The 914,480-nt window shown below is 71.3% G+C and carries 836 protein-coding genes, 14 tRNA genes, 3 rRNA genes, 3 pseudogenes and 3 riboswitches (1 of these 859 running past the window's edge); of the genes and pseudogenes, 361 read left to right on the top strand and 495 right to left on the bottom strand.

The window, feature by feature from the left end:
* Positions 1-60: 60 nt before the first annotated feature.
* Both AC1MBW_RS13445 and AC1MBW_RS13440 read right to left on the bottom strand, forming a co-directional pair.
* Positions 61-1,008 (bottom strand): DnaJ domain-containing protein, encoded by a 948-nt coding sequence (locus AC1MBW_RS13445; RefSeq protein ID WP_480024805.1) that lies wholly within the window; start codon positions 1,006-1,008, stop codon positions 61-63.
* 70 nt (positions 1,009-1,078) lie between these two features.
* Complete coding sequence (locus AC1MBW_RS13440) at positions 1,079-1,486, bottom strand: TIGR02611 family protein (protein ID WP_480024804.1); 408 nt, start codon at positions 1,484-1,486, stop codon at positions 1,079-1,081.
* 62 nt (positions 1,487-1,548) lie between these two features.
* Between AC1MBW_RS13440 and AC1MBW_RS13435 the strand changes: the two genes are divergently transcribed.
* From AC1MBW_RS13435 to AC1MBW_RS13425, 3 genes are all read left to right on the top strand, one after another.
* On the top strand, positions 1,549-2,520 hold the full coding sequence (locus AC1MBW_RS13435) for an aldo/keto reductase (protein WP_480024803.1): 972 nt from the start codon (positions 1,549-1,551) through the stop codon (positions 2,518-2,520).
* Positions 2,521-2,533: 13 nt separating this feature from the next.
* The gene (locus AC1MBW_RS13430) at positions 2,534-3,397 is read left to right on the top strand and encodes an aldo/keto reductase (RefSeq protein ID WP_480024802.1); all 864 of its coding nucleotides are present in this window, start codon (positions 2,534-2,536) and stop codon (positions 3,395-3,397) included.
* 73 nt (positions 3,398-3,470) lie between these two features.
* On the top strand, positions 3,471-4,019 hold the full coding sequence (locus AC1MBW_RS13425) for a YbhB/YbcL family Raf kinase inhibitor-like protein (RefSeq protein ID WP_480024801.1): 549 nt from the start codon (positions 3,471-3,473) through the stop codon (positions 4,017-4,019).
* Positions 4,020-4,097: 78 nt separating this feature from the next.
* On the opposite strand, the gene AC1MBW_RS13420 is transcribed toward AC1MBW_RS13425, so the two are convergent.
* From AC1MBW_RS13420 to AC1MBW_RS13410, 3 genes are read right to left on the bottom strand one after another with little or no spacing between them, the layout of a single operon-like run.
* Entirely contained in the window at positions 4,098-5,102 is a 1,005-nt protein-coding gene (locus AC1MBW_RS13420; protein ID WP_055973087.1) for an aldo/keto reductase family protein, read from the bottom strand.
* A gap of 48 nt (positions 5,103-5,150) precedes the next feature.
* Positions 5,151-5,630, bottom strand: coding sequence for a hypothetical protein (locus AC1MBW_RS13415; protein ID WP_480024800.1), 480 nt, complete (start codon positions 5,628-5,630; stop codon positions 5,151-5,153).
* 3 nt (positions 5,631-5,633) lie between these two features.
* Positions 5,634-6,053: a hypothetical protein gene (locus tag AC1MBW_RS13410; protein ID WP_054146765.1), complete on the bottom strand. Its 420-nt coding sequence runs from the start codon at positions 6,051-6,053 to the stop codon at positions 5,634-5,636.
* Positions 6,054-6,218: 165 nt separating this feature from the next.
* Here AC1MBW_RS13410 and AC1MBW_RS13405 point away from each other — a divergent pair, with 165 nt between their 5' ends.
* The 3 genes from AC1MBW_RS13405 (at position 6,219) to manD (ending at position 9,258) form a co-directional block, all read left to right on the top strand.
* Positions 6,219-7,058, top strand: coding sequence for an EI24 domain-containing protein (locus AC1MBW_RS13405; protein ID WP_480024799.1), 840 nt, complete (start codon positions 6,219-6,221; stop codon positions 7,056-7,058).
* Positions 7,055-7,915, top strand: coding sequence for an aldo/keto reductase (locus tag AC1MBW_RS13400; protein ID WP_480024798.1), 861 nt, complete (start codon positions 7,055-7,057; stop codon positions 7,913-7,915). Before AC1MBW_RS13405 ends, AC1MBW_RS13400 begins: the two co-directional genes overlap by 4 nt.
* A 104-nt stretch (positions 7,916-8,019) precedes the next feature.
* Entirely contained in the window at positions 8,020-9,258 is a 1,239-nt protein-coding gene (gene manD / locus AC1MBW_RS13395; RefSeq protein WP_054146763.1) for a D-mannonate dehydratase ManD, read from the top strand.
* A 37-nt stretch (positions 9,259-9,295) separates the two neighbouring features.
* On the opposite strand, the gene AC1MBW_RS13390 is transcribed toward manD, so the two are convergent.
* The 4 genes from AC1MBW_RS13390 to AC1MBW_RS13375 form a co-directional block, all read right to left on the bottom strand.
* Positions 9,296-9,778 (bottom strand): VOC family protein, encoded by a 483-nt coding sequence (locus AC1MBW_RS13390; RefSeq protein WP_054146762.1) that lies wholly within the window; start codon positions 9,776-9,778, stop codon positions 9,296-9,298.
* Between the two features lie 151 nt (positions 9,779-9,929).
* A complete protein-coding gene (locus tag AC1MBW_RS13385) occupies positions 9,930-11,399 on the bottom strand; it encodes an NCS2 family permease (protein WP_480024797.1) in 1,470 nt (489 codons plus the stop codon).
* 116 nt (positions 11,400-11,515) lie between these two features.
* Positions 11,516-11,920 (bottom strand): DoxX family protein, encoded by a 405-nt coding sequence (locus tag AC1MBW_RS13380; protein WP_480024796.1) that lies wholly within the window; start codon positions 11,918-11,920, stop codon positions 11,516-11,518.
* 82 nt (positions 11,921-12,002) lie between these two features.
* A complete protein-coding gene (locus tag AC1MBW_RS13375) occupies positions 12,003-12,860 on the bottom strand; it encodes a LysR substrate-binding domain-containing protein (RefSeq protein ID WP_043594893.1) in 858 nt (285 codons plus the stop codon).
* Between the two features lie 142 nt (positions 12,861-13,002).
* Here AC1MBW_RS13375 and AC1MBW_RS13370 point away from each other — a divergent pair, with 142 nt between their 5' ends.
* Complete coding sequence (locus AC1MBW_RS13370; protein ID WP_480024795.1) at positions 13,003-14,325, top strand: MFS transporter; 1,323 nt, start codon at positions 13,003-13,005, stop codon at positions 14,323-14,325.
* A 12-nt stretch (positions 14,326-14,337) separates the two neighbouring features.
* Here AC1MBW_RS13370 and AC1MBW_RS13365 read toward each other — a convergent pair whose 3' ends face one another.
* Both AC1MBW_RS13365 and AC1MBW_RS13360 read right to left on the bottom strand, forming a co-directional pair.
* Complete coding sequence (locus tag AC1MBW_RS13365) at positions 14,338-14,955, bottom strand: TetR/AcrR family transcriptional regulator (RefSeq protein ID WP_054144827.1); 618 nt, start codon at positions 14,953-14,955, stop codon at positions 14,338-14,340.
* Positions 14,956-15,211: 256 nt separating this feature from the next.
* Entirely contained in the window at positions 15,212-15,613 is a 402-nt protein-coding gene (locus AC1MBW_RS13360) for a hypothetical protein (RefSeq protein WP_054144826.1), read from the bottom strand.
* A 66-nt stretch (positions 15,614-15,679) separates the two neighbouring features.
* Here AC1MBW_RS13360 and AC1MBW_RS13355 point away from each other — a divergent pair, with 66 nt between their 5' ends.
* From AC1MBW_RS13355 to AC1MBW_RS13320, 8 genes are all read left to right on the top strand, one after another.
* Positions 15,680-16,723, top strand: coding sequence for an LLM class flavin-dependent oxidoreductase (locus tag AC1MBW_RS13355; protein ID WP_480024794.1), 1,044 nt, complete (start codon positions 15,680-15,682; stop codon positions 16,721-16,723).
* 47 nt (positions 16,724-16,770) lie between these two features.
* Positions 16,771-17,733 (top strand): acetylxylan esterase, encoded by a 963-nt coding sequence (locus AC1MBW_RS13350; RefSeq protein WP_480024793.1) that lies wholly within the window; start codon positions 16,771-16,773, stop codon positions 17,731-17,733.
* 124 nt (positions 17,734-17,857) lie between these two features.
* A complete protein-coding gene (locus AC1MBW_RS13345; RefSeq protein WP_480024792.1) occupies positions 17,858-18,889 on the top strand; it encodes an NADPH:quinone reductase in 1,032 nt (343 codons plus the stop codon).
* Positions 18,890-18,984: 95 nt separating this feature from the next.
* A complete protein-coding gene (locus AC1MBW_RS13340) occupies positions 18,985-20,034 on the top strand; it encodes an MBL fold metallo-hydrolase (protein WP_480024791.1) in 1,050 nt (349 codons plus the stop codon).
* A 104-nt stretch (positions 20,035-20,138) separates the two neighbouring features.
* Positions 20,139-21,014, top strand: coding sequence for a patatin-like phospholipase family protein (locus AC1MBW_RS13335; protein WP_480024790.1), 876 nt, complete (start codon positions 20,139-20,141; stop codon positions 21,012-21,014).
* 47 nt (positions 21,015-21,061) lie between these two features.
* Positions 21,062-22,285: a glycosyltransferase gene (locus tag AC1MBW_RS13330; RefSeq protein ID WP_480024789.1), complete on the top strand. Its 1,224-nt coding sequence runs from the start codon at positions 21,062-21,064 to the stop codon at positions 22,283-22,285.
* Positions 22,286-22,416: 131 nt separating this feature from the next.
* Positions 22,417-22,896, top strand: a complete 480-nt coding sequence (locus tag AC1MBW_RS13325) for a heme-degrading domain-containing protein (protein ID WP_071255469.1) — start codon at positions 22,417-22,419, stop codon at positions 22,894-22,896.
* Between the two features lie 20 nt (positions 22,897-22,916).
* A complete protein-coding gene (locus tag AC1MBW_RS13320; RefSeq protein WP_480024788.1) occupies positions 22,917-23,459 on the top strand; it encodes a hypothetical protein in 543 nt (180 codons plus the stop codon).
* Here the strand turns inward: AC1MBW_RS13320 and AC1MBW_RS13315 are convergent.
* Positions 23,456-25,027 (bottom strand): MFS transporter, encoded by a 1,572-nt coding sequence (locus tag AC1MBW_RS13315; RefSeq protein WP_480024787.1) that lies wholly within the window; start codon positions 25,025-25,027, stop codon positions 23,456-23,458. The genes AC1MBW_RS13320 and AC1MBW_RS13315 overlap by 4 nt on opposite strands.
* A 308-nt stretch (positions 25,028-25,335) precedes the next feature.
* Here AC1MBW_RS13315 and AC1MBW_RS13310 point away from each other — a divergent pair, with 308 nt between their 5' ends.
* Positions 25,336-25,926 carry a hypothetical protein gene (locus AC1MBW_RS13310; RefSeq protein WP_480024786.1) on the top strand — a complete coding sequence of 197 codons (591 nt, stop codon included), beginning with the start codon at positions 25,336-25,338 and terminating at the stop codon, positions 25,924-25,926.
* 32 nt (positions 25,927-25,958) lie between these two features.
* Here the strand turns inward: AC1MBW_RS13310 and AC1MBW_RS13305 are convergent, their stop codons facing one another.
* Positions 25,959-26,399, bottom strand: a complete 441-nt coding sequence (locus AC1MBW_RS13305) for a DoxX family protein (protein WP_054146529.1) — start codon at positions 26,397-26,399, stop codon at positions 25,959-25,961.
* Positions 26,400-26,432: 33 nt separating this feature from the next.
* Positions 26,433-26,957 (bottom strand): DUF427 domain-containing protein, encoded by a 525-nt coding sequence (locus AC1MBW_RS13300; RefSeq protein ID WP_480024785.1) that lies wholly within the window; start codon positions 26,955-26,957, stop codon positions 26,433-26,435.
* A 51-nt stretch (positions 26,958-27,008) separates the two neighbouring features.
* On the opposite strand from AC1MBW_RS13300, the gene AC1MBW_RS13295 reads away from it, so the two are divergent.
* Together AC1MBW_RS13295 and tmk are read left to right on the top strand one after the other, a co-directional pair.
* The gene (locus tag AC1MBW_RS13295) at positions 27,009-27,473 is read left to right on the top strand and encodes a DIP1984 family protein (protein WP_480024784.1); all 465 of its coding nucleotides are present in this window, start codon (positions 27,009-27,011) and stop codon (positions 27,471-27,473) included.
* 315 nt (positions 27,474-27,788) lie between these two features.
* Entirely contained in the window at positions 27,789-28,445 is a 657-nt protein-coding gene (gene tmk / locus AC1MBW_RS13290; RefSeq protein ID WP_480024783.1) for a dTMP kinase, read from the top strand.
* Positions 28,446-28,530: 85 nt separating this feature from the next.
* On the opposite strand, the gene AC1MBW_RS13285 is transcribed toward tmk, so the two are convergent.
* A complete protein-coding gene (locus AC1MBW_RS13285) occupies positions 28,531-28,830 on the bottom strand; it encodes a helix-turn-helix transcriptional regulator (protein WP_480024782.1) in 300 nt (99 codons plus the stop codon).
* 80 nt (positions 28,831-28,910) lie between these two features.
* Between AC1MBW_RS13285 and map the strand changes: the two genes are divergently transcribed.
* Entirely contained in the window at positions 28,911-29,687 is a 777-nt protein-coding gene (map, locus tag AC1MBW_RS13280; protein WP_480024781.1) for a type I methionyl aminopeptidase, read from the top strand.
* Between the two features lie 19 nt (positions 29,688-29,706).
* On the opposite strand, the gene AC1MBW_RS13275 is transcribed toward map, so the two are convergent.
* A complete protein-coding gene (locus tag AC1MBW_RS13275) occupies positions 29,707-33,222 on the bottom strand; it encodes a TM0106 family RecB-like putative nuclease (protein WP_480024780.1) in 3,516 nt (1,171 codons plus the stop codon).
* Between the two features lie 233 nt (positions 33,223-33,455).
* The gene (locus AC1MBW_RS13270; protein ID WP_480024779.1) at positions 33,456-34,085 is read right to left on the bottom strand and encodes a helix-turn-helix domain-containing protein; all 630 of its coding nucleotides are present in this window, start codon (positions 34,083-34,085) and stop codon (positions 33,456-33,458) included.
* A gap of 80 nt (positions 34,086-34,165) precedes the next feature.
* Here AC1MBW_RS13270 and AC1MBW_RS13265 point away from each other — a divergent pair, with 80 nt between their 5' ends.
* Positions 34,166-35,173 (top strand): NAD(P)/FAD-dependent oxidoreductase, encoded by a 1,008-nt coding sequence (locus AC1MBW_RS13265; RefSeq protein WP_480024778.1) that lies wholly within the window; start codon positions 34,166-34,168, stop codon positions 35,171-35,173.
* The gene (locus tag AC1MBW_RS13260) at positions 35,170-35,844 is read left to right on the top strand and encodes a class I SAM-dependent methyltransferase (RefSeq protein ID WP_480024777.1); all 675 of its coding nucleotides are present in this window, start codon (positions 35,170-35,172) and stop codon (positions 35,842-35,844) included. Before AC1MBW_RS13265 ends, AC1MBW_RS13260 begins: the two co-directional genes overlap by 4 nt.
* Before the next feature lie 76 nt (positions 35,845-35,920).
* Here the strand turns inward: AC1MBW_RS13260 and AC1MBW_RS13255 are convergent, their stop codons facing one another.
* The 4 genes from AC1MBW_RS13255 to AC1MBW_RS13240 are packed head-to-tail and all read right to left on the bottom strand — an operon-like array spanning position 35,921 to position 42,349.
* Positions 35,921-39,088: a glycoside hydrolase family 2 TIM barrel-domain containing protein gene (locus AC1MBW_RS13255; RefSeq protein ID WP_480024776.1), complete on the bottom strand. Its 3,168-nt coding sequence runs from the start codon at positions 39,086-39,088 to the stop codon at positions 35,921-35,923.
* Complete coding sequence (locus AC1MBW_RS13250) at positions 39,085-40,056, bottom strand: carbohydrate ABC transporter permease (protein ID WP_082383434.1); 972 nt, start codon at positions 40,054-40,056, stop codon at positions 39,085-39,087. Before AC1MBW_RS13250 ends, AC1MBW_RS13255 begins: the two co-directional genes overlap by 4 nt.
* Entirely contained in the window at positions 40,053-41,015 is a 963-nt protein-coding gene (locus AC1MBW_RS13245; protein ID WP_054146539.1) for a carbohydrate ABC transporter permease, read from the bottom strand. The genes AC1MBW_RS13250 and AC1MBW_RS13245 overlap by 4 nt, the downstream gene beginning before the upstream one ends.
* Positions 41,012-42,349 carry an ABC transporter substrate-binding protein gene (locus tag AC1MBW_RS13240; RefSeq protein WP_480024775.1) on the bottom strand — a complete coding sequence of 446 codons (1,338 nt, stop codon included), beginning with the start codon at positions 42,347-42,349 and terminating at the stop codon, positions 41,012-41,014. The genes AC1MBW_RS13245 and AC1MBW_RS13240 overlap by 4 nt, the downstream gene beginning before the upstream one ends.
* A 110-nt stretch (positions 42,350-42,459) precedes the next feature.
* On the opposite strand from AC1MBW_RS13240, the gene AC1MBW_RS13235 reads away from it, so the two are divergent.
* Together AC1MBW_RS13235 and AC1MBW_RS13230 are read left to right on the top strand one after the other, a co-directional pair.
* A complete protein-coding gene (locus AC1MBW_RS13235; RefSeq protein ID WP_480024774.1) occupies positions 42,460-43,131 on the top strand; it encodes a TetR family transcriptional regulator in 672 nt (223 codons plus the stop codon).
* Positions 43,128-43,937, top strand: coding sequence for an alpha/beta hydrolase (locus AC1MBW_RS13230; protein WP_054146540.1), 810 nt, complete (start codon positions 43,128-43,130; stop codon positions 43,935-43,937). The genes AC1MBW_RS13235 and AC1MBW_RS13230 overlap by 4 nt, the downstream gene beginning before the upstream one ends.
* 387 nt (positions 43,938-44,324) lie before the next feature.
* Here the strand turns inward: AC1MBW_RS13230 and AC1MBW_RS13225 are convergent, their stop codons facing one another.
* Both AC1MBW_RS13225 and AC1MBW_RS13220 read right to left on the bottom strand, forming a co-directional pair.
* Positions 44,325-44,708, bottom strand: a complete 384-nt coding sequence (locus tag AC1MBW_RS13225) for a cupin domain-containing protein (protein WP_480024773.1) — start codon at positions 44,706-44,708, stop codon at positions 44,325-44,327.
* A gap of 105 nt (positions 44,709-44,813) precedes the next feature.
* Positions 44,814-45,845, bottom strand: a complete 1,032-nt coding sequence (locus tag AC1MBW_RS13220; RefSeq protein WP_480024772.1) for an alcohol dehydrogenase catalytic domain-containing protein — start codon at positions 45,843-45,845, stop codon at positions 44,814-44,816.
* Positions 45,846-45,924: 79 nt separating this feature from the next.
* On the opposite strand from AC1MBW_RS13220, the gene AC1MBW_RS13215 reads away from it, so the two are divergent.
* Both AC1MBW_RS13215 and AC1MBW_RS13210 read left to right on the top strand, forming a co-directional pair.
* Positions 45,925-46,446: a DoxX family protein gene (locus AC1MBW_RS13215; protein ID WP_480024771.1), complete on the top strand. Its 522-nt coding sequence runs from the start codon at positions 45,925-45,927 to the stop codon at positions 46,444-46,446.
* Positions 46,447-46,548: 102 nt separating this feature from the next.
* Positions 46,549-48,672, top strand: a complete 2,124-nt coding sequence (locus AC1MBW_RS13210; RefSeq protein ID WP_480024770.1) for a RecQ family ATP-dependent DNA helicase — start codon at positions 46,549-46,551, stop codon at positions 48,670-48,672.
* Positions 48,673-48,753: 81 nt separating this feature from the next.
* On the opposite strand, the gene AC1MBW_RS13205 is transcribed toward AC1MBW_RS13210, so the two are convergent.
* From AC1MBW_RS13205 to AC1MBW_RS13195, 3 genes are all read right to left on the bottom strand, one after another.
* Positions 48,754-50,343, bottom strand: coding sequence for a flavin-containing monooxygenase (locus tag AC1MBW_RS13205; RefSeq protein WP_480024769.1), 1,590 nt, complete (start codon positions 50,341-50,343; stop codon positions 48,754-48,756).
* Complete coding sequence (locus AC1MBW_RS13200; RefSeq protein WP_480024768.1) at positions 50,340-51,341, bottom strand: zinc-binding dehydrogenase; 1,002 nt, start codon at positions 51,339-51,341, stop codon at positions 50,340-50,342. Before AC1MBW_RS13200 ends, AC1MBW_RS13205 begins: the two co-directional genes overlap by 4 nt.
* 205 nt (positions 51,342-51,546) lie before the next feature.
* Positions 51,547-53,124, bottom strand: a complete 1,578-nt coding sequence (locus AC1MBW_RS13195) for a cation:dicarboxylate symporter family transporter (RefSeq protein ID WP_480024767.1) — start codon at positions 53,122-53,124, stop codon at positions 51,547-51,549.
* Between the two features lie 173 nt (positions 53,125-53,297).
* On the opposite strand from AC1MBW_RS13195, the gene AC1MBW_RS13190 reads away from it, so the two are divergent.
* Positions 53,298-55,058 carry an ATP-binding protein gene (locus AC1MBW_RS13190; RefSeq protein ID WP_480024766.1) on the top strand — a complete coding sequence of 587 codons (1,761 nt, stop codon included), beginning with the start codon at positions 53,298-53,300 and terminating at the stop codon, positions 55,056-55,058.
* Positions 55,055-55,768, top strand: a complete 714-nt coding sequence (locus AC1MBW_RS13185; protein WP_480024765.1) for a response regulator — start codon at positions 55,055-55,057, stop codon at positions 55,766-55,768. The genes AC1MBW_RS13190 and AC1MBW_RS13185 overlap by 4 nt, the downstream gene beginning before the upstream one ends.
* Before the next feature lie 42 nt (positions 55,769-55,810).
* Here the strand turns inward: AC1MBW_RS13185 and AC1MBW_RS13180 are convergent, their stop codons facing one another.
* Together AC1MBW_RS13180 and AC1MBW_RS13175 are read right to left on the bottom strand one after the other, a co-directional pair.
* Complete coding sequence (locus tag AC1MBW_RS13180) at positions 55,811-56,578, bottom strand: hypothetical protein (RefSeq protein WP_480024764.1); 768 nt, start codon at positions 56,576-56,578, stop codon at positions 55,811-55,813.
* Positions 56,579-56,670: 92 nt separating this feature from the next.
* Entirely contained in the window at positions 56,671-57,930 is a 1,260-nt protein-coding gene (locus tag AC1MBW_RS13175) for a hypothetical protein (RefSeq protein WP_480024763.1), read from the bottom strand.
* Positions 57,931-58,029: 99 nt separating this feature from the next.
* On the opposite strand from AC1MBW_RS13175, the gene AC1MBW_RS13170 reads away from it, so the two are divergent.
* The gene (locus tag AC1MBW_RS13170) at positions 58,030-58,386 is read left to right on the top strand and encodes a hypothetical protein (protein ID WP_054147568.1); all 357 of its coding nucleotides are present in this window, start codon (positions 58,030-58,032) and stop codon (positions 58,384-58,386) included.
* A gap of 52 nt (positions 58,387-58,438) precedes the next feature.
* On the opposite strand, the gene AC1MBW_RS13165 is transcribed toward AC1MBW_RS13170, so the two are convergent.
* Both AC1MBW_RS13165 and AC1MBW_RS13160 read right to left on the bottom strand, forming a co-directional pair.
* Positions 58,439-60,973 (bottom strand): glutamate--cysteine ligase, encoded by a 2,535-nt coding sequence (locus tag AC1MBW_RS13165; protein ID WP_480024762.1) that lies wholly within the window; start codon positions 60,971-60,973, stop codon positions 58,439-58,441.
* A 110-nt stretch (positions 60,974-61,083) separates the two neighbouring features.
* On the bottom strand, positions 61,084-61,740 hold the full coding sequence (locus tag AC1MBW_RS13160; protein WP_054147566.1) for a TetR/AcrR family transcriptional regulator: 657 nt from the start codon (positions 61,738-61,740) through the stop codon (positions 61,084-61,086).
* Positions 61,741-61,814: 74 nt separating this feature from the next.
* Here AC1MBW_RS13160 and AC1MBW_RS13155 point away from each other — a divergent pair, with 74 nt between their 5' ends.
* Positions 61,815-63,347: an MFS transporter gene (locus AC1MBW_RS13155; protein ID WP_480024761.1), complete on the top strand. Its 1,533-nt coding sequence runs from the start codon at positions 61,815-61,817 to the stop codon at positions 63,345-63,347.
* Positions 63,348-63,435: 88 nt separating this feature from the next.
* On the opposite strand, the gene AC1MBW_RS13150 is transcribed toward AC1MBW_RS13155, so the two are convergent.
* Together AC1MBW_RS13150 and AC1MBW_RS13145 are read right to left on the bottom strand one after the other, a co-directional pair.
* A complete protein-coding gene (locus tag AC1MBW_RS13150) occupies positions 63,436-65,943 on the bottom strand; it encodes a glycoside hydrolase family 65 protein (RefSeq protein WP_480024760.1) in 2,508 nt (835 codons plus the stop codon).
* Entirely contained in the window at positions 65,940-66,776 is an 837-nt protein-coding gene (locus AC1MBW_RS13145) for an HAD family hydrolase (RefSeq protein ID WP_480024759.1), read from the bottom strand. The genes AC1MBW_RS13150 and AC1MBW_RS13145 overlap by 4 nt, the downstream gene beginning before the upstream one ends.
* 330 nt (positions 66,777-67,106) lie before the next feature.
* Between AC1MBW_RS13145 and AC1MBW_RS13140 the strand changes: the two genes are divergently transcribed.
* Positions 67,107-70,529 (top strand): DEAD/DEAH box helicase, encoded by a 3,423-nt coding sequence (locus AC1MBW_RS13140; RefSeq protein ID WP_480024758.1) that lies wholly within the window; start codon positions 67,107-67,109, stop codon positions 70,527-70,529.
* A gap of 38 nt (positions 70,530-70,567) precedes the next feature.
* Here AC1MBW_RS13140 and AC1MBW_RS13135 read toward each other — a convergent pair whose 3' ends face one another.
* Both AC1MBW_RS13135 and AC1MBW_RS13130 read right to left on the bottom strand, forming a co-directional pair.
* Complete coding sequence (locus tag AC1MBW_RS13135) at positions 70,568-70,867, bottom strand: putative quinol monooxygenase (RefSeq protein ID WP_480024757.1); 300 nt, start codon at positions 70,865-70,867, stop codon at positions 70,568-70,570.
* A gap of 98 nt (positions 70,868-70,965) precedes the next feature.
* Complete coding sequence (locus AC1MBW_RS13130) at positions 70,966-72,621, bottom strand: molybdopterin-dependent oxidoreductase (RefSeq protein ID WP_480024756.1); 1,656 nt, start codon at positions 72,619-72,621, stop codon at positions 70,966-70,968.
* A 211-nt stretch (positions 72,622-72,832) separates the two neighbouring features.
* Here AC1MBW_RS13130 and AC1MBW_RS13125 point away from each other — a divergent pair, with 211 nt between their 5' ends.
* Positions 72,833-74,290, top strand: coding sequence for an APC family permease (locus AC1MBW_RS13125; protein WP_480024755.1), 1,458 nt, complete (start codon positions 72,833-72,835; stop codon positions 74,288-74,290).
* Between the two features lie 104 nt (positions 74,291-74,394).
* Here the strand turns inward: AC1MBW_RS13125 and AC1MBW_RS13120 are convergent, their stop codons facing one another.
* Complete coding sequence (locus AC1MBW_RS13120; RefSeq protein ID WP_054147052.1) at positions 74,395-75,519, bottom strand: SDR family oxidoreductase; 1,125 nt, start codon at positions 75,517-75,519, stop codon at positions 74,395-74,397.
* Positions 75,520-75,631: 112 nt separating this feature from the next.
* Here AC1MBW_RS13120 and AC1MBW_RS13115 point away from each other — a divergent pair, with 112 nt between their 5' ends.
* Positions 75,632-76,180, top strand: a complete 549-nt coding sequence (locus tag AC1MBW_RS13115; RefSeq protein WP_054147053.1) for a hypothetical protein — start codon at positions 75,632-75,634, stop codon at positions 76,178-76,180.
* Between the two features lie 189 nt (positions 76,181-76,369).
* Positions 76,370-78,088, top strand: a complete 1,719-nt coding sequence (locus tag AC1MBW_RS13110; RefSeq protein WP_480024754.1) for a threonine/serine exporter family protein — start codon at positions 76,370-76,372, stop codon at positions 78,086-78,088.
* Here AC1MBW_RS13110 and AC1MBW_RS13105 read toward each other — a convergent pair.
* A complete protein-coding gene (locus AC1MBW_RS13105) occupies positions 78,085-78,909 on the bottom strand; it encodes a DNA-methyltransferase (RefSeq protein ID WP_480024753.1) in 825 nt (274 codons plus the stop codon). The two genes, AC1MBW_RS13110 and AC1MBW_RS13105, sit on opposite strands and share 4 nt — an antisense overlap.
* Positions 78,910-79,016: 107 nt before the next feature.
* Between AC1MBW_RS13105 and AC1MBW_RS13100 the strand changes: the two genes are divergently transcribed.
* From AC1MBW_RS13100 to AC1MBW_RS13080, 5 genes are all read left to right on the top strand, one after another.
* Entirely contained in the window at positions 79,017-79,520 is a 504-nt protein-coding gene (locus tag AC1MBW_RS13100; RefSeq protein ID WP_480024752.1) for a hypothetical protein, read from the top strand.
* Between the two features lie 60 nt (positions 79,521-79,580).
* Complete coding sequence (locus AC1MBW_RS13095) at positions 79,581-81,374, top strand: DEAD/DEAH box helicase (RefSeq protein ID WP_054147055.1); 1,794 nt, start codon at positions 79,581-79,583, stop codon at positions 81,372-81,374.
* A 191-nt stretch (positions 81,375-81,565) separates the two neighbouring features.
* Positions 81,566-81,979, top strand: a complete 414-nt coding sequence (locus AC1MBW_RS13090; protein WP_480024751.1) for a hypothetical protein — start codon at positions 81,566-81,568, stop codon at positions 81,977-81,979.
* A gap of 210 nt (positions 81,980-82,189) precedes the next feature.
* Entirely contained in the window at positions 82,190-82,735 is a 546-nt protein-coding gene (locus AC1MBW_RS13085; protein ID WP_480024750.1) for a hypothetical protein, read from the top strand.
* A gap of 6 nt (positions 82,736-82,741) precedes the next feature.
* Positions 82,742-83,335: a very short patch repair endonuclease gene (locus AC1MBW_RS13080; protein ID WP_480024749.1), complete on the top strand. Its 594-nt coding sequence runs from the start codon at positions 82,742-82,744 to the stop codon at positions 83,333-83,335.
* Here AC1MBW_RS13080 and AC1MBW_RS13075 read toward each other — a convergent pair.
* The 3 genes from AC1MBW_RS13075 to AC1MBW_RS13065 form a co-directional block, all read right to left on the bottom strand.
* Complete coding sequence (locus AC1MBW_RS13075) at positions 83,230-84,204, bottom strand: ATP-grasp domain-containing protein (RefSeq protein WP_480024748.1); 975 nt, start codon at positions 84,202-84,204, stop codon at positions 83,230-83,232. The two genes, AC1MBW_RS13080 and AC1MBW_RS13075, sit on opposite strands and share 106 nt — an antisense overlap.
* A 64-nt stretch (positions 84,205-84,268) precedes the next feature.
* Complete coding sequence (locus tag AC1MBW_RS13070; RefSeq protein ID WP_480024747.1) at positions 84,269-84,934, bottom strand: alpha/beta hydrolase; 666 nt, start codon at positions 84,932-84,934, stop codon at positions 84,269-84,271.
* A gap of 229 nt (positions 84,935-85,163) precedes the next feature.
* The gene (locus AC1MBW_RS13065; protein WP_480024746.1) at positions 85,164-86,609 is read right to left on the bottom strand and encodes a hypothetical protein; all 1,446 of its coding nucleotides are present in this window, start codon (positions 86,607-86,609) and stop codon (positions 85,164-85,166) included.
* A gap of 123 nt (positions 86,610-86,732) precedes the next feature.
* On the opposite strand from AC1MBW_RS13065, the gene AC1MBW_RS13060 reads away from it, so the two are divergent.
* The 3 genes from AC1MBW_RS13060 to AC1MBW_RS13050 are packed head-to-tail and all read left to right on the top strand — an operon-like array spanning position 86,733 to position 92,817.
* A complete protein-coding gene (locus tag AC1MBW_RS13060) occupies positions 86,733-88,385 on the top strand; it encodes a DUF3375 family protein (protein ID WP_480024745.1) in 1,653 nt (550 codons plus the stop codon).
* Positions 88,382-89,356 carry a DUF4194 domain-containing protein gene (locus AC1MBW_RS13055; protein WP_480024744.1) on the top strand — a complete coding sequence of 325 codons (975 nt, stop codon included), beginning with the start codon at positions 88,382-88,384 and terminating at the stop codon, positions 89,354-89,356. Before AC1MBW_RS13060 ends, AC1MBW_RS13055 begins: the two co-directional genes overlap by 4 nt.
* Entirely contained in the window at positions 89,353-92,817 is a 3,465-nt protein-coding gene (locus AC1MBW_RS13050; RefSeq protein ID WP_480024743.1) for an ATP-binding protein, read from the top strand. The genes AC1MBW_RS13055 and AC1MBW_RS13050 overlap by 4 nt, the downstream gene beginning before the upstream one ends.
* 151 nt (positions 92,818-92,968) lie before the next feature.
* Here the strand turns inward: AC1MBW_RS13050 and AC1MBW_RS13045 are convergent, their stop codons facing one another.
* From AC1MBW_RS13045 to AC1MBW_RS13025, 5 genes are read right to left on the bottom strand one after another with little or no spacing between them, the layout of a single operon-like run.
* On the bottom strand, positions 92,969-93,838 hold the full coding sequence (locus AC1MBW_RS13045; RefSeq protein WP_235451091.1) for a citryl-CoA lyase: 870 nt from the start codon (positions 93,836-93,838) through the stop codon (positions 92,969-92,971).
* Positions 93,835-95,115, bottom strand: a complete 1,281-nt coding sequence (locus AC1MBW_RS13040; protein WP_480024742.1) for a CaiB/BaiF CoA transferase family protein — start codon at positions 95,113-95,115, stop codon at positions 93,835-93,837. Before AC1MBW_RS13040 ends, AC1MBW_RS13045 begins: the two co-directional genes overlap by 4 nt.
* Entirely contained in the window at positions 95,112-96,647 is a 1,536-nt protein-coding gene (locus AC1MBW_RS13035) for a tripartite tricarboxylate transporter permease (RefSeq protein WP_480024741.1), read from the bottom strand. The genes AC1MBW_RS13040 and AC1MBW_RS13035 overlap by 4 nt, the downstream gene beginning before the upstream one ends.
* Positions 96,647-97,237, bottom strand: a complete 591-nt coding sequence (locus AC1MBW_RS13030; protein ID WP_200908317.1) for a tripartite tricarboxylate transporter TctB family protein — start codon at positions 97,235-97,237, stop codon at positions 96,647-96,649. The genes AC1MBW_RS13035 and AC1MBW_RS13030 overlap by 1 nt, the downstream gene beginning before the upstream one ends.
* Entirely contained in the window at positions 97,234-98,238 is a 1,005-nt protein-coding gene (locus tag AC1MBW_RS13025; RefSeq protein ID WP_480024740.1) for a Bug family tripartite tricarboxylate transporter substrate binding protein, read from the bottom strand. The genes AC1MBW_RS13030 and AC1MBW_RS13025 overlap by 4 nt, the downstream gene beginning before the upstream one ends.
* 166 nt (positions 98,239-98,404) lie before the next feature.
* Between AC1MBW_RS13025 and AC1MBW_RS13020 the strand changes: the two genes are divergently transcribed.
* The 3 genes from AC1MBW_RS13020 to AC1MBW_RS13010 all read left to right on the top strand — a co-directional run bounded on the left by AC1MBW_RS13020 (position 98,405) and on the right by AC1MBW_RS13010 (position 101,058).
* On the top strand, positions 98,405-99,274 hold the full coding sequence (locus tag AC1MBW_RS13020; protein WP_480024739.1) for an IclR family transcriptional regulator: 870 nt from the start codon (positions 98,405-98,407) through the stop codon (positions 99,272-99,274).
* Between the two features lie 91 nt (positions 99,275-99,365).
* Positions 99,366-99,986, top strand: coding sequence for an RraA family protein (locus AC1MBW_RS13015; RefSeq protein WP_480024738.1), 621 nt, complete (start codon positions 99,366-99,368; stop codon positions 99,984-99,986).
* A gap of 70 nt (positions 99,987-100,056) precedes the next feature.
* Positions 100,057-101,058, top strand: a complete 1,002-nt coding sequence (locus AC1MBW_RS13010; protein ID WP_480024737.1) for an NAD(P)-dependent oxidoreductase — start codon at positions 100,057-100,059, stop codon at positions 101,056-101,058.
* On the opposite strand, the gene AC1MBW_RS13005 is transcribed toward AC1MBW_RS13010, so the two are convergent.
* Both AC1MBW_RS13005 and AC1MBW_RS13000 read right to left on the bottom strand, forming a co-directional pair.
* Positions 101,025-101,762, bottom strand: coding sequence for a response regulator (locus AC1MBW_RS13005; protein WP_480024736.1), 738 nt, complete (start codon positions 101,760-101,762; stop codon positions 101,025-101,027). The two genes, AC1MBW_RS13010 and AC1MBW_RS13005, sit on opposite strands and share 34 nt — an antisense overlap.
* Positions 101,759-102,994, bottom strand: coding sequence for a sensor histidine kinase (locus tag AC1MBW_RS13000; RefSeq protein WP_480024735.1), 1,236 nt, complete (start codon positions 102,992-102,994; stop codon positions 101,759-101,761). Before AC1MBW_RS13000 ends, AC1MBW_RS13005 begins: the two co-directional genes overlap by 4 nt.
* Before the next feature lie 179 nt (positions 102,995-103,173).
* On the opposite strand from AC1MBW_RS13000, the gene AC1MBW_RS12995 reads away from it, so the two are divergent.
* Positions 103,174-103,869 (top strand): ABC transporter ATP-binding protein, encoded by a 696-nt coding sequence (locus tag AC1MBW_RS12995; RefSeq protein WP_480024734.1) that lies wholly within the window; start codon positions 103,174-103,176, stop codon positions 103,867-103,869.
* Positions 103,866-105,176, top strand: a complete 1,311-nt coding sequence (locus tag AC1MBW_RS12990; protein ID WP_480024733.1) for an ABC transporter permease — start codon at positions 103,866-103,868, stop codon at positions 105,174-105,176. Before AC1MBW_RS12995 ends, AC1MBW_RS12990 begins: the two co-directional genes overlap by 4 nt.
* 17 nt (positions 105,177-105,193) lie before the next feature.
* On the opposite strand, the gene AC1MBW_RS12985 is transcribed toward AC1MBW_RS12990, so the two are convergent.
* The 6 genes from AC1MBW_RS12985 to AC1MBW_RS12960 all read right to left on the bottom strand — a co-directional run bounded on the left by AC1MBW_RS12985 (position 105,194) and on the right by AC1MBW_RS12960 (position 113,801).
* Complete coding sequence (locus AC1MBW_RS12985; protein ID WP_480024732.1) at positions 105,194-105,826, bottom strand: TetR/AcrR family transcriptional regulator; 633 nt, start codon at positions 105,824-105,826, stop codon at positions 105,194-105,196.
* A 23-nt stretch (positions 105,827-105,849) separates the two neighbouring features.
* The gene (locus AC1MBW_RS12980; protein ID WP_480026118.1) at positions 105,850-107,868 is read right to left on the bottom strand and encodes a CocE/NonD family hydrolase; all 2,019 of its coding nucleotides are present in this window, start codon (positions 107,866-107,868) and stop codon (positions 105,850-105,852) included.
* A 203-nt stretch (positions 107,869-108,071) separates the two neighbouring features.
* Positions 108,072-109,922, bottom strand: a complete 1,851-nt coding sequence (locus AC1MBW_RS12975; protein ID WP_480024731.1) for a dipeptide ABC transporter ATP-binding protein — start codon at positions 109,920-109,922, stop codon at positions 108,072-108,074.
* Positions 109,919-110,950 (bottom strand): ABC transporter permease, encoded by a 1,032-nt coding sequence (locus AC1MBW_RS12970; RefSeq protein ID WP_480024730.1) that lies wholly within the window; start codon positions 110,948-110,950, stop codon positions 109,919-109,921. Before AC1MBW_RS12970 ends, AC1MBW_RS12975 begins: the two co-directional genes overlap by 4 nt.
* A complete protein-coding gene (locus AC1MBW_RS12965) occupies positions 110,947-112,122 on the bottom strand; it encodes an ABC transporter permease (RefSeq protein WP_480024729.1) in 1,176 nt (391 codons plus the stop codon). The genes AC1MBW_RS12970 and AC1MBW_RS12965 overlap by 4 nt, the downstream gene beginning before the upstream one ends.
* Positions 112,119-113,801, bottom strand: a complete 1,683-nt coding sequence (locus tag AC1MBW_RS12960; protein WP_480024728.1) for an ABC transporter substrate-binding protein — start codon at positions 113,799-113,801, stop codon at positions 112,119-112,121. The genes AC1MBW_RS12965 and AC1MBW_RS12960 overlap by 4 nt, the downstream gene beginning before the upstream one ends.
* A 548-nt stretch (positions 113,802-114,349) precedes the next feature.
* On the opposite strand from AC1MBW_RS12960, the gene AC1MBW_RS12955 reads away from it, so the two are divergent.
* Both AC1MBW_RS12955 and AC1MBW_RS12950 read left to right on the top strand, forming a co-directional pair.
* Positions 114,350-114,634, top strand: coding sequence for a hypothetical protein (locus tag AC1MBW_RS12955; RefSeq protein WP_480024727.1), 285 nt, complete (start codon positions 114,350-114,352; stop codon positions 114,632-114,634).
* A 9-nt stretch (positions 114,635-114,643) separates the two neighbouring features.
* A complete protein-coding gene (locus AC1MBW_RS12950) occupies positions 114,644-114,925 on the top strand; it encodes a hypothetical protein (RefSeq protein WP_480024726.1) in 282 nt (93 codons plus the stop codon).
* 90 nt (positions 114,926-115,015) lie between these two features.
* Here the strand turns inward: AC1MBW_RS12950 and AC1MBW_RS12945 are convergent, their stop codons facing one another.
* Positions 115,016-115,858 (bottom strand): nuclease-related domain-containing protein, encoded by an 843-nt coding sequence (locus AC1MBW_RS12945; protein ID WP_480024725.1) that lies wholly within the window; start codon positions 115,856-115,858, stop codon positions 115,016-115,018.
* 179 nt (positions 115,859-116,037) lie between these two features.
* A complete protein-coding gene (locus AC1MBW_RS12940; protein WP_480024724.1) occupies positions 116,038-116,658 on the bottom strand; it encodes a G5 domain-containing protein in 621 nt (206 codons plus the stop codon).
* Between the two features lie 361 nt (positions 116,659-117,019).
* On the opposite strand from AC1MBW_RS12940, the gene AC1MBW_RS12935 reads away from it, so the two are divergent.
* Positions 117,020-117,568 carry a hypothetical protein gene (locus AC1MBW_RS12935; protein ID WP_480024723.1) on the top strand — a complete coding sequence of 183 codons (549 nt, stop codon included), beginning with the start codon at positions 117,020-117,022 and terminating at the stop codon, positions 117,566-117,568.
* A gap of 61 nt (positions 117,569-117,629) precedes the next feature.
* Here the strand turns inward: AC1MBW_RS12935 and AC1MBW_RS12930 are convergent, their stop codons facing one another.
* Complete coding sequence (locus tag AC1MBW_RS12930) at positions 117,630-117,977, bottom strand: hypothetical protein (protein ID WP_480026132.1); 348 nt, start codon at positions 117,975-117,977, stop codon at positions 117,630-117,632.
* Here AC1MBW_RS12930 and AC1MBW_RS12925 point away from each other — a divergent pair.
* The gene (locus AC1MBW_RS12925) at positions 117,858-118,373 is read left to right on the top strand and encodes a GNAT family N-acetyltransferase (RefSeq protein ID WP_480024722.1); all 516 of its coding nucleotides are present in this window, start codon (positions 117,858-117,860) and stop codon (positions 118,371-118,373) included. The two genes, AC1MBW_RS12930 and AC1MBW_RS12925, sit on opposite strands and share 120 nt — an antisense overlap.
* 153 nt (positions 118,374-118,526) lie before the next feature.
* Here the strand turns inward: AC1MBW_RS12925 and AC1MBW_RS12920 are convergent, their stop codons facing one another.
* The 3 genes from AC1MBW_RS12920 to AC1MBW_RS12910 all read right to left on the bottom strand — a co-directional run bounded on the left by AC1MBW_RS12920 (position 118,527) and on the right by AC1MBW_RS12910 (position 122,032).
* Entirely contained in the window at positions 118,527-119,264 is a 738-nt protein-coding gene (locus tag AC1MBW_RS12920; RefSeq protein WP_480024721.1) for a hypothetical protein, read from the bottom strand.
* 87 nt (positions 119,265-119,351) lie between these two features.
* Positions 119,352-120,089 (bottom strand): hypothetical protein, encoded by a 738-nt coding sequence (locus AC1MBW_RS12915; RefSeq protein ID WP_480024720.1) that lies wholly within the window; start codon positions 120,087-120,089, stop codon positions 119,352-119,354.
* Entirely contained in the window at positions 120,080-122,032 is a 1,953-nt protein-coding gene (locus AC1MBW_RS12910) for a hypothetical protein (protein WP_480024719.1), read from the bottom strand. Before AC1MBW_RS12910 ends, AC1MBW_RS12915 begins: the two co-directional genes overlap by 10 nt.
* Before the next feature lie 16 nt (positions 122,033-122,048).
* Here AC1MBW_RS12910 and AC1MBW_RS12905 point away from each other — a divergent pair, with 16 nt between their 5' ends.
* Together AC1MBW_RS12905 and AC1MBW_RS12900 are read left to right on the top strand one after the other, a co-directional pair.
* Positions 122,049-122,708, top strand: coding sequence for a dihydrofolate reductase family protein (locus AC1MBW_RS12905; RefSeq protein ID WP_480024718.1), 660 nt, complete (start codon positions 122,049-122,051; stop codon positions 122,706-122,708).
* A gap of 829 nt (positions 122,709-123,537) precedes the next feature.
* Entirely contained in the window at positions 123,538-123,918 is a 381-nt protein-coding gene (locus AC1MBW_RS12900) for a DUF4839 domain-containing protein (protein WP_480024717.1), read from the top strand.
* Between the two features lie 385 nt (positions 123,919-124,303).
* Here the strand turns inward: AC1MBW_RS12900 and AC1MBW_RS12895 are convergent, their stop codons facing one another.
* The 6 genes from AC1MBW_RS12895 to AC1MBW_RS12870 form a co-directional block, all read right to left on the bottom strand.
* The gene (locus tag AC1MBW_RS12895; RefSeq protein ID WP_480024716.1) at positions 124,304-125,224 is read right to left on the bottom strand and encodes a hypothetical protein; all 921 of its coding nucleotides are present in this window, start codon (positions 125,222-125,224) and stop codon (positions 124,304-124,306) included.
* Positions 125,221-126,315: a hypothetical protein gene (locus tag AC1MBW_RS12890; protein ID WP_480024715.1), complete on the bottom strand. Its 1,095-nt coding sequence runs from the start codon at positions 126,313-126,315 to the stop codon at positions 125,221-125,223. Before AC1MBW_RS12890 ends, AC1MBW_RS12895 begins: the two co-directional genes overlap by 4 nt.
* 218 nt (positions 126,316-126,533) lie before the next feature.
* Positions 126,534-127,544 carry an HNH endonuclease gene (locus tag AC1MBW_RS12885; RefSeq protein ID WP_480024714.1) on the bottom strand — a complete coding sequence of 337 codons (1,011 nt, stop codon included), beginning with the start codon at positions 127,542-127,544 and terminating at the stop codon, positions 126,534-126,536.
* A gap of 4 nt (positions 127,545-127,548) precedes the next feature.
* Positions 127,549-128,643, bottom strand: a complete 1,095-nt coding sequence (locus tag AC1MBW_RS12880; RefSeq protein ID WP_480024713.1) for a DNA cytosine methyltransferase — start codon at positions 128,641-128,643, stop codon at positions 127,549-127,551.
* Positions 128,640-129,761, bottom strand: a complete 1,122-nt coding sequence (locus AC1MBW_RS12875; RefSeq protein WP_480024712.1) for a DNA cytosine methyltransferase — start codon at positions 129,759-129,761, stop codon at positions 128,640-128,642. The genes AC1MBW_RS12880 and AC1MBW_RS12875 overlap by 4 nt, the downstream gene beginning before the upstream one ends.
* Positions 129,762-130,387: 626 nt before the next feature.
* Positions 130,388-130,464, bottom strand: a tRNA-Pro gene (locus tag AC1MBW_RS12870).
* A gap of 179 nt (positions 130,465-130,643) precedes the next feature.
* Between AC1MBW_RS12870 and AC1MBW_RS12865 the strand changes: the two genes are divergently transcribed.
* From AC1MBW_RS12865 to AC1MBW_RS12855, 3 genes are all read left to right on the top strand, one after another.
* Complete coding sequence (locus tag AC1MBW_RS12865) at positions 130,644-131,648, top strand: ABC transporter ATP-binding protein (RefSeq protein WP_480024711.1); 1,005 nt, start codon at positions 130,644-130,646, stop codon at positions 131,646-131,648.
* A complete protein-coding gene (locus tag AC1MBW_RS12860) occupies positions 131,645-132,706 on the top strand; it encodes an aliphatic sulfonate ABC transporter substrate-binding protein (RefSeq protein ID WP_480024710.1) in 1,062 nt (353 codons plus the stop codon). Before AC1MBW_RS12865 ends, AC1MBW_RS12860 begins: the two co-directional genes overlap by 4 nt.
* 113 nt (positions 132,707-132,819) lie before the next feature.
* Positions 132,820-133,725, top strand: a complete 906-nt coding sequence (locus AC1MBW_RS12855) for an ABC transporter permease (protein WP_480026117.1) — start codon at positions 132,820-132,822, stop codon at positions 133,723-133,725.
* A 301-nt stretch (positions 133,726-134,026) separates the two neighbouring features.
* Here AC1MBW_RS12855 and AC1MBW_RS12850 read toward each other — a convergent pair whose 3' ends face one another.
* From AC1MBW_RS12850 to nirB, 3 genes are read right to left on the bottom strand one after another with little or no spacing between them, the layout of a single operon-like run.
* On the bottom strand, positions 134,027-135,166 hold the full coding sequence (locus AC1MBW_RS12850) for a uroporphyrinogen-III synthase (RefSeq protein WP_480024709.1): 1,140 nt from the start codon (positions 135,164-135,166) through the stop codon (positions 134,027-134,029).
* The gene (gene cobA, locus AC1MBW_RS12845; RefSeq protein WP_480024708.1) at positions 135,163-136,296 is read right to left on the bottom strand and encodes a uroporphyrinogen-III C-methyltransferase; all 1,134 of its coding nucleotides are present in this window, start codon (positions 136,294-136,296) and stop codon (positions 135,163-135,165) included. The genes AC1MBW_RS12850 and cobA overlap by 4 nt, the downstream gene beginning before the upstream one ends.
* A gap of 2 nt (positions 136,297-136,298) precedes the next feature.
* Positions 136,299-138,920: a nitrite reductase large subunit NirB gene (gene nirB / locus AC1MBW_RS12840; RefSeq protein WP_480024707.1), complete on the bottom strand. Its 2,622-nt coding sequence runs from the start codon at positions 138,918-138,920 to the stop codon at positions 136,299-136,301.
* Between the two features lie 262 nt (positions 138,921-139,182).
* Here nirB and nirD point away from each other — a divergent pair, with 262 nt between their 5' ends.
* Both nirD and AC1MBW_RS12830 read left to right on the top strand, forming a co-directional pair.
* Positions 139,183-140,328, top strand: coding sequence for a nitrite reductase small subunit NirD (gene nirD / locus AC1MBW_RS12835; protein ID WP_480024706.1), 1,146 nt, complete (start codon positions 139,183-139,185; stop codon positions 140,326-140,328).
* 185 nt (positions 140,329-140,513) lie between these two features.
* Positions 140,514-141,803, top strand: a complete 1,290-nt coding sequence (locus AC1MBW_RS12830) for an NADH:flavin oxidoreductase/NADH oxidase (protein WP_480024705.1) — start codon at positions 140,514-140,516, stop codon at positions 141,801-141,803.
* Positions 141,804-141,919: 116 nt separating this feature from the next.
* On the opposite strand, the gene AC1MBW_RS12825 is transcribed toward AC1MBW_RS12830, so the two are convergent.
* The 48 genes and pseudogenes from AC1MBW_RS12825 to infC all read right to left on the bottom strand — a co-directional run bounded on the left by AC1MBW_RS12825 (position 141,920) and on the right by infC (position 192,967).
* Positions 141,920-142,546 carry an MATE family efflux transporter gene (locus AC1MBW_RS12825; protein WP_480024704.1) on the bottom strand — a complete coding sequence of 209 codons (627 nt, stop codon included), beginning with the start codon at positions 142,544-142,546 and terminating at the stop codon, positions 141,920-141,922.
* Between the two features lie 20 nt (positions 142,547-142,566).
* A complete protein-coding gene (locus tag AC1MBW_RS12820; RefSeq protein WP_480024703.1) occupies positions 142,567-143,382 on the bottom strand; it encodes an MATE family efflux transporter in 816 nt (271 codons plus the stop codon).
* A gap of 312 nt (positions 143,383-143,694) precedes the next feature.
* Entirely contained in the window at positions 143,695-144,138 is a 444-nt protein-coding gene (locus tag AC1MBW_RS12815; protein WP_480024702.1) for a MarR family winged helix-turn-helix transcriptional regulator, read from the bottom strand.
* Between the two features lie 75 nt (positions 144,139-144,213).
* Positions 144,214-144,780, bottom strand: a complete 567-nt coding sequence (locus AC1MBW_RS12810; protein ID WP_480024701.1) for a hypothetical protein — start codon at positions 144,778-144,780, stop codon at positions 144,214-144,216.
* A gap of 53 nt (positions 144,781-144,833) precedes the next feature.
* Entirely contained in the window at positions 144,834-145,271 is a 438-nt protein-coding gene (locus tag AC1MBW_RS12805; protein WP_480024700.1) for a hypothetical protein, read from the bottom strand.
* Positions 145,272-145,368: 97 nt separating this feature from the next.
* Positions 145,369-145,638, bottom strand: a complete 270-nt coding sequence (locus AC1MBW_RS12800) for a hypothetical protein (protein ID WP_480024699.1) — start codon at positions 145,636-145,638, stop codon at positions 145,369-145,371.
* Positions 145,639-146,475: 837 nt separating this feature from the next.
* Positions 146,476-146,904: a hypothetical protein gene (locus AC1MBW_RS12795; RefSeq protein WP_480024698.1), complete on the bottom strand. Its 429-nt coding sequence runs from the start codon at positions 146,902-146,904 to the stop codon at positions 146,476-146,478.
* Positions 146,905-147,008: 104 nt separating this feature from the next.
* The gene (locus AC1MBW_RS12790; protein ID WP_480024697.1) at positions 147,009-148,805 is read right to left on the bottom strand and encodes a hypothetical protein; all 1,797 of its coding nucleotides are present in this window, start codon (positions 148,803-148,805) and stop codon (positions 147,009-147,011) included.
* A complete protein-coding gene (locus AC1MBW_RS12785) occupies positions 148,802-149,110 on the bottom strand; it encodes a hypothetical protein (protein ID WP_054147510.1) in 309 nt (102 codons plus the stop codon). The genes AC1MBW_RS12790 and AC1MBW_RS12785 overlap by 4 nt, the downstream gene beginning before the upstream one ends.
* Before the next feature lie 165 nt (positions 149,111-149,275).
* On the bottom strand, positions 149,276-150,724 hold the full coding sequence (gene der / locus AC1MBW_RS12780) for a ribosome biogenesis GTPase Der (protein WP_369813673.1): 1,449 nt from the start codon (positions 150,722-150,724) through the stop codon (positions 149,276-149,278).
* Between the two features lie 70 nt (positions 150,725-150,794).
* The gene (gene cmk, locus AC1MBW_RS12775) at positions 150,795-151,610 is read right to left on the bottom strand and encodes a (d)CMP kinase (protein WP_480024696.1); all 816 of its coding nucleotides are present in this window, start codon (positions 151,608-151,610) and stop codon (positions 150,795-150,797) included.
* On the bottom strand, positions 151,607-152,719 hold the full coding sequence (locus AC1MBW_RS12770) for a prephenate dehydrogenase (protein ID WP_480026116.1): 1,113 nt from the start codon (positions 152,717-152,719) through the stop codon (positions 151,607-151,609). The genes cmk and AC1MBW_RS12770 overlap by 4 nt, the downstream gene beginning before the upstream one ends.
* A 1,526-nt stretch (positions 152,720-154,245) precedes the next feature.
* A pseudogene (locus AC1MBW_RS12765) lies at positions 154,246-155,043 on the bottom strand (pseudouridine synthase); the annotation flags it as partial.
* Positions 155,033-155,671 (bottom strand): SMC-Scp complex subunit ScpB, encoded by a 639-nt coding sequence (scpB, locus tag AC1MBW_RS12760; protein ID WP_054147508.1) that lies wholly within the window; start codon positions 155,669-155,671, stop codon positions 155,033-155,035. The pseudogene AC1MBW_RS12765 and the gene scpB, both read right to left, overlap by 11 nt.
* Entirely contained in the window at positions 155,661-156,515 is an 855-nt protein-coding gene (locus tag AC1MBW_RS12755; RefSeq protein WP_054147507.1) for a segregation and condensation protein A, read from the bottom strand. Before AC1MBW_RS12755 ends, scpB begins: the two co-directional genes overlap by 11 nt.
* Positions 156,499-157,398 (bottom strand): ParA family protein, encoded by a 900-nt coding sequence (locus tag AC1MBW_RS12750; RefSeq protein ID WP_056044876.1) that lies wholly within the window; start codon positions 157,396-157,398, stop codon positions 156,499-156,501. The genes AC1MBW_RS12755 and AC1MBW_RS12750 overlap by 17 nt, the downstream gene beginning before the upstream one ends.
* A 184-nt stretch (positions 157,399-157,582) precedes the next feature.
* A complete protein-coding gene (xerD, locus tag AC1MBW_RS12745; protein ID WP_480024695.1) occupies positions 157,583-158,497 on the bottom strand; it encodes a site-specific tyrosine recombinase XerD in 915 nt (304 codons plus the stop codon).
* 49 nt (positions 158,498-158,546) lie between these two features.
* On the bottom strand, positions 158,547-159,158 hold the full coding sequence (locus AC1MBW_RS12740) for an NUDIX domain-containing protein (RefSeq protein ID WP_480024694.1): 612 nt from the start codon (positions 159,156-159,158) through the stop codon (positions 158,547-158,549).
* Positions 159,155-160,864, bottom strand: a complete 1,710-nt coding sequence (locus AC1MBW_RS12735) for a CTP synthase (RefSeq protein WP_480026115.1) — start codon at positions 160,862-160,864, stop codon at positions 159,155-159,157. The genes AC1MBW_RS12740 and AC1MBW_RS12735 overlap by 4 nt, the downstream gene beginning before the upstream one ends.
* Positions 160,865-160,915: 51 nt before the next feature.
* A complete protein-coding gene (gene recN / locus AC1MBW_RS12730; protein WP_480024693.1) occupies positions 160,916-162,637 on the bottom strand; it encodes a DNA repair protein RecN in 1,722 nt (573 codons plus the stop codon).
* The gene (locus tag AC1MBW_RS12725) at positions 162,634-163,617 is read right to left on the bottom strand and encodes an NAD kinase (protein WP_480026114.1); all 984 of its coding nucleotides are present in this window, start codon (positions 163,615-163,617) and stop codon (positions 162,634-162,636) included. The genes recN and AC1MBW_RS12725 overlap by 4 nt, the downstream gene beginning before the upstream one ends.
* A 5-nt stretch (positions 163,618-163,622) precedes the next feature.
* A complete protein-coding gene (locus AC1MBW_RS12720) occupies positions 163,623-164,438 on the bottom strand; it encodes a TlyA family RNA methyltransferase (protein ID WP_480024692.1) in 816 nt (271 codons plus the stop codon).
* Positions 164,435-164,653, bottom strand: coding sequence for a hypothetical protein (locus AC1MBW_RS12715; protein WP_480024691.1), 219 nt, complete (start codon positions 164,651-164,653; stop codon positions 164,435-164,437). The genes AC1MBW_RS12720 and AC1MBW_RS12715 overlap by 4 nt, the downstream gene beginning before the upstream one ends.
* Before the next feature lie 48 nt (positions 164,654-164,701).
* Positions 164,702-165,706 carry an HAD-IIA family hydrolase gene (locus tag AC1MBW_RS12710; RefSeq protein WP_480024690.1) on the bottom strand — a complete coding sequence of 335 codons (1,005 nt, stop codon included), beginning with the start codon at positions 165,704-165,706 and terminating at the stop codon, positions 164,702-164,704.
* Positions 165,699-166,631, bottom strand: a complete 933-nt coding sequence (locus tag AC1MBW_RS12705) for a hypothetical protein (protein WP_480024689.1) — start codon at positions 166,629-166,631, stop codon at positions 165,699-165,701. The genes AC1MBW_RS12710 and AC1MBW_RS12705 overlap by 8 nt, the downstream gene beginning before the upstream one ends.
* A gap of 671 nt (positions 166,632-167,302) precedes the next feature.
* A 5S ribosomal RNA gene (rrf, locus tag AC1MBW_RS12700) occupies positions 167,303-167,419 on the bottom strand.
* 162 nt (positions 167,420-167,581) lie between these two features.
* A 23S ribosomal RNA gene (locus tag AC1MBW_RS12695) occupies positions 167,582-170,704 on the bottom strand.
* A gap of 470 nt (positions 170,705-171,174) precedes the next feature.
* A 16S ribosomal RNA gene (locus tag AC1MBW_RS12690) occupies positions 171,175-172,694 on the bottom strand.
* The 16S, 23S and 5S rRNA genes sit together here, the layout of an rRNA operon.
* Before the next feature lie 663 nt (positions 172,695-173,357).
* Positions 173,358-174,596 carry a tyrosine--tRNA ligase gene (tyrS, locus tag AC1MBW_RS12685; RefSeq protein WP_082383601.1) on the bottom strand — a complete coding sequence of 413 codons (1,239 nt, stop codon included), beginning with the start codon at positions 174,594-174,596 and terminating at the stop codon, positions 173,358-173,360.
* Between the two features lie 110 nt (positions 174,597-174,706).
* Positions 174,707-175,351 carry a DNA-3-methyladenine glycosylase gene (locus AC1MBW_RS12680; protein ID WP_054147265.1) on the bottom strand — a complete coding sequence of 215 codons (645 nt, stop codon included), beginning with the start codon at positions 175,349-175,351 and terminating at the stop codon, positions 174,707-174,709.
* Between the two features lie 31 nt (positions 175,352-175,382).
* Positions 175,383-175,520, bottom strand: a complete 138-nt coding sequence (locus tag AC1MBW_RS12675) for a hypothetical protein (RefSeq protein WP_480024688.1) — start codon at positions 175,518-175,520, stop codon at positions 175,383-175,385.
* Positions 175,517-176,983, bottom strand: a complete 1,467-nt coding sequence (gene argH, locus AC1MBW_RS12670; protein ID WP_480024687.1) for an argininosuccinate lyase — start codon at positions 176,981-176,983, stop codon at positions 175,517-175,519. The genes AC1MBW_RS12675 and argH overlap by 4 nt, the downstream gene beginning before the upstream one ends.
* Positions 176,980-178,182 carry an argininosuccinate synthase gene (locus tag AC1MBW_RS12665; protein ID WP_054147263.1) on the bottom strand — a complete coding sequence of 401 codons (1,203 nt, stop codon included), beginning with the start codon at positions 178,180-178,182 and terminating at the stop codon, positions 176,980-176,982. Before AC1MBW_RS12665 ends, argH begins: the two co-directional genes overlap by 4 nt.
* A 53-nt stretch (positions 178,183-178,235) precedes the next feature.
* The gene (gene argF / locus AC1MBW_RS12660; RefSeq protein ID WP_054147262.1) at positions 178,236-179,156 is read right to left on the bottom strand and encodes an ornithine carbamoyltransferase; all 921 of its coding nucleotides are present in this window, start codon (positions 179,154-179,156) and stop codon (positions 178,236-178,238) included.
* Positions 179,153-180,349 carry an acetylornithine transaminase gene (locus AC1MBW_RS12655; protein WP_480024686.1) on the bottom strand — a complete coding sequence of 399 codons (1,197 nt, stop codon included), beginning with the start codon at positions 180,347-180,349 and terminating at the stop codon, positions 179,153-179,155. Before AC1MBW_RS12655 ends, argF begins: the two co-directional genes overlap by 4 nt.
* Before the next feature lie 2 nt (positions 180,350-180,351).
* The gene (gene argB / locus AC1MBW_RS12650; protein WP_082383599.1) at positions 180,352-181,398 is read right to left on the bottom strand and encodes an acetylglutamate kinase; all 1,047 of its coding nucleotides are present in this window, start codon (positions 181,396-181,398) and stop codon (positions 180,352-180,354) included.
* Positions 181,398-182,555: a bifunctional glutamate N-acetyltransferase/amino-acid acetyltransferase ArgJ gene (argJ, locus tag AC1MBW_RS12645; RefSeq protein WP_480024685.1), complete on the bottom strand. Its 1,158-nt coding sequence runs from the start codon at positions 182,553-182,555 to the stop codon at positions 181,398-181,400. Before argJ ends, argB begins: the two co-directional genes overlap by 1 nt.
* Entirely contained in the window at positions 182,552-183,601 is a 1,050-nt protein-coding gene (argC, locus tag AC1MBW_RS12640; protein WP_480024684.1) for an N-acetyl-gamma-glutamyl-phosphate reductase, read from the bottom strand. The genes argJ and argC overlap by 4 nt, the downstream gene beginning before the upstream one ends.
* Positions 183,602-183,660: 59 nt before the next feature.
* A complete protein-coding gene (gene pheT, locus AC1MBW_RS12635) occupies positions 183,661-186,171 on the bottom strand; it encodes a phenylalanine--tRNA ligase subunit beta (protein ID WP_480024683.1) in 2,511 nt (836 codons plus the stop codon).
* Positions 186,171-187,211: a phenylalanine--tRNA ligase subunit alpha gene (gene pheS, locus AC1MBW_RS12630; RefSeq protein ID WP_480024682.1), complete on the bottom strand. Its 1,041-nt coding sequence runs from the start codon at positions 187,209-187,211 to the stop codon at positions 186,171-186,173. The genes pheT and pheS overlap by 1 nt, the downstream gene beginning before the upstream one ends.
* Positions 187,212-187,305: 94 nt before the next feature.
* Positions 187,306-188,223 carry an amino acid ABC transporter permease gene (locus tag AC1MBW_RS12625; RefSeq protein WP_054147256.1) on the bottom strand — a complete coding sequence of 306 codons (918 nt, stop codon included), beginning with the start codon at positions 188,221-188,223 and terminating at the stop codon, positions 187,306-187,308.
* The gene (locus AC1MBW_RS12620) at positions 188,220-188,888 is read right to left on the bottom strand and encodes an amino acid ABC transporter permease (protein ID WP_071257339.1); all 669 of its coding nucleotides are present in this window, start codon (positions 188,886-188,888) and stop codon (positions 188,220-188,222) included. The genes AC1MBW_RS12625 and AC1MBW_RS12620 overlap by 4 nt, the downstream gene beginning before the upstream one ends.
* 75 nt (positions 188,889-188,963) lie before the next feature.
* Positions 188,964-189,827: a glutamate ABC transporter substrate-binding protein gene (locus AC1MBW_RS12615; protein ID WP_480024681.1), complete on the bottom strand. Its 864-nt coding sequence runs from the start codon at positions 189,825-189,827 to the stop codon at positions 188,964-188,966.
* 102 nt (positions 189,828-189,929) lie between these two features.
* Positions 189,930-190,667: an amino acid ABC transporter ATP-binding protein gene (locus tag AC1MBW_RS12610; protein ID WP_054147253.1), complete on the bottom strand. Its 738-nt coding sequence runs from the start codon at positions 190,665-190,667 to the stop codon at positions 189,930-189,932.
* Positions 190,668-190,796: 129 nt separating this feature from the next.
* Positions 190,797-191,597, bottom strand: coding sequence for a TrmH family RNA methyltransferase (locus AC1MBW_RS12605; protein ID WP_054147272.1), 801 nt, complete (start codon positions 191,595-191,597; stop codon positions 190,797-190,799).
* Positions 191,598-191,722: 125 nt separating this feature from the next.
* Positions 191,723-192,109, bottom strand: coding sequence for a 50S ribosomal protein L20 (gene rplT / locus AC1MBW_RS12600; protein WP_043596706.1), 387 nt, complete (start codon positions 192,107-192,109; stop codon positions 191,723-191,725).
* 30 nt (positions 192,110-192,139) lie between these two features.
* Positions 192,140-192,334, bottom strand: a complete 195-nt coding sequence (gene rpmI, locus AC1MBW_RS12595) for a 50S ribosomal protein L35 (protein ID WP_043596704.1) — start codon at positions 192,332-192,334, stop codon at positions 192,140-192,142.
* Positions 192,335-192,337: 3 nt separating this feature from the next.
* Complete coding sequence (infC, locus tag AC1MBW_RS12590; protein ID WP_082383600.1) at positions 192,338-192,967, bottom strand: translation initiation factor IF-3; 630 nt, start codon at positions 192,965-192,967, stop codon at positions 192,338-192,340.
* A 399-nt stretch (positions 192,968-193,366) separates the two neighbouring features.
* On the opposite strand from infC, the gene AC1MBW_RS12585 reads away from it, so the two are divergent.
* Complete coding sequence (locus AC1MBW_RS12585; RefSeq protein WP_054147271.1) at positions 193,367-193,699, top strand: DUF1844 domain-containing protein; 333 nt, start codon at positions 193,367-193,369, stop codon at positions 193,697-193,699.
* Between the two features lie 96 nt (positions 193,700-193,795).
* Here the strand turns inward: AC1MBW_RS12585 and AC1MBW_RS12580 are convergent, their stop codons facing one another.
* The 6 genes from AC1MBW_RS12580 to AC1MBW_RS12555 form a co-directional block, all read right to left on the bottom strand.
* Entirely contained in the window at positions 193,796-194,599 is an 804-nt protein-coding gene (locus AC1MBW_RS12580) for an SseB family protein (RefSeq protein WP_054147251.1), read from the bottom strand.
* Positions 194,599-195,345 carry a bifunctional 1-(5-phosphoribosyl)-5-((5-phosphoribosylamino)methylideneamino)imidazole-4-carboxamide isomerase/phosphoribosylanthranilate isomerase PriA gene (gene priA / locus AC1MBW_RS12575; RefSeq protein ID WP_480024680.1) on the bottom strand — a complete coding sequence of 249 codons (747 nt, stop codon included), beginning with the start codon at positions 195,343-195,345 and terminating at the stop codon, positions 194,599-194,601. The genes AC1MBW_RS12580 and priA overlap by 1 nt, the downstream gene beginning before the upstream one ends.
* A 67-nt stretch (positions 195,346-195,412) precedes the next feature.
* Positions 195,413-196,051 carry an imidazole glycerol phosphate synthase subunit HisH gene (gene hisH, locus AC1MBW_RS12570; protein ID WP_480024679.1) on the bottom strand — a complete coding sequence of 213 codons (639 nt, stop codon included), beginning with the start codon at positions 196,049-196,051 and terminating at the stop codon, positions 195,413-195,415.
* On the bottom strand, positions 196,048-196,665 hold the full coding sequence (gene hisB / locus AC1MBW_RS12565) for an imidazoleglycerol-phosphate dehydratase HisB (protein WP_054147270.1): 618 nt from the start codon (positions 196,663-196,665) through the stop codon (positions 196,048-196,050). Before hisB ends, hisH begins: the two co-directional genes overlap by 4 nt.
* A 5-nt stretch (positions 196,666-196,670) precedes the next feature.
* A complete protein-coding gene (locus AC1MBW_RS12560) occupies positions 196,671-197,756 on the bottom strand; it encodes a histidinol-phosphate transaminase (protein ID WP_480024678.1) in 1,086 nt (361 codons plus the stop codon).
* A gap of 107 nt (positions 197,757-197,863) precedes the next feature.
* Positions 197,864-198,232, bottom strand: a complete 369-nt coding sequence (locus tag AC1MBW_RS12555) for a LysM peptidoglycan-binding domain-containing protein (RefSeq protein ID WP_055973419.1) — start codon at positions 198,230-198,232, stop codon at positions 197,864-197,866.
* Between the two features lie 272 nt (positions 198,233-198,504).
* Between AC1MBW_RS12555 and lexA the strand changes: the two genes are divergently transcribed.
* Complete coding sequence (gene lexA / locus AC1MBW_RS12550) at positions 198,505-199,218, top strand: transcriptional repressor LexA (protein WP_054147246.1); 714 nt, start codon at positions 198,505-198,507, stop codon at positions 199,216-199,218.
* 99 nt (positions 199,219-199,317) lie between these two features.
* On the opposite strand, the gene hflX is transcribed toward lexA, so the two are convergent.
* Positions 199,318-200,865: a GTPase HflX gene (hflX, locus tag AC1MBW_RS12545; RefSeq protein ID WP_480024677.1), complete on the bottom strand. Its 1,548-nt coding sequence runs from the start codon at positions 200,863-200,865 to the stop codon at positions 199,318-199,320.
* Positions 200,866-200,941: 76 nt separating this feature from the next.
* Here hflX and AC1MBW_RS12540 point away from each other — a divergent pair, with 76 nt between their 5' ends.
* Positions 200,942-201,562 (top strand): class I SAM-dependent methyltransferase, encoded by a 621-nt coding sequence (locus AC1MBW_RS12540; protein WP_480024676.1) that lies wholly within the window; start codon positions 200,942-200,944, stop codon positions 201,560-201,562.
* A gap of 41 nt (positions 201,563-201,603) precedes the next feature.
* On the opposite strand, the gene dapF is transcribed toward AC1MBW_RS12540, so the two are convergent.
* From dapF to thyX, 16 genes are all read right to left on the bottom strand, one after another.
* Positions 201,604-202,482: a diaminopimelate epimerase gene (dapF, locus tag AC1MBW_RS12535; protein ID WP_480024675.1), complete on the bottom strand. Its 879-nt coding sequence runs from the start codon at positions 202,480-202,482 to the stop codon at positions 201,604-201,606.
* Positions 202,479-203,390, bottom strand: coding sequence for a tRNA (adenosine(37)-N6)-dimethylallyltransferase MiaA (gene miaA / locus AC1MBW_RS12530; RefSeq protein ID WP_480024674.1), 912 nt, complete (start codon positions 203,388-203,390; stop codon positions 202,479-202,481). Before miaA ends, dapF begins: the two co-directional genes overlap by 4 nt.
* A gap of 1 nt (position 203,391) precedes the next feature.
* Complete coding sequence (gene miaB, locus AC1MBW_RS12525) at positions 203,392-204,969, bottom strand: tRNA (N6-isopentenyl adenosine(37)-C2)-methylthiotransferase MiaB (protein ID WP_480024673.1); 1,578 nt, start codon at positions 204,967-204,969, stop codon at positions 203,392-203,394.
* A 37-nt stretch (positions 204,970-205,006) separates the two neighbouring features.
* On the bottom strand, positions 205,007-205,828 hold the full coding sequence (locus AC1MBW_RS12520) for a regulatory protein RecX (protein WP_480024672.1): 822 nt from the start codon (positions 205,826-205,828) through the stop codon (positions 205,007-205,009).
* Complete coding sequence (recA, locus tag AC1MBW_RS12515; protein ID WP_043596683.1) at positions 205,825-206,886, bottom strand: recombinase RecA; 1,062 nt, start codon at positions 206,884-206,886, stop codon at positions 205,825-205,827. Before recA ends, AC1MBW_RS12520 begins: the two co-directional genes overlap by 4 nt.
* Before the next feature lie 294 nt (positions 206,887-207,180).
* Positions 207,181-207,405, bottom strand: coding sequence for a DUF3046 domain-containing protein (locus AC1MBW_RS12510; protein WP_480024671.1), 225 nt, complete (start codon positions 207,403-207,405; stop codon positions 207,181-207,183).
* 70 nt (positions 207,406-207,475) lie between these two features.
* Entirely contained in the window at positions 207,476-207,784 is a 309-nt protein-coding gene (locus AC1MBW_RS12505; RefSeq protein ID WP_043596680.1) for a helix-turn-helix domain-containing protein, read from the bottom strand.
* 150 nt (positions 207,785-207,934) lie between these two features.
* Complete coding sequence (locus tag AC1MBW_RS12500; RefSeq protein WP_054147238.1) at positions 207,935-208,426, bottom strand: CinA family protein; 492 nt, start codon at positions 208,424-208,426, stop codon at positions 207,935-207,937.
* The gene (pgsA, locus tag AC1MBW_RS12495) at positions 208,423-209,070 is read right to left on the bottom strand and encodes a CDP-diacylglycerol--glycerol-3-phosphate 3-phosphatidyltransferase (RefSeq protein WP_054147237.1); all 648 of its coding nucleotides are present in this window, start codon (positions 209,068-209,070) and stop codon (positions 208,423-208,425) included. Before pgsA ends, AC1MBW_RS12500 begins: the two co-directional genes overlap by 4 nt.
* A 3-nt stretch (positions 209,071-209,073) precedes the next feature.
* Entirely contained in the window at positions 209,074-211,929 is a 2,856-nt protein-coding gene (locus tag AC1MBW_RS12490; protein WP_480024670.1) for an FtsK/SpoIIIE family DNA translocase, read from the bottom strand.
* 54 nt (positions 211,930-211,983) lie between these two features.
* Complete coding sequence (locus AC1MBW_RS12485) at positions 211,984-213,201, bottom strand: ABC transporter permease (RefSeq protein ID WP_480024669.1); 1,218 nt, start codon at positions 213,199-213,201, stop codon at positions 211,984-211,986.
* Positions 213,198-213,959, bottom strand: a complete 762-nt coding sequence (locus AC1MBW_RS12480; protein WP_480024668.1) for an ABC transporter ATP-binding protein — start codon at positions 213,957-213,959, stop codon at positions 213,198-213,200. Before AC1MBW_RS12480 ends, AC1MBW_RS12485 begins: the two co-directional genes overlap by 4 nt.
* Positions 213,959-214,981, bottom strand: coding sequence for a permuted SH3 domain-containing protein (locus AC1MBW_RS12475; RefSeq protein WP_480024667.1), 1,023 nt, complete (start codon positions 214,979-214,981; stop codon positions 213,959-213,961). The genes AC1MBW_RS12480 and AC1MBW_RS12475 overlap by 1 nt, the downstream gene beginning before the upstream one ends.
* Before the next feature lie 191 nt (positions 214,982-215,172).
* Complete coding sequence (locus tag AC1MBW_RS12470; protein WP_054147232.1) at positions 215,173-216,849, bottom strand: ribonuclease J; 1,677 nt, start codon at positions 216,847-216,849, stop codon at positions 215,173-215,175.
* Positions 216,850-216,932: 83 nt separating this feature from the next.
* On the bottom strand, positions 216,933-217,910 hold the full coding sequence (dapA, locus tag AC1MBW_RS12465; protein ID WP_043596672.1) for a 4-hydroxy-tetrahydrodipicolinate synthase: 978 nt from the start codon (positions 217,908-217,910) through the stop codon (positions 216,933-216,935).
* Positions 217,911-218,005: 95 nt separating this feature from the next.
* On the bottom strand, positions 218,006-218,773 hold the full coding sequence (thyX, locus tag AC1MBW_RS12460; protein WP_231567172.1) for an FAD-dependent thymidylate synthase: 768 nt from the start codon (positions 218,771-218,773) through the stop codon (positions 218,006-218,008).
* Positions 218,774-218,864: 91 nt separating this feature from the next.
* Between thyX and AC1MBW_RS12455 the strand changes: the two genes are divergently transcribed.
* Positions 218,865-219,770 (top strand): TIGR01777 family oxidoreductase, encoded by a 906-nt coding sequence (locus AC1MBW_RS12455; protein ID WP_054147230.1) that lies wholly within the window; start codon positions 218,865-218,867, stop codon positions 219,768-219,770.
* A 27-nt stretch (positions 219,771-219,797) separates the two neighbouring features.
* Here the strand turns inward: AC1MBW_RS12455 and AC1MBW_RS12450 are convergent, their stop codons facing one another.
* Positions 219,798-220,244, bottom strand: coding sequence for a tetratricopeptide repeat protein (locus tag AC1MBW_RS12450; protein ID WP_480024666.1), 447 nt, complete (start codon positions 220,242-220,244; stop codon positions 219,798-219,800).
* On the bottom strand, positions 220,241-220,975 hold the full coding sequence (gene dapB, locus AC1MBW_RS12445) for a 4-hydroxy-tetrahydrodipicolinate reductase (RefSeq protein WP_054147228.1): 735 nt from the start codon (positions 220,973-220,975) through the stop codon (positions 220,241-220,243). Before dapB ends, AC1MBW_RS12450 begins: the two co-directional genes overlap by 4 nt.
* Before the next feature lie 64 nt (positions 220,976-221,039).
* Between dapB and AC1MBW_RS12440 the strand changes: the two genes are divergently transcribed.
* Positions 221,040-221,567 (top strand): GNAT family N-acetyltransferase, encoded by a 528-nt coding sequence (locus AC1MBW_RS12440; RefSeq protein WP_480024665.1) that lies wholly within the window; start codon positions 221,040-221,042, stop codon positions 221,565-221,567.
* Positions 221,568-221,594: 27 nt separating this feature from the next.
* Here AC1MBW_RS12440 and AC1MBW_RS12435 read toward each other — a convergent pair whose 3' ends face one another.
* The gene (locus AC1MBW_RS12435; RefSeq protein WP_054147267.1) at positions 221,595-222,197 is read right to left on the bottom strand and encodes a histidine phosphatase family protein; all 603 of its coding nucleotides are present in this window, start codon (positions 222,195-222,197) and stop codon (positions 221,595-221,597) included.
* A gap of 14 nt (positions 222,198-222,211) precedes the next feature.
* A complete protein-coding gene (locus tag AC1MBW_RS12430; RefSeq protein WP_480024664.1) occupies positions 222,212-223,570 on the bottom strand; it encodes a M16 family metallopeptidase in 1,359 nt (452 codons plus the stop codon).
* 252 nt (positions 223,571-223,822) lie between these two features.
* Here AC1MBW_RS12430 and AC1MBW_RS12425 point away from each other — a divergent pair, with 252 nt between their 5' ends.
* Positions 223,823-224,437, top strand: coding sequence for a TetR/AcrR family transcriptional regulator (locus tag AC1MBW_RS12425; RefSeq protein WP_054147226.1), 615 nt, complete (start codon positions 223,823-223,825; stop codon positions 224,435-224,437).
* A gap of 91 nt (positions 224,438-224,528) precedes the next feature.
* Here the strand turns inward: AC1MBW_RS12425 and AC1MBW_RS12420 are convergent, their stop codons facing one another.
* Together AC1MBW_RS12420 and AC1MBW_RS12415 are read right to left on the bottom strand one after the other, a co-directional pair.
* Positions 224,529-225,578 (bottom strand): aldo/keto reductase, encoded by a 1,050-nt coding sequence (locus AC1MBW_RS12420; protein WP_480024663.1) that lies wholly within the window; start codon positions 225,576-225,578, stop codon positions 224,529-224,531.
* A 249-nt stretch (positions 225,579-225,827) separates the two neighbouring features.
* Entirely contained in the window at positions 225,828-228,101 is a 2,274-nt protein-coding gene (locus tag AC1MBW_RS12415; protein WP_043596663.1) for a polyribonucleotide nucleotidyltransferase, read from the bottom strand.
* A gap of 339 nt (positions 228,102-228,440) precedes the next feature.
* Here AC1MBW_RS12415 and AC1MBW_RS12410 point away from each other — a divergent pair, with 339 nt between their 5' ends.
* Positions 228,441-229,682 (top strand): coiled-coil domain-containing protein, encoded by a 1,242-nt coding sequence (locus AC1MBW_RS12410; protein ID WP_480024662.1) that lies wholly within the window; start codon positions 228,441-228,443, stop codon positions 229,680-229,682.
* Between the two features lie 124 nt (positions 229,683-229,806).
* Here AC1MBW_RS12410 and rpsO read toward each other — a convergent pair whose 3' ends face one another.
* A complete protein-coding gene (rpsO, locus tag AC1MBW_RS12405; protein WP_043596660.1) occupies positions 229,807-230,076 on the bottom strand; it encodes a 30S ribosomal protein S15 in 270 nt (89 codons plus the stop codon).
* Between the two features lie 93 nt (positions 230,077-230,169).
* Entirely contained in the window at positions 230,170-230,625 is a 456-nt protein-coding gene (locus tag AC1MBW_RS12400; protein ID WP_480024661.1) for a VanZ family protein, read from the bottom strand.
* Between the two features lie 146 nt (positions 230,626-230,771).
* Between AC1MBW_RS12400 and AC1MBW_RS12395 the strand changes: the two genes are divergently transcribed.
* Positions 230,772-231,506, top strand: coding sequence for a M50 family metallopeptidase (locus AC1MBW_RS12395; RefSeq protein ID WP_480024660.1), 735 nt, complete (start codon positions 230,772-230,774; stop codon positions 231,504-231,506).
* A 75-nt stretch (positions 231,507-231,581) separates the two neighbouring features.
* Here AC1MBW_RS12395 and AC1MBW_RS12390 read toward each other — a convergent pair whose 3' ends face one another.
* Positions 231,582-232,121, bottom strand: a complete 540-nt coding sequence (locus tag AC1MBW_RS12390; RefSeq protein WP_054147222.1) for an adenine phosphoribosyltransferase — start codon at positions 232,119-232,121, stop codon at positions 231,582-231,584.
* Positions 232,122-232,261: 140 nt separating this feature from the next.
* On the opposite strand from AC1MBW_RS12390, the gene AC1MBW_RS12385 reads away from it, so the two are divergent.
* The 3 genes from AC1MBW_RS12385 to AC1MBW_RS12375 are packed head-to-tail and all read left to right on the top strand — an operon-like array spanning position 232,262 to position 234,287.
* The gene (locus tag AC1MBW_RS12385) at positions 232,262-233,299 is read left to right on the top strand and encodes a M4 family metallopeptidase (RefSeq protein WP_480024659.1); all 1,038 of its coding nucleotides are present in this window, start codon (positions 232,262-232,264) and stop codon (positions 233,297-233,299) included.
* Between the two features lie 56 nt (positions 233,300-233,355).
* Entirely contained in the window at positions 233,356-233,661 is a 306-nt protein-coding gene (locus AC1MBW_RS12380; RefSeq protein WP_054147220.1) for a protealysin inhibitor emfourin, read from the top strand.
* Positions 233,658-234,287: a hypothetical protein gene (locus tag AC1MBW_RS12375; protein ID WP_480024658.1), complete on the top strand. Its 630-nt coding sequence runs from the start codon at positions 233,658-233,660 to the stop codon at positions 234,285-234,287. Before AC1MBW_RS12380 ends, AC1MBW_RS12375 begins: the two co-directional genes overlap by 4 nt.
* Positions 234,288-234,333: 46 nt before the next feature.
* On the opposite strand, the gene AC1MBW_RS12370 is transcribed toward AC1MBW_RS12375, so the two are convergent.
* Positions 234,334-235,302: a LacI family DNA-binding transcriptional regulator gene (locus tag AC1MBW_RS12370; protein ID WP_480024657.1), complete on the bottom strand. Its 969-nt coding sequence runs from the start codon at positions 235,300-235,302 to the stop codon at positions 234,334-234,336.
* Positions 235,303-235,478: 176 nt separating this feature from the next.
* Here AC1MBW_RS12370 and AC1MBW_RS12365 point away from each other — a divergent pair, with 176 nt between their 5' ends.
* The 5 genes from AC1MBW_RS12365 (at position 235,479) to AC1MBW_RS12345 (ending at position 240,407) form a co-directional block, all read left to right on the top strand.
* On the top strand, positions 235,479-236,303 hold the full coding sequence (locus AC1MBW_RS12365) for an ABC transporter permease (protein WP_480024656.1): 825 nt from the start codon (positions 235,479-235,481) through the stop codon (positions 236,301-236,303).
* Positions 236,300-237,097: an ABC transporter permease gene (locus AC1MBW_RS12360; protein ID WP_480024655.1), complete on the top strand. Its 798-nt coding sequence runs from the start codon at positions 236,300-236,302 to the stop codon at positions 237,095-237,097. Before AC1MBW_RS12365 ends, AC1MBW_RS12360 begins: the two co-directional genes overlap by 4 nt.
* Positions 237,094-238,104 carry an ABC transporter ATP-binding protein gene (locus AC1MBW_RS12355; protein WP_480024654.1) on the top strand — a complete coding sequence of 337 codons (1,011 nt, stop codon included), beginning with the start codon at positions 237,094-237,096 and terminating at the stop codon, positions 238,102-238,104. The genes AC1MBW_RS12360 and AC1MBW_RS12355 overlap by 4 nt, the downstream gene beginning before the upstream one ends.
* A 114-nt stretch (positions 238,105-238,218) precedes the next feature.
* Positions 238,219-239,289: an extracellular solute-binding protein gene (locus AC1MBW_RS12350; RefSeq protein ID WP_480024653.1), complete on the top strand. Its 1,071-nt coding sequence runs from the start codon at positions 238,219-238,221 to the stop codon at positions 239,287-239,289.
* Positions 239,289-240,407 (top strand): adenosine deaminase family protein, encoded by a 1,119-nt coding sequence (locus tag AC1MBW_RS12345; RefSeq protein ID WP_235450928.1) that lies wholly within the window; start codon positions 239,289-239,291, stop codon positions 240,405-240,407. The genes AC1MBW_RS12350 and AC1MBW_RS12345 overlap by 1 nt, the downstream gene beginning before the upstream one ends.
* A gap of 108 nt (positions 240,408-240,515) precedes the next feature.
* Here AC1MBW_RS12345 and AC1MBW_RS12340 read toward each other — a convergent pair whose 3' ends face one another.
* From AC1MBW_RS12340 to AC1MBW_RS12330, 3 genes are all read right to left on the bottom strand, one after another.
* On the bottom strand, positions 240,516-242,807 hold the full coding sequence (locus AC1MBW_RS12340; protein WP_480026113.1) for a HelD family protein: 2,292 nt from the start codon (positions 242,805-242,807) through the stop codon (positions 240,516-240,518).
* Between the two features lie 148 nt (positions 242,808-242,955).
* The gene (locus AC1MBW_RS12335) at positions 242,956-243,789 is read right to left on the bottom strand and encodes an aldo/keto reductase (RefSeq protein ID WP_480024652.1); all 834 of its coding nucleotides are present in this window, start codon (positions 243,787-243,789) and stop codon (positions 242,956-242,958) included.
* Positions 243,789-244,163, bottom strand: a complete 375-nt coding sequence (locus AC1MBW_RS12330) for an FKBP-type peptidyl-prolyl cis-trans isomerase (protein ID WP_054144963.1) — start codon at positions 244,161-244,163, stop codon at positions 243,789-243,791. Before AC1MBW_RS12330 ends, AC1MBW_RS12335 begins: the two co-directional genes overlap by 1 nt.
* A 251-nt stretch (positions 244,164-244,414) precedes the next feature.
* Between AC1MBW_RS12330 and AC1MBW_RS12325 the strand changes: the two genes are divergently transcribed.
* Positions 244,415-245,758, top strand: a complete 1,344-nt coding sequence (locus AC1MBW_RS12325; RefSeq protein ID WP_480024651.1) for an MFS transporter — start codon at positions 244,415-244,417, stop codon at positions 245,756-245,758.
* A 67-nt stretch (positions 245,759-245,825) separates the two neighbouring features.
* Here AC1MBW_RS12325 and AC1MBW_RS12320 read toward each other — a convergent pair whose 3' ends face one another.
* Complete coding sequence (locus AC1MBW_RS12320; RefSeq protein ID WP_480024650.1) at positions 245,826-247,202, bottom strand: PrsW family intramembrane metalloprotease; 1,377 nt, start codon at positions 247,200-247,202, stop codon at positions 245,826-245,828.
* 85 nt (positions 247,203-247,287) lie between these two features.
* Between AC1MBW_RS12320 and AC1MBW_RS12315 the strand changes: the two genes are divergently transcribed.
* Positions 247,288-248,421 (top strand): YihY/virulence factor BrkB family protein, encoded by a 1,134-nt coding sequence (locus AC1MBW_RS12315; protein WP_054144948.1) that lies wholly within the window; start codon positions 247,288-247,290, stop codon positions 248,419-248,421.
* Between the two features lie 65 nt (positions 248,422-248,486).
* Here the strand turns inward: AC1MBW_RS12315 and AC1MBW_RS12310 are convergent, their stop codons facing one another.
* The 4 genes from AC1MBW_RS12310 to AC1MBW_RS12295 form a co-directional block, all read right to left on the bottom strand.
* Positions 248,487-250,004, bottom strand: coding sequence for an aspartate ammonia-lyase (locus AC1MBW_RS12310; protein ID WP_056048158.1), 1,518 nt, complete (start codon positions 250,002-250,004; stop codon positions 248,487-248,489).
* A 162-nt stretch (positions 250,005-250,166) separates the two neighbouring features.
* Positions 250,167-250,376: a hypothetical protein gene (locus tag AC1MBW_RS12305; RefSeq protein WP_043596441.1), complete on the bottom strand. Its 210-nt coding sequence runs from the start codon at positions 250,374-250,376 to the stop codon at positions 250,167-250,169.
* Complete coding sequence (locus AC1MBW_RS12300) at positions 250,376-251,656, bottom strand: inorganic phosphate transporter (protein ID WP_480024649.1); 1,281 nt, start codon at positions 251,654-251,656, stop codon at positions 250,376-250,378. The genes AC1MBW_RS12305 and AC1MBW_RS12300 overlap by 1 nt, the downstream gene beginning before the upstream one ends.
* A gap of 108 nt (positions 251,657-251,764) precedes the next feature.
* Positions 251,765-253,324, bottom strand: coding sequence for a carboxylesterase/lipase family protein (locus AC1MBW_RS12295; RefSeq protein WP_480024648.1), 1,560 nt, complete (start codon positions 253,322-253,324; stop codon positions 251,765-251,767).
* Positions 253,325-253,468: 144 nt separating this feature from the next.
* On the opposite strand from AC1MBW_RS12295, the gene AC1MBW_RS12290 reads away from it, so the two are divergent.
* From AC1MBW_RS12290 to AC1MBW_RS12280, 3 genes are all read left to right on the top strand, one after another.
* Positions 253,469-255,217 (top strand): cation:proton antiporter, encoded by a 1,749-nt coding sequence (locus AC1MBW_RS12290; RefSeq protein ID WP_480024647.1) that lies wholly within the window; start codon positions 253,469-253,471, stop codon positions 255,215-255,217.
* A 74-nt stretch (positions 255,218-255,291) separates the two neighbouring features.
* Complete coding sequence (locus AC1MBW_RS12285; RefSeq protein ID WP_480024646.1) at positions 255,292-256,641, top strand: ABC transporter permease; 1,350 nt, start codon at positions 255,292-255,294, stop codon at positions 256,639-256,641.
* 19 nt (positions 256,642-256,660) lie between these two features.
* Positions 256,661-256,894, top strand: coding sequence for a hypothetical protein (locus AC1MBW_RS12280; RefSeq protein ID WP_054144953.1), 234 nt, complete (start codon positions 256,661-256,663; stop codon positions 256,892-256,894).
* Positions 256,895-256,918: 24 nt separating this feature from the next.
* Here the strand turns inward: AC1MBW_RS12280 and AC1MBW_RS12275 are convergent, their stop codons facing one another.
* Complete coding sequence (locus tag AC1MBW_RS12275) at positions 256,919-257,218, bottom strand: hypothetical protein (RefSeq protein ID WP_480024645.1); 300 nt, start codon at positions 257,216-257,218, stop codon at positions 256,919-256,921.
* A 128-nt stretch (positions 257,219-257,346) separates the two neighbouring features.
* Positions 257,347-257,844, bottom strand: a complete 498-nt coding sequence (locus AC1MBW_RS12270; protein WP_054144955.1) for an 8-oxo-dGTP diphosphatase — start codon at positions 257,842-257,844, stop codon at positions 257,347-257,349.
* 103 nt (positions 257,845-257,947) lie between these two features.
* On the opposite strand from AC1MBW_RS12270, the gene AC1MBW_RS12265 reads away from it, so the two are divergent.
* The 6 genes from AC1MBW_RS12265 to AC1MBW_RS12240 all read left to right on the top strand — a co-directional run bounded on the left by AC1MBW_RS12265 (position 257,948) and on the right by AC1MBW_RS12240 (position 261,971).
* A complete protein-coding gene (locus AC1MBW_RS12265) occupies positions 257,948-258,301 on the top strand; it encodes a hypothetical protein (RefSeq protein ID WP_043596433.1) in 354 nt (117 codons plus the stop codon).
* 49 nt (positions 258,302-258,350) lie between these two features.
* A complete protein-coding gene (locus tag AC1MBW_RS12260) occupies positions 258,351-258,881 on the top strand; it encodes a hypothetical protein (RefSeq protein WP_043596432.1) in 531 nt (176 codons plus the stop codon).
* A gap of 118 nt (positions 258,882-258,999) precedes the next feature.
* The gene (locus AC1MBW_RS12255) at positions 259,000-259,278 is read left to right on the top strand and encodes a hypothetical protein (protein WP_054144958.1); all 279 of its coding nucleotides are present in this window, start codon (positions 259,000-259,002) and stop codon (positions 259,276-259,278) included.
* Positions 259,279-259,298: 20 nt separating this feature from the next.
* Positions 259,299-261,407 carry a S9 family peptidase gene (locus tag AC1MBW_RS12250; RefSeq protein ID WP_480024644.1) on the top strand — a complete coding sequence of 703 codons (2,109 nt, stop codon included), beginning with the start codon at positions 259,299-259,301 and terminating at the stop codon, positions 261,405-261,407.
* Positions 261,408-261,412: 5 nt separating this feature from the next.
* Positions 261,413-261,787, top strand: coding sequence for a DUF1697 domain-containing protein (locus AC1MBW_RS12245; protein ID WP_480024643.1), 375 nt, complete (start codon positions 261,413-261,415; stop codon positions 261,785-261,787).
* Complete coding sequence (locus tag AC1MBW_RS12240) at positions 261,738-261,971, top strand: hypothetical protein (protein WP_480024642.1); 234 nt, start codon at positions 261,738-261,740, stop codon at positions 261,969-261,971. The genes AC1MBW_RS12245 and AC1MBW_RS12240 overlap by 50 nt, the downstream gene beginning before the upstream one ends.
* Before the next feature lie 179 nt (positions 261,972-262,150).
* On the opposite strand, the gene AC1MBW_RS12235 is transcribed toward AC1MBW_RS12240, so the two are convergent.
* Positions 262,151-263,758, bottom strand: a complete 1,608-nt coding sequence (locus AC1MBW_RS12235) for a CYTH and CHAD domain-containing protein (RefSeq protein ID WP_480024641.1) — start codon at positions 263,756-263,758, stop codon at positions 262,151-262,153.
* A gap of 74 nt (positions 263,759-263,832) precedes the next feature.
* Here AC1MBW_RS12235 and AC1MBW_RS12230 point away from each other — a divergent pair, with 74 nt between their 5' ends.
* Positions 263,833-265,188 (top strand): maltokinase N-terminal cap-like domain-containing protein, encoded by a 1,356-nt coding sequence (locus AC1MBW_RS12230; protein WP_054144939.1) that lies wholly within the window; start codon positions 263,833-263,835, stop codon positions 265,186-265,188.
* Positions 265,189-265,281: 93 nt separating this feature from the next.
* Here the strand turns inward: AC1MBW_RS12230 and AC1MBW_RS12225 are convergent, their stop codons facing one another.
* A complete protein-coding gene (locus AC1MBW_RS12225; protein WP_480024640.1) occupies positions 265,282-267,039 on the bottom strand; it encodes a pyruvate dehydrogenase in 1,758 nt (585 codons plus the stop codon).
* A gap of 83 nt (positions 267,040-267,122) precedes the next feature.
* Between AC1MBW_RS12225 and AC1MBW_RS12220 the strand changes: the two genes are divergently transcribed.
* On the top strand, positions 267,123-267,395 hold the full coding sequence (locus tag AC1MBW_RS12220) for a mycoredoxin (RefSeq protein ID WP_043596421.1): 273 nt from the start codon (positions 267,123-267,125) through the stop codon (positions 267,393-267,395).
* A 10-nt stretch (positions 267,396-267,405) separates the two neighbouring features.
* Complete coding sequence (locus AC1MBW_RS12215) at positions 267,406-268,455, top strand: NAD-dependent epimerase/dehydratase family protein (RefSeq protein ID WP_480024639.1); 1,050 nt, start codon at positions 267,406-267,408, stop codon at positions 268,453-268,455.
* Between the two features lie 135 nt (positions 268,456-268,590).
* Here the strand turns inward: AC1MBW_RS12215 and AC1MBW_RS12210 are convergent, their stop codons facing one another.
* The 4 genes from AC1MBW_RS12210 to AC1MBW_RS12195 all read right to left on the bottom strand — a co-directional run bounded on the left by AC1MBW_RS12210 (position 268,591) and on the right by AC1MBW_RS12195 (position 274,673).
* Positions 268,591-268,986, bottom strand: a complete 396-nt coding sequence (locus AC1MBW_RS12210) for a VOC family protein (RefSeq protein ID WP_480024638.1) — start codon at positions 268,984-268,986, stop codon at positions 268,591-268,593.
* 118 nt (positions 268,987-269,104) lie between these two features.
* Positions 269,105-271,237, bottom strand: a complete 2,133-nt coding sequence (locus AC1MBW_RS12205) for a DEAD/DEAH box helicase (RefSeq protein ID WP_480024637.1) — start codon at positions 271,235-271,237, stop codon at positions 269,105-269,107.
* Positions 271,238-271,711: 474 nt separating this feature from the next.
* The gene (locus tag AC1MBW_RS12200; RefSeq protein WP_480024636.1) at positions 271,712-273,184 is read right to left on the bottom strand and encodes an FAD-dependent oxidoreductase; all 1,473 of its coding nucleotides are present in this window, start codon (positions 273,182-273,184) and stop codon (positions 271,712-271,714) included.
* Between the two features lie 292 nt (positions 273,185-273,476).
* Complete coding sequence (locus AC1MBW_RS12195; protein WP_480024635.1) at positions 273,477-274,673, bottom strand: phosphotransferase family protein; 1,197 nt, start codon at positions 274,671-274,673, stop codon at positions 273,477-273,479.
* Between the two features lie 119 nt (positions 274,674-274,792).
* Here AC1MBW_RS12195 and AC1MBW_RS12190 point away from each other — a divergent pair, with 119 nt between their 5' ends.
* The gene (locus AC1MBW_RS12190; protein ID WP_480024634.1) at positions 274,793-275,869 is read left to right on the top strand and encodes an FUSC family protein; all 1,077 of its coding nucleotides are present in this window, start codon (positions 274,793-274,795) and stop codon (positions 275,867-275,869) included.
* 9 nt (positions 275,870-275,878) lie between these two features.
* Entirely contained in the window at positions 275,879-276,835 is a 957-nt protein-coding gene (locus tag AC1MBW_RS12185) for an alpha/beta fold hydrolase (protein WP_480024633.1), read from the top strand.
* On the opposite strand, the gene AC1MBW_RS12180 is transcribed toward AC1MBW_RS12185, so the two are convergent.
* The gene (locus AC1MBW_RS12180; RefSeq protein WP_480024632.1) at positions 276,832-277,572 is read right to left on the bottom strand and encodes an esterase/lipase family protein; all 741 of its coding nucleotides are present in this window, start codon (positions 277,570-277,572) and stop codon (positions 276,832-276,834) included. The genes AC1MBW_RS12185 and AC1MBW_RS12180 overlap by 4 nt on opposite strands.
* Positions 277,573-277,591: 19 nt before the next feature.
* A complete protein-coding gene (locus AC1MBW_RS12175) occupies positions 277,592-277,966 on the bottom strand; it encodes a hypothetical protein (protein WP_054145146.1) in 375 nt (124 codons plus the stop codon).
* Positions 277,967-278,270: 304 nt separating this feature from the next.
* On the opposite strand from AC1MBW_RS12175, the gene AC1MBW_RS12170 reads away from it, so the two are divergent.
* On the top strand, positions 278,271-278,810 hold the full coding sequence (locus tag AC1MBW_RS12170; protein ID WP_480024631.1) for a Dps family protein: 540 nt from the start codon (positions 278,271-278,273) through the stop codon (positions 278,808-278,810).
* 85 nt (positions 278,811-278,895) lie between these two features.
* Complete coding sequence (locus AC1MBW_RS12165; RefSeq protein ID WP_480024630.1) at positions 278,896-280,077, top strand: NAD(P)/FAD-dependent oxidoreductase; 1,182 nt, start codon at positions 278,896-278,898, stop codon at positions 280,075-280,077.
* Between the two features lie 83 nt (positions 280,078-280,160).
* On the opposite strand, the gene AC1MBW_RS12160 is transcribed toward AC1MBW_RS12165, so the two are convergent.
* A complete protein-coding gene (locus AC1MBW_RS12160) occupies positions 280,161-281,033 on the bottom strand; it encodes an SMP-30/gluconolactonase/LRE family protein (RefSeq protein WP_480024629.1) in 873 nt (290 codons plus the stop codon).
* Between the two features lie 239 nt (positions 281,034-281,272).
* Here AC1MBW_RS12160 and AC1MBW_RS12155 point away from each other — a divergent pair, with 239 nt between their 5' ends.
* From AC1MBW_RS12155 to AC1MBW_RS12145, 3 genes are read left to right on the top strand one after another with little or no spacing between them, the layout of a single operon-like run.
* The gene (locus AC1MBW_RS12155; RefSeq protein WP_480026112.1) at positions 281,273-283,093 is read left to right on the top strand and encodes a glycoside hydrolase family 15 protein; all 1,821 of its coding nucleotides are present in this window, start codon (positions 281,273-281,275) and stop codon (positions 283,091-283,093) included.
* 20 nt (positions 283,094-283,113) lie between these two features.
* Positions 283,114-285,489 carry a phosphoketolase family protein gene (locus tag AC1MBW_RS12150; RefSeq protein ID WP_480026111.1) on the top strand — a complete coding sequence of 792 codons (2,376 nt, stop codon included), beginning with the start codon at positions 283,114-283,116 and terminating at the stop codon, positions 285,487-285,489.
* 41 nt (positions 285,490-285,530) lie between these two features.
* Positions 285,531-285,809 (top strand): DUF7218 family protein, encoded by a 279-nt coding sequence (locus AC1MBW_RS12145; protein ID WP_480024628.1) that lies wholly within the window; start codon positions 285,531-285,533, stop codon positions 285,807-285,809.
* Positions 285,810-285,818: 9 nt separating this feature from the next.
* Here the strand turns inward: AC1MBW_RS12145 and ku are convergent, their stop codons facing one another.
* Entirely contained in the window at positions 285,819-286,820 is a 1,002-nt protein-coding gene (ku, locus tag AC1MBW_RS12140; protein ID WP_480024627.1) for a non-homologous end joining protein Ku, read from the bottom strand.
* A 91-nt stretch (positions 286,821-286,911) separates the two neighbouring features.
* On the opposite strand from ku, the gene AC1MBW_RS12135 reads away from it, so the two are divergent.
* The 5 genes from AC1MBW_RS12135 (at position 286,912) to AC1MBW_RS12115 (ending at position 298,319) form a co-directional block, all read left to right on the top strand.
* The gene (locus tag AC1MBW_RS12135; RefSeq protein ID WP_055973592.1) at positions 286,912-287,799 is read left to right on the top strand and encodes an SDR family oxidoreductase; all 888 of its coding nucleotides are present in this window, start codon (positions 286,912-286,914) and stop codon (positions 287,797-287,799) included.
* Positions 287,800-287,980: 181 nt separating this feature from the next.
* Entirely contained in the window at positions 287,981-290,599 is a 2,619-nt protein-coding gene (locus AC1MBW_RS12130; RefSeq protein WP_480024626.1) for an ATP-dependent DNA ligase, read from the top strand.
* Between the two features lie 180 nt (positions 290,600-290,779).
* The gene (locus AC1MBW_RS12125; RefSeq protein ID WP_480024625.1) at positions 290,780-292,216 is read left to right on the top strand and encodes an MFS transporter; all 1,437 of its coding nucleotides are present in this window, start codon (positions 290,780-290,782) and stop codon (positions 292,214-292,216) included.
* Positions 292,217-292,501: 285 nt separating this feature from the next.
* Complete coding sequence (locus AC1MBW_RS12120) at positions 292,502-297,607, top strand: glycoside hydrolase family 3 N-terminal domain-containing protein (RefSeq protein ID WP_480024624.1); 5,106 nt, start codon at positions 292,502-292,504, stop codon at positions 297,605-297,607.
* A 172-nt stretch (positions 297,608-297,779) separates the two neighbouring features.
* Positions 297,780-298,319, top strand: a complete 540-nt coding sequence (locus AC1MBW_RS12115) for a GNAT family N-acetyltransferase (protein ID WP_480024623.1) — start codon at positions 297,780-297,782, stop codon at positions 298,317-298,319.
* Positions 298,320-298,386: 67 nt separating this feature from the next.
* Here AC1MBW_RS12115 and AC1MBW_RS12110 read toward each other — a convergent pair whose 3' ends face one another.
* From AC1MBW_RS12110 to AC1MBW_RS12100, 3 genes are all read right to left on the bottom strand, one after another.
* On the bottom strand, positions 298,387-299,589 hold the full coding sequence (locus AC1MBW_RS12110; protein ID WP_480024622.1) for an alcohol dehydrogenase catalytic domain-containing protein: 1,203 nt from the start codon (positions 299,587-299,589) through the stop codon (positions 298,387-298,389).
* Positions 299,590-299,714: 125 nt separating this feature from the next.
* Positions 299,715-300,200 (bottom strand): gluconokinase, encoded by a 486-nt coding sequence (locus AC1MBW_RS12105; protein ID WP_480026110.1) that lies wholly within the window; start codon positions 300,198-300,200, stop codon positions 299,715-299,717.
* 107 nt (positions 300,201-300,307) lie between these two features.
* Positions 300,308-301,699, bottom strand: a complete 1,392-nt coding sequence (locus tag AC1MBW_RS12100; RefSeq protein WP_480024621.1) for a GntP family permease — start codon at positions 301,697-301,699, stop codon at positions 300,308-300,310.
* A gap of 214 nt (positions 301,700-301,913) precedes the next feature.
* Here AC1MBW_RS12100 and AC1MBW_RS12095 point away from each other — a divergent pair, with 214 nt between their 5' ends.
* A complete protein-coding gene (locus AC1MBW_RS12095) occupies positions 301,914-302,648 on the top strand; it encodes a FadR/GntR family transcriptional regulator (RefSeq protein ID WP_082383680.1) in 735 nt (244 codons plus the stop codon).
* A gap of 337 nt (positions 302,649-302,985) precedes the next feature.
* Entirely contained in the window at positions 302,986-303,297 is a 312-nt protein-coding gene (locus AC1MBW_RS12090; protein ID WP_043596011.1) for a hypothetical protein, read from the top strand.
* A gap of 22 nt (positions 303,298-303,319) precedes the next feature.
* On the opposite strand, the gene AC1MBW_RS12085 is transcribed toward AC1MBW_RS12090, so the two are convergent.
* The 3 genes from AC1MBW_RS12085 to AC1MBW_RS12075 form a co-directional block, all read right to left on the bottom strand.
* On the bottom strand, positions 303,320-303,772 hold the full coding sequence (locus AC1MBW_RS12085; protein ID WP_054145993.1) for a MarR family winged helix-turn-helix transcriptional regulator: 453 nt from the start codon (positions 303,770-303,772) through the stop codon (positions 303,320-303,322).
* A gap of 68 nt (positions 303,773-303,840) precedes the next feature.
* A complete protein-coding gene (locus AC1MBW_RS12080) occupies positions 303,841-304,080 on the bottom strand; it encodes a hypothetical protein (protein ID WP_054145992.1) in 240 nt (79 codons plus the stop codon).
* Positions 304,081-304,208: 128 nt separating this feature from the next.
* Entirely contained in the window at positions 304,209-304,925 is a 717-nt protein-coding gene (locus tag AC1MBW_RS12075; RefSeq protein WP_235451007.1) for a YflT domain-containing protein, read from the bottom strand.
* Between the two features lie 163 nt (positions 304,926-305,088).
* Between AC1MBW_RS12075 and AC1MBW_RS12070 the strand changes: the two genes are divergently transcribed.
* Positions 305,089-305,826 carry an HAD family hydrolase gene (locus tag AC1MBW_RS12070; RefSeq protein WP_480024620.1) on the top strand — a complete coding sequence of 246 codons (738 nt, stop codon included), beginning with the start codon at positions 305,089-305,091 and terminating at the stop codon, positions 305,824-305,826.
* 13 nt (positions 305,827-305,839) lie between these two features.
* Here AC1MBW_RS12070 and AC1MBW_RS12065 read toward each other — a convergent pair whose 3' ends face one another.
* The gene (locus tag AC1MBW_RS12065) at positions 305,840-307,240 is read right to left on the bottom strand and encodes an NtaA/DmoA family FMN-dependent monooxygenase (RefSeq protein WP_052505346.1); all 1,401 of its coding nucleotides are present in this window, start codon (positions 307,238-307,240) and stop codon (positions 305,840-305,842) included.
* Between the two features lie 68 nt (positions 307,241-307,308).
* Entirely contained in the window at positions 307,309-307,908 is a 600-nt protein-coding gene (locus AC1MBW_RS12060; protein ID WP_054145990.1) for a TetR/AcrR family transcriptional regulator, read from the bottom strand.
* A 118-nt stretch (positions 307,909-308,026) separates the two neighbouring features.
* Here AC1MBW_RS12060 and AC1MBW_RS12055 point away from each other — a divergent pair, with 118 nt between their 5' ends.
* From AC1MBW_RS12055 to AC1MBW_RS12025, 7 genes are read left to right on the top strand one after another with little or no spacing between them, the layout of a single operon-like run.
* Complete coding sequence (locus tag AC1MBW_RS12055) at positions 308,027-309,157, top strand: ABC transporter substrate-binding protein (protein WP_054145989.1); 1,131 nt, start codon at positions 308,027-308,029, stop codon at positions 309,155-309,157.
* Entirely contained in the window at positions 309,154-310,002 is an 849-nt protein-coding gene (locus AC1MBW_RS12050) for an ABC transporter ATP-binding protein (RefSeq protein ID WP_054145988.1), read from the top strand. Before AC1MBW_RS12055 ends, AC1MBW_RS12050 begins: the two co-directional genes overlap by 4 nt.
* The gene (locus tag AC1MBW_RS12045) at positions 309,995-310,909 is read left to right on the top strand and encodes an ABC transporter permease (RefSeq protein WP_054145987.1); all 915 of its coding nucleotides are present in this window, start codon (positions 309,995-309,997) and stop codon (positions 310,907-310,909) included. Before AC1MBW_RS12050 ends, AC1MBW_RS12045 begins: the two co-directional genes overlap by 8 nt.
* Entirely contained in the window at positions 310,909-311,805 is an 897-nt protein-coding gene (locus AC1MBW_RS12040; protein ID WP_054145986.1) for an ABC transporter permease, read from the top strand. The genes AC1MBW_RS12045 and AC1MBW_RS12040 overlap by 1 nt, the downstream gene beginning before the upstream one ends.
* Positions 311,802-312,836, top strand: a complete 1,035-nt coding sequence (locus AC1MBW_RS12035) for a nucleoside hydrolase (RefSeq protein ID WP_161805504.1) — start codon at positions 311,802-311,804, stop codon at positions 312,834-312,836. The genes AC1MBW_RS12040 and AC1MBW_RS12035 overlap by 4 nt, the downstream gene beginning before the upstream one ends.
* The gene (add, locus tag AC1MBW_RS12030) at positions 312,833-313,882 is read left to right on the top strand and encodes an adenosine deaminase (protein WP_480024619.1); all 1,050 of its coding nucleotides are present in this window, start codon (positions 312,833-312,835) and stop codon (positions 313,880-313,882) included. Before AC1MBW_RS12035 ends, add begins: the two co-directional genes overlap by 4 nt.
* A complete protein-coding gene (locus tag AC1MBW_RS12025) occupies positions 313,879-315,333 on the top strand; it encodes an 8-oxoguanine deaminase (RefSeq protein WP_480024618.1) in 1,455 nt (484 codons plus the stop codon). Before add ends, AC1MBW_RS12025 begins: the two co-directional genes overlap by 4 nt.
* A gap of 195 nt (positions 315,334-315,528) precedes the next feature.
* Here AC1MBW_RS12025 and AC1MBW_RS12020 read toward each other — a convergent pair.
* From AC1MBW_RS12020 to rplU, 10 genes are all read right to left on the bottom strand, one after another.
* Positions 315,529-315,604: transfer RNA gene (locus tag AC1MBW_RS12020), tRNA-Ala, on the bottom strand.
* Positions 315,605-315,976: 372 nt separating this feature from the next.
* Positions 315,977-316,390, bottom strand: a complete 414-nt coding sequence (gene rsfS / locus AC1MBW_RS12015; RefSeq protein ID WP_480024617.1) for a ribosome silencing factor — start codon at positions 316,388-316,390, stop codon at positions 315,977-315,979.
* A gap of 62 nt (positions 316,391-316,452) precedes the next feature.
* Complete coding sequence (locus AC1MBW_RS12010; RefSeq protein WP_480024616.1) at positions 316,453-317,667, bottom strand: hypothetical protein; 1,215 nt, start codon at positions 317,665-317,667, stop codon at positions 316,453-316,455.
* On the bottom strand, positions 317,664-318,290 hold the full coding sequence (gene nadD / locus AC1MBW_RS12005; RefSeq protein ID WP_082383319.1) for a nicotinate-nucleotide adenylyltransferase: 627 nt from the start codon (positions 318,288-318,290) through the stop codon (positions 317,664-317,666). The genes AC1MBW_RS12010 and nadD overlap by 4 nt, the downstream gene beginning before the upstream one ends.
* Positions 318,291-318,307: 17 nt before the next feature.
* Positions 318,308-318,529 carry a hypothetical protein gene (locus AC1MBW_RS12000; protein WP_043597092.1) on the bottom strand — a complete coding sequence of 74 codons (222 nt, stop codon included), beginning with the start codon at positions 318,527-318,529 and terminating at the stop codon, positions 318,308-318,310.
* Positions 318,530-318,567: 38 nt separating this feature from the next.
* Positions 318,568-319,836 carry a glutamate-5-semialdehyde dehydrogenase gene (locus tag AC1MBW_RS11995; RefSeq protein WP_480024615.1) on the bottom strand — a complete coding sequence of 423 codons (1,269 nt, stop codon included), beginning with the start codon at positions 319,834-319,836 and terminating at the stop codon, positions 318,568-318,570.
* Between the two features lie 86 nt (positions 319,837-319,922).
* Positions 319,923-320,768 (bottom strand): glutamate 5-kinase, encoded by an 846-nt coding sequence (gene proB / locus AC1MBW_RS11990; RefSeq protein ID WP_480024614.1) that lies wholly within the window; start codon positions 320,766-320,768, stop codon positions 319,923-319,925.
* A complete protein-coding gene (obgE, locus tag AC1MBW_RS11985) occupies positions 320,765-322,315 on the bottom strand; it encodes a GTPase ObgE (RefSeq protein ID WP_480024613.1) in 1,551 nt (516 codons plus the stop codon). The genes proB and obgE overlap by 4 nt, the downstream gene beginning before the upstream one ends.
* A gap of 144 nt (positions 322,316-322,459) precedes the next feature.
* Positions 322,460-322,726, bottom strand: a complete 267-nt coding sequence (rpmA, locus tag AC1MBW_RS11980; RefSeq protein WP_055973660.1) for a 50S ribosomal protein L27 — start codon at positions 322,724-322,726, stop codon at positions 322,460-322,462.
* Positions 322,727-322,744: 18 nt separating this feature from the next.
* Complete coding sequence (gene rplU, locus AC1MBW_RS11975; protein WP_054145978.1) at positions 322,745-323,053, bottom strand: 50S ribosomal protein L21; 309 nt, start codon at positions 323,051-323,053, stop codon at positions 322,745-322,747.
* Positions 323,054-323,230: 177 nt separating this feature from the next.
* Here rplU and AC1MBW_RS11970 point away from each other — a divergent pair, with 177 nt between their 5' ends.
* Positions 323,231-323,506, top strand: coding sequence for a DUF4031 domain-containing protein (locus tag AC1MBW_RS11970; protein WP_369813603.1), 276 nt, complete (start codon positions 323,231-323,233; stop codon positions 323,504-323,506).
* Between the two features lie 36 nt (positions 323,507-323,542).
* Here AC1MBW_RS11970 and AC1MBW_RS11965 read toward each other — a convergent pair whose 3' ends face one another.
* The 5 genes from AC1MBW_RS11965 to AC1MBW_RS11945 are packed head-to-tail and all read right to left on the bottom strand — an operon-like array spanning position 323,543 to position 330,626.
* The gene (locus AC1MBW_RS11965; protein ID WP_480024612.1) at positions 323,543-325,003 is read right to left on the bottom strand and encodes a hypothetical protein; all 1,461 of its coding nucleotides are present in this window, start codon (positions 325,001-325,003) and stop codon (positions 323,543-323,545) included.
* The gene (locus tag AC1MBW_RS11960; protein WP_480024611.1) at positions 324,984-325,862 is read right to left on the bottom strand and encodes a TIGR03943 family putative permease subunit; all 879 of its coding nucleotides are present in this window, start codon (positions 325,860-325,862) and stop codon (positions 324,984-324,986) included. Before AC1MBW_RS11960 ends, AC1MBW_RS11965 begins: the two co-directional genes overlap by 20 nt.
* Positions 325,852-326,904, bottom strand: coding sequence for a permease (locus AC1MBW_RS11955; protein ID WP_054145975.1), 1,053 nt, complete (start codon positions 326,902-326,904; stop codon positions 325,852-325,854). Before AC1MBW_RS11955 ends, AC1MBW_RS11960 begins: the two co-directional genes overlap by 11 nt.
* The gene (locus tag AC1MBW_RS11950) at positions 326,901-327,707 is read right to left on the bottom strand and encodes a hypothetical protein (RefSeq protein WP_054145974.1); all 807 of its coding nucleotides are present in this window, start codon (positions 327,705-327,707) and stop codon (positions 326,901-326,903) included. Before AC1MBW_RS11950 ends, AC1MBW_RS11955 begins: the two co-directional genes overlap by 4 nt.
* Positions 327,708-327,725: 18 nt before the next feature.
* A complete protein-coding gene (locus AC1MBW_RS11945; protein ID WP_480024610.1) occupies positions 327,726-330,626 on the bottom strand; it encodes an Rne/Rng family ribonuclease in 2,901 nt (966 codons plus the stop codon).
* A gap of 434 nt (positions 330,627-331,060) precedes the next feature.
* Between AC1MBW_RS11945 and AC1MBW_RS11940 the strand changes: the two genes are divergently transcribed.
* Positions 331,061-331,690: a vitamin K epoxide reductase family protein gene (locus tag AC1MBW_RS11940; RefSeq protein ID WP_235451006.1), complete on the top strand. Its 630-nt coding sequence runs from the start codon at positions 331,061-331,063 to the stop codon at positions 331,688-331,690.
* Between the two features lie 127 nt (positions 331,691-331,817).
* Positions 331,818-332,741, top strand: a complete 924-nt coding sequence (locus AC1MBW_RS11935) for a DsbA family protein (RefSeq protein WP_054145971.1) — start codon at positions 331,818-331,820, stop codon at positions 332,739-332,741.
* Between the two features lie 93 nt (positions 332,742-332,834).
* Here the strand turns inward: AC1MBW_RS11935 and ndk are convergent, their stop codons facing one another.
* From ndk to ileS, 4 genes are all read right to left on the bottom strand, one after another.
* Complete coding sequence (gene ndk, locus AC1MBW_RS11930; RefSeq protein ID WP_054145970.1) at positions 332,835-333,251, bottom strand: nucleoside-diphosphate kinase; 417 nt, start codon at positions 333,249-333,251, stop codon at positions 332,835-332,837.
* Positions 333,252-333,321: 70 nt separating this feature from the next.
* Entirely contained in the window at positions 333,322-333,750 is a 429-nt protein-coding gene (locus AC1MBW_RS11925) for a DUF4233 domain-containing protein (RefSeq protein ID WP_054145969.1), read from the bottom strand.
* On the bottom strand, positions 333,747-335,153 hold the full coding sequence (locus tag AC1MBW_RS11920) for a bifunctional folylpolyglutamate synthase/dihydrofolate synthase (protein ID WP_480024609.1): 1,407 nt from the start codon (positions 335,151-335,153) through the stop codon (positions 333,747-333,749). The genes AC1MBW_RS11925 and AC1MBW_RS11920 overlap by 4 nt, the downstream gene beginning before the upstream one ends.
* The gene (gene ileS, locus AC1MBW_RS11915; RefSeq protein WP_480024608.1) at positions 335,150-338,443 is read right to left on the bottom strand and encodes an isoleucine--tRNA ligase; all 3,294 of its coding nucleotides are present in this window, start codon (positions 338,441-338,443) and stop codon (positions 335,150-335,152) included. The genes AC1MBW_RS11920 and ileS overlap by 4 nt, the downstream gene beginning before the upstream one ends.
* 326 nt (positions 338,444-338,769) lie before the next feature.
* On the opposite strand from ileS, the gene AC1MBW_RS11910 reads away from it, so the two are divergent.
* On the top strand, positions 338,770-339,750 hold the full coding sequence (locus tag AC1MBW_RS11910; protein ID WP_054145967.1) for a cation diffusion facilitator family transporter: 981 nt from the start codon (positions 338,770-338,772) through the stop codon (positions 339,748-339,750).
* A gap of 15 nt (positions 339,751-339,765) precedes the next feature.
* Here AC1MBW_RS11910 and AC1MBW_RS11905 read toward each other — a convergent pair whose 3' ends face one another.
* Positions 339,766-340,971, bottom strand: a complete 1,206-nt coding sequence (locus AC1MBW_RS11905; protein ID WP_480024607.1) for a hypothetical protein — start codon at positions 340,969-340,971, stop codon at positions 339,766-339,768.
* Positions 340,972-341,256: 285 nt separating this feature from the next.
* Here AC1MBW_RS11905 and AC1MBW_RS11900 point away from each other — a divergent pair, with 285 nt between their 5' ends.
* The gene (locus AC1MBW_RS11900; protein ID WP_054145965.1) at positions 341,257-341,766 is read left to right on the top strand and encodes a GtrA family protein; all 510 of its coding nucleotides are present in this window, start codon (positions 341,257-341,259) and stop codon (positions 341,764-341,766) included.
* Here the strand turns inward: AC1MBW_RS11900 and AC1MBW_RS11895 are convergent.
* Positions 341,763-342,395, bottom strand: coding sequence for a TetR/AcrR family transcriptional regulator (locus AC1MBW_RS11895; RefSeq protein ID WP_480024606.1), 633 nt, complete (start codon positions 342,393-342,395; stop codon positions 341,763-341,765). The genes AC1MBW_RS11900 and AC1MBW_RS11895 overlap by 4 nt on opposite strands.
* Positions 342,396-342,518: 123 nt before the next feature.
* Between AC1MBW_RS11895 and AC1MBW_RS11890 the strand changes: the two genes are divergently transcribed.
* The 4 genes from AC1MBW_RS11890 to AC1MBW_RS11875 are packed head-to-tail and all read left to right on the top strand — an operon-like array spanning position 342,519 to position 347,731.
* On the top strand, positions 342,519-344,156 hold the full coding sequence (locus tag AC1MBW_RS11890) for an ABC transporter substrate-binding protein (protein WP_480024605.1): 1,638 nt from the start codon (positions 342,519-342,521) through the stop codon (positions 344,154-344,156).
* Between the two features lie 4 nt (positions 344,157-344,160).
* Entirely contained in the window at positions 344,161-345,111 is a 951-nt protein-coding gene (locus tag AC1MBW_RS11885) for an ABC transporter permease (RefSeq protein WP_480024604.1), read from the top strand.
* Positions 345,108-346,004 (top strand): ABC transporter permease, encoded by an 897-nt coding sequence (locus AC1MBW_RS11880; RefSeq protein WP_480024603.1) that lies wholly within the window; start codon positions 345,108-345,110, stop codon positions 346,002-346,004. Before AC1MBW_RS11885 ends, AC1MBW_RS11880 begins: the two co-directional genes overlap by 4 nt.
* A complete protein-coding gene (locus AC1MBW_RS11875; RefSeq protein WP_480024602.1) occupies positions 346,001-347,731 on the top strand; it encodes a dipeptide ABC transporter ATP-binding protein in 1,731 nt (576 codons plus the stop codon). Before AC1MBW_RS11880 ends, AC1MBW_RS11875 begins: the two co-directional genes overlap by 4 nt.
* Positions 347,732-347,834: 103 nt before the next feature.
* On the opposite strand, the gene proP is transcribed toward AC1MBW_RS11875, so the two are convergent.
* Positions 347,835-349,376: a glycine betaine/L-proline transporter ProP gene (gene proP / locus AC1MBW_RS11870; protein ID WP_480024601.1), complete on the bottom strand. Its 1,542-nt coding sequence runs from the start codon at positions 349,374-349,376 to the stop codon at positions 347,835-347,837.
* A gap of 245 nt (positions 349,377-349,621) precedes the next feature.
* Here proP and valS point away from each other — a divergent pair, with 245 nt between their 5' ends.
* Together valS and AC1MBW_RS11860 are read left to right on the top strand one after the other, a co-directional pair.
* Positions 349,622-352,252 carry a valine--tRNA ligase gene (gene valS, locus AC1MBW_RS11865; RefSeq protein WP_480024600.1) on the top strand — a complete coding sequence of 877 codons (2,631 nt, stop codon included), beginning with the start codon at positions 349,622-349,624 and terminating at the stop codon, positions 352,250-352,252.
* Positions 352,252-352,509: a hypothetical protein gene (locus AC1MBW_RS11860; RefSeq protein ID WP_480024599.1), complete on the top strand. Its 258-nt coding sequence runs from the start codon at positions 352,252-352,254 to the stop codon at positions 352,507-352,509. Before valS ends, AC1MBW_RS11860 begins: the two co-directional genes overlap by 1 nt.
* Positions 352,510-352,618: 109 nt before the next feature.
* Here AC1MBW_RS11860 and AC1MBW_RS11855 read toward each other — a convergent pair whose 3' ends face one another.
* Complete coding sequence (locus AC1MBW_RS11855; RefSeq protein ID WP_480024598.1) at positions 352,619-353,437, bottom strand: methyltransferase domain-containing protein; 819 nt, start codon at positions 353,435-353,437, stop codon at positions 352,619-352,621.
* A 34-nt stretch (positions 353,438-353,471) separates the two neighbouring features.
* Between AC1MBW_RS11855 and AC1MBW_RS11850 the strand changes: the two genes are divergently transcribed.
* Complete coding sequence (locus AC1MBW_RS11850) at positions 353,472-355,499, top strand: M3 family metallopeptidase (protein ID WP_480024597.1); 2,028 nt, start codon at positions 353,472-353,474, stop codon at positions 355,497-355,499.
* 239 nt (positions 355,500-355,738) lie between these two features.
* Here the strand turns inward: AC1MBW_RS11850 and clpX are convergent, their stop codons facing one another.
* The 5 genes from clpX to AC1MBW_RS11825 all read right to left on the bottom strand — a co-directional run bounded on the left by clpX (position 355,739) and on the right by AC1MBW_RS11825 (position 360,185).
* A complete protein-coding gene (gene clpX, locus AC1MBW_RS11845; RefSeq protein ID WP_480024596.1) occupies positions 355,739-357,019 on the bottom strand; it encodes an ATP-dependent Clp protease ATP-binding subunit ClpX in 1,281 nt (426 codons plus the stop codon).
* 198 nt (positions 357,020-357,217) lie between these two features.
* Complete coding sequence (locus tag AC1MBW_RS11840) at positions 357,218-357,883, bottom strand: ATP-dependent Clp protease proteolytic subunit (RefSeq protein WP_043597037.1); 666 nt, start codon at positions 357,881-357,883, stop codon at positions 357,218-357,220.
* Positions 357,884-357,923: 40 nt separating this feature from the next.
* On the bottom strand, positions 357,924-358,511 hold the full coding sequence (locus tag AC1MBW_RS11835; protein ID WP_043597035.1) for an ATP-dependent Clp protease proteolytic subunit: 588 nt from the start codon (positions 358,509-358,511) through the stop codon (positions 357,924-357,926).
* Between the two features lie 216 nt (positions 358,512-358,727).
* Entirely contained in the window at positions 358,728-360,050 is a 1,323-nt protein-coding gene (gene tig / locus AC1MBW_RS11830) for a trigger factor (protein WP_043597032.1), read from the bottom strand.
* A gap of 62 nt (positions 360,051-360,112) precedes the next feature.
* Positions 360,113-360,185: transfer RNA gene (locus AC1MBW_RS11825), tRNA-Pro, on the bottom strand.
* Positions 360,186-360,337: 152 nt separating this feature from the next.
* On the opposite strand from AC1MBW_RS11825, the gene AC1MBW_RS11820 reads away from it, so the two are divergent.
* A tRNA-Gly gene (locus tag AC1MBW_RS11820) sits at positions 360,338-360,408 on the top strand.
* A gap of 225 nt (positions 360,409-360,633) precedes the next feature.
* Positions 360,634-361,404 (top strand): SGNH/GDSL hydrolase family protein, encoded by a 771-nt coding sequence (locus AC1MBW_RS11815; RefSeq protein WP_480024595.1) that lies wholly within the window; start codon positions 360,634-360,636, stop codon positions 361,402-361,404.
* A 64-nt stretch (positions 361,405-361,468) separates the two neighbouring features.
* Here AC1MBW_RS11815 and AC1MBW_RS11810 read toward each other — a convergent pair whose 3' ends face one another.
* Both AC1MBW_RS11810 and AC1MBW_RS11805 read right to left on the bottom strand, forming a co-directional pair.
* A complete protein-coding gene (locus AC1MBW_RS11810; RefSeq protein WP_054145450.1) occupies positions 361,469-362,137 on the bottom strand; it encodes a response regulator transcription factor in 669 nt (222 codons plus the stop codon).
* A 29-nt stretch (positions 362,138-362,166) separates the two neighbouring features.
* Positions 362,167-363,705, bottom strand: coding sequence for a sensor histidine kinase (locus tag AC1MBW_RS11805; RefSeq protein ID WP_480024594.1), 1,539 nt, complete (start codon positions 363,703-363,705; stop codon positions 362,167-362,169).
* Between the two features lie 185 nt (positions 363,706-363,890).
* On the opposite strand from AC1MBW_RS11805, the gene AC1MBW_RS11800 reads away from it, so the two are divergent.
* On the top strand, positions 363,891-364,379 hold the full coding sequence (locus AC1MBW_RS11800) for a Dps family protein (protein WP_043597026.1): 489 nt from the start codon (positions 363,891-363,893) through the stop codon (positions 364,377-364,379).
* 121 nt (positions 364,380-364,500) lie between these two features.
* Here AC1MBW_RS11800 and AC1MBW_RS11795 read toward each other — a convergent pair whose 3' ends face one another.
* The 12 genes from AC1MBW_RS11795 to AC1MBW_RS11740 form a co-directional block, all read right to left on the bottom strand.
* Positions 364,501-366,168 carry a dipeptide ABC transporter ATP-binding protein gene (locus AC1MBW_RS11795; RefSeq protein ID WP_480024593.1) on the bottom strand — a complete coding sequence of 556 codons (1,668 nt, stop codon included), beginning with the start codon at positions 366,166-366,168 and terminating at the stop codon, positions 364,501-364,503.
* Positions 366,165-366,737 (bottom strand): GbsR/MarR family transcriptional regulator, encoded by a 573-nt coding sequence (locus AC1MBW_RS11790; RefSeq protein ID WP_480024592.1) that lies wholly within the window; start codon positions 366,735-366,737, stop codon positions 366,165-366,167. Before AC1MBW_RS11790 ends, AC1MBW_RS11795 begins: the two co-directional genes overlap by 4 nt.
* A gap of 80 nt (positions 366,738-366,817) precedes the next feature.
* Positions 366,818-368,239: a serine hydrolase domain-containing protein gene (locus tag AC1MBW_RS11785; protein WP_480024591.1), complete on the bottom strand. Its 1,422-nt coding sequence runs from the start codon at positions 368,237-368,239 to the stop codon at positions 366,818-366,820.
* Positions 368,240-368,259: 20 nt separating this feature from the next.
* Positions 368,260-369,153 carry an ABC transporter permease gene (locus AC1MBW_RS11780; protein WP_480024590.1) on the bottom strand — a complete coding sequence of 298 codons (894 nt, stop codon included), beginning with the start codon at positions 369,151-369,153 and terminating at the stop codon, positions 368,260-368,262.
* A complete protein-coding gene (locus tag AC1MBW_RS11775; RefSeq protein ID WP_055973755.1) occupies positions 369,150-370,079 on the bottom strand; it encodes an ABC transporter permease in 930 nt (309 codons plus the stop codon). Before AC1MBW_RS11775 ends, AC1MBW_RS11780 begins: the two co-directional genes overlap by 4 nt.
* Positions 370,076-371,518, bottom strand: a complete 1,443-nt coding sequence (locus tag AC1MBW_RS11770; protein WP_480024589.1) for a M14 family zinc carboxypeptidase — start codon at positions 371,516-371,518, stop codon at positions 370,076-370,078. Before AC1MBW_RS11770 ends, AC1MBW_RS11775 begins: the two co-directional genes overlap by 4 nt.
* Complete coding sequence (locus AC1MBW_RS11765) at positions 371,515-373,110, bottom strand: peptide ABC transporter substrate-binding protein (RefSeq protein WP_480024588.1); 1,596 nt, start codon at positions 373,108-373,110, stop codon at positions 371,515-371,517. The genes AC1MBW_RS11770 and AC1MBW_RS11765 overlap by 4 nt, the downstream gene beginning before the upstream one ends.
* Positions 373,111-373,290: 180 nt before the next feature.
* Positions 373,291-374,799, bottom strand: coding sequence for an amidohydrolase (locus tag AC1MBW_RS11760; RefSeq protein ID WP_480024587.1), 1,509 nt, complete (start codon positions 374,797-374,799; stop codon positions 373,291-373,293).
* Entirely contained in the window at positions 374,796-375,419 is a 624-nt protein-coding gene (locus tag AC1MBW_RS11755) for an FMN-binding negative transcriptional regulator (RefSeq protein WP_480024586.1), read from the bottom strand. Before AC1MBW_RS11755 ends, AC1MBW_RS11760 begins: the two co-directional genes overlap by 4 nt.
* Before the next feature lie 68 nt (positions 375,420-375,487).
* A complete protein-coding gene (locus AC1MBW_RS11750) occupies positions 375,488-376,462 on the bottom strand; it encodes an Fpg/Nei family DNA glycosylase (protein ID WP_480024585.1) in 975 nt (324 codons plus the stop codon).
* Positions 376,463-376,569: 107 nt separating this feature from the next.
* Positions 376,570-377,055 carry a ribose-5-phosphate isomerase gene (locus tag AC1MBW_RS11745; RefSeq protein ID WP_480024584.1) on the bottom strand — a complete coding sequence of 162 codons (486 nt, stop codon included), beginning with the start codon at positions 377,053-377,055 and terminating at the stop codon, positions 376,570-376,572.
* 90 nt (positions 377,056-377,145) lie between these two features.
* A complete protein-coding gene (locus AC1MBW_RS11740) occupies positions 377,146-377,772 on the bottom strand; it encodes a mycothiol-dependent nitroreductase Rv2466c family protein (RefSeq protein ID WP_480024583.1) in 627 nt (208 codons plus the stop codon).
* Between the two features lie 91 nt (positions 377,773-377,863).
* Between AC1MBW_RS11740 and pepN the strand changes: the two genes are divergently transcribed.
* The 3 genes from pepN (at position 377,864) to AC1MBW_RS11725 (ending at position 382,016) form a co-directional block, all read left to right on the top strand.
* Entirely contained in the window at positions 377,864-380,404 is a 2,541-nt protein-coding gene (gene pepN, locus AC1MBW_RS11735) for an aminopeptidase N (RefSeq protein ID WP_480024582.1), read from the top strand.
* Positions 380,405-380,532: 128 nt separating this feature from the next.
* On the top strand, positions 380,533-381,534 hold the full coding sequence (locus AC1MBW_RS11730; protein WP_480024581.1) for a mechanosensitive ion channel family protein: 1,002 nt from the start codon (positions 380,533-380,535) through the stop codon (positions 381,532-381,534).
* 62 nt (positions 381,535-381,596) lie between these two features.
* Positions 381,597-382,016 (top strand): globin, encoded by a 420-nt coding sequence (locus AC1MBW_RS11725; protein ID WP_054145218.1) that lies wholly within the window; start codon positions 381,597-381,599, stop codon positions 382,014-382,016.
* 51 nt (positions 382,017-382,067) lie between these two features.
* Here the strand turns inward: AC1MBW_RS11725 and AC1MBW_RS11720 are convergent, their stop codons facing one another.
* Positions 382,068-382,739 (bottom strand): DUF8185 domain-containing protein, encoded by a 672-nt coding sequence (locus tag AC1MBW_RS11720; RefSeq protein ID WP_480024580.1) that lies wholly within the window; start codon positions 382,737-382,739, stop codon positions 382,068-382,070.
* A gap of 21 nt (positions 382,740-382,760) precedes the next feature.
* Here AC1MBW_RS11720 and AC1MBW_RS11715 point away from each other — a divergent pair, with 21 nt between their 5' ends.
* Complete coding sequence (locus AC1MBW_RS11715; protein ID WP_055973780.1) at positions 382,761-383,630, top strand: acyl-CoA thioesterase; 870 nt, start codon at positions 382,761-382,763, stop codon at positions 383,628-383,630.
* A 27-nt stretch (positions 383,631-383,657) separates the two neighbouring features.
* Here the strand turns inward: AC1MBW_RS11715 and AC1MBW_RS11710 are convergent, their stop codons facing one another.
* The 6 genes from AC1MBW_RS11710 to msrA form a co-directional block, all read right to left on the bottom strand.
* Positions 383,658-384,131: an acyl-CoA thioesterase gene (locus AC1MBW_RS11710; protein ID WP_480024579.1), complete on the bottom strand. Its 474-nt coding sequence runs from the start codon at positions 384,129-384,131 to the stop codon at positions 383,658-383,660.
* A gap of 16 nt (positions 384,132-384,147) precedes the next feature.
* Positions 384,148-385,833 carry an energy-dependent translational throttle protein EttA gene (gene ettA / locus AC1MBW_RS11705; RefSeq protein WP_480024578.1) on the bottom strand — a complete coding sequence of 562 codons (1,686 nt, stop codon included), beginning with the start codon at positions 385,831-385,833 and terminating at the stop codon, positions 384,148-384,150.
* Positions 385,834-385,870: 37 nt separating this feature from the next.
* The gene (locus tag AC1MBW_RS11700; RefSeq protein WP_480024577.1) at positions 385,871-386,332 is read right to left on the bottom strand and encodes a DUF6993 domain-containing protein; all 462 of its coding nucleotides are present in this window, start codon (positions 386,330-386,332) and stop codon (positions 385,871-385,873) included.
* Between the two features lie 99 nt (positions 386,333-386,431).
* Positions 386,432-387,037, bottom strand: coding sequence for a single-stranded DNA-binding protein (locus AC1MBW_RS11695; RefSeq protein ID WP_480024576.1), 606 nt, complete (start codon positions 387,035-387,037; stop codon positions 386,432-386,434).
* A gap of 121 nt (positions 387,038-387,158) precedes the next feature.
* Complete coding sequence (locus AC1MBW_RS11690; protein WP_480024575.1) at positions 387,159-387,374, bottom strand: methyltransferase; 216 nt, start codon at positions 387,372-387,374, stop codon at positions 387,159-387,161.
* A gap of 56 nt (positions 387,375-387,430) precedes the next feature.
* Positions 387,431-387,958 carry a peptide-methionine (S)-S-oxide reductase MsrA gene (msrA, locus tag AC1MBW_RS11685; protein ID WP_054145262.1) on the bottom strand — a complete coding sequence of 176 codons (528 nt, stop codon included), beginning with the start codon at positions 387,956-387,958 and terminating at the stop codon, positions 387,431-387,433.
* 47 nt (positions 387,959-388,005) lie between these two features.
* On the opposite strand from msrA, the gene AC1MBW_RS11680 reads away from it, so the two are divergent.
* The 3 genes from AC1MBW_RS11680 to AC1MBW_RS11670 all read left to right on the top strand — a co-directional run bounded on the left by AC1MBW_RS11680 (position 388,006) and on the right by AC1MBW_RS11670 (position 390,414).
* Complete coding sequence (locus tag AC1MBW_RS11680) at positions 388,006-389,025, top strand: aldo/keto reductase (protein WP_054145263.1); 1,020 nt, start codon at positions 388,006-388,008, stop codon at positions 389,023-389,025.
* A gap of 123 nt (positions 389,026-389,148) precedes the next feature.
* Positions 389,149-389,445 (top strand): hypothetical protein, encoded by a 297-nt coding sequence (locus AC1MBW_RS11675; RefSeq protein WP_235450949.1) that lies wholly within the window; start codon positions 389,149-389,151, stop codon positions 389,443-389,445.
* A gap of 102 nt (positions 389,446-389,547) precedes the next feature.
* Positions 389,548-390,414, top strand: coding sequence for a hypothetical protein (locus AC1MBW_RS11670; protein ID WP_480024574.1), 867 nt, complete (start codon positions 389,548-389,550; stop codon positions 390,412-390,414).
* Between the two features lie 229 nt (positions 390,415-390,643).
* On the opposite strand, the gene AC1MBW_RS11665 is transcribed toward AC1MBW_RS11670, so the two are convergent.
* From AC1MBW_RS11665 to AC1MBW_RS11645, 5 genes are all read right to left on the bottom strand, one after another.
* Positions 390,644-390,719 (bottom strand) — tRNA-Arg (locus tag AC1MBW_RS11665).
* Between the two features lie 56 nt (positions 390,720-390,775).
* Positions 390,776-392,881, bottom strand: coding sequence for a glycosyltransferase family 39 protein (locus AC1MBW_RS11660; protein WP_480024573.1), 2,106 nt, complete (start codon positions 392,879-392,881; stop codon positions 390,776-390,778).
* A complete protein-coding gene (locus AC1MBW_RS11655) occupies positions 392,878-394,176 on the bottom strand; it encodes a bifunctional glycosyltransferase family 2/GtrA family protein (protein WP_480024572.1) in 1,299 nt (432 codons plus the stop codon). The genes AC1MBW_RS11660 and AC1MBW_RS11655 overlap by 4 nt, the downstream gene beginning before the upstream one ends.
* A gap of 97 nt (positions 394,177-394,273) precedes the next feature.
* Complete coding sequence (locus tag AC1MBW_RS11650; protein ID WP_480024571.1) at positions 394,274-394,534, bottom strand: glutaredoxin family protein; 261 nt, start codon at positions 394,532-394,534, stop codon at positions 394,274-394,276.
* 84 nt (positions 394,535-394,618) lie between these two features.
* A complete protein-coding gene (locus AC1MBW_RS11645) occupies positions 394,619-394,903 on the bottom strand; it encodes a hypothetical protein (protein ID WP_043597121.1) in 285 nt (94 codons plus the stop codon).
* Between the two features lie 96 nt (positions 394,904-394,999).
* Here AC1MBW_RS11645 and AC1MBW_RS11640 point away from each other — a divergent pair, with 96 nt between their 5' ends.
* From AC1MBW_RS11640 to AC1MBW_RS11620, 5 genes are all read left to right on the top strand, one after another.
* Positions 395,000-395,461: a MarR family winged helix-turn-helix transcriptional regulator gene (locus AC1MBW_RS11640; RefSeq protein ID WP_480024570.1), complete on the top strand. Its 462-nt coding sequence runs from the start codon at positions 395,000-395,002 to the stop codon at positions 395,459-395,461.
* Positions 395,458-396,717, top strand: coding sequence for an MFS transporter (locus AC1MBW_RS11635; RefSeq protein WP_480024569.1), 1,260 nt, complete (start codon positions 395,458-395,460; stop codon positions 396,715-396,717). The genes AC1MBW_RS11640 and AC1MBW_RS11635 overlap by 4 nt, the downstream gene beginning before the upstream one ends.
* Positions 396,718-396,796: 79 nt before the next feature.
* Positions 396,797-397,417, top strand: a complete 621-nt coding sequence (gene orn / locus AC1MBW_RS11630; RefSeq protein WP_480024568.1) for an oligoribonuclease — start codon at positions 396,797-396,799, stop codon at positions 397,415-397,417.
* Between the two features lie 40 nt (positions 397,418-397,457).
* A tRNA-His gene (locus AC1MBW_RS11625) sits at positions 397,458-397,530 on the top strand.
* Positions 397,531-397,826: 296 nt separating this feature from the next.
* Positions 397,827-398,144: a metallopeptidase family protein gene (locus AC1MBW_RS11620; protein WP_480026109.1), complete on the top strand. Its 318-nt coding sequence runs from the start codon at positions 397,827-397,829 to the stop codon at positions 398,142-398,144.
* On the opposite strand, the gene AC1MBW_RS11615 is transcribed toward AC1MBW_RS11620, so the two are convergent.
* From AC1MBW_RS11615 to AC1MBW_RS11600, 4 genes are all read right to left on the bottom strand, one after another.
* The gene (locus AC1MBW_RS11615) at positions 398,099-398,701 is read right to left on the bottom strand and encodes a nucleoside/nucleotide kinase family protein (RefSeq protein ID WP_480024567.1); all 603 of its coding nucleotides are present in this window, start codon (positions 398,699-398,701) and stop codon (positions 398,099-398,101) included. The genes AC1MBW_RS11620 and AC1MBW_RS11615 overlap by 46 nt on opposite strands.
* Positions 398,694-399,488, bottom strand: a complete 795-nt coding sequence (locus AC1MBW_RS11610) for an energy-coupling factor transporter transmembrane component T family protein (protein WP_480024566.1) — start codon at positions 399,486-399,488, stop codon at positions 398,694-398,696. Before AC1MBW_RS11610 ends, AC1MBW_RS11615 begins: the two co-directional genes overlap by 8 nt.
* Entirely contained in the window at positions 399,485-400,996 is a 1,512-nt protein-coding gene (locus tag AC1MBW_RS11605) for an ABC transporter ATP-binding protein (RefSeq protein WP_480024565.1), read from the bottom strand. Before AC1MBW_RS11605 ends, AC1MBW_RS11610 begins: the two co-directional genes overlap by 4 nt.
* A 24-nt stretch (positions 400,997-401,020) precedes the next feature.
* Positions 401,021-401,683, bottom strand: a complete 663-nt coding sequence (locus AC1MBW_RS11600) for an ECF transporter S component (protein WP_480024564.1) — start codon at positions 401,681-401,683, stop codon at positions 401,021-401,023.
* Positions 401,679-401,787: riboswitch (TPP riboswitch) on the bottom strand. Its footprint overlaps the gene before it by 5 nt.
* A 74-nt stretch (positions 401,788-401,861) precedes the next feature.
* Between AC1MBW_RS11600 and AC1MBW_RS11595 the strand changes: the two genes are divergently transcribed.
* Complete coding sequence (locus AC1MBW_RS11595; protein WP_480024563.1) at positions 401,862-402,260, top strand: hypothetical protein; 399 nt, start codon at positions 401,862-401,864, stop codon at positions 402,258-402,260.
* A 4-nt stretch (positions 402,261-402,264) separates the two neighbouring features.
* Here AC1MBW_RS11595 and AC1MBW_RS11590 read toward each other — a convergent pair whose 3' ends face one another.
* Positions 402,265-402,705: a hypothetical protein gene (locus AC1MBW_RS11590; protein WP_480026108.1), complete on the bottom strand. Its 441-nt coding sequence runs from the start codon at positions 402,703-402,705 to the stop codon at positions 402,265-402,267.
* A gap of 80 nt (positions 402,706-402,785) precedes the next feature.
* Here AC1MBW_RS11590 and AC1MBW_RS11585 point away from each other — a divergent pair, with 80 nt between their 5' ends.
* Entirely contained in the window at positions 402,786-403,517 is a 732-nt protein-coding gene (locus AC1MBW_RS11585) for an alpha/beta fold hydrolase (protein WP_480024562.1), read from the top strand.
* 13 nt (positions 403,518-403,530) lie between these two features.
* On the opposite strand, the gene AC1MBW_RS11580 is transcribed toward AC1MBW_RS11585, so the two are convergent.
* Positions 403,531-404,418 carry an NAD-dependent epimerase/dehydratase family protein gene (locus AC1MBW_RS11580; protein ID WP_480024561.1) on the bottom strand — a complete coding sequence of 296 codons (888 nt, stop codon included), beginning with the start codon at positions 404,416-404,418 and terminating at the stop codon, positions 403,531-403,533.
* 275 nt (positions 404,419-404,693) lie between these two features.
* Between AC1MBW_RS11580 and AC1MBW_RS11575 the strand changes: the two genes are divergently transcribed.
* The 4 genes from AC1MBW_RS11575 (at position 404,694) to AC1MBW_RS11560 (ending at position 407,803) form a co-directional block, all read left to right on the top strand.
* Positions 404,694-405,626 carry an alpha/beta fold hydrolase gene (locus AC1MBW_RS11575; RefSeq protein ID WP_480024560.1) on the top strand — a complete coding sequence of 311 codons (933 nt, stop codon included), beginning with the start codon at positions 404,694-404,696 and terminating at the stop codon, positions 405,624-405,626.
* 121 nt (positions 405,627-405,747) lie between these two features.
* Complete coding sequence (locus AC1MBW_RS11570) at positions 405,748-406,452, top strand: hypothetical protein (protein ID WP_480024559.1); 705 nt, start codon at positions 405,748-405,750, stop codon at positions 406,450-406,452.
* A 239-nt stretch (positions 406,453-406,691) separates the two neighbouring features.
* On the top strand, positions 406,692-406,952 hold the full coding sequence (locus tag AC1MBW_RS11565) for a hypothetical protein (protein ID WP_480024558.1): 261 nt from the start codon (positions 406,692-406,694) through the stop codon (positions 406,950-406,952).
* A gap of 158 nt (positions 406,953-407,110) precedes the next feature.
* Positions 407,111-407,803 (top strand): hypothetical protein, encoded by a 693-nt coding sequence (locus tag AC1MBW_RS11560; protein ID WP_480024557.1) that lies wholly within the window; start codon positions 407,111-407,113, stop codon positions 407,801-407,803.
* A gap of 62 nt (positions 407,804-407,865) precedes the next feature.
* Here AC1MBW_RS11560 and AC1MBW_RS11555 read toward each other — a convergent pair whose 3' ends face one another.
* Complete coding sequence (locus AC1MBW_RS11555; protein WP_480024556.1) at positions 407,866-408,825, bottom strand: NAD-dependent epimerase/dehydratase family protein; 960 nt, start codon at positions 408,823-408,825, stop codon at positions 407,866-407,868.
* Positions 408,826-409,119: 294 nt separating this feature from the next.
* On the opposite strand from AC1MBW_RS11555, the gene AC1MBW_RS11550 reads away from it, so the two are divergent.
* The 4 genes from AC1MBW_RS11550 (at position 409,120) to treZ (ending at position 417,350) form a co-directional block, all read left to right on the top strand.
* A complete protein-coding gene (locus tag AC1MBW_RS11550) occupies positions 409,120-410,724 on the top strand; it encodes a S8 family serine peptidase (RefSeq protein WP_480024555.1) in 1,605 nt (534 codons plus the stop codon).
* Between the two features lie 117 nt (positions 410,725-410,841).
* On the top strand, positions 410,842-413,040 hold the full coding sequence (gene glgX / locus AC1MBW_RS11545) for a glycogen debranching protein GlgX (RefSeq protein WP_480024554.1): 2,199 nt from the start codon (positions 410,842-410,844) through the stop codon (positions 413,038-413,040).
* Positions 413,041-413,057: 17 nt separating this feature from the next.
* Positions 413,058-415,433 (top strand): malto-oligosyltrehalose synthase, encoded by a 2,376-nt coding sequence (treY, locus tag AC1MBW_RS11540; protein WP_480026107.1) that lies wholly within the window; start codon positions 413,058-413,060, stop codon positions 415,431-415,433.
* 144 nt (positions 415,434-415,577) lie between these two features.
* Positions 415,578-417,350: a malto-oligosyltrehalose trehalohydrolase gene (gene treZ, locus AC1MBW_RS11535; protein ID WP_054145002.1), complete on the top strand. Its 1,773-nt coding sequence runs from the start codon at positions 415,578-415,580 to the stop codon at positions 417,348-417,350.
* A 78-nt stretch (positions 417,351-417,428) separates the two neighbouring features.
* Here treZ and AC1MBW_RS11530 read toward each other — a convergent pair whose 3' ends face one another.
* The 8 genes from AC1MBW_RS11530 to AC1MBW_RS11495 form a co-directional block, all read right to left on the bottom strand.
* Complete coding sequence (locus tag AC1MBW_RS11530; protein ID WP_054145001.1) at positions 417,429-418,235, bottom strand: polyprenol monophosphomannose synthase; 807 nt, start codon at positions 418,233-418,235, stop codon at positions 417,429-417,431.
* Positions 418,236-418,356: 121 nt separating this feature from the next.
* Complete coding sequence (locus AC1MBW_RS11525; RefSeq protein WP_480024553.1) at positions 418,357-419,034, bottom strand: class F sortase; 678 nt, start codon at positions 419,032-419,034, stop codon at positions 418,357-418,359.
* The gene (locus AC1MBW_RS11520) at positions 419,031-420,206 is read right to left on the bottom strand and encodes a family 8 glycosyl hydrolase (protein ID WP_480024552.1); all 1,176 of its coding nucleotides are present in this window, start codon (positions 420,204-420,206) and stop codon (positions 419,031-419,033) included. The genes AC1MBW_RS11525 and AC1MBW_RS11520 overlap by 4 nt, the downstream gene beginning before the upstream one ends.
* A gap of 142 nt (positions 420,207-420,348) precedes the next feature.
* On the bottom strand, positions 420,349-421,215 hold the full coding sequence (locus AC1MBW_RS11515) for a DUF4397 domain-containing protein (RefSeq protein ID WP_480024551.1): 867 nt from the start codon (positions 421,213-421,215) through the stop codon (positions 420,349-420,351).
* Between the two features lie 98 nt (positions 421,216-421,313).
* On the bottom strand, positions 421,314-423,320 hold the full coding sequence (locus AC1MBW_RS11510; RefSeq protein ID WP_480024550.1) for an ArnT family glycosyltransferase: 2,007 nt from the start codon (positions 423,318-423,320) through the stop codon (positions 421,314-421,316).
* Positions 423,317-424,807: a glycosyltransferase gene (locus AC1MBW_RS11505; protein WP_235450933.1), complete on the bottom strand. Its 1,491-nt coding sequence runs from the start codon at positions 424,805-424,807 to the stop codon at positions 423,317-423,319. Before AC1MBW_RS11505 ends, AC1MBW_RS11510 begins: the two co-directional genes overlap by 4 nt.
* A gap of 15 nt (positions 424,808-424,822) precedes the next feature.
* Positions 424,823-425,434: a GtrA family protein gene (locus tag AC1MBW_RS11500; RefSeq protein ID WP_480024549.1), complete on the bottom strand. Its 612-nt coding sequence runs from the start codon at positions 425,432-425,434 to the stop codon at positions 424,823-424,825.
* 85 nt (positions 425,435-425,519) lie between these two features.
* Positions 425,520-426,962 (bottom strand): glycosyltransferase, encoded by a 1,443-nt coding sequence (locus AC1MBW_RS11495; RefSeq protein WP_480024548.1) that lies wholly within the window; start codon positions 426,960-426,962, stop codon positions 425,520-425,522.
* 183 nt (positions 426,963-427,145) lie between these two features.
* On the opposite strand from AC1MBW_RS11495, the gene AC1MBW_RS11490 reads away from it, so the two are divergent.
* Together AC1MBW_RS11490 and AC1MBW_RS11485 are read left to right on the top strand one after the other, a co-directional pair.
* Positions 427,146-428,150, top strand: a complete 1,005-nt coding sequence (locus tag AC1MBW_RS11490; RefSeq protein WP_054144995.1) for an aldo/keto reductase family protein — start codon at positions 427,146-427,148, stop codon at positions 428,148-428,150.
* Between the two features lie 157 nt (positions 428,151-428,307).
* Complete coding sequence (locus AC1MBW_RS11485; RefSeq protein ID WP_054144994.1) at positions 428,308-428,859, top strand: YceI family protein; 552 nt, start codon at positions 428,308-428,310, stop codon at positions 428,857-428,859.
* 54 nt (positions 428,860-428,913) lie between these two features.
* Here the strand turns inward: AC1MBW_RS11485 and yidC are convergent, their stop codons facing one another.
* The gene (gene yidC / locus AC1MBW_RS11480) at positions 428,914-429,669 is read right to left on the bottom strand and encodes a membrane protein insertase YidC (protein ID WP_480024547.1); all 756 of its coding nucleotides are present in this window, start codon (positions 429,667-429,669) and stop codon (positions 428,914-428,916) included.
* Positions 429,670-429,763: 94 nt separating this feature from the next.
* Positions 429,764-430,060 (bottom strand): DUF6412 domain-containing protein, encoded by a 297-nt coding sequence (locus AC1MBW_RS11475; RefSeq protein WP_054144992.1) that lies wholly within the window; start codon positions 430,058-430,060, stop codon positions 429,764-429,766.
* Positions 430,061-430,171: 111 nt separating this feature from the next.
* On the opposite strand from AC1MBW_RS11475, the gene AC1MBW_RS11470 reads away from it, so the two are divergent.
* Complete coding sequence (locus AC1MBW_RS11470; RefSeq protein WP_043594186.1) at positions 430,172-430,729, top strand: TIGR03086 family metal-binding protein; 558 nt, start codon at positions 430,172-430,174, stop codon at positions 430,727-430,729.
* Between the two features lie 106 nt (positions 430,730-430,835).
* Entirely contained in the window at positions 430,836-432,530 is a 1,695-nt protein-coding gene (locus AC1MBW_RS11465) for a long-chain-fatty-acid--CoA ligase (RefSeq protein ID WP_480024546.1), read from the top strand.
* 27 nt (positions 432,531-432,557) lie between these two features.
* On the opposite strand, the gene lepB is transcribed toward AC1MBW_RS11465, so the two are convergent.
* The gene (gene lepB, locus AC1MBW_RS11460; RefSeq protein WP_480024545.1) at positions 432,558-433,214 is read right to left on the bottom strand and encodes a signal peptidase I; all 657 of its coding nucleotides are present in this window, start codon (positions 433,212-433,214) and stop codon (positions 432,558-432,560) included.
* Between the two features lie 86 nt (positions 433,215-433,300).
* Positions 433,301-434,218: an oxygenase MpaB family protein gene (locus AC1MBW_RS11455; protein ID WP_055973901.1), complete on the bottom strand. Its 918-nt coding sequence runs from the start codon at positions 434,216-434,218 to the stop codon at positions 433,301-433,303.
* Positions 434,219-434,369: 151 nt separating this feature from the next.
* Between AC1MBW_RS11455 and AC1MBW_RS11450 the strand changes: the two genes are divergently transcribed.
* The 5 genes from AC1MBW_RS11450 (at position 434,370) to AC1MBW_RS11430 (ending at position 438,126) form a co-directional block, all read left to right on the top strand.
* Complete coding sequence (locus AC1MBW_RS11450) at positions 434,370-434,657, top strand: hypothetical protein (protein ID WP_480024544.1); 288 nt, start codon at positions 434,370-434,372, stop codon at positions 434,655-434,657.
* Positions 434,658-434,728: 71 nt separating this feature from the next.
* Positions 434,729-435,358, top strand: a complete 630-nt coding sequence (locus AC1MBW_RS11445; protein ID WP_480024543.1) for a hypothetical protein — start codon at positions 434,729-434,731, stop codon at positions 435,356-435,358.
* Positions 435,355-436,392: a peptidoglycan-binding domain-containing protein gene (locus AC1MBW_RS11440; protein WP_480024542.1), complete on the top strand. Its 1,038-nt coding sequence runs from the start codon at positions 435,355-435,357 to the stop codon at positions 436,390-436,392. The genes AC1MBW_RS11445 and AC1MBW_RS11440 overlap by 4 nt, the downstream gene beginning before the upstream one ends.
* The gene (locus AC1MBW_RS11435; RefSeq protein ID WP_480024541.1) at positions 436,361-437,068 is read left to right on the top strand and encodes an ATP-binding cassette domain-containing protein; all 708 of its coding nucleotides are present in this window, start codon (positions 436,361-436,363) and stop codon (positions 437,066-437,068) included. Before AC1MBW_RS11440 ends, AC1MBW_RS11435 begins: the two co-directional genes overlap by 32 nt.
* Positions 437,065-438,126: a hypothetical protein gene (locus AC1MBW_RS11430; protein ID WP_480024540.1), complete on the top strand. Its 1,062-nt coding sequence runs from the start codon at positions 437,065-437,067 to the stop codon at positions 438,124-438,126. Before AC1MBW_RS11435 ends, AC1MBW_RS11430 begins: the two co-directional genes overlap by 4 nt.
* A 101-nt stretch (positions 438,127-438,227) precedes the next feature.
* Here the strand turns inward: AC1MBW_RS11430 and AC1MBW_RS11425 are convergent, their stop codons facing one another.
* Positions 438,228-439,046: an SDR family oxidoreductase gene (locus tag AC1MBW_RS11425; RefSeq protein WP_200908300.1), complete on the bottom strand. Its 819-nt coding sequence runs from the start codon at positions 439,044-439,046 to the stop codon at positions 438,228-438,230.
* 122 nt (positions 439,047-439,168) lie between these two features.
* Between AC1MBW_RS11425 and AC1MBW_RS11420 the strand changes: the two genes are divergently transcribed.
* Entirely contained in the window at positions 439,169-440,851 is a 1,683-nt protein-coding gene (locus AC1MBW_RS11420) for a long-chain-fatty-acid--CoA ligase (protein WP_054144985.1), read from the top strand.
* 85 nt (positions 440,852-440,936) lie between these two features.
* On the opposite strand, the gene AC1MBW_RS11415 is transcribed toward AC1MBW_RS11420, so the two are convergent.
* From AC1MBW_RS11415 to AC1MBW_RS11395, 5 genes are all read right to left on the bottom strand, one after another.
* A complete protein-coding gene (locus AC1MBW_RS11415) occupies positions 440,937-441,392 on the bottom strand; it encodes an SRPBCC family protein (protein WP_480024539.1) in 456 nt (151 codons plus the stop codon).
* A gap of 52 nt (positions 441,393-441,444) precedes the next feature.
* Positions 441,445-442,908, bottom strand: coding sequence for a phytoene desaturase family protein (locus tag AC1MBW_RS11410; RefSeq protein ID WP_480024538.1), 1,464 nt, complete (start codon positions 442,906-442,908; stop codon positions 441,445-441,447).
* A complete protein-coding gene (locus tag AC1MBW_RS11405) occupies positions 442,905-443,915 on the bottom strand; it encodes an SDR family oxidoreductase (protein WP_054144982.1) in 1,011 nt (336 codons plus the stop codon). Before AC1MBW_RS11405 ends, AC1MBW_RS11410 begins: the two co-directional genes overlap by 4 nt.
* A gap of 88 nt (positions 443,916-444,003) precedes the next feature.
* A complete protein-coding gene (locus AC1MBW_RS11400; RefSeq protein ID WP_480024537.1) occupies positions 444,004-444,837 on the bottom strand; it encodes a hypothetical protein in 834 nt (277 codons plus the stop codon).
* A gap of 109 nt (positions 444,838-444,946) precedes the next feature.
* Positions 444,947-445,663, bottom strand: coding sequence for a DedA family protein (locus tag AC1MBW_RS11395; RefSeq protein ID WP_480024536.1), 717 nt, complete (start codon positions 445,661-445,663; stop codon positions 444,947-444,949).
* A gap of 190 nt (positions 445,664-445,853) precedes the next feature.
* Here AC1MBW_RS11395 and AC1MBW_RS11390 point away from each other — a divergent pair, with 190 nt between their 5' ends.
* Complete coding sequence (locus AC1MBW_RS11390; RefSeq protein WP_054147332.1) at positions 445,854-446,180, top strand: DUF7882 family protein; 327 nt, start codon at positions 445,854-445,856, stop codon at positions 446,178-446,180.
* 24 nt (positions 446,181-446,204) lie between these two features.
* On the opposite strand, the gene AC1MBW_RS11385 is transcribed toward AC1MBW_RS11390, so the two are convergent.
* From AC1MBW_RS11385 to mnmA, 10 genes are all read right to left on the bottom strand, one after another.
* The gene (locus tag AC1MBW_RS11385; RefSeq protein WP_054147331.1) at positions 446,205-446,621 is read right to left on the bottom strand and encodes a DUF3054 domain-containing protein; all 417 of its coding nucleotides are present in this window, start codon (positions 446,619-446,621) and stop codon (positions 446,205-446,207) included.
* Positions 446,622-446,673: 52 nt separating this feature from the next.
* Positions 446,674-447,516 carry a spermidine/putrescine ABC transporter substrate-binding protein gene (locus AC1MBW_RS11380; RefSeq protein WP_480024535.1) on the bottom strand — a complete coding sequence of 281 codons (843 nt, stop codon included), beginning with the start codon at positions 447,514-447,516 and terminating at the stop codon, positions 446,674-446,676.
* A 101-nt stretch (positions 447,517-447,617) separates the two neighbouring features.
* Positions 447,618-448,454 carry a DUF3097 domain-containing protein gene (locus AC1MBW_RS11375; protein WP_054147329.1) on the bottom strand — a complete coding sequence of 279 codons (837 nt, stop codon included), beginning with the start codon at positions 448,452-448,454 and terminating at the stop codon, positions 447,618-447,620.
* Positions 448,447-449,244: a hypothetical protein gene (locus AC1MBW_RS11370; protein WP_480024534.1), complete on the bottom strand. Its 798-nt coding sequence runs from the start codon at positions 449,242-449,244 to the stop codon at positions 448,447-448,449. Before AC1MBW_RS11370 ends, AC1MBW_RS11375 begins: the two co-directional genes overlap by 8 nt.
* Before the next feature lie 37 nt (positions 449,245-449,281).
* Positions 449,282-450,781 (bottom strand): Asp-tRNA(Asn)/Glu-tRNA(Gln) amidotransferase subunit GatB, encoded by a 1,500-nt coding sequence (gene gatB, locus AC1MBW_RS11365; protein WP_480024533.1) that lies wholly within the window; start codon positions 450,779-450,781, stop codon positions 449,282-449,284.
* Entirely contained in the window at positions 450,781-452,331 is a 1,551-nt protein-coding gene (gene gatA / locus AC1MBW_RS11360; protein WP_480024532.1) for an Asp-tRNA(Asn)/Glu-tRNA(Gln) amidotransferase subunit GatA, read from the bottom strand. Before gatA ends, gatB begins: the two co-directional genes overlap by 1 nt.
* Before the next feature lie 2 nt (positions 452,332-452,333).
* Entirely contained in the window at positions 452,334-452,633 is a 300-nt protein-coding gene (gatC, locus tag AC1MBW_RS11355) for an Asp-tRNA(Asn)/Glu-tRNA(Gln) amidotransferase subunit GatC (protein ID WP_043594160.1), read from the bottom strand.
* A gap of 90 nt (positions 452,634-452,723) precedes the next feature.
* Positions 452,724-454,112: an alpha/beta hydrolase gene (locus AC1MBW_RS11350; RefSeq protein ID WP_480024531.1), complete on the bottom strand. Its 1,389-nt coding sequence runs from the start codon at positions 454,110-454,112 to the stop codon at positions 452,724-452,726.
* A 173-nt stretch (positions 454,113-454,285) separates the two neighbouring features.
* Positions 454,286-456,628, bottom strand: coding sequence for an NAD-dependent DNA ligase LigA (gene ligA, locus AC1MBW_RS11345; RefSeq protein WP_480024530.1), 2,343 nt, complete (start codon positions 456,626-456,628; stop codon positions 454,286-454,288).
* An 11-nt stretch (positions 456,629-456,639) separates the two neighbouring features.
* A complete protein-coding gene (mnmA, locus tag AC1MBW_RS11340; protein WP_082383186.1) occupies positions 456,640-457,770 on the bottom strand; it encodes a tRNA 2-thiouridine(34) synthase MnmA in 1,131 nt (376 codons plus the stop codon).
* A 39-nt stretch (positions 457,771-457,809) separates the two neighbouring features.
* On the opposite strand from mnmA, the gene AC1MBW_RS11335 reads away from it, so the two are divergent.
* The 3 genes from AC1MBW_RS11335 (at position 457,810) to AC1MBW_RS11325 (ending at position 459,957) form a co-directional block, all read left to right on the top strand.
* On the top strand, positions 457,810-459,060 hold the full coding sequence (locus AC1MBW_RS11335; protein WP_480024529.1) for an MFS transporter: 1,251 nt from the start codon (positions 457,810-457,812) through the stop codon (positions 459,058-459,060).
* Between the two features lie 55 nt (positions 459,061-459,115).
* Positions 459,116-459,197 (top strand) — tRNA-Leu (locus AC1MBW_RS11330).
* A 52-nt stretch (positions 459,198-459,249) separates the two neighbouring features.
* Entirely contained in the window at positions 459,250-459,957 is a 708-nt protein-coding gene (locus AC1MBW_RS11325) for a DedA family protein (protein ID WP_480024528.1), read from the top strand.
* Between the two features lie 57 nt (positions 459,958-460,014).
* On the opposite strand, the gene AC1MBW_RS11320 is transcribed toward AC1MBW_RS11325, so the two are convergent.
* The 3 genes from AC1MBW_RS11320 to murI form a co-directional block, all read right to left on the bottom strand.
* Complete coding sequence (locus tag AC1MBW_RS11320) at positions 460,015-460,641, bottom strand: non-canonical purine NTP pyrophosphatase (RefSeq protein ID WP_054145300.1); 627 nt, start codon at positions 460,639-460,641, stop codon at positions 460,015-460,017.
* Positions 460,638-461,384 carry a ribonuclease PH gene (rph, locus tag AC1MBW_RS11315; RefSeq protein WP_043595412.1) on the bottom strand — a complete coding sequence of 249 codons (747 nt, stop codon included), beginning with the start codon at positions 461,382-461,384 and terminating at the stop codon, positions 460,638-460,640. Before rph ends, AC1MBW_RS11320 begins: the two co-directional genes overlap by 4 nt.
* Positions 461,385-461,458: 74 nt before the next feature.
* Entirely contained in the window at positions 461,459-462,313 is an 855-nt protein-coding gene (gene murI / locus AC1MBW_RS11310; RefSeq protein WP_480024527.1) for a glutamate racemase, read from the bottom strand.
* Positions 462,314-462,418: 105 nt separating this feature from the next.
* Here murI and AC1MBW_RS11305 point away from each other — a divergent pair, with 105 nt between their 5' ends.
* The gene (locus AC1MBW_RS11305; protein ID WP_480026106.1) at positions 462,419-463,669 is read left to right on the top strand and encodes a nicotinate phosphoribosyltransferase; all 1,251 of its coding nucleotides are present in this window, start codon (positions 462,419-462,421) and stop codon (positions 463,667-463,669) included.
* A 13-nt stretch (positions 463,670-463,682) separates the two neighbouring features.
* Here AC1MBW_RS11305 and AC1MBW_RS11300 read toward each other — a convergent pair whose 3' ends face one another.
* Genes AC1MBW_RS11300 through AC1MBW_RS11290 form a run of 3 tightly spaced genes read right to left on the bottom strand, consistent with a single transcriptional unit; the run spans position 463,683 to position 466,943 of the window.
* Positions 463,683-463,943, bottom strand: coding sequence for a DUF3039 domain-containing protein (locus AC1MBW_RS11300; protein ID WP_043595414.1), 261 nt, complete (start codon positions 463,941-463,943; stop codon positions 463,683-463,685).
* A gap of 25 nt (positions 463,944-463,968) precedes the next feature.
* A complete protein-coding gene (locus tag AC1MBW_RS11295) occupies positions 463,969-465,534 on the bottom strand; it encodes an ABC transporter permease (RefSeq protein ID WP_480024526.1) in 1,566 nt (521 codons plus the stop codon).
* Positions 465,510-466,943: an ABC transporter ATP-binding protein gene (locus AC1MBW_RS11290; protein ID WP_480024525.1), complete on the bottom strand. Its 1,434-nt coding sequence runs from the start codon at positions 466,941-466,943 to the stop codon at positions 465,510-465,512. The genes AC1MBW_RS11295 and AC1MBW_RS11290 overlap by 25 nt, the downstream gene beginning before the upstream one ends.
* A gap of 264 nt (positions 466,944-467,207) precedes the next feature.
* Here AC1MBW_RS11290 and AC1MBW_RS11285 point away from each other — a divergent pair, with 264 nt between their 5' ends.
* The 5 genes from AC1MBW_RS11285 to AC1MBW_RS11265 all read left to right on the top strand — a co-directional run bounded on the left by AC1MBW_RS11285 (position 467,208) and on the right by AC1MBW_RS11265 (position 470,768).
* Entirely contained in the window at positions 467,208-467,921 is a 714-nt protein-coding gene (locus tag AC1MBW_RS11285) for a phosphocholine cytidylyltransferase family protein (protein ID WP_054145302.1), read from the top strand.
* Positions 467,922-467,982: 61 nt separating this feature from the next.
* Positions 467,983-468,780, top strand: coding sequence for an ABC transporter permease (locus AC1MBW_RS11280; protein ID WP_480024524.1), 798 nt, complete (start codon positions 467,983-467,985; stop codon positions 468,778-468,780).
* Positions 468,780-469,541: an ABC transporter ATP-binding protein gene (locus AC1MBW_RS11275; protein WP_054145303.1), complete on the top strand. Its 762-nt coding sequence runs from the start codon at positions 468,780-468,782 to the stop codon at positions 469,539-469,541. Before AC1MBW_RS11280 ends, AC1MBW_RS11275 begins: the two co-directional genes overlap by 1 nt.
* Before the next feature lie 9 nt (positions 469,542-469,550).
* Positions 469,551-470,354, top strand: a complete 804-nt coding sequence (locus AC1MBW_RS11270; protein ID WP_480024523.1) for a hypothetical protein — start codon at positions 469,551-469,553, stop codon at positions 470,352-470,354.
* Positions 470,355-470,486: 132 nt separating this feature from the next.
* Positions 470,487-470,768 carry a PilZ domain-containing protein gene (locus AC1MBW_RS11265; RefSeq protein ID WP_054145304.1) on the top strand — a complete coding sequence of 94 codons (282 nt, stop codon included), beginning with the start codon at positions 470,487-470,489 and terminating at the stop codon, positions 470,766-470,768.
* Between the two features lie 34 nt (positions 470,769-470,802).
* Here AC1MBW_RS11265 and AC1MBW_RS11260 read toward each other — a convergent pair whose 3' ends face one another.
* From AC1MBW_RS11260 to AC1MBW_RS11235, 6 genes are all read right to left on the bottom strand, one after another.
* Complete coding sequence (locus AC1MBW_RS11260) at positions 470,803-471,108, bottom strand: helix-turn-helix domain-containing protein (protein WP_054145305.1); 306 nt, start codon at positions 471,106-471,108, stop codon at positions 470,803-470,805.
* A gap of 100 nt (positions 471,109-471,208) precedes the next feature.
* Positions 471,209-472,513 carry a CDP-glycerol glycerophosphotransferase family protein gene (locus AC1MBW_RS11255; RefSeq protein WP_480024522.1) on the bottom strand — a complete coding sequence of 435 codons (1,305 nt, stop codon included), beginning with the start codon at positions 472,511-472,513 and terminating at the stop codon, positions 471,209-471,211.
* Positions 472,514-472,566: 53 nt separating this feature from the next.
* Positions 472,567-473,454 (bottom strand): glycosyltransferase family 2 protein, encoded by an 888-nt coding sequence (locus AC1MBW_RS11250; protein ID WP_054145306.1) that lies wholly within the window; start codon positions 473,452-473,454, stop codon positions 472,567-472,569.
* Entirely contained in the window at positions 473,451-474,257 is an 807-nt protein-coding gene (locus tag AC1MBW_RS11245; RefSeq protein WP_043595425.1) for a CDP-alcohol phosphatidyltransferase family protein, read from the bottom strand. The genes AC1MBW_RS11250 and AC1MBW_RS11245 overlap by 4 nt, the downstream gene beginning before the upstream one ends.
* A gap of 6 nt (positions 474,258-474,263) precedes the next feature.
* Positions 474,264-475,307, bottom strand: a complete 1,044-nt coding sequence (locus AC1MBW_RS11240) for a glycosyltransferase family 2 protein (protein WP_480024521.1) — start codon at positions 475,305-475,307, stop codon at positions 474,264-474,266.
* 149 nt (positions 475,308-475,456) lie between these two features.
* Positions 475,457-477,217 (bottom strand): S1C family serine protease, encoded by a 1,761-nt coding sequence (locus AC1MBW_RS11235; protein ID WP_054145308.1) that lies wholly within the window; start codon positions 477,215-477,217, stop codon positions 475,457-475,459.
* Positions 477,218-477,361: 144 nt separating this feature from the next.
* Here AC1MBW_RS11235 and AC1MBW_RS11230 point away from each other — a divergent pair, with 144 nt between their 5' ends.
* Positions 477,362-478,561 (top strand): aminotransferase class I/II-fold pyridoxal phosphate-dependent enzyme, encoded by a 1,200-nt coding sequence (locus AC1MBW_RS11230; protein ID WP_480024520.1) that lies wholly within the window; start codon positions 477,362-477,364, stop codon positions 478,559-478,561.
* On the opposite strand, the gene AC1MBW_RS11225 is transcribed toward AC1MBW_RS11230, so the two are convergent.
* From AC1MBW_RS11225 to AC1MBW_RS11205, 5 genes are all read right to left on the bottom strand, one after another.
* On the bottom strand, positions 478,547-479,422 hold the full coding sequence (locus AC1MBW_RS11225; RefSeq protein ID WP_054145338.1) for a carbon-nitrogen hydrolase family protein: 876 nt from the start codon (positions 479,420-479,422) through the stop codon (positions 478,547-478,549). The genes AC1MBW_RS11230 and AC1MBW_RS11225 overlap by 15 nt on opposite strands.
* Positions 479,419-480,513 (bottom strand): glycerate kinase, encoded by a 1,095-nt coding sequence (locus AC1MBW_RS11220; protein ID WP_480024519.1) that lies wholly within the window; start codon positions 480,511-480,513, stop codon positions 479,419-479,421. Before AC1MBW_RS11220 ends, AC1MBW_RS11225 begins: the two co-directional genes overlap by 4 nt.
* 103 nt (positions 480,514-480,616) lie before the next feature.
* Positions 480,617-480,690: transfer RNA gene (locus tag AC1MBW_RS11215), tRNA-Met, on the bottom strand.
* Positions 480,691-480,829: 139 nt separating this feature from the next.
* Complete coding sequence (locus tag AC1MBW_RS11210) at positions 480,830-483,775, bottom strand: UPF0182 family membrane protein (RefSeq protein WP_480024518.1); 2,946 nt, start codon at positions 483,773-483,775, stop codon at positions 480,830-480,832.
* 100 nt (positions 483,776-483,875) lie between these two features.
* A complete protein-coding gene (locus AC1MBW_RS11205) occupies positions 483,876-484,988 on the bottom strand; it encodes a YlbL family protein (RefSeq protein WP_054145311.1) in 1,113 nt (370 codons plus the stop codon).
* Positions 484,989-485,110: 122 nt separating this feature from the next.
* Here AC1MBW_RS11205 and AC1MBW_RS11200 point away from each other — a divergent pair, with 122 nt between their 5' ends.
* Positions 485,111-486,505 carry a zinc-dependent metalloprotease gene (locus AC1MBW_RS11200; RefSeq protein ID WP_054145312.1) on the top strand — a complete coding sequence of 465 codons (1,395 nt, stop codon included), beginning with the start codon at positions 485,111-485,113 and terminating at the stop codon, positions 486,503-486,505.
* An 812-nt stretch (positions 486,506-487,317) separates the two neighbouring features.
* Here the strand turns inward: AC1MBW_RS11200 and AC1MBW_RS11195 are convergent.
* Positions 487,318-489,030 carry an ATP-dependent helicase gene (locus tag AC1MBW_RS11195; RefSeq protein ID WP_480024517.1) on the bottom strand — a complete coding sequence of 571 codons (1,713 nt, stop codon included), beginning with the start codon at positions 489,028-489,030 and terminating at the stop codon, positions 487,318-487,320.
* Positions 489,027-489,959: an NAD(+) diphosphatase gene (gene nudC / locus AC1MBW_RS11190; protein WP_480024516.1), complete on the bottom strand. Its 933-nt coding sequence runs from the start codon at positions 489,957-489,959 to the stop codon at positions 489,027-489,029. Before nudC ends, AC1MBW_RS11195 begins: the two co-directional genes overlap by 4 nt.
* Positions 489,960-490,033: 74 nt before the next feature.
* On the opposite strand from nudC, the gene AC1MBW_RS11185 reads away from it, so the two are divergent.
* Positions 490,034-491,035: a phosphotransferase gene (locus AC1MBW_RS11185; protein WP_480024515.1), complete on the top strand. Its 1,002-nt coding sequence runs from the start codon at positions 490,034-490,036 to the stop codon at positions 491,033-491,035.
* On the opposite strand, the gene AC1MBW_RS11180 is transcribed toward AC1MBW_RS11185, so the two are convergent.
* Together AC1MBW_RS11180 and AC1MBW_RS11175 are read right to left on the bottom strand one after the other, a co-directional pair.
* Complete coding sequence (locus tag AC1MBW_RS11180) at positions 491,026-494,376, bottom strand: UvrD-helicase domain-containing protein (protein WP_480024514.1); 3,351 nt, start codon at positions 494,374-494,376, stop codon at positions 491,026-491,028. The genes AC1MBW_RS11185 and AC1MBW_RS11180 overlap by 10 nt on opposite strands.
* Complete coding sequence (locus AC1MBW_RS11175; protein ID WP_480024513.1) at positions 494,373-497,564, bottom strand: PD-(D/E)XK nuclease family protein; 3,192 nt, start codon at positions 497,562-497,564, stop codon at positions 494,373-494,375. The genes AC1MBW_RS11180 and AC1MBW_RS11175 overlap by 4 nt, the downstream gene beginning before the upstream one ends.
* A 131-nt stretch (positions 497,565-497,695) precedes the next feature.
* Between AC1MBW_RS11175 and AC1MBW_RS11170 the strand changes: the two genes are divergently transcribed.
* Both AC1MBW_RS11170 and AC1MBW_RS11165 read left to right on the top strand, forming a co-directional pair.
* Positions 497,696-497,920 (top strand): DUF3107 domain-containing protein, encoded by a 225-nt coding sequence (locus AC1MBW_RS11170; protein ID WP_043595511.1) that lies wholly within the window; start codon positions 497,696-497,698, stop codon positions 497,918-497,920.
* A gap of 2 nt (positions 497,921-497,922) precedes the next feature.
* Positions 497,923-498,219, top strand: a complete 297-nt coding sequence (locus AC1MBW_RS11165; protein WP_054145316.1) for a hypothetical protein — start codon at positions 497,923-497,925, stop codon at positions 498,217-498,219.
* Positions 498,220-498,307: 88 nt separating this feature from the next.
* On the opposite strand, the gene AC1MBW_RS11160 is transcribed toward AC1MBW_RS11165, so the two are convergent.
* Positions 498,308-499,027 carry a ferritin-like fold-containing protein gene (locus tag AC1MBW_RS11160; RefSeq protein ID WP_082383193.1) on the bottom strand — a complete coding sequence of 240 codons (720 nt, stop codon included), beginning with the start codon at positions 499,025-499,027 and terminating at the stop codon, positions 498,308-498,310.
* An 84-nt stretch (positions 499,028-499,111) separates the two neighbouring features.
* Here AC1MBW_RS11160 and AC1MBW_RS11155 point away from each other — a divergent pair, with 84 nt between their 5' ends.
* A complete protein-coding gene (locus tag AC1MBW_RS11155) occupies positions 499,112-500,563 on the top strand; it encodes a DEAD/DEAH box helicase (protein ID WP_480024512.1) in 1,452 nt (483 codons plus the stop codon).
* Positions 500,564-500,674: 111 nt separating this feature from the next.
* On the opposite strand, the gene AC1MBW_RS11150 is transcribed toward AC1MBW_RS11155, so the two are convergent.
* Positions 500,675-501,529 carry a PHP domain-containing protein gene (locus AC1MBW_RS11150; RefSeq protein WP_480024511.1) on the bottom strand — a complete coding sequence of 285 codons (855 nt, stop codon included), beginning with the start codon at positions 501,527-501,529 and terminating at the stop codon, positions 500,675-500,677.
* An 83-nt stretch (positions 501,530-501,612) separates the two neighbouring features.
* Here AC1MBW_RS11150 and AC1MBW_RS11145 point away from each other — a divergent pair, with 83 nt between their 5' ends.
* Both AC1MBW_RS11145 and AC1MBW_RS11140 read left to right on the top strand, forming a co-directional pair.
* Positions 501,613-502,644, top strand: a complete 1,032-nt coding sequence (locus tag AC1MBW_RS11145) for an endonuclease/exonuclease/phosphatase family protein (RefSeq protein ID WP_480024510.1) — start codon at positions 501,613-501,615, stop codon at positions 502,642-502,644.
* 46 nt (positions 502,645-502,690) lie between these two features.
* On the top strand, positions 502,691-504,208 hold the full coding sequence (locus AC1MBW_RS11140) for an aminopeptidase P family protein (RefSeq protein ID WP_480024509.1): 1,518 nt from the start codon (positions 502,691-502,693) through the stop codon (positions 504,206-504,208).
* Between the two features lie 77 nt (positions 504,209-504,285).
* Here the strand turns inward: AC1MBW_RS11140 and AC1MBW_RS11135 are convergent, their stop codons facing one another.
* From AC1MBW_RS11135 to AC1MBW_RS11120, 4 genes are all read right to left on the bottom strand, one after another.
* On the bottom strand, positions 504,286-505,071 hold the full coding sequence (locus AC1MBW_RS11135; protein WP_480024508.1) for a copper resistance CopC family protein: 786 nt from the start codon (positions 505,069-505,071) through the stop codon (positions 504,286-504,288).
* On the bottom strand, positions 505,068-505,895 hold the full coding sequence (locus AC1MBW_RS11130) for a YcnI family copper-binding membrane protein (RefSeq protein WP_480024507.1): 828 nt from the start codon (positions 505,893-505,895) through the stop codon (positions 505,068-505,070). Before AC1MBW_RS11130 ends, AC1MBW_RS11135 begins: the two co-directional genes overlap by 4 nt.
* 118 nt (positions 505,896-506,013) lie before the next feature.
* On the bottom strand, positions 506,014-506,652 hold the full coding sequence (locus AC1MBW_RS11125) for a hypothetical protein (RefSeq protein WP_480024506.1): 639 nt from the start codon (positions 506,650-506,652) through the stop codon (positions 506,014-506,016).
* A gap of 17 nt (positions 506,653-506,669) precedes the next feature.
* Positions 506,670-507,170 (bottom strand): YflT domain-containing protein, encoded by a 501-nt coding sequence (locus AC1MBW_RS11120; protein WP_056048662.1) that lies wholly within the window; start codon positions 507,168-507,170, stop codon positions 506,670-506,672.
* Positions 507,171-507,241: 71 nt separating this feature from the next.
* Here AC1MBW_RS11120 and AC1MBW_RS11115 point away from each other — a divergent pair, with 71 nt between their 5' ends.
* From AC1MBW_RS11115 to AC1MBW_RS11105, 3 genes are read left to right on the top strand one after another with little or no spacing between them, the layout of a single operon-like run.
* Entirely contained in the window at positions 507,242-508,564 is a 1,323-nt protein-coding gene (locus AC1MBW_RS11115) for a magnesium transporter MgtE N-terminal domain-containing protein (protein ID WP_480024505.1), read from the top strand.
* A complete protein-coding gene (locus tag AC1MBW_RS11110) occupies positions 508,551-509,132 on the top strand; it encodes a DUF1003 domain-containing protein (protein WP_054145323.1) in 582 nt (193 codons plus the stop codon). The genes AC1MBW_RS11115 and AC1MBW_RS11110 overlap by 14 nt, the downstream gene beginning before the upstream one ends.
* The gene (locus AC1MBW_RS11105; protein ID WP_480024504.1) at positions 509,125-510,297 is read left to right on the top strand and encodes an Mrp/NBP35 family ATP-binding protein; all 1,173 of its coding nucleotides are present in this window, start codon (positions 509,125-509,127) and stop codon (positions 510,295-510,297) included. Before AC1MBW_RS11110 ends, AC1MBW_RS11105 begins: the two co-directional genes overlap by 8 nt.
* 173 nt (positions 510,298-510,470) lie before the next feature.
* On the opposite strand, the gene AC1MBW_RS11100 is transcribed toward AC1MBW_RS11105, so the two are convergent.
* A complete protein-coding gene (locus AC1MBW_RS11100; RefSeq protein ID WP_255349746.1) occupies positions 510,471-510,593 on the bottom strand; it encodes a hypothetical protein in 123 nt (40 codons plus the stop codon).
* Between the two features lie 188 nt (positions 510,594-510,781).
* On the opposite strand from AC1MBW_RS11100, the gene AC1MBW_RS11095 reads away from it, so the two are divergent.
* On the top strand, positions 510,782-511,696 hold the full coding sequence (locus tag AC1MBW_RS11095) for a LysR family transcriptional regulator (RefSeq protein ID WP_054145325.1): 915 nt from the start codon (positions 510,782-510,784) through the stop codon (positions 511,694-511,696).
* A gap of 91 nt (positions 511,697-511,787) precedes the next feature.
* Here AC1MBW_RS11095 and AC1MBW_RS11090 read toward each other — a convergent pair whose 3' ends face one another.
* Positions 511,788-512,192 carry a twin-arginine translocase TatA/TatE family subunit gene (locus AC1MBW_RS11090; RefSeq protein ID WP_054145326.1) on the bottom strand — a complete coding sequence of 135 codons (405 nt, stop codon included), beginning with the start codon at positions 512,190-512,192 and terminating at the stop codon, positions 511,788-511,790.
* 69 nt (positions 512,193-512,261) lie between these two features.
* On the opposite strand from AC1MBW_RS11090, the gene AC1MBW_RS11085 reads away from it, so the two are divergent.
* On the top strand, positions 512,262-512,888 hold the full coding sequence (locus AC1MBW_RS11085) for an O-methyltransferase (protein ID WP_054145342.1): 627 nt from the start codon (positions 512,262-512,264) through the stop codon (positions 512,886-512,888).
* A gap of 142 nt (positions 512,889-513,030) precedes the next feature.
* Here the strand turns inward: AC1MBW_RS11085 and AC1MBW_RS11080 are convergent, their stop codons facing one another.
* From AC1MBW_RS11080 to dapE, 3 genes are all read right to left on the bottom strand, one after another.
* The gene (locus tag AC1MBW_RS11080; RefSeq protein WP_071256769.1) at positions 513,031-513,201 is read right to left on the bottom strand and encodes a DUF3117 domain-containing protein; all 171 of its coding nucleotides are present in this window, start codon (positions 513,199-513,201) and stop codon (positions 513,031-513,033) included.
* 83 nt (positions 513,202-513,284) lie between these two features.
* A complete protein-coding gene (locus AC1MBW_RS11075) occupies positions 513,285-514,556 on the bottom strand; it encodes a hypothetical protein (protein ID WP_480024503.1) in 1,272 nt (423 codons plus the stop codon).
* Positions 514,541-515,614 carry a succinyl-diaminopimelate desuccinylase gene (dapE, locus tag AC1MBW_RS11070; RefSeq protein ID WP_054145327.1) on the bottom strand — a complete coding sequence of 358 codons (1,074 nt, stop codon included), beginning with the start codon at positions 515,612-515,614 and terminating at the stop codon, positions 514,541-514,543. Before dapE ends, AC1MBW_RS11075 begins: the two co-directional genes overlap by 16 nt.
* Positions 515,615-515,690: 76 nt before the next feature.
* Here dapE and dapD point away from each other — a divergent pair, with 76 nt between their 5' ends.
* Entirely contained in the window at positions 515,691-516,665 is a 975-nt protein-coding gene (dapD, locus tag AC1MBW_RS11065; protein WP_480024502.1) for a 2,3,4,5-tetrahydropyridine-2,6-dicarboxylate N-succinyltransferase, read from the top strand.
* Positions 516,666-516,769: 104 nt separating this feature from the next.
* Here the strand turns inward: dapD and AC1MBW_RS11060 are convergent, their stop codons facing one another.
* The 4 genes from AC1MBW_RS11060 to AC1MBW_RS11045 are packed head-to-tail and all read right to left on the bottom strand — an operon-like array spanning position 516,770 to position 520,862.
* The gene (locus AC1MBW_RS11060) at positions 516,770-518,065 is read right to left on the bottom strand and encodes a citrate synthase (RefSeq protein WP_480024501.1); all 1,296 of its coding nucleotides are present in this window, start codon (positions 518,063-518,065) and stop codon (positions 516,770-516,772) included.
* 16 nt (positions 518,066-518,081) lie between these two features.
* Positions 518,082-519,182: a succinyldiaminopimelate transaminase gene (gene dapC / locus AC1MBW_RS11055; protein WP_054145329.1), complete on the bottom strand. Its 1,101-nt coding sequence runs from the start codon at positions 519,180-519,182 to the stop codon at positions 518,082-518,084.
* A gap of 10 nt (positions 519,183-519,192) precedes the next feature.
* Positions 519,193-519,519 (bottom strand): ferredoxin, encoded by a 327-nt coding sequence (fdxA, locus tag AC1MBW_RS11050; RefSeq protein WP_043595461.1) that lies wholly within the window; start codon positions 519,517-519,519, stop codon positions 519,193-519,195.
* Positions 519,516-520,862 carry a PIG-L family deacetylase gene (locus AC1MBW_RS11045; protein WP_480024500.1) on the bottom strand — a complete coding sequence of 449 codons (1,347 nt, stop codon included), beginning with the start codon at positions 520,860-520,862 and terminating at the stop codon, positions 519,516-519,518. The genes fdxA and AC1MBW_RS11045 overlap by 4 nt, the downstream gene beginning before the upstream one ends.
* 183 nt (positions 520,863-521,045) lie before the next feature.
* Between AC1MBW_RS11045 and efeU the strand changes: the two genes are divergently transcribed.
* From efeU to efeB, 3 genes are read left to right on the top strand one after another with little or no spacing between them, the layout of a single operon-like run.
* Positions 521,046-521,945 carry an iron uptake transporter permease EfeU gene (efeU, locus tag AC1MBW_RS11040; RefSeq protein ID WP_480024499.1) on the top strand — a complete coding sequence of 300 codons (900 nt, stop codon included), beginning with the start codon at positions 521,046-521,048 and terminating at the stop codon, positions 521,943-521,945.
* A complete protein-coding gene (efeO, locus tag AC1MBW_RS11035) occupies positions 521,942-523,138 on the top strand; it encodes an iron uptake system protein EfeO (RefSeq protein ID WP_480024498.1) in 1,197 nt (398 codons plus the stop codon). The genes efeU and efeO overlap by 4 nt, the downstream gene beginning before the upstream one ends.
* Positions 523,135-524,424 carry an iron uptake transporter deferrochelatase/peroxidase subunit gene (efeB, locus tag AC1MBW_RS11030; protein WP_480026105.1) on the top strand — a complete coding sequence of 430 codons (1,290 nt, stop codon included), beginning with the start codon at positions 523,135-523,137 and terminating at the stop codon, positions 524,422-524,424. Before efeO ends, efeB begins: the two co-directional genes overlap by 4 nt.
* Positions 524,425-524,478: 54 nt before the next feature.
* Here efeB and AC1MBW_RS11025 read toward each other — a convergent pair whose 3' ends face one another.
* Together AC1MBW_RS11025 and typA are read right to left on the bottom strand one after the other, a co-directional pair.
* Complete coding sequence (locus tag AC1MBW_RS11025) at positions 524,479-524,994, bottom strand: hypothetical protein (RefSeq protein ID WP_152970428.1); 516 nt, start codon at positions 524,992-524,994, stop codon at positions 524,479-524,481.
* 121 nt (positions 524,995-525,115) lie between these two features.
* Positions 525,116-527,026, bottom strand: a complete 1,911-nt coding sequence (gene typA, locus AC1MBW_RS11020) for a translational GTPase TypA (protein ID WP_480024497.1) — start codon at positions 527,024-527,026, stop codon at positions 525,116-525,118.
* Between the two features lie 212 nt (positions 527,027-527,238).
* Here typA and AC1MBW_RS11015 point away from each other — a divergent pair, with 212 nt between their 5' ends.
* A complete protein-coding gene (locus tag AC1MBW_RS11015) occupies positions 527,239-527,466 on the top strand; it encodes a hypothetical protein (RefSeq protein WP_480024496.1) in 228 nt (75 codons plus the stop codon).
* Positions 527,467-527,536: 70 nt separating this feature from the next.
* Here the strand turns inward: AC1MBW_RS11015 and AC1MBW_RS11010 are convergent, their stop codons facing one another.
* The 4 genes from AC1MBW_RS11010 to AC1MBW_RS10995 form a co-directional block, all read right to left on the bottom strand.
* Entirely contained in the window at positions 527,537-529,294 is a 1,758-nt protein-coding gene (locus tag AC1MBW_RS11010) for a dipeptide ABC transporter ATP-binding protein (RefSeq protein ID WP_054147594.1), read from the bottom strand.
* Positions 529,291-530,244 carry an ABC transporter permease gene (locus AC1MBW_RS11005; protein ID WP_043595470.1) on the bottom strand — a complete coding sequence of 318 codons (954 nt, stop codon included), beginning with the start codon at positions 530,242-530,244 and terminating at the stop codon, positions 529,291-529,293. Before AC1MBW_RS11005 ends, AC1MBW_RS11010 begins: the two co-directional genes overlap by 4 nt.
* The gene (locus tag AC1MBW_RS11000) at positions 530,234-531,163 is read right to left on the bottom strand and encodes an ABC transporter permease (protein ID WP_043595472.1); all 930 of its coding nucleotides are present in this window, start codon (positions 531,161-531,163) and stop codon (positions 530,234-530,236) included. The genes AC1MBW_RS11005 and AC1MBW_RS11000 overlap by 11 nt, the downstream gene beginning before the upstream one ends.
* A 149-nt stretch (positions 531,164-531,312) precedes the next feature.
* A complete protein-coding gene (locus tag AC1MBW_RS10995; protein ID WP_054147595.1) occupies positions 531,313-532,935 on the bottom strand; it encodes a peptide ABC transporter substrate-binding protein in 1,623 nt (540 codons plus the stop codon).
* Positions 532,936-533,292: 357 nt separating this feature from the next.
* On the opposite strand from AC1MBW_RS10995, the gene AC1MBW_RS10990 reads away from it, so the two are divergent.
* Entirely contained in the window at positions 533,293-534,051 is a 759-nt protein-coding gene (locus AC1MBW_RS10990) for a CPBP family intramembrane glutamic endopeptidase (RefSeq protein WP_054144918.1), read from the top strand.
* A gap of 267 nt (positions 534,052-534,318) precedes the next feature.
* On the opposite strand, the gene gcvP is transcribed toward AC1MBW_RS10990, so the two are convergent.
* The 4 genes from gcvP to AC1MBW_RS10970 form a co-directional block, all read right to left on the bottom strand.
* A complete protein-coding gene (gcvP, locus tag AC1MBW_RS10985) occupies positions 534,319-537,246 on the bottom strand; it encodes an aminomethyl-transferring glycine dehydrogenase (RefSeq protein WP_480024495.1) in 2,928 nt (975 codons plus the stop codon).
* The gene (gene gcvH / locus AC1MBW_RS10980) at positions 537,243-537,620 is read right to left on the bottom strand and encodes a glycine cleavage system protein GcvH (protein WP_043595477.1); all 378 of its coding nucleotides are present in this window, start codon (positions 537,618-537,620) and stop codon (positions 537,243-537,245) included. The genes gcvP and gcvH overlap by 4 nt, the downstream gene beginning before the upstream one ends.
* A 27-nt stretch (positions 537,621-537,647) precedes the next feature.
* The gene (gcvT, locus tag AC1MBW_RS10975; protein WP_480026104.1) at positions 537,648-538,778 is read right to left on the bottom strand and encodes a glycine cleavage system aminomethyltransferase GcvT; all 1,131 of its coding nucleotides are present in this window, start codon (positions 538,776-538,778) and stop codon (positions 537,648-537,650) included.
* A 375-nt stretch (positions 538,779-539,153) separates the two neighbouring features.
* Positions 539,154-539,257, bottom strand: a riboswitch (glycine riboswitch).
* A gap of 146 nt (positions 539,258-539,403) precedes the next feature.
* Positions 539,404-539,856, bottom strand: a complete 453-nt coding sequence (locus AC1MBW_RS10970; RefSeq protein WP_054144917.1) for an SseB family protein — start codon at positions 539,854-539,856, stop codon at positions 539,404-539,406.
* 118 nt (positions 539,857-539,974) lie between these two features.
* On the opposite strand from AC1MBW_RS10970, the gene AC1MBW_RS10965 reads away from it, so the two are divergent.
* Positions 539,975-540,463 carry a hypothetical protein gene (locus AC1MBW_RS10965; RefSeq protein WP_480024494.1) on the top strand — a complete coding sequence of 163 codons (489 nt, stop codon included), beginning with the start codon at positions 539,975-539,977 and terminating at the stop codon, positions 540,461-540,463.
* A 25-nt stretch (positions 540,464-540,488) separates the two neighbouring features.
* Here AC1MBW_RS10965 and AC1MBW_RS10960 read toward each other — a convergent pair whose 3' ends face one another.
* A complete protein-coding gene (locus tag AC1MBW_RS10960) occupies positions 540,489-541,331 on the bottom strand; it encodes a putative protein N(5)-glutamine methyltransferase (RefSeq protein WP_480024493.1) in 843 nt (280 codons plus the stop codon).
* A 56-nt stretch (positions 541,332-541,387) separates the two neighbouring features.
* On the opposite strand from AC1MBW_RS10960, the gene AC1MBW_RS10955 reads away from it, so the two are divergent.
* The 7 genes from AC1MBW_RS10955 to AC1MBW_RS10925 all read left to right on the top strand — a co-directional run bounded on the left by AC1MBW_RS10955 (position 541,388) and on the right by AC1MBW_RS10925 (position 547,606).
* Positions 541,388-541,870 (top strand): FBP domain-containing protein, encoded by a 483-nt coding sequence (locus tag AC1MBW_RS10955; protein ID WP_480024492.1) that lies wholly within the window; start codon positions 541,388-541,390, stop codon positions 541,868-541,870.
* Positions 541,871-541,950: 80 nt separating this feature from the next.
* The gene (locus AC1MBW_RS10950; protein WP_054147586.1) at positions 541,951-542,262 is read left to right on the top strand and encodes an antibiotic biosynthesis monooxygenase family protein; all 312 of its coding nucleotides are present in this window, start codon (positions 541,951-541,953) and stop codon (positions 542,260-542,262) included.
* A gap of 158 nt (positions 542,263-542,420) precedes the next feature.
* Positions 542,421-543,515, top strand: coding sequence for a LolA family protein (locus AC1MBW_RS10945; RefSeq protein WP_480024491.1), 1,095 nt, complete (start codon positions 542,421-542,423; stop codon positions 543,513-543,515).
* A gap of 91 nt (positions 543,516-543,606) precedes the next feature.
* Positions 543,607-544,548 carry an ABC transporter ATP-binding protein gene (locus tag AC1MBW_RS10940; protein ID WP_480026103.1) on the top strand — a complete coding sequence of 314 codons (942 nt, stop codon included), beginning with the start codon at positions 543,607-543,609 and terminating at the stop codon, positions 544,546-544,548.
* Positions 544,535-545,419 carry an ABC transporter permease gene (locus AC1MBW_RS10935; protein ID WP_480024490.1) on the top strand — a complete coding sequence of 295 codons (885 nt, stop codon included), beginning with the start codon at positions 544,535-544,537 and terminating at the stop codon, positions 545,417-545,419. The genes AC1MBW_RS10940 and AC1MBW_RS10935 overlap by 14 nt, the downstream gene beginning before the upstream one ends.
* 44 nt (positions 545,420-545,463) lie before the next feature.
* Entirely contained in the window at positions 545,464-547,017 is a 1,554-nt protein-coding gene (locus tag AC1MBW_RS10930; RefSeq protein ID WP_480024489.1) for a hypothetical protein, read from the top strand.
* A 97-nt stretch (positions 547,018-547,114) separates the two neighbouring features.
* Entirely contained in the window at positions 547,115-547,606 is a 492-nt protein-coding gene (locus AC1MBW_RS10925) for a MarR family winged helix-turn-helix transcriptional regulator (RefSeq protein WP_054147589.1), read from the top strand.
* 22 nt (positions 547,607-547,628) lie between these two features.
* On the opposite strand, the gene AC1MBW_RS10920 is transcribed toward AC1MBW_RS10925, so the two are convergent.
* From AC1MBW_RS10920 to AC1MBW_RS10900, 5 genes are all read right to left on the bottom strand, one after another.
* A complete protein-coding gene (locus AC1MBW_RS10920; protein WP_480024488.1) occupies positions 547,629-548,315 on the bottom strand; it encodes an SDR family NAD(P)-dependent oxidoreductase in 687 nt (228 codons plus the stop codon).
* 83 nt (positions 548,316-548,398) lie between these two features.
* A complete protein-coding gene (locus AC1MBW_RS10915) occupies positions 548,399-549,412 on the bottom strand; it encodes a LacI family DNA-binding transcriptional regulator (RefSeq protein ID WP_480024487.1) in 1,014 nt (337 codons plus the stop codon).
* Positions 549,413-549,453: 41 nt separating this feature from the next.
* Entirely contained in the window at positions 549,454-550,410 is a 957-nt protein-coding gene (locus AC1MBW_RS10910; protein ID WP_082383682.1) for a carbohydrate ABC transporter permease, read from the bottom strand.
* 2 nt (positions 550,411-550,412) lie between these two features.
* Entirely contained in the window at positions 550,413-551,282 is an 870-nt protein-coding gene (locus AC1MBW_RS10905) for a carbohydrate ABC transporter permease (protein WP_480026102.1), read from the bottom strand.
* A gap of 248 nt (positions 551,283-551,530) precedes the next feature.
* A complete protein-coding gene (locus AC1MBW_RS10900) occupies positions 551,531-552,838 on the bottom strand; it encodes an ABC transporter substrate-binding protein (protein WP_480024486.1) in 1,308 nt (435 codons plus the stop codon).
* Positions 552,839-553,032: 194 nt separating this feature from the next.
* Here AC1MBW_RS10900 and AC1MBW_RS10895 point away from each other — a divergent pair, with 194 nt between their 5' ends.
* The 3 genes from AC1MBW_RS10895 (at position 553,033) to AC1MBW_RS10885 (ending at position 557,868) form a co-directional block, all read left to right on the top strand.
* Positions 553,033-555,072 carry a beta-galactosidase gene (locus tag AC1MBW_RS10895; protein ID WP_480024485.1) on the top strand — a complete coding sequence of 680 codons (2,040 nt, stop codon included), beginning with the start codon at positions 553,033-553,035 and terminating at the stop codon, positions 555,070-555,072.
* Positions 555,073-555,208: 136 nt separating this feature from the next.
* Positions 555,209-556,870, top strand: a complete 1,662-nt coding sequence (locus tag AC1MBW_RS10890) for a glycoside hydrolase family 53 protein (RefSeq protein WP_480024484.1) — start codon at positions 555,209-555,211, stop codon at positions 556,868-556,870.
* 71 nt (positions 556,871-556,941) lie between these two features.
* A complete protein-coding gene (locus AC1MBW_RS10885; protein ID WP_480024483.1) occupies positions 556,942-557,868 on the top strand; it encodes a glycerophosphodiester phosphodiesterase in 927 nt (308 codons plus the stop codon).
* Positions 557,869-557,926: 58 nt separating this feature from the next.
* Here the strand turns inward: AC1MBW_RS10885 and AC1MBW_RS10880 are convergent, their stop codons facing one another.
* On the bottom strand, positions 557,927-559,543 hold the full coding sequence (locus tag AC1MBW_RS10880; RefSeq protein WP_480024482.1) for an ABC-F family ATP-binding cassette domain-containing protein: 1,617 nt from the start codon (positions 559,541-559,543) through the stop codon (positions 557,927-557,929).
* A 124-nt stretch (positions 559,544-559,667) separates the two neighbouring features.
* Between AC1MBW_RS10880 and AC1MBW_RS10875 the strand changes: the two genes are divergently transcribed.
* Entirely contained in the window at positions 559,668-560,648 is a 981-nt protein-coding gene (locus AC1MBW_RS10875; protein ID WP_480024481.1) for a bifunctional methionine sulfoxide reductase B/A protein, read from the top strand.
* A 99-nt stretch (positions 560,649-560,747) separates the two neighbouring features.
* On the opposite strand, the gene AC1MBW_RS10870 is transcribed toward AC1MBW_RS10875, so the two are convergent.
* Positions 560,748-561,284 (bottom strand): GNAT family N-acetyltransferase, encoded by a 537-nt coding sequence (locus tag AC1MBW_RS10870; RefSeq protein ID WP_480024480.1) that lies wholly within the window; start codon positions 561,282-561,284, stop codon positions 560,748-560,750.
* The gene (locus tag AC1MBW_RS10865) at positions 561,281-561,550 is read right to left on the bottom strand and encodes a type II toxin-antitoxin system TacA family antitoxin (protein WP_055974103.1); all 270 of its coding nucleotides are present in this window, start codon (positions 561,548-561,550) and stop codon (positions 561,281-561,283) included. The genes AC1MBW_RS10870 and AC1MBW_RS10865 overlap by 4 nt, the downstream gene beginning before the upstream one ends.
* Positions 561,551-561,642: 92 nt before the next feature.
* Here AC1MBW_RS10865 and AC1MBW_RS10860 point away from each other — a divergent pair, with 92 nt between their 5' ends.
* From AC1MBW_RS10860 to AC1MBW_RS10835, 6 genes are read left to right on the top strand one after another with little or no spacing between them, the layout of a single operon-like run.
* Positions 561,643-562,017, top strand: a complete 375-nt coding sequence (locus AC1MBW_RS10860) for a DUF4180 domain-containing protein (protein ID WP_480024479.1) — start codon at positions 561,643-561,645, stop codon at positions 562,015-562,017.
* Between the two features lie 2 nt (positions 562,018-562,019).
* Positions 562,020-562,631 (top strand): molybdenum cofactor guanylyltransferase, encoded by a 612-nt coding sequence (gene mobA / locus AC1MBW_RS10855; protein WP_480024478.1) that lies wholly within the window; start codon positions 562,020-562,022, stop codon positions 562,629-562,631.
* Between the two features lie 9 nt (positions 562,632-562,640).
* Positions 562,641-562,898: a DUF6457 domain-containing protein gene (locus AC1MBW_RS10850; RefSeq protein ID WP_054145574.1), complete on the top strand. Its 258-nt coding sequence runs from the start codon at positions 562,641-562,643 to the stop codon at positions 562,896-562,898.
* Positions 562,895-564,067, top strand: coding sequence for a molybdopterin molybdotransferase MoeA (locus AC1MBW_RS10845; protein WP_480024477.1), 1,173 nt, complete (start codon positions 562,895-562,897; stop codon positions 564,065-564,067). Before AC1MBW_RS10850 ends, AC1MBW_RS10845 begins: the two co-directional genes overlap by 4 nt.
* Positions 564,068-564,120: 53 nt before the next feature.
* Positions 564,121-565,098: a formate dehydrogenase accessory sulfurtransferase FdhD gene (gene fdhD, locus AC1MBW_RS10840; RefSeq protein WP_480024476.1), complete on the top strand. Its 978-nt coding sequence runs from the start codon at positions 564,121-564,123 to the stop codon at positions 565,096-565,098.
* Positions 565,095-567,407 (top strand): FdhF/YdeP family oxidoreductase, encoded by a 2,313-nt coding sequence (locus tag AC1MBW_RS10835; protein WP_054145560.1) that lies wholly within the window; start codon positions 565,095-565,097, stop codon positions 567,405-567,407. Before fdhD ends, AC1MBW_RS10835 begins: the two co-directional genes overlap by 4 nt.
* Positions 567,408-567,422: 15 nt before the next feature.
* Here AC1MBW_RS10835 and AC1MBW_RS10830 read toward each other — a convergent pair whose 3' ends face one another.
* On the bottom strand, positions 567,423-568,136 hold the full coding sequence (locus AC1MBW_RS10830; RefSeq protein ID WP_480024475.1) for an MBL fold metallo-hydrolase: 714 nt from the start codon (positions 568,134-568,136) through the stop codon (positions 567,423-567,425).
* Positions 568,137-568,189: 53 nt separating this feature from the next.
* Between AC1MBW_RS10830 and AC1MBW_RS10825 the strand changes: the two genes are divergently transcribed.
* Positions 568,190-568,738 (top strand): TetR/AcrR family transcriptional regulator, encoded by a 549-nt coding sequence (locus AC1MBW_RS10825; protein ID WP_480024474.1) that lies wholly within the window; start codon positions 568,190-568,192, stop codon positions 568,736-568,738.
* Positions 568,739-568,769: 31 nt separating this feature from the next.
* On the opposite strand, the gene AC1MBW_RS10820 is transcribed toward AC1MBW_RS10825, so the two are convergent.
* Together AC1MBW_RS10820 and ychF are read right to left on the bottom strand one after the other, a co-directional pair.
* On the bottom strand, positions 568,770-569,957 hold the full coding sequence (locus tag AC1MBW_RS10820; RefSeq protein ID WP_480024473.1) for a N(5)-(carboxyethyl)ornithine synthase: 1,188 nt from the start codon (positions 569,955-569,957) through the stop codon (positions 568,770-568,772).
* Between the two features lie 42 nt (positions 569,958-569,999).
* The gene (gene ychF / locus AC1MBW_RS10815; RefSeq protein WP_054145575.1) at positions 570,000-571,073 is read right to left on the bottom strand and encodes a redox-regulated ATPase YchF; all 1,074 of its coding nucleotides are present in this window, start codon (positions 571,071-571,073) and stop codon (positions 570,000-570,002) included.
* A gap of 119 nt (positions 571,074-571,192) precedes the next feature.
* Here ychF and AC1MBW_RS10810 point away from each other — a divergent pair, with 119 nt between their 5' ends.
* A complete protein-coding gene (locus tag AC1MBW_RS10810) occupies positions 571,193-571,822 on the top strand; it encodes an exonuclease domain-containing protein (protein ID WP_054145562.1) in 630 nt (209 codons plus the stop codon).
* Between the two features lie 105 nt (positions 571,823-571,927).
* The gene (locus AC1MBW_RS10805; RefSeq protein ID WP_480024472.1) at positions 571,928-573,196 is read left to right on the top strand and encodes a DNA recombination protein RmuC; all 1,269 of its coding nucleotides are present in this window, start codon (positions 571,928-571,930) and stop codon (positions 573,194-573,196) included.
* A gap of 81 nt (positions 573,197-573,277) precedes the next feature.
* Here AC1MBW_RS10805 and glpX read toward each other — a convergent pair whose 3' ends face one another.
* A complete protein-coding gene (gene glpX / locus AC1MBW_RS10800; RefSeq protein WP_480024471.1) occupies positions 573,278-574,276 on the bottom strand; it encodes a class II fructose-bisphosphatase in 999 nt (332 codons plus the stop codon).
* 121 nt (positions 574,277-574,397) lie between these two features.
* Between glpX and AC1MBW_RS10795 the strand changes: the two genes are divergently transcribed.
* Together AC1MBW_RS10795 and fbaA are read left to right on the top strand one after the other, a co-directional pair.
* Positions 574,398-577,727, top strand: a complete 3,330-nt coding sequence (locus AC1MBW_RS10795) for an SdrD B-like domain-containing protein (RefSeq protein ID WP_480024470.1) — start codon at positions 574,398-574,400, stop codon at positions 577,725-577,727.
* Positions 577,728-577,898: 171 nt separating this feature from the next.
* Entirely contained in the window at positions 577,899-578,927 is a 1,029-nt protein-coding gene (fbaA, locus tag AC1MBW_RS10790; protein WP_480024469.1) for a class II fructose-bisphosphate aldolase, read from the top strand.
* Positions 578,928-579,003: 76 nt separating this feature from the next.
* Here the strand turns inward: fbaA and AC1MBW_RS10785 are convergent, their stop codons facing one another.
* Both AC1MBW_RS10785 and AC1MBW_RS10780 read right to left on the bottom strand, forming a co-directional pair.
* Positions 579,004-579,585 carry a DUF6264 family protein gene (locus tag AC1MBW_RS10785; protein ID WP_480024468.1) on the bottom strand — a complete coding sequence of 194 codons (582 nt, stop codon included), beginning with the start codon at positions 579,583-579,585 and terminating at the stop codon, positions 579,004-579,006.
* Positions 579,582-580,655, bottom strand: coding sequence for a 4-hydroxy-3-methylbut-2-enyl diphosphate reductase (locus tag AC1MBW_RS10780; protein WP_082383244.1), 1,074 nt, complete (start codon positions 580,653-580,655; stop codon positions 579,582-579,584). The genes AC1MBW_RS10785 and AC1MBW_RS10780 overlap by 4 nt, the downstream gene beginning before the upstream one ends.
* Positions 580,656-580,771: 116 nt before the next feature.
* Here AC1MBW_RS10780 and xseA point away from each other — a divergent pair, with 116 nt between their 5' ends.
* The 5 genes from xseA to AC1MBW_RS10755 all read left to right on the top strand — a co-directional run bounded on the left by xseA (position 580,772) and on the right by AC1MBW_RS10755 (position 585,206).
* Positions 580,772-582,061 carry an exodeoxyribonuclease VII large subunit gene (gene xseA / locus AC1MBW_RS10775; protein ID WP_480024467.1) on the top strand — a complete coding sequence of 430 codons (1,290 nt, stop codon included), beginning with the start codon at positions 580,772-580,774 and terminating at the stop codon, positions 582,059-582,061.
* 9 nt (positions 582,062-582,070) lie between these two features.
* A complete protein-coding gene (locus AC1MBW_RS10770) occupies positions 582,071-582,301 on the top strand; it encodes an exodeoxyribonuclease VII small subunit (RefSeq protein WP_480024466.1) in 231 nt (76 codons plus the stop codon).
* The gene (locus tag AC1MBW_RS10765) at positions 582,298-582,981 is read left to right on the top strand and encodes a DUF4245 domain-containing protein (protein ID WP_480024465.1); all 684 of its coding nucleotides are present in this window, start codon (positions 582,298-582,300) and stop codon (positions 582,979-582,981) included. The genes AC1MBW_RS10770 and AC1MBW_RS10765 overlap by 4 nt, the downstream gene beginning before the upstream one ends.
* A gap of 148 nt (positions 582,982-583,129) precedes the next feature.
* Positions 583,130-583,720, top strand: coding sequence for a carbonic anhydrase (locus AC1MBW_RS10760; RefSeq protein ID WP_480026101.1), 591 nt, complete (start codon positions 583,130-583,132; stop codon positions 583,718-583,720).
* 85 nt (positions 583,721-583,805) lie between these two features.
* On the top strand, positions 583,806-585,206 hold the full coding sequence (locus AC1MBW_RS10755; RefSeq protein WP_255349751.1) for a class II fumarate hydratase: 1,401 nt from the start codon (positions 583,806-583,808) through the stop codon (positions 585,204-585,206).
* A gap of 310 nt (positions 585,207-585,516) precedes the next feature.
* Here AC1MBW_RS10755 and AC1MBW_RS10750 read toward each other — a convergent pair whose 3' ends face one another.
* Entirely contained in the window at positions 585,517-586,113 is a 597-nt protein-coding gene (locus tag AC1MBW_RS10750; protein WP_480024464.1) for a prepilin peptidase, read from the bottom strand.
* 311 nt (positions 586,114-586,424) lie between these two features.
* On the opposite strand from AC1MBW_RS10750, the gene AC1MBW_RS10745 reads away from it, so the two are divergent.
* Positions 586,425-586,952, top strand: coding sequence for a hypothetical protein (locus AC1MBW_RS10745; protein WP_480024463.1), 528 nt, complete (start codon positions 586,425-586,427; stop codon positions 586,950-586,952).
* A gap of 1,050 nt (positions 586,953-588,002) precedes the next feature.
* Here the strand turns inward: AC1MBW_RS10745 and AC1MBW_RS10740 are convergent.
* From AC1MBW_RS10740 to AC1MBW_RS10730, 3 genes are all read right to left on the bottom strand, one after another.
* Positions 588,003-589,346: a PhoH family protein gene (locus AC1MBW_RS10740; protein ID WP_480026100.1), complete on the bottom strand. Its 1,344-nt coding sequence runs from the start codon at positions 589,344-589,346 to the stop codon at positions 588,003-588,005.
* 272 nt (positions 589,347-589,618) lie between these two features.
* A complete protein-coding gene (locus tag AC1MBW_RS10735; protein ID WP_480024462.1) occupies positions 589,619-590,746 on the bottom strand; it encodes an aminotransferase class V-fold PLP-dependent enzyme in 1,128 nt (375 codons plus the stop codon).
* Between the two features lie 225 nt (positions 590,747-590,971).
* On the bottom strand, positions 590,972-591,760 hold the full coding sequence (locus AC1MBW_RS10730; protein ID WP_480024461.1) for an isoprenyl transferase: 789 nt from the start codon (positions 591,758-591,760) through the stop codon (positions 590,972-590,974).
* An 85-nt stretch (positions 591,761-591,845) separates the two neighbouring features.
* Here AC1MBW_RS10730 and trhA point away from each other — a divergent pair, with 85 nt between their 5' ends.
* A complete protein-coding gene (trhA, locus tag AC1MBW_RS10725; protein ID WP_480024460.1) occupies positions 591,846-592,586 on the top strand; it encodes a PAQR family membrane homeostasis protein TrhA in 741 nt (246 codons plus the stop codon).
* A 57-nt stretch (positions 592,587-592,643) separates the two neighbouring features.
* Here the strand turns inward: trhA and AC1MBW_RS10720 are convergent, their stop codons facing one another.
* Both AC1MBW_RS10720 and mca read right to left on the bottom strand, forming a co-directional pair.
* A complete protein-coding gene (locus tag AC1MBW_RS10720) occupies positions 592,644-593,015 on the bottom strand; it encodes a hypothetical protein (protein WP_480024459.1) in 372 nt (123 codons plus the stop codon).
* A complete protein-coding gene (gene mca, locus AC1MBW_RS10715) occupies positions 593,012-593,902 on the bottom strand; it encodes a mycothiol conjugate amidase Mca (RefSeq protein WP_480024458.1) in 891 nt (296 codons plus the stop codon). Before mca ends, AC1MBW_RS10720 begins: the two co-directional genes overlap by 4 nt.
* 69 nt (positions 593,903-593,971) lie before the next feature.
* Here mca and AC1MBW_RS10710 point away from each other — a divergent pair, with 69 nt between their 5' ends.
* A complete protein-coding gene (locus AC1MBW_RS10710; RefSeq protein WP_054145156.1) occupies positions 593,972-594,394 on the top strand; it encodes a DUF4307 domain-containing protein in 423 nt (140 codons plus the stop codon).
* 142 nt (positions 594,395-594,536) lie between these two features.
* On the top strand, positions 594,537-595,028 hold the full coding sequence (gene greA, locus AC1MBW_RS10705; protein WP_043597822.1) for a transcription elongation factor GreA: 492 nt from the start codon (positions 594,537-594,539) through the stop codon (positions 595,026-595,028).
* Between the two features lie 244 nt (positions 595,029-595,272).
* Here greA and ilvA read toward each other — a convergent pair whose 3' ends face one another.
* A complete protein-coding gene (gene ilvA / locus AC1MBW_RS10700; protein ID WP_054145158.1) occupies positions 595,273-596,511 on the bottom strand; it encodes a threonine ammonia-lyase in 1,239 nt (412 codons plus the stop codon).
* Positions 596,504-597,685, bottom strand: coding sequence for an AI-2E family transporter (locus tag AC1MBW_RS10695; RefSeq protein WP_480024457.1), 1,182 nt, complete (start codon positions 597,683-597,685; stop codon positions 596,504-596,506). The genes ilvA and AC1MBW_RS10695 overlap by 8 nt, the downstream gene beginning before the upstream one ends.
* Before the next feature lie 130 nt (positions 597,686-597,815).
* Here AC1MBW_RS10695 and AC1MBW_RS10690 point away from each other — a divergent pair, with 130 nt between their 5' ends.
* Positions 597,816-599,072: a winged helix-turn-helix domain-containing protein gene (locus tag AC1MBW_RS10690; RefSeq protein WP_480024456.1), complete on the top strand. Its 1,257-nt coding sequence runs from the start codon at positions 597,816-597,818 to the stop codon at positions 599,070-599,072.
* Here the strand turns inward: AC1MBW_RS10690 and AC1MBW_RS10685 are convergent.
* On the bottom strand, positions 599,069-599,974 hold the full coding sequence (locus AC1MBW_RS10685) for a M48 family metalloprotease (RefSeq protein WP_480024455.1): 906 nt from the start codon (positions 599,972-599,974) through the stop codon (positions 599,069-599,071). The genes AC1MBW_RS10690 and AC1MBW_RS10685 overlap by 4 nt on opposite strands.
* 25 nt (positions 599,975-599,999) lie before the next feature.
* A complete protein-coding gene (locus tag AC1MBW_RS10680) occupies positions 600,000-600,581 on the bottom strand; it encodes a LemA family protein (RefSeq protein ID WP_043597810.1) in 582 nt (193 codons plus the stop codon).
* A gap of 217 nt (positions 600,582-600,798) precedes the next feature.
* Here AC1MBW_RS10680 and AC1MBW_RS10675 point away from each other — a divergent pair, with 217 nt between their 5' ends.
* Complete coding sequence (locus AC1MBW_RS10675; RefSeq protein WP_480024454.1) at positions 600,799-603,042, top strand: hypothetical protein; 2,244 nt, start codon at positions 600,799-600,801, stop codon at positions 603,040-603,042.
* Between the two features lie 644 nt (positions 603,043-603,686).
* Here the strand turns inward: AC1MBW_RS10675 and AC1MBW_RS10670 are convergent.
* The 13 genes from AC1MBW_RS10670 to AC1MBW_RS10610 form a co-directional block, all read right to left on the bottom strand.
* Positions 603,687-603,760, bottom strand: a tRNA-Leu gene (locus tag AC1MBW_RS10670).
* A 77-nt stretch (positions 603,761-603,837) separates the two neighbouring features.
* On the bottom strand, positions 603,838-605,397 hold the full coding sequence (locus AC1MBW_RS10665) for an NAD(P)/FAD-dependent oxidoreductase (protein WP_480024453.1): 1,560 nt from the start codon (positions 605,395-605,397) through the stop codon (positions 603,838-603,840).
* 39 nt (positions 605,398-605,436) lie between these two features.
* Positions 605,437-606,684 (bottom strand): S8 family serine peptidase, encoded by a 1,248-nt coding sequence (locus AC1MBW_RS10660; protein ID WP_480024452.1) that lies wholly within the window; start codon positions 606,682-606,684, stop codon positions 605,437-605,439.
* A 5-nt stretch (positions 606,685-606,689) separates the two neighbouring features.
* Positions 606,690-607,247 carry a DUF501 domain-containing protein gene (locus AC1MBW_RS10655; RefSeq protein WP_480024451.1) on the bottom strand — a complete coding sequence of 186 codons (558 nt, stop codon included), beginning with the start codon at positions 607,245-607,247 and terminating at the stop codon, positions 606,690-606,692.
* Complete coding sequence (locus AC1MBW_RS10650) at positions 607,244-607,801, bottom strand: FtsB family cell division protein (protein WP_054147180.1); 558 nt, start codon at positions 607,799-607,801, stop codon at positions 607,244-607,246. Before AC1MBW_RS10650 ends, AC1MBW_RS10655 begins: the two co-directional genes overlap by 4 nt.
* 85 nt (positions 607,802-607,886) lie before the next feature.
* Positions 607,887-609,167 (bottom strand): phosphopyruvate hydratase, encoded by a 1,281-nt coding sequence (gene eno, locus AC1MBW_RS10645; RefSeq protein ID WP_480024450.1) that lies wholly within the window; start codon positions 609,165-609,167, stop codon positions 607,887-607,889.
* Between the two features lie 103 nt (positions 609,168-609,270).
* A complete protein-coding gene (gene hisS / locus AC1MBW_RS10640) occupies positions 609,271-610,512 on the bottom strand; it encodes a histidine--tRNA ligase (RefSeq protein WP_480024449.1) in 1,242 nt (413 codons plus the stop codon).
* A gap of 254 nt (positions 610,513-610,766) precedes the next feature.
* Positions 610,767-611,348, bottom strand: a complete 582-nt coding sequence (locus AC1MBW_RS10635) for a TetR/AcrR family transcriptional regulator (RefSeq protein WP_054147183.1) — start codon at positions 611,346-611,348, stop codon at positions 610,767-610,769.
* A 307-nt stretch (positions 611,349-611,655) separates the two neighbouring features.
* Positions 611,656-612,426 carry a MazG nucleotide pyrophosphohydrolase domain-containing protein gene (locus AC1MBW_RS10630; RefSeq protein ID WP_480024448.1) on the bottom strand — a complete coding sequence of 257 codons (771 nt, stop codon included), beginning with the start codon at positions 612,424-612,426 and terminating at the stop codon, positions 611,656-611,658.
* Between the two features lie 95 nt (positions 612,427-612,521).
* A complete protein-coding gene (gene mfd / locus AC1MBW_RS10625; RefSeq protein ID WP_480024447.1) occupies positions 612,522-616,133 on the bottom strand; it encodes a transcription-repair coupling factor in 3,612 nt (1,203 codons plus the stop codon).
* Positions 616,134-616,230: 97 nt separating this feature from the next.
* Positions 616,231-616,821, bottom strand: a complete 591-nt coding sequence (pth, locus tag AC1MBW_RS10620) for an aminoacyl-tRNA hydrolase (RefSeq protein ID WP_480024446.1) — start codon at positions 616,819-616,821, stop codon at positions 616,231-616,233.
* A 60-nt stretch (positions 616,822-616,881) separates the two neighbouring features.
* Positions 616,882-617,517, bottom strand: a complete 636-nt coding sequence (locus AC1MBW_RS10615; protein ID WP_480024445.1) for a 50S ribosomal protein L25/general stress protein Ctc — start codon at positions 617,515-617,517, stop codon at positions 616,882-616,884.
* 298 nt (positions 617,518-617,815) lie between these two features.
* Positions 617,816-618,358 carry a gluconokinase gene (locus tag AC1MBW_RS10610; RefSeq protein ID WP_235451099.1) on the bottom strand — a complete coding sequence of 181 codons (543 nt, stop codon included), beginning with the start codon at positions 618,356-618,358 and terminating at the stop codon, positions 617,816-617,818.
* 201 nt (positions 618,359-618,559) lie between these two features.
* Between AC1MBW_RS10610 and gndA the strand changes: the two genes are divergently transcribed.
* A complete protein-coding gene (gene gndA / locus AC1MBW_RS10605; RefSeq protein WP_480026099.1) occupies positions 618,560-619,963 on the top strand; it encodes an NADP-dependent phosphogluconate dehydrogenase in 1,404 nt (467 codons plus the stop codon).
* Between the two features lie 317 nt (positions 619,964-620,280).
* Here the strand turns inward: gndA and AC1MBW_RS10600 are convergent, their stop codons facing one another.
* The 4 genes from AC1MBW_RS10600 to AC1MBW_RS10585 form a co-directional block, all read right to left on the bottom strand.
* On the bottom strand, positions 620,281-621,258 hold the full coding sequence (locus AC1MBW_RS10600) for a ribose-phosphate diphosphokinase (protein WP_054147187.1): 978 nt from the start codon (positions 621,256-621,258) through the stop codon (positions 620,281-620,283).
* A 41-nt stretch (positions 621,259-621,299) separates the two neighbouring features.
* Entirely contained in the window at positions 621,300-622,733 is a 1,434-nt protein-coding gene (gene glmU, locus AC1MBW_RS10595) for a bifunctional UDP-N-acetylglucosamine diphosphorylase/glucosamine-1-phosphate N-acetyltransferase GlmU (RefSeq protein WP_480024444.1), read from the bottom strand.
* A gap of 126 nt (positions 622,734-622,859) precedes the next feature.
* Positions 622,860-623,348 carry a DUF4126 family protein gene (locus AC1MBW_RS10590; protein WP_480024443.1) on the bottom strand — a complete coding sequence of 163 codons (489 nt, stop codon included), beginning with the start codon at positions 623,346-623,348 and terminating at the stop codon, positions 622,860-622,862.
* A gap of 94 nt (positions 623,349-623,442) precedes the next feature.
* Positions 623,443-623,514, bottom strand: a tRNA-Gln gene (locus AC1MBW_RS10585).
* A 126-nt stretch (positions 623,515-623,640) separates the two neighbouring features.
* Here AC1MBW_RS10585 and AC1MBW_RS10580 point away from each other — a divergent pair.
* Positions 623,641-624,135 carry a MarR family winged helix-turn-helix transcriptional regulator gene (locus tag AC1MBW_RS10580; protein ID WP_055974208.1) on the top strand — a complete coding sequence of 165 codons (495 nt, stop codon included), beginning with the start codon at positions 623,641-623,643 and terminating at the stop codon, positions 624,133-624,135.
* 19 nt (positions 624,136-624,154) lie between these two features.
* Here the strand turns inward: AC1MBW_RS10580 and AC1MBW_RS10575 are convergent, their stop codons facing one another.
* The 6 genes and pseudogenes from AC1MBW_RS10575 to AC1MBW_RS10550 all read right to left on the bottom strand — a co-directional run bounded on the left by AC1MBW_RS10575 (position 624,155) and on the right by AC1MBW_RS10550 (position 628,863).
* The gene (locus AC1MBW_RS10575; RefSeq protein ID WP_480026098.1) at positions 624,155-625,489 is read right to left on the bottom strand and encodes an ABC-F family ATP-binding cassette domain-containing protein; all 1,335 of its coding nucleotides are present in this window, start codon (positions 625,487-625,489) and stop codon (positions 624,155-624,157) included.
* A gap of 11 nt (positions 625,490-625,500) precedes the next feature.
* A pseudogene (locus tag AC1MBW_RS10570) lies at positions 625,501-625,903 on the bottom strand (ATP-binding cassette domain-containing protein); the annotation flags it as partial.
* A 122-nt stretch (positions 625,904-626,025) separates the two neighbouring features.
* Entirely contained in the window at positions 626,026-626,544 is a 519-nt protein-coding gene (locus AC1MBW_RS10565) for a molybdenum cofactor biosynthesis protein MoaE (protein ID WP_480024442.1), read from the bottom strand.
* A complete protein-coding gene (locus tag AC1MBW_RS10560) occupies positions 626,541-627,074 on the bottom strand; it encodes a MogA/MoaB family molybdenum cofactor biosynthesis protein (RefSeq protein ID WP_200908375.1) in 534 nt (177 codons plus the stop codon). The genes AC1MBW_RS10565 and AC1MBW_RS10560 overlap by 4 nt, the downstream gene beginning before the upstream one ends.
* Positions 627,071-627,589, bottom strand: a complete 519-nt coding sequence (moaC, locus tag AC1MBW_RS10555) for a cyclic pyranopterin monophosphate synthase MoaC (RefSeq protein WP_480024441.1) — start codon at positions 627,587-627,589, stop codon at positions 627,071-627,073. Before moaC ends, AC1MBW_RS10560 begins: the two co-directional genes overlap by 4 nt.
* Positions 627,586-628,863 (bottom strand): molybdopterin molybdotransferase MoeA, encoded by a 1,278-nt coding sequence (locus AC1MBW_RS10550; RefSeq protein WP_480024440.1) that lies wholly within the window; start codon positions 628,861-628,863, stop codon positions 627,586-627,588. Before AC1MBW_RS10550 ends, moaC begins: the two co-directional genes overlap by 4 nt.
* A 38-nt stretch (positions 628,864-628,901) precedes the next feature.
* On the opposite strand from AC1MBW_RS10550, the gene AC1MBW_RS10545 reads away from it, so the two are divergent.
* Both AC1MBW_RS10545 and AC1MBW_RS10540 read left to right on the top strand, forming a co-directional pair.
* The gene (locus AC1MBW_RS10545) at positions 628,902-629,816 is read left to right on the top strand and encodes an MTAP family purine nucleoside phosphorylase (protein ID WP_480024439.1); all 915 of its coding nucleotides are present in this window, start codon (positions 628,902-628,904) and stop codon (positions 629,814-629,816) included.
* 62 nt (positions 629,817-629,878) lie between these two features.
* A complete protein-coding gene (locus AC1MBW_RS10540) occupies positions 629,879-630,934 on the top strand; it encodes an NAD-dependent epimerase/dehydratase family protein (RefSeq protein WP_480026097.1) in 1,056 nt (351 codons plus the stop codon).
* Between the two features lie 21 nt (positions 630,935-630,955).
* On the opposite strand, the gene AC1MBW_RS10535 is transcribed toward AC1MBW_RS10540, so the two are convergent.
* A complete protein-coding gene (locus AC1MBW_RS10535; RefSeq protein WP_480024438.1) occupies positions 630,956-631,375 on the bottom strand; it encodes a PIN domain-containing protein in 420 nt (139 codons plus the stop codon).
* A complete protein-coding gene (locus AC1MBW_RS10530; RefSeq protein WP_480024437.1) occupies positions 631,372-631,683 on the bottom strand; it encodes a FitA-like ribbon-helix-helix domain-containing protein in 312 nt (103 codons plus the stop codon). Before AC1MBW_RS10530 ends, AC1MBW_RS10535 begins: the two co-directional genes overlap by 4 nt.
* Before the next feature lie 111 nt (positions 631,684-631,794).
* Here AC1MBW_RS10530 and AC1MBW_RS10525 point away from each other — a divergent pair, with 111 nt between their 5' ends.
* From AC1MBW_RS10525 to AC1MBW_RS10515, 3 genes are read left to right on the top strand one after another with little or no spacing between them, the layout of a single operon-like run.
* Positions 631,795-632,463: a glycosyltransferase family 2 protein gene (locus tag AC1MBW_RS10525; RefSeq protein WP_480024436.1), complete on the top strand. Its 669-nt coding sequence runs from the start codon at positions 631,795-631,797 to the stop codon at positions 632,461-632,463.
* Entirely contained in the window at positions 632,460-633,140 is a 681-nt protein-coding gene (locus tag AC1MBW_RS10520; RefSeq protein ID WP_480024435.1) for a TIGR04282 family arsenosugar biosynthesis glycosyltransferase, read from the top strand. The genes AC1MBW_RS10525 and AC1MBW_RS10520 overlap by 4 nt, the downstream gene beginning before the upstream one ends.
* Positions 633,137-633,841 (top strand): class I SAM-dependent methyltransferase, encoded by a 705-nt coding sequence (locus AC1MBW_RS10515; protein WP_480024434.1) that lies wholly within the window; start codon positions 633,137-633,139, stop codon positions 633,839-633,841. Before AC1MBW_RS10520 ends, AC1MBW_RS10515 begins: the two co-directional genes overlap by 4 nt.
* Here AC1MBW_RS10515 and AC1MBW_RS10510 read toward each other — a convergent pair.
* Together AC1MBW_RS10510 and AC1MBW_RS10505 are read right to left on the bottom strand one after the other, a co-directional pair.
* A complete protein-coding gene (locus AC1MBW_RS10510) occupies positions 633,790-634,296 on the bottom strand; it encodes a hypothetical protein (protein WP_054146899.1) in 507 nt (168 codons plus the stop codon). The genes AC1MBW_RS10515 and AC1MBW_RS10510 overlap by 52 nt on opposite strands.
* On the bottom strand, positions 634,293-635,651 hold the full coding sequence (locus tag AC1MBW_RS10505) for a molybdopterin-dependent oxidoreductase (RefSeq protein ID WP_480024433.1): 1,359 nt from the start codon (positions 635,649-635,651) through the stop codon (positions 634,293-634,295). Before AC1MBW_RS10505 ends, AC1MBW_RS10510 begins: the two co-directional genes overlap by 4 nt.
* An 85-nt stretch (positions 635,652-635,736) precedes the next feature.
* On the opposite strand from AC1MBW_RS10505, the gene AC1MBW_RS10500 reads away from it, so the two are divergent.
* A complete protein-coding gene (locus AC1MBW_RS10500; protein WP_480024432.1) occupies positions 635,737-637,200 on the top strand; it encodes a glycosyltransferase 87 family protein in 1,464 nt (487 codons plus the stop codon).
* Here the strand turns inward: AC1MBW_RS10500 and AC1MBW_RS10495 are convergent.
* From AC1MBW_RS10495 to AC1MBW_RS10480, 4 genes are read right to left on the bottom strand one after another with little or no spacing between them, the layout of a single operon-like run.
* Entirely contained in the window at positions 637,188-638,246 is a 1,059-nt protein-coding gene (locus AC1MBW_RS10495; RefSeq protein WP_480024431.1) for a sulfate/molybdate ABC transporter ATP-binding protein, read from the bottom strand. The two genes, AC1MBW_RS10500 and AC1MBW_RS10495, sit on opposite strands and share 13 nt — an antisense overlap.
* Positions 638,243-639,127 (bottom strand): ABC transporter permease, encoded by an 885-nt coding sequence (locus AC1MBW_RS10490; RefSeq protein WP_480024430.1) that lies wholly within the window; start codon positions 639,125-639,127, stop codon positions 638,243-638,245. The genes AC1MBW_RS10495 and AC1MBW_RS10490 overlap by 4 nt, the downstream gene beginning before the upstream one ends.
* A gap of 10 nt (positions 639,128-639,137) precedes the next feature.
* The gene (gene modA, locus AC1MBW_RS10485) at positions 639,138-639,953 is read right to left on the bottom strand and encodes a molybdate ABC transporter substrate-binding protein (protein ID WP_480024429.1); all 816 of its coding nucleotides are present in this window, start codon (positions 639,951-639,953) and stop codon (positions 639,138-639,140) included.
* 3 nt (positions 639,954-639,956) lie between these two features.
* The gene (locus AC1MBW_RS10480; RefSeq protein WP_480024428.1) at positions 639,957-640,361 is read right to left on the bottom strand and encodes a TOBE domain-containing protein; all 405 of its coding nucleotides are present in this window, start codon (positions 640,359-640,361) and stop codon (positions 639,957-639,959) included.
* A 158-nt stretch (positions 640,362-640,519) separates the two neighbouring features.
* Here AC1MBW_RS10480 and moaA point away from each other — a divergent pair, with 158 nt between their 5' ends.
* Positions 640,520-641,614: a GTP 3',8-cyclase MoaA gene (gene moaA, locus AC1MBW_RS10475; RefSeq protein ID WP_480024427.1), complete on the top strand. Its 1,095-nt coding sequence runs from the start codon at positions 640,520-640,522 to the stop codon at positions 641,612-641,614.
* A gap of 1 nt (position 641,615) precedes the next feature.
* Positions 641,616-641,933: a MoaD/ThiS family protein gene (locus AC1MBW_RS10470; RefSeq protein WP_480024426.1), complete on the top strand. Its 318-nt coding sequence runs from the start codon at positions 641,616-641,618 to the stop codon at positions 641,931-641,933.
* Positions 641,934-641,944: 11 nt separating this feature from the next.
* Here the strand turns inward: AC1MBW_RS10470 and AC1MBW_RS10465 are convergent, their stop codons facing one another.
* Positions 641,945-643,228: a ThiF family adenylyltransferase gene (locus AC1MBW_RS10465; RefSeq protein ID WP_480024425.1), complete on the bottom strand. Its 1,284-nt coding sequence runs from the start codon at positions 643,226-643,228 to the stop codon at positions 641,945-641,947.
* Here AC1MBW_RS10465 and AC1MBW_RS10460 point away from each other — a divergent pair.
* Positions 643,227-644,894 (top strand): glycosyltransferase family 39 protein, encoded by a 1,668-nt coding sequence (locus tag AC1MBW_RS10460; RefSeq protein WP_480024424.1) that lies wholly within the window; start codon positions 643,227-643,229, stop codon positions 644,892-644,894. The genes AC1MBW_RS10465 and AC1MBW_RS10460 overlap by 2 nt on opposite strands.
* A 100-nt stretch (positions 644,895-644,994) precedes the next feature.
* On the opposite strand, the gene AC1MBW_RS10455 is transcribed toward AC1MBW_RS10460, so the two are convergent.
* The 7 genes from AC1MBW_RS10455 to rsmI all read right to left on the bottom strand — a co-directional run bounded on the left by AC1MBW_RS10455 (position 644,995) and on the right by rsmI (position 652,016).
* Positions 644,995-645,933, bottom strand: a complete 939-nt coding sequence (locus tag AC1MBW_RS10455; protein ID WP_054146905.1) for a 4-(cytidine 5'-diphospho)-2-C-methyl-D-erythritol kinase — start codon at positions 645,931-645,933, stop codon at positions 644,995-644,997.
* Positions 645,934-645,946: 13 nt separating this feature from the next.
* Positions 645,947-646,513, bottom strand: a complete 567-nt coding sequence (locus AC1MBW_RS10450) for a hypothetical protein (RefSeq protein ID WP_480024423.1) — start codon at positions 646,511-646,513, stop codon at positions 645,947-645,949.
* Between the two features lie 33 nt (positions 646,514-646,546).
* Entirely contained in the window at positions 646,547-647,449 is a 903-nt protein-coding gene (gene rsmA, locus AC1MBW_RS10445; protein WP_480024422.1) for a 16S rRNA (adenine(1518)-N(6)/adenine(1519)-N(6))-dimethyltransferase RsmA, read from the bottom strand.
* Complete coding sequence (locus AC1MBW_RS10440; protein ID WP_480024421.1) at positions 647,449-648,441, bottom strand: TatD family hydrolase; 993 nt, start codon at positions 648,439-648,441, stop codon at positions 647,449-647,451. Before AC1MBW_RS10440 ends, rsmA begins: the two co-directional genes overlap by 1 nt.
* The gene (gene metG, locus AC1MBW_RS10435; RefSeq protein WP_480024420.1) at positions 648,438-650,006 is read right to left on the bottom strand and encodes a methionine--tRNA ligase; all 1,569 of its coding nucleotides are present in this window, start codon (positions 650,004-650,006) and stop codon (positions 648,438-648,440) included. Before metG ends, AC1MBW_RS10440 begins: the two co-directional genes overlap by 4 nt.
* Before the next feature lie 96 nt (positions 650,007-650,102).
* Complete coding sequence (locus AC1MBW_RS10430) at positions 650,103-651,095, bottom strand: NADP-dependent oxidoreductase (protein ID WP_480024419.1); 993 nt, start codon at positions 651,093-651,095, stop codon at positions 650,103-650,105.
* A 93-nt stretch (positions 651,096-651,188) separates the two neighbouring features.
* Positions 651,189-652,016 (bottom strand): 16S rRNA (cytidine(1402)-2'-O)-methyltransferase, encoded by an 828-nt coding sequence (rsmI, locus tag AC1MBW_RS10425; RefSeq protein ID WP_480024418.1) that lies wholly within the window; start codon positions 652,014-652,016, stop codon positions 651,189-651,191.
* A gap of 46 nt (positions 652,017-652,062) precedes the next feature.
* Between rsmI and AC1MBW_RS10420 the strand changes: the two genes are divergently transcribed.
* The 4 genes from AC1MBW_RS10420 to AC1MBW_RS10405 all read left to right on the top strand — a co-directional run bounded on the left by AC1MBW_RS10420 (position 652,063) and on the right by AC1MBW_RS10405 (position 656,793).
* Positions 652,063-653,802, top strand: a complete 1,740-nt coding sequence (locus AC1MBW_RS10420; protein WP_480024417.1) for a dolichyl-phosphate-mannose--protein mannosyltransferase — start codon at positions 652,063-652,065, stop codon at positions 653,800-653,802.
* A gap of 129 nt (positions 653,803-653,931) precedes the next feature.
* Entirely contained in the window at positions 653,932-655,224 is a 1,293-nt protein-coding gene (locus AC1MBW_RS10415) for an O-acetylhomoserine aminocarboxypropyltransferase/cysteine synthase family protein (protein WP_056261918.1), read from the top strand.
* Positions 655,225-655,266: 42 nt separating this feature from the next.
* On the top strand, positions 655,267-655,797 hold the full coding sequence (locus AC1MBW_RS10410) for a CoA-binding protein (RefSeq protein WP_369813653.1): 531 nt from the start codon (positions 655,267-655,269) through the stop codon (positions 655,795-655,797).
* A 111-nt stretch (positions 655,798-655,908) separates the two neighbouring features.
* Positions 655,909-656,793: a sulfurtransferase gene (locus AC1MBW_RS10405; RefSeq protein ID WP_480024416.1), complete on the top strand. Its 885-nt coding sequence runs from the start codon at positions 655,909-655,911 to the stop codon at positions 656,791-656,793.
* Between the two features lie 73 nt (positions 656,794-656,866).
* On the opposite strand, the gene AC1MBW_RS10400 is transcribed toward AC1MBW_RS10405, so the two are convergent.
* The 3 genes from AC1MBW_RS10400 to AC1MBW_RS10390 form a co-directional block, all read right to left on the bottom strand.
* Positions 656,867-658,864 carry a thioredoxin domain-containing protein gene (locus tag AC1MBW_RS10400; protein ID WP_480024415.1) on the bottom strand — a complete coding sequence of 666 codons (1,998 nt, stop codon included), beginning with the start codon at positions 658,862-658,864 and terminating at the stop codon, positions 656,867-656,869.
* Positions 658,865-658,881: 17 nt separating this feature from the next.
* Positions 658,882-660,066 (bottom strand): bifunctional 2-methylcitrate synthase/citrate synthase, encoded by a 1,185-nt coding sequence (locus tag AC1MBW_RS10395; RefSeq protein WP_480024414.1) that lies wholly within the window; start codon positions 660,064-660,066, stop codon positions 658,882-658,884.
* 140 nt (positions 660,067-660,206) lie between these two features.
* Positions 660,207-661,799: a long-chain-fatty-acid--CoA ligase gene (locus AC1MBW_RS10390; RefSeq protein WP_480024413.1), complete on the bottom strand. Its 1,593-nt coding sequence runs from the start codon at positions 661,797-661,799 to the stop codon at positions 660,207-660,209.
* Positions 661,800-661,903: 104 nt separating this feature from the next.
* On the opposite strand from AC1MBW_RS10390, the gene hrpA reads away from it, so the two are divergent.
* From hrpA to arfA, 6 genes are all read left to right on the top strand, one after another.
* Complete coding sequence (hrpA, locus tag AC1MBW_RS10385; RefSeq protein ID WP_480024412.1) at positions 661,904-665,797, top strand: ATP-dependent RNA helicase HrpA; 3,894 nt, start codon at positions 661,904-661,906, stop codon at positions 665,795-665,797.
* A gap of 40 nt (positions 665,798-665,837) precedes the next feature.
* Positions 665,838-666,878: a LacI family DNA-binding transcriptional regulator gene (locus AC1MBW_RS10380; protein ID WP_480024411.1), complete on the top strand. Its 1,041-nt coding sequence runs from the start codon at positions 665,838-665,840 to the stop codon at positions 666,876-666,878.
* A 134-nt stretch (positions 666,879-667,012) separates the two neighbouring features.
* Positions 667,013-668,398, top strand: a complete 1,386-nt coding sequence (locus AC1MBW_RS10375; RefSeq protein ID WP_082383504.1) for an extracellular solute-binding protein — start codon at positions 667,013-667,015, stop codon at positions 668,396-668,398.
* A 229-nt stretch (positions 668,399-668,627) separates the two neighbouring features.
* Positions 668,628-669,485: a carbohydrate ABC transporter permease gene (locus tag AC1MBW_RS10370; protein ID WP_054146994.1), complete on the top strand. Its 858-nt coding sequence runs from the start codon at positions 668,628-668,630 to the stop codon at positions 669,483-669,485.
* On the top strand, positions 669,482-670,393 hold the full coding sequence (locus AC1MBW_RS10365; protein ID WP_480024410.1) for a carbohydrate ABC transporter permease: 912 nt from the start codon (positions 669,482-669,484) through the stop codon (positions 670,391-670,393). Before AC1MBW_RS10370 ends, AC1MBW_RS10365 begins: the two co-directional genes overlap by 4 nt.
* An 87-nt stretch (positions 670,394-670,480) precedes the next feature.
* Positions 670,481-672,016 carry an arabinosylfuranosidase ArfA gene (gene arfA, locus AC1MBW_RS10360; RefSeq protein ID WP_480024409.1) on the top strand — a complete coding sequence of 512 codons (1,536 nt, stop codon included), beginning with the start codon at positions 670,481-670,483 and terminating at the stop codon, positions 672,014-672,016.
* A gap of 158 nt (positions 672,017-672,174) precedes the next feature.
* Here the strand turns inward: arfA and AC1MBW_RS10355 are convergent, their stop codons facing one another.
* Both AC1MBW_RS10355 and msuE read right to left on the bottom strand, forming a co-directional pair.
* Positions 672,175-672,579 carry a hypothetical protein gene (locus AC1MBW_RS10355; RefSeq protein WP_480024408.1) on the bottom strand — a complete coding sequence of 135 codons (405 nt, stop codon included), beginning with the start codon at positions 672,577-672,579 and terminating at the stop codon, positions 672,175-672,177.
* Between the two features lie 57 nt (positions 672,580-672,636).
* The gene (gene msuE, locus AC1MBW_RS10350; protein WP_480024407.1) at positions 672,637-673,353 is read right to left on the bottom strand and encodes an FMN reductase; all 717 of its coding nucleotides are present in this window, start codon (positions 673,351-673,353) and stop codon (positions 672,637-672,639) included.
* Between the two features lie 72 nt (positions 673,354-673,425).
* Between msuE and AC1MBW_RS10345 the strand changes: the two genes are divergently transcribed.
* From AC1MBW_RS10345 to AC1MBW_RS10335, 3 genes are all read left to right on the top strand, one after another.
* Complete coding sequence (locus tag AC1MBW_RS10345) at positions 673,426-674,220, top strand: class I SAM-dependent methyltransferase (RefSeq protein WP_480024406.1); 795 nt, start codon at positions 673,426-673,428, stop codon at positions 674,218-674,220.
* Between the two features lie 104 nt (positions 674,221-674,324).
* Entirely contained in the window at positions 674,325-675,431 is a 1,107-nt protein-coding gene (locus AC1MBW_RS10340) for an amidohydrolase family protein (protein ID WP_480024405.1), read from the top strand.
* A complete protein-coding gene (locus tag AC1MBW_RS10335) occupies positions 675,428-676,690 on the top strand; it encodes a kynureninase (protein WP_480024404.1) in 1,263 nt (420 codons plus the stop codon). Before AC1MBW_RS10340 ends, AC1MBW_RS10335 begins: the two co-directional genes overlap by 4 nt.
* Positions 676,691-676,975: 285 nt before the next feature.
* Here AC1MBW_RS10335 and nrdF read toward each other — a convergent pair whose 3' ends face one another.
* The 4 genes from nrdF to nrdH all read right to left on the bottom strand — a co-directional run bounded on the left by nrdF (position 676,976) and on the right by nrdH (position 680,949).
* Positions 676,976-677,977 (bottom strand): class 1b ribonucleoside-diphosphate reductase subunit beta, encoded by a 1,002-nt coding sequence (gene nrdF, locus AC1MBW_RS10330; protein ID WP_480024403.1) that lies wholly within the window; start codon positions 677,975-677,977, stop codon positions 676,976-676,978.
* Positions 677,978-678,076: 99 nt separating this feature from the next.
* Positions 678,077-680,182: a class 1b ribonucleoside-diphosphate reductase subunit alpha gene (gene nrdE / locus AC1MBW_RS10325; RefSeq protein WP_480026096.1), complete on the bottom strand. Its 2,106-nt coding sequence runs from the start codon at positions 680,180-680,182 to the stop codon at positions 678,077-678,079.
* A 32-nt stretch (positions 680,183-680,214) separates the two neighbouring features.
* Positions 680,215-680,634 (bottom strand): class Ib ribonucleoside-diphosphate reductase assembly flavoprotein NrdI, encoded by a 420-nt coding sequence (nrdI, locus tag AC1MBW_RS10320; RefSeq protein WP_054146925.1) that lies wholly within the window; start codon positions 680,632-680,634, stop codon positions 680,215-680,217.
* Between the two features lie 81 nt (positions 680,635-680,715).
* Positions 680,716-680,949 carry a glutaredoxin-like protein NrdH gene (gene nrdH, locus AC1MBW_RS10315; RefSeq protein ID WP_043596549.1) on the bottom strand — a complete coding sequence of 78 codons (234 nt, stop codon included), beginning with the start codon at positions 680,947-680,949 and terminating at the stop codon, positions 680,716-680,718.
* A 328-nt stretch (positions 680,950-681,277) separates the two neighbouring features.
* Between nrdH and AC1MBW_RS10310 the strand changes: the two genes are divergently transcribed.
* The 3 genes from AC1MBW_RS10310 to AC1MBW_RS10300 all read left to right on the top strand — a co-directional run bounded on the left by AC1MBW_RS10310 (position 681,278) and on the right by AC1MBW_RS10300 (position 684,078).
* Positions 681,278-682,486, top strand: a complete 1,209-nt coding sequence (locus AC1MBW_RS10310) for an MFS transporter (RefSeq protein ID WP_054146926.1) — start codon at positions 681,278-681,280, stop codon at positions 682,484-682,486.
* 107 nt (positions 682,487-682,593) lie between these two features.
* Positions 682,594-683,424 carry an aldo/keto reductase gene (locus tag AC1MBW_RS10305; RefSeq protein ID WP_480024402.1) on the top strand — a complete coding sequence of 277 codons (831 nt, stop codon included), beginning with the start codon at positions 682,594-682,596 and terminating at the stop codon, positions 683,422-683,424.
* 120 nt (positions 683,425-683,544) lie between these two features.
* Complete coding sequence (locus AC1MBW_RS10300) at positions 683,545-684,078, top strand: ribonuclease H family protein (RefSeq protein WP_054146928.1); 534 nt, start codon at positions 683,545-683,547, stop codon at positions 684,076-684,078.
* 145 nt (positions 684,079-684,223) lie between these two features.
* Here AC1MBW_RS10300 and AC1MBW_RS10295 read toward each other — a convergent pair whose 3' ends face one another.
* Together AC1MBW_RS10295 and AC1MBW_RS10290 are read right to left on the bottom strand one after the other, a co-directional pair.
* Positions 684,224-684,985, bottom strand: coding sequence for an SDR family NAD(P)-dependent oxidoreductase (locus AC1MBW_RS10295; protein WP_043596555.1), 762 nt, complete (start codon positions 684,983-684,985; stop codon positions 684,224-684,226).
* 69 nt (positions 684,986-685,054) lie between these two features.
* Positions 685,055-687,625 carry a DEAD/DEAH box helicase gene (locus AC1MBW_RS10290; protein ID WP_480024401.1) on the bottom strand — a complete coding sequence of 857 codons (2,571 nt, stop codon included), beginning with the start codon at positions 687,623-687,625 and terminating at the stop codon, positions 685,055-685,057.
* 520 nt (positions 687,626-688,145) lie between these two features.
* Here AC1MBW_RS10290 and AC1MBW_RS10285 point away from each other — a divergent pair.
* Positions 688,146-688,643: a flavin reductase family protein gene (locus AC1MBW_RS10285; RefSeq protein ID WP_480024400.1), complete on the top strand. Its 498-nt coding sequence runs from the start codon at positions 688,146-688,148 to the stop codon at positions 688,641-688,643.
* Between the two features lie 52 nt (positions 688,644-688,695).
* Here the strand turns inward: AC1MBW_RS10285 and AC1MBW_RS10280 are convergent, their stop codons facing one another.
* Positions 688,696-688,887: a hypothetical protein gene (locus AC1MBW_RS10280; RefSeq protein ID WP_480024399.1), complete on the bottom strand. Its 192-nt coding sequence runs from the start codon at positions 688,885-688,887 to the stop codon at positions 688,696-688,698.
* Between the two features lie 236 nt (positions 688,888-689,123).
* Between AC1MBW_RS10280 and AC1MBW_RS10275 the strand changes: the two genes are divergently transcribed.
* Positions 689,124-690,026 carry an NAD-dependent epimerase/dehydratase family protein gene (locus tag AC1MBW_RS10275; RefSeq protein ID WP_054146931.1) on the top strand — a complete coding sequence of 301 codons (903 nt, stop codon included), beginning with the start codon at positions 689,124-689,126 and terminating at the stop codon, positions 690,024-690,026.
* Positions 690,027-690,104: 78 nt separating this feature from the next.
* Here AC1MBW_RS10275 and AC1MBW_RS10270 read toward each other — a convergent pair whose 3' ends face one another.
* The gene (locus AC1MBW_RS10270; RefSeq protein WP_480024398.1) at positions 690,105-692,588 is read right to left on the bottom strand and encodes a beta-glucosidase family protein; all 2,484 of its coding nucleotides are present in this window, start codon (positions 692,586-692,588) and stop codon (positions 690,105-690,107) included.
* 77 nt (positions 692,589-692,665) lie between these two features.
* On the opposite strand from AC1MBW_RS10270, the gene AC1MBW_RS10265 reads away from it, so the two are divergent.
* Positions 692,666-693,256 (top strand): TetR/AcrR family transcriptional regulator, encoded by a 591-nt coding sequence (locus AC1MBW_RS10265; protein ID WP_480024397.1) that lies wholly within the window; start codon positions 692,666-692,668, stop codon positions 693,254-693,256.
* 35 nt (positions 693,257-693,291) lie between these two features.
* Here AC1MBW_RS10265 and AC1MBW_RS10260 read toward each other — a convergent pair whose 3' ends face one another.
* From AC1MBW_RS10260 to galU, 7 genes are all read right to left on the bottom strand, one after another.
* Positions 693,292-694,890 carry a DUF7059 domain-containing protein gene (locus AC1MBW_RS10260; RefSeq protein WP_480024396.1) on the bottom strand — a complete coding sequence of 533 codons (1,599 nt, stop codon included), beginning with the start codon at positions 694,888-694,890 and terminating at the stop codon, positions 693,292-693,294.
* Positions 694,891-695,001: 111 nt separating this feature from the next.
* Positions 695,002-695,967, bottom strand: a complete 966-nt coding sequence (locus tag AC1MBW_RS10255) for a DUF4190 domain-containing protein (protein WP_054146935.1) — start codon at positions 695,965-695,967, stop codon at positions 695,002-695,004.
* Positions 695,968-696,097: 130 nt separating this feature from the next.
* The gene (locus AC1MBW_RS10250; protein ID WP_054146936.1) at positions 696,098-696,301 is read right to left on the bottom strand and encodes a hypothetical protein; all 204 of its coding nucleotides are present in this window, start codon (positions 696,299-696,301) and stop codon (positions 696,098-696,100) included.
* Between the two features lie 199 nt (positions 696,302-696,500).
* Positions 696,501-696,576, bottom strand: a tRNA-Ala gene (locus AC1MBW_RS10245).
* Between the two features lie 66 nt (positions 696,577-696,642).
* Positions 696,643-697,680 (bottom strand): hypothetical protein, encoded by a 1,038-nt coding sequence (locus AC1MBW_RS10240; protein WP_480024395.1) that lies wholly within the window; start codon positions 697,678-697,680, stop codon positions 696,643-696,645.
* A gap of 115 nt (positions 697,681-697,795) precedes the next feature.
* A complete protein-coding gene (locus AC1MBW_RS10235) occupies positions 697,796-698,443 on the bottom strand; it encodes a GNAT family N-acetyltransferase (protein ID WP_054146938.1) in 648 nt (215 codons plus the stop codon).
* Positions 698,444-698,459: 16 nt separating this feature from the next.
* Complete coding sequence (gene galU / locus AC1MBW_RS10230) at positions 698,460-699,356, bottom strand: UTP--glucose-1-phosphate uridylyltransferase GalU (protein ID WP_480026095.1); 897 nt, start codon at positions 699,354-699,356, stop codon at positions 698,460-698,462.
* Positions 699,357-699,422: 66 nt separating this feature from the next.
* Between galU and AC1MBW_RS10225 the strand changes: the two genes are divergently transcribed.
* The 3 genes from AC1MBW_RS10225 to mscL all read left to right on the top strand — a co-directional run bounded on the left by AC1MBW_RS10225 (position 699,423) and on the right by mscL (position 701,027).
* Entirely contained in the window at positions 699,423-700,001 is a 579-nt protein-coding gene (locus AC1MBW_RS10225; protein ID WP_480024394.1) for a 5-formyltetrahydrofolate cyclo-ligase, read from the top strand.
* 26 nt (positions 700,002-700,027) lie between these two features.
* The gene (locus AC1MBW_RS10220; RefSeq protein WP_480024393.1) at positions 700,028-700,438 is read left to right on the top strand and encodes an FmdB family zinc ribbon protein; all 411 of its coding nucleotides are present in this window, start codon (positions 700,028-700,030) and stop codon (positions 700,436-700,438) included.
* 94 nt (positions 700,439-700,532) lie between these two features.
* Entirely contained in the window at positions 700,533-701,027 is a 495-nt protein-coding gene (mscL, locus tag AC1MBW_RS10215) for a large conductance mechanosensitive channel protein MscL (RefSeq protein WP_480024392.1), read from the top strand.
* A 292-nt stretch (positions 701,028-701,319) separates the two neighbouring features.
* Here the strand turns inward: mscL and AC1MBW_RS10210 are convergent, their stop codons facing one another.
* A complete protein-coding gene (locus tag AC1MBW_RS10210) occupies positions 701,320-705,087 on the bottom strand; it encodes an ATP-binding protein (protein ID WP_054146942.1) in 3,768 nt (1,255 codons plus the stop codon).
* 274 nt (positions 705,088-705,361) lie between these two features.
* On the opposite strand from AC1MBW_RS10210, the gene AC1MBW_RS10205 reads away from it, so the two are divergent.
* Positions 705,362-705,763: a hypothetical protein gene (locus AC1MBW_RS10205; RefSeq protein ID WP_054146943.1), complete on the top strand. Its 402-nt coding sequence runs from the start codon at positions 705,362-705,364 to the stop codon at positions 705,761-705,763.
* Positions 705,764-706,096: 333 nt separating this feature from the next.
* Positions 706,097-706,303: a YegP family protein gene (locus AC1MBW_RS10200; RefSeq protein WP_480024391.1), complete on the top strand. Its 207-nt coding sequence runs from the start codon at positions 706,097-706,099 to the stop codon at positions 706,301-706,303.
* 19 nt (positions 706,304-706,322) lie between these two features.
* Here the strand turns inward: AC1MBW_RS10200 and AC1MBW_RS10195 are convergent, their stop codons facing one another.
* On the bottom strand, positions 706,323-707,165 hold the full coding sequence (locus AC1MBW_RS10195; RefSeq protein WP_480024390.1) for a sulfurtransferase: 843 nt from the start codon (positions 707,163-707,165) through the stop codon (positions 706,323-706,325).
* A 93-nt stretch (positions 707,166-707,258) separates the two neighbouring features.
* On the opposite strand from AC1MBW_RS10195, the gene AC1MBW_RS10190 reads away from it, so the two are divergent.
* Positions 707,259-708,227, top strand: a complete 969-nt coding sequence (locus AC1MBW_RS10190; protein WP_480024389.1) for an epimerase — start codon at positions 707,259-707,261, stop codon at positions 708,225-708,227.
* A 137-nt stretch (positions 708,228-708,364) separates the two neighbouring features.
* Here the strand turns inward: AC1MBW_RS10190 and AC1MBW_RS10185 are convergent, their stop codons facing one another.
* Positions 708,365-709,666: a DUF418 domain-containing protein gene (locus tag AC1MBW_RS10185; RefSeq protein ID WP_480024388.1), complete on the bottom strand. Its 1,302-nt coding sequence runs from the start codon at positions 709,664-709,666 to the stop codon at positions 708,365-708,367.
* Between the two features lie 94 nt (positions 709,667-709,760).
* The gene (locus AC1MBW_RS10180; RefSeq protein ID WP_054146944.1) at positions 709,761-710,192 is read right to left on the bottom strand and encodes an Lrp/AsnC family transcriptional regulator; all 432 of its coding nucleotides are present in this window, start codon (positions 710,190-710,192) and stop codon (positions 709,761-709,763) included.
* A gap of 149 nt (positions 710,193-710,341) precedes the next feature.
* On the opposite strand from AC1MBW_RS10180, the gene AC1MBW_RS10175 reads away from it, so the two are divergent.
* The 3 genes from AC1MBW_RS10175 to AC1MBW_RS10165 all read left to right on the top strand — a co-directional run bounded on the left by AC1MBW_RS10175 (position 710,342) and on the right by AC1MBW_RS10165 (position 713,712).
* The gene (locus AC1MBW_RS10175) at positions 710,342-711,373 is read left to right on the top strand and encodes an ornithine cyclodeaminase (protein ID WP_480024387.1); all 1,032 of its coding nucleotides are present in this window, start codon (positions 710,342-710,344) and stop codon (positions 711,371-711,373) included.
* Between the two features lie 53 nt (positions 711,374-711,426).
* Positions 711,427-712,497: a citrulline utilization hydrolase CtlX gene (ctlX, locus tag AC1MBW_RS10170; protein WP_480024386.1), complete on the top strand. Its 1,071-nt coding sequence runs from the start codon at positions 711,427-711,429 to the stop codon at positions 712,495-712,497.
* Positions 712,498-712,671: 174 nt separating this feature from the next.
* On the top strand, positions 712,672-713,712 hold the full coding sequence (locus tag AC1MBW_RS10165) for a TerC family protein (protein ID WP_480024385.1): 1,041 nt from the start codon (positions 712,672-712,674) through the stop codon (positions 713,710-713,712).
* 231 nt (positions 713,713-713,943) lie between these two features.
* Here the strand turns inward: AC1MBW_RS10165 and AC1MBW_RS10160 are convergent, their stop codons facing one another.
* A complete protein-coding gene (locus AC1MBW_RS10160; RefSeq protein ID WP_480024384.1) occupies positions 713,944-715,875 on the bottom strand; it encodes a phosphoenolpyruvate carboxykinase (GTP) in 1,932 nt (643 codons plus the stop codon).
* The gene (locus tag AC1MBW_RS10155) at positions 715,872-717,611 is read right to left on the bottom strand and encodes a glyceraldehyde-3-phosphate dehydrogenase (protein WP_480024383.1); all 1,740 of its coding nucleotides are present in this window, start codon (positions 717,609-717,611) and stop codon (positions 715,872-715,874) included. The genes AC1MBW_RS10160 and AC1MBW_RS10155 overlap by 4 nt, the downstream gene beginning before the upstream one ends.
* 125 nt (positions 717,612-717,736) lie before the next feature.
* On the opposite strand from AC1MBW_RS10155, the gene AC1MBW_RS10150 reads away from it, so the two are divergent.
* Together AC1MBW_RS10150 and AC1MBW_RS10145 are read left to right on the top strand one after the other, a co-directional pair.
* Positions 717,737-719,176, top strand: a complete 1,440-nt coding sequence (locus tag AC1MBW_RS10150) for a helix-turn-helix domain-containing protein (RefSeq protein ID WP_480024382.1) — start codon at positions 717,737-717,739, stop codon at positions 719,174-719,176.
* The gene (locus AC1MBW_RS10145) at positions 719,166-719,603 is read left to right on the top strand and encodes a DUF6314 family protein (RefSeq protein ID WP_480024381.1); all 438 of its coding nucleotides are present in this window, start codon (positions 719,166-719,168) and stop codon (positions 719,601-719,603) included. Before AC1MBW_RS10150 ends, AC1MBW_RS10145 begins: the two co-directional genes overlap by 11 nt.
* Here the strand turns inward: AC1MBW_RS10145 and AC1MBW_RS10140 are convergent.
* Positions 719,600-719,848 carry a glutaredoxin family protein gene (locus AC1MBW_RS10140; RefSeq protein ID WP_054146949.1) on the bottom strand — a complete coding sequence of 83 codons (249 nt, stop codon included), beginning with the start codon at positions 719,846-719,848 and terminating at the stop codon, positions 719,600-719,602. The two genes, AC1MBW_RS10145 and AC1MBW_RS10140, sit on opposite strands and share 4 nt — an antisense overlap.
* Positions 719,849-720,116: 268 nt before the next feature.
* Here AC1MBW_RS10140 and AC1MBW_RS10135 point away from each other — a divergent pair, with 268 nt between their 5' ends.
* Positions 720,117-721,616 (top strand): MFS transporter, encoded by a 1,500-nt coding sequence (locus tag AC1MBW_RS10135; RefSeq protein WP_480024380.1) that lies wholly within the window; start codon positions 720,117-720,119, stop codon positions 721,614-721,616.
* A 278-nt stretch (positions 721,617-721,894) separates the two neighbouring features.
* Entirely contained in the window at positions 721,895-727,327 is a 5,433-nt protein-coding gene (locus AC1MBW_RS10130) for a beta strand repeat-containing protein (protein ID WP_480024379.1), read from the top strand.
* Between the two features lie 175 nt (positions 727,328-727,502).
* On the opposite strand, the pseudogene AC1MBW_RS10125 reads toward AC1MBW_RS10130, so the two are convergent.
* Positions 727,503-727,718, bottom strand: a pseudogene (locus tag AC1MBW_RS10125) (GNAT family N-acetyltransferase); the annotation flags it as partial.
* Between AC1MBW_RS10125 and AC1MBW_RS10120 the strand changes: the two are divergent.
* Positions 727,717-728,292, top strand: coding sequence for a VanZ family protein (locus tag AC1MBW_RS10120; RefSeq protein WP_480024378.1), 576 nt, complete (start codon positions 727,717-727,719; stop codon positions 728,290-728,292). The pseudogene AC1MBW_RS10125 and the gene AC1MBW_RS10120 overlap by 2 nt on opposite strands.
* A gap of 204 nt (positions 728,293-728,496) precedes the next feature.
* Here AC1MBW_RS10120 and AC1MBW_RS10115 read toward each other — a convergent pair whose 3' ends face one another.
* Together AC1MBW_RS10115 and AC1MBW_RS10110 are read right to left on the bottom strand one after the other, a co-directional pair.
* Complete coding sequence (locus AC1MBW_RS10115) at positions 728,497-729,318, bottom strand: ornithine carbamoyltransferase (protein WP_480024377.1); 822 nt, start codon at positions 729,316-729,318, stop codon at positions 728,497-728,499.
* 153 nt (positions 729,319-729,471) lie between these two features.
* The gene (locus AC1MBW_RS10110) at positions 729,472-730,020 is read right to left on the bottom strand and encodes a GNAT family N-acetyltransferase (RefSeq protein WP_054146954.1); all 549 of its coding nucleotides are present in this window, start codon (positions 730,018-730,020) and stop codon (positions 729,472-729,474) included.
* Positions 730,021-730,119: 99 nt separating this feature from the next.
* Between AC1MBW_RS10110 and AC1MBW_RS10105 the strand changes: the two genes are divergently transcribed.
* From AC1MBW_RS10105 to AC1MBW_RS10095, 3 genes are all read left to right on the top strand, one after another.
* On the top strand, positions 730,120-730,815 hold the full coding sequence (locus AC1MBW_RS10105; RefSeq protein ID WP_054146955.1) for a helix-turn-helix transcriptional regulator: 696 nt from the start codon (positions 730,120-730,122) through the stop codon (positions 730,813-730,815).
* A gap of 97 nt (positions 730,816-730,912) precedes the next feature.
* Positions 730,913-731,287 carry a VOC family protein gene (locus AC1MBW_RS10100; RefSeq protein ID WP_054146956.1) on the top strand — a complete coding sequence of 125 codons (375 nt, stop codon included), beginning with the start codon at positions 730,913-730,915 and terminating at the stop codon, positions 731,285-731,287.
* 244 nt (positions 731,288-731,531) lie between these two features.
* Positions 731,532-732,119 (top strand): hypothetical protein, encoded by a 588-nt coding sequence (locus AC1MBW_RS10095; protein WP_054146957.1) that lies wholly within the window; start codon positions 731,532-731,534, stop codon positions 732,117-732,119.
* 321 nt (positions 732,120-732,440) lie between these two features.
* Here AC1MBW_RS10095 and AC1MBW_RS10090 read toward each other — a convergent pair whose 3' ends face one another.
* Complete coding sequence (locus AC1MBW_RS10090; RefSeq protein WP_480024376.1) at positions 732,441-733,136, bottom strand: SDR family NAD(P)-dependent oxidoreductase; 696 nt, start codon at positions 733,134-733,136, stop codon at positions 732,441-732,443.
* Positions 733,137-733,291: 155 nt separating this feature from the next.
* On the opposite strand from AC1MBW_RS10090, the gene AC1MBW_RS10085 reads away from it, so the two are divergent.
* Both AC1MBW_RS10085 and AC1MBW_RS10080 read left to right on the top strand, forming a co-directional pair.
* Positions 733,292-733,885, top strand: coding sequence for a TetR family transcriptional regulator (locus AC1MBW_RS10085; protein WP_480024375.1), 594 nt, complete (start codon positions 733,292-733,294; stop codon positions 733,883-733,885).
* Positions 733,886-734,416: 531 nt separating this feature from the next.
* Positions 734,417-734,926, top strand: a complete 510-nt coding sequence (locus tag AC1MBW_RS10080; RefSeq protein WP_480024374.1) for a hypothetical protein — start codon at positions 734,417-734,419, stop codon at positions 734,924-734,926.
* A 166-nt stretch (positions 734,927-735,092) separates the two neighbouring features.
* Here AC1MBW_RS10080 and AC1MBW_RS10075 read toward each other — a convergent pair whose 3' ends face one another.
* The gene (locus tag AC1MBW_RS10075; protein ID WP_480024373.1) at positions 735,093-735,671 is read right to left on the bottom strand and encodes a TetR/AcrR family transcriptional regulator; all 579 of its coding nucleotides are present in this window, start codon (positions 735,669-735,671) and stop codon (positions 735,093-735,095) included.
* Between the two features lie 35 nt (positions 735,672-735,706).
* Here AC1MBW_RS10075 and AC1MBW_RS10070 point away from each other — a divergent pair, with 35 nt between their 5' ends.
* Positions 735,707-736,921 (top strand): MFS transporter, encoded by a 1,215-nt coding sequence (locus AC1MBW_RS10070; RefSeq protein ID WP_480024372.1) that lies wholly within the window; start codon positions 735,707-735,709, stop codon positions 736,919-736,921.
* Positions 736,918-737,538 carry a DUF1349 domain-containing protein gene (locus AC1MBW_RS10065; RefSeq protein ID WP_480024371.1) on the top strand — a complete coding sequence of 207 codons (621 nt, stop codon included), beginning with the start codon at positions 736,918-736,920 and terminating at the stop codon, positions 737,536-737,538. Before AC1MBW_RS10070 ends, AC1MBW_RS10065 begins: the two co-directional genes overlap by 4 nt.
* A 20-nt stretch (positions 737,539-737,558) precedes the next feature.
* On the opposite strand, the gene AC1MBW_RS10060 is transcribed toward AC1MBW_RS10065, so the two are convergent.
* Complete coding sequence (locus AC1MBW_RS10060) at positions 737,559-738,182, bottom strand: TetR/AcrR family transcriptional regulator (RefSeq protein ID WP_480024370.1); 624 nt, start codon at positions 738,180-738,182, stop codon at positions 737,559-737,561.
* A 153-nt stretch (positions 738,183-738,335) separates the two neighbouring features.
* On the opposite strand from AC1MBW_RS10060, the gene AC1MBW_RS10055 reads away from it, so the two are divergent.
* Positions 738,336-739,133 (top strand): oxidoreductase, encoded by a 798-nt coding sequence (locus tag AC1MBW_RS10055; protein ID WP_480024369.1) that lies wholly within the window; start codon positions 738,336-738,338, stop codon positions 739,131-739,133.
* A 46-nt stretch (positions 739,134-739,179) separates the two neighbouring features.
* Here the strand turns inward: AC1MBW_RS10055 and AC1MBW_RS10050 are convergent, their stop codons facing one another.
* Positions 739,180-739,902 carry a nitroreductase gene (locus tag AC1MBW_RS10050; RefSeq protein WP_480024368.1) on the bottom strand — a complete coding sequence of 241 codons (723 nt, stop codon included), beginning with the start codon at positions 739,900-739,902 and terminating at the stop codon, positions 739,180-739,182.
* Between the two features lie 35 nt (positions 739,903-739,937).
* Here AC1MBW_RS10050 and AC1MBW_RS10045 point away from each other — a divergent pair, with 35 nt between their 5' ends.
* Complete coding sequence (locus AC1MBW_RS10045) at positions 739,938-740,513, top strand: TetR/AcrR family transcriptional regulator (RefSeq protein ID WP_480024367.1); 576 nt, start codon at positions 739,938-739,940, stop codon at positions 740,511-740,513.
* Between the two features lie 11 nt (positions 740,514-740,524).
* Here AC1MBW_RS10045 and AC1MBW_RS10040 read toward each other — a convergent pair whose 3' ends face one another.
* The 4 genes from AC1MBW_RS10040 to AC1MBW_RS10025 form a co-directional block, all read right to left on the bottom strand.
* Positions 740,525-741,925, bottom strand: a complete 1,401-nt coding sequence (locus AC1MBW_RS10040) for a UDP-glucose dehydrogenase family protein (protein WP_480024366.1) — start codon at positions 741,923-741,925, stop codon at positions 740,525-740,527.
* A 173-nt stretch (positions 741,926-742,098) separates the two neighbouring features.
* A complete protein-coding gene (locus tag AC1MBW_RS10035) occupies positions 742,099-742,551 on the bottom strand; it encodes a flavin reductase family protein (RefSeq protein WP_480024365.1) in 453 nt (150 codons plus the stop codon).
* 134 nt (positions 742,552-742,685) lie between these two features.
* The gene (locus AC1MBW_RS10030) at positions 742,686-744,020 is read right to left on the bottom strand and encodes an NtaA/DmoA family FMN-dependent monooxygenase (protein ID WP_480024364.1); all 1,335 of its coding nucleotides are present in this window, start codon (positions 744,018-744,020) and stop codon (positions 742,686-742,688) included.
* Between the two features lie 369 nt (positions 744,021-744,389).
* Entirely contained in the window at positions 744,390-744,800 is a 411-nt protein-coding gene (locus tag AC1MBW_RS10025; protein ID WP_480024363.1) for a hypothetical protein, read from the bottom strand.
* 205 nt (positions 744,801-745,005) lie between these two features.
* Here AC1MBW_RS10025 and AC1MBW_RS10020 point away from each other — a divergent pair, with 205 nt between their 5' ends.
* Positions 745,006-745,809 (top strand): MerR family transcriptional regulator, encoded by an 804-nt coding sequence (locus tag AC1MBW_RS10020; protein WP_480024362.1) that lies wholly within the window; start codon positions 745,006-745,008, stop codon positions 745,807-745,809.
* Positions 745,810-745,839: 30 nt separating this feature from the next.
* On the opposite strand, the gene AC1MBW_RS10015 is transcribed toward AC1MBW_RS10020, so the two are convergent.
* Positions 745,840-746,727, bottom strand: coding sequence for a DUF2268 domain-containing putative Zn-dependent protease (locus AC1MBW_RS10015; RefSeq protein ID WP_480024361.1), 888 nt, complete (start codon positions 746,725-746,727; stop codon positions 745,840-745,842).
* Positions 746,728-746,958: 231 nt separating this feature from the next.
* Here AC1MBW_RS10015 and AC1MBW_RS10010 point away from each other — a divergent pair, with 231 nt between their 5' ends.
* Positions 746,959-747,402 carry a nucleoside/nucleotide kinase family protein gene (locus tag AC1MBW_RS10010; protein ID WP_054145818.1) on the top strand — a complete coding sequence of 148 codons (444 nt, stop codon included), beginning with the start codon at positions 746,959-746,961 and terminating at the stop codon, positions 747,400-747,402.
* Between the two features lie 32 nt (positions 747,403-747,434).
* On the opposite strand, the gene AC1MBW_RS10005 is transcribed toward AC1MBW_RS10010, so the two are convergent.
* Positions 747,435-748,583: a TDT family transporter gene (locus AC1MBW_RS10005; protein WP_043594582.1), complete on the bottom strand. Its 1,149-nt coding sequence runs from the start codon at positions 748,581-748,583 to the stop codon at positions 747,435-747,437.
* Between AC1MBW_RS10005 and AC1MBW_RS10000 the strand changes: the two genes are divergently transcribed.
* On the top strand, positions 748,515-749,561 hold the full coding sequence (locus AC1MBW_RS10000) for a LysR family transcriptional regulator (protein WP_480024360.1): 1,047 nt from the start codon (positions 748,515-748,517) through the stop codon (positions 749,559-749,561). The genes AC1MBW_RS10005 and AC1MBW_RS10000 overlap by 69 nt on opposite strands.
* On the opposite strand, the gene AC1MBW_RS09995 is transcribed toward AC1MBW_RS10000, so the two are convergent.
* The 4 genes from AC1MBW_RS09995 to AC1MBW_RS09980 all read right to left on the bottom strand — a co-directional run bounded on the left by AC1MBW_RS09995 (position 749,562) and on the right by AC1MBW_RS09980 (position 752,549).
* Positions 749,562-750,107, bottom strand: a complete 546-nt coding sequence (locus tag AC1MBW_RS09995; RefSeq protein ID WP_043594580.1) for a uracil-DNA glycosylase family protein — start codon at positions 750,105-750,107, stop codon at positions 749,562-749,564.
* 121 nt (positions 750,108-750,228) lie between these two features.
* Positions 750,229-750,804 (bottom strand): uridine kinase family protein, encoded by a 576-nt coding sequence (locus AC1MBW_RS09990; RefSeq protein ID WP_185233098.1) that lies wholly within the window; start codon positions 750,802-750,804, stop codon positions 750,229-750,231.
* 290 nt (positions 750,805-751,094) lie between these two features.
* Positions 751,095-751,664 (bottom strand): recombinase family protein, encoded by a 570-nt coding sequence (locus tag AC1MBW_RS09985; protein ID WP_185233100.1) that lies wholly within the window; start codon positions 751,662-751,664, stop codon positions 751,095-751,097.
* 363 nt (positions 751,665-752,027) lie between these two features.
* A complete protein-coding gene (locus tag AC1MBW_RS09980) occupies positions 752,028-752,549 on the bottom strand; it encodes a MarR family winged helix-turn-helix transcriptional regulator (RefSeq protein WP_054146969.1) in 522 nt (173 codons plus the stop codon).
* Positions 752,550-752,617: 68 nt separating this feature from the next.
* On the opposite strand from AC1MBW_RS09980, the gene AC1MBW_RS09975 reads away from it, so the two are divergent.
* The 4 genes from AC1MBW_RS09975 (at position 752,618) to AC1MBW_RS09960 (ending at position 755,488) form a co-directional block, all read left to right on the top strand.
* On the top strand, positions 752,618-753,145 hold the full coding sequence (locus AC1MBW_RS09975; protein WP_054146970.1) for a phenolic acid decarboxylase: 528 nt from the start codon (positions 752,618-752,620) through the stop codon (positions 753,143-753,145).
* A 1-nt stretch (position 753,146) separates the two neighbouring features.
* Entirely contained in the window at positions 753,147-753,923 is a 777-nt protein-coding gene (locus AC1MBW_RS09970; protein ID WP_480024359.1) for an alpha/beta hydrolase, read from the top strand.
* Between the two features lie 181 nt (positions 753,924-754,104).
* Entirely contained in the window at positions 754,105-754,404 is a 300-nt protein-coding gene (locus tag AC1MBW_RS09965) for a hypothetical protein (protein WP_054146972.1), read from the top strand.
* Between the two features lie 184 nt (positions 754,405-754,588).
* Positions 754,589-755,488, top strand: coding sequence for an SDR family oxidoreductase (locus AC1MBW_RS09960; RefSeq protein ID WP_071256477.1), 900 nt, complete (start codon positions 754,589-754,591; stop codon positions 755,486-755,488).
* Positions 755,489-755,570: 82 nt separating this feature from the next.
* Here the strand turns inward: AC1MBW_RS09960 and AC1MBW_RS09955 are convergent, their stop codons facing one another.
* Positions 755,571-758,048, bottom strand: coding sequence for an ATP-binding cassette domain-containing protein (locus tag AC1MBW_RS09955; protein ID WP_480024358.1), 2,478 nt, complete (start codon positions 758,046-758,048; stop codon positions 755,571-755,573).
* An 88-nt stretch (positions 758,049-758,136) separates the two neighbouring features.
* On the opposite strand from AC1MBW_RS09955, the gene AC1MBW_RS09950 reads away from it, so the two are divergent.
* Positions 758,137-759,144, top strand: coding sequence for a zinc-ribbon domain-containing protein (locus AC1MBW_RS09950; protein WP_480024357.1), 1,008 nt, complete (start codon positions 758,137-758,139; stop codon positions 759,142-759,144).
* 218 nt (positions 759,145-759,362) lie between these two features.
* Here the strand turns inward: AC1MBW_RS09950 and AC1MBW_RS09945 are convergent, their stop codons facing one another.
* From AC1MBW_RS09945 to AC1MBW_RS09935, 3 genes are all read right to left on the bottom strand, one after another.
* Positions 759,363-759,962, bottom strand: a complete 600-nt coding sequence (locus tag AC1MBW_RS09945) for a GIY-YIG nuclease family protein (protein ID WP_480024356.1) — start codon at positions 759,960-759,962, stop codon at positions 759,363-759,365.
* A 127-nt stretch (positions 759,963-760,089) separates the two neighbouring features.
* A complete protein-coding gene (locus tag AC1MBW_RS09940) occupies positions 760,090-760,323 on the bottom strand; it encodes a PLDc N-terminal domain-containing protein (RefSeq protein WP_152970353.1) in 234 nt (77 codons plus the stop codon).
* Positions 760,324-760,357: 34 nt separating this feature from the next.
* Entirely contained in the window at positions 760,358-761,101 is a 744-nt protein-coding gene (locus AC1MBW_RS09935) for an SDR family oxidoreductase (protein WP_480024355.1), read from the bottom strand.
* Positions 761,102-761,274: 173 nt separating this feature from the next.
* Between AC1MBW_RS09935 and AC1MBW_RS09930 the strand changes: the two genes are divergently transcribed.
* On the top strand, positions 761,275-762,120 hold the full coding sequence (locus tag AC1MBW_RS09930; RefSeq protein WP_480024354.1) for a helix-turn-helix transcriptional regulator: 846 nt from the start codon (positions 761,275-761,277) through the stop codon (positions 762,118-762,120).
* Between the two features lie 77 nt (positions 762,121-762,197).
* Positions 762,198-763,244 carry a Gfo/Idh/MocA family protein gene (locus tag AC1MBW_RS09925; RefSeq protein WP_480024353.1) on the top strand — a complete coding sequence of 349 codons (1,047 nt, stop codon included), beginning with the start codon at positions 762,198-762,200 and terminating at the stop codon, positions 763,242-763,244.
* Between the two features lie 20 nt (positions 763,245-763,264).
* Here the strand turns inward: AC1MBW_RS09925 and AC1MBW_RS09920 are convergent, their stop codons facing one another.
* Entirely contained in the window at positions 763,265-764,104 is an 840-nt protein-coding gene (locus AC1MBW_RS09920) for a hypothetical protein (protein WP_480024352.1), read from the bottom strand.
* Positions 764,097-764,606, bottom strand: coding sequence for an RNA polymerase sigma factor (locus tag AC1MBW_RS09915; RefSeq protein WP_480024351.1), 510 nt, complete (start codon positions 764,604-764,606; stop codon positions 764,097-764,099). Before AC1MBW_RS09915 ends, AC1MBW_RS09920 begins: the two co-directional genes overlap by 8 nt.
* A gap of 248 nt (positions 764,607-764,854) precedes the next feature.
* Between AC1MBW_RS09915 and AC1MBW_RS09910 the strand changes: the two genes are divergently transcribed.
* Entirely contained in the window at positions 764,855-765,598 is a 744-nt protein-coding gene (locus AC1MBW_RS09910; RefSeq protein ID WP_480024350.1) for a CHRD domain-containing protein, read from the top strand.
* 1 nt (position 765,599) lies between these two features.
* The gene (locus tag AC1MBW_RS09905) at positions 765,600-766,238 is read left to right on the top strand and encodes a class F sortase (RefSeq protein ID WP_480024349.1); all 639 of its coding nucleotides are present in this window, start codon (positions 765,600-765,602) and stop codon (positions 766,236-766,238) included.
* A 15-nt stretch (positions 766,239-766,253) separates the two neighbouring features.
* Here AC1MBW_RS09905 and AC1MBW_RS09900 read toward each other — a convergent pair whose 3' ends face one another.
* From AC1MBW_RS09900 to AC1MBW_RS09865, 8 genes are all read right to left on the bottom strand, one after another.
* Positions 766,254-767,447: a M28 family metallopeptidase gene (locus AC1MBW_RS09900; protein WP_054146979.1), complete on the bottom strand. Its 1,194-nt coding sequence runs from the start codon at positions 767,445-767,447 to the stop codon at positions 766,254-766,256.
* Positions 767,444-768,685, bottom strand: a complete 1,242-nt coding sequence (locus tag AC1MBW_RS09895) for a hypothetical protein (protein ID WP_480024348.1) — start codon at positions 768,683-768,685, stop codon at positions 767,444-767,446. The genes AC1MBW_RS09900 and AC1MBW_RS09895 overlap by 4 nt, the downstream gene beginning before the upstream one ends.
* Positions 768,682-769,380 carry a TenA family protein gene (locus tag AC1MBW_RS09890; RefSeq protein ID WP_480024347.1) on the bottom strand — a complete coding sequence of 233 codons (699 nt, stop codon included), beginning with the start codon at positions 769,378-769,380 and terminating at the stop codon, positions 768,682-768,684. The genes AC1MBW_RS09895 and AC1MBW_RS09890 overlap by 4 nt, the downstream gene beginning before the upstream one ends.
* Positions 769,362-770,111: a glutamine amidotransferase gene (locus AC1MBW_RS09885; RefSeq protein ID WP_480024346.1), complete on the bottom strand. Its 750-nt coding sequence runs from the start codon at positions 770,109-770,111 to the stop codon at positions 769,362-769,364. Before AC1MBW_RS09885 ends, AC1MBW_RS09890 begins: the two co-directional genes overlap by 19 nt.
* A gap of 75 nt (positions 770,112-770,186) precedes the next feature.
* Entirely contained in the window at positions 770,187-771,275 is a 1,089-nt protein-coding gene (locus AC1MBW_RS09880; RefSeq protein WP_480024345.1) for a phosphotriesterase family protein, read from the bottom strand.
* Positions 771,272-772,327 (bottom strand): ABC transporter permease, encoded by a 1,056-nt coding sequence (locus tag AC1MBW_RS09875; protein ID WP_480024344.1) that lies wholly within the window; start codon positions 772,325-772,327, stop codon positions 771,272-771,274. The genes AC1MBW_RS09880 and AC1MBW_RS09875 overlap by 4 nt, the downstream gene beginning before the upstream one ends.
* The gene (locus tag AC1MBW_RS09870) at positions 772,324-773,088 is read right to left on the bottom strand and encodes an ATP-binding cassette domain-containing protein (protein WP_054146985.1); all 765 of its coding nucleotides are present in this window, start codon (positions 773,086-773,088) and stop codon (positions 772,324-772,326) included. The genes AC1MBW_RS09875 and AC1MBW_RS09870 overlap by 4 nt, the downstream gene beginning before the upstream one ends.
* On the bottom strand, positions 773,088-774,119 hold the full coding sequence (locus AC1MBW_RS09865; protein WP_071256462.1) for a substrate-binding domain-containing protein: 1,032 nt from the start codon (positions 774,117-774,119) through the stop codon (positions 773,088-773,090). The genes AC1MBW_RS09870 and AC1MBW_RS09865 overlap by 1 nt, the downstream gene beginning before the upstream one ends.
* 255 nt (positions 774,120-774,374) lie before the next feature.
* Here AC1MBW_RS09865 and AC1MBW_RS09860 point away from each other — a divergent pair, with 255 nt between their 5' ends.
* The gene (locus AC1MBW_RS09860; protein ID WP_480024343.1) at positions 774,375-775,400 is read left to right on the top strand and encodes a LacI family DNA-binding transcriptional regulator; all 1,026 of its coding nucleotides are present in this window, start codon (positions 774,375-774,377) and stop codon (positions 775,398-775,400) included.
* A gap of 27 nt (positions 775,401-775,427) precedes the next feature.
* Here the strand turns inward: AC1MBW_RS09860 and AC1MBW_RS09855 are convergent, their stop codons facing one another.
* Positions 775,428-776,534 carry a M20 family metallopeptidase gene (locus tag AC1MBW_RS09855; protein ID WP_480024342.1) on the bottom strand — a complete coding sequence of 369 codons (1,107 nt, stop codon included), beginning with the start codon at positions 776,532-776,534 and terminating at the stop codon, positions 775,428-775,430.
* A gap of 106 nt (positions 776,535-776,640) precedes the next feature.
* Here AC1MBW_RS09855 and AC1MBW_RS09850 point away from each other — a divergent pair, with 106 nt between their 5' ends.
* Positions 776,641-777,102 (top strand): hypothetical protein, encoded by a 462-nt coding sequence (locus tag AC1MBW_RS09850; protein ID WP_480024341.1) that lies wholly within the window; start codon positions 776,641-776,643, stop codon positions 777,100-777,102.
* 81 nt (positions 777,103-777,183) lie between these two features.
* A complete protein-coding gene (locus AC1MBW_RS09845) occupies positions 777,184-777,816 on the top strand; it encodes a Pr6Pr family membrane protein (RefSeq protein WP_480024340.1) in 633 nt (210 codons plus the stop codon).
* A 176-nt stretch (positions 777,817-777,992) separates the two neighbouring features.
* Here AC1MBW_RS09845 and AC1MBW_RS09840 read toward each other — a convergent pair whose 3' ends face one another.
* Entirely contained in the window at positions 777,993-778,565 is a 573-nt protein-coding gene (locus AC1MBW_RS09840) for a YdeI/OmpD-associated family protein (protein ID WP_480024339.1), read from the bottom strand.
* 69 nt (positions 778,566-778,634) lie between these two features.
* Between AC1MBW_RS09840 and AC1MBW_RS09835 the strand changes: the two genes are divergently transcribed.
* Positions 778,635-780,083 carry a CDP-alcohol phosphatidyltransferase family protein gene (locus AC1MBW_RS09835; protein ID WP_480024338.1) on the top strand — a complete coding sequence of 483 codons (1,449 nt, stop codon included), beginning with the start codon at positions 778,635-778,637 and terminating at the stop codon, positions 780,081-780,083.
* 46 nt (positions 780,084-780,129) lie between these two features.
* Here the strand turns inward: AC1MBW_RS09835 and AC1MBW_RS09830 are convergent, their stop codons facing one another.
* On the bottom strand, positions 780,130-780,861 hold the full coding sequence (locus AC1MBW_RS09830; RefSeq protein ID WP_480024337.1) for a LysE/ArgO family amino acid transporter: 732 nt from the start codon (positions 780,859-780,861) through the stop codon (positions 780,130-780,132).
* A 69-nt stretch (positions 780,862-780,930) separates the two neighbouring features.
* Here AC1MBW_RS09830 and AC1MBW_RS09825 point away from each other — a divergent pair, with 69 nt between their 5' ends.
* Complete coding sequence (locus tag AC1MBW_RS09825; protein WP_480024336.1) at positions 780,931-781,938, top strand: LysR family transcriptional regulator ArgP; 1,008 nt, start codon at positions 780,931-780,933, stop codon at positions 781,936-781,938.
* Positions 781,939-782,108: 170 nt separating this feature from the next.
* On the opposite strand, the gene AC1MBW_RS09820 is transcribed toward AC1MBW_RS09825, so the two are convergent.
* Both AC1MBW_RS09820 and AC1MBW_RS09815 read right to left on the bottom strand, forming a co-directional pair.
* Positions 782,109-784,319, bottom strand: coding sequence for an NADP-dependent isocitrate dehydrogenase (locus AC1MBW_RS09820; RefSeq protein ID WP_480024335.1), 2,211 nt, complete (start codon positions 784,317-784,319; stop codon positions 782,109-782,111).
* 121 nt (positions 784,320-784,440) lie between these two features.
* Positions 784,441-785,130, bottom strand: coding sequence for a GNAT family N-acetyltransferase (locus AC1MBW_RS09815; protein ID WP_480024334.1), 690 nt, complete (start codon positions 785,128-785,130; stop codon positions 784,441-784,443).
* A 45-nt stretch (positions 785,131-785,175) separates the two neighbouring features.
* On the opposite strand from AC1MBW_RS09815, the gene AC1MBW_RS09810 reads away from it, so the two are divergent.
* A complete protein-coding gene (locus AC1MBW_RS09810) occupies positions 785,176-785,838 on the top strand; it encodes a TetR/AcrR family transcriptional regulator (protein WP_480024333.1) in 663 nt (220 codons plus the stop codon).
* A 106-nt stretch (positions 785,839-785,944) separates the two neighbouring features.
* The gene (locus tag AC1MBW_RS09805; RefSeq protein WP_480024332.1) at positions 785,945-786,421 is read left to right on the top strand and encodes a GNAT family N-acetyltransferase; all 477 of its coding nucleotides are present in this window, start codon (positions 785,945-785,947) and stop codon (positions 786,419-786,421) included.
* 1 nt (position 786,422) lies between these two features.
* Here the strand turns inward: AC1MBW_RS09805 and AC1MBW_RS09800 are convergent, their stop codons facing one another.
* Complete coding sequence (locus AC1MBW_RS09800) at positions 786,423-786,863, bottom strand: MarR family winged helix-turn-helix transcriptional regulator (protein WP_480024331.1); 441 nt, start codon at positions 786,861-786,863, stop codon at positions 786,423-786,425.
* A gap of 72 nt (positions 786,864-786,935) precedes the next feature.
* Here AC1MBW_RS09800 and AC1MBW_RS09795 point away from each other — a divergent pair, with 72 nt between their 5' ends.
* Positions 786,936-787,298, top strand: a complete 363-nt coding sequence (locus tag AC1MBW_RS09795) for a VOC family protein (protein WP_480024330.1) — start codon at positions 786,936-786,938, stop codon at positions 787,296-787,298.
* A gap of 81 nt (positions 787,299-787,379) precedes the next feature.
* Here AC1MBW_RS09795 and AC1MBW_RS09790 read toward each other — a convergent pair whose 3' ends face one another.
* Positions 787,380-788,186 carry a phosphatase PAP2 family protein gene (locus tag AC1MBW_RS09790; protein ID WP_480024329.1) on the bottom strand — a complete coding sequence of 269 codons (807 nt, stop codon included), beginning with the start codon at positions 788,184-788,186 and terminating at the stop codon, positions 787,380-787,382.
* 157 nt (positions 788,187-788,343) lie between these two features.
* Here AC1MBW_RS09790 and AC1MBW_RS09785 point away from each other — a divergent pair, with 157 nt between their 5' ends.
* Complete coding sequence (locus AC1MBW_RS09785) at positions 788,344-788,520, top strand: hypothetical protein (RefSeq protein ID WP_480024328.1); 177 nt, start codon at positions 788,344-788,346, stop codon at positions 788,518-788,520.
* 268 nt (positions 788,521-788,788) lie between these two features.
* On the opposite strand, the gene AC1MBW_RS09780 is transcribed toward AC1MBW_RS09785, so the two are convergent.
* The 4 genes from AC1MBW_RS09780 to AC1MBW_RS09765 all read right to left on the bottom strand — a co-directional run bounded on the left by AC1MBW_RS09780 (position 788,789) and on the right by AC1MBW_RS09765 (position 791,669).
* Positions 788,789-788,860, bottom strand: a tRNA-Arg gene (locus tag AC1MBW_RS09780).
* A gap of 157 nt (positions 788,861-789,017) precedes the next feature.
* Positions 789,018-789,512: an HNH endonuclease gene (locus AC1MBW_RS09775; RefSeq protein ID WP_480024327.1), complete on the bottom strand. Its 495-nt coding sequence runs from the start codon at positions 789,510-789,512 to the stop codon at positions 789,018-789,020.
* Between the two features lie 304 nt (positions 789,513-789,816).
* The gene (locus tag AC1MBW_RS09770; RefSeq protein WP_480024326.1) at positions 789,817-790,641 is read right to left on the bottom strand and encodes a C40 family peptidase; all 825 of its coding nucleotides are present in this window, start codon (positions 790,639-790,641) and stop codon (positions 789,817-789,819) included.
* A gap of 335 nt (positions 790,642-790,976) precedes the next feature.
* On the bottom strand, positions 790,977-791,669 hold the full coding sequence (locus tag AC1MBW_RS09765) for an iron-dependent transcriptional repressor DtxR (RefSeq protein WP_043593511.1): 693 nt from the start codon (positions 791,667-791,669) through the stop codon (positions 790,977-790,979).
* A gap of 88 nt (positions 791,670-791,757) precedes the next feature.
* Between AC1MBW_RS09765 and serC the strand changes: the two genes are divergently transcribed.
* Positions 791,758-792,870, top strand: coding sequence for a phosphoserine transaminase (serC, locus tag AC1MBW_RS09760; protein ID WP_480024325.1), 1,113 nt, complete (start codon positions 791,758-791,760; stop codon positions 792,868-792,870).
* A 96-nt stretch (positions 792,871-792,966) separates the two neighbouring features.
* Here serC and AC1MBW_RS09755 read toward each other — a convergent pair whose 3' ends face one another.
* Entirely contained in the window at positions 792,967-793,596 is a 630-nt protein-coding gene (locus tag AC1MBW_RS09755; RefSeq protein WP_480024324.1) for a DUF3027 domain-containing protein, read from the bottom strand.
* Positions 793,589-793,966 carry a cold-shock protein gene (locus tag AC1MBW_RS09750; protein ID WP_043593516.1) on the bottom strand — a complete coding sequence of 126 codons (378 nt, stop codon included), beginning with the start codon at positions 793,964-793,966 and terminating at the stop codon, positions 793,589-793,591. Before AC1MBW_RS09750 ends, AC1MBW_RS09755 begins: the two co-directional genes overlap by 8 nt.
* A 91-nt stretch (positions 793,967-794,057) precedes the next feature.
* On the opposite strand from AC1MBW_RS09750, the gene AC1MBW_RS09745 reads away from it, so the two are divergent.
* The 6 genes from AC1MBW_RS09745 to AC1MBW_RS09720 all read left to right on the top strand — a co-directional run bounded on the left by AC1MBW_RS09745 (position 794,058) and on the right by AC1MBW_RS09720 (position 801,206).
* Positions 794,058-794,336: a hypothetical protein gene (locus AC1MBW_RS09745; RefSeq protein ID WP_054146822.1), complete on the top strand. Its 279-nt coding sequence runs from the start codon at positions 794,058-794,060 to the stop codon at positions 794,334-794,336.
* Between the two features lie 39 nt (positions 794,337-794,375).
* Entirely contained in the window at positions 794,376-796,235 is a 1,860-nt protein-coding gene (locus tag AC1MBW_RS09740; protein ID WP_480024323.1) for a helicase-associated domain-containing protein, read from the top strand.
* A gap of 99 nt (positions 796,236-796,334) precedes the next feature.
* Entirely contained in the window at positions 796,335-797,969 is a 1,635-nt protein-coding gene (locus AC1MBW_RS09735; protein ID WP_480024322.1) for a DNA repair helicase XPB, read from the top strand.
* Positions 797,966-798,529, top strand: coding sequence for a hypothetical protein (locus tag AC1MBW_RS09730; RefSeq protein ID WP_054146825.1), 564 nt, complete (start codon positions 797,966-797,968; stop codon positions 798,527-798,529). Before AC1MBW_RS09735 ends, AC1MBW_RS09730 begins: the two co-directional genes overlap by 4 nt.
* Before the next feature lie 106 nt (positions 798,530-798,635).
* Entirely contained in the window at positions 798,636-799,328 is a 693-nt protein-coding gene (locus AC1MBW_RS09725; protein ID WP_054146826.1) for a response regulator transcription factor, read from the top strand.
* A 117-nt stretch (positions 799,329-799,445) separates the two neighbouring features.
* On the top strand, positions 799,446-801,206 hold the full coding sequence (locus AC1MBW_RS09720) for a sensor histidine kinase (RefSeq protein WP_480024321.1): 1,761 nt from the start codon (positions 799,446-799,448) through the stop codon (positions 801,204-801,206).
* A 307-nt stretch (positions 801,207-801,513) separates the two neighbouring features.
* Here the strand turns inward: AC1MBW_RS09720 and groL are convergent, their stop codons facing one another.
* From groL to AC1MBW_RS09695, 5 genes are all read right to left on the bottom strand, one after another.
* Positions 801,514-803,133: a chaperonin GroEL gene (gene groL, locus AC1MBW_RS09715; RefSeq protein ID WP_043593524.1), complete on the bottom strand. Its 1,620-nt coding sequence runs from the start codon at positions 803,131-803,133 to the stop codon at positions 801,514-801,516.
* 199 nt (positions 803,134-803,332) lie between these two features.
* A complete protein-coding gene (locus AC1MBW_RS09710; protein WP_054146828.1) occupies positions 803,333-803,536 on the bottom strand; it encodes a cold-shock protein in 204 nt (67 codons plus the stop codon).
* 306 nt (positions 803,537-803,842) lie between these two features.
* Positions 803,843-804,415 carry a LytR C-terminal domain-containing protein gene (locus AC1MBW_RS09705; RefSeq protein ID WP_071256424.1) on the bottom strand — a complete coding sequence of 191 codons (573 nt, stop codon included), beginning with the start codon at positions 804,413-804,415 and terminating at the stop codon, positions 803,843-803,845.
* 17 nt (positions 804,416-804,432) lie between these two features.
* Positions 804,433-804,720, bottom strand: a complete 288-nt coding sequence (locus AC1MBW_RS09700; protein WP_054146830.1) for a DUF3263 domain-containing protein — start codon at positions 804,718-804,720, stop codon at positions 804,433-804,435.
* Positions 804,721-804,859: 139 nt separating this feature from the next.
* A complete protein-coding gene (locus tag AC1MBW_RS09695) occupies positions 804,860-805,834 on the bottom strand; it encodes a DUF2332 family protein (RefSeq protein ID WP_480024320.1) in 975 nt (324 codons plus the stop codon).
* A 91-nt stretch (positions 805,835-805,925) separates the two neighbouring features.
* Here AC1MBW_RS09695 and msrB point away from each other — a divergent pair, with 91 nt between their 5' ends.
* Entirely contained in the window at positions 805,926-806,327 is a 402-nt protein-coding gene (gene msrB, locus AC1MBW_RS09690; protein WP_480024319.1) for a peptide-methionine (R)-S-oxide reductase MsrB, read from the top strand.
* The gene (locus tag AC1MBW_RS09685) at positions 806,327-806,872 is read left to right on the top strand and encodes a nitroreductase family protein (protein ID WP_480024318.1); all 546 of its coding nucleotides are present in this window, start codon (positions 806,327-806,329) and stop codon (positions 806,870-806,872) included. Before msrB ends, AC1MBW_RS09685 begins: the two co-directional genes overlap by 1 nt.
* Positions 806,873-806,903: 31 nt before the next feature.
* Here AC1MBW_RS09685 and AC1MBW_RS09680 read toward each other — a convergent pair whose 3' ends face one another.
* A complete protein-coding gene (locus AC1MBW_RS09680) occupies positions 806,904-807,086 on the bottom strand; it encodes a hypothetical protein (protein ID WP_054146833.1) in 183 nt (60 codons plus the stop codon).
* A gap of 146 nt (positions 807,087-807,232) precedes the next feature.
* On the opposite strand from AC1MBW_RS09680, the gene AC1MBW_RS09675 reads away from it, so the two are divergent.
* Positions 807,233-807,305: transfer RNA gene (locus AC1MBW_RS09675), tRNA-Thr, on the top strand.
* A gap of 35 nt (positions 807,306-807,340) precedes the next feature.
* Here the strand turns inward: AC1MBW_RS09675 and AC1MBW_RS09670 are convergent.
* On the bottom strand, positions 807,341-807,838 hold the full coding sequence (locus tag AC1MBW_RS09670) for a MarR family winged helix-turn-helix transcriptional regulator (protein WP_480024317.1): 498 nt from the start codon (positions 807,836-807,838) through the stop codon (positions 807,341-807,343).
* Between the two features lie 215 nt (positions 807,839-808,053).
* Here AC1MBW_RS09670 and AC1MBW_RS09665 point away from each other — a divergent pair, with 215 nt between their 5' ends.
* The gene (locus AC1MBW_RS09665; RefSeq protein WP_480024316.1) at positions 808,054-809,019 is read left to right on the top strand and encodes an FUSC family protein; all 966 of its coding nucleotides are present in this window, start codon (positions 808,054-808,056) and stop codon (positions 809,017-809,019) included.
* 31 nt (positions 809,020-809,050) lie between these two features.
* Here AC1MBW_RS09665 and AC1MBW_RS09660 read toward each other — a convergent pair whose 3' ends face one another.
* The gene (locus tag AC1MBW_RS09660) at positions 809,051-809,296 is read right to left on the bottom strand and encodes a hypothetical protein (RefSeq protein ID WP_054146836.1); all 246 of its coding nucleotides are present in this window, start codon (positions 809,294-809,296) and stop codon (positions 809,051-809,053) included.
* Between the two features lie 64 nt (positions 809,297-809,360).
* On the opposite strand from AC1MBW_RS09660, the gene AC1MBW_RS09655 reads away from it, so the two are divergent.
* The 5 genes from AC1MBW_RS09655 (at position 809,361) to AC1MBW_RS09635 (ending at position 816,073) form a co-directional block, all read left to right on the top strand.
* Positions 809,361-809,642, top strand: a complete 282-nt coding sequence (locus AC1MBW_RS09655) for a hypothetical protein (protein ID WP_054146837.1) — start codon at positions 809,361-809,363, stop codon at positions 809,640-809,642.
* Positions 809,643-809,825: 183 nt separating this feature from the next.
* On the top strand, positions 809,826-810,848 hold the full coding sequence (locus AC1MBW_RS09650) for a 3-oxoacyl-ACP synthase III (protein ID WP_054146838.1): 1,023 nt from the start codon (positions 809,826-809,828) through the stop codon (positions 810,846-810,848).
* A complete protein-coding gene (locus AC1MBW_RS09645; RefSeq protein WP_480024315.1) occupies positions 810,845-813,610 on the top strand; it encodes an alpha/beta fold hydrolase in 2,766 nt (921 codons plus the stop codon). The genes AC1MBW_RS09650 and AC1MBW_RS09645 overlap by 4 nt, the downstream gene beginning before the upstream one ends.
* Positions 813,607-814,590: an NAD-dependent epimerase/dehydratase family protein gene (locus AC1MBW_RS09640; protein ID WP_480024314.1), complete on the top strand. Its 984-nt coding sequence runs from the start codon at positions 813,607-813,609 to the stop codon at positions 814,588-814,590. Before AC1MBW_RS09645 ends, AC1MBW_RS09640 begins: the two co-directional genes overlap by 4 nt.
* Positions 814,591-814,864: 274 nt before the next feature.
* Positions 814,865-816,073, top strand: coding sequence for an alcohol dehydrogenase catalytic domain-containing protein (locus AC1MBW_RS09635; protein WP_054146840.1), 1,209 nt, complete (start codon positions 814,865-814,867; stop codon positions 816,071-816,073).
* Positions 816,074-816,168: 95 nt separating this feature from the next.
* Here AC1MBW_RS09635 and AC1MBW_RS09630 read toward each other — a convergent pair whose 3' ends face one another.
* Positions 816,169-819,669: a bifunctional proline dehydrogenase/L-glutamate gamma-semialdehyde dehydrogenase gene (locus AC1MBW_RS09630; protein ID WP_480024313.1), complete on the bottom strand. Its 3,501-nt coding sequence runs from the start codon at positions 819,667-819,669 to the stop codon at positions 816,169-816,171.
* 205 nt (positions 819,670-819,874) lie between these two features.
* Between AC1MBW_RS09630 and AC1MBW_RS09625 the strand changes: the two genes are divergently transcribed.
* Complete coding sequence (locus AC1MBW_RS09625) at positions 819,875-820,924, top strand: ATP-binding cassette domain-containing protein (protein ID WP_054146842.1); 1,050 nt, start codon at positions 819,875-819,877, stop codon at positions 820,922-820,924.
* The gene (locus AC1MBW_RS09620; protein ID WP_480024312.1) at positions 820,921-821,775 is read left to right on the top strand and encodes an ABC transporter permease; all 855 of its coding nucleotides are present in this window, start codon (positions 820,921-820,923) and stop codon (positions 821,773-821,775) included. Before AC1MBW_RS09625 ends, AC1MBW_RS09620 begins: the two co-directional genes overlap by 4 nt.
* Positions 821,776-821,821: 46 nt before the next feature.
* Here AC1MBW_RS09620 and AC1MBW_RS09615 read toward each other — a convergent pair whose 3' ends face one another.
* On the bottom strand, positions 821,822-822,520 hold the full coding sequence (locus AC1MBW_RS09615) for a TetR/AcrR family transcriptional regulator (RefSeq protein WP_480024311.1): 699 nt from the start codon (positions 822,518-822,520) through the stop codon (positions 821,822-821,824).
* Positions 822,521-822,607: 87 nt separating this feature from the next.
* Between AC1MBW_RS09615 and AC1MBW_RS09610 the strand changes: the two genes are divergently transcribed.
* On the top strand, positions 822,608-823,855 hold the full coding sequence (locus tag AC1MBW_RS09610; RefSeq protein WP_480024310.1) for an MFS transporter: 1,248 nt from the start codon (positions 822,608-822,610) through the stop codon (positions 823,853-823,855).
* Here the strand turns inward: AC1MBW_RS09610 and AC1MBW_RS09605 are convergent.
* The 4 genes from AC1MBW_RS09605 to AC1MBW_RS09590 all read right to left on the bottom strand — a co-directional run bounded on the left by AC1MBW_RS09605 (position 823,848) and on the right by AC1MBW_RS09590 (position 826,048).
* Positions 823,848-824,084 (bottom strand): hypothetical protein, encoded by a 237-nt coding sequence (locus AC1MBW_RS09605; RefSeq protein ID WP_043597179.1) that lies wholly within the window; start codon positions 824,082-824,084, stop codon positions 823,848-823,850. The genes AC1MBW_RS09610 and AC1MBW_RS09605 overlap by 8 nt on opposite strands.
* A gap of 47 nt (positions 824,085-824,131) precedes the next feature.
* Positions 824,132-824,341, bottom strand: coding sequence for a hypervirulence associated TUDOR domain-containing protein (locus tag AC1MBW_RS09600; RefSeq protein ID WP_054146846.1), 210 nt, complete (start codon positions 824,339-824,341; stop codon positions 824,132-824,134).
* A 147-nt stretch (positions 824,342-824,488) separates the two neighbouring features.
* Positions 824,489-825,253 (bottom strand): SDR family oxidoreductase, encoded by a 765-nt coding sequence (locus AC1MBW_RS09595; protein WP_480024309.1) that lies wholly within the window; start codon positions 825,251-825,253, stop codon positions 824,489-824,491.
* Between the two features lie 69 nt (positions 825,254-825,322).
* On the bottom strand, positions 825,323-826,048 hold the full coding sequence (locus tag AC1MBW_RS09590) for a LysR substrate-binding domain-containing protein (RefSeq protein WP_480024308.1): 726 nt from the start codon (positions 826,046-826,048) through the stop codon (positions 825,323-825,325).
* A gap of 33 nt (positions 826,049-826,081) precedes the next feature.
* Between AC1MBW_RS09590 and AC1MBW_RS09585 the strand changes: the two genes are divergently transcribed.
* The 3 genes from AC1MBW_RS09585 to AC1MBW_RS09575 all read left to right on the top strand — a co-directional run bounded on the left by AC1MBW_RS09585 (position 826,082) and on the right by AC1MBW_RS09575 (position 828,639).
* Positions 826,082-826,519, top strand: a complete 438-nt coding sequence (locus AC1MBW_RS09585; RefSeq protein ID WP_043597192.1) for a DUF5997 family protein — start codon at positions 826,082-826,084, stop codon at positions 826,517-826,519.
* 27 nt (positions 826,520-826,546) lie between these two features.
* Positions 826,547-827,449: a KPN_02809 family neutral zinc metallopeptidase gene (gene ypfJ / locus AC1MBW_RS09580; RefSeq protein WP_480024307.1), complete on the top strand. Its 903-nt coding sequence runs from the start codon at positions 826,547-826,549 to the stop codon at positions 827,447-827,449.
* A 182-nt stretch (positions 827,450-827,631) separates the two neighbouring features.
* On the top strand, positions 827,632-828,639 hold the full coding sequence (locus tag AC1MBW_RS09575) for an NADP-dependent oxidoreductase (RefSeq protein ID WP_054146851.1): 1,008 nt from the start codon (positions 827,632-827,634) through the stop codon (positions 828,637-828,639).
* Between the two features lie 50 nt (positions 828,640-828,689).
* Here the strand turns inward: AC1MBW_RS09575 and AC1MBW_RS09570 are convergent, their stop codons facing one another.
* Positions 828,690-829,613 carry a carbohydrate kinase family protein gene (locus AC1MBW_RS09570; protein WP_480024306.1) on the bottom strand — a complete coding sequence of 308 codons (924 nt, stop codon included), beginning with the start codon at positions 829,611-829,613 and terminating at the stop codon, positions 828,690-828,692.
* An 82-nt stretch (positions 829,614-829,695) separates the two neighbouring features.
* On the opposite strand from AC1MBW_RS09570, the gene AC1MBW_RS09565 reads away from it, so the two are divergent.
* Both AC1MBW_RS09565 and AC1MBW_RS09560 read left to right on the top strand, forming a co-directional pair.
* Positions 829,696-830,637, top strand: coding sequence for an ROK family protein (locus AC1MBW_RS09565; RefSeq protein WP_480024305.1), 942 nt, complete (start codon positions 829,696-829,698; stop codon positions 830,635-830,637).
* A gap of 171 nt (positions 830,638-830,808) precedes the next feature.
* Entirely contained in the window at positions 830,809-831,852 is a 1,044-nt protein-coding gene (locus AC1MBW_RS09560) for an NAD(P)-dependent alcohol dehydrogenase (protein WP_054146853.1), read from the top strand.
* Positions 831,853-831,940: 88 nt separating this feature from the next.
* On the opposite strand, the gene AC1MBW_RS09555 is transcribed toward AC1MBW_RS09560, so the two are convergent.
* The 3 genes from AC1MBW_RS09555 to AC1MBW_RS09545 form a co-directional block, all read right to left on the bottom strand.
* On the bottom strand, positions 831,941-832,528 hold the full coding sequence (locus tag AC1MBW_RS09555; RefSeq protein ID WP_054146854.1) for a MarR family winged helix-turn-helix transcriptional regulator: 588 nt from the start codon (positions 832,526-832,528) through the stop codon (positions 831,941-831,943).
* Entirely contained in the window at positions 832,509-834,446 is a 1,938-nt protein-coding gene (locus AC1MBW_RS09550) for an MDR family MFS transporter (RefSeq protein ID WP_480024304.1), read from the bottom strand. Before AC1MBW_RS09550 ends, AC1MBW_RS09555 begins: the two co-directional genes overlap by 20 nt.
* 301 nt (positions 834,447-834,747) lie before the next feature.
* Positions 834,748-835,881 (bottom strand): AI-2E family transporter, encoded by a 1,134-nt coding sequence (locus tag AC1MBW_RS09545; RefSeq protein WP_054146855.1) that lies wholly within the window; start codon positions 835,879-835,881, stop codon positions 834,748-834,750.
* A gap of 192 nt (positions 835,882-836,073) precedes the next feature.
* Here AC1MBW_RS09545 and AC1MBW_RS09540 point away from each other — a divergent pair, with 192 nt between their 5' ends.
* Positions 836,074-836,625 carry a metallophosphoesterase family protein gene (locus AC1MBW_RS09540; RefSeq protein ID WP_480024303.1) on the top strand — a complete coding sequence of 184 codons (552 nt, stop codon included), beginning with the start codon at positions 836,074-836,076 and terminating at the stop codon, positions 836,623-836,625.
* Here AC1MBW_RS09540 and AC1MBW_RS09535 read toward each other — a convergent pair.
* Positions 836,622-837,569, bottom strand: a complete 948-nt coding sequence (locus tag AC1MBW_RS09535) for a DsbA family protein (protein WP_480024302.1) — start codon at positions 837,567-837,569, stop codon at positions 836,622-836,624. The genes AC1MBW_RS09540 and AC1MBW_RS09535 overlap by 4 nt on opposite strands.
* A 273-nt stretch (positions 837,570-837,842) precedes the next feature.
* On the opposite strand from AC1MBW_RS09535, the gene AC1MBW_RS09530 reads away from it, so the two are divergent.
* Both AC1MBW_RS09530 and AC1MBW_RS09525 read left to right on the top strand, forming a co-directional pair.
* Positions 837,843-838,943, top strand: a complete 1,101-nt coding sequence (locus AC1MBW_RS09530) for an ABC transporter ATP-binding protein (RefSeq protein ID WP_043597318.1) — start codon at positions 837,843-837,845, stop codon at positions 838,941-838,943.
* Positions 838,944-839,085: 142 nt separating this feature from the next.
* The gene (locus AC1MBW_RS09525; protein WP_480024301.1) at positions 839,086-840,372 is read left to right on the top strand and encodes a DUF4032 domain-containing protein; all 1,287 of its coding nucleotides are present in this window, start codon (positions 839,086-839,088) and stop codon (positions 840,370-840,372) included.
* Positions 840,373-840,447: 75 nt separating this feature from the next.
* Here the strand turns inward: AC1MBW_RS09525 and rlmB are convergent, their stop codons facing one another.
* Genes rlmB through AC1MBW_RS09505 form a run of 4 tightly spaced genes read right to left on the bottom strand, consistent with a single transcriptional unit; the run spans position 840,448 to position 844,688 of the window.
* A complete protein-coding gene (gene rlmB / locus AC1MBW_RS09520; protein ID WP_480024300.1) occupies positions 840,448-841,494 on the bottom strand; it encodes a 23S rRNA (guanosine(2251)-2'-O)-methyltransferase RlmB in 1,047 nt (348 codons plus the stop codon).
* A complete protein-coding gene (gene cysS / locus AC1MBW_RS09515) occupies positions 841,491-842,909 on the bottom strand; it encodes a cysteine--tRNA ligase (protein ID WP_480024299.1) in 1,419 nt (472 codons plus the stop codon). Before cysS ends, rlmB begins: the two co-directional genes overlap by 4 nt.
* Positions 842,906-844,216, bottom strand: coding sequence for a 2-C-methyl-D-erythritol 4-phosphate cytidylyltransferase (gene ispD, locus AC1MBW_RS09510; protein ID WP_480024298.1), 1,311 nt, complete (start codon positions 844,214-844,216; stop codon positions 842,906-842,908). The genes cysS and ispD overlap by 4 nt, the downstream gene beginning before the upstream one ends.
* The gene (locus AC1MBW_RS09505) at positions 844,206-844,688 is read right to left on the bottom strand and encodes a CarD family transcriptional regulator (protein WP_043597211.1); all 483 of its coding nucleotides are present in this window, start codon (positions 844,686-844,688) and stop codon (positions 844,206-844,208) included. Before AC1MBW_RS09505 ends, ispD begins: the two co-directional genes overlap by 11 nt.
* Before the next feature lie 166 nt (positions 844,689-844,854).
* Between AC1MBW_RS09505 and AC1MBW_RS09500 the strand changes: the two genes are divergently transcribed.
* Positions 844,855-845,421 carry a hypothetical protein gene (locus AC1MBW_RS09500; RefSeq protein WP_054146861.1) on the top strand — a complete coding sequence of 189 codons (567 nt, stop codon included), beginning with the start codon at positions 844,855-844,857 and terminating at the stop codon, positions 845,419-845,421.
* A gap of 127 nt (positions 845,422-845,548) precedes the next feature.
* Here the strand turns inward: AC1MBW_RS09500 and AC1MBW_RS09495 are convergent, their stop codons facing one another.
* Together AC1MBW_RS09495 and AC1MBW_RS09490 are read right to left on the bottom strand one after the other, a co-directional pair.
* Positions 845,549-846,229 carry a response regulator transcription factor gene (locus AC1MBW_RS09495; RefSeq protein ID WP_043597216.1) on the bottom strand — a complete coding sequence of 227 codons (681 nt, stop codon included), beginning with the start codon at positions 846,227-846,229 and terminating at the stop codon, positions 845,549-845,551.
* Positions 846,230-846,242: 13 nt separating this feature from the next.
* Positions 846,243-847,436: a sensor histidine kinase gene (locus AC1MBW_RS09490; RefSeq protein WP_054146889.1), complete on the bottom strand. Its 1,194-nt coding sequence runs from the start codon at positions 847,434-847,436 to the stop codon at positions 846,243-846,245.
* A 239-nt stretch (positions 847,437-847,675) separates the two neighbouring features.
* Between AC1MBW_RS09490 and phoU the strand changes: the two genes are divergently transcribed.
* Together phoU and AC1MBW_RS09480 are read left to right on the top strand one after the other, a co-directional pair.
* Positions 847,676-848,329 (top strand): phosphate signaling complex protein PhoU, encoded by a 654-nt coding sequence (gene phoU / locus AC1MBW_RS09485; protein ID WP_043597221.1) that lies wholly within the window; start codon positions 847,676-847,678, stop codon positions 848,327-848,329.
* A 94-nt stretch (positions 848,330-848,423) separates the two neighbouring features.
* Positions 848,424-848,957 carry a P-loop nucleotide/nucleoside kinase family protein gene (locus AC1MBW_RS09480; RefSeq protein ID WP_480024297.1) on the top strand — a complete coding sequence of 178 codons (534 nt, stop codon included), beginning with the start codon at positions 848,424-848,426 and terminating at the stop codon, positions 848,955-848,957.
* Between the two features lie 96 nt (positions 848,958-849,053).
* On the opposite strand, the gene AC1MBW_RS09475 is transcribed toward AC1MBW_RS09480, so the two are convergent.
* Positions 849,054-849,797 carry a phosphoglyceromutase gene (locus AC1MBW_RS09475; protein WP_043597224.1) on the bottom strand — a complete coding sequence of 248 codons (744 nt, stop codon included), beginning with the start codon at positions 849,795-849,797 and terminating at the stop codon, positions 849,054-849,056.
* A gap of 41 nt (positions 849,798-849,838) precedes the next feature.
* On the opposite strand from AC1MBW_RS09475, the gene AC1MBW_RS09470 reads away from it, so the two are divergent.
* Positions 849,839-850,615, top strand: a complete 777-nt coding sequence (locus AC1MBW_RS09470; RefSeq protein WP_480024296.1) for a class I SAM-dependent methyltransferase — start codon at positions 849,839-849,841, stop codon at positions 850,613-850,615.
* A 16-nt stretch (positions 850,616-850,631) separates the two neighbouring features.
* Here AC1MBW_RS09470 and AC1MBW_RS09465 read toward each other — a convergent pair whose 3' ends face one another.
* From AC1MBW_RS09465 to AC1MBW_RS09450, 4 genes are all read right to left on the bottom strand, one after another.
* The gene (locus tag AC1MBW_RS09465) at positions 850,632-851,747 is read right to left on the bottom strand and encodes an FUSC family protein (RefSeq protein ID WP_161805536.1); all 1,116 of its coding nucleotides are present in this window, start codon (positions 851,745-851,747) and stop codon (positions 850,632-850,634) included.
* A gap of 33 nt (positions 851,748-851,780) precedes the next feature.
* Complete coding sequence (gene ygfZ / locus AC1MBW_RS09460) at positions 851,781-853,016, bottom strand: CAF17-like 4Fe-4S cluster assembly/insertion protein YgfZ (protein WP_480024295.1); 1,236 nt, start codon at positions 853,014-853,016, stop codon at positions 851,781-851,783.
* A complete protein-coding gene (locus AC1MBW_RS09455) occupies positions 853,009-853,632 on the bottom strand; it encodes a heme-binding beta-barrel domain-containing protein (RefSeq protein WP_043597230.1) in 624 nt (207 codons plus the stop codon). Before AC1MBW_RS09455 ends, ygfZ begins: the two co-directional genes overlap by 8 nt.
* 202 nt (positions 853,633-853,834) lie before the next feature.
* Entirely contained in the window at positions 853,835-854,125 is a 291-nt protein-coding gene (locus tag AC1MBW_RS09450; protein WP_054146868.1) for a hypothetical protein, read from the bottom strand.
* Between the two features lie 113 nt (positions 854,126-854,238).
* On the opposite strand from AC1MBW_RS09450, the gene AC1MBW_RS09445 reads away from it, so the two are divergent.
* The 4 genes from AC1MBW_RS09445 to AC1MBW_RS09430 all read left to right on the top strand — a co-directional run bounded on the left by AC1MBW_RS09445 (position 854,239) and on the right by AC1MBW_RS09430 (position 857,718).
* Positions 854,239-854,919, top strand: coding sequence for a winged helix-turn-helix domain-containing protein (locus AC1MBW_RS09445; RefSeq protein ID WP_043597237.1), 681 nt, complete (start codon positions 854,239-854,241; stop codon positions 854,917-854,919).
* Positions 854,920-854,932: 13 nt separating this feature from the next.
* The gene (gene mshD, locus AC1MBW_RS09440) at positions 854,933-855,763 is read left to right on the top strand and encodes a mycothiol synthase (RefSeq protein WP_480024294.1); all 831 of its coding nucleotides are present in this window, start codon (positions 854,933-854,935) and stop codon (positions 855,761-855,763) included.
* A 97-nt stretch (positions 855,764-855,860) separates the two neighbouring features.
* The gene (locus AC1MBW_RS09435; RefSeq protein WP_480024293.1) at positions 855,861-857,357 is read left to right on the top strand and encodes a hypothetical protein; all 1,497 of its coding nucleotides are present in this window, start codon (positions 855,861-855,863) and stop codon (positions 857,355-857,357) included.
* A gap of 142 nt (positions 857,358-857,499) precedes the next feature.
* Positions 857,500-857,718: a hypothetical protein gene (locus tag AC1MBW_RS09430; protein ID WP_054146872.1), complete on the top strand. Its 219-nt coding sequence runs from the start codon at positions 857,500-857,502 to the stop codon at positions 857,716-857,718.
* An 89-nt stretch (positions 857,719-857,807) separates the two neighbouring features.
* Here the strand turns inward: AC1MBW_RS09430 and AC1MBW_RS09425 are convergent, their stop codons facing one another.
* On the bottom strand, positions 857,808-858,557 hold the full coding sequence (locus AC1MBW_RS09425; protein ID WP_480024292.1) for an aspartate/glutamate racemase family protein: 750 nt from the start codon (positions 858,555-858,557) through the stop codon (positions 857,808-857,810).
* Positions 858,554-860,164, bottom strand: coding sequence for an NCS1 family nucleobase:cation symporter-1 (locus AC1MBW_RS09420; protein WP_054146874.1), 1,611 nt, complete (start codon positions 860,162-860,164; stop codon positions 858,554-858,556). Before AC1MBW_RS09420 ends, AC1MBW_RS09425 begins: the two co-directional genes overlap by 4 nt.
* 171 nt (positions 860,165-860,335) lie before the next feature.
* Here AC1MBW_RS09420 and AC1MBW_RS09415 point away from each other — a divergent pair, with 171 nt between their 5' ends.
* From AC1MBW_RS09415 to pstB, 7 genes are all read left to right on the top strand, one after another.
* Positions 860,336-861,214, top strand: coding sequence for a helix-turn-helix domain-containing protein (locus AC1MBW_RS09415; protein ID WP_480024291.1), 879 nt, complete (start codon positions 860,336-860,338; stop codon positions 861,212-861,214).
* Positions 861,157-863,259, top strand: coding sequence for an RNA degradosome polyphosphate kinase (locus tag AC1MBW_RS09410; RefSeq protein WP_480026094.1), 2,103 nt, complete (start codon positions 861,157-861,159; stop codon positions 863,257-863,259). Before AC1MBW_RS09415 ends, AC1MBW_RS09410 begins: the two co-directional genes overlap by 58 nt.
* A complete protein-coding gene (locus tag AC1MBW_RS09405) occupies positions 863,256-864,197 on the top strand; it encodes an NUDIX hydrolase (RefSeq protein ID WP_480024290.1) in 942 nt (313 codons plus the stop codon). Before AC1MBW_RS09410 ends, AC1MBW_RS09405 begins: the two co-directional genes overlap by 4 nt.
* A 226-nt stretch (positions 864,198-864,423) precedes the next feature.
* Complete coding sequence (locus tag AC1MBW_RS09400) at positions 864,424-865,524, top strand: phosphate ABC transporter substrate-binding protein PstS (RefSeq protein WP_480024289.1); 1,101 nt, start codon at positions 864,424-864,426, stop codon at positions 865,522-865,524.
* Positions 865,525-865,646: 122 nt separating this feature from the next.
* A complete protein-coding gene (gene pstC, locus AC1MBW_RS09395; protein WP_043597255.1) occupies positions 865,647-866,609 on the top strand; it encodes a phosphate ABC transporter permease subunit PstC in 963 nt (320 codons plus the stop codon).
* The gene (pstA, locus tag AC1MBW_RS09390; RefSeq protein ID WP_054146879.1) at positions 866,609-867,703 is read left to right on the top strand and encodes a phosphate ABC transporter permease PstA; all 1,095 of its coding nucleotides are present in this window, start codon (positions 866,609-866,611) and stop codon (positions 867,701-867,703) included. The genes pstC and pstA overlap by 1 nt, the downstream gene beginning before the upstream one ends.
* Before the next feature lie 64 nt (positions 867,704-867,767).
* Positions 867,768-868,547, top strand: coding sequence for a phosphate ABC transporter ATP-binding protein PstB (pstB, locus tag AC1MBW_RS09385; RefSeq protein ID WP_054146880.1), 780 nt, complete (start codon positions 867,768-867,770; stop codon positions 868,545-868,547).
* Between the two features lie 142 nt (positions 868,548-868,689).
* On the opposite strand, the gene AC1MBW_RS09380 is transcribed toward pstB, so the two are convergent.
* The 3 genes from AC1MBW_RS09380 to AC1MBW_RS09370 form a co-directional block, all read right to left on the bottom strand.
* Positions 868,690-869,622, bottom strand: a complete 933-nt coding sequence (locus AC1MBW_RS09380) for an anti-sigma factor (protein ID WP_480024288.1) — start codon at positions 869,620-869,622, stop codon at positions 868,690-868,692.
* Complete coding sequence (locus tag AC1MBW_RS09375; RefSeq protein WP_480024287.1) at positions 869,619-870,215, bottom strand: sigma-70 family RNA polymerase sigma factor; 597 nt, start codon at positions 870,213-870,215, stop codon at positions 869,619-869,621. Before AC1MBW_RS09375 ends, AC1MBW_RS09380 begins: the two co-directional genes overlap by 4 nt.
* Positions 870,216-871,019: 804 nt before the next feature.
* A complete protein-coding gene (locus AC1MBW_RS09370) occupies positions 871,020-871,649 on the bottom strand; it encodes a DNA-directed RNA polymerase subunit beta (protein ID WP_192122901.1) in 630 nt (209 codons plus the stop codon).
* A gap of 160 nt (positions 871,650-871,809) precedes the next feature.
* On the opposite strand from AC1MBW_RS09370, the gene AC1MBW_RS09365 reads away from it, so the two are divergent.
* Positions 871,810-871,882, top strand: a tRNA-Lys gene (locus AC1MBW_RS09365).
* Positions 871,883-872,373: 491 nt separating this feature from the next.
* Here AC1MBW_RS09365 and AC1MBW_RS09360 read toward each other — a convergent pair.
* The gene (locus AC1MBW_RS09360; RefSeq protein ID WP_480024286.1) at positions 872,374-873,315 is read right to left on the bottom strand and encodes an aldose 1-epimerase family protein; all 942 of its coding nucleotides are present in this window, start codon (positions 873,313-873,315) and stop codon (positions 872,374-872,376) included.
* Positions 873,316-873,389: 74 nt separating this feature from the next.
* Positions 873,390-874,256, bottom strand: a complete 867-nt coding sequence (locus AC1MBW_RS09355) for a DeoR/GlpR family DNA-binding transcription regulator (protein WP_235451074.1) — start codon at positions 874,254-874,256, stop codon at positions 873,390-873,392.
* A gap of 79 nt (positions 874,257-874,335) precedes the next feature.
* On the opposite strand from AC1MBW_RS09355, the gene galT reads away from it, so the two are divergent.
* Together galT and galK are read left to right on the top strand one after the other, a co-directional pair.
* Positions 874,336-875,439: a galactose-1-phosphate uridylyltransferase gene (galT, locus tag AC1MBW_RS09350; protein ID WP_054146884.1), complete on the top strand. Its 1,104-nt coding sequence runs from the start codon at positions 874,336-874,338 to the stop codon at positions 875,437-875,439.
* Positions 875,436-876,641: a galactokinase gene (galK, locus tag AC1MBW_RS09345; RefSeq protein ID WP_480024285.1), complete on the top strand. Its 1,206-nt coding sequence runs from the start codon at positions 875,436-875,438 to the stop codon at positions 876,639-876,641. Before galT ends, galK begins: the two co-directional genes overlap by 4 nt.
* A 309-nt stretch (positions 876,642-876,950) precedes the next feature.
* Here galK and AC1MBW_RS09340 read toward each other — a convergent pair whose 3' ends face one another.
* Together AC1MBW_RS09340 and glyA are read right to left on the bottom strand one after the other, a co-directional pair.
* Positions 876,951-877,820, bottom strand: a complete 870-nt coding sequence (locus AC1MBW_RS09340; protein ID WP_480026093.1) for a bifunctional methylenetetrahydrofolate dehydrogenase/methenyltetrahydrofolate cyclohydrolase — start codon at positions 877,818-877,820, stop codon at positions 876,951-876,953.
* A 119-nt stretch (positions 877,821-877,939) separates the two neighbouring features.
* Positions 877,940-879,256, bottom strand: a complete 1,317-nt coding sequence (glyA, locus tag AC1MBW_RS09335) for a serine hydroxymethyltransferase (protein ID WP_480026092.1) — start codon at positions 879,254-879,256, stop codon at positions 877,940-877,942.
* 44 nt (positions 879,257-879,300) lie between these two features.
* Positions 879,301-879,384, bottom strand: a riboswitch (ZMP/ZTP riboswitch).
* Positions 879,385-879,444: 60 nt separating this feature from the next.
* Between glyA and clpS the strand changes: the two genes are divergently transcribed.
* On the top strand, positions 879,445-879,750 hold the full coding sequence (gene clpS, locus AC1MBW_RS09330) for an ATP-dependent Clp protease adapter ClpS (RefSeq protein WP_082060201.1): 306 nt from the start codon (positions 879,445-879,447) through the stop codon (positions 879,748-879,750).
* Positions 879,747-880,223 carry a DUF2017 domain-containing protein gene (locus tag AC1MBW_RS09325; RefSeq protein ID WP_480024284.1) on the top strand — a complete coding sequence of 159 codons (477 nt, stop codon included), beginning with the start codon at positions 879,747-879,749 and terminating at the stop codon, positions 880,221-880,223. Before clpS ends, AC1MBW_RS09325 begins: the two co-directional genes overlap by 4 nt.
* A gap of 60 nt (positions 880,224-880,283) precedes the next feature.
* On the opposite strand, the gene AC1MBW_RS09320 is transcribed toward AC1MBW_RS09325, so the two are convergent.
* On the bottom strand, positions 880,284-880,469 hold the full coding sequence (locus AC1MBW_RS09320) for a PspC domain-containing protein (RefSeq protein WP_480024283.1): 186 nt from the start codon (positions 880,467-880,469) through the stop codon (positions 880,284-880,286).
* A gap of 131 nt (positions 880,470-880,600) precedes the next feature.
* Here AC1MBW_RS09320 and AC1MBW_RS09315 point away from each other — a divergent pair, with 131 nt between their 5' ends.
* Entirely contained in the window at positions 880,601-882,655 is a 2,055-nt protein-coding gene (locus AC1MBW_RS09315; RefSeq protein ID WP_480024282.1) for a serine/threonine-protein kinase, read from the top strand.
* Between the two features lie 63 nt (positions 882,656-882,718).
* Here the strand turns inward: AC1MBW_RS09315 and AC1MBW_RS09310 are convergent, their stop codons facing one another.
* From AC1MBW_RS09310 to AC1MBW_RS09300, 3 genes are all read right to left on the bottom strand, one after another.
* Positions 882,719-887,113 carry an FtsK/SpoIIIE domain-containing protein gene (locus AC1MBW_RS09310; protein ID WP_480024281.1) on the bottom strand — a complete coding sequence of 1,465 codons (4,395 nt, stop codon included), beginning with the start codon at positions 887,111-887,113 and terminating at the stop codon, positions 882,719-882,721.
* A 76-nt stretch (positions 887,114-887,189) separates the two neighbouring features.
* Positions 887,190-888,587, bottom strand: a complete 1,398-nt coding sequence (locus tag AC1MBW_RS09305) for an ABC transporter substrate-binding protein (protein ID WP_480024280.1) — start codon at positions 888,585-888,587, stop codon at positions 887,190-887,192.
* Complete coding sequence (locus AC1MBW_RS09300; protein ID WP_480024279.1) at positions 888,584-891,409, bottom strand: hypothetical protein; 2,826 nt, start codon at positions 891,407-891,409, stop codon at positions 888,584-888,586. The genes AC1MBW_RS09305 and AC1MBW_RS09300 overlap by 4 nt, the downstream gene beginning before the upstream one ends.
* Positions 891,410-891,570: 161 nt before the next feature.
* Here AC1MBW_RS09300 and AC1MBW_RS09295 point away from each other — a divergent pair, with 161 nt between their 5' ends.
* The 14 genes from AC1MBW_RS09295 (at position 891,571) to AC1MBW_RS09230 (ending at position 903,698) form a co-directional block, all read left to right on the top strand.
* Entirely contained in the window at positions 891,571-891,852 is a 282-nt protein-coding gene (locus AC1MBW_RS09295; RefSeq protein WP_054147110.1) for a hypothetical protein, read from the top strand.
* Between the two features lie 137 nt (positions 891,853-891,989).
* The gene (locus tag AC1MBW_RS09290; RefSeq protein ID WP_480024278.1) at positions 891,990-892,430 is read left to right on the top strand and encodes a hypothetical protein; all 441 of its coding nucleotides are present in this window, start codon (positions 891,990-891,992) and stop codon (positions 892,428-892,430) included.
* 294 nt (positions 892,431-892,724) lie between these two features.
* Positions 892,725-893,228 carry a hypothetical protein gene (locus tag AC1MBW_RS09285; protein ID WP_480024277.1) on the top strand — a complete coding sequence of 168 codons (504 nt, stop codon included), beginning with the start codon at positions 892,725-892,727 and terminating at the stop codon, positions 893,226-893,228.
* 302 nt (positions 893,229-893,530) lie between these two features.
* On the top strand, positions 893,531-893,767 hold the full coding sequence (locus AC1MBW_RS09280; protein WP_480024276.1) for a hypothetical protein: 237 nt from the start codon (positions 893,531-893,533) through the stop codon (positions 893,765-893,767).
* 30 nt (positions 893,768-893,797) lie between these two features.
* Positions 893,798-894,358, top strand: coding sequence for an Imm26 family immunity protein (locus AC1MBW_RS09275; RefSeq protein WP_480024275.1), 561 nt, complete (start codon positions 893,798-893,800; stop codon positions 894,356-894,358).
* A 174-nt stretch (positions 894,359-894,532) separates the two neighbouring features.
* The gene (locus AC1MBW_RS09270) at positions 894,533-895,333 is read left to right on the top strand and encodes a hypothetical protein (RefSeq protein WP_480024274.1); all 801 of its coding nucleotides are present in this window, start codon (positions 894,533-894,535) and stop codon (positions 895,331-895,333) included.
* A gap of 108 nt (positions 895,334-895,441) precedes the next feature.
* The gene (locus tag AC1MBW_RS09265) at positions 895,442-895,723 is read left to right on the top strand and encodes a hypothetical protein (protein ID WP_054147104.1); all 282 of its coding nucleotides are present in this window, start codon (positions 895,442-895,444) and stop codon (positions 895,721-895,723) included.
* A gap of 111 nt (positions 895,724-895,834) precedes the next feature.
* The gene (locus AC1MBW_RS09260) at positions 895,835-901,279 is read left to right on the top strand and encodes a DUF6531 domain-containing protein (RefSeq protein ID WP_480024273.1); all 5,445 of its coding nucleotides are present in this window, start codon (positions 895,835-895,837) and stop codon (positions 901,277-901,279) included.
* 47 nt (positions 901,280-901,326) lie between these two features.
* Complete coding sequence (locus AC1MBW_RS09255) at positions 901,327-901,692, top strand: hypothetical protein (RefSeq protein WP_480024272.1); 366 nt, start codon at positions 901,327-901,329, stop codon at positions 901,690-901,692.
* A 182-nt stretch (positions 901,693-901,874) separates the two neighbouring features.
* Positions 901,875-902,108, top strand: coding sequence for a hypothetical protein (locus AC1MBW_RS09250; RefSeq protein ID WP_152970373.1), 234 nt, complete (start codon positions 901,875-901,877; stop codon positions 902,106-902,108).
* 26 nt (positions 902,109-902,134) lie between these two features.
* Positions 902,135-902,512, top strand: coding sequence for a hypothetical protein (locus tag AC1MBW_RS09245; protein ID WP_054147100.1), 378 nt, complete (start codon positions 902,135-902,137; stop codon positions 902,510-902,512).
* On the top strand, positions 902,509-902,868 hold the full coding sequence (locus AC1MBW_RS09240; RefSeq protein WP_480024271.1) for a hypothetical protein: 360 nt from the start codon (positions 902,509-902,511) through the stop codon (positions 902,866-902,868). Before AC1MBW_RS09245 ends, AC1MBW_RS09240 begins: the two co-directional genes overlap by 4 nt.
* A 127-nt stretch (positions 902,869-902,995) precedes the next feature.
* A complete protein-coding gene (locus AC1MBW_RS09235) occupies positions 902,996-903,448 on the top strand; it encodes a hypothetical protein (RefSeq protein ID WP_480024270.1) in 453 nt (150 codons plus the stop codon).
* A 25-nt stretch (positions 903,449-903,473) separates the two neighbouring features.
* A complete protein-coding gene (locus tag AC1MBW_RS09230) occupies positions 903,474-903,698 on the top strand; it encodes a hypothetical protein (protein ID WP_480024269.1) in 225 nt (74 codons plus the stop codon).
* A gap of 36 nt (positions 903,699-903,734) precedes the next feature.
* On the opposite strand, the gene AC1MBW_RS09225 is transcribed toward AC1MBW_RS09230, so the two are convergent.
* Both AC1MBW_RS09225 and AC1MBW_RS09220 read right to left on the bottom strand, forming a co-directional pair.
* On the bottom strand, positions 903,735-904,313 hold the full coding sequence (locus tag AC1MBW_RS09225) for a hypothetical protein (protein ID WP_480024268.1): 579 nt from the start codon (positions 904,311-904,313) through the stop codon (positions 903,735-903,737).
* 103 nt (positions 904,314-904,416) lie between these two features.
* The gene (locus tag AC1MBW_RS09220; RefSeq protein WP_480024267.1) at positions 904,417-904,854 is read right to left on the bottom strand and encodes a hypothetical protein; all 438 of its coding nucleotides are present in this window, start codon (positions 904,852-904,854) and stop codon (positions 904,417-904,419) included.
* Positions 904,855-904,970: 116 nt separating this feature from the next.
* On the opposite strand from AC1MBW_RS09220, the gene AC1MBW_RS09215 reads away from it, so the two are divergent.
* Together AC1MBW_RS09215 and AC1MBW_RS09210 are read left to right on the top strand one after the other, a co-directional pair.
* Positions 904,971-906,662 carry an ABC-F family ATP-binding cassette domain-containing protein gene (locus AC1MBW_RS09215; RefSeq protein WP_480024266.1) on the top strand — a complete coding sequence of 564 codons (1,692 nt, stop codon included), beginning with the start codon at positions 904,971-904,973 and terminating at the stop codon, positions 906,660-906,662.
* Positions 906,663-906,720: 58 nt separating this feature from the next.
* Positions 906,721-907,890 carry an SGNH/GDSL hydrolase family protein gene (locus tag AC1MBW_RS09210; RefSeq protein ID WP_480024265.1) on the top strand — a complete coding sequence of 390 codons (1,170 nt, stop codon included), beginning with the start codon at positions 906,721-906,723 and terminating at the stop codon, positions 907,888-907,890.
* A gap of 152 nt (positions 907,891-908,042) precedes the next feature.
* On the opposite strand, the gene AC1MBW_RS09205 is transcribed toward AC1MBW_RS09210, so the two are convergent.
* Together AC1MBW_RS09205 and AC1MBW_RS09200 are read right to left on the bottom strand one after the other, a co-directional pair.
* Entirely contained in the window at positions 908,043-908,663 is a 621-nt protein-coding gene (locus AC1MBW_RS09205) for a hypothetical protein (protein ID WP_480024264.1), read from the bottom strand.
* A 293-nt stretch (positions 908,664-908,956) separates the two neighbouring features.
* Positions 908,957-910,525, bottom strand: a complete 1,569-nt coding sequence (locus AC1MBW_RS09200) for a cryptochrome/photolyase family protein (RefSeq protein ID WP_480024263.1) — start codon at positions 910,523-910,525, stop codon at positions 908,957-908,959.
* A gap of 165 nt (positions 910,526-910,690) precedes the next feature.
* On the opposite strand from AC1MBW_RS09200, the gene AC1MBW_RS09195 reads away from it, so the two are divergent.
* Complete coding sequence (locus tag AC1MBW_RS09195) at positions 910,691-911,173, top strand: Asp23/Gls24 family envelope stress response protein (RefSeq protein WP_480024262.1); 483 nt, start codon at positions 910,691-910,693, stop codon at positions 911,171-911,173.
* A 130-nt stretch (positions 911,174-911,303) separates the two neighbouring features.
* Positions 911,304-911,429 (top strand): hypothetical protein, encoded by a 126-nt coding sequence (locus AC1MBW_RS09190; protein ID WP_255351264.1) that lies wholly within the window; start codon positions 911,304-911,306, stop codon positions 911,427-911,429.
* A 91-nt stretch (positions 911,430-911,520) separates the two neighbouring features.
* Here the strand turns inward: AC1MBW_RS09190 and AC1MBW_RS09185 are convergent, their stop codons facing one another.
* Both AC1MBW_RS09185 and AC1MBW_RS09180 read right to left on the bottom strand, forming a co-directional pair.
* Entirely contained in the window at positions 911,521-912,819 is a 1,299-nt protein-coding gene (locus AC1MBW_RS09185; RefSeq protein ID WP_480024261.1) for an MFS transporter, read from the bottom strand.
* A 313-nt stretch (positions 912,820-913,132) separates the two neighbouring features.
* Positions 913,133-913,801: a DUF805 domain-containing protein gene (locus AC1MBW_RS09180; protein ID WP_480024260.1), complete on the bottom strand. Its 669-nt coding sequence runs from the start codon at positions 913,799-913,801 to the stop codon at positions 913,133-913,135.
* 118 nt (positions 913,802-913,919) lie between these two features.
* Here AC1MBW_RS09180 and AC1MBW_RS09175 point away from each other — a divergent pair, with 118 nt between their 5' ends.
* Positions 913,920-914,309 carry a DUF2256 and DUF3253 domain-containing protein gene (locus tag AC1MBW_RS09175; protein ID WP_054147090.1) on the top strand — a complete coding sequence of 130 codons (390 nt, stop codon included), beginning with the start codon at positions 913,920-913,922 and terminating at the stop codon, positions 914,307-914,309.
* Positions 914,306-914,480, top strand: partial view of an MFS transporter gene (locus AC1MBW_RS09170; RefSeq protein ID WP_480024259.1) — the 5' portion only. Its footprint extends 1,265 nt past the window's final position; the window shows 175 of its 1,440 coding nt (coding positions 1-175); its start codon is at positions 914,306-914,308; its stop codon lies off the right edge, out of view. The genes AC1MBW_RS09175 and AC1MBW_RS09170 overlap by 4 nt, the downstream gene beginning before the upstream one ends.

Here is a 914,480-nt window from a genome sequence, read left to right as displayed (position 1 = left end):
GGACGGACGCCGGCTTCCCGCCCAGCGTGGACGCTGTCGGACGCGGGGCACCAGCCCCCGTCAGACGAACCGGATGGCCTGCTGCAACCGCGCCCGCACCTCGAAGACGTCCGAGATGCTCGTGCGGTCGCCGAGCTCGGGCCCGTGCCGCAGGACCTGCGGCAGCAGCGACCGGCGCACGACCCAGGTGCCGCCCGCGCGGCGCCCGACCTTCTCGAGGGCGGGAGCGAAGTCGTCGTCGGGCACGACGATCAACTGGGCCGTGAACGACACGCGGGTCTCTCGTCGGACGGCCCGGGCCTGACGCGTGAGGTCGCGGACGGGCTCTTCGTCGGCGGGGATGCCCCGACCGACGAGCTCGCCCCGGGACACCTGCACCTCGCTGCCCCAGTCGGAGGACTGGATCGCGAAGAGGCCCGACGGTCCGAGCACGACGTGGTCGAGCTTGCCCTCGGCACCCGCGTCGACGTCGCTCCAGATGGTGAAGCCGATGCCGAGCTCGGTGACTGCGGCCACGGTGGCCTCTTCGGCCATGGCGTCGGCCAGGACGTGACGGATCTCGGGAGGCGCGCTCCGGACGAGGCGCTCGTCGTACGGGTCGTCGAGCGGGACTCCCCGACCGACCCACTCGCGCATCAGGCCGAGGTACCGCTCGCGGTTCGCACCCCCGGGGTGACCGTGGACGCGGGCCTTGGGCTTGGAATCGGTGCGAGCCGGCTCGCGGGGCGGCGGTGACCAGCCGGGGGCACTCGACCCCGCGGACCGCGCGCTGCCCGTGGGAGCGGTGCTTCGTGAGCCCGACCCCCGGTCGTAGGCGGCGCGGGCCTCGGGTGTGCCCACCTGTTGCCAGGCGTGCTGCAGGTCGCGGAAGGCCTGAGCGGTGCCCCCGAGGTCGGGATGGGTCCGGCGGGCCAGCCGTCTGTAGGCGCGGCGCAGGTCGTCGGTCGACGCCGTCGACCGCACGCCGAGCACCTCGTAGGGCGTGGCGGAGGCGGGACTGGGCGTCACGACGGCGACATTACCGAACGTCCGCTGGACGTCCGATCGACGGCATCCGGGACGCGGTCGGCCCTGCGGTTCACCGCGACGGGGCGGCCGAGGAGTCCACGGTCGACGATCGGCGCACCGACCGGGCGACCCGCCAGGCGCGCCACCGGAGACGAGCGCGCCGGGCGAGTCGACGCACCCACTGGGTGATGCGGTGGGCGGCCGGGAACTCGGTGCCGAGCACGGCGACGCCGACGAAGACGATGAGCCAACCGGGCCCGGGCAGCGGGACGAGGACCAAGCCGACGACGACGATCAGAGCGCCGAGCAGCCCGACGCCGATCTTGTAGAGCAATCGGAGGCGCGGATGCCCGTCGAGCCGGAGTCGCATCCTCGCGTGACCGTCGCGCAGGGCACGGCGCCGCCTGCCGCGGTGCGGGCCGACCCCGCGGTTCTCGACCGGGGGCGCGCCGTCCGGGGTCTCGGGCTGCTCGTCCATGACGGCGACGTTAGGGGGCCTTCCTGTGAGCACCACGCCCCGCGAGGGGGTAGCCAGGGAACATGGATTACACACACCTCGGACGCACAGGGTTGTCCGTCTCCCGGGCCGTGCTCGGCACGATGAACTTCGGGCCGCAGACGACGGAGGACGACTCCCACGCGATCATGGACCGGGCGCACGAGCTCGGCGTCAACTTCTTCGACACGGCGAACGTCTACGGCTGGGAGAAGGGCGAAGGCATCACCGAACAGATCATCGGTCGGTGGTTCGCCCGCGGGGGTGGGCGACGGGAGAAGACCGTCCTCGCCACCAAGCTGTACGGCGACATGGGCGACTGGCCGAACGACGGGAAGCTCAGTGCGCTGAACATCCGACGTGCGCTCGACGCGAGCCTCAAGCGACTCCAGACGGACCACATCGACCTTTACCAGTTCCACCACGTGGACCGTGAGACCCCGTGGGACGAGATCTGGCAGGCGATGGAGGTCGCGGTCCAGCAGGGCAAGGTCCTCTACGTCGGCAGCAGCAACTTCGCCGGCTGGCACATCGCTCAGGCCCAGGAGGCCGCGAAGGCCCGGCACTTCACCGGTCTCGTGAGCGAGCAGTCGATCTACAACCTGATCGTTCGGGACGTCGAGCGCGAGACCCTTCCGGCCGCCCGGCACTACGGCCTCGGCATGATCCCGTGGTCGCCGCTCAACGGTGGCCTGCTCGGTGGCGTGATCGAGAAGACCGAAGAGGGGTCGCGTCGACTCGAGGGACGGAGCGCCGACTACGTCGCCGAGCACCGCGACCAGCTGGAGGCCTACGAGGCCTTCGCGCGGGAGATCGGGCACGCCCCGGGCGAGGTCGCCCTCGCGTGGCTGCTGCACCAGCCGGGCGTCACGGGACCGATCACGGGCCCGCGGACCATGGCACAACTGGAGTCGGCGGTCGCTGCCGTCGACGTGACGCTGGACGAGGCCGCGCTGGCGCGGCTGGACGAGATCTTCCCCGGGCACGAGACGTCGCCCGAGGACTACGCGTGGTGAACCGGAGGACGACATGAAGACCAGGACAATCGGAGACATGACGGTCAGCGCGATCGGCCTGGGCGGCATGCCCTTGTCGATCGAGGGCCGACCCGACGAGAAGCAAGGCATCGCCACCATCCACGCCGCACTCGAGCAGGGCATCACCCTGATCGACACGGCCGACGCCTACCACCAGGCAGGCAAGGACGAGGTCGGACACAACGAGCTGCTCATCGCCAAGGCGCTCAAGAGCTACCACGCCGACACCGACCAGGTGCTCGTCGCGACGAAGGGCGGGCACCTCCGTCCCGAGGCGGGAGCCTGGGCGCAGAACGGCGACCCGGCCTACCTGAAGGAGGCCGCCAAGGCCTCCGCGAAGCGGCTCGGCGTCGAGACGATCGGGTTGTACCAGTTCCACCGCCCGGACCCGGCGGTGCCCTACGCCGACTCGATCGGCGCCCTGGCGGAGCTGCTCGACGAGGGCGTCATCCGCATGGCAGGCATCTCGAACGCCACCCCCGACCAGATCCGCGAGGCGAACGACGTCCTCGACGAGCGCCTCGTCTCCGTCCAGAACCAGTACTCGCCCGCGTTCCGCTCGAGTGAGGCGGAGCTCGTGCTGTGCGACGAGATGGGCATCGCGTTCCTGCCGTGGAGCCCTCTCGGCGGGATCACGAACGCAGGTGAGCTCGGAGCGAAGCACGCCGTGTTCGCCGAGATCGCCAACGCCCGGCGGGTCACCCCCCAGGTGCTGACGCTCGCCTGGGAGCTCGCCAAGTCCGAACTCGTCGTCCCGATCCCGGGGTCGACCCGACCGCAGACGATCATGAACTCGGCCACGGCGACGTCGATCAAGCTCTCGGCCGACGAGATCCAGCGGCTCGACGCGGCCTGATCCCACCACAGGTGCGCCCGCCCCTCGGGGCGGGCGCACCGTCACGACCACCCCGAACGAACAGGAGACAGCCATGGCCGACGCCAACCTGACCCGCCCGTACGACATCATCGGCATCGTGCCCGAGTTCGAGCTCTCGAGCACGGACCTCACCGACGGGGGCGAGCTGCAACGAGCCCAGGTGAGCGGCATCATGGGCCCCGGCGGAGACGACGCCAGCCCCCAGCTGAGCTGGTCCGGCGCCCCCGAGGGCACCAAGAGCTACGCCGTCACCATCTACGACCCCTACGCCCCCACGGGCTCGGGCTTCTGGCACTGGGCCGTGGCCGACCTTCCCGCCACCACGACGTCGCTGCCCTCCGGTGCCGGTGACGACCAGGGCTCGGGTCTGCCCGAGGGTGCGATCCAGCTGCAGAACGACGGCGGGCTCGCCCGCTACGTCGGTGCCGCTCCGCCCGAGGGTCACGGACCGCACACCTACTTCGTCGCGGTGCACGCCCTCGACGTCGAGAAGATCGGGGTCGACGAGACCGCCAGCCCGGCGTACCTCGGTTTCAACCTGCACTTCCACACGCTGGCCCGCGCCGTGATCTCGGCGACCTTCGAGGTCCCGGCGGCCTGATCCGACACGCTCGACGTCGACACGACGACGCCCCGCCACGATCTCGTGGCGGGGCGTCGTCGTGTCGTGTCGTGTCGGTCAGGCTTCGCGGCCGCTCGGCATCTGCGTCTTGCGCGGGTCCGTCTCGGCGAGGCCGTCGAAGATCGACTCGATGCGCGACAGGACGTCGGCCTCGAGGGTCACTCCCGAGGCCTTCGCGTTCGACTCGACCTGCTCGGGACGCGAGGCCCCGATGATCGCCGAGGCGACGTTCTCGTTCGACAGCACCCAGGCCAACGAGAGCTGGGCCTGCGTGAGGCCCAGGTCGGCCGCGATCGGTTCGAGCTGGGCCACGGCGTCGAGGACGTCGTCGCGCAGCCAGCGCTCGATCATGCCCGCTCCGCCCTTCTGGTCGGTCGCCCGGCTACCCGCCGGCAACTCGGCACCGACGGTGTACTTGCCGGTCAGGACGCCTTGCGCGACGGGCGACCAGACGATCTGCGAGATGCCGAGCTCGGCCGAGGCCGGGACGACCTCGCCCTCGATGACCCGCCAGAGCAGCGAGTACTCGGGCTGGTTCGAGACGAGCTGGATCTTCAGCTCGCGGGCCAGGGCGTGCGCCTCGCGCAGCTGCTCGGCGTTCCACTCCGAGACGCCGATGTAGAGCACCTTGCCCTGGCGGACGAGGTCGGCGAAGGTCTCCATCGTCTCGTCGAGGGGCGTCTCGACGTCGTACCGGTGTGCCTGGTAGAGGTCGACGTAATCGGTCTGAAGGCGTGTGAGCGACCCGTTGATCGACTCGGTGATGTGTTTCCGGCTGAGCCCGGTGTCGTTGTGCCCCTTCGGTCCGGTGGGACCGTAGACCTTGGTGAAGATCTCGAGCGACTCGCGACGCTCACCCTTCAGCGCCTCGCCGAGGACCGTCTCGGCCTGGGTGTTGGCGTAGACGTCGGCCGTGTCGAACGAGCTGATGCCCACGTCGAGGGCCGCGCGGACGCAGCGCGTCGCCGTGTCGTTCTCGACCTGGGACCCGTGGGTGAGCCAGTTGCCGTAGGTGAGCTCGCTGACCTTGAGCCCGCTGTTGCCGAGGTATCTGAACTTCATGGACGACCCTTCTCGGTGGTGCCGCGTCGGTGCGACACCCCGTCGACGCTAGTCACCGGCTGCCCAGCCCGCCCGGTCGCCGAACCGTCCGGGCACGGTGAACCCCGACGGCGTGCGATGCCAGAACGCCCGCAACCGGAGGGGCCCGGCTCCGAGCGACCGGGTCAAACCGGTGGCCCAGGCGTCGACCGCGACCCGGTCGAGCTCGTCGTCGTCGACCGTCTGCCAGACGCACACCACCTGCCGCGCTCTCACCCGGAGTCCTTGATGCCGGAACAGGTCGACCAGTTCGTCGACGTCACGTCGCCGCGGCAGTCGCGGCACGTTGTGCAGACGACCGGCGGGGGCGACCTGCCGACCGTCGCCGTCGAGGAAGGCCAAGTGCACGACCTCGCGATCGCACCTCTCGGCGCACAACTCGGTCGCGTGGTCGAGCAACGCCCGGTCGTCGGCGTCGGGCCCGAGGACGGGGAGTCGGAGGAGGTCGGGATCGGGGTCGAAGGGTCGGGAGCCTCCGCGGACGCGCATGCCTCAGTCCACCGGGAGGAGGGGGCGGACGTCGGACGGGGTGCGACGCATCGGCGGATGGACCGTGAGGTCGCCGGGTTCGATCACCGCCAGGATCGCCGCGGCCCACCGCTGGTCGTCGCACGACGCCGTCAGCGACTCGTCGGTGCTCTGCCACACCAGCAGGACGGACGTGGCGTCGACCCAGGCCGCCACCTCGACGATGCGCAGGGCCAGGGTCTCGACCCCGTCACGGGTGGGCTCGACCGGAGAGCCGCCGAGCGCGATGGGCGGCGCGACGGGGACGCCGTCCGGCCCGAGGTAGATCCACAGCAGCGCGCGGTCGTCGCAGGGCTCGAGGCAGAACTCGTCGACGAAGTCCTCGAGCTGCTCGTCGGTGGGGTCGGGGGCGAGTACGGGTGGGTAGGCGTCGATGATCGTCATGGTCCGAGGCTGGCGGACCGCGCCGCGGTGAGGACCTGCCCGCACCCAGCCTGTGGAGGGGTCCGCTCCTCGTGGGACTGGGGAGGAGCCGACCGGGCGGGGACCGACGGACGCGACGTCCCCTGCGACCGCGCCCGCGCCTCCTGCACCGGATACGCTCGCCCGGTGGCGGTGATCGGGGAGTTCTTCGGTGGGGTGGGCCTGCTCGGGCGAGGGCTGCGACTGTGGGCGACGTCCCCACGGCTGATGCTGCTAGGTGCGGTGCCCGCCCTCGTCGTGAGCGCGGTCTTCGTGGCCGCCCTCGTCGTCGTCGGTCTCGCGGCAGACGACATCGCCCGCGCCGTGACGCCGTTCGCCGACGAGTGGCCCGAGTGGTCGCGCACCCTCGTGCGCCTCGGCGGAGGTGTCGCCGTGGCGGCCCTGGCCGTGTTGCTCGCGGTCGTCGCGTTCACCGCGGTGACCCTGCTCGTCGGCGACCCCTTCTACGAGCGCATCTGGCGCCGCGCCGAAGAGCGAGAGGGCGACCCGCCGGCCGACGTCGATCGCGGCTTCTGGCGCGGGCTCGCCCGGAGTGCCGGCGACTCGCTCCGACTGCTGCTGGCCACGGCCGGGGTGGGCGTCCTCCTGTTCGTCGGAGGATTCGTGCCGGTCGTCGGCCAGACCGTCGTGCCGGTCGTCGGTGCGCTGGTCGGTGGATGGTTCCTCGCGGTCGAGCTCACCGGCTACGCCTTCGACGCCCGGGGCCGCTCGCTCACCGAGCGCCGCCGCGAGCTCGCCGTCAACCGGGCGCGCACCCTGGGGCTGGGCACCGCGACCTACCTGCTGTTCTTCGTCCCGCTCGGGGCGGTGCTCGTCATGCCGGCGGCCGTCGCCGCGGCCACCCTCCTGGCCCGCGAGGTGACCGCCGGGCCGACCGGACCGACCACGTCGACGGCCGGGGCACCGCCCGCGACACCGACCGCCGGACCGACCCCACCGGCCGACGACTACCATCCCCCGGCATGACCACCCCCGCCACACCGACCAACCCTGCCGTCACCCTGCCCGACGGCCGAGTCGTCCCGGCCCTCGGCCAAGGCACCTGGAACATCGGCGACGACCCGCGCCGCCGCGACGACGAGATCGCCGCCCTGCGAGCCGGCCTCGACGCCGGCCTGACGATGGTCGACACCGCCGAGATGTACGGCGGCGGGCGGTCCGAGTCACTGGTCGGCGAGGCGATCGTGGGTCGCCGCGACGAGGTGTTCCTGGTCGGCAAGGTGTTGCCGAGCAACGCCTCGCGGCAGGGCACCGTCGACGCCTGCCACGCCAGCCTCCGGCGGCTGGGCACCGACCGCCTCGACCTCTACCTGCTGCACTGGCGCGGACGCCATCCCCTCGCCGAGACGGTCGACGCCCTGGAGGCGCTGGTCGCCGAGGGCGCGATCGGCGGCTGGGGCGTCAGCAACTTCGACGTCGACGACCTGCAGGAGTTGCTCTCGGTGCCCGGTGGCGAGAACGTCCAGACGAACCAGGTCCTCTACAACCTGGCCCGTCGCGGACCCGAGTTCGACCTGCTGCCCTGGGCACGCGAGCACGGCGTGCCGCTCACCTCCTACTCCCCCGTCGACGGCGGCGAGCTGCTCGGCCACCCCGTGCTCGAGCAGGTGGCGACCGACCTCGGCATCTCGTCGGCCCAGCTCGCCCTGGCCTGGGTGCTGCGCCTCGTGCCCGACCTGATGGTCGCCGTCAAGGCGGGCACGGCCGAGCACACGCTCGAGAACGCGGCGGCGCTGGCGGTCGACCTCGACGACCAGGCCTTCGTCCAGCTCGAGCGGGCGTTCCCCGCGCCGACGACCAAGGTGTCGCTCGAGATGCGCTGACCCGCGCCTCCCGGGCTCGCCTCCCGCTCACGCATGCGCCAGAGTGGAGGGACCAGCCCGGGTGACATCGACGTCGCCTGGACGCGAGCTCCAGAGGACACCGCATGATCATCGACAGAGCCGACGTGATCGTCACCAGCCCCGACCGCAACTTCGTGACGCTGAAGATCACGACGTCCGACGGCGTCACCGGCCTCGGCGACGCGACCCTGAACGGGCGCGAACTCGCCGTCGTCGCCTATCTGACCGAACACGTCGTACCCCTGCTGATCGGGCGGGACCCGGCCCGCATCGAGGACACCTGGCAGTTCCTCTACCGCAGTGCCTACTGGCGGCGCGGGCCGGTCACGATGGCCGCCATCGCCGCCGTCGACGTCGCCCTGTGGGACATCAAGGCCAAGGTCGCCGGCCTGCCCCTCTACCAACTGCTCGGGGGCGCCTCGCGCACCGGGTTGCTGACCTACGGCCACGCCTCGGGGAAGGACCTCGAGGAACTGTTCGACAGCGTCCGCGACCACCAGGAGCAGGGCTACAAGGCGATCCGCGTCCAGACCGGCGTGCCCGGCCTGAAGTCCATCTACGGGATCGCCTCGAACGCCACGTTCGACGCCAACAACGGCGTGCGCTACGACCACGAACCCGCCCAGCGTGGAGCCCTGCCGAACGAGGAGGACTGGGACACCCGCTCGTACCTGCGGCACGTGCCCACCGTGTTCGAGGCGGTGCGGGCCGAGTTCGGCCCCGAGATCCCCCTGCTGCACGACGGCCACCACCGCATGACCCCGATCCAGGCGGCGCGGCTCGGCAAGAGCCTCGAGCCCTACGACTTGTTCTGGCTCGAGGACGTCACCCCGGCCGAGAACCCCGAGGCCCTGCGGCTCGTCCGCCAGCACACGACGACCCCGCTGGCCATCGGTGAGATCTTCAACACCGTCTGGGACTACCAGCAGATCATCCGCGAGCAGCTGATCGACTACGTGCGCAGCGCCGTGACGCACACGGGCGGCATCACCCACCTGAAGAAGGTGCTCGAGTACGCCTCGCAGTACCAGATCAAGTCGGGCATGCACGGTCCGACCGACATCTCGCCCGTGGGCATGGCGGCCGCGATGCACCTCGGGCTCGCGATCCACAACTTCGGCATCCAGGAGTACATGAAGCACGGCGCGAAGACCGACGAGGTCTTCGAGCAGAGCTTCACCTTCGAGGACGGCATGCTGCACCCGGGCGAGCAGCCCGGCATCGGCGTCGAGCTGAACGAGCAGGCCGCCGCGGCGTACCCGTACGCACAGGCCTACCTGCCGTACAACCGTCTGGCCGACGGCACCGTCCACGACTGGTGACCGGGACGAGGAGGCGCGGCGCGGGCGAGCGCGTCGCTCACCCCTCGTAGGCCGCAGCCAGTTCGGCGATGACCAGCCGGTTCATGCCCATCATCGCGGCCATGGCCCGGGCGGCGCCCTCGGGGTCGGGTCCGCCGAGGTAGCGGTCCATCACCGACGGGACGACCTGCCAGGAGAAGCCCCAACGGTCCGTCACCCAGCCGCACCGCCCCTCCTGCCCGCCGTCCGCGGCGAAGGCGTCCCAGTAGTGGTCGAGCTCGTCCTGTGTCTCGACCGAGATCGAGAACGACGTGGCCTCGGTGGGCTTCGGACCGCCGTCGCCGCCGTTCAGCAGGCGGTACGGCTGGCCGTCGAGCTCGAGGTCGACGACGAGCGCCTGGCCCGCCATCGACGCGTCGGGGAAATCGTCGGGGTAGCGCGACACGTCGGTGACGCGCGACGACGGAAACAGGGCGACGTAGAAGTCCGCCGCGGTCTCGATGTCACGACCGAACCAGAGCGCGGGGGTGATGCGGGGCATGTCGCGCCTCCTCGAGGTGACCGGCGGCACCGTCCCCGCCTGGCGCTCAGGGTAGCCGCGCCGGGCGTCGAGGTCGAGAATTCACGACATGCCGCTCACCTACGGAGGTGAGCGGCATGTCGTGACATCTCGGGGAGGCGAGCCGGTGGGGTCAGCCCAGCAGGGCCTCGATCGGGCCGCGCACGAAGTAGACCAGGAAGCCCGCGGCCACGATCCACAGCAGCGGGCTGATCGTGCGGGTCTTCCCGGCGAACGCCCGCACGACCACCCAGCTGACGAAACCGACGCCGATGCCGTTCGCGATCGAGTACGTCAGCGGCATGGTGATGATCGTCAGGAACACCGGCAGTGCGACCGAGAAGTCGGTCCAGTCGATCTGGCTGATCTGCGACACCATCAGCGCGCCGACGATCACGAGGGCCGAGGCCGCGACCTCGAGCGGCACGACCTGGGTCAGCGGGGTGAAGAACATGGCGAGCAGGAACAGCGCGCCGGTGACGACCGAGGCGAATCCGGTCCGGGCGCCCTCGCCGATGCCCGAGGCGGACTCGACGAACACGGTGTTCGACGACGAGCTCGTCGCGCCACCGGCGACCGCGCCGACGCCCTCGACGATCAGGGCCGAGCGAAGGCGCGGGAAGGTGCCGTTCGCGTCCGCGACGTCGCCGGCCTTGGCGAGGCCGGTCATCGTGCCCATGGCGTCGAAGAAGTTGGTGAAGACGAGGGTGAAGACCAGCATGACGGCCGACAGCACGCCGATGCGGGCGAAGGCGCCGAAGCTGAACTGGCCGACGAGCGACAGGTCCGGCAGGGCCACGATCTGGGTGGGCAGCACCGGGGCGTTGAGGTTCCAGTCGTCGAGGTTCTGGCCGTTCGACGGCGGCACCTGGAAGATCGCCTGCAGGGCGATGGCGATGACGGTGGTGGCGACGATGCCGATGAAGATCGCCCCGCGCACCTTGCGGGCCATCAGCACCCCGATGACGAGCAGGCCGATGACGAAGGTGATCGTCGGCAGGGTCGCCACCGAGCCGGCGTCGCCGAGCTGCAGGGGCGGCGACGACGTGCCGCTGGTGCGGACGAAGCCCGAGTCGACCAGGCCGATGAACGCGATGAACAAGCCGATGCCGACCGTGATCGCCGTCTTGAGGGCGGCCGGAACGGCGGTGAAGATCATGCTGCGCAGGCCGGTCACGGCGAGGATCGTGATGACGAGCCCGTTGATCACCACGAGGCCCATGGCCTCGGGCCAGGTGACGTCCTGCACCACGTTGACGGCCAGGAACGAGTTGATGCCGAGGCCGGCGGCGAACGCGAACGGGAGGCGCGCGACGGTGCCGAAGAGGATCGTCATGACCCCGGCGGTGAGGGCGGTGACCGCGCCCACCTGACCGTTCTGCAGCCAGTTGCCGGCCACGTCCTTCGCCGCCTGGTCGGCGCTGAAGCCACCGAGGATCAGCGGGTTGAGGATGACGATGTAGGCCATCGTGACGAACGTGACGACGCCACCGCGGATCTCGCGCGCCCAGCTCGAGCCGCGCTGCGTGATCTCGAAGAACCGGTCGAGGGTGCCCCCGACTCCGGGTCTCGGCGGCGTGGTGGCGGGGGCGTTCGTGGCCATGGCGATGCGTCTCCGGTGAGATCGGATGTCGAGGGGGAAGAGAACAGGATAGGGCGTGCCGGGGTGCACGCTGCAACGCCGCCCACCGCCTCTCGACCGCCGAGGCGCTCGGGAGACTAGGAGGCGCGGTGCACGCCGAGCGCCCGTGTCACCAGGGGCACCTGCAACGGCAGCCGGACGAGGGTGACGGCCGTGCGCCCCGTCGTGGCCCGCTCGCTCTTCACGGCGCGCAGGGCCATCGAGACGTTCGCCGGGAAGACGGCCACGAACAGCGCGGCGGCGGCGAGCCCGCCGACCGGACGCGTCCTCGGAGCGAGGAGGGCGGCGGCGATGCCGACCTCGGCGAGACCCGAGCTGATCGTCCAGAACCGGGCCGGTCCGGGGACGCTCCTCGGGACGACCGCGTCGTAGACCGCGGGCTTGGCGAGGTGCAGGAGGCCGGAACCGCCCAGGATCGCGGCGAGTACGCGGGCGTCCCGACGGGCGGCGGACTTCTGGCGGCGTGTGGGGCGGTGACTCATGCGACCATCTTGCGCGCGCCTCCCGGGGTGGGGTGTGGGCGGCGCGCCGGGACGGCCGGGCGGCTCGAGCGCACGGCCCGGGTCAGACGGCGCGGCTGACGCCCCGGCTGGTGATGGCCGACATGAGGGCGTCGACGGGCTCGCGGGCGGCGCCCGGGTTGGCGACGAGCACGTAGTCGACGTCACCGAGGGTGGGCAGCGAGAACCGGTCGCTGACCTTGACGAGGTCGGTGGGGATGAGCGAGAACGGGAACACGGCGACCCCCATGCCGGCGCGCACGGCGGCGAGGACGCCGTTGACGTCGCGCGTGTTGCAGGTGATCCGCCAGGTTCGGCCGGCGCGCTCGAGGGCGTCGATGGCCATCTGCCGGCTGAGGCTCGGGGCCTGGTACGCGATGAGCGGCACGGGCTGGCCGGGCTCGACGACGAGCTTCTCCTGGCCGATCCAGACCATGGCGTCGCCGGCGACGCGCGTGCCCTCGTCGGACTCGCCCGCGGTCTGCTTGACGAAGATCAGGTCGAGGTGGCCGGCGGCCAGTCGGCGGCGCAGGGGTGCGGACTGGTTGACGGTGAGCTCGAGGTTGATCTGCGGGTAGAGCTGGCGGAAGTGGCGCAGGATGCGGGGCAGCTGGGTGATGGCGAGGTCGTCGGCCGCACCGAAACGCAGGCGGCCCCGCATGGCCGAACCGCTGAAGTAGCTCTCGGCGGCGGCGTGCGCGGCGAGGATGGTCCGCGCGAAGCCGGCCATGGCGTCGCCGTTGTCGGTCAGGCGCACGTCGCGGGTGTCGCGGGCGACGAGCGTTCGGCCGGCGGCCTTCTCGAGCCGGCCGACCTGCTGGCTGACCGTCGGCTGGCTGATGCCGAGGCGCTGCGCGGCCCGGGTGAAGCTGCGTGTCTCGGCCACGACGAGGAACGTCGCGAGCAGCGTGGGGTCGTACACCGCGCCTCCTTCGTCGTGCCGGCTCGAGACCTCGTCATTCACGAAGCCAATGCGATTGATCATCCCCCACCGGGGTCCGAATGACCAGGCCGACCCTACCGTTGATGCAGACCGTGAACCGAACCACCAGCGCAGGAACGTGATGTCCGCCCCGCCCCGCACCGACTTCCCCCCGACCGCCCCCCTTCCGATCAGCACCGCCCGCCCGCCGTGGCGGCACACCTTCATCGCCCTCAGCGTGCCGAACTTCCGCCTCTGGACGGCGGGCAACGTCGTGGCGATGACCGCCGGGTGGATGCAGCGCATCGCCCAGGACTGGCTCGTGCTCGAGCTGACCGGCAGTGCCACGGCCGTCGGCATCACGGTGGCGATGCAGTTCGCCCCGATGCTCTTCTTCGGCCTGCTCGGCGGAGTGATCGTCGACCGCTTCTCGAAGCGCGCCCTCATGCTCGTCACCCAGAGCGTCTTCGCCGTGCTCAGCCTGGGGCTCGCCGCCCTGACCCTCGCGGGCGTGGTCGAGGCCTGGCACGTCTTCGCCATCGCCTTCGCCACGGGTCTAGTGACCGTCGTCGACAACCCGGCCCGCCAGGTGATCGTCACCGAGCTCGTCGGCCACACGCACCTCCGCAACGCGATCAGCGTCAACTCGAGCGTGTTCCAGCTCGGCGGCATGGTCGGCCCCGCGATCGCCGGCGTGCTGCTGTTGGCGGTCGGCGCGGGCTGGGCCTTCGTCGTCAACGGCGTCGCCTGCCTGGTGGTCGTCGTGATGCTGACGATGCTGCGGACGGCACAGATGACCCGCGTCGCCTCGTCCGCGCGAGGCCGCGGTCAACTGCGGCAGGGTCTCGCCTACGCCCGCTCGAAGCCCACGATCGTCGTGCCCGTGCTGCTCGTCGGCGTCTACGCCGTCTTCGGTCTCACGATGCCCGTGCTGCTGGCGTCGTTCGCGGCGGACGTCTACGACGTCGGGCCGGGTGGCTACGGCCTGTTCAACTCGATGATCGCCGTCGGGGCGCTGACCGGCGCCCTGCTGTCGACGCGGCGTGCGACGATCCGGCTGCGCACCATCGTGCTGGGCGTGCTCGTCACAGGCGTGCTGCAGGCCGTCGCCGGGTCGATGCCGTCGCTCGTGCCGTTCGCCGTCGTGCTCGTCGGGGTCGGGCTCGCCTCGCTGCTGTTCTTGACGGCCGCGAACCAGTTGGTGCAGATGTCGAGCAACATCGCGATCCGGGGGCGCGTCATGTCGCTGTACATCCTCGTGCTGCTCGGCGGGCAGGCGATCGGCGGGCCGCTCATGGGCGTGATCGTCGAGACGTTCGGCACGCACGTCAGCATGATCGTCTCGGGCGGCGTGCCGGCCGTCGCCGCCGCCGTGACGGCGCTGGTGCTCGCCCGCCGGGGGCAGCTGACGCTGCAGGTGCGCACCCGCTGGCACGTTCCCGTAGTCACGATCGAGCAGCGCTAGGCGGGGCCGGCGTCAGGGCCGCGTGCCGCGGGTGAGAGCCGCGACGACGTCGCCCATGAGATCGCCGGCGGCCTGCTCGCCCGTGGCCGGCCAGTCGAAGGCGACGCCGAGGGTGATGCAGATGAGCACCCGGGCCAGCGTGCGCGGTTCGAGCCCGGTCACCTGGACGGCCTGCCCCTGGAAGACCTCCTCGACGAGACCGTGCAGGGCGTCGAGCACCTCACGGCGCTGACGGACGAAGTCGGCCATCACCTCGGGGTGCGCGAGGGCGTGGGCCCGGAACTCGCTCATCAAGGCGAAGTCCTCGACCTGTCCGGGGCCGTAGGGCGCGAACGCCGTGCCGATCTTCTCGGGCAACTGGTCGAGCGAGGTGCCCGGGAAGAACATGCCCTGCAGGGCGTCGAGGGCACCGTCGGTCTCGCGACGCATGAGGCTGCGGACGAGATCGTCCTTCGAGGAGAAGTTCGAGTAGACCGCGCCCTTGCTGAACCCGGCGGCCCGCGCGACGTCGTCGAGGGTGGTCGCGTGGACCCCGCGTCGCGAGAACAGGTCACCCGCCGCGTCGAGCAGTCGTTGCTTGACCTCGGCTCGTGGGATGCGGGGAACCGGAGCCCCGGCGCTGGTGGCCATGCAGCGACCCTAACGGGTGCGGGTGATCCTCAGAAGTCACCCGCACCGCCCCCGGAGAAGCCCCATACCGGCGGGTATCGAAGCGCTACCATCGTGATCGCCTGGTGAACCCGAAGCATCAGGAGACCGCGCGGGTGCGCGACCGTCCGACCCTCACCACGTCGTCAGGTCGGGCGCGCACCCCGCACCCCACCCGTCGTCCGGGGTCGTCCCCGAGGGCGCGACCCGCGCCTCCTGGTGTCGACCGCGACCAGCGTCAGATCGCGGTGCGTCGCGCCGAGCCCCCGAAGCCGATCGAGACGTCGAGGCGCCAGGCCTTCGGCTCACCCGACACGTGGGTCGTGCCCACGAAGCGCAGCCGGTCGCCGGCGCCGAGGCTCAGCACCCCGTGCACGTCGAGGTTCTCGCCGAGCCGGAAGACGATCTCGTGCTCGTCGAGCAGCTCGTCGTCGACCGTGGCGCCGAAGGTGGCGCCGTCGAACTTCACCGGCACGTCACGGAACACCAGTGACGGCGGCTCGTCGGACCAGTCCGCGACCTCGGGCACCCGCCCCGCGACGATGCGGGCGTCCACGACGCCGTCGTCTCCGAGCGTGACCGAGGAGGCGCGCAGGTCGATGCCGAGGTCGTCACCGTCGATGCGAAAGCGGTTCTCCACGGTCCCACGCTACCCAGCACGGGCCCCGGGTGGAATGGCCGGGCCGGGTCCGGGGTTCGCCCGGTCATGAAGAAGCGCATCGGGTTCCTGTCGTTCGGTCATTACCAGGACGTGCGCGGCTCGGCGACGCCGACCGCCCGGGAGGCGCTGGTCCAGTCGATCGAGCTGGCCGAGGCCGCGGAGGAGATCGGCGTCGACGTGGCCGCCGTGCGCGTGCACCACTTCGTGCGCCAAGCCGCCAACCCGTTCCCGCTGCTCGCGGCGATGGCCGCACGCACGAGCCGCATCGAACTCGGCACCGGCGTCATCGACATGCGCTACGAGAACCCGCTCTCGATGGCGGAACAGGCCGCGGCCGCCGACCTGATCAGCGCGGGTCGCCTGCAGCTCGGCGTCAGCCGTGGATCACCCGAGCCCTCCCTGCGGGGCTATAAGGCGTTCGGCCACGTCCCCCTCGAGGGTGAGAGCGACGCCGACCTCGCCCGCCGACACACCGAGCTGTTCCGCGCGGCGATCGACGGCGCCGACGTCGCCGAATCCGACCCGAAGATGACCGGCTGGTCGCACGGCCTCTCGGTCGAGCCGCACTCCCCCGGCCTCGGCGAGCGCATCTGGTGGGGGTCGGGCAGCCGCTCGACGGCCGTCTGGACGGGCGAGCAGGGCATGAACCTGATGAGCAGCACCCTGTTGACCGAGGACACCGGGGTGCCGTTCGACGAACTGCAGGCCGAGCAGATCGCGCTGTACCGCGAGGCCTACCGCGCCGCCGGTCACACGCGTGAGCCTCGGGTGTCGGTCAGCCGCAGCGTCATCCCGATCACCACCGACGAGGACCGTCGCTACTTCGGTGTCCGCGCCCAGGCCGACTCGCAGGACCAGGTCGGGCTGCTGGACGGCGTCCAGTCGCGGTTCGGCAAGAGCTACGTGGGCGAACCCGACGTCATCGCCGAGCAGTTGGCGGCCGACGCCGCGGTGCGGGACGCCGACACGATCCTGCTCACCGTGCCGAACCAGCTCGGGGTGGCCTACAACGCCCGCCTGCTGCAGACGGTGGCCGACCACGTCGCCCCGGCGTTCGGCTGGGAGCCGAACCTGGCCCGCGCGAGCTGAGCCGCGCCTCCTCGGCTGCCGTCGCGGGCTGCGGTAGACAAGGGGTCATGTTCACCGACCTGCCCGAGCCCGCCCTGCGGGAGTACCGCAGCACCCAGACCGACCCCGACGACTTCGACGAGTTCTGGGCGACGACGCTCGCCGAGACCCGGGCGCACCCCCTCGACCTGCGGGTCGAACCGGTCGACACGGGGCTGACGACGGTCGACGTGTACGACGTGACCTTCGCCGGGTGGGCGGGTCAGCCCGTTCGGGCCTGGCTGCGCGTGCCCGCCGGAGCGGAGGGACCGTTGCCGACGGTCGTCCAGTTCGTCGGCTACGGCGGCGGACGCGGCGCCGCCGTCGAGAACCTGTTCTGGTCGTCCGCCGGGTTCGCCCACCTGCAGATGGACACCCGGGGTCAGGGCTCGGGGTGGAGCCTCGGCGCCACCCCCGACCCCGACGGTTCGGGCCCGGCCCACCCCGGCGTCATGACGCGGGGCATCGACTCGCGGGAGACGTACTACTACCGGCGGGTGTTCGCCGACGCCGTCCGGGCCGTCGAGGCCGCGCGCGAGCTCGACGTCGTCGACGCGTCCCGGGTGTCCGTCGTCGGCGGCAGCCAGGGCGGCGGCATCGCCCTCGCCGTGGCCGGACTCGTCCCCGACCTCGCCGCCGTCGCGGCGTACGTGCCGTTCCTCTGCGACTTCCGGCGGGCGACCGTCATCACCGACGCCGACCCGTACAAGGAGATCGGACGCTACCTGGCGGTCCACCGACACCGCGCCTCCTCGGTGCACGACGTGCTCGCCTACTTCGACGGGGTCAACTTCGCGAAGCGGGCCACGGCCCCGGCCCTGTTCACGACGGCGCTGATGGACCCGACCTGCCCGCCGTCGACGGTGTTCGGCGCCTTCCACGCGTACGCCGGGGCGGCCGACATCACGGTCTGGCCGTACAACGGGCACGAGGGCGGCGGGTTCGAGGACGACCTGTCGGCGCTCGCCCTGTTCCGCCGCGCCGGGGCCTGAGTCCGCCTGCGCACCACAGGACGCCGTCGAGTGGACACGACACCGCGACGTGCAGCGGTGCCGTGTCCACTCGGTGGCGTCCCGGGCGGGAACACGGCGGGGCCGGGTCTGGTTGGCTCCGGGCATGAAGTCGATCGTGTACTCCGAGACCGGACCCGCCCCCATCGTGCTGCAGCTCGTCGACCGCGACCTGCCCGAACCCGCCGCCGGCGAGGTGCGGGTACGCGTCGTGTTCTCGGGCGTGAACCCCACCGACTGGAAGTCCCGCGCGGGCGGCGGCCCCGGCGAGTCGCTGCCGTTCCCCGAGGTCACGCCGAACCAGGACGGCTCGGGCGTCGTCGACGCCGTCGGCGAGGGCGTCACCGGCCTGTCGGTCGGCGACCGCGTCTGGACCTACCTCTCGGCCCACCAGCGCCCCACCGGCACCGCGCAGGAGTTCACCGTCCTGCCCGCCTCGCGCGTCGTCCCGTTGCCCGACGGCGTCGGCCTCGACGTCGGCGCGAGCCTCGGCGTCCCCGCCATGACCGCCCACCGCGCGCTCACCGTGTGGGAGGACGGCCCGAGCCGCCTGACCCCCGGCAGCCTCGACGGCGCCGTCGTCCTCGTCGCCGGCGGCGCGGGTGCGGTCGGTCACGCCGCCATCCAGCTCGCCGGCTGGGCGGGGGCCACGGTGATCACGACGATCAGCAACGACGAGAAGGCCGCGCTGGCCACCGCCGCCGGCGCCCACCACGTCGTGAACTACCGCACGGGCGACGCCGCCGCCGAGATCCGTGAGCTTGCCCCCGACGGGGTCGACGTCGTCGTCGAGGTCGCGATCTCGCAGAACGCGGACCTGCTGTCCGAGGTCGTCGCGCACCGCGCCTCCGTGGCGATCTACGCCGACAACGGCGGCGACACGACGACCATCCCGATCCGCGCGAACATGATCACCAACACCCGGTTCCAGTTCGTCCTGCTCTACACCGTGGGCGAGGAGGCGCTGCAGGCGGCCGTCGAGGACGTCACCGCGGCCCTGCGCGACGGCGTCCTGCCGGTCGGTGACGCCGCCGGCCTGCCGCTGCACACCTTCCCGCTCGCCGAGACCGCGGCAGCGCACGAGGCCGTCGAGGGCGACGTGGTCGGCAAGGTGCTGATCGAGGTCTCCGCCGAGTAGTCCAAGCGGCGCGGCGTCGAAGCGGCGCGGCGTCGAAGGGCGCGGCGTCGAAGGGCGCGGCGCGGGTGGCGGGCGGTGCTGGTTAGGCTCGCGGGGTGACCGACGCCACCCGCCGACCCGCGCCTCCTGCCCCTCCCGTCCCGCTCAGCCCGGTGCAGGCCGACGCCGTCCGTCGGGGGATCCTGCCACCCGTCGAGGAGATCCGACACGGCGTCTGGTCGGTCGCGTTCGAGTTCGGCGGCGGCATCGACGACCACTCGCTGGGCTACGTCGTCGAGGGCTCGGAGGGCGCCCTGACGGTCATCGACCCCGGGTGGGGCACCGACGGCAACCTCGACCGCCTCGAGAGCGCCCTCGCCGAGGTCGATCACTCGCTCGCCGACGTCGACCTGATCGCCGTGACGCACCTGCACGCCGACCACCTGGGCGGCGCCGAGGCGTTGCGCCGGGCCTCCGGCGCCCGGATCGCCCTGCACGCCGCCGAGCAGCGCGCGCTGGCCGAACGCACGTCCGACGCCGTGGCCGCCGACGCCGACATCGCGCGCTGGGGCGCGCCGGGAGACGACCAGGAGGCGCTGGTCGCCTCCTGGGGATCGGGTCGCCACCTGCCCGCGGTCACCGCCGACCTGCTGCTCGGCGACGGCGACGTGCTGCCGATCGCGGGTCGGCTGCTGCGTGCCGTGCACACCCCGGGTCACACCGCGGGCCACCTCTGCTTCGTCGAACCCGAGCAGCGGCTCGTCTTCACGGGCGACCACGTGTTGCCGCGCATCAACCCCGGGATCGGCCTCGGCGGACGCACCGGGACGAACCCTCTGACGGACTACCTCACGTCACTCGACCGCATGGTGGCGCTCGACGTCGCCGGACCCGACGCCTTCGAGGTCTGCCCCGGGCACGAGTACCGCTTCGTCGGCCTCCGCGGGAGGGCCGAGGCCCTGATCGCGCACCGGGCCGACCGCAGCCGTGACGCCGCCGCCGCCCTGGACGCGCTCGACCGGCCGACGGTCTGGCAGGTCGCCGAGCGCATGTCGTGGAGCGGCGGCATCGCCTCACTGCACGGCTACCGGTTGGGCTCGGCGCTCGCCCAGACCGAGTGGCACGTGCAGGACCTCGGCCGCGCCGACGAGCTCCGGCCCGCCTGACACCTGCCCGAGGACGTCGCGAGGCGACCGGCCTACTGTCGAGCGCGGCCCCGAGGGACGCACCGCGCCTCCTGCCCGGACCGCCACCACGACCGAGGAGAGACATGAGCACGACCACGACCCCCACCCGCACCGCCCTCGTCCTGGGCGGCGGCGGCATCACCGGCATCGCGTGGGAGCTCGGCGTGCTGTCGCGGCTGCTCGAGGCGGGGGTGCCCGTGGACGACGCCGACCTCGTCGTGGGCACCTCGGCCGGGTCGGTCGTCGGCACGATGGTGCGGCTCGGCCGCGTCGACGAAGGGTTGCGCGAGCAGTTCGAGGCCGTCACGGAACTGCCGTCGGGCTCGATCGACCCCGACGTGTTCCAGCAGACGCTCGGTCAGGCCCTCGCCGGGGCGACCGGCCAGCAGGAGGCGCGGGCCCGGATCGGCGCGTTGGCGCGCGAGACGCCCGTGGTCGCGGACGAACCCGAGCTCGTCACGACGATGCGGGACCGCTTCGGAGGCGCCGCCTGGCCGGACGCGGCCCTGACCGTCTGCACCGTGGACGCCACCGACGGCACGTTCCGCCCGCTGGACGCCGATTCAGGTGTCGACCTGTACCGCGCCGTGGCCGCGAGTTGCTCGGTGCCCGTCGTGTGGCCGACCGTCGAGGTCGACGGCCGCCCGACCATGGACGGCGGCGTCCGCTCGGGCACCAACGCCGACCTGGCCGACGCCTACGACCGGGTGCTGGTGCTGTCGTGCGGCCCCGAGCTCGACGTGTCGCCGCTCGGCCCGACCCTGCCGCAGGTCGTCGCCGCCCGACGCGCCGCCGGTCGGGACGTGCTGGTCGTCGAGGCCGACGCCGAATCCCTGCAGGCGTTCGGCACCGACGTCCTCGCCACGAGCACCCGGCGTCCGGCCGCCGAAGCCGGTCGCCGGCAGGCCGAGGCCGTCCTCGACGACGTCCGCGCCTTCTGGACGGGTGGCGTCGCCTGACCTCCGACGGGCAGACCGCGGGGACGGCGGGCCGGTACCCTCGGGAAGTGACCACCGCCTCTCCCACGCTCCGCATCGCCCTCGTGTCGCTGCACACGTCCCCCGGTGCCGAGCCCGGGTCGGGTGACGTCGGCGGCATGAACGTCGTCGTGCGCAACCAGGCCGAGGCGCTCGGGGCCGCGGGGCACGAGGTCGAGATCCTGACCCGTCGCTCCTCGCCCGACGAACCCGCGAGCCTGGCCTTGTCGCCCGGGGTGACCCTCCGGTTCCTCGACGCCGGCCCGGCCGAGCCCGTCACCAAGGGGCGCAACGAGCTCTTCGTCGACGAGTTCCGCGACCGGCTCGCCGAGCTCGGGCCGTGGGACGTCGTCCACTCGCACCACTGGTTCTCGGGCATGGCCGCCCTGCCCGTGGCCCGCGCCCTCGGCGTGCCCCACCTGCAGAGCTTCCACTCGATCGCCGCCCACGACTCGACCCCCCTCTCGCACGGCGAACGCGCCGAGTCCCCGGGGCGTCTCGCCGGCGAGGAGATGCTCGCCCGTGAGTCGGACGCGGTCGTCGCCATCAGCCACGCCGAGGCCGAGACCGTCACGTCCCGGCTCGGCGGCCGGGCCGACCGGGTCCACGTCGTCCTGCCGGGCGTCGACGCCGAGCTGTTCCACCCCGCGGCGGCCGACCACCCCGCGCCGGCCCGCCCCTACGTCGTCGTGGCCGGTCGGCTCGAACCCCTCAAGGCTCCCGACCTCGCCATGCGGGCCGTGGCGGCCGTGCCCGCCGAGGTCCGCCCCGAGCTCGTCATCGCCGGGGGCGCCTCGACCGAGTTCGCCGGCTACGAGTCCGAGCTGGGCGCCTTGAGCGACGAACTCGACCTCACGGTGCACTTCCTCGGCCCACGCTCGCGGCCGGGCCTCGCCGCGCTGCTGCGCGACGCGTCGCTGGTGCTCGTGCCCTCGCACTCCGAGACCTACGGGCTCATCGCCCTCGAGGCCGCGGCCAGCGGCGTCCCCGTCATCGCCGCGGCCTCGGGCGGGCTCCGCGAGTCGGTGGTCGACGGCGTGACGGGCATCGTGCTCACGCTGCGTGATCCGCAGACCTGGGCCCGGGCCCTGACGCAGGTGCTCGCGGACGCGGGGCTGCGCGAACGACTCTCGCGCGCCTCCCGGTCCCACGCGCTCGACCACCCGTGGTCGCGCTCGGCCGACGACCTCGTCGGCGTCTACTGCGGCTTGTCGGCCCGCCAGGGGTCGCCCTGCGTCGCGGCCTCGGCCTGACCACTCCGCCGCTCGGGCGCACGCCCCGGCACCAGCCCGTCGACAGGGGCCGGGCCTAGGCTCTGACCGTGCCGCGCCGAGGCGTCGGCACATCCCCGAGCAGACCGCCCGACCACCACAGGAGGCCACCGATGACCGACGACACCTTGCTGCAGACCCTCATCGAGCAAGAAGAGCGTCTCGTCTTCCGGCGGTTCACCCTCGACGTCGCCCTCGACCTGGGCGCCCACCTGCTGGCCGAGGCCCGGCGCCGTGACCTCGCCGTCGCCGTCACCGTGCGGCACGGTCGGCAGCGGGCCTTCCACGCGGCCCTGCCCGGCAGCAGCCTCGACAACGACGAGTGGCTCGACCGCAAGGCCCGCGTCGTCGAGCGGTACGGGCAGAGCTCGTACCGGGTGGGCGAGTCGTTCCGTGTGCAGGGCGGCAGTTTCGACGAGAAGTCGCGCCTCGACACCGGCCTCTACGCCGCGCACGGCGGGCTGTTCCCCGTCCGCGTCGTGGGCGTCGGCGTCGTCGGCTCGGCCGGCGTCTCGGGCCTGCCCCAGGCCGACGACCACGCGTTCGTCGTCGACGTGATCGAGGACTTCCTCGACCACGGCTACGACGCCTGATCCCACCGCTCGAGCACCACGTGGACGACCCGACCGCAGGAGGCGCGGTGCCGGCCCCCGACTCCCCCTCCGACGACGAGGTGGCCGCCTCGCTCCGCGCCCTCGTCGAGCACGCGGCCGCCGACCTGGCCGCCCGCGAGGCGCGCACCGAGGCCCTCGCCCGGTACAAGCCCGCCCGGCGCATCGTCGTGGTGAAGACGGCGGAGTCGCTCGAGCCCGCCGGACGCGCCTGGCGCCTCGGGGTGCTGTTGCTCGGCACCGACGGCCGCGTCTTCGAGACCGGTCGGATCACGCGGGCCGTGACGCCGACCCGCTCGCAGCACCTCTCCGCCCAGGTGGAACAGCGCAAGGCCGAACGGCGCGCGGCGGTCCGGGGCCACTTCGCCGAGGGCGAGGTCGTGAACTACGCGTACGAGCCGGTGGACCTGTCGACCGGGGCGTTGCAGGCGGGCGAGCAGCGCCTCCTCGTCCGCGACGGGCGTGCGCTCGTGCGGTGGGGCACGGCGGCCGACGAGGTCCGCGACCTCGCCGCGTACCTCGCCGACCGCGCCGAGCTGCTCTAGCGGGCCGTCTTCTGCGCGGCCGTCTCCCGCGCGGTCGGCGCGGGTGCGGGCTCGGCGGGCTCGACGTCGAGGAAGGGCAGGTCACCGAGGTCGATGTTCGGGTTGGCGTCCTGCGAATCGACCAGCTCGTGCGCCTCGGCCTCTGTGGCCACGCTCGGCATCGAGCCGGGCAGCGGGCGCTGCGACGACTCCTTCATGAACCAGACCGCCACGGCTCCGACCAGCGAGGTCGCCATGAGGAAGAACGCCGGCACGAGCTCGTTGCCCGTCGCCTGCAGCAGCGCCTGGATGATCAGCGGCGTCGTCCCGCCGAACACGGCGATCGCGACGTTGTACGACACACCCATCGCGCCGTAGCGGCTGGCGGTCGGGAACAGCGCGGGCAGCGACGACGCCTGGCTCGACACCCAGAGCGCCACGCTGACGGCCAGCAGCGAGAGTCCGGCGAGCGTCGTCGCGATGCTGCCGAGGCCGATCAGCAGGAACGCCGGCAGGGCGAGAAGCAGCACCGACGCGGCGCCGAGCCACATGACGGGTCGACGACCGATGCGGTCGCTGAGCCGGCCGGCCACCGGCAGGAGCAGGGCGAGCAGCACGAGCACCGGGATGGTCAGCAACGTGCCGTGCAGCGGGTCGTAGCCGAGCGAGTCGGTCAGATAGGTCGGCATGTAGCTGGTCAGCGCGTAGCCGACGGTGTTGGACGCGGCGACGAGGCCGATCGCGATGACGATCGGGCGCCAGTGCTGTCGGATCAGCGCGAGGGTGTTGCGCGGACGGCCCTGGGCGTCGGCGATCTCGCCGACCTTGCTCTCTTGCGCGTCCTGGGTCGCCTGGAACGCGGGCGACTCCTCGATCTTCAGGCGGAAGTAGATCGCGACGACCCCGAGCACGCCGGCCAGCAGGAACGGCAGGCGCCAGGCCCAGTCGAGCATCTGCTGCTCGGTGGTCAGCAGCTGGAGCACCGACACGACGGCGGCGCCGAGCGCGAAGCCGAGGTAGCTGCCGAGGTCGAGGATGCTCGCGAAGAAGCCGCGTCGCTTGTCGGGGGCGTACTCGCTGACGAAGGTCGTCGCCCCGGCGTATTCGCCGCCGGTCGAGAAGCCCTGCAACAGCTTGAGCACGACGAGGGCGATCGGGGCGAGGGCGCCGATCGCGGCGAAGTCGGGCAGGACGCCGATCAGGAAGGTGGCGCCCGCCATCAGGATGAGCGTGGTCGCCAGCACCTTCTGGCGTCCGACCCGGTCGCCGAGGCGCCCGAAGACGACCCCGCCGAGCGGGCGGGCGACGTAGGTCGAGGCGAAGACGCCGAGGCTGAAGAGGATCTGCAGCGACGGGTCGGCCTCGGGCAGGAAGACCCGGCCCATCGTGACGGCGAGGTAGCCGTAGACGCCGACGTCGTACCACTCCATGGTGTTGCCGACGACGGTGCCGCCGATGGCGCGCTTCATCATCGCCGGGTCGACGACGGTGACGTCGTCGACGCGTAGACGCCTCGGACTCCGCCGTCCGGAGGCGCGGGTCGGGCGGTCGGGACGGGTCTCGCGGGCAGGGGTGGGTGGGGTTCCCATGAACGACGTTCCTCTGGATCTCGGGCGCCGGTCGGTCGGACGGGCGCCTCGGCGATCGAGCTGCGGAGGGGCGGTGCCCGGCTGCCGCGGCCCGAGTGGTCGGGTCGACGGGCGGCAACGTTACCGGCATCCCGACGGCGCATTGCCAGCGCATTCGGAGGGAGGCTCACCGACCGCCCAGCCCACGGGCATCGTTCGTGCACCGAGATCGCCTAGTGTCGAGGTCGACTTTCGTGCCGGGGGTGCGTCGGTGCCGTGCCGCTGGCCGACCCCTCCGCCGTCCGACCCGACCCCGCTGGAGGACCCCCGTGCGCCGCGTGCTGATCGCCGTCTCCGTCGTCTTCGGCGTGGGGCTCGTCGCGTTCGTCGTCGCGATCGCCATGGTCGTCTCGGCCCTCACCGCGCCCCGCGACGACGACGTCACGGCGATCACGTCGACGCCGGCCCCGGTCTGTCCCGAGGTCGACCCGGTGATGGTCGGCGACATCGAGGTGCCGGCGGGGCCCGTCGCCGGCTACTGCCAGGACCGTCTGGTGAACGCCGCCTACATCATGCTGGCGGCGCGGGCCCAGGGCATCGGCGAACACACCCAGGCCATCGGCGTCATGACCGCGATGGGCGAGTCGAGCCTGCGGAACATCGACTACGGCGACGCCGTCGGGCCCGACAGCAGGGGGCTCTTCCAGCAGCGCGACAACGGCCAGTGGGGCACCTACGAACAGCGCATGGACCCGTACACGGCGGCGACCAGCTTCTTCACGAAGCTCGTGTCGATCCCGGGCTGGAAGGACCTGACGCCGACCCAGGCGGCGCACGCCGTGCAGGTCAACGCCGACCCCGACCACTACACGAGGTGGTTCCCCGACGCCGAGGTGGTCGTGGCGGAGCTGTCGAGCTGAGCCGCGCCTCCTCGGGTCGGGGCCGGTCGTGACTACTTCGCGCGGCGGCCGATGCTGCGACGGTCGCGCCAGGCTCCCGTCGACCAGAGCGACAGCAGGACGAGCAGCGGCTGGAAGATCAGGCGGAAGGCGCGCTTGCCGTCGGTGTCGAGGCCGAACGCGTCGGTGTGCGTGACGAGCTGCGAGATGTTGCCGGGGAAGATCGCGGTGAAGAACGCCGCGGCGACCCAACCGACCGTCACACGGTGCTTGGGGGCGACGACGAGGGCTGCGCCGATCCCGATCTCGACGACGCCGGAGGCGAGCACGACGAAGTCGTCGTCGAGCGGCAGCCACTCGGGCACCTGGGCCTGGAACGGCTCACGGGCGAACGTGAGATGGCTCGTGCCGGCGAAGACCAGGGCGCCACCGAGGGCGATGCGCCCCAGGGTGCGGGCGACGGACGTGGGACGGGGGCGGGGACGTTTCGACATCCGACCAGTCTCCTCCTGTCGGAGACCGGGTCCTCACCAGCCCATCGTGCCGGGCGCCCCCTTGAACGGACCGACCAGGTTCGCCGTGATCCAGCCGCCGTAGAAGTCGCCCTCCTGCGCCTGGACGACCTCGCCGTCGATCTCGCACGAGTCCATCGCCCCCGGGTAGATCGCGACGTGGTCGACGAGCGACCCGTAACCGGGCCAGGGCTCGGCGTAGAACCAGCCGGACCGGCGGGCCACGATTCCCCCGCCCGTGACGTCCACGTAGCCGGCTTGGCCCTTGAACTCGCAGAGGCTGCGGCCTTCGGCCCTGGACAGGGCGCCCGGCGCGAAGGCGGAGCGGGGCAGGTAGTACACGGGCGGGTGGCTCGTCTCGAGCACGCGGATCGCGGCCGTCGTGTCGGCCACCACGACGCCGCCGAGACGGACGACGACGCGCTCGTTCCGGGGCTCGACGCGCGGCGGGCGGGGGTAGTCCCAGACGGACTCCTGCCCGGGGCCGGGCTCGACACGGACGGGGTGGGCGGGACGCGACGGGCGACGGAAGGCGGGCATGAGCCCATGATGCGCCGCGGGGCTGGGACGACCTGCGTAGGATCGCTCACCATGAAGCTCGCCGAAGCCCTCCTGCAACGATCCGACGCCCAGCGCCGGGTCGACCAGCTGCGTGATCGAGTCACCGCGAACGCCCGCTATCAGGAGGGCGAAGAGCCCACCGAGGACGCCGCCGACCTGCTGCGGCAGGCGGTCGACACCCTCGCCGTCCTCGAGTCGCTCGTCGTGCGCATCAACCTCACCAACGCTCGCACGACCCTCGCCGACGGCAGCACGATGACCGCTGCCCTGGCCCGCCGCGAGACGCTGCGCGCCACCCACGCCCTACTCGTCACGGCGTCGGACGCGGCGCGCGGCGCCTCCGGCGGCTACCGACAGCTGCGCAGCGAGCTGCGGATGTTCTCGGCCCTGCCGGTCGCCGAGTTGCGCGACCGGGCCGACGTCGTCGCCCGCGAGTTGCGCGAACTCGACGTCGAGATCCAGAAGACCAACTGGGAGGCCGAGCTGCAGAACTGACCTGCGCGGTGAGTCGGTAGACGTCACCGGGGCGAGCACGAACCGCGACCGGCGGTCATCCCGGTCTCTGCAGGCGCGGAGGGCAGCGTCACGACTCACGTCGTCACCACTCAGCCCCGCACCGATCACCGGTGACCGCGCACCCTGCATTGATCACCACCGTGTGCTGACCGGAGACGTCGAGGGCGGGATCGGGGACCTCACCGCGCCTCCTCGGGTGTCGCGCGGCGGCGCGGACCCTGGGCGCCTCATCACGACCTCGTCGCATGACGCGACCGTCGCCTCGACGGGCCCGGCGCTCGGTAGGCTCGTCGGGTGACGTATCAGGCAGCCCGCGGGGCGTTCATCGTGTTCGAGGGCATCGACGGATCGGGCAAGTCGACGCAGGCACGCCTGCTCGCGGCCCGCCTCCGGGACGTGGGTGTACCCGTGCACCAGACGGCCGAGCCGACCAACGGCCCCGTCGGCACGCTGATCCGCAACGGCTTCAACCGCCGCGTCGACCTCGACGACCGCGTCATCGCGTCGCTCTTCGTCGCCGACCGCCTCGACCACATCACCAACGCCCACGACGGCATGCTCGGCATCGTCGAGCGCGGCACGACCGTCCTCTGCGACCGGTACCACCTGTCGTCGCAGGCCTACCAGGCGTCCGACGTGGGCAGCGACTGGATCGCCTCGTCGAACTCGATCAGCACCGACCTGATGCTGCCCGACCTGACGATCTACCTCGACGTCCCGCCCGAGGTCGCCCTCGAGCGGCTCGCCAGCGGACGCACGACGACGGACCGCTTCGAAGTCGACGAACGACTGCGGGCCGCCCGCGAACGCTACGCCGAGGCGATCGCCGCCGCCGCCGAGGTCGTCGTCACGGTCGACGCCGACCGTTCGACCAGCGAGCTCGCCGACGCCGTCTGGCACGAGGTGTCGACCCGGCTCGACCTCGGGTCGCTGGCGCGTCCGCAGGGCTGACACCGCGCCTCCTCGGGCCCGCGAGTCGTCCGGATGTGCCGTTCACCTCAGGACGTGAACGGCACGCGGTGACGAGACGACGGGGTCAGGAGGCGCGGGCCGCGTCGACCACGGACGGCACGTCGGCTGCTCCCCCGGCCGCGTCGCCCGTGATCTCGGCCCAGATGTCGTCGAGCGAGACGCCGACCACGGCGGCGATCGCGGCGATGGTCGAGAAGGCCGGCGTCGCGACTCGACCGGTCTCGATCTTGCGTAGGGTCTCGGGCGACAGCCCGGCGTCGAGGGCGACCTGCAGCATCGGCCGGGAGCCGCGGGCCCGCCTCAACAACGCCCCGAGGCGGCGACCGCGCTCGAGCTCGGCGGGGGTGAGCGGCAGACGGACCATGCCCCGAGCGTAGTGCGCAGGAGCGCCCGGTGGGATACCTTTACCGGGATGATCTTCGGCACGAGAACGGCAGGACACCCATGATCGAGATCTTGAACCCCTCCGAGATCGAGCGGGCCCGGGCGACGGGCGCGCTCGTCGGCACCATCTTGCAGACGCTGCGCGACCGCGTGACGGTCGGCACGAACCTGCTCGACGTCGACTCGTGGACGAAGACGATGATCGACGAGGCCGGTGCGGTCTCGTGCTACGTCGACTACGCGCCCTCGTTCGGCCGGGGCCCGTTCGGCCACTACGTCTGCACGGCCGTGAACGACGCCGTGCTGCACGGGCTGCCGCACGACCGGCGTCTCGTCGACGGCGATCTGCTGACGCTCGACCTCGCCGTCGTGCTCGACGGCGTGGCGGCCGACTCGGCGGTGAGCTTCGTCGTCGGCGAATCGCGTCCCGCCGAGAGTGTGCGCCTGATCGAGACGACCGAGCGGGCACTCGAAGCCGGCATCGCGGCGGCCGGGCCCGGGGCACGCATCGGCGACCTGTCGCACACGATCGGCTCGGTGCTGTCGGACGCGGGGTACCCGATCAACGTCGAGTTCGGCGGCCACGGCATCGGGTCGACCATGCACCAGGACCCGCACGTCTCGAACACCGGGCGCCCGGGGCGGGGCTACCGGCTGCGGCCGGGGCTGTTGCTCGCCCTCGAGCCGTGGGTGATGACCGACACCGACGAGCTCGTCACGGACGCCGACGGCTGGACGCTGCGCAGCGTGACCGGCTGCCGAACCGCGCACAGCGAGCACACGATCGCCATCACCGAGGACGGCGCCGAGGTGCTGACTCGACGACCGACCCGCTGACCCGTCGTCGAGCCGCCGCTCAGCTGGTGGCGGCCGGCTGCCCCTGGCCGGTCAACCTCAGGAACCCGCTGAGCAGCCCGAGCCCCGCGATCGAGGTGGGCAACCCCGTCGCGAGCAGCGGGGAGTGCACCAGGAACGCCGCCCACTTCGCCCGCGACAGGGCCACGTTCAACCGGTTCGGCATCAGCAGGAAGTCCAGCCCGCGCGGGATGTCGGCCGCACTCGACGCCGCCAGCGACACGACGGCCACGACCGCCTCTTGCCCCTGGAAGAGGTCGACCGTGCCGACGGGGGTCTCGTCGAACCCGGCTGCGTCGAGGTGCTCGCGCAGCACGGCGCCGTGGGCGTTGTACGGCGCGACGACGATGACGTCGGCCGCGGTCAGCGGTCGGGTGCCGTCGGCGTCCGACCAGTCGAGACCGACGACCGAGCGCACGATCTCGACGACCGCTCGGGCCTCCTCGACCGACGAGGTCGTGTTCCCGACGTGCGTCACGGGTTCGACGTGCAGGCCGGGCGTCACGCCGTCGAGCCGGCGATCGGACTCGTGGGCGGTCAGAGCCCCGCCGTAGGACAGCTCGCTGACCGGGGCGCACAACGCCGGATGCATCCGCCAGGTGGTGGCGAGGAAGTAGCCGTACTCGGCCGGCAGCACGTCGTGGCCGTCGGCCAGCCAGCCGAGGGCCGACTCGTCGACCGGCTCGGGGTGGCTGCCCTGGCTGACCTGCGGCAGCTGCTGCGGGTCGCCGAGCAGCAGCAACCGCGTCGCGGCGACCGAGGCCGCCACGGTCGAGGCGAGCGAGAACTGCCCGGCCTCGTCGACGACCAGCAGGTCGAGGGAGGCGCGGGCCACCTTGTCGGCGTTCGCGAACCCCCAGGCGGTCGCCCCGAACACGGCCCCCACGGCCTGCCCGCCGCCGGCGGCCCCGGCACCGCCCGCCCCACCGTCGGCCTCGGCGAGGAACGCGGCCTCGCCGCCCGACTTCAGGGCACGCCACGGCTGCTCGTCGGCCTGTTCGGCGGTCGTGCCCGACTTCGGCACCTTGCCCACCCGCTCGGGGTCGACCCCGGCCGTGATCGCCGCACGCAGCACGTTCTCGACCACGGCGTGCGACTGCCCCACGACGCCGACGCGCCAGCCGTGCTCCCGCACCAGCCGGGCGATGACCCGCGAGCCGACGTAGGTCTTGCCCGTACCGGGCGGGCCCTGCACGGCCAGGTAGGACCGGTCGAGGTCGAGCAGGGTCTCGACGACGGCCGAGACGGTGTCGTGCCCGACCACGGGCGCGGGCCCGCCGCCCGACCGCAGACGCGGGGGCTGACGCCGCAGCAGGTCGAACGCCGGATCGGGGAGCATCTCGGGCAGGGCGTCGAGCACGTGCCCGCCCCATTCGGCGATCGCCTCGGGCTGGGGGGTGGCCCGGGGAGGCGCGGCGGGCGTGAGCGCGACCGGGAACGCGTCGTGCCGGTCGTCGTCGCCCGAGACGCGTTCGAGCAGGACGACCTCGTGCCGGTCGCCGTTCGGGCCGGCCTCGACGACGGTCGACCCGACGGCGCCGCGCAGCCCCGGGCCGAGCGAGGCGACCCCCGGCGGGACGGGGGCGTCGTAGACGGCGTAGGGCGCGCCTCCTTCGGTGAGGCGGCTGCCCGGCGCGAGGCGGCCACGCAAGCGCACCTCGCGGCTGAGCTTGCGGGCCCGGGGCAGCTTCTGCCACTCGCGCTCGACCGAGGCCGTCTCGACGACGAACACGTCGCGGGTGTCGGCCCAGTCGTCGACCGGGTTGCGCAGGCGGTCGAAGTGCTCTTGCCAGAACGTCTTGGCCTCGCGGCGGTGGTAGTCGATGGCCGAGGCCGCGAGGGCGATGGCGGTCTGGTCGGGGGTGCGCTCGAGCGGGTCGACGTCGGCCACGTGGGCCGCGAGGCCGACGGCGACCGGATTCGGTTCGCGCGGCACCCGGGCGAATTCGAGCGGGTCGGGCGCGGTCGGGCCGTCGGGGTCGTCGGCCCGGGTGCCGTGCCAGTCGGCGAGCTCGAGCAACCAGTCGCGAAGCCGGAGGGTCGACCGGCAGTCGTACTCGTTGTAGTCGCGGACCTCGTCGAGCATGCGGTCGCCGCGCTCGGGGTCGCCCGCGGTGCGTTCGGCGATCGCGTCGACGTACATCGTGATGCTGGCGGTGGCCGTCTTGACGTCGCTCTGCCGCAGGTCGTCGCCCATGTAGAGCGGCTCGAGCTTCTTGAGCGAGTAGCTGTGCGACCCGATGAGCAACGCCTGCCGCACGATCGGGTACAGGTCGACGAGCACGCCGTCGCGCAGCAGGTCGTCGACCGCGTCCTCGCCGACGCCGTGACGGGCCGCGAGCGAGAGCAGGTGGCTGCGCTCGTACGAGGCGTAGTGGTACACGTGCAGGTCGGGGAAGTGTCGGCGGCGCTCGGCGAGGTAGTCGAGGAAGTCGACGAGTGCCTGCCGCTCGCCCGCGAAGTCGTGCGCCCAGAAGGCCCGGAAGGTGCCGTCGGCCTCGATCAGCCCGAAGAGGTAGTCGAGGCCCCAGGCCCGCCCGTCGCCCTCGGTGTAGAGCGGGTCGCCCTCGAAGTCGAAGAACACGTCGCCGGCGTCGGGCCGCGGGATCGTCCGCAGGGCGTCGGCGTCCACGACCTCGATCGCGGGGGCACCGGTGTGGTCGTGCTCGGTGGCGAGCTGCACCCGGGCCTGCCCCCGCAGCCGGGCGAGGGCCGTCGCCCCGATGCCGGCGACGGGCCCGCTCGAGTCGGCGAGGTCGTCGATCGTGGCGACCCCGGCCAGGTGCAGCCGCTGACGTTGTTCGCCGCGCAGCCCGGCGACGAGCACGAGGTCGCGGTGCTCGTCGACCTGCGCCTGGCAGGCCGTGCAGCGCCCGCAGGCGGTGACGCCCGGGTCGCCCCAGGCGAGCGGCCCGTCGGCGGTGAGCCGCTCGGCGAGTGCGGCACGCAACCGGTCGCGCTGGACGCGGTAGACCGGCAGGACGTCGGCGACGTCGTGCACGCTCTCGCTGCCGTCGCCGAGCACGAGACGCACGGTGTCCGCCGACGGCAGGTCGAGGGCGCGGATCTGGTCGGTGTAGGCCGCCACCTGCAGCAGGGCGGGGATCTTGGCGTGGCGGGCGAGCTTGGTGTCGTAGACCTCGTAGGCGCCGCTCTCGGTGCGCACCACGAAGTCGCTGAAGCCGATGAACGAGCCGTCGAAGAACGTCGCCTGGAAGAGCACGTCGGCCCCGGAGGCCATGGCGAGCCGCGCCTCCTCTGCGGCCGCCGCGTAGCCCGACGGCGCCGGCCGCTCGAACTCGACCACGTCACGGGTCGCCCGCAGGGCCTCGAGGTACCGCAGTTCGTGCGCGTCGCCGAGCCGGGCCGTGCGGTCGAGCATGTCGTCGGAGGCGTCGGCGACGGCCTCGACCCGGCCGAGCTTCGCGTCGAGCCGACGGAGGAACGACCATTCGCACGCGGCCCAGGTCGTCAGGTCGGACGGGCTGGTGACCACCCGGTCGTCGTCGAGGTACACGCGGACTCCTTCTGTCGGGACGCGGCCTGGACGCCCGCCCCGAGCCTAGGAGGCGCCACCGACACCCCGGGACGACTCACCCGGGCGAGGTCGCCAGCCCTGCCCCTGGGTGTGCAATTCGCGACACCCGACGGCCGACACGCCGCTCATCTCGGGTCGGAAGCCCTTTCGGCGCCGCCCGTCGTCGGGTTCGGTACACCCGGCGGCGGCTCGGGAGTCGGGTTCGGTACGCGTCATGAGCCGGGCGACCCGGGCGAGCCGGGCGCGGTGCGCAGGTGCAGCCGCTCGCCCTGGCGGCCGAACAGGCTGAGCACCTCGACCGCGTGCTCGTCGGCGCGGCCGAACCAGTGCGGCGTGCGTGTGTCGAACTCGGCCGCCTCGCCCGCCGGCAGCACGAGGTCGAGGTCGCCGAGCACGAGCCGGATGCGTCCGCGCAACACGTACAGCCAGTCGTAGCCCTCGTGGGTGCGGAGCACGGGCTCGGTGCGGGGCGAGTCGGCCGGGATGACCATCTTGAAGGCCTGGATCGCGCCACCGCCGCGCGAGAGCGGCACGACGGTCATGCCGTGCTGCTGCCGCGGCTTGAGGTGCACCCGCGGGTCACCGGTCTCGGGCGCCCCGACGAGGTCGTCGAGCGGCACCCCGTGCTCACGGGCGAGCGGCAGCAACTGCTCGAGGGTCGGCCGCCGGAGCCCCGACTCGAGCCGGGACAGGGTGCTGACCGAGATGCCGGTGCGCTCCCCCAGCTCGGCGAGGGTCACGCCTCGCCGCAAGCGCAGAGCGCGGAGGCGCGGGCCGACCGCGGCGAGGACGACGTCGGTGCTCGAGGCGTCGGCACCGGCGGTGTTCGGGGGCTGGGTCATGCCCGCCATCTTGCCACTTCGGCAATGGAGATTGCCAGAGTGACGCTCGAGGTCGCAGGATCGGGTCAGGAGGTCACACCATGAACCAGAACACCCACCCGGTCCACACCGTCCACGACGTCGTCGTGATCGGCGGAGGCGCCGCCGGGCTCAGCGGCGCACTCTCGCTGGTCCGCGCCCGCCGCGACGTGCTCGTCGTCGACGACGACCGGCCCCGCAACGCCCCCGCCGAGGGCGTCCACGCGTTCCTCACCCGCGACGGGGTCGCCCCCCGCGAGCTCACCCGCCTCGGCCGGGCCGAGGTCGAAGCGTACGGAGGCGCGATCACCTCGGGCACCGTGACCGGCGTCCGCCGCGACGACGACCCCGACGCACCCTTCGTCGTGACCGTCACGAGCCCGGGCGGTGACGCGTCCGAGGTGCGTGCCCGGCGCCTCCTCGTCACCTCCGGGCTCGTCGACGAGCTGCCCGCCGTCGACGGCCTCGCCGAGCGCTGGGGCCGCGACGCCGTGCACTGCCCGTACTGCCACGGCTGGGAGGTGCAGGACCGCGTGATCGGCGTGCTGGCCACGAGCCCGTTCGCGATGCACCAGGCCCTGCTCTTCGGGCAGTGGAGCCGCGACATCGTGCTCTTCACGAACGACTCCTTCACCCCCGACGACGCGCAGGCCGAGCAGCTGCGGGCCCGCGGGGTCACGCTGGTCGACGGCCCGGTCGCGCGGGTGCGGGTCGAGGACGACGCCCTGACCGGTGTGACGCTCGTCGACGGTCGCACGGTCGCCGTCGGTGCGCTGGCCGTCATGGCCCGGGTGCGCTCCCGGGCGGACTTCGTGGCCGCCCTCGGACTCGAGGCGACCGAGCACCCCGCCGGCGTCGGCACGCACCTCGCCACCGTCGAGCCGTTCACCGGCCGGTCGGCCGTTCCGGGCGTCTGGCTGGCGGGCAACGTCACCGAACCCATGGCGCAGGTCGTCGCGGCGGCCGCGGCGGGCACGATGGCCGGCGCCGCGATCAACATGGACCTGGTCACGGCAGAGGTCGCGGCGGCCGTCGCCGCCCTCCGCGCCGGAGAGAGGATCGACGCATGAGCGAGTCGGAGCAGCAGCACCAACACGACGGTCACCGCCACCCCGTCTACGACCGCGACTACTGGGAGGACCGCTACGGGCAGCCCGGTCGTGCCTGGAGCGGCCGCCCCAACGCCGCCCTCGTGGCCGAGGCCACACCCCTGACCCGCGGTCGTGCACTCGACGTCGGCAGTGGAGAGGGCGGCGACGCCCTCTGGCTCGCCTCCCGGGGCTGGCAGGTCACCGGCGTCGACATCTCGCAGAACGCCCTCGACAAGGCGGCTGCCCTCGCCCGCGAGCGGGAGGACGTCGACCCCGCACGGGTCACCTGGCAGCAGGCGGACCTCACGGGGTGGAGCCCGACCCGCGCCTCCTTCGATCTCGTCACGGCGCACTTCATGCACCTGCCGCCCGCCGACCGCGAGCGGTTGTTCCCCGCGCTGGCCGACGGCGTGGCACCGGGGGGCACCCTGCTGATCGTCGGGCACGACGCCGCCGCCCTGCCGCTCGGCGCCGAGAAGCACGGCGACCCGGGCATGCTCTTCACCGTCGACGAGGTGGTCGGCAGGCTCTCCCCCGACGCGTGGCAGGTCGAGGTCGCCGAGGTGCGACCGCGCGACATGACGGGCCCCGACGGGGACGTCTGGCACGTCGCCGACGTGGTCGTCCGCGCCACGCGCCGCGACGGCTGACACCGGTCGGGAGGCGGCAGCACGCAGGACGGGCGGGTCCGACACGGACCCGCCCGTCCTCCGCAGCCGCAGCCCGCTACAGCGCGCTGAACTTCAGGCGCAGCTGGTGTGCCCCCGGCCGCAGCACGTGCCGCGAGGCGACGTCCGGCCCGCACGCCCGCGACCCGACGCCGTGCTGGGCGGCGTCGAGGTACAGGTAGGTGCGGTCGCTCGCGGGCAGCTCGTGCGGGTGCTCGGCCACGCCGATCTGCTGGGCCGTGTGGCGGCTCAGCGTGAAGCCCGGTCGCCCGCCCGTGGCGCTGGGCACGGCCTCGACCCGCAGCCACGGCTGACCGGCCGGCCCGAGGTCGAGCGTGCGGAGGTCGCTGCGGTGCCCCGTCTCTTGCGGGCGGGCGTACCCGGCCGACAGGTCGTCGACGCCCGACTCGTAGCGCCCGACGAACGCCGAGTGGCGGCTGTCCGGGTACGACTCGCGCGGCCCGGTGCCGAACCACGAGGCGTGGTCGACGTCGCCCGGCAGGTCGAAGCGCACGCCGACGCGGGGCCAGACCATGTCCCACCAGCCGGTGGGCACGATGTCGACCGACAGCCAGAGGTCGTCACCGACCAGCTGCCACTGCTCGTCGGTCGTCACGGCGTTGCGCGTGTCGGCGGCGGCGTAGCGGGTGCGCACCCGGACCGAGCCCGGGGCGACGCTCACCGACTCGACGCGCGCGGTCAGCCGGTCGAGCCCGGCGAGCAACCAGGTGTCCTGCGAACTCGGCAGCACGCCGACCTCGTACAGGTCGACGCGGTGGCGGTTGCGCATCACGTCGCGGTCGCGGTCCTTCGGCGTCATCCACTCGCCGCGGTCGTTGTCGGTCGGTGCGCGCCACAGCTCGAGGCGGGCGCCGTCGACGGGACGTCCGGCCAGCGACACCAGTCGTCCGTCGCCGAACACGGCCGGGCCGAGCACGACCCGCCCCGAGGAAGCAGAGCCCGAGGAGGCGCGGGCCGCGCGGTCGCGCCCGTCGCCCACGACCGCGGGGCGGGGTGTCGCGACCTGCGCCCGTGTCGGCGTGAGGTCGAGCTGCTGGGTCGAGAGCACGTGACCCGCGTCCGCCCACACGGTGGCGTCGGCCAGCTCGGCCGTGACCGTGAGCCAGGTCTCGCCGGTGCCCGACACGGGCACCTCGGGCAGCGAGACGAACACCGTCTCGTGGGCGGCCAGCGCGCCGCCCTCGAGGCCGACCACGTCGAGGGTGCCCGAGCGCGCCTCCTCGCCGTCGTGCGAGGCGACCCAGCGGAAGACGACGTCGGAGGCGTCGGCCGAGTGCCGCAGGTTCGACACGACGAGCACCGACGCGCCGTCGACCGTGGGCGACTCGAAGCGCAGGCGGATCGGGGCGACGACCTGGGCCCACTCGTACAGGCCGGGCGACGGGGTGTCGTCGCTCAGCACCATGCCGTCCATGACGAAGTTGCCGTCGTGGACGACCTCGCCGAAGTCGCCGCCGTAGCCGAAGTACTCGACACCGTCGGCCGTGTGCGTGCGCAGGCCGTGGTCGCGCCACTCCCAGACGAAGCCGCCGTGCAGGCGCGGGTAGGCGTCGACCAGGTCCTCGTACTCGTCGATCGCCCCGGGGCCGTTGCCCATCGCGTGGACGTACTCGCAGAGCAGGAACGGCTTGGAGCGCTGCCGCGCAGCCTCGGCCGGCGTGCAGCCCAGCAGCGGGACGGACTCGTCGCCCGCGCCGATGGCGCGCGTCTCGTCGATCCACGAGTACATGCGTGAGTAGACGTCGGTGTAGGCACCCGTGTAGTCGCCCTCGTAGTGCACGGGACGGCCGCCGTCACGGGCGTGCGTCCAGGCCGCCATCGCCGCGAGGTTGTGCCCCGTGCCCGCCTCGTTGCCGAGGGACCACAGGACGATGCTCGGGTGGTTCTTGTCGCGCTCGACGGTGCGGACCATGCGGTCGACGTAGGCGTCGTGCCAGGCCGAGTCGTCGCTGGGGTTGCCGATCCACTCCTGGCGTTCGAAGGCGTGGGTCTCGAGGTCGCACTCGAGGACGACCCAGAAGCCCAGCTCGTCGGCGAGGTCGAGGAGGCGCGGGTGCGGCGGGTAGTGCGAGGTGCGGATCGCGTTCACGTTGAACCGCTTCATCTGGGCGAGGTCGCGGCGCGACCACTCCTCGTCGAAGACGCGGCCGCGGTCGGGGTGGGTCTCGTGGCGGTTGACGCCGTGGAAGACGACGCGGCGGCCGTTGACCTCGAACTGGTCGCCGACGATGCGGACGGTGCGGAAGCCGAGGCGCAGCGAGATCGTCTCGGCGCCGCCCGTGCTCGAGACGGTCGCGTCGTAGAGGCGCGGGGTCTCGGCGCTCCACGGCTCGACCGCGTCCAGCTCGACCGGCGCGACGTCGGCCGCGGTCGCCCAGGTGACCTCGACGCCGAGTTCGGGCACCGAGAGCGTGACCGGGTACGCGGCCTCGCTGGCGGTGATCTCGGGGACGATCACCGCGCCTCCTCGGTTCTGACCGGCCGTGCCGTGGAAGGGAGTCTGCAGCCAGACGTCGTCGAGGCCGCCGACCGGGCGGGCCTGCAGCGTGACGCTGCGGAAGATGCCGGGCAGCCACCACTGGTCCTGGTCCTCGACGTAGCTCGACGCCGACCACTGGTGCACGCGCACCGCGATGACGTTCTCGCCCGCGTGCAGGGCGTCGGTGACGTCGAACTCCTGGGCGAGGCGGCTGCCGACGCCCATGCCGATCTCGACGCCGTTCAGCCACACGACGTAGCGCGACTCGACGCCGTCGAAGCGCAGCAGCAGGCGCTCGGCTCCGTCGAACGACGACGGCAGCTCGAAGGTGCGGCGGTGGTCGCCGGTCGGGTTCGCGTCGGGCACGAAGGGCGGCTCGGTCGGGAACGGGAACTGCACGTTGGTGTAGATCGGGGCGCCGCGCGAGCCGTCGCCGCCGAGCACCCAGTGCGACGGCACGTCGATCTCGCCCCAGGACGAGTCGTCGAGGTCGACCGCGCCGACTCCGTCGACGGGCTCACCGTCGGGCAGCGCGCCGCGCCCGCCGAGCGTGCCGGGGGCACCGGGCAGCAGGCGGAACGACCAGGTGCCGTCGAGCGAGAGGGTCGGGGCGTCGGTGTGCAGCCAGGAGCGCGCCGGGGTGCGGGCGCCCTGTCCGGGGCCCGTGTCGGTGAGGTAGTCGGCGGAGACGGTGGGAGTGGTGCCGGTGGTGGTGCTGGGGGTCACTTGACGCTTCCTTCGGTGAGGCCGCCGCGCCAGAAGCGCTGGAGGACGACCATGGCGATGACCAGCGGGATGATCGACAGCAGCACGCCGCCGGTCGTCAGCTGGTAGAACTCGGGCAGGCGGTCGGTCTGGCTGAGCCAGTTGTTGAGGCCGAGCGTGACGGGGAACTTGTCGACGTCGCTCAGCATGACCAGGGGCAGGAAGTAGTTGTTCCAGATGCCCACGAGCTGGAACAGGAACACCGTGACGAGCGCCGGGGTGAGGATGCGCAGTCCCAGCGTGTGGAAGATGCGCAGCTCGCCGGCGCCGTCGAGGCGGGCGGCCTCCATCAGCGACGTGTCGACCGTGGCCTGCGCGTAGATGCGGCAGAGGAACAGGCCGAACGGCGACACGAGCGACGGCAGCAGCACGCTCCAGTACGTGTTGGCGATGCCCATCTGGCTGAACAGCAGGAAGAGGGGCAGGGCCGTGGCGGTGCCGGGCACCAACACGCCTCCGAGGATCGTGCCGAAGACGACGTTGCGGCCCCGGAACTCGTACTTGGCGAGGGCGTAGCCGCCGGCCGCGGCGAAGTACGTCGCGATGAGGGCGCCGACGCCGGCGTAGAGCACCGAGTTGAGCACCCAGCGCACGAAGATGCCGTCGCCGTAGGTCAGCACCTGGCCGAGGTTGTCCCAGAGCGAGAACGTCGGCGCGAACCAGAAGCCGAACGTGCCGAACAGGTCGGGCGTGGTCTTGGTCGCCGCGACGACGACCCAGTAGACCGGCACGAGGAAGTACAGCGCGACGACGACCAGGATCGCCGTGACGATGATGGTGGACGCCTTCGAGCGACCGGCCGTGCGGTCGGGGCCGGCGCTGCGGGCACGGCGGCGGGCGGGCTTCTCGGCACCCCGCCCGCGTCCCTGGGCCGTGACGATGGACTCGGTCTCTGTGGCGTGCTCGGCGCCCTTCGTCGAGAGGCTCATTTCTGCTTCCTGTTCGTGATGCTGAGGAACGTGATCGACAGCGCGAACGCGACGAGGGCGATCAGGACCGACTGGGCGGCCGCGACGTTGTAGTCGTTGTAGGCGAAGGCCGTCGTGTACGCGCTGAGGTTCGGCGTGTACTGGCTGTCGATCGCCGGCGAGACGCGTTGCAGCACCTGGGCCTCGGCGAACAACTGGAGGGTGCCGATGATCGAGAAGACGGCGGTGAGCAGCAAGGCCGGGCGGATCAGCGGCAGCTGGATGCTGAACGCGACGCGCAGCGAGGAGGCGCCGTCGACCTTGGCGGCCTCGTACAGCTCGACCGGGATCGACTTCAGCTGGGCGATGATGATCAGCATGTTGTAGCCGGTGTAGCTCCAGGTCACGATGTTCGCGATCGACCAGAGGACGGTGTTCGCCCCGAGGAAGTCGGGCGTGACGCCGAAGACCTCGCCGATGTCGATGATCGGGCTGAGACCGGGCACGTAGAGGAACGACCAGAGGATCGTCGCGATGACGCCGGGCACGCCGTACGGCAGGAAGTACGCGGCACGGAACACGCCCGGCCACTTCGCCGACGCCGACTCGAGCAGCAGCGCGAGCACGGTGCAGAGGATCAACATGACCGGCACCTGAACGATGCCGAAGAGGAACATGCGGCCGATCGAGGCGACGAAGTTGGGGTCGCCGAGCACCTGCGCGTAGTTGTCGAAGCCGGCGAACCCGCTGGTCACGCCGCCCTCGCCGAACAGGCCGCTGCGGGTGACCTTGGTGAAGCTCGAGAACACGGCGATCACGATCGGGATCACGAAGGTCAGCGCGAACAGCGCCAGGAACGGCGCGAGCAACACCCAGGGCGCCCGCTTGACGGCGCCCTTCGAGCTGCTGCGGCGAGGACCCGAGGAGGCGCGGGTCGAGTCGGTCACGGCCTCGGGCCGCGTGTCGGTCGCGGCGCTCATGCGTTCGCCTTCCGGATGGTGAGGCCCTTGTTCTGGAAGACGGCCATGATGTCCTTCTCGGCCTGCGCCACGGCGTCGACGAGCGTGCCGCCCGACGCCTTGCCACGGAAGCCGTCGCTCAATATGTTGAAGGACTGCTGGGTGATGGGCCACCAGCTCCAGTCCTGGTTCTGGGCGGACTCCTTCGTGGCGGGCACGAAGACCTCCTGGTTGTAGTTCTGACCGCTGAAGAACGGGCTGGGCTGCTCGCGCAGCGAGCCGACGACGTCGCGCGCCGGCGACCAACCGATGCCGCAGAACTCGATGAGGGCGTTGATGCCCTCGGGGGTCGTGGTCATCCAGACGGCGAAGTCGAGCGCCTCTTGGGGGTGCTTGCTGTTCGCCAGGATGGCGGCGGTCGAACCACCGAGGAAGCTCGAGGCGTAGCCGGTCTGCCAGGTGGGCAGCGGAGCGCACTTCCACTTGCCCTCGGCGCCGCTGACGCCCTCGATCAGGGCGTCACCCCACGAGCCGGTCGCGACCGACGCGATGGTGCCCGCGCTGGCGGCCGAGAACCAGGCCGGCGTGTAGGCGCCGTAAGCGGTCGTGACGATGCCGTCGTCGATCGCCTTGTCGAAGAAGCGGGCGACGGTGAGGGTCGCCTCGTCGGTCATGTCGATGACCCAGCCGTCGTCCTCGGCGCGCAGCCACGAGGCACCGGCCTGGGTGGCATACGCGGCGAAGAGCGAGGCGTCGGCGAGCGGGAACGAGTCCATCAGCACACCGGCCCCCTTCAGCTCGGCACCGACCGCGGCCCACTCGTCCCACGTGGTGGGGACGGCGGCGCCGACCGTGTCGAAGACGGCGGGCTGGTAGAACATGCCCATAGGGCCGCTGTCCTGCGGGATCGCGTAGATGCCGTCGGTGTAGCTGACCTGGTTCCAGAGCGTGGGGTCGTAGAGGTCCGCGTACTGCTCGGCGCCGTAGCGCTTGAGGTCGACGACGCCGTTGGCGAGCAGGAACTCGGGCAGCGAGCGCAGCTCGACCTGGGCGATGTCGGGGCCGGCCCCCGCGGCGAGCGCCGAGTACAGCTTCTGGTAGCCGCCCGCGTTGCCGCCGGGGATGAAGACCGTCTCGACCTGGACGCGTGACTGGCTCTTGTTGTAGAGGGCGGTGACCTGGTCGAGGCCCTTGAGCCAGGCCCAGTACTGCAGCTTGACGGGGCCGTCGGCCGGCGGGATGGTCGGCAGGGAGTTCACGGAGGTCGTCCCGGGTGTGGCGCAGCCGGCGAGCATGGCAGTGGCGCCGGCGGTCACCCCCAGGCCGAGCAACTGCCGTCGGGAAATCGGGCTCATGTTCATCTCACTTCGTCGTGGGGCCGTGGCGTGAGTGACGCTAACACAAATTCGAGTGGTCGTTCGATTTTCACCTGCGGGGTGCCTGGGAGGTCGTAGAGTGGCCGATCATGACGACCATCGGCCCCCCCGCGAGTGCCTCAGGGGCCGGAGGCCCGGGCCCGTCCGGTTCCGCTCGTCCCGCGCGCCGCGGGCCGTACGCGAAGTCGGCCGAGCGGCGGGCCTCGATCGTCGACGCGGCCTTCGAGGTGTTCTCGACGAAGGGTTACGTCGGCGGCTCCCTCCGTGACGTGGCCGAGGTGGTCGGCATGAGCCAGACGAGCCTGCTGCACTACTTCCCGTCGAAGAGCGCCCTGCTGCTCGCCGTGCTCGAGCGACGTGACGCGGTCTCGGACCGCTCGGCCGCGCCTCCGGACTGTGGGGGTCTGGTCGAGACCGTCCTCGGGCAGGCTCGGCACAACAGGACGGTGCCCGGGCTCATCGCGTTGTACGCGGTGCTGGCGGGCGAGGCGGTCACGACCGACAACCCCGGCAGCGGCTACGTCCGCGAACGCTTCGAGCGTCTGCGTGCCGAGTACGGCGACGCCCTGCGAGCCCTGGAGGCGCGGGGCCGGTTGCGCCCCGGGGTCGACCCCGACCGGGCGGCGTCCGGACTCGTGGCCCTGTGGGACGGCATCCAGCTGCAGTGGCTGCTCGACCCGGGACGCATCGACGTGGTGCAGCAGCTGCAGGACCACCTCGACCTGCTGATCCTGCCCGGCGACGCGGTCGACCCCGCGTGAGCGGCATCGTCCCCGTCGGGTCCGCCGTGCCCGTCCGCTGGTACGAGCCGTGGCCGGGGTCGACGGGGTCGCCCGGGCCGACGCTGCTGTGGCTGCACGGCGGCGGGTTCTTCCGCGGGGGGCTCGACCAGCCGGAGGCGCACGACGTCGCTCGGTCGCTCGCCGCACGCGGGGTGAGGGTCGCGACGGTGGACTACCGTCTCGCGCCTCCCCCGGGGCTCGGCCTCGTGGCCGGTCGGTCGATGCCGTCCCGGGTGCGGTACCCGGGGGCACTCGAGGACGTCCTGTCGGCCTATCGCGAGGTGGGCGACCGGTCGCCCGGGGGTGTGATCGTAGGAGGCGCGAGTGCGGGGGCGTGTCTGGCCGCGGCGGCCACCCTCCGCACGATCGACGACGGTCGTCCTCCGAACGGCGCCGTCTTCGCCTACGGCTTCTTCCACGCCGCACACCCCCGGGTGGCGGAGGTGCACCACCGGTCCCGTGGTCACCGTGGCCTGAGCCACGCGAGGTGGGCCCTCGATGCGATGAACCGCAACTACACCGGGTCGCGCAGTGCACTGGCCGACCGTCTCGCCTTCCCGGGCGGTCACACCCTCTCGGGTTTCCCCCGGACACTGGTGGTGAACGCCGAGCGCGACAACATGCGCGCTTCGGGCGACCTCTTCGCCGTCGAGCTCGCCGACGCGGGGGTCGACGTGCGGCACCACGTCCTGCCGGGCACCCGCCACGCGTTCTTGAACCGGCCCGGGCTGGCCGAGTACGCCCAGGCCGTCGCGCTCGTCGCGGAGTGGACCCGCGGCGGCTAGCCTGCCCTGCCCTGCCGACGGGTCTCCAGGGGGTCCGGCTTGACTGGTCGCCGTGAACACGCTCATCGTCGCCGCCCACCCCGACCACGACTCCCTGACCGTCGGCATCGCCCGGCTACTCGAGGAGGCCCTGCCCCCGGGCTCGGTCGAGGTGGCCGAACTGGCGGCGGAGGGTTTCGACCCGCGCTTCGGCACCGCGGACCGTGAGGCCTACCGTGGCCACGGCGACGCTCCCGCCGACGTCGTGCGCGAGCACGGGATCGTCGACTACGTGGGTGCCCGCCGCGGGACGACGCCGCCGCCCGGGACGCCCTCGTCCTCGACACCGTCGACAGGGTCGCTCGCGCCGTCCTCGAGGACGCGCCCCGCGCCTCCTCGGGGGCGTAGTCAGCGGAAGTCGCCGACCTGGCGGTCGACGGGCACGGTGCGGTCGACGACGACGTCACCGGTGTGGGCCGTCGTGGTGGTCTCGACGAGGACGATCTCGACCTCCTCGTCGGCGACGGGGTTGTGCCGCACGCCCCGCGGGACGACGTAGAACTGGCCCGGGGTGAGCACCACCTCGTGGTCGTCGGGGAGCTGGATGCGCAGGGTGCCCGAGACGACGAAGAACATCTCGTCCTCGGCGTCATGGGCGTGCCAGACGAGTTCGCCCAGCAGTTTCGCCACCTTCACGTACTGGTCGTTGACCTGCCCGACGACCCGAGGCGTCCAATGGTCGGTCACCTGTCGGAGTTCGGCCGCGACGTCGATTCCCTGGAGAGCAGTCATGGGGCCATTCTCCCCGGACAGGCGGACTCGTACTTCACGCCGATCGGCATGCTCTGCCTGATCCGGCTGAGCATCGCCGACCTGCGGCGGCTGAGGTGGGTCGGGTCAGAACACGGCTACCGTCATGCCGGCCGTGACCGCCGGCCGGTCCATGGCGGCCAGGGCGTCGGGCAGGTCGTCGAAGGTGATCGTGCGGCCGATGGACTCCTGCGGTCGCAGTCGACCCGCGACGACGTCGTCGATCATCGCGGCGTACTCGCCCACCGAGATGCCGTGGCTGCCCAGCAGTTCGAGCTCGTCGGCGATGACGCGGCCCATCGGGATCACCGGGGCGGCCTCGTCGTCGAGCAGCAGGCCCACCTGGACGTGCCGACCCCTCGGTCGGAGGGACGCCACGGACGCCGCGGACGTCACCCGGCTGCCGAACGCGTCGAGCGCCACGTCTGCCCCTCCGCCGGTGAGGGCTCGCACCCGGTCGACGGCGAGATCGTCCATCGGGACGACCTCGGCGCCCAGCGCCGCGGCCCGCTCGAGCGCTGCCGGGGAGATGTCCGACGCCACGACACGGGCACCGGCGGCGACCGCCACGGCGACCGCGGAGAGACCCACTCCACCGCAGCCGAAGACGGCCACCCATTCCCCCGCCTCGACCCGCGCCCGGGCGTGCAGCGCGTGGTACGCCGTGCCGAATCGGCAGCCGAGCGCCGCCGCCTCGACGAATCCGACCTCGTCCGGCAGGGCGATGACGTTCACGTCGGCGTGCGGGACGACCAGGGACTCGGCGTACGACCCGGGAAGCGTGAAGCCGGGCTGCTGCTGACGGGAACACACCTGGGTGGCTCCGGCACGGCACTGGTCGCACGTGCCGCACGCGAAGACGAAGGGGGCCGTCACGCGGGTCCCGACGACGACCCGGGCGACGTCGGCGCCGACGGCCGTCACCACGCCCGCGAACTCGTGACCCGGCACGTGCGGAAGGCGCACCGAGTCGTCGTGGCCCTTCCAGGCGTGCCAGTCGCTCCGGCACACCCCCGTGGCCGCGACGCGGACCACGACACCGTGAGCCGGCGGCACGGGTGCCGGGAGGTCGACGATGGTCGGAACCGACCCGAACTGGTCGTACTGAACGGCGCGCATCCCCCGATCCTGACACGAGCGGGCGGACCGGACACCCCCACCGCGGACGATGAGGGCCCACACCGGGTAGGAACGGTGCATGAGCCTCGCATCCACCCTCCTCCGCCTGACCGTCGGCGGCTTCTTCGTCGGCCACGGACTCCAGAAGCTGACCGGCGCCTTCGACGGGCCGGGTCTCGCCGGCACCGAGCAGATGATGGCGGGCACGGGAATGCACCCCGCAGCCCGCAACGCCCGCCTCGTCGCCGTCACCGAGACCGCCGGCGGCGCCGCCCTCGCCCTCGGCGCGGCGACCCCGCTCGCCGCCGCCGGCATCGTCGGCACGATGGTCACCGCCGTCCGCAAGGTGCACCTCGCCAAGGGTCCGTGGGTGACCGAGGGCGGCTACGAGTACAACGCCGTCCTGATCGCCGCCGCCGCCGCCCTGGCCTCCGGCCCCGGCGGGCCGTCGGTCGACCAGCTCTTCGGCAAGAAGTCGTGGGGCGCCGGCGGAACGGTCTTCGCCCTCGTCGCCGGAGTCGCCGCCTCGTTCGTCGCGGTCGAGCTGGGCAAGCGTGCGACTCCCCCGGCGGAGCCGGGCTCGGACTCCTCGGAGGGCTGACCCGCCTCCTCGCCTCGTCCCCAGGGCGCGACCACCCGGCGACGGGCGGTCGCGCCCTCCGTCCGTCAGGCGGGTGACGGTGGGCTCTGCGACCATGGGCGCATGACACCGACGAGCACCGCGACCGACATCGACGCCGAGGCCCTCGAGCTGTTGCGCGCGCTCACCGGGCGCGACGACGCCGTCTTCCACGACGGGCAGCTCGAGGCCATCCGGGCCCTCGTCGCCGATCGTCGCCGGGCCCTCGTCGTGCAGCGCACCGGGTGGGGCAAGTCCGCGGTGTACTTCATCGCCACCCTGCTGCTGCGCCGACGCGGCACCGGCCCGACCCTGCTCGTGTCGCCCCTGCTGGCCCTGATGCGCGACCAGGTGGCCGCCGCCGCCCGGGCCGGGGTGCGGGCCGTCGCCGTCAACTCGGCGAACGCCCACGAGTGGTCCGACGTCCAGCAGCAGCTCGTCGACGACGAGATCGACGTGCTGCTCGTCTCCCCCGAGCGACTCAACAACCCGCGGTTCCGCGACGAGCAGCTGCCCGTCCTCATCGACCGGCTCGGCATGCTCGTCGTCGACGAGGCGCACTGCATCTCGGACTGGGGCCACGACTTCCGACCCGACTACCGTCGCCTCGCCGACCTCATCCGCACCCTGCCCACGGGCGTGCCCGTCCTCGCCACGACCGCCACGGCCAACGCCCGCGTCGTGGCCGACGTCGCCGAGCAACTCGCCGTGGGGCCGGGCGACGAGGTGCTGACGATCCGTGGGTCGCTGGCCCGCGCCTCCCTGCGTCTCGGGGTGTTGCAGCTGCCGACCTCGCGAGACCGTCTGGGGTGGCTGCTGAGCCACCTCGCCGACCTGCCCGGCAGCGGCATCATCTACACGCTCACCATCTCGGCGGCCGACGACACCGCCCGACTGCTGCGCGAGGCCGGGCACGACGTGCGGTCGTACTCCGGCCGCACCGACCCCGAAGAACGCGAACAGCTCGAACAGCGCCTCAAGGGCAACGACCTCAAGGCCCTGGTCGCGACGAGCGCCCTCGGCATGGGCTTCGACAAGCCCGACCTCGGCTTCGTGATCCACCTCGGCGCGCCGTCGTCGCCCGTCGCGTACTACCAACAGATCGGCCGGGCGGGTCGTGCCACCGACAACGCCGACGTGCTGCTGCTGCCCGGCACCGAGGACGCCGAGATCTGGCAGTACTTCGCCACGGCGTCGATGCCGTCCGAGGCACGGGCGGCGGCCGTGCTGGCCGAGCTGGGCGAGACGCCCCTGTCGACGCCCGCCCTCGAGGCGCGGGTCGACGTCAAGCGCACCCCGCTCGAACTCATGCTCAAGGTGCTGGACGTCGACGGCGCCGTCCGCCGGGTGCAGGGCGGCTGGGTGAGCACGGGCGAGCCCTGGGTCTACGACGCGGAACGCTACGACCGCATCGCCGGCGCCCGGGTGGACGAGCAAGAGTCCATGCTCGCGTTCGAACGCGGTGAGACCTGCCGCATGCAGATGCTGCAGGTCGACCTCGACGACCCGGCCGCCGAGCCCTGCGGGCGGTGCGACGTCTGCGCCGGCGCCTGGTACCCGACCGACATCGCCGGCGAGGCGGCGACGTCGGCCGCGAACACGCTCGACCGGGTCGGCGTCGAGATCGACCCCCGGGCCCAGTGGCCCACGGGTGCCGACCGGGCCGGAGTGGCCGTCAAGGGCAAGATCCCCGACGGCGAGCGGGTCGAGCCGGGTCGTGCGCTCGCCCGACTGACCGACCTCGGGTGGGGCAACACCCTGCGCGAGGTCTTCGCGGCGAACGCCCCCGACGCTCCGCTGTCGAAGCACCTGCTCGACGGAGTCGTGCGGGTCCTGAAGGAGTGGCCGTGGGCCGAGCGGCCCGTGGGCGTCGTGGCGATGCCGTCGACGTCACGGCCGCAGCTCGTCGGGTCCCTCGCCGAGGCGATCAGCACTGTCGGGCGGCTGCCGCTGCTCGGCACGCTCGGCAGCGCCCGCCCCTCGGCCGGTCGCGGCCAGGGCGGCAACAGCGTCTACCGACTGGCCGACGTCTGGCAGTCGTTCGAGGTCGGCCCCGAGCTGGCCGCAGCCCTCGCCGAGGTGACCGGCCCGGTGCTGCTCGTCGACGACCTGGTCGACAGCCGCTGGACGGTCACGGTGGCCGGGCGGGAGCTGCGCCGCGCCGGCGCCCCCGCCGTCCTTCCCTTCGCCCTCGCGGTGGTCGGCTGAGTCCCATGACCTCGTCCGGGGCTCCCGGGTCGCAGGCGACGAGTGGCGCGACGCCGCAGGCCGCTCAGCCGTCGACGAGCATCAACGACCGAACTGCATGCCGTCCCGGGTCAGGGTGCTGTGTCGCATCAGCCAGACGTCGCGCGGATAGTTCTGGTGCATCCGCCAGGGCGACCGCGAACCCTGCCGGGGCATCAGGTGCACCCCACGCGAGACGTAGCCGCTCGTCAGGTCGATCAGAGGGCTCGTCGGCCCCGGCCGCGCCGGCGCGACCGGCACGGCCGATCGGAACCCGTGGCGATCGGCGTGACGGAGCAGCCGGGCGACGTAGTGCACGACGAGGTCGATCTTCAACGTCCACGACGCGTTCGTGTAGCCGATCGCGAACGCCAGGTTCGGCACCCCCGAGAGCATGAATCCCTTGTAGGTCAGCCGCGTCGCCGGGTCGACCTCGACCCCGTCGACGGACAACCGCATGCCGCCGAACAACAGCAGGTTGAGCCCGGTGGCCGTGACGACGACGTCCGCGGGCACCTCGTGAGCCCGCTGGCCGTCGCGACCCGCGACCCGGACGCCGCCGGGGGTGAACGAATCGATGTCATCGGTCACGATCGATGCCGACCCCGAGCGCAGCGCCCGGAACAGGGCCCCGTCCGGGGTGATGCAGAGGCGCTGGTCCCACGGGTCGTAGCTCGGCTGGAAGTGCCGGTCGACGTCGAAGTCGTCCGGCAGGCGCCGAGCCACCTGGGCCCGGAGGAACGCCTTCATCTTCTCGGGCGACCGTCGACTCGTCTGGAAACTGAGCAGCGCCATGCCGATGCTGCGCCACCGGATCAGCCGGTCGTCGACGGCCTGCGGCAGCAGCCGACGCCAGGCCCGGGGCTCCTTCCGACGCGAGGGCAGCGAGAGCACGTAGGTCGGCGACCGCTGCAGCATCGTCACCTGCTCGGCACTCTCGGCGAGGGCGGGCACCAGCGTCACCGCCGTCGCCCCCGACCCGATGACCACGACGCGCTTCCCCGCGACGTCGAGGTCCTCCGGCCAGTGCTGGGGGTGCACGACGCGGCCGGCGAACGACTCCTGCCCCGGGAACGCGGGCGACCAGCCCTCGTCGTAGCGGTAATAGCCCGAGCAGACGAACAAGAACGAGCACGTGACCGTGACGCGACGGGACGCCGGGGCGGGGCCCGCGCCTCCTACGCTCGACGCCTCGCGGGCGGCGGCGGACGAGCCGTCCGCCCCCGCCGCGCTCGCCACCTCGATCGTGACGGTCCACCGGGCCTCGGCCGACGACCAGTCGGCCGCGACCACGCAATGCCCGAAGCGGATGAGCCCGGCGACGCCCGTCTCGTCGGCCGTGTCGCGGACGTAGTCGCGGATGGCTGCTCCCGGGGCGATCGCCCGCCGGTCGCGCCAGGGGCGGAACCCGTAACCGAGGGTGAACATGTCGCTGTCCGAGCGGACACCCGGGTAGCGGAACAAGTCCCAGGTGCCGCCGACCGCGTCGCGCGCCTCGACGACGGCCAGGCTGCGCCCGGGGAAGTCACGGCGCAACTGGGCCGCCACCCCGACACCGGACAGGCCCGCCCCGACGACGAGCAGGTCGACGTGTTCGGCGAGGCGATCGTTGCCCTCGTTCGGAGCCGAGGAGGCGCGGGGCGCGTCGTTCACGGGACCAGCACGATCCGGATCGGGTCGCCTTCCTTGCGCTCGAGCATCTGGACCGCCCGCTCGGCCTCGGCCAACGGCACGGTCGCGCTGACCGACTTCGAGAAGTCGAGCCTCCCCCGGGCCGTCAAGGCGACGAGCGTCGTGACGTCGGCAGGCTCGGAGCCGTAGTGGCCGAGGACCTGCTGCTGCAGGAAGCTGAACCTCGTGCCGTCGGTGATCGTGATCGGCTTGTCCGACAGGCCGACCAGGGTCAGGCGTCCGCGGTAGCCGAGGCAGGCGATGGCCTGCTCACGCACGACGGGCACGCCGGCGAAGTCGAAGGCCCGGGCGAGGCCCCGGCCACCGGTCGCGCGGCCGAGCGCCGTGGCGAAGTCCGGGTCGGCGGGGTCGAGTGCGAGGTCGGCGCCGAAGTCGAGGGCCCGGTCCCGCGCACCCGGCAGGGGGTCGACGGCGATGATCGGCGCGGCCCCGAGCAGGGCGAGTAGTTGTACGGCGTGGGCGCCGAGGCCGCCGATGCCCCACACCCCGACCGCCGTGCCGGGCCGGGTGTCGGCCGTCGTGGTGAGCGCCGCCCACGGTGTCGACACCGCGTCGGGGATGAAGCAGGCCTGCTCGAACGGCAGGGAGTCGGGGATCGGCACGACCGTGTCGGCGCGGGCCACGGCGAACTCGGCCCAGCCGCCGTCGTAGTCGACACCGCGGGTGTGGACCTGACCGTCGCGCTCCTCGCCGGCCTGCAGCAGGACGCGGTCCCCGACGGCGACGTGCGTGACGCCCTCGCCCACCTGGTCGACGGTGCCGGCGACCTCGTGGCCGAGGGTGACGGTGTCGCCGGGCAGGTGCAGCGGCGTGAGCGAACCCTGGATCAGGTGCACGTCGCTGAGACACACGCCGGCGGCGGCGACGGCGATGCGCACCTGCCCCGGGCCGGCGTCGGGGGTGGGCACCTCGGTGACCGAGAAGTGGCGGGTGCTGACGTCGAGGCGTCCGGCGAGCATGGTGGCTCCGTCCTGCGGGGCCCGGTCGGTCGGCTCTGACCGCGGGGCGTGACCGCACATCGGGTGCGACGGTACGCCGTCCCCGCCGATGTTGCACACTGCACCCGCGGCGGTCCGGTGGGCGGACGGCGAGACCCCGGGAACGCGCCGAGACCCCCGCACGCGCACGGGGGTCTCGGTGACTTCCTGGGGTCCGAGCCGCGCCCTACCCGCGGCGGGGCTCGTCGTCGGCGGGGGCGTCGGCGAGGTGCTCCTCGGCCCGGCGGCCGTCGGTGCCGACCATGGCGTGCAGCGAGCCGGTCGAGATGCGGTCGGGCGAGGTGCCCTCGAGCGAGCCCAGCCCACCCGTGCGTCCGTCGAGCAGGCGCGCTCCGGCCCGGTCGGCCGAGTCGGCCGGGTCGGCCGGGTCGGAGACCGAGGCCGAGGAGGCGCCGTGCCCGTCCGCGTTCATGGTCGCCTCGTCGAAGGGCGCACGACCCGACAGCACGGTCTCGACGCGGTCCTTGTCGATCTGCTTGGTCCACGTTCCGACGAGGATCGTCGCGACGGCGTTGCCGGTGAAGTTGGTCAGCGCTCGCGCCTCGGACATGAACCGGTCGATGCCGACGATCACGCCGACGCCGTCCACCAGGTCGGGGCGGTGTGCCTGCAGGCCTCCCGCCAGGGTGGCGATGCCGGCCCCCGTGACGCCCGCGGCCCCCTTCGAGGCGATCATCATGAACAGCAGCAGCGAGACCTGCTCGCCGACGTTGAGCGGCGTCCCCATGGCGTTGGCGATGAACAGCGACGCCATGGTGAGGTAGATCGCCGTGCCGTCGAGGTTGAACGAGTAGCCGGTGGGCACGGTGATGCCGACGACCGGCTTCGAGACGCCGAGGTGCTCCATCTTGGCGATGAGGCGGGGTAGAGCGACCTCGCTCGACGACGTCGAGACGATCAGCAGGTACTCGCGTCCGAGGTACTTCATCACCCGGAAGATGTTGACGCCCGTGGCGAGCTTGAGGATCGTCCCGAGCACGACGGCGACGAACAGGATGCAGGTGATGTAGAACGCGACCATCAGGGTGCCGAGCGCCACGATGGCGGCGACCCCTGTCTCGCCGACGACCGCGGCGATGGCGCCGAAGGCACCGATCGGGGCGACCCACATGATCATCGCGAGGATGCGGAACACCAGCACCTGCAGGTTGCGGACGCCCTCGAGGATCGTCGTGCCGCGATCGCCCATGCGCTGCAGCGCGAAGCCGACGAGCAGCGCCACGAACAGCGTCTGCAGGATGGAGCCGCTGGTCAGCGACGACACGAGCGTCTCGGGGATGATGCCGAGCAGGAACCCTGCCGTGCCACCGGCCTCGTCGGTGGCGGGCGCCTCGTACCCGGTCGAGCCGATCATCAGGCCCTCGCCCGGGTGGATCAGGTTGCCGACCACGAGGCCGATCGCCAGGGCGAAGGTCGACATCGCGATGAAGTAGCCGAGCGCGAGCCCGCCGACCTTGCCGACCGTCGCCGCCTTGGCGATCGAGCCGACGCCGAGCACGATGGTGCAGAAGATCACCGGCGCGATCATCATCGAGATCAGCGAGACGAAGGCGGTGCCGATCGGCTTGAGCTGCACGGCGACCTCGGGGGCCGTGAGGCCGACGACGATGCCGGCCGCGACGGCCACGATCACCGCGATGTAGAGCCAGTGCGAGCGGTCGATCCGACGTCGGGCGCGGACGCCGCCCGCCGTCGTCGTTCCGCCGGGGGTGGGGGTCTGCGGGCCCTTGTGCGTCTTTGCCATGGGGGTCTTCCTCGAGCTCGTGACCGGCGGCGTCGTCGTCGACGGTCGTGCGGGGTTCGTTGCCGCGACTCTGGTCGGTCGCCGGGTGGGCGTCGACGTTGTGGTCATACTGGTCGCGCCGGTCGTGCGTCATGATGGAGCCCGGCCGCAGCGCAGCGAGGAGCCCGCCCGAGATGACCGTCGATCCCACCCGGTGGAGCATCGCCACCCGGCTGTTCGCGCTGCTCGTGGTCTTCGTCGTCGCCGTGACCGTGCTCGCGACGGCCTGGACGGTCCGTTCGGCCCGCGACGACGCCGACCGCTCCGCCGCGCGGGCCTGCCTGGCCCTGGCCACCTCGATCGCCGACAACCCGTACGTCGTCGACGCCCTCGGGACGTCCGACCCGAGCGCCCGTCTGCAGCCCTACGCCGTGGCCCTGATGAGCGACACGTCGACCGACTTCGTCACGATCATGCGGCCCGATCGCACCCGTCTGACGCACCCCGATCCCGACGAGATCGGCCGCCCGTTCGTCGGCACGATCGCGCCGGCCCTGCGCGGGGAGTCGTTCACCGAGACGTACGCCGGCACCCTCGGTCCGTCGGTGCGCGCGGTGGTGCCGATCGAGAGCGACGGCGAGGTCGTCGCCCTCGTCTCGGCCGGGGTCACGGTCGACACCATCACGCAGTCGGTCGGCGAGCGGCTGCCGCTCGTGTTCGCCGCCGCCGGGGCGACCGTGCTGCTCGGCGGCGTCGTCTCGTGGTTGCTCAGCCGGTACCTGCGGCGGGTCACCTGGGGTCGCGGCCCCGAGGAGCTCGCGCGGATGTTCTCCTACTACGAGGGGGTGCTGCACTCGGTGCGTGAGGGGCTCGTGCTCGTCGACGACCGCGGCCGGCTGACGCTCTACAACGACCAGGCGGCCGAACTGCTCGACCTGCCACCCGGGGGCATCGACGCTCCCGTCCCGCTCGCCGAGCTGCAGCTGCCCGCCTCGCTGCGCGAGCTGCTCGCCTCCGGACGCCGCGCCTCCGACGAGGTGCACGTGACCGACGACCGCGTGCTCGTCGTCAACCAGGAGCTCACCGAGCCCACCGACGGCCCGCCCCGCCCGGCGCCCGCGACCGGTCGAGGAGGCGCGGCACCGGCAGGAGGCGCGGCGTCGGTGACCGGCGCGGCCCGCCCGCGCTCCCGGCGCACGCTCGGGACGGTGACGACCCTGCGCGACCACACCGAGCTGACCCACCTCACGGGCGAGGTCGAGACGATGCGCACCCTTTCGGACGCGCTCCGCTCGCAGACCCACGAGTTCTCGAACCGGTTGCACACGATCGTGTCGCTGATCGAACTCGGGCGCGGTGACGAAGCCCTCCGGTTCGCGGCCGACGAGCTCGACCTCGGCCAGCGACTCGCCGACCGGGTCGTGGCCTCGATCGACGAGCCGACGCTCGCCGCCCTGCTGCTCGGCAAGGCGGCGCAGGCCCGTGAACGGTCGATCGAGCTGCGCGTCGACGTCGAGCCCGACCTCGGGACGATCGACGTCGAGCCCGGCGACCTCGTCACGATCCTGGGCAACCTCGTCGACAACGCCTTCGACGCGGTCGCCCCGACGCTCGACGGCGCCCCTCTCGATCCCGCCGCTCCCCCGGCCCGATCGCCGCGGGTCGAGGTGACCGTCGCCCGGGTCGAGGGCGGCGTCCAGCTCGACGTCGAGGACGACGGTCCGGGACTGGGCGACGTCGAGCTCGCCTTCCGCCGCGGGTTCAGCACGAAGCCGGCGGCGCCGGGCGGGCGCGGCATCGGCCTCGCGCTCGTGCGTCAGGCCGTGGGTCGGGTCGGGGGTCGCCTCGACGTCGCCACGGGACCCGACGGGACCACCTTCTCGGTGCTGCTGCCCGACCGACGGCCGGACGACGCCGACGCCACCGCCCGACGTCGGGGTGGGGTGCGGTCGTGACCCGCGCCTCCTCGTCCGGCGACCGGGTGCGCGTGCTCGTCGTCGAGGACGAGCCCCTGACCGCGGAGGCGCACGTCGCCTACCTCGAGCGGCTGGACGGTTTCGAGGTGGTCGGCCGGGCCCGCGACGGACGCGAGACCCTCGACGCGGTCCGCGCGGCCGGCGGGCCGGGCGGAGCCGGCCTCGACCTCGTGCTGCTCGACATGAACCTGCCCGACACACACGGCCTGCAGCTCTGCCGGGCGCTGCGCTCCGCGGGTTCGACCGTCGACGTCATCGCGATCACGGCGGTGCGCGACGCCGCCGTCGTGCGCACGGCGGTGTCGCTCGGCATCGTCCAGTACCTGATCAAGCCGTTCACCTTCGCGACCTTCGCCGACCGGCTCGGTGCCTACCGGTCGTTCCGCGACTCGCTCGCCGCCGGGCAGGGGCAGGTGACCCAGTCGGACGTCGACTCCGGATTCGCCACCCTGCGCCGGGCACCGGCACCGGCGTTGGCCAAGGGCCTCGCCCCGGCCACGCTCGAGCAGGTGGTCGCGGTGCTGCGTCGAGGCGGGTCGCCGTCCGCCGGTGAGGTGGCCGATGCCGCGGGGGTGTCGCGGGTGACGGCGCGCCGGTACCTCGAGCACCTCGCCGACACGGGGGCGGCGACCCGTGAACCCCGCTACGGCAGCCCCGGGCGACCCGAGCACGGCTACCGCTGGAACTGACGGGCCAGGAATGCCCGACGGTGCTCGGCGGACGCCCGGAGCTCAGCGCCGGACGAGTCGTGCGATCTCGGGCAGCACCGCGAGGGTGCCGGACGCCCCGTGCTGGTCGGGGTCGAGGGCAAGACGCCTCAGTCCGGCACGGGTGTACGTGCCGACGTCCGCCACGAAGTCGGCGGGCGCACGCCAGACCAGGCGGTCGGCCGACGACGCGTCGAGGCCGCGGGCGAGGGCGGCGTCCCGGGCGCGTTCGGGCGAGGTGAACGCGAGCAGGGTCGGGGTGCCCTCGTCGACGACGGCGAAGGGCTTCGAGGCCCCGGCCGTGCCGCGGTCGACGAACCACCAGGCCTCGAGCCGGAACGCCGAGCGCCAGAGGGCGACCGGATCGTCGACCACGACGGCCGTGGTCCGCACCGGTGTCGCATCGACCGCAGGGGGCGGCACGACGACCGGTGCCGCGCCGCCGGGAGCGACCCGAGGAGGCGCGGGGCGCGTCGACGGCGTCGGTCCCGCTGGCGGGGCGGCCCGGTCGACGACCTTCTCGAGCCGGGCTCGACGGCGCTGACCCAGCCCGATTCTCACGAGCACGACGCCGCCGGCGACCAGGACGGTGACCACCGCGAGGGCGACCACGACGTCGACGGACGACTGCCGACCGGGTGCCACGAGTCCGACGAGCAGCACCGACGCGCCGATCGGCGACCCGATCACGGCGATCGCGAGCAGCACGACGCCCCAGGTGAGCGCGGCGGTGCCGGACGAGCCGCGAGGACTCGACGGGTGGCGGGGGTCGGACGGGTCGGAACTCGGCATCGCCCCAGCGTAGGGCGGCCCGCCGGGTGAGGCCCGGGTGCGCAGGCGGTGCCCGACGCGACCCCGCGCCCGGCTCCTCGGTCGTCTGCGGCCTACTCGGCCGCGCGAGACCAGCCGAGCCCGCGGGCCTCGACCAGGCGCTGCAGCACCACGGTCATCGCGGCGAAGTCCTTCGACCCGAGGGCGTCGGTGAGGACGACGTAGGCGTGCGCGGCGTCCGCCGGCAGCGACGGCGTTGCACGGGTCGGATCGACCAGGCGGGTCGTCCCCTCGCTGCCGGCGTGACGGCTCACCTCGTCGTGGTCACGCAGGTGGAAGTTCACGAGCCGCTTGCCGTCGCCGATGGCGAACAGGCGAGCGACGATCGAGAGTCGTCGCATCCGTCGCCCCCCGGCGCCGGCGAGGGTGCCGGCCGGTCCGTCGACCCAGCTCACCCGGGTGACCGAGTCCCAGGGCACGACGACGCTGCCGTCGATGACGACCGCGGACGCGTGGACCGACAGGGACGACCGGCCCCGGTGACGCACGGCCCCGACGTACTCGGAGAACGTCGCGATCGGCAGCAGCGTCGGCAGGAGCCAGAGGGCGACCACGATCCAGAGCAGCGCCGTGCTGGCGACCGCCCACGTCACGAGGGCGGCCAGCAGGGCGAGGGCGAGGAGGACGCCGATCCCGGAACCGACGAGCTGCCGTCGGAGCCGCCGACCGTCGTGGGCGACCACGAGCACCGGCGCGTCGGTCGGCAGGGCGAAACGGTCCGGGCCGGCCGAGGCACCGGATGCCGGAGGCGCGGCAGATGCTGTGGACGCCGACGGGGCTGCGGGCGCCGCGGGCGCCGAGGTGTCGGCACCCGGCGACCGTCGCGCCTGCCGGTCGAGGCCGAAGCGGCGCATGGCGTCGAGTGCGCCGAGGGGTGCGTAGGGCCCCTTCCCCTCGACGTCGAAGAGGACGCCGAACACGCCGGTGCGCTCCCGCGCGACGGCATCGTCGACGAAGCCGCTCGACGGCAGGGCGAGGAGCCGGCCCGCCTCCTCCTCCGACAGTCCTCGCGCGAGGCCGTGCTGCCGCGCCCGCTCGGGCGAGGTGAAGGCCAGGACCATGAGACGTCCGTCGACGTCGACCACGAGCGGCTGCACGTCGGGCAGCTCACCACGGGCGATGAACCACCAGCGGTCGAGGGCGAAGAGCGCGTCCCAGAGGTCGGCCTGGGCGTCGGTGTCGTCGATGCCCCGCCGTTCGGCCGTCCGGGCCAGCTCGTCGATGCGCTCGCTCGTCGCCCGCATCTCGTCGGGTGAGGGAGGCGGGGGCAGCCGGACACCACCCGAAGCAGGCAGAGGGGTCGGTTCAGTCATGGAGTCAGCGTAGGGGAAGCACCCCCACCGACGAGTGATCCTCACGGAACGCCGTGCGAGAGGATCGACGGCGCCGTCCGTCGGCACTACGCTCCGATCATGGCCGACGCACAGGGACCCCAGATCGTCCGAGGAGACCCCGAGGTGACCCGGGCGTCGCTCGACCTCAAGCTGCCGGTGGCCATGCTGCCCGGGCTCGTGCGCCGGGCACTGCAGGCGAGCCCGACGTTCTCGCTGGGCGACGCCGACGAGACGGGGGCCACGCTGCTCCGCCGGTCGGCCTCGGCAGGTGGTACGGACACCGTCCGCCTCGACTTCACCCCGTCCGAGAAGGGCAGCCGGGTCTCGGCCGAGGTCCACTCCCCCGGCGGCACGATCGGCACGTCGGTCAAACGCCGCGACGACGACACCACCGCCCTCTTCGAGGCCGTCGCGAAGGCCGCCGGACCCTTCTGACCGGTGCCGGGGCACGGGCCCACACCGCGCCTCCCGACGTCTTCACGGCGACTCAGCCGCCGACGATCCAGGTGTCCTTCGCGCCCCCGCCCTGCGACGAGTTGACGATCATGCTGCCCTCGGGCGCCACGCGGGTGAGCCCCAGGTCGGCGAGCACGCTCTCGCCCGCCCCGGTGCCGGTGAGGTAGACGAAGCAGCGCAGGTCGACGTGCCGGGGCTGCAGCCCGGTCGCCGTCAGGGTCGGGTGCGAGGACAGCCTCACCACCTCCTGCGCGACCCAGCCGGACGGATCGCGGGCGATCTCGGCCCGACGCTCGGCCACGACCGCCGCGCTCGCCGAGGGCCCGATCAGGACGCCCCGGCCGCCCTCGCCGTCGACCGGCTTCGTGACGAGCTCGCCCACCCGGTCGAGCACCGCGAGCCGCTCGGCCGGGTCGCCCGTCCGGTAGGTCGGGACCGACTCGAGCAGCGGACGCTCGCCCAGGTAGTACCAGATGAGGTCCGGCACGGCACAGTACATCGCCTTGTCGTCGGCGAGCCCGTTGCCGGGGGCGTTGGCCAGCAGGACGCCGCCCGCCGCCGCCACGTCCATCAGGTGTTCGCCGAGCAACGGGTCGTGCGGCGCGTGCACGTCGACGAGCTCGCGGTCGAGACGCAGGTAGAGCGCGTCGACGACGGTGCCGGTCCTGCGCTCGACGACCCGCGCCTCCTCCACCTCGACGTCGTCGGCCTGCAGCAGCAGCAGCCCCGCGCCCTCGGCGAGGGTGCGGTGCTCGTACCAGGCCGGGCTCGTCGGACCCTCGCTGAGGACCGCGCCGACCGGGTCGCCTCCGCCCCGAGGAGGCGCGGCGTGCGCCAGCAGCGTCGCCCGCAGCACCGCGAACACGCTCGTCGGGTCGAGCAACCCCGCCGGCCGCGGAGCGTCCGGCACCACCTCGTCGAGCAGCCGCCGCACCGCGAGGGAGAACGCGGCCCCGCTCGGCGCCCGGACGTTGTCCTCGAGCACCCGCCAGCCACCCAGTTCGTCGCGCACCAGGTCGAAGCCCTGCACCGCCGCCCGCACGGCGTCGGCGGGCAGCCGGGTGGCCTCGTCGCGCCAGCCCGCCGCCCCGACGACCTGCTCGTGCGACAGCACGCCGTCCGCCACGACCCGACGCTCGCCGTAGGCGTCGCGCAGGAACGCCTCGATCGCCCGGGCCCGCTGCGTCAGACCGGCCTCGAGCCGGCTCCACTCGTGCCGCGTGACGATGCGGGGCACGAGGTCGCAGTGGAACGCCCGGTGGTCGCCGCCCACGCCGAATCCGAGGCCGGCCCGCTCGCACCAGGCGTCTCGCGCGACGGACCGGGCGTGCGCCTCGGTCGCGCCGAGCTCCTGGAAGAACCCGGCCACGTCACGGTAGGCCGGGCGCGGGTGCAGCCCCGGGCCGATCGCCTCGTCGCCGGCGCGGAACCGGTACCCGACGAGGGTCGGCGCCGGGGCGTCGAGCCCGGCGGCGGGGCCGTGCGTCTCGCGGACGACCAGGTCGACCACGTCGTCGAGCCGTCCCCGTTCGGCGAAGGCGGCGCGCTGTCGGTCGGCCGAGTTGCCGCGGGCGAGCGTGGCCTCGGCGAGATCGCTCACGGTCTGCCAGTCGCCGAACTCCTCGAGCTGCGGGCGCAACCGGGCCACGAGCTGCCGGACGGCCTCGGCCGCGGGCAGCCGTGACGGGTGCTGCTCGAGGTCGAGCAGTTCGCCGCCGAGCCCGCTGCGCGCCGCCTGCCACATCGCGGCGCGGTGCAGCGGAGCCGCCCGGTGCTCGGCGGGTCGACCGGCCTCGACGTCCGTCTCGGCCCGGCGCACCGCGGCACGGTAGAGGCCGGCGATCAACACGGCGTCGTCGACCAGAGGGCAGGCGTCGCAGGTGCGCAGCTCGAGGGTGGGCGCGTGGCTCGAGGGTCGGACGTCGAAGTAGGCCATCCCGCTGTCGGCGATGACGCCCGATGCGATCAGGTCGGCGAGCAGCCGGTCGTACTCGGCGGCGTCGGCCATCGGCCCGGTCGCTCCGGCGCTCGGCCACCGCTGCCAGATGAGCGAGCGGATGCTCGCGTAGCCGGTGTCCTGCCCGTTCCAGTAGGGCGAGCTGGCACTCAGGGCGAGCAGGGCCGGCAGCACGGGGGCGATCCGTCCGGCGATCTGCACGGCGAGGTCGCGGTCGGCCACCCCCACGTGGATCTGCAGTCCGCAGATCAGCTGCTCGTCGACGAGCAGGCGGTACTGCTCGTGCATGCGTCCGTAGCGTCCGGAGGTCGTCAGTTCGAAGTCCGCGAACTCGCTGCGCGGGGCCGTGCCGACGGCGCCGATGGCGAGTCCCTCGGCGGTGGTCACCTCGACCAGGTCGCGGCGGAGGGTCAGGATCTCGCGCCGCAGGTCGTCGAGCGTGGTCACGACCGGCACGTTGGTCTCGATCGTGGTGCGCTGCAACTCGGCCCCGTACCGGTCGGCGGGCAGCCGCGTCAGGAGGTGCGGTGCACGGGCCGACAGACGCCCCGTCTCGAGGTCGATCAGGTGCAGCTCTTCTTCGGCCCCCAGCGTCAGCTCTGCGCTCATGCCTGCACAGTACGGGCGTGACCCGGTTCTGCCCGCCTCTTCATGAGGATTTCACATGAACGGAACCCCACGGGAGCAGCGAGGAGGCGCGGGCCCGGTCGGCCGCGGAGTCAGACCCGAGCGGTCTGGCGCACCCCTGCGGCGGGCAGGAGCACGCCGTCGATGAGCCCCACGAGGTAGTCGCGGTCGACGGGCTTCCGCAGGACGAGCACGCGGTACGACACCATCGACGGGGTGACGAGGGCGAGCGCCTCGATGTCGGTGTCGGCCGCGATCTCGCCTCGCTCGAGGGCCCGGCGCAGCAGCAGCCGGTTGGCCTCGGCGCGGGGCTGGACGATCGCGGCGTCGACGGCCTCGGCGAGCTCGGGCGTGGTCGAGAGCATCGTGACGACGCCCGCCATGACGCGCATCTTCTTCTCGGCGTCGTCGATGCTGTGCGGCTTGATCATGGCCACGAGGTCACCGCGCAGCGTGCCCGTGTCGGGCAGGCCGTCGAGGTCGACGGCACCCTGCTTGAGGCAGGCCACCGCGTCGACGACGAGCTCGCCCTTGGACGCCCAGCGTCGGTAGAGCGTGGCCTTGCCGGCCTTGGCGCGGGCAGCCACCATCTCGATGGTCATGCCCTCGAAGCCGGTCTCGGCGAGCACGTCGATGGTGCAGCGGAGGATCTCGGGGTCGCGACTGTGGTCGCGCTTGCGACCCGGTCGCGAGGGTGTCGCGGGGTCGGTCTCGGCGGGCGTCGTCGCCGCGCCTTCCCTGTCGGTCATGGGGTGACTCTACATCGGATGTTTACGAAACTGCCTGTATCCGAAACTGGCGGGACTCGTATATGCTCGCGCTCATGTCTCAGGCCTCCACCTCCCCTGACGGCGCGACCCGCGCCTCCTCGTCCTCCCCCACCCCTCCCTCGTCACGGCGCTGGTGGACCCTCACCACCGTCGCCCTCGCCCAGCTGATGGTCGTGCTCGACTCCACGGTCGTGAACATCGCCCTGCCCGCCGCCCAGACCGACCTCGGCTTCTCGGACGGCGACCGGCAGTGGATCATCACCGCCTACTCGCTCGCCTTCGGCAGCCTGCTGCTCGTCGGCGGCCGCGTCAGCGACCTGATCGGCCGCAAGCGCACGTTCATCATCGGCCTGATCGGCTTCGCCCTGGCCTCGGCCCTCGGCGGCGCCGCCGGCACCTTCGGGTTGCTCGTCTTCGCCCGCGCCCTGCAGGGTGCGTTCGGCGCGCTGCTCGCCCCGACCGCCCTGGCCGTGCTGACCACGACCTTCATCATCCCCAAGGAGCGCGCTCGCGCGTTCGGCGTCTTCGGCGCGATCGCCGGTGCCGGCGGGGCCATCGGCCTGCTGCTCGGCGGGTTCCTGACCCAGTACGCCTCGTGGCGCTGGAACCTCTACATCAACGTCGTCATCGCCGCCGTCGCGATCGTCGGGGCCGCGATCTTCGTGTCGCACGTGACCCGCACCGGCCCGCGCCCGAAGCTCGACGTGCCCGGCACGCTGCTCGTCTCGGGTGCGCTCTTCTCGCTGGTCTACGGCTTCTCGAACGCCGAGACCCAGGGCTGGGACTCGCCCTTGACCTGGGGTTTCCTGGCGGCGGCCGTCATGCTGCTGACCTCGTTCGTCGCGTGGCAGCGCCGTGCCGAGCACCCCCTGCTGCCCTTGTCCATCGTGCTCGACCGCAACCGCGGGGCCGCCTACGCGTCCGTGACCATCGCGGGCGCCGGCATGTTCGGCATCTTCCTGTTCGTGACGTACTACCTGCAGACCTCGCTCGGCTACACGCCGACGAAGACCGGCCTGGCCTTCCTGCCGATGATCGCGATGCTCGTGCTCGCGGCCCAGCTGTCGACGAACGTCTTCGTGCCGCGCTTCGGGCCCAAGATCATGGTGCCGTTCGGCATGACCCTCGGCGTGGTCGGCATGCTGCTGCTCACCCGGCTCGACCTCGAGAGCCTGTACGCCGCCAACGTGCTGCCGGCCTTGATGGTGCTCGGTTTCGGCATGGGCTCGATCATGCCCGCGTCGATCCAGACCGCCACGCTCGGCGTCGACCGCGGCCACGCGGGCGTCGCCTCGGCCATGGTCAACACGAGCCAGCAGGTCGGCGGGTCGATCGGCACGGCACTGCTCAACACCCTGGCGGCGACCGCCGCGGCGAACTACGTCGCCGACCACCTGCCGGCGACCGGGGCCGTCGCGGCCGAGGCCGCCGTCGCCGGCTACGCCACGGCGTACTGGTGGGGAGCCGGGTTCTTCGCCGTCGGCGCGGTCGTCGCGGCCCTGCTGTTCCGTCGCCGCGTCCCGCAGTCGGACGACGTCGACGCCTCGGCCTCGCCCGCCGTCGACGCGCCGGTCCCCGTGCACTGACGCGACCCCCTCGCGCAGACGACCCGCGCCTCCTCAGCCCTCGGGGCCGGGGAGGCGCGGGTCGTCTGCGCGACGGACGCCGCGTCGGTCAGGACGCGGCTTCGTCCTCGTCGTAGCGGTCGACGCTGATCGTCGGGATCGACGCCGTGATGACCGAGCCGTCGGCCCGCATCAGGCCACGCAGGTCGCTCGTCGTGGGGACGCGCGTCGTGATGCGCGGGCCCTGACCGTCGAGGGCGACCCGCACCGGGGCGTCGGGGGTCACCTGGAACTCGTCACCGCGGACGGACACCGTCACCGTGTCGCCCGTCTCGATCGTGAAGACGATCTCGTGCTGGGCGAGGTCGACCCGCAGGCGGCTGCCCTTGACCGAGACGCGGAACGAGAGCTCGTCCCAGTCGGCCGGCAGGCGCGGGTCGAAGGTGATGGAACCGAGCCAGTCGCGCATGCCGCCGTAGCCGTTGACGAGCGCGCTCCAGATGCCACCGGTCGACGCGACGTGCACGCCGTCGGAGGTGTTCTTGTGCAGGTCGGCCAGATCGACGTACAGCGACGACAGGAAGTACTGCTGCGACAGCTGGTGGTGGCCCACCTCGGCCGCGATGATCGACTGCACGACGCCGGACAGGGTGGAGTCGCCCGTGGTCAGCGCGTCGTAGTACTCGAAGTTGCGCAGCTTCTGCTCGGGCGTGAACTCGTCGCCCTGCAGGTACAGCGCGAGCACGACGTCGGCCTGCTTCAGCACCTGGAAGCGGTAGATGACCAGCGGGTGGTAGTGCAACAGCAGCGGACGCTTGTTCGCGGGGGTGGCCTCGAGGTCCCAGAGCTCTTTGTCGAGGAACTGGGCGTCCTGCGGGTGGATGCCCCGATGGTCGTCGTAGGGGATGTGCATGGCCTCGGCGGCGAGCTGCCAGCCCGTGATCTCGTGTTCTTCGAGGCCGAGGCGGGCGACCATGCGGTCGAAGGCCACGGGGGCCTCGTCCTTGAGGCGGGTGACCACCCGGACCGCCGCGCGCAGGTTCGCCCGTGCCATGACGTTCGTGTAGAGGTTGTCGTCGACGACGGTGGTGTACTCGTCGGGCCCGGTGACGCCGTCGATGTGGAACCGCTGGTCGCCGTTCGACCGCCAGAAGCCGAGGTCGGCCCAGAGACGGGCGGTCTCGACGAGGATGTCGACGGCACCCCGCTGCAGGAAGTCCTCGTCACCCGTCGCCTGGACGTACTGGCTGAGCGCGTGGCTGATGTCGGCGTCGATGTGGTACTGCGCCGTGCCGGCCGCGTAGTAGGCGCTCGACTCGAGCCCGTTGATCGTGCGCCACGGGAAGAGGGCACCTCGCTGGTTCAACTCGACGGCCCGGTCGCGGGCGGCGTCGAGCATGCCGAGGCGGAAGCGCAGGGCGTTGCGGGCGACGTTCGGCGACGTGTAGGTGAGGAACGGCAGGACGTAGATCTCGGTGTCCCAGAAATAGTGACCGCCGTAACCGGACCCGGTCACGCCCTTGGCCGCGACACCCTGACCGTCGGTGCGGGCCGTGGCCTGGGCGAGCTGGAAGAGGTTCCAGCGGACGGCCTGCTGGATCTCGGGCTGACCGGCCACCTGCACGTCGCTGCGCTGCCAGAAGTCGTCGAGCCAGGCGCGCTGGTGGGCGAAGATCTCGGACGTGGGCGTCTCGCCGGCCCGGTCGAGCGTGCGGTCGCAGCGGTCGGCCAGCTCGCGCGGGGGCACGCCACGGCTCGTGTGGTAGCTGATCGTCTTGACGAGGCGGACCTTCTGCCCGGCCTGGGCCTTGACCCGGTAGACGTGCTTGGCGATGTCGTCGTCGATCTGCGACGACTGGTCCCACTCGGCGTCGGTCTCGATGCGGTGGTCGGCGCCGACCGCGATCGTCATGCCCGAGTTCGTCGTGCGGTAGCCGAGGACGGCCCGCGTGCCGCCGTTGCGCTTGAGCACCGGCTGCAGCACGCGGTCGTCGAACGACTCGGCCTTGCGCGGGTCGAAGGCCTCGGCCGCGGCCCGCATGCCGGCGTGGTACTGGTCTCCCAGGTCTTGGCGGTTCAGGATCTGGCTCGAGATGAGCAGCGACGCCGACGAGTCGAGCATCGTGACCTCGTACTCGATGACGACGAGGTGGCGGTCCTCGAAGCTGACCAGGCGACGACTCGTCACCAGGACGCGCTTGCCCGAGGGGGTGCGCCAGTCGATCTCGCGGACGAGCACGCCGTCGCGGAAGTCGAGTCGCCGGGTGTGGCGGAGGATGTCGGCCTCGAACAGCACGAAGGGCTCGTCGTCGACGTAGAGCCGGATCACCTTCGCGTCGGGCACGTTGACGATCGTCTGGCCGACCCGGGCGAACCCGAAGGCCTCTTCGGCGTGCCGGATGGGCCACGTCTCGTGGAACCCGTTGACGAAGGTGCCGAACGAGTGGCCGCCACGACCCTCGTCGGGGTTGCCGCGCAGGCCGAGGTAACCGTTGCCCACCGCGAACACGGTCTCGGTGAGGCCCTCGTCGCCCTGGATGTACTCGTCCTCGACGAAGGCCCATTCGTCGACGGGGAACCGCGAGCGGTCGAGCGGGTCGGACGTGATGTGGTTCACGACTGTGCCTCCGTGGTGCTGCTGATGCTGGTCGAGGGGGTGCCCGGTGTCGCCTGGTCGGGGTTCGGAGCCGAGGAGGCGCGGGTTCGGTCGAGCGCCTCGACCAACGTTCCGAGGTCGTCCACCACGAGGTCGGCGCCGAAGTCGAGCAGGGTCTGCGCGCCCGTGCCGCGGTCGACCCCGAGGACGAGGCCGAAGGCACCACGGCGACCGGCTTCGACACCGGACTGGGCGTCTTCGACGACCACGCAGTCGTCAGCGGTGAGACCGAGGCGGCGCGCGCCCTCGAGGTACGTGTCGGGGGCCGGTTTGCCGGTGATGCCCTCGGCCGCCGCCACGACACCGTCGACGATCACGTCGAACCGGTCGCGGAGACCCGCGGCCTCGAGCACGGGCACGGCGTTGCGCGAGCTGGAGACCACGGCGACGCGGACGCCCTCGGCGATGGCCCGGTCGAGGAAGGCCACCGACCCCGGGTACGGCGTCACGCCGTTCTCGGCGAGCTCGGCGGCGAAGGCCGCGTTCTTGCGGTTGCCGAGTCCGCAGACGGTCTCGGTGTCGGGGCCGTCGTCGGGCGAACCCTCGGGGAGGACCACGTCGCGGGCGGCGAGCATGGCGCGGACGCCGTCGTACCGCGGGCGACCGTCGACGTGCTCGAAGTAGTCGGCCTCGGTGTAGGGCGAGAGGTCGTGCGCGGCGAAGTACTCGCCGAAGAGGCGGGACCACGCGCGCATGTGGACCTCGGCGGTCGGCGTGAGGACGCCGTCGAGGTCGAACAGCAGGGCGTCGAGGTGGGCGAGTCGCGAGGCGTCGCGGGGCGTGGCGGAAGACACGGGGTGCCGATCCCTTCGAGCGTGCGGGCAGGGTGAGCGGCACCGGGGCGACGACGGCCCGGTGCCGGTGAGGCGGGAACGATGCGGGGGTGGCACGACAGGGGTGAGCGGGGATGGTGCGCACCGCCTGCTGCGCCGTCGGGGGTGCGGCGTGGACCGCACGGGTCAAGTGTGGCACCGCTCCGGCCGCACACCTAGCCACCCGACCGGGGTGTGGAGCACCCGGGCCCTGGGGACGGGACGACGGACCGGACCACCAGGCCCTGTGGACGGCCCCGGCGCCTGTGGACGGAGCCCGAGGTGTCGGCGGCGGCTGACATCATGGGCGACATGGACCTGGGCGACGAGTTCGACGTGCACGGCGGCTTCGTCGCCGGCGACGGTGCCGCGACTCGTGACGCCGTCGACGCCGACGACCCCGTCCACTCGACGGCCGTGCCGCTGGTCGACGCCGTCGACGTCATCCGGCTGGTCGGGCCCCGCGCCTTCAACCGGGCGAAAGAGTACGTCCGCGACTCGGCCGTGCTCAGCACGGAATGGCACGCGGCCGACGAGCGCCTCGAGGGCATCGTCCAGGGCGCCGAGTCGACGCCGTACCAGGTCGTCGTCGACCTGCGGGCGACCCGCGGCGAGTACAGCCGACCGGTCCGCAGCCGGTGCACCTGCCCGATCGGCGGCGACTGCAAGCACGTCGCGGCGACTCTGCTGCAGAGCAACTCCCGGGCCGTGGCCGATCGCAGCGCTCCGACACCCACCGTCGACGACCTGACGACCGGGGGCGTGACCGCGCTGGGCGCTGCACGGACCGGCACGGGCGGGAGCGACTGGCGGTCCACGGTGGGGGCGATCGGGCAGCCGACCCGCGCCTCCTCGGCCCGGACGACCCGCATGGGTCTGCTGTTCGAACTGCGCGACCGAGCGCATTCGACCCGGGGGCGCGCGGTCGCGCCCTCCGCCCGCCGTCAGGGCGGACCGACGGTGCAGCGACTCGGCGTGCGGCCGGTCACCCTGAGCGGCACGGGCAACTGGGTGCGGGGCAACCTCACCTGGTCGTCGTTGCCGTACCAATTGAACCGGCTCGCCATCGAGCCCGAGCACCACGCCTGGTTCGGCCAGTTCGCGGCGCTGCACCGGTCGGCCGTCTCGACCTACACGCCGGGCGACGCCGACTGGCTGTTCGTCGACGACTTCGGCAGCCCCCTGCTCTGGCCGCTGCTGGCCGAGGCCGAGCGCCTCGGCATCTCGCTCGTGACGGGCAAGCGGGCGACCGACGTCGTCGTCGGCGACGAGGCCCGGGTCACGGTCGACGCGGTGCGCGGCGACGACGGCTCGATGCTGCTGACCGCCGGGGTCACCGTCGACGGCGTGGCCCGTCGCGCGGAGTCGACCGGCGTGATCGCCGACCACGGGGTGTGGTGCGTCGCGCACGAACCCGCGCTGACCTTCACCCTCGCGCCGACCGCGGCCCCGCTCGACGACGAGCAACGCCGACTCTTGACGGTCACGCCCGAGGTGGTCGTGCCCGCCGCCGACTCCGACGAGTTCTTGCGCGACTACTACCCCACCCTTCGCCGGCGCGTCGACGTCGTCAGCTCGGACGCCTCGATCGAGTTCCCGACGATCGTGCCGCCCGTGCTGACCCTCACGGTCACCTTCGAGAAGGGGCAGGCGATCCGCCTGACGTGGGGGTGGACGATCGACGGCTCGCTGCGGCCGCTGACGGCGCACTCCCCCGTCCCCGACCTGGGCGAGCTCGACGTCGTCCCCCGCGACCAGGTGCTTGAGGGGGTGACCGCAGCCGAGTTCGCGACCGGCACCCTGCCCGCCCTCGAGGCGCGGACCGACCTGCAGGTCGACCTCGTCGGCACGCGGCCCGACTATCGCGAGCTGACCGACGAGCCACGTCTGACCATCACAACCATGCCGACCGACAAGCGCGACTGGTTCGACCTCGGCGTGCTGGTGACCGTCGAGGGACGGACCGTGCCCTTCACGCCGCTCATCACCGCCCTCGCGAAGGGGCGCAAGAAGCTGCTGCTCGTCGACCACTCCTACCTGTCCCTCGACCACCCGGCCTTCGACGAGCTGAAGAGACTGATCGACGAGGCGTCGGCACTCGACGAGTGGCAGGTCGCCCCGCGCATCAACCGCTACCAGGCGAGCCTCTGGTCCGAGCTCGACGACCTCGCCGACGAGACCGTCCCCGCCGCCGAGTGGCAGCAGGCGGTCGGCGGGCTCCTGGCCCTCGCCGACGCCGGCGGCCTCGAGGCCGCCACGGCGATCCCCGTGCCGGCCGCGGTGGATGCGACCCTGCGCCCGTACCAGCACGAGGGGTTCGCCTGGCTCGCCTTCCTCCACGACCAGGGACTCGGTGGCGTCCTGGCCGACGACATGGGGCTGGGCAAGACGCTGCAGACGCTCGCGCTCGTCGCGCACGTGCGCGAGACCGAGCGGGCCCGGGCCGGTGACGCCGCAGCCGCAGCCGTGTCGGACGCTCCGAGCATCCCGTCCGCACCCTTCCTGGTCGTCGCTCCGACCTCGGTGGTGTCGAACTGGGTGGCCGAGGCCGCACGGTTCACCCCGGGGCTGACCGTCCGGGCCGTGACCGCCACCCAGGCGAAGGGCGGGCGGGGGTCGGTGCACGGCCTCGCGCAGGGTGCCGACGTCGTCGTGACCTCCTACGCGCTGTTCCGCCTCGACTTCGCCGCGTACCAGGCCGAGGGCTGGGCGGGGTTGATCCTCGACGAGGCGCAGTTCGTCAAGAACCGCGCCTCGCAGGCGCACCGTTGCGCGGTCGACCTCGACGTGCCGTTCAAGCTCGCGATCACCGGCACGCCCCTCGAGAACAGCCTCACCGACCTGTGGTCGCTGCTGCACGTGGTGGCGCCCGGGCTGCTCGGCAGCAGCGTCCGGTTCGCCGACGACTACGTCAAGCCGATCGCGACGGGTGAGGCACCCGACCTGCTGCAGAAGCTGCGCAAGCGCATCCGACCGTTGATGATGCGCCGCACGAAAGAGCAGGTCGCCTCCGACCTGCCGGCCAAGCAAGAGCAGGTGTTGCGAGTCGACCTCGACCCCGCGCACCGCGACCTCTACGACGCCTTCCTGCAGCGTGAACGGCAGAAGCTGCTCGGCCTGATGGACGACCTCGACCGCAACCGGTTCATCGTCTTCCGGTCGCTCACCCTTCTACGACTGCTGTCGCTCGACGCGTCGCTCGTCGACGAGGCCTACGCCGACATCCCCTCGGCGAAGCTCGACCAGCTGCTCGACGAACTCGAGGACGTCGTCGCCGAGGGGCACCGTGCCCTGATCTTCAGCCAGTTCACGACCTTCCTGCACAAGGTCGCGGCGCGACTCGAACAGCGCGGCGTCGCCTACGAGTACCTCGACGGGTCGACCCGGCGTCGGGGCGAGGTGATCGACCGGTTCAAGACGGGCGACGCCCCCGCGTTCCTGATCAGCCTCAAGGCCGGCGGATTCGGGCTCAACCTCACCGAGGCCGACTACGTCTTCATCCTCGACCCGTGGTGGAACCCGGCGACCGAGGCCCAGGCTGTCGACCGCACGCACCGCATCGGCCAGACGGACAACGTCATGGTCTACCGGATGATCGCGAACGACACCATCGAAGAGAAGGTACTGGCCCTGCAGGCGCAGAAGTCGCAGCTCTTCGACGCGGTCATGGACGACGACGCCGTGTTCAGCGCGGCGCTCACCGCCGACGACATCCGCGGCCTGCTCGACGCCTGAGCCGGGCCGGGCGGGGCCGGTCCCGGTCGGGCAGGGCGTCAGCCCAGCGACACCGTCTCGGCGAAGGTGCGGGTGGTCGGCGGGGCGAGCAGCACCTCGGGCAGACGGTTCGCCCCCTCGGGAGTGGCCCGCCAGGCGACGTAGGCGTCGTGGTCGGCCGACGAGGCCCAGGTCTCGACGACGATCATCACCGACGGGTCGGCGTCGTCGATCAGCACCTCGAGCCCCTCGCAGCCGGGCCAGGCGCGCGTGGCGACGAGGGTCTCGCGGGCGATCTCGTGGGCGAGGTCGAGCCGGGCGGAGTCGACGTGGAGTTCGAGGTGGACGATGGTGGGCATGGTGGTTCCTTCGATCGGGCGGCGACCCCGGGAGCGGGCCGCGCGGCGGACGGGCCGCGACCTCCCACCCTGGCACCCGCGCCTCCTCGTCCGCCGGGTCAGGCGACGTCGACGGTCACGCGGTGCCACCCCTCGGCCCCGTTCGGAGCCGGCTGCACGTACGCCTCGGGTTGCCACGTGCCGTCCGCGCCCTGCGCCCGCACGTCGATGGTGTGCGACCCCGACCCGGCCGACCCGGCGTCCCACCGGTAGACCCATTGACGCCAGGTGTCGGCCGACACCGAGTCGGCCAGCGTCGCGTCGAGCCACGAGCCGCCGTCGATCCGCACCTGGACCGCCTCGACCCCGGTGTGCGGCTGCCAGGCCACGCCCGCGATCGACACCGTCCCCGCGTCCACCGATCCCCCGTCGCGGGGCACGTCGATGCGCGATTCGAGCTTGACCGGCCCGAGGGCGTCCCAGCCTCGCGGCGTCCAGTAGCCCTCGGCGTCGGCGAAGCGGGTGACCTCCATCTCGACGACCCACTTGGTCGCCGAGACGTAGCCGAACAGGCCGGGCACGACCATCCGCACCGGGAAGCCGTGCTCGATCGGCAACGGCTGGCCGTTCATGCCGACCGCGAGCAGCGCGTCGGTGCCCTCGTCCTGCAGCACGTCGAGCGGGGTGCCGGCCGAGAAGCCGTCGATGCTGCGGGACAGCACCATGTCGGCGCCGCCGTTCGGGCCCGCCCGCTCGAGCAGCGAGCGGATCGGGTAGCCGAGCCAGAGCGCGTTGCCGATGAGGTCGCCGCCGACGTCGTTCGAGACGCAGCTGAGGGTCGCCATGTGCTCCTCGAGCGGCAGGGCGAGCAGCTCGTCGAACGAGATCGACACCTCGCGGTCGACCAGGCCGTGGATGCGCAGGCTCCAGTCGGCCGGGTCGATCGACGGCACCTGCAGGGCCGTGTCGATGCGGTAGAAGTCGGCATTGGGGGTCACGTACGGCGTGATGCCCTCGACGTCCAGGGAGGCGCCGGCCGGCACCGCGGCCTCGGTCACGCTCGCGCGCGGCAGCGTCAGGGCACGCCGCAGCGCCGCCGCGTTCGCGCGGCCCGCGTTGACCACGCGTGCCCCCGTGCCGACGACGACCGCGGCCACGCCGGCCACCACCGTGTAGGTCAGGAACGACCGGCGCTCGAGCCCGGGCCCGCGCAGCGGCGGGACGGGCTGCGTCTGCTCGGCCCACCCGGGCGACGTCGAACGGACCCACCGACGGAGGCGCGAGGCGAGCTTGTCGACGAGCAGCACGGCCGCGAAGGTGCCGACGAGGCTCGGGATGGCGTCCACCTGGCCGGCGTCCGCGCGGGTCAGGACCGCGATCACGGCGAGCGCCCCGCCCGCCACTAAGGCGATCTTGCCGATCGGCTGGCGGCGGTACTCGCCGTAGCCGGCCGCGCCGGTGATGACGACGAGCAGCACGCCCATCAGGACGAAGAGGGCGACCTTGTCGCCGGTGCCGAACAGCGACACCATGGTGTCCTTCACGCCGGCGGGGGCGAGGTCGACGACGGCGGAGCCGACGGCGAAGAGCGGGCTGCCGGTGGGTCCGGTGACGAGGGCGACGACCTCGGCGGCGGCGAGGAACGCGGCCATCGACACGACGCCGGCGAGCGCGGCCCACGGGCCGGCGGCGCGGGGGGTCATCGGGTCGGGGCACCCGGGCGTCGGGGCGGGGCCGGGCGGCGCCGACTCGGGTGGGGACAGGCGGACCGACATGGGCTCAGGGTACGACGCGTGGCTCGGGAACCGCCTGCGTCCCCGGGTGCCGACCCGCACCTCCTCGCCGTGGCGCCGTGGGGCCGCGGGGCGGACGCCCTCCCACGTTTCGGGGCCGTGACGATGTGCGGCCGCCTCTTCCGTCGCCGCGACGACCGGAGCAGGATGACCGGAACGCCCGAGACACACCGATGCGCCCCCGGAGGTCAGCATGTCGACGACGAACCAGCAGCCCGCGAACCAGGCCCAGCCGCCCACGACCGACACGGGTGAGAGTCCCACCGAGCTGAAGCGGGCCATCGGCCCGAAGCTGTTGTTGCTCTTCATCGTCGGCGACATCCTGGGCACGGGCGTCTACGCCTTGACCGGGCAGGTCGCGGCCGAGGTCGGCGGTGCGGCCTGGCTGCCGTTCCTGATCGCGTTCGCCGTGGCGCTGGTGACGGCGTTCTCGTATCTCGAGCTCGTGACGAAGTACCCGCAGACCGCGGGCGCGGCCCTCTACGTGCACAAGGCGTTCGGCATCCACTTCGTGACGTTCATCGTCTGCTTCGTGGTGATGTGTTCGGGCATCACGAGCGCGTCGACGGCGTCACGGGCGTTCGCGGCCAACCTGGCGGCGGGCATCGGCGTCGAGCTGTCGAACTCGGCCGTGATGCTGATCGCGATGGCGTTCATGCTGCTCGTGATGGCCGTGAACTTCCGCGGCGTGAGCGAGAGCGTCAAGGCGAACGTCGTGCTCACCCTGATCGAGCTCTCCGGCCTCGTCATGGTGATCCTGATCGGCTTCTGGTTCATCGCCGGCGGCAACGCCGACTGGGGCCAGGTCGTGCTGTTCGAGACGCCCGGCGACAAGTCGCTGCTGTTGAGCGTCAGCACGGCGACGTCGCTCGCGTTCTTCGCCATGGTCGGCTTCGAGGACTCGGTCAACATGGCGGAGGAGACGAAGGACCCGAGCCGCATCTTCCCCAAGGTCATGCTGACCGGCCTCGGCATCACCGCGGTGATCTACGTGCTCGTCTCGATCTGCGCCGTGGCGATCGTGCCGATCGGCGAGCTGGCCGACAACGAGACGCCACTGGTCACGGTGGTGAACACCGCTGCCCCGGACTTCCCGATCGGCGGGCTGCTGCCGTTCATCTCGATGTTCGCCGTCGCGAACAGCGCGCTGATCAACATGATGATGGCCAGCCGACTGCTCTACGGCATGAGCAAGCAGGGCGTGCTGCCGGGCTTCCTGGGCAAGGTCCACGCCACACGGCAGACCCCGTGGGCGTCGATCGTGTTCACGACGGCGCTCAGCCTGGTGCTGATCGGCTACGTCTCGCTGTCGCCCGAGTCCCCGATCGTGGCCGTGCTCGGCGGCACGACGTCCCTGCTGCTGCTGTCGGTGTTCGCCCTGGTCAACGTCGTCGTCCTCGTGTTGCGGCGCGACACGGTGACGCACGAGCACTTCCGGGCGGGCACGGTGCTGCCGATCGTCGGCGTCGTGGCATGCCTGTGGCTCGTGCTGCCGGTGTCCTCCGGTCGGGGCGCCGAGCAGTACACGATCGCCGGCGGCCTGCTCGCGATCGGCGTCGTCCTCTGGCTCGTCACGTTCGTGTCCCGCCGGGGCAAGCCGGTGCCGAGCGACGCGATCGCCGACGCCGAGCACGCCGACCCGAGGGCGTAGAGGGCCGGAGGCGCGGGTCCAGGACGCCGGAGGCGCGGCGACGGTCTCGTCTCCGACACCGCACCTGCCCTGCCGCCGACCCGCGCCTCCTCGGCCGATCGCGCCTACGGGATGAGGCGGGCGGCGCGGTACCGCTCGAACAGGTCGACGAACGCCTGCTCGGTGCGGCGGTACCGGGTGAAGCCGGCGTCGCGGGCCTTGCCCATGTCGGTGACGACCTCGATGTCGCGGCCGAGGTCACCGTCGGTGTGCCACCACGAGGCGACTCGCGACAGCTCGGGCTCGGCGAGGTCGTGCTCGGCGACGAGGTCGCGCCACTCCTGCTCAAGGCCGACCATCTGCTGCTCGAGCGGCCTCGGCTCGCCCTCGAAGCCCTCGACGAGGGCGGGGTCGATGCCGAGGTGGCCGGCGAGGCGCGGCCACAGCCAGCGCCAGCGGAAGACGTCGCCGTTGACCACGTTGAACGGCTCGTCGGCACCGGCCGGGTCGGTCGCGGCCCAGATCATCTGCTCGGCGAGCACGCCCGCGTCGGTGACGTCGACGAGCGAGTTCCACTGCGTCTCGCTGCCGGGGAAGACGAACGGGCGGCCGAGGCGCTTGCTCAGCGCCGCCTGCACGGCGATGGTCAGCCCCATGTTCATGGCGTTGCCGACGGCGAACCCGATGACGGTGTGCGAGCGGTGCACCGACCACGTGAACCCCTGGCGCTCGGCGGCCGCGAAGAGCTCGTCCTCCTGCGCGTAGTAGAAGTTCGGGTAGGGCAGGCGCTCCTCGTCCTCGTGGAAAGGCGTGTCGGGCATGTTCCCCGTGCCGTAGGCCTCGAACGGGCCGAGGTAGTGCTTCAGCCCGGTGACGAGCGACACGTGCCGCACCGGTGCGTGGTCTAGCGCGGCCAGCAGGTCGCGGACCATGGCGCCGTTGACGGCGATGTTCTCGGCCTCGGTGTCGCGCTTCTGCCACGCGGCGAAGAAGACGTGCGTCGGCTTCGCGTCGGCCAGCGCGGTGCGCAGGCTCTCGGCGCTCGTCAGGTCGGCGGCGATGCCCGTCACCCCCGCGGACGAGGAGGCGCGGCGGGAGAGGGCGAGGACGTCCCACCCCTCGCGCGTCAGCTGCTCGACGAGGGCGGTGCCCGTGATGCCGCTGGCGCCGACGACGAGCGCGGTGCCGGGGACGCTTCCGCCCGTGGCGGGCTGGGTGCTGTCGGTCTGGGGTGTCTCGGTGGTGCTCATCCGTGGTCCAAGTCGCGCGCGCCTCCCCGCATTCCCCCGAGAGCGGATCGCCCCGTACCCCGGGCGCCGCCCCCTGACAGGCCGCCGGACGCGCCGAGCGTACGGTCGGCCCATGGATCACGACACGAACGAGCCCACGAACCGGACGCCCGAAGAAGAGGCGGCCGCGCTCGCGCTGGCCGTCGTGTCGCAGGCCGCGGCCATCACCCAGGGTGACCCCGCGGCCGTCGAGGCCAGCGACGAGAACCTGCGCGAGGTCGTCGCCGAACTGACCGACCAGCCCTTGACCCCTCGCCAGGAGGACGTCGTGGCGACCCTCGGCGTCGCCGGCGGCAGCCTCGCGGCCGGCTTGACGGCTGCCCTCGCCCACGAGAAGGGCGTCGACCCCGGCGTCATCCTCGGCTCGACCTCTCAGGCCATCGTGGCCCAGACGCAGTCGCCGTTCGTCGGCGCGGACGACGACGGGGACGACGACCCCGATCTCGTCGCGCAGGCCGAGCGCGACGCCCGGGCCCACGCGGCCGAGCGGGACGGCGACCACTCGGTCCCGTGGGCCGACCACGGCCACCGCGACATGGCCGATGCCGGGCGCGAACGGGGCGACGCCGGCGAGTCGCGGGCCGACCGTGGCGAGGACGACGACGCCGACCACGCGTCCTAGGGCCGCCGGCCTGCACGACGTGACGGGCCCGGACGTCCGGCGCCGCGCCTCCTAGACTCGACGGACGGGTCCGCGCGGGACCGCCTCGGCGGTGCGCCGGCCCGGCCGGTCGTCAGTGAGGAAGAGGTCAGCGTGTCAGACGCGAGGCGCCCCGAGCGGCCCACCCCGGCGAGGCCCCGCCCGCCACGGGTGCCCAAGGCACCGAAGAGCAAGCCGCGGGGTCCGGCCCAGTCGCGACTGGTCAACCAGCACGAGCTGCGTGACGTCCGGGCTCGGCTGCGCGGCACCATCTACGAGGGCACGACACCCGAGCACGGCATCGGCGGCGACCTCTACTCGCCGCGGCAGATCGTCGACTTCTGCCTCGACCTGGGCGACGTCATGTTGTCGTCGGGTGCCGACGTCCGCAGCACCGAGGTCGCGATCGTGGCCGTCAGCACCAAGTGGAACCTCGCCCCGCTCGAGCTCGACATCACGGGCACGGCGATCACCATCCAGTACGCCCCGGCCGGCCACAACCCGCTGGTCAAGACCCGGGTCATCTACGCCGAGGGGTCGAACCTGCACCGGCTGTCGCGGGTCTACCAGATCGTCGACGACCTGCTGCACGACGACCGCGACATGACCGAGGCGGTGGCCGGCCTCGTCGAGGTGCTGCGGTCCCCACCCAGCTGGCCGTCGTGGCTGACCGATCTCGCGATGGGCCTGCTCGGCGTCTCCGTGACGCTGCAGGCCGGCGGCACGTGGCAGGCCGCCGTCGGCGCGTTCGTGGTGATGATCGGCATCATGGCGTCGGGTCGCGGGCTGACCACCCGGGGCATCCCCCAGTTCTTCGTCATCGGCCTGCAGGCCGCGTCCACCGCCGCACTCGGCACGTTGGGCATCTGGGCGGGGCTGCTGACACCAGGAGGCGCGGCGGCGTTGGTCGCGGCCGTGGTCGTCCTCGTCCTGCCGCACCCCACGATCGTCACCTGGGCCCAGGACGCGATCTCGGGCTTCCGGTCGATGGCCGTCGGCCGCGCCCTGGTGATCGGGCTCATCGTCGCGGGGGTGGTCTGCGGCATCCCGGCCGGTCTCGCCGTGACCGCACGTTTCGCGGACATCGAGGTCGACCCGACGAACATCACCCTGCAGGCGTTGCCGCTCTGGCTCTCGCTCATCTCGAGCTTCGCCGCGGCGTCGGCCAACTCGATCGCCCAGGGGTCGACCGCCCGCATGATCCCGATCACGATCGGCGTCGCCCTGGTCGGCAACCTCTCGCTGTTCACCCTGCGCCACCTCGGGCTGCCGCTGATGGGGGCGACGTTCGTCGCGGCGACCTTGTTGGGTGCGCTCTCGACCGTGGCCGCGGCCCGTCTGCGGACGGCGGCCACGGTCATCGCCGTGCCGGCGTTCTGCGGGTCGTTGCTGCCGTCGCTCGCCGTCGCGTCGTCGCTGCTGAACTTCATGGCCGGCAACGACGGCGCCGAGGTCGACTTCGTGTTCTCGATGCTCACGACGCTGGCGATCGGTGCCGGACTCGTGCTCGGCAGCCTGCTCGCGACCCCGGGAGCCCGACGGTGGCTGCGCCGGGCCAAGCGCGTGCGGGTGCAGTCGGTGCACACGGACACGACGCCGATCAGCGTCATCGTGCCGACGGTCGTCGCAGAACCGTCGGTTGCGACGGAGCCGGTCTCGGCGGAGCCGCCGGTCGCGCCGGAGCCGCGGGTCGCGCCGTCTGTGCCCGTGGTCCGGACCGCGCCGATTCCCGTGGCCCCGTCCGCCCTTGAGAGCGCTTCGGAACCGACGCCCGCCCCGGAGCGGCCGCGCCTCGCGGACCCCACCGCACCGCGTCTGCCCGGGGTCGCTCTCTCGACCCCTGTCCGAAGCGTCTCACCCCCGGCGCAGCACGCGACCTCGAGCGACTAGCGCTCGGCCCCGGCGGCCACCCCGCGCCCGGTGTCTCCGCGTCCCGGCAGCTCGACCTGCGCGTCCTCGCCTTCGAGGCGGCGGATGATCGGTCGGACGTCGCCGATCTCGGCACCGATCCAGTGGCGGTGCATCTTCTCGGCCACGGCGTAGGTGGTGCCCGACCCGCCGAAGGGGTCGAGGACGAGGTCACCGGGCTCGGAGCTGATGGTCAGCACGCGCTCGAGCAGTTTCTCGCTGAGCTCGTTCGCCCCTCGGGTCTTCGTCGCCCGGTGTCGAACCGGGGGGATGTCGAGCCAGACGTCGGTCAGGTTGATGCCGTCGGGGTGCAGCTTGCTGCGGTGGCCGCCGTAGTCCTTGATGTCTCGGCCGCAGTGGCGGCAGACCTGGATCGGCAGGCGGGGTCGGACGAAGCGCGACGGCTTGCCCTTGCTGTAGTAGAGCAGCGAGTAGTGCGAGGGGTAGAGCTTGTTGGGGATCGGCAGACCGTACTTGATGTCGACGGCGACCCAATGGCGGAAGGTCATGCCCTCGCCGTTGAGCACGTGGCCCAGCTCGATGTTCCAGCGGGGGAGGTTGAAGAGGTAGAAGGAGCCACCCGGCCGCAGCACCCGGACGCACTCGGCGATCCATCGGCGGCACCAGGCCAGGTAGGCGTCCTCGTCGAGCGAGTCGTCGATGCCCGCCCCGTAGACCTTGCCCAGGTTGAACGGCGGATCGGCGAACACGAGGTCGACCGACTCGTCGTCCAGCTCGGCGAGGACCTCGAGGCAATCGGCCTGGAAGAGCCGACCGCTGGCGGTGCGGTACGTCGGTTGCACGTCGTCCTTCGGGGTGTCGCGGGGTGGGATCGGTCGTCGAGAAGACTACTTCGGGCCGCCGACATCGAGGCCCGCGCGTTGCCCGGACGACCGATAGGCTAACGACCGTGTCGTCCCCTGCGAAGAAGCAGATGCCGTACTCGAGGCGCCCTCGTCCGGTCGACGAGGTGATCGTGCTCCACCGCCAGGGTCGGCTCCCGCTCGACGGCACGCTCGACCCCGACGACCCGATCCTGCAGCCCCGGCGTCACCCTCGGCGAGTTCGCCCGACGGTCTACGTCCATCGCGAGCCGATCCCCCACCGGCCGGCCCTCGCGCTCGCCCTGTCGGCCGTCGCGGCCGCCGGGTACGTCGCGTGGGGCTGGGCCGAACTGCACGAGGGAGCCGTCGAGTTCCCGCTCGACCTCGCTCGAGGCCGGCGAGCCTCGGCGCCCGTGGTCGGCCTGACCTCGGCCGCCTTCGCCGGGGCGGCCCTGCTGTCGGCCACCGTCGGGCGGCGGCCGGGCCGGTCGCGGGCCCTGCGACGGCTCGCCGTCACGACCTCGGCACTGGCCACGGTGATCGTCGTGACCACGCTCGTCGTGGCGCTGCTGCCCCCCGCACCGACGTGACTCGACCCGCCTCGCGGACGGGAGCAACGGCGGAGGCCCGGGACGAGATACCGTTGCACCATGAGTGACACCACCGAGCAAGCCCCGAGCGACGCCACAGAGCAAGCCGACACGACGCCGACGTTCGCCGATCTGGGCTTGAGCGACCAGGTCCTGAAGGCCATCCGTGAGATCGGCTACGAGACCCCTTCGGCCATCCAGGCCGCCACGATCCCCACCCTGCTCGACGGCCGCGACGTCGTCGGCCTCGCGCAGACCGGCACCGGCAAGACCGCCGCCTTCGCCCTCCCCATCCTGTCCCGCCTCGACGTCTCGGCCAAGAAGCCGCAGGCCCTCGTGCTGTCGCCGACGCGCGAGCTCGCGTTGCAGGTCTGCGAGGCGTTCGAGCAGTTCGCCTCCGGCATGCGCGGCGTCCACGTCCTGCCCGTCTACGGCGGCCAGGCCTACGGCGTGCAGCTGAGCGCCTTGCGCCGCGGCGTCCACGTCGTCGTCGGCACGCCCGGTCGCATCATGGACCACCTCGCCAAGGGCACCCTCGACCTCAGCGAGCTCAAGTACCTCGTGCTCGACGAGGCCGACGAGATGCTGAAGATGGGCTTCGCCGAGGACGTCGAGACGATCCTCGCCGACACCCCCGACGACAAGCAGGTGGCGCTGTTCTCGGCCACGATGCCGCCGCAGATCCGTCGCATCTCGAAGCAGTACCTGAACGACGCCGAAGAGATCACGGTCAAGGCGAAGACCACCACCTCGGTGAACACGACCCAGCGCTACCTGATGGTGTCGTACCCGCAGAAGGTCGACGCTCTGACGCGCATCCTCGAGGTCGAGAACTTCGAGGGCATGATCATCTTCGTCCGCACCAAGAGCGAGACCGAGGCCCTCGCCGAGAAGCTGCGCGCCCGGGGCTACTCGGCCGCGGCCATCAGCGGTGACGTCGCCCAGGCCCAGCGCGAGCGCACGGTCAACCAGCTGAAGAGCGGCAAGCTCGACATCCTCGTGGCGACCGACGTCGCGGCGCGTGGTCTCGACGTCGACCGCATCAGCCACGTCGTCAACTACGACATCCCGATCGACACCGAGTCGTACGTGCACCGCATCGGCCGCACCGGCCGTGCCGGCCGAAGCGGTGCCGCGATCAGCTTCGTCACGCCGCGCGAGCGTCGTCTGCTGGGTGCGATCGAGAAGGCCACCCGCCAGCCGCTCACGCAGATGCAGCTGCCGACCGTCGAGGACGTCAACAGCACCCGGCTCACCCGGTTCGACGACGCGATCACCGAGGCCCTGTCGCAGGACGGTCGCATCTCGGCGTTCCGCGACATCATCAGCCACTACGTCGAGCACCACGACGTGCCCGAAGCCGACGTCGCCGCCGCCCTCGCCGTGGTCGCCCAGGGAGAGACGCCCCTGCTGCTCGACCCGAAGGACGAACGACCGCAGCGCGACGAGCGTCCGCTGCGCGAGCGCGACGACCGCGCCCCGCGCGGCGGTCGCGACGACGACCGTGGCGAGCGCCGCGAGCGCGGACCGCGCACGTCGAAGCCGATGACGGCGTACCGCATCGAGGTCGGTCGTCGTCACCGTGTCGAGCCGCGTCAGATCGTGGGCGCCCTGGCGAACGAGGGTGGCCTGAGCCGCGACGACTTCGGGGCGATCCAGATCCGCCCGGACTTCTCGGTCGTCGAGCTCGCCTCGGACGTCTCGAGCGACATGCTCGACCGCCTGAGCGACACCCGCATCAGCGGCAAGCTCATCGAGATCAAACCCGACCGCCGAGGAGGCGCGCCCCGCCGCGACGACCGCCCCGACCGGTCCCAGGGTGGCGAACGGCCCGCCCGCAAGCCCCGCTACTAGACAACCGGCCGCACGGCCCACGACGCCGACCTCGCCTCCCGCCTGGTCGGCGTCGTCGTGTCCGGTCCGCTTGTCGGCCGGTCGGCCCGGGACGGTCGCGGACGGGCGAGTTCGTGGTCCCCGGGCCGTCGGAGGCGCCCGTCTGCGACGAACCCGCCCGTGAACCCACCATCCCGCTCGAACGGAGTCCGATGAGCACCCCGCCCTCCCCCGGTGGCACCGACGCCCTGTTCGGCGTCGTGCAGACCGCCCTCACGATCGGCAGTGCGATCCCCCTGCTGCTGTCGGCCGTCGCGTTCGTGTTCTTCGTGCGGATGCGACACCGGCTCGCGGTCGGCCTCCCGGGAACGCCGGCCACGCGTCGCCTCGCCGACGACGCCCGACGACTGCACGACCTGGCCCGGGTCTGCCTCCTCGGCTCCGGCTTCGGCCTCGTGCTCCTGGTGATCGGCCAGCTCGTCGTCGGCCTCGGCACATCCGTCGGCCTCGCCGGGGCGTTCGCCGGGCCGCTCGCACCCGTGACGATCGGTGCGGTCGTGCTGACCGGCCTCGCGGCCGTGGCGTTCGCGACCTCGCCGGCGCCACCCGCGCCTCCGCGTCGCTAGCCCGTCCCGGCGTCCGCCAGCAACGCTGCCGTCGAGTGGGCAGAAGGATATGTTCCCTGCCCTGTGAAAGACCATCGCGGCCCTTTCGTGCGACGCGCACGTCGGGCAGCCATCAGGACGCCTCGGCCACAGGCCGCTCGTCCCGGGCCGTCGTCCACACGGCGACGAGGCACCGTCTTGTGGCAGCGAGCCCGTCCGTACCGTCGACGCATGATCATCGAAGCGGGATACGACCTCCACGAACTGCTCTACCCGAGACTCATCCGCGACCACGAGGCGAACGGCGCCGAAGGCGCACCGCTCTGGGTCGTCGCGCTGGACGACAGACTTCGGTACCTCTACACGCGACCGGCCCTGACGCCCGTCCGCCTGCCCCTGTCCGATCACGCAGCCGACATCGCAGCGTGCCTCGACGACGGCCTCTGGAACGTCCGCTACTACGTCCTCGCCTACTACCTGAAGTCTCGTCCGGACGACGAGGGCTTCTGGCTCGACGACGCCGACCGTTCCGTCGAGGATTGCCCCGAGCTCGCTGCCTTCGATCTCCTGGGGCAGATCGCGTTCGACGAGGACGGCTACTACTCGACCCTGCCGCGGTATTCGTTCCGGGACTACGCAGGCCACCAGGACTTGCCTCGAGCCGCCGTCATCGCCGGCCCTCACGACTACGGGTGCTCGTGCCTCGCGTGCGAGCAGTACGCCGACGACATCGCCGAGCTCAGGCGCCGCGCCCGAGAGCGCGAGGGGGAGGCGTGACAGGCGATGAGCACCAGCTCGACGACGACCTCACTCCGCTCAGGGACGATTGACGCGTTCGAGTGCGACGACACCACCCGCGAACGGATGAGCAGGATCGCCCGCCGAGACACCGCGCCGGAACTCGCCTTGAGGAGGGCGCTCCACGCCAGGGGTTGGCGATTCTTCGTCGACCGGACCGTCGAGGGAACCCGGTGCCGACCCGATCTGGCCTTCCCTCGACTCCGGGTGGCGGTGTTCGTCGACGGCTGTTTCTGGCACTATTGCGAGGCGCACGCGCACCTTCCCCGGCGCAACGGGGACTACTGGCTCGACAAACTCCTCGGGAACCGACGACGAGACCAAGCCGCGACCTCTCGGTTGGAGAGGGACGGCTGGACCGTGGTCCGCATCTGGGAGCACGACACGCTCGACGACGCGGTGCGGAGGGTCGAGTCCGAATTGCTCGCAGCGCGTCGCCGACGAGGCGTCGAGCACGGCCCGGATCGAGACACTCAGGCGGGCGTCGCGGCGTACTCGGCCGCCAGCACCTCGCCCAGCCACGCGGCGAGCGTCGCAGCGGCCGACACCGACGACGACCGCTCCACGTCGGGGTTGTAGTTGGTGTTCGTGTTGACGTCGTACGGGACGAACCGACCGTCGACGGTCTCGATGAACTCGATGCCGGCGACCTCGATGCCGTGCTCGGCGACGAAGGCCTCGAGCCGTCGGACGAGCGGGTGCTCGGCGGTCACCGACGGGCGGACCGCGAACGGGGCGAACATGGCCGGGTCGGCGCCGTCGGGCACGACGCACGCGTCGGCGGGGCACAGTTCGAAGCTGCCGGCCGAGGTGTCGACCCGCACCGCGTAGACGAACCGACCGCCGACGAACTCGACGCGGGTGGTGAAGGGCTCCTCGGCCTGCAGGAACTCCTGCAGCAGGGTGATCCCGTCGACCGGCACCTCGAAGTCGGGCCCGTCGACGTACGCGTCGAACGAGTCGAGGTCGTCGAAGCGGCGCACCCCGAGGCCCTTGCCGCCCTGGTTGTGCTTCGTGATGAACGGCAGCGTCTGCTCGCGGGCCCGGGCCTTGAGGTCGGCGGTGCCGAACACGGCGGTCGTCGCGGGCACGTCGAAGCCGGCGGATGCCAGCGCCAGGTACTGCGCCACCTTGCTCACCTCGAGTTCGACGACACCGCTGCCGTTGACGGTCCGGCGCCCGTGCCGTTCCGCCCAGCGCAGGGTCGCCCGGGCGACCTCCTTGGCGGTCCCCCGGCCGCGTGTGTGAGCCGAGCCGCTCAGCCGCGACCAGAACACCCCCTCAGGAGGCGCGGACGCGAGGTCGAAGGACGTCCCGTCGAGCAGGTGCTCGCGGTGGGGCACCCCCGCGGCGTCGAGCGCGGTGACGAGCGGCGGTAGCCACTCGGCGTTGTCGTGCAGCACGTGCACGACGGGTGTCGGGTCGGCGTGGTCGCTCGGCGAGGTCATCGTCCGATCGTGCACCGTTCGGGCCCGGGGTGCCAGCCCGGCCGACACACGCGGACACGTCGGGTCACGTCGGCCGGGGCGTACGCGCCGCGAACGCGTCGACGAGCACGGGGTCGTCACTGCGCTGCCGTTCCAGGAAGAGCACGATCGAGGCCGTCACCGTGCGGTGGCCGGGGCCCCGCAGCACGTCGTGCCCACCCTGACCGACGAGGCGGACCGAACCCCGCGGCAGCTGGGCCGCCCAGGCGACGGCGTCCGCGACCTCGGTGACCCGGTCCCCGTCGCCGTGGAAGACCAGGGTGGGCTGCACCACCGACCGTGCCGCAGGCAGGGACAACCCCGTCGGCAGCGCCCTCCGGGTCCGGTCGTCCCGTCGGCCGGGCCCGAGCCCTCGTCGCGAGGCCGGGGTGAGCACGCCGGTCAGCACGACCGCGTCCACGGCCGCGACCGAGTCGGCCGCGACGGACGCCGCGAGGGTCGCCCCGACGTCGGAGCCCAGCAGCACGACGGGTCTCGGCAGGGCCCGGTCGCGCACGAGCCGCTCGACGCCCGCCCGCACGGCGCGGACGTCGGTGGAGACGTCGTCGAACAGCTCGACCCGGTACCCGTCGAAGACGAGACGGTCGGTGAGCCTCGCGAAGTCGTCCGCTCGCTCGCCCGCCCCGAGCAGGACGACCACGGTGCCGCGCACGTCGACGGTCGGGGTCGGAGGGGTGTTCCTGCTGGTCACGACGACTCCCCTGCGCTCGACGACGGATCGGTGCGGAGCGTCGGCGAGCGGCGACCCCGCGTCCCGTCATCTTCTGCCCGGGGGCTCGGGCCATGCGAACGACGTGACGTTTCGTGACGGATGGTGACGCCGTGTCTCGCGACGGACGTGGTGAGGGCGATCTCAGGATCAGCGCTCGACGGCCCTCTCGACAGGGCGTGACGAGGTGAGGACCCTCGTCGTCCGGTGATCACCCGCCCCAGGCGGAGGCGACGATCTCGCACAGAAGTCGATCGTCGGTGTCGAGCGCCGAGCAGTCGCTCGTCGCCCCCTGGCCGACCGTCTCGGTGGCGAGGTCGGCCGCCCCTCGGACGTCCCGCCGGAACGTCACGACGGTCCCGGCCGGTGCCGTCCGAACCGCGCCGACGACGTCCGCCAGGGCGGCGTCGGTGACGGTGTCGCCGAGCTCGATGCCGACTCGGCCCTCCGTGACTGTCACGGCCATGCCCTCGATACGGGGCGCGGCCACGATCGCGCCCGTGACGGACGCGAGCACCGCTAGAGCCTCGGGCCGACCCGAGAACGAGAGACCGCGGCGGTCGGTGCCGTCCGACGAGACGTGGATCTCGTCCATCCCGGACACGGCCGCGGAGCCACCGATGGCCTGCATCGCGGGCACGACGCCCTCGAGCCCCGACGTCCGTACCTCGACCGACCGGGCACTGATCGCCGAGTAGGTGACCGTGCCGGGCGCCACGACGTCGACCAACGACTCCGCGGCGGACAGGTCGCCGTCGAGCTCCCGCCGTTCGTCCGGGGAGTCGACGAAGCCGATCGACGTGCCGGGCACCTCCGACATCGCGACGAGGACGCCGGCGATCCGGGCGGCTCGCGGGGACGCCTCCGCCACCTCGTCCGGCGAGTGGTACCCCGTGACGGTCGGTGTGTCGAGATCGACCCTGATGCCTTCCGGCAGGACGTCGACCCGCCCGGGCCCGAGGTCGGTGGCCCCGACGGCATCGAGCAGACGCCCCTGGTCGGCGGCGTCGAGGACGACGTCGGACGTCGCGGGGTCGTCGAGGACCGAGGGGAACCCACTGACGTTCTCGGTGACGAACCGGCGGGAGTCCGGGCTCCAGGCCGTCACGTCGACGTCGGTCAGCTGAGCCGCGGCGTCCCGCAGGGAGCGTGCCCGCTGCCAGGCCGAGACGACGTCCGACGAATCCGAGGGGACCACCGTGATCCCGAATCCCTGCCGAGGCGAGTCGGTTCCGATCGCCCGGCCCTCGCCGAACGCGTGCGTGGTGAGGGACACCTCGGCGAAGACCGGGTCGTCCGCGACGCGACGGGCGAGATCGAGCTGTGCCGCCGTGTCGCCCTCGTCGGCGAGCACCTCGAACGAGACGGCACCTCGCCGGACGTCCACGAACCGCCAGCCGGAGGAGTCGCCGACGTTGCGGGCCACGAACGGCCTGATGTGCTCGGCGACGGCCGCGAGGTCGTCGTCGCCGAGATCGTCCTCGACCACGACCGTCGCCTGGGCGACCGCGCTGCCGAAAGGGTAGTCGGTCCCTGCGGTCTCGATCTCGACGACGCCGTCGACACCCTCCATGCGGGACTCGAACCGGGCGAGCAGGTCCTGGGAGCTCGCGCACCCGGCGCCGAGCGCCAGGACGGCCACGACGACGGTCGCCACGACGCCCCGCCTCGACCTGATCCCCATCCCCCCATCGTGGCCGCTGCGGGCGACGAGCGACACCGTCGCCGGGCGGACCCTCGCCAGTTGGTATCGTCGTCCGACGATTGCCGGAGGTCTTGCTTGGAGAACCACCCGTCGGGGCACGACGACGCCCTGAGCCGCGACGACGTGCGCGCGGCGTACGAAGACGACCCCACCTGGGCCCTGCTCCGCGGCTACAACGCCCGGTGGATGCTGCCGCTGTTCTCCCGCCACCTCGAGCACGCCGAGGGTCCGGTGTCGGCCGACTGGTTCCACCGGCAGGTCGCCGACGCCCTCGAGCAGAACGCCGCCGAGCAGGCGGCATCCGAGCAGGCGGCATCCGAGCCGGGGGCACCCGAGCAGGCCGCCACCGACCCGAAGACCACCCCGGCCGAGTACTGCCGCAGCTGGGTCGAGAGCCGCTGGCTCGTCCGCACCCGCGCCTCCGGACCGGACGCCCGCGCCGAGTACCGCCTGTCGCCGCACGCGCTCAAGGCGCTGCGTCTCGTGCGCGACCTCGTCGAGCGCGACAACGCCGTCAGCGAAGCCCGCCTCGGCAGCATCGCCCACGCCGTCGGACAGCTCGCCGGCCTCGCCGACCCCAGTCGCGAGTCGCAGCTCGCGCGCCTCGACGAGCAGATCGCCGAGCTCGAGCGCCGCAAGGCCGAGATCGAGCGGCACGGCACCGAACCCACCGCTCCCGACGTGCTGCGCCGACAGGTCCGCGAAGTGGTCCGTCTGACCGCGTCGCTGCCCGAGGACTTCCGGCAGCTCGGCGCCATGGTCGAGCAGCGACACCGCGAGGTCGCGCGCCGGGCGTCGTCCGAAGACGTCGGCAAGGGCGCCCTCGTCGACCAGTACCTGCGCGACAACGACCTGCTCGAGCAGACCCCCGAGGGGCGCGCCTACCGCGGCTTCGCCCAGATGCTGTCGTCGCGCGGGATCGACGTGATGCGGGCCGACATCGAGAAGGTCCTCGCGCAACCCGACGCCGCGGCACAGCTCACCGAGCGGCAGCGTGCGCAGCTCGAGTCGCTCATCTCGTCGCTGCTCGCCGAAGAGCAGAGCGTGCAAGAGACCTACGGGCGCTGGACGTCCTCGCTGCGGCGCTTCCTCAGCCGGTCGGGCTCCGACCAGCAGCAGCGCCTGCTCACCCTCGCCGACCGGGCACTGCACGCGGGCGGCGTCTGGGCCGAGCGCCGGCCGGGCCACGCCATGCTGCCGATCGAGCACGGCGACGGACTGGGCCTCGGGGCGCTCGACGTCCGCGACGTCAGCCAGGTGCAGCTGCACACCGACCGCGCACGCCCGACGGTCGACGTGCAGGTGACGATCGGCGACGCGACCCTGCCCGAGGCCGACCGGGCCGCACTCCGCCTCACCTCGGGCACGAGCACGGTGGCCGTCTCGGCGACGATCGACCGGCTGCTCGCCGACCACGACGAGGTCACGAGCGCCGACGTCTACCGCGCCACCGAGCCCGAGTTCCGCCGTCTCGGGCTCGTCCTCAGCATGCTCGACCTGGCGCTCGAGCGCGGCGTCGTCGGCGACGACACCGAGACCGTCGAGCTCGCCGGCGATCCCACCGGCCCCGGCGCGTCGTCGGACGCGGACCCAGGAGGCCCGGGCCGGCAGGTCACGCTGCCCCGCCTCGTCTTCCGACGCGACCCCGCGGGGCCGCCCGACGCCGCACCCGCCGCCGCCGCCACCGACCTCACGACCAGCACGACCTCCACGAAGGACCCCGCATGAGCCCCGCAGCCCCCTCGGACGAGACCGGCGTCGACGAGGCGACCCGCGCCTCCTTCGCCGAGGCGACCGCTCCCTCCGTCGACGAGTCGGCGCGCGCCTCCCGCGATGCCTTCGACGACGGCGACGCCGACGACGACGGGGCGGCCGGCGTTCCGGACGCGCTGCCGCTGGCCGGACGCAAGGCCCTGGTCACGCTGCTGACCCACCGGTTCGTGTCGCGCGCCCGGCAGCAGGAGGCCTGGGCCGGCCTGCTCGCCCACGAGCCCGAGATCCGGGCGCGGCTCGAGGAGTTGTTCCTGGTGCTCGTCGTCGACCACGACCACGAGGTCGCCTTCAAGCGGCAGAACGGCGAGGACGACGTGCCCGTGCTGCTGCGCCGCGAGAAGCCCCTGTCGCGGGACGCCTCGCTGCTGATGGTCTTCGCCCGCCGCGAGCACGCCTTCACCGATGGCCTCGACGAGGCGGTCGTCATCTCGAAGGACGCCGTCGCGGAGTTCCTCGGGCGGTACCACGACGACTCGGGCTCCGACGAGGTGCGGGCCCGTCGCCGGGTCGACGCCGCGATCGCCGCGCTCGTCGCCCGCGACCTGCTCACGGCCGAGCCCGACGACCCCGAGCTGTTCGTCGTCTCGCCCGCGATCGTGCCGCTGATGACCGCCGACCGGCTGGCGCACCTCGAGCGGGTGTACCTCGAGGCGGCGGGGGTCGAGGGCGACGCGACCGGCGAGGGCGAGGCCGACAGTCCGGCCGACACCGACACCGACACCGAGACCGACGACACGGTCGAACCGGAGGTCGAAGCCGACCCCGTCGACGACGACGACTCCGCCGTCCCGGCCGACGACGACGCTCCCGAGACCGTCCCCGATCCGACCGCCGTCCCGCTCGACCTCGACCTCGAGCCCCCGCACGACGACGACACGCACACAGACACCGACACCGACACCGACCCGGAAGCACCCCAGGCATGAGCATCGCCGACACCTCGCCCGACCTCGGCATGTTCCACTCGGGCCAGTACCGCATCGAGCAGGTGCAGCTGCTCAACTGGGGCAGCTACGCCGGCCTGCACCGCATGCCCGTGGGGCGCGGCGGCATCGCCATCCTCGGTCCCACCGGCCGCGGCAAGTCGACCGTGCTCGACGCGATGGCCGCGGTCATCATGCCCAACCCGCAAGAGTTCAACCGGGCCGCCCGCGACGACAGCCGCCAGCGGTCCGAGCGCACGGTCTACAGCTACGCACGCGGCAAGACCGACGAGGTCCGCGACGCCGCCTCCGACCGGACGACGACGCGGTTCCTGCGACCGCTCGGACAGGCGTTCCCGAGCGGTGCCGCGATCACGTGGTCGACCGAGCTCGGTCAGACCGTCACGGCCGTCCGTGTCGCCTGGATCGGCGAGGACACCGCGAGCCAGGACGACGTCACCCAGGCGAGCGTCTACCTGCTCGTGCAGGGCCGCTTCGACCTCAGCCGCCTGTCCGAGGTGACCCGCGAGGGCACGAGCCAGAACCCGCTGACCCGCGGCTCGCTCGCCCGGCTGCTCGACCCCGCCCACGATCTCGCGACCTCGTCGCAGCCCGAGCTGCGGGTGCAGCTCTGCGGTCAGCTCGGCATCGGCGGCAGCGACGAGTCGCAGCTCAAGGCCCTGACCCTGCTGCGGCGGGCGCAGGCGTCCAAGGGCGTGTTCTCGATCGACGACCTCTTCAAGCAGTTCGTGCTCGTCCAGCCGCAGGCGCTCAGCCGGTGGGAGACCACGCTCGCCACCTACCGCGAGGCGTCCGCCCTCTACGACGTGTTCGAGACGACCCGCAAGAAGCTCGACGTGCTCGAGGGCGTGCCGACGCTCGCCGACCGCTACGAGCTCGCCGGCCGCGACGGATCGGCCAAGCGCCGCCTCCTCGCGGACGCCGACGGGCCCAGCCGCCTGCGCGTCTGGCTGGCCGAACGCGTCGGCAGCTGGGTCAGCGGCGAGGTCGACCGCGTCACGACCGAGAAGCGCGAGCAGGGCGAACGCCGGAGGCGCGCGCAGGCGGACGAGCAGCTCGCGTTCCGGTCCCGCGAACAGGCCCTGGCGCGGATCAGCGAGCTCGGGGGCGATCCCACGCAGTCGCTCCGCGAGCACGTGGCCGCCGCCGAGGCCGAGCTCGCCGCCGTCGAGCGCACCCGCGGCCGGCTCGCCGCCGCCCTGGAGGGGACCGGCGAGTCCCTCCCCCGGAACGACGAGCAACTCGTCGCCCTCGGTCAGCGCGCCGACCGCCTCGCGGCCGACGACGTCGCGGCCCGCGCCGCGACCGCCGACGCCCGCAGCGACCTCGCCGCCCGCATCGGCGAGACGAAGCGCGCCCTCGCCGCCCTCGAGAAGCAGAAGCGGTCGTTCGAGCAACGCCGCAGCAACGTGCCCGACGACGCGATCGAGCGACGTCGCCGCATCGCCGAGGGGGCGGGCGTGCCGGTGTCGAGCCTGCCCTACGCCGGCGAGCTGTTCGAGGTCGCGCCCGAGCACACCGGGTGGGCCGTCGCGATCGAGCGGGTGCTCGGCGATCTCGCCACGCACCTCCTCGTCGACCGCTCGCACTTCGACGCCGTGCGCCGCTGGGTGGACGAGAACGACGTGCGCGGACGCGTCACGCTCGTGCCGGCGACCGCCGGGGCCGAGCCGACGCTCTCGCCCGTCGACCACACCGTGCCCGCGATGGTGCGCCTCGACCCCGCCAGCCCCTTCCGCGGCTGGCTGCACGACGAACTCGTCGCCGACCGCAGCGTGCTCTGCGTCGAGGGTCCCGACGACCTCGACGACCCGCGTCCGGCCGGCACCCGCGGTGCCGTCACCCGACGGGGCCTCCGCACCGGGTCGCGCGACCGCGTGATCAAGGACGACCGGTCGACCCGCTCGTGGATCGGCCTCGACAACGCCGCGCGCATCGCCGAGCTCGGCGACGAGATCGTCGACCTCGAGGCCGTGCTGGCCCGGGTCCGCGGCGAGTACGACGCGATCGAGGCCGAGGCGGCCGACCGCCGTCGTGTCGCCGACGCCGTCGCCCGGGCGAAGGAGTTCACCTGGGACGAGCTCGACACCGCCCCCGCGCAGACGCGACTCGACGACCTGCGCGCCCAACTCGACCGCATCGCGGTCGAGCGTCCCGAGCTCGCGACTTTGCAGGCCGAGGCGACGCAGCACGACGACGACCGCTCCGCCGCGACGCGCCGCCTGGCCGAGATCGATCAGGTGCTCGCGCAGCTGGACGAGAAGCACGCGACACTCGTCGACATCGAGGACGAGTTCGCGGACGCCGCCGACGCCGAGCCGCTGACCGACGACGAGCGGGCGCTGCTCGCCCCGCTGCCGTTCGCCGCACCGCGCGAGGCGACCGACGTCGCCCGGCTCCACCGGGATGCCGCGTCGCAGCTGCGGGCCCAGGTCGACGCGCACGACCGCGACCGGGCGAACGCCGAGTCGACGCTCGTCGTCGTCTTCGAGCGCTACCTCGAGCTCGACCGCACCGCGGGCATCGACGCGACGATCGAGAGCCTGCCGTCGGTCAGGGCGATCCACCGGCAGCTCGTCGAGGACGACCTGCCGCACGCGAAGCAGCGGTGGCTCGAGAAGGCCGGCAGCGACGTGGGCGACAGCCTCCGGGCGCTCCTCGTCCAGATCGAGGAGGACGGCCACGTCATCCGCCGCGGCGTCCGTCCGATCTCGCAGGCGTTGCGGTCGATCGAGTTCCGCCAGGGCTCGACGCTCGACATCGAGCCGCGGCCGGTGTCGAACGGCGACCTGCTCGAGTTCAAGCGCACCCTGCGCGAGCACACCGGCGGGGCCGACGGCACGTCCGAGGCACGGTCATCGGACGGACGGTCCTCGCAGGCGCAGTCCCCGGAGGCGCGGGACGCGTCCGAGGTCGAGCGCCGGTTCCTGAGGCTCCGCCGCGACCTCGCCCACCTCGAGGAGAAGTCGAAGGTCGGCGACGCCTGGCGCCGTCGGGTGCTGGACGCCCGCGAGCACTACCAGTTCCGCGCGATCGAGACCCGGGCCGACGGGACGCAGATCGTGCACGAGGGCGTCGCCGGCAAGTCGGGCGGCGAGGGGCAGGAACTCATTGCGTTCGTGCTCGGGGCGGCCCTGCGGTTCCGGCTGGGCGACGGCACCGACCGGGTGCCGACCTACGCGCCGATCGTGCTGGACGAGGGTTTCGTCAAGGCCGACGCCGAGTACACCGGCCGGGCCCTGGCGGCGCTGACCTCGCTGGGCTTCCAGCTCGTGGTGGGCGCGCCGCGCGACAAGGTCAACGCGTTCGAGCAGCACGTCGAGAGCGTGGCGTACATCTCGAGCGACCCGTCGAACCCCGAGCTGTCGCGCATCTACCCGCTGACGATCCGCCAGGCGATCCAGGTCGAGCAGCACGGCCTCGACCCGGCCGCGCTCGCCTGACCCGCGGTCGACTCACCCGGGCTTCCGGGCGGGTTCGACCTTCCGGACCAGTTCGGCGGACACGGGCGTCCGAGACGGCCCGTGTCCGACGAACTCGCCCGGTTCCCGGAGCGGGCCTCACCGGCGCGGCCGATCGAACGGCGGCCGGGACTCAGAGGTCGCGGGTGGCCGGGCCCGTGTAGTCGGCCAGGAAGCCCTTGGGCAGCGGACCCTTGATGCGCTGGCCCGAGCCGCGCTCCTCCCAGGCGTGGGCGAGGATGCCCACCGACCGCGAGAGCACGAACAGCCCTCGTGCCAGTTCGGGTTCGATGCCGAGCTCGCCGTAGACCACGGCCGACACCCCGTCGATGTTCATCGGCACGTTGCGGGACGCCAGCACGCCCTCGACGGCGAGGGCCGCGTCGAGGTGACGCCCCTCGACCACGCCCTCGTCGCGTGCGCGCTCGACGAGCGCCAGCAGCGGGTCGCGGCGCGGGTCGCGCGGGTGGAAGCGGTGTCCGAACCCGGGCACGAACTCGCCCCGGGCCTTGTGGGCCGCGACCTCGGCGGCGGCCAGGGCGTCGAGCGGTGCACCGGTGTCGCGGTGCGAGGCGACCAGACGGTTCAGCAGCTGGACGCACTGCTGACCCGCGCCTCCGTGGGTGTCGCCCAGCACGTTGACGCCGTTCGCGACGGCCGAGTTGAGGCCGACCCCGCAGGTGATCGCCATGCGCGCGCTGGCGATCGACGGCGCCTGCGGGCCGTGGTCGACGCTCGCGACGAGAGCGGCCTCGAGCAGCGCGGCCTGCGCCGGCTCGGGCCGTTCGCCACGCGTCATCAGCCAGACGGTCTCGACGAAGCCGAGGTTGCCGATCAGCTGCTGTACGGGGTAGCCGCGTAGCTCGATGACGCCGGGCTCGATCTTGGTGATGCCGGTCGACCACCAGGCGGTGGTCGAGGCGGTCTTCGCCTCGAGCCGGGCGATCTCGGCCTGGGCCGCGGCGAGGCGGGCCTCGAGGTCGGCTCTGTCGTCGGCGCTCACACCGCGCCTCCTTCCCTGAGGTCGTGGATCTCGTCGGCGTCGAAGCCGAGCTCGGCGAGGATCTCGTCGGTGTGCTGCCCGAGCAACGGCGGCGGCAGGGTCGGCGCCCCGGGCACGCCGTCGACACGGATGCCGTGCCCCATCACCCGCAACGGGTCGTCGCCCTCCGCACCGCCCGGGAAGGGCAGCTCGTGCACGAGTTCGCGGTCGCGCACCTGCGGGCTGTCGAGCATCTCGGCCACGGTCAGCACCGCCGCGGCGGGCACGCCGGCGTCGCTGAGCAGCGCCTCCCACTCGGCGGCACCGCGCGTGGCCAGCGCCGCCTCGATCTCGTGGGTGAGCGCGGCGCGGTGGGTCTTGCGGTCCTCGCGGGCGGCGAACCGGGCGTCGACGGCGAGGTCGGCACGACCGATCAGGGCGCAGAGCGACTCGAACTGCTCCTGCTTGTTGGCCGCGATGTTGAGGGCTCCGTCACCGGTCGCGAACGTGCCCGAGGGGGCCGCCGTGCCGTTGTCGTTGCCGAGCGGCCGCGGCTCGGTGCCGGCGACGAGGTGGTTCGAGACGACCCAGCCCATGGCGGTCGCCGCGGTCTCGAGCATGGACACGTCGACGACCGAGCCCACCCCGGTCCGCTCGCGACCGAGCAGCGCCGACGAGATCGCGAACGCCGCCGCCAGCCCACCGAGCGTGTCGGCGATCGGGTAACCGGCCCGCAGCGGAGCCGTCTCGGGCGTGCCGGTGACGCTCATCATGCCCGAGCTGCCCTGGATGATCTGGTCGTACGCGGGCTTGCCGCGCAGCGGGCCGGTCTGCCCGAACCCCGAGATCGCCGCGTAGACGAGCCGCGGGTTGATCCCCCGGAGCACGTCCCAGCCGAAGCCGAGCCGTTCGAGCACCCCGGGCCGGAAGTTCTCGAGCAGCACGTCGGCCTCGGCCACCGCCCGCCGCAGCACCTCGACCCCGCCCGGCTTCTTCAGGTCGACCGTCAGCGACCGCTTCTGCGCGTTCTGCGCCAGGAACGAGATGCCGAGGAGGCGCTGGTTCAGTTCTGCGGACGCCCCCAGTTGGCGGGCGAGGTCGCCCCCGTGCGGCGTCTCGACCTTGATCACGTCGGCGCCGAGCAGGGCGAGCTGGTACGCCGCGTAGGGGCCGGCGAGGACGTTGGTCATGTCGAGGACGCGGACGCCGTCGAGCGGTCGGGGCCGGTCGTGGGCCTCGGCCGGCTCGTGGGGCGGGCCGGGGTCATGGGCCGGGGTGGGGTGGTGGGGCTGGGTCACACGGTCTCTCTCTGGCGGTCGGCGATCGCCTGGGCGACGGTCCTCCGGCTGCGGATCTTCTGGAAGGCGGCGCCGGCGACGGCGAGCAGGAGCACGACGTAGAGGGTCACAGAGATCGGGCTCGACACGAGGATGGCCGGGTCGCTCTCGCTGACGGCCATCGCCCGCCGGAACTCGGTCTCGGCGAGCGGGCCGAGGATGATCGCGATGAGCATCGGTGCGACCGGCAGTCCGTAGCGGCGCATGAGGAACCCGATCAGCCCGATCACCGTGACGAGCACGAGGTCGAGGATCTTCGCGCTCGTCGCGTAGACGCCGAGCATCGCGAAGACCGAGATGCCCGCGTAGAGGTAGTGGCGCGGCACCTTGAGCAGCTTGGCCCAGAGCGGGGCGAACGGCAGGTTGAGGATCAGCAGCACGACCATGCCGACGAAGAAGCTGGCGAGCAGTGCCCAGACGAGGTCGGGGGCACGCTCGAACAGCAGGGGCCCGGGCTGCAGGCCGTACTGGCGGAACGCGGCGAGCAGGATCGCCGCCGTGGCGGAGGTCGGCAGTCCGAGCGCGAGCAGCGCGCCCATCGCCGTGCCGGCCGTGGCGTTGCCGGCGGCCTCGGGGCCGGCGACGCCCTGGATGGCACCGCGGCCGAACATCGAGTCCTCGCGGCGGGCGTCGAGTCGGCGCTCGGTGCCGTACGCGAGGAAGGTCGGCACCTCGGCGCCGCCCACCGGGATGATGCCGAAGGGGATGCCGATCGCCGTGCCGCGCAGCCAGGCGGGCGCCGCCAGGCGGAACTCACGGCGGGACAGCCAGAGTCGACCGCGGGAGGGCACGAGGGCCGTCTCGTCGGGGGTGCCGCGCTTCGCCGCGACGCTGAAGACCTCGCCGAGCGCCAGCAGGCCGACGGTGATCACGACGATGTCGATGCCGTCGAACAGCTCGGGCACGCCGGCCGTGAAGCGCGAGGCGCCCGAGATGCCGTCGATGCCGACGACCGAGATCGCCAGGCCGATGCCGAGGGCGGCGAGGCCGCGCAGCACCGACTCGGTGACGACGGCCGAGATCGCCACGAAGGCGAACACCGCCAGGGCGAGGTACTCGGCCGGGCCGAACAGCGTCGCGAGCTCGGCGAGCCGTGGGGCGAAGAACACGACCAGCACCGACGCGATGATGCCGCCGATGAAGGCACCGATCGCCGAGGTCGCGAGGGCCTGGGCGGCCCGGCCGCTCGTGGCCATCTTGTGGCCCTCGATCGTGCCGGCGATGGCCGTGCTGTTGCCCGGCGTGTTCATCAGGATGCCCGAGATCGAGTCACCGAACAGCCCGCCGAAGAGCACGCCGGCGAACATGATGAAGGCGCCGATCGGGTCGAGCGAGAAGGTCACGGGCAGCAGGAGGGCGACGGCCATGGCCGAGCCGAGGCCGGGCAGGACGCCGACGGCCGTGCCGAGCACGGCCCCGATCAGCACCCAGAGCATGTTGATCGGGGTCAGGACGGTGAGGAACCCTTCCCCGAGGTTGGCGAGCGATTCCATCAGAAGATCCCCTCGAGGATGCCGGGAGGCAGGTTGAGGCCGAGTCCGGCCGAGAAGGCGAGCTGAACGATCGACGAGATCGCCAGTGCCAGGAAGATGTCGAAGACCGGACGCCGACTGCCGAGCGACCTGGCGATGCCCCAGAACAGCACGGCTCCCGCGAGCAACCAGCCGAGCGGCGTGAGGGCGGCGATGAACACCACCACCGTGCCGAGGGCACCGAGCAGGGCCCGGTGGTTGCTGGTCGGGCGTCGCTCGACGGGTTCGCCGTCGAGGTCGAGGTCGTCCACGTCGCCGGGGGCGGCGGGCTGGGCGATCTCGACCGTGGCGGCCTCGGGCTTGCGCAGCACGTCGATCGCGAGCAACACGGCCACGATCAGCACGAGGGCCGCCACGATCGCCGGGAAGACCTGGGGCCCGGGCGAGGTGGCGGTGTCGGGCACGCGCATCGTCACCGTGCCGACCACGAGGGCCAGCCCGATGACCAGCATGAGCCCGGGCACGATCAGGCCCGTGCGTCGGCGCCAGAACCCGTCCGCGACGACGACGGCCCGGCGCGTGACCGAGACGGTCCGGATGACGCCGCTCACAGGCCCAACTCCTCGATGATCGTGTTCACGCGGGCCTGGTCCTCGGCGATGAAGTCGGCGAAGTCCTCTCCGGTGACCACCGCCGGGGCCCAGGAGTTGCGCCTCAGGGTGTCCTGCCACTCGTCGGAGGTGACCATCTCGTCGATGATCGCGACGAGTTCGTCGCGCTCGGCGTCGGTGATGTCCTTCGGGGCCACGAGACCGCGCCAGTTCGGCAGGTGCACGTCGATGCCCTGCTCGATGAAGGTCGGGGCGTCGATGCCGTCGACGGGTTCCTCGGCCGAGAGCGCGAGGGCCCGCAGGTTGCCGGCCTCGATCTGGTCGCTGAACTCGTTGTAGCCGCTGACGCCGATCTCGACCGTGCCCGAGAGCAGGGCGGTCAGCACCTCGCCACCACCCGCGTACGAGACGTAGTTGATCTCACCGGGGTCGACGCCGACCTCGCGGGCGAACAGTCCGGCGAGCAGGTGGTCGGTCCCGCCGAGCCCGCCGCCGCCGATCGGGTGGCTCTGCGGGGCCTCGCTCCACGCCGCGACGAAGTCGTCGATCGTCTCGTAGGGCGAGTCCGCGGGGACGATGAAGACCTCGTAGTCCTCGGCCAGCTTGGCGATGGGCGTCGTGTCCGAGAGGTCGACGTCCGACCCGTTGACCGTGATCGCCCCCTCCATGACCGTGCCGGTCATCATGAGGTTCGTGGGGTCGGCGCCCAGGCCGACGAACTGGCTCAGGCCGATGGTGCCGCCGGCGCCGGGCACGTTGACCACCTGCACGTTGTTGACGATCGACGCCGCGCGGAGAGCCTGCTGCGCCTCGCGGGCCGCGAGGTCCCACCCGCCGCCGGGCGCCGCGGGCGCCATCATCGTCAACTTGGCCCGGGGGTCGGCACCCGCCGTGCCGTCGCCGGCGTCGACGGCCGCGAAGCCGACGAGCACCGCGGTCGCGACGATGCCGACGGCCCCCGTGACGACCTTGCGCCTGTTCCTGACGATCAGATTGCCCACACGATCACTCCCTTGTGATGGTTGCAGCGGTTGACACCGGCGTTCCACCCCTCAGGGTGTCCACGTGGTGGATGTCTGCGTCCGCCTGATGGTAGCTTCGCCGTGGAAGTCCCCGCAAGGGCGGCCCCACCCGGGCCCCGCGCTTCCCCGGCGAGAGGTCGACCCGATGACACCAGCTGAGGCGACACCGCCCCCCGCGACACCGACCCCTGCGGTCGCGGGCCGCGGCGACGCGAGTGGCGTCCGCGCCGTCAGCAGGGCCCTGGCCGTCCTGCAGGCGTTCACCCCCGAACGCAGCACGCAGACCCTCTCCGAACTCGTGCGCGCCTCGGGCCTGCCCCGCACGACCGTCCTGCGCCTGGTGGACACCCTCGTCGCCGAGGGCATGTTGCAGCACGGGCCCGACGGGCGGGTCGGCGTGGGAACGCGGATGATCCACTGGGGGGCCTTCGCGGCCCGTGCCTGGGCCGTGCCCGCGGCCACCGCCGACCGCATGGCCGCTCTCGCGGAGGCGACGGGCGAGACCGTCAGCCTCTACGTCCGCAGCGGCGTGGCCCGCGTCGTCGTGGCGCAGTCGCCCAGCCCGCACAGCCTCCGTCACGTCGTCCAGGTGGGCGACGAGCTGCCGTTGTGGATCGGCGCCGCGGGGGCCGTGCTGCTGAGCGGCGAGCCCGCCGAGGCGCTCGACGCCACCCTCGACGACGTCGACGCCACGGCGGGCCCGGCCACGGGCGGCTCGAGCCCGACCACGCCGTTCTCCCCGGCGCCGGTGCTGCCCGTCGACCGCGACGCCGTGCGGGCACGGGTCGAGCAGGCCCGCCGCGACGGCTGGTCGGTGTCGCACGGCACGCGCGAGCCGGGCAACTCGGGCGTCGCCGTCCTCGTCCCGGGACGCCCGCCGGGCCGACCCGTCGCCCTCGCCCTGGGCGGGCCGACGAGTCGCTTCACCGACGAGGCGGTCCCGCGGTTCACGGACGAGCTGCGCCGCGCCTCCTCGGACCTCGCGCGCACCGGGCTGCCGCCCGCGCTCGACTGACCGATCGCACCCGCACCCGCACCGCCACCGCCACCGCCACCGCCACCGCCACCGACCGAGAGACCACGCACCCCCGAACGACAGGAGCACCATGAGCACCACCTCGACCTCCCCGGCCTCGCGGCCCCTCCGACCGGTGCTGCCCGCCCCCGGCGAGCTGCCCGTCGCCACCGTCTCGGACGCCATGGAACGCTTCGGGGTCGCGGACGGCATCCGCCCGCTCTGGCGTGGTGCCGCCCTGTCGGGCCCGGCGTTCACCGTGTGGACCCGGCCGGGAGACAACGCCGGCCTGCACGCCGCGTTCGAGCTCATCCGTCGGGGCGAGATCCTCGTGGTGAACGGTGGCGGTGACGAGACCCGCGCCCTGATCGGCGAGCTGGTGGCCGAGAAGGCCAGGGCGCTCGGCGTCGGTGGCATCGTGCTCGACGCCGCCGCCCGCGACGTGGTCGAGCTGGAGCGCGTCGGCGTGCCGGTGTTCGCGCGGTCCGTGACGCCGGCGGGGCCCTGGAAGACCGGGCCGTTCCGCACCGGCGAGACGATCGCGGTCGGCGGCGTGCCGGTGTCGCCGGGTGACTGGGTGCTCGGGGACGACGACGGGGTGGCGGTCGTGCCGTCCGCCCGGGTCGACGAGGTCGTGGCCGCGACGCACGAACTGCTACGCGGAGAAGGCGACCGTCGGGCGGCGAACCGGAAGCTGGTGCCGCGTGACTGACGCGGGGTCGACGGGCTCAGGGGGCCCGAGAAGGTCGACGGACCCGGCGGGCCGCGCGCCCGTCGTCTGGGTGCCGCGGCCGATCGACGACGACGTGGTCGCGTCGCTGCGCGCCTGGGCCGACGTGCGGCTCGGCTGGGGTGACCGTGCCGCGGGCTGGTCCGACGTCGCGGCCGAGGTCGAGGGGGTGCTGCTGCGCACGGCCCGGGTCGACGGGGCGAGGATGCGCGAGGCACCGCGGCTCCGCATCGTCGCCCGGCACGGCGTCGGCCTCGACACGGTCGACGTCGACAGCGCGGCCGAGCTCGGCATCACCGTCACCACGACCCCCGCCGCGAACAGCCGGTCGGTCGCCGAGCTCGCCGTGACGTTGCTGATGGTGACCAGGCGCGGACTCGGGGCGGCGTGGTCGGGCGGCGGAGGCGCCGGGGCCGGTGACTCGCACGCCAGGGGCTCGGAGGCCGGGGACCCGGGTGCCGACGGCTCCGGGACCGTGCCGACCCGCGCCTCCTTCGTGGGTCGCGAACTGCACGGCGCGACGCTCGGGCTGCTCGGCTTCGGGCGGATCGCGCGGCTCGTGGCCGACGCGGCCCGCGACGGCCTCGGCATGCGCGTCGTCGCCCACGACCCGCACCTCTCGGACGACGCCGTCCGAGCGGCCGGAGCCGAGCCCGCCGACCTCGACGCCCTGCTCGCGGCGTCGGACGCACTGAGCGTCCACGTGCCCCTGACGCCCACCACCGTCGGCCTGATCGGTGCGCGCGAGCTCGCCCTGTTGCGCCCGGGCGCGGTGGTCGTCAACACCTCGCGCGGCGGCGTCGTGGACGAGGAGGCGCTGGTCGCCTCGCTCGACGCCGGTCACCTCGCAGGGGCCGGTCTCGACGTCACCACGGTCGAGCCGTTGCCCGCCGACCACCCCCTGCGCGGCCGATCCGACGTCGTGCTCACCCCGCACGTCGGAGGCCAGACCCGCGAGGCCATGGCCCGCGTCGGGCACGAGGCCGCCGAGCACCTCCGCCACGTGCTGTGCGCCCCCGGTCAGGATCCCGGCGCGAGCAACCCCGTCTCGTAGGCGAGGATGACCAGCTGCGCCCGGTCGTGGGCGTCGAGCTTGGTCATGATGCGGTTGACGTGGGTCTTCGCGGTGTGCGGTGAGATGACCAGGTCGGTGGCGATCTCGGCGTTCGCGCGACCCCGCGCGACGAGCACCAACACCTCGCGCTCGCGGTCGGTCAGGTGCGCGAGCTCGGGTGGCACGGCCTGCGACGGTGCAGCCCCCGACGACGACTCCCCCGAGGCCGAACCCGATCCGCCGCCACCACCCGTGCCGGCACCGTCGCGGCCACCACCCGGCAGCACGTACTTCTCGATCAGACTGCGCGTCGCGACCGGCGACAGCAGCGACTCCCCCGCGTGCACGGCGCGGACCGCCCGGACGATCTCGTCGGGCTCCGCTCCCTTGCCGATGAAGCCGCTCGCCCCGGCGCGCAGGGCGGCGACGAGGTACTCGTCCTCTTCGAACGTCGTGAGGATCAACACTTTCGTCCCGGCGAGCGACGGGTCGGCGCAGATCGCGGCCGTCGCGCCGATGCCGTCGAGCTCGGGCATGCGGATGTCCATCACGACCACGTCCGGCCGCAGGGCCGAGGCGCGCAGGACCGCCTCCCGGCCGTTCACGGCGTCGCCCACGACCTCGACCCCGGCCTCGCCGTCGAGGATGTCGGCCACGGCCTGACGGATCAACGGCTGGTCGTCGACGACGAGCACGGTGGTCACGAGACGGTCCCGTCCCCGCCGGGAGAGCCGGACGAGCCGGTCGAGTTGGCCGCACGCGACACCGGCAACACGGCCGCCAGCCGGAATCCGCCCGGCGTGGGCCCGGTCTCGACCACCCCGCGCACCGAGGCGACGCGTTCGCGCAGCCCGAGCAGGCCGTGCCCACCCCGCACGTCGTCCGGGTCGGGCTCGGCCCGCACCACCGGCACGGGGTTCGTCACGACGACCGACACCTCGTGCTCGTCGACCACGATCAACACGTGCGCGCGGTGCTCGGCGCCGTGCTTGCTGGCATTGGTCAGCCCCTCTTGCACGACCCGGTACGCGACGAGGTCGGCCGCGCCCGTGACCGAGGCGAGCGGCCCCTCGACCCGGGTGCCCACGACGAGGCCGGCGTCCGCGAACCCGGCGACGAGCTCGTCGAGTCGCGCGAGTCCCGGCTGGGGCGACGGGGCGCGGTCCGAGTCCCCGGCGCGCAGCACCTCGAGCAGGTCGCCGATCTCGCCGAGGACGGTCCGGGAGGCGCGGCGGATGGTCGCGAGGGCCGTCACGGCCTTCTCGGGTCGCGTCTCGATCGCCGACGACGCGACCCCGGCGTTGAGGCTGATCACCGAGATCTGGTGGGCGACGGCGTCGTGCAGGTCGCGGGCGATGCGCAGCCGCTCCTCGGCCACCCGGCGCGAGGCCTCGGCCTCGCGGGTGCGCTCGGCCCGTTCGGCGCGCTCGGTGACGGCCTCGATGTACTCGCGCCGCGAGCGGCTGGCGTCGCCCGCGGCGGCCGCGAAGGCGATGAGCAGGGTGAACTGGACCACGGGCAGGTCGACGACGCGTCCGCCCACCGCCAGGAGACCGAGCAGCAGGACGGCCAGGGCGGTGCCGACCGTCACGACGATGGTGCGGCGCCGCGGGGTGCGTGCGGCGACGGCGAAGACGGCGATTCCGGTGGCGAGCACGACGCCGGGTGCGAGCGTGCCGAGCAGGGTGCCGAGGCCGAAGAGCCCGACGACGGCGGCGAGCACCGGGATCGGACGGCGGCGCCGCAACGGCAGCAGGACGACGGGGGCGAGGACGACGGCGACGGCCAGTCCGCCGGTCGGTCGGAACTCCGCGACGGGGAAGGGGGCGAAGGCCGCACCGACGACGAGCACCCCGGCGAGCGTGTCGCCCAGCCACCAGGGGACGCGAGGTCGCGGGTAGGCCGGCTCGCGCCTCCTGCCGTCCGTCGTCGTCATGACCCCATCGTGCCCTGGAACGCCGGCGGCCGAGTCCCCCTGTGGCCCGACGTCGCGTACCGCGGTCGCGGTACGGGCGGTCGGGCAGGTGTCCGCGGTGGGGGGACGCCCCGGGCGGCGCGGCCCGCGAGTGTGGGTCTCGGCCCCGGAGACACCGGGCCGTCAGCGACAGGAGCACCATGGCGCCGATCATCTCGGTCCGAGACGTCCACCGTTCGTACGGGCGCGGCCCGAACCGGTTCGAGGCCCTCAAGGGGGTGAGCTTCGACATCGCCGAGGGCGAGAGCGTGGCGATCGTCGGCAAGAGCGGCTCGGGCAAGTCGACCTTGATGCACGTGCTCGCCCTGCTCGACGCCCCGACGACCGGCACCGTCGAGCTCGAGGGCGTCGACACGAGCACGCTCAAGGGCGGGCGCCTGAACCGGACGCGCAACAAGACGTTCGGCTTCGTGTTCCAGCAGTTCTTCCTCACGGCGAGCTCGTCGGTGCTCGAGAACGTCGTGCTGCCGATGAAGATCGCGGGCGTGCCCCGCGGCGAGCGCCGTCGCCGCGGCCTGGCGGCCCTCGAGCAGCTCGAGCTCGCCGACAAGGCGAAGAACAAGGCCCTGAACCTGTCGGGTGGCCAGAAGCAGCGCACGGTGATCGCGCGGGCGTTGGTGAACGATCCGCGCATCATCTTCGCCGACGAGCCGACGGGCAACCTCGACACGGCGACCGGGGCGGTCGTCGAGGACATCCTGTTCTCCTTGAACCGGGAGAACGGCATCACGCTGATCGTGGTGACCCACGACGAGGAGCTCGCTGCGCGCTGCGACCGGCGCATCGTGATCCGCGACGGGCTCATCGTCGACGACGAGGCCGAGGTGGCCGCATGAAGACCACCGACCTGCTGTCGACCGCCGTCTCGAACACGTTCCGGTCGAAGACGCGCACGATCCTGACCATCCTGGCGATCTTCGTCGGCGCGTTCACGCTGACGCTGACGAGCGGGCTGGGCACCGGCATCAACGCCTACATCGACGACACGGTCTCGGCCGTCGGCTCGTCCGACACCATGACGGTCACGAAGGCCTCCGACGACGCGCAGGGTCTCAGCGTGGGCGGCTCGGGGCCGACCGAGTACGACCCCGACACCGTCGCCGCGGGCGGGTTCGGTGCCCCCGGGTCGACCGTCGTCGCCCTGACCCCGGACGACGTGACGACCCTCGAGGGCATCGATGGCGCGCTGGACGTGCAGCCGACCCGGTCGCTCTCGACCGACTACGTCGAGGGCGGGAGCGGCACGAAGTACGTCGTGTCGGCGAGCGCGCTCGTCCCCGGGCAGCAGCTCACCCTGACGGCGGGTGCCCAGCCCGACGACGACGCCGCCGACCTGCAGGTGGCGATCCCCACGTCCTACGTCGAGCCGCTGGGGTACCGCGACGACGAGGCGGCCGTCGGTCAGCCCGTCACGCTCGCCGTGACCGACGCCATGCGCACGCAGCACACGGTCACCGCGACCGTCGTCGGCGTCGCGGAGGAGAGCATCGCGTCGCCCGCCGGCGCGTCGGTCACCCCGAACGCGGCGCTCGGCACGGCCCTGTTCGACGCGCAGAACGTCGGACTGCCCGCCGACCAGGTCGACCGATACGCGCAGGCCACGGTGCGGTTCGCCGCGGACGCGTCCGACCAGCAGGTCACCGACCTCAAGGACCGTCTGACGGCCGCCGGCTACACCGGCACCACCGTCGCCGACCAGCTGGGCACCTTCACGACGGTGATCGACGGCATCGTGCTGGTGCTCAACGCCTTCGCGATCATCGCCCTGCTCGCGGCGAGCTTCGGCATCGTCAACACGTTGCTCATGTCGGTGCAGGAGCGCACCCGCGAGATCGGCCTGATGAAGGCCATGGGCATGGGCAGCGGCAAGGTGTTCGGACTGTTCAGCCTCGAGGCGGCGTTCATCGGGTTCCTCGGCAGCGCGATCGGCGTCGGGGTCGCGATGATCGCGGGCAGCGTGGTCAGTGCCGCCCTGGCCGGATCGTTGCTGTCGAACCTGCCCGGGCTGACGCTGATCGCGTTCGACCCGGTGTCGATCGCGCTGATCATCGTCGTGGTGATGGTGATCGCGTTCCTGGCCGGCACGCTGCCCGCCGCGCGCGCCGCCAAGGCCGACCCGGTGGAGTCGCTCCGCTACGAGTGAGGACGAGGAGGCGCGGGTCAGCCCCGGAAGGACGCCCCGGTCTCGTGCTCCAGCAGCGTCCACATCCAGTCGAGCGCGAGGGCGGGCGTGAGGCCGGGGGCCTTCTGGGCGAGCTGGGTCGCGAGGCCGTCGCTGTAGGCCGCGAGCTTGAGGGCGAGCGCGGACGGGTCGGCCGTCGAGAAGCGCCCCTGCTCGACCCCGCGCCGCAGGGTGCGGGTGAGGCAGGCCTCCCACACGCGGATGCGCTCGACGTACTCGGCGGCCACCGCGGGCTTGCGTGCCACGGCGGTCCAGTAGTCCGACCAGAGCCGCCAGTGCTCGTCGGTCGCGTCGGTGTCGGCGAACAGGGGCTCGACGAGCATCCGCACCCCGACGACCGGATCGGACTCGACGTCCACCGCCTCGATGATCGACGAGTAGAACCGTGCCGTCTCGAGGACGACGACCTCATTCAGGATCTCGGCGACACCGTCGAAGTGGTACGTCACGGTGCCGACCGAGACCCCGGCCGCGGCGGCGATGTCGCGCAGGCGGGTCGCGCCCATGCCCTCGCGGACGATCACCTCGCGGGCCGCCTCGACGATCGACGCGCGTCGGACGACCGGCTTCTGCCGCACGCCCGCGCCGGTCGCGCCGCCCGCGCTGCTCACACCGCCAGCGCCGCCCCCGCAGGTCATGCGGACGTCCGCGGCACGAGCTCGTCGAAGGTCCGGGCGGCGACGAGCACCGTCTCGGCGTCGGGTCCACCGTCCCGGGCCCAGGCGCGCACGGTGTTCTCGACGCGGAACGCCTCCGCCGACGCCGTCACACGGGACGTCGTCTCGAGCCACGCCTTCCAGGTCGGCTTCTCGAGCCCGATCGCCCAGCGCGACTCGGCCGACGCCGACAGGGGGTCGCCGTCGACGATGCGGTAGGTCTCGCGGCTGTCCTCGGTGAAGACCAGCCCGTCGGGGTACTCACGCCCGCCGCCGTAGCCGGGGTCGACGTCGAGCACCCACTCGCCGGTGCCGACGTCGTGCGACACGCTGCGCTGCGGCAGGTCCGACGCCGAGGGCAGGGCACGGATCGCCAGGGGCTCGGCCCGCTCGGGCGCCTCGAACACGACGCCGTCGTCGACCGGGTGCTCCGCCGACCCGTCGCCGGGCCCGCGCGTCCACACCGGCAGCGTGACGCTGCTGCGAGCCGGGTCGACCGTGAGGGTCGCCTCGACCGGGTGCGGCCAGACCCACGGCCAGTAGGCGCTCGACAGGGCGATCCGGAGGCGGTGGCCGGCCGGGAAGGAGTGCCCGGTCGAGACCAGGGCGACGCGCACGACCTGCTCGACCCGCGCCTCCATGGGGTCGTCGGCGCGGTCGCGTCCGTTCCGCTTGTTGAGGTTGAGCACGCCGCGGGTCACGAGCGTCGACGCACCGTCGGGGGCGACGTCGCACAGGCGCACGATCACGGTGCCGTCGGGCACGTCGCTCGTCACGGCGAGGTCGGCCACGACGCCGCCCAGCACGTCGAGCGTGGAGTCGACGGGCAGGTCGAAGCAGACCGAGCGGCCGTCCTCGGCGCGCTGGTCGGGCGGCAGGTCGGTCGCGTTGCCGAACGGGAAGAACCGCCCGGCGTCGAGCCCGGTGCTCTGCGGCGAGCGCACGACGACCGGGCCGTCCGCCCCGCCGCGCAGCGAGTCCAGCGGCACGGTGCGCGCCTCGGTCTCGTGAGCCGGCCACGAGGACGCCGCGACCCACCGCCCGGTCCGCTCGGCGTAGTACGTCGCGGGCGGCTCGGAGTCGTTGATCCAAGCCCGGAGCGCGGGCTCGGCGTCGGCGCCGTTCGGGCAGTCGAGCAGCCAGCGGTCCCACCAGCGCAGGGTCTCCTGCAAGAAGCCGATGCCCGGGCCGGGGGCGAAGCCGCGGTCGGGGTACTGGTGCGACCACGGCCCGATGATGCCTTTGACCGGCGCGTCGACGTTCTCGACCAGTCGCAGCACGGCGTCGCGGTACGGGTCGGCCCAGCCGCCCACGGCGAGGACGGCGGCCGTGATCGACGAGTAGTCCTCGCAGACGCTGCCGTGCCGCCAGTAGTCGTCGCGTTCCTGGTGCGAGAGCCACGTCGTCGTCATGGGACGGTTGTGCTCGAGGCGCTCCCGCCAGCGGGACACCCAGTCGGCGCCCACGACCTCGGGCCGCGGCGGCCGCGAGTTGAAGGCGAACATCGTGCCGCCCCACGACGCCATGTCGATGCCGAGCACGGCGCCGCCCGTGTAGTGCACGTCGTTGTCGTACCGGTCGTCGGTCGAGCAGACGGTGACGATCGCCTTGAGCGCGGCCGGAGCCCGCCCGGCCAGCTGCAGCGCGTTGAACCCGCCCCACGAGATGCCGAAGGCGCCGACCGCACCGGTCGACCAGGGTTGCGCGGCGAGCCACTCGATCAGCGCGATGCCGTCGTCGAGCTCCTGCTCGGAGTACTCGTCGTCGAACAGGCCGTCGCTCGACCCCGTGCCGCGGATGTCGACCCGCACCGATGCGTAGCCGTGCGCGGCGTACCAGGGGTGGCGCTCGCTGTCGCGCGGGGCCGTCCAGTCGTCGAGCCGGTAGGGCAGGTACTCGAGCAGCACCGGCACGGGCTCGTCGACCATGGGAGCCCAGATGCGGGCGTGGAGCCGCGTCCCGTCGGGCAGCGGCACCCACTCGTCCCGCACCTGCACCTCGAGCGGGCCGCTGCCCCGGGGACGGTCGGACGCCGGCGGTCGGGTCTCGGCGAGGTCGGGCCGCGGGGCACCCAGGGTGCGGCCCGCGCCAGCCCAGGCCGGCTCCTGCAGGAGGCGCGGGTCGCCGAGGAGGCGCGGGTCGCGCTCGCCGTCCCCCCGCTCGTCTCCCCCGGGTGCGGTGCCGGTCGTGCCGCTCGTGCTCACATCGCCTCCCAGCGCTTCACGTGGTGTCCGTCGCCGTGGTCGTCCCAGCCGTCGGCGTCCCGCCAGCGCGGGCGCGCGTCGCCGACGTCGGGCAGCTCGGTCGTGCCCGGGTCGAGCGTGGCGTCGAGCAGGGTGCGCGTGTACGGGTGGTTCGGCCCCCGGAAGACGCGTTCGGTCGGGCCGACCTCGACGATGCGGCCGCCGGTCATGACGGCGACCCGGTCGGCGACGCCGCGGACGACCGCGAGGTCGTGGCTGATGAAGAGGCAGCTGAGGCCCTTCTCGTCACGCAGTCCGGCGAGCAGGTCGAGCACGCCGGCCTGCACGCGGACGTCGAGAGCCGTCGTGATCTCGTCGGCGATGATCAGCTCGGGTCCGGCGGCGAGCGCCCGGGCGATGCCGACGCGCTGGCGTTGACCGCCCGAGAGCTGGGCGGGCAGGCGCGAGGCGAACTCGGGCGGCAGGCCGACCTCGACGAGCAGTTCGGCGACGCGCTCGGGACTCGACTCGCCGGTGAAGAGCTTGAGCGGTCGGGCGATCGCGGCGCCGACGGTACGGCGGGGGTTGAGCGAGGTGTCGGCGTTCTGGAAGATCAGCTGGATCGACCGGCGCAGCGTCGCCGTGCGCCCGGCGACGGGTCGGGTGAGGTCGCTCTCGACCCCGTCGGCCCCGTGGAAGGCGAACCGACCCGACTCGGCGGGGATCAGCCCGGCGAGGGCCGTGGCGAGCGTCGACTTGCCGCTGCCGGACTCCCCCACGACGGCGAGGGTCTCGCGACGGCCGATGGTGAACGAGACGCCGTCGACCGCGGCGGGCAGGCCGCGCCCGTACCGGACGACGAGGACGCTCGCCGTGACGACCGGCCCCGGGGCGGGTGCGGTCCCCGGGTCCTGCGCCGCGCCTCCTGCGAGTGCAGCGGGTGTGACGTCCGCGTCGCGCCGCGTTTCGTGATGCACACCCCGACTGGTCGCGGTGCCGTGCACGGAACGCGGTGCGGTGGCGGCCGCGTGCACGCGCGGGATGCTCGCGAGCAGCTCACGGGTGTACTCGTGCTGCGGGTCCGCGAAGAGCGAGGCGGTCGGCGCGTGCTCGACGATCCGGCCCTCGTGCATGACGGCGATCTCGTCGGCCATGGTCGACACGACGCCGAGGTCGTGGCTGACCAGCACGATCGCCATGCCGAGTTCGACCGCCAGGTCGCGGATGAGTTCGAGCACGGCCGACTGCGTCACGACGTCGAGGGCGGTGGTCGGCTCGTCGAGCACGAGCAGCTTCGGTCGAGCAGCGATGGCCATGGCGATCGCGACGCGCTGCTGCTGTCCGCCCGAGAGTTGGTGCGGGTAGCGCCGCACGATTGTCTCGGGGTCGGGCAGGCGCACGTGTCGCACGAGTTCGAGCACGCGGTCGTCGCCGCCGGGCAGGCCGTGGCTCTCGAGCGCCTCGCGCAGCTGGCGTCCGACGCGCATCGACGGGGTGAGCGCCTGGCCGGCGTTCTGGGCGACGAGGGCCGCCGTGCCGCCGCGCAGGGCCCGGCGCGCCCGCTCGTCGAGGGCGAACACGTCGTCCCCGGCCACGCGGACGCTGCCCGACACGACCCGTGAGCCACGCCGCAGGTGCGCGAGCAGGGTCCGCGCGACGGTCGACTTGCCGCTGCCGCTCTCGCCGACGAGGCCGAGGGCGCGTCCGGCGCCGACCTCGAAGCTCACGCCCCGCACGACCGGCACCTCGCGGCGACCGGCGGCGTACGAGATGGAGAGGTCGTCGACGCGGACGACGGGGGCGTCTTCGACGAGGCGACCCGCGCCTCCTGCGGTGGTGGCGGTGCTGCTGCTGAGGGACTCGGTCACGAGACCGCCCCTTTCTGCGCGCGGTCGACGCCCAGCGACTTGCTGAGCCCGTCCGCGCTGAGGTTGAGCCCGATGACGAGCGTGGCGAGGGCGACGACGGGGGCGAGCGTGCCCCAGGGGACGACGGTGAGGGCGGTGCGGTTCTCCTGCACCATGAGCCCCCAGTCGGGCGTCGGCGGGTTGGCGCCGAACCCGAGGAACGACAAGGTCGAGATCAACAGGACGATCCAGGAGGCGCGCATCGCGTACTCGACGAGCACCACGTCGGTGACGTTGGGCACGATCTCGCGGAACACGATGCTCAACGGCTTCTCGCCACGGGCGCGGGCGGCGGTCACGTAGTCCTGCGTGATGACGGTGCGGGCGGCGCCGCGGACGACGCGGGTCACGGCCGGCGCGTAGATCACGGTGACCGCGAGCACGATCACCCAGAGGCCCGAGTCGAACACCGTGACGACGACGAGCAGCGCCAGGATAGACGGCACGCTCAGCAGGGCGTCGACGATGCGCATGACGACCTCGTCGAACCAGTTGTCGGCGTAGGCGGTGACGCAGCCGAGCACCGTGCCGATGCCGACCGCGATCGTCGTCGCGAGGAAGGTGACGACGAGGGCGTAGCGGCCGCCGTTGAGGGTGCGCGACAGGATGTCGCGACCGTACTGGTCGGTGCCGAGCCAGTGCGCCCAGCTCGTGCCGGTCAGGGCGGCTCCCGAGTCGGTGGCGACCGGGTCGTGGCCGGTCAGCACCGGGGCGAGCAGCGCCAGCAGCACGTGTAGTGCGATCAGGCCGAGCCCGATGCTCAGGGCCGAGGAGGCGCTGAGGCTGCTGGTCAGGGACGTCGCGCTGGTGCGCAGTCGCCTCGGCCACCCGCCCGCGGCCTGCGGGCCCGCCGATGCCGGTCCGCCGACCTGCGCGCCCGGGGTGGCGACGTCCGGGGTCGTGGCGACCCGCGCCTCCTCGGCGGTGCTGTGCCCAGTGCCGCCGTGGCCGCTGTCGGCGTGCGAGGTGCTGTCGCGTGCGGGGCTCATGAGCGGGCCTTCCGTCGGGTGCGCAACCTCGGGTCGAGGGCGAGCGCGATGAGGTCGGCGGCGAGGTTGCACACCACGTAGACGAGGGCGCTGACCACCGCGATCGCCTGGATCGTCGGCAGGTCGCGGTTGAACACGGACTCGAGCATGAGCTTGCCCATGCCCGGGTAGTTGAAGACGTTCTCGACCACGACGACGCCGCCGAGCAGCCAGGCGACGTTCAGCGCGACGACGTTGAGCGTCGGCAGCAGGGCGCTCGGCACGGCGTGACGCCAGACGACCTGGCGCGTCGACAGGCCCTTGAGCTCGGCCGTCGTGACGAACTCGCTCGCCATCACGTCGATCGTGGACGAGCGGGCCGTCCGGACGATGTAGGCGGCCATGGCGAGGGTCAGCACGATGACGGGCAGCCAGATGCTCGGCAGCAGCTCGGCGATGGTCGCATCCTGGCCGCGCAGCACGACCGCCGGGAAGATCGGCAGGGCGATGGCGAACAGCAGCACGAGCACCGTGGCGACCATGAACTCGGGCACGCTCATGACGACGAGGCTGATCAGCGAGATCGCGTGGTCGCTCGGGCGGCCGCGGCGCACGCCGGCGATGACGCCGAGGGTCAGCGACAGGGTGACGCCGACGATCATGGCGGGCAGCGCGATCAGCATGCTGTTGCGGAAGGCGATCAGCAGGTCGGGGCCGACCGGTAGGCCGCTGACCAGCGAGACGCCGAAGTCGCCGTGCGCGGCGCCGGCCAGCCACTGGCCGTAGCGCACCCACACGTTCTGGTCGAGGCCGAGCGTCTCGCGGAGGGCGGCCACGGCGTCGGGGGTGGCGTCCTGTCCGAGCAGCTGCTGTGCGACGTCGCCGGGCAGGGCCTGCACTGCGAAGAAGACGAAGAACGAGGCGAGCAGCACGGTGAGCAGCGCGGTGCCGACGCGGCGGGCGACGACGACCAGGGTCGCGGCGACCGGGTTGGTCGCGCCCGCGTTCGCGGCGCCCGGGCCGCCGGACGAGGAGGCGCGGGTCGGGTCGCCGTCGGAGAGTTCCTTCTCGAGGGCGCGCGTGGCCGCCCGTCCGCGGGCTTCGGCGGAGGTGGCGCTCGGCGGGGTGGGCCGGGTGACGCCGGAGTCGTTCATGGCGCGGTCGTTCATGCCGCCGGTCGGTGAGGGGCTCATGCGCGGAGTCCGATCTGCAGGTAGTCGAACTCGAAGCCGAACTCGCGGTAGTTGAGGACGTCGCGCGACAGGCCGACGAGGCGGTCGCCGAACATGGGGGTCATGTCGGCGGCGTCCTCGACGACGATGCGTTGGGCGTCCTGGTAGAGCGTCATGCGGCGGGTGTCGTCCATCTCGGCGCGGGCGTCGTCGAGCAGCCCGTCGAAGGTCGGGTTCGACCAGGCGCTCTCGTTGTACGACGAGCCGGTGCGGAAGATCTGGTTGAGCAGCTGGTCGATCGGGCGGCCGGTGAACCAGTAGCTGACCATGAGGGGCTTCTGCATCCAGATCTGCGTGTAGTACGAGTCCGACGAGGCGTTGCGGACGGTCAGGTCGATGCCCGCGTCGCGGACGGCGTCGCGGTAGGCGACCGCCATCGGGGTGAAGACCGATTCGTAGCTGGACGTGTAGATCTCGGTCTTCAGCCCCTCGCGGCCGGCCTGTTTGAGCAGGGCGCGGGCCCGGTCGGGGTCGTAGGCGCGCTGGTCGTCGAGCCAGACGGCCTGCGACGGAGGCACGGGGTTGTCCCAGCCGGGTGAGCCGGTGCCCTGCAGTGCGGTGGCGACGATGGCCTGGGGGTCGTAGGCGAGCTTCATGGCCTGGCGCACGAGCGGGTCGCGGAACTCGGCGCTCGTGGCGAGCATCGGGATCGTGTACCACTGGGCGTCGGGCGCGCGGGCGACGGTGGCACCGGCCGAGGCGCTGACGACCTGGGCGGTGGCGAAGTCGAGGTTGGTCTGGCTGATCAGGTCGATCTGGCCGGCGAGGAGGGCGTTGACGCGGGCGGTGGTGTCCTGGATCGAGAAGAAGTCGATGCCGTCGAGCACCGGGCGGCCGGCGAAGTGGTCCTCGAACGCCTCGACGCTGCCGGTGCCGGCGGGCTCGAAGCTCGACAGGCGGAACGGGCCGGTGCCGATGCCGGTGCGGCCGATGCCGCCGCCCTGGCCGGGGTCGGCGCTGCCCTCGGGCACGATGTAGCACTGGTACGCGGTGAGCAGCGAGGGGAACTCGGCGTTCGGCGTGAGCAGGTCGAAGCGCAGGGTGAGCGGGTCGACGGCGGTCATGCCGCCGGGGCCGATCATCGCGGCGAGGACCTCGCCCTGGGGTGAGGCGGTGTCGGGGTCGAGGATGTGCTCGATCGAGTAGATGGCGTCGGCGGCGGTGAACCGGCGGCCGTCGTGGAAGCGGACGCCTTCGCGCAGGCGGAAGGTCCAGCTGGTGCCGTCGGCGTTCGCGGACCAGTCGTCGGCGAGGTCGGGCACGGTGACGCCGGCGTCGTCGAGCTTCACGAGCCGGTTGTAGAGGGCGCCGAGGTACTCGTAGGCCGAGAGCGAGCTGGCGGAGTCGAGGGTCTCGGCGGCGGAGGCGGCCGGGCGCGCGATGCGCAGGCGCCCGCCGCGGCGCGGGGTGCCGGTGGCGGCGGCCTCGGGGATGGTCGGGGTGCTGCGGGCGGGGGTGCAGCCGGCGAGGGTGAGCAGGCCAAGACCCGCGAGTCCTGCAGCGCCGGCGAGGACGGTGCGGCGGCTCGGGCCTGCGCCGCTCGGGCCGGCGCCGCGGTCGGCGCGGCTCGGGCCTGCGCTGCCGTCGGCGGCTCGCGCCGGGCGGAGCGCGTGTCGGTGTTCGGGGACGATCGGTGTCATGCGGGGATGGCCTTCCGTTTATCGTTCGGGTGAACGATAAGGGAGGTTCGCGGCCGCGGCCAGTTCACGGGAGCCCAGGAGGCGCGGGCCGGCGGGTCCTCGAACCCCACGTTCTCCGCGCCCCGCCGCGGAAGCGGGCGTGCCCGTGCCGCACCCTGCACGGGCTGCAGTCTTCACCCACTCGTTACACGAGGACGCCTCGCCGACGCGACCCGCGCCTCCCCGGGTTCGCCCTCCGATCTCGGTCGAGTGGTCCCAAAACGTCCTTCCCCGCCCCACGAAGGACGTTTTGTGACCACTCGATCCACCCGCCTGTTCGGCATCGAGGTCTGAGAAGGAGGCGCGAGCAGGCCAGCCCGCGCCCGTCACCCCGGTGCTCGCTCGAGTGGGCAGAAGGTGCTCGTCCCGAGCCACCGAGCAGCATCTTCTGCCCACTCGGTGTCCTCGCTCGGGCCGGACGACCGGCGAGACAGGGGTAGCCGGGGTGACCAGGGGGACCCTCGGAGCGGGACTCCGTCCGGCTCCGAGCCGCGCTCTAGTCTTTGGGCATGGCCATCACGACCACTCTCCGCCTCGGCCGCCTGGCCGTCGTCGCCGCGATCGTCGGTGCCGTGGCCTACGGCGTGGCCGTGCTGCTCGTCTGGACGTCGTTCGGCTCGACGGGCAGCGTCCGGTACTCGACGGAGCCACCCGTCGACTGGCTGACCATCCGTCGAACCGCGGCCGCCGTGCTCGGGACCTTCAGACTCGTCGCCCTGGCGACGGCCCTCGTGCTCGCACTGGTCGTGCTGGTGCGGTGGGCCGTCGCGAGGCGACCGACCCGCGCCTTCTGATCGGCCCCCGTGATCAACCTCGTCGCCTTCGTGCCGGCCCTGCTCACCGCGGCTGCACTCCTCGCGGCCCGCCGGGCATCGGGGGGAACGACGACCCGGGCGCGCCGGTGGAGTGCCCGCGCACTGGCGGTCTGGGCAGCCGTCGCCGTGGTCGCGCTCGCCGCGTTCCTCGTCGGCCTGCACCTGCAGCACGCCGACCTCGCCGTCTGGTCGGCGTTCGCGCTGATCGCTGCAGCTCTTGCCGCCGTGACCGCGGCGGCCACCCGCGTGGTGTCATCGCTCGTGCGGTGATCCGGTACGTGCCGGATCACCACGGGCGGCCTTGCGGTCGCAGGGCCGAGGGCTCAGGGCCCACGGCGCAGGACCCACGGCGCAGGGCACCTACCCGAAGGCCGAGACGACCGTGCTCGTGACCGTCGCCACCACCGCGATGGCGACTCCCCCGCTCGCCCCGAGAATGCCGAGCGCCGTGCCCATACGCCACCGGCGCCGACGTCGGGCCGCGTCGTCGATGTCGCGGCGCAGGCGCTCGAAGCGGTGTTCGTGACGGAGCGTGTCCGTCAGCACCAGCGCCTCCGTGTGCCAGGTGCCGCGCTCTTCGGCGACCATGGTCAGGTAGGCCAGCGCCTCGGGCGAATGGACCCGCGGCCCGTTCATGAGCCACTTCCGCAGGCGGGCGGCCACGACCACCGGCACCGTGGGCGCCTTCTTGCCGACGGTCAGCGACGCCGTCCCGACGAGGACGATGACGGGCGTCACGGCGACCTCGAGGTCCGCCGCCGCCGACAACAGCCGGGAGGCGCGGGTCGCCTCGTAGGCCGAGTTGCGCGAGTGCGTGGTCCGGTGCCCGTCGACCATGAACGTGCCGCCGCCGACCCAGACCTTCTTGCCGGCGTGGTGCTTGGTGTTGACGGAGAAGACGCCCGTCGGTCCGATGACGACGTGGTCGATGTCGGACTCGCCCGAGCCGACCGGGACGGAGTGCAGGACGGTCCACTCGGGCCCGAGCTCGGCGAGCACGTGCGCGACCTCGATCTCACCGAGAGCACCCTGGTACCAGCTGCGGGCGTCGACCGACAGCGGATCGCTGCCGAAGAACCGTTGCCGCCGGGTGAGGGCGGGTGCGGCGGCCTGGACGCGGAGGCACTCCTGCATCACCGAGTAGGCCGGTCGTCGGGCCTTAAACGTCATCGCCACGCTTCCGCGCGCCACGGTCTCGCTCATGTGATTCCCCCTGCCCACACGGTAGGGCGACACGTGACGGGTAGACGAGCCCCCGTTGTGAGGTCAGCTCGCGCTAAGCCTCGGCGGGCTTGATCGAGTGGTCCCAAAACGTCCTCCCACGGACGCGGGAAGGACACTTCGGGACCACTCGACCCTCAGCCAGGGGGGCAGGGGACTTCCTACCGGTCGCACGCGATCCCGTCGCCGTCACGGTCGAGGTCGTAGACGTCCGAGCCGACGACGGTGACCGGCCCCTGGACGTAGGCGGGGCCGTTGCCGCTGCCTCCGGCGCAGTCGACGTCAGACGCGACAGGGACGCACGCCCCGGAGTAGTTCGAGTCGCACCCACCCGCAGCCGGAGCCGGCGCGGGCGCCGGGGCAGCGACGGGTGCCGGGGCGACGTAGGGCACGCGGGTCCCGACGCTCGTGACCTGCGACACCGGGGCCACCGTGACGGTCTCGCCGACGAGGGTGCGGGCGGTCTCGACTCCGTCGGTGGTCGTCACCTCGTAGGTGTGGACCTTCGTGCCGGGTTGCCCGGCCGTCGTCACGGCGCTGGTGCCGACGTCGCGGTTCGGGTCGTCGACCGAGACCGACTCGAACGGGACGCTCTCGCTCTCGTCGACGCGGGTGACGCTGACGACGGGGGTGGGAGTCGGAGTGGGGGTCGGGCTCTTGGTGGCGTCGACGGCGACGAAGGGCTGCGCCGCACCGTCCGGGCCGGCAGCCTCGCCTGCCCCGGAGAAAGCGCCGACGGCGGCCGCGTTCGCCGCACCTCCGACGACCAGCAAGAAGGCCATGAAGCCACACGCGATCAACACCCGGCCCGTGTTCGTGAGCCTGTTCCACCACAACGTCATCGTCGTTCCCCTCGCGTTCCGGCCGGAATCGACCTCGCACAGTGTCATCGTCGACACCAGCGTGAGGCAGCCCCCATCCGGGGGTAGAACGATGACTTTCACCTCCTGGTGATGAATCGACGGAGGTCCGCCACCTCATGGTCACCTCTCGGCTGAACCCGGATCACTCGCGAGGTGAAAAGAACGGGCGTCGCCGAAAACGGGTCTTCCAGGTCGATGGCCAGCCATAGGGTCCTGAGGATTGCTCTGCACCCGAATGCAGGGCATCCCCTCGCTCAGCACCCGTAGAAAGAGACGCACGATGTCCCGCGCCACGAAGATCACCACCGCCCTTGCCACTGCCTCCATCATCGGCCTGACCCTCGCCGGCTGTTCAGGCAGCCCGGCAACGGGAACAAGCGGCGAAGCCGCACCCAACATGACCGAGGTCGCGGCCGCTGCCGGCAACTCCGCTCCCGCGACCGAGGCCGCCAAGACCACCTTCACCTTCGGCGAGACGGCGACCTTCGACGGCCTCACCCTCGGCATCAGCGCCCCGGAAGCGTTCACGCCGAGCCAGTACGCCTACACCGGCTCGCAGCCGAACAACGTCAAGTTCACGATCACCATCACCAACACGGCGACCGAGGGCTACGACCCGACGCTGACCTTCATTTCCGCGTCGTCGGGAAGCCAGGAGGCAGAGCAGATCTTCGACACCGAAGGTGGGCTCACCCTTGCCCCCACGACGACCATCCTGCCGGGTGCGTCTGTCAGCTACCCCGTCGGCTTCAACGTCGCCGACCCGGCCCAGATCGTCATGGACGTCACGGGCGGCTTCGACTACGAGAAGACCACCTGGACCAACTGATCGTCGACATCGTCGCCCTCCCACCCGTGGGAGGGCGACGACGTCGTTTCGAAGACGTGGCTCACTTCTCGAGCACGTCCGTCGCCGCCTGATCCGCCTGCAACGCCCCGACGAGCGTCCCGAACAACAGCACGATCATGCTCCCCGCTGCCCAGAACGCGATCGCCTCCTCCGACGGGCCGACGACGAGCGGCACCACGATCGACCCCACGGCGAGCGCGCACCCGACCGTGACCGGAACGAGTGCGGCCCGGTGCCCGGCCTGCCACGTCTCGGGCGAAGCCATCACATGCCGGAACGGGATGCCGGCGAGGTGGTTCACGCCGAGCCAGCCGCGAGCGGCGGCGAGCGTCGTGCCGAAGACGACGGCGCACCCGGCGAAAACGATGAGCGGGACGACGAACAGCATCCCTCGATGCTAGATCGGTGCCGCTCGCGCGACTCCCCCGGAGGAATGGCGAGCATGCCCCTCGTCCCCGTCGCCCCGACCGATGCCGACGGCGCCCACGCCCTGATCCGCAGCGTCGCCGTCGCTCCCCCCGGCCGCACGCGCGGCGCGGGCTCCCGTCTCGCCCGCCACGCCCTGGCCGACGCCGCCGCGCACGGAGCCCGCCACGCCTGGCTCTTCTCCCGCCGCTCCGGTCCGTTCTGGCAGAAGCTCGGCTTCACCCCCGCCAACCGCGACGCCCTCGCCGCGGCCCTCCCCGACTCGCACCAGGTGCAGCTCTTCCGCGCCACCGGCCAGCTCGCCCGCGAGGTCGCCTGGTCGCGTCCCCTCGCCGACCTCCACCCGACGACCCCCTAGGAGGCGCGGGTCGGTCCACGTCCGCCCCTCCCGTCATCGAGTGGTCCCGGATCGTCCTTGACCATTGCCCGAACGACGATTCGCGACCACTCAACCCCCCGGCTGCAGAGGCGAGTCGCGGGGCTCGCCGGGTGACGGGCAACGGGCAACGGATCACGGGATCGGGACGACGTCCCAGTTCGCGTAGTACTCGAGCAGGAACACCGTGATGTCCTGGTCCGGCCGGAATCGCGTCCCGACTCCGAACTGCATCCCCTGCTCGCGTGGGAGGGAGGCGCTGACGGCGATCCGCTCGGGGGCGTCGCCCGGCCTGCCGGTCGGACCGGCCGCGATCTTCTGTTCGAGTTCGCGGACGGTGTCCGAGGGCAGTCCGAGCGCGTCGAGCGCCTCCTGGTAGCCGGCCACGCCGGCGTCGGCTCCCTCCACGGCGGGCGTGTCCACCCGCAAGCCGAACGACCGCCCGGCGGGCACGAGCACCTCGCCGGTCGTCGGATCGTCGACACCCTCCGGCGAGTCGTCGAGCTGGAAGGTGACCTCGTTCGCACGGACGTCGACGGACGTGCCCCCGGGCAGCACGAAGCGCACCGGGCGCCCCCCGCCGCCCGACGAGCTGTACGCACCCACCTGCACCCCCGACGTCGAACCGTCGCTCGTGTCGATGCCGAACGCCTCGGCGCTCGGCGGCACGGTCAGGTCCCAGACCTCGACCCCGTCTTCGGTCGTCATGGCTGTGGGCTGCGGACCATGGTGGCTCACGCTCAGCTCGCGTCCGTCGGATCGACTCGATGTGCCAGGGGCAGGCTCGGCCGTGGGCGTGCAGCCGGCGAGCAGTCCGACCGTGGTCGCGACCACCAGGGTGGCGGCCAGGCGGCGGCTGCGGGTCGATGCCATGCGAGCTCCGTGTCGTGCAGGTCTTCGAGCAGTCGGAATGGTCCTGAGATCGTGAAGACGACGAAATCGAAGCAACCGGAGGTCACGTCACGGGATCGGGACGACGTCCCAGTCCGCGTCGTACTCGAGCAAGAACACCAGGTCGTCCGTGTCCGGCTGGAACATCGTGCTCACCCCGAACCCGACGCCCTGCTGACGGGGCAGGTCCGCATTGACGCCCATCGACTGCGGGGCATCACCCGGCCGGCCGGTCGGACCGCCGTCGATCTTCTGTCGCAGCTCGTCCACGGTGTCGGCAGGCAGTCCCACCGCAGCCAGCGCCTCCTGGTAGGCGGCCACGCCGGCTTCGGCCCCTTCGGCGGCGGGCGCGTCGACGCGCAGCGAGAACTTGCGCCCCGCGGGCACCAGCACCTCGCCGGACGTGGGATCGGTGACCCCCTCGGGCGAGTCGTTGAGCTGGAAGATCACCTCGTTGGCGCGCACGTCGACCGTCTTGCCCCCCGGCAGGAGGAACCGCACCGGGCGTCCCCCGCCGCCCGACGAGCTGTACGCACCCACCTCAACCCCGGACGTCGAACCGTCGCTCGTGTCGATGCCGAACGCCTCGGCGCTGGGCGGCACGGTGAGGTCCCAGACCTCGACGCCGTCCTCGGTGGTCATGGCTGTGGGCTGCGGACCGTTGTGGGTCACGGCGGGCTCGCTTCCGTCGGGTCGGCTGGAGGTGCTGGGGGTCGGCTCGGCTGCGGGTGTGCAGCCGGCGAGCAGGCCGACCGTGGTCGCGACCACCAGGGTCACGGCCAGTCGGCGGGTGCGGCTCACTGCCATACGAACTCCGTGTCGTGCAGGTCGTCGAGCAGGCCACCGAGGCGGTGGTCGAGACGTCGGTCGTCGATGCGGTCGGGAACGGAGCCGCCCACGAGCTCGCGGGCCCGCTCGGGGTCGCCGTGTGCAAGCTCCTGCCACGCGGGCAGGGTGTCGTTCTCGATGTAGTCCCAGCGCACGTCGAATTCCGAGATGTTCGTCGTCGGGATGTTGAAGGTCTCGATCTGGCCTTGGACCCCCGGGAGGCTCGGCACGTAGTCGAGGGGAACCGAGAAGCCTCCTTCGTACTGGCCGAGCGTCTTGGTGTCGGGGATGGACGCGTCACCGACGATTCCGAGCATGGTCGTCAGTGCCTCCCCGGTCGGCTCGTGGTCGCGCATCTGGTCGTAGCTACGCTGGATCGTGTCGTGCTGTTCACGATAGAGCAGCGCCTCGTTGCCCGAGTCGACGAGGTCGGTGTTGCCGGTGCGGATGCCGGTGTCGATGTCCTGCCAGGCCTGCAAGGTGGTCTGCGACGAGACGGCGGCCTGCTGCTCGCTCTGGTTCGGCCCCTTGAGCAACCCCGCGGCCTGCAGTTCGGTGATGCCCGCCATGCCGTCGGCGAGGTACGCCTCGTGCATCGTCGAGGCGTCGTAGAAGATGTTCTTCTGCATGTCGAGGAAGGTCTTCTCGTAGAAGGCGAGCTCGTCGTCACCCATCTGGGCCACCTGGTCGGTGAGCGGCCGCATCGACGGCGGCAGGAGCGGGGCGATCGTCGCGATGTGGTCGCGGAACGAGTGCAGGTCGAGGAACCCGGCGGCGAAGTCCGGCCCCACGAGGTTGGCCATGCCGGCCCAGGTGAAGTCGGGGTTGTCGAGGTACAGCGAGGCGTAGTACTCGTACGATCCGGCCACCTGGCCCATCAAGGCCGGGGCACCGCGCGAGGTGTCCCAGGTCGCCAGGTCGATGCCGGTCTTCTCGGCGGCCCGTGTGACGTAGAGCTGCTGCAGCACCGAGGCGTAGTGCAGGGGGTCGGCCCCGATGGCGCGCTCGGCGGCGACGATCGCCTGCATGATGGTGGAGGGCGTTCCCCATGCGGGCGGTGACGTCACGAGCCCCTCGAGGACGCTCGGGTTCGCGGCGAGCCACGCGGCCGCGACCTCGGGGTCCATGTGCGAGAGCAGGTCGACCGGGTCGTTGCCCTGGGCCTCGAGGAAGGCGGCGACGGCCAGGTCGAGGGAGCGGTTGGTGAGCGTGCCGCTGCCGGCCTGCTCGAAAGCGGTCGCGATGTGCTCGACCCAGGCGACGTCCTCGTCGTTCTCGTCGGCCAGTCGTGACCCGCCGTCGACGAACGACACGGTCCCGAGCGGAACCCACGAGCTGCCGCCGACGAAGCGTGCCCAGGCGTCGGACACGAGGCCGAGCTGCTGACGCAGGACGACGTTGCACGCCTTCGCCTGGACGACGAACGTCCGCAGGTTCTCGGTCGTGGCGCTGCTGGTGCCGGACCCGTTGCCGCTGCTCGTCCGGGTGCGCTGGGTGCTCGAGAACGCGACCGAGATCGGCGTGGGCGAGACGGGAGGCGTGGTGGGTCGGGGGTCGAAGAACTCCTCGACGTCGCCCACGAGATCCCCCAAGAAGGAGGCGCGGTTCCGGTCGTCGCGCTCGGTGTCGCGCGCCTGCCACGAGGCCAGTTCGTCGCGGCGGGCGTTCTCGGCGGTGGCTTGTTGCCCGGCCTTCTCGACCTGTTGGGCGAGGTCGTCCATGGCGTGGGCGAGCCGGCCGCGCTCCTCGGACTCGGTCGCGCACGCGACGCGGAAGAGGTCGGCGTAGCCCCCGCTGAAGCCGTCCATGGCCGTCTCGGCGGCGCTGCGCCGAGTCGTCCCCTGCCCTGTGAATGCGTCGTCTGCGGCCCGCGCGACCCTGATCAGCGCGGACGCGGCAGCGTCGTCGAAATGAACCCCCATGCCCCTGATGATAGGCGTGGATACCTCAATTCTGCACGACCCGCAGGCTCGACTGCCCGCCGGCGCCCCGGTTGGGGGGCACCTCTGGGGGCGACACCACGACGAGGCTGGCCTCCCCGGCACGAGGACGCTCACGTACTCCATCGACGTCACGCTCGACGGATGCATCGACCACCGTGAGGGTCGACCGGATGCCGAGGTCCACCGGCTCGCCGCGGAGGCTCTCGCGCAGGCCGACGGTCTGCTGCTGGGGCGGGTCACCTACGAGCTGATGGAGCAGTCCCGGCGCCCGCCCGCCTCCGACGCGTTCCCCGAATGGATGCAGCCCTTCGCGCGGACCATCCACGAGATCCCGAAGTACGTGGCGTCGACGACGCCCGAGAATGTCGACTGGAATGCCGAGCTGCTTGGCAGAGACCTGCGCGAGGCGGTGCGCGAGCTGAAGAGCCGTCCCGGGGGTCCGCTCCGCCTCGGAGGTTCCACCTTCGCCACCGACGTCGTCGGCTGGGGCCTGGTCGACGAGTACGAGTTCACCGTCCACCCCTGGGTCGCCGGCCACGGCCCCTACCTGCTCGCCGGCCTCCCCCATCCCCTCGACCTCATCCCGACCGCCCGCCACGACCTCGCCTCCGGCGCCGTCGCGACGACGTACCAGAAGCGGTACGAGAGCACCTAGAACCGACGACACCAAGGAGGCGCGGGCTGACTTCGAACCCGACTCTCACCTTTGTCCCATTGCTAAAACTGGGCCCCTCCGTCGGTGCGTGTCGGTGGTGCCACGTAGCTTGATGCCAGCAGCATGTTGCTGCCGATCTGAAGACGAAGGAGTCATTCATGCGCGTTTCTCCCTACCACTCGACCGTTCAGACAGACCCAGACGTGCACCACGTCTTCGACAACTGTCCGAACGGGCAGCAGATTCCGCAGGCCAACAAGAGACAGGGCACGAACAACTGGCCCCTGTGCGGTAACTGCAAGCGGATGTAGCTCCGTCGCGGGAAGCGACTTCGGTCGCTTCCCGCCTCAGGCCGGTCCCCTCTCGATACCGCGCGACCGCATACCGGTGGTCCAGAGGAACCGCTGTCAGCCAATAGATTCGAGGCCTAGTCGGGTGTTGCAGTGAAGGGGGAGCAAGTATGGCCATGGAAGACGGTGTGCGCTACGAGTCCAAGGCAGTCCGCTGCGTCCGAGGGATGGAAGGGCGTACTCGTTCGAAGTGGCAGCAAGAGGGCTGGGAGATCGTCGCTGAGTCGCGCGGCCGTTTACGGACCGAGTTCGTCTTCAGACGCCAAATACGGACTCGTCCGATTCGTTTTTATGTCCTAGGCGTTAGCGTCGTCGCTCTCGCAGTCGTAGGCATCGTGATCGGGGGTGTGATCACAGAAGCCAGAGAGGGTACCCAAACCATTGAGCCGAGTGCCGATGCCGCTTCGGATGTAACGGTTTTAGAGTCGCCATCACCAGACGCAACTTTGAGGCCGAGCGCACTCAGTGACGAGTCCCCCGTGACCATCGAAAACAGTGCTGCGTTCGCTGCACTCCTGCAGAACACTGATTATTGTGATGCCTCGATTGCTACCTTCGCGTCGATCCACCGAGATCACATGCTGACCTTCGACGGATATATAGCTGCACTCAACCTGCATGACGGAGCAAAAACCCGCTACGACCTCTTGCTGGGCGCCGGCGACTTCAGCGAGACATCGGCCGCCGGACCCGCCTTCCAATTCCGGGACGTGAACACGACGTCAGACCTCCACTACTCGGGCGCTGTTCCCGACTCGGTTGGCGTCGGAACAATGCTGCGCTTCACCGCACGGGTCGTCGATTACGAGCCCAAAACATGCTTATTCCAACTAGATCCCGTCACCACGCTGACTCGCTGAAGTTGTGGTTGCGTTCAAATCATCAAAGATCGGCAAGGATGCCCCTCGACATTAGAATGTCATCCTTGGACAGCCGATTCTTCTAGAAAATAGCAATGATCAGTATGCATGGCAAGTGTCGACAGGCTAAGAAAGTCGCGACACCATAGCGGCCAGCCGCACCGACGAGCGATTGTCTTACGACGCTTTCAGGACAACTACCATTATGGATATACGCGCAGACATCTCGGGGTCACCTAGCCACTCAAGCAAACCCCCCAATGGAACGCAGCAGCCTAAGGCCTCACCAGCCGCCCGTGCGCCTTCCTGTTGGCGGCACCTTTAGGTGCCTTACTCCCGGAGAAAGTACGGTGACCCAAGAAGCCGAAGGCCCGATGGCGACAAATTAGCGAACTTTTCGCCTCGTAACTATTGACGCGTCCCCGTCTTGTAGCGATTCAAAAGCAGTTCGCTCGTCAGACACAAAGCTTGTTATTAGAGGCCAAATGTCCCAGGACTCTGGGTTCTGGTCCGACAATGAGAATAAGATTCTCCCTCGATCGAGAACTATGTGCACGTCGGTCTGCACAGTGTGCCACCAAGGGTCGCTATTCGGCATTGAGAATGGAATCGCAAACCCCACGGTTGGTGCCGTGCCGAGTCGCAGCCACTCACGCCAATGTGCCGGGGTAACGTCTCTGGGCTTCTTCCTATAGTCAAACTGAACCGTATTTTGAGCCGCCACGACCATGAAACCCGAACGTCCATCCGGGAACGGATTCCAGACAAAAATGTCTACTCCATCGTCCAGGTAGTTGCTCGGAATGTCATCATCGCGAACCTCGATGCCAATTCGCTCTGCAAGCCATGCCACCGCTTCGGGAAAGATGCCTGGACGGCCACCACGCGGAGGCCATCCAAATTGAACACTCCTGGCCCCATCTCCCATATAAGACAAAAAGGCTTGCTCTGCTATGCCGTCGAATATTGGATCTGATCGCGGGAAGCCATGTGAACGTCTAAGATACGTTCCTTTCAGTGACAGAATGACGAGGGAAGCGTACAAATCCGAGATAGAGGATCGCTCGAACGAGATACCTCTTTCCTCAACCGCAAATGGGTACAGCATTCCGAAAGCACTAACCCGGCGGCTAATCTCCATCAACAAGTCGTCAACTTGCGCTTCCGTAGGTTGGTTCCCTGCGGGAAAGCACCGAAGAAGTTCCACTGCACTCAAGTAATCATCCTCGCCAAGAATGAGGCTTGCTTCGGCAAACTCGGCCAGTGAGTGGGAGTCGTAATCCACAGGAGTGGCGAGATGAGTCATTCTTCGAGCTCGTCTCGTTTGACAGCGATGGCTTCCATCTGCTCCTCGACCGTGGACTTGAAGTCTGACCAGAGCGACCCAGGCACCTCATGGTGATTCATCAAGAGAATTCGATCCATATCTCGCTTGATACGACCCACCGAGGTAGTGAATTGATCCGTAACATCGTCCATGGCTTCCAGCGCATCAGCGAGAATTCCCGAACCTTCTAGCACTTCTGTTGCGTGCGGATCACCGAGGACCTTCGCGAGGTCGCCGAGCTGTCGACTATCGGCAATAACCTTCCCGCCCCCACGATTATCCCCGAATATCCACACCAGCAGATAACCAAGGTGCTTCTTACTAGCATCTGGGAGCGGTAAATAATCTGGATTAGTGTACCTAGGCGCTTTTGCACCTAGGTAATTCTGGACACCACGTCTAGCCATAGCGTTTGTGAAAACACCAAACGCATCGCGAGCCTTGGACGTATCCAGTCCAAATTCCTTTTCACCCTGCTCAAGTATGTCGTAGTCCCGATACATGGCCTTGACCTCAGTAGGAGGACGACCCACCAAGTTTGCTACGTAATCAAGACTGTGATTCTCATTACTTACAAGACGAGCTATATACCGCGCCTGGGCGTGTGGATCCCAAGGCTCGATGCCTGAGATGTGCCTGAACCCTAGGAGAGGCGCGACGATAGCCTCATTTTTGACCACAAGTACAGGAATCGATGATGGAAGTTTGGCCGGCGGCAGTCGATTCCAGGCTTTGTTTTCCGATGCGAATCGCGCACGGAGAGCCGAACTGGCGAGTCCCTTGAGAGCAGTTAGGCGACGATTGCCTTCGATTACTCTAAAAAACTTGCCCTCGGGCACAGCGATCAACGGTTCACTCAAGAAGTACTCGTGCCTAGCGACGCTGTCCGCGATGCTCAAAGGATCGTAGTGCTTATTTATGTACCACGCTAGATCGTCCTGAGAAATGTCTGCCTTCTGCATATCTTGGGGCAAGCGAGGATTGTCCCAGTCAAGTAGAAGTTCAGACAGCTTTAAGTTCTTTAGTTCGCCAGAGCTTGATATTGAGGCCACAATCTGAGAGTAGATCACTTTTCGAGTTATGCCTAACGCAACACACTCTCTGCCCGAGATCTCAGGATAAATTGCTCATTCAGTCGGGGAGGTGGTGCGGCTGACAGGCATAGACAGGCTCGCCCACTTGTCAAGGCATGGCCCGTGCCCTACGTCTACGGACGTTAACGCGAGACCCAAGCCACAACTGAAAGCGCAAGGTAACGCTTCGAAGAGGAAGCGCCAGGGGCGAGCCTCTACCACGCTCTCACCTGCCTACCGAGCGCGATATTTCGAGCATCAGGTCGATCCTCCGGTGTGCTTGGCAGGTTCGACAAAGTACGACCCGCCAGCGAACGAAATTCCCCGCTACCTCCATCCATTCCTGTCTTCCCGAAACGGCTTAGCACGTCTTCAGAAACAAGAATTCGAAGATCATCTGAGATATTTATGACGCCCGAATCGTATGCCTTGTGGTGATTTCTACACAGAGCTACACCATTTGAGGTGGCGTCTGTACTTCCCGGCCAGGCAACTGGAACAAGGTGAGCAGCTTCAACTAAGCCGAGTTGCAACCCGCAGAACGCACAAGAATTTGAATACGCAGCTTTAACGCGAACACCAAAGTCCCACGCACGATAGTTACGTCGAACCGTACTCAGCACTTGAGCGCGAGGGTCCTCCACGGGGTTGGTTATCAGAGAGTCAACGGGCTGAGACGGCGATTCGAGGGGAATAGCGTTAATAGCATCCACGAAAGATTGCGATGCGTGACCGTGAAGTACTGAAGAATTCCAGAAATATGTGGACAAGAAAGCAGGGTCAATGGCGACGACGACGTCACCGCTATTGCGAAGTGAAGCGGCCAGCCCACGGTCGCGGGCGGATTCGATAGTCGCCTGCCGGACTTGAAGCGAGGGAGAACTGGCGTGGCGGTCTTGATGCGCCTCAGCATCCCAGCTAATGAAGACCTGGAACTTCTCACTCCACCCGATGACGACAGTGGTCTGGCCAGCCACAATCTGCGGGAAATCACCCGTGAATTGGACTCGATACTCGTCAGGCGCCCGCTTGCGTCCGCCTCCGTGCGTGGCGTTCCAGGCATACACCCGAAATGTTTTACTGGCGCCTCCCCCTGGAGGAGTCAGGGCGAAGAGGTAAGGCTTTGCACCCGCGCCGGAGATCTGAACGATGTCATTACCGCCCGCCGCGAGAGACTGCCGCACTTTCAGCTGAAGTTCACGGGGGGATAAAATCGGGTCTGACATCTCGTCAATGTATTGAAGTCTGCTCTCCAGCTGGAACCCCCCATTCGGGAGACTCCAACAGCTGCAGAATATTTTCAGCCAGAACTTTGGCAAGCCTGGGAGGTACAGCGTTTCCAACTTGTCGCCACTGCCGCTCCACATTGCCCGCCAAATACCACTCATCTGGGAACGTCTGGAGGCGCTTAACTTCCTCAATTCGCAGGATACGGTTTCTCCAGTGCAGGGGACCCATGTTATTTGACCGTCGTGCCTGAATAGTCCACGATGGCATATCAGGACTCAGCTTGAGCAGGAATGACCAATACCTGCTTCGCCATTCAAACTTCGGGTCTTTATACCCTCGCTTCTCGGTCAGGTACAAGTAGTTCTCGCCAGGGGGAATCAACTCAAGAAGATCTCGGTGTTTCCCACCGGCCATGTGTCCGGCGTCTTCAGCATTCTCGTCAGTATCTAGGTCGCCAATAACGCTGCCCGCACTACGCCAAGGCTCTATGTCCAAGCCCAGTCCCTTAGAGGGGTCCGCGTGCGACGGCTGCGGCCAGTCATAGGTGCCTCTCAATGTGCCAATGATGAAGAACCGCTGACGAATCTGAGGCACGCCAAAATCGGCCGCGTTCAGAACTCGAAAGTCGCACGTATAGCCAAGGCCTTCGGCCGTCTTAAGTATGTGATCCAAAGTTTCTTTGTGGACCTTGAAAGACATTCCTGCCACGTTCTCGAGCAAGAAAACCTTCGGACGTAGCCACGCAAGAGTTTCTAGGTAACCGCCGATCGTCACTTCACCGACTGGATCTTCCATCGCACGAGGCATCTCCGTACGGTAAAAGCGACTTTTCGAGAACGGCGGGCACGGAGGCCCACCTATCAATATCTCTATATCGTCCAATACCTCGCCTCCGAGGAGCGACCTCGCTTCACCTTCGGAAAATTGGGCGATGCTCCCAGCAAAAAATTTTGCATCAGGAAAGTTTGCCGAATGGCTTTGCGCGGAGAAAGGATCGTTATCGACCCCAAGGACGACATCAAATCCAGCTTGGACAAACCCCAAATCGAGCCCGCCGCACCCTGAGAACAGACTAAGAACCTTGGTTCGCCTCACCTGTTTTCTTCTTTCTTAGTAAGCGTCGAGAGCGCAGATTCGACCATGGCTGCAGCCATCACTGAGGGAACTGCATTCCCAATCTGCCGCACTTGTTCACGCCTCGGTCCTACAAACTTGTAGCCATCAGGGAATGATTGGAGTGCCGCCAACTCAGAAATTCGCAGTCTTCTACCGTCCCAGTGGAAAGGACCTGTCCAGGGGCCCGGGCTCGCAGGAATTGTCCAGGAAGGACGTTCAGGGTCTAACTTCAAAAGAAAGTTCCAATATCTCGTTTCCGTTTCGAATGTCGGATTTGGATGACCGGCCCAAGCGGTGTGAAACTTGTAATTCATTCCAGGAGGCACATCTCTGAGATGGTCTGCCCATCGACCCGTAATGACCTCCTCCGGGCGAGTAGTACCGTCATCCGCCAAGGCCTGCAATGCCTGCCCTGAAGTCAGCCACGGCGTAAGACCATCCTGGCCGCTCCTCGAATGCGTCGGGATAGGCGACTGGGGTTGTGCGGCTCGTGACCCGATAAGGAAGACGCGCTGGCGAGCTTGAGGCGCTCCGTAGTCTGTTGCCGTCGCTACGACAGTCTGCGTCATGTAGCCAGCGTCTATTGCGTCCTCGTTCAGTGCCTCGAAGATGTTTTTGTTTCGAGGGTGCAGGATGCTGGGTACATTCTCGAAAACAAACGCTGAGGCATCCGCTTCAAGAGTGAGTCGGAGAAATTCACTGACCAGGGTTCTCCTATTGTCGGGACGAGCTTCAAGGGGCTCGGACACCCTTTTGACGGCTTCGCCTTTGGTGCGCGCTCGTCTATAGGCTGCTTCGTCGCCCTTGTCGACCCAGTAGGCGGCCTTACTAAAAGGTTGGCACGGGGCTCCCCCAATGACGACAAGAGCTGCTTCGGCTTCCACACCAGCCAAATTTCTGAGCTTGTTGCCGTGGAGGGTAGTCACGTCCGCTTGCAGAACGTGCCCGCCGTGTAATTCTGGATTTGCGCGCATCGTCTCACAGGAGTACGCGTCACTGTCGACCGAAAGACGCAAGTCGCCACCTGCGAGACGCGCTCCGAGCCCGAGCCCCCCGGCGCCAGAAAACAAGTCGATAATCGGCACACCATTACTCACAAGGGTTCCCTTACTGCTAATCCAGACATGCTCGGCAACGTAGGCAAGACCACCGACATTCCTGCAGACATCCGACAGACAACCTAAGCAGGTTTCGAGTCGGCATAAGGGATGCGCGCCGCGCCTCGACGGGCAGACGCTCGACAATGCCCACGCCGAAGGCCGCGTCAAGAAAGAGCCCTCATCCGCACGCCCGTACTCGATACCCACTCGACCGCAGGATTTGGGGAGAGCGATCGATTTTCCTATGCTCACTCACCGGGGGGGGCTGACCGTTCCATACGCTTGCCAAGCGCCAATGCCCAACGCCGTTTCATTGGATTACCCCACCCAAAATCTGTTGAAGAAATTGATGAATGAGATTCGCCGAATCTGGTAGGTGGGCCAGGACACTCAGCCCCGGAGTCCTGACACCAGGATGTGGCGAGGGGAGGGAAACACTTATCCCACCGCCCATCTGTGTAAGACGATGGCACAACGTGAAACCAGCACGAAAGCTGCGAAGAAGAAGTAAGTCTTGATGCCCGACGCCGGGCCTAGCGGCAAGAGATAGCGAGGCAGGACCACTTAGGAGCGACTCCAAGTAAGTGGGATGCGGCCGGTTGAGACCGCCGCCACTCACAATTTGGTCGGGCTGACAGGATTTGAACCTGCGACCCCTTGACCCCCAGTCAAGTGCGCTACCAAGCTGCGCCACAGCCCGAGATCCGGGTTCGAAAAGCAACCCAGGTCTTGGTGTTGCCCCGACCGAGGCAACCCCACAACTATAGCCGATGAATGGGTGTGCCTGAGACCGATCCACGGCCGGGCGGACCGAACGGAGTGTTTCGCCCCGTTACAACGCACGGGACGGCAGGCACCCCGCCCACCTACCGTCGTGACATGCCTACCTCGACGACCCGCGCCTCCTCGGCTCTGCCGATCCGTCTGCGCGGGGTCGGGAGGCTATTCGGTGAGCGCACCGTCCTCCACGCCCTCGACCTGGACGTGACGGCCGGCGAGATTATCGCCATCGTCGGCCCCTCCGGCTGCGGCAAGTCGACGCTGCTGCGCCAGGTGGGCGGGCTCGACCACCCCGACTCCGGCACCGTCGACATCGACGACTCCCCCACCCGGCCCACCGACCAACGCTGCGCCATCGCGTTCCAGGAGCCGCGCCTCCTGCCCTGGCGCACCCTCCGCCAGAACGTCGAGCTCGGCCTGCCGAAGGGCGAGCGAGGCAGCAAACCAGACAAGGCCGCCGGCCGGGCCCGCATCACCGAACTGCTCGACCTCGTCGGACTCGGCAGCTCGGCCGGCCTCCGCCCCCGCCAGGTGTCCGGAGGCATGGCCCAACGCACCTCCCTCGCCCGCGCCCTCGCCCGGGCACCCAAGGTGCTGCTGCTCGACGAACCGTTCGGAGCCCTCGACGCCCTCACCCGCCTCCGCATGCACGACCTGCTGCTCGACATCCACCGGGCCGAACCCACCACCGTCCTCCTCGTCACCCACGACGTCGACGAAGCCCTCTACCTCGCGGACCGCATCGTCGTCCTCGCCGACCTCTCACAGCACCAGCAGTCCGCCGGCGCCCCGGGCGCCGCCGACACCACCGCAGGAGGCGCGGCGCACGCCGACACCGCAGGAGGCGCTCCCAGCATCCAGCGCATCGTCACCGTGCCCGGCGACCGACCCCGAGACCGCGACGACCCCGCCCTGGCCGAGCTGCGCCTCCGGCTGCTCGCCGACCTCGGCGTCCACCGCGTCCACGCCGGCAACTCGACCACCAGCACGCTGACCGCGACAGCCACCGCCGGCCACACCGGCACCGCGACCGCGACCGCGACCGCACCCGCACCCGCACCCGACCACCGCACCGCCCCCGACAGCACGGAGACGAACCGATGACCTTCCGCACCTCCCCCACCACCCGCACCCGCGCCTCCTGGGCCGGCGGTCTCGCCCTCGCCGCGGCGAGCGCCCTCCTCCTCACCGGCTGCGTCGCGGGTGAGGACGCCGGCACCGGCTCGGCCGACGCGGCAGGCACCGGCGCGAGCGACGGCGGATGGTCGACCGACACCCTCGACATCGACTTCGCGACCTACAACCCGCTCAGCCTCGTCGTGAAGGACCAGGGCTACCTCGAGGACGCCCTCGGCGACGGCGTCACCGTCAACTGGACCCAGTCGGCCGGCTCGAACAAGGCCAACGAACTGCTGCGCGCCGGAGCCGTCGACGTCGGCTCGACCGCCGGTTCGGCCGCGCTGCTCGCCCGCTCGAACGGCTCCCCCATCAAGACGATCGACGTGTACTCGCAGCCCGAGTGGTCGGCGCTCGTCGTCCCCGGCGACTCGACCATCACCGACGTGGCGGACCTGCGCGGCAAGACCATCGCGGCGACCACCGGCACCGACCCCTACTTCTTCCTGCTGCAGGCGCTCGACCAGGCCGGGCTCAGCGCCTCGGACGTGACGATCCAGAACCTGCAGCACGCCGACGGACGCGCCGCCCTCGAGAACGGCAGCGTCGACGCCTGGTCCGGGCTCGACCCGATCATGGCCGCCAGCGAGGCCGAGTCGGGCACCAAGCTGCTCTACCGCAACGTGGACTTCCTCAGCTACGGGTTCCTCAACGCCACCGAGTCGTTCCTCGAGGCGTCGCCCGACGTCGCGCAGGTCGTCGTCGACTCGTACGAGAAGGCCCGCGCCTGGGCGCTCGAGAACCCGGACGAGACCGCCGCCATCCTGGCCGAGGCCGCCGCCATCGACCCCGCCGTCGCCACCACGGTGATCGACCGCACCCACCTCGACATCGACCCCGCCCCCGGAGCCGACCAGCAGGCCGTGCTCTCGACCGTCGGCCCGATCCTCGTCGAGTCGGGCGACGTCCCCTCGCAGGACGACGTCGACGCCGCCCTCGACTCGCTCTTCGACGACAGCTACGCCAAGGCCGCGTCCACCTCGTGAGCGACAATCTCAGCGGCCGCGAGGCGGACGCCCGCCAGGTCGTCCGTTCTGAGGCGACGCGCGGCTCGGGCACCGTCGTCGCCGGAGCCCGGCGCGGCGACGTCAGCCACGCCGTGACCGGCACCTCCCTCGAGGAGGCGCGGGTCGCGTCCGACGCGCACCGCGCCTCCTCGTCCGGACCGCAGGAGGCGCGGGTCGCCGAGAACGGACGCCGCGCCTCCTCGTCCGGGTCGCCCGTCCCGCGACGCCCGGGCACCCCGGGTGCGACCCCTCCCCGCCGCCTGGCACTGCTCGGGGTGCTCGTGCCGGCCACCGTGCTCGCCGCCTGGGTGCTCGCCACCACCGTCGGCGGAGTGCCCTCGTACCGCCTCCCGTCCCCCGCGGACGTGGTGCGGGCAGGAGTCGACCTCGCCGCCACGGGTCAGCTCGGCCTCTACGTCGCCATCTCGGTGCAGCGGGTGCTGATCGGGTTCGTGGTCGGGTCGGTGATCGGGCTGGTCGTCGGCGCGGTCGTCGGGCTGTCGCGGGTGGGCGAGGCGCTGCTCGCACCGTCGATCGCGGCCGTGCGCGCGGTGCCGTCGCTGGCCTGGGTGCCGTTGCTGATCCTGTACCTCGGCATCGGCGAGGACTCCAAGGTGACGTTGATCGCGATCGGTGCGGCGTTCCCGGTGTTCACCACGGTCGCGGGGTCCCTGCGGCACGTCGACCCGCAGCTCGTCGAGGCCGGACGCGCCTACGGCCTGCGGCGGGTGTCGCTCTTCACCCGGGTGCAGCTGCCGGCCGTGCTGCCGTCGCTCGTGTCCGGGCTGCGGCTGGCGCTGGCGCAGGCGTGGCTGTTCCTGGTCGCGGCCGAATTGATCGCGTCGTCGATGGGCCTCGGCTTCCTGCTGACCGAGTCGCAGTCGAACGGACGCGTCGACCGCATCTTCCTCGCCATCGTGCTGCTGGCGCTGCTCGGGACGCTGAGCGACACCGTGCTGAACGTGGTGCAGCGCGTCGCGCTGCGCCGCTGGCGGTAGGCGTCGGGCGGCGACCGGCGTGACCTCGCCATGATGTGAACACGCCGCCACGCGATCTCGTGGCGGCGTGTTCACATCATGGCGGGATGCGCGCCGACGTCCGCACGCCACATCTACGTCCGCCGCCGTACCTCCGCCGACGCAGGACGCCAGGCGGTGGACACAGCGCCACGTCTAGTTGTGGCGCTGTGTCCATCTCGTGGCGCCGTAGCCCGATGAAACCCGCGCCCCGGCTGATCGGCCCGCCCGCCCGGCTGCTCGCCAGCCCGAGCCGCACAGTCGCGCCCAGCAGCGCCCCGCGCTACCGCACCACCGTCAGCCGGTAACCGCGCTTGATCACCGTCTGGACCAACCCGGGCTCGGGCAGCGCCCGACGCAGGCGACTCACCGCGACGTCGACCCCGTGGTCGTCGAGCTGCTCGGGGGCCGCGAGCGCCAACTCGTCCCGCGACACCGTCGCGCCTCGGGCGGTGACCAGTGCCCGGAACAGCGCCAAGGCGACCGGGCTGAGCGTCGACCGCCGTCCGGCGAGGCGCACCTGGTGCCCCCGCAGTTCGACGTCGCCGTAGTCGGTGCTCAGCCGGTGGGCCGCGTTCTGCTCGAGATGCTGGCAGAGCAGCCGGATCAGCGCTCCCATCCGGAATCTGTCGGGCACGATCGGCAGCACCCCGGCCTCGACCAGTGGTGCCGCGGTCACCGGGCCGACCGCGGCGACCACGACCTGGTCGCGCAGGGCGTTCTGCAGTTCGTCGAGCCGGCCGGCCCCGTCCGCGATCGAGAAGAGCGCGTCGACGGCGGGTGCGCTCGTGAAGGTGACGGCGTCGACGCTGCCGCCGCAGATCGCCGAGATCAGCCGTCGGACGCGAGTGACGTCCTCGTGGACGGTCCAGCGGTAGGGCGACACCGTCAGCACGGTCGCCCCCGCGTCCCGGAGCCGGTCGAGCTGCGCCGGATCGGTCAGTCCGTGCAGCTGGACGGCGATGGTCAGGCCGGCCACGTCGCTGCGCAGCACGAGGTCGACGAGGGAGGTCGTCGTCTCGCGCTCGCTCATGCCCTGGTCATCGAGCCCGGCCGCGCGGATCGCCCCGCGCGCCTTGGGACCCCGCACCACGATCCGGGCGCCGGCGAGCGCCGTCACCAGGTCGTCGCCGATGCCGGCCGCGTCAGCGGCGTCGAACCACCGCCTCATGCCGTACGAGGTGGTGGCCAGCAGCACGTCGGGTCGGGCCGAGATGATGCCGAGCGTCTCGTCGACCAGCGTCTCGTCGTCCTGCACCCCGGTCATCCGGATCGTGGGCGCGTGCACCACGTCGGCCCCCCGACGCTCGAACGCGGCGATCAGTTCCTCGGACCGTCGGTCCGAGGTCACCGCCACGCGGAACCCCTCGAGTTGGTCCGGCTGGAACGCCGCGACGCTCGCGGCGCCGTCGACGTCGGTCACGCCGTCACCCGGGCGTCGGCGGTCGACGCGGCACGGGACGCGGCACGAGACCCGACGGTGGAGGCGACACGAGACCCCTCCGCCCCGACGGGACGCGGCGCCGCGAAGGCCACGAGGTCGGCGACCTCGTCGAGGCCGGCGTCGGCCACCCGCACGACCTCGCCGATCACGATGACGGCCGGTGAGCGGAACGTCCCGACCAGCGCGTCGACCTCACCCAGCGTCGTGACCGTGCGTCGGCTGCGGTCCGTGAAACCGCTCTCGAGCACCGCCATGGGCGTCTCGACGCCCAGGCCGTGACGCCGGAGCCCGGCGGCGGTCTGCGGCAGGTTGGCGACGCCCATCAACACGACGATCGTGCCGCCGAGTCCCACCAGGTGGCGCAGCTCGTCGTCGGAGAACGGCACGTGACCCGACAGCACGGTGAAGGCCCGGCTGACCTCCCGGTGGGTCACGGGGATGCCGGCTTCCTCCGGCACGGCGATCGCGCTCGTGACGCCGGGCACCACGGTCACCGGCACGCCGGCCCGTCGACAGGCGGCGACCTCCTCGCCCCCGCGCCCGAAGACGAACGAGTCGCCGCCCTTCAGTCGCACGACCCGCCGACCCCGCACCGCGTGGTCGACGAGCAGCGCCTCGATCTCGTGCTGCGGGACGGCGTGGTGACCGGGGGTCTTGCCGACGTCGACCAGCTCGGCGCCCGGCGCCAGCTCGGCGACCCGGTCGCCCGGCCCGAGCCGGTCGTGCAGCACGACGTCCGCAGCAGCGAGCGCGGCCCGGCCCGCCAGGGTCAGCAGCTCGGGCGCGCCCGGTCCCCCACCGACGAGCGTCACGTGCCCGTGCGGCGACGGGTCGGTGGCGGGTGCGGTGGCCAGGGGCACCTCGAGGGCGGCGGCCGACGCGGTGATCGCGAGCCGCGCCTCCTCGGGTCCCTCGACCCAGACGACGAGGTGCAGGAGGCGCGGTCCGGCACCTGCGAGCATCTCGCCGAGGTGCCGCGTGGCATCGTCCGCCGGCCGCGACTCGACGACGGCCCCGTCGGCCCGCACGGCGGCGACGGCGTGGCGTGCCCGGTCGGGTCGGCCGACGACGAGCACGTGTCGACCGATGAGGTCGAGGGTCAGCTGCATGGTCAGGCCTCTCGCACGGGGATGCGGTCGCCCGCGAGCAGGACGCTCGAGGAGCGGCGTTCGTCGGGCGTCGCGGGTCGTGGCTGGTCGCGTTCGGTGACGCGCGCGATCGACGGGTCGGGGGTGTCGGGGGCGTTGACGAACGACCGGAACCGCTTCAGACGTTCGGGGTCGTCGAGGGTGAGTGCCCACTCGTCGACGTAGTCGCCGACGTGCTGCACCATGGCCGCCTCGAGCTCGGCCGCGATGCCGAGCGAGTCGTCGCAGACGACGGCCCGCACGTGGTCGAGGCCGCCGTCGAGCTCCTCCTGCCAGCGGGCGGTGCGTTGCAACCGGTCGGCCGTGCGCACGTAGTACATGAGGTAGCGGTCGATGTAGGCGATGAGCGTCTCGTCGTCGACGTCCTTGGCGAGCAGCTGGCCGTGCACGGGCTGGAACCCGCCGTTGCCGCCGACATAGAGGTTCCAGCCGTTCTCGGTGGCGATGACGCCGACGTCCTTCGCCCGGGCCTCGGCGCACTCGCGGGCACAGCCCGAGACGCCCATCTTGAACTTGTGCGGCGAGCGCAGGCCCCGGTAGCGCTCCTCGAGGTAGATGGCCATGGCCACGCTGTCCTGCACCCCGAAGCGACACCAGGTCGAGCCGACGCACGACTTCACGTTGCGCAGGCTCTTGCCGTAGGCCTGGCCCGACTCGAAGCCGGCGTCGACGAGCAGTCGCCAGATGTCGGGCAGCTGCTCGAGCCGGGCCCCGAACATGTCGATGCGCAGGCCGCCCGTGATCTTCGTGTAGAGCCCGAAGCGTTCGGCGACCTCGGCGATGACCTTGAGCTTCGCCGGACTGATCTCGCCGGCCGGGATGCGCGGCACCACCGAGTAGGTGCCGTCCTTCTGCATGTTGGCGAGGGCCCGGTCGTTGGTGTCCTGCATCGGGCCGGTGTCGCCGTCGAGGATGTACGCGTGCGTCTGCGTCGCCAGCACCGAGGCGACGACGGGCTTGCAGACGTCGCAACCGAGCCCCCCGCGGCCGAAGCGCTCGAAGACCGCCGCCGCCGAGCTCAGGCCGAGCACGCGGACGGCCTCGAAGAGCTCGGCCCGCCCCATGGCGAAGTGCTCGCAGAGCGCGGTCGACACGGCCACGCCCGCCTTCGTCAGCTCGGCGTCGAGGGTCTTCTTCACCAGGGGCACGCACGAGCCGCACTGCGTGCCCGCGCGCGAGCAGGTCTTGAGCGTCGCGAGGTCGGTGCAGGCCTCGCCGTGGGCACCCGTGATCCAGCCCCGGACGTCGCCGACCGAGACGTCGTTGCAGGCGCAGATCTGCGCGTCGTCGGGCAGCTCGACGTCGACCGCGCCCTCGGCGCCGGACGCCGCCAGGAACGCGGCGGGCTCGGCGGGCAGTTCGCGACCCAGCAGGGGGCGCAGGGTCGTGTAGGGCGTCGCGTCGCCGACGAACATGCCCCCGAGCAGCGTCTTGGCGTCGGCGCTGACGACGAGCTTCTGGTACAGGCCGCGGGCCGGGTCGGCGTAGACCACCTCGAGCGCCCCCTCGGTGCGGGCGGTCGCGTCGCCGAACGAGGCCACGTCGACGCCCGCGAGCTTCAGCTTCGTGGCGTCGTCGATGCCGCCGAACACCGCGGCACCCCCGGCGAGGCGGTCGGCGACGACCTCGGCCATGGCGTTCGTGGGGGCCACGAGCCCGGTGCAGACGCCGTCGACGCTCGCGACCTCGCCGATCGCGAACACGCCCGGAGCCGAGGTCGAACAGTCCTCACCGACGACGACGCCGCCGCGCGGGGCGACCTCGATGCCCGCCGCGCGGGCGAGTTCGTCCCGCGGGGTGATGCCGATCGAGAAGACGACCACGTCGGCCCCGACGGTGCGGCCGTCCTCGAGCACCACGCCGAGCACGGCTCCCGAGGGTGCGGTGAGCACCTCGGCGGGGCGGGTGCCGAGGTGCAGGCCGATCCCTCCGGCCGTGACGATGCGACCGAGCGCCCGCCCGGCGCCCTCGTCGAGCTGGGCCGACATGAGCCAGCGGCCACTGTGCACGACGCTGGCCGTCGCGCCCAAGGCGGCCGCGCCTCCTGCCGCCTCGAGTCCGAGCAGCCCACCACCCACTACGACGACCCGCGCCGGGCGTCCGTGGCGCTCGGCGAAGGTGGTGACCTCGTCCCGGAGGGCGTCGACGTCGTCGATCGTGCGGTACACGCGACCGGCCCCGGCCCCGGGGATCGGCGGAACCGTCGCGGACGACCCGGTGGCGAGCACGAGGGCGTCGTAGCCGAGCTCGTGACCGTCGCTCGTGGAGGCCGTCCGGCGGTCCACGTCCAGGGCCTCGACCCGCACGCCGCCCAGGTACGAGACGCCGCCTGAGCTCCACACCGACCCGGCACCCAACGTCAGGTCGACGGCACCGGCGAGCCGGGTCGAGAGCGCGACGCGGTCGTAGGGCAGGTGGACCTCTTCACCGACGACCGTGACCTGCGCCACCGGCCCGTCCGCGGTGGCACGGGCGGCGAGCGCCTCGGCCAGGCGGTGGGCGGCCGGGCCGCCGCCGACGACGAGCACCCGCGGGACCGGGCGCGCGGACGGAATGCTGACGGATGCAGTGGCGATGTCGTCCACGGGGTCCTCCTCGGGCGGGGGCTGGTCGGGTCGACCCGGTCGCGGGCCGGGCGGGTCGGCCCGAGCCCGACGCTACGACGCCGGCGTCACCGGCACATTGCGCGCGTGTGACGCACTGTGTCGCGAGTCTCACCGTTCGCTCGGAGAACGGTGAGGTCTTCGTTACCTGGCCGTCACGCCGCCGGGCCGTCCCCGAAACACGCGACTCGTAGCGTCACCGGTGCCCGGACACCACCTGCCGCACCCTGCCGAGAGGGACCCCGTGACGACGACAGACATGACGACGACCGACGTGCTGACGACGACCACCCGCCACTCGTGCACCACCCCCTGCACGCTCGTGAGCGCGTGCGCCTGCGCGGCCGCCGAGGCGAGCACGACCTCGGCCGCGGTCTGGACGGCCGTCTGCCGACTCGACGACCTCGCCCCGATGTGGGCGGAGGCCGCGCTCGTCGGCAGCTCGCAGGTGGCGGTCGTCCGGTTGCCCGACGACTCGATCCGCGCCTTCGGTCACCTCGACCCGCTGACCGGATCGGCCGTGATGGCCCGAGGAATCGTGGGCTCGCGCGCGGGACGACCGACCGTCGCCTCACCCCTCCACAAGGACGTCTACGACCTCGAGACCGGCGCCTGCCTCACGAAGCCCGACCTGCGCCTCCCGATCTGGCGGTCGCGGGTGGTCGAGGGCACGGTCGAGGTCTCGCCGGCCCGGGCCCTGGTGGGTGCGTCGCACGGCACGTCCGACCCGGTAGGCCGGCGGGCGGTGGCCGCCCTCCTGGCCGGGGTGCGTGAGGCCGCGCCCGAACTGACGGTCGTCGACTCCTTCGTCGACGTGCAGCAGCCCGACGTGCCCACCACGGTCGACCGTCTCGACGACGATCGTGGAGCCGCTCTCGTGCCCCTGCTGCTCTCGGCCGGGTACCACGTGCACGTGGACCTCGCCGAGGCCGCCGCCGACGCCGCCCCGCGACCCGTCGTCGTCACGGGCGCCCTCGGCCCGGACGACCGACTCGCCGCCGTGCTCCATCGGCGTTTGCTCGAGGCCGGCTGGCGCGAGGGCGACCTCGTCGTGCTGGCGGCGGCCGGGTCGAGCGACGCGCGGGCGGTCGCCGACTGCGTGACGACGGCACGAGCCCTGGAAGCGCGGCTCGGCAACCCGGTCACCGCGGCCTTCATCTCCGCCGCCGAGCCGCGCGTCCCCGCGGCGGTCGCCTCCGCCCGTGCGTCCGCCCCGAGCGGGACGCGGGTCGTGGTGGCGACCTACCTGCTCGCCCCCGGCTACTTCGCCGACCTCGCCCGCGCCTCCGGAGGCGACCTCACCAGTGCCCCGCTGCTCGTCGACGACGGGGAGACTCCCCCGCCCGAACTCGTCGAGATCGTGCTCGAGCGCTGGCGGGCCGGTGCCTGAGCGAGGTCGCCGGGTCGCCCGTCGACCGCGCCGCGCGACCGTCGCGTCCGCGATCTCTCACCGCCGTCCGGTCGACGAGAGCAGAACGTTACGGTCGCGCAACCCGAGCGAAACCGTTGCACGTAGCTCCTGATGATCGACTGACGTCAGCCCCCCACACCCCGCCCCCGAACCGAAGGAACCCGATGCCGAACCTCTTCTCCCCGTTCACGCTCAAGGGTGTCACCCTGCGCAATCGCATCGGCATGTCGCCGATGACCATGTACCGGTCGACCGACGGCAAGATGGACGACTTCCACGTCATGTACCTGGGCGCTCGTGCCGCCGGCGGGTTCGGTCTGGTCTTCCCCGAGCAGATCGCCATCACCCCCGACGGTCGCACCACGACGCACTGCGCCGGCCTCTACGACGACGACCAGATCGAAGGTCACAAACGCGTCACCGACATGATCAAGTCGATGGGTGGCGTCCCGGCCATCCAGCTCGGCCACACCGGCCGCAAGGGCAGCCTCGTCACGCCCTGGGAGGGCGGTCACATGCTGCCCCCCGAGCACGAGGCGGGATGGCAGACCCGCGCCCCTTCCGCCATCGCCTACGGAGGCACCCTGCCGTACACCCCGCGCGAGCTCACCGTCGACGAGATCGCCCAGCTGATGAAGGACTACGCCGCGACGACCGAACGCGCCCTCGCCGCCGGCTACGAATGGGTCGAGATGCACTTCGCCCACGGCTACCTCGGCAGCGAGTTCTTCTCCCCGCTGGCGAACCAGCGGACCGACCAGTACGGCGGTTCGCTCGAGAACCGGTCGCGGTTCCACCTCGAGGCCCTCGACGCCGTGCGGGCCGTGTTGCCCGACCGCATCCCCCTGACGATGCGCCTCGGCATCGACGACCTCCACCCCGGCGGCATCGAGGTCGACGAGTCGATCACCGCCATCGGCTGGATGAAGGAGCACGGCCTCGACCTGGCCGACCTCAGCATCGGCTTCAACACCGACGACATGCGCGGCGACGTCCCCATCGGCAAGCTCGGCGGCATGCTCGGTCACGCGAAGCGCGTCCGCGACGAGGTCGACATCCCGGTCGCGACCAGCTGGAACCTCGGCGTTCCCGAACTCGCGAACCAGGTCATCGCCGACGAGGGCATCGATCTGATCTACCTCGGCCGCTCGGCCCTGGCCAACCCGCACTGGCCGGTCTACGCCGCCCGTCAGCTCGGCTTCGACGACCCGTTCAGCCTCGTGCCCGAGGACTGGGCCTGGTGGCTGCGCAACCTGCGCGGCGCCCCCGAAGCGATCGGCTGGCCCCTGCCGCCCGAGTCGGCTGCGGCCGGGCTCGCCGGTGCGGCGGGTGTCTCGGCCTCGGCACCGATCGTGGACGAGCTCGCGGCCTCGGAACCCGCCCCGACGTCGCCGCCCGTCGGGGAAGCCGTCCCCGACACCGCCGGCGGCTCCGCCGAGCTCGTCGACGCGTAGGCGCCCAGGGCGGGGCCCCAGCCCGTCACCGACGAGGACACGTCGTCACGGAATCCCGTGGCGGCGTGTCCTCGTCGTCGCCGGGTCCCCAGGCGGGGCCGACCACCCGAGGTCACTCACGCCGCGCCTCCGTCGAGCACCGCTTCGGCCCGCGCCTCGGTGCCCTCGGCCAACCCACGCTCGATCGCCGCCCGCGACGCGAACCACATCCCGAGCCCGACGACGAACACGAGCACCTCGGTCACGGTCAGCGCCCAGACGACTCCCCCGAGCCCGAACCAGGCGTCGCCGGCGAGCACGATGGGCACGAACAGCACGCCCTGCGCCAGGGACAGCACGATGGCCGGCAGCGCCTTGCCGGTCGCCTGGAAGACCGACGTGATGAGCCCGGTGAAGCCGTTGACGACGGTCGCCACGAGCTGCGCCGTCAGGATGGTGACGCCGATCGCCAGCACCGACCCGTCACCCGAGAAGGCGGAGAACACCTGGTCACGGAAGACGAACACCGTCGTCGAGAAGATCAGGACGATGCCGCCGACCGTCACTGCCGACGCCCGCAGGGCCGACCCGAACCGGGCGCGGTCGCCCTTGCCGAACGAGTAGGCGAGCAGGGGCAGCACGCCGATGGTGACGCCCATCACGAGGAACTCCGGCACCTGGGCGATGCGGACCGCGACACCCATGGCGGCGAGCGCGCTGTCACCGTAGGCCGAGGCGAGGTTGTTGAGCACGAGGGTGGTCACGATGAGGAACGCCGACTGGATCAGCTCTCCCGACCCGACCCGACCCCGAACACGGGCTCGAGCACCGCCGGCGAGAGGGTGGCCCATCGCGGTGACAGGCTGACGTGTTCGCTGTTCCGCTGCAGCCAGGTGACGAAGTAGGCGATGGTGACGACGTTGGCGAGTCCGGTGCCGAGGGCGGCGCCGGCTACTCCCCAGTGCAGCACGAGGATGAACACGACGTCGAAGACCACGTTGGCGACGGTGGACAGGACGAGTCCGATCATCGCCTGGCGGGCGGCTCCCTCGGCGCGCACGATCTGCTCGAGGCAGAAGGCGGCGGCCAGCACCGGGACGAACGCGAACGTCACCCCGACGTAGGCGCTCGTGGCGGGCGCGGCTGTCGAGTCGGCGCCGAGCAGCCCCACGACCTGCGGCAGCAGCATCAGGCCCGCGGCTCCGATGAGCGCGCCCGTTCCGACGGCGCCCCACAGCGCGAACGACGAGACGTGCTTGATGCGGGCCGCCTCGGCCGGGTCGTGCTCGGCCGCGCCGAGGTGCCTCGAGATGAGCGCGCCACCCCCGACGCCGAACACGCCGCCGACGGCCATCACGACACCGAGCAGCGGAGTCCCGAGGGTGATCGCCGCCAGCAGCGACGTGTCGTGCTGCGAACCGACGAAGCCCGCGTTGATGACGTTGTAGAGCGCGCCGACGATCATCGCTGCGGCCATCGGCACGCAAAGGTGCACGAGGGCACGGACGATCGGCGCCGACGACAGGTACCAACGGTTGCTGCGGACGACCGCGGCCGACGGGGTGTCGGTCGCCGACTCGGCGGATGTGTTCTTGGTCATGTGGGGTCCTTCCGGGCAGGCTCGAGCGCGCGCCGACGGACGCCGGCGCGGCGAGGTGGGGTGAGAGATCAGGAGGCGCGGGTCGCCCACGCAGGACGGCACGCCACACGGCGCAACGACCGGCGCCGTGGGGCGACCTCCTCGCAGGACGAGGCGGGTCGTGTCCGTCGGGGTCGAGGCGTCAGGCAGCGGGCGTCACGCGACGGTGTCGTGCGTGATGGCGGCGGGGCATCGAGATCTGAAGAGGGTGTCCGCGGTCGGTCGGCCGTTCGGTCGTGGGGCCGTCCGAGCAGGACCGGGGACTCGCGAGCCCTAGCGGCTCGGGCGGGGCAGTGCGGTGGTGATCGTGGTCAGCAGGGCGTGGAGGGTCTCGCGTTCGTCCTGGTCGAGCGGGGCGAGGATGCTCTCGTCCGCGGCGAGCATGGCGTCGTCGAATCCGGAGATGAGGTCGGCGGCCGCGGGCGTAGCGTAGACGCGCTTGCGTCGTTCGTCACCGTCCTGGGTGCGGCGGTCGACGAGGCCTCGACGTTCGAGCCCCTGCAGGAGGCTCGAGACGCTGGCGGCACTCGTGCGGGTCAGGGCGGCGAGATCTCGTTGGATCGCACCGGGAGCCTTGACCAGGTACCCGAGGACGAAGGCCTGCTCGGGGCTGAGTTCACGGGTCGTGACCCAGTCTTCGCCAGCCTTGCGCTGGGCCCAGGCGACCCAGCGCAGCAGACCGAGTGTGGTGGTCTGCGTGTATTCCTCGTTGTCCATGATCAGGAATCTAACTGTTAGACATCGAACTGTCAACTCTCAAATCGAGCAGATGCGCCACGATGGGTCGGAGCGTCAGTCTGCCGGCCTGATCGAACGCTTCTTGACCGGCCGCGGGAAGGCCGCGCGCATGTGGTCGCTGGTGAGGAGGTCGCCGATGCCGATCATGAGCAGCGAGAAGACGATCTGTTCGACGACCATCCACCCGGGGTAGAGCCCGGGGATGGTGGCGACGATCAGCGTCACGATCGGGAAGATGCGGCTGAACAGGCGCAGGCGTGAGTAGGCCCAGTAGTAGCCGAGCTGTGCCCGCCAGGCGAAGACGTAGAGCGAGGCGGTGATGAACAGGACGACGGTGGAGCGGAACCACACGGCCCACGGCACGTGTTCTCCGCGGCTGGTGAGGACGGCGGCGATGAAGATGGCGGTGAGCCCGACGACGGTCTCGCCGAACAGCAGCCACCGGATGCCGACGAAACTGCGGACGGTTCGCAGGTGCCGCTGCATGTCTTCGTGGATGACGTATCCCGAGTGCCGCCCGCCGGCGAGCCGGTCGAGCTGCAGCCGCTGCCACACCCGGTCGGCCGCGGCCGACAACCCCAGCCCCGAGGAGGCGCGGTGCCACCACCCAGCGCCCGTCACCCTCGCACCCCGTCCGCTCGTCTCACGAACACCAATGGTGCCCTATCCCACCCTCAGAACAGGCCACCCTCCGTCTGCCCGGGCTGCAGCGTGAAGCACCACGAACTCGATGAGACTTGAACTTTCGCCATCTTCGTATAGACCGTGATGGAGTACCTCGTTCCATCTTCACTCCAGACGACGAGCCACTCGTCTCTGCCGTCAGGCGTGAACACCCGTTCGGTACGGAAGTCCGTGGAGTCAGCCAGTTGCGATTCCACCAAGGAGAAGTAGGCCTCTTGTTCCGGGGCTTCGGCGTACTCGATCGTCGTCGACCCCGTCCACTGGTGTCGCCCCCCGGAACACGACATCAGGACTCCGTCAGCTGGTTCCAGGATGCCCACGATGCCGTCCGCATCCCCCATGGATGCCAGTTCTCGTTGAGTCACCATGATGTCGCGTTTCAGGGCCGAGAGATCCACTCGATCGGTCTTCTCGTCTAGGTACTTCATCTGCTCAAGCCCCTCTGGCGTCTCTTTTGCACAACCTGCGACTAGCCAGGACAACGCTGCCACCACGACTGCACACCGCGCTGCAATGCGCACCACCTCACTTCTGACCATCGGGGGAGATCTCCCTTCCCGGAACATCGCGTACCTGGGCGTTGTCATCGTCTGCCTGCGCGACGAGCGCATGGTTGTCATCGCGCTTCCGGACCGGGGTGTAGCTGGCCCCGGTTACTTCCAGCTCGACGTCGTGCGGGCTCACGAAGTAACCGCGCGACTCGAAGCCATCAGACTGGTTCGGGTTTCGCCCGCCCCAGACACCACCAGTCGACTGAGCCCCCATCAGGAAATCCCAGCAGATCTGGAACGCCAACGGCGGACCACTCCCCCTCAGAACCGACCACCATTCGTCTGCCCGGGCTGAACTGTGAAGCACCACGAACTCGCCGACACTTGCACCTTCGAGATACCCGCCCAGAGGGTGATCGAGTAGCGAGTACCGTCTTCACCTCGAACTATGAGCCATTCGTCTTCGCCATATGGTGAGAACTGTCGAAACGTCGTCAGCTCATCGGACCCCTCAAGCTCTGCCTCGACCAGGCGGTAGTACTCCTCTTGGCTTGGCATGGCCGAGTACTCGGCAGTCGTCGATCCCGTCCATTGGTGCTGGCCACCCGAACAGGACATGAGAACGCCATTCGATGACTCCTCGACACTCCCGTCGACAAGTTCAGACCCCATGGAAACGAGGCGGCGCTGAACGACACGGATGTCTTGGCGCAACTGTCCGAGATCGACTCGGTCAGATCCCTCTTCCAAGTACCTCGCTCTCTTCCTGTCTTCGCTGCTCGGACTCGAACAGGCAACGAGGTTTGCTACAGCAAGGGAAATAGTGGCTGCCACCAGCCAAGATCTGCGGGACGTCTTCCTAATGAACATGCGAATGGACTTCCTTCGTGAGGGCATCTCTCACGGCGGCGTTCGCCTCACTGGACTCGGCAACGAGCCAATGACTGTCACTCACCTTCGTATGAGGCGTCGGAGTGGCAATGTCTCCGAACCTGTGGTCATCAGGCACCAGTTTGTAACCCTTCGAGTCGAACTCATCCGACCGGTTCGGCCTAGACAAGCGCCAGACACCACCGGACGGCTGCGCCTCAATCAGGAGACCCCAGTAGATGTAGAACGCCAATGACGGCCCACTCCACCCTCAGAACTGACCACCCTCTGTCTGCCCGGGCTGCAGCGTGAAGCACCACGAACTCGACGTCACCTGGACCTTCGAGATCCCCGTCCACACCTTGACCGAGTAACGAGTGCCGTCCTCACTCATGACAATCAGCCGCTCACTCTCACCATCTGGAGAAAACTGGCGCTTGGTCGTAAACGCCACGTCGTCAACAAGCTCTTCCTCCAGCCTCTCGAAGTAGCCCTGTTCGTCCGGAACAGTCGAGTACTCGACGGAGGTCGACCCAGTCCACTGGAATTGCCCACCCGAACACGACATCAAGACACCATCCGGCGGTTCGAGAATCCCGACGATCTGATCCTCGGGACCCATCGACGCGAATCGTCGCTGGACAGCCATGATGTCCCGTCTCAGGGCGGGCAGGTCAACTCGATCTGTTGCTTCGTCCACGTATTGCATCCTTTTTGCTTCGTCGTAGGTCGCGCTGGTGCAGCCGGAGAGTCCCACAACGACCGCGACGATGGCGGTCGATAGACTCGCTCCTCCCGAACTAGTCATGACTCCCCCGGGTAGATCTCGTCGGCAAGCGCATCTCGCACGACCGCGTTGTCGTCACTAGATTGAGCGACAAGAGCGTGGTTGTCATCCAGCTTCCAAACGGGGGTGTAGCTGGCCCCAGTCTGTTCCAGCTCAACGTCATGCGGACTTACGAAGTATCCACGCGAGTCGAAGTCGTCGGAGCGGTTCGGATTCCGCCCGCCCCAGACACCACCGGTCGACTGCGCCTCCATCAGGAAATCCCAGTAGCTGTAGTCGGTGTAAGTCGTGCCCGCTCGCGGCTGCCACTCCGGCGGCATCCCCGCGCCCGCGAGGGAGATCACTTTGTTGTAAGTGGCCCCATGGACCTCGGCGGACGCGATGTTCGCCAAGCCCCAACTGTGCCCGATGGCCACGTCGCGGTATCCGGGTTCCGACCTGATCGGATCGACGGATAGCCCTCGCTGGAAGTCGTAGAGTGCCTTGCTCGTTCGGCGCGCGAACTCTGGGTCGTTCGCTTGCGCGAAAGCCCCGACGAATTCGGCGGGGTTCTTGCTGCCCTCTGCACCGCCCGGAAAGATTCCATCCTTGAAGACGAACGCCACGGACGTCCCCTTGGGGTCGTTCCTTTCAAGCCACTGTGCCATCTGTTGCAGACTTCCGTTCTTCTCATAGAACGAGTCCATGTTCGTCAGCGTCCCCGGCACGTAGGTCAGCACCGTCCTGGTCTTGTCGTTCCACTCGCCGATCATCTCGATGATGCGACTCTTCGACGGATCGAAGAGGTACAGCTGCACCGTCGGCGGCTCCGCCACCGCTCGCCCGAGGTAGGCGCGCTCGCGTGCCAAGGCGGCGAGCGTCTCGTCATCGCCGGGTAGCGCCCGCCGCCTGATCGGCCCCACCATCGCGTCGATCTCGGCCATCCGACGCTTGGCGTTGAACACGTTCGCCGCGACCCGCACCGACGGAGGCAGACCGTCGAGCGCTCCGATGATCGCCGGCGCCCCTCGCACCAGCGCCACTTGCACCGCAGTGAGCCCGTCGGGGTTCCGCGCACCCTGCTGCCCGAGCTCGTCCCACCAGGCCCGCACCCGCTCGGGATCGGCCAGGAACGCCTTGTCGACGAGTTCGGGGCACTGCTCGAGCATCATCGTCAGCTCGGTGGCCGAGAGCCCTGCCAGCAACGCCAGCAATTCCTCGGACGACCCCGCAGCCAGGACCTCCCCGGTCACCTGAGGCAACACCCCCATCGCCTCGGGGCTCTGCAGCGCGGCGATGCACCGGCGATCAGCCGCAGCCCGCTCTTCGACCAGGTCGGCCCACAAGCCCGCCACGACCTCGAGCTCTCGTTGCTCGTCGTCGATGCGACGCTGCAAGGTCGACCGTTCACCCGAGCGGTACTCGGACTCCACGACGATGCCGATCAGGTCGTCCCGCGCCGCGTCCTGCGCGTCACGCATGATCGTCTTCAGGGCGACCCCCGTCGAGAGGATGTTCTGCTCGGCCATCGCACGCCGCGCCTCCAGGGTCTGCTGCGACCCCTGGATCAACGACACGTCGACCGCGTACGCCTCGAGTGCCGCCGCATGATGTTCGAGGCCCCGAGCGACGGCAGTCACCTCGGTGGACACGTCGGTCATCGACGCGACGAATTGCTCGCCCGACCGACCCCGCCAGCACTCGGCACCCCAGCTCGCCACCTCGGCCAACCGGTAGGCAGCCACCTCGAGATCGTCGACCTCGGTTCGCCTCGTCTTGGCGAGCTGTCTGATGCCCTCGACCGAACCGACGCCCGGGTCGTCCTCGGTGCTCACTTCGAACCCACCCCCGCCGCGGCGTCCGCCGGCAGTCCGGCAGCGAGCCGGGACTCGACCTGCTCGAACTCGCGCACGAAGGTCGTCGTGAAGTCTCCCACCGCCTGGATCGCCTCGACGGCCAACCCCGCCCGCCTCACCAACTGCCCCGTCGCGTCGTCGAGGACCCCCGCCACGCTCGGCGAGCCGACGTCGGCCGCCGTCCCGAGTGTCAGCGTCGCCGACACCTCGGTGTCGACGGCCGCCGTCGACACCCGCCACGCAACGGACGTCAACGTCTTCTCGTCCACCACCAGGTCTGCCATGCACCCTCGCTCTCCGTCATGCGACATTCACATATCGCGATCAACGAGAGCCACCCTAGCAATGCAGAACGCCCGGTGTGGAAACGATCCACAACCGGGCGTTCAGTCCACAGGCGAGCCTGCGGGCGGTGCCGATCCGTCGACGGGACAGGCACGGGAGAAGGGCTACGGGCGCTTGCGCTTCTCGCGCACGCGCATGTTCACCGTGATGGGCGTGCCCTCGAAACCGAAGATCTCGCGCAGGCGCCGCGTGATGAACCGGCGGTACTGGGGGTCGAGGAACCCGGTCGTGAAGAGCACGAAGGTCGGCGGGCGGTTCGCGGCCTGGGTGCCGAACAGGATGCGCGGCTGCTTGCCGGACCGCAGCGGGTGCGGGTGCTCGGCGACGAGCTCGGCGAGCAGGGCGTTGAACTTGCCGGTCGGGATGCGGGTGTCCCACGACTCGAGTGCGAGCTCGAGGGCGGGGACGAGCTTCTCGAGGTGACGACCCGTGCGGGCCGAGATGTTGACCCGCGGGGCCCACGACACGTGGTCGAGGTCCTGCTCGATCTCGCGCTCGAGGTAGCGGCGACGGTCGTCGTCCAAGAGGTCCCACTTGTTGAACGCGAGCACGAGCGCGCGGCCCGACTCGAGCACCAGGTCGATGATGCGGAGGTCTTGCGTCGAGATCTGCTCGGTGACGTCGATCACGACGACCGCGACCTCGGCCTTCTCGAGCGCTGCGGAAGTGCGCAGAGACGCGTAGAAGTCGGCGCCCTGCTGCAGGTGGACGCGCTTGCGGATGCCGGCGGTGTCGACGAAGGTCCACACGCGACCGGCGATCTCGACCTGCTCGTCGACGGGGTCGCGGGTCGTGCCGGCCAGCTCGTTGACGACCACGCGCTCTTCGCCCGCGGCCTTGTTGAGCAGCGAGCTCTTGCCGACGTTCGGTCGACCGAGGATCGCGACGCGACGCGGGCCGCCGATCTCTTGCTTGGCCACGGTCGACACCGCGGGCAGCTTGGTCATGCAGAGGTCGAGCAGGTCGGCGACGTTGCGGCCGTGCAGGGCCGACGCGGGGAACGGCTCACCCAGGCCGAGCGACCACAGCGAGGCGGCCTCGAGGTCTTTGCGGGCGTCGTCGCTCTTGTTGGCGACGAGGATGACGGGCTTGTGCGAGGCCCGCAGCATGCGGACGACGGCCTCGTCGGTGGCGGTCGCGCCGACGTTGACGTCGACGACGAACAGCACGGCGTCGGCCAGGTCGACCGCGATCTCGGCCTGCATGGCGACCGAGCGGTCGATGCCGATCGCGTCGGGTTCCCACCCGCCGGTGTCGACGAGGGTGAAGCGGCGTCCGCCCCACTCGGCCTTGTACGAGACGCGGTCGCGCGTGACACCGGGCTTGTCCTCGACGACGGCCTCGCGCCTCCCGAGGATGCGGTTGACCATCGCGCTCTTGCCGACGTTCGGTCGGCCGACGATCGCCAGCACCGGCAGCGCCGGGGCGTAGGTGAGTGCGTCGGGGTCCCACTCGGCGCCCTCGAGGACGTCGATGTCGCCCTCGTCGAGGTCGTAGTCGGTCAGGCCGGCACGCAGGGCCCGGGCGCGCTGGTCGGCGTCCTCGTCGGGCATCGTCTGGATGCGGTCGACCATCTGCTCGTCGAGCTCGGGGTACTTGTCGTCGTCTGCCATGGGGACTTCCTTAAGAAATGGGGGTGCTCGCTCGCACGAGCTCGACCACGGCCTGCACGGTCTGGTCGAAGTCGAGTTGGGTGGAGTCGACGGTGGACACGCCGGGTGCGGCGGTCATGAAGTCGACGACCTTGCTGTCGAGCCGGTCACGGGTCGAGAGCTGCCGAGCTGTCTCTTCGGCACTCTGCCCGGTCACCTCGGCCGAACGCCTGGCCATTCTAGCGGCTTCGCTGGCGGTCAACAGGATTCTGACCTGGGCATCCGGTGCGACGACGGTCGTGATGTCGCGCCCCTCGGTGACGATGCCCGGCTTGTCGGTCGACGCGATGATGCGGCGGAAGAGGTCGACCATGAACCGGCGGACCTCGGGCACCTTGGCCACGTGGCTGACGGCGGTCGTCACGCGCGGCGTGCGGATCTCGCCCGTCACGTCGCGACCGCCGATGGTCACCGAGGAGGCGCGGGCCGGGTCGATCGCGATCGCGTAGTGGAACGTCGGCAAGGCCGCGATGACGGCCTCGGCGTCGTCGAGGTCGACGCCGCTCTCGAGGGCGTGCAGGGCGAAAGCCCGGTAGGCCGCCCCCGTGTCCTGGTAGTCGAAGCCGAGGGAAGCAGCGGAGGCGCGGCTGACGCTGGACTTGCCACTCCCGGCCGGTCCGTCGACAGCCACCACGACGTGGCGGTGCACGGCTTCGGCGGTCTCGGCGCGCAACTCTTCGACGTGGGCCTCGCCGGCGGGACCGCCGACGCCGTGCTCCCCCGGCGAGCGCTCGGGGTCGACGTCGGCGGACCCGTCGGGGCCGGTGGCGCGCAGGTCGGCGCTCATGCGAACGCCCCCGCGACGGTCCAGCCCCGGGCTTCGAGCTCGGTCACGAGTCGGTCTTCTTGTTCGGGCACGATCGATACCTCCGCGAGTCCTACCTGCGCGCCCGGCGAGTGCTCGAGCCGCAGATCTTCCAGGTTGACGCCGATCTCACCGATCTCGGTGAGCAGGCGGCCCAGCTGCCCGGGGGTGTCGTCGACCATGACGATCACCGAGCTGAACTGGGTCTGTTGCCCGTGCTTGCCGGGCAGACGGGCGACGCCGGTGTTGCCGGCCCCGATGCTCTCGGCGACGGTACGACGACTGCCCGGGGCGTCGGGCGCCTCGAGGGCGTCGACGACACGGTCGAGGTCGGCACGGAGCTCACTCAGCACGACGGAGACCCGCGACGCGTTCGCCCCGAGGATCTGCGTCCAGAGCACCGGGTCGCTGCTCGCGATGCGCGTGACGTCACGGACGCCCTGACCGGCGAGGCCGAGCGAGGCGTCGGACGCATCACGCAGGCGGGTCGCCATCAGCGAGGCGACGACCTGCGGAGCGTGGCTGACGAGGGCCACGCCGGCGTCGTGCTCTTCCGGCGTCATCTCGATCGGCGTCGCCCCGAGGTCGAGCGCCAGGTCTTCGACCGCGGCCGCCCGTCGGTACGTGATGTCGTCGTGCCCCGCGATGACCCAAGGACGGCCGACGAAGAGGTCGGCGCGAGCCGAGACGGCTCCCCCGCGTTCACGCCCGGCCATGGGGTGCGAGCCGATGTAGCGCGAGACGTCGGCTCCACGGGCCCGCAGTTCGGCGAGCGGGGCGACCTTGACCGACGCGACGTCGGTGACGAGCGCCTCGGGCCAGGCGTCGAGTTCGCGGGCGACGATGTCGCTGGTCACGTCGGGCGGCACGGCGACGACGACGAGCACGGGATCGTCACCTTCGGCAGGTGCCCGCCCGGCGCCGTAGTCGACGGCGAGGCTGCGCGCGGCCGGCGACACGTCGTCGAGGATCACGTCGACCCCGTGCTGACGCAGTCGCAGGCCGATGCTCGCACCGAGCAGACCCGACCCGACGATGCGCACCTGGCCCGCCAGCCGGCGACTGCCGGCGGTCGACGGGTCGCCCGTCAGCTCGTCAGCGACCGGCACGTGAGGCGTGGCGGCGTCGTCGGACGAGGAGGCGCGGTGCGCGTCGGTCACGACCGGCCGCCCCCTCGAGGACCACGACCCCCGGCGTCGGGTCGGCCACGGTAGGGACGGTCGCCGCCACGGTCGTCACGTCCGCCACGGTCGTCACGTCCACCGCGGTCGTCGCGCGGGCCGCGGGCGGGCCCGCCCCGCGAACCACCGCGGTCGTCGCGCTGCTCACGACCCTGGTAGCCGCCGCTGCGCGATCCGTCGCGCCCGGAGCGATCGTCACGGCCCTGGTAGCCGGCGCCACGCGAGCCACCTCGGTCGTCGCGACCTTGGTAGCCGCCGCGAGAGTCGCCACGCTCTCCACGGTCGTCGCGCTGCTCACGACCCTGGTAGCCGCCCCGCGACGCACCACGGTCGTCACGACCGCCGCGCTCGTCACGGCCCTGGTACCCACCGCGCGAACCACCGCGGTCGTCACGACCGCCACGGTCGTCACGGCCCTGGTACCCACCGCGGTCGTCACGACCGCCACGGTCGTCACGGCCCTGGTACCCACCGCGCGAACCACCACGGTCGTCGCGCGCGTCGCGGCCGCCCTGGTAGCCGCCGGAACCGGCACGGCGGTCGTCGCGACCGCCTCGTTCGTCCTCGCCACGCTCTGCTGCACCGCGGTCGACCCACCCGCGGTTGGTCGCCTTGCCGCCGGCGCGGATGCCCGAGGGGCGTCCGGTGCGCGGGTCTCGGTTGGCGTCGCGGTTCGGGTAGCCCGCCGCGCGCTCTTCACCCGGGCTCAGCGGACGGTCGCCGCCACCCCGCGGGGCACGGTCGTCGCGCGAGACGAACCCGCCGCGCGAGCCCCGGTCGTCACGCGACACGAAGCCACCACGATCGTCGCGTCCGCGGCCGTCGTCGTTGCGTCCCTGGTAGCCGGGGCGCGATCCGCCCCGGTCGTCACGACCCTGGTAGCCGCCACGGGCCGGACGCTCGTCGCGTCCCCGCCCGTCGTCGTTGCGGCCCTGGTAGCCACCGCGCGACTCCCTGCGACCGTCGTCGTTGCGACCCCGGTACCCACCGCGCGACTCACCACGGTCGTCACGACCCTGGTAACCCCCACGTGCCGGACGTTCGTCGCTCCCGTGGTAACCGGTGCGAGCCGGACGCCCCTCGCGTCCCCTGCCGTCGTCGTTGTTGCCCTGGTACCCGCGCACCGGGCGCTCGTCGCCGGAGCGTCCGTCGTGCCGGTTGCCCTGGTACCCGCCCCGGGTCGGACGCTCGTCGCGTTGGCCGCGCCGCACCTCCTGCTCTCGGCGGACCTGCGCACGGCGCGAAGTCGACTCGGCCTGGTCGCGGGCCGCCGCGCGGCGGCGCTCGGCACGGGCGTCGGTGGCGGGGTCGTACTCTTCGTCGTCCTCGTCGTAGTAGTCCTTCTCGACCTCGTCGTCGGCGAGGGCCAGCTCGACGACGTCGGCCTCGTCGACGGGGGCGTCGGGGCTCTCGGTGATCGGGGCGGCGTCGACGGACGAGTCCGCCGTGGCGTCGCGCGAGATCGTGAGGATCGCGCCGAGCTCGACCTTGGTCAGCGACCGCATGTGGCCGACCTTGAGCGTGCCGAGGTGCAGCGGGCCGAACGAGCGGCGGACGAGGTCGATGACCGGGTGGCCGACGGCCTCGAGCATGCGACGGACGATGCGGTTGCGCCCCGAGTGCAGCGTGATCTCGATCAGCGACGAGTCGGACGAGCGCGAGAGACCCGCGCCACCGGCGACGAGCGTCGCCTTGTCGGCCGCGATCGGGCCGTCGTCGAGCTCGACGCCGGTCATGAGCTCGTTGAGCACCGAGGGTGTGACGACACCCTTGACCTTGGCGATGTAGGTCTTGGTCACACCGAACGACGGGTGCGCGAGCACGTGCGCGAGCTCGCCGTCGTTGGTCAGGACGAGCAGGCCGCTCGTCTCGACGTCGAGGCGACCGACGTTGAACAGGCGCTCTTCGTACTGCTCGGTGAACTGGCGCAGGTCGGGACGACCGTTCTCGTCGCTCAGGGTGCTGACGATGCCGACCGGCTTGTTGAGCATGACGTAGCGACGCGTGGCGTCGAGCTGCACGGCGCTGCCGTCGACGACGATCTTGTCTTTCGCCGGGTCGATGCGACGGCCGGGCTCGGTGACGATCTTGCCGTTCACCGTCACACGACCGGCGGCGATCATGTCTTCGCTGACGCGGCGCGAGGCCACACCCGCGGCCGCCATGACCTTCTGCAGGCGCTCGCCCGAGGCCAACTCGGAGTCGTCGGAGGAGGAGGGCTGACTACGCGACATCGTCGAAACCCCCCTGGCCGTCCGAGAGGAGGGGCGAGATGAGCGGGAGCTCATCGAGCGAGTTGATGCCGAGATGGGTCAAGAGGAGGCCTGTCGTTTCGTAGTTGATGGCGCCTGTCTCGGGGTCGGTGGACGACTCCGTGATCAGGCCGCGACCCAGCAGCGTACGGACGACCGAGTCGACGTTGACCGCCCGGATCTGGGCGATGCTGCTGCGGGTGATGGGTTGCTTGTAGGCGATGACCGCCAGCGTCTCGAGAGCCGCTGAGGACAGTTTCGTCGGGTTCTGCGTCAGCACGAAATCGCGCACGACCGGATCGTGCTCGTCACGCACGTAGAATCGCCAGCCGCCACCGACCTCACGCAGCTCGAAACCACGCCGGACGGTGCCGTCGACCCCGTCGAAATCGGCCACGAGCGCCGCGATCGCCTGCCGCACCGCGGCGACCGGCGCGCCGACGGCGGTCGCCAGGTCGACGAGCGGTTGCGGCTCGTCGGCGACCATCAGCAGCGCCTCGAGCTGGCGTGCGATCGCGGTGGTCGGATCGGCCTCACGGTTCTGGGTCCCCTCGGCCTGGACCTCGGGCGTCTCGAGGGACGAGGAGGCGCGGGTCGCGTCAGCCCTCATAGTCGGCCCCCAGCGCCGCCAGGTTCTCTTCGGTCCAGGTCTCGGCCACCCAGCGGACGCTGAGCTCGCCGAGCGGCTCGACCTGCTCGAACGAGATGGACGCGTGACGGTACAGCTCGAGCAGGGCCAGGAACCGGGCGACGACGACGCCCTTCTCGTCGATGCCGGCGACGAGTTCGCGGAAGGTGAGGACCGCCCCGCGACGCAGCAACGACACGACGACGGCCGCCTGCTCACGGATGCTGACCAGGGGGGCGTGCAGGTGGTCGAGGCCGACCGTGGGGATCTCGCGTGGCGTCAGCGCCAGGGTGGCGAGGGCGGCGAAGTCGTCGGGCGAGAGCGTCCAGACGAGCTCGGGGGTCGTGACGCGGTACTTCTGCTCGAGTCGCACGGAGCGGGCGTGGCGCTCGGCCTCGGCGGCACCGTGCTGCGCGAACCATTCGGCGGCCTGTTTGAAGGCCCGGTACTGCAGCAGCCGGGCGAAGAGCAGGTCGCGTGCCTCGAGCAGGGCCACGTCCTCGGCGTCGACGAGCTCGCCCTGCGGCAGCAGCCCCGCCACCTTGAGGTCGAGCAGTGTGGCCGCGACGACGATGAATTCGCTGGCCTGGTCGAGGTTCTCGTCGGTGTCGATGCGGCGGAGGAACGACAGGAACTCGTCGGTCACGGCGCTGAGCGCGACCTCGGTGATGTCCATCTCGCGCTTGGTGATCAACGAGAGCAACAGGTCGAAGGGCCCGCTGAAGTTCTCGAGCCGCACCTCGAAGCCGGGTGAGACCTCGGGACCCGCGAGGGCGGTCTCGTCGGCGCCGACCTCGGCGGTCGCCGACTCAGGCCGCGGCACCACGCGCGATCAGCTCTCGGGCCAGCTGGCGGTAGGCCTGCGCCGCCGGGTGCTCGGGGGCGAACTTGGTGATCGGTGTGCCGGCGACCGACGCGTCGGGGAACTTCACGGTGCGACCGATGACGGTCTCGAGCACCTGGTCGTCGAACGCCTCGACGACGCGCTCGAGCACCTCGCGGCTGTGCAGGGTGCGCGAGTCGAACATGGTCGGCAGGATGCCGTCGAGCGTGATCGCGGGGTTAAGCCGGTCGCGCACCTTCTCGATGGTCTCGACGAGCAGGGCGACGCCGCGGAGCGCGAAGAACTCGCACTCGAGCGGGATCAGCACGCCGTGCGCCGCGGTGAGGGCGTTGACGGTCAGGAGGCCGAGCGAGGGCTGGCAGTCGATCAGGACGACGTCGTACTCGTCGCTGACCTGGCGCAGGATGCGCGCGAGGATCTGCTCGCGAGCGACCTCGTTGACGAGGTGGACCTCGGCGGCGGAGAGGTCGATGTTGGCCGGCATGACGTCGAGGTTGTCGACACGCGTGGGCACGATGACGTCGTGGGCGTCCTTCACCGCGCCGATCATGAGGTCGTAGATCGTGGCCTGGTCGTGCGACTGCACGCCGAGGCCGGCGGTCAGCGCGCCCTGCGGATCGAAGTCGATGGCCAGCACGCGGCGGCCGTACTCGGCGAACGCGGCGCCGAGGTTGATCGTCGTGGTGGTCTTGCCGACGCCGCCCTTCTGGTTGCAGAGGGTGATGATGCGGGCCGGGCCGTGGCTCGACAGGGGCGCAGGAGTCGGGAACTCGGTACGCGGGCGCCCGGTGGGGCCGTTCGCGGGGACGGTCGCCGGAGCGCTCTCGAAGAGGGCGGGGGTGCTCGAGGTCGGCTTGGTGCTCACGGGTACGAGAGTACCGGCGACCCCCGACGCCCACGGGCTGCCGCGCCCGGCCCGTCACCAGGAAGCCTCATGCCTTGCTTGAGGGTTTTGCCTGGTCAGCGCGGGGTCAGCGCTCGGTCGGCGCTGGGTCGGCGCTGGGTCCGGGCCCGGTCGGCGCCTTGTCGTCGCCCGAGTCGTCGCCCGGTCACGACGCCCATCGTGCCCGCGGGTGCGCCGTCGAGTAGACGTCCCGCAGCGCGTCCGCCGTCACCAGCGTGTAGATCTGCGTCGTCGCCACGGACGAGTGCCCGAGCAATTCCTGGACGACCCGGACGTCGGCCCCTCCCTCGAGCAGATGCGTCGCGAAGGAGTGCCGCAGCGTGTGCGGCGACACCTCGAGTCCGAGCTGGGCCCGCTCGGCCGCCGCCTGGATGATGAGCCACGCGTTCTGCCGCGACACCCTGGCCCCGCGCGTGCCGAGGAACAACGCGGGCGTCGGTTCTCCCCGCGGCGAGAACACCGGTCGGGCACGCACGAGGTACGCGTCCAGCGCCCGCCGCGCGTAGCTGCCGAGCGGCACGATGCGCTGCTTGTTCCCCTTGCCGAACAGACGCACGACGTCACCCTCGATCACGTCGTCGACGTTGAGCGACACGGCCTCGCTCACCCGCGCACCCGTCGCGTAGAGCAGCTCGAGCAGGGCCTTGTCGCGCAGTCGGGTCGGCTCGTCGCCGTCGGTGGCGGCGAGCAACGCCTCGACCTGGCCGATCGAGATGGCCTTCGGGAGGCGGCTCGGCAGCTTGGGAGGCCGGGTGGTGGCGGCCACGTCCACCGCGACCAGCCCCTCCTCGAGGGCGAAGCGGTGGAAGCCCCGCACCGACGACAGCACCCTGGCCACCGAGGAGGCGCCCAGCGGCTTCTCGGCGCGGGTCGCCAGCGCCGCCGGGAACGTCGCGACGTCCCCGGGCTCGACCTCGTCCAGGGTGAGACGACCGGCCTCCGCCAGGTGAGCCCGCCAGAGGACGAGGTCACGGCGGTACGCCGCGGTCGTGTTCGGGCTGAGGCCGCGCTCGACCGAGACGTGTCTCAGGTACCGGTCCAGCGCCTCCTCGATCGTCACCAGGCCAGGCTACGGCCGGGGCCCCTGCACCGACGGGGCGACGCGCGCCTCAGCGCGACGCGACCGCGGCGAGCGCCGCGATGCTGAGGATCGAGTTGTGCAAGCGTCCGGCCAGCACACCGTCGACGATCTCGTCGAGTGAGACCCAGCGCTTCTCGATGTCGGCCTCTTCGTCGCTGCGCTCGAACGCCCCCTCCGTCGCGCTGACGCCGGTGGCACGGTAGACCGTGACCATCTCGTCGTTGCCGCCGGGCGTGGTGTGGAACGAGACGAGTTCGTCCCAGGTCGTCGCCCGCAGGTCCGCCTCTTCGGCGAGCTCGCGCTTGGCGGCGTCGAGCTTGCTCTCACCCTCGGCGTCGAGCAGACCCGCGGGCAGCTCCCAGTCGCGGGTGCGGATCGGGTGTCGGTACTGCTTGATGACGAGGACACGCTGCTCGTCGTCGACGGCCAGGACGGCGACGGCACCGGTGTGCGCGACGTACTCGCGCACCATCGGCGAGCCGTTGTAGTCGACGGTGTCGCGCTTGACGTTCCAGACGGCGCCTTCGAAGACGACCTCGGTCTTCGTGACCGTCGGCGACGCCGGCTCGTCGGCGAGCGGGCCGCCGTCGGCGGCCCCCACCCCCGCGGCGGTCGTGCTGGCACCCGAGGCGTCGGTCACGCGACGACCCCGGCGGCGTCGGCCTCGTCGGCGAACAGCTTGCTCGCGTCGTGGCGCTCGAGGGATGCGGCGACGAGCCCGGCGAACAGCGGGTGGGCGTCGTTGGGGCGCGACCGCAGCTCGGGGTGGGCTTGCGTGCCGATGTAGAACGGGTGGACGTCGCGGTCGAGCTCGACGTACTCGACGAGCGTGCCGTCGGGCGAGGTGCCCGAGAAGCGGAGGCCGGCGTCGGCGATCTGCTGGCGGTACTGGTTCGAGACCTCGTAGCGGTGGCGGTGACGCTCGGAGACCAGCTCGGAGCCGTACAGGTCGGCGGCGAGCGAGCCCGGCGTGAGGGCGGCCGGGTAGAGGCCGAGACGCATGGTGCCGCCGAGGTCGCCGTCCGCGATGATGTCGACCTGCTCGGCCATGGTCGCGACGACCGCGTACTCGGTGTCGGGGTCGAACTCGGACGAGGAGGCGCCGGTCAGGCCGGCCTCGTTGCGTGCGTACTCGATGACCATGCACTGCAGGCCCAGGCAGAGACCGAGCGCCGGCAGGCCGTTCTCGCGGGCGTAGCGGAGCGCCCCGAGCTTGCCCTCGATGCCGCGGATGCCGAAGCCGCCGGGCACGCAGATGCCGTCGACGCCGCGGAGCGCCTTGGCCGCCCCCTCGGGGGTCTCGCAGTCGTCGGAGGGGATCCAGGTCAGCGACACCTTGGTCTGGTGCGCGAACCCGCCGGCCTTGAGCGCCTCGGTGACCGAGAGGTAGGCGTCGGGCAGGTCGATGTACTTGCCGACCAGGCCGATCGTGACCTCGTGCTTCGGCTCGTGCACCGCCGTCAGCACGGGCTGCCAGCCCGACCAGTCGACCTCGCCCGCCTTCTCGCCGAGACCCAGGTGGTCGATGATGTACGCGTCGAGCCCCTGGTCGTTCAGCATGGCCGGGATGTCGTAGATGCTCGCGACGTCCTTCGCGTTGACGACCGCGTCTTCGTCGACGTCGCACATCAGGGCGATCTTCTTCTTGTTGCTCTCGCTGACGGGGCGGTCGCTGCGCAGCACGAGGGCGTCCGGCTGGATGCCGATCGACCGCAGGGCGGCGACGCTGTGCTGCGTCGGCTTGGTCTTCTGTTCGCCGGACGCACCCATGTAGGGCACGAGCGAGACGTGCACGAAGAACACGTTCTTGCGACCGAGCTCGTGGCGAACCTGACGGGCGGCCTCGATGAACGGCTGGCTCTCGATGTCGCCGACCGTGCCGCCCACCTCGGTGATGATCACGTCGGGCTTCGGATCGTCGTCGGCCTGCTGACGCATGCGCCGCTTGATCTCGTCGGTGATGTGCGGGATGACCTGCACGGTGTCACCGAGGTACTCGCCGCGTCGCTCTTTCGCGATGACGGTCGAGTAGATCTGGCCGGTCGTGACGTTCGCCGACTGACCGAGGTCGATGTCGAGGAAGCGCTCGTAGTGCCCGATGTCGAGGTCGGTCTCGGCACCGTCGTCGGTGACGAAGACCTCACCGTGCTGGAACGGGTTCATCGTGCCCGGATCGACGTTCAGGTACGGATCGAGCTTCTGCATGACCACGCGCAGCCCGCGGGCCGTGAGCAGATTGCCCAGGCTGGCGGCCGTCAGGCCTTTTCCGAGGGAGGAGACGACGCCTCCGGTGACGAAGATGTGCTTCGTCGTGCTGGCATCTGGACCCGAGTTCTCAACGTTCACCACGGGATTCCATCCTATGTCACACCGAGCCGTTCCGACAGACCACGCTTGTTACGAACGTGTGTCGGCCGTGGCCGGTCGTCGGGCCGACGAGGCGAGCTCGAGGAGCTCGCGAGCGTGTTCGAGGCCACTGGAGCTGTCGGGCAACCCCGAGAGGAGACGAGCCATCTCGGCGACCCGCTCGTCGCCGTCGAGCTGGTGCACGCTGCTGGCGGTCACCTCGCCCGAAGCGTCCTTCACGACGCGGAGGTGGTTCGTGGCGAACGCGGCGACCTGGGCCAGGTGCGTCACCACGATGACCTGCGCCCGTTCGGCGAGCGCCGCCAGACGTCGACCGATCTCGATCGCTGCCGAGCCGCCGACGCCCGCGTCGACCTCGTCGAACACGAACGTGGGCACGTCGCTCGATCCGGCCATGACGACCTCGAGCGCGAGCATCACGCGGGACAGCTCGCCGCCGGATGCGCCCCTGCCGAGCGGCCGGGGCTCGCTGCCGGGGTGCGGCCTCAGCAGCAGCGACACGACGTCCCCGCCGCTCGTCCCGAGCTCGTCGCGCGGTGAGACCTCGACGACGATCTCGGCTCCGGTCATGGCCAGGGCGCTCAACTCGGCGCTGACGCGCGTCGAGAGGTCGGCCCCGGAGGCGCGGCGCAGCTCGCCCAGGACGCCCGCCCGCCGCTCGGCCTCGGCCCGCAGCTCGGCCACGTCGTCGTCGAGGTGCGCGAGTCGGTCGTCGTCGCCGTCGAGCTCGACCAGGCGTCGGCTGCCGTCGTCGAGCAGCCGGATGACGTCGTCGAGGGTGGGGCCGTACTTGCGGACGAGCCCGGCCAGGTCGGCGCGACGCGTCTGCACGGACTCGAGTTCGACGGCGACGTCGGCGTCGAGGGTGCCGAGGTAGCTCGACAGGCGTGAGGCGGATTCACCGACCTGGACGCTGACCTCGGCCAGCAGGTCGGCGATCGGCTCGAGTGCCGGATCGTGAGGCGCGACGCGTTCGATCTGACGCCGGGCCTCTTCGACGAGGGAGACGACGTCGCGGGTGCCGTCGACCGCGTCGGTCGAGAGCACCTCGTGGGCGAGCCCGGCCGCCAGCCGCAGGTCTTCGGCGTTGCTCAGCCGCTCGGCCGTGGCGTCGAGTTCGTCGAGTTCGCCGGCCACGGGAGCGAGCCCCTCGATCTCGTCGATCGCGGCCCGGAGGCTCTCCGCCTCGTCACGCCGGGCGTCGCGGTCGCGGGTGATCTCGTCGAGTTCGGCGCGGGCGGCCAGCCAGGCGTCGTAGGCCCCGCGGTAGTGTGCGGCGGCCTGGGCCAGAGCGGCCCCGCCGTGCGCGTCGACGGCCGCACGCTGGGCCGCGGCGGACTTGAGGCGGATCTGCTCGGACTGGCCGTGCACCACCACGAGATGGTCGGCGAGGTCACCGAGCACGCCGATGGGAGCCGTACGCCCGCCGACGACCGCACGACTGCGCCCCTCGGCCGAGACGACACGACTGAGGAAGAGTTCGCCGTCGTCGACGTCGCCGCCCGCGTCACGGACCCGCTCGACGATGGCCCCCTCGGCAGGGACCAGCCAGCGGCCGTCCACCACGGCCTGGGGGCTGCCCGAGCGGACGACCCCGCTCTCGGCACGCTGGCCGAGCAGCAGGCCGAGCGCCGACACGACCATGGTCTTGCCCGCACCGGTCTCGCCCGTGACGGCCGTGAAGCCGGGACCGAGAGGCAGCGTGGCACGACCGATCACACCGAGGTCGCGGATCGAGATCTCTTCGATCATCGGTCGCCCTCGGGTGCTGCGACGGTCGGCGACGTCGAGGTGCCCGACTCGGCGGGGGCGTCCTCGACGGGGGCCGGACCGCGCCAGCCGGTGACCGGCAGCTGGAACTTGGCCACGAGACGGTCGGTGAACGGGCCCGTCCGCAGGCGGGCGAGTCTCACGGGCTGGTCGGAGCGGCTGCACTCGACCCGGGCCCCCGGGGGCAGGTCGTGCTCGCGACGACCGTCGCACCACAGGATGCCGCGGGCGTCGGTGCGGCTCAGCACCTCGACGGCGAGCACCGAGTCGGGCCCGACGACGAGCGGGCGGGCGAAGAGGGCGTGGGCGCTGAGCGGCACGAGCAGGAGCGCCTGCACGGCGGGCCACACCACCGGCCCGCCGGCCGAGAACGAGTAGGCCGTCGAGCCGGTCGGCGTCGACATGACCACGCCGTCGCAGCCGAACGACGACAGGGGCCGACCGTCGACCTCGATGACGACCTCGAGCATGCGTTCGCGCGAGGCCTTCTCGACCGTCGCCTCGTTCATGGCCCAGGTCTCGTAGACGACCTCGTCACCGTTGGTGACCTTGACGTCGAGCGCGAAACGCTCTTCGACCTCGTAGTCGGCGGCGAGCACGCGAGCGACGGTGTCGGCCATCTCGTCGCGCTCGCTCTCGGCCAGGAACCCGACGTGCCCGAGGTTGACGCCGACGATGGGCGCCCGGGTGCCGCGGATCAATTCGGCGGCACGCAGGATCGTGCCGTCACCGCCGAGCACGATGACGCATTCGAGGTCGTCGCAGGCCACGCCGTCGAACAGGATCTCGACGTCGTCGATGGCGGCCGTGGGCTGGGCCCGACGGATGTCGTCCCACTCGTCACGGGGCAGCACGGGAACCACGCCGGCGTCGCCCAGCAGCCCGCAGACCTCGAGGGCGGCGTCGATCGAGTCGGGGCGCCCCGTGTGCGAGACGACCAGGATGTGTCGTGTCGAAGAGATGTCGTTCACCCTCTCGTCAAGCTGTCGGCCGTGCTGAGCCATTCTGTCGGATTCGTCCCGGCCGAGGCCGAGAAGTGCACACAGTACTCGCGGTTGCCCGAGCCACCGACGATCGGGGACGAGATGAGCCCGGCCGTGCCGAGCCCCAGGTCGTGGGCGGCCCACAACACGGCCGTGACGGCCTCGTTCCGCAACACGGGGTCGAGCACGAGGCCTTCGCGGACCCCCTGCCGACCCACCTCGAACTGCGGCTTGATCAGCAGGACGAAGTCGTTGTCCACACCCACGCTCGCCACGAGCGCGGGCAGCACCATCGTCAGCGAGATGAAGGACACGTCGGCCACGACGAGCGACACCGAGGAGGCGCGGGGCGTCAACGCCGCGAACCGCTCGGCCGTCAGGTATCTCGCGTTCTCGCCCTCGACGATCGTGACCCGCGGGTCGAAGCGCACCGGGTTGGCCAGCTGACCGTGGCCGACGTCGAGGGCGACGACGTGGTCGGCACCGCGCTCGAGGAGGACCTGAGTGAACCCGCCCGTTGACGCGCCGACGTCGAGGGCCGTGCGGCCCGTCGGGTCGACACCGAACGCGTCGAGGGCGCCCAGCAGCTTGTGGGCCGCGCGACTCACGTAGTGATCGAGCCCGGCGACGGCGACCTCGTCCGACTCGGCCACCCGGGCAGAGGCCTTCACGACCCCGACTCCGTTGACCGTCACCAGCCCGTCCGACAGCAACCGGGCGGCATGCGTACGTGACCGGGCGAGACCGCGCCGGGCGAGCACCGAGTCGAGTCGGTCCCCCGGCGCCTCGGAGGCCGTCACCGACCGCCCTGACCGATGTCGTCCGTCGTTCCCTCGAGCACCGCTCGGAGTTCGTCGTGGACCTCTCCGAAGGCCTGGGCCCGGGAAGCCAAGGGCTGGGACTCGATGTCGGCCAAGCGGGTGGCGGACGCGACCCGCGCCTCCTGACGGTCTGCGGCATCGGCGACGTCGAGGTCGGTGTCGCCGCGGACGGTGGCGTCGGGATGGTCGCTCATGGTGCCGTCCAGACTAGCCGCCGACCCTGACGGTCGGGGCGGGCGCGATCAGCCGTCGGCGTGCAGCTTGGGGTCGACGTCGAGCCCGTAGATCGCCTTGCCGGTCCCCCACACGGCGGTGGCCCCGGCGCGCAGCAGGTCGACGGGGTCGTCCCCCTCGGACAACACGCGCACGACGTGACCGCGGACGGCGACGCTCGCACCGCGGACGGTGACGACGTGCACGTCCTCTTCGTCGTGCTCGACGGTCTCGGGATACGGCTGGTCCAGCTCGCGGAGGTCGCCGACGATGAAGTCGGGCCGCGACTTGGTGTCGGCGGCGAGCACCTGCTTCGCACCGTCGATGCCGGTCAGCACGAGGATCGAGACGAGCCCCGCCGCGTTCGCACCCACGATGTCGGTGTCGAGCCGGTCGCCGATGAACGCGGCCTTCGTCGCCCCGAACCGCTCGACGGCGGCGGTGAAGATCGGGGTCTCGGGCTTGCCGGCGGTCACGGGCAGGCGCCCGACGGCCGTGTGCACCGCGGACACGAGCGTGCCGTTGCCCGGTGCGACACCTCGCTCTTGCGGGATCGTCCAGTCCGTGTTCGTCGCGATCCACGGGATGCCCGTGTGCAGCGCGAAGGAGGCCTCGGCGAGCTGCGCCCACCCGACGTCGGGGCTGAAGCCCTGGACGACCGCGGCGGGGGCGTCGTCTGCCGAGCGGGTCACGACGAACCCCTCCGCCTCGAGCACCGACGTCAACCCCTCTCCGCCGACCACCAGGACCGTCGAGCCGGCGGGCACGGCATCGACGAGGAGGCGCACCGCGGCCTGCGGGGACGTCACCACGTCGTCGGCACCCACCTCGAGCCCGTAGCCGGCCAATTGACCGGCCACCGTCTCGGCCGTCCGGGACGCGTTGTTCGTGATGTACCCGACGCGACGGGTGCGAGCCACGTCCGTCAAGCTGTCGACCGCGTGGTCGATGGCGTGTCGCCCCCGGTACACCACCCCGTCGAGATCGGCGAGGACGGTGTCGACGCCGTCGAGCGGCGTCGCGGCATCAGCCACGGTGGTCGTCGAGGTCGTCCGTGACCGGCGGAGTCGTGTCGGGATCGGCAGTCTCATCGTGCTGTCCGTGCTCCTCGTCGTGCTTCTCTTCCGACCCGTCGTCGGGCTCGGTCTCGGGGTCGACCGCGACGACGGCGTCGCCGCCGGGGGCCCCCGCGTCCACGTCCTCGTCCACGTCGGCTTCATCGGACGCGTCGGCTGCATCTGACGCGTCGTCGGATTCGTCGAGCGTGACGGGCAGGTCGTCGACGACGTCGACGTCCTCCTCGACGATCTCCACGGTCTCACCGTCGGCGCCACCACTCTCGAGGGCCGCGAGTGCGTCCTCGGCGCGGTCGGCGAGTTCGAGCCATTTCTCCCCCTCGTCGGGACGGCCGAGATCTTCCAGGACCGTGCCGTACGCCGCGAAGAGGGCGGGGCTGTAGCTGAAAGCCTTCGTGCGGTCCAGCTGGGGGATCTCGAGCTCACCCAGGGCCGCCTGGGGTTGGCCGAGGTCCAGTCGCGCACCCGACATCGCGATGGCCAGCGAGACGCGCACCTGCGCGTCGAGGGTCGACACGTCGACGGACCGCCCGAGCTCGAGTGCCCGCTCAGGGCGTCCGAGACCGCGTTCACTGTCGACCATCAGGGGCAACTGGTCGTCGCGGCCCGAGATGCGACGGTAGGTGCGAAGCTCCCGCAACGTCAGTGCGTAGTCCCCCACCTGGTAGGCGGTGATGGCGATCGTCTCGCGGACGACCGAGATGCGCCCGGCGCGACGACCTGCCGACAGGGCGTGCTTGTGGGCTTCCTCCGGATCCTCGTCGATCAGTCGACCGGCCATGACCAAGTGCTTGGCGACCCAGTCCGCGTTCTCCTTGCTGAGCGTCTTCAGTTCACCCCGCGCCACCTTGTCGAGGTCACGGGGCTCGACGTCGTCGGGCACGTGCGCGACCTCTTGCGCCGGACGGACCGACTTGATGCCGAACGGATCGCGGTCCTCCGGGGTCTCACGAGGCTTCCAGGCCTCCCGGCGATCACCACGCCCGGTCGAGCCGGCACGAGGGCCCGCTCCGCGACGATCATCGCCGCCGGGGCGACCACCGCGCTGAGGCCTGTCGCCGTAAGACGGACGATCCCCGCGCTGGGGGCGGTCACCGTAAGAGGGACGGTCCCCACGCTGGGGGCGTTCACCCGATGACGGGCGTTCCCCGCGCTGGGGGCGGTCGTTCGACGGGCGCCCTCCGGTCGGTCGTCCGCCCGACGGACGGCCCTCGGCCGGACGGCCACCCTGCTGAGGGCGACCACCGGTAGGACGATCCCCTGGAGGACGCCCTCGATCACCGGAAGACGGGCGGCCACTTCCACCACCGCGGTGAGGCCCACCGCTGCCAGAGCCCGAGGAGGGGCGGCGCGGGCCGTCCTTGCGGTCGTCGTCGTCGCGATCAGTCACCGAAGTGCTCCTCTGTTGTTCTCTGCCAGCTGTCGAGTTGTGAAGGGACGACTCTACCAAAGTGACCGCAAGCGCAGGAGGCGCGGTGCGAGTACTCGACGATCGTCCCGTAACGCAGAAAAGCCGCCCCATCTGGGGCGGCTCTTCTGGTGTTTCTAAAAGGAGTCCGGCGGTGTCCTACTCTCCCACAAGGTCCCCCTTGCAGTACCATCGGCGCTGAGAGTCTTAGCTTCCGGGTTCGGAATGTGACCGGGCGTTTCCCTCTCGCTATGGCCGCCGAAACATTTACCACACACCATTACTGGTGGTGAAGTCTGTCTCAGACCATGCACCGCATCCGTGATAGATGTGGCGACTTGTCTGTTCAATTATGTTCCCGACCGTATTTCGGGAACCACATAGTGGACGCAAGCAGCTTTCCCCCACCTCTACAGGGAGGGAGTGTTGTCAAGTTATCGGCTTATTAGTACCGGTCAGCTCCATGGGTCGTTAGTCCCCACTTCCACATCCGGCCTATCAACCCAGTAGTCTAGCTGGGAGCCTCTCACCCCGAAGGGTATGGAAATCTCATCTCGAAGCCGGCTTCCCGCTTAGATGCTTTCAGCGGTTATCCGTTCCGAACGTAGCTAATCAGCGGTGCCCTTGGCAGGACAACTGACACACCAGAGGTTCGTCCATCCCGGTCCTCTCGTACTAGGGATAGATCTTCTCAAATTTCCTACGCGCGCAGCGGATAGGGACCGAACTGTCTCACGACGTTCTAAACCCAGCTCGCGTACCGCTTTAATGGGCGAACAGCCCAACCCTTGGGACCTACTCCAGCCCCAGGATGCGACGAGCCGACATCGAGGTGCCAAACCATGCCGTCGATATGGACTCTTGGGCAAGATCAGCCTGTTATCCCCGAGGTACCTTTTATCCGTTGAGCGACAGCGCTTCCACAAGCCACTGCCGGATCACTAGTCCCGACTTTCGTCCCTGCTCGACTTGTCAGTCTCACAGTCAAGCTCCCTTGTGCACTTACACTCGACACCTGATTGCCAACCAGGTTGAGGGAACCTTTGGGCGCCTCCGTTACTTTTTGGGAGGCAACCGCCCCAGTTAAACTACCCACCAGGCACTGTCCCAGAACCGGATCACGGTTCGTAGTTAGATATCCAAAGTGACCAGAGTGGTATTTCAACAATGACTCCACCTGAACTAGCGTCCAAGCTTCACAGTCTCCCACCTATCCTACACAAGCCACTCCGAACACCAATACCAAGCTGTAGTAAAGGTCACGGGGTCTTTCCGTCCTGCTGCGCGTAACGAGCATCTTTACTCGTAGTGCAATTTCGCCGAGTTCGCGGTTGAGACAGCTGGGAAGTCGTTACGCCATTCGTGCAGGTCGGAACTTACCCGACAAGGAATTTCGCTACCTTAGGATGGTTATAGTTACCACCGCCGTTTACTGGGGCTTAAATTCTCAGCTTCGCTTGCGCTAACCGTTCCTCTTAACCTTCCAGCACCGGGCAGGCGTCAGTCCGTATACATCGTCTTGCGACTTGGCACGGACCTGTGTTTTTAGTAAACAGTCGCTTCCCACTGGTCTCTGCGGCCTTTCCCGCTCCGGGAGTAAATCCCATCACGGTTCCGGCCCCCCTTCTCCCGAAGTTACGGGGGCATTTTGCCGAGTTCCTTAACCACGATTCTCTCGATCTCCTTGGTATTCTCTACCTGACCACCTGAGTCGGTTTGGGGTACGGGCGGCTTGAACCTCACGTCGATGCTTTTCTCGGCAGCATAGGATCACTGATTTCCCCCAATCGGGGTACGCATCGGATCTCAGGCGCATTGACGACGGATTTGCCTATCGTCAGCCCTACATCCTTACACCAGGTTCACCTTACGGATACCATCGCCTGGCTCAGCTACCTTCCTGCGTCACACCTGTTAATACGTTAACCGCACCAGCATGGGGTCGAGCGTTAGACCGGCCGGCATCACCCCGAAGGGATCCACTCAGCCGGGTTAGGACTCTTAGCACCACTGGATTAGCTTGGGCGGTTCTTCGCCGGTACGGGAATATCAACCCGTTGTCCATCGACTACGCCTGTCGGCCTCGCCTTAGGTCCCGACTTACCCAGGGCGGATTAACCTGGCCCTGGAACCCTTGGTCTTTCGGAGGACGGGTTTCTCACCCGTCTTTCGCTACTCATGCCTGCATTCTCACTCGTGTGGCCTCCACGGCTGGTTTACACCGCCGCTTCACTGGCCACACGACGCTCTCCTACCACTCCGTACGACTGAACCACGAAGGCTTGTCTATAATACGAAATCTACAACTTCGGTGGTGTGCTTGAGCCCCGTTACATTGTCGGCGCGGAATCACTTGACCAGTGAGCTATTACGCACTCTTTCAAGGGTGGCTGCTTCTAAGCCAACCTCCTGGTTGTCTATGCAACTCCACATCCTTTCCCACTTAGCACACGCTTAGGGACCTTAGTTGGTAGTCTGGGTTGTTTCCCTCTCGACGATGAAGCTTATCCCCCACCGTCTCACTGCTGCGCTCTCACTTACCGGCATTCGGAGTTTGGCTGACGTCAGTAAGCTTTTGGGCCCCATCGGCCATCCAGTAGCTCTACCTCCGGCAAGAAACACGCAACGCTGCACCTAAATGCATTTCGGAGAGAACCAGCTATCACGAAGTTTGATTGGCCTTTCACCCCTATCCACAGCTCATCCCCTCAGTTTTCAACCTAAGTGGGTTCGGTCCTCCACGACGTCTTACCGTCGCTTCAACCTGGCCATGGATAGATCACTTCGCTTCGGGTCTAGGACATGCGACTGGATCGCCCTATTAAGACTCGCTTTCGCTACGGCTACCCCACACGGGTTAACCTCGCCACATATCGCTAACTCGCAGGCTCATTCTTCAAAAGGCACGCTGTCACCCCTACAAGGAGGCTCCAACGGTTTGTAAGCAAACGGTTTCAGGTACTATTTCACTCCCCTCCCGGGGTACTTTTCACCTTTCCCTCACGGTACTTGTCCGCTATCGGTCATCTGGGAGTATTTAGGCTTATCAGGTGGTCCTGACAGATTCACACGGGATTTCTCGGGCCCCGAGCTACTTGGGATCCCCATTCAGCCAGCGCCAGCATTTCGGCTACGGGGTTCGCACCCTCTATGACCAGCCATTCAAAGCTGTTCGCCTATACTGCGCTGTAACTGTCCCTGTCCGGCAGAACAGGACAACGGGTCCCACAACCCCGACCATGCAACGACCGCCGTCTATCACACATGACCGGTTTAGCCTCTTCCGATTTCGCTCGCCACTACTGACGGAATCACTGTTGTTTTCTCTTCCTGTGGGTACTGAGATGTTTCACTTCCCCACGTTCCCTCTACCCGCCCTATATATTCAGGCGGGAGTCACCAGACATAACGCCTGGCGGGGTTTCCCCATTCGGAAATCCTCGGATCAGGGCTCGATTATCAGCTCCCCGAGGCTTATCGCAGATTTCTACGTCCTTCTTCGGCTCCAGATGCCAAGGCATCCACCGTTTGCTCTTAGAAACTTGACCACAAAGTTGCTGCCAGCCAAAGACTGACAGCTCAGTGTTATCTCATTCGCCAACCACACCCCAAAGGGCGGATTGGTCTAAGAAATTGCACTTAGTATCACAAACAACAACCAACCCGAAGGCCAGCCCTGCTTGCGACTAAGATGCTCGCGTCCACTGTGTAGTTCTCAAAATACGGGCGGCACCATGAACACCCTGCAAGTGATGCAGAACCTTCATGGCCCAGAGGAAAAACAACCACACCAAAGCGTGGATGTTTGGTCCCTCAGGACCCAACAGCGTGCAAGCCCCCCACCCCAGAACACCCTCACCTTCCAGACACCCAAAAGGTGCCGTACTAGCGCTGATGCTCTTCGTGAAGAGCCATTGTCAATGTTCCACCCATGAGCGCCGGCCGAAGACATTCGCTTCGAAACCGACTTGACCCGTTGACCCCCGTGTATACCGCGGGGCGAGTACATGCTCCTTAGAAAGGAGGTGATCCAGCCGCACCTTCCGGTACGGCTACCTTGTTACGACTTAGTCCTAATCACCGATCCCACCTTCGACAGCTCCATCCACAAGGGTTAGGCCACTGGCTTCGGGTGTTACCGACTTTCATGACTTGACGGGCGGTGTGTACAAGGCCCGGGAACGTATTCACCGCAGCGTTGCTGATCTGCGATTACTAGCGACTCCGACTTCATGAGGTCGAGTTGCAGACCTCAATCCGAACTGAGACCGGCTTTTTGGGATTCGCTCCACCTTACGGTATCGCAGCCCTTTGTACCGGCCATTGTAGCATGCGTGAAGCCCAAGACATAAGGGGCATGATGATTTGACGTCATCCCCACCTTCCTCCGAGTTGACCCCGGCAGTCTCCTATGAGTTCCCACCATAACGTGCTGGCAACATAGAACGAGGGTTGCGCTCGTTGCGGGACTTAACCCAACATCTCACGACACGAGCTGACGACAACCATGCACCACCTGTATACCGACCTTGCGGGGCGACCATCTCTGGACGTTTCCGGTATATGTCAAGCCTTGGTAAGGTTCTTCGCGTTGCATCGAATTAATCCGCATGCTCCGCCGCTTGTGCGGGCCCCCGTCAATTCCTTTGAGTTTTAGCCTTGCGGCCGTACTCCCCAGGCGGGGAACTTAATGCGTTAGCTGCGACACGGAGACCGTGGAATGGCCCCCACATCTAGTTCCCAACGTTTACGGCATGGACTACCAGGGTATCTAATCCTGTTCGCTCCCCATGCTTTCGCTCCTCAGCGTCAGTTACGGCCCAGAGATCTGCCTTCGCCATCGGTGTTCCTCCTGATATCTGCGCATTCCACCGCTACACCAGGAATTCCAATCTCCCCTACCGCACTCTAGTCTGCCCGTACCCACTGCAGGCTGGGGGTTGAGCCCCCAGATTTCACAGCAGACGCGACAAACCGCCTACGAGCTCTTTACGCCCAATAATTCCGGACAACGCTTGCACCCTACGTATTACCGCGGCTGCTGGCACGTAGTTAGCCGGTGCTTTTTCTGCAGGTACCGTCACTTTCGCTTCTTCCCTACTAAAAGAGGTTTACAACCCGAAGGCCGTCATCCCTCACGCGGCGTTGCTGCATCAGGCTTTCGCCCATTGTGCAATATTCCCCACTGCTGCCTCCCGTAGGAGTCTGGGCCGTGTCTCAGTCCCAGTGTGGCCGGTCACCCTCTCAGGCCGGCTACCCGTCGTCGCCTTGGTGAGCCATTACCTCACCAACTAGCTGATAGGCCGCGAGTCCATCCTTGACCAAAATTCTTTCCAACTCCTAGCCATGCGGCTGAAGCTCGTATCCGGTATTAGACGCCATTTCTAGCGCTTATCCCAGAGTCAAGGGCAGGTTACTCACGTGTTACTCACCCGTTCGCCACTAATCCCTGGAGCAAGCTCCAGTTCATCGTTCGACTTGCATGTGTTAAGCACGCCGCCAGCGTTCGTCCTGAGCCAGGATCAAACTCTCCGTAAAAGAAAAAACAGCACAACCGGAATAGGCCATGACTGCTGAATTTGATGCTGACTAAAGAACAAAACAATCTGACGATTGTTGTTGTCCATCAATCTCAAAGAAACCTAAACACCACTCACAACCCCACCAAAGATGAGGCCACAAGCAATGCCAGGGTATAATTTGGCATTTGACAATGTGCACGCTGTTGAGTTCTCAAGGACCAAACGCACCCGAGTCCCGGCCGGAAAGACCTTCGCTCGAAGCAGCTGTGGAACCATACCATCCCGATGGACCAAGTCGAAACGACTCGATTTCCGATCCCCACCACGTGAAGACCAGCACCTGGTGTGAACCAGAGGATGGATTTGAAACCCTACCACACGAACCACGAGTCGCAAGCGACCCGTTCTCGGGGAGGATGCCACCACTTGAGGCCGGGAAGCTCCGGATCGGGACCATCTCTGATCACTGTCCTAGCCGCTCCGCCGCACCTTTGGGCTGACTTGGATTACTCTACACAGCCCCCGGCCCCCACCCCCAAACTCCCGTGCATCCCGGGCGTGTCGCCGGGGACAGGCCCAGAAACACGGGGATCGGAGCTCTGAGCCCGTGCCGGGACGACAGAAGCCCGCTTCCTCGAAGAGGAAGCGGGCTTTTCTGACGCAGCATGCCGGCTCGGGATCAGACCTTCACGGTCACACCGGCCAGGGTCTTCTTGCCGCGCCGGAGTACGACGACTCCCCCGTCGAGTCGAGAATCAGCCACGAGGGCTTCACCGTTCTCGACCCGGGCGTTGTTCACGTAGACCCCGCCCTCGGCCGTGGCCCGGCGAGCCGCACCCAACGAGGCGACGAGTCCGGTGTCGACCAACGCCTGCGCGATGGTGGTCGATTCGTCGGCCGTCGCTGCCGGCAATTCCGCGATCGCACTGGCGAGCGTCTGCTGATCGAGGACGGCGAGATCGCCCTGGCCGAAGAGGGCCGCGGCGGCGTCGATGGCCGACTGGGTGGCCGCGGTGCCGTGGACCAGGGACGTGACGTTCCAGGCCAACGCCCGCTGCGCCTCCCGACGGAAGGGTTCGTCGGCGACGGCCTTCTCGAGCCGCTCGATCTCGGTACGCGAGAGGAACGTGAACACCTTGAGCCGTGGGACGACGTCGGCGTCGTCGGTGTTGAGCCAGAACTGGTACATCGCGTACGGGCTGGTCAGTTCGGGGTCGAGCCAGACCGCGTTGCCCTCGCTCTTGCCGAACTTGGTGCCGTCGGTGTTGGTGATCAGCGGCGTGCCGATCGCGTGCACCGAGACGCCCTCGGTACGGCGGATCAGCTCGGTGCCGCTGGTCAGGTTGCCCCACTGGTCGCTGCCACCCGTCTGCAGGACGCAGTCGTAGCTGCGGTAGAGCTCACGGAAGTCGAGCCCCTGGAGGATCTGGTAGCTGAACTCGGTGTAGCTGATGCCGGCGTCGGAGTTCAGACGCGCGGCCACGGCGTCTTTCTTGAGCATCGTGTTGACGCGGAAGTTCTTGCCGATGTCACGCAAGAACTCGATGGCGCTGAGCGGGGACGTCCAGTCGAGGTTGTTCACCACCCGGAGACCGTTGTCACCGTCGGGCGAGAGGAACTTCTCGACGTGCACGCGGATGCGGTCGACCCACTCGGCCGTCTGCTCGGGTGTCTTGAGCACCCGTTCGGCCGTCGGACGCGGATCGCCGATGAGACCGGTGGACCCACCCACGAGACCCAGGGGCCGGTGACCGGCGAGCTGGAGCCGACGCATGGTGAGCAACTGCACGAGATTGCCGAGGTGCAGGCTGGGGGCGGTCGGGTCGAAGCCGCAGTAGTACGTGATCGGCGGGCCGGCGAGCAGGGTCTTCAGGGCGTCGGCGTCGGTCGAGACGTGCACCAGGCCGCGCCACTGCATCTCGTCCCACACGTCGTCGAACGAGGGATCGTTGCTCTGGGCGGCCAGGACGTCTGCGGTCGTTTCACTGGTCACCCGCGAAACGCTACCAGCGGCCACCGTCTCGGCCGTCACGCCCCACCGCGCCCTCTCGAGACGGCGGCGCGGTACGGCGAGACCGTCCGATCACCCTCCAGTGAGAACCGCCAAGGGAAAGCGTCACCACCGGCGTGACCCGACACACCGACACGCGGGCCGGCGGCGATCGGGCCGACCGGTGCGGACGGGAGGCGCAACCGGAACCGCGCCTCCTGACCGGGGGTGTCGGCGACGAGGCGCGAGCCGTCGTCGTCGAGCTCGATGCCGAGCGCGGAACCGAGTCGGCCGGGACCGCGAGCCAGGTCCGCCGGGGTCCGCGACGTCGACCGGCGGGCTCGCGCCTCGTCGACGCCGGCCACCACCTCACCCGAGCGCAACAGGACACCGGACGCGTAGCCCTCGGGACCGCACACGATGTTGACGCAGCGGTGGATGCCGTACGACAGGTAGACGTAGAGCGTCCCGCCGCCTTCGAACATGCTGCCGTTGCGGGCCGACGGACCCCGGTGCGCGTGCGAACCGGGGTCCTGCCCCTGGCCGTGGTACGCCTCGACCTCGGTCAGGCGCACCCCCACACCACCCGACCAGAAGACCGAGCCGAGGAGGCGCGGCGCGACGGCCAGCGCCGGCTCGGCCAGCAATGCCGCCAAGACGTCGTCGGCCGGTGTCGTCGTCACCGCTCCCCCGCGTCCACCGCGATCATCGCGGTCAGAAGAAGCGCTGGCCGCTGGCGACCGCGATCACCGCGACGGCGACGAGCACAGCCACGGCGATCGCGACGACGACCGGCACGACCCAGGTACGGACCGGCTGGTCGTCTCGAGACCCCGGTCGTCGACGACTCACGCCGCCGCCGGGGCGAGGGCCTGGACGAGGTGTCGCATCTGCTCGGTGAGCTGCGCGAGCTGCTCGGCGACCCGCTCGGGGGCCGTGCCGCCGGCACCGCGACGGCTGGCGATGGAGCCCTCGACAGTCAGGACCGGACGGATCTCGGGCGTGAGGTGCGTCGAGATCGACCGGTACTGCTCGTCGGAGGGCTCGTGCAGCTCGAGGTCGTGCTGCTCGCAGAACCGGACCAGTTCGCCGCTGATCTCGTGCGCGTCACGGAACGGGACCCCCTGACGGACGAGCCACTCGGCGACGTCGGTCGCGAGCGAGAACCCCTGCGGGGCGAGCTCGGCCATGCGTTGCTCGTCGAAGTCGAGGGTCGCGACCATGCCCGTGAACGCCGGGAGCAGGACTTCGAGCTGGCCGACCGAGTCGAACACCGGTTCTTTGTCTTCTTGCAGATCCCGGTTGTACGCCAGCGGCAACCCCTTGAGCGTCGCGAGCAGACCGGTCAGGTTGCCGATGAGTCGGCCCGACTTGCCGCGCGCGAGCTCGGCGATGTCGGGGTTCTTCTTCTGCGGCATGATGCTCGACCCGGTCGAGAACGCGTCGTGCAGTCGGACGAAGCCGAACTCGCGCGTGTTCCAGAGGATGATCTCTTCGGCGAGCCGGGAGAGGTCGATGCCGATGGACGCCGTGACGAACGCGAACTCGGACACCACGTCGCGACTGGCCGTCGCGTCGATCGAGTTCTCAGTCGTGCGGTCGAACCCGAGATCGGTCGCCACCAGCAGTGGGTCGAGCCCCAGCGAGCTGCCGGCGAGGGCGCCCGCCCCGTAGGGCGAGGCACCGGCCCGACGCGACCAGTCGCGCAGGCGCTCGAGGTCGCGGACCAGGGGCCAGGCGTGCGCGAGCAGGTGGTGCGCCAGCAGGACCGGCTGGGCGTGCTGGAGATGCGTGCGGCCGGGCATGACAGCAGTCGGGTGAGCCGTCGCCTGACCCGCGATGGCGTCGACCAGGTCGACGACCTGCCGACCGATGACACGGGCGTGGTCGCGCAGGTACAAGCGAACGAGCGTCGCGATCTGGTCGTTCCGGCTGCGCCCCGCCCGGAGCTTGCCGCCGAGCTCGACACCGGCGATGCCGATGAGCCCTCGCTCGAGGGCGGAGTGGACGTCCTCGTCGGACTCGGCGGCGGTGAACGTCCCGTCGAGCACGTCCGACTCGAGCCGGTCCAGAGCCGACAGCATGGCGTCGAGCTCGGACGCGTCGAGGTAACCCGCCGACGCCAGGGCACGGGCATGAGCCCGGGACCCGGCGATGTCGTACGAGGCCAGCTGCCAGTCGAATTGCGTGGACTTGCTCAGCGCCGCGAGCTCGGCGGACGGCCCGGAGGCGAAGCGGCCGCCCCAGAGGGCACCCGCCTCGCCGGCGCGCTCGTTCTTGCCGGGCCCGTCGCCGAACCCGATGGCGTCGGTCACGCCCCGTGGGCCAGGTCGCGACGAGCCGAGATCTTGCTGGGCAGCGACCAGATCTCGATGAAGCCCTTCGACAGGGACTGGTCGAAGGTGTCGCCCGTGTCGTAGGTCGCGAGGTCGAAGTCGTAGAGGCTCGCGTCGCTCTTCTGCCCGGTGACGACCGCGCGTCCGCCCTGCAGCTTGAGACGGATCTCGCCCGACACGTACTTCTGCGTGTCGTCGATGAAGACGTCGAGCGAGCGCTTGAGACCCGAGAACCACAGGCCGTCGTAGACCAGGTTCGACCATTCGGCCTCGACCCCGCGCTTGTAGCGACCGAGGTCGCGCTCGATGGTCAGGGCCTCGAGCGCCTCGTGCGCGGCGATGAGGGCCATCGCGCCGGGTGCCTCGTAGACCTCGCGGCTCTTGATGCCGACGAGACGGTCCTCGACGACGTCGATGCGGCCGACGCCGTGCTTGCCGGCGAGCTCGTTCATGCGCTCGACGATGCCCAGCGGGGTGAACGCCACGCCGTCGATCGCGGTCGGGACGCCGGCCTCGAACGTGATGACGACCTCGTCGGCGTCCTTGACGATCGCCGGGTCTTGCGTGTACTCGTACAGGTCTTCGATCGGGGCGTTCCAGGGGTCCTCGAGGAATCCGGTCTCGACCGCGCGGCCCCAGACGTTCTTGTCGATCGAGTAGGGGTTCTTGGCGCTCTGGCGGATGGGCAGGTTGTGCTCTTCCGCGTACACGATCGCCTTGTCCCGGGTGAGGGCCAGGTCGCGGACCGGGGCGATGCTCGTCAGGTCGGGAGCGAGGGCCGCGACGGCCGCCTCGAAGCGGACCTGGTCGTTGCCCTTGCCGGTGCAGCCGTGGGCGACGCTGTTCGCGCCCAGCTCTTTCGCGACCGACGCCAGGTGGCGGGCGATCAACGGGCGGCTGAGGGCGGAGACCAACGGGTAGGTCTTCTGGTACAGCGCGTTGGCCTTGAGGGCCGGCATCAGGTAGTCGGTGCCGAATTCCTCTTTGGCGTCCACGACGACCGACTCGACCGCTCCGCAGTCGAGGGCGCGCTGCCGGATGTCTTCCATGTCCTCGCCGCCCTGTCCGACGTCGACGGCGAGGGCGACCACCTCTTTTCCGGTGGCATCGGCCAACCAGCCGATGCCGACCGAGGTGTCGAGGCCTCCTGAGTATGCGAGGACGACGCGTTCCGCCATGGTTCTCCTTGTGTTGTGTGGGTGTGGCTACGTGTGTGCGGTGGTGGGGGTGCTCAGCGGGCCAGCAGCCAGGTGAGCAGCGCCTTCTGAGCGTGCAGCCGGTTCTCGGCCTCGTCCCAGATGACACTGGTCGGGCCGTCGATGACGTCGGCCGTGACCTCGTACCCGCGGTCGGCAGGGAGGCAGTGCAGGAAGATCGCGTCGTCGTCGGCCTGGGCCATCAACGCCTGGTCGACCTTGAACGATCCGAAGACGGCGACTCGTTCGTCTTTCTCGTCTTCCTTGCCCATCGAGACCCAGGTGTCGGTCACGACGACGTCGACTCCTGCGACGGCCTCGGTCGCGTCGGTGGTGACCAGGACGGAGCCGCCTGTCCGCGCGGCGATCGCCTCGGCGTCGGTGACGACGGTCGGGTCGGGCAGGAAGCCCTCGGGGGCGCCGATGCGGACGTGCATGCCCGCGGTCGCGCAGGCCAGCAGGTACGACTGGCCCATGTTGCAGCGTCCGTCACCGACGAACGCCACCGAGAGCCCGGCGAGCGTGCCCTTCTTCTCGCGGATGGTCTGCAGGTCGGCGAGCAGCTGGCACGGGTGGAAGTCGTCACTCAGGGCGTTGACGACGGGCACGGTCGTGCCGGCCGCCATCTCTTCGAGGCCGGACTGCGCGTAGGTGCGCCAGACGATGGCGGACACCATGCGCTCGAGGACGCGCGCCGTGTCGGACGGGGTCTCCTTGCCGCCCAGCTGGCTGTTCGCCGTGGCGATGATCAACGGGCTGCCGCCGAGGTCGGCGATGCCGACCGCGAACGACACCCGGGTACGCGTCGACGACTTGTCGAAGATGACGGCGACGGTCTGCGGACCGGCCAGCGGCCGCTGCGACCAGCGGTCGCGCTTGAGCTCGTCGGCGAGGTCGAGCACCTCGAGCTGCTCGGCCGTGGTCAGGTCGTCGTCCCGGAGGAAGTGGCGGGTCATTCGAGGCCTTTCAGGACGGTGGTCATGATCTGGGTGAACTCGGCGATCTCGTCGTCGCCGACGATCAGAGGAGGCGCGAGGCGGATGCTCGAGTCGTTCGGCGCGTTGACGATGAGGCCGGCTTCGAGGGCGTCGGCGGCGACCCGGGCCGCGACGGGCTGCGCCAGCCCCAGGCCGATGAGGAGGCCGTTGCCCCGGACCTCGCGGACGAGGGGCGAACCGATGGATGCGATAGCCGCACGCAGCTGGTCGCCGCGGACGATCGCGTTGAGCACGAGCTGGCTGGCCTCGATCTCGCCGAGCACGGCGTTGGCCGCGGCGGTGGCGAGCGGGTTGCCGCCGAAGGTGCTGCCGTGCTGCCCGGCCTCGAACAGGTCGGACGTGTCGCCGAAGGTGATGAGCGCACCGATCGGGACTCCCCCGGCGATGCCCTTGGCGACGGTGATGGCGTCGGGGACGATGTCGTGCTGCTGGAAGGCGAACCACGAGCCGGTCCGACCGATGCCGGTCTGGATCTCGTCGAGGATCAGAAGGGCCCCGTGCTTCGTGGTGAGTTCGCGGGCGCGCTCGAGGTAGCCGTCGGGCAGGTCGACGACGCCGGCCTCACCCTTGATCGGCTCGACGAACAGGGCGGCCACCGTACCGTCGAGGGCCGCCTCGAGGGCCTCGACGGTCGTGTCGATGTGCTCGACCCCGGGCATCATCGGCTCGAACGGCTCACGCAGCGCCGGCTTGCCGGTCAGCGCGAGCGAGCCCATGGTGCGGCCGTGGAACGAGTTCTGCAGGGCGAGGATGCGGGTGCGTGAGCCGTCACCCCGGTTGAGTCGAGCCAGTTTGACCGCGGCCTCGTTGGCCTCGGCTCCGCTGTTGCCGAAGTAGACGCGCCCACGCTCGCCGGCGCCGCTGATGCGGGTCAGCCTTTCGGCGAGCTCGACCTGCGGGGCCGTCGCGAAGTAGTTGGAGACGTGGATCAGCTTGCTCGCCTGCTCGGTGAGCGCCTCGACGAGCACCGGGTGGGCGTGCCCGAGGGCGTTCACGGCGATGCCCGCCAGGAAGTCGAGGTAGCGCTTGCCGTCGACGTCCCAGACCTGGCAGCCCTCGCCGCGGTCGAGCATCACCTTCGGAGTGGACAGCGAGCGCATCATCGAGTCGCCGAATCGGCGCTGCCAGGTACCGCCTTGGGTCTGGATCATGGTCACGACTGTCCTTTCGTGTCGGTGCCGCTCGCGGCAGGGCCACCCGGGGCGGTGCCCCCGGTGGTGACGATCTCGCCGGCGGGGGTGCCGAACGAGGTGACGACGGGGGCGCCGGTCGACGCCGCCCGGTCGTCGGGGACCACCTCGGTGCCCGACCCGCGCTGGGTGAACACCTCGAGGAGGATCGAGTGCGGGATGCGACCGTCGATGATGGTCGCCCCGCCCACGCCGCCCACGACCGAGTCGAGGCAGGCGCGCATCTTGGGGATCATGCCCGACTCGAGGGTCGGGAGCATGTCGGTGAGGGCCGAGACCGTGATGGCCTCGACGAGCGAGTCGCGGTTCGGCCAGTCGGCGTAGAGCCCCGCCACGTCGGTCAGGACGACGAGCTTGGCCGCCCCGAGGGCGATCGCCAGCGCACCCGCGGCGGCGTCGGCGTTGACGTTGAGGGCGTGCTCGGGGTCGATGGTGTTCGTCGCGATGGACGACACCACGGGGATGCGCCCCGCCTCGATCTCGGCCAGCACCGACGACGGGTCGACGCCGGTCACGTCGCCCACGTGGCCCAGGTCGAAGGTCTCGCCGTCGACCACCACACCGCGCTTGCGCCCCTCGAACAAGGTCGAGCCCTCGCCCGAGACACCGCGGGCCAGGTCGCCGTGCTCGTTGATCAGCTCGACGATCTCGCGGTTGACCTCGCCGGCCAGGACGTCGCGCACGACCGAGATCGCCTCGGTCGACGTGTAGCGGTAGCCGCCCCGGAACTCACTCTCGATGCCGGCCGCGTCGAGGGCGGCCGAGATCTGCGGCCCCCCGCCGTGGACGACCACTGGGTGCAAACCGGCGTAGCGCAGGTAGACCATGTCCTCGGCGAACGCCTGCTTGAGAGCGTCGTCGACCATGGCGTTGCCGCCGAACTTGACGACGACGACCTTGCCCGAGAAGCGTTTCAGCCAGGGCAGCGACTCGATCAGCGTCGAGGCCTTGACCGCGGCCAGCTCTTGCTCGTCGGCCGCCGTGGCGCCGGTGCTCGTGTGGACGCCCATCAGCTGGAGTACGCGCTGTTCTCGTGCACGTAGTCGTGCGTGAGGTCGTTCGTCAAGATGGTCGCCTCGGCCGGGCCCGTCTTCAGGTCGACGAGCACGTGGACCGCTCGCGGGGTCAGGTCGACCTCGTCGCTCGGCCGATCGGGTGCCCCGGCGTGGCAGACGCGGACGCCGTTGATGGTCACGTCGACGTCGTACGGGTCGAACTCGGCCGACGTGGTGCCGATGGCCGCGAGCACGCGACCCCAGTTGGGATCGTTGCCGAAGACGGCCGCTTTGAACAGGTTGTTGCGCGCGATCGAACGACCCACCTCGACGGCGTCGCCGTCGGACGCCGCCCCCACGATCTCGATGCGGATGTCGTGCGAGGCGCCCTCGGCATCGGCCTGCAGCTGCTCGGCGAGGTCGGCGCAGAGCGCCGTGACCGTCGCCGCGAAGACGTCGGCAGGAGGCGCGACACCGGACTCGGCGCTGGCCAGCAACACGACGGTGTCGTTGGTCGACATGCAGCCGTCCGAGTCGAGACGGTCGAAGGTGACCCTGGTCGCCTCGCGGAGCGCGGAGTCGAGACCCGACGCGTCGACGTCGGCGTCCGTCGTGAGCACCACGAGCATCGTGGCGAGGCCGGGAGCGAGCATGCCGGCGCCCTTCGCCATGCCGCCGACCACCCAGCCGTCACCCGCCACCACGGCCTGCTTGGGTCTGGTGTCGGTCGTCATGATGGCCGTGGCGGCGTCGAGGCCGCCGTCGGCCGACAGGGCAGAGGCCGCCGCGGTGGAGCCACTGAGCACCTTGTCACGGAAGATCTGGTCGCCGACTCCGATGAGGCCCGTGGAGCACACGAGGACGTCCGTCGCCGACAGCTCGAGGGCGGCGGCCACGGTCTCGGCCGTGGAGTGGGTCGTCTGGAAGCCGAAGGCTCCTGTGAAGCAGTTCGCGCCTCCGGAATTGAGGACGACGGCGTCCACGCGACCGTCGGCGACCACCTGCTGCGACCACAGGACGGGGTTCGCCTTGGCCCGGTTGCTGGTGAAGACGGCGGCCGCGGCCGTGCTGCGACCCCGGTTGACGACCAGGGCGACGTCGGGCGCACCCGAACTCTTGAGGCCGGCGACGACGCCGGAGGCCTCGAAACCGGCTGCTGCGGTGACGCTCACGGGGCGACTCCGTTCTGGCCGAGGCCGGTGGTCTCGGGCAGGCCGAGGGCGATGTTGGCGGACTGGACGGCGGCCCCGGCCGTGCCCTTGACGAGGTTGTCGAGGGCCGTGACCACGACGACGCGGTCTGCGGCCTCGTCGACGGCGAGTCCGATCAGGACGGTGTTGGCCCCGATCGTGTCGGCCGTGCGGGGGAACTCGCCGTCGGGCAGGAGGTGCACGAAAGGCTCGTTCGCATAGGCCTGCTGCCAGGCCGATCGCACGTCGTGGGCGGTGACGCCCGGCGCGAGACGAGCGGTCGTCGTGGCGAGGATGCCGCGCGCCATCGGGACGAGCACCGGGGTGAACGAGACGTTCACCTCGGTGGCACCGGCCACGCGGAGGTTCTGCCGGATCTCGGGGATGTGTCGGTGACTACCGCCCACGCCGTAGGCCGACGCCGACCCCATGAGCTCGCTCGCCAGCAGATGCGTCTTCAGCGCCTTGCCCGCCCCGGACGGGCCCACGGCCAGGACGGTCACGATGTCGGCGGTCTCGACGACACCCGCCTGCACGCCGGGTGCCAGGCCCAGGGTGACCGCGGTGACGTTGCAGCCGGGAACCGCGATGCGCTTGGCACCTGCCAGGACGTCGCGCTGGCGGCCCGGGGTGTCGCCGAGGACGAGCTCGGGCAGTCCGTACGACCACGCTCCGTAGAACTCGCCACCGTAGAACGCCTGCCAGGCGGACTCGTCGGTCAATCGGTGGTCGGCACCGCAGTCGACGACGAGCGTGTCGTCGGGCAGCTGGGCGGTGATCGCCCCCGACTTGCCGTGGGGCAGCGCGAGGAACACGACGTCGTGGCCCGCGAGGGCCTCGGGCGTGGTCTCGACCAGGGTCAGGTGCGCCAGGGAGCGCAGGTGCGGCTGCACCGATAGGAGTCGCTGACCGGCGTTCTGGAACGCGGTGACGGTCTGCACCTCGAAGTCGGGATGCTCGGCCAGCAAGCGCAGGAGCTCACCACCGGCGTAACCACTCGCGCCGGCCACGGCAACGGAGAAAGGCATGCGTCCACCCTAATGTTCGAATTCGGCCTGGGATCAGGGGCGGCGGCGCCGGGCGAGTGTCAGTCGCGGAGCGCCGCCCCGAATCGCTCGCCGGCCAGGCGGACGGAGCCGGACTTGGCCTCGGAGGCCTCGGCCGCGGTGAGGGTGCGGTCGTCGGCCCGGAAGCGAAGGGCGAAGGTGAGCGACTTCGACGCGTCGGGCAGCCCGGCACCTCGGTAGTCGTCGACCAGCCGGGCCGTCTCGAGCAGGGCGCCCGCGCCCTCGCGCACGGTGGCGAGCACGTCGCCCGCGGGGACGTCGACGCCCACCACGAGGGACAGGTCTTGTGTGGCCGCGGGGTAGGACGACAGGGCCGAGGTGCCCGGTTCGACGACGGCGAGGGCGATCAGACGGTCGAGATCGAGTTCGGCCACGGCGACCACCCGGGGCAGGTCGAGCTCGGCTGCCACGCTCGGCAGCAGTTCGCCCGCGACGCCCACGACCTCGTCACCGACGAGCACCTCGGCCGTGCGGCCGGGGTGCAGCGACACGTGACGGGCCTGACGGAAGGTGACTTCGGCGGCGACGGCGGACGCGGCGACGCGCACGGCGTCGAGCACGTCGGCGAGGGACGCCGGCACGGCGGATTGCCCCGGGGCGCGGTCGACGACCGTGCCGACGGAGAGCAGACCCAGGTGTCGTGGCTGGGGCGGCAGGGCCTCGGCGAGGGCGGCCAGGGTCGCGTCGTCGGGGCGGGCGGCCCCGAAGGGGACGTCGTCACTGCCGTAGGTGACGCCTTCGGCAGGCAGGAAGACCGTGCCCACCTCGAAGACCGAGAGGTCGACGAGACCACGACCGAGGTTGCGGCGGGCGACCTCGAGCAGGCCCGGCACCAATGACCGGCGCAACTCGGGCGCTGCCGAGTCGAGGGGGTTCGCGAGTCGGACGGCGGGCAACGAGGTGCCGTCGGCCGAGCCGAAGGCGGCGTTCTGGGCCGACGAGACGAACGGATACGCGGCGACCTCGGTGGAGCCGGCCGCGGCGAGCCCGTTCGACACCTGCCGGCGCAGCTGCTGCTCACGCGACAGCCCGCGACCGGCCGGGGCGACGGGTAGCACCGAGGGGATGCGGTCGTAACCCGTGATGCGGGCGACCTCTTCGACGAGCGACGCGGAGTCGACCAGATCGCTGCGCCAGGTCGGCGGGGTCACGAGCCAGTCGTGACCGGACCGCTCGACGCTCGCCCCGATGGCCGTGAGAGCACCGGAGACCTCGTCGTCGGTGTAGTCGACGCCCATGAGGCGCGCAGCGCGGTCGGCCGGCAAGGTGATCGTGTCGGGAGGGGTGGACGCGTCCCACCGTGACCCGAACGTGTCGGCCGTGCCACCGGCGAGCTCGACGAGCAGGTCGACCACGCGCTGGGCGGCCGCTTCGGCCACCTGCGGGTCGACACCGCGCTCGAAGCGCTTGGACGCCTCGCTCGGCAGCTTGTGACGGCGGGCGGTCCGCGCGATCGACGTGGGGTCGAAGGTCGCGGCCTCGACGAGGACGTCGGTCGTGGTCGCACCGATCTCGGTCGAGGCGCCGCCCATGACGCCGGCCAGGCCGACGGCACCCGACTCGTCGGCGATCACGAGGTCCTCGGCGTGCAGGTCGCGGACCTGGCCGTCGAGGGTCTCGAGGCGCTCACCCGGAGCCGCCCGGCGGACCGAGAGACCGCCGCTGACCTTGTCGAGGTCGTAGCCGTGGATCGGTTGACCGAGCTCGAACATGACGTAGTTGGTGACGTCGACCGGCAGCGAGATGCTGCGGACCCCCGCCAGCCGCAAACGGGACGCGAGCCACGGAGGGGTGGGACGGGTCGCGTCGATGCCGCGGACCACCTTCGTGGTGAAGGTCTGGACGCCGACGCGGCCGCGCACGGGCGCCTGATCGTCCACGACGACCGAGAAACCCGAGCACGGCGTCGGAGAGACGAGCGACGCGGGGTCGCGGAAGGATGCCCCCGTGGCGTGCGAATATTCGCGGGCCACCCCCCGGATGCTGAAGGCGTAGCCCCGGTCGGGCGTGACGTTGATCTCGACCGCCGCCTCGTCGAGACCCAACAGCGCGATCGCGTCGGTGCCGACCTCGGGGTCGAGACCCAGGGACGAGAGGACGAGGATGCCGTCGTGCTCGTCGCCGAGGCCGAGCTCGCGTGTCGAGGCGATCATGCCGTCGGAGACGTGCCCGTAGGTCTTACGCGCAGCGATCGGGAACGGCCCGGGCAGCACCGCACCGGGTAGGGACACGACGACCTTGTCGCCGACGGCGAAGTTGTGGGCGCCGCAGACGATGCCGCGGACGTCGTCCGGGTCGGTGGCCGCGTTCGGACCTACGGCGACCTGGCACCAGTTGATCGTCTTGCCGTTCTTCTGCGGCTCGGGCGTGAAGTCGAGCACCTGACCGACCACGAGGGGCCCGGTCACGTCACCGACATGCACGTCTTCTTCTTCGAAACCGACCGACACGAGGGCGGCGTGGACGCTCTCGAGCGACACGTCGCCCGGCAACTCGACGAACTCGCCGAGCCAACTCAGCGGAACCCGCATCAGACCACCATCCCGAACTGCTCGCTGAACCTGACGTCGCCCTCGACCATGTCGCGCATGTCGTTGAGGTCGTTGCGGAACTGCAGGGTTCGCTCGATGCCCATGCCGAAGGCGAAACCCTGGTAGCGCTCGGGGTCGATGCCCGCCGCGCGCAACACATTGGGGTTGACCATGCCGCAGCCGCCCCACTCGACCCACCGCGCGCCTCCCTTGGCGTTCGGCTGCCAGACGTCCATCTCGGCACTGGGCTCGGTGAAGGGGAAGTAGTTGGGGCGCAGGCGGATCTGCGCCTCGGCGCCGAACATCGAGCGCGCGAGGTGCTCGAGCGTGCCGCGCAGGTGCGCCATCGTCAGGCCCTCGTCGACGGCGATGCCCTCGAGCTGGGTGAACACGGGCGTGTGCGTGGCGTCGAGCTCGTCGGTGCGGAACACGCGGCCGACAGCGACGTTGTAGACCGGGAGCTCTTTCGACAGCAGCGTGCGGATCTGCACGGGCGACGTGTGCGTGCGGAGAACCAGGTGGCGGTCGACGGGGTCGACGAAGAACGTGTCCTGCATGGCGCGCGCCGGGTGGTCGGCGTCGAAGTTCAGGGCGTCGAAGTTGAACCACTCGTGCTCGAGCTCGGGGCCCTCGTTGACCTCCCACCCCATGCCGACGAACAGGTCGGCCATCCGCTCTTGCAGCAGCGTCAGGGGGTGGCGGGCCCCGGCGCGACGACGCGACGGCAGGGCCGTGACGTCGACGGTCTCGGCCTCGAGCCGGGCGGCCTCTTCGAGCACGGCCAGCTCTGCCTCGCGCGTGGCGACGGCTTGGCCGACGCGACCCCGGGCCTGGCCGACGAGCTTGCCCGCCGCGGCCTTCTGGTCGTTCGGCAGGTCGCGCAGACCGGCGTTCAGGCGGGCCAGCACCGACGCCTCGCCGACGTGCTGCGCACGGGCGGTCTTGAGCTCGGCGACGGTGGCGGCCGTGGCGATCGCCGCGAGAGCGGCGTCGACCGCCGACGCGACGGCGTCTTCGGAGAGGGGGACGGAGTCTGACACGAGAACCAAGCTTAGCGATCGTTGGGAGGCGACCCGCGCCTCCTGGTCGAGGTCGACGAGGAGGCGCGGGCCGGGGACGAGAGGACGGACCGGGTCAGGTCGCGCGGCCCGACACGTGGTCGGACTCGAAGCGACCGCCGCGACCGGCCATGCCCGGGTCCTTCGGGGTACCACGGCGCTTGGCGACGACCGCTCGCCGACCCGTGCGTCGGTCGACGACGCGGACGACCCACGAGAGCAGGAGGTTCGTCGCGAGGTAGACGACGAGCACGACGGCGAAGAGGGTGAAGGTGTAGCGGCTTCCGTAGTACGACCCGAGCTGGTTGAGACCCACTCGGGTGAGTTCGAGGTAGCCCACGATGTAGCCGAGTGACGTGTCCTTCAGCAGGACGACGAGCTGCGCCAGGATGATCGGCAGCATCTGACGGAACGCCTGCGGGAACTCGATGGCGAACCGCGTGCGGATCGGCGTGAGCCCGATCGCCAGCCCTGCCTCGCGCTGTCCCTTGGGCAACGAGGCGATGCCCGCCCTCAGGGCCTCGCCGATGAGCGCACCGTTGTAGACCGCCAGGGCGGCGACGACGGCCCAGAACGCGCCGGTCGAGAAGACCAGCAGGATGAACAGCATCATCAGCAGGACGGGCATGCCCCGGAAGAACTCGAGGACGATCGTCGTGGGCACGCGGACGAACGCCGAGCGAGCCGTGCGGAGGAACGAGAACAGGATGCCGATCACGACCGCGAGGACCGACGCGAGCGCTGCGGCCTGGACGGTCCCGAGCCAGCCGCGGCCGATGGCGCGCCACAGGGCCAGGTCTTGCAGGATGTCCCAGCGGGAAGAGTCGAAGACGCCAGGTGTCTCGGCACCGTTCGCGCTGATGCGAGGCCGACCGAGGAGGTACACGAGGTAGGCGATCAGGGCCAGGACGAGCACGACGCCGACCACCGAGATGATCCGCGACGTGCGGCGGGCCTTCGGCCCCGGGGCGTCGTAGAGGACGGAGGTGCTCATCGGAGGACTGCGACCTTCTTCTCGACCACGGCCGCGAGACGGCCGAGCGTGATGGTGACGACCAGGTAGAAGAACGCCACGGCGAGCAGCGTCGTGATGACGGCGTCACCTCGGTCGTTGGCGATGTACCGGCCGGCGGCGAAGAGCTCGGCGACGAAGAAGCCGCCCGCCACCGAGGTGTTCTTGGTGAGGGCGATGAAGACGTTGATCAGCGGTGGCACGACCATGCGCATGGCCTGCGGGAGGATCACGTGGCCGAGCGTCTGGCCGAAGCCGAGCCCGATGCTCCGTGCCGCCTCGGCCTGCCCGACCGGGACGCCGTTGATGCCCGACCGGATGGCCTCGGCCACGAACGGCGAGGTGTAGGCCGTCAGCCCGATGACGGCCAACGGGAAGTACGTGCCGAAGTCGACACCGAGGTACGGCAGGACGAAGGCGCAGAAGAAGAGCACGAGTGTGAGCGGGATGTTGCGCAGCGCCTCGGTGTAGACCGTCGCGAACGTGCGGAACGAGGCCACAGGCGAGATGCGCAGGGCGGCCACGAAGAAGCCGATCACGAGGGCCCCGAGGCCCGAGAGAACGAGCAGCTGCAGCGTCGTGACGAAGCCGCCCCAGAAGCGGGGCCAGTTGTCGGTCACGGCGTCGAAGCCGGGGATGACGTCCAAGGGGTTCAACGGGGTCCTTCGGTCGGGGCAGGACACGGGCACCCGGGGCTGGCCGCCCCGGGTGCCCGCGCGGTGTCAGTAGCGGTCGATCGTGGGGGGCGTCGGGGTGTCGAGCACCTTGCCCGCGGTCTTCTCCCACAGCTCGTCCCAGGTGCCGTCGTCCTCGGCCTCCTGCAACGTGTCGTTGACGAACATCCGGAAGTCGGTGTCGTCGAGGGCCAGGCCGATGCCGTAGGGCTCTTCGGTGAAGGGCTCGCCCACGACCTCGAACTCGCCCTCGTTCTGGTCGGCGAGCCCGGCCAGGATGACGTTGTCGGTCGTCACGGCCGAGACCGCACCGGTGCGGAGGGGCTCGAGGCAGTTCGAGTACGTGTCGGTGGCGAGGATGTCGGTCGTGTACTCGGCCACGTTCTTCTCGCTGGTCGAGCCGCTGACGGTGCAGACCTTCTTGCCGGCCAGGTCGTCGGCGGACTCGATGCCCTCGGGGTTGCCGTCGAGCACGAGCAGGTCTTGACCTGCCGTGTAGTACGGACCGGCGAACGAGACGACCTTCTTGCGATCGTCGTTGATCGTGTAGGTCGCGATGACGAGGTCGACCTGGCCGTTCTGGATGAACGGCTCGCGGTTGGCCGAGACGGTCTCGACCCACGTGATCTTGTCGGCCTCGATGCCGAGCTTCGCGGCGACGAGCTTGCCGATCTCGGCGTCGAAGCCCTCGGGCACGCCGTCGGGGTTGGCCAGGCCGAACAACGGCTGGTCGAACTTGGTGCCGATGGTGATCTCACCGGCGTCGGCGAGGCGGGCCATGGTGCTGCCTTCGGCGAAGTCGGCGGGCGTCTCGACGTCGACGGCCGGGGCCGACGAGTCGGTGCAGGCCGAGAGGCCGAGGACCACGGCGGCTGCTGCGGCTACGGCGACGAATCCCTTGCTGAGTCGCATTCTGATCTCCTTGCTGGGTGACCCGGACGCCGGGCGGCGATCGGGTGTCGTGGGCCGGCGGTCAGGGTGCCGGGCGCGGGTCGCGGACTCGGCCGCGCCCGCTCAGTGCGTCAGGATCTTGGCGAGGAAGTCCTGGGCGCGGGTCGACTGCGGGTTCGTGAAGAACTGCTCGGGCGTCGCTTCTTCGACGATCTGACCGTCGGCCATGAAGACGACACGGTCGGCGGCCTTGCGGGCGAACCCCATCTCGTGGGTGACGACGATCATCGTCATGCCGTCCTTCGCGAGCTGCACCATGACGTCGAGGACCTCGGTGATCATCTCGGGGTCGAGCGCGCTGGTGGGCTCGTCGAGGAGCATCACCTTGGGGTCCATCGCCAGCGCCCGGGCGATCGCGACGCGCTGCTGCTGCCCACCCGAGAGCTGCGACGGCATCTTGTCGGCCTGGTTCGCGACGCCGACGCGCTCGAGCAGCTGCATCGCCCGCTCCCGCGCCTCGGCCTTGCTGCGCTTGCGCACCTTGAGCTGACCCAGCATGACGTTCTCGAGGATCGTCTTGTGCGAGAACAGGTTGAAGCTCTGGAACACCATGCCGACGTCGGCACGCAGACGGGCGAGCGCCGCACCCTCTTCGGGCAGACGCGTGCCGTCGATCGTGATGACGCCGTCGTCGATGGTCTCGAGGCGGTTGATCGCCCGGCAGAGGGTCGACTTGCCCGAACCGCTCGGGCCGATCACGACGACCACCTCGCCCTTGCCCACCGTCGTCGTGATGTCCTTGAGGACGTGCAGGTCACCGAAGTGCTTGTTGACGTGGTCGACCACGACGAGGGGTTCCATGCGCCCACACAAACAGACCCCCAGGTCGGGGTCAAATTCACAGTCGATTCTTAATGAAAACGAAACGACGTGTTCGGACGCGACGTACCCGTGGGAGCCGACCCGCGCCTCCTGCTGGACGAGGAGGCGCTAGCTGCGGTGGGCGAAGGCACTCTCGTAGAGGCACACCGAGGCCGCCGTCGCGAGGTTCATCGATTCGGCGTGACCGTAGATGGGCACCACCAGAGCGCGGTCGGCACGCGCGAGGTCCACGTCGGTGAGGCCCCGGGCCTCGTTGCCGAACAGCCAGGCCGTCGGCTCGGCGAGCAGGCCCTCGGTGCGGGCGGCGAGCAGGTCGTCGCCCTTGACGTCTGCGGCGAGCACCTGCAGGCCGACCTCACGGCACCGGTCGACGATCGCCGGCAACTCGACGCCCACGGCGACCGGCACGTGGAACAGCGAACCCGTCGTGGACCGCACGACCTTGGGGTTGTAGAGGTCCACGCTGCGGCCGGTCATGATGACCGCGTCGGCGCCCGCGGCGTCCGCGGCCCGGATGATGGTGCCCGCGTTGCCGGGGTCGCGGACCTCTTCGAGGATCACGATGAGCTTCGGCTCGGCAGCGAAAACGTCCTTCACCGACGTGGGGAACTGCCGACAGACGGCGACGATGCCCTGCGGCGTGACCGTGTCGGCCATGGCCTCGAGCACTGGTTCGGTGACGAACTGGACGTCGATGCCCTCGGCGTCGGCGGCGGCCGCCACCTCGGGGTAGCGCTCGAGCGCGGTCGGGGTGCCGAAGAGTTCGACGATCAGCTCGGGCCGGAAGGCCAGCGCCTCACCGACCGACTGCGGCCCCTCGAGCAGGAACGTGCGGGTCTCGGTGCGGGCGTCGCGCTTCGAGAGCTTGGCCACCGCCCGGACTCGGGGTGAACGAGGATTGTCGAGCAGGGAGTCGTGGGGCACCCGTCCATGATGCCGCACGAGGACGGGCGCCTGCCGCAGACGCACGAGACCCGACGGCGACACCGGTGTGGATGTCGGGCCGTCGGGCCTCGAGGGTGGTGCGGATGCGACTACGCGGCGACCTTGGGGGCCGAGGTGTCGGCGGGCAGCGCGGCCTTGGCGGTGGCGACGAGCGACGCGAACGTGGCGGGCTCGTTGACGGCCAGCTCGGCCAGGATGCGACGGTCGACCTCGACGCCGGCCAAGGACAGACCCTGGATGAGGCGGTTGTAGGTCAGGCCGTTCGCACGCGACGCGGCGTTGATGCGCTGGATCCACAGGCGGCGGAACTCGCCCTTGCGGGCACGACGGTCACGGTACGAGTAGACGAGCGAGTGCGTGACCTGCTCTTTGGCCTTGCGGTACAGGCGCGAACGCTGACCGCGGTAACCCTCGGCGCGCTCGAGGATGACGCGACGCTTCTTGGCGGCGTTGACCGCTCTCTTGACTCTTGCCATTTTCTTGTTCCTCTACGTTCGTGTCAGCGGTCAGTGACCGAGAAGCTTCTTGGCGACCTTGGCGTCAGCGGGCGCGAGCACCTGGTCCTGGTTCAGGCGAGCCTTGCGCTTGGCGCTCTTCACCTCGAGGTTGTGGCGCATGCCGGCCTGCTGCTTCATGATCTTGCCGGAACCGGTGACCTTGAAGCGCTTCTTGGCGCCGGAGTGGGTCTTCTGCTTGGGCATGTCTTACTTACTTTCTTCTGTCGGTCGGTCGGCCGGTGCATCGGCCGGGACCTCGTCGGACGTCGGGTGCTTCGGCGGCTTGTTGGCCGCCTTGCGAGCTTCTGCCTCGGCCTTGGCCTCGGACTTGTTCTTGTGCGGGCCGATGACCATGACCATGTTGCGGCCGTCGATGGTGGGCGTCGACTCGACGCTGCCCCATTCGGAGACGTCTTCGGCGAAGCGCTGGAGGAGGCGGACACCCTGGTCGGGACGCGACTGCTCGCGGCCACGGAACAGGATCATGGCCTTGACCTTATCGCCGCCCTGGAGGAAGCCCTCGGCGCGCTTGCGCTTGGTCTCGTAGTCGTGCTTGTCGATCTTCAGGCGGAAACGGACCTCTTTGAGAATCGTGTTCGCCTGGTTGCGACGGGCTTCTTTCGCCTTCTGCGCAGCCTCGTACTTGAACTTTCCGTGATCCATGATCTTGGCCACGGGAGGCTTCGAGTTGGGGGCCACCTCGACCAGGTCGAGCTCGGCCTCTGCGGCGAGACGCAGGGCCATGGCGATGGGAACGACGCCGATCTGCTCACCTGCGGGCCCGACGAGGCGGACCTCGGGGACGCGGATACGGTCGTTCGTACGGGGATCGCTGATGCGGAACTCCTCTGTCGTTTCTTCTGCATCTGGCGGGACCGGACGGCCTCGCCAGAGAAAGAGGAGTTTCGTGTGGGCGTCCTCTAGGAACACGTCACACTGCACCCTGGCTGCTCGATCGCTGTCTGCTGAGCTCCTCTGACGAGGAGCGAGGCGGAACGGTGGTGCTGATCGAACGGGGTGCCAACAACCCGGTAACCTTGTCTAACGGTCAAGCGCGGGTGGGAGAATCTCCACTTTCGCACGGAGCAGACGCTCCGAGCCTGGACGAGTTTAGCAGAGGATCAGTTCGTGAGCCACTCCCCCGACGACGCACCCATTCCCGACGCCCGCTTCGGCGATCCGGCACCGGCCACGTCGCCCGACACCTCCCCCGCGACGGCGCGGTTCGAGGACGACCTGCGGTTCGGTGACGACGCCGCGCGCGACATCGCCGACGTCAACGCGGTCGAGGTGATCAACACGGTCTGCGTCCACCTGATGAGCGCAGCCGCGGTGAAGGTGGGCCTGGCCGACGACCCGCAGCGACAGACCGACCTCGACGAGGCCCGCAAGCTCATCACCTCGCTCGCCGGGCTCGTGACCGCCAGTGCACCCGAGATCGGCGACCAGCATGCCCGCGCGCTGCGCGACGGTCTGCGGTCGCTGCAACTCGCCTTCCGCGAGGCGTCGGCCATCCCCGACGCCATCGGTCAGGGCCCCGGCGAGAAGTACACCGGCCCCGTCAACTGACGGGTACGTCGCCTTCCACCGGCCCCGTCGACCCATCAGCGTGTCGAGTGCCGGCGGCACCTCGAGCAGGACGTGGCCTCTCGAGCGGCGGGCACCTCAGCCCGGGACGACCTTGACCGACATGCTGTCGACCCGGTCGACGATCACCGGGTCGGCCGCCCAGGCGGCCTGTAGTCGCTGCAGCAGAGACTGCAGGGCGTCCCGGTCGAGGCCGGGCACCACGCCCAGCTGGACGACGATCTCGGGGGCACCGAGCCGGGCGTCTCGATAACCGGGCGCGACGACCAGGCTGACCAGCGCCTCCTCGTCGCGTGACGCGTCGAGGAACGCACGCAGGACGCCGTCGTCGTGGTGGCTGGGCACCCACGGGAGGTCTTGTGCGACTGCCCAGACGGCCGGACGACGCAGACCGAACTCGGTGATCGATCCGGGGTCGATCACGATGCGGTCGGTCGACTCGGAGGCGGCCGCGAGGGCCACGCGCCGGGCCTCCACCGGCACCGGTCGGGCCGCAGGCCGCCAGCGCGTCAGGGTCTCGACCGAGGTGAAGGCCGGCAACACGTCGCGGCCGTCCGGACCCGAGACCGTGACGATCGAGAGCTCCTGCGTCTTGTCGACGCGGCGGCCGCGGTCGTCGAGACCCTCGTCACCCGCCACCGCGACCAGCGGCACGAGCAGGCGGGCCGGTCGCAGGGCGTCGACGACCTCGCTCTCGCCGAGCCGCCCCTCGCGGAATCCGAGGAGGGCGTCGAGCAGCCTCGGGTCGGCGGACCCGTCGTCGCCCGCGTGCGCCGTGTCGTGATGGTCGAAGGTGCGCCCCGCCCAGGGCCGTCCGGCACTGTCGGCGCCGTGACCGGGATCGTCGGGTGCGCGCCCCGGTCCGTCCGGCGCGGTCGTCATCAGTTCGACGCGACGTCGAGGGCAGCCGCGAGCGTGAACGCCCCCGAGTAGAGCGCCTTGCCGACGATGGCGCCCTCGAGCCCCTGGGGCACGAGCTCGCGCAAGGCCGCGAGGTCGTCGAGGCTCGAGATGCCGCCCGACGCGATCACCGGACGGTCGGTGTGTTCCATCACCTGACTCAGCAGGTCGACGTTGGGCCCCTGGAGCGTGCCGTCCTTCGTCACGTCGGTGACGACGTACCGCGCGCAGCCGGCCTCTTCGAGCCGCGCGAGGACCGTCCAGAGGTCGCCGCCCTCTTCGGTCCAGCCGCGCGCCGCCAGCGTCGTCCCGCGGACGTCGAGCCCGACGGCCACCGCCTCGCCGTACTCGGCGATGACGTGGGCAGCCCACTCGGGGTTCTCGAGGGCCGCCGTGCCCAGGTTGATGCGCTTCACGCCGGTGCTCAGCGCGTCCTCGAGGGACTTGTCGTCGCGGATGCCACCGCTGAGCTCGACGTTGACGCCCTTGACCTGCTTGATGACCTTCTTGATCACGGCACGGTTGTCACCTCGCCCGAAGGCGGCGTCGAGGTCGACCAGGTGCAGCCATTCGGCGCCCTGGCTCGCCCAGTCGTCGGCAGCCGAGACCGGGTCGCCGTAGTTCGTCTCGCTGCCGGCCTCACCCTGGGTCAGGCGCACGGCCTGACCGCCCGCCACGTCGACGGCGGGGAACAGGGTCAAGGCGGGGGTGGTGCAGAACTCGCTCATGTCGTCTCTCTCACGGCGCCGGGGCGCCGCAGGGTCAGGAGGCGCGATCGGGTCGGTCGCGTCGGGGTCAGAGGGTGCCGAGCCAGTTCGAGAGCAACCGGATGCCCGGCTGCCCCGACTTCTCGGGGTGGAACTGCGTCGCCCAGAGCGGGCCGTTCTCGACGGCGGCCACGAAGCGGCCACCGTGGTCGGCCCAGGTCACGTGCGGCTCGGTGAAGGGACGGATCACGTCGAGCGACCACTCTTGCGCGGCGTACGAGTGGACGAAGTAGAACCGCTCGTCGGCCACGCCGTCGAACAGCACGCTGCCCTCGGGCACGTCGACGGTGTTCCAGCCCATGTGCGGCAGGACGTCGGCCTTCAGCTCGTCGACCACGCCGGGCCACGCCCCGAGGCCACCGGTGCTGTTACCGCGTTCGACGCCGCCCTCGAAGAAGACCTGCATGCCGACGCAGATGCCCATGACCGGACGCCCACCGGCCAGCCGCCGGTCGATGAGCTCGCCACCACGCACGGACTCGAGCTGGCTCATGACGGCCGCGAACGCGCCGACACCGGGGACGAAGAGGCCGTCGGCCGCCTGCACCCGGGCACGGTCGGCGGTCAGCTCGACGTCGGCGCCGGCGAGCTCGAGTGCCTTGACAGCCGAGTGGACGTTGCCGCTGCCGTAGTCGAGGACGACGACGGAGGGACGGGCGCCCGTCACAGGGCACCCTTCGTCGACGGGATGCCACTGACACGCGGGTCGGGCTGGACGGCCTGACGGAGCGCCCGGGCGAACGCCTTGAACTCGGCCTCGGCGATGTGGTGCGGATCGCGCCCGCCCAGCACGCGGACGTGCACGGTGATGCCGGCGTGGAAGGTGATGGCCTCGAAGACGTGACGGACCATGGAGCCGGTGAAGTGCCCGCCGATGAGGTGGTACTCGAAGCCCTCGGGCTCACCCGTGTGCACGAGGTACGGACGCCCCGACACGTCGACGACCGCCTGCACGAGGGCCTCGTCGAGCGGGACGAGCGCGTCGCCGTAGCGCGAGATGCCGGACTTGTCGCCCAGCGCCTGCTTGAGCGCGGTGCCGAAGGTGATGCCGATGTCTTCGACCGTGTGGTGCACGTCGATGTGGGTGTCGCCCGTCGCCGCGACGTCGAGGTCGATCAACGAGTGCTTCGAGAGCGCCGTCAGCAGGTGATCGAAGAACGGCACCGACGAGTTGATCGTCGATCGGCCCGAACCGTCGAGGTCGAGGGCGAGCGTGATGCTCGACTCGCTCGTCTCACGCGACAGGGAGGCGGTACGGGCGGCACTGGTCGTCTCGGTCACGTCGGTCACGAAGAGAGCCTAATGTCGCGGAGCGCCTCGAGGAACGCGGTGGTCTCGGCCTCGGTGCCCGCGCTGACCCTCAAGTGGTTGGGGATGCCGAGGTTGCGGACGATGACACCCCGCTCGAGCAGGCGCTCGAAGACGTCGGTCGGGTCGTCGACCCCGCCGAAGAGGACGAAGTTCGACCAGGTGGGCCACGGCTCGTACCCGAGCTCGGTCAGCTCGTGCACGATGCGGTCACGCTGGGCCTTGATGTCGTCGACCATGGCGAGCATCTCGCTCGCGTGCGAGAGCGCTGCGATGGCCGCCGCCTGCGTCAGGGACGAGAGGTGGTACGGGAGGCGCACGAGACGCAGTGCGTCGGCCACGGCCGGGTGCGCGGCCAGGTAGCCGACCCGGGCACCGGCGAACGCGAACGCCTTGCTCATCGTGCGGGACACGACCAGCCGTTCACGGCCCGCCAGCAGGGTCAGTGCCGTCGGCTGATCGGCGGGCATGAACTCGGCGTAGGCCTCGTCGACGAAGACGATGCCGTCCGTGGCGTCGTAGGCAGCCTCGATCGTGGCGAGATCGAGGGGGGTGCCCGTGGGGTTGTTCGGTCCGCAGAAGAAGACGATGTCGGGACGGGTGCGTTCGATCTCGGAGACCGCGGTCTCGGGTGAGATGCGGAACCCCTCGTCACGGCGACCCTCGACCCACCGACTGCCGGTGCCCGTGGCGATGATCGAGTGCATCGAGTAGGTGGGAGGAAACCCCAGGACGGAGCGGCCCGGGCCACCGAAGGCCTGGAGGAGCTGCTGGATGACCTCGTTGGAGCCGTTGGCCGCCCAGATGTTGTCTCGGGTGAGACCGTGCCCGAGGTAAGCCGCCAGCGAGTCACGCAACGTCGTGAACTCGCGGTCGGGGTAGCGGTTGACGTCGAGGACCGCACGGGCCACCGCCTCGACGATGTCGCGAGCGACGTCTTCGGGAATGGGATGCGTGTTCTCGTTGACGTTGAGAGCGACCCGGACCTTCTTCTGGGGAGCACCGTACGGCGTCAGCCCTCGGAGATCGTCACGGATGGGCAGGTCGTCGAGACTGAAGGACACCCCACCATCGTACGGGTGGGCCGACCGGGTGTCGGCTCGGTCGCCATCGTGGAGACAGGATGCCTGAGGGCAGGACCGCCCACCTCGTCGACGACGACGACGACGCTTCAGCGAGCGTACTGAGCGGGAACCGCGAGGCTCTGACCGGCGGAGACCTCGGCGCTCGGGAGGTTGTTGAGCGAGACGAGGTCGGCGATGACGTCGCGGGGATCGGCGTCGGGGTCGATCTCTGACGCGACCTGCCAGAGCGTCTCGCCACCGTCGACGGTCACGTGCTGGAACTCGGTGCGACCAGTCGTGTCAGACGCGACCGCGCCGCCTCCGTTGAGGACGAGCGCGCCTGCCACGACGACGAGCGGGACCGCCACGAGCGCGGCGACGACCGCGCGGCCCCGCCGGGTGATGCGCAGACGCGTGCGCACGACTCGGGTCGAGTCGACGGGGGACGCAACTGCTGATGCTGAGGTGACGCTCATGAGGTGGTCCTTTCACCGTGGAAGACAGGGGACGAGTTCGTGCCCGGCACTCGGCCGGGAATGCCGGACACGAAGACGTGTTCCGAACATACATTCGATCACTGACGCTTTCAACCCCTGTCGTGGGTAATCCAGGTCGGAATCGTTCCGGATCGGAGTGCGAAAACGCGACACACTCGAACATGTGTTTTGTCGACACCGCCTGATCGGATACGGTTTCGATCGGTGGTAGGAGTCAAACAGGGACCACCGACATCGACGGCAGGAGACCCATGAGCGACCCGAAGCGCACCCCGCAGGCGGCCCCCGACGCCCCCCGTCAGCTCGATCCCGGCGTCCTCCCCCGCAAGGAGTTGACCGCGAAGCAAGCGTCGATCCTCGCCGCGATCACCGAGAGCATCGGTCACCGCGGGTACCCGCCGAGCATGCGCGAGATCGGCGACGCCGTCGGCCTCAAGTCCCTGTCGAGCGTCACGCACCAGCTCAACCAGCTCGAACTCGCCGGCAAGATCCGCCGTGACCCGAACCGACCCCGAGCCCTCGAGGTCCTCGTGGACGCGACGGCGCCGGCGGCTCCCCCGGCCACCGTCTTCACGACGAGTGACGACGGCGACACGGCTCACGTCCCCATGGTCGGGCGGATCGCCGCCGGCATCCCCATCACGGCCGAGCAGCAGATCGAGGACGTGATGCCCCTGCCGCGTCAACTCGTCGGCAAGGGCGAACTGTTCATGTTGCGGGTGGTCGGCGACTCGATGATCGACGCGGCCATCTGCGACGGGGACTGGGTCGTCGTACGGCAGCAGCAGGACGCCGAGAACGGTGACATCGTCGCGGCGATGCTCGACGACGAGGCGACCGTCAAGGTGTTCCGCCAGCGAGACGGCCACACCTGGCTGCTCCCCCGCAACAGCGCATTCGAGCCCATCGTCGGCGACCACGCACAGATCGTCGGCAAGGTCGTCGCCGTCCTGCGGTCGGTCTGACGGGCGCGCCAGCGGCTCCCGCGCCTCCCGGCACACGACGAAGCGCCGATCACCTCGAGGTGGTCGGCGCTTCGCCGTGTGTCGATCCGGGGCTCGGCGTCAGCGGCCGACACCCACGGGTGCGACATAGGGCGTGAGGCCGGCGACGTCACTGGGGTAGACCCGGGCGTGGACCCGGGTTCCCTCTTCTTCGTAGTCGGTGCTGACGATGCGCCCGGAATCGTGCAGATGCGAGACCACGTCGCCACGGTCGTACGGCACCAGCAGGTCGAGCTCGATCTCGGGTTCGGGCAACACGGCCGCGATGCGGTCGAGCAGTTCGTCGATGCCTTCACCCGTCCGAGCCGAGACGAAGACCGCCGTCGGTTCGAGCCCGAGCAGGACGAGACGCTGGTCGTCGTCGACGAGGTCGCTCTTGTTGAAGACGACGATCTCGGCGATGTCACGACCGTCGACCTCGGCGATGACGTCACGTACGGTGGCGAGCTGGGCGGCAGGGTCGGGGTGCGATCCGTCGACGACGTGCACGATCACGTCGGACGCCTCGACCTCTTCGAGCGTCGACCGGAACGCCTCGACCAGCTGGTGAGGCAGGTTGCGCACGAAACCGACGGTGTCCGCGTACGTGAAGGGACGACCATCCGCCGTCACGCTCTTGCGGACCGTCGCGTCGAGGGTGGCGAACAGCGCGTTCTCGACGAGGACGCCCGCGCTGGTGAGCCGGTTGAGCAGGCTGGACTTGCCCGCGTTGGTGTAGCCCGCGATGGCGACCGTGGGTACTTCGTTGCGGTCGCGGTTGGCCCGCTTGGCATCGCGTGCGGGCTTCATCTCTTTGATCTGCTTGCGAAGCCGGGCCATGCGGGTGTGGATGCGACGCCGGTCGAGCTCGATCTTGGTCTCACCGGGCCCGCGGCTGCCCATCCCGGCACCCGCGCCTCCGACTTGACCACCGGCCTGGCGCGACATCGACTCGCCCCATCCGCGGAGGCGCGGCAGGAGGTACTCGAGCTGGGCCAGTTCGACCTGCGCCTTGCCCTCGCGGCTCTTGGCGTGCTGACTGAAGATGTCGAGGATCACGGCGGTGCGGTCGATGACCTTCACCTTGACCACGTCTTCGAGGGCGCGCCGCTGGCTGGGGGCCAGTTCGGTGTCGGCGATGACGGTGTCGGCACCGAGCGCTGCGACCGTTCCCCGCAGCTCTTCGGCTTTGCCCTTGCCCAGGTAGGTGCTCGGGTCGGGATTCGGTCGTCGCTGCAGCAGCCCGTCGAGGACGACGGCGCCCGCCGTCTCGGCCAGGGCGGCGAGCTCACGCAGGGAGTTCTCTGCGTCGGACATCGACCCCTGCGAGTACACGCCGATGAGGACCACGTTCTCGAGGCGCAGTTGGCGGTACTCGACCTCGGTGACGTCCTGCAGTTCGGTCGAGAGGCCCGCGACGCGGCGGAGGGCCTGCCGGTCGTCGCGCTCCGACTGGTCACCGTCGGAGCCGCCGTCGTCGTGGAGCGAGCGGGTCTGGATGGCCTGGGCCGGCGAGAAGACGGTGTAGCCGGAGGCCCTCTGGGCCGCACGATCGAGGACGCGCGCGACGACGTCGTCGGGCTGGTCGTTCCGCTCGGAGTCGAACGGTGTCGTGGTGTGGTCTGTCATCGGGGTGATACTAACCCTTTCGGTGTACGGAGAGCAGGGAACGATGCCCCTGCGGATGTTCGGTAGGTTGGCGAGCATGGCCAGCGAGCACTACTTCTCACCCCAGCCCGGCAGCGCGGCCAAGCCCAGGACGATCGACGTCGTCCTGGCGGGCCGTGAATTGACGGTGACCACGGCCGCGGGAGTGTTCAGCCCGGGCCGCGTCGACCCGGGCACCTCTGTCCTGCTGGCGGGCACGCCGACGCCGCCGAGGGCGGGCCATCTGCTGGACGTCGGGTGCGGATGGGGGCCCATCACACTGAGCCTCGCGTTGTCGTCACCCGACGCGACGGTCTGGGCCGTCGACGTGAACGAGAGAGTGCTCGACCTCGTGCGCGCGAACGCACGGTCGATCGGCCTCGAGAACGTCAACGCCGTGACCCCCGACGATGTTCCCGCCGACCTGCGCTTCGCGACCATCTGGTCGAATCCGCCGATCCGGGTCGGCAAAGCCGAGCTGCACTCCTTGCTCGAACGGTGGCTCCCCCGACTCGACGTGGGATCGGACGCCTGGCTGGTCGTGCAGAAGAACCTGGGGGCCGACTCCCTGCAGCGCTGGATGAACGAGACCATGGCCGACGTCGTGGACGTGACCCGCGCCTCCACCAGCAAGGGATACCGGATCTTGCGCGCCGCGCGCCTCGCCGACGCCGACTGAGCGGACGCCCTCCGCAGGCCTCGACGTCGGCCCGGTCGGCCTCAGAGGTCGAGTGCGCCGGTGAAGACGAGTTCGGCCGGCCCGCTGAGCGAGACGTGCTCGCCGTCGTCGTGGTGGCTGATCGAGACGCCCACGACCCCGCCGGGAACCTCGACCAACCAGCCCTCGGGCGCCGAGGCGCCTGCCCAGTACCGCGTGGCCAGGGCCGCCGCTGCCGCGCCGGTGCCACAGGAGAGCGTCTCGCCGCTACCGCGTTCGTGGACCCGCATGCGGATGCGCCCCAGCCCGTCGACCACGAGCGGATCGGCGGGAACCACGAACTCGACGTTCGCCCCGCCGACCGGGGCCGGGTCGATGATCGGCACGTACGTCAGGTCGAGGCCGTCCAGTTCGTCGTCACCGGCGAGGGCCACCACCACGTGGGGGTTGCCGACCGAGATCGGAAGGCCCGGACGGGCGGCGTGCAGCTCGCGCGCCCGCACGACCGGGTCGTCGTCGCCGAGTCGCCAGGGGCCCAGGTCGACGCGGAAACCCGTGCCGTCGCGACGGACCTCACGTGCGCCGGCCCGCGTGCCGACGACGAGCACGTCGTCCTCGCCCAGCTGGACCAGCCCCCGCTCGAGGAGGTAGCGCGCGAAGACGCGGATGCCGTTGCCACACATCTCGGCCGGACTGCCGTCGGCGTTGTGGTAGTCCATGAACCATTCGGCGCGTGGCTCGGCCTCGAGCAGGTCCGCCTCGGTGGAGAGCGCCGCCGTACGGACTGCACGGATGACACCGTCGCCGCCCACCCCGAACCGCCGGTCGGCCAGGGCCCGGATCATGGCGGGCGTCAGGTCGGTGCCTGCGTCGGGATCGGTGAACAGGACGAAGTCGTTGCCGGTGCCCTGCCCCTTGGTGAACTGCAGCGTGGTGGTCACCCGAGGAGTCTAGCCACGGCCCGGTCGACGGCCTGGGCGTCGCCCGAGCGAGACCACTCGACGTCGTCGTACCGCCGGAACCAGCTCGCCTGACGGCGGGCGTACCGACGGGTGAGGGCCGCCGTGGCCTCGATCGCCTCGGCCTCGGCGAGTTCCCCCCGGATCTGGGCGACGGCCTGCGCGTAGCCGATCGCCCGGCCCGCCGTGACCCCCCGCTCGAGCCCCAGAGGAAGCAGACCCCGCACCTCGTCGACGAGACCGTCCCGCCACATCTGGTCGACGCGTCGGTCGAGACGTTCGACGAGCACGGGGCGTTCTTCCGCGACACCGAAGACGCTCGACGGGCGCCACGGCGACGACTTCTCGGGCAGGGTTCCCGAGAGCGGGCGCCCGGTGAGGTCGCCGACCTCGAGCGCCCGGACGAGACGCCGGGAGTTGGAACGACCGATCGAGGCGGCCGACGCCGGATCGCGCTCGTTCAACAGGTCGTACAGGGCCCCGGGTCCCCGCTCGTCGGCGATCATCTCGTACCGTCGACGGATCTGGGGGTCGGTGCCGGGGAACCGGAAGTCGAACAACACGCTCGAGACGTAGAGGCCTGACCCGCCGACGAGGACCGCCACCGCCCCGCGGGCCACGATGCCGTCGATCAGGGCCCGAGCCTCGCGCTGGTACCACTCGACGCTCGCCTCGTCGGTGACGTCGAGGACGTCGAGGAGATGGTGCGGGATGCCTCGTCGTTCGGCGGCCGGCAGTTTCGCCGTACCGACGTCCATTCCGCGGTAGAGCTGCATGGCGTCCGCGTTGACGATCTCGACGGCTTCGCCCCGGGCGGCCAGGGCCTCGGCGAGGTCGAGCGAGAACGCCGACTTGCCCGTGCCGGTCGCCCCGACGATCGCGACCAACACGTCAGCGGAGGTCGTCGGTCGTGCTGTAGATCGGTGTGGTCGCCACCCGCAGCGTGGGCAGCCCGAGGCTGACCCTCGCAGGCCGAGCCGAGGAGGCGCGGGTCGCGTCACCGGCGGACGGCACCCCGCACGAGGCGGCCTGCGCGGCGTCCCAGGCATCGCCCGCGCGGGTGCGACGGACCTCGTAGAGAGACCCGGGCCCGTGGACGGCATCGGCCAACAGGTAGAACGGTGCGGCGTCGGTGACGCGCACGCTGACGACGTCGCCGGGGCGCGGAACCGCGCCACCCGGCGGCACTTCGAAGTGGACGAGACGGCTGTCTTCCGCACGCCCCGAGAGACGGTGGGTCGAGGCGTCTTTTCGCCCCTCGTCGGTGGCCACGAGGACGTCGACGGCCCTTCCGACCTGTCGACGGTTCTCTTCGGCCGAGATGCGGTCCTGCAGGGCGGTCAGCCGCTCGAACCGTTCTTGCACGACGGCCTTCGGGATCTGGTCGGCCATCTCGCCCGCCGGAGTCCCGGGGCGCACGGAGTACTGGAAGGTGAACGCCGACGCGAACCGGGACCGCTCGACGACCCGGAGGGTCTCGGCGAAGTCCTCCTCGGTCTCACCCGGGAATCCGACGATGATGTCGGTGCTGATCGCGGCGTCGGGCATGGCCACGCGCACACGGTCGATGATGCCGAGGAACTTCTCGCTGCGGTAGCTGCGCCGCATGGCCCTCAGCACCCGGTCGGAACCCGACTGGAGGGGCATGTGCAGCTGGGGCATGACGGCAGGCGTCTCGGCCATCGCAGCGATCACGTCGTCGGTGAAGGACGCCGGGTGCGGGCTGGTGAACCGCACACGCTCGAGCCCGGGGATCGCACCGACGGCACGCAACAGCTTGCCGAAGGCGAGCCGATCGCCGAATTCGACACCGTACGAGTTGACGTTCTGCCCGAGCAGCGTCACCTCGACGGCACCGTCGTCGACCAGCGCCTGCACCTCGGCGAGGACGTCACCAGGGCGGCGGTCTTTCTCCTTGCCGCGGAGCGACGGCACGATGCAGAAGGTGCAGGTGTTGTTGCAACCCACCGAGATCGAGACCCAGCCGCTGTGGGTGGAGTCGCGCTTGGTCGGCAGCGTCGAAGGGAACACGTCGAGTGCCTCGAGGATCTCGAGCTGGGCCTCGTCGTTGTGACGCGCGCGCTCGAGGAGCGTGGGCAGGGCGCCCATGTTGTGCGTACCGAAGACCACGTCGACCCACGGCGCCTTGTCGAGGATGACGTCCTTGTCTTTCTGGGCGAGACACCCGCCGACGGCGATCTGCATGCCCTCGTGCTTCTTCTTCTGGCCGGCGAGCGTCCCCAGCGTCCCGTAGAGCTTCTTGTCGGCGTTCTCGCGCACCGCACAGGTGTTGATGACGACGATGTCGGCCTCGGCTCCGTCGGCCGGTACGTAACCGGCCGCCTCGAGCGAGCCGCTGAGACGCTCGGAGTCGTGGACGTTCATCTGGCACCCGAAGGTGCGGACCTCGTACGTACGGGCCGGGCCGTCGACGGTCGAGGGGATGGGGGTGGTGGCGACCGTCGTCATGGTGACTCAGTGTAGATCGCCGCCACCCCCGGGACGGTCACTCGAAGCGGACACCGCCGCGGCCGCTGCCACCACGGGGCAGGGCCTTCTCGATCGCACGACGGACGATCTCGGAGCGGTACCCCCGGCGCATCAGGTAGCCGTTGAGACGACGTTCGGCCGTCTCGCGGTCGAGGCCGCGCAACGACCCTGCACGTTTGCGGGCCCACTCGTCGGCACGCTCTTGCTCTTCGTCGTCGTCCGTGTCGGACAGCGCCTCGTCGATGATGGACGGGTCGATGCCCCGGGCGCGGAGTTCGGACGTGACAGCGCCCCGGCCGAGACCCTTGCGCTCTTGCTTGGACCTGATCAGGGTGGCGGCCAGTTCGGTGTCGTCGAGGAGACCGACCCGCTCGAGACGGGCGATCTCGTCCGCCACGACCGATTCGTCGAGGTCACGGGAGAGGAGCAGCTTCTCCATCTCGTGAGACGACACTCCCCGGCGCGAAAGGGCGTGCAAGCTGACGTTCTCGGCGCGTCGCTGCTGCGCTTCGAGGTCTTCGGGCCCGTCGGCGGATTGGTCGTCGAAGCCGGTCGCCTTGGGCCGGCCGGCAGCCCCCGCCCGAGAACCTCGGGCGGACGGATGGTCGCCCTCCGAGGCCACGGATGTCACACCGCCGGCCCAATGAGAGCTGATGGCCGTCAGGACGGCCTCGGAACCGCTCGTCGTCTGATCGGTGGCCTCGCTATCGGTCGTCGCCTCGGGAACCGATGCACCGCTCATCGCGCCGAAGAGAGGCGTGACGGGGGCGAGCCGCCCGGTGTCGACACCGTCGTCAGACGGACCCGACACCGGGGCGTCGTCGTCGCGCGAGGTCATGCGCCCTTTCGAGCGGCGATCTTCGCCTCGATCGATTCGACGGGTGCCTCGACGGGCTTGGCACCGCCGACTCCGAGCTTGGCGAGGATCTTCTGCTCGATCTCTTGCGCGATGGCGGCGTTCTTGATGAGGAAGTTGCGCGAGTTCTCTTTGCCCTGGCCGAGTTGGTCGCCGTCGTAGGTGTACCATGCACCCGACTTGCGGACGATGCCGTGCTCGACACCGAAGTCGATCAGGCTGCCCTCGCGCGAGATGCCCACACCGTAGAGGATGTCGAACTCGGCCTGCTTGAAGGGCGGCGCCATCTTGTTCTTGACGACCTTGACGCGGGTGCGGTTGCCGACCGCGTCGGTACCGTCTTTCAGCGTCTCGATGCGCCGGATGTCGAGGCGGACGGACGCGTAGAACTTGAGCGCCTTACCACCGGCCGTCGTCTCGGGGCTACCGAAGAAGACACCGATCTTCTCCCGCAGCTGGTTGATGAAGATCATGGTCGTGCCGGTCTGGCTGAGCCCACCGGTCAACTTGCGCAACGCCTGAGACATGAGTCGGGCCTGCAGGCCGACGTGCGAGTCACCCATCTCGCCCTCGATCTCGGCACGCGGCACGAGGGCGGCGACCGAGTCGATGACGACGAGGTCGATCGACCCCGAGCGGACGAGCATGTCGGCGATCTCGAGCGCCTGCTCACCGGTGTCGGGCTGCGACACCAGCAGGGCGTCGATGTCGACGCCGAGCTTCTTGGCGTACTCGGGGTCGAGAGCGTGCTCGGCGTCGATGAAGGCGGCGATGCCGCCGTTGCGCTGCGCGTTGGCGATGGCGTGCAGGGTCAGGGTCGTCTTACCCGACGACTCGGGACCGTAGATCTCGACGATGCGGCCGCGGGGGATGCCACCGATGCCGAGAGCGACGTCGAGGGCGATCGAGCCGGTCGGGATCACCGCCACGGGAGCACGCTCGTCGCTGCCGAGGCGCATGACGGCGCCCTTGCCGAACTGTCGGTCGATCTGGGCGAGAGCCGTCTCGAGGGCCTTCTCGCGGTTTTCGGCTGAGGGCATGTCGTTCTCCTTCGTGGTGGTCGTCCGTGCGCCTGTAGGCTGTCGCGTCGACGTCGACCGGTGGTGCAAGGTCGTCGTCGCTACGACAAGGCTGGTGTCGCCGGCATGTGCCGGTGACGCGGGACGTCGATGCGAGAAACGCTACGGGCCACCCCCGACATCGCGGTGGCGGTGACGGCCCGACGTGCAGAACTCGTTCGTCGACGTCCTTGTGGAGGACGCTACCACCCGTCCGAACACGTGTTCGACCCATCGCTCCCGGCGTGTCGAACACACGCGCGAGCGAGCGGCACCTCAGCTCGTCGGTTCGGGCAACCCGACACCGTAGCGACGGGACACCGGGACGCCCTCGGCCTCGCAGAGAGCGAGCCACACATCGCGGGGCGGTTCTCCCTGGGCGATCGCCTGGTCGGCGGTCCGGTCACCGAGGGACTGGATGACGAGATCCCGGGTGATCACTCGGCCGTAGGCGTCACCGAACTCGTCCTCGACGGCTCGGGCGAACTCGCTCTTGCGCATCAGACGAGCGTACCCCGGACGACGAACGCCCCCGGCGTGAGCCGGGGGCGTTCGGAAGGACGTCGGACGGTCAGCGGACCGCGAGGTCGGAGTCGAACTCGGCGACGAGGTCGTCCGGCAGGGTGTCGGGGATCGGGTTGAGCCCCTCTATGACGGCCATGCGGTCGCCGACCTCGCGCATGATCACCGAGATGGGGGTCTCGAGGGCGTCGGCGACGGACGCGAGGATCTCCGAGCTCGCCTCTTTCTGACCCCGCTCCACCTCGCTGAGGTACCCGAGGGCGACGCTGGCCTTGCTCGCGACCTGGCGGAGCGTGCGGCCCTTCTGCAGGCGGAAGTCACGAAGGACGTCGCCGATTTCTTGACGTACCAGGACCATGGGGACCCTCCTTCGGGGACGACCCATCTGACGGGATGGTTGCAGATGGGGGACGACTTGTGGTGCTCGGACCGACTGACCACGACTGTAGCCATCGGGGACTGTGCACCTGTTGTGAACTCTGGAGATGTAACGAGACCGAAACGCCCGCTATTCCCTCGTCTCGACCAGCCATCGGTCGAGTACTGCCAGGGATTCGGAGACCGTGGCGTTTCGGATGGCCTGTCGGTCGCCCGTGAGCGAGAGCGAGACGACGAGGACGTCGCCGGGTACGGCCAGACCGACGAAGACCGTACCGGGTTCGTGTCCCCCCTGCGGGTCGGGGCCGGCGACGCCGGTCGTCGCGAGGCCGATGTCGGCCGACCCCCCGTCGATCGCCAGCCGGTCACGGACTCCGGTGGCCATCGACGCTGCCACATCCGGGTGGACCGGCCCGTGGCGCGCCAACAGCCCTGCATCGACGCCCAGCAGCGTGTGCTTGAGCTCGGTCTGATAGGCGACCACCCCACCACGGACGACGGCCGAGGCACCGGGCACGGACACGAGTTCGGAGACCAGGGCACCGCCGGTGAGGGACTCGGCGACGGCGACCGTCAGACGCCTGCGCGTCAGCGCGGCGACGAGGTCGAAGGCCAGCGTCACGCGCCGGCCTTGCCGTGCTTCAGCGCCACGCGCATGTAGTCGGCCCCGGAGACGAGGGTGGCGACCGTGGCCGCGGTCATGAGCACACCGTTGACCCAGTGCATCCCCTCGCCGACGACGTTCCAGAGGGGAAAGAGTGCCAGGGTCACCGCGACCGCTTGCAGCACCGTCTTGATCTTGCCGCCGCGGGACGCCGGGATCACCCGATCACGCAGGACGGCGAAGCGGTAGACGGTGATGCCGATCTCACGGACGAGGATGAGCGCGGTGACCCACCATGGCAGCTCGCCGAGGATGGTGAGCGAGACGAGCGCTCCGCCGATCAACACCTTGTCGGCGATCGGATCGACGATCTTGCCGAAGTCGGTCACGAGGTCGAGGCCACGGGCCAGCATGCCGTCGAGGCTGTCGGTCAGGATCGCCACGACGAACAACGCAGCGGCCCAGACACGGAGCGAACCGTCCGCCCCGTCGTCGATCAGCAACCATGCGATGAACAACGGGGCCATGAGGATGCGGACGACCGTGATGACGTTCGCGATGTTGCCGGTGCTGGCCGGCCCGGGCCCCTTCGACGCCACGCGTCCGCGGAACGAGAAGGCCGAGCGCGGGGAGGTCGAGGCGGAGGCGTCGTCGTGGCTCATGGTCTACTCCCTGCCCGTCAGGTGCCAGGCGTCTTCGCTTCCGGCGTCGTCGTCTTCCGCGTACCCGCGGGTCATGGCCTCGACGGGGTCGCCGTCGTAGTCGCCGGCGTCGGCCCGCGTGGCGGAGGCAGAACCCGAGGAGGTGCGACCGACGCCGGTCTCGGTGGCAGCGTCACCGCCGCGCAGCTTCGCAAGCACGCCCGGGAGCTGCTCGGTCGTGACGAGCACGTCGCGAGCCTTCGACCCTTCGGACGGCCCGACGATGTCGCGCGATTCCATGAGGTCCATGAGGCGGCCGGCCTTGGCGAAGCCGACCCGGAGCTTGCGCTGGAGCATCGAAGTCGAACCGAACTGCGTGCTGACGACGAGTTCGGCGGCCGCGAGGAGCAACTCGAGGTCGTCACCGATGTCGCCGTCGATGTCGCGCTTCTCGACCACCGCGGCGACGTCGGGGCGGTAGTCGGGACGAGCCTGGCGGGTGACGTGGGCGACGACCTGGGCGATCTCGTTCTCCTGCACCCAGGCCCCCTGCACGCGCATGGCCTTGGAGGCACCCATGGGCAGGAACAGCCCGTCGCCCTGTCCGATGAGCTTGTCGGCCCCGGGCTGGTCGAGGATGACCCGGGAGTCGGTGACGCTCGAGACGGCGAAGGCGAACCGCGAGGGGACGTTGGCCTTGATCAGACCGGTCACGACGTCGACCGAAGGACGTTGTGTCGCGAGGACCAGGTGGATTCCCGAGGCACGCGCGAGCTGGGTGATGCGGACGATGCTGTCCTCGACGTCGCGCGGAGCGACCATCATGAGGTCGGCCAACTCGTCGACCACCACGAGGAGGTAGGGATAGGGCTTGAGCTTGCGTTGGCTACCGGCCGGGAGGACGATCTCGCCGCCGACGACGGCACGGTTGAAGTCGTCGATGTGACGGAAGCCGAAGCTGGCGAGGTCGTCGTACCTCATGTCCATCTCTTTGACCACCCACTGCAGGGCCTCGGCGGCCTTCTTGGGGTTCGTGATGATGGGCGTGATCAGATGCGGTACGCCCGCGTAGATCGAGAGTTCGACCCGCTTCGGGTCGATCAGCACCATGCGCACGTCGGTCGGCTTGGCCCGCATCAGCAACGAGGTGATCATCGAGTTGATGAAGCTCGACTTGCCCGAACCTGTGGCCCCGGCGACGAGGAGGTGGGGCATCTTGGCCAGGTTGGCCACGACGTAGCCGCCCTCGACGTCCTTGCCGACGCCGATGGTGAGCGGGTGCACGCTCTTGCTCGCCGCCGAGGACCGCAGGACGTCGCCGAGGGCGACGATCTCTTTGTCGGTGTTGGGGATCTCGACACCGATGGCGCTCTTGCCGGGGATCGGCGACAGGATGCGGACCTCGTTGGAGGCCACCGCGTAGGCCAGGTTCTTGGTCAGGGCGGTGACCCGCTCGACCTTGACGCCGGGGCCGAGTTCGATCTCGTAGCGCGTGACGGTCGGACCGCGCTTGAGGCCGGTCACCTTGGCGTCGACGTTGAACTGGTCGAGCACCTGGCTGATGGCGGCCACGATCGCGTCGTTGGCCTCGCTGCGCGCCTTGGCGGGCTCACCGACCGACAGGCTCGAGGCGGCGGGGAGACGGTAGGGGGCGCTCTCGGCACCGTCGTCCACCTCGTCGAGCGAGGGCGGGGCTGCCTCGTCGGGATCGACCGCGAGGAAGTCGGCGGCGGCGTCGCTCTCGCCGACGGGTTCGGTCGGCACCACCGGGAGGACCGTCGTCGACGCGGTCGCCTGGATGGGCGGGACGTCGAACCCCTGGGCGCGGACGGCGTCCTCGGCTCGATCGAGGTCACCGAGGAGGTCAGCCGAGAAGACGTCGGTCGGAGCCGTGGGTGGGACGGCGGCCCCGGCGGCACCGGCCGCCGCAGCTCCGGCCGCCGCAGCACCACCCGCCTCGTCGGGGCTCGGTTCGAACGCCGGCTTCTTGCGACGACGCCGCCCGAGCGTCTCGGTGGCGGAGGTCTCTTCCGCTTTCACGAGCGGGGTGTCGTACGCCGGGTCGTCTTCGCGTTGGTCTTTGTTGCGCCGCCACCAGGGCAGCGACTCGGACTCGGCCAGGTCGACGAGGTCGGCATCACCGTCGGCCCCGGCCGCCCCCGAGGTCGTCTCGCCGAAGAGGTAGGAGTACAGCTCGCCGAGCCGTCGGTGGATGCGGTTCGGCGGGGTCTTGGTGATGATGAGCAGCGAGAACGCCAGCAGGATGACGACCAGAGGAACCGCGACCCATTCGGTGGCGAGGGCGACGAGCCAGGACGCGACGACCCAGCCCAGCACGCCGCCACCCGTGGCGAGGGCACGGAGCCCTGCTGCGGCTTCGGGTTGCCCGCCGAAGATGTGACACAGGGCGCTGATCGAGACGATCGAGAGGCCGAGCCCGATGCCGATGCGGGTGTTGTCGTGTACGGACGCCGGGTGCCGGAAGAGCCAGCCCGCGAAGAGGATCATGATGACCGGAAGGGCGTAGGCGACGCGTCCCACGAGCCCGCCGAACGTGTACGCGTCGAATCCGATCGCGACGGGACTGGTCGGGTTCAGCCACTCGACGACCGCCCCGGCGATCGCGAGCAGGACGAGCAGGAACGGCACGCCGTCTCGTCGCTCGTCTTTCGCCAAGGACTCCTTGCCGAGGAGCCGGAACGCGCCGCCGGTCAGGTGTGCGAGCCCCGTCCACGCCGCCACGAGCGGCCCGGGCCCCTCGCGGACCGGGTCGGGTTGGCGGGGTGCGGGCAGCTTCTTGGTCGCCTTCGTGGCGCCGGAGGTCTGCGACGCTCGCGACGACGAACGCGCGCGCGCAGTCGACTTGGTGGGCGTGGCCATGGGCTCCAAGGTACCTCTCAGCACCGACAGCGGCTGGAGGTGCTCCGGTGTGTGTCAGTAGCGGATGGCGTCGATCACCTTCACACGGATCGCCACGAGAGCCGGGAGCAGGCCGGCCACCGCCCCGATCGCCGTGGCCGACGCCAGACCGACCAGAGCTGCCTCGACGGGGAACGGGGGGAGGTCGCTGACGGCGCCCTGGGCGATGAAGCCCTGCACCGTCGGGTTCTCGACGACGAGGACGGCCACCATCACGCCCACGGCTCCCGCCACGACCGTGCCGACGACGCTCTCGAGCATGACCGAGAAGAAGACCCGGGGAGCCGTGGCCCCGAAGGACCGACGCACGCCGATCTCGCGGATGCGCTGGCGGACGGTCACGAGCGCGATGTTGACGAGGCCGAGACCGCCGAGCAGCAACACCAGCACGCCGACCCCCGTGATGATCAACTTGATCGGACCGAACGGGTCGGCGTCCCCGCCCGCGGCGTAGTCCTGCCGCGAGACGTCGACCTGCACGTCGTCGCCGAGGGTGGCCCCCATGTCGGACGCCACCTGGGCGCTCAGCGCGTCGCTGGTCTCGGGCGGCAGCCACATCTCGTACTGCGGGGTCTCGACGCCGTAGCTCGCCAGGGCGAGGTCGTAGTCGGGTATCGGCAGCAGGTACATCTGCGGGCCGTCGAACTCGGACGAGGCCGAGACTCCCGTCACGACGAGCGTGACGGAGTCGGCCCCCCGGACGAGCAGGGTCGGATGGGACGACAACGGCGGGGAGCCCAGCTGCCGCCAGAGCACCTCGTTGACGATGACGGGCGGCGCGAGACGGGACGCGTCGGCGTCGGTGAACCACGAACCGTCGGTCATGACGACCCGGTGCATCTCTCCGTAGGGGACGTCGACCGTGACGTCCGCCACCTCCGTGACCCCCTCCGGCAACTGCACGGCGCGGTTGCCGTAGACGACGCGACTGGTCTGCTCGATCCCGTAGCGTGCCGTCGTCGTGGCGAACGCGTCCTCGATCGCCTCGGTGCTCGGTGAGGTGGTTCCGTTCGAATACGCATTGACGTAGTAGTTCGCGGGGCGCCCGCCGAACCGCTCGGCGCTCTCGCGCGACGACTGCTCGGCGAGCCCACCGAGGGCGACCACGCCGGTCAAGGCCGCGACGGCGACGGCCACCCCGATCAGGCTGAGCAGCACGCGCAGCTTGTTGACGCGGAGTTCGGCCCAGGCCTCGGCGAAGGCCCCCACCACGTCGGCAACCGCGCGCTTCACGCGTCGACCTCGTCCCGGAGGGGAGACGTCGACGCGGCAGGTGACGATCTCGGTGTCGGCGCCCCGAGGGCCGCGTCGACAGACGTCGAGAGGACGCCGGCGTCGAGCTGGTAGTGCCTCGACGCGCGGGCGGCGACCGCGAGATCGTGGGTGATCGTCACCAGGGCGGCCTCGTTCTCGGTCGCGATGCCGTCGAGCAGCGTCATCACCCCGGCGCCGGTCTCGACGTCGAGCGCACCGGTGGGTTCGTCGGCGAGGATGACGCGCGGCCGGCGGACGAGCGACCGGGCGATCGCCACCCGCTGCTGTTCGCCGCCCGACAGGCGATGGGGCATGGAGTCGGCCCGGTGACCGAGACCCACGCGCTCCAGCATCTCGCCCGCGATGGACCGGCGACGCCAGAACTCGGAACCCGAGGAGTAGAGCAGCGGGGTCATGACGTTCTCGAGAGCCGAGCGCCCCTGCAGCAGGTTGAACTGCTGGAAGATGAATCCGACCTGGGCTCCCCTCAGCCGATCGCGCCGACCGCGCCGGATCGAGCGCACGTCGACGTCGTCGAACCAGTGCGTCCCCGTCGTGGGCTCGTCGAGGAGCCCGAGGATGTTGAGCAACGTCGACTTGCCCGACCCCGAGCGCCCCACGATGCTGACGTGCTCGCCCGCATCCACCTCGAGGTCGACGCCCGTGAGGATGTCGAGGGTCTGGTCGTCGGCGAGGGGCACCGTCTTGGTGACCGCCTCGAGCCTGATCAGGGCCATCAGCTGCAGAGGTCCGCGCCCGTGGCGGGGTCGACGCAGTCACCCTGCGGCGCCGCGGCGGCGCCCGGGACGAACTCGAGCACCAGGTCGCCCTCTACCAGGCCGCCGGTGACCTCGACGATCGTGCCGTCGTTGATGCCGAGCGTGACGTCCCGCTTCTCGGTGGAGCCGTCCGCCCCGACGACCGAGACGACGCCTTTCCCGGCCGCGCCCTCGACGGCGGTGAGGGGCACGGTGAGGACGTCGGTGGCGACGCCGGCCGGGATGGTCAGCTCGGCGGCGAGTCCGCTGAAGACGGTGACGTCCCCCGGGACGACGCAGGAGACGCTCTGGCCCGACGAGTCCCCCGTCGACGTGGAGGCGTCACCGCCGGCGTCCGGCCCGGTGGACGACGAGGTGCTCCCCCCGACGGTGAGCGCCGTGCACGGGAACGGCGCCGGCCCCCCGGTGATGGCGACGGACCCCTCGGCCGGCCGACTGACGAGACGGTACAGCTGGTCCGCAGCGAGGGACCCCGTCACGTGGAACGTGGGAGGCGCGACCTGCGCGACCGCGTCACCCACGACGACCGTCTGGTCCTTGATCACGGCGACCGAGGTGATCGTTCCGGCCACGGGGGCCGTGATGACGGCCGTCTTCACGATCGGCTTGCGCTCGGTCACTGTGCCGTCGTCGGCCACGAGGGGCTCTTGCGGCGTCTCGGACCGGAGCGTCGCGAGCCGGTCGCCCGCGGCGACCACCTGCCCCTTGACGACGTCGACGCCGGTGACCGTACCCGCGAGCGTCGCGGGCACCGGAGCCGCCGGGTCGGCGACCACGGTCGCGTCGACCACCACGTCGTTGGTGATGGTGCCGACGGCCACCTCGATCTGCGGTTCGACGAGCTCTCCAGTGGGGAAGGCGACGGTGTCGTCACCGGCCGCCGGGGCCGCGAAGAACGCGAGTTTGACGAGTGCCACCGCGATGGCGACGAAGATCAAGATGCGCAGGATCGGGAAGACCCAGACTTTGGCGATGCGCACGGTTACCCCCGGTCGATGTACTGACGTGTCAGACGTCACCGTAGCGAGGCCCAGGGCGTCACCGCCTCACCCCGGAGGATGATCGGGAGCATGAGATCTCCTCCCCGGGGATCAGGAGGCCCGCGACCGGCCCGCGGGACGACGACGGCCCGCGGGGTCTCCCCCGCGGGCCGTCGTCGTGAACTCGTGGCTCAGGCGCTGATGACCACCGGCACGATCATCGGACGACGACGGTGCTGCGTGTTCACCCACCGGCCGACCGTGCGACGCACGACCTGGCTGAAGGCGTGCGTGTCGCGGGTGCCGTTCTCCGCGGCCTCGGTGAGGGCGGCGATGATCTTGGGCTTGACGTCGTCGAACACCCGCTCGTCTTCGGCGAAGCCCCGCGACTGGATCTCGGGACCGACCACGACCCGGCCCGTCGACGCGTCCATGGCGATGAAGACCGAGATGAAGCCTTCTTCGCTGAGGATGCGGCGGTCTTTCAGATCGGCGTCGGTGATCTCGCCGACGGTCGAGCCGTCGACGTAGACGTAGCCGATGTCGAGCTGGCCGACGACCTCGGCGACGCCGTCGCGCAGGTCGACGACGATGCCGTCCTCGCCGAGGATGGTGTTCTTCTGCGGCACACCGGTCCGCACCGCCAACGCCGCGTTGGCGTAGAGGTGGCGGTGCTCGCCGTGGACCGGCATCACGTTCTTCGGCCGCAGGATGTTGTAGCAGTACAGCAACTCGCCGGCCGAGGCGTGCCCCGAGACGTGCACCTTGGCGTTTCCCTTGTGGACGACCTTGGCCCCGAGCTTCGTGAGGCCGTCGATGACGCGGTAGACCGCGTTCTCGTTGCCCGGGATAAGGCTCGACGCGAGGATGATCGTGTCGTCCGCGCCGATCTCGATCTGGTGCTCGAGGTTCGCCATGCGGGCGAGGACGGCCATCGGCTCGCCCTGCGACCCGGTGCTCATGTAGACGATGCGGTCGTCGGGGAGGTCTTTGGCCTTCTTGGCGTCGATCAGGACGCCGTCCGGCACCTTCAGGTACCCCAGGTCGGCCGCGATGCCCATGTTGCGCACCATCGAGCGCCCCATGAAGGCGACGCGGCGGCCGTTGGCGTGGGCCGCGTCGAGCACCTGCTGGACGCGGTGCACGTGGCTCGAGAAGCTCGCGACGACCACGCGGCGGGGAGCCCGGCGGATCACGTCGTCGAGCACGGGCCCGATGTCCCGCTCGAGCGCGGTGAACCCGGGCACGTCGGCGTTCGTCGAGTCGGGCAGGAACAGGTCGACGCCCTCTTCACCGAGGCGGGCGAACGCCCGCAGGTCGGTGATGCGGTCGTCGAGCGGCAGCTGGTCCATCTTGAAGTCGCCGGTGTGGAGCACGGTGCCCGCCGAGGTGCGGATGGCGACGGCGAGGGCGTCCGGGATCGAGTGGTTGACCGCGATGAACTCGAGGTCGTACGGCCCGAGCGACTCACGCCCGCCCTCTTTGACGGCGAGGGTGTAGGGCGTGATGCGGTGCTCTTTGAGCTTCGCCTCGATCAGCGCGAGCGTCAGCTGCGAGCCGATGAGCGGGATGTCCTTGCGGAGGCGCAGCAGGTAGGGCACGGCACCGATGTGGTCCTCGTGCCCGTGCGTGAGCACGACGGCCAGGATGTCGTCGAGGCGATCGCGGATGGGCGAGAAGTCGGGCAGGATCAGGTCGACCCCGGGCTGGTGCTCTTCGGGGAAGAGCACGCCGCAGTCGACGATCAGCAGCTTGCCGTCGATCTCGTAGACCGTCATGTTGCGGCCGATCTCGCCGAGACCGCCGACGGGGATCACGCGGAGCGTCCCCGGGGCGAGGTCTCGGGGAGCGTGGATTGTCGTGGGCATCTGTTCCTTCGGTTGGTGTGGGGCTCGTGCCCCGGTGTGCGGGAGGTCTGGGTCCGACGTCGTCGTCGGCGGGGATCAGGAGGTCAGCGTGTGGTGCCGTGCACCTTGGGCAGCGCACCGCCGGCGGCCGCGTTGCGGTCGGGCCGGAAACGGCTGAGGTCGAGGCCGGGGATGGACCCGACGTGCGACAGCTCGTCTTCGATGAGAGCGGCCTCGCTGTCTTCCGGGCCGACCAGGGGCAGGCGCACCCGGGGGCTCGAGATGCGACCGAGGCCGTGCAGGATGTACTTCGCGGCGACGGTGCCCGGCACGTGGGTCATGACGGCGCGGACGAGGGGCTCGAGCATCTGGTGCGCCTCGGTCGCCGTGTGCAGGTCGCCGGCGTTCACGGCGTCGACGATGGTGCGGTACGGGGCTGCGGCGATGTTCGCGGTGACGCCGATGAGGCCCGAGGCGCCGATGGCGAGGTGCGGCAGGACGTTCGCGTCATCGCCCGAGAAGTACAGCAGGTCGGTCTGGTTCAGGACACGGCTGACCTCGGCGAAGTCGCCCTTGGCGTCCTTCACCGCGACGATGTTGGGGTGCTTGGCGGCCCGGAGCAGGGTCTCGTACTTGATCGGGATGCCGGTGCGCCCGGGGATGTCGTACAGGATGACCGGCAGGTCGGTCGCGTCGGCGATCATGCGGAAATGCGTCAGCACACCGGCCTGCGTGGGCTTGTTGTAGTAAGGGGTGACGATCATGACGCCGTCGGCGCCGGCCTTCTCGCTGGCCTTGTAGAGCTGGATGGCGTGCGCGGTCTCGTTGGACCCGCCACCCGTGATGATCTTGGCCCGCCCGGCGGCCACCGACTTGCCCACCTCGACGAGACGGAGCTTCTCGGGGTCGGTCAGGGTGCTGGTCTCGCCCGTGGTGCCGGTGACGACGATGCCGTCGGCGCCGGCGGTGATGCAGTCGTCGATGTGCTTCTCGACGGCCGGCCAGTCGACCTCGCCGTCAGCGGTGAACGGCGTCACGAGGGCGACGAGGACCTGACCGAAGGGGTTGCTGATGTTCGACACGCCCTCCAGCGTACTGTCTCGCGTCGGGACCGACCTCCCGCGCCGCGTCCGACGCCCCGGTCAGGAGGCGCGGGTCGCGTCGGCGAGGACGGCCGTCAGGGGGCGACGCGCCCGTTCGCCCCGAACGCCGCGTAGGTGAGGGGCATGAGCTCGGCCCAGAGGTCTTCCATCTTCTCGGCGCACATCTCGATCTCACGCTGCGGGAAGGACGGGAAATGGGTGCCCTCGCGCTTGGTCCGGAGGCTGAGGAAGTTCATCAGGGACCGGGCGTTCACGGTCACGTACATCGACGAGTAGATGTTCAACGGCAGCACGATGCGCGCGACCTCGCGGGCGATGCCGGCGTCGAGCATGCGCTGGTAGGCCTCGAACGCCTGCACCGACGCGGCGCGGGTGGCCTCGTCGACCAGGGCGGACTGCTCGGGCGTGCCGGGCAGGAAGTCGTAGGCGCCGGGCTTGCCCACCTGCTGCAGGTTGCGGGTGGGGGCGGGCACGTAGAAGACGGGGTTGAGCTCGCGGTAACGACCGCTCTCTTCGTTGTAGCTCGCCATGCGGTGACGCATGAACTCGCGGAAGACGAAGATCGGCGCCTGCACGTAGAAGGTCATCGAGTTGTGCTCGAACGGCGAGCCGTGGCGGTCGCGCATCAGGTAGTTGATGAGACCGGCGCCCTTGGTCGCCTGGGCACCGTCGGCCGACGCCTGGGCGCCGTCGAGGGTCAACTCGCCCATGGTGGAGACCCGGGCGGCGAACAGCACGTCGGAGTCGTGGGCGCTCGAGCGGACCAGCTCGACGGTGACGTCGGAGCGGAACTCGGGGGTCTTGGCGGAGGGCACGGCGGGGGTGGCTTCGGTCTCGGGCACGGCGTCGACTCTACCTCGCAGGACCCTCCCGACGGGAAGCACCTCGGGCACCGGCGGACGCTCCCCCAGCGGGCCGGATTACGGTGGCCCCATGACCGACGCACTCACCGTCCTGATCTCCGGCGCCAGCGGCATGATCGGCACCGAACTGACCCGCCAGCTGCGCGAGGCAGGCCACCGTCCGCTCTCGTTGGTGCGTCATGAACCCCGAGCGGAGGACGAGTACACCTGGGTGCCGAGTGCCGGCATCGTCGACCACGACCTGATCGCCCGCGCGGACGCCGTCGTGAACCTGGCCGGCGCCTCCTTGGGTCGTCTGCCCTGGACGGCCGGCTACAAGCGCGACATCCTCGAGTCGCGCCTGGCCGCGACGTCGACGCTCGTCGACGGCATGGCGGCGGCCTCGACACCACCCGCGACGTTCCTCAGCGGCTCGGCCGTCGGCGTCTACGGCGACCGTCCGGGCGAACGATTGACCGAGTCGAGCGGCCGGGGTGAGGGATTCCTCAGCGACGTCGTCGTCGCCTGGGAGGCCGCCGCCGAGAAGGCCCCCGAGGCCACACGCGTCGTGACGTTGCGGACCGGCATCGTGATCGGACCCGGAGGAGGCGCGCTCAAGCCCCTGCTGCCGCTCACCAAGCTGGGCCTCGGCTCGCGACTGGGCACCGGCGACCAGTTCTGGCCGTGGATCAGCCTGCACGACGAGGCCGCCGCGATCGTGCACCTGCTCACGTCGGCCGTGTCGGGTCCCGTGAACCTGGTCGGGCCCACGCCGGCGACGAGTGACCTGATCACGCGGACCCTGGCGTCCGACCTGCACCGTCCCTACCTGCTGGGCGTGCCCGAGGTCGTCATCTCGACCGCCATGCAGGAGGCCGGGCGCGAGATGCTGCTGCCCAGCCAGCAGGTCGTCCCCGAAGCGCTCGAGCGCGACGGATTCGTGTTCGAGCACCGCACGGTCGAGGACGCACTGTCGGCGTTCGTCGACGCGCTCTGACCATTCGCTCGACCCGGACCGGCGAGATCAGCCGGCCGTCTCGCGCCGGAGCTTGATGGCCCAGCGCAGGGCTTGGCGTGCCCGTCGGCGGTCGCCGCAGGCGTCGTAGGCCAGGCCGAGCCGGAACCACGACCGCCAGTCGTCGGGGGCCGCCTCGACGGCTGCCTTGTAGGCCGGGAACGCGGCGTCCGCCGCCTCCCGCTCGTACCGACCGGAGGTGCGGCGCGGCAGGTCGTCGACCGGCAGCTCGCCCTCGTCCGCGAGTTGTCGGACGATCTGCTGCGTGCGGAGACCGAAGCGCAGTTCAGCCACGAGGGCGAAGAGCCCCAGGAGGGGAAGGACGAGCAGGGCGACGCCGAGCGCGATCGCCACCGGCTCGCCGGTCGACAGGAACAGCACGGCTCGTTGACCGACCAGCACGACGTAGAGCAGCAGGAGCAGCGCCATGAGGAGCGCTGCGGTACGCCCCTTCACGACTCGAGGGGCAGGACGGCGTCCAGGCCCACCACGACTCCGGTGACGCCGGGGGCGGCCTCGATGGCGACGCGGAGCCCCTGCTCGTAGGCGCGTTGCGAGAGCGTGTCGTGCGTGAGCGTGAGGGTCTCGCCCTCTCCGCCGAAGACGACCTCCTGCTTCGCGACGATGCCGCGCAGGCGCATGCTGTGCACCGGCACGCTCGCCACCTGCTGCCCCCTGGCCCGCTGGTCGGCGTGCGGCGCCGACACCGGGCCGAGGTCACGACGGGCCTCGGCGATGAGTTCGGCCGTACGGACGGCCGTGCCCGAGGGCGAGTCGACCTTGCCCTGGTGGTGCGCCTCGACGATCTCGACGGACTCGTAGAAACGCGCCGCGAGGGTGGCGAACCGTGTCGCGAGGACCGAACCGATCGAGAAGTTCGGCACCACCAGGACGCCAGGACCACCCGCGTCGGCGACGACCGTCGTGAGACGGGCCAACCGTTCGGCGTTGTAGCCCGAGGTGCCGACGAGCACCGGGATGCCCGCCCGGACGACGTGCTCGACGATCCCCGGGCTGACGGCCGGGTGCGTGACGTCGACGACGAGGTCGGCGCCGAGGACGTCGTCGAGGTCGTCACGGGACGAGAGACCGGCGTGGAGCTCGAGGCCCGGGGTGCGCTCGACGAGGTCGACGATGAACGAGCCGAGGGTGCCGGTGGCTCCCACCACGGCGATGCGCGAAGTCATGCCGTCCAATCTACCGGGGGCACCCGGACCGACGAGGGCGGTACCCCGACCTAACATGGAGGGCATGCCCCGGTTCCGCGAGACGAGCGTCTCCTCCCCCGATGCCGCCTCCCTCCTGACCGAGTACTTCACCGAGCGCGAGACCACGTTCCCCTCGGCACAGGGCAGCTACACGACGACCCTGCCCGACGCCACGGCCTTCGTGCCCCCGGGCGGCGCGTTCGTCGTCGTCGACGGCGAACCGGCGGGCTCGGACCCCGGCCGGGCCGCCGAGCCGGCCGCGTGCGGCGGCATCCGACTCATCGCGCCCTCGGCCTCGGGGGCCGTGCGGTACGAGGTCAAGCACCTCTACGTGCGTCCCGCCGGTCGGGGGCAGGGCCTCGGTCGGGCGCTGCTCGACGAGCTCGAACGTCGGGCCTCCGCGTTCGGTGCCGACGAGATCGTCCTCGACACCAACGACAGCCTGGCAGCTGCCGGAGGGTTGTACCGCAGCGCGGGGTACGTGACGATCGAGCCCTACAACGCGAACCCGAACGCGACGACCTGGTACGGCAAGACCGTCCGGGCAGAGACCCCGCACGGCACCGCCTGACGAAGGGCGGCCCCGGCGGACGACGGGTCAGAAAGGCTGTTCGACCGGCAGACCGGTGCGCAGCTCCACCGGAAGGTGGCCGAGGTCGTTGTGCGTCACGAGCTCGGGCGGCTTCGCCGACCGCACCCGGATGATCGTCAACCCCGCGTTGGCCTGGTTGACGCCCATCCACCGCCAGTCGGGCGCCCCGAACACCTCGCGGACGAACCATCCGATCACGAAGTTGTGCGTGATGAGCAGGTCGTGGCGGTCCTCTCGGGCCGGCGTGAGCCACTCGGCGACGGCGTCGGCCATCTGGGCCTGCCCGGCCTCGATCTGCTCGTCCGTGACCCCGCCGAAGAACGGCTTGTAGGACGACGGCATGTCGGACGTCGGGCCGGACGGCACACAGTCGAAGAGGAGGGTCGAGGGCTGCGATTCGAGCGCGGGCATGCGCTCGGTCATGATGGCGGCCGTCTCTTCGGCGCGCTCGAGCGGCGAGTGCCACGCCGCGTCGAAGGGGACGCCGCCGAGGCGTTCGGCGAGCAGGCGCACCTGGCGCTTGCCCCGTTCACTGAGGGGCCCGTCGGGCAGCCCGTGCTCGGCGTCCTGCTGTTCGCCGTGCCGGACGAGGTAGAGGTAGTGGGACACCGTCGTCTCCTGGTTCATCGAGGGGTCGATCCCGACGTCGTCGTCGGGACGGGGAAGGACGTCTCGTCCACCTCGCCGACCACGACGGTCGACAAGGGGCCCGAGAGGAGCCGGGCCGCCAACGACCGGACGTCGTCGGAGGTCACGGCCTCGACGCGGGCGAGGGACGTGTCGAGGTCGACGAACTCACCCGTCGAGATCTCGGCTCGACCGAGGCGGTTCATGCGGGTGTCGCTGTCCTCGAGGGCGAGGGCTGCAGCCCCTCCCAACTGGCCGAGGGCCCGACGACGCTCGTCGTCGGTGATGCCGTCGACGGCGAGTCCGGCGAGCTCGTCGAGCATGAGGCGGGCGACGTCTCCGGCGTTGGCGGGGGTGCACCCGGCGTAGAGCCCGAAGAGACCGGCGTCCGAATAGCTCGGGGCGAACGAGTAGACCGAGTAGGCGAGTCCACGGCGCTCACGGATCTCTTGGAACAGGCGGGACGACATGCCCCCGCCCAGCACCGAATTCAGCACGGCCAACGTGGGTCGGCGGTCGTCCCCGACGGAGATGCCCGGCAGGCCCAGCAGGACGGTGGCCTGCTCGAGGGGACGACGGATCACCTGCAGCGGTTCGCCGGCGACGAGTCCGACGGGCGCATCGTCGCGACGCGGTACGGGCGACGCCGCGTCGGTGGGCCACCCTGCCCGGTCGAGCGCCGCCGTCAACCGGTCGAGGGCGCGGTCGTGGTCGACAGCACCGGCGATGGACACGACGAGGTCTCGGGGACGGTAGTTCTCGCGGTAGTGCCGGTCGACGTCGTCGCGTACCGCGGCACGGATGCTCTCGGGTGAGCCTCCGATCGGACGCCCGAGCGGATGGTCGCCGAAGACCGACTCGAAGAGCCGTTCACCGGCCATGTCGGCGGGATCGTCGTCCGCCATCGCGAGCTCTTCGAGGATCACCCCGCGCTCGGTCTCGAACTCGGCCGGGTCGAGGGTCGAGGAGGTCACCATGTCGCTCAGCACGTCGATCGCGTCGTCGAGGTCGACGTCGCGCACCCGGGCGTAGTAGCAGGTGTACTCCTTGGCGGTCGCGGCGTTGTGCTCACCGCCGACCGACTCGAACGACACCGCGATGTCGAGGGCCGACCGGGTCGGCGTGCCCTTGAAGAGGAGGTGCTCGAGGAAGTGCGTCGACCCCCGTTCGGCATCGGACTCGTCGCGGGAACCGACCGCCACCCACAGGCCGATGGTGGTGCTGCGAGCACCCGGCATGCGCTCGCTGAGCACGCGGACGCCGGAGGGCAGCACGGTACGCCTCACGAGCGCGTCGCCCGTGGCGCGGAAGGAGATCTCGACCTCGTCGAGTGGGAAGGAGACAGGGCCGTTCATCAGGTCGAGCCTAGGCGACCTCCCCTGCAGTCGTCCGTGAGCGGCTCGGTACGGCTGGCACCCGGATTGGGGGACGATCTTGGGGACAAACAGACAACTCTGTTTGTCCTCATCGGTGTTAGAGTCGATACACCGACGTCGACCCCATCCCCCCTGATGGTCGCCGTCGGCGGCTGGTCGGACGTCGTCAGAAGGTCCGGAGCGCGCGTCCCCCACGCGGCTTCAAGCCGAGACGTCCCAAGGAGCCACGCTGTGACGGTCGATTCCCCCCAACCGGCCGTCCAGCGTCTCCCTGGTCGCCCTCGCGCCGACTCCCCCGTCCCCGGCGCTCGGGTCCGGGTCCTCACGACCGCAGACCGCCTCTTCTACGACGAGGGCGTCCGCGTCGTGGGCGTCGACCGTCTCATCGCCGAGTCCTCGGTGACCAAGGCCACGTTCTACAAGCACTTCGGCGCGAAGGACACGCTCGTCCTCGAGTACCTCGCCGGCCGGCACGACCTCGAGGCCGCCGAGCTGGCGGCCCTCGTCGAGGCCCACGACGGTGGTCGCGCGACCCTCGAGGCCTACCTCGACGTCGTCGTCGCCCGGGTCCAGACCGTGTCGTTCCGAGGCTCGGCCTTCGCGAACGCGGCGTCCGAGTTCAGCGACCCGACCCACCCCGTGCGCGTCGCCATCGCCGAGCACCGCGAGTGGCTGACGGGCGAGATGGTCTCGCTCTTCAAAGCGGCCGACCACCCTTTGCCGGGCGACGCCGCCGACGATCTCGTCCTCGCCCTGGACGGTGCCCAGGTGGGCGCCTATGCGGGCGACGCCATCGCGGCGGCAGCGTCGCTCCGCCGCACGGCGGAACGACTCCTCGCCGCCTAGGTCACCGGCCGACCACATCGGACGCCCGCGTGGCCGGGGGCGTTGTCGTCAGGCACCCCGCGGGGCACCGGTCGACCACGTCACCTGACGGTCAAGCGGAGGCGCGGTCGAGGTCGAGCACCTGGTTGCGCGTGAGCTGGACCCGCGCGGCCTGTGCGAGTTCGTAGACCTGTTTGGCGTTCGTCGCACTCGCGACCGGCGCCACGACGTTCGGCTTGGCGAGCAGCCAGGCGAGCGCGATGGCGGCACTCGAGACCTCGTGGACGGACGCGATGCGGTCGAGCTCGTGCACGACCTTGAGCCCTCTCTTGGAGAGGTACTTCGCCAGGACGCGACGACGGGGGCTGTGCGCGATGTCGGAGCGTGAGCGGTACTTGCCCGCGAGGAAGCCGCTCGCGAGGGCGAAGCGCGGCATCACGGCGAGACGCTGCTGTGTGGCGACGTGAGCCAGGCCCTTCTCGTACTCGGCCCGGTCGAGGAGGTTGTACTGGTTCTGCAGGGCCACCATCGGGGCGATGCCGAGCATCCCCGCCGCGATGCGGGCCTCGTAGAGGCGGTTGCCCGAGTGGTGGGAGCCCCCGAACCATCGGACCTTGCCGACCCGGATGAGGTGGTCGACGGCCAACAGCGTGCGCTCGAACGCCACCTCGGTGTCGTCCACGTGCAGGTAGAGGAGGTCGATGCGATCGGTGCCGAGCCGCTCGAGGGAGGCCTCGACGGCTCGCTCGATCGCCCGCGGAGTCAACCCGGGGTTGTCCGCGCTCTTGCCCACCTTGGTGGAGACGACCATGTCGTCTCGGGATCGGCGAGAGCGCATCCACGACCCGATCATGATCTCGCTGCGGCCGCCTGCGTAGGAGTCGGCCGTGTCGACGAAGTTGCCGCCGAGGTCGAAGTAGGAGTCGAGCACGGAGGTCGTCTCGGCCTGGTCGGCCGTCCAGCCGAAGACGTTGCCGCCGAGGGCCAGGGGGAAGACCTTGAGGTCGGAGAGTCCGAGGCGTCGGCGCGGCTGGATGATGCCGAGGTCGACCGGAACGGTGGGCTGGGCGGCCGAGGCCCGGGCCGCGGCGGCCGCGACGGCGGCAGCGGCAGCGAAGTCGGACGTGGCGGAACGGGCGAGCTCGGCCGTCGTCTCGGTCACGCCGCCCCCTTCTCGTCGCGAACCCCCGATGCGACTCTGTGCGATCGCATGGGGTATGGTTCGCCCTCCGCCGTCAAGAATACGACCACGCGCCCGGTTTCCGTCGCCACCGCACCCAATCGTTACGCCGTGTCGCCGCCCCGATCCGGGGGACGCGCCTCCTGGTCCGGTCGCGAGCCGAGAGCGGGGCGCCGATGGCGAAGGGCCCGCCCCGACCGAGGTCGGAACGGGCCCTTCGTGGCGTGCTGACTACGCGTCGACGGACTCGTCGGTCGACTGCTCGGTCGCTCCGCTCGAGTCGGTGTCGGCCTCGTCGGCCACGACCGGGGCCAGCGAGAGCTTGCCGCGGTCGTCGATCTTGGTGATCTCGACGAGGATCTTCTGGCCGACGCCGAGGACGTCCTCGACGTTCTCGACGCGCTTGCCGCCGGCGAGCTTGCGGACCTCGCTGATGTGCAGCAGGCCGTCCTTGCCGGGGAGGAGCGAGACGAACGCACCGAACGACGCGATCTTGACGACCGTTCCGAGGAACTGCTCGCCGATCTCGGGGTTGGTCGGGTTCGCGATCGCGTTGACCTGGGCACGGGCGGCCTCGGCCGACGGACCGTCGACGGCACCGATGTAGACGGTGCCGTCTTCTTCGATGCTGATGTCGGCGCCGGTCTCGTCCTGGATGGCGTTGATCGTCTTGCCCTTGGGGCCGATCAGCTCGCCGATCTTGTCCTGCGGGATCTGGACCGAGATCACGCGGGGCGCGGTCGGGGCCATCTCGTCGGGGGCGTCGATCGCCGAGTTCAGCACACCGAGGATCGCGGTGCGCGCCTCTTTCGCCTGCTTGAGGGCGGCGTCGAGCACGGCGGTCGGCAGACCGTCGAGCTTGGTGTCAAGCTGGATCGCCGTGACGAACTCGCTCGTGCCGGCCACCTTGAAGTCCATGTCGCCCAGGGCGTCTTCGGCTCCGAGGATGTCGGTCAGGGCCGCGTAGCGGGTCTGACCGTCGACCGTGTCGGAGACGAGGCCCATGGCGATGCCGGCGACCGGGGCCTTGAGGGGCACACCGGCGTTGAGCAGCGACAGGGTCGACGCGCAGACCGAGCCCATCGACGTCGAACCGTTGGAGCCGAGAGCCTCGGACACCTGACGGATGGCGTAGGGGAACTCTTCGCGGCTGGGCAGCACCGGGACGAGGGCGCGCTCGGCCAGGAAGCCGTGCCCGATCTCGCGACGCTTCGGCGAACCCACGCGGCCGGTCTCACCGGTCGAGTAGGGCGGGAAGTTGTAGTGGTGCAGGTAGCGCTTCTTGGTGACCGGGCTCAGCGAGTCGATCTGCTGCTCCATCTTGAGCATGTTCAGCGTGGTGACGCCCATGATCTGGGTCTCGCCGCGCTGGAAGATGGCGGAGCCGTGGACGCGCGGGATGACCTGGACCTCGGCGTCGAGCGGACGGATGTCGGCGAGGCCGCGGCCGTCCATGCGGATCTGCTCGGTGAGGATGCGGTCGCGGACGACCTTCTTCGTGGCCGACTTGTAGGCGGCACCGACCTGACCGAGGGCCGTGTCGGGCAGCTCACCCGCGTCGACCTTGGCGGCGATGACGTCCTTCACGCGCGACTTGAGGGCGTCGTCGGCGTCCTGTCGCTCGATCTTGCCGGCGATCTTGTAGACCTCGGCGAGTTCGGTGCCGGCGGCGGCCGTGACGGCCTCGAGCACCTCGTCGGTGTAGGGGAGGAAGACCGGGTAGTCGGCGATCTCCTTCGCGGCCTGGGCGGCCATCGTCGCCTGGGCGTCGACGAGCTGCTTGAGGAAGGGCTTGGCGGCCTCGAGGCCCTGGGCCACGATCGCCTCGTCGGGCTTCGTGGCGCCGCCCTGGATGAGACCCCAGGCGTGCTCGGTGGCCTCGGCCTCGACCATCATGATCGCGACGTCCTCGTTGCCGGCGGCGTCGGTGACGACACGGCCCGCGACGGTCAGGTCGAAGACCGCGTCGGCGAGCTGGCTGGCCTTGGGGAAGGCGACCCACTGGTCGCCGATGAGGGCGAGACGCACACCGGCGATCGGCCCGGAGAACGGCAGACCCGAGATCTGGGTGGAGGCGCTGGCCGCGTTGATCGCGAGGGCGTCGTAGAACTCGTCGGGAGCGATGCTCAGCACAGTGATGACGACCTGGACCTCGTTGCGCAGACCCTCGACGAACGAAGGACGCAGCGGCCGGTCGATGAGGCGGCAGACCAGGATGGCCTCGGTCGAGGGGCGACCCTCGCGACGGAAGAACGAGCCGGGGATCTTGCCCGCGGCGTACGAACGCTCTTCGACGTCGATGGTGAGCGGGAAGAAGTCGAAGTTGTCCTTCGGCTTCTTGCTGGCGCTCGTGGCCGACAGAAGCATGGTGTCTTCGTCGAGGTAGGCAGCGACGGCTCCCTGAGCCTGCTGCGCGAGACGACCGGTCTCGAATCGGATGGTGCGCTTGCCGAACTTGCCGTTGTCGAGGACGGCTTCGCCGAACTTGATCTCTGGACCCTCCATGTGGGGGCTACTCCTCTTTGTTTTGCATCGAGGCCCCGTGTGGGCATCGATGTGTACCGGGAGCGGGCGGCGTGGACGGCATGGCGACATGCACGTGCGACAACGCGACGGAGGCGGTGGCACGTCTGGCCAACAGTAGAAACGGTCGGACCCCGCACCCGACCCGGACGCTCGGCGCCGGTCGGGGCATTCCGCCTGTCACCACCGGTGACCAGCAGCCGTACCGGCCTGCTCCGAGCGCGACTCTAGCACTCGCGCCCGCCAGGCCGGGGTGCGCACGGCGGGTGTCGCCCGGACGGGGAGGCGCGGGGCCGGGGGGACGGCGTTAGGGTCGAGATCATGCGTGCTCACGACAGGTCCGGCCGGGATCGTCGCGCGAGCCGTCTCGCGGTGGCGACCGGCGCCTCCTCGGCTCTCGTCCTGGCGATGCTCGTGGCGCCGTCCGCCGCGTCCGCCGCGGGGTACCCGACCTGGGCTCAGGTGGAGGCCGCGAAGGGGAACGCCGCGGCGACCCAGGCGCAGGTCGACCTGATCGACGCGTCGCTGGACAGCCTCGAGAAGGCCGCGTCCGACCGCAGCGACGAGGCCGTCCTCGCCGACCAGGCGAACGCGACGGCGCAGGCGGACCTCGCGGCCGCCTCACGACGGGCGGACGAACTCGCCGCGGACGCCCAGCGTGCGCGGACGACCGCCGACACCGCGAAGCAGGAGGCCGGCCAGCTGGCCGGCAGCCTGTTCCGCACCGGCGGCACGCAGACCATGGGCACCGACCTCTTCACGTCGCCCGACCCCGGGGCCGCCCTCTACCAGCTGGGCTCGTTGACGCAGCTCGGCGACCGGTGGCAGACGGTGCTGACCGATGCGACCACCGCGAGCAACACGGTGTCCTCGCTCAGCGAGCAGGCCACCATTGCGGCCGATCGGCGCGACGCCCTCGCCCGCGACGCGCAGGCCGCGGCCGACCAGGCCACCGCGGCGCAGGCGACCGCGGACACCGAGGTCGCCGACGCCACCCAGCGGTCCGCCGACCTCTATGCCCAGCTCGCCGCACTCAAGGACTCGACGGCCGAGCTCGAACAGCAGTACCGGAGCGGAGAGGCGGCGCAGCAGGCGTTCGCGGCGCAGCAGGCCGCGGCGAAGGCCCAAGCCGCGTCGAAGGCGCCGGCGGGCTCGTCGGGAGGCGGCGGCACATCGTCGGGAGGCGGCGCCTCGTCCGGAGGCTCGGCACCCGGAACGGGTGGCGGCGGTTCGGGCGGCGGCACGGCTCCCCCGGTCGGTGCCGTGAACGATCCGGCCGGCGCGAAGGCCTACGCCGCCACGAAGGTCGGCGGCGGGGCCGAGTACACCTGCCTCGTGCAGTTGTGGAACAAGGAGTCCGGCTGGCGCACGAACGCGTCCAACCCGTCCAGCGGGGCCTACGGCATCCCCCAGTCGTTGCCGGGCAACAAGATGGCCTCGTTCGGGCTGGACTGGCAGACGAACTACCGCACCCAGGTGAACTGGGGCATCTCGTACATCCAGAGCAGCTACGGCACGATGTGCGCCGCATGGGCGCACTCGGTCGCGAACAACTGGTACTGAGGCGTCGTATCCGGCCGCCGGGCGCGACGTCCATGTGGCCCGGGGACGAGAGAACGGCCCCCTCGGCGTGCAGCCGGAGCTGCGTGCCGAGGGGGCCGTCGTCGAGACGTCCGGAGCGCGAAGACTAGCGGCGCAGGCCGAGACGACCGATGAGCGTACGGTAGCGCTCGATGTCGACCTTGGACAGGTAGCCCAGGAGGCGACGGCGCTGGCCGACGAGCAGCAGCAGGCCACGACGCGAGTGGTGGTCGTGCTTGTGCTCTTTGAGGTGCTCGGTCAGGTCGAGGATGCGCTGCGTCATCACGGCGACCTGGACCTCGGGGGATCCGGTGTCGCCGGGGTGGGTCGCGTATTCTTCGATGATCCGGGTCTTGACGTCAGGTGCGAGTGCCATTGATGGATCCCCTTTCAGTTCGTTGCGCGGTGCTCGTCACCGGATGTGCGAGCTCTCTTTCTCCGCGGCCGTTCAGACGGCAACCTGAGGAGCCTACCAGACGGGCGACGCCGATCCCTGACGCGGTCGGCTCCGACCGCGACGCCGCCGGGGCAGGACGAGTCCGACGAACGCCGCACCGATCGCCGCACCGAGGGTGTTCATCACGAGGTCCTGCGGGTCGGAGAACCGCGTCGCCGACAGGTACGTCGCCTGGAGGGTCTCGATGCCCACCGTCGCGGCGAAACCCACCACGATGCCGACCCACCAGAACCGCTTGGGCAGCAGCAGAGCCGGGAACATGCCCATCGGGACGAACATCGCCACGTTCGCGGCGGCCTCGACCCGGGCGAAGGTGATCCACGAGGTCTCGTCGTGCCGGGCGAAGACGTCGAGCGCCCGCCAGAGGAGCGCCCCGGTGTTCGCGTCGTAGACGCTCGGGCGCAGGGTCATCCAGGCGACCCCGGCGAGGTAGACGAGGGTGAGCAGGAGGAGGACGGCGCGACGCATCCGTCCATCGTGCGGCACCGGTCGGTGGGAGGACGCCCGGAACGGCCGAAGATCAGCCTGGAGGACGACCCGCCCCGGGGGCGACGCGGCAGGGCCGAGGAGGCGCGGTGTCCGACCGCGCGCACCGCGCCTCCTAGGCTCGTCGGGTGGACGCACTCACCGACCTCTGGGCCCGGATCAGCCAGCTCGCCGCCCCGCTGCCCGGCTCGTGGCTGCTCGGCAGCGTGGCCGCCGGCCTGCTGCTGGTGCTGCTGCCGGGCACCTGGCACACGGTCCGGCACGCCGTCACCGTCGTGCACGAGGGCGGGCACGGGCTCGCCGCGGTGCTGACCGGGCGGCGACTGACGGGCATCCGGCTGCACTCGGACACCTCGGGCCTCACCGTGTCGAAGGGGCCGCGGACCGGGCCGGGCATGATCATCACGCTCCTCGCCGGCTACACCGCTCCCGCGATCGCCGCCCTGGGCGCCGCCTGGCTGCTGTCGGCGGGCTACGCGGCCGGGCTGCTCTGGGCGCTGCTGCTGTTGCTCGCGCTGATGCTCGTGCAGATCCGCAACTGGTTCGGGCTCTGGGTGGTGCTGCTGGGCGCCGCCCTCGTCGTCGTCGTGACGTTCTTCGCGTCACCGACCTGGCAGGCCGTGTTCGGGCTGGTCGTCACGTCGGTGCTGGGCTCCGGGGCGCTGCGCGCGTCGCTCGAGCTGCAGCGCAGCCGGCGTCGCTCACGCTCGACCGCGTCGGACGCCGACCAGCTCGCCGGGTTGACCCGGGTGCCGGGCGTCGTGTGGGTCGGCGTGTTCGTGCTCGTCGCCCTCGCCTGCCTGCTCGGCGGGGCGGGGCTGCTCTTCCCCGGGGCGCTCGAGGCCGCGCGCTCGTTCGCCTGAGGCCGGTCGGCGCCCGTCGCCTGATGCGAGGCGTCAGGCGCGAGACGTCAGGCGCGAGGTGTCAGGCGTGAGGTGTCAGGCGGGGGCGGACGAGAGGGCGTGCACGGGGACGTGGCCCTCGAGCCGGGCCCGGCCGCCGAGACCGTCGAGCTCGAGCAGCACGGCGACGCCGGCCACGACGTAGCCCGCGCGCTCGAGCAGGGTGACGGTCGCCTCGACCGTGCCGCCGGTCGCGAGCACGTCGTCGACGATCAGGACGCTCGACCCCGCGGGGATCTGGTTCGGACGCAGTTCGAGCGTGGCCTCGCCGTACTCGAGGGCGTAGCTCTCGCTGAGGACCTCGCCGGGCAGCTTGCCCGCCTTGCGCACGGTGAGCACCCCGACGCCCTGCTCGATCGCGATGGCGCCGGCGAGCGCGAAGCCCCTCGCCTCGATGCCGGCGACGGCGACGAACCCGCCGTCGAAGGGCTCGGAGAGCGCCGTGGTCACCGTGGCGAACGCGTCGGCGTCGGAGAAGAGCGGCGTGACGTCGCGGAAGAGGATGCCGGGCTTCGGGAAGTCGGGGACGACGGCGATCTTGCTGTCGACGAACGAGGAGGCATCGGTGACGGTCATGCCGTCAACGGTAGCCGGAAGGACGGACGCCTCCGCCCTCGCGGCCGCGGTCGTCCGTCCGGCGACGGGCGACCGACCGGTACGTCACGATCATGTGAACAGTCCGGCCCGATGTCGGGGGCCCGTGCGAGAGTGCACGCATGTCGCGGTTCATCGTCCCCCCGTACCTGCTCGCCCACCTCGCCGAGGCCGACTCGCCCCGCCTGCACCGGGCGCCGCAGGCCGCGCGCAACGGCCTGCTCGCGATGGAAGCCGTCGACCGCAACGCGACTCCCCCGGTGGTGCAGGGGGCACTCGGTGGCGAGGCCGTGCTCGAGCGCACGGTCTTCGACGCGCAGGGCACCGAAGAGTTGCCCGGCGTGCGCGTGCGCGGTGAAGGGGAACCGGCCACCGACGACGTCGCCGCCACCGAGGCGTACGACGCCCTCGGCGCCACCTACGCCCTGTTCCGCGAGGTGTACGGGCGGTCGTCGATCGACGGCGCGGGCCTGCCCCTCGATGCGACCGTCCACTACAGCCAGGACTACGACAACGCCTTCTGGAACGGCGAGCGCATGGTGTTCGGCGACGGAGACGGAGAGGTGTTCGAGCGCTTCACGGCATCGGTCAGCGTCATCGGGCACGAACTCACCCACGGCGTCACGCAGTACACCGCGAACCTCACCTACCAGGGGCAGTCGGGTGCGCTCAACGAGTCGGTCAGCGACGTGTTCGGGGCGCTCGTCGAGCAGCACCTGTTCGGCCAGACCGCCGACGAGGCGACCTGGCTGATCGGCGAGGGACTCTTCACCCCCGAGGTGCAGGGTCGGGCGCTGCGGTCGATGAAGGCTCCGGGCACCGCCTACGACGACGACGTCCTCGGCAAGGACCCCCAACCCGGCCACCTGGACGACTACGTCGAGACCACCGACGACAACGGCGGGGTCCACCTCAACTCGGGCATCCCCAACCGCGCCTTCTACCTGGTCGCCGAGGCCCTCGGGGGCGAGGCCTGGTTGCGCGCCGGTCAGGTCTGGTACGACACGCTCACCGGCGGCACCCTGTCGACCGAGGCCACCTTCGCCCAGTTCGCGGCGGCGACGGTCGAGGCCGCCACGGCACGGTACGGAGCGGACTCCGACGAGACCCGGGCGACCTCGGCCGGGTGGGAGGGCGTCGGGGTCACCCCTGCGGCCTGAGACCGGTCGGCGCCGGACCCCGCGGCCGCGGACACCGCCGGGGTAACATCGCGCCCATGAAGGTCACCGTGTCGCGCTCCGGTGGTTTCGCCGGCCTCACCCGCAGCTGGTCGGTGGACGTCGACGCCGAGCCCGACACCGAGTCGTGGCTCGTCCTCATCGACCAGGTGCCGTGGTCGCAGGCCCCGGCGTCCGCCCAGGCGGTGCAACCCGACCGCTTCATGTGGGTCATCACGGCCGAGACCCGCCCGACCCGCAAGGCCAAGCTGCCCGAGCAGCAGGTCACGGGGCCGTGGCGCGAGCTCGTGGACCGCGTCCGCAGCACCTCCGAGGCCGATGCGAAGGCCGGTCCGACGCGATGAGCGACCGCGCGCGCCGACCTCGCCGACGACTCTCGGGCGAGGTGCTGGCCGGGCTGCTCGCACTCGTCGTCCTCGTGACGGGCGGGGTCGGTGTGGCCGTGGTGCAGAGCGGCAACCCGATGAACGTCCGCGGGGCCGTGACCGCGCCTCCGTGGGGTCGCCCGGCGACCGACCAGCTCGAGACCCGGGCGGCCGCCGCCGGCCTCGAGAACGTCTGGGGCCAGGACCTCGCCATGCACGTGCACACGCACCTCTCGATCACCGTCGACGGGCAGGCGGTCACCGTGCCCGGTGACATCGGACACGACTCCGACGCCAAGTTCGCCGCCGAGATCCACACGCACGACACGAGCGGCATCGTGCACGTCGAGTCGCCCACGCGCGAGACCTTCGTCCTGGGGCAGCTCTTCAGCGAGTGGGACGTCGCACTCGACGGACAGGGCGTGGGGTCGCTCGGGCACGACGACGGACTCGAGCTGCACACCTTCGTCGGGGGCAGCCCCTACACGGCCGATCCGGCCGGCATCCCGCTGCGGGACTTCGAGCGCATCGACCTCGTGCTCGCGCCGATCGGCGAGACGGTCACCGCGCCTCCGGCCTTCGCCTGGCCTGCCGACTACCGCTGAGCCGCGCCGGACGCCTAGCGCAGGTCGTCGGAGCCCGCCGACGAGGTCAGGGCCAGCGGACCGGGACCGGGAGGCGCGTGGTCGTCGGCTCGGACGGCCCGCCCGGTGCCAACAACTCGAGCAGTCGACCGGCCGCGACCCGCCCCAGGTGCTCGCCGTCGACGTCGATCGCCGGGACCCCCACCAGCCCGAGGGCGTCGACGACCATGCGTTCCGAGCTGACCGTGACGGAACGGTCGCGGTGCTCGTCGGCCCGGAGGACGAACATCAGGCCGAGCCCGATCGCCGTGGCGTAGGGAACGACGGCCGTCGCCCCGGAGGCGAGGACGTCGTCGCTCGCCCGGACCCCGGCCTCGAAGGTGGACGGGTAGGGCCCCAGCACGGTGAGTTCGGCCCGGCCGGCGGCGGCCTCGACCACCGCCGCCGTGCGCTGGACGTTCTGCCACGAGCCGTCGGGCCCGCCCAGGTAGGCGACGCGCTCGTGCCCTTCGGCGACGAAGCGCGCCACGAGCGAACCGAACGCGGCCGCCGTGTCGGCCACGACCGACGACGCCCCGGCCACCTCGCGGTCGACGAGCACGGTCGGCTTGTGGCCCGTCGCGGCCCGCACGACGTCGTCGGCACCGCGCGGGGCCACGACGATGAACCCGTCGACCTGGTGTGACAGCCGCTCGAACGCGGCCAGCTCGCCCGCCTCGGCCAACGGGTGGACCGCGACCGTCAGCTGCAGGTCGGCCTCGCCCGCCGCGGCCTGGGCCCCGGCGATGATCGGCGTGAAGAACGCGTTGTCGAGGGTCGGCACCACGAGGGCCACGACGCCCGTCCGCCCACGGGCCAACTGGCGAGCCGCACGGTTGGGCACGAAGCCGAGCTTCGCGGCGGCGGCGAGCACACGACCGGCCGTGTCGGGCGACACCAGCTCGGGGCGGCTCAGAACCCGCGAGGCGGTCGCCTTCGAGACACCCGCGAGCGTCGCCACGTCCGCCAGCGTCGCGAGCCGCCCTGCCCCAGTCATGCCCCCCACCCTAGAGCCTTGCTGAAACCGGTCCCGCACGACGTCCTGACGCTTGTAACAAGCTGTTTACACGGCAGGACCGGTGCGAGCGATCCACGGCCTTAGGGTCGATGTAACCGGTTTCACCCGACGTGGAGCCGACATCCCCCAGAGGCAGAACCCATCGGAGGACACCCGTGACGTCCCGCAAACCCGCGCTGCTGTTGCTGCTGCCGGGCCTCGCCTTCCTGCTGATCGGTTTCGCGGTGCCGTCGCTCGCGATGCTCTTCGCCCCGCCCGGCGTGACCGCCGGCGAGATCGTCGGCCGCCTCGGCCAGATGCTCACCGACCCCTTCGACCTGCGCATCATCGGACGCACCGTCGGGCTCGGCCTCCTCGTGACCGTGATCTGCGTGGCCCTCGGCTTCCCCGTCGCCTACCTGCTCGCCCGCTCGACCTCGCGCTGGTCGGGAGTCCTGCTCGCCCTGGCGATCTTCCCGCTGCTGCTCAGCAACGTCGTCCGCACCTTCGGGTGGCTCGTGGTGCTCGGCAAGAACGGCGCCATCGGCCAACTGCTCACGACGCTCGGCCTGGTCGACGAGGCCCCGCAACTGCTCTACACCGAGCTGGCGATCGTCCTGGGCCTGACCCAGTTGTTCCTGCCGCTCGCGATCATCTCGTGCTACTCGGCGGTGGCCCAGGTCGACCCGGGCCTCGACGACGCCGCCCGCGGGCTCGGCGCGAGCCGAACCCGCACCTTCTGGAGCATCGTCGTCCCCCTCTCGCTGCCCGGCGTCGTCGTCGCCGCGACCCTCGTCTTCGCCGGCTCGGTCACCGCCTACACGACCCCGTACCTCCTCGGCGGCTCGGGCCAGCGCATGCTCGCCACGCAGCTCTTCTCGTACTCGAGCGTGACGATCGACTGGGCCGGGGCCTCGGCCACCGCCCTGATCATGACCGTGCTGGTCTTCGTCGTGTCGGGTCTGTCGTCCCTCGTCGCCCGGAAGGGAGCCACATCGTGACCACCCGCCGCCCCATCGCCGGCACGCTCGCCGTCGCCGGCTACGTCGTGATGATCGTCCCGATCCTGTTCGTCGTCGCCACCGCGTTCACGAGCGAACGCACCCTGCGCTTCCCGCCCCAGGGGTTCTCGCTGCGCTGGTTCGAGGCCGCGCTCGGCTACGACCCGTTCACCCAGGCCCTCGTCTCGAGCCTCCAGCTCGCCCTGATCGCCACGGTGCTCGCCCTGCTCGTCGGAATCCCCGCCACGCTGGCGATCCATCGAGGCAGGTTGCCGGGCAAGGGGCTCGTCGAGGCGCTGTTCCTGTCGCCGCTGATCGTCCCCGAGCTCGTGGTGGGGCTCGCGCTCTACCAGCAGCTCGTCATCGGGTTCCGGCTCGACGCCTTCCCCGTGCTGTTGATCGGGCACACCGTCTTGATGCTGCCCTACGCGGTCCGGGTGACCGGCGCCTCCCTGGCCCTGGCCGACCCCGCCCTCGAGGAGGCCGCCCGCGGGCTCGGCGCCTCGCCCCTCCGGGCCTTCTTCACGGTGACCCTGCCCCTGCTGCGCCCCGGCATCTTCTCGGCGGCGCTGCTCAGCTTCGTCACCTCGTTCAACAACGTCCCCCTGTCGCTGCTGCTGCAGAGCCGCGACTTCCGCACCCTGCCCGTCACGATGCTCGACTACGTGCAGCAGAGCTACGACCCCATGGTCGCGGCGATGGCCACGCTCATCCTCGCGGGCACCGTCGTCATCGCCGTCATCGCCGAACGCACCGTCGGCTTCGCCAAGATCTTCGGAGGCATCAACAGATGAGCACCGCAGCAGAATTCGTCGCCGTCAGCCAGGTGTTCGGGGACTTCACCGCCGTCGACTCGATCGACCTGTCCATCGCCGAGGGCAAGCTCACCACGCTGCTCGGCCCGAGCGGCTGCGGCAAGACGACGAGCCTGCGCATGCTCGCCGGCTACGCCGCCCCGACGTCGGGCACGATCCGCATCGCCGGCGTCGACAGCACGCGCACGCCGCCCGAGAAGCGCGACCTGGGCATGGTGTTCCAGTCGTACGCGCTCTTCCCGCACCTCAGCGTCGCCGACAACGTCGGCTACGGCCTGAAGCTGCGCGGCGTCGACACCGCCGAGCGCCGCCGTCGCGTGATGGAGACCCTCGACCTGGTCGGTCTGGCCCACCTCGCCGGCAGCAAGCCCAAGAAGCTCTCGGGCGGCCAGCAACAGCGCGTCGCCCTGGCCCGCGCCATCGCGATCCGCCCGAAGCTGCTGCTGCTCGACGAGCCGCTGTCGAACCTCGACGCGCGCCTGCGCGTGCAGATGCGCGCCGAGATCCGCCGCATCCAGGCCGAGACGGGCCTCACCGTCGTGCTCGTCACCCACGACCAGGACGAAGCGCTCGAGATGAGCGACGACATGGTGCTCATGCGCGCCGGCCGGATCATGCAGCAGGGTTCACCGCAGCACGTGTTCCCCAACCCGGCCAACCGCTTCGTCGCCGACTTCCTCGGCTACGAGAACTTCGTCACGGCGGCCGACGGCACCCTGCTCGCGATCCGCCCCGAGCACCTCGGGGTCACGCCCGAGACCCTCGCAGGACGCGCGGCGCACGACGGTCTGCACCTCGCCGGGGTCGTCAGCGACGTCGCGTACCGCGGGGTCGACCTGCTCGTCACCGTGCATGCCGTCGACGCCGCCGGTGCGGAGGTGCGTCTGCTGTCGGACGTCCGCAGCACGGGCTCCGAGACGGTCGCGATCGGCGACCGGGTGACCGTCACGGCGCCGGCCTCGCGGCTCGTGCCCCTCGCCGACTGATCCACCCGGTGCGCGGAGCCGCGCGCGCCTCCTCGTGACCCGCCCCCACCGGACCCACCCACCCGCGTTCCACACCGCCCGGTCTCGCCGAGACCGCCCCGAAAGGACACGATCATGACCCCCACCCTCCGCACCCGCCTGGCGATCGTCGCCGGCGTCACCGCGACGACCCTCGTGCTCGCCGGCTGCTCGGCCGACGGCGGCGGCGAGTCCGACGCCGACACGATCACCGTGAGCACGTTCCCGTTCGGCGTCGAGGAGTTCCAGGAAGCCGTCATCGACCCGTTCACCGAGAAGACCGGCATCGAGGTCGTCGTCGACACCGGCTCGAACTCGGACCGCCTGTCGCAGCTGCAGGTCGCGGGCGGGCAGCCCGACGTCGACGTCATGCTGATCTCGGACTACTACGCGGCCCTCGGCCAGGAGGACGACCTCTTCCAGCAGGTGGACGCCTCGGCCGTGCCGTCGCTCGACGAGATCGCCGACTTCGCGAAAGAGGACTCCTACCTCGGCCCGGCCTACAGCTACCAGCTCAACGGGACGATGTACTCCACCGACGAGCTGACCGCCGACGAGGCCGCGCAGTGGAGCCTCTACGGCGAGGAGGGTGTCTCGGGCAAGGTCGCCCTGCCGGACATCTCGGTGACGGCCGGCCAGCTGATGGTCTCGGGCGTCGCCGACGAGTACGGCGACGGCCCCTACGACATCGACGCGGCCCTCGACCAGCTCGGCGAGTGGGCCCCGGGCGTGCTGCAGTTCTACAGCTCGTCCACCGAGGTCACCAACCTGCTGACGCAGGGCGAGATCGTCGCCGCGGACTCGCTGAGCGGATTCGCGACCGACCTCGTCGAGTCGGGCGAACCGATCGCCTGGACGGCGCCGGCCACCGGCCGCTACATGGCCACCAACCGGGCGATGATCCCGACCGGCGCCGAGAACGTCGACGGTGCGAACCAGTTCGTCGACTACCTGCTCTCGGTCGAGGCGCAGACCTCGTCCGCCGAGATCGTCGGCGACCTGCCGGTCAACCCGGGCGCCACGGTGCCCGACACGATCGAGGCCGTCGTGGGCGACATCGCCGCCGACCCGGTCGCCGCGGGCTACTCGACCCTCGACCCGACCGAACTCGTCCCCACCCGCTCGGACTGGGTCGACCGCTTCGCCCGTGAGGTGACCTCGCGCTGATGAGCACCACCCTGCCCCCGGCCTACCTGGACCGCATGCCCAAGGTCGACCTGCACTGCCACCTGATCGGCACCGTCCGGGCGAGCACCTTCGCCGAGCTCGCCCGCCGAGAGGGGCTCGAGCTGCCCGACGAGCCCGAGCGCATCTTCGCCGACATCAACTCGCTGCCGCCCGACCCGGCGCTCTACCGCGACACGCGCATCCCCGTGCCGCAGGGGCGCAGCGACGACGAGCCCGAGGTGTCGTACTCGTTGTTCCAGGCGTCGAACTGGGTCGTCGAGGTGCTGCGCGACGCGGACGACCTCACGCGGATCGTCTACGAGGCCTTCGAGGAGGCGCACCGCGCCAGCGGGACCCGTCACCTCGAGCTGTTCTTCGACGCCGTGCCGCCGCACCTCGAGTCGCTCGGCTACGCCGGGTCCGTGGAGGCGTACGCCGAGGGCATCCGGATGGCCGAGCGCGACTTCGGCATGACCGGACGCATGATCCAGGGCATCGACCGCAGCAAGTCGGGCGAGCACGCCCTCGAGCTCGTCCGTCAGGTGGTGGACCACCCGCACGAGTACGTGGCCGGCATCGGCCTCGACAACCTCGAGACGAGTGGGCCGCCCGAGCGCTTCGTCGAGGCGTACCGGCTGGCGGGCGAGGCCGGGCTGGGCCGGACGGCGCACTCGTCCGAGCACTCCCCCACGGCGGTCAACACGATCACCTGCCTCGACCAGCTGGGCTGCGACCGCATCGACCACGGGTACTACGTGCTCGAGGACGACGAGGTCGTCGCGCGCGTGCGCGACGAGCAGGTGGCGTTCACCGTCGTGTCGACGACCTCGCGACGGTCGTGGCGTCCCTGGCGCCGCGCCTCCATCGAGGCCATGCTCGACGCGGGCCTGAACGTCGTGCCGGCGTCCGACGACCCGGGCATGTTCCCGACGAGCCTCGCCGCCGAGTACCGCATCGTGCACGAGCAGATCGGGGCGACCACCGACCAGGTGCGCTCGATGGCCTACGCCGGCGTCGACGCCAGCTGGCTGCCCGGTGCCGAGAAGGAGGCCCTGCGGGCGCGGTTCGACCGCGAACTGGCCGCCCTCGACCACGAGTTCGCGGTGGCCGGGGTCTGACCCGGTCCGGGGCCTGGCCGGCACGGGGCCTGGCGGGTACGGGGCAGAACCGTGCCAGGGCGAGCCGGCGCGGGGCCGAGCCGGCCGGCCCGGCCCCTCCGACCCGGCCTACGAGACGACCGTGAGGCGTTGCGTGGGCCGGGTCATCGCCACGTAGAGGCTGGCGTTGCCGCGTCGGCTGGCCTGCCGCACCCGCTCGGGGTCGACCACGACGACCGAGTCGAACTCGAGCCCCTTCGACGTCGTCGGGCTCAGCACCGAGATCGGCTTGGTCAACGACGCCGTGCCGGCCGCCACCAGACCGTCGAACTCGGCCGACAGCACCTCGACCAGCGCCTGGACGGCCTGCTCGGGCGCGATCACCGCGAGCGTGCCCTCGGAGTCGATCGCCCGGTCGGCCCGGACGGCTTCGACGGTGGCGCGCACGAAGTCGTCCTTCGAGGAGGCGCCGGTCACCTCGCGCACCGGCCACTCGCTCGAGCGCACCGATCGGCTCGGGGTGATCCGCAGCCCGGTCGCCGTCGCGACGTCCTCGGCGTAGGTCACGATCTGCGCCGGCGTCCGGTAGTTGACGGTCAGCTCTTCGAGCCGCCACGGAGCCGAGGTGCCCTGGGCGCCGCCGCCTCGACGACGGCCCAGCAGGGCCTGGAGGGCGCGGTCCCACGAGGTCGCCGACGCCGGGCTCGACGCCTGGGCGATGTCGCCGACGACGGTGAACGACCGCAGCGGGCAGCGCCGCGAGAGCAACCGCCACTGCATGGGCGACAGTTCTTGCGCCTCGTCGACCACCACGTGGCCGAACGCCCAGGTACGGTCCCCCGCGGCCCGCTCGGCGGTGGTCATCGACGCCGCGCGCTCGGCGAAGCCCCCGGCGATCTGCTCGGCGCTGACCATGCCCTCGACGCCCATGTTCTCGATGGCGCGCTCGGCGTTCTCGATGTCGCGCTTGCGCTGGGCCTTGCGGGCCAGGCGCTCGGGGTCGACGCCGGTCTGGAACTCGCCGAGCAGCTCGGCGGCCTCGTCGAGCAGCGGCACGTCGGAGACCGTGAAGCCCGCCCCGCGGTCGCGCCGCAGCAGGGCGCGCTGCTCGGGCGTCCAGCGCGGGGTGATCGAGGCGAGCCAGTTCGGCCGGGCGTACAGGTCCTCGACGAGCTTCTCGGCGCTGAGCGGGAGCCAGGCCGTGTTGAGCAGCACGCGCACGTCGTACGACTGCCGGATGTCTTCTCGGAGGACGGCCTCGTCGGACTCGTCGACCGTCGTGCCGTGCTCGCGCATCTGGTCGACCAGCTGACGCGTCAGGGCCGAGAGGGCCGCCTTGTTGAAGGTGACCCGGGCCACGTTGTGGGGCTTGCCGCGCTCTTGGGCCTTGCGCATGGCCTCGCCGACGAGTTCGGGGCGCACCACGAGGCGTTCGCCGTTGATGTCGATGGTCGTCGGCTCGGCCGGGCGGATCTGCCGCGACCGGACGGCGCGGCGCATCAGCTCGGCCATCTCGGCGGACCCCTTGAGGGCGGCGACGTCGGGCGCGTCGTCGGTCTGGGCCTCGACCCCCGGGTACAGGCTGCCGAGGCTCGACAGGACGACGCCGCTCTCGCCGAGTGACGGCAGCACCTGCTCGATGTATCGCAGGAACGAGCGCGACGGCCCGACGACGAGCACGCCCGAGCCCTTGAGCCGGTCGCGGTGCGAGTAGAGCAGGTACGCGGCCCGGTGCAGAGCGACGGCCGTCTTGCCCGTGCCGGGACCGCCCTGGACGACGAGCACGCCGTCGAGCTGCGAGCGGATGATCCGGTCTTGCTCGCCCTGGATCGTGGCGACGATGTCGGTCATGCGGCCGGTGCGCTGCGCGGTCAGCGCGGCCATGAGCGCCCCCTCGCCCTGCAGCTGCACGTCGTCGCGGTCGAGCAGGTCGGGGTCGAACACCTCGTCCTCGAGACGGGTGACGGTGCGCCCCTCGAGGGTCAGGTGGCGACGGGCGCGGGCCCCCATGGGCGTCGCGGCGGTCGCCTGGTAAAAGGCGCTGGCCCCGGGCACGCGCCAGTCGAGCAGGATCGGGTGGTGCGCCTCGTCGCGCAGGCCGATGCGGCCGATGTAGCGGTAGCGCCCGCCCTCGCCGGGCTCGGCCGGACGGTCGACGTCGCCGGTCTGACCGAGCAGGTCGGGCGTCTCGAGTTCGAGGCGACCGAACGCGAGCCGCTCGTCGACCGAGCCCAGCTGCACGATGGTGTCTTCGTACAGCCGCGCGTAGGCGTCGCGCTCGCTGCGGCTCTGGTGGTTGCCGCCGACGGTCTCGCGGCGGGTCCGCTCGAGGCGGACGCGGGCGTCGGCCTTCAGCTCGTCGAGGCGCTCGTAGAGGGTGCCCACATAGGCGCGTTCGCGGTCGATCTCGGATGACAACAGGTGTTCGTACCCTTCGGGAAAAGTCGGCACGCCAGTCTAGCTTCCGGCCACCGACGGCGAGGCCCGGAATCGGTCCGAGGACGCAGGAGGCGCGCCCGTCCTCGAGGGGACGAGCGCGCCTCCTGGGGTGGTCGCGTCGGAGCCGGGTCTAGAACTCCTCGTGGGTCAGCGGGTCGCCGTCCCACAGCCGACCACGCTCGAGGCCGCTGAGCGACTCGACCTCGTCGGGCGTGAGCTCGAAGTCGAAGACGTCGAGGTTCTCCCGCTGACGACCGGCATCGGCAGACTTCGGCACGGGGACCGCGCCGAGCTGGACATGCCAGCGGAGGACGACCTGGGTGGGCGTCTTGCCGTGGGCCTGCGCGATCTCGGTGACGCGTGCCTCGCTCAGGAGTTCGCTCTGCTTCGCGAGCGGGCTCCAGCTCTCGGTGACGATGCCCATGCTCTCGTGCACGGCGCGCAGCTCGGCCTGCGGGAAGTACGGGTGCAGCTCGATCTGGTTGACCGCGGGCACCACGCCCGTCTCGTCGGCGACGCGCTGCAGGTGCTCGGCCGTGAAGTTCGAGACGCCGATCGAGCCGACGAGCCCGTCTTCCTGAAGCCGGACGAAGGCCTTGAACGTCTCGACGTACTTGTCGATCCGCGGCAGCGGCCAGTGGATCAGGTAGAGGTCGACGAAGTCGAGGCCGAGGTTCGCCCGGCTCTCGTCGAAGCTCGCCAGGGTCTCGTCGTACCCGTGGTGCCGACCGGGCAGCTTCGTCGTGACGACCAGGTCGTCGCGGGGCACGTCGCTCCGACGGATCGCCGCCCCGACGGCCGCCTCGTTGCCGTAGTTCAGCGCCGTGTCGAGCAGACGGTAGCCCGACGAGATCGCCGTGACGACCTGCGCCGTGCCCTCGTCGCCGTTCAGTCCGTAGGTGCCGAGGCCGAGCTGGGGCAGCGTGCGCCCGTCGTTGAGGCCGACCGAAGGGGCGACCGTCATCAGCTGACGCCGAGCAGGTCGATGACGAAGATGAGCGTCTTGCCCGAGAGCGGGTGTCCGCCGCCGGCGGGACCGTAGGCCAGGTGGGGCGGCACGACGAGCTCGCGACGTCCGCCGACCTTCATGCCGGGGATGCCCTCCTGCCAGCCGCGGACCAGGGCCTGCAGCGGGAAGTTGATGGCCTCGCCGCGGCTCCACGACGAGTCGAACTCTTCGCCGGAGTCGTGCTCGACGCCGAGGTAGTGGACGTTGACGGTCGAGCCGGACTGCGCCTCGGCACCGTCACCGACGGTGACGTCGGTGATCTTCAGCTCGGTGGGGGCGGGGCCGGTGGGGGCGTCGATCTCGGGCTTGGTCTGGGGGTCGTGAGTCATGCCGACCATCCAACCACCCCGCCGAGGGGAGGGTCGGCCGCTCGCGTCCTCCCTGCGAGGCTCGAGAAGCCGACCCACGTTCGCACCGAGAACACGTCATCGATGCGAACACATGGACGCTACTCCCGTGGTGTCGCGCCGCCAAATCGGCCGGGAGCACCCGGACCGGGGCGCGCGGGTCGCGCCACCCGGGGCTGCGGGTCGCGCCACCCCGGCCTGCGGGAATCTGCACGATCGGCAAGAATGGCAGCTTGTCCGCCAACCCGCCTCCGTCACCGCCGTCGCCCCGCCCTGCGCCGCCCGCCCGTCGCCCGCTGTTCGTCGACGTCACCCCGCTCCGCACCAGCCCCGCCTTCGCCCGGCTGTTCGCGGGCAGCGCGATCAGCGGCATCGGGACGCAGCTCACGCTCGTCGCCGTCGGCCTCGAGATCTTCGAGATCACCCGCTCGACCTTCGCCGTCGCCCTGGTCGGAGTCGTCTCGCTCGTGCCGATGATCCTGGCCGGCCTCTACGGCGGCATGCTCGCCGACGCCTTCGACCGGCGGAAGGTCGCGCTGGTCGCCGCCGTCTTCGCCTGGTTCTCGACCGCGGCCATCGCGCTGCACGCCTACCTCGGGCTGCACGAGGTGTGGCTGCTCTACCTGTTGACCACGGTCAACGCCGTGGCGGGCACGATGATCGCGACCTCCCGCGCCTCGATCGTGCCGCGCCTCCTGCCCCGCGACCTGCTGCCGGCCGCCTCCGCTCTGAGCGGCATCAGCATGGGCCTGATGCTGACCGTCGGGCCCGCCCTGGCCGGCGTGCTGGTCGCGAGCGTGGGGTTCCCGCTGACCTACACGGTCGACGTCGTGCTGTTCTCGACGGCGTTCCTCGGGATCGTCACGCTGCCCCCGATCCGACCCGAGGGCGAGACCCAGCGTCCGAAACTCGAGTCGTTGCGCTTCGGCCTGGCGTTCCTGAAGCGGTCGCCGAACATCCGCACCACCTTCGTCATGGACATCGTGGCGATGACGTTCGGCATGCCCCGCGTGCTCTACCCGGTGGTCGGCACGCTCGTCATCGGAGGAGGCGCGGTGACGGTCGGCGTCCTCTCCGCCTCCTTCGCGGTGGGGGCGCTGCTGAGCAGCGTCTTCTCCGGACGCCTCGGCCACGTGCGCCGTCAGGGCGTGGCCGTGCGGTGGGCGATCACCGCCTACGGGCTCTGCATCGCCGCGTTCGGCGTCGTGCTCCTCGTGACGCCGGCCCACGGCGGCGCCGTCACGGCGGGACTCGACCAGGCGAACCTGGTCGCCCTCGGCGGGGCGGCGATCGCGCTGGCCGGAGCGGGTGCGAGCGACAACGTCAGCTCGATCTTCCGGTCGACCATCCTGCAGTCGGCCGCGCCCGACGCCATGCGGGGTCGCCTGCAGGGGATCTTCATCGTGGTGGTCACGGGAGGGCCCCGGGTCGGCGACCTCTTCGTCGGACTCGTCGCGGGCATCGCGGTCTTCTGGCCGCCCCTGCTCGGCGGGCTGCTCGTCGTCGCGCTCGTCGCGCTCGTGGCCCGGCTCACGCCCGCGTTCGGACGCTACGACGCCGAGGCGCCGACGCCCTGACGCGAGTCGGCAGTGGCGGTCGTCGCGGCGACCGCACCCGGGACGGGAGGAATCGCGGCGGCGCGCGTCACCAGCCGGGGCCGGACTGCGGCGACCCGGGATGCTGCGGCACCTGCGGCGGCCAACCCGGGTGCTGCGGGTATCCGAGGAAGGCCGTGGGCGGAGCCTGCAGGGCGACACGGCTCGCGGTGAGGGCGGAGAGCAGTTCGGCCTCGTCGCGCTGCACCGCCTCGTCGAGCGCGCGGCGGCCCTTCACCAGCCGCTGGCGGGTGAAGGCCAGACGCGTCGCGTTCGAGATGAAGACCTTCATGGCGGGTCGGATGCCCCGGGACGCGGCCCACGACCTCGCGCGGCGACGACCGGCGCTCGACGAGAGCATGCCGACCTCGTCGGCGCTGAACCAACCCACCGCGGCGTACTCGGCGAGCCGGTCGTGGGTGACCCTCCGCTCGTTGCGGCGCAGGAACACCACGAGCAGCACCATGGCCACGAAGATCGGCACCTGCACGAGCAGGTAGTAGACGAAGAAGCCGTCGCCGACCACGAAGAGGGCACCGTTCCAGAGCGCGTGCAGTCCCGCCGCGGGGACGAGGCCGACGAAGAACCAGCCGATCGCGCCGTAGGGGCCCGTCCGTCGGGCGGCGAGACCGAGGGCGAAGCCGGTGCAGGCCGTGTACATGACGTGCGCGAACGGTGACATCAGTGCGCGGACGAAGAAGACGTAGGCGAGCCCCTGACTGCCCGTCGCGAGGTCCTCTCCGACCTGCAGGGCGAAGTACTGGATGTTCTCGACGAACGCGAACCCCGCCGCCACCGTGGCGGCGTAGACGATGCCGTCGACCGGGCCGTCGAAGTGCCGTCGGAAGATCCACAGGACGAGCAGCACGCCGAGCCCCTTGGCCCCCTCTTCGACGAGCGGCGCCTGGACCACCGCCCCGAGCACGTCCTCGAGCCCGCTCGAGCGGACCCCGAGCACCGACCGTGCCGTCGTGAGGGCGATGTCGACGATCAGTGCGGTGCCGACCGCGACCGCCGCACCCCAGAGGAAGGCGAAGAGCAGCGCCACGCGCGGCTCGGGCTCCCACCGGTCGACCAACCAGATGCCGACCAGGACGATGGCCAACGGGACGAAGGCGAGCAGGCTCCCGGCCAGCAGGACGGCGGGCTGGACGAAGATCAGGAAGTACAAGCCGACGGCCAGGGCGAAGGTGCCGATCACGGTGAAGCCGGCGGCGAGCGCCACGGCACTCGCGACCCGGCGGCGCGGGGTCGGTTGGACGAAGACCGGCTGCACGGGGTACCAGACCGGCTCGGGATTGACCGCCGGACCGTGGCCCGGCCACCCGGCACCCGCTGTCGAGGGGACCGACGTGGGATCGGCGTAGGGCGTCAGGGGGCGTCCGTACGCGTCGTGTCCGACGCCGCGGGGATCGGACCAGGTCATCCCCCGACCCTACGGGCTGACGCCGGGGTCGGCGCGGGGTCCGGGACGGGCCGCGACGCCCCGGACGGCCCGGTAATCTCGCAGGATGGCCCCGACGCGTTCCCTGCCCGAGGACCCGTCGCTGTTCCGGTACGTGATCATGCGGGTCTGGCACGATTTCCTGCGCCATCGCACGATCGACGCCGCCGGGTCGCTCACCTTCTTCTCCATGCTCGCCCTGGTGCCCGGTGCGCTCGCGCTCGTCTCGGGGGTCGCCCTGTTCGTCGACGACGGCGACGCCGTGGACGAGATCCTCTCGGTGGCCCGGTACGTCCTGAGCCCCGACGCGATCGAGACCCTGCGCTGGCCGCTCGAGCAGATGCTCAGCCTGTCGAACCCCGGCGTCGCGTTCGGCATCGGCCTCTGGCTCACCCTGTGGTCGTTGTCGGCCTACACGACGGCGTTCGGTCGGGCGATGAACACCGCCTACGAGGTCGAGGAGGGGCGCCGCATCTGGAAGTTCCGCGGACACATGATGATCGTCACGCTCGTGCTGATGGTGTCGTTCGCCGTCATCGCCGTCATCCTGCTCGTGACGCCGACGCTCAGCGACGCGGTCGCCGCCCGCTTCGGCATCGGTCGACCGTGGACCGACCTCTACAACGTCGTCAAGTGGCCGGTGCTCGTGGTCCTGGCCGTCCTCTCGGTCGCGATGCTCTACTTCTTCACGCCCAACGTGCGACCACCGCGCCTGCGCTGGGTCTCGTACGGAGCCATGGTCGCCCTCGGCGGGTGGGCGATCGCGACGGTGGGCTTCGCGGTCTACGTCGCGACGGTGTCGAACTACGACCGCTTCTACGGCTGGGTGGGCGGTGTCGTGGTCGTGCTGCTCTACGCGTACATCAGCAACTTCGTGCTCGTGATCGGCGGCGAGCTCGACAGCGAGATCCTGCGCATGCGTCAGTTGCGTCGAGGGGTGCAGGCCGAGGAGGTCATCCCCCTGCCGCTCCGTGACACCGCGCGCAACCACATCCTGGCGCGGAACCTCGCCTGGGACGTCCGGGTGGGCCGGTCGATCCGCGAGCGGGCCCTGCGCGAGAACGGCGGCGTGCTCGAGCCTGACGAACTGCGGCGCGTCCACCTCCGGGGCGATCGCGACCGGCCCGCCGACGAGCGGCCTCAGGCCGCACAGCGAGCCGACCAGGTCGACCCGAGCACCCACGCCCCGTCGACGCCTTAGAGGCGCGGACCCTCAGGAGGCGCGGTGCCGGTCGACCGACACCGCGCCTCCTGCCCGTGGTCGCGTCAGCCGGCGGTCTCGTCGCCCGGGTTGCGGGCGCCCGTCGTGTTGGCCGCCCGGGCCACCGCCGCGGCGGGGTCCTCGACGTCGATGACGGTGATCGCGCTGGTGATCGGCGCGAGCCCCGAGAGGCGAGCGGGCGAGAGCACCTTGCGCACCTGCTCGTCCGTCATGAGGCCGGCCGCGACGACGAGCGGCGCGATCGCCGCGTTCGTCGTCAGCGCGGTGTGCGCGATCGCCGCAGCCGCCGTGTAGCCGATGTAGGGCGTGAGCGCCGTGACGCTGCCGACGTTCGTCTCGACCTGCTGGGTCAGGCGGGCGCGGTTCGCCTCGATGCCGTCGACGCAGTTGATCCGCAGCGTCTGGCAGGCGTAGGTCATCCACTGCAGGCTCTGCATGACGGAGTGGGTGATGACGGGCTCGAACGCGTTGAGCTGCAGCTGCCCGGCCTCGGCGGCCATCGTGACCGTCACGTCGGCCCCCGCCACCGAGAACGCGACCTGGTTGACCACCTCGGGGATCACCGGGTTCACCTTGCCCGGCATGATCGACGACCCGGCCTGGCGCGGCGGCAGCGTGATCTCGCTGATGCCGGCCTGCGGGCCCGACGACAGCAGTCGCAGGTCGTTGCAGATCTTGGACAGCTTGATCGCACTGCGCTTCAGGGCGCCGCTGAGCGTCATGAAGACACCCGTGTCGCTCGTCGCCTCGATGAGGTCGGGGGCCGTGACGAGGTCCATGCCCGAGAGCGTGCTGAGGTGGCGGCGGACGGCGTCGGCGTAGAGCGGGTCGGCCGTGATGCCCGTGCCGATGGCCGTGGCACCGAGGTTGATCTCGCCGAGCAGCGGCACCACGTCGCGCAGTCGCTGGACGTCTTCGGCCAGGGTGTGGGCGAAGCCCGTGAACTCTTGGCCGAGGGTCATCGGCACGGCGTCCTGCAGCTGGGTGCGGCCGACCTTGAGCACGTCGTGGAACTCGGCTCCCTTGGCGGCGAACGAGTCGGCGAGCAGGTCGAGTTCGACCAAGAGGCGGCGCAACGTGAGCACCATCGCGATCTTGATCGAGGTGGGGTAGGTGTCGTTGGTGCTCTGGCTGCGGTTGACGTCGTCGATCGGGTGCAGGTGGCGGTATTCGCCCTTGGCGTGGCCGAGCAGCTCGAGGGCGCGGTTGGCGATGACCTCGTTGCTGTTCATGTTCGTCGACGTGCCGGCGCCGCCCTGGATGACCCCGACGGCGAACTGGTCGTGCAGCGCGCCCCCGCGGATCTCTTCACAGGCGCGTTCGATGGCCTCGGCCTTGACCGGGTCGAGCACGCCGATCTCGACGTTGGCACGGGCCGCCGCCTGCTTCACGAGCGCCAGGGCCGTGACGAGGTCGGGGTAGACCGAGATGGGCCGCTGCGAGATGGGGAAGTTCTCGAGCGCCCGGGCGGTGTGGATGCCCCAGTACACGTCGGCGGGGACCTCTCGGCTGCCCAGCGAATCGGTCTCGGTGCGGGTCGGTGCTGCTGTCTCGGTCGTCACGTGTGGTGAGCCTCCGTCGTCAGTCGGGGCCCGGTCGTCGTCGACCGGACGCGTCCGTCGAGCCTACCGGCGGGACGACGGACGGGTCCCTCCCGAGGAGGCGCGGCTCGACCGTCCGGGACGCTCCCGCCCCGGGGGACGAGACGACCCCGGGATGCCGGGTCAGCGGTGGAAGCCGGGGACGATCAGGTAGATGCCGTACAGCACGCCGAGGGCGCAGACCACGAAGCAGGCGTAGCCGGCGGCGGTGCGGACGGGCGTCCGGCCCTCCACGGTCAGGAGGCGGAGGCCGAACGAGTAGAGCGACACGAGGGCGGCGGCGGAGAACAGCGCGACGAGCGCCACCACGACGAAGGCGGACCAGTCGATCATCAGCGCACCTCGTCGTCGGTCGGCACCGTGCTGCGCGGGGCGGCGACGGGCTCGGGTGGGTCGTCCATGCGGACGAACGGGGCCTCGACGCCGGACGCCGGGGTGTCGACGCGGCCCTTGCGGACGGCCCGCCGGGCACGACGACGTGAGAGGACCGACGTGGCCGCGACGTCGACCTCGATGGCCGAGCCCTGGTCGTGCGGCCGACGGCGGGAGAGGACGAAGATGCCGGCGATGACGGCGGCACCGACGGCGGCGTCGATCACGAGTCCCGTGACGCCGAGCGTGGCGATGAGGGCCGCGACGGCACCGACGGCCGCCGAGGCGGGGAGCGTGATGAACCAGGCGACGACGATCTTGCCGGCCGTGCCCCACTGGATCTTCGAGCCGCGGCGTCCGAGGCCGGCGCCGATGATCGATCCACTCGCGACCTGCGTCGTCGACAGCGCGAAGCCCAGGTGGCTCGAGGCCAGGACGGTCGCGGTCGTCGACGCCTCGGCCGAGAAGCCCTGCGTGGGCTTGACCTCGGTCAGGCCGCCGCCCATGGTCTGGATGATGCGCCAGCCGCCCGTGTACGTGCCCAGCGCGATGGCGAAGGCGCAGACCACGACGACCCAGAAGGGCGGGCCGGAGTCGGGCGTGAGCAGCCCGCCCGCGATGAGGGTGAGCGTGATGACGCCCATGGTCTTCTGCGCGTCGTTCGTGCCGTGCGCGAGGGCGACGAGCGACGACGTGAAGATCTGGCCGTAGCGGAAGCCACCGCGCTCGCTCTTGTCGTCGCGGCGCCGGGTGATCGTGTAGGCGAGACGCGTGGCGGTGTACCCGACGACGCCGGCGATCAACGGGGCGAGCAGGGCGGGCAGCACGACCTTCGACAGCACGACGCCGAAGTCCACCGACCCCATGCCGGCACCGACGATCGCGGCACCGATCAACCCGCCGAACAGGGCGTGCGACGAGCTCGAGGGCAACCCGCGCAGCCACGTGAACATGTTCCAGACGACCGCGCCGATGAGGCCGGCGAAGATCATCTCGGGGGTGATCTGCACCCCGCCGTCACCCTCGCGGATGATGCCGCCCGAGACGGTCTTGGCGACCTCGGTGCTGAGGAAGGCTCCGACCAGGTTGAGGATCGCAGCGACCGTGACGGCGACCCTGGGCTTCATCGCGCCTGTCGCGATCGGCGTCGCCATGGCGTTGGCCGTGTCGTGGAACCCGTTCGTGAAGTCGAAGAAGAGAGCCAGCGCGATGACCAGGACGACGATGAGTGTGATGTCCACCGGCCTGAGTGTCACAGGTGGGTGGACGCGGGTCAACTCGGCGGTGACCTGCGGGGTACATCTCGGTGAACGGTGGGTGACGCGGACCGTCGTGCGGCCGGAGGCGCCTCACACGTGGGGCACGAAGTCCTGCCAGGCCCGTCGCCGTTCGCCCCGGGGGTCGTGCTCGACACGGTCGCGGACGTCGATGACGAGGGTGCGTCGGCGGTGGGGGTCGTAGGTCGGCCAGTCGGCGACCGCCCCCGTGCGGACGAACTCGAGCCAGCGCGAGCGCGTCCGCGCGGCCGTGCGCAGGAAGGCCCGACGGCCACCCAGCAGGCTCATCGCCCACCCGAAGGCGGAGCCCATGCGGTCGTAGATGGCCCAGAGCTCGAGGCCGTGGAACGCGTCGACCCCGGCCGCGCGCAGGATGCGCGTCGTCGCGTCGAAGCGGTAGAACCGGACCGGCTGGTGCAGCGCGTGCCGCTCGGCCACCTTGACGCTCGGGAACCAGAACGCGTAGTCGCCGCCGAAGTCGAGGGCGGCCGGGCGGGCGGGAAGACCCGGGTAGTGCTTCTTGATCGCCTTGCGCGCCTTCTTCTCGGTCGCGGCGAAGATGGCCCGGATGCGCGGCTTGGTCGTGGCGAGGATGTCCCGGCGCCCGGTGAACACCGACCCCTCACGGTCGTTCGTGCCGATGATCAGCGGCACCGGGTGGGCCCGTCCCGCCTTGAAGGCGTCGAGCGGGCGTTCGGGCAGGAAGTCCCCGTCGATGACCGGGCTGAAGCAGATCGTGCCCGGGTCCTCGTCGGGGATGCGCAGCTGCAGTCGGCTGGCCGCCCGGACGATTGCGGTCGTCGGCGCCTCGGCGAGCATCGTCGCCGCGTCGTCGACGCTCGTGGCCTCGAGGTCGTCGTCGTCCAGGTCGTGCGCCAGCAGCTCGAGGAACTCCCCCGCCCAGCGCTGCGTCACGTCCGGCGGGTAGATCGCGTTCGGCGGTGCGCTCTGGGCGACGACCCCGCGGAAGAGGCCGCGAGCGCGCGGCACCGTCATGAGGGTCGTCACGGCGTTGCCGCCCGAGCTCTCACCCGACACGGTGACGCGGTCGGGGTCGCCGCCGAACGCGGCGACGTTGTCGCGGACCCATTCGAGGGCGGCGACCTGGTCGCGGAGCCCGAGGTTGGAGTCGAACGGGCGCTCCGGGGTCGCCCAGTGGCTGAAGTCGAGGTAGCCGAAGGCGCCGAGCCGGTAGTTGAGGCTGACGTAGACGATGCCGCCCTCGCGGACGAGCGTCTCGCCCTGTCTCGGGAACTCTCGCGACGACCCCACGCTGTACGCGCCTCCGTGGACGAACACGAGCACGGGTAGCCCGTCACCCGGCGCGGTGCCGTCCGGCGTGATCACGTTGATCGTCAGGCAGTCCTCGCTCAGCGGCGTGGTGGCGTCGACGCCGACGAACTGCACGCGGTCCTGCGGGGCGGCGGGGCCGAACCGGCCGGCGTCGCGGACGCCCGTCCACGCCGCGGGCGGCTCGGGGGCCCGGAACCGGAGGCGCCCCACGGGTGGTGCTGCGAAGGGGATGCCGCGCCAGGCGAGCACGCCACGCTCCCGCACGCCGCGGACCTCGCCCGAGCGGGTGGTGCGGACGAGGTCGGGGGCCGGGACGGTCGCCCGGGGCTGTGCGGTCACGGAGCGATGTTACGGGCCGTCGGACGGCCGACCGGGGCCGTTCACCCGACGTTCTCCTAGGGGGTGCCTGGGAGGATGGATCGGACTTTGCAGTCGGTGCACATCGCATGGCTGCCCTCGACGACTGGACGGAGCCCGGCTCACATGGAACTCGGCGAGCTGCTGATCATCTTGACCGGGTCGCTCGTCGTGACCGCCTTCGCCCGCTGGCGCGGTCTGCCCGCGCCGCTCCTCACCGTGGGCATCGCCCTGCTCGTGTCGCTGATCCCCGGCGTGCCCGACATCGAGATCGACTCCGAGGTCATCCTGACCGTGGTCCTGCCGCCGCTGCTCTACTCGGCCGCGCTCGACGTCAGCCTGCTGAACTTCCGCGAGAGCCGGGTGCAGATCGCGCGACTGGGCGTGGGCGCCGTGATCGTGACGGCGTTCGCCGTCGGGGGCGTCGCCTACGTGATGATCCCCGACATGACCCTGCCCGCCGCACTCCTCGTCGGGGCCGTGGTCGCGCCTCCCGACGCCGTGTCGGCGGCCGCCATCGGTCGCAAGCTCGGGCTGCCCCGCAAGGTGATGACCGTGCTGTCGGGCGAGAGCCTGATCAACGACGCCGCGTCGCTCACCCTGGTGAAGGTGTTCCTGGCGATCGTGGGCGGTGCGAGCCTCACGCTGTGGGACGACCTCGGCATCTTCGGCCTCGCCATCGGCGTGGGCGTGGCGGTGGGCCTCGCGCTCGGCTTCGTCGCCCACCGGGTGCGGATGCGCATCGACGACCCCGTGGTCGAGAACGTCATCGGCCTCCTACTGCCGTTCGTCGCCTACATCGCTGCGGAAGAGCTGAGCGGCTCGGGCGTGCTCGCGGTCGTGGCCGCGGGGCTCTACGTGGGCTTCAACTCACCCCGCACGGGCTACGCGACCCGTCTGCAGGAGCGCCCGTTCTGGTCGGCCGCCGACGTCGTGCTCGAGGGCTTCGTCTTCGCGCTGATCGGCCTCCAGCTGCGGGCCGTCGTGATCGACGTCAGTGAGAGCGAGCGTGGCCTCGGACAGAGCGTCGGCGTCGCGCTCGCCGTCCTGGCCGTGGTCGTCCTCGTGCGACCGGTCTTCGTGTTCGGCACCTACCACGCAGCCCGCGCCGGCCGGTACCTCTTCCTCTCGACGGTGCTGCGGAAGCTCCGCCGGGTGCCCGCGCTCCGCCGGCTGCGGCGAGCGCCGGCGCTGCGGACGGTGCGATACCACCCGCAACCCCGCATGGACTGGCGACAGCTGAGCGTCATCTCGTGGACCGGCATGCGGGGCGTGGTCACCCTCGCCGCGGCCGTCTCGATCCCGGCGGTCACCGAGTCGACCATCCCCGTGCCGGCGCGCGACACGATGTTCCTCATCGCGTTCATCGTCACGGTCGGCACCCTGCTGCTGCAGGGGCTCACGCTGCCGGTCGTCATCCGGGCGCTCGGCGTCCGCGACGACACGCAACGCGACCGCGACCTCGCCGCCGAGCTGGCGGTCTTCGCGACCAGCACCGACGAGACCATGGCCTACGTCGCCGAGCGTCGTGCCGAGTGGGAGAAGCGGTGGGGGCCCGAGCTCACGGAGCGCGCCGTGCAGCTCTCGACGACCCGACTGCTGCGGCAGAACGAGGCGCTGCAACGCACGGCCCTCGACGACGCCGACGAACGGGACGTCTCGGGGGCGACCGCCGCCCAGCGCGCCCGCCGTCGTGCGGCACCCCAGGCGCTCGGCTCGATCCGGCGTGAACTGCTCGCCAAACGACGCGAGGTGGTGCTGCGCGAGCGGGACGCCGGAGCGCTCGACGAGGAGGTCATGAGGCGGGTGCTGCTCGGGCTCGACGCGGAAGAGCTCGCCATGGACACCTCGGCCTTCACGAGCACGAGGTCGTGACGCCCGCGCGGCGTATCGTGAGCGGCACCGGCGGCGAGACGACGAGACGACGGAGACCAGGAGGGCGCGGCACCGTGGCGACCACGACGAAGCAGACGACCACGGACGCCGTGGGCGGCCCGCCGAAGCCCGAGCCCGGTCGTTACCGCCGCTGGTACTCGACCCTCCACCCGTCGTTGCAGCTGATCGGCCTGCAGCTCTGGTTGCCCCTCTTCTTCATCGTCGGCTTCTGCCTCTGTTACATCGCGGCCTTCCATGCGCCCCACCCGCACGACGTCCCCGTGGCCGTCGTCGGATCGTCGTCGGCCGCCGCCGAGCTGCAGGCGGGCCTCGACGAGGCCCGTCCCGGCGTGATCGACGTCCGCGCCTACGGCTCTGCCGACGAGGCCGAGCAGGCCGTGCTCGCCGGTCACGTCGCGGTTGCCTACGACCCGGCCGACACCACGATCTACACGGCGAGCGCCCACCAGTACCAGGTCGCCGCCCTCATCCCGGCGACGATCACCCCGGTGCTCGAGGCCCAGGGGGTCACGCCCACCGTCACCGACCTGGCCCCCCTGCCCGCGAACGACGAGTACGGCACCGTGTCGATGTACCTGATGCTCTCGTGGTGCATCGGCGGCTACATGGTCGCGATGTTCATCGGGCTGATGGGTGCCCCGCTGCGCCACCGCACCCGGATGACCGTGATCGGCGTCGGGGGCGGCGTGATCTCGCTCGTGACGAACGTCCTCGCGGGGCCGGTGATCGGGGCCGTCGACGGGCACTTCGTGCCGCTCTTCCTCATCGCCTGGGCCTGGATCATCGCGATCGGCCTCGCGGTCAACGGCATCAGCTACTTCGTCGGACGGTTCGTCGCCCTGCCCGCCATGATCGTGTTCGTCTTCCTGTCCATGCCGTCCTCGGGCGCCGCCTACCCCGCGTGGTTCATGCCCCAACCGTTCGCGTGGCTCAACGCCGTCGTGGTCGGCAGCGGCATCACCGAGATGCTGAAGCGCGTGCTCTACGGCGTGGGCCCCGGGTACGGCCGCGGCGTGACGATGATGCTCTGCTACGCCGCCCTCGGCGTCGTGCTGATGATCGTCGGCAAGCGCTGGTGGGAGAACCGCCGCATCGCCCGCATCGTGTCGGGGCGCACCACGATGTTCGCCGACGCCCAGAACGCGAACCGCGAGTTCCTGATCGCCGAGCGCGACGAGGTGCTCGCCCGCCACGGCCTCGTGGCGACGGACACGGGCACGATCAACACGATCCCCGAGGACGAGCGCGGCGATCTCGGCGATGCCGGCGAGCGGGGCGACATGTTCCTCGGCGCACCCGGGGGGCTCGAGAACGACGAACTCTCGACGCGACCCGTGCGGGTCGTGCCGAGCGACCGGGCCGGGTCGGCGCACCCCGGGCGTGACGACGGTGCGGCGCGCTGAGGCGGTACCCTCGAGGCTCGTGACCACGAACACCCTGCACCGTCTGCTCGTCGCCCTCGTCGTCCTGCTGCTCGTCGCGGCCGGGACGCTCTACGTGCTCTCGGTCACGCTGGCGCCACAGGGTGGTCCCGACGTCGCGGCGCGCTTCGTCGGCTACGCCTGGATCGCGGTCGTCGGGGCCGTGCTCACGGGTGTCGTCGACTTCTTCGTGCGGGCGGGACTGTCCCGTACCAGGACTCGACGCGGGCGCTGACCCCGGGCCGATGAGGTGCCGGTCTCAGACGAGGCGGGCCTCGGCGGCCGACGCACGTCGCTCGGCCAGCTCGTTCGCGGCGAGGCGTTCGATGCGGTGCCACCGCGCGGCCGTGGCGGCCATGCCCGCGACGAGGGCGACCATACCGAGGCTCGAGAGCGCCAGCAGGAGGCCGCCGAACGCCGCTCCGACCACGACGGCGACGAGGCCGAGGGCCCAGGCGACCGCGGGCAGCCACAGCGGCAGCGACAGGTGGCGGGGCGCCATGGCGGTGCCGGCCGCGCTCCGGACCGTGGTCGTGGTCAGGCCGTCGTAGCTGGTCATGTCGCTCCCCGTGAGATCCGTCCGACGGCGGGGGTGTCCCCCGAGATCCGTCTCGGGTCCGACCCTAAACGGGGCGAGCCGCCGCCGCGCCCCCCTCTGCGAGGGCCACGCGTCCGAGCCGGGACGCCTCAGGGACCGGCGTGTCCGGCGGGGAGAGGGGCGTCGGAGGCCACCGTGGCGAGGTCGGCCGCGAACACGAACGTGCGGGCGACCTGTCCCCCGGCCAGCACCCCGGGCAGCCAGCGCGACGCGTCGTCCCACATCTCGTCCAGGGGCAGGTCGTCGAGGTCGAACCACCGCGGCACCAGCTCGTCGCTCTCGGCCGGTTCGCCGCGCCACGTGGTGACGACGAAGACCGTCGACCGCTGGCTCCAGCTCTCGCGGTGCGGGAAGAGGTAGAGCAGGTCGCCCCGCCGGTCGAGGTCGGACGCGACCACCTCGACGCCGCTCTCTTCCGCGATCTCGCGGACCACCGCCTCCTCGACCCCCTCGCCCGGCTCGAGCTTGCCGCCGAGGCCGACCCAGTGCCCCGTGCCGAGTCCGCGCTTCTTGCGCCCCAGCAGCACCTGCGGGCGGCCCTCGTGTTCACGCAACAGGTAGGCGACGCAGACGCGGTAGACCGGCATGACGGCAGGCTAGCGGCTGCCGTCATGCCCCGAGGACGGACGACAGGAGGCGCGGGGCGCGTCCCCGGGAACGGCTCGGCGGCTCGCGCGTAGGCTCGTCGGCATGTCCGAAGCACGATCGAGCGGGAGGCGACGGCCCGGGCCGGAGTTCCGCGGTGCCGGTCGCAGCCTCGAGGTGCTGCGAGCCGAGGCCCACGACGAGCTCTCCGCCCTCATCGAACTGCGCTGCCGCAACGGCGAGGACCCTTGGGACGTCATCCCCGGTCTGCCCACCGTCGACGAACAGGTCGTCATCTCGCTGCGGGCCGACGCCCTCGGCACCGACGGCGTGCCGACCGCGACGGGGCTCGGGCTCGCCGACGAACTCGGCTACCTGCGCACCATAGCCCTGTGGCACCCGGAGCTGTCGCGGGCCGTCTGGTCGCTCATGGGCCGGCTCGACGACGCCTCTCGCTGACGGTCGCTGCCCTGCCCCGTCTGTCGGTGGTGCGCCGTAGCGTGTGCGCATGAGCTGGTGGGACGTCGTGACGGTGACCGTGGGTGCGTTCGTGGGTGCCGGGGCGGCGTTCGCGTCGAACCTGCTCGTGCGACTGATCGAGTCGCGACGGCGCGAGGCGTCGGCCCTCAACGAGCTGATCACCGAGATCCACTTCCGGCGCGTGCTGCGCCGGGTGGCGCCGAGGCTCAGCCCCAACCCCCGCGCCCTCGACCCCGTCTACGAGCAGGCGCGTCATTCGATCTCGGCCCTGCGGGGCGAGATCCGGCGGGCCCGGCGAGCGCTTCGTCCCCGCTCGTCGGCCCTGCCCGTGCTGAACGAGATGACGCTCGCCTGCAACACCTTCCTCGACGACAGCGACGACGCCCCCGAGCGCTACCGCCTGCACCTCATGCAGCTGCACGCCCGGCTCAACGCCTCGGTCCGGCGGCTGAGGTCCGACCGCCGCTCGATCTCCGACCTCGAACCCGGCGAGGCGCACCTCGGCGCCACCGTCCAGGGGTTGACCGCGCCGACCACGGCCTTGCCGGTCGACGACTGACCCGCCGGGTCGGACGGCGACCCACGGCAGGGCCGACCCACGGCAGGGCCGACCCACGGCAGGGCCGACCCACGGCAGGGCCGGTCGTCGTCGAGGAGGCGCGGGTACCGTCCCCGACATGAGCGACCGCGACGAGACCACGACTCCCGACACCTCGGCACCCCGCGACGGCGCGTCGGCTGCGCCCGACCCCGCCGGGCACGACGTCGACGCGACGTACACCGTCCCCGGAACGCACTCCGAGTCGGCGGCCGAGAAGGCCGGCACCCCCGAGCAGGCGATCGACGAGGCCCGCGAAGGCGAGGCCCCCGACCCGGCCGACGTCCACGTCGCCTCGGACGAGTACCCCGAGGTCCCGGCCTTCGGCGGCATCACGGCGAGCGACCGCTCGATCTGAGCCGCCGTTAGGCTCGGGTGATGGCCTCCGTTCCTGCTCCCCGCGCCCCCCAGAAGCCCGTCACCCGCTCGCACCACGGTCACGACTTCGTCGACGACTACGAGTGGCTCCGTGCGAAGGACGACCCCGAGGTCGTCGCGCACCTCGAGGCCGAGAACGCGCACACCGAGGCCGAGACGGCCCACCTCGCCGACCTGCGACAGACGGTCTTCGACGAGATCAAGGGCCGGGTGCAAGAGACCGACCTGGGCGTCCCCGTCCGTGAGGGCTCGTGGTGGTACTACTCGCGCACGGCCGAAGGGCAGCAGTACGGCATCCATTGCCGTGCGCCGATCGCCGGGCCCGACGACTGGACTCCCCCGTCGATCGAGGCGGGCGAGGCCGCCGAGGGCGAGCAGGTGCTGCTCGACGGCAACGTCGAGGCCGAGGGGCACGACTTCTTCTCGATCGGCAGCTTCGACGTCTCCCCCGACGGCGCGCTGCTCGCCTACGCGGTCGACGTCGAGGGCGACGAGCGCTACACGCTGCGCATCCGCGACCTGGCGACCGGTCGCGACCTCGACGACGTCGTCACCGGCACGGCCGCCGGTGCCCTGTTCGACGCCACCGGCCGCTACGTCTTCTACCCCACCGTCGACGAGTCCTGGCGTCCCGACACCATCTGGCGACACGAGGTCGGACAGCCCGGCGACGACGTCACGGTGTTCACCGAGACCGACGACCGCTACTGGATCGGGGTGGGCCTCACCCGCAGCCGCCAGTACCTCGTCGTCGACGTCGGCTCGAAGATCACCAGCGAGACCTGGCTGCTCGACGCGTCCGACCCGACCGGCGAGTTCCGGGTCGTCTGGCCACGTCGCGAGGGCGTCGAGTACGACGTCGAGCACGCGATCGTCGCGGGCAGCGACCGCCTGCTGATCGTCCACAACGACGGCGCCGAGAACTTCGAGCTCGTCGACGTGCCGGCCGACGATCCCACCTCGACGACCGACCGCCGCGTGATCGTCGAGCACCGCGCCTCCGTCCGGCTCGAGTCGGTCGACGCGTTCGCCGGGCACCTAGTGGTCGAGTACCGGCGCGACGCGCTGCCGCGCTTCGCCGTCGTGCCGCTCGGCCCCGACGGCTACGGCGAGGTCGCCGAGGTCGGCTTCGACGAGCCGCTGTTCGCCGCCGGTGCGGGCGGCAACCCCGAGTTCGACCAGCCGACCGTCCGCTTCGGCTACACCTCGTTCGTCACCCCGTCGACGGTCTACGACCTCGACGTCCGCACCGGCGAGCGTCACCTGCTCAAGCGCCAGAACGTCCTGGGCGGCTACGACCCGGCCGACTACGACCAGGCCCGCGAGTGGGCCACGGCGGCCGACGGCACCCGCGTGCCCGTGTCGCTCGTCTGGCGCCGTGACGCCGTCCCCGCCGAGGGGCCCTCGCCGGTGCACCTCTACGGCTACGGCTCGTACGAGCACAGCATCGACCCGGGCTTCAGCGTCGCCCGCCTGTCGTTGCTCGACCGCGGCGTCGTGTTCGCCGTCGCGCACGTCCGCGGCGGCGGCGAGCTGGGACGCTCGTGGTACGAGGACGGCAAGACCCTGACCAAGAAGAACACCTTCACCGACTTCGTCGCCGTCGCCGACCACCTGATCGCCGCGGGTCGCACGACCCCCGAGCTGATGGTGGCCGAGGGCGGCAGCGCGGGCGGCCTGCTGATGGGCGCGGTGGCGAACATCGCCCCCGACCGGTTCGCCGGCATCGTCGCGGCCGTGCCGTTCGTCGACGCGCTGACGAGCATCCTCGACCCCGACCTGCCGCTCACCGTGATCGAGTGGGACGAGTGGGGCGACCCGCTGCACGACCCCGAGGTCTACGAGTACATGCGCGGCTACAGCCCCTACGAGAACGTGCGGGACGACGTCACGTATCCGCGCATCCTCGCGGTTACCTCGATCAACGACACCCGGGTGCTCTACGTCGAACCCGCCAAGTGGGTGGCCAAGCTGCGTGAGGTCGACGCACCGGTGCTGCTGAAGACCGAGATGTCGGCCGGGCACGGCGGCGTCAGCGGCCGGTACGAGTCGTGGCGCGAGCGGGCGTTCGAGATCGCGTGGATCCTCGACGTGCTCGGGCGCGCCTGACCGTCGTGGACCACGTCGCCCTGCTGCGGGGCGTCAACGTCGGCACGGCCAAGCGGGTGGCCATGGCCGACCTGCGCCGCGTGGCCGCCGGCCTCGGCTTCGAGCACCCCGAGACACTGCTGAACAGTGGCAACCTCGTGTTCGGGGCGCCGGCGGTGCTCGGGCCGGAGGACGCGGCCGGGCTGCGGGGCGCGATCGCCGGAGCCACCGGTGTCGACGCCGACCTCGTGCTGCTCGACGCCGACCGGTTCGGGCGGCTGACCGCGGCGAACCCGCTGCGCGACGAGGCGCACGAGGGCCGCGAGGGGGCGCGAGCCGAAGCTGCTGTCGGTGGCGTTCGCCGAGGTTCCGGGCGCGCTCGACGGGGTCGCGCCTCCTGACGTCGACCTGGGCGACGAAGAACTGGTCGTCTCGCCCGACGCCGTCTACCAGTGGCTGCCGGCGGGCGTCCTCGCCTCGCGGGTCCCCGCCGCCTGGTGGCGCGGGCTGCCGACCCCGGTCACGGCCCGCAACGACGCCACCGTCCGCAAACTCGAGGCCCTGCTGGCCCGCCGCACCGCCTGACCCCGTCCCGGCCCGGCCCCGCCCCGCCTGCCTGCCTGCCCTGTGCACATCGCGACCACCGGGCGACGACACGCCGCTCATGTCTCCTTGGGTGCGGCGTGTCAGGCGGCCGATGTCGGGTTCGGCCCGCCGCCGGAGGGACGCACGGTCGGGTTCGGCCCGCCGCCCGGCCTCCGCGGTCAGAGTCGTCGGGCAGCCCGGCGGAAGCGGCGCAGGGCGTCCTCGGCCCGGGCGACCTCGAGGGTCGCCAGCACGCCGTAGCCGAACGTGTCCTCGCCCGACCGGTGGGCGAACGCCGCGGCCTCGCGCACCGTCCGCACGGCGGCCAGGGCGTCCCGGTGCTCGCCGAGGGTGTCCTGCACGGCCTCGGCCCGGCGGGCACGGCCTCGACCCGATCCGCTGCGGGTCCGGTCGACCTCGAGCGCGTACCGCAGCCGTCGGGCGGCCTTCCGGGCGTCGTGCAGGGCGGGAATCGCCTCCGCTCCGGTCTCGCCCTCCGCCGCGTCCAGCGCGGCGAGCCCCGCCCGGACGGCCCGCTTCGTCCGCTTCCGCTCGGACCGCAGGCGCGCGGCCGAGAGCTCGGCCGCCGGGTCCGTGGCGTGCTCCCCCGTCGCGGGGGCCGCCACGAGCGCGTCGACCGCGTCCAGCAGGTCGAACCAGGCGCCCGAGTCGAGCAGGCGTCGCACGTCACCGACGGCCTCGCCGAGTCGTTCGCCGAGCCGGGCGTCGAGCCGCCCCGTGGCCTGGGCGGCCACGAACCCCGCCGGAGCCGAGGAGGCGCGGGTCGCCACCCGGCCCCGGGCCACCTCGACGTCGCGCGCGGCCCCCGTCACGTGGCCGACGTGGGCCGCACCCGCCACGGCGGTCGCGGCCGGCCCCGGGTCGAGGACGCCGTCCCACACCGTCAGGAGGGCGCGCAGCCGCCGTGTCGTCGTCCGGAGCCGGTGGACCGCGTCCGGCTCGTCGTCGCGCACGGCGGCGTCGACCGCGAGCAACTCGTCGCGCAGGCCCGCCGCGGCGGACGCGACGAAGGCCGCGGCCGACTTCTTCTTCGGGGCCGCGGCAGGGACGACCGTCGAGGCGGCCTCGCCCGCGCCGGTTCGCGACGCCGACGGCCCTGCCGACACGGCCGGCTCGGAGCCCAGCCCGCGGGCGAGCTTGGACTTCGACGACGACACCGACGCCCCGGCCGACTCGAGCCGTTCGGCGACGGCGTCGAGCAGCCGCTCGCCCTCGGCACCGTCGACGCCCGGCGCCAGCTCGACCTCCCACTCGCGCCAGGTGCGCAGCAGTCCCGTGTCGGGGTTCGACGCCCGCACGACGTCGTCGGCGAGCTCGCCCAGCTCGCGACCCGACGCGTCGAGCAGGCGGGTCACGGTACGCGTCGTCTCGAGTCGCAGCACGGGGTGCACGGGCCGGCCCCGCAGCCGTGCCTCGACGAGCCGCCGCAGGGCGGCCGGGACGGGCTCGTCGGGGTCGCCGAGCGGCCAGTGCACCTCGCGGCGCCCGGACGTGCCGGCCGACGGCGGCAGCTTGAGGTGCCAGCCGGCGTCGTCACCGCCCTCGCGCCTCCTGAGGGTGGTCCGGGCCCCGAGCAGCGTGTGGTCGACGGTGTCCCAGTAGGTCGCGACGAGCTCGACGGGGTGGTCGTGCCCGACGCCGTCGACGAGCAGCGCCTCGGCGCCTCCCCCCACCCCGGCCAGGTCGGGCACCCCGGCGCTCTCGTGGACGTCGTACTTGCGCTCGATCTCGGTCTGTTCGGTGCGGCGCGGGGATGCGGTGCTCATCACTCCGTTGTAGTCGAGGGGGCTGGTCGACCGCCTCCCGGACCCCGCGGGGCGCCCCGGCGTAGGGTCGTCGCATGAGCGATGTGGCCCCGAGCCTTGCCGGATGGATGGCGCGACAGCGCTGGTACGCGACGAAGGGACGGACGCCCGCCTTGCGGGTGATCGGCTCGTTCGAGGTCGAGGTGGACGACGCGCTCGCCATGACGCTGCTGATCATCGACGAGGCGGCCGACGTCCCCGTCCTGTACCAGGTGCCCCTCGTCAGCCGCGCGACTCCCCTGCCCGGCGGCGACGCGGCCTTCATCGGCTCCGCCGACGGACGCTACCTCTACGACGGGCCGCACGACCCGGCCTACGCCCGTGAGTTGCTGCGCTCGATGTCGGCCGAGGCGCACGTCGTCGGGGCGGACGTCACGGTGGACGGCACGCGCATCGTCGACCCCGGGCAGGTTCGTCGCTCGCGCGTCCTCTCGGGTGAGCAGTCGAACACGTCGATCGTCTACGACGTCGAGGGCGGCCCCGTCGACCAGGTCATCGCGAAGGTCTTCCGCGTGCTGCACCACGGCGACAACCCCGACGTCACCACCCAGGCCGCGCTGACCCGGGGCGGCTCGACGCACGTCCCCTCGTCGTTCGGCTCGCTGCGGGCGACCTGGCCCGACGTGGGACGCGAGGGCGGCACGGCCACCGGCCACCTCGCCTTCTCGCAAGAGTTCCTGCCCGGCCTCGAGGACGCCTGGCGCGTGGCCCTGACCGCCGCGGCCGACGGCACCGACTTCACGGCCGAGGCCCACGCGCTCGGCGTGGCCGTGGCCGAGGTGCACGCGACGCTCGCCGCCGACCTCGGCACGGTTCCCGCCGGTGACGACGAGATCGCCGGGGCCCTGACGAGCATGCGTCGGCGCATCACGACCGCCGCGCGCGAGGTGCCGCAGATCGCCGAGCACGCCGACGCGATCGGCGCCGTCTACGACGCGGCCGAGCACCTGCACTGGCCCGACCTGCAGCGCATCCACGGCGACCTGCACCTCGGCCAGGCCCTGCTCTCGCCCGAGCGCGGCTGGATGCTGATCGACTTCGAGGGCGAGCCCCTGCGGCCGATGCCCGAGCGCTCGCGCCCCGACCTGCCGATCCGCGACATCGCGGGCATGCTGCGGTCCTTCGACTACGTCGCGGGCTCGCTCGCGCAAGAGGACGTGCCGGTCGATGCCAAGGCCTGGGCCCACGACGCCCGCCGCGCGTTCGTCGACGGGTACATCGCCTCGTCCGGTGTCGACGTCCGGGCCGCCCGTGCCCTGCTCGACGCGTTCGAGATCGACAAGGCCGTGTACGAGGCGATCTACGAGAGCCGCAACCGGCCCGACTGGATCGACATCCCGCTCACGGCCGTCGCCCGTCTCGCGGCACGCAGCGCCCCCGCCGCCGGCTGAGCCGGGCGGGCAGGGTCGCGAGGCGTCCCGCTCACGGTGCACCGCGCCTCCTGACCCCTCGAGAGCGAGGACGCAGGAGGCGCGGTGACGGCCTCAGGGACGGGGCACGTTGCGCAGGTTCGAGCGGGCCATGGCCACGGCCTCGCCGGCCCCGCCGTTCATGACGATCTTCGACATGGCGAGGGAGAAGCCCTTGACCTGGGCGCCCGTGATCATCGGCGGAAGCGACAGCGCCTTGGGGTCGGTCGCGATGTCGACCAGCGCCGGACCGTCGTGCTCGAACGCGGCCTCGTAGGCGGCCCGGAGGTCGCGCGGGTCGTCGACGTGGACGGCGTGGATGCCGATCGCCCGCGCCACCGCGGCGTAGTCCGTGTAGGGCACGTCGACGCCGAAGTCGGGGAACCCGTCGACGAGCATCTCGAGCTTCACGAGACCCAGCGTCGAGTTGTTGAACACCACGATCTTGACCGGCAGCTGGTACATCTGCGCCGTGAGCAGCTCGCCCATCAGCATCGACAGGCCGCCGTCGCCCGAGATCGAGACCACCTGGCGGTCGGGGTAGGCCATCTGCGCGCCGAGCGCGTGCGGCAGGGCATTGGCCATCGAGCCGTGCAGGTAGGAGCCGAAGATCCGGCGGCGCGGGGTCGGCGTGACGTACCGGGCGGCCCAGACGTTGCCCATGCCCGTGTCGGCGGTGAAGATCGCGTTGTCGGCGGCGACCTCGTCGAGCAGCGAGGCGGCGTACTCGGGGTGGATCGGCCGCATCTTCTCGACGTTCTTCGTGTAGGCCCCGACCGCACCGGTCATCAACTTGTCGTGCTTCTTGAGCGTCTTGTCGAGGAACTTCCGGTTCTTCTTGCGGGTCACCAGCGGCATGAGCGCCCGGAGTGTCGGCGCGATCGCACCGTGCACGGGCACCTGCACGTCGGCGCGACGGCCGATCACGGCGGCGTCGACGTCGACCTGCGCGATGGTCACTTTCGAGGCGTCGGGCAGGAACTGCGGATACGGGAAGTCGGTGCCGAGCAGCACGAGCAGGTCGGCGTCGTGGATGCCCGCGTGCGCGGCCCCGTAGCCCAGCAGCCCGGTCATGCCGACGTCGAACGGGTTGTCGTACTGGATGACGTCTTTGCCGCGCAGGCTGTGCCCGATCGGGGCGGCCACCAGGTCGGCCAACGCGATGATCTCGTCGTGCGACCCGCGGCCGCCCTCGCCGACGAAGAACGCGACGGTGTCGGCCTGGTTGATGGCGTCGGCCAGGGCCTGCACGTCGTGCCGGTCGGGGACGAGCTCGGGCGGGCGGACGCTGACGTACGCGGGCACCGTGCCGCCCGCGTCGAGCTCGGCGATGTCGCCCGGCAGCGTGATGACGCTGACGCCCTCGCCCGCCAGGGTGTGCCGTATCGCGCTGGCGACGACCACCGGCGACTGTTCTGCCGTCGAGATCATCTCGCTGTAGCCCGAGCACTCGACGAAGAGGCGGTCGGGATGGGTCTCCTGGAAGTAGTCCGAGCCGATCATCGTGCTCGGGATGTGGCTCGCGATGGCCAGGACCTTGGCGCGGCTGCGGTTGGCGTCGTACAGGCCGTTGATCAGGTGGAGGTTGCCCGGCCCGCACGATCCGGCGCAGACCGCGAGCCCGCCGCTCATCTGGGCGTCGCCCGAGGCCATGAAGGCCGCGGCCTCCTCGTTGCGGACGTGGATCCAGTCGATCCCGCCCTTCGCCGACCCACCGGTGCGACGCACGGCGTCGACGATCGGGTTCAGGCTGTCGCCGACGATGCCGTAGATGCGCCGGACCCCGGCGGTGACGAGCTGGGCGATGATCTGGTCGGCGACCGTGTCTGCCATGGTGTTCCCTTCGTGGTGCGTGCTGGTACGCCTCCCAGCCAACTCCCCCGGCGCTCACCGCCGACCGGGCTTAGCCTGGGGCCATGAGCGACATCGCGAGCACGTACGTCCCCGAGTCCGGCAGCATCACCATGTTCAGCACCTCGTGGTGCGGCTACTGCGCCCGACTCAAGCAGCAGCTCGGCAAGCAGGGCATCGCCTTCACCGAGGTCAACATCGAAGAGGTGCCGGGCACGGCCGAGATCGTCGAGAAGGCGAACGGCGGCAACCAGACCGTGCCGACGATCATCTACCCCGACGGCTCGACGGCCACGAACCCGTCGCTCGCCGACGTGCAGGCCAAGCTCGGTCTCTGACATCGCGACCGTGGGTTCGACCGGCGCGGGCTCGGCCCCGGCGCCGGCGTCGGCGCGCCCGCTCCGCCTGCTGGTGCTCGGTGGCACCGCCTGGCTCGGCCGGACGATCGTCGACGCGGCCCTCGCCCGCGGTCACGAGGTCACGTGCCTCGCCCGCGGTGCGTCGGGCGACGTTCCCGAAGGGGCGACGTTCGTCCGGGCCGACCGCGGCACGTCCGGGGCGTACGACCCCGTGGTCGGGGGCGGGCAGCGCTGGGACGCGGTCGTCGACCTGGCTCGCGACGCGTCGCACGTCCGGGACGCCGTGGCGGTGCTCGAGCCGGCCAGCGGCTCCTTCGTCTTCGTGTCGAGCGTCAGCGTCTACGCCGACACCGCGACCACCGGGGCGGATGAGTCGGCAGCCCTCGTCGACGCCGACGAGGCGGACTACGGCGGGGCGAAGGTCTCGGGTGAGCGAGCCGTCGTCGACGCGTTCGGCGCCGCCCGGGCGCTGATCGTCCGGGCGGGGCTCATCGGCGGACCGGGTGACCACACCGGTCGCACGGGGTGGTGGCCGCTCCGCTTCGCCCGGGCTGCCGCGTCGAGCGAGCCCGACCCGGTGCTCGTGCCCGACGTCCCCGGTCTCGACGTGCAGCCCGTCGACGTGCGCGACCTCGCGAGCTGGATCGTCCTGGCCGCCGAGCGCGGCCTCTCGGGGACGGTCGACGCGGTGGGCGAGCGGCACCCGCTGGCCGACCACCTCGCGGCGGCCCGGCGCGTCGCCGGACACACGGGCGAGGTCGTCGCGGTCGACGAGGCCTGGCTCGAGGCGCACGAGGTCGGGCCCTGGGCCGGTCCGCGGTCGATGCCGCTGTGGGTGCCCGTCGCCACGCACGCGGGCTTCGGTGCCCGGTCAGGAGGCGCGGGTCGGGCCGCGGGCCTCGTGCCGCGCCCCGTGGACGAGACGCTGCGCGACGTCCTCGCCTGGGAACTCTCGCGGCCCGGCCCGACCGGCCCCCATGGCGCGGGGCTCGAGCCCGACGACGAACGCGACCTGCTCGCCGCCGCCCAGGACCGCTGAGGTCGCACGCCGCACACACGCGCGCGACGCCGGTTGCCGCACCCGCCCTCCACTACACCGCGTTTCGTGCAGCACGCACCATCTGGTCGCGGCGCGGTGCACGAAACGCGGTGCGATCCCGGCAGGTGGCCCGAGTCAGTTCTGGGCCGGCGGGGCGAAGAACTCGATCTGGTTGCCGTCGGGGTCCTTGATCATCAGGGCGTGGCCGAAGTCGACGTCCTGCAGGTCGGACTCGATGCCGACCGACGTCGCGTGCTGCTGCCAGGCGACGACGCCGTCACGATCGGACACCGCCAGGCCGATGTGGTCGAGGCCGGGAACGGTCGGATCGGAGGCTGCGGACGACCCGTCGGTGTAGGCCGTGACGCCGAGGATCTGCCCGTTGCCGACGGAGAAGATGCGGCGGTCGAGGCCGTCGAGTTCGATGCGACCGACCGGGCCGGCACCGAGCAGCTTCTCGTAGAAGGCGAGGCTCGCGTCGAGGTCGGAGACGGTGATGGCGACGTGGGCGTAGCCGGAGAGATCGGGCATGGGGTGCTCCTTCGGTGGTCGGGTGGTCTGTGACCACCGAACCCCTGCCCGCTGGGAGGGCACGGAACGGGGTACCGATCGGGGGTCGCGTCCGTCGTCGACGCGACCCCCGGCCGGGTCAGGCCTCGAGGGCGTCGGTGAGCAGGGCGACCAGGGCCGAGAGCTGCACGTCGACGGAGTCGACGACCTCGGAGTCGTCGCCGTCGAGGGCGCGGGCGGCGAGGCCGGCCTTGCTGTCGATCAGTTCGGCGATCTTCGTGTCGATCGTCTGCGCCGCGATGACGCGCCAGGCCGTGACCGGCTCGGCCTGGCCGATGCGGTGCACGCGGTCGATGGCCTGCGTCTGCTCGGCGTCCGTCCACGACAACTCGGCCAGCACGACGTTCGAGGCGACCTGCAGGTTGAGCCCGACGCCGGCCGCGGTCAGCGAACAGACGACGACCTCGACCTCGGGGTCGTTCACGAAGGCGTCGATCTGCCGCTGACGGACGGCCGGGGTCTGGTCGCCGCGGATCGACGAGTACTTGATGCCGCGCTTGGCGAAGGTGGCCTCGGCGACGTCCATGACGTCGATGTGCTTGGCGAAGAACACCACCTTGCCGACGTTGCGGGCGAGTTGGGCCGTGTAGTCGGCCGCGAGGCCGGCCTTGGCCTGACCGATGCGGCGCACCATGCTGAAGACGTTCTCGCCGGTGCTCGACGCGCTGGCGTCCTCGAGCTCCCACTTGGCGACCTGGCGGACGAGGTCGTGGTCGATGCCCTCGACGCGGACGCCCGACGTGCGGGTGGTGAGCGCGGTGCGGTACTTCTGCACCATGCGGCGGGCCAGCTCGCGCTCGGCGTCGCGGATGGAACGGCCCACCTCGTCGTCGAGCTCGACCGGCAGGTCGGCGATGCGACGGGCGGGGATGTCGGAGGCGACGTCGACCTTCTTGCGGCGGACGATGCCGAGTTCGATCACGATCTCGCGTGCCGACGAGAAGAACCCGGGATCGGCAGGGGTCAGGCCGACCTCTTCGAGGCGTTCCATCAACTCGGCGGCGGGCTTCTTGTCGCCGATCCAGCCCAGGAACTCCCAGATGGCGCGGAAGTCCTCGATGTCGTTGATCAACGGTGTGCCGGTCAGCGCCATGAGCAGGGGGTGCGCGGTGCGCGACCGGATGCGCTGGGCGAGCTGCAGCACGTGGCGCGACCGCTGTGATTCTTTGTTCTTGATGAAGTGGGCCTCGTCGACGATCATGCCCTTGAAGCCGAGGTCGCCGAGCCAGCCGACGTGACGGTCGAGCACCTCGTAGTTCACGATGACCACGTCGGCGAAGGCGTCGAGCTTCTCGCCGTCGCCGTGGATGACGGTCGCCGTGCGCGTCGGCGTCCACAGCTGGACCTCGCGGGCCCAGTTCGTCTTGACGACGTTCGGCACGACGACGAGCAGGGGGTACGCGGCGGCCGCCTGGGCGGCGAGCAGGGCCTGGGCGGTCTTGCCGAGGCCCGGTTCGTCGGCGAGCAGGTAGGTGCGGTGGCCCTGGCGGGCGGACTCGACGAGCTGAGCCTGGTGGTGCATCAGGGTCGCACCCGCGGGGGCGTCGACCGTGGTGGGCTCGGGCAGCGGCATGCAGGCCGAGCCGCCGCCGGCACCGTACTCGAACGACTTGAACAGGGGGCCGAAGAGCTCCCAGTTGGCGAGGCGACGCGGGTGCGCCTCGCGGGCGACCTCGGCGAGGGCGAAGTCGGGCGCCAGGAACGGGTTCGCCAGCTGTCGCGAGACGACCGACTGCGGGACGACCTGTCGCTCCGACGTCGGCGCCACCGGCGCGGCCTCGGTGACGATGATCTGCTGCTCGGGCTCGAGCTCGAGCCCGGCCGACATCTGCATGTCGCGCTTGAGGGTCTTGGCCGCCTCGCTGACCGTCGCCGCATCACCCAGCAGGGTGATCAGCGACGTGTCGCGGGCGGCGGTCTTGGCGAGGATCTGGGCCACGCCGTCGAGTCGCTTCATCTGCTCGGCGCGCTCGGACTCGCTGATGGCCTTGTCGACCTTGACCCGCGCGCGCTCCTCGCGCATGAGCAGGGCGATGACCTGGAACTTGGTGCGGCTCGAGGGCTTGACCTGACCGCGTTGCGCGGCGGCCTCGACCTCGCGCACCGCGCGGGCGAGGACGGGGATCAGCCCGTCGTTGTCGACCTCGCGGCGACGGTTCGGACGCTGGGCGGTGCGGGTTCCACCCGATTGACGCTGGCCTGGTCGAGCCAAGGCTCCTCCTCGTGGTCGACGCGGGGCGTCGACGGTGCTGTGCCGCCATGTCGGCGGTGGGTGCTGCGCGGGGCGCCGAGAGGCTCGGCGACCCGGACGGACGGCGACCGAGACGGTCGCGCCGGATGCGTGCGGGGCGGGGTGCCGCGCGGTGGACAGCTGTACCGGCTTCGCGACGGGCGACCTTCGTGGCGGGCAGTCCGACGACGGCGCGTACCCCGAAGCCCCGTCACGCCGAGATGTCGACTCGCGCCGGAGGAGGCGCGGACCGGAGAACACCCGGGCGGTGAAGCTGGGGACAGTTTACGCGTACGACGCGCCGGTACGCCACCAGCGCCTCCCCGTGTCTCGTGGGCAGGTCACCGCGGTCGGTCGCGGCGGACCGGTTGTCGCGGTCGGTCGCCGCGGGCCGGTTGTCGCGGTCGGTCGCCGCGGGCCGGTTGTCGCGGTCGGTCGCGGCGGGCCGGCGACCCGTCAGCCGCGGCGACGCAGGCCACGGGTCGCCGGCCCCTCGAGCACGGAGCCGTCGGCGGCGAACCGCGATCCGTGCAGCGGGCAGTCCCACGACCGTTCCGAGTCGTTCCAGGTGACGATGCCGACGAGGTGCGGGCAGATCGCCGAGACGGTGCACACCTCGCCGTCCACGGTCGAGCGCGCCACGGGGGCGAAGCCGCCCGACCTGCCCACCTCGCCCTGGCCCTCGGCGGGTGCGACGGCGACCAGGCGCCGGGTCATCGCGCCGGCCCAGCCCTTGGCCGCCCACCAGGCGTCCGCCGCGTTGATCCCGATGCCCGAGGCGATCGCGATCGGCGTGGTGACCCGCTTGTGCAGCGTGGTCATCCACGGCTGCGGATCGCCGAGCACGTCCGACACGAGGGTCATCGCCGCCTGGACCGCGTTCGTCAGCCCCCAGTGCTCGTACCCGGTCGCGAGGTAGATGCGCCCGCGACCGCGCGGCAGCCAGCCGACGAACGGCACGTGGTGCGGCGTGCCGTAGTCCTGGCCGCTCCACGAATGGGTCAGCCGGGCACCGGGCCACTGACGCGTCGTCCAGTCGGCGAGGTCGTCGACCAGCGCTGTCGTCGAGGAGGCGCGGCCCACCGGGTGCCGGTTGCCCCCGGTCACGAGGCGATCACCCACCGCGGAGAACGACCGCGTGGGACCGTCGACCGCCTGGTACATGCCGTCGGGCAGGTCGTCGGCGCCGTCGAAGGCGAGGCCGTAGGAGCGTTCGCTACGGAGTTTCGCGAAGTACAGGCCGCGGTCGAGCACGGGGCTGCCGGTCGTGACGTGGACCCGGTGGCTGCGGACGTCGGGGCCGTCGCTGTGGGTCACCGCGGGGGTGGACGCGTCGACCCCGGTGACGCGCACCCCCTCGACGACGATGCCGCCGAGCGCCCGGACGTCGGCCACGAGCGCGGCGATCGCCTGCATCGGGTCGAACTGCGCCTGGTCCGGCAGCCGGAGACCGCCCGTGGTGCCGAACGGCAGGTCGAGGCCGAACTCCTTGACGACGGGTAGACCGGCTTTGCGGGCGACGAGGTACTCGTCGTCGACCGTCGCGATGCCGCCCCGGGTCGTCGAATAGCTGAACGCGTCCCGGCGCTCGACCTCGACCCCGGCGTCGTCCAGGTAGTCGACCATCCAGTCGAAGCCCGCCCGGTTGCCTGCGACGTAAGCGTCGACGACGCTCTGGTAGGTGTTGGTGCGGATGCGTTGGAGCTGCTTGCCCTGCAGCAGCGACATCGACGCCGTACCGCTGCCACTCGCGACGCTGCCCACCGAGCGCGCCTCCAGGACGGCGACGCGGTGCCCCCGCCGCGCGAAGAGCAGGGCGGTGACCAGGCCCGTCAGGCCGCCGCCGACGATCACGTCGTCGTAGACGGTCTCGGGGTCGATCCTGTCGGTCGTGACGTCGGGCGCGGCGTCGAGCCAGGGTGACGGCATGGGGGCCTCCAGGTGCGCGGGTGGGTGCTGCGCGCCACGGTAGGCCCGTCGGCCCGTCCGTGTGTGTCCGACGGGCGACCGGGCGACTCACGGCACGACCCGCCGCCGCTGTCTCCGGCGTCGGTGTCGGCGTCGGCGAGCCGAACCCGACCGCGGTGGGCCCGGGTCGCGTGCACAACCCGACACCGGGCTCGCGACACGCCGCCGCGTGACGGACGTGAGCGGCGTGTGGCGACGCGGTGGTCGCGAATTGCACACCGGGGGGGGCGGCGGGGCAGGCGGGCGGGGCGGGTCAGGAGGGGCGGGCGAGGGTGCCGGCGGCGGCGCCGATCAGCTGGACGGCCTTGCGGCGGCCGGTGTCGGTGCCGAGCGTGGCTTGTCCGCCGGCGTGGGCGAGCAGCTGCGAGGCGACGCCGGGCGCGAGCCGGTCCGCGAGGCCGGGCATGCGGTCGACCCAGGTGCGCGTCACGTCGTCGGCGAGGCCCTCGCAGGCCCGTGCCTCGGCCTCGTCGCCGTTGCCCCGGTGCCACTGCCCGGTCACGACCAGGTGGGCGACGAGGGCCGCGGCGTCACGGGCCGGGTGCCCGAGCCCCGCGGTGTCGACGTCGAGCAGACCGGTGACCCGCCATGGCTCGGACGGGTGCACGAACAGCTGCTCGAGGTGCAGGTCGCCGTGGATCACGACCAGGGCGTCGGAGGCGGAGGAGGCGCGGCGCCGGTCGATCTCGTCGTAGAGGCCGTCGATCTCGGTCGCCCGGTCGGGCAGCGCGGCGCGCAGCGTCGACCGGTGCCAGGCCCCGTGGTCGAGAGCGTCGGACTGTGCCCGGGCGGTCACCTCGACCCGGGCGATGCGCGTCCCCAGGTCGACCATCTGCTCGACGAACCGGGGGTCGTCGGCGAGCTCGACGACGCGCTGCCCGGCCGGCACCCCGGGGACGCGCTCGAGGACGAGCAGGCCGTCCGGTCGCGACGCGAGCACGGCGGGCACCGGCAGCCCCTGCGCCCGGAACGCCTCGTGCAGGGCGACGATCGGCCCCACACGGTCGGGCCGGACCACCTTGAGGAAGACGGTCGTCTCGGCGGCGTCGAGGCGGATCACGGCCCGCTTGCCGGGTCGGTACGCCGCGACGCTCAACCGGGGGTCGGTGACGACGACGCCGAGGGCCGCGAGGGCGTCGGCGACCCGGTCGGGGTAGGTGGCCCCGGCGAGCGCCGGCAGCAGGGGGTCGGCCGGGTAGGCCCAGACGGCGAGCGGCTGACCGGTGGTCGGGTCGCGGGTGAGGACCGACGACGCGTCGGCGGCCCGGGTGTCGGTGTCGATGAAGGTCAGCACGGTCGACGTCGCGCCGGCGGGGTCGACCGTGTCGACCTCGTAGCCGTAGAGGAACCCGGCGCCCGAGGGCTCGACCGAGTGGGGTCGGAAGGCGACGACGGTCAGCCCCGAGTTCGCGAACGCGGCGGGGAGCACCTCGGCGGAGTTGGGCCACACGGGGACGCAGTCAACCAGCACCCGACCCGATCGGCGGGGAGGCGCGGGCGGGGTGACCGTTTCGTGACCTGACGCGGCGTCGCGACGCGGGCCGCGCCTCCCCGTCTACCCTGGGGGTCGTGAAGATCGTCTCGCGCATCCGCCAGACGAAGCGCACGCCCCTGTTGCAGGTGGTGAAGACCAGCGTCGCGGTGATGGCGGCGTGGTTCGCGTCGGTGGCCCTGTTGCAGCAGCCGTTGCCGATCTTCGCGGCGATCGCGGCCCTGCTCGTGGTGCTGCCGAGCGTCAACCAGTCGTTCGTCCGAGGGCTCGAGCGCAGCGTGGGCGTCATCGCCGGCGTGCTCATCGCGTTCGCGGCCGGGCAGCTGTTCGGTGACGCGACCTGGATCGTGCTGGCGATCGTCGTGGTGAGCCTGCTCGTCGCCTGGGCGTTCCGCCTGACGCCGAGTTCGGCGAACCAGGTGCCGATCTCGGCGATGCTCGTCCTCGCGATCGGCGCCCAGACGCCCGACTACGCGCTCGACCGGGTGCTCGAGACGATCATCGGCGCGGCCATCGCGCTGGCGATCAACGCGTTGATCGTGCCTCCCGTCGCGCTCGCGCCGGCGCACCTCGCCGTCGGCCGCCTGGCGCGCGACATCGCATCCGTGCTCGACGAGACCGCCGCCGTGCTCGACGAGCCGGTCGACGGGCCGCGACTCGCCACCGGCTTGACCAAGGCGCGCGAGCTGCGGGTTGTCCAGGCCCGGGCGGTCGACGCGGTCACCGCGGGCGAGGAGAGCCTGCAGCTCAACCCCCGCGCGAGCCGCAACCGCAGCGTGCTCGAGGCCGACGCGGCGCTGCTCCGGCGGCTGACCGTGCTCGTCAACCGCGTCGTGGGCATGGTGCGGTCGGTCCACGACAACTACGACCCGGGGTTGGCCGACGACCCCGTGGTGCAGAGCATCGCCGAGGACCTGCGACGGGCCGCCCACGACGTGCGCCTGTTGGCGCGGACCACCGAGGAGGCGCTCCCGGGTGCGCGCGCCTCCCGCGTCCCCGACACCACCGGCGGGCACGCGACGGGCCCCGGGCACGACGACGGCCCGGCTCTCACCTCGCCGGTCAGCGTGCTGCGACCCGACCCGGACAACTGGGTGCTGGTCGGGTCGCTGCTCGAGGACCTGCGACGCGTGCGGGAAGAGATCATCGGGTAGCATCCGACGATGCGACGGGGCCGGGCGACAGAGGTGCTCGATCCGAGCCTCGACCGGTACGCCCCTTTCGACCTGGTGACCGATCCGCGGGCCGTCGGCATCGACCGCGAGACCGTCGAGACGGCGCAGGGCCGGACCGTCGTGCACCACGCACCGGCGCCGGCCGACCGGTCCGCGCGACGCCGGGCCACGGTCATGCTGCACGGGGCGGCCGGCTCGTGGACGACCTGGACTCCTCTGCTGCAGGCCCTCCGCGAGGTGGACGCGGTCGTCTCGCGACCCGTCCTGATCGACCTGCCCGGGTGGGGGGCCTCGCCGGAACCCGCCCGGGGTCTCGACGTGGAGTCGGCCGCCGCCGTGGTGGTCGAGGTCACCGAGGCGTTGGGGATCACCGAGTTCGACCTCGTCGGCCACTCGATGGGGGCGTTCGTCGCCCTGCACCTGGCCGCCGTCCGACCCGACCTCGTGCTCAGCGTCTCGGTCGTGTCGGCCACGTCGTTCTCGGCGATCGACGCCGTGACGCACCCGCTGCGCGGCCTCCTCCGACTGCCCGCGTTCACCCTGCTGCGCGCGGTGTTCGCGGTGCTGCCCCGCGCCTCCGTGTCCTTGCTGCAGGGTGCCGCACGTCTCGGCCTGCTGCGCGCCCTGTCGTCGCCGGTGTTCCGCCACGTCGACCGAGTCCCCCGCTCGGTGCTCGAGGCGTTCGTCGCCGAGTTGCGGCCCCGGGGGTTCCTCGCCGCGTCCCGCTCGGGGCAGGGCTACGACACCGCGCGGTGGCGCGGGATCGAGTGCGACGTGGCCGCCGTCAGCGGTGCCGACGACGTCTTCGCCCGGTCGTCGGACCTCGACCGCCTCGGCGAGGTCGTCCGTCACGCCCGGACGACCCTGCTCGCCGACTGCGGGCACTTCGCCCACGTCGAATGGCCGGTCGAGACGCTGCGGGCCCTCGGCTGGGTCGAGGGCTAGGACGCCTCGGCCGTCGGCCCCGCGCCCGCCCCGTGCTCGACTTCGCGCACGATCATCGCGACGCACCGCGCGTGGCCCAGCGGCCGGAAGTGCCCGTCGACCGGGAACTCGAGGTTGACCGCCCCCGGCAGCACGCTGCCCTCGGTGACGTGGGCGTCGAACCGGGACGCCATCGACGTGATGGTGCGGTTCGCCTCACGCTGCTCGGCGAGCCGCAGCAGGTCGGCATCACGGGGCGAGAAGGGCCGCAGCGCCCTGACGGGCAGCACCGTCGCCCAGCGCGACCCCGAGAACGGACTGTTCACCGTCACCATGCGGGCGATGCGGCGATCGGTGTCGGTCGAGACCATCATCGTCTTGCCGATCAGTCCGCCTTTGCTGTGTGCCAGCACCACGACGTCCCGCAGGTCGTGGGCGTCGAGGATGCGCTGGGCGACCTCGGCGGTCGCCGCGATCGGACGACGATTGTGCCCCATCCCCGGCACGACGACGATCGGGTGCCCCAGGTCGTTCAGCCGGTCGGCCACCGGACGGAGGAAGCGCCAGGTCTCGTAGACGCCCGGCAGCAGCAGCACCGGCTCGCGGTCGCCGTCGCGGTAGCGCCTCGGCACCACCCGGCCGGACCGCGGCACGAGATGCACCCACCAGACGTACCGGTAGTCGAGCACGACGGTGCGGAGGAACCGCCGGAGGCCGACGCGACGGCGTCCGTGACCGCGCGACGGTGTGGAGCTCATGCCGCCACGCTAGGCGACGTCAGGCGGCCGTGCCCACCAGCGGCAGCTCGCCCCAGGGCTCGCCCTCGGGCCAGGCGATCGACTCGACCGCGGCCCGGGCCATCTCGAGCGTGAGGTCCCAGCGGCCGCAGATCGACGCCCACGGGGGCGGGAAGGACGCCGCGTCGTCGAGCAGGGCGAGGGCGAGACCGCCGAGCCCGGCTCGGGCCGCCGCGCTCGCCGCGTCGGGCAGGGCGTCCGCGAGGCCGTGGACGACCCGCACGCGATGGGCGAAGTCCATCTGCTCGATGTCATCGAACGCGCCCCACGCGCTCTCGATCTCGCGTCGCAACCTGGTGATCTCGACCGCGTCGAAGCCTGGTCGGTCGGCGCGTCCGGGTACCGCTCGTGCCATGTCAGCCCCCCTCAGAGCATGGGCCGAGGATCGGGTACCCGCGGCCGGGCGTCGGCTTCGGTGCCGATGCAGGCGAACATACCATCCAGTACGGTCCGGTCTCCATGGTCCCCGGATCACGAGTCGGTCACGGCGACGAGGACCGTCCCGCCTCGGCCCCCGACACGCTCGGGCCGCCCGATGCCGCGCCCTGGTCGAGCTGTCCCCCGAAGGCTGAGCCGCCGCCCGGGCCCACGGTCTACCGTCCACCTCGCACCCACCGGTGCGACGACTCCGCACGAACCCACGACGAACGGGAGACATCATGTTCCAGGGATCCGACCAACTCCGCGACAACATGCAGAAGGTCCTCGTCGACCTCATCGAACTGCACGTCCAGGGCAAGCAGGCGCATTGGAACCTGCTCGGCTCGAACTTCCGTGACCTCCACCTGCAGCTCGACGAGATCGTCGACGCCGCCCGCGAGTTCAGCGACGAGGTGGCCGAGCGCATGCGCGCCGTCTACCTGATCCCCGACGGCCGCACCTCGACCGTCACCCGCGGCACCAGCCTGCCCGAGTTCCCCGCCGGCCCCGTCGAGACCACCGCGGTGGTCGACCTGATCGTCGACCGCATGTACGCCGTCACCGGCACGATGCGCGCGGTCCACGACGACGTCGACGACGAGGACCCCACGACGGCCGACGTGCTGCACAGCATCCTCGAGCGCCTCGAGCAGCTCGCCTGGATGACCGGCGCCGAGAACCGTCACCCCGAGAAGGACGCCCGCCAGGACGACACCCGTCAGCGTGACGAGGACGCCGCGGCCGAGGGCCTCGACCGCGTCGGCGCCATCGCCAACTGACCCGACCACCTCACGAGGGCACCGTCCGGGAGCGCGCGACCCGCGCCTCCCGGGCGGTGCCCTCTCTCGTCGAGAGGACGACCCCATGACCGAATCGTTCGACCACGTCATCGTGGGCGGCGGCATGACCGCCGACGCCGCCGCCAAGGCCATCCACGAGGCCACCCCCGACGCGTCGGTGCTGATCGTCAGCGCCGACGTCGACGCGCCCTACACGCGTCCGGCGCTGTCCAAGAAGCTCTGGACCGACCCCGACTACACCGAGGCCGACAACGACCTCGGCACCGTCGCCGACTCGGGTGCCGAGATCCGGCTGCGCACGCTCGTCGAGTCGATCGACCGCGACGCCCGTACCGTGACCACCAGCGCCGGCGACGTCGTCGGCTACGGCGCCCTGCTGCTCGCCACGGGCGGCAGTCCCACCGCACTCGACCTGCCGGACGACGACCGCGTCGTGTACTTCCGGACCGCCGAGGACTACCGCCGACTGCGCTCCCTCTCGGGCGGCGGCCGCCACGTCGTCGTCGTGGGCGGCAGCTACATCGGCACCGAGCTCGCCGCGGCCCTCGTGCAGAACGACACCCGCGTGACGCTGGTCTTCCCGGACGACGTGCTCGGCGGATCGGTCTTCCCCGCGTCGATCGCCTCGGCGTTCGAGGGAGCATTCGAGGAGGCGCGGGTCGAGCTGGCCCGCGGACGTCGCGTCGAGAGCGGCACGGCCGACGACGCCGGCGTCCACCTGCGGCTCGACGACGGCACGACCCTCGACGCCGACGCGGTCGTCGTCGGGCTCGGCATCTCGGTCGACGACCAGCTCGCGGCCGACGCGGGTCTGACCGTCGACGACGGCATCGTGGTCGACGAGCACCTGCGGACGAGCGATCCGAACGTGTTCGCCGCCGGCGACGTGGCCTCGTACCCGGACGCGATCCTCGGGCGCCGCCGCGTCGAGCACGTCGACAACGCCAAGTCGCAGGGCCCCGTCGTCGGTCGCAACATGACCGGCGCCGACGAGGTCTACGACCACACGCCGTACTACTACTCGAAGGTCTTCGACATCTCGTACGAGGCCGTCGGCACGCTCGACGCGTCGCTCGAGACGGTCGTCGACGACAAGGGCGACGGGCGTGCGGTCGCCTACTACCTCGGCGACGAGGGATCGGTCGAGGGCGTGCTGCTCTGGAACGTCGAGGAGGCCCGTGACGCGGCCAGGGCCGTCATCGCGGCAGGCGCCGTCCCCCGCGAGGAGCTCGTCGGGCGCATCTGACGCCCACCCGCCGACGGCATGACGACGCCCGCCCGATCACACGATCGGGCGGGCGTCGTCGTCCGCGGCGGGGCCGCGTCGCGTCAGCCGAACAGGAACGGCGGGCGGGCGGCCCGGTCGAGCTCGAGGGCGAAGATGCCCCCGCTCAGCGGGAACTCGTCGAGCTGGTTGGCGCTCAGCCCCTCGCGGGCCGACAGCACGAACAGCGTGCGCAGGTCGTCACCGCCGAAGCCGATGCCGGTGAGGTTCGGCACCGGGAAGGTGATCTCGTCGACGAGCCCGCCGTCGGCGTCGAGGTGCACCACCTTGCCCTCGCCGTAGATGGCCCCCCAGAACTCGCCGTGCTCGTCGCGGGCCAGGCCGTCGTGGGCGCCCTGCGACGAGAACGGGACGAGCTCGCCGAGGGTGCCGTCGGCATCCCACGACGCCCGGTAGATCGTGTCGTCGCCGGTGTCGGTCAGGTAGATCTCGCTGCCGTCGTCGTTCCACTCGAAGCCGTTGGTCGTGGCGAAGTCGTCACGCAGCTGGGTGAGCGTGCCGTCCGGGGCGACGCGGTAGAGACCGGCCACGGGGCTGCCCTCGGGGTCGGTGGCGCCGACGACGAAGGCGCCGAACGGGTCGCACTTGCCCTCGTTCAGCCGGAGGCGCTCGTCGGCGTGGTCGACCGTCGCGATGGTCCGCTGCTCGGTCCCGTCGTCGCGCATGACGATCACCGTGTCGTCCAGTGCGGCGATCAGGCCGCCCCCGCGACGACGCTGGAAGCTCGGCAGGGGCGGGTCGACGACGACCGTCCTGTCGCGTGTGCCGTCCGCCGAGGTGCGGTGCAGGAGGCCGTTCGTGATGTCGGTCCAGACCAGCCCGTGGGCGTCGACGTCCCAGACGGGACTCTCGCCGAGGGTGGCCCTCGCGTCGAAGAACAGGCGGGGTTCGGACGTGGTTCCGGTCGGAAGGGACATCCGACCGGTCTACCCGCCCGACATGTCCACCGGCTCCGTTTCTCGCCCCCAGGGGTACGGAGGCCGTCCCTTGCACACAGAACACTGCGAGGGACGGGCACGAGGAGGCGCGCTGGGCCACCGTAGGAGGGGTGACGGACACCCTCGAGACCACCGACGACACCCAGGCCGAGCACTTCGGCGCGACGACGGCCGCCGCCGGCGAATGGCACCGCCCCGATCCCCGCGACGACGGCTACGTGCCGCTGCGGTCGTACGGAGCGATCGGCGACGGTCGGACCGTCGCCCTCATCGCCCGCGATGGCCAGATCGACTGGCTCCCGATGCCCGACATGGACAGCGACCCGGTGTTCTCCGGCATCGTCGACGCGGGCAAGGGCGGGCGCATCGAACTGCGCCCCGTCGACGACGACTTCGAGGTGCAGCGCGAGTACGTCGAGAACACGAACGTCCTCGTGACCCGCTTCCGCACCTCCACGGGTGTCGTCCAGGTCACCGACGCGCTGGTCACCGGCATCGCGGGGCGTCTGCCCTGGGCAGAACTCGCCCGTCGCATCGACGGCGTCACCGGGTCGGTCGACATGCGCTGGGCGGTGATTCCGGGCAACACGTTCGGCACGCACCCGATCCGCCGCGTCGACACGTTGCACGGGCCGGTCCTGCGGGCCGCCGACGTCAACCTGGCCCTGGTCGGCTTCGAGCACGGCCGCCTCGACTCGGTCGAGCCCGGCGACGGTGAGGCCCACGGCGGCCCCCACCGGTTCTGGGGCGAGTTCACCACCCACGAGGGGTCGCGCTCGCTGATCTGCCTCTGCGGCGTCGAGGACGAACCCCTGCACCTGCCCGACCCGCACGTGGTCGACCAGGGCATCGACCGCACGGTGCGCAACTGGCAGACCTGGTCGGACGAGTTCAACTGGGACGGCCCGTGGTCCGACGCCGTGCAGCGCAGCGCCCTGGCGCTCAAGCTGCTGATCTTCAGCCCCACCGGTGCGATCGCCGCCGCCGCCACGGCGGCACTGCCCGAGAACTTCACCGGCGACAAGAACTGGGACTACCGCTTCGCCTGGGTGCGCGACCTGGCGTACACGGTCAACGCGCTCGTCCGCTTCGGCCTGCGCGAAGAGACCCAGGCGGCCGTCTCGTGGCTGCTCTCGGCGCTCAAGGCCAACGGCCGCACGATGCACATCTTCCTCAACCTCGACGGCTCGGTGCCCGACGGCACCCACGAGACCGGCTCCGAGGGCTGGCGCGGCATCGGCCCGGTCTACAAGGGCAATCCGGCGGGCGAGCAGCTGCAGCTCGGCACCTACGCGGACATCCTTGCGATCATGAGCCAGTACGCGGCCGACGGCAACATCCTCGACGAGTCCACCGGCGACCTGCTCGCCGGTTTCGCCGACGACGCCTGCCGCCGCTGGCAGGAGAAGGACTCGGGCATGTGGGAGCTGCCGGACGAGCAGCACTACGTCAGCAGCAAGATGGGCTGTTGGCAGGCAATCGACGCCGCCCTGCACCTCACCGAGGTCGGCCAGATGCACCCCGACCCCGAGGACGTCGTCTTCTGGCGGAAGAACCGCGACCTGATCAAGGACTGGGTCGCCGAGCACGGCTGGAACGAGAAGATCGGCTCGTACGTCATGTACCCGGGCAGCGAGAAGCTCGACGCCTCGGTGCTGCTGCACGCCCCCAGCGGTTTCGACCGCGGCGAGCGCATGTCCCGCACGATCGACGCGATGCAGCGTGAGCTCTCCGCGGGTCCCCTGGTGTTCCGCTACAGCGAGGTCGACGAAGAGGAAGGCACGTTCGTGGCCTGTGCCTTCTGGCTCGCGAGCGCCCTGGCGTGCGTGGGCCGTCAGGACGAAGCGGTCGAGCTGATGGACCAGCTCGTGCAGCAGCCGAACGACGTCGGCCTGCTGACCGAGATGATCAGCGCCGACGACGGGCAGTTCCTCGGCAACGTGCCCCAGGGCCTCAGCCACCTCGCCCTCGTCAACGCTGCGATCACCATCGACGAGATGAGCCGTGTAGGCACCACCGACGACATGGAGGGCCAGTGACGAACGACGACTCGACGCCGATGCCGTCGGCGACCCCCGACGAGCTCGTGCTCGTCGACGCCTGGTGGCGGGCGGCGAACTACCTGACCGTCGGGCAGATCTACCTGATGGACAACGCACTGCTCACGCGGCCGATCGCGCGCGACGACATCAAGCCGCGCCTCCTCGGGCACTGGGGCACGTCACCGGCGCTGAGCTTCGTCTACGCGCACCTCAACCGCGTGATCCGCCGCGACGACCGCGACCTCTTGTACGTCTGCGGCCCGGGGCACGGCGGACCGGCCATGGTCGCCAACACGTACCTCGAGGGCACCTACAGCGAGTTGTTCCCCGAGGTGCCACAGGACGCCACGGGGCTGCAGAAGCTGTTCAAGCAGTTCTCGTTCCCGGGGGGCATCCCGTCGCACGCGGCCCCCGAGACCCCGGGGTCGATCAACGAGGGCGGCGAGCTCGGGTACTCGCTGAGCCACGCCTACGGCGCGGTGCTCGACGACCCCGACCTGGTGGCCGTCTGCGTCATCGGCGACGGTGAGGCCGAGACCGGGCCACTCGCGACGAGCTGGCACGCGAACAAGCTGCTCGACGCCCGGCACGACGGGGCCGTCCTGCCGATCCTGAACCTCAACGGCTACAAGATCGCGAACCCGACGGTGCTGTCGCGCATCCCCGAGGGCGAGCTGCTCGAGCTGATGCGGGGTTACGGGTACGAGCCGCTCGTCGTCGCCGGCGGTTTCGACGGCGAGGACCCGATGCGGGTGCACGAGCGCATGGCCGCCGCCCTGGACCACGCCTTCGCCCGCATCGACGAGCTGCAGCGCGAGGCCCGCGACGGCGACGGCACCGAACGCCCGCGGTGGCCCATGATCGTGCTGCGCACCCCGAAGGGCTGGACCGGCCCGAAGGTCGTCGACGGCGAGCGCATCGAGGGCACCTGGCGCGCACACCAGGTGCCGCTCAGCGGGGTCCGAGAGGACGACGGGCACCGGGCGCAGCTCGACGACTGGATGCGGTCGTACGGTGCCGACGAGCTCTTCGACGAGACGGGTCGGCCGGTGGCCTGGCTCGACGGGCTCCGGCCCCGGGGCGCGAAGCGCATGAGCGCCATCCCGGCGTCCAACGGCGGTCTCGTGCGTCGCGACCTCACCCTCACCGACTACCGCACGCACGCGGTCGAGACCTCGGACGACCGGCGCACCCAAGCCGAGGCGACCCGGGTGCTCGGTCGGTGGCTCGCCGAGATCGTCCGCGACAACCCGACGACGTTCCGTCTCTTCGGACCCGACGAGACCGTCTCGAACCGACTCGATCCGGTGTTCGACGTGACCGAGCGGGTGTGGGCCGCCGACATTTGGCCCGAGGACGAGCACGTGGCCCGCAGCGGGCGCGTGATGGAGGTGCTGAGCGAGCACCTGCTGCAGGGCCTCATGGAGGGCTACCTGCTGACCGGGCGCCACGGGCTGCTCAACACCTACGAGGCCTTCGTGCACATCGTCGACTCGATGTTCAACCAGCACGCCAAATGGCTCGAGAGCGCCGACGAGATCGATTGGCGCGCGCCCATCTCGTCCTTCACGTACCTGCTGTCGTCGCACGTCTGGCGGCAGGACCACAACGGGTTCTCGCACCAGGACCCCGGGTTCCTCGACGTCGTCGTCAACAAGCAGGCGCACCTCGTGCGCATCTACCTGGCGCCCGACGCCAACACCCTGCTGGCCGTGGCCGACCACGCGTTCCGGACGACCGACACGGTCAACGTGATCGTCGCCGGCAAGCAGGAGTCCCCCGCCTGGCTGTCGCTGTCCGAGGCCGAGGAGCACGTCCGGCGTGGCGTGGGCGTCTGGGAGTGGGCCGGCACCGAGGGTGCCCCCGTCGACGGCGTCGACCCCGACGTGGTGCTGGCCTGTGCCGGCGACGTGCCGACACTCGAGACCGTGGCGGCCGCCGACCTGCTGCGTCAGGTACTGCCGTCGCTGAGCACGCGCGTGGTCAACGTGGTCGACCTCATGCGACTGCAGGACGCGACGGAGCACTCGCACGGCCTCACGAACGACGACTTCGATGCCCTCTTCACGACGTCGAAACCGGTCGTGTTCGACTTCCACGGCTATCCGTCGCTCGTGCACCGGCTGACCTACCGACGGACGAACCACGAGAACCTGCACGTGCGCGGCTTCCAGGAGAAGGGCACGACCACCACGCCCTTCGACATGGCGATGCTCAACAACATCGACCGATACCGGTTGGTGCTCGACGTGCTGCACCGGGTGCCGGGGCTGGCCGACGAGCACCCCGAGGTGATCGCGGACTTCGAGTCACGACGCGAGGCCGCCCGGGCCTACGCCTACGAACACGGCGAGGACCACCCCGACGTGACCGGCTGGCAGTTCGGCGCCTGAGGCGTGCGACGGGCCGCCGCGCCGAGTGTACGGTCGGGCGCATGACGCCGAAGGACGAAACTCCCCCGCAGCTGAAGAAGCCCGGCATGTACGAGGCGCTCCGCGACGAGGGCGCCTCGAAGGAGAAAGCCGCGCGCATCTCGAACGCTGCCGCCCAGAAGGGCAACAGTGAGAAGAAGGTGGCCGCGAAGGGCGGGAAGTCGGGTTCGTACGACGACTGGACGGTGGACGAACTCAGAGGCCGCGCGAAAGAGCTCGGCGTGACCGGCTACTCCGACCTGAAGAAGGCCGACCTGATCGAGGCGCTCCGCGAGCACTGACCGCTACGGTCAGCTGGCCTGCTTCTCGGGGGCCGCCTTCTTCTCGGGAGCCGGCTTCTTCTCGGAGGCGGACGAGGCGGGCTTCTTCTTCGCTGCCGGCTTCTTCGCTGCCGGCTTCTTCGCGGCAGACTTCTTCGTGGCCGGCTTCCTCGCGGCGGGCTCGTCGGCGGCGGGCTTCTCGGCGGCGGCCGGCTTCTTGGTCGGCTTGCGGTGTCCGCCCGACCGGTTCGTCTCGACCGACCGGCGCAACGCCTCCATCAGGTCGATGACCTCGCCACCCTCACCGTCGTCGTCCTCAGGCTTCTCACCGAAGGTGGCGTCGGTGTCGAGCGACTCCCCCTCCTCGAGCTTCGCGTCGATCAGCTGTCGCAACTCTTCCTGGTAGTCGTCGCTGAAATCGGCGGGCTCGAAGTCGTCGCTCAGCGAGTCGACGAGCGACGACGACATGTCGAGCTCCTTGTCGCTGATGCGCGTCTGCTTCTCGAGTGCCGGGAACCGCGCCTCGCGCACCTCGTCGTCCCAGAGCAGGGTCTGCAGCATGAGCACGTCGCCCCGCACGCGCAGGGCGGCGAGCCGCGTCTTCTGTCGCAGCGAGAAGTGCACGATCGCGGTGCGGTCGGTCTCCTCCAGGGTGCGGCGCAGCAACACGTAGGCCTTGGGCGAGGTGCCGTCCGGCTCGAGGAAGTAGCTGCGGTCGAGCATGATCGGGTCGACCTGGTCGCTCGGCACGAACTCGAGCACGTCGATCTCGCGTGAGCGCTCCTCGGGCAACGACTTGAGGTCGTCACCCGTGATCACCACGGTGCGGTCGCCGTCGTCGTACGCCTTGTCGATGTGCTCGTAGTCGACGACCTTGCCGCAGATCTCGCACTTCCGCTGGTACCGGATGCGCCCACCGTCCGCGTCGTGCACCTGGTGCAGGGACACGTCGTGGTCCTCGGTGGCGCTGTACAGCTTGACGGGCACGTTGACGAGCCCGAACGTGATCGCGCCCTTCCAGATCGATCGCATGACGCTCATCTTTCTCCGCGTGCGCTCCGAATGACCGCCCACGGGGTACACGCCCCGACCGCAGGAGGCGCGGTGCGAGCAGCGTGGACGCATGAGCCAATACGACAAGAAGAACCCGGTCGACCTCTACCCCGCCCCGCCGTTCCCGAAGCAGGAGCAGTCGTTGCCGGGCGAGGCCTGGAAGATGGACCCGAAGCCCGACCACGGCGAGACCAGCTACGTCGGCAAGGAGCGCCTCACCGGCTTCCGCGGCATCGTCACCGGCGGCGACTCGGGCATCGGTCGCGCCGCCGCGATCGCGCTCAGCCGCGAGGGTGCCGACCTCGTGCTCAGCTACCTGCCCAGCGAGCAGAAGGACGCCGAAGAGGTGCGCGACCTGCTCGAGGGCGAGGGTCGCAAGGCCGTCCTCGTCCCCGGTGACATCTCGGACGAGCAGTACTGCAAGGACCTCGTGCAGAAGGCGGTCGACGAGCTCGGCGGGCTCGACACCCTCGTCATGGTGGCCGGCCGCATGAAGAGCAACGACGACATCCTCACGCTCACCACCGAGGACATCGACTCGACCATCAAGACCAACGTCTACTCGCTGTTCTGGCTGACCCAGGCCGCGATCCCCCACCTCGAGCCCGGCTCGTCGATCGTGACGACCGGTTCGGTGCAGGGCACGCAGCCCAGCCCCGACAAGATCGACTACGCCCTGACCAAGGGTGCGATCGGCGTCTTCACCTCGGGCCTCGCGCAGCAGCTCGCCCCCAAGGGCATCCGCGTCAACCAGGTCTCGCCCGGCCCGGTGTGGACTCCCCTGCAGCCCGGCTCCGACGACGCCGAGACGGTGTCGGAATTCGGCGGCCAGGCGCCGTTCGGCCGTCCCGGTCAGCCCGCCGAGCTCGCCGCCGCCTACGTGCACCTGGTGAGCCCCGAGTCGAGCTACACCTCGGGCGCGACCATCACGATCGCCGGAGCGATGCCCGCGGTCTGACCCGCGCCTCCTCGGCTCCGTCGTCCCGACGACACCGCGGCCCGTCGTCCCGCTCGCGCGGGGCGCCGGGCCGCGGTCGATGCGGCGGGTTCCCGTCGGTGGCGGCGGGCCGGCGCCGACGACGACACGGACCCGCCGCAGCCGGGTAGAACGAGAAGCAGACGACACGAGGAGGCGCGCGATGGCGGGCAAGGGACGCGGCGAGACCGTCGAGGTCGGCGGGCACCGGCTGCAACTGACAAACCTCGACAAGGTGCTCTACCCCGACGCGGGCACGACCAAGGCCGACGTGCTGGGCTACTACGCCGCCGTCGCCGGGTGGATGCTGCCGCACGTCGAGGGCCGCCCGGCGACCCGCAAGCGCTGGGTGAACGGCGTCGACGGTGAGGTGTTCTTCGAGAAGAACCTGCCCGACTCGGCACCCGACTGGGTCTCCCGACACAGCATCGAACACAAGGACCACGCGAACGTCTACCCGATGGTGAACGACGTCGCGACGCTCACCTGGCTGGCGCAGGTCGCCGCGCTCGAGGTGCACGTCCCGCAGTGGCGGTTCGGTCCGAAGGGCGCGCAGCGCAACCCCGACCGGCTCGTGCTCGACCTCGACCCGGGTGAGGGCGTCGGCCTCGCCGAGTGCGTCGCGGTGGCGCAGCTGCTGAAGCCCATCGTCGAGGGCATGGGCCTCGAGTTGATGCCCGTGACGAGCGGCAGCAAGGGCGTGCACCTGTACGCCCGGCTCGACGGGGGGCAGACCAGCGCGCAGGTCGGTGAGGTCGCCCACGAGCTGGCCCGCGCGATGGAGGCCGACCACCCCGACCTCGTGCTCAGCACCATGGGCAAGGCCGACCGCCGGGGCAAGGTGCTGCTCGACTGGTCGCAGAACAACGGGAACAAGACGACGGTCGCGCCGTATTCTCTGCGCGGCCGGACCCGACCGACCGTGGCGATGCCCCGCACCTGGCGCGAGCTCGCCTCGAAGTCGCTGGTGCAGCTGGAGTACACCGACGTGCTCTCACGCCTGAAGCGACGCGGCGACCCCCTGGCCGACGTCTCAGCGCACGTTCCGGTCCCGTCGGGCGAGCTGGGCGAGAACTTCCGCAACACCGAGGCCCCCGACCACGACCCGTCCGAGAAGGTACGTGACCGCCTCGAGGTCTACCGCTCCAAACGCGACGCGTCGAAGACCGCCGAGCCGGTGCCCGCCGACGCGCCCGCCTCGACCGACGGCACGAGCTTCGTCATCCAGGAGCACCACGCCAGCTCGCTGCACTGGGACTTCCGGCTCGAGCACGACGGCGTGCTCGTGAGCTGGGCGCTGCCGAAGGGCGAGCCCGACGACCCGGGCACGAACCACCTCGCCGTGCAGACCGAGGACCACCCGCTCGAGTACGGCACCTTCGAGGGCACGATCGCCAAGGGCGAGTACGGGGCCGGCGAGGTCACGATCTGGGACTCGGGCGAGTACGACCTCGAGAAGTGGCGCGACGGCAAGGAGGTCATCGTCGTGCTGCACGGCGAGCAGCGCGGCACCCGACGCGTCGCGCTGATCCACACCGGGCACGGCGGCGGGCGGGCCGAGTCGAACTGGCTCATCCACCGCATGAAGGACGACGCCGACGGCTCGCACGACGGCGCTTCCGCCGGCAATTCAGGAAAACGACCGCATCACGCCCGGAAGACGACCGAAGACGCGCGTTCTCCGGAGTCGCCGTCCTCTGCGCAGGCGAGCCGGGGAGGCCCTGTCGGCAACTCCTCACGCACGTCGTCTGCGGCCGGCGGCTCCCCCGAGAAGTCGGGCCGCGCCTCCTCGGCTCGCGACGGGAAGCAGGAGTTCCCCGCACCCGACCCGGTCGCGCCGATGCTGGCGACGACGGGCGATGCGCACGACGTGTCCGAGGGCGGGTGGGCGTTCGAGATGAAGTGGGACGGCATCCGCGCCGTGGCGGTCGTCCACGACGGCGCCGTCACGCTGACCAGCCGCAACGGCAACGACCTGACCCCGGCCTACCCCGAGCTGCAGGTGCTGGCCGAGCGGGTCGACGGCGAAGGAGGCGCGGTGCTCGACGGCGAGATCGTCGCCGTCGACGAGAAGGGTCGCCCCGACTTCGGGCTGCTCCAGACGCGCATGGGGCTGACGCGGCCCCGCGACGTGGCCCGGGTCGCGAAGGGAGCGCCGGTGAAGCTGCTGCTGTTCGACGTCATGCGGGCCGAGGGGCGCTCGCTCGTGAAGGACGAGTACGACGACCGTCGCGAGGTGCTCGAACGGATCGTCGAGAGCGGCGGTCCGATCGACGTGCCCCCGGCGTTCGACGGGGACCTGGAGGCGGCGGTCGCCACCTCGAAGCGCCTCCGGCTCGAGGGCGTCGTCGCCAAGCGACGCGACGCGACCTACAGCGCCGGCCGCCGCTCCCGGGCCTGGATCAAGATGAAGCACCACCAGACGCAGGAGGTCGTGATCGCGGGCTGGCGCCCCGGTGCCGGCCGGCGGGCGGACGGCGTCGGCTCGCTGCTGATGGGCGTGCCGGGCGACGACGGCCTGCACTACGTCGGCCGGGTCGGCACGGGGTTCACCGACCGCGAGCTCGACGAGCTGCTGCCGTCGTTGCGGGCGGCCGAGCGGAAGACCAGCCCGCTGGTGGGCGTACCCGCCGTCGACGCACGGGACGCGCACTGGGTCACTCCCTCGCGGGTGGGTGAGGTGTCGATCGCCGAGTGGACCTCGACCGGCCGGCTGCGGCAGCCGAGCTGGCGCGGGTGGCGGCCCGACAAGTCGCCGGACGACGTCGTCCGCGAGGGGTGAGGGCGCGCCGTCGGACGGCGGGCGGCCGGCGGGACCCGGCCCGCGCCTCCCGCCGCCACACCGCCACACCGCCACGAAGTGAACACGCCGCCACCCGATTGCGTGGCGGCGTGTTCACCTCGTGGCGGGACATGGGGACAGCGGGGTATCGGTCTGCTCCCGTCGTGTGTTGAGTGCAGCATGAGCACACCTCCCCCGGCCCCGAGCGACGCGGCGACCCTGCGCGGGCGGCGGGTCGTGCTCGTCGTCGCCGTGCTGGCCTCGTTCGTGGCGTTCCTCGACGGGTCCATCGTCACGGTCGCCCTGCCCGCGATCGCCCGTGAGCTCGGCAGCGGCACGGCCGGCGGCGCCGCGACGGCCGACGACGGCGCCGGCCTCGCCCTGCAACAGTGGGTGGTCGACGCCTACCTGCTGACGCTGGGGTCGCTCATGCTCGTGGCGGGCTCGCTCAGCGACACGTTCGGCCGTGTGCGGGTGCTGCGCGCGGGGCTGATCGGGTTCGCCGTGACCAGCGTGCTCGCCGCCCTCGCGCCCGACCCGGGCCTGCTGATCGCCGCCCGGGCCCTGCAGGGCGTCACCGCGGCCCTCCTCGTGCCGAGCAGCCTCGCCCTGATCACCTCGACCTTCAGCGGACCGGCGCAGGGCAAGGCCATCGGCAGCTGGACGGCCTGGACCGGGGTCGCGTTCCTGATCGGCCCGCTGACCGGCGGCGCGCTCGTCGACACGCTCGGCTGGCGCTGGGTGTTCGCCGTCGTGGTCGTGCCGGTCGTCCTCACCCTGGTGCTGATGACCCGCCTGCCCGGCGACGCCCACCGGGGGCGCGACGGCGCTCCCCCGCGCGTCGACGTCGTGGGCGCCGTGCTCGCGGCGGTCGGCCTCGCCGGACCGGTCTTCGCGCTGATCGAGGGGCAGCGGGTCGGGTTCGGCGCCTGGTTCGTCATCACACCGCTCGTGCTCGGCCTCGCCGCGCTCGCCGCCTTCGTCTGGTGGGAGCGCCGCACGCCCGCCCCGATGATGCCGCTCACGCTGTTCCGCACGCGCACCTTCACGGTCGGCAACCTGGCCACGGTCGGCATCTACGCGGCCCTCAGCCTCGGCACCCTGACCATCCCACTGGTGGTGCAGGAGCTGGCGGGTCTGACGGCGACCCTGGCCGGGCTCGTCACCCTGCCGACGACGATCGTGTCGCTGCTGTTCTCGACCCTGTTCGGCACGCTCGCCGCCACCCACGGCCCGCGTCTCTTCATGACCGTCGGGCCGCTGATCACCGCGAGCGGGTTCCTCTGGATGCTGCTCGTCCGCGACCCGATCGACGTCTGGTGGCAGGTCGTGCCCGGAGTGGTCCTCTTCGGCTTCGGCCTGTCGGTGACCGTGGCTCCGCTCACCTCGACGGTGCTGTCGCAGATCCCGGCGGCGCAGTCGGGCATCGCCTCCGCGGTCAACAACGCGATCTCGCGCGTCGCCGGGCTCGTCGCCGTCGCGTTCCTCGGCGTCATCGCCGGAGGCGCGCTCTCGGTGGGCGGGTTCCACCGCGTCGTGATCGTGGTCGCCGTGCTGCTCGGGGTGAGCGCGCTCGTGTCGTTCGTCGGTCTGCGCGACCGCACCCACGCCTCCTGAGCTCGCCACCGCGAGGCGACCGGCAGGCGCGCAAGGCCCCCGGCGCCGGGTCGGTTTGACGCCGCGCACCGCACCGCGTCTCGTGCTCCGCACCCGGTCTAGACGAGGTGCCGTGCACGAAACGCGGTGCGCTGTCGTCTGAGAGGGAACCTCCGCAGCACCGGGACCCGGCACCCATTGCCCTTGAGCCGCCTGTGACCCTACGATGAGCCAGACGTGAGCCGCCCTCGTTCGGGGGTGGCTCCAGCTCTGTCGTGAGACAGCCGTGATTACAAGGGAGTAATCGTGTCCGCTGCCCCTGCCCGCTCTTCCTCGACCCCTCGGTCGCGAGCCGTCCGGCCCGCGCGCCGTCCGCGCCGCGGCCTCGCGCTCGCCGCCGGGACCGCCGCCGCGGCCCTGCTGCTCAGCGGCCTGCCCGCGATCGCCGCGCAGGCCGCCCCGGTCGACCTCGCCCGCTTCGGCACGGTCACCGCCTCGGCGAGCCAGGCCGACGGCGACGGCACGTTCCCCGCCGACGCCCTGATCGACGGCGACCCAACGACCCGCTGGGCCAGCGGCAACGGCCCCGACGAGGACGTCGAGTTCACCGCGTCGGTGATCGTCGACCTCGGCGGCACCGCGCGCGTCGACGCGATCGGCCTCGACTGGGAGGCCTCGTACGCGACCGACTACACGGTCGACCTCACGTCGGGCGACCCGACCCTGGCCGAGAGCTGGACCACCGCGCAGATCGTCACGAGCGACGGCGGGCGCGACGACGTCACCTTGTCGACTCCCACCGACGCCCGCTACGTCCGGGTCAGCATGCTGCAGCGCTCGGCGGCGACCTGGGACCCGGCCCGCCCCCACTTCTACGGCTACTCGGCCTACGGCCTGCAGATCTACGGCGAGGCGCAGACGCGGTCGGTCACCTTCGACCGGTCGACCGCGACCGTCGCGGCCGGCCAGACCCTGACCGCGGGACTCAGCCTCACCGGTCCGAGCGACGAACCGGTCACCGTCCGTGTGCGCTCGACCGGCGGCACGGCCACGGCGGGCACCGACTACGCGGCCCTCGACGAGACCGTGACCTTCGCGCCCGGCGAGACCAGCGCCTCCGTCGCCCTCGTCACGACCTCGACGGGCGCCCTCAGCCCGCGCAGGACCGTCGAACTGACCGCGTCCGAGCCGAGCGACCCGACCGTCGTCGGAACGCGCGCCACCCTCACCGTGACGCTCACGCCGACGGGCGCCCTGCCGAACGTCCGCGCGACGACCGTGCTCGACGACTTCGAGGGCGGCGTGCCGACCGGCTACTTCGGCTGGGGCCAGAGCCCCGCCGTCACCCCGGTGCTCGACACCGTGGAGGCGCAGCGCGAGGGAGCGGCGGGCGACCAGGCCCTGCGTGCCACCGTCGCCGGTCCGACCACCGCCGAGAGCTGGTTCGGGTTCTCGCACGACGTCCCCGCCACCGACTGGAGCGACCACGACGGCTTCTCGTTCTGGTTCCGGGGCACCGCCTCGGGCCTGACCCTGCGCTACGAGCTGAAGAACGGCGACGGCGCCCTGTTCGAGCAGACCGTCGTGGACGACAGCACCGACTGGAAGCAGGTCAGCGTCCTGTTCGCCGACCTGCGACAGAAAGGCCAGCCGTCGAGCGACCTCCGCTTCGACCCGTCGGCCTCGACCGGCTTCGCGGTCACGCTGACCCCCCTCGGCGCCGGCACCTGGCAGTTCGACGACGTCGCCCTGTTCGAGCGCGCGACGATGATCGAGGACTTCGAGGGCGACGTCCCGCTCGGCACGACCGCCGACCCGCTCGGCTTCTTCACCTGGGGCTCCCCCGCCCCGCTCGAGCCCACGATCAGCCGGGACGTCACCGTGCAGGAGCGCGACGGCCGCGCCGACAACCACGTGCTGAGCGGCACCTCGTCGATCCCCGCCGGCGGCTACGGGGGCCTGAGCCACAACCTGGCCGACAGCCAGGACTGGTCGAGCTACCAGGGGCTGCGCTTCTGGTGGTACGCCTCCCAGTCGAACAACCCGGCCTCGCCGACGGCGGGTGCCGACATCAAGGTCGAGATCAAGGACGGCGACCCGGCCGGCGGCGACACCGCCGAGACCAGCGAGCTGTGGGCGACGACCTTCAAGGACAACTGGGGCAGCAGCACCAGCCGCTGGAAGCTCGTCGAACTGCCCTTCTCGGCGTTCACCCCGTCGGGGTACCAGCCCGGCGACGCGGCGACGACGAACGGCACGCTCGACCTGACGAGCGCGTTCGGCTACTCGTTCACCTTCACGCCGGGCACGCCCGCCCCGGTCGGGTACGCGATCGACGACACGCAGCTCTACGGCACCCCGGCGAGCGCCGCGTCCGTCACGGTGGACCCGTCGCAGGACGTCTACCTGGTCGACGCGGGCGGCTCGGTCGAGATCCCGCTGACGGTGACGACGGCCGGTGACGAGCCCCTGGCGACGGACGTGTCGGTCGACTGGTCGACCGCGGACGGCACGGCCGTCGAGGGCACCGACTACGACGCGGCGTCGGGCACGGTGACGTTCGCGGCGGGGACCGCCTCGGGGACGGCGCAGTCCGTGACCGTGTCGACCCGCGCCTCCTCGGGGGCCGCGGAGTCGAAGGAGTTCGCGGTGTCGCTGGCGTCGACCACGGCGAAGGTCGGTGACGGTCCGCGCGTCGTGATCGGCGCGCACGACCTGCCGTACCTCGACCCGTCGCTGCCGACGGCCGACCGTGTGGCCGACCTGCTCGGCCGCATGACCCTGGACGAGAAGGTGGGTCAGATGGCGCAGGCCGAACGGCTCGGCCTGTCGTCGCCGCAGGACGTCAGCGGTCGTGCGCTCGGCTCGCTGTTGAGCGGTGGCGGCTCGGTGCCCGAGGGCAACACCGCGGTGGCGTGGGCCGACATGGTCGACGCGTACCAACGCGAGGCGCTCTCGACGCGACTGCAGATCCCCATGGTCTACGGCGTGGACGCCGTGCACGGCCACAGCAACGTGGTGGGTGCGACGATCTTCCCGCACAACACCGGCCTCGGCGCGACCCGCGACCCGGCCCTGGTCGAGCGCATCGCCGAGGTCACCGCGACCGAGGTGCGGGCGACCGGCGTGCCGTGGACCTTCGCCCCCTGCCTCTGCGTCTCGCGGGACGAGCGATGGGGCCGCAGCTACGAGTCGTTCGGCGAGGACCCCGACCTGGTGCGCACCTTCGCGGCCCCGTCGGTGATCGGCCTGCAAGGCGACGACCCGACCGACATCGGCGGCGCCGACGAGGTGCTCGCCACGGCGAAGCACTGGGCCGGCGACGGCGGCACGAGCTACGACGAGTCCGTGGCCGGCACGGGTGCGTACCCGATCGACCAGGGCATCACGAACGCCGACTCGCTCGAGGACTTCACCCGGTTGCACGTCGACCCGTACCTGCCGGCGCTCGAGGCGGGCGTGGGCACGATCATGCCGTCGTACTCGGCGGTCGACCTGGGCGACGGGCCCGTGCGCATGCACGAGAACGCCGCACTGAACAACGACCTGCTGAAGGGCGACCTGGGGTTCCAGGGCTTCCTCATCAGCGACTGGGAGGGCATCGACAAGCTGCCCGGCGGCAGCTACGCCGACAAGGCCGTGCGCTCGGTGAACGCCGGGCTCGACATGGCGATGGCGCCGTACAACTACGGGGCGTTCATCGACGCGATCGTGGCGGCCGTCCGGTCCGGTGACGTCGCCGAGTCGCGGGTCGACGACGCCGTGCGGCGCATCCTCACCCAGAAGTTCGACCTCAACCTGTTCGAGCAGCCCTTCGCCGACCGGACCAACGTCGACGGCGTCGGCTCGGCCGAGAACCGCGCCGTGGCCCGCCAGGCCGCCGGTGAGTCGCAGGTGCTGCTGAAGAACGCCGGAGACGCGCTGCCGTTGGCCGCGGACGCCGACCTGTACGTCGCCGGCTCGAGCGCAGACGACCTCGGCCGCCAGATGGGCGGCTGGACGATCAGCTGGCAGGGCGGATCGGGCGACACGACGACCGGCACGAGCATCGCCGAGGGCATCCGCGAGGTCGCGCCCGGTGCGTCGGTCACGCTGAGCCCCGACGCCTCGGCCCCCATCGGTGCCGGTCAGACCGGCGTCGTGGTGGTCGGCGAGCGCCCGTACGCCGAAGGTCAGGGCGACGTGCCCAACAACGGCTCCAGCCTGTCGCTGACGGCCTCGGACCAGGCGATCGTGGACAAGGTCTGCGCGGCCACCGCGTCGTGCGTGGTGCTGGTCGTCTCGGGCCGCCCGCAGCTGCTGGGCGACGTCGTGAGCGTGGCCGACGCGGTCGTGGCGTCGTCGCTGCCCGGCTCCGAGGGCGCCGGCGTCGCCGACGTGCTGTTCGGCGACCGGCCCTTCACCGGGCGCCTGCCCGTGACCTGGGCGGCGAGCGCCGACCAGGTGCCGATCAACGTGGGCGACGCCGACTACGAGCCGCTCTACCCGTACGGCTGGGGTCTGCGCACCGACGGTGCCCGCGAGCGGCTGGAGGCGCTGGTCGCCTCCCTGCCCGAGGGTGCGTCCCGTGCCGCGGTGCAGGCTGTGCTCGACGCCGACGTCTGGGACGGTGACGGCGCGGTGACCGACGCTGCCGCCGCGCTGCGCCTCCTGCTCGCCGCGGTCACCCCGTTCGGCGGGACCGACCTCGGCGCGATGGCCACGGCGGACGACCTCGTGTCGGTCGCCCGCGACCTAGCCCAGCAGGCGATGGTCGACGGCACGGCGGCCGACGGGTCGTCGGCCCTGACGGCCGACGCCGAGAACGCGCTACAGCGCGGGCTGCCCGACGTGGCGCTCGCGCGGTTCGCCTCGGTGCTCGGCATCGACCTCGGCGTCGTCGAGCCGACCAAGGACGTCGTGCCCGGCACGCTCGCTCCCTCAACCGCCCGCCCGGGCGACACGGTGTCGATCACGGCGACCGGCTTCGCCGCCGGGGAGGACCTCGCGGGCACCGTGTTCTCGGAGCCGCAGTCCATCGGCGGGACCACGGCCACGGCGGCCGGGGTCGGCGTGCTGCGGTTCGTCGTGCCGGCCGACCTCGAGCCGGGCTCGCACGTCGTCGAGCTCGAGGGGTCGGGGCAGATCGCCCGCGCCACGCTCACGGTGCTCGCCGCGGCGGTGCCGGGCGACCCGGGGACGCCGGGTGGCGAGACGCCCGGCGCGGGCACGCCCGGCACGCCGGGTGGTGGCGGGCCGGGCAGCGGCTCGGGCTCGGGCTCGGGCTCGGGCTCGGGTGGCACCGTCGTGGCGTCGCCGGTCGGGCTCGCCTGGACCGGCTCGGGCGAATGGATCGGCATCGCCGTCGCGGCGTTCCTGATCGTGGCGCTCGGGGTCGCCCTCCGGCTGCGTCGCCCGCGCGACCGCGGCTGACGCGCCCGTCCGCACCGCGCCTCCCCCGGTCGCGCCTCCCCCGGTCGTTACTCCCCCAGGAACCCCGTTCCGGACGATCAACCCCGATCCTTCGGGGTGCATCGTCCGGAACGGGGTTCTTCGTCGCGTCGACGCTGCGGCTCCTGCGTGCACCCGCTGCTAGCGTCGCGGGGTGCTCACCACCGACCGCCTGCTGCTGCGCCGCTGGCGCGAGTCCGACCGCGAGCCGTTCGCGGCCCTCAACGCCGACCCCGAGGTGATGCGATATTTCCCCGCGACCCGTACGCGTCCCGAAAGCGACGCCATGGTCGATCGGCTCGACGCGGCGATCGAGGCCGACGGCTTCGGGCTGTGGGCCGTCGAGTGTCGCGACTCGGCGGCCTTCGTCGGCTTCGTCGGGCTGTCCCGCCCGACCTTCGATCCGGCGCTCGTCGGGCAGGTCGAGATCGGCTGGCGCCTCGCCCGCGAGGCCTGGGGTCAGGGCTTCGCCACCGAGGCCGCCCGGGAGGCCGTCCGTTTCGCGTTCGACCCGACCGGTGCCGACCTGCCCGGCCTGATCAGCTTCACGGCGGCGGTCAACGAACCGTCCCGCCGCGTGATGCGCCGCCTCGGCATGACGCACGACCCCGCCGACGACTTCGAGCACCCCGCGCTGCCGCCCGGCCACGCGCTGCGGCCGCACGTCCTGTACCGGTTGAGCCGCGCCTCCTGACACCACCGGGAACCCCGTTCCGAGCCATGAACCACGAAGGAACGGGGTGCGCCGTGCGGAACGGGGTTCATCGCGTGGTGGACACGCCGCCGACCCCGATCAGCCCGTCGTCCGCGCCCGCCGCGGCGAACGCCTCGCCCACCTCGGCCAGCGGGATCGTCCGGCCGACGAGCGACTCGAGCGGCCACCGCCGCCACGCCTCGGACGCCCACGCCACGCCCTCATCCAAGCGCTCGGGCTCGGCGTCGCGCACGCCGGTGACCGTGACGAGCCCCTCGACCAGCCGGGCGCCGCTCACGCTCACCTCCCGACCGCCGACCGCCACCCCCGCCAGCACCACGACTCCCCCGACGGCCACCTGTCCGACCAGGGCCGACACCCCGGCGACCCCGTCCAACGCGAGCCCGACCGTGCGGTGACGTCCCGACCGGTCGACCGAGGCGAGCACCCGCGAGAGGGCGTGCGACCCGGTCGACGCCACGGGGTCGGCCACGGCGACGGCGCCGAACGCGCGCGACCGCTCGCGCCGCGCCTCCTCGGGGTCGGCGACCACGACGCGCGCCCCGGCGTCGGCGGCCATCGCCGTCGCGACCAGTCCGACGGCGCCCGCGCCGGACACGACGACGACCTGACCCGCGAGCGACGGCACCCCCGAGAGCCCGAGCACCGAGGAGGCGCGGTGCAGCACCTCCGCGGCCGTCGCGGTCACTCCAGCCACCGGGGCGAGCACGGCGGCAGGCACGTCGTCGGCGACGACCACCACGGCGGTCCCCCGGCGCAGGTGCACGTGGCTCGCGACCGCGCCCGACAGCTGCCAGCTGCGCCGCGTGCGCTCCTCCCCGTACCGCTCGCCCGAGACGCACGCCGAGGTCAGACCCCGATGACACGGGACGCACCGCCCGCACGCCACCGTGCCGGACCAGACGACGCGCATGCCGGGCCGCAGCCGTCGGCCGTCGCGGGCCCGGGCGTGCTCGTCGGCCTCGACGACCCGCCCGACCGCCGAGCCGCCCGGCACCACGGGCAGGGACGCCGCACCACGGCCGACGAGGGTGAGCACCTCGTCCGGGCCGGAGGCGGCGAGCTCGACGGTGACGAGGGCGTCCCCGCGCGCCAGGCGCACCCCGGGCACCGCGATCTCGCTGAAGCCGAGCCCGGTGCCGAGCCAGACCTGTGCCGTCGCCGGCGGGTCCAGGCACACGTCGCGGCCGTCGAGCACGGGGCGCATCGGGTCGACCCGCAGCCGCCCCGCCTGCGTCGCCCTCGACATCGTCCCCCACCCCTCGCACCCGGCCTCCGGTGCACGCCACGAGCCTAGGCAGGGCGGGTGGCGGCTCGGCGAACCCCCGGCGTCCACCGGGTGAACGCGCCGAGCGGCCGGAGGCGCGGGTCGGGTCAGGCGACCGGCGTCAGTCCCAGCGCCCGGATCACGTCGTCGGCCTCGTCCTCGGGCGATCGACCGACGTCGACCACGACGTGGCGTTCGTCGGCCTCGGGCGGTTCGAGCGTCGCGACCTGCGAGTCGAGCAGCGTGGTCGGCATGAAATGGCCCTCACGGGCGGCCATGCGGTCGCCGAGCAGGTCGCGGCTGCCGCGCAGGTAGACGAAGACGACGTTGTGCTCGCGCAGCACGTCGCGGTACTTGCGCTTCAGCGCCGAGCAGGTGATCACGCCCGGCACGCCCGCCATGGCGTGTTCGACGATCCAGGACGAGACGGTGTCGAGCCAGGGTGCCCGGTCGTCGTCGTCGAGCGGGGTGCCGGCCGCCATCTTCGCGACGTTCTCGTCGGGGTGCAGGTCGTCGCCCTCGTACGAGTCCCAGCCGAGCCGCTCGGCGAGCAGGGCCGCGACCGTCGACTTGCCCGAACCCGACACGCCCATGACGACGAGCACGGGATCGGCGGCGTAGGGCCCGCCCGCCGGCACCGCGCCTCCTGCAGTCGTCGCGGAGCCCGAGGAGGCGCGGTCCGCGTTCTCGAGGACGGGCATCAGATGAACACGCTCGCGAGCATGACCCCGGCGAGGGCCGTGAGGCTGAGGACGCACTCCATCAGGCTCCAGGTCTTGAAGTTCTGCCCGACCGTGGTGCCGAGGTACTCCTTGATGAGCCAGAAGCCGGCGTCGTTCACGTGCGACAGGAAGACCGAGCCGGCACCGATGGCGAGCACCAGCAGCGAGGCCTCGGGGGTGGACATGTCGGCGGCGAGGGGCGCCATGATGCCGGCGGCCGTGACCGTGGCGACGGTGGCGGAACCCGTGGCGACGCGCACGAGGGCCGCGACGACCCAGGCGACGAGCAGGACGCTGACGCCCGACTCCGAGACGGCGTCGCCGATGACGGTGCCGATGCCGGTGTCGATCAACACCTGCTTGAACCCGCCGCCGGCGCCGACGATCAGCAGGATGCCGGCGACGTCGGGCAGCGACGAGCCGAGCGTCTTCGACACGGCGGCCTTGTCCATGCCCCCGGCGCGGGCGTAGAAGACCATCGCGTAGAGGACGGCGACGGTCAGCGCGACCATGGGCGTCCCGAGGAACTCGAGCAGGTCGACCCAGGTGCCCGTGGCCGTCGGCAGTGCCGCCTCGCGGATCGATCGGGCGAGCATGAGCACGACGGGCAGCAGGATGCCGACCAGGGCGTTCGCGAAGCTGGGGCGTGTGCGCGCCGAGCCCTCGCCGCCGTCCTCCTCTTTCGAGACGAAGAGGTCGGGCACCGGCACGGGCGCCCACTTCGCGGCGAGCTTCGAGAAGAGCGGCCCGGCCACCATCACGGTGGGGATGGCCACGAGCACGCCGAGGCCGAGGGTGAGACCGAGGTCGGCACCGACGGTCGACACGGCGAGCAGCGGACCGGGGTGCGGGGGCACGAGGGCGTGCATCGCCGAGAGGCCGGCGAGCGCCGGGATCGCGATGCGCATGAGCGGCAGACCCGAGCGGCGGGCGACGAGCACGATCACCGGGATCAGCAGCACGAGGCCGACCTCGAAGAACATCGGCAGGCCGATCAGCGCGCCGATCAGGGCCATCACCCAGGGCAGTGCCTTCTGGGACGAGCGCGAGATCAGGGTGTCGACGATGCGGTCGGCTCCGCCCGAGTCGCTGAGCAGCTTGCCGAACATCGCGCCGAGTCCGATGAGGATGCCGACGCTCGTCATGGTCGAGCCGAAGCCGGTGCCGAAGCTCGTGACGGCGTCGCCCGGGGCGAGGCCCGCGCCGATGCCGACCCCGACGGCGCCGAGCAGCAGCGCGAGGAAGGGGTGGACCTTCAGCCAGGTGATGAGGCCGACGATCACGACGATGCCCACGAGGGCCGCGATGATCAACTGCGCGTCGGTGCCCGAGGGCGTGGGGGCGGCGGTCGCCGCAGCGAGGAGGTGCATTCCGTCGCGTCCTTCCGAGGACGCTTCACTGCGACCTCTTCGTCGTGGGCCGGAGCCCGGGGGGTTGTCGTCCGGTTGCGCCCGACGGATGTCTGGCAGTCTTGTCTCGCGGACGAGTCTGATTAGTGTGAATAATCAGACTTATGGAGTGTGCCACAGTCACCACGACCGCGCCACCCCGCCTTTCCGCACCTCTCTCCCCTAGGAGTCGACGATGACACCCGGTCTCTCCGCATCACGAGAACGCGGCCTGCACGCCCGCGTGGTGGACGTCCTCGGCACCGAGATCGTCGACGGCCGGCTCGCCGTGGGCTCCACCCTGAACCTCGACGACCTCGCGGCCCGGTTCACCGTCTCGCGATCGGTGCTGCGCGAGGCCCTGCGGGTGCTGCAGTCGCTCGGGATGGTCGAACCGCGCCAGCGCATCGGCACGCAGGTGCTCCCCCGCACCTCGTGGGACCTCATGAACCCGCAGATCATCCTCTGGAGGGGTCGCAGCCCCGAGTACTTCGTCCAGATGCGCGAGCTGCTCGAGCTACGACTCGGCCTCGAGCCGGTCGCGGCCCGCTTGAGCGCCCTGGCCTTCACGCCCGACCAGGCCTCGGCCGTCGAGGACGCGGCGCGCACCATGGTGGCGGCCGCCGAGTCCGGGGACGGCCGCGCCTACCTCGAGGCCGACGTCGCGTTCCACACCGCCGTGCTGCGCGGCTCGGGCAACGACGTGATCGGGCACTTCGCCTCGACCGTCGAGGCCCTGCTGCGCACCCGCACCGAAGAGCGCCGGTTCACCATCACCGGGTACACGCCCGCGGCGGCCGAGCTGCACCTCGACCTGGCCCTGGCGATCCGGTCCGGCGACGCGGACGCCGCCTTCTCCCGCTCGTGGCAGCTGATCGACACGACCGTCGACGAGTTCGTCGCCGAGTCCGGCGGCTCCCCCGCCCCCTGACCCGCACCTCCTGCCCCGCCCCTGGCTCGGCACTCCTTCACCCCTCTCCCCCCACCCCGGGACCCCGGCCCGCCCGTGCATTTCGCGACAGCCGAGTGACGACACGCGGCCCGAGGCCCCTCCCGGACGGCGTGTCGAGCAGTTCGTGTCGGGTTCGGCACGCCTCGCGCGCTGCGACCGGTCGGGATCGGCACAGCTCGACCGGGCCCCGGGTGCGACGCGGCCCTCACGCCCGCCCGCCGCGCACGGCCGACGCACCGAGGAGGCGCGGCGAACGCACAGGCGCCCGTCACGTCCCGTTCACGCCCCGGTCGCCCCCGGGGTGCAGCATCGACGCATGATCTCGCTCAGCGCCCTCGTGAAGCCGAAGGACGGAATCCACTCGGTCCGCCTGCTCGAGAAGAGCCTCCGCGACCACTACGAGAACGTGCCCGTGAAGGACCACCAGTACCTCGTGCGCTTCGCCGACGGCCCGGCTCTGGTGACCGACGAGCTCGCGGGCCTCCGGGTCGACGTCGTCGTCTCGGACGAGCGGGCCGCGACGCACTTCCGCGAGGCGCTGGCCGGCGAGATCGCGACCCGCGTCCTGGGACGGACCGTCGACGTCGTGTGGTCGCGCTCGGCGACCGTGCCCGCGCCGCTGCGCTGAGGCGCGCCGGAGACCGACGGGGTCAGTCGCCCTCGGCGTCGGCCGCGACGATCAACTTCGTCATCGTGCGGTGCAGCACGACGAGCTCGTCGTGCGTCAGCCCGAGCCGCGCCATCATGCGCCCGGGGATGCTCTCGGCCTCGCGCCTCAACGCGGCACCCGCCGGGGTCAGCTCGATCGACAACGCCCGCTCGTCGTCGGCCCGTCGCCCTCGGGTCAACAGCCCCTGGGCCTCGAGCCGCTTCAGCAGCGGACTGAGCGTGCCCGGGTCGAGCCGCAGCAGACGGCTGAGCTCACGACCCGAGAGCGGTGCGTGCTGCCACAGGGCCAGCATGACGAGGTACTGCGGGTGCGTCAGCCTGAGAGGCTCGAGCACCGGACGGTAGGCCGCCACGACCCCCCGCGACGCGACCGAGAGTGCGAAGCAGATCTGGCTCTCGAGCTCGAGCGGGTCCGCGACCTCGGCGGCACCCACGCACGGGGCACCAGCGGCACTCACGCCCGGGGCACCGGCGGCACTCACGCCTGGGGCACCGGCGGCGCTCATGCCCGCGGCGCCGGGCAGTGCACCATGGTGCGGACGCCCGTCCTGTCGACGACGTGCTCGTCCATCGGCGCACCGCAGAGCGGGCAGACCCCACCGTGCTGCGGCGCGACCACCGGAGCCTCGTTCTTCAACCCCAGCTGAGCGCCGCCGATGTAGGGCCGCAGCCGGGCGTTCATGCGCTCGACCAGGTCGCCGAACCTGCTGCCGTGATCGTGATGCCGCTCAGGTCTCGTCATGATCGTCAGCCTACCAACGATTGGCGCACCAACGACAGGGTGACCACCCGACCACGCACGTCCGCGCCCGCCTCGACGAACGGAGCGGGCGCGGAACGGCGGAACCGAGGAGGCGCGGGTGGCGCCGGTCAGGCGATCTTGCGACCCTGCGCCAACGTCTGGTGCGCCCGGGCGGCGAGTTCGCCGCGGACCAGCACCTCGTACCGGCCGGCCTCCATGGTGCGGACCGACGAGAAGTCGCGACGGCCGCGCAGCATCTTGTGGCCGACGAAGCCCCAGAGGGCACCCCACAGCGCACCGAGGCCGACGGCCACGAGCAGCACGCCGATCCACGCAGCGCTCGGGGCGAAGATGCCGAACAGCAGTCCGAGCAGCAGACCGAACCAGGCACCGCCACCGGCACCGCGTCCGGCGGCCTTGCCCGAGGTCAGCCGACCCGAGACGTTCTCGACCGTGCGGATGTCGTGCCCGACGATCGAGACGCTCTCGACGGGGAACCCCTCGTCGGACAACAGGTCGACGGCCGACTGGGCGTCCTCGTACTTGGTGAACGAGGCCAGCACCTGGGGGTAGCCCGCGCCGGCGAAAGCACCGATGCCACCGGGGCCGGGCGTGCCCGTCGTCGGGGTCGCCTGCGGCCCGGCCTGACCGTGACCGGACTGGCCGTAGCCGGGCTGGCCGTACGGCGCACCCTGCTGACCGGGCACCTGCCCCGGCTGCTGCCCCTGGTCGGGCGAGGCCGGCTGACCGGCGGGCTGCTGCCCGGTGCCCTGCGGCGCGTACTCGCCGTACGCGGGCCGCGGGCGGTCGTCGGGGGTGGGCGTGGTGTCCTGCTCGTTGCTCATGCTCCCGTTCTATCGCGCCCGCGTCGACGCGGAGGGAATGCACAGTCGGCCCACAGCATTCCTTGGCGTGCTCCCAGTCGCGCCGTCCGCACCACGGCCCCTCCGCACGCTCCGGTCGCGGCGACGACCCGCCGACCCACGTCTCGTGGGGCAGGATCGGGGGATGACCACCTCCCACGTCCTCGTGCTCGACTTCGACGGGACCGTCTGCCTGGGCGACGGTCCCGTGCTGACCTACGCGCGCCTCCTCGACGAGGCCCTCACGGCGACCGACGAACAGCACCCGCTCCGGTTGGTCGAGGCGGTGCTGGCCCGGTTCGTGGGCAGCCCCGTCGACGACGAGCCGGCCGGGGTCGACGAGGCGATCGCGCATGCCGACGGCTCCCCCGACGGGTACGTCGTCGCTGAACGGGTCTCGCGGGCACTGGGCGTCGACGACGCGGCCCGCTCGGCCGCCTACGCCGGGGCCCGTGCGGCCCTGGCCGACGGCCGTCTCGAGACCACGGCACCCGAGGGACTCGCCGAGCTGCTCGACTCGCTGCCCGACACCGTGCACGTGGTGCTCGTCACGAACTCCCCCGAGCACGGCGTCGTGCAACCGCTCGAGCGGCTGGGGCTCGCCGACCGCGTCGACGAGATCGTCACCGACGCGCGCAAGCCGACCGGGCTGCCCGCCGTGCTCGACCGGCTCCGGGCTGACGCGGGCCTCGAGGACCGGCCCGACCGTCTGCTCAGCGTGGGCGACATCTGGCCGAACGACCTCGAGCCGGCCGCGGCCCAGGGATCGCCGACCGCCCTCGTCGAGCGGTTCCCCGCCCCGGACGCCCGGCCGACGCACCGCGCGACGACGCTGCCCGAGCTGTACCCGGCGATCCGCGCCTGGGCGACCCGCGCCTCCTGAGCCGAGGACGACCTCAGACCGTCGCCGGCACCACCGCGAAGCGTGCGCCGGGGTGGTCGGCCGAGAGGTGCGGCCCGGGACGGCCGAGCATCTGCTCGCGCAGAGTGCCCGTCGCGGGCTCGGCCGGCATGCGGCCACGGCGGCGCAGCTCGGGCACGACGAGGTCGGCGAAGTCGGCCAGGTCGGCCGTGCCGAAGATCGGCTCGAGCAGGAAGCCGTCGAGGTCGGTCTCGTCGACCAGGCGCTCGAGCTCGTCCGCGACCTCGACGGGGTCGCCGACCAGCTGGAGCCCGCGGGTTCCCTTGCCGCGCAGGTCGTCGAGGATCTCGCGCACGGTCGGCGCCGGCGAGCCGTCCTTCGGCAGGAAGCGGTCGATGTTGCTCTGCCCCATCTGCCCGACGGGCCCGCCGTCGTCCTGCAGTTGGGTCAGGTCGCGTGACGGGTCGAGCGAGAGCAGGTCGATGCCGGTGTTGCCCGCGTAGAGGACGGCGACGACCTCGTCGGTCTGCAGGTCGTCGAACTCCTTCCTCAGGGCGACGGCCTCGTCGTGGGTCGGGGCGACCGTGACGGTCAGCCCGACCATGATCTTGACCGACTCGGGGTCACGGCCGAGGGCGGCGGCCTTGGCCCGGATGTCGGCGACGTTCGCCGCGGTCTTCGGCACCGTCGTCCCCTGGACGAAGACGCACTCGGCGTTGCGCGCGGCGTAGGCGCGGCCCCGGTCGGACGTGCCGGCCTGGAACAGGACGGGCGTCCGCTGCGGCGAGGGGGCGACCGTGAAGTAGCCCGACGAGCGGAAGTGCTCGCCGGCGAACTCGACCCGGTGGATGCGGTCGCGGTCGGCGAGGACGCCGGCCTCGGCGTCACCGCGGAAGGCGCCGTCCTCCCAGCAGCCCTCCCAGAGCGTCATGGCCAGGTCGACGTACTCGTCGGCCTGGTCGTAGCGGGCGTCGTGGCCGCGCATCTCGTCGTGGCCGAACAGTTCGGCGACGGTGTTCTGCGAGGCGCCCGTGACGATGTTCCAGCCGATGCGGCCGCCCGTCAGGTGGTCGAGCGTGGCGAATCGGCGAGCCGACTGCACGGGGTGGTCGAGGCCGGTCGACGAGGTGACGACGAAACCGAGACGCTCGGTCTCGCGGGCCAGGGTCGGGATCAGCAGGGCGGGGTCCATGCCGGGGAAGTTGATGCCCCCGCGGGCCGCGGTCTCGGGGAGGTCGCCGTCGATCGACGGGTAGCCGAACCCGTCGGCGAAGAACAGGAAGTCGAAGCCCGCACGGTCGAGCAGCTTCGCCATGCCGATCCACAGGTCGAGCCCGTGGTAGCCGAGCGAGTCGCTGCGCGGGTGGGACCAGCTGAGGGTGCCGCCGACCTGGGGGCCGGCGACTTCGAACACACCGAGACGGATCTGCTTCATGCCGTCAGTGAACCGGATGGTTCACCGAGAGTCCAGCCCCGAAACAAGCTCTTAACACGGGTGGCCCGTCAGCGGGCGACGGCGGCGGCGCGGACGCGCGCGACGAGCGCCTCGGTGGCGTCGACGGCCGCGCGGTCGACGGCGGCGCTCGACCCGGCGCTGAGCAACGTGGCCTGGAAGCCGCGCCAGAGCGCGACCGTCTCGTGCGCGAGCGACTCGGCCCGCGCCTCCTCGACGCCCTCGACGCGGTACGCCGCCGCGACCTGGCCCACCCACTCGGTGCCGATGTCGCCGAGCAGCGAGGCGTAGCGCTCGCGGTCGAAGCTCGCGAGGCCGAACACCTCGAAGAACAGCCGGTTGAAGGGCTGGTTGACCGGGTCGGACACCGTCCGCCAGACGGCGAGGAGGCGCTGGTCGAGCGGCAGGTCCGGCCCGGCCAGGTGGTCCACGACCCCGACGATGCCCGGGAACCGCCGTTCGGCGCCGTGCAGCGCCGCCACGACCAGTTCTTCGCGGCTGCCGAAGTAGTACAGCAGCATGCGGTTGTTCGAGCCGACCGCCGTCGCGAGGGCGCGCAGGGTGAGCTGGCCGACCCCGTTCTCGAGCACGTGGTCGACGACGCGCTCGAGCAGTTCGGCCCTCTTCTCGGACGACTCCCGGGTGGCCATGCCCCGAAACTAACGTCCCGCGAGGTCGACGACGACGGCAACACGACCGAAACGACGATGAAACAGTCCGGGTCTAGCTTTTCGACACCTCACCCGAACGAACCTCAGGAGTTCCCCCATGAGCCCTCTCTCCGTTCCTCCCGCGTTCCGCGACTCCTCCCTCGACCGCCGCGGGTTCCTGCGCCTGGGCGGTTCGGCCGCCCTCGTCGTGGGCACGACCGCCCTGCTCGCCGCCTGCACCGACTCGTCGGCCGGCACGGGCGCGGCGTCCGGCGGGGCCGCGTCCGGCGGCTCGTTCGGCACCATCGCCGTGCAGCTCTCGTGGATCAAGAACATCGAGTTCGCGGGTGAGTACTTCGCCACCGAGAAGGGCTACTACACCGACGCGGGCTTCAGCGAGGTCACGCTGCTGGCCGGTGGCGGACAGACCGGAGCCGAGGAGGCGCTGCTCGCCGGACAGGCCAAGGTCGGGTTGTCGTCGGCCTCGCTCACCGGCCCCTCGGTCGCGCAGGGCGCGGCGCTCAAGATCATCGGCACGACGTTCCAGAAGAACCCGTTCTGCCTGCTCTCCCTCGAGGAGGGCAAGCCGATCCGCACCCTGGCCGACCTCAAGGGCAAGAAGATCGGCGTGCAGTCGGGCGGCAACCAGACGATCTTCGAGGGCTTCCTCAAGGCCAACGACATGACGCTCGACGACGTCGAGCTCGTCGCCACGCAGTACGACATCGCCCCGCTCGAGACCAACGCGTACGACGCGCACATGTCGTACATCACGAACGAGCCGATCCTCGCCGAGATGGACGGCTTCACCCCCGTCGTGCTGGGCTTCGCCGACAACGGGCTGCCGTTCGTCGCCGAGACCTTCACCGTCACGCAGGAGACCATCGACAACGAGCGCGACATGCTCAAGGCCTTCCTGGTCGCCGAGATCAAGGGCTGGACCGACGCGGTCAAGGACCCGGAGCAGAGCGCGAAGTACGCCGCCGAGAAGTACGGCAAGGACCAGGACCTCGACGTCGAGGAGCAGACCGCCGAGGCCGAGGCGCAGAACACCCTGATCCTCACCGAGGACGTCAACGCCAACGGCCTGTTCACCATGACCGACGAGCTGGTCGCCGAGAACATCGCCTCGCTGAAGGCCATGGGCACCGACGTGTCGGCCGACGACCTCTTCGACCTCAGCATCATCAAGGAGGTCTACGAAGAGAACCCCGACCTCATCACGACCTTCACGATCCCCACCGCATGACCATGACCGACGGCACCACGACCGCACTCACGACGGCGACGGGCGACCCCGCCGGACGACCCGAACTCGCCACCGGCATCAACATCCAGGGGCTGACCAAGTCGTTCCAGCTCGGCCGGAAGAGCGTGCAGGCCCTGACGCAGATCGACCTGGGCACCAAGAAGGACTCGTTCCTCAGCCTGCTCGGACCCTCGGGCTGCGGCAAATCGACCATCCTGCGCATCCTGGCCGGGCTCGAGACGCCCACGTCGGGCAGCGTCGTCATCAACGGCAAGACCGCGGCCGAGGTGCAACGCGGCCACGAGACGGGCATCGCGTTCCAGGACTCGGCCCTGCTGCCCTGGCGCAGCGTCGAGAACAACATCCGGTTGCCGCTCGAGGTCTCCGGGCTCACTCCCCCGGCCGGCCTGATCGACGACCTGATCGACCTCGTCGGCCTGAAGGGCTTCGAGAAGGCCAAGCCTGCGCAGCTCTCGGGCGGCATGCGGCAGCGCGTCTCGATCGCCCGCTGCCTCGCCGTGCAGCCGACCATCATGCTGCTCGACGAGCCGTTCGGCGCGCTCGACGACATGACCCGGCAGCGCATGAACGTCGAGCTGCTGCGCATCTGGGGTGAGAAGCCCGCCACCACGCTGATGGTGACGCACGGCATCGCCGAGGCCGTGTTCCTGTCCGACGTCGTCGCCGTGATGAGCGCCCGGCCCGGCCGCATCGCCGAGGTGGTCGAGATCGACCTGCCCCGACCGCGCCTGCCCGAGCTGACCCGCACCCCGGAGTTCCACGCGTACGTCGACCGCATCTCGGAGATCCTGTTCGGCTCGCACGGGACGGTGGCCGATGACTGACCTGCACACGTCGCCGCGCGAGACCGCCGAGCGCGAGGTCGAGGCGGAGCTGGGCCAGAGCGTGGCGCTCCAGGCCGAGACCGCCCGGGGGCGTGAGCGACGGTCGGTGCTCGGCTCGATGGCGGCGGCCCCGCCGTGGGTCGGCGCCCTCGTCGGCATCGTGCTGATCGTCGCGATCTGGCAGGTCGTGGCCGTCACCCTCTTCTCGGTGACCGGGTCGGTGCCCCCGCCCGGCCAGGTGCTCGTCCAACTCGTCACGGACCTCAGCGACCTCGTCTACTGGCGCGCCATCGGCGCGACCGGCGGCAGCGCGGCCTGGGGCTTCCTCTGGGGCAACCTGATCGCGTTCGCACTGGCCTTCGCCGTGCTGCTCGTGCCGTGGTTCGAGGGGCTCTCGACCCAGCTCGCCGTCGTCTGCTCGTGCATCCCGCTGACCGCGATCGCGCCGATCGTCACGCTCATGTCGCCCGCCGGCGGCCGGACGACGTCGATCTTCCTGGCCGCGCTCAGCGTGATCTTCACCACCGTGATCGGCACGCTGCTCGGCCTGCGGGCCGCGAGCGAGACCCAGCTCGACGTGATCACGGCCTACGGCGGCTCGCGCTGGACGCAGCTGGTCAAGGTCCGTCTGATCGCCGCCCTGCCCAGCATCCTCGCGGCGCTGAAGCTGGCGGCACCCGCCGCGTTCCTCGGCGCGGTGCTCGGCGAGTACTTCCTCATCGGCGTCGACCAGGGCCTCGGCATCCTGCTGCTCGCGGCGCAGGCCACGGCGGCGTCGGTCAAGCTCTGGGCCCTGGCCCTGATCTCGGGCGGCATCGCGGGGATCGCCTACTTCGTCATCGGGCGGATCAGCCGACTGGTCACGCCCTGGTCGGCCGGCGACAGCCGCGCCGGAGAGGGGTTCTGATGGCCACGACCCTGCCCACGGGCACCGGCACCCGCGTCGCCGCCCCCGCGGACTCGACCAGCGCCTCCTCGACGGCCCGGTTCGTCCTGCGGCGCATCGGCCGCACCGTGCTGACGATCGCGATCTCGGCGATCATCCTCGGCATCCTGTGGAACCTCGCCATCGTCGTGCTGCAGGCCAACGCGTTCATCGCGAAGACCCCGGCCGACGTGTTCCGCTGGTTCTTCGTCGACTCCGAGCTCAGCCAGACCACGGCGGCCGAGAACCGGGTGCACATCGCCGGCCTGCTCGGCGTGACCCTCTGGCACGCCGCGATCGGCTTCGTGTTCGGCGTCGGCGGCTCGCTGGTCGTGGCGATCGTCTTCACGCTGATCAGGCCCGTCGAGTTCATGTTCATGCCGATCGCCATGCTGCTGCGCACCGTGCCGCTGCTCGCGATGGCCCCCGTCATCTACCTCGTGCTGGGCAACGGGATCGTCACCGCCGGTTTCATCGGCGGCGTGGTCGTGTTCTTCCCGTTGCTGGTCAACCTGAGCCTCGGCTTCCGCTCGGTCAGCGCGCAGTCGGTCGACCTCATCCGGGTCTACGGCGGCAGCCGGTGGACGATCATGCGCAAGGTCGCGTTCCCCACGGCCCTGCCGTACTTCTTCGCCTCGATGCGCATCGCCGTGCCGGGAGCCATCACCGGCGCGATGCTCTACGAGTGGCTCTTCACCTACGAGGGCCTCGGCGCGGCCATCACGGCCGCCAAGTCGCAGTCGCAGTACGGCGAGATCTGGGCGATCGTCGTACTCATCACGCTCGTCTCGATCGTGCTCTACACGATCACGACGTTCGTCGAGACGGCGGTGCTCGCGAAGTGGGGCCCCAACGCCGGCAAGGCGACCGCGTCGTGACCGGCCCCAGCGTGACCTGCCGCAGCGTGACCCGCCGCGTGCTGGTCGACACCGACACGGGCATCGACGACGCCCTGGCCCTGCTCTGGCTCGCCGCGCAGCCCGACGTCGAGATCGTGGGCATCACGGCCGTCTACGGCAACTGCGTCGTCGACGACGCCCTGCGCAACGTCGGACACGTGCTCGGGCTCGTCGGACTCGACGAGGTGCCGGTCGCCCGCGGTGCCGAGGGCCCCCTGGACGCGGAGGCGCACATCGCCCACTACGTGCACGGTCACGACGGTCTCGGTGACGTCGTCGCCGACCGGCCGCTCCCCCGCGTGCTCCTCGACACCCCGGCGGCGGAGCGACTCGTCGAGGTCGCCCGGGCGTCCCCGGGCGAGATCGACCTGCTCACGCTGGGGCCGCTCACGAACGTGGCCCTGGCGCTGAGGGCCGAACCGCGCCTCCTGACGCTGTTCCGGTCGGTGACGATCATGGGTGGCAGCGGGCCCTTCCCGGCCCTCGGCCGCACCGACATGGTCGACGCGAACGTGCAGAACGACGGCGTGGCCGCCCGCGAGGTCTTCGCCGCCCCGGCGACCTCGCGCCTCATGGTCGGCGTGAACGCGACCTCCCAGGTCATCACCGACGAGTCGCACGTCGCGGCGCTGCGCGACTCGGGCACGCCGACCGGCACCTTCGCCGCCGAGGTCCTGGCGACCTACCTCGACTTCTACCGGAACGCCTGGGGCCGCCGGGTCAGCCCCGTGCACGACGGCCTCGCCGCGGCGCTGATGGTGCACCCCGAGTGGATCGCCGACAGCGTCACCGGCCCCGTCGGCATCACCCACGACGGCTTCGCGACGCGGGGCCGGGTGATGCGCACAGCCGACGGCGACGAGGTCGACTGGCACCCGGACGGCCCCGTACCGACCGGCGAGCCGTCGACGCACGACCCGGCCACCGACACGACGGCGGTCACCGCCGTCCACACCGACCTCTTCCTGCCGTCGTTCGTCGACGCCCTGATCCACGGAGCCCGCTCGTGACCACCACCTCCCCCGCCGACGCCACCCGCGCCTCCTCGGCGTCCGCCCCCTCGCCCGCCGACGCCGTCGTGCGCGACCTGCGCGCTCTCCCCAAGGGACACCTGCACCTGCACATGGAGGCGGCGATCCGACCGGACTCGCTGGCCGACATGGCGGCAGCGTCGGGCGTCATCGTGCCGATGCCGACCAGCTTCGGCGACTTCAGCGAGTTCAGCGCGACGTACCAGGGCATGCTCGTGGTCCTCGCCGAGAGCGAGAACCTCTTCCGCCTGATCGACGAGGCGATCGAGGACTGCGCCGACGAGGGCGTCGCCTACGTCGAGTTCGGGGCGAGCCCGCAGTTCTACGTCGCCACCTTCGGGTCGCTCGACGCCTCGCTGCGGGCGATGCTCGCGGCCTGCGCCGAGAGCGGTGAGCGGTGGGGCGTCGAGGTCGGCCTGATGATCACGGTCGACCGCACCGAGAGCGTCGAGGCCGCGAACGAGCTGGCCCACCTGGCCGCCGCGTACGCCGACCGCGGCGTCGTGTCGCTCGGCCTCGCCAACGACGAGCGCGGCAACCCGGCGGCCCGCTACGAGGAGGCGTTCCGCATCGCCAAGCACGCGGGCCTGCTCTCGACGCCGCACGCGGGTGAGCTCGCCGGGCCGGACCAGATCGAGGAGGCACTGGACGTCCTGGGTGCCGACCGCGTCCTGCACGGCGTGACGGCCGTGCAGAGCGAGCCGTTGATGGCACGCCTGGCCGCCGAGGGCGTCTGCCTCGACGTGTGCCTCACCTCGAACGTGCTGCTCTCGGTCATCCCGACGATCGAGGACCACCCGCTGAAGCGCCTCGTCGAGGCCGGCGTGCGGTGCTCGATCAACGCCGACGACCCGATCCTGTTCGGGCCCGGCGTGCTCGCCGAGTACGAGCTGGCCCGCACGACCCTCGGCCTGTCCGACGAGCAGCTCGCCGCGTGCGCGCTGAGCTCGATCGAGTGCTCGGGGGCGTCGGCGGAGCTGAAGGCGCGGGCCGCGGCCGAGATCGCGGCGTGGCTGGCGGCGTGACGGCACCCGCCTCCGCCTCCGCCTCGGCGGCGCCGACCCGGCGGCTCGTCGTCGAGAACGCCCACGTCGCGACGGTCGACGACCACGACACCGAGCACGCCGGCGGGCACGTCGTCGTCGACGGGTCACGCATCGTCGCGGTCGGGCCCGGGCCCGCCCCCGCGTGGTGCACGGCCGGGCTCGCCGCACCCGGGTCGGTCCTCGGTTCGGCAGCGCCGGCTGCAGCGCCGATCCCGGTCGAGCGCGTCGACGGCCGGGGTCACCTGCTGACCCCCGGCCTGGTGAACACGCACCACCACCTCTACCAGTGGCTGACCCGCGGCATCGCGCAGGACTCGATCCTGTTCGACTGGCTCGTCGCGCTCTACCCGACCTGGGCGCGCATCGACGAGCCGCTCGTCGAGGCCGGGGCCGCCGCCGCGATCGCCGTGCTGGCGCGGTCGGGCTGCACGACCGTCGGCGACCACCACTACGTCTTCCCGGCCGGTGCCGGCGACCTCCTGGGCGGCATCGTCCGGGCGGCCGCCACGGTCGGCGTCCGCCTGCACGCCACGCGCGGCTCGATGGACCTCGGTCGGTCGCAGGGCGGCCTGCCCCCGGACTTCGCCGTCGAGACGACGGACGCCGCGCTGCGTGCCAGTCAGGAGGCGGTGGCCCGGTTCCACGATCCGTCCGGTGACGCGCGGGTCCAGATCGCGATCGCGCCCTGCTCGCCGTTCTCGGTCACCCCCGACCTGCTGCGCGAGGCCGCCGTGCTCGGACGACAGCTCGGCGTCCGGCTGCACACCCACGGCTCGGAGACCGTCGAGGAGGACGCCTTCTGCCTCGAGCGCTTCGGCCGCACGCCCACCCAGTACCTCGAGGACCTCGGCTGGCTCGGCGACGACGTCTGGATGGCCCACTGCGTCCACCTCGACGACCACGCGATCGGACGGTTCGCCGCGACGGGGACGGGTGTGGCGCACTGCCCCTCGTCGAACGGTCGTCTCGCCGCGGGCATCGCCCCGATCGCCTCCCTGCTGCGCGCGGGGGCCCCCGTGGGGCTCGGGGTCGACGGTGCCGCGTCGAACGAGTCCGGGCAGCTCGGCACCGAGATCCGGCAGGCGGTGCTGTTCGGGCGCCTGCGCTCGGGCGCGGACGCGTTCTCGGTCCGGCAGGGCCTTCGCCTGGCGACGATGGGCGGCGCCCGCGTGCTCGGTCGGGACGCCGACCTCGGCTCGATCGAGGTCGGCAAGCTCGCCGACCTCGCCCTCTGGCGCGTCGACGGCGTGGAGTTCGCGGGCATCGCCGATCCGGTGGCCGCCCTCGGGCTGGCCTCGATGCCGCCGCTGGCCCGCCTCTGGGTCGGGGGCGACCCGGTCGTGAGGGACGGCGAGCTCGTGCACGCGGACCAGGGTCTGCTCGCCGAGGGCGCGGCCCGGGCGTCGGCGGACCTGCGCGCCCGCGTCTGACGCGACCCGCGCCTCCTGCGCCCGTCGTCACGGGTGCCGGGCCTGCCCCGCCCGCTTTCGCGCCACGAAATGAACACCCCGCCACGCAATGTCGTGGCGGGGTGTTCACTTCGTGGCGGCGTCGGCACCGTCGCCCTCGAAGAGACGGCCCGACAACGACGAAAGCCCCTCGCGAGGAGGGGCTTTCGGTGGTTCTGGTGGATCTGAGGGGACTCGAACCCCTGACCCCCTGCATGCCATGCAGGTGCGCTACCAGCTGCGCCACAGACCCAGAACTGTCGCTCTTGTGAGGTTTTCACCCCGTCGGAAGCAACTCGTCTACATTACTACACTTTTCGGGGCCGCAAGTTCACCCCCTCCCGAGTCGACCGGTATGCGTCCTGGCTTGACCGACGCGCATCCCTCCGGCGCTGGTCGACCCGCCACACGACGTCGTGGTGGCGCGTGGACGGACTCGGACCGGTCACGACGCCAGGATGTGGTCACGGCACCAGGCGAAAACCTGGCGCAGTGTTCGTCTCCTGGCGTGGTGCCCACCACCTGGCGGATGCCCCGGGCGATGACAGATGCCGCTCACCTCGAGAGGTGAGCGGCATGTCGTGACGTCTCGCCGACGCGGCGAAACGGAGGAGGCGCGGGCCGACTAAGCCTCGGCCGGTGCGTCGACGGCGACCTCAGTCGGCGTCGTGGCTGACTCGGTCAGCACGTCGAGCGGGATCGTCGGGCAGTCGCTCCAGAGGCGCTCGAGCGCGTAGTACTGACGGTCCTCGTCGTGGAAGACGTGCGCGACGACGTCACCGAAGTCGAGCAGGACCCAACGGCCCTCGGCACGACCCTCGCGGCGGAGCGTCTTGACGCCGGCCTCGAGCATCTTGTCCTCGATCTCGCCGGCGATGGCGACCACGTTGCGTTCGCTGCGGCCCGTGGCCAGCAGGAACACGTCGGTCAGGGGCAGGGGGCCGGACACGTCGAGGGCGACGAGGTCGTCGGCCTGCTTGTCGTCGGCCGCGCGTGCGGCGATCTGCAGCAGCTCGATGGCACGAGGGGTGGCTGTCACGTGTTCCTTAGGGGGTAGGTGGTGATGCGGGCCGACCGGGGTCGGTTCGGGTGGGTCGGGCCTCAGCCCAGCACCCCGGTGGCGAAGCCACCGATGATCAAGCCGATGATACCGAGGCCCACGACGCCGCCCGAGATGCCGAGGATCAGCGGCAGGTGGTTGCCCTTGGGCTGCGACGCGGCCAGCACGACGGCCCGCGTGGACGTGTGCGTGCTGATGGCCCGGCTGGCACGCACGGGTTCGGCGTCGCTAGACGCCTGCTCGGCGTCGCCCTGCTCGAGGATGCGGTCCATGTCGGAGTTGTCGATCCGGGCCTGCGAACCGGTCGACGCCAGGCTGCGCGGCAAGTCGATCGAGCCGGTGATGATGATCTCGCCGGTCGCGTTGAGGGCCCCGGTCACGTCGGCGACCTGCGCGTCGGTGAGGATCAGGGCGTTCTGCTGACCCGTGCTGGTGCCGAGCTGACGGCCGGGGACGGACTGCGCGTCGGGTTCGTCGGACTGGGTCGACCAGTGACCGAGCGGCACGACCGGCGCCGCGTCGGACGGCTCGTCCCGCAGCTCGGGCGCCGAAGCGGCACCGGACGGGCGCGGCGTCGTCGACGCCCCGGAGCGGGACGGGGCAGGAGGCGCGCTCGGCGAGCCCTGTCCGCTGCGGCCCTGCTCGTCGGACAACGCGAACGGGAAGACCGTGGGCGTCGACGTCGGCGTGGGGGTCGAGGACACCGGAGGGACCGTGGGGGCGGCACCCGTGCGGCGGGGCCCGGGGGCGGCGGCCGACGAGTCGTCGTCATCGTCCGACGCAGCGGACGGCACGGGCGCCGAGGCCGGGCGGACCGCTGCCGGAGCCGGAACGGCCGCGCCGGGCGAGGAGACCGGACGGTCGGCGGCGGGAGCGATCTCGTCGACCGTGTTGAGCGCGTCGGCCAGCGGACGACGGGGTTCGGGGGCCGGGGCCTGCAGAGGCACGGGAGAGGCGTCGCGGGTCTGGCTGGCGTCGCGCAGGGCACGCATCTGTCGGCGGGTCAGACCGGTGCCGGGGTCGACGACCGAACCCGGTGCGGGGGGCGGGACGTCGCGCAGCGCAGCGGACGAGGGCACCGGCGTCGGCAGCGGCACGTCGCCCGTCGAGCCTGCGGCAGCGCGCGGGGCGGGCGTGGAGGTCGAAGCGGGCACCACGGGCACAGCGCCGGTGATGGCTTGACCGCCCTCGCGGGCTCGCTCGAGGTCGCGGATCTGTCGCCGGGTGAGGGGCGGCTGACCGTCGGACGTGCTCATGAAACGCTCCGATACAGATGGTGCTTGGAGATGTACTGGACGACGCCGTCGGGGACCAAGTACCACACCGGAAAGTCTCGACCCACCCGGGCGCGGCAATCGGTCGACGAGATGGCCAGTGCGGGGACTTCGAGCAAGCTTACGTCGCTCTCGGGCAAACCGCTAACGCTGAGGTCGTGCCCCGGACGCGAGACGGCGACGAAGTGGGCGAGGTCCCAGAGCTCTTGGACGTCTTTCCAGTCGAGGATCTGGGCCACGGCGTCGGCACCGGTGATGAAGAAGAGCTCGGCCGTCGGACGCAGGCGACGGATGTCGCGCAGGGTGTCGATCGTGTAGGTCGGCCCTTCACGGTCGACGTCCACGCGGCTGACCGTGAAGGTCGGGTTCGACGCCGTGGCGATGACCGTCATCAGGTAGCGGTGCTCGGCCTCGCTGACCTCGGGTTTCATCCACGGTTGGCCGGTCGGCACGAAGACGACCTCGTCGAGGTGGAACGACTGCGCGACCTCGCTGGCCGCGACCAGGTGCCCGTGGTGGATCGGGTCGAACGTGCCGCCCATGATGCCGACGCGGGGTCGCCTGACGCCCTCGCCGTCGGGCACGGTGGCGCCCGTCACGACCATCTCGGTGGCCTCGGCGGTCAGTGCTTCTCGGGGTGACCGAACTCGTCGATCGGACCGTCGTGGTGGTCGAGCTTGTTCGCCTTGCGCAGCGAACGGTTGGCGACGTCGCGGTAGCTGAAGACCACGTAGCCGAGGACGAGGAACGCGATGGCGAAGACGCCGGCGATGACCGGGGCCGGAGCGATCAGCGGTGCGAGTTCTTCGTGGGCTTCGGCGAGCAGCAGCGAGGCGTCGAGCATGGGTTCTCCCGTTCAGGCGGTGACGATCGTCGGTCAGTCTACCCGCGCACCTGGCCCTGGCCCCGCACGACCCATTTGGTGCTCGTGAGTTCGGTGAGCCCCATCGGTCCGCGGGCGTGGAGCTTCTGGGTCGAGATGCCGACCTCGGCCCCGAAGCCGAACTCGCCTCCGTCGGTGAAGCGGGTCGAGGCGTTGACCATGACGACCGCGCTGTCGACCTCGGCGAGGAACCGCTCGGCGGTCGCCAGGTCGGCGGTCACGATCGACTCGGTGTGGTGGGTCGACCACCGGGCGATGTGGGCCATGGCCTCGTCGACGTCGTCCACGACCCGGACCGCGAGGTCGAGGCCCATGTACTCGGACGCCCAGTCGTCGTCGGTCGCCGGGACCCCGTCGGGGAAGACCTCGAGCGTCCGCTCGTCGCCGTGGATCGTCACCCCGGAGGCGCGCAGGGCACCCAGCACCGGGGGCAGCAGGCGGTCCGCCGCCTCGCGGTGGACGAGCAGCGTCTCGAGCGCGTTGCACACGCTCGGCCGCTGCACCTTGGCGTTCTGCACGATGTCGACGGCCCAGCCCTCGTCGGCGCTGGCGTCGAGGAAGACGTGGACGACCCCGGCGCCGGTCTCGATGACCGGCACCGTCGACTCGCGGACGACGGTGTCGATCAGTTCGGCACTGCCCCGGGGGATCAGCACGTCGACCAGCCCGCGCGCCCGCATCAGCTCGGCGGCCCCGTCGCGGCCGAACTCGTCGATGGTGACGACGGCGTCGGCGGGCAGTCCCACCTCGGCCAGGGCTTCGCGCATGACCTCGACCAGCACGCGGTTGGACTGCTGCGCCGCACTGCCGCCGCGCAGGACGGCCGCGTTGCCGCTCTTCAGGGCGAGCGCCGCGATGTCCACCGTCACGTTGGGCCGGGCCTCGTAGATCGCGCCCACCACGCCGAACGGCACGCGGACCTGGTCGAGGCGCAGCCCGTTCGGCAGCACCTTGCCCCGCACCGACTCGCCGACCGGGTCGACGAGCGAGGCCACCAGCTCGGTGGCCGACGCGAGCCCGGCCAGTCGACCGGAGTCGAGCCGCAGGCGGTCCTGGAGCGACGCACCGACGCCGTTCTCGCGCGCGTTCGCCAGGTCGAGCTCGTTGGCCGCGACGATGCGGTCGACGTTCGCGACCAGGGCGGCGGCGACGGCCCGCAGCCCCGCGTCCTTGCGGTCGGCCGTCGCGGTGGCGAGCACGCGCGAGGCGGCCTTGGCGGCGGTCAGCTTGTCGGTGAGCGACGGGGCCGGGGCATCGATGAGCGACATGCACGAAGCCTATGCGCCGCTCCCCCGTCCCGCGAGGCCGCCGACGGTCGCCGCCGGTCGCCCCGACGACACCCGGGAGGCGCGGGTCAGGCCGGTCGCTCGCCGATGGACCCGGCGTCCCCCGCCGCAGGTCCCGACCCCGCGGCTCCCGCCGCCTCGAAGAAGGTGCCGACCTGCTCGCCCGCGAGGGCCCGGGCGACGTTGCCGGTGCTCGTCACGAGGACGGGTGTGCCGGCCTCGGCCGCGAACCGGGCGGCCGCGACCTTCGTGCCCGCGCCTCCGGTCCCGACGCCGGCCGCGCCGGCCTCGCCGAAGGTGACCCCGGCGAGCTCGTCCCCGAACGGCACGTCGACGATCGCGACGGCGCCGGGTTCGTGCGGCGGCCGGGTGTACAGGGCGTCGACGTCGCTGAGCAGCACGAGCGCGTCTGCACCGATCAGCTGCGACACCAGCGCCGCGAGCCGATCGTTGTCGCCGAAGCGGATCTCGTGGGTGGCGACGGTGTCGTTCTCGTTGACGATCGGTAGGATACGCAGCTCCAGCAGGCGCTCCATGGCGCGCTGGGCGTTGCTGCGGTGCGTCGGGTTCTGCATGTCGCCGGCGGTCAACAGCACCTGCCCGGCCACGATGCCGTAGCGGCGCAGACTCTGCTGGTACCGGTAGATGAGGACGTTCTGCCCCACGGCGGCGGCCGCCTGCTGGGTCGCGAGGTCGGTCGGACGGGAGTCGACCCGCAGGTGCGGCAGGCCTGTGGCGATGGCCCCGGACGAGACGAGCACGACCTGGGCACCTCGACCGTACGTCGCGGCGAGGGCGTCGACCAGCGGCTCGATCTGGCCCGCGTTCTCACCGCTGATCGACGACGAGCCGACCTTGACCACGATGCGACGGGCCGTGCCGAGGCCGGCGCGGTCGACGACGCCCCCGGTCACGCCCGCTCGTCGCCGTCGACGTCGTCGCCCTCTTTCACGAGGAACCCCTCGTCGTCGGTCCACAGGCCGGCGGCACGTTCACGCTGCAGCTCGGCGCGGGCCTCGGCCTTGGCGTCCATGCGCTCGAAGTACTCTTCGCGACGCTGGTTGCGGGTCGGGCGGTCGTTCTGGATCAGGCGCGGGTCGGTGCCGCGGGCGCTCGTCATCAGCTCGGCCGTCGAGGTGAGGGTGGGCTCCCAGTCGAAGACGATGCCGCCCTCGGGGCCGATGACGACCGTCGAACCGGCCTGCGCCCCGGCCTTGAACAGGGCGTCCTCGACGCCGATGGCGTTGAGCCGGTCGGCGAGATAGCCCACCGCCTCTTCGTTGTTGAAGTCGGTCTGCACGACCCAGCGCTCGGGCTTCTGGCCCAGGATGCGGTACACGTTGCCGTAGGTGCCGCCCTCGACCCTGATGACGAAGGGCTTCTCGTTGACGGCGCGGGGACGCATGACGATGCGAGGAGGCGCGGGGCGCGCCGCGATCTCGGCCCGGCTGGCCTCGACGACCTCGGCCAGGGCGAAGGACAGGTTGCGCAAGCCCTCGTGGCTCACGGCGGAGATCTCGAAGACGCGGTAGCCGCGGGCCTCGAGCTCGGGCGTGACGAAGTCCGCCAACTCGCGACCGTCGGGCACGTCGACCTTGTTGAGCGCGATCAGCTGCGGGCGGTCGAGCAGCGGTTTCTGGCCGTCGGGGACGGGATAGGCGTCGAGTTCGCGCAGGATGACGTCGAGGTCGGTCAGCGGGTCGCGGCCCGGGTCGAGGGTCGCGCAGTCGAGGACGTGCAGCAGCGCCGAGCAGCGCTCGACGTGGCGCAGGAACTCGAGCCCGAGCCCCTTGCCCTCGCTGGCACCCTCGATCAGCCCGGGGACGTCGGCGACCGTGTAGCGCGTGTCACCCGACTCGACGACGCCGAGGTTGGGGTGCAGCGTCGTGAAGGGGTAGTCGGCGATCTTCGGCTTCGCGGCCGACAGGGCGGCGACGAGGCTCGACTTGCCGGCCGACGGGTAGCCCACCAGGGCGATGTCGGCGACGACCTTCAGTTCGAGCAGCACGTCCCCGGCCCAGCCGGGGGTGCCCAGCAGGGCGAAGCCGGGGGCCTTGCGCTTGGTCGACGAGAGGGCCGCGTTGCCCAGCCCGCCGATGCCGCCCTCGGCGGCGACGTAGCGCATGCCGGGCTCGACCATGTCGATCAGCTCGGTGCCGTCGGCGGACTTGACGACCGTGCCCACGGGGACGACGAGCTCGAGGGTCTCGCCGTTCGTGCCGGCGCGGTGGTCACCCATGCCGAAGCCGCCGTTGTCGCTGGACCGGTGCGGGGCCCGGTGGAACCCGAGCAGCGTCGTGACGCCGCTGTCGCTGACGATGACGACGTCGCCGCCGTGACCGCCGTTGCCCCCGTCGGGGCCTGCCAGCGGCTTGAACTTCTCGCGCTTGACGGACACGCAGCCGTTGCCGCCGTTGCCGGCGCGGAGGTGGAGGGTCACTTGGTCGACGAATGTGGCCATGAGGTGCTTGATCTCTTTGTCTGTGCGTGCCGGTGCGAGCTGCCCGGGTCAAACACGTCTGGGGCGAGCAGGATGCTCGCCCCAGACGGTGCGACCCGCGAAGGGCCGCCGATGCGGGTCGTGTGCCGACGCCGCGTGGTGGTGCTAGACCGTCGCCGTCGTGGAGGCGACGATGTTGACGACCTTGCGGCCGCCCTTGGCGCCGAACTCGACCGAACCGGGAGCGAGGGCGAAGAGGGTGTCGTCGCCGCCGCGGCCGACGTTGACGCCGGGGTGGAAGTGGGTGCCGCGCTGGCGGACGATGATCTCGCCGGCGAGGACGACCTGGCCGCCGAAGCGCTTCACGCCGAGGCGCTGTGCGTTCGAGTCACGACCGTTGCGGGTGGACGATGCGCCCTTTTTGTGTGCCATGTGTTCTCAGCCCCTGGTTCAGTTGATCGAGGTGATCTTGACGCGGGTCAGGTCGGCACGGAAGCCCATGCGACGCTTGTAACCGGTCTTGTTCTTGTAGTTCTGGATGACGATCTTCGGACCGCGCAGGTCGTTCAGCACCTCGGCGGTCACGGTGATGTTCGCCAGGGCGTCGGCGGCCGAGGTGACCGTGTCACCGTCGACGTGCAGCACGGCGGGAAGGGTGATGGCGTCGCCTTCGGCGGCCTTGAGGCGGTCGAGGGTGACGATCGTGCCGACCTCGACCTTCTCCTGCCGACCACCGGCGCGCACGACTGCGTAGACCATGTCTGTTCCTTAAGAGTTGGGGGTGTCCGGCACGACGCGGCCTCGAGCCTGCGCGCACCAACCGCCCATCGTACAGGGGGCCGCTGGGGCCGTCAACGCGCCCTCCGGCCGGACCCGCGCCTCCTCCGCTCGGGGACTCGCGCGCCCGTGCGCGGGTCGACGACTAGCATCCAGGGCGTGATCCTGATCGACGAGGCCGTGTGGCCCGCCCACGACACCCTGTGGGCACACCTGGTGAGCGACGCCTCGTACGACGAGTTGCACGCCTTCGCCGCCCGTCACGGGATTCCCCGCCGCGGGTTCGACCACGACCACTACGACGTGCCCGAGTCCCGCCGGGCCGAGTTGATCGCCGGGGGCGCCGTCGCCGTGACGGGCCTCGACCTCGCCCGCCGTCTCGAGCGCAGCGGGCTGCGGGTGTCCCAGCGGGTCAAGCGCGGTCTCACGGCCTGAGTCCCCGTCCACCCGGGCGACCGCGCCCCTGCGCGGTCACCACGTCGTGTCGAAGCCCTCGTAGCTGGCCACGACCGTGCCCGAGGCGATGTCGACGATGGTGGTCGTCACGCCGTCGGCGACGGGGTCGATCGTGTACGAGTAGTCCGTCGGTGTCGTCGCGTCCCCGACCGACTGGACCGCCAGGTACTGCCCGTTCGGAGAGACGTCGAAGCCCTCGATCACACCGGACGCGCTCGGGGGCTGCCAGAGCGTCCGCGACGTGGTGCCGTCGTCGGCGACGACGAGCGTGCGGTACGTGAGCCCGTCGTCGGACGGCACCGACACCTGCTGCACGACGTGGTCGGAGTCGAGGGCCACCAGGGGTCCTGCGAACGGGAGGACCCCGTCGACCGGCGCGGGCGCGCGCGGGCGCTCGTCCCCCGTGGCGAGGTCGACGACCATGGACGCGATGGCCGACGCGGCGATCAGCGTCGTGCCGTCGAGCGAGACGCCCTGCAACAGCGAGTACGTGCCGACCGGGCGGACCGGGTCGACTCCCGAGAGGTCGATCACGCTCACCGAGTCGTCGACGGCCTGGACGACGACGTCGTCCTCGCCCGGGACGAAGGCCCAGTCGGTCGGTTCGACCGGCTGCCCGGACAGGCCGAGGACCGGGGTCACCGCCCGCTCCCCCTGCAGCGGCAGCGTGTAGAGGGTCTCGACGTCCGAACCCGTCGGACGGAACGAGAACGCCAGCGTCGTCGTGGCGCGATCGGCCGCGAAACGCGTGATCAGGCCCGGCTGGCCGGGCACGGGAAGGGTCTCGACCGCGGCCCCGTCGAGCGACACGAGGCTGAGACTGCTCTGCGTCCCGTCGTCCGTGACGACGGCCATCGCGGAGTCGAACACCTCGTAGGCCTGGATGCGCGGTGCCGACCAGACGGTCGTGCGATCGGAGCCCCGCAGCCCGGCTCGTTCTATGCGGTCGTCGGCCCCACCCGTGCCTCGCACGAGCCGGTACAGCGTCGCCGGGGGCGTGCTGAACCGCGCCTCCAGGGTCGAGGTCTGTCGCTGGTAGACGCTCGAGACCCCGCCGATGCGGACGTGGTAGTCGGTGGCGTAGGCGAGCCGATCGGTGAAGGTCACCGCGACCACGTCGCCCGACGTCTGCACCGTGAACGCGGTCGCGGGCGTCACGACCACCTGCGAGGGGTCGACGTGGGCGAGCGCCTGGTTGGCGAACACCCGCAGTTGTTGGCCCGGGCGTTCGACGACAGCCGTCGTGTCGACCTGCGTCTCGCCCGCCTTCGGACCCTGGAAGTAGGTCAGCCCGACGAACGCGGAACAGACGACCGCGAGCACGGCGACGACGGCGATCCAGCGCGTGCGCCAGCGGGAGGCGGCCTCACGGGCGTCCTGCTCGGTGAGGAACACGGGGTCGGAGGCGAACGGGTCGGGCGTGGCCCCTCCCGTCGCGCCCTTGCCCCGCCCGCCCTCAGTAGAGGTACGGGTCACTGGGCTGTCCCACGGTCGTGACCTCGTCGGGCACGAGGGCGACGGGGTCCTGGCTCGAGCTGCTGCGGTTGGTGTCGAAGCCACCCGTGACCTCGACCCAGTCGTCGGCGGCGACCTGGTCCTGCCACCCGGGCAGGTAGACCGGCACGCCGATGGGCTGGGCGTCGACCGCGCAGCACGTGATGACGAAGCGCGAGACGTAGAACACGTCGTCGGGGTCGGTGTCGGACGGCGTGACGAAGCCGACGACGTCGGCGGTCTTGCCCTCGTAGAAGGCGAGGTCGGTCGTCTGCCTCAGCAGGCCGGCCCAGTCGAGGACGCTGAACGACCGGTAGGCGTCCGAGGAGGCGCCGGTCGCGTCGGCCACGGTCGTGCGGTCGAGCGACGCGGTCGACGAGTTCACGTCGCGCTGGCCGGCCGTGGCGCTGGTGAGGGTGGCCGGGGGCAGGGCGACGACAGCGATCGCGATGGCGGCGGTGACGGCGACGCCCGCCGAGAAGGCGAGGCGGCGGGCACCCGTGGCGACCGGCCGGCGTCGGCGCGGGCGGAGGCCGTCCTCGACCGCGGGCGCCTCGGCCGCGTCGAGACGCCCGTCGTGGTCGTGGCCGGGACCGTGGTCGTGGTCGTGGTGCGAGTCGTCGCCACGGACGGGCGAGAACGCCAGCGTGGCCAGTGACAACGCCATGCCGATGAGGATCATCACGACCGTGAAGACGTCGTACCGCGGGTGGATGTACAGCACGAGCTGGCCGGTCGCGGCGAGCCAGAGGGTCGCGACGCCGACGACGAGCGTCAGCAGCACCCCCTGCCACCGGTCGAGCAGTCGGCGCCAGGGGCGGGGAGCAGGGCTAGGCGACATAGTTGACCACCAGTCCGATCGCGGCGCTGGTCAGGGCCACCACGAGGGTGACCTGCCCGAGCACCTTGGGTGTGTAGGTCGTCCGCAGCAGGGCCAGCATCTTGACGTCGATGATGGGGCCGAAGACGAGGAAGGCGGCGATGCCGCCGGGCATGAAGGTCGAGGCGAACGGCAGCACGAAGAACGCGTCGACGTTCGAGCAGATCGAGATGACGAAGGCCAGCACCATCATCGCCAGCACCGACCAGACCGGGTTGCTGCCGAGCGTCACGAGCACCGACCGCGGCACGATCGTCTGGATCGCGCCGGCGATGGCCGCCCCGATGAAGAGCGCCGGCATCATCGTCGACATCTCGCGGCGGAACAGGTCGACGCTCTTCGCCGTGCGACCCCGCCCGTGCGCGTGGCCGTCGTCGACCCGGCACTCGGCCGCGAACGAGGAGGTGAGCAGGCTCTGCTGGTTGGGGTGCTTGCTGAACAGCCAGCCGATCAGGTTCGCGATGACGAACCCGCCGATCAACCGGGCCACGAGGATGCCGTTGTCCCACCCGAACGCCTGGTGCGTGGTGATGATCGTGATCGGGTTGAGGATCGGCGCCGCGAGCAGGAAGGTCATGGACTCCGAGACCGTGAAGCCCTTGAGCACGAGCCCGCGCGCCAACGGCACGTTGCCGCATTCGCAGACCGGCAGGAACATGCCGAGGAACGAGATGACCGCCCGACGGGGCAACCCCCTCTTCGGCAGCCAGGACGAGAAGAACGCCTGCGGCAGCCACTCTTGCACGATGATCGACAGGACGATGCCGAGCAGGACGAACGGCATGGACTCGACGATGACGCTGATGGTCAGCGTGACGAAGTCCTGCAGCGCGTTGGGCAGCAGACCGGGGCCGAGCAGGGGCGAGGCGACGCGGACCGCCACGAGCACGGCGAGCACGAGCCCACCGGCCACGAGCAGGGGGACGCGAGACGGCGCCCGGCGCGCACGACGACCCGTGCCGTGCCCGGCGTGCTCGGTGCGCTCCTGGACGGGTGCGCTCACCGGTCGTCCTCGCCCGGACCGGCGGGGGGCGCGAAGCGCGACCAGTCGTCCGGTGCGGGGGCCGGGTGCGCCGGGACGACGGGACGCTCGGGCGGGACCACGGGGGCCGACGGCCCCGCCGCGACGACGGTCGGGACACGGGTGAGCCGATCGTCCGCCACGGCAGGAGGCGCGGTGTCGTCGTCGGCGTCGGTCGCGTCGTCGTCCGCCTCGGCCTCGACGACCCGGGGCGCGGGCTCGACCGCCCAGACCTCGTCACCGTCGCCGCCGCCCAGCCACAGTCGGGCGAGCACGGCGCCGGCGACGAGCAGGGCCGTGTCGACGATGCCGGCCGACAGCGGGATGGTCGTCAGGTAGAGGGCGAGGTTCACCCAGGTGCCGCCGTCGATCGAGAGCACGATGCCCGGGACGATTCCGAGGACCGCCAGCGCGATCGTCCCGACGCCGCCCGCGACGACCGCGTGGCGGACCACCGTCCGGAGGTCGGACCGCGGCGTCAGCGGCCGGACGGCGACGAGCACGACGAACGAGGCGACGTAGAACGGGAACGGGTAGAGCACGAAGCTGCCGAGGAACTGCCCGACCGGTGTCGCGACGAACCCGCTGGGGAACGCCGTCACCGAGAAGCCGACCGCCGACCCGACGAGTGCGACGAGCCCGAGGGCGAAGCGGGCCACCAGGACGACGACGAGGGCCGTGCCCGCCACGAGCAGACGTTCGCGCCCCTCGGGCCCCGAGGCCGAGACGGACGCAGCCCGGAACCTCGACCTGACGGTCGGGGTTCCGGGCTGGGTCAGAGGCACGAAGTCACCCTAGACGACTCACAGATCGTCGGAGCTGACCCCCACGCCCAGGATGAACGGACCGGACTCGCCGGACGTCGTCGGCTCGGCCGGAGCCGCCGCGGTCGTGCCCTGGCTGGAGGCGCGGCGCGAGCGCGAACGCCCCTGTCCGGGCTGCTTCGGCTCGGGCAACGCACCCAGCACCGAGTCGAGCAGCTGCTCGGCGTCCTGGCTGCTGATGCGACGCGGCTCGCGGCGCGTGGTCGCCACGGGGATGTCGAGGATCGCGACCGTGGCGTCCGGGGTCGAGACCGTGGCCGACGAGCGGCGACGCTCCGTGGCCTTCGCGACCGGCGCCTCCGTGGGTTCGTCGAGGGGGGCGGCCTCGGCGGCGACCGGGGCCGACCGCTCGGCCGGAGCCGCCGCGGGGACCTCGATGACGCCGGCGCTCGAGCCGGTGGTCGTCGACTCGGCGGGTGCCGACTCGGCGCGTGCCGACTCGTCGGTGGCCTCGCCCGCCTCGCGGGCGGCTCGGGACGAACCCCGGCGACCCTTGCGTCCCGAACGACCGCGTCGGCCGTCGTCCGCGCTGTCACCGGCGGCCTCGGCTGCCGGCTCGGCCTTCGTGGCACCCGCTGCGGCGGCGTCGATGGCAGCCTCGACGGCCGCCGCGGCCTGGCTGGCTGCGTCGTCGTCCTTGATCCCGCCTTCTTCGGCGTGGGCGATGGTGCTCGCGGCGATGCGCGAGAGGGCGTTCTTCACGTCGTCGGTGATGGCGTGGGTGCCGGTCGGGGGGTTCGAGCCGCCGTTCGGCGACGCGGGGCCGCCGCGACCGGACTGCGGCCCGGTGCCGGCGCCCGCACCCGTGTTGTGGCCGTTGCCGCCCGACTTGCCGGAGCCACCGGCCTGGCCGCCCCGTCGGCGATCGCCCTGCTGGCCGCCCTTGCGGGGCTGTTGCTCCTGGACGCGCGCGGCGCTGCCGGCCTCGGAGAACGACTCCGCCAGGCCGAGGCCCAGCTTCTTGCGCGTCATCTGGACGAGCCCGAGCGACGTGACCTCAGCGACCTGGTGCTTGGTGCGGTCGCGGCTGAGGCACTCGACCAGGCGACGCAGCACGAGGTCGCGGTTGGACTCGAGCACCATGTCGATGAAGTCGACGACGATGATGCCGCCGATGTCGCGCAGGCGCAGCTGACGGACGATCTCTTCGGCGGCTTCGAGGTTGTTCTTGGTGACCGTCTCTTCGAGGTTGCCGCCCGAGCCGACGAACTTGCCGGTGTTGACGTCGACGACGGTCATCGCCTCGGTGCGGTCGATGACGAGCGAACCGCCCGAGGGCAGCCAGACCTTGCGGTCGAGCGCCTTCTCGATCTGCTCGTTGAGGCGGTACTCGTCGAAGGCGTCCTTGTCGCCCTCGTACCGCTTGACGCGGTCCATGAGGTCGGGGGCCACGGCCGACAGGTAGGACTGCAGCGTCTCGAACGCCTCGTCGCCGTCGATGACCATCTCGTGGAAGTCCTCGTTGAAGACGTCGCGCACGATCTTGATCAGCAGGTCGGGCTCGGAGTGCAGCTGGTTCGGGGCGTTGCCCGCCGCGACCTTCTCCTCGATGTCGGCCCACTGGTTCGTGAGGCGCTTGACGTCGAGGGTCAGCTGCTCTTCGGTCGCGCCCTCGGCCGCCGTGCGCACGATGACGCCCGTGTTCTCGGGCAGGGCCTCTTTGAGGATCTTCTTGAGACGCGCACGCTCGGTGTCGGGCAGCTTGCGGCTGATGCCGTTCATCGAGCCGTTGGGCACGTAGACGAGGTAGCGGCCCGGCAGCGAGATCTGGCTCGTGAGACGAGCGCCCTTGTGGCCGACGGGGTCCTTCGTGACCTGGACGAGCACGCGGTCGCCGGGCTTCAGGGCCAGCTCGATCCGACGGGGCTGGTTGCCCGTCGACAGGGAGTCCCAGTCGACCTCGCCCGAGTAGAGGACGGCGTTGCGCCCACGTCCGATGTCGACGAAGGCGGCTTCCATGCTGGGCAGCACGTTCTGCACGCGACCGAGGTAGACGTTCCCGATGAGCGAGACGTTCTGCGCCTTGGCGACGTAGTGCTCGGCCAGGGTGCCGTCTTCCATCACGCCGATCTCGATGCGGTCGCCCGACGAGCGGACGATCATCTTGCGGTCGACGCTCTCGCGACGGGCGAGGAACTCGGCCTCGGTGATGACGGTGCGGCGGCGCCCGGCGTCGCGTCCGTCGCGGCGACGCTGCTTCTTCGCCTCGAGACGCGTCGAGCCCTTGATGCGCTGCGGCTCGGTGATGAGCTCCGCCTGGCGGGGGGCACGGTCGCGGTCGCGACCACGGGTCTCGGAGTCGCGCTCTTCGCGGTCCTGCGAGCGGCCCCGCTGACGGCGGCGCGAGGCGGGCTGCTGCTCGCGGTCGTCGCGGTCGTCGCGCTCGTCACGGTCGTCCTCGCCTTCGCGGTCGTCGTCCCACGAGTCGTCGCGGTCGTACCGGTCGTCGCGGTCGTCGCGCTGTCGTCGCCCGGGGCGTGCCGGCAGGACGGTGATCTCGGGTGCGTGGAAGATCAGCGACGTGGTCGTCAGGTTCGCCGGGATCGGCGAGGCCGATGCCCCGTCGGTCGACGCGTCGTCGGCTTGGGCCGGCTGCGTCGCCGCGGCGACGAACGCCTCGGCGACGGCGTCGGTGGTGATCTGCTCGGAGGTCGGGGCCTGGGCCGCGACCTGCTCGTCGGTGGTCTCGGTCTCGTGGGTCACGGGTGATGCCTCCTGGGCGTCGTCTGTCGTCCGGACGGGTGAAGGGAGTGCTGGCTGCTGCGCGGCCGGGGTCGGCGCCGAGGCGGCGTCGACCGCCGCCTGGCGAGCCCTGAGGCCTGCGAACAATCCCCTTCTCTTCTTCGGACGTCCGTCGTTGTCTGTGTTGTCGTTCACCACTTGCGGTGCGCTCCTCGCCCCGCCGAGGCCATGCCGTCGGCAGGAATTCTCGTGTCGTGGTCGGACGGTGACGTCGCACCTGCCCCTGACCACCGCGCCCTCTCACGGCGCGCCTTGTCGGACACGTCACGTTCGGTCACCCGGGGTGTCGACCGACCTGCGGTCGTCGCCCTCGATGTCGTTCGTCGACGTGCTGTTCTTCGTGTCGCCTTGCTGGTTCGGAACTGGCCATCCGACGATGAGCGCCTGCGCTCTGGCCCGGTTTCGGGTCGGCCTGGTCGAGAACGCGATCTCTCGCGCCACGACGACGGCCGGCAGTGCCCGGTAAGCCTGGATCTCGGGACCTGGGCCCCACGACTGGCTCGATTATCGCACGCCCACGCCGGTGCGGGGTCAAAGCGGGCGCCCCGACGGCCCGTGCGATACTGCTGGGCGTGACCGTCGAGACGCCTCGGGCCGTGACCCTGCCCACCGGCCGCACCCCGTTCGTGGCCGCCGCGCTGCTGATCGTCGCCGGCCTCGGCGGCCTGGTGGGGGCCTTCGCCCTCACCCTCGACAAGTTCCGGCTGCTCGAGAACCCGGGCGCGGCGCTCGGCTGCGACGTCAACCCGTTCGTGGGCTGCTCGCCGGTCATCAACAGCTGGCAAGCCTCGCTCTTCGGGTTCCCCAACCCGATCCTCGGCCTGATCGGCTTCGCCGCCCCCGTGGCGGTGGGCCTCGGCCTCCTCGCCGGCGCCCGCTTCGCCCGCTGGTTCTGGCTCGCGTTCAACCTCGGGCTGCTGCTCGCCTGGGTCTTCGTCACCTGGCTCTTCACGCAGACGGTGTTCGTCATCGGCGCGCTCTGCCCGTGGTGCATGCTCGTCTGGCTCTTCACCATCCCGCTGTTCTGGGTGTTCACGGTGTGGGGCGCGGCTCGGGGCGTCACCGTCCCCGAGGGGCCGCTCCAGCGGGCGGCGGCACGGTTCCTCCCCTACTCGTGGGTGCTGCCGGTGCTCAACTACATCGTCGTCGCCACGACCATCGTCGTCGTGTTCCCGCTGCTGCTGCCGACGCTGTTCGGGTGACCCGCGCCTCCTCTCGTCCCCGGCGCGGTCGCGCCGACACCGTGCGTCGCACTCAGGGTGCTCCCAGCAGAATCCAGGACGGCCTCGCCAGTCTGGTCCGACGACCCCCGAGCCACGACGAGGACTGATGACGCCACCCACCGACTCCCCCGCCAGCAAGAAGGAACGCCGAGAGGCGGCCCGCGAGAAGGCCCGCATCACCCGTGAGGCCGAGGCCCGACGGCGCCGACGCAACAAGTGGCTCCTGCAGGGCGGCCTGGTCGTCGGCGTGGTGGCCGTCCTCGCGATCGTCGCCCTCGTCATCACACAGTCGATCAAGCCCGCCGGTCCCGGCCCCGCGAACATGGCGAGCGACGGCCTCGTGCTCGAAGGCTCGAACGGGGCGGTCACCGCCGTCCCGAGCGGCGCCCTCGCGGCCGACGCGACACCGACCCCGGCCCCGAGCGCCTCCGGTGACGTGCCGTCGATCGTGGTCTACCTCGACTACATGTGCCCGTTCTGCGGCCAGTTCGACACGACGAACGCCCAGCAGCTCGACGAGGCCGTGTCGAGCGGAGCCGCGACGCTGGCGATCCACCCCATCGGGTTCCTCGACAACGCCTCGCAGGGCAGCCGGTACTCGACCCGGGCCGCCAACGCCTTCGCCTGCGTCGCCAACTACGAGCCCGACAAGGCGCTCGACGTCAACACGGCCCTGTTCGCGCAGCAGCCCGAGGAGAACACCCGGGGCCTGACGAACGACGAGCTCGTCACCCTGGTGCAGGGCGCCGGGGCGACCGACGACCAGATCCCCTCGTGCATCAAGGGCGGTGACTTCGAGGACTGGGTCGCCTCGGCCACCCAGCGGGCGCTGAACGACCCGATCCCGAACTCGTCGCTCGACAAGCTCGCGAGCACCCCGCTCGTCCTGGTCAACGGCCAGCAGTACCAGGGCTCGCTGACCGATGCCAGCACCTTCGCCCAGTTCGTCGCCGAGGTGCAGAACGGCGCCTCGACCGACGACACCAGCACGGGTGAGACCGAGGGCTCGACGGCGACGCCGACCCCCTGACGACGCGAGCCGTCGACACGACCGAGCCCGCGCCTCCTGAGTCGATCAGGAGGCGCGGGCTCGGTGGTCTCCGGCGTCACGCCGGCGGGTGGCTCAGAACCAGAGGGCCAGCTCGCGCGCGGCGCTCTCGGGGCTGTCGCTGCCGTGCACCAGGTTCTGCTGCACCTTCAGGCCCCAGTCGCGGCCGAGGTCACCCCGGATCGTGCCGGGAGCCGCGGTCGTGGGGTCGGTCGTGCCGGCCAGCGAGCGGAAGCCCGTGATGACGGCGTTGCCCGCGATCCGCAGCGCGACCGTCGGGCCGCTCTGCATGAACTCGACGAGGGGCTCGTAGAAGGGTTTGCCCACGTGCTCCTCGTAGTGCTTCGCGAGCAGGTCGCGGTCGGCCTGCACGAGGCGGACGTCGACGAGCGAGTACCCCTTGGCCTCGATGCGGCGCAGGATCTCGCCGGTCAGGCCACGGGCGACGCCGTCGGGCTTGACGAGGACGAGGGTTTCTTCGAGATCGGACATTGCTCCTCTTTCGGTGGGTGGCGGGTGGCTCGCGGGCGGACGCCCGGCGAACGGGTCGGTGGGTGCCGGCTCAGGCCCCGTCGCCGGGGGCGTCGCGCAGCCGGGCGGCGTTCATGCGGTCGAGCTGCGTGCCCTTGACGAGGCAGTAGGTCCAGATCGCGACGAAGAGGGCGGCCACGACGAACATGACCGGGTCGAGGAACCCGCAGGCCACCAGGCCGAGCTGGACGAGCCAGCCGAGGCCGACCCCCCAGCGCCAGCGCAGGGTCTGCGAGATGAGCAGCGTCAGCACGATCGCGCCGAGGCCACCGCCCCAGGCGACGCCGGCCGGCAGCAGCTGCCGACCGAACACCACGAGGGTGACGAAGAACAGGGTCATGGCCTCGAGCACGAGGACGATCGAGAGCAGGCTCTCGGCCGCCCCGCGACGTCGGCGCGGGTGACGCGATCGCCCACCCGGGCCGGGGCCGGCTGCGGCGGGGGGCGGCGCGGTCGTCACGAGAGCCCCTCGGGCTGCTGCGAGAGGGCGATGACGTCGCCGACCAGCGTGATCGAGCCCGTCACGACGACCCCGCCGGGCTCGTCGCCCTCGACCTCGTCGGCCAGGTCGCGCGCCGTGCGCAGCGCCGCCACGAGGTCGGTCTCGACGACGACGCGGTCCGCACCCACGACGCCCACCGCGATGGCGGCGAGCTCGTCGGCGTCGATCGCCCGGTCGGACTGCGAACTGGTCACGACGAACTGGGTGACCGTGGGCGCCAAGGCTCGGACGATGCCTGCGGCGTCCTTGTCGGCGAGCACGCTGAGCACCGCGACGACCCCGCCGAACTGGAAGTAGTCGTCGAGCGCCTTGGCCAGGGCGCGGGCGCCGTGCGGGTTGTGCGCGGCGTCGACCAGGATCGTCGGCTCGTTGGCCACGATCTGCAGGCGACCGGGCGAGGTCGCGCTCGCGAGGCCCTCGGCCAGGACCTCGTGGTCGAGCGGCTGCGACCCGCCGCCGAGGAAGGACTCGACGGCCGCGACCGCGACGGCCGCGTTCTGGGCCTGGTGGTCACCGAACTGCGGCAACAGGAGGTCGTCGTAGCGGCCGGCGAGCCCGCGGATGGTGACGACCTGGCCGCCGACCGCGACGGTGGTCGACTCGACGCCGAAGGCGCTTCCCTCGACCGCGAGCGACCCTTCGCTCAGCTCGACGGCTCGTTCCAGCTCGGCCAGGGCCTCGGGGGTCTGCGACGCCGAGACGACGGCGGCGGTGGGCTTGACGATGCCGGCCTTGGTGCGGGCGATCTCGGCCACGGTCGAGCCGAGTCGGTTCTGGTGGTCGAGCGCGATCGGGGTGAAGACGGCGACCTGGCCGTCGGCCACGTTCGTGCTGTCCCACTCGCCTCCCATGCCGACCTCGAGCACGACCACGTCGGCGGGGGCGTCGGCGAAGCAGGCGAAGGCGAGCACCGTCAGGGCCTCGAAGAAGGTCAGGGCGGGTTCGCCCGAGGCCTCGAGGTCGGTGTCGACCATGGTCAGGTAGGGCTGGATGTCGTCCCAGTTGGCGACCAGGCGCTCGTCGCTGATCGGTTCGCCGTCGACGACGATGCGCTCGTTGAGGCGGACGAGGTGCGGGCTCGTCATCAAGCCGGTGCGCAGGCCGTGCGCCCGCAGGATGCTCTCGATCATGCGGCTGGTCGACGTCTTGCCGTTGGTGCCCGTGAGGTGGATCACCGGGTACGCCCGTTGCGGGTCGCCGAGCAGCTCGACGGCGCGCCGGGTCGGTTCGAGCCGGGGCTGCGGGGCCTGTTCGCCGATGCGCGCCGTCAGCTCGTCGGAGACACGCTGCGCCCCGACCGCGAACTCGCCCCCGCGGTCGTCAGCGGGTTCGCCGGCACGGTCGTTCTTCTCGGGGGTCATGCGCGTCGTACCTCCACGACGACGGCCGAGCCGGGGCCCGATCCGACGACGGTCTTCTCGGGCCTCTCGTCGACGCCCTCGTGGACGTCGACGATCAGCTCGGTGGTCAGGGTCTCGCGAGAGATCAGTTCGCGGTGTGCCTCGACGGCGGCGGCCGCGACGGCGTCGGTCGTGAGCGTCGTCGTGATGCGGTCGGACACGTCGAGGTCGGCGACCTTGCGGGCCTGCTGGACGGCGCGGACGAGGTCACGAGCCAGGCCCTCGGCCTCGAGCTCGGGCGTGGTCGCGGTGTCGAGCAGCACGAAGCCGCCGTCGCCGACGAAGGCGAGGGCGCTCGACGCGTCCGCGACCGCCAGCTCGAGGGTGAACTCCCCCGGCAGCAGCTCGACACCGCCGACGACGACGTTCTCGCCCGCGGGCTGCCAGTCGCCCTTCTTCGCCGCGGGGATGACCTGCTGCACCTGCTTGCCGATGCGGGGGCCGGCGACCCGGGCGTTGACGGTGAGCTTCCGGGTGACGCCGTACTCGCCGAGGCTCTCCTCGGTCAGGCGGGTCACGACGACCTGCTTGACGTTGAGTTCGTCGCGGAGGATGTCGGCGAACGCCTCGAGGCCGGCCGGATCGGGCGTGACGACCGTCAGGCGGGCCAGCGGCAGCCGGACGCGCAGCCCCTGGGCCTTGCGCAGGGCCAGACCGCTCGAGGCGACGGCCCGGACGGCGTCCATCGCGGCCACGAGGGCGTCGTCGGCCGGGAACGCCGAGGCGTCGGGCCAGTCGGTCAGGTGCACCGAGCGGTCCCCGGTGAGGCCCTTGTAGACCTCGTCGGCGACGAGCGGGGCCAGCGGGGCCGCGACCCGGGTGAGGGTCACGAGCACCGTGAAGAGGGTGTCGAACGCGTCGACGTCGTCGCCCGACCAGAACCGGTCGCGCGAGCGACGGACGTACCAGTTGGTCAGCACGTCGGCGAAATCGCGCAGCGTCGCGGTGGCCCGCGGCGTGTCGAGGGCGTCGAGCGCGGCCTCGACGTCGGAGACCAGGAGGCGCGTCTTCGCCAGCAGGTAGCGGTCGAGGACGTCGCTCGAGTCGGTTCGCCACTGCGCGTCGTAACCGGGGGCGGCGTGGCGACCCGCGCCTCCGGACGCGGCGTTGGCGTAGAGCGAGAAGAAGTACCAGGTGCTCCAGAGCGGCAGCAGGAACTGTCGGACACCCTCGCGGATGCCCTCTTCGGTGACGACGAGGTTGCCGCCGCGGATCACCGAGCTCGACATGAGGAACCAGCGCATGGCGTCGGCCCCGTCGCGGTCGAACACCTCGCTGACGTCCGGGTAGTTGCGCAGGCTCTTCGACATCTTCTGGCCGTCGGAGCCGAGCACGATGCCGTGGCTGATGACGTTCGAGAAGGCCGGGCGGTCGAACAGCGCGGTGGACAGCGTGTGCAGCGTGTAGAACCAGCCGCGGGTCTGACCGATGTACTCGACGATGAAGTCGGCGGGGCTGTGCTCGTCGAACCACTGCTGGTTCTCGAACGGGTAGTGCACCTGGGCGAACGGCATCGAGCCGCTGTCGAACCAGACGTCGAGGACGTCCTCGATGCGGCGCATGGTGCTCTGCCCGGTCGGGTCGTCGGGGTTCGGGCGGGTGAGCTCGTCGATGAAGGGGCGGTGCAGGTCGGGCTCGCCGTCGGCGTTCGTCGGGAGTCGACCGAAGTCGGCCTCCATCTCGGCCAGCGAGCCGTATACGTCGACGCGCGGGTAGGCGGGGTCGTCGCTCTTCCACACCGGGATCGGTGAACCCCAGTAGCGGTTGCGCGAGATCGACCAGTCGCGGGCGTTGCCGACCCACTTGCCGAACTGGCCGTCCTTGACGTTGTCGGGCACCCAGGTGATCTGCTGGTTCAGCTCGCCCATGCGGTCGCGGAACTCGGTGACGCGGACGAACCAGCTCGACACCGCCTTGTAGATCAGGGGGTTGCGGCAGCGCCAGCAGTGCGGGTAGCTGTGCTCGTAGCTGGCGAGGCGCAGCAGGCGGCCGTCGGCGCGGAGGCGCTGCACCAACGGCTTGTTGGCCTCGAAGACCTGCAGGCCGGCGACGCCCAGCTCGTCGAACATCGGCAGGAAGCGCCCCCCGTCGTCGACCGAGACGATGACGGGGATGCCGGCGGCGGCGCAGACCAGCTGGTCGTCCTCGCCGTAGGCCGGGGCCTGGTGCACGATGCCGGTGCCCTCGCCGGTGGCGACGTAGTCCGCGGCCAGGATGCGCCAGGCGTTCTCGGTGCCCCACTCCTCGGTGTCGGCGTAGACGTCCCAGATGCGGTCGTACTCGACGCCCTCGAGCTCGGCGCCGGTGAAGGTCGCGGTGACGGCGGACTGGGCGGCCTCGGCGGACTCGTAGCCCAGGTCACGCGCGTAGGCGCCGAGCGTGTCGGCGGCGAGCAGGAACACGCTGCCGGTCAGCAGCTCTTGGTCACCGGTGCGCTCGCCCGGCAACAGGGCGTGGGGCACGGCCACGTAGTCGATGGCCGGCCCCACGGCGAGCGCCATGTTGGTCGGGAGGGTCCACGGGGTGGTCGTCCAGGCCAGCGCCTCGACGCCGGTCAGGCCGAGCGCCTCGGCCTTGGCGCCCACGAGCGGGAACGCGACGGTGACCGTCTGGTCCTGTCGGTTCTTGTAGACGTCGTCGTCCATGCGCAGCTCGTGGTTCGACAGGGGGGTCTGGTCGTGCCAGCAGTAGGGCAGCACACGGAAGCCCTCGTACGCGAGGCCCTTGTCGTGCAGCTGCTTGAAGGCCCAGACGACGCTCTCCATGTAGTCGACGTCGAGGGTCTTGTAGTCGTGGTCGAAGTCGACCCAGCGCGCCTGACGGGTGACGTACTGCTGCCACTCGTCGGTGTACTGCAGCACCGACTTGCGGGCGGCGGCGTTGAACACGTCGATGCCCATGTCGTCGATCTCGTGCTTCTCGGTCAGACCGAGCTGGCGCATCGCCTCGAGCTCGGCGGGCAGCCCGTGGGTGTCCCAACCGAAGCGTCGGTGCACCTGCTTGCCGCGCATGGTCTGGTACCGCGGGAACACGTCTTTGGCGTAGCCCGTCAGGAGGTGTCCGTAGTGCGGCAGGCCGTTGGCGAACGGCGGGCCGTCGTAGAAGACCCACTCGTCGCAGCCCTCGCGCGCCCGGATCGACTCGGCGAAGGTGTCGTCGCGCTTCCAGAAGCCGAGGACGCCGGTCTCGATCTCGGGGAATCGCGGCGAGGCGGGGACGCCGGTGGCGTCGGAACCCTTGGGGTAGGTCATCGGTTCTCCAGGTCGTGCGGTGGGTCGCCCCCGCTGCACTGGCCGAGGGACCTTCTGACCACGAGGACGCCGTCCGGGTGCCTGACCCGGGTGACGCGGTACCACCCCGCTTGCCGCCGTCGTCGCCCTCTCGGACGGCGACCGCGACCGCTCTGCTGCGGCTGTGACGGGCCTGCCCCGCCCGGTTCTACCGACGACCACCGGGCCGTGGCCCGCCGGTCGCTTTCTTCCGGGTGCTCCCCGGTGATGGCCGGATCGATGCGTGGTCGATCCTACCGTCAGAGCCGGGGAGGCGCGAGGCCGTCCCGAGGAGCAGGATCGAGGCCATGTCCTCCACCCCGTCCGGATCGCCGGCCAAGCCCGAGAGCACGGTCACCGTGATCGTGGCGTTCCTCGCCAACCTGCTGATCGCCGTCGCGAAGACGGTCGCCGCGTTCCTGACGGGGTCGGCCTCGATGGTCGCCGAGTCGGCGCACTCGTGGGCGGACACGGGCAACGAGGTCTTCCTCTTCATCGCCGACAAGCGCGGCATCAAGCGCCGGGACGACGCGCACCCTCTCGGTTACGGCAAGGAGACGTACGTCTGGTCGATGTTCGCCGCCTTCGGCCTGTTCACCGTGGGCGCCGTCGTGTCGATCCAGCACGGCATCTCGCAGTTGACCGCCGACGAGGAGGCGGAGAACTACCTGATCAACTACGTCGTCCTCGCGATCGCATTCGCGCTCGAGGGAACGTCGTTCCTGCAGGCCTTCCGCCAGGCCAGGGGTTCGGCCCGCGAGCGGGGCGCGCCGACCCTGCGCTTCGTCCTGCGCAGCTCGAACTCGACCCTGCGGGCCGTCTTCGCCGAGGACGCGGCCGCGCTGGTCGGACTCCTCATCGCGTTCCTCGGGATCTTCCTGCACCAGATCACCGGGTCGGCGGTGTTCGACGCGATCGGGTCGATCGCCGTCGGCGTGCTGCTCGGCGTGGTGGCTCTCGTGCTGGTCGACCGCAACCGGCGGTTCCTCGTCGGCGAGAGCCCGTCGGACGAACTCGAGTCGACCGTCCTCGAGCGCCTCCTGGCCCGCCCCGAGATCGCTCGCGTGACGTATCTGCACACCGAGTTCGTGGGCCCCGGCCGGCTCTACCTGGTCGCAGCGGTCGACATGACCGGCAACGACCGTGAAGAGCACGTCGCGGTGGCACTCCGCAGGGTCGAGCGAGAGCTCGAGGACCACGACGCGGTCGAAGAAGCCGTGCTCACCCTCTCCACGCCGGACGAGCCGAGCCTGACGCCCCGGAGGGCATCCGACCCGGCTCGTCGCTGACGGCCGCGCGGCGGCTCAGCCCCGGGAGGCGCGGCGCCGGGCGACGAAGACGGTCGCCACCCCGAGACCCACGAGCACCATGCCGGTGAGACCCGCCCACGGCGCCGTCTCGGACGGGCCGGTGAAGGCGAGGTCGGAGCGGTGCGCGGCGGCGACGACGCGGGTGCTGCCCACCACCGCCGGTCGCACGGTGACCGGCACGGCAGCGGGTTCGGTCGGAGCAGCCGTGACCACGGGCGCGGCCAGCGTGAACTCGACGGTCACCGGTGCCGACAGGCGACTCAGTGAGGGCTGCGCCTCGCCCCCGAGGGCGGGGTCCCCGACTCCGACGTATTGCTGCACCGTGGCCCGCCACGAGCCGTAGGGCAGGCCGTCGGCGATGGCCCAGGTACCGTCGGATCGAACGACCGGGGCGTCGTAGTCGCTTCCCCATCCGGTCTGCGCCGACAGCGCTTCGTACGAGTAGTGGAGCCACGAGCCCGCCACCGCGGTGCCCTCGAGGACGAACGAGCCGCCACCCGGCCACGTCGTGGACGGCGTCCGGAGGACCTCACCCTGACGAGGGGAGCTGATGGCGACGGCGGGCGAGGTCGGGACCTCCACCCGGAACGACCGGATCTCGGACCCGATCACGACACCGCGCTCGTCCTGCACGACCACGGTCACCGACTGGTCGGCCGGCGCGTCGTCGTCGAGGTGGACGTACCGCGAGACACGCGGACCCTGCGCCTCGAACTCGCCACCGAGCGATTCTCCGGCCGAGTCGAACAGCTCGTACGAGACGAGCGCCTCGGTCGTGTCGATGACGAGCTCGTAGCCGAGGGCCGGGTACACGGCACCTTGCTGCGGACTCGCGACGGAGAAGGCCGCGGCCCGGGCGACGACGCCGGCGGTGGCGGGAGGGACGACCGTGGTCGCGTCGATCGTCTCGGGCAGCTCGTCGTCCGTCGGATCGAGACCGACCACCGGCTCGACCGTGGGCTCCACGGCAGGCTCCACGAGCTGATCGGCGCCGGGGACGGGCTGCTCGGCGGGTCCGACGATGCCCGGGGGCTCCTCCACCGCCTCGACCACCGGCGCGGTGACCGACGGGGTGACCGCCGCCTCCTGCTCGATCGGAAGCGACTCCGCAGAGGCCGCCTGTCCGCTCAGTGCGATGCCCCCCAGGGCGATGACGATGGCCGTCGACAGCGCGGTGGCGGTCGACACGGTCTTCTTCATGAGTGGTGTCCTCTTCCGTGAGTCAGGGTGGACCGGTCGCCCTGACCCACCCCGGGGCGACCGGTCGTCGTCCCGGTGACCCGGTCCGACGAGCACGACGTTAGCCAGGACTGACGACGATTCCTCACGCCGTGACCAGGCCGTGACCAGATGTCATCCGCGAGTGTGAGACCGCCTCACTCCTCCGGCGTCGCGCGGGCTCACCCTCTCGTTCGGGGGATGATTTGTGACGCATCCCGTGGTCGCTTCCAGCCACTTCATGACGCTCTCGGCTACCGTGATGCAGTGCAAGCAGTCATCAAGCTCATCAGAGAGCACCCCTCCGCGGCGCGGTTCCTCGTCGTCGGGGGCATCGGCTTCGTGATCACCATGGTGATCAACTACGGGCTCAAGCTGTTCGTCATCCCCCAGCACCCGGTCACCGCCCTCGCGCTGGGCATCATCGTCGCGACGGTCTTCTCGTACTGGATGAACAAGAAGTGGTCGTTCGACGACCGGAGCGAGCGTCACACCGCCCACGAGATGCTGCTGTTCGTGATCGTCAGCCTCGTCGGCGTCGCCATCAACTCGGCCCCCGCCTACCTGTCCCGATACGGCCTCGGCCTCGAGGTGCCGAACGTGTCGCTGGCCACACAAGAGATCGCCGACTTCGTCAGCGGCCCGATCATAGGCACCATGCTCGCCATGGTCTTCCGCTACTGGGCCATGAACAAGTGGGTCTTCCCGAAGCGCGCCGAGCTCGTCGACGTTCTCTCGCCCACGTCCCCCTCGACGTCGCCGACACCCACCGTCTAGGCCGAGCGCGCCTCCCGGGCGTCGAGCCCGTCCGCGACGGGCCCGACGGCCGCCGCGACGACCGGCCCGAGGGGGCCCCGCGACACCCCGGCACGAGCCCAGGTGGCGATCGCAGCCGCCGCGGCGGCGATCAGGGCCGATCCGACGACCTGGGACGAGAGATCCGACCGATCGCGGTCCGAGCGCTCGGCGACGTACGACGCGACGACCCCCTGCTGGCGCACGAACCGGACGGCGGCCGACGCGACGAGGTCGTCGCCGAGGGCCATCGCCTCGGACTGGGTCAGTGCCCAGGGCACGCGCTCGGGGTCGTGGCCCTCGGCGAGCGCGACGAGCGCCGCCTCGACGGCCCGGACCGGCGAGAGCCCCGAGGAGGCGCGCAGCAGGTCCCCGAGATCGGCGAGGCTCCGGTCGAGGTCGAGCCAGAAGAGGTCGGACTTGGCCTCGAAGTAGTTGAAGAAGGTGCCGCGGCTGACGCCGGCCCGGCGGGCGATGTCGTCGACGGTCGTCCCGGCGTATCCGTTCTCGAGGAACAGCTCGGCGGCCGCGTCGGCCAGCATCTCGGCGGACGAGCGGCGAGGTCGGCCGACCGGCCGCCGGGTGCGGGTCGGGCCTGGTCCATCTGACATGGCCACCATCATGCCGCTAGACTCGACGGCGCACTTGTTGCACCCGGTCCACGAATGTCGTCCTCTTCCTCGGCGTCGTCGGATCACACCCGACGTCCCGTCACTCCCCACGCCCGGAGCCCCATGCGCAGCCGCCTGCCCGTCCTGATCGCCGCCACCGCCGTCGCGAGCCTCGTGCTCGCCGGCTGCACGAGCGGGGGCGACCCCGACGTCTCCTCCACCCCGGTCTCCGGGGGCACGCTCACCTACGCCTCGGGCGACGCCGAGCCGACCTGCCTCGACCCCCACGTGGGCGGCAACTACCCGCAGGCGCTCGTGTCGACGCAGTACCTCGAGTCGCTCGTCTCGAAGGACGCGAACGGTGACATCGTGCCGTGGCTGGCCGACTCCTGGCAAGAGGCCTCCGACGGCCTCAGCTGGACCTTCACGCTGAAGGACGGCGTGACCTTCACCGACGGCACGCCGTTCGACGCCGCCGCCGTGGCGGCCAACGTCGCCCACCTCCAAGACCCCACGACGCTGTCGTCGACCGGGTACCTCGCCCTCGGCAAGGTCACGGGCGTCGAGGCGGTCGACGCCCGCACGGCACGCTTCAACCTGAGCGAGCCCGACAGCGCCCTCCTCGAGTCCCTCTCGCAGCCCTGGCTCGCGATGGAGTCGCCCGAGGCCCTGACCCGCAGCCAGGAGGTCAACTGCGAGTCGCCGGTCGGCACCGGCCCGTTCGTGGTCGACTCGTGGACCAAACAGCAGCAGGTCGTCCTCACCCGCAACGACGACTACGCCTCGCCCCCGGCCGACGCCGGGCACCAGGGGCCCGCGTACCTCGACGAGATCGTCTGGCGGTTCATCCCCGACTCGGCGTCCCGCTACGCCGCGCTGCAGGCCGGCCAGGTCGACGTGATCGACAACGCGCAGCCCGACACCCTCGTCGCCGCGGCGAAGGACGACTCGCTCGACGAGATCGACGCCCCGCGCCCGGGCGCCTCCAACCGCATCGAGCTCAACGCCGGCAAGGCGCCCTTCGACGACCCGAGCGTCCGCGAGGCGTTCATCCGCGGGGTCGACGTCGACTCGGGCATCGACTCGTTGTTCTTCGGCACGGCGACGCGGTCCTACAGCCCGTTGTCGAGCGTCGAGCCGCTGGCGTTCTCCGACGAGTCGCTCTTCGACGTCGACACCGACGCGGCGAACGACCTGCTCGACCGGGCCGGGTGGACCACCCGCGACGCGGACGGGTACCGGACGAAGGACGGCGTGCGCCTCGCCGCGACGTTCCCGGTGAGCACGAACCAGTCGATCCCGGCCGAGCAGTCGCTGTTCGAGCAGGTCCAGGCCGGCGCGAAGGATCTCGGCTTCGACGTCACCCTCGAGCCCCTCGACCTCTCGAGCTGGTACGGCGCCCTCGCCGCGAACGAGTACGACCTGGTGAGCGCGCCGTACACGAAGGTCGGCCCCGACGTGTTGCGCATCCTCTACGACAGCGACGGCATCACCCCGGCCCCGAGCGGCTACTTCGCCAACCTGTCGCAGACGAGCGAACCGGCCCTCGACGACCTCCTGACCCGCGCCTCCGAGACGAGCGACGCCGACGAGCGCGCCGACCTCTACCAGCAGGCGCAGCAGATGATCCTCGAGGGGTGGCACGTCCTGCCGCTGTACGACCAGCAGAACCACTACCTGGTGCGCTCGGCCGTCCAGGGCGTCCGTGCCCTGCCGACGGTCCAGGCTCCGACGATGTACGACGCGTACAAGGCGAGCTGACCGGGTGCGTCCGGGGCGGTGGCGACGGGCGGGTCGGTGGCTCGTCGGCCGCCTGCTCGGTGCGGTCTTCGTGCTCTGGGCCGTCGCGACGCTGATCTTCTTCGCCATCCGGCTCGTACCCGGCGACCCGGCCGAGGCGATCCTCGGCGGTCCGGGGTCGCAGGCGTCGGCCGAGGCCCTCGACACGGTCCGCCGGCAGTACGGCCTCGACCAGCCGCTGCTCGTCCAGTACCTCGCGCAGCTCGGTCGACTCGCGAGGGGTGACCTCGGCACCTCGTACTCGCTGCGCACCGACGTCGGCCGGTTGCTGCTCGACCAGTTGCCGGGCACGATCGGCCTCGCCCTGCTGGCCCTGGTCGTGGCCTGGCTGCTGGCGATCGCGACGGCCTGGTGGGCGTCCCTCAGCGGCCGGGTCGCCTCGGCGGTGTCGTCCGGGCTCGAGGTCGTCGCCTCGGCCGTGCCGCACTTCTGGCTGGCCAGCCTGCTGATCCTGGTCCTCAGCACCGAGCTCGGGCTGCTGCCCCCGGTGAGCACGGGCACCCCCGCGGGGCTCGTCCTGCCGGTCGTCACGCTCGCGATCCCCGTCGCGGGGTTCCTCGGCCAGGTCACCCGCGACTCGCTCCTCGACGCCGCGGCCACCCCGTTCGCCCTCTCGGCTCGTGCCCGGGGCGAGAGCCCGTCGGGGCTCTTCGTCCGCCACCTGCTCCGACACGCGGCCCTGCCCGGGCTCGCCCTGTCGGGCTGGGCGTTCGGCTCGCTGCTCAGCGGCGCCGTCGTGGTCGAGTCGGTCTTCGCGCGCCCGGGCCTCGGCCGCACCCTGCTCGGGGCGGTCACGTTGCGCGACATCCCGCTCGTGACCGGTGTCGCCCTCGTCTCGGCTCTCGCCTACGTCGTCGTGGTCGCCCTCGGCGACCTGGCCGAGCGCGCCGTCGACCCGAGAGGGCGCGCGGCATGACCGCGCTGCCCGACCTGCCCCGGGGCGCCGACCCGGCCCGCGCCTTCTCGTCCCGGGTCGCCCGGCGGCGCCTGCCGCTCGGCCCGGCGGAACTCGTCGCGGCCGCTCTGCTGCTGCTCGTGGTCGCGATGGCGGTCGCACCGCACCTGCTGGCCCCCGCCGACCCGCTCGCCGTGTCGCCGACCGACGCGTTCACCGGCCCGTTGCCCGCGCACCCGTTCGGCACGGACGAGTCCGGGCGAGGCGTGTGGACCCGCGTCGTCCACGGGGCCGGTGCCTCGCTGACGATCGGGCTCGTCGCCACGCTGATCGGCACGGGGCTGGGTGTGGCGCTCGGCGTCCTGGCGGGCCTCGGCGGTCGCGGCCTCGTCGGCCGGGCGACCGACGCGGGCGTGAGTCGCGTGCTCGAGGTCCTCTTCGCCCTGCCCGGCCTGCTGCTGGCGCTCGTCGTCATCGCGTTCACCGGGCCCGGGGCCGTGCCGGCGACGATCGCCGTCGGCCTCGCGACCGCCCCCGGGTACGCCCGCATCGTCCGCAGCCAGGTGGCGTCCGTCCGCCGGTCGCCGATGGTCGAGGCCGCGACCGTGCTCGGGCGCCGTCCCGGCGTCGTGCTGCTGCGCCACGTGCTGCCGAACGCCCTCGCCCCCGTCGTCGTACTCGCCACGCTGGGCCTCGGCCAGGCCGTGGTCTGGGCCTCGTCGCTGAGCTACCTGGGACTCGGGTCGCCACCCCCGGCGCCCGAGTGGGGTGCGATGCTCTCGGCCGGGCGCACGTACCTCGCGGTCGCCTGGTGGATGACCGTCTTCCCGGGGCTGGCCGTCGTGGTGACGGCCGCGTCGGCCACGGTGCTGGGGCGCGGTCTGGCGCGACGGGGACGAGGAGGACGGCGATGACCACGGAACCGCCGCCGACCGGCGCCGCTCTCGGCGACCCCCACCGCGCCTCCTCGGACGACCTCGTCGTCGACCGTCTGCACGTCGCGTTCGACGGGGTGACCGCCGTCGACGACGTGTCCTTCTCGCTGCGGCCCGGCGAGTGCGTGGCCCTGGTCGGCGAGTCCGGCTCGGGCAAGAGCGTGACCGCCCGGGCCGTGCTCGGGCTGACCGGCGGCACCGTGAAGGCCGGCGCCCTGCGACTCGGGGACGACGACCTGCTCACGCTGACCGAGCGCCGCTGGCGCCGGCTGCGTGGCCCGCGCATCGGGCTCGTGTTGCAGGACGCCCTGGTCTCGCTCGACCCCCTGCGACCCGTCGGCCGCGAGATCGACGACGCCCTGCGCCTGCACACGCGACTCTCGCCGACCGCCCGTCGGGCCCGGGTGCTCGAGGTCCTCACCGAGGTCGGCATGCCCGACCCCGAGGTGCGCCGCGGCCTGCGGTCGGGCGAGCTCTCGGGCGGGCTGCGGCAGCGGGCGCTCATCGCCGCGGCCCTCGCCCTGCGGCCCGGCGTGATCGTCGCCGACGAACCGACCACCGCCCTCGACGCCGAGGTGCAGCGCCTCGTCGTCGACCGGCTCGCCGCCCTGCGTGACGGGGGCACGGCCGTCCTCGCGATCAGCCACGACCTCGGGGTCGTGCGCCGCCTGGCCGACCGCGTCGTCGTGATGCGCGACGGGCGCGTCGTCGAGCAGGGCCCCACGGAGACCGTGCTCGACTCGCCGCAGGCCGACTACACGCGCATGCTCCTGGCCGCCCTGCCGGGTGGTGCCCCGCGGGGTCGGCGCCTGTCCGCCCCCGTGACGCTCGACGGCCCGAACGCAGGAGGCGCGCGAGCGTCGACGACGCCGGTCGCCTCCGACGCACCCCCACCAGGAGGCGCGCGCGGCTCGTCGACGCCGGCCGCGTCGACGATTCCCCCCGACGGCCCCGTCCTCGTGGCGACGGGCCTGCGCCGTGTCTTCGCGGGGCGCCGGGGGCCGGACCGGGTCGCCGTGGACGACGTCTCGCTCTCGCTGCGGGCCGGCGAGACGCTCGGCCTCGTCGGAGCGTCGGGCTCGGGCAAGACGACGACGGCTCGTCTGCTGCTCGGACTCGACGACCCCGACGCAGGGACGGTCGACCTGCTCGGCACGACCTGGGCCCCGGCGCGCGAGCGCGATCGCCGTCCCCGCCGTGGCGACCTCGGGGCCGTCTACCAGGACCCCTCGAGCTCGTTCGACCCGCGCTTCACCGTCGGTCGCCTGCTGGCCGACGCGCTGACGGCCGGCCGCAGCACGCGCCTCCGGCCGGTCGCGACCGAGGTCGTCGCCCTGCTGGCGCGCGTCGGTCTCGACGCCGACACGGCCGCGCGACGACCCGACACGCTGTCGGGAGGCCAGCGTCAGCGCGTCGCCATCGCCCGGGCCCTCGCACCGCGGCCCCGCGTGATCGTCTGCGACGAGCCGGTCTCGGCGCTCGACGTCTCGGTGCAGGCCCAGGTGCTCGACCTGCTCGACGAGCTGCAGCGGCAGGACGGGCTCGCCTACGTCTTCATCTCGCACGACCTGGACGTCGTCGAGCACATGTCCGACCGGGTCGCCGTGATGCACGAGGGCCGGATCGTCGAGCAGGGCCGCACGGCGGACGTGTTCGGCGCCCCGCAGCACGCCCACACCCGCGCTCTGCTCGCCGCTCGCCCCTAGCCCCGCCCGACCGGCCCGGCCCGGCCCGGCCAGATGACACGACGTGCCGCTCACCTCCGAGGGTGAACGGCACGTCGTGATGTCTCGAACGCGGCGGGTGAGATCAGGGACGGGCGCGGCGGGCGGCGTCGGCCTCGGCGGCCTTCGGGTCGACCACGTCGATCAGCCCGGACTGCGCCCACTCGAGCGCCCAGTCCGACTTCGCGACCTCGCTCGACTCGTCGGCGTAGGCCTCGACCAATTCGCGCGCCTCGTCGTCGGTCGCGACCGACGGGCCCGAGCCGAGCAGCGGCTCGTTGGCCGTCTCCTTCGTGAACCACACGGCGACGAGGCCGATCACGGCCGCGGCCATCAGGTAGAAGGCGGGGATGTCGTGGGCCCAGGAGAAGTCCTTCCCCTCGGCCCAGACGACCAGCGCCTCGGTGGCCAGGGGCGTGGTGCCGCCGAACAGCGAGACCGACACGTTGAACGCTATGGCCAGGGCGCCGTAGCGGATGATCGTCGGGAACAACGCGGGCAGCGTCGACGGCATGGTCGACGTGAAGGTGACGAGGACCAGGCCGAGCACCAGCAGGCCGACGAACACGAGGGGCGTGCTCTCGGACTGCACGAGCTTGAGGGCCGGCCACGACAGCACCAGGAATCCGATGCAGCCGGCGAACAGAACCGGGCGCCGCCCGAACCGGTCGCTCAGTCGCCCGCTGAACGTGATGACGATCATCATCAGGACCATCACGACGATCACGAGCAGCAGCCCCGAGGTCGCGCTGCGGCCGAGCGTGTTGGTGAGGTAGGTCGGCATGTACGACAGCAGCATGTAGTCGGTCACGTTGAAGACCAGCACGAGGCCGATGCAGACGATCAGCGCACGCCAGTTCTCGGCGAAGAGCTTCACGAACGGCACCTTGACGTGCTCGCGCCCGGCCGCTTCTTCCTGCTGCTTCTGGAACGCCGGCGTCTCCTCGAGCTTGAGGCGCAGGTAGAGCCCGATCAGTCCGAGCGGCCCGGCGATCAGGAACGGGATGCGCCAGCCCCAGGCGAGCAGCGCCTCCTCGCTCATGCCGAGCTGCAGGCCGGTGACCAGCGAGGCACCCAGCACGTAGCCGGCGAGCGTGCCGAACTCGAGCCACGAGCCCATGAAGCCGCGGCGCTTGTCGGGCGAGTACTCGGCGATGAACGTGGCCGCGCCTCCGTACTCGCCACCGGTGGAGAATCCCTGCAGGAGGCGTGCCAGCAGCAGCAGGACGGGCGCCCAGAGGCCGATGGTCGCGTACGACGGGATCAGGCCGATGGCGAGCGTCCCGGCCGCCATGAGGATCATCGTCAGGGCGAGCACCTTCTGGCGGCCGATGCGGTCACCGAGCGGGCCGAAGAACGCGCCGCCGATCGGGCGCACGATGAAGGCGGCGGTGAAGGTGCCGAAGGTGAAGAGGATGTTCAACGCGTCGTTGCCCGGCGGGAAGAACACCTGGGCGATCGTCGTCGTGATGTAGGCGTAGACGCCGAAGTCGAACCACTCCATGGCGTTGCCGAGGGCGGCGGCACTGACCGCGCGCTTGAGCAGCCCCTCTTCGACGACGGTCACGTCGTCGGTGGTGAGCTTCCGGCGGGCGGGTTTCTTGCTGTCGTTCTTCTTGGCTGACATCGGATGAGGCCTCCAGGTCGTCGGGCGGTGGCAGTCGACCCCAGCGTCGGCAAAACCCCGCGAGCCTAGCAGAACCGCCATGTCAGTACCAGTGCAGCGTGCGCAGGCGTGCAGTGACCGCAGCCCTGCAGGAGGCGCGGTGGCGGCTCCCGAGGAGCCCTCGCGAGGGTGCGTACACTGGTCGGAGTCCCACAACCAGGCACCTCCCCACCGACACGGTGCCGTCCACAGAACCGGAGAAGACCATGACGTCAGCGATGCCCGAGAAGCCCGCCCTCGAAGGACTCGAGGCCCGTTGGGGTCAGGTCTGGGAAGCCGACGGCACCTACCGCTTCGACCGCACCGACGCGACCCGCGCCTCCGTGTTCTCGGTCGACACCCCGCCGCCGACCGCCTCGGGCAGCCTCCACATCGGCCACGTGTTCAGCTACACGCACACCGACGTCAAGGCCCGCTTCGAGCGCATGCGCGGCAAGCGCGTGTTCTACCCGATGGGCTGGGACGACAACGGCCTGCCGACCGAGCGTCGCGTGCAGAACTTCTACGGCGTGCGCTGCGACCCGTCGCTGCCCTACGACGCCGACTTCACCCCGCCCTTCGAGGGTGGCGACAACAAGTCGTCGAAGGCCGCCGACCAGGTGCCGATCTCGCGTCGCAACTTCATCGAGCTGTGCGAGCGCCTCACGGTGGAGGACGAGAAGCAGTTCGAGGACGTCTGGCGGAAGCTCGGCCTCTCGGTCGACTGGACCCAGAGCTACCGCACCATCGACGACGACTCGCAGGCCATCGCGCAGAAGGCCTTCCTCCGCAACCTGGCCCGCGGCGAGGCCTACCAGGCCGACGCGCCCACGCTCTGGGACGTCACGTTCCGCACGGCCGTGGCCCAGGCCGAGCTCGAGGACAAAGAGATGCCCGGGGCTTACCACAAGCTCGCCTTCCACCGCACCGACGGCCAGGGCGACGTGCTGATCGACACCACGCGGCCCGAGCTGCTGCCGGCCTGCGTGGCCCTCGTCGCACACCCCGACGACGAGCGCTACCAGGCGTTGTTCGGCACGACCGTCCGCTCGCCGCTGTTCGACGTCGAGGTGCCCGTGGTGGCCCACCACCTCGCCCAGCCCGACAAGGGCTCCGGCATCGCCATGGTCTGCACCTTCGGCGACACCAACGACGTGGTCTGGTGGCGCGAGCTGCAGCTGCCGAACCGCGCCGTGATCGGCTTCGACGGTCGTTTCGTCAGCGAGGCCCCCGAGGCGATCACGTCCGAGGCGGGGCGCGCCTCCTATGCCCAGCTGGCCGGCAAGACGGTGTTCAGCGCCAAGCAGTCCGTGGTCGAGCAGTTGACCGCGTCGGGCGAGCTCGTGGGTGAGATCCGCAAGATCTCGCACCCCGTGAAGTTCTTCGAGAAGGGCGACAAGCCGCTCGAGATCGTCTCGACCCGCCAGTGGTACATCGTCAACGGTGCCCGCGACGAGCAGCTCAAGGGTTCGCTGCTCGAGCGCGGCGGCGAGGTGGCCTTCCACCCCGACTTCATGCGCGTCCGCTACGACAACTGGGTCAACGGCCTCAACGGCGACTGGCTGATCTCGCGCCAGCGGTTCTTCGGCGTGCCGATCCCGGTCTGGTACCCGCTCGACGGCGACGGCAACCCGGTCTTCGACCAGGTGATCGTGCCCACCGAGGCACAGCTGCCCATCGACCCGGCGTCCCAGGCGGCACCCGGCTACGACGAGTCGCAGCGGGGCGTGCCCGGCGGCTTCGTCGGCGAGGTCGACGTGATGGACACGTGGGCGACCTCGTCGCTCACCCCGCAGCTGGCCGGCGGGTGGGAGCGCGATCCCGAGCTGTTCGACCTCGTGTTCCCGTACGACGTGCGCCCCCAGGGTCAGGACATCATCCGCACCTGGCTGTTCTCGACGATGCTCCGGTCACAGCTCGAGTCGGGCACCGTGCCGTGGAAGAACGCGTCGATCTCGGGCTTCATCGTCGACCCCGACCGCAAGAAGATGTCGAAGTCGAAGGGCAACGTGGTCACCCCGGCCGCCATGCTCGACGACCACGGTTCGGACTCGGTGCGCTACTGGGCGGCGTCGAGCCGACTGGGCACCGACGCGGCGTTCGACCCGCAGAACCCCAAGCAGATCAAGATCGGCCGCCGTCTGGCGATCAAGGTGCTCAACGCGGCGAAGTTCGTCTACTCGTTCGAGCTGCCCTCGGGCGAGTTCGAGATCACGCAGCCGCTCGACCGCGACCTGCTCGCGTCGTTCGCCGCCGTGATCGAGACCGCGACCGAGGCGCTCGAGGGCTACGACCACGCCCGGGCGCTCGAGACGACCGAGAAGTTCTTCTGGACGTTCTGCGACGACTACCTCGAGCTCGTGAAGGAGCGCGCCTACGGTGCCACCACGCCGGCCGAGCAGGCCTCGGCCGTGCTCGCGCTGCGCACGGTGCTCGAGGGCCTGCTGCGTCTGCTCGCGCCCTACCTGCCGTTCGCCACCGAAGAGGTCTGGTCCTGGACGCACGACGACTCGGTGCACCGGGCCGCGTGGCCGACCGTCGACGAGCTCGGCCTCACCGAGGGCGAGACCTCGTCCGGTCTCGTGGGGCTCGTCGGGCAGGCACTGATCTTCGTCCGGCGGGCGAAGTCCGACGCCAAGGCCTCGCAGAAGACCCCGGTGGCCTCGGCCGTCATCACGGGCCCCTCGGCCCAGCTCGAGCTCGTGAAGCTCGCGGCAGGTGACCTCGCGGCGGTCGGCAAGATCGCCGAGCTGTCGTTCGCCGAGGGCGACGAGCTGGCGGTCGGTGACATCGTCTTCGCCGAGGTGCCGGCCGACGCCGGTGCCGGCGCCGCTCCGGCCCCGACGGCGGGTGCCTGATGCAGCTCGGCACGCGGTGGAGCGTGGGAGGCGCGGCTCCGGCCGAGCTGCCCGCTCCCGTCCTCGGTGCGGTCGCCCAGGTCGAGCGTGAGCTCGCCGACCAGCGAGTCGACGCGACCTCGTGGCGCTGGACGCTGACCTGGCTCGAGCACCGTCCCGTCGTCGAGCTCGACGACGGCACGGTCATCCGGGTCGACGCCGTCACCGGCGAGGCCCGCATCCACGAGCCCGTCGACGCCGAGGGCGACGACGACTAGCGCCACGTCGGCCGAGATGTCACGACGTGCCGCTCACCTCTGGGGGTGAGCGGCATGTCGTGTCTTCTCGATCACTCGCCGACCGCTGGTCGCCGGCTGCTGGTCGCGGTCAGGCGCGGGCGAGCAGCTCGCCGTGCGGCATGATCAACCAGCCGTCGGGGGCGTCGCGCCAGGTGCGCCAGGCGTCGGCGATCGCGTACAGCTCGTCGTGCGTGGCCGCACCCTTCTCGATCGCGTCGGCGTAGAACGCCGACTCCGTCGCCCGGGCCGCCCAGCTGTCACCCCACCAGGTGCGGTCCTCGTCCGAGGCGAAGCACCACACGGAGGCGCTGCTCGCCACCTCGACGAAGCCCGCCTCGAGCGCCCAGCCCTTGAGGCGCGTCCCGGCGTCGGGTTCGCCGCCGTTGCCGCGGTGCACGGCCTGGTAGACGTCCATCCACCGGTCCAGACCGGGGTTCTCGGGAGCCCAGACACAGCCGTGGTAGTCGACGTCACGGACGGCCACGACTCCCCCGGGGCGGGTCACCCGACGCATCTCGCGCAGGGCGGCCACCGGGTCGCCCACGTGTTGGAGCACCTGGTGCGCGTGGACGACGTCGAACGCGTCGTCGTCGAACGGCAGGGCGAACAGGTCGGCGGTCTCGAACTGCACGTTGTGCAGGCCGGCCTCGACCGCGAGGAACGTCGCCTGCTCGACGATGCCGGCCGCGGCGTCGATGCCGATCACCCGACCGGGCGCGACGCGTCCGGCGATGTCGACGGTGATGGTCCCCGGCCCCGACCCGACGTCGAGGACGCTGACCCCGGGCACGAGGTGCGGCTCGAGGTACGCGGCCGAGTTCTCGACCGTCCGCCACGAGTGGCTGCGCAGCACGCTCTCGTGGTGGCCGTGGGTGTACCGGGCGGGCGTCTCCGGGCGTTCGCTCATGCGGCGACCCTAGCGCGCCTCCTAGTGTGGGCTGATGACGAACCCGTTCCTCTCCCCCAGCACGCTGCCGTACTCGCTGCCGCCGTTCGCGGGCATCACCGACGACGACTACGGCCCCGCGTTCGAGGCCGGATTCGCCGAGCAGTTGGCCGAGGTGGAGGTCATCGCGACCGACCCGGCCGAGCCGACCTTCGAGAACACGGTCGCCGCCCTCGAACGCAGCGGCGCCACGCTCACCCGCGTCGAGCACGTCTTCTTCAACAAGACCTCGTCGGACTCGACCGAGGCCACCGACGCCCTCGAACTCGAGCTGGCCCCACGGCTCGCGGCACACGCCGACGCCATCCGCCTCGACCCGCGTCTCTTCGCCCGGCTCCGCAGCGTGCACGAGCGTCGGGACGCCCTCGACCTCACCGCCGAGCAGCGTTACCTCGTCGAGCGACTCGTCGCCGAGGCCACGCGCTCGGGGGCTGCCCTCGGCGACGACGACAAGGACCGCCTGCGCGACCTCAACGGCCGGCTCTCGACCCTGACGACGCGGTTCGAGAAGAACCTGCTGGCCGACACGAACGACCTCGCCGTCGTGGTCGACGACGTCGCCAAACTCGACGGACTCGACCCGGGGGCGATCGCCGCCGCCGCCGAGGCAGCCCGAGAGCGTGGACTCGAGGGGCGCTACGTCATCACCCTCGTGTTGTTCAGCGGCCACCCCTACCTGGCGAGCCTGACCGATGAGGCGCTGCGCGAGCGGATCATGCAGGCGTCGCTCTCGCGCGGACGCTGCGGCGGCGACCACGACAACCGCGAGCTCGTGCTCGAGATCGCCCGCCTGCGCGCCGAGCGGGCCGAGCTGCTCGGGTTCCGGTCGCACGCCGCCTACGTCACGGCGGGCGAGACCGCGGGCACCCCCGAGGCGGTAGCCGACCTGCTCGGGCGACTCGCGCCTCCTGCCGCCCGCAACGCGCGCGCCGAACAGGCCGAGCTCGAGCGCGTCGCCGGGCGGCCGGTCCGAGCCTCGGACTGGGCCTTGTACGCCGAACGGGTGCGCACCGAGAAGCACGACGTCGACACGGCCGCCATGCGCCCGTACTTCGAGGCCGAGCGCGTTCTGCACGACGGCGTCTTCTTCGCCGCGGGGCTGCTCTACGGCCTGCGGTTCGCCGAGCGCCCCGACCTGGTCGCGTACCACCCCGAGGCGCGGGTCTTCGAGGTGACCGACGCCGACGGCGCCGAGGTCGGCCTCTACGTGCTCGACCTGTACACGCGCGACAGCAAGCGCGGCGGCGCCTGGATGAACCCGCTCGTCTCGCAGTCCGCCCTGACCGGACTGCCGACGGTGGTGGTCAACAACCTCAACGTGCCGAAACCGCCGGCCGGCCAGCCGACCCTGCTGACGCTCGACGAGGTGACGACGTTCTTCCACGAGTTCGGGCACGCCCTGCACGGTCTCGTCGCCCGGGTGACCTACCCGAGCTTCTCGGGCACGAACGTCTTCCGCGACTTCGTCGAGTTCCCCAGCCAGGTGAACGAGATGTGGATGCTCTGGCCCGAGGTGCTCGCGAACTACGCCGTGCACCACGAGACCGGCGAACGCCTCCCCCAGCCGCTGGTCGACGCGCTCATCGCCTCGCAGGGGTTCAACCAGGGCTTCGAGACGAGCGAGTACCTCGCCGCGGCGCTGCTCGACCAGGCGTGGCACGCGTTGTCGTCGGCCGAGGCGGCGGCGGTCACCGACGTCGAGGCGTTCGAGCAGGAGGCGCTGGCGGCGGTGGGCCTCGACCTCGCGTCGGTCCCCACCCGCTACTCGAGCACGTACTTCGCCCACACTTTCTCGGGCGGATACGACGCCGGCTACTACTCGTACATCTGGAGCGAGGTGCTCGACGCCGACACGGTCGAGTGGTTCGAGCAGAACGGCGGGCTCACCCGCGAGAACGGTGACCGGTTCCGCTCCCGGCTGCTGGGCGTCGGCGGCTCGAAGGACCCGCTCGAGGCCTACCGCGACTTCCGCGGTCGGGACGCCCGGGTCGAGCCCCTGCTCGCGCGCCGCGGCCTCGCCTGACGGCGGGCTGGCCGCGAACTGCTGCTCGGGCTCGGCGCGCACCGCACTGCACCGCACCCCCGTTTCGTGCATGGCACCCGGACTAGTCGGGGTGCCATGCACGAAACACGGTGTCGTGGCGCCCGGCCCGCCGCTGCGGTCATCCAGGCCCCGCACACCAGGGCGCGCGCTCGGGACGACGAACGCCCCCACTCGTGGAGCGGGGGCGTTCGTCGTACCGTGCGGCCTGCGAGCCGGTCTCAGGCAGACTTCTCGGTGCGCTGTTCGACGAGGCGCGGCACGATCGTGGGCGCGGCGTTCTCGAGCACCGAGGCCCGTGTGATGACGACTCGTCCGACGGTGTCGTCCGACGGGACGTCGAACATGATCGGACCGAGGACCTCTTCGAGGATGGCACGGAGCCCGCGGGCGCCGGTCTGACGCAGGACGGCCAGGTCGGCGATGGCTTCCAGGGCGCCGCGGTCGAAGTCGAGCTCGACCCCGTCGATCTCGAACATGCGCTGGTACTGCCGCACGAGCGCGTTCTTCGGCTCGGTGAGGATCTGCATCAAGGCGGGCTGGTCGAGCTGCGTGACCGTGGTGACCACGGGCAGACGACCGATGAACTCGGGGATGAGGCCGAACTTGTGCAGGTCTTCGGGAAGGACCTCGCTGAAGAGGGCTGCCTCGTCTTCTTTGCTGTGCAGCGGGGCACCGAAACCGATGCCGCGCTTGCCGGCGCGGTTCGAGATGATGTCCTCGAGCCCGGCGAAGGCCCCGGCGACGATGAAGAGCACGTTGGTCGTGTCGACCTGGATGAACTCTTGGTGGGGGTGCTTGCGACCACCCTGCGGCGGCACCGAGGCGACGGTGCCCTCGAGGATCTTGAGCAGCGCCTGTTGCACGCCCTCGCCCGAGACGTCGCGCGTGATCGACGGGTTCTCGGCCTTGCGGGCGATCTTGTCGATCTCGTCGATGTAGATGATGCCGGTCTCGGCCCGCTTGACGTCGTAGTCGGCGGCCTGGATCAGCTTGAGCAGGATGTTCTCGACGTCTTCGCCGACGTAACCGGCCTCGGTGAGGGCCGTGGCGTCGGCCACGGCGAAGGGCACGTTGAGCCGTTTGGCGAGGGTCTGGGCCAGATAGGTCTTGCCGCACCCGGTCGGACCGATCAGCAGGATGTTCGACTTCGAGATCTCGACCTCGTCGGCGAGGGACTCGGCGGCCGTGAGGGTCGAGGCGGCACGGATGCGCTTGTAGTGGTTGTAGACGGCCACCGAGAGCGCACGCTTCGCCGCGTCCTGCCCGATCACGTACTCTTCGAGGAACGAGTAGATCTCGCGGGGTTTGGGCAGGTCGAACTCGCTCGCGGGTTCGTCACCGGCCTCGGCGAGGCGCTCTTCGATGATCTCGTTGCAGAGCTCGACGCACTCGTCGCAGATGTACACGCCAGGACCGGCGATCAACTGCTGGACCTGCTTCTGGCTCTTGCCGCAGAACGAGCATTTGAGCAGATCGGCACTCTCACCTATGCGTGCCATGCTCGGCCTCCCTGATTGGCTGAGGTCATCGACCGGGACCGGTCGTCGTGTGCAACGAGCCTAACCCGATCCGCCGACACTCACGGACCGACCCGGGTGGTTCGAGCACATCCGACGGGGATGGTCGGAGGAGGACGTGCCGATCGCCACGACGAAGGCCCCGGACAGGTGCCCGGGGCCTTCGTCGTCGTGCCGAGATCAGCGCGTCAGCGCCGCCGGCTGGTTCTTGCGCGAACCGAGGACCTGGTCGACGAGACCGTACTCGAGCGCCTCTTGAGCGCCCAGGATGTTGTCGCGCTCGATGTCGCGGTTCACCTGCTCGGGCGTCTTGTTCGAGTGCTTCGACAGGGTCTCTTCGAGCCAGGTGCGCATGCGCAACACCTCGGCGGCCTGGATCTCGATGTCGGAAGCCTGACCGCCGCTGCTGCCACCGGTCGCGGGCTGGTGGATCAGCACGCGGGCGTTGGGCAGTGCGAGACGCTTGCCGGGCTGGCCGGCGGCGAGCAGGACGGCCGCAGCCGACGCCGCCTGACCGAGGCAGACCGTCTGGATCTCGGGACGGATGTACTGCATCGTGTCGTAGATGGCCGTCATGGCCGTGAACGAGCCGCCGGGCGAGTTGATGTAGAGCGTGATGTCGCGGTCGGGGTCCATGCTCTCGAGCACGAGCAGCTGGGCCATGATGTCGTCGGCCGAGGCGTCGTCGACCTGGACGCCGAGGAAGACGATGCGGTCTTCGAACAGCTTGGCGTAGGGGTCCTGACGCTTGTAGCCGTAGGCCGTGCGCTCTTCGAAGCTGGGCAGGATGTACCGGGAGCTGGGGGTCTGCACTCGACCCGCGCCACCCATCATCGGGAGTTCCATGAGTTCTTCTCTTTCTCGTTCTGACGAAGGGGCGGAGGGCCTAGGCCTGGTCGGTGCCGGCGCCGCCGACGACGTCGGTGGCCGAGCCGCGGATGTGGTCGACGAAGCCGTACTCGAGGGCCTCTTCGGCGGTGAACCAGCGGTCGCGGTCGCCGTCTTCGTTGATCTGCTCGACGGTCTTGCCCGTCTGCGCGGCCGTGATCTCGGCCAGTCGGCGCTTCATCGAGAGGATGAGCTGCGCCTGCGTCTGGATGTCGGACGAGGTACCGCCGAACCCGCCGTGCGGCTGGTGCAACAGGACACGCGCGTTCGGCGTGATGTAACGCTTGCCCTTGGTGCCGGCCGTCAAGAGCAGCTGGCCCATCGACGCGGCCATGCCGATGCCGACGGTGACGATGTCGTTCGGCACGAACTCCATGGCGTCGTAGATCGCCATGCCCGCCGTGATCGACCCGCCGGGCGAGTTGATGTAGAGGTAGATGTCCTTCTCGCTGTCTTCCGCAGCGAGCAGCAGCAGTTTCGCGGCGATCTCGTTGGCGTTCTCGTCGCGGACCTCAGAGCCGAGCCAGATGATCCGGTCTTTGAGCAGTCGGTCAAAAACACTGTTGGGCAGTGTCACGTCGGCCATGGTGGAGCTCCCATTCGTTGTCGCTTGTCGTCGAATCTATCGGAGCCAACGCACGGGTTCCGGGCTGTTCGCCCACGGCAGATACCGCGCCTCCACGGCCTCGTGGGGGCGCGTCCGAGAGCCCGGGAGGCGCGGCGCCGGAAACGACGGAGGGCCGGGTGCGATCTCGCACCCGGCCCTCTCGACGTGACGGGTCAGTCGTCCCGCCCCTGCTGCTTACGCGTGGTCGTGACCCGCGTGGTCGTCGTCGCCGCCGACGCCCGCGGTCGCGGTGAAGGCGGACAGGTCGACGGAGTCGCCCTTGCCGTCGACGACCTTGGCCTTGCTGAGCACGACCGCGAGGGCCTTGCTGCGAGCGACCTCGCCGACCATGGCGGGGATCTGGCCGTTCTGGTCGAGGACCTTGATGAACTCGCCGGGCTCCATGCCGTACTGGGCCGCACCCTGGATGAGGTACTGCGTCAGTTCGTCCTGCTCGACCTTGACGGCCTCTTTCTCGGCGATGGCGTCGAGGAGGATCTGGTTGCGGAAGGCCTTCTCGCTGCTCTCTTTCACCTCGGCGCGGTGCTCGTCGTCCTCGAGGCGGTTCTCCTGCTCGAGGTGACGGTGCACCTCGTCCTCGACGAGCTTCTCGGGAACGGGGATCTCGACGGCCTCGAGCAGCTTCTCGACGACCTGGTCGCGTGCCTGGGCACCCTGACCGAAGGTCTTCGACTTGGCCAGCTGCTCTTTCAGGTCACCCTTGAGCTCGTCGATCGTGTCGAACTGGCTGGCGATCTGGGCGAAGTCGTCGTCGGCCTCGGGCAGCTCGCGCTCTTTGACGGCCGTGACGTCGACGGCGATGAGGGCGGTCTCGCCCTCGCGGTCGCCGCCGAGCAGCTTCGACTCGAAGGTGGTGCTCTCGCCGGCGGTGAGCGACTCGAGGGCCTCGTCGATGCCCTCGATCAGTTCACCCGAGCCGAGCTCGTAGGAGATGCCCTTGGCGGTGTCGACGACGTCGTCGCCGATGGTCGCCGTGAGGTCGATCTGCGCGAAGTCCCCCGTGGTGGCTGGGCGGTCGACGGTGACCAGCGTGCCGAAACGGGTACGCAGGTTCGTGAGCTCTTCGGCGATCTCGTCGTCGGTGATGTCGACCGTGTCGACCGTCAGCTCGAGGCCGTCGTACTCGGGCAGGTCGAAGTCGGGGCGCACGTCGACCTCGACGGCGATCTTCAGGTCGCCCGAGAAGTCCTTGACGTTCGGCCACTCGACGACGTCGGCCTCGGGACGACCGAGGACGCGGATCTCGGTCTCGGTCACGGCCTCGCGGTAGAACTTGTCGAGGCTCTCGCTGACAGCGTGGTTGAGGACCTCTTCACGACCGACACGCTGGTCGATGATGGGCGGCGGCACCTTGCCCTTGCGGAACCCGGGGATGTTGACCGACTCGGCGATGTGACCGTAGGCGTGCGTGACGCTGGGCTTGAGTTCGTCGGGGGTGACGACGATGTTGAGCTTGACGCGCGTGGGGCTGAGCTTCTCAACCGTGGTCTGGACCAATGTGGGGCTTCTCCTGTGTTGGTGGCGCTGAACTCACATCCGAGACAGCAGGTAGACGATCGTCGGGGCGACAGGACTCGAACCTGCGATCTTCCGCCCCCAAAACGGACGCGCTAGCCACTACGCTACGCCCCGTGTATCAGCCTGGAACCGGCCGGCACGCGTGAGCCCCGTTGAGGTCGGGTACGTGAAGGCCGCGTCGAGTCTAGCCGACACCGAGGGCCCGTGACTGAGCGACCTCGTCGGATGCCTTATGCTGGTCTCACCCGTGCGGCTCGGCCGCTCACGGGGATGTAGCTCAATGGTAGAGCCTCAGTCTTCCAAACTGATCACGCGGGTTCGATTCCCGTCATCCCCTCTCGAATCATTCGACGCCTCCGGCGTCGGCGCCTGTAGGCGCCCTCAATGAAATCTTCTCCGCGCCCTGCACGCAGGTGTCGGCGCCGGTAGGCGCCTTCGATGCAATTTTCTCCGCACCTTGCACGCAGGCGTCGGCGCCTTTCAGGGGTCTCTGGGGTGGCTCGGGGGGGAAGTCGTGCTGGCGGATGATTTTTCCTGGCGCGACGTGACCCAAGATGGCCACATGAGACGCGCGACGTTCGCACGGGTCGCGCTGGTCGGCGCGGTCGTGGCCACCCTCGCGGCCGGGTGCGCCGCTCCTCCGACCCACGCGACCAGCGCCTCCGGGTCCGGCACGATGGCTCAGGCCGCCGCCGCACCCGGCGTGGCCGTCGCACCGAGCTCGGGCGGCGTGCGGGTCGCCGTCGTCGGCGACTCGTTGACCGCCGGAGGTGGCCGCCTGCTCAGCGAGGGGCTCACCGCCGACACCTGGATGACCTACGCCCAGGGTGACGGCATCGACTACGTGGGCGGCTACGCCAAGGGCGGCTCGACGGTGCAACAGCAGGCCGCGGCGGTGCGCCCGATCGACGACGTCGACGTCCTCGTGTTGATGTCCGGCACGAACGACGTGCGCCTCGGACTGACCTTCGCCGAGTCCGCGGCGTCCTACGACGCGATCGTCGACACGATCCGGCCGAGGCACGTCGTCGTGGCCGCGATCCCGCCCTACGACCGTGCACCCCGGGCCGCGGCGCGGTACGAGGCGCAACTCGAGAGCTACGTCGCCGACGCGGGCTGGACCTTCACCGACCCCTGGGGGTTCGCGCGGGCGGGCGACGTCTTCGCCGCCGGCACGACCCTCGACGGCATCCACCCCACGACGGCCGGTTACGAAGCCCTCGGCCACGCGTTGCGCGACACCGTCCTCGACGTGGCTGGCCCGCGGGCCGTCGCCCCGCAGGCGGACTCCCCCGCCGACCCGGCCGACGCCGCTCCGGGCACGACCAGCTGACGACACCCGTCCGACGCTCCGGCAGCCGGTCGCGGGAACTCCGGCGAACCGGAGACGAGCCGACTCAGTGCTGCAGGAAGGCGAGCACGGCCAGCACCCGACGGTGGTCGGTGCCGCTGTCCTCGAGCAGGAGCTTCTGGAAGATCGAGGTGACGTTCTTCTCCACCGCACCCGTGCCGATGACCAGCTCGGCCGCGATGGCGGCGTTCGTGCGCCCCTCGGCCATCAGCGTCAACACCTCTCGCTCACGCGGCGTGAGCGCGGCGAGCGGATCGCTGCGACGGCCCAGCAGCTGCGAGACCACCTGCGGGTCGAGGACCGTCCCGCCGTCGGACACCCGGCCGAGCGCGTCACGGAACTCGTCGAACGAGGCGATGCGGTCCTTGAGCAGGTAGCCGACCCCGCCCGAGCCTGCTTCGAGCAGGTCGCGGGCGTAGGCCACCTCGACGTACTGCGACAAGAGGAGGATGCCGAGGTCGGGCCGACGGCGTCGCGCCTCGATGGCGGCCCGGACGCCCTCGTCGGTGTGGGTGGGCGGCATGCGGACGTCGAGCACGGCGATGTCGGGACGGACCTCGTCGAGGTCGGCCAGCAACGAGTCGGCGTCACCGTACGCCCCGACGACCTCGACCCCGATCTCGTCGAGCAGTCGGACGAGCCCCTCCCGCAGCAACACCGAGTCGTCGGCGACGACGACGCGGAGGGGCTGACGGGAGGGGCTCTCGAGACTCACGCGTCCAGACTACGGGCGCAGCCCACCGACTACGGTCGCGCGGGCGGCCCGGCCGGCGGGTCGAGCGGCGCGTCGGGCAGTGCCGTGTCGGGCAGTGCCGTGTCGGGCAGTGCCGTGTCGGGCAACGGCTCGGTGGCGGGCGTCGACGAGAACGGCGGCAGCGGCTCGGTCGGCAGGGGCAGCGTCGGGTTGCTCGGCACCTCGACCGCCATGGGGATGCTCACCGTGACGATGGTCGGCCCGCCCTGCGGGCTGCTGATGTCGAGGAAGCCGCCGAGGCCCACGAGGCGTTCCTGCACGCCGGCGAGACCGTGACCGTCGCGCAGGCCGGCGCCGCCGCGTCCGTCGTCCGTCACGACGAGCTCGAGCAGCGTGCCGATGCCGTCCGGAGCCTGACGCGTGCGCAGCACGAGGTCGGCGCTGGCCGCCTCGGCGTGCTTGCCCGTGTTCGTCACCAGTTCGGACGCGATGAAGTACGCGTTGCGCTCGATGTCACTCGGGATGACGATGTGCGCGGGCACCCGGTTGAGCATCGTGGTCGGCACCACCGAGCGGTCGACGAGCGACTCGAGGGCCGCGACGAGGCCGCGGTCCAACAGCAGAGGAGGCGCGAAACCGCGGGACAGGGCGCGCAGCTCCTCGAGGGCCTCGCGGGACTGCACCCGCGCCTCCTCGATGAGGGTCTTGCTCTTCTCGGGATCGGTGTCGACGGCACGGGAGGCCGCCGCGAGGTCCATCTGCAGGCGGACGAGCCGCTGTTGCGGGCCGTCGTGGATGTCGCGTTCGAGCCGTCGGAGGGCCGTGCCCTCGGCGGACAGCGCGGCCGTGCGCGAGATCTCGCGGTCGGCGAGCTCGACCTCGAGTTGCTCGCTGCGGAACCCACCGAGCATGACGGCGGCGATCGCCTGGTGCATGACCACGAACCCGTGCACGACGTAGGGGTAGACCAGCACCACGCCGGCGAAGAGGGCGAGTGCGAGGACGACGAGCACCGCGCCTCCGCCGTTGCCGATCGCGGACGCCCAGTTGAAGGTGTCGAACGGAGGCAGGGCCTGGAAGACGAGCACGACCCCCAGGACCGCGAGCACCGGGCCTGCCACGAGGCCCACGAGGACGAAGGTCGAGAAGCCCGCCACGATCGGGAAGACCACGACGCCGTAGAGCAGGTAGAGCCAGTAGTGGGGGTTGGCGAAGACCGAGACGGCCCGCACGAAGCGGTTCGTGGACCGGCCCCACTCGGTGTTGGGCGTCCAGTCGACGGGTCGGATCGGACGGTCGCTGGCCCAGCCCAGGCGGAGCACCTCGAAGGTGCCGACCCATCGGGCGATCCAGAGGGCGCCGAAGACGACGACCGCCAGGAAGACGAGGGTGAAGAGCGAGTCGCTCGACCCGCTGACCGTGTGCAGGAACAACGAGGCGGCCACCGTCACGATGACGACGAGGACGGCCGAGAGGGCGACGTAGCCGAGTTCGCGCGGCAGCTCTCGCCAGCGTCGTCGGTAGCCGCCGGGGCGGGACGGGGGCGAGAGGTAGGGGTTCGCGGCGGTGATGGTGGTCTCCTGGATCATGCCTTCGAGCCTGGTCTGGGCGGGGCGTCCACCCCATGGTGCCAGCGCCCGGAACGCCGGTGGGGTTATCCCCCCTCACGAGCCGGGTCAGGTGAGGCTGTCCTAGGTGAGCCGAGCCTCAGCTTGCTTGCGGAATCCTCCCAGACGTCTAGCGTTGCCTCCATCGTCTAGGAAAGGACCACGTCATGACCGACATCACCCGCACCGTCCCCCAGGGTTCCGTCGACCCCGACGTCGCCGCCGGCGTCGCCCAGTTCCTCAGCCAGATCGTCACCGACATGACGGCCCTGTCGGTCAACGGCAAGCAGGCCCACTGGCACGTGCGCGGCATCGCGTTCGTCGCCGTCCACGAACTCATCGACGTGGTCGTCGACCACGCCCGCGAATGGGCAGACCTCGCCGCCGAGCGCGTCGTCGCCCTCGGCCTGCCGGTCGACGGACGCATCGAGACCGTCGCCGCCAAGACGGTCATCCCCCCGACCTCCCCCGGCTTCAACCAGATCGACGTCACCATCGCCGAGCTGGTCGCCCAGATCGACGCCTCGCTCGTCGCCGTCCGCGAGGCCATCGACGAGCTCGGCGAGCTCGATGCCTCGAGCCAGGACGTCGCCATCGAGATCTCGCGCGGCCTCGAGAAGGACCGCTGGTTCCTCGCCGCGCACGTCGCCGGCTGACCCACTCCGCCAGACGGACGAAGGCCGCCGCCCCGCCCGGGGGTGGCGGCCTTCGCCGTGCGGCGCCCTTTCAGCGACGCGCGGCGGGGTCGCGGCGACGATGCGTCAGGCGCTCAGGCGCTCAGGCGCTCACGCGCTCCTCACGACGTCGGCGCTGCTCGACCGGGTCGGGCACCGGTGCCGAGGCGATCAGGCGGCGGGTGTAGTCGTCCGAGGGTGAGGTCAAGATCTCGCTGCGGTCGCCGATCTCGACGAGGCGGCCGGAGCGCAGCACGGCGATCCGGTCGCAGAGCGAGTCGACGACGGCGAGGTCGTGACTGATGAACAGGCAGGCGAAGCCCAGCCGGCTCTGCAGCGAGCGGAAGACGTCCAGCACCCGGGCCTGCACCGACACGTCGAGAGCGCTCGTGGGCTCGTCGGCGATGAGCAGCTCGGGGTCGAGCGCCACCGCCCGGGCGATCGCCACGCGCTGACGTTGACCGCCGGACAGCTCGTGCGGGTACCTCTCACGCCACGCCCCGCCCAGCCCGACGTCGGCCAGCAGGGCGTCGACCCGGTCGGTCAGTTCGGAGCCACGCAGGCGCCGCCGCACCTGCAAGGGCTCGGCGACGGTCTGGGCGATGCTGTACCTCGGGTTGAGCGACGTCGTCGGGTTCTGGAAGACGACGGCGACCCGCTCCCGCGTGACGGCGATCTCGCGCCGGCGGGCCGTGCTCAGGTCGACCCCCGTCGCCTGCACGCTCCCCGCCGATATCGGGGCCAGGCCGATCGCCGCCCGTCCGATCGTCGTCTTGCCACTGCCCGACTCGCCGACCAGGCCCACGATCTCACCGCGGGCGACCTCGAAGCTCACCCCGTCGACGGCACGGAACCGGCCCACGAGGCGGTTGCCGTACTCGACGACGAGGTCGTGCACGGCGAGCGCCGGGGTCGCCTCGCCCGTCACCCCCGCGTCGGGCGCGGCCGGGTCGGTCGGACGCGGCTCGACCGCGACCCGGTCGCCCACCCGGGGCACGGCATCGAGCAGGTCTCGCGTGTAGTCGGCCGCCGGGGCCGCGAACAGGGGTCCGACGTCGTTCGTCTCGACGACCTCGCCCGAGCGCATCACGACCACGCGGTCGGCGAGGTCGGCCACCACCCCCATGTCGTGCGTGATGAGCAGGATGCTGGTGCCCGACCCGCGCTGGAGGCGGCGGAGAACGTCGAGCACCTCGGCCTGCACCGTCACGTCGAGCGCGGTCGTGGGCTCGTCCGCGATCAGCAGGGCCGGGTCGGAGGCCAGGGCCATCGCGATCATGATCCGCTGGCACTGGCCCCCCGAGAGCTGGTGAGGGAAGGACTTGAGCCGTGCCTCGGGCTCGGGGATCTCGACGCTCGCCAGCAGCTCGACCGCGCGGGCCCGCACGGCCGCCCGACTCGCGGTGGGTTCGTGCCGCCGCACGGCTTCCTCGATCTGGAACCCGACCGTGAAGACGGGGTTGAGGGCTGCCGAGGGGTCCTGGAAGATCATGGCGATCCGCTCGCCCCGCAGATGGCGCACGGCGCTCTCGGGCCGCCCGACCAGTTCGTCGCCGTCGAACACGATCGACCCGCCGACGGTGGCGTTGGCGGGCAGCAGACCCAGGACCGACATCGCGCTGACGCTCTTCCCCGAGCCGGACTCGCCGACCACCGCGAGCACCTCCCCCCGGCGCACGTCGAACGAGGCGCCCTGGACGGCGACCTGGTCGACCCCGTCGACGTCGAAGCGGATGGTGAGGTCGCGGACGCTCAGCAGCGGGTCGGTCATCGGGGCTCCTGGCTCGGGTCGGGTTGCGTGGGCTCGGCCTCCGGGGCCGTCTCGTCGCGATCGGCTTTGAAGGCCTCCCAATCGGCGAGCATCTTGCGGTGGTACTGCGAGACCCAGGCCATGTAGTCGCGGCCGTTGACCAACCGGCGCCGCACCTCCTCGTCCTGTCCGTTCGCGGGGTCGAGCACCGAGAGTCCCTGCTCGATCGTGATGCGCTGCCGGTCGAGGTAGCGGCGCTCGCCCGCGAGCCAGCTGCCCCAGATGTCGTCCTCGGCCCGGAAGTAGTGGCTGCGGTCACCGGGCACGACGTGCCTCTTGATGAACCCCGAGTCGACCAGGCGTCGCGTCGACATCGAGACGGAGCCGGCGCTGGCGCTGAGGGCCGAGCCCAGGTCGGCCGACGAGACGTAGGGCTCGCGCATCATCATCAGGTAGCCGAGGATGCGCCCGTCCATCAGGGCCGAGCCGGCCATCTCCCACATGACGGCGAACTGCTCGACGAACTCGCGGCGGGCGGCGTCGCCGACGGGGGTGACGGTCGTGGCGGTCGTGGCGTCGTCGCTCGGCATGCGTTCTCTCGATCCGTGGGGTCCCGTCTCGGCAGGGCGGGCGCTTCGCCGCCAGCCTAGATCGACGGTCGCGGACGTCGTCATCCGTCGAGCTCCGTCACCGGGCGCATGCTCATGCCTCCGGAGCCGCGGAGCAGCGTGACCCGGCCGTCGTCGTCGAACTCGTAGCGCATGGTCTCACCCACCGACCCGAAGCCGTTGCCCTGCGCGATGAGCACCTCGCGGGGCCCGGTCACCCGCAGGCGGTCGAGCCCCTCGACGGGATCGGGGGCACCGGGGTGCAGCGCGACCAGGTTCTCGCCCAGCAGGGCGACGTCGACGATGCCGAACTCGCCCGCGAACCGGCCGGTGAACCGGGCCGGGTCGACACCGGACGAGGAGGCGCGGGTCGCCAACCCGGCGGGGGCCGCCTCCCGCGCCAGGTCGAGCAGGCGCAGCACGCCCGACGAGAGGGAGGTGGCGGGTCCGTCGACGGCGTTGGTGAGGACCGAGACAGCCAGCCCGATCGAGGGATCGAAGAGCGTGCGGGTGATGTGTCCGGGGTACCCGCCGGAGTGCCCGACCACGCGGTGCCCGCCGACGCGGTCGATCACGAACCCGAGGCCGTAGTGCGCCGAGGCCGGCTGCGACGCGTCGGACTGCCAGGCCTCCCGTTGGGCGAGCCGTTTGCTGTGCTCGCTCAGCAGGCGCTCGTCGCCGTCGAAGTGCGCCGAAGCGTAGCGGACCAGGTCGGAGGCCGTGCCGTAGAAACCCGTCGCGGCCGCCATGGCCCGGGTGTCGACGTGGTCGAGCCTCACCCGGGTCTGCGACACGTGGCGGCCGCTGTGGCCCGCCGCGTACTCGGGGGCGCGTGCGTCGTCCCACTCGGGCCCCGTGTGGGTGAGGCCGAGGCGGTCGACGATCGACTCGGTCACGAACTCGCCGTACGACCGGCCGGATGCCGCGGCCACGACCAGGCCGAGCAGCGAGTACCCGAGGTTGCTGTAGTTGAAGGCGGACCCCGCGGGCGCCTTGTCGCCGTGGTCGACCAGCATGTCGAGCAGCTCGTCCTCGTCGGGGAACGGACGGCCGTGCTGCCAGTAGTCGCCGTCGAGGCCGTCCCGGATGACCCCGGCGCCGTGCTCGAGCAATTCGCGGACGGTGGCGTCGGCCAGCGGCGACCCCGCCTCGGCCAGCCGCGGCACGAACGTCCCCACGGGGTCGTCGAGTCGGAGGGCTCCCCGCTCGACGAGCTGCAGGACGGCCGTGGCGGTGAAGGTCTTCGAGTGCGAGGCGATGCGGAACAGGTGCTCCGTGGTCAGCGGGACCCGCGCCTCCTCGTCCGCCAGGCCGTGGGCGGACGACAGCTGCAGGCCTCCGTCGAACCAGACCGCGGTCTGCACCCCGGGGACCCGCTCGCGCCAGCGGCGGTAGGCCAGCCACCCGTCGACGTAGGGCAGGGCGGACCGCAGGTCGGCGACCTGCTGCACGGTGAGGGCGGGGGTGGCGGTCGAGGGGGTCACGGGTCCTCCGGTGGGGGGCGTCATTGCTGGCGGCGGGGGTCGAGGGCGGCACGCAGGGTGTCACCGAGGCTGATGATGCTGAGCACGGTCACGGCCAGGAACAGCGCCGGGAAGACGAGCAGGTGCGGCGCGTTCTGGAACTGGCTCGACGCGCTCGAGAGCTGCAGCCCCCACGAGATGGCGGGCGCCTCGAGACCGATGCCCAGATAGGTCAGCGAGCTCTCGGCGACGATCACGCCGCCGACCGTGATGGTCGCGACGACGAAGACCGGCGAGAGCGAGCTCGGCAGCACGTAGCGCGTCACGATGCGCCAGGTCGAGAGACCCATGGTGCGCGCGGCGAGGACGAAGTCCGCCTGCCGCACCGAGCACACGGAGCCCCGGACGAGGCGCGCCATCGTCGGCCAGCCGAACAGCGCCAGCACCAGCGAGACCGTCAGCACGGACCGCTCGCCGGCGCTGTTGAGCACCACGACGGCGCCCAGCAGCAGGGGGAAGCCGAGGAAGACGTCGGTCAGGCGCGACAGGGCCGCGTCGACGATGCCGCCGTACAGGCCGGCGATCGTGCCCACGACGATCGCCACGACCATCGAGAGCACCGTGGTCAGCAGACCGACGGACAAGGAGGCGCGGGTGCCGTGGATCACGTTGGCGTAGACGTCGCAGCCCTGCAGGTCGAACCCGAAGGGGTGCCCGCCCGTCGGGTCGGCGCCGCTGAGGTTGAGGTCGCAGGCGCGCGGGTCGCCGTGGCCGAACAGGCCGGCGAAGGGACCGGGGAAGATCGCGATCAGGGCCAGCAGGGCGATCACGGCGGCCGGCACTAAGAACCCCGGACGCCGGACGGCACGCCTCAAGGGGTGACGACGACCGTCGGCGAGGGACGGGGCGACGGGGGTGGTGAAGCTCTCGGTCATCGGCGCACTCTCGGGTCGAGCAGGGCATGGATCGCGTCGACCAGGAGGCTGGTGACGAGGAAGACGAGGATCAGCGCGGTCGAGATGCCGACCACCGTGGCGCCCTCGTGGCTTCGGATGGCCCCGAAGAGCAGGTTGCCGACGCCCGGCAGGTTGAAGATGCCCTCGATGATGACCGTGCCGCCGAGCAGGTAGCCGAGGTCGGTCGCGAGGAAGGTCGCGGTCGGGATCAACGAGTTGCGCATCACGTGCACCCCGATGACCCGACGCGGCGTGAGCCCCTTGGCCCGAGCCGTCCGGACGTAGTCCGAGCTCAGGTTCTCGAGCACGGAGGCGCGGGTCAGGCGTGACACCGAGGCCAGGCCGAACAGCGCGATGACGATCGCGGGCAACACGTAGGCCGTCGGCCACCCGGTCGTCACGCCGGCGACGGGGAACCAGTCGAGCCGGACCGCGAAGACGAGCTGCAGCGTCACGCCCACCACGAAGACCGGGATCGCGCTGGCGACGATGGTGCCGCCGAGGATGGTCCGGTCCACCAGCGTGCCGCGCTTCAGCGCGGACACCACCCCGAGGCCGATGCCGACGACGATCTCGAGCAGCCAGGCCGACAGGGCGAGCGTGACGGTGACCGGCCACCGGCTGGCCATCTGGTCGGCGACCGACTGCCCGGTGAAGGTCGTGCCGAAGTCGCCCCGGAAGAGCCCGCCGATGTAGCGGGTGTACTGCTGCCAGAGCGGCTCGTCGAGGTGGTACTCGGCGCGCAGGGCGCGGACGACCGCGTCGCTGAGCGGACGGTCCCCGCCGAGCGCCCTGATCGGGTCGCCGGGCAGGGCGAAGACCATGACGTAGATCACGAAGGTCACGCCGACGAAGACGACGGCGAGGCCGCCGACGCGCTCGACCACGGCGAGGACGGTCTTCATCGCGGGGCCGACCCGGTTTCGTCCCCCGCGGCGCCCCCGGCCGCGAGGTGGGCCGCGGCCGCCAGCACGGCGCCGTACTGGACACCTACCAGGCTCGAGATCGGGATGACCTCGGCCCGGTCGACGGCCGCGGCCTCGGCCTGCCAGGCGGCGTAGAGCACCGCGGTCTCGTCGACCAGGCGACGCAGGGCCGCCGTCGCCGTGCCGGCGACCGCCTCGGCCTCGACCGCACGCAGGAGCATGCCGCCGTAGCGCAGCCGGAAGCAGTGCACGAGGTCCTCGCAGGAGAAGCGCTCGGCGACGGTGGCGGGACGGGCGGACTCCGGGCTCGCGGCCCGTGCACGGTCGACGGCCCCCATGCGGACGAGCATCGGGACGAAGGCGCGTGAGGCCCGCAGGAAGGGCGACTCGAACGTGAGGAGGGGCTCCGCCCGCGAGAGGAGGTCGACGAGCGCCTCCCCCGTGGCGGACATCTCACCGCCCGTCCGCCGCAGGAGGTCGGCGTACGACTCGTCGGTCGGAGACCCGTCGTCGGCGTCGGGGTGCTTCCAGTACGGCAGCTCGGCCACGACCCCGAGGGTGCCGTGTCGGCTCGCGTACTCGCTCGACGACGAGCCGGCGATCTCGGGGGTGGGGTCCACCCCGAGCGACTCGAGGTAGTCGTAGGCGTCGGCGATCGTGCCGGTGCCGAACACCGCCGGCGCGTACCGCTCGAGGAACGGCGACTCGGGCTCGCCCGTGTCGAGCGGCAGCCCGAGCGACGCGGGCACCGCGTGCAGCACCTCGGTCAACTCGGGCACGGGGCGGCTCAGGTAGTAGTAGACGCCGCCCATCTCGCCGTTGTGGAGGCTCACGTAGAGATCGGGCCGCAGCTCGTCGATCAGGCGCATCAACCCGAGCGTCTCGGGCATCACGCGGTCGAAGTAGGCGTCCTTGTACGAGGTCGGGAAGGTCCACTCGACCTGCTCGTCGGGTGCCGGCCGGTAGAAACGCCGTGCGTAGTGGCCCCGGTCGCCCGGGTCGGCGAACCAGCCCTCGTTGAGGCGGCCGCCGTCGGGGTCGATGCTGGGCACGATGTGCCAGGTGGCGTCGAGCGCCGTCCGCAGCTCGTCGTCGGCGCAGAGCGTCTCGGCGAGGTGGATCGCCGTCCACGACCCGATGGGCTCGTTGGGGTGGACACCGCCGACGATGAGGTGGTCGCGCGAGCCCGAGCCGACGGAGTACATCAGGATCGGCTCGCCCAGGCGGCTCGTCGCCACCCGCCGGCTCGAGACGAGACCGGGGTTCTCGCGCCCGAGGCGGGCGAAGTGCCGCCCCAGGTCGTCGAGGGTGGGGAAGCCGTCGAGCGGGGGTACCGCCCCGGCCCGACGGACGATGTCGTCCGTCGAGCCGAGGACGGCGGAGGAGGAGGCGCGGGTGACGCGGTCGTGGATCGTCACTTCAGGGTGATCCCCTGCACGATCGGGCTGCCCGCGGCCTGCGGCAGCGTCGCGATCTTCTCGCTGGTCACGTACGAGTACTTGTCGGAGAAGGTGGGCGCGACCGGGAAGTCCTCGAGCACCCGCTCCTGCACGGCCCGGTACGCGTCGGTCGCGGCCTCGGGCGTCGCGGCCTGGTCGGCCGCGTCGAGCAGGGCGTCGACGTCGGGCGAGCTGTACCAGGTGCAGTCGTGGCAGCCGCCGGCCTCGGTGAACAGCGACCGCAGCGTGTTCTGCTGGCTGACGTAGAGGGCGCCCCAGTGGCCGAAGTGCGGGCCGGCCGTGGTGCGGTCGACGAGCCCCTGGTAGTACTCGGCCCAGTCGGTGCTCGGCTTGGCCACGACGTCGTCGATGCCGAGGTTCTGGCGGATCTGGTTCGCGTATGCCTCGAAGAGCGAGTCGACGCCGCTGCCGCCGGGGTAGACGATCTCCATGGTGCCGTCGAAGCCCCCGGCCTCGGCCAACAGGGCCTTCGCCGCATCGGGGTCGAACTCGCAGTACTCGCCGCAGAGGCCGTCCGGCGTGCCCGTCATGGCGGACGGGGTGAAGGCCGTGGCCGGCTCGTAGAGGCCGCCGTAGATGGCGGTGTTCACGGCGTCGCGGTCGATCGACATCGAGATGGCCTGTCGCACGCGGACGTCCGAGTAGCGCTCGTCGGTCAGCGGGAAGCCGAGGTAGTCGATGCCCGGGGCGTCGAACGAGTACAGCCGGTCGCCGAAGTCGGCCTCGGCCGAGGTCATCTTGGATGCAGGGAGGAACAGCACGTCGGCGTTGCCCGCGAGCACGTCGGTGTACGCGGTGTTCTGGTCGCTGTAGCTGCGGTAGGTGATGCTGTCGACCTGGGCGGCGTCGTCGCCCTGGTAGTCGGCGTACTTCTCGACCGTGAACTCGGCGTCGTCCACCCAGGGCTCGGTCATCTCGAACGGGCCGTTGCCGACGGGCTCGCGGTCGTACGCGTCCATGTCGTCGTACGCCGACTCGGGCATCGGGTAGAAGCCGGTCTGGGCCTGGCTGATCTGCAGGGGGAACTGGCTGTCGGCGTGCGTCAGCTCGACCGTGAAGGTCGTGTCGTCGACGACGGTGAGGCCGCTCATGGTGCTCGCGGTGGGCTCGCCCTCGGCGGGGTTGAGGTCGGTGTAGCCGACGATGCCGGCGAGCTGGCCGCTGTTCTCGAAGGCGTTGGCGGCGTCGGCCGTGTAGTTCCACGCGTCGACGTAGCTCGTGGCGGTGACGGGGCTGCCGTCCTGGAAGGTCCAGCCGTCGCGCAGGGTGATGGTCCAGGTCACGTTGTCGTCGGACTCGACCGATTCGGCCTGGACGTAGGTGATCGCGTTGTCCGCGTCGACCGAGACGAGCGGGGCGAACAGGCTCATGACCTGGGTGAAGGCGACGGTCTGACGCCCGGGGGTCAGGTGGTCCGGCTCTCCCGTCGCGTAGACGAAGGTGCCGCCCGCGTCGGCGGACGAGCTGTCGCCTCCGGCGGCACAGCCCCCGAGGGTGAGGGCCACGACGGTGGCGGCGGCGGTGACGAGGGTCGTACGGGTGACTCTCATGTGTCCTCCAGCGCCCGGGGCGGGGCGGGTCGGGTGGTGCACTCCGATGCCGTGACGAGACGGTGTGACGCCACGCTAGGGAGGGGTGGCCGCCCGGCGGAAGACTTGGGCGTCAAAAGTTTCACTACTTTTTGAAACCTTCATGGCCACGAAACATCGGGGAAACACCCGGGCCGATGGTCAGGGGGTCCGGTGGGTCCACCGCCCGGCCAGCAGCGTGCCCGCGACGGGGAGGGCGCGCAGGACGTCGTCGGTCGCGGTGAGCGGGTCGGCCTCGGTGACGACGAGATCGGCGACGGAGTCGACCTCCACCCTCGCCCGGCCGCCCGTGGAGGCCGCGAGCGCCGCCGAGGCGACCACGCGTTGCTCGGGGTGCCACGGCTCGCGTCCGTCGCGCGACCGCGAGATCGCCGCCGCCATCGCCACCCAGGGGTCGAGCGGGGCCACCGGCGCATCCGACCCGAGCCTGAGGGTCACCCCCGCGGCGACGAGGCTCTCGAACGGGTACGCGCGGTCGGTCCGGCCGGCCCAGAGCCGGTCGGCCACGTCACGGTCGTCCATGGCGTGCTCGGGCTGCACGCTGGCCACGATGCCGAGGCGCGCGAACCGGTCGACGTCGCGCGCGTCGAGCAACTGCGCGTGCTCGATGCTGCCGCCGCAGCCGACCTTCTCGAGGGCGTCGAGCGCCTGGGCGTTCGCGGCGTCGCCGATCGCGTGCACGGCCGGCACGAACCCCGCCGAGGAGGCGCGGCGCAGCCACCCGACGAGCTCCTCGGTCTCGTAGATGCGCACCCCCCGGGCCGCGGGGTCGCCCTCGAGCCCGGGGTACGGGTCGTGGCACCACGCGGTGCGGGTGCCGAGGGAGCCGTCGGTGATGATCTTGAACGGCCCCATGGTGACGAGGCCGTCGGTGCCCGGGATCTCGTCGCCGGTGCGCAGCCCGCGGGCGACGACGGCGTCGAGGTCGCGCGGGTAGACCCCGGGTCGGATGCGCAGTCCGCGGGTCCCGCCGGCCACGCGGCGGCTCCAGCGGTCGAGCGACAGCGTCATCTCGAGGTCGACGACGCCGACGACCCCCCGCGCGGCAGCCGCGTCGACGGCCTCGGCCACCCACCGGTCGAGCTGCTCGTCCGGGACGACGCTCACGGCGGCGCTGACGTCGAAGGCCGGCTGCTCGCGCAGCAGACCGGTCGGGTGGTCGGCGTGACCGTGACGGGCCAGGGCGGACGAGTCGAGCCAGACGGAGTGGAGGTCGTTGCTGACCAGGACGACCGCCACGTCGCCCGCCACCGAGTCGAGCAGCGCACGGCTCGGGGCGTCGGGCCAGAGCGCGTCCTGGAAGCCGTAGCCGACGAGGGTGCCACCCGCCTCGACCGGCTCGTCGCGCAAGCGCTCCCCCACGATCGAGGCCGCCTCGGCGGCGGACCGCGCCCGCGACAGGTCGAGCCGACGGCGCACCAGCGCCCACTGGTCCATGTGGACGTGGGAGTCCCAGAGGCCCGGGGCGAGCCAGCGGCCGTCGAGGTCGACCACCTCGGCGCCGTCGGGGGCGAGACCGGACGCGAGGGCGACGACACGGCCGCCGTCGAGCAGGACGTCCACGGGGGCGGGCCCGCCGCCGACGAGGCGGACGTCCCTCAGGAGCGTGCGCCGCGCCTCATCGGCCGGGGTGCCGACGCCGACCGTCATCGGTCGCGCACCCGGCGCATCTCGGCGGCCAGCGCGGGCTGCGCGTAGTGCTCGCCGTGCTCGAGCTCGTCGACGATGCGGTCCACGACCTCGGGCGCCTTGTTCTGGCTGAGCTTGGCGCGGGCGTCGAACCGGGTGACGCGCAGGCGGATGCCGACGGTGCCCTTCGCGACCCGCCGAGAGCCCTCGTCGTCGAGGGTGAGGGTCGAGGGCTCGGGCATGACGCGCTCGAAGTGGTCGACGAGCTCGCCGAGCACCCGGAAGTTCTCGTCGTCGGAGAGGATCTCGGGGGTGCCCCACAGATGCGCGGTGACGTGGTTCCAGGTGGGGATGATCTGCTCGGCCGGGTACCAGCCCGGTGAGACGTAGCCGTGCGGGCCCTGGACGATCACCATGACCTCGTGCTCACCGAGCTCGTGCGACCGCTCGTCGGGACGGCCGACGTGGCTGACGATCACGATGGCATCGGGGTCGGCGTCGTCTTGCTCGAGCACGACCGGGTAGTGCGACGCCACGAGTCCCGCGGCCGTGTGGGACACGATCGTGGCCCAGGGGTTCTCTCGGATCAACCGCTTGACCTCGTCGACGTCGGACAAGACGAACGTGGGGGTGTGCCGCATGATGTCACCCTGGCACAGCTTTCAGCCGCGCTTGAAAGCTGTGACACGGACGTAACACGGCGGGCCGGTCAGACCTGGTCGGTCGGGCACCAGTACAGCTTGCGACCCGCGGCCATCTCCATCACGACGTTCGTCCCGCAGACCCGGCAGGGCAGGCCCTCGCGGTGGTAGACCCAGTGCCGGTCGGCCCTGCTGCGCAACGCCTTGGCGTGCTGGGCCTTGGTGAGGCCGTCCATGGTCATCATCTGGCCGAGCTCGACGCCGCTCTTCAACAACTTCGTCCAGTCCTCGTAGAGGGCGCGCAGCACGTCTTCGGGCACCTGGTTGCCGGGCGTGTGCGGGTCGAGCCGGGCGCGGAACAGCAGCTCGGCGCGGTAGATGTTGCCGATGCCGCTGACGACGCTCTGGTCCATCAGCAGCAGACCGATCGGGGTGCGCTTCTTGCGGACGGTCGTGACGAAGCGGTCGCTGCCCTTCTTGGGCGCGTCGACCAGGGGGTCGGGGCCGAGCTTCGAGATCGCCAGGTCGACCCCGGCCGCGTCGAGGACCTCGCACTTCGTCGGGCCACGGAGGTCGCCGACGGCGGTGTCGGTCAGCAGACGCACGCGGACCTGACCGACGGGCTCGGGCGGGAACGACTCGATGTCGTCCTCGGTCTTCTCCTGCTCGGCCATGCGCACGCGCGTCCTGCGAGGGGCACCGATGCTGGCCATCGAGTCCTCGCCGTCGTCGTCGGGAGCGTTCTCGGCCTTGCGGGTCGCTGCCCGGCGCGTGCGCGACTCGGCCATCGAGTGGCCCGTGGCGATGTCACCGGCGAAGTCCCAGGCGCCGTAGAGCCCGAGGTGCACGTGCAGCCAGAGCCCGTTGTCGAACTCGAGGAACATCTGCTTGCCGACGGCCTTCGCGTCGACCATCGTGGCGCCGTCGAGCCGGGTCGCCCCGTCGGCGAACCGCCCCTGGGGCGAGCTCAGCTCGACGCGGTGGCCGACGAAGCTCTGCTCGAACTGGTTGGCGATGCGGTGGACGGAATGGCCCTCGGGCACGGCGGCACCTCTCTCGGTGGTCGGTGGTGACGGTCTCACGCGTGACGGCGGAGACGACGGAGCGGCGAGGCCCCCAACGGGGTCTCGCCGCTCTCGACGTTACGTCGTCAGTCGACCGGGTGACCGGCGATGGCGCCCGTGGTCTCGTACTCGCCGACCTGCGCGATGCGGCGCACGTGGCGTTCGTCGTGGCTGAACGGCTCGGCGACGAACGCGTCGATGAAGGCGAGCGCCTCGGCCTCGGTGTGCTGACGCGCACCGATGGCGATGACGTTCGCGTCGTTGTGCTGACGGGCGAGCTTCGCGGTCGAGTCGTTCCAGACCAGGGCCGCCCGGACCCCCTCGACCTTGTTCGCGGCGATCTGCTCGCCGTTGCCCGAACCGCCGAAGACGACGCCGAGCGCCGCGTGGCCGGCACGCTGGTCACGCACGGTCGCCCGCGCCGCCGCGATGCAGAACGACGGGTAGTCGTCGAGAGGCTCGTAACTCGTCGGACCGTGGTCGGTCACGTCGTGGCCCGCGTCGGTGAGGTGCTGGATGACGGTCGTGCTGAAGTCGAGGCCGGCGTGATCGGTCGCCACGTGGATGCGCATGGTGACCATCTTAGAACCGGGCCACGACGGGGCCGACCGGCACCGCGCCTCCTCGTGGTCCGCCGTCGGGGCCCGAGGAGGCGCGGGTCCTCAGTCGAAGATCGGCCCGACCGTGCGGGAGCGCTTGATCTCGAAGAACCCGGGGTACGACGCCACGGCGACCACGCCGTCCCAGAGGCGGACGGCCTCGTCGCCTTTCGGTGCGGGCGAGATGACGGGGCCGAAGAAGGCCACGCCGTCGACCGCGATGACGGGGGTGCCGACGTCCTGGCCGACGCGGCCGATGCCGTCGAAGTGGCTGGCGCGCATCTGCTCGTCGTACTCGTCGCCGTCGGCGTACCGCGCGAAGTCGGCGGGCAGCCCGACCTCGGCCACGGCCCCGGCGATCACGACGTCGCCGTCCTTCTCGCCCTCGTGGTGGATGCGGGTGCCGAGGGCGTCGTACAGCGGCTTGACGATCTGCTGACCGTGGAGCTCGCCCGCGGCCGTGACGAGACGCGTGTAGCGCAGCATGCGGGCGAAGTTCGCCCTGTACTCGTCGCTGACGTCGGCGTCCTCGTTCAGCACCGCGAGGCTCATGACGTGGAAGGTGACGTCGAGGTCGCGGTGCCGCGCGACCTCGTCGACCCAGCGACTGGTCATCCAGGCCCAGGGACACGAGGGGTCGAACCAGAAGTCGACGACGGTGTGGGGCGCGGGGACGGGGGTGTCGGTCATGCCTCCAGTCAACACCCCGGTGTCGTACAGCCGGTCTAGGCTTTCAGCGGACCACGAGTCCCCCCTCACCCCCCAGACGGATGGAGCCAGCGTGCCCGGAGAGAACCTCACCCGCGTCGAGGCGCAAGAGCGCAAGAACGTCGTCGACGTGCAGTCGTACGAGATCGCCCTCGACCTGACCCGCGGCGACGAGGTGTTCGGCAGCTCGACCACCGTGCGCTTCACCGCCACCCCCGGCGCGTCGACCTTCATCGACGCGCTCACCCGCACCGTGCACTCGGTGACCCTCAACGGTGCCGCGCTCGACGTCGACGCGGTCTCCGACGGCGTCCGCATCCAGCTCGCCGAGCTGGCCGCCGACAACGTGCTCGAGGTCGTCGCCGACGCCGAGTACACCAACACCGGCGAGGGCCTTCACCGCTTCGTCGACCCGGTCGACGGCGAGGTCTACCTCTACTCGCAGTTCGAGGTGCCCGACAGCCGCCGCGTCTTCGCGGTCTTCGAGCAGCCCGACCTCAAGGCGACGTTCCAGTTCACGGTCACCGCGCCCGCACGCTGGCAGGTCGTCAGCAACCAGACCACCCCTGAACCCGTCGTCGACGGCGAGACCGGCACCTGGACGTTCTCGCCCACGCCCGTGCTCTCGAGCTACGTCACGGCGATCATCGCCGGCCCGTACGACGTCGTCCGCAGCGACCTCACCAGCTCCGACGGCCGCACGATCCCGCTGGGCATCTTCACGCGTCGCTCGCTCACGGAGTACCTCGACGCCGACTACATCTTCGAGAAGACCCGTCAGGGCTTCGCCTACTACGAGGACAAGTTCGACTACGCGTACCCCTTCGAGAAGTACGACCAGCTCTTCGTGCCGGAGTTCAACGCCGGCGCCATGGAGAACGCGGGTGCCGTCACCTTCGTCGAGACCTACGTCTTCCGCAGCAAGGTGACCGACGCCATCAAGGAACGCCGCGTCGTCACGATCCTGCACGAGCTCGCCCACATGTGGTTCGGCGACCTCGTCACGATGAAGTGGTGGAACGACCTCTGGCTGAACGAGTCGTTCGCCGAGTGGGCCTCGACCATCTCGACCGCCGAGGCGACCGAGTGGACCGAGGCCTGGACCACCTTCCAGGCGATGGAGAAGAGCTGGGCCTACCGCCAGGACCAGCTGCCGTCGACCCACCCCGTCGTCGCCACGATCACCGACCTCGAGGACGTCCAGGTCAACTTCGACGGCATCACCTACGCCAAGGGCGGGTCGGTCCTCAAGCAGCTCGTCGCCTGGGTCGGCATCGACGCCTTCTACGCCGGCGTCGCCGCGTACTTCAAGAAGCACCACCACTCGAACACCGAGCTGAGCGACCTGCTCGTCGAGCTCGAGGCGACCTCGGGCCGCGAGCTGACCAGCTGGTCGAAGCTCTGGCTCGAGACCGCGGGTGTCAACACGTTGCGTCCCGAGCTCGAGGTGGACGAGGACGGCGTGATCACCTCGTTCGCCGTGCTGCAAGAGGCGCCCGCCGACCACCCCACCATCCGGCCGCACCGCCTCGCCATCGGCCTCTACGCCCTGCAGGGCGACGCGCTGGTGCGCACCGACCGCGTCGAGATCGACGTCGACGGCACCCGCACCGAGGTGCCCGAACTGGTCGGCCTGAACCGCGGCGACCTCGTGCTGATCAACGACGACGACCTCGCCTACGCGAAGATCCGCCTCGACGAGGTGTCGCTCGCCACCGCGATCGCGCACCTGTCGAAGATCTCGAACCCTCTGGCCCGCGCCCTCGTCTGGGGCTCGGTCTGGGACGCGACGCGCGACGCCGAGACCTCGGCCTCCGACTACGTGCGGCTCGTGCTCGACAACATCGCGACCGAGACCGAGTCGACGACGATCCGCACCACGCTCTCGCAGCTGCTGCAGACCGCCCGCAGCTACGTCGCCCCCGCACGCCGCGCCTCCACGATCACCGAGGTCGGCGACGGTCTCTGGGCCCTGGCCCAGGGCGCCGAGGCCGGGTCGGACGCCCAGTTCCAGTTCGTCACCTTCTTCGCCGCGATCGCGTCGACCGATGAGCACGAGGAGGCGCTGGCCGGTCTGCTCGACGGGTCTCGCGCCCTCGAGGGCCTCACGGTCGACACCGACCTGCGCTGGCAGCTGCTCGAGGGCCTCGTGCTCGTCGGCGGCGCCGGCGAGGCCGAGATCGACGCCGCCCTCGCCGAGGACAACACGGCGAACGGCGCCCAGGCGGCCGCACGGGCCCGTGCGACGATCGCGACCACCGAGGGCAAGCTCGCCGCCTTCGCGTCGGTCGTCGACAGCGCCGAGCAGCCCAACGCCATCGTCCGCGCGACGACCCTCGGGTTCCAGCACACGAACGACCCGGCGATCCTGCAGCCGCTCGTCGAGCGCTACTTCTCGTCGCTCACCGGCATCTGGGAGTCGCGCAGCTACCACATCGCCGACACCCTCGTCTCGGGGCTCTACCCGGCCGGCCTCGCCGATCAGGCGCTCGTCGACGCGTCGTACGCGTGGCTCGAGGCGAACCCCGAGACGCCGGCCCTGCGCCGCATCGTGAGCGAGAGCGTCGCGGGCGTCGAGCGGGCCCTGCGGGTGCAGGCGGTCGACCAGCAGTAGTCACGACCCGGGCCGCCCGACGGCCCGATGATCGACCCGGACGGCGGGCCCTCTCACAGGGCCCGCCGTTCCGGCGTCCAGGCGCCTCTCGGGTGGGGTTGCGGCGGCGTGCTTGACTTGTCGCTCATATGGACCTCCTCCTCGCAGCTGCCACCGACCCCGCCGCCCCGATCGCCTTCGACTGGGACGCGTTCTGGACGACGTGGCGCGTCCCCATCCGGATCGTCGCGATCCTGCTCGTCGCGGTGTTGTTGCGCGTCGCCCTGCACTTCACCATCCGTCGGGTCGTGGACCAGGTCGTGAACGGCATCAAGCGAAAGCAGAACGTCGACGACACGCAGGCCCTCATGGCTTCGCCGCTCCAGGCGGTCCGGGTCGTGCAGCGCACTCGCACCCTCGGCAGCGTGCTGAACAACGTGGTCACGGTCGTCGTCGCAGGCATCGCGCTCGTCTTGATCCTCGGCGAACTCAACTTCAACGCCGTCGCCATCGTCAGCGCGGCCGGGGTCGTGGGGGCGGGTCTCGCCTTCGGCGCCCAGAACATCGTCAAGGACATGCTGAACGGCATCTTCATGGTCGCCGAGGACCAGCTCGGCGTGGGCGACGTCGTGGACGTCGGACCCGCCGCCGGCGTGGTCGAGGCGGTGGGCATCAGGGTCACCCAGGTGCGTGACGTCAACGGCGTGCTGTGGTTCGTGCGCAACGGCGAGATCCTGCGGGTGGGCAACATGTCCCAGGGCTGGACGCGCGTGGTCATCGACCTCGCCGTGCCGTACTCGGCCGACGTCGACCAGGTGCAGGACGCCATGCTCAACACGGCCAACGAGCTCGCCGCGATCCCGAAGTGGCGACGCGCCATCATCGACCAACCCGAGGTCTGGGGCATCCAGTCGATCGCCGAGGAGCACGTGGTGATCCGCATCGTCGCCAAGACCCGGTCCTCCGATCGCGACAACGTCGACCGCGAACTGCGCTCACGTCTCAAGAAGACCCTGGACGCCATGGACATCGTGCTGCCCTCGTTGACGAGCGTCGTCCTGACCGGTTTCGACAGCGCCTCCTCGGTCCAGGGCGCCCGGGCGCCGCGTACGGTGCCCACGCCCCATGTGCCGCGGAGCAAGCGCAAGTGAGCGACCTCCCGCTGACGCCGCGCCCGTCCACCGACCAGCCCGCGGCTCCCCCGCCGTCGGCCGTGCCGGTCACCGTCCGGCGGGGTCTCGGTGACGACGCCGCCCAGGGCAACTTCTGGCAGCAGATCGGCGGGCGGCCGACCTTCGAGAAGCTGGTCCGCCGCTTCTACGAGGGCGTCCGGACCGACGACGTGCTCTGGCCGATGTACCCCGAGTCGGATCTCGAAGGGGCGATCCAGCGCTTGACGGGGTTCCTCGAGCAGTACTGGGGCGGACCCACCACCTACAGCCAGGAGCGTGGGCATCCCCGCCTGCGCATGCGGCACATGCCGTTCCGGGTGACGCCCGAGGCACGCGACCACTGGCTGCAGCACATGCGGGTGGCCGTCGACGACCTGGAACTCGCGCCCCTCGACGACGCGATGCTCTGGGGCTACCTCGACCGCGCCGCCCAGGCCATGGTCAACACGTTCGAGCGCTGACCGCTCGCCGACGGACCGCTCGTCTCGGACGGTTCGGCATCGGACCGCTCGTCAGAGCAGGGACGACCGCCGTTTCACGAGGACGTGGCCCTTGGGAGTCGTGAGGCGCGTCCAGGTGCCGGTCTCGAAGACGGCGACCTCGTCCTCGCCGTCGAGGAAGCCCAGGCTGAGCGCACCGAAGCCGGCGCCGGCCGGGACCCCCTCGGCGCCTTCGACGGGGGCCGACCACACGTCGGCCCGCACCCGGTGGACGATCTGCTCGCCGGTGCCCGTGGGGATCGCCTCGGCGACACGGGCGATTCCTGCCTCGGCCGTCGAGCGGAGGCGATCGGCCTCGATCGGGCCGAGCCGTGCCCAGCCGCCGCGAGGCGGCGAGATGGCTGCCCAGGTCACCGTGTTCACCGTGGCCGGCACGGACACGGTGACCGGCGCGGTCGGGTCGACGACGTCGTTCTGCAGGCGCAGGAGGCGCTCTTTCAGCGACCGGACCGGCACCACGGCGTCGAACTCGGGACGGTCGTCGAGTTGGAAGGTGCGGAGCCCCAGCACGGTGGGGCTCGAGTCGAGCAGCCCCATCGGGTAGAAGACGGCGACGTAGACGGCGAGGACACCCGAGCCGGCGATGAGCCGGACCGAACCGTCCTCCACCCGGCCGGCACGCCCGAGATAGGTCGCGAGATCGCTGAGGGACAGGGAGTCGGGGAGGGTGAATGCGTCGTTCATCGGCCCCCTAAACTACATCGGGTGACCGTCGATCCGCTGCAGAGCCTGCTGTCCACCCTCGACCTCTCGCCGGCGGGCAACGTCGGCGGGCAGGACGTCTTCACCGGGGGGTCACAGCCCGAGCCGCTCGGTCGCGTGTTCGGCGGGCAGGTCGCCGCCCAGGCCCTCGTCGCCGCCCAGCGCACCGTCGGGGGCGGACGCGACGTCCATTCGCTGCACTCGTACTTCCTGCGGCCCGGCGACCTCACGATCCCCATCACCTTCACGGTCGACCGCATCCACGACGGTCGCTCGTTCGCGACCCGCCGCACCCAGGCCTCGCAGGACGGCGTGCCGATCTTCTCGATGATCGCGTCCTTCCAGACCCCCGACGAGGGGCTCGACCACCAGGTCGCCATGCCCACCGGGCTGCCCGACCCCGAGGACGTCCCGAGCGACGCCGAGCTGCTGTCGGCCGTCGACAACCCCGTCGCCCAGTCGTGGGCGCGGCGTCCGTTCGACATGCGTCACGTGCCCTCGCCCGTGTTCTTCAGCGTCGAGGGCGACCACGTCGCTCACCAGGCCGTCTGGCTCAAGGCGACGGGCCCGCTGCCCGACGACGCCGACCTGCACCGCGCCGCCCTGCTGTACGCCAGCGACTACACCCTGCTCGAACCGATCTACCGGCGTCACGGCGTCGCGTTCGTCACCCCCGGACTCAAGGTCGCGAGCCTCGACCACGCCATGTGGTGGCACCGCCCCGCCCGAGTCGACGAGTGGCTGCTCTACGTGCAAGAGAGCCCCAACGCGGTCGGTGGCCGCGGGCTCTCGCTCGGGCGCATCTACGACCGCGAGGGCACGCTCGTGGCGAGCGTCGCGCAAGAGGGCATGGTGCGGGTGCCGCGAGGCTGATCCGACTCGCGCCGGTTCAGCGCCGGGTCAGCGCCGACGGAAGGCCAGGGGCTCTTCGACGAACGGCGACCAGGCGTCGCGCTCGACGTCGGAGATGCGTCGTGGCTGGTTGCTCGCCGAGTCGACGAGCACGATCGTGGTGGCGGCCTTCGTGAACAGCTGCCGGGGTTCGACGCCCTCGGGCGACCAGACCTCGTAGCAGACCTCGAGGCTCGCTCCGCCGAGACGTCCGACCCAGATCTGGACGTCGAGCGGGGCCCGCAGGTACGGGATGGGGATCAGGTACTCGAGCTCTTGCCGGGCGATGAGCGTCATGGTGGTGGCGTTCGGACTGCCGTCGAGTACGGCGGCCGACGACCGCTCGTCGATCGCCCCGTCGGCCGACCAGAACGCGTCGATGCGCGCCTCCTCGAGGAGGCGCAGCATCGACGCGTTGTTCACGTGTCGGTACCCGTCGAGATCGCTCCAGCGGACTCGGGTCGGCACGTGCAGGCGGGTCATGACGGTGCGGTGCCGGTCAGTCGCGCGTGAGCTTGCGGTACGTGGCCGAACTCGGCTTCGCCGCGTCGGCACCGAGGCGCTCGATCTTGTTCTCCTCGTACGCCTCGAAATTGCCCTCGAACCAGTACCAGTTGGGGGTGCCGTCCTCGTTCAGGCCCTCCCACGAGAGGATGTGCGTCGCGATGCGGTCGAGGAACCACCGGTCGTGTGTGATGACGACGGCACAACCGGGGAACTCGAGCAGCGCGTTCTCGAGGCTGCCCAGGGTCTCGACGTCGAGGTCGTTGGTGGGCTCGTCGAGCAGCAGCAGGTTGCCGCCCTGCTTGAGGGTCAGCGCCAGGTTGAGGCGGTTGCGCTCACCACCGGACAGCACGCCGGCCTTCTTCTGCTGGTCGGGGCCCTTGAAGCCGAACTGCGACACGTAGGCGCGCGACGGGATCTCGGTCTTGCCGACCTGGATGTAGTCGTGCCCCTCGGACACGACCTCCCACAGGTTCTTGTTCGGGTCGATGCCGCCACGGCTCTGGTCGACGTACGAGATGTCGACCGTCTCGCCGACCTTCAGCTCGCCGCCGTCGAGCGGCTCGAGGCCGACGACGGTCTTGAAGAGGGTCGTCTTGCCGACGCCGTTCGGGCCGATGACGCCGACGATGCCGTTGCGAGGCAGGGTGAACGACAGGTCGTCGATGAGCACCCGCTCACCGAACGCCTTGTGCAGCTTCTTGGCGTCGATGACCTGCGAGCCGAGGCGCGGGCCCACGGGGATCACGATCTCTTCGAAGTCCAAGGTGCGCGTGCGCTCGGCCTCGTTCGCCATCTCTTCGTAGCGCGCCAGACGTGCCTTCGACTTGGCCTGGCGGCCCTTGGCGTTGCTGCGGACCCATTCGAGCTCGGAGGCGAGGCGCTTGGCGAGCTTGGCGTCCTTCTTGCCCTGGACCTGGAGGCGCTCGCCCTTCTTCTCGAGGTAGGTCGAGTAGTTGCCCTCGTAGGGGTAGAGGCGGCCGCGGTCGACCTCGGCGATCCACTCGGCGACGTGGTCGAGGAAGTACCGGTCGTGGGTCACGGCGAGCACGGCGCCGGGGTACTTGCTCAGGTGCTGCTCGAGCCAGAGCACGCTCTCGGCGTCGAGGTGGTTGGTGGGCTCGTCGAGCAGCAGGAGGTCGGGCTTCTGCAGCAGGAGCTTGCACAGCGCCACGCGGCGCTTCTCACCACCGGAGAGGTTCGCGACCTCGAGGTCGCCCGGAGGCGTGCGCAGGGCCGACATGGCCTGCTCGAGCTGGGAGTCGAGGTCCCACGCGTCGGCGGCGTCGATCTCTTCTTGCAGGATGCCCATCTCGGCGAGCAACGCGTCGAAGTCGGCGTCGGGCTCGGCCATGGCGGCCGAGACCTCGTTGAAGCGGTCGAGCTTCTGCTTGATCGGCCCCACGCCCTCTTGGACGTTCTCGAGGACGGTCTTGGTCTCGTCGAGTTCGGGCTCTTGCATCAGGATGCCGACCGAGTAGCCGGGGCTGAGCTTCGCCTCGCCGTTGCTGGGGGTGTCGAGGCCCGCCATGATCTTGAGGATCGTCGACTTGCCGGCGCCGTTCGGCCCCACGACACCGATCTTCGCCCCCGGGATGAACGACATGGTGACGTCGTCGAGGATCAGCTTGTCGCCGACCGCCTTGCGGGCGCGCACCATCGAGTAAATGTATTCGGCCATGGCAGCGAGTCTATCGGGCGGGGCCCCGCCCCCGACGTCACCAGTCGATGGCTCGGGTCGACCCCACGAGGCAGGCGCCCGTGCCGAGCACCGGCGCCGTCTGGCTCGAGTACCCCGCACCGGAGACCTGCCCGATCAGGCAGTCCTGGCCCCAGAGCACCGAGAACTGCACACCGTCGGCGTCGCGGCCGATCGAGGTCGTGTCGGCGGTGACCTGCATCGTCGACTTGTCGAAGCCCGCGGCCACCAGCGCGTCGACGACCGCACGCCCGCCCGGGCGGGCGTTCGCCGCGACGGTCGCGGCGTTCACCTCGTCGAAGTGGGCCAGCGCCTCGGCCGCCGTGGACTCGGACGAGAACGCCGGAGCGCCCGTCGACGTCGCCGTGGGCGGCGTCGTCGGCGCCGGCTCGGGTGACGACGTGCAGCCCGCGAGGGGGACCACCACGGCCAGCAGGATCGCGGCGAGCGCCAGGCCGCGTGGGGGTCTCGAACCGGTCACGGGTGCCCTTCGTCGCGGGTGGCGGCCGCGGGTCGGCGAGCCGTGTCGAGTCTACGGCGTGCCGACCCGCGGGCCGGGAGCACGGGAGCGCCCGGGTGGTCAGAACGGCGCCAGCACCTCGTCGGCGCCGACGGTCGGTGGGGCACCCCAGTCGGCACCGTCGTCCGGGACCGCCGCCCGGTCGGGGTCCGACGAGGACGCATCCGACGCGGAAGCGTCCGAGGGGCCTCCGTGACCGGCCCCGCCGTCGCCCTCCGTCTCGGGTGCAGACCCGCCCTGGTCGGGGGTCGCGGCCGGATCGTCGCCACCCACGGACGACGGCACCACCGGCGCGGCGGTCGGGGCGGACGCGACCCGCCGTTCGAAGGTCGACCTGCCCCAGACGAGGTCGTGCCCGATCGCGTCGGCGTCGACCTCGACCGTCATGCCGCTGCGCTCGCCGGACTCCCACGAGCGGATGCGGACGCGCCCGGTGACGACGACCCGCTGCCCCTTGCGGAGGCTGGCCAGGACGTTGTCGGCGAGCTGGCGGAAGGCCGTGACGGTGTACCAGTTCGTCTCGCCGTCGACCCACTCGCCCTTGACACGGTCGTAGCGCCGCTGCGACGAGGCGAGCCGGAAGCTCGAGATGGAGAGGCCGGTCTGCGTGACGAGGGCCCGGGGGTCGGTCGCGATGATCCCTGTGAGGGTGATGGTGTCTGTCATGACGGGAGTCTCGCGAAGGCGGGACGCCCCCGGGACGGCACCCGCGCCTCCTTGTGGAGAAGAACCGCTGGGGCCGCCCGGGGGACGACGCGACAGAAGGTCGTCCGTCGACGACCGAGCCTCAGTGTTCGCGGAACTCGGGGTAGTCGGCGCCCGGCCCCAACGCCGCGAACAGGGCGCTCTTGGCCACGGCCAGGGTCGGATAGACGCCGCCGTCGGCCCCCTTCGCGGACACGCGCACGGCGAAGCCGTCGTCGGTCCGCAGGATGGTGCCGACCGCGCCTGCCGGGCCCACGGCCACCCAGGTCTGTCGGTGCAAGGTGTTCTGGTCACTCATCGTCGAGCGCCCCTTTCCTCTTCTCTCGGTCGGTCGCGCCGGTCGGCGCGGCCCGTCTACGAGGCGAGCACGTACTTCGCGTACGACTTGCGGATCTTCGTGACCTTCGGCAGAGCGACGGCCGTGCAGTAGCCCTGGCCGGGGTTCTTGGCGAAGAAGTCCTGGTGGTGCTCCTCGGCGTCGTACCAGGTGGGCAGCGGCTCGATCGTCGTGACGACACCGCCGTCCCAGGCCTCGGAGGCACGATCGCGGGCCGCCTCGAAGAGCGCCTCCTGCTCGTCGTCGGCGGGGAACATCGCCGAACGGTACTGGGTGCCGACGTCCGCGCCCTGCCGGTTCAGCTGACGCGGGTCGTGCAGGGTGAAGAAGACGTCGAGGACGACGTCGGCGGGGAGCTTCTCGGGGTCGAAGGTGACCGCGACGGCCTCGGCGTGCCCCGTGCGGCCGGTGCACACGTCGTCGTAGCTCGGCTGCACGGTGTCTCCGCCGGTGTAGCCCGAGACCACCTCGGTGACGCCGTCGAGGGTGCGGTAGACCGCGTCGAGGCACCAGAAGCAACCGCCGGCGAGAACGAATGTCGTCATGCCCGTGAACCTACTCCCGTGTCCGGGCCCCGCCCTAGGCTGACCGCATGAGATCACCCTTCACGCCCTACGTCGCCGACGACGCACGGTACTCACGACTCGACTACGTCCGCACGGGCCGCAGCGGGCTCAAGCTGCCCCGCATCTCGCTGGGCTTCTGGAACAACTTCGGTTCGGACCGCGGACTCGAGACCCAGCGCGACATCGTGCTCCGCGCCTTCGACCGCGGGGTCACCCACTTCGACCTGGCGAACAACTACGGCCCGCCCTACGGTTCGGCGGAAGAGCAGTTCGGCCGCATCGCCGCGGCGAACCTGCGCCCCTACCGTGACGAGATCGTGGTCTCGTCCAAGGCGGGCTACGACATGACCCCCGGGCCGTACGGCGACGGGGGGTCGCGCAAGTACCTGCTGAACTCGCTCGAGGCCAGCCTCGGGCGGCTCGGCATGGACCACGTCGACATCTTCTACTCGCACCGCCCCGACCCCGAGACCCCGATCGACGAGACGATGGGGGCGCTCGCGACGGCCGTCCGGCAGGGCAAAGCGCTCTACGCCGGCATCTCGAACTACGACCCGGCGCAGACCGAGGCCGCGATCGACGCCCTGGCGGCCGAGGGCGTGCCGTTGCTGATCCACCAGCCGCGGTACAACATGTTCGACCGCCGGCCCGAGCGAGGGCTCTTCGACACCCTGCTGACCCGGGGCGTCGGCTCGATCGTGTTCTCGCCGCTGGCCGGGGGCCTCCTGACGAACCGCTACCTCTCGGGCAGCGCTCCTGCGGGCTCGCGCGCGGCCGAGGGCCGCTGGTTCTCCGAGGACGCCTTCGACGAGACCTACCTCTCGCGCGTCCGCGGCCTGAACGAGATCGCGGAGGCGCGGGGCCAGTCGCTCGCGCAGCTCTCGCTCACCTGGGTGCTGCGCCAACCCGCCGTGACCAGCGCCCTCATCGGCGCCTCGTCGGTGGCCCAGCTGGACGACAGCCTGGACGCGCTCCACGGTGCGGAGCTCACCGAGGACGAGCTCGCGGCGATCGAGCCGCTGGCGGTCGACGGAACCGGTCGCTGACGGGACGGCGCGGTGCCGGTCGGGCACCGCGCCCTCCGAGGCGTCCGACCTCGATGTCGGTGGTCACCCCTACCGTCAGGGGTGTTCTCGACAGCATCGGCCGGATGACCTCAGGAGCACCTCATGACCAGCAGCACCCTCGACCACGCGATCGTCCCACCTGCCCCGCACGCTCACGCAGGCGTTCCCCTCCCCGCCTTGCGCTCGACCCGGGGCGGCCTGCAGCTCGTCCAGGTGCACGACGACCTCGCACGGGTGACCCGACCCGGTGGCGAGATCGTGGGCTACGTCGAGCGCTTCGACGACCCTCAGGGTGATCGGTACCGAGCCAAACGGTTCCTCCCCCGTCAGCGTCGATTCGTCGAGATCGGCGAGTTCTGGAGTCGAGACGACGCCACCGACTGCTTCCGGTTCGCCTGATCCCGATGACGCCCCCCAGGGGCCGTGACGGCCTGCCCGACGGTGGGCTCGCCAGCATGTCGCAGCCGCGCAACCTTCGACCTCGGCTGTAGTGTTCGCCCCATGCAGTGGTGGAACGGTTTCGTCGAATGGCTCTCTTCCGACAACGGGTGGCGCGTCGTCACCGACGCGGTGATCCCCTTCGTCGCCATCGTCGTGGCCGGCGTCGTCGCAGCTCTCATCGGCCGCGCGAGCACGCGACGGGTCGTGTCGTTGCACGAGGACGAGGCGAAAGCGGCGGCGGTCGCGGCCCTCGTCTCGGCGGCCCGCAAGGGTGCCGTCTACAGCTCGCTCGGGGTCGAGGAGCGCACCTACGCCGATCACCTCGGCCACGAAGCCGACGTCCGCCTGCGGCTGCTGCCCGCGACCGGCAGCACCCTCGCCGCCGACTGGGCCGCGCACGAACTGGCCGAGATCAAGCGCAACTCGGCGTCCTTCAGCTTCCAGTCCGAGCAGACGCTGGGTGAACTCCGCGACCGCCTCGTCGAGTGGCAGGACCGCCCCGGGCGGGCAAAGAAGCTGTTCCGCGACGATCTCGCCCGCTGGAAGTACGAAGAAGCCGACGTCGACCGCGACACGGCCGCGAAGCAGAAGGCCTGGGAGGCCGAGCAGCGCGCCGCGGCGGTGACCGAGAAGCGACGCACCGAGGCCTCCGCACCCTCGGGTGCCGCACCCTCGGCAGCGCTCCGCCCCGCGGCCCTCGACGATGCCCCGGTCCGGGGTGGCGACGAGGCCTACCGAGCACCCACGGCTCCCGCCCCGCTGGCCGGACCGTCGCCGGTGTCCGCGCCCGAGGCACCGGCCGTCACGTCGGGTGATGCGTCCCACGACGACACCCGCGACGACCCGATGGACGACGAGCGCTACGAGCAGCCGGTCAGTGCGAGCCAGGTCCGCCGCCGCACGGCACCCGAACCCGCGGACGACTGACCACGTGGACGACGACGCGCCCCCGACCGAGGTCGGGGGCGCGTCGTCGTTGAGGGGGTGTGGCGTGGTGCCCCCGGCAGCCAGCGTCATCAACACAGTGAACCTGCGACCAAGAGCTGAGAAGCACCGCGTGGATCATCGGTGGCGTGGTGCCCCCGGCAGCCAGCGTCATCAACACAGTGAACCTGCGACCAAGAGATGAGAAGCACCGCGTGGATCATCGGTGGTGTGGTGCCCCCGGCAGGAATCGAACCTGCGACCAAGAGATTAGAAGGCTCCTGCTCTATCCGCTGAGCTACGGGGGCGGACCCGTCCACGATACCGTGCCCGGCCCGGCGAGCCGGGTCGGGCACGGCGTCGGTCAACCCAGCGGGCTGGTCAGGTCGTACAGCGTGACCCCGTCGACCTCGGTCGGGCTGAAGTTCGCCTCGACCCACGCCGCGATCTCGCTGGAGGACGAGCTGCCGCCGTTCGACTGCCCGACGGTCCCCCCGACGAACCAGTGGATCTGTCCGTCGGTGACGTACTGCTCGAACTGTTCCAGGGTCGGTGACGGGTCGCTGCCGTTGAACCCGCCGGCCGCCATGACCGGGTCGCCGGTCGCGAGCTGGTAGCCCGCCGCGGTGTTCGACCCGACGGCCGCGGCGACCCAGGTGTACCGGTCCGCGTCCGCGCCGACCAGGGCGGCGAGCTCGTCGCTGACCGAGCCCGAGCCGAGCAGCGAGCCGGCTCCGCCCCCGCCACCGGGGAATCCTCGCGTGGCCGTACCCGCGCCTCCTGCGGTTCCCGCTCCGGTGCCGGTGCCCGCTCCCCTGCCGGTGCCGCCCGGCAGCTGCGGGGGCGTGCCGCCAGCCGTACCGCCGGGCCCGCCACCCGCGGCACCGCCGCCACCGCCGAACCCGCCTGCGCCGCCACCGCCGAACCCGCCCGTGCCACCCGAGACGGTCGGCCCGGCCGTGACGATCGAGCCGGTGTGGGCGGTCGACACGGTCTCGACCGAGTAGGCCGCCGGAGCCAGCAGGCCGCCCGTGACCAGCACGGCGAGCGTCGCCGCCGTGAGCGCCCGACCCCTTCGCGGCAGCAGCACGAGCACGGCGCCCACCACGGCGAGCGCGACGACGACGTACCGGAGCCACGGGTGCCAGTCCTCAGCCCGTCCGAGCAGCACCCAGGCCCAGACCCCCGTGAGCAGAGCCGACACCGCCAGCACGATCCGCACCCACAGCCGGGCCCGTCGCCGCCACAGCACGTCGGCCGCGGCCCCGAGGGTGACCGCCACGGCCGGGGCGAGGGCCACCGTGTAGTACGCGTGGAAGATGCCGGACATGAAGCTGAAGACGAGGGCTGTCAGCACCGTCCAGCCACCGAACAGCAGCAGGGTCGCCCGACGGGCCGAGGTCCGGTGTCGCCTGCCGAGCAGCACGAGTGCCGAGACGCCGATCACGAGGGCGGCGGGAAGCAGCCAGGTGATCTGGCCTCCGAACTCGCCCGTGAAGAGCCGGGTGATGCCGGTCTCGCCCCACATGCCTGTCGTGGCCGCGCCGGTGCCACCGCCCCCGCCCGTCACGCTGCCCGTCTCGTCGCCCGTGAGCCGTCCGAGGCCGTTGTAGCCGAAGGTCAACTCGAGGAACGAGTTCGTCTGCGAGCCACCGACGTACGGCCGCATGCTCGCGGGCACCAGCTCGACGAGGGCGACCCACCAGCCGGCCGACACCACGACCGCACCGAGCGCGGCCAGCAGGTGCAGCACCCGCTTGCGCAGCAGGACGGGCGCCGCGACGAGGTACACCCCGGCCAGCACGGGCAGGATGACGAACGCCTGCAGCTGCTTGGTCAGGAAGCCGAAGCCGATCGCCACGCCGGCCCAGACGACCCAGCGGATGCGGCCCGTCTCGACGCCGCGCAGGGTCAGGTACGTGGCGAGGGTCAGCAGCAACACGAGCAGCGCGTCGGGGTTGTTGAAGCGGAACATCAACACGGCGACCGGGGTCAGCGCGAGGACTCCGCCGGCGACGAACGCGGCGACGGCCGAGAAGTGCCGCCGCACCGTGGCCCAGACGAGGCCGACGGTCGCGACGCCCATCAGGGCCTCGGGCAGCAGGATGCTGAACGACGACAGCCCGAACACCCGGACCGACAGCGCCATGACCCACAGGCTCGCGGGCGGCTTGTCGACCGTGATCGAGTTCGCAGCGTCGGAGGAGCCGTAGAGGAAGGCCTCCCAGTTCTGCGAACCGGCCTGCACCGCGGCCGAGTAGAACGAGTTCGCCCAGCCGTTCGCCGACAGGTTCACCAGGTAGAACGCACCCGTGGCGACCAGCAGCGCGAGGAACGCCGGACGCTCCCACCGTGCCGCGTCCTCGCGCCCGCGCACCAGACGGCGAGCGAGCGAACGGAGGCGCGGGCCGGCCGAGCCGGACGGCGAGCGTCGGTCGCTCAGCAGCACCGGCGTCGTCCCGGCGCTCATCGACGGACCGCCGTGACGTCGTCGTCGCCGGCCACGGCGGCGAAGCGGGTGGTGAGGTCGGACACGGGGTCGGTGGCACCGACCCGCTCGTCGGCCGGTCCCAGCGTGACGTGCGTCGCCTCCGACCGGAACACCCAGACGCGCAACAGCACGAAGCGCAGCACGGTCGCGGCGAGGTTCGCGGCCGTCAACACGAGCAGCTCGGCCTGGGCTCCTGCCGCGGGCGCCGCGGCGTGCAGCACGACGAGGGACCCCGAGGTCAGCACCCAGGCGAGCGCGAAGACCATCAGCCCTTGCAGCTGGTGTCGCGCCACGCCCGACGCTCCCCTCACCCCGAACGTGAACCGCCGGTTGGCGGCCGTGTTGACCACGGCCGTCACGAGCAACGACACGGAGTTCGCCGCCTGGGCCGGCACCACCTGCTGCGCGACGAGGTAGAGCAGCGCGTACGCGGCGGTCGAGGCGACCCCGACGACGCCGAACCGCACGACCTGCGCGAAGAACGTCGGAGGCGCGGGCGGCTCGAACGGACGCCTCCCGATCGCGTCGTACACGGCCTGGACGGGGATCGTGCCCCGGGCGATGCCCGAGCCCACCCGCAGCATCCCCCGGAGGTCGGCGGCGGCCGTGGAGACGATGTCGACCGAGCTGTCGGGGTCGTCGATCCAGTCGACGGGGACCTCGTGGATGCGCAGACCCGAGCGCTCGGCGAGGATCAGCAGTTCGGTGTCGAAGAACCACCCGGTGTCCTCGACGAGGGGCAGCAGTCGCGCGGCGGCCTCGCGCCGGATCGCCTTGAAGCCGCACTGGGCGTCGCTGAACCCGACCCCCATCGTGCGACGCAGCAGGAAGTTGTAGCTGCGCGAGACGAACTCCCGCTTGCCGCCGCGCACGACCCGCGACGACCGGCTCAGCCGCGTGCCGATCGCGAGGTCGGAGTGGCCGGAGAGCAACGGTGCGACGAGCGGGCCGAGCGCCGAGAGGTCGGTGGAGAGGTCCTCGTCGAGGTAGACCAGCACGTCGGCGGGCGAGGCCGCCCAGACCTGCTTGAGGGCACGGCCTCGGCCCTTCTCGGCGAGGTGGACGGCGGTCACGCCCGGCAGGCGTCGGGCGAGGTCGTCGGCGAGGGCCGACGTGCCGTCGGTGCTGGCGTTGTCGGCCACGGTGATGCGCCAGGTCTCGGTGACGTGGCGGTTCAGATGGTCATGGAGGCTCGTGATGCTGGCCTCGAGGGTGGCGACCTCGTCGAAGACGGGCACCACGATGTCGAGACGCAGGATGTCGGTGTCAGGCATGGGACCACGATCGGTCGCCACCCCATCAGCGGCCTCGCACCAGTCGATGGCGACGCCGCAGAGATCCTATGAGCCTTCGATGACGGGTGCGCCGCGATCAGATCGCGAGGGACAGGGCCCCGAGCAGGCGGTCCAGCGTCGGCACTCCCGGCGAGCGGAACACGACCTCGCCGTCGTCCCGTGTGATCACGATGGTCGGCGTGCTGCGGACGTCACGCCGTTCGGCAGCCTCCGGCCGGGCCGCGACGTCGGCCTCGTCGACGACGAGGGAGGGCACGAGCGCGCCCGCCTCGGCCACGACCGCCCTGGCCGCGTGGCAGGGACCGCAGAAGGCGGACGTGTACAGCTCGAGCATCATGCCGGGGACAACGAGGAGGCGCGGGGGAAACTTCCCCCGCGCCTCCTGCGGTCTCGTGCGTGGTCGCGGCCGGAGCCGCGGACGTCAGTTGTCGCGGTCGTCGTTGCGGTCTTCCGGGTCGTCGACCGGGTCGCTGTCCTTCGCGTCGAGGGAGTAGTGCACCTGCAGCTGCTCGCCGACCATCTTCGCCTCGGTGGCGGTGTAGACGATGCCGGTCTCCATGCCGTCGATCAACACGAAGTCGGTGATCTGCTCGTCGTACGAACCGTCGGTGCTGATGCGGGTGTCGGTGGAGCCGTCGCTCGGACCACCGTCGAAGAAGACGACGTACTCGGAACCCTCGGCCACGGTGGGCTTGCTGTCTGTCATGCCCACAGGTCTACCAGGAGGCGCGGAGTCGGCGCCCAGCTTCCCTTCGCCGGAAACAGATAGCCGAGCTATATAGCTGGGCTATACACTTGGCGGATGACTTCCCAGCCGTCCGACATCCTGGAATCACTCCTGACGTCGACCCATCGCCTGACGCGCATCGCCGCGCAGGAGACCGGCCGCACCACCTCACCCGCCGTCTGGCGGACGCTCTCGATCCTGACGACCGACGGCGAGCTGCGCGTCGGCGACCTCGCCCGGGCAAGCCGCGTCTCACAGCCGACCATGACCAAGCTCGTGCGAGGGCTCACCGACGACGAGCTGGTGAAGCGCATCGCCGACACCGACGACTCCCGGGCCTGGCTGATCGCCATCACCGACAAGGGCACGGCGGCCCTCACCGAATGGCGGGGGCAACTCGCCGACTCGCTCGGCGGCCTGTTCGCCGACCTCGACGACGACGAGTGGGCCGTGCTCGAGCACGCGACCCGCCTGCTGGCCTCGCGGGTCGGCACCCGTGCCGACGTCCGCGCCGACACCGAGGCGGTGTTCGCGTGAGCGCGCCCGCCTCCGCCTCCGCCCGCACCACGCCCGAACCGAAGCCGAGCATCCTGAAGCAGCCGACCGCCGTGTGGGCCATCGCCTTCGCCTGCGTCGTCGCCTTCATGGGCATCGGCCTCGTCGACCCGATCCTCCCCGCCATCGCGGAGTCGCTGAAGGCCAGCCCGACGCAGACCGAGCTGCTCTTCACCAGCTACCTCGCCGTCACGGGCGTCGCGATGTTCTTCACCAGCTGGGTGTCGAGCCGACTCGGCGCCAAGCGCACCCTGCTGATCGGGCTGGCCCTGATCGTCGTCTTCGCCCTGCTCGCCGCCACCAGCGGCGACGTCTGGTCGATCATCGGCTTCCGTGCCGGCTGGGGGCTCGGCAACGCCCTGTTCATCTCGACCGCGCTCGCGACCATCGTCGGGGCGGCGTCCGGCGGAACGGCCTCGGCGATCATCCTCTACGAGGCGGCACTCGGCCTCGGCATCGCCATCGGCCCGCTGATCGGCGGCCTGCTCGGCTCGGTCAGCTGGCGCGGCCCGTTCTTCGGTGTCACCACGTTGATGGCGATCGCCTTCATCGCGATCGCGCTCTTCCTGAAGGGCGACGCCATGGCGAAACCCACGCCGACAGCGCTCTCTGCACCGTTCCGCGCCCTGGGCAACCCGGCGCTCGGCGCCCTCGCCGCGACCGCCCTCTTCTACAACATCGGCTTCTTCGTCCTGCTCGCCTACACGCCCTACCCGCTCGGCTTCGGCGCGCTCGGCATCGGCTTCACCTTCTTCGGCTGGGGAGTCGGCCTCGCGATCACCTCCGTCTGGGTCGCCCCGCTGCTGACCGCACGCCTGCGCCGGACGACCGTGCTGCGCATCGCCCTCCCCCTGCTCGCGCTCGACCTCGTCGCCGCCGCGGTCGTCGTCGGGACGCCGGCCGCGCTCGTGGTCTGCGTCGTCGTCGGCGGCCTCGTGCTCGGCGTGCTCAACACCGTGCTGACCGAGTCCGTCATGGAGGCCACCGACCTGCCCCGCTCGGTCGCGTCCAGCGCCTACTCGGGCGTGCGCTTCCTCGGCGGCGCCGTCGCCCCGCCCGTCGCCACCCTGCTCGCCGACACGATCGCCCCGAGCGCCGCCTACGTCTTCGCCGCCGCGAGCGTCGCCGTCGCCTTCGTCGTCGTGGTGGCCGCGCGCGGCGCCCTGCGCCGGGTCGACGACGGCCCCGAACCGGCTCGCGTCGAGGCCGAGGCCATCGGAGCCGGCGAGGCGATCTGACCGACCCGGACCGCGCCTCCTACACGGGTCCGGGGGCAGGAGGCGCGGTGCCGGAAGGGCACCGGACTAGACTCGCGGAATGGCTACGAGCAACGACCGACTGGTCTGGATCGACTGCGAGATGACCGGGCTCGACCTCTCGGTCGACGAACTGGTCGAAGTGGCCGTGGTCGTGACCGACTTCGACCTGACGCCCGTCCACCCTGGCTTCACGATCGTCATCAGACCCGACCAGTCCGCCCTCGACAACATGGGCGAGTTCGTCACCGAGATGCACCGCTCGTCGGGCCTCATCGACGAGATCCCGAACGGCGTCAGCCTCGCCGAAGCCGAGTTCGAGGTGCTGGAGTACATCCTCAAGTACGTCCCCACCGAGCAGCACGCCCCCCTCGCCGGCAACACCATCGGCACCGACCGGGCCTTCCTCGCGAAATACATGCCCCGCGTCGACGGCCACCTGCACTACCGCAGCGTCGACGTGTCGTCCATCAAAGAACTGGCCCGCCGCTGGTTCCCCCGCGTGTACTTCAACGCCCCCCAGAAGCACGGCGGCCACCGCGCCCTCGCCGACATCCTCGAGTCCATCCGCGAACTCGAGTACTACCGTCGTGCCGGCTTCGTCGCCGACCCCGGCCCCACCACCGACGACGTCCAAGCGATCTCGAAGGCCGTCGTGGACGAATGGGCCCCCAGGCTGTAGTAGAGTCTTCTCGTTGCGATCGCTTCGGCGGTCGCGCATGGTGGGTATAGCTCAGCTGGTAGAGCGCCTGGTTGTGGTCTAGGAGGCCGCGGGTTCAAGCCCCGTTACTCACCCGAATGGAATCCCCTGCCCTCCGATGGGCAGGGGATTTTTCGGGCTCTGGCGCCTTCTGGTCGTGGATGCGCGAGCGCATCCCCGACGTCGCAGGTCAAGACATCGCTTGGCTCGTCACGGTCGCGGGTCAGGACATCGCTTCGCTCGTCACGGTCGAGACATCGCGAGGGAGAAGTCGCTTCGCTCGTCGACTCTGGGGGCCGGGGCGTCGGCGTGGGAGGGTGGTGACGTGGACGACGAACGGCAGGCAGCGGGCATCGACCCGTCGGAGGTGAGCGCGGAGGCGTTCGACGCGATGGTGGTCGACCAGCTCGATCTGCTGCCCGACGACATGGTCGACGGGCTCGACAACGTCGTCTTCGTCACGGAAGACCGCCCCGAAGACGGCACGCTCGACCTGCTCGGCCTCTACGACGGCGTCGCCCTCACCGAACGTGGCCAGTACGGCTTCGGCGAGCTACCCGACCGCGTCATCCTCTACCGCGAACCGCACCTCGCCGCCGTCGACGACCTCGACCAGCTCGCGGACGAGATCCACGTCACGCTCGTCCACGAGATCGCCCACTTCTACGGCATCGACGACGAGCAACTACACGAGCTCGGCTGGGCCTGACCCTCCACCACCACGTCCGCCAGCGAGGCCGGGTCCTCCGAGACCAGGTGGGCGTCCTCCTGTTCGGCCCACACGTCCCACCACGGCTCGTACGTCGTCCCGTCGCGGGCCATGGCACGAGCACGCCGGGCCACGGCGTCGAGCTCCAGCCACACGCGGACGTCCACGAGCGACGAGGAGGCGCGGGTCAACGCCCCGGCCCCTTCGACGATCAGCGAGACGGTCGGGTCGAGCACCTCCCACGCCGCCGCGCGGTCGTGCTCCCAGTCCCACCGCCGCCATCCCGGGGCGACCGGCGACAAGATGGACGTCTCGACCACGCGGGACGCCGCCTCGAGGCCGTGCCACCCCGGGTAGACGTCGTCGAGGTGCACCAGGCGCACGGGTCCGAGCCGGTCGACGGGCCACGCGGCGGCCACCGCACGGCCGAGCGTGGTCTTGCCCGAACCCGAGCGGCCGTCGATCACCACGACCACGCGACGCGACCCGACCCGCGCCTCCTCGGCTCGGCGCAGCAGGGCCCCGACGGCGTCGTCGACGGCGACCCGCTCAGGCAAGGACGAACTCCCACGTGCCGGCCAGGACGGCCGCGGTCACCGACGTGGCGGCGATGACGACGCCGAGGGCGACGAGCACGCCGTCGCGCAGCCCGAACGACGACGGACGCGCCCAGGTGCGCGGGGTGTCGCTGCCGAAACCCTTGGCCTCCATGGCGGTGGCGAGCTTGCTGCCGCGCCGGACCGACAGCACCAGCAACGAGAACGCCTGTTGCCCGAAACGCCTGAGGGCCCCGACCGGACCACCCGAGTCCGCGACGCCCCGGGCGCGACGGGCCAGGGCGAGCTGCCGCCAGTCGTCCATGAACAGCCCGACCAGACGCAACCCGGCGAGGCCCCCCAGCACGAAGCGTGCCGGCAGTCGCAGCACCTGACCGAGACCGTCGGCGAGGTCGGTCGGGTCGGTCGTCGCGAACAGCACGATGCCGGGCACCCCGACGGCGAGGATGCGCAGGCCGATCGCCCCGGCGAGGGCCAGCGACCCCTCGGTCACCGAGAGGAACCCCCACTCGACCACCGACGCGCCTCCGTCGCGCCCGTAGAGGGCGATGGCGACGACCGACGTCGGGGCGGCGATCCAGAGCGGTGCCGTGCGGGCGAGCAGCTGCCGGGCGGACAGACCGGCGAAGGGCAGCAGCAGGGCCTCGAGCAGCAGCGCGGTGCCGGCCGAGACCCAGTCGATCGACAGCAGCAGGGCGATCGCGAGCACGACGGCGGCGAGGAGCTTGGCGACCGGGTTGACGCGCCCGACCACGCCGGTCGCCACGACCGGGGTGAGGACGCTCATCGGCGCACCTCGGCGGGGTCGGTGCGGCGGGCGTGTGCGCTCAGGTCGAGCACGTCGTCGGCGAGGGTCGACGCGAACTCGGCGTCGTGGGTGACGGCGACGACCGCCCGGCCCTCGTCGAGCAGCTCGGCGAGCAGGGTCACGAGTTCTCGCCAGGTGCGGGCGTCCTGCCCGAAGGTCGGTTCGTCGAGAACGAGCATCGAGGGGCGTGACGCGAGGACGGTCGCGACCGAGAGCCGTCGCTTCTCACCGCCCGAGAGCGTGAACGGGTTCGCGCCGGCGAGGTGGTCGAGCCGCAGCCGGTCGAGGAGGAGGTCGACGCGCGACGCGACCTCTCTCGGGGACGCGCCCAGCGCCTCCGGACCCACCGCCAGCTCGCGACGGACGGTCGCCGTCAGGAACTGGTGCTCGGGGTCCTGGAAGACCGTGCCGACGCGGGTGAGCAGCTGTCGGGGCTTCCAGCGGATCGGGGACGGGCCGGCCCCGTCGGCGAACGACGGCGTGGCCTCGAGGGCACCCGCGACGGGGGCGAGCAGCCCCGCGACGGTGAGGGCGAGCGTCGACTTGCCCGAGCCGTTCGTGCCGGTCACCGCGAGCGCGCGCCCCGCGGTGACGGTGAGGTCGATGCCCGCCGCGACCGCGCGACCCTCGGGCCCCTTGTGCCCCACGTCGAGTCCGCTCGCCGTGAGCAGCAGGTCACCGGTGGTACGCGACCGGACGGGCGCAGGAGGCGCGGCGCCGGGGACCCACACCCCCGCGTCGACGAGGCGGTCACGTTCGGCGCGCAACACGTCGTCGGGTCGACCGTCGGCCAGGACTCCCCCACCGGCGTCGAGCACGACGACGCGGTCGACGACGGGCAGCCAGACCGACACCCGGTGCTCGACGACGACGAGCGTCGCCCCGGAGTCGGCGACGACGCGGGCCACGGCGTCACGCACCTCGACGACGCCTTCGGGGTCGAGGTTGGCCGTCGGCTCGTCGAGGAGCAGCAGGCCCGGCTGCATGGCGAGGGCCCCGGCGAGTGCGAGCCGCTGCTTCTGGCCGCCGCTCAGCTCGGAGGTCGACGCGGACAGCGGCAAGTCGAGTCCCACGGCGGCGAGGGCGTGCCCGACGCGGCGCCAGATCTCGTCGCGGGGCACGCCCAGGTTCTCGCAGCCGAAGGCGACGTCGTCGCCCACCCGCGCGAGGACGACCTGCGAGTCGGGGTCCTGGAGCACGAGGCCGACCCGGCCGCGCTGCTCGGCGGGGGTTCGGCCGTCCACCAGCAGGTCGCCGGCCTCGTCGCCCTCGTCGTCGCCGCCCAGCACCCCGGCGAGACCGGCGAGCAAGGTCGACTTGCCCGCGCCGGACGCACCGAGCAGCAGGACGCGCTCGCCGGGGGCGACGTCGAGGTCGAGCTGCGAGACGGCGGGCAGTCGTCGGCCGGCGTGTCGCCAGCCCCAGCCACGGGCGGTGACGCGGGCACCGTCCTCGGGTGCCCGACGTCCGCCGCTCGCTCCGCTCACGGGAAGGACCACGAGGAGGCGCGCCTAGACCCGGGCGTCCGCCGAGCGTCCCGAGGCGAACCGCGACAGCGCACCCGTCCGGGCGAGGCCGCGGGCGGCGAGCCACGAGATCAGGCCGGCGAGGACGGTGCCCGAGACGACCGAGGTGACGACGTAGATCGTCTTCGACCCGGCGGCGTAGGCGGCCGCCGAGGCGAAGCTCGTGTCCATCAGGCCGACGGCGAGGCCGGCGACGGCACCGGCGAGCAGCACCGTGCCGATCCGCCACGACTTGTAGAGGAAGACCGCGAGCACGATCTCGGCGCCCAGGCCCTGGACGATGCCCCAGATGAGCACCGAGAAGCCCCACTGGGTGCCGATCAGCATCGAGACGACCGCCGCGACGACCTCGGTGTAGACGGCGGCACCGGGCTTGCGGATCACGATGCCGCCGAGCACCCCGGCGAAGAGCCAGCCGCCGTTGAGGATGCCCTCGAAGCCGCCCGAGAAGCTCAGGACGCTGTCGATGGGTGTGTAGGCCAGGCCCCAGGCCCAGAAGACGACGCCGGCGGCGACCCCGATGACGCTGGCGACCACGATGTCGACGACGCGCCAGCGCCGGGTGGGGGTGGTGCGGGCCTTCGGCGTGAAGCCGGTCGAGCTGTCGCGAGCCGCCGTGGAACGGTTTTCGGGCGTGGACGTGGACATCTGTTCTTCTCCTCCCTGCGCTGGCATGACCCAGATCAGGTTCGACGGTCGAAGCGTGGTTCGCTTCCTCTCAGCCCGGCTCACCGGACTCCCGTGTGTTGTGGGGTCGATCATAGCGCCGACCCCGGCCGGCGTGGCCGCGCCTCCGACGACCTGTCGAGGCGCCTATCGTGGCGGGATGAGTCGACCTCCCGTCGCACCGCCCGCGCCTCCGGCTCCCCCGCCGGCCCCGACTCCGGCGCGACGACACCACCCCGCCCGGCTCGTCCTGCCGATCACCTCGGTGGCGCTCGTCGTCGTCACCGGGGTCGTTCCCTTCGTGGTCCTCCAGCCGATGATCCACTCCTACCGCGGTGACGCGGCGGCCTACGGCATCCAGGCCTTCGGCGTCGCGACGGTGGCGTCGGTCCTGTGCTGGGTCCTCGCGGTCGTGACCGTCGTCGTCGGCGTGGTGTCCCTCGCCCTGCGCCAGCGCCTGAAGGGTCTGCCCATCACCGCCGTCACCCTGGCGGTGCTCATCGCCGTCGCCGCTCCGTTCGCCTACCTGCTGATCGCCCTGTCGGCCGACGCGTACTGACGCGTCAGAGCCCGGCGGCCTTCCGGACGAGCGCGGCCACGGAGGCGCGGGTCGCGTCGTCGTCGCTGGTCACGGCATACGAGGTGGGCCAGAGGGTGCCGTCGTCCAGCTGGGCGCCGTCTTGGAAGCCGAGCGTCGAGTAGCGCGTGCCGAACTTGGCGCCCGGTTGGAAGAAGACGACGGCCTTGCCGTCCTCCTTCGCGTAGGCGGGGAAGCCGTACCAGGTCTTGGGGGCGAGGTTCGGGGCGTGCTCGGCGACGACCTCGTGCACCATCCGGGCGATCGGCCGCTCGACGTCGGTCATGGCCGCGATGGCGTCCGCGGCGTCCTGCGCCTCGGCGGCCGACTTGTCGGCGAGCTTCTGGCGCTTCGCCTCGGCCCGCAGCTCGGCGGCGCGCTGCTTCATGGCGGCCTTCTCTTCTTTGCTGAACCCGGCGTCGGCCATGATCATGCCCTTCTCGTGCGTGCGTGCGTCGGCTCGGTCGGGCCGGCGTACGCCCCATGGTGACAGGCAGGATGGTCGTCATGCACCTGAACCTCACGACCACCGGCGACGGCGCCCGCCACGTCGCCCTCGTCCACGGGCTCGGCGCCGACGGCGCGACCTGGAAGCCGATCGTCGACCGGTTCGTCGCGACCGGTTCGTACACGGTCACCACCCTCGACCTGCGGGGTCACGGCGAGAGCGACCGGGCGTCGTCGTACCGGCTCGACGAGTTCGCGGACGACGTCGCCTCGGCCCTGCCCCGGGGCCTGCACGGTGTCGTCGGGCACTCGCTCGGTGGCTCGGTGCTCGTCCGCGCCGTCGAGCGGCTGCAGCCTCGGACGGCCGTCTACCTCGACCCGGGGTTCTCACTGGCCCTGCCGACGACGGGCCTCGCCGGACGGTTGTTCTGGGCCGTGCCGACCGTGACGATGGGCGTCGCGGCCCTCGCCCAGGCGCGGAAGGGCGCGCGACTGCGCGCGGGGTACGACGACGCGACCCGCGCCTCCTCGGATCAGGCCCGTGCCCGGTTCGACTCGGGCATGGCAACGGGCGTGTTCCGCGACGTGGCCTTCCACCCGGTCGCGACGACGGCGCCCGCGGTGCCCTCGGTCATCGTGCTGTCCGACGACTCCCCCGCCGTCCTGCCGGAACGGCTCGTGTCGGGCTACCAGCAGGCCGGCTGGCAGATCCGCCGCCTGCCGGGCGTGCACCACGACATGCAGCTCGAGGCACCGGACCGCACCTTCGCCCTGCTGGCCGAGCTGCTCTGAGTTCCGCGGTCGGTCAGGCCTTGGGCAGGGCGTGACCGTCGGCGTCGAGGTGGTCTCGCCACGATCGCCTCGCCGTCCAGCCGAGCAAGCGGCCGGCCTTGGCGGTCGAGATGCCCGATGCGTCGACCCGGTCGAGCTCGCGCAGCTCGATGCGGTCGCCGTGGTGTTCGCGCAGGGTGGCGGCGAAGTCGTGGCCGCCGGCGTTGTCAGCTGCGGCGATGTAGAAGACCTCGTGACCCGGCAGGTCGGACTCGGCGGCCAGCAGGAGCGCGTCGGCGAGGTCGTCGGCGTCGATGTAGCTGCCGAAGTTCGCACTCTCGGGGTCGGCCTCGCGCACCTGGGGGCCGAGGTTGGCCTCGTAGTTGCTCTCGTCGTGCACCGTGCTCGGACGGATCGAGATCGCGCGCAGGTCGGAGCGGCGGACGGCGGCGTCCATCAGCTGTTCGCCGAACGTCTTCGAGAGCGCGTAGGGGTCCTGCGGGTGCAGGGGGTGTTCCTCGTCGACCGGCACGTAGTCGGGCAGGAAGGGCCGTTCGGGGAAGAAGTTGCCCACGATGCTCTCGCTCGACACGTTGACGAAGCGGGGCACGCCGAACCGCACGGCCGCCTCGACCAGGTTGAACGTGGACATCAGGTTGGTCTGGAAGACGACATGGGCCGGATGCGCGGTGGGCTGAGGGATGGCCGCGACGTGGACGACGACGTCGGCCCCCGCGACGACCGAGAAGGCGGTCCCCGCGTCGGTCAGGTCACCCATCACGTACCGGCCCGGCTCGTCGACGCCCGTGTCGAAGACGGGCCGGACGAGGTCGACGCCGAGGACGTCGTGCCCGGCCTCGACGAACCGGCGGACGGCGGCACGTCCGACCTTGCCGCGTGATCCCGTGATGACGACCTTCATGACGCGCTCCCTCGATCGAGGGATGCGCCGAGGGCCGGAGCATCCACCCGGACGACGCTACGCCTCGCAGCCCCCAGGAGGCGCGCTCGGCCCCCTGAGGAGACGCGCGACGGCGCTCAGGACGAGACGTCGACGGCCGGCGAGGGCGGGGACGGCCGGTGATGACATCCGTCACACGATGTGGTGACGCCTCGGCACTTCTCGAGGCCGTCGCCCTCTGGTGTGCTTCCGGAGGAGCGTTCGGACCCGACTGGAACGCCCGGAGAGAGGACCTCGTGCGGACATCCCTGAAGGCGACCCTGTGGACCGTCGGTGCCCTGGTGGCCCTGCCCGTCCTGACGCTGGCGACCACGTCGATCGTCAACGTCGTCGCCACGAGGTCGGAGCTGGCCGCCATCACCTCGTACGGCGAGCTCGTCCCCGTCGACGGGAAAGAGATGAACGTCGTCGTCAGCGGGTCCGGACCGGACACGATCGTCCTGCTGCCGGGCCTCGGGACGGCTGCACCGGGCCTGGACTTCCGGCCGCTGATCTCCGAGCTCGACGACACCCACCGCGTCGTCGCCGTCGAACCGTTCGGCACCGGGCTCAGCGACCAGACCGACTCCCCCCGCACGGCGGAGAACATCGCGGGCGAGGTCCACGAGGCACTGCGCCAGCTCGGCATCGACCGCTACGCGCTCATGGGGCACTCGATCTCGGGTGTCTACGCCCTCGAGTACAGCCGGCTCTACGCGAACGAGCTCACGGCGTTCATCGGGATCGACAGCAGCGTCCCCGACCAACCCGGCGCGGACGACCCCACGCCGACCGACGGGCTCGTCGCCCTGCGAGACCTCGGTCTGCTCCGCGTGGCGGCCGCCGTCGCCGGCGACACCTACGCGGGGCTGCCGTACGACGAGGCCACGAAAGAGCAGATGCGCCTCCTGACGACGAAGAACTCGAACGCACCGACCCTGCTCGACGAGATGGACCACACCGCGAGCAACTTCGCGTCGGTCAGCGGGCGGACGTTCCCGGCGGACCTGCCGGTCCTCCTCTTCGTGGTGCAGGACGGCACCGACGACGACGGCTGGCTCGAGCTGCACGAGAGCCAGGCCGCGAGTGTCGACCGCGGCCAGGTCGTCGCGCTCGACGGAGACCACTACCTGCACCACACGCAGTCGACACGGATCGCCGACGACACCGACGAGTTCCTCGCCGGCTGAGGCAGCACGGGAGGGGTGAAGGTCACGGCGGGGTAACGAAGTCGATGCGTTCCAATCCATTTCGGTGACGGTGGCGAACCCTGTACATCCCCACCGGGACCAACAGACAAGGAGCTTCACCATGAACGCCTTCACTCGCAAGAACATCACCAAGACCACGCTCGGCCTCGTGGCCTCGGGTGCCCTCGTCTTCTCGCTCGCCGCCTGCTCGATGGACTCCGGTTCGTCCTCCGACACGTCGTCCTCGAGCTCGTCCTCGTCCGAGCCGTCGGCCGCCTCGACGCCCGCCGCGTCGATCGCCGACCTCAGCAACGGTGTCGACACCCAGGTCGCCGTCGACCAGTCCTTCGTCGACGCGATCACCTCGCTCGGCCTGACCCCCGGCGTCGTCGGCACCGCGACCTTCACCGACGGAACCTTCTCGTTCCCGATCACCGGCGGCAACGTCGACTACTACGGCCCCGACAGCGACGTCCGCCCCTACGTCCAGGGCGAGATCGACCACGACGGCTCCGGCCTGTCGCTGACCTCGGCCGACGGCACCGTCGTCGAACTCACCGACTTCCGCATCGACCCGGGCGAGTCGAAGCTCTACGGCACCGTCACCGCCAACGGCACCGTCGCCGCCGAGGACGCCTACCTCTTCAACCTCTGGGGTGGCACCCTGAAGCCCATCCAGATGGAAGGCGCCAACGCCGTCCTCGAGGGCACCACCGTCCACATCAGCCCCGACGCCGCCGCGCTGCTGAACGAGACCTTCAAGACCGACGCCGTCCAGGACGAGATGCTCGTCGGCGTCGCGAAGATCACCGCCGCCACGGAGTAGTACCCGTCGGGCCGGCTGCCGCCGGCCCGACCCCCGGGTCGCACTGCGCCTGGCGTGGTGTCACCCGGAACCCGGGTCGTCTCCGTGACGACGCACCGGCCCTCGCTCCTCGAGGGCCGGTCATCCCGGTGGTCCCCCCTTCCGCCTTCGTGCGGGAGGGGGTTTCCTCTGCCCTGGCCCAACCGCCGACCGACGAACGGAACTCCGTGGTCCACCCCGCCTCAGCTCTGACTCCCCCGATGCTCCTCGGGCGCCTCCCGACCCATGCCGAAGCAGCCCCGGTCGAGGTGCACCTGCCGCGTTCACGGTTCCCCGTGGCGATCAGCTTCGAGTCGTCGGACACGTGGTCGATCGCCGAGCGCTTCGGCGAGCAGCTCGTCAGCCACGGACGACTCACCTACCGGGCCGGGGCGTTCGTCGTCCGCATCGCGGCCGGCACGACCCGCTACGGCCACTCGTGGCAGGCCGCCGTCACGGCTCACCTCCTCCACCGCGGCTGACGGCGGACCCTCGGATCGCCTCGCCCCACCGGACCGTTGTCACTTCTCACCACGGACGGTCGCATCGTGGTGCTTCCGGTGGAAGTGCACGAGCTGTCGAGGATCACCGGTCACCCGACCCAGTCGGCCCCACGGCCGTGACGCGGGAGGATGGCTCGGTGCCGCTCTCCTCCGACCGCCCCGACTGCTTCCATCTGCCGGCCGTCGACGCCGCGGCGATCCGGACGGGCCCGGATCGACTGCACCTCGTACCGCCGGACAGCGTGGCCGACGCGTCGACGATCGTCGCGAGCCATGCGCGGGCGCGCGCCGCCCGTGGCCGGAAGGAGGCGACCGGGTGCCTCGTCCCGATCGCCGGTGGACTCGTCCTGGCCGTCGTAGCCGAGACGCTGGTCCGGCTCGCGTCGATCCACCTCTCGTCCGGAGCAGCAGCCGCAGCCGTCGCGCTGTCTTTCGTCATCGGCGCGTCGGTGACCGCGGTCATCGTCTCGCGGACGACATCGGCCACACCCGTCCCGACTCCACTGCCGTCCGTGCTGGTCCATCCCGTTGTCGCCGCCGGGGCCGCGGCGGACCTGCCCGCGCGGGACGTGGTTCTCGCGTCACGAGCCTTCGACGAGCGCGATCGCGCCGCGGCCGACCTCGAGAAGGCCCGCGCCGACGCGCAACTCACCGACCGGGAACGAGAGGTGCCCCCCGGCGACCGATCGACCTGGTTCTTCCGCCCGGAGGACCTGCCCGGAATCGAGCGCACGGCAGAGGACGCAGAGAGGCGAGCACGGGAGGTCGCCGACAGGCTCGACATCGTCCTCGAGGAAGAAGGCGGCTCGGACACGACCCCGGACGACTGACCTCGCCGGACGGCGAGCAGGCGACCCGAAGGACGACCACCCCCCATCGGCACACGCCCGGGTCAGCCCAGCGTCAGTTGCCCGTCGGCCTCGAGCCACTCGAGGCCCTCGACGACCGCCTGCACCGAGGTGTAGCGCGGGGCGTAGCCGAGCAGGCGGCGGGCCTTCTCGATGCTCATCGAGTGGCTGCGCGAGGCGTGTTGCCACGACGCGTCGCCGTGCTCGTCGGACGTCTGGTCTCGGAACTCGGCCCACGAGACGAACCGCAGCCGCGCCTCCTGACCGAAGTGCCGCGCGATCGCCTCGGCGAGCCCGCGCAGCGTGACCGCTCGCTCGCTGACGACGTGGAACGCCTCGCCGACCACCTGCGAGTGCCGCTCGGCGGCGAGCTGGAAGGCCTGCGCGACGTCGTCGGCGTGCACGTGGTGGACGGTCTCGAGCCCGAGGCCGGGCATCGCGATCTCGCGGCCGGCGGCGAGGGCCTCCCAGACGGAGAGGTCGAGGTTGCCGACCGCGTTGATCATCGGCCAGCCCGGACCGGTGATGTGCCCCGGGTGCAACACGATGCTCTGCACTCCGCCCGGGCGCCGCGACTCGCGGAGCAGCAGCTCTTCGATGGCGGCCTTCTGCGTGCCGTACTCGCCGAACGGGGTGCGCTCGGCTTCTTCGGTGATCGGCACCTCACGGGACGGGCCGTGCACCCAGACCGTGCCGCAGTGCACCAACACGGTGCCCGTGCCCTGCAGGGCGTCGACCATCTGGCGTGCCGACGCGACCGTGAAGCAGATCATGTCGATCACGACGTCGGCCCCGAGCCCGGCGATCTCGCCCGCGAAGGTGCCGTCGGCGTCGCCCGCCTCGCGGTCGAGCAGGAGGCGCGTCACGCGTGACCACGCCGCATGCTGCCGGTACGGCTCGGAGGCCCCGCGGCTGACGGCGACCACCTCGTGGCCGGCCTCGACGAGTCTCGGGACGAGGAAGCCACCGACGTGGCCGGTGGACCCGATGACGACGACCTTCACGACGCGACCCCCGACACGATCGAGAGGGCCTGGAGCGGACGGCGGGGAGGAAGAGTGGCAGCGCTGCGCACGGCATCGGAGGACATGGCCCGACGCTACCCCGCACCCCGGACACCGGTGTACCCCGCATGGGGGTCGCCCGGCGTCCCCCCAAGTGCCCACTGTGCCCGGGCCCCGTTTTCTTCACACTTCCTATGAGGAGCACAGCGGCTCGTCGGATCGCCGGGCACGGCGCTCCACGAGTCACCCCCTCCGCGCGTCCCGCCCGGTACGCGCGACCCGACGAGGAGAACCATGACCTTCACCGACCCCCGCGCCCGTGGCACCCGCCGCCGCGTGACGACCGTCTGCCTCGCGGCGTCCCTGACCCTGGGACTCGTCGCCGTGGGCTCCGGCGCCGCCGTCGCCGCGCCTCCTGCGTCCGCACCGGCCGCACCGGCCGCACCCGGCAAGCCGGGCCCCGCGCCGACACTGCCGGTCGTCGAGGGACCGGTGATGAACTACGTCGTCAACGCGACGAAGGCGAACCCGGGCGCGACCAAGCAGGTCGAGCGTGCGGTCGCCGCCTCCGGCGGCAGCGTCATCGCCGCGTACACCGATCTCGGCGTGGTCGTGGCGCAGTCGAGCAACACGAACTTCTCCGCCTCGGTGCGCGGCGACAAGGCCGTCTCGTCGGCCGGAGCCACCCGCACCGCCGCGGTCGCCGAGAGCGACCCGACCTACGGCGTCGGCACGACCGCCCCCGGCCCGGGCAAGCCCGTCAGGCCCGGCCACCCGGGCGGTCCCGGCAAGCCCGGTGGCCCCGGCGAGCCCGGTGGCCCCGGACACCCCGGCAAGCCGAAGGCCGCGACCTCGCCCGAGCAGCGACTCGAAGAGGCCACGACCGTCGTCGCCGACCCCCTCGAGGCCCAGCAGTGGGACCTCACGGCGATCAAGGCCGACCAGGCGCACCAGGTCACCGACGGCAGCCGCGACGTGCTCGTGGCCGTGCTCGACTCGGGCATCGAGGGCGACCACCCCGACCTGCAGCCGAACATCGACGTGGCCGCCTCGGCGAGCTGCCTGACCGGGACGCCTGACTCGAGCTACGCCGCTTGGCAGCCCACGACGAGCGACCACGGCACCCACGTGGCCGGCACCATCGCCGCCGCCCGCAACGGCGTCGGCATCGTCGGCGTGGCCCCCGGCGTGACGATGTCGGCCGTCAAGGTCGTCAGCGACGACGGCTTCATCTACCCCGAGGCCGCGATCTGCGGCTTCATGCAGGCCGCCGCGACCGGCGCCGACATCACGAACAACAGCTACTACGTCGACCCGTGGCAGTTCTGGTGCGGCTCGGACGTCGACCAGGCGGCCGTGCTGACCGCCGTGGACCGCGCCGTGCAGTTCACGCAGAAGAAGGGCATCGTGAACGTGGCGGCGGCCGGCAACTCGTCGATCGACCTCGCGAACAAGACGGTCGACACCGCCAGCCCGAACGACACCACGCCGGTGTCCCGGCCGATCGACTCGCGCTGCCTCGACATCCCGACCGAGCTCGACGGCGTCGTCACCGTGTCGTCGACCACCTCGGCCGGGGCGAAGTCGAGCTTCTCGAACTACGGCGAGGGCGTCATCGACGTCGCGGCTCCCGGTTCGGCGATCCTGTCGACCGTGACCGGCGGCGGCTACGGCACGAAATCGGGCACCTCGATGGCCTCGCCGCACGTCGCCGGCGTGCTGGCCCTGCTGAAGTCCACCCACCCGCGTCTCAGCGGCACGGCCCTCACCGGGTTGCTCGAGCAGCAGGCGACGGACACCCCGTGCCCCACCGGCACGACGACCTGCACGGGTACCCCGGCCGACAACGGCTGGTTCGGTGAGGGGATCGTCGACGCTCTGGCGGCCGTCACGAAGTAGCGAGCGCCACCCCGACGGGGCGTCCGACCGGCCCGAGCGGCCCGGCGGGCGTCCCGTCCTCGCGCGGACGGGGCGCCCGTTCGCCTCTAGGCTGAGCGAGTCCCAATCGGAGGTTCGATGCACACCTGGCCCGGCAACCCCTACCCCCTCGGCGCGACCTACGACGGCAGCGGCACCAACTTCGCGATCTTCAGCGAAGCCGCCAGCAAGGTCGAGTTGTGTCTGTTCGACGACGACGGCACCGAGACGAGGGTCGAGTTCACCGAGGTCGACGCCTACGTCTGGCACGCCTACCTGCCCACCGTGCAACCCGGCCAGCGCTACGGCTACCGCGTGCACGGCGAGTACGACCCCGCGAACGGCTCTCGCGCCAACCCGAACAAGCTGTTGCTCGACCCGTACGCCAAGGCCACCTGCGGCGAGATCGACTGGGACGAGGCACTGTTCGCCTACACGTTCGGCGACCCCGACTCGCGCAACGACAAGGACAGCGGCCCGCACATGATGCTGGGCGTCGTCATCAACCCGTTCTTCGACTGGCAGGGCGACCGCGCCCCCAAATACAGCTACGACGAGACCGTCATCTACGAGGCGCACGTCAAGGGCCTCACCGAGACGCACCCCGACATCCCCGAGGAAGAACGCGGCACGTACGCCGGCGTCGCGAACCCGGCGATCATCGACCACCTCAAGAAGCTCGGCATCACGACCCTCGAGCTGATGCCCGTGCACCAGTTCGTGCAGGACAACACGCTGCTCGAGAAGGGCCTCAGCAACTACTGGGGCTACAACACCATCGGGTTCTTCGCCCCGCACGCCGCCTACTCGGCCACCGGCGACATCGGCCAGCAGGTGCAGGAGTTCAAGACGATGGTGCGGGTGCTGCACGAAGCCGGCATCGAGGTCATCATCGACGTCGTCTACAACCACACGGCCGAGGGCAACCACCTGGGCCCGACCCTGTCGTTCAAGGGCATCGACAACGCCGCGTACTACCGGCTGATGGACGGCGACCAGCAGCACTACATGGACTACACGGGCACCGGCAACAGCCTCAACGTCCGTCACCCGCACTCGCTCCAGCTGATCATGGACAGCCTGCGCTACTGGGTCACCGAGATGCACGTCGACGGCTTCCGGTTCGACCTCGCCGCGTCGCTCGCCCGCGAGTTCTACGAGGTCGACCGCCTCTCGACCTTCTTCGAGCTCGTGCAGCAGGACCCGATCGTCTCGCAGGTCAAGCTGATCGCCGAGCCGTGGGACGTCGGCCCCGGTGGCTACCAGGTGGGCAACTTCCCGCCGCAGTGGACCGAGTGGAACGGAAAGTACCGCGACACCGTCCGCGACTTCTGGCGCGGCGAGCCCTCGACCCTGGGCGAGTTCGCCAGCCGCATCACGGGCTCGGCCGACCTGTACGAGCGTGACGGCCGTCGGCCGGTCGCGAGCATCAACTTCGTCACCGCCCACGACGGCTTCACGATGCGCGACCTGGTCAGCTACAACGAGAAGCGCAACGACGCCAACGGCGAGGACGGCAACGACGGCGAGAGCCACAACCGTTCGTGGAACTCGGGCGTCGAGGGCGAGACCGAGGACGGCGAGATCCGCGCCCTCCGCGAGCAGCGTCAGCGCAGCTTCCTGGCGACGCTGCTGCTCAGCCAGGGCGTGCCGATGCTGCTGCACGGTGACGAGCTCGGTCGCACCCAGGGCGGCAACAACAACACCTACGCGCAGGACAACCCGATCAGCTGGATCGACTGGCCGAACGCCGACCGCGACCTGATCGAGTTCGTCGCCGAGGTCATCAAGCTGCGGCACGACCACCCCACGTTCCGGCGTCAGCGCTACTTCAACGGCCGACCCGTGACGCGCGGCGAGGGCGAGCCCCTGCCCGACATCGTCTGGTTGACGACCGAGGGCGACGCCATGCAAGAGGGCGAGTGGAACGAGTCCTACGCCAAGGCGGTCGGCATGTTCCTCAACGGCAACGGCATCCGTGGCCGTGACGCCCGCGGCGGCCGCATCACCGACGTCAACTTCGTCCTGTACTTCAACGCCAGCGCCGAGACCGTCACGTTCGTCCTGCCGCCGGACGAGTACGCCCAGGGCTGGGAGGTCGTCGTCGACAGCACCGTGACCGCTCCCCCGCCGCCCGCGAGCGCCGCTCCCCGCACCCCGACGGCCACCCGCGCCGCCACCACCCCCCAACCGCCCTCGACCCCGCAGGCCCCCGCGGCCCTGCGGGCCGGCGACCGACTCCCCGTGGTGGGTCGCTCGCTCGTCGTCCTGCGTGCCACGGCCGAGGAAGAACTGTGACCCGACACGAACCGACCATGCACCCGCGTTCGACGTACCGACTCCAGGTGCGCGCCTCCTTCGATCTGGACGCGGCCGCCGACCTGGTGCCGTACCTGCGTGACCTCGGCGCCGACTGGGTCTACCTGTCGCCGATCCTCGCCGCCGAGCCGGGCAGCGACCACGGCTACGACGTCGTCGACCACAGTCGGGTCGACCCCGAGCGCGGCGGTGCCGAGGGCCTCGACGAGCTCTCGACGCGCGCCCACGCCGAGGGCCTCGGCGTACTGGTCGACATCGTGCCGAACCACGTCGGCGTCGCGACCCCGAAGGCGAGCGTCTGGTGGTGGGACCTCCTGACCCACGGCCGCGCGTCCCGCTACGCCGACGCGTTCGACGTCGACTGGGCCGCGGGTGCCGACAAGGTGTTGCTGCCGGTGCTCGGCGAGCCCGCCGCGACGGACGGGTCGATCGAGGGCCTCACGGTCGACGGCGACGAGTTGCACTACTACGACAACGTCTACCCGATCGCCCCGGGCACGAGCTCGCCCGGCGACGACGCCGCCACGGTGCACTCGCGCCAGCACTACGAGTTGGTTCACTGGAAGCGGGCCGACACCGACCTCAACTACCGTCGCTTCTTCGCGGTCAACACCCTCGCGGGCATCCGCGTCGAAGACAGAGGGGTCTTCGCCGAGTCGCACGCCGAGATCGGCCGTTGGTTCTCGGAGGGCCTCGTCGACGGTCTGCGGGTCGACCACCCGGACGGCCTCGCCGACCCCAAGGGCTACCTCGACCTGCTCGCCGCCCTGACCGGCGACGCGCACGTGCTCGTCGAGAAGATCCTCGAGGGCGACGAGCGCCTGCCCGAGGACTGGGCGACGGCCGGCACGACGGGTTACGACGCCCTGGCCGACCTCGACCGCCTCTTCGTCGACCCGAACGGGGCACCCGCCCTCGACGCCCTCGACGCGCGCCTGCGCCGGGCCCGCGGGGTCGACGCCGACGAGCACGCCGCCGGGGCCGACGAGACGACCGGCGACGAGCCCGTCGACTGGCACGAGATGATCCTCGGCACGAAGCGCGGCATCGCCGACGGCATCCTGGGCAGCGAGATCAACCGCCTCGCCCGGCTGATCGCCGAGGGCGGCACCGTCGACCCGTCGGTGGTGGACACGCTGGCCGAGCTGGCCGCGGCCTTCCCGGTGTACCGCAGCTACCTGCCGCAGGGTGCCGACCGGCTGACCGAGGCCGCCGCGGTCGCCACGACCCACCGCCCCGACCTCGCCGACGCCGTCGCGCGCGTCGTCGCCGTGCTGCGCGACGAGTCGCACCCCGCCTCGGTGCGCTTCCAGCAGACGAGCGGCATGGTCATGGCCAAGGGCGTCGAAGACACGGCCTTCTACCGCTACAGCCGCCTGGCGACGCTGACCGAGGTGGGTGCCGACCCGAGCGAGTTCTCGCTGACGTCCGACGAGTTCCACGCGCGTCAGCAGGTCCGCCTGGCCGAGCGCCCGTTCGGCATGACGACCCTGTCCACGCACGACACGAAGCGCAGCGCCGACGTCCGTGCCCGCGTCTCGGTGCTGGCCGAGGTCGCCACCGAGTGGGCGGCGACCCTCGAGCGTCTGCGCGAGCTCGCCCCGGTCGGCGACGGCCCGTTCGAGAACATCCTCTGGCAGACGATCGTCGGCTCGTGGCCCGCGTCGCGCGAGCGCCTGCACGCCTACGCCGAGAAGGCGTCCCGCGAGGCGAGCACGTCGACCACGTGGACCGACCGCACCGACGAGGCCGAGGCCTTCGAAGGGCGGATGCACGCCGCGGTCGACGCCGCCTTCGACGACGACGAGGTGCGTCACGAGGTCGAGCGCATCGTCGACGTCCTCCGCGCACCCGGCTACAGCAACTCGCTCGGCGTGGCGCTGATGCAGCTCACCGGCCCCGGCAGCCCCGACGTCTACCAGGGCGGCGAGCTGTGGGACTTCTCGCTCGTCGACCCCGACAACCGACGCGAGGTCGACTTCGGGCTGCGCCGGCGCCTCCTGGACGAGGTCCGCGGCGGTGCGACGCCGGCGATCGACGACACCGGAGCCGCCAAGCTCGTCGTGACGCACCACGCCCTGACGCTGCGCCGCGACCGCCCCGACCTGTTCACGCGGTACGCCGCGCTGCCGGTCTTCGGCGAGCAGGCCGCGTCGGCCGTCGCCGTCGACCGTGGCGGGGCGCTCGCGATCGCGACCCGCCTGCCCGTCGCCCTCGAGCAGGCCGGCGGCTGGGACGACACCGTCGTCCTGACCGCAGGAGGCGCGTACCGCGACGTGCTCACCGGCCGCCGGCACGAGGGCGGTCGCCTCCGCCTGGCCGACGTGCTCGACACGTACCCCGTCGCCCTGCTGATCCCCGCAGAGGACTGACCCCGTCGGGTCGCGCCGCGTCGCGCCCGACTACCGTCGCCCCCGGCGACACGTCACGACATGCCGCTCACCTCCTGATGTGAGCGGCATGTCGTGCCTTCTCGCCCCTCCCCTCCCCCGCCCCTTCCGAACCCGAGGAGACCGATGAGCGTCTACGACGTCTGGGCCCCGAACGCGACCACCGTGCACCTGCACCTCGACGGCGAGCTGCTGCCACTGGCGGCCGAGCCCGACACCGGCTGGTGGCGCGCCCCCGCCGACCTCGACCGCGGCCCGGGTCACCGCTACGGCTTCGTGCTCGACGGCGGCGACTCCCCCGAAGGCGAGACGCCGCTGCCCGACCCCCGCTCACGTCGCCAGCCCGACGGCGTGCACGGGCTCAGCGAGACCTACGACCCGAGCGCCTTCGCCTGGACGGACGACGCATGGACCGGCCGCCAGCTGGCCGGCTCGGTCGTCTACGAGCTGCACGTCGGCACCTTCACGCCCGAGGGGACGCTCGACTCCGCGATCGAGAAGCTGCCGTACCTCGTCGACCTCGGCGTCGACCTGGTCGAGCTGCTGCCGGTCAACGGCGTCAACGGCCGCTGGAACTGGGGCTACGACGGCGTCGACTGGTTCACGGTCACCGACAACTACGGCGGCCCCGAGGCCTACCAGCGCTTCGTCGACGCCGCGCACGCGGCCGGGCTCGGCGTCGTGCAGGACGTCGTCTACAACCACCTCGGCCCGTCGGGCAACTACCTGCCGCTCTTCGGCCCCTACCTGTCGAGCAAGCACGCCAACACCTGGGGCGACAACGTCAACCTCGACGACGACGGCGCCCAGGAGGTGCGCGAGTTCATCCTCGACAACACGGCCATGTGGCTCGACGACTACCACGTCGACGGTCTGCGCCTCGACGCCGTCCACGCCCTCAAGGACGACAGCGAGGTCCACCTGCTGCAAGAACTGGCCGAGCGCACCGCGGCCCTCAGCAGCCACCTGCGCCGCCCGCTCTCGCTGATCGCCGAGAGCGACCTCAACGACCCGCGTCTGATCACCCCGCGCGACGGCGGTGGCTTCGGCCCCGACCACCGCCAGGGCTACGGCCTCGACGCGCAGTGGAGCGATGACTTCCACCACGCGGTGCACGTCGCGCTGACCGGCGAGACGACGGGCTACTACGCCGACTTCGAGCCCCTCGGCGCCCTCGCCAAGGTGCTGACCAAGGGCTTCTTCCACGACGGCACCTGGTCGTCGTTCCGCGAGGCGACGCACGGGCACCCGGTCGACACCGAGCACATGCCGACCTGGCGACTGGTGGTGGCCAACCAGAACCACGACCAGATCGGCAACCGGGCGATCGGTGACCGCCTGGCGGCGACGCTCGACGACGGGCAGCTGATCATCGCCGCGACGCTCACCCTGGCCGGCCCGTACACGCCGATGCTCTTCATGGGCGAGGAGTGGGGCGCCTCGACCCCCTGGCAGTTCTTCACCTCGCACCCCGAGCACGATCTGGGCGAGGCGACGGCGAAGGGCCGCATCGAGGAGTTCGCGAAGATGGGCTGGGACGAGTCGTCCGTGCCCGACCCGCAGGAGCCCTCGACCTTCGAGAACAGCAAGCTCGACTGGTCCGAGCTCGAGACCGGCCGTCACGCGGTGCTGCTCGACGCGTACCGCCGCCTGGGCGCCCTGCGCCGCAGCGAGCCCGCGCTCACCGACCCCCGCTTCGGCGAGACCGGCGTCGAGTACGACGGCGACGCCCGCTGGCTGGTTCTGACGCGTGGCGACCTGCGGATCGCGATCAACCTCGCCGACCAGGAGGCGCGGGTCGCGGTGAGCGCCGAGACCGTCCTGTTCGCCAGCGACGAGTCGATCGTCCCGGGTGCGAGCCTGCTGCTCCCGGCGCACTCGGTCGCGATCGTCCGCTGACGCGGGCACGGACGACGCGGGCGTGGACGATGCGCGCCCGGGGCTGACCACCCCGGGCGCGCGCGTGCCGCCTCCCGGCTAGCGCGTCGACACGTCGCCGCGCACGGGACCGACCCGGTGCGAGGTGGCGCGGACGCTCGGCAGGCGACGGTGTCGCACGACCAGTTCGACGACGGCGCGGGCCCGTCGTCGCAGACCCCACAGGGTCACCTTGGTCAGCGACTCCCGGACGATCGAGCCGCTCATCTTCGAGGCGCCGTGGATGCGCTCGGTGAACGTGATCGGGGTCTCGACGACCCGCAGGCCCGCCTGGAGCGCGCGCCAGAGAAGGTCGACCTGGAAGCAGTAACCGCGTGACTCGACCCGGTCGAGGTCGATGCGGCGCAGCGCCGACGACCGGAACACCCGGAACCCGCCGGTCGTGTCGGCCACCCGGATGCCCAGGGCGCCGCGCGTGTACCAGCTTCCGCCGCGGCTGAGCAGCTTCCGACGCAGCGGCCAGTTCTCGACGGCACCGCCGGGTACCCACCGCGAGCCGAGCACGAGGTCGTTCTCGCGCAGCAGCTCGAGCATGCCGGGCAGGTACTCGGGGTGGTGCGAGCCGTCGGCGTCCATCTCGACGAGGGCGTCGTAGCCGCGCTCGAGTCCCCAGGCGAAGCCGGCCAGGTAGGCCGCGCCGAGGCCGGCCTTCGCGGTGCGGTGCATCACGTGCACACGGGGGTCGCGGTCGGCGTAGGCGTCGGCCAGCTCGCCGGTGCCGTCGGGCGAGCCGTCGTCGACGACGAGCACGTCGACCGAGGCACCGGAGGCGAGGGTGCGCCCCACGATCCAGTCGAGGTTCTCGCGCTCGTTGAAGGTCGGGATGATGACGAGGGCGTCGTTCATGGTGGGGTCCTTTCCCGTCGGGTGGGAGTCGGAGGTGTCGGGTGTCGGGTGTCGGTGTTCGGGTTGGGTCGGGTGCCGGGAGGTCAGGAGGCGCGGCGCGGCGCCCGGAGGCGGCCGCCGGTCACGAGGTCACGAGGTCCGCGAACACGATCAGGTTGTCGACGTAGTGCCCGGTGGACCGGTCGAATGTCCCGTCGCAGGTGATCAGCCGCAGGCCGGGGGTCGGGCTGGCACCGTAGACGTCGCTGGTCGGGAACGTCGCCTTCGGGGTGCGCTCGCTGCCGGTGACGCGGAAGGTCTCGACCGAGCCGGTGGACAGCGTGACCTGCACCTCGTCGCCGGGCACGAGCTTCGCCAGGTCGACGAAGACCGCAGGGCCCGAGCCCGAGTCGACGTGCCCGGCGATGACGGCCGGTCCCACCGCTCCGGGGACGACTCCGTCCTGGTACCAGCCCGCCGACTGCCACTCCTTCGGCGGGTCGAGCTCGCCCTGCGCCCCGAGCCCGAGGTCCTCGAGGCCGGAGTCGACGCCGATCGACGGGATCTGGACGCGGACGGGCGTGGCGTCCGCCGGGGGTGCGGTGTACGACGGTGCCGCCGGGTCCTGGAAGGCACCGGCCGACCCGCTGGCTGGGTCCGGCGTCGCGGTGGCCGACGACGTGGCCGCGGTCGAGGTGCCCGTGTCATCGGGCCGGTCGGCGACGGCGGCCGCGGTCACCCCGCCGGCGACGAGCACCAGGGCGGCACCGACGGCGAGGGCGGCGGCGCGATGGCCGGTCACGAAGGTCGCGAGGCTCATCCGGCCACCGCCAGGGGCGAGCACGCGCCGAGGCTCGTGCCCTCGAGCTGCAGGGCGGCCAGCGCCGCCCAGGCGGTGCCGTAGTACGTCGGGGTCGACTGCGACAGGGCGTCGGCGGTGCGCAGGTCGGCGGCGGCCCGGTCGTGCTGGCCGTCGCTGGCCTCGGCCGCCGCGCGGGCGGCGTAGGCGAGCGGGCTCTGGTCCGAGCCGACCGACTGACCGCCGAGGTCGAGCTGCATGGGCAGCTCGTCGTAACGCTGCAGCACGGAGGCCATCGACGCGGCGAGGGCCACGTCGTCCGGCTGGCACGACTCGGCGTAGCGCAGGGCGAGCCGGCCGGCGTCGTAGCTGTACTGCACGGTGCCCGACGAGCCGTCGGCGCTCGGCAGCGGGACGGTCGTGCCGTCCTGCCGCACCTGGGCCCAGTCGCTCGGCAGGGCCGTCGACGAGAGGATGTTCGTGGTCACGGCCCTCGAACCGGCCTCGAGCTCGGCCCACCGAGGGTCGCCGCTGACGGCGCCGAGCTGCGCGAAGGTGGCGGGCGAGGCATACGAGGGGTTGTACGACCACGGGCCGGGGCCCGCCGCCCACGGGCCGGGCAGCAGGATGCGGCCGACGTCGGTCGAGACCGTCATCTCGTCGAGCACGTCCGTGCCGAGGTCGACGCCCGCGGTGGTGAGGTCGGGTCGGTCGAACGTCGAGCCGGCGAGCACGAGGGCCCGGGCCGCGTCGACGTCGGCGTCGCTGGCGGGCATGTCGTCGACCACCGCGCCGTCCTTCCACTGCCAGGCGAGCAGTCCGTCGGGACGGACGAGCTCGTCCTCCGTCCAACGCCAGATGGCGTCGAACCGCTTCTCGTCGCCCACGGCGACCGCGACGAGCAGCCCGTAGGCCTGCCCTTCGCTCACGGTGTCGTCGCCCTGGTCGCGCCGGACGACGCGGCCGTCGTCGTCGACGTAGTCCGCCAGGAAGTCCTCACCGATCTCGGTGGCCGTCCGGGCCTGCGGGGTCGCGGTGCCCGCGCCGGGGGTGCCGGTCGCGTCCGCACCGCCGCCTGCCTGGTCCGTCGACGGGCCGCCGGGCCCTCCGACGACGAGGGAGGCGATGCCGGCCGTGACGGCGAGAGCCACCACGACGGCCGCTGCGAGCAGCGCCTTCGTCTTCTTCGTCATGTCGTCCTCTTCTCCTGCCCGATGGTGCCGGGCGTCGGTCGTGCGGTGGGGCGGGGAACCGAGGAGGCGCGGTGCGGTGTGGCGCTCACCGCGCCTCCTCGTCCGGCCGGGGCGTGCTCGTCGTGCCGGGTCGTGCGGGTCGTCAGACCCCGAACCAGCCGAGCACGGTGGCCCAGAGGCCCTTGGGCTCGCTCTTCTGCGGGTGCTCGGCGAGGTAGCCGCCACCCGTCTGGACGCCGCCGACGGGTGCCTGGGCGGTGGCCGCGCTGTCGACCACGGGCACGACGGTCAGGCCGCCGGTCGAGTTGTCGAGCACGAACAGGGTGTTGGTGCTGCCGGCCGTGAGGTCGACGTCGCTCGTGCCGGTGACCTTCTGACCGGTCAGGTCGAGGGTCCACGGGCCGGCCGCGACCTGGGCGTAGCCGCTCGCGCTGCCGAAGGGCGCCTTCTCGGCGATGGTGGTGCCCGTGCTGGTCGCGACGGTGACGGTCTTGCTCACGTTCGCGGCCTGCACGAGACGGACCTTGGCCTGGCCGTCGGCGGGCGGCGTCAGGTCGTCCTTGAAGACCCGCGTCTCGAGGTCGTCGTTCGGGCCGTACGCGACGGCCGTGATCGGCTGGCCGCTCGCCACCGTGACGTTGGCCGTGATGACGGGCTTCGCGCTGGCGGGAGCGTCGGCCGCGGTCATCGCGACCACGTAGGTGCCGGCGGCCAGCGCCTGGTAGGGGCTGACCTGACCGTAGGTGACGTCGTCGAGGTCCATGACGACCTGCCCGCCCTTGAGCGAGGTCAGGGTCACGTCGACGGCCTTCGTGTCGGGCGAGAGGTGGCCGACGCGCACCCAGCCGTCGCCGTCGGCGGCGTGCGCGGGTGACGTGCCCACGAGGGCGCCGGCGAGGGCGACCCCGGTGGCGGCGGTGAGGGCGAGCACCGTCGCGAGACGGCGGCGCCGGGTCGGGACGGCGGTGACGGCGGCGGGGGCGCCGGTGGTGCGTGAGAGGGAAGCCACGGAGGCTGGTCCTTTCCGGTCGGGTGTCCCACCCGGGACGGGTGGGACGCGGTGAGGAGGTGCCGGTGCCCGCCCGAGGATGGGCACCGGCGTGGCGATCAGTTCGAGAGGACGCCGGTCGGGGCGACGGCCGAGAAGGTGACGCGGAGGCCGTCACCCGAGGGGACGACCGACTCGGGGACGTAGACGCTGCCCAGACCCTCGAGCGTCGCCTGCAGCTCGTCGACGGACTGACCGCCCTGCGGGGTGACGTCGAACTGCCGGAACAGGGCGTCCTGCTCGCCCGGCAGGGCCTCGGGATCGGCGACCGAGATCGGCCCCAGGGCGGCGAGCTGGCCGAGCACGATGATCGCGCGCGGATCGACCCGGCCGTCCGAGAGCGCCGACGACAGGGTGGACGAGATCTGCAGGTTCGGGTTCTGGGCGAGTTCGGCCCCGGCCTGCGCGCGGGCCGACGCGGCGTCGTCCGCTTCGGTCTGCGCCTGGGCGGCGCCCTGGCTGTCGATCTGCCGGACGTTGACCTGCTGGTCGCCGTCGCCGAACGAGGCGATGACGGTCGAGTTCGCGAGGGCCTCGCGGATCTCGGGCGAGGTGGGCCCCGAGGTGCGGACCGACTCGGTCTCGAACAGGTAGTCCGAGTCACGCCAGCCGTTCGGCGACTGCGCCTGGACGGCACCGTCGGTGTCGATCTTGTAGAACCAGATCACGTTGTCGCGGGAGAAGCCGGCCTTGACCAGGTCGACCCACACGGCGTCGTCCACCAGCAGGCGGCTGTCCTTCGGCACGTTCGTCTCGACCCAGCTCTCGGCGTTGCGCATGGGCGCGTCGAGGTCGGCGTCGAGGAAGCCGCGCAACTGCACGGCCCAGAGCGGGACGATCGCGACGACGGCCGCGAGGGTGAGGGCGAGCCAGGCGACCGAGCCGGTGCGGGTGGCCGCGGTCGAGAGCGCGCCGGCCCGGCGGGCACGGAACGCCTTGACGGCGTGGTCCGTGACGGCCGCGACGAGCAGCGCCGCGAACGGCAGCAGCATGATCACGTAGGGCACCGGCAGGTAGCCGCCGGGGCGGAACATGAACGCGATCAGGAAGACCATCATCACGCCCAGCGGACGCACCTTCTTGATGAAGACCGCGACGATCGAGGCGAGCGTGCCGAGCACGATGAGCACCTGGTCGAGCTGCCACCACTGCGACACCGTGGCGAAGAACAGGCTGCCGGTGTCGAAGACCGAGCCGCTGGCCTCGCGGGTCGCGAGCTGGAACTGGATGCCCTCGAGCAGGCTCACCCGGCCGGCGCCGGGCAGCAGTTCGCCCTTCACCGCGGCGAGCGCGACGTAGCCGAGGCCGACGAGCACGAGCAGGCTGCCCGCGATCGACAAGGTGTACCGACGGGTCGAGGTGTCGGCCCCGCGCCACATCATCCAGGCCAGGAAGGGCAGCGCGAGCAGGTAGGTCTCCTTCGAGAGCACCGCGATGCCGAACGACAGCGAGGCCGCAGCGAATCCGGCGAGCTGGTACCGCTTGCTCAGGGCGAAGACGAACGCGGCGAGCAACCACGGGGTGGCGACGTTGTCGAGGTAGACCGTGCGGTGGAACTGCAGGGCCAGTGGCGACACGGCGAACACGAGACCGGCCACGGCGGCCGCGGGACGACTGAGCCCGAGCTTGCGGCCGAGCAGCCAGACGAGCGCGACCGAGACGGCCGTGAAGAAGAGCATCGCTTCACGAGCCGCGAGCACGGCGACGTCGTAGCGGGAGAAGGCACCGGTCAAGGCAGTGTAGGCCGAGATCTGCAGCCAGCCGACGGGTGGGTGGTCGTACCAGTAGGTGTAGTGGGTGATCTCGCCGAGGTTCTGGATCGCCCAGGCCTGGGCGGCGTAGGTCCCTTCGTCGTCGATGCGCTGAGGCGAGCCGTCCATGTTGAACGCCATGACGACGGCGGCGATCGCGAGCACGGGCAGCAGCCACGCGAGGCTCGCGCCGTGCCGACGCAACCACGACGCGGGTTCGGAGCGCCGCGGGTCCTTGGTGGGGACCACGGGGGTGCCCGGGCCGTTCGACACGGTGGTGTCGGCCGCGCGGGGGCGGTTCAGCGTGCTGGTCATCGGTCACCTCCGGTCATGGCCAGGGCGGGCTCCTGCTGGGAGGCGCGGGGCGCCTCCTGCGGTTCGGTCGCGACCTCGTCGCGGTGCGCTCCCGTGTGCTCGGTCTTCTCCCACGCGTTGAGGCCCTTCAGCTGGCGGAAGACCGCCCGGACCGCGGCCAGCGCGAGGAAGATCTGGTACGGCAGCAGGCCCCAGACGAGACGGAAGTAGTCCCGGGCCCGGACCTTCTGCCCGTAGACCCGGCCGAACTCGCGCAGACCGGTGAACTCGACGGCCAGCAGCACGAGCGTCGGAGCCAGGGGCACGAACGAGACGAGTGCGATGGCGGTCGGCACCTTGGTGGTCAGGATCAGGATGATCGAGACGGGGATCAGCAGACCGGTGGCGGCCTGGATGAACGGCATGGTCAGCAGGTAGCGGGCCATGAGGCGCTGGCGCAGACGGGGCAGCTTCTTCCACTCGCCCTTGCCGTACACCTGCATGAAGCCCTGGTTCCAGCGGGTGCGCTGCTTGAGCAGCGAGACGAAGGTGCCGGGGGTCTCCTCGCGGGTGACGACCTCGGGGCTGTAGGCCACGACGACCTTGGCGCCGGCGCTCGAGAGGCGGACCCCGAGCTCGCAGTCCTCGGCGAGGCACTCGGCGTCCCAGCCCTCGGACCAGTCGAGCCAGTCCTTGCGCACGAAGACGGTGTTGCCGCCGAGCGGGATGAACTTCTCCTTGGCGTGGAAGTGCAGGCGGGACCGGAACCAGAAGTAGTACTCGAGCACGTTGCGGAGGCTCCACCAGCTGCTCTGGAAGTTCATCAGCTGGACGCCGCCCTGCACCACGTCGGCGTCGGTCTCGGTGAACCGCGAGTCGACGAGCGTCAGCAGGCGCGGGTGGACCTCGTCCTCGGCGTCGAACACGCCGACGATCTCCCCGCGCGACGACTGCAGCGCCAGGTTCAGCGCCTTGGGCTTGTTCTTCGGCACGCTCGAGTCGACGACCACGCGGATGAGCTCGGGGTGACGGGCCGCGGCCTCGCGGGCGACCCGCTCGGTGCCGGGGTCGTCGTGGCCCACGATGGCGATGATCTCGAAGTCCGGGTGGTCCTGCTGGGCGAGACGGTCGAGGGTCTGGCCCATGACCTCCTCCTCGTGTCGGCCGGGGACGAGCAGGGTGAACGAATGGGCGGCGTCGAGCGGGTTCTCGCTGAACTGGCTGTCGTCGAGGTTGTCCTTCGACCGCCAGGCGTGGAGCATCCACCAGAGGGTCGACACGGCGACGGCGGTCAGCAGGATCGTCACGACGATCAGGGACGAGTAGCCGATCCATTCGAGGGGCGACCAGTCGGGCAACTGGAAGCCGATCATGGACTCGGCGGCACCGGTCGAGCCACGGTTCGGGACGAACTGGGACGGGTCGGCGGGTGCTTGCGGGGTGAGCAGCGGCGCGGGTTCGCCTGCCGCGAGATGTGATGTCGGGATCTGGGTCGGGTCAGTCGACACAGGATCACTCTCCAGTCAGTGGGTCGGGTGCAGGTGGGTCTGCGTGGTGTTCTGTCGGGTGGTTTCGTCGGTCGGCCGGGAGCCGGTGACGGTGGCGAACGCGGCCGACGCGTCGGGGGTGTCGGCCGGGGTGGTGACCGCGGACGAGCCGCGGAAGACGAGGTGGCGGTAGGCCACGTACCGGAAGGCCGTCCCGAGCACGAGGCCGACGCCGTTGGCCGCGACGTTGTCGGCGAGCTGGCTGGTGAAGCCGAGCAGGTAGTGCGAGACGAACAGGCAGGCCGAGGCGATCAGCAGGCCGCCCACGTTCACGAGGCCGAAGGTGACGGCCTCGCGGACGACGGCCTGGTTGCGGCCCTCACGGAAGGTGAGGTAGCGGTTGCCGAGCCAGGCGACCGCCGTCGCGACGATCACCGAGACGACCTTGGCGCCGATGGGCTTGTCGTCGAGCAGGGTGGCGCGCAGCAGGTTGTACACGCCGACGTCGACGACGAAGGCGATCCCGCCCACGGCGCCGAAGGTCGCGAGCTCCTTCACCCGGGCGACGAGGCGCAGGGATGGTGTCGGGTTCGTCGAGGCGGCACGGGCGGGACGTGCCCCCTGAACGGGGTACTCGGGTTCGGGCATGACACCGGTTCGGGGGGGATCACGGAATCGGTTTGGTCGGGGTACGCACATCAGGGCCAACTGCCAGAGAGCCGACATCTGCCGTTCATCCGAGGGCGGGTCCGTCGACCCCGACGGGTCGACCGCCGCGGATCGGGTCGCCCGACGCGGACGGACCCTCGACCCTCGGCCGCACGGTCGCGAGCTCCGCCCCGACCGCCGCCGCGACGGCGACGAGGGTGACCAGCCGGTCGGGCACCGAACCGACGACGACCAGGAGGCGCTCCCGCCCCGTCGCCCGCCGCCCCTGTTCCGCGGCCGCCTCCGTCGTGCCCCCGACGTCCAGGAGCTGCGAGAGCATCCAGGGCAGCACCGGCACCGCCGCGAGCGCGATCACGGGGGCGGGCGCGCCGACCAGGACCGTCGACACGAGTGCCGAGGCCGTCACGATCGTCACGCCGGCGTCCAGCAGCGGCTCGGTGAGCACACCGAGGGCACGGCGACGCACCCTCGGCCTGAGCCGACGCCAGTCCCCGTGGCCGAGCACCTGCAGGCAACCCCGGACCCACGACGACCGGGCACGGGCCAGGTCGCGCAGCCCGCCCGGCGAACGCTCGACGGTGGTCGTCTCGGGTGAGGTCGCGACGACGACGCGGGCCCCGGCCACCGTCATGCGGACGCCGAGGTCCAGGCCCGCCTCGACACAGGTCGCATCCCAGCCCCCCGACCACGCGAGCCAGGAGTGACGCACGAAGAGCGTGCTGTCCGACAGCGGCACGAAGCCGGCCCGACCGTGGGAGCGGACCACCGACCGGGACCACCACCACCGGTCGACGGCCGACCGGGGCGCCCACCAGGGCGCCGCCTCGAGTGCCGGCCGACTGGCGTGCTGGACCGCGTCGGCGTCGGTGCGGGTCAGGACCGAGTCGACGAGGGCGAAGAGCCGTGGGTGGGGGCGGTCGCCCGCCGCGAAGACCCCGACCACGCCGTCGCCGACCTCGGCGAGCGCCTCGACGAGCGACGAGGCGACCCCGGGCGGACGTCCGGCGCGCGGCCCCGCTCGGACGACCTGGACACGCCCGGGGTGCCGCCGCACGGCGGAGGACGCGACGTCGAGCGTCAGCGTGTCGTCCGGATCGACGGCGACGAGGACGCGCACGTGGGGGTGCTGCTGCCTCGCCAGCAGGTCGAGGGTGACGGCCAGACCGGCCGGGCCACGCGCCGGCACCAGCGCGGTGAAGGCGTGCGCCGGGGGCAGCACCGGGCCGTCGAGGTCGCGGTGGCCGAGTTCCTCCTGCTCGCGGACGAGGTGGAGCCTGTGCACGATGCGACGGATCGAGACCAGCAGGACCAGGGCGACGAGCACGGCGAGCAGCAGGAAACCGGCCCACTGCAGGCTCGACCAGTCGGCCCACGGCAGGGCGGCCGAGGCGTCCTCCACCGGGCCGGAGGGCAGGCCGCCTCGGTTGGGCACGAACGGCGTGGGCGTCGCGGGCAGCGTCGGCGTGAGGACGGGGCCGGGCGCCGCGAGGGGCGGGGCGGAGGTCACGGTGGTGCTCCAGTCGGGTCGGGTCAGCGGGAGCTCCGGACGCCCGCCCCCGGGTGGGACCGCGGCGTCCGACGGATCGTGTCCCCCAGCCGGGGGACACGATCTGATGAATCGTCACTGTACGCCTTTCGAGTCGACCGCACCCCCCTTCGCTGCGCCCGCCGCGACGCGTAGCGTGGGGTCATGGAATTCAGACACCTCGGCGACAGCGGACTCAAGATCTCGGAGATCACCTACGGCAACTGGCTGACGCACGCGTCCCAGGTCGAGAACGACGTGGCGACGCAGTGCGTCCGCGCGGCCCTCGACGCCGGCATCTCCACCTTCGACACAGCCGACGCCTACGCGAACACGGCGGCCGAACAGGTGCTCGGCGACGCCCTCAAGGGCGAGCGTCGCGAAAGCCTCGAGATCTTCACGAAGGTCTACTGGCCCACCGGCCCCCGCGGACACAACGACGTCGGCCTCAGCCGCAAGCACGTGCTCGAGTCGATCGACGGGTCGCTCCGTCGCCTCGGCACCGACTACGTCGACCTCTACCAGGCCCACCGCTACGACCACGAGACCCCGCTCGAAGAGACCATGCAGGCCTTCGCCGACGTGGTCCGTGCCGGCAAGGCGCTCTACATCGGCGTCAGCGAGTGGACGGCCGAGCAGATCCGCGCCGGCCACGAGCTCGCGGTCGAGCACGGTGTGCAGCTGATCTCGAACCAGCCGCAGTACTCGATGCTCTGGCGCGTCATCGAGTCCGACGTCGTGCCGGCGAGCAAGCAGCACGGCCTCGGCCAGATCGTCTGGTCGCCCGTCGCCCAGGGTGTCCTGACCGGCAAGTACAAGCCGGGTGCCGAGCTGCCCGCGGGCAGCCGCGCGACCGACGACAAGGGAGGCGCGGACACCATCAAGCGCTTCCTCACCGACGAGGTGCTCACCGGCGTCGCGAAGCTCGAGCCGATCGCCGCCGACCTCGGCCTCTCGATGGCCCAGCTGGCCATCGCGTGGGTGCTCCAGAACGACAACGTGGCGTCCGCGATCATCGGGGCCTCGCGCCCCGAGCAGGTGGCCGACAACGTCAAGGCGGCGGGTGTGGTGCTGCCGGCCGACGTCATGTCCCGCATCGACGAGGCGCTCGGCGACCTCGCGGAGAAGGACCCCGGCAAGACGGTCTCGCCCGAGCGTCGCCCGGCGTGACCCCGCGGCCGGCCCGACCTCGGACGGGCCGGCCGACACCCCCTCGACATCTTCCGGACACCCCGGGAATGTTGTCCGGCTGGATGCGCTTGCATATACTCGTACCAGCTTCGATGACACGTCATCGACCTCGACCTCACAGATTCAGGAGAACACCATGACCATCACCGCAGAGAAGATCCCCGCCGGCACCTGGAACCTCGACCCCACGCACAGCGAGGTATCGTTCAGCGTCCGCCACCTGGCCATCAGCAAGGTCAAGGGCTCGTTCGAGTCCTTCGACGCCTCGCTCGTCACGGCCGAGGACCACACCGCCTCGAAGGTCACCGCCTCGATCGACGTGGCCTCGGTCAACACCAACCAGAAGGACCGCGACGGTCACCTGCAGACCGGCGACTTCTTCCTCGCCGAAGAGCACCCCAAGATGACCTTCGTGTCGACCAGCATCGAGGAGAAGGGCGACGACGCGTTCCTCGTGCACGGCGACCTGACCCTGCGCGGCGTCACCAAGCCCGTCACCCTGAAGAGCGAGTTCGGCGGCCTCGTCGTCGACGGCTACGGCCAGACCAAGCTCGGCTTCTCGGCGACCACCAAGATCGACCGCACCGAGTTCGGCGTCACCTGGAACGCGGCCCTCGAGGCCGGCGGCTTCACCCTCGGCAACGACGTCACCGTCACGCTCGAGATCCAGTTCACGCTCGCCGCGTAGGCAGCAGCGTCCCGAAGGGCCCGCTCTCGCATCGCGAGGGCGGGCCCTTCCGCGTCACCGCGCGAGCACTCGACGCAGCACCGCGCGCTCCCCCAGCGTCCAGGCCGCGCTCGTCACGAGGTAGAGAGCGGCGGCGAGCGGCGCGAACGCCGCGAACAGCACGCTGACGAACGGCAACCACCGCAGCACGCCCGCCATGCCGGGGAGCGCCTCCTGCCCCTGCCCCTGCCCCTGCCCCGCCGTCGGGCCGGCCGCCGATCCGGTGAAGCGCACCGTGGCGCGCCGGCTCAGCTCGACGACGATCGCGAGCAGGACGAGCAGCACCAGGTACGGCCAGACCGCCGCGAGCCCCGTCCCGAGCGTGACGAACAGGTTCGCCCCGAGCGCCGCACCGCCGAGCGTGTGCGTCAGCAAGGTGTTGGCGTGACCGGCGATCTCGGAGTGCGTGAACAGCGAGTAGACCGCGGTGAGCACGGGGGCCTGCGCGAGCGTCGGCAGGCAGCCGGCCAGCGGCGACACCTTCTCCGAGGCGTAGAGCGCCATGAGCGCCTTGCTCCGGGCCTCGGGGTCGGTGATCCGGCGCTGGAGGTCGGCGATCGCCGGGGCGAGTCGACGGCGGGCGATCTCGGCGCGCACCTGCGAGACGCCCACCGGCACGAGCACGAGGCGGACGAGCAGGGTGAGCAGCACGATGCCGACGGCGGAGGCCGACGCCCCGACCACGGGTTCGACGAGCACGCCGAGGGTGGTGACGAGCGACTGCAGACCGCCGAGGACGACGGCGATCGGGGGGAAGGTGGACAGGTCCATGAGGGCTCCTCGGTCAGAGAGACGGTGGGTGTCTTCTGGCCGCCGGGTGCGTCGGATCGACGCGGATCTCGGATCGACGCGGGCGCGGGTGCGCTCAGGCGGCCGGGACGGCCCGCCCGGGAGCCCGGGACCGCACGTGCCCACGGGCGTCGGGGTCGCGTCGCCAGACGAGGAGGCGCGTGCCGGCTTCTTCGCGGAGCGTCACCTCGGGCACCGCCCCGGCCAGCCCGCAGAGCGTGAGCACGACACGGGCGACGCCGAGCGCGACCGCCGCGGTGGCGGCGCCGAGCAGGCCGACGAGCACGACCGCCGACAGCGGCGCCCCGCCGGACGAGAGCACGGCCTCCACGAACGCCGCGAGGGGCGCCAGCATCGAGAGGCCGAGGGTCATGCCGACGACCCTAGCCGACGGTCCTACCATCGGGGCAGTGCTCTCGGGAACACCGTGCCGTCCCGCGCGGTTGACGCCGAGAGCCACCGCCCCACCCCGAGAGGACTCCCGATGACCGTCGACTGGATCACCCTGCAGAAGACCGCCCACGACGAGTTCGCCCGCCGCGTCGAGGCCGTGGCCGACTGGGACGCGCCGACGCCCGACACCGAGTGGAAGGTGCGCGACCTCGTACGGCACGTGACGCGCGAGCAGCAGTGGGTGCCGCTGCTGCTCGAGGGCGGCGACCCCGCCGAGGCCGAGAACTCGATCGAGCCGCTCGGCGACGACCTCGTCGAGGCCTGGCACCGGTGGTCGAGTGCGGCCACCGCCGCCTGGAGCGAGGCCGACCCCCATGCCGAGGTACGGCTGAGCGCCGACGTGGTGCCCGTGCACGAGTACCTCGCCGAGCAGGTCGCCGACGTCACGATCCACACCTGGGACCTCGCCCGTGCCGTGGGCACCGACGAAGAACTCGACGACGCGCTGGTCGAGGCCGTCTGGGGTGTGTTCGCGCCGCAGAAGGACGCGCTCGAGGCCTCCGGCCTGTTCGCCTCGCCCGTCCCGGTCGACGACGACGCCCCGCTGCGCATCCGCCTGCTCGCCCTCACCGGGCGCGACGCCCGCTGAGGTGGCGCGGGCCCACCGTCCCGGCGCGGGCCCGACCGGGGGCGTCTCCGGGGACGCGACCCGCGCCTCCCGGGGGTTCATCACCCGGCCCTGCCAAGGTGGTGGCATGACCGCCCCGATCGATCGCCCGTGGCTGCACAGCTACGCCCCCGACGTCCCCGCCGACATCGAGCCCGTGACGGGCAGCCTCGTCGACCTCATCGACGACGCCGTGTCGACGTACCGGCAGAAGCCCGCCCTCGAGTTCTTCGGCCGCGAGACCAGCTACCGCGACCTGGGCGACCAGGTCGCGCGCGCGGCCGAGGGCCTCAGGAGGCTCGGCGTGGGTCGCGGCGACCGGGTCGCCTTGATCCTGCCCAACAGCCCGCAGCACGTGGTGGCGTTCTACGCCGTGCTGCGCCTGGGCGCCGTCGTGGTCGAGCACAACCCGCTCTACACCGACCGCGAGCTGCGCCACCTCTTCGAGGACCACGGCGCCACGATCGCCATCGCGTGGGACAAGCTGGTCGACCGGTTGCGAGCCCTCCCCGCCGACATCGGCTTCTCGACCGTCGTCTCGGTCGACGTGACGAAGGGCATGCCACTCGGCACGCGCCTCGCCCTCAAGCTGCCGGTGCCCGCCGCCAAGAAGAGCCGGGCGGCCCTGACCGACGGCGCCGAGGGCGACGTCACCTGGCAGGGCCTGCTGTCGAACCGTCCGCTGCGCAAGAAGCACCCGCGCCCCGACGTCGACGACATCGCCCTGCTGCAGTACACCAGCGGCACCACGGGGTCGCCGAAGGGCGCGATCCTGACGCACCGCAACCTCCGCAGCAACGCCGCGCAGGGCCGCGCCTGGGTGCCCGGCCTGGTCGACGGCGACGAGACGGTCTACGGCGTGCTGCCGTTCTTCCACGCCTACGGCCTCACGCTCTGCCTCACCTTCGCGATGAGCATCGGAGCACGTCTCGTCCTCTTCCCGAAGTTCGACGTCGACCTCGTGCTCAAGGCCGCGAAGAAGCACCCGCCGACCTTCCTGCCGGCCGTGCCCCCGATCTACCAGCGCCTGGCCGACGCGGCCCGCGAGCGCGGGGTCGACCTGTCGTCGGCTCGCTTCGCCATCTCGGGCGCGATGAACCTGCCCACGGCGGTCGTCCAGGCCTGGGAGGGCGTCACGGGCGGCATGCTCGTCGAGGGCTTCGGCCTGACCGAGACCTCGCCGGTGGCCCTGGGAAACCCGATCGGCCCGACCCGCCGCGTGGGCACCGTCGGCGTGCCGTTCCCGTCGACCGAGGCGATGGTCGTCGACCGCGACGACCCCGACCCGAGCCGCCCGGTGGTCGCCGGGGCCGCGGGTGAACTGCTGCTTCGGGGGCCGCAGGTCTTCCGCGGGTACTGGAACCGCCCCGACGAGACCGCCGAGGCCTTCCTCGAGGGCGGCTGGTTCCGCACCGGCGACATCGTCACCATGAGTGCCGACGGCTACGTCACGATCGTCGACCGCATCAAAGAGCTCATCGTGACGGGCGGCTTCAACGTCGCCCCCTCCGAGGTCGAGGAGGCCGTGCGGAACGCCCCCGGCGTGGCCGAGGTGGCCGTCGTCGGCCTGCCGCGGTCGGGCGGTGGCGAGGACGTCGTGGCGGCGGTGGTGCTCGAACCGGGCGCCTCGTTCGACGCCGAGGCCATCCGCGACGCGTCACGCGGCCAACTGGCGGCCTACAAGGTGCCGCGTCGGGTCGTGCAGCTCGACGAGTTGCCGAAGTCGCTGATCGGCAAGGTGCTGCGGCGCGAGGTGCGCGACCGGCTCATCGCCGCGGGCTGAGCCCCGGGGCAGGTCCTGCCGGCGGGGTCAGAGCCGCTGCCACCGCTCGATCGGCCAGCTGATCACGAAGGCCCGCCCGATCACGTCGTCCACGGGCACGAAGCCCGCGTAGGGCCCGCTCTGGTGGGCGCGCGAATCCGCCGAATGGTCACGGTTGTCGCCGAGCACCCAGAGCGCCCCCTCGGGCACGGCCACGTCGAAGTCGGTCGCCGAGGCCCGGTGGCCGCCCTCGGTGAGGGTCAGGTACGGCTCGTCCAGCGGTTCGCCGTTCACGAGCACGTGCCCGTCCGCGTCGCAGCAGCTGACGTGGTCGCCCGGCAGCCCGATGACGCGCTTGACCAGGTCCTGCCCGGCGTCGTCGCCGTAGCCGAGCCACCCGCCCGGGTCCTCGAAGACGACGATGTCGCCGCGGTGCAGCGGCATCGGGCCGGGGGCGAGCTCGTTGACGATGATGCGGTCGCCGATCATGAGCGTCTGCTCCATCGACCCCGACGGGATCGAGAAGCTGCGCACGAGGAAGGTGCGGACGCCCCACGACAACAACAGCCCGACCAGCACGATGGCCAGCAGCTCGAGCAGCCACCGCGCCGTCGAGTGCCGTCCCGTCGAACCCCGACGAGCCGAGGAGGCGCGGGTCGCCTCGCCCTCGTCGGTCGCGTCGGCGAGGGGGCTGGTGTCGGTCACCGGCTCATCCTGCCAGCGGGCGCCCGGCCCCGCCCTCCCCGGTCAGGGGGCCGTACGGTCGCGGCCGCCCGGAGTCGAGCCACGCGTCAGGCGGCCGTCCACCCGATGCGGTCGAGCCGTGCCAGGGCGTGTTCCTCGGCGACGGGTCGCTTGCCGAGGACTCCCCCGACGCCGGCGAGCATGGCCTGGGCCGGCGCCCGGGTCGGCAGGTCGATCGGCCCGACGTGCGGCGCGCGCAGCCCGAGCAGCTCGCGGAAGCGCGGCTGCAGCGTGCCGACCGCGCCGTTGAAGAGGACGGGGTAGCCGACCTTGAGCGCGGGGAAGAGGGGCGGACGTTTGATGAACTTCACGACGTCGTCGGTCCGGGCCGTGCGTTCGAGCACGCCTCGACGGTCGAAGTCCATGAGCTGCTGCTGCATCTCGGCGACGCTGCGCGGCGGGTTCGGCACGCCCATCAGCTCGCCGGCCGTCGCCCACTCGCGGACGTAGGCGTCGGGCCCACCCGGGATCGGCTCGCGGCCCCACTCCAGGTAGGCGGCGAGGAACGAGTCGGCGAAGGCCATGTGCACCCAGCTGAGCAGTTCCGGGTCGTTGGCGGCGTAGTCGTGGCTCACGCCGTTCCGGTCGTCGTACGTGCCGACGACCTTGGTGTGCAGACGCGACACCCAGTTCGACGCGTGGGTGGCGGCCTCGCGGCTGCCGTACGAGACGGTGTAGATCCAGCGGATGGTGCCGGCCAGGCGACCGAGCGGGTCCTCGCGGAAGCGCGAGTGGTCGTGCACGCCGGCGAGCGCCCCCGGGTGCAGAGCCTGGACGAGCAGGGCCCGCACGCCGGCGGGGATGGTCGACATGGCACCGTGCACGGCCCACACCGCCGAGCCCGGCAGGAAGAACCCCTCGTCGTCGCCCTTCTCGAGGTCGGTGACCCACTCGGGCGTGCCGGTGTACTGCCCGTTGAAGGTGTACTGCAGGCGGGCGCGGAGCGGTTCGGTCAGAGCGGGCATGCCTCGATCATGCGCCGCGGTGGCTGGGTGATCCCGACGCCTTCTCGCGTCGGCGAATCCCGAGTCGTTCCGACACTTGACATGTTTGTCGAACACGAGAAGTATCGGTCACGTCGTCCAGCCGGGCGACGATCGAGTCGAAGGAGATTCCATGAAGATCACGCGACGCCGCTCTCTCGGCACCGTCGTCCTCGCCACCGCGCTCGCCTTCGGCGGTGCCGTCGCCACGAGCGTCCCGGCCCAGGCCGCCGGGTCCGGCACAGCGTCCGTGTCCCTCGTCGAGGCCAGCGCCTCCACGACGACATCCGGCGGAACTCAGGGTCGCTCGTACGCGCAGCACGGATGCGCGTCGTTCTTGTCGGGCTGGGCCTCGTCGAGCACGTGGGCGAAAGCGAGCTGCGGCCTGAGTTCCGGTGAGGCCTGGTACCAGTTCCGCTGATCCACTCCGGGAGGGCGGGTCCGGACGCCCGCCCTCCCCTCACCCACCTGTCATCCGGATCGAGAGGTCTCATGTCGCGCACACGAACGCTCAGCGCCATCTTCATCGCCACCCTGCTCCTCGCCGGTTGTTCGACGACGTCGAGCACCTACGACGACGGAAAGGGCGACGAGAAGATGGCGGGAAGTCTGATCGAGATGTTCGAACGCCAACTCCAGCAAGAACAGGACCCGTTCGTCATCGAGGTCCTGGAACGTGCCGTCACGACGGGCAGCATCCCTCAAGCTGACTACGACGCCGCCTTCGACCTCTACACACGGTGCATGAAGGACGTCGGCTATGCCGACGAAGAGCATGCCCGCAACAAGAACGGCACGATGAAGATCACCCCACCCGACGGTCTCTCGACTCGAGACGACGTCGAGGAGTACATGGAGGCGGGCAAGGAGTGTTCGGCACAGCTGGCACCCATCGAGTCGCTGTTCTCCGTCCAGCAGAGCAACCCGGACCTCATCGCGGATCCCCTCACCGTGGCCACGCGCTGTCTGGCCGAGCTCGGTGTCACGGAAGAGGGCTATGACGAGGCAGCACTGAAGTCCGACCTCGAGAGCGACGAGCCGTTCCCGTTCGACGCGGACTCACCCGAGGCCCAGGACTGCTTCACCCGGGTCGGTTTCGCCGTCGGGTCCGGGCAGAGGTGAAGGCACACGTCGTCGCCGTCGCGGCGGTGTGCGGGGTCGCGCTCGTCGCGGCGGGGGCCTGCCTCGCGGTCGGGCTGGCCCCCGTCGAACCGCCGTCGGTGCTCGCCACCGCGACGCCCGGCGACACGGCGCCGGCGACACACAGCTCGTTCGACGACGGTCGCAAGGTGCAGGTCTCGTTCGTGAGCGGCGATCCCGTCGGCGTGACGAGCCCGGTCGGCGGGGTCCTCACCCGACGCCCCTGCACACCGGGCGGCAGCCTCGACTCGGGCACGGTCGTGGCCCATGTCGACGAACGGCCGCTGCTCGGCCTGAACACGAGCGTGCCGCTCTACCGCGACCTGCAGCTCGGCGACCGCGGCGCCGACGTCCGCGCCCTCCAAGACGAACTGACGAGGCTCGGACACCCCGTCGGCAGCGACGGCCGTCTCGGCGCCGGCACCGCCCGCGCCGTGGCGGCACTGCTCAAGACAGTCGGCATCACCCGTCCTGACGCGCCCCTCGTCCTCCCTCTCGACCAGGTCGTCCGCCTCCCCCGCGTCACGACACCCGTCACCAGCTGCGCCGACCTCGGCTCCGTCGTCGGACCCGGCGACGAACTCGCGTCCGCACCCGCGACGGTGAGCGCCGTCCGGCTCTCGTCGGTGCCGGCCGACCTCGCTCCAGGGGCGAGGGACCTCTCCGTGCTCGGTGCCACGGGCCCGATGACCGACGAGTCCGGCAGCACCGACCCCGCCTTCATCGCCGCTCTCGCGGGTGCCGAGGGTTTCGACGACCTCGTCGCGACAGCGGACGACGCCATCCCCGCCACCCTCGTGCTGCGCGAGCCGATCCCGGTCCTCCAGGTCCCCGCCGCCTCCGTCAGAACGGGCGACGCTCCCGGGACGGGATGCCTCGCCCTGCCGGGCGGCACCGTCCCGGTCGACATCGTGGGCGCGACCCTCGGCGCCTCCCTCGTCCGACTGCCCGAGGGCACTGAGCCACCGACGGAGGTGAGCCTCCGTGTCGACGACCGCCGCGCCTCCTGCGGGTGACGGGGCTCCACGGCCGTCGGTCACGGCGGACCGGATCGCCGTCCGACACGGCCGGGGGCCCGAGCTCTTCCGCGACCTCAGCTTCCGCCTCGCCCCCGGCGAGGTCGTCGCCGTCTGCGGCCCCTCGGGCTGCGGCAAGTCGTCGCTGCTCTCGGTGCTGGCCGGCACGCTGACCCCCGCGGCCGGCAGCGTCGACCTGACCGGCGTCGCCCGCACGGGCTGGGTGTTCCAGAACCCTTGGGGCGTCCCCGGCCGCAGCACCCTCGACCACGTCGTCTTCCCCTTGCTGACCGACGGCTCGCGACGTCGCGACGCCGAGCCCGTCGCCCGCCACACCCTGGACCGCTTCGGGCTCCTGCCCCTCGCCGACCGACCGTTCGCCCAGCTCTCCGGCGGCGAAGCGCAACGGCTCATGCTCGCCCGGGCCGTCGCCACCCGACCCGACCTGCTGCTCGTCGACGAGCCCACCGCGCAGCTCGACCGACGGTCCGCCGCGACCGTCAACGACCGACTGCGGGCCGCGGCCGACGATGGTGCGACGGTCGTCGTCGCCACCCACGACCCGCAGACCCGCGACGCCTGCACCCGGGTGATCGACCTCGGCCCGACCGACCGTGCCACCGGGCTCGACGCCGAGGCAGGGTCGGCACCGCGCACCGTCGAGACGACCCCGTGAGACTCTCGAGCGTGCTGAGCGAGGCCGGCCGGGACATCCGCTCCGGCACCACCCGCTTCGCGACTTTCGCCCTGCTGCTCGCCGCCACCTCCGGCATCGCCGGCGCCGCGGACGTCGGCACCGTGGCGTCCCTGACCCGCGACGCCTCCGCCTACGTCGCCTCGGGCGCCGCGACCCGCACCGCCGCTCTGGAAGGCGGCGTCGACGGCGCCGCCTGCGACGCCCTCGCCGGGCACGGCGACGTCCTCGCCGCCGGCGCCCTGCGCCCGGGCCCCGGCCTCGCGCTCAGCTCCCTACCCGGAGCCACACTGTCGACCTTCGAGGTCACCCCCGGTCTGGCGGCCCTGATCGCCGACTCCGACGGGCGCGCCGGCGCCTGGCTCTCCCCCACGCTCGCCCAGCGCCTCGGAGCCGCCGCAGGTGACGAGCTCGGCACGCCGCAGGGCCCGCTGCCCGTCGCCGGGGTCTTCGTGCACCCGGACGACGGGCGCGACAGCCGGCTCTCGTCCGCCGTGCTGCTGCCCGGCGACGCATCACGCCCGTTCGACGAGTGCTGGGCCCGTGCCTGGCCGCAGGGCGGCAGTACCGACGACCTCCTGAGGTCCACGACATCGTCGTCGGCCGGCCCGACCGCTCCCCTGTCGCTCGGCCAGCTCAACGCGTCGCTCGGGTCGACCTTCGACTCCGACGCCGTCGGCGAGCGCCTCACCCGCGGGGCCCCCGCCGTCGCCGCGGTGACGGCCGCCGTGCTCGGCGTCGTGTCCGTCCGTCGTCGACGGCTCGAACTCAGCGGGGCCCGTCAGGCCGGTCAGAGCCGGACGGCGCAGCTCGCCGTGGTGGTCGTCGAGACCGCGGCCTGGGCCGTCTGCGGGGCCGTCGTCGCCGCGGGAGTCGCGGCACTCACCCTGCTGCTCGATGCGGGCTCGCTCGTCGACTCCCCTGCACACCTGCTCACGGCGGCACCACTGGCCGCCGCCGCCGGGGCGGTCCTCACCTCCGCCCTGACCACGGCCACGATCCGCCGCCGCGATCTCGTCCGGTGGTTCAAGGACCGGTGAGCCGCGAGACGGAGCACCGCGTCGTCCCCACGGACGGACGCCGCGCCTCCTGCGTCCCGGGCAGGGAGGCAAGAGGCGCGGCGTGCGGGACGGGGCGGGTGTCAGTTCCCGTGGGCCTCGATCGAGACGGGCTGCCACTCGTTCCACGTCTTCAGACGCGACTCGTAGTCCTTCGTGGCGATCTCGAGCGGCGCCTTGCCGAAGAAGATGCGCAGCGGCGGCTCGTCGGCGTCGACCACCGTGAGGATCGCCGAGCGGGTGGCGGTCGGGTCGCCGGGGTCGGCGGCCGAGGGACGCTTCGACGCGGCCTCGCGCACCTCGGCGTAGGCCTCGAGCTCGTCGCTGCGCGAGGCGGACGGGCCCGACCAGTCGGTCGAGAAGCCGCCGGGCTCGACGAGGGTCACCTTGATGCCGAAGCCCGCGACCTCCTGGGCCATCGACTGGCTGAAGCCCTCGAGGGCCCACTTCGAGGCGTGGTAGATGCCGACCGTCGGGAAGGCGCTGATGCCGCCGATGCTCGACACCTGGACGACGTGGCCCGATCCTTGCTCGCGCATGATCGGCAAGGCGGCCTGCGACACCCAGAGGGCGCCGAACAGGTTCGTCTCGAGCTGGGCGCGGGCCTCGTCCTCGGTGATCTCCTCGATCATGCCGAAGTGGCCGAAGCCAGCGTTGTTCACGACGACGTCCAGGCGACCGAAGTGCTCCGCGGCCTGTTGCACCGCGGCGATGTCGGCCGCGCGGTCGTTCACGTCGAGCTGGAGGGGCAGGAAGGAGTCACCGTACGCGTCCACCAAGGGTGTGACGTCGTCGATCTTCCGTGCGGTGCCCGCGACCCGGTCGCCGCGTTCGAGGGCCGCCTCGGCCCACTCGCGGCCGAAGCCCTTGGATGCACCGGTGATGAACCAGACCTTGCTCACGATGTGTCGTTCCTCTCTCCGTGATGTCGAGGACCATGCTGCGCCGCGCCTCCTCGTGCCGGTCAGGTTGTCAGGCGGCACCGAGCCGACGGGGTACGCCCGGTGGTCGATAGAGTGGCCCGGTGACCACCGACAGCGCTCGTCCCTGGCTCGACTCCTACGCACCCGGCGTGCCCCACGACCTCGAACCGGTCGGTGGCTCGCTGCTCGACCTGGTCGAGGCCTCCGCGGCGCGGTACCCGAAGGCGGTGGCGCTCGAGTTCTTCGGAGCGACGACCACCTACTCCGAGCTCGTCGACCAGATCTCGCGGGCGGCCGAGGGGCTGCGCAAGCTCGGCGTCGGGCACGGCGACACGGTCGCGATCGTGCTGCCGAACGGTCCGCAGCACGTCGTCGCGTTCTACGCGGTGCTGCGCCTCGGGGCGATCGTCGTCGAGCACAACCCTCTCTACACACCGCGCGAGCTGCGTCACCAGTTCGAGGACCACGGTGCCAAGGTCGCCATCGCCTGGAACAAGGTGGTCGACACGATCCAGGCCTTCCCCGACGACGTCGCCGTCGAGCACCTCGTCTCGGTCGACGTCACCCGCGCGATGCCGTTCGCCACGCGCGCGGCCCTGACGTTGCCGATCAAGAAGGCCCGTGAGTCCCGCGAGCGGCTGACGACCACCGTGTCGGGCACCACCCCGTGGGAGAAGATCGTCGGCTCCTCGCGCATCAAGGCGAAGCACCCCCGTCCGACCACCGACGACCTCGCCGTCATCCAGTACACGAGCGGCACCACGGGCACGCCCAAGGGCGCCCAGCTGACGCACCACAACCTGCTGTCGAACGCCGCGCAGGCCCAGGCCTGGGTGCCGACGATCGAGCGCGGCACCTGCGTCGTCTACGCCGTGCTGCCGATGTTCCACGCCTACGGCCTCACGCTCTGCCTCACGTTCGCCATGAGCATGGGTGCCCGCCTCGTCCTCTTCCCGGCGTTCGACCCGGCACTGGTGCTCAAGGTGATGAAGAAGCACCCGCCGACCTTCCTGCCCGCCGTGCCGCCGATCTACGCGCGCCTGCAGAAGGCCGCGCTCGACGCGGGCGTCTCGCTCGAGGGCGTCGACGTGGCGATCTCGGGCGCGATGCCCCTCTCGGCCGACGTCGTCGAGCCGTGGGAGGCCGAGTCCGGCGGCTGGCTGGTCGAGGGCTACGGGCTGTCCGAGTGCTCGCCCGTGCTCATGGCCAACCCGGTCGGGCCGACGCGTCGCGCGGGCACGGTCGGCCTGCCCCTGCCGGGCACCGAGGTGCGGGTCGTCGACCCCGAGAACCCCACGGTCGACGTGCCGGCCGGCGAACGCGGCGAGCTGATCGTCCGCGGCCCGCAGGTCTTCAGCGGGTACTACCGCAAGCCGAAAGAATCGGGCGAGGTCTTCGTCGACGGCGACTGGTTCCGCACCGGCGACATCGTCACCATCGACGACGACGGCTTCGTCCGCATCGTCGACCGCATCAAAGAACTGATCATCACCGGCGGGTTCAACGTCTCGCCGTCCGAGGTCGAAGAGGTCCTGACCCGGTTCGAGGGCGTCGCCGAGGCGGCCGTCGTCGGCCTGCCGACCCCCGGCGGCGAGCAGGTGGCCGCGGCCATCGTCACCAAGCCGGGTGCCCACGTCGACGTCGCGGCCCTTCGCTCGTTCGCCCGCAAGCACCTCACGCCCTACAAGGTGCCGCGACGCATCGTCGTCGTGGACGACCTGCCCCGGTCGCTGATCGGCAAGGTGCTGCGGCGCAAGGTGCGCGACTCGCTCGCCGAGCGCTGAGACCGCACCCGCGCCTCCTCGACCGGACGACGGTCAGGAGGCGCGGGTCGGCCCGACGAGGCGCGGTCGCCTCACGAGGCGCGGCTCAGCTGGGCGAGACGCGGTCCTTGACGCGTCCCTCGGCCAGCCAGGCGAGACGCTGCAGCGCCTCTTTGTTGCGCCAGTGCAGCGGAGGGTCCATCAGGGGCTTGGGCACCAGTCGTCCGGGGCCGGCGACGGCATACTCGGTCATCGTGACGAAGCAGCCGCCCATGCGGTTGCGGACGTCGATCTCGACCCGGGCCTCGCCCATCGGCCAGCCCTTGGCGTGGAACACGGCACGGACCGGAGGGTCCCACTCGAGGATCGTCGTCACGTCGTCGATGACCAACGGCCAGACGCCGAACGAGTGGTGGATGTTGGCCTCGACGCTCGGCCAGGTCAGGTCGACCTCGCGGATGCGCGCCGATCCGACGACCCAGCTCGGGAAGAGCCAGCCGTCGCTCAGCACGTCGAAGACGTCGTGGGGCGAGGCCCCGATGAAGCGGTGCGTGGTGCTCATCCGTCGATCCTGGCACGATCGCGTCGGGGTGCCCACCCCGACGGTCACCTGATCAGGCGTCGACGCCGAGGTAGGGCAGCCGGTCGATGCCGAACTCGTGCTTCAGCGCACTGCGCGCGGCGTACGCCCCGCCGAGACCGTGGACCGACGGCCCGGGTGGCGTGGACGACGAGCAGAGGTAGAGGCCGGGCGTCGGCGTGCGCCACGGCTCGGACGACAGTGTCGGTCGTGCCGCGAGCTGCCAGACGCTCGGCGCCCCGGAGGCGATGTCGCCCCCGATGTAGTTCGGGTCGTGCCGCTCGAGCTCGACGGCCGTCCGGCTGTTCGTCGCGAGGATCGTGTCGCGGAATCCCGGGGCGAAGCGCTCGATGCCCTCGATGACGGTCTCGGTCTGGTCGACGGTCGAGCCGCGGGGAACGTGCGTGTAGGCCCAGAGCGACTGCTGCCCCTCGGGCGCCCGCGTGCCGTCGACCACGCCGGCCTGCGCGACCAGCACGTAGGGCGTGCGGGCGTGTCGGCCGGACGCGACGTCGTGCTCGCCCGAGGCGATCTCGGCGCGCGTCCCCCCGAGGTGCAGGGTCGGGCTGCGCCGGGCCTCCTCGTTCGCCCAGGGCACGGGGCCCGACAGGGCGAAGTCGACCTTGGCCGCCGCGTTGCCGTACCGGAAGCGACGGAGGGCGCGCTCGTACCGGTCGGGCAGACGGCTGCCCGCGATGTCGGCGAGGGCGCGCGCGCTCGTGTCGAAAATCGTGGCGCGCGCCCTGGGCAGCTCGTCGATCGACGTGACGTCCACGCCCGTCGTGATCGTGCCCCCGTGGGCCCGGACGTCGTCGGCCATGGCGTCGACGATCGACTGGCTGCCGCCGGTGGGCACCGGCCAGCCCCGTGCGTGCGCGTGGACGGCCAGGACGAGTCCGGCGGCCGAGGTCGAGAGGCTGGGCATCGGCCGGATGGCGTGGGCCATCACGCCGGCGAGCATCGACGGGGCCTCGTCGCCCGTGAATGCGGCGTTCCACCAGGGGCCGCTCTGCGAGAGGGCGGCCAGCCCGAAGCGGGCGAGGGTCACGGGATCATCCGGCACTCGGACGAGCTCGCGCATCGTGAACTTCGACATGCGGGGTTCGCGCTCCACGAGTCCTCGCAGCAGACGCGTCCAGGCCGCCCCGTCGCTGCCGAGGCCCTCGGCCGTCCGGTCGAGGTCGCGGTAGGCGATGCCGGCCCGACCGCCGTCGAGCGGGTGCGCGTACGAGATCTCGGGCACCGTCAACTCGATGCGGCGGTCGAGCTGGAAGCGTTGGAAGAAACCCGAGGCGAGGGCCATGGGGTGCACGGCCGAGCAGATGTCGTGGCGGAAGCCCGGCAGGGTGGCCTCCTGGGTCCGGGCACCTCCCCCGATGGTGTCCGCGCGTTCGACGACCTCGACGCGCAGGCCCGCCCGGGCGAGCACCACGGCCGCGGCGAGCCCGTTCGGACCCGCGCCGACGACGACCGCGTCGACCTCGGGCGCGGCGCTCATGCCCGACGCCCCCGGGTCACCCGGCCCACGACGGCAGCGGTGGCGGCCGCGGAGGCACCGAGTGCGGCGCCGACGGTCAGGGCACGGTGGCGGGTGTACCAGACCTGCGGGCTCGTGCTGCGGGCGCGGTCGCTGAAGATGCCCCGGGCGCCGTGGTCGCCGGCCGTGGGCTCGTAGAGGTTGTCCGCCAGCATGGGTTCGGTCTTGTCGGGCGCCTGCTGACCCGAGTACCCGCTCTTGGCCAGGTACACGTCGAGGAAGTTCGCCACGAAGCGGTTGCCGAGGACCGTCATGACGGTCGGCTCACCGAGCCAGGTGCGGCGTCGCGGCTTGTCCGCGACGTCGGCGATGGCCCGGGCCCCGACCTCGGGCTCGAAGATCGGCGGCACCGGTTGGGGGTGCTCGGGCAGCGTCGACCGCACCCAGTTGAACTGGATCGTGTTGAGCGCCGGCATGTCGACCGTGCTGATGCGCACCGCACTCTTGTTGTGGATCAGCTCGGTGGTGACCGACTCGGTGAAGCCCTGGACGGCGTGCTTCGCCCCGCAGTACGACGCCTGCAGCGGGATGCCGCGGTGCGCGAGGGCCGACCCCACCTGGATCACGTGGCCGCGGTCGCGGGGCACCATGCGCGACAGCGCCGCACGGGTGCCGTTGACGAAGCCGAAGTAGTTGACGGCCGTCGCGCGCTCGAAGTCGTCGGGATCGGTCTCGAGGAACTCGCCGAAGACGCCGACCATGGCGTCGTTGACCCACAGGTCGATGGGGCCGAGCTCGGCCTCGACACGGTCGGCGGCCGACTCGACCTGGGCCCGATCGGCCACGTCGGTGGAGATGCCCAGCGCCCGACGCCCTGCGGCCTCGACGTCGCGGACGGCACCGTCGAGTCCGTCCTGGCCTCGGGCGAGCACTGCGACGTCCCACCCGCGCGCGGCGAGCTCTCGGACGGTGGCCCGGCCGAGGCCGGCGGACCCTCCGGTGACGACGGCGACTCTGGTGCTGGTCATGGTGCTCCCTGGGGCCTGGCGGCGGGTGGTGGGCGGACCCTCGACGGTAGTCCGCGTCGAGGGGTCCGTCCCGGGTGACGCCCAGGTGTCAGATGTCGAAGCCGCCGCCGAAGTCGCCTCCGCCGAAGTCCCCGAAGCCCCCGCCGAAGTCGCCACCCCCGTCGGCGCCGAAGTCCCCGCCGCCGTCGCTCGCCGTCTCTGTGCCGGCGTCGGCACCGCCGTCTGCTCCCCCGTCGCCCTCGGTGCCCTGGTCGGCGCCGGAGTCGTCTCCTGCGCCTCCGTCGGCCGTCGCGCCCGCGTCGGGGAGGAACGCGCTCATCAGGGTCGAACCGATCACGTAGCCGGCCACCGTGCCGAGGATCGACCCGCCGATGATCGAGCCCATGCCGGGCCCCTGACGAACCGGCTGCCCGTTCGGGCCGACCTGCTGCTGGCCGGGCGCGCCGCCGCCGAGCGTGCGCTCGAGGGTGCCGGGCCGACGCAGTTCGGAGCGGGTCGCCGCCTGGGCCAGCGAGCCGGCGTCGTCGCCACGGGGCGCCTCGCCGGGGCTCGACTCGGCCGTCAGCTGGTCGAAGACGATTCGGCGCTGCTCGGGGCTGAGCTTGGCGAACGCCTCGGCGTGCACCTGCTCGATCGTCTCGGGCGGGGCGGTCTTCAGCAGGTAGCGGTACCGCTCGACGGCGATCTCGTCGTCGCTGCGGGTCGGGCCACCGCCGGGGCCGGCGGGCTGGGCCGACGGCTGCTGGCCGTATCCCGACTGCTCGTACCCCTGCTGGCCGTACCCCTGCTGGCCGTACCCCTGCTGCGGGGCGGCGGGCTGCTCGTAACTCTGCTGGCCGTACCGGTAGCCCTGCGGAGCGGAGGGCTGCTGCGGCTGGCCCTGCTGCGGCTCGCGGCCGAGGAGGCGGTCGAGGAATCCCATGGTGGTGTCCTGTCGGATCGTGTGCTCGGTGCCGCACGCGGAGCGCGACGTCGGTCTGCCCACCACGGTACGGACCGTCCCGGCCTGCCGCCTGGACGGCGACGGAGCGTCAGCCGCGAACGTCCTGATCGACGGCGTCACGCGAGGCGTCGTCGACACCGGCCCGACGACGGCGCACCGACCGGACGACGAGGAACACCACGACGCCCGCGATGGCCGCGTACACCACGTAGTCGAGGTACTTCGCGTACCGGTCGATGAGCTCGTACTGGGTGCCGAGGGCGGCGCCCAGGCCGATCAGCAGGCCGTTCCAGAGGCCGCTGCCCACGATCGTGAAGATCGAGAAGACCAGCAGGGGCATGCGCTCGGCCCCCGCGGGCAGCGAGATGAGGCTGCGCACGCCCGGGATGAACCGGCCGAAGAACACCGCCGACCGCCCGTGGCGCTCGAACCAGCCGGCCGCCTGCTCGAAGTCGTGCCGGTCGACGAGCGGCAGCTTGGCGAGCCACCGGATGCTGCGGTCGAGGCCGAGCCCGGCCCCGAGTCCGTAGAGCACCAGGGCGCCCAGGTAGGCGCCGAGGGTGCTCAACGCGATCAACAGCACGATGTTCATCGACCCGGCGCCGGCGAGGAAGCCGGCCAGCGGCAGGATGATCTCGCTCGGGATCGGCGGGAACACCGTCTCGACGAAGGTCAGCAGGGCGACGCCCCATTCGCCGAGGGCGTCGATGACGCGGGCGGCGAACCCGACGAGGCCGTCGAGGTCGGCGACGACGTCCTGGCTCGAGGACGAGGAGGCGCGGAGGACGGAGGCGGTCGAGGTCATGGGTCCCAGGTGGTCGGTCGGGCGCTCGGGGGCGCGACGGATCGGCAGCCCCGAGTATGGCGGGGCAGCCTGCACGTCCGCCCACAACGCCCTCACGAGGTCGGCTGTCGGTGGACACCTGATCGCAAGGTACATTGACCTGTGTCGGACTCGTTGCCGACGCCGGCCACACTCACGAAACAGGACCCCCATGGGATCGCTCATCTACGGCACCTCGGGCATCGAGGTCGAGTTCGAGGACCGCGTGCTCGAACACCTCCAGATCGTCATCGCGACCAAGCTGCGCCGACGCGAGTCGTTCTTCTTCTCGTGGCGTGACACGCAGAAGGTCGGCGACGGCCGCAGCAGCATCTGGCTGGACGCCGGCATCCCCCTCTACTTCAAGTACTCCGGCGGTCGCGTGCCGTCGATCAACCGCGACTGGCTCACCGAGTTGACGGCCTCGTCGAACAGCTCGTCCGGCCTCGTGCTCACCGACGAGCCCAGCCTCGACAACAGCGTCAAGCGCCGGAGCTGACCCGGGTCGGCTGCCGCCGCGACCTCAGCTCCGGCTGCCGCGCACCCGTCGCACGAGAGCGACCACGGCCCGCCAGCCCACGAGGAACACACCGAGCACCACGATCGTGACGATCACGAAGCTGAGCTGTACGCCCTGCCCGGCGACCACCCGCAGCAGCACCCCGATCACGGCGGTCGAGACCCAGACGACCGCGCCCGAGCGGAGGGCCGACAGCGGCCAGCGGACCCCCGCCACGCTCACCCAACCGACGACCGCGCCGACGACGAACGGCCACAGGGTGCCGAGCAGCCCGGGCAGGTCGAGCCCTTCGGCGTGACTGCGGCGCCCGATCACGACGAAGGCCAGGACGGCGACGAGATCGACGACGACGGGCCACCAGGCCGGGTCGGCGGCCCGTCGCGGGGTCGTCGTGGTCGAGGTCGGGGTGGGGCGGGTCATCTCGGGGTCCTCTCGTGGTGTCGGCACCCGCAGCAGGTCGGGCGGTGCCGTCTCACCGGGACCGCGGCTGCTCGAGTGCGCGCGACAACTCTGCCAGCAGTTCGTCGACCTGCGGGGCCACGAGGCGGTCGATCGCCTCGGCGATGCGAGGGCGGTGCTGCACGAGGGCCAGGCACAGGCTCGTGCCGACCGACTCGGCGTGGTCGCCGGCCAGGATGATCTCGTGTCGCAGCGCGGCCTTGGCCTCGTCCGAGTACTCGGGCTCGGGCTCGGCGCGCGGCGCGGGTTCGGGCTGGTGCTCCCCTCGCACCGCCGGGCCGGGCGCGACCGGCGGGAGCGCGTCGTTCGGCGTCGCCGAGTCGGGCGGCAACAACCAGCCGTCGAGGTCGTCGACGTCGAAGGAGGCGGCACCGACGTCGGGCTGGGACGTCGGCCCCGCGGACTCGCCACCCGCGACGGTCGGATCGGGCGGGACGAGGCCGTCGTCCGCGGGCATCCCCGCGAGACCGGCGAGCGTGAAGAGGAACGGCTGACCCGGTTCGGGCTCCGGGTCGAGGTCGAGACCCTGGAACTCGGGGTCGAGACCCTGCTCGGGTCGGTAACCCCGCGCCTCCTGGGCCTCGGCGAGTCGCAGCTCGCGCGTCACGAGCGGCAGGTTGCGGGCCGTGTACTCGTCGACGTCGTCGTCGACGATCTGCCGCATCCGGTTCAGCAGCGCGTGCTGCACGGCGTGCGGGACGTCGTGGTCGAAACCCGCGGCCGTGGCCACGGGTGAGCCGAGGCACACCCGACAGGGCCGCGTGCGACCCCGGGCGGTGCCGATGTGCCATCGGGGCAGCCAGCGCAGCCACGCGTCGACCGCAGAGCTGACGCGTCCCTCGATCTGCTCGGCCATGCCCTCGAACTTAGGGCGAAAAGCGGCCCGAGAGCCGACACGCCCGGGCGATTCCCGGGGATCGTCGTCCCGAGGTGGCCTCTCGGCGCAGACGCCCGGGCTCAGCCGGACGTGACGAAGTCGATCAGCTCTTCGACCCGGCCGAGCACCGACGGTTCGAGGTCGGCGTAGCTGCGCACGCGCGACAGGATGTGCTGCCAGGCCCGGGCGATGTCGGCCTGGTCCTCGTGCGGCCACCCCATCGCCTCGCAGACGCCGTGCTTCCACTCGACCGAGCGGGGCACGACGGGCCAGGCGTCGATGCCGAGCCGGGCCGGCTTGACGGCCTGCCACACGTCGACGAACGGGTGCCCGACCACGAGCACGTGGCGGCCGAGCGGACTGCGAGCGATGCCCTCGGCGACGCGGCTCTCTTTCGAGCCCGGCACGAGGTGGTCGACGAGCACGCCGACGCGCCGTTCGGGCCCCGGCCGGAAGTCGCGCAGCACGTCGGCCAGGTGGTCGACGCCCTCGAGGTACTCGACGACGACACCCTCGACCCGCAGGTCGGAGCCCCAGACCTTCTCGACCAACTCGGCATCGTGTCGTCCCTCCACGAAGATTCGGCTCTGACGGGCGACCCGGGCCTTCGCCCCCTCGACGGCGAACGAGCCGGAGGCCGTGCGTGCCCGGCCCTGCAGTGCCGCCCGCGGTACGCGCAGGGCGACGGGGGCGCCGTCGATCAGGAACGACCCGGTCATCGGGAAGGCCCGCACCCGGCCCTTCCAGTCCTCGAGCTCGACGGTACCGGCCTCGACGCGGACGATCGCCCCGGTGAAACCCGACCGGACCTCTTCGACCACGAGGTCGCGGACGGCGTCGGTCGGCGTCGGCGCGGGCTTCGACGATCGCTTCCAGTCGCCGGCGAGCACATCGGCCCCGTATCGGTCGTCATCCACGGGGGCCTCCGGAGCGGGGTCGGGGTTGGTAGGGGCGGGGCGGACCCGTGCGCGGACCGTCTCCGGTCGGTGTCGCGGGTCGTCCGGGCGCACGGCCCGGTCGGGATGACGGAGCAGGAGGCGCGGTGCCGGTCCTGGGGTTCTCGGCCGTCGGACGCGGGCTCGCGCGCGGCGGGCGCGCCGCCGACGGGCCGGACCGGGGGGTCTCGACGACGGCGGCTGACGGTCTGGACGCGACCCGCGCCTCCTGCTCGGACGCGGCCGCACGGGCCGCGACACCCGTCGGAGTCGGCGTGAACCCGGCGGTGAACACCCAGATCAGACCACCCAGGACGAAGAGCACGAACGCGGCCGACACGGCCGCCGGCAGCCACCAGGCGGCGAGGGGCCCGCTCTGCGAGACCATGGCGAGGACGAACAGCGCGGCGACGAACCACAAGGAGGCGCTGGTCGCCACGGCGAGGTACCGCGCGTACCGGCGCCTCATCTCGGCCCGGTTCGGCGGCTTCTTCCAGAACGAGGCGTGCGGGACGAGCACGTGGCGGACGGGCGTCACCGCGAGGAACAGCGCCGAGACCAGCCAGGTCACGACGATGCCGACCACGAGGACTGCACCGAGCAGGACGAGGTCGCTGCGGCTGGCCGCGAAGGCCGACCCCCCGGTCTCGCTGAGGTGGACCATCACGACCCGACCGGGCAGGACGCGTGAGGCGACGGCCAGCGCCACGACGACGCCGACGAGGGCGACCGCCACGGGCACGGCGGGGCGCAGACGCGCGACGAGGTTCATCGTGCGCCGCACCCTGCCGCGGCCGTGGTCACGTCGATCAGGCCTGCGCCCGCTCGAGCACCAGCTCGCGGACGCGCGCGGCGTCCGCCTGGCCCTTCATGGCCTTCATGACGGCGCCGATGACGGCACCGGCGGCCTGCACCTTGCCGTCGCGGATCTTCGCGAGCACGTCGGGCTGGCCGGCCAGGGCCTCGTCGATGGCCGCGATCAGCGCGCCGTCGTCGGAGACGACCTCGAGCCCGCGGGCCTCGACGACCTCGGACGGGCTGCCCTCGCCGGCGACGACGCCCTCGAGCACCTGGCGGGCCAGTCGGTCGGTCAGCTCGCCGCTGTCGACGAGCGCGATGAGCTCGCTGACGTGCAGCGGCGACACGAGGCTCGAGGCCTCGACGCCCTGGGCGTTGGCGAGGCGGGCGATCTCGCCGGTCCACCACTTGCGGGCGGCCTGGGGCGAGGCACCGGCGGCGACGGTCTCGACGAGTTCGGTGAGGAGCCCCGAGTTCACGACGTCCTGGAACTCGAGGTCGGCGAAGCCCCACTCGGACTTGAGCCGGCGACGCTGGGCGACCGGCGCCTCGGGCAGGGCGAGGCGCAGCTCTTCGACGAGCTCGCGCGGAGGGACGACGGGCAGCAGGTCGGGCTCGGGGAAGTACCGGTAGTCGTCGGCGTCGCTCTTCGGGCGGCCCGCCGAGGTGCGACCGGTGTCTTCGTGCCAGTGGCGCGTCTCTTGCGTGATGGTGCCGCCCGCGGCGAGGATCGCGGCCTGACGCTGGATCTCGTAGCGGACCGCACGCTCGACCGAGCGGAACGAGTTGACGTTCTTGGTCTCGGTGCGGGTGCCGAGCTTCTCTTGCCCGTGCGGACGCAGGGAGACGTTCGCGTCGCAGCGCAGGTTGCCGCGCTCCATGCGGGCCTCGCTGACGCCCAGGGCCCGCACGATGTCGCGGATGGTCGAGACGTAGGCCGCACCCAGCTCGGGGCCCTTGGCGCCGGCACCGATGATCGGCTTGGTGACGATCTCGACGAGCGGGATGCCCGCACGGTTGTAGTCGACGAGCGAGTACTCGGCGCCCTGGATGCGACCGGTCGACCCGCCGACGTGCGTCAGCTTGCCGGCGTCCTCTTCCATGTGGGCACGCTCGATCGGGATGGCGAAGATCGTGCCGTCGGGCAGCTCGACCTCGACCTCGCCCTCGAACGCGATCGGTTCGTCGAACTGGCTGACCTGGTAGTTCTTGGGGTTGTCGGGGTAGAAGTAGTTCTTGCGGGCGAAGCGCGAGCTCTCGGCGATCGAGCAGCCCAGGGCCAGGCCGAGGCTGATCGAGTAGCGCACGGCCTGCTCGTTGACCACCGGCAGCGAGCCGGGCAGGCCCAGGTCGACCGGGGTGACGTTGGTGTTGGGCTCGCCACCGAAGAAGTTCGGGGCGTCCGAGAACATCTTGGTCTTGGTCGCGAGCTCGACGTGCACCTCGAAGCCGAGGACGACCTCGAACTGCTCGAGCGCCTTCTCGTAGTCCATCAGGTCTGCCTTGGCCATCAGATGACTCCCTCGGTGGCGGCGGTCTGCTCGGTCGCGCTCAGGTCGGGCGCGCGCGAGATGAGCGTGTGGCCCCAGCCCTGCTCGAGCAACTGCTCGAGGGCGGCGCCGTAGGTGTAGAGGCGGGCGTCGCCGCGCGCGGGGGCCATGAACTGCAACCCCGTCGGCAGACCGTCTTCGTCGGCCAGGCCCATCGGCACCGTGATGCCGGGGATGCCGGCCAGGTTGGCGGGGATGGTCGTGATGTCGTTGAGGTACATCGCCAGCGGGTCGTCGATCTTCTCGCCGAGCCGGAACGCCGTGGTGGGCGCCGAGGGCGAGACGAGCACGTCGACCTGGTCGAACGCGGCCGCGAAGTCGCGCTGCACGAGGGTGCGCACCTTCTGCGCGCTGCCGTAGTAGGCGTCGTAGTAGCCGGCGCTCAGGGCGTAGGTGCCGAGGATGATGCGGCGCTTCACCTCGGGGCCGAATCCGGCCTCGCGGGTGGCGGCCATGACGTCCTCGACGGTGCCGCCGCCCTCGGGGACGACCCGCAGGCCGAAACGCACCGAGTCGAACTTCGCGAGGTTGCTGGAGGCCTCGGCCGGCAGGATGAGGTAGTAGGCGCTGATCGCGTGCTCGAAGCTCGGAGCCGAGATCTCGACGATCTCGGCACCGGCCGCGCTCATGAGTTCGAGGGCCTCGGCGAAGCGGGCCTTGACGCCGGCCTGGAAGCCCTCGCCGTTCAGCTCGCGGACGACACCCACGCGGACGCCCTCCAGGGCGCCGCCGGCGAGACCGGTGCGGGCCGCCTCGGTGAACGACGGCCAGGCGTCGCGCAGCGAGGTGGAGTCGCGAGGGTCGTGCCCGGTGATGACGTCGTGCAGCATGGCGCTGTCGAGCACGGTGCGGCTGACGGGACCGACCTGGTCGAGCGAGCTGGCCAGGGCGATCGCGCCGTAGCGGCTGACCGACCCGTAGGTCGGCTTGACCCCGACGGTGCCGGTGACGGCGCCGGGCTGGCGGATCGACCCGCCGGTGTCGCTGCCGAGGGCGAGGGGCGCCTCGAAGGCGGCGACGGCGGCCGCGGAGCCACCGCCCGACCCGCCGGGGATGCGGTCGAGCGACCAGGGGTTGTGCGTGGGCCCGTAGGCAGAGAACTCGGTCGACGAGCCCATGGCGAACTCGTCCATGTTCGTCTTGCCGAGCGGGACGAGGTCGGCCGCGCGCAGCTTGGCGACGACGGTCGCGTCGTAGGGCGGCACCCAGCCCTCGAGGATCTTGCTGCCCGAGGTCGACGGCATGTCGATCGTGCACAGGACGTCCTTGATGGCGATCGGGACGCCGGCGAGCGGGCCGAGGGCCTCGCCCGCGGCACGACGACGGTCGACGTCGGCGGCCGTGTCGAGCGCGGCCGCGCTGACGTGCAGGAAGGCGTGGACGTCGCCGTCGACCGCCTCGATGCGATCGAGGTGGGCGCGCGTGACGTCGACCGACGACACGTCGCCGGCGGCGAGACGGGTCGACAGCTCGGCGGCGGACAGGTGGACGAGCGAGGTGGTGTCGGTCATGGCTACTGCTCTTCTCCCAGGATCGCGCTCACCCGGAAGCGCGAGCCGTCGTGGTCGGGGGCGCCGGACAGCGCCTGCTCGGCCGTGAGCGTCTCGCCCACGACGTCGGGCCGGAACACGTTCTCGAGCGGGATCGGGTGGCTGGTCGCGGGGACGTCGTCGGTCGCGACCTCTCGGACCTTGGCGACGCTGTCGACGATGTGGCCGAGCTCGGCGGTCATCGTGTCGATCTCGGCCTCGGTGAGGGCGATGCGGGCGAGACCGGCGAGGTGCTGCACCTGCTCGCGCGTGATTTCGGACATGCTTCTCTCTCACGTGGTCGTGCGGGGGTACCGCGGCGGGGGTACCGCACGATTCTACGGGGCGGCACCGGTCGAGGAGGCGCGCCCGGCTCAGTCGCGGAAGTACACGTCCTGCGGGCGCACCAGCGTGAGGACCGGCACGTCGGGCTCACCCCGGCCGGGGTCGCCGGCTCGACCGTCGACGAGCACACCGTGCCCCAACCCGATCAGGGCCAGGCTGCGCATCGACTCGGTGCCGGCGCGGAAGTAGTCGTTGTGGCCGAGGGCACCCGCCAGGGCACGGCCCGTCACCGTGTCGGAGCCGCCGCCCATGTGCAGGACGACGGCACCGAAGGACGCCGTGGCCGGGTCGGCCCCGAAGAAGCCGCTGCCCGCCACGGGGTCGAAGCTCCCGGCCGCCGCGTAGACGTCGGTTCCGCGGACGGCCAGGTCGCCCGCGTCGGGCACGACGCTGCCGGGCGACCCGAGCAGCACGAGCGAGTCCACCGCGACGCGGCCGGACGACAGGGCGATCGTCGCCGTCGTCGAACCGTACGAGTGCGCCATGACCGACACCCGCGGTTCGTCGTCCGCGCGCGCCGCGTCGAGCCCCTCGAGGGCACCCTCGAGGTGGGCGGCCCCCCGCTGGGCCAGGCCGAGGTCGTAGAAGTTCGTCAGGTCGGGCGTCTGGTAGCCCATCCAGGCCACGACGGCGACGGTCGGCACGGGGCCCGGGCCGCTGCGCCCCAGCAACGTCGCCCAGGTGGCCTGCTCGTCGTGCAGGGCGCCGGCGGTGTTGGTCCAGTCGACGAGCTGGTCCGACACGGTGAAGAGCATGCCGGGCACGAGCACGCTGACGTCGTCGGCCGTGTCGAGGTCGCCGACGGTGACGGCCGCCCGGCCGGGCAGGACCGTGTCGAGGGCGACGAGGTGCCGGTCGGCCGTCCCGGCGAAGGGCACGTCGTGGGTCGCACCGTCGAGGGTCGCCCGCACCTGCTCGAGCATCGCGAGGCGCCTGGGGTCGTCCGGTCGCTCGGCGTCGGAGCCGATGCGCCCGGCGACGGCCGTGGTCGCGTACCGCAGGAACTGACGGTTGGCCGTGTCGCGCACCGAGTACGGGACACCCTCGAGGTTGCCCACGACGCCGGGCACGGCATGCGCGAGGACCGTCCGCCGGCCGTCATCCAATTCGGACCACCAGGCCGCCGCGTCCTCGGGCTGGACCTGTCCGCCGACCGCTGCCACGAGTGCCGCCGCGTCGTCACCGTCGGCGTCGAGCGACGCCGCGAACCGCTCGACCCCGGCCGAGGAGGCGCGGGCCAGCTGGTCGAGGCAGGCCTCGGCCGAGAACGTGGTCGCCTCGACCCCCCGGCAGCCGTCGAGCTCGGGCACGGCCCGACCGTCCCGCACCGGGGCGGGCCCGGGGACGTCGCGGACGGACGCCTGGACGAGCGGCGCGGCTGTCGAGCGGTCGACCGTCGGGACCGTCGCGGAAGTCACGGTCGGGGCATCGGCCACCCCGGCGAGGTGGACCGAGGCAGAGAGCATTGCTGCAGCGAGGAACAGCACGTCGGGTCTTCCCCCTCGTCACGTGCCTGTACCCCGGCTCCCTACTGCTGGAGGACGACACGTCCTCACATCTTAGGAAGGCAAAGTGCCCCTGACCAGGGAAATCACGAATCAGACGAAGCCTCGTCCCCCACCTGGGGGACAACAAGAGCCGCCGGGCCCTCCTTAAGGAGGACAGCGAATTGCTCTGCGTCGATGATCCGCACCCCGAGCTGCTCGGCCTTCGTCAACTTCGAGCCGGCTCCCGGTCCGGCCGCGACGAAGTCGGTCTTCTTGCTCACGCTGCTGGCGGCCTTGCCACCCGCCTCGACGATGGCCTCGAGTGCGCCCTCACGGGTGAAGCCCTCGAGGCTGCCGGTCGCCACGACGGTCACCCCGGTGAGCACGCCACCGGATGCCTCGGCCGCACCCGGGCCGGGGTGACCGGGAGTCGTGAACTGCACGCCCGCGGCCGTCCACCGATCGATGATCTCGGCGTGCCAGTCGACGTCGAACCAGGCCAGCAGTGCGTCGGCGATGATGCCGCCCACGCCGTCCACGGCCGCGAGCTCGTCGCGTGAGGCCGCCCGCATGGCGTCGAGCGAGCCGAAGTGGTTCGCGAGGGCGCGAGCCGCGACCGGTCCGACGTGCCGGATGCTGAGGCCGACGAGGATGCGCCAGAGGGGGCTCGTCTTCGCCTTCTCGAGGTTGGCGAGCATCTCGATCGCCGTCTTGGACGGCACCGAGGTCTCGTCACCCGAGAACTCGGCCGCCGTGGGGTCGTACGTGCCGTCGCGTTTGGCCCGCTTGCGGCGGAACGGGGTGACGAGTTTCGGCTGCCCGTCGGCCTCGAGTTTCTGCATGCCGGTCTCGGCGTCACGCACGACGACCCGTACGGGGAAGATGTCGGCCATCGTCAGACCGAACAAGCCCGCCTCGGTCCGCAGCGGCGGCGTGGCCGGCTCGACGGGCTGCGTCAGCGCGGCGGCGGCGACCTCGCCGAGGCCCTCGACGTCGAGCGAGCCGCGGGAGGCGATGTGCTCGACGCGCCCGCGCACCTGCGCCGGGCAGCTCTCGGCGTTGGGGCAGCGGAGGTCGATGTCGCCCTCTTTCGCGGGCCTGAGCGGGGTGCCGCACTCGGGGCAGTCGACGGGCATGACGAACTCGCGTTCGGTACCGTCGCGCAGCTCGATGACCGGGCCGAGCACCTCGGGGATGACGTCGCCCGCCTTGCGCAGCACGACGGTGTCGCCGATGAGCACACCCTTGGCCTTGACGACCTGCTGGTTGTGCAGGGTCGCCTGGCGGACCTCGCTGCCGGCGACCTCGACCTTCTCCATGACGGCGAACGGCGTGGCGCGTCCCGTGCGTCCGACGCTGACGACGATGTCGAGCAGCGTCGTGTTGACCTCTTCGGGCGGGTACTTGAACGCCGTCGCCCACCGCGGGGCCCGGCTCGTGGCTCCGAGCTCTTCGTGCAGGGCTAGGTCGTCGACCTTGACGACGATGCCGTCGATCTGGTGCTCGACCGATGATCGCCGTACCCCGTAGTCGTGGATGAACGCCTCGACCTCGTCGACCGAGTCGAAGACGCGGTAGTGGGTCGAGATGGGCAGACCCCACCCGCCCAGCAGGTCGTAGACCTCGGATTGCGACCGCACCTCGGTCGCGCGCTCGAGTTCGCGCACCGGCCAGGCGCCGATGCCGTGCACGAGCATGCGCAGGCGCCGCAGGCGGGCGTGCATCAACTCGCGTTTCTCGGGGCTCTTGCCCTCTTCTTTCTGACGCAGCGAGCCGGCGGCGGCGTTGCGGGGGTTCGCGAAGACACGTTCGCCGGCCTCGCGCTGCTGCGCGTTGAGCTCGTCGAACTCGCTGACGGGGAAGAAGATCTCGCCCCGCACCTCGACGAGCGGCGGGTGCCCGGTGCCTTCGAGACGTTCGGGGATCGTGCCCATCGCGAGCACGTTGCCGGTCACGTCCTCGCCGACGACGCCGTCGCCGCGCGTGGCAGCGGTGACGAGCACCCCGTCTTCGTAGCGCAGGTTGATCGCCAGGCCGTCGATCTTCAGCTCGGTGAGGAACCGCACGCGCTCGGCCCCGGCGTCACGCTGCACCTTGCCGGCCCACTCGGCCAGCTCGTCGTCGCTGAACACGTTGTCGAGGCTGAGCATGCGCTCGGCGTGCTCGACCGGGGCGAACTGGGTGGTCTCGGCCCGGCCGCCGACCGTCTGCGTGGGGCTGTCGGGCTTCTGCAGCTCGGGGTGAGCCCGTTCGAGGGCGTCGAGGCGTCGCACGAGGCCGTCGTAGTCGCCGTCGGCGACGGTCGAGCCGTTGCCCTCGTAGTACTGGTCGCGCAGCTCGAGGATGCGGGTCGTCAGCCGTTCCGCTTCGTCTCGCGCCTGGGGCAGGTCGTCGGGGCCGCCGTCGGCGTCGACCGCGGACCCGGAGGCGGAATCGGTCTCGCTCATCGTCGGTCGTCTCAGGCGATGGCGGCTGCGGGGACCGGCACGGCGCTGACCGTGCGGTCGATCGTGCACTGCCCGAGGACGCGGGTGCCGACGTAGACGACGGCGGTCTGCCCGGGGGCCACGCCGTTGAGGGGTTCGCGAGGTGTGATCACGAGTTCTTTCTTACCCTCGACCACCGACACCCGCGCGACGGCGGGAACCGGGTCGGCGTGGGCACGGATCTGCACGTCGCAGTCGAAGGCGACCGTCGGGTCGACCGGGGCGAGCCCGGCCCACGTGTACGAGCCACCGGCGATCTCGGCGATGTCGAGCGCCTCCTTCGGACCGACGACGACCGTGTTGTCGACGGGCCGCACCTCGAGCACGAAGCGCGGCTTGCCGTCGTCCGAGGGGAACCCGATGTTGAGGCCCTTGCGCTGGCCGACCGTGAACGCGTGCGCTCCCTCGTGCGAGCCGACCACGGCGCCGCTGCGGTCGAGGATCTCGCCCGTCTCGGCACCGACGCGTTCGGCGAGCCACCCACGGGTGTCGCCGTCGGGGATGAAGCAGATGTCGTGGCTGTCCGGCTTCGACGCCACGCTGAAACCGCGCTCGGCCGCCTCGGCCCGCACCTCGGCCTTCGAGGGCGTCGCCCCGAGCGGGAACATCGAGTGCGCGAGCTGCTCGGTGGTGAGCACGCCCAGGACGTACGACTGGTCTTTCGCCCAGGCGGAGGCGCGGTGCAGCTCGCGGTTGCCCTGGTCGTCGGTGAGGATGGTCGCGTAGTGCCCCGTGCAGACCGCGTCGAAGCCGAGCGCGAGCGCCTTCTCGAGCAGGGCGGCGAACTTGATGCGCTCGTTGCAGCGCATGCAGGGGTTGGGAGTGCGGCCCGCGGTGTACTCGGCCACGAAGTCGTCGACGACGTCGAGCTTGAAGCGCTCGGAGAAGTCCCACACGTAGTACGGGATGCCGATCTTGTTGGCGGCGCGCTGGGCGTCCATCGAGTCCTCGATGGTGCAGCACCCCCGGCTGCCCGTCCGGAGCGTGCCCGGCATGCGGCTCAGCGCCAGGTGCACCCCCACCACGTCGTGGCCGGCCTCGACCGCCCTCGCCGCGGCGACCGCCGAGTCGACTCCACCACTCATCGCTGCCAAGACCTTCATCCGACAAGTGTACGCAGCGGGCCTAGGGTGGCGGACGACATGTCTTCCTCCTCCCCCGCCTTCAGCATGCGGTCGGTGGCCCTCGCGGCGTTCCTGCCCGCGGCGCTCTTCGCCATCGGCGAGGGGGCCATCATCCCGATCATCCCCGTCGCGGCGAGCGAGCTGGGCGCCTCGCTCCCCTTCGCCGGCTTCGTCGCCGCGCTCATCCTCGTGGGCGAGCTGATCGGCGACATCCCGAGCGGATGGCTCGTCAGCCGCATCGGCGAGCGCACCGCGATGATCGGCGCGTCGCTCGTCAGCATCGGCGGTCTCGTCACCTGCCTGCTGGCGCCGAACGAGATCGTCCTCGCCGTCGGCGTGATGGTCATCGGCCTCGCGACCGCGGTCTTCGCCCTCGCTCGGCACGCCTTCATGACCAGCTTCGTGCCCGTCGAGATCCGCGCCCGGGCGCTGTCGAGCCTCGGCGGCGTCTTCCGGCTCGGCTACTTCGTCGGCCCGTTCCTGTCGGCCGGGGTCATCGAACTGACCGGGTCCGTCCAGTCGGCGTTCGTCGTGCACATCGTCGGCTGCCTCGGTGCGGCCGTCGCGCTGCTCGTGCTGCGTGACCCGTCGGCGGCCTTCGGCGTCCGGCCGGGCCGCGGCACGGAGGACGGCGCCGACCTCGTCGCGAGGGAGGCCCAGGGGCTCTTCGGCACCCTCTGGCGTCACCGCGGCGTGTTGGTGAAGCTCGGCAGCGGGGCGGCCCTGATCGGTGCCATGCGCTCGGGCCGTCAGGTCATGCTGCCCCTCTGGGCCGTCAGCATCGGCCTCGGAGCGTCCGAGACCGCGATCATCATCGGCATCGCCGGCGCCGTGGACTTCGCGTTGTTCTACACGAGCGGCCAGATCATGGACCGCTTCGGGCGTCTCTGGAGCGCCGTCCCCTGCATGGTCGGCCTCGGTCTCTCGTACCTCGCGCTGTCGGTCACACACGACCTCGACGCGAACGTCGGCTGGTTCGTCACCGTCGCGATCCTGATGTCCCTGGCCAACGGCGTCGGCAGCGGCATCCTCATGACACTCGGCGCCGACCTGGCCGACAAGGGCGACCCCGCGCCCTTCCTCGGCGCCTGGCGTTTCACCGGGGACGCCGGCAGCGCGGCCGCTCCGCTGCTCATCTCCGGGGTGACCGCCGTCGTGTCGATCTCGCTCGCCAGCGGGGTGATGGGCGTGCTCGGTCTCGTGGGTGCGGCGATCCTCGTGCGCTACGTGCCCCGGTACTCACCGCACGTGCCCCGCTCGAAGCGCTAGCGCCTCCTCGTCCGCCGTTCCGGCCGGGGGCCGTCGTCGGTACACTCGGTCTGCCGCGGGAGTGGTGGAATTGGCAGACACGCAGGATTTAGGTTCCTGTGCTTTCGAGCGTGAGGGTTCAAGTCCCTTCTCCCGCACGACCCATCTGAGGCCCCGGGCACGCCGGCGACCACGACCGGAGAACACCCGATGCTGCCCCTCGTCTCCATCCCCTGGCTGAACCCCGAGTACCTGCTCACGTCCTTCGGCCCGTGGGCCGTCCTCGGCGTCTGCCTGCTGGTCTTCGCCGAGACGGGTCTGCTCGTCGGGTTCCTGTTCCCGGGCGACACGTTGCTGATCATCACGGGCATCCTCGCCGCGACCAACCCCGGTGCCCTCGGCCTGCCGATCTGGCTCATCGCGATCTTCATCAGCATCGCCGCGTTCGCCGGTGGCGAGCTCGGCTACCTGATCGGCCACAAGGTCGGCCCGCGCATCTTCGAGCGGAAGGAGAGCGGTCTGTTCAGCGTCGCCAACGTCAACCGCACGAACGCCTTCTTCGAGCGGTTCGGCCCGATGGCCGTCATCATCGCCCGGTTCGTCCCGGTGATCCGGACCTTCGCGCCGATCATGGCCGGCGTCGGCCACATGAGCTACCGGCGTTACTCGCTGTTCAACGCCGTCGGTGCCGTCGTCTGGGGCGTGGGCATCACGCTGGCGGGTTTCGGCATCGGGCACATCCCGCCCGTCGCGGACTTCGTCAGCTCGTACATCGACCTGATCCTGCTCGGGGCCGTGCTGGCCACGGTGATCCCCATCGCGATCCACTACTTCCACGGGGTGCACCAGGCCAAGAAGGCCGAGGCCTCGGACGAGGTCGAGACGCCGCACGTCTCGTCGGCGCCGCACGACGCCTGAGCACCTCGGACACGCACGCGCGCGCGGGTCGGACGACCCCGAGGAGGCGCGCGCGGCTCAGTCCGCCAGCGCGGCCACCCGGGGTGCGATCGCCCGGAACGCCCGGGAGCGGTGACTGACCGCGTTCTTCTCGTCCGCGGTGAGCTCGGCCGCGCTGCGGCTCTCGCCCTCGGGCCGGAACACGGGGTCGTAACCGTGCCCGTTCGAGCCGACCCGCGCCTCCAGCACCTCGCCGTGCCATTCGCCGTACTCGACGTGCTCGACCCACTCGCTCGCCTCGGGCGGCCGGTCTGGGCCCTCGGCACCGACGGGCGGCGGCACGACGAGGGCGGCGGCGCACGAGAACCACGCCGAGCGGTCGTCGGCACCGTCGAGCTCGGTGAGCAGCTTGTCGATGTTGTCGTCCGCGTCGCGCGTGCCGGCGTAGCGCGCCGAGTGGATGCCCGGAGCACCGCCGAGGGCCGCCGCCGAGATGCCGCTGTCGTCGGCGAGCGCGGGCAGCCCGGTGTGACGTGCTGCCGCACGCGCCTTGATCAGGGCGTTGGCCGCGAAGGTGTCACCGTCCTCGACCGGCTCGGGGCCGTCGTAGGCGACCAGCTCGACGCCCGGCGCCGTCTCGGCGAGCAGCAGCCGCAGCTCGGCCACCTTGCCCTGGTTGTGCGTGGCGATGACGACACGGGTCATCGGCCGAGGGCCTCGCGCTGGAAGCGGCTCAGGTCGACGGCGCCGGCGACGGCGAGGTCGAGCAGGGAGTCGAGTTCGCGGCGGTCGAACGGCGCGCCCTCGGCCGTGCCCTGGACCTCGACGAACGACCCGCTGCCCGTGACGACGACGTTCATGTCGGTCTCGGCCCGGACGTCCTCGACGTAGGCGAGGTCGAGCATGGGCTCGCCGTCGATGATGCCGACCGAGACGGCCGAGACGCTGTCGGTCAGGGGCGTGGCCTTCTGCCCGACGAACTTCTTCTCGCGACCCCACTCGATCGCCTGGGCGAGGGCGACGTAGGCGCCCGTGATCGCGGCGGTGCGGGTGCCGCCGTCGGCCTGCAGGACGTCGCAGTCGAGCACGATCGTGTTCTCGCCGAGGGCCTTGGTGTCGACCACGGCCCGGAGGCTGCGGCCGATCAGGCGCGAGATCTCGTGCGTGCGTCCGCCGATCTTGCCCTTGACGCTCTCGCGGTCGTTGCGCGAGTTGGTGGCCCGGGGCAGCATCGCGTACTCGGCGGTGACCCAACCCTTGCCCTTGCCCGTCAGCCAGCGGGGCACGCCGTTCGTGAAGGACGCGGTGCACAGCACCTTCGTGCCGCCGAACGTGATGAGGGCGCTCCCCTCGGCGTGGGCGCTCCAGCCGGTCTCGATGGTGACGGGTCGCAGGTCGGTGGTGCTGCGCCCGTCGGCGCGGACGGTCGTGCTCGTGGTGTCGGTCATGGTGCCTTCTCTCGGCGGTGGTGGGCGGTGTGGGCGGGGCCGTCTGCCCCGCGGGGGGGTGCAGGAGGCGCGGGTCAGGTCCGGTCGACGGGGCGGCGGCCCGCGGGCAGCTCGATCGCGCCCGTCTCGAGGTGGCCGACGCGCGAGACCTCGGGCCCCAGGAACCGTCGGGCCAGGCGCAGGAACGCCTTCTCGTCGGGCCCGGTGGCCTCGAACTCGTGGTGCGGCTCGCCACGGTCGGTGCGCTCGAGCCCGTGCTGGACGAGCGTGCGGTAGACGTCGGCCGCGGTCTCCTCCGCGCTGGACACGAGCCGGACGTCGGGGCCCACGACGTACTGCACGGCGGCCGACATGAGGGGGTAGTGGGTGCAGCCCAGGACGAGGGTGTCGATGCCGGCGTCGCGCAGCGGGGCGAGGTACCCCTCGGCGACGGCCCGCAGCTCGGGGCTCGACGTGTCGCCCGCCTCGACGAACTCGACGAAACGCGGGCAGGCCTGCGTGACGAGCTCGAGACCCGAGGCCGCTGCGAACGCGTCCTCGTAGGCCCGCGAGTTGATCGTGCCCTCGGTGCCGATGACGCCGATGCGGCCGTTGCGCGTCTGCTGCACCGCCGCGCGGACGGCCGGTTGGATCACCTCGACCACGGGGATGCCCGCGCCGACCGTGTACCGCTCGCGGGCGTCGCGAAGCACGGCGGACGACGCCGTGTTGCAGGCGATGACGAGCAGCTTGACGCCCTGGGCGACGAGGTCGTCCATCACGGCGAGGGCGTACTCGCGCACCTGGGCGATGGGCTTCGGTCCGTACGGCGAGTGGGCCGTGTCGCCCACGTACCGGATGGACTCGTGGGGCAGCTGGTCGATGATCGCCCGCGACACGGTGAGGCCGCCGACGCCGCTGTCGAAGACTCCGATGGGTGCGTCCGTCACGACCACGAAGCCTACCCGTCGCGAGCCGCGACCCCCGGGACGACCGGGCGAGCCTAGGCTGGCGGGGTGACCAGCGCACTGTTGACCGACCGGTACGAGCTCACCATGGTGGAGGCCGCCCTCAAGGCGGGCACGGCCCACCGGGACAGCGTCTTCGAGGTGTTCGCCCGGCGCCTGCCCGAGGGGCGGCGTTACGGCATCGTCGCGGGTACCGGTCGATTCCTCGAACTGCTCGCCGACTTCCGCTTCGGCGACGACGAGGTGGCCTGGCTGCGCGAGGCGGGGGTCGTGGACGCCACGACGGCCGACTGGCTGGCCGACTACCGGTTCTCGGGCGACATCTGGGGCTACGCCGAGGGCGAGGTGTACCTGCCCGGGTCGCCGCTGCTGGTCATCGAGTCGATGTTCGCCGAGGCCGTGCTGCTCGAGACCCTGGCGCTGAGCGTCTTCAACTACGACTCGGCCGTGGCCAGCGCGGCGGCGCGCATGGTCTCGGCCGCCGACGGGCGCCCCCTCGCCGAGATGGGCTCACGCCGCACGGGCGAACGCAGCGCCGTGGCCGCGGCCCGGGCCGCCTACATCGCGGGCTTCGGCGCCACGAGCAACCTCGAGGCCGGCCGGACGTGGGGCGTCCCGACGATGGGCACCGCGGCCCACGCGTTCACGCTGTTGCACGACAGCGAAGAGGATGCCTTCCGCGCCCAGGTCGACACCCTGGGGCCGGGCACCACCCTGCTCGTCGACACCTACGACATCCCCGAGGCCGTGGCCACGGCCGTCCGGGTGGCCGGGCCGGGGCTCGGAGCCGTGCGCATCGACAGTGGCGACCTGCCGTCGCTGGTCGGACAGGTCCGCACCCAGCTCGACGCGCTCGGCGCGACGGGGGCGAAGATCACCGTCACGAACGACCTCGACGAGTACACGATCGCCGCGCTGCGCGCGGCCCCGGTCGACTCCTTCGGCGTGGGCACGTCGGTCGTCTCAGGCTCGGGCCACCCGGCAGCCGGCATGGTCTTCAAGTTGGTCGCCCGTCGCGGCGATGAGGGCGACTGGGTCTCGGTGGCCAAGAAGTCGGCCGACAAGGCCTCGGTCGGTGGACGGAAGTCCCCCGTGCGCGTGATCGTCGACGGGGTCGCCACCCGCGAGCTCATCCGGGTCGGATCGTCCGAGGTCGCGGCCGGAGAGCGCTCGCTGCACGTGCCGCTCGTGTCGGCCGGAGAGATCGACACCCGTCACACGGGAGCCGAGGGCGTGGCCCGCGCGCGCCTCCATCGGGCCGCGGCCGTGGCCGAACTGCCCGACCAGGCGCTGCGGCTGGGTCGTGGCGAGCCGGTCGTGCCGACCGTCTACGCCTGACCCGGCGCCGGAATCACTCGGACGTCATCTTCTCGTAGATCTCTTTGCAGGTCGGGCACACCGGGAACTTCTCGGGGTCTCGACCGGGGGTCCACTTCTTGCCACAGAGCGCCTTGACGGGCTTGCCGCTCAGCGCGGACTCCATGATCTTGTCCTTCTTCACGTAGTGCGAGAAACGCTCGTGGTCGCCGGGATCGATCGCCTCGTCGTTCAGGAGCTTCTCGAGCTCGCGGTCCATGACGTCGAGGCCGCCGCCCGTCTGCGTGTCAGTCATGCAGACATCGTACGTCGACCTCGACTCAGCTGCGGAGGGCGAACGCCAGCAGCTCGGGCGCCCGGCGCGAGAAGACCCGGGCGCCGAGGGCCACACCCGCGACCAGCACGACGAGTCCGACTCCGACGCCGAGGACCAGCGACCACGTGCCACCCGCCGGGTAGCCCGTGATCAGGCCGCGACCGGCGAACCAGAGCGCGGGTGCCGTCGCGAGGACCGCTCCTCCGATCATGACGGTCTGCGCCCACGCCGCGGTGGCGCCGTTCGACTGCGGCTGCTGGAACGGGTCGTCGTGCGGGCGGACCGTGGCATAGGGCATGAGGGCAGACACCAGGCTCGACAGACCGAGGCCGCTGAGCAGGAAGCCGGCGCTCACCCCCAGCTCGGACGGCAGCGCCTGCCAGTCGCCGAACAGCCAGGTCGCGACGACCGAGCCCAGAACGACGAGCGGGACACCGATCAGCAGAGGAGGCGCGAGTCGCCCCACGCGGTCCGCCAGACCCCGCGTGTCGGACGCCACGTGCATCCAGAGCGCCGTGCTGTCGTAGGCCACGTCGTTGTGCGGCAGGAAGCCCAGGATGAGGCACATGATCGGCACCGGCACGAGGGCCAGCCAGTTCCAGCTGACGCCCGCGATCCCGAGGGGGACGACGAGCAGCGGCAGGAACGGGATGATGACGAGCGACATGCGGTAACGGGCGTCGCGCATCCAGTAGGTGAGGCTGCGGCCGGCGACGGCCCCGGTCGGCGAGGCCCGGACGTACTCGAACCAGCCGAGGCCGTCGCCGTCGTCGACCTCTTCGGGTTCGGGTCGGTCGACGAACGCACGAGCGACGAGTGCCCGCCAGGCGAGCCAGAGGGCCACGAGCGTGACGGCGGCGATGGCGACGTCGGCCACGACGCGACCGGTCTGGCCGGCGGCGACGTGACCGGGGAGCGCGAGCGCGGCCCCGAACGGCGTCCAGGCGAGGGCGTCCGCGATGACTCCGGTGCCCGAGCGACCGGGCAACGAGAGGCGGACGAGGTCGACGATCACCGGAACGGCCAGCAGGACGACGAGCACGGCGCCGACGAGCGCGAGCTCACGACCGCGACGGGACGTCAGGACGACGCTGTTCAGCGTCGAGGCCACGAGGGCCAGCAACAGCGCGGTGACTCCGGCGACGAGGGCGCCCGCGACGGCGACCGCCGCGACGCCGCCGCCCTCACCCCAGGCACGGACGTACCCGGTCGAGAGGACGAGCAGGGCCAGCGTGGGCAGGCCGATCGCGGCACCGAGCGCCAGGCCGACCGCTGCCCGCGCCTCGGGCACGCCGAGGACGGCGAGACGGCGGGGGTCGCTCCAGGCGGGACGGACGGTCGCGAAGGGGACGACGGCGAAGCCGACCAGCAGCAGGGCGCCCCCGCCGACCGCGAGGGCGCGGACGTCGTCGAGGGGCGCGTCGCGCAGGCCGCTCACGAGGCTCGCGACCGCGATCGTGACGATGAGGACGGCGAGCACGGAAGCCACGGCGACGGTCAGGCGGCGCGGCCCGAAGCGGACCGTGTTGCCGATCGTCTGGAGCCTCAGTCGGAGAAGTTCTGCAACCATTCCATGCCCTCCGTGACCGCGCGCCCGCCGGCGAGCTCGACGAACCGCTGCTCGAGGGAGCGCCCGGCCCGGACCTCGTCGACCGTGCCGCTGGCGAGGACGTGACCGTCGACGATCACCGCGACGCTGTCGCAGATTCGCTCGACGAGGTCCATGCTGTGGCTCGAGAGCAGCACGGTCCCGCCCCCCGCCACGTAGCGCTGCAGGACGTCCGTCACGGTGGCGGCCGACACGGGGTCGACCGACTCGAACGGCTCGTCGAGCACGAGGACCCGCGGCGAGTGGATGATCGCGGCGGCCAGGGCGATCTTCTTCGTCATGCCCACGGAGTAGTCGCTGACGAGACGTCCGAGCGCGTCGTGCAGGCCGAAGGCGGTGGCGAGGTCGGAGGAGCGCTTGCGTGCCGTGACGCCGTCGAGCCCGCGGAGGGTCGCCGAGTAGTAGAGGAGTTGCGCACCGGTCAGCCGGTCGAAGAGTCGAAGGCGGTCGGGGAGGACACCGAGCGACCGCTTCGCCGCGGCCGGGTCACGCCAGACGTCCGCCCCGAGGACGGTCACCGTGCCGGCGTCGGGCCTCAGGAGACCGGTAACGATCGACAGGGTGGTCGTCTTGCCGGCCCCGTTCGGACCGACGATGCCGTAGAACGATCCGGCCCGGACCTCGAGGTCGACGTTCTCGACCGCGACCGTGCCGCCGTAGCGCTTCATGAGCCCCGAGATCGCGAGCACGACGGGGGCCTCGGCGTCGACGACGCGGGCCGGTCGTACGGCGCCCTCGTCGGCGGGGGCCCGTTCGGTCTCGACGACGACGCCGTCGGCCTCGATCTCGGCCTCAGCCTCGGAGAGGTCGATGGCGGTCTCGTCGGGCGCGGTCCCGGCGTCGTCGGCCGGGGTGGCCGACGGTGCGTCACCGGCGAGCGCGTCGTCCAGGGCGGCGGCCGACTCCTCTTCGGCGGACAGGGCGTCACCGAAGTAGTCGTCGGCGGAGACGGGGACGACGACGGTGCCGTCCGTCGTGACGCCCGCATCGGCGAGTTCGGCGACGACCTCTTCTTCTGCGGCCCTCGCCGCCGCCTCGGCCCGGGCGCGCGCGTTCGCGGCGCGGGTCGCTGCCGCCTTCTTTGCCGCCGCCGACCGGTCGGCAGCGGTGCGCTGCGAGGGTTTGCGGGGCGAGGCGGGCTTGCGGGAAGCCGAGGACTTGCGGGCCGTCGCGGCCTTCGTCACGGGCACGCGGGCCGTCGTGGCGTCGGTCGTGGTGGCCGTCCCCTCGGCCGCGTCCCCCGCAGTCGTCGCGTCGTCGTCCACTGTGTTCTCCCCCTGGTCGGACGCGGCCACCGCTCCGACCGTGTCGTCACCCGGCGTCGAGTCGGGGGCGATGTCACCCACTTCGTCCTCGCGCCGTCCAGCCATCGCCCCACCGTACCAAGGCCACGACGCCGACCGGACGACGGGAGACGCATATCACGAATGGGACACGCTTCGGGCCAGTTCCCTGGCCGCCCCTGGCCTCATCGGGTAGTCTGCAACAGCACGACGACGTGTCCAGATCGACGCTCCGCGGTGAACACCGCTCGAACACGAGGCGAACCGCACCCAGAGACGGGTCCGGTCCGCACCGCCGGGGCCACCGCAGAGCCCGTCCCGCATGGGCTCGCCCCTTGTGAGGAGACCAGCGTGAGCAAGAACGACACGAACCACCGCCAGCAGATCGTCATCCTGGCCGCCGGGCTCGGCAGCCGCCTCGGCCGCTCGTTGCCCAAGGCACTGACCGAGCTGAACGACGGCCGCACCATCATGCAGCAGCAGTTCGACAACATCCGTGACGCATTCGGGCCCGACGCCCGGGTCACCGTCGTCGTCGGCTACAAGTTCGAGCACATCGTCGAGGCGTTCCCGTCGGCCTCGTTCGTCTACAACGAGATGTACGACCAGACCAACACGTCGAAGAGCCTGCTCCGCGCCCTGCGGGCCAGCGCTTCCGGCGGCGTCCTGTGGATGAACGGCGACGTCGTCTTCGACCCCACGGCCCTCACCCGCGCGGCTCGACTCGTCCGCGACGACCAGTCGTTCGTCACCGTCAACACCTCCAAGGTGTCCGACGAAGAGGTCAAGTACACGACCGACGCCGAGGGCTACATCGCCGAGCTGTCGAAGCAGGTCAAGGGCGGACTCGGCGAGGCCGTGGGCATCAACTACGTGTCCAAGGCCGACAAGGCGACGCTCGTGCACCAGCTCTCCAAGGTCGACAACCAGGACTACTTCGAGCGTGGCATCGAACTGGCCATCGGCCAGGACGGGCTACGCTTTGAGCCCGTGGACATCTCCGACCTCTACGCCGTCGAGGTCGACTTCGCCGAAGACCTCGAGCGCGCGAACCTGTTCGTCTGAACCGGGCCGTCTCCCGACGGCTGCGTGGCCTTGTGTGATGTCCTGAACGAGAAGGGCGTCCGTGAGCACTGACCTGGCCGAACGGCCCCGTCGAAGCGGCTTCGCGCGGTACCGCCAGACGTTCTGGCTGCTGACGAGTCGCGACCTCAAGGTCCGGTACTCCACGTCGAAGCTCGGCTACTTCTGGTCGATCCTCGACCCGCTCGTGATGTCGGGCATCTACTTCTTCGTCTTCTCCGTCGTCTTCAAGCGCTCGGTCGGCGACGAGCCGTACATCGTCTTCCTCCTGTCCGGCCTCCTGCCCTGGATGTGGTTCAACGGCGCGGTCTCCGACAGCACCCGGGCGTTCATCCGCGAGGCGAAGCTCGTCCGGTCGACCAAGATCCCCCGGACGATCTGGGTGTTCCGACTCGTGGGTTCGAAGGGCATCGAATTCGCCCTGAGCCTGCCCGTCCTGGCCTTGTTCGCCGCCGTGGGAGGGGCGCAGCTGCACTGGCAGGTGGTGTTCTTCCCCCTGGCAATGGTCATGCAAACCGTGCTCGTCGCCGGGGTGGGGCTCATCGTCGCGCCGCTCGTCGTGTTCTTCCGCGACCTCGAGCGCGCCACGAAGCTCGCCCTGCGGTTCGCCTTCTACGCCTCGCCCATCATCTACGGCACCCAGGACCTCCCCGAGGGCCTCCACCTTCTGGCCGCGTTCAACCCACTGAGCGGAATCTTCGGCCTCTACCGGTCGGCGTTCTTCCCGGAGCAGTTCGACCTGACCGAGGTGCTCGTCGGCGGGGCCGTGTGCGTCGTGGTCCTGGCCGTCGGGCTGCTCGTCTTCCGATCGAGCGAGCGTGCCGTCCTGAAGGAGATCTGATGTCCACCACCGGACAGCGCCCCGTGATCCGCGTCGACGGCGTCGGCATCCGCTTCCGCCGCAACCGGCGCGGGCGGCGATCGTTCAAGGACCTCTTCGCCGACAGCAGCAGGCGGTCGCGACCGGGCGAGTTCTGGGCCCTCCGCGACGTCAGCTTCGAGGTCCAGCCGGGCGAGGCCATCGGCGTCGTGGGACGGAACGGTCAGGGCAAGTCGACGTTGCTCAAACTGGTTGCCGAGGTGATCCTGCCCGACACGGGCACCGTCGAGGTGTCGGGCGGCGTCGCCCCTCTCATCGAAATCACCGGTGGCTTCGTCGCCGACCTGACGGTGCGGGAGAACGTCTACCTGACCGCCGGCCTGCACGGCATGACCCGACCCGAGATCGACCAGCGCTTCGACGAGATCATCGACTTCGCCGAGATCGGCGACTTCGTCGACACCCCCTACAAGCACCTCTCGAGCGGCATGAAGGTCCGCATCGCGTTCGCCGTCATCTCACGCCTCGAAGAGCCCGTCGTACTCGTCGACGAGGTGCTCGCCGTGGGGGACAAGGCCTTCCGCGAGAAGTGCTATGCCCGGATCGGCGAGATGCTGGCCGACGGTCGCACGCTCTTCCTCGTGTCGCACAACGAACGCGACCTCAAGCGGTTCTGCCGACGGGGCCTCTACCTCGACAAGGGTGCCCTGGTGTTCGACGGCCCACTCGACGACGCCCTCGCCAGGTACGCCTCCGATCACCCTCCCCGCCCCTCGGCGTAGTGTCGACCCGTGCCCGAACGCAGTCAGCCCCACAGCCCCGATCACGCCGCCTCGACGACGGACGCACAGCTCGCCGCCCGCGACGCAGCGAACTCGACCGAGTACCACTACCAGACGTCGGCGCCCGACCGGTCGGACGACGCCGCCTGGGTGCGCCGTCTCGACAAGCTGTTGGCCGTCCAGCGCCCGGTCGTCGTCAAGCACGTCGCCACGTTGCGTCGCCGTCACAAGAAGGCGACGCCGCAGAAGCTGATCACCATCCTCGAGCGCGAATACCTCGCCGCGGTCACGACCGGCGGGGCCGCCGTCGGGGCCAGCGCGGTGATCCCCGGTGTCGGCTGGGGCGTGTCGCTGGCACTCTCGGGCGTCGAGACCGCCGGCTTCCTCGAGGCGAGCGCCCTCTTCGCGCAGTCCGTGACCGAGGTCCACGGCATCGCCGTCTCGGACCCCGACCGCGCCCGGGCACTGGTCATGGCGATGCTGCTCGGCGGTCCCGGTGCCAGCCTCGTCCGTCAGTTCGCCGGTGAGGCCATGGGCACGGCTCCGGCCCGGACCGCGTTCTGGGGCGAACTGGTCACCTCCAAGCTGCCGAAGGCGGCCATGAGCGGTCTCACCGACACGATCCGCAAACAGTTCATCCGACGGTTCGCCGCCTCGCAGGGGGCCTCCGTCCTCGGCCGGGCCCTCCCGTTCGGCATCGGGGCCGTCGTGGGTGGGACCGGCAACCACCTGCTCGGACGAAAGGTCGTCACGACGGCCCGCACGGCGTTCGGTGCGGCGCCGGCCGAGTTCCCGGTGGACCAGTCCCTCTGAGCGGTCGCCTCGTGACGGGCGACCCGTCGGCCGGCGTGGCCCGTCACTTCTCCCTCGACGGGTCCTCCCCAGGCGGCCGTGGTCCACAGGGACTCGAGACGACCCTCGGCGGTCGCTCCTAGGGTCGTCGACATGACGTCGACGACCCTCGCATACACCGTCCCCTTCACCCTCGACCGCTCCCGCGCACCCCGTGTCTACCGACTGGTCAACGACTCCCCCGAGACCGTGACCGGCGTCCGGGTCACCCTCGTGGGCACGGGGCTGCTCGTCCCCGTCGCGACCACCCGACTCGACCCCGGCGATTCCGTCGACCTCTGCGTGCTGGGCGTCGAACTGACCCGCAGCGCGATCGCCGTCGTGCGGTGGTTCCGGCCCGACGGCGACGAGTACCTGTGGCGGTTCAGCTTCTGACCCGGGGGCGAGCCCTGTCGTGTGAGGGGCCGCGTCAGCTGGTGAGGCGAGCCCGTCTCTCGGCGACGTAGTCAGCCGCGGTGAAGGCCTCGAGGACGGGCGGCAGGTGATCGACTCCGAGGCCGGCGACCAGGACGGCCGGGTCGACCCCCAAGACCACGGCGAGCCGGACGATCGTGTGCAGCACGGGGTTGCCGATGCCGCGCTCGATCTTTCCGTAGTTCGACACGTTCATGCCCGCGAGGTGCGCCACCTCGTCCTGGCTCAGACCGAGCCGCAGGCGCTCGTCGCGGATGCGTTCTCCGAAGAGACGGGCAGCGGCGGACGTCGGTTCAGGCATGCCTCATGGATACGCTGCTCAGCACCTGAGATCCAGAGTCCACATCACTGAGACATGAATGCCTCAGCGATGAGAGACTCCCGATGTCTCGTACCCCTGGTCAGAGGTCGGACGCCTCGGTGTCTCCGGCGTCGTGGTCGGCATCCTCGGCCGCACCGGTCGAGCGTGGCTCGTCGAACGACGGTCGGCGCGCGGCGTAGTCGTCACGCAGCCGCACGAGATCCGCCACCGCGTTCTCGAAGCGATGCGTGGCCGCACCGGGCGACGTGTCGCCGAAGTGACGTCGAACCCAGTGCTCGAGACGGTCCCGCGCCTCCGGATCGTCGACGACCCGGTCGACGACGGCGACGATGTCGCCCGCGCCGTCGGCCGTCAACCATTCGGCGTCGCCGAGGTAGCCCGACTCGTCGACGTCGGCCTCGACGGCCACCGGACGGGTCACGACCAGGGGCCGGCCCGTCGCGAGGCGGTCGTAGACCATCGCCGAGATGTCGGTCACGGCGACGTCGGCCGCGGCCAGTTGCCAGCCGAGTTCGGGCCCCTCGTCGTGGACGTGGTGGGCCCCGGGATCACGCGTGTTGGCCTCGGCCAGGGCCCGGATGATCGCCTCGTGGGCTCGCCGGTACTCGGGGTCGAGCACACCGCTGCGCGGGTGCGCCCGGTAGACGACCCGGTGACGCCCCGAGGCCAGCAGGGCCCTGACGAGGGCGAGGCCGTGCGTGGCGATCGATCCGTAGGCGGCTGCAGGACGGTCGCCCTCCCACGTGGGGGCGTAGAGCACGACCAGACGGTCGTCGTCGGGGTAGGGCACCTCGCCCGAGAAGTGGTCGGCCTGGGGCCGACCGATGGGCACGGCACGCTTGTCGAGGTCGTAGTCCCAGAGCTTGGCGGCCAGGCGGTCCTTCGCGGCGTCGCCCGCGACGAAGGCGTAGTCGTACGCCTTGAACTGGTTCGTCGTCATGTACATCTTGTCGCTCTCGCCGTGGTTGACGAAGACGTGCCACATGCGGCCGTACCGCATCATCTGGAAGTTCTTGGCGTTCTGGTTGACGTACAGCGTCATGGCGAGGGGTTGAGCGGCGACGAAGTCCTCGAGGTCGGCCACCTTGCGGGCGTACACGAGGGGCACCGGGCTCTCGTCGAGCATCGTGACCATCGTGCCCGGCGAGCGGACGACGATCGCGACGGGGAAGGTCTCGGCCAGGCGGGCGAGCGGTGCGTACCACTGCCGTATCTGGTACATGTTCACGGTTGTGTCGGCGAAGTACACGGCGACGCGGACCGTGCCCGGAGCGGGCGTCGCCGCGGCCCGTGGGTCGCGCTCGAGCCGGCGTCGACTGCTGCGCGAACGGACGGCGCGGCGGGCGAGGCTCCAGGCGAGCCCCAGGTCTCGGGTCAACGGCACATGCCCTCCTCGGGTCGGTCCGCCACCCCGATCGGCGCCGGACCCCGGAAAGCCTAGAGGACCGGAGGTCGGCCGGCCCTGGACATGCGGAGGACCGTTACCCAACCGATGGACCGTCGACCGCCCGGCGCCTCTCGCCACCCCTCCGCCCAGCCCGCGAACCACGGCCGCAGGCGGCGCGGGGTCCGTGCCCACCGCAGCAGCTGGACCGCCGTCCAGGACGCCACGTAGACGGGGACGAGCGGCCAGGGGAGGTTGCGCTTGGCCAACCAGACCCGGTTGCGGGCGTTCAGCCGGTAGTACTCGGCGTGGCGCGCCGGGTCGATGGCCGGATGGTTCGCCACGAGCGAGCCCTCGTACCAGGTGCGCCTGCCCTGGGCCCAGACCCGCCACGCCAGCTCGATGCCCTCGTGCGCGTAGAAGTACGGCTCGCCCCAGCCGGCACAGGCGTCGAAGACGTCGCGGGGCAGCAGGGTCGCCCCCTCCCAGACCGAGAAGACGTCGCTCGACCGGCGAGGGTCACCTTTGCGCAGGCGAGGCGTCCATCGACGCGGGTTGACGGCACCGTCGGGGTCCACGACCCGTGGCTGCAGGAGCCCGATCTCGGGTCGGGCCCGCAACAACGCGACGGCATCGGCGAGGAACCGGTCGGAGGGCAGGCTCGCGTCGTCGTCGAGGAAGAAGATCCAGTCGCCCGAGACGGCTTCGGCCCCCCGGTTGCGGCCGGCGGGGATGCCCACGTTCTCGGCGAGCTCGAGCAGGCGGACTCCGGTCGGCACCTCGACCTCCGCGGTCGCGGCGTCGCGTCCGTTGACCACGCAGACGACGTCCAGGTCGACGTCGCGCTGGGCCAGCAGCGAGGCCAGCCCCCGACGCAGGTCGCCGGGGCGTCGCCCCTGGGTCAGGCTCACGACTCCGACCCGGGGCAGGACCTCGCTCAGGAGCGCACCCGCTTCGACGCCATGATCGCGACGAAGTGACCGACCAGCGCCAGCACCGACAGCGGGAGCAGGGCGACGAGCAGGACACGGTCGGCGGTCACGCCTCCGACGACGAGGCCGACGAGCGCGGCGAGGAAGACGAGCATGGTCAGCTCGACGGAGTGGTACAGCCGGTGGAACGGCACGAAGCGCGCGGCGCTGCGCAGTCGGGACAGGAGGCGCCCGCTCGGCTGCGTCGCGCCTCCTCGTTTGTCTTCGAGCCGGTCGAGGCCCGCGTTCGCGCGGGCGACGTGGACCATGTCGTTGAGGGCCTTGTTGAGCACGATCACGAGGGCCAGGGCGAAGCCCGCGGTCGTCCAGAGGAAGTCGCCCGGCGTCTCGAACGGGAACCCGGCGGCGCGGATGCCCAGCACGATCGGGATGAGGGCCTCGGTCGAGTAGTGGCCGACCTTGTCGAGGAAGACCCCGGCCGGCGAGCTGGTGCCCCGCCAGCGGGCGACCTCGCCGTCACAGCAGTCGACGAGCATCTGCAGTTGGCCCAGCACGAGGGCGAGCAACGCACCGGTGATGCCCGGCACGAGCAGCGACAGGGCGGTGCACCAGCCGACCAAGATCATCAGCCCGGTCACGCCGTTCGCCGAGACGCTCGTCTTGAGCAGCCACCAGGTCAGGTAGGGCGAGACGTCGCGCAGGTACAACGAGGCCGTCCAGTGCTCGGCGTTCGCACGACTGCGCACCTCGGGCGGCTGGGCGACGCGGCGCAACTCGGCGATCGAAGACGGTCTGGTGGGCAGCGCGGTCATCGGCGGCTACCTTCCGGTCTGGGCGGTGATGTTCTTCGTGAGGTCGAGGAAGCCGAGCACGAAGCCGACGCCCCACCCGAAGTGGATGGAAGGCAAGACTACGAGAAACCAGAGGCGGGTGCGGAGGTCGTCGCCGCGGGCGGCGAGCAGTGCCGCCGCGAGGACGAAGACCACGTACACACCGGGCACGACGAGGGCGAGCGTCGCCCACCCGAGCGGGCTGCCGAGCGCCAGCCCGCCCACGCCGACCAGACCGACCAACAGGCCGAGGGCCACCCCGACCACCATGACGGGTGGCACCAGGTACCGCAAGGTGTTCGCCTTCGGGAACCGTCGGGCCAGTTCGCCCCGCCACAGCCCGGTGGCGACGAACTGTCGGGCCAGCTTGCGCAGGCTCGGGCGAGGTCGGTAGGTGACCACGAGCCGCGGGGTGAACCAGACCGTCCCGCCCGTGGCCCGGAGCCGCCGGTTGAGCTCCCAGTCCTGACCGCGCTTGACGCCCTCGTCGAAGAGCCCGACCTCGAGCAGTCGGTGCCGCAGGAAGACGCCCAGGTAAGCCGTCTCGGTCGGGCCCTCGGCGCCGCCGACGTGGTGGGGCGTGCCCCCGAGGCCGACCCTGCTGCCGTAGGCCCGGGCCACGGCTTTCTCGAAGGGCGTGCGCCCGACGGCGGCCATGATGCCGCCCACGTTGTCGGCTCCACTGCGCTCGAGGGTCTCGACCGCGATGCGCGTGTAGTCGCTCGGCAGCACCGAATGGGCGTCGACGCGCACCGTGATCGGGTGGACCGAGGCGCGGATGGCCACGTTGAGGCCGGCCGGGGTCGAGCCGACGGGGTTGGGGATGCTCCGGACCCGGGGGTCGGCCGCCGCCATCTCGGCCACGACCTCGTTCGTGCGGTCGACGCTCGGGCCGAGGGCCAGGATCACCTCGAACGGGCCCTCGTAGTCCTGGACGAGCAGGCTCTCGACCGCGGCCCGGATCTCACGCTCTTCGTTGAGGACGGGCATGACGTACGAGACACCGGGTCGGGTGGCGTCGCCTGCTTGCATGGATCGCGTTTCTCGGGCTCGTGAGCGCCGGGGAGGCGCGGGTCGGGACTGCGGACGGCCGCAGGGATCGTGGCGAGCTTAGCAACACCCGAACGGGGGCCGGGACGCCGTCGCGTCCCGACCCCCGCCGTGCCCATCGGGGTGACCCGTCAGCTGGTCAAGGTGTCGAGGGTGACCTTCGTCGTGTCGGTCGTCCCGTCTCGGACGTAGGTCAGGTCGGCCGTCGCGCCACCGGCGAGGAACCTGACCTGCGCCGTGAGGTCGGTCCGGTCACTGATCGGCACGCCGTTGAACTCGGTCACGACGTCGCCCTGCCGCAGGCCGGCGTTCTGTGCCGCACCACCGGGGCTGAGCTGGACGATGAGAGCACCGACCCGGGTGGCCGCCGCGTCGCTCGTGGCGTCGTTGACACTGGCACCGAGGAGGCCATGACTGGCCTTGCCGTTCGCCATGATCTCTTTGGCGACCCGCTGCACGAGGTTCGACGGCACCGAGAACCCGACGCCGATGCTGCCGGACGACTCCCCTGAACTGGCGATGGCGACGTTGAGGCCGATCAGCTCGCCCTGCGAGTTGAGCAGCGCACCACCGGAGTTGCCCGGGTTGATCGACGCGTCGGTCTGGATGACCGGCAGCGAGATGACCGAGCTGGCCTGGTTCTGCGGGGAGCCGTCACCGTTGTTGAACGAGAAGGGCCCCTGGCCGTTGTTGTCGTTCTGCTGGCCCTCGTCGCTGCCGTCGGTCGGCGCTGCCGAGGACTGTACGGTGATGCTGCGGTTCAGCGTCGAGACGATGCCGTCGGTCACCGTGTTCGACAGGCCGAGCGGTGCTCCGATGGCCACAGCCGTGTCACCGACGTTCAGCTTCGACGAGTCGGCGAACTCGATCGGGGTGAGCCCCGTCGCGTCGACCTTCAGCACGGCGAGGTCGACCGTGGGGTCGAGCCCCACGACCTCGGCCGGCAGGATGCTGCCGTCGCTGAGCGTGACGGTGACGGTGCCCGACGCGCTGGCCCCGTCCAGGGTGACGACGTGCGTGTTCGTCACGATGTACCCGTCGTCGCTCAGGATGACGCCCGAGCCGGTGCCGCCGGACTCACCCGCCGTCACGTTGATCGTGACGACCGACTTCGTCGCTTTCGCCGCGACCGCCGTGACGACCGTCGCGTCGTCGTAGTCGTTCACCGTCAGGTCGCGGGACTCACCGGTCGCCGAGACACCGGCCCCGGAGTCGCGGGAGAGCACGGCAGCGACGCCACCACCCGCCGCGCCGCCCACGAGGACGCCGACCAAGAGGGCCGCGGCGACGGACCCCACGCCACGCCGGCTCTTCTTCGGCTTCTGCGAGGGCGCCTGCCAACCCGCCGCGGCGTACGAGTTCGTCGTGTCGTACGCGAACGCCGACGGGTCGGAGGGCTGGCGATAGGGGTCGCCCTGTTGGTACGACCCTGGCTGCTGGTAGGGGTCGTTCTGCTGGTACGACCCTGGCTGCTGGTACGACCCTGGCTGCGGGTAGGCACCCGGCTGCTGATGCGAACCGGGCTCCTGGTGAGATCCGGCTTGCTGGTACGAAGCAGGCTGCTGCTGAGAGCCGGGCTGCTGGTACGACCCGAACTGCTGGTACGACGGCGGCTGCTGGTACGAGCCGGGGTGGGGCTGAGTCCGGTCGTGGGCCCGGTCGTGCCGCGACTCGTCGGCCCCGGACTCGAAGGACCCGGCCTGCGGGGTGCTGCCGGGCAGCGGCGGAGCACCGTAGGTGACGCCCTGGTCGGCCGGGTACGGCGTCGTGGGCTGGGCGCCGTCGTGCGCGCTCCGGTCGTCGCCCGGGACGCCCTGCGAACCGTCGGCGGTGCCCTCGGGCGTGCGCGGGGCGCCGTCGTCGGTGTCGTCGTGGCGGGGGGTGTCGGTCATGGTGCTCCTTCCAAGCCCTGACAGCCTGGTCGCCCAAGCTGGGCGGATCATACGGCGAGCCTGTGAGCGGACTGCACCCAGCTTATGCGGCGGCTGGACACGACCACCCCGGCACCCGTCCTGCGGAGATACGGTGACGGGATCATGACTCCTCCAGCACCCTGGCAGCGCGCGGCGAGCGGCGCGATGCTCCTCGACGGCGCGGGCCGACTCGCCCCGACGGTCTTCGCCGAGATGTCGGCCCTCGCCACGGCGACCGACAGCATCAACCTCGGGCAAGGCTTCCCGGACGAGGACGGCCCGGTCGAGGTCCTCGAGGCGGCGCACGAGGCCCTGCGCTCCGGCCTCAACCAGTACCCGCCGGGCCGGGGCATGCCCGTCCTGCTCGAGGCGGTCGCCGCCCACCAGCGGCGGTTCTACGGCCTCGACCTCGACCCGCGACGCGAGGTGCTCGTGACCGCGGGGGCGACCGAGGCACTGGCGGCGACGATCCTGGCGTTCGTCGACCGGGGTGACGAGGTGGTCACGCTCGAACCGTTCTACGACGCGTACGGAGCCGTCATCGGGCTCTCGGGCGGCGTCCACGTCACCGTTCCGCTCCGGGGTCCGGACTCGACGGTCGACCCGGACGAACTGCGCCGGGCCTTCGGACCGCGCACGCGGCTCGTCGTGCTGAACGATCCGCACAACCCCACGGGCAGCGTCCTCGACGACGCGACCAGGCGCCTCCTGCTCGAGCTCGCCGTCGAGCACGACGCACTCGTCGTCACCGACGAGGTCTACGAGCACCTGCTCTTCGACGGTGCGGTCCACGTGCCGTTCGCCACCCTGCCCGGCGCGGCGGCTCGGACGATCAGCATCTCGTCGGGGGGCAAGACCTTCAACACGACGGGGTGGAAGATCGGCTGGCTGACCGGTCCGGCGGAGCTCGTCGACCGCATCGTCGCCGTCAAGCAGTACCTGACCTTCGTGAACGGTTCGGTCTTCCAGCCCGCGATCGCCGTCGGGCTCGGACTCCCCGACGCCTACTTCGAGGGGATCGCACGCACGCTGGCCCACAAACGCGACGTCCTGTCCGACGGGCTGCGTCGTGCCGGGTTCGCCGTGCGCGCCAGCCACGGCTCGTACTTCGTGGTCGCCGACGCCGCCCCCCTGGGCTTCGACGACGCGGCCGACCTGTGCCGGCGGCTTCCCGAGCTGGCCGGTGTCGTCGGGCTGCCGATCAGCGCCTTCTGTCACCCGGTGCTCGCCGCCGAGCAGTCGTCCCTCGTCCGGTTCGCCTTCTGCAAGCGCATCGAGGTGCTCGAGCAGGCGTCGGCCCAGCTCGCGTCACTCTCGGTCTGAGCCCCTCGCCGAGGGCGGACCGCTGCCGTCACGGCGCGGGATGACGTCGTACCGACGGAGGGCCAGGGACGGGTTCGTCCGGCGCACGGCCGCGATCCGGTCGGCCGAGACCCTGCCCAGTGCCATGACGTCGACCTCGTCGCCGACCGACGCGAGTGCCACGCCCGTCGGATCGACGATCGTGCTGCAGCCGACACCGACGGGCGGAGCGTGGTCCGCCGCCGCGACGTACACGGTGTTCTCGAGCGCCCGGGCCGTCAGCAGGGTCGTCCAGTGGTGCTGCTTGAGCGGTCCGCGCACCCACTCGGCCGGCATCAGGACGACGTCGGCCCCGGCGTCGACGAGCGTCCGCGTGACCTCGGGGAACCTCAGGTCGTAGCAGGTCTGCAGGCCGAAGACGAGCCCGGCGACCTCGAAGGTCGCGGCGACGGCCAGCGGGCCGGGCACGATCCAGCGGGACTCCTGCCCACCGAACGCGTCGTAGAGGTGCTGCTTCGAGTACGTGGCGACGAGGCCCCGACCGGGTGCCACGGCCACGAGCAGGTTCTCGAACCGCGCCGGATCGGGCGACACCGCGACCAGGCCGGCGACGAGCACGACGCCGAGCCGATCCGCCAGTGCGGCCAGGTGGCGCACGAACGGCCCGTCCGTGGGTTCCGCGGCCTCGAGGTACGACGTCCCCAGCTCGGCCGAGAAGTACGACGAGTACTCGGGGAAGACGGCCACCTGCGCGCCCCGTCGGGCCGCCTCCTCGGCGAGGGCCGTGATGGTCCGCAGGTTGCGCGCCGTGTCGTCACCGGGGGCGGTCTGCACCACCGCGACGACGACGTCGGGCGCGCCGGCGGTGCCGCCGGTGCTCATCGCGCCCACCGCCCGGCCGCCAGCGCGGCCGCCTCGCCCAGCCAGAAGGAGGCGCGGGTCGTCGACTCGAGGACGTCGCCCGCCAGCTGCGTGGTCGACACGACGTCGGCGAATCCGTCGTCGGGGGCATCGACGGAACCGGCGACGAGCACGACCGGGACTCCGGCGGCGTCGGCCATCCGCCGCACGAGCGACACGGTCTTCCCGGCGGCGGTCTGACCGTCGAACCGCCCTTCTCCGGTGACGACCACGTCACCGTGGGCCAGGGCTTCCGAGAGTCCGACGACCTCGGCGACGGCGACGGCTCCGGGTTGCAGACGCGCACCCCAGGCGAGCAGACCGAAGCCCGTCCCGCCTGCGGCTCCCGCCCCGGGGGTCGTGGGATCGACGTCGACGAGGCTCGCGAAGCGCTCGAGACCCCGTTCGAGTGCGAGGACGTCGTCGGCCGAAGCACCCTTCTGCGGCCCGAACGCGGCAGCGGCACCGTGGGGGCCGAGCAGGGGACTGTCGACGTCGACCAGCAGCGTGACGCCGTCGGGCGGGAGGTCGATCAGGCCTGAGAGATCGACCCGGGCAGCCGTGGTGAGCCCGTGGTTGCCCGGACCGACGGGCTCCCCCAGAGAATCGACGATCCGGGCACCGAGTGCGGTGAGGGCGCCTGCTCCCCCGTCGGTCGATGCGCTGCCCCCGAGTCCGACGAGGAGGCGCGCAGCGCCGGCGTCGACGGCTGCGCGGATGACGTCACCCAGGCCGCGCGTGTCCGCGTCGTGCGGAGCGGCCTGGGCCAGGAGGCCGAGCCCGGAGGACGAGGCGAGTTCGACGACAGCCGTGCCGTCGGGCAGCGCCAGCCAGGGGGCGTCGACGCGACGGCCGTCGGGGCCCTCCACGACGACCTCGTGACGGATGCTTCCGGGTACGGCGCGCTCGAACGCATCGAGGGTGCCTTCTCCGCCGTCGGCGAGGGGCAGCGCCACGACGACGTCACCGGGCCGTGACCGGGACCACCCTGAGGCGAGGGCGGCCGCGGCCTCGGACGCATCCAGGCTGCCCTTGAACGAATCGGGGGCGAGGACCACCCGGAGTCTCGACATGCGTCAACCTTGGCATGATCAGCCACGACCGTACAGAACCGGCCGAGGGCTTGACGGCATGACGAAAGCCCCGGTCATTCGACCGGGGCTTTCTTCTTTCTTGTTGCGGGGGCAGGATTTGAACCTACGACCTCTGGGTTATGAGCCCAGCGAGCTACCGAACTGCTCCACCCCGCGGCACAAGAAGAAACACTAGCACGGCATTCGGACGCCGTCCAATCGAGCACCCCCGGCGGCGATCGTCACTTCGCCGCCCACACGACGAACCCCCTCCCGGCGTGCTGGGAGGGGGTTCGTCGACTTGCCTGTCGCGTGACTACTGACCGCTGGCTGCGACCGCGTCCTCGAGGGCCGTCTGGAGGCGCGTGTCGGCTTCCGCTGCTGCCACGAGGTCGTTCTCGGCGTAGGCCGCGGCACGGTCGGTCAGGGCCTGCTGTGCGTCGGCCAGGGCCTGGTCGAGCGCCGCGTTGTCGGTACCCGTCCCCGTGTCACCGGTGTCGGGCGTCGCCGCGCCCCCGTCGGTCGCCCCGTCGCCGGTGTCCGTGCCGGTTCCGTCGGCGCCGTCACCCGTGGTCGGCACGCCGTTGTCTCCGGCCGTCGCACCCGAGTTGCCTCCGAACAGCGAGTCGAGGGCGCCGTCGAGGGTGTCCTCGAAGGCGATCTTGTCGCCGAACGACACCAGGATGCGCTGCAGGACCGGATACGACGTCTCGGAGTTCGACTTCACGTAGATCGGCTGCACGTACAGCAGACCGCCACCGACCGGCAGGGTCAGCAGGTTGCCTCGGACGACGCTCGTGTCACCCCGGGTGAGGAGTGCGAGCTGGTTCGCCACCGCGGTGTCGGTGTTGAAGTTGTTCTGCACCTGTCCGGGGCCGGGCAAGGTGTCGGTGCGCGGCAGCGCCAGCAACGTGAGCTTGCCGTAGTCCGACGAGATCTCACCCGGCGTCGACCCCGCATCGGCGTTCGCCGCGAGGTAGCCCGTCAGGACGTTGCGCGCGTTCTCACCCGACTGCTGAGGGATGTACGTCGAATAGATCGAGAACGCCGGGTCTTGGTCGGGCAGCTGCAGCGTCAAGTAGTACGGAGGCTGCAACGGCGGGTTCTGCGCGTTGCTCGTCGGCTCGTTGGGTGTGACCCAGGCGTCGTCGCTCGAGTAGAACGAGTCGGCGTCCGTCACGTGGTAGGTGCCGAGGATCGCCCGCTGCACCTTGAACATGTCCTGCGGGTAGCGCACGTGCTGGAGCAACTCGGCAGACATGTCGCTCAGGGGCGACAGCGTCGACGGGAAGATCTTGTCGTACGTCTGCAGGATCGGGTCGCTGGTGTCCCACGCGTAGAGCTTGACCGAGCCGTCGTAGGCGTCGACCGTGGCCTTCACCGAGTTGCGGATGTAGTTGATGTTGTTCGACGCGTACACCGGGCGGTCGTTGTACGTGTCGGCGATCGCATCGGACAACGCCTGCGGCTTCGAGTACGGGTACTCGTTCGTCGTCGTGTATCCGTCGACGATCCAGACGACCTTGCCGTCGACGACGGACGGGTAAGGCGCGCTGTCGATGGTGAGGTAAGGAGCAACCTTCTGGACGCGCTCGGTGGGGTCGCGGTCGTAGAGGATCTGCGACTGGTCGTTCACGGCGTCGGACAGGAAGATCTGCTCGGACTGGAACTTGATGGCGTAGATGAGTTTCTTGAAGACGTTGTCGAGCTTGGGCCCGCCGTTGCCCTCGAAGGTCGTCGTCTCGTTCGTGCCGTTGTCGTTGCTGCCCGACGGATAGTCGAGCTCGATGTCGTTGCCGCCGTCGCCACCCACGATCGAGTAGGTCGGCGACTCCTGGCCGAAGTAGATCCGCGGCTCGTAGTCACCGGCGTCGCCGAGAGCGCCGGTCACGGGGATGCCGGACTCGAGGAAGACGGGCTGGCCGTCCGCCGACCGCTGGTTGCCGTACGCCGCCACCACGCCGTAGCCGTGGGTGTAGACGAAGGTCGTGTTGTAGGGGGTGGCCGAGTTGCCGAGCTGCGAGGTGTTCAACTCGCGCACGGCGATGACCGTGTCTTGCACGTTGCCGTCGATCGTGTACCGGTCGACCGCGAGCTGCTCGGGGAAGCTGTAGTACTGGCGGTACTGCTGCAGCTGGGCGAAGGCGTCGGTCACGAGCGCGGGGTCGATGATGCGGATGTTGGCGGTGGTGACGGCGTCGCCTGCCAGGGCACCGGCCTCGGCGTCGGACTTCGCGTCGTAGGTCTGCTCCTCGACGTCGGCCACACCGTACGCCTCACGCGTCGCCTGGATGTTGCGCTCGATGTACGGCGATTCGACCGTCCGCTCGCTGGGCTCGACCGTGAACCGCTGGACGATCCAGGGATAGATGCCACCGACGATGATGCTGATGATGATGAGCGCGGCCGTGCCGATGACCGGCAGGCGCCAGCGGCCGACGATCGCGGTCACGATGAAGAGGATCGCGACGACGACGGCGATCCCGGCGAGGATCTGCTTGCCGGGGATGCCCGCGTTGACGTCGGTGTACGTGGCACCCGTGAGCAGCTTGTTGGTGCCGTCGGACAGGGTCGCGTACTGGTCGAGCCAGAGGCTGACGCCCTGCAGCAGGAGGTAGACGGCGGCGGTGACGGCCAGCTGGATGCGAGCGACCTTCGAGATGCGCACCTCGCGCCCGGTGAAGCGCAGGGCGCCGTAGAGGTAGCTGGTCGCGACGGCGGCGATGCCGGCGATGAGGACGACGGCCGAGGCGAAGCCGACCGCGGCCTGGTACAGCGGCAGCTCGAAGACGTAGAACCCGATGTCGAGCCCGAACTGCGCGTCGGTCTGGCCGAAGGGGGTGCGGTTGATCCACTCGAGGACGGTCTGCCACTGCGTCGACGTGGCGATGCCGGCGAAGAGGCCGAGCACGGCGGGGACGCCGATGACGACGGCACGACGCAGGGGCTCGATGACCTGCTGGTACCGATCGAGCTGCGAGTTCAACTTGGCGTACACGGGACGGAACCGGAAGGCCACCTCGATGCTGACGTAGACCGGCACCGCCATGGCCACGAAGCCCACCGCGAACATCACGAGGCGGGAGATCCATTGCGTCGTCAGGACCCCCGTGAACCCGAGCTGCTGGTACCAGAGGTAGTCGGTCAGCAGCGACGAGAAGATGAAGAAGGCGATGACCAGGGCGGCGAGGACGGCCACCGTGACCAGGACGGGCAGTCGGGGCGAGCGTCGTGCGGTTCGCGACGATGCGGGTGACGTCAAGGGTGTGCTCCTGGCTGACGGGGACGTGGACGGCCATCCTACGTGTCCAGCCTGGTCGACCCAGCGTTCCCTTCCCAGCTTTGCGTGGGCTGCACGAACGCTATCGACCGGCCGTGCAGGTCGGCAGCGACGACGTGTCGCCCCCGCCCGCGACCGTCTCGAGCGCCGTGACCGCGTCGTCCAACGTGGCGACGGAGTAGACGTCCAACCCGGAGGGCACGTTCCCGACGACCTCGGAGCAGTTCGTGGACGGCGCGAGGAAGACGGTCGCCCCGGCGTCGCGAGCACCGTAGAGCTTCTGCCGGATGCCTCCGATGGCGCCCACCTCGCCCGAGGCCGTGATGGTGCCCGTGCCCGCGACCTTCTCGCCGCCGGTGAGCTCGCCCGGTGTCGTCTTGTCGATGATCCCGAGCGCGAACATCATGCCGGCGCTCGGCCCTCCGACCTGGTCGAGCTTCAGCGTCACGTCGAAGGGGTACGTGTAGTCCACGCTGACCCCGACCCCGAGCAGCGGCGTGCCGTCGACCTCCTGCGGGGTGACCTGCTCGGTCACGCTCGTCCCTGCCCGGTCGACGACGACCTCGGCCGGCGTCGACGCACCGTTCGCCGCGACGAGGCCGCGGAGGACGTCCACGTCCGCGTCGGTGGCGAGACTCGTGCCGTTGACGCTGACCAGGACGTCGCCCTCGCGCAGGACGCCCTCGGCCGGGCTGCCCTGGGAGACCTGGCTGACGGTCACGGCACTGGGGATGGCGTACCCCTCGTGGATCAGCGCCGCGGCGATCGCGGACTTCTGCGAGTTCTGCATGTCCACGGCGTTCTGCTCGTCGACCTGGTCGTTCGTCACCCCCGACGGGTACACGGCCTCGACCGGGATGACCGAACGACTGCGGTCCGCCCAGGCACGGACGACGTCGACCCATCCCGGCCGGACGTTCTGGTTGCCCTGCACGCTGACGGTCAGGAGGTCCAGTGTGCCCGCGGTGGGGTAGGTCTCGTGGCCCGACACGGTGATGAGCGGCTGTGACGAGCCCTCGTACTCGGCGCTGCCCAGGGTGTCGAAGACCGGGCCGGGCTGTTCGATCAGGTACGGCCCCGGCAGCAGGCTCAGGACGACCGCCGAGACGACGGCCACACCCAGGAGGGGCCATCCGACCCGGCTCGCACGGCCAGCGGTCGACGGGGAGGTGCGCGGGGGCGTGAAGAAGGCCACGGAGGGTCCTTTCGGGATCGGCCGGGGAGGCGCGGGTCGCGTTCGCCACGAGCGGAGCGCCGGCCCCGGGGCGGTGGCCGAATCCCAGGATCTTCGTGCGGCCAGCAGCTAGCGTAGTCAGCATGACCGATGATTCGCCGCGCGGGCCTGAGGACGAGTTCCGTGACATGCTGCGGCAGTTCCTGTCCGGCGGTTCCGACATCGATCCGTCACAGCTCGCCGGGGCCGCGGGGCTGCCCGACGACCCGGCCTTCGTGGCACGACTCATGAGCCAGTTGCAGAACGCCGTCAACAGCAGCGGTGACGGCATCGACTGGTCGATCGCCACCGAGCAGGCGACCGCCGTGGGCACCCAGACCGCCGTCGCACCGACCGCGGCCGAGACCGCCGCCCACGAGCAGGCCTTCCACGTCGCCGCGCTGTGGCTCGACGACGTCACGTTCGTGGCCGAGCTCACCGCCACGCCACGCCTGGTGACCCGGGCCGAGTGGGCCCGCCTGACCATGCCCGTGTGGAGCCAGCTCGCCGAGCCCGTGGCCACGTCGATCGCCGACTCCCTCACCGGTGTCCTCAGCGAGCAGGCTCCCGAAGAGATGCGTTCGATGCTCGCCGGGGCCAGCCAGGTCATGCGCAGCGTCGGCGGCACGCTCTTCGCCATGCAGCTCGGTCAGGTCGTGGGCCAGCTCTCGACCGAGGTCGTGTCCGGCGGCGACGTCGGCATCCCCCTGCTCGACGAGCAGCAGGCCGCGCTGCTCCCCCAGAACGTCGCCGCCTTCGGCGAGGGCCTCGACATCGAAGCCGATCAGGTGCAGCTGTACCTGGCGGTCCGCGAGCTCGCCCACGCCCGCCTGTTCCGCCACGCACGATGGCTGCGGCTGCACCTCATCTCGTCCATCCGCGAGTTCGCCCAGGGCATCCGCATCGACACGTCCCGGCTCGAGGAGCTCGCGGTCGACTTCGATCCCTCGAACCCCGGCGAACTCCAAGAGGCGATGAAGAGCGGTGCCCTCATCCCTCCGAAGACCGACGAGCAGCTCGCCGCACTCGCCCGCCTCGAGACGACCCTGGCCCTCATCGAGGGCTGGGTCGACGTGGTGACCGCCCAGGCCACGGCGCGCCTCCCGAAGTCCGCGGCGATCGCCGAGACGGTGCGTCGTCGGCGCGCTGCCGGCGGGCCGGCGGAGTCGGCCTTCTCCACCCTCGTCGGCCTCGAACTGCGGCCGCGACGTCTTCGTGAGGCGGCCGTCCTCTGGCAGACCGTGTCCGACGCCGTCGGGGCCGAACGTCGTGACGACCTCTGGTCGCACCCGGACATCGTGCCCACCAGTGCCGACGTCGACGACCCCCAAGCCCTCGTGGCTCGACTGACGTCGAACGAACCCGCCTTCGACGACGTCGACCAGGCGATCCAGGACCTGCTCGACGACACGACCGACGACCGTCCCCGAGAGGGCGACGACGGGTCGGCGATCGAGCCCGACGGGTCGGGGCCCGACCCGGACGCACCCCGGTCCTGACACCACGCGAGACCTCGGTCCCCGGTCACCTGTGGACAACCCCTGATCTGCCCCGGCTGCACGACATGATCGGACGATGCCCCTCGTCCTCGATCCCCGCACCCCCGTCGTCTGGCGCGATCCGTCGACCCTCCAGGTCGGCGTCGACCGCCCGACGCTCGTCCTGAGTCCGGTCAGCAGACTCGACGAACGGGTGGTCGCCGCCGTCGCCGCGGGCCACGGCGCAGGGGGCCTGCCCACCCTCGTCGCCCACCTCGGCGTCGACCGCGCCGCGGTCGAGGCCTCCGTCGAGCGCTTGCGACCCGCGCTGGGCGGCGACACCGAGCCGATCGTCCCGCCGGTCGTCGTCGTCGGCGGGCCGGGCCCCGTGGCCGATGCCGTCGCGCGCCTCCTGGGCTCCTGCGGGGCCGACGTCCGCCGGGCCCACGCCGATCTGCCTCCGCCGAGGAACGCCACGGGTGTCCTGGTCGGCGGGCACGTCGTCGACCCCGGGGTGGTCCGAGAGTGGGTGAGGTCCGACCTGACGCACCTCGTGGTGCGGCTCGGAGATCGTCACGCGCGGATCGGCCCCGTGACGGTGCCCGGCACGACGGCCTGTGCCCGGTGTCTCGACCTCCACGCCGGTGAGGCCGACCGCGCCTGGCCCGCGATCGCCGGTCAGCTGAGCGTGCGTCCCCTCGCCGCGCCTCCGCTGCTGTCCGTCCACGAGGTCGCCACGACAGCCGCCCGCCGTGTGTGGTCGCGTCTGAGCGGTGCGGACGGCACACCGGAGGACTCCGAGGTCGAGTCGATCTCGATCGCCGACGGTCTCGTCAGTCGCGCGAACGTGCCGCTCCACCCGGAGTGCGGGTGCGCAGCTCTTCCACGAACCGGCTCACGCGCCGTTCGCCGCCGCGCCCCTGCCCCGACCGGCTCCACGACAGCCGCAGCCGCTCACGCGCCCTCGTGACGCCGACGTACAAGAGGCGGCGTTCTTCGTCGATCGCCGCGTCGTCCTTCGCGTAGCTGATCGGGACGAGGCCCTCGCTGAGACCGATCAGGTACACGCTGCGCCATTCGAGTCCCTTGGCCGAGTGCAACGTCGCCAGGGTGACCGCGGCCATCGTCGGCTCGTGCTGTCCGGCCTGGCGGGCGAAGAGCTCGTCGACGAACTGGCGGAGGGTCGTCCCGGGTGCCGACGCCTCGGCCAGGCCCATGATCGTGTTCAAGGACTCCCAGCGGTCGCGGATCGCGCCTCTCTGGTCGGGAGCCTCCTGCGTCCAGCCGAGCGACCGCAGGACGTCACTGACGGTCTTGAAGAGGGGCTCGCCCACGATGCTGACCGCCGCGCCCTTCATCATCATCAGGGCCTCTTTCACCTCGCGCAGCTCGAAGAACCGTGTCGCACCGTGGATGCGGGTCGACACGCCGACATCGGCGAGCGCGCGCTCGATCGCCGCGGCCTGGACGTTGACCCGGTACAGCACGGCGATCTCTTCCGGGGCGACGCCCGAGCGGATCTCGTCGGCGATCGTCTCGGCGATGCCCCGGGCCTCGGCCGAATCGCTGGCGTACTCGGTCACGGGTGGCACGGGACCCGTCGTCTCGACGGCCGGGTGGAGGTGCAACGCCCCCGGCCGACCCCGCATGAGCTGGTTGGCCGTGTCGACGATCTGCCGCGACGATCGGTAGTTCTGCTCGAGACGGACGACCGTGGCGTCGTCGTAGCGCGCGCCGAACCCGAGCAGGTAGTCCGACGACGCACCGGCGAACGAGTAGATGGTCTGGCTGGCGTCGCCGACGACGCAGAGGTCGTTCCGACCGCCGAGCCAGAGGTCGAGCAGGTCTTGTTGGAGGGGCGAGACGTCCTGGTACTCGTCGACGACGAAGAAGCGGTACTGCTCGTGCACCTGCTGGGCCACGCGCGGCTCGAGTTCGAGCATGCCGACCGTCGCGAGCAGGACGTCCTCGAAGTCGAGCTGGCGCCGTTCGTCCTTGACGGCCTCGTAGGCACGGTGCAGGTCGACGGCCTTCTCGACGCTGATCGACGGCGGCAGCGACCTGCCCGGTAGGGCCTTCGCATAGTCCTCGAGGGTGAGCCGCGAGACCTTCCGCCACTCGATCTCGGCCGCGAGATCCCGCAAGGCCGCCGTGTCGATCTTGAGACGCAGCGACTCGGCGGCGTGGGCGAGCGCCTTGGCCTTGCTGTCGAGCAGGCGCGGCATCTGACCGCCCATCGTCTGCGGCCAGAAATAGGACAGCTGGGACAGGGCCGAGGCGTGGAAGGTGCGCGCCGAGACTCCCCCGGCACCCAGGTGACGCAACCGACCGCGCAGTTCGGCGGCCGCACGGGAGGTGAAGGTGAGCGCCATGACGCGGTTCGGGGCGTAGACACCCGTGGCGACCCCGTACGCGATGCGGTGGGTGATGGCGCGGGTCTTGCCCGTCCCGGCGCCCGCGAGCAGGCACACGGGGCCGAGCAGCTTCGACGCCGCCCGGCGCTGCTGCTCGTCGAGCCCCGCGATCAGGTCGGCGGCCTCGGTCACTGGTCGATCTCGCCGCCGAACCAGTCCTCGATGATCGCGCGGGCGATGGACGTGCGCCCGGGCAGGACGATCTCACCGAGGCCCGCGACGAGTTCGTCGCGGCTGAACCAGCGCAGATCGAGGATCTCGGCGCCGTCGGGGGTGAGCGTGCCGGGATCGTCGGTGTCGACCTCGGCCCGGAAACCGAGCATGAGGCTCGCCGGGAACGGCCAGGGCTGCGAACCCATGTAGCGGGGTGAGACGACGTTGATGCCGGACTCCTCGAAGATCTCGCGCTGCACGGCGTGCTCGAGCGATTCGCCGGGCTCGACGAAACCCGCCAGCAAGGAGTAGCGGTTCTGCTCCCACAGGGCGTTCGAACCGAGCAGGAGACGGTCGTCGGCATCGGTCACGCCGACGATGATCGCGGGGTCGGTGCGGGGGAAGATCTCGTGGCCGTCGTCCGGGTCTCGACGCACCCAGCCCGCCTTGTCGGTGACCAGCCGCCGACCGGTCCGCGGCGAGAACCGGTGGGAGTCGTGCCAGTTCGCCACGGCGACGGCCTCGACGGCCAGGCCGGCGTCGCGCGCGCTCAACGCCGTGCCCGACACTCGAGGACTGCCCCAGGCCGAGTCGTCGGCCGCGATCGACTTCGCGCGCTCGTCGTCCAGGAGTGCCGCCAGGACCGGCGTGCCCACGGGTTCGGCGGCCGCGGGGTCTTTCGAGACGCCGAGGTACACGTAGTCGTCGGCCGGCGGGACCGACGAGGCCGGCAGCAGGGCCAGTGAATCCGCCGACGCCATGAGGGTGCGTCCCCGCCAGACCGGCAGCACCCGGGTGGCCGCCGAGGCGAGCAGTTCGTCGACGACTCCGGCGCGCTCGCGGGTGAGGTAGTCACGGTCGACCTGGTGGCGGGACAACGGGAGCCGGGACGTGAGTGGCGAGGACATCGGACGACCAATCATCGCGAGTTGACAGCGTGGCGCACGGCAGGGCATCGCGTGCGGCGGCCTACCCTGAGGGCATGGCCAGATCTCATCTCACTCTAGCCGCGCTGGCCACGGCCGCCGTCGCGGACCTGGACGTCACGCGTGCGTCACGCCACGGCAGCGAGACGGGTGGCGACTTCGATTCCGCACTCGTCCACGGCCGGGCCGGAGAGCACTGCATCGTCCGTGTCCCCCGGTCGCAACGAGCCGAGGCCGAGCAGTCGGCCGATCTCGTCGCCCTGCGCGCCCTGAGCGCCGGCGTGCGCGGGCGGCTCTCGTTCGACGTGCCCGCGTACCGCGGCCAGGCGCCGCTCGGTCGAACGCGCGGCATCGTCTACGACGTCGTCCCCGGCGAGCACCTGTCGATCTCGCGACTGACCGCGACCAGCGACCTGCCCACGGCGCTGGGCCGTGCCGTGGCGGCGATCCACTCGCTGCCGACCAGCTTCGTCACCGACGCCGGCCTGACCAGCCACACCCCGTTCGAGGCGATGCGCTCATCGGCGGCGCTGGTCGATCGCGCGGCCTCGACGCGCCTGCTGCCCGCCGCGCTGCTCGAGCGATGGGAGGCCGCCATCCAGGACTCGGTGCTGTGGCAATTCCAGCCGACCGTCGTCAACGGCTCCCTCGACGCCGGTTCGGTGCTGGTGCTCGGCGACACCGTCAGCGGCGTGCTCGGCTGGCACGACCTGCAGGTCGGGGACCCCGCCCGCGACCTGGCCTGGTTGCTCGGCGCCCCGAGCCCGACGGCGGTCGACGCGGCGTTCGACGCCTACAACACCGCCCGTGGCACGAGCGACCACCAGCTACGGCACCGGGCGACCCTGTACCGCGAACTCGACCTGGCGAAGTGGCTGCTGCACGGCACCGGCACCAAGAACACGTCGGTCGTGGACGACGCCGTCGAGATGATGACGAAGCTCGTGGACTCGTTGCCCGGTGATCGACGGGCCGGCATCGGCTCGGGCTCGACCGCCGCCCTCGACGCCGACGGCGTCGAGGACCTGCTCGAGGCGACCGAGCGCCGTCACGTCTGAGACGACGCCTCGACCCGCTGCCAGAGCTCGACCAGTTCACCCCGGTCGGCCACGTGCTGGGGCCGCAGCACCACGTCGTCGGCCACGAAATAGAAGACCGCGTCGATCCTGTCGGCCGGGATGCCCGTGAACTGGGCGTAGGCCTCGCGGTAGAGCGCCAGTTGGAGCTGCTTGAGCTCGAGGTCGGCGTCGCCGGTGGGCGCCTTGCCCGTCTTCCAGTCGACGACCTCGAACCGGCCGTCGCGTTCGAACACGGCGTCGATCTTGCAGATGACGGTGCGGCTGCCGAGGGGGAGGTGGATCTCGAGCTCGACGTCGGTCGGCTCGAGGGATGCCCAAGCCGAGCGCTCGAAGGTCGTGACCAGTTGCTCGAACCTCCTCGCGTCGTCGGGGTCGACCGGCCCGGACCCGGGTGAGCCGATCCGCTCGTCGTCGAGATCGCTCTCGTCGCCCCAGGCGTTCAGGGTCTCGGCACGCCCCGTCGGCCGGAAGCGCTCTTCCACCCACTCGTGGAACAGCGTGCCGAGGCGGGTGGCCCGGTAGGGCCGTTCGGGCAAGGGACGACGGAGAGCGGCGGCGACCGCGGCCGGGTCGTCGACGTAGTCCTTGAACCGTGAGGCGGGGATGCGCTGTGGCAGGGGAACCGTCCCCGCGCCCGCTCGCGCAGCGTCGCGCTCGAGCAGCAGCAGGTCGATGTCGGACGACCATCTCGACAGCGGCCCTCGCCGCTCCGTGTCGGCGGGTTCGTCTCGTGAGCGCCGGTCCACGGCCGCGGCGACCCGTGCCGCGGCGTCCTCGACGACCGCGCGGCGCTGGCCCAAGGGGTCGAGCGGCCAGCTGAGCTCGCGGGATGCGGCGGCCAGGGGATTCTCGTCGTCGTCGGGTCGCTCGGGCAGGTCGTCGGTCGGCACGAGTCCTCTCTCGGCCAGCTCGACGACGAACCGGCTCGCCGGACGAGGGCGCACGGCGCTCGTCCAGAAGGAACCGCTCACGAGCAGGGCGTCACGGGCACGGGTGAGCGCGACGTAGGCCAGTCGTCTCTCTTCGGCCTGATGCCGGACGACGAGCTCGTCCTTGAACGCCTTCAGCGACTGGTCGAACTCTTTCTGGTCGGCGACGCCCTGCCAGCCGAGCACGGGCAGCTCGGCCGCGTCGCCGCGGAACTCGTACGGAAGTTCGCCGAAACCGAGCCACCCCACGCCCTCGCGGGACGTGCCGGGCAACTCGCCCTCGACCAGCCGGGGCACCGCCACGACGTCCCACTCGAGCCCCTTCGACCCGTGGATGGTCAGCAATTGGACGGTACCCCGCTCGGCCTGCTCGGACCGCGGCCCCATGTCGTCACGACGCTCGGCTGCCGCCAGCCATGACAGGAAGCCCCCGAGCCCGGCGTTCTCATCGGTCGCGACGTACCCGGCCAGCTCGTCTTCGAAGGCCTGCAACCAGGCACCGCCCGAAGGCGCCCCGGTGGCCGCCGCCACCTCGACGTCGAGCAGCATCTCGTGTTCGACCAGCGTCACCAGGTCGACGAGGTCGAGCCCGGTGCGGCCCCGGAGGAACGCGAGGTGTGACCCCAACCGCCTCAGGCGCACGAGTCCCTCGTCGCTGAACTCAGCGAGCTGACCATGGGTCACGGGTGCCGTGGCCACGAAGTCCAGGGCGTCGACGATGGACCCGTGCTCGCCGGCGGCGACCGACGCCCGGAACCCGGCGGCGACGTCGTCGTCGAGGCGCTGTTGGGCGTGGTCGTGCGCGAAGAGCCACGAGGCGACGTCGCGCAACCGCGCGATGTCTCGCACACCGATCCGCCATCGGGCTCCGGCCATCAGACGGATCGCCTCGGAACCGGCCGACGGGTCGTGCAGCACCCGGAGGCAGGACACGAGGTCGACGACCTCGGGGCGTTGCAGGAGACCGCCGACGCCGAGCACGTGGTACTGCACCCCGCGCGCAGCCAGCGCCTCGACGAAGACGGGCATGGTCTTCTTCGACCGGAAGAGCAAGGCCGCCGTCCGGCGGGCGGGCTCGCCGTCGACCACCGTGGGGACGGCCAACTCTCGCTGCAGCCACGCCGCGACCTGGTCGGCCTCACCCGGCAGCGTCTGGTCGAAGAGCAGCTCGACACGACCCTCGGGAGCACCCGGCCGGGGGCGCAGCTCGCCGACGACCGCACCGGCGGACCGTGCCAGCTCGGCCACGACGGTGTTGGCGGCGTCGAGGACGCGCGAGGCGTTGCGCCAGCTCGTCGAGAGGGTGAACACGGCGTCGGGTCGGGCCCCGAAGTCGACCGGGAACCGTCCGAGGTTCGCGGCGCTGGCCCCCCGGAACCCGTAGATGGACTGGTGGGGGTCGCCGACCGCCATGACCCCGGTGCCCTCGAAGAGGCGGGACAGCAAGGTGGTCTGCACGACGCTGGTGTCCTGGTATTCGTCGAGGAGCACGACGCGGTAGCGGTCTCGCAGCTCGGCCACGACGCTCGGCGCCGTGTCGCAGACCTCGAGGGCCAGGGCCACCTGGTCGGAGTACTCGACGAGGCCGCGACGGGCCTTCTCGTCGGCGAAGGCCGCGGCGAGGTCGAGCAGCGGCGGGAGGGCCGACACCGCGCCGACGGCGTCGACAACCGACTTGTAGGCGCTGCCCTTGGTCGACGGCAGACTCGCGAGGTCGAGGAACCGGTCGGCCAGGCGTGCCACGGGCTCGGGCCCGGTGACGTTCTCGCTGAGGGCGTGGCTCAAGCGGAGGACGGCCTCGGTGATGCCGTCGACGCTACGGCCGAGCCCGGCGAGGCGCTCGTCGTGGCTGCCCACGACGAGTGAGCGCGCCAGCTGCCAGGCCGACGCGTCGCCGAGCACCTGCGACTCGCTCTCGCGACCCACCCGCAGCGCGTTGTCACGGAAGATCGCGTTGGCGAACGCGTTGTAGGTCGAGACGGTGGGCACGTCGAAAGGGTCGACCTCGTCGCCGAGCAGCCCGACGGCGGCGAGCTGGGCGATGCGCCGCTCGATGCGCTCTCCGAGCTCGCCGGCGGCCTTCCGGGTGAAGGTCAAGCCGAGCACCTGCGAGACGCCGACGAGGCGGTTGGCGAGCAGCCACACCACGCGGTTGGCCATGGTCTCGGTCTTGCCGCTGCCGGCGCCCGCCACCACGAGGGCAGGCTCGAGCGGGGCCTCGATGACGGCCTGCTGCTCGGGGGTCGGGGTGGGCAATCCCAGTGCCTCGGCGATCTCGGCCGCCCCGAGCAGGGACGAGGAGGCGCGGGTCGTGTCGCCGACGCTGCTCCCGTCACCCGCACCTGCACCCGCGGCGCCGGCCGCGTCGGTGGCCCGACCGACGGCCGTCACGAGCCGCTCACCTCGCCCACCACGTGGATGCGGCACGATCCACCGTGTCGGCCCTCGCAGTGGTCGTCGAGGCGGGCGACGAAGACCCGTCCCGCCATGTGCTCGGCCGCGTCGACGACCCGGGCCCGGAAGGCCGCGAGTCGGTCGTCGTCGAACGCCCCCTGGGTCGGCTCTCGGTAGAGCTTGCCCCGGACGCCCGACGACACGATGACGAGCTTCGCCCCACCGGGGGGTGTGCCCTCGGGCACGGCCTCGACCGCACCGTCGGCGAGGGCGACCTGGTAACTGCCCAGCTGCGGGTGCTCGGCCACGGCCTGGGGCGACGTCGGGGCCGACCGCCCCGTCTTGAGGTCGACGATGACGGCGGCGCCCTCGCGGGTGCGCTCGACCCGGTCGATCGACCCGCGCAGACGAGCCGGACCGATGTCGAGGGTGAAGGTCGACTCGGCTCCGAGCAGGCTGCCACCCGACGCCTCGAAGTCCCGCAAGTAGGAGGAGAGGCTCTCGGTCATGTCGTGCGCCCGGCGTTTCTCGGACTCGGCGATCCAGGCCGACTCGAACTCGAGCTCGGGCCAGCGTGCCTCGACCGCCCGCCAGAGCGAGTCGACGTCCGTGCCCTCGGCGTGTTCCATGACGTCGTGCAGCACCGTGCCGAGACCCATCGCCGCGTTGGGAGGGGAGCCGCCGAACCGGTCGACGAACCAGTGCAGGGGGCATTCTTCGAACGACCCGAGTTGCGACGGCGACACGGGGACGTGGGCCTCGGGGGCGTCGAGGTCGATGAGCGGCTCGACGGTGGTCGGCTCGAGCAGCCCGAACCAGTCGTCCGGGGACGCCCCGGCCACGCCCTCGTGGGCGAGTCGGGCCAACGCCCCGACCGCGTCGTCGGCCCGGGGGCCGTGAGGCGACGAGACGAGCACGTGCCGGAGGTGCCCCACGAGCCCTCGCAGGGACAGCGGGTGCCCGGCGGGGGCTTCCGGGCAGCCGTCGGGCAGCAGCCGGAAGAACGGCGAGGGGCCCTCGTCGTCGTTCGAGGTGCAGGAGAGCACGACCTGCCGGGTGGCGCGTGACACCGTGAGGGCGAACATGCGCAGCTCGTCGGACAGCACCGCGGCCCGGGCATCGGAGGGGGCGGCGGGCTCGTCGTCACGGTCGTCGGGTGGGCCGCCGCGGAGCAGACCGCGCTCGGCCAGGGCGACGAGTTCGTCGGGCGCGAGCAGCCCGCCACGGATGCGGAGGTTCGGCCACACGCCGTCCTGCAGGCGCGCGGCGACGACCACGTCGACCTCGACCCCCACGGCGTTCGACGGTGAACAGACCAGCACCGTCTCGGCCGTCGCCTGTGGCGAGAGCGTGTCTTCGGGCACCTCGGCCCCGAGCAACGAGTCGAGGAAGGCCCCGGCCGGGGCCTCGGGGGTGCGTTCGACGAAGCGCTTGGCGGCGGTGAAGAGCGCGACGACGCCGTCGAGGTGACGGTCGGCCTCGGCGGCGACGATGCCGTGGCCGTCGCTCTGCGCCGACCACTCGGCCGCGAGTCCACTGCGCTCCCACAGACCCCAGAGCACCTCTTCGATGCTCGCCCCGGTCGCGGCGGCACGACGGGCCGCGTCGAGACTGGACGAGAAACGCCCCGCACGGGCTGCGAACCTCGAGTCGATCGTGACGAACCGACCGGCCCCCTCGAGGGCCTCCACGAGCAGGTCGTCGGCCGAGCGGACGCCGCCCGCCCCGAGCTCGTCGGCACGCAGGGCGAGCCTCAGGCGTCGCAGCGAGAGCGGGTCGAAGCCGGCGAGAGGCCCCAGCAGCAACTCGGTCGCGAGCTCGACGCTGAGCTCGTCGCGTCCGACGGCCACGGAAGCGGCGAGCAACAGGTGACGTGCCGCGTGCTCGTCGCGCACGGCGCGTCCGGCGACGGAGGTGCGGGTCGGCACCTCGGCGAGCTGCAGCCCCCGCGCGACGCCGGCCACCTGCCCGCCGCTGCGGACGACGACCATCATTCGTGACCACGGCACCCCGCGGACCAGGTGGTGCTCGCGCAGGAGTCGGGCCACCGACGCCACTTCGTGGGTCGGGCTGTCGGCCCGGACGGTGACGATCGGAGGCACCGGGGAGTCGGACCCGTCACCGACCTCGGAGGGCGCGGCCACCGGCGCAGCCACGGCGGCGTGCTGACGGCCGGCGCCGGCCGTCCCGATGCGAGAGGTGACGCGCTGGACGAGGTCCCGCAGCGGCGGCTGGTGGCGGTGGGCCGTCGAGAGGTAGAGCGTCTCGACGTCGGACAGGCCGAGGCGGGGGCCGAGCCGGCCGAGGACGTCGGGCGTGCCGCCCCGGAACGCGCTGGTCGACAGGTCGGGGTCGCCGAACGCGACCACGGCGACGCCCCGCCGGGTCAGGGCTCGCAGCAACGCCACGGTCGACTCGGTCGCTTCTTGCGCGTCGTCGACCAGGACGACCCGCAGACCGTCGACGACCGGGGAGGTCTCGCCGCGGTCGAGGGCGGCGACGGCGTAGTCGACGAGGTCGGCCGAGTCGAGGTGCCGCCCCCGGGCCGCGTCGAGAACGCCCAGGTACTCGTCGCGGAAGTCGGCCACCGCCGCCCACTCGGGCCGGTCGGCCCGCTCGGCGGCGCGTCGGAGCCCCTCGGACCCGATGCGGTGCTCGGTCGACCGCATGAGGACCTCGCGCAGCTCCGTGCGGAAACCGCGGAGCCGACGCACGGTCGGGCCGAGCCCGTCGGGCCAGGAGGGCCCCGTGCCGTCGATCTCGTGCCCGTCGAGGAGGGCACGGACGATGCTGTCCTGATCGCCGCCGGTCAGGAGGGTCGGTGTGGGGAGGCCGACGAGTCGCGCCGCGTGGCCGACGACGTCGAACGCGAGCGACGAGACGGTGCGGGCCAAGGGCCCCGGGGTGGGGACGGTGAGCCTCGACGCGATCACGTCACGCAGCGTCGTGGCCGTCGAACGCGTCGGCGCGAGCGCCATGACGGCCGCCGGGCCCCACGCGCGCACCTCGACCCGATCCACCACGAACTCGACGAGCGTGCGGGTCTTGCCCGAGCCCGGGGCACCCAGGACGGCCGCCGACCGCCCGTCGGGGAGGTCGAGCACGGCTCGCTGCGAGTCGTCGAGGGCCGTCGGCACCACGGCTCGCGTCGGGCCCGGGAGGGGCGGGGAGACGGTCGAGGCCATGTCCCGACGCTACCGGCTCGCACCGACATCGAGGTCGGTCCGGTGGATGGGCGACGACCCGAGGGGGAACCGCCTGTGCGCCGACAGTGAACGTGCAGAACCGGGGCGGCGAGGTCGGTTATCGTGACCACGTGGACATTCGCATCGGCATCACCAACAGCCCCCGTGAGATCAGCTTCGAGACGGCGCAGACCGCCGACGAGGTCGAGAAGGTCGTCGGCGACGCCCTCGACGGCGGCAAGTCGTACGTCACCCTCGCCGACTCCAAGGGCAAGACCTACCTGGTCCCCACCGCGTCTCTCGCCTACGTCGAGGTCGGCAGCGAAGAGAGCCGCAAGGTCGGGTTCGTCAGCTAGCCGTGGAACTCCTCTTCGTCGTCCTGGGCGGCGCCATCCTCGGCTTCGTGTTCCACTACGCGCTGCCTGACACCGACACCCGCGGCGTCCTGCTCGCGCCGGCCTCCGGTGCCGTCGTGGCCGCGATCGTGTGGGAGGCCCTCACCTGGGCAGGGTGGCCCGCGGACGGCGGCTGGATCTGGGTGGCAGGGCTCGTCCTGCCGGGCGTCGTCGCGATCGTGGTCTGTCGCGTCGCCGCTGGCCGTCGCCGCGCCCGCGACAGTCAGCACTTCGCCCGCCTGGTGCGCTCCTCTTCCTGACACCGCGCCTCCCGTCGACCACCTCTGACGAGCGGTCTGCCGGCGGACCGGCGTCGGGTCTGCCCGGGAGCCGACCCCAGGGAACGGGTCAGGCGGTGAGCCCGAGGGCGTCCATGCGGCGGGTGTGGGCGGCGATGAGTTCGGTGAAGACCGGCTCGAGACGCTCGTCGTCCGCCGACACGTGCGACGCCGAGACGGCAGCGCGCGCGACCAACAGGGTGTCGCCCACCAGCCTGCGTCCCCAGAGAGCCAGCCGCGACGCGAGTCGCGGGTCGGCCTCGATGGCCGCCGAGAGTTCTCGCACGACGAGCGGTGCGTCGTCATGGGCCTCGAGCACCGCCACGATGCGCTTGTGGTGGTCCGCGGGCAGTCCGGCCGCCAACCGGACGAACACGTCGTTGAGCAGGCCGGCCGCGACGTAGTCCGCGAGGATCGCCTCGTACCAGTCCGTGCCTTCGGTCCGGGCCCGGAATTCGTCGATCGCGGCGATGTGGGGCTCCATCGACTCGGTGGCGTCGTGCCCCGACCGTTCGATCTCGGCCACCAGGCCACGGTGTCGTGCCAACGTCGTCTCGGCGATGCGACCGGTGGTCTCTTTCGCGCGGACGTCGGGGGCGAACGCGGACGAGCGCCCCAGAGTCTCGAAGAGCGCGAGCTCGAGATAGGCCGCGTGCCCGAGGAAGACCAGCAGGTCGGGGGTGAACTGGTCGAGCTCGACCCGCGCCACGGGGGTCGGCTTCGCTGCGGGCCGCGGCCACTGCAGGGACGGGACGCCGCGTTTCGCACCTCGACCGGGCCAGGACACCACGCCCACATCTTACGGGGTCCGAGAGGCCGCCCGTCGCGACGGGCTAAACTCCTCGCATCCCCCTATATGAGACAGGGCAACACTTTGACATTCACTGACCTCGCGATCGACCCCGACATGGTCGACGCTCTGGCGTCGAAGGGGATCCTCGAACCTTTCCCCATCCAGACCCAGACCATCCCCCTCGCCCTCGCCGGCCAGGACATCATCGGCCAGGCCAAGACGGGCACCGGCAAGACCTTCGGCTTCGGCCTCCCGATCATCCAGCGCATCGGCCTCGACCCGGGCCCCGGCGTCAAGGTGCTCGTCGTCGTCCCCACGCGTGAACTGTGCGTCCAGGTGGCCGACGACCTCGAGGTCGCCACCGCGAACCGTGCCACCAAGATCGTCAGCATCTACGGCGGCAAGGCCTACGAAGGCCAGGTCGAGCAGCTCAAGGCCGGCGCGCAGATCGTCGTGGGCACCCCCGGGCGCCTCCTCGACCTGGCCGGCCAGCGCCTCCTGAACCTCAAAGAGGTGCAAGAGGTCGTGCTCGACGAAGCCGACAAGATGCTCGACCTGGGGTTCCTCAGCGACATCGAGAAGATCTTCCAGCAGGTGCCGGCCACCCGTCACACCATGTTGTTCTCGGCGACGATGCCCGGCCCCATCGTGGCGCTGGCCCGCCGTTTCATGTCGAAGCCGATCCACATCCGCGCGACCGACCCCGACGAGGGCCTGACGCAGGCGAACATCAAGCACGTCGTCTACCGCGCCCACTCGCTCGACAAGGACGAGGTGATCGCGCGCATCCTCCAGGCCGAGGGTCGTGGCAAGACCGTCGTCTTCACCCGCACCAAGCGCGCGGCCGCCAAGCTCGTCGAAGAGCTGAACGATCGCGGCTTCAACGCGGCCGCCGTCCACGGCGACCTCAACCAGGAGCAGCGCGAGCGGGCCATGGCCGCCTTCAAGGCGGGCAAGAAGGACATCCTGATCGCGACCGACGTCGCGGCCCGCGGCATCGACGTGAACGACGTCACGCACGTCATCAACCACACCGTGCCCGACGACCACGACACGTACCTGCACCGCGCCGGCCGCACCGGCCGTGCGGGCAAGACCGGCATCGCCGTGACGTTCGTCGACTGGGACGACCTGCACAAGTGGGCCCTGATCAACCGGGCCCTCGACATGGGTCAGCCCGAACCGGTCGAGACCTACTCGTCGAGCCCGCACCTCTTCACCGACCTCGACATCCCCGCCGGCACCAAGGGGCGCCTGCGGGCGACTTCCCTGTCGGCGGTCAAGGCGGGTTCGGCCGGCACGCGCGAGCGCACCGGCGGCCCGCAGGGCGACCGAGACAGGGGTCGTGGTCGCGGTCGCGGCGACGCTCCCGTCCGCACCTCGGGTGAGCCCTCGGCCACGGGTCGCGGTGCCGGCCAGGCACCCGACGCGGCGACTCCGGCCGGCGAGGGCACGGGTGAGGCCCCGCGCAAGCGCAGCCGCAACCGTCGCCGCCGCCCCGCGGGCGACTCCTCGTCGCAGCCCCAGGGCTGACGCTCGTCCTACACCCAGACCCCCTCGACCGTCCGCGGCGAGGGGGTCTCGTGCGTCCGGCCCCTCGTTGTCCGGCCCGCCGCCGTCCAGGACGTGGAGGCGCGGGTCGGCTCAGCCCCGGACGGGCACCCACCCGGTCGCCGCGTCGACGATCCGGTCGAGCTGATCGGGAGCCGTGGTGTTCTCGCCCAGCCGGTTGGGCTTGCCGTCGCCGTGGTAGTCGCTCGACCCGGTCACGATGAGATCGTGCCGCCGGGCGAGCTCGAGCAGTCGCGCCTTGCCCGCCGTGGTGTTCTCGCGGTGGTCGATCTCGACGCCGAGCAGGCCGGCGTCGACCAGGGCCTCGAAGCCCTCGCTCGAGACGTTGGGCTCGCGCCCCCGGGTCGCGGGGTGGGCGATGACGGGGACTCCCCCGGCGTCGCGGATCAGCCGGACGCCGATCAGGGGACTGGGCGCCTCGTGTGGTTCGTAGTACCCGGACCGCCAGTGCAGGATGCCCGCGAAGGCGGCGCTGCGGTCGGGTGCGTAGCCCTTCGCGACGAGGGCGTCGGCGATGTGCGGCCGGCCCAGCGTCGCCCCCGAGCTGGCCTGGGCGAGGACGTCGCCCCAGGTGAGGTCGTAGTCGGCGGCGATGCGCTCGACGATGCGCTCGGCACGGTGCAGACGACTGTCGCGGAGGCGTGCCGTCTCGGCGACCAGACCCGGGTGCGCGGGGTCGAAGAGGTAGCCGAGCATGTGCACGCTGTTCAAGCCGAGTCGGGTGCTGAGCTCCATGCCGGGGACGAGGGTGAGCCCCGTCCCGGCGACGGCGGCCGAGGCCTCGGCCCACCCGGCGGTGCTGTCGTGGTCGGTCAGGGCGACGGTGTCGAGCCCCGCCCGCACGGCCGACGCGATCAAGGCGGCGGGCGCCTCGGTGCCGTCCGACACGCTCGAGTGAGTGTGCAGGTCGACCAGGCGCTTGGGCATCCCCCCATCGTAGGCGGCGCGCTTCCGAGCCGTCCGTGCGGCGCCCGACCTGCGGTGGGGGGTTCCCCTAGGCTCCAGGGGCCATGATCCGTCGTCTCGTCGCTCTCGTCTTCGTCCTCGCCGTCGCCGCCGTGCTGGTGGCCGCCCTCTGGCCTCAGGCCGTCGGGCTGCAGCGCGTCTTCCCGGTCGCTCAGGTGGTGTCGTTCCGCCTCGTCGCCGCGGCCGTGGCGATCGTCCTGACGGTGCTGCTGCTCGTGCTCGGCCTGATCGCCCGACCGATCCGGTCGTTGACGGCGAGTGCGGCCGTGCTGCTCCTCGTCTTCGGCGTCCTCTCGGCCGGCGTCGTGACGGCTCGAGGCCTCGGCCGCACCGACTTCGTCGAGAAGACGCCCACCGACGTCACCGTCCTGTCGTGGAACACGCTCGGCGCGGCGACCGGGGCCGACGCCGTGGTCGCCCTCGCGACCGAGGTCGGCGCCGACGTGATCGCCCTCCCCGAGACCCGACAGGAGGTCGGCGTCGCCGTCGCCGAGGCCATGGCCGCCGCCGGCAAGCCCATGTGGGTGCACACGGTGGCCTACGACCAGATCGCGAGCGGCCGCTCGACGACCCTGCTGATCAGCGCCGCGCTCGGCGACTACCAGGTCGCGGTCGGCGACGACGGCACGACCGACGCACGCACGACGCCCGTGCTCCCGACGGTCGTGGCGACGCCCGTGTCGGGCGAAGGGCCCACCATCGTCGCCGCCCACCCCGTGTCGCCGACGCCCGATCACATGGGGCAGTGGCGCGCCGGCCTCGGGTACCTCGCCGACGTCTGCCGGTCGGGCGACGTCATCATGGCGGGCGACTTCAACGCCACGCTCGACCACATGGCCGGGCTCGGCTCCGACGGTGGGGCCCTCGGCGCCTGCCGTGACGCCGCCGAAGCGACCGCCAACGCCGGGGTCGGCACCTGGCCGACCGACGTCCCTCCCCTCCTCGGCGCCCCGATCGACCACGTCATGGCGACCGAGCAGTGGCTGCCGACCGGCTACCGGGTCGTGACCGGGCTCGACGACGCCGGCAGCGACCACCGTCCGGTCGTCGCCCAGCTCAGTCGCACGGGGGCCTGACCGCGCCGACTGGGCGTCGGGCCCGTTTGGCGGGACAATGGTGGGCATGGCAGATCAGAAGGCGCCGCGCGCGACCACCAACCGCTCCACCACTCCCGGGTCGGACACGTTCAAGGACTACATCTCGTCGCAGTGGGCCGACCGCCCCGACGTGCTGCCCGAGCCGCGTGAGCAGGCGCCGTTCGCCGCCGACCGCCGCGCGCGGCTGTCCGCACTGCACCCGGGCACCCGCCTGGTCGTGCCGGCCGGCTCCGCCAAGGTCCGCTCGAACGACTGCGACTACCCCTTCCGCGCGCACTCGGCGTTCTCGCACCTGACGGGCTGGGGTTCGGACACCGTGCCCGGTTCGGTGCTCGTGCTCGAGCCCACGGCCGACGGGCACGACGCCACCCTGTACCTGCGCGCGAGCGCCGGCCGTGACTCGGACGAGTTCTACGCCAACCCCGAGATCGGCGAGTTCTGGATCGGCCCCCGCCCCTCGTTGACGCAGGTCGCCGCCGACCTGGGTCTGGCCACGCGCGACCTGGCCGACTTCGAGGCCGTGGTCAGCACGGTCGACGCCGAGACCCTCGTCGTCCGCGAAGCCGATCCCGACCTGACCCGTCGTCTCGACGCCGTCGTCGAGGCCGCAGCCGAGCAGTCCCCCGCCTCGGCGGCGGCGGGCGACGTGACACCCGACGACGACAGCACCCCCGGGCGGGCGACCTCCGCCGACCTCGCCCGCGACCTGAGCGAACTGCGGCTCGTCAAAGACGCGTACGAGGTCGCCCAGATGCGCCAGGCGGTGACGGTGACGGGCAAGGGCTTCACCGACGTGATCGCCGACTTCGACGACATCGTCGCTCACCCGCGCGGCGAACGCCTCGTCGAGGGCACCTTCAACCGTCGCGCCCGCGCCGACGGCAACACGGTCGGCTACGACACGATCGCCGCGTCGGGCGACCACGCCTGCGTCCTGCACTGGACGCGCAACGACGGTGTCGTGCGCGACGGCGACCTCATCCTGATCGACGCCGGCATCGAGCTCGACAGCCTCTACACGGCGGACATCACCCGTACGCTGCCCGTCTCGGGCCGGTTCACCGACGTGCAGCGCCTGGTCTACGAGGCCGTGCTCGAGGCGGCCGACGCAGCGTTCGCGATCGTGCGCCCGGGCATCGCGTTCCGTGAGATCCACGCGACGGCCATGAAGGTCATCGCCGAACGCACGGCCGAATGGGGCTTCCTGCCCGTCTCCGCCGACGAGTCGCTGGAGCCCGACCACCAGTACCACCGTCGCTACATGGTGCACGGCACGAGCCACCACCTCGGCATCGACGTGCACGACTGTGCCGCCGCCCGCCGCGACCTCTACCTCGACGGCGTGCTCGAGCCCGGCATGGTGTTCACGATCGAGCCCGGCCTGTACTTCCAGCCCGACGACCTCACCGTCCCGGAAGAGTTCCGCGGCATCGGCGTCCGCATCGAGGACGACGTCCTCGTGACCGCCGACGGCGCCGAGAACCTGTCGGTCGGCATCCCCCGCACGGTCGCCGACGTCGAGGCGTGGATCTCGCGCGACTGAGGTCCGACGCCGAAGGGCCCCGGGTGCATCGCACCCGGGGCCCTTCGTCCGCCCACGCCCCGATCAGCGAGGCAGGGTCATCGCCCGTCGGACGACTCGTCGCCGTCCGGGGCCGACGGGTCGTCGACCTCGGCCTCGGCGGGCGTCCCGTCCCGTCGCCGACCCGTGACGATCGCCACGAACACACCGGCGGCGGCCAGCACGACGATGGCGACGGCGATGCCGATGACGAGACCGGCGTCGACCGAGCCCGACTCGGACGCGGCCGACGGTGTCGCCACGGTGTCGTCACCCGGGGTCGCCAGGGTCGTCATCTCGGGCTCGGTCGACGCCGAGGGCGAGGCCGCGTCGGTCTCGTCACCGGTGGATGCGCCGGAGTCGCCCCCCGCGCCTCCTGCGCTGCCGCAGCTCGGACGGGTCGGCGAGCCGACCCCCTCGGCGATGCCCGCGGCGGGTGCGTAGGTGAACGGGACGGCGTCCGACACGGTGTGGCCGTCGGCCGAGACCGCCTGGTAGGTCATCGTGTACGCGCCGGGCGACCCCAGTGCGACGCCGGTCGTGAGGGTCGGCCCCGAGGTGGTCGAGCAGCCGTCCTCGTAGTGCAGGCCCGCGGCGTCGGTGACTTCGAGCACGTTCGAGCTGCCGGTCCCCGAGAGGTCGAGGATCACGTCGTTGAACGTGATCGACACGGCCGACGGGGACGAGTCGACGGTCGACCCGGCGGCGGGCGTGCTGCTCACGACGTAGTCGTGCGCCGCGGCCGGGCCCGCCGGCACCAGGGCGAAGGCGCCGGTCGCGGCACCGAGGCCGGCGATCGCGAGGACGCCGAGGAGGCGCGGTGCCCGCAGGCGAGCGGCCGTCACGCGTCCACCCGGCCGCTCGTCGAGGCACCGGACGCCGTCGCGCGGGGCCGACGGGTCAGTGCCACGACCGAGACGACGAGCGCCAGGGCGCCGAGGGCGAGCCCGCCGATGCCGAGGCCGATCGCGAGCGGTCCGACCGCTGCGTCGCCGGAACCCGACGCCGAGTCGCCGGAGGTGCTGAGACCCGCGGTCGTCGTGTCGCCGTCCGTCTCGTGCCCGGCGTGCTCGTCGGCCGGCGGGGCGTCGTTCACGTAGAGGGTCGGTGCAGGGTGCTCGGGCTCTTCTCCCGAGGCCGGCGTCGCGTCGGCCCAGTCGACGACCGTGCCGTCCGAGTAGCGCTGGTGGGCCGGCAGGGCGATCGACCCGGTGTCGGGCACCGCACCGGCCGAGATGACGAACTCCTGGAACTGACCCGGGGCGATCTGCGTGTCACCTTCGGCCGTCCACGTCACCTGGGTCGGCGCCTCGGTGATCGTCGTGCCGTCGAGCTCGACCGGCTCGGGCAACGTGCTGGTGGTGACCTCGGTGGTCCACCCCGGCAGGGGCTGGTACGACACCGAGGTGAACGGGGTGTCGGTGGGCAGGTCGACGACGAGCCCGACGGTGCCGGCGGTCGCGGATTCGTTCGGCACCTTGAAGGTCAGGGTCTCGTACGAGCCGGCCTCGGCCTGGCCGGGCTCGACGTGGACGTGGGCCGACGCCGCGAGGGGCGCAGCCAGCGCGAGCAGGGCGGCGGCGCCGAGCGCGGCGGCCGACCGGGCGACGACGGCGGACGAGCGGGGACGTCGGGTCGTGACGGATGCGGGGACGGTGGTGCGGTTCATGGATCTGGTCCTCTCGATCGCGAGTGCGATCGGTCTGCGGTGCATGACGATGGGGCCCGACGGCGCGGGGGGCGCGCACGACGGGGTCACCGACGACGGAGGTCGACGGCGTGAGGGGTCAGGCAGGGCAGGGCGGACCGCGGCGGGGCCGGGCCGTGAGGTGTCGCCGCCCGGGAGGGCGCGGACGGAGACCAGTCGGGGTCGGCGGGCGGCGGACGACGGGCGCCTCGGGCCGGTGCCCGGCCGTCAGGAGGCGCGCGACGGTCAGGCCGCGGACAGCCAGCCGGACCAGGGCCCAGGCGGCACCCTCGCCCCGCCGGAGGGCGATGATCGTGACCACGGCCGCGAGGGCGTGGGCCAGCCACATGGTGGGGCCGCCCATGACCATGGCACCCGCGACCGCACCGGACACGGACCCGTCGGCGGCCGTCGAGATGACGAGCGCCGAGTGGTGCCCGCCCGTGGCGGAGGCTCCGCCGCCGCCCTCGGCGCCGAGTGAGAAGAGGAGGTGGAACGCGACCTGGCTGAGCGCGACCGCGACGGCCAGCCGCACGGTCGAGAGGTGCACGCCGGCCAGGGCGATCGAGACGGGCACGGCCACGGCGAGAGCGAGGACGACGCCGAGCACGCCGGGTTGCATGCCGCCGCCCGCCACGTGGGAGAAGGCCGCGACGAGGGTCGAGGCGCCGGCGGTCAGCCAACCACGCGCGAAGCGCTCGGCCCGGGTGGCCGTCGTGGAGGGGTCGCGGGGTGCCATGTCGACACCAGGGTACGTCAGCGGCGCGGGGTCTCGGGACGGGCGAGGATCTCGTGCGCCCGACCGGAGACCTCGGGGTCGACCACGATCTGGTAGTTCGACGCGAGCACCTGGTGCGTCGAGGTGAAGTCGCGGCGACGTCGCGTGATCGCGAAGCTGACGATGCCGTAGAGCATGCCGAAGCCCGCGCCGAGCAGGGCGGCCGCCCCGACGGTGGCCGCGGTCGCCGTCTCGGTCGCGAAGACGAGCATGACGAGCCCGAAGAAGACCCCGAGCCAGAGTCCGGTCACGGCCCCCGCCAGCGCGGCGCGCCCGTAGCTCAGCCGACCGGTGACGCGTTCGACGGTCTTGAGGTCGTTGCCGATGATCGCCAGCCGCTTGATCGGGAACTCGGCCTGCGACAACCGGTCGACCACGCGCTGGGCCTCGGGATACGTGTCGTAGGTGCCGAGGACGTCGCCCCGCGGCAGGGTGGGCACCATCGGCGGACGTCGCCCCACGGGGCCCGGGTTCGTCATCCCTGCATTAAACACGGTGCCCCTGCCGAGCCCCCGTCGGCGACGACGGTGCGAGCGACTAAATTGGACGCGTGAGTGCAACCAGAGTCTTCGTCGCCCGGCTGGCCGGTTGCTCCGTCTTCGACCCCGCGGGCGACAAGGTCGGCAAGGTGCGCGACGTGCTGGTGGTCTACCGCCGCACCGGGGCGCCCCGCGTGGTGGGGCTCGTCGTCGAGGTCCCCGGCAAGCGCCGGGTCTTCGTGGGCATCGGCCGCGTCACGAGCATCGGCTCGGGTCAGATCATCACGAACGGCGTCATCACCCTCCGCCGCTTCGAGCAGCGTGGCGGCGAGACCCGGGTCATCGCCGACCTGCTCGGTCGCCGGGTGTCGTTCCGGCACGGTGGCGGCCACGCCACGATCGAGGACGTGGCGATCGACGAGGTGAGCGAGGGCGACTGGGAGGTCGGTCAGCTCTTCCTGCGCAAGCCCAAGACGTCTCCGTCGCCGTTCGTCAAACCGCCCACCGCGTTCGCGGCCTGGGACGACGTGGTCGAAGAGGCCGGGCCGGGCGAGGCGCAGAGCGCCGAGCACCTCATCGCCGCGTACTCCGACCTCGTGCCCGCCGACCTCGCGAACACCCTGCTCGACCTCACGCCCGAACGGCGGCTCGAGGTCGCCGGCGAACTGTCCGACTACCGCCTCGCCGACGTGCTCGAAGAGCTGCCCGAGGCCGAGCAGGTCGAGATCTTCACGGGCCTCGACGACCACCGCGCGGCGAGCGTCCTCGACCAGATGCAGCCCGACGACGCGGCCGACCTCATCGCCCAGCTGCCCGACGAGCGCACCGAGCAACTCCTCACGTTGATGGAGCCCGACGAAGCCGACGACGTGCGCATGCTGCTCAGCTACGACTCCGACACCGCCGGCGGCCTGATGACGACCGAGCCCGTCATCGTCTCGGCCGACGCGACCGTCGCCGAGGGCCTCGCCCTCATCCGTCGCCACGAGCTGGCCCCCGCGCTCGGCGCGGCCGTCTGCGTCGTCCTGCCGCCGTACGAGCCGCCCACCGGCCGGTTCCTCGGCATGGTGCACTTCCAGCGGATGCTCCGCTACCCGCCGAACGAACGCCTGGGCACGATCCTCGACCAGACGACCGAGCCGGTCCGCGTCGACGCGACGGCCCTCGAGGTCACGCGGGTCATGGCGACCTACAACCTCGTCTCGGTACCCGTCGTCGATTCGGCACACCGCCTGGTCGGCGTCGTCACCATCGACGACGTGCTCGACCACGTGCTGCCCGACGACTGGCGCAGTCAAGACCCCGACCAGCCCCTGACCGCGAGCCGACCGCGGGGTCGCGCCCGTCGCCCGGCGATCGGCCAGAGCACGAGGAGCGACGATGGCTCGCGATAACCGCAACGACGTCCGCCTCGACGCCCCGAAGGGTCTGCGCACGCGGGTGCTCCCCGGGCGCAAGCGGGTCAGCAGCGACCGGTTCGGCCGGGCCACCGAGTCCATCGCCCGCGGCATGGGGACGCCCTACTTCCTGATCGCCCTCACCCTGTTCTGCGTCGTCTGGATGATCTACAACACGGTCGCCCCCGTCGACATCCGGTTCGACAGCGCCGCCATCGGCTTCACGGCGCTGACGCTGATCCTGTCGCTGCAGGCCTCGTACGCCGCTCCCCTGATCCTGCTCGCACAGAACCGTCAGGACGACCGCGACCGCGTGCAGTTCGAACAGGACCGTCAGCGCGCCGAGCGCAACCTGGCCGACACCGAGTACCTGGCCCGCGAGGTCGTCGCCCTCCGCATCGCGATCCGCGACATGGCGAGCAAGGACTTCATCCGGGCCGAACTGCGCTCGCTGCTCGACGAGCTCGACCGTCGCGACGACGACGAGACCTCCGGGGTCGAGACGACCCGCGCCTCCTCGTCCCCGTCACGACGCGAGACCCGGCGCGACGGGCACCGTGGCTGAGGCGTCCCCGGCGGCCCGGCCACCGGTGCCGACTCCGGACGACGTGCGCCGCGCGCTCGGTCGGGTGCTCGACCCCGAGATCCGCAAGCCCGTCACCGAGCTCGACATGATCGGCGACGTCGTCGTCGACGCAGGAGGCGCGGCGACGGTGGCCGTGAAGCTCACGATCGTGGGCTGTCCCGCCGCCGACACGATCGAACGCGACGTCCGCGAGGCCACGGCCTCGGTGGTCGGCGTCACCGGCGTGATCGTCGACGTGACCGTCATGACCAAGGACGAACGACACGCCCTCACCGAGAAGCTGCGGGCGGGCCGGGCGGCGCGGGGCATGCAGTTCGGGCCCGACACGCTGACCCGGGTGTACGCCGTCACGAGCGGAAAGGGTGGCGTGGGCAAGTCCACCGTCACCGCGAACCTCGCCGTCGCCCTCGCGGCCCGCGGCCTGGCGGTCGGCATCGTCGACGCCGACGTCTACGGCTTCAGCATCCCCGGGTTGCTCGGCCTCGTCGGCCCCGACGGCGCGTCCGTGAAGCCCACCCGCGTCGACGACATGATCCTGCCGCCCGTGGCCCACGGCGTGAAGGTCATCTCGATCGGCATGTTCGTCGACGACGCCTCGACCGCGGTCGCCTGGCGCGGGCCCATGCTGCACCGCACGATCCAACAGTTCCTCACCGACGTGTACTTCGGCGACCTCGACGTGTTGCTGCTAGACCTGCCTCCCGGCACGGGCGACGTCGCCATCTCGGTGGGGCAGTTGCTGCCGCACGCCGAGGTGCTGGTCGTCACGACGCCTCAACCAGCCGCCGCCGACGTCGCCGAGCGCAGCGGGCTCGTGGCACGCCAGACGGGTCAGCGGTTGCTCGGAGTGGTCGAGAACATGGCCGGTCTGCCCCAGTCCGACGGCAGCGTCCTCGAGCTCTTCGGGTCGGGCGGCGGGGTCGAGACGGCACGCCGACTGTCGGCCGGGCAAGAGGCCGAGGTGCCGCTGCTCGCCAGCGTGCCGCTCAGCCTGGGCCTGCGGCAGGGCGGTGACGACGGTGTGCCGGTCGTGCTCGCCGCTCCCGACGATCCTGCGGCCGCGGCCATCGACGAGCTGGCGGGACGGCTGGCCGTGCGGGCCAGGGGCCTGGCCGGTCGGAAGCTCGGACTCAGCGTCACCTGACCGGGTCGACGACTCGATGCGTGCAGAAAGGGCACCTCGCGTGGCGAGGTGCCCTTTCGTCACAGCGTCTCGCCCGGGGGCGGCGACGTGCTCGTGCCGCACCCCAGCACGGGGGCGGCACACGCGGCGACGGCACGCTCAGGAGGGAGACGCGCCGATCACCGCGAAGTGGACTACGACCAGCGGTTGTAGGTCTTGGTCGGGATGGCCCGGAAGCCGTCGCGGGCGACGGACACGAGCGAGCCGGCGATTCCGACGACTGCGGCGATGACGAGGACGATGATTCCGGTGAGCATGAGGCACTCTTTTCTGGCGCGGTTCGACGCGCGGTTCTGCGTGGTGGGATGGATTCGCCACCGAGCCCGGGACCAGGTCGACCGGAGCTCGGGAGCGCTACGACGCGCTCCGGGGACTCCTCAATGATGCGCCTCCTAAAGCAGTAGATCAATCTCACGTTTCTACCGAAACAGGGTAGTTTCGCTACATGGATGTCAAGCGCCTCGAACTGCTCCGCGAGCTCGCCGAACGAGGCAGTGTGGCCGCCGTCGCCCGGGCCACCCACCGCACGCCGAGCGCCGTCTCGCAGCAGCTCAAGGTGCTCGAGCGCGAGGCCGGGGTCGCACTGACCGAGCGGGTGGGACGAGGCATCGTGCTCACCGGCTCCGGGCGCGTGCTGGCCCAGACGGCCACCGACGTCGCCGTGGCCCTGGAGCGCGCCCAGGCGGTCTGGGACGACTTCATCGCGACCCCGCAGGGCGAGGTCACGTTGGCCACCTTCCCCACGGGCGGGCAGATGCTGCTGCCGGGGCTGCTGCGCACGGTGGCCGAGACCCCGGGCCTCGTGGTCGTCGCGAGCGACCACGATCCGTCGATCCGTGAGTTCCCCGAACTGGCCGCCGACCACGACGTCGTCGTCGCGCACTCGTCCGACGACAAGCCCTGGCCCGGCCGTGGGCTCGTCACCGTCCCGCTGCTGACCGAGCCCCTCGACATCGCGCTGCCCGCCGACCACCGCCTGGCCGGTCGCGCCTCGCTCGCGCCCGGCGACCTCGAGGGTGAGAACTGGATCGGCGTGCCCCACGACTTCCCGTTCGAGTGGGTCTACCGCGAGATCGAACGGGTGACCGGCAGTCCCGTGCGCGTCGCCCAGCGCTTCAGCGACACCAAGGTGACCGAGTCGCTCGTCGGGGCCGGCCTCGGCATCGCCGTGCTGCCGCGCTTCACCGCCAAGGACGCCCGTGACGACATGGTGCTCGTGCCCCTCGAGAGCATCCGGGCCGTGCGCTGGGTATCGGCCCTGATGCGGCGCGACCGGGCCGAGCGCCCCTCCGTGCGTCGGGTCGTGGACGCCCTCCGGGCCGAGGCCTCCCGCGTGGCGGCGTTGCACGGCGGCGTCTGACGGGTCGCCCGGGCTTCAAGGCCGCGTCGGACCCTGAGGCCGGAGGGGCCGCCAAGCGGACGAGGTCAGGAGGCGCGGCGCAGCAGGTGCGTCAGGTCGCCTCGGAGTCGTACGGCGGCACCTCGCCCGTCGCGAGGGGCACGACCTGAGCGGTGGAGCGACCACCGGGCAACCCCGCGGACACGGCCGCGGCGACACCGGCAGTCGCCATGCCCGGTGCCGAGGGCTTGGGAGCGGCGTCCGGGCCGTCGAGCAGCGCGTCGCGGATGATGCGCCGCGGGTCGTACTGCCGTGGGTCGAGCTTCTGCCACTCGACGTCGTCGAACTCGGGGCCCATCTCGTCGCGCATGCGCGTCTTGGCGCCGTTCGCCATGTCACGCAGCGTCCGGACGAGCTGGGCGAGCTTCGAGGCGTATCCGGGCAGCCGTTCGGGACCGAGCAGGAAGACCGCGAGCACACCGATGATGAGCAGCTTGTCGAACGTCAGACCGAACATGGACACGCATGCAGACTAACCGGTGACGACTCGGGGAACCCCCTAGAGTTGGCCTTTCGAGGAGTGGGTGTGTCGCAGATAGAGTCAAGTTGGAAGTTCGCGGAAGAACTCGTCACCGAGAGCGACGCGATCGCCGAGGCTCGACAGCACTCGCTCGAGGTCGGGGTCGAAGCCGTCTCGCCGGCGGTGGGTGCCCAGCTCGCCGTCGTCGCCGCCGCCTCGAACGCCTCGTCGATCATCGAGGTCGGCACGGGCCTCGGCGTGAGCGGACTCTGGTTGCTCTCGGGTGCACCCGGTGCCGTCCTGACGACCATCGACCGCGAGATCGAGCACCAGCAGGCCGCTCGTGACGCCTACCTGCAGGCGGGGGTCCCCGCCAGCCGCTTCCGCCTGATCGCCGGCCGCGCCGCCGACGTGTTGCCTCGCATGAACGAGAACTCGTACGACATCGTCTTCGTCGACGCCGACCCCGGCTCGGTGATCGAGTACGTCGAGCACGGTCTGCGACTCGCCCGTCCCGGCGGACTCGTCCTCGTCGCGCACGCGCTCTGGCACGGCAGGGTGGCCAACCCCGCCGTCCGCGACACCACGACCACGGGCTTCCGCACCTTGCTGACCGAGGTGTCGACCTCACCGGCCGTGATCAGTTCGCTCTCGACCGCGGGCGACGGCCTGCTCTCCCTCGTCAAGCGCTGAGACGCTCACGTCCGGCGTCGCGCCCGGGGCCCGTGCGGCGGGCGGCAGGCGGCGGGCAGCAGACGGCGCGCACAAGCACGGACGCCCCGCGCGTCGCAGGTGCGACGGGCGGGGCGTCCGGGGCTATTAAGGAGGTGGCCGACTAGGCGCTCACGACGCCGGCGAGGGCGTCGTGCAACTCTTTGGCTTCGTCGTCGTTGACCGACACCACGAGGCGTCCCCCACCCTCGAGCGGAACACGCACGATGATGAGACGGCCCTCCTTAACGGCTTCCATAGGCCCGTCGCCGGTCCTCGGCTTCATGGCTGCCATCAGATAGTCCCCTTTCGCAAGTTGCTGGTCCCATTATCCGTGATTTCCAGCCCCCGACCTAAACGACGCCGTTCGACCACCGATCACGGTGGCGTCCAGTCGTACCCGTTCACCCACCAGCAGTAGTAGAGCCACAGCCACTGGGCCGCCACGAACACGGCGACGAGCAGCGCGCGGTAGACCTTCGAGCGCGGCACCGCGAGCACACCCAGCAGGGGGAAGAGCGGCATCAGGAGCCTGAAGGTACTGGACTGCGGGAAGAACACGGCCAGTAGGTAGAGCGCGTAGGCGACGCCCCACAACCTCAGGTCGATGCTCGTCCGGCGCGCCCACGGCGACAGCATCAGGGCCGTGAAGGCGAGCGCGGACAGGACGAGCAGGGCGATGCCGGAACCACCCGGAAACCACCAGTTCGCCCCGTCGACCCAGGGGGTGAACGGCACGAGCGGCCCGTAACCGATGTACGGCGCCCGCCACGCGAGCTCCGTCTCGGTGTAGGCACCCGGCACGCCGGTCACCGCACCGGCGACGATCAGCCACGCGACGCCGAACACGGCCGTGGCCGCGGCCGCAGCCGCCACCCGGACCCGCTCGCGCACCGGGAAGGGATCGTCGTGCCGTCGCCACCAGCGCAGCACCCCGTGCAGGCCGATCGCTAGGGCGAGCGGAAGGGCCCCGGGCCGTGTGAACGACATGACCAGCACGACCGGCAGCATCGCGAGATACTGTCGCCGCACCAGCAGGAGCAAGCTCGCGCAGAGCAGCAGCAGGAACATCGACTCGGCGTAGGCCACCTGCAGCAGCGGAGACAGGGGCGCCACACAGAACAGGACGACCGCGAACAGCGAGGTCGACTCGGGCAGCGAGTGCCGCATGAGGCGGTAGAACAGCAGGGCCGTCCCCGCGGCGCAGGCGACCGACACGACGACGGCGAGCGTCGCGAAGGGCAGGCCCGTCAGGGTCATCAGTCCACGGACGACGAACGGGTAGGCGGGCATGAACGCCCACGCGTTCTCGCCCACGTGACCGTCGCCCGTGATCGGCAGGTCGCTCGGGTACCCCACCACGGCGATGATGTAGTACCAGTGACCGTCCCAGATGGTGGCGAAGCTGCCGTAGTCGGGGCTCGCGAGGGTCCACGCGTTGGCCTGCTGGGCGCCGGCGAAGGTGAGCAGTGCGATCGTGCTGACGACGCGCGACACCACGAACACCACCAGCACCCGGGCCCACCACGGTGTCAACCGGTAACGCAGCACGAGATTCCTCGACGGCGAGATCGGCCGTCGGGGGGCGTGACGCGGGAGCGGGGACGAGGAGGCGCGGCTCGCCTCGTCGACGGTCACGCCGTCAGCCACGCCCGCAGTCCGCGCTCGTTGTCGAGGATCTGCTGAACGGGCACGCGCTCGTCGTCGTGGTGGGCCAGCATCGGGTCGCCGGGCCCGTAGTTGACGGCGGGCACGCCGAGGGCGGAGAAGCGCGCGACGTCCGTCCAGCCGTACTTGGGCTTGGCCTCGCCGCCGACGGCGCGCAGGAACTGCTGCGCGAGCGGGGCGTCCAAGCCGGGCCGGGCGCCGGGCGCGAGGTCGACGATCGTGACGTCGAAGCCCTCGAAGAGCTCGCGCACGTGGGCGACGGCCTCGTCGGCGCTGCGGCTCGGGGCGAATCGGTAGTTGACGTGCACCATGCACTCGTCGGGGATCACGTTGCCGGCCACGCCACCCGTGATGCCCACGGCGTTGAGGCCCTCACGGTAGACGAGCCCGTCGACCTCGACCTCGCGAGCCTCGTAGGCCGCCAGCACGTCGAGGATCGGCGCGGCCTTGTGGATGGCGTTGTCGCCCACCCACGACCGCGCGCTGTGCGAGCGGGCACCGAAGGTGCGGATCTCGGCGCGGAGGTTGCCGTTGCAGCCGCCTTCGACCCCGCTGTTGCTCGGTTCGCCCAGGACGGCGAAGTCGCCGGCCAGCAGGTCGGGCCGGAGGCGCGCGAGGCGCCCCAGGCCGTTCAGCGCGTCGGAGACCTCTTCGTGGTCGTACCAGACCCACGTCACGTCGACGTTCGGTTCGGTCAGCTCGACCGCGAGGCGGAGGTGCACGGCGCAGCCGGCCTTCATGTCGACGGTCCCCCGGCCCCACAGGTACTCGACGTCATCCTCGGTCTCGTAGCGCGTGGGCACGTTGTCGTTGATGGGCACGGTGTCGACGTGACCGGCGATCACGACCCGTGAGGCCCGGCCCAACTGCGTCCGCGCGACGATCGCGTCACCGTCACGGAACAGCTCGAGGTGGTCGCAGCCCTCGAGCGTGGCCCAGATCTCGTCGGCGACGAGGCGTTCGTCGCCCGACTCGGACCGGATGTCGCAGAGCTGCCTCGTGACGTCGACGGGCGAGACGGTGAGGTCGATCGGTGCCATGCGGGCGAGTTTACGGGCCGACGGCACGGGTCGCCTCCGAACCGGGTCGTCGGCGGCTGCCGATACGCTCGGGTCCATGACTTCCGACGCCACCGCCACCGCCCCGACCCACGCCTACGGGTACGGCCTCGCGACCGTCTCGCACGACGGCACCACGCTCGACACCTGGTTCCCCTCCCCCCGGCTCGGCACCCTGCCGACCGACCGCGACCCCGAGATCGTCCCGGCCGAGCTGGCCGACGCGGCCGGCCCCGACGAGCGCCGCGCGGTGGACCTCGTCCCGGTGACGGTCGAGATCGACCTGAGCGCGCCTCCTGCGTCCACGCCCGACGCCTACCTTCGCCTGCACCTGCTGAGCCACCTGCTCGTGAAGCCCAACACGATCAACCTCGACGGCGTCTTCGGGCACCTGCCGATCGTCACGTGGACGAACGCGGGCCCGGTCCACCCCGACGACTTCGCGCGCCTGCGTCCGACGCTGCAGCGAGCGGGCATCGTCGCGACCGGCATCGACAAGTTCCCGCGAATGCTCGACTACGTCTCCCCCGACCGCGTCCGCATCGCCGACGCCTCGCGGGTGCGGCTCGGTGCGCACCTGGCCCCGGGCACCACCGTGATGCACGAGGGCTTCGTGAACTTCAACGCGGGCACCCTCGGGTCGTCGATGGTCGAGGGCCGCATCTCGCAGGGCGTCGTCGTGGGCGACGGTTCCGACATCGGCGGCGGCGCCTCGATCATGGGAACGCTGTCGGGCGGCGGCACCCAGCGGGTGACCATCGGTGCCCGCGCCCTGCTCGGCGCCAACGCCGGCATCGGCATCGCGATCGGCGACGACACCGTCGTCGAGGCCGGGCTCTACGTGACGGCCGGCACCAAGGTCGTCGTCGTGGGCGGCACCCCGACCCACGACGGCTCGCCGCAGACCGTCAAGGCCGTCGAGCTCTCGGGCCAGCCCGGGCTGCTCTTCCGCCGCAACTCGCTGACCGGCGCCGTCGAGGTGCTGCCCCGCAAGGGCCACGGCATCACGCTGAACTCGCAGTTGCACGCGTAGTCGAACGGGGCAGCACCAGCACGACGACGGAAGGTGGGCACGACGCCAGGCCTGAACCTGGCGCCGTGCCCACCTTCCGGCGTCGTACCGATTGCTCGGACGGGCTAGCGGTGCGGCCAGTCACGCTCGGTCGCGCCCAGGTACAACTGCTGGGGGCGGCCGATCTTGGTCGTCGGGTCGGTGTTCATCTCGCGCCAGTGGGCGATCCAGCCGGGCAGGCGCCCGATCGCGAAGAGCACGGTGAACATGCGCGGCGGGAAGCCCATCGCCTTGTAGATGACGCCCGTGTAGAAGTCGACGTTCGGGTAGAGCCTGCGCTCGACGAAGTAGTCGTCGGCCAGGGCGATCCCCTCGAGCTCCATCGCGATGTCGAGCAGGTCGTCTTTCACGCCGAGGGACTCGAGCACCTCGGTGGCGCTCTCTTTGACCAGCTTGGCGCGAGGGTCGTAGTTCTTGTAGACGCGGTGGCCGAAGCCCATCAGCTTGACGCCGGCCTCTTTGTTCTTGACCCGCTCGACGAAACGCTCGACGCCCTGGCCGCTGTCGCGGATCTCGGCGAGCATCTTGAGGACGGCCTCGTTGGCCCCACCGTGCAGCGGCCCGTAGAGCGCGCTGATCCCGGCCGAGATCGACGAGAACATGTTGGCCTGGGTCGAGCCGACGAGGCGCACGGTCGACGTCGACGCGTTCTGCTCGTGGTCTTCGTGCAGGATGAGCAGTCGCTCGAGAGCCTTCGAGAGGACCGGGTCGACCTCGTACGGCTCGGCCATCGTGCCGAAGTTCAGCTTGAGGAAGTTGTCGACGAAACTGAGTGAGTTGTCGGGGTAGAGGAAGGCCTGACCCAGGCTCTTCTTGTGCGCGTAGGCCGCGATGACCGGCAGCTTCGCCAGCAGTCGCACGGTCTGCAACTCGACCTGCTCGGGGTCGTGCACGCTCATGCTGTCTTCGTAGAACGTCGACAGGGCACCGACCGCACTCGACAGCACCGACATCGGGTGCGCGTTGTGCGGCAGGGCGTCGAAGAAGCGGCGCAGGTCTTCGTGCAGCAGCGTGTGCCGCCGGATGCGCGCGTCGAAGTCGGCGAGCTGGTCGGGGGTGGGCAGTTCGCCGTAGATCAACAGCCAGGCCGTCTCGAGGTAGGTCGAGTTCTCGGCGACTTGTTCGATCGGGTAGCCCCGGTAGCGCAGGATGCCCTGATCACCGTCGATGTAGGTGATCGTGCTTCGGGCGTTGGAGGTGTTCACGAACCCCGTGTCGAGGGTCGTGTAACCGGTCTGCTTGGTGAACGTCGAGATGTCGATCGACGAGGCACCTTCGGTGCTCGCGACGATCGGGAACTCGGCTGTTCCCCCCGGGAACTGCAGCGTGGCCTTCTGGGCGTCGTTGGCAGTGTCAGTCACCCGGTCAGCCTAGCGGTCAGCTGCCGAGTCGCCCCACGGCGGCGTCGATGCGCTCGTCGGTCGTCGTGAGCGCCACGCGGACGTGACGACCGCCGGCCGGCCCGTAGAACGACCCGGGGGCGACGAGCACTCCGCGCTCGGCGAGCCAGGCCACCGTGACCCAGGCGTCCTCGTCTCGCGTGGCCCAGAGATAGAGCCCGGCTTCGCTGTGGTCGATGCGGAACCCGGCTGCCTCGAGGGCGGGCAGGAGGCGCGCTCGGCGGGCCGCGTACCGCGCCTTCTGCTCGACCACGTGGACCTCGTCGGCCAATGCGACCACCATGGCCTGTTGCACCGGGGCCGGCGGCATGAGCCCTGCGTGCTTGCGCACGGCGAGCAGCTGACCGACGACGTGGTCGCAGCCCGCGACGAAACCCGCGCGGTACCCGGCGAGGTTGGACTGCTTGCTGAGGGAGTAGACGGAGACGACGCCGCGGAGGTCGTCACCCACGACGCGGGGGTCGAGGATGCAGGGCGTAGGACGATCGGCCCAGTCGCCCGTCCACCCCAGCTCGGCGTAGCACTCGTCGCCGGCGATCACGGCACCGAGTTCGCGTGCACGGGCCACGGCCGCACGCAGGCCCTCGACGCCGAGCACGGCTCCGTCGGGGTTGCCCGGGCTGTTCAGCCAGACCAGCTTCGTCGACGCGGGCCACTCGGCCGGGTCGTCGGAGGCGAGGGCCGTCGCCCCGACGAGGGCGGCACCGAGCGCGTAGGTCGGGTAGGCGTTCGTCGGATGGACCACCGTGTCGCCCGGGCCGATGCCGAGCCAGAGGGCCATGCCGGCGATGAGTTCTTTGGAGCCGATGGTGGGCAGCACGTTCGCGTCGCCGAGCCCGGTGACTCCGCGGCGCCGCTCGTACCACTCGGCGATGGCCGACCGCAGGGCCGGGGTGCCGGCCACCTGAGGGTACGAGTGGGCGTCGGTCGCGACGGCCAGGGCCTCGCGGACGACGTCGGGCGTCGGGTCGACGGGCGAGCCGACGCTGAGGTCGACGATGCCGCCGGGGTGACGCCTGGCGGTCGCCGCGTACGGCACCAGGGCGTCCCAGGGGAACTCGGGCAGGTCGAGTGCCACGGAGGCCGACCTAGGCGCCGGCGCCCTGAGGGGGCAACGCCGAGATCACGGGGTGGTCCTTGGCGATGACGCCGACCTTGGCCGCGCCGCCGGGCGAACCGATCTCGTCGAAGAACTCGACGTTGGCCTTGTAGTACTCGGCCCACTTGTCGGGCAGGTCGTCTTCGTAGTAGATGGCCTCGACGGGGCACACCGGCTCGCACGCACCGCAGTCGACGCATTCGTCGGGGTGGATGTAGAGCGAGCGTTCGCCCTCGTAGATGCAGTCGACGGGGCATTCGTCGATGCAGGCACGGTCTTTGACATCGACACAGGGAAGTGCGATCACGTACGTCACGTCTGGGGGGTTCCCTTCGCGTCGGGCAGGGCGTCCAGCCTATCGTCTGCCGGCTGTGCCTCGACCGAGGAGGCGCGGGTCGAGCCGCCGGACGGCGTCGCGCCCCCGGCGACCGGGCCCCGCAACCGCGGCCAGCCGAGCACCACGAGGCAGATCAGGAACACCCCGCCGAGCCAGACCAGGGCGGGCGTGTTGTCGGGCACGAGGATCGACCCGCCCGGACTCGCCTGCCACAGGACCACGAGCGCCCCGAGCAGCCCGACGGCGGCGGCGCCGGCCATGGCCCGCGAACCGAAGACCGAGCGGAGACCGGCGAGGAGCGTGAGGCTCATCAGCAGCGCGAGCACGAGCCCGGACCAGACCGGCGAGCCGGCGACGGTGATCGTCGACTGGTGCATCACGGTGCCGATGGTGCCGAACACGGCCCCGGCGGCGAGCGCCAGCACGAGCGCGGCGACGCGACCGCCCGTCGTCATCTGCGCCATCTCGGAGGCGCCCCCGTCGGCCGTCGGCTCGGGCACGAAGCGGAACGACTCGCGGACCGTCACGGGCTCGACGACCCCGTGGGGGAAGCGGATGCCGGCTCGGCCGCCCGGGAGGTCGACCACCTCGACCTGGCTGCGGTGGTCGCGCAGCGCCGCGAGCTTACGGGGTGCGACGTGCCGGGCGTCCATCGTGAGCACGGTGTCGTCGGTGGCGAGGGCCTCGGCTTCGGCGCCCTCGGCCGACTCGGCGCCGGCCACGATCGCGAAGAACGGCACGCCGACGAGTCGCGCGGCGCGCACGGCGACCCGGTTGGCCCGGACGTGGTCGGGGTGGTGGTAGCCGCCGTCCTCGTCGTAGCTGATGATCGCGGTCGGGCGCACGGACTGCACGACGGCCGACAGGTCGCTCACGACCTCGCCGAACTCGGCGGCGCAGAAGGCCGCGGGGTGCAGGTCGGGCGTCGGCCCGGCCACGCCGTCCGACCGCCAGACCATGCCGCTGTCGCGGTAGGCCCGTTCGGGGAGGCCGGGCGTGCGGGCTCCGGGCGAACCGAGGAACCGGTGGTCGTCGACGCCGAGGTCGTGCATGGCGGCGGCGATCTCGCCCTCACGGTGGACGGCGAGGGCGGCCTGGTCGTCTCGGAGGACGGCGAGGTCGTCGGGGATGACCTCGCCCAGCTCACCTCGGGTGCAGGTCACCACGGTGACGGCGGCACCGGCCTCGACCAGCGCGGCGATCGTGCCACCCGTGGTGATGGTCTCGTCGTCGGGATGGGCGTGGACGAAGAGCACGCGCTCGAGCCGCGGGTCGCCGGCGGTCGAGGGCGACGCGGGCGTCGGCGAGGCGGAGGAGTTCATCACTGGACAGGATATGCCGCGCCGCACTACTGTCGGTCTGGCTCAGGGTGCCCTAAGTGAGGTTAGCCTAACCATACCAGGCCGTTCGGTCCCGTTCCGGCCCGGCCCGGCGTCGTCCACCGTGAGCCCGATCCCGCCCCTGCTCGACGACGAGCTCCACTCCCCTCCGAGAAAGCCGTCCCCGTGCTCGCCAACTACCTCATCGGACTCCGAGAGGGCCTCGAGGCCGCTCTCGTGGTCGGCATCCTCATCGCCTACGTGGTCAAGATCGGCCGGCGCGACGTCCTCCCCCGCCTCTGGCTGGGCGTCGGCGCCGCGGTCGTCCTCTCCCTCGGACTCGGCGCCGTGCTGACCTTCGGCACCTACGGGCTCACCTTCCAGGCCCAAGAGGTCATCGGCGGCGGACTCTCGATCGTGGCCGTGGGCTTCGTCACCTGGATGGTCTTCTGGATGGCCCGGACCGCTCGCGGCCTGCGCGGCGAACTCGAGTCGGGCCTCGACCGGGCGCTCGTCGGCGGTGCCGGGGCGATCGTCGCCCTGGCCTTCCTCTCGGTCGGGCGCGAGGGCATCGAGACCGCCCTCTTCGTCTGGGCCACGGTGCAGTCGACCGGCGGCGGCGCGACGCCGCTGGTGGGCGCCCTGCTCGGCATCCTCACGGCGGTCGCGATCCAGGTGGCGATCTACCGCGGCGTGGTCCGCCTCGACGTCGCCCGGTTCTTCCGGGTGACCGGCTACTTCCTCGTCGTCGTCGCGGCGGGCGTCCTCGCCTACGGGGTGGGCGACCTGCAGGAGGCGTCCGTGTTGCCGGGCCGCGCCTCCCTGGCTTTCGACGTGAGCGCGGCGGTGCCGCCGACCAGCTGGTACGGCACCCTGCTGCAGGGACTCGTCAACTTCACGCCGACACCGAGCTGGCTGCAGGTCGTCGTCTGGCTCGCCTACCTCGCCGTCGTCGTCCCGTTCTTCGTGCGGGCGACCCGCCGCCGTCGCCCCGGCACCCCGAGCACGTCCGACCCGTCCACGACCCGCGGCACCTCCGCCTCCCCGACCGCCCCGTCCCCCCGCACCGCAGGAGCATCCCGATGACCGCCAGCCCCCTCCGCCCCCTCGCCGTCGCCTCGGGCGTCGCCGCGCTCGCACTGGCCCTGACCGGGTGCGTCGCGAACGCCCCCGCCGGCTCCTCCGCGGCCACCGCCGTGACCGTCGACGGCTCCGACGACTCGTGCTCGCTGTCGACGACCTCGGTGCCGAGCGGCCCCGTCACGTTCACCATGACGAACACCGGCAGCGACAACAGCGAGTTCGAGCTGCTCGCCGACGACGGCCTCCGCATCATCAGCGAGAAGGAGAACATCGGCCCCGGCACCACGGCCTCGATGACGGTCTCGGTGCCGGCCGGCGACTACTGGACCGCCTGCGTGCCGGGGCTCGTCGGAGAAGGTGTGCGCGCCTCCTTCACGGTGACCGACTCGGGCACGGCCGTCGAGGCCACGGGCACCGAGAAGCAGCAGATCGACGCCGCGGCGACGGCCTACGTCGGCTACGTCAAGGACCAGACCGGGCAGCTCGTCACGGCCACCGACGAGTTCCTCGCCGCGTACACCGCCGGCGACGACGAGAAGGCGCGATCGCTCTACCCCTCCGCGCGGGCGCACTACGAGCGCATCGAGCCCGTGGCCGAGTCCTTCGGCGACCTCGACCCGAAGATCGACTTCCGCGAGGCCGACGTCGAGCCCGGCACCGAGTGGACCGGCTGGCACCGCATCGAGAAGGACCTCTGGCAGCCTTCGGCGGCAGACGACGGAGGCGCGGCGTACGTCCCCCTGACGGCCGACGAACGCACGCACTACGCCGACCTGCTGACGACCGACACGAAGGACCTCTACGACGAGGTCACGGCGAGCGACTTCACCGTCGGCATCGACACGATCGCCAACGGCGCGGTCGGCCTGATGGACGAGGTGGCCACCGGCAAGATCACCGGCGAGGAGGAGATCTGGTCGCACACCGACCTCTACGACTTCCAGGGCAACCTCGAGGGCGCCCGGGTGGCGTTCGACGGCGTGCGCGACATCGTCGACCAGAAGGACCCCGACCTGGCCACCTCGATCGACACGCAGCTGACGAAGGTCGAGACGCTGCTTGCCGGCTACGGCAGCCTCGACTCGGGCTACCCCTCGTACACCGACCTGACCCACGCCGACAAGAAGAAGCTGTCGGACGCCGTCAACGCGCTCAGCGAGCCGCTGAGCAAGCTGACCTCGGCGCTGGTCGCCTGACGGTGACGGACGGAGGCGGCCTCTCGCGCCGCGGTCTGCTGGGGCTCGTTGGCACGGGCGTCGGGGCCGGCGTCCTGGGTCTCGGGGTCGGCGTCGGCACCGACCGCGCCGTTCAGGCGCACGCCGGCGGGTCGTCCGGGGCCTCGGCGTCGTACCCGTTCTTCGGTCGACACCAGTCGGGCATCGTCACCGCCGCGCAGGACCGCCTGCACTTCGCCTCGTTCGACGTCGCGGACGGCCTCTCCCGCGCCGACCTCGTCGAGCTGCTGAAGGACTGGAGCCACGCGGCGTCGAGACTCACGGCAGGCCTCGACGTCAGCCCGACGGGTGCCACGGGCGGCAGCCTCCTGGCACCGCCGGACGACACGGGCGAGGCCACGGGTCTGCCCGCCGCCGGACTCACGGTCACGATCGGCTTCGGGCCGACCCTGTTCACCACCGCCGACGGCACCGACCGCTTCGCGCTCGCCTCGAAGCGGCCTCCGGCCCTCGTCGACCTGCCGCACTTCTCGGGCGACCAGCTCGTGGCGGCCGCGAGCGGCGGCGACCTCTGCATCCAGGCGTGCAGCGACGACCCCCAGGTCGCGGTGCACGCGATCCGCAACCTCTCGCGGATCGCCTTCGGCCGCGCCTCCTTGCGGTGGTCCCAGCTGGGCTTCGGTAGGACCTCGTCGACCACCCGCGGCCAGACCACGCCTCGCAACCTCTTCGGCTTCAAGGACGGCACGGCCAACGTGAAGGCCGAGGACGTCGCCGCGGTGGACGACGGCGTCTGGGCGACCGCGTCCGACGGCGCGGGATGGATGGACGGCGGCTCGTACCTGGTCGCGCGCAAGATCCGCATGACGATCGAGACCTGGGACCACGCCTCCCTGGCCGAGCAGCAGACGGTCGTGGGCCGCGACAAGGGTGAGGGGGCCCCGCTCTCGGGCGGGACCGAGTTCACGGCGCCCGACTTCGCCGCCGCCGCCTCGACCGGTGGCGGTCCGGCCATCGCGCCCGACTCGCACGTCGCCCTGGCGCACCCGCAAAACAACGACGGGGCCACGCTGCTGCGCCGCGGCTACAACTTCGTCGACGGCAACGACGAACTGGGCCGCCTGAACGCCGGGCTGTTCTTCATCGCGTTCAACCGCGACCCACGGCGGCAGTACGTGCCGATCCAGCAGGCGCTCTCGAGGAACGACCGGATGAACGAGTACGTCAAGCACGTCGGCTCGGCGATCTACGCCGTGCCGCCGGGAGCGTCGGAGGGCGGCTGGGTCGGCGAGACGCTCTTCGGCTGACGCGGTACCCGACGGCTCGGGACGCGCCGAGGCCGAGGGACCCACCCGCAGGGGTCAGACGGACGTGACGACGTACGTGGCGATCGCCTGACCCTCGCTGTCGGTCGAGACGGTGAGCACGACGCGGTACGCGGCGCCGGTGAAGGTGCCGAAGCCGCTCTCGGCGTCGGTGTCGACCCCCGAGGCCGCGAAGCCGGCGGCCTCGAGCTGCTGCTGGGCGACGGCGAACTGGTCGGCGCCCGAGACGGTGATCTGGGCGACCCATCCGGTGCCGTCGGGACCTGCTCCCCCACCACGGGTCGTCCCGGGGACGAGCGGCACCTCGGCCGGGAAGCTCGCGGGCAGGGTGCCGTCGGTCGTGATGCCGGCACCGTTCAGTGCCTCGCCGGCGGCGTCCTCGACGGCCTTCTGCGCGGTGCCCTTGAGGTTCTCGATGCCGCTGTCGACCGCGCCGCCCACGATGTTGTCGACGGGCGAGCCCTCACCGCAGGCGGTGAGACCGGACACGAGGCCGACCGCCAGCGCGAGCGTGGCGGCGGAACGGGCGAGGGTCGTCTTCTGGATCAGCACCCGGTGAGGTTAGCCGTGGTCGCTGGGGGCGGGCGCAGAACGTGCCGACCATGCACGAAGGAGGCGGTCCGCGGTGATGCGGACCGCCTCCTCGGCGGGTGGTGCGGTGCTGCGGTGGTGCTTACGCGTTCTGCTTCTTGAGGCGAGCGGTGCTGCGCTGGCGGGCCGACGCGTCGAGCTCGACCTTGCGGATGCGGATGGCGTCGGGGGTGACCTCGACGCATTCGTCGTCACCGGCGAACTCGAGGGACTCCTCGAGCGACAGCACCTTGGAGGGCGTCATCGACTCGAAGTTGTCGGCCGTCGACTGACGCATGTTCGTCAGCTTCTTCTCTTTGGTGATGTTGACGTCCATGTCGTCGGCGCGCGAGTTCTCGCCCACGACCATGCCCTCGTAGACCTCTTCGGCCGGCTGTACGAAGAACGACATGCGCTCTTGCAGGTTGATGATCGCGAAGGGGGTGACGACACCCGAGCGGTCGGCGATGATCGAACCGTTGGTGCGGGTCGAGATCTCGCCGGCCCAGGGGCCGTAGCCGTGACTGATGCCGTTGGCGATGCCGGTGCCGCGCGTGTCGGTGAGGAACTGCGTGCGGAAGCCGATCAGGCCGCGCGAGGGGACGATGAACTCCATGCGCACCCAGCCCGAGCCGTGGTTCGCCATGTTCTCCATGCGGCCCTTGCGGGCGGCCATCAGCTGCGTGATGGCACCGAGGTACTCGTCGGGCACGTCGATGGTCATGTGCTCGAACGGCTCTTGGAGCTTGCCGTTCTCGTCGCGACGGGTGACGACCTGGGGCTTGCCGACGGTGAGCTCGAAGCCCTCGCGGCGCATCTGCTCGACGAGGATGGCCAGGGCGAGCTCGCCACGACCCTGGACCTCCCACGCGTCGGGGCGTCCGATGTCGACGACCTTGAGGCTGACGTTACCGATCAGCTCGCGGTCGAGGCGGTCCTTGACCATGCGGGCGGTGAGCTTGTGGCCCTTGACCTTGCCGATGAGCGGCGAGGTGTTCGTGCCGATGGTCATCGAGATGGCGGGGTCGTCGACCGTGATGGTCGGCAGCGGCCGCACGTCGTCGGGGTCGGACAGCGTCTCGCCGATGGTGATGGTGTCGAAGCCGGCGACGGCGACGATGTCACCGGGGCCCGCGCTCTCGGCGGGGTAGCGGTCGAGCGCCTTGGTGATCAGCAGCTCGGTGATGCGGGCGTTGACGACCGAACCGTCGGCCTTGACCCAGGCGACCGTCTGGCCCTTCTTCAGCGTGCCGTGGAAGACGCGCAGCAGGGCGAGGCGACCGAGGAACGGCGAGGCGTCGAGGTTGGTCACGTGCGCCTGCAGGGGGTGCTCGTCGTCGTAGGTCGGCGCGGGCACGTGCGTGAGGATCGCGTCGAAGAGCGGCTCGAGGTCGTCGTTGTCGGGCAGCGAGCCGTCGGCGGGCTTGTTCGTCGACGCGGCGCCGTTGCGGCCCGAGGCGTAGACGACGGGCACGTTGAGGATGGCGTCGAGGTCGAGGTCGTCGATCTCTTCGCTCAGGTCGCTGGCGAGGCCGAGCAGCAGGTCTTGCGACTCGGCGACGACCTCGTCGATGCGCGCGTCGGGGCGGTCGGTCTTGTTGACCAGCAGGATGACGGGCAGCTTGGCCGCGAGGGCCTTGCGCAGCACGAAGCGCGTCTGGGGCAGGGGGCCCTCGGACGCGTCGACGAGCAACACCACGCCGTCGACCATCGACAGGCCGCGCTCGACCTCGCCGCCGAAGTCGGCGTGGCCGGGGGTGTCGATCACGTTGATGGTGATCGGGCCGTCGGTCGCGTGCTCGCCGTTGTAGAGCACCGCGGTGTTCTTCGCGAGGATCGTGATGCCCTTTTCGCGCTCGAGCTCGTTCGAGTCCATCATGCGGTCTTCGGTGTCGAAGTGCGCGTCGAAGGAGTTGGTCTGCTTGAGCATGGCGTCGACGAGGGTCGTCTTGCCGTGGTCGACGTGGGCCACGATCGCCACGTTGCGCAGGTCGCTGCGGATGGCAGTCGCCATGGATGTGTTCCTTACGAGAAGAGAGAGGGGGGAAGTGGTCGGGTCAGAGCCCGGCGAAGACAGTCTACGGCACGTGGTAAAGGGACCCCTCCGTCATGGCTTTCCCGAGGGCGAGGGGGACGCTTCCGGTCCCCCACATGACCGCTTGTCACCTTTTCGTCCCGGTGGGAGCGTGAAGTCCTGGGCCACTCGCCCACCGAACGGAGGACACCATGAAGAAGCGCATCGCATCCGTGTTGTTGGGGCTCGGCCTGGTCGCCGGAGCCGTCGCCGCTCCTGCTGCGGCACAAGCGGCGGTCGCCAGCACCTCACCCGGTTACTCGTCCCTGAACGCCTGCAACGCCGGGGCCAAGACGTACCGTCAGGCCGGACTCACGATCACGTCGGCCTGCACGTACTACTCGGGCTCCAAGACCTGGAACTTCACCTACAGCGCCTGACGCCGACCGACGTTCCGCGACCACGAAGGGCCCCGCCGTCCGGCGGGGCCCTTCGTGGTCACGGAACGGCTCAGCGGCCGAACTCGAAGTTCGCGCCCGGGATCGCCTCGAGCAGTTCACGCGTGTACTGCTGGGCCGGGTTTGCGAAGATGTCGTCGGTCGTGCCCGCCTCGACGACGCGACCCTTCTGCATGACGCTGACGTTGTCCGCGATGAGGCGGACGACGGCGAGGTCGTGCGTGATGAAGAGGTAGGTCAGCCCGAGTTCGGTCTGCAGGTCGGTGAGCAGGTCGAGGATCTGCCCCTGGACGAGGACGTCCAGGGCCGAGACCGCCTCGTCGAGGACGATGACGTCGGGCTTGAGCGCGAGCGCCCGGGCCACGGCGATGCGCTGACGCTGACCACCGGAGAGCTCGTTCGGGTACCGGTTGACCGTCGACGCGGGCAGGGACACCTGGTCGAGCAACTCTCGGACGCGGGCCTGACGACTGGAGCGGTCGCCGATGCCGTGTGTGACGAGCGGCTCGGCGATCGTGTTGCCCACGCTGTACATCGGGTCGAGCGAACCGTAGGGGTCCTGGAAGACCGGCTGGACCCGACGTCGGAAGTCGAAGAGGTCTCGGCCCTTCAGCGCTCCGACGCTCTGACCACCGACGGACACGGTGCCCGACGTGATCGACTCGAGCTGGAGCACGAGCTTGGCGACGGTCGACTTGCCCGAGCCGGACTCCCCCACGAGCGCCATCGTCGTGCCCCGCGGGATCGAGAACGACACGTCATCGACGGCCCGCAGGTCGGTCGTCTTGAAGCCACCCTGGCGGATCTTGTAGACCTTCGACAGGTTCGCCACCGAGATGTACTCGGAGTCCTTCTTCCCGGCCTCCTCGCGCTGACGGGCGCGAGCGATGAGTTCGGCGTCGTCGGCCCCCTCGTCGGAGATCTCGAGCCCGTGGGAGTGCGTGGGCGCGATGCTCGACTGGATGCGCTGGCTGGCGAGCGACGGCGCGGCCGCGACCAGCCGCTGCGTGTACGGGTGCTGCGGGTTGGCGAGGATCTCTTTCGACGGCCCCGACTCGACGACGCGACCCTTGTACATGACGACGAGCTTCTCGGCCCGCTCGGCGGCGAGACCGAGATCGTGCGTGATGAAGAGCACCGAGGTGCCGTAGTCGCGGGTCAGGGTCTCGAGGTGGTCGAGGATGCGGCGCTGGACCGTGACGTCGAGGGCCGAGGTGGGCTCGTCGGCGATCAGGAGCTTGGGCCGCGACGACAGGCCGATGCCGATCAGCACACGCTGCCGCATGCCGCCCGAGAACTGGTGCGGGAACTGCTTGAGACGGTCGCCCGCGTCGGCGAGTCCGGCCTCTTTCAGGACGTCGACGGCTCGCTGGCGCACGGCCTGCTTGCCGGTCGCGACACCGTTCGCCCGGATGGCCTCCTCGACCTGGAAGCCGATGCTCCACACGGGGTTGAGGTTCGACATGGGGTCTTGCGGCACGTAGCCGATGTCACGACCGCGGATGGCCTGCATCTCGGAAGCAGTGACCTTCGTGAGGTCCTTGCCCTCGAAGAGGATCTGGCCGCCCGTGACCTCGCCGGTGCCGGGCAGCAGGTCGATGATCGACGTGGCGGTCGTCGACTTGCCCGAGCCGGACTCGCCCACGATCGCCAGGCTCTCGCCCTGACGGATCGTGAGGTCGACCCCGCGCACGGCGTCGACGTACCCGGCCTGCGTCTTGAAGCCGATCTTGAGGCCCTTGATCTCGAGCAGGGGCGTCGACGACGAAGCGGTGCCCGCCGTCTCGGGTCGGGTGGAGGTGTCGGTCATCGACGTGCCCTCGCCTTCGGGTCGAGGGCGTCGCGCACGACGTCGCCCATGAGGAGGAACGACAGCACCGTCACGGACAGCGCCGCGGCGGGCCAGAAGAGGGGCATCGGCGCGACACGGAGAGAGTTGCGCGCCGCGTTGATGTCGTTGCCCCAGGACATGGTGCTCGGCGGCAACCCGATGCCGAGGAACGACAGCGTCGCCTCGGCCACGATGAACGTGCCGAGCGAGACGGTCGCCACGACGATGACCGGGGTGATGGCATTCGGCACGACGTGCCGGACCAGGATGCGGAAGCGGGACACCCCGAGCGCAGCCGAGGCCGTGACGTAGTCGGCCGCACGGGCACTGAGGACCGAACCGCGCATGACGCGCGCGATCTGCGGCCAGGCGAAGACCGACAGCACGAGGGCCACGGTGAGGGGCGTCCGCGTCGGCAGGATCGACATCAGCACGATGGCACCGAGGACGGTGGGGATCGCGAAGAAGATGTCGCCGATGCGCGAGACGACCGCGTCGAGCCATCCACCGTAGAAGCCGGCCAGCGAGCCGATCACGATGCCGACGACCGTGACGATGATCGTCGCGATCAGACCGACGGTGAGTGAGGCACGCGTGCCCCAGACGATGCGGGCGAACACGTCGGTGCCCTGGAACGTGAAACCGAGCAGGTGGCCGGCCGACGGGCCCTCGTTGCTCCGGGGCAGGTCGGCAGCCGTCGGCGAGACGCTCGTGAACAGCCCGGGGAAGAGCGCCACCACGATGACGACGACGATGAGGAACGCCGCGATCCAGAACGTCGGGCGACGCTTCATGGCGTCCCACGCGTCGTTCCAGCTGCTGCGGGGTTTCTCGGACTCGTCGATCGCGTCGACGGCCTTGACGGGCGTCTCGTCGAGATCGGCGACGAAGTGGTCGGCGGACAACGCCGACGAGTCGTTACTTGGCATAGCGGATCCTCGGGTCGAGAAGGGCGTACAGCAGGTCGACGAGGAGGTTGGCGATCATGAAGATGATCACCATCACGGCGACGAACGAGACGACGGTGGGGCCTTCGCCGAGCGTGATCGCCCGGTAGACGGTGCCGCCGACGCCCTGGATGTTGAAGATTCCCTCGGTGACGATGGCACCGACCATCAGCGAACCGATGTCGACGCCGAGGTAGGTGACCACGGGAACGAGCGAGTTGCGCAGGATGTGCACCGTGACGACGCGGCCACGGGTGAGCCCCTTGGCCGACGCGGTGCGCACGAAGTCGGCGCTGGAGTTCTCGGACACGGAGGCGCGGGTCAGCCGGACGATGTAAGCGAACGACACCGAGGCGAGCACGATGGCCGGCAACACCAGTTCGTCCCACGGCGCCTGCGAGCTGACCGTCGTGCGGAACAGGCCGAGCTGGATGCCGAAGACGTACTGCAGCAGGAAGCCGATGACGAACGTCGGCACCGAGATGAGCAGCAGGCTGACGACGAGGGCGCTCGTGTCGAAGAGCTTGCCCTTGCGGAGGCCCGCGATCAGACCGACGACGATGCCGGCGACGGCCTCGAAGAGCAGGGCGAGCATCGCGAGTCGGAACGTGATGGGGAACGCGCGGATCAGCTCGTCGACCACGGGACGACCGGAGAAGGTCGTGCCGAGATCGCCGGTGAACAGGCCGCCGATGTACAGCAGGTACTGCACGATGAACGGCTGGTCGAGGTTGTACTCGGCGCGGATGGCCTCGATGACGGCCGGCGACGGGGTCTTGTCACCGAACAGCGCTGCCACGGGGTCACCGGGCAGCGCGAAGACCATGAAGTAGATGAGGAACGTCGCCCCGAAGAAGACGGGGATCAGTTGGAGGAGCCTGCGTCCGGTGTACCAGAGCATCAGGCTTCCTCGGACGTCTGCGCGTGCATCGTTATCGCAATCGTGTGGAGGGAGGGGTGGGTGGGCCCGCCGAAGGGGCCCGGACAGTGCGAACACTGCCCGGACCCCGTCGAGCGTCGGTCGAGCGCGTGAGCGACGACCTTACTTGGTTACTTGGTGATGTTCTCGTAGATCGGCACGGAGTCCCAGCCGTACTCGACGTTGCTCACCGTGTCGGCCCAGACGCCGTTGACGTTCGCGTACCAGAGCGGGATGATCGGCAGGTCCTTGAGCAGGACCTCCTGGGCCTTCTGGTACGAGGCGTTCGCGTCGTCTACGTCGCTCGCCGCGCTGCCCTCGGCGAGCAGGTCGTCGAACTCGGGGTTCGAGTACTTGCCGTCGTTCGAGCTGCCGTCGGTGGCCATCGTCGGGTACAGGAAGTTGTACAGCGACGGGTAGTCGGCCTGCCAGCCCGAACGGAAGGCGCCGGTCATGGCACCACCCGAGGCGTCGGTGCGGAACTCGGCGAAGGTCGGGTAGGGCTTGCCCTCGGCCTTGATGCCCAACGTCTTGGAGATGTTCGCGGTGACCGCGTCCACCCACTCCTGGTGTCCACCGTCGGAGTTGTAGCCGATGGTGAACGTGGTGTCGCCGTAGGGCGAGATCGCGTCGGCCTGGTCCCAGAGGTCCTTGGCCTTGTCAGCGTCGAACGAGAGGACGCTCTCACCCTCGAGCTTGTCGGTGTAACCGGGGATGACGGGCGAGGTGAAGTCCTTGGCCGGCGTCCGCGTGCCCTGGAAGATGACCTTCGTGACGTCGTCGCGGTTGATGGACATCGAGATGGCCTGACGACGCAGGTTGCCTTCTTCGTCGTCACCGAAGTGCGCCAGGTACTGCGGAATCGTCATGCCCTGGAAGACCGCGGCGGGCTGGTTGACGTTCGTGTCGGGGAAGTCGCTCTGGTACGTCTGGAACGCCGCCGGGCCGATCTGGTCGAGCACGTCGAGGTTGCCACCCTGCACGTCGGCGTAGGCCGAGTCGAGCGAGGTGTAGAAGTTGATGTCGAGCCCGCCGTTCTTCGGCTTGCGGTTGCCGTCGTAGTCGGGGTTCGTCTTCAGCTTGATGCCCTGGTTGTGCGTCCAGGCGCCTTCACCGTCGAGCATGTACGGACCGTTGCCGACCGGGTTCTCGCCGAAGGCGGCGGGGTCGGCGTAGAACGACTCGGGCAGCGGCGAGTAGGCCGAGTAGCCGAGACGCAGGGGGAAGTCGGCCTCGGGGGTGTTGAGCGTGACCGTGAACACGGTCGGGCTCTCGACGGTGAGGTCGAGGTCGCTCTGCGCGGTGTCGCTGTAGCCCTTGAAGTTCTCGAAGAACGAGCTGCCGGACGAGTTCGCGACGTTGTCGAAGCTGGCCGCCCAGTTCCAGGCCTTGGTGAACGACTCGCTCGTGACGTCGGTGCCGTCGGTGAACTTCCAGCCGTCCTTGAGCGTGACGGTCCACACGGTGGCGTCGTCGCTCTCGATGCTGTCGGCGACCTCGTTCTTGGTGGTGCCGTCGGCGTTGTAGCTGACGAGACCGGCGAAGATCGAGGTGACGATGCGGCCACCACCGGTCTCGGTCGTGTTCGACGGGACGAGCGGGTTCTCGGGCTCGGTGCCGTTCGTCTTGATGATCGCGGTAGCGTCACCGGACGACGAGTCGTCGTCCCCGCTGCCGCTGGCGCAACCGGTGAGGACGAGTGCTGCCGTCCCCACGACGGCGACGGCCGACAGGCCCATGCGCGTCTTCTTCAATGTTCCTCCTGATGCGGGAAAGGACGCAGCACTGTGCCCAGGGGCCGTGCCGCGTTGGATGGTGTGAGCCTAGGCACCCTGTTCGGGCATCACCAAACCCCGACGTCAACGGTTACACGACGGAAACCAACTCGCGGGATCATTGCGTCGACGCCCAGTTCGTTGCGTACAGGGCCTGAAGTTCGCATGAATCGGCTGCGAGAAATCCGCCACCTGGCAGGTATTGTTCTCCGCCACCGCTGGAGGCGCGGGTCGGCCCACCCACGCCGGTCCCGTACGATCACCCCCGTGAGCCGCCCCCACGACCCCGCCTCCGCCGTGACACCGCCCGATGCCCTCGCACCGCGCCCGGCCCCGATGACCCGAGCGCGCCTCCGGGTCGAGATCGCGATCGTCCTCGGTCTCTCGCTCGGGGCGTCGGCCGTGTACTCGGTGCTCTCGATCGTGAACCGGCTCACCCAGCAGACCGCGCTGTCGCAGCAGACGGCCACGCTGAACTCGCCGCTGAGCAGTCGCGAATTCTTCGACCTCGCCTACCAGGTGCTCGGCGTGGCGGTGGACCTCGTGCCCGTGCTGCTCGTGGCGTTCCTGCTGTGGCGCGAGGAGCGGCCACACCTGGGCCGGCTCGGCGTCGACTTCTCGCGCGCGGGCCGGGACACCCTCGGTGGCGTCGGCCTGGCCCTCGCGATCGGCATCCCCGGCATCGGCCTCTACCTCGTGGGCAAGGCCCTGGACCTCACGGTCACGGTGGTGCCGACGAACCTCGGCGAGCACTGGTGGACCGTTCCCGTGCTGCTGCTTTCCGCCCTCCGAGCCGGGGTGACGGAAGAGGTGATCGTCGTCGCGTACCTGTTCGCGCGCCTCCGTGACCTCGGCTGGCGGACCTGGCCGATCATCGTGACGGCGGCCCTGCTGCGGGGCAGCTACCACCTCTACCAGGGGTTCGGCGCGTTCGTCGGCAACGTCGTCATGGGCGTCGCGTTCGGTTGGCTCTACGTGCGCTTCGGCCGGGTGCTGCCGCTCGTCGTCGCGCACGTCCTGATGGACGCGGCCGTCTTCGTCGGCTATCCGTGGGCCGCCACCGCCTTCCCGACCCTCTTCGGACTTCCGTCCTGACGCCCCGGCGGGCCGCCCCGGACCGCCACGGCCGGAACTGGGCCTTGACACCCGTCCGGGGGGCGAGTCTGATGTACGCACGGGTCGTAGGGATCCGAGCTAGCCACACAGCGTGAGCTGTCCCCCGGGCGTCGATCGGGACGGTCGCCGCTACGTGAACGCCCTCCGCGACACTCGGCGGCCGACGTCCGAGGGACCAAGAGGAAACCGCCACCGCCCGACGGGATCGGGCGGTGGCGGTTTCCCGTCCGTGGAGCGGGCCGTGGCCTAGGCGAACGCCTCGGCCGGCGGGCAGTTGCAGAACAGGTTGCGATCACCGTAGGCCTGGTCGATCCGGCGCACCGGCGGCCAGTACTTGCCGCGAACGAGCGAGCGGACCGGGTACACGGCCTCTTCGCGCCCGTACTCGGCGGTCCACTCGCCGACGACGACCGACTCGGCCGTGTGCGGCGCACCGCGCAACGGGCTCGACTCGGACGTGTACCGACCGGAGGCCACCTCGTCGGCCTCGCCCTTGATCGCGATCATGGCATCGACGAAGCGGTCGATCTCGGCCAGGTCCTCGCTCTCGGTCGGCTCGACCATGAGGGTGCCTGCCACGGGGAACGACATGGTCGGGGCATGGAAGCCGTAGTCGATGAGGCGCTTGGCCACGTCGTCGACGGTGACCCCGGTCGCGTCGCGCAACGGTCGCAGGTCGAGGATGCACTCGTGCGCCACGAGGCCGTTCTCACCCGCGTAGAGCACGGGGAAGTGCTCGCGCAGGCGGGCGGCGACGTAGTTGGCCGCCAGGACGGCCGCCCCGGTCGCCCGGGTGAGGCCCTCGGTGCCCATCATGCGCACGTACGCCCAGCTGATCGGCAGGATGCTCGGCGACCCGTACGGAGCGCTCGAGACCGGCACGCCGGCGTGTGCGAGGCGGTCGCCGTCGGCCGCGAGGGCAGCCCCCGTGCGGCGGTCGGCCTGCTGGGCCATCGGGTGGCCGGGCAGGAACGGTGCGAGGTGGGCCTTCGCCGCGACAGGACCCACGCCCGGACCACCGCCACCGTGCGGGATGCAGAAGGTCTTGTGCAGGTTGAGGTGCGAGACGTCGCCGCCGAAGTCGCCGAAGCGCGCCACCCCGAGCAGGGCGTTGAGGTTCGCCCCGTCCACGTAGACCTGGCCGCCGGCCGCGTGCACCGCATCGGTGAGGGCGACGATGTCGTGCTCGTACACGCCGTGCGTCGACGGGTAGGTGATCATCAGCGCCGCGAGCTGGGCCGCGTGCTGCTCGACCTTGGCCCGCAGATCGTCGAGGTCGACGTTGCCGCCCTCGTCGCAGGCGACCACGACCACGCGCATGCCCGCGAGCACCGCACTGGCCGCGTTGGTGCCGTGCGCGCTCTGCGGGATCAGGCAGACCGTGCGCTCGCCGTCGCCGTTCGACAGGTGGTAACCGCGGATGGCCAGCAGACCGGCCAGCTCGCCCTGGCTGCCGGCGTTGGGCTGCAGCGAGACGGTGTCGTAGCCCGTGACCTCGGCCAGCCACCCCTCGAGCTGGCCGATCAGCTCGAGGTAACCCGCCACGTCGTCGGCCGGTGCGAACGGGTGCACGCCGGCGAACTCGGGCCAGGTGACGGCGGCCATCTCGGTCGCCGCGTTGAGCTTCATCGTGCAACTGCCGAGCGGGATCATGCCGCGGTCGAGCGCGTAGTCCTTGTCGGCGAGGTGCTTGAGGTAGCGCATCATGCTGGTCTCGCTGCGATGGGTGCGGAAGACCGGGTGCGTGAGGTAGTCGCTCGTCCGCAGCAGCGCCTCCTGCAGGCCCGAGGGGGCCGCGCCGTCGAGCAGGTCGACGCCGAGCACCTCGGCGACGACGCGGACGTCGTCCCGCGTGGTCGTCTCGTCGAACGAGAAGCGGACGCAGTCGCCGTCGACGGCGTGCAGCAGGTAACCACGGTCGTGGGCTGCGGCGACGATCTCGGTCGCCCGCCCCGGGACGAACACCTGGAGGGTGTCGAAGAACGAGTCGTTCTCGAGCTCGAGTTCGCTGGCCCCGATCGCGGCCGCCAGGTCGGAGGCGTGGCCGTGCACGCGCGCCGCGATGTGCCGCAGCCCCCAGGGGCCGTGGTAGACCGCGTACATCGACGCCATCACGGCGAGCAGCACCTGCGCGGTGCAGATGTTGGACGTGGCCTTCTCACGGCGGATGTGCTGCTCGCGGGTCTGCAGGCTGAGGCGGTAGGCGGGCTGGCCGACCGCGTCTTGGGAGACCCCGACCAGGCGACCGGGCAGCTGACGCTCGAGGCCGGTGCGGACGGCCATGTAGCCCGCGTGCGGACCGCCGAAGCCCATGGGGACGCCGAACCGCTGGCTGGTGCCGACGGCGACGTCGGCCCCGAACTCGCCGGGTGCCTCGATCAGCGTGAGCGCGAGCAGGTCGGCGGCGACGACGGCCAGGCCGCCGTGGGCGTGGGCCGCCTCGACGACGGCGCGGGGGCTCCAGACGGAGCCCGACGCCGAGGGGTACTGCACGAAGAGACCGAACGACTCGGGCAGCTCGGCGGGGTCGAGCACCGAGAGGTCGAGCTCGACGAGCTCGATGCCGACGGCCTCGGCGCGGCCGGCGAGCAGGGCCTTGGTCTGCGGGAAGGTGTCGCTGTCGACGACGAAGACGTCGGTCTTCACCTTCGACGCACGACGGGCCAGCAACATGCCCTCGACGACGGCCGTGCCCTCGTCGAGCATCGACGCGTTCGCGGTCGTGAGCCCGGTCAGCTCGGCCACCATCGTCTGGAAGTTGATGAGGGCCTCGAGTCGACCCTGCGAGATCTCGGGCTGGTACGGCGTGTACGCGGTGTACCAGCTGGGGTTCTCGAGCACGTTGCGCTGGATGACGGCCGGGGTGACGGTGTCGTAGTACCCGAGACCGAGGAGGCTGCGCGAGACGCGGTTGCGCCCCGCGAGGGCCCGCAACTCGGCGAGCGCCTCTTCTTCGCCGATCGGCTCGGGCAGCACGCTGCCCTCGACGGCCGCGGCGTGGATCGCGTCGGGCACGGCGGCCGCGACGAGCGACTCGACGCTGTCGTGCCCCACGGCGGCGAGCATGGTCGCCTGGTCGCCCGGCGTGGTGCCGACGTGGCGGTCGACGAAGCCGGTGGCGACCTGGTCGGACCAGCCGCCGAAGACGGACCCGCCCGTCTGCTCGGCGCTCATTCGGCGGTCAGCGCGACGTACTCGTCGCGTGAGAGCAGGCCCTGCCCGTCGGTCGACGACAGGGTGATCTTGATGAGCCAGCCCTCGCCGAACGGGTCGCTGTTGACGAGGTCGGGGCTGTCGACGACGGCCTGGTTGGCCTCGAGCACCGTGCCGAGCGCGGGGGCGAACAGCTCGCCGACCGACTTGGTCGACTCGATCTCGCCGACGACCGTGCCGGTCTCGACCTCGGTGCCCTCGGCGGGCAGGTCGACGTAGACGACGTCGCCCAGCTTGTCGGCGGCGTAGTCGGTGATGCCCACGGTGGCGGTGTCGCCGTCGATCAGGAGCCACTCGTGCTCGGCGGTGTACTTCAGTGCGGTGAGATCGGTCATGGCCGGTCCTTTCGAGGGAGGGGGTGCCTAGGAGCGCTTGTAGAAGGGCAGCGGGACGACGGTGGCGGCGACGGCGGTGCCGCGGACGTCGACGGCCAGCGCGGGACCGCGGTCGACGACGTCGGGGTCGACGTAGGCCATGGCCACCGGGTGGCCGAGGGTGGGCGACAACGCGCCGCTCGTGACCTCGCCGACGACGGTGCCGTCGTCCGTGACGACGGGGTACCCCGCCCGCGCGGCCCGACGCCCGGTGAGCGTCAGCCCGACGAGGACGCGGGCGCCGGCGGCGGGTTCGACGTTCGAGCGCCCGACGAAGTCCTTCGCGGTGTCGACGACCCGGCCGAGCCCTGCCTGGTCGGGACGCACGTCGAGGCCGAGCTCGTGGCCGTAGAGCGGCATGCCCGCCTCGAGACGGAGCGTGTCGCGGCTGGCCAGCCCCGCGGGGACGAGCCCCCGGGGTCCGCCGGCTTCGGCGATCGCGGCCCACAGCGACGGGGCGGTCTCGGGGTCGACGTACAGCTCGAAGCCGTCCTCGCCGGTGTACCCGGTGCGCGCGATCAGCACGGGGGCGTCGTCGAAGGTGGCCTGCAGCACGCGGTAGTACCGCAGCGTCGACAGCGGGGCGTCGGGCTGGAGGCGGTCGGCCGTGACGAGTTCGTCGAGCACGCCCTCGCTCTCGGGCCCCTGGACCGCGATCAGCGCGGTGTCGTCGCTCTCGTCGTCGACCGTGACGTCGAATCCGGAGGCGCGGGTCGCGAGGGCCGCGAAGGCCGCCTCGCGGTTTCCCGCGTTGGCCACCACGAGGTAGTCGTGCTCGTCGAGGCGGTAGACGACGAGGTCGTCGACGATCCCGCCCTCGGCGGCGAGCAGGAGCGAGTACTTCGCCCGCCCGACGGCGATGGTCGAGAGGGTGCCGGCCAGGGCGTGGTCGAGGAAGGCCCCGGCCTCGGGCCCGACGACGGCGATCTCGGCCATGTGCGAGAGGTCGAAGAGCCCGGCGGCGGTGCGGACGGCGTGGTGCTCGGCGAGGTCGGAGTCGTAGCGGACCGGCATCTGCCACCCCGCGAAGTCGGTGAAGACGGCGCCGGCGGCGACGTGGACCTCGTGCAACGGGCTGTGGCGCTCGTCGGGCTCGTCGGGTTCGTCGGAACCGCTCAGGTCGTGGGCGTCGCCCGGCCCCGTGGCGATGCCCTCGGTGCCGTCGTCGGACAGGACGACGTCGCCGTCGAGCGCGGCGGACGCCTCGGCACCGCGGAGGTCGTCGTCGTCGGGCCCGGGGGCGGCGGGAAGGTTCGAGGCTGCGTCGGACATCGGTGCTCCTGAGAGGGACGGACCGGCCGCCAGGTGTCTCGGCCGGGAACGGTGCCGTGCGGATGGGGCACGACGGGGCAGCCCTGTCCGGCGGTCCGCCGATCGGGGCTCCCCCTCTGTCATGGGCCTGAGAGCTTCACCGGCCGGGGCCGGTTTTCACCGTGGGCGAGGACCGGCGAGGGGTCTGTCGACCGCCTCGCGCCTCCTGCTTTTCAGAGTGGCCAGTCCGTCGCGGTACGCGTACCTGAGAGATTGGCGGGGAGCTTGCTCCTTCGGTGCCCGGTCGGCGCAGTCTCTGCGCACCGGAGCTCTCCCGCGACGTGTTCGTGGCCCGATGTTCGATTGTGGCGTCAGCCTAGCGTCGTCGTGTGACGCGCAGGTTTCGGGTGTGCACGCGATTCCTGACGCCCGGACGACGAACGACGCCCCGACCGGGTGTGGTCGGGGCGTCATGGGGTCGTCGTGGCCTGGGTCAGACGGCGCGCGAGGGCTGCCCCGGCTCGGGCGACCCGGCGGCCTCGTGCTCGGCGACGAGCTTGCGGACGTCGTCCGCCAGCTGGGCGACGCCCTCGGGCAGCATCTCGAAGCCCTCGCGGTTGCCCGGGTTGACGACGAGGCCGGTCTCGGCCGGGATGGCCTGCACGAGTTCAGCCGCCGGGAGGGTCGCCGAGAACTCGGCCACGCCCTTGACCTGCTCGCCGATCATGTCGACGTGGGTGAAGGCGGCGAGCATCGGCACGCCCTCGCGGTCGAAGAGCACGGGCTGCAGGTCGTTCAGCGACTCCTGCGCGTCGGTGGCCGTGGCGACGACGACCTGGGCGTTGACGAACTCGGCGAGCACGCTGTTCATGTCGCCCTCACCCGCCTGGCCCTTGCTGATGGCCTGTTCGAGTGCGGTCTTTTCGCGGTTGTCCGTGTCGGTCATCCGACCAGCCTGCCGGGCGAACCTCCGTGTCGGCTCAGCGTCCCGCGTGGTGAGCGGCCCCGCTGGTCGCTACCCTGTGCAGCACCCCGCCGTGTCGCACCCACCTCGAGGAGCCCTCGTGCCCCGCAGCCCCCGCCTCTGCCTGCCCCCCCGCTCCGTCGCGCCGGCCCTGGCCACCGCGGGCCTCGCCCTCGTGCTGCTCGTGTCCGGGTGCGCCGGCGGTGACCCGGCCTCGTCGCCGAACCCGACGAGCACCGCGTCGGTGACGCCCACGCCGACGGCCTCGGACGACGCGACGGCGCTGCCCGACGCCACCGCGCTGCCGACGACCGAGCCGCCCGCTCCCTCCACGGCCCAGGCCCAGGAGGCGCCCCCCGCGTGGCACGCGTGCGTCACGGCGATCGGCCAGGAGTACCCCGACCTGCCGTACCTGGACGACGTCTGGGCGTACGAAGCCGACGACGTGCGCGACAGCGACGTCGGCGCGGTGGCCACGGTCACCATGGGTCACCTGGCCGACGGCCGGCCGGCCACCGTGTGGACCTGCCGGATCTCGGGCACCCCCGAGTCCCCCGTCGTCGACTTCGTCTTGCCTGCCGACCTCTGACCCGCGGTCGCCGCCGCTCGTCCGGCTAGGGCGCGACGGCGACGACGACCGTGCCGTCGATCTCGTCGTCGCGGACGACCCGGGCCCGGAGGCCCGCGGCGACCAGCGCCTCCTGCGTGTCGGCGGCCTGACGCTCGCTCGTCTCGAGGACGAGGGTGCCGCCGGGCGCCAGCCAGTCGCCGACCTCGGCGGCGATCCGCCGGTGGAGGTCGAGCCCGTCGGCCCCGCCGTCGAGGGCGAGCGGCGACTCGTGGAGTCGCGCCTCGGGAGGCATGGACGGGATCGCGTCGGTCGGCACGTACGGTGCGTTCGCCGCGATCACCCGGAACCGACCGCGCAACGACACCGGCAGGCCGTCGAACAGGTCTCCCCGGACGACCGTCCCCCGCTCGTCGAGGTTGTGACGGGCGCAGTGGACGGCCGCCGGGTCGAGGTCGGTGGCCCAGAGGTCGACACCGGGGTGCTCGGCGGCGAGCACGGTCGCGACGGCGGCGGCACCGCAGCAGAGCTCGAGCACGGCGAGGGGACGAGTCGCGCGACGGTCGCGCGCGACCGCGGCTGCGAGCACCGCCTCGGCAATTCCTGCCTCGGCGAGCGCCGCCTCGGCCTGCCGCAGGACCAGTTCGGTCCGGCGGCGGGGCACGAAGACACCCGGCTCGACGACGATCCGTCGCCCGGCGAAGGCCGCCCAGCCGAGGACCTGCTCGAGGGGTCGTCCCGCGACGCGCTCGGCGACCATCGACTCGAGCGCGTCGTCGTCGTCGGCCCCGTCGAGCAGCAACCGCGCCTCGTCCTCGGCGAAGACGCAGCCCGCCGCCCTCAGGCGTCGGGTGACGATCCGCTCGCGGTCGGCCTCGGGGATCGTCACGCGCCCACGCTAGACCGACGCGTAGGCTGACGAGACCCGACGGCACGAGGGAGAACATGAAGCCGCTGACCGAGAACGACATCCGCGAGTCGTTCGTCAACGCCCTGCCGGGCGACCTCGACCGCCTGCCGATCCCCGGACTGCACGAGATGCTCTGGGAGGACCGCGAGTTCCTGGGCTGGCGCGACCCCCAGGCCCACCACCGGGGCTACATGGTCCACTGGATGGACGACCGGCCGGTCGGTCTCGTCGTCCGCTCGTCGAGCAGTTCGCTGCGCCCCGGCATCGCCGCCATGTGCTCGCTCTGCCACTCGCCGCAGCCGGCCACGCAGGTGCGCCTCTTCACCGCCCCCAAGGCCGGCGAGGCCGGGCTGAACGGCAACACGCTCGGCACCTACATCTGCGAGGACCTCGCCTGCTCGCTGCTGATCCGGGTCGCTCCCCCGCACCTCAACCCGCCCGAGCAGATCGCCCGCCGTTCGGCCGGCCTCGCCGAGCGGGTGCAGGGCTTCACGGCCAACGTCATGAAGACCGCCTGACGCGCGGCCGTCCCGCAGACCGTCACCGCACCTCCCGCCGTCCCCTCCCGCCCCCAGCCCCTCCACCGAAAGGCACCGTCGTGTCCGTCGTCAAGATCAACGCCATCCACGTCCCCGAAGGCTCGGGCGCCGAGCTCGAGAAGCGCTTCGCCGCGCGCAAGCACTCGGTCGACGGGGCGGAGGGGTTCGAGGGATTCCAGCTGCTGCGTCCCGTCAAGGGCGACGACCGCTACTTCGTGGTGACGACCTGGCGCAGCGAAGAGGACTTCGCGGCCTGGTCGGCCGACGGCGCGAAGGCCGCCCACGCCCGCCCCGCCGGGTCGGGCGAGGCCCCGCGCGGCCCCGTCGCGACCGGTGCCGACCTGCTCGAGTTCGAGGTCGTCGAGCTCTGACCGGAGTGGTCGCGACGACGCGCGCACCCGCGCCCGGCGAGGCTCGTTCGACGTCGAGCGACCGGTGCCGAGGATGACAGCGATCTCCAGGCTTCGCGCGTAGTCTCCTGCCCAATCGCCGACCCGCTCGGGGCCCGGCGTGAGAGGTCGCGATCGTCATGAAGAAGTCCACCCGCTGGGCCACCGCCGCCGCCGTCCCCGTGGCCGTCATCGCCGCGAGCATCGTGGTCCCCGCCGTCTCGGCCACGGCCGACGTCGACCTGCCCGACAAGACCCCGCAGCAGGTGCTGGCCCTCGCCGCCTCGAGCTCGGGGGCGTCCTACTCGGGCACGATCGAGCAGACCTCCGACCTCGGGCTGCCCGACGTGTCGCCCCAGGCCACGGGCGGCGGGTCGTCGTCGGACGCCGCCGGCGCCCTCGACCTGTTGACCGGCAGCCACACCGCGAAGGTCTACGCCGACGGCGCCACGAAGCAGAGGGTGCAGGTCATCGACGACCTCGCCGAGCGCAACGTGATCCGCAACGGGTCGAGCGTGTGGGCGTACGACTCGAAGACGAAGGACGCGACGCACGCGACGCTGCCCGACCAGGGGGCCACCGAGAAGCCGAGCGCCCTGCCCGACGGAACCTCCGTGCCGCAGACCCCGGCCGAGCTGGCCGATCTCGTCCTGTCGTCGGTCGAGCCCACGACGACCGTCACGGCCGATTCCGACGTCAGGGTGGCCGGACGGGACGCGTACCAGGTCGTCCTGACCCCGAAGGACTCCTCGACGCTCGTCGCGAGCGCGACCCTCGCCGTCGACGCCGAGACCGGCATCCCGCTCAAGGTCGTCGTCGCCGCGAAGGGGCAGAGCGACCCGGCCCTGTCGGCCGGGTTCACCTCGGTCGATTTCGGTGCCCCTGCGGCGTCCGTCTTCGCGTTCACTCCGCCGGCGGACGCGACCGTGACCGACGTGACCGTGCCGACCGGCGCCTCCGGACGGTCGGACGGCGACGCGGCGCCCGCCGAGAAGACCGTCATCGGCTCCGGCTGGAGCACGATCGTCGGGGTCACCCCGGCAGCGGGGTCGACCGACGGCACCTCGTCGGCCGACGCCGACATCACGGGGTTGCTCGACCAGCTGACGACGAAGGTCGACGGGGGTCGCGTGCTCGAGACCTCGCTGGTCTCGGTCCTGCTCACCGACGACGGCCGGGTCTTCGCCGGGGCGGTCGACGCCTCGACGCTGCAGGCCGCCGTCGCCCGTCAGTGATCTCCGGCCGGTGAGCCACGACACCGCCACCGTCCGGGCGTCGACCGACGACGATGCGTCCCGAGGGGCGTTCGCCGTCGAGACGACCGGTCTGACGAAGCAGTTCGGACGCCAGCGCGCCGTCGACGGCGTCGACCTCGCGGTGCCGCACGGCAGCGTCTACGGGTTCCTCGGCCCGAACGGCTCGGGCAAGACCAGCACGATCCGCATGCTGCTGGGGCTCACCTCGGCGTCGAGCGGTGTCATCCGGGTGCTCGGAGGGTCGATGCCCGACGACCTGCGCCGCGTCCTGCCGCGCGTCGGCGCCCTGGTCGAGGGTCCGGCGTTCTACCCGTTCCTGTCCGGCCGGGCGAACCTGCACCGCCTCGACTCGGGCGACCGCTCGGCCCCGGCCGCGACGCGCCGTGCCCGTGTCGACGCCGCCCTCGACCGCGTCGGGCTCGGACACGCGGCCTCGAAGAAGGCCCACGCGTACTCGCTCGGCATGAAGCAGCGCCTCGGCATCGCGAACGCCCTGCTCATGCCGCGGGACCTGCTGGTGCTCGACGAGCCCAGCAACGGCCTCGACCCGCAGGGCACGCGCGAGGTCCGCACGCTCATCCGCTCCCTCGCCGACGAGGGCACGACCGTCTTCGTCTCGAGCCACCTGCTCAGCGAGGTCGAGCAGATGTGCACGCACATCGGCGTGATGAGCGCCGGCCGGCTGCTCACCCAGGGCACGCTCGACGACCTGCGAGCACTCGGCACGCACCGGGTCCGCCTGCTCACGCCCGACCCGGACGCCGCCCGCGACGTCCTCGTCCGCCTGGGGCTCACCCCGGAGGCGCGGGCCCGGCCGGACGCGACGCCCGCGACCGCAGGCGGTTCGGTGAGCGTGGAGGCCGAGCTCGCCGTCGAGGGGCTCTCGCCCGAGTCGATCGTGGTCGCCCTCGTCGCCGCGGACGTTCGCGTGCGCGGGTTCGAGGTGGCCGGAGCCAGCCTCGAGGACCGCTTCGTCGACCTGACCGGCGAGGGCTTCGATGTCGCCGGCTGACCCCCGCGGCGGGCGTCCCGACGACGTCCTCCCCGCCGACCGCCCGCGGGGCGGGTTGGGTCTCGCCCTGCTGGGGAGCGAACTGGCGGTGCTCTTCCGCCGCGTCCGGACGATCGCGCTGCTCGCCGCGCTGGCCCTGATCCCGGTGCTGCTCGCCGTCGCCGTCCGGGTCACGTCGTCCGACGGCGACGGTGGTCGCGGACCGGCCTTCCTCGGCGACATCACGCAGAACGGCCTCTTCGTCTCGCTCACCGCCCTGGCGGTGGCGATCCCGCTCTTCCTGCCGCTGACCGTGGGGGTCGTCGCCGGCGACACGATCGCGGGCGAGGCGAGCCTGGGCACCCTGCGCTACCTGCTGGTGACCCCGGTGGGCCGGGTGCGCCTCCTGCTCGTCAAGTACGCGGCCGCTGCCGCGTTCTGCCTCGCCGCCACGCTCGTCGTGGTCGTCTTCGGGGCGATCGCCGGTGCCGCGTTGTTCCCGGTCGGGCCGGTCACCCTGCTCTCGGGGCAGACGATCGGCCTGGGCGACTACGCGCTGAGGCTGCTGCTCATGGCGCTGTACGTGACGATGTCGCTGCTCGGCCTGACCGCCATCGGCCTGTTCGCCTCGACGCTGACGAGCGTGCCGGTCGGTGCCATGGCCGCCACGATCGTGCTCTCGACCGTCGCGCAGATCGTCGATGCGCTACCGCAACTGGACGTCCTGGACCCCTGGCTGTTCACGCACCACTGGCTGGGCTTCGCCGACCTGATTCGCGACCCGGTCTCGTGGGACTCGTTCGGCGCCAACGCCCTGCTGCAGGCCGGCTACGTCGTGGTCTTCGGTGCCCTGGCGCTCGGCCGGTTCACCACCAAGGACGTCCTGAGCTGACCCGTCGGCGCGCCGGTGTCGGCGGTCGCGGTTACCGTGGATCGGTGTTTTCCCGTCCCCGCCGCTCCCTGATCCCCGCCACCCCGACCCACCTGACCGTGGCGACGACGCTCGCCGCCGTGGCCCTGTTCGCCGCGGCCGGCTGCACGTCGACCTCGGTCGACGACGCCGACGGGCGCACGGCCCTCGTCACCCACCAGCAGGAGGCGCGGGTCACCGTGGTCGGCGCCGCCACCGCCCCCGAGAGGGCCGTCGAAGCCAGCCGGGCGATGTTCGCCTCGAGTCCGGTGGCGGTCGTCGCCCCGGACGGGGACGAGGCAGGCCAGGCGGAGGCGGCAGACGAGGCGGTACGACTCGGGGTGCCGATGCTGCTCGCCCCGGCCGGGACGTCGACCGGGTCGCCGTCCGGCGGCCCGTCGACCGGGCCCTCCGTCCTGGTGGCCGAGCTCGACCGGCTCGGCGTCGAGACGGTGCTGGCGGTGGGCGACGTGGGAGCGATCGACGGGGCGCGCGTCGAGGTGGCGACCAGCGCCTCCTCGGTCGACGTGCCCGACGCGGCGACGCCCCTCGACGACGTCCTCGCCGTCGTGGCGGGGGCCGACGACGTCGCGGCCACGGCCACCGCGAGGGGAGCGGGTGCCGAGGTGCAGACCCTGCCCGACGGTGTCGTCGACCTGCAGGCCTCCGGTGAGGCGATCGAGGCACTGCACGCCTCGACGACGACCGACACGGTGTTGATCGGCTCCTCGTTCTCGACCGTGCGCGACCCCGGGTGGTCGGTCGCGGCGGCCCGGTCCGGTGCGCAGCTGCCCGGCGGAGGGCAGCGTTTCTTCCCCGACCGGCGGTTCGTGGCGCTCTACGGGGCGCCGGGCACGGGGGCGCTCGGGGTGCTCGGCGAGCAGGACGTCGCCGCGACCGTGCAGCGGGCCGCCGACGTCGCGGCGAGCTACGACGCGGCGAGCGACCGGCCCGTCGTGCCGATGCTCGAGGTCATCGCGACCGTCGCCGCCGGTGCCGCGGGGGACGACGGCGACTACTCGAACGAGCTGTCGGTCGCGAGCATCGAGCCCTACGTCGACGCGGCCTCCGCCGCCGGCCAGTACGTGGTGATCGACCTGCAGCCCGGGCGCGCCGACTTCCTGAGCCAGGCGAAGCGCTACGAGTCGCTGCTGTCGCGGCCGAACGTCGGGTTGGCCCTCGACCCCGAATGGCGCCTCGAGGCCGACCAGGTGCCGCTGCGACAGATCGGCGGCGTCGAGGCGGGCGAGGTGAACGCCGTGTCGACCTGGCTGGCCGACCTCGTGGCGTCGAAGGGCCTGCCGCCGAAGATGTTCGTCCTGCACCAGTTCCGGCTCGACATGCTGCGCGATCGGGCGTCGATCGACACGTCCCGGCCCGAGCTGGCCACGCTGATCCACGCCGACGGCCAGGGCTCGCAGCCCGACAAGCAGGCCACCTGGCGCACGCTGCACGACGGTGCTCCGGCCGGGGTCGCCTGGGGCTGGAAGAACTTCTTCGACGAGGACGCCCCGATGCTCTCGCCCGAGCAGACGATGGCCGACGTGTCGCCGACGCCCGACCTGGTGACGTACCAGTAGCGCGTCGTCGAGGTCGACCCGGCGACCCGTGCGGACGATTCACCGGCAGGTGGACGAAGATGAGGAGTCCGAAACCGACCGATGGGAACGCAGCACCGTGGCCACGAACGACGAAGTCGACCTGATCATCGACGCCTGGGCCCGCGAGCGCCCCGACATCGACTTCGCACCCCTCGACGTCTTCTCGCGCCTCCGCCGCCTGTCGCGACGCCTCGACCGCATCCGCAGCGAGGCGTTCGCCCACGCGGGCCTCGAGATCTGGGAGTTCGACGTGCTCTCGGCCCTGCGTCGGGCCGGCGACCCCTTCCAGCTCAGCCCGAAGCACCTCGTCACGGCCACCATGGTCACGAGTGGCACGATGACCAACCGCCTCGACCGTCTCGTCGAGCGCGGACTCGTCGAACGTCGCGGCGACCCGAGCGACGGCCGCGGCGTGCTGGTCCGGGTGACCGAGGACGGCATCGCTCGGGTCGACGCCGCCATGCTCAGCCTCGTCGACGCCGAGAGCGCCCGGCTGCACTCGTTGTCACCCGCCCAGCAGGCCCAGCTGGCCGACCTGCTGCGCCTGGTCGGCGACGAGTTCAGCTGACCCGCGTCGAGCCGCCCAGGGCTCAGCTCGAGAAGGCCGAGCCGGGCAGGTCCTTCTCGCCGTCGACGATCGCCCGCACGATGCGCTCGGCCACGGCGTCCGGGTCGAGGGCCGCGCCGAACGCCGGGGCCTGCCCCGCCACGGCCCGGGTCGCGAGTCCGGTGTCGGTGTGCCCCGGGCGCGCGTCGAGCACGCGGATGCCGTCGCGCCGGTACTCCCGTCCGGCGGCCGACACGAAGGCCGCCAGGGCCGCCTTGGACGCCGAGTAAGCGGCCATCCCGACGGTCGGCGCCTCGGACACGACGCCGCTGATGGTCACGACGAACGGCTTCCGGCCGGCCGCGGCGGACCGTGCGAGCGCCGTGTGGGCGTCGCGCAGCAACCGGATCGGCCCGAGCGCGTTGGTCGCGACGAGCTCGTCGAGGGTGTCGTCGTCGAGGTCCTTCGCCGCTCCGAAGGCGACGACGCCCGCGGCGACCACGACGCCGTCGAGGCGTCCGTGTTCGTCGAGGGCCGAACGGACCAGCGCCGCGCCTCCTGACGGGTCGCGCAGGTCGGCGAGGTAGGCGCCGGGCCCCGACAGCGAGTCCGGGCCTCGCGCGGCGCGCACGACGACGGCACCCTCGTCCTCGAGCATCGCGGCGACTCGCACGCCGAGTCCGCCGGACGCGCCGGCCACGAGCACCACGGCTCCGTCGAGATCGGTCATGTCGCCGACCCTACGCGCGCCGGCCGTGACGTCGGGCGCGACGTCGCCGGGAGAGGAGGGCACCGCAGGAGGCGCGGGTCGCGTCAGGTGGACGCGCGCACCACCAGCTCGGTCGGCAGCGTCATCGCGGCGGGCTTCTCGCCGTCGATCACCTGCAGCAGCAGGCGCACCATCTCGTTGCTGATGCGGTCGAACGGTTGACGCATGGTCGTCAGCGCCGGTGTCGTCTCGGTCGCGACGCGGGAGTCGTCGAACCCGGCCACGGCGACGTCCTCGGGCACCCGACGACCGGCGGCCCGCAGGGCGTCGATCGCCCCGGCTGCCATGCGGTCGTTGCCCGCGAACACGGCGTCGACGTCGGGGTGGTCGGCGAGCAGCGACACCATCGCGACGCGACCGCTCTCACGGCCGTAGTCGCCGTGGCGCACGAGCGACTCGTCGAGGTCGTCGCCCAGTTCGGCGCGGTAGCCCTCGAGCCGGGTGATGCCGCCGGGAGTGTCGGCGGGGCCGGTGATCGTGGCGATGCGGCGACGCCCGAGACCGCGGAGGTGGGCCACCATCTCACGGGCGCCCTCACGGTCGTCGGCGGCAACCCAGCCCATCTTCTTCTCGTGCCCGAGCGGGATGCCACAGGCGATCGCCGGCACGCCCGACTCGACGACGTCGGTCAGCAGGCGGCCGCCGCTGTGTGCCGAGACGAGCAGGACTCCGTCGACGTGGCCGGCGCCGATGTACGCCAGCGCCCGTTGCTGCTCGGCCGGCGACCCGGCCATGATCAGCACGAGCGAGACGTCGCGGTCGGCGAGGGCCGCGGCGGCCCCGCGCAGCAGGATCGAGAAGTTGGGGTCCTCGAAGAGCTGCTGGTGGTCCTCGGTGAGCAGGAAGGCGACCGAGCCGGTGCGGTTCGTCGCCAGGCTGCGCGCGTGCGGGTTGACGCGGTACCCGGTGGCCTTGATGGCCGCCTCGACGGCGGTCTTCGCCTCGGGACTGACCCAGCGACCGCCGTTGAGCGCCCGCGAGACGGTGCCCCGCGAGACGCCCGCCGCCGTCGCGACGTCGTCGATGGTCGGTCGTCCCCGACCCGTCGCGCTGCTCACGCGGCCAGCATAGGGTGCCGCCGGCGCCGGGCCCGCCGGCACTACTTGACCGCGCCGGCGGCGAGGTCGACCTTCCAGAAGCGCTGCAGCACCAGGAAGATGGCGATCAGCGGGATGACCGACAGCAGCGCCCCGGTGATGACGAGCGTGTAGAGCGCCGGCGCCGACGCACCCTGGTTGAGCAGGCCGTTGAGGCCGACCGTCAACGGGAACAGCGAGTCGTCGCCGAGCATGATGTACGGCAGCATGAAGTTGTTCCAGATGGCGACGAACTGGAACAGGAAGATCGTCACGAGCCCCGGCAGCAGCATCGGGACCGCGATGCGGCCGAAGATGCCCATCTCACGGGCACCTTCGGTGCGGGCGGCCTCGATCACGTCGGTCGGCACGGCGGCCGCGGCGTAGATGCGGGCGAGGTAGATGCCGTACGGGCTGATGATCTGTGGCAGCAGCACGCCCCAGAACGTGTTGGTCAGGCCGACGTTCGCCAGCAGGAAGTACTGCGGGATCGCCAGGATCACGCCGGGCACGAGCACGCCCATCAGCAACACGTTGAAGACGACCTTCTTGCCCGGGAACTCGAACTTCGCGAGCACGTAGCCCGAGAGCGCCGAGACGAACGTCGACGCGATCGCACCGATGCCGGCGTAGAGGGCCGTGTTGAGCATCCAGCGCCAGAAGAGGCCGTCACGGTACTGCGTCAGGGCGACGACGTTGTCGAGCAGGTGACCGCTCGGCGCCAGGGTGAAGGTCGAGAAGAGCTCGCCGCCGTCCTTGGTCGAGGCCATGACGACCCAGAGCACCGGGAACAGGCAGTAGACGGCGCCGATCAGCAGCAGCACCGTCGAGACGACGCTCGGCCGTTCGGCGTGCAGGCGCGGGGCGGCCGGGTCGCGCGGCACCTTGCCCGAGGGTCGCCGGCCCGTCGAGGAGGCGCGGGTCGGGTCGGGCACCGGGGCCGCCGCGTCGCGGGAACCGTCGAGGTCGATCGTGGTCATGGTCAGTCCTCCTGGCCGAACGCGCGCTTCTGGACGACCCGGAGGAAGAAGAAGCTGACGATGAAGGTGGCGAGCGCGATGACGACCGAGGTCGCCGCCGCCGAGTAGATGTCGTCGCGGGTGAACGCGTCGCGGTAGACGAGCATGAGCGGCGACCAGCTGGTCGACAGGCTGTTCGTGAGCGGGCGCAGGGTGGTCGGCTCGGCGAACACCTGCAGGGTGGCCACCATCGAGAAGAGTGCGGTCATGACGAGCGCGGGAGCCACCATCGGGATCTTGATGCGCAGCGCGATCTCCACCTCGCTGGCACCGTCGAGGCGGGCGGCCTCGTAGACGTCGGTCGGCACGGCCTTGAGCGAGGTGTAGATGACGATCATGTTGAAGCCGACGCCGCCCCACAGGGCGATGTTGGCGATCGCGAACAGGACGGTGCCCGAGCCGAGCACGCCGTCGACGTCCCAGCCCAGCCGGTCGAACACGTAGTAGAAGGGGCTCACGGCGGGCAGGTACAAGAAGCCCCAGAGCAGCGAACTGATCACGGCGGGCACCGCGTAGGGCAGGAAGATCGACACACGCGAGAACGCCGTGGCCCGGGTGCGCTTCGAGTCGAGCAGCAGGGCGAAGAGCAGCGCGAGGCCGAGCATGCACGGGATCAGCACGACGCCGTAGAGCAGGACGCGCCCGACACTGGCGGCGAACTCGGGGTCGGTGAGCGAACCGACGTAGTTCTCGAAGCCGGCGAACACCTGGCTGTCCCCGCCCGAGCCGAGCCCGAGGCCGACGACCTGCTTCTTCTGGAAGCTGAGGAACAGCGTGTAGACGATGGGCGCCGCCATGAACAGCACGAAGAGCACGATGCCGGGGGCGAGCATCGCGTAGGGCGTCAGCACCCGGGTGCGGAAGCTTCCGTTGCCCTTGCGCGTCGCGGGCCGGGGCGCCTCGCGACCGGACGACGACGGCGGAGGGCCGGCGCCGTCGGTGCGGGGGCTGAGAGGGGTGAGGGTGTCGGCCATGCCGGGTCCTTGGGTCGAGACGGGTGTGACGGGGAAGACGAACGTGACGGGGAAGACGGGTGTGACGACGGCGGGTGGGGCGGTTTTCGCCGCCCCACCCGGTGTCGCTACTCGACCGAGAAGCCGCTCTTGGTCAGGTCGTCGACGGTGATCTCCTGCATGGCCGTGACCGCGTCCTCGAACGCCGCCTGCGTCTTCGCGTCGGCCGCCTTGGCGAACTCGTCGTTGTACGCGCTGAAGGCGACGTTGACGTTGGGGCCGTAGGTGAACGGGTTCACCGACTCGGACGCCTCGGCAGCGATGTCGTAGAAGTCGTCCTGCTGGCTGAAGAACTCGGGGCTCGTCGTCAGGGCGTCGGCCGCCGCGTCGGTCGCCGCCGGGTAGACGCCGGCGATGTCGGCGAGGGCCGCGACCGCCGTGGGGTCGGTGTTGAGCCAGGTCGCGAACTCGACCGCCGCCTCCTTGTGCTCGGACTGCGTCGTGACGGCCGTCGTCGAGCCACCCCAGTTGCCGTCCGCGGGCTTCGAGGCGTCCCACTGCGGCAGCGGGGCCGCGGTCCACTTGCCGGCGGTGTCGGGGGCGTTGCCGCCCAGCACGCCGGGGGCCCAGACCGAGCTGATCCAGCCGACCTGGCTGCCGTCGTTCAGTCCGGCGTTCCACTCGGGCGTGTACATCGGCTTGTTGTCGACGGCACCGCTCTCGACGAGCCCGCCCCAGTACGAGGCGACCTTCTCCGTCGGGCCGCCTTCGATGTCGACGCCCCAGCTGTCGCCGTCGATCGACCACCACGAGGCGCCGGCCTGCTGCGCGAGGCCGGCGAACCAGCCGGCGTCGTTGGCCGAGAAGGTGCCGAGGTACTTCGTCGGGTCGGCGGCGTGCAGCTTCGTGGCCACGTCGGCGTACTCGTCCCACGTGGTCGGGACGCTCAGGCCGTACTGGTCGAGGATGTCGGTGCGGTAGTAGGCCATCATCGGGCCGGAGTCCTGCGGGATGGCGTAGACGCCGTCGCCGCCGAGGGTCACCGACGACCAGGTGCCCTCCGAGAAGTCGCCCTCGAGGTCGGCGGCACCCTGGTCCGAGATGTCGGCGAGCGCGTCCGACGACACGAGCGTCGGGATCTTCTGGTACTCGGCCTGGATCAGGTCCGGAGCACCGCTGCCGGCCTTGATGGCCGTGAGCAGCTTGGTGATGGCCGGGTCGCCGCCGTCCTGCTTGTTCACGGTGACCTGGATGTCGGGGTTGTCCTGGTTCCAGAGGTCGACGACCTTGTCGAGGTTCGGGGCCCAGGCCCAGTAGCTGAGCTCGACGGGGCCGTCGTCGGCCGCGCCTCCCCCGGCACCGGAGCACCCGGCGGTGAGCAGTAGGGCGGCGGTCGCGACCGTGGCGACACCGAGACGGCGGAATGAGCTGCGCATTCGTCCTCCTTGAGGAAAGCAAGAGCTGTGGTGGGGCGGGACAGCGCGGACTTCGGAGAACCACGTCGCTGTGCCTGTGAGCGGTTACAGTTACGCACAGCGCTTTTGGCTTGTCAACACCGATGCGGACCCTTCCGGCAGTCGATACCGGTGTGTTACAACTGGGAGCGCACACAGTCAAAGGAGATCACCGCATGTCACTCGAGCTCGACGCCCGGCCCACGCCCCAGGCCACCACGACCTGGTTGCCCGGCCGCGCCGACCTGCGCTACGGCGGGGACTACAACCCCGAGCAGTGGCCGCGCGAGGTCTGGCTCGAGGACATCGCCCTGATGAAGCAGGCGGGCGTCAACCTGGTCAGCGTCGGCATCTTCTCGTGGGCACTGCTCGAGCCCCGCGAGGGCGAGTACGACTTCGGCTTCCTCGACGACATCCTCGGCCTGCTGCACGACGCCGACATCGACGTCGACCTGGCCACCCCGACGACCGTCCCCCCGGCCTGGTTCTGGAAGGCCTACCCCGACTCCCACCCGGTCACTCGTGACGGCGTCACCCTCGGCCGCGGCTCCCGCGGCATGGTCAGCCCGAGCAGCCCCGACTACCGTCGCGCGGCCCTCGCGATCACCGAGCGGCTGGCCGAGCGCTACGCGAACCACCCCGCGGTGGTGCTCTGGCACGTCCACAACGAGTACGGCGCCCCGATCAGCGAGGACTACGGCCCCCACTCGGTGCTCGCCTTCCGCACCTGGCTCGAGGAGAAGTACGTCACCCTCGACGCGCTCAACGAGGCCTGGGGCACCCGGTTCTGGGGCCAGACCTACGGCGAGTGGGACGAGATCGACGTGCCGCGCACCTCGGCCACGGTCGTCAACCAGACCTCGCGCCTCGACTTCGCCCGGTTCACCTCGGACGCCCTGCTGGCCTGCTTCACGGCCGAACGCGACGCGATCAAGCGACACGCACCGCACCTCCCGGTCACGACGAACTTCATGGCCACCAACTGCCCGTCGATCGACTACTGGAAGTGGGCCCGCGAGGTCGACGTGGTGGCGAACGACCACTACCTCGTGGCCGAACGCCGCGACAACCACGTGCTGCTCGCCATGGATGCCGACCTCACCCGGTCGCTCGCCGGTGGTGCGCCCTGGATGCTCATGGAGCACTCGACCTCGGCCGTCAACTGGCAGCCCCGCAACATCGCCAAGCGCCCCGGTGAGCTCGCCCGCAACGCCGCGAGCCACCTCGCGCGTGGCGCCGACGCGATCCTGTTCTTCCAGTTCCGGGCGTCACGGTACGGCGCCGAGAAATTCCACTCCGCGATGCTGCCGCACGCCGGCACCGCGACCCGCACCTGGCGCGAGGTCGTCGACTTCGGCGCCGACCTGGGTCGCCTCGCGGCCGTCCGCGGCAGCCGGGTGGAGGCGCGGGTCGCGATCCTCTGGGACGTCGAGTCGTTCTGGGCCCACGACCTCGAGTGGCGCCCGTCGGTCGAGCTCCAGCACCGCGAGCGCGTCGTCGCCTGGTATTCAGCCCTCTGGCACCTCGGCGTGACGGTGGACTTTCGTCACCCGCACGACGACCTGTCGGGCTACGACCTCGTGCTCGCCCCGTCGCTGTACCTGGCCGACCGGCACACCACCGACGCCCTCGGCGCGTTCGTCCGCGGGGGCGGCACCTTCGTCGCGTCGTACTTCTCGGGCGTCGTCGACGAGAACGACACCGTCCACGTCGGCGGAGCACCCGGTGCTCTGCGCGAGGTGCTCGGTCTCTCGGTGCCGGAGTTCCTGCCCCTGTACGCCGACCAGGTCGTCACGCTCGACAACGGCACGACCGGCACCGGCTGGTCCGACGACATCGTCCTCGAAGGCGCCGTGGCGGTCGCGAGCTACGTCGACGGCCCGGCGGCGGGAGGTCCGGCGGTCACCCGCCACGAGCACGGCGACGGGTCGGCCTGGTACGTCTCGACGCGCACGACGGGGGCCGACCTCGAGGGGCTCGTCCGGTCGGTGCTCGACGACGCCGGCGTGCCGCTGCCGGTCGAGCAGCCCGACGGGCTCGAGGTCGTCGTGCGCCACGGCGACGACGCCGACTTCACCTTCCTGGTCAACCACGCCGAGGCCGCGACCGACGTCGTGGTCGGTCGGGGCACCGAGCTGATCACCGGCGACGCCGTCGACGGCCGCGTCGTCGTGCCCGCCGGGGCGGTCCGCGTCGTGAGCCGCCCGCGCGGCTGAGCCGCGACGCGAGGCGACCGCAGGAGGCGCGGTGCCGGTGCCGAGACCGGCGCCGCGCCTCCTGCACCCACCCCTCGAGAGCCCCACCCCGCACCCGCAGCACCCCGCCACACCGATCGTCAAGGAGGACGACACGATGACACAATCCACCACCCCACCCCGTACCCGGATCGACCGGAGGGGCCGACGCGGTCTCGCCGTCGGCGCCGCCCTCGCCACGGCGGCCCTGGGAGCCGGCCTGCTGTCGGGCGCCCCCGCGACCGCGGCCCCCGGCGGCCCGGCCCCACGCCCGGTCGTCGTGCAGGACCCCGGCTTCGAGCAGGGAGCGGCGGGCTGGGTCTCGAAGGGGAAGGGCACCACGACGCTCGAGGCGGGTGGGCACGACTCGCCCACGCGCCTGACGCACGTGCTGTCGACGGCCGGCACGGCCACAACCAGCCAGAAGCTCAAGAAGGTCACGCCCGGTTGGTGGACCTTCTCGGCCTGGGTGAAGAGCGGTGGCGGCCTGGCCACGAGCACGCTCTCGCTGACCGGGTGCGGCTCCGGCGCGAGCACGGACGCCGCGGGCACGACGGTCGTCCCCTCGACCGAGTCCGACGACGGCTGGCTGCACCTGTCGGTCTCGGCCGAGGTGACGCACAGCCAGTGCACGCCCACGCTCACCACGTCGGGAGCCGCGGGGGCCTGGGCGAGCATGGATGACGTGACCTTCACGCCGGGCCGTGTCACCCGCGACGTGCGGGGCGCCGACCTCTCGGGTCTGCCCCGCAACGAGGACCGCGGAGCCGTCTACCTCGACGCCGCCGGTCGTCCGACGGATGCCGTGCAGCAGCTCGCCGACCACGGCGCGAACATGGTGCGGTTGAAGGTCTGGGTCGACCCGACCGACGGCTACAACGACCAGGACGACGTCGTCGCGACGGCCGCGCGGGTGAAGGCGGCGGGCATGCAGTTGCTCGTGGACTTCCACTACAGCGACCGCTGGACCGACCCGGGCGCCCAGACCATGCCGAAGGCCTGGCTCGGGCTGAGCGCCCCCGAGGTCGCCACGAAGATCCACGACCACACCCGCAGCGTGCTCGACGCCCTCGCCGCCGAGGGCATCACCGCGGACGCCGTGCAGGTCGGCAACGAGATCAACCCCGGCATGGTCTGGCCGCTGGGCCAGACCTGGGACGTCGACCCGAGCGACGGCGTCAGCGGCGCGCAATGGGACGACCTGGCGATGTTCCTCACGGCCGGTGCTACGGCGGTGAAGGAGGTCTCGCCGACGACGCAGGTGGTGCTGCACCTGACGAACATCAACAACGGGATCGACGGCTTGACCTGGTGGTTCGACGAGGCGACCTCACGCGGGGTGCCGTTCGACCTGATCGGCCTGTCGTACTACGGCTACTGGCACGGCGGGCTGTCGGGCATGCAGCAGGCGGTCACGACGCTGGCGGCGCGCTACGACCGCGACGTGCTCATCGTCGAGACCTCGTACCCGTGGACGCTCGAGGACGATCCCGACCACGCCTGGGAGAACGTCGTCGTCGACCCGTCACAGCTGGTCGCCGGCTACCCGGCGACGCCCGAGGGCCAGGCCGCGAACTTCCGGGCGATCCAGGACGTCGTGGCGTCGGCCCCCGGCGGCCGCGGCATCGGCGTCGTGGCCTGGGAGCCCGCGTGGACGGCGGTCGACGGGGCCGGCTGGGACCCGGACGACCCGACCTCGGGCAACGCGTGGGAGAACCAGGCGATGTGGGACTTCGACGGTCGTCCGCTGCCCGCCCTCGACGAGTACGCGGCCGACTGACCCGGGCGAACGCCGGGTGATCCCGGCCGGCCACGTCACGGACCGCGATCGGGGACCCCCAAGATGGGCTCATGCCCTCCTCCCCGCGTCCGCGAGCCCGCGTCGACCGACGCACCGTGTTGCTCGGCGTGGGCGGCGTGGCCGTCCTCGGCGCCGTGGGAGCGGGCGTGGCCCTGCGGACCGCGCGGGTGACCGGGGAGGCGCAGGTCACGCCGACCGCGCCTCCTCGGCCGGTCGACGCCCTGCGGGCCGCGCGTCCCGCCACGGTCGCGCACCGCGGCGGATCACGCGACTGGCCCGAGATGTCTCTGTTCGCCTACCGGCAGTCGGTCGCGGCCGGGGTCGACGCCCTCGAGATGTCGCTCTCCCGCACCTCGGACGGAGTGTGGTTCGGCCTGCACGACGAGACCCTCGACCGCACCTCGGGCACGTCCGGCTTCGTCGCCGCAGAGCACACCTGGAGCGAGGTGCAGCGGTACCGCATCTCGGCGGCCGGGACGAGCGACCCCGGGCAGTCGGACCAGCCCTACGCGCGCTTCGACGAGATCGTGCTCGAGTTCGGCCGCGACCACGCCCTGTTCGTCGACCCGAAGTACGTCGGGGCCGACTTCTACCCCGAACTGTTCGAGATCGCCCGGACCCAGCTCGGTACCGCCGACCTGACGCAGACCCTGGTCGGCAAGGGCTACTGCACGCAGACCGAGTGGGGCGACCTCGCCACCGCGCGGGGGTGCGAGACCTGGGGGTACTACTACGCCGACGAGTTGGCGGGCGATCCCGAGCTGCTGACCCGCACCTCCGGCTCCTGGAGCATGCTCGGCCTCGACTGGGCCGCCCCGGCCGCCACCTGGTCGACCCTCGCGGCGACCGGCAAGCCCGTGTACGGCCACATCGTGCCCGACCTCGACGCGGCGCACACCGCCCTCGACCACGGTGCCGACGGGCTCGTCGTGTCGGGCGTCGCCGACGTCGTCGGGCCGCTCACGACCGAGGGCTGAGCCCCGACGCCCGCCGACGCGGCTCGCGCGCCGCGCCTCGCGCCCGGCGCCCCGCGGCTCAGGCCGCGGTGACCGCCACCCGTTCGGGCCGTTCGGCATCCGCCCCGAACACCAGCCGGCGGGTGGCGACCTTGTCGGCGAAGAACCGGTCGTGGCTGACCACGACGACCGCCCCGGGGAAGTGCTGCAGCGCCCGCTCCATCACCTGAGCGCTCGGCACGTCGAGGTGGTTGGTGGGCTCGTCGAGCAGCAGCACCGAGGCACCCGAGAGCAGGCACTGCGCCATCGCGACGCGGGCCCGCTGACCACCGGAGAGCGCGCCGATGCGCTTCTTGAGATCGGCCTCGCTGAACTGGAACATCGCGAGGAACCGTCCGACCGATTTGCGCGTCGCGGTCAGGGCGAGGCTGTCGGGCATCGCGTTGACCGAGTGCGTGACGGTGTCGTCGTCGTCGAGTTCGGCGAGCACCTGGTCGTACGAGACCACCTTGACCCCGCCCGCCCAGGCGGCCCGACCGGCGTCCGCGCGTTCCTCGCCGGTCAGCACCCGCAGCAGCGTGCTCTTCCCGCTGCCGTTCGCCCCCGTGATCACCAGGCGGTCGCCCCGGCGCAGCTCGAAGGTGAGGTCGTCGAAGAGCGTGCGGTCGTCGCGGGCCTTGCCGAGGCCGTCGACCCGGCAGAGGACGTCCTTGACGTGCAGCCCCGAGTAGATCTCGGTGATGATCTGGTCGACCGGGCGCGGGGCCCGCGACTTCTTCACCTTGGCCAGCTGCTTGAGCAGGTCGCCGCCGTCCTGCCGCTTGGCGGCCTTCGCGGCGTCGCGGCGGTCCGAGATGCCCTCGGCCTCGAAGGCGAGCAGCTCGGACTCGTGCACGAACTGCTGCTCGAGGCTCTTCAACCGGAACTGCTTCTGCACGACGTACTCGGCGAAGTCGCCCGGGTAGTCGTGCAGGTGGAAGTTCTCGACCTCGACGATGCGGGTGACGACCGCGTCGAGGAAGCTGCGGTCGTGCGACACGACGACGGCCGCGCCGTGGAAGTCGCGGAACCAGGACTCGAGCCACTCGACTCCCGCCACGTCGAGGAAGTTCGTCGGCTCGTCGAGCAGCAGCACGTCGGGGTCCTCGAGGACGATCTTCGCCAGGGCCGCCCGGTTGCGCCAGCCACCGCTGAGGTCGTCGATCGAGCTCGTGCGGTGGGCCTCGCTGAAGCCGAGCACGCTGAGGGCGGTGTCGATGCGGCGCGGGTACTCCCAGCCGTCGACGCGGTCCATCTCGGCGAACAGCTCGGACTGCCGGTGGATCAGCTGGTCGAGGGCGTCCCCGCCGTCGGGGTCCATCGCGACCACGGCGATGTCGGCGTCGATCTGCGCCAGGTCGGCCTCGATCGCCCGCTCGTGGGCGAAGAGTCCGGTCAGCACCTCGACGATCGTCTGCGTGCCGTCCAACTCGGAGAACTGCGAGAAGTACCCCACCCGCACGCCCTGCTCGAGGGTGACCGTGCCCTCGTCCGGCTGCACCTGGTCGAGCATCAGCTTGAGCAGCGTGGACTTGCCGCTGCCGTTGCGACCGACGATCCCCACGCGCTCCTTCTCGTCGAGGCGGAAGAACGCCTCGCGCACCACCGGGGTGCCGTCGAAGCGGACGGTCACGTCGTTCAGTCGGATCAGGCTCATGCGTCGATCCTCGCAGGCCGACGGAACACCCGGCGCCGCCCGGTTGTTGTCGTGAGAGGCATCGACGCGATCGCGGGCACCCGACCCCATCCGATCGCCCCGACGCCGACGAACAGGAGGCATCATGTCGAACCAGTACCGGAAAGACCCCGAGGCGGTCGCCCGCCTCACCTCGACCCAACGCCGCGTGACCCAGGGCGGCGGTACCGAACCGGCGTTCCGCAACGAGTTCTGGGACTCGAAGGACGCGGGCATCTACGTCGACGTGGTCTCGGGCGAGCCCCTGTTCGCCTCGGTCGACAAGTTCGACAGCCGCACGGGCTGGCCGAGCTTCACGCGCCCGATCGACGCCGAACACGTCGTCGAGAAGCGCGAGGGGTTGTTCTTCAAGCGCACCGAGGTGCGCTCCACCGCCGGGGACAGCCACCTCGGCCACGTCTTCCGCGACGGCCCCACCGCCACCGGCGGGCTGCGCTACTGCATCAACTCGGCGGCTCTCCGCTTCGTCCCCTACGCCTCACTCGAAACCGAAGGATACGGTGCCTACATGACGCTCTTCTCCCCCGAATCCACCCCCGCCCCCAGCGGCACGACCGAGACCGCGATCCTCGCCGGCGGTTGCTTCTGGGGTGCCCAGCAGCTGCTGCGCCGTCGACCGGGCATCGTCTCGACCCGTGTCGGCTACTCGGGCGGCAGCGTGCCGAACGCGACCTACCGCAACCACCGCGGTCACGCGGAGGCCGTCGAGATCGTGTTCGACCCGGGCCTGACCTCGTACCGCGAGATCCTCGAGTTCTTCTTCCAGATCCACGACCCGTCGACGAAGGACCGCCAGGGCAACGACGTCGGCGACAGCTACCGCTCGGCGATCTTCTACACGAACGACGAGCAGCGTGCGACGGCCCTCGACACCATCGCCGACGTCGACGCGTCGGGCATCTGGCCGGGCACCGTCGTCACCGAGGTCACCGCCGCCGGCGACTTCTGGGAGGCCGAGGAAGAGCACCAGGACTACCTCGAGAAGGACCCCTTCGGCTACACCTGCCACTTCGTGCGCCCGGGCTGGGTGCTCCCGAAGCGCGACCAGCAGGTCGCCGCGGGCTGACGCCCGTCAGGCTTGCAGGAGGCGCGGTGTCCGTTCGTCGGGCACCGCGCCTCCTGCGTCCGGTCGCGTGCGCCGGACCACACCGGTGGCGGGAGGTTCTCAGCCCCGGGTCGAGCCCGTCCCCTCGGCGACCTCGCCCAGGGTCTTCTCGGCATCGGACATGAGCAGGTAGAGGCACCGCTCGGAGCCGGGCATCGAGGTGAACCCGAAACGCTCGTAGAACGAGACCGCTTCGTGGTCGATCGCGTAGACGATGACGGCCCGGGCCCCCACCAAGCGTGATGCCTCGACGCTCTTGAGGACCGCGTCCTGGAGCAGGGACGCGCCGAGACCTCGCCCCTGGTAGTCGAGACCGACCGCGAGTCGCCCGATCAGGACGACCGGGATGGGGTCGGGCATGTTGCGACGGAGTCCGCCCGGGGCCTCGTCCGGCCGCAGCGAGCTCGCCGCCAGACAGTAGTACCCCGCGATCACCCCGGCCGCGTCGTCCATCGAGACGAACGTCCGCGACGCTCCCCCGGCCTCGTTGCGGATGGCCCGGATCTGCAGCCAGCTCGTCAGCGAGGCGTTGCCGCAGTCGAAGTGACTCGTGTCGTCGGCGGCGGTGACGGGCCGAGGACGCCGCAGGACCGTCACTCGAAGACGGAAGGACGAGCGAGCAGATCGGCGAGACCGGCGACGGAACGCGCGGGCCTGTCGAGCGCGGCCGAGAACGCGTCGAAACCCTGCTGAGACATGGCGATCTCGCGCTCGCTCCGGATCGTGCCCTCGGCTTTCTCGACGAGGGCCGAGACGGAGAAGTCCGTCACTGACCGGCCGCTGATCGCGGCCGCCTGTTCGATCTCGCGCTTCTGCTGCGACGTGAGGCGCAGGTCGAGTCGGTCGTTCTTGGTGGTGGCCATCCCGCGAGTGTACGGCACGCTGCCGTACGGTTCGGGGGTTTTCGGTCTGACGACCGAGAAGTCGTCGTACCTGGACGACCTACCCTGTGGGCATGCGCATCGACGACCACGGCCCTCATCGCGTCCTGCACGTCGACCCGGTCGGGCCGCGGCTGTCGACCGAGACGGACGCCGTCGACCTCGTCGGCGAGGCGTTCGGGGCGGACGCGTCGGTCCTCGTCGTGCCGGTCGCCCGTCTCGACCCGGCCTTCTTCGACCTGAGCACCCGCCGGGCGGGCGAGTTCGCCCAGAAGCTCGTGGACTACCGCGTGCAGTTGGTGGTGCTGGGCGACGTCGGGCGCCACGAGGCGGCGAGCGCCGCGTTCCGTGACCGGGTGCGGGAGTCCAACCGCGGTCGGCACGTCTGGTTCGTCCCCGACGAAGGCGCGCTGGCCGCCCGGCTCGCCGCGACCGGACCGCGCGGGTGATCGTGAGCCTCGTGTTCGACGCCGTCCTGCTCGCGGGGGGTCGCGCCTCCCGGGTCCAGGGCGCCGACAAGACCGGGTTCACCAGCGGCGACGCGACACTGCTCGACCGGGCCGTCGAGGCCTCGGCCGGCGCCCGCACCCTCGTCGTGGTCGGTCTGCGCGAGGGCCGGGTGCCGCCCGCCGGGGCACTGCTGACCCGCGAGGAGCCCGCCCGGTCCGGGCCGGTCGCGGCCCTCGCGGCCGGTCTCGACGTCGTCGAGGTCGCGGCGCCGTGGACCCTCGTGCTGGCCTGCGACGTGCCGCGGGCACCCGAGGCGGTGCAGGCCCTGCTCGCCGGCGACGGCGACGGCGAGCGCCGCGACGGCCTGCTGGCGATCGACTCGGACGGGCGACGTCAGCCGCTGCTCGGGCTCTACCGGACCTGCGCCCTCGAGACCCGACTCGCGGCGCTGCGAGCCGACGGCCCCCTCGCCGGCCTCTCGCTGCGCCGTCTGCTCGACGGGCTCGACCTGCTCGAGGTGCCCGTGCCCGACGAGCTCTGCGCCGACGTCGACACCGCGGACGACGCCGAGCGCCTGGGTGTCGTCCGGCGCGAGTCCGACGCGACTGGTTGAGTGTCGACCATGACCGACACACCTGCCGAACTCGACGCCTGGGCCGCACGACTCGTCCGGGCCCTCGGCCTGCCCGACGACTTCGTGGTCGACATCCCCGAGGTGCTCGACCTCGCCCGCGACGCGGCGCACGGCGTCGCCCGCCCGGCCGCTCCGCTGACGACGTTCCTCGTCGGTTACGCCGCAGGACTCGCCGGCGGTTCGCAGGCCGAGCTCGACCGCGCGGTCGCGACCGCCACCGCGCTCGCCACGGCCGACCCGGCGTGACGGTCCGGCGGGCCGACTGGCGGGTCGCCCGCGCCGAGGCGGCCGACGCCGCCCGGGCCCTGCCCCGGCAGCTCGAGACCGTCCTGCTGGGCGAGTCCGTCGGCCGGACGCTGGCCCACGACGTGACCAGCCTCGCGCGCGTGCCCGGCTCCGACGTCTCGGCGATGGACGGCTGGGCGGTCGCCGGCGAGGGGCCGTGGCGACTCGGCCCGTCGATCGTCGCGGGCCCGGTCGCCGAGGACGCCGAGTCGCTGGTGCCCGGGGTCGCCCGACCGGTGACCACGGGAGCCGTCGTGCCGACCGGGACCGACCGCGTGCTGCGCTCGGAGTCCGGGCACGTGGCCGACGACGTCCTCACGGCCGACGACGACCCGCGCCGCCCGTCGCACGTCCGCCGGGCCGGGGAGGAGATCGACCGAGGCGACGCCCTGGTCGCCGCGGGCACGCTCCTCACCCCGCCCCGCGTGGCCGTGCTGGCCCTGGGTGGGCACGACGACGTGTCCGTGGTCGGGCGGCCGTCGGTCGCCCTGGCCGTGCTCGGCGACGAGGTCGTGGCCGAGGGCGTGCCCGCGCGTGGCACGGTCCGCGACGTGTTCTCGGTGCCGGTGCCGCGCCTCCTCGAGGCCCTCGGGACCGCGCCCGCGACGACGACGCGCGTGGCCGACGACCTCGACTCCACCGTCGCCGCGCTCGACCGCCCGGACAGTCGCCTCGTGGTGACGACCGGAGGCACCGCCCACGGCCCGACCGACCACGTCCGTGCCGCCCTCGACCGGTTGGGCGCCGAGCTGGTCGTCGACGGCCTCGCCATGCGTCCGGGGCAGCCCCTGGTCGTCGCGCGGCGGGGCGGGACGCTGTACCTGTGCCTGCCGGGCAACCCGATGGCCGCCTACGTGGGGCTCGTGGTCGTGGGGACCGCGGTGGTGGACGGCCTCCTCGGCAGGCGACCCGCGCCTCCCGGGTCCGTCACGCTCGCCGTCGACGTGGCCCACCCGCGAGCCGGGGCGCTCGTGCAGGCGTACCGGCTGACGCCGGACGGTGCCGTGCCGACCGAGCGCCAGTCGTCCGCGATGCTGCGCGGCCTGGCCGACGCCGACGGGCTGCTGATCGTGCCTGAAGGTGGCGCGCGGGCCGGCGACGTCGTCCCGTCGCTCGGCCTGCCGTGGTGAGACGCGAGCCTCGCCGGCTTTCGGATCCCGGGTTCGAGGGGTAGACCTGACCCATGGCACGCATCACGTCCCGCAAGCCGGTGACCCGCATCACGGTCGGCGACGACGGCACCGCAGGGGTCCGCAAGACCATGGACACCCTCGCCGTCGAGGAGCCGCTCGAGATCCGCGTCGGCGGCACGTCTCTCGCCATCACCATGCGCACGCCCGGGCACGACTTCGACCTCGCCGCAGGCTTCCTCGTGTCCGAGGCCGTCATCTCGACCGGTGACGAGTTCTTCGCGGCCCGCTACTGCGCCGGGGCCACGGCCGAGGGCCTCAACACCTACAACGTGCTCGACGTCACGCTCGCGCCCGGGGTGCCCGCACCCGACCCGAGCCTCGAGCGGGCGTTCTACACGACGAGCTCGTGCGGGCTCTGCGGGAAGGCCTCCATCGACGCCGTGCGCACGACGTCCCAACACGAGGTGCTGCACGACCCGCTGGTCGTCGACCCCGCCCTGCTCGCGACCTTCCCCGACCGCCTCCGCGAGGGCCAGGACGTCTTCGAGAAGACCGGCGGGCTGCACGCCGCGGCCCTCTTCGACGGTCGCACCGGCGAGCTGCTCGTCCTGCGCGAGGACGTCGGACGACACAACGCCGTCGACAAGGTCGTCGGCTGGGCCGTCAAGGAGGCGCGGCTGCCGTTGAGCGGGACCGTCCTGATGGTCTCGGGTCGCGCCTCGTTCGAGCTGACGCAGAAGGCCTCGATGGCCGGCATCCCGGTGCTCGCCGCCGTGTCGGCGCCGTCCTCGCTCGCCGTCGACCTCGCGACCGAGCTCGGCGTCACGATCGTGGGGTTCCTCCGAGGTCGGTCCATGGTCGTGTACTCACGGCCCGACCGGCTCGGCGAGCCCGACGGGACCGAGCCCGCGGCCCACGCGAGCGTCCCCGGCGACGCGACCCGCGCCTCCTCGTCCTCCCCCGACTCCCCCGGTGGCGCGACGCGCGCCTCCTCGCCCGTCCCCCTGACGATCGGAACCAGACCGTGACCGAGAAACCGCCCGTCTCCGACGTGACAGACGCCGACATCGAGGTCGGCCCCCCGCGCGAGTGGGCCGCCGGCGTGCCCGGTGTGCTGCACTCGATGGACCCGGCCGTCAAACAGCTCGGGCTGGCCCGCACCGTCAAGCTCATGACGTCGCTGAACCAGAAGGACGGCTTCGACTGCATGAGCTGCGCCTGGCCCGACCCGAACCACCGCAAGGTGGCCGAGTTCTGCGAGAACGGCGCCAAGGCGGTCACCTGGGAGGCCAACCCGGTGCTCGTGCCCGACACGTTCTGGGCCGAGCACTCGGTGACCGACCTGCTCGACAAGACCGAGTACTGGCTCGGCATGCAGGGTCGCCTCACCAAGCCCGTGCACAAGCCGGCCGGCAGCGACCACTACCGCGAGGTGTCGTGGGACGAGGCGTTCCGCCTGATCGGCGACAAGCTGAAGTCGCTCGCCAGCCCCGACGAGGCCTCGTTCTACACCTCGGGCCGCACCTCGAACGAGGCGGCCTTCGCCTACCAGCTGTTCGTGCGGGCGTTCGGCACGAACAACCTGCCCGACTGCTCGAACATGTGCCACGAGTCGACGAGCCTCGCCATGGCCGAGGTGGTCGGCATCGGCAAGTCGACGATCGCGTACGACGACTTCGAGCAGGCCGACCTGATCGTCATCCTCGGGCAGAACCCGGGCACCAACCACCCGCGCATGCTGACGGCCCTCGAGGACGCCAAGCTCAAGGGCGCGAAGATCGTCGCGGTCAACCCGCTGCCCGAGGCCGGCCTGCGTCGCTACAAGAACCCGCAGCTGCCGCGCGGCGTCGCGGGACGCGGCACCGAGATCGCCGACCAGTTCCTGCAGATCCGGCTCGGCGGCGACATGGCCCTGCTGCAGGCGGTCGCCAAGCGCGTCCTCGAGGCCGAGGACGCCGCGCCCGGCACGGTGCTCGACCACGAGTTCCTGGCCGAGCACACCGTCGGCCTCGAGGCCTTCCGCGAGCACATCGCGCAGGTCGACGACGACGAGGTGCTGCTGGCCACCGGTCTCGACCGCGCCGAGATCGACGAGCTCGCCGACCGCTACCTGGCCTCGGACCGCGTGATCATCACCTGGGCGATGGGCATCACGCAGCACCGCAAGGCCGTCGACACCATCAAGGAGATCATCAACCTGCTGCTGTTGCGGGGCAACATCGGCAAGCCGGGCGCCGGAGCCTCGCCCATCCGCGGGCACAGCAACGTGCAGGGCGACCGCACGATGGGCATCTGGGAGCAGGTCTCGGACGAGTTCCTCGACGCCCTGCAGAAGGAGTTCCGCTTCGACCCGCCCCGCGAGCACGGCGTCGACGCCCTCAAGGGCATCAAGGCCATGCAGGAGGGGCGGATCAAGTTCTGGATGGGCATGGGCGGCAACCTCGTGGCCGCGATCTCGGACACCCGGCTCGCCGAGGCCGCGATGCGCGGCACCGACATGACCGTGCAGGTGTCGACGAAGCTCAACCGATCGCACGCCGTCGTCGGCGCCGAGGCGCTCATCCTGCCGACGCTCGGCCGGACCGAGATCGACGTGCAGGCGGCCGGGCCGCAGTTCGTCTCGGTCGAGGACACCGTCTGCTCGGTGCACGGCAGCCACGGTCAGGTGCCGCCCGTCGCGCCCGACCTGCTCAGCGAGGTCGCCATCGTCAGCCGTCTCGCGCAGGCGACCCTCGGCGACCGTCACGACCTGTCGATCGACTGGCAGGCCTTCGCGGACGACTACGACACGTTGCGGGACCACATCAGTCGCGTCGTGCCGGGCTTCGAGCGCTACAGCGAGCGGGTGCGCAGCCGCGACGGGTTCGTCCTGCCGAACGGGCCGCGCGATTCCCGGACGTTCCCGACGAAGGTCGGCAAGGCCATGATCACGGTCAACGACCTCGAGCGCGTCGAACGTCCCGAGGGCACGCTGCTGTTGCAGACGTTGCGCTCGCACGACCAGTACAACACCACGATCTACAGCCTCAACGACCGCTACCGCGGCATCAAGAAGGGCCGGCACGTGGTGTTCGTCAACCCGCTCGACCTCGACGACCTCGGGCTCGTCGACGGCCAGAAGGTCGACGTGGCGACGGTCTGGACCGACGACGTCGAGCGGGTGCTTCGCGACTACCGCATCGTCGCCTACCCGACGGCCCGGGGGTGCGCCGCGGCGTACTTCCCCGAGGCGAACGTGCTCGTGCCGCTCGACAGCGCGGCCATCGGCAGCAACACGCCGGTGTCGAAAGCGGTGCTGGTGCGCGTGACGCCGGCGGCGGTGCCGGTCGGGGTCTGAGCTCGGACCACCGGGTCAGTGGGCGGCGGCTCGGACGGCGCGCACCGCCGCGTCGACGCCACCGCCCCAGGGGGCGCCGTGCCCCGGCAGGACCCAGGTCGCACGCGTCTCGAGCAAGGCGTCGAGCGACGCGAGGGCCCGGTCGGGCTCGTCGGTGAACGGAGCCGGTGCGGGCCCGACGTGACCGGTCGTCACGTGGCGAGTGGTCAGGGCGTCGCCGACGAAGACGGCGTCGACGCTCGGGACGAAGACGGCGATGCTGCCCTCGGAGTGCCCGGGCATCGGGATGACCCGGGGCGAGCCCGGCAGGTCGAGCGTCTCTCCGCCGTGCACCTCGACGACCTCGGTGAGCCAGGCGGTCTTCGCCCCGCCCTTGCGGAGGCTGTAGCCGGCGAAACCCAGCAGGGGGCCGAGCTTCATCGGAGGCATGCCGTTCTTCGGCTTCGGTCCGCCCTTCGCACGGGACGCGTCGGCCGCGTGGACGTACACGGGCACGCCGTGGTCGCGACGCAGCCGCTCGGCGAAACCGACGTGGTCGGAGTCGCCGTGGGTGAGGACGACGCCCTTCACGTCGGCGAGGGTGCGTCCGACGGCGGCGAGTTCGGTGACGAGTTCGGACCAGAGGCCGGGCAGACCGGCATCGATCACGGTCACGCCCTCGGGCGTGACGACGAGGTAGGCGGCGACGATGTCGTTGCCGATGCGGTGGAGGTAAGGTGCGAGTTCCATGATGGCTACGGTACTTAGCCATCATGGCTATTGTCAATAGCTATACTCGACGGATGCCCACACCGGACCGCACTTCGCTCGACGCCATCCTCCTCGCCGCCCGCGAGCTGCTCGAGGCCGACGGCCCCGCCGGCCTGACGATGGCCGCGGTCGCGGCGCGGGTCGGCGTGCGCGCCCCCTCGCTCTACAAGCGGGTCGAGAACCGGGAGGCGCTGCTGCGGTCGGTCGCGGAGGCCACCCTCACCGACCTGGCCGCGCGGCTCGACGGGGCGGGGTCGGCCCGCGAGGTGCTCGACGCCTTCCGCGCCTTCGGTCACGAGCGCCCGGCCGCGTTCCAATTGGTCATGACGCCCGGGCCCGGCGTCCCCACCGCGCGGCGCGAGTTCGGTGCCGCGGCGAGTGCGGCCGCGCTCCGGGTCGGCGAGGAACTCGTCGGGCCGGCGCACGCCCTCGACGCCGCCCGCACCCTGACGGCCTGGGTGGCGGGCTTCGTCATCATGGAGCTCAACGGCGGCTTCCAGCTGGGCGGCGACGTCGACGAGGCGTGGGACTTCGGGGCCGGGCGCGTCCTGGCGGCCCTCGCCGCGCCTCCTGCGGTCTAGTCCGGCTCGACCGCCCGGCCTGCCTCTCCGCTCAGGCGAGCGGCGCGTGCGGGTACGAGGAGGCGCGGTGCTGGAACTCGAGGATCGCCTCGTTCTCGACCCGCCCCTCCGCGATCTCGACGGCGCGGCGGATGGTGTCGGACGACGCCCACGAGGTCGGCCCCTCCATGACGGTGCGGAGGAAGGGCAGGAGGGCCTCGCTGATCTCCCACGTCGTGGAGTTCCAGAGCAGTGACGGGCTGTGGTCGACGGCGTAGTAGTTCGTGGTCGCGCCGACGGTGACGAGCGGCTCGGCGAAGGTCGTGGCGCGGGCCCAGTCGAAGCCCATGCCCTCGTCCACCGAGACGTCGACGATGAGGCTGCCGGGGCGGAACGCGTCGAGGTCGGTCTCGCGGAGGTAGGTGAGCGGGGCGTTCGGGTCCTGCAGGGTGCAGTTGACGACGATGTCGGCGGCGGCGAGGAACGGAGCGAGGGCGACCGGCCCGTCGGGGGTGTTCACGGTGCTGGCGCCGGGCGTCTCGGGGTCGTGCTCGAACTGGAAGATGTCGACCGACGGGATCGGCGAGCCGACGGCGGCGATGTTGCGGTTCGTCAGCACGCGGACGTCGTGGATGCCGTGGGCGTTGAGGGCGGTGACCGCACCGCGGGCGGTGGCGCCGAAGCCGATGACGACGGCGCTGAGGCGACGGCCGTAGTCGCCGGTCGAGCCGCAGAGCTGGAGGGCGTGCAACACCGAGCAGTAGCCGGCGAGCTCGTTGTTCTTGTGGAAGACGTGCAGTCCGTAGCCGCCGTCGGGCTGCCAGTGGTTCATGGCCTCCCACGCGATCAGGGTGAGGCGCTTGTCGATGGCGAGTTGGGTGATCTCGCGGTCCTGAACGCAGTGCGGCCAGCCCCAGAGGGTCTGGCCGTCGCGGAGGCCCTCGAGGTCGGCGGCCTGGGGCTTGGGCAGCAGGACGACGTCGCTGTCGGCGACGATCTGGTCACGGTCGGCCATCGCCACGAGGGGCTCGAGGTCGGCGTCGGGGATGCCGAAGCGCAGGCCGTAGCCGCGCTCGAGGGTCATGTTCGCCCGCAGATCGGCGTCGATGCGGTCGAGGTGCGCGGGGTGGATCGGCAGGCGCCGCTCGTCGGGCTTGCGCGAGGTGGCCAGGACGCCGAGGCGCAGCAGTGCGGGGTTGCCGGAGGTGGTGCCGGAGGGCGTGAAATCCGTTTGGCTCATGCTTGAGAGTAGATGAGTGGCGCTCGGCCCCGAGCCGGCGGGTCAGTTGTTGAAGCGGAACTCCACCACGTCGCCGTCTTGCATGACGTACTCCTTGCCCTCGATGCGGGCCTTGCCGGCCGAGCGCGCCTCCGCGATGGAGCCGGTCTCGACCAGGTCGTCGAACGAGATGACCTCGGCCTTGATGAAGCCCTTCTCGAAGTCGGTGTGGATGACTCCGGCGGCCTGCGGGGCCTTCCAGCCCTTGCCGATCGTCCAGGCGCGGGTCTCTTTCGGGCCGGCCGTCAGGTAGGTCTGCAGCCCCAGCGTCTCGAACCCGATGCGGGCGAGCTGGTCGAGACCGGACTCGTCCTGCCCGAGCGACGCGAGCAGCTCGGCGGCGTCCTCGTCGTCGAGGCCGATCAGCTCGGACTCGACCTGCGCATCGAGGAAGATCGCCTCGGCCGGCGAGACCAGCGCCTGCAGCTCGGCCTTGCGCGCCTCGTCGGTGAGGACGGCCTCGTCGACGTTGAAGACGTAGATGAAGGGCTTCGCGGTGAGCAGTCCCAGCTCACGGATCGGCTCGAGGTCGATGTTCGTGGCCGAGAGCGCCTCGCCACGCTGCAGGGCATCTCGGGCGGCGACGGCCGTCTCGTGCACGATCGGCTCGACGCGCTTCAGCCGCAGCTCTTTCTCGTACCGGACGAGCGCCTTCTCGACCGTCTCGAGGTCGGCGAGGATCAGCTCGGTGTTGATCGTGCCCATGTCGCTCTCGGGGTCGACCTTGCCGTCGACGTGCACGACGTCGGGGTCGTCGAAGCCGCGCACGACCTCGGCGATGGCGTCGGCCTCGCGGATGTTCGCCAGGAACTTGTTGCCGAGCCCCTCGCCCTCGCTCGCCCCCTTGACGATGCCGGCGATGTCGACGAACGACACCGGCGCGGGCAGGATCTTCTCGCTGCCGAAGAGGCCGGCCAACACCTGGAGGCGCGGGTCCGGCAGGTTGACGATGCCCACGTTGGGCTCGATGGTCGCGAACGGATAGTTCGCCGCCAGCACCTGGTTCTTGGTCAGGGCGTTGAACAGGGTGGACTTGCCGACGTTGGGCAGTCCGACGATCGCGATAGTGAGAGCCACGAGGGTCAAGCGTACCGGCCCTGTCGAGCCGTGCCGTCGGCGTCGAGCCGGCTGGGGACGGAACGGCATCCGACCGTGCCTGGGGAGGCGGTGTCGGAGGCGCGTGAGAGCATGAGTCAATGCCCATCGACTTCACCGCGATCGACTTCGAGACCGCGAACTCGAGCAGCGCCAGCGCCTGCTCCGTCGGCCTCGTCAAGGTCCGCGACGGGGTCGTCGTCGACAAGGTCGGCTGGTTGATCCAGCCACCGGCCGGGCACGACGAGTTCTCCGAGTGGAACACCCGCATCCACGGCATCGTCGCGAGCGACGTGATCGGCGCCTTCGGCTGGGCCGAGCAGTTCGAGCTGCTCGCCGACTTCGCCGGCGACGACGTGTTCGTCGCCCACAACGCCGGCTTCGACATGGGCGTCATCAAGGCGGCCTGCGCGGCGACCGGGCTCACCCCTCCCCCGTGGTCGTACCTGTGCAGCCTGCAGGTCGCCCGCAAGACCTACTCGCTCGACTCGTACCGGCTTCCGGTCGCCGCGACGGCCGCCGGCTTCGACTCCTTCTCACACCACGACGCCCTCGCCGACGCCGAGGCCTGCGCGGCCATCGTCGCCCACTCGGCCCTGTTCCACGGCGCCGACGACCTGACACAACTCGCGGCGATAGCATCGGTCAAGGTGAAGGTGCTGCAGCCGGCCGGGGAACCGACGGCATCCGCCGTTCCTCGGGCCGACCGGCGCCCGATGGCCTTCGGCTGAGGCCTCCAGCTTCTCGACGACGACGCCTCCGCGGCGCGCTGACCGCGTCCGCCTCGACCGTGCCGACCACCAGCCGGTGTCGGTGGCCCCTGCCACACTGCCGTCATGCCCCTCCCGCTCGCCCTGTTCCTCGCCCTGCTGCTCGGCCTCGTGCTCGGCATCGTCGTCGGCGCGCTCGTCACCCGCACCCGCGCGGCCGAGACGACGGCGCGCCTGTCGTCCGACCTCGCGGCGGCCCGGGCCGTTGCCGACGCCTCCCGCGAGCGCCTCGACGGCCAGGACGACCAGTACCGACGCCAGATCGCGCAGCAAGAAGACCGACTCCGCGAGTTCCAGGACCGCCTCCGCGACGTCCGCATCGCCGAGGCCGAGAGGGCGCGCACCGACGGTCAGGTGCTCGTCGCGCTCAGCCCGGTGGCCGAGAGCCTGCAGGCCGTCCAGCAGAAGGTGGCCGAGCTCGAAGCCGAACGCACCCTCCAGTACGGCGCCATCAGCGAGCAGCTGCGCACCGCCGCCGAATCCGGCGAACGGCTCCGCGGGACGGCCGAGTCGCTCGCCTCGGCACTGAAGTCCAACAGCACGCGCGGCGTCTGGGGCGAGACCCAGTTGCGCAACGTCGTGCAGGCAGCCGGTCTCGTCGAGCGTGTGGACTTCGACGTCCAGACGTCCATCTCGTCGGACGCGGGCTCCGGCCGACCCGACATGGTGGTGCACCTCCCCGGAGGCAAGAACATCGCGGTCGACGCCAAGGTGCCGTTCTCGGCCTATCTCGAGGCCAGCGCCATCCCCGCGTCCGCCACCGGCGACGAGGGCGCCCGACGTGACCAACTCGTGCGGCAGCACGTCAAGGCGCTGCGGGCCCACGTCGACGCCCTGGCGGGCAAGACCTACTGGGCCGGGCTGGACTCCTCGCCCGAACTCGTCATCGCGTTCATCCCGAGCGAGTCGCTCGTGTCGTCCGCCCTCGAGGCCGATCCGGCTCTGATGGACTACGCGTTCCAGAAGCGCGTCGCCCTGGCGTCGCCCGTGACCCTCTGGTCGGTGCTCAAGACCGTCGCGTTCAGCTGGCAGCAGGACGTCGTCACCGCCGAGGCGAAAGAACTGTTCGACCTCAGCCGCGAGCTCTACGGGCGGCTGTCGACCATGGCAGGTCACGTGGACAAGCTCGGCCGGTCCCTGCGCGCCGGCGTCACCGACTACAACCGGTTCGTCGGGTCGCTCGAGCGGACGGTCCTCCCGTCGGCCCGTCGGCTCAGCATGCTCGACGAGTCCAAGGTCCTCGCGACCCCGACGACCGTCGAGGAGTCACCGCGCGAGCTCACCGCACCCGAACTCGCCTCGGCACTCGACGAGCGCAGCACCGGCCGCGACTGATTCCTCGCCACCGTCGTCGCCGGAGACGACGAACGCCCGACCGAGGCCGGGCGTTCGTCGTGTCGTGAGGCGCCGTGGAGGTCAGGCCTTCTCGCCGTACCACTTCGAGACGAGGTGATCGGCCTCGACGCGACGGATGGTGCCCGAGTGCGAGCGCAGCACGATGCTCGACGTGCGGATCATGCCCTGCTTCCGCGTGACGCCGGCGACGAGGGCACCGTCGGTGACGCCCGTGGCGACGAAGTACGCGTTGTCGCCCGTGACGAGGTCGTCCTGGTCGAGCACGCGGTCGAGGTCGTGACCGGCGTCGATCGCCTTCTGGCGCTCGGCGTCGTCCTTCGGAGCGAGACGGGCGAGGATCAAGCCGTCGAGGGCCTTCACCGCGCAGGCCGTGATGATGCCCTCGGGGGTGCCGCCGACACCGACGCACATGTCGATGCGCGAATCGGGACGGGCCGCGTTGATGCCGCCGGCGACGTCACCGTCGAGCAGCAGCCGGGTCGACGCGCCCACGGCGCGGATCTCGGCGATCAGGTCGGCGTGACGGGGGCGGTCGAGCACGGCGATCTGCATGTCCTCGACGTCGATGCCCTTGGCCGCGGCCAGGGCGGTGATGTTCTCGCCGATCGGACGGTCGAGGTCGATGATGCCGCGGCCCTCGGGACCGGTGACGATCTTGTCCATGTAGAAGACGGCGCTGGGGTCGTACATGCTGCCCCGGTCGCTGACGGCGATGACCGAGAGCGCGTTCATGCGTCCCGCCGCGGTGAGGCTGGTGCCGTCGATCGGGTCGACGGCGATGTCGCAGGCGGGGCCGAAGCCGTTGCCGACGTGCTCGCCGTTGAAGAGCATCGGGGCTTCGTCCTTCTCGCCCTCGCCGATGACGACGACGCCGTCGAAGGCCACGGTGCCCAAGAACTTGCGCATGGCGTCGACCGCTGCCTTGTCGGCGGCGTTCTTGTCGCCCTTGCCGATGAACGGAGCGGAACGGATCGCGGCCGCCTCGGTGGCCCGGACCAGTTCCATGCCCAGGTTGCGATCGGGGTGCGAATAGAGGGTTCCGGAATCCGTGTCAGCCATGTCGACGACCTTACTCGGATCAGGGCTTACATGAGGCGCGTTTTAATGACATTCTGGATGACAACCTCCACTGCGACATTCCGCGTACCTCATTCCATCGACTCTCGTCGAAAGGCTGTCCATGCCCCCCTCCTTCCCGTGGCGACGCCGCGCCACGGCCCTCGCCGTGATGACGACGGTGCTCGCCTCCGGCGCCGTCTCCGCGTCGGCCGACCCGACGCTCTCCGACGCCGACCTCACCCTCTCGATCGAGTCCTCCGAGGACGGCCACGGTCCGTTCACCCCGGGCGCCGACACCCCGGGGGCGGACTCCTCCGCGAACAACGGGCGCGTCCGGACGGCCGACGCCGTCACGTGGTCGGTCCAGCTCGGGGCACGTTCCGGCCGAGCCGACGACGTCGTGCTCGAGCTCGACTCCGTCTCGGGTTCCGTCTTCTCCGAGCGGCCCGACCAATGCGGCGCAGGTTCCCGGGTCACCCCCGAGCACCTCACCTGTCGCATCGGGTCCCTCGAGCGCGGCATCCTCGCCATCCCCGTCGTGACCCGGGTGCCCCAGACCGCTCCGGCGAATTCGATCGCAGCCATCGCCGGGCAGCTGGTCGCGGCGGGTTCCGCCCCCGTCCCCGCGACCTCCGACGACATCGTCGTCAGTGCCGCCCCCCGATGGGACCTCTCGGCGTCGACGGTCGTGCCCGTCTTCTCCGAGACGGTCGGGCCCGACGGCCTCACGCCGGGGTTCCGCATCGTCTATCCGGTGCTCCTCCACGGCGATGGGCTGCAGCCCGAACAGGGCCCCCTCGGGCTCGAGTCCCTCGGCGGCAGCATCTCGTTCGTCGACGACGTCTCGAGGATGTACGGCTCGAACCGCAGTCCGGCGGTCCTGTCACCCCTCGACGACGCCCCCGCCTGCGGGATCAACACCGGGCAGATAACCGGGGCACCGGGCGGTCGAGGCGGCGGGACCGACGCCGTGGTCGATTCCGGAGAATTCACGTGCACGCAATCCGGTCCGGGCGAACCCGTCACGGTGAGCATCGCCGGCATCGACTCGTCACTGACATCCGTCCCGACCCGGTCCGTCTCGGGTACGCCGATCACGGGCGGCGTCAAGCCGTACGTCGTCTCCGGCTACATGAGCCTGTGGGTGCCTCGACCGGCGACGGGCGATTCCTTCACGGCCCGCAACGTCTACCGGGATCTCGCGGCACCCTCCGTCTCGGGGCAGACCAACTACCTCGACGGCGCGGAACCCGCGAGCAACAACGTGGTCGACCGGAACGTCGGTGAGTTCGCGGGTGTGCAGGGCTCACAGCGCTACTTCGGAGCCGAGCAGGGCACGGCCACGACGTGGAACGCCTCCGGCAAGTACGACCAGCCCTACGTCACCCCTGGCCAGGACCTCGTCATCCGGGGCACCCTGCGCAACGCCGGGACGACGACCTGGTCGGGGACGAAGCTCTGCACCGTGTTCGACCGGGACGTCCAGTCCCTCCGGCAGGTCGGTGCGAACTGGGCCGTCTCCTCGGACCGTGCCGCGACCGGACGCCCCGCATTCGCCGCGTTCGGCGCCGACGACCCCTCGGCTCTCCGGGATGCCGAGTGCGGCCCCGGTGACGACTGGTACGACGACCCGACCGACGTCCCTGGTGGCCCGGAGGCCGTCGGCAAGGTGGTCTGGTCGTTCGACCACCCCGGTGACGCGACCATCGGGTTCAACGTCTTCGTCTCCCTCCACGACGATCTCCCCGATCTGCAGCGCGTCCGATCCTTCACGAGCGTGCAGCGGGTGACCGGCGCAGCGTGGGTGCACGACCGTAACCCGGCAGACGAGGCCAACGGCGGCTGGGCGGACTTCCTCACGATGACCTCCGACCTGGCCCGGGTCACCACGAAGGTCGTCGACCCGGGGCACGATGCGGAAGACACCCCCGATGCGACCCGTTTCGCGCGAGCAGGCGAGACCGTGACGCTCGCCGTCTACCCGACGGTCACGAACGCCACCGGCAACGGCCTGCCGGGCGACCTCCTGGTCACCGACCTGCTGCCACCGGGTGCGTCCTACGTCGAGGGCAGCTCGTCCCATCGGCCTGAGACCATCGTCGACGAGTCGGGGGCCGACGGTGTCGTCCAGCAGCGCATCACCTGGCGGTTCCCGGCCGTCCACCCCAACGACGCCCTGCCGGCCGTGACCTTCGACATCGTCCTCGGGGCCGCCGTCGGCCCCGTCGTCTCGACCGCCTCCGTGGTGTGGGACCGTGACGTGTCCGACGACCCCCGCAAACAGGCGACCCGGGGGCTCCATGTCCTGGCCGGAGCGGGCTTCAGCGTCGGCGAGACCGTCGACGGGGAACGACACGTCCTCGGAGACGAGGTGACGTTCACCCTGCGATACCAGAACCTGGCGCCGACCGACATGAGCTCGTCCGCCCTGGTGACCGTCCTGCCCCACGATGATGACGGTCGGGGAACCGTCGTCGGAACCCGCGTCGAACTGGTCGGGCCCGTCGCCGCGGTGTCGAGCGGCGAAGAGGTGCGATACACGACGGCCGCCGCGTCGAGCGTGCCGAGCGATCCCGACGACGACGGAACGACCTGGTGCGTCGCCGACCTGTTCGGGTCGGTCGGCTGCCCGTCGTCGTGGGCCGAGGTGACGGCTGTCCGGATCGACACCGACGACGCCGTGGCGCCCTCACAGATCGTCCGACACGACCTGGTGGTCCGGGTCGCCGAAGGTGGTGCGCGAGATGCCGTCCTGGCCTCCGACTTCACCCTCCGAACTCCCAGCATCTCGACGGCGTTGTCGTCCCAGGTGGTCTCGACGACGTTCGTCTCGGGTTCGATCGGCGACCGGGTGTGGGCCGACGTCGATGGCGACGGATTGCAGGGCGACGAGCCGGGAGTGGCCGATCTGCGCCTCGTTCTGACCGGAGTGGACGATCGAGGCGACGACGTCGACCGCGAGACGACGACGGACGCCGAGGGTCGGTACACGTTCGACGCGCTCCGGCCCGGCACGTATCTCCTCGACGCCGGTGCCGCGGGCCGCGTCTGGACCGCAGCACATCAGGGCGACGACTCCCGGCGAGACTCCGACGTCGACGAAGAGGGCCGGGCGACGATCAGCATCGACCGGGTCGACGACGACACCGGCACCCTGGTCGGCGTCACGTCGACGTCGGACGTCGACGCCGGCCTGATCCCCGATCCGCCCGTGATCGACCCCCCGGTCACCGAGCCTCCTGCCGACGGAGACCAGGGCGATTCCGGCGACACCGAGACGCCCGGAGACACTGGGCCGGTGGACACCTCTGACACGGGCTCGGGTTCGACCCCGGCTCGGCTCGCCTTCACCGGCACGTCGGCAGCTCTCCTCGCAGGCGGTCTCGCCCTGGGCCTCGCCCTGCTCACCCTCGGGGTCCTGACGATCCGCCGACGCCGACTCGAGAAGTGAGGCGACGCGGGGCCGGGTGCCGCACGGAGGGCACCCGGTCCCGCGGAGGTCCGAGCAGGCGCCCGCCCGTCGTCCCGGGGCTCCGCAGCACAGGGCACGGGGCACCGCACCCGTCGGTAGGCTGGTGACGCAGCCCGAACAAGACCAGGGTCACCGATCGAAGGAGATTCCATGCCCGTCGCAACCCCCGAGCAGTACGCCGAGATGCTCGACAAGGCGAAGAACAAGGGCTTCGCCTACCCCGCCGTCAACGTCTCGTCGTCGCAGACGATCAACTCGGTCCTGCAGGGCCTCACCGAGGCGGGCAGCGACGGCATCATCCAGGTCACCACCGGCGGCGCAGACTACTTCGCCGGCCACACCGTCAAGAACCGTGCCGCGGGGGCCATCGCGTTCGCGAAGTTCGCGACCGAGGTCGCGAAGAACTACCCCGTGACCGTGGCGCTGCACACCGACCACTGCCCGAAGGACGCCCTCGACGGCTTCGTGCTGCCCTTGATCGCCGCCTCCGAAGAAGAGGTCCGTGCCGGTCGCAACCCGCTGTTCCAGTCGCACATGTGGGACGGCTCGGCCGTCCCCCTCGACGAGAACATCTCGATTGCGCAGGACATGCTGAAGCGCACCAAGGCGATCAACGCCATCCTCGAGGTCGAGATCGGCGTCGTCGGTGGCGAAGAAGACGGAGTCCAGCACGAGGGCACCAACGACGCGCTCTACACCACGGTGGGCGACGTCACCCGCGTGGTCGAGGCGCTCGGCCTCGGCGAGCACGGCCGCTACATCGCCGCACTCACGTTCGGCAACGTGCACGGCGTCTACAAGCCGGGCAACGTCAAACTGCGTCCCGAACTGCTCGGCGAGATCCAGCAGGGCATCCAAGAGAGGTTCGGCACGGCGGCCAAGCCCCTCGAACTCGTCTTCCACGGCGGCTCGGGGTCGTCCGACGCCGAGATCGCCGAGGCGGTCTCGAACGGCGTCGTCAAGATGAACCTCGACACCGACACGCAGTACGCCTTCAGCCGTTCCATCGCCGACACCGTGCTGAAGAACTACGACGGCTTCCTCAAGGTCGACGGCGAGGTCGGCAACAAGAAGCAGTACGACCCCCGTGCCTGGGGCAAGGTGGCCGAGACGGCCATGGCCGCCCGCGTCGTCGAGGCGACGAAGCAGCTCGGGTCGTACGGTCAGTCGGCGAGCTGACCCGCGCCTCCTGGTCGCACGACGAAGCCCCCGAGCGAGTGCTCGGGGGCTTCGTCGTCAGGGCGTGGGACGAGAGTCAGTTCGACCCCGAGAAGTAGCCGTTCGTGAAGCTCTGCATGGCCTCGGCGAAGGCCGGGTCACCCATCAGGATGGCCGCCGCTCCGAAACCCTGCACGAGACCGAAGACGACACCGGCGAGGAGGGGCACGACGAATCCGAGACGCCCGGCGCGCAGTCGCCTGAGGGTCCACCAGGTCGAGACGGCGAAGAGCGCCACGGCCAGCACGGCCATGACGACACCGAAGGTCTGCAGCGCGGCCGACGAGCCGAACCCCGAGAGGTCGAGCCCGAACGTCTCGAACTGGGCGAGTTGCGTCGTCGCGTAACCGGGCACGCGGGCGATCGCCTGGATCGCGCCGAAGGCACCCAGGCCGATCAGGGCGAACGTCGCCACCCGGTCGACGCGACGCCCGGTCGTGAGCGCAGGAGGTGCGGTGCGGGCCTCGTCACCGGGGCGGACGTCGGTCGAGGCCGTGGGCCGCGCGTCCTGCTCGGCGACCCGCGCCTCCTCGGCACTGTCGGCCTCGGCCGTGACGGGATTGACCCACCCCTCGGGCGCGTACTCGCCGTAGCGCGGTTTCGGGCGGTCGTCGGTCATCGGGTGCGGCCGCCCAGACCGCGCGCGTCGACCTGGCCCGTCGCGTCCTTGCGCAGTTCTTTCGGCAGCGAGAACATCAGGTCTTCCTCGGCGGTGACGACCTCTTCGACGTCGACGTAACCGGCGTCGGACAGGTCGGCCAGCACCTCGTCGACGAGGACCTCGGGCACCGACGCGCCGGAGGTGACCCCGACCGTCTCGACGCCGTCGAGCCACTCCTGCTTGATCTCGTTCGTGTAGTCGACGCGGTAGGCGGCCTTGGCCCCGTGCTCGAGGGCGACCTCGACGAGACGGACACTGTTCGAGCTGTTCGCCGAACCGACGACGATGACGAGATCGGCGCCCTGGGCGACCTTCTTGATCGCGACCTGGCGGTTCTGCGTGGCGTAGCAGATGTCGTCGCTCGGGGGGTTCTGGATGCTCGGGAAGCGCTCGCGCAGACGGCGGACGGTCTCCATCGTCTCGTCGACGCTGAGGGTCGTCTGCGACAGCCAGACGAGGTTCTCGGGGTCGGCGACGACGAGGTCGTCGACCTCGCCGGGGTTCTGGACGAGCGTGGTGCGGTCGGGCGCGTGCCCCATCGTGCCCTCGACCTCCTCGTGCCCGGCGTGGCCGATCAGGATGATGTGACGGCCCTGGCTCCCGAAGCGCACGGCCTCGCGATGCACCTTCGTGACCAAGGGGCAGGTCGCGTCGATGGCCTGCAGCTCGCGGTCGGCCGCACCCTTCACGACGGCCGGCGAGACGCCGTGCGCGCTGAAGACGATGTGCGACCCCTGGGGGACCTCGTCGACCTCGTCGACGAAAATCGCTCCCTGGCTCTCGAGGGTCGCGACCACGTGCACGTTGTGGACGATCTGCTTGCGGACGTAGACGGGCGCCCCGTAGTGCTCGAGCGCCTTCTCGACGGCGATCACCGCGCGGTCGACGCCGGCGCAGTACCCGCGGGGCGCTGCGAGCAGCACCCGCTTGCGTCCGTTGACAGGGGTATCCTTTAGCCTGTTCCGCACCGCAGGAACACGCGGTGTCGGCAGGTCGATGGCGAGGGCGCCGTTGGAGATGTGGCTCACCCGACGAGTCTAGGTGTGCCGGACTGGTCGCGTACTGGGAGCGGCCGCGCGAACCGTCGACGGCCCCGGGCCGTCGCTCGTCCTGCCGGTGTCGACCACCCCTCGAACGGAGCTCCATGACGATCGTTCCCCCTCCCCCCACCGCCGAGTCCCCGTGGCCCGTCGGGCTCCTCGCGAGCAAGGTGCGCGACTGGATCGATCGCCTCGGTACGGCCTGGGTCGAGGGCGAGATCACCCAGTGGAACGTCTCGGGGGGCAACGTCTACGGCAAGCTCCGCGACCTCGAACAGGACGCCACCGTCTCGTTCTCCATCTGGTCCAGCGTGAAGTCGCGTGTCCCCGCCGACCTCAAGCAGGGCGACCGCGTCATCGCCGCCGTCAAGCCGAACTACTGGGTCAAGGGCGGCAGCCTCACGATGCAGGTGTTCGACATGCGCCACGTCGGGCTCGGCGACCTCCTCGAGCGACTCGAACGCCTCCGCCGCCAACTCACGGCCGAGGGGCTCTTCTCCCCCGAGCGCAAGCGGGCCCTGCCGTTCCTGCCCGGGTGCATCGGCCTCGTCACCGGCAAGGACAGCGACGCCGAGAAAGACGTCCTGCGCAACGCCCAGCTGCGATGGCCCTCGGTCTCGTTCCGCGTGGTGCACGCGGCGGTGCAGGGCGACCGCATGGTCGGCGAGGTCACGGCCGCGATCCGACGTCTCGACGCCGACGACGAGGTCGACGTCATCATCGTCGCCCGAGGCGGAGGCGACTTCCAGAACCTCCTCGGATTCAGCGACGAGGGTCTCGTCCGCGCCGTCTCGGCCTGCACGACGCCGGTCGTCAGTGCGATCGGGCACGAGGCCGACCGGCCACTGCTCGACGACATCGCCGACCTGCGTGCGTCCACCCCGACCGACGCCGCCAAACGGGTCGTTCCCGACGTCACCGAAGAGCTGTCGCGCGTGCAACAGGCGCGCACCCGCATCGGCGTCCGCCTGACCTCCCTGGTCGCGACCGAGATCGATCGGCTCGAGCAGATCCGCAGCCGGCCGGTGCTCGCATCACCCCAGACCCTGGTCGACGTCCGGGCCGACGAGGTCGTCCGGGCGGTGGCCCGGGGTGAAGAACTCGTCGGGCGGGCCGTCGAGAGGGCGCACACCCGGGTCTCCGAGCTCACGGCGCAGCTGCGCGCCCTGTCGCCACAGGGCACGCTGCGCCGCGGTTACGCCATCGTGCAGCTGCCGTCGGGCAGCGTGCTGCGGTCTCCCGACGAGGCCCCCGCCGAGACGCGCCTCCTCGTGACCACCGGTGGAGGCGCGGTGGGCGCCGTCAGCACCGGCGCCTCCTCCCCAGGCTCCACCGCGACCGACGACTCCTCGCCCGAGGCGTCCGCCGCGTCCTCCGTCACCACCCCTCGTTAGGATCGTCACGTGGACACCACCCCGACCAGCACCCCTCCCGACGTCTCCTCGCTCAGCTACGAGCAGGCCCGCGACGAGCTCGTGTCGGTCGTGAACGAACTCGAGCAGGGCGCCTCGACCCTCGAACGCTCGTTGGCGCTCTGGGAACGCGGCGAGGCACTCGCCCGGCGCTGCGAAGAGTGGTTGATGGGGGCGCGTGAGCGCCTCGAGGCGGCCCGACGCCAGGTGCCCGCCGAATGACCTCCCCCTCCGACGGCGGCCGCCGGGGCCCGCGACGTCCTCGCGAGCCCCGCGTCGTCGCCGAGCTCGGCCGACCCGAGACCCCTGACGAGACCGCGGCGCGCAAGGCCGAGAACACGCGCAAGCACTACGCGAACCAGACGGCGATCAACCTCACCCTGTCGATCGTCGCCTCGCTCGGCATCGTGCTCTTCCTCGTGCTCGTCGTGGTCCGCCCGAGCGGCACGGTGAACCGTCAGGCCATCGACTACGTCCAGGTCGCCGCGCAGGCGCAAGCGAGCGTCGACGCTCCCCTCGCCGCGCCTCCGCTGCCCGACGGGTGGTCCTCGAACGCGGCCGAGGTCCGGTCGTCCACCCGAGACGACGTGCCGACCTGGTACGTCGGGCTCATCACCCCCGAGCAGCAGTTCATCGGCCTCGAACAGGGCATCGACGCCAACCCGACCTGGGTCAGCCTGCAGGTGCAGAACGCCGCGGCGACGTCGACCCGGTCGATCGGCGGTCTCACCTGGGACGTCTACGACCGGCGCGACGCCGACGACCCGGGCAATTACGCCTACGCCCTGACCACCACGGTCGACCGCAGCTCGTACGTCTTGTACGGCACGGCCGACGACTCCGAGTTCGACGTCCTGGCCACCTCCCTGGCCGAACAGATCTCCAGCCAAGAAAGCGAATGACGTGACCCGACACGACCCCGCCGCCGACGCCCCTGCCGCGGCAGCCACGATCCCTTCCGCCTCCGGCTCCCTCTCCGGTTCCGCCTCGACGTACGAGCCGACGACCGGCCCCGCCGAGGATTCGGCCCCCGGTACCGCGTGGAGCCGCATGGTCGAGGGCAACCACCGCTTCGTCGACGGGGCGCCGCACCACCCTCACCAGGACAGCGACCGCCGATCGTCCCTCGCCGCCGGACAAGAACCGGTGGCCGCCCTCTTCGGCTGTGCCGACTCGCGACTCGCTGCCGAGATCATCTTCGACGTCGGTCTCGGTGACCTCTTCGTCGTGCGCAACGCCGGCCAGGTGGTCGGCGACACCGTCATCGCCTCGCTCGAATTCGCCGTCTCGGTGCTCCACGTCCCCCTCATCGTGGTCCTCGGCCACGACAGCTGCGGCGCCGTCGCCTCGGCCATCGACTCCATCGGTTCCGACGCCGCCCCCGGGTCGGAGTTCCTGGGCGGGCTGATCGACATGATCATGCCGTCGGTCGAGCGTGCCCAGCTCGACCTCGAGAACGGTGCCGACCTCGACCCCCGCACGGTCGGCCAGTTGCACATCGAGGCGTCCGTCCGCACGCTCGTCGACCGGTCCGCCCTCATCGCGTCCGCCGTCGCGGACGGTAGGTTGGCCGTGGTCGGCGCGAACTACGACCTCGCCAACGGGCGGGTCGACCCTTCGGTCGTCGTCGGCCGACTCTGAACCGAGTCGGGGCGAACGCTCCGACGCCCCGCGCCCTCGACGGGCGCAGCAGCCCGGCAGGGCCCGAGGAAAGGACCACGACGTCGTGACCACATCCGAGACCGAGTACCGCATCGAGCACGACACGATGGGCGAGGTGCGCGTTCCTGCATCGGCGCTCTACCGCGCCCAGACGCAGCGTGCCGTCGAGAACTTCCCCATCAGCGGGGCCGGTCTCGAGCCCGCGCAGATCGTGGCGCTGGCACGCATCAAGCGGGCGGCCGCCCTGGTGAACGGCGAGATGGGCATCATCGACCGGCCCGTCGCCGACGCGATCGTCTCGGCCGCCGACCAGATCATCGGCGGCAGCCACCACGACCAGTTCCCGGTCGACGTCTACCAGACGGGCAGCGGCACCTCGTCGAACATGAACATGAACGAGGTGCTCGCCACCCTCGCCGGAACGGTCGACGGTGTCGCCGTCCACCCCAACGACCACGTCAACGCGTCGCAGTCGTCGAACGACGTCTTCCCCACCTCCGTCCACGTCGCCGTCACGGGTGCGCTGCTGCACGACCTGGTCCCCGCCCTCGACCACCTGGCGATCGCCCTCGAGACGAAGGCCTCGGCCTGGTCCGACGTGGTGAAGGCAGGCCGCACCCACCTCATGGACGCCACGCCGGTCACGCTCGGTCAAGAGTTCGGCGGCTACGCACGGCAGATCCGTCTCGCGATCGAGAGGGTGCAGAGCGCTCTTCCCCGCGTGGCCGAGGTCCCCCTGGGCGGAACGGCCACGGGGACCGGCATCAACACGCCCCAGGGCTTCCCGCAACGCGTCATCGCCGCCCTCGCGGACGACAGCGGACTGCCCGTCACCGAAGCGCTCGACCACTTCGAGGCGCAGGGCGCGCGCGACGCGCTCGTCGAGGCCTCCGGAGCCTTGCGTGTGCTGGCCGTGAGCCTCACGAAGATCAACAACGACATCCGGTGGATGGGCTCGGGGCCCAACGCAGGCCTCGGCGAGCTGCACATCCCCGATCTGCAGCCCGGCTCGTCCATCATGCCCGGCAAGGTCAACCCGGTCATCCCCGAGGCCGTGCTCATGGTCTCGGCACGCGTGATCGGCAACGACGCGACGATCGCCTGGGCCGGTGCGTCCGGAGCATTCGAACTCAACGTGGCGATCCCCGTGATGGGCACGGCGCTGCTCGAGTCGATCCGCCTGCTCTCGAACGCCACCCGCGCCCTGGCCGACAAGACCGTCGACGGACTCGAGGCCAACGTCGAGCACGCCCGCGCCCTCGCCGAGTCGTCTCCCTCGATCGTGACCCCGCTCAACCGGGTCATCGGCTACGAGGCGGCGGCGAAGGTGGCCAAGCACGCGGTCGCCCAGAAGCTCACCGTCCGCGAGGCCGTCGTCGACCTCGGCTTCGTCGAGCGGGGCGAGGTCACCGAGCAGCAGCTCGACACCGCCCTCGACGTGCTCAGCATGACCCACCCGGGCTGAGCCCCGCCCGGCGCCGAGTCTTGCCGGGCCCCGCCGGTGCTGAGCCCGACCCGTGCAGAGCCCTGCCGGGCTGAGGCCGGCCCCGCGCCGAGTCCCGACCGCGCGGTGCGATGTGCGCGTGCCGCGTCGCTCTAGCCACGGTCGCGGCCGTGGCAGCAGACCGTCGAGCGCCCTCGGCCGGGGCGTCGTGCCCTCAAGCACGTCGAGGAGGCGCGCGTCCGTCAGCGACGGACACGCGCCTCCTCGGCGTCGCGGCCTCGCCTCCAGCTCTTCCTCGTCCTGAGGCCGCAGTCGACCCGCAGCCGGGACGTCACAGCATCGTCACGACGGCCTCGATGCCGACGCCGGCCGAACGCCCGACCACGACACACCAGAACGCCGCGAGAAGACACGGCCCGAAAGGGATGCCCCGACCTGGCCGTACCGCGTCTGCCACCGGATGCGACCGTGACCGGCGCGACCTCGTGCCGAACGCCCGAAGCCCGGCTACCCCGATCGCCAGCGTTCCGGCGAGACCCCAGAAATCCATCAGAGCCGTCAGGTCACCCGTCGACAGGAGACCGGTCAGGACGGCCCCGAGCTTGACGTCGCCCATGCCCAGGCCGCCGGCGACGGCAGCCAGCAGACCGAGCACAGCGGCGGCCAGGGCGAGGGCCAGGCTCGTCACCGCCTGGGCGGGGTCACCCCCGGCGACGCGCAGAGCTGTCGACACACCCCACGCACCCGCGGCCACTCCGACGAGGACGTTCGGCAGTCGACGTTCGGCCAGGTCGATCCGGACGAGGGCCGGTGTCACGGCCGCGACTCCGAGGAACCCGACGAGCGTCACCGCACCCGCGTTCGCGCCCGCCAGCGGATCGCCGTGAGGCGTGGCGACCGCGACCGCGATCGCAGACAGTGCGGCCACGGCAACTGCGTCGCGGGCCTGTGTGCGCTCGGGCAGCGGCCCGCCACCGCGTCGAGCTGCTCCCCCGCCCGACGAGCGCGTCTCGTCCGCCGGCATCGTCCCGTTCTCGAGACCGTCCGACGAGATCACGGCGCTTCCGATGTCGAAGCCGTCACCGGTCCGGGCGGACCCGGGGGCGACGCGCGCCCTCGTGCCAGCCGAACCAGATGCCACGGGCGTCGCCCCCGTGTGCGCCGGACACCAGGACGGCGGGCACGACCGCGGGGCACGACGAGACGGCGTCGAGGTCGTCGGGCCTCCCCGAGCACCGTGTGGACGGCCTCGATGACGAGCGGTCGATGGTCGCGCACCATCTCGTAACTGGCTCGAAGGGCGGTCCGACCCTGGATCGTGATGGCCAGGTCCTTCAGCCGATCTGCATCGAACATGTCGCCGTGCCAGCTCCGGCCGTCGAGTTCGAGGGCGACGACACCGTCGACGACGACGTCGATGCGACGACGATCCCCCGGGCCGACCCGGGTCTGCGACTCGACCCGGTGTCCCAGACAGACGAAGGTCACCCGCATGACGCTCTCGAGGAAGCTCTCGCTCCGGGCGTCGGCCCAGTCGACGATGCCCCTCACGTCGGCCGGTGCCCCTGCGAAGGCCTCGTGCAGTCCGACGACCGAGAAATGACTGATGGACAGCGCCCAGTCCAGCAGGGCGACAGCCTCGTCGAGAGGTGCGGCCACGACGGCGTCCACCAGAGCGGTTCGAAGGGGTACGGCCCAGGCCGCCCGGTGTGCGTCGTCCACCGCGTGTTCGTCCTCGTCCGGGTGACGGGACGCCGTTCCGGCTGACGGTCGAGGGGGCACCCGCCCGTCGGCACGCCACCGGACCGCCGCGCCACGCCGTGGCCGGAGTCGTGACGCCCCAGGGGGCACCACGACGCTGAGGGTGGGAGCGGCCGTCCACATCCACGCTCCGAGCAGGGCCGAGAGCGACGCCCCGGTCAACCTGCCCCCGATGCGCACGGCCTCGTACCTCGCGTCACCCGGCGGGAAGGTCGTGTACCAGCCTCGACGGGCCCGATGCACGTGCCCGAAGCGCACGGCTGCGGTGAGCATCCGGTCGGTGGCTCCTAGAACGACGAGATCCCGCTTGTGGAGGACGCCGCCGGCATTCCTGACGTGGTTCGCGGTCTGCTGCATGCCGACAGGGTGACGCGACCAGCGCCTCCTCAGCGGTGCGTGAGAGCTCGCCGGTGGAAAAGGACGGCTTCGAGCGAGCTGGGGCCGGCGCGTTCCGCACTCCGGCTCGACGGCTCACCGGCACCCACCAAGCGGGAGTGCCCGTGCCTGTGCCCGCGCCGCGCCCGCACACCCTCGCCGCGTCCGCGTCCGCGTCGCGACCGAGGCCCTGCGCACGTCGGCAGCCCGGCCCGCACGGCTCCGCCCTGCCCGGCCCCGCCCTGCCCGGCCCCGCCCTGCTCGGCCCGCCCCGCCCTGCTCGGCCACGCCCCACGTCCCACGTCCCACGCCGTCAACGGCCCCACCCCCACACGCACTGGCAAGTCAGGAGAATGACACGCGCGGACGGTCATCCGCACTCGAACCTCGTCGACATGCTGAGTTGCCGACCCGGTAGGCGGTGGCCGGGCGACGCGCGGATCGCACCGCGCCGGGTGCCCGTCGCGGACGGCAGAGCACGACGCGACGCCGAGCACCGCGGGCAACTCAGGAGAACGACGACCAGGTGCGGCACCGGTCGCCGTCAGCGCGCCGATCTCCTGAGTTGCCGAGGCCGCGCGCGGCTCGACACCGCTCGGCCCGCTCACGCCGAGCGCACCCGGCACCGTCCGAGCGGGCAGGAGGCGCGGGTCGGGTGACCAGCGCCTCCTGCCACCCCTGTCACATCAGGTCGTTCGACTCGAGCATCTCGGTGACGAGGGCGGCGATCGCGGACCGCTCGGAGCGGGTCAGCGTCACGTGACCGAACAGCGGGTGGCCCTTGAGCGTCTCGATGACCGAGGAGACCCCGTCGTGCCGGCCGACGCGCAGGTTGTCGCGCTGCGCCACGTCGTGGGTCAGCACCACCCGCGAGTTCTGGCCGATGCGACTGAGCACGGTCAAGAGCACGTTGCGCTCGAGGGACTGGGCCTCGTCGACGATCACGAACGCGTCGTGCAGCGATCGTCCCCGGATGTGCGTCAGGGGCAGCACCTCGAGGATGCCCCGCTCGACCACCTCGTCGAGGACGTTCTGGGACACGATCGCGCCGAGCGTGTCGAAGACGGCCTGCGCCCAGGGGTTCATCTTCTCGCCGGCATCGCCCGGGAGGAACCCCAGGTCTTGGCCGCCCACCGCGTAGAGCGGGCGGAAGACCATGATCTTCTTGTGCTGTTGCTTCTCGAGCACGGCCTCGAGGCCGGCGCAGAGCGCGAGGGCCGACTTGCCCGTGCCGGCGCTGCCGCCCAGCGACACGATGCCCACCTCGGGGTCGAGCAGCAGGTCGATCGCCAGGCGCTGCTCGGCCGAGCGACCGTGCAGCCCGAAGACGTCGCGATCACCCCGGACGAGACGTGCCTCGCCGCGGGCGAACACCCGCCCCAGTGCCGAGCCACGATCCGAGTGCACGACCACCCCGGTGTTCACGGGGACGTCCGCGAGCGAACGAGCGGAGATCTTCTCGGACTCGTAGAACGATGCCATCTGCTCGCTCGAGACGTCGATCGAGGCCTGCCCGGTGTACCCGCTGTCGACGACCTGCTCGGCCCGGTACTCTTCGGCGGCCAGTCCGATGGAAGCGGCCTTCACCCGCAGGGGCAGGTCTTTCGACACCACCGTGACGGCCAGCCCATCGGCGGCGAGGTTCGACGCGACGGCGAGGATGCGCGAATCGGCGTCGTTCAGTTGCAGGCCCGACGGCAGGACCGACATGTTCGAGTGGTTCAGCTCGACTCGCAGCGAACCCCCGTCGCCCACGGCCACCGGGAAGTCGAGACGGTCGTGCTTCAGGCGGAGATCGTCGAGCAGACGCAGGGCCTGACGGGCGAAGTAGCCCAACTCGGGGTCGTGACGTTTGCCCTCGAGTTCGCTGACGACGACGACGGGCAGCACCACGTCGTGTTCGGCGAAGCGGAAGAGCGCCTGCGGATCGGACAGCAGCACCGAGGTGTCGAGCACGTAGGTGCGCTGGGCGACCGCCTGGTCACCCCCCGTGGCTGATGCGGTGTTGCGTTCGGTTGAGGTGATGTTCGACGCGGTCACGACCACTCCGTCCTCGGGCGGCTGGGCACCCGGGTACCTTCGGCAGAGACGGCCGCGGAGCAGTTGCGAGGCGAACTTTCGTGGCCGTCTCGATCGGGCTCCTTGCCCGATGTGACGAACCTACGACGCGCCTCCGACATCCGCATCACCGACGCGGCCGTGTCGTGTGACGATCAGGTGAACGACCCTCATGGGCTGGTCGAGGGTCTGGGGTCGAAGGTCGAGGGCGCGGGTCGCCCCCGCCCACCGGATCCGCCCTAGTAGAAGACGCTCGTGCCGAACGAGGTGAACGCGCCCCGCAGCATCTCGAACGAGTCGTCGCCCGTGGACACGTGCACGCTCAACCGCACGGTCGTGTCGCGGACGGTCGCCGTGACCCCGTGGTTGATCAGTGCGGCCGTCAGCGTCGTCATCTGGTCGAGGGCGGGCTCGAGCACGACGATGCCGGCGCGTTCCGCCTCGTCGCGGGGTGAGACCACCGGCACGGCGAACTCGTCGGCGAGGTCGATCACCCGGGTGGCCCGCTCGGCCACGGCTCGCGAGACGGCGGCTACGCCCACGTCGGCGAGGTCCTCGAGGGCCGTGGCGAACCGCGCCTGGGCGATGGGGTCGGGATGCGTCAGCTGGAACGCTGCGGCCCCCGGCCGGGTCGGCTGCCGCTCGTGGTACGAGCCGCCGAGGGTCAGGTCGCTGCCGGCGACACCGCTGAACACCGGGGTCAGAGCCGACAGAGCCCGATCGCTCAAGGCCAGGAAGCCCGTCCCCCACCCGGCCCGGACCCACTTCTGGCCGCCCGACGCGACGACGTCGGCCACGGCGTAGGGCGCGTCGACCACGCCGAATCCCTGGATCGCGTCGACGATCAGCAACCGGTCGCCGATCACCTGGCGGATGCCCTCGAGATCCACCAGATACCCCGTGCGGTAGTCCACCAGGCTGACGGCGACGGCGGTGACCGAGTCGGTCAGGTGGCGCTGCACCACGGCCGGCGTCACGACGTCGTGGTCGAGGTCCATCCAGACCGGCTCGAGCACGCGCAGCGCCTCCGCCGAACGGGTCGCCGCGACGGGCATGCTCGGGTAGTCCCGGGGCGACATCAGGACCTGCCCGGTCAGACCGAACAGGGTGTGCGTGAGTCCCGCGCTCGTGTTCGGCTGGAAGACGACGTGGTCGGGGGCGAAGCCGACGAGTGACGAGATCGCCCGCCCGACGCGCCCCGCCTGCTCGGTCAGGGCGATCTCGGACCCGAAGCGGGCCCGGGCCTGCACCTCGACGAGCGAGCGCTGCTCCTCGGCGACGGAGGTCGAGATGGGCCCCCACTTCGCGAAGTCGAAGTATCCGGGTTCGTCGGTGAACCCCGAGGCAAGGTCGTCGATGGTCTTCACGGTGTTCTCCTAGGCGGCGGTGACTGGTCCACCGTAGTGCCGTCCGTGATCCGCCGACCCGCGCCTCCTCGTCCCGTCGTCGGCGCGAGTGCGTGCGCGGCCGTCGCGCTGGCCGTCGGCAACTCAGGAGAACGGCACACCCACGCCCCGTCAGGAGGCGCGGCGCAGCCGAACTCCGGAGTTGCCGACACCAGCGCCGTCACCGATGCAGCAGGCGCGCCTGTGTCAGCTGCCGTAGCGGCGGTGCCGGAGGGCGAAGTCGCGCACGGCCCGCAGGAAGTCGACCTCGCGCAGGTCGGGGTAGAAGGCCTCGACGAAGTAGAACTCGCTGTGGGCGCTCTGCCAGAGCATGAAGTCGCTCAACCGTTGCTCGCCCGACGTGCGGATCACCAGGTCGGGGTCGGGTTGGCCGCCGGTGTAGAGGTGGTCGGCGATGAGCTCGGGGGTGAGCACCGCGGCCAGGGCGTCGAGCGTGCCCCCCGCGGCGTCGTGCGCCCGCACGATGCTGCGCATGGCGTCGGCGATCTCACGCCGCCCGCCGTAGCCGACGGCCAGGTTCACGTGGAGACCCGTCTTGTCGGCGGTTCGGGCCTGGGCCTCGCGGAGGGCCGAGCAGAGCGAAGGAGGCAGGTCGTCGGTCGCGCCGACGTGTTGCACGCGCCAGTCCCGCTGGCGCGAGAGCTCGTCGGCGACGTCGCCGATGATGCCGAAGAGCTCGGTCAACTCGTCGGACTGGCGGTTGCCGAGGTTGTCGGCCGACAGGAGGTAGAGCGTGACCACCTTGATGCCGAGGTCGTCGCACCAGGTGAGGAACTCGCTGATCTTCGCCGCACCTGCGCGGTGTCCGTGGGCGGCCGTCTCGAGCATGCGTTGCTTGGCCCATCGCCGGTTGCCGTCGACGATCATCGCGACGTGGTGCGGCAGCTCTTGACCGTCGAGGCTGCGGCGGATGCGGTTCTGGTAGAGGCCGTACAGGACTCCCCTGGCGAGGGGAGAAGGACGGCGCTTTTTCACAGGGCTACGGTAGCCCACGGCGGGCCCTCCACAGAGCCGACGATTCTCAGCCCGCCGCCTCGGACGCTCCCCTAGGCTCGGCCCCATGAGCAGCCACACCGACGGAGATCGCGCGGGTCTCCAGGCCGACGAGGCCGACATCCCCAACCTGCCGTTGCTCGACGACGCCCTCGCCTACCCCTCGATCGAGCGCAAGCCGAGCTGGCGTGGCTGGATCCACGCGGCCACGTTCCCGGTCGCGATCGCGACGGGCATCGTCCTCGTCGTCCTCGCGCAGGGTGTGGCGGCGACCTGGGCCTGCGCCGTCTTCATGACGACGTCGCTCCTGCTCTTCGGGATCTCGGCGACCTACCACCGCTTCCCGTGGAGCCCGAACGCCAAACGCTTCCTCAAGCGCCTCGACCACGCCAACATCTTCCTGTTGATCGCCGGCACCTACACGCCCATCGCCGTCATCGCCCTGCCACCGTCGAAGGGCGTCACCCTGCTCGTGCTCGTCTGGACGGGCGCCGTGCTCGGCATTCTCTTCCGGGTGTTCTTCTTGAACGCGCCGCGGTGGTTGTACGTGCCGCTCTACGTCCTTCTGGGCGTCGGCGCGTTGGGCTTCATCGTCGACCTGCTCGACGCCAACGTCGCGATGATGGTGCTCGTGCTGGTCGGCGGTGCCCTCTACATCGCGGGCGCCGTGTTCTACGGCATCAAGAAGCCGAACCCCGTACCGGGGCACTTCGGATTCCACGAGCTCTTCCACACCATGACGGTGCTGGCGTACCTCTGCCACTGGACGGGCATCCTGCTGGTCGCCCTGGACCCGCCGACCTTCTAGGGCGAGGTCACCGAGCCGAGGAGGCGCGGGTCGCCGCCCCGGCACCGGTCGCGTGGGTCACGAGTCGCCCTCGCGCCTCCTGCGGTCGTCGTCGTCGAGGTCGCCCTCGACGGGGCGAGCCCGCCGGTCGGCGTCTCCGGGCAGTTCTTCGTCGTCGAGCGCGGCAGCCGCCAGGGTCGCCTCGTCGCGCTCGGCCTGGATGCGCTCACGCACCTCGCCGCGGTAGCGGGTACGGCGGACCCGCCGGGTCATGTCGACGACGATCAGCACCGTCGCGATCGCGACGAACGCGATGGCGACGAAACCCCAGACGCCGGGCGTGACCGCCTCGTCGGGGATGGTCGACGGAGGCAGGGTCGGGTCGGGTGTCTGCGGCTGGGCGAGAAGACGGGTCGTGACCGTGAGCACCGAGTCGGAGAGCGCGCTCATCGCTGCACCCCGACGAGGCCGGTCTCGGGGTCGACGACGCCTGCGAACAGGTCGTCCTCGGGCAGGTCGGACTCGACGTTCGACTCGACGAGCTGGAAGTCCTCGGTGGGCCAAGCGGCGACCTGCAGGTCGTGAGGCCAGAAGAAGAACGCACTGTCGAGCGGCACCTGGCTGGCGTGCGACCGGAGGGCGGCGTCGCGCACGGGGAAGAAGTCGGAGACCGGCACGCGGGTCGTGGCCAGGTCGGGACGATCGCTGAAGCGGGCCAGCATCTCGGTCAGCGACTCGATGAGGGGCGACTCTGGGTCGCTCTCGCGCAGGTGCGTGATCATCGCACCGATGCGCCCGGCACTGAACATGCGGTCGTAGTAGACCTTGTCGATCTGCCAGGCGTCACCGGTGGCCGGGTAGCGCTCGGGGTCGGAGGCGTCACGGTAGGCGGCCATCGAGATCTCGTGCGTGCGGATGTGGTCGGGGTGCGGGTAGCCGCCGTTCTCGTCGTAGGTCACCAGCACCTGGGGCTTGAACCGGCGGATGATCGCGACGAGGGGCTCGGCGCTGATCTCGAGCGGGATGGTCGAGAACGAGTTCACCGCGACCGACTCGCCCTCGGCCGGAAGGCCCGAGTCGGCGTAGCCGAGCCACAGGTGGTCGATGCCCATGGCCGCCTGCGCGGCCGCCATCTCGTGCACGCGCAGGCCCGCGATGTCTCGTTCGGCGTGGGCGCGGGCCTCGAGCTGCTCGTTGAGGATCGACCCCTGCTCGCCGCCGGTGCAGCTGACGACCAGGACGTCGACGCCCAAGCTGCGGTAGTAGGCGTAGGTCGCCGAGCCCTTGCTGGACTCGTCGTCGGGGTGGGCGTGGACCGCCAGCAGGCGCAGGGTCAATTCTTCCTCGCAATGTATGTCGGGCAGACGTTGCTACCCTGAGGACAGCTTAATCGGACGGAGATCCGCGTGACGTCCACGCCCCGTGTCACCTCGCCCTCGTCGCGCCTCGACGCCCGGTACGGGCGTTCCCCGCGGGGTCGACGCCGCCGCCTGGTCGTGGGGCTCTCGGTGGCCGTCGCCTTCGTCGTGGTCTTCGCGGCCTGGGTCGTGTTCGCCGCGTTCGACGGCACCTCGTCCCAGCTCGAATCCGCCGACGTGGGTTACCAGGTGACCTCGGACCGGGCCGTCGAGGTTCAGTACACCGTCACCGCGGACACGGGCGAGGCGGTCGACTGTGCGGTCGAGGCCCAGAACAGCGGCTTCGCGGTCGTCGGCTGGAAGATCGTGCACCTGCCCGCCTCCGAGCAGCGCTCGGTGACCTACACGACCTCGCTGGCGACGTCGGAGCGGGCGGTCACGGGCTTGATCTACCGGTGCTGGCTTCCCTAGACTGCTCAGAATCGCACGACGAGACCGGCCACTCGGCCGGTCTCCTTTTTTCGGTGGGCGACCTCGCCCCGGCTCCCGGCACCGCGCCTCCTCGGCTCGATTCGCCCGACCGGGTTCGGCCGCCGCACGAAACGGAGACACCATGAGCACTGACAACGAGACCACCTGGCTCACGACGGACGCCCGCGACCGTCTGCAGGCCGAGCTCGACACCCTCAGCGGCGAGGGACGTCGTGAGATCGCGTCGCGCATCGAGGCCGCCCGCGAAGAAGGCGACCTGAAGGAGAACGGCGGCTACCACGCCGCGAAGGACGAGCAGGGCAAGATGGAGGCACGCATCCGCACGCTGATCAACCTGCTGAAGCACGCGACGGTGGGCGACTCGACGGCCGCCGACGGCATCGTCGGGCCGGGCACCGTCGTCACGGCCACGATCGCCGGCGACGAGAGCACGTTCCTGCTCGGCAACCGCGAGATCATCGCCGCCGGCAGCGACCTGTCGGTCTACAGCGAGACCAGCCCGCTCGGGCAGGCCATCAACGGCCTCAAGGTCGGCACGACGACCAGCTACACCGCCCCGAACGGCAAGGAGATCTCGGTCTCGATCACGAACGTCGAGACCTACCAGCCGTAGGTCGCCCGATTCGAAGGCCCCCGCTCGATCGGAGCGGGGGCCTTCGTCGTCCCGGGCCCGTGGCGAGGACTGCCGTCGCGGATGTCGGCAACTCCGGAGGACGACGTGCGGAACACCCGTCCCGCGCCCGCGGGGCGTCGTTCTCCTGAGTTGCCGACAGGGACACGAGCCCGCTATGAGGCCTGCGTCGCGTCATGAGGCGCGGGTCGCGCAGGAGGCACGGGTCGCGTCAGGGAGAGGCGGCTCAGAAGTCGACGTTGGGCTCGTACCCGGCGTCGCGAAGCCGCTGCAGCACCTCTTCGACATGGTCGGGGCCGCGCGTCTCGACGCTGAGTTCGAGCTCGACCTCGCTGATCTGGAGACCGCGACCGTGACGGGTGTGCAGCACCTCGACCACGTTGGCGTTGGCGTCGGACAGCACCTCGCTCACCCGGGTCAGCTGGCCGGGACGGTCGGGCATGCCGATGCGCAGCTTGACGTAACGGGCGGCGGCCGCGAGGCCTCGACCGATCACGCGCTCCATCATGAGCGGGTCGATGTTGCCGCCGCTGAGGATCACCACGGTCGTGCCGAGGTCGCGCACCTGCTCGGTGAGGATGGCTGCGATGCCCACGGCACCCGCGGCTTCGACGACGAGCTTCGCGCGCTCGAGCAGCACGAGCATCGCCCGGGCCGTGTCGTCGTCGCTGACCGTGACGATCTCGTCGACCGTGTCGCGGATGATCTCGAAGTTGAGCACCCCGGGCTTCGCGACGGCGATGCCGTCCGCGATCGTGGGCTGGGCGTCGATGTCGGTCCGCACGCCGAGCTTCATCGAGACGGCGTAGGGGGCGGCGTTGGCCGCCTGCACGCCGATGATCCGGACGTCACGCCCGGTGAGTGCCGCGCTCTGCTTCAAGGCGCTCGCCACGCCGGCCGCCAACCCGCCCCCGCCGACGGGCACGATCACGGTGTCGACGTCGGGCACCTGCTCGAGGATCTCGAGCCCCAGGGTGCCCTGGCCGGCGACGACGTCGGCATGGTCGAACGGTGGGATGAACACGGCGCCGGTCGTGTCGGAGAACTCTTGAGCGGCTCGGAGCGACTGCTCGACCGTGTGCCCCCGGAGGACGACGTCGGCCCCGTAGTGCCGGGTCGCCTGCAGCTTGGGCAGGGCCACGCCCACGGGCATGAAGATCGTGGCCGCGATGCCGAGCTCGCGGGCGGCCAGGGCGACACCCTGAGCGTGGTTGCCGGCCGAGGCTGCGACGACCCCGCGTGCCTTCTCGTCGTCGGTCAACTGGGTCAAGCGGTTGTAGGCGCCTCGGATCTTGTACGACCCGGTGCGCTGCAGGTTCTCGCACTTCAGGTGCACCCGCGAACCGAGGACGTCGGCGAGGTACTGCGAGGTCTCCATCGGGGTGACGCGGACGACCTGCGAGACGCGATCTCGTGCCTCCTCGATCTGGACGAGGGTGGGACCGGCCAGGGTGCGTTCAGACATCGGTGAGGCCTCCGGGCTGCGTGACGTCGTGTTCGACGGGTCGTGGCTGTTCTCGCCACGTGCCCCTCGCGACGTAGGTGATCATGACGTTCAGCACGGCCACGAACGGGACCGCGAAGAGGGCGCCGGGAATCCCGGCGACCAGGGTGCCGGCCGCGACGGCGAAGACGACGGCCAACGGGTGCACCTTGACGGCGCTGCCCATGACGAAGGGTTGCAGCAGGTGCCCCTCGATCTGCTGCACGAGGATGACCACGGCGAGCATGAGCAGGGCCACGACCCAGCCGTTGTAGACGAGCGCGACGACGACGGCGACCGCCCCGGTCGCGACGGCACCCACGACGGGCACGAACGAGCCGAGGAACACCGCGATCGCGATCGGCGCCACCAGGGGCAAGCCGAGGAAGAACGCCCCCAGACCGATGCCCACGGCGTCGACGAAGGCGACGAAGATCTGCACCTTGACGAAGTTCGTCAGCGTGAGCCACCCGGCACGCCCCGCCCCGTCGATCGCCGGACGCGAGACCCGGGGGAAGAGCCGGACGACCCATCGCCAGATCTCGGCCCCGCCGATGAGCAGGAAGATCGTCGCGAAGAGCCCGAGCACGAGCCCCGCACCCACGTGCCCCGCCGTCGACCCGACCGAGAGGGCACCCCGCACGAGCGGCTGGCTGTCTTGCTGGATCGCCGCGACGGCGTCGGACACGTACCCGTTGATCTGCGCCTCGGTCAGGTGCAACGGCGAGGTGAGCAGGAAGTCCTTGAGGTCGCCGTACGAGGCGACCGACCGATCACGCAACGAGGGCCAGCCGTCGACGATCTGGAGCACGACGAGCAGCAGGAGGCCGGAGACCGAGACGAAGAACCCGACCAGGACCGACACGACCGCCAGCCACTTGGGCCAGCCGTGCCGCTGCAACCACCCCGACAGCGGTACGAGCAGGGCGGAGATCAGCAGAGCCACCAGGAAGGGGATGACGATGACCCGCAGCTGGGTGACCAGCCAGACGAGGACGCCGGCCACCGCCACGAGCAGCAGGATGCGCCACGACCAGGCCCCGGCGATGACCATGCCCCGGGGCACGGACGGGTCGGCGACGGTGCCGGGCGTGCATCCGCCCACCGCGTCGCCCTGCGTCTCGTCGCCGCGCGTGGGGCGGTTCCGCCAGATCATCGCGTCAGTTTATGGCCCCGCGAGGCCGGTCATCCACCCGTCCACATGCCGTCGGCGGCATGTGCCGTCCGGGACGAGACGACACGGGGAGGCGCGGCGCCTGTCGGTGGCCGTCGCTACAGTCGTCCGCGTGCCCCGTCAGCAGCTCTCCCCCACCCAGGCCCGACGCGTGGCCTTGGCGGCCCAGGGCTTCGGCGGCAACGTCGACGGCCCCGTGCGCCCGGGGACGCGTCAGCTGAACGGCCTCGTCGACCGCCTCGGCCTGCTGCAGATCGATTCGGTGAACGTGTTCGAGCGTAGTCATTACCTGCCCGCGTTCGCCCGCCTCGGCTCCTACGACCGGGCGACCCTCGACCGCCTCACCTTCGCTCCCCGTGGACGGTACGTCGAGTACTGGGCCCACGAGGCGGCCATCGTCCCGGTCACCACATGGCCCTTGCTGCGGTGGCGGATGCGCGACTACGAGGTCAAGTGGCGGGGCGACGCCTCGTCGTGGTTGTCGACGAGCCCTCGGATGGAGCGCTGGCTGCTCGACGAGATCCGTGACAAGGGCCCGCTGCCCGCCAGCCTGGTCGAGGCCGACGCCGCCGTCTTCCCGCAGCCCGACCGGACGGGCCCGTGGTGGGGGTGGGGGGACGTCAAACGCGGCCTCGAGTCGTTGTTCCGCACCGGCGCCCTGGTCAGCGCCGGGCGTCGGCGGTTCGAGCGCGTCTACGCCCTGCCCGAACAGGTGCTCCCGGCCGAGGTGCTGGCCGTGGACGTCGACCGCCACGAGGCCCACCGCCGCCTCGTCGCCCACGCAGCCCGCGCCTCCGGGGTGGCGACTGCCTCCGACCTCGCCGACTACTTCCGGCTCAAGGCCGCGGACGTCGCGCCTGCCCTGCGCGAACTGCACGACGAAGGAGTCGTCGAGCCCGTGGTCGTGCCGGGCTGGGGTGCGACCGCGTGGCTGCATCGAGACGCCCGCGTACCCCGCCGACTCGAGGCCGACGCCGTGCTGTCACCGTTCGACCCCGTGGTGTGGCACCGGCCCCGTGCCGAACGGCTCTTCGACTTCCACTACCGGATCGAGATCTACACCCCCCGCGAGAAGCGAGTGCACGGCTACTACGTGCTGCCCGTCCTGCAGGACGACCAGCTCGTGGGGCGGGTCGACCTGAAGAGCGATCGTCAGGCGGGCGTCCTGCGCCTGCAGTCGGCATGGCGCGAGCGCGACCTCCCGATCGACGTCGAACGGCTCGCGACGACGCTGCGCCGAGCGGCGGCCTGGCAAGGCTTGGACCGGGTCGAGGTCGCCGACAGAGGGGACCTGGCAGGTGCGCTCCGAGCGACCCTGGCGGGCCGTGCCGATTCCGACGCCGACGTGGCGGTCGGCCACCTCGACTAGAAGGTGCCGGCGTTCTGCCGCAACCGCTGGATGCGGTCGGCGAGCGGTGGGTGGGTGCTGAAGAGCCGGTCCATCACGCCGGGCTTCATCGGATCGCTGATCCAGAGGTGCGACATCGAGGTGTTCTGCTGCTGCATGGGCCGACCGTGGGCACCAAGCTTCTCGAGGGCTCGGGCGAGACCCTCGGGGTACCGCGTCGTCAACGCCCCGGTGGCGTCGGCCAGGTACTCGCGCTGACGCGAGACGGCTGCCTGGACGCCTGCCGCGGCGAGCGGGGCGATGATCATGGCCACCAGACCGAGCACGAGGAAGACGGGGTTCCCGCCGCCACCGCCGTTGTTGTTGGAGTTGCGGTTCCCCCCGGACAACGCGCTGAAGAACGACATGCGCAACAGGATGTCGGCGAGGAAACCCACGGCCACGACGAGGCCGAACACCATGGTCGACACCCGGATGTCGTAGTTCTTGACATGGCCGAGCTCGTGAGCCATGACACCCTGCAGCTCGGCGTCGTCCATGATCTCGAGCAAGCCCGTCGTGGCGGCGACGACCGCGTGGTCGGGGTCGCGTCCCGTGGCGAAGGCGTTGGGGGCCGGATCGACCACCACGTAGACCTTGGGCATCGGCATGCCCATCGTGATGCTGAGGTTCTCGACCGTGCGGTACAGGCGCGGAGCCGTCACGCCGTCGACCTGCTGGGCGTTGCTCATCGAGAGCGCCTGCCCGCTGGCGGCGAAGTACTGGATCAGCGCGTAGACCGCGGCACCGCCGAGCACGAGGAAGCCGATCGACCCGTTGTTCCAGATGGCGCTCGCGGCGAACCCCAGCGCTCCGACGATCACGAGGAAGATCAGGACGATGAAGACGGTGTTGCGCTTGTTGCGCGAGATCGCGGAGTACATGGTGTCGAGAGCGACTCGGCCTGCGTCAGAACTGGACGCGCGGCGGCTCGGCGATCGCCGACGGTTCGGAGACCTCGAAGAAGTCCCGCTCGCTGAAGCCGAGGCGCTTCGCGAAGAGCGAGTTGGGGAAGACCCGGTTCTTGGTGTTGAACTCACGCACGCCGCCGTTGTAGAAGCGGCGGGCGGCCTGGATCTTGTCCTCGGTGTCGACCAGCTCGGACTGCAACTGGAGGAAGTTCTGGCTCGCCTGGAGCTGTGGGTAGGCCTCGGCCACGGCGAAGATGCTCTTCAGGGCGGTCTGCATGTGCCCCTCGGCAGCCGAGGCTTCGGCCGGTGTGCCGGCCCCGATGGTCTCGGCACGCGCCGCCGTGACGTTCTGGAACACCGACGACTCGTGCGAGGCGTATCCCTTGACCGCCTCGATGATGTTGGGGATCAGGTCGGCCCGGCGTTTGAGCTGGATCGTGATGTCGCTCCACGCCTCGTCGACGCGCACCTTGAGGGTCACCAACGAGTTGTAGGTGGCCCAGAGGTAGATGCCGATGATGACCGCGAGCAGGACGATGATGCCTGCTGCTACCAGGATGCCGATCGTGGCCGGTTGCATGACGTGTCACTCCTAGGTGGTGGACCGATGACGGCGGGCGCCGGATGGTCGCCCGCGACCTGGGTCGGGTCGTCGGGAGCCCGTTGGACACTATAAATGCGCTGCATGTGGGCTCCCTGCCCGTCGAGAGATCTCGGAGCAGACTCCCGACGAGCGCTCGTCCGGCCATCTCCCCCGCGCAACGGATTGACTTGTACCCCGAGAACGTGCTGAATGGGTGACAGTGTTCGAGTCGCCGACCCTGCATCCGACGCGTCCGTCGACTTCCGTCGACGGACGGCTCCTGGTCGTGCCGCGACGCGGGCGGCGCATCGTGTCGACCCTCGCGGCGGTCGCGCTCGGTCTCGCGCTCGCCCTGTCGGTCGGTGTCGGCGCCCACGCCGCGGGCAGCCCTTCGGGCACGCCCACACCCGTCCCGTCGACCGGCCAGCCCGGTCCCGATCCGGTCGCACCGACCATCCGCGACGTCGGCGACCACGACGTGAACGCCGTCGTGGTCGGCGGCACGGGCACGTCCGGGGCCACCGTGAGGGTGCTCGACCCCCGCGTCCCCAGTCGGGCCCTCTGCGAGGTCTCCCTGCCCACCGGAGGCACGACCAGCGTTCCCTGGTCGTGCTCGGTGACACTCGAGGACGGCGCCGACCAGACCCTCACGGTCCGCGACGTCACGAACTCGGCCGTGGTCGGCGACGCGATCAGCGCTCCGTTCTCGGTGCTCGGCCCGCCGACGGTCCAGGGCGGACCCGCCATCGGCGGCAAGGTCACGGGCACCGCCTTCGCGGGTGCGCGCGTGACCGTCGACGGAGGCGCGGCGCCGGTCTCGGCGACGGCCGACGCCTCCGGGGCATGGTCGGCCGTGCTCCCCTCCACGACCTGGCCGACCGGCAGGTACACGGTCACGGCGTCACAGTCCTCGGGCTCCGTTCCCGCCGTGCCCCGGTCGGCGACCTCGACCGGCGTGACCGTCACGATCGACCGCGACGCGCCCGCCGCACCCGTCGTCACCGCGCCCCGCGCCGGCGAACGAGTGACCACGCAGCCGCTCACGTTCTCGGGAACGGGAGAAGACGGTGCGACCGTGACCGCCTACGTCGACAGCACCCCCGTCTGCCAGGCCACGGTCGCCGGTGAATCGTGGCGCTGCACGTCGTCCGACGCGGCGCTCCCCGACGGGGAGCACGGGGTCCAGGCCGCGCAGATCGACGCGGCGGTGAACGTCGGGCCGCCCAGCGCGGGCATCTCGATCACGGTGGCGTCGTCGACCGCGCGACCCGCGCCTCCTTCGTCCTCGGCCGCCCCGGCACCGACACCGGGGCCCGGTGCGTCGGGTGGTCCGGCCGGCCCGACCGAGCCGTCTCCCGGGACGCCCGGGGGGCCGGTTCCCGGAGACGGCTCCGGCGGCACCTCGGGCGACGACGGCGGGGGCCTGCCCGAGGCGACCACGCCGACGACCGGCTCCTGGGCGGCGGCGACGACCTTCGGCCGCGACCTGCCCTCCCTCGGCCAGACGATGACCGGCACGGGATGGCTGCTCGCCCTGGGCCTCGCGGCAGCGTTCGTCCTGCTCGTCGTCGCGCCGGCACGCCTGCTGGCGACGGCGCTGCGAGGTCGGCTGGCGCCTCGTGGCCTGCGGCTCACGGGCCGGAACCGTCGCCGGGAACTCCCCACCTCTTTCTCGACCGCCACGCTCGACCCCCGCCTCGCCGCCGGGCTGACCGTCGCCGCCGGGGCCGCCGTGGTCGGTCTGGCAGCCGGCCTCGACGACGAGGTCCGCTACGCGCGTCTGTTCGCCGGGATCGTGATCGGGGTCGCCCTGATCAACCTGCTCGCCGTCGTCGTCCCCACCCGGCTGATGGGGCGCTCCCGGGAGCGCGAGGCGCGCGTCCGCATGTCACCGCGCCTCCTTCTCGTCGCCGTCGTCGCGTGTGCGATCACACGGCTGCTCGGCCTCGACCCGCCCCTCGTGCTCGGGGTGGTGCTCGTCGGCAGCCTCGCCGCGGCGCCCCGGTCGGTGGCGCCCCTGTCCTGTGCGCGCCACGGCCGGACCGACGCGGTGGACGATCGCGAGGCCGGGCTGCTGGCGCTCGTCCAGGTCGTCGCCCTGGTGGCCGTGTCGGCCGTGGCCTGGGCCATCCACGGGGCCCTGCCCGCCACCGGAGGGTTCGTCATCGAGCTGGCCCTCGAGACGAGCGCGACGGTCTGCCTGACCGGGCTCGGGTCACTCGTGCTCGCACTCGTGCCGGTGGGCTCGCTACCGGGTCGTCGGATCTGGGCCTGGTCTCGCTCGCTGCACGTGGGGCTCACCGTGGTCGGCGTGGCCGCAGCGGCCGCCGTGCTGACAGGCGGGCCTTCGTCGTTCCCGGTCGGAGGGGCGGTCGTGGCTGCCGCCGTGACGGCAGGCCTCTGCGTCGCGGTCTGGCTCTGGACGTCGTTCGTCGAGGTCAGCACCGACGACGCCTGACCCGGCGCGCGCCCCTGCCGTCGGCCGCGCCGACTGCGGACCCGCCTGGCCGCCAGCCCGGTGACGACGGTCCCGCCGACTGCGGTCCGGCGTCCCGCCGCGCCGCGCAACCTGCGACCCTCGTCGTCGGCAACTCAGGAAATCGACGCACGAACGCGCTCGCCGGGCCCGCGAATGCGCCGATCTGCTGAGTTGCCGACAACGCGCAGGCGGGGCGGGACGAGGCGGGGCGGGGCGGGGCGCGGCGCGGCGCGGCGCGGCGGGGCGGGGCGGAACGCGGCGGGGCGGACGCCGAGGCGGAGTGGCCTCCGGACCAGCCCCCGCCCCCAGACGGCAACTCAGCAGAACGACACCGCAGCGGGCGCTGCGCGCCCCCGAGCACGCCGATCTCCTGAGTTGCCGACGCCCGCGACGGCCCTGGCGAGGCACGGGGCTCGACGGGCCGGGCCGGGCCGGGCCGGCGGTTGGTACGCGGCGGGCGGGCGGGCGACAGGCGCAGCCGCGATCAGGAGGCGCGGGCGAGGTCGACGACACGAGGCTGCGTTCAGCACGTGGTCTCAGGCGCGGGCGGGCCCGTCCGGCGTCGGGGCAGGTGCCCCCGGGCCGACACGGGACAGGTGCACCCGTGCCGGACGGGTGGCAGGTGCCCCCGCAGGGACTCGAACCCTGACTGAAGCGATTTTAAGTCGCCTGCCTCTGCCGATTGGGCTACGGGGGCCCGTACGACCAGCCTACGAGACGCAGACGCCCGCCACGCTGCAGGCAGCGGGCGGGCGTCTCGAACGAGCTCGAGGGTCATTCGGAGGCTGGTGCCCCGTCGGTTGTCGCGGTCTCGCCGGCGGCCGTCTTCTTGGCGGCCGGCTTGCGAGCGGGAGCCTTGCGAGGGGCCTTCGCGGCGGCCTCGCCCCCTTCGGCCGTGCCCTTCTTCGCCGTGCCGTCGTCTTCGACCGGGTTCGCATAGGCGGGTCCGGCCTCGCCGGCGGGTTGGCCGGCACCGACGGATGCCGGAGCGGCCGCCTCGACGGGCGTCTCGACGGCCGGCTTGGGACGCGAGGCGAACTCCTCGAAGGCCGCCCGGGGACGCTCACGGTTGTCGAGCGAGACGATGTCGCGCCCCAACCAGAAGTTGTTCCACCAGCCACCCACGACGCGGAACTTGCGCTCGAACGAGGGCATGGCCATGCCGTGGTACCCACGGTGGGCGGCCCAGGCCGGGAATCCCTTCATGGCGAACTTGCCGCTCTGGAAGACTCCGACGTTCAGACCGAGGCCGGCCACGGCACCGAGGTTCTCGTGCTTGTAGTCGACGAGCCCCTCGCCGCGGAGCGACGCGACGATGTTCTTCGCGAGGCGCTTGCCCATCCGGACGGCGTGCTGGGCGTTCGGTACGCAGAACCCGCCCACGCCCTTCCCGGTGAGGTCGGGGGTGGCGGCGACGTCGCCACAGGCCCAGGCGTCAGGGACGACGGTCTCGCCGTCGACGATGCGCAGGTCGGCCTTGACGGTGATGCGTCCGCGCTGCTCGAGCGGGAAGTCGGTGCCGCGGACCATCGGGTTGGCCATGACGCCGGCCGTCCAGACGATGAGGTCGGACTCGAACGACTCACCGGTGGAGAGTTCGATCTTGCCGCCGACCGCCGACTGCAGCTGCGTGTCGAGGTGGACCGTGGCGGCGCGTTCGGCGAGGTTCTTCAGCACCCAGTGGCTGGTCTCGAGCGAGACCTCGGGCATGATGCGGCCCATGGCCTCGACGAGGTGGAAGTGCGTGTCGTCGATGGTGAGGTCGGGGTAGTTCTTGAGCAGGTCGCTGGCGAAGCTGCGCAGTTCGGCGAAGACCTCGATGCCGGCGAAGCCACCGCCGACGACGACGACCGTGAGCAGTCGGTCGCGCTCGGGACCGGCCGGCAGGTTCGCCGCCTTCTGGAAGTTCGTGAGCACCTTGTCGCGGATCGCGGCGGCCTCTTCGATGGTCTTGAGGCCGATGGCCTCGTCGGCGACGCCCGGGATCGGGAAGGTGCGGGACACGGCACCGGCCGTCATGACGATCTGGTCGTACTGCATCGTCCAGGCGTCGCCCACCTCGGGTGTGATGGTGGCGGTCCTGGAAGCGTGGTCCACGCCGGTGACCTTGGCCGTGACGACGTTCGTCTTCTTGAGGTGGCGTCGGAGGGCGACGACCGCGTGGCGCGGCTCGATCGACCCGGCGGCCACCTCGGGCAGGAACGGCTGGTACGTCATGTAGGGCAGCGGGTCGACGATCGTGACCTCGGCCTCACCCGCGCGCAGCCACTTCTCGAGCTTCCAGGCGGTGTAGAAACCGGCGTAGCCGCCGCCGACGATCAGGATTTTGGGCACGGCGAATGTCTCCTTGAGGTGGGGGTGTCGCAGACGACCTTACCCCGACCGCCGCGCACGCCTGAACTGGCGGACCGCGCCGACGGCGACGAGAACGGCCGCTCCGCCGAAGACCGTGAAGACGATCAAGGGGATGCCCGTGGACCTCATGGTCTCGACGGTGGGCAGCAGGACCGCCAACGGCTGGCCAGGATCGGTCACCGGCGTCGGCACGGGCGCCTCGACGGCCGGGTTCGTCGCCTGCGCCGACGGCGCCGGCACGTCCGCCCGCCGGTGCACGCGGATCCACTCGGCCAGGTCACCCATCGGGTTCTCGGCGACCGTCGGCACCGAGGCGGTGACGGCCGCCGCGGCGTCGACGAGCCCGTAGCCGTACAGGGGGTCGGGCGTCGTGGTGCCCTTCGGGGTGGCCGTCGCCACGACACGGTTGATGACGTCGTCTGCGTCGAGCTCGGGGTGGGCACTGCGCACGAGGGCGACGATGCCCGCGACGAGGGGTGTGGCCCCGCTCGTGCCGCTCCAGCTGTAGTGGACGTCGCCGGGACCGACACCCACCAGGTCTTCGCTGGGGGCGGCCACGCCGATCGTGATGCCCTGACTCGACGCGTCGAAGCTCGCCGTTCCTTGCCGGTCCACCCCGGCGACGGTCAGGACGCCCGGCATCGTCGCCGGCGCACCCACCTCGGTCGTCCCGCTGCCGCGGTTGCCGGCCGCCGCGACGACGACGACGTCGTGCTGCATGGCGTAGAGGAAAGCGTCATCCCAGCTGGTCGGCCAGTCGAGCGTGTTGCGGGTCAGGGACATGTTGATGACGTCCGCCCCGGCGTCGACCGCCCAGCGCACGGCTCGCGCGATCTGGTCGTCGGAGTCCACGGCCGTCGATCCGAAGCCCACCGACACCGAGAGCAGGTCGGCTTCGGGCGCGACACCGATCACGCCGTCGTCGGATCCGGTGCCGCGGCCCGCGACCATCGATCCGACCAGCGTGCCGTGGTTGGGGTCCTCGCCGACCGGCGTCTGGCCGTCGGGCGAGCCGAGCCCCGAGACGTCGGTGCCGCCGACGACGGCGCCCTGGAGTTCACGCACCGACGAGTCGACGCCGGTGTCGATCACGGCCACGGTCGTCCCCGCACCACGTGTCGTCTGCCAGGCCCTCTGGATGCCGTAGTCGGCGAGCCAGTACTCGGCGTCGCGCACCTGATCGGCCGACGCGGCCGATGCCGGCACGACGGCGGCGACCAGGGCCCCCAGCACGATCGCCACCACGAACCCCCCGGATCGGCGCACGCGCGTCAGGCTCCCCCGCCGATCGCGGGCGCGGCGACGGACGGCTCGTCGTCGGCCAGGAAGTCGGGGCACCGGCACACGTCGGGACTCCACGACGCCCGCTCGAGGGCGAGGTCGCCGAACGGGTTGACGCCCGGCCCGGCGGCCAGCGAGTGTCCGACGAGGGCGTGCAGGCACTTGATCCGCTCGGGCATGCCGCCCGCCGTGACGTGGTCGATCTCGTCGACGTGCTCGATGCCCTCGCGGTCGGCCAGGTAGGCCTCGTGCGCGGCCTGGTAGCGGCCTCGCAACTCGGGGTCGGACTCGAGGAGGTCGGTGAACTCGGCCATCACCCCGGTGGCCTCGAGGGTCGACACGGCGGCCGTGGCGCCGGGGTGGCACAGGTAGTAGAGCGTCGGGAAGGGCGTGCCGTCGGTCAGACGCGGTCTCGTCGCCACGACGGTGGGTGCACCGCAGACGCAGCGCGCGGCGATGCCGATCACGTCGCGCGCGGGGCGCCCGAGCTGGGCCGTCACGACACGGACGTCGTGATCGGTCACGGGGTCGAAGGGGGGCGTGGTCACGGCGTGCCACCTGTCTGCTCGGAGGTCGGGGCGGGCACCTGGCTGCCGCTGATGTCGGGCGCGACGAGTTCGGTCGCGGGTTCGTCGCTGAGGCCGGCGTCGAGCACCGAGGCCGTCATGGCCGCCACCCAGTCGACCTGGGGCGTCTGCAACGAGTCGCTGATCGTCGTGCCGGTGCCCGGAGCCGTGCCGGGGGTCTGAGCCGCGTCGTCACCCATCACGAGGTAGCTGTACTCGCCCGGGTAGACGTAGAGCAGGCGGTCACGCGCCTGCGCCTCGATGTAGGCCGGATCACTCCACCGCGCGACGTCCCCTTTCAACTCGTCGACGGACTGCTCTTGCTGCCGGACGTCGTCCTGCAGGGCGGCGATCTGCTGCTGCTGCTGGATCAGGGTGCGCAACGAGGGGGCGAGGATGACGACGAACATGACGAGGATGACCAGCATGAGCACACTGAATCCCGAGAACCGGATGGAGCGCAGCCAATGGCCCGTCGGCGTCTCGCCGGTCGGCAGGGTCACCGGCACACGGCGGTTCGCGGTCTCACGGGGCATGCGACGAGCCTAAACGACGTCTCTGGGGAACGACGGAGGCCCGCCCCGCGCGAGCAGGACGGGCCCCGAGGAGGCGCGGGTCGCGTCAGGCGGAGAAGCGCAGGAAAGCGCTGTACCCGGCGTAGACCGCGGCGTCGCCGAGCTCTTCCTCGATGCGGAGGAGCTGGTTGTACTTCGCGACGCGCTCGCTGCGGGCGGGGGCGCCGGTCTTGATCTGGCCCGCGTCGGTCGCGACGGCGAGGTCGGCGATCGTGGTGTCCTCGGTCTCACCCGAACGGTGCGAGAGGACCGTCGTGTAGCCGCTGCGCTGGGCGAGCGCCACGGCGTCGAGCGATTCGGTCAGCGTGCCGATCTGGTTGACCTTGACGAGGATCGAGTTGGCGGCGCCGGCCTTGATGCCCTTGGCCAGGCGCTCGGGGTTGGTGACGAACAGGTCGTCGCCGACGATCTGGGTCTTCGAGCCGATCTCGCTCGTGAGGTGGGCCCAGCCCTCCCAGTCGTCTTCGTCGAGCGGGTCCTCGATGGTGACGAGGGGGTACGACGCGACGAGGTCGGCGTAGTAGTTCGCGAGGAAGGCCGAGTCGCGCTTCTCACCCTCGAAGGTGTAGCTGCCGTCGGCGTAGAACTCGCTCGAGGCCACGTCGAGGCCCAGGGCGAGGTCCTTGCCCGGGGTGAAGCCGGCCTTGGTGATCGCCTCGACGAGCAGGTCGAGCGCGGCGCGGTTGCTGTCGAGGTTCGGCGCGAAGCCGCCCTCGTCGCCCAGGCCGGTCGAGAGGCCCTTGGCCTTGAGCTCGCTCTTGAGGGCGTGGTAGGTCTCGGCGCCCCACTGCAGCGCCTCGGCGAACGAGGACGCGCCGACCGGCAGGATCATGAACTCCTGGATGTCGACGTTGCTGTCGGCGTGCGAACCACCGTTGATCACGTTGAGCATGGGGACGGGCAGGGTGTGCGCGTTCGGCCCACCGAGGTAGCGGAACAGGGGCAGGTCGGCCGAGTCGGCCGCCGCGCGGGCCACGGCCAGCGAGACGCCGAGGATGGCGTTCGCGCCGAGACGCTTCTTGTTGTCGGTGCCGTCGAGCTCGATCATGGCCTGGTCGATCAGGCGCTGGTCGGTGGCGTCGAGACCTTCGACCTCGGGGCCGATCTCGTCGATGACGGCGGCGACGGCCTTGAGCACGCCCTTGCCGAGGTAACGGCTCGTGTCGCCGTCACGCAGCTCGTAGGCCTCGAAGGCCCCGGTCGATGCACCCGAGGGGACGGCCGCACGCGACACCGTGCCGTCCTCGAGCAGGACCTCGACCTCGACGGTGGGGTTGCCCCGCGAGTCGAGGATTTCGCGGGCGCCTACGGCGTCGATTGCTGCCACTGGAGAGCTCCTTAGTAGTCGTTCGTCTGGGGACGCGAGGTCCGTGGCCCAGCTTAGCCGCGCCTCCTGCCGTGGTTCGTGGCGAGGAGCCGTGGGGAGGCGGTCAGCCGATCGTGCGGACCTCGAGGTCGGCGACCGACTCGCCCCCGCGCACGGTCACGAACCGGCCGAACCCCGCCGCCGCCAGACCGTCGAGCTGGTTGGTGAAGTTCTTGGCCTTCTTCTCGAGGCGCACGCGTCGCTCGCCGCCCGCCAGCAGCGCCCGCTGCAGGGCGAGCAACTCGACCGGTTCGACCTTCTTGTCGTAGACCAGCGCGAGACCCTCGTCGTCGCCGGCCTCGAGGGTCACCAGGTCGACGAGGCGTTCGAACCCCAGCGAGAAACCTGCCGCGGGCACGTCGCTGCCGAGGAAGCGGCCGATCATGCCGTCGTATCGACCCCCGCCGCCGAGCGAGTAGGGCACGTCGGGGTGGGCGATCTCGAAGATCGTGCCCGTGTAGTACCCCATGCCGCGGACCAGGGTCGGATCGAACTCGAGGGTCGATCCCGGCAACGCCTCACGCAGCGCGACCAGGTCGGCGAACGCCGCCCGGTCGAGCCACGGAGCGTCGTCGGCCTCACCGGTGGCCCAGGAAGCGTCGGCGAGCTGGGTGAGCGCCTCGCCGAGACCGGGAGTGGTGACGCCGAGGTCGTCGAGTTCGGCCACGACGCCGTCGACGCCGATCTTGTCGAGCTTGTCGACGACGATCAGCGCCTGGTCGGTGAGCGCCTCGGGCACCTCCCAGTGCGCGAGCATCGCCAGCAGGATGCGGCGGTCGTTCACGCGGATGGTCGTCCCGGTGAGACCGAGGGCGTCGAGCACGGCGGTGGTGGCCTGGATCAGTTCGATCTCGGCCAGGGGCCCGGCCTCGCCCAGGACGTCGATGTCGCACTGGACGAATTGCCGGTAGCGCCCCTTCTGCGGACGCTCGGCCCGCCACACCGGGGCGATCTGCACGGAGCGGAAGACCGTCGGCAGCTCGGCTCGGTGCGACGCGTAGAAGCGTGCGAGCGGCACCGTGAGGTCGAAACGGAGCCCCAGATCGGCGAGTCCGAGCACGCTCTCGGCCGACCGCAGGTCGTCGAGGTCGAGGCCCCGCCTGAGAACGGCGAAGACCTGCTTCTCGTTGTCGCCCCCCAGACCCGAATGGAGGCGCGAACTCTCTTCGACGACGGGCGTCTCGATCTCGTCGAAGCCGTAGGAGCGGTACACGCCCCGGATGACCGAGAGGACGCCCTCACGGCGCCTCTTGTCGGCGGGCAGGTGGTCGCGCATGCCGCGCGGCGGGTTGACGGGGGTCGGCATGAGGACATCCTCCCAGAGACACCGAGCCCTCGACGTCAGAGGCGACTTGCAGGCATGTCACATTCTACGTTATGGTTCATTCGGGTGGTCGGCACGAATCGGGTTGCGTGTCGGTCACACCTCGAGGCCCTCCCTTCCCTGCGGTGAGGGCCCGGGCCGGGTCGGGCGCCATGCGCTCGGCCCGGCTCCGATCCACCGGACACCCCGCCGAGACCATCAGGCCCCCGCCCTCCCGAAACCTGCGCCAGGCAGGGTCAGCGCCGAGGGACGCGCGAGACCAAGATCTCGACCGCCTGCTTGTACGCCGCGGAGGCTCGACGCCCGTCACCCGAGACGATGGCGTCGTACTGCAGGCCGAAGAGCGCATCGACGAAGACCCGCGCCGCGACCTTGGCCTCGGCCGTCGCGACCCCGTTCGCCGAGAGCCAGTCGGCGACGTGGTCGACCCACCGACCGACCGCCCCGCGGGCGGTGCCGTCGGCCTCGCCCGCCACGGTCTCGAGCAGGGCCGCCTCGAGCTCGAGGCGATGCAGGTCGCGTCCCCGCTCGGTGGAGACGTCGTGCCAGACCTTCGCCAGGTGCTTGCCGAACGCCTCACGGTCGAGCTCGGAGACCGCGACCGCGAGCAGTGCATCGTTGCGGGCGACGACGGCACGGACGATCTCGGCGACGAGCTCCGCCCGGTTGCCGAAGTGGTAGACGAAGACGTACGTGCTGACCCCGAGGGCCTCGGCCAGGGTGCGGAAGGACACGGTGGCGAGGGAGCGACCTCGAAGGTGCTCGAGGATCTGACCGAGGAGTTCGGGCTTGCGGGTGGGGTCAGGCTTGCGAGGCATGGTGCCGCTCCTTCGTGCCGACGAGTCGTACTCGCCCTGCGCGGTCGCCGTCGTCGTAGTGGACCATAACAGACGTCTGTCGTGGCCGACCGGTCGGTCGACCGACGGCCTCACCACCCTTCCGCGGACCCGAACCCGGACGACGTGCGGACCGACATGTCGGCTTTTGACATGTCAGCACTCATCCTCTACATTGAGGACACCACTCGGTCTTCGTCGGGTCGCTGCCCCTCGGGCCGATCCGCTGGTGGACGAGCGCCGGCCGCGCCGCTCATTCGGGTTGAGCAGGCGACGCCGAGGTGCCCCCTCATTCGGGTTGAGGGGGCACCTGCTCGACCGGGGCGTCCTCAGACGCCCCCCGTTCGGACGATCCGTTCTCTGCCGGGCCCACTTCGGCCGGGCCCACTTCGGCCGGTCCCGCCTGGGCCGGTCCTGCCTCATCTCGTCGAAGCAGCGTCTCGCGTTCGCGCACGGCCGCCCGAAGGGCACGCTCGGCGTCGATGCCGCGATCGGTGGCTTCGTCGACCCGTGCCAGCAGCGCCCTGCCCCAGGCGAGCTCGCTCGACCCGGCTCGGGCGACGGAGTCCTCCGTGCCCGACGTCGAGGTCGGCGCAGGAAGCGGCGTGGGCCGTGCCACGCCCGCGGAAGCCCGACGCGCGTCGAGCTTCTGCGCCCGGGCGAGAGCCGGCTGCCCGACCGGGACGCCGTCGTAGGCACTCGTCCGCTGCGACTTCTCGACGGCCTTCGCCGCCGACCAGAGACGGACGATGTCGTCGACGCCGTCGGCCCGGTCGGCCCCGAACACGTGGGGATGACGCCGCACGGTCTTCTCGGCGACGTCGCCGACGACGTCGGCGAGCTCGAACGACCCCGAGGAGGCGCGCGCAGCCAGAGCGCTGTGCAAGACCACCTGGTAGAGCACGTCCCCGAGCTCTTCCCGGAGGTCGTCCACGGTGCCGTCCTCGATCGCCTCGACGAGTTCGTAGGTCTCTTCGACGAGGTAGGTCACGAGGGATCGAGGGGTCTGCGCCCTGTTCCAGGCGCACCCGCCCTCGTCGGCGAGGAGGGCGTCGACCACGCCGGCGAGCTCGTCGAGCCGGGCACCTGCCCCAGACCCGAGGCCGCCCCGCGCCTCCTCGTCCGGGGCGCCGCCTGCCCGCCGGGCCGACACGGTCAGTTCGCCGCGGCCGTGTCGGTCGCCGGACGGGCGACCGGGGCGGAGTAGATCGCCGACAGGAGCTGCTCGACCCAGACGATCAACTCGTCGTCGCTCGGCGCCTGCCCGTGAGCGCGCGGCAGGGGCACGCTGACGGCGTTGGCCTGCGCGAACCACCGCGCGCCCGGGTACATGCGCTGCAGCCGGACCTGCATGCTGTCGGGCAGGTCGATGCCCGCGACGCGCAGGTTGCTGCCCATGACGACCACCTCGCTGAGCCCGGCCTTCTGGGCCGCGCGGCGCAGGCGGGAGACCTCGATCAGGGCGAGCACGGGTGCCGGGGGCTCGCCGTAGCGGTCGGTGAGTTCGTCGAGCACCGAGTCGATCTGGTCGTCGGTCGAGGTGGGCGAGCTGGCCGTCGAGAGCTTCTGGTAGGCCTCGAGGCGCAGTCGCTCGCTCTCGACGTACTCTTCGGGAACGTGGGCGTCGACCGGCAGTTCGAGCCGCAGCTCGGTCTGACCCTCGGCGACGTCGCCGCGGAACGAGCTGACGGCCTCACCGATCATGCGCAGGTACAGGTCGAAGCCGACACCCGCGATGTGCCCGGACTGCTCGCCGCCGAGCAGGTTGCCGGCCCCGCGGATCTCGAGGTCTTTCAGGGCGACCTGCATGCCCGCCCCGAGCTCGTTGTTGGCGGCGATCGTCTCGAGCCGGTCTTGCGCGGTCTCGCTGAGCGGCTTGTCGGCGTCGTAGAGGAAGTACGCGTAGCCGCGTTCCCGGCCTCGGCCGACTCGACCGCGCAGCTGGTGCAACTGGCTGAGGCCGTACTTGTCGGCCCGGTCGATGATCAACGTGTTGGCGTTGGCGATGTCGAGGCCGGTCTCGATGATGGTGGTCGAGACGAGGACGTCGAACTTGCGCTCCCAGAAGTCGACCATGACCTGCTCGAGCGTCGACTCGGCCATCTGGCCGTGGGCGACGGCGACGCGGGCCTCGGGCACCAGCTCGGCGATCTGGGCCGCGATGCGGTTGATGCTCGACACACGGTTGTGCACGTAGAACACCTGCCCCTCGCGCAGCAGCTCGCGCCGGATCGCCGCGGCCTTCTGTCGGTCGCTCTCGGGGCCGACGAAGGTGAGGATCGGGTGGCGGTCCTCGGGCGGGGTGGCCAGGGTCGACATCTCGCGGATGCCCGTCACGGCCATCTCGAGCGACCGCGGGATCGGGGTCGCCGACATGGCCAGGATGTCGACGTTCGTCTTGAGCTTCTTGAGGGCGTCCTTGTGCTCGACGCCGAAACGTTGCTCTTCGTCGATGATGACGAGGCCCACGTCCTTGTACGAGATGCTCTCGCTGAGCAGCCGGTGCGTGCCGATGACCATGTCGACCGTGCCGTCGCCGAGCCCGGCGATCGTCTCTTTCGACTCTTTGGCCGTCTGGAACCGGCTGAGGCTGCGGAGGTGCACGGGGAACCCGGCGAATCGGTCGCTGAAGGTGTCGAAGTGCTGCTTCACGAGCAGGGTCGTCGGCACGAGCATCACGACCTGCTTGCCGTCTTGGATGGCCTTGAACGCCGCGCGGACAGCGACCTCGGTCTTGCCGTAGCCGACGTCGCCCGAGAGCAGGCGGTCCATCGGGATCGGGCGCTCCATGTCGGCCTTGATCTCGTCGATGGTCGTCAGCTGGTCGGGGGTCTCGGCGAACGGGAAGGCCTCTTCGAGCTCGCGCTGCCAGGGGGTGTCGGGCGGGAACGCGTGGCCCTTGCTCGCCATGCGGGCCGAGTACAGCTTGACGAGCTCGACGGCGATGTCGCGGACGGCCTTGCGCGCCTTGCCCTTGGCGGCCGCCCAGTCGCCGCCACCCATCTTGCTGAGCGACGGGGCCTCGCCACCCACGTAGCGGCTGAGCAGGTCGAGCTGGTCGGTCGGGACGTACAGCTTGTCGCCGGGATAACCGCGCTTCGAGGGCGCGTACTCGAGCACGAGGTACTCACGGGAGTGCTTGACGGCGTTCTTCCCGCCGCTCGACACCTCGCGACTGGTGAGTTCGAGGAACTTGCCGATGCCGTGGGTCGAGTGCACGACGACGTCGCCCGGCTTGAGCTGCAGGGGGTCGACGACGTTCTTGCGACGGGTCGCGAGCTTCTTGACCTGACGCGAGTCGTAGTTGGCCGAACGACCGTAGAAGTCGGACTCGCCGAGGACGGCGATCTTGGACTCGAACAGCTCGAATCCGGCCTCGACGCCACCCGCCACGAGGTGGACGACGCCCGGTTCGAGGGTCTCGGGCAGGCTCTCTTCGAGACGGGCGGCGACTTCGCGCTCGGCGAGCACGTCGCGGGCCCGTTCGACGAGACCCACGCCGCGTGCCGTGACGACGACGGACCAGCCGTCACGCACGCGCTCGACGACGTGCTCGAGGGCTCCCTCGGCGTGGCCGCTGAAGCTCGGCACGACGGCGGCGTCGAGCCGCACGTAGTCACCGGCCGACGCCACGGCCTCGTCGTCGGACAGGACCTCGCCCGAGTCGAAGCCGCTCATCGTGAACCAGGACCTGTCGCCGGCCGCCTCACGCAGGTCGCGGAGGCTGAGGAAGTCGCCCGAGTCGAGGTCGATCGGCGCTTCGGCACCGGCGGTGGCGGCGTTCCAGGCGGCCGACAGGAACTCGCGGTTGGTCTCGGCCAGACTCTGCGCGCGCGACACCACCCGCTCGGGCGAGAGGACGACGATGGAGGCGCCGGCCGGCAGGTAGTGGGTCACCGGCACCAGCCGGTGCACGAGCGCGGGCGCCAGGCTCTCCATGCCTTCGACCGGGATGCCCTCGGCGATCTTGGCGAGCATCTGGGAGAGGCTCGGGAACTCGTGCTGCATCTCGCGGGCGCGTTGACGGACGGGCTCGGTCAGCAGCATCTCGCGGCTCGGAGGCAGCTCGACCGACGGGACCTCGCCGTCGAGGCTGCGCTGGTCGGCCACCGAGAAGCGACGGATCTGGTCGACCTCGTCACCGAAGAAGTCGACACGGACGGGGTGCTCGGCCGTGGGCGGGAAGACGTCGAGGATGCCGCCACGGACGGCGAACTCGCCCCGTCGGGTGACCATGTCGACCCGGGCGTACGCCAGGTCGACCAGATGGACGGCGATGCCCGAGAGGTCGTGCCCGCGCTCGCCGACGGTGAGCCGCACGGGGTCGAGCTCGACGAGGTTGTCGCTGAGCGGCTGGAGCGCCGCGCGCACGCCGGCGACGACGACGATCGGCCGCACGGAGCCGGGCGCCTCGGCCGCCTCGCGCTGCCAGATGGCGAGGCGTCGCAGGGCGTGGATGCGCTTGCCGACCGTCTCGGCGCTGGGGCTGAGGCGTTCGTGCGGCAGGGTCTCCCACGCCGGGAACTCGATGACCTCGGCCTCGGGCAGGTAACTGTCGAGCGACCCCCGGACGGCCTCGGACTCGCGGCCCGTGGCGGTGACGACCAGCATCGCCTGCGGACCCTCGCGACGGTCGAGCAGCCCCGCGAGCAACGGGACGCGGAGACCGTCGACGACCGAGAAGTCGGTGCTGCGTGCGGCCCGGTCGAGGGCCGCGGAGAACGTGGAGGCGCGCGAGAGCGCCTGGATCAAGCCCGCGAGTATCACCCGCACGATGTTACGCGGCACCACCGACACCGCGGCCGGGGTTCGCTGACGGCGACACCGAGGAAGGACCCGGGGCGGCCGGCATCCGGCGAGCCGGTCAGCTCTTGGCGGTGTGGAACTTGAGCTGCGCTGCCGTGAGCCCGTCGGTCGCGATCATCTCGACGGCATCGGCGGCGTCACCGATCAGGAACGGCAGCTCTTTGCGCTCGACGGAGGAGAAGTCCTTGAGGACGAAGTCGGCGGCGGGTTGGCGGCCGGGGGGACGGCCGATGCCGACCCGCACCCGGGTGAACTCGTTCGAGCCGGTGGCGGCGATGATGTCGCGGATGCCGTTGTGGCCGCCGTGGCCACCACCGTGCTTCAGCCGGACGACGTCGAAGTCGATGTCGAGCTCGTCGTGGACGACGATCAGCCGCGACACGTCGAGGTCGTAGTACCGCAGGAGGGCCTGCGTGGGGCCGCCCGAGACGTTCATGTAGGTCGCGGGCTTGGCCAGCACGAAGCGAGGGCCGCCGGGAGCGGTGCGCCCCTCGGCGACCGTCGCGTTCGTGCGGTGGTTCTTGAAGCCAGCGGACAGACGCTCGGCCAGTTCGGCCAGCACCATCTGCCCGACGTTGTGCCTGTTGCCGGCGTAGCCGGGCCCGGGGTTGCCGAGCCCGACCACGAGCCACTGGTCGTCGAGTGCCATCGTCGTGGTCGTCGTTCTCTCAGTGGGTCTGCGCCGGCAGGGTGTTCGGGGTGCGCCGTGCTACTCGGAGCGCTCTTCGTCCTCGATGGAGTCGACGTCGCCCTCGGCCTCGGCGGCTTCGCCGTCCTCGTCGGAGACCGCGTCGGTCGTCAGGTCGAGCTGGGGCACCGAGACGGCGAGCACGAGGGTCTCGGGCTCGCTGACCAGGGTCGCGCCCTTGGGCAGGACGAGGTCGGCGGCCGAGACCTGGGCGCCCTCTTCGAGGCCCTCGATCGAGACGACGACGCTCTGCGGGATGTGCGTGGCCTCGACCTCGAGCTCGACGACGTTGAGCTCGACGACGTGGATCGTGCCGGGAGCCGACTCGCCCTCGACGTGCACGGGCACCTGGACCGTGACCTTCTCGCCCTGGCGGACGACGATGAGGTCGATGTGCTCGATGGTCTGCTTGACCGGGTCGCGCTGGATGTCCTTGACGAGGGCGAGCTGGTTCGTGCCCTCGATGTCGAGCGTGATGACGGCGTTGGCGCGACGCGTGATCAGCATGGTCTCGTGACCGGGCAGCGTGACGTGCTGGGGGTCGGTGCCGTGACCGTAGATGACCGCGGGGATCTGGTCCTTCGCGCGGATCTTGCGGGCCGCGCCCTTGCCGAAGCTGGTGCGCACGAGGGCGCTGAGGGTGTTCTGGCCGGACATGTCGTCTCCTTGCAGGGGCCGCGGACGGCCCGGGGGTGTGTGGTCGGTGTCAACTCGAACGCGCATCGCGTGAGGAAGGACCCGCAACCCGAGGGGCGCCGCCCGGAGGACGATCACCGCTGCACGAGTGGTGCCTGAGCACCGAGCGCCTGCCTACCGCGTCGATCACGGGTGCCGGAGCACCCCTCGCCGAGGTTCAGCTACCCAGGTTACACGTCGGCCGGGCGTGTCGCCAACCCGCGCCTCCTCGGTTCGTCCGCCCGTCAGGGCGCGTTCGTCCGCCCGGCCGGGCGTACGGTCAGTGCTCGAGCTCGCCGCGTCGCACGGCCTCGAGATGGGCCACGACGGCCGCCACGACGTCGTCCGGGCCGGGACGCACGTCGACCTCGAAACCGGCCTCGTCGTCGGCCAACGGCTCGAGGGTCGCGAACTGCGACTCCATCAGTCCGGGCGGCATGAAGTGTCCCTTGCGCTCGCGCTGGCGACGGGCGACGAGGTCGCGCACGCCGGTCAGGTGGACGAACCGGAGGCGCGGGTCGCCTTCGCGCAGGACGTCGCGGTACGCCCTCTTCAGCGACGAGCAGGCCACGACGACCGACTCGTCACCCGCGGCGGCGATGCGGTCGGCGACGATGTGCAGCCACGGCCACCGGTCGTCGTCGTCGAGCGGGTGCCCCTCGGCCATCTTGCGACGATTGGCCTCGGGGTGCAGGTCGTCGGCGTCGACGAACGGGATGCCGAGGGTCTCGGCCAGCAGCTCGCCCACGGTCGACTTGCCCGAACCGGACACCCCCATCACGACGACGGGCGGGAAGGGAGCGGGATGGGGCTGGTCGGTCACGGACGGCCTTCGATCGGGGACACGGTCGCGTCAACCCTAGGTGAGCCGTCCGGGAGGGGTACGGACCGTGCCTGTCGGACGCTCGGCACCGAGGCATAGTCTGCGGGCACCACCGACCGAGAAGGAGGCACCGTGACCGAACACGGAGCAGCATCGCAGTCCAGCGCCCAGGCGAACATCGGAGTCGTCGGCCTGGCCGTCATGGGTTCGAACCTGGCGCGCAACCTCGCCAGCCGCGAGGGCAACACGGTCGCCGTCTACAACCGCTCCCCCGAGCGCACCGACACCCTGATGGACGAGCACGGCGACGCGGGGTTCATCCCCTCGAAGTCGATCGAGGACTTCGCGGCCTCACTGCAGAAGCCGCGCACCGCGATCATCATGGTGCAGGCCGGTCGCGGCACCGACGCCGTCATCGACCAGCTCGCCGACGTGTTCGACGAGGGCGACATCATCGTCGACGGCGGCAACGCGAACTTCCAGGACACCCGCCGACGGGAGGCCGCCCTGAAGGAGCGCGGACTCAACTTCGTGGGCGCCGGCATCTCGGGTGGCGAGGAAGGCGCCCTGAAGGGTCCGTCGATCATGCCCGGCGGCTCGAGGGAGGCCTACGAGACGCTCGGCCCGATCCTGGCGTCGATCGCGGCCGTGGCCGAGGGCGAACCCTGCGTCACGCACGTCGGCGCCGACGGCGCGGGCCACTTCGTCAAGATGATCCACAACGGCATCGAGTACGCCGACATGCAGCTCATCGCCGAGTCGTACGACCTGCTGCGCCGGGTCGGCGGCCACGAGCCCGCCGCCATCGCCTCGGTCTTCGAGGAATGGAACAAGGGCGAGCTCGAGTCGTACCTGATCGAGATCACGGCCGAGGTGCTCCGCCAGACGGACGCCAAGACCGACGGCCCGCTCGTCGACTCCATCGTCGACCAGGCCGGCTCGAAGGGCACGGGCGTCTGGACCGTGCAGAACAGCGTCGGGTTGGGCGTGCCGGTCGGCGGGATCGCCGAGGCCGTCTTCGCCCGCGCCGTGTCGTCGAAGCCCGCACAGCGCTCCGCCGTGCAGAAGACCCTGCAGGGACGGCCCACGATCCAGGAAGCGGGCGACGGCTTCGAGGACGACGTCCAGAAGGCGCTCTACGCCTCGAAGATCGTCGCCTACGCCCAGGGCTTCGACGCGATCATCGCCGGTGCCGACGAGTACGACTGGGACATCGACAAGGGCGCCATCGCCAAGATCTGGCGCGGTGGCTGCATCATCCGCGCGCAGTTCCTCAACCGCATCGTCGACGCCTACCAGAAGGACGCCTCGATCGCGACCCTGCTCGAGGACGACTACTTCGCCGCGGCCGTCCGCGACGGCGAGGACGCCTGGCGCCGCATCGTCGCCAAGGCCGCCCTCTCGGGCATCCCCGTGCCCGGGTTCTCCTCGGCCCTGTCGTACTACGACTCGCTCGCGTCGGAACGCCTGCCCGCCTCGCTCATCCAGGGGCAGCGCGACTTCTTCGGGGCGCACACCTACCAGCGCGTCGGCGAGGAGGGCACGTTCCACACCCTCTGGTCGGGCGACCGGTCCGAGATCGAGACGGAGCCGTCGACCCACTGACGGAGGTCCCCAGGGGCGCTCACCGCGCCTCCTGCGCCCTGACGGGCGTGCCCGTCGATGCGGTGCCGCTGCGGCGGCCCGTCTCGGCAGGCACGCCCGTTCGTCGTCCCGCCGCGGCAGACCTCGGCCCTCCCCACGCCACCCGGTCCGCGTCGACAACTCAGCAGAACGACCACCGGAACGACCCGCAGGAGGCGCGGCGCAGCCGAACTCCGGAGTTGCCGACCACAGACGAGCGGGCAGGGCAGGGCCGACGGGGATGGCTGCTCCGTGAGGGCGGCTACGGCTGAGCAGCCACGAGCGGAGCCGGGGTGAGACTAGGCAGCGCCGTCGAACATGGAGGTGACCGAGCCGTTGTCGAAGACCTCGTGGATCGCCCGGGCGATCAGCGGCGCGATGGGCAGGATCTCGAGTTTGTCGAACTTCTGGTGCTCGGTGAGCGGCAGGGTGTCGGTGACGACGACCGAGTCGATGAACTCGCTGTTGAGGATCTCGGGGGCTGGGTCGCTGAAGACCGCGTGGGTCGCGGCGACCACGACGCCGATCGCGCCGGCGGCCTTGAGCGCCTCGGCGGCCTTGACGATGGTGCGACCGGTGTCGATCAGGTCGTCCACCAGCAGGCACACGCGACCCGCGACGTCGCCGACGATCTCGTGGACGGTGACCTGGTTCGGCACCAGCGGGTCACGACGCTTGTGGATGATGGCGAGGGGGGCGTCGAGCTTCTCGCTCCAGATGTCGGCGACGCGGACGCGCCCCATGTCGGGCGAGACCACGGTCAGGGTGGTGTTGTCGAGCTTGGCGCGGAAGTGCTCGAGCAGCACGGGCATGGCGAAGAGGTGGTCGACCGGGCCGTCGAAGAAGCCCTGGATCTGCGGGGCGTGCAGGTCGACGCTCATGATGCGGTGCGCGCCGGCCGCCTTGAAGAGGTCGGCGACGAGCCGGGCCGAGATCGGCTCGCGCCCACGGCCCTTCTTGTCTTGGCGGGCGTACGGGTAGAACGGCGCCACGACGGTGATGCGCTTGGCCGAGGCCCGCTTCAGCGCGTCGACCATGATCAGCTGCTCCATGAGCCACTCGTTGATCGGGGCCGAGTGGGACTGGATGACGAAGGCGTCCGAGCCGCGGACGCTCTCGTCGAAGCGGGCGTAGAGCTCGCCGTTGGCGAAGGTGCGGGCGTCGGTCGGGATCAGCTCGCTGCCGAGCTCGGCGGCGATCTGGTTGGCCAGTTCGGGGTGCGCACGCCCCGAGATCAGAACGAGTCGGTTCTCGCCGGTGATCTTGATTCCGGACACGTCACTCGCTCTCCGGCCCCGAGGGGCCAACCCGACCGGGTTCAGTCGGTCGTTCGTTCGGCACGAGCGGCGGCCTCGGCAGCCGCCGAGCCGGGGCGGTTCGCCTCGACCCATCCGCTCGCATTGCGCTGTGGAGCGATGCTCAAGGCCAGGGCACCGGCCGGCACGTCTTTGCGGACGATCGTTCCGGCGCCTGTGTACGCTCCGTCGCCAATCCTAACGGGGGCGACGAAGACGTTGTGCGACCCGGTGCGGACGTGCGACCCGACCTCGGTGCGGTGCTTGTCCACCCCGTCGTAGTTGGCCGTGATGGTGCCGGCGCCGATGTTCGACCCCTCGCCCACCTCGGTGTCGCCCACGTAGCTGAGGTGCGGCACCTTCGACCCGGCGCCGATCTGCACGTTCTTGGTCTCGACGAACGTGCCGATCTTGCCGTCGGCCGAGAGCAGCGTGTTGGGCCGCAGGTACGCGAACGGACCCACGGAGGCGCGGGCACCGATGACCGCGAGGGTCGCGTCGGTGCGCTTCACCGTCGCCCCCTCGCCCACCTCGGTGTCGACGAGGGTCGTGTCGGGGCCGACGACCGCGCCCGGGGCGATGTACGTCGCGCCGCGCAGCTGGGTGCCGGGCAAGAGCTCGACGTCGGGGCTGAGGGAGACGTCGCGGTCGATCCAGGTGGTCTGCGGGTCGACGATCGAGACGCCCTCGCGCTGCCAGTGCTCGACGATGCGGTCGTTCAGGCGACGGGCCGCGGCGGCGAGCTGCACGCGGTCGTTGATGCCCTCGAGGCGCCAGGTCTCGTCGATCGCCCGGGCGGCGACGACCTCGCCGGCACCGGTGAGCAGGCCGACCATGTCGGTGACGTACTTCTCGTTCTGCGCGTTGGCCGACCCGATGCGGGGCAGGTGGGTGCGCAGGGCGGCGACCGTGAAGACGTAGGTGCCCGAGTTGATCTCGCGCACGGCACGCTCGGCGTCGGTGGCGTCCTTGTGCTCGACGATGCGGTCGACGTCGCCCGAGTCGCGGCGGACGACCCGCCCGTAGCCGGTGGCGTCGTGCAGCACGGCGCTCAGCAGCGTCGCCGAGGCGGACGCGGCGCGGTGCTGGTCGAGCAGGGCCGTGAGCGTCTCGTGGTCGAGGAAGGGCACGTCGGCGCTGACGACCACGACGTCGCCGGTGAACTCGGCGGGCAGCGCCTCCACCGCTTGTTCGACGGCACGACCGGTGCCGGGCACCTCGTCTTGATCGACCACGAGGGCGTGCGGGGCGGTGTCGAGCACGCTCGCGACGACGAGGTCGCGCTCGTGCCGGACGACGGCGACGAGGTGGTCGGGCTGGAGGGCGCCGGCGCTCTCGAGCACGTGCTGGATCAACGGCAGCCCGGCCAGGCGGTGCAGGACCTTCGGGGTCGAGGACTTCATGCGCGTGCCCTGCCCTGCGGCGAGGACGACGACGGCGAGCTGGCGTTCGGGCATGGTGCTCCTTGGTGAGGGGTGGCGCGTGATCACCGCCGATCCTCCCACGGGATGCCGCCCGACCGCGGGTCACCCGCCCGGCGTGGGGACGCCGCCGACGACGCGACCAGGTGGGGACGAGCCGAGTCAGCGCGACCGGACGACGGCGACCGAACCCGAGATCGCGACGGCGTCCTCGACGAGCGCGACGGCGACGTCGGGCACGCCGGTCTTCTCGACGACGGCCTTCCGTGCCCGGTAGAAGAGCCAGCTGCCGACGAGGGCACCGGACGCCCCGGCGAGGGCTGCGGCCACGGGGGTTCCTCGACGGCCGGTGCCGGCCATCGCGATCCCCGCGACGGCACCGGAGATCGCGCGCCCGAACAGAGGCCCGGCGCCGACCCGGCTCGGCGTGGCCGGCAGCTTGTCACCGACGAGCTCACCGACGCCGGCGGCCACCAGGACACCACGAGCGAGCGGCGAACGGAACAGGCGCCAACGCTGCCACCGACCCCGCGCCTCCGGGGTGTCGTGGTTCAGGGCGAGGACGGCGAGCGGCGTCGCCGAACGCGATCCGCTGAGGATGCCGAGCAGGGCGGCACGGAGGAGGGGCGGCACGGAACTGGTCTTCGACATGACGGGAGTCCTCGTCGTCAGGCGGACGCCGGGGCGCCCACGATCGGGAGCGGGACGGGACCGACGAGCCGACCGCGACCTGCGACGCTCGGGGCTCCGCCACCAGGATTCGAACCTAGACCTAACAGCTCCAAAGGCTGTCGTGCTGCCGTTACACCATGGCGGACCGCGCATGCGCGCCGGACCATTCTGCCAGACCGCGACTCGACCGAGGTGACCGCGAGGGGTGACGTGCCCGCCGGGCCGCACCGCGCCTCCCGCGTCCGACGACGGCCTCGGGCATGATGGGCGGATGCCCGAGCAGGACGAGGTCGACCGGATCGTCGAGGCGTGGCGCCACGAGCGACCCGACCTCGACTTCGCGCCGCTCCACGTGCTCTCGCGCGTCGGTCGTCTGTCGAAGCACCTCGACCGGGCACGACGCGAGGCCTTCCACGCCAGCGACCTCGAGTCGTGGGAGTTCGACGTGCTCTCGGCCCTGCGCCGCGCCGGCGACCCCTACCAGCTGAGCCCCAAGACCCTGCTGCAGCAGACGCTCGTCTCGAGCGGCGCCATGACCAACCGCATCGACCGGCTGGTGGCGCGGGGCCTGGTCGAACGCCGGACCGACCCGAACGACGGTCGGGGCATCCTGGTCACGATGACGACCGAGGGGCGCCGCGCCGTCGACGCCGCGATCGAACGACTCGTCACGGCCGAGGACGCCCTGCTCAGCGATCTCAGCGACGACGACCGCCGCCGGCTGACCGAGCTGCTGCGCACGCTGAGCCTGACGCTCGGCGGCTGAACGGCCGCTGCCCCGCGACCTACGCCAGCAGCTCGCTCAGCTCGAGCCAGCGCACCTCGAGTTCGCCCGTCTTGTGGTCGAGCGCCGTCAGTTTCGCCTGCAACGCCGCCAGGCCGTCGAAGTCGGACTGGTCGAACGACGCGAACTGTGCGAGCACGGCCTCGCGCTCGCCCGACGCCTTGGCCAGCTTGCGGTCGATCGAGCCCAACTCTTTCTCGGCGTTGCGCTTCTCGGCGCCGGACAGGCCCGACGCGGCGGCCGAGGCCGCGACCGACGCCGAGGCCCCCTGGACGGCCGTCGGGCGGTCGGTCGCGCCTCCTTGGTTCTGGGTCGCCTCGCGACGCAGCTGGAGGTACTGGTCGACGCCGCCGGGAAGGTGCCGGAAACGGCCCTCGAGCACGGCGTACTGCTGGTCGGTGACGCGCTCGAGCAGGTACCGGTCGTGCGAGACGACGAGCAGGGTGCCCGGCCAGCCGTCCAGCAGGTCCTCCATCGCGGCGAGCATGTCGGTGTCGAGGTCGTTGGTGGGCTCGTCGAGGATCAGAACGTTCGGCTCGTTCAGCAGGATGAGCAGGAACTGCAGGCGGCGCTTCTGGCCACCGGACAGGTCCTTGATCGGCGTCTGCAGCTGGGCGCTGGTGAAGCCGAGGCGCTCGAGCAGCTGCCCGGGCGTCATCTCTTTGCCGCCGGTGACGTACGAGGTGCGCTGACGCCCGATGACGTCGTTGACCCGCTCGTGCGCGACCTCGTGCAGGTCGGCGAGCTGCTGGTCGAGGATCGCGAACTTGACCGTCTTGCCCTGCTTGACGCGCCCCTCGGTGGGCGTGATGGCCCCGGTGACGACCTTGAGCAGCGTCGACTTGCCGGCACCGTTCACGCCGAGCACGCCGGTGCGCTCGCCCGGAGCGATGCGCCACTCGACGTCCTGCAGGACGCGCTTGTCGCCGAACGAGACACCGACCTCGACCAGGTCGACGACGTCCTTGCCGAGTCGCGCGGTCGCCATCTGCGACAGCTGGACCGCGTCGCGCACGGGCGGCTCGTCCGCGATCAGCTCGTTGGCCGCGTCGATGCGGAACTTCGGCTTGGTCGACCGCGCCGGGGCGCCACGACGCAGCCAGGCGAGCTCTTTGCGCATGAGGTTCTGACGCTTGGCCTCGGAGGCCGACGCCATGCGGTCGCGCTCGACGCGCTGCAGCACGTAGGCCGCGTAGCCGCCCTCGAAGGGTTCGACGATGCCGTCGTGGACCTCCCACGTGTCGGTCGAGACCTCGTCGAGGAACCACCGGTCGTGGGTCACGACGACGAGCGCGCCCGAGTTCGTGGACCAGCGGCGCGAGAGGTGTTGCGCCAGCCAGGCGACGCCCTCGACGTCGAGGTGGTTGGTGGGCTCGTCGAGGAACAGGACGTCCCAGTCGCCGACCAGCAGGGTGGCGAGGGCCACGCGTCGACGCTGGCCGCCGGAGAGGTCCTCGACCCGCGCCTCCCACGGGATGTCGGTGGCGAGGCCCGAGATGACGTCGCGGATGCGCGCGTCGCCGGCCCATTCGTGCTCGTCGCGGTCGCCGACGATCAAGCTGCCGACCGTGGCGCCCTCGGGCAGCACGTCGCGCTGGTCGAGCATGCCGATCGTCAGGCCGCGGCGGGTCGTCACGCGGCCGTCGTCCGGTTCGAGCCGGCCGGCGAGCACCGACATGAGCGTCGACTTGCCGTCGCCGTTGCGGCCGACGACACCGATGCGGGAGCCCTCGTCGATGCCGAGGGTCACCCCGTCGAGGACGACCTTGGTCGGGAATTCGAGACGGAGGTTTTCTGCGCCGAGTAGATGAGCCACCACAGAAGCGTAGACGGCCCGGGCCGGGCGGCCGACTCGACGGTGCGCAGCCGGTGTCAGCCCAGCGACGCCACCCACTCGTCCGAGCCGTCGGTGAACTCCTGGCGCTTCCAGATCGGGGTGCGGGCCTTGACCTCGTCGACGAGGGCGGCGCAGGCCGCGAACGCCTCGGCGCGATGGGCGGACGCCACGGCGCAGGCCAGCGCGACGTCGCCCACGACCAGGTCGCCGTACCGGTGTTCGACCGCGATCGCGACCTGGGGGTGCGCCTCGGCGACGGCCAGCGCGACCTCACGGATGACCTCGGTCGCGGTCGGGTGCGCCTCGTAGTGCAGGGCCTCGACGCCGCGCCCCTCGTCGTGGTCGCGGACGACCCCCTCGAACGTCACGACCGCTCCGGAGGCGCGGCTCGTCACGAGCGCGGAGCACTCGGCCACCGACACGGTCACGTCGACGACGCGGGCGAGCAGCACGCGGTCGGCCGCGGGTGCGGTGCCACCCGGCGACGCGGTGCCGGAACCGGACGGGCCGCCGTGGGCTCCGCCGGGAAGGGTGGTCGGATCGTCGTCGGTCATGCGGCCCCTTCGGGACTGGGATGGCGGTTCTGGGCGTGGTCGACACCGTGCAGCTGGTCGACCACGTGGTCGAGGACGTCGTCGAGCACGGCGAGCCCGTCGCGCACCCCGCCGCGCGAGCCGGGCAGGTTGACGACGAAGGTGCCTCCGGCCACGCCGGCGAGCCCGCGGGAGAGGACGGCCAGCGGCGTCGAGGCCGCGCCGCGCCTCCGGAGTTCTTCGGCGATGCCGGGCAGTGCGCGGTCGAGCAGGGGGAGGGTCATCTCGGGCGTCGCGTCGGTCGGTGAGACGCCCGTGCCGCCGGTGGTGACGACGGCGTCGACGCCCCACTCGAGGGCGGCCTCGAGCACCGCGCCGACGGGTTCGCCGTCGGCCACGACGACGGGGCCCTCGACCAGCCAGCCGCGCGCCACGAACCAGTCGCGGATGACGGGGCCGGTCGTGTCGTCGGCCGTGCCGGCGGCGGCTCGCGTCGAGGCGACCACGACGACGGCACGGCGCTGCACGACCTCGGGTGCGGCGTCGCTCATCGTGACCAGTCCCCCGACTTGCCGCCCTGCTTGTCGAGCACCTTGATGTCGCCGATGACGGCGAGCGCGTCGACCGCCTTGATCATGTCGAACAGCGTCAGGGCCGCGACCGACGCGGCGGTCAGGGCCTCCATCTCGACCCCGGTGACGCCCCGGGTCGAGACGCGTGCGATCACGGTGACCTGCGCCTCCGTGGTCTCGAAGTCGACGGTGATCGCGCCGAGCGGCAGCGGGTGGCAGAGCGGGATGAGCGTCGGCGTCTGCTTGGCGGCCAGGATGCCGGCGATGCGGGCGGTGCCGAGGGCCTCACCCTTGGGCAGCGAGCCGTCGACCAAGCGCGCGATCACGTCGGGCCGGGTGGTCAGCACGGCCTGGGCGGTCGCGATGCGCTTCGTCTCGGACTTGCCGGTCACGTCGACCATGTGCGCGGTGCCGTCCTCGCGGACGTGCGAGAGCGGGGTGTCGGACAGCGGGGTGTCGGACGGCGGCACATCGGGCAGCGGGGTCTCGGTCATCGGTCGGCCTTCTCGTGGGGGGCGGGGTCGTCGAGCGCCCAGACCTCGACCCGGTCGCCCTCGTCGAGGCGGTCGACCCCGACGGGGATCGAGACGAGCACGGTGGCCTCGGCGTGGGCGGCGAGCAGGTGCGAGCTGGGCCCGCCGACGAGGTGGGCGCGCCCGTCGACGTCGACCCGCCCGCGACGCAGCTGGTGCTTGCCGACCGGCGAGTCGACGGGGTGCGCCATGGGCACGGTCCACCGCCGCCGGGGCAGGCCGACGCCCGTGACGCCGTGCAGGGCGGGACGCAGGAAGGCCTCGAACGAGACGAGCGAACTGACGGGGTTGCCGGGGAAGCAGACGACGGGCAGCTCGCGGTCGTGCACCCGGACGGTGCCCCAGCCCTGCGGACCGCCGGGTTGCATCGCGACCGAGCCGAAGGTGACGCCCGAGCCCTCGAAGGCGTCGCGGACGACCTCGTAGGCCCCCGCGCTGACCCCGCCGCTCGTCAGCACGAGGTCGACCTCGGCGGCGTGGCGGGCGACGACGGCGACGAGGGCGGCCGCGTCGTCGGTCACCCGGGCGGTCGTGACGATCACGCCGACCTCGGCGAGCGCCGCGGCCAGTGCGACGCCGTTCGCGTCGTGGATCTGGCCGGGCCCGAGCGGGGCACCGGGTGCGGCGAGCTCTTCGCCGGTGGACACCAGCAGGAGGCGCGGGCGGCTCCGTACCTCGACCGCGTCGATCCCGGAGGCGGCGAGCACGCCCCACCGGGCGGGTGTCAGTCGCGTCCCGGCCGCGAACAGCACGGAACCCGCGGCGACGTCGCTGCCCGCGGCCCGGACGAAGGCCCCGGCGGTGATGCCGGTCGGCACCTCGACGACGGCGTCCACCCCGACGGGAGGGAACGCGTCGGGCGAGACCTTCTCGATGGGCACGATCGCGTCCGCGCCGGCAGGGACGGCGGCACCGGTCATGATCGGGGCGGCGGTGCCGGCGCCGAGGTCGGGGGCGGCCCGGCCGGCGGGGATGCGTGCCGCGACCCGGAGGCTGGTGGGACCGGCCGGGTCGAGCCCGTCGGTCGAGACGGCGTAGCCGTCCATCTGCGAGTTGGCGAAGGGCGGCAGGTCGATCGGGGCGACGACGTCGGCGGCGAGCACCCGGTCGCGGTACCGGTCGGAGCGCGAGGCGAGCGCCTCGGGGCTGACCACGAGCGCGTCGACCGGCCGGGCCCGCACGGCGGCCTCGACGACTGCCGTGACCTCGGCGAGGTGGGTCTCGATGGTGCGCACGCGGTTCCTCTCGGGCGATGGTCAGTAGCGTATCGGGGGTGACCGACCCCGCGACCGAGACCGACGTCCCCCAGCCCACCCGCGCCTCCTCGGGGCCGCCGCCCGTCGACGTCGCCGTCATCGGCGGATCGGGGCTGTACTCGCTCTTCGCCGAGGGCGAGGCGACCCGGCACGTCGTCGAGACGCCCTACGGCCCGACCTCGAGCGAGGTGACGATCGGGCAGCTAGGCGGCAAGCGCGTGGCGTTCCTGACCCGGCACGGCGCGGGCCACGCGGTCGCGCCGCACCTGATCGACTACCGGGCCAACGTGTGGGCGCTCGCGTCGCTCGGAGCCAAGGCCGTCGTGTCGTCGTCGGCGGTCGGCGGGGTCAGCCCCGACGTCGCCCCGGGCACCATGGTCGTCACCGACCAGTTCATCGACCGCACCTGGGGACGACGCGACACGTTCTTCGACGTCGAGGGCCACGTGCAGCACCTGATCGCCGCCGACCCGTTCGACCCCGTGTTGCGGGCCGCCGCGATCGAGGCCCTCGAGGCACAGGGCGAGCCGTTCGCCCCGACCGGCACCTGCGTCGTGATCCAGGGGCCGCGGTTCTCGACCCGGGCCGAGTCGCTCTGGTTCCGGGCCGCGGGGGCGCACACGGTCAACATGACGATGTACCCCGAGATCCCCCTCACCCTCGAGCTCGGCATGGGAGCCGTCAACATCTCGTACGTGACCGACAGCGACGCCGGTCTGGCCCCGGCCGAGGGCGACGCGCCCGACGTCGACGCCGTGAGCGCCTCGCTCGTCTTCGAACGGCTCGCGGCCGCCCAGCCGCGCATCGTCGCGGCCATCGAGTCGATCGTCGCCGCGATGCCCGACGACTACTCTCCGCGCGAGCTGATGCCGCCCGAGGCGGTGGCCGAGGTGCTCGCGCGGCCCGTCTCGGGTCGGAAGGCCGCGCTGTGACCGCGACCCGCGCCTCCTCGTCCGCGTCGGCCGCCACCACCGACGCAGCCGACGGTCCCGGTCTGCTGCTCGTCACCGGCGGGGCCGGCTTCATCGGGTCGGCGATCGTCGACCTCGCGCTCGACCGCGGCTGGCGGGTGCGCGTGCTCGACTCGCTGCGGCCCGACGTGCACGGCGGCGAGCCGACGGTCGACCCGCGCGTCGACTTCGTGCACGGTGACGTGCGCGACGCCGAGACCGTCGACCGGGCACTCGTGGGCGTCGACGCGGTCTGCCATCAGGCGGCCAAGGTCGGCCTCGGGGTGGACTTCCAGGACGCCCCCGACTACGTCTCGTCGAACGAGCTCGGCACGGCCGTCGTGCTCGCCGCGATGGACCGCGCCGGCGTCGACCGTCTCGTCGTCGCCTCGTCGATGGTCGTCTACGGCGAGGGCAGCTACCGCACCTCGTCCGGCGCGACCGAGCGACCCGCACCCCGCCGCATCGCCGACCTCGACGCGGGCGTCTTCGACCCGCGTGACGAGGCGGGCGAGCTGCTCGAGCCGCAGCTGATCACCGAAGAGGCCCCGCTCGACCCCCGCAACGTCTACGCCATCACGAAGCTGACCCAGGAACACCTGTCGACCTCGTGGGCGCGCAGCACCGGAGGTCGGGCCGCCGCCCTCCGCTACCACAACGTCTACGGTCCGGGCATGCCTCAGAACACGCCCTACGCCGGCGTGGCCTCGCTCTTCCGCTCGGCCCTCGAACGCGGCGAGGCACCGCGCGTGTTCGAGGACGGCGCCCAGCGTCGCGACTTCGTCCACGTCCGTGACATCGCCTCCGCCAACCTCGCGGCCCTCGAGTGGACGGCCGACCAGCCGACCGACACGTTCCGCGCGTTCAACGTCGGCAGCGGCACGGTGCACACGATCGGCGAGATGGCCGAGGCCCTGGCTCGCGAGGCCGGCGGACCGATGCCCGTCGTCACGGGCGAGTACCGCGCGGGAGACGTGCGGCACGTCACGGCCTCGTCTGCCCGGTTGCAGGGCGAGCTGGGTTGGCGGCCGAGCGTGACCTTCGAGCAGGGCATGCGTGAGTTCGCCACGGCACCGTTGCGCGCGGCGGTCGTCCGCTAGGCGAAGTCGGCCACCTCGCGGTCACCCGGCCCAGGGGTCGACGAGCTCGAGACCGAGGCCCTCGAAATCCTTCGTGTTGCGCGTGGCGAGGGCGGCGCCGCCCACGAGGGCGTGTGCCGCGATCATGGCGTCGGCCGTCGCGATCGGGCGGCCGGCGGTCCGACGCCGCAGGAGCACCGTCGCGTACTCGATCGCGGCATGCGCATCGAACGCCAACACCCGACCGTCGAACTGGTGCTCGAGGATGTCGATCACGCAGTCCTCGACGCGCTCACGGCGGTGCCCCTCGGGCATGGCCAGGAGCCCGGCCAGCATCTCGGCGCCGGTCACGACGCTGAGGTAGAGACCGTCGAGGGGTTGCCGCTCGAACCAGCTCAGCACCTCGGGGCAGGGACGAGGACGGGCGAGTTCGGACACCACGTTCGTGTCGACGACGATCATCCGAAGTCGACCGATCTCGCCGGGGCCTGCGCCCGCCGATCGCGCTCGAGCCCCTCGACGAACTCGTCGTCGAGGTAGGAGCCCCTCTCGGCCAACCGGCGACGGAACGCGTGGACCCAGTTCTCGGCCGTCGGTGCCGTGCCGGCGGCCGCCGGAGCCGGACTGACGACCGGCCCCTCGACCCCCTGGGCGAGTCGCGTCACCATCAGTCGCACCTCGGCCTCCATCGACCGCCCGTGGCTCGAGCTGAGGGCCTTCAGCCCCTCGATCACCTCGGGGTCGAGACCTCGCACCGTCAACGTCGCCATCGGGACCACCTCCTGTCGCTGATGCTAGCAGAATGACAGCACTCCCCCCGTTCGGGGCGCGGGCCGCCGCTCCCATCACCTTCATGGGAACGCGTCCGTACAGTCGAGAGGATGAGCAGCCCCCGAGTAGACGTCGTGCTTCCCTGTCTCGACGAAGAGGGTGCATTGCCCTGGGTGTTGGGCCGCCTGCCCGAGGGCTGGCACGCGATCGTCGTCGACAACGGCTCGACCGACGACTCCGCCCGCGTCGCCGCCGAGCACGGCGCGACCGTCGTGCAGGAGGCGCGGCGCGGCTTCGGCAGCGCCGCCCACGCCGGTCTCGAGGCCGCCACGGCCGACTACGTCGCGTTCTGCGACGCCGACGCCTCGATGGACCCCGCCGACCTCGTCGCCCTCGCCGCTCCCGTGATGGCCGGTGACGCCGATCTCGTCCTCGGTCGTCGACGCCCGACCACCCGTGGCGCCTGGCCGGTGCACGCCCGCCTCGCCAACCTCGCGCTCTCACACCTCATGCGGCGTGCCAGCGGCGTCGACCTGCACGACCTCGGCCCGATGCGCGTCGCCCGACGCCGGGCGCTGCTCGACCTCGACCTGAAGGACCGCCGCAGCGGCTACCCGCTCGAGATGGTGCTGCGCGCCAGCGAAGCCGGCTGGCGGATCGTCGAGCAGGACGCCCCCTACTCGCCACGGGTCGGCCGCAGCAAGGTGACCGGCACCATCCGCGGCACGTCCGTCGCGATCAAGGACATGTCCCGACTGCTGCGGGAGGTCGGCCGATGACGACCCTCGTGGTGATCGCGAAAGAGACGATCCCGGGCAAGGTCAAGACGCGCCTGCACCCCCCGCTCAGCCTCGAGCAGGCCGCCGACGTGGCCGCCGCCGCCATCCAGGACACCCTCGACGTGGTCCGCCGCCTGCCGGCCACCCGGCGCGTGTTGCTGTTCGACGGCAACCGTAGGCCCGTCGGCTCCGAAGACTTCGATGTGATCCCTCAGATCGGTGGCGACCTCGACGCACGCCTAGGCGCCCTCTTCGACGAGGTCGACGGGAAGACCGTGCTGATCGGCATGGACACCCCCCAGGTGACGGTCGAGGCCCTCGCCCCCGTCTTCGACGCGTGGAGCGACGACGTCGACGCCTGGTTCGGGCCGGCGAACGACGGCGGCTTCTGGGCCCTGGGTCTCGCCCGACCGACCGGCGACCTGCTGCGCGGCGTGCCGATGTCGCGGGACGACACGGGCGCCCACCAGCTCCGTCGGCTCGCCGACGCCGGCCTCAGCGTGCGCATGCTGCCCGAACTCGTCGACGTCGACACCATCGACGACGCCCGCCTGGTCGCGGCCACCGCACCCGACAGCCGGTTCGCGGCCGCCCTGCGGCACGCCGAGGCCACCTCCACCACCACGAACGGCGTCGCCCGCACGACCGATCCCGCCACAGAAGGGGTCACCTCGTGACCATCGCCCCCGACCGACCCGCCACCTTCGGATCAGGAGGTGCAGAGCCGTACGCGCGCGCCCTGCGTCACGAGGGACTCCTGCAACTCGTCCGCGTGACCGGCGGTGCCGGACACCCGGCGTCGCCTCCGGCCCCGGGCGACACCGACGACGCGTTCGACGTCGCGCGCTGGAGCGCCGACGCCGACGCCGCCGACCTCACGACCCTCGACGACGAGACCGGCCCGGTGCTCGACATCGGCTGCGGGCCCGCCCGCATGGTGCGTGCCGCCGTCGACCGCGGACTGACCGTGCTCGGCCTGGACGTCTCGCCCACGGCGGTCGCGATGGCCCGCGAGGCCGGCCTGCCCGTGGCCGGCGGTTCGGTCTTCGACCCGCTGCCCCGCGAGGGCGAGTGGAACCTCGCCCTGCTGCTCGACGGCAACGTCGGCATCGGCGGCGACCCGACGGCACTGCTGACCCGCTGTGCCGAGATCCTCACCACGACCGGATCGATCGTCGTCGAGACCGCGCCTGAGGCGTCGCTCGACGACAGCTACGAGGCCCACGTGGTCGACGACCAGGGTCACGCCAGCGCGACCTTCCCCTGGGCCGAGGTCGGCCGCGAGGCCCTGCACCTCCACGCGGGGCGGTCCGGCCTGCGGGTCGCTCAGACCTGGTCGGTCGACGGACGCACCTTCTGCCGCCTGCGCGCCAGGTAGAGCGCCACGAGACCGGCTGCCACCGCCGCGATCACGAGCCAGAGCACGGCCAGGCGCAGGCCGTAGTCGAACGGCAGCACCGTGTCGTTCTTCGGGCCCTTCGCCTTCGCGACGATCTCGGGCACCACGATCAGCGAGAAGACGGCCCCGACGACGACCGCGCCCTGCACGATCCAGAGGACCGCGGGTCGGACGCGACGCCCGGTCCGTCGCACGACCAGCGAGACGACGGCCACGACGGGGGCGAGCACGGCGTCGTGGACGACGACCGATCCGACCAGCCAGAGCAGCAGCCCGCCGTACCGGTTCGGGTTGACCGTGTCGGTGAGCACCCAGCCGCCGAGGCCGATCAGGGCGACGCCGAGGGCGATCAGCACCCCGCGCACGACACGGACGGCGCGCGACGTGCCCGCGCCTCCTGCGCTCGACGCGGCCGAGGGGACGCGCGCGGTCACGAGAGCACCTCGATCGAGCTGAGCCACTTGGTCTGCAGCACGCCGGGGCGCCCCGGGGCGATCATGCGTGCCGGGTAGCCGTGGTCGATGCTGAGCGGCTCGCCGTTCAGCTCGAGCGCGACGAGGGTGCGCGGGTCGGAGGCGTACTCGGGGCCCATCTCGGTCACGCGGTAGCCCCCCTTCTTCTCGAGGCTGGTGAGCCGCAGGCGGTGGTCGGCCGGGGCTCCGGCGGCGGCCAGCAGGTCGACGAGTCGGACCCCGCGCCAGGCGCCGGTCTGGCTCCAGCCCTCGACGCAGGCGATCGGGAGGCGTTCGTCCGCCCCGTTGAACCCGCGCAGCGTGTCGAGCGTGAACGAGGTGGCGACGCCGCCGACCACGACGTCGAGCCGCCAGTCGGGGTCCATGGCCGTCTCGAGCACCTGGGCCGCGGCGGCCGTGCGGTTGATCGGCAGGTCGTTCGCACCGAGTCCGCGCTGCCGCGGAGCGAAGGCGTTGAGCGGAGAGAACGGGGCGAAGGACTGCCCGGCCGTGAGCGCGACGACTCCCCCGGTGGCGACGCCGGCGGCGGTGAAGAAGCCGCGCCGTGACACGCGTGCCCGCCCCGGTTCGCGGTCGACCTCGTGCGCGGAATCGATCCAGCGCGTCAGCCGGCCGGTCAGCCCCCGGGCGGGAGCAGGAGGCGCGGCGTGCGGGTCACGGTCGCGTCGCGTCCCGTCGGCGTCGCGCACCGCGCGGAAGCGGGCGAGCTCGGCGGTCGCCTCGCTCTCGGCCACGAACGCGGCCCGGGCCTCGTCCAGCTCGGCCGACGGCTCGACGAAGCGTCCGTCGTCGTCGTAGCTGTCGCGCGCCCGCCAGTAGCGGGTGATCAGCGGCAGCTTCACCGCGATGTGGATCGCGAGCGAGCCGATGATGACGAACGACAGGGCGAAGTGCACCTGCTTGAACGGGAAGGGCCACGGGTAGTACTGGTACGTGTTGAGCAGCCCGGTGACGAGCTGCAAGATCGTCGCGGCGACGAACAGAGCTATGGAGGCGCGTTCGAGCACGTCGACCGGGTGCTTGATCGGCGGGTGCTGGAAGAGCTGCGGGAACACCGAGTGCAGCTTCGCCAGCAGCAGGGGGATGCAGGCGATCCCGGCGGTGATGTGGACGCCCTGGCTCACCTGGTAGAGCCAGACGGGGCTCGTCGGGAACCGCATCCCGTCGAGGGGCTCCTGCAGGAAGTGGCTGTAGAGGCCGGTCAGCAGACAGATGACGAACGCGGCACCGAGGAGGCGGCCGAAGACGGTCGCCGACCGGGCGTTGCGGTTCGGTGACGAGGCCGCGCGGCGCGCCTCGTACAGCAGGCGTCTCATGGTGTCGGTCGTCTCATGTGGCCCATCATCTCCGATGCGCACGACTCGGACGGACTCCCAGGGCCGATTCGGCCAGACTGGGGGCGTGCGTACTGTGTTCGCGGCCGTTGCCGTCCTCGGATTGGCCGGGGCGATCGCCTGGGGCGTCGTGAACGTCGGGTTCCTCATGAAAGAGCTGCGCACCGACTTCGTCGTCTGGACCGCCGTGTGCTGGGCGCTGTTCGCCGTGGCGGTCGTGCTGCTGCGGCGGGTGCCCGTGCGACACGTCACGGCACTCGTGATCGCGGGCACGGCCCTGGTCGGTGGTGCAGGCCTGACCGGCGTGCCCAACACGAGCACCGACCCGGCGCGCTACGCCTGGGACGGCATCGTGCAGACCGCCGGCGTCTCGCCCTACGAGTACACGCCCGACGCGGGCGAACTGCGCGACCTGCGCCCGACGTGGATCTTCCCCGAGTCGACGCCGTTCACCCGCGACGACGGCACGATCGGCGAACGCTGCGGCGAGCCCGACCGCCAGGTGCACCGTGCCTACGACAGCCAGACCGGCGACGTCGTCTGCACGCTGATCAACCGGCCCGACGTGCCGACCATCTACCCGCCGATGGCCGAGCTGTACTTCTGGGCGGTGTCGGCCGTGGTCGGCCCCGACGCCGGGTTCTTCCCGCTGCAGGCCATGGGCTTCGTGCTCGTGCTGGGGACGACCCTCGCCCTGCTGGCGACGCTGCGTCGTCGGGGTCTCGACCCGCGCTGGGCGGCGTTGTGGGGTTGGTGCCCGCTCGTGGTCGGCGAGGGGATCACCAACTCGCACGTCGACCTGCTCGGCGCCGTGCTCGTGGTCGCCGCGTCGTTGCTCGTCGCGACCGGTCGGCGCTTCCGCGGCGGCATCGCGCTCGGGGCCGCGATCGCGACCAAGCTCATCCCGGTGATCGCGGCACCCGCCCTGCTGCGTGGGCAGCCCTGGAAGGTGATCAGCGCCTCCGTCGTCACCTTCGCCGTCCTCTACGTGCCCTACGTCGCGATGACCGGGTGGGGGGTGCTGGGGTACCTGCCGGGGTACCTGACCGAAGAGGGCTACGAGGACGGTTCCCGGTTCGTGTTCCTGTCGGCCTTCCTGCCCGACGCGTGGACGACACCGGTCGCCGTGCTGATCGTCGGCGTCACGGCGGTGCTCGTGTGGGTGAAGACCCCGGCACACGACCCGTGGCTCGGGCAGCTCGCGATGATCGGCGTGACGCTCGTCACCGTCAGCCCGCGCTACCCCTGGTACGCACTGCTGCTGGTGCCGTTCGTCGCGCTGACCGGGCGGGTCGAGTGGTTGGCGATCCCACTCGCGCTGCTCGTCCGCCAGCTCGAGCCGGGCATGGCGCTGCAGCGCGCGTCACTCGCCTCGGCCGTGCTGGTCATCCTGCTCGTGACGCTCTGGCGGGCCGGGCCCGGGTTCACCGACCGGTTGCTCGACGGCATCGAGCGCGACGTCGACCGGGTGCGACGCGTCGTCGGACGCAGACGTCCCGGCTCCCTGTCGACCCCCGCTCAGACCAGGTAGGCGACGGCGTCCTCGGCGTCGAACGAGAACCGGACGAGGCTGCCCGGGAGGAGGTCGAGGCCGGCGACCACGCCGGGCGGGACGTCGGCCGACACGTCGCCGGCCCGGACACGGACGACGTCACCGCGGGGTTCGAGGTCGGTGAGGACGAGATCGAGGACGTTCTCGAGCGGTGCCGCCCCCGGAGCGGCCCCCGTCGTCACGCGCACGGCGCTCGGCCGGACGGCCACCGCCGCGGCCGCCCCCGACGGGAGCGCGTCGGCGGAGCGGACGGTCAGCAGGGTGCCGTCGTCGAGCCGGACGCCTCCCCCGTGAGCCGTGCCGGTCAGCAGGTCGAGACCCGCGAGCCCGGCGGCGAACGGTGTGGTCGGGCGTTCGAGGACCGCCCGCGTGGGGCCGACGTCGACGACCCGACCGCCCTCGAGCACGACGACCCGGTCGGCGAGGGTGAAGGCGTCGAGGACGTCGTGCGTGACGACGACCGCCGTGCGGTCGGCCAGGACGTCGCGCAGCGTCCGTCGCAGGGCGGGCGCGACCGACACGTCCAGGGCGGCCATCGGCTCGTCGAGCAGCAGCAGGTCGGGGGCCGCCGCCAGGGCCCGCGCGACGGCGATGCGCTGCGCCTGGCCGCCCGAGAGCTGCGCCGGCCGACGGTCGGCGAGCGCCGTGGCGTCGACCCGGGCCAGCCAGTCGGCCGCGCGACGGGTGGACTCGCGGCGCGGCACGCCGGCGCTGCGCGGCCCGAACGCGACGTTGTCGAGGGCGCTGAGGTGCGGGAAGAGCAGGGCGTCCTGGGCGAGCATCGAGACGCCACGCTCGTGCGGGCGCAGCGCAGGTCCGCGTCCTCGGCCGTCGACGTCGAAGAGCAGGCGGTCACCCAGCCGGGCCGAACCGTGGTCGGGTCGCAGCAGGCCCGCGATCAGCGCCAGCAGCGTCGACTTGCCCGCACCGTTCGGGCCGAGGACGGCCACCGTCTCGCCCTCCGCGACGGTGAACTCGACGTCGAAGCCGCGGTCCTCGACGACCGCCGCGAACTCGAGCGTCACGACCCGCGCCTCCTCGTGGCGACACGGGACGACTGGCCGGCCTGGTGCGCGAGGGCGACGACGACGACCGCCGCGAGGACGAGCACGAGCGACAGCGCCACGGCGGCGTCGGGGTCGGTCTCGCGTTGCAGGTAGATCTCGAGCGGCAGGGTCCGCGTGACGCCCTGCAGCGACCCGGCGAAGGTCAGCGTCGCCCCGAACTCGCCGAGTGCCCGGGCGAACGACAGCACGGCTCCCGAGACGAGGGCGGGCAGCACGAGCGGCAGGGTGACCCGCCGCAGCACGGTCGTGGGCCGGGCCCCCAGGGTGGACGCGACGGCCTCGTAGCGCGTGCCCACCGTGCGGAGGGCACCCTCGAGGCTCAGCACCAGGAAGGGCAGGGCGACGAAGGTCTGGGCCAGCACGACCGCCGTGGTCGAGAACGCGATGGTCACGCCGAGAGCGTCGAAGGTCTGACCCAGCAGGCCACGGCGCCCGAAGGTGTAGAGCAACGCGATGCCCCCGACGACGGGCGGGAGCACCAACGGCAGCAGCACGAGCGACCGCAGCACCTTCTGGCCCCGGAACTCGGTACGGGCCAGCACGACGGCCATCGGGACGCCCAGCACGACGCAGATCAGGGTCGCCGCGACCGAGGTGCGCAGGCTGAGCCAGAACGCGTCGACCGACGACTCGGACGTGACCAGCGGCACGAACTCGGCCCAGTCGACCCTCGACACCATGGCGACCAGGGGCAGCAGCACGAAGGCGGCACCGAGCGCCGCGACGACCGCGACCCACGCCGGGACGCTCGCGTACGCCCGGCGACGTCGACGGAGGACGCGTCGGGTGGCCTCGGGTGGGGTCGCTCCGGGCCGGGGCGACCGGGGACGTCGTGTCACGGGACCGTCCTCACGGCGTGCCGAAGCCGGCGTCCTGCAGCACGCCCTGCCCGACCTCGCCGGTGACGAAGGCGACGAACGCCTCGGCCACCGCCGGGTTCGCCGTGTCGGCCACGGGGGCGATCGGGTACGTGTTGACGGCCTGGTCGGCCTCGGGGAAGTCGATGCCCTGCACGCTGTCACCGGCGGCCTCGACGTCGGTGACGTAGACCAGCCCGGCGTCGGCCTCGCCCGAGGTGACCTTGCCGAGCACGTCGGTGACCGAGGACTCCTCGCTGACCGGCGAGATCGTCACGCCGGTCGCCTTCTCGACCGTCGCCGTCGCTGCCCCGCACGGCACCTGGGCGGCGCAGATCACGGTCTTCACGTCGGGCTTCGCGAGGTCGGCGAAGTCGGTGACGCCGGCCGGGTTCGACGACGGCACCGCGATCGTGAGGACGTTCGTGGCGAAGTCCTCGGGTGCCGACGGGTCGACGAGTCCGGCGTCGGTCAACGTCGCCATGTTCTCCTCGTCGGCCGAGGCGAAGACGTCCGCGGGGGCACCCTCGGTGATCTGCGTGACGAGATCGGACGAGCCCGCGAAGGTCAGCTCGACGGTCGTGCCGGGGTGGGCCTTCTCGAACTCGTCGGCCAGTTCGGTGAACGTGGTCGTGAGCGAGGCGGCGGCGTAGACCGTGATCGACCCCTCGAGGGCCGAGCCGGAGGCCGTCGGGGTCGCGCTGGTCGCCGGGTCGACGGTCGCACCCGAGCAACCCGTCAGGGCGAGGGCCGTCGCCACCGCGAGGGTTCCGGCGAGCGTCGTGACGTTCGAGCGGGTTCTTCCCACGGGTCAGGCCTTCCCGCCGGGGGTCTCGATGATGACCGTCGTGGCCTTCACGACGGCGATGGCCACCGAGCCGGGCTCGAGGCCCAGCTCGCGGACGGCCTCGCTGCTCATCAGCGAGACGATGCGGTGCGGTCCGCACTGCAGCTCGACCTGGGCCATGACCCGGTCGGCCGTGATCTCGGTGACGACGCCCACCAGGCGGTTGCGTGCCGAGCGCCCCACCTCGGACGGGTCGGCGGGCAGGACGGCGTTCTTCCGGGCGAGCGTCGCGAGCGCGAGGCCGTCGACCACGCCGCGCCCGGCGTCGTCCTTCACGCTCTCGAGCAGTCCGAGGTCGATCCAGCGACGCACCGTGTCGTCGCTCACGCCGAGGAACGCCGCAGCGTCCTTGATCCGTATCTGCGCCATGAGGGTGAGCTTAGTTCCGAATGCGCGGACGCGCGCACGTGATGGACGGCGTCGATCGAGCCTGCGACGCCGGTCGTCGTGCGCCGGGGAACGAACGGAGGCGCGGGTCGCCTCCCCCGGACACCGCGCGTTCGGCCCCGCGGGCTTAACCTCGACGGATGACCGTCTCGCTCGGACTGCCCACCATGCCCGGCCGGGCCTCCGCCGACGCCCTGCTGCCCCCGCGGCCGACGAACGACGTGGCACCGGGACTGCTCGACCGCTTCGGTCGGACCGCGACCGACCTGCGGGTCTCGCTGACCGACAAGTGCAACCTGCGCTGCACCTACTGCATGCCGGCCGAGGGCCTGCCGGCGCTCCCCCGTGAGCAGGCGCTGGACGCCGACGAGATCGTGCGCCTGGTCGGCATCGGCGTGCGTGACCTCGGCATCCGCCAGGTGCGGTTCACCGGTGGCGAGCCCCTGCTGCGTGCCGACCTGATCGACATCGTGCGGCGGGTCGCCGCGATCGAGCCGCGACCCGAGGTCTCGCTGACCACGAACGCGATCGGCCTGGCGCACCGCGCGCAGGCCCTCGCCGACGCCGGGCTCGACCGGGTCAACGTGTCGCTCGACTCGCTGCACGCCGAGACGTTCATGAAGGTCTCGCGTCGCCCCTTCCTCGACAAGGTGCTCGCCGGGGTCGACGCCGCGGCCGCGGCCGGCCTCACCCCGGTCAAGATCAACGCGGTGCTGCTGCCCGGCATCAACGACCACGAGGCCCCCGACCTGCTCGCCTGGGCGCTGCGCGGCGGCCACGAGCTGCGCTTCATCGAGCAGATGCCGTTGGACGCCGACCGCAGCTGGGACCGCGCCTCGTTCGTCACCTCGCGGGACATCCATTCGCTGATCGCCACCCGGTTCGACCTGAGCCCCGCCGACGTCCCGCGCGACGGTGCCCCCGCCGAGCTGTTCGACGCCGTCGGTCGCGGTGACGACGCCGGGTTGACGGGTCGGGTCGGGATCATCGCGTCGGTCAGCGAGCCGTTCTGCGCCGACTGCCGACGCACCCGCATGACCGCCGAGGGCGGCATCCGCAGCTGCCTCTTCAGCGGCGGCGAGACCGGCCTGCGCGACCTGCTGCGCAGCGGGGCGAGCGACCTCGAACTGGCCGACGCCTGGCGCGGTGCCATGTGGGCCAAGCCCTCGGGCCACGGCATCGACGACCCGGACTTCGTGCAACCCGAACGCACCATGAGCGCCATCGGAGGCTGAGATGACGACCACGAACCCCGCCCCCACCGTCGGCGAAGCCGCTTCGGCCTCCGTCTCGGCGACCCTGCGCTTCTTCGCGGCCGCCCGCACCACCGTGGGCCGCGACGATCAGCGCGTCGAGGTGCCCGCGGGCGAACGCCCGACCATCGGACGCCTGCTGACCGAGGTCCGCCCGGTCGAGGGCGTGTCGGCCGCGGACTTCCGCGACGTCCTGCTGCGCTGCTCGTTCCTCGTCGACGGACTGACGACGCGGGACCGCGAGCAGCTCGTGCCCGACGGCACGGTGATCGACGTCATGCCGCCCTTCGCCGGCGGCTGAGCACCGCCCGCCTACGGTCGCGCGGGCGCCCCCTGCGCGAGCTGCCACCCGAGCATGCCCCCGTGCAGCACCGACACGTCGAAGCCGTCGCCCGCCAGCAGGTCGGCCGCGGCTCGGGCCCGCGGCCCTCGGGCGCAGTAGACGACCACCCGCTGCGCCGGGTCGAGTTCGGGCCGCTGCCGGGTGCGCGTGCCGTACCCGGGAGCCTGCACGTCACCCGCGATGTGGGCGAAGTCGTGCTCGTCGACCTCGCGCACGTCGAGCAGGGTGAAATCGGTGTCGCCGGTCGCGCGTGCCCCGAGCAAGGTCGTCAGCTCGTCGGCGTCGACGTCGGGGCCGACACTGCGACCATGCACCGGTGTGTCGGCGGTGGTCGTGTGCGCCCCCGGGACCGAGGACGAGGAGGCGCGGCGCGCGCCGTTCACCGTGGCCCGGGCCTCGACCCGGTGCGGGGCACGGGCCAACCGGCTCTCACGCCAGGTGCCGCCCAGGGCGTCGACGGTCACGACCCGGCCGAGCAGCGGCTCGCCGAGTCCGGTCAGCAGCTTCACGACCTCGCTGGCCATGCCCGTGCCCACCGTGCCGCACAGCGGCCCCAGCACGCCGACGTCGGCGCAGGACTCGTCCCAGCCCGAGGCGGGCGGGGCGGGGTGGAGGTCGCGGTAGTCGACCGCCCGGCCGTCGGGGGCGTCGTCCCAGAAGACGCTGAACTGGCCGTCCCAGCGGTTGACACTGCCCCAGACGACCGGCAGGCCGCGAGCGGCCGCGGCGTCGGCCACGAGGTAGCAGGTGTCGAAGGAGTCGCTGCCGTCGACCACGACGTCGTAGTCGTCGAGCAGGTCGGCGGTGCGTTCGCTCAGGCGGAACGGGTGGGCGACGACGGTCACGTCGGGGTTCGCGGCCCGCACCCAGTCGGCGGCGGCGCGGGCCTTCGGGAAGCCCAGCTGGTCGGGTCGGAACAGCACCTGGCGTTGTAGGTTCGACAGGTCGACGGCATCGTCGTCGACGATTCCCAGGGTTCCCACACCCGAGGCTGCGAGATATTGGATGACCGGCGCGCCCAGCCCGCCGGCCCCGACCACCAGCACCCTCGACGTCGCCAGACGCCCCTGGGAGCCCAGACCGAACCCCGGCAGGCGCACGCTTCGCGAGTAGCGTTCGCCCTCGGCGGGGTCGCCGCCGTGTCCGCCGTCGCGCACGTCGGCACCGTGCACGCCACCGTCGCGCACGGCCGCCCCGGGCGCGTCACCACCGTGTCGCGCGCGAGATCCGCCGAGAGGGGGAAGAGACGACATGACGAACCTCCTGCATCCGGCCGACGGTCGATCGACCGCGCCCACTGTACCCACGACGTCCGACACCGGTCGGGGCACGACCCTCGCGCGCCTCCGGCACTGGCGACACCTCGACGCCCTGCTGATCGGCCTGCTGGCCGCCGTGATCTCGGGAGCCTTCCTCTGGGTGCCCTCGGTCTGGTACGACGAGGCGGCGACGGTCATCTCGGCGACCCGCAGCTGGGGCCAGCTCTGGCAGATGGTCCAGACCGTCGACCTGGTGCACGCCACCTACTACGCGTTCATGCACCTGTGGTTCGACGTCTTCCCGTATTCGCCGATCTCGCTCCGGGTTCCCAGCACGCTCGTCACGGGGCTCGCGGCCGCGCTCACGGTCGTGCTGGCTCGCACCCTCGCCGACCGCCGGACGTCCGTCGTGGCCGGCCTGCTGTTCTGCCTGATCCCCCGCGTGACCTGGATGGGCGGCGAGGGCCGTTCGTACGCCTTCTCGGCGATGTTCGCCGTCGCCCTGACCCTCGTGCTCGTCACCGCCTCGCGTCGCACGGCCCAGGTGGGCGAGACCCGCACCCGGGCGTCGGCGGTGCGCTGGTGGGTCGCCTACGCCGTGCTCGCCGTCGTCTCGGTGCTGTTCTTCCTGTACGTCGCCTTCGTCGTGGTGGGGCACGGCGTCACCATGCTGGTGCAGTGGCGACGGGAGCGCCGCCTCCGCGCCTCCTCCGGGTCGGTGGCGGGGTCGACTGACGCGGCGGACCCCGCCCCGCTCGTCGGCGGACCGCACGGCGCGCGCGGCTCGTTCCTCGGCTGGTTCGCCGGTGCGGCCGTCGCCGGTCTCGCGAGCCTGCCCGTCGTGTACTTCACGTCCGAGCAGAGCGGCCAGGTCGGCTGGCTCGACCGACCGAGCTTCGCCACGATCAACCAGGTGTTGACGACGCAGTGGTTCTACCAGAACGACCGTTTCGCCGTCTTCGGCTGGATGCTGGTCGTCGCCGGCCTGGTCGTCGTGGTCGCCGGTCTCGTGCCCCGCGCCCGGGGCCTCGCCGAGGTCGTCCTGCCGTGGATGATCGTCCCCACCGTCGGTCTCGTGGGCGTCTCGCTCGTGACCGAGCCGCTCTACTCGCCGCGCTACCTCACCTTCGGCACCCCGGCCGTCGCGATCATGATGGCCGTCGCGGTGGCCGCCATCCCCTGGCGGCGGGTCGTCGCGCTCGTGCTGCTGCTCGCCCTGGTGCTCACCGCTCCGACCTGGGAGCGTCAACGACAGCCCGAGGCGAAGGACTCCGCCGCCTGGAACCAGGTGGCCGACCTCGTCGCCGGACAGCGCGCCCTCGAGCCCGCCGGTACGACCGAGGGCGTCGTGTTCGGCCCCGTGCGTCGGCACCCCAAGGCGACGTCGCGCATCATCGAGAACACCTACCCCGCGGCGTTCGAGGGCATGTCCGACTTCACGCTCGAGACCCCCGCGGCCGAGACCGGCGGCCTGTGGGAGGTCCAGCACCCGCTCGAGGACGTCATCGACCGCACCGACGACCTCGACGTCGTCTGGCTGATCACGAGCGACAAGCAGGACTGGCGCCCCCGCGTCACCGCCGACCTCGCCGCGAAGGGCTTCCACGTCGCCGACGAGTGGCACCTCACCCGCACCAACGTGCTCAAGTACGAGCGCTGAGCCCCGCGAGTCACCGGGACCCCAGGAATGCGCCGAGACCCCTCTGCGCGCACAGGGGTCTCGGTGACTTCCTGGGGTCTCAGGGCCTGCGGCGACGGAGTCAGTCGGTGACGACGCGGGCGCCGTGCACGGGGCCCGTGGCGCGCACCACCGTGAGACGGGCGGCGCTCAAGGCGATCTGCAGCTCGAGGGCGCCGTCGAGGTCGGGCGCGAGGAACGCGACGGTCGGGCCGGAACCCGACACGATGCCCGCCAGGGCACCGTTGCCCTCGCCGAGCTCGAGGACGTCGGCCAGGCCCGGCTGGAGGTGCAGGGCGGGTGCCTGGAGGTCGTTGTGCATGGCGTCCGCGAGCATGCCCGGGTCACCCGCACGGAGGGCCTGCAGGACGCCGGCGTCGACGACGGGATGCCGCACCGACCGGATCTCGCCTTGGTGCCGCAGCCGGTGGGCGTCGAGTTCGTCGTAGACGCGGGGCGTCGAGAGGCCGACGTCGGCGACGGCCAGCACCCACTGGAACTGTCCCTTCGCCAGGGCCGGGCTGAGTTCGTCGCCGCGGCCGGTGCCGATCGCGGTGCCGCCGGCGAAGGCGAACGGGACGTCGGCACCGAGCCGAGCCGAGAGCCGCAGCAGTTCGTCGCGGCCCACGCCGGTGCCCCACAGGGTGTCGCAGGCGAGCAGCGTCGCGGCCGCGTCGGCCGAACCGCCCCCCATGCCGCCGGCCACCGGCACGGCCTTGTCGACGGTCAGTGCGACGCCTCCGGCGTAGCCGGTCGTCTCGGCCAGCAGGCGCGCGGCCTTGATCGCCAGGTTGGACTCGTCGGTCGGCACGCCCGACACGTCGATCGACGGGCCGCCCGTGACGCTGACCGTGAAGCCGTCGGCGTGCCGCGCGCGCACGTCTTCGTAGAGGGACACGGCCTGGTAGGCGGTCGCGAGGTCGTGGTACCCGTCGTCCTGCAGATCGCCGACGGCGAGGAAGACGTTGATCTTGCCCGGCGCACGCGTGTGGACCACGGTCGGGGCGGCCACGGACGTCATGCGTCCAACCTAGTCAGTTCTGGCGATCACCCATGACGTCGAACGCCCGCGTCAACCCCTCTTTCACGGGCTGGACCCGTTCGGGCAGGCGCAGGCCGCCCTGCGTCAACGACACCGAGCACTTCGGACCGCCGGTCGACACCACCTGGAGGCGCAGGGTGTCCCCGTGCGCGAGGGTCCAGTCGGCGGTCGGGCGCGTCGCCGACCGGGCGACGACCTCGGGCGGACCCCCGGCGTACCGGGCGAACCGGTCGACGGCGAGGTCGAACAGGTCGAGCGGCGCACCTCGCAGGCTCCGGCCGACGGTGACCGCGTAGCTGCCGTCGGGCTGGCGCCCCGGCGGCTCGATGCCGCGTTCTTGCTCGTAACGCACCGTGATGCCCTCGGCCCACCACGGCACGACCTCGAACTCGTCGACCAGGAGGCGCGAGATCTGCTCGTGGGACAGTCGCGTCGCCCCCGCGGCGTCGAGCCGTGCGAACCACTCGGCCGCACCGCGCCCGGTGCCCGACCCGAGCCGGGCGTCGCTGAGCCGCTGCTCGCCGCGCTCACGCTCGCCCCCGCCCGTACCGGAGGGCACGCCGCCGGAGCCGTTCCTGCGTCGGGGCACGGCTCAGCCGGCCTCGCCCTCGTCGGAGTGCAGCACGGCGGCGACGGACGCCCCGGCGAGGGCGTCGACGTCACTGACCCGGGCCACGGCGAGGAAGTCGTCGACGGTGAGCTGCTCGCCCCGCTGCGTCGGAGCGAGGCCGGCCCGCTCGAGAGCCTCGGACGCCGCGGCGGACGAGCCGTAGAGGGACGACAGCGACTGGCGCAGCATCTTCCGACGCTGCTGGAACGCGGCGTCGACGAGGGCGAACGTCGCCCGACGCTCTAGGTCGCTGCCCCGGGCCGGCTTGCGGTCGAAGGCGACGAGGATGCTGTCGACGTTGGGCACCGGCCAGAACACCTGCCGGCTGACCTGGCCCGCGGCGCGGAACTCGCCGTACCACGCGGCCTTGATGCTCGGGCCGCCGTAGACCTTCGAGCCGGGCTCGGCGGCGAGACGCAGACCGACCTCGGACTGCACCATGACGAGCCCGTGCTCGAGCCCGCCGAAGTGCTCGAGGAAATGCAGCAGCACCGGCACGCTGACGTTGTACGGCAGGTTCGCCACGAGGTGGGTGGGTTCGTCGGGCAGGGTCGTCACGCGCAGGGCGTCGTCGACCACGACGGTGAGGTCGGCCGCCGGCTGCAGCTGCGCGACGGTCTTCGGCAACTGTTCGGCGAGGCGCTTGTCGATCTCGACGGCCACCACCTTGGCGCCCGCCTCGAGCAGGCCCAGGGTGAGCGAGCCGAGCCCGGGGCCGATCTCGACGACCGTCATGCCGGCCGAGACGCCCGACGCGGCGACGATGCGACGCACGGTGTTGGCGTCGTGGACGAAGTTCTGCCCGAGCTTCTTGGTCGGCTGCACGCCCAGCAGGTCGGCGAGGTCGCGGATCTCGGCGGGGCCGAGCAGGGTGGCGCGCGACATCAGCCCTCGACCGTCACGGGCTCGCTATCCCAGGTGCCGTAGACCAGCTCGGTCGTCGACGAGATCTGGGCGGCGAGCATGGACACGTCGGTGCCGATCGTCTCGGCCATCGACCGTAGCGTGAAGGGGATCAGGTACGGCGCGTTGGGGCGTCCGCGGTAGGGCACCGGCGTCAGGTAGGGCGCGTCGGTCTCGACCATGATCAGGTTGCGCGGCAGCTGCACGAGGGCGTCGCGCAGGGGCTGGGCGTTCTTGAACGTCACCGTGCCGGCGAAGGACGCGTACCAGCCGTTCTCGGCGAGGATGCTCGCCAGCTCGGGCCCGCCGCTGAAGCAGTGGAAGACGGTGCGTTCGGGAGCGCCCACCTCGAGCAGCAGGTCGACCACGTCGTCGTGGGCGTCGCGGTCGTGGATCTGCAGGGCCAGGCCGTGGCGCTTGGCGATCTCGATGTGGCCGCGGAAGGCCTCGAGCTGGGCCGCGCGACCGTCCTCACCGGTGCGGAAGAAGTCGAGGCCGGTCTCGCCGACCGCACGAACGCGCGGTCGGGCGGCGAGCCCGTCGAGCTCGGCCAGCGCGTCGTCGAGGGTGCCCGCGGCGGCCAGGGCGGGTGCTTCGTTCGGGTGGATCGCGACGGCGGCGAGCACCCGGGGCTCGCGGCTGGCGATCTCGGCCGACCAGCGGGACGTCTCGAGGTCGGTGCCGACCTGCACGACACCGCGCACGCCGACGGCCGAGGCCCGGTCGAGGTGCTCGCGGTAGTCCAGGGGGCCGTCGCCGTCGTCTCCGACGCCGTCGGCGATCTCGAGGTGCGTGTGGTTGTCGTAGACCGGCACGACGAGCGGCTGAGGAGGCGCGGGGTAGGTCAGATCGCGCTTCTGCCCGTCGGCACCCGACGAGCGGTGCCGGACGTGCGTCGCCGGGTCTGCGGCAGGCGTGCCGCCGTCGGTCGCGCCGCCACCGGCCACGACGCCGCCGGCCGTGTCGTCGCTCATGCCGCGGGCTCGGGCTGTTCGATGCGGGGGAAGAGCCCGGCGGCGAGCGGCTGGACCTCGGGAGCGCTCGACCACTCGGCCGCCCGGTCGACGGGCTGGCTGGTCAGCTCGCCCTGCCCGATCGACTGCCACAGGGTGTGCGTGGCCGTCGGGATGAACGGCGACAGCAGCACGGTGAGGGTGCCCAGGCCCCGCAGGGCGGTGGCGAGGACGGTCGCGAGACGGTCGCGCTGCGACTCGTCTTTCGCGATGGCCCAGGGCTCTTGCTCGGTGATGTAGCCGTTCAGCTGGTCGACGAGCTGCCAGATCGAGGCCAACGCCTCGTTGATCGCGAAGCGGTCGATCGCCGCGTCGGCCTCGGCCGTGACGCGCAGCTCGGTCTCGCGCACGGCGAGGTCGGCCTCGGTCAGGTCGCCGGCGACGGGAACGGTGCCGTCGAAGTACCGGGTGATCATGGCCACGACGCGCGAGGCGAGGTTGCCGAACCCGTTGGCCAGCTCGGCCTGGTAGCGGGCCGCGATGTCTTCCCAGCTGAAGTTGCCGTCCTGGCCGAAGGTGATGGCGCGCATGAAGTAGTAGCGGAACGCGTCGGCCCCGAAGACGTCGGTGATCTGCTGCGGAGCGATGCCCGTGAGCTTCGACTTCGACATCTTCTCGCCGCCGACCAGCAGCCAGCCGTGACCGAAGACGTTCGCGGGCACCGGCAGCCCGGCGGCCATGAGCATGGCGGGCCAGATGACGGCGTGGAACCGCACGATGTCTTTCCCGACGAGCTGCACCGCCGGCCAGCGCCGCCGGAACTCGTCGTCGTCGACGCCGTAGCCGATCGCCGTGACGTAGTTGAGCAGGGCGTCGAACCACACGTAGACGACGTGCTTCTCGTCCCAGGGCACCTTGACGCCCCAGTCGAAGCTCTGTCGCGAGATCGAGAGGTCGCGCAGACCCTGCTTGACGAACGAGACGACCTCGTTGCGCACCGAGTCGGGCTGCACGAAGTCGGGCTGGGACTCGTAGAGGTCGAGCAGTCGCTGCTCGAAGTCGCTCATGCGGAAGAAGTAGTTGCTCTCTTGCAGCACCTCGACCGGGATGCTGTGGATCGCACAGACCTGCTCGCCCTCGTAGGCGCCGGTGCCGGGCACGAGGTCGCTCGGCTGCTTGTACTCTTCGCAGCCGACGCAGTAGAAGCCCTCGAACTCGCCCTGGTAGATGAAGCCGTCGTCGTAGAGCTTCTGCAGGAACTTCTGGACGCCGGCCTCGTGGCGGGCGTCGGTGGTGCGGATGAAGTCGTCGTTGGCGATGTCGACCGTCTGGAGCAGGGGCTTCCAGGCCTCGGTGACGAGCTTGTCGGCCCACTGCTGTGGCGTGACGCCGTGGCTCGTGGCGGTGCGCAGGATCTTCTGACCGTGCTCGTCGGTCCCGGTCAGCAGCCAGGCGTCGTCGCCCCGCTGACGGTGCCACCGGGCGAGCACGTCGGCTGCGACCTCGGTGTAGGCGTGACCGATGTGCGGCACGTCGTTGACGTAGAAGATGGGCGTTGCGATGAAGAAGGAGTCGCCGGCGGGCATGGGGACCATCTTAGGTGGGGGCACCGACGTGATGACGCGACCCGCGCCTCCTGCGTCCACCGTCGGGGACGAGGAGGCGCGGGTCGCGTCGATGGCTCAGGTCGCGTCGTGCTCCTCGGTGCGGTCGTCGGAGCCCGCCCGCTCGCCCGCGTGCTCGCCCGGGTACTCGACGACGTCCATGCCGAGCACGTACTTGCCGCGGGCGTGGCCGTCCTCGAGGTCGCGGTAGGCGTCCTTCACCTCGTCGAGGGGGAAGATGCCGTCGATCGGCACCATGATCTTGTTCGTCGAGATCAGCTCGAGCAGCTCGGACAGGACGGCCTGGCTCGTGGCCTGGGCGCTGCCCTCGGCCTTCACGCCGTGCTCTTCGGCGGCCGCGAAGTCGATGATCGTGTCGATGCGCTGCGGGGCGACGCCGAGCTCGAGCGCGTAGCCGACGTTGCCCTGGCCGAAGCAGTCGACGTAGGCGTCGACGCCCTGCGGGGCGGCCTCGCGGATGCGGTCGACGACGCCGTCGCCGTACTCGACGGGCGTGACGCCGAGCTGACGCAGGAAGTCGTGGTTGCGCTCGCTCGCCGTGCCGATCACGGTGAGCCCGCCGAGGACGGCGAGTTGCGAGACCATCACGCCGACGCCTCCGGCCGCGGCCGAGACGACGAGCGTGTCGCCCTCGGTCGCCTGCACGGCGCGCAGGGCGGCGTAGGCGGTGGGGCCGGTCACGCTGATGCTGCCGGCGACCTCCCACGGCACGTTCTCGGGCTTGGCGACGAGCTCGTCGTGGCCGACGACGACGAACTCGGCGTGCGACGACCGGTTCGCCCAGCCGACGACCTCGTCGCCGACCGACCACTCGTCGACGCCCGCTCCGACCTCGTCGACGACGCCGGCGAAGTCGGTCCCCTGCCCCGACGGGAACGCCGCCGGGAACGCGTCGTGCACCAGACCGGCGCGGATCGCCGCCTCGCCGGGGTTCAGGCCCGCCGCCTTGACGGCGACCACGACCTGGCCGGCACCCGCCTCGGGCTTCGCCACCTGCTCGACCTTCAGCTCGTCGATGTCGCCGTACTGCTCGAAACGGACCGCCTTCATGCCGTGCCTCCTGATCGTGGTGGGCCGCGCCTCCTTCGGGCACGTGCCTGCGTCGAGCTTGCACCCGCCGCCCTGCGAGGGGTACGCGACGCCCTACGCGCGGGGCGGGCGGGCCGCGAGGGCGGCCTGGTAGAGGTCGCGCCTCGACAGGCCCGTGGCGGCGGCCACGTCGGTGGTCGCCTCTTTCAGCCGGGTGCCGTCGGCCACGAGGGCCTGCACCTGGGCGAGCCCGGCGGCCAGGTCGACGACGCGCTCGGGGGCGCCCTCGACCACGATGCAGATCTCGCCGCGCACGCCCTCGGCCGCCCACTCGGCGAGCTCTTCCGCGCTGCCCCGGCGCACCTCTTCGTGCAGCTTGGTCAGCTCGCGGCAGACGACGACGCGGCGCGAGGCCCCGAGGGCCGTCACGAGGTCGCCCAGCGAATCGGCCAGGCGGTGCGGCGACTCGAAGAACACCATGGTGCGGCGCTCGTCGGCGAGCGCGCCCAGCACGCGCAGCCGGTCGCCCTGCTTCCGCGGCAGGAAGCCCTCGAAGCTGAAGCGGTCGGTGGGCAGTCCTGAGACGGCGAGCGCGGTGAGCACCGCGGACGGGCCGGGGATCGCCGTGACGGTGACGCCCGCGGCGGCGGCGGCCTCGACGAGCGGGAACCCGGGGTCGCTGATGGCGGGCATGCCGGCGTCGGTGAGCACGACCACGTCGGAGGTGCGGGCCAGCTCGACGATCTCGCCCGCCTTCTCGCGCTCGTTGTGCTCGTGCAGGGCGATCAGGCGGGGGCGGTTCTCGACGCCCAGGGCGCGCATCAGGTGGATCGCCGTGCGCGTGTCCTCGGCGGCGACGACCTCGGCGTTCGACAGCGTCTCGATCAGGCGGCGGCTGGCGTCGCCGAGGTTTCCGATGGGGGTGGCGGCGAGCACGATCACCCGCCCATTGTCCCCCGGCCCCGGACCGCCCACTTACGATGGCCCGATGACGACCGGGCCCGAGCGCGAATTCGACGCACTCGTCGAGACCGACACCGCGCCTCCTGCCCGTCCGCTGGCCGGCGAGCCGGGCCTGGTGCCGCCCGGTCCGCTCGCCGGCCAGGCGGTCGTCACGGCCGTCGCAATGTCGGTCGACGACACGACGGCGGCCCACACGCGAGAGGCTCCCCTGACCCGGCTCGACGCCTGGTGGGGACGCGTGCTGCGGACCCCGGTCAGGAGGCGCGTCTGGGCCTGGGCGGGTCCCCTCGCGGTCACGCTGCTGGCCGCGGTGCTGCGCCTGTGGCACCTGAACTCCCCCGCGACCCTCGTGTTCGACGAGACCTACTACGTCAAGGACGCCTGGTCGCTGTTCAACTTGGGCTACGAGGGGTCGTGGCCGGCCGACTACGACCCGACCTTCGCCGCCGGCGGGGTCGACGGGTTCCTCGCCGCTCCGTCGTTCGTCGCCCACCCGCCCCTCGGCAAGTGGCTGATCGGCCTCGGCATGGCGGCGGTCGGACCCGAGAACCCGGCGAGCTGGCGCATCAGCACGGCCGTCGTGGGCATCCTCGCGGTCGCCCTGGTGGCGGTCATCGGGTCGCTGCTGCTGCGGTCGACGCTGCTCGGCACGCTGGCGGGGTTCTTCCTCGCGATCGACGGGCACGCGATCGTCATGTCGCGGGTGGCCCTGCTCGACAACTTCGTGATGTTCTTCGGCCTGCTGGCCTTCGGGGCGGTGCTGCTCGACCGCCGGCAGAGCGCCCGGCGGCTCGAGGCCTGGCGGGCGAGGAGGCGCGGTGCCGGTCGCGACATCGCCTGGGGTCCTGCCCTCTGGGCGCGTCCCTGGCTGGTGACGGCCGGGCTGATGTGCGGCCTGGCGACGGCCGTCAAGTGGAACGGCCTGTACTTCCTGGCGTTCTTCGCGGTCTACACGGTGGTGGTCGACATGGTGGCGCGCCGCCGGGCCGGCGTGGAGTTCTGGCTGTCGGGCACGCTCTTCACGCAGGCACCGGTGAGCTTCCTGCTGACCGTCCCCGTCGCCGTGGTGGCCTACCTGGCGAGCTGGACCGGCTGGTTCGTGACGTCGGGCGGCTACTACCGCAGCTGGGTCGAGGACGGCGGCGCCCGGTGGACGGGCGCCCTGGCGTGGGTGCCCGACGTCGTGCAGAACTTCTGGCACTACCAGGCAGGCGTCTACGGGTTCAACGTCGGCCTGCACACCCCCCACGCGTACCAGGCGAACCCGCTCACCTGGTTGCTGATGCTGCGACCGACGAGCATGTACTACCAGGGGTTCGACGAGGGCCAGGGCGGCTGCGACGTGGCCCGGTGCGGCGAGGCGATCACCTCGGTCGCGAACCCGCTGATCTGGTACGCGGCGGTCGCGGCCTGCCTCTACCTCGTCTACCGCGTGGTGCGGTACCGCGAGTGGCGGTACGGGGCGATCCTCGTCGGCGTCGCCGCGGCCTACCTGCCGTGGCTCGCGTTCACCGACCGGACGGTGTTCCAGTTCTACACGGTCGCCTTCGAGCCCTATCTCGTGCTCGGTCTGGCCGCGGTGCTCGGCATCGTCCTCGGACGACGCACCGACGACCGGTCCCGTCGACTGAGCGGGATCGGCGTCACGGCCATCGTGGTCGTGGTCGCCGTGGCCGTGTCGGTCTTCTTCTACCCGCTGTGGACGGGGCAGCTCGAGGACTGGGAGTTCATCCGGTTGCACTACTGGATCCCGAGCTGGAAGTAGCCGGCCTGCGACGAGGGTCGCGCCCCCGACGCACGATGCCTCGTCCCCAGGCGGGAGGCGCGGGTCGGCCGTGTTCCGCCGTGTGACGTCCCGGGTCCCCGCGTGACGCCCAACGGCTAGCGTGGGGGCATGGCAGATCGTGAGTACGGCTTCCGCACGCGGGCGATCCACGCGGGCAACATCCCCGACGCGGCGACGGGAGCGCGGGCGCTGCCCATCTACCAGACCAGCGCGTTCGTGTTCGACGACACGGACGACGCCGCGGCGCGGTTCGCCCTGCAGAAGTACGGCAACATCTACAGCCGCCTCGCCAACCCGACCACCGCCTCCTTCGAGGAGCGCGTCGCCAGCCTCGAGGGGGGCCTCGGCGCCGTCGCCACGGCGAGCGGGCTCAGCGCCCAGTTCGTCACCTTCGCCTCGCTCGCCGGCGCGGGCGACCACATCGTCGCCAGCGCGAACCTCTACGGCGGGTCGATCACCCAGCTCGACGTGACCCTGCGTCGCTTCGGCGTCGAGACGACCTTCGTGCAGTCCTCCGACCCGGCGGACTACGCCGCCGCGATCCGCCCCGAGACGAAGCTGCTCTTCGTCGAGACGGTCGCCAACCCGTCCGGCGAGGTCGCCGACCTCGAGGGCCTGGCCGACGTCGCCCACGCGCACGGCCTGCCGCTGATCGTCGACTCGACCATCGCCACGCCCTATCTCAACCGGCCGATCGAGTGGGGTGCCGACGTGGTCGTGCACTCGGCCACGAAGTTCCTCGGCGGGCACGGCACCACCCTCGGCGGCGTCGTCGTCGAGTCCGGCCGCTTCGACTGGGACAGCGAGCGCTTCCCGCTCTTCGACCAGCCCGTGCCGAGCTACGGCGGGCTCAACTGGTCCGGCAACTTCGGCGAGTACGCCTTCCTCACCCGACTGCGCGCCGAGCAGCTGCGCGACATCGGCCCGGCCCTCGCTCCCCACTCGGCCTTCCTGCTCGCCCAGGGCGTCGAGACCCTGCCGTTCCGCATGCAGGCCCACGTCGACAACGCCCGCCAGGTCGCCGAGTGGCTCGACGCCGACCCGCGCATCGAGCGCGTCCGCTGGGCCGGGCTGCCCGGGCACCCGCACCACGACCGTGCGGCGAAGTACCTGCCGAAGGGGCCCGGCTCGGTCTTCACCTTCGAACTGAAGGGCGGCCGTCCGGCCGGCAAGACCTTCATCGAGTCGGTCGAGCTCGCCAGCCACCTCGCCAACATCGGCGACGCCAAGACGCTCGTCATCCACCCGGGCTCGACCACCCACGCCCAGCTCAGCGAGCAGCAACTCGTCGACGCGGGCGTGCTGCCCGGCTCGGTGCGCATCAGCGTCGGCATCGAAGACCCCGACGACATCATCCACGACCTCGACCAAGCGCTGGCCGCGGCGACGAAAGGCGAGTGACCCGACGTGACCGACACCGTCACCACGCAGCTGACCAACGGGCTGACCTGCGAGCTGCCCTCGTCGTCGCCCCTCGCCAAGCTGCTGAAGTCGCAGCGGACGTGGGTCGGGCCGTCGGCCCGCGAGCGGCAGGCCATCCTGCGGTCGGCGAAGAGCGTCGCCGTCGTCGGTGCCTCGCCGAACCCGAGCCGGTCCAGCTCGTTCGTCGGAACGTACCTGCAGCAGTCGACCGACCTGCGCGTCTACTTCGTCAACCCCCGCGCCGACACGATCCTCGGTCAGAAGGCCTACCCCGACCTGGCGTCGCTGCCCGAGGTCCCCGACATCGTCGACGTGTTCCGCAAGGCCGCCGACATCCCGTCGGTCGTCGACGAGGTGCTCGCCATCGGGGCTAAGACCATCTGGGTGCAGTTGGGCATCTACAACGAAGACGCCGCCCGCCACGGCGAAGAGCAGGGTCTGACCGTCGTGATGGACCGTTGCATGAAGGTCGAGCACGCCCGGTTCAACGGCGGGCTGAACCTGATGGGCTTCGACACCGGCGTCATCACCGCGAAGAAGGCCGGTCGCTGAGGCGACCGACCGGGCCCGTCCACCCGCTCGGGGTCGCTGCACCGCAGACCCTGTGACGCTTCATTGCGGGTTCACGGGGCGATGTCACCGGTGGGCGTTACCGTGGCCCGCATGGCACCCGTCCTCACCTCACCCGTCGTCTCCGCGCAGTGGTTGGCCGACCACCTCGGCGCCGACGACCTGACGATCGTCGACGCGACCGTGCTCGTCGACCTCGGACTCGACGGCGACGCCGACCACGCGTCCGTCGCCTACGCCACCGGTCGTGACGGGTTCGAGCGCGACGGGCACGTCCCCGGGGCGGTCTTGGCCGATCTGGTCGCCGAGTTCAGCGATCCCGACTCCGGCCTGCCCTTCACCCGTCCCGGCGCCGCGCGCTTCCAGGCCGCGGTCGCTGCCCTCGGCGTCTCGAACGACAGCACCGTCGTGGTCTACGACACCGTCGACGGCCGCTGGGCGTCCCGCCTGTGGTGGCTGTTCCGCGCCTACGGGCACGACGCCGTGGCGGTGCTCGACGGCGGGTGGTCGCAGTGGCTCGCCCACGGCAAGCCCTACGACCTGGGTCGCACCGAGCCCGTGCCGGCACGGTTCGCCGCGACCGAACGCCCCGAGCACTGGGTCGACAAGGCCTTCGTCGAGTCCGTCCTCGCCGGCGACGAACGGGCGACCCTCGTCTCCGGCTCGCCCCGCGACGAGTTCGACGGGACGTCGAGCCGGCTGCCCCGTGCCGGGCACATCCCCGGCAGCGTCAACGTGCCGGCCGAGACCCTGTTGGCCGACGACGGCACGCTGGCCCGCGAGCCCGTGCTCCGCGACCGCCTCGCCTTCGTCCCCGACGAGCCGCGCACGGTCGTCTACTGCGCCACGGGTGTCTCGGCGAGCGTCGACGCGCTCGCCCTCGCGGTCCTCGGTCGATCGGGCGTCTCGGTCTACGACGGCTCGCTCTCCGAGTGGGTCGCCGATCCGTCGGCGCCGCTCCTGCCCGCCGCCGCCTGAGCCCTCCGGGCGTCCCCTAGCCACCCCGTCCGACATCCCGCCCGGGACGACGCCGACCGATGCGCTCGGGCGGTCACTCCTCGAGCAGCAGCCCGTCGAGGTCGTCGACGGTCGTGACCGGCAGGCGGCAGACGAAGTCGCGGCACAGGTAGGCGGTGGGCACGCGCCCGGGGGCCGATCGACCCGCGAACAACTCGAAGCCCGCGTGCTCGAACGCGACCAGCGCCTCCTCGTCCATCACGGCGACGGCGCTGCCGGGGCGGACCAGACCCCTCGCCCGCCGGGCGAGGCCGTCGTCGACGTGATCCGTGCGGTCCGCCGGTGAGGGCTCGACCACGACCAGCTGCGTGAGCGGCGCCTCGAGCTCGACGAGCAGCCCGAAGGCGGCTCCGTAGGCGAGCGGGTTGTCGAGGGCCGAACCGGCCACCTCGGCGACGAGCCGCTCGGCGACGGACCGGTAGCGCGCCTCCCCGGTGAGCTGGTGCAGCGTGAGCGCGGCCGCCGCGACCGCACTGCGTCCCGACGGGTAGGCCCCCTCGCTCGGGTCGCTGGACAGGGCGACGCCCTGCGAGACGAGCACCGGGTCACCGCCCGAGGGGGCCGCGACGATCCTCGGGTCGGCGTCGTCGAGCAGGCAGGCGTCGACGAACGAGCGGGCGGCGACCGCGTACCGGACCTCGCCCGTCGCGAGTGACAGGGCCAGCAGGCCGGACGCGAACAGGCCGTGGTCCTCGAGGGTCGCCACGGCGTCCGACACGGTCGAGCCCACGGAGGCGCGCAGCAGTCGACCGTCGTCCGTCACGTGACGCGCGAGCAGCAGGTCGGCCGCGCCCCGCGCGGTCTCGACCCACTCGGGCCGCCCATGCCGTGCCCCCGCCTCGGCGAGCGCGGCGATCGCGAGGCCGTTCCAGCCCGTGAGCACCTTGTCGTCGACGGGCGGCGGGTCGAGGACGGCCCGGCCCGCGGCGTCCCGCCGGTAGTAGCCGCCCTCGTCGCGGACGCCGTCGATCGTGCTCTCGCTGTCCTGCGCCGAGCCGAAGGCCCCGTCGGCCGTGCGCAGTCGCGAACTCAGGAAATCGGCGACCCCGGCGGCGACCCGGGCCGGATGCGTGTCGATCTCCTGAGTTGCCGACATCGGCGCGGTGCCCGACGTGGCGTCGGCACCCGGGGCGGCAGCAGCGTCCGGGCCCGCATCGAGCACCGAGAGCCGCGAGTAGGCGAGCAGCAGCTGGGCGTTGTCGTACAGCATGCGCTCGTAGTGCGGCTCGGACCAGTCGCGTCGGACCGCGTACCGGAAGAACCCGCCCTCGACCGGGTCGCGCAGCGGCGACGCGGCCATCCGGGCGAGCGTCCGCGAGACGAGTTCGAGGGCGCCGTCGTCTCCCCCGGCGCCGAGGGAGAGCAGCGCCAGCTGGGCCGGCGCCGTCGGGAACTTCGGGGCCCCGCCGAAGCCGCCGTGCTCGCGGTCCTCGTGGGCGGCGAGCCGGGCGACGGCGTGGGCGAGCTCGGGGCGCCCCGGCAGGGCGACCCCGGCGTCGGGACCAGGAGGCGCGGTGCCGGTGACCGACGCGGGTCCCGCAGCCAGCGCCTCCTGCACCGCGGACGCGGTCGCGTCGACCTCGGTCCGCCTGGTGGTCCAGGCGTCGGTGACGGCGTCGAGCACCTGTCGGAACGACGGTCGACCCTGCACGGGCACCGGCGGGAAGTACGTGCCGGCGTAGAAGGGCCGGCCCTCGGGCGTGACGAAGACGGTCAGCGGCCAGCCGAGCCCCTCGGTGAAGGCCGAGGCGGCGGCGAGGTAGCTCGAGTCGACGTCGGGGTGCTCCTCGCGGTCGACCTTCACCGAGACGAACCCGGCCGAGAGCTGCGCCGCGACCTCGGGGTCGGAGAAGCTCTCGCGCGCCATGACGTGGCACCAGTGGCAGGTCGAGTAGCCGATCGAGACCATCACGGGCACGTCCCGCTCGACGGCCTCGGCGAACGGCCCCGGCCCCCAGGCGCGCCACTCGACCGGGTTGTCGGCGTGCGACCTGAGGTAGGGACTGACGGCGTCTCGCAGCTGGTTCGGCATGCGGGCCACGGTAGGCGTCAGCGCGCGGGGACGTCCCTCAGGGGTGCGCCGTCGTACTCGCTCAGGGGGCGGATCAGCGAGTTGGCCCCTCGCTGCTCGATGACGTGGGCGCTCCAGCCGAGGACGCGCGACGCGACGAAGAGCGGCGTGAAGACCGGCGTCTCGAAGCCCATCAGGTGGTACGCCAGCCCGGACGGGTAGTCGACGTTGGGCTTCAGGCCCTTGCGCTCGAACACCGTCGCGGCGACGACGTCGTAGGTCTCCTTGAGCCCGTCGACCCGGTCGTCGCCCTGCTCACGGGCCCGGTCGACGAGGCGGCCCAAGGCGTCCTCCATCGTGGGCACGCGGCTGTCGCCGTTCTTGTAGACCCGGTGGCCGAAGCCCATGATCTTCTCCTTGCGGGCGAACGCGTCGTCGAGCCAGGACACCGCGCCGTCGGCCGGTCCGACGCGGTCGAGCAGCTCGAGCGCGGCCTCGTTGGCACCGCCGTGCAACGGGCCCTTGAGGGCGCCGATCGCCCCGACGATCGACGAGTGCAGGTCGGACAGCGTCGAGGCGATCACCCGCGCGGTGAAGGTCGAGGCGTTGAACGAGTGCTCGGCGTAGAGGGTCATCGAGGTGTCGAACGCGTCGACGTCGAGCGCGTCGGGCTCGCGGTCGAACACCTGGTGCAGGAAGTCGGCGCTGTAGCCGAGGTCGTCGCGCGGCGGCACGGGAGGCAGGTCGTGGCGGCGCCGCTGGTCGTAGGCGATCACGGCGGGTAGCACGGCGAAGAGGTGCGTGGCGAGTCGGCGCGTGTCGGCGACGTCGTAGACGCCCGCACCGGTCGTCGGTTCGGGCCGGGCGGCTCCGATGGCGCTCACGGCGGTACGGACGACGTCCATCGGATGGGCCGAGGTCGGGATCAGGTCGATCAGGTGCTGCAGCCCGGGGGCGAGCGCGCGGTGCGCGCGGAGTTCGGCGTCGAAGTCGCGCCGCTCGTCGGCGGTGGGCAGCTCGCCGTGCAGCAGCAGCCAGGCGACGTCCTCGACGTCCCGCTCGGCGGCGAGCTGCTGCACCGGATAACCGCGGTAGAGCAGCGAGTTGCTGGCCGCGTCGACCTTCGAGACCGCCGTCCGGTCGACCGTGACGCCGGCCAGGCCCTTGTGGATCTCGGGACCGTCGGAGGCGGCCGGGGCGGGTGCGGTGATGGTGTCGCTCATGTCACTCCTTCGTGATGAGGCGGGCCCGCCGGGACGGGCCGGTCGCGCGCGGCCGGGGGCCACGACACGATCGTCGAGGCTCCACTCTAGGTGGCGGGCACCCCGGGACGGGAGGGGCTCGGGGTCGACGCGACCCGGCGTCAGCTGCCCGAGCGCGCCTCCTGCGGGGACCCGAAGCGGTCGACGAGCTCGCGCTTGAGCACCTTGCCGCTGGGCCCGAGGGGCAAGACGTCGAGGACGTGGACGACGCGGGGGAACTTGTAGGCCGCGATCTCGTCGGAGACGAACGCGACCAGCTCGTCGGGCGTCGCCGTGGCGCCGTCGCGCAGGACGACGGCCGCCTCGATCTCTTGCCCGTGCAGCTCGTGCGGCACGCCGAAGACGGCCGCCATCGTGACGTCGGGGTGCTGCGCGAGGACCTCTTCGACCTGCCGCGGGTACACGTTGTAGCCGTTGCGGATGATCATGTCCTTCGTGCGGTCGACGATCGTCAGGTAGCCGTCGTCGTCCTTCGTGCCGAGGTCGCCCGTGCGGAACCAGCCGTCGACGATCGCCTTCGCGGTGTCGTCGGGACGGTCGAGGTAGCCGTTCATCAGGTTGTGGCCGCGGATGACGAGCTCGCCGATCTCGCCGCGCGGCAGCAGCACGATCGAGTCCTCGACGTGCTGGTCGGCGATCTCGACGTCGACGCCCCAGATCGGCGTGCCGATGGTGCCGGGCCGCGGCGGCACCCCGACGTGGTTGAAGGTGGCGACGGGCGAGGTCTCGGTCAGCCCGTAGCCCTCGTGGATCGGTGCGTCGTACACCTGCTGGAACTTCTCGAGCACCGCGAGAGGCAGGGACGCCCCGCCCGAGACGGCGTAGCGCAGCGGCGGACGCGCCTCGCTGCGGGTGGCGGCGGCTATCAGGGCCATGTACATCGTCGGCACGCCCATGAAGATCTCGCACCCGTGCTCGACCATCGCGGCGAGCGCCGCGTCTCCGTCGAACTTCGGCAGCATGACGATGGTCGCGCCGACCCGGAACCCGGTGTTCATCGTGCAGGTCTGCCCGAAGGTGTGGAACAGCGGCAGAGCCCCGAGCAGCACGTCGCCCCGATGCATGTCGAAGGTCGTCATCAGGTTGGTGTTGACCTGCTCGATCAGGGCGAGGTGCGACCCCTCGGCGCCCTTGGGCTGGCCGGTGGTACCGCTGGTGTAGAGGATCGTGGCGGTGTCGAACGGGTCGCGGGGCACGTAGGTGTCGAGCGGTTCGGCGGCCGCGGCGAGGTCTTCCAGACGGTCGGGCCCTTCCTCCTCCCGGACGGCAGGAGGCGCGAGCACGGTCAGGACGTCGACCCCGGCCAGTTGCGCTCCCGCGCCTCCTTCGCCCAGCAGCGGCGCGGCGCAGACGAGCAGGCGGGAGCCGCTGTCGCGCAGCACGTACTCGATCTCGTGGCGCTTGAGCAGGGCGTGGACGGGCACGGCGACCGCGCCGAGCGCGAGCGTCGCGTAGTAGACCCGCGGGAAGTCGGCGACGTTGGGCACCAGCATGGCGACCCGGTCGCCGGAGCCGACGCCCCGGGCGCGGAGGGCCCCGGCGTAGGCCAACGTCTGCTGCCAGAGCTCGGCGTACGTGGTCGAGGTGGGCCCGACGATCACGGCGACGTCGTCGGGGTACCTGGCGGCCGACTCGGCGAGGATGGCCGCGACCGACGCGGTGGCGTGGCCCCGGGGGGTGTGTGCTGATGACATCTGTGTCTCTCCGTCTCCGTCGACGTACGGTCTGCCGCGATCCTACGACGAGGCACGACTGGCGGGCCCCCCGCTCAGCCGGGGCGGCTTACGATGGAGGGCTCATGATTCCCACCATCACGTATCCCGCCGAGCTGCCGGTCAGCCAGAGGCGCGACGACATCGCCGCGGCGATCCGTGACAACCAGGTCGTCATCGTCGCCGGTGCCACCGGCTCGGGCAAGACGACCCAGCTGCCCAAGATCTGCCTCGAGCTCGGTCGCACCAAGATCGGCCACACCCAGCCGCGACGCATCGCGGCCCGCACGATCAGCGAACGCATCGCCGAAGAGCTCGGCGACGAGGTCGGCGGCGTCGTCGGGTACCAGGTGCGCTTCACCGACAAGGTCGGCGCCGACACGCAGATCAAGCTGATGACCGACGGCATCCTGCTCAACGAGATCCACTTCGACCGCGAGCTCGAGCGCTACGACACGATCATCATCGACGAGGCCCACGAGCGCAGCCTCACCATCGACTTCCTGCTCGGCTACCTCAAGCAGCTGCTGCCCCGCCGACCCGACCTCAAGCTGATCATCACCAGCGCCACGATCGACCCCGAGTCGTTCTCGAAGCACTTCGGCGACGCGCCCATCGTCGAGGTCTCGGGCCGCACCTACCCGGTCGAGGTCCGCTACCGACCGCTCGTCGCCGACGACACCACGAGCGACGACGACGGCGACCTCGACGACGACGACCGCCCCTCGGGTCGGCAGGGCGACCGGCAGGAGGCGCGGGCCGACGACCGCAGGCAGCGCGCCGACGACAAGGACTACCTCCAGGGCATCAACGAGGCCCTCGACGAACTCGCGCGCGAGTCGAGCGGCGACGTTCTCGTCTTCCTCAGCGGCGAGAACGAGATCCGCGACGCCGAAGAGAGCATCCGCGGCCGCAACCTGCCGCACACCGAGGTGCTGCCCCTCTACGGCCGACTGAGCGCCGCCGACCAGCACCGCGTCTTCCAGCCCAGCACGACCGCCGGCACCCGCAGGCGCATCGTCCTCGCGACCAACGTCGCCGAGACCAGCCTGACCGTGCCCGGCATCAAGTACGTGATCGACGCCGGCACGGCCCGCATCAGCCGCTACTCGACCCGGGCCAAGGTGCAGCGCCTGCCGATCGAGGCCATCTCGCAGGCGAGCGCCAACCAGCGGTCCGGTCGGTCCGGCCGCACGAGCAGCGGCATCGCCATCCGCCTCTACAGCGAGACCGACTTCGAGAAGCGCCCCGAGTTCACCGAGCCCGAGATCCTGCGGACCAACCTCGCCGCGGTCATCCTGCAGATGATCTCGCTGAACCTCGGCGACATCGCCGCGTTCCCCTTCCTGCAGCCGCCCGACTCCCGCGGCATCAAGGACGGCCTCGACCTGCTGCGCGAGCTCGGTGCCGTCACCCAGGGCGGCCAGATCACGCGCGTCGGCAAGCAGCTCACGCGGCTGCCGATCGACCCGCGTCTCGCCCGCATGGTCGTCGAGTCGAAGACGCAGGGCACGACGCGCGAGGTGCTCGCCATCGTCTCGGCGCTGAGCATCCAGGACCCCCGCGAGCGTCCCCTCGAACGACGAGCCCAGGCCGACGAGAAGCACTCGCGCTTCCGCGACCCCAAGGGCGACTTCCTCACCCTGCTCAACCTGTTCGAATACCTCGAGGACAAGCAGAAGGAGCTCAGCGGCAACGCCTTCAAGCGACTGTGCCGCGACGAGTTCCTCAACTACCTGCGCATCCGCGAGTGGCAGGACGTCTACCGCCAACTCTCCCGAGCAGCCCGTCCCCTCGGGCTGCACGTCGGTGAGCGCAGCGCGAACCCCGACGGCGTGCACCGCAGCCTCCTGGCCGGCCTGCTCAGCCAGATCGGCCTGTTCGATCCGCAGAAGAAGGACTTCGTCGGCGCCCGCCAGACGAGGTTCCTGATCTTCCCGGGCAGCAGCCTCGCGAAGAAGCCGCCGGCAGCCGTGATGACCGCCGAACTGGTCGAGACCAGCCGCCTGTTCGCCCGGGTCGCCGGCTCGATCGACCCGGCCTGGGCCGAACCGCTCGCACCCGACCTGGTGAAGCGCAGCTACGGCGAGCCCCACTGGGAGAAGAAGCAGGGCGCCGTCGTCGCCTACGAGCGCGTCACGCTCTACGGCGTGCCGATCGTCGAGCGTCGGCGCATCCAGTTCTCGCGCATCGACCCCGCCTACGCCCGCGAGCTGTTCATCCGGCACGCGCTCGTCGAGGGCGACTGGGAGGGGCACCAGGCCTTCGAGCAGAAGAACCGGCAGCTGATCCGCGAGCTGACCGAGGTCGAGGAGAGGACGCGTCGGCGCGACATCCTGGTCGACGGCGACGCCGCGTTCGAGTTCTTCCAACGGCGCATCCCGGCCGACGTCGCCAGCATGCGCGACTTCGAGGGCTGGTGGCGCAAGGCCAAGGTCGACACCCCCGACCTGCTCACCATGACCGCCGCCGACCTGCTCGGGGACGACGAACCCGACGTCGACGAACAGGGGTTCCCGAGCACGTGGCAGCAGGGCGACCAGACGTTGACCCTGCGCTACAAGTTCGAGCCGGGGGCCGACGACGACGGCGTGACCGTGATCGTCCCGCTGCCGCTGCTGCCGCGCCTCCGTCCGGTCGGGTTCGACTGGCAGGTGCCGGGGCTGCGCGACGAGCTGGTCACGTCGCTGATCAAGTCGCTGCCGAAGCAGATCCGCAAGAACGTGGTCCCCGCCGCCGACTGGGCCTCGAAGATCACCGACGAGCTGCCCGACGCACCGCCCGCCGACGTCGACGAGCCGTTCACGGCGACCGTCGCCGCGGCGATCAAGAAGCTCACCTACACGCCCGTCACGACCGACGACTTCGACCTGCACCGCGTGCCCGCACACCTGCGGGTGACGTACGCGGTGGTCGACGAGCGGGGTCGCACGGTCGGGGCCGACAAAGACCTCGACGCGCTGCAGCACCGGCTGCGCGACGCCACCCGCGACAGCGTCGCCCGCGTCACGCAGGGCGGCGGGCGCGACGAGCGCGGCCGCGGCCGGGGTCGCGGACGAGGAGGCGCGGGTGGCGCCACCACGCCCGTCGCGCCTCGCCCCACGAGCTCGATCGAGCGCGGGGGCCTGACGTCGTGGGACTTCGACGAGCTCCCCGCCGTCGTCGACACCCGCCACGGCGACACGGTGATCCGGGCCTACCCGGCCCTGGTCGACCACGGCGACTCGGTCTCGATCACGTTGATGGCGACGCCCGCCGACCAGGCGCTCGCGACGCCGAAGGGCGTGCGGCGCCTGCTCATGCTGGCGACCCCGTCGCCCGTGGCCTACGTGCAGCAGCACCTGACGAGCGCCGAGAAGCTCATCCTCGCGACGAGCCCGTACCAGAACACGTCGGCGCTCTTCGCGGACTGCCTCGTGGCCGTCGTCGACGACGTGCTGTTCCGGGTGAAGCCCGACGGCATGGTGATGACCAAGAAAGAGTTCCTCTCGACGCGCGACCGGGTGTCCGGGGCCGTGATGGACCAGATGTTCCAGACCGTCTCGCTCGTCGCCCGCACGCTGACCGCCGCCCGAGACGCCGACAGGGCGATGAAGGGTGCCACGTCGATGACCCTGCTCGCCGCGCTGACCGACATGCGCCAGCAACGCGACCGGCTCATCCGACCGGGTTTCGTGTCGCAGACCGGGCTCCAGCAGCTGCAGCGCGTGCCGGTGTACCTCGTGGGCATCACGAAGCGCACGGCGAAGCTGCTCGAGAACCCCGGGCGGGACCGCGTCTGGCTGAGCGAGGTGCAGCAGGCGACCGAGCGGTACGAGGCCGCGGGCGGGACGTTCCCGCCGACCGACACCGCGCCTCCTGCGCTCGTCCGCGCCCGCTGGATGCTCGAGGAGTTCCGCCTCAGCCTGTTCGCGCAAGACCTGCGGCCGAGCGAGAGCGTCTCGCTGCAGCGCATCGTCAAGGTGCTCGCCTCCGCCTGAGCGGGGCCCGGGGTCTCGTGGCCGCCACTAGCCTGTGGGGATGCGCGCGACGGTGAAGGACGTGGCGGCACTCGCCGGGGTGTCGCCGAAGACCGTCTCGAACGTGATCAACGGCGTCGTCTTCGTGCGACCCGACACCAGGACCCGGGTCGAGAGCGCGCTCGCCGAGCTCGACTACGTGCCGAACCTCAGCGCGCGCGGCCTGCGCACCGGGCGCACCGGCTCGATCGCGCTGGCCTTCCCCGACCTGAGCACCCCGTACAGCGCCGAGATGACGCACTGGTTCGTCGAGCAGGCCCACGAGCGCGGCTGGTCGATCCAGCTCGAGCAGACCGGCTCGCGGCCCGAGCGCGAGGGCGAGCTGCTCTCGCGGGGCAAGGAACACCTCGTCGACGGCCTCGTCCTCAACCCGATCACCCTCGACGCCAGCGCGTTGTCGTCGGCCGGCACCGGCTCCGGCACCGGGGCCGCCACCGACTCGCTGCCGCCCGTCGTCGTGATCGGCGAGGTCGAACAGACCCTCGTCGACCAGGTACGGGTCGACAGCGTCGCCGCGGCCCGCGACATGACGGCCCACCTGATCGCCGTCGGACACCGCCGCATCGCGACCCTGGGCGACTCGGCGGGCGAGTTCGACACGGCCACGGCCCGCGCCCGCACCCGCGGCTTCGAGCAGGCGATGGCCGAGGCCGGGCTGCCCGTCGACCGCGCCCTGCAGTACTCGTGCCCCGAATGGACGTCGGCCGACGCCTTCGCCGTCGTGCGCGCGGCGATCGATCGCGGCGACCGTCCCGACGCGATCTTCTGCTTCACCGACTCGCTCGCGATCGGCGCCGTCAGCGCGCTGAGCTCGGCGGGCCTGCACGTCCCCGACGACGTCGCGGTGGCCGGCTTCGACGACATCGTCGACGGGAGGTTCTCCGTGCCGCCGCTGACGACCGTCACCTTCGACAAGCGGCAGTTCGTCGACCGCACCCTCGAGCTGCTCGCGGCCCGCATCGCCGACCGGCAGGGCGCGGCCGAGCTCGTGCTCATCCCGCACGAGATCGTCGTCCGAGCCAGCAGCGGCGCCCGCGGCTGACACCACGAGGTGGTCACGGCGCCACGAGGAAGCCTGGCGTCGTGACCACGTCCCGGCGTTGTGCCGAACTCCCCTTGCGCTTCCGTTACAACGATGGAATAGTCGCTCTCGTCACACATCACAAAGGAGTGAAGATGACCGAGAACCATCGGACGACCCCGGCACCGCGACCGGGCACCACCCGCGGCACCGCCACCCCACGCGGCCTCAGTCGCCGCAGCATGTTGCTCGGCTCGGCAGCACTCGTCGGCGGAGCGTTCGTCGCCACGGGCCTCTCGGGCTGTGCCCCCGGCGCCGTCACCGGCTCGGGCACGGACGTCGCGCAGCTCAAGTTCTGGCACCTGCTGAGCGGTGGCGACGGCATCAAGATGTCGGCGCTGATCGACCAGGCCAACGAGCAGAACCCCGAGTTCCACGCGACGCAGACGGTGCTCGCCTGGGGCACCCCGTACTACACGAAGCTGGCCATGGCCTCGGCCGGTGGGCGGGCCCCCGACGTCGCGATCATGCACGCGTCGCGCGTGCCCGGCTACGCCCCCGGTGGGCTGCTCGACCCGTGGGACGTCGACAAGCTCGCGTCGTACGGCGTCCGCGAGCAGGACTTCGCCGAAGCGGTCTGGAAGAAGGGCTTCAACGGCGGCGACCTGTACTCGGTCGCGCTCGACTCGCACCCGTTCATCCTGCTGTACAACACGGACATCGCCGCGCAGGCGGGCGCCCTCGGCCCCGACGGCAAGCTCGTCGAGATCACCAGCCCCGAGCAGTTCCTCGAGGTCGCCAATGCCATGCAGCAGGTGACCGGCAAGCACGGCGCCTCGTGGGGCTACCTCAACGACGGCGCCCAGCTGTGGCGCATGTTCTACACGTTCTACAAGCAGCAGGGCGCCGACATGGTGCTGAAAGAGGGCGGGACGGTCGAGTACGACGAACAGGCCGCCGTCACCGCGCTCGAGTTCATGCAGCAGCTCACCGACGGCACGGCCATGGCCACCGCCAGCGACATCCAGTCGGGCATCGCCGAGTTCGTCAGCGGCGAGAGCGGCATGCTCTTCACCGGCGTGTGGGAGGTCCCGAGCGCCGAGAACGCGGGCATCCCGTTCGACGGCAGCATCATCCCGACGCTGTTCGGCACGCCGGCCGTCTACGCCGACTCGCACGCGTTCGTGCTGCCGCGGCAGAGCGAGGTCGACGACGTCAAGCGCGAGGACGTCTACAAGATGGTCTCGACCATCCTCAAGGACTCCCTCTCGTGGGCGGCGGCCGGGCACATCCCCGCCTACCTGCCCATCGTCGAGAGCCCCGAGTACGCCGAGCTGCGACCGCAGGCGAACTACGCCGAGGCCGCCGACTACCTCAACTACGACCCGCCCGCCTGGTTCACCGGCTCGGGCTCGGACTTCCAGACGTACTTCCTCGACTCGATCCAGTCGGTGATCCTCGCCAAGGACGACGCGGCCGACGGCATGCGGCGGTTCGTCGCGCGCGTGAACACCCAGCTGTCGCGCCCGGCCCCGGTGTGACGGCCATGGGACACCCCCGCGCCACCGGCCGATCAGGCCACCCCGCACGCCCGACACCGCTCTCCTCCCCCTCCGCACGACCCGACCATCACGACGACGAAGGAGTCGATCTGTGACCTCCACCACGGTCAAGGCCCCCCGGGCCACCGCCGACCGCGCGCGGTCCGACGCCCGCGCGACCGACCGCAGCCGCGCCTCCCGCAAGCGGACCGGCCCGTCCGACAACCGCATCGGGTGGGGCTTCGCCGCCCCGTTCACCGTGCTCTTCGCGGTGTTCCTGGTCTGGCCGCTCGTGCACGGCTTCTACCTGAGCTTCACCGGCCAGAGCCTGACCGGCCAGGGCGGCGAGCTGATCGGCGTCGCCAACTACGCCGAGGCCTTCGCCGACGGCGACATGTGGCGTTCGATGCTCAACACCCTGTGGTTCACGGTGCTCAGCACGATCCCGCTCGTCGTCGTCGCCCTCGTGCTCGCCATCCTCGTCAACACCGGGCTGCCGGGGCAGTGGCTCTGGCGGCTGAGCTTCTTCCTGCCGTACCTGCTCGCCTCGACGGTCGTCTCGCTGTTCTGGATCCAGCTCTACAGCCCGACCCTCGGCCCGATCAACAACGTGCTCGGCACGCTCGGGCTGCCGCAGCCCGCCTGGCTGCAGGACCCCGACACCGCCATGATCGCCGTGGTCGCGACCACCGTCTGGTGGACGGTCGGCTTCAACTTCCTGCTGTACCTCGCCGCCTTGCAGAACATCCCCGACCAGCAGTACGAGGCCGCGTCGCTCGACGGCGCCGGACGCTGGCGCTCGCTGCTGTCGATCACCATCCCGCAGCTCGGCCCGACCACCGGCTTGATCGTCATCCTGCAGGTGCTCGCCTCACTGAAGGTCTTCGACCAGATCTACCAGATGACCACCGGCGGACCGGCAGGCAGCACCCGCTCGGCCGTGCAGTACATCTTCGACACCGGGTTCACCGGCTACCGCTTCGGCTACTCGTCGGCGATCTCGTACATCTTCTTCGCGGTCATCGTCGTCATCTCGATCGCACAGTTCAGCATCACGGCCCGCAACCGCAAGGGAGCCCAGAAATGACCGCCCCCGCCATCGCCCCCACGTCGGACCTGCGCGCCCCCACCGCCGACCGCGGCCGGAAGGGCCACAAGCCCGGCCAGAAGCCGTTCAGCCCGATGGCCGTCCTCAGCGTGGTCATCCTGGTCGTGCTCGCCGTCCTCTGGCTGCTGCCGTTCCTGTGGTCGCTCGCCACCTCGTTCAAGAGCGAGACCGACGCCGCGGCGACACCGCAGACCTGGATACCGGCCGGCGGCTTCACGCTCGACGCCTACCGCGGGGTCCTCGAGCAGGGCAACATCCCGGTGTGGCTCTTCAACAGCCTCTTCACGTCGATCGTCATCACGCTGATCGTCGTGGCCACCTCGGCCCTCGTCGCCTACGCCTTCTCGCGCCTCGACTTCCGGGGCAAGAAGTGGCTCTACGTGGCGACGATCGCGTCGATCATCATCCCGCCGCAGGTGCTGATCGTGCCGTTGTTCTACCAGATGCTCGCCTTCGACATGGTCGACACGTACTGGGGCATCATCCTGCCGCAGGCCATCGCCCCGGCCATGGTCTTCGTGCTGAAGAAGTTCTTCGACCAGGTGCCGATCGAGCTCGAGGACGCCGCCCGCGTCGACGGCGCCGGGCGCATCCGGGTGTTCTTCACGATCCTGCTGCCGCTGTCGCGGCCCATCCTCGGGGCGGTGTCGATCTTCGTGTTCATCGGCGCCTGGAACAACTTCCTGTGGCCGTTCATCGTCACGAACGACGCCTCGCTGCTGACGCTGCCGGTCGGACTGCAGACCATCGAGAGCGCCTACGGCATCCAGTACGCCCAGAACATGGCCGCCGCCGTCCTCGCCGCCCTGCCGCTGATCCTCGTGTTCCTGTTCTTCCAACGACAGATCATCAAGGGCATCTCGACCACCGGTTTCGGAGGTCAGTGACCCGACCGCCCCGGACCCCGCGGCCCTGCCGCACCGCGCCTCCTCGTCCCCACCCCACGCACGCCGTTCCCCTCAGCTAGGAGATCCATGTCCACCGCCCGCATCACCGTCGACCGCGAGTTCACCATCGGCCCGGTCCCCCGCCGCCTGTTCGGCTCGTTCGTCGAGCACATGGGCCGCTGCGTCTACACCGGCATCTACGAGCCCGGCCACCCCACCGCCGACGAGAACGGCTTCCGTCAGGACGTCCTCGACCTCACGAAGGAGCTCGGCGCGACCGTCATCCGCTACCCCGGCGGCAACTTCGTGTCGGGCTACAACTGGGAGGACGGCGTCGGGCCGGTCGACCAGCGCCCGCGTCGCCTCGACGGCGCCTGGCACACGGTCGAGACCAACGCCTTCGGCCTGCACGAGTTCGTCGCCTGGTCGAAGCTCGCCGGCACCGAGGTGATGGAGGCCGTCAACCTCGGCACCCGCGGCGTCGACGCCGCCCGCGAGCTCGTCGAGTACGCCAACCACCCCGGGGGCACGGCGCTCAGCGACCGTCGCATCGCCAACGGTGCGAAGGACCCCTTCGACATCAAGCTCTGGTGCCTCGGCAACGAGCTCGACGGCCCGTGGCAGATCGGCCACAAGACCGCCACCGAGTACGGCCGCCTCGCCCAGGAGGCCGCCAAGGCCATGAAGTTCGTCGACGACTCGATCGAGCTGGTCGCGGTCGGCAGCTCGGGCCGCGGCATGCCCACCTTCGGCACCTGGGAGCACGAGGTCCTCACCCACGCGTACGACGAGGTCGACTACGTCTCGATGCACGCCTACTACCAGGAGCACGACGGCGACGCGAAGAGCTTCCTCGCGACGGCCGTCGACATGGACGCCTTCATCGAGGAGGTCGTGTCGACCATCGACGGGGTCAAGGCCGCCGGAAAGCACTCGAAGCAGGTCGACATCTCGTTCGACGAGTGGAACGTCTGGTACCAGACCGGCCTCGACTCGGACGACCAGCCGCACAACGTGTCGAAGGGCTGGCGCGAGCACCCCCGACTGATCGAAGACCAGTACAACGTCACCGACGCGGTCGTGGTCGGCACGTTCCTCAACTCGCTGCTGCGTCACGGCGACCGGGTCAAGATCGCCAACCAGGCGCAGCTCGTCAACGTCATCGCGCCGATCCGCAGCGAGGCCGGTGGGCCCGCGTGGCGCCAGTCGATCTTCTGGCCGTTCGCCCGCATGGCGACGCTCGCGACCGGTCAGATCCTGCGCACCCTCGTGACGAGCGACAAGGTCGACACCGAGAAGTACGGCGACGCCGACCTGGTCGACGTCAGCGCGACCTACGACGAAGAGGCTGGCACGGTCGCGTTCTTCCTCGCGAACCGCGGTCTCGACGAGACCGCCGACGTCGAGGTCGCCCTGCGCGGCTTCAGCGGCGGACGCGTCACCCGCGCCGAGGTGCTGGCCGTTCCCGAGGGCGGCGACCGCTTCTCGTCCAACACCGAGAACGCGCAAGACACGGTCGGGCTCGTCCCGCTGACCGGCGTCACGGTCGACGGCGGCACCGCACGCCTGCGCCTCCCCGCCCTGTCATGGGCCGTCGTCGAGCTCGAAGTCGGCAAGGCCTGACCCACGGACCGACTGCAGGAGGCGCGGTGCCGGTCGTGACCGGCACCGCGCCTCCTGCGTCCGGTCGCGTCGGGTGCGCGGCTCGGCCGCGAGGCCCCGGCTCGGCCGCGGAGCCCTCGCTCAGCCGCCGACCTCACGCTCGGCGGCGCGGCCCCGGCTCAGCCGCGGGGCTTGAAGAGGCGGGCGATGCTGTCGCGCACCGACTCCTCGATGGTGTCGGTGAAGCCGTTCGAGAAGCCCAGGGCGTCGTTCGGGGCCGACGCGGCCGTCATCGACTCGACCACGCGCTGGCCGTGATGGGCCCGTGCCTCGCGCACCGAGTCGAAGCCGAGGCCGAGGCCGGCCGCGGCCCGGGCGAGCAGCGCCTCACGGTCGTCGTCGGTGCTCGTCTGTGCCTCGGCGAGCGCGCGCACGGACAGGTCGTCGACACCGTCGGCCACCCATCGGGCGGCACGCCCCGGCAGCACCCCGGACGGCAACAGGCCGAGCCGGCGCTGTGCCTCGCTGTCGCGGATCTCGGCGCGGGCGACGGACGGGTCACGGGGCGTCGGGTCGGCAGTCACGACGACCACGATACCCGTGGGCATCCTGGGCGGCTGCCCCGCCTTCGGGTCGTGCGCTCAGCTGAACAGCCGTGTGGGCGTCGAGAGGTCGAGCTCGCTCGCGCGCAGGTCGTCCACCCGCGGACCGTCGCCCGTGCCACCGTCGTCGAGGCTCCGCTCGATGCGCCCCTTCTCGGCGATGCTGGACCGGATGAGGGGCAGGCCGCGCTGGATCGCGTGGCGGATGCGCTCCTGCAGCAGCGGAGCCGTGACCGCGTACTTCTCCGCACCCCCGGTCGCCGTGAAGTCGGTCGTGTGCGCGTACACGCCGAGCGGCAGCGTCAGGGCCTGGAAGAACCCGAAGAGTGGTCGCAGCGAGTGCTCGATGATCAGCGCGTGTCGCTCGCTACCACCCGTCGCGGCGAGCAGCACGGGCACGTCGACGAGTGCGTACTGCTCGACGAAGTCGAAGAGGTGCTTGAAGAGCCCGGTGAAGGAGGCGCGGTAGACGGGCGAGGCGACGATCAGCAGGTCGGCGGTCTCGATGGCGACCAGCTCGCGCTCGACCCGTTCGTCGAGCTGGTCACGGGTGAGCGCGCCGGCGAACAGCGGCCCGAGTTCGCTGACCCGGATCACGTGCGCCTCGATCGGCAGGACGTCGCCCAGCGCCGTGACGATCTCGTGCACGAGGGCGTCGGTCTTGGACGGCGTGCTGAGGGTGCCCGACACGGCGACGACCCGCAGGGGCCGGGTCGGACGCGGGGACGAGGGGGTCGGAGGCAGCGTGGAAGTCATCCCGTCCATGCTGCGCCCGAGGCCGACGTAACACAGGGTGTGTGACGGATCGTGACGTGCGACAGTGTTCCGGTGACACATCAACCAACCCAGGAGGGGTTCGACCCGGCCGCCCACGGCTTCGACCCCGCACGACCCGATTCCGACCTCGCCGCCTCGTTCGGGCTGGCCGCCGACGTCTACGAGAGGGGCCGCCCGTCGTACCCCCTCGAGGCCGTCGACTGGCTGCTGCCCGAGGGCGCCTGTCACGTGGTCGACCTGGGGGCCGGCACGGGCAAGCTCACCCGCCTGCTGCTCGACCGCGCTCCGTCGGTCACGGCCGTCGAGCCCTCGCCCGGCATGCGCGCCACCCTCGAGCAGGTCGTCCCCGGGGCGACGTCGGTCGCGGGGTCCGCCGAGAGCATCCCCCTGGGGGACGACTCGGTCGACGCCGTCCTCGTCGCGCAGGCCTGGCACTGGGTCGACACCGACCGAGCCGTGCCCGAGATCGCCCGCGTGCTGCGCCCCGGCGGCACGCTCGGCCTCATCTGGAACATCCGCGACGAGTCGGTGCCGTGGGTCGCGGAGCTCAGCCGGGTGATGCACCAGCCGCGCGAGCGCGACATGGGGTCGGACGCCCCGGTCGTCGGTGCACCGTTCGGCACCGTCGAGCGACACGACGTCGCCTGGGTGCACGAGCTGGGTCGCGACGAGTTCCTCGCCATGATCGCGTCCCGCAGCTACGTCATCACGCTCTCACCCGACGACCGCGCGGCCCTCCTGCGCGACGTCGAGCAGCTGCTCGACACCCACCCCGACACCCGCGGCGTCGACCTCATCCGCCTGCCGTACGTGGCGCGGTGCTCGCGGGCCGTCCTGACCTCCTAGGTCGCGCCTCCTCTGCCCGCCTCCGCCCTGTGGGCCCGCCTCGTCGTCCCCGGACGCGGGCGGGCCTGCAGGGCACGGGCAGCACGCACGAATAGGGTCGGGTCATGGACCAGGAGGCGCGGCTCGTCACGGTCGACCACGCCTGGTCGGGCCGGTGGTCCGGTCGCAGCCTGCTGCGGCTCGACGCCCACGGCGTCGTCTTCGCCGGGTCGGCCGACGCGCACGACGCCGACACCCTGGCCGGTGCCGAACTCCCGCACGTGCCGGGCACCGTGCTGGCCCCCTTCACCGACTCGCACGTCCACCTCGGCCTGATCGACGCCGCGCAGCTGCCCGTCGGCGGCATCTCGCGGGTCGTCGACCTCGGGTGGGACCCGGCGATCGCCCACGGCTGGCTCGGCCGGCCCGGGCGCGACGGCTGGCCCGAGGTGGCCATCGCCGGCGGGCTGATCACCGCACCGGGCGGGTACCCGAGCCGGTCCGGCTGGGCGCCGCCCCGCGCCTCCCTGGTGGTGGGCGGCCTGCGCGCCTCGACCCGGCTGCGCCGCGCGGCCCGGCTCGTCGAGCAGCAGCACGCCCTCGGCGCCTCGATCGTCAAGGTCGCCCTCAACACCGACGCCGGGCCCGTGCTCGACGACGCGACGCTGCAGGTCGTCGTCGACGCCGCGCACGGACTCGGCCTGGCCGTGGTCGCGCACGTCCAGGGAGTCGGCCAGGCCGCTCGCGCGGCCGACGCCGGGGTCGACCGGTTCGCGCACACCCCCTTCAGCGAACGACTCGACGACGAGCTGGTCGCGCGCCTGGCCGCGTCGACGACGTGGGTGAGCACCCTGGACATCCACGGCCACGGTGTGGGTGGGGTCGCGCACGAGACGGCGGTCGACAACCTCTCGCGCTTCCGTGCCGCGGGCGGCCGGGTGCTCTACGGCACCGATCTCGGCAACGGCGACCTGCCGCTCGGCGTGAACGAGCGCGAGCTGCGTGCGATGGGCCGGGCCGGCTTCGGGCTGGCGGGACTTCTCGACGCCCTCGCCCCCGACGTCGCCGAGCCGACCGGCGGCGCACGCCTGCCGTTCACCCGCGTGACCTGGATCGCCGACGCGCCCCGCGCCTCCGCGTCCTCCGACGAGCGCGCCGCCTGGCTCGCGCGCGCGACCGCACTGACCGCCGACGAGCTCCTCGCCGTCGCCCTCGAGGAGAAGACCCGATGACCGATCCGCTCGCCTACCCCGCCGATTCCACCGATCCCGACGAGCAGGCCTCGGCGCATCCGGCCGGCCCGCTCGACGCCGCCGACCCGCTGGCGTCGTTCGTCGACCGGTTCGTGCCGGCCGTCGACGTGGTCTCGTACCTCGACGGCAACTCGCTGGGGCGACCCGTGACCGCCACGCTGTCACGACTGTCCGAGTTCGTCGAGGGTGCCTGGGGCACGCGGTTGATCCGTTCGTGGGACGAGCGCTGGATGTCGCTGCCGACCGAGCTCGGCGACCGCATCGCGGCGGCCTGCCTCGGTGCCGCCCCGGGTCAGACGGTCGTGGCCGACTCGACGACCGTGCTGCTCTACAAGGCGATCCGCGCGGGTCTGCGGGCCCGACCCGACCGCCGCGAGATCGTGATCGACGACGACCAGTTCCCGACCGACCGCTTCGTCGTCGAGGGCATCGCGCGGGAGCACGGGGCCACGATCCGCTGGATCGCCGTCGACAAGTCGACCGGCGTGACCGTGTCGCAGGTGCGCGACGTCGTGGGGCCCGAGACGGCGCTGCTGCTCGTCAACCACGTGTCGTACCGGTCGGGATGGCTGGTCGACCTGCCTGCCATCACCACGATCGTGCACGAGGCCGGCGGTCTCGTGCTGGCCGACCTGTGCCACAGCGTCGGCGTCGTGCCGATGCAGCTCGACGAGTGGGGCGTCGACCTCGCGGTCGGCTGCACGTACAAGTACCTCAACGGCGGGCCGGGTGCCCCCGCCTTCGCGTACGCCCGCGCCTCGCTGCTGCCCGAGCTCGACCAGCCGATCCAGGGCTGGATGGGCGCGGCCGACGTGTTCGCGATGGCGGACGGGTACGAGGCGGCGGCCGGCATCCGGCGTTTCGTCAGCGGGACTCCCCCGGTGATGGGCATGCTCGCGATGCACGACATGCTCGACCTGATCGACGAAGCCGGCATCGACGCCATCCGGTCGAAGTCGCTCGCCCTGACCGACTACGCCTTCGACCTCGTCGACGCCTGGCTCGTGCCGCTCGGGGTGACCGTGGCGACGCCCCGGGCTGCGGCGGAACGCGGCAGCCACGTCACGATCACGCACGGGTCGTTCCGCGAGGTCGTGGCCCGGCTCTGGGACGCCGGCGTCGTGCCCGACTTCCGCAACCCGGATGCCCTGCGCATCGGCCTGTCGCCACTCAGCACCTCGTTCGCCGAGGTGCGCATCGGCATCGCCGCGATCCGGGCGGCCCTGCTCGCCGACTGAGCACGCACCCGGCACACCGCCCGAATCCGACCTCCGCCAGTCCGCCACGCGGGCCGAACCCGACCTCCCTGAGTCCGCCACGCGGGCCGAACCCGACCTCCCCGAGTCCGCCACGCGGGCCGAACCCGACACTCGGCTCCACCGAAAACGTTTGCGGCCGAAGATGAGCCGCGTGTCCGCCCTCGACGGTCGCGAAATGCACACCGGGACGGTGCGAGGTGGGGCCGGACGCAGAACAGGCGCCGCCCGGGGTGGGCGACGCCTGCTGCGTGGTGCGGGGGTGGGCTAGAAGTCCCAGTCCTCGTCTTCGGTGTTGACGGCCTTGCCGATGACGTACGACGAGCCCGACCCCGAGAAGAAGTCGTGGTTCTCGTCGGCGTTCGGCGAGAGCGCGGACAGGATCGCCGGGTTCACGTCGGTCGTCTCTTTGGGGAACATCGGCTCGTAGCCGAGGTTCATCAGCGCCTTGTTGGCGTTGTAGTGCAAGAACTTCTTGACGTCCTCGCTGAGGCCGACGCCGTCGTACAGGTCTTGCGTGTACTGGATCTCGTTCTCGTACAGCTCGAAGAGCAGGTTGAACGTGTAGTCCTTGATCTCTTGCTTGCGTTCTTCGGACGCGCCCTCGAGACCCTTCTGGAACTTGTAGCCGATGTAGTACCCGTGAACGGCCTCGTCGCGGATGATGAGGCGGATCAGGTCGGCCGTGTTGGTCAGCTTGGCGCGCGAAGACCAGTACATCGGCAGGTAGAAGCCGCTGTAGAACAGGAACGACTCGAGCAGCGTCGAGGCGACCTTGCGCTTCAGCGGGTCGTCGCCCGTGTAGTAGTCGAGGACGATCTGGGCCTTCTTCTGCAGGTTGACGTTCTCGGTCGACCAGCGGAAGGCGTCGTCGATCTCGGGGGTCGACGCGAGGGTCGAGAAGATCGACGAGTAGCTCTTGGCGTGCACCGACTCCATGAACGCGATGTTCGTGTAGACGGCTTCTTCGTGCGGGGTGATCGCATCGGGGATCAGGCTGATCGCGCCGACGGTGCCCTGGATGGTGTCGAGCAGCGTCAGGCCGGTGAAGACCCGCATCGTCATCTGCTGCTCTTCGGGGGTGAGGGTGTTCCACGACTGCACGTCGTTCGACAACGGGATCTTCTCGGGCAGCCAGAAGTTGTTGACCAGGCGGTTCCAGACCTCGACGTCTTTGTCGTCGTGGATGCGGTTCCAGTTGATCGCACTGACCGACGTGATCAGCGGGACCGACTTGCCGGTGGCGTGTACCGGATCGGTGAGGGTCATGACGTGCCTTTCAGAGGGAAGAGCGTGAGTTCAGGAGGCGCGGGCCGGCTGTCGAGGCCGGCCCGCGCCGGGTGGCGCGAGAGCCGTGAGGCGCAGGGCCTAGAGCATGCAGCTGACGCAGCCGTCGACCTCGGTGCCCTCGAGCGCGAGCTGACGCAGACGGATGTAGTAGATCGTCTTGATGCCCTTCCGCCATGCGTAGATCTGGGCCTTGTTGATGTCGCGCGTGCTCGCCGTGTCTTTGAAGAACAGCGTGAGCGACAGGCCCTGGTCGACGTGCTGCGTCGCCGCGGCGTAGGTGTCGATGATCTTCTCGGGCCCGATCTCGTACGCGTCGGTGTAGTACTCGAGGTTGTCGTTCGTCATGAACGGCGCCGGGTAGTACACGCGGCCGAGCTTGCCCTCTTTGCGGATCTCGATCTTCGACGCGATCGGGTGGATCGACGACGTCGAGTGGTTGATGTACGAGATCGACCCGGTCGGCGGCACGGCCTGCAGGTTCTGGTTGTAGATGCCGTGCTGCATGATGCTGGCCTTGAGCGCACGCCAGTCGTCCTGCGTCGGGATCGCGACGCCGGCGTCGGCGAACAGTGCGGCCGCCCGCTCGGTCTCGGGCTTCCACTCGGTCTCGGTGTACTTGTCGAAGAAGGTGCCCGACGCGTACGTGGAGTCCTCGAAGCCGCCGAAGGTGACGCCACGCTCGATCGCGATGGTGTTCGAGGCACGCAGGGCGTGGAACAGCACCGTGTAGAAGTAGATGTTCGTGAAGTCGATCGCCTCGGGCGTGCCGTAGTGGACACGCTCGCGGGCCAGGTAGCCGTGCAGGTTCATCTGGCCGAGGCCGATGGCGTGGGACTGGTCGTTGCCGACCTCGATCGAGCGCACCGAGGCGATGTGGCTCATGTCGCTGACCGCGCTGAGGCCGCGGATCGCGGTCTCGACGGTCTTGCCGAGGTCGGGGGCGTCCATCGAGAGGGCGATGTTCATCGAGCCGAGGTTGCAGCTGATGTCCTTGCCGATCTCGTTGTACGAGAGGTCTTCGTTGAACGTGGTCGGCGTGTTGACCTGCAGGATCTCGGAGCACAGGTTCGACATGTTGATGCGGCCCTTGATCGGGTTCGCCTTGTTGACCGTGTCTTCGAACACGATGTAGGGGTAGCCCGACTCGAACTGGATCTCGGCGATCGTCTGGAAGAAGTCGCGCGCCTTGATCTTGGTCTTCTTGATGCGCGAGTCGGCGACCATCTCACGGTACTTCTCGCTGATCGCGACGTCGCCGAAGGGGACGCCGTAGACCTTCTCGACGTCGTACGGCGAGAAGAGGTACATGTCCTCGTTGTTCTTGGCGAGCTCGAACGTGATGTCGGGCACGACGACGCCGAGGGACAGCGTCTTGATGCGGATCTTCTCGTCGGCGTTCTCGCGCTTGGTGTCGAGGAACCGCATGATGTCGGGGTGGTGTGCGCTGAGGTACACCGCGCCGGCACCCTGGCGGGCACCGAGCTGGTTCGCGTAGCTGAAGCTGTCTTCGAGCAACTTCATGACGGGGATGATGCCCGACGACTGGTTCTCGATCTGCTTGATCGGGGCACCGGCCTCGCGGATGTTCGAGAGCGACAGGGCGACGCCGCCGCCGCGCTTCGACAGCTGCAACGACGAGTTGATGCCGCGCGATATCGACTCCATGTTGTCTTCGATGCGCAGCAGGAAGCAGCTGACGAGCTCGCCGCGCTGGGCCTTCGCCGTGTTGAGGAAGGTCGGCGTGGCCGGCTGGAAGCGGCCCGCGATGATCTCTTCGACCAGGTCGACGGCGAGTGCCTCGTCGCCCTGGGCGAGGCCGAGGGCGGTCATGACCACGCGGTCTTCGAAGCGCTCGAGGTAGCGCTTGCCGTCGAACGTCTTGAGCGTGTACGACGTGTAGTACTTGAACGCACCGAGGAAGGTCTGGAAGCGGAACTTCTTCGAGTAGGCGAGGTCGTTGAGCTTCTCGATGAAGGCGAAGTCGTACTGCTCGATGGTCGCGGCCTCGTAGTACTCGTTCTCGACGAGATAGTCGAGGCGCTCGCGCAGGTTGTGGAAAAAGACCGTGTTCTGGTTGACGTGCTGCAGGAAGTACTGCTTCGCCGCCTCGCGGTCCTTCTCGAACTGGATCTCGCCGGACGGACCGTAGAGGTTCAGCATCGCGTTCAGGGAGTGGTAGTCCATCCCCTGGCTGAGGCCCTGCCCCGGTGCGGCGATCACTTCGAGGTCATCGACTGCTGCGTCCAAAATTCTTCCAATCCTGTCTGTACGGCTTGTACGTCGTCTGGTGTTCCGAAGACTTCGAAACGGTAGAGAAGGGGAACGTCACACTTGGCCGCGACGATGTCGCCGGCCAGGCAGTAGCCCTCTCCGAAGTTGGTGTTGCCCGCCGCGATCACGCCTCGGATGAGGCGTCGGTTGCCCTCGTCGTTGAGGAACCGGATGACCTGCTTCGGGACGGCGCCTCGACCTTCGCCGCCACCGTAGGTCGGCAGGACGAGGACGTAGGGGTCATGGACGTGGAGCGGCGGCTCGGACGGGAACAGCGGGATGCGCTGGGCCGGCACACCGAGCTTCTTGACGAAGCGGTCGGTGTTGCCCGAGACGCTCGAGAAGTAGACGAGTTCGTTCGTCACGACGAGTCCTCGCCTCCGAGGTGGTGTGGGGCCGAACCCCGGATCACGATGCAACGGGTCGGGCGCGGGGCGCCCGGTCGACTAGTCGACCTTGGCGGCCAGGGCGGCGATCTTGTCGGGGCGGAAGCCGCTCCAGTGGTCGTCGTCGGCGATGACCACGGGGGCCTGCATGTAGCCGAGGGCACGGACCTTCTCGAGGGCCGCGTCGTCGGCGGTGACGTCGAGCACGTCGTACTCGATGCCCTTGTTGTCGAGGGCTCGGTAGGTGGCCGTGCACTGGACGCAGGACGGCTTGGTGTAGACGGTGATGGCCATGGGATCCCCTGTGTTCTGGCCGGCCCCTGAGGCCGGATCGGTGGTTCGTGAGCCTCGGGGCGTAGTGCCCGTGGCGACTCTTCGATACTACATCTAGTGGCCCGGAGTTGCCCCCACAACTAGATGCGGTGTTACACGCCTGTAGTTCGTCTCACGGAGTTCTCCACAGGGAACCGCACACGTTTTGCACAGAACGAGGGCGGTTCTCCCCGGTTCTGGGCTGTTCTCCACATGTTCGTCCCCACCACCGACACTCGTCGATCCGTGTCCCCAGTTCGGGACCACGGCGTGTCGCGCACCCTGGACCCACTCGTAGACTTGTCCCCTCGTGAGCACCTATTCGACCCTGCTGAAGACGCCCGGCGTCTCGCGCATCATCGCGGCCCAGCTGACCGCGCGCTTCCCGTTCGGCATGCTGTCGCTCGCGTTCCTGCTGCACGTCGAGCACGTGCACCACTCGTACGCTGCAGCCGGCCTGGTGCTCGCCGCGACCAGCATCGGCCAGGCCATCTCGGGCCCGCTCACCAGCCGCTGGATGGGCCGCTGGGCGATGCGACCCGTCCTGACCCTGACGCTGATCGTCTGCCTGATCACGATGGTCACCTTCACCCTCTACGACTTCTCGGTGCCGGTGTTCATGGCGCTCGGCTTCGTGACCGGCCTGAGCGTGCCTCCCGTCCAGCCGGCCGTCCGCACCATCTACCCCAAGATGGTCACCTCGAACCAGCTCACTCCCCTCTTCTCGCTCGACGCGTCCGCGCAAGAGATCATCTGGGTGGCCGGCCCGGTCATCACGACCTTCGTCGGGACGCAGATCGGCACCCGAGAGGCCATCTGGCTCGCGGCCGCGTTCCTGGTGGGCGGCGGCATCTGGTTCATCGCGTCGCCCGAGGTCGGGCGCGTCCGCATCCCCCGCAGCAAACGGGCCTTCGGCAAGGTGCTCGCGCGGCCGACGGTGCTGCTGGCGACCGTCGCCGGCTTCCTGCTCATCGGCGCCTGCGCCGCGGTCGAGGCGGGCGTCGTCGCGCTCTTCGGCGAGGGCAGTGCCGACTCGGGCATCGCGCTGGCCATCTTCGCCGCGGGGTCGCTGGTCGGCGGCCTCGCGCTCGGCCACGTCCCGGTCGGCCCGTGGGCTCTCGGGCGCCGCATCGCCATCGTCTTCGTCGGCATGACCCTCGCGATCTTCGCGACGGGCCTCTGGCCGATCAGCATCACACTGCTGATCGCGGGCGTCGGCATCGCGCCCGCCCTCGCCGTCATGTTCGCCGTCGTGTCGTCGAGCGTGAAGTTCAGCGACACGGCCGAGGCCTACGGCTGGGCCGGCACCGGCCAGCTGATCGGCTCGGCGCTGGGCTCGGCCATCGCCGGCTTCGCGATCGACCACATCGGCGGCCAGGGCGGACTCATCGTGGCCGCCTGCTTCGCCTTCGTCGGCATGGTCGTCGGCGCCGCGTTCCACAAGGCCCTGCCCGACCTCCGCGGTCGCGACGCGAGCCCCCTGCCCGACACCGAACCGGTGCCGGTCCAGACGAGCTGACCCGCGCCTCCTCGTCCACCGGACGACGGGCCCGGCACGCACCGTTCACCGGACGGTCGCCCGGGCCCTGCGACGCCTGACGGTCGGAGGCTGGCAGAGTTGAGGGCATGCCCTCCATCGACGTGCCCCAGATCACCCTCAACGACGGCCGCACGATCCCGCAACTCGGCCTCGGCGTCTACAAGGTCGCGGACGACGAGGCCGAGCAGGTCGTCGAGACCGCCCTCGGCGAGGGCTACCGCCACCTCGACACGGCAGAGTTCTACGCCAACGAGCGGGGCGTCGGCCGGGCCCTGCAGGCTTCGGGCGTACCCCGTGACGAGGTGTTCCTCACGACCAAGGTCTGGAACACCGCCCAGGGCTACGACGAGACGCTCCGCTCGTTCGACGAGAGCCTGACGAAACTCGGCACCGACCACGTCGACCTCTACCTGATCCACTGGCCCGCCCCCAAGCAGGACAAGTACGTCGAGACGTACCGTGCCCTCGAGACCCTCCGGGCCGAGGGCCGGGCGCTCTCGATCGGCGTGAGCAACTTCCAGGTCCCGCACCTCGAACGCCTGATGGCCGAGACCGACGTCGTACCGGCCGTCAACCAGGTCGAGGCGCACCCGTGGTTGCAGCAGCACGAACTCCGGGCCTTCGACGCCGCCCACGGCATCGTGACCGAGGCGTGGTCGCCGCTGGCACGAGGGCGCATCCTGGACAACGCGGCACTGGTGCGCATCGGCGCGAAGCACGGGGTCACCCCGGCCCAGGTGACGATCCGCTGGCACCTGCAGCAGGGCCTCGTCGTGATCCCGAAGTCGGTCACACCGTCACGCATCCGGGCCAACCTCGACGTCTTCGGCTTCGAGCTCGACGCGGGCGACCTGGCCGCCATCGCGGGCATCGAGACCGGCGAGCGCACGGGCTCGCACCCCGACCACAACGGCTGACCCGGTCGGGCGCGACCCCGCCGTCCGATCCCGACACCCCCGCAGGAGGCGCGGGTCCGGTCGGTCGCGCCCGGCACGTTACCGTGGACCGGCAACCCGTCGACGCAAGGAGCACCCCGCATGACCATCACCGCCGCAGCAGACGGATCGGCCCTCGGCAACCCCGGCCCCGCCGGATGGGCCTGGTACGTCGACGACGAGCGGTGGGCCGCCGGCGGCTGGCCGCGTGCCACGAACAACCAGGGCGAGCTCACCGCCGTGCTCGAGCTGCTGCGCGCCACGGCCGGCACCGACGACGACCTGCACATCCTGTGCGACAGCCAGTACACGATCAAGGCCTGCACCGAGTGGATGCCCGGCTGGAAACGCAAGGGCTGGCGCAAGGCCGACGGCAAGCCCGTGCTCAACGTCGAGATCCTGAAGGAGCTCGACGCCGCCCTGGCCGGACGGAAGGTGCGCTTCGAGTGGGTCCGCGGTCACGTCGGGCACGAGATGAACGAGGCGGCCGACGTGCGGGCCCGGGGCGCGGCCACGGCGTTCCAGAACCGCACCGAGGTGCCGTCCGGACCCGGGTGGCCGGGGGCGCCGGTCGCGACGACCGACCCGATCACGGCGCCGGCGACCCCGCCCGCGCCTCCTGCGACGCTCTTCTGACGCACCGCACCGCGAATCGTGCACCGCACCTGATCGAGACGCGGTGCCGTGCACGAAACGCGGTGCCGCGCCGCGCCGCCGCGCCGTCCCGTGCCGGGCCGCGTCGTGCCGTGCGGCGTCGTGCCGGCGTCGCGTCGGCGTGCAGCTACATCGAGGGGTGCGTGCTCGACAGGCCACCGTCGACGACGAACTGCGCGCCGGTCGAGAAGGCCGAGTCGTCGCTCGCGAGGTGCAGGGCGAGCCCGGCGACCTCGTCGGGCTTGGCGAGGCGACCCCGCGGGCTCATCGCGCGGAACGCGTCGAGCACCTGCGGCTGGGCCTCGACCTGGCGGCGGAACAGCGCGGTGTCGGTCGGGCCGGGGTGCAGCGAGTTGATGCGGATGTTCCAGCCCTCTTGGGCGGCGTGGGCGGCACTCGACCGGGTGAGCCCGACCAGGGCGTGCTTGCTCGCCGTGTAGGCCGCGTCGTCACCGAAGCCGAGGAAGGACGTCGCCGGGGCCAGGTTGATGATCGACCCTCCCTCGCCGTCGGGGTTCGCGCGCATCTGCTCGATGGCGAAGCGCGTGCCGAGCATGACGCCGGTGACGTTGACCGCGAAGACGCGGTTCCAGCTCTCGAGCTGGGTCACGTCGATCGACTGGCCCGAGACGATGCCGGCGTTGTTGACCAGGACGTCGAGTCGCCCGTAGTGCTCGGCGATGCGGTCCATGACGCGCTTCCAGTCACCGCCGTTGGCGACGTCGTGCTGCACGAACTCGGCACCCGTCTCGGCGGCAACGGCCGCCCCGTCGACGATGTCGGTCGCGACGACCCGGGCCCCCTCGTCGGCGAACCGACGGACGATCGCCTCGCCGATGCCCGAGGCTGCCCCGGTGACGATGGCGACTTTGCCGGACAGACGAGACATGGCGACCTCTTCGTGGTGGAACGCGGGTGGAGCTGGTCGGCTGCCGGGGTGGGGCAGGACCCTACGAGATTACCCCTCGACGGGTGACGGTCGGCTCCGCTCGGAGGCCGGCCCGACGGCCGTGACCGTCACGACGGCCTCGCCCCGCTCGTCGCTCGAGGCGAGGTCGACCACGGCCGAGATGCCGAAGTCGTGGTCGCCCTCGGGGTCGGCCAGGATCTGCCGCACACGCCACACCGTGGGCAGTTGCTCGACCTGCAGCATCTGCGGCCCCCGGGCCGCGGCGTCCGTGCCGATGGAGTCGTACTCGTCGTAGTACCGGTCGAGGGCCTCACCCCAGCGGTCGGCGTCCCAGCCCGAGCCCGCGTCGAGGGCGCCGAGGGCGTCCGCGTCGTCCCGGGCGACCAGTTCGACGCGACGGAACAGCTCGTTGCGCACCATGATGCGGAAGGCCCGCGCGTTGGCGGTGAGGTTGCGCAGCGTCGGAGGCACGATCTCATCGTGGGCTTCGACCTCGCGCGGGTTCACCATCTCTTCCCACTCGTCCAGCAGGCTCGAGTCGACCTGCCGCACGAGTTCGCCGAGCCACTCGATGACGTCGACCAGCTCGTCGGTCTTCGCCTCGTCGGGCACGGTCTGGCGCAGGGCGCGGAAGGCGTCCGACAGGTAGCGCAGCACGAGGCCCTCGGAACGGGCCAGCCCGTAAAAGTTCACGAAGTCGCCGAACGTCATGGCGCGTTCGTACAGGTCGCGAACGACCGACTTGGGGCTGAGCGCGAAGTCGCCGATCCAGGGCTGGGAGGCCGCGTACGTCTCGAAGAGGGCCGTCAGCAACGCGTCGAGCGGCTTGGGCCAGGTGACCTCTTCGAGGAGTTCCATGCGCTGGTCGTACTCGATGCCCTCGGACTTCATCGCGGCCACGGCCTCGCCCCGGGCCTTGAACTGCTGTTGCGACAGGATCGGCCGCGGGTCGTCGAGGGTGGCCTCGACCACCGACACCATGTCGAGCGCGTACGTGGGCGACTCGACGTCGAGCACCTCGAAGGTCGCGAGGGCGAAGGGCGACAGCGGCTGGTTCAGGGCGAAGTTCGCCTGCAGGTCGACCGTCAGGCGGATGGTGGGGGCACCCCCGTCGGGTGACGCCTCTTGCACGACGACCTCGGCGGTGCGCAGCGTGCGGTAGATCGAGATGGCCTGTCGGGCCATGGCGTACTGCTTGGCGAGCGGCTCGTGGTTGTCGAAGACCAGGGAGCGCACGTTCGAGAAGACGTCGCCGCCGCGTCCGATGACGTTGAGCAGCATGGCGTGGGTGACCTGCATGTGCGAGGTCAGGGCCTCGGGCTCGGCGGCGATCAGCTTGGTGAAGCTGGGCTCACCCCAGGACACGAACCCGTCGGGCGCCTTCTTGCGGACGATCTTGCGCTTCTTCTTCGGGTCGTCGCCCGCCCGCTCGATCTGTTTGAGGTTGTCGATCTCGTGCTCGGGCGCCTGCAGCGTGACCGTGCCCGAGGTGTCGTAGCCCGCGCGACCGGCCCGCCCGGCGATCTGGTGGAACTCGCGGGCGCTCAGCTGGCGCATGCGGGTGCCGTCGAACTTGGTCAGCGCCGTCAGCAGCACCGTGCGGATCGGCACGTTGATGCCGACGCCGAGCGTGTCGGTGCCGCAGATGACCCGCAGCAGTCCGCGTTGCGCGAGTTGCTCGACCAGGCGTCGGTACTTGGGCAGCATGCCCGCGTGGTGCACGCCGATGCCCGAGCGCACGAGGCGGTTGAGGGTCTTGCCGAAGCCCGTGCTGAACCGGAACCCGCCGATCAGCTCGGCGATCTCGTCGCGTTGCTCGCGGCTGGCGACCTTGATGCTCGAGAGCGCCTGCGCCCGCTCGAGGGCCGCGGCCTGCGAGAAGTGGACGACGTAGACGGGTGCCTCGCCGGTCGAGAGCAGTTCTTCGACCGTCTCTTGCACGGGGGTCTGCGCGTAGAAGTAGTGCAGGGGCACCGGACGCTCGACGCCGGTGACCCGCGCGACGGGCCGACCGGTGCGTCGCGCCAGGTCGTCGGTGATGCGGGTGACGTCTCCGAGGGTGGCCGACATGAGCAGGAACTGCGCGTTCGGCAGCAGCAACAGCGGCACCTGCCAGGCCCACCCGCGCGACTGGTCGCCGTAGAAGTGGAATTCGTCCATGACGACCTGGTCGACGGCCGCGTCGGCCCCGTGCCGCAGCGCCAGGTTCGCGAGGATCTCGGCGGTGCAGCAGATGATGGGCGCGTCGGCGTTGACCGAGGAGTCGCCGGTCACCATGCCGACGTTCTCGGGTCCGAAGAGCTCGACCAGCGCGAAGAACTTCTCGCTGACCAACGCCTTGATCGGGGCCGTGTAGTACGAGCGGCCACCCTGGCTCAGGGCGACGAAGTGGGCACCGGCCGCGACGAGCGACTTGCCGGTGCCGGTCGGCGTGCTGAGGATCACCGACGCGCCGCCGACGAGCTCCATCATCGCCTCGTCCTGGGCCGGGTAGAGCGGCAGCCCGCGCGACTCGGCCCATTCGGCGAAGGCCGTGTACGCCGTGTCGGCGTCGTACGAGTCCGCACCCGGCGTCGACGGGAGCAGGGCGGCGAGGGGGGCGACGGGAGCGGGCGACATGATGAGTCAACCCTGCACCATCGACCGGGCCGTCGGCGACGACGACGGCCGGGTCGCCCGACCGCGAGGGCGGGGCGGCGCCCCCGCGGCCGGTCCCCTGCCTCGTGCCCTGAACCTCCACGAGGTGAGAGGAACTCAAGTAAATCACGAGGGGGCGCGGCGCGCGACCCCGAGGAGGCGCGGTGCGCGACCCCGGGGAGGCGCGGTCCACGACGCCCCGGGACGAGAAGAGGGCACGCCCCGGTCGACGAGCAGAACTCGGACCAGGGCGTGCCCACCGGACCCACGGCCGAGGACCTCACGAAGTCGGATCAGGAGACCACGCTGCGTTCGACGGCCGCTTGTCGGGAACGGGCGCCCCGGTAACCAGCCGGTGAGCGCACTACACCGTACCTCGGACGGCCCTCGAGGCGGTGGGTGACTTCCAGGTGATTGGCCCACCTCGTAATCCGGATGAAACACCCGACGGCTAGCGTCCAGGGTGAACCAACTGGTTCACATCTCACGACGGGAGCCCCCGATGACCCGCACCACGTCGCTCGCCCCGGTCGAACACTCGGCGTTCGCCGCCTTCCCGAGCGGGGTCGCCGCACTCGCCGCCACCGGGGTCGACGGCCCGGACGGCATGGTCGTCTCGAGCTTCACGGTCGGGGCGTCCTTCGACCCGCCGATGGTGACCTTCGCCGCGCGTCAGGACTCGGCCACGTGGGCTCGCCTGCGCACGGCACCGAGCCTGGGCGTCTCGGTGCTCGCCGCCGACCAGGGCCTGCTCTGTCGTCAGCTCTCGTCGCGCACCCGGGCCGCCCGGTTCGCCGACGTCGACCACGTCGTCACCGACGACGGGGCCGTCCTGGTGTCGGGCACGCCGTTGCGGCTCGAGTGCGTCGTGCACCGCGAGGTGCCGGCCGGCGACCACGTCGTCGTCATCTTGCAGGTGCTCGGCGCCGAGGTCGACGACACGGCGGCACCGCTCGTCTACCACGGCACCGCGTTCCACTCGTTGCAGCCGATCGGCTGACACACCCGAGCACGACAGCACCGACGCGCCGAGGCCCCGACGTGCCGACGGCTCAGGCGATGCGCCCCGGGCCACCGAGCAGACCGTCGACCTGCTCGACGGCACCTTCGACGGCGGCCTCGTCGGCCGGGGACTCGCCGTGCAGCTCGACGGTCTCCGCGCTGTCGCCGTGCACGGCCGCCGGGTCGGTGCGCTCGTCGGCGTCGTGGTTCGCGGGGTTCGTGGGGTTCGCGGGCGTGCTCATGGGGGCCTCTCTCGGGGGCCGACGCTCGACCCCGGTGAGCCCGAAGCTACCCGGCGCCTCCGACACGGCTCCCAGCGGGTCAGGACCGGCACCGCGCCTCCCGGGTGTCGAGACGGAGTCGACCCGACCACCCGCGTCCGACCACGGACGGCCGCCGACTAGTAGAAACGTGGGAGGCGCGCAGCCCGATCCGCGCACCTCCAGACCCGCCGGGCGCCCGGCAGAAAGGGCCGACGATGTCGTCTCCCCGCACCCCCACCACCCGAGTCGCCGTCACCGGCGGCAGCGGCAAGCTCGGCCGTGCCGTCGTGCGCGACCTCGCCGAGCACGGCTACGAGGTCGTCCTGCTCGACCGCGTGCCCAGCCCCGACCCCGTCGAGGGCGTCGTGTTCGTCAAGGTCGACCTGACCGACTACGGCCAGGTCGCCCAGGCTCTGACCAGCGTGGACGACCGGTACGACCACATCGACGCCGTCGTGCACCTCGGCGCGATCCCGGCCCCCGGCCTGGTGCCGAACGCCGCCCTCTTCACGAACAACGTGACCTCGAGCTACAACGTGTTCGCCGCCGCCCGCGCCGCGAAGATCCGCAACGTGGTGTGGGCCTCGAGCGAGACCCTGCTGGGCATCCCGTTCGACATCGACCCGCCCTACCTGCCGCTCGACGAGGAGTACCCCGTGCGCCCCGAGTCGTCGTACTCGCTCGGCAAGGCCGTCGAGGAAGAGATGGCGCGCCACTTCACGCGCTGGGACCGCCAGCTCAAGCTGATCGGCCTGCGCTTCTCGAACGTGATGGACGACGGCGACTACTCGGAGTACCCCTTCGACGAGGCGCCCGAGAAGCGCACCTTCAACCTGTTCTCGTACATCGACGCCCGCGACGGCGCCCAGGCGGTGCGGAAGGCGCTCGAGAGCGACCTCGTCGGTTTCGAGGCGTTCATCATCGCGGCGTCCGACACCGTGATGAACACGCCGACGGCCGTGCTCGCCGAGCAGTACTGGCCGCAGGTCGAGAAGCGCCGGGCCGTCGAGGGCGTCGAGCCGCTGCTCAGCAGCGACAAGGCCCGCGACCTGCTCGGCTTCGTGCCCGAGTACTCGTGGCGCGAGTGGGGCGAGCGCACGGGCAACCACCGCGGCTGACGCTCGCTCCCCGCACCGACGACCCGCGCCTCCCGATCCGAGAGACCAGGAGGCGCGGGTCGCGTCAGGAGGCGCGCGTCACCCCTCGAGCACCACCGTCGCCTCGAGCGGCAGCTCGGCCACCGACGAGCCGACGTGCAGCGTGAACGCACCCGGCTCGTGAGCCCAGGCACCGTCCCGCCAGTCGGCGAAGGCCCGGGCCGGGACGCTCAGCTCGACGCGACGCGTCCCGCCGGCCGACACCACGACGGACGCGAACCCGACCAGCCAGAGCGCGGGACGGTCCACCACGGAGTCGGCGCGCGACGCGTAGACCTGCACCACGTGCTTGCCCTCGCGAGCACCGGTGTTGGCGACGTCGACGGCCACCTGCACCGCGCCTCCCACGGTCACCGACGGCGTCGCGTCGAGGCCCGACAGCGACCAGGTCGTGTAGCCGAGGCCGTGCCCGAACGGGTAGGCCGGCGTCGTCCCGGCCTTGAGCCAGGCGCGGTAGCCGATGTGGATGCCCTCGTCGTAGACGACCTCGCCGTCGACGGGAGTGACGTCGATGACGGGCACGTCCTCCTGGGTGGCGGGCCAGGTGGTGGGTAGGCGCCCACCGGGCTCGACGGCTCCGGTGAGGACGTCGCCGAGCGCGTGGCCGTACTCCTGACCGCCGAACCAGGTGAGGAACAGCGCGTCGACCTCGTCGCGCCAGGGCATGGTGACCGGCGACCCCGCGTTGACCACGACGACGGTCGTCGCGGCGGCCGCGGCCACGCGCGAGACGAGCTCGTCCTGACGGCCGGGCAGCCCGAGCGAGGTGCGGTCGAAACCCTCGGACTCGACCTTGCTGTTGGTCCCCACGACGACGATCGTCAGGTCGGCGGCCGCCGCGGCCGCGACGGCCTCGTCGATCAGCCCGGACGGGTCGCCGTCGTCGGGCTCGATGCCGAAGGTGTAGCTCAGGGCTCCGCCGAGCGCGCTCGCCCCGATGGTGTGGTCGATGACGACGTCGATCGGCCGACCCTCGACGACCGCCACGGCGGCCGACTGCGACGGGGGCGCGAGGAACGCCGCACCGAGGTCGTCGCCGACGGCCTCACTCGTGCCGTCGAGCACGACCTCGCCGTCGACCCGGATCACCGAGTGGCCGACCGAGGCGACGCCGAGCAGGATCTCGCCCGTGACCTCGGGCGTGTACCGGGTCGAGAACCGCACGGTGTCGCTGCGCTCGATGGGAGCGTCGCCGCCGAACCAGACGAGCGCGGTGGCCCGGCGGTCCTCGGCGAACAGTTCGTCGTCGCCCGAGCGGAACGACACCCGGACGCCGGGTTCGCCCGTCTCGGGGTTGGTAATGCGGTCGAGGGGCAGCTCGGCCACCCCTTCTTGCACGACGGCACCGACCGAGTACGTCACGGTCGCGTCGGGGAAGGCCTCCTCGATGCCCTCGATCGGCGTGACGACCTTCTCGGGCAGCACGGTGGCGCTGCCGCCGCCCTGGGTGCGGGCGAAGCGGGCGTTGTGGCCGACGACCGCGATCGACCGGACGGTCGAGGGGTCGACCGGCACCGCGCCTCCTCGGTCGTGGGCCAGGACGGTGCCGGCGGCCGCGGCCTCGCGGACGAAGGCGATGCCGTCCTCGACGGTGGTCGGCGTCGCGGCCACGGGTTCGAAGCCGTCGAGGGCGCCGACGCGGGCGGCGAGCTGCAGCAGGCGCAGCACCTTGCGGTCGATCGCGTCCTCGGACACCTCGCCCGCCCGCACGGCGGCGACGAGCGCGTCGCCCCAGGGGCCGTCCGGGCCGGGCATCACCAGGTCTTGGGAGTGCTTCGCGCTCTCGACGCTGCGGACGCCCGTCCAGTCGCTGACCACGACCCCGTCGAAGCCCCACTCACTGTTCAGGGGGGTCTCGAGCAGCTCGTTCTCGGTCGCGGTGACGCCGTTGATCGAGTTGTACGACGACATGACCAGCCAGGCGTGCGCCTCGGTGACGGCCTTCTCGAACGCCAGCAGGTAGAGCTCGCGGAGGGCCCGGTCGCTGACCACGGTGCTCGCGGTGAAGCGGTCGGTCTCGTAGTCGTTGGCGACGTAGTGCTTGGGCGTCGCGCCGACGCCGTTGTCCTGCACGCCGTGGACGTACGCGGCGGCGAGCTCGGCGGTGAGCACGGGGTCCTCGCTGAACGCCTCGAAGTGCCGACCACCGAGGGGCGACCGGTGCAGGTTGATGGTCGGGCCGAGCACGACGTCGACGCCCTTCCGGCGGGCCTCGACGGCGGCCGCGGCACCGTAGCGGCGGGCCAGGTCGGGGTCCCAGGCCGACGAGAGCGAGGAGGCGCTGGGCAGGTTCAGGGACGGCGAGCGTTCGTCCCACACCTCGCCGCGCACCCCGCTGGGGCCGTCGCTGACCAGGATGCGCCGCAGGCCGATCTTCTCGTTCGGGTGGGTCGTCCAGAAGTCGCGGCCGGTGAGCAGCTGCACCTTCTCGTCGAGGGTCAGCCGCCCGAGGAGCTCGACGAGTCGGGCCTGGTCGTGTCGTGTCTGGTCGTCGGCCGCGTCGCCGTCGCTGTGGAGGGTCATGACGTGACGCTACCAGCGAAAACCGAGCGACGGTGGGTTTCGGGCCGGACCGGCGACGGTCGCGCTAGCCTGACCGCATGGCACAACGGGGTTCGTACGCGAAGGGTGTGGCCAAGCGCACCGAGATCCTCGACACGGCGCTCGACGTGGTCGCCCGCAACGGGTTCCGTGGCACGTCGGTCAAAGAGTTGGCCGACTCGGTCGGCCTCAGCCAGGCCGGGCTGCTGCACTACTTCGAGAGCAAGGACGAGCTGTTCACGGCCATCCTCCGCCGACGCGACGAGGTCGACAACGCCCTCGCCGACCCGCACGTCGACATCGTCGAGCAGCTGATCGCGGTCATCCGCCACAACGCCGACGTGCCCGGGCTGGTCCAGCTGTTCGCGAGCATGTCGACGGCCGCGACGAGCGACCCGAGCCACGCCGCCCACGCGTACTTCGTGGAGCGCTACGCGTCGATCCGAGCCCAGGTCGCCGCGGCGATCACCATCCGACAGGAGCGGGGAGAGGTGCCGTCGGGCGTCGACCCCACCCGCCTCGCGACCGTGCTGCTCGCGGTCAGCGACGGCATGCAGATCCAGTGGATGCTCGACCCCGGCACCGACATGGCCGAGCACGTCGAGCTCGTCTGGCGTCTGGCCCTGGCGGCGGTGGCGACTCCCGCCTGACCCCGCGGGCCCGCCGCCCGGCACGTCCGCCGGGCTCAGGCCCGCAGCATGCCCGTCGTCACCAGTTCGCGGACCTGCGGCAGCAGCTCCGACCGCAACGCGGCCTCGTCCGCCCCGAGCAACTGGGCGAGCGCACCGACGATCGCGCCGACGCTCAGCTCGCCGTCGCAGGCGCCGACCAGCGCCGACAGGGCCGTGCCCGAGTCGACCGTCCGGGCAAAGCCGCCGCCCTGTCGCAGCGAGATGACCGTGGGGTCGTCGTTGCCGGGCCAGTAGTGTCGCTCCTCGGTGACGTCCCCCGCGACGACCAGCCGACGCGCGGCCAGCTGCTCGTCGTCGAGGTCGCGCAGCAGCTCGATCGCGTCGAGCGTGCCGAGCAGGTGGGCGCCGAGACCGACGTCGTTCTGACCGAGACCGCCGAGGAGGCGCTCCGTGCGCACCACGGGCAGGCTCGCGTCGTCCGCGGGCCGCCGCACCGTCAGGTAGCCGAAGCCGACCTCGACGACGCCCCGGGCCTCGAAGTCGCCGAGCCACGCCTCGTACAGGCGCTCGAAGTCCGCCGAGCCCGGTCGGGTGCCGCCGTCGCGGATCCAGGTCTCGGAGTAGGCGGTCGGGTCCTGCACCTCGCGCTCGACGACCCAGACGTCGACGGGCACGCCGCCCCGGGCCGCCCAGTCGGCGACCGAGTACGCGCCCCTCTTGCCGGCGACCGCACCCGCGCCTCCGGACTCCCAGTTGCCCAGCAGCTGCGCGACGCCGCCCGGCGCGAGGTGGCGGCCGAGGCCCTCGACGACCGAGGCGACGAGGTCGTCGCCGACCATGCCGCCGTCGCGGTACTCGTACTCGGGCACGCCCTCGGCCCGCGGCGTGATGACGAACGGCGGATTCGAGACGATGTGGTCGAAGGTCTCGCCGGTCACGGGCTCGAAGAGGCTGCCGAGGCGCAGCTCGATGCCGTCGACCAGGTTGAGCGCGGCGTTGAACGCGGCGTAGTCGAGGGCACGCTGCGAGATGTCGGTGGCCACGACGTGCCGCGCGTGCCGGGCCGCGTGCAGGGCCTGGATGCCACAGCCCGTGCCGAGGTCGAGCGCCCGGTCGACCTGGCGCGAGATCATCAGGCCGGCGAGCGTGGCCGAGGCTCCCCCGACGCCGAGCACGTGGTCCTCGCGCAGAGCCCCCTCGACGACGAGCTCCCCGAGGTCGGAGGCGATCCACCAGCTCGCCTCGCCCGAGGCGTCGACGAAGGCGTACGGGCGGAGGTCGACGAGCGCACGGACCGAGTCGCCCTCGCTCGCCACGAGCCCGAGGGCGACCGCGCCCTCGGCACCCAGGGTCGGCAGGGCGTCGGCGACCGCGTCGAGGCCCTGCGGGTAGCCGAGCACGAACAGCGACGCGAGCGTGGCGGCCGGACGCACCGACTCGTCGCGTGCGGCGCTGCGGGCTAGGGCACGACGGGCGGCGACCCGCTCGCCGCGGAAGAGTGCGGCGCCGGCGTGCGAACCCCAGGCGTCGGCACCTTGCAGCCGCTCGACCGTGAACCCGGACGACGCCAGGTCGTCCCTCAGCCGCGCGAGCAGCTCGGGATCGGTCGAGAGGTGAGGCGTCGAGGCGTCGGTCGGGGTCGTCGGAGGCACCCGACCATCATGGTGCAGGAGGCGCGGCGCCGGTCACCGAGGACGCCACGGAGCCCCCGTCGAGGGTCGACGGGGGCTCCGCCCGGAGCGGGCCGGTGGACGCGGGACGGGTCAGCTCGTGAAGACCACGTCGTCGTAGTCGAACGACGGGGACATCTGGAAGACGATCTGGTCGGCGTCGGCCACCGAGAACACGACGCGGTAGGTGATGGTCTGGCCGGCCGGGACGACCGTCGTGGGCGAGTTCTCGATGTCGGAGTCGTAGACCTTGCTGGCCTCGACGCCGCCCGAGGTGGCCGTCTCGTAGGGCATCGGCTCGAAGTTCGCGTCGGTGCCGTTCTCGATGGTCACGGTGAAGACCACGGAGGCCGCCTGGTCGGCGCCGCTCGAGTACTCGCCGGGCGTGTACGCCTCGGGCGCCGAGACCGTCACGGCGATGCCGTCGTCGTAGGTGAAGGTGTCGCCGAAGGCGTTGTTCTCGGCCGAGGCGTCGCTGTCGGCCTCCCCGGAGTCACCCGAGTCGATCGAGCCGCTCGTGGGCAGGGAGTCGTTGACGGCCTGGACGGAGGCGAGCCCGATGACGAGTCCGACGATCACGACGGCGATGCCGATGAGCACGCCGAGCCCCGACACGATCGTGCCGATCAGGGCGAGCATGCGCGCGCCCTTCTTCTTGACGAGCGCGATGATGCCGAGCACGAGGCCGACGATCGCGAGGATCACACCGAATCCGATGAACGACAACAGCAGCCCGACGCCGCCGACGACGATCGAGGCGATGCCGAGCCCGTTGCCGCCCTGCGGCGACTGCGGGGCCTGGCCGTAGGCCGGTGCACCGGTCGGGGCGGCACCGTAGGGTGCCTGCTGGCCGCCGTAGGGCTGCTGCGACTGCCCACCGTAGGGCTGCTGGGGTGCTCCGTAGGCGGGCTGGGGTGCACTCGGCGGGGGCGTCGTGCCGTACGCCGGCTGCGGGGGCTGGGGTGCCGACGGCGGAGGCGTCTGGTCGCCGCGGCCGTTCTCGTCGCGGGGGTCACGGGGCTCGTCGGACGAACCGTAGGGCGGCTGCGGAGTGCTCATGGGGCAAGCATGTCGCGCCTTGGTGGTTCCGACGAGCCGAACAGGCTGTGCGACCCGTTTTCGTTACCGATCTGTCGTATTCGATTCACCCTGCGCAACCTCTCGTCGGTCGCGCACACTCCGGCGGCGGTCAGGCGGTCAGCACCGAGATCTCGAACTCGCCGTACATGTGGGCGGCGTCGCGGAGGTGGTGCAGGGCCTCCTCGGCGTCGAGTCGCGAATGGTACGGACCCCGGGCCGGTGCTCCGGGCAGGGTGCGTGCGTAGGAGTACTGCAGGTACCAGACCGGACGATCGTGTTCGTCGTGTTGGACGATGCTGACTGCGAGTGACATGCCTGGATGCTACGACCGGCCCGCCCCCGCCGCGCCCGCTCACAGCTGATCCATCAGCTCGCCCGGGCCACCGCCGAGGCGAGACCCCAGGAAGTCGCCGAGACCCCTGGACGCGTCCCGGGGTCTCGGCGAGTTCGTGGGGTCTCGGCGGTGGCCGGCATGCGAAAGGCCCGGGTCGTGGTCGACCCGGGCCTTCGTGTGGTGGAGCTAAGGGGATTCGAACCCCTGACCTTCTCATTGCGAACGAGACGCGCTACCAACTGCGCCATAGCCCCAGAAACTGCTCTGCCACGATAGCACCTCGTCGACCGCCGGATGAACCCGGGTGGACGCTCCGCGGGTCAGACGGCGCGACGCCGCTGCAGGGCCTCGTCGAGCGAGAAGTCCGACTGCGGCAGGTCGTCGATGATGCCCATGCGGGCGAAACGACTCGGGGGGCGAGGGGGTGCGACCGGCTCGACCCGCGCCTCCCCGGCGGGGTCGGCGACGACCGCGGCCGGTGCAGGAGGCGCGGCGGCGGCCACCGGCGCCCGTCGCGTCGACTGCAGCGCGGCCTCGGCCCGGGCGGCCTCGCGCAGGGCGTCGTGCTGCGCGGCACGCAGTGACTCGACCGAGCGGCGGGAGTCCTGCCTCAACTCGGCCGCGGCGTCGTCCGCCGGCGCGGCCGAGGCGGGACGCTGGCGTCCGCGTCGCAGGTAGAGGGGCTTCGGCACGGGCACGGGCGTCCAGAGCCGGGACTCGACCGTGGCCTCGTCGTCGCGGAGGACGACGCCCTCCCCCATGACGCCCGAGAAGTCCTTCAGCGGCTGCGCCACCGGCGCGACCACCGCACGCCGGGCGCGGGCTCGCGAGACCGCGGCCAGCTGAGAGAGCATGGTGACGGCACCGCCGCCGAAGACGAGGCCGGCGACGACCAGCACCCACGACGACGTCAGGCCCGCGGCGAGGCCGGCGACGATCGCGACGGCGCTCAGGGCGAGCACCACGGTCGAGACCAGACGCGAGCGCCGGAGCCGACGGGCGGCGAGGGCGGGGTCGCGGTCGGCGGCCCGCAACACGGGGGCGGCCGCGGCGAGCTCGCGGGTGACGGCACGCTGCCGCGCCGCCTCGTGCGCACGCCTCAGGGCCTCGCGCCGCGCCTCCTCGTGTCGCAGGATCTTCTGCGCGTCGGCGACCGAGCGGGCGTTCGCCTCGATGCGCACCTCGTCGGGCACCTCGGCCGTCTGGGCGAGGATGCGCAGGGTCTGCTGCAGCCGCACGGCGTTGCGTTCGGTCGCGAGGTACTCGCGTCGGCGCTGCCAGGTGGGCACGAGGTAGACGAGCCAGAGCGCGGCGACGAGAGCGAGGACGACGCCTCCACCCCACGACTCGATGTTCATGGTGACCAAGGTATGAGCGGGCGGGCCCCGGAGGCCGCTGATCGACAGGTGTGTCCGCGTGTCGCGGGACGGATCCGCCTCGCGGCCCGACGGACGACCCGAGCGGGCGGAGTCGCTACAGCGGCAGCGTGCGCCCGGCCTCGGCCAGGGCGTCGGCCGGCACACTGCCCTGCCCGACCGGCACGGTGCCCGTGGTCCAGCGACGCAGGACCCCCTCGGGCACCTCTTCGGCGACCAGCGCGAAGCAGAAGTGGTCGCGCCACGACCCGTTGATGTGGATGTAGCGCCGCCGCAGACCCTCGTAGCGGAAGCCCAGCTTCTCGACGACGCGCAGGCTGGGGGCGTTCTCGGGCCGGATGCAGATCTCCATGCGGTGCAGGCCCAGGGCCCGGAAGCAGTGGTCGGTCGCGAGTGCCACCGCGATCGGGGTCGCGTTGTGGCCCGCCGCGGCCTGGGTGACCCAGTAACCGATGGTGGCCGAGCCGAGCGAGCCGTAGGCGATGCCCGAGACGTTGAGCTGGCCGACGAACCGGCCGTCGAGCTCGATCGCGAACGGCAGACCGAGCCCCGCCCGGGCGTTGGTCTGCAGCGAGCGGATGCTGCCGCGCACGTCGTGGCTGGTGAAGCCGTTCGGGTTGGTGGCCTCCCACTGCCGCAGCCACGACCTGTTCTCCGTCAGGGCCTGGTCGAGGTCGCGGGTGTCACGAAGACGGAGGGGGCGGATGGTCACCGCCCCCTCCGTCAGCGTGGGGATGTTCGTCACGGAACGTGTCGCCTGCTTACTTCTCGAGCCCGGCGGTGAACTCTTGCAACCACGGGCGCAGTTCGCCACCGATGTCGTCCCGGTCGGAGGCGAGCTGCACGATGGCCTTGATGTAGTCGAGCTTGTCACCGGTGTCGTAGCGACGACCACGGAACACGACGCCGTACACGCCGCCGGTCCACTCTTCGGCGCCGGCCATCTTCATGAGAGCGTCGGTCAGCTGGATCTCGCCGCCCTTGCCCGGCTCCTGCTTCTCGAGGACGTCGAAGACCTCCGGGCGGATGACGTAGCGGCCGATGATCGCCAGGTTCGAGGGCGACTCGCCCTGTGCCGGCTTCTCGACGAGGCCGGTGACCTTGACGACGTCGTCCTCGTCGGTCTTCTCGACCGTGGCGATGCCGTAGAGGTGGGTCTGCGAGGGATCGACCTCGAGCAGGGCGATGACGGTGGCGTTCTTCCGCCCCTGCACCTCGACCATGCGCGTCAGAAGCGGGTCGCGGGCGTCGATGATGTCGTCACCGAGCAGGACGGCGAACGGCTCGCGTCCGACGTGCATCTTGGCGCGGAGCACCGCGTGGCCGAGGCCGAGCGGGTCGCCCTGACGCACGTAGTGCATGTCGGCGAGGTCGGTCGACTGGTTGACCTTGGCGAGCTTGTCGTGGTCGCCCTTCTTCTTCAGCGTCTCTTCGAGCTCGCTGACGTGGTCGAAGTGGTTCTCGAGCGCGTTCTTGTTGCGCCCCGTGATCATCAGCACGTCGGTGAGGCCGGCACTGACGGCCTCCTCGACGACGTACTGGATCGCCGGCTTGTCGACGACCGGCAGCATCTCCTTCGGCATTGCTTTCGTGGCGGGCAGGAATCGTGTCCCCAGGCCCGCGGCGGGAATGACTGCTTTAGAAATCGTGAAGCCCATGCGGGTCAGCGTATCCATCCCCGACGTTTCGCGGAGGTTAATACTCGGACGGTTAAGCTCGACGTCATGACTGACGACGTCGGCAACGCCAAACGCGCCCTGCGAGCCGAGATCCGCCAGAAGCGTCGCACCCTGGGTGCGCACGAGAGGGACCAGACCACCGAGGGCATCACCCGGCACCTCACCGACCTCGCCACGGGCCTGTCGGTGCGCTCGATCGCGGCCTACCTGTCGACCGACGTCGAGCCGAACACGCGCCCGTTCCTCAACTGGGCCTTCGCGAACGGCATCCGCGTGCTGTTCCCGATCACCCGGGCCGACGGCCTGCTCGACTGGGCGGTGGGCGACGGCGAGAGCGAGACCCGCGGCCTCTTCGACCTGCCCGAGCCCGTCGGCGAGGTGCTCAGCCCGATGGCGGTCAACGACGTCGACCTGATCGTCGTGCCCGCGGCCTCGATCGACCACGGCGGCATGCGCATGGGCTGGGGCAGGGGCTACTTCGACAAGACCCTCGGCTCGATGGAGCGCCGCCCGCCCGTCTATGCTGTGGTGTTCGACCCCGAGTACGTCGAGTCGGTGCCCCGAGAGCGGCACGACCAGCCCGTCGACGGCGTCGTCACCCCCTCCGGCATCCACGAGTTCTAGACTCGCCTTCCCTCAGGAGCGCCTCCGTGCCCACCTACTCGTACCGCTGCACCGAATGCGACAACGCGTTCGACATCGTGCAGTCGTTCACCGACGACACCCTCACGGTCTGCCCGGTCTGCGAGGGCAAGCTGCGCAAGGTCTTCAGCCCCGTCGGCGTGACCTTCAACGGGTCGGGCTTCTACCGCACCGACTCGCGCTCGAAGGGCACGTCGGGCTCGGGGTCGTCCGGATCGGGCGACAAGGCGTCGGCGTCCGGCTCGTCCGAGAAGAGCTCAGGAGGCGCGAGCGGCTCGTCCACGTCGGGCGCCTCGGGCAGCGGGTCGGGTTCGTCCTCGTCCGGCAGCGGCTCGTCCGGCTCCGGCTCGGGCTCCGGCTCGTCCGGCTCGGGCTCGTCCGGCAGCGGCTCGTCGGGCGGTTCCTCCAGCTCGTCCTGACCCGGTCGAGGCGACCGACGGGATCACCCGAGCGCGCCTCCGTGGTTTGCTGGACGCCGAGAACCTCGTCTCGTCGGATCAGAAGGAGTCGCCCGTGAAGGGTTTCAAAGAGTTCATCCTGCGCGGAAACGTCATCGACCTCGCCGTCGCCGTCGTCATCGGAGCGGCCTTCACGGCCATCGTGACGTCGCTCGTGACCAACGTGTTCAACCCGCTGATCGGTGCCGCGTTCAACGCGACCATGCTCGACGAGGCGCTCATCGTCACCATCCCGACGCTCGACGGCGGCGAGGCCCAGCTGAAGTTCGGCGCCGTGATCGGGTCCGCGATCCAGTTCCTGATCATCGCGGCCGTCGTCTACTTCGTGCTCGTGCTGCCGGTGAACAACCTGCTGAAGCGCACCTTCGCCAAGCAGAAGGCGGAGGAGATCCCGGCGGACGTCCCGCCGACCGACGTCGAACTGCTCAGCGAGATCCGCGACCTGCTGCGCGCCCAGGCCGCGCCGGCCGTCGGCGGTGGCTCGCACGCGGCGCCCGTGCTCGAGTCGCGCGACCCGCACAGCGAGAACGGCCCGCTCGGCAGCCGCTGAGACCGCCGCCACACCCCGCCACGACGAACCCGCCACGAGAGATCTCGTGGCGGGTTCGTCGTGTCACGGGGAGCGACGGGTCAGCCCCAGTGGGGTGGGACGTCGGCGCGCAATCGCTGGTCGTTCTCGCTCGACCCCTGCCGACCGGGTTCGGGCGCGGGCGTCGGGTCGCTGCCCGGCACCGGGTCGGTGGTCACGCGACGCCCGGCCCGTCGACGCACCACCAGGGGGCGTTGCTCGACCGCTTCGAGCGCGTGAGGGGCGTCGCCGTCGGACGCCCTGCCTCGTGGGGTCATCGACGGTTGACGTGCTGGCTGGCCGACAGGGCCGGCACCTCGTGCGTGTGCGAGTCACCGATGCCGAGCACTTCGGCGACGCGCTCGGCGACGGCGTCGGGGTCGGTGAAGAGCTGGAACGCGTGCACGCGGATGTAGTGCCAGCCGAGCCGCCGCAGCACCTCGGGACGTGAGCGCAACGACTCGCGCAGGCTGGTGCGCGAGAGCGTCGTGTCGGTCTCGATCGTGACGCAGACGCCGTCGTGCGCGGCCACGAGACCGAGCTTGCCCCGGTGGCCGAGCGCGACGGGGATGCCCTTGACCTCGAGCCGGCGGGCCAGGTCGACGAGCATGGGTTCGCTGTCGTCGGGGACGTGCTCGGCCGACGTCCGGGCCTGCACCTCGGTGAGGATCTCGCTGAGCGCGACCGTCCCGTGGCCCATGCGACTCGAGTCGATGTCGCCCGGTTGGAAGCAGGTGACGATGACCATCGACCGACGCGCACGCGTCATGGCCACCGCCAGCAGACGCTCGCCACCCGGCTGGCCGAGCGGACCGAAGTCGCTCAGCACGCGGCCGTGCGGGGTGCGGCCGTAGCCGATCGAGAACACGACGTGGTCGCGGCTCTGCGCGACGCTCTGCTCGAGGGTCGCGATCATGAACGGTTCGCTGCGGTCGCCCACGACGAACTCGGTCAGGTCTTTGTGGCCCGACACCGCGGTGAGGACGGCCTGCTGCACGCGGATGGCGTGCTTGGCCGACGCCGTCAGCACCATGAGCGACTCGCTCGGCCGTGTGCGGGCGTGCTCGAGGACGAGGGACACCACGCGGTCGACCTCGGCGTCGACGCTCTCGACGGCGCCGGACTCGGGGTCGGGGACGGCGGTGCCGCCCGAGACGTAGTCGAGCGCGATGCTGCCGTGGCCGAGGAAGCTGCCCGCCCAGGGCAGGGACTCGATGCGCCCGCCGTAGAACCGACGGTTGACGAGCTCGGCGAGGTCTTCTCCGCCGGCACGGTAGCTGCGCGTGAGGGAGAGCGTGGGCAGCAGGGTCGCCAGGCGCGCGAGGGCGCTCTCGGAGTGGGACGCGGCCAGGGCCTCTTCGTCGGCGTCGACGGGCGGTTTGCCCGGCACGACGCCGATGTCGAACTCCGACGGCGTCTGGGTCACGGGGTCGCCGAAGGCCACGGTCTGTTTACCGCGGCGGATCGCCCCGACGTTCTCGGCCAGGGTCGTGGCGCCGGCGTCGACGAGCACGACCGTGTCGAACGGCACGGTGTCGGCGATGGTGTGGACCTCGTACGGCGACGCGACCCAGACGGGGGCGATCGCCCGGGACAGGTGCGGGGCCGCGTCGTGCAGCAGACGGGCGGTCAGGTGGCCCTGACGCAACAGCCCCTTCAGGGCCGAGGCCTCGTCGGGCCAGTCGACCAAGCCGATCTTCCAGTTCTCGGCCAGCAGCCACGCGAGCAGCTGGGCGCTGCCCGCGGCGTGGGCCTCGTCGACGAGGCGGAAGTCGGCCTCGAGCCGGTCGAGCATCGCGGTGTTGGCGCCGAGCAGGGCACGGTCGGCCTCGAGCAACGACTCGAGGGCCGAGCGCCACCAGGCGAGCTCGAGTTCGGCGGCGACCTGGTGCTCCGGCACGTGGCGGTTGGCCAGGTCGGTGATGAGCGGGGTCAGTTCGAGATCGCGCAGGGTCGTCATGAGCTCGGTGCGCTCCTGCAGGTTCTGCAGGACGTCGCTCTCGGCGGCGAGTGCCTCGAGCCGCTGCTGCAGCTCGACGATGCCGATCTCGGTCAGTCCGTCGTCGCCCGTCAGGCCGAGGGGGCCGTCGAGTCGTTCGAGGTCTTGCGACACCTGCTGGTGCAGCACGTGCGTGTCGGCGATGCCCGTGGGCACCTCGGGCGGGGTGCCGGCCGACACGTAGCGCTGCCAGACGACGCGTTGCTGCTGGATGCGCTGCAGCGCGCCGTGCAGGTCGGCGATGTGGACGCCGGGTCGCACGTACTCGCGGGCGAGCTTCTTGAGCCGACGGCGGTTGGCGCTCGACATGTCGGGCGCCTCACGCTTGGGCGCCGTCGCGGCGACGAGTTCGGCGACCGAACGGTCGAAGACCACGGGCATGAACTTGTCGAGGGTGTCGCGGATCTCGGTGAGCAGGCGCAAGTAGACGCCGAGCTCGGAGACGCTCTCGAACGGGCGCATGCGGGTGCTGCCGATGACCTCTTCCGCGCGCTCGAGCAGGCGGGGGAGGTCGCGGTGGTGCAGGTTCTTGGCGAGCTGGTGCGCGTCACCGGCCCCGACGCTCTCGGTGAAGCGGGCGCCGTACCAAGGCGAGTCGCCCGGGCCGTACTTGAACTCGCCCAGGTTGGCGGCACCGACCATCGTCTCGGCCACCCGCCCGCGGCCGTCGACCATGGCGGCGATGCTGCGGCGGCTGAGCCGGGCGGTGGTCGCCGGCGCGGCGGGCAGCAGGGCCAGCCGCGAGAGCTCGGTGAGGCAGTCGAGCACCGAGACGCCGAGCTCGGGGTCCCGGCGGCTGAGGGCGCCACGGTAGTCGACGAGCACCTTGCGGAGGCGCACGAGGGCGTCGTCGACTTCTCCCATGTGAGGGTGGGTGGCCTTCTCGTTGCGGGAGATCGACCGGATCACGTCACGGCGCAGCGTGGTCGGGCTGACGGCGACACCCGGCAGGCCGACGTCGGCGAGACGGCTCGTGATGCCCCGCAGCGTCGCCCGGCGGGCACTCACCACGAGGACGCGCTTGTTCTGTGACACGAGACGACCGACCGCGTTGACGATCGTCTGCGTGCCGCCGGTGCCCGGCAAGGTCTTGACGACGACCGAGTTGCCCGCGGCGATCTGCGCCACGACGTTCTCTTGTTCGGGGTCGGCGTCGAGCAACAGGGTGTCGGTCTCGGGGCTGCGCTCGTCCTGCGGCGTCGCCGTGGTCGGACGGTAGGCCTCTTCGACCTGACGGATGGCCATCGGGTTGCCGGCGAGCGCGTCGAGCACGGGGTGGCCCAGCTCGCGGGCGTCGAGGGCCATCTCGGTCGAGACCTCGGCGAAGGTCGAGACCACGAGCCTCGGCTGGACCGTGAACCACTCGAGGTGGGCCGTCAGCCCGCGGAGGCGGTCGATGACCGGGTTCGGCGTGAACGACCCCTCTCGGCTGGCGAGCGAGACGAAGGACTCGGCGTCGAGCGTGATGCCGAACTGGTCGTGCAGGGCGTCGACCAGCGCCGGGTTAAGGAAGGGCTCGCCGAGCAGCTTGACCTCGAAGTCACGTCCGTGGCGCCGGATCGCCAACGGGCGCAGCAACACGGGGGCCCGGAAGTCTTCTCCGGCGAAGGACCAGGCGGCGACGCCGATGGCCAGGTGCACGGCGTCGATGCCGCGGACCGTGCTCAGCTCGAGCCCCTTCGCGGCGATCTCGCCGGCCGCGGCCCGGGCCGTGCGCAGGGCGAGGTCGTCACGGATCAGGCTCGACAGCAGGGTCGTCTTGCCCGTGATGAACTGGGCGAGGCCACCGGGGTGGGTCGTGCTCAGCTCGATGCGGGACCGCTGCGAGTCGCCGAAGTGCAGCAGCGCGGAGGGGCCGCCGACCCGCCGGAGGGACTCGCGCCAGGTGTTCCAGACGGGCTCGGCCACGTTGCCCAGGGACTGCCCCGGGTGGCCGAGGCTGACGGCATGGGGTGTGATCACGCCCGTGGGCGCGCCGGTCGGGACGGCGACGGAGTCGTTCTCGTCGTCGTCGTTGTCATGCTGTCTGTCGGCTCGCCACACCCTGACACCTTAAGCGGTCCGCCCCGACAACACCCGGAGGACGGGCGGTTCCGCCGCGAGTCGTCACTGCGGGCGGGCCACACGTCGGCGGGCCGTTCGGCGACACCCGATGCCCATCGACGGTCGTGTTACAGCATTCGTCATGATGCGCGACACGAACGGTTACGTGAGTTGTCGTCATAACCGTGCGCTACCACGTCAACGTACAGTACGGTCATCACGGGGGCTATTCAATGAGCTGACACGACACCGTGTCTCGACACCAGGAGCGCACATGCCTTTCGAACAGAAGTACAGCGACGAGACGCGAGAGAAGTCGCTCGCCCGGGTGCTCGAGCGTCGCGAGGCCGAGCCGGGCAACCGGGCGATCATCCGCGAGACGGCGTCCGAGTTCGAGGTCGGTGAGCAATCCCTGCGCGGGTGGATCCGCGCCCACGAGCGGTCGATCGCCCCGACGCCGGCACCCGACGACGCGGTGGAGAGAGAACTCGACGTCACCTCGGACGACGACGAGGCCGCCCCATCGGCCGCAGCGGCCCCGCGCCGGGGTCGGCCCCCGGGTTCGGGATCGGCCGCCACGGCGGAGCGCGTCGCCGAACTCGAGGCCGAGGTCGCCAAGCTGCGCCGCGACCGCGAGGCCCTGAAGAGCGCCATGGCGGTCCTGCTGGCCGACTGACACGGCACCTGCCCCGGGCGGTCGCCCGGGGACGACGAGAGCGCCCGACCCCGCGACTGCCATCCGGGGCCGGGCGCTCTCGTCTGCTCGGTGCGCGACCGAGACGGACCGGCGCGACCGCCCGGTCTCGGAGGGGGGAACGAGACTCGCGGGCGGCCGCACCGACTCATCGAGTATGCCACTTGGAATTTCACATGTCAAACGGTCGGCCAAAGGGGGGCCCAGGGTAGGAGGCGCGGGTCGGCCGGGCGACGCGCGTCGCCCACGGTCGGGGTGCAGCCCTATGCTGTCGCCACGCAGAGCGCGTGCACCACTTCGTGCAAGGGGACCCACATGGCAGGCACCTTCGTCGTCACCCAGGACGCCTCGGGCGAGTACCGCTTCGTCCTGACGGCGGGCAACGGCGAGATCCTCGCCTCGTCCGGGGGTTACAAACAGAAGGGCTCGGCGATGAACGGCATCGACGCCCTGCGTCTCACGGCCGTCGACGCCGTGGTCGACGACCGGACGGACGTCCCCGTCCCGGGCCACGCCGACTGAGCACGGCCCCGCCCCTGGGTCACCCGGGGCGGCCGCCGGTCGCGACGGGTCGCGCGGGGTCGTTCGACCAGGCGCTCCACGAACCGGCGAAGAGCACGGGGTCGAACCCGGCGATCGTCGCAGCCAGGGCGTTGTGGGCCGCGGTGATCCCCGACCCGCAGTAGACGGCCAGGGGCGTGGCGGCGGTGACCCCCGCCTCCTCGAACCGCACGCGCAGCGCGGTGGCGTCGACGAACCGGCCCGTGGAGTCGAGGTTGCCCGCCGTGGGCAGGTTCACGGCACCCGGGACGTGGCCGGCCCGCGGGTCGACCGGCTCGACGTCGCCGCGATAGCGCTCGGCGGCCCGGCTGTCGACCAGCACGCCGGTGCTCGGCCAGGAGGCTGCCGCGTCGGCGTCGATCACGGGCCACGATTCGTCGCCGAGGGTGACGTCGCCGGGCACGACGTCCGCGTCTCCCCGCTCGAGAGGCAGGCCCTCGTCCGTCCAGGCCGCGAGTCCCCCGTCGAGCAGACGCACGTCGGCGATGCCCGAGGCCCGCAGCAGCCACCACGCACGAGCCGCCGACTGCCCGCCGAGGTCGTCGTAGACGACGACGGCGTCCCCGTCGCGGAGCCCCCACCGGCGGGCGGCGGCCTGCAGGTCGGCCCGGACGGGCAGCGGGTGACGCCCCTCGACGGGGTCGCCGTGCCGGGCGAGCTCGGAGTCGAGGTCGACGTAGACCGCGCCGGGCAGGTGCCCCTCGCGGTAGGCGGGGCGGCCGTCCGGCCGGTCGAGCCGCCACCGGACGTCGAGCAGGCGCACCGCTTCCCCGCCCGTGAGGGTCGCGTCGAGCTCGGCGGCGGTCACCAGGGGATGGCTCATGCCGACGAGGCTAACGCGCACCCCCAGGTGAGGACTTCTCGACGTCGAAGGATCACGCGGCCGGAGACCGGTCGGTCCCCTAGCGTGAGCCCCATGACCGACCACATCGTCCTCGCCGGAGCCAGCGGCTTCATCGGGCAGCACCTCGCGGCCGCGTTCCGCGCCGAGGGCGCCCGCGTCAGCCTGATCGGCCGGCACGGACCCGACGCGTCGTGGGGCGACACCGCCGGCATCACCGCGCTGCTCGACGGGGCCGACCTGCTGGTCAACCTCGCCGGCAAGAGCGTGAACTGCCGCTACGGCCCCGAGAACCGCGCCGAGATCGTGCGCTCACGCGTCGAGACCACGCGCGAACTGAAGGAGGCGGTGCTCGCGTGCACCGCGCCTCCTCGGGTCTGGATGAACTCGTCGACGGCGACCGTCTACCGGCACGCCGAGGACCGCCCGATGACCGAGTCGGGCGGTGAGATCGGCTCGGGGTTCTCGGTCGACGTCGCGACGGCGTGGGAGGCCGAGTTCTTCTCCGGCGAGCTGCCCGCCACCCGCCGCGTGGCCCTGCGCATGGCCATCGTGCTGGGTGACGGCAGCGCACTCGTGCCGCTGATGAACCTCGTGCGGGCGGGTCTCGGCGGGCCCCAGCTCGACGGCCCCTGGCCTGCCACCCGGGCACGACTCGCGGCGGGCACGTACCACCACGAGGGTCGTGGCGGTGGGCGGCAGAAGTTCAGCTGGATCCACGTCGACGACGTGCTCGGGGCGATCCGGTTCGCCCGCGACGACGAGTCGGTCGAGGGCGTGCTCAACCTGTCGTCGCCGAACCCGAGCGACAACCGCACCGTGATGCGCACCCTGCGCCGCGTCCTCGGCGTGCCGTTCGGCCTGCCCGCCTGGCGCTGGATGCTGGAACTCGGCACCGCCGTCCTGCGCACCGAGACCGAGCTCGTGCTCAAGAGCCGGTGGATGCTGCCCGAGCGCCTCGTCGACGGCGGGTACGAGTTCGTCCACCCGCACCTCGACGAGGCCCTGAAGAGCATCGTCGCCGGGAGGCGCGGCGCGGTCTGAGCGTGCCTGGTCTCGGGCGCCTGATCTCGGGCGCCTCGGGGAGTCGGCCCGCGCCTCCCCCGCTCGCCCGACCTCGATCGCGGCGGCACGGCACCGGCGGCAGGCGTCGCGGTGTCGTCGATCCGGTACGGACCGGATCAGCCCGGGAGCCGGACCGCCAGGGGCTCAGGTCTGCGGCCGTAGCTCAGGCGGCGGAGCAACGACTCGGCGGGGCCGTCACGCCCCGCTCGCTCGAGGGAGACCGCCACGACGACGGTCACGAGCCAGACGCCGACGGCGATCAGACTGACCCGGAGGGTGCCCGCCCCGACACCGAGCCCGAGGGCCCACGGGGCGAGCAGGGGGACGAACAGCACGGATTGCAGGAGGTAGCAGGTCAGCGAGCGCCGGCCCACGGCTGCCAGGGCCCGCACGATCGGGCCGGTCGCGAGAGGGCCGGTGGTGGCAGGGCCGGTCGCAGCCGAGGAGGCGCGGGTGCGGTTCGCGACGAACCAACCGACCGCGCCGAAGAAGCCCAGGGCGCCCGCGACGCCGCTGACCCCGTGCAGGATGCCCAGGAGGTACAGCGCCCACCACGGCGGCTGCCAGGCCTGGACGGCCGCGAGCACGAGGGGCACCGCGCCGAGCACGCCGGCCGGGAGGCCGACGAGCGTGAGACGACGGAACAGACCGAGGTTCTCGACCGGGTGCTCGAGCACCTGACGGCGGCCGAGCAGGGTGCCGATGACGGCGAGCGGCAGGAAGGTCGCCGCCACGAAGGGGGCACCGAACACGAGCGCGAGCAGGGCCACGACGCGCCAGAGCAGCGCCCCGAGGAACGTGCCCGGATCGAGCCCGGGCAGACCGGCGTCCAGTGACCCCTGCGGGAGCCCGTCGACTCCGGCCGTGACGACGAAGACGACCGCGAGCGACCAGCCCATCACCCTCAACGTCGTGTCCCGGGCCGCGAACAGCATGGCGAGGACGATGCCGAGGCAGCCGTAGCTCAACAGGATGTCACCCTCGAACAGGAGGACGACGTGGGCGGCACCGAGGACCGCCAACCAGAGGCTGCGACGCAGCAAGAGGGATCGCGCCCGGCCGTACGGCACACCCCGTGCCGCCTGGCGTCGGATCATCACGGTGAAGCCGTACGCGAAGAGGATCGTGAACAGCGGGAAGGCGCGGTTGTCCACGAGGAGGCCGACGAGCACGTCGACGACGCGGTCCCCCGCGGTGCCGTCGACCGGCCGCGCCAACGGACCGAGGTCGCGGCCGCCGATGTAGTACACGCAGTTCGCGAGGGCGATGCCGAGCAAGGCCAGACCCCGGGCCAGGTCGGGGGCGAGCATGCGCTCCTCGGAGCGAGTCGGGCCGCCGTACGCGACAGCGACAGGGGCCGGGTCGGCGCGGAGCTCGGGCGGGACGGGGGACGGCACGGGTTCGGACGCGGGGCTCACCCTGTCCAGGGTGCCTCAGCGAGCCGGCCCGCGCCTCCTTCGCTCGGTGGACCGGGGAGCCTCGACAGGCGACGCGGCCGCCGGGTGCACCGGGTCAGCGGAGGACGGAGCTGAGCAGCAGGCTCGTCTCGCTGTTGACGACGCCCTCGACGCTGCGGATGCGCGCCAGGACCCGGTCGAACTCGCCGAGCGACGACGTGCGCAGCTCGGCGACGAGGTCCCAGCCGCCGTTCGTCGTGTGGAGTGACGCCACCTCGGGGAAGCCCCGCAGCTGTCGGATGACGTGGTCGGTCGACCGGCCCTCGATCTCGATGAAGCCGATGGCGCGGATCAGGTCGGGGTCGTCGGCCTCACGCACCCGCACGGTGTAGCCGAGCACCGTGCCCGTCGCCTCGAGCCGGTCGAGCCGCGAGGTGATCGTCGCCCGCGTCACGCCCAACCGCCGCGCGAGGCTCGCCGCCGACTCGCGCGCGTCGACCCGCAGGGCGGCCAGGAGGCGCCGGTCCAGTTCGTCGAGATCAGCCATGACCCGAAACGTACAGCACGACCGCGCAGAACGCGTGATCGGACGAGCGGAATGACGCTCGATGGTGATTGTGGCTGCACATCGCCCAGTCCTAACGTGGTGCCACCCGGACGCGACGACCGAGCCGGGCCGAGCAGGAGGAGGTCGCCGTGGTGCGCTTCGTGGACGTGCAGAACATGATCCGATGGGTCACCGACCGTGGCGTCGGCCCGATCACCAGCGGCATGGTGACCGCCCTCGAGCGCGACTTCGCCCGGTGGCCCGCCTTCGACAAGTCGCCCCGCGTCGCCTCGCACAGCCCGATCGGCGTCATCGAGCTGATGCCCGCCAGCGACAGCGAGACCTACGGTTTCAAGTACGTGAACGGCCACCCGTCGAACCCCGGCCGCGGTTACCAGACCGTCACCGCCTTCGGCGTGCTCGCCGACGTCGACACGGGCTACCCGACCTTCCTCGCCGAGATGACGATCCTCACGGCGCTCCGCACCGCCGCCACGAGCGCCATGGCCGCCAAGCGCCTCGCCCGGGCCGACTCGCGCGTGCTCGCCCTGATCGGTGCCGGCTCGCAGGCCGAGTTCCAGGCCCTGGCCATGCGCGCCTCCCTCGGGCTCGAGACGGTCCGCGTCTTCGACGTCGACCCCCGCGCCACCGCGAAGTTCGTCCGCAACCTCGCGCCGCTCGGGTTCGACATCACGGTGTGCGCGAGCCCCGGCGAGGCGGCCGACGGCGCCGACGTCGTCACGACCTGCACGGCCGACAAGCAGAACGCGGTCGTGCTGCCCGACGAGGCCGTCCGCCCCGGCGTCCACGTCAACGCGATCGGCGGTGACTGCCCGGGCAAGACCGAGCTCGACCCCGCGACGCTCCGCCGGGCCGACGTCTTCGTCGAGTACCCCGAGCAGACGCGCGTCGAGGGCGAGATCCAGCACCAGCCCGCCGACTTCGCCGTGACCGAACTGTGGCAGGTCGTCGCCGGGCAGCGGCCCGGGCGCACGAGCGACGAGCAGATCACGATCTTCGACTCGGTCGGCTTCGCCGTCGAGGACGTCTGCGCCCTCAAGTACCTGCGCGGGGACGTCGCGGGCACGGACTACGCCGTCGAGATCGACCTCGTCGCCGATCCCGACGACCCGAAGGACCTGTTCGGCCTCGTCGCCGCCCGTCGGCCCGTCGGCGTCTGAGTCGTCGGCCGACCCTGACCGGCACCCGCCGCACGAACGGCGCCGAGACCGTCGTGACGACCCTCGCTCCCCCGCCCCGCGCCTCCTCGTCCCCGGCGACCGCCGTGGTCGCGACGGCGGCGGCGACCCCCGCACTCCGCGCCTCCTCGCGCACCCGGAGCGCCGACGAGGAGGCGCGGACGGCCGTCCAGTCGCCCGCCGCGGTCGTCATGGTGCGGCCGCGCCACTTCACGCCGAACCCGGAGACCTCGGCCGACAACGCGTTCCAGACCGACCCGGCCGAGGTGGACGCGACCCGGGTCGAGCTCGCGGCGCGCGCGTTCGACGAGGTGACCCGCGCGGCCGAGGCCCTGCGGCGGGCGGGCGTGACGGTGCACCTCGTCGACGACGAGCGCACCGACCGGCCCGACGGGGTGTTCCCGAACAACTGGTTCTCGACGCACGCCGACGGCCGGGTGGTGCTCTATCCGATGCACTCGCCGAACCGCCGGGGCGAGCGGCGTGCGGACGTGGTCGACCTGCTGCGCGAGCGGTACGCCGTCACCGAGGTCCTCGACCGCTCGCCGCTCGAACGACGCGGGACCGTCGTCGAGGGCACCGGCGCGCTCGTCCTCGACCACGTCGAGCGCGTCGCCTACGTCGCGCTCTCTCACCGCGCCGACCAGGCCGCCGTCGCCCTGGTCTGCTCCGACCTCGGCCACGAGCCCCTGACCTTCACCGCGACCGACGAGACGGGCGTGCCGATCTACCACACGAACGTCATGATGAGCGTGGCGTCGCGGTTCGCCCTGGTCGGCCTCGAGTCGATCGAGTCGACGATCGAACGGAGGCGCGTGGCCGATCGCCTGTCGACCTCCGGCCGCGAGGTGGTCGCCCTGACCCGCGCCCAGCTCGGGGAGTTCGCCGGCAACGCGCTCGAGCTGCGGGGGGCCGACGGGCCCGTGCTGGCGATCTCGGCACGCGGCTGGGCGTCCCTCACGACGGCCCAGCGCCGGACGATCTCGCGGCACGCCCGGCCCCTGCCGCTGGAGGTGCCGACGATCGAACTGGCCGGCGGGTCGGTGCGCTGCATGCTGGCCGGGGTGCACCTGCCGCCGCTGTCGCCTCCGCTGCGGACTCGCTGACGAGGGCCCGAGCCTTGCATGCACTGCAGCTTCTCAGCACTGTCACGGTCGCTTGAGGGCACGCCCCCAGCGGACCCCCACGTACCGTCTTCTCAGGAGCCTTCTCCGCTGTTCGGCCGATCGCGCCGTGCAGCCCGACCCGCCTCATCAGCCCGACCCACCCGGAGCATCCCCGTGGACGTCACACTGACCACCTGGCTCATCACGATCGCCGTCACCGTCGCGTTCTTCGTGTTCGAGTTCTTCACCCATGTGCGCAAGCCGCACGAGCCCACGATCGGCGAGTCCGCCCGCTGGTCGGCGTTCTACATCGGGCTCGCGCTGCTCTTCGGCGTCGGCATCGGGTTCACGAGCGGCTGGGGCTTCGGTGGCGAGTACTTCGCCGGCTACCTCACCGAGAAGGCGCTCTCGATCGACAACCTGTTCGTCTTCCTGCTGATCATGACCGGGTTCGCCGTGCCGCGCATGTACCAGCAGAAGGTGCTGATGATCGGCATCGTCATCGCGCTGATCATGCGCGCCGGCTTCATCGCCGCCGGCGCCGCCCTGATCGAGAACTTCTCGTGGGTCTTCTACCTCTTCGGCGCCCTGCTCTTCGTCCTGGCCTACCAGCAGATCAAGGGCGACCACGGCGGCAACGCGGCGGACAACGCCTTCGTCAAGATCGCCCGCCGCGTGCTGCCCGTCGACGACGAGTTCCACGAGGACAAGTTCACGGTCAAGAAGGGCGGCAAGCGCTTCGTCACGCCGCTGCTGCTCTGCGTCATCGCGATCGGCTTCGTCGACCTGGTGTTCGCCCTCGACTCGATCCCCGCGATCTACGGGCTCACGAACGAGGCGTACATCGTCTTCACCGCGAACGCCTTCGCCCTGATGGGTCTGCGCCAGCTCTACTTCCTGATCGGTGGACTGCTCGAGCGTCTCGTCTACCTGTCGCAGGGTCTCGCGATCATCCTCGCGTTCATCGGCGTGAAGCTCGTCTTCCACGCCCTGCACGTCAACGAGGTGCCGTTCATCAACGGCGGCGAACCGCTGCTCTGGGTGCCCGAGATCCCGATCTGGTTCTCGCTGCTGTTCATCGGCGTCACCATCACGGTCGCCACGATCGCCAGCCTCGCCAAGACCCGCGGCGACGCCCAGAAGGCCAAGCGCGACGAGATCGACGGCGAGAAGGTCACGGTCGCCAAGGACTCGGACGACCCGACGCGCCACTAGGCGCCGCCTCGCACCGCACCGCGTTTCGTGCACCGCACCGCGACTGGTCGGGGCGCGGTGCACGAAACGCGGTGTGGTGTGAAGGGGCTCCGCGTCCCCACGACGCGGAGCCCCGGCCCCGTCACCCGCTGATCACGGGCGACGGGAGTCGTCGGGCCCGGCGAGACGTCACGACGTGCCGCTCAGTTCCGGACGCGAGCGGCATGTCGTGACACCTCGGCGGGCGCGCGGCTACGCCGCCTCGAGCCGGGCGCGCAGGACGGCCAACTCGTGGCGCAGCGCGTCCGGCAGGGTCGACCCGAACCGGTCGAAGAACTCGTCGGTGAGGTCGCACTCGGCGAGCCAGGCGTCCGTGGGCACCGCGAACGACTCGGCCAGCGCCTCCTCGGTGAGGTCGAGACCCGTCAGGTCGAGGGCTCCCGGTGCGGGGGCGAGGCCGAGCGGCGTCTCGACGGCGTCGGCGCTGCCCGCCAGGCGACCGGCGATCCAGGCGATCACCCGCGAGTTCTCACCGAAGCCGGGCCAGAGGAACGAGCCGTCGGCACCCTTGCGGAACCAGTTCACCTGGAACACCCGCGGCGCCCGGTCGCCGAGCTCAGCCCCGAGCCGCAGCCAGTGCGCGAAGTAGTCGCCCATGTCGTAGCCGCAGAACGGCAGCATGGCGAACGGGTCGCGCCGCAGCTCGCCGACGACGCCCTCGGCCGCCGCGGTCTGCTCGGACGCCACCGTCGCGCCCACGAACACGCCGTGCCGCCACGACCGCGCCTCGGTCACCAGCGGCACGTTCGTCGCCCGTCGCCCGCCGAAGACGATCGCGTCGAGCGGCACGCCGTCGAACGCGTCCCAGTCGGGGCTGAGCGACGGGCACTGTTCGGCCGGCGCGGTGAAGCGCGAGTTCGGGTGGGCGGCCGGGGACGAGGAGGCGCGGGTCCAGTCGTTCCCCTGCCAGTCGGTCAGGTGCGCGGGCGCCTCGTCGGTGAGCCCCTCCCACCAGACGTCGCCGTCGTCGGTCAGCGCCACGTTCGTGAAGATCGTGTTCGCGTGCAGGGTGCGGATGGCGATGGGGTTCGACGCCTCACCCGTGCCGGGGGCGACCCCGAAGAATCCGGTCTCGGGGTTCATCGCCCACAGACGACCGTCGGCGCCGGGCTTCATCCAGGTGATGTCGTCGCCGAGGGTCTCGACCCGCCACCCGGGCAGGGTGGGCTGCATCATCGCGAGGTTGGTCTTGCCGCACGCCGACGGGAACGCCGCGGCGACGTGGAAGGCCCGACCCTCGGGGCTGGTCACCTTGATCAGCAGCATGTGCTCGGCGAGCCAGCCCTCGTCTCGCCCCATCGTCGACGCGATGCGCAGCGCGAAGCACTTCTTGGCCAGCAGCGCGTTGCCGCCGTAACCCGAGCCGAACGACCAGATCTCGCGCGTCTCGGGGAACTGGGTGATGTACTTCGTCTCGTTGCACGGCCAGGCCACGTCGTCGCGCGCGGTGCCGTCGGCGTCGCGCAGGGGGTAGCCGACGCTGTGCACGCCGCGCACGAACGGCACGTCTCCGTCGGCGCCGCCGAACGCCGCCAACGGCTCGGAACCGACCCGCGCCATGATGCGCAGGTTGAGCACGGCGTAGGCCGAGTCGGTCAGCTGCACGCCGAGCTGCGACAACGGGCCGCCGACCGGGCCCATGCTGAACGGCACGACGAACATCGTGCGCCCGCGCATCGAACCGGCGAAGAACGGCCGGAGTTCGCGCATCATGGCACCGGCCTCGCGCCAGTTGTTGGTCGGGCCGGCACCCGCGGGATCGGTCGTGCAGATGAAGGTGCGGTCCTCGACGCGGGCGACGTCGCCGGGGTCGGTCCGGGCGAGGTAGCTGCCGGGACGCAGGTCGGGATCGAGCGGGATCAGCGCCCCGGTCGCGACGAGGTCGGCCGTCAGTCGCTCGGCCTCGGCGTCCGAGCCGTCGATCCACTGCACACCGTCGGGTTCGAGCAGGTCGACCTGCTCGGCGACCCACGCGACCAGGGTGCGGGGAGCCCACGACGGGGCGGGCACGTGGCGGCGCCGCGCGGCCCGTGCCCAGTCGGTGCTCGGCGCCGAGGGCGGAACCGAGGAGGCGCGGGTCGCGTCGCCGAGGACTCCGGGGTCGAGGGGTCGGGTGGTGATCATCGCGTGGCCTCCAGGGTCAGGTCGAGCAGGTCGTCGGTCGGTCCGGTCAGCGGCGCCGCCGCCGACCGGGATGTACTTACCTCTTCACGTGATCCGGTACGTACCGGATCAGCCCGGGAGGGGGATGTCGTCCGGGACACGTCGAGCGTCGCGGGTGCGGCCTCGTCGGCCGAGCCGGAGGCGGCCCGGGCCGGACGGGGCAGGGACGGGGGCGTGCCGCCGGCGAGGTGCTCGAGCAGGCGGACGACCTGGCAGCTGTAGCCGAACTCGTTGTCGTACCAGACGTAGAGCACCACCCGGCGGCCCGAGCCGTGGTCGCCCGCACCATCCCCGCCGTCTCCGCCGTCCCCGTCCCCGGACACCACCGTCGCGAGCCCGTCCACGACGCCCGCGTGTCGCGAGCCGACGAAGTCCGTCGACGCGACCTCGGGCGACTCGACGTAGTCGATCTGGCGGCGCAGGGGCGAGTCGAGAGAGGCCCGACGCAGGTGTGCGTTGAGCTCGTCACGGTCGACGGGCGTCCTCAGTCGCAGGTTCAGCACCGCGACCGAGACGTCCGCCGTGGGCACGCGGATCGCACTGCCGGTCAGGCGCCCGGCGAGCTGCGGCAACACCTCGGCCACGGCCTTCGCCGCCCCCGTCTCGGTGAGCACCATGTTGAGCGAAGCCGACCGCCCCCGCCGGTCACCGGGGTGGAAGTTGTCCGTCAGGTTCTGGTCGTTCGTCACCGCGTGCACGGTCTCGACGTGTCCCGACTCGACGCCCCAGCGGTCGTCCAGCACGGCCAGCACCGGCGTGATCGCGTTCGTCGTGCAGGACGCCGCGGCGACCACGACGTCGTCACCTGCCGCCTCGTGGTTCACGCCGAACACGACGTTCGGGATCGCGCCCTTCCCGGGGGCCGTGAGCAGCACGCGCGACGTGCCCCGCGCCTCCAGGTGTCGCCGCAGCGACGGATCGTCGCGCCACCGACCCGTGTTGTCGACGACGATCGCGTCACGGATGCCGTACCGCTCGTAGTCGACCGTCGCGGGGTCGTCCGAGTAGATCACCTGGATCGTCGTGCCGTTCGCCACGATCGTGTTGGCCGCCTCGTCGACGACGATCGTGCCCGCGAACGGGCCGTGGATCGAGTCGCGGCGCAGCAGGCTGGCCCGTTTGACGAGGTCGTCGGCCGAGCCCCGACGCACGACGACCGCGCGGAGCCGGGCACCGCCGCGCTCGCCGGCGTGCTCGATCAGCAGCCGTGCGACGAGCCGGCCGATGCGGCCGAAGCCGTAGAGCACGACGTCGCGGGACGGGGGTCCGCCGTCGCCACGGCGTCCGACCACCTCGGCGAGTTCGGCGTGCACGACGTCGACGAGCGGCCTCTCGGGCTGCTCGACGAGGGCGGCCCGGTGCCGGGCGCTCAGCCGGGCGAGGTCGATCGACGCCGGGCCGAGCTCGAGGCCGTCGAGCAGCTGCAGCACAGCGAGTGTCTCGGCGGGATCGAGCACGTGGTCGTCGAGCTGGCGGGCGAAGCGGTGCAGCTTGAGCACCCCGACCGGCGACCGGTCGAGCAGGCTGCGTCCGTGGATCGACACGACCACGCCGTCCCGGCGCCACAGCCGACCGATCACCGGGATCATCGCCTCGGCGAGCGCCATGCGCCCGGCCCATTCGGCCTGACGGTCGGCGTACCGGGCGGTGGTGTCGTCGAGCGACTCCGGATCGGCGGTGGGGGTCGGTGCCATCATCTCTTCTCTCGTCGTCGAAAGGGGTGTTTCTCCACGATGAACGCCCGCTCCCTTGATCTACAGATGCCCGATGCGTAAAGATCGGGTGTTCTTTCGCGATCGTCAAAGCAGACCGCCCGAGAGGGGTGCCCGTGGTCGATGCCGACCCCCTGCTGCTCGGCCAGGCGGTGCGGCACGCCCGCACGGCCCGTGGCCTGACCCTCGACCAGCTCGCGGCACGGGTCGAGGTCAGCGCCAGCCAGCTCTCGCTGATCGAGACGGGTCGTCGCGAGCCCAAGATCGGTCTGGTCCGAGCGCTGTCGGACGCCCTCGACGTGCCCCTCGCGACACTGCTGGCCGCCGAGCCGCCGAGCGAGCGGGCGGCCCTCGAGATCGAGCTGGCGCAGGCGCAGCGCGGGTCGCTGTACCGGTCACTCGGCCTGCCCGACGTGAAGGCGAACAAGGGCATGAGCACACCGGTGCTGCAGACGATCCTCGGGCTGCACCGCGAGCTCGCCCGCCGGCACAGCGAGGCCAGCGCCACCCCCGAGGAGGCGCGGCGGGCGAACACCGAACTGCGGCTCTGGATGCGTGGGCGCGACTCCCACCTGCCCTACGTCGAGGAGGCGGCGGCCGAGCTGCTCCGCACCGTGGGCCACACCTCGGGTGCCCTGTCGCACAGCAGCGTGAGCCGCATGGCCGGCAGCCTCGGGCTCGAGATCATGCACGTCTCCGACCTGCCACACTCGGCCCGCTCGGTGATCGACCTGGCCAACGGGCGCATCTACCTGCCACCCGCCTCGATCCCGGGCGGTCACGGCCTGCGGGCGCTGGCCCTGCAGGCGATGGCGCACCGTCTGCTCGGCCACGAACGGCCCTCGACCTACGCCGAGTTCCTCAAGCAGCGGCTCGAGATCAACTACTTCTCGTCGGCCTGCCTCATGCCGCTCGGTGCGGCGGTCGAGTCGCTGCAGAAGGCCAAGGCACAGCGCGACGTCTCGGTCGAGGACTTCCGCGACGGCTTCGGCGTCACCCACGAGGCGGCGGCGATGCGCATGAGCAACCTGCTGACGTCGCACCTCGGCATCCGCATGCACTTCCTGCGGGTGACGGGCGACGGGGCGATCGCCAAGGCGGCCGAGAACGACGGGCTGCCCCTGCCGACCGACGTCACCGGGGCCGTCGAGGGCCAGCTGGTCTGCCGGCACTGGGCCGCGCGCACGGCCTTCGCGCGGACGAACCGCACCACCGAGCACTACCAGTACGACGACACCCCGGCCGGCACCTTCTGGTCGGCGTCGCAGACCGGCACGACCGAGCACGACGAGTTCTCGATCACGGTGGGCGTGCCGTTCGCCGACGCGAAGTGGTTCCGCGGACGCGACACCGAGCGTCGCGAGACCTCGACCTGCCCGGACGAGTCGTGCTGCCGTCGTCCTCCGGCCGGGCTCACGGCGAGGTGGCGCGACGCCGCCTGGCCGAGCGCCCGTCTGCACGCGCACGTGCTGGCACCGTTGCCGTCCGGCACCTTCCCCGGCGTCGAGGACACCGAGGTCTACGAGTTCCTCGACCGACATGCCGGCTGAGACGCTGGCGCTGCTGCTCGGCCGGTGGGCCGTCGCGCGCGAGATCGACGACCACCGCACCGGCGAGCACGCCCGCTTCGACGGGACGGCGACGATCGAGGAGGCGCGGGCGGGCTCCGACCTCGTGGCGACCTACGACGAGGCCGGCGAGCTGGTCGTGGCCGGCCGGCGGACGCCCGCCACCCGGCGGCTCGGCTACGCGGCCCGGGGTGACGGGTCGCTCGACGTGCGCTTCGCCGACGGCCGACACTTCGTCGACCTCGACCTGCGGTCGGGGGCCTGGGAGGCGCACCACCCGTGTGCCCCGGACAGCTACCTGGTCGAGACCCGGGTGCTGTCGCCGACGTCCTTCATCGAAGGGTGGACGGTACATGGCCCGGCCAAGTCGTACGACGCGCTCACGACCTACGAGCGCCTGCCCGGCTAGAGCTTGGCGGTGAGCTCGGCGTCGGTCGGCTCGACCAGGTGGCTGCCGTCGGGGAAGACCACGACGGGGATCTGCGTGCGACCGCTGACGGCGTAGGCGCGGTCGGCGCCGTCGGCGACGGCCTCGAGGTCGACGTAGTCGTAGGCCACGCCCTCGCGGTCGAGCAGCGCCTTCGAGCGGCGGCAGTCACGGCACCACTCGGCGCCGAACATCAGGATGCGGTCGGGGGCGGTGTCGGTGCTCATGGCGACCAGGGTACGCGCGGTGACGGGGCGCGGGCACGCCACCCGCGCCTCCTCGTCCTCGACGGGCCACGGCGAGCGCTCGCCCGCTCGCCCGCTCGCCCGCTCGCCGCGAGCGAACGGCGTTCCCGTGAAAGAAGGCGGAGTCTCGTTCGGGGGCCTTGCGAGCCCCGGGGGGTGGCATGTCACACTGGATGAGCGCCCTCGTCGTGGAGTGGCAATCCCCCAATCCACCCGCCAGCAGCATGGCCCGCGACGAGTGTGCTGCATCGTGCAGACCGGGGTCGACCACGAGTCGGCCGCCGACGTCCACGATGCCCCCGACGAGATCATCGTCGTGCGCACGCGCCACGGGCCCGGAGGCAATCCCGTGACCGACACCCTTCTGCGCCCGCCCGAGACCTCGAGCACGCCCGCCGTGCGCACGCCCGCCGCTGCGCCTCCCCCGCGCTCGTCGACGAAGCACCCGCGCGACACCCGCCCCACGCCCCAGCCGCGCCGCCTGACGGCCTCCGGCGTCGTCGGCATCGCCGTGCTCGGCCTGGCGACGTTCTTCGCGATCACCACCGAGCTGAGTCCGGTCGGACTGCTCTCGACCATGAGCGGCGACCTCGGCGTGAGCGAGGCGCGGATGGGCGTCGTCGTCACGGTCTACGCCGTGGCCGTCGCCGCACTCGCCCTGCCGCTCACCTGGGCCACCGCACGCTTCCCCCGCAAGGCCGTGCTCGTCACGACCCTGGTCGGCTACACCGCCTCGAACCTGATGGTCGCGCTCGCGCCGAGCTTCGGCGTGCTGCTGACCGGTCGCGTCGTCGGCGGCATCGCGCACGCCCTGTTCTTCTCGGTGGCGTCGGCCTATGCGACGCGCATCGTGCCGCCGCGCCTGGCCGGCCGCGCGATCGCGTTCGTCTACTCGGGCAGCTCGCTGGGCTTCGTCGTGGGCGTGCCGCTCGCGACGACGGTCGGCGACCAGCTCGGCTGGCGTCCCGCCGTGGGCGCGGTCGCCGTCGCCACCGCGGTGCTGGCCGTCGTGGCCGCGCTGTTCCTGCCGCACGTCCAGGGCGAGTCGTCGCCGCACGTCGGCTCGGTGCGGTCGTGGGCGCGCTCGGGCCTGTTGGCCGTGGTCGTGGCCGACCTCATGCTCTTCGCCGGCCACTACGTCGTCTACACCTTCATCGGCCCGTACCTGACGGGAGCCGGCCTCGGCGAGGACCTCGTCGGCGGTGCCCTGCTCGTGCTCGGCGGCACGGGCGTGGTCGGCCTGCTCGCGGCCGGCGCGTTCGTCGACCGGGCCCCTCGCCAGACCCTGATCGTCGCGGTCGCGGTGATGATCGGCGCCCTCGCGGCCCTGCCGTTCGTGCACGGCTCGCTCGTCGGCACCTTCGTCGTCGCCGGCCTGTGGATGGCCGCCAACGGCACGACCGGCACCCTCTTCATGGCCGCCGCGATCCGCACCGGCGGGGTCAGCCCCGACATCGCGGGCGCGCTGATCAACGCGGGCTCGAACGTCGGCATCGCCGCGGGTGCCGCGATCGGCGGGCAGGTCTACGGGATGTCGGGCCTCGCCACGGTGCCGTTCGCGGCCGCGGCGATCGTCGCGATCAGCCTCGTCGTCATCGTCGCCGGTCGACGCGGGTTCCCGCTGACCGGTCACGCCCAGGCGAACCTGTCGACCTCGTCGCTCGCCGTCATCACGTCGTCGGTCGCGGTGGTCACGACGTCGATCCCGACGGTCGGCGAGGGCCGCCGCGGGCGTCGCCCCCGCCGCTAGGACACCAGGAGGCGCGGGTCACGTCCTCGGCACCGTGACCCGCGCTCGATCGGTCCCTTTGTACCCCGATGTCCCCCACAAGGAGGACGAAATCACCCCTGCTCTGGGGACTCCACTCGACAAGCAAGAAGCTTTATTGTCGAAACATCCACTTTCGTGGAGCCCCCGTTCCCGTGGGGGCGACACGCGGGCGCCTGAACCCCCGCGTGTCGAGCAGGACCGACGTCCGACCGGATCCGACCCGGCCGGACGCCCCCACCCGAGGACACCACCCGCCCATGTCGCTTCTCCGCGCCTCCGTGCGCCCCCGTCGTCGCGCCCTCTCGTTCGCGGCCTTCGCCACCGCCTCCCTGCTGGCGGCCGTCGCCGTGACGCAGGCCGTCGCGCCGGCGCCCGCGCAGGCCGCGGCAGCGCTCTCGTGTGACCAGAACACGATCTACGCCACGGCCGGCCAGGGACAGTTCGTCGCCATCAACGTCGCGGCCAACACGGTGTCCGACGTGATCGCCGGCACGGCGAACCCGTTCTCGCCGGCCAACAACGGTCTCGGCGTGGGGCGGAACGGCCTCGACGCCTACGCCTTCACCAACGGCACGGCCAACAACTCGAACGGCAACACGCTCGCGCGCTACGACTCGGCGGCCGGGGCCGTCACGACGGTAGCCAACGCGAACCCGTCGGGGGCACCCGCCTCGACGCTGCGGGGCGCCGTCAACCCGGTGACCGGCATCTACTACTACGCGACCGGCGGCGACCCCTCCACGATCTCGGCGTACGACCCGAAGACCGGGGACAAGATCGGCGTCGTCGGCCGCATCCCCGGCCTGCAGGCCGGCAACGGCGACTTCGCCTTCAGCACGCAGGGTCTGCTCTTCGTGGTGGCGAGCAACGCGGTCTACCGACTGAACGACGAGACGATCCCGACCACGGCCGGCACCACCTCGCTCGCCGCCACCAAGCTGACCGACCTGCCCACCGGCACCAACAGCCCGGGCATCGCGTTCTCGTCCGACGGCTACCTCTACGTCTCGTCCGGCCTGCAGATCATCAAGCTCGACTCGAGCTCGGGTGCCGAAGCCGGCCGCATGACCACGCCGGCCATCAGCAACATCACCGGCTACTCCGACCTCGCGAGCTGCAACTACGCCAACACCCTGACCGGCAAGGCGGACGTCGTCGGCCGGTGGAAGTCGAGCGACCAGTTCGCCCTCAAGGTCGACGGCGGGAACCTGTCGTCGCCGTCGACCGCGACGACCTCGGGCACGGCGAAGGGCGTCCAGGCCCAGAAGGCCGGCGCCGCACTCGCCATACCCGCGCGCACCTACACCGTCTCGCAGACGGCGGGCAACAGCACGACGCGCCTGGCCGACTACTCGACGACATACCGCTGCGCGAACGTCAACGACGAAGCGACCGTCGCCTCGGGTTCGGGCAACACCGCTCAGTTCACGTTCCCCGCCGCGACCAGCGCCGACGGCACGGACGTCGTCTGCACGTTCACGAACACCGTGGCCGCCGCGTCGGCCGCAGCCTCCGACGACACCGGGACCACCGCCTCCGGAACCCCTCTGACCGTCGACGCCCCGGGCGTCCTCGCCAACGACGCCGGGACCGACCTGACCGTCACGTCGAACACGCAGCCGGCGAACGGCCAGGCCACCGTCGCGGCCGACGGCTCGTACACCTACACGCCCGCGAAGGGCTACTCGGGCACCGACACCTTCCAGTACACGACGACCGACGGAGGCGGTGGCACGTCGACCTCGACGGTCACGATCACCGTCACCCCGGCCAGCAGCGACGACGTCGCGACGGCTCGCGCCGGCCAGGCCCTCGTGGTCGACGCCTCCTCGGGCGTGCTGACGAACGATTCCGGCACCGGGCTGACCGCGGCCGTCGCGACCGGACCCTCGCACGGCTCGCTCGTGCTCGGCCGTGACGGCTCGTTCCGGTACGTCCCGGCCGACGGCTTCTCGGGCACCGACACGTTCACCTACACGGCGACCGACGCCGACGGCCGGAGCACCACGAGCACCGTGACGCTCACCGTCCTGCCCACCGCCGTCGACGACACGGCGAGCGCGGTCGCGGGGACCCCGACGACCATCGCCGGCAGCGCCCTGACCGCGAACGACGACGGCACCGGCCTGGAGGTCACCGCCACCTCGACGCCGGGCCACGGCACCGCGTCGGTCACCCCCGCGGGCGACGTGCTCTACACGCCGGCTGACGACTCCTCGGGCACCGACACCGTCGACTACACCGTCACCGACGGCAAGGGCGGCACCGACACCGGCACGGTGACCGTGACCGTCGCGCCGCGCGCCTCGGCCGACACCGCCGACGCCGTCGCGGGCTCACCCCTGGACGTGCCCGCCGGGCGTGGGTTGCTGAGCAACGACGGGGGCAGCGGCCCGCTCAGCGCGGCGCTCGCCACGGCCCCGACGAACGGCACCGTCGTCGTCAACCCCGACGGCTCGTACGTCTACAGGCCGGCGAAGGGCTTCTCGGGCACCGACAGCTTCACCTACACGCTGACCGATGCGAACGGCGTGACGAGCACCGGGACGGTCACCGTCGCCGTCGCCCCGAAGGCCGTCGACGACATCGTCACCGTCCTCGCGGGTGGCAACGCCCACGTCGACGGACCCGGCGTCCTCGGCAACGACCTCGGGACCGGTCTCAGCGCCGCGATCGTGACCGGCCCGCAGCACGGCACCGCGACCATCGCCCGGAACGGCGAGTTCGACTACACGCCGACGCCCGGCTTCTCGGGCACCGACACGGTGACCTACCAGGTCACCGACGCCGCCGGCCGCACCTCGACCGCGACCGTGACGATCACCGTGAAGCCGGTGGCCGTCGACGACCAGGTCACCATCCCCTCCGACACGCCCGTGACCACGGCGGCTCCCGGCCTGCTCGGCAACGACCTCGGCACCGGGCTGCGCGTGACCGACCACGGCACGCCCGCGCACGGCACCGTGACGGTGGCCGCCGACGGCACCTGGAGCTACGCGCCGGACGCCGGCACCTCGGGCACCGACTCGTTCGAGTACCAGGTGACGGACGCCGCGGGGCAGACCGCGACCGCCCGCGCCTGGGTCATCGTCGGCGGCCTCGCGGTCGAGGACCGCGGCACCGCGACCGCCGGTCGCGACCTGTCCGTCAGCTCGAAGGAGGGCCTGCTCTCCAACGACCGCGGCACCGGCCTGACCGCCGCGCTCGACGGGACCCCGCGCCACGGCGACGTGACCGTCGCGAAGGACGGCTCGTACGTCTACACCCCGGCGACGGGCTTCTCGGGCACCGACGACTTCACCTACACCGCGACCGACGCCGAGGGGCAGACGAGCACGGGCATCGTGACGATCGTCGTCCTGCCCGACGCCGTGGACGACGTCACGTCGACGAAGGCCGGCACCACCGTCACCGTCACCGCCCCGGGCGTGCTCGGCAACGACCTCGGCACCGGGCTGCGCGCCGAGCTCGTCGACGCCCCGGCCCACGGCACGGCCACGATCGCGGCCGGCGGCACGCTCAGCTACACGCCCCCCGACGGCTTCTCAGGCACCGACCGGCTGACCTACCGCGCCACCGACGCGAACGGCGAGTCGGACGTCGCCACGGTGACGATCCATGTCGGGCCGATCGTCGTCGACGACTCCCCCGCCGGTGGCACGACCGCCGACCAGCCCCTCGTCGTCGACGCCGACCACGGCGTGCTGTCGAACGACACGGGCACCGGCCTCACCGCGACCGTCTCCGACCAGCCGAAGGCGGGCACGGTCACGATGGCACCGGACGGCTCGTACACCTACACGCCGAAGCCCGGCACCTCGGGCAAGGACTCGTTCGGCTACGAGGTCACGGACGGCAACGGACAGACCGGCACGGGCACCGTGACGATCGTGGTCAGCCCCGAGGCCGCCCCCGACGTCGCCACGGTCGTGGCCGGCGACCGCGTCACGGTCGCCGCACCGGGTGTGCTCGGCAACGACGTCGGAACCGGCCTGACCGTCACCGCGGCGACCCCGGCCGCGCACGGCACGGTCACGATCGCGCCGGACGGCACCGTCGACTACACGCCGGCCCCCGGCTTCTCGGGAGACGACATCGTGGTCTACACGGTCGCCGACCGTGACGGCGGCAGCGCCACGGCGACGGTCACCGTCACGGTGACGCCCCGCGCCCTCGACGACCGCTACTCGACGCCTGCCGGCACCGCGCTCTCGGTGCCCGCCCCGGGTCTGCTGGTGAACGACCTCGGCACCGGCCTGACCGTGACGGGCGTCGGCACCCCGGCGCACGGCACGATCGACACCCGGTCGAACGGGTCGTTCGTCTACACGCCGGTCGCCGGTTTCTCGGGCACCGACCGGGTCGAGTACACCGTGACCGATTCGGCCGGCCGGTCGACGAAGGCCACCGCGACCATCGTCGTCGGCGCCCTGGCCGTCGACGACACCGGCAGCACCCGAGCGGGCACCCCGCTGACCGTCGACGCCGCACACGGCGTGCTCTCGAACGACTCGGGCAGCGCGCTCACCGCGACGCTCGACGCCGCGCCCACGCACGGCACGGTCGAGCTCGCTCGCGACGGCTCGTACGTCTACACGCCGAAGGCCGGCTTCTCCGGCACCGACGTGTTCACCTACACGGCGACCGATGGCGAGGGTCAGACGCGCACGGGCACCGTCACCATCACGGTGCTGCCGACGGCGGTCGACGACGCGGCCTCCACGCCGGCCGAGACGACGCTGACCGTAGCCGTGCCGGGCGTGCTGGGCAACGACCTCGGCACGGGCCTCCGCGTCACCTCGACGGGCCCCGCCGCTCACGGCACGGTCACGATCGACCCCAGCGGCCGCCTGGTCTACACGCCGACCCCCGGTTACTCGGGGAAGGACGCCGTGACGTACACGGTCACCGGCCGCGACGGCGGCACCGCGACCGCCACGGTCACCATCACCGTCGGCGTCAAGGCCGTGAACGACTCGGGCAGGACGATCGCCGGCAAGCGACTCGTCTCGGGCAGGGTCGGCGGCGTGATGCGCAACGACGACGGTTCGGCCCTCTGGGTCGCCCTGGCGTCCGAGCCGTCGCACGGCACCGTGGCGCTCGACCTCGACGGGTCGTACGACTACATGCCCCGCGCCGGCTTCGTCGGGGTCGACACCTTCGACTACACGGCGACCGACGAGGCCGGGCAGACCGCCCGCGCCACCGTGGACATCACGGTGCTGGGCGCGGCCGTCGCGGTCGACGACGAGCAGCGCGGCACGACCGACCACGCGGTCGCCGTCGACGTCACGGCGAACGACGCCCCCACCGAGGGTGCGACCTTCGACCGCGGCACCGTCGTGATCGTCGACCCGGTGACCGGTGACGGGGTCAGCACGCTGACCGTGCCCGACCAGGGCACCTGGACGGTCGTCGACGGCGACGTCGTCTTCACCCCCGCGACGGGCTTCGACTCGAAGGCCTCGGTGCAGTACCGCGTGACCGACACGGCCGGCATGACGGTCCAGGCCGTCGTCACGGTGTCGTTCCCGATGATCCTGTCGGCGACGCAGCTGGCCTTCACCGGCAGCGCGTCGGTGCTCGGCATCGCCGCGATGGCGCTGCTCGGGGTCGCCCTCGGCCTGGCGCTCTCGCGTCGCGGCCGTCGCGTGGTCGGCCCGATCCGAGGCCGTCGCCGGGTCGAGTAGGGCCCCGACGGCTCGACGTCCCCGTCCGCTCTCCCCTCGTCCCGAGGTGGCGAGCAGGCGGGGACGTCCGTCGTTCAGGAGGCGCGGTGCCGGTCCCCGAGGCCCTCAGGCGGCGAGGAAGCGCACGACGGCGAGGACCCGTCGGTGGTCGGAGAGCGTCGTCGTAGACACGGCGGGCGGTGTGGTCGTCGTCCGCGGTGATCCAGCGGACGACGTTCGGCCCTTCCTGCTCGGCGATCGACGCGGGCTCGCGCAGGAGCGCCGTCGCGACACCTCGTCCTCGACATGACGGAGAGGTGGAGTGATCGTCGAGGTAGAGTCCGAGCCCGGCAGCCCTACGATCGGACGGGTGCTGCCGCACCGCACCAAGCAATAGTCGGAAGCAAAGCATGAAGTCCATCGAAATCCCCACGCTCCCCATCGTGATCCCCCTCGGCATCGTCATCTTCTTCGTGCTCCTCCGGGTCCTCCGCTCTCGCGGCCGGGTCACACCTGCACGGGCGGGTGTCGCCGCCGTCCTCGCTCTCTACGCAGGCGGAGTGCTCGCCAACACGGTCTTCCCGATCTTCATCCACGTCGGGACGTGGCCGGACTACGGGCCGCGCCCCTTGCCGCTCTATCTCGAGCCGTTCCGCGACTACGGGCTCGACGACGCCCTCATCAACGTCGCGGTGTTCGTACCGCTCGGTGTCCTCATCCCCTTGCTCGTCATCCGACCCACCTGGTGGAGGGTGCTGGCGATCGTCGCCGGCACGAGTCTCGCCATCGAGCTCGTGCAGATGGCCACCTCCCGGCTCGCCTTCGGCGGACACCTCGCCGACATCAACGACTGGATGACGAACACGCTGGGCGGGATCATCGGCTACGGCCTGTTCGTCCTCATGATGCGCTCGACGCTGCTCGCCGCATTCATCGGACGGTTCCGGTGGCCGGAGCGCGCGAGCGCGAACAGGTCGTCGGCCTGACCTCCCGAGGCCGGCACGGCACGGCGCTACAGAAGCGACGATCTGGGCGACCGGGGACGTCGTGACGCTCGATCGCGCTCGAGAGGTCGAGTTCCCACGCGGTGGCACGCCAGAAGCGCGTCACCACCCTGTCAACGATCTCTGTCGGGCCGCAGATGCACCACCCTGGAAGTCCGGCAGCCGATCGTCTACCGGGACGCGTCGTCATCCGAGGTCGAGGCAGAACGCCATGACCGCCTGGTGCACAGGGAGAAGTGGGGCCTTGAACGCGTGACCGACGAAGGCCGCGTGCGCCACGGCGTCGGCGCTCACCTCCCGGCCACGCACGAAAGGTGGGCACGGAGCGAAGCGGACCCCTGCCGGCGCGAGGTCGAGAAGGGCCGCCGTGATCCGATAGGGCTCGAGGAGCTCCGCGTGAGGGCCGGGACCGTCCGTGAGGATGACGTCCGCTGATCGGACTGCCGCATCCAAGTCATCCGTCCAGAGGGCGCCAGGGGTCGCGAGCCCAGCCGGGCAACACTGGACGAGGTCCAGCTGCAGCACCCTTGCGGCCTCTTGCCACGCCCTGGCGATGTTGCCGTCGGCTCCGACGAAGAGGTAGCGGAGCTCTGAGATGTCGCCCCTGTGGCGGAGGGAGTACAGGTCGGAGAGCACCTCGCACGGGTGGTTAACGTCGGTCATCGCGTTCACGACGGGCAATGCATGAGACGCCGCCAAGCCCTCGATGACGGAGAGGTCACGGTGCCGGGCCACGATGATGTCGGCCCAGGCGTCCAGGTACTGGGCGACATCCCTGAGCGCCTCGGGCTTGTCGAGCGTGGTGTCGGGGAAGACGATCGGCTGGAGCCCCATCAGCGAGGCTCCGCGCTCGAACGTGGCTCTCGTCCGCAGACTACTCGGCGGAAAGAACATGACCGCTGCTCCCTCCTTGGCCGGCCCGCGGCCCTCGCTGTACGCATCCGCCAGGGCGAACACCGCGAGGACATCTGCGGCAGACCAGTCGTCGAGTGTGGTGAGAGAACGCATGCCACCACCGTAGAGACCACCCGGCCCTGAATCGACGCGGACGGCAACGCATCGGTCGTCGGACGCTGGGCGGCGGCCGCCACACACCCGCTCGCTGCTGGACCCGGATCGTCTCGGTAGGTCGGTCCGGAATCGATCCCGGTGGAGGATCTTCTAGCCGGCACCCTCCTGCCGATCGGTCATGGACGTGGTGGCGGCCTCCCAGAGGATCTCTCCGTCGACGAGCGTGGTCGTGGGTACGAGCCCGAGCCGACGGGCTGTCCGCGCGGACGCGGTGTGATCGGGGTGGACGTAGGCCTGCAGGCACCCGACACCCATCGAGGTCAGCCACGTCACGACGGCGGAGGCTGCCTCCCCCGCGACACCGCGGCCCTGTTCCGACGTCGTGACCAGCCACGCCAAGTCAGCCACGAGGCCAGCGTCCTCGCGTGTCAGCGTCGCCTGGACGAAACCGACGGCCGAGCCACCCCGAGCAGGTCGGATGATCCAGTTCGACCACCCGGCACGTCCGTCCTCGGACTGACCTCGCGACTGGCGGCGGTAGCGCTTCTCGAGCTCTTCGAGCGTCGGAGGCTCCCCGCCCGTGAACCGATACAGATCCTGAGGTGCCAGAGCGGCCACCATCTCGCTCGCATGCTCCACGGCGAGCGGCTCCAGAGAAAGACGATCCGTTCGGAGGGCTACAGCTCTGGGCCACGACATGACCCGAGCTTCGCAGGTCGACCGGACTCCCATCGTCCATCGGGACAACGGCGGAGCTGCCGACACGGCTGAGAGAGCGACCTGTCGGATGATGGGTCAGTGAATCGGACCGATCGGCTCTACGGCCTCGTGGAAGAGTTGCGTGCCGTGTCACCGCGGCCACGAAGCGCGCGTCGTCTCGCGGAACGGTTCGAGGTGTCGGTGCGCACGATCGAGCGGGATCTCGCTGCGTTGCAACGATCGGGTCTGCCGATCTGGGCCGAGCCCGGCCGAACCGGTGGGTACGTCATCGACGCGTCGGCGACGCTCGGACCGGCGGGATTCACGGTGGACGAGGCCCTCACCGTGCTGATCGGTCTCGGCTCCCTCCGACACAGCCCGTTCCGGCAGTCCGCCCAGACCGCCGCCCGGAAGATGCTGGCGGTCATGCCGGACCGGGACGCAGCACGCGCCAGCGCGCTGGCTTCCCGGGTCCACTTCCTGGAGGACGAGGGGGACACGGTCGCGCCGGCCGAGTTCGTGGCGGCCCTCCGCGCGGACCGTGTCGTGCGGCTTCGGTACCAGGACGCCAGCGGCGCCGACTCCACCCGAGACGTCGAACCATTGGGGTCGATCGGGAAGGACGGCCAGTGGTACCTGATCGCGTGGTGTCGACTCCGCGACGGGGTGCGAGCATTCCGGGGAGACCGGATGCTCTCCGTCGAGGTGACCGACGAGCGCCCGCCGCGACGAACGCTGCGATCGGAGGACCTCGCCATTTCCTCCGGGCGGCTGCGATCCGTCATCGACGACTGAGTCGCGGTAGGTGACTTCTGGAATCACCGACAGGACGCTGTCGCGACGACCGGTGAAGCTGATGCTCACATCTCGTCAGCTCCACCGAAGGAACCCCATGCCGTTCGCCTCCATCCGCATCGTCACCGACGACCTCGACGGCCTCGTCGCCTTCTACGAGCAGGTCACCGGCCAACGAGCCGAGCGCTCCACACCGGTCTTCGCCCAGTTCAACGGCCCGGGCGCGAACCTCGCGATCGCGAGCACCGCCACCGTCGCCATGCTCGACGGCGCACTGGCCCCTGCGACGAACCGATCCGTGTTCATCGAGTTCGAAGTCGCTGACGTCGACGGTGAGTTCGCCAAGCTGCAGCCCATGAGTGATGACGTCGTCCTCGAACCGACCACGATGCCCTGGGGCAACCGGTCCGCACTGCTGCGCGACCCCGACGGCAACATCGTCAACCTGTTCAGCAAACCCACCACGTACTAGCGCCGGTGGCGTCCGGCAGTCGATCACCTCCCGGGCACGGATGGTCGTGACGTCGAGGGTGGCCAGCCGTCCCATGATGCCGTCTACGTCCCGCACGGGGGCCTCTCGAGGAGGACCCGTCGTGGCCCCTCAGGCGGATCATCTGGCGACCTGCGGCCGACGGCAGGACCCGGCACGACAGCGAGGCTGAGAACGCGACGGGACGACCGTTCCCGTCCGACACCCCGACTCGAGGAGCAACCCCATGAACAAGCCCCGCACCGTCGTCGCCGTCTCAGCCCTGCTGGTCGCGACGGGCCTTGCCGCCGTCACGACCGCTGCGGCCGCCCCGTCCGCCGTCTCGTCGGGCTCCACCGCCTCGGCAGAGGACCAGCTCACCGCCGTCGCCACGCCCCTCTTGTCGCAGCAGGCCGACGGCTACCGAGGGAAGTGGGCCGTCGAGGGCGACACCCTCGAGGAGTCGTTCGAACAGGACGGTGTCGTCGTCTCCACCGGCACGACGAGCCTGCGCGACGGCCTGGCGGCCGACGAGGTCGTCTCGTTCGGGTACGTGGCCGGCTTCGGCGACCCCGACACCGGGGCGCAGCACGCGCAGCTCAGCGGACAGGCCGGGGCCGACATCACCGCGGTCCGCATCGTGAGCGCATCCGGTGTCACGACGCCGGCGACCCTCGCCGACGGCATCTGGGGAGCGGTCTGGACGGCCGACGGCTCCGCCGACGAGTACGGCCCGGCCACCCTGCAGGTCGACACCCCCGCCGGTACCACCACGGTGTCGACCGACCAGGTCGACGTGATCGCGGCCGAGCAGCGGGCCGCCGACCAGGGCTGAGAGGAAGGCCGGAAGGACGGGCCGCACCGACGGCTGCTCGGCGCGGCCCGAGTCGAAGGACGAGCGGCTCCGAGAACCAGCGCCACGTGAGCATGTTCCTGTTCACAACCAGCCTCCCCTGCCCGTCTCTCTGTAAGCGGGGTCGAACCGACGGGAAGACCCGCGGGATGGGGGCCTCCTGCATGACCGCTGACCGATCCTCCATCGGGCACTCATGGATGCAGCGATCGAGGACGCGACCAGCTCCCCGATAGGAGGAGCCCTGACCCCCGCGCCTCGCCCCACATCCATCACGCTCGATCTCGGCCTGTACGGGGCGCGTCACCAGGGCGCGCGCGTGCCGTCCCACGACCAGAGGGCACCGGTCGGGCCGTCGTCGGGCAGGAGGGCCAGACGGACTATTCCTGCCGCCGCTTCGGCCGGATCCCCTCCGACGGACATGCCCGGGACGATGCCCGTCCTTCTCAGGCCGGGTGCGACTGCGTTGACCTTGAACCGGTCACCGAGTGCTTGGGCGGTGAGCAAGGTCACGCCGTTCACGGCGGTCTTCGAGGTCCGATAGGCCAGCCCGCCACCCTTGACAGCAGCCCAGTCGAATTGCGGATTCGGCCCGCCGTTCCACGTCAGCGACCCCGTGCCACTGGAGACGTTGACGATGCGCGGGTGCGCCGAACGGCGCAGCGCCGGCAGGAACGCCTGGGTGACTCCGATGAGGCCGAACACGTTGGTCTCGTACGCGGCTCGAAGTTGCTCCAGTGTCGTGCCGTCGATGTCGTCTCCGCCCGGATTCACGCCCGCATTGTTGACGAGCACGTCCAGCTCGCCGACCTCCGCGGCGGCGGCCTCGACCGACACGGCGTCCGTCACCTCGAGTTGCACGACTCGCGCGGACGGACCCAGGGAACGCGCCGTCCGCTCACCCTTCTCGACGTCGCGGGCTCCCAACCAGACGGTCATGCCGTGTCGGATCAGCTGGCGCGCGACGTCCAAGCCGATGCCACTCGTCGCACCGGTCACCAGGGCCACGGCACCAGGGCGAGCGTGCTGGCGGATCTCCGGTAGGCGTTCAGTTTCCATGTCGTTTCCGTTCCCATTCTCCAACTCCAACGCTTCGGTTGGAGAATAACAGTGGCCCTCAGAAATGCCAACCGCGGCGTTGGTATTGTCGTCGGATGGCTTGGGACACAGAGGGGACGCGTCGCCGACTCCGGCAAGCGGCACTGACCGAATTCGCTCGATTCGGATTCGACGGCACCACGGTGGCGGCGATCGCCGATCGGGCAGGGGTGAACAAAGAACGCCTGTACAGCTATTACGGCGACAAGAAGGCCCTGTGGGACCTCGTACTCGGGACGGAACTCGAGCGCCTGGCGGCGGCGGTGAGCGTCACGGGGACTGATCTAGAGGACATCGGCACATTCGCCGGGGCGTTGTTCGACTACCACGCAGCCCACCCTGAACTCAGTCGTCTGCTCCAATGGGAGGGCTTGCGGGGCGGACCGCCTGCCGACGCGATCGGTCGAAGGGCGCACTACCAGGACAAGATCGAGCAGTTCCGCTCCTCTCAACGAGATGGTGCTCTCGATGCAGCCCTGGACCCGGCCCATCTGGTCTTCGCCCTCATCGCCCTGGCCGCCTGGTGGCAGACCGTGCCGCAACTCGCGGAGTTGATCACGGGAGCCTCACCTGACGACGAAGAACGAGCTCGCCGCCGCCGCTTCGTCGTCGAAGCAGCTCGACGACTCGGTGCGACGACCGCGGTCTGAGGCGGATCAGACCGAGGACCCTCCGGGCGTGGCGTCGATCCCACCCGTGAAGAGGCGAGCGCAGACATGCTCGAGCGAGCGACCTGTCGCGTGATGGTTCCGTGAATCGGACCGACCGGCTCCACGGACTCGTGGAGGAGCTGCGTGCCGTGTCAGTGAGGCCACGGAGCATGGCCCTGCCATGAGGTTCGAGCATGGAGACCGTTCCGCTCGTCTTGACCATCATCGGCGCTCCAATCGTCGCGGCAGGCTTGGCCTACGCGTTCACACTCAGGAGGCGCGGCGGGGTGCGAGCGGGAAGTCGCCCGTTCCCGGCCACGACCATCACGATCGGACTTGGGACCGGAATCCTCGTAGCGGGCGTCATTGCCGCGCTGAGCTGACATGCGACGTTCGGGACCGATGGCCGATCCCCTATCGAGACAACGACACTCTGCGAAAGCCGAGGCGCTCCTTCTCCATCTACGAAGATGCGCAAATACCTCCCTGCAGCATTAGGCAGCGTTGCTTCGACACCTGTAGACCAAGGAGATGCGCATACATGACGGGCGGCCTGTCCGGGTCGATCTCGGCCCTCGCCCCCGCTTCATCTGGTGGGGACAGGACATCGACGACGAGACACGAGATGCCATCGCAACCCAAGCCACCCTCGTCGAGACCTTCCCCACCGAAGACGCGGCACGTCGCCATGCGGAGCAGCAGTCCTGGCCGAGCGGCCCGCCGGAGGCCCTCAGCATCGTCGACGTGCGTGGGGTCAAGGACTACCTCGATCGCAAGGTGAACAAGCTCGACGAGGAGGCGGCCCTCACCTGCATCAACTTGGCCGACGATGTCCGCCACTCACTGCACCTCCCCCGGTCGCGATCCAGGGCCGCGCAAGCCGTCTACGACAAACTGGTCGAACGACAGTTCCCGTACCTCACCGATGACAGCCGCTCGAACGCGCTGAACAGATGGAGCTCGCAGGAACTAGGCCAGCTCCAGAAGATGCTGCGTTCGTCGCTGCGGTGCTTGGAAACAGGCCTCGCTGAGCCCTGGTAAGCCATCCCTTATCGGGATGCCTATGGCGGCATTGCCTTACCCCACATGTTCTGTAATTTGGCGCCCCACACTTTCCGACCAGCAGATATAAACAAGACGGCCTCTTCAGGCACGGCATCAGGCAAAAGTCCCTTGGACGTGGAAGTGGGGGGAGGGCCCACCCGGGCTAGGGCAGAGCGCGGACGACTGCCCTGATCGTCGTGCTGACGACGTCGCGGTCTAGGCCACCAGAGGCGAGCGATCGGTGGATTGGCCAGCCCTCGATGAGCGCGTCGAGGGCGCTGCACGCCCGGGCTGAGAAGTGCTGGGACAGCGAGGCACGGCTGGCCTCCACCCAGTCCGCCATCATCTGGCGAACCGCGGTGTCGTGATTGGCGAAGGAGTACATCTCGTAGATCGCGACGAGTTCACGGCCCGAGGCGTAGCCCTCTCCACAGATGAGCTCCGTCACGGCATCACAGGCAGCGTCCTGGTCCACCGCGGCGTTCAGGGCGGCGGCGTACCTCGCCGACATCGACGCGACTAGTCGGGAGAACGCTGCGCGGATGACGTGATCGAGGGTCTGGAAGTAGTAGGTCACGGACCCAAGGGGGACGGCGGCTTCCTCGGCGATCTTGCGATGCGTTGTCTTGTGTACGCCGTGTTCGACGATGACCGCGAGGGCAGCTTCGGCGATGCGGTCCCGTCGTTCCGGATCGTTTGCGACGCGTCTAGTGCCCATGTGCCCCTCTTCCTCCGTGGTCATCGTCGCACGTCCGCAAAGTGTGTACGTTTGTTCACATGCCGATTCGAGACGTGACCAGGGATGCACTCCAGCGACGAGCGGCGTTGTTCGCACTCTTCTTCGTGCCCGGACTCGGCATCTCGTCCTGGGTGACGAGGACCCCAGCCGTCCGCGATCTGCTCGGTGCATCTACGGCCGAGATCGGTCTAGTGCTGCTGGGGCTCTCAGCCGGGTCCATGGCGGGCATCCTCAGTTCGGGCGCCTTGGTATCCCGATTCGGCACCCGACCGATCGTGATGCTTGGGACCCTGCTGACCATTTTGAGCATGCCGACCATTGGCGTCGGGGCTGCGGCCGGGCAGGGTGTCGTCGTCGCAGCGGGGCTTTTCTTGTTCGGCGCGGGCATGGGTGGTGGCGAGGTCGCTCTCAACGTCGAAGGGGCCGACGTCGAGCAGATCCTCGACAGACCCGTGTTGCCGGCGCTGCACGGCTTCTTCAGCCTCGGCACCGTCGTGGGCGCTACCGCTGGAATCGCCTTCACCGCGACGGGCTTCCCCGTGGTGGGTCACCTTCTCATCGTCGGTGCCCTCGCAACGCTCGTCCTCGTTCTCGCTATCAAGCCCCTCTCGCCCGGGGTGGGTAAGGCCGACATCGCAGCTGCGGACCGCTCCACCAGGACGGGGACCGGCATTGGCTCCCTACTGCGCGACGGTCGACTTCTGATCATCGGCGCGGTCGTGCTCGCCATGGCCCTGGCCGAGGGAACCGCCAACGATTGGCTGCCGCTGGTGATGGTCGACGGGCATGGCTTCGACGCCGCTCTGGGGTCCACGATCTATGCGGTGTTCGCGGCCTCCATGACGCTCGGGCGCTTCTGCGGCGGCTGGTTCATCGCCCGCTTCGGCCGTGCAGCAGTGCTCACCGCCAGCGCCGTCGCCGGGGCGGCAGGTCTCGCGGTCGTGATCTTCGTCGACAATCAGGTCGCCGCCGGTGCCGCCGTGGTCCTGTGGGGCCTCGGCGCATCACTCGGGTTCCCCGTCGCGCTCAGCGCGGCCGGGGCCTCCGGGGCCGACAGCGCCGCCCGAGTGTCGCTCGTGGCGACCATCGGGTACATCGCGTTTCTCGTCGGCCCACCCGTTCTCGGCTTCCTGGGCGAGCAGCACGGGCTGCGGGCCGCGCTCATCGTCCCGTTGGCCCTCGTCGCGGCCGCAGCCTTCCTGGCACCGCTCATCGGCCGACGCGCCCACGATCCACTGAGAGCCCGCGCATGATCAGCGTGCCCGGGATCGCAACGCCCTTTCGCCCGTTCCCCGTGCGCCGCTGGCATGTCGACCCTGTCACCGCCTTGATCTGTGTCGAGAGCCTGCCGGGCAGCGACATCTTCACCGGCCCGGGCGCGGCAGCTGCTGGGGCGACGGCAGCAGCTGTTCACGACGCGGCGACTTTGCTTACCGACGCACCTGCTGGGGACTTCGCGTTGAGCGCAGAGGTCACCGGGGACTTCCGTCATGCATTCGACGCGGGCGGCCTCTTCCTTCGCCACGATCAGAACACGTGGGCGACACTGCGCCTCGAGCTCTCCCCCGACCGCGAGGCGACGGTCGTCAGCGTCGTCACCGACGGCGTCTCGGACAACGCGATCGCCTTCACCGTCAAGGCCAAGACCCTCCACCTTCGCATCTCGCGCCACGGTGCCGTATTCGCGTTCCACACCTCATCGGACGGCTTCCGCTGGCGCTTTGTCCGAGCTTTCGCCCTCCCGGGCACCCACGGAGCACTTGAGGTCGGCTTCGTGGCGCAATCACCTTATGGCAACGGCTGCGACGTGAGCTTTGACATTCCGGCACTTGCACCAACGTCGATCACGAACCTTCGCGACGGCTCCTGACCACGGGCAGGACGCGATCGTCAGCGACCGGCCGGGCGAGGGATGAACGCGAAAGCGGTTCGTGCGATGGATGTCAGACGCTCGGGGTCATGGCCGTAGGCGCCGACGATGTCGGTTCCCCTGATGACCGTCAGCAGGAGGCGTGCCACGTCTTCGGGGTCGGCGCCTGCGTCGACATCGCCGTGTCGTTGCGCCGCTCGCAAACAGTCGGCCACGGCCGCGGTGAGCGCGGCGAAGCAGTCACCGGCGATGCGCCGCACCTCGGGATCGGACGCCCCGAGCTCGAGGGCCATCTTGCTGGCGAAGCAGGCTGCGGTCGCCCGGTCGGGGGCGGGGGGCACATCGTCGGCGAGGGGAACACCGTGAACGGCTCCGAACAGATAGCCACGGAGCCGCTCGAGGGCACCCTCGTCCGGTCCAGCCAGGAGTAGGGGCGTCATGAGCGCGATGCGGGTGGAGTACTCGGCCATTGCCTGCACCATCACGCCGTGCTTGTCGTCGAACGCGGCGTACAAGCTGCCCCGACCCAGACCGGTGGCGGAGCTGATGTCATCGACGCTCGACCCGTTGTAGCCCGTCGACCGGAACTGCCGCTCGGCGGCGTGCAGGACGTGTTCGCGATCGAAAGAACGGGGTCTTGCCATAGGGGAACCGTAGCCCCGCGAAGGCGGGTTTGACAAATCAGTACAGAACTCTCTACGTTTCGTACTGTTCGGTACACAACCTCATGGCGGTCGGGGCCAGCTGGCCCTCATCTACCCCTCAGCAAAGGAAACAGCATGACGACAACTCCTCCCGTGGCTCTCGTGACGGGCGCGTCCTCAGGCATCGGCCGCGCCACAGCGCAGGCATTAGTTGACGTCGGATACACGGTGGTCGGCACGAGTCGCAAGGCGGCGAAGGCAGGACGACTCGACGGGGTGACGTTCCTCGACCTCGACGTGACCGACGACGAGTCCGTGCGCTCCTTGGTCGCCGAGGTGGTGGAGCGGTTCGGCCGAATTGACGTACTCGTCAACAATGCGGGCGTCGGCGCCCTCGGCGCCGGCGAGGAGAGCAGCATCGGTCAGATCCGTGACGTGTTCGACGTCAATGTCTTCGGCGTGATGCGCATGGCAAATGCCGTCCTGCCCCACATGCGCGCGAACCGTCGTGGTCGCGTCATCAACGTCTCATCGGTACTCGGTCTGATTCCGGCGCCGTTCATGGCCGGCTACGCCGCGGCGAAACACGCCATCGAGGGCTACTCGGAATCCGTGGACCACGAGCTGCGCGAACACGGCATCCGGATGCTCCTGGTCGAACCCGCCTTCACGAGTACGGGTTTCGAGGCGAGCAGCCTCGAAGCCGATGCCCCGATGGCGGTGTACTCCGCAGGCCGGGACGCCGCCCGAGACGCGATGGCGGCCTCGATGCGGACCGCCGACGCCCCTGAAGTGGTCGCGAAGGTCATCGTCACCGCGGCCACCGCCGCTCGACCCCGCCTGCGCTCCACCGCGGGTTCCACTGCCGCGCGGGTCAGCATTCTGCGCCGGTACGCCCCCACGAGCGTCTTCGACAAGCAGATCCGGAAGCTCAACCGGCTCGCCAGCTGAGGCCGCTCACGACGGACGGACACGTCAGCAGTGCCGCAGGAACGCGTCACGCACGAACTTCCCCCGGCGACGTGGGCTCTGTGAGTACACCGGGGGTGTCGTACGTGGTGACGCTCTCCTCGAGAGGAAGGCGAGGAGTGTCGAGATTGCGGAGAGGGGACTGTTCGTCGGGGACTCCAAAGGAGATCGCGAACAGGAGCTTGAGGTCGTTGGGGACCCCCAGGGCGGCGCGGACGGTGTCGGCATAGCCCCCGATCATTGTCTGGGGCACGCCGCTGTAGCCGCGGGCGGTGAGGGAAAGAAGGAAGTTCTGCGCGTACATGCCGACGTCGCCGGCAGCGCGCACTCCGTCTCCGATCAGCGGGGTGAAGAGAAGGGCGACGTGGGGTGCGCCGTAGAAGTGCATGTTGTCGAGCAGGACGCGGTGGCGGCTCTCATGGTCGGCGCGGGCGATGCCGCGGACGCCGTAGTGGAGGGCGGCGAAGTCGCGGGAACGCTTCGCGTGGACACCGTCGCCGTAGTCGTCAGTGAAGTCGGGGCTTCGGTGGCCCTCCTCGAAAGCCGCGACGAGCTGCTCGGCGAGGGCGTCGCGGGTGGCGCCGGAGACCAGGTGCACCTGCCAGGGCTGTGTGTTGCTGTTGGAGGGTGCGGTGCGGGCGTCGTCGAGGATCGCGCGGATCTCCGCCGGGGGAATCGTCTCGGGCAGGAATTTCCGGGCGGAGTGGCGGGCGCGGAGTGTCGCGATGAAGTCATGGTTCGTGGTGGGCATGCAGAGCCTTTCGGTGACGGTGGGAGACTGGGGTGATGACAGCGGAGATCGTGTCGCGTAAACCGCGCAGCGATGGGCTGCGCAATCGCGCAGTGCTCGTGGACGTTGCGCGGGACCATTTCCGTGAGCACGGAACCTCAGCGTCGATGGAGGCGATCGCCCGCACGGCGGGTGTCGGGCCGGGCACTTTGTACCGTCACTTCCCGGCGCGGGATGATCTGATCGCGGCGGTACTGGCTCTGCGTGACGGCGAGGTCGTCGAGCGCCTGGACGAGATCGAGCAGCTCTCCGACGGTGCTCGTGCGTTGGATGAGTGGATCGCCGCGGTCGAGTCGTACTTGGACACGTTGAACGATCTGGTCGGGCCGATCGGGCGGGCACTGAGTGATGACCAGTCGCCGATCGCCGTGTCGTGCCAGTGGCTCATCGACGCCTCGGACCGGGTGGTGGATCGGGCGCACCGTGTCGGTGCGGTCGCGGCGGATCTGCGTGGCAAGGACATTCTCTACGCGGCGTTCGCGATCGCGTGGGCGCGTCGGACTGCCGGCGAGGACGTCCAGTCGGCCGACGCGGTGCAGCGCATCGTGATGCGGGGTCTGCGACCGGTGTGACGGCACTCGGGTCAGGCGCGCTGATCTTGCGCATCGGACACGAGAGCGACAGTGGGTGAGGCCGCCGGGCGGCCGAGCGCTCGCACTTCCCAGCCTGCGGCCCGGTACGCGTCAGCGTCGAGGGCGTGCCGGGCATCGAGCAGACGCCGGTGTGCGACCAGGGCTCCAAGGCTCGCAGGGTCGGCGTCGCGGAACTCCTGCCACTCGGTGAGCAGTGCCACAGCGTCCGCGCCAGAGACGGCCTGGTCGGTGCTGCCGGCGTAAGAGAGATCAGGAAACTTCCGGCGGGCGCTGTCGTTGGCTTCCGGGTCGTACACGGTGACGAGAGCACCTTCGTCGTGCAGCAGCTGCGCGACGTGCAGCGCAGGCGCATCACGGACATCGTCGGAGTCGGGCTTGAAAGCCGCCCCGAGGCACGCGATGCGTGCTCCTCGAAGGTCTCCTCCGACGAGTTCGCGGAGGAGGTCCACCGCGCGGGTGCGGCGCCGGTTGTTGATGCCGTCCACCTCGCGAAGGAACGCGGTTGCCTGACCGACACCGAGCTCGTCGGCACGGTGCGCGAACGCGCGGATGTCCTTCGGTAGGCAGCCCCCGCCGAAGCCGAGACCGGGCTTGAGGAAGCGGCCACCGATGCGGGAATCGAGCGACAGCGCCTGGGCGAGGAGGTTGACGTCGGCGCCGGTCGCTTCACACACCTCCGCCATGGCGTTGATGAACGAGATCTTCGTGGCCAGGAACGAGTTCGCGGCGACCTTCACCAGCTCGGACGTTGCGAGGTCGCCGACGACGAGAGGGGTGCCCTCGGCAAGGATCGGGGTGTACGCAGCGGTGAGCTGTGCCTGCGCCCAGTCGGACTCGACGCCGAACACGAGTCGGTCGGGGTGCAGGGTGTCCTTCACTGCGAACCCCTCGCGAAGGAACTCCGGGTTCCAGGCGACCTCGAGGTCCGTGCCGGCGGGTGAGACGCTTTGCACCAGCTCCGTCAAGCGTGCCGCAGTGCCGATGGGCACGGTCGACTTGCCGACGAGGAGGCTCCTGCCGGTGATGCGGCGGGCGAGGTCCGAGAACGCGGAATCGACGAAGGTCATGTCGGCAGCCGCTGAACCGTGCGCCTGAGGGGTGCCCACGCAGATGAAGTGCACGTCACCGAAGGCAGCGGCCTCATCGAGGTCCGTCGTGAACCGCAACCGACCACTCCCCAGAGCCTCGCGAAGCTTCTCCGGCAGCCCGGGCTCGAAGAAAGGCACCACCCCAGAGTTCAGGAGAGCGACCTTGTCCTCGTCCACATCGACGCCGAGAACGTCGTAACCGAGGATGGCCATGCAGACCGCGTGAGTCGCGCCGAGGTAGCCCGTCCCGACGACGGTCAAGCGCGGCTGATCCACAACAGGGTGTGTGGGCGTAGCGGACATGCTGCTTCTCCTCGTGCTGACTAGAACTGCGGTGCGAGACGACCTCCGGCACCGCCGCACCACTATACGGAGCCGGGCTCCGTTAGTTTACGTCGCGGCAGCTTCCAGGGCCCTGCTCGCACATGAGGGACTACCGGGGGCTGTCTGACTTTCCCTCGTCCGGGGAACTTGGTTCATTGGGCGAGAGTTCGGACCCTGCCGCCGAAAAAGATCAAGGGGTCGCGTGCGTCATCGCGATCGAGCGCTAGGACGTCGAGGATCACGAGGGTGTGATCCCCCGCCACGACCTCGGATCGCGGTGCGACACTGATCCGGACTAAGGCGTCCTCGATGAAGGCTGCGCCATCCCGGACCTCCACTGGCAAGCCTGAGAATCGCTGGCCCGCCGGTCGCCTCAGATCCTGCGCGGCAGCCCCCATCTGTTCGCTCAGCACGCTGATGCCCCAGCGAGAGGCCAGGCGAAGTCGTGGCCAAGTGGTTGACGTGTGCGCGAAAGACAACGAAACCAGCGGCGGCTCGAGGGAGACCGACTGGAGGGAGTTCACCGGCATTCCGATGATCTCGCCATCGATCTCCGCGGCGACAGCAGCCAATCCGGTGGCGAAGCCGGCAAGAGCGTGGCGCATGGGTCCGGGCTCGACCATCAGAGCCGGTCCCCCGGCCAGGACGACCTGTGCTGCACGGTCGAGCGAGGTGGTTTCACGACACGAGTCGTGGCCTTCTGGGGCATGATGTTCTCCTGGTGTTGCGGTCGTCGAAGTCAGTGGTCCGCAGTGAGTCGCGGGTCCACCCCGAGCTGCTCGGGCAGACCGAGGTGATCACGCAGTGTCGTGCCGGTGTAGTCCTCAGGACGCAGACCGCGCCGCCGCAGAACGGGCACGACCTGATCGACGAAGGCATCCATTCCGTCGTGCAGGTCGTCGATGGTGACGGTGAAGCCATCAGCAGCCCCGGTCTGCACCCATTCCTGCAGTGTGTCTGCGATCTGTTCGGCCGTTCCAACCACAGACGGCGCCGGGTCGAGCACCCCGTGACCGAGGATCTCCATCGGGGTCCGCCCCTGCTGGGCGAGATCGATGGCGAAGGCGGCCTGCGGGACTCCGGGATGGGGTCGCAGCTGCAAGGTCTGTGTGGTGGTGAGTCGCTTGTCGCGATCAGCAGGATCGACGCGCACTCCCAGGACGGCGGAGAGGTGAGCCACACGCCCTTCGACCCCAGCGGCTTCCTCCAGCACCATGCGACGCCGGACGGCCTCCTCCAGGGTGGCTCCGACCGTGAGGGTGAAAAAGTTGAGGAACTTGACCTCGTCGGCGCCCCTGCCAGCTTCCACCGCCATGGAGCGCATCGTCTCGCGGTACGCCTTGGCCTGCTCCATCGAGGGGGCGTGCCCGATGATGCCGTTGGCGTACTTGGCTGCCGCTTGCACACCCAGGCCGCTGGCGAAGGGCATGAAGACCACCGGCTGCCCCTGCTCCGACGGCGGGATCTGCAGGGGGCCCCGCGAGGCGACGTGGCGGCCTTGAAGATTGACGGGATGGATCTGTGAGGTGTCGGCGAAGCGTCCCGTCGCCTTGTCGGGGACCCCTGCCGCTCTTCCCCAACTTCCCCAGAGCGCTTGGGTGATCTGGACGCTCTCGGTGAAGCGCTCGTACTTCTCCTCGCGCCCCGGGACCGGAAGGCCGTAATTGGCGAAGGCTTCCGGTTCGTAGCTCGGGATCGCCTGCCAGCCGGCACGACCATGGCTCATCACGTCCAGCGCGCGCACCTGGCGGGCGATCGAGTACGGCTCGACAAATGAGGTGGAGAGCGTGGTGACCAGGCCGATGCGGCGAGTTGCGGGCGCGATCGCGGCCAGGGTCAGGGTCGGCTCCATCGACACGATGGGCGGTCCAGATTCCAGGTCTCCCCAGATGAAGACGCGATCAGGAAGAAAGATGTAGTCAAGGCCGCCGCGTTCCGCTGCTTGAGCGGCCCGCACCATGAAAGTGGTGTCTGTGTAGGCACCCGGATCGGCTGACGGCATCCGCCAGGCACCGGGGTGATTGCCGTGCATCGCTCCGAGCACGGCTCCGAGCAAAAACGAGCTGTTGCTCATGTCAGACATCCTCACGTCGTGGGCCTTAGGGGTCCTGATGGCCGCCCCGATTATACGGAAGAACCCTCCGTTTAATTTTTTTATTCCCAGTTCTTTGGGCCGCTAGCGGATTGGATCTTGGTCGTGGATAAGGTCGTGATCAGTGCGGACGCCCGAGGGCGCAGAGGCATCGCGAAGGACTCCGCACGACTCATCGGGCGGAGTCGCGCGACACCGCCACTATTGGACCCGCGTCGCTTTGAGAGCGCGGCTATGTCGTGACTGGTAGATCACCCCCGGCCATCTCGGCCGAAACATTCCAAGCGAGTCCGCTGGTCGATCCCCTATCGAGCGGCTGTCGGACCGTTGAACGACCCATGCCGCTTCGGTCTACGTGAAGAGCGCGAGGGGAAGCGACACCACGAAACACACGGGCGGCACGATGGCGACGCCGCCACAGATTCCTGCCCACCGGCCAGCGCGGCCGCCCAGCGCGCCGGCGATGAGTGCGAGCACGATCGACGCAACCAGGAGCAGCGGCACGGCGAACCACAATACGGTCGTCCAATCTGCGGCTGAGAACCACAGCCACGAACTTTCGGCGCAGGCCGTGACGAAGCAGAGGATGAGGGTCAGCGGGGCGAGCAGCCGAGCCCGACCAGCCGGCTCGGCCTCGGGCTCGGGGGCGGGGGCGGGGCCGCCGCCCAGACGGGGTGGCGGGTCGATGAGGGGGTCGCGGTGGGGCAGCGCTGCCACTTCGGCCTCGGCCCGGCGGAGCAGTTCTCGGTCGGCCTCGTCCATGTCCTGACCCTAGCGATGGCACGACCACTTCAGGGCACGAGCACCCTTCGAATGGGCTCGCATTCTCAGTGATCCGAGTTATGAGCGCGTCCGGTGCCCGATCCCCTATCGGACGGCATTCACAGAGTGGCGTCGCATGTGAGGCCCGTGAAGTCTTCGCCTGCGTCCTCCGCTTACTCACCTGGGTCCGTGCGAGCCTGTTCGGATGAACTCTAAGGACGTGACAGCCGGCGAGCTCGTCGGGGCGGTGTCGAAGGCCACTGGTCTCACCGTCCGCACCTTGCATCACTGGGATGTGGAGGGTGTCGCGAGGGCCTCAGGTCGGACAGCAGCTGGGTATCGCGTCTATTTTCCCTCAGACGTTGACAGGGTCCGTCGTGTGCAGCGATACCGGCAGCTGGGTATGACCTTGGACGACGTCCGAGCCTTGCTGGACGTGGACACCGGCGGCCGGCGCCGACGGCTCGAGCTGCACCGAGCCGCCCTGCTCTCGAGGGTCGACGAGCTCCAGGAGGCTACCGCTGGTCTTGATCGCCTTCTCGTCGCAGACGAGCACGGCCCCCTCGTCGACGCGAACGAACGAGCCCACGTGCTCGGTAGCGGGTGGGATCCGAGCAGGACCGCCGAGGCGCGAGCCCTATGGGGCGACACACATCAGTGGGCAGAGTGGGCCGAGCGGTCTGCCGATCGCACTGCGGAGGACTGGAATGCCGTGACCCTGGCTGTGACGGAGGCGACGGGAGCAGCGGCCGAGGCTGTGCGGGCCGGCGTGGATCCGCGAAGCCAAGCTGGCGTGGAGGCCGCGGAGCGTCACCGGTCAGCCATGAGCGGGTACTTCACCTGCAGCCGGTCGATGCACGTGCTCATCACACGACGGTTCACCGACGAGACCGGGTTCATCGAGTACCACGAGGGTATCCAGCAGGGCCTCGGCGCGTGGCTCCGGCTGGCTGCTGAGGAGGCCGCACGTCAGCACGGGGTGCAGCCCGATAAGGCACTGTGGGAGTGATCTCGGCACCCCGCTGGCCTCGTGTGCTCTTCAGCCGACCAATTGCGCGACTCCGACCTCGATGATCGTGCTCGCCGGTACGTGCAACGCGTCGGCAGCCGTGGTCCTCGTCGATGCGAGATAGGCGTCGACGATGCGGTTGCCGACGGCGTAACCGGCCCCCGTCGGCAGGCCCACCGGCGTCGCCCCGAACCTCTGCGCTGCTGTGTCGCCGTGGACCCACGCGACGAACTCCTGCATGCCGGTCACGTCGAGACCGTCGACGACGCGACGTAGGACCTGATCGTCGGCGAGATGGGGCCGCCCCAGGGGCGTGTAGCCGGCCTCACCGTAGAGCTGGCGCGCGAAAGCGTCGGCGAGGCCCTCGGACACGATCTGCTCACCGACCCGGACAGTCGCCGGGTCCCACACGACGCCCCCTGGGGAGTACCGCAGGTTATGGTGCAACTCGTGGACGGCGGCCGCTTCGAGACGACCGAGATTCTCCTCCGTTGGCCACAGCGTCAGCGTGATGAAACCGGGCATGCTCCCATTGCCGCTGAAGCCGCGCGCGGGACCCATGAAATAGTCATCGCTGGCATCGCCCACCATCAGCAGGACCGTCACGTCGGGAACCTCAAGGCCTGGAACCGCGAGCGACTGCATCTCGAGGGCCTCGTTCAGCGCCTGTTCGATCCGCTGCCACGCATCAGCCGCACGCAGCTGGTCCAACGCCCAGCGGATCTCGACCGGCGGGGCGTCGAGGGAGAAGCCGAAACTCGCCGTGTGTATCGCCACGAGGTCGACATCGACGGGAAACCAACGAAACATCCCCGTCATGGGCGCGAGCATGTCGCGGAGCACGTCGGCCCGCTTCGAGGCCGGCGTCGCCAGCACTTCGGCGATGCCGTAGGACGTGTCAAGGATCGTGATCGTCATGGCCGAGAACGTAGAGCCTCACGCAACGTCAGGCTCAAGTCTCTCCGTCTTTGACGCGTGAGCAGTTGAGGATCCCCTATCGGGCGCTCCAAGCACGCGCTTCTACAGGGCTGAACGTCGGCGCATGCTCGTGGTTGCATCAGGTTCGCGACCGCTTCGTGCAGCCGCATCAGTCGGCGGCCGCCGACTCCCTTTTCCGTTTCGACGAACGAGTGAGCAGGAGAAAGCATCATGAGCAACACCGTCATCCATGACTTGGTTTCCGAGATGCTGAGTCAGCTTCCGTCCGGTGGAGGCATCGTGGCTGTGGATGGCGATGCTGGCGAGCATCTCTCGGACATGGGCAGTCAGTTAGCTCGGGAGATCAGCGCGAGAGGCCTCACGTCGTCGGTCCGATCATTCACGGGCGCAGACTTCGAGTCTTCACCCGCCGGCACGGACGTGCTGTTGGTCGTCGGCGAAGGCGCGTTGCAGCCTGGCGTCCGGACGCGGTGGAACTGGACTCTGTGGGTCGAAGCCTCCGGGGTGCGTGATCCGGCGAGCAACGACCGCAGTGCGGTGGCGTTCGAGAGCTACCGGTCGCGTGACGAGCCCAAGGGCGCCGCCTCGGCCATCGTCGACGTCAGTGACCCCGAGGCCTATCGCCGTGACTGGAACGACGCCTGTTCGATCTGAGCCACTCCCCCACGCACCCTCGTCGTCCGCGGTCAGGGCAGGGGACGGGGAGGCGCGAGGAGCGTTCCGCGTATGACGCTGCCGTGGAAGGTGCGCACGGCGACCGTGACCCAGGCCCCGACGAGCCCGATGTAGAACACGACCGCCAGTACCTGCAGCGCGACGAGTCCCGTGTGCAGGGCCAGACCGTTCAGGCCTGTCACGCAGGTGCCGACGGGGAAGGTGAACGACCACCAGGTGAGTGAGAACGGGAGCCCCTGGCGGATGGTGCGGCGGGTGATGGCCGATGCCAGTGCCGCCCACATCAGGGCGAATCCCAGAGTGGGCACACCGTAGACGAGCCCGAAGACGAACAGGGCGTGCGAGGTTCCCTGGTCGACGGCGAGGTGGGCGTTGCCACCGAGCAGGTTGGCCGCGGTGATCGACTGCCCCAGGGGGCCGAGGACGATCCAGAGGGTCGGGACCATGCCGGCCGGGCCGATCTTGTGCTGGGCCAGGCGTGACCAGATCAGCGTGATGATCACGATCGACGCCAGCAACGACAACCCGAACATCGCGTAGCACCCCCAGAGCATGTTCTGCCTGGCCTGCCCCGCGGGCAGGAAGGGCAGCAGCAGCGCACCGGTCGAGGCAGACACCATCGGGGGAACCACGGGCATGAGCCAGCCGCCGAACGCACTGTCGGGGGCCGTGTCGTGCCGGGTGAACGTCAGGTACGGGACCGCGATCGCGCTGACGAGGCCGAGCACCGTACCGATGGTCCACAACACCCAGTCGATGCCGACCGCCAGGGGCGTACCGAGGACGTCTCTGCCCAAGAGCAGGGTGCCCGCGCCGACGGTCAGCAGCGCCATGGGCGGTGCCCCGTAGAAGTGCGCCATCACCGGATTGAGTCGATGCCCCCGCGCGGTGGCTCGGTAACGCACCCAGTGCATGACGGTCGCCGTGCTGAGAGCGACCAACAACACGCTGGCCAGTGCCCAGACGATGGTCGCGGCAGGGCGCAGCCCCGGGAACTGCAACGGCAGGGTCGCCGCGGCGTTGGCGACGATGCCGGTCCCCATGATCGACGCGAACCAGTTCGGGGTCAGGTTCGACACGATCTGCCCGCGGTGCTCGAGCTGGCGGAACAGACCGTGCGTGCGGGGAGGGGCGACAGTCGGTGTGATCGCGGCAGGCATGCCTCGATCTTCGTACGTGCGTCCGGCTGCCGATACGGGCGGATGCTTGTGGTGTCACAATCGATCCTTGTGACCGGACTCCCTGTTGATCTCGAGACGCTCCGACTGCTGGAGGCGATCTCGAGATCGGGCAGTCTGGGCCGGGCCGCGACATCGGTGGGCATCAGCCAGCAGGCGGCGTCGTCTCGCATCACGGGCGCCGAGCGGCGGCTGGGTCGTACGTTGCTCGTCCGCTCTCGGGCGGGCTCGGCGCTGACCGAGCACGGACTCCTGGTGTGCGAGTGGGGCCGACCCCTGCTCGAGGCGGCGACCACCTTCGAACGATCGCTGCACACCCTGATGACCGGCGCCTCCGACGCTCTCCTCGTCGCGGCGAGTCAGACGGTGTCAGAGGCGCTGATGCCACGCTGGATGACAGCGGCAGCGGATCGTGTCCGGGTACGCCTGGAATCGGGCAACAGCGACTGGGTCGTCGACGAGGTCCGTTCGGGGCGCGCGCACCTCGGGTTTACGGAGACCCCTGATGAGGCCGACGGGCTCGCCACGACCGTCCTGGGTGTCGACGAACTGCTCGTCGTCGTCTCGCCGAGGCACGCATGGGCATCGAAGTCCGATCCCGTGACGGCAGCGGATCTCGCATCCACACCGCTCGTGTCTCGGGAGTCGGGCTCGGGCACCCGCCGGACCCTCGAGCTCGCCCTGGGGATCGACCCTGCCCTGATGGCAGAACCCGCTGCGCAGTTGTCGTCGACGGGCGCCATCCGGGCGGCCATCGCCGGCGGTGTGGGTCCGGGAGTCATCAGCTCGTTGCTGGTCGAGGACGACCTCCGTGCCGGGCGCCTCGTCACCGTCCCGGCAGCCGTCGACCTGAGGCGCCCGTTCCGCGCCGTGTGGTCGGCCGGTCTGAGCGCCGGGGCGCAGGATCTCCTGGCCGTGATCGCCGCGTCGCAGCACAGCCCCGACTCCTCGCCGAGATGATCAGAGAAGCGAAGCGTGCCGTAGGGCCGTGACGGCCCGCAGGTGCTTCTCGCCGGCGCGGGTGGCGTTCGCCGGCGACAGATGGGGTGCCGCGAGCACGGGCACGACCCTCGCACGCGGTTCCAGGGTGAAGTACCTCATCACGCCCGTCAGGGCCGGAGTGCCGAAGGTCACGATCGCCCGCAGCTGCGGCAGAGAAACGAGCAGCTGAGCCAGGGCAGGGCGTGCCTCGTCGAGATCGGTGACGGTCGGCGCCCGACCAAGGGCCCACGGGACGATGTTCCATCGCAGGTAGACGTTCCTGCCCAGACCCGACTCGATCCGTGCTCGCCTGAACGCAGACGCCGTCGGCCCCGGGTTGTCCTCACTGCTGATCGCGTCCTCGCCCTGCTTGATCGTGGCAGGACCGGGTGATTCCATCAGCACGAGAACTGTCGCCGCTGCTCCTCCACCTGATGGGTCGAAGCCCGGCACGAAGCGCGCACGTCCTGGTCCGGAGCTCCGCCATTCCGATACGAGCTGATCGAGGCCCCTGGGCTGCTGCATCCCTAGACGCTACGACGTTAGGGACCGTTTCCGCCCACGCTCACCGACGACACGGAACGACCACGACGGCGTCCTCTCCGAGTGCGCTCGCCCCACAGCAAGTGATCCAGTGGGGGATCCCCTACTGAGACGATGCGTACAGCATCTCTGCGTGCTCTCGCGGCATGAACTCCTGGGCGAAGTCGCGTTCATTCGGAGCCCAGACGTCGGTCCACAACGCCTCGTGGCGTCGGCCTAGTTCCCTGTCGCGGGCCATGCCGCGGCTGACGGCGACGTCGAGCTCGACATCGCACCAGACCGTGACGTCGAGGGAAGGCAGGGCCTCAGGGTGGAAAAGGCCGATGAGATCGACGACGAGGATCTCGGCGCGAGGAACCGGCTCCGGAGCGCCGAGGGCCCCTACCGCCCAGTCATACCGTCGGAACTCGCCCTGCAGCTCGCCGCGGAAGGGCTCCAAGACACTCGAAACAAGACGTTGCCGATCCACTCCGTCCCAGTCTGCAGAGCGAAGGTGAGAGCGTGCGGGATCGAGAAAGTCGTCACCGCGCATCCTCACTGCGCCAGGCAGAGCCTCGACCATCCGGCGCGCAAGCGTGGACTTCCCCGACCCGCAGAAGCCCGAGATACCGACCACAACCGGGCGGCCTGCCGACCGGGCCCTAAGCGCGACATGCTCGACAACTTCGCCCTGATCCATGCAACGACCCTACGAGGTCGCCCCCGGTGGCCGATGGGCTAATGGACCAGTGTTGGGTCCTACAGGCCGTCGAACACGAAGCGTAGGAAGCGTTCAAAGAACCGCAGGACGGGCCGGACAAACCACCTCCACAGCCACAATGACGATCGAGGCCACCAGGCAGGAGCTCCACTGTTGGCGCGAGCCCGTCGCCACTCGTCTCGTTCAGCGCGTGTCCGCGGTGGCGCTGGACGGCGGCGGCCGTTCCTCAGCCGCTCTCGGCGGGGCGGTTCCGTTCTTCCGGGTGCCATCTAGGCCTGCTCTGCTCTTTGGATCGCTCGATAGACCGTCGACCGGGCAACGCCGAACAACTCGGCAATGTCGCTCGTGGTGTGCGCACCGGTGCGGTGCAGCTGCACGAGGTGCTTCTCCTGCGAGGCGGTGAGCTTGGGCTTGCGACCACGGAGCTTGCCGGCGGCCTTGGCGATCGCCATGCCCTCGCGGGTGCGGGCGCGGATGAGGTCGGCTTCGAACTCGGCGACCATGCCGAGGACGTTGAACAGGAGCCGACCGACGGGGTCGGTGGGGTCATAGACCGCTCCCCCGAGGTTCAGGGCGACGCCTTTTTTCGTCAGCTCGTCCGCAATGTCCGTCGCGTCGCGCAGCGACCGGGCAAGTCGATCAAGCTTGGTGACGACCAAGACGTCGCCGGCACGGCATGCCGCCAGCGCTTCCCGGAGGCCCGGGCGGGCTCGAGTTGTTCCCGACAGCCCGTGGTCCACATGCACGTGTTGATCGTCAACACCCAGTGCTGCAAGACCGTCACGTTGTGCTGCGAGATCTTGTCCCGAGGTCGACACACGCGCGTATCCGATGAGCATTCAAGGACTGTAGCGTTTGTACCCCCTTCACCGGGCATTTTTGCGGGACAGGCATACGCGAATCCGCAGGCCAGGCACCACTTGGCCTCAGCCGGCCGAACATGGTCGCGCAGAGTGTCCCGATGAACGACCGTCACACGGGCGGCCGATCGGCGACCGTCTCAGACACCCGAATGAGGTCCAGACCCCGTCGCAGACCGTCATGGGAGGGCTCGAGGACGAGGACTCTCGGGGCGGTCCTGTCGATGCCGAACATCGGGGGGAACCACTACCGGCTCGGGGACGGCCGCGTGGCACGGACCCCGAAACGAACCCTCCCGGGCCGGAGCCACCTTCCACCGTCGATTCCCCCAGGGCGATGCCTCAGTCCTGAGCTCGCCCCGACGCCCCGTCGACCGCGGTGTGGTTCGGCGGCGCGTCCTCGTCGCGCTCCAGCGCCGTACGGATGCGGCCGAGGAGGGGAAGGGCCTCTCGAAGGGTGCGCTGTTCCCCGGGCGCCAGGTCACGCAGGATGCCCACGAGCAATCCCTCCGCCGCGGCGTCGTAGACGCGGAGCTGCTCCCGGGCCGACTCCGTGAGACCCACGTGGGTGCTCCGGGCATCCGATTCGTCGGCACGGCGCACGACCAGACCGCGGCTCTCCATCGCCGCGACGAGGTTGCTGACCGTGGGGCGCGCGAGTCCCAGCTGCTGCCCGAGAACCGTGGGGCTCAGCCACTTGTCGGGAAAGAGCCGTCGCAACACCTCGATCTGGGCATCGGGAATCGACGGCAGGCCGGCGCGTACCCGGGAGCTGTTCAGGAGCGTCCGACGGAAAGGGCCGATCTCGTCGCTCAGACGTCGTGCGATCGCGCCGAGGCCGGAGGGGTCGTCGGAGTCGTCCACAGGGCGAGACTACTCGAGCACGAACAAATACGTTTGTGACAAACGCATTTTGGGTGTTCAATCGATCCATGAGCACTCACACCAGCGTTGCCGACCCCACCCCCGAGCAGGGCCTGGACGCGATCGTCGGCCATCGGTTCATCTACACCTACGCCAACGGATGGCAGTACGAGATGTACGTCAAGAACGCCACCACGATCGACTACCGCATCCATTCGGGCATGGTCGGCGGCCGCTGGGTCAAGGACCAGCACGTCGACCTCGTCGGCCTGGGCCGCGGTGTCTACAAGGTGTCGTGGAACGAACCGACCGGCACCAGCGTCGTCGTCAACGTCGTGCCCGACGACCGGGTCCTGCACGGGACGATCTTCTTCCCCCACTGGGTCGAACTCGACGGGTCGAAGACGGTCCTCTTCCAGAACGACCACCTCGAGCAGATGCGACAGTTCCGTGACCTGGGCCCGACCTACCCGATCTACGTGGTCCCCGAGTTCGCGCACATCACGCTCTTCGAGTTCGTCGGCCTCGACGACGAGACGGTCATCGACACGGCGCCCGGCGACCTGCCAGCCGGCTTCGCGGACAGGACCAACTGAGATGGGCGCCCCCGAGGCCGACGTCACGGCCCTGACACTCGCGCACGAGGGGCGGGTCATCCGCGGCACCGAGTTCCGCCCCCGCGACGCCGACCCCGCCCACCCGTCCGTCCTGCTCGTGCACGGTTTCGCCGACTCGCACATCGGCCCGCAGCGCCTCTTCGTCCAGGTCGCCCGGCACCTGGTGGGAGCCGGCGTGGTCGTCCGGGCCTACGACCGTCTGGGGCACGGCACGAGCGACGGCGAGTTCGAGGACATCACCCTCCGTGACGAGATCGCGCAGGTCACGGCCATGGTCCGCGCATTCGCCGGCGACCGCGGCACCCCGGTCCATCTGGTGGCACACAGCCTCGGCGCGGTCGAGTCCGCCGTCGTCGCCGCCCGGCTCCCCGACCTCGTGGCCAGCGTCACGCTCTGGTCCCCCGCGGGTGTCGTGGTCGACGACATCACGGTGAAGAACGAGATCCAGGGCCGGTCGCTCGAGTCCGTCGCAGAGCACGGCGGCCTCGACCTCGGTGGCCTGTGGCTCGGCCGAGCCTTCGTCGACGACGTCCGCGACGATCTCGACGTCTACGCAGAAGCGGCGGGATACGGCGGCCCCGTCGAGATCCTCCACGGCACGGCCGATCAGATCGTGCCGCTCGAGTACGCGCGGCGTTACGCGGACATCCTCCCCCAGGCCAGGTTCACCTCCGTCGCCGGCGCCGACCACGCCTGGTCGTCACGACCGTGGCGCCGCCAACTCGTCGATCACCTGCGGGCGTTCCTCGACCTGTGAGAAGTCGATGCCGCCCCTCGCCTCGGCCGCGGAGTGGGGACGGCCCCACCCACACGCCGTGAGCCGTCCGGCCACCTCCGTCGCCGGTGCTCCGGCTCCGAGGTCGGTCACGTGGCCCTCACGGCCCGAAAGTCGCTAGCGTCGACGAGAAAAGCTCACCCCGATCCTGAGGAGACCCGACATGACCGACGCCACCCCTTACCCCGGCCCTGGCACCACCGGCCCCGCCACGACGACCAAGAAGACGATGGGCGTCCTGTCGCTCGTCTTCGGCATCGTCAGCATCGTGTTCTGCCTCTTCCTGCCCGTGCTGTGGATCCTCCTGGCCATCGCGGCCGTGGTGCTCGGCTTCCTGTCGCGCAAGCGCGAGCCCGCCGCCCGCACCATGGCGACGGTCGGCATCGTGCTCGGCTTCATCGGCATCCTGGCCAACATCGGCTCGATGATCGCCGGCGCGCTCATCATGACCCAGGGCCTCTGACCCCAGGTCACGCACCTCGTCGAGTGGCCCCGAACCGTCCTCCGCCCCGCGCGGACGACGGTTCGGGGCCACTCGTTCGTCGTGCCGGGCTTCGTACCCCGGACGCGCCGCGTCGACGGAGGCGCCGGGCGTAGCGTCCAGGGCACCGTCCGTCCAGGGCACCGCGAACCAGAGAGGACCCCGCATGACCCGCGACCAGTACACCTTCGCCGACCCGCGCACGCTCTACCCCACGATCAGCCCCGAGGTGCAGCACCAAGAGGAGCCGGGGCTGCAGTCGCAGATGACTCCCGTCCCCGACCTCGGCGAGGAGACCTACCGCGGCACGGGACGCCTGCAGGGTCGCAAGGCCCTCATCACGGGTGCCGACTCGGGCATCGGCGCCGCCGTCGCGATCGCCTACGCCCGCGAGGGTGCCGACGTCGCCCTGAACTACCTGCCGAGCGAGCAGTCCGACGCCGACCACGTCATCGCGCTGATCGAGGCCGCGGGGCAGAAGGCCGTGGCTCTCCCCGGCGACCTGACCAGCGCCTCCTTCTGTCGTGAGCTCGTCCAGAAGGCGGTCGACGGACTCGGCGGCCTCGACGCCGTCGTCAACGTCGCCGGCAAGCAGGTCTGGCAGCAGGACATCGAGGACATCACCGACGAGCAGTTCGACCTGACCTTCCGCACCAACGTCTACGCGCCGTTCTGGATCGTCAAGGCCGCCGTGCCGCACCTCGCCCCCGGCTCCACGATCATCAACACCGCGTCGGCCGAGGCCCACACGCCCGCCCCCGACCGCCTCGACTACGCCGCGACCAAGGGAGCGATCAACAACCTGTCGAAGGGCATGTCCCAGCAGCTCATCTCGAAGGGCATCCGCGTCAACGTCGTCGCGCCCGGCCCGACCTGGACCGTCCTGCAGGTGACCGACGGCGTCGACCCCGAGTCGCTCCCCGAGTTCGGCTCGAGCGAGGCCCCGCTCGGCCGCGCCGGCCAGCCCGCCGAGCAGGCACCCGCCTACGTGTTCCTCGCGTCGGCCGAGTCGAGCTTCGTCGCGGGCGAGACGCTGAACGTGAACGGCGGCATGGTCTCGCCGTAGACCGGCCTCGCCGGGGACCGCAGGAGGCGCGGGTCGGCTGCACCGTGCCTCCTCGGTTCTCGGCGTCCCGGCTCTCGCCGGGTCAGGCGGGCAGCGCCGCCGCGAGGTACGGCGCGGTGCGACTGCCCGCGGCCCCGGCCACCTGCTCGGGCGTGCCGACGGCGAGCACGCGCCCGCCGGCGTCCCCTCCCCCGGGGCCCAGGTCGATCACGTGGTCGGACGCCGCCACGACGCCCATGTGGTGCTCGACCACGACGACGGTGTTGCCCGCGTCGACGAGAAACTGCAGCTGGGTGACGAGCAGCTCGACGTCGGCCGGGTGCAGGCCCGTGGTGGGCTCGTCGAGCAGGTAGAGCGTGTGCCCGGTGCGAGCGCGCTGCAGCTCGGTCGCCAGCTTGATGCGCTGTGCCTCGCCACCCGACAGCTCGGTCGCGGGCTGGCCGAGCCGCAGGTAGCCGAGCCCGACCTGCCGCAAAGTCTGGAGAGCCCGGGAGGCGCTGGTCACCTCGGTCAGGAACGTCGCCGCCTCGTCGACCGTCATCGCGAGCACGTCCGCCACGGTCGCGCCGTGCCAGGTGACCTCGAGGGTCTCGGCGTTGTAGCGGGCTCCGTGGCACTCGGGGCACGGCGAGTAGCTGCCGGGCAGGAAGAGCAGCTCGACCGAGACGAACCCCTCGCCCTGGCAGACCTCGCAGCGGCCTCCGGTGACGTTGAACGAGAAGCGTCCGGCGCCGTAGCCCCCGGCCCGCGCCTCGTCGGTCGCGGCGAAGGCCTGGCGCACGGCGTCGAACAGGCCCGTGTAGGTCGCGAGGTTCGAGCGCGGCGTCCGGCCGATCGGCTTCTGGTCGACCTGCACCACGCGGTCGACCCGCTCGTGGTCGGTCGCCGTCTCGGCCAGCACGCCGCCGACCAGCGTCGACTTGCCCGAACCCGACACCCCCGTGACCGCGGTGAGCACGCCGAGCGGCAGGTCCACGTCGACGCCGTCGAGGTTGTGCCGGGTGACGCCGCGCAGCTCGAGGGTGGCGGTCGGTTCGCGGCGGACGGGCGACCCGCCTTGGGCGTGACCGGCGACGGAGGGGTCGAGGAAGCGCCTCGTGACGGAGTCGGCGACCCCGGCGAGCCCGGCGACGGGCCCGCTGTAGAGCACCGCGCCTCCTTGGCTGCCGGCCCCCGGGCCGACGTCGACGACCCAGTCCGCGCGACGCACGATGCTCATGTCGTGCTCGACGACGAACACCGAGTTGCCGCTCGCCCGCAGCCGTTCGAGCACCTCGACGAGGGACTCGGCGTCGGCGGGGTGCAGGCCAGCACTCGGCTCGTCGAGCACGTAGACGACGCCGAACAGGCCCGAGCGCAGCTGCGTCGCGATGCGCAACCGCTGCATCTCGCCTGGCGACAGGGTGGGCGTCGCACGGCCGAGGCTGAGGTAGCCGAGCCCGAGGTCGTCGAGCACGGTCGTCCGGGCCAGCAGGTCCGCGGCGATGCGGACGGCCACCTCGGTGACCTCGCCCGAGGAGGCGTTCGACACCGCGGCCGACGCGCTCGTCAGGGTGGCCGTCGGCCGCAGGACGTCGCCCAGTTCGGCGATCGGCAGGGCGTTCAGCTCGGCGATCGTGCGGCCGGCGAAGGTCACGGCGAGCGCCGCCCGGGTCAGGCCGCTGCCGCCGCAGAGTGAGCAGGGACCGCTCTCGACGTACTGCAACACCTTGGTGCGCTGGGTCTCGCTCTGCGAGTCGGCGAGGGTGTGCATGACGAAGGCGCGGGCGCTCCAGAACCGGCCCTTGTACGGCTTGGCGACGCGGTCGCGCTGGGGGGTCACCTCGACCACGGGCTGCTCGTCGGTGTAGAGCAACCAGTCGCGGTCGGTCTGCGGCAGCTCACGCCAGGGGCGGTCGATGTCGTAGCCGAGCACGCTCGTCACGTCGCGGAGGTTCTTGCCCTGCCAGGCTCCCGGCCAGGCCGTGATCGCACCGTCGCGGATGCTCAGGTCGGGGTCGTGCACGGCGGACGCCTCGGTCACCTCGTGCGCGATGCCGAGTCCGTGGCAGCGCGGGCAGGCCCCGGCGACGGTGTTCGGCGAGAACGAGTCGGACTCGAGGCGGTCGGCCCCGGCAGGGTAGCTGCCGGCCCGCGAGTAGAGCATCCTCATCGAGTTCGACAGGGTGGTCAGGGTGCCGACGGTCGAGCGCGAGCTCGGGGCGCCGCGGCGCTGCTGCAGGGCGACGGCCGGGGGCAGGCCGGTGATCTCGTCGACGTGCGGGGCGCCGCCCTGGGCGATCAGCCGCCGCGCGTAGGGCGCGACCGACTCGAAGAAGCGGCGCTGCGCCTCGGCGAAGATCGTGCCGAACGCGAGCGAGGACTTGCCCGAGCCCGAGACGCCGGTGAAGGCGACGATGCTGTCGCGCGGCACGTCGACGTCGACCGCGCGCAGGTTGTTCTCGCGGGCGCCGCGGACGCGGACGAAGCCCCGGGCGTGGACGTCGGTGGGGACGGCGGTCGGGGTGTCGGGCACGTCGATCGCGGGCGTGGGCACGTCGGGAGATGCGGTGTCGGGCATTCGGTCGATGCTACGGGTGTCGGCGGCGGTCGGGCCGGGGCGCGTCGGGCCGGGCCCGAGTGTCGGTGGCCCGTCGTAGCGTGTGCGCGTGCCCGAGCCGATCGAAGCCTGGTGGGCGCGACGCCGGACGTCGCGCGGCCTCGCCGTGCCCTACCCCGTGGGCAGCTACCGCGAGGCCTGGGCGTCGTACCCGGTGCTCGTGCGGCAGTACCGTCCCGAGCACAACGGCGGCATCGTGCTCAGCCAGATCCCGCCCGCGGCCGACGTGTGGCTGTGCTGGCTCTGCGACGCGGGCCACGTGTTCGTCGCCACCCCCGACGAGCAGCGGCACCGGCCGGGCCGCGAGCGACGTCGGTCGTCGTGGTGCCCCGAGTGCAGCGAACTGGCCGCGCCGCGTGCGCTGCCGATGCGGCCGCCGATGGCACCGGCGGCGGTCGTCCGCGCACAGGCCGACGCGGCGCGAGCCGCGCCTCCGACTCCTCCGTTCCCGGCCGACCCCGCGCGCCGACCCGAGCAGTCCCCACCCCTCGCCTCGCCCCCCACCCCGCGGGCGGAAGCGACCCGCCTCGCCCAGCCGACCCGCGCCTCCCGGCCGGACCGCGCCGCCCGGCCGACCCGCGCCTCCCGGCCGGTGTGCGACAAGACGCCGGCGCTGCCGACCGGCACGCCCTTCGTCAGCGTGTGTGCCCCGAAGCCGGCGTCGGCGGTCGAGGCCGAGCTGCGGGCCGAGCTGACCGCCCGGCTCGAATTCGAGCCCGGTCTGAACGCCGTGCGCGTGGGGCGTCCGTTCTTCGACCACGTCGAGGTGTGGCCCGACATCGTGCTGAGCGAACTGCGCGTCGCCATCGAGTACGACTCGACCGGGCGGCACGGACTCGAACACGTCGGACACCGCGAAACTGCCGACCGCCGCAAGGACGCCGCGCTCCGGGCTGCGGGTTGGGAGGTCGTGCGACTCCGGACGGGCAAGCTGCCCCCGCTCGGACCGCACGACCTGCAGCTGTCCGGGCTGACCCGGCAGACGGTGCCCCTGCTGCTCGACGAGCTGCGCGCCATCCGAGGCCCCCTGCTCGTCGACGCCTACCTCCGCTGCTGAGCCCGCGCCGCGGCCCGGAGTCCCCCGACCTGACACCCCTCGTTCCCCCTTGGTGTGCAAATCGCGACAACCCGAGGCAGACAGGCACCCCAGAGGGAGCGCTGAGCGGCGTGTCGCGCCCGCGATGTCGGCATTGGTACGCAACCGGCTGGCGCCCTGGTCGGGTTCGGCCCGTCGGCAGCCGGTACCCCGGCCGGGTTCGGCAGGCGGCAGCCTGCTCAGCCGCGCAGGGCCAGTGCCTCGCTGCGCCAGCGGGCGTACCGCTGCCACGGGTCCTCGACACCCTTCGCGAGCGCCGCCACGTGGGCATCGAGCTCGGCACTGCGTGCGAACCACTCGGTGCGTCCGAACCGGGACGCCGCGAACTGCCCGTGCCGCCGCCGTTCGACGAGGCGGTCGCCACGCTCGAAGGCCAGCAGCTCGTCGTGCCAGAGCGTGCCGAGGCGCTGCCGGGGGTTCGACGAGGTGCCGATCTTGATGCGGTCGTCGAACCGGATGTAGTAGACGACGTCGACCCTCACCACGCCCAACTCGGCGTCGGGCACGTCGCCCTGGCGCCACTCGCAGACGGCACAGAGCCACCCCGACGGCCAGTGCACGCCGAGCCGCGACCCGCACGCGAGGCAGGGCGACGGCAGCAGATCGGTCACTCCCTCGCCCGAGCCCTCGAGCGAGGCCACCCAGTCGGCGGCGAGCGCGAGGTGCCGGTCGCAGAGCGGCACGGGCGACGACGGGTCGACCGGACGACCGCAGGAGTCGTCGGCGAGTCGACCCGTGCCTCCTCGGCAGCCGTCGGGTCGGGGTGTCGGGCGGGTCATCCCCGCAGGCTAGGTGTGGCCACCGACACCCGGTCGGCCTGTCGAGATGTCACGGCTCCCGCTCGTCTCTGGAGGTGAGCGGCACGTCGTGACACCTCGCCACGACCGGAGATGGGCCGGGCGGGCCCTAGTCCTGCTCGTGGTCGATGCGGAGACCCAGTGGGTGCGGCCCGAGCAGCAGCCACACGGCGCCGGCCCCGAGCGGGAAGAGGACTGCGGCGACCGTCCAGACCGTACGCTCGAGCTGCGTCGTGTCGGCACGTCGCCGCACCGCACGCACGATGCTCACCACGATGACGAGGTACACGACAGCCACGACGACCGCCGCAACCGCCGGACCCCAGTCACCCCATGCACTCATCCACCCAGCCTAGGGCGCTGCCCCCAGCCCGGCCTCAGTGACCGCTGAGCAGCGCCAGCACCGCGTCGTACCGCCCCTCGGCCTCGGCGTTGCGCAGGAACTTGACGCGCTCGACCAGGATCTCGTGGGCGTCGGGCTGCGCCTCGAGCAGCGCCATCGTCTCGTCGAGGTACTCGTCGAGCGGCATGGCCGACGGGTCGTCCTGCTGACCGAGCAGGGTGGTCTGCACGGCCGGCGGCACGAGCTCGACGACCTGCACGCTCGTGTCGGCGAGCTGCACGCGGATGCCTTCGCTGAACGAGTGGATGGCGGCCTTGGTCGCGTTGTAGGTCGGCGTGATCGGCAGCGGCACGCTCGCGAGCCCCGACGACACGGTGACGATCGAAGCGGCGGGCTGCGTCTGGAGGAACGACGTCCACGCCGCGATCAGTCGGATCGGACCGAGCAGGTTGGTCGTGACCGTCGCCTCGGCGGTGGCGAGGAAGTCGCCGGTCGTGACGTCTTCGGTCTGCATGATGCCGGCCATCGCGACGACGACGTTGGTCTCGGGCCAGCGGCGCTGCACCTCGGCCGAGACGTCGACGACGGCCTGCGGGTCGGTGGTGTCGAGCTCGACGGCCTCGAGGCCCGGGTGGTCACGGACGATCTCGTCGAGCAGTGCCCGGCGTCGGCCCGCCACCACGACGGTGTTGCCGGCGGCCTGCAGGCGCAGGGCGAGGCCCAGGCCGATGCCGGACGTGGCGCCGGGGATGAACACGGTGTTGCCGCTGATCTTCACGGTTGCTCCTTCGGGTGTGCCGCGCTCGGCGCGGCAGGTGGTGGTCGTCGCGCCGACGACCGTCGGGGTGACGACCACCACTCTGACCCGGGGAGGCGCGGTTCGGCAGAGAGCGCTCGTCCAGGGATCGGCGCTCCCTGGTTGGCGGGTGCCGCGGCTGACAGCATGGGGCCATGGACCGCGCCGACCTCGCCGACTTCCTCCGCCACCGCCGCGAGGCGCTGCGACCGTCCGACGTGGGGCTGCCCGAGGGCGTGCGTCGGCGTACCGCCGGGTTGCGTCGCGAAGAGGTGGCGGGGCTCGTCGGCATGTCGACCGACTACTACGCGCGGCTCGAGCAGCAGCGCGGCCCGCAGCCCTCCGAGCAGATGCTCGTCGCCCTCACCCGGGGGTTGCGACTCAGCCTCGACGAGCGCGACCACCTCTACCGCCTGACCGGCCACCACCCGCCACGCCGCACGCGGGGCGGCGACCACGTCAGTCCCGCGTTGCGGCGCGTGCTCGATCGTTTGGTCGACACCCCCGCGCTCGTCCTCAGCGACCTCGCCGAGACGCTCGCGCAGAACCGGCTCGCGGTCGCCCTGCTCGGCGACCAGATGCGGTACGAGGGGCTGGCCCGCAGCGCGTTCCACCGGTGGTTCACCGACCCGGCCGAGCGCGCCTCCTACCCGGTCGAGGACCACGCGCACCAGCTCGAGCTGCAGGCCTCCGGGCTGCGGGCGGCACTCAGCATGGCGGGCGGCGGGGGCCGACCGCGAGAACTGGTGGAGGCGCTGCTCGCGTCGAGCGAGGAGTTCGCGACGATCTGGGCTCGGCACTCCGTGCACCAGCGCTTCGACGACCGCAAGACGCTGCTGCATCCCGAGCTCGGCCGCATCGAGGTGGACTGCCAGGCTCTCTTCACCGAGGACCAGTCACAGACGCTGCTCGTGCTGACGGCGACGCCCGGGTCCGACGACGACGCCAAGCTACGGTTGCTCGACGTGATCGGCGTGGGGCGGTTCGCCGAACAGGGCTGACGGCTCTCGACGCCCCGGCCTGCTCCGCACCCGCGAAGATGGACGCACCCACGACGATGTGACACCGAGGAGACCGCATGTCCACGCAGACCCCGAGCACCCCGAGCACCCCGAGCTTCCCCGCGGCGACGGCCGTCCCGCTGCGCGGCGGTCCGACCCTGCGCTGGGGCGTGATCGGCCCGGGCGAGATCGCCGGCGACTTCACCGACGCCCTGCACGCGCACACCGACCAGCGCGTGGTCGCCGTGGCCTCCCGCAGCCTCGACCGGGCCGAGGCCTTCGCCCGCGCCCACGGCGTCGACACGGCGTACGGCGACCGGGAGGCGCTGGTCACCTCTCCCGACGTCGACGTCGTCTACGTGGCCACGCCCCACACCCGCCACCTGCCGGACGCCCTGACCGCCATCCGGGCCGGCAAGCACGTCCTGATCGAGAAGCCGATGGCGACCAGCACGGCCGAGGCCGACGAGATCTCCGCCGCGGCGAGCGCCGCCGGTGTCCTCGCGATGGAGGCGCTCTGGACGCGCTACCTGCCGCACACCACCGTCATCGCCTCGCTGCTCGCCGACGGTGCGATCGGCGACGTGCGGCTCGCGACCGCCGACGTCGCCTGGGCCAACGACCTCTCGTCCGGCGGACGCATGACCGACCCGGCGCTCGGCGGCGGCGCGCTGCTCGACATCGGCGTCTACGCGTTCTGGTTCACCCAGTTCGCGACCGGCCACCCCGTCGAGTGGCACGCCACCGGCTCGACCCGGGCCGACGGCGTCGACCTCGACGCGGCCGTCGTCACCCGCACGGCCGACGGGGTGCTCGCCACCGCGGCGACGAGCCTGCTCACGACGTCGCCCGGGCTCGGCACGATCTCGGGCACGACCGGGTCGATCCGCACCCTGCAGAACCTCGTCTTCCCCGCGACGTTCGAGCTGACGACCGGTGCCGGGTCAGCCGTCTGGAGCGACCCGACCGTCCCGACCGGCCGCCGGGGGCTCGCCTACCAGGCGACCGCCCTCGCGTCCTACGTGGACGCCGGGCTGCGCGACTCGCCCCTGCACTCCCTGGCCGACTCGAGGTCGCTGCTCGCGACGATCGAGGCGACCCGCGCCTCCTTGACCGTCGTCTGAGCCCGCCGGGGAGGCGCGGCTCAGCTCGCGACCGGAGGCACCGACGCCACCGCGACGTCGTGGCCGTCGGCCGCGCGGATCTCGACCGACGCGACGTCGGACCGCAGCACGGCGGCGTTCAACCGGCAGTCGACGCGCACGTCCGACCCGAGGAACGCACCGGACTCGTACTCGCGCCCGTCGCCCCCCACCACCACGACCGTGAACGCCGAGCCCGTCGGCAGGCCGTCGACGCTGAGCACCGTCTCGGTGCCCCAGGTGTGGGCGACGAGGTCTCCGTCGAGGTCGACCCCGGCGGGCTGACCGACGAAGTCCACGTGCTCGACGGCGCCGAGGGTGCCGGCAGGACCGGCCACCACCGTGTCGCGAGGCGTCGCGAGCAGGGCTCCGCCTCCGGCCCCGATCGCCAGGCACGCCGCGGCGGCCACGGCGATCAGCAGCGGGCGTCGGCCCCGACCCGAGCGGGCCGCGGCGATGTGAGGACCGATGTGCGTGACCGACGCCTCGTCGGCCGCGGTGCCGGGGTCGCGAGGGATGTCGGCCCGGAGAGGGACGTCGGCGTCGAGAGTGACGTCGGTCCCGCGCGGGTCCGGGGCCTCGGAGGCGCGTCCGATGCCCTCCACGCGCTCGCGCAGCCGGTCGCTCGGGGCCACGTCGTCCCAGCGACCGAAGTCCGAGAGTCCTCCGATGATCCCCCCGAGCGACGCCAGCTCGGCATCGATCGACGGGTCGGCAGCCCGGAGCGCGTCGAACTCGACGCGTTCGCTCGGCGAGAGGTCGTCCGCGAGCGCCGCGGCCACCAATTCGTCGCGACGGGCGTCGCCGTCACCGGCCCCCACCCCTGGCGTGCGGTCAGTCATCGGTCGTCTCCTGGTCGTCGAGGTGGGTGCGGAGGGCGCGCAGCGCGTGGAACACGCGGGTGCGGAGGGTCGCGACGGGGACGCCCGTGCGCTCGGAGACCTCGCGGTAGCTCAGCCCCTCGAGGTGGACGGCCACGACGGCCGCCCGGTGGTCGTCGCTCAGGCGGGCGAGACCCTCGGCCATGCCCAGCCGTTCGAGCGGATCGGCCACGCGCGCCACGGGGTCGGGGGCGTGCTCGAGCGGCACGACCGACGGCGTGCGCGTCCGTGCCCGGTGCACGTCCAGCACGACGCGGCGTTCGATCGCGAACAGCCAGGTGCGGACGCTGCCGCGGTCGGCGTCGAACGAGTCGCGGGCCCGCCAGGCGCGCACGAAGGTCTCTTGCACGCAGTCCTCGGCCAGCGTCCGGTCGCGGAGGGCGTTGACGGCGAAACCGAGCAGCGACGAGCCGTGCTCGACGAACGCGGCGCGGACGTCGAGACCGGACGACCCCTCGCTCATCGGGCTCCGATCTGGCGCGCGGCCCGGGACGGGGCCCGCGCGACCCATGACGGCGATCATCCGCCTGTCCTCCAGCCTATCCACGCCGATCGCGGATGCCGACGGGGTGTACGTGCGCCGCGCCTCCCGCGTTCATCGGACCGGGCACGAACTTTCTCGCGACCGACGTGAACGCATCGGCCCCGCCCGACGTAGGCCCTGTCGAGCGGCACCCGCCCGGGCGCCGCCCCGTCGAGAGGACCCGGAGCATGCCGAAGATGACGCGCACGACCAAGAAGACCGCCATCCGCACCCTGACGATGGGTGGTGCCGCCGCGACCGCCGTCACCCTGTTCGGCGTGACGCCCGCGTTCGCCGAGACCGAGGTGCCCGAACCGTCGACCTTCACGAGCGCCTACACGGTGATGGCGACGCCCGACCAGGTCATCGACAACGACGGGGTCGCCACCCCGGGCGAGCCCGGCGCGACCGGCACGTTCGACTTCCGCGTCAACAGCGACACCGAGGTGATCTGCTACGACATCACCCTGCGCGGCGTGACGGGCGACTACCAGAGCCCGGCGAAGACCGCGACGCACATCCACGAGGCAGCCCGGGGCCAGGCCGGCCCTCCGCGCATCGCGTTCCCGAACCCGGTCGACCGCGGGGACGGCACGCGCACGAGCAGCGGCTGCCTGCAGGGGCCGTTCACGACCGGCGTCATGAGCGCCGCGGGTGCCGACACGGGCACCGGCTTCAGCCTGAAGCAGCTCGAGGCGAACCCGGCCGGCTTCACGGGCGACTCGCACACGGCCTCGTTCGCGGCCGGCGTCGTCCGCGGCCAGCTGACGCAGGTGCCCGTCGGCGGCGTCGACACCGGACTCGGAGGCGCGGCCACCGAGAGCGCGTCGGCCGGCGGTCTCGGCCTCGCGGCCGGTGGCGCCGGGGCCCTCGCCCTGCTCGGTGCGGGTGCGTACGTCCTGACCCGTCGTCAGCGCGCGGCCCGGGCCTGACGTGCGTCGCTCCCTGCCCCCGGCGGTCGTCGTCGCCGTCGTGCTGGTCCTGACCGGGTGCGCGGCGCCCGGGGCGGTCGCACCGACGGCGGCGCCGACCCCGGGGGCGGGGGCGAGCGCCTCGCCGACCGCGGCTCCGTCGGCGACCGGCACCGCGCCTCCTGCGGTCGCCGGGGTCGTCGGGGGCGTCGGCGAGGGTGTCGCTCCGGCCGCCGTCTCGGTGCCGACCATCGGACTCGACGCCCCGCTGATCGACCTCGGCATCGCCGACGACGGCGCCATGGAGGTGCCTGTCGACGCGGACGACGTCGGCTGGTTCACCGGCGGCGGCAAGCCCGGCGGGCGGGGTCCGACCGTGATCGCCGCCCACGTCGACTCCGCCTCGGGCCCCGCGGTCTTCGCGCGGCTCGACGAGCTCGTCGTCGGCGACCGGGTCGACGTGACCACCGTCGACGGGGATGCCGTGAGCTACGCCGTCACCGAGGTGGTCGACGTGCCGAAGGCCGAGTTCCCGACCGCCCGGGTCTTCGGGGCGCAGCCGACCGACCAGTTGCGGCTGATCACCTGCGGCGGCGTGTTCGACCGCGACTCGGGCCACTACGACCAGAACCGGATCGTCTTCGCCGAGCCGGTGGCCTGACCGCCCGGCCCGGGCCTAGAGCACCCCGGGAGGCGCGGCGCGGGTCGGCCGCGCCAGGCTCGCCACGAGGTGCTCGACGAGCGGTACGGTCCAGGCCACGTTCGCCGCGATGCCCCGGTTCGGCTCGTCGTCGGGCTGGTGCAGACGGTGCAGGTCGTTGAAGGTCAGGAACGCGCTGGGTACGCCTGCCCGGTAGAAGGACGCGTCGTCGGTGCCCGTCGTCGGGGGGAACCGGGTGACGAGTTCGAGGTCGGGCCGGGTGGCCGCGGCGTGCTGCAGCAGCGCACCGCGGAACGCCGTCGAGAACGCCTCGGGTGCCCCGAACGCCTCGACGAACGACCCGCGACCGAGCCCGTCGACGTTGAGGACGTAGTCGATCGCGTCGAGCTCGCCGGTCGAGGCGCTGTCGACGAAGTGCCGCGATCCGCCCAGGTGCCATTCCTCGGCGGTGAAGAACACGAGTCGGACCGACGCGACCGGCGGGGCCGCCGCCCACCGCTCGGCCAGCTGCAGCAGGGCGATCGTGCCGCTGCCGTTGTCGTAGGCGCCGACCGTGTTGAAGAACGAGTCGTAGTGCGCGCAGAGCAGCACCGACCCCTCGCCCGTGCCGGGGACGTCGACGATCAGGTTGTCGCTCGTCGCGGCCTCGACCGGACCGCTGTCGGCCTCGACCTCGAGCTCGACGGGCTTGCCGTCGGCGATCCACTCGGTGAGCTGCAGACCGTCGAGGCGGCCGAGGGCGAGGTGGGCCACGTCGTGGTCCGACCCGGACGGCAGCGGCTGTGGTGCGGCGGGCCCGTCGTCGCGCGCGTGCAGGTAGGCCACCACGTCGCCGTCGTCACCCCGCACGACGAACTTCTGCCAGACCATCGAGTCGCCCCAGAGTCCCTGCGGGCCGACGGCCTCGACCGTGCCCCGGCGAGGCCCGTCGGTCGAGCCGCTCCAGAGCATCGGCCAGGCGGGCAGGTCGCGGGCGATCGGCTGCCGCACGGTGACCCGAGGCACCCGACCGGGCTGCCAGCCGGGCAGCGTCACGGGCTGCCGTGCGACCGGCCACCCGACCGCGGTCAGCCGCTGCTCGAGCCAGTCGCCGGCGGCCGCGATGCCGGGGGTGCCGTGGAACCGGGGGCCGTGCTGCACCAGGGCGACGAGGTCGTCGTAGGCGCGTTCCGCGCGCTGCGCCGCGTCCGGATCGGTGTCGTGGGTCATGTCGTTCCTCTCGGGGACGGCTCTCGGGTCGGGGTCGGGGTCGGGGTCGGGGACAGGGACGGGGACGGCGTCGACGCAGCGGTCGACGACGCGACCGACGGACCGAGGAGGCGCGGCGCGGCCCCCCGGGCGGCCTGCGCCACCGTCGGCGCGGGCACCCCGAGCAGGTGCTGGGCGACGCGGGCGACGTCGTCCGTCCGCCCGCGGAACCACCAGCTGCCGAACCGGTCGGTGACCGCCTCGGGACGTGGGCCGAGCACGGGCGTGCCCCGGGCCTCGATCTCGGCGAACCCGCCGAGCCCGCCGTCGTCGTCGTACAGGTGCAGGGAGTCGCCGCGGACGCCCGGCGACGGGTCGGGCTCCTCCGAGTACTCGGCCGACGGGTCGCTGTGGCTGCCGCGCACGAAGAGCACCGCCCGGTCGTCGGTCGGGTCGCCGACCGCGCGCACGTACCCGAGCCGTCCGGTGACGTGCGGTGCGGCGAAGCCGATCTTGAAGCGGTCGGTGCCCGTCAGCGACACGGCGACCCCGCCGGGCACCTCGGCGAGCAGGTCCCCCACCGGCTCGTAGTAGTCGGTCACCTGGGTGTCGGGCACGGCCGCGACGAACGCGGTGCCGCCCGCCCGCACCTGGTCGAGCATCCACGACTCGGCCTCGTGCGCGCCGTCCGAGGTGATCCCGAGCCGCACCTCCGTCACGTAGCCGCCGTACTCGACGGCGTCGACGAGGGGTGTGCCGTCGGGGCCCGCGGCCGACGCGCCGCGCAGGTGCCGCAGCGGATGCGCCGCGGGCCGCACGACCAGCGTCAGGTCGGCGCGGACGTGCCCGGTCGGCGCGGTGAACGCCTCGAGCTCGGCGACCCGCGACAGGGTCACGCGGTCGCCCGTGCGGTCGAGGTCGTGACGGCCCGGGTCGAGCGACGGCGGCATCTCGTAGCTGCCCCAGTAGTCGTCGCGGTCGCGGATCATGTAGGCGATCTCGGGGCCGATCCAGACCCGGTCGCCGCCGACGTTCCAGTCGCCGCCGCCGAGGAGCGCGCCGAACGCGTCGTCGGAGGCGAACGCGTCGGGCAGCCAGTTCTCGGCCTCGCCGGCGGCGAAGAACGGACCGTAGACGCGGCCCCCGTACGACGAGACGACCACGACGGCGTCGGGTCCGACGGCCAGCCGTTCGAAGGGGATGCCGGCCGTGGCGAGGCGCGCCTCGACGGCGGCCAGGTCGACGACGGGGCCGGTCACGCGGTGACCTCGGCGAGGGCGCTCGCGTGGAAGGCGTCCTCGGCGTGCAGCATGGCGACGAACCAGCGGTCCAGCCGATCGTCGGTCACGTCGGCGGGCAGCTCGTCGACCAGCTCGTGCAGGAAGGCGACCTGGGCGCGGAAGCCGTCGGTGACGTGCAGCTCGATCCACCGCTGCACGTCGCCCGCTCGCGGCACCGACCGCTCCGCGGCCCGCGTGCACCACCGCAGGTAGAGGGTCTCGGCCGCCGCGAGGCTGGTGACGACCCCGGCGTAGCCGCCCTCGTCGAGCGCGGTCGTCACCGTGGCCTCGAGCACGGAGGCGCGGGCCAGCAGAGCGGGCAGCCCCGCCTCGTCGACCGGTCGCGTCGCGCGCAGGTCGGCGAAGTAGGCACTCTGCGGTCCGACGAGGTCGACGACGGCCTCGGCGTGCCGCTCGGCCCGGGACCACTCCGGCTGCTGCCACAGGCAGTAGCCGGCGAGTCGGGCCGCCGTCCGGACGAACGCCTGCTCGATCGCGAGGTACCGGCCGAAGGCCGCATCGTCGATCGTGCCGTCGGCCATCCGGGCCAGCAGCGGCCCCGACGCGGAGGCGTCGAGTTCGGCCGAGCAGCGGGCGACGAGAGCGGCCGCCCGTCCCGCGCCGGGGCCCTCGGGCCGGGTCGGGATCGCCACCGTCAGCGGCCGGTCAGCCACGACACGATGCCGTTGAACACCTTGGCGTAGCCGTCCCACTCCTCGCAGAACGCCGGCGGCGCCCAATGCGGCGAGCAGTCGCTCGTGAAGACCGCCGTGCGTCCCGCACCGGCCTCGCCGACGACGACGAGCGGGTCGCCGTCGAGGCGGGCGAGCTCGATCGCGCCCGGCTTCACGACGGTGCGGTTGTAGCCGAGCAGCAGCGGCCACCCGGTGCCCGCGCCGCCGAGGGCGGGGTGCTCGGCGTCGAGCACGGTGGCGACGACGCCGGCCGGGCGCTCGACGCGGTCGTCGCCGATCAGCAGCTCGACCGGCAGCACGTCGGCGATCTCGGTGCGGGCGTAGCCCGCACGGCCCTGCCAGCCCGAGAACGACAGGTAGCCGCCGATCATCAGCAGCGCGCCTCCGGCCTCCACCCAGTGGGCGAGCTCACGGACGCGGTCCCGACCCGGGATGCTCTTCTCGAACACGTCGGGCGCGAGCTGCAGCGAGTTGACGCCGATGTCGGACAGCACCACGACGTCGTAGGCGTCCAGCGCCTCCTGCGTCTCGGGGAAGTCGGTGGCGACGAGGTGGGCCGGCAGGTGGACGACCTCGTGGCCGCCGGCCTGCAGGGCAGTCCGCAGCTGCGCGACGCCCTCGGTGTACGAGTGGGCGGTGAACTCGTCGACGCCCTTGGTGTGGGTGGTCGCGGTGATCCAGCTCTCGCCGGCGATGAGGATGCGGGACATGGTGGAGCCTTCCGGTGGTGACGGGACGGTACGGGACGAGGAGGCGCGCGCGGCTCGGTGCCGCGACGTCGCCCCTCAGCGGGTCAGGGCCGCGCCCTCGAAGAGGTCGCGGACGTTGCGGGTGCCGACGCCGTGCACGACGTCGGCGTCGACGCCGAGGTCGGTCAGCCGGTCGAGGAACACCGCGGGGACGTACGACAGGCCGTTGCCCCCGTGCTTGCGCAACATGCTCTTGAGGAAGAGGTCGTGGCTGAACAGCAGGCGGCGGCCGAACCCGGCCGAGACCAGGCGGGCGATCGCCGTCGCGGTCTCGACCGGTGAGGGCGACTGCCCTTCGCCGGGCAGCGAGAAGCGGTACGGCATGCCGATCATGTCGAACTCGAGCCAGACCCCGCGCTCGGCGAGGCTGCGCTGGTAGTCGGGGTCGCTGCCCGACGGGTCCATGTGGCAGAGGACGACCGCCGTGGGGTCGACGCCCTCGTCGCGCAGCACGACGTCGAGCACGCGCCCACCGTGCCGGACGAAGCCGGGCAGGTGCACGAACATCGGCAGGCCGGTCTCGCGCTGCAGGCGGCAGGCCGCCCGGAGCGAGCGCTCCTCGCGCTCGGTGAAGCCGGGCGAGACGCCGATCTCGCCGATCACGCCCGAGCGGGGCACCCCGGTCTCGGCCGGGTCGGCCCGGTACTGCGCGACCAGGTGGGTGGCCAGGTCGTCGACGGTGTCGCGGCCCGTGGCCTCGGGGTGGAACCGCTCGAGGTACCAGCCGCCGCCGGTGACGACGTTCACCCCGCTACGACGCGAGATCTCGGCGAGGCGGCGCGGGTCACGGCCCTGACCGTCCGAGGTCAGCTCGACGACGGTGCCTCCGCCGAGCTCGCGGAAGGCCACGAGCTCGTCGACCGCGTCGTCGTCGCCGTCGAGCACGCAGTTGTCGCGACAGGCGAGCGGGCGGTCGCGCAGCAACCAGGCGATCTCGGGCGTGACCGGCGCGTCGAACAGCTCGGGGAAGTCGGGGTCGGGCTCGAGCCCGCCCTCCTCGATGCTGTTGATCAGGTGCTCGTGCGGCAGCGTGTAGCCGAGGCGGTCGCTCGGCACGGGGCCGGTGACCGTCTGCACGTCGACGACCGTGGTCGTCTCGACGCCGAAGCCACCGACGCGGCTCATCGGGTCACCCGCTTGCGCACCAGGTCGGTGAACGAGCCGCCGCGCAGGTTGATCCAGATGACGACGATCAGCAGGCTGCCCGTCACGATGGGCACGATGTAGGGGCTCAGGCCGAGCAGCGTGAGGCCGTTGGTGATGACGCCGGTCAGGATGGCCCCGATCGCCGTGCCGATCACGCTGCCCTTGCCGCCGAGCAGGTTCGTCCCGCCGATCACCACGGCCGTGATGACCGTCATGGCGAAGTCGACGCCCGAGTTGGCGTCGCCCGACCCGAGGCGGGCCGCGGTGATGATGCCGGCCGCGCCGGCCGCCGTGCCGCTGAGCACGAGGGCCATCATCTTGACGAAGCGCGTGTCCACGCCGGCCCGACGGACCGACTCCTCGTTCGAGCCGATGCCGGTGATGTACTGGCCGAACCGCATGCGCTGCAGCCCCACGATGCCGACGCCGACGATGATCAGCGCGAGCCAGGCGGGATAGCCGAGCCCGAACAGTCGACCCTGGCCGACCTGGGCGAAGATCAGGCCCGAGCCGATGGCGATCGAGTAACCCTTGGTGATCAGCAGGGCGACGCCCCGCACGATCGACATCGTGGCCAGGGTGACGATGAACGACGGGATGCCCTGGTAGCTCGAGAACCAGCCGTTGACCAACCCGCAGAAGGCGCCGACGGCCAGGCAGATCACGATGACCAGCACCGATTCGAGGCCGGCCCGCAGCAGCACCGCCCCGATCACCGACACCAGGGCGAGCGTCGACCCGACCGAGAGGTCGATCATGCCCGCCGTGATGACGAAGGTCATCGCGACGGCGACGATCGCCGCGGGAGCCACCTGCACGGCGACGTTCCGCAGGTTCGTGCCGGTGAGGAAGGTCGGGGTCGCCACCGAGAAGACGACGATGACGACGAGCGTCACGACCAGCATCAGCAGGGTGGACTTGTTGACGCGTTGAAGCGCTTCCCAGCGGCGCTCGCGCGCGTCGGCGCCGCCGGGGCCGCGCCCCGGCTCGGGGCCGTCGGTGCGGGTGGGGTCAGAGGTCGTCGCGGTCATGCGGCAGCGCTCCCTTCACGGGTGATCATGTCGACGAGCGACTCGATGGTGAGGTCGTCGATGCGGGCGTCGTCGACGCTGCGCCCCTCGTACATGACGGTGATGCGGTCGCAGACCCGGAAGAGGTCCTGCAGCCGGTGGGTGATCAGGATGACGCCGACCCCTCGGGCCGCGACCTCCTTGATGAGGCGCAGCACCGACTCGACCTCGGTGACCGCGAGGGCCGCGGTCGGCTCGTCGAGGATCAACACGTCGGGGTCGACCGAGGCCGCGCGCGCGATGGCCACCGACTGGCGCTGGCCACCCGAGAGCTGCGAGATCAGCTGGTGCGTGGACGTCACGCGGACGCCGAACTCCTTCAGCACCGCCGTGGCCTCGGCGTGCATCGCCCCGACCTTGAGGAAGGGTCCGACCCGCGGCTCGCGGCCGAGGAACAGGTTGGCGGCGACGTTGAGGCTGTCGCAGAGGGCGAGGTCCTGGTAGACGATGCCGATGTCCTCGGCCTGGGCGTCGCTCGGGGACTGGAACCGCACCTCCTTGCCCTTGATGCTGATGCGGCCGCCGTCGTGCTGGACGGAACCGGCGAGCACCTTCATCAGGGTGGACTTGCCGGCGCCGTTGTCGCCGACGAGGCCGAGCACCTCGCCGCGTGCGAGGCGCAGGTCGACGCCGCGCAGGACGTCGACGGCGCCGTAGGACTTGCGGATGCCCTCGAGCTCGACGAGCAGGGGCTCGGAGGAGGCGCGGGTCGCGTCGGTCATCAGCCCTCCAGGTAGTACGAGAAGTCGGCCAGGTTGTCGGGCGTCACGATCGTGATCGGCACGTCGACGGTCGCCGGCACCTCGGCGGTGCCGCAGGCGAGGTTGATCGCGGCCTTGGCGGCCTCGTAGCCGAAGCCGAAGGTGTCCTGCTGGATGACGGCCTCGACGTAGCCGTCCTGCAGGCCCTCGACGGCCGAGGGCGAGAGGTCCCAGCCGACGATCTTCACGCGGTCCTGGGCGCCCTGGCTCTTGACCGCGGCGATGGCGCCGTTCAGCGCGGGCTCGCCCGTGGCGTAGATGTACTCGAGGTCGGGGTTGCCGGTCAGCAGGTTCTCGGCTGCCGCCTGGGCGTCCTCGTTGACGTTCTGGCCGTCGACGATCGTGCCGATGGTCATGCCGCCGGCCTCGACGGCGTCGGTGAAGCCGTTCTGCCGCTGGATCTGGATCGCGCTGTTGAGCGCGCCGACGACGCCGACCTCGCCCTCGCCGCCGGTGATGTCGAGGAAGGCCTTGCCGAGCTGGGCGCCGCCGTCCTCGTTCGCCGTGCCGACGTACGAGTCGATCGCCGAGGCGTCGTCGACCGAGCCGTCGGCGGCGACGACCGGGATGCCCGCGGCCTTCGCGGCGGTGAGGGCGGGGACGAGCGCGGTCGCGTCGACCGGGTCGACGATCAGGGCGTCCACGCCCGAGGCGACGAGGTTCTCGACGCCCGAGACCTGGGTGGCGCTGTCGTTGTCACCGCTGACGATCTGCAGGTCGGCGCCGGCTTCGTCGGCGACGTCCTGGACGCCCTCGTTCATCTGGGTGAAGAAGGCGGTCTGCTCGTTGATGTCGACCATGCCGAGCTGGAGGGTGCCGCCGCCGTCGGGGGCACAGGCCTGGGGGACGTCGGTGGGGGCCGGGCGGGTCGAGGTCGAGCCGCCGGACGCGGAGCCGGAGGCGGTGGTCGAGGACGAGTCGCAGCCGGCGAGGGTGCCGATGGCGATGGCGCCCACGGCGAATGCGGCGAGGACGGTACGGGTCGTGGGCATGAGGAGCCTTCCTGGGGAGGACGAGGTGGAGCATGCGGGACTGGCGAGGGGGCGATCTCGGTGGGGTCGGGATCGATGGGCAATCGATTTCCGTCGGGAACTGCGTCAAGAGTGACGCCTTCGTGTTTCGAGTGTCAACACCTTTGTGTTTCCGACGTGTAAAAGAGATCCGGGGCGGGCAATCGGTTTCCCGTGAGGGGACGATACGATGACGGCATCACCCGTCGCCCCCGGCGGCCACGCCCTGAGGAGCCCATGAACGCCGTCACCATCTCGGACGTCGCCCGCCGGGCGGGCGTCTCCCCCGCGACGGTCTCGCGCGTCATGTCGGCCTCCCGTCCCGTCGGCCGCGAGGTCGAGGTCCGCGTGCGACAGGCGGCCGACGAGCTGGGCTACTCGGGCAACGGCATCGCCCGCGCCCTGCGCACCCGCCGCACCGACACGGTCGGCATGGTCGTCCCGAGCATCCTCAACCCGTTCTTCACGACCCTGGTCGACAGCCTCGAGAGCGCGCTGCACGGCGAGGGCAAGCAGCTGTTCCTCTGCGACTCCCGGCAGGACCCCGCCGTCGAGGCCGAGCACCTGCGGTCGCTCATCGAACGGCACGTCGACGGCATCGTGGTCAGCCCCGTGCACGACACCGAGAGCGCGGCCGCCGTCGCCGCGTCCGCCCGGGCCGTGCCGTTGGTGCAGCTCGACCGCCGGGTCGACGTCCCGGGCACCGACTGGATCGGCCTCGACGACGCCGAGGCGATGAAGCTCGTCCTGACGCACCTGGCCGAGACCGGTGCCCGCTCGGCCGCGTTCGTCACCTCCGAGCTGACGAACTCGTCGACGACCCTGCGGCTCCGGGGCTTCCGACACTGGTCGGCCGAGCTCGGCATCCGCGAGGTGCGCGACGGGGTCGTGCTCGGCGACTACTCGGTCGACAGCGGCGACGCGGCGGCCCGCCGACTGCTCACCTCCGACGACCGCCCGGACGCCATCGTCTGCGCGGACGACCTCATCGCCATGGGCGTGCTGCGGGCGGCCCGCGAACTCGGGGTGTCGGTGCCCGACGAGCTGCAGGTCACGGGCTTCGACGACATCGTCTTCGCCTCGTACGTGACCCCGGCCCTGACGACCCTCGCCCAGCCCACCGACCGCATGGCCGGCGAGGCGCTGCGACTGCTCTCGCTGCGCGGGTCCGACGACGGCGGACGAGGAGGCGCGCGCGTCTCGTTCGCGCCCCGACTGGTCCGAAGGCAGAGCACGCGGCCGACGGCTTCCGCGCCCGCCTGACCCGTGCCCGCGCCCGTCGGCCGTCGGTCAGTGCTCGGCAGCCCACCGTTCGCCGGCACGACCGAACTGTTCGACGGCCCTCAGCACCGCGCCGACCGACACGGACTCGTCCACCGCGTGCACGACGGTCGGGTCGCCCGGGCCCCAGACCACGACGGGCACCCCGTCGTCGAGCGATCGCACGAGCACCGAGGCGTCCGTGAAGTACGAGGCGGGCGCCTCCGAGACCGGGGCATCGAGCCCCGCGAGCCAGGGATGGTCGCGCGGGGTCCACACGGCGGCCAGGTCGAGGTCGACGCGGACGTCGGTCACCTCGGGCTGGTCCCGCCACCAGCCGACGAGCTCGCCGACGTCGTCGCGGACGACCCGCAGGTCGATGCGCACCTCGCAGACGTCCGGCACGATGTTCGGCACGCTGCCGCCCGAGACGACGCCCACGTTGACCGTCTCGCGGCCGAGGTCGGCGTGCGCCGAGAGCGGCAGGTCGTCCAGGCGCCCGAGCACCGCCACGAGGTCGAGGATCGCGTTGTGACCCCGCTCGGGCGTGCTGCCGTGCGCGGCGACGCCCGAGGTGCGCACGGTCAACCAGAGCGCGCCGCGGTGGCCGAGCACGACCCGCCCGTCGGTCGACTCGGGGATCACGACGGCTCCGACCCGGAGACCGGCGAGCAGGTCGACGACGGCGGGAGCCCCGAGGCAACCGACCTCCTCACCCGTCGAGACGGCGAGCGCGACGGGTGCGCCCTGCCGCAGGAGGTCGCGCACAGCGACGACCGAGGCCGCGAGACCGGACTTCATGTCGGACGTGCCCCGTCCGTGCAGGCGGTCACCGACGACGGTCGAGGCGAAGGGGTCGTGGGACCACGCCGAGGCGTCGGTCACGGGAACGACGTCGGCGTGCGACGCGAAGACGAGCAGCGGCCTGTCGGCGGCGACGCTCGTCGGCGAGACCAGGAGGGCCGTGGGCTCACCGTCGACCCCGGGGGCGAAGGCGACCCGCGCCTCCTCGACACCCTCGAACTCGAGGGCGACGCGGCGGAGGACGGCCGCCTCGCCGGGCGTGCCGCTCGTCGAGTCGATGGCGACGAGGTCGCGCAGCAGGGCGATCACGGGAGCCGGGGTCGGGTCGGTCATGGCGACACGTTAGCCGCCGAGGCGCCACGGCTGGACGACGTCCCAGGCCGTCGTGCCAGCGTGGGGCCACACGCCCGACACGTCCGACCGAAGGGGATCGCCCATCATGGCCGACCAGAAGAAGCTCAAGAAATCCGCTGCCAAGGCCTACGACAAGGCCGAGGACGCCGTCACCGACGCCCGAGCCGCCGTCGCCGAGGCCAAGCGCCGGGCGAAGAAGCTCGCGAAGAAGGCGCGTCCGTCGGTGAAGCCGCTCGAGAACGCGCTCGACGACGCCGCCGCCGGACTCAAGGACGCGAAGAAGACGGCGAAGGGCGCGGGCCAGGCCTCGAAGGGGGCGTCGTCGACGCCGTCGTCCGCCACCCCGGCCGAGCCGCGCTCGATCTACACCCCGCCCCTGCCCGAGGTCGACGAGACCACCGTGCAGCTGCCCGACGGCCACGACGCCCACGTCGACCTGCACGCGCAGACCCTCGTCGCCCTGCGCGCCCTCGCCCGCAGCAAGGGCGTCGCGAACGTGTCGCGGTACCCCAAGGCGACCCTGATCGAGAAGATCGAGCAGGCCTGACCCGAAGCCGACCCGCTCGGCGGGCACCGGCCGGCCACCCGCCCGCGCCACCACGACTGCCCGCCTCACTAGGGTGAGGACATGACGCGCGCTCAGCTCATGGCTCCCTTTCGGTTCGCCTTCGCGGCGCTCGGCTTCGTCGCCGTCGCCGCCCAGTTCGCGGACTCGATCGAGAACGACTACAGCATCGTCAACTTCTTCTCGTTCTTCACGAACCTCAGCAACCTGTTCGCCGTCGTGGTCTTCGCCGTCGGCGGAGTCCGCACCCTCCGCCGTCGCCCCGGCAGCCGTGCGTGGGACACCGTGCGGCTCATCTCGGTCGTCAACATGGTGTTCGTCGGCCTCGTCTTCAACGTCCTGCTGACCGACGTGGCTGGCGGCGTGCTGCCCTGGGTCGACGTCGTCGTGCACATGGTGATGCCCGTCGCCGTGCTGGTCGACTGGCTCGTGCTGCCCGCCGGCCGTCGCCTGCCGTGGTCGGCCGCCGCCCTCGGGCTCGTCGTGCCCGTGGCGTACAGCGTGTACTCGCTCGTCCGCGGCGCCGTCACGTCGTTCTACCCGTACCCCTTCTACGACCCGGAGGCGCTGGGCGGCTACGGCCCCGTGGCGGTCTACATGGTGGTGCTGCTCGTCGCACTCGCCGTGCTGTCGCTCGCGCTGGTCGGTCTGGCGCGGCTGGCCGGCCGCTTCTGGAAGCAGCGCTCGCGCCGCTGACGCGACCCGCGCCTCCTGCGCTTCGCACTTCCCACCGCGCCGCACCGCCATGTCCCACCCTCCACCCCGCCAGGAAGTGGACACCGCACCACGTCTAGTCGTGGCGCAGTGTCCACTTCGTGGCGGCGTAGGCCCCCGGAGCACCCGGCCCGAGCCAGCGCGCGGCCCGTGCCGGCTCAGCGGTAGTGCTGCTCGCCGCGGGCGGCCGCGGCGACCACGTCGCGGATGCGCGCCGCGCGGGTCTCGGGCCGCTTGAGCGAGGCCAGCCGGAAGTACACGCGGAACCGCTCGGTCTTCGTCAGCGACGCGAAGTGGGCGGCCGCCGCCGGGTCGGCGTCGAGCGCCGCCTGCAGGTCGTCCGGAGGCGCGGCGTCCTTCTGCCGGTAGGCGGCGTCCCAGCGCCCGTCGACCTTCGCCCGGTCGACCTCGGCCTGCCCCGCCGGGGTCATGCGCCCTTCGGCGGTCAGCCGGGCGACGTGCTCGCGGTTCACCTGGGACCACGGGCTGTTCTTCCGCCGCGGTTGGAACGCGGTGAGCGTGAAATCGTCGTCGAGCCGACTGGTCTGGCCGTCGATCCAGCCGTGGCAGAGGGCGACGTCGAGCGCCTCGGACCAGGTCATGCCGGGCCTCGTCGACCGCACCTTCCGGAGCGTCAGTCGCACCCCACCCACGTCGGGGTCGCCCTCGAGGTACTCGCGCCACTGTTCGACCGTCACGTCGAGCACGGGCTTGTCCGCGAAGCTGACCATGCGGCGACCCTACCGCCGCAGCGAGAGGTCGCGACGTACCCCTCAGCACCCCTCCCCTAGCCTGGCGGGATGGACCTCATCGGGTGGATCACCGACATGGGCTCGTCTCTGCCGACCCCGCTCGTCTGGGCGTTGGGCGCCCTGTTCGCGTTCACCGAGTCCGGGCTGGGCCTCGGCGTCTTCGTGCCGGGCGAGACGATCGTGCTGTTGCTCGCCGCGACCTTCGACGACCCCTGGCCGGCGGTCGCGTTCTTCGTGTCCGTGGCGATCGGCGGCTCGCTCGGCGACCACGTCGGCTACCTGCTCGGCCGCCGCTTCGGCACGGGGTTCCGGGACACGCGCATCATCCGCAGGATCGGCGTCGACAGCTGGGACCGTGCCGTCGCCGTCCTCGAGCGGCGAGGGGCGGCTGCGGTCTTCCTCACCCGCCTCGTGCCCGTGGTCCGCACCCTCACGCCGGCCGCGGCCGGGGTCGCGAAGGTGCCCTACCGGTCGTTCCTGCCCGCGTCGTTCGGCGGGGCGCTGACCTGGGCCGCCGTCTACGTCGGCATCGGGTTCCTGCTGCGGTCGTCGCTCGAGGCGGCACAGGAATACCTCGGGCAGTTCTCGTCGTGGGCGCTGATCGGGGCCGCGGTGATCGTCGCGATCGTGTTCGTCGTGCGGCTCGTGCGCCGGCGTCGCGCGGCAGCCGCCGACGACGTGGATGGCACCGTCGACGAGACGGTCGCCGCCGACGACGCGGAGGTCCGCGACGCCCCTGAGACCCTCGACGACGCAGCGGACGAGGAGGCGCGGGTCGACGACCGCGGGCCCGTCGCGACGGCCGTCCACGCGGCCGGGCACGCCGTGGCCGATCCCGTCGTCGCGGGTGCGTCCGCCTCGGGCGAGTTCGTCGCGGAACACCTGTCGTCCCGTCGGCTCGGCGCCCTGCGCCACCGCCTCTTCGAGGTGGACGACTGGCGGACCGTACCCAACGCGATCACGGCTGCGCGCCTCCTGCTGTTGCCGGTCTTCGCCGGCCTGCTGATCGCCGAGCTCTGGTGGCCGGCCCTCGTCGTGATCGCGGTCGTCTTCGCGACCGACTGGCTCGACGGGTTCGTGGCCCGGCGCACCGACTCCGTCTCGGTTCTCGGGTCGTGGCTCGACCCCGTGGCCGACCGGCTGACCGTCGTCGTGGTGGCCGTGGCGTTCGCGACGGCCGACGTCTTCGGCTGGCAGGAGGCCGTGCTGCTGATGGTGCCGGACGTGCTGCTCGCGGTCGGAGCGGTGCTGGCCTTCCGCGGCGACCCGGCCCTGCCGGTCTGGTGGGCCGGCCGGCTGCGCACGGGCCTGTGCTTCGTCGGCCTGGCGGTGCTGCTGCTCGGCGTCGCACTCGGCGGCCCCGAGTCGACGGCCGTGATCGGCGTCGGGTACCTGGTCTTCCTGGTCGGGCTGGTGTTCCACTACGTGTCGGCCGTGCACTACGCACGGGTGATGCTCGTCCGCTGGCAGCGAGCCGTCGCCGAGCGTCCGGTCTGACGTCGAGCCGGCTCGACATCGAACCGGGCCGACCGACCGGGCACCGTCAGAGCCCGAACAGCAGCCGCAGCCCGAGGGCGACCATGACGACGGCGATGACCGCGTCGAGCACCCGCCAGGCGACCGGCTTCGCGAACAGGGGACGCAGGAGGCGCGCGCCGAATCCCAGCGCCGAGAACCACACTAGACTGCCCGCGATCGCCCCGGCCGCGAACCACCAGCGCAGTTCGGGCGGCTGGTGGTTCGCGACCGAGCCGAGGAAGACGATCGTGTCGAGGTAGGTGTGGGGGTTGAGCCAGGTGAAGGCGAGGGCGCCGAGGACGGCCGGGACGACCCGGGCGGGCGTGACGGCGCGCGCGGCCGAGGGGCGGGGACCCTGCGCGACGGGCGGGGTGCCGCCGGCCGGCACCGCGCCTCCTGCGGTGACGCCGACGAGAGCCGACTCCGGCGCGACGTCGACCGTCAACGCGCCGACCGGCCGGATCGCCCGCTTGGCGGCGAAGGCGCCGTAGACCAGCAGGAACCCGGCCCCGACGAGCTGGACGACGACCACCGCCTGCGGTGCCGCCTCGACGAGCGCTCCGACCCCGGCCACCCCGGCGCTGATCAGCACGGCGTCGCTCACGGCGCAGACCACGACGACCGGCACCACGACACGGGTCACGGCCTGGAGCCCGACGCGGAGCACGTAGGCGTTCTGGGCACCGATCGCGACGATCAGGGCGAGGCTCGTGCCGAAGCCGAACAGGACGGCGGGAAGCACGGTCGCGAAGGTCATGGTGCCACGCTAGGGCCGCCGCGGGGCATCGCGCTAACTCATGTTCGCGATGCTGCATAAGCTCTGCTCATGGCCCGCTTCGCACTCGACCAACTGGACACCCTGCGCACGATCGTCGACGAGGGCACCTTCGAGGCGGCCGCGCGACGCCTGCACGTGACGCAGTCCGCCGTGTCGCAGCGCATCAAGCAGCTCGAGCGTGCGGCCGGGCAGGTGTTGCTCCGTCGGACGACGCCGGTCACCACGACCGACGCCGGTGACGTGCTGCTGCGCCACGCCCGCCAGGTCGACCTGCTCACCTCGGACGCGCTCGCGCGGCTCGGCGGTGGCCGGCTGGACGGCGACGACGGCGGCGACGGCGCGTCGGGCGACCCCGTGCCCACGACCCTGCCGATCGCCGTCAACGCCGACTCGACGGCGACCTGGTTCCTCGACGCGTTGGCCGTCGTCCCGCCGACCGTGCCGGTGGTGTTCGACCTGCGCCGGGCCGACCAGCAGCACACGGCCGAGCTGCTGCGGTCGGGAGACGTGCTCGCCGCGGTCACCGCGACCCGGGAGCCCGTGCAGGGCTGCAGCTCGGAACCGCTCGGCGTCATGCGGTACCGCGCCGTCGCGAGCCCCGGGTTCGTCGAGCGGTGGCTGGGCGGCGGGCCGGACGAACCGAGGACGCCCGCGCGCGGGCCGCTCGACCACGGGCGGCCCGACGACGGGAAGCTCGACCACGGGAGGATCGACCGCGCGAGGCTCGACCGCGCCCCGATGGTGGTCTTCGACCGCACGGACGACCTGCAGCACGACTTCGTGCGTCGCCTCACGGGCCGTGAGCCGCTCGCGCCCCGGCACCACGTGCCCGCGTCGGCCGACTTCGCCCGGGCCGTCGTGCTCGGCCTCGGCTGGGGCATGCTCCCCGAGGCCCAGGCCGGCCCCGAACTCGACGCCGGGCGCCTGGTCGAGCTGGCCGTCGCCGACCCCGTCGACGTGCCCCTCTTCTGGCAGCGCTGGACCCTCGCCTCGCCCCTCCTCGACGCCGTCACCGACGCCGTCCGCGCCACCGCCCGCAACGCCCTGCACCCCTGACGCATGCCCGCCGGTCGAGTGGTCCCGAATCGTCTTTCGCGCGCCCCCTCAAGGACGATTCGGGACCACTCGGCGACCGACCCGACGAGCGCCCGACCCGACGGACGACAGGAGGCGCGGTGCCAGCCGGCACCGCGCCTCCTGTTCTCGAGCGACCTGCGCCCCGCGACCTACAGCGTCGCGAGCGCCTCGTTCAGCGTGTGCGACGGGCGCATCACGGCCTCGGTCTTGGCGGCGTCGGGGTGGTAGTAGCCCCCGATGTCGACGGCCGTGCCCTGGGGCTCGATCAGCTCGGCGACGATCGCCTCTTCGGCCCCACCGAGGGTGGCGGCCAGACCGGCGAACGCGGCGGCCAGTTCGGCGTCGCCGGTCTGGGCGGCGAGCTCGTCGGCCCAGTACTTGGCCAGGTAGAAGTGGCTGCCGCGGTTGTCGATCGAGCCGAGCTTGCGGCCGGGCGACTTGTTCTCGTCGAGGAAGGTGCCGGTGGCGCGGTCGAGCGTGTCGGCGAGGATCTGCGCCCGGGCGTTGCCGGTCGACGTCGCGAGGTGCTCGAAGCTGACGGCGAGGGCGAGGAACTCGCCCAGGCTGTCCCACCGCAGGTAGTCCTGCTCGACGAGCTGCGAGACGTGCTTCGGGGCGGAACCGCCGGCACCGGTCTCGAACAGTCCGCCGCCGTTGATCAGCGGTACGACCGAGAGCATCTTGGCCGAGGTGCCGAGCTCCATGATGGGGAACAGGTCGGTCAGGTAGTCGCGCAGCACGTTGCCGGTGACCGAGATGGTGTCGTCGCCTCGGCGGATGCGCTCGAGCGAGAACGCCATCGCGTCGACGGGCGACATGATCTCGATCTGCAGGCCCTCGGTGTCGTGCTCGGCGAGGTAGGTGCGCACCAGCCCGATCAGGGTGGCGTCGTGGGCACGGGTCTCGTCGAGCCAGAACACGGCGGGCGTCTGGCTGGCGCGCGCACGGGTGACCGCGAGCTTGACCCAGTCGCGGATCGGGACGTCCTTCGTCTGGCAGGCACGCCAGATGTCGCCCGTGGCGACCTCGTGCTCGATCAGCGTCTCGCCGGCCTGGTTCACGACGCGGACGGTCCCGTCGCCGGGCACCTCGAAGGTCTTGTCGTGCGAGCCGTACTCTTCGGCGGCCTGCGCCATGAGGCCGACGTTCGGCACCGAGCCCATGGTGGCGGGGTCGAAGGCGCCGTTCGCGCGGCAGTCGTCGAGCACGGCCTGGTAGATGCCGGCGTAGCTCGAGTCGGGGATGACCGCCAGGGTGTCGTGCTCGCCGCCGTCGGGGCCCCACATGTGACCCGAGGTGCGGATCATGGCGGGCATCGACGCGTCGACGATGACGTCGCTCGGCACGTGCAGGTTGGTGACGCCCTTGTCGGAGTCGACCATGGCCAGGTCGGGCCCGTCGGCGATGCCCTGGTCGAAGGCGGCCTTGATCTCGTCGCCGTTCGGCAGCGCCGCGAGGCCCTGCAGGATGCCGTTGAGGCCGTTGGCCGGGTCGAGCCCGGCGGCCGCCAGGGCGGCGCCGTACTGCTCGAACACCCGCGGGAAGAACGCGCGGATCACGTGACCGAAGAGGATCGGGTCGCTGATCTTCATCATCGTGGCCTTGAGGTGCACCGAGAACAGGACGCCTTCGGCCTCGGCCCGGGCGATCTGTGCGGCGAGGAACTCGTGCAGCGCGGCGACGTGCAGCACGGTGCCGTCGACGACCTCGCCGGCCAGCACGGGGATCGACTCGCGCAGCACGCGGGTCTCGCCGTCGGTGCCGACGAACTCGATGCGCAGGGTGTCGTCGGCCGGGATGACGACGGTCTTCTCGTTCGAGCGGAAGTCGTCGACGCCCATGGTCGCGACGTTCGTCTTGGAGTCGGCCGTCCAGGCGCCCATGCGGTGCGGGTGCTTGCGGGCGTAGTTCTTGACCGACAGGGGGGCGCGGCGGTCGCTGTTGCCCTCGCGCAGCACGGGGTTGACCGCGCTGCCCTTGACCTTGTCGTAGCGGGCCTTGACGTCGCGCTCGGCGTCGGTCGACGGCGAGTCGGGGTACTCGGGGAGGTCGTAGCCCTGTGACCGGAGTTCGGCCACCGCGGCCTTGAGCTGCGGCATCGAGGCCGAGATGTTCGGCAGCTTGATGATGTTGGCCTCGGGCGTCTTCGCCAGGGCCCCCAGCTCGGCCAGGGCGTCGCCCTGGCGCTGCTCGTCGGTGAGGCGCTCGGGGAACTGGCTGATGATGCGGGCCGCCAGCGAGATGTCGCGGGTCTCGACGTCGACCCCCGCGGTCTTGGCATAGGCCTGGATGATGGGCAGGAACGAGTAGGTCGCCAGCATCGGCGCCTCGTCGGTCAGCGTGTAGATGATCTTCGCCATGCGGCAGGTGCTCCCTCGTGGTCGGGCATGCGTGTGCTCGGTGGTGCTGCCCCTACGCTACCGCGCAGAAGTCTCTCGACATGAAGATACATGCCCCGTCTGGACGGCCCGTCCGCGCGGCTCAGGTCGTCCGCGTCGCCGGGCGCCACATCGCGGCGGGCGTCACCCCCGGCAGCCCGCGGATCGGCCCCAGCTCGACGAAGCCCATCCGCCGGTAGAGCGCCCTGTTCCGCTCGGTCGACGACTCGAGGTAGGCGGCCTCACCGCGCTCGTCGACGGTCGCGAGGCGGTGCTCGATCAGCGAGGTGCCGACGCCGAGCCCTCGGGCCGCGTCGCCGACCGCGATCTCGCCGAGGTACCAGTGCGGCAGCCGCGGGCGGGGTGCCGCCAGCACCGACTGGTGGCGGGCCGCCGGCACGAGCCCGCCGAGCCCGAGCGCACGCAGGTACCGCGGCAGCTGCCCGAGCTCCGCCCACGACACCGGCAGGCGCAGCGGCGACGACGCTCGAGCGCGCGGCGCCTCCCAGACGGCCGCGCCCACGACGCCCCCGTCGCGGTCGACGACGGCCACGTCGACCGCACGACGGCCCGCCGGGATCGAGCGCATCGTCGCCGCGAAGAGGTCGACCAGCCGTGCGTGGCGCCGCGGCCCGCGCGGGACGAACCCGAGCAGGACGGGATCGTCGCGGAACCCCTCGGCGAGCACGGCGGCGGCGGAATCGAGCTGGTCAGGGCGGGCGGCGCTGATGGTCACGTCGGGCATGGTGCCTCCTGAGATGGAATCGTCAGAACTGACGAATTCGTCAGTCATGACAGAATGTATCGAGACATCCCGCCAGACACGTGAGAGGCCCCTGTGAAACCGGACGACGAGGAGGCGCGGGTCGAGCCCACGAGGACGTCCCGCCGCACCCGCGAGACGCGTCGCAAGCTGGTGGACGCCGGCGTCGTCCTGCTCCGGCGGGCCGACTACGCCGCCGTCCCCGTCGCCGAGATCACGCAGCTGGCGGACGTCGGCCTCGGCACGTTCTACAACCACTTCGCCGGCAAGGACGAGCTCTTCGACGAGGCCGTGCAGAGCGTGCTGAACGAGCAGACCGAGCGGATGTCGGCACTCGGGCACGCGGACGACTCCCCCGTCACGACGGCGGCGATCGCGATGCACGTGGTGCTCGGGCTGGCGCAGAGCGACCCGGCCGTGGCCGTGGTCGTCGCGCGCAACGGGCTGCGCCTGCTCGATGCCGAGGCGGCGCTTGTGCCGCAGGCGCGGGCGCTCGTCCAGGCCGGGCAGGCCGCGGGCTCGTTCGCCGAGCTGGACGTCGACCTGGCACTGTCCCTGGTCGGCGGCAGCCTCCTCGGCGGGCTGCACACCTGGTGGTCGAGCCCCGAGCTCGTCACCCCCGAGTGGACGGTCGAGCTGGTCGCCCGCGTGCTCGTGGCCCTCGGGTGCGATCTCGGGGACGCGCGCCGCGCCTCCTCGTCCGGTCTCGACCGGGTGTCCGGGCGCGACGCGGGCTGACACACCGCGCCGAGCCGGACCGGACCGGACCGGACCGGACCGATCCGAGCCCGACCGGGCCGAGCCCGACCAAGCCCGACGTCCGGCGATCGGCCAAGATGGTCCGGTGACCACCCCGGCGCCCGCGACGAGCATCGAACCCCGCCCCTACGACCACCCCGACGTGCAGCAGCTCGTCGAGGGGCTGCAAGAGCTGTACGTCGAGATCTACGGCGGGCGCGACGACAGCCCGATCGACCGCTCCGAGTTCGAGCTGCCGAGAGGCACGTTCGCCGTCGCCTACGAGGCGGGCCACCCCGTGGCCCTGGGTGCCTGGCGCCTGCTGTCCGACGGCCGCGCCGAGCTGAAGCGGATGTACGTGCGGCCCGACCGGCGCGGACGCGGCCTCTCACGACGCGTGCTGCACTGGCTCGAACGGTCGGCCGCGGACGCCGGCGTCACCGAGATGGTGATCGAGACCAACGTGGCCCACGACACCGCCATCCGCCTCTACGAGTCGGCGGGGTACCGGCCGATCGCGGCCTACGGCCACTACGCGGACGACCCGGGCACGGTGTCGCTCGGACGCACGCTCGCGACCTGAGTCAGCGCAGCGCCGACACGAACCCCCGCAGCGCCTCGGCCACCTGACGACGCGCGGCGGGTGTGAGCCCGGCCGTCATCCTGTCCTCGACCCCGCGGACGGCGGCACTCGCGACCGTCAGCTGACGCCGCCCGGCCGCCGTCAGCTCGGTCGGCAACGCCCGCCCCGACGGGGCACGGTCGGCCCGCCGCACGAACCCGTCACGCTCGAGCGACTGCAGCAGCACGTTCATCGACTGCCGCGTGACGAAGGCGCCGCGGGCGAGCTCGGAGTTGGACAGCCCGGGCCGCTGGGCCAGCAGCTCGAGGCACGAGTAGTGCGTGATGGTCATGCCGAGCGGGCGCAGCTCGGCCTCCATGGCGGCGCGCAGGGCGCTCGACGCCTCTTTCAGCAGATAGCCCACCGAGGTCTCGAGGTCGATCGCCGATCCGACTTGACTCATGTCAGTAGTCTGACATAGGTTCGTCTATGTCAGCTAACTGACACTCACTTTTCATACGAGAGCAGGCGCACCATGACCGCCACCGGTCCCGACTTCATCTCCCTCCAGGTCCGCGACGTCGAGCGCTCGGCCGCGTTCTACGAAGAGCACCTCGGCCTGACTCGCCAGGACGGCCCGCCGCACGCCATCGTCTTCGCCACGACGCCGATCGCGTTCGCCGTGCGGGGCCCGCTGCCCGGCGTCGACCTCGACGCGGCCCCGCTCGGTCGCGGGGTCGGCCTCTGGCTGCTCGCCCCCGACGCGCAGGCCATCCACGACGCCCTGGTCGCCGCCGACGTCGAGATCGCCACCGCCCCGGTCGACGGCCCCTTCGGCCGCACCTTCACCTTCGTCGACCCCGACGGCTACCACGTCACCCTGCACGACCGCGCGTGACGCCCGGCGCCTCCGGCCGAGGCCCAGGACGAGGAGGCGCGGCGCACGCCCGCCTCGAGGGTCACGTCGACCACACGGCCGTCACTCGTGGACGTCGTCGTCGTCCTGGGTGCTGAGGTAGAGGCGGTGGCTCGTGACGATCAGCGAGAGCCAGCCGATGCCGCTGACCCAGCCGACGGCCACGTCGGTGAACCAGTGGGCCCCGAGCAGCACCCGGGACAACCCCACGACGCCGGCCGTCCCGGCCGCGGCTCCGACGAGGGCGACCTGCGGCGCCTGCTTCTCCTGCCGCAGCGCCAGGAGGTAGGCGAGCACGCCGAGGATCGTGGTCGTGTTCAGCGTGTGGCCCGACGGGAACGACGGGGACTTCTCGTACGGCGGGATGGCCTCGTGCCGGTCGGGCCGGTTGCGCTTGATGAGCCTCTTGCCCACGACCGTCATGGCGAGCGAGCCGGCGCCCGCCGCCACGATGAGGGCGACGGGGCTGGGGTGACGGTCCCGGATGCCGAAGGCCGCGGCGGCGCCGACGGTGAGGGCCGGCAGGGCGACGGGCCCGAAGACGTGGGCGATGGTCGCGGCCGCGCCGTTGGTGAACGGCGAGCGGAGCTTCTTCGCACGCGCGAGCGCCGGCCGGTCGAGGCTCTCGATGCCGTCGCGGCCCGTCACGCCGTCGTAGATGTAGGCCGCACCGGCGGTCGCCGCGATCGCGATGCCGCCCCCGACGGCGAGGGTCGCGACGAGGGCGCGGCGAGCGCCGACCTTCTGCGCGACGGTCTTGTGCCGTGAGGCGAGCCGACGGCCCGGCCTCGATCGCCACTCGGTGAGGTCGCGGCGACCGATCTGCCGGTCGTAGCGGGTCGTGCGGGCGGTCTCTGCGGCGGTCGGCATGAGCCCACTCTGGCCCTTCGGCGATCGGGACCTCCAGGTAGCGTTGCTCCCGGTGGTCCGAGCTCGGACGGACACTCACGGTGGCGTGCGCGCCGAGCGCTCCCCCGAAGCAGGCTCGCCGATGTCAGCACCGTTCCCACCAACCGGAAGGCTCCTCATGGTGTTCTCGATCACCCTCCTCGCCCTGGGGCTCGTCGGCATCGTCGGCGGAGTCCTGATCGTGCGGCGGCGGGACGGTGGCAGTGCCGTGCCGGGCGTGGCGATCACGGTGTTGGGAGCAGTGGCGGCTGCGCTCGGCATCGCCCTCCTGGCCCTCCCCGAGCTCCCGGCATAGCCGATCGGCGCCCGCGAGGCACGCCCCTGGACGGGCGCGCGAAGCGCGGGGCCGCAGGGGTTCGAGTCCCTCCAAGGGGCATCGTCGCGAAGCGACGTCAGGTGCCCCTGGAGGGGACGGCGCGCCAGCGCTGTCGGGCCGCGGGGGTTCGTGGCCCGGAAGGGGCGCGACGAGCGCCAGCGAGGAGTGCCCCTGGACGGGCGCGCGAAGCGCGGGGCCGCAGGGGTTCGAGTCCCTCCAAGGGGCATCGTCGCGAAGCGACGTCAGGTGCCCCTGGAGGGACTCGAACCCCCAACCCTTTCCTTAGGACGGAACTGCTCTTCCATTGAGCTACAGAGGCTGACCGTCCGAGTCTACCGAAGCCGCGCCTCCTGCCGTCCGGCGCACGATGAACCCGGTTTCGAACGATGAACCCGGAAGCAACCGGGTGCATCGTTCGAAACCGGGTTCATGGGCAGGCAAGCAGGCAGGCAGGCAGGCAGGCAGGCCGCCCGGGCTCACGCGGCGGCGAGGTACTCGTCCCAGTCCGCCTGCGTCCGCTCCATGCCGCGCACGACCCAGCCGACCCCGTGCGGCGGCTTCGGCGTGAAGAGCAGCTCCCAGCCCATCTCGTGCGGGGTGCGGTCGCTCTTGAGGTTGTTGCACTTGAGGCAGCACGCGACGAGGTTCTCCCAGCTGTCCGCCCCACCTCGTGACCGCGGCTGCACGTGGTCGATCGTCGTCGCCGACCGCCCGCAGTAGGCGCAGCGGTGCGAGTCACGCCGCATGACACCCCGCCTCGAGACGGGGATCTGCCGCGTGTGCGGGATGCGCACGTACCGCGTCAGCACGATCACCGACGGGCGATCCCACGACGTCACCGCCCCGAGCACGGGGTGTTGCGCATCGGCGGCGACGACCGTCGCCTTCCGGCTCATGACGAGGACGAGGGCCCGCCGATCGGACACCACGGCGAGGGGCTCGTAACCGGCGTTCAGGACGAGAGTGCGCATGCTTTCCCTTTCGAAGCACCCTGGACGGCTTCCAGGGATTCGATCTCTCGGGGTGGCGCAGGCCCAGCAGGCCCACCGATACGAAAAAAGCACCGTCACGGGGACGGTGCTCTGTCACATGGCGGGGTGTCGTATGCGCTCGTGCGACAGCGCACCCATGGTGCGGGTGGCGGTCGAACGAGGCATCTGACGCTCCTGGTCTCAGCGGAACTCCGAGATCGCCAGGCTAAGCCCCGAAGAGCCGCTCTGCCAAGGGGCAGGGCGGCTCTTCACAGGGTGTTCAGGCGCAGGAGGCGCGGGTCGCCTACGCCCCGTAGCGCACGTAGTGCACCGCGGAGGTCCACAGCGGGCGCACGCTGACCGACCCACCGGGCTTGGGCGCGTCCAGGATCATGCCGTTGCCGGCGTAGAACCCGTCGTGCGACCCGTCGTTGAAGATGATGACGTCTCCGGGCTGCGCCTCGGCCGCCGAGATCGGCGTGCCCATGGCGCCCTGGCGCGTGACCGAGTGCGGAAGCGAGATGCCGTACTGCGAGTAGACGTACATGACGAAGCCCGAGCAGTCGAAGCCGGCCGGGGTCGCTCCGCCGAAGACGTAGGGGGTGCCCACGTACTGCAGGGCCGTGTCGTACACCGCACTGAGGCTGAAGGCGCCGGGCGTCGCCACGGTGCCGCTCGCCGCGGCGGCCACGTTCTCGGCAGCCGTCGGTCCGGTGTAGCTGGCGTAGCTCGCGGCCAGGGCGGCACGCTCGGCCTCGCGCTGGGTGGCCAGGGCCGCCGCGTTGAGGTCGGCCTGCGACGTCGCCGTGTAACCGTCGCGGGTGGCGTCGGCCAGGGCGACGTCGTCGGCGACCGCGACGCTCTGGGCGTGGCTGGTCGAGACGCTCGTCGACGCCGCGCCGACGCTCGGGTCGTTCGCGGCGGCGGGGTTCGATGCGAAGGCCGGTAGGGCCATCGTGCCGATCAGGCCGGCGGTGAGCGTCATCACGGTCACCGAGACGACGCTTCGCTTGACCGAGGGCCTGCCCGTGCGGGTCGCGGGCGCGGCGGCAGCCTGGGCACGGCGCAACGACGAGCGGGTCGGCAGGTCGGCCGGTGTACGGGTGGCGACGGTGCGGTTCGGGCGCACGTCGGGGGTGTGGTCTGAGCCGGGGAGGGTCAAGAGGGTGGGTCTCCTGCATCTCGACAGCTTTCGGGAAGCTGCCCCGTCCGTTCGTTCGCATCGAGACGACACACGGCAGGAGACGGGCGTGAGAGACGTCCTGCCACGGGTCCGGCGGCCGGTTCAGTGACCTGGGGACTCAGCGACTGTAGCCGAGCGGACCCTGGGGAATCATCCTCGAGAGGGATATTTGTAACGAATCGGTAACTGACTGCATGATCCGGCGCAGATCGCAGGAGGCACGGCGCTTGAACGCAAGAATCCCGCGCGACCCGTCGGGCGGCCAGAACTCGTCGGGCGGGTCAGAGCCCCACGTAGATGTGCTGCGCGACCTCGGTCGGCAGTTCGAGCCCTTCGTCGTGACCTTCGACCTTGACGAACACGTACGACCCCGCCGAGCGGAGGGTCGCGATGCCGCCGGGCAGCACGCCCGCGCCCTGCAGTTGCTGCAGCAGCTCGGGTTCGAACTGGACGGGCTCGGCGAGGCGACGGATCGGACGCGTGACGCCCTCGGGGTGCTCGGCGAGCACGGCCACGAGGTTGACCACGCCGTCGAGGAAGCGCCCCGCAGGAGAGTCGCCGAGCTCGTCGAGCCCGGGGATCGGGTTGCCGTAGGGCGACTCGGTCGGGTGGTCGAGCATGTCGAGCAGGCGACGTTCGACCTGTTCGCTCATGACGTGCTCCCACCGGCAGGCCTCGTCGTGGACGTAGGCCCAGTCGAGGCCGATGACGTCGGCGAGCAGGCGCTCGGCGAGGCGGTGCTTGCGCATGACGTGCGTCGCCTTGGCTCGCCCGTCGTGCGTGAGCTCGAGGTGACGATCGCCGGAGACGACGACGAGACCGTCGCGTTCCATGCGGGCGATGGTCTGCGACACGGTCGGACCGGAGTGGCCGAGACGCTCGGAGATGCGCGCACGAAGAGGCACGATGTTCTCTTCTTCGAGGTCGAGGATCGTGCGCAGGTACATCTCTGTGGTGTCGACGAGATCGGTCAACAGGGGCCTCCCGGTGGAACACGTGGACTACCCCGTCAGCCTACCGGCTGCACGCTGGGCCCCGCGCCGCGTCAGTAGGATCGAGCGCATGGCGGACATCCGGATTCCCACTGACCTCTTGCCCACCGACGGCCGCTTCGGCTGCGGCCCCTCGAAGGTGCGGGCCGCCCAGCTCGAGCACCTCGTCACCGCCGGGGCGACGATCCTCGGCACCTCGCACCGCCAGGCCCCTGTGAAGGACCTCGTCGGCCGCGTCCGCGCCGAACTGGGCGAGCTCTTCCGCCTGCCCGACGGCTACGAGGTCGTGCTGGGCAACGGCGGCTCGACCGCGTTCTGGGACGCCGCGGCGTTCGGCCTCGTCGAGAAGCGCGCCGAGAACCTCGCGTTCGGCGAGTTCGGTTCGAAGTTCGCCAAGGCGAACGCGGCCCCCTGGCTCGAGGCCCCCCACGTGATCACGGCCGAGGGCGGGTCGTTGGCCGAGGTCGAGGTGCTCGAGGGCGTCGACGTCTACGCCTGGCCGCACAACGAGACCTCGACCGGCGTCATGGCACCGGTCACCCGGGTCGTCGGCGACCCCGGCGCCCTCACCGTCGTCGACGCGACGAGCGCGGCGGGCGGCATCGACTTCGACGCCTCGCAGGCCGACGTCTACTACTTCGCCCCGCAGAAGAACTTCGCGAGCGACGGCGGCCTCTGGTTCGCGCTCTTCTCCCCCGCGGCGATCGAGCGCGTCGAGCGGATCGCCGCCAGCGGCCGGTACGTCCCCGAGTTCCTCAGCCTCAAGAACGCCGTCGACAACTCGCGGCTCGACCAGACGCTCAACACGCCCGCCCTGACGACCCTGCTGCTGCTCGAGGACCAGACCCGCTGGATGCTCGAGAACGGCGGCCTCGCCTGGGCCGACGCCCGGACGCGCGAGTCGTCGTCGGCGCTGTACGACTGGGCCACCGCCTCCGAGTACGCCACCCCGTTCGTCGTCGACCCGTCGCACCGCTCGCAGGTCGTCGCGACCATCGACTTCGCCGAGTCGATCGACGCGGCCGCCATCGCCAAGGTGCTCCGCGCCAACGGCATCGTCGACACCGAGCCCTACCGCAAGCTCGGCCGCAACCAGCTGCGCGTCGCGACCTTCACGGCCATCGAGCCCGACGACGTCCGCCAGCTGATCCGGTCGATCGAGTTCGTCGTCGACGCCCTCTGACCGATCGCCCGCACGACGAAGGCCCCGACACGATCGTGTCGGGGCCTTCGTCGTGATCCGACCCGGACGCAGGAGGCGCGGGTCGCGTTCGTGGGACTACTTCCGTCGCCTGCTCAACGGGTCCTCGTCCTCGCCGTCCCAGTCGTCGTCGTGCGACTCGTCGTCGAGGTCGGCCTCGGGGTGCGCGGCGGGGACGACGGGGGCGTCCGCCGGACCGGAGTCGTCGTCGGAGTCGCCGTCAGCGTCGGAGTCGTCGGAATCCTCGACGAGGTCGTCGATGTCGACGCCGTCCACGTCACCGCCGTGCACGATCGACCCGTGCTCGTCGTCGGAGTCGTCCTCGTCCTCGTCGTCCGAGTCGTCCTCGGAGTCCTCGTCGTCGTCTTCGGACTCGTCGTCGTCCTCGTCGCCGTCGTGCGCCTCCTGGGCCTTCATCTCGGCGAGACGGTCGGCCCACGGCACCCAGTCCGGGGCGAGGAGGGCACCGTCGCCGGGCATCAGCTCGGCCTCGAGCACCGAGGGCTCTTCACCGTCGAGGTGGGCGACGCTGACCGTCCAGTGCCAGCCCGGGTACCCGGGGAGGAGGGTGGCGAAGCGCACCGAGGTGACGCCGGGCTCGTCGTCGACCGGGTCGGCCTCGGCGCCGATGGTCTCGTCGGGCGTGATCTCGGTCAGGGCGCGACGGGCGAGCTCGGACCAGGGGGTGCGCGGGGCGGCCTCAGGCATCGAACGAGTCCGCGACGGTGCGCAGCAGCACGGCGATGCGGGCGCCGTTCTGCGGGTAGCGGCCGTGGCGCAGGTCGCCGCCGGCCTTGTCGAGCACCTTGACCAGGTCTTCGACGATGACGGCCATGTCGTCGGCGGAGCGACGGTTCATCTTGGCGAGGCTCGGGGCGGCTTCGAGCACGCGGACCGACAGGGCCTGCGCGCCGCGCTTGCCGTCGGCGATGCCGTACTCGAGGCGGGTTCCCGCCTTGACACCCACGGTGCCGGCGGGCAGGGCCGACGCGTGGAGGAAGACCTCTTGGCCGTCATCGCTGCTGATGAAGCCGAAGCCCTTCTCGTCGTCGTAGAACTTGACCTTGCCGGTGGGCATGACTGGACCTCTCGTGAAGACGGGTGACCCTGGGGGTGGGTCGCCCCAGCTTAGATCGCCGGGTAGGGCCGCACCGCACTATCGTTGACCCGTGGCCAAGAAGATCGAACCGAGTGCGCCCTCTGACGTCAATCGTACAGAGCGCGTCCTCCTCTTCATGATCCTCGCCATCGTCGTCGTCTCGGTCCTCGCGTTCTTCACGAGGTTCGTGGGCGTGGCGACGGGTGTCACCGACTTCACCGCGGGCGTCTGGCCCGCTCTCACGATCCTGCCCCTCATCGGGCTCCCGATCGCCTTCGCGATGCTCCTCGCATTCGTGGTGGCGAGCGCCGTGCGTCGCAGCCGCGACTCACGGGGCACCAGACGGTAACCGCAGACCCGGGCTGCACGACGGCTGGAGGCCTCGACCATGGCTAGTGCACTCGACCTCGCGGGCGTCCTGCGCGCCATCGGCGACGACGACCTGTTGCGGCGCCTCGCGCGGCGGCAGGTCCGTGCGTCGAGCGTCCACGACGCCTTCGACCTGGCGGACGTCCTCCTCGAGCCGGCCAGCGTGCGGGACGCGCTGGCCCACCTCGACCGCGTCGCGCTGATCGTGCTGCAGGTCCTCCGGGTGCCGGGCGACGTCGACGCGGTCCACGACCGCATCGACGCCGCCTTCGAGGTCGACCGCGAGACGGTGTCCGCCGCGCTCGACCGCATCGACGAGGCGTTCCTCGTCGTCCGCCGCGGCGACTCCGTCGCGACCCTCGACGCCGTGGCCGAGCGCCTCGACGACGACCCCGCCCTGGCCCTCGACGTCCTGACCTCCGCGCGACCCCCGGTGGTGCTCGAGACCGTCCTCGACCAGGCTCGCGACGACGCCGACGCGCGCTCGGCCGAGCGGCTCTACGCCGTGGTCATCGAGGTGGCCGAGATCCTCCGAGCCCTCGAGCAGTCGCCGGCCCGAGAACTCGCGAAGGGCGGCCTGGCGCTGCCCGAGACGAGGCGGCTCGCCGAGGCCGCCCGCATCGACGTCGACGACGTCGCGACCGTGCTCGCCATCGCCGTGCGGGCCGGCCTGGCCGCACCGAGCCCGGACGGCTGGGTCGTGGCCCCCGACGCGACCGACTGGCTCCGCGCCTCCTGGCCCGACCGGTGGCAGACGCTGACGCGGGCCTGGCTGGGCTCGCTGCCGGCCGAGATCCTCACGGTGCTCGAGCAACGCGTCGACACCTCGTGGGGGCTGCCGCTGCGCGAGTTCTCCGACTGGTCCTACCCGGCCGGGGGCAGCTGGATCACCGATCGCATCGCCGCCTTCTCGCGCAGCGCCGAGGTGCTGGGCCTGACCTCGGACGACACGCCCACCTCGGCGGCCGTCGCCCTGTTCCGCGAGGGTCCCGCCGCCGCCCGCACCCGGGTGGCCACCCTGCTGCCGGACGCGGTCGAGCAGGTCTACCTGCAGCACGACCTCAGCGTCGTGTCACCCGGGCCCCTGTCGCCGGCCATCGACTCCCGGCTCCGCGTCATCGCGGAGGTCGAGAGCGCGGGCCTGGCGGCCACCTACCGCATCACCGAGGGCGGACTGCAACGTGCCCTGAGCGAGGGCGAGACGGCCGAGACGCTGCGCGAGTTCCTCGGCGGCATCTCGTCGACGGGCATCCCCCAGCCCCTCGACTACTTGATCCAGCAGAGTGCCGAACGGCACGGGCGTTACCGCGTGCGGGCGATCGCGCCGGGCAGCGCGCCCGAGGGCGTGCCGGGCGACGCGCTGTCCCTCGTGGTCGCCGACGACCGCGCGAGCCTCGACACGCTCGAGGTCGACCAGTCGCTCTCACCACTCGCCCTGACGCGGGTCGACGCGACGACCGTGGCGAGCCGGTTCGAGCGCGACACCGTCTTCTGGTCGCTGAGCGACGAGCGCTATCCCGTCGTCGTGGTCGACGAGGGCGGCGCCGAGGTCGTCCCGCCGTCCCGCCGTCGACCCCGGCGGCCGGTCCCGGTCGAGACGCGCGACCCGCTGCGCGAACTCGTCCAGCGCCTGCACACCGACGCCGGCTCCGGTGACGAGTCGACCGACCGCGCCTGGATCGCCCGCCAGCTCGACGCCGCCGTCAAGGGTCGGCTGACGGTCACCGTGACGGTCGCGATGCCCGACGGCAGCACCACCACGCTCGACATGGAGCCCACCGGCATAGGCGGCGGACGCGTCCGCGGACGCGACAAGAAATCGGACGTCGAGCGCACGCTGCCGCTCAAGAACGTGGTGGCGGTCGCGAGTCGCGACTGAGGCGGGCGGCCCTCGCCGGCCGACCCGCGCCTCCTCGTCCACGGGCGGCCCCCGCCCGGCTGTGAGAGGCGGCAGGAGGCGCGCCTAGACTCGTCCCTCATGACCGGACCCCTGATCGTGCAGAGCGATCGCACCGTCCTGCTCGAGGTCGCCCACGAGCAGGCGGAGGACGCGCGGCACGACCTCAGCGTCTTCGCCGAACTCGAGCGCGCCCCCGAGCACGTGCACACCTACCGCATCACCCGGCTGGGGTTGTGGAACGCACGGGCGGCCGGGCACAGCGCCGACGACATGCTCGGCACGCTCGAGAAGTACAGCAAGTTCCCGGTGCCGCAGAGCGTCAGCGTCGACATCGCCGAGACCGTCGCGCGCTACGGCCGCATCGTCATCGAGCGCGACGGCGACCAGTTGCTGCTGCGCGGCACCGACAGCTCCGTGTTGAGCGAGGTGACCCGGGCCAAGAAGGTCGGCGAGTTGCTCGGCGTCAAACGGGCCGACGACTTGTGGGAGCTCCTGCCCTGGGCCCGCGGCGAGGTCAAGCAGCAGCTCGTCAAGCTCGGCTGGCCCGCCGAGGACCATGCCGGCTACACGCCCGGCACCCCGCACGCCATCGACCTCGACGAGAGCGACTGGCACCTGCGCGACTACCAGCAGAAGGCGATCGACAACTTCTTCGAGGGCGGCTCGGGCGTCGTCGTGCTGCCCTGCGGTGCCGGCAAGACCCTCGTGGGCGCGGGGGCCATGGCGGCCGCCGGGACGACCACGCTGATCCTCGTCACCAACACCGTCTCGGCACGGCAGTGGCGCGACGAGTTGCTCAAGCGCACGTCGCTGACCGAGGACGAGATCGGCGAGTACTCCGGCTCGGTGAAAGAGGTCAAGCCGGTCACCATCGCCACCTACCAGATCCTCACGGCCCGCCGCGGGGGCAAGTACACGCACCTCTCTCTGCTGGACGCCCTCGACTGGGGTCTCGTGGTCTACGACGAGGTGCACCTGCTGCCCGCGCCGGTCTTCAAGCTGACCGCCGAGTTGCAGGCCCGCCGTCGCCTCGGCCTCACCGCGACGCTCGTGCGCGAGGACGGTCGCGAGAGCGACGTCTTCAGCCTGATCGGCCCCAAGCGCTTCGACGCCCCCTGGAAAGAGATCGAGGCGCAGGGCTTCATCTCGCCGGCATCGTGCTACGAGGTGCGGGTCGACCTGCCCCAGGAGGCGCGGCTCGAGTACGCGGCGTCCCCCGACGACGAGCGCTACCGGCTGGCCGCGACGGCCCCGGCCAAGCTCGACGTGGTCAAGCACCTCGTGGCGCGGCACGACGGCGAGCAGATCCTCGTCATCGGCCAGTACCTCGACCAGCTCGACGAGCTCGCCGAGGTGCTCGACGCCCCGACGCTCACCGGCAGCACGCCCGTCGACGAGCGCGAACGGCTCTACCAGCAGTTCCGCGACGGCGACCTCAAGGTGCTCGTCGTCTCGAAGGTCGCGAACTTCTCGGTCGACCTGCCCGAGGCGACCGTGGCGATCCAGGTCAGCGGCTCGTACGGGTCCCGGCAAGAAGAGGCGCAGCGACTCGGTCGCCTGCTGCGGCCGAAGAAGTCGGGCCTGCCGGCCTCGTTCTACACGCTCGTCAGCCGCGACACGGTCGACCAGGACTTCGCGCAGAACCGCCAGCGCTTCCTGGCCGAGCAGGGCTACAGCTACACGATCCTCGACTCACCGGTGGTCGCCGCGTGACCGACGAGCAGGGCGCCGACCTGCCCCTGGGCGACGACGAGCTCTGGCGCGACAGCCTGCGCCGGGTGTTCGCGGCCGACCAGGCCCCGTTCGCGACGTTCGGACCCCTCGTCGCCTCCCTGGACCACGACGCCATGGAGTTCCGCGGCCAGGTCGCCCGGTTCGCCGAGTGGGACCCGTCGGTCGTCGTGTCGGTCGCCCGCACCTACGAGGTGCAGGGCGGACTCCACGCGGGGGCGACCCTCAGCATCGTGACCTGGAGCCCCGACCCCGAGGTCATCGAACGCAGCGACCTGCTCGCCGGGTCGCCCGTCAAGGACCACCTGTTCGCCGGCCTCAGCGCGATCGGTGCGACCGACGACGCCTCCGAGGCCCAGGTCGTCGCCGCCTCCGTCGAGGAGTTCCCGGGGTGGCAGATCACCCGGGCCTCGGGCTACACGGCGGTGCTCGAGCGGCGTGAGGGCGTGGACTTCACCCTGGCCGTGCCCGACGAGCTGCTCGAGCTCACCACGCGCGTCGCCCTGGTGCCCAACGTCGAGTGGTCCGGCCCCGACGCCTGAGCGTCCTGCCGTCACGGCCGCCTGAGGGCTGCCGCTCCGTCCACGTGCGGGTGACGTGCCTCCGGCTCACAGGAAACACCGAGGAGGCGCGCAGATACTTGGGCGCATGAGTGACGGCCCCAAGATCCTGATCGTCGACGACGAACCGAACATCCGCGACCTGTTGACCACCAGCCTGCGTTTCGCGGGCTTCGCCGTCCGTGCGGTCGGCAACGGTGCGCAGGCGATCTCGGCGGTCCTCGAAGAAGAACCCGACCTGATCATCCTCGACGTGATGTTGCCCGACATGAACGGGTTCGGCGTGACCAAGCGCCTCCGCTCGTCGGGCTACACGTCGCCCATCCTCTTCCTCACGGCGAAGGACGACACCGAGGACAAGATCACGGGCCTCACGGTCGGCGGCGACGACTACGTCACCAAGCCCTTCAGCCTCGACGAGATCGTCGCGCGCATCAAGGCGATCCTCCGGCGCACGATGAACGAGGACGAGGACGCGATCATCCGCGCCGGCGAGCTCACGATGGACCAGGACACCCACGAGGTCACCATCGGCGAGACGGCCATCGAGCTCAGCCCCACCGAGTTCAAGCTGCTGCGCTACCTCATGCTCAACCCGAACCGGGTGCTGTCGAAGGCCCAGATCCTCGACCACGTGTGGGAGTACGACTTCAACGGCGACGCCGGCATCGTCGAGAGCTACATCTCCTACCTGCGTCGCAAGCTCGACCAGTTCTCGACCGAGCCGATCATCCAGACCAAGCGCGGCTTCGGCTACATGCTGAAGGCCTCCAAGGCCTGACGGACCGCCTCCGGCCCGTCCACCCGTCGAAGCCCGACCGCCCCGAGCGGTCGGGCTTCGTCGCGCGTGCGGTGACGAGCGGGGTGTGCCCAGCCGGCTCCGATAACGTCTGACCTCATGCACGCTCGCCTCTCGCAGTGGTGGAACGAGATCTCCATCCGCACCAAGATCACCGGCATCACGGTGACCCTGGTCACCCTCGGCCTCGTCGTCGCCGGCCTCGGCACGATGACCGTCCTCAGCACCTACCTGATGGGGCAGGTCGACACGTCCCTGCGGAACTCGGCGACGAACTTCACCAGCGCCTCCTTCGACCAGGCGGACTCCCGGTCGTGCACCGTGAACTTCGCCGGCCTGACCAGCAGCTACGTGGCGATCCTCGACGACGAGGGCGACCTGATCTGCGACACCCGCTCACAGCTGTCGAGTGCCACGGACGCCCCCGACCTCTCCGGCGTCGGCGTCGCCGGCGCCCCCCTCGACGAGGCCTTCAACCGGTACAACGCGACCCGTGACAACGAGTGGCGCCTCTTCGCCCACGCGGCCAACCTGCGTTCCACCGACGCCCAGGGCGGCGTGACGACCGTGCCGGCCGTTATCGTGGCCGGCACCAACCTGGCGGGCACCAACGCCACCATCGGGCGCTTCGGCGGCATCTTCCTGGGGTTCGGCCTCTCGGTCGTCGTGCTCGGCGCCGCGCTCACCCGCCTGCTCGTCACGTCGACCTTCGCGCCGCTGCGCGACGTCGAGGCCACCGCGGCCCGCTTCGCCGACGGCGACTTCACTCAACGACTCGACTCGACGACGCCGAACACCGAGGTGGGACGACTGAACCGGTCCCTCAACACGATGCTCAACCGGATCGACAGCGCCTTCGACGACCGGGCCAGGACGATCGACCAGATGCGCCGCTTCGTCGGCGACGCCAGCCACGAACTCCGGACGCCGCTCGTCTCCCTCCGCGGTTACGCCGAGCTGTACCGCATGGGTGCGCTCACCAAGCCCGAGGACGTCGCCCAGGCCATGGATCGCATCGAGAAAGAAGCCATCCGCATGGGCGTGCTGGTGCAGGACCTCCTCGCCCTCGCCCGTCTCGACGAGTCCAAGCCGCTCGAGCTCGGTCCCGTCGACCTCGTGCAGCTGGCGCGCGACTCGGCCCTCGACACGATGGCGTCGAACCCCGATCGAGACATCGACGTGATCGTGCTCGAGCCCGTCCTCGCCTCGGCGCAGGCTCCGACCGACGGCGACGAGACATCGGCCGACGGACGCTCTCCCGAGACCGCGCCGCCAGCCGCGAGCACCGCCGCCGCGGGCACCTCGCCCACGGATGCCTCGGCCGGCGCGACGGGTGCGATCTCGTTCGCGGGCGCGACCCTCGCCCGCCTCCGCAGCCTGAGGGCTCGGGCCGTCCGCAACGGCGACACGGCCACCGCCGCCCAGCTCCAGGACGAGGTGCAGCGGTTCGAGGCCCCGGCCATCGTGCACGGCGAGGAGAACAAGATCCGCCAGGTGATTACCAACCTGATGGGCAACGCCATGCGGTTCACCGAGCCGGACAGCCCGATCGAGCTCGTGGTGCAGTCCGACCCCGGGCGCGGTGTCGCCACCGTCGCCATCGTCGACCACGGCGAGGGCATCCCCCCGCAGATCCGCGAGAAGATCTTCCAGCGCTTCTGGCGTGCCGACTCGTCGCGCACCCGCGACACGGGCGGCAGCGGCCTCGGTCTGGCCATCGTGTCGGGCATCGTCGCGGCCCACGGCGGCTCGGTGGACGTCGACGACACCCCCGGGGGTGGAGCCACGTTCCGCGTCGCCCTGCCGCTCATGCCCGCCGACGCGGTCACCGCGGCCGAGCCCGCCGCCGCGACCGCTTAGCCCGACCGGCCCCGGCCCCGGCCCCGGCCCCACCGCCGAACCCTGCGGCCTGCACCACGTGCCCCGCACCCGTCCCACAGCGCCAGGAAGTGGACACTGCACCACGTTTTCCCCTGGCGTCGTGACCACATCCTGGCGTCGTGTCCAGATCCGGGCATCGCGTCCACTCCGTGGCGCCGTCCGGAGCCGGCGCCGGAGCCCGGCCGAACCCCGGCTCACGCCCCTCCCCCGGCAACGCCGAAGGGCGGCTCCCCCCGAGGGGAACCGCCCTTGAGCGTGTGCGCGGTGTGAGCCGCGCGGCTGCGGACTAGAAGTCCATGCCACCCGAGGGGTCGCCGGCCGGAGCCGGGTTCTTCTCGGGCTTGTCGGCGACGACGGCCTCGGTCGTGAGGAACAGACCGGCGATCGACGCGGCGTTCTGCAGAGCCGAACGCGTGACCTTGGCGGGGTCGATGATGCCGGCGGCCAGCATGTCGACGTACTCGCCGGTCGCGGCGTTGAGGCCCCAACCGATGTCGAGCCCACGGACCTTGTCGGCCACGACGCCGGGCTCCATGCCGGCGTTGAAGGCGATCTGCTTCAGGGGAGCGTCGATCGCGACGCGGACGATGTTCGCACCCGTCGCCTCGTCGCCCTCGAGCTGCAGGTTCGCCAGAGCGGTCTTGCCGGCCTGGATGAGGGCGACGCCACCACCGGCGACGATGCCCTCTTCGACGGCGGCCTTCGCGTTGCGCACGGCGTCCTCGATGCGGTGCTTGCGCTCTTTCAGCTCGACCTCGGTCGCGGCACCCGCCTTGATGACGGCGACGCCGCCGGCGAGCTTCGCGAGACGCTCCTGGAGCTTCTCGCGGTCGTAGTCGCTATCGGTCGCCTCGATCTCGCTGCGGATCTGACGGACGCGGCCGGCGATCTGCTCGTCGTCACCGGCACCCTCGACGATGGTCGTCTCGTCCTTGGTGATGATGACCTTGCGGGCACGACCGAGCAGGTCGAGCGTCGCGTTCTCGAGCTTGAGGCCGACCTCTTCGGCGATGACCTGACCACCGGTGAGGATCGCGATGTCCTGCAGCTGCGCCTTGCGACGGTCGCCGAAGCCGGGGGCCTTGACGGCGACCGACTTGAAGATGCCGCGGATCTTGTTCACGACGAGCGTGGCCAGGGCCTCGCCGTCGACGTCCTCGGCGATGATGAGCAGCTGCTTGCCCGACTGGATGACCTTGTCGACGATCGGCAGCAGGTCTTTGATGTTCGAGATCTTCGAGTTGACGATGAGCACGTAGGCGTCTTCGAAGACGGCTTCCTGGCGCTCGGGGTCGGTGACGAAGTACTGCGACAGGTAGCCCTTGTCGAAGCGCATGCCCTCGGTGAGCTCGAGCTCGGTGCCGAAGGTGTTGCTCTCTTCGACGGTGACGACGCCCTCTTTGCCGACCTTGTCGATCGCTTCGGCGATGAGTGCACCGATGGTGGGGTCGGCAGCGGAGATCGAGGCCGTGGCAGCGATCTGCTCTTTGGTCTCGATGTCCTTCGCGTCGGCGAGCAGCTGGTCGGAGACGGCCTGGGCGGCCTTCTCGATGCCGCGCTTCAGCGAGATGGGGTCGGCACCGGCCGCGACGTTGCGCAGACCTTCGCGGACGAGGGCCTGGGCCAGCACCGTCGCGGTGGTCGTGCCGTCACCGGCGACGTCGTCGGTCTTCTTCGCGACCTCTTTGACGAGCTCGGCACCGATCTTCTCGAAGGGGTCGTCGAGCTCGATCTCTTTGGCGATGGAGACGCCGTCGTTCGTGATGGTGGGGGCGCCCCACTTCTTCTCGAGCACGACGTTGCGACCACGCGGGCCGAGCGTGACCTTCACCGCGTCGGCCAGGATGTTCAGGCCACGCTCGAGGCCACGACGGGCCTCTTCGTCAAAAGCAATGATCTTAGCCATGTGTGTTTTTCGTCCCTCCCGGACGTCATGAAGCAGAAGCATTGGCACTCACGTGTCGCGAGTGCCAGCAACGATTCTGGCACTCGCCCGATGAGAGTGCAAGTGACGTGGCGGGGCCCGGACACACGAGCACGCCGCCACGGTGGACCGTGACGGCGTGCGGCGAGGGGGTGGGTGCGTCGACGCGCACCGACGGGCCTCAGGCGAGCCGGACGGACTCCGCCTGCGGCCCCTTGTCACCCGTGCCGACCTCGAACACGACGGCCTGACCCTCTTCGAGGACCTTGTACCCGCTCATGTCGATCGCCGAGTAGTGCACGAAGACGTCCTGGCCGTCTCCCTCGACGGTGATGAAGCCGTAGCCCTTCTCCGCGTTGAACCATTTCACGGTCCCGTTTGCCATGGTGTCGCTCTCCTTGCTGTGGTGGTACGGCGCGTGCGGTGCTGCAGAGCCGGGTCGTCGACGCAGTCATCTGCGAGCCCGGACGGGACAGCGTCACTCGTGCAGAACACCAGGTCGGCGAGCCGTGGGGGGCGACCAATTCCAGATGCTAATCACGCGAAAAGCGGAAAAGGGCACCTCATCCGAGAAACACCCGCAGAAAACGAGGATTTCACCGGTTATTAAACGTGGGCGTAACACGGGAGGCGAGGTGAGGGCCCGACGGGGCCCGCGCCTCCTCGGATCGAGACCGCCGGGGCGGCGTCGTCAGGCGCTGTAGTCGGCCCCGAGGACGATCGTGACGGCGGCACCCGGGAAGGCGTCGCTCGCCTCGACGTCGGTGATGCCGAGCTGCTGGGCGAGTCCGAGCGCCGCGGCCTCGTCGTCGGCCGCCGAGTAGTAGACGGTGGACGTCGCGACGCGCTCGCTGGCGTTGCCCTGGGTGCCGACGACCCAGCCGGCGGTCTCGAGCCGCTCGGAGGCCGAACCGGCGAGCCCGGCGGTGGCCGTGCCGTTCAGGACGGTGATGGTGGTGACCGAGGGGTCGACCTGCGAGGGGTCCGTCAGCGGGGCCACCGTCGGCGTGGCCGTCGGGGTCGCCGTCTCGGTGTCGGGCGCCTGGGCCTCGGCTGTGCTCGACGACGACGGATTGACGAACTGGAAGCTGTTGTTCGCGACCCCGAGGTAGACGACCCCGGCGCCGACGAGCACGCCGACGGCGAGGGCCGCCCAGGCGAAGCCGATCCAGCCGCTGCCGGGACGCTTCTCGGCCCTATGGGCCCCGACGCGGTCGAGGTCGGCGGGGACGTCGTCGAACCGGTCTCGGTCGAATTTCGGCATGCGTGGTCTTTCGTGGGTCAGCGGGTCGGACCGAACGAACGAGTCGATCGGGCGTCGCGGCGGGCGACTCGCAGGCGTTGCAGGCGGCCGACGAGCATGGGTGCGTAGGCCAGTGCAGCGGGTCGGTCTATGAGCGAGTTGAGCATCTGCTGGTAACGGACGACCCCGAGGCCGAACTCGCGACGGATCGCGGCCTCTCGCGCACCGGCCGAGGCAGGGGCACGCTGCTCGAAGTCGAGGACGGCGCGGTCGCGTTCGGACAGCACGCTCGAGCGCACGTCGTCACCTGTCGCGTTCTCGTCCATCGTGGCGGCCCTCCCCTGGGTTCCGGGTCATCCTACGGGCGGCACCCCGAGCGATCGCGGAGGCCGGGGGCGTGGTCCGACAACGCACCCACCCGACCGAGGCGCCGTCGGTCACCCGGTGCCGCGAGCCGGCTCACGGTCAGGCCGTGAGGTGCAGCCGCGTGCCGTGGGCGTCTCCCACGCCCAGCACCCGGCCGTCGAGGGCGAGGGCCGCGAACGCGTCGTCGGGAGACACCCCCGGCGGCACCTCGGCGACCACGTCCGTCAGCAGGTCGCGGCGCTCGTACGAGATCCACCGCGCACCCAACCGGCCGACCTCGTCGACGAAGGCCTGGCGCCGCCGACCCGGCAGGTAGACGAGCGTGCCCGTCGAGACCACGACCGGCGTGGCGCCCGACGGGGCCTCGTCCACGAGTGCGGCGAGACCGTCGACGGCGTCCGCCGCGACGAGCCGAGGAGGCGCGGTGCGGGCGAGCGCGACGGCCCTCCCCAGCAGGTCCCGCCGGTCACCGCGCTCGGGCGGCAGCAGCGTCTCGAGCCAGGCCACCTGCTCGGGGTCACGGACGTCGACCGGGTCGAGGTCGATCCCCGCCCGCCAGACGACCTCGGGCAGCCGTCCCGTCGGCAGCTCCGCCCGGGACCGGGTCGGGCCCTCGACGACGACGTCGATCCCGAGCTGCACCGTGCTCGACGCGTCACCCCAGGTCCGGTCGCCCGAGCGGTAGCCGTAGCGGTCGACACCGAGGCAGAGGCCGGCCGAGGCGCCGACCTCGATCAGGGCGATCGGGCCGGGTACGCGGGCCAGCGCGATCGACAGCGGGGCGCAGCGGCGCACGTCGTTGGTCTGGGTGAGTCGCCGACCGAGTTCGGCCACGACGTCGTCGGAGCGGGCGAGCAGCCAGGGCCTCAGCACCGACCAGGACCCGTGCGGCGCACCCAGCCAGCGGCAGACCGCGAGGACGAGGACGGGCTGGCGCCGCACCTCCTCGGCCCGGTCGACGACCGCGAGCGCCGCCGGATCGCCCGCGATGCCCCGCGCGAGCTCGGCCTGCGACGGCGACCCCTCGCGGTCGAAGGCGAGGGCCGCGGCCAGGAAGCGGTCGGAGGTGCTCACGACCAGGAGTCTGGCAGCCCGGTGGGGGCCGGGGAATCGTGCACCGGCCGACCGTGTTGAATGAGGAGTCCCGACTAGCGAGGAGATCATCGTGGCGTACAAGATCGAGAAGACCGACGAGCAGTGGCGCGAAGAGCTCGACGCCGAGCAGTACTCCGTCCTGCGGGAGGCCGCCACCGAGCGCCCCTGGACCGGTGAGCTGCTCGACGAGAGCCGTGCCGGCGTCTACGCCTGTGCGGCGTGCGGCGCCGAGCTGTTCAAGAGCGGCACCAAGTTCGACAGCGGTTGTGGCTGGCCGAGCTTCTACGAGTCGGTGGACCCGGAAGCGGTGCAGCTGATCGAGGACAACTCGCTCGGCATGACCCGCACCGAGGTCCGGTGTGCGAACTGCGGCTCGCACCTGGGCCACGTGTTCCCCGACGGCTTCGGCACGCCGACCGGCGACCGGTACTGCATGAACAGCATCTCGCTCGACTTCAAGGCCGCCGAGTAGTGAGCGCCGTCGCCGACGCCGCCCGGCGTCGACGGTCCCGGTCGAAGGTCACCGACGTCGCGCCGACGCACGAGCAGCTGCTCGACGCCGTGCGGTCGGCGGCGACGGTGGCGGACCACTCCGAGTTGCGCCCGTGGCGGTTGATCGAGTTCCGCGGCGACGACCGTCTCGTCGTGGGCCGATCGCTGGCCGACGCGGGTGGGGCCGAGGGCCACGCCCGCGACAAGCTGACGCAGAAGGCGCTGCGGGCGCCCTTGATCGTCGCGGTGGTCGTGTCGCCTCGCGAGAGCCGCAAGGTCCCCTACTGGGAGCAAGAGTCGGTCGCCTCGGGTGTGGCACACCTGCTGTCGCTCGTGCTCGACGACGAGGGGTGGGGCGTGTTCTGGCGTACCGGTGTCCTGACCCGGACCCCCGAGGTGGCGACGGCGCACGGCCTGCGCGACGGAGAACAGCTGCTGGGTTGGCTCTACGTCGGCGGTCGTGACGGCGACGACGCCAAGCCGCGCAAGCTGCTCGACCCCGAGCAGTTCGTCAGCACGCCGTAGTCGGTCGATGCCCCTGCGGGCACCGACCCGGTCACCAGGTCTTGTGGCTGTTGCCGATCACCGTGATGGGCAGCCAGAACGACCCGGTCATCAGCACGATGCCCCCGAAGAAGACGAAGGCGTTGGGCTCGCCCGAGCCGAACGAGTAGGCGAACAGGGCGAAGCTGACGAAGAGCAGGGCGAGCGAACCGAGCGCGGTCAAGATCGTGGACAAAGGGGGCTCCTCAGGTCGGTGCGTCCGGCAGGCGCGGTGCGCTCCATCTACTTCACCACTTCTCGGCCTCGGAGCGCCAATCCTGCACCGACCGCATCCTCGACGCCGAGTGGGGAGGCGCGGGCTGGGTAAGATGGGCGAGTCTCGCCGGCCTGGCGCAATTGGTAGCGCATCCGACTTGTAATCGGAAGGTTACGGGTTCAAGTCCCGTGGCCGGCTCTCTTCTTCCTGTCGTCCCGAGCGGACGTCACGAGTCAGCCCTCGAGGGCGACGAGCAGGTGACGCAGGCCGTCCGCGACGGCCGCGCGCGCCTCCTCGGGCAGGGCGGCGAGCATCGCCCGCTCGTCGGCGAGCTGCACCTCGAGCACGCGGTCGATCAGGCGGCGCCCGGCTGCGGTCGGCGCGACGAAGTAGCCGCGGTGGTCGGCGGGGTTCGCCGTACGGTCGACGAGACCTGCCCCGAGCAGGCCCTTGAGGCGTTTCGTGACGGCCGGCGGCGACAGGAGCGTCTCGTCGGCCAGTTGCGTCGGGCTCATCGGGGCGTCGCGTCGGATGAGGGCCGCGAGCAGGTCGAAGTCCGTCCGCCCCAGGCCGAACTCGGCGAGCAGGTCGTCGCTGCGCCGCTGCACGATGCGGGCGAGCCGGTTGACGCGGCCGATCACGGGGATGGCCGAGACGTCGAGGTCAGGTCGGAGTTCGCGCCACCGGTCGTGGACGTCGTCGATCACGTCGCGGGGCCCGGGATCGGTCATGCGCTTGAGCCTACCGATGGTTCACGAGTAAAGTAGACGACAGATCATTCACCCGTGAAGCAGTTCGACGACGAGCGCCCACGCCGCGTCGACCAGAGGACCGCCCCATCACGACCACGACCCCCACCCACCGCCTGCTGCCGCACCCCCGCGACCTGGTCCGCTTCGGCCCGCACGACGGCGCACACCGCCCGGCCGCCCGCGTCGCCGCGTCCGTGCTCGCGCCCATGGTCGTGCTGGCGCTGATCGGTCACGTCGAGTGGACGCCCTACGCGGTCTTCGGGGCCTTCGCCTCGGCGTTCGGCCGAGGACTCCCCCGTTTCCAGCGGCTCGAGATGCAGCTCGAGGCCGGGCTCGTCCTCGTCGCCTGCGTGGTGCTGGGCACCGCACTGGCCGCCTCGTCGGCCCCGGTCTGGGTGCTGGTCGTCACGATCGGTCTCGTCGCCGGCGTCACGTCCGCCGTCTCCGACCTGCGCCGCTGGAGCCCGCCCGGCCCGCTCTTCTTCGTCTTCGGCCTCGGCGTCTCGGCGTTCGTGCCCGCGAGCGCGTCGACCGTCGCGGTGGCCGCGGTCGTCGCCCCCGCGAGTCTCGCGCTCGCCCTCCTCGCGTCGGTCGCAGGCGTGGTGCTGCCCGCCGGTCGCCGCGCGCTCGCCACCGACGACGGACGCCGATGGAGGCGCGACCCCCGCCCCCTGGACGGCCGACGGACGGTCGTCCACGCCACGGTCTGCCTGGTGTCCTCGATCGTCGCCGGGCTGATCAGCCTGGGTCTCGGCGTGCAGAGCCCGTACTGGGCGATGGTGTCGGCCGTGGTGCCCGTGGTGGGGACCGCGACGGCGGGCCAGCTCGTGCGGGCCGGCCACCGCCTCCTCGGCACCCTCGTCGGGGTCGGCCTCGCGGCCCTGCTGCTGGCCTGGCAGCCCGGGGTCGCGGCCCTGATCGTCGCCTTCGGGGTGCTGCAGTTCGCGACCGAGCTGCTCATCGTCCGCAACTACGGACTGGCGCTCGTGTTCATCACGCCCATGGCGCTCGGCATGCGGGCACTCGGCGGCGCACCCGTCGACGTGGGCGCCCTCGTGACGGCCCGGACGGCCGACACCGCCATCGGTGTGGGCGTGGTGGTCGTCGTGCTGATCGTGACGCACCGACTGCGGCGGCCCCGCCCGGAGGCGACCGTCTGAGCGGGTGGCCGGGACGGTCCCCGCGCTGCGGTCAGACCTGCCGCGCCCTCGCCCGACGGCCGTCCTTGCTCCACCAGACGAGGTCGGCGACGCCCTGCGCGATCAGCAGCACGGCCACGACCAGGATGATGACGGTCAGCGCCTGGACCGGCACCCCCGAGGCGATGTTGAGCACCTGCACGACGAGGCCGAACAGGCCGATCAGCACCTCGAACACGGCGGGCACCACGGCGCCCGTCTTCGTCAGGGTGAACCAGGGTCGCCGCAGGTCGCTCATGCACCCGAGGGTACAAGGTGCGCGGGCTACGATCGCCGGGACCCTGATCCGCCGAGGAGGCACCGTGCGACGACGAGACGTCCACGTCGACCCCGACGTGCCGAACTGGCTGCTCACCAAACGCGGCGGCATCGCCCTGCCCCTCGTCACGACGTTCTGCGCCCTCGTCGTGATCGCGAGCATCGTCGCCGCCCTGACGGTCGGCGGGGGCCACGTCACCGTCGTCACCGTGATCGTCGTGGCCGCCGGTCTGGGTGCCGTCACCTGGGCCGTGGCCGACCTCGTCTGGTGGACGCGTGACGACCGGCGCCGCGTCGTCCGACTGCCCCGCGACCCCGAGGCCTGACTCCGGAACCCCCGGTCACATGCCGTTCAGGGCATGGACGTGCCCCGTCAACCTGGCAACCACCCAGCGTCCGTCGCCGTAAACTGACGGATGCACCGAACCGGTGCCCACGACGTTCGGCTCCGCTCGCGACCCCGCGCGCGCGTGCAGCCCCACCCCGCCACAACTCGACAGGGAGTTCCGTTGAACGGAAACGCTACGACCCGGCACAGCAACGTCGCGTTGCTGTCGGTCACCAGCACCATGGCCGACCGGGTCACCACCTCCGAGAGCATCGACGAGAAGCTCGCCCCCGTGCTCAAACGCCTCAAGCTGCCGACGGGTCTGCTGCAGCGCGTCGCCGGCGTCTACGAGCGTCGCAACTGGAGCACCGAGCAGAGCTTCGACTCGGCGGCGATCGACGCGGGCAAGCGTGCGATGGCCGAGGCCGGCATCCGCCCCGACCAGGTCGGCCTGCTGATCAACACGTCGGTCACGCGCCCCCACCTCGAGCCCTCGGTCGCGGTCCGCCTGCACCACGGTCTCGGCTTGCCCTCGTCGGCGACGAACTTCGACATCGCCAACGCCTGCCTCGGCTTCGTCAACGGCATGACCCTCGCCGCCCAGCTGATCGACGCCGGCCAGATCGACTACGCCGTCATCATCGACGGCGAGGACGCCGACGACGTCCAGGTCAACACGATCGACCGTCTGCTCACCAAGGGCTACGGCCGCGACGACTTCATGAGCGAGTTCGCCAGCCTCACCCTCGGCTCGGGGGCCGCCGCCGCCGTCATCGGCCGCGCCGACCTGCACCCCGAGGGCCACCGCATCGTCGGCGGCGTCACCCGCGCCGCCACCGAGAACTACGACCTGTGCGTCGGCAGCGTCGACGGCATGTTCACCGACGCCAAGGCCCTGCTCAAGCGCGGCATGGAACTCGTCGTCTCGGCCTGGAAAGAGGCCAAGCGCGACTGGAACTGGCAGCGCATGGACCGCTACATCATGCATCAGGTCAGCGACGTGCACACCGGCGCCTTCGTCAAGGCCGCCGGCATCGACAAGAAGCTCGTCCCGCTCACCTACCCGACCCTCGGCAACGTCGGCCCGGCGTCGATCCCGATCACCCTGGTCGAAGAGAGCAAGACCCTCAGCAAGGGCGACCGCGTGCTGCTGATGGGCGTCGGCTCGGGCATCAACACCGCGATGATGGAACTCGCCTGGTGAGTCGGCTCCCGCGGTCCGCCTCCGCCACGGCGCCGGCGTCACGTCCCCCCGCGGGTCTCGACGGGCTCGACCCGTCGTGGTCGCGTCTCGTCGACGTGCCGTACGGGCTCGGCGCACACCGCGCCTCCCGCACGTGGCACGTCCTCGACAACGCCGAGGCGCTGGCCGCCGCCGGTGCCGAACCGGTCGGCACCATCCTCTGCGTCCACGGCAACCCCACCTGGTCCTACCTGTGGCGCCGCCTCGTCGCCCGCACGGTCGAGACGGCCTCCGCCGGCGGACCCGCCTGGCGGGTCGTCGCCGTCGACCAGCTCGACATGGGCTTCTCCGAGCGCACGGGCTCGCCGCAGACGCTGGCCCGCCGCGTCTCCGACCTGGGCGACCTGACGGACGCCCTCGAGGTCACCGGGCCCGTCGTCACCCTCGGCCACGACTGGGGCGGCGTCGTCTCGACGGGCTGGGCGGTCGACCACCCCGACCAGCTCGCCGGGCTCATGCTGCTCAACACCGCGATCCACCAGCCCGAGGGCGAGAAGATCCCCGCACCCCTGCGCCTCACCCTGGCCCGTGGCGTGCTGGGCCGGGCGACCGTCGGCACGACGGGCTTCCTCGACGTGACCCTCGGTCTCGCCCACCCGCCGCTCTCGGCCGAGGTGAAGGCCGGCTTCCGGGCTCCGTACCGCCAGGCCGACCGCCGCGGCGGCATCGGCGGCTTCGTGGCCGACATCCCGGTCGACGCCGAGCACGTCAGCAGCCCCGAGCTCGACCGCATCGCCGAGGGTCTGCGCGACCTCACCGTGCCGGCCCTGATGCTCTGGGGCCCGCGCGACCCGATCTTCTCCGACCGGTACCTCGACGACCTGGTCGACCGCCTGCCGCACGCCGACGTGCACCGCTTCGAGGGTGCGGGCCACCTCGTCGCCGAGGACGTCGACTACGCCGGGGCCGTGCTCACCTGGCTGGGCGATCGACTGCCCGACGGCGCGGCCGCGGTCGCCGCCCCGGCCGGAGCCGCCGCAGCCGAAGACGCAAGAGCCGAGGAGGCGCGGGTCGCCTCCCCGCAGGACCGCCCGCTCTGGTGGTACCTCGACTCCCTGGCCGACAGCCCGGCCACCGCGCTCGTCGAGATGGCCCCCGCGGGTGCCGACGGCCCCCGCTCGGTCAGCTGGAGCCTGCTCGCCCGTCGCGTCCACGAGATCGCCCTCGGTCTGCGCCGGCACGGTGTGCGCCCCGGCGACCGCGTCTCGCTGCTCGTGCAGCCCGGCGCCGACCTGACCGCCGTGCTCTACGCCTGCGTCCGCCTCGGTGCCGTCGTGGTCGTGGCCGACGCCGGTCTCGGCGTGCGCGGCCTGACCCGCGCCGTCCGGGGTGCCTGGCCCGACCACGTCATCGGCCAGCTCCCGGGGCTCACGGCCGCGACCGCCCTCGGCTGGCCGGGCCGCAAGATCTCGACGACGACGTTGTCGCCGGTCGCCGCCCGGGCACTCGGCGTCGAGGCGTCGCTGCCCGAGATCGCCGCCCTCGGCCGACGCGCGCGCAGCGCCCTCGCCGAGCTGCCCGCCGCCCCCACGGCCGACGCCGAGGCCGCGATCCTGTTCACCTCGGGCTCGACCGGCCCCGCGAAGGGCGTCGTCTACCGGCACGGCCAGCTGACCGCCCTGCGCGACGCCCTGGCCGCGCAGTACGGCGTCGGTCCGGGCACCGGCCTGGTGGCCGGCTTCGCCCCGTTCGCCCTGCTCGGCCCCGCCCTCGGGGCGACGAGCGTCACCCCCGACATGGACGTCACGAAGCCGCGCACCCTGACCGCCCGGGCGGTCGCGGCGGCCACGGGGGCCGTGGACGCCACAGTGGTGTTCCTCTCCCCCGCCGCGCTCACCAACGTCGTCGCGACGTCGGACGAGCTCGACGCCGCCGACCACCGCGCCCTGGCCGGCGTCGAGACGTTCCTGTCGGCGGGTGCGCCCGTCTCCGAGACGTTGCTGGCCGCGGCCGGCGACCTGATGCCGAACGCGACGCCCCACACGCCCTACGGCATGACCGAGGGCCTGCTGATGACCGACGTCACGCTCGAGGGCGTGCGCTCCGCGGCGGCCGACCGTGAGGCCGCCGTCGCCGCGGGCGCGCCCGACGCGGGTGGTGTCTGCGTCGGGCTGCCCGGCGCGACCACGACGGTGCGGATCGCTCCGCTCGACGACGCAGGCCGCGCCTCCTCGGCGTTCACCGACGACGCCGGCGTGACCGGCGAGATCGTCGTCTCGGCACCGCACGTCGAGGACCACTACGACCGTCTCTGGCTGACGCACCGCATCAGCCGCCTGGGCTCGACGGCCGAGACCCGGTGGCACCGCACCGGTGACGTCGGGCACCTCGACGCGCAGGGTCGACTCTGGGTCGAGGGCCGCCTGCCCCACGTGATCACGACGGCCACCGGCGTGCTGACGCCGGTGGCGTCCGAACAGGCCGTGGAGGCGCGGGCCGGCATCGCCCGCGCCGCCGTGGTCGGCGTCGGCCCGGCCGGCACGCAGCAGGTCGTCGTCGTGGCCGAGACCGTCCCCCCGGCTCGTCGCCCGGGGCTGGCGTCCGCGGCCCTGGCGGCCTCGGTCCGGTCGGCCGTCGGCTCGGCGTCGGGTCGGCCCGTGGCCGCGGTGCTCGTCGTGCCACAGCTGCCGACCGACGTGCGACACAACAGCAAGATCGACCGCACGGGCCTCGGCGCGTGGGCGACGTCGGTGCTCTCGGGCGGTCGGATGCGCCGCCCGTGAGGGTGCTGGTCACCGGGGCGAGCGGCCTGCTCGGCGGAGCCGTCGCCCGGGCCGTCGCCGACGCCGGGCACGAGGTCACCACCTTCCAGCGCCGGGCCTCGGGCGTGCCCGGTGCCCGCGACGTGCTCGGATCGATGACGAACCCGCGGGCCGTCGCCGCCGCCGTCCGCGACCAGGACGCGGTCGTCCACCTCGCGGCGAAGGTGTCGCTCGCGGGTGACGCCGCCGAGTTCGAGGCCGTCAACGTCGGGGGCACGCGCTCCCTCGTCGAGGCGATGCGCGCCTCCTCGGTGTCGCGGCTGGTCTTCGTCTCGTCGCCGTCCGTGGCGCACGCCGGATCGTCGATCGTCGGCGACGACGCGCTGCCCGCCTCGCCCGGCCATGCCCGCGGCGACTACGCCCGCACCAAGGCCGCGGCCGAGCGCGTCGCCCTCGGGGCGGCGGACGCCGACTTGCGTGTCGTGGCCGTCCGTCCGCACCTCGTCTGGGGCCCGGGCGACACCCAGCTCGTCGAGCGCATCGTCGACCGGGCCCGCTCCGGGCGCCTGCCGCTGCTCGACCACGGCGCCGCCCTGATCGACTCCGCCTACGTGGACAACGCGGCGTCCGGCATCGCCGCGGCCCTCGAGCGCGTGGACGAGGTCAGCGGCGAGTCGTACGTGATCACCAACGGCGAGCCCCGCACCGTCGCCGACCTGATGGCCGGGATCTGCGCGGCCGCCGGGGTGCCCGCCCCTCGCCTACGGGTGCCGGCCGGGGTCGCGCGTGCGGCGGGCTCACTCGTCGAGCGCGTCTGGGCCGTGCGACCGGGCACCGACGAACCACCCATGACGAGGTTCCTCGCCGAGCAGCTGTCCACCGCACACTGGTTCGACCAGCGGCGCACGCAGCACGACCTCCGGTGGACGCCCGCGGTGAGCGTCGACGAGGGCCTGCGCCGGCTCGCCGCCTGGTACGCCGCCGGCCAGCCCGCCGTCTGAGGCCGGCCCCGCCAGCCCCGCCCTCTCCGTCGAGGTGTCACGACGTGCCGCTCACCTTCGAACGCGAGCGGCACGTCGTGACATCTCGGCGAGTCCGTGCCCGGACCGGGACCCGGGGCCGGGCTGCGTCCCCCGTTCTCTGTGCGAGGCCACACGTCCCGCCACGCGGACCCGGCCTACCGTCACCCGGGTGACGGCAGCGGCCGGCACGGCCGACGGAGGCCGGGCACGGCCCGGCGAGCAGCCGGCACCCCGAATCGACGGAAGGACCACCATGAAGGCAGTCGTCTGGCACGGCATCGGCGACATCCGACTCGACGAGGTCGCCGACCCCACGATCGTCGACCCGACCGATGCGGTCGTCCGCATCACCCGCAGCGCGATCTGCGGCACCGACCTGCACTTCGTGCGCGGCACGATGGCGCCGATGGCCGAGGGCACGATCCTCGGTCACGAAGCGGTGGGCGTCGTGACCGCGGTCGGCGACGACGTCCGCGGCTTCAGCGCCGGTGACCGGGTCGTCATCAACTCGACGGTGTCGTGTGGCACGTGCCGCTACTGCCGCCAGGGCCAGACCGCTCAATGCGACGTGGCGAACCCCAACGGCCCCGACGCCGGCACCTGCTTCTTCGGCGGTCCGGCCTCGACCGGCCCGGTGAACGGCCTGCAGGCCGAACAGGTGCGCGTGCCCTTCGCGCAGAACACGATGCACCGTCTGCCCGACACGGTCAGCGACGAGCAGGCGATCCTGCTGAGCGACATCTTCCCCACCGGCTGGTTCGGTGCCCAACTCGCCGGGGTCACCCGCGGCGACGTGGTGGCCGTGTTCGGTGCCGGCGTGGTCGGCCAGTTCGCGATCGCCTCGGCCTTCAAGCAGGGTGCGAGCCGCGTGATCGTCGTCGACCGCGAGGAGACCCGCCTCGCGCAGGCCCTCGCCCAGAACGCCGAGATCGTGAACTTCGACGAGGAGGACCCGGTCGAGACCATCAAGCGCCTCACCGGAGGCGCCGGTGTGGACGCCGTCATCGACGCGGTCGGCGTCGACGCCCAGCACGCGAGCCACGGCCCGGCCGCCCCCGACGCCGACACGGCCGCCGAGTTCGCCGCCGAGGTCGAGCAGGTCGCACCCGACGCGAACCCTCAGGGCGACCAGTGGGTTCCCGGCAACGCGCCGACCCAGGCCCTGCGCTGGGCCGTCGAGGTCGTCGCCAAGTACGGCCGCATCGGCGTCATCGGCGTCTACTCACCGACCGTCACGTCGTTCCCGTTCGGCGAGGCGATGCTCAAGAACCTCACCATCCGGATGGGCAACTGCGACCACCACTCGGTGACCCCGCCGCTGATCGACCTCGTCGCCTCGGGCCAGTTCGACCCGACGGCGTTCATCACCGAGCACGAGGGCATCGGTTCGGCCATCGAGGCCTACGAGGCCTTCGACCGCCGCGAGCCCGGCTGGACCAAGGTCGAGGTCGTCGCCGGCTGACTTGCCGACCCGGCCCGGTCCCGGCTCGGCCCACGAGATGACACGACATGCCGCTCACGTTCGAACGTGAGCGGCATGTCGTGTCAGGTGGGCGGTCAGATGACGGCGGCGCTCCAGGCGTCAGGGTTGCCGAAGCGGTGCGCCGTGATGGCGACGGCCTGCTCGCGCAGGAACGGCAGCAACTCGAGGCGCCCGGTCGGCGTGACGGCAGCCGCGAAGACGGCCACCGACGGGTCGCCGCCCAGGGCGTCCGCCAGAGCCGAGGAGGCGCCGGTCACGTCACCCGCGTCCGTCACCAACCGCACGCGCTCGGTCGTCAGGCGACCCGCACGCACCCGGGCGTGCCACGCCGCGTCGTCCTCGTGGACGACGTGGGAGGCCGCGAGGCCGAGCGCCCGGACGAGGGCGTCGGGCAGCTCGACCGACGACGACACCGTGAGCGGCGCACCCGAGCGCAGGCCGGCTAGGAGCACTCGGACCAGGTCGGCCGGGGCCGCCCCGTCGGCGGCGCGGATCGTGACGGGCAACGGGCGGTAGCGCAGCAGGTCGCGCTCGAGGCCGAGGTCGCTGACGTCGCGGGCCACGCCGAACTCGGTGGTCCAGAAGTGCTCGTCGCTCGCGGCGGCGGCCCGCAGGTCGTCGGGAGCCGACGCACCCGACGCCCCGAGCAGCGGCGACGCGGCCTCGAGGGCGGCCAGGGCCTCGCGACCCGGGCGCGCCTCCTGCGGTTCGGTCAGCGTCGTCGGCTGCCACGAGCCGAGGTGCACGAGGTAGTTCGGCCCACCGGCCTTGGCACCGGCACCGACCGAGGACTTCTTCCAGCCGCCGAACGGCTGGCGCCGCACGATCGCCCCGGTGATGCCGCGGTTGACGTAGAGGTTGCCCGCCTCGACGCGGTCGAGCCAGGTCGATAGTTCGGCGGGGTTGAGGGTGTGCAAGCCGGCGGTCAGGCCGTAGTCGGTCGCGTTCTGCAACTCGATCGCCTCGTCGAGGGTCTTCGCGGTCATGATGCCGAGCACCGGGCCGAAGTACTCGGTGAGGTGGAACTCGCTGCCCGCGGCGACGCCGGCGCGCACGCCGGGCGACCAGAGGCGTCCGGTGTCGTCGAGCTGCTTCGGCTCGACCAGCCAGGTCTCGCCCGCGCCGAGCGTGGTGAGCGCCCGTTCGAGCTTGCCGTGCGCCGGCTCGACGATCGGGCCCATCTGCGTCGTGGGGTCGGAGGGCAGTCCGACGCGCATCGTCGACGCGGCGTCGACGAGCTGGCGACGGAAGCGCTCCGAGGTGGCGACCGAGCCGACCAGGATCACCAGGCTCGCCGCCGAGCACTTCTGGCCCGCGTGACCGAACGCCGACTTGATGACGTCGGACGCTGCCAGGTCGAGGTCGGCACTCGGGGTGACGATGATGGCGTTCTTGCCGCTGGTCTCGGCGAGCAGGGGCAGGTCGGTGCGCCAGCTGGTGAACAGCGCGGCCGTCTCGAAGGCGCCGGTGAGGATGACGCGGTCGACCGACGGGTGCGACACCAGGTGACGACCGAGCTCGCCCTCGTCGACGTCGACCAGCTTGAGCACCTCGCGGGGCACGCCGGCGTCCCAGAGGGCCTGCACCATCACGGCCCCGCTGCGCTTGGCCTGACCGGCCGGCTTGATCACGACGCTGCTGCCCGCGGCGAGCGCCGCGAGGGTCGAGCCGGCCGGGATCGCCAGCGGGAAGTTCCAGGGCGGCGTGACGAGGGTGAGTCGCTCGGGGACGAACGTCGCGCCGTCGACCCGGTCGAGTTCTTCGGCGAGGTGGGCGTACCAGTTCGCGAAGTCGATCGCCTCGCTGACCTCGACGTCGCCCTCGGCGACGGTCTTGCCGGTCTCGCTCGCCGCGACCTCCATCAGGTCGGCTCGGCGGGCCGACAGCGTCGCCGCGGCCTCGCGCAGGATCGCGGCCCGACCCGCGCCTCCCCGGGCGGCCCAGTCGGCGGACCCCGCGACCGCGTCGGCGACCATCGCGTCGAGCGTGGCCCCGTCGGTCACCCGGGCGGACTCGATCAGCTCGACGCCCAGGCGCGAGTCGGCGGAGCGCGCGGCGATCTCGCGACCCCAGACACGGTTGTCGGCCAGGGCGGGGTCGGTGTCGGGCTCGTTGTCGAAGCCGCTGCCGGCCTCTCGGGGCTGGAGCGCCTGGGCCGCGTCGAGGCGGCTCTGCACGCGGTGCGGTGCCGGGGTGTCACCGTCGACCTCGGCGAGCGAGGCGAGGAACCGGCCCTTCTCGCGCTCGAACATGGCCTCGTTCGAGGCGAGTTCGAAGACGGCGGACATGAAGTTCTCGCTCGACGCGTTCTCTTCGAGGCGGCGGATCAGGTAGCTGATGGCGACGTCGAACTCGCGGGGGTGCACGACGGGCGTGTAGAGCAGGAGTCCGCCGACGTCGGCCTTGACCAGTTCGGCCTGCCCCTCGGCCATGCCGAGCAGCATCTCGAACTCGACCCGGTCGCTCACGCCACGGGCCTCGGCCAGCAGGTGGGCGAAGGCGATGTCGAACAGGTTGTGGCCGGCGACGCCCACCCGCACGGCGCGGGTGCGCTCGGGCGTGAAGGCCCAGGTGAGCACGCGCTTGTAGTTCGTGTCGCTGTCCTGCTTGGTGCCGTAGGTCGCGAGCGGCCACTCGTGCACGGTGGCGTCGACGGTCTCCATCGCGAGGTTCGCACCCTTGACGATGCGCACCTTGATCGCGGCCCCGCCGGCGTCGACCCGCTCGGTCGCCCAGGTGGTGAGGTGCTGCAGGGCGCCCAGGGCGTCGGGCAGGTAGGTCTGCAGGACGATGCCGGCCTCGAGGCCCTTCAGCTGCGGCTGGTCGAGGAGGCGCGTGAACACCGCGATCGTCAGGTCGAGGTCGCGGTACTCCTCCATGTCGAGGTTGATGAACTTCGGCTTGGGCGACCGGGCGGCCAGCTCGTACAGCGGGGTGAGCTTCTCGACGACGCGCTCGACGGTCTCGTCGAAGGCCCACATCGAGAGCTGGCTGACGATGGACGACACCTTGATGGACACGTAGTCGACGTCGTCGCGGGCGAGCAGCGCCCGGGTGCCGGCGAGGCGGTGCTCGGCCTCGGCGTCGCCCAGGACGGCCTCGCCGAGCAGGTTGAGGTTCAGCCGCGTCCTGTCTTTCTTGATGTTCGCGATGGCCGCACCGAGCTTGGCGGGGCGGGCGTCGGCGATGAGGTGGCCGACCATGCCGCGCAGGACGCGACGGGCGATCGGCACGACCACGCCCGGCAGCACGGGCGCCATGACGCCGCCGAGGCGCACGGCGGAGCGCATGTGCCACGGCAGGAAGGCCGGTGCCTGCTTCGCCAGGGTCGAGAGGTTGCGGGCGGCGACGCCGAGGTCTTCGGGACGGACGACCCGGTCGACGAAGCCGATCGTGAAGGCGAGGCCGGACTCGTCCTTCAGGACCTGGGCCAGCAGATGGGCCGAGCCGGTGCTCGGGGCGCCGGACGCCTCGTGCGCCCAGCGGCGGGCGAGGGCGACGGCGTCGTCGCCGATGCCGACGGGCAGGAGCTGTTCAGCGGTGGACGGCCCCGCCGTCTCGTCGATGGTGGTCATGGGATGAATGTAGGGCGGAACTTGCCACCTGGCAAGGTTTGACACGAGACCGTAACGTGCGCCGCGCCTCCTTCTCCACAGGGGGACGATCGGCACTGGCGGCGGGGGCCGGAGAGCGCTACCTTGGGCGCGTTCAGGCGGTGCACAGCGGCCGCCAAGACCGACCCGTCTGCGGATGGACGGGCCCCACGCACCGGGAGCACCCATGGCGATGATCGAGGCCCGCGGCCTCACGAAGACCTACCGGTCCAAGTCCGGACCGGTCCACGCCCTGACCGGGCTCGACCTGATCGTGCCCGAGGGCACCGTCAAGGCGCTTCTCGGGCCGAACGGCGCGGGCAAGACCACGGGCGTCAAGATGCTCACCACACTCGAACGGCCGGACTCCGGCACGGCCACGATCGCCGGGCTCGACGTCGTCGCCGACGCCCAGGCCGTACGCCGCTCGATCGGCGTCTCGGGGCAGTACGCCGCGGTCGACGAGAACCTCACCGGCTTCGAGAACCTCGACATGATCGGGCGGCTGTACCACCTGGGCAGCCGCGTCAGTCGGGACCGCGCCCGCGAGCTGATCGACGTCTTCGACCTGGCCGCCGCGGGCGACCGCCCGGTCAAGGGCTTCTCGGGTGGCATGCGACGACGCATCGACCTCGCCGGGGCGCTCGTGACGAACCCCCGCGTGCTGTTCCTCGACGAGCCGACGACGGGCCTCGACCCGCGCAGCCGCCTCGCGCTGTGGGACATCATCACCGGACTCGTCGACGGGGGCACGACGGTGCTGCTGACCACCCAGTACCTCGAGGAGGCCGACCGGTTGGCCGACGACATCTCGGTCATCGACGGCGGGGCCGTCATCGCCGAGGGCACGGCCGACCAGCTCAAGGCCCAGGTCGGCGGGCACCGGCTCGTCGTCGCCCTCGTCGACGAGGCGCGGGCCGACCAGGCGGTCGAGGTGCTCCGGCGCCACGGCGACTCCGAACCGGCCGTCGGGGCGGACGGCCGTCAACTCGAGGTCGCGGTCACCGACGGCCCGACCGCCCTGCAACGGACGCTCGCCGACCTCGGTGCGGCCGGCATCGAGCTGCACGACGCCGGCATGCGACGCCCCACCCTCGACGACGTCTTCCTGCAGCTCACCGGCCACCGCGCGGCAGACGACGACGCGGCAGACGACCACGACTCCCCCGACGACGACCCGACCGGCGGTCGGGGTCGCGGTCGGCGCGGTGCGAAGAAGAGAGAGGCACGGGCATGACCACCACCGGAACCACCTCCGCCCTCGCGCAGACGCTCGTCCCGTCGACCGACACGGGCGTCGGCACGTGGGCCTCGGACGGCTGGACCGTCACCAAGCGCAACCTGATCAAGGTCAAGCGCTCCCCCGACATGCTCATCTTCGCCGTGTTGCAGCCGATCATGTTCGTCCTGCTCTTCAGCCAGGTCTACGGCGGCGCCATCGCCGTCCAGGGCACCGACTACACGCAGTTCCTGATGGCGGGCATCTTCGCGCAGACCGTGGTCTTCGGCTCGACCTTCTCGGGTGCCGCGATGGCCCAAGACCTGAAGGAGGGCATCATCGACCGGTTCCGCACCCTGCCGATGAGCCCGTCGGCCGTGCTGATCGGTCGCACGAACAGCGACCTCGCGCTCAACACGATCTCGATGGTCATCATGATGCTCACCGGCCTCGCGGTCGGCTGGCGGGTGAACGCGTCACCGGCCTCGTTCGTCGGCGGAGTCGCCCTGCTGCTGTTGTTCAGCTACTCGTTCAGCTGGGTGATGGCCCTGCTCGGCATGAGCGTCAAGACGCCCGAGACGATCAACAACGCGTCCTTCATGATCCTGTTCCCTTTGACGTTCGTCTCGAACGCGTTCGTGCCGAGCGACACCCTGCCGACCGTGCTGCGGGTCTTCGCCGAGTGGAACCCGGTGTCGTCGCTCGTCCAGGCGGCCCGCACCTCGTTCGGCAACCTGGGCGCCACCCCGGTGCCCGACATCTGGACGATGCAGCACCCCTACGCCACCGTCCTGCTCGGCATCGCCGTGATGCTCGTGGTCTTCGTACCGCTGTGCATCCGCAAGTTCCAGCGCATCAGCGCGAAGTAGCCGGCGTCGGCCGTCGGCCGTCGCGCGTCCGCCGAGGAGGCGCGGGTCAGCCCGCGCGCCCGGCCGCCTCGCGCACGGCGGCGTCGAGTTCGCTCGTCGGCACCGTGAGGACGCTCCCGATCACGAGGCGCATCAGGGCGGGGACGTCCACGGCGTCGCGCTCGTACAACCACTGCAGCTGCAGCCCGTCCTGGACGGCGAGCACGACGCGGGCGGCCGACTCGGCCGTGTAGCCGTCGCGCAACCACCCGCGGGCTTGGGCGAGCCCGAGGTAGGCCGACGTCGACGAGACGATGCGCTCGTAGTAGTCGGCGTAGTAGTGGTGCGCCGGGTGGTCGGGTGAGGTGGCCTCGGCCGACGCCGTGATGAACAGCGAGATGACGACGGGCACGTCGACGTTGTACTCGGCGAGCGCGACGAGCTCGTCGACCCTCATGCCCCCGTCGTCGTCGAAGTGGCGTCGCAGTCGTTCGTCGCGCCGACGCAGCACGGCCATCAGCAGCTCGTCCTTCGTCGGGAAGTAGTGCATGAGCGACTGGTGCGAGACGCCGCACCGACGCGCGATCTCGCGCAGGGTGGCGCCGTGGAACCCGACCTTGCCGAACACCGGCAGGGCGGCGTCGAGGATGGCCTCGCGTTTGGCGATGCCCTTGCGGTACCGACCGGGTTCGCGCACCACGCCGACCGGCGGGACGTCGGTGACGTCGGCGCGGGTCGTGTCGGGCTCGGAGGCGGGGGCGTCCATCGGGGCCAGCCTAGGTCGTCGCCCACGCGGATGACGACGCCTCGGGACGAGGCGTCCGCACACGGTGCGTCGGCATAGAGTTCAGCGGTGCCGTGGTCGCTGCTGAGAACGCCTGCCTTCCGGGCCCTCTGGGTCGGGCGCCTGTTCTCGTGGGTGGGCAGCGGCTTCGCGCCCCTGGCCATCGTCTTCGCGGCCATCGACCTGGGGGCCGACGCGGTCGACCTCGGGCTCGTGGTCGTCGCCCGCTCGGTGCCCAACATCGCCCTCGTGCTGGTCGGCGGGGCCCTCGCGGACCGCTTCTCGAAGCGCACCGTCGCGATCGCCTCGTCGTGGCTGTCGGCGGCGTCGCTCGTCGTGGCGGCCGCCCTCATGCTGACGCAGACCGAGACGTTGCCCACCCTCGCGGCAGTCGGCGCGGTGAACGGTGCAGCGGCCGCCTTCTTCGGCCCCGCGACGAGCGCCCTGCTGCGCGAGACCGTGCCCGACGAACGCCTCCGGGACGCGACGGTGCTCAGCCGCGTCGGCATGAACGTCGGATTGGTGATCGGGACGGCGGTGGGCGGCGCCGTGGTCGCGACCGCCGGGTCGGGCGCGGCCCTGGCCGTCGGGGCGGTCGTCTTCGTGGCCGCGGCGGTCGTCTTCGTGGGGCTGCCTCGGGACGGTGCCCGCGCCTCCGGGGGGACGTCGGTGCTCGAGGACCTCGGCAGCGGTCTCGGCTTCGTCTGGCGCACGCGCTGGCTGGTCGCCACCGCGGCATTGGCCTTCACGTTCCAGTTCGCCTTCGCCGGCGGGGTGCAGGTGGTGGGCCCACTCGTGGCCGACCAGTCGTTCGGTCGCCTGCTCTGGGGGTTCGCGGGGGCCCTGCAGACCCTCGGCCTGATCGTCGGGGCGTACTGGGCCGGTGCGCTACGCGGACGGCTCCGCCTCTGGGCGGCCTGCCTCGGAGCGGCGGCGCTCGCCCTGCCGCTCGTGTTGCTGTCGTTCGCCTACGGCACCGACCCGGTCGTGTTCGACCCGTTGCACTGGTTCTTCTGGATCAGCCTCGGCCTCTTCGCCGCCAGCGTCGGGCTCGAGGTCTTCACGGTGCCGCTCGACGTGGTCGTGCAGCGTCAGGTGCCGGGGGCCTACCTGGGTCGCGTCTTCTCGTGCCTGACGCTGGCCTCGTTGGCCGGCGTGCCCGTCGGCGAGGTCCTCGTCGGACCGCTCACCGAACTCGTCGGCACCCCGGCGACGCTCGCCGCCCTGGCCGGCCTCGTGGTCGCCGTCGCGGTGGCCGTGGCGCTCAGCTCACGGGTGCGACGGGTCGACGCCGGCCAGGAGGCGCGGGTCAGCTGAAGTCGCCGCGCTCGATCGCCTCGGCGTACTTGCGGACGTCCGGGCCCGGCTCGTAGTCGATGAAGCGGTCCTTGACGGCGTCGTTGATCGCCTTGAAGGACTCCTCCCACGACTCGCCCGAGTGGGCGGCGGCGGCGTCGCGGACGGCGTCGCGCAGCACGTTGTCGGCGTCGGTCAGGATCTTGTCGCGGGCTTCGTCGTTCCAGCGCACGTCGTTCAGGTCGGCCATGGTGTTCTCCTCGTGGGTGTGGGGCGGTGGTGGGTGGGGTGCTGCTGCTACTTCTTCTTCGGACTCAACGACGAGCCCTTGTGGGCGGCTTTCGCCCCGCTCTTGTCGCTCTCGACGACGAAGTACGGCTCGTCGTCCGAGGCCTTGAACTTCTGCCCGTCGAGCTGGAACTCCTTGACGCGCTTCTCCACGACCGTGCCGTGGGTCTCGCCCTGGGGGGTGTTCCAGGTGACGTGGTCTCCCTTGCTGAACGACATCGCGCCTCCTTGGTGTGTCGGTCCGTCCGTCGGCGTCCGGTGCCGCGCGGTGGTGGCGTGGACGGTACCCCGCTCGCGCCGACCCGCCACCCAGCGTCGCGGGGTACAGGGTGGGGCGATCTCCGGTCGGGCGGCGGCCCGGACCGCTCAGACCGAGTAGCCGCCGTCGGCCTTGAGCAGCTGGCCCGAGATCCAGCGCCCCTCGGGCGACAGCAGGAAGCGCACGACCCGTCCGATGTCGGCGGGCGTCCCGAGACGACCGGTCGGCTGACGCTCGGTGCCGCTGGCACGGATCGCGTCGTCCATCCACCCCGTGTCGATCGGGCCGGGGTTCAGCACGTTCGACGAGACGCCCAGGTGCCCGAGCTCGCGCGCCGCCGCGACGACGAGACGGTCGAGGGCGCCCTTGCTCGACCCGTAGGGCAGGTTGTGAACGACGTGGTCGCTGGTGAGGGCGACGATGCGCGCCCCGTCGTCGAGCCGGTCGACCGGCGGCAGCTGCTCGGCGAACGCCTTGATCGCGAGCCACGCCGCCCGCACGTTGACGGCGTAGTGCGCGTCCCAGCTCTCGAGCGTCGTGTCGAGGATGGACGAGTCGACGCTGTGCGAGTGCGACAGCACGAGTGCCGTCACCGGACCCAGGTCGTCGTTCACCGTCCCGAGGAGGCGCGCGGGAGTCCCCGGGTCCGCCAGATCCGCCGGGTACACGGCCACGCGCGCACCCGCGGCCTCGAGCTCGCCGACGAGCGAGCCCACGTCGACGGCCTTGAGACCCCAGGGCATGGCGGCGTCGTAACCGTCCCAGGTGGTCAGGGCGAGGTCCCACCCGTCGGCGGCGAGCTCGCGGGCGATGCCGTTCGCGATCGAGTTCGTGCGGCCGGCACCGGTGAGCAGACAGATCTTCTTCGACATGCGGGTCTCCTTCGACGTCCGCTCAGCTTGCCAGACCGGTCGGCGCCGGAGGGGTCGGCGCGAGAGGGGTCAGCGCCCTCGGCGGGGTCGGCTGCGGCCCGTGCCTCGCTGCGGCCCACGGCCTGTCGGCGGGGTGCGCTTCGGCTTCGCTCCGCGCGGGTCGGGAGCCGACCCCTTGCGGGCCGTGGCGGTCTGCTCGGGTTCGTCGCGCCTCCTCGATCGCGAGCTGCGGGCCGTGCGGCCCCGCACGACGCCGATGAAGTCGTCGAGGTCGTCGGTGAGCTCGCCCTCGGGCCAGACCAGCGCGATCGTGGTCGGCGGCAGGTCGGCGACGTAGCGGTAGGTCACCTCTCTGCGCGCGTGCAGCCGGGCGAGGGACTGCGGCATGACGGCGACGCCGGCCCCGGTCGCGACGACGGCCACGGCGTCGGCGGTCGAGAGGGACGGATCGAGGTCGTGCCGGTGGTCGCCGGCGAACGCGGCGGCCTCGACCTCGTCCTCGACGCCGGCCGCGGCGACGGCGTGGTCCTTCGGCACGACGACGACGGCCCGCTCGTCGTAGAGGCGGATGACCGACAATCCCTCGACCTCGATCGGCAGGCGGGCCAGGACCATGTCGACCCGCTCGTCGCCCCGGGCGTCGTCGAGGGCGGGCACCGCGTCCGCGTCGGCGAGCGGCACGAAGGCCAGGGGGGTCTCGGGGCGGCGTTCCTCCCAGAGCCTCGACCACTTCGACAGGGTCACGCCGGGCACGACCCCGATGCGGAACGGGGCGCGGGTCGGCTCGGTCGTCATGGGTCGAGGGTATCGGCCCGGTACCCTGGGCAGATGACCTCCGACGCGCCGTCCGGCAAGCAGCCGCAGACCCTCAAGCCCTTCACGGCCGCCAAGAAGCTCGGGGTGTACCTGCCGGCCACGCCCGCCGAGTTCCAGGCCGCCCCCGTCACGCGCGAGGCCTTCGCCGAGCTCAGCACGAACCCGCCCGAGTGGCTGTCCGAGCTGCGCCGCACCGGCCCCCACCCGCGGCCCGTCGTCGCCCAGAAGCTCGGCATCTCGACCTCGGGCCTCGCCCGGGCCGGCGTCGACGACGTCATGACCACCGACGAGATCCACGCCCTGCTCGACGAGATGCCCGACTGGCTGCGCACCGAACGCGGCATCCACGCCGACGTGCGCGAAGAAGAGCTGCGCGTGAAAGAGCGCAACGCCGGCCGCGAGGTCCTCCGCAAAGAGCGCGAGGCGAAAGAAGCCGCCGAAGGGCACTGACCCCCGCCCTGCGCTACCGTCGGCGACATGTCCTTCAACGACGACGCGCGCCTCGACGGCAGCAAGGTCAAGCGACGCGGTCGTGGTCGCACGGTGGGTGTCGCCGGCGGCGGCATCGGCATCGTCGGCCTGATCGCCGTCTTCCTCATCAGCCAGGCCACCGGCGTCGACGTGGCGGGGCTGCTCGGCGGCGGCATGGCCGGCGGGGGCGCCCAGCCGGTCAGCGAGGGCGACCTGTCGTCCGAGTGCACCACCGGCGCGCAGGCCAACGACAGCGTCGACTGCCGCATGGTCGGTGCGGCCGACTCGCTCGACGCGTACTGGGCCGCCGAGGCCCCGACCCTCGGAATAACCGACTACCGCACCCCGGACTTCTTCCTCTTCAGCGGCTCGACCGACACCGGCTGCGGCGGGGCGACGAGTGCCACCGGCCCGTTCTACTGCCCGCCCGACGAAGCACTCTTCGTCGACACCGACTTCTTCGAGCAGCTCCGGTCGCAGTTCGGCGCCAGCGGCGGCCCCCTCGCCCAGATGTACGTCGTCGGCCACGAGTGGGGTCACCACGTCCAGCAGCTGACCGGCGCCTTCGACCGCGCCGACCGCAGCGGCACGGGGCCGGGCTCCGACACCATCCGGCTCGAGGTGCAGGCCGACTGCTACGCCGGCGCGTGGGTCGGCGCGGCCTCCACCGTGCAGGACGCCAACGGCACCACGTTCCTCGAGCCCGTGACGGACCAGCAGGTCGCCGACGCACTCGACGCGGCGGCCGCGGTGGGCGACGACCGCATCCAGTCCGCCAGCGGCGGCCAGGTCGATCCCGACACCTGGACGCACGGCTCGGCCGAGCAGCGCCAGAGGTGGTTCGAGACCGGCCGAAACCAGGGCGCGACGGCCTGCGACACGTTCTCGGTGCCGACCGACCAGCTCTGACGGCGAGGCCGACCCGCGCCTCCTGACCGGCGACGCCGCCACGACGTCACCGCCAGCCCGGCACGGCGCTTCCAGACAACTCGAAGTGAGCCCGCCGGACGACGACGGCGTGGAGGGCGCACACTTCACTCACCCTCGCGACGGCACAGGCGCCGCCGCGACGACAGCAGTGGAGGCACGTCATGGCACGACCGGGCAAGGCGATCGAGTTCGACGGGTACGGAGACGTCGACCAACTGCACTTCGTCGAGCAGCCGCTGCCGACACCGGCCGACGACGAGGTCGTCGTCGAGGTGATCTGCGCGGGCCTCAACCACATCGAGAACTTCATCCGGCGGGGAGACTTCGTCGACCGGCTGCCCCTCGACTTCCCGGCCCGCGAGGGCTCGTGCTTCGCGGGCATCGTGAAGAAGCGCGGCGCCGCGGTGCGCAACTTCTCGGTCGGTGCCGAGGTGATCGGCCACGCGGTCGGCGGTGGCGCGCACGCCACCTACATCGCCGTGCCGGCCAGCGCGGTGGTGCCGAAGCCGCAGCACGTCCCGTGGGAGGTCGCCGGCGGCCTCTACCTCGCGGGAGCCACCGCGTACGACACCGTCCGCAGCCTGCACCTCGGGCCGGACGACGTCGTCGTGATCACGGCCGCGGCGGGTGGCGTGGGCCACATCGAGTGCCAGCTCGCCCTGCAGCTCGGCGCGAAGGTGATCGGCACCTGCAGCCCGGGCAACCACGACTACCTGCGCTCGATCGGCGTCGTGCCCGTCGACTACGGCGAGGGCCTACGCGAGCGCATCGACAAGGCCGCGGGCACCGATCGCCACGTGACGGCGTTCATCGACAACTTCGGCGGGGACAACCCGGCGCTCAGTGCCGACCTCGGCGTGCTGCCGGCGCGGTTCAGCTCGAGCGAGGACCGCCTCGAGCGCGAGATCCGCTTCATCGGTGCCGAACGCGACGACACCGAGCCCGCGATGATCCTGTCGGCCCTGGCGAAGCTCATCGCCGAGAACAAGCTGCGCGTTCTCGTCTCGGGCTTCTACCCGTTCGACTACATCGCCCAGGCGTTCGAGGACCTCGCCGAGCAGCACTCACGCGGCAAGGTCGTCGTCGGCATGCAGCCGGTCGAGACCGGAGCACGGTCGCACTGGTACCTCTCGGGCAAGGCGCGGGCGGTCGCCGAGTCGCTCGGCTGAGCCTCCGCCGACAGAGCGCAGGAGGCGCGGGTCGGCAGACCACGCAGGCGTCAGCGGGGCAGCCGCAGCAACGCCCCCGGAGCCCTGACCGTCGCCGCGGCCACGTCCATGGCCCGCTCGAGGGCGGCCGACCAGTCGACGGAGCCGGGTTCGCGCCGCGCGGCGAGCAGCGAGGCGACGATCGACGCGAAGGTCGCGTCGCCCGCACCCATCGTGTCGACGACCTCGCCCTCGGCCGACGAGATGCCCCGCGTGAGGGCGGTGCCGTCCGTCCCGTCCGCCGACGGGGCCAGCACCAGGCTCGCCCCGGCCGAGCCGCGGGTCGCGAGCACTCCCCCGGTGCCCGACGCGAGGAGCGCCTCCTGCCAGTCGTCGAGGGAGCGCCCGGCGACGAGCTCGGCGTCGTCGTCGCCGATCTTGACGAGCAGGGTCGAGGCCGCGACCCGTTCGAAGCCGGCGGCGAAGTCGGCGATCTGGGCCGCCCCACCGGGCAGGAACCCCGGCCGCGGGTTCGGGTCGACCACCAGCCGCACGGGGTCGGTGCCGACCACCCGCAGCAACCGCTCGGTGAGGGCGGCGTCGTCGAACGGGTACGAGCTGACGGCGACCACGGGGGCGGCGTCGAGCACGGCGAGCTGCTCGGGCGAGAAGTCGAGACCGCGGGCGACGGCGGCGTCGGTGAAGACGTAGGTCGGCTCGCCGTCCACTCGCAGCGAGACCGCCCGGCCGGTGCCGAGGGAGTTGATCGTCGCGACGAGGTCGACGCCGTGCTCGGCGAGGAAGGCGCGGATCGACTCGCCGTCGGCGTCGTCGCCGATCGAGGCGAGCAGCGTCGTGGGGACGCCGAGGCGGCTGAGCCCCACGGCGACGTTGAGGCCGGCCCCGCCGACGTGGTCGGTCGAACCGTCGTCGGTGCGGAGTTCGTCGATGAGGGCGTCGCCGAGAACGGCGACCCGACCGTCGGTGGTGTCCATGGGGGTGCCTTTCGTCAGCGTGCCGGCAGCCACCCTATTCCGGCACGCGGCCGGGTCGCACTCCCCCGCTACGCTGGCCGACGTGACCGATTACGCACTGGCCGTCGACGTGGGCGGAACGAAGGTCGAGGCGGCGCTGGTCGCCTCCGACGGAACCCTGCTCGACGGCAGTCGCGACCGACGCCCCACCGGCGCCGCGTCGACGTCGGACGAACTCGCCGAGGCGGTCCGCGCGGTCGTCGCGCACGCCCTCGACGCCCTGCCCGACGGTGACGCCCTCGTCGGGGCGGGCATCGGCAGCGCCGGGCCGGTCGACCTCGTGCACGGCACCGTGTCACCGATCAATCTGCACGCCTGGCGGGGCTATCCGCTGCGCGAGCAGGTCGCGGCCCTCGCGGCCTCCACCCTGCCCGACGCCGCGCCCGTGACCCTGCGACTCGACGGCGTCAGTCTCGCCCTCGCCGAGCACTGGGTCGGTGCCACGCAGGGTGCCGACAACGCCCTGGCCATCACCGTCTCGACCGGCGTCGGCGGCGGCCTCATCGTCAACGGCCGCCTGCTCTCGGGCGGCACGGGCAACGCCGGCCACATCGGCCAGATCCAGATCGCCGACCGCCCCGCGGGCGAGAACGCCTGGTCGGCCACCCTCGAGGTCATCGCCTCGGGTCCGAACGTCGTCGCCTGGGCCCGCGAGCAGGGCTGGCAGGGCGAGCGCGGCGAAGACCTGGCGGCCGGCTACGTCGCGGGCGACGAGATCGCCGTCGCGGCCGTCCGCCGCTCGGCCAATGCCGTGGGCGAGGCGGTCTCGTCGGTCACCACGCTGCTCGACCTCGACGTCGTCGCGATCGGCGGCGGGTTCTCGCGCGTCAGCGACGACTACCTCGACCTGGTCCGGGCCACGGTCCAGGAGGCGCCGGTCAACGAGTACGCCCGTCGCGTCCGCGTCGTCCGCTCGGGTCTGAGCGACGAGAGCCCCCTCGTCGGGGCCGCCGCGCTCGTGTGGCGGGCCGAGCTGCTCGGCTGAGCCGCGCCTCCTGCGGTCGGTGACGCGCGCCTCCCGGCGTCGGTCGCTTCTCTGGGAACGGTCGTCGGCGGCCCGGCCTAGGCTGGGTTGCATCCCACAACGTCGTCGGAGTCCGTCGCGCCCTCGGGGCGCGCACCACCACCGCACCACCACTCGCAGAGAGGTCATCTCATGCCCACCACCGTCCCCGTCCTGCTCACGCCGTCCGCCGGCGCACCCTTCGAGCACTCCACCGTCGAGCTGCGCGACGTCGGCCCGAACGACGTCCAGATCGACATCGCGTTCGCCGGCATCTGCCACAGCGACATCCACCAGGCCCGTGAAGAGTGGGGCAAGGCCATCTTCCCCATGGTGCCCGGCCACGAGATCGCCGGCATCGTCACCGAGGTCGGCTCCGACGTCACCAAGCACAAGGTCGGCGACCGTGTCGGCATCGGCTGCTTCGTCGACAGCTGCCGTGAGTGCGAGAACTGCCTCGCGGGCGAGCAGCAGTTCTGCGTCAAGGGCAACGTCGCGACCTACAACGGCCGCCAGTACTCGGGCGAGCCCACCTACGGCGGCTACGCCAAGCAGATCGTCGCCGACGAGAACTACGTCCTGTCGATCCCCGAGGGCATCGCGCTCGACGAGGCCGCGCCGCTGCTCTGCGCCGGCATCACCACCTACTCGCCGCTGAAGCACTGGGGTGCCGGCCCCGGCAAGAAGGTCGCCGTCGTCGGCATGGGCGGGCTCGGCCACATGGCCGTCAAGATCGCGCACGCCATGGGTGCCGAGGTCACCGTGATCAGCCAGACGCTGTCCAAGCAGGAAGACGGCCTCAAGCTCGGCGCCGACCACTACTACGCCTCGAGCGACCCCGAGACCTTCGGAAAGCTGAAGAACTCGTTCGACCTGATCATCAACACGATCTCGGCCGACATGGACATCGACGCCTACGCCCGCACCCTGCGCCTCAACGGCACGATGGTGTTCGTCGGCCTGCCCGAGAACCCCCAGTCGTTCCGCGCCGGGTCGCTGATCGGCGGCCGTCGCAGCCTCGCTGGCTCGAACATCGGCGGCATCCCCGAGACGCAAGAGATGCTGGACTTCTGCGCCGAGCACCACATCGGTGCCGAGATCGAGACGATCGGCGCCGACGAGGTCGACGAGGCTTACGAGCGCGTCGTCGCCAGCAAGGTCCGCTACCGCTTCGTGATCGACACCGCGACGATCTAGCACCTGCCTGCACGCACGAAGGCCCCCTCCCGTCACGGGAGGGGGCCTTCGTCGGTGCGGAGCCGCCGGCGTCAGACGGATCCGCGCTCTACCCGGCGGGGGTGTTGAAGCGGCGCAGCCACCCGGCGAACTCGGCGAGCTCGTCGTCGGACCAGCCCTCGACGTGGTTGCGGAACACGGCACGGTTCTCGTGCCGCACCTCGAGCATGCGGCTCTCGGCGCGCTCGGTGCTGCGCAGGGTCATCACGCGACCGTCGGCCGCGTCGGGCACCACGTCGACGAACCCGGCCTCGCGCAGCAGGGTGACCTGCCTGCTGACCGCGCTCTTGTCCATCGCCATCGCCTTGACGATGTCGCCGGCGCTGCACGGCTGGTGCTTCATCACGTACCGCAGCACGTAGAAGGCCGTGGGGGGCACGTCCGGGTCGAAGCGCGACGCCGCGGCCGCGATCGTGCGCTTGGCCTCGACCATCATCGAGCCGATCTCGTCGACCACGCCGGCCATGAGGCCCTCACGCCCGTCGTCGTCCGGACCCGGGAGGCGCGGTGCGGCCTGGTCAGCTCTCTCGGCCCCGAGGAGGCGCGGTGCGGCCTGGTCGGCAGCGTCGCCCCCCGAGGGGCGCGCCGCGTCGAGCACCGCGCCCTCGGGCTGGCCGTCAACGGTCGGCTGCGACATCTTTCTCCTCGACCAGGGACGAGAACACCGGGCTCTCGGCCAGTTCGTCGGCGGGCACCGGGTGACCCGCCACCTCGGCGGCGCCCGTCGCGATGATCGTGTCGATGGTACCGGTGGCGGTCGTCGTGTGGCTGTGGTGACGGCGCTGCGCCTCGGCGACGCCGTCCCCTCCGTCGACGGGCGAGACCGGTGCGGGCGAACCGGAGAGGCCCGAGGTCGGGGCGGACGCCGTGGCGGGCGTGGAGGCCGTCGCCGGGGCGCTCGACACGGCGGGGGCCAGGCCGGCCGTGGCCGCGACTCCCTTGGCGGCCGGGGACGCGGCGTTCGCGTCGACCGGAGCCGCGCCTCCGTCGTCCGCCTCGGAGGTGCCAGCCGACGTCGGACCGTCGGTCGGGCCGTCCGTCTTCGCCGCCGCGCGCTGGAGGCCGGTCTTGGTGCCGAGCTCGACGTTCGGCAAGAGGCAGACGAACACGATGGTGATGATCGCCAGAGGGGCCGCGATGAGGAAGACGTCGGCGACGCCCTGCCCATAGGCCGACTCGATGATGGTGCGGATCGGGCCGGGTACGGTGCTGAGGTCGGGGATGCTCGTCGAGCCGCCGCTCCCGAGCGCACTCGGGTCGACCCCGGCGTCGGCCAGGCCGTCGCCGATGTAGCCCGAGACCTTGGTGCCGAGCACGGCGCCCATGACCGAGACGCCGATGGTGCCGCCCAGGCTGCGGAAGAACGCGACGCTCGACGAGGCCGCACCCACGACGCTGACGTCGACCGAGTTCTGCACGACGAGCACGAGGTTCTGCATCACCATGCCGATGCCGAGCCCCATCATCGCCATGAAGACGGAGACGATCGCGAAGTTCGTGTCGTACTCGATGGTCGACATGAGGAACAGGCCGGCGGCGAGCAGCACCGAGCCGACGATCATGTAGGGCTTCCACTTGCCGTACTTCGAGATGAGCGCACCGGCGACCATCGACGAGATGAGCAGGCCGAGCACCATCGGCAGGGTCAGGATGCCCGCCATGGTCGGCGACTGACCGCGGGCCAGCTGCATGTACTGCCCGAGGAAGACGCTGGTGCCGAACATCGCGACGCCGACGCTGAGCGAGGCGACGACCGCGAAGGTGAAGGTGCGGTTCTTGAAGAGCGTGAGGGGGATGATCGGCTCTTTCGAGCGGAACTCCACGACGACGGCGAGGGCGAGCAGCACGGCCGCACCGACGCCCATCAGCCAGCTGGTGGTCGAGGCCCACTCGAACTGCTTGCCGCCGAGCGACACCCAGACGAGCAGCAGCGAGACGCCGCCGGCGATCAGGCCCGCGCCCCAGTAGTCGACGACGACGGTCTTCTTGGGCTTCGGGGGCAGGTGCAGGGTGCGCTGGATGACGATCAGGGCCGCGACGCCGACGGGCACGCCGACGAAGAAGTTCCAGCGCCAGCCGATGCTGTCGGTGAGCACGCCACCGAGCAGCGGGCCGCCGATGGTGCCGACGCTCATCACGGCGCCGAGGTAGCCCATGTACCGGCCGCGCTCGCGCGGGCTGATGATGTCGCTCATGACGACCTGCACCAGGGCGGTGAGTCCGCCGGCGCCGAGGCCCTGGAAGACGCGGAAGGTGATCAGGGTCGCGGTGTTCTGCGAGAAGCCGGCCGCGACCGAGGCGAGCACGAACAGGACGAGCGCGACCTGCAGAAGCACCTTGCGGTTCGTGAGGTCCGAGAACTTGCCCCACAGCGGGGTGCTCACGGTGGTCGCCAGCAGGGTCGCGGTGATGACCCAGGTGTACGAGGTCTGGCTGCCGTTCAGGTCGCTGACGATGCGCGGCAGCGAGGTCGACACGACGGTCGACGAGAGGATCGCCACGAGCATGCCCATCAGCAGGCCCGACAGGGCCGTGAGGACTTCGCGGTGGCTCATGCCGGGCGCTTCGCCCGGTTCGTGGGGTGCCGCGGGCTTCGTGCCCGCGGCGGTCGTGGTCTGCGACAAGGTGCGCTCCGGTGGTTCGAGATGGTGAGGGACTGACCGCCGTTGGCCGGGTCCGTTGGTTGCAGAACGTCAACCATACGCTTTCGTTGACGATTCGCAACCATTTCGCTGCAGTTGCTGCAGAAATCTTTCTCGAGCTCCGCGACGCGGTCGCGGGGGGGGGGGGGGGGGGGAACGCAGGAGGCGCGGTGCGAGTCCTCCTCGCACCGCGCCTCCTTCAGGGTCTTCCGGGTCAGCGGACCTCTTCGGGCCGTTTCTGCCGGAACATCTCGGCCGGTTGGTGCTCGCCGTTCCAGACCTGGGTGATGCCCCAGGCGACGGCCATGAGCGGCACGGCGATGACGGCGCCGACGACGCCGCCGAGGATGGTGCCGGCGGTCAGGGCGACGAGGATGACCAGGCCGTGCAGCTGCAGCGTGCGGCCCATCAGCACCGGCTGCAGGAAGTTGCCCTCGAGCTGGTTGACGACCACGACGATGCCCACGACGATCAGCGCCTGGACCGGGCCGAGCGCGACGAGGGCGACGAGTGCCGCGAGGATGCCCGCGGCCGTGGCGCCGACGAGCGGGATGAACGCCGTCAGGAAGACGATGACCGCGAGCGGGAGGGCCAGCGGCACCCCGACGATCCAGAGGCCGACGCCGATGCCGATGGCGTCGACCGCGGCGACCGTCGCAGTGCCCCGGACGTAGCCACCGAGCGTCGTGACCGTCTTGTCGCCGATGCGGCGGGCGCGGGCATAGTTCTCACCCTTGAACGGGCGGAGCAGGAACTCCCAGATTGCCGGGCCGTCCTTGAGGAAGAAGAACAGGACGACGATCATCAGGACGAGGCCGGTCGCGAAGCTGCCGACGGCCGAAGCCCCGGCGAGTGCGCCCGAGCCGAACTGCGAGCTCGTCACGAAGTCGACGGCCGCGTTGCGGACGTCGTCGATCTGCTGGTCGCTGATCGAGAACGGCAGGGTCGTGATCCAGTCCTGCAGCTTGTTGAAGCCCGAGGTGGCGGAGTCGGCGAGCGAGCTGGCCTGGTTCTCGACGGCCCAGACGATCAGCCAGGCGACGAGGCCGAGGATGATCAGGACGGCGAACAGGCAGATCAGGGTCGCGAGCACCGAGGGCACCTTGTGACGGCGGAGGAAGGCGACGACCGGCAGCATGGCCGACGCGAAGATCAGCGCGAGCAGCACCGGCAGGGTGACCAGGCTCAGGCTGAGGAAGACGTAGATGACGCCGATCGTGACGATCAGGACGGCGATGATCTGTACGGCGCGCGTCGCGAGGGTGCCGAACGCGTCGGCCCAGAGGGAGTGCCGGACGGCGGCGTCCTCGCGGGCCACCTCGGCTTCTTGGCTGCGGAAGAGTCCCACGGTGTCGTCCTCGTTTCTGGTGGTGCGGGGGTCGAGAGGGGTGCCGGACGGGGCACGGCCCGGGGGCCGGATGCCCGAGGGCTTGCGGAAGCGTCGGGGGTGATCGGCCCGACTAGGACAGCCAACCCCGTCACGAGAACATCGGGCCGGATCGGTGCCCCCGCGGCTCGACGCGCGCCTAGCGTGGAGGGCATGCCGACCTCCGTCCTCGTCGTGTCCGACACCCACGTCCCGCAGAAGGCCAAGGCCGTGCCGGGGGTCGTGTGGACCGCGGTCGACCGGGCCGACGTCGTCGTGCACGCGGGCGACTGGACCGGCGAGCCACTGCTCGACGAGTTCGAGGCCCGCGCGCGCCTCCTGATCGGGGTCTGGGGCAACAACGACGGCGACGGGCTGCGCGCCCGCCTGCCCGAGGTCGCCCGCACGACGATCGAGGGCGTGCGCCTCGCCGTCGTGCACGAGACGGGAGCCAAGGAGGCGCGCGAGAAACGCATGGACCGCCTCTTCCCCGAGACCGACCTGCTGCTGTTCGGGCACAGCCACATCCCGTGGGACACGACGACGCCTGCGGGCCTGCGCCTGCTGAACCCGGGGTCGCCCACGGACCGCCGACGCCAGCCGCACGCCACCTACCTCACGCTGACCCTCGACGCGGGCGAGGTGCGCGACGTGGTGCTGCACGACCTGCCCGTGGCCGCACGGGACCGCACGGGGGTGCGTCCGCACCCCCGCATGACGACCTAGCCGGCGGGCGTCTCGGCCGGGGCCGACTCAGCCGGGGTCGGAGACGGGCTGGCCGTGCCCGACTCGGTGTAGCTGTTGCCGGCGGCGGTGACGACGAAGCTGCGGAACTCCTGCACCGTGAACGGCCGGCTGCCGTCGTACTTCTGACCGTTGACCAGGACCGTCGGGGTGCCCGTCAGGGCGTCGAGGTCGCTGTTCGGCAGGGGCCCGTCGATGGCGCGCTGCGTCGACGCCGTCACCCAGGAGCCGAACTCGTCGTCGTCGATGCACCCCGTGATGTCGCTCGCCTTCGTCACCCCGTCGACGCCGGTCGCGATGTCGGCGAGTTGCGAGTCGTCGAGACCGCGGGTGCCCTCTTCGGGTTGCTGCTCGAACATGGCGGTGTTGAAGTCGAAGAACGAGTTCGGCGAGTAGTTCGCCACGCAGGCCGCCGCGTTGGCCGCCCGGTTGCTGTACTTCGTGCCGAGTGACTGGTTCGTGAGGATGGCGACCGGGTGGTACTCGACCGTCGCCGCACCCGACTCGACGAGCCCGCTGATGTAGTCGTTGTTGGCCTGCTCGAACTCGCCGCAGATGGGGCAGAGGTAGTCGAGGTAGACGACGATGTCGACCGTGTCGCTGGACGCCGTGGTGGCCGACGCCGTGGGTTCGTCGTCGGGGCCCAGGGCGCCGGTCTGCACGGCCTCGAAGCCCTGACCGATCTTGATGCCGTCGCTCGCCATGTTGGCGGGCCCGGGACCGGCCGGACGGATGCTGTTCGTGATGACCAGCACGACGCCCACGACGATGGCGATCACGACGAGGGCGAGGCCGCCCTGCAGCGCCCACTTGCCGGCGCGTTGGCGACGCTTCTGCTTCTGGCGGGCGAGCTGGGCCTTCTGGCGAGCCGCCGCGCGCCGCTGGTTCTTGGTCAACGACGAGTCGTCGGGATTCAGGTCAGTCATGGGGCTCCGGTGCGCGACGGCCTCGCATGGTCGCGTCGAGCGGGTGGTGGGGACGGTCGCCACGAGTCGTGGCCACGAAACATGGTACGAGGCGAGCCTGGCAGAAGTCCGCAGGCGGGGGCGAGGCGGGGGTGGAGGTGAGGTGCGCTCGTGGCGAACCGAGAGATTTTCATGGCATGCTGATCGGTGGTGGTCACCGCAGACCTCTGAGGTTGATCACCGTCCATTCACAACGGATCGTCCGGCACGTACCTGCCGGTGAAGGAGAAGATCATGGCGTCAGTCACGTTCAGCAAGGCAACTCGTCTCTACCCCGGCTCCACGCGCGCCGCGGTCGACGGCATCGACCTCGAGGTCGCCGATGGCGAGTTCCTCGTGCTCGTCGGCCCCTCCGGCTGCGGCAAGTCGACCACCCTGCGCATGCTCGCGGGCCTCGAAGAGGTCAACTCGGGTGACATCTACATTGGCGACCGCAACGTCACCGACGTCCCGCCGAAGGACCGCGACATCGCGATGGTCTTCCAGAACTACGCGCTGTACCCGCACATGACGGTCGCCGAGAACATGGGCTTCGCCCTCAAGATCGCCGGCGTCGGCAAGGAAGAGCGCGCCACCCGCGTCCTCGAGGCCGCCAAGCTGCTCGACCTCGAGCCCTACCTCTCGCGCAAGCCCAAGGCCCTCTCGGGTGGTCAGCGTCAGCGCGTCGCCATGGGCCGCGCGATCGTGCGTCAGCCCCAGGTGTTCCTCATGGACGAGCCGCTGTCGAACCTCGACGCCAAGCTCCGCGTGCAGACCCGCACCCAGATCGCGTCGCTGCAGCGCCGCCTGGGCGTCACCACGGTCTACGTCACGCACGACCAGACCGAGGCCCTCACCATGGGTGACCGCATCGCCGTGCTGAAGGACGGCGTCCTGCAGCAGGTCGGTACACCTCGCGACCTGTACGAGAAACCGCAGAACGTCTTCGTCGCCGGCTTCATCGGCTCGCCCGCCATGAACCTGCTGCCCGCCGACGTCGTCGACGGTGGCATCCAGTTCGGCACCGCCGTCACCGCGGTCGACCGCGACACCGTCGGCCAGGCCAACGGCAAGAGCGTCACCGTGGGCGTCCGCCCCGAGGACGTCGTGGTCAACACGACCGGCGAAGGCCTCGCGGTCACCGTCGACGTCGTCGAAGAGCTCGGCGCCGACGGCTACCTCTACGGTCACACCGAGGTCGACGGCAACCGCGTCGACGTCGTCGTCCGCGTCGACGGTCGCAACCACCCCAAGCTGGGCGAGACGATCTACGTCACCCCGCAGGCGCACCACGTGCACGTCTTCGACACCGAGAGCGGCGAGCGCCTCGGCGACAAGGCCGTCGTCAGCGCGTAGCACCCCGTCGGGTCGGCCCGTCGAGTCCGCTCGGAGCACTCCTCCGATCGACCCGGCGGGCCGTCCCGCGTTCCGGCCCCGCGCCTCCTGACCTCCCCCGCCGCCTCGCCTCAGGCGGCGCTCCCCCGCACGAGAGGCCCTCATGCCCGACTCCCTGAACATCACCTCGGCCACCGCCGACCCGGCACTGCTCGACCTGCCCTGGTCCCTGCCGCTCGACGAGTGGCCCGACGAGGCCATCGCGACCCTGCCCAAGGGCATCTCGCGGCACCTCGTCCGGTTCGCGCACCTCAGCGGCTTCGTCATCGCCATCAAAGAGACGTCGGGCGAGATGGCCCGTGGCGAGTACGAGATGCTGCGCACGCTCCAGCGCATGGACATCCCGTGCGTCGATCCGCTCGCCGTCATCACCAACCGTCAGGACGCCGACGGCAGCCCGCTGAACCCCGTGCTGGTCACCCGGCACCTCAAGTTCTCGCTGCCCTACCGGGCGCTGTACTCGCAGACGCTGCGCCCCGACACGGCCCGTCGCCTCGTCGACGCACTGGCGTTGCTGCTCGTCCGGCTGCACATCATCGGCTTCTACTGGGGCGACGTGTCGCTGTCGAACACGCTGTTCCGGCGTGACGCCGGCGCGTTCGCCGCGTACCTCGTCGACGCCGAGACCGGAAAGCTCTACCCGGGCGGCCTCTCGAACGGTCAGCGCGAGAACGACCTCGAGGTCGCCCGCGTCAACATCGCCGGCGAGCTGCTCGACCTCGAGGCCGGTGGTCGCCTCGACGACAACCTCGACCCGGTCGACGTCAGCAACGGCATCGTCGCCGCGTACCGCAGCCTCTGGACCGAGCTGACCGGTGCCGAGACCTTCGACAGCTCGGAGCGCTGGCGCATCAACGACCGCGTCGAGCGCCTGAACGACCTGGGCTTCGACATCGAAGAACTCGCGATCAAGACGGCCGAGGGCGGCAGCCAGGTCAAGATCCAGCCCAAGGTCGTCGACGCGGGGCACCACTCCCGCCGCCTGCTGCGACTCACCGGCCTCGACGTCGAAGAGAACCAGGCCCGTCGCCTGCTGAACGACCTCGACGCCTACCGCATGCGCACCGACCAGTCGGATTCGGACGAAGAGATGATCGCCCACGAGTGGGCCTCGCGCGTCTTCGAGCCCGTCGTGCGGTCGATCCCCCGTGACCTGCGCGGTCGGCTCGAACCGGCCGAGGTGTTCCACCAGCTGCTCGAGCACCGCTGGTACCAGTCGCAGGCCGAGAACCGCGACGTGCCGATCGCCGAGGCCCTCACCTCGTACATCAACGACGTGCTGCGGCACCGTCGCGACGAGCAGATGGTCATCGAGCCGGCGACCGAGTCCATCACGCTGCCCGAGGCCGCCCAGCTCGAGGCCGACGAGGACTGGCGCAGCAAGGTCTGAGGACGCAGGAGGCGCGGGTCGGCACCCAGCCGACCCGCGCCTCCTCGAGGCCCCGTGTCTCGCGGGTGCCCGTGCCTACTTCTTCTTGCGCTCGGCGCGCAGCTTCGAGATCTCGTACAGCGTGACCGAGGCCGCGATGCCGGCGTTCAGCGACTCGACGGCGCCCGTGATGGGCACCGACACGATCGCGTCGCAGGTCTCGGCGACGATGCGCGACAGACCCTTGCCCTCGCTGCCGACGACGACCACGATCGGGCGGTCGGCGAGCTCGAGACCGGGCAGCATGACGTCGCCGTCACCGTCGAGGCCCACGACGAACACGCCCTGCTCTTTGAACGACTTGAGGGTCTGCGTCAGGTTCGACGCCATCGCGACCGGGATGCGCGCGGCCGCACCGGCCGAGGTCTTCCAGGCCGACGCCGTCAGGCCCACCGAGCGACGCTGCGGGACGATGACGCCCTGCCCGCCGAACGCGGCCACCGACCGGATGATCGCCCCGAGGTTGCGCGGGTCGGTGATCCCGTCGAGCGCGACGAAGAGCGGCTTCTGCTGACGCTTGACCGCGGCCTCGAGCAAGTCGACCGGGTGCGCGTACTCGTACGGCGGCACCTTGAGCGCGACGCCCTGGTGCACGGAGTCGTGCCCGGTGATGCGGTCGAGCTCGGGGCGCATGACCTCGAGGATCGGCAGTCCGCGACGGGTGGCGAGCTGCAGGATCTCCTTGGTGCGCTCGTCCATCTCGATGCGGGCGGCGATGTAGAGGGTCGTGGCCGGGATGCGCGTCCGGAGGGCCTCGACGACCGAGTTGCGCCCGGTCACCATCTCGTGGTCGTCGGCCGACTTCGGACGGCGTCGGGGTGCGTCGGGCCCGCCGCGACCGGCGATCGGCGAGCCGGCGCGGGGACCGGCTCCGCCACGACCGCGCGCCGCCTCGAGCCGCTCGCGCGCCGCCTTGGCCTTGCCCGCGGGGTGGTACGGGCGGTCCTCGGCCGCGGGAGTGGGCTTCTTGCCCTCGAGCGCCTGGCGCCCCTGCCCGCCGCTGCCGACCTGCTTGCCCTTGCTGCCCTGACGCACGGCACTGCTGCCGGGACGGCCCTTGCGTGCTCCGCTGGTGTTCTTCACTGTTCGAGGCTCCAATGCGACCCGCTGGGGGTGTCTTCGATGGTGATGCCGGCGCCCGTCAGGACGCCTCTGATCTCGTCGGCCCGCGAGAAGTCGCGATCGGCCCGGGCTTGCTGGCGTTCGGCCAAGAGTACGTCGACGAGCGTGCCGAGCGCGCGGTGCGCGTCGCCCTCGTCCCCGGCACGCCACTCGGGCGCCGTCGGATCGATGCCGAGCACGGCCACCATGGCGGCCACGTGCTGCCAGGCGCGCGCGGCGGCGTCGAGGTCGCCGTCGTCGAGGGCCACGTTGCCGGCCCGTACCGTGTCGTGCAGCACGGCCACGGCCTGGGGCACGTTGAGGTCGTCGTCCATCGCCTCGCCGAATTCGTCGGGCACGACGCGGGCTCCGACCCCGGCGAAGCGCGTGTCGGCGAGGCGGCGCCGCGCCCGCTCGAGGAACGTCTCGACGCGGTCGAGCGCGGCCTCGGCCTCGAGCAACGCGCCCTCGTGGTAGTCGATGGTCGACCGGTAGTGCGCGGCGCTGAAGAAGTAGCGCACGACCACGGGCCGGGCCTGCGCCAGGAAGTCGGCGGCGAAGATGGAGTTGCCGAGGGACTTCGACATCTTCTGGCCCTCGACGGCGACGAGGCCGTTGTGCATCCAGTGCGAGGCGAAGCCCATGCCGGCCGCGGTCGACTGCGCCAGCTCGTTCTCGTGGTGCGGGAACCGCAGGTCGAGCCCACCGCCGTGGATGTCGAACGCCTCGCCGAGGTAGCGAGCGGACATCGCCGAGCACTCGATGTGCCAGCCGGGTCGCCCTTCGCCCCAGGGCGAGGCCCACGAGGCGGACTGGGGCTCGTCGGACTTGTGGCCCTTCCACAGCGCGAAGTCGCGGGGGTCGCGCTTGCCCCGCGGGTCGGCGTCGGCCGCGGGTGCCATGTCGTCGATCGACTGGTTGGTCAGGGCACCGTAGGTCGGCCAGCTGGCGGTGTCGAAGTAGACGTCGCCCGAGCCGTCGGGGGCCACGTACGCGTGCCCCTTGTCGAGCAGCGTCGTGATGATCTGCTGCATCTCGCTGACGCTGGCGGTCGCCCGGGGCTCGTAGGTCGGCGGCAGGATGCCGAGCGCCTGGTAGCCCGCGGTGAACTCGAGCTCGTAGCGGTAGGCGCGCGCCCACCACTCTTCGGTCGTGTCGGCGGCCAGCGCGAGGATCTTGTCGTCGATGTCGGTGACGTTGCGCACGAGGGTGACGTCGAGGCCGCGGTAGGTGAACCAGCGGCGCCAGAGGTCGTAGACCAGGGCCGAGCGGAGGTGTCCGATGTGGGGCGACGACTGCACGGTGGGTCCGCAGACGTACAGCCCGACCTGGCCGGGCACGAGCGGGACGAAGTCGACGAGCGCCTGCTGACGGGAGTCGTAGAGCCTGATGGTCACGTGATCAGCCTATTTGACGCGGCTCCGGCCGCGTCGCCCGCGGACGACCCGTCGCGCGTGACGAGTGCCGTCGCGATCACGGCCACGCCCTCGCCTCGGCCGGTGAAGCCGAGCCCGTCGGTCGTCGTGGCCGACACGCTGACCGGGGCACCGACCACGCGGGTCAGCCCGACTTGCATCTCGACGCGTCGGGACGACAGCCGGGGGCGGTTGCCGATCACCTGGACGGCGACGTTGACCGGTGCGGCCCCCGCCGCCGCGAGCAGCTCGAGGGTCGCCGAGAGGAAGACGTCGCCGGACGCCCCGGCGAAGCGGGGGTCGTCGGTGCCGAAACTCGACCCGATGTCGCCGAGACCCGCCGCCGAGAGCAGGGCGTCGACGATCGCGTGGGCGACCGCGTCGCCGTCGCTGTGGCCCGCGAGGCCCGCCTCGCCCGGGAAGTGCAGCAGCCCGAGGTGCATCGGCTGGGTCGCGTCGAACGCGTGGACGTCTGTGCCGACCCCGGTCAGGAGGCGCGGGCCCGGTCGACCGGTCGTCTCGCGCCCCGGCCCGGTCGCCTCGCCCTCGGCGACGATCGTCTCGGCCCGACGCAAGTCCCACGGGGTGGTGATCTTGAAGGCCACGGGGTCGCCCGCCACGATGCGGACGCGGTGGCCGGCGGCGGCGAAGAGCGCCGCGTCGTCGGTGTGCTCGCCGGACGCCGCCCTGTAGGCGCGGTCGAGGGCGGCACGGGGGAAACCCTGCGGCGTCTGCATGGCCACGAGTTCGCTGCGGTCGACGGTGTCGACGACGAAGGCGGCGTCCCCGTCGACGCGTTTGATCGTGTCGGTGACCGGCAGGCCCGGCACGACGCCGTCGCCGGTCGCCTCGACGGTCGTGGCGACCAGGTCGAACTGGGCGGTGGGCGTGAACGGCCGGGCGCAGTCGTGCACCAGCACGATCTCGACGTCGGGCCCCAGGGCCGTCAGGCCGGCCGCGACGGACTGCTGACGCGTGACGCCGCCCACGACGACGGAGGCGTAGCCGCGGGCCGGGCCGGCGACGGCGTCGACGAGGGCGCGGGACTCGTCGACGAGCGCCTCGGGGACGACGACGACGACCTGTGTCGGCACGACCGACGCGAAGACCGCGTCGAGCGAACGTTCGAGGATGCTGCGCCCGGCCACTTCGACGAAGGCCTTCGGCCTTCCGAGGGCGAGGCGCGTACCGCTGCCGGCCGCAACGACGACGACCGCCCGACCGGCGCCGGACGGGGTGTGGACCCCACCGTCGTCGACCGAGCGGTCGTCGGGAGTGCTAGGACGCAAGGACCTCGTCGAGGACGCTCGACGCCTTCTCTTCGTCGGTCTTCTCGGCGAGCGCGAGCTCGCTGATCAGGATCTGACGAGCCTTGGCGAGCATGCGCTTCTCGCCGGCCGAGAGGCCGCGGTCCTGATCGCGACGCCAGAGGTCGCGGACGACCTCGGACACCTTGATGACGTCACCGCTGGCCAGCTTCTCCAGGTTCGCCTTGTAGCGGCGCGACCAGTTGGTCGGCTCTTCGGTGAAGGGGGCGCGGAGCACGTCGAAGACGCGGTCCAGCCCTTCTTTGCCGATGACGTCTCGCACGCCGACCAGGTCGACGTTGTCTGCGGGTACTTCGATGGTCAGATCACCCTGGGTGACGCGAAGCTTGAGGTACAGCTTCTCTTCGCCCTTGATGATCCGCTTCTTGACTTCTGAGATTGTCGCTGCCCCGTGATGCGGGTATACAACGGTCTCGCCGACCTCGAACTGCATGAATCAGGCTCCATTCTGCGACACCCAGGATACCATAAGCAGTCGTTGGTAAGGCTGCCCTAAGGAACCGACCCCTGCGGGCGCGGATAAGCTGGACGACGTACGTTTGTCGTGACGCTGATCCTGGAGGACACCTGTGCGAGCCCCAACCCTGAAGTCGCGCGGCTTGACGACGCGGCTCGTCTCGGCCGCCGCCGTCGGCGCCGCGGTCGTCCTGACCGCCGCCGGGTGCAACTTCATCAGCCCGCAGGCCACCACCAAGCAGTACGACGCGAGCGACGGCACGAGCGTGAACGTCGGCGACATCCAGGTGCGCAACGCGATCGCCCTCACCGCGAGCGAGGGTGACGGCGGCACCGCCAGCCTCAGCATGGTCGTGCTCAACACGAGCGACGAGGCCGCCGAGGTCTCGTTCGAGTACCCCACGACCTCGGGCAAGAAGACGCAGACCGTCGAGGTCGACGGCTCGTCGCAGGTCTCGCTCGGCACCGAGCCCGGCCAGGACCAGTTCCTCATGGAGTCCCTCGACTCCGACCCGGGCGCCCTCGTGACGATCTTCGTCCAGTACGGCACCGAGACCGGCAAGTCGTTCGTCGTCCCCGTGCTCACCGGCGCGCTGGGCGAGTACGCCACCCTGCTGCCCTCGCCCACGCCGTCCACCGAGGCCACGCCGTCGTCGACGCCGCTGCCCGAGGCGACCGAGCAGGCACCGTCCTCGTCGCCGACGCCGTAGCGTCCCTCCCCCGTCAGCCGAGAGGCCCGGCCCGCCGTGTGCGGTGCCGGGCCTCTCGCGTCTGACGCACACCGCGCCTCCTGGGTTCTCGACGCGGTCGGGTGGACCCTCGGCCCGTGCCCTCGGGTCAGGCCTCGATGCGGTAACCGAGGCCGCGCACCGTGACGAGCGCCTTCGGCTCGGACGGCACGGCCTCGATCTTCGAGCGGATGCGCTTGATGTGCACGTCGAGGGTCTTCGTGTCGCCGAAGTAGTCCGACCCCCAGACCCGGTCGATCAGTTGACCGCGCGTGAGCACGCGGCCGGCGTTGCGCATGAGCAGCTCGAGCAGCTCGAACTCCTTGAGAGGCATGGCGACGTCGTCGCCGCGGACCGTCACCACGTGCCGCTCGACGTCCATGCGGATGTCGCCCGCCTCGAGCATCGAGTCGGACAGGTCGTCGGGGTCGACGCGGCGGCGCAGCACGGCCCGGATGCGGGCGAGCAGCTCTCGGGTCGAATACGGCTTGGTGACGTAGTCGTCGGCACCGAGCTCGAGACCGACCACGATGTCGACCTCGCTGTCCTTCGCGGTGAGCATGACGATCGGCACCTGGGACTTGGTGCGGATCACGCGGCAGACCTCGGTGCCCGGGATGCCCGGGAGCATGAGGTCGAGCAGCACGAGGTCGGCACCGGTCTTGTCGAAGGCGGTGACGGCGGCCGGGCCGTCCTCGGCCACGCTCACCTGGTAGCCCTCGCGCTGCAGGATGTAGGCGAGCGGCTCGCTGAGGGACTCTTCGTCCTCGACGATCAAGATGTGGGTCATCGGGTCTCCATGGTCATCGTGTCTCCTGGGGCTCTGGTGCCGAGGCGGCCGTGGTCGGGATCGATCGGGTGTCGGGGTCGACGTCCGCGGCCGGCAGGCGCAGGGTGAAGGTCGACCCCTTGCCGACCTGCGACCAGACGCGCACGTCGCCACCGTGGTTCTGCACCACGTGCTTGACGATGGCGAGCCCGAGGCCCGTGCCGCCGGTCCGTCGAGACCGGGCCGGGTCGACCCGGTAGAACCGCTCGAAGACCCGGTCGAGCTCGTCGTCGGGGATGCCGTAGCCCTGGTCGGTCACTGAGATCTCGACCACCCCGCCCGTGTCGAGGGTGGCCCCGATGCCGACCCGCGACCCGTCGGGCGAGTAGTTGATGGCGTTCGCGACGAGGTTGTCGACGGCCGTGACGAGCATGGCCTGGTCGCCGATCACGTGCGCGTGCTTGCCGCCCCGGACGACGAGGTCGATGCCCCGCGCCTCGGCACCCACGCGGTTGCGGTCGACGGCGGTGTCGACCACGGTGCGGACGTCGACCGAGTCGCTGGTCTCGAGCGCGTCGGTCGCCTGCAGACGCGACAACTCGATGATGTCCTGGGTGAGGCGACCGAGCCGACCGGCCTCACGGGTCAGACGGGCGGCGAAGTGGCGCACCTGCTCGGGGTCGGCCGACGCGGACTCGAGCGCCTCGGCGAGCAGGCCGACGGCGCCGATGGGCGTCTTGAGTTCGTGGCTGATGTTGGCGACGAAGTCACGACGCATGTCGTCGAGCCGACGCCCCTCGGTGCGGTCCTCGGCGAGCACCAGCACGAATCGTCCGCCGAGCGCCGCGGCCCGCACGTGCACGGCGATGGTGGCCTCGCTGCCGGGCAGGCGCGGCAGGGTGAGTTCTTCGACCACGGGGTCGCCGTGCCGACGCACCGCGTCGACGATCGTCTCGAGTTCGGGGTGCACGAGGTGCTGCTGGGCCGAGACCAGGCCGAGCTGGCGCGCCGCGGCCGAGGCCTTGAGCACGTTCCCCGAGGGATCGACCACGAGGCCGGCCGACTCGAGCGCGTCGAGCACGGCGTCGATGCCGTCGGGCAGGGCGACGTCGACGAGCGCCGCGGCACGCACGGCCCGTCGGTGGGCCGAGACGACGACCACCACGATCGCGGCGCCGACGACGACCCCGAAGGCCAGCGACAACGGCACCAGCCAGGCGGATTCCATGTCGTTCACAGTAGTGACCCCCCGGTGGGTGGATGAACGGGAGGTCGTCCCATCCGCTGTACTTTGGTCAGAGTTCAGGCGGTGATCACCGGTCGTTAACCTTCACCGGAGAGCATCGTCGGGACTGTGCGGGCGACTCTGCCCCCACGTCACGAGCCGAGCGTGCGTCCCGCACGTCGCTCACAGCCACCGTGCTCCCAGGGCCACCGAGCCCCCACGACGAGAGGGTCGAACACGACATGCGCGAGGTATTCCAGCAGGAACTCCTGGAGGTGCAGGAGCGTCTCGTCGAGATCGCCGGCCTCGTCGCCGTCTCGATCGCGAACGCGACCACGGCCTTCAACGAGTCGAACGTCTCGTTGGCCGAGCAGGTCATCGCCGACGACGACAAGATCGACGAGCGCGCCATCGCCCTCGACGAGTTGGCCATCGACATCCTGGCCCGTCAGAACCCGGTCGCCCGCGACCTGCGCATCGTGGTCAGTGCGCTCCGCATCAGCGCCTCGCTCGAGCGCATGGGCGACATGGCCGAGCACATCGCCCAGCTCGCCCGCTACCGGTTCCCCGAGAAGGTCGTGCCGAAGTCGCTGCGCCCGACCTTCAAAGAGCTGGGCGAGCTCGACGTCGCCATCGCGAACAAGCTCACCGAGCTGCTCACGACCGAGGACGTCCGCCTGGCCGAAGAGATCCGCAACGACGACGACCGCATCGACGAGCTGCACCTCAGCGTCTTCGACAAGGTGCTCGGCGAGACCTGGAAGGGCGCGGCCGTCGACACGGTCGACTCCACCCTCGCGTCGCGCTACCACGAGCGCTTCGCCGACCACGCGGTGTCGATCGCCAAGAAGGTCCAGTACCTCGCCACCGGCGACTGGGTCGCACCCGAGGTCTGATCGACTGCGACCTGCAGGAGGCGCGGTGTCCGTTCGACGGGCACCGCGCCTCCTGCGTTCGGTCGGGGCCTCCGCCGTCCGCGAGGATGGGAGCATGGCTTCAGTCGCGATCCTCGTCAACGGTCTGCCCGGATCGGGCAAGACCACCCTCTCGGCCACGCTCGCGGGGGTGCTCGGGTGCCCGTTGCTCGCGAAGGACCCCGTCAAGGAGGCGCTGGTCGACCTGGCCGGGCCGATGATCGCCCCCGAGGCCCTCGGCGGCATCGCGATGGACACCGTCTGGGCGATGGCGGGCGAGGTCGAGGCGGGCGTGGTGGTCGACGCGTTCTGGCACCGGGAGCGCGACCTCGAGTTCGCCCGGGCCGGCGTCGAGCGTGCCGGCTCGCCCCGCACCGTCGAGGTGTGGTGCGACGTCGACCCCGAGGTGGCCCTGCAGCGCGTGGTCGACCGGCTCGCCGCGGGCGGCCGGCACCCGGCGCACGGCACGGTCGAATCGGCCCGCGCCGCCTGGCCGGCCCGGGTGGCCGGTGCCGAGCCCCTCGGGCTGTGGCCGGTCATCCGCGTCGACACGAGCGCGCCCGTCGACATGGACGACCTGGTCATGCAGATCAGCGCCCGGTTCGTCTGACCGCCGCCCCGAACCCTGTCGTGCCGGGGGTGCCGGACGCCGAAGCGCCCCACGCCCCCGAGGACGGGGCGCGGGGCGCGGGGACTTCAGGAGGCGCTATTTCTTGCCCTGGTTCGCGACCGCGGCGGCACCGGCGGCGGCGGCCTCGGGGTCGAGGTAGCGGGCCGGGCCGGTCGGCACGAAGTCGTCGTCGAGCTCGTAGACGAGCGGGATGCCCGTGGGGATGTTCAGCTCGGCGATCTCGTCGTCGCTGATGCCGTCGAGGTGCTTGACCAGCGCACGCAGCGAGTTGCCGTGTGCGACGACGAGGGTGACGTCGCCGGCGGCCAGGCTCTCGGTGATGTCGCTGTGCCAGTAGGGCAGCATGCGCTCGATGACGAGCGCGAGCGACTCGGTGCGCGGGGCGTCGATGCCGAGTTCGGCGTAACGCTTGTCGTGCGCCTGCGAGAACTCGCTGTCGTCGTCGAGCGGGGGCGGCGGCACGTCGAACGAGCGACGCCAGGTCTGGAACTGCTCGGGGCCGTACTGCTCGAGCGTCTGCGCTTTGTCCTTGCCCTGGAGCGCACCGTAGTGACGCTCGTTGAGGCGCCACGAGCGCTTGACGTCGATCCAGAGGCGGTCGGCCTCTTCGAGGGCGATGTCGGCGGTCTGGATCGCCCGGGTCAGGCGCGACGTGTAGAGGATGTCGGGCAGCAGGTCGGCCTCGCGCAGCAGCTCGCCGGCACGCTTGGCCTCTCGGCGGCCCTGCTCGGTGAGCCGCACGTCGACCCATCCGGTGAAGAGGTTCTTCGCGTTCCATTCGCTGTTGCCGTGACGCAGGAGGATGAGGGTCGAAGTCATGCCGCCAGCGTATCGCGACGGCCCGATGGCAGACTTGGCGCATGCCCATCGGTTCCGTCACCCGCGGCACGACCGGCACCAACCGCCTCCGGCGCGTCGATCGCTGGATCGCCGCGCACCCGTCGTTCCGACGGGCGGACGACCCGCTGGTCGTCGACCTGGGGTACGGGGCGAGCGCGACGACTCCCCTCGAACTGCACCAGCGCCTCCTCGAGGTGCGCGACGACGTCGAGGTCGTGGGCATCGAGATCGAGCCCGAGCGCGTCCGACTGGCCAGCCTGTCGGCGCGGCCCGGTGTGAGCTTCCGACGAGGCGGCTTCGAGGTGCCGCTCGACGGCGACCGACGACCGGCGGTAATCCGGGCGTTCAACGTCCTGCGGCAGTACGACGAGTCGCAGGTCGCCGACGCCTGGGCGCTCATGACGGCACGGCTGCAGCCCGGTGGCGTCCTCGTCGAGGGCACGTGCAACGAGGTGGGGCGCGTGGCGAGCTGGGCCGACGTGACGCCCGCGGGGCCCACGACCTTCACGATCTCGCTGCGGCTCGCCGGGCTCGAGCTGCCCTCGATCGTGGCCGAACGGCTGCCCAAGGCGTTGATCCACCGCAACGTCCCGGGCGAGCGGGTGCACGACCTGCTCGTCGACCTCGACCGGCAGTGGGCGGTGGCGGCCCCGCTCTCGGTCTACGGGCCGGTCCAGCGGTGGCTCGCGACGGTGCACGGGCTGCGTGACGCGGGCTGGCCGGTGCAGGGCGGGCGGTCACGGTGGCGGCTCGGCGAGCTCTCGCTGCCCTGGGCCGCGGTCGCCCCCCGCGACTGACCCTGGGCGGGTCTGCTCAGACGCGGGCCAGCCGGGCGCGGGCCTCGTCGTGGTCCAGTCCGGTGGCCATCAGGAGGTCGACGAGCAGCGGGCGCAGCATCAGCACGATCATCGCCTCGGTCACGGGCGCGCCGGGCAGCACGACCGTCGGGTCGAGTCGACGGGCGACGGCCGACAGGGCCTCACGGGCGACGGGCCGCTGCTCGACGTCGTGCACCGACCGGCCGAGCACGGCGACCGCTCGCGAGGTCGACTCGAGCAGGTCGGCCAGAGCCGACCGGTCGACACCGTCGCCGAGCTGGGTGTCCAGCCGCCGGGCGACCACCCGCAGGTTGCGCACGGCGAGGTCGACGTAGCGCCGCACCGTCGCCTGCTGCCGCAGGTCGGGCAGCCGAGACCGCAGGAACGGCGACAGCCGGGCGATGGACTCGGCGGACTCGAGGGTGGACGACCAGTCGTCGAGCACCGGCTGCGTGGACCGCAGGCGCTCGAGGGCGTCGTCGGCCCGTGGGGCGTCGTCGGTGCGGAGGGCGCCGACCAGCGCCGCGAAGGCCCGGTCGACCTCGTCGAACAGGCGCCGGGCGTCGTGACGGGCCAGGCCGACCGGGTCACGGGGCACGATCGCCGTGACGAGCAACGCCACCGCTCCCCCGACGGCACCGTCGATGCTGCGCACGAACGCCCCGCCGTCGGGGTCGGGCAGCAGCATGACGAGCATGGACTGGGTCGCGGCAGCCGCGGCGAAGGCGCTGCTCGACGAGAAGAACCGCGCGACCAGCAGCGTCACGAACAGCACGAGGGCGATCTGCCACAGCCCCTTGCCCACCACCATGAGCAGCACCTCGCTGAGCGCGATGCCGATCAGCACGCCGACGGCGTTCTCGAGCACCCGTCGCGGGCGGGCGTCGCGGGCCAGGCCGAGGGACGAGATCGTGATCGTGACGGCCAGCAGGGGGATCGCGTGCCCGAGCCCGTAGTGCGTGATGGCGTAGGCCCCGGCCACGGCGAGCACGATCTGTACGATCGCCGGACCGGACGCGATCGTGCGCGCCGTCGCGTCGCGCACGTCGAAGGACGAGGAGGCGCGGTGCCAGCCGCGTCGCAGCCCGCCGCCGCGCGTCGGCCCGGTCACGACCGGGCCCGGGTGCACTGCCTCACCGGGCCGTCAGCGGCGGACGGCGCCGAGGCGCGGCAACCGGGGAACACCCGCGGCGGCACCGGCCGAGGCGGGCACGACGATCTCTTGCGCGGCCGCGATCACCAGGCCGTCGACGACGACGGCCAGCGGGGCGGACTCGTCGGTGCCGCGCTTCACGAGCGCGAGGGCGACCGGGCCGAGCTCGTGGTGCAGGGCGACGCTCGTGACGTGACCGACCGACCGGGGTGCGGTCGCCTCGGGGACGGGCACCGCGCCTCCTGCGGTGTCGGCCTCGTCGGGGGCGCTGCCCGCGACCGGGGCCAGCACGACCTCGGCACCGCGCTCGGGCAGCACGCCGTCGCTGCCGTCCAGGTGGAGCATGACGAGCCGCCGCGGCGGGTGGCCTATGTTGTGCACCTTGGCGACGGTCTCTTGACCGCGGTAGCAGCCCTTGGTGAGGTGCACGGCGCTGCGCATCCAGTCGAGCTCGTGCGGGATGGTGCGTTCGTCGACCTCGGTCGAGAGGCGGGGACGCCAGGCCTCGATGCGCAGGGCCTCGAGGGCGAGGGCGCCCGCCACGGCGAGCCGCTCGGCCGGGAGGGCCGCGAGTGCGTCGAGGTCGGGGCGTCGGACGAGGCTCTCGCGGTAGGTCCAGTCGTGGCCCGGGTGACGGTCGGAGTCGGCGTAGCTGTGGCCGCCGGCGGTCACCTCGTGCCAGGGGTCGACCCAGACGAGCGCCGTGTCGTGCGACGTCATGACCGGGACGAGGGGGTCGGCGCCATCGCCACCACCGAGCAGGTCGTGCATCGAGCCGATGGTCGCGACGTCACCCGTGCGGTCGGCGACCTCGACGCGCAGCATGAAGCGCATCCGGTCGAGCCAGGTGCCGAGGGGCTCGACCTCGGAGCGGTCGACGAGCAGCCAGGTGGTCTCACCGTCGTCGAGGACGCGGGCGGCGTGCTCGAGGCGACCGTTGGCGTCGAGCAACAGGGTCTCGGTCGAGACTCCCGGCGCGAGACCGACGAGGGCCTGGCTCGTCAGCGAGTTGAGCCAGCTGAGCCGGTCGGGCCCCGTCACGGTCAGCACGCCGCGGTCGGACAGGTCGACGACCGCCGCCCCCCGGGCGAGCAGGCGCTGTTCGCCGAGCGGGTTGCCGTAGTGCGCCGCGACGCCCGAACCGTCGTCGACGAAACCGTCGCGCGACGAGAACGGCGAGACCACGGGGCCCGTGGTCTCGAGGGTCGGGTCGCCGGCGTCAGTCAACGCGCGCCAGCTGCCCGGATGCGTGCGAACGCAGCTCTTGGCCGAGGGCCGCGATGTCCCACGCCCAGAAGAGCTTGCCCTCGACGAGGCCGTACATGCGGGTGGCCGCCGAGTACTCTTTCGCGTTGCTCGACCGGACGACGGCGTCGGTGGCGAGGTCGATGCGCGGACCCTTGACCCGACCGAGGTAGAGCTCGTTGACGCCGGTCGGGTGGGCGATCTGCACCTCGAGGCCGAAGCCGTCGTCGGGCGTGCGCAGGATCTCGACCGCGCGGGCCGAGGTGAACGGTTGGACGCCGACACCGGGCAGCATGCCCGGGCCGCGATCACCCGGCTCGGCCGGACGTTCGAGGCGCCAGTAACCGGTCTCGCTCGTCAGAGGCGTGTGCTCGTCGTCGAGCAGCCAGGTGAACGAGCTGTAGTTGAGGAAGGGCAGGCCGTCGTGGCTGAAGCTGATGCGCTGGCCGAACTCGTGGGTGCGACGTTCGGTGCCCGGTTCGGAGTCGGGGTCGCCCTCGCCGATCTTGTAGTCGACGACGCCGGTGCCCTGCCAGACGCCGATCAACCACGAGAGGGGGACGAGCTCGGACGGCAGGTCGGTGGGGATGTCGATCATGGAGCGGTCAGCGCTGACCCTTGAACAACTTCAGCAGGACGACGACCGAGACGAAGCCGATGGCGAGGGTGGCGAGGCCGAGGAGCCCGATGTAGAACACCTCGAGTGCGAGCAGGGAATCCATGTCGTCGAGCCTACCCGGCGACCACCGACGTGCCCAGTCCTTCGGGGCGACCGTTCAGACGAGCCGAGGGGCCGGTGGTCACACGAGCGCGAAGACGCCCGTCACGACGGCCAGGATCACCAGGCTGCCGCAGGTGCTGAGCATCGTGCGCGAGACCAGGCCGTCCTTCTGGCTCGTGGCGAGCTGCAGCACGAAGGTGAGCACGATGGCCCCGCCGAGGGCGAGGACGACGTGGTCCCAGTACTCGGAGGCGGGCGACCGCAGGCCGATCAGCACGGCGACGACGAGCGTCGCGGCCCAGACCGGGACGACCGTGATCGGCTTGAGCCGTGCCGTCGTCGCGTCGACGTCTCGTTCGCCTGCCTGCACCGTTCGTCCCTCGTTCGTGTCCGCCGTTCTGCCGACCTGCCCTAGCATCGGATGGTCGGAGTGGCGGGGTCTCATGTTTTAGACTGCTCGACAGTACATTCACTGGAGGTCGTGTGGCGCAGCTCTTGGTACTGACCTCCGCGGGCGGCCCCGACGTCCTGCCGTCGCTCGCTCTTCTCAGCCACCGTACCCGGCAGATCCCGGCCGAACCCGCGCAACTGGTGAACGCGCCCTCGAGCGACCTGATCTTCGTCGACGCCCGCGCCGACCTCGCGAGCGCCAAGTCGCTGTGCAAGATCCTGCGCACCACCGGCGTCACGGTGCCGCTCGTCCTGGTGCTCACCGAGGGCGGGCTGACGGCCGTCAACAGCGAGTGGGGCGTCGACGACGTCATCCTCGAGACCGCCGGTCCCGCCGAGATCGACGCCCGCATCCGCCTGGTCACGGGTCGTCTCGCGCAGTCGCAGAACGGCTCGAAGATCCACGCCTCGGGTGTCGTCATCGACGAGGCCAGCTACTCGGCCAAGGTGCACGGCCGACCTCTCGACCTCACCTTCAAAGAGTTCGAGCTGCTGCGCTTCTTCGCCACGCATCCGTCCCGCGTCTTCACGCGCGAGCAGCTGCTCAGCGAGGTCTGGGGCTACGACTACTTCGGCGGCACGCGCACGGTCGACGTGCACGTGCGGCGCCTCCGGGCCAAGCTGGGCGACCTCGAGTCGCTGATCGGCACCGTGCGCAACGTGGGCTACCGGTTCAACGTCTACGACGACGACGCCCAGGCGGTCGTCTCGTGAGCACGGTGGCGTGGTGACGGGCGCGGACGACGCGACCCGCGCCTCCTTCGTGCCCACGCTCGCTCGCGCGGCCACCGAGGCCGACGGCAGCCCGCCGTTCTCCGACCAGACGCTGGTCGACGTCCGGTCGGGCGCGGCGACCGTGATCGGTGACCAGCACGCCGCGGCGGTGCTGCGCGACGGTGAGGCCGAACTGGTCGTGCACCCCGACGACCGCCGACAAGGGCGCGGTGCCGAGCTGCTGCAGCGACTCGTCGACGAGACCGAGGGTCCGCTGCTGCTCTGGGCCCACGGCGACCACCCGGGCTCGCGCGTGCTCGCGGCGCGCTTCGGCCTCGCCGAGACGCGTCGCCTGCTGCAACAGCGTGCCGACGTCCCCGACGAGCCCCGCGCTCCCCGCCTGCGTGACGGCGACCGGGTCGCCCCGTTCCGACCGGGCGTCGACGACCGGGCCTGGCTCGACCTCAACGCCCGGGCGTTCGCCGACCACCCCGAGCAGGGCTCGCTCGTCCAGGCCGACCTCGACGCCCGGAAGGCCGAGCCGTGGTTCGACGCCGGCGACTTCGTCCTGCTCTGGCGCGGCGACGAGCTGCTCGCCTTCTGCTGGCTGAAGCTCGACGAAGGTCAGCCCGGAGAGTTCTACGCGGTCGGCGTCTCGCCCGACCACCAGGGCGAAGGGCTCGGAGGCGCGGTGGTCGACGCCGGGTTCGCCCGCCTCACCGAGCGCGGGGCCGGCACCGCGGCACTGTACGTCGAAGGGGACAACACCGCTGCCCTCCGGCTCTACGCGGCTCGCGGGTTCACGGACCACGCGGTCGACGTCCAGTACACGCTCACGCGCTGACCGCTGCCCCTGGACGCCCCGTTCTCGATCGGGGGGTGCGCGCCGATCCGGTCCACCGATATGCTGCGGGTCGGATGACAGCGATCGAGGGGGCATCATGACCGATCAGACCAGACCGAGCGGCGACGACCAGGGGCACGACGGGCCGCCGCCCGAGGGGCAGCAGCACGAGGGGCAGCAGCCCTCGGGGCAGCAGCCTCAGGGGCACGAGCCGCCGGCAGCGCCAGCCGCGTTCCCGTACCAGGGCCTCCCGTACGGGCAGCAGCCCGAGGGGCAGGCGCAGCAGTCGTCCGGCTACGGGCACCAGCTCTACGGTTCGGCACCGCAACCGGGCGACCACGGACAGCCGCAGGGTGCGAACGAGCAACCGTACGGTGCGAACGGGCAGCCGCAGGGTGCGTACGACCCATCTCACGGTGCGTACGGGCAGCCGCAGGGTGCGTACGAGCAACCCTACGGTGCCTCCGGGCACCCGCAGGAGGCGCCCGGGCAGGATGCCTACGGCCAGCCGACCCAGCAGTTCGCGTACGCGCAGGCTCCGACGCCCCCGGCTCCGAGGACGCCCGAGCAGGCCGCGCGACGTCGGCGACTGCTGATCGGCCTCATCGGTGGAGCAGCCCTGCTGCTCGTGCTGGTCGTGGCGGGTGCCGTGACGTTCGCGACGATGAGCGCCTCCCACCGGCCCGAGGCGACCGTCCGCGACTACCTGGGCGCGGTCCAGGCCGGAGAGGTCGAACGCGCCCTGGCCCTCGACGGCACCGAGGTCGCCGACGGCGACGTCCTGCTGACCGACGACGCCTACGCCGCAGCCGACGACCAGGTCGACGGATTCCAGCTGGGCGCCGTCTCGACCGACGGAGACGACGCGCAGGTCGAGGCCGTCGTGCACCGCGCCGACGGGTCGACCCACGCGCAGGACTTCACGCTCGTGCGCGACGGGCGCGATCTGCTGTTCTTCGACCGCTGGGCGCTCCAGCCGGTCGACCTCGGCACGGTCTCGGTGCAGGTCGCCGGCCCGGCGTCGGCCGAGATCGCCGTCGACGGCACGCCCGTCACACGGGGGGCCGACGGCTCGGTGAGCCTCAAGGCCTTCCCCGGCAGCTACGAGGTCGCCCTCGCCGCCGAGAACGAGTCGTACTCCGCCACCGCCGCCACGGCCGTGGTCGAGGGTGCCGACGTCGCCGCCCCGCCGACCCTGCTCACCACCACCCTCACCCCGGCGGGCACCACGGCGGCGACCGCGGCCGTCGACGCCTGGGTCGCGGGCTGCATCGCCTCGACCGACCTGCGTCCGGAGGGCTGCAGCTTCGGCCTCTACGACACGGAGTCGGGCCGGTACACGCTGTCCGGACAGAAGTGGACCCTCGAGTCCGCGCCGCAGTTCACCGTCGGCGACTGGCAGGACGGCGGCTGGACGGTCAGCACGACGACACCGGGCTCGGCCTCCTTCACCGCCCAGGGGGTCGACGCCGCGGGCAACAGCGGCGTCTACGGCTCGCTCGCACCGGTGCCGGTGCGGGTGGGCGGCCTGATCAGCGACGTGACCGCCGACGGCGCCACGTTCACCTCGAGCGTCGCCACGCCGCTCACCTGACCCGAGGGGTACAACCGGGGTACACGAACGGCTCGGCGGGGCCTACTCCAGGGGGCCGAGCGGATCTGCCATCGCGCTCACAGCACCGTGGAGTGGATTGAGGCACCGCGTACGGCACGCATCCCATCGTCAGGAGAACACCATGAACCCCGTCAAGTTCCTTTCCGACCTCGGCCTCCAGAGCAAGCACGCCTACTGGGGAGGTTTCGCCTCCATCGTCATCGCCCTCGTGGCCTGGATCGCCTCGCAGGGGAAGGACTCGTCCGACAAGGCGCAGTCCGACCGCTGGGGCATCTTCATCGGCCACTGGGCGCCGACTTTCTTCGCCCTGGGCCTCGCCTTGAAGAACGAAGAGAAGTAGGCACGACAGCACGAGCACGACGAAGCCCCCGCCGAACCGGCGGGGGCTTCGTCGTGCGCGGGATGCGGCGGCGGTCGGCCGAGTGCACCTCAGAGCAGGGCGGGCGCACCGCCCAGCGCGAACGGTGACAGCAGGCCGGTGATCTCCTTGAGCGGCGGCCGCGCGTACTCGCCGCGCTTGCCGGTGACGAGCCCCAGACGCACGAGCGACTCGGCGAAGACCGTCGCGGCGGCGACCCCGTCGACGACGGGAGCGCCGATCTCGTCCGAGATCGACCGACAGAGGTCGGTCATCCCGGCACAGCCGAGCAGGACCGCGTCGGCCCCCGACGCCAGCACCTCGTGACACTCGTCGATGATCAGGGCGCGCGCGCCCGACGAGGGGTCGTCGAGTCCCAGCACCGACACCTCGCACGCCCGGACCTCGACGCACCGGTCGGCGAAGCCGTACCGCTGCACCAGTTCGCGGGACCGCCCGACGGTGCGCCCGAGCGTGGTCACGATGCCGAAGCCGCGCCCGACCATCGAGGCCGCGTGCATGCCGGCCTCGGCGATGCCCAGCACCGGACCGGTCGCCAGCTCGCGGGCGGCGTCCAACCCCGGGTCGCCGAAGCAGGCGACCACGTGGGCGTCGACGCCGTCGCGTTCTCCGTCGCGGACCAGCTCGAGGACACCGGGTACCGCCAGCGCCTCCTCGTAATGGCTCTCGATCGACACGGGACCCATCGACGGACCGAGCGCCTCGACGCGGGTGCCCGGCCCGACGACGGCGGCCGCGGTGCGGCCGATCGCGGCGGTCATGGCCTGTGTGGTGTTGGGGTTGATCAGACGGAGCCTCATGCGACCCGCCCCTCGGCCGGACTCGCGACGGTCCCGTCGTCGACCGTGGGGTCGTCGGCGTCGAGTCGGGGCATGCGGGGCCGACGCTTCTCGAGGGCCCAGAACAGCACGAGACCGAGGCCGCAGCCGACGAACCAGCTGTAGTTGCCGATCCAGGTGAGCGAGGGGCCACCGGCGTCCACGACCCAGCCGGGCACGAGTGCCGACGCGACCGAGACGGTGCCCGCGAGCACGAGGGTCCAGACGGCGTTGGGGTTGAACCCGCCCCGGTACCAGTAGCGACCCGAGGGCGACATCGTGAACATGTCCTCGACGGCGACGCGCTGACGGGCGACGAGGTAGTAGCCGGCGATCAACATGCCGAACAGCGGCCCGATCAGCGCCCCCAGCACGCCGAGCGTGTACTGGATCGCCTCGGCGTTGCCGTACCAGTTCCAGGGGGTGAGCAGCACGGAACCGACGGCGGCGATCATGCCGCCGAGTCGCCAGCTGATCTTCCTCGGCGCGACGTTCGAGAAGTCGAAGGCCGGGGCGATGAAGTTGGCGACGATGTTGATGCCGACGGTCGCGGTGACGAAGGTGAGACCGCCGAGCAGGACCACGAAGGGCGTGCCGATGGCGTCCACGGTCTCGATCGGGTCGGTGATGAGCCGCCCGAACACCGGCACCGTCGCCGAGGCGCACAGCACGGTGAGGATCGAGAAGAAGAGGAAGTTCACCGGCAGCCCGAGGACGTTGCCCCGCTTCACCGCCGCGAAGCTCTTGCCGTACCGCGAGAAGTCGCCGAAGTTCAGGACGGGCCCCGAGAAGTAGCTGACGACGATGGCGACGGCCGACGCCATGACCGGCAGCGACGCGGCGAACGACAGCGGCTCGCCCACCGAGAGGTCGAGGTCGATCGCGCTCCAGCCCGCCTGCGAGACGAGGTAGACCGCGAGGGCGATCATCAGCACGTAGACGGCGGGACCGGCGAAGTCGATGAACCGACGGATGGTCTCCATGCCGCGCCAGAACAGGGCCGCCTGGGCGAACCAGAGGATGCCGTACGAGATCCAGCCCAGGGCGCTGAGGCCCAGGAAGGACGGCTCGAGCAACGAGGCCGTCGACGGGACGAACTTGAGGAAGACGATGTTGAGCGACTCCGCGGCCAGGTAGGTCTGCACGCCGTACCAGGCCGTCGCGATGAGGCCCCGGATGATCGCCGGGACGTTCGCCCCCAGCACGCCGAAGACGGCGCGGTTGATGACCGGGTAGGGAACGCCCGTGCGCTGGCTGGGCTTGGCGACGAGGTTCGCGAAGACGTTGACGATCACGATGCCGACCACGAGCGACACGAGCACCTGCCAGCTCGCGATGCCGAGGGCGAAGAGGCTGCCTGCGGTCACGTAACCGCCGACCGAGTGCACGTCCGACATCCAGAAGGCGAAGATGTTGTAGCTCGACCAGGTCTGTCTCCCCAGCGGAGCGAGGTCGTCGTTCGTCAGCCGGGGGTCCCGGGCGCCCTCGACCCGAGCGGCCGCGACGGACGTCAGCGGGGCGGGTGAGCCGGCGGCTCCGACGGCGGGCGGGGCCGGGTCGGCCGGGGGTCGGGCGATGTCTGTGGTCACGGCGTGCCTCCAGGCGGCGTTGTAGTCTGACGATCGGCGGGACGGGTCGATCGTGAATCTATGGCTTCACGGATTCGGCCTGATGTCGGCCGTGTTACGGGTTCGTGACAGCGGTTGCTTCACGGAACCGCGCCCGCCCGACCGACCACCCGTCCCCGCACCAGGAGGGTCATGCCCGACGACCCCGACGCGCCCACGCCGGCGATCGGCGATCTCGACGCCGCCGCCCTCGGTGCCCGCCTGCGCCACCTCCGCGCCGCGGCGGGTCTCTCGCTCAGCGCCCTCGCCCGAGCCCTCGACATCTCGCCCAGCGCGGTCTCGCAGATCGAGCGCGGTGTCCGGCGCCCCTCGGTCAGCCGGCTGATCGCCATCGTCCAGGTGCTCGGGGTGCCGCTCGCCGACGTCTTCGACGACCGCGCCGAGCCCGCCACCCGCCGCACGGCCCCGTCCGACCGCGGGGACGCCGCCACGGGCGGCTACGTCCTGGCCCGAGGAGGCGCGGCGCAGCCGGTCCTGCTGGGCGGCGGAGTGGTCTTCCGTCGCCTCTCGCCCGCCCATCTCTCCGGCGTCGACTTCTTCGAGTCGACCTACCCGCCGGGAGCCCTCGCCACCGAGGTCGCCGCCCTCATCACCCACGAGGGCTACGAGGTCGGCACGGTCACCTCGGGAGAAGCTGACCATCGACTTCCCCGACGAGACCGTCACGATGCGGGCCGGCGACTCGATCACCTTCCCGTGCGACCTGCCGCACCGGTTGAGCAACGGGGGCGGGGTCGACGCGGTCGCCACGTGGCTGATCGTGCACTGAGGCGGCGCGACCGGGCCCGCCCGCGCCTCCTCCCCCGGTCGTCGGGTGTCCACACGTCATCTCGCGTTTACCCGGGACGACGCTCCGAGGCGGTCGGGGGTGGCACGATGGTGCGATGGACAGCAGCGAACCCCGCGTCGACGGCGCCGGCGTCACCCCCGACTTCCTCGACGACTTCGACGAGATCGTCAGTTTCGAGGACGGCACCCTGCCCGCCGAGCGCTACCTCGACCGCGAGCTGAGCTGGCTGGCGTTCAACCAGCGCGTGCTCGAACTCGCGGAGGACCCGACCACGCCGCTGCTCGAACGAGCCAACTTCCTGGCGATCTTCGCGAGCAACCTCGACGAGTTCTTCATGGTGCGCGTCGCCGGCCTGAAGCGCCGCATCGCGACGGGCCTCGCCGTGCCGACCAACGTGGGGCGCGGGCCGAACGAGGTGTTGGCCGACATCAACAAGAAGGCCCACGAGCTGCAAGAACGTCACGCCCGGGCGTTCCTCGACCTGGTCAAGCCCGACCTCGACGACGCGGGCATCCACATCGAGAACTGGTCCGACCTCGAAGAGGCCGACCGGGTGCGCATGCGCGAGATCTTCGCCGAGCAGATCTTCCCCGTGCTCATGCCGCTCGCGGTCGACCCGGCCCACCCCTTCCCCTACATCTCGGGGCTGTCGCTGAACCTGTCCGTCCGCGTCCGCAACCCCAAGACGATGCGTCAGGAGTTCGCGCGCCTCAAGGTGCCGCAGATGCTGCCGCGCTTCGTGCAGCTGCCCGACAACGACAGCGGGCGCGTGCGGTTCATCCCCCTCGAGGACCTCATCGCGAACCACCTGCAAGACCTCTTCCCCGGCATGGAGGTCGTCGAGCACCACGTGTTCCGTGTCACCCGCAACGAGGACGTCGAGGTCGACGAGGACGAGTCCGAGAACCTCATCCAGGCCCTCGAGCGCGAGCTGCTGCGCCGTCGGTTCGGTCCGCCGATCCGCCTCGAGATCACCGACGACATGGACCCGGTCACCCTCGAGCTGCTCGTGCGCGAACTCGACGTGACCGACCAGGAGGTCTACAAGCTGCCGGCCCCGCTCGACCTGGCCGGCCTGTTCGAGATCACCAAGATGGCGCGGGCCGACCTCAAGTACCCCAAGCACCTGCCGACCACGGCCGTCCAGCTTCAGCAGACCGAGCCGAACATGAAGCCCGACATGTTCGCCAGCATCGCGCGGCAGGACATCCTCGTGCACCACCCGTACGAGTCGTTCGCGACCAGCGTGCAGGCGTTCCTCGAACAGGCCGCGGCCGACCCCAACGTGCTGGCCATCAAGCAGACGCTCTACCGGACGAGCGGCGACAGCCCGATCATCGAGGCCCTCATCGACGCCGCCGAGGCGGGCAAGCAGGTGCTCGCACTCGTCGAGGTCAAGGCGCGGTTCGACGAACAGAACAACATCACCTGGGCCCGCAAGCTCGAGAAGGCCGGCGTGCACGTCGTCTACGGCCTCGTCGGGCTCAAGACCCACTGCAAGCTCGCCCTGGTCATCCGCCAGGAGAAGGGCACGCTGAAGCACTACACGCACATCGGCACGGGCAACTACAACCCGAAGACCAGCCGCATCTACGAAGACATGGGTCTGTTCACCGCGGACGACCAGGTCGGCAAAGACCTGACGCGCCTGTTCAACGAGCTGTCGGGTTACGCGATCGAGAAGAAGTTCAAGCGACTGCTCGTGGCTCCCCGCTACCTGCGTCGCGGTCTGCTCAAGCAGATCCAGAACGAGATCGAGAACGCGCAGGCCGGGCGCCCCGCGGGCATCCGCATCAAGATCAACTCGATCGTCGACGAGCAGATCATCGACGCGCTCTACAAGGCGAGCCAGGCCGGTGTGCCCGTCGACGTCTGGGTGCGCGGCATCTGCACGATCAAGCCGGGTGAGCCGGGGCTCAGCGACAACATCCGTGTGCGGTCGATCCTCGGGCGGTACCTCGAGCACAGCCGTCTGTTCTGGTTCGCCAACGACGGTGACCCGCAGGTCTTCATCGGGAGCGCCGACATGATGCACCGCAACCTCGACCGTCGCGTCGAGGCCCTGGTGCGCCTGACGCAGGCCGACCACCTCACCGAGGTCGCCGACCTGTTCGAGCAGGCCATGTCGGACGAGACCGCCTCCTGGTGGCTCGAGTCCGACGGCACCTGGACCCGCCACGCCCGTGACGCCGAGGGCCGGTCGCTGACCGATCTGCAGAACGCCCAGATGAAGGCCATCACGCAGCGGAAGCGCTCCAAGCGATGACCGTCACCTCGACGACCGTCGTCGCCGCGGGCGCCGTCTGCTGGCGGCTGGTCGAGGGCAAGGTCCGGGTGCTGCTGATCCACCGCGACCACCACGGCGACGTCTCGCTGCCCAAGGGCAAGGTCGACCCGGGTGAGGCGACGCCCCAGACGGCCGTTCGAGAGATCCACGAAGAGACCGGCTACCGCGTCACGCTGGGCGCCCCGCTCGGCACGGCCGAGTACCTGCTGCCCGGCGGTCGCGACAAGGTCGTGCACTACTGGTCCGCCGAGGTGACCGACGAGTCCGTCGCCCAGGCCGGGGCGTTCACGCCCAACCACGAGGTCGCCGCCATCGAATGGGTCGGCATCGACAAGGCGAAGGCGATGCTGACCTACGCCCGCGACGCCGACGTGCTCCAGCGCTTCGCCGACCGGGTGACGACGGGCAGGGCTCGCACCTTCCCGATCGTGGCCCTCCGTCACGCCAAGACGACGTCGCCGTCCGACTGGCACGGCTCGGACGCCACGCGCCCGCTGCTGCCCCAGGGCCGCCGCCAGGCGAAGTCGGTCGCACCGGTCATCGCGGCCTGGGCCCCGACGCGCATCGTCAGCAGCACGGCGGCGCGCTGCCTGGCCACGCTCGAGCCCTTGTCCGAGCTGACCCGGGTCGGCGTCCGACAGACCGACGCGATCAGCCAGGACGCCTTCGAGCAAGGCACGGACGACGTCGCCGGGGTGGTCAAGAAGCGACTGAAGAAGAAGGTCGCGGCCGTCATCTGCAGCCACGGCCCCGTGCTGCCCGAGGTCATCCGGCAGATCTCGCTGGGCACCAAGGGGGGCGACCGCATCGACCTGCGCCGTGCCTCGTCGCTCGGCACGGCCGAGTTCACGGTGCTGCACGTCTCGGTCGACGACACGGCGCTCGTCGCGATCGAGACGCACGGCCCGGCCGCCTGACCCGCGCCTCCTCGGCTCCCCACGGCATCGACAGGGTCGGCCCCCGCCTGCGACGGGCGGGGGCCGACCTCTGTCGGGACGCGCTCGTCCCGGCCGATGTTCCCCCCTCGTTCACCTTCCGTTCACCGGGGCAGGCGACCGTGGTTAACCCGTCGCCGTAGCGTCTCGCACGGGTCGGCACCTGGCCCACAGCACCCAGCCATCACATCCCGAAAAGGACCCCCCTGTGAACTTCAAGCGCACCGGCAGCATCGTCGCGATCGCCGCGGTCGGAACCATGCTCCTCGCGTCCTGCGCCAGCAACGAAGGCGGCGCCTCGCCCTCGGGCGACGCATCGGCCAGCGACCTCTCCGGCTCCATCTCGGGCATCGGCGCCTCGTCGCAGCAGGCTGCGCAAGAAGCCTGGGTCGCGGGCTTCCAGACCGCCAACCCCGACGTCACCATCAACTACGACCCGCAGGGCTCCGGCGGTGGACGCGAGAGCTTCATCTCGGGCGCCGCGGACTTCGCCGGCTCCGACCGCGCGTTCAAGACCGACGAGATCTCGTCGAGCACCTTCGCCGGCTGCACGCCCGACACCGGCATCGTCGAGCTGCCCGCCTACGTCTCGCCCATCGCGGTCGTCTTCAACCTCGACGGCGTGAAAGAGCTGAACCTCACGCCCGCCACCCTCGCCGGAATCTTCAGCGGCAAGATCACCACCTGGGACGCCGCCGAGATCAAGGCCGACAACCCCGACGCCGACCTGCCCAGCACGGGCATCACCGCCGTCCACCGCTCGGACGACTCGGGCACCACCGAGAACTTCACCGACTACCTCCACGCCACGGCGGCCGACACCTGGACCGAAGAGGCCGACGGCACCTGGCCGACCGCGTTCGGCGGCGAGGGTGCCTCGGGCACCACCGGCGTGATCGACGCCGTCACCAACGGCACCGGCACCATCGGCTACGCCGACGCCTCGCGCGCCGGTGACCTCGGTGTCGCCAAGGTCAAGGTCGGCGACGACTTCGTCGGCTACTCGGCCGAAGCCGCTGCCGCCATCGTCGACGAGTCGCCCGAAGAAGAGGGTCGCACCGAGGGTGACATCGCCATCGAGCTCGACCGCACCTCGACCGCCGCGGGCGTCTACCCGATCGTCCTGGTCAGCTACCTGATCGCGTGCGAGTCCTACGAGGACGCCGCCAAGGGCGAGCTCGTCAAGGCGTACCTCTCGTACGTCACCAGCGAAGACGGCCAGAAGGTCGCGGCCGACGCCGCCGGCTCGGCCCCGATCTCGAGCACCCTCTCGGGTCAGGTCGCCGACGCCATCGCACTGATCAAGTAACACGGCACCACCCCGGGGGCCCGGGAACGCACCGCGTGCGTTCCCGGGCCATCGGCCTGACAGGCACCACGCACCACGCACCACCCCCGAACCCCACCCGAGCCTCCGGAGGACCCCGTCCGATGACCGCCCCCGCCACGACCTCGGCCCCCGCCGTCGTCCCGAAGCCCAAGCGACGTCCTGCCGACCGGATCTTCTCGGGCAGCACGGTCGTCGCCGGTGGTCTCATCCTCGCGATCCTCGCGGCCGTCGCGCTCTTCCTCATCGTGCAGAGCATCCCGGCCCTCACCGCGGCTCCCGAGGACGTCTCGCTCTCGGGTTACCCGGGATCGTTCTGGCAGTACGTCGGACCGCTGGCGTTCGGCACGGTCTACGCCGCCGCCCTCGCCCTCCTGATGGCCCTCCCCGTCGCGATCGGCATCGCCCTCTTCATCTCGCACTACGCGCCCCGCAAGCTCGCCCAGGGACTCGGCTACGTGATCGACCTCCTGGCCGCCGTGCCGTCGGTCGTCTTCGGCCTCTGGGGCAGCATCGTGCTCGCCCCCGCGATCCAGCCCTTCTACGACTGGCTGGTCAGCACGTTCGGCTGGTTCCCGCTCTTCGCCGGCCCCGTCTCGGGCACGGGTCGCACCCTGCTGACCGCCTCGATCGTGCTCGCCGTGATGATCCTGCCGATCATCACCGCCCTGAGCCGCGAGGTCTTCCTCCAGACGCCGGTGCTGCACGAAGAGGCCGCCCTGGCCCTCGGCGCCACCCGCTGGGAGATGATCCAGATCGCCGTGCTGCCCTTCGGCCGCCCCGGTGTCATCTCGTCCGCGATGCTGGGCCTGGGTCGCGCTCTCGGCGAGACCATGGCGGTGGCCCTCGTGCTCTCGCCGGCACTCGTCATCAACCCCGCGATCCTGACCTCGACGAACTCCTCGACCATCGCGGCCAACATCGCCCTGCGGTTCCCCGAGGCGCACGACATCGGCATCAACACCCTCATCGCGACCGGCCTCGTGCTGTTCGTCATCACCCTGATCGTGAACTCGATCGCCCGCTACGTCATCAACCGCCGCAAGGCCTTCTCGGGAGCGAACTGATGGCCACCACCACCGCCGGCGTGCGCCGGTCCAGCCCCTCCGTCAACGCCCTCACGACGGGCCGTCTGCCCAAGGCCGCTCCGCTGGTCATCCTGCTCGGCAGCTGGGTCGTCATGGGAGTCGTCTTCGCGCTGCTGAACGCGGCCGGCGTCACCGAGTCGTTCAACTGGGTCGGGGCGATCATCCTCGGCACCGTGCTCTACGCCGTGCTCGTCTTCGTCGTCGCGATGCAGATCGAGGGCATCCGCCGCGCGAAGGACCGCGTCGTCACGACCGCCGTCAGTGCCGCCTTCATCATCGCGCTGGTCCCGCTGGTCTCCCTGCTCTTCACGGTCGTGACGTCGGGCTCCAACCGGTTCGACGCCGACTTCTTCGCGATGTCGATGCGCAACGTCGTCGGAGCTGGCGGCGGTGGTCTGCACGCCATCACCGGCACCCTGCTGATCACGGCCCTGGCCGCGGTCATCTCGGTGCCGATCGGCCTGCTGACCGCCATCTACCTCGTCGAGTACGGCCAGGGCCGTCTGGCCCGCGCGATCACGTTCTTCGTCGACGTCATGACGGGCATCCCGTCGATCGTCGCCGGCCTCTTCGCCTACGCCCTCTTCGTCATCTTCTTCGGCGAAGGCGTGCGCATGGGCGCCGCAGGCTCCGTGGCACTGGCCGTGCTGATGATCCCCGTCGTCGTGCGCAGCACCGAGGAGATGCTGAAGCTTGTGCCGAACGAGTTGCGCGAGGCCGCCTACGCCCTCGGCGTGCCGAAGTGGCTGACCATCGTAAAGGTGGTCATCCCCACCTCGGTCGCCGGCATCACGACCGGCGTCATGCTGGCCATCGCGCGCATCATCGGTGAGACCGCTCCGCTGCTGATCACGGCGGGCTTCACCGCCAGCATGAACTACAACCTCTTCGACGGCCGCATGCAGTCGCTGCCGGTGTTCGCCTACAGCTCGTACGTCAGCCAGGGCACCGACGCGGCGGCCTTCATCGACCGGGCCTGGACCTCCGCCCTCACCCTGATCCTCATGGTGATGGCGCTCAACCTCTTGGCCCGCCTGATCGCCCGCGTCTTCGCCCCCAAGCTCGGCCGCTGACCCGGCCGCTCCGCCCCACACCCCGTCCCGGCTCCCGCCCGGCTCCCACCCCGAAGGAATCACCGTGTCCAAGCGCATCGAGGTCAACGACCTCAACGTCTACTACGGCAAGTTCAAGGCCGTCGAAGACGTCAACATCACCATCGAGCCCCGCACGGTCACCGCGTTCATCGGCCCGTCCGGTTGCGGCAAGTCGACCTTCCTCCGCACGCTCAACCGCATGCACGAGGTCATCCCCGGCGCCTACGTCGAGGGCGAGGTGCTGATCGACGGCAACGACCTGTACAGCCCCGGCGTCGACCCCGTGCTCGTCCGCCGTCAGGTCGGCATGGTGTTCCAGCGCCCCAACCCGTTCCCGACGATGAGCATCCGCGACAACGTGCTCGCGGGCGTCAAGCTCAACAACCGCCGCATGTCGAAGAGCGACCAGGACGGCCTCGTCGAGTCGTCCCTGCAGGGCGCGAACCTCTGGAACGAGGTCAAGGACCGCCTCGACAAGCCCGGTTCGGGCCTCTCGGGCGGTCAGCAGCAGCGTCTCTGCATCGCGCGGGCCATCGCGGTCTCCCCCGACGTCGTGCTGATGGACGAGCCCTGCTCGGCCCTCGACCCGATCTCGACGCTCGCCATCGAGGACCTCATCGAGGAGCTCAAGCAGCAGTACACGATCGTCATCGTGACCCACAACATGCAGCAGGCCAGCCGCGTCAGCGACAAGACGGCGTTCTTCAACATCGCCGGCACCGGCAAGCCCGGCAAGCTGATCGAGTACGACGACACCGCGAAGATGTTCTCGAACCCGAGCGTGCAGGCCACGGAAGACTACGTGTCGGGACGCTTCGGCTGATCCGACACCGCGCCTCCTCGGGGTGAGGCGCACCTACACGTCGCGTGTCCGCGAGGTGCACACGAGAAGAGGCGGTCCACCGGGTGGTGGACCGCCTCTTGCGTGGGGTGGCGGGTCAGGCTGCCGGGTCAGGCGTGCCGGGTCAGGCGCTGGGGATGGCGACGACCGGGTCGCTGGTCGGCGACGACGATCCACCCGCGGGCTCGACCGTGATGCCGACCGTGTCGCCAGCATTCATCTCGCCCTTGAGCACGTGCGTGGCCGGGGCGTTCGACGAGGCGTCGAAGGTGCCCGCGGGCACGGCTCCGTCGTCGTTGATGTACCAGAGCTCGTAGGTCTGGTCGCCGGGCAGCGAGGTCATCCCGTCGACGACGACGGCCGAGCGACCGAGTTCGTTCGACCAGATGAGCGTCGCCTTGCCCCCGGTGCTGACGTCGGCCACCGAGCGCTGGAAGTCGCTCGCGGCGTAGATCTCGTCGATGCCGGAGGCCTGCTGCTCTTGCTGCTGGCCGGACTGTCCGAGGCCCTCGACGAGGGCTCCACCGCCGAAGAAGAGCGCGGCAGCCGCGGCGGCCGCACCGAGAACGGCGACCGGACGCGTGAACCAGCGACGGTGCGCGGCCCCGGTCGGCGTGAGGACGCGGGCACCCTCGGACTCGCTCGGCTCCATCTCGGGGGCGGGGGTGCGCTCGACGCGACGTTCGTGGTCGTCGTCACCCGCGCCTCCTGCGGTCGTCGCGGTGTCGTGGTCTGCCGTCGGGCCCGTCGCCGTGAGCGGCGCGAGCTGCGGCGTCGACGCGATGAGGTCGAGCACGCTGGCGCGGAGCCCGGCCGACGGGGTGACGGGCCGGGCCGCGTGGGCGAGCAGCAATGCGGTCTCTCTCAATTCGGCCACCTCCGTCCTGGTGTCGTCGTGCTGGTCTGATGTGTCGTCGAGGAAGGCCTCGAACGCGTGTCGTTCGTCGTCGCTCAGTGCGTCGAGCACGTAGGCACCGGACAGGTGGTCGGTGTCGACGTTCGTGGTGCCCGCGTCGTCCGTGTGCCGGCCGCGCGTGGGCTCGTCGTGGTCGGTCACGATGCGACCCCCATCTCGTCGCGCAGACGGATCATGCCGTCGCGCAGTCTGGTCTTGACGGTGCCGATCGGCACGTCGAGGAGTTTCGCGACCTCGCTGTGGCTGAGGCCGCCGTAGTAGGCGAGCTTCACCGCCTGCCGTTGCAGTTCGGTGAGGCGTCCGAGGGCCCGCTCGACCCGCTCGTGCTCGATGCGGATCTCGACGGACTCGGTGACCGAGTCGTAGTCGGTCTCGAGATCACGCACGCCGATCTTGAGGTCGCGGTCGCGACCGGCCTGGGAGGCACGGATGCGGTCGACGGCGCGGCGGTGCGCCATCGTGAGCATCCAGCTCGCGGCGCTGCCCCGGGTGGAGTCGAAGCGCGTGGCGTTCTGCCAGATCTCGAGAAAGACCTCTTGGGTCACCTCTTCGGACTGGGCGTGGTCTTTGAGGAGCCGCTTCACCAGGCCGAGCACGCGGGGTGCCGTCTGGTCGTACAGCTCGGCGAAGGCGGTCTGGTCACCCTGTGCGACTCGCGGCAACAGTTCGTCGGGAGTCGAAGGAGCGAGCCCGCTCTCGGGTGTCTCTGTCTCTCGGGTCACGAGTTCGAGCATGTCAGGGTTCACCTCCGGTCGCACTGTTCGTCGGTTCGTGGGTCACGATCCGGGGCGGATCGTGATGTGGGGCGGGTGGTGCTTGGCGGTGCGGTGTTCGTCGTGCGGTGTTCGTGGTGCTTGGCGGTGCGGTGTTCGTGGTGCGGGCGGGACCCCCTGCGATGCGGCCGTCTGGGATGGCGTTCAGGCCCGGTGCATCGCAGGGAGACCAGCCCGCCGACGCCCGAAACGTAGGGAGGACGGGTGTCGGCGGGGGATCGTGGATCCCTCACGTGAATGGTTCGGCACCGGGGGCCGGGCGGATTGGGCGAACATTCGTGTGTGGCCGTGCTGCTCGGTCGGTGCTCCGGGCCGAACCCGACCGGCGGCGGGCCGGGATGCGTGCCGAACCCGACATCCGGGCCCTGACTCGCCGCTCACTTTCCTCTGTGGTCGTCGGACGCTGCCGAGTTGTCGCGATTTGCACACGTGGGCGAGGGCGCTGTGCGGGGCTCGGACGGGACGAGGAGGCGCGGGTCGCGGCGCGAGGAGGGCGGCGGTCGGTCGTCACGCCGGGTCTCGACCGAGAGCTCGTCTCGGGAGGAAGAGGTGCCGGACCGCAGAAACGCCTCTCGGCGCGAGGCCGCTCGAAGCGGCTAAATTTGGAGCCCGGGGTTACTGCGGCCCGACCAGAGAAACTTTACCCGTCTCGGGCCGAGCGGTCCGACGAGTTCGCGTCGTGCGAACGCCGCACGGGTCCGCGCGTGTCGAGCCCGCCCGATCGCATGCGACCCGGCGCGGGCCTCGACCGCACGAAGCCGCCGATCAGTCGAGGCTGTCGTCGCGCCACAGGTGGGCGCAGGCGACGAGGTCGACGCCGAGCTCACTGAAGCGCAGGGCGCGGCGGGTGAGCTCACCGGCGCGGTCGGAGCCGACGGCGTCCTGGTCGTCGGCGACCGAGGTGGCGCCGGCAGCGGCGAGGCGGCAGAACGCGGCACCCCGCTCGAGCGCGATGGCGAAGTCCCCGACGAAGACGCCACGGAGGATCAAGTCGGCGAGTTCGAGGATCTCTTCCGGGCTGGCCGGCGCCGGGGCACCGGCGACGACCGGGTCGATCGTCGTGGCGACCTGGACCCCGCGCTCGAAGAGCTGGGTGACCTCGACCGGGTTCTGCCGGATGACGGCCCGCACGAGGTAGATGCGCCACAGGGCGCCGGGCAGGCTGTGCGGGCTGGCCCGCGCCCACAGCTCGGCGACGGCGTCGATGCCGTGCTGGTCGGTGAAGGTGACGAGCCGGTCGAGGATCTCGGGGCTCGGGTCGTGCTTGACGCGGGCGACGAGGGCCGAGGCCGACTCGTGGGCGACGCGGTTCATCGTCGCGGGGTCGTCTCCGCCCTGGAAGGCTTCGAACTCGGACCCCGAGAACTGGGTCGGGCGGTGGAATGGTCTCGGCACCGGACCCACGATAGGCGTGACCACCGACACCGAGCCGGACGTTCGCCCACGGCACCACCGCCGGCACCCCGCGACGCCGGTTCCGGCTCCGGCTCCACCGAGGAGGCGCGGGTCGGCCTGGCGACCGAGAGCCGCGGCATCCCGTAAACTGGATACGCACGGGCCTCTAGCTCAGTTGGTAGAGCATCGGACTTTTAATCCGCGGGTCGTGGGTTCGAGCCCCACGGGGCCCACCTGTATCCGTCGCCACACGTGCGACAGGCGACGTCACCCCGCTTGCACGGCCGCATGCTTGCGGCTCGAGGACCCGCCTCCCCGCGTCTCCCATGGCCGTCCTCGACGGGTCGTACCCGCCACCCGGGAAGGCGGGGCCGACGTCGCACCCGAATGCGGCGGCCCCACCACGAGAGACTGAACCCGAATCCTGTCCCCCGATTTCAGGTGGGTCCCACCCACCTGGTACGCGCAGAACCTACGCCCTCAAGGCGTCACGTGTCGGCTTTTCTGTCGAGGACGAGAGAAAGCGCCCCTCCGGTTCGGGCCGGGAGGGGCGCTCGGCCTCCTCGCGACGGATGTCGGACAAGCCGACGGCATCGCTACGGGGTACGCCAGGGTTACGGGACCCTGGGGAGACAGCAGTGGACGCTACGCTCACCGGAACCGACCGGTCCCAGGTTCGCGCAATCCGGACAGTGCGCTCGTCTGCCCTCCTCGACGAAGGCCGCTAGACGCCGGCCGCCCGGTACCGCACACCCCAGCTGCCCGTCCAGGTCTCGCCCGGGTCGAGCCAGCGCAGACCCTCACCCGAGGCCAGCGCGTTGGCCGGTGCCGTCATCGGCTCGGCGGCGACGGCCAGCCCCTTCACCCCGCCACGAGGGAAGTTGCGGGGCGTGAACACCTGCACGTACTCGAACGACGGGTCCTGCCAGAGTTCGGTCGCCGAACCGTCGGGCGCCGTGAAGGTCGTCGTGCGGATGCCGTCGGCGTCGGGCTCGACATCGCGGTAACCCGTGTCGAGGTCGAGGTCGCCCAGGCGTGGGCCCTGCGACAGGTCGAACTCGGTGCCGGCCACGGGTGACGTGCCGACCGGGATGCTGGCCTCGTCCGTCTCGTACCGGGTCGCCGCCGCGAGCGTGACGGTCAGCGTCTCCGGGTCGTGGTCACCCACCCGGAAGAACGGGTGCGACCCCACGGCGAACGGCGCGCGATCGGGGCCGACGTTCGTGATCGTGTGCGTGACCACCATGCCGTCCACGACGAGTTCGTGCCGCACGGTCGTGTCGAGCTGGAACGGGTACCCGTGCTGCGGGAACACCGTCGCCCCGAGCGTCACGGCATGGGACTCGCGCTCGACCACCCGGTAGGCCGTGTAGCGAAGCAGCCCGTGGCTGGCGTTGCCCTTGGCCGGCTCGGTGAGGTCGAGCTGCTGCTCGCGCCCGTCGAGCGACCACCGGCCGCCGGCGACGCGGTTCGGCCAGGGCACGAGCGTGATGCCGCAGGCCGAGGGCGGGGCCTCGTCGGCGCCGAACGTCTCGGTCAGGGCGACGCCGTCGACGGCCAACGCGCGGATGCCCGCCGCCACCTGCGTGACGACACCCGTGACGTGGTGCCCGTCGTGCTCGAGGGTGAGGTCGTACTGCTCTCCGGTCGGGTTGCTCGTCGTCATCGCTCCAGTCTCGCTCTCGGGTGTCGGTGGCGTCCGGGATCTCGTGCTCCCCTCGGTGACGAGGGACCACGGGCTCAGGGACGCGAGGGGGCCGGGTCGCGAGGAGGCGCGTCGACCTCGCCCGCGCCTCCTGCGGTCACGACGGCGAGGCCGGCTCGGCGCAGCTCGGCGACGGCGTCGTCGTCGGCACCCGCCGTGACGAGCCCCTCGAAGGTGTCGAGCGGACCGATGACGCCCAGGTGGGCCTCGCCGAGCTTGCTGCCGTCGGCCACGATGTACGACCGGCGGGCCGTCTGGGTCATGAGGCGCTTGAGGTCGGTCTCGGGCAGGTTGACGTTCGTGACGCCGTGGGTCGCGTGGACGCCGGTGCAGCCGATGAACGCCAGGTCGGCCGTGACGCTGGCGAACACGCTGGTCGCCAGCGGGTTGACCAGCGAGTGCTGCAGCGGTCGCAACGTGCCGCCCGACACGATCACGGTGAACCGCGGCACCGCCTGCTCGAGCGCCAACGCGATGGTGAGGCCGTTCGTCACGACGACGACCCCCTCGAGGTCGTGCCGTTCGAGCAGGGCCAGCGCGATCTGCGTGGTCGTCGTGCCGACGTCGAGCACGACGCAGTCGCCCGAGCGCACGAGCGACGCGGCCTCGACCCCGATGGCCCGTTTGGCCTCGGTCGAGACCGAGCTCTCTTCTTCGAACGGTCGCTCGGCCGGCCGGTCGACCGACAGCGCCCCGCCGTGGACGCGCGACAACAGGCCGTCGGCCGCCAGGCTCTCGAGATCGGTGCGGATCGTCACCTCGGACAGCCGGAACTCTCGCGCCAGCTCGGCCGTGCGGACGAACCCGCGACGCCCGACGAGGTCGGCGATGCGGTCGCGACGCCGCTCGCCCGGCAGCGGCGCGGACTGCGGCACCGGGGGCGGGGTCGAGTTGCCGTTCACCCGGCTAGTTTCGTATGCTTTCACGTACTTTCGCAACTGCAAGTCGTGGTCGCGAGTGCCCCGAACAGAAGGAGGCGCGATGTCGTCCATCACGAAACGCGCGACGGTCCTGTCCGACGGTCGCGAACTCATCTACTTCGACGACGCCGACACCACGCTCACGGCCGAGCGACGCGTCGACGCCCGAACGCTCGACCCCCGTCCCGACACGGCGACCATGCGACAGGACGTCCTCACCGGTGAGTGGGTCTCGATCGCCGCCTCACGGCAGAACCGCGTGTTCCTCCCCCCGGCCGAGCTCGACCCGCTGGCCCCCGCCAGCGAGACGAACCCGTCCGAGATCCCCGACGTCTACGACGTCGCCGTCTTCGAGAACCGATCGCCGTCGTTCGGGCCGCTGCTCGAGAGCGACGACGCCCCCGAGGGCCTCGACGACCTGACCCGCATCGGCCTCGAACGCACCCTGCGCAGCGTCGGCCGGTGCGAGGTCGTCTGCTTCAGCCCCGAGACCCACGGGTCGTTCGCCGACCTGAGCGAATCCCGCGCCCGCACGGTGGTCGAGGCCTGGGCCGACCGCACGGCCGCTCTGTCGGCCCTGCCCGGCATCCAGCAGGTGTTCCCGTTCGAGAACCGCGGCCAAGCCATCGGCGTCACCCTGCACCACCCGCACGGCCAGATCTACGCCTACCCCTACGTCACGCCCCGCACCACGCGACTGCTCGACAGCATCGAGACCTACGGCCCGACCCTGTTCGCCGACCTGCTCGACCGCGAACGCTCCGGCCCGCGCGTCGTCCTCGCGGGCGAGCACTTCACGGCCTTCGTGCCGTTCGCCGCGCGCTGGCCGATCGAGATCCACCTGCTGCCGCACCGCCACGCCCCCGACTTCGCGGCCCTGACCGACGACGAACGAGACGAGCTCGCGGTCATGTACCGGCGCCTCCTGCGCGGTGTCGACGGCCTGTACGACGACCCGACGCCCTACATCGCCGCCTGGCACCAGGCCCCCGTCGGCGTCGGCCGCGACACCGTCCGCCTGATGCTGCAGATCACCTCGCCTCGTCGGGCCGAGAGCAAGTTGAAGTTCCTGGCAGGCTCCGAGGCCGCGATGGGAGCCTGGGTGGGCGACCTCGTCCCCGAGGTGCAGGCCGACCGAATCCGAGAGGCGATCGAGCGATCATGACCGACACCACCACTCCCCAGGGCTTCAGCGAGGCCTTCGACACCGAGGTCGCCGGCCGCTGGTCCGCCCCAGGCCGCGTGAACCTCATCGGCGAGCACACCGACTACAACGACGGCTTCGTGCTGCCCTTCGCCATCGACCGTCGCACCACCGTCACGGTCGGTCGCCGCGACGACCGCCTGCTGCGCGTGGCCTCGTCCTTCGAGGGCGGCGTCCACGAGGTGTCGCTCGACGACCTCGACCCGGCCTCGATGTCGGGCTGGTCGGCCTACGCCCTCGGCATCGCCTGGGCGTTGTCGATCGCGCACGACCGGGCTGACTCCCCCTCGTTCGCCGCGGCCGGGGGCGACCTCTCGACCATCGACCTGTCGGGCGTGGTGGGCCTCGACCTGTTCGTCGAGTCCGAGGTGCCGGTCGGCGCCGGGCTCTCGTCGTCCGCGGCACTCGAGTGCTCGGTGGCCGTGGCCTTCGCCGAGCTCTGGTCGCTCGACGTCAACCGTTCGGCCCTGGCCGCCGTCGGACAACTCGCCGAGAACGAGGTCGTCGGCGCCCCGACGGGCATCATGGACCAGTCCGCATCACTGCTCGGCAAGGCCGACTCGGGAGTGTTCCTCGACTGCCGCAGTCTCGACGCCGACGTCGTCGACCTCGGCTTCGCCGCCGCCGGCCTCGAGGTGCTCGTCGTCGATACCCACGTCGAGCACGCCCACGCCACCGGCGGCTACGTCGAGCGCCGCGCGTCGTGCGAGAAGGGCGCCGCCGCGCTCGGCGTCGACTCCCTGCGCGACCTCGACGCCGACGACCTCGGTCGGGCCGAAGAAGTGCTCGACGCCGAGACCTTCCGTCGTGTCCGCCACGTCGTCACCGAGAACCAGCGCGTGCTCGACACCGTCCGCACGCTGCGCACCGACGGCCCGCGCGCGATCGGCCACCTGCTCGACGCCTCGCACGTGTCGATGCGCGACGACTTCGAGATCTCGGTGCCCGAGCTCGACCTCGCCGTCGCTACCGCCCAGGCCACCGGGGCCGTCGGGGCCCGCATGACGGGTGGCGGCTTCGGCGGGTCGGCCATCGCGCTCGTCCCCACCGAGGCTCGCGCCGATGTCGAGTCCGCGATCGTCGCCGCCTTCGCCGAGGCCGGCTACACGGCTCCGACCGTGTTCACGGTGCACGCCGCCGAGGGCGCCCGCCGCGACGCCTGACGCCGCGCTTCGCGCGAGACGGGCACGGCACCACGAGACGGGCACCGCACCACGGGATGGGCACAGCACCAGGGGAAAACCTGGCGCTGTGCCCATCTACTGGCGTGGTGGGCCAGCGGCGGCGTTCCCCGCCACGAGGTAAACACCCCGCCACACGATTGCATGGCGGCATGTTTGGTTCGTGGCGGGATGAGGGCACTTCCCCGACCCAGCACCACGAGACGGGCACCGCACCACGGGATGGGCACAGCACCAGGGGAAAACCTGGCGCTGTGCCCATCTTCTGGCGTGGTGGGTGCAGCCGGGCCGTCAGGGTCGCTCGGCGGCCTCGACCACGTTCTTCAGCAGCATCGCCCGGGTCATCGGCCCGACCCCACCCGGCACGGGCGACTGGAAGCCCGCCACGGCGGCGACCGCGGGGTCGACGTCTCCGCGGAGCTTGTACTTGCCCGTCTCCTCGTTCAGCACGCGGGTGATGCCGACGTCGATCACGGCGGCCCCGGGCTTCACCCAGTCCGGCTTGACCAGCCCGGCGACACCCGCGGCGGCCACGACGATGTCGGCCCGGCGCACCTCGGCGGCCACGTCGACCGTCCGCGAGTGCGTCAGCGTCGCCGTCGCCTCGAGGCGGGTCAGCAGCAGGCCGAGCGGGCGCCCCACCGTCAGCCCCTGCCCGATGATCGTCACGTGCGTCCCCGCGATCGGGATGTCGTAGGCACGCAGCATCTCGACGATGCCGCGCGGCGTGCACGGCAGGGGCGTGTCGATCGAGCCCTTGCCACCCGGCACCGCCAGCACCAACTCGCCGAGGTTGACCGGGTGCAGGCCGTCGGCGTCCTTTGCCGGGTCCATCAACTCGAGCATGGCCGTCGGGTCGATGCCGGCGGGCAGCGGCAGCTGGATGATGAACGCCGTGACCGCGGGGTCGGCGTTCATCGTCTCGATCGCCTGACGGATCTCGTCCTCGGTCGCCGTCTCGGGCAGGTCGATGCGGATCGACTCGATGCCCACCTCGGCGCAGTCGCGGTGCTTGCCCGCGACGTACGACAACGAGCCGGGGTTCGCCCCGACCAGGATCGTGCCGAGGCCCGGCGCGATGCCACGGGACATGAGGGCGTCCACCCGGAGGCGCAGGTCGTCCTTGACGGCGGCGGCCAGAGCCGTCCCGTCGATGGTCACCGCCGACGAGTCGTCTCCGGGGACGAATCGGGTGCGTTCGACGCCCCCCGCGCCTCCCGCGCCTCCCGCCGAGGCCCTGCCCCCGACGCCCGCCGGAGCCCCGGCCGTGACGTCAGTGCTCACGCGTAGAGCGGGAACGCGTCGGTCAGCGCCTTGACGCGGGCCGCGAGGGCCTCGATGTCGGGCGACGGCATCAGCGTGAGCGCGATGATGTCGGCGACCTCGGCGAACTCGTCGTCCGAGAAGCCGCGGGTGGCGAGAGCCGACGTGCCGATGCGCACGCCCGAGGTGACCATCGGCGGGCGAGGGTCCCACGGCACCGAGTTGCGGTTCACCGTGATGCCGACGTCGTGCAGCAGGTTCTCGGCCTGCTTGCCGTCGACCTCGCTGGCGCGCAGGTCGACGAGCACCAGGTGCACGTCGGTGCCACCGGTCAGCACGTCCACCCCGGCGGCCTTGGCGTCGTCGGCGGTCAGGCGGGCGGCGAGGGCCTGGGCACCGCGGATGGTGCGCTCTTGACGGTCCTTGAACTCGGGCTCGGCGGCGAGCTTGAACGCCGTCGCCTTGGCCGCGATGACGTGCATCAGCGGGCCACCCTGCTGGCCGGGGAACACGGCCGAGTTGAGCTTCTTGAACAGCGGCTCGTGGTTCGAGAGGATCACGCCCGAGCGGGGACCCGCGAGGGTCTTGTGCACGGTCGACGAGACGACGTGCGCGTGCGGCAGGGGCGACGGGTGCAGGCCCGCGGCGACCAGGCCGGCGAAGTGCGCCATGTCGACCCAGAGGTAGGCACCCACCTCGTCGGCGATGGCACGGAAGGCCGCGAAGTCGAGTTGACGGGGGTAGGCCGACCAGCCGGCGATGATGACCTTGGGCTGGTGCTCGATCGCCTGGCGACGGACGACGTCCATGTCGATCAGGTACGTCTCGGGGTCGACCTCGTAGGCCACGGCCTTGTACATCTTGCCCGAGAAGTTGAGCTTCATGCCGTGGGTCAGGTGACCGCCGTGCGACAGCTCGAGGCCGAGGATCGTGTCGCCGATGTCGGCGATCGCGGCGAGGACTGCGGCGTTGGCCTGGGCGCCCGAGTGGGGCTGCACGTTGGCGAAGTCGGCGCCGAACAGCGACTTGGCGCGCTCGATCGCGAGGTTCTCGGCGACGTCGACGAACTCGCAGCCCCCGTAGTAGCGGCGACCCGGGTAGCCCTCGGCGTACTTGTTGGTCAGCACCGAGCCCTGCGACTCGAGCACGGCGCGCGGCACGAAGTTCTCGGAGGCGATCATCTCGAGGTAGTCGCGCTGGCGCCCGAGCTCTTGCTCGAGGACGGCCGCGATCTCGGGGTCGACGACCGAGAGCGGCTGGTTGAAGGTCGACGGCTGGCGGTCGGTCGACGCGGGGGTCGAGCCGGCGGTCGAGGCGGAGGTCTGGTCGGAGATGGTCACGGAGGACTCCTTGGCACACGGGACGGACGGAGGTCGGATGTCGTGGCCCAGGCGTACGGCCACGCACGTGTGTCAGTCGCTCCCCGATGGTGACCATCTGAACGCCAGTCGCGACCCGCCCAGCATAACAAGACGACCTCCGGGCGGGAACCCGCTCGGCGACCGTGTGACACCCTGGACGGGTGAGCCCCACCCTCGACGACACCCGCACGGGAACGGAGGCCGACCCGCGCCTCCTGACCTCGCCCGACACCCCCTGGGTGACGCTCGTCTGGGACGACCCGGTCAACCTGATGACCTACGTCACCCACGTCTTCGAGACCTACTTCGGCTTCGGCCGGGCCGAGGCGAAGCGCCTCATGATGCGCGTGCACACCGAGGGCCGTGCGGTCGTCGCCACGGGCAACCGCGAAGAGATGGAGCGGCACGTCGAGGCCATGCACGACTACGGCCTGTGGGCGACCCTCGCGAAGCAGGACGAGGCGTGACGCTCGTGCCGTTCGTCCGCCCTCGGGGCGGCGACGAGGTCCGCGTGCGGCTCGACGCCGACGAGCGGGCGCTGCTCACCGACCTGGTCGGTCAGCTGGTGTCGCTGCTCGAGGCCGGGGACGAGGGCGATCCGGCCCTGGCGCGCCTCCTGCCGGCGGCGTACCGCGACGACGCCGAGGCGGCGGCGGAGTTCCGCCGGTTCACGGCCGACGACCTGACACGGCGCAAGGTCGAGAACGGCCGCGCGGTGCTGGCGGCGCTCGGCGAACCGGGCTCGACGCTCGACCGCGCGGCACAGCAGTCGTGGCTGCGCACCCTGAACGACCTGCGGCTCACCCTCGGCGAGCGCCTCGGGGTCACGGGCGAGGGCGTCCCCGCGAGCGACGACAGGCAACTGCAGGCGATGGGGCACGTCTTCGACTGGCTGGGCTACCTGCAGGAGGCGCTGCTGCGGTCCCTGCCCAGGGGCTGACGCAGCGCCCACCGCCGAGCGGCCTGCGGCCCGCGATCACGCGCGCCGCGAGGTGAGGGGCTAGCGGTCCTCTTTCGGGAACACGACCCAGAGCACGAGGTACACGAGCACCTGCGGGCCGGGGAGGATGATCGACAACACGAAGATCAGCCGCACCAGGAAGGCGCTGATGCCGAAGCGGTTCGCGAGGGCGGCGCAGACCCCGGCGATGATCTTGCCGCGGCGGGGACGAGTGAGGGAGGCCATGCCCCCGAGCATGCCAGCCACGCCTGCCCGACGCCCGGGAGCCGCGGCCGGACGGCTCGCGGCCGCCGCCCTAGGATGATGCCGGGGGCAGACAGGTCGGCCCCGTCGTCGTGTCGAGACAAGGGGAAGCAGTGGCGCAGTCGCGGTCCGGTGACGCCCTCGGCGCGTCGTACCGTCTGGTCGAGCTGATCGGGTCGGGCGCCGCCGGCGAGGTCTGGCGCGCGACGGTCGCCCCCGACGACGACGAGGTCGCCGCGAAGCTGCTCAAGCCCGAGCACGCGGCCGACCCCGGCCTGGTCGAACGCTTCGTGCGGGAACGCTCCGTGCTCGTCTCGCTGCGCCATCCCGGCATCGTGCGCGTCCGCGACCTCGTGGTCGAAGGCGAGCGCCTGGCCATCGTCATGGACCTCGTGCCCGGCGGCTCGGTCGGCGACGTGGTCGCGGCCGACGGCCCCCTGGCCGCCGCGGATGCCCTGACGGTCGCCGCCGAGGTGCTCGACGCCCTCGCCGCGGCCCACGCCCTCGACGTCTCGCACCGCGACGTCAAGCCCGACAACGTGCTGCTCGCCGAGACCTGGCGCCCCGGGCTGACCAGTGCGGTGCGCGTGACCGACTTCGGCATCGCCTCGGTGGTCGGCGAGCGCGACCGCCAGACGACGGGGCTGCTCGGCACGCCGCAGTACATGGCCCCCGAGCTGATCAGCACGGGTCGATCCGGGCCCGCGGGCGACGTGTACGCGACCGGGGTGATGCTCTACGAGCTGCTCGCCGGCCGCACGCCCTTCGCCGGCCCCGGCACCGACTTCTCGATCGCCTACCGGCACGTGACCTCGAGTCCGCCCCGCATCGACGTGCCCGACGACGTCTGGGCCGCGGTCGAGGCGATGCTCGCGAAGGACCCGTCCGCGCGACCGGCCGCCCCGGTCGCCGCCGCGCGCCTCCGTCGGCTGGCGCAGGCCCATGCGGGTCTGGCCGCCCTCCCCCGGGCGACCGCCCCGGACGGCTTCGACGAGATCGAGCGACCGGCCACGATCGTCCGTGGTGCTGCGGCCGGGCCCGTCGCCGGAACCGGCCCGGACTCCCCCGACGGAGGCGCGGGTCGAGACGACCACGCACCCCGCGACGGCGAGGCCGCGGACCAGGAGGCGCGCCCCGACCTGGGCACGGACGGCTCGGCGACCGTCGTGCGGCCCCTCCGCCGCCCGGTCGTCGCCCCGGCCCCGGTCACGGAGGCTCCCCCGGCGACCCGGGTCGAGGCCCTGCTCCGGCACCGCCCGGAGTGGCTGACCAACAGGGTCGCCGCGTGGGCCGCCGGTGGCGTCGTGCTCGCCGCGGCCCTCGTCGTCGCGCTGGTCGTGCTGGTGCCCGGCTCGTCGGCCCCGGAGAAGGACGGCGGGTCCGGCGCCGAGGCGGCCCGGTCGAACCAACAGGACCCCGCTCTGCCGAGCGGTCTCGGGGTCAGCCGGACGGCGACCTCCGATCCCGACGCCGGGACGGTGACGCTCACCGTGACCTACTCGGCGCAGGCCGCGCCGCTGACCGGACCGCTGCTCGAGGTCGTGCCGGGGGCGACCGAGGGCGACAGCTGTCCGCCGGTCGACTGGCGCGCGCCCTCGGGCACGGTGTCGGCCGCGCGCAACCAACCGTCGCTGACGGGGTTGACGGTGGCCTGTGGCTGGACGTTGTCCGACCTCGAGGTGCCCGCGGGCGGCCGCGTCGAGGTCGAGGCGACGGTGCCGCTCGAGCTCGCCGACGCCACCGCGCTCGACGAGTGGTTGCAGACCGTGTCGTCAGCCACCTCCGACGCCGTCTCCGACCCGGCCGTGACCGGGACGGCCTACCCCGTGCAACGCCTGGTCGACGTGCAGGTGTCCACCCCGTCGCGCACCGTCAGCCAGACGACGTTGCCCGTCACCCTGCTGCCGGTCTGGCCGAGCGGCCCCGACCAGCTCAACCCGCTCTACGCGAGCCCGAGCACCGGGGCGCCGTCGACCATGCTGACCGACGTCGCAGGAGGCGAGGCCGGTGTCCGGTTCTCGGACGGGTGCTCGGGCGCCCTGGCCGTCTCGTCGGACGGCCTGGTCGTCACCGCGCTGTCGGTCGCCCCGCAGTGCGTGGTGCGCGCCACGGTCGGCAACTTCACGAACCTCGAGAGCCCGACGTTCGGCATCACGACCCGCGAATGACCCGCGGGGCCGAGCCGACGAACGCCGGCGCGGCGAACCTCGGCGCCACGGCGCCGCAGCCCGTCAGGCGCTGGGGCTGATGGTCTGCACGAGCCGCACCGCGCCTCCCACGCAGGAGTAACCGCGCCCCGTCGTCAGGGCGACGGGTGCGCGCCTCGGCAGGGTCACCCCGAGCAGCTCGCCGTCGTAGTCGACGTCGGGCTGCAGCAGGACGCCGCAGCGGGCCTTGCGGACGGTCTTCGTCCAGTGGCTGTAGAGGGTGCGCAGGTCGGCCGAGCGTCCGGCGGCGATCACCGTGAGCTTCGACCGGTTCGACGACAGCAGCGACGCGATCGCCTGGTCGGTGTCGTCGAAGCGCTCGGCGTCGTCGATCAGCAGCACGACGGGGCCGCGTTCGAGGCGCAGCGAGGCGAGCAGGGCCGGCACCTCGTCGGCTCCGACGGCGACCCGGTCGAGGTCGGCCGAGGCCAGCGGCGAGCGTCGGTCGACGATGGCCCAGAGTGCGGGCCGGCCACCCGGCGAACCTGCGGCCGAGCCCCCCGGCAGCGACCGGATCGACTCGGCGAGGGCGCACAGCACGGTCGACTTGCCCGACCGCGCGGGCCCGGCGACGAGGACGTGCTCGCCCTCGTAGACCTCGAGCGTCGCGGGCGTGAGGTCGTCCTCGCCGAGGCCGATGGGCAGCAGCCACGGCTCGCCCGAGAAGTCGGGGGCGACGTCGAGCTCGTCGACGCGCACGTCGTCGGGCAGCTGTCCGATGGCGTTGGCCTTCTGCGGCGTGCCGGCCCAGCGCTCGCGCACCCGGGCCACGGCCTGCTCGAGCGTGCCCGGGGGCGTCGCCACGTGCATCTGCAGACCGGTCAGCGCGCTCACGCAGCGCCCCGGAACGGCCGCGGGGACGCTGCCGCCGCGGATGCCGTACGTCGCGTAGTCGTACTGGTCGGCCAGGCGGAACAGCCACTTCTGCGTGGTCACCTCGTCCATGGCCGACGGCACGGCCTTGGCGCGCGTCGTCGAGACCGCGAACGAGATGCCGAGCCCCGGACCGTCGGCGTAAACGCGGTACAGCACGTCGAGCAGCTGCTGACCCTCGTAGTCCTGGTACTCGTCGCGCAGGGCGGCGAGGCCGTCGAGCAGGACGATCGCGCGCCTCCTGGTCCCCGGTGCGGCACGGCGCAGCTCGAGCTCGGTGCGCAGGTGCCGGAGGAACCGCGCCTGCTGCTCCTTCGCGCCGGCGCCCGTGCCGACGTAGGCGACGGTGTGCGGCAGGTCGGCCAGCGGGGCGAGCCCGCGCGAGCCGAGGTCGAGCACGTAGAGGTCGAGCTCGTCGGGCGGGCTCTCGAGCGCCGTGGTGAGGGCGATCGTCGCGAGCGTCGTCGTGGTGCCGCTGCCGGCGATGCCCATCAGCATGAGGTTGCCCTCGTCGAGGCGCCAACCGGCCGGACTCTGGCGTTGCAGGTCGGGCTCGTCGACGAGGGCCGCGGCGACCAGGGGGCCGCGGACTCCCCCGACGACGGGGACCGGGGCCGAGGCCGAGGCCGTCTCCGATACGGGCCCGTCGGGCGTGCCCTCGCCGGCCTGCGCCGTCTCGAAGCCCGCCAGCGCGACCCGCTCGCCCAGCGCCTCCGGCCAGACCTTGCGCGGCGGCGCGAAGCCCGCCTCGGCGTCGGCCTGCACGATCGCGTCGATCAGCAGGTCGAGGTCGTTCGCGTCCGTCGCCCGGGCCTTCGGAGGCGCGGCCGGGCGGTCGGGGACGCCGAAGGTGCCGATCGGGCGCACCTCGACCGGCTCGGCCGCGACCGTCTGCGCGCGACCGGTCACGAGGGCGGTCTGCACCGGGGTGATGTCGTCCTGGCCGAGCTTGACGTAGGCGCGACCGGTCTGGGCCCTGCCGATGCCCGCGGCGGCGGGGACGCCGATCACGTTGCTCGAGTCCTCGCGACTCTGCACCCTCAGCGCCACGCGCAGGTTCGTGTTGGCGAGGATGTCGTCGTTGACCACGCCTGCGGGGCGCTGCGTGGCGAGGATCATGTGAACGCCGAGCGTGCGCCCGACGGCGGCGACGCTGACCAGCGAGGTCAGCACATCGGGGAAGTCCTTGGCGAGCATCGCGAACTCGTCGACCACCAGCAGGAGGCGCGGCATCGGTTCCGCGGGGCGCGTCGCCAGGTACGCGTCCAGGTTGTCGACGTCGTCGCCCGCCTCGGCGAAGACGCGCTGACGGCGCTCCATCTCGGCCTCGAGCGAGCGCAGGGCGCGGTCGGCGAGCTGCTCGTCGAGGTTGCTGATCGTGCCGATGGTGTGCGGCAGCCGCTCGCAGGCCTTGAACGCGGCCCCGCCCTTGAAGTCGATCAGGATGAAGTTCAGGCGACTCGGGTCGTTGCGGGCGGCGAGCCCGGCGACGAGCGACCTGAGGAACTCGCTCTTGCCCGAGCCGGTCGTGCCGCCGACGAGGCCGTGCGGGCCGTCCTTCACGAGGTCGAGGGTCAGCACGCCGCTCTCGGCCGAGCCGATCGGCGTCGAGACGCCGGACGGTTCGGACCACAGGGCGCGGATCGCCGCGGCGTCGGGTGCCCCCGTCGCCTCGGTGCCGAGGAGTTCGGGCAGGCGCACGAGCGAGGGCAGCGACGCCCCCGGGACGATCAGCTCGGGGTCGTCGAGGTGGGCCAGGTGGCGGGCGCAGTCCTCGGCGTCGGCCAGGGAGACCCCGGCCAGGACGACGTCGTCGACGCGGGAGCGGTCCTCGGGGCGGTGGACGGTCGCGGCCGCGTCCTCGCCGACGACGATGACCGAGGTGCAGGCGGCCGGAAGCTGCTCCTCGGTGGTGGCGATGACGATGCCGCTGACCCGGTGCGGGCGCTCGTGCGGACGCAGCGTGAGGCCGGGCACCGAGCGGCCGTGGCCGAGCAGCGACCGGGCGGGGGCGTCGCGCCCCTCGGTCAGCACCTCGCTGTCGAGGACGACGAGCAGGGCCGGGGTCGGCAGCTCGTCGACCGACTCGCGCAGACCGCGCAGGATCGACGCGCTCGCCTCGCGCTGGTTCGACATCCACCGTTCGCCCGTGCTGCTGCCGGCGCGACGGGTGTGCGGCAGCCAGGACGCCCACTCCCAGTCGGCCTCGCGACCGCGGTCGCAGAACACCCCGACGGTGAGGTCGGCGGGGCCGCCGTGCACGGTCGCCTGGGCGAGCAGGCTGCGCGCCAGGGCGAGGGCACCTGCGCGGTCGCCGACGATGCCGACCACGCCCGCGTCGGTCAGGTCGACGACGACCGGGGCGGCCGGCAGACGGCCGGCGGCCAGCGCCTCCTTGACGGCCTCGTCCTGTCGCGAGACGCCGCGGTCGTCGACCTGCGGACGCCAGGGCACGTCGCCGATGCCGGCGTGTAGGGCGAGGAAGTCGTCGTCGGCCGCCCGCCGCTGCCAGAGCTGCGTCGTGGGCAGGGCGGCGCGACGCAAGACGGTCGCGGGGTCGGGTGCGAGCTCCTGTCGACGCCGGACCTCGTGGGCGGCGGCCGTCGCGATCTCGCCGCGGAAGTCGTCGACGGCCGCGTCGAAACGCTCCTCTTCTTCCTTGAGGTTCTTCTTGCGGCGCTGCTTCTGCTCGAACCACATGCCGATCGCCATGACCGGGCTGAGCAGCGCGAAGAGCGCGAACCGGGCGTCGCCGAGCAGCAGGACCATCGCCCCGGCCAGCACCAGCGGTGCGGCGACCGTGATGATGCTGAACTTCGAGGCGGGCGGGACGTCCTTGCGCGTCGGCGGGAGCACCGGCTCGGTGTCGTCCACGCGACCGGGGCGGGGCGGACGGTTGAAAGGCGCGGTCGCGGCGGGGGTCAGGTTGTGCAGGGCGCCGGGTGCCGGGGCGGGCGTCTCGGCGAGCTCGGGCCGCACGATGAGCACGGCACCGCCGACGAGGACGGTCGTGGCCTCGTCGACGTGCACGCCGTCGGCGTCGACGCGTTCGCCGGCGACCACGGTGCCGTTGGTCGAGCCCGCGTCGCGGATGCGGACGCCGTCGGTCGCGGCGCGGTCGCCCGCGCCGGCGTCGTCGCCCGCGTCGGCGTCGCCCTGGTCGAGCTCGATCGTGCAGTGCTCCCACGACGCGCTGGCGGTGGGCAGCACGAGGTCGGCCTGGGGCGCGCGACCGACGACGAGCGGTCGGCCCCGGGGCACCTCGACGACCGGGCCGACGGTGAGTCCCCCGGCGAGGGTGACGCTCCAGCCGGTGACGCGGGTCGGTCGGCGGCTGGGCGTGCGGGCGACGCGCGACCCCTCGAGCAGCGTGAGCTCGCGCAGCGGGGTCGCCACCGGGACGGCCGAGCCGTCGACGTAGAGGTCGCCGTCGGCGGCGACCGTGGCCCCGGTCGACTCGACCAGCTCGCCCAGGGTGGCTGCACCGCGCCACCGGTCGACCTCGACGCTCTGCCGCTGGTCGTCCAGCTCGATCACCAGGCGCATGCGGGTCGTCCTCTCGTGCGGTCGGGGCGGCGTCGGGGCGACGCGCTGCGGGTCGGCCGACCGGCCCGCGGGGGTGTCAGTTCGTGGCCGGGTCGGCGAACCAGACGATGCGCGACTCGCCGTCGGCGGTCGGTCGCAGTCCGAGCGGCTGCGACGAGGCGTGCAGCACCTCGAGCTCGCCGCCGCCGGCGGCCGTGCCCGCGGTGAAGTCGAGCGCGGGGCCCGCGACGCCGTCGGCCGCACCGAGCGAGAGCGACGACAGCGCGGTGGACACCTCGGCGGGGTCGACGCTGTCGGCGGTCGCGACGGCCCGGACCAGGGCCACGACGGCGTCGTGGCTGCGCGAGTCGGCCTGGGCGGCGACCGCCGAGAAGGGTTGGTCATCGGTCAGGTTGGTCGCCGCGTCGTCGGAGGCGAGCACCCGGACGGCGCCGAGGTACGCCGACATCGATCGCCCCGCGGCGTCGGAGCGCAGCGCGACGGCGTCGTCCGAGTCGACGCCGACCGTGACGAAGCCGCTCGAGAGACTGCCACCGCCGGCACTCAGCGCCGTCGAGAAGGCCGGGCTCGTCGCATCGGGGGTGAGCAGGACGGGGACGCGGAGGTCGGTGGCCTGCAGCGCCGAGACGAGGCCCGCCTGGCGAGCGGCCGAGCCGCTGAGCACCACGGCGTCGGACGGGTCGGTGACGGGCTCGGGAGCCTCGGTCGTGGCGTCGGGGTCGTCGAGCGGCGCCGCGGAACCCGTCAGTCGGGCGACCTCGTCGGCGACGGCGGTGTCGTCGCCGATCGTCGAGGCCGTGAGCACGCGGGCGACCTCGACGCCGACCGGTGAGCCGCCTCCGAGGTCGACGACGAGCGTCTTCCGGGCGTCGCCCAGGGCCGCGGCGAGGGCCGCCCCGGTGGTGGCCTGCGACGGAGCGGTGGACCAGGCGCCCGAGACACCGTCGGCTTCGTCGGACGCGCCGTAGGGCAGCACGACGGGGACGCCGGCGTCGCTCGCCGCGTCGAGGGCACCGGACACGTGCGAGCCCGAGGTGGCGAGGACGATGCCGGCGACACCCTGGTCGACGAGGGATTCCACGGCCGCGCGGGCGCCGTCGGTGGTGCCGCCGTCGTCGACGGTCACGAGCGAGACGTCGGCACCACCGAGCTCGAAGCGGCGTTCGGCGACGCGGGCCCCCTGGGCGGCCCCGTTCCACTCGGAACCCTCGCCCTGCCCCAGCGTCAGGACGACGCCGAGCCGGGTGTCGTCGGGCAGCCCGGAGGCGGTCAGTGCGACGGGCACCGAGGCCGGCACGGGGGCCGCCTCGGGTTCGCGGTCGGCACGGACGGCCACCCCGGCGGCCACCGAGGCGGCGGCGACCACGGCCACCCCGGCCACGATCGCGACGATAGTGAGGCGCGGTGTGCGCCGACGACGCGTCGCCGCGTCGCTGGGCGTGTCGGTCGTCACATCGTCGGCCGCGTGGCTCATCGGGTGGCTCCGATCGTGAAGGCGTAGAGCGTGGTCGACGTGGCGCCCGAGGGGACGTCGAGGTGGAAGGCGGGCAGGGTCGAGGCCGCCTCGACCGATGCGGTGAACTGGGCCTGGCGCAGCATGATGCCGGCGATGTCGTCGGAGCGGACGTTCGCGTAGCCCGACGCGTTCTTCGAGGCGAGGGCCAGCTGGTAGTCGGCCGTGTCGGCCTTCGCGGCGCTGGTCGCCATCGCCCCGAGGATGCCCGAGCCGTCGACCTCGCGGTCTCCGAGGTCGAGCAGCACCGCGGCGAGGTCGGCGGCCAGCAAGGTGCGGGCTCCTTCGACGTCGCGGGTGGACGACGCCGTGCTCTGGCCGATGCGTTCGAGCGACGCGGCGGTCTGCTGGTCGAGGGCCGCGGTGAGACCCGCGGTCTGCTCCCCCAGGGCCCCGCGCTGCTGCTCGATCGTCGCCTTGGAGTCGCCCACGACGACGTCGGACGTCGACGAGAGACCGGCGATCGAGCGGTCGAACGCGTCGACCACCGACTGACGGCTGATCGCGCCCTGCTCGGAGACGACGCGCACCTGCTGTCCGACGACGGCCTTCACCTGCTCGTCGGCCTCGCTGCCGGCGTTCTCGAACGCGTCCTGCACCTGCGCGGCGAGGGTGTCCTGCTGGGTCTTGACGTCGTTCAGGCGGTCGAGGAGGCGCGCTCCGTCGGTCAGGGCGGCATCGGTCTCGGCGCGCAGCCGGTCGACCGAGCCGCCGACCGAGCCGTCGTTGCCCTCCACCGCGTCGTCGACGTCGTCGACCGCGTCGCGCAGCGTCTGGATGCGCTCGTCGAGGGCCGTCAACGAGGCGCCGAGCCCCTGCGTGGTGTCGCGGGTGTCCGTCGCGGTGACCACGGCGTCCCACGCCGCGGCCTGGTCGGCCAGGCGGGCGTCCATCGGTTGCGAGTACGGGAACGGCGGCCGGAGGGTGGCGGGCTCGGGAGCGGGTTCGCCCGACCCGTCGTCGGCCACCGGGCAGCCCTGATCGGTCAGGTACGACCGCAGGCGCTCGACCTGGTCGAGCGAGAGACCGGTCTCGTCCCCGTCGGCGCGCACGACCTCGCAGAGCTCGTCCGCGATCTCGGCGTTCTGTGCCTGCATCGAGCCGAGCGTGTCGGCGTCACCGATCTGCTGACGGGCCCGCGAGGCACGGTCGTGCAGGTCGCTCACCTGGCCGCGGACCGTGCCTGCACCGGTCGCGACCGACTCGACGGCCGTGTCGAGGGCGGCCAACGACGTCGCCACGTCCGCCCGCGAGGGGTCGGTGGCGAGGCCGGAGAGCTCGGTCTGGATCGCCGTCAGGTTCGCCTCGAGGTCGGTGTACCGGTCGATGGCGTTCTGGGCGAGCTCGGGCTGAAGCGAGTCGGCGAGGTCGGTCCCCTGGTCGACGAGGCCGATGAGGGCGTCCGTGACGAGGTAGGACGACGCGAACAGCGAGCAGGTCAACGACTGCTGGTCGACGCACGACTCGAGGTCGGGCTCGGCCGGGCCCACCGTGCGGTCGAGGGCCGCGGCGACCTCGTCGCGGCAGGCCTCGTTCGACTGGGCGTACCCGTCGAGCTGGGCCGACACCTGCAGCAGGCTGCCGTAGACGCTGGAGGCCTGGGCGGGCGGGGCGACGACCGTCGCGCACCCCTCGCCGTCGAGCGTCACGGTCGGGGCCGTCGCCGTCGTGTCGCCCAGCAGCGAGTCGACGCTGGCGACCGTCGTCTGCAGCTGCGACCGGACGGTCGACTGGGTCGACGTGACCGTCGAACCGAGGTCGGATTCGAGTGACGTCAGCTGACCGGTGAGCCCCTGCATCGTGCTCGCCAGCGACGAGCTGCTGTCCCGCAGTTGCTCGGCCGTCCGGACACCGAGGGTGTCGGACGTGCTGACCAGGTTGGTGCGCACCTCGGTGATGGTCTCGCCGGCGCGGCTGAGCACGAGGTTGACGTCGGACACCAGGTCGATGGTGCGCTGCTGCAGGGCCAGGTCGGAGGTCGGGCTCGAGTCGAACGCCGACGCGAGCACGCCGTCGACCGAGAGGTCGGTCGACAGGCCCGCCTGTGCGGCGAGGTCGAACGTGGGAGCCGCGAGGTCGTCGGCGTCCACGACGAGGTGCAGCGTCGTGCTCGCTCCCGAGCGGGGCGGGGCCAGCAGGGCGCCCCACTGGACCACGGCGTCGCCCGAGTCGTCGGCGCTGACGATGCCGTCGGTCGTGGTACCGCCGGCCGACGAGTCGGTCACGACGGCGCTCGGCGAGACACCGGTCAGCACGGTCGAGGCCGCGATGCTGAGGGGGGCGCCGACCAGGGCCGGGTCGGTGCGCGAGGTGCCCGCCGCGTCGTAGGTGAGCTGCTGCGGGGCGACGGTGAGGTTCTCGACGGTGAGGTCGATCTCGACCCGGCCGTCGTGCCCCTCGAGGTCGGCCAGGTCGGAGCCCGAGCCGTCGGCGGTGCGGTACGACGTGGTGACGCGGATCGGCAGGTCGTCGGCGACGTCGGACGGCGTGTGCACGGTGGTCGCGGACGTCGACGTGCCGGTGCTGTCGTCGACCGAGATCGCGGTGCTGTCGACGGCGGTGATCGACCCGTCGCTCGACAGCGATGTCTCGACGGTCTGCAGGACGCGGGTCGGGGTGGCCACCGCGGGCGCGGCCGAGGTGCAACCCGTCGCCACGACGGCGACGACCCCCACGACGCCGACCAGGGCGATCGCCCGGCCGTGTCTCCGTGGCGCGACGACGCCGTGCGTCGCTCGGTTCGAGCGCGCGACGGCGTTCTTGTGTGGTGCTCCCCAGGTCATGACGACCAGTCCCCTCGTGATGACAATCCTGCCGCCACCCTACTGGACCCCCTCCACAGACGGATCGGTCAGGTACCCCCAACATGAGGTACTGTCGGACGCGTTCGAGCCCCCGGGGGAGGTCTGACGCGGGGGCGTCATCAACCACAGGGGAGTCCCACATGTCACGCGTTCTTTCGACCGAGCAGGCCAAGACGGCCATCAACCAGGTCCAGGGCATCATCAACGGCGGTTTCACCGACCAGATCAGCCAGCTCGACGCCCAGGGCCGCATCCTGTCCGACCCCAACGTCTGGGACGGCCCCCTCGCCGCGACGTTCCGCGGCTCGACCTGGCCCGAGACCAAGGCCGCCCTCGACAAGGCCAAGACCGAACTCGAGCAGCTGCGCACCCAGCTCGACAAGATCTCGCAGGACATCTTCTCCGCCGGCGGCGGCGCCTGACCGGAGAGCACCACCCGGCGCGCAACACCGCCAGCACCACGCACCACCAGCACCACCGGACGTCCCCGCCACCCGACGCAACACGCTCGGGAGGCGGGGACGTTCGACCACGGGACGGTCTCTAGGGGGAGAACACCATGGCTGATCCGGACGGCAACGAGCCGGTCCCGTTCGACGACGCGACCGCCGACGCGCTGACGGAGGCCTTCGACGCCGCGGCCGACGACCTCGACGCCCAGACAGCATCGCGCGCGAGCCTCGTCACGACGGCGTCGACGGACTTCCGCGGACTCTTTTCGGAGCTGTTCGCCTCGAACGCCGACACGGCCCGGCAGGGCGCGTCGAACCTCGCCGAGTGCCTCCGCACCGTCGCATCGTTCGCCGGCGACCTGAAACAAGCCGCGAAGGAAGAGAACACGCGTCGCCGCCTCGCTCGCGAGTGGCAGCAACGGATGGACGACCGCAACGGGGTCGAGGTGGTCCTGCAGGACATCTTCGGCAGTGAACCCCCGCCTCGCGGCGAGCAGAAGTCGGCACCGGTCATGCCCCCCGGTCGACGTCTCGGTCGGCTCGCGTGAGACGCCGGCGCCCGGTTCGGGCGGAGGCGGCGGGGGCGGTACCTCGTGCGCCCGCCCCGACGACCTCCGCTCGTTCGCGACGGGCAGCGTCGGCCTCAACGCCCAGTTCTCGGGCCGCCCGGGCGAGCTCGACGGCACGCTGGCCGACTTCGCCTCGCAGTGCGAATGGGGAGCCATCGACGCGAGCGGGGTCACCTCGGCCCTCGCGACCAAGTCGAATCCGGACGGCCTCTTGTCGAACAAACGTAACGAGATGAGCCGCCAGAGATTCTTGGCTGCTGGAGGTCCCGTCCTATGAAGTTGACCCAGGGTGACTTGTTCACCATTCCTGTGGGTGACGGCACGGTATACGTTGCGCATGTCGTTAGCATCCTCAGGAAGAAAAACTTCTATTTTGTCGTCTACGACTTCCGAACTGACGAGACCTCGGCCGAACGCGACGCTGAGGAAGCGCTTCAGCACGAGGTGGTTCTCGCTGGTCAGACAATGAGCACTTTGTTCGTCGACATGGGTTGGCGGGTCGTTAGAACAGCCCCCGTCGATGCAGACAGATGGCTTCCCGCGTACAAGGTGACCATCGGCGATGCAGACTCGTGGTTCGTGGTGGATTTTTCCGAAGAACGTCGCCGGCCTGCGACAGCCGAAGAAGTCGAAGATCTGCAGTTCCGGACGACGAGAGCCCCGGCGGGAATCGCTGCAGCTGTCCGCGCTCTGGCAGGCAAGGCACCCTGGGAGGATCGCTTCGACGAACTGCTCCCCGCCGACGCCCGGCGCGCAGCCACCGTCTTCCGAGATTGAGTCCACCTGCCGAAGTCGCCGTCCACGAAGATGGCACACCAGACGCCGAGCGCTCCCGCGAGTACGTCGCCTTGGTCGACGACAGCCGAAGGCCCGCCAAGCGGATGTCTTGACGAGCATCGAAAGACCTCTTCACCGCCGGCGAGTGATCCGCCCCCGACGTCGCGTGGAGTTCTGGAGTAGAGGTCAGGATGGACGACAGGCGAGAGTGCGCACCCACGAGGCGACTGATCGGACCGGATGATGAACGACGACGAGACGCTGCGTGCCTTGCACTCGTTACTCATCACGAAGGAGAGACCATGGAGCTGACCAGCGGCGCGGGGGCTTCGTCCCGTGACGACGACCGCAAAGCTCACGCCGAGCGGACGATGGAGAAGGCTAGGCGGCTGACCGCCGAGGGCCACCCCGACCTCGCTCTCTCACACCTCGAGAGCCTGGCGCATCAGGTAGTCGACGAGTGGCCGTTCGACTCGGCACTCGGCGTCGAGATCCTCGCGGCGACGCAGGCGGCACGACAGAGGACGTCGAGCCCATGACGGGAGCGTCAGAATGATCGGGATGCGCAGTTGACCGAAGAAGACCACGCTGAACGCCGCCGTCCTGCGACGCCGGCGGAGGACGGACGCGAACCGACACCTGCAGGTCTCGTCTTCGAGATCCCCGTGGGTGACGGCCGGGCCTACCTCGGCCAGGTCGTCACCGAGCACTTCGCGGGCATCTACGTGGTCGTCTTCGACCTCGTCGTCGGCGGGGTCGATCCGGGGCAGGACTCCCTCGACGAGCTGGCCACCGCCTCCCCGCTCTACGCCGCGCTGACCCTCAGCAGCCACCTCGACCGGGGTTCGTGGCGGGTCGTGGGGCGCGCAGCCGTGGCCGCGGAGCGGTTCCTGCCGGCCTACAAGATCACGTCAGGCGACCCGGTCCGGTTCTTCGTCGAGGATTTCCCGGGAGCACGTCGTCGATCGGCGACCCCGCTCGAGATCGAGACGGTGCCCTTTCGGACCACGTCGAGCCCGGCCTACCTCGACCGGGCCGTCGCCGCACGAGAGGGACTGACACCGTGGCTTCCGGCTCTGGACCGCGTGAGGGCCGACGGGGTCATCCTGGCGACCGACGTGTTCCGCTGAGCGACCCCGGAGCACCTGCCGCGCGGGCGCCGACAGCGACCCGCGTCGGGACAGGACGGAAAGGCACCCCGACAGACCTGTTCGTGCCAAGATCGTGCCCGGGGGCGGCTCGACACGGGCGAGGTCCTGACGAGCACGGACGCCCCGGCCCACGGCCGGGCACCCAGGGGGACCATGAGCACCGACCGCACCTCGGCACCGACCGAGACGAGACCCCGACAGCTGACCCCGACGACGCCGGTCGCGATGCCGTCGTCCACGCGCCTCCTTCTCTCTGCCCTGGGATTCGTCGCGGGCGTCGCCATCGCCCTCGTGGGCGGTGCCACGCCCGGGCTCGTGATCACCCTCGGGCTCGTGCTCCTCGCCGCGTCGTTCCTGCTGGGCCGGCTGCGCGACCGGACCCGGGCCACCACGATGCCGATCGTCCTGGCCAGCACCGCGAGCATCCCCATGGTGTCGTCGGGGCCGCCCAACATCCTCATGGTGTTGACCTTCGCCGGCGCCGCCCTGTTCGGCCACGCCCTCGGCACGGCCAGCCGCGCCCGACACGAAGCCCGTGAACCCGCCGCCCCGCCGACCGACCCCGCCACCGTGCCCGGCCGCACCCTGCTGCTGTGGCGCATGGGACGCGAGCAGTTCGAGGTGGTCGACCCGTCCGAGAAGCGGCTGCGCACCGTGATCCGGGGGCCGAAGGGCAACGTCCCGAGCAGCATCGAGCTGCGTCGCGACACCGCCGGGCTGGACGTCCTGCGGCCGGCGGACGTGCCCGTCGCCGTCCTGCACACGATGGACGTCCGCACGGGTCCCTGGTACGAGATCGTCGACGCCGTCTCGGCCCCGGGCCCCGGCCAGCCGGTTCCGGCCAACCCCTCCCCCGCGGCGTACCGCGATCGGGCCGTCGCGGCGGCCGTCCATTTCAGCCGGACCGGCGGCCCGCTGCCCTCGGTCCCGTGGGCCCCGACCGCCCGCGGCTGAAAGACCAACAGACTGTTCTGCACCCTCGGCACGATTTCAGGCTAAAGTCGAGCCGTTCGAGCCTCGGGGGCGCGTCTCGCTCACCGGCCAATCCATCAGGGGGTAACCATGTCACGCGTTCTTTCGACCGAGCAGGCCAAGACGGCCATCAACCAGGTCCAGGGCATCATCAACGGCGGTTTCACCGACCAGATCAGCCAGCTCGACGCGCAGGGCCGCATCCTGTCCGACCCCAACGTCTGGGACGGCCCCCTCGCCGCGACGTTCCGCGGCTCGACCTGGCCCGAGACCAAGGCCGCCCTCGACAAGGCCAAGACCGAACTCGAGCAGCTCCGCACCCAGCTCGACAAGATCTCGCAGAACATCTTCTCCGCCGGCGGCGGCGCCTAGGCATCACCGAAGACACCGGCTGCTCCCCACGGGAGCGGCCGGTGTCTCCTGCCTCCGCGGCCTGGGGACGCGGCGGCTGACCGATCCATCTGTACCGGGGGAAACGACGACATGACCGATCTGCACGGCAACGAACCGCTGAAGTTCAGCTTCTGGGCGGCCGACAACCTGAAATCGGCGTTCACCAACGCCGCGAGCGACGTCGAGGGGCAGACGGCGTCGCGCGCCGCGGCGGTGACCACGGGTTCGCAAGAGTTCGCGGGGCTGTTCGCCGACCTGTTCAAGGAGAACGCCGACACCGCCGCGGTGGGTGCGTCCGGTCTCTGCCAGACCCTCCGCGAAGCCGCGGACTTCGTCGACCAGATCATGGAGTCGGCCAAGCGGGAGAACGCCCGCCGTCGAGAGGCGCGGGAGTACTACGAACGCCTCGAGGCCCGCAGCGGCTGGGACAAGTTCATCGACGGCTTCGACGGCGTCGAGCAACCCCCCACCACGAAGAAAGAGGACCAGCTGGTCCTCAGTTCGACCTACGTGCCGCCGGCACGCGAGGTCCCCACGGGCGGCGGCTCGGCCGGGCCCACGTCGTCGGCCCTCCCTGCGAACCTCCGGTCCTTCTCCTCGACGACGACGGCCCTCGACGGCGAGCTCGCCTCGCGGCCGGGCACGCTGACAGCGGCCCTCGACACGTTCGCGACCCAGTGCGACTGGGGCTCGTTCACCGCCGACGGCCTCGTGCGAGCCCTCTCGGACTGGCTCGGCGCCAACGCCAACGATGCAGCGTGGGCCACCACCGTCGCCGACAAATTCGCCCAGGCCGGTGGTGAGGGATCGGTCTCGACGCTGTCGAACGCCGCCATCGCGGCCTCCCTGCAGGCCTCCGGCATCGCGCTCGGCCGCGACGACCTCCTCATCGAACCGACCCAGGCCTTCGGCGGGGCCCCCACGAGCGGCTACTCGGTCGACCCGGTGAACACGACCACGGGCAACTTCCTCGAGACCGAGGTCGACCTCGCGTTCTCGGGCGCGAGCAGCACACTGCGCCTCAGCCGCATGTACAACAGCCTCGACCCGCACGTCGGCCTGTTCGGCCCCGGCTGGGCCTCGGTGCTCGAGACACGCCTCACCCTCGACGACGAGGGTGCCGCGTTCACGATGGCCGACGGCCGCCAGGTGCTGTTCCCGCGGCTCGGCGAGGGCTGGGACCGCGGAGTCGGTGAAAACTTCTGGCTCGCCGCCGAGGGCTCGACCCTCGTCGTCCGCGACAACGCCGGCAGCCGGTGGCGCTTCACCCCGTCCGGCGTCTGGCTGGGCAGCGAAGGAGGCGCGGGTACGGCCGTCGAGGTCGCCCGCCACCCCGACGGCCTGCCCGCGCGCCTCACCCACGCCCGCGGACGCTGGATCGAGATCGACTACGTCGACGGCCGCGTCGCGGTCGCCACCGGCTCGGACGGCCGCCGGGTCGAGTACGCCTACGACGACGCCGGCCGCCTGGTCGGCGCGACGAGCGAGGTCGGCACCCGACGCTACGGCTGGAACGACGCGGGGCTGATCGAGAAGGTGACCAGCGCCTCCGGAGTGGTCGAGGCCGTCAACACGTACGACGACCGCGGACGCGTCGTCGAGCAGCTCACCCCGCACGGACGCACCGTGCGCTTCGCCTACCTGCGCGGTCGCGTGACCGTCGTGTCGGACACCGACGGCAGCCGCTCGAACACCTGGATCTCGGACGCCAAGGGCCGCCTCGTCGGCGTGCTCGACACCGACGACCACCGCCAGTCGATGAGCTACGACCCGCACGGCAACCTCGTCTCGGTCGTCGAGCGCGACGGGTCGACGACCGTGAACGGCTACGACCAGCGCGGCCGCAAGGTGCGGACGGTCACCCCGGCCGGTGCCGACCTCACCTGGGGGTACGACGACCTCGACCGCGTCACGACCCTTGTCACGGAGTCGGGCTCGGTCGTGCAGTACGAGTACGGCGGCGACGACCGCGACCCGTCGGTGATCGTCGACCCCGAGGGCGGGCGTTCCGAGCTCGTCTGGCGCGACGGTCTGCTCGAGCGCGTGGTCGACCCGACCGGGGTCACGGTCGTCTGCGCCTACGACGCGTTCGGCGACCTCGTCTCGACCACGAACGCGGTGGGCGACGTGGCCCGGATCGAGCGCGACCACACCGGACGACCGGTCGTCGCCACGAGCCCGTCCGGGGCACGGACGACCTTCACGTACGACGCCGCGGGGCTGCTGACCGGACGCCGTGACCCCGACGGTGCCACCTGGCGGTTCGAGCACGGGCCCGGCGCCCGCGTGACGGCCGTGGTCGACCCCCTCGGTGCGCGCACCGACTACGGCTACGGCCCCCACGGCGAGCTCGAGACCACCACGGACCCGCTCGGTCGCGTCGTCTCGCGGCGGTTCGACGACCAGGGCAACCTGTCGGCGATCGTCCTGCCCGACGGTGGCGAGAACCGCTTCGGCTGGGACGCTCTCTCGCGGCTGCGGACGGTCACCGACCCGGCCGGGCACGACTGGACCCGCGAGTACGACGTCACCGGCGCCCTCACCGCGACCGTCGATCCGACGGGCGTGCGTCAGGAGGCGCGGGTCGACCAGATGGACGGCACCGGCACCCTGCGTGACGCGTTCACCACGACCACCGTCCGGTTCGACGAATACGGCCGCCCCGTCGCGACCGAAGCGCCCGACGGATCAGCCGAGCTGACCACCTACGACCGGTGCGGACGCGTCGTCGAACTCGTCGACGGCGAAGGCGGCCTCACTCGCCTCGAACGCGACCTCGCCGGACGCGTGACCGCCGTCGTCACCCCGACCGGCGCCCGGACGACCTACGAGTACGACGCCTGCGGACGCCCGTCGGCGAGCACCGACCCGCTCGGCGCACGCACCACCCTGAGCTACGACGCCGACTCCCGGGTCGTCGCCCGCACCCTGCCCACCGGCGAGGTCGAACGCATCGACCACGACGCCGCCGGACGCATCGTGGCCCGGCGCGTGCCCGGCCAGGGCACCGCCCGGTTCGGCTACGACGCCGCCGGACGACTCACCTCGACCCAGGACACCCGCTACGGACGACGCCGCTTCCGCTACGACGCCGCCGGCCAACTCGTCGAAGCCGTCAACGGGCTGGGCGGGGTCACCCGCTACGAGTACGACCTCCGCGGCCGCGTCGTCGCGATCACCGACCCGCTCGGTGGTGTCACGCGTCGCGAATACGACGCGGTCGACCGTGTCACGAGCGTCGTCGATCCCCTGGGCCGCACGACGACCGCCGAATACGACGCCGCCGGACGGCAGCTGAAGCAGCGCGACCCCGACGGGCACGTCACCGAGTGGCTGCACGACGCCGCCGGACGACCGGCGACGACGCGCGTCGACGGACGCGAGACGAGCACGGTCAGCGTCGACCCCGTCACCCGCGCGATCACGGTCACCGACCACACGAACGGAGCGGGCCACGACGTAGAGCACCGGCTCGAGTACGACCGGCGCGGTGGGCTCGTGCGTCGTTCGCGAGGCGACTCGGCGATCGCGTGGGAGTACGACGCCGACGGCCGCCGCACCGCCCGGGTCGACCCGGACGGCACCCGCACCGAGTACCGCCGCGACACCGCCGGGCGGGCCGTCTCGATCGTGCACGCCGGGGTCGAGTCGACCGTCTCGTACGACGCCGCAGGCCGCATCGTCGCCTCGACCGGTGGTGACCTGCTCCAGGCCTGGCGCTATGACGACGGCGCCCTCGTCGAGCACACCACGACCGGCGTCGACGGCGCCACGACGACCACCATCACCCGCGACTCCTCCGACCGCATCGCTCGCATCGACGGCCCCTCGGGCACGGTCGAGTACGGCTACGACGACGCCTGCCAGCTGACTACGCTGCGCACGGGCCCCGGCGGCCTCGCCACCTGGACGTACGACCTGGCCGGTCGTCTCGTCGCCGAGACCCTCGACGGCGTCAGCACGACGTCCACCCATGACGCCGCAGGGCAGATCACCAGCCGTGACCTGGCGGACGGGCGACGGGTCGAGTACGTCCACGACGGCCTCGGCCGACGCGTCCGCGAGATCGCCGACGACGGTACGTACACCGAGTACGCCTGGTCCGATCTCGGTTGGCTGACCGGCGTCACGCGCCTCGACGCCGACGCCCGAGTGCTCGACCGCACCTCGCTCTGGGTCGACGCCCTGGGCGAGCTCGCCACCGTCGACGGAGCCGACGTCTGGTGGGACAGCGCCAGCCCCCTCCCCTCACTCGTCTCGCTCGGCGGCTCGTCCGTGACGACGCTCCCGGGAGGCGCGACCCGCGTCGGCGAGGACTGGCTCGCCCCGGCCTGGCGCGGTGCCCATGCGACCGACGCGACGGACCCCTGGGGCGCCGACCGCGCCTCCTCGGCGACCGGACCGGAGCTGCCCGGCGGACTGGCGCTCACGGCCACGGGTGGTCTGCAGGTCGCCGGCCTCGACTGGCTCGGGGCCCGGGTCTACGACCCGACCGCCCGAGGGTTCCTCTCGGTCGACCCGCTCGCACCGGTGACCGGTGCGGCCTGGGCGGGCAACCCCTACTCGTACGCGGGCAACGACCCCCTGCACGCCCTCGACCCGCTCGGGCTGCGCCCGGCGACGGACGCCGACCTCGCCGACTACGCCACGGCCACCCAGGGCGCCTGGGCGGCGGCCGGAGCCTGGTGGGACGACAACTGGGAGTACGTCGCCGCCGGCGCCGCGATCGTGGGCGGTGTCGCGCTCATGGCCACGGGTGTCGGGGGACCAGCCGGCATCGCGCTGATGGCGGCCTCGGGAGCCCTGCTCTCGGGCGGCCTCTCGGTCGCCTCGCAGAAGGCCACCACGGGTGAGGTCGACTGGGGCAAGGCCGGGACGGACGCCCTGATCGGAGGCGTGCTCGGTGGGGCCAGTGCCGGGGCCAGCTCGCTCGTCAGCGCGTTCGGTGGTCGCGCCGCGAGCCTCCTGAGCAGCGGCGCCAGCCGCATCGGATCGACGTTGACGAATGCCGGAGGCCGTGTGGGCTCGGCGGTGGCCACCGCCGGCCGGCAGGCGTTCGGCGCCACGGCCCGGGCCGCCAGCTCCCAGCTCGGACGGAGCGTCATCGCAAACGGGGCGGTGGGAAGCTTGGGAAACACAGGCACGTACATGGTCACCACCCCTGCTGAGGATTGGACGCTTCAGGGCTTTGGTGGCGCAGGAACGAGTGGATTGGTGAGTGGTTCCTTGTCCGCGATCGGCGGGGGACTTTCGGAGCGGGTGAGCAGTTCGCTCATCAAGGGAGTCGTTCAATACGGTTTCAGCGGCGGTGGCAATGTCGTTGGTGGCCTCACGGATCAGGCGATCTCGGGCACCGAGTACGGTCTTGCCGAAGGGCTCGTCGACTTTGGCGCAGGTTCAGCCATGTCGCACCTACCCGGTTTGAAAGACCTCGGGGCGCCCGAGGCGAGCCTTGGGGCCCATTTCGCGGCCTCATCAGCAGAACAACAGCTCTCATGGGGTGTCGACGCCCTGAAACTCGCAATAGCCAACTAAGGACACGTGAGATGGCCGAAAGACCGGACAGCGAACCCCGGGCCCAAATGGACTCGACCGAGGCGGATCGCCTTCGCAGTCGAACGTTGATCGTCCGCATGCGGGCGGTGATGCTCGTGGGCCTGGCTGTAGACCTCGTCGTCGCTCTCTACGTCCTGACACAGGTGCCACCAGGAACGACGATCTCGTACACCCGACTCTCGCGAGAGTGGCAACTACCCATCGTGGTTCTCGGACTCTTCCCGGCGCTCATCCTCGGCTTGTGGGTTCGGTCTCGCAAGGCACCCGATGAAGATCTACCCCCCGTCGAGCGAGTCATCCTGGTCGTCGGCCTGCCCCTCCTGTTGCTCGTCTTGGTCGGCGGGCAGTTCGTCCTCGGTCATGCCTACCTGCAGGCTGGCCAACCCACCTAGCCGGGACGAGACCAGGGCGCATGCGGGAACAGAGCACCAACAGGGAGGCGTCAGCGATGGCCACAGCCGATCCTGACGATGCGGCCAGGGCCAGGAGAGCCTTCGTGCTCGGCCGCAGGGCTCTCGCCGTCACGTGTTGTGCACTTCTCGCCCTGGCTCTGGGCGTGTTCACCCAGGTCCCCATGTCCACGACTCTCGGCTACAACCGGCTGAGCAGCGACTTCCGCATCCCCGTCGTCGGCCTGCTCGTCGTTCCGGCCATCTTCGCCATTGCATGGCTCCGAGGCAGGAAGCAAGATCTCTCCGCGATCGTCCCCGCCGAACGCCTGGTGATCTACATCGTCTACCCCATCATGATCGCTGCCTTCACCTGGGCCCAGGTGACCCTCGCCACCGCGTTCCTCACCCACGGCTGACGAAAGAGCACGGAGGTACTGGAGCCGTGGCATCCCCGAACAGATCCCTGACCGACGACGAGATCGCGAAGGGCACGGTCGTCGCGACCTGGGTCCGTCGAGCCCTGGTCGCGGGACTCGCGGCGTCCGTGGCGGTCGCCGTCGTGGTCGCGTTCAGCGTCCCCCTCGACACTACGATCTCGTACCGTCGCAACAGCACGGACTTCGGGCTGCCCATCGTCGCGCTGTTGCTCGTGCCCGTGATCTTCGTGGTCGGACTGTTCAAGTCCCGGGGGCCGGACGCGGGCAAGGTCCCGACGGCAGAACGCCACTTCCTGATGGTGGGCTACCCGATCTTCATTGTGCTCGCGATCGCCGCCCAGCTCTACTTCGCACGCCAGTTCTTCGACGCCGCCGGGGCGTGAGCGACATGCCCTCGCCCGACCACCGTTTCATGAACCGCATCAGGCTCGTGAACGGGATCGCGGCGCTGGTGGCCACGGCCCTGCTGATCGTGGTCCTCGTGCAGGTCCCCTGGACGACCACCGTCACCTACAACAGGCTGGCGAGACAGTTCAGCGTGCCGGTGTACTCGCTCGTCGCGATCCCGGTCGTCCTCGCCATCACCTGGTGGCGAGGCAAGACCCCGGCGAGCGCGCCCGCCCCCACCCGGCCGCAGAAGATCCTGGCGATCGCGATCGTCGTCCCGTTCCTCGTCCTGTTCCTCGGCGCTCAGGCCGTGCTCGCCCACGCCTACCTCCAAGCGGGCGTCGCTTCGTGACATGGCACCGAGACCGTCACCGTCGCGGATGCGCGACCAGGGGGACACAGGGGGCGGTGGCTCCTACCCCGGCGCACCGAGCTGTACCTGCTGGATAGCTGACGAACGGAAGGCCGCAAGGCGACACATGAAGCCCACGAGTTCTGCATCGGATTCCAAGAAAGCCAGTAGACGAACGACCCTGAGAAACAGGGCGTATCTGGTGGTGGTGCTGTTCGTCGTACCCGTGATGGGCATCGCACTCTTCGTTGTCGGCCCGACCGTCCTGAGCAACTACGACACGAGCAACCGTCTCACGGTCGACTGCGAGGTGACCACAGCCACGTACGGAGTCCGTTCCTCCGTCAACCGCGTCGGTGCAGGAAGTTCGCGAGCACAGATCGAGATCGTCACGCCCGATTGCGGAACACTTCTGCTGCGCGAGGGAGTGACTGAGAAGAACGGCCCGGAACTGGCCGCAGCTCTGACCCCTGGAACGAGCTACGAGTTCTCGGTCGGCAAAGGTTCGTGGGCGATCCGCGGATTCCTGAACTCCATCAAGAAGCATCCCTTCACCTACGGGTATGAATCTAAAGCCTGACGCGGCCGGCGGGCAGAGACGGTTCATGCGTCATATCAGGGTCGTCAACCTGATCGCGGCGCTGATGGACACGGCCCTGCTGATCGTGGTCCTCGTCCAGGTCCCCTGGACGACCACCGTCACCTACAACAGGCTGGCGAGACAGTTCAGCGTGCCGGTGTACTCGCTCGTCGCGATCCCGGTCGTCCTCGCCATCACCTGGTGGCGAGGCAAGACCCCGGCGAGCGCGACCGCGACGCGAGGTCCGTGACGGTCCGGCACGCGTCGGGCCGTGCCGCGCCGGTTCTCAGCTCAACGGCTCGTAGGGCATGACCGTCCCGTTGCCGCACCGGACGGAGTCCGACGTGCCGCTGACCGAGTAGATGACGTTCGGGTACCAGCCGGTCGGCTCGACGTCGGCCAGGGCTCCCGTGCTCTTCGGGTAGACGGCCGTGACGACGTCACCCGAGGCCGTGGCCGCGTCGGGCACGTCGACCCGCTCGCCGTCGACTCCGACCGTCACGGTGGCCGAGCGGAAGGTGCCGGCGCTGTAGTCCGACGACAACACCGTCTCGTCGTCGCCGCTGAGGACGAGCATGAACGTCGCGTTGTCCGTGTCGCCGTCGACGGGCAGTCCCGTGAAGACGACCTCGTAGGCGTCGGCCGTCTCGGTCAGCTCGACCGTCCCGGTCACGCCACCCTCGAGGTCGCACGACGCCTGGCCCGGAGTCGCCGCCGGGGTCGAGGCGCTCGTCTCGGCGGAGTCACCCCCTCCGGCCGCCTCCTCGGACGAGCCCGCCGAGCACCCGGCGAGCAACACGCTCAGCGCCACGGCCCCGATCGCCCCGAAGGCCCGCATTCGCGTGTTCGTCGTCGTCGTCGACATGGTGGTCTCCCCTACAGGTGGCGTGTCGCGGCCGGATGCCGACCGCCCCGTTGACGCTAGCAGCCCGGGACAGACCGGTCCGGTGACGACAGAGGACCCTCGGTCAGGACGGCAACGCCGCGACCCAGGCCCGGAACGACTCGAGTTCGGCCCCGCGCAGCACGACGCTCGGCGGGGCGTCCACCGCAGCCCCCAGGAAGGCCAGCCCGCCCGGGGCCTCGCCCTCGAGCACGTCGCCGACGGCCGTGCCCGACCGCTTCGGCCACGCCTGCGTCCACACGGCGTAGAGCGTCGGCCCGTGGGTCGACTCGAGCACGACACTCTCGTCCCCGAAGAAGCGCACGAGCTCGTCGAGACGAACCCCGGACCGCCCCTCGGGCACCGTCACGACCACGCCCGGCACGCTCGGCCGGCGCTTCGAGGGAACCGCGACCGGCACGGCCTCGGCGGTCGAGCCTCCTCCGCTCCACGGCGCCACGGGCACCCGCGGCCACGGCTCGGCGGGCACCGCATCCGATCGGTCTCGTCCGAACAGCCCCATGACGTCATCCCCTCTCGGCCCCCGGCGGGCGGGACCCCGGATCGACCCTAGCGACACCGACCGCAGGAGGCGCGGGTGGCGCCACCCGCGCCTCCTCGGTACGCGAGAATGGCCCGATGAGCGCTTCACTCGTGGCCAAGGGCCTGGCCGGTGGCCACGGGCACCGCACCCTCTTCGACGACCTCGACCTGACCGTCGCCCCGGGCGACGTCGTGGGCGTGGTGGGCGTCAACGGGGCCGGCAAGTCGACGCTGCTGCGCCTCCTCGCGGGGGTCGACGAGCCGCAGGCCGGCACGATCACCTTGAACCCCGGCGACGCCTTCGTCGGCTGGCTGCCACAAGAGCACGAGCGCGTGCCCAGCGAGACCGTCGCCGACTACATCGGCCGCCGCACCGGCAGCACGCAGGCCACCGCCGAGATGGACGCCGCCGCCGCGGCCCTCGGCGACCCCGACCCGGCCCCACGTCCCGACGGCCTCGAGCCGGCCGACGTCTACTCGACCGCCCTCGACCGGTGGCTCGCCAGCGGCGCCGCCGACCTCGACGACCGTCTGCCGCAGGTGCTCGCCGACCTCGGCCTCGACCGTGACGGCGACGGAGCCGTCGGCCCCGACAGCCCCATGACCGGCCTCAGCGGAGGCCAGGCCGCCCGCGTCGGCCTCGCCGCCCTGCTGCTGAGTCGCTTCGACATCGCCTTGCTCGACGAACCCACCAACGACCTCGACCTCGACGGCCTCGAACGACTCGAGCGCTTCGTGCAGGGGCAGCGCGGGGGCGTCGTCCTCGTCAGCCACGACCGCGAGTTCCTCGCCCGGTGCGTCACGAAGGTCCTCGAGCTCGACCTCGCGCAGTCGTCGAACCGCGTCTTCGGCGGTGGCTACGACGCGTACCTCGACGAGCGCGAGACGGCCCGCCGTCACGCCCGCGAGGCCTACGACGAGTTCGCCGAGAAGAAGGCCGACCTCGTCGGACGCGCCCGCACCCAGCGCGAGTGGTCGAGCCAGGGCGTCCGCAACGCCATGAAGAAAGCGCCCGACAACGACAAGATCCGCCGCAAGGCCTCGGCCGAGTCGAGCGAGAAGCAGGCCCAGAAGGTCCGCCAGATGGAGAGCCGCATCGCCCGCCTCGACGAGGTCGACGAGCCCCGCAAAGAGTGGCAGCTCGAGTTCACCATCGGCGCGGCCCCGCGGTCGAGCTCGGTCGTCTCGACCCTCAGCGGGGCCGTGTTCCGCCAGGGCGATCCCGCCACGGGCGAGTTCGTGCTCGGCCCGGTGTCGCTGCAGGTGGACGGCGGCGACCGCATCGGCATCACCGGCCCGAACGGCGCCGGCAAGTCGACCCTGCTGCGCGGCCTGCTCGGCCGACAGGCCCCGAGCGAAGGAGGCGCGAGTCGCGGAGCCAGCATCGCCGTCGGCGAGATCGACCAGGCCCGCGCGCTCCTGGCCGGTGACGTGCCGTTGGCCGACGCATTCGAGGCGCTCGTGCCGGACTGGCCCCAGGCCGAGGTACGGACGCTGCTCGCCAAGTTCGGGCTCAAGGCCGACCACGTCTCGCGCCCGGTCGACGAACTCTCGCCCGGCGAGCGCACCCGCGCCGGCCTCGCCCTGCTGCAGGCCCGCGGCGTCAACGTGCTCGTGCTCGACGAGCCCACGAACCACCTCGACCTCGCCGCCATCGAACAGCTCGAGCAGGCCCTCGAGTCGTACGACGGCACACTGCTGCTCGTCACCCACGACCGGCGCATGCTCGAGACGGTCCGGCTCGACCGCCACTGGAGGGTCGAGGGCGGCACCGTCACCGAGTCGTGAGCCCGTGGACGAGGCCGCCGGTGAACGACTCCCACGCCCCTCGACTACCGTCGTCGTCATGACCCGAACCACCCGACTGGTCGCGGTCGCCGTCGCCCTTGCCCTGCTCACGGGCTGCACCGCGAACCCGACCACCCCGAGCGAGCCCACGGGCGGCGCCTCCGCCGACGGGACCTCGTCGGCCCTGCCGACCCGCGCCTCCTCGGAGCTCGCCGACTGGGCCGTCGCCCTCGACGACCGTGACGACTACCCCGCCCGCTGGGTCGCCGTCGGCGACTCGATCTCCGAGGGCATGGGCGCCTCGACCGTGGACTCCCGCTGGATCGACCTGACCCTCGACGGCCTGCGCGAGCGCTACCCGACCGACGACGTGCCGGGCGGGGTCGGCTACCGGCCGGCCGCGTTCGCCGTGGCTCCCCCGGCGTCGACCTGGGCGCGCTGGGCCTCGAGCAGCGAGGGATCGGTGTCGGCTTCGTCCCGCACCGCCGACCTCGGCTACCGCTCGGTCACGCTCGGTGCCGGCGCGACCACGACGTACCCGTTCACGGGCACCGACCTCGACCTCTGGTGGTCGAGCGGCCGCGGCACCTTCAGCTACGCCGTCGACGACGGCGACGCGGTCGAGGTGGACACGCGCGACTCGATGGCCACCAGCGGCATCTCGTCCGTGACCGGGCTCGACGCGGGAGCCCACACCGTGACGATCCACGCCGAGACACCCGTCGACATCGAGGGCCTGACTGCTTTCGACGGGGATCGCGACCGCGGCATCACGCTCTTCGACTCGTCCCGCTCCGGCGCCACGGCCCGCACCTTCACGGCAGACCTGCCCGGGTACCTGGACTCGATCGCCGCGACGAAGCCCGACCTCGTCACCATCACGCTCGGTGCCAACGACGCGTTCAGTCGCACGCCGGACCAGTTCGAGGACGACTACCGCACCCTGATCGACGGCCTGCAGAGCCTCGACGACCCGCCGTCGGTCGTGCTGATGGGCGAGTTCGTGCCCGGGACGAACCTCACCGAGGGACTGGCCGGGGACGCCGACGACTACGACGCGGTCGTGCAGCGCCTCGCCGACGAGACCGGCAGTGCCTACATCGACCTCGCCGACGCCCTGCCGGCCGACGGGGTCGCCTCGCTGCTCTCGGCCGACGGGGTGCACCCGAACGACGCCGGCCAGCGCGTCATCGCCGACTACGTGCTCGAGCAGCTCAGCGTCCGCTGACCCGCGGCCCGTCGAGTGGTCCCGAATCGTGGTTCGGCCCGCGGGCGAGGACGTTTCGGGACCATTCGACCGACGCGTCGAGGCGGACGAGGAGGCGCGGGCACGTCACGAGGACGACGCCCGCCCCGGCGCGGCTCAGTCGAAGGCGCGGCTCAGTCGAAGAGGCCGTAGGCGGCGTCGAGGGTCTCGTCGGTGCTGAGCGGGGCGGAGTCGCCCGCACCCGTCGCCGTGACGGCGATCAGTCCGTGCGGCGAGAGGATGGTGCTGGCCGAGGCCGTGATGCCCTGCTGCGTCACCGACTGCGAGAACGCCTGGCCGCCGAACGCCCCGACGCGCGAGTCGTCGACGGTCTCGACGCCCTCGGTGCCCTCGATCTGCGAGGTCTGAGCGCTGATGTCGTCGGCGCTGAACTCCTGGCGCTGGGCGAGCACGACGATGGCCGTCACGTCGGCGGCGTCGGTGGCCTCGGTCGTCGGGGTCGCCCACTGGCAGTTCGCCTGGTCGCCCGAGAACGTGCTGTCGTCGCGCAGCTCGAGGCCGTCCACGACGCCGCCGAGCGCCGAGCCGACGTCGTCGCAGCTGGCGAGGTCGTCGAAGGTGCCCTCGCCGGACGCGGTCGACCCCGAGCCGCTCGAGCCGGACGACGACCCGCCGGAACCGGCGTCGTCGCCGCCACCCGCGCCTCCTGAGGTGCAGCCGGCGAGCAGCAGGCCGAGGGCGAGCACGCCCGTGGTGGTGGCCGTCACGGCCGTTCTGCGCATGGTCGTGGTCATCGGGAGCTCCCTCGTGATCTGCCACGGGCTCGCTGCGCCCGGTGCTGTCGTCACCCTAACGAGGAGCGCCTCCGAGGACCCCGACGGGGCCGACTCGACCGCCGCCGCCACCACCACCGCCAGCGCCACCGCCGCCACCGTCACCGCCACCGCCACCGCCACACCGCCGATGTGCCGTCGAACCACACATGTGCGTGGTTCGACGGCACAGGGGTGGTTCCACTCCGACCGGTGCTCGCGAGGGGAGGCGATGGCCCGGCCCCGACGCCGACGCCACCGCGCCGCGCCGCGCGTCACCAGGTCGTGCGGGTGCGCTCCTGCTCGACGACGGCCTCACGGTCGGAGAGCCCTCGCAGACCGGCGAACTGCTGGCCCATCCGCGGGTTGCCCGCGAGCACCGGCTCGACGCGGTCGAGGAACGCCCAGTACCCGGCGGTCACCGGGCAGGCGTCCTCGCCGAGCCGCTTCTTCGGGTCGAACCGGCACGAGCCGCAGTGGTCGGTCATGCGGTTGATGTACGCGCCACCCGACGCGTACGGCTTGGTCGCGACGATGCCCCCGTCGGCGTGCTGCGACATGCCCACGACGTTCGCGGGCATCACCCAGGGCGTGCCGTCGACGTACATGTCGACGAACCACTGGTTGAGGGCCGCCGGGTCGACCCCGCGCTGCAGGGCCCAGTTGCCGAGGATCATCAGCCGTTGGATGTGGTGGTTCCAGCCGTGCCGCCGCAGCCCGTCGAGCGTGTCGCTCAGGCACTCGGCCTCGACCGCCTCGACGTCGAGCCCGGCGAACACCTCGGGCAGGGGCTGCGTTGCCCCGAGCGCGTTGCTCGTGGTCGCGAAGTCCTCTCCGAGGTGCCAGTAGAGGTGCCAGACCCAGTCGCGCCAGCCGACGATCTGCCGGGTGAACCCCTCGACGCTGCGCAGGGGGGCGTCACCGGCGTGGTACGACGCGACGGCGGCCTCGACGACCTCACGCGGGTCGAGCAGCCCGAGGTTCATCGGGGCGCTGAGCAGCGAGTGCGCCATCGTCCAGTCGCCCGACAGAGTGGCGTCCTCGAACGGGCCGAAGTCGGGCAGCCGCACCTCGACGAAGTCCGCGAGTGCGGCCGTCGCCTCGGCCCGGGTCGCGGCGAACCGTCGGGGCGCGTCGTCGCCGACGAGCCGGACGACCCCCTCGCGCTCCCAGCGGTCGAGGTCGGCGCGCACCTCGGCGTCGATGTCGTCCCCGGCGGGCCACTCCTGCGGCGGCAGGCCGAGCGTCGCGGCACCCTTCGGCGGCTTCTCGCGGTTGTCGTGGTCGTAGTTCCACTGGCCTCCGACGGGCTGCGGACCCTCCATCAGCAGGCCGGTGCGCTGGCGCACGGCCCGGTACCAGTCCTCCATCAGGAGGCGCGGTGCCGGTCGACCGCCGGACGCGCCGGTCGGTCGACCCGCGCCTCCTCGACGGGCATCGTCGGCGTCCGCCGCGGCGCCTCCGGACCGACCCGAGCCGCGACCGCCCTGGCGGCCGGCGGCCCACTCGGCGAACTCGGCCTCGCTCGAGACGAAGCCGCGACTCGGCAGCACCTCGGCGCCGACCGACCGCACGAGGCGACGGGCTCGGTACGAGGTGGGGTCGACGACCTGCAGGTCGTCCCGCCCCTCGAGGGCCTCGGAGTAGTGCTCGACCTGCCGGAAGTCGACGCGGTCGCCCAGTTCGGCCGCCCGGTGCCGGATCGCCGACAGGATCAACTGCAGCTTGGCGCGGTGCAGGGTGCGACCCTGCCACGACGAACGGCTCTCGATCAGCAGCATCGGGTCGCCGTCGTCGAAGTGCGGGCCGAGCTGGTCGAGGAAGATCCACCGGGTGCGCTGCATGCCCCGACAGTAGACGCGGGCACTCAGGGGGTTGCCAGCATGTTCACCGTGACGAACGGGACGGGCACGGCGTCTCATTGACGTGCAGCCCGGGTCACGGCCCGCTCGCACGACGACCACCGCACGACCATCCGCACGACTCCCCCAGCCGAAAGAGGACCCGAGATGTCGAACACCGCCACTCCCACCCCCGCCACCACCAGTTCGCGCGTCGACGGCGTCGCCCGCGTGGACGGTGCGTCCACCGTGTCGTCCGACGCCGCGGGCACCACGCAGATCGCCGACGGCGTCGTCGCCAAGGTCGCGGGCATCGCCGCCCGCCAGGTGCCCGGCGTCCACTCGATCGGTGGCGGTGCCTCGCGTGCCGTGGGTGCGCTGCGCACCGCCGTCGGCCAGCAGGACCACGGCCAGGGCGTCAAGGTCGAGGTCGGCGAGACACAGGCCGCGGCGGACCTCAGCATCGTCGTCGACTACCCGCTGTCGGTGCAGAAGGTCGCGGACGACGTCCGCCAGGCCGTCGCCGACGCCATCACCCAGCTGGTCGGGCTCGAGGTCGTCGAGATCAACATCGAGGTCAGCGACATCTTCATCGCCGGCCAGGACGACGACGACAAGGGCGACAAAGCCGACGCGCAGCGGGTTCGGTAGACAGCGAGTTCACTAGGACGTGCGGCGGTCGTCCCGACACGATCGTCCCCCGCAGCACCGCGGGCCGCACCCCACCGAGCCGACCGGCTCGATCGCACGACCCGTGCACCACAGCCCCAGGAGGCACCCCATGGCATCACTGCTCCGACGCTTCGCCCCGCTCATCGTGGGTTTCGTCATCAAGAAGATCATGAACAAGCGCGGCGGCGGCAACGGCCAGGGCGGCGGCTACCAGCAGCCCGGTCGGCGCCGCTGACCCACCGCACGCCCCGCTCCACCCCGGACGCAGGAGGCGCGACTCACGCGAGTCGCGCCTCCTGCGTCTTTCGTCGTCCCGGCTCCAGGGCTCAGGCGACGCGGCGGGCCGAGCGGCGCGCGAGCAGACGGTCGCTCGCGAGCACCGCGACCAGCACCACTGCGGCGACCACGATGTAGAGCACGGGCAGCGAGTCGAGCCCCGACCCGTCGAGCACGAGCGCGCCGATCAGCGCACCTCCGCCGATGCCGGCGTTGAAGCCGGTCGTGTAGAACGCGCTCGCCAGGTCGCGCATCCGCTCGGGGGCGACCTGCAGCATGCGCGTCTGGAACAGCGGCGGCAGCGCACCGAACGTCACGCCCCACAGCACGAACGCCACGAGCGACGGCACGAGCATGCCCTCGAACAGCAGCATGCCGGTCACGGCGAGCCCGACCACGGCCACCCCGATGGGGATGCTCACCCGCGGCCGCGCCCCGAGGAACCAGCCGACCATGCCGAGTCCCACGGCCCCGGCGATGCCGAACGCGAAGAGCCACCCGGCGAGGCCCTGCTCGGGCACCCCGGTCGACCGCACGAGGTACGGCGTGATGTAGGTGAAGAACGAGTAGTGCCCGATCATGAACACCGCCGTGATGACGCAGCTCAGCACGACACCGAGCACGCTCGGCTTCGGCAGCGACCGACCACGACGAACCGCGGCACCCGTAGGAGGCGCGGTGCCGTCGACCAGCGTCGGGACCGCGTCGGTCACGGGGTCGGGGGTCGGCTCGTGCGCCGTCCCCGGTCCCACCGGCGGCAGGAACTTGTAGACGAAGACCGCCCCGAGCGCCATGAGCCCGGCGAGGATGCCGAACGCCTCCCGCCAGCCGAGGGCCTGACCGAGCGCCGTGCCGAGCGGGACGCCCAGCACGAACGCGAGGGTGCCGCCGCTCATCGCGACGGCGAGCGCCCGGCCGACCTGGGCCCGTGGCACGAGGTGACCGGCGTAGGCCCCGCCGATGGCCCAGAACATGCCGTGGGCGAGACCGCCGAGCACGCGGCTCGCGAGCACGAGCTCGTAGGTCGGCGCGACGGCCGTGAGTCCGGCGCTGATCGCGAGGACGACGATCAGGCCGACGACGATCAGGTGCCGGGGCAGGCGTCGGGTGAGGTGGGTCAGTCCGGTGCTCGTGAGGACGACCGTGAAGGCGAAGACGCTGACGAGCAGGCCGATGCTCGACTCGGTGACGCCGAGGTCGGCGCTCATCTCGGGGAGGAGGCCGGTCGGCAGCATCTCGCCCGAGATCGAGAGGAACGTGGCGACGGCGATGGCGATCAGGCCGGCCCACGGGAAACGGGCGGACGGGGTGGACGTGGGCGCCGTGGGGCGCGGGGGTGCGAGTGTCATGGAACCTGGGGTGGTCGGCGGGCGCCGTTCTCTCGACCCGATGGCGGCCACGGGCCGGCTGATCGTGACGATCTGTCGGCGGCACGGCCCTCGCGACTCGTGCCGCTGGTGACCGTGGGTGACTCGGGGAGGATGGTGATCCCGACTGCGCGCTGTCGTGCACGCCCGGGGCCGGGAGTACCGCCCGACCGAGGTCGAGTGTACCCGCTGACGTCCGGCCTGGCCAGGGGCCCGGTGTGCGGCGGCGCACCGCGTTCCGTGCACCGCACCTCGACTGATCGCGGTGCGGTGCACGGGACGCGGTGCGCTGGTGTCAGGAGGCGCGGGGTGGGTCGGGGTCGCGGTCGCGGTCGCGCTCGCGGTCGCGGTCGCGCTCGAGGAAGCGGGCGCTCGGCGGCTGTGTCTCGCGGGCGAGCAGGAACACGACGACGATCTGGAGGAACGGGATCAGCGCCCCGAGCCAGAACCAGCCCCACCCCCAGGCCCGGGCGCCGTGCAGGCGCCGGATGGTCAACGTCGCCATGGGCACGAAGGTCATCAGGCACCACAGCCCCCAGACCAGGGCGACCCAGGTCATGCCTCCCCACGCCGGGCCCGCGGGCCCGAACGGTCCGATCGAGAACTGCCCGACCTCGAGGGAGGCACCCTGGCTCAGACTGGCGCCCGGGCCCGCACCGGCCGGGCGACCGAGGACGACGACCGGCCAGGGCGCGAACAACGACGAGCCGTAGGCCCCGACCGACCACGAGACCACGCTCGCCCCGCGCACGAGCGACCCGACGCCGACGTTGACCACGAGCCCGAGCACGGTCTGGAAGAGCCAGATCCACCAGAACTCGGCGCGGCCCGCTCGGGCATGGACCACGTACGCGTTGCCGACGAACCGGCGCACCGCCTGCATCGGCGTGGCCCCGGGCAGCGGCAGCCGGTCGACCTCGAACCACGAACCCCGGGTGCTGCCTGCCGTCGTGACCCCGCTCATCCGTACGACGCTACGCGGACCGGGCCCGCGCCTCCATCCCCCGGGCGGCCGAGATCGTGCGGACGGGAACCGAGCGTACCCGGGAACGCTCACCGCGCCTCCCGCGTTGACTGTCAGCATGAGCGCCGCGACCCCCGACCCGAAGACCTGCCGATCGTGCGGACGCACCATCGAGTGGCGCAAGAAGTGGGCGTCGAACTGGGACGAGGTCGCGTACTGCAGCGACGCCTGCCGCAAGCGCAAGGTGACGGCGCAGGATCGGGAACTCGAGCAGCGCATCCGCGACCTGCTGGCGGCCCGGGCGGCGACCTCGACCATCTGCCCGTCGGACGTCGCGCGCTCGCTGCACCCCGACGACGAGGACGCCTGGCGCGGCCTCATGGAGCCCGTGCGCCGGGCGGCCCGACGCCTGGTCGCCGCCGGCGAGGTCGACATCACGCAGGGCGGGTCGGTGGTCGACCCGTCGACGGCGAAGGGTCCGATCCGCATCCGCCGGCACCGGTCGTGAGCCGGGCGCCGCAGGCCCGTCGACACCAGGACCACACCTCCCGCGTCGCCCGCACCTCCCACGACGCCCGTCCGTTCGGGCCGCGCTTCGTCGTGCCCCTGCTCTTCGGGCCGCTGCTGAACCCGATCAACACGACGATGATCGCGGTGGCCCTCGCCCCGATCTCGACCG

This window comes from Frigoribacterium sp. AP1, assembly GCF_056680555.1.
Note: the sequence above shows the minus strand (reverse complement) of the source record. Positions and strands in the feature narration are given on the sequence as shown.

Coding starts and splice junctions, on each gene's coding strand:
- AC1MBW_RS11245 (WP_043595425.1), bottom strand. CDS start 474,257: ATGACCGCGCTGCCCACCAGACCGTCTTCGATCGCCGAGTTGCGCCGC.
- cmk (WP_480024696.1), bottom strand. CDS start 151,610: ATGAGCGCCGACCTGCGCGCCACCGGCCCCGACGGGTCCGCCGACGTC.
- AC1MBW_RS09495 (WP_043597216.1), bottom strand. CDS start 846,229: ATGACCCACATCTTGATCGTCGAGGACGAAGAGTCCCTCAGCGAGCCG.
- AC1MBW_RS11455 (WP_055973901.1), bottom strand. CDS start 434,218: ATGCCCGCTCTGACCGAACCGCTCCGCGCCCGCCTGCAGTACACCTTC.
- nrdH (WP_043596549.1), bottom strand. CDS start 680,949: ATGGCCATCACCGTCTACACCAAGCCGTCCTGCGTCCAGTGCACGGCC.
- AC1MBW_RS11565 (WP_480024558.1), top strand. CDS start 406,692: ATGCTCCTCGGGCGCCTCCCGACCCATGCCGAAGCAGCCCCGGTCGAG.
- AC1MBW_RS12060 (WP_054145990.1), bottom strand. CDS start 307,908: ATGGCCACCCGGGAGTCGTCCGAGAAGAGGGCCGAACTGCTCGAGCGC.
- AC1MBW_RS10920 (WP_480024488.1), bottom strand. CDS start 548,315: ATGACCGATCTCGACGGAGCCGTGGTGCTCGTGGCCGGCGCGTCCGGC.
- AC1MBW_RS09190 (WP_255351264.1), top strand. CDS start 911,304: ATGGCATCACTGCTCCGACGCTTCGCCCCGCTCATCGTGGGTTTCGTC.
- AC1MBW_RS09415 (WP_480024291.1), top strand. CDS start 860,336: ATGCCCGACGACCCCGACGCGCCCACGCCGGCGATCGGCGATCTCGAC.
- AC1MBW_RS13370 (WP_480024795.1), top strand. CDS start 13,003: ATGTCCGCCCCGCCCCGCACCGACTTCCCCCCGACCGCCCCCCTTCCG.
- AC1MBW_RS10535 (WP_480024438.1), bottom strand. CDS start 631,375: ATGATCGTCGTCGACACGAACGTGGTGTCCGAACTCGCCCGTCCTCGT.
- treY (WP_480026107.1), top strand. CDS start 413,058: ATGCACCCGCGTTCGACGTACCGACTCCAGGTGCGCGCCTCCTTCGAT.
- AC1MBW_RS09550 (WP_480024304.1), bottom strand. CDS start 834,446: ATGAGCCACCGCGAAGTCCTCACGGCCCTGTCGGGCCTGCTGATGGGC.
- nrdE (WP_480026096.1), bottom strand. CDS start 680,182: ATGGACTACCACTCCCTGAACGCGATGCTGAACCTCTACGGTCCGTCC.
- AC1MBW_RS11790 (WP_480024592.1), bottom strand. CDS start 366,737: ATGCCGAGCGACGACGCCACGACCGCCACGACCGTCACCCCCGTCGGC.
- AC1MBW_RS11470 (WP_043594186.1), top strand. CDS start 430,172: ATGACCGTCGACTGGATCACCCTGCAGAAGACCGCCCACGACGAGTTC.
- AC1MBW_RS10525 (WP_480024436.1), top strand. CDS start 631,795: ATGAGCAGCCCCCGAGTAGACGTCGTGCTTCCCTGTCTCGACGAAGAG.
- AC1MBW_RS09310 (WP_480024281.1), bottom strand. CDS start 887,113: ATGCGCCTGGTGATCGAGCTGGACGACCAGCGGCAGAGCGTCGAGGTC.
- AC1MBW_RS13130 (WP_480024756.1), bottom strand. CDS start 72,621: ATGTCGGTCCGCCTGTCCCCACCCGAGTCGGCGCCGCCCGGCCCCGCC.
- AC1MBW_RS11640 (WP_480024570.1), top strand. CDS start 395,000: ATGACTTCCCAGCCGTCCGACATCCTGGAATCACTCCTGACGTCGACC.
- AC1MBW_RS11690 (WP_480024575.1), bottom strand. CDS start 387,374: ATGAGTGACCAGAACACCTTGCACCGACAGACCTGGGTGGCCGTGGGC.
- argF (WP_054147262.1), bottom strand. CDS start 179,156: ATGACCCGCCACTTCCTCCGGGACGACGACCTGACCACGGCCGAGCAG.
- AC1MBW_RS09555 (WP_054146854.1), bottom strand. CDS start 832,528: ATGTCGCAGCCGACCGTTGACGGCCAGCCCGAGGGCGCGGTGCTCGAC.
- AC1MBW_RS09865 (WP_071256462.1), bottom strand. CDS start 774,119: ATGCCCACGACCCGTACCGTCCTCGCCGCATTCGCCGTGGGCGCCATC.
- AC1MBW_RS12265 (WP_043596433.1), top strand. CDS start 257,948: ATGTCCGAAGCACGATCGAGCGGGAGGCGACGGCCCGGGCCGGAGTTC.
- AC1MBW_RS11520 (WP_480024552.1), bottom strand. CDS start 420,206: ATGACGAAGAAGACGAAGGCGCTGCTCGCAGCGGCCGTCGTGGTGGCT.
- AC1MBW_RS12715 (WP_480024691.1), bottom strand. CDS start 164,653: ATGAGCGACCATCCCGACGCCACCGTCCGCGGCGACACCGACCTCGAC.
- AC1MBW_RS10300 (WP_054146928.1), top strand. CDS start 683,545: ATGACCATCACCGCCGCAGCAGACGGATCGGCCCTCGGCAACCCCGGC.
- AC1MBW_RS10680 (WP_043597810.1), bottom strand. CDS start 600,581: ATGCAACCGGCCACGATCGGCATCCTGGTAGCAGCAGGCATCATCGTC.
- AC1MBW_RS11895 (WP_480024606.1), bottom strand. CDS start 342,395: ATGTCAGATGGACCAGGCCCGACCCGCACCCGGCGGCCGGTCGGCCGA.
- AC1MBW_RS09720 (WP_480024321.1), top strand. CDS start 799,446: ATGCACGCTCGCCTCTCGCAGTGGTGGAACGAGATCTCCATCCGCACC.
- AC1MBW_RS13075 (WP_480024748.1), bottom strand. CDS start 84,204: ATGACCTCGCCGAGCGACCACGCCGACCCGACACCCGTCGTGCACGTG.
- AC1MBW_RS13170 (WP_054147568.1), top strand. CDS start 58,030: ATGGCCGACGCACAGGGACCCCAGATCGTCCGAGGAGACCCCGAGGTG.
- AC1MBW_RS11140 (WP_480024509.1), top strand. CDS start 502,691: ATGGCAGATCAGAAGGCGCCGCGCGCGACCACCAACCGCTCCACCACT.
- AC1MBW_RS09320 (WP_480024283.1), bottom strand. CDS start 880,469: ATGGCCTCCCTCACTCGTCCCCGCCGCGGCAAGATCATCGCCGGGGTC.
- AC1MBW_RS09930 (WP_480024354.1), top strand. CDS start 761,275: ATGGACCGCGCCGACCTCGCCGACTTCCTCCGCCACCGCCGCGAGGCG.
- AC1MBW_RS11095 (WP_054145325.1), top strand. CDS start 510,782: ATGGATGTCAAGCGCCTCGAACTGCTCCGCGAGCTCGCCGAACGAGGC.
- ligA (WP_480024530.1), bottom strand. CDS start 456,628: ATGAGCGAGACCGATTCCGCCTCCGGGTCCGCGGTCGACGCCGACGGC.
- AC1MBW_RS09205 (WP_480024264.1), bottom strand. CDS start 908,663: ATGACCACGACCATGCGCAGAACGGCCGTGACGGCCACCACCACGGGC.
- AC1MBW_RS11500 (WP_480024549.1), bottom strand. CDS start 425,434: ATGCCCGAACCCGAGTACCCCGTTCAGGGGGCACGTCCCGCCCGTGCC.
- AC1MBW_RS09615 (WP_480024311.1), bottom strand. CDS start 822,520: ATGGACGCCCCCGCCTCCGAGCCCGACACGACCCGCGCCGACGTCACC.
- AC1MBW_RS12610 (WP_054147253.1), bottom strand. CDS start 190,667: ATGGAACCCCTCGTCGTGGTCGACCACGTCAACAAGCACTTCGGTGAC.
- AC1MBW_RS09955 (WP_480024358.1), bottom strand. CDS start 758,048: ATGCCCGACACCGCATCTCCCGACGTGCCCACGCCCGCGATCGACGTG.
- AC1MBW_RS11200 (WP_054145312.1), top strand. CDS start 485,111: ATGACCGATGATTCGCCGCGCGGGCCTGAGGACGAGTTCCGTGACATG.
- AC1MBW_RS09425 (WP_480024292.1), bottom strand. CDS start 858,557: ATGAGGCTCCGTCTGATCAACCCCAACACCACACAGGCCATGACCGCC.
- AC1MBW_RS12080 (WP_054145992.1), bottom strand. CDS start 304,080: ATGACGAGACCTGAGCGGCATCACGATCACGGCAGCAGGTTCGGCGAC.
- AC1MBW_RS10590 (WP_480024443.1), bottom strand. CDS start 623,348: ATGTCGAAGACCAGTTCCGTGCCGCCCCTCCTCCGTGCCGCCCTGCTC.
- AC1MBW_RS11850 (WP_480024597.1), top strand. CDS start 353,472: ATGACGAACCCGTTCCTCTCCCCCAGCACGCTGCCGTACTCGCTGCCG.
- AC1MBW_RS12145 (WP_480024628.1), top strand. CDS start 285,531: ATGACGCCGAAGGACGAAACTCCCCCGCAGCTGAAGAAGCCCGGCATG.
- AC1MBW_RS13325 (WP_071255469.1), top strand. CDS start 22,417: ATGACCGACGACACCTTGCTGCAGACCCTCATCGAGCAAGAAGAGCGT.
- ilvA (WP_054145158.1), bottom strand. CDS start 596,511: ATGTCTGAACGCACCCTGGCCGGTCCCACCCTCGTCCAGATCGAGGAG.
- AC1MBW_RS09575 (WP_054146851.1), top strand. CDS start 827,632: ATGGCACGACCGGGCAAGGCGATCGAGTTCGACGGGTACGGAGACGTC.
- AC1MBW_RS11185 (WP_480024515.1), top strand. CDS start 490,034: ATGGCCAGATCTCATCTCACTCTAGCCGCGCTGGCCACGGCCGCCGTC.
- AC1MBW_RS09815 (WP_480024334.1), bottom strand. CDS start 785,130: ATGACTGACGAATTCGTCAGTTCTGACGATTCCATCTCAGGAGGCACC.
- AC1MBW_RS12920 (WP_480024721.1), bottom strand. CDS start 119,264: ATGGCATCGACCCGCAGCCGCCGCCTGGCCGCCACCCTGGTGGTCGCG.
- AC1MBW_RS10145 (WP_480024381.1), top strand. CDS start 719,166: ATGCCGGCTGAGACGCTGGCGCTGCTGCTCGGCCGGTGGGCCGTCGCG.
- phoU (WP_043597221.1), top strand. CDS start 847,676: ATGCGCGAGGTATTCCAGCAGGAACTCCTGGAGGTGCAGGAGCGTCTC.
- AC1MBW_RS10095 (WP_054146957.1), top strand. CDS start 731,532: ATGAACAAGCCCCGCACCGTCGTCGCCGTCTCAGCCCTGCTGGTCGCG.
- AC1MBW_RS10265 (WP_480024397.1), top strand. CDS start 692,666: ATGGCACAACGGGGTTCGTACGCGAAGGGTGTGGCCAAGCGCACCGAG.
- AC1MBW_RS11445 (WP_480024543.1), top strand. CDS start 434,729: ATGTCGCGCACACGAACGCTCAGCGCCATCTTCATCGCCACCCTGCTC.
- AC1MBW_RS13180 (WP_480024764.1), bottom strand. CDS start 56,578: ATGCCGAGTTCCGACCCGTCCGACCCCCGCCACCCGTCGAGTCCTCGC.
- AC1MBW_RS13440 (WP_480024804.1), bottom strand. CDS start 1,486: ATGGACGAGCAGCCCGAGACCCCGGACGGCGCGCCCCCGGTCGAGAAC.
- AC1MBW_RS09270 (WP_480024274.1), top strand. CDS start 894,533: ATGAGCACCGACCGCACCTCGGCACCGACCGAGACGAGACCCCGACAG.
- AC1MBW_RS13250 (WP_082383434.1), bottom strand. CDS start 40,056: ATGAGCCTCTCGACGAAGGGCGCCGAGCACGCCACAGAGACCGAGTCC.
- AC1MBW_RS13235 (WP_480024774.1), top strand. CDS start 42,460: ATGACGACCATCGGCCCCCCCGCGAGTGCCTCAGGGGCCGGAGGCCCG.
- AC1MBW_RS11570 (WP_480024559.1), top strand. CDS start 405,748: ATGAACGCCTTCACTCGCAAGAACATCACCAAGACCACGCTCGGCCTC.
- der (WP_369813673.1), bottom strand. CDS start 150,724: ATGCCCGACGAGGACGCCGACCAGCGCGCCCGGGCCCTGCGTGCCGGC.
- AC1MBW_RS10110 (WP_054146954.1), bottom strand. CDS start 730,020: ATGTCGTGGCCCAGAGCTGTAGCCCTCCGAACGGATCGTCTTTCTCTG.
- AC1MBW_RS10805 (WP_480024472.1), top strand. CDS start 571,928: ATGCCCCTCCCGCTCGCCCTGTTCCTCGCCCTGCTGCTCGGCCTCGTG.
- AC1MBW_RS09220 (WP_480024267.1), bottom strand. CDS start 904,854: ATGGGGCTGTTCGGACGAGACCGATCGGATGCGGTGCCCGCCGAGCCG.
- AC1MBW_RS12490 (WP_480024670.1), bottom strand. CDS start 211,929: ATGGCCACGCCCACCAAGTCGACTGCGCGCGCGCGTTCGTCGTCGCGA.
- AC1MBW_RS12345 (WP_235450928.1), top strand. CDS start 239,289: ATGAGCACCACCCTGCCCCCGGCCTACCTGGACCGCATGCCCAAGGTC.
- AC1MBW_RS13315 (WP_480024787.1), bottom strand. CDS start 25,027: ATGGGAACCCCACCCACCCCTGCCCGCGAGACCCGTCCCGACCGCCCG.
- AC1MBW_RS10115 (WP_480024377.1), bottom strand. CDS start 729,318: ATGCGTTCTCTCACCACACTCGACGACTGGTCTGCCGCAGATGTCCTC.
- AC1MBW_RS09430 (WP_054146872.1), top strand. CDS start 857,500: ATGAACCCCGTCAAGTTCCTTTCCGACCTCGGCCTCCAGAGCAAGCAC.
- AC1MBW_RS10050 (WP_480024368.1), bottom strand. CDS start 739,902: ATGCCCACCACGAACCATGACTTCATCGCGACACTCCGCGCCCGCCAC.
- AC1MBW_RS10415 (WP_056261918.1), top strand. CDS start 653,932: ATGGCAGATCGTGAGTACGGCTTCCGCACGCGGGCGATCCACGCGGGC.
- AC1MBW_RS11910 (WP_054145967.1), top strand. CDS start 338,770: ATGTCCTCCACCCCGTCCGGATCGCCGGCCAAGCCCGAGAGCACGGTC.
- AC1MBW_RS12050 (WP_054145988.1), top strand. CDS start 309,154: ATGACCATGACCGACGGCACCACGACCGCACTCACGACGGCGACGGGC.
- AC1MBW_RS10160 (WP_480024384.1), bottom strand. CDS start 715,875: ATGATCACCACCCGACCCCTCGACCCCGGAGTCCTCGGCGACGCGACC.
- rplT (WP_043596706.1), bottom strand. CDS start 192,109: ATGGCAAGAGTCAAGAGAGCGGTCAACGCCGCCAAGAAGCGTCGCGTC.
- AC1MBW_RS10290 (WP_480024401.1), bottom strand. CDS start 687,625: ATGTCGCCCGCTCCCGTCGCCCCCCTCGCCGCCCTGCTCCCGTCGACG.
- proP (WP_480024601.1), bottom strand. CDS start 349,376: ATGTCAGCCAAGAAGAACGACAGCAAGAAACCCGCCCGCCGGAAGCTC.
- dapB (WP_054147228.1), bottom strand. CDS start 220,975: ATGACTTCGCGCATCGCCGTGGTGGGAGCCACCGGCACCCTCGGCTCG.
- AC1MBW_RS11370 (WP_480024534.1), bottom strand. CDS start 449,244: ATGAACCTCGTCGCGCGTCTGCGCCCCGCCGTGCCCGTGGCGGTCGCC.
- AC1MBW_RS12925 (WP_480024722.1), top strand. CDS start 117,858: ATGCCGGAACGGGATGCCGGCGAGGTGGTTCACGCCGAGCCAGCCGCG.
- AC1MBW_RS10155 (WP_480024383.1), bottom strand. CDS start 717,611: ATGATGGCACCGACCCCCACCGCCGATCCGGAGTCGCTCGACGACACC.
- AC1MBW_RS10465 (WP_480024425.1), bottom strand. CDS start 643,228: ATGTCGTCTCTTCCCCCTCTCGGCGGATCTCGCGCGCGACACGGTGGT.
- galU (WP_480026095.1), bottom strand. CDS start 699,356: ATGGGCTTCACGATTTCTAAAGCAGTCATTCCCGCCGCGGGCCTGGGG.
- AC1MBW_RS11765 (WP_480024588.1), bottom strand. CDS start 373,110: ATGAGAGTCACCCGTACGACCCTCGTCACCGCCGCCGCCACCGTCGTG.
- AC1MBW_RS11485 (WP_054144994.1), top strand. CDS start 428,308: ATGACCATCACCGCAGAGAAGATCCCCGCCGGCACCTGGAACCTCGAC.
- AC1MBW_RS09225 (WP_480024268.1), bottom strand. CDS start 904,313: ATGTCGACGACGACGACGAACACGCGAATGCGGGCCTTCGGGGCGATC.
- yidC (WP_480024547.1), bottom strand. CDS start 429,669: ATGGACCTGTCCACCTTCCCCCCGATCGCCGTCGTCCTCGGCGGTCTG.
- AC1MBW_RS09260 (WP_480024273.1), top strand. CDS start 895,835: ATGACCGATCTGCACGGCAACGAACCGCTGAAGTTCAGCTTCTGGGCG.
- AC1MBW_RS11650 (WP_480024571.1), bottom strand. CDS start 394,534: ATGATGCTCGAGCTGTACACGTCCGCCTTCTGCGGTCCCTGCCACGCG.
- AC1MBW_RS09210 (WP_480024265.1), top strand. CDS start 906,721: ATGACCCGAACCACCCGACTGGTCGCGGTCGCCGTCGCCCTTGCCCTG.
- AC1MBW_RS12090 (WP_043596011.1), top strand. CDS start 302,986: ATGATCTCGCTCAGCGCCCTCGTGAAGCCGAAGGACGGAATCCACTCG.
- AC1MBW_RS10765 (WP_480024465.1), top strand. CDS start 582,298: ATGACCTCCCCCTCCGACGGCGGCCGCCGGGGCCCGCGACGTCCTCGC.
- AC1MBW_RS09725 (WP_054146826.1), top strand. CDS start 798,636: ATGAGTGACGGCCCCAAGATCCTGATCGTCGACGACGAACCGAACATC.
- AC1MBW_RS13165 (WP_480024762.1), bottom strand. CDS start 60,973: ATGAGCGCAGAGCTGACGCTGGGGGCCGAAGAAGAGCTGCACCTGATC.
- AC1MBW_RS10075 (WP_480024373.1), bottom strand. CDS start 735,671: ATGACCACGGAGGAAGAGGGGCACATGGGCACTAGACGCGTCGCAAAC.
- AC1MBW_RS11225 (WP_054145338.1), bottom strand. CDS start 479,422: ATGAGCACCGGCGGCACCGCCGGCGCGCCCGACGTCGTCGTCGCGGTG.
- pgsA (WP_054147237.1), bottom strand. CDS start 209,070: ATGAGCCACGACGACGCCTCCGCCTCGACCTCCCCGCGCTCGGCCTTC.
- AC1MBW_RS10270 (WP_480024398.1), bottom strand. CDS start 692,588: ATGACCCTCCACAGCGACGGCGACGCGGCCGACGACCAGACACGACAC.
- AC1MBW_RS12220 (WP_043596421.1), top strand. CDS start 267,123: ATGAGCGACATCGCGAGCACGTACGTCCCCGAGTCCGGCAGCATCACC.
- AC1MBW_RS12250 (WP_480024644.1), top strand. CDS start 259,299: ATGGCCTCCGTTCCTGCTCCCCGCGCCCCCCAGAAGCCCGTCACCCGC.
- AC1MBW_RS12505 (WP_043596680.1), bottom strand. CDS start 207,784: ATGGTCCTGGTACGTCAAGAAATCGGCGACGTCCTTCGTGACTTCCGC.
- AC1MBW_RS09525 (WP_480024301.1), top strand. CDS start 839,086: ATGCCCGACTCCCTGAACATCACCTCGGCCACCGCCGACCCGGCACTG.
- arfA (WP_480024409.1), top strand. CDS start 670,481: ATGTCCACCGCCCGCATCACCGTCGACCGCGAGTTCACCATCGGCCCG.
- AC1MBW_RS11645 (WP_043597121.1), bottom strand. CDS start 394,903: ATGACAGACAGCAAGCCCACCGTGGCCGAGGGTTCCGAGTACGTCGTC.
- AC1MBW_RS11290 (WP_480024525.1), bottom strand. CDS start 466,943: ATGGCTGGACGGCGCGAGGACGAAGTGGGTGACATCGCCCCCGACTCG.
- AC1MBW_RS11010 (WP_054147594.1), bottom strand. CDS start 529,294: ATGACCGACACCTCCACCCGACCCGAGACGGCGGGCACCGCTTCGTCG.
- AC1MBW_RS12150 (WP_480026111.1), top strand. CDS start 283,114: ATGCCGTCGGCGACCCCCGACGAGCTCGTGCTCGTCGACGCCTGGTGG.
- AC1MBW_RS09925 (WP_480024353.1), top strand. CDS start 762,198: ATGTCCACGCAGACCCCGAGCACCCCGAGCACCCCGAGCTTCCCCGCG.
- AC1MBW_RS09600 (WP_054146846.1), bottom strand. CDS start 824,341: ATGTCGTTCAGCAAGGGAGACCACGTCACCTGGAACACCCCCCAGGGC.
- xseA (WP_480024467.1), top strand. CDS start 580,772: ATGACGATCGTTCCCCCTCCCCCCACCGCCGAGTCCCCGTGGCCCGTC.
- AC1MBW_RS12160 (WP_480024629.1), bottom strand. CDS start 281,033: ATGTCCCTTCCGACCGGAACCACGTCCGAACCCCGCCTGTTCTTCGAC.
- AC1MBW_RS12895 (WP_480024716.1), bottom strand. CDS start 125,224: ATGACTCATCTCGCCACTCCTGTGGATTACGACTCCCACTCACTGGCC.
- AC1MBW_RS10400 (WP_480024415.1), bottom strand. CDS start 658,864: ATGCCGAACCAGCTGCGAGACGCCGTCAGTCCCTACCTCAGGTCGCAC.
- AC1MBW_RS11835 (WP_043597035.1), bottom strand. CDS start 358,511: ATGGCCGACGTGACACTGCCCAACAGTGTTTTTGACCGACTGCTCAAA.
- AC1MBW_RS09920 (WP_480024352.1), bottom strand. CDS start 764,104: ATGACTGACCGCACGCCAGGGGTGGGGGCCGGTGACGGCGACGCCCGT.
- AC1MBW_RS11655 (WP_480024572.1), bottom strand. CDS start 394,176: ATGCCTGACACCGACATCCTGCGTCTCGACATCGTGGTGCCCGTCTTC.
- AC1MBW_RS13120 (WP_054147052.1), bottom strand. CDS start 75,519: ATGAGCACCACCGAGACACCCCAGACCGACAGCACCCAGCCCGCCACG.
- AC1MBW_RS11325 (WP_480024528.1), top strand. CDS start 459,250: ATGCTGCCCCTCGTCTCCATCCCCTGGCTGAACCCCGAGTACCTGCTC.
- AC1MBW_RS10910 (WP_082383682.1), bottom strand. CDS start 550,410: ATGACCACGATCGACCTCGACGGTTCCCGCGACGCGGCGGCCCCGGTG.
- AC1MBW_RS12945 (WP_480024725.1), bottom strand. CDS start 115,858: ATGAGCGAGACCGTGGCGCGCGGAAGCGTGGCGATGACGTTTAAGGCC.
- AC1MBW_RS10695 (WP_480024457.1), bottom strand. CDS start 597,685: ATGATCTGGCGGAACCGCCCCACGCGCGGCGACGAGACGCAGGGCGAC.
- AC1MBW_RS11015 (WP_480024496.1), top strand. CDS start 527,239: ATGAAGAAGCGCATCGCATCCGTGTTGTTGGGGCTCGGCCTGGTCGCC.
- AC1MBW_RS12355 (WP_480024654.1), top strand. CDS start 237,094: ATGAGCACCGCAGCAGAATTCGTCGCCGTCAGCCAGGTGTTCGGGGAC.
- AC1MBW_RS11600 (WP_480024564.1), bottom strand. CDS start 401,683: ATGTCCACGTCCACGCCCGAAAACCGTTCCACGGCGGCTCGCGACAGC.
- AC1MBW_RS11800 (WP_043597026.1), top strand. CDS start 363,891: ATGACCGACATCACCCGCACCGTCCCCCAGGGTTCCGTCGACCCCGAC.
- AC1MBW_RS10810 (WP_054145562.1), top strand. CDS start 571,193: ATGCCCATCGACTTCACCGCGATCGACTTCGAGACCGCGAACTCGAGC.
- AC1MBW_RS13285 (WP_480024782.1), bottom strand. CDS start 28,830: ATGGTCCGTCTGCCGCTCACCCCCGCCGAGCTCGAGCGCGGTCGCCGC.
- AC1MBW_RS12100 (WP_480024621.1), bottom strand. CDS start 301,699: ATGCACCTCCTCGCTGCGGCGACCGCCGCCCCCACGCCCTCGGGCACC.
- AC1MBW_RS10885 (WP_480024483.1), top strand. CDS start 556,942: ATGCCCTCCTCCCCGCGTCCGCGAGCCCGCGTCGACCGACGCACCGTG.
- AC1MBW_RS09790 (WP_480024329.1), bottom strand. CDS start 788,186: ATGCCGACCGCCGCAGAGACCGCCCGCACGACCCGCTACGACCGGCAG.
- AC1MBW_RS12235 (WP_480024641.1), bottom strand. CDS start 263,758: ATGAGCACCGCATCCCCGCGCCGCACCGAACAGACCGAGATCGAGCGC.
- AC1MBW_RS11490 (WP_054144995.1), top strand. CDS start 427,146: ATGGAATTCAGACACCTCGGCGACAGCGGACTCAAGATCTCGGAGATC.
- AC1MBW_RS09740 (WP_480024323.1), top strand. CDS start 794,376: ATGGCTAGTGCACTCGACCTCGCGGGCGTCCTGCGCGCCATCGGCGAC.
- AC1MBW_RS10865 (WP_055974103.1), bottom strand. CDS start 561,550: ATGGCCACCACCAAGAACGACCGACTCGACCTGCGCCTCACGTCGCAG.
- AC1MBW_RS11175 (WP_480024513.1), bottom strand. CDS start 497,564: ATGGCCTCGACCGTCTCCCCGCCCCTCCCGGGCCCGACGCGAGCCGTG.
- groL (WP_043593524.1), bottom strand. CDS start 803,133: ATGGCTAAGATCATTGCTTTTGACGAAGAGGCCCGTCGTGGCCTCGAG.
- AC1MBW_RS10890 (WP_480024484.1), top strand. CDS start 555,209: ATGACACAATCCACCACCCCACCCCGTACCCGGATCGACCGGAGGGGC.
- AC1MBW_RS12110 (WP_480024622.1), bottom strand. CDS start 299,589: ATGTCGAGGGCGACGCAGGCGGGGCGGCTGCGGGTCGACCCGATGCGC.
- AC1MBW_RS10195 (WP_480024390.1), bottom strand. CDS start 707,165: ATGAGCCATCCCCTGGTGACCGCCGCCGAGCTCGACGCGACCCTCACG.
- AC1MBW_RS12915 (WP_480024720.1), bottom strand. CDS start 120,089: ATGGCAGTGAGCCGCACCCGCCGACTGGCCGTGACCCTGGTGGTCGCG.
- gatC (WP_043594160.1), bottom strand. CDS start 452,633: ATGTCCGAAATCACGCGCGAGCAGGTGCAGCACCTCGCCGGTCTCGCC.
- AC1MBW_RS11130 (WP_480024507.1), bottom strand. CDS start 505,895: ATGAACCGCACCACCGTCCCCGCATCCGTCACGACCCGACGTCCCCGC.
- AC1MBW_RS11860 (WP_480024599.1), top strand. CDS start 352,252: ATGCAGCTCGGCACGCGGTGGAGCGTGGGAGGCGCGGCTCCGGCCGAG.
- AC1MBW_RS10580 (WP_055974208.1), top strand. CDS start 623,641: ATGCCCGAGCAGGACGAGGTCGACCGGATCGTCGAGGCGTGGCGCCAC.
- AC1MBW_RS12480 (WP_480024668.1), bottom strand. CDS start 213,959: ATGGCCCTGATCAGGCTCGAGGCGGTCACCAAGACGGTGCCCCTCGCC.
- AC1MBW_RS10335 (WP_480024404.1), top strand. CDS start 675,428: ATGACCGATCCGCTCGCCTACCCCGCCGATTCCACCGATCCCGACGAG.
- AC1MBW_RS10070 (WP_480024372.1), top strand. CDS start 735,707: ATGCCGATTCGAGACGTGACCAGGGATGCACTCCAGCGACGAGCGGCG.
- AC1MBW_RS12815 (WP_480024702.1), bottom strand. CDS start 144,138: ATGGACAACGAGGAATACACGCAGACCACCACACTCGGTCTGCTGCGC.
- AC1MBW_RS11755 (WP_480024586.1), bottom strand. CDS start 375,419: ATGCGGCACACCCCCACGTTCGTCTTGTCCGACGTCGACGAGGTCAAG.
- AC1MBW_RS09285 (WP_480024277.1), top strand. CDS start 892,725: ATGAAGTTGACCCAGGGTGACTTGTTCACCATTCCTGTGGGTGACGGC.
- AC1MBW_RS10685 (WP_480024455.1), bottom strand. CDS start 599,974: ATGTACTCCGCGATCTCGCGCAACAAGCGCAACACCGTCTTCATCGTC.
- manD (WP_054146763.1), top strand. CDS start 8,020: ATGATCATCGACAGAGCCGACGTGATCGTCACCAGCCCCGACCGCAAC.
- AC1MBW_RS10880 (WP_480024482.1), bottom strand. CDS start 559,543: ATGAGCCTGATCCGACTGAACGACGTGACCGTCCGCTTCGACGGCACC.
- AC1MBW_RS11120 (WP_056048662.1), bottom strand. CDS start 507,170: ATGACGAACCCGGGCCCCGTGGGGCGACGTCCGCCGATGGTGCCCACC.
- AC1MBW_RS12180 (WP_480024632.1), bottom strand. CDS start 277,572: ATGAGCTCCACACCGTCGCGCGGTCACGGACGCCGTCGCGTCGGCCTC.
- mnmA (WP_082383186.1), bottom strand. CDS start 457,770: ATGAAGGTCTTGGCAGCGATGAGTGGTGGAGTCGACTCGGCGGTCGCC.
- AC1MBW_RS09910 (WP_480024350.1), top strand. CDS start 764,855: ATGCCGAAGATGACGCGCACGACCAAGAAGACCGCCATCCGCACCCTG.
- AC1MBW_RS10190 (WP_480024389.1), top strand. CDS start 707,259: ATGACCGACCACATCGTCCTCGCCGGAGCCAGCGGCTTCATCGGGCAG.
- AC1MBW_RS12040 (WP_054145986.1), top strand. CDS start 310,909: ATGGCCACGACCCTGCCCACGGGCACCGGCACCCGCGTCGCCGCCCCC.
- AC1MBW_RS13335 (WP_480024790.1), top strand. CDS start 20,139: ATGAGCACGACCACGACCCCCACCCGCACCGCCCTCGTCCTGGGCGGC.
- AC1MBW_RS11580 (WP_480024561.1), bottom strand. CDS start 404,418: ATGAAGGTCGTCATCACGGGATCACGCGGCAAGGTCGGACGTGCCGCC.
- AC1MBW_RS13365 (WP_054144827.1), bottom strand. CDS start 14,955: ATGGCCACCAGCGCCGGGGCTCCGGTTCCCCGCATCCCACGAGCCGAG.
- AC1MBW_RS09900 (WP_054146979.1), bottom strand. CDS start 767,447: ATGACCCACGACACCGATCCGGACGCGGCGCAGCGCGCGGAACGCGCC.
- AC1MBW_RS09870 (WP_054146985.1), bottom strand. CDS start 773,088: ATGACCGACGCGACCCGCGCCTCCTCCGAGCCCCTGCTCGTCGAGCTC.
- AC1MBW_RS12375 (WP_480024658.1), top strand. CDS start 233,658: ATGAGCGACCGCGCGCGCCGACCTCGCCGACGACTCTCGGGCGAGGTG.
- AC1MBW_RS10470 (WP_480024426.1), top strand. CDS start 641,616: ATGACGACCACGAACCCCGCCCCCACCGTCGGCGAAGCCGCTTCGGCC.
- AC1MBW_RS09700 (WP_054146830.1), bottom strand. CDS start 804,720: ATGGACGAGAACGCGACAGGTGACGACGTGCGCTCGAGCGTGCTGTCC.
- moaC (WP_480024441.1), bottom strand. CDS start 627,589: ATGACCGAGACCCCGCTGCCCGATGTGCCGCCGTCCGACACCCCGCTG.
- AC1MBW_RS13215 (WP_480024771.1), top strand. CDS start 45,925: ATGAGCCTCGCATCCACCCTCCTCCGCCTGACCGTCGGCGGCTTCTTC.
- AC1MBW_RS11100 (WP_255349746.1), bottom strand. CDS start 510,593: ATGCTCACCGGAATCATCGTCCTCGTCATCGCCGCAGTCGTCGGAATC.
- AC1MBW_RS12200 (WP_480024636.1), bottom strand. CDS start 273,184: ATGCCGTCACCCTGGCTCGACGCCGCGCCCGACGTCACGACCGACAGG.
- AC1MBW_RS10225 (WP_480024394.1), top strand. CDS start 699,423: ATGACTGACGACGTCGGCAACGCCAAACGCGCCCTGCGAGCCGAGATC.
- dapD (WP_480024502.1), top strand. CDS start 515,691: ATGACTTCCGACGCCACCGCCACCGCCCCGACCCACGCCTACGGGTAC.
- AC1MBW_RS09945 (WP_480024356.1), bottom strand. CDS start 759,962: ATGACCCGCCCGACACCCCGACCCGACGGCTGCCGAGGAGGCACGGGT.
- AC1MBW_RS12000 (WP_043597092.1), bottom strand. CDS start 318,529: ATGCTCGACGCCTCGCTGCTGCTCGCCGAAGCCCACGAAGAACTCGCA.
- AC1MBW_RS13175 (WP_480024763.1), bottom strand. CDS start 57,930: ATGACTGAACCGACCCCTCTGCCTGCTTCGGGTGGTGTCCGGCTGCCC.
- AC1MBW_RS12820 (WP_480024703.1), bottom strand. CDS start 143,382: ATGACCAAGAACACATCCGCCGAGTCGGCGACCGACACCCCGTCGGCC.
- AC1MBW_RS12135 (WP_055973592.1), top strand. CDS start 286,912: ATGAGCCAATACGACAAGAAGAACCCGGTCGACCTCTACCCCGCCCCG.
- glpX (WP_480024471.1), bottom strand. CDS start 574,276: ATGGCTGACACGGATTCCGGAACCCTCTATTCGCACCCCGATCGCAAC.
- AC1MBW_RS09300 (WP_480024279.1), bottom strand. CDS start 891,409: ATGACCTGGGGAGCACCACACAAGAACGCCGTCGCGCGCTCGAACCGA.
- AC1MBW_RS12130 (WP_480024626.1), top strand. CDS start 287,981: ATGGCGGGCAAGGGACGCGGCGAGACCGTCGAGGTCGGCGGGCACCGG.
- AC1MBW_RS10955 (WP_480024492.1), top strand. CDS start 541,388: ATGAAGCCGCTGACCGAGAACGACATCCGCGAGTCGTTCGTCAACGCC.
- AC1MBW_RS12065 (WP_052505346.1), bottom strand. CDS start 307,240: ATGAAGCAGATCCGTCTCGGTGTGTTCGAAGTCGCCGGCCCCCAGGTC.
- AC1MBW_RS12910 (WP_480024719.1), bottom strand. CDS start 122,032: ATGGGGGTTCATTTCGACGACGCTGCCGCGTCCGCGCTGATCAGGGTC.
- AC1MBW_RS10420 (WP_480024417.1), top strand. CDS start 652,063: ATGACGACCGGGCCCGAGCGCGAATTCGACGCACTCGTCGAGACCGAC.
- AC1MBW_RS09295 (WP_054147110.1), top strand. CDS start 891,571: ATGTCACGCGTTCTTTCGACCGAGCAGGCCAAGACGGCCATCAACCAG.
- AC1MBW_RS12320 (WP_480024650.1), bottom strand. CDS start 247,202: ATGACCTGGTCCGATCCCCGCGGCGTCGGACACGACGCGTACGGACGC.
- AC1MBW_RS10020 (WP_480024362.1), top strand. CDS start 745,006: ATGAACTCTAAGGACGTGACAGCCGGCGAGCTCGTCGGGGCGGTGTCG.
- AC1MBW_RS09540 (WP_480024303.1), top strand. CDS start 836,074: ATGCCGACCTCCGTCCTCGTCGTGTCCGACACCCACGTCCCGCAGAAG.
- AC1MBW_RS09885 (WP_480024346.1), bottom strand. CDS start 770,111: ATGTCCCGCATCCTCATCGCCGGCGAGAGCTGGATCACCGCGACCACC.
- AC1MBW_RS09875 (WP_480024344.1), bottom strand. CDS start 772,327: ATGACCGCGACGACCTCTGACCCCACCCGCACCGACGGCCCCGAGCCG.
- AC1MBW_RS11680 (WP_054145263.1), top strand. CDS start 388,006: ATGAGATCACCCTTCACGCCCTACGTCGCCGACGACGCACGGTACTCA.
- AC1MBW_RS11260 (WP_054145305.1), bottom strand. CDS start 471,108: ATGCCTGAACCGACGTCCGCCGCTGCCCGTCTCTTCGGAGAACGCATC.
- AC1MBW_RS11335 (WP_480024529.1), top strand. CDS start 457,810: ATGTCTTCCTCCTCCCCCGCCTTCAGCATGCGGTCGGTGGCCCTCGCG.
- AC1MBW_RS11595 (WP_480024563.1), top strand. CDS start 401,862: ATGAGTCGACCTCCCGTCGCACCGCCCGCGCCTCCGGCTCCCCCGCCG.
- AC1MBW_RS11390 (WP_054147332.1), top strand. CDS start 445,854: ATGGGATCGCTCATCTACGGCACCTCGGGCATCGAGGTCGAGTTCGAG.
- AC1MBW_RS10120 (WP_480024378.1), top strand. CDS start 727,717: ATGAAGTCCATCGAAATCCCCACGCTCCCCATCGTGATCCCCCTCGGC.
- AC1MBW_RS09710 (WP_054146828.1), bottom strand. CDS start 803,536: ATGGCAAACGGGACCGTGAAATGGTTCAACGCGGAGAAGGGCTACGGC.
- AC1MBW_RS09250 (WP_152970373.1), top strand. CDS start 901,875: ATGTCCACGACTCTCGGCTACAACCGGCTGAGCAGCGACTTCCGCATC.
- glgX (WP_480024554.1), top strand. CDS start 410,842: ATGCACACCTGGCCCGGCAACCCCTACCCCCTCGGCGCGACCTACGAC.
- AC1MBW_RS13055 (WP_480024744.1), top strand. CDS start 88,382: ATGAGCCCCGCAGCCCCCTCGGACGAGACCGGCGTCGACGAGGCGACC.
- AC1MBW_RS11695 (WP_480024576.1), bottom strand. CDS start 387,037: ATGACAGACACCATCACCCTCACAGGGATCATCGCGACCGACCCCCGG.
- AC1MBW_RS10405 (WP_480024416.1), top strand. CDS start 655,909: ATGGCACCCGTCCTCACCTCACCCGTCGTCTCCGCGCAGTGGTTGGCC.
- AC1MBW_RS11815 (WP_480024595.1), top strand. CDS start 360,634: ATGAGACGCGCGACGTTCGCACGGGTCGCGCTGGTCGGCGCGGTCGTG.
- AC1MBW_RS09635 (WP_054146840.1), top strand. CDS start 814,865: ATGAAGGCAGTCGTCTGGCACGGCATCGGCGACATCCGACTCGACGAG.
- AC1MBW_RS10030 (WP_480024364.1), bottom strand. CDS start 744,020: ATGAGCAACAGCTCGTTTTTGCTCGGAGCCGTGCTCGGAGCGATGCAC.
- AC1MBW_RS12385 (WP_480024659.1), top strand. CDS start 232,262: ATGTCGCGGTTCATCGTCCCCCCGTACCTGCTCGCCCACCTCGCCGAG.
- AC1MBW_RS10015 (WP_480024361.1), bottom strand. CDS start 746,727: ATGACGATCACGATCCTTGACACGTCCTACGGCATCGCCGAAGTGCTG.
- AC1MBW_RS11855 (WP_480024598.1), bottom strand. CDS start 353,437: ATGAGCGAACGCCCGGAGACGCCCGCCCGGTACACCCACGGCCACCAC.
- AC1MBW_RS09185 (WP_480024261.1), bottom strand. CDS start 912,819: ATGACACTCGCACCCCCGCGCCCCACGGCGCCCACGTCCACCCCGTCC.
- AC1MBW_RS10900 (WP_480024486.1), bottom strand. CDS start 552,838: ATGCGCAGCTCATTCCGCCGTCTCGGTGTCGCCACGGTCGCGACCGCC.
- AC1MBW_RS11780 (WP_480024590.1), bottom strand. CDS start 369,153: ATGACCGAGAGCTTCACCACCCCCGTCGCCCCGTCCCTCGCCGACGGT.
- AC1MBW_RS12965 (WP_480024729.1), bottom strand. CDS start 112,122: ATGAGCCCCTCACCGACCGGCGGCATGAACGACCGCGCCATGAACGAC.
- AC1MBW_RS10530 (WP_480024437.1), bottom strand. CDS start 631,683: ATGGCGACGTTGACGGTGCGAGGTCTCGACCCCGAGGTGATCGAGGGG.
- AC1MBW_RS09535 (WP_480024302.1), bottom strand. CDS start 837,569: ATGACTGACCTGAATCCCGACGACTCGTCGTTGACCAAGAACCAGCGG.
- AC1MBW_RS11220 (WP_480024519.1), bottom strand. CDS start 480,513: ATGTCGAGACTCCGGGTGGTCCTCGCCCCCGATTCGTTCAAGGGCAGC.
- AC1MBW_RS10795 (WP_480024470.1), top strand. CDS start 574,398: ATGCCCCCCTCCTTCCCGTGGCGACGCCGCGCCACGGCCCTCGCCGTG.
- AC1MBW_RS10250 (WP_054146936.1), bottom strand. CDS start 696,301: ATGTCACTCGCAGTCAGCATCGTCCAACACGACGAACACGATCGTCCG.
- AC1MBW_RS11720 (WP_480024580.1), bottom strand. CDS start 382,739: ATGAACGACGCATTCACCCTCCCCGACTCCCTGTCCCTCAGCGATCTC.
- AC1MBW_RS10830 (WP_480024475.1), bottom strand. CDS start 568,136: ATGGAACTCGCACCTTACCTCCACCGCATCGGCAACGACATCGTCGCC.
- AC1MBW_RS11920 (WP_480024609.1), bottom strand. CDS start 335,153: ATGACCCCCGAGAAGAACGACCGTGCCGGCGAACCCGCTGACGACCGC.
- AC1MBW_RS10505 (WP_480024433.1), bottom strand. CDS start 635,651: ATGAGACGCCTGCTGTACGAGGCGCGCCGCGCGGCCTCGTCACCGAAC.
- AC1MBW_RS11415 (WP_480024539.1), bottom strand. CDS start 441,392: ATGAGCACCACGCACCGCTTCATCGGGGCCTCGCCCCACGACGTCTTC.
- ku (WP_480024627.1), bottom strand. CDS start 286,820: ATGCGATCGATCTGGAAGGGCGCGATCACGTTCGGGCTCGTCAACGTG.
- AC1MBW_RS13300 (WP_480024785.1), bottom strand. CDS start 26,957: ATGCCCGCCTTCCGTCGCCCGTCGCGTCCCGCCCACCCCGTCCGTGTC.
- AC1MBW_RS13050 (WP_480024743.1), top strand. CDS start 89,353: ATGAGCATCGCCGACACCTCGCCCGACCTCGGCATGTTCCACTCGGGC.
- AC1MBW_RS13210 (WP_480024770.1), top strand. CDS start 46,549: ATGACACCGACGAGCACCGCGACCGACATCGACGCCGAGGCCCTCGAG.
- AC1MBW_RS11610 (WP_480024566.1), bottom strand. CDS start 399,488: ATGAGCGTCCTCACCCCGGTCGTGGCGACCGGCGTGGTCGGGCGCGTC.
- AC1MBW_RS12510 (WP_480024671.1), bottom strand. CDS start 207,405: ATGCGCAAGAGCGAGTTCGCCCGAGCCGTCGAGGACGAGTTCGGTGAC.
- AC1MBW_RS09435 (WP_480024293.1), top strand. CDS start 855,861: ATGACCGATCAGACCAGACCGAGCGGCGACGACCAGGGGCACGACGGG.
- pth (WP_480024446.1), bottom strand. CDS start 616,821: ATGGCACTCGACGACCAGTGGCTCGTGGTCGGGCTCGGCAACCCCGGG.
- AC1MBW_RS11230 (WP_480024520.1), top strand. CDS start 477,362: ATGACTCCTCCAGCACCCTGGCAGCGCGCGGCGAGCGGCGCGATGCTC.
- AC1MBW_RS11145 (WP_480024510.1), top strand. CDS start 501,613: ATGATCCGTCGTCTCGTCGCTCTCGTCTTCGTCCTCGCCGTCGCCGCC.
- AC1MBW_RS12415 (WP_043596663.1), bottom strand. CDS start 228,101: ATGGAGGGTCCAGAGATCAAGTTCGGCGAAGCCGTCCTCGACAACGGC.
- AC1MBW_RS09480 (WP_480024297.1), top strand. CDS start 848,424: ATGGCTTCAGTCGCGATCCTCGTCAACGGTCTGCCCGGATCGGGCAAG.
- AC1MBW_RS12860 (WP_480024710.1), top strand. CDS start 131,645: ATGACCTTCCGCACCTCCCCCACCACCCGCACCCGCGCCTCCTGGGCC.
- AC1MBW_RS10100 (WP_054146956.1), top strand. CDS start 730,913: ATGCCGTTCGCCTCCATCCGCATCGTCACCGACGACCTCGACGGCCTC.
- AC1MBW_RS10945 (WP_480024491.1), top strand. CDS start 542,421: ATGAAGAAGTCCACCCGCTGGGCCACCGCCGCCGCCGTCCCCGTGGCC.
- AC1MBW_RS13260 (WP_480024777.1), top strand. CDS start 35,170: ATGAGCGAGTCGGAGCAGCAGCACCAACACGACGGTCACCGCCACCCC.
- rpmA (WP_055973660.1), bottom strand. CDS start 322,726: ATGGCACACAAAAAGGGCGCATCGTCCACCCGCAACGGTCGTGACTCG.
- AC1MBW_RS10430 (WP_480024419.1), bottom strand. CDS start 651,095: ATGAAGGCGGTCCGTTTCGAGCAGTACGGCGACATCGACGAGCTGAAG.
- AC1MBW_RS10340 (WP_480024405.1), top strand. CDS start 674,325: ATGGACCAGGAGGCGCGGCTCGTCACGGTCGACCACGCCTGGTCGGGC.
- serC (WP_480024325.1), top strand. CDS start 791,758: ATGGCGGACATCCGGATTCCCACTGACCTCTTGCCCACCGACGGCCGC.
- AC1MBW_RS10990 (WP_054144918.1), top strand. CDS start 533,293: ATGACCCGAGCGCGCCTCCGGGTCGAGATCGCGATCGTCCTCGGTCTC.
- AC1MBW_RS09975 (WP_054146970.1), top strand. CDS start 752,618: ATGAGCACTCACACCAGCGTTGCCGACCCCACCCCCGAGCAGGGCCTG.
- msrA (WP_054145262.1), bottom strand. CDS start 387,958: ATGACGACATTCGTTCTCGCCGGCGGTTGCTTCTGGTGCCTCGACGCG.
- AC1MBW_RS09280 (WP_480024276.1), top strand. CDS start 893,531: ATGGAGCTGACCAGCGGCGCGGGGGCTTCGTCCCGTGACGACGACCGC.
- AC1MBW_RS11305 (WP_480026106.1), top strand. CDS start 462,419: ATGGTGGAGGCCGCCCTCAAGGCGGGCACGGCCCACCGGGACAGCGTC.
- AC1MBW_RS12350 (WP_480024653.1), top strand. CDS start 238,219: ATGACCCCCACCCTCCGCACCCGCCTGGCGATCGTCGCCGGCGTCACC.
- AC1MBW_RS10440 (WP_480024421.1), bottom strand. CDS start 648,441: ATGAGCGACGACACGGCCGGCGGCGTCGTGGCCGGTGGCGGCGCGACC.
- AC1MBW_RS11525 (WP_480024553.1), bottom strand. CDS start 419,034: ATGAGCCTCGCGACCTTCGTGACCGGCCATCGCGCCGCCGCCCTCGCC.
- AC1MBW_RS12095 (WP_082383680.1), top strand. CDS start 301,914: ATGACACCCGGTCTCTCCGCATCACGAGAACGCGGCCTGCACGCCCGC.
- AC1MBW_RS12335 (WP_480024652.1), bottom strand. CDS start 243,789: ATGACGGTCGCCCCTTCGGTCGGCCTCAACGACGGGCGCACGCTGCCC.
- AC1MBW_RS12230 (WP_054144939.1), top strand. CDS start 263,833: ATGAGCGATGTGGCCCCGAGCCTTGCCGGATGGATGGCGCGACAGCGC.
- AC1MBW_RS11400 (WP_480024537.1), bottom strand. CDS start 444,837: ATGGGATTCCTCGACCGCCTCCTCGGCCGCGAGCCGCAGCAGGGCCAG.
- AC1MBW_RS12045 (WP_054145987.1), top strand. CDS start 309,995: ATGACTGACCTGCACACGTCGCCGCGCGAGACCGCCGAGCGCGAGGTC.
- AC1MBW_RS10615 (WP_480024445.1), bottom strand. CDS start 617,517: ATGTCCGGCCAGAACACCCTCAGCGCCCTCGTGCGCACCAGCTTCGGC.
- AC1MBW_RS13085 (WP_480024750.1), top strand. CDS start 82,190: ATGATCATCGAAGCGGGATACGACCTCCACGAACTGCTCTACCCGAGA.
- AC1MBW_RS10850 (WP_054145574.1), top strand. CDS start 562,641: ATGACCGACACACCTGCCGAACTCGACGCCTGGGCCGCACGACTCGTC.
- AC1MBW_RS09595 (WP_480024309.1), bottom strand. CDS start 825,253: ATGTCGAAGAAGATCTGTCTGCTCACCGGTGCCGGCCGCACGAACTCG.
- AC1MBW_RS11005 (WP_043595470.1), bottom strand. CDS start 530,244: ATGCCAAGTAACGACTCGTCGGCGTTGTCCGCCGACCACTTCGTCGCC.
- AC1MBW_RS12665 (WP_054147263.1), bottom strand. CDS start 178,182: ATGGCGGAACGCGTCGTCCTCGCATACTCAGGAGGCCTCGACACCTCG.
- glmU (WP_480024444.1), bottom strand. CDS start 622,733: ATGCCCGAACGCCAGCTCGCCGTCGTCGTCCTCGCCGCAGGGCAGGGC.
- typA (WP_480024497.1), bottom strand. CDS start 527,026: ATGGCGACTGCCATCCGCAGCGACCTGCGCAACGTGGCGATCGTGGCC.
- AC1MBW_RS09755 (WP_480024324.1), bottom strand. CDS start 793,596: ATGCCTGAGGCCGCCCCGCGCACCCCCTGGTCCGAGCTCGCCCGTCGC.
- rplU (WP_054145978.1), bottom strand. CDS start 323,053: ATGGTCTACGCAGTCGTGCGCGCCGGTGGTCGGCAGGAGAAGGTCGAG.
- AC1MBW_RS11510 (WP_480024550.1), bottom strand. CDS start 423,320: ATGACCAGCACGCTGAACCGCCCCCGCGCGGCCGACACCACCGTGTCG.
- AC1MBW_RS09585 (WP_043597192.1), top strand. CDS start 826,082: ATGACCTCCGACGCGCCGTCCGGCAAGCAGCCGCAGACCCTCAAGCCC.
- AC1MBW_RS09560 (WP_054146853.1), top strand. CDS start 830,809: ATGCCCACCACCGTCCCCGTCCTGCTCACGCCGTCCGCCGGCGCACCC.
- AC1MBW_RS12390 (WP_054147222.1), bottom strand. CDS start 232,121: ATGACCGTCACCGATGCCTCCTCGTTCGTCGACAGCAAGATCGCCGTC.
- AC1MBW_RS11675 (WP_235450949.1), top strand. CDS start 389,149: ATGACCAGCAGCACCCTCGACCACGCGATCGTCCCACCTGCCCCGCAC.
- AC1MBW_RS09795 (WP_480024330.1), top strand. CDS start 786,936: ATGACCGCCACCGGTCCCGACTTCATCTCCCTCCAGGTCCGCGACGTC.
- AC1MBW_RS10825 (WP_480024474.1), top strand. CDS start 568,190: ATGCCCACACCGGACCGCACTTCGCTCGACGCCATCCTCCTCGCCGCC.
- map (WP_480024781.1), top strand. CDS start 28,911: ATGATCGAGATCTTGAACCCCTCCGAGATCGAGCGGGCCCGGGCGACG.
- AC1MBW_RS11960 (WP_480024611.1), bottom strand. CDS start 325,862: ATGTCGCCTAGCCCTGCTCCCCGCCCCTGGCGCCGACTGCTCGACCGG.
- ettA (WP_480024578.1), bottom strand. CDS start 385,833: ATGGCCGAATACATTTACTCGATGGTGCGCGCCCGCAAGGCGGTCGGC.
- gatA (WP_480024532.1), bottom strand. CDS start 452,331: ATGACCGACACCACCTCGCTCGTCCACCTGTCCGCCGCCGAGCTGTCG.
- AC1MBW_RS11450 (WP_480024544.1), top strand. CDS start 434,370: ATGAAGATCACGCGACGCCGCTCTCTCGGCACCGTCGTCCTCGCCACC.
- AC1MBW_RS10565 (WP_480024442.1), bottom strand. CDS start 626,544: ATGACCGACGACGATCCGACCACCCTTCCCGGCGGAGCCCACGGCGGC.
- AC1MBW_RS10240 (WP_480024395.1), bottom strand. CDS start 697,680: ATGAACATCGAGTCGTGGGGTGGAGGCGTCGTCCTCGCTCTCGTCGCC.
- AC1MBW_RS10395 (WP_480024414.1), bottom strand. CDS start 660,066: ATGAGCGACACCATCACCGCACCCGCCCCGGCCGCCTCCGACGGTCCC.
- gcvP (WP_480024495.1), bottom strand. CDS start 537,246: ATGAGCGCCGAGCAGACGGGCGGGTCCGTCTTCGGCGGCTGGTCCGAC.
- AC1MBW_RS12075 (WP_235451007.1), bottom strand. CDS start 304,925: ATGAGCAACGAGCAGGACACCACGCCCACCCCCGACGACCGCCCGCGG.
- AC1MBW_RS09605 (WP_043597179.1), bottom strand. CDS start 824,084: ATGGCCGACCTGAACGACGTGCGCTGGAACGACGAAGCCCGCGACAAG.
- AC1MBW_RS10785 (WP_480024468.1), bottom strand. CDS start 579,585: ATGACCGACGACCGCCCGAAACCGCGCTACGGCGAGTACGCGCCCGAG.
- gatB (WP_480024533.1), bottom strand. CDS start 450,781: ATGGCCAAGGCAGACCTGATGGACTACGAGAAGGCGCTCGAGCAGTTC.
- AC1MBW_RS12990 (WP_480024733.1), top strand. CDS start 103,866: ATGAAGACCACCGACCTGCTGTCGACCGCCGTCTCGAACACGTTCCGG.
- pheT (WP_480024683.1), bottom strand. CDS start 186,171: ATGCGGGTTCCGCTGAGTTGGCTCGGCGAGTTCGTCGAGTTGCCGGGC.
- AC1MBW_RS09830 (WP_480024337.1), bottom strand. CDS start 780,861: ATGACCTTCGCGACCGTGCTTCCCGCCGTCCTGTTCGGCTTCGGCACG.
- AC1MBW_RS11080 (WP_071256769.1), bottom strand. CDS start 513,201: ATGGCAGCCATGAAGCCGAGGACCGGCGACGGGCCTATGGAAGCCGTT.
- AC1MBW_RS09265 (WP_054147104.1), top strand. CDS start 895,442: ATGTCACGCGTTCTTTCGACCGAGCAGGCCAAGACGGCCATCAACCAG.
- AC1MBW_RS11775 (WP_055973755.1), bottom strand. CDS start 370,079: ATGAAGACCGTCCTCGCCGTGGTCGAGCGCGTCGGCGGCCTCGCCGTC.
- AC1MBW_RS12010 (WP_480024616.1), bottom strand. CDS start 317,667: ATGAGCACGTCCGACGGTCAGCCGCCCCTCACCCGGCGACAGATCCGC.
- AC1MBW_RS09305 (WP_480024280.1), bottom strand. CDS start 888,587: ATGAGCCACGCGGCCGACGATGTGACGACCGACACGCCCAGCGACGCG.
- rpsO (WP_043596660.1), bottom strand. CDS start 230,076: ATGGCACTCGCACCTGACGTCAAGACCCGGATCATCGAAGAATACGCG.
- AC1MBW_RS12105 (WP_480026110.1), bottom strand. CDS start 300,200: ATGGGCGTGTCGGGTTCGGGCAAGTCGACGGTCGCGGCCCTGCTCGCC.
- AC1MBW_RS09825 (WP_480024336.1), top strand. CDS start 780,931: ATGGCCCGCTTCGCACTCGACCAACTGGACACCCTGCGCACGATCGTC.
- clpX (WP_480024596.1), bottom strand. CDS start 357,019: ATGGCACGCATAGGTGAGAGTGCCGATCTGCTCAAATGCTCGTTCTGC.
- AC1MBW_RS13000 (WP_480024735.1), bottom strand. CDS start 102,994: ATGACGACGACGGACGGCAGGAGGCGCGAGCCGGCCTACCCGCGACCT.
- AC1MBW_RS11745 (WP_480024584.1), bottom strand. CDS start 377,055: ATGCGCATCCACGTGGCGACCGATCACGCCGGCCTCGACTTCAGCACG.
- AC1MBW_RS11125 (WP_480024506.1), bottom strand. CDS start 506,652: ATGGCACCCCGCGACCCCTCCACGACGGCCACCCGGGCCGAGCGCTTC.
- AC1MBW_RS12955 (WP_480024727.1), top strand. CDS start 114,350: ATGGCCATCACGACCACTCTCCGCCTCGGCCGCCTGGCCGTCGTCGCC.
- AC1MBW_RS09940 (WP_152970353.1), bottom strand. CDS start 760,323: ATGAGTGCATGGGGTGACTGGGGTCCGGCGGTTGCGGCGGTCGTCGTG.
- AC1MBW_RS09845 (WP_480024340.1), top strand. CDS start 777,184: ATGACGCGCGCTCAGCTCATGGCTCCCTTTCGGTTCGCCTTCGCGGCG.
- AC1MBW_RS12370 (WP_480024657.1), bottom strand. CDS start 235,302: ATGACTGGGGCAGGGCGGCTCGCGACGCTGGCGGACGTGGCGACGCTC.
- AC1MBW_RS11890 (WP_480024605.1), top strand. CDS start 342,519: ATGCGCAGCCGCCTGCCCGTCCTGATCGCCGCCACCGCCGTCGCGAGC.
- AC1MBW_RS09215 (WP_480024266.1), top strand. CDS start 904,971: ATGAGCGCTTCACTCGTGGCCAAGGGCCTGGCCGGTGGCCACGGGCAC.
- AC1MBW_RS11710 (WP_480024579.1), bottom strand. CDS start 384,131: ATGACCCGCCTGCACGTGCCGACCCGAGTCCGCTGGAGCGATCTCGAC.
- AC1MBW_RS11670 (WP_480024574.1), top strand. CDS start 389,548: ATGCAGTGGTGGAACGGTTTCGTCGAATGGCTCTCTTCCGACAACGGG.
- AC1MBW_RS10180 (WP_054146944.1), bottom strand. CDS start 710,192: ATGGCTGATCTCGACGAACTGGACCGGCGCCTCCTGGCCGCCCTGCGG.
- AC1MBW_RS12055 (WP_054145989.1), top strand. CDS start 308,027: ATGAGCCCTCTCTCCGTTCCTCCCGCGTTCCGCGACTCCTCCCTCGAC.
- AC1MBW_RS09840 (WP_480024339.1), bottom strand. CDS start 778,565: ATGGTCAGCTTCGCGGACAAGCCCGTGCTCGACGTGACGGTCGAACAG.
- AC1MBW_RS09255 (WP_480024272.1), top strand. CDS start 901,327: ATGGACTCGACCGAGGCGGATCGCCTTCGCAGTCGAACGTTGATCGTC.
- AC1MBW_RS11150 (WP_480024511.1), bottom strand. CDS start 501,529: ATGCCCAAGCGCCTGGTCGACCTGCACACTCACTCGAGCGTGTCGGAC.
- AC1MBW_RS13240 (WP_480024775.1), bottom strand. CDS start 42,349: ATGAGCCCGATTTCCCGACGGCAGTTGCTCGGCCTGGGGGTGACCGCC.
- AC1MBW_RS12270 (WP_054144955.1), bottom strand. CDS start 257,844: ATGCCGGTCTACCGCGTCTGCGTCGCCTACCTGTTGCGTGAACACGAG.
- AC1MBW_RS10065 (WP_480024371.1), top strand. CDS start 736,918: ATGATCAGCGTGCCCGGGATCGCAACGCCCTTTCGCCCGTTCCCCGTG.
- AC1MBW_RS09660 (WP_054146836.1), bottom strand. CDS start 809,296: ATGAGCGACCTGCGGCGACCCTGGTTCACCCTGACGAAGACGGGCGCC.
- AC1MBW_RS12380 (WP_054147220.1), top strand. CDS start 233,356: ATGAAGGTCACCGTGTCGCGCTCCGGTGGTTTCGCCGGCCTCACCCGC.
- AC1MBW_RS13355 (WP_480024794.1), top strand. CDS start 15,680: ATGAAGAAGCGCATCGGGTTCCTGTCGTTCGGTCATTACCAGGACGTG.
- msuE (WP_480024407.1), bottom strand. CDS start 673,353: ATGACTTCCACGCTGCCTCCGACCCCCTCGTCCCCGCGTCCGACCCGG.
- AC1MBW_RS11110 (WP_054145323.1), top strand. CDS start 508,551: ATGGCTCGCGATAACCGCAACGACGTCCGCCTCGACGCCCCGAAGGGT.
- recA (WP_043596683.1), bottom strand. CDS start 206,886: ATGCCCTCAGCCGAAAACCGCGAGAAGGCCCTCGAGACGGCTCTCGCC.
- AC1MBW_RS12960 (WP_480024728.1), bottom strand. CDS start 113,801: ATGACACCGATCGTCCCCGAACACCGACACGCGCTCCGCCCGGCGCGA.
- AC1MBW_RS10285 (WP_480024400.1), top strand. CDS start 688,146: ATGACCCGCACCACGTCGCTCGCCCCGGTCGAACACTCGGCGTTCGCC.
- AC1MBW_RS10875 (WP_480024481.1), top strand. CDS start 559,668: ATGTCGAACCAGTACCGGAAAGACCCCGAGGCGGTCGCCCGCCTCACC.
- AC1MBW_RS11410 (WP_480024538.1), bottom strand. CDS start 442,908: ATGAGCGCCGCGCCCGAGGTCGACGCGGTCGTCGTCGGCGCGGGTCCG.
- AC1MBW_RS12520 (WP_480024672.1), bottom strand. CDS start 205,828: ATGACCTCGCGCGACGACGACGCCCCGGTGTCGGGTCCGTCTGACGAC.
- AC1MBW_RS11275 (WP_054145303.1), top strand. CDS start 468,780: ATGTCCACCACCGGACAGCGCCCCGTGATCCGCGTCGACGGCGTCGGC.
- AC1MBW_RS12225 (WP_480024640.1), bottom strand. CDS start 267,039: ATGGCAGACACGGTCGCCGACCAGATCATCGCCCAGCTCGTCACCGCC.
- fdhD (WP_480024476.1), top strand. CDS start 564,121: ATGGCACGCATCACGTCCCGCAAGCCGGTGACCCGCATCACGGTCGGC.
- AC1MBW_RS12785 (WP_054147510.1), bottom strand. CDS start 149,110: ATGGCAGACCTGGTGGTGGACGAGAAGACGTTGACGTCCGTTGCGTGG.
- AC1MBW_RS10905 (WP_480026102.1), bottom strand. CDS start 551,282: ATGCTCGCCCCCGGCATCGTGCTCTTCGTGCTGTTCATGGCGGCGCCC.
- AC1MBW_RS11405 (WP_054144982.1), bottom strand. CDS start 443,915: ATGACCAGCACCAGAGTCGCCGTCGTCACCGGAGGGTCCGCCGGCCTC.
- AC1MBW_RS09235 (WP_480024270.1), top strand. CDS start 902,996: ATGAAGCCCACGAGTTCTGCATCGGATTCCAAGAAAGCCAGTAGACGA.
- AC1MBW_RS10275 (WP_054146931.1), top strand. CDS start 689,124: ATGTCGTCTCCCCGCACCCCCACCACCCGAGTCGCCGTCACCGGCGGC.
- AC1MBW_RS09960 (WP_071256477.1), top strand. CDS start 754,589: ATGACCCGCGACCAGTACACCTTCGCCGACCCGCGCACGCTCTACCCC.
- AC1MBW_RS10085 (WP_480024375.1), top strand. CDS start 733,292: ATGGCTTGGGACACAGAGGGGACGCGTCGCCGACTCCGGCAAGCGGCA.
- AC1MBW_RS10200 (WP_480024391.1), top strand. CDS start 706,097: ATGGCAGGCACCTTCGTCGTCACCCAGGACGCCTCGGGCGAGTACCGC.
- AC1MBW_RS11840 (WP_043597037.1), bottom strand. CDS start 357,883: ATGGAACTCCCGATGATGGGTGGCGCGGGTCGAGTGCAGACCCCCAGC.
- AC1MBW_RS09995 (WP_043594580.1), bottom strand. CDS start 750,107: ATGCAGCAGCCCAGGGGCCTCGATCAGCTCGTATCGGAATGGCGGAGC.
- AC1MBW_RS11660 (WP_480024573.1), bottom strand. CDS start 392,881: ATGAGCGCCGGGACGACGCCGGTGCTGCTGAGCGACCGACGCTCGCCG.
- AC1MBW_RS11875 (WP_480024602.1), top strand. CDS start 346,001: ATGACCACGGAACCGCCGCCGACCGGCGCCGCTCTCGGCGACCCCCAC.
- AC1MBW_RS13125 (WP_480024755.1), top strand. CDS start 72,833: ATGTCGACGACGAACCAGCAGCCCGCGAACCAGGCCCAGCCGCCCACG.
- hisS (WP_480024449.1), bottom strand. CDS start 610,512: ATGCCGACCCCCGTCAACCCGCCGCGCGGCATGCGCGACCACCTGCCC.
- AC1MBW_RS09785 (WP_480024328.1), top strand. CDS start 788,344: ATGGTGTTCTCGATCACCCTCCTCGCCCTGGGGCTCGTCGGCATCGTC.
- AC1MBW_RS13160 (WP_054147566.1), bottom strand. CDS start 61,740: ATGACCGACAGGGAAGGCGCGGCGACGACGCCCGCCGAGACCGACCCC.
- AC1MBW_RS09800 (WP_480024331.1), bottom strand. CDS start 786,863: ATGAGTCAAGTCGGATCGGCGATCGACCTCGAGACCTCGGTGGGCTAT.
- AC1MBW_RS12655 (WP_480024686.1), bottom strand. CDS start 180,349: ATGATCCAGACCCAAGGCGGTACCTGGCAGCGCCGATTCGGCGACTCG.
- AC1MBW_RS11235 (WP_054145308.1), bottom strand. CDS start 477,217: ATGACCGACACCCCCCGCCACGACGACACCGACGACGGCGCCCCGCGC.
- nadD (WP_082383319.1), bottom strand. CDS start 318,290: ATGGTCGTGACGGGCGCCACCGTGCCCGACGGCGAGGGCGTCAGGCGA.
- AC1MBW_RS11530 (WP_054145001.1), bottom strand. CDS start 418,235: ATGAACGACGCCCTCGTCATCATCCCGACCTTCAACGAGCGCGAGAAC.
- fbaA (WP_480024469.1), top strand. CDS start 577,899: ATGCCCGTCGCAACCCCCGAGCAGTACGCCGAGATGCTCGACAAGGCG.
- AC1MBW_RS13270 (WP_480024779.1), bottom strand. CDS start 34,085: ATGACCCAGCCCCCGAACACCGCCGGTGCCGACGCCTCGAGCACCGAC.
- AC1MBW_RS11730 (WP_480024581.1), top strand. CDS start 380,533: ATGGACCTCCTCCTCGCAGCTGCCACCGACCCCGCCGCCCCGATCGCC.
- ileS (WP_480024608.1), bottom strand. CDS start 338,443: ATGACCTACCCCAAGGGTTCCGACGCCACCGGCGTCCCCGCCTCGCCG.
- AC1MBW_RS12440 (WP_480024665.1), top strand. CDS start 221,040: ATGCCCCGGTTCCGCGAGACGAGCGTCTCCTCCCCCGATGCCGCCTCC.
- AC1MBW_RS12805 (WP_480024700.1), bottom strand. CDS start 145,271: ATGAAGTACCTAGACGAGAAGACCGATCGAGTGGATCTCTCGGCCCTG.
- AC1MBW_RS12970 (WP_480024730.1), bottom strand. CDS start 110,950: ATGAGCCCCGCACGCGACAGCACCTCGCACGCCGACAGCGGCCACGGC.
- AC1MBW_RS09625 (WP_054146842.1), top strand. CDS start 819,875: ATGGCGATGATCGAGGCCCGCGGCCTCACGAAGACCTACCGGTCCAAG.
- AC1MBW_RS09290 (WP_480024278.1), top strand. CDS start 891,990: ATGGCTGATCCGGACGGCAACGAGCCGGTCCCGTTCGACGACGCGACC.
- AC1MBW_RS09775 (WP_480024327.1), bottom strand. CDS start 789,512: ATGCGCACTCTCGTCCTGAACGCCGGTTACGAGCCCCTCGCCGTGGTG.
- AC1MBW_RS12885 (WP_480024714.1), bottom strand. CDS start 127,544: ATGTCAGACCCGATTTTATCCCCCCGTGAACTTCAGCTGAAAGTGCGG.
- AC1MBW_RS11935 (WP_054145971.1), top strand. CDS start 331,818: ATGACGCCACCCACCGACTCCCCCGCCAGCAAGAAGGAACGCCGAGAG.
- AC1MBW_RS10280 (WP_480024399.1), bottom strand. CDS start 688,887: ATGAGCACGCCCGCGAACCCCACGAACCCCGCGAACCACGACGCCGAC.
- AC1MBW_RS13435 (WP_480024803.1), top strand. CDS start 1,549: ATGGATTACACACACCTCGGACGCACAGGGTTGTCCGTCTCCCGGGCC.
- AC1MBW_RS11550 (WP_480024555.1), top strand. CDS start 409,120: ATGACCTTCACCGACCCCCGCGCCCGTGGCACCCGCCGCCGCGTGACG.
- AC1MBW_RS13115 (WP_054147053.1), top strand. CDS start 75,632: ATGGATCACGACACGAACGAGCCCACGAACCGGACGCCCGAAGAAGAG.
- AC1MBW_RS10650 (WP_054147180.1), bottom strand. CDS start 607,801: ATGCCCCGTGAGACCGCGAACCGCCGTGTGCCGGTGACCCTGCCGACC.
- AC1MBW_RS12455 (WP_054147230.1), top strand. CDS start 218,865: ATGACCGACGCACTCACCGTCCTGATCTCCGGCGCCAGCGGCATGATC.
- AC1MBW_RS12125 (WP_480024625.1), top strand. CDS start 290,780: ATGAGCACACCTCCCCCGGCCCCGAGCGACGCGGCGACCCTGCGCGGG.
- AC1MBW_RS11000 (WP_043595472.1), bottom strand. CDS start 531,163: ATGCTCTGGTACACCGGACGCAGGCTCCTCCAACTGATCCCCGTCTTC.
- AC1MBW_RS09570 (WP_480024306.1), bottom strand. CDS start 829,613: ATGGACACCACCGACGGTCGGGTCGCCGTTCTCGGCGACGCCCTCATC.
- AC1MBW_RS12175 (WP_054145146.1), bottom strand. CDS start 277,966: ATGGCACGAGCGGTACCCGGACGCGCCGACCGACCAGGCTTCGACGCG.
- AC1MBW_RS11475 (WP_054144992.1), bottom strand. CDS start 430,060: ATGACCCTCGGCCTCTCGATGCTGGCGCCCCTCGCGGCGTTCGTGGAG.
- valS (WP_480024600.1), top strand. CDS start 349,622: ATGACGTCAGCGATGCCCGAGAAGCCCGCCCTCGAAGGACTCGAGGCC.
- AC1MBW_RS10305 (WP_480024402.1), top strand. CDS start 682,594: ATGCCCTCCATCGACGTGCCCCAGATCACCCTCAACGACGGCCGCACG.
- AC1MBW_RS10255 (WP_054146935.1), bottom strand. CDS start 695,967: ATGAGCACTCCGCAGCCGCCCTACGGTTCGTCCGACGAGCCCCGTGAC.
- pstA (WP_054146879.1), top strand. CDS start 866,609: ATGGCCACCACCACCGCCGGCGTGCGCCGGTCCAGCCCCTCCGTCAAC.
- AC1MBW_RS09965 (WP_054146972.1), top strand. CDS start 754,105: ATGACCGACGCCACCCCTTACCCCGGCCCTGGCACCACCGGCCCCGCC.
- AC1MBW_RS13225 (WP_480024773.1), bottom strand. CDS start 44,708: ATGACTGCTCTCCAGGGAATCGACGTCGCGGCCGAACTCCGACAGGTG.
- priA (WP_480024680.1), bottom strand. CDS start 195,345: ATGAGCGAGTTCTGCACCACCCCCGCCTTGACCCTGTTCCCCGCCGTC.
- AC1MBW_RS09200 (WP_480024263.1), bottom strand. CDS start 910,525: ATGCAGCGCACCCGGTGGATCTTCCTCGACCAGCTCGGCCCGCACTTC.
- AC1MBW_RS10895 (WP_480024485.1), top strand. CDS start 553,033: ATGTCACTCGAGCTCGACGCCCGGCCCACGCCCCAGGCCACCACGACC.
- AC1MBW_RS11995 (WP_480024615.1), bottom strand. CDS start 319,836: ATGTCGCTCATCGATGCCCCGGCCCCGTCGCTCACCGACAAGCTGACC.
- metG (WP_480024420.1), bottom strand. CDS start 650,006: ATGCCCGCCGGCGACTCCTTCTTCATCGCAACGCCCATCTTCTACGTC.
- AC1MBW_RS13305 (WP_054146529.1), bottom strand. CDS start 26,399: ATGTCGAAACGTCCCCGCCCCCGTCCCACGTCCGTCGCCCGCACCCTG.
- galT (WP_054146884.1), top strand. CDS start 874,336: ATGTCGTCCATCACGAAACGCGCGACGGTCCTGTCCGACGGTCGCGAA.
- ndk (WP_054145970.1), bottom strand. CDS start 333,251: ATGTCCGATCTCGAAGAAACCCTCGTCCTCGTCAAGCCCGACGGCGTC.
- AC1MBW_RS10035 (WP_480024365.1), bottom strand. CDS start 742,551: ATGCGCCACGCTCTTGCCGGCTTCGCCACCGGATTGGCTGCTGTCGCC.
- AC1MBW_RS13135 (WP_480024757.1), bottom strand. CDS start 70,867: ATGCCCACCATCGTCCACCTCGAACTCCACGTCGACTCCGCCCGGCTC.
- AC1MBW_RS12290 (WP_480024647.1), top strand. CDS start 253,469: ATGGAACTCGGCGAGCTGCTGATCATCTTGACCGGGTCGCTCGTCGTG.
- AC1MBW_RS12830 (WP_480024705.1), top strand. CDS start 140,514: ATGCCGAACCTCTTCTCCCCGTTCACGCTCAAGGGTGTCACCCTGCGC.
- AC1MBW_RS13345 (WP_480024792.1), top strand. CDS start 17,858: ATGAAGTCGATCGTGTACTCCGAGACCGGACCCGCCCCCATCGTGCTG.
- AC1MBW_RS10760 (WP_480026101.1), top strand. CDS start 583,130: ATGGTCGAGGGCAACCACCGCTTCGTCGACGGGGCGCCGCACCACCCT.
- AC1MBW_RS12930 (WP_480026132.1), bottom strand. CDS start 117,977: ATGCTGTTCGTCGTCCCGCTCATCGTTTTCGCCGGGTGCGCCGTCGTC.
- AC1MBW_RS09490 (WP_054146889.1), bottom strand. CDS start 847,436: ATGGAATCCGCCTGGCTGGTGCCGTTGTCGCTGGCCTTCGGGGTCGTC.
- ypfJ (WP_480024307.1), top strand. CDS start 826,547: ATGTCCTTCAACGACGACGCGCGCCTCGACGGCAGCAAGGTCAAGCGA.
- AC1MBW_RS11805 (WP_480024594.1), bottom strand. CDS start 363,705: ATGATCCAGGAGACCACCATCACCGCCGCGAACCCCTACCTCTCGCCC.
- AC1MBW_RS10375 (WP_082383504.1), top strand. CDS start 667,013: ATGACCGAGAACCATCGGACGACCCCGGCACCGCGACCGGGCACCACC.
- treZ (WP_054145002.1), top strand. CDS start 415,578: ATGAGCGTCTACGACGTCTGGGCCCCGAACGCGACCACCGTGCACCTG.
- AC1MBW_RS11240 (WP_480024521.1), bottom strand. CDS start 475,307: ATGCAAGCAGGCGACGCCACCCGACCCGGTGTCTCGTACGTCATGCCC.
- AC1MBW_RS13430 (WP_480024802.1), top strand. CDS start 2,534: ATGAAGACCAGGACAATCGGAGACATGACGGTCAGCGCGATCGGCCTG.
- AC1MBW_RS13015 (WP_480024738.1), top strand. CDS start 99,366: ATGAGCACCACCTCGACCTCCCCGGCCTCGCGGCCCCTCCGACCGGTG.
- AC1MBW_RS10010 (WP_054145818.1), top strand. CDS start 746,959: ATGAGCAACACCGTCATCCATGACTTGGTTTCCGAGATGCTGAGTCAG.
- AC1MBW_RS10140 (WP_054146949.1), bottom strand. CDS start 719,848: ATGAGCACCGACACCGCCCCCGACCGCATCCTGATGTTCGGCGCCGAG.
- AC1MBW_RS12330 (WP_054144963.1), bottom strand. CDS start 244,163: ATGACTCACGACCCCCAGACCAAGCCCGAGATCGACGCCCCCACCGGC.
- AC1MBW_RS12865 (WP_480024711.1), top strand. CDS start 130,644: ATGCCTACCTCGACGACCCGCGCCTCCTCGGCTCTGCCGATCCGTCTG.
- AC1MBW_RS12210 (WP_480024638.1), bottom strand. CDS start 268,986: ATGCCCGATCTCTCCGGCTACGCCCACGTCGCCATCACCGTCTCCGAC.
- hrpA (WP_480024412.1), top strand. CDS start 661,904: ATGATTCCCACCATCACGTATCCCGCCGAGCTGCCGGTCAGCCAGAGG.
- AC1MBW_RS13020 (WP_480024739.1), top strand. CDS start 98,405: ATGACACCAGCTGAGGCGACACCGCCCCCCGCGACACCGACCCCTGCG.
- lexA (WP_054147246.1), top strand. CDS start 198,505: ATGAGCGACCCGAAGCGCACCCCGCAGGCGGCCCCCGACGCCCCCCGT.
- AC1MBW_RS10295 (WP_043596555.1), bottom strand. CDS start 684,985: ATGTCTCGTCTGTCCGGCAAAGTCGCCATCGTCACCGGGGCAGCCTCG.
- AC1MBW_RS12070 (WP_480024620.1), top strand. CDS start 305,089: ATGACCACCTCCCACGTCCTCGTGCTCGACTTCGACGGGACCGTCTGC.
- AC1MBW_RS12625 (WP_054147256.1), bottom strand. CDS start 188,223: ATGAGCACCTCCGTCCTCTACGACGCCCCGGGGCCGAAGGCCCGCCGC.
- AC1MBW_RS10380 (WP_480024411.1), top strand. CDS start 665,838: ATGCGCGCGACGGTGAAGGACGTGGCGGCACTCGCCGGGGTGTCGCCG.
- AC1MBW_RS11585 (WP_480024562.1), top strand. CDS start 402,786: ATGCACCTGAACCTCACGACCACCGGCGACGGCGCCCGCCACGTCGCC.
- AC1MBW_RS12410 (WP_480024662.1), top strand. CDS start 228,441: ATGCGTGCTCACGACAGGTCCGGCCGGGATCGTCGCGCGAGCCGTCTC.
- AC1MBW_RS11265 (WP_054145304.1), top strand. CDS start 470,487: ATGACGTCGACGACCCTCGCATACACCGTCCCCTTCACCCTCGACCGC.
- recN (WP_480024693.1), bottom strand. CDS start 162,637: ATGATCGAAGAGATCTCGATCCGCGACCTCGGTGTGATCGGTCGTGCC.
- AC1MBW_RS10820 (WP_480024473.1), bottom strand. CDS start 569,957: ATGAGCCAAACGGATTTCACGCCCTCCGGCACCACCTCCGGCAACCCC.
- AC1MBW_RS13295 (WP_480024784.1), top strand. CDS start 27,009: ATGAAGCTCGCCGAAGCCCTCCTGCAACGATCCGACGCCCAGCGCCGG.
- AC1MBW_RS11760 (WP_480024587.1), bottom strand. CDS start 374,799: ATGACGGTCGGCGTCGGCACCCCGGCCGATGAGGCGCGGCGCACGCTC.
- AC1MBW_RS12305 (WP_043596441.1), bottom strand. CDS start 250,376: ATGATCGACTGGTCCGCCTTCGTCGTGGTGGCGCTCGTCGCGCTGTTC.
- tyrS (WP_082383601.1), bottom strand. CDS start 174,596: ATGCAGTGGCGCGGCCTGGTGCACGTCTCGACCGACGCCGACGCCCTG.
- AC1MBW_RS09880 (WP_480024345.1), bottom strand. CDS start 771,275: ATGAGCCGCGTCGGTGGCTTCGGCGTCGAGACGACCACGGTCGTCGAC.
- AC1MBW_RS11620 (WP_480026109.1), top strand. CDS start 397,827: ATGGTGGTCGACCAGCTCGATCTGCTGCCCGACGACATGGTCGACGGG.
- AC1MBW_RS09820 (WP_480024335.1), bottom strand. CDS start 784,319: ATGGCGAAGATCATCTACACGCTGACCGACGAGGCGCCGATGCTGGCG.
- AC1MBW_RS12540 (WP_480024676.1), top strand. CDS start 200,942: ATGGCCAGCGAGCACTACTTCTCACCCCAGCCCGGCAGCGCGGCCAAG.
- AC1MBW_RS11590 (WP_480026108.1), bottom strand. CDS start 402,705: ATGGCCGACGCCGGGTTCAGCAAAGAAGAGAAGGCCGCCATGAAGCAG.
- AC1MBW_RS13420 (WP_055973087.1), bottom strand. CDS start 5,102: ATGAAGTTCAGATACCTCGGCAACAGCGGGCTCAAGGTCAGCGAGCTC.
- AC1MBW_RS09470 (WP_480024296.1), top strand. CDS start 849,839: ATGCCCATCGGTTCCGTCACCCGCGGCACGACCGGCACCAACCGCCTC.
- AC1MBW_RS09180 (WP_480024260.1), bottom strand. CDS start 913,801: ATGAGCGGGGTCACGACGGCAGGCAGCACCCGGGGTTCGTGGTTCGAG.
- AC1MBW_RS10005 (WP_043594582.1), bottom strand. CDS start 748,583: ATGCCTGCCGCGATCACACCGACTGTCGCCCCTCCCCGCACGCACGGT.
- dapE (WP_054145327.1), bottom strand. CDS start 515,614: ATGGCACCGATCGACCTCACCGTCTCGCCCGTCGACGTCACGAGGCAG.
- AC1MBW_RS12555 (WP_055973419.1), bottom strand. CDS start 198,232: ATGAGCGTCACCTCAGCATCAGCAGTTGCGTCCCCCGTCGACTCGACC.
- AC1MBW_RS13035 (WP_480024741.1), bottom strand. CDS start 96,647: ATGGAATCGCTCGCCAACCTCGGGGAAGGGTTCCTCACCGTCCTGACC.
- AC1MBW_RS10635 (WP_054147183.1), bottom strand. CDS start 611,348: ATGCCTCGCAAGCCTGACCCCACCCGCAAGCCCGAACTCCTCGGTCAG.
- nudC (WP_480024516.1), bottom strand. CDS start 489,959: ATGTCCTCGCCACTCACGTCCCGGCTCCCGTTGTCCCGCCACCAGGTC.
- AC1MBW_RS09835 (WP_480024338.1), top strand. CDS start 778,635: ATGGACCTCATCGGGTGGATCACCGACATGGGCTCGTCTCTGCCGACC.
- AC1MBW_RS13090 (WP_480024751.1), top strand. CDS start 81,566: ATGAGCACCCCGCCCTCCCCCGGTGGCACCGACGCCCTGTTCGGCGTC.
- AC1MBW_RS11295 (WP_480024526.1), bottom strand. CDS start 465,534: ATGGTTGCAGAACTTCTCCGACTGAGGCTCCAGACGATCGGCAACACG.
- AC1MBW_RS10935 (WP_480024490.1), top strand. CDS start 544,535: ATGTCGCCGGCTGACCCCCGCGGCGGGCGTCCCGACGACGTCCTCCCC.
- AC1MBW_RS10560 (WP_200908375.1), bottom strand. CDS start 627,074: ATGAGCGACGCCGCACCCGAGGTCGTGCAGCGCCGTGCCGTCGTCGTG.
- AC1MBW_RS09990 (WP_185233098.1), bottom strand. CDS start 750,804: ATGGATCAGGGCGAAGTTGTCGAGCATGTCGCGCTTAGGGCCCGGTCG.
- AC1MBW_RS13385 (WP_480024797.1), bottom strand. CDS start 11,399: ATGGCCACGAACGCCCCCGCCACCACGCCGCCGAGACCCGGAGTCGGG.
- AC1MBW_RS13095 (WP_054147055.1), top strand. CDS start 79,581: ATGAGTGACACCACCGAGCAAGCCCCGAGCGACGCCACAGAGCAAGCC.
- gndA (WP_480026099.1), top strand. CDS start 618,560: ATGGGTTCGAACCTGGCGCGCAACCTCGCCAGCCGCGAGGGCAACACG.
- AC1MBW_RS11795 (WP_480024593.1), bottom strand. CDS start 366,168: ATGACCGACCCGCTGCTGAGCGTCCGCGACCTCACCATCCGCTTCGAC.
- orn (WP_480024568.1), top strand. CDS start 396,797: ATGGCTACGAGCAACGACCGACTGGTCTGGATCGACTGCGAGATGACC.
- AC1MBW_RS13220 (WP_480024772.1), bottom strand. CDS start 45,845: ATGCGCGCCGTTCAGTACGACCAGTTCGGGTCGGTTCCGACCATCGTC.
- AC1MBW_RS10025 (WP_480024363.1), bottom strand. CDS start 744,800: ATGGACGAGGCCGACCGAGAACTGCTCCGCCGGGCCGAGGCCGAAGTG.
- AC1MBW_RS09970 (WP_480024359.1), top strand. CDS start 753,147: ATGGGCGCCCCCGAGGCCGACGTCACGGCCCTGACACTCGCGCACGAG.
- AC1MBW_RS13415 (WP_480024800.1), bottom strand. CDS start 5,630: ATGCGCGTCCGCGGAGGCTCCCGACCCTTCGACCCCGATCCCGACCTC.
- nrdF (WP_480024403.1), bottom strand. CDS start 677,977: ATGACCCTCACCGATCCGGTACACGCCACCGGCAAGTCGGTCCCGCTG.
- AC1MBW_RS10860 (WP_480024479.1), top strand. CDS start 561,643: ATGCGCATCGACGACCACGGCCCTCATCGCGTCCTGCACGTCGACCCG.
- AC1MBW_RS11380 (WP_480024535.1), bottom strand. CDS start 447,516: ATGGCCGAGCAGATCGAGGGACGCGTCAGCTCTGCGGTCGACGCGTGG.
- AC1MBW_RS13410 (WP_054146765.1), bottom strand. CDS start 6,053: ATGACGATCATCGACGCCTACCCACCCGTACTCGCCCCCGACCCCACC.
- AC1MBW_RS09860 (WP_480024343.1), top strand. CDS start 774,375: ATGAACGCCGTCACCATCTCGGACGTCGCCCGCCGGGCGGGCGTCTCC.
- AC1MBW_RS09620 (WP_480024312.1), top strand. CDS start 820,921: ATGACCACCACCGGAACCACCTCCGCCCTCGCGCAGACGCTCGTCCCG.
- AC1MBW_RS10130 (WP_480024379.1), top strand. CDS start 721,895: ATGTCGCTTCTCCGCGCCTCCGTGCGCCCCCGTCGTCGCGCCCTCTCG.
- AC1MBW_RS10040 (WP_480024366.1), bottom strand. CDS start 741,925: ATGTCCGCTACGCCCACACACCCTGTTGTGGATCAGCCGCGCTTGACC.
- AC1MBW_RS11045 (WP_480024500.1), bottom strand. CDS start 520,862: ATGAACTCCTCCGCCTCGCCGACGCCCGCGTCGCCCTCGACCGCCGGC.
- AC1MBW_RS13140 (WP_480024758.1), top strand. CDS start 67,107: ATGGACCTGGGCGACGAGTTCGACGTGCACGGCGGCTTCGTCGCCGGC.
- AC1MBW_RS13155 (WP_480024761.1), top strand. CDS start 61,815: ATGTCTCAGGCCTCCACCTCCCCTGACGGCGCGACCCGCGCCTCCTCG.
- AC1MBW_RS10060 (WP_480024370.1), bottom strand. CDS start 738,182: ATGGCAAGACCCCGTTCTTTCGATCGCGAACACGTCCTGCACGCCGCC.
- AC1MBW_RS12615 (WP_480024681.1), bottom strand. CDS start 189,827: ATGCGACTCAGCAAGGGATTCGTCGCCGTAGCCGCAGCAGCCGCCGTG.
- hflX (WP_480024677.1), bottom strand. CDS start 200,865: ATGACAGACCACACCACGACACCGTTCGACTCCGAGCGGAACGACCAG.
- AC1MBW_RS11320 (WP_054145300.1), bottom strand. CDS start 460,641: ATGACCCGTGTCGTCATCGCCACGCACAACCAGGGCAAGGTGGCCGAG.
- AC1MBW_RS12935 (WP_480024723.1), top strand. CDS start 117,020: ATGTCCCGCGCCACGAAGATCACCACCGCCCTTGCCACTGCCTCCATC.
- miaB (WP_480024673.1), bottom strand. CDS start 204,969: ATGACGACGGTCGCCACCACCCCCATCCCCTCGACCGTCGACGGCCCG.
- AC1MBW_RS12400 (WP_480024661.1), bottom strand. CDS start 230,625: ATGCGTCGCGCCGTCCTCCTCCTGCTCACCCTCGTCTACCTCGCCGGG.
- AC1MBW_RS12255 (WP_054144958.1), top strand. CDS start 259,000: ATGAGCGACCGCGACGAGACCACGACTCCCGACACCTCGGCACCCCGC.
- rph (WP_043595412.1), bottom strand. CDS start 461,384: ATGACCGACACCACGAGCACGACCGTCCGCGCCGACGGGCGCAGCACC.
- AC1MBW_RS12275 (WP_480024645.1), bottom strand. CDS start 257,218: ATGACCAGCTACGACGGCCTGACCACGACCACGGTCCGGAGCGCGGCC.
- AC1MBW_RS09850 (WP_480024341.1), top strand. CDS start 776,641: ATGGCCGACCAGAAGAAGCTCAAGAAATCCGCTGCCAAGGCCTACGAC.
- AC1MBW_RS13390 (WP_054146762.1), bottom strand. CDS start 9,778: ATGCCCCGCATCACCCCCGCGCTCTGGTTCGGTCGTGACATCGAGACC.
- AC1MBW_RS12580 (WP_054147251.1), bottom strand. CDS start 194,599: ATGACGACCGCGCCGGACGGACCGGGGCGCGCACCCGACGATCCCGGT.
- AC1MBW_RS09505 (WP_043597211.1), bottom strand. CDS start 844,688: ATGCAGTTCGAGGTCGGCGAGACCGTTGTATACCCGCATCACGGGGCA.
- AC1MBW_RS13380 (WP_480024796.1), bottom strand. CDS start 11,920: ATGAGTCACCGCCCCACACGCCGCCAGAAGTCCGCCGCCCGTCGGGAC.
- AC1MBW_RS12940 (WP_480024724.1), bottom strand. CDS start 116,658: ATGGCCTTCTTGCTGGTCGTCGGAGGTGCGGCGAACGCGGCCGCCGTC.
- AC1MBW_RS09375 (WP_480024287.1), bottom strand. CDS start 870,215: ATGCTCGAACTCGTGACCCGAGAGACAGAGACACCCGAGAGCGGGCTC.
- AC1MBW_RS11395 (WP_480024536.1), bottom strand. CDS start 445,663: ATGACCTCGACCGCCTCCGTCCTCCGCGCCTCCTCGTCCTCGAGCCAG.
- AC1MBW_RS10080 (WP_480024374.1), top strand. CDS start 734,417: ATGCGCATACATGACGGGCGGCCTGTCCGGGTCGATCTCGGCCCTCGC.
- AC1MBW_RS09985 (WP_185233100.1), bottom strand. CDS start 751,664: ATGCTCATCGGATACGCGCGTGTGTCGACCTCGGGACAAGATCTCGCA.
- AC1MBW_RS11740 (WP_480024583.1), bottom strand. CDS start 377,772: ATGACCGACACCCCCGTCCCCGCGCCCCACACCGTCGTCGACTTCTGG.
- AC1MBW_RS10460 (WP_480024424.1), top strand. CDS start 643,227: ATGACGAACCTCCTGCATCCGGCCGACGGTCGATCGACCGCGCCCACT.
- trhA (WP_480024460.1), top strand. CDS start 591,846: ATGAGCAGCCACACCGACGGAGATCGCGCGGGTCTCCAGGCCGACGAG.
- pstC (WP_043597255.1), top strand. CDS start 865,647: ATGACCGCCCCCGCCACGACCTCGGCCCCCGCCGTCGTCCCGAAGCCC.
- AC1MBW_RS09195 (WP_480024262.1), top strand. CDS start 910,691: ATGTCGAACACCGCCACTCCCACCCCCGCCACCACCAGTTCGCGCGTC.
- AC1MBW_RS12170 (WP_480024631.1), top strand. CDS start 278,271: ATGTTCCAGGGATCCGACCAACTCCGCGACAACATGCAGAAGGTCCTC.
- AC1MBW_RS13195 (WP_480024767.1), bottom strand. CDS start 53,124: ATGGCAAAGACGCACAAGGGCCCGCAGACCCCCACCCCCGGCGGAACG.
- AC1MBW_RS09735 (WP_480024322.1), top strand. CDS start 796,335: ATGACCGGACCCCTGATCGTGCAGAGCGATCGCACCGTCCTGCTCGAG.
- AC1MBW_RS09750 (WP_043593516.1), bottom strand. CDS start 793,966: ATGCCCACCGGCAAGGTCAAGTTCTACGACGACGAGAAGGGCTTCGGC.
- AC1MBW_RS12185 (WP_480024633.1), top strand. CDS start 275,879: ATGCGACGGGGCCGGGCGACAGAGGTGCTCGATCCGAGCCTCGACCGG.
- AC1MBW_RS11300 (WP_043595414.1), bottom strand. CDS start 463,943: ATGACTGACACGCAGACGGGCGGCGGCCTCGACGTCATGGACCGCGAG.
- AC1MBW_RS13425 (WP_480024801.1), top strand. CDS start 3,471: ATGGCCGACGCCAACCTGACCCGCCCGTACGACATCATCGGCATCGTG.
- AC1MBW_RS11905 (WP_480024607.1), bottom strand. CDS start 340,971: ATGAAGAAGACCGTGTCGACCGCCACCGCGCTGTCGACGGCCATCGTC.
- AC1MBW_RS10720 (WP_480024459.1), bottom strand. CDS start 593,015: ATGAGCGCGCTCTCCGACTCGGTGCTCACGGTCACGACCCGTCTTCTC.
- AC1MBW_RS13400 (WP_480024798.1), top strand. CDS start 7,055: ATGACCACCCCCGCCACACCGACCAACCCTGCCGTCACCCTGCCCGAC.
- AC1MBW_RS09360 (WP_480024286.1), bottom strand. CDS start 873,315: ATGACGACGAGCAACCCGACCGGAGAGCAGTACGACCTCACCCTCGAG.
- AC1MBW_RS09705 (WP_071256424.1), bottom strand. CDS start 804,415: ATGCCGAAATTCGACCGAGACCGGTTCGACGACGTCCCCGCCGACCTC.
- obgE (WP_480024613.1), bottom strand. CDS start 322,315: ATGGCCACATTCGTCGACCAAGTGACCCTCCACCTCCGCGCCGGCAAC.
- AC1MBW_RS09455 (WP_043597230.1), bottom strand. CDS start 853,632: ATGATCGACATCCCCACCGACCTGCCGTCCGAGCTCGTCCCCCTCTCG.
- AC1MBW_RS11090 (WP_054145326.1), bottom strand. CDS start 512,192: ATGTTCGGTCTGACGTTCGACAAGCTGCTCATCATCGGTGTGCTCGCG.
- AC1MBW_RS13200 (WP_480024768.1), bottom strand. CDS start 51,341: ATGCTCGCCGGACGCCTCGACGTCAGCACCCGCCACTTCTCGGTCACC.
- AC1MBW_RS10455 (WP_054146905.1), bottom strand. CDS start 645,933: ATGACGTCCGTGGCCGCCCCGACCGTGGTCCACACGCGTGCGCCGGGC.
- AC1MBW_RS11880 (WP_480024603.1), top strand. CDS start 345,108: ATGACCGCGCTGCCCGACCTGCCCCGGGGCGCCGACCCGGCCCGCGCC.
- AC1MBW_RS13190 (WP_480024766.1), top strand. CDS start 53,298: ATGACCGTCGATCCCACCCGGTGGAGCATCGCCACCCGGCTGTTCGCG.
- AC1MBW_RS10045 (WP_480024367.1), top strand. CDS start 739,938: ATGACAGCGGAGATCGTGTCGCGTAAACCGCGCAGCGATGGGCTGCGC.
- greA (WP_043597822.1), top strand. CDS start 594,537: ATGAGCACTGACAACGAGACCACCTGGCTCACGACGGACGCCCGCGAC.
- AC1MBW_RS10390 (WP_480024413.1), bottom strand. CDS start 661,799: ATGTCATCAGCACACACCCCCCGGGGCCACGCCACCGCGTCGGTCGCG.
- AC1MBW_RS11465 (WP_480024546.1), top strand. CDS start 430,836: ATGACCGCCCCGATCGATCGCCCGTGGCTGCACAGCTACGCCCCCGAC.
- AC1MBW_RS13265 (WP_480024778.1), top strand. CDS start 34,166: ATGAACCAGAACACCCACCCGGTCCACACCGTCCACGACGTCGTCGTG.
- AC1MBW_RS12995 (WP_480024734.1), top strand. CDS start 103,174: ATGGCGCCGATCATCTCGGTCCGAGACGTCCACCGTTCGTACGGGCGC.
- AC1MBW_RS12165 (WP_480024630.1), top strand. CDS start 278,896: ATGACCGAATCGTTCGACCACGTCATCGTGGGCGGCGGCATGACCGCC.
- argC (WP_480024684.1), bottom strand. CDS start 183,601: ATGCCTTTCTCCGTTGCCGTGGCCGGCGCGAGTGGTTACGCCGGTGGT.
- AC1MBW_RS12260 (WP_043596432.1), top strand. CDS start 258,351: ATGAGCTGGTGGGACGTCGTGACGGTGACCGTGGGTGCGTTCGTGGGT.
- AC1MBW_RS09630 (WP_480024313.1), bottom strand. CDS start 819,669: ATGACCACCATCGACGAGACGGCGGGGCCGTCCACCGCTGAACAGCTC.
- efeO (WP_480024498.1), top strand. CDS start 521,942: ATGACCGCCAGCCCCCTCCGCCCCCTCGCCGTCGCCTCGGGCGTCGCC.
- AC1MBW_RS09855 (WP_480024342.1), bottom strand. CDS start 776,534: ATGACCGACCCGACCCCGGCTCCCGTGATCGCCCTGCTGCGCGACCTC.
- AC1MBW_RS09230 (WP_480024269.1), top strand. CDS start 903,474: ATGCGTCATATCAGGGTCGTCAACCTGATCGCGGCGCTGATGGACACG.
- gcvH (WP_043595477.1), bottom strand. CDS start 537,620: ATGACCGATCTCACCGCACTGAAGTACACCGCCGAGCACGAGTGGCTC.
- scpB (WP_054147508.1), bottom strand. CDS start 155,671: ATGAGGGCTGACGCGACCCGCGCCTCCTCGTCCCTCGAGACGCCCGAG.
- AC1MBW_RS09405 (WP_480024290.1), top strand. CDS start 863,256: ATGACCGTCACCTCGACGACCGTCGTCGCCGCGGGCGCCGTCTGCTGG.
- AC1MBW_RS12430 (WP_480024664.1), bottom strand. CDS start 223,570: ATGAACGGCCCTGTCTCCTTCCCACTCGACGAGGTCGAGATCTCCTTC.
- AC1MBW_RS10520 (WP_480024435.1), top strand. CDS start 632,460: ATGACGACCCTCGTGGTGATCGCGAAAGAGACGATCCCGGGCAAGGTC.
- rpmI (WP_043596704.1), bottom strand. CDS start 192,334: ATGCCCAAGCAGAAGACCCACTCCGGCGCCAAGAAGCGCTTCAAGGTC.
- AC1MBW_RS10970 (WP_054144917.1), bottom strand. CDS start 539,856: ATGACCGACACGGACAACCGCGAAAAGACCGCACTCGAACAGGCCATC.
- AC1MBW_RS09590 (WP_480024308.1), bottom strand. CDS start 826,048: ATGACGACCGAGCCGACCCGCGCCCCGTTCCGCATCGGGGTCGTGCCC.
- AC1MBW_RS09670 (WP_480024317.1), bottom strand. CDS start 807,838: ATGACCGATCCCGGGCCCCGCGACGTGATCGACGACGTCCACGACCGG.
- AC1MBW_RS09530 (WP_043597318.1), top strand. CDS start 837,843: ATGGCGTCAGTCACGTTCAGCAAGGCAACTCGTCTCTACCCCGGCTCC.
- AC1MBW_RS11385 (WP_054147331.1), bottom strand. CDS start 446,621: ATGACCCGCCCCACCCCGACCTCGACCACGACGACCCCGCGACGGGCC.
- argB (WP_082383599.1), bottom strand. CDS start 181,398: ATGGGCGTCCACACGAGCACCGGCGCCACGGCGGCCGACGAGCAAGAG.
- AC1MBW_RS13350 (WP_480024793.1), top strand. CDS start 16,771: ATGTTCACCGACCTGCCCGAGCCCGCCCTGCGGGAGTACCGCAGCACC.
- galK (WP_480024285.1), top strand. CDS start 875,436: ATGACCGACACCACCACTCCCCAGGGCTTCAGCGAGGCCTTCGACACC.
- AC1MBW_RS13080 (WP_480024749.1), top strand. CDS start 82,742: ATGAGCACCAGCTCGACGACGACCTCACTCCGCTCAGGGACGATTGAC.
- AC1MBW_RS09475 (WP_043597224.1), bottom strand. CDS start 849,797: ATGACTTCGACCCTCATCCTCCTGCGTCACGGCAACAGCGAATGGAAC.
- AC1MBW_RS10365 (WP_480024410.1), top strand. CDS start 669,482: ATGACCGCCCCCGCCATCGCCCCCACGTCGGACCTGCGCGCCCCCACC.
- moaA (WP_480024427.1), top strand. CDS start 640,520: ATGACCGTCTCGCTCGGACTGCCCACCATGCCCGGCCGGGCCTCCGCC.
- AC1MBW_RS10480 (WP_480024428.1), bottom strand. CDS start 640,361: ATGGCGCAGATACGGATCAAGGACGCTGCGGCGTTCCTCGGCGTGAGC.
- AC1MBW_RS10205 (WP_054146943.1), top strand. CDS start 705,362: ATGCCTTTCGAACAGAAGTACAGCGACGAGACGCGAGAGAAGTCGCTC.
- rsmA (WP_480024422.1), bottom strand. CDS start 647,449: ATGTCGCGCGCCACCCTGCTCGGCCCCGCCGAGATCCGCGACCTCGCC.
- AC1MBW_RS12315 (WP_054144948.1), top strand. CDS start 247,288: ATGGCCCCGACGCGTTCCCTGCCCGAGGACCCGTCGCTGTTCCGGTAC.
- AC1MBW_RS09175 (WP_054147090.1), top strand. CDS start 913,920: ATGAGCGCCGCGACCCCCGACCCGAAGACCTGCCGATCGTGCGGACGC.
- AC1MBW_RS12470 (WP_054147232.1), bottom strand. CDS start 216,849: ATGCCCACGACAATCCACGCTCCCCGAGACCTCGCCCCGGGGACGCTC.
- AC1MBW_RS09915 (WP_480024351.1), bottom strand. CDS start 764,606: ATGAGCGAGGGGTCGTCCGGTCTCGACGTCCGCGCCGCGTTCGTCGAG.
- AC1MBW_RS13245 (WP_054146539.1), bottom strand. CDS start 41,015: ATGAGCGCCGCGACCGACACGCGGCCCGAGGCCGTGACCGACTCGACC.
- cobA (WP_480024708.1), bottom strand. CDS start 136,296: ATGCAGCTGACCCTCGACCTCATCGGTCGACACGTGCTCGTCGTCGGC.